This is a genomic window from Thermoanaerobacterium calidifontis, assembly GCF_055381745.1.
Genome location: NZ_AP042436.1, coordinates 941,545 through 1,864,290 on the forward strand (window position 1 = coordinate 941,545; position 922,746 = coordinate 1,864,290).

The window sequence follows — 922,746 nt, forward strand, 5'->3', positions numbered from 1 at the left end:
TTTAGGAAGTCACCAAAACGTTTCGGATACATTATTTGGCAGGAGGTATACGTGTGACTAGATACACATTTGTTGACGATATAAATAAGTTGTTAAGCGATGATAAATGGCTTATTTCGCAGGACCGATATGACAAAAAATTAAATCAAAGGTATGAAACAAATTTTACTCTTGCAAATGGATATATGGGAGTAAGAGGAAGTTTTGAAGAAGGCGCTGATGATGAGTGCCCAGGTAACTTTATTGCTGGAATTTTTGATAAGTCAGAAGCTCAAGTAAGGGAATTGGTCAATGTACAAAATTGGGTTGGCATAAAGATATATGTTAATGGAAAAAATTTAAATCCTGATAAATGTGAAATCTTAGATTTTATCAGAATTTTAGATATGAAACATGGAATCCTGTTTAGAGGCATTACATTAAAAGATGATTCTGGAATGATTACCCATATAGAAGGGTACAGATTTTTAAGCAAACATAACGTTCATCGTGCTGCTATAAAGCTATTTATAACACCTGTGAATTATAATGGCACCATTGCTGTAGAAAGCATAATTGATGGATCTGTGTTAAATTCAAAAGAAAATCCAGCACATAAAACAAAACATTTACGTGTTGTTGAAAATACTGACTTTGTCAATGGTGGTTGTTATCTTGAAACAGCCACAAGAGATGATGATGCAAGAATTGGAACAGGCTTCTATGTAAAAATTTATCGCAGCGATGATGGAGATAATATTGTAAAGCATAAAAGATTTGCTCCGTTAGGTGAAATATCTTCAGAATACTATGAGTTTGATGTGGCTGAAAATAAAACTGTCGAAGTAGACAAATTTGTTTCAATTTACACATCAAGGGATATATCAAAGGAAAAGATTAAAAGTGAAGTTGAGAAAGATGTTTACAATTTTGCTTCAGAGGGTATAGATAATGAACTTCTAAAGCACATTGAAATATACGAAAAGCTTTGGAATGTTGCGGACATTAAGATAGATGGTGATAATGAGGCAGATAAGGCTTTGAGGTTCAATGTATTTCATCTGATGAGCTCTGTTAACGAAAGTGACCATAGGGTAAGCATTGCAGCAAAAGCTCTCCACGGGGAAGGATACAAAGGCCATGTTTTTTGGGATACAGAAATATTTATGCTTCCATTTTTTATATACGTATATCCAAAGGCAGCTAAAACACTTCTTATGTATAGATACAATCTTTTGGATGCGGCAAGACAAAATGCCATACGAAATGGATATAAAGGGGCTCAATATCCATGGGAATCTGCTGACACAGGAAATGAAGAGACACCACAATGGGGTGTTGATTATAAAGGCAATCCTGTAAGGATATGGACTGGAGATATAGAATACCACATAACTGCCGATATTGCTTTCGCTGTTTTTGAGTACTACAGAGCCACAGATGATATAGATTTTATGCTTGAATACGGGATAGAAATGATATTAGAAACTGCCAGGTTTTGGGTATCAAGATGCGAGTACAATGATTCGTTAGATAGGTATGAAATAAATGATGTGATTGGTCCTGATGAGTTTCACGAGCATGTAAATAATAATTCATATACTAATTATCTTGCGAGGTGGAATATTCAAAAAGCAATTGAATTCGTTGAGATTTTGAAAAAGGACTATCCATCAACATATGAAATGTTGTCATCTAAGATTTGTTTAACAGAAGATGAACTGAAAAACTGGAAAGGTATTATTCCTAAAATTTATATACCGTTTGATAGAGAAAAAAATATCTTAGAGCAGTTTGAAGGCTATTTCAAGAGAAAAGATTACGTAATAGATAAGTTTGATGAGAATAATATGCCGATATGGCCTGATGACGTAGATGTCACAAAATTAAATGACACGCAACTTGTAAAACAGGCTGATGTAGTGATGCTTATGCTCTTATTAGGTGAAGAATTTGACTATGAGACGAAAAAGATAAACTATGAATACTATCAAAAGAGGACGATGCATAAATCTTCGTTAGGTCCAAGTATGTATTCTATCATGGGTTTAAAAGTTGGTGATTATAAGAACGCGTATTATTCATTTATAAGGAGTGCTAATGTGGACCTTGTAGATAATCAAGGCAACACAAAAGAGGGTCTCCATGCCGCTTCTGCCGGAGGCACATGGCAGGTTGCTGTATTTGGATTTGGCGGTTTGAACATTGATAAAGAGGGCGTTTTGAATATCAATCCATGGTTGCCAGAAAAATGGAATAAATTATCATATCAAGTCTATTGGAAAGGCAATCTGCTTCAAATCAATATTTATAAAGATAATGTAGATGTAAAACTTCTTGAAGGCAACGGAAGAAAGGTAAAAGTAAAAATAAAAGGAAAAGATATTGAAGTTAATTAGATGTGCAATAGGCATAAGCAGAAATTGCTGCTTTGCCTATAAAGATAAATAACTGTGAATAAGGGGGGATTCAGGATTACTTTAAATTGGTGAATATTTAGTTTGCTTAAAATCATAATTTATCAAGAGAGGAGAAAATAATATGGGTAAAAAATTTATAAGCATTTTTGTCGTTACAATACTTTTGATAGCCGCATTGCTTTCCGGATGCTCGGCAAAACAAAACACTGCTTCCAATAGCAACAATAATGAAACTAGCTCTGTTCAAAAACAAGACACTGCAAAACCTGTAACTTTAAAACTTGGCATGTGGTCTTCTTCACCTGCTGAAACAAAAATTGTAAATGATCAGTTAGCTGCGTTTAAGCAAAAATATCCTAATATTAATGTGCAAATTGAAACAATAGTAGGCGATTACATGCAAAAATTGCAAACAGAAATTGCTGCGAATGTAGCTCCGGACATTTTCTATCTTGATAGCATGCCGGCGCCGCAGCTTATGTCGTCAGGTGTTTTAGAACCATTAGATGATTATATCAAAAAGTACAACGTAGATGTAAATGATTTCGAACCATCGTTGCTTTCAGCATTTCAGTGGGAAGGAAAAACATATGGTCTTCCAAAGGATTATAACACATTAGCGCTTTTCTATAATAAAGACATGTTTAATGCTGCAGGTATAAGTGAACCTCCAAAGACATGGGATGAATTAAAAGCAGATGCTCAAAAATTGACCAAGAATGGGGTAAAAGGCTTGGTTTTGTCGTCAGATCTTGCAAGGTTCGAAGCTTTTATGCTTCAAAATGGTGGCTCAGTATATAAAGATGGAAAGGTAACTTTAAATCTTCCAGAAAATGCTCAAGCACTTGACTTTTACACAGGGCTTATTACTAAAGATAAAGTGGCGGATACACCACAGAATTTAGGTGGAGGGTGGAATGGCGATGTATTTGCTGCTAAAAAAGCTGCAATGGCCATTGAAGGAGGATGGATGATACCATTTTTAAAAGATAAAGATCCAAACCTCAATTACGGAATAGCTGAGCTTCCTGGAGGCAAACAAAAGGCAACATTAGCTTTTACTGTTGCTTATGTAATGAATAAAAACAGCAAAAATAAAGATGATGCATTTAAATTATTGGAGTTTTTAACTGGAAAAGAAGGGCAACAATTTGTGGTTGATTCAGGTCTTGCCCTTCCATCAAGGAAGTCTATGGAAGAAGGATTTAGAGCAAAATATCCAGATAGAGTGGCATTTATCGATGGCGCAGCTTATTCATACCCATGGCAGTTTGGACTTCTTGGTACAAAAGTATCTGATGCAGCAAATAAAGCTTCAGATTCGCTTATAATGAAGCAGGCAAATAATGCTCAAGATGCACTTGATAATGCACAGAAGCAGCTTGGACAATGATGCTATGCAGCACCTTAATGGTGCTGCATAAAGATTTTGATGTTTTCAATTAATGGATTGAAAGGAAGAGTCTCAGTATGAAAGCTCATTCAATTTCAAAGAAAAGATATATAAACGAAGCTATTTCGGGATATGCCTTTATGATGCCTTTTGTTATTTCTATTTCTGTATTTATTATTGGACCATTAATTTATGCATTTATAATAAGCTTTAAAGATTTTTCATACTTAAATCCTTTATCAAGCCACTGGGTAGGGTTTAAAAATTATATAGGATTGTTAAATGATCAAACATTTAAAAGGGCTTTGCTTAATACAACGATATATTCATTGTTTGTGGTACCTACGCAATTATTTATAGCATTAATCCTTGCATTAGTCGTTGATTCAGACATTAAAGGAAAAACCTTTTTTAGAGTTGCGTATTATATACCTACTGTGACATCGACAGTTGCTGTGTCAGTTATTTTTTTGTATTTATTTAAAGCAGATGGATTGGTCAATATAATCTTGTCAAAAATCGGTATACATGGTCAAGCATGGTTTAACAATGTTAATTTTGCTTTGCCGTCAATCATGATGATGGCTATTTGGTCATCAGTTGGAAACTATATGGTAATATTTTTAGCAGGGCTTCAAGACATTCCTGCAGAATTGTATGAGGCGGCAGAAGTAGATGGCGCAAATAAATTTCAAAGATTTGTAAATATAACTCTTCCATTGTTGAGACACGTTGTATTCTTTAACCTTGTAGTCTCATTGATAGGCACTTTTCAAATTTTTGATCAGGCGTACGTTGTGTCAGGAGGAAGTGGAGGACCTCTTGATGCGACGATGACGGTGGTTCTTGACATATATAAAACAGGGTTTAAAGATTTTAACATGGGTTACGCATCAGCTATGGCTTTTGTACTATTTCTAATTATTTTGCTTTTAACACTATTGCAAAGAATATTATTTAAAGAAGAAATGTATTAGGAGGTAAATATATTATGTCTAAAGCATTCAGATTTATTCTCTATTTGATAGCCATAGTCTATGCTGCAATCACATTAGGGCCTTTCATTTGGTCTATAATAACTTCGCTTAAACCTACAAGCGAAATAGATAGTTTAAGCGTTAATTTGAGGAATTTAACGTTTGGTAACTATAACATGATTATAAGTCAGTTTCCATTTCTGAAGTGGTTCTTTAATAGTTTGATTGTTGCTATCGCAGTTACATTTGGAAATTTATTGTTTAATTCAATGGCTGGATACGCTCTTGCCAGAATTAATTTTGCAGGACGTAATTTCCTATTCATTATTGTGTTGGCGCTTATGATGGTGCCTGGACAGGTTGTAATGGTGCCAACGTATATTTTATTAAGCAAATTAGGATGGGTGAATACTTATTGGGGGCTTACTATACCGTTTTTAACCAGCAGCTTTGGCATATTTTTAATGAGACAGTTCTTTTTATCTATTCCGAAAGAGATGGAAGAAGCTGCAACGATAGATGGATTGTCTAGATTTAGGATTTTTCTGCAAATAGTTTTACCATTGTCGAAGCCTGCTCTTACAACACAGTTTATATTCATGTTTACAGGCAATTGGAATAGTTTTTTGTGGCCAAGTCTTTTGACGTCCAGCGATAATATGTACACACTGCCAGTTGGATTAAATTCATTCTACGGACAGTATTATCAATTTTGGAATCAAGTAATGGCAGGCGCTATACTTTTAACGTTGCCGATGATACTTATATTTCTCGTATTCCAAAAACAATTTGTCAAAGGGATTTCTACAACAGGTCTTAAATGATTTGTGTTGATGTATTAAAATGAATGTGATATAATTGTAAGCGGTTACTATTTTATATGCATTATGACTCTAAGTTAATTGCGAAGGGAATGTGTGGTCTGTATGGCAAATATAGATGATGTAGCAAAACTGGCGAACGTTTCAACAGCAACTGTTTCAAGAGTTTTTAATAATAGTCCATACGTCAGCGAAAAGGCAAGGGAAAGTGTATTGAAAGCGGCAAAAGAGCTTGGCTATGAGCCAAGCATATTGGCTCGCAGTTTGGCTATGAAGAAGACAAACACTATAGGTTTAATAGTTCCTGACATATCTAACCCGTATTATAGTGAAGTTGTTCGCGGAATAGAAGATGTATGCAATATATATAAGTACAATATAATTCTTTGCAATGCCGATAACTCCAGAGATAAAGAAATACAGTACATTGATATGTTGAAAAGCAGATGGGTGGATGGCATAATATTCCATAGCGATTATTTTTCGGATGAAATATATAATATTTTCAAAGACAGAAAAATACCGTTAGTATTAGCTGGAAGAGCGACGAATTATGATGTGCCGTATGTAGTAATAGACAATAAAAAAGCTGCTTATGACGCTACAAAATATTTGATATCGCAAGGTCACAAAAAAATAGGTGTCATCCATGGCGATTTGAACGGTATGAAAGAAACTGTTGATAGTGTTGATAGGCTTTACGGATTTCTCGATGCTATGAAAGAAGCTGGTCTTAAAGTATATGATGAGTTGATAAAAGAAAGTAATTTTAAAGCAAAAGGTGGCTATATAGCTGCAAAAGAAATGCTAAAAGGCAGTGTTAAACCAGATGCTATCTTTGCCTTCAGTGATGTAATGGCTATGGGTGCTATTAATGCCATTTATGATGCTGGTCTAAGATGTCCGGACGATGTTTCTATAATAGGATTTGATAATCTCGACTTGGCAGAGGTGACGAGGCCAGCTTTAACTACTGTTGCGCAGCCTATGTACGATATTGGCGCTGTTGCAGCTCGCATGTTGATAAAGATAATAGACAATAAAAAAATATCTGAAAAGAGAGTTATTTTAAAGCACAGATTGATTATTCGCCAGTCCTGCATTTAAAGAAATGCACAAAAAAATTAAAAAAATAATTTAAAAACTATTGATTATTTTTAAAAAAGATGTTACAATATAACTGTAAGCGGTTACAGATTGTGTTTATTGACAGTCTATTTTAGATTGGATGATATAAAAACTGTAGCTTTTATTTGTCAAGAAACTGTAAGCGGTTACAGTTATGCTTTATTAAGCTTAAATTTGGCAAGCAATCAAGTAAAACATTAAAATTGTTAAATATATTTTTAATAGAATATTTGTTGTATCAATGCTTGCTGAATTTAAGTCAAATTTTTACTTTATGTATAATAAGTCGATATTGCTCATCTTGGAAAAACTAAAAGGAGGTGCTAAAAAAACTTCAATTGTGATTTTACAATCATCATAAAAATTAAAAAATAGGAGGAGCGTTTGTATGAAAAAAATATTAAGTTTATTAATTTCGACGATCTTAATAATTGCCTTAGTGACAGGATGTTCATCAAGCAATAATAGCAAAACTAGTCAAAATGGAACAGCTTCCAGCCAAAATAGCAAGATAACCATAACAGTGATGCAAAGCAAAACCGAGATACAGTCTGATCTCCAAACTATAATTGATGACTACAACAAATCACAGGATAAAGTAGAAGTGAAACTTTTAGGTACTTCAGGAGATAATTTTGCTACTGTATTACAATCGCAGTTTTCTGCATCACCAGAAAAAGCACCTACGATATTTACTATTGCAGGACCAGATACTCCTAAATTTCAACCATATATGGCTGAAATAAAAAATTCAAAAGCGGCTGAAATGTTGGCAGATGGAGTAAAAGACGATGTTACTGTTGATGGCAAGTTATATGGTCTTCCTTCAGCAGTTGAAGGCTATGGTTTGATTTACAATAAAAATTTGTTTAAAGAAGCAAACATAGATCCAGCATCAATAACAAGCATCGATGCATTAGTTAATGCGTGTGAAAAATTGTCAAAATTAAATGGAGTTGTTAAACCTATTGCTTTTGCGAAAGAGACATATTTCTCATTTATACATCCTTTTAACTGGGCTTTTGCAGTTGATCCAAATTACAAGACAGATATAGAGAAACTTGACAAAGGGCAAATTACTATGAAAGACATACCGAGTGTAGTGCAATGGATAAAAGATATGGATAAGATAAAACCATATACAAACAATGCACTTGATTCATACGATGATCAAGTGGCGGGATTTGCAAGTGGCAAATATGCTATGATACACCAAGGTGACTGGGTACAATCAGTCTTGGATCAAGATAAACCAAATTTTGAATATGGAATTATTCCATTCCCGACAGGTGGAAATACAAAATTAGCTGTTGGTACTGCTACTGCATGGCGTGTAAATAAATATGCAACGCCAGAACAACAAAAAGCTGCAATTGAATTTTTGGATTGGTTGATTACAAGCGATAAAGGACAAGAATATTCTGCAGATACTTTGAAGTTTATTCCAGCATACAAAGGAGTAAAGGCTCCAAAGGCTCCACTGGCAGCGGAAGTTGCTCAGTATGTTGATAAAGGTCAAATCATTCCATGGGTGTACAACAATTATTTCCCTAATGGAATAGATGTTGATGGTTCTAATGTCATTCAAAAGTATTATGCTGGACTTATAAAAAATGATGATCAATTCTTATCAGAATTGACAAATGTTTGGGTTCAAGATGCTGGCAAGTAATTAGCTTATAGGACATACTTCTTTTGCACATGGTCGAGAAGTATGTCCTAATTTAAATCAATGTGTATACGATAGGAGTGAAAATATGAAAAAAAATAGCAATACATTGACGTTTTGGCTATTTTTAATACCATCACTATTTATCTTTATAAATGTAGTAATAATTCCTTTTATATTAGGTATAATTTATTCTTTTACAGATTGGGATGGTTTTTCGTTTTTTGGTTCAAAATTTGTAGCATTTAGCAACTATTTAAAGGTGTTTAGAGATCAGAATTTTTTAAGTGCATTTTTATTGACTTTTAAATATGCGATTATTATGGTAATAGTTTCTAATATAATTGGTTTCTCTTTAGCGCTTCTTGTGACAAGAAAAATGAAGACTAGAAATATTTTAAGATCGATTTTCTTTATGCCTAATTTAATAGGTGGCTTGATATTAGGATTTATATGGCAATTTATATTTACAAAACTGTTTGTTCAGTTGGGGACTGTGTTACACGCCTCAAATATATTCTTTAATTGGATAAATGATCCTAATATGGCCTTTTGGAGCATTGTGATTGTATCAGCATGGCAACTGTCAGGATACGTAATGATCATATATATTGCAGGATTGGAAAGCATTAATCCAGACATAATCGAAGCATCTCTTATTGATGGTGCAGGACCTGTGAGAAGGCTATTTAACATCATACTACCACTTACTGTTCCTTCTTTTACCATAAGCCTTTTTATAACTTTGTCAAATTCATTTAAGCAATATGATACAAATTTATCGCTTACAAACGGCGGACCTTATGGTACGACAGAATTATTGACGATGAATATTGTGCAAACGGCATATAAGCACAATCAATATGCCATAGCTCAATCAAAAGCTGTTGTATTTTTTGTCGTAATCATGGCTATTACACTTGTTCAGGTGTATTTAACAAAGAAAAGAGAGGTTGAGATGTGATGGAAAAAGCCAAAAAGAATATGACTATTTTAGAAATATTTGGTTGGGTATTGACACTATTTGTTATATTTCCTGTTTATATTATGATTATTAATTCTTTTAAAGATAGAAAAGAAATATTTACAAGTGAATTAAGTCTACCTAAGGCCTTAAATTTCACATATTATGTTCAAGCAATACAAAAGATGGACTTTTTGACTGCTTTGGGCAATTCTTTGTTTATAACAGTTACAAGTGTTGTGTTTATAATCGTGCTGTCATCGATGGCGGCATGGGTTCTCGAAAGGAATAAAACGACTATTTCCAATATTATATTTTATACATTTGTTGCAACAATGCTGATACCATTTCAATCTGTCATGATACCATTAGTGCAGTATTTAAGTAAATGGCAGATTCCGGGGACGAATTTTTCGCTGATTGATACGAGATATGGGCTTATTTTTATGAATATAGGCTTTGGCATAGGTATGTCTACATTTTTGTTTCATGGATTTATTAAAAATGTTCCGCTTGAAATGGAGGAAGCTGCTACGATTGATGGATGCAATAAGTTTCAATTGTTTTGGAGAATAGTTTTTCCTAATCTTAAGCCTATTATTGTGACTGTGGCTATATTGAATGTTATATCACTTTGGAACGACTACTTGCTTCCGTCGTTGGTATTGCGCAGTCCTAACCTTAGGACTATTCCGCTGTCGACGTTTTTCTTCTTTGGAGAATTTACTATAGAGTGGAATTTGGCATTAGCAGGTTTAGTGCTGACGATAATACCGGTAATTATATTTTACCTGTTCTCACAAAAATACATCATTAAAGGTGTCATGGCTGGTGCAATAAAATAGGTTTGTCGACTTTATTTAGAAAGCGTGGAGGTTCAGATGAAAAAATCAATATATCCTTATGATGCATGGAAGATAAGAGAAAGCAAATTCGATATAGAAACGAATTACCGCAATGAAACTATTTTTTCTTTGGGAAATGGGTATTTTGGCATGAGGGGCACATTTGAAGAAGGTTATTCAGGTCCTAATGGTACATCATTTAATGCAACATACATTAACGGATTTTATGAAATCTATGATATCAATTATGCAGAAGGCGGATATGGTTTTCCAACTTACGGTGAAGCGATGGTAAATGTTGCTGATAGCAAAATTGTAAAATTGTTAGTAGATGATGAGCCATTTGACTTGTTGAAAGGCAATCTAATTCAATACGAAAGAACACTGAATATGAAGGAAGGTTTTACAGAGCGAAAGATTGTTTGGGAGACTGAAAAAGGGAAAAAGCTGGATATAACTGTAAAAAGATTGATCTCTTTTAAAAGGCAACATTTAGGTGTTATAGTTTTTAGCTTTAGACCGTTAAATTTTAGTGGGAAGATAAAATTGATTTCCGAAATTGATGGAAATGTATATTACGGGAATGAGACAGATGACATGCGCGTAGGAAATAACATGAGAGGAAAAGTCGTAAATACCATTGACAGTCACATTGACGGATATATGGGATGGTTAATGCAAACTACAAAAAGAAGTAAGCTAAAATACATTTGTTCTGTAAACCATGATGTAAAAACTGATTGCCATTATGAACTTAAAAATTACAACTCAGATGATAAAATAGGTTTTGAATTCTCTATTGATGCTGAAAAAGATAAAATTTTTCAGCTTGATAAGTTTATTTCGTACTACACATCAAGAGAATGTTTAGAGGATAAGCTTATTGATAGTTCGGTACATGAGGTCATAAATGCCAAATCGGATGGAGTAAATATCATCTTTAAGGAGCAGTTTGATTATTTAAATGAATTTTGGACGGATGCAGATGTGGAAATAGACGGCGATATTTCTATGCAACAAGGCATAAGGTACAATGAATTTCAATTGTTGCAGTCTGTAGCCAAAAATGATATCGCGAATATATGTGCCAAAGGTCTTACTGGTGAAGGATATGAAGGACACTATTTTTGGGACTCTGATGTCTATATCATGCCATTTTTTCTCTACACAAAACCAGAGATCGCCAAAAACTTTGTAATGTTTCGATACAAATTGTTAGATGCGGCCAGAAAAAGGGCGAAGGAATTGGGATATAAAGGTGCCCTTTATCCCTGGAGGACGATAGATGGACCGGAATGTTCATCTTATTTTCCAGCTGGAACAGCTCAATATCACATAAACTCTGATATAGTTTTGGCTATAAAAAAATACGTTGAAGCAACTTTAGATTACGAATTTTTGTACAAGTACGGTGCGGAGATTGTTTTTGAAACTGCAAGGCTATGGATAAGCATAGGTGCATATATTCCTTTGAAAAATAATAAATTTTGCTTGAATTGCGTAACAGGACCTGATGAATATACGGCATTGGTTGACAACAATGCGTATACAAACTATATGGCACAAATGAACTTAGAGTATGCATACTTTGTTGCCAAGGAAATGGCTAAAAAAGCTCCGGAATATTATGCTAACATTAAAGAAAAGATTGGACTTGCTGATGAAGAGCTAAATGAATGGAATTACGCAGCACAGAACATGTATTTGCCTTATTCAGATGATTTTGGAATTATTCCACAGGACGATAGCTTTCTTTATAAAGAGAGATTAAATGCCAAAGATTTAGAAAGCGAAAAACCCTTGTTGCTTCACAGACATTATCTAAATATATACAGATATCAGATATGCAAACAACCTGATGTCTTATTGCTTATGTACCTAAGAAGAGAATTATTTAGCATTGATGAAATTAAACGAAATTACGATTACTATGAGCCAATAACGACTCATGATTCATCGCTTTCACCAGCCATATTCAGTATTCTTGCAAATGAGATCGGATATTATGATAAAGCCTACGAATATTTTATGATGACGGCAAGAATGGATCTTGATGATTACAATGGGAATGTGAAAGATGGGATACACACTGCTTGCATGGCTGGTGCTTGGAGCGCAATCATAAGTGGATTTGGTGGAATGATGACATATCCTGATGGACTTCATTTTATGCCTAATATACCTAAAAGTTGGAAGTCTTTATCGTACAACATTAGATATAAAAATTGTAAAATACATGTGAGCATTACCCAAGAAAAAGTGTCATTTTTATTGCTTGAAGGTGAGATGTTGAAAATTCATGTTTACGATGAAGAAATAACGCTTTTGAATGGCGATAAAGTTGAAAAAGAGGTGAAAAAAGTTGATAAACAAAAGTGTTAAACATAAAGGCGTGATATTTGATTTAGATGGTGTGATTACGGATACTGCTGAATACCACTATTTGGCATGGAAAAAGTTGGCTGATGAATTAAATGTATATTTTGACAGAGAAATAAATGAAAATTTGAAAGGTATTAGCAGAATTGAGTCATTGGAGATAATTTTGAAGAAAAGCGATAAATTCTTTAGTGAAGAAGAAAAGTATTATCTGGCAGATAAAAAAAATGAATACTACAAAGAGATGATAAAGAGAATGACATCTAAGGATTTACTTCCTGGTGTAGTAGACTTAATAAGAGAATTAAAAGATAGAGGAATAAAAATAGCTGTGGCTTCTGTAAGCAAGAATGCAAAAACCGTTCTTTCAAACCTTGGCCTCATTGAGACATTTGACTACATTGTGGATGCAGAAAAAATAAAAAATGGCAAACCAGATCCGGAAATTTTCTTAAACGCTGCCGCAGGAATTGACGTTGAACCTAAATTATGTATAGGAATAGAGGATTCTAAAGCTGGTATTGAAGCCATAAATAGAGCAGGAATGGTGTCTATTGGAGTTGGCAATTATGAAACAGTGAAAGGGGCAGATATTGTCTTAAAGGACTTAAGCGATCCATTGCCAATATTAAACTTACTATAAAATAGTAATAATAACCTCCCAAAGGAATAAATTTATTATAGATTCGTAGTTGGGAGGTTATTTTTTGTGAAGATATATTATATCAAAAAAAGCGTCATCATAAACTTGTTAGCGGTTTTCGTACTAGCATTTATATCTATTTTATACACAAATTACGGTGTTCCACCTGTTATAAGTACGCTATTTAATATAAACAGACAGCTTCCGATTTACAGTGTTGATATTACTGATAAAAGGGTTGCCATATCGTTTGACGCATCATGGGGCAGCGATAAGACAGAAAGACTTCTGCAGATATTAAAAGATAAAAATGTAAAGGCCACATTTTTTTTGACGGGGCTTTGGATTGATAAATATCCTGAACTTGTAAAAAAAATTTATGAAGAAGGTCATGATGTGGAAAACCATAGCAATACACATCCACACATGACGCAGTTAAGCGATTCGGAAATGGCAAATGAGATAAAAGCTTGTGAGGAGAAACTTGTAAAGATCACTGGACAAAAGCCTTATTTATTTAGACCTCCATACGGTGACTACAACGATAGAGTCATTGAGACAGCAAAGAGTTTAGGATATTATACTATACAATGGGATGTAGATTCGCTTGACTGGAGAGGCCTTGATACGGAAGCGATAATAAACAGGGTATTGCCGAACGTTAAAAAAGGTTCCATTATTCTATTTCACAATAATGGTCAATTTACACCTGAGGCGATACCGTACATCATTGATAAACTGAAAGAAAATGGATATCAAATAGTTCCTATAAGTCAGTTGATATATAAAGAAAATTACTATATTGATCATGAGGGCAGGCAACATAAAGAACAATAAAATTTTATTAAGTTATGCAATAATAATTGCAAAAAAATAAAATTAATGATATTATTTTGATAATGTTGAGAAAAATAATATCAAATTTTTTGCAATACTTCGTATTGAGGTTGGGTGGTTCAATGAAGTTTATTTATGTAAAACGATTAAATATTTTAATAAACCTGTCATAAATGCTCTTCTTTGTTAATATCTATATTTTAAGAAGATACACATGATGGAAGGGAGAGTAAACAGATGGCAGGTAATATATTGGGGAATAATATGGTTAATGTATCTGGTAAAATTGTAAGCGAATTGGAGTTTAGTCACGAGCTTTATGGGGAGCAGTTTTATAATTTTACGCTTGAAGTGCCAAGACTAAGTGACGCAAAAGATATGCTTCCGATTACTATTTCAAATAGACTATTTGAAGGCATAAACTTAACTCCAGGCACTAAAGTGAAAATAGAAGGACAGCTTAGATCTTATAATAGGCAATCGCCAAATGGTGGTAAAAATAGGCTGATATTGACTATTTTTGCAAGGGATATTATAGTCGTAAGTGATGATGAAAGCATTAAAAATCCTAATGAGATTTTTTTGGACGGATTTATATGTAAAGAGCCTGTTTATAGAACAACACCATTTGGGAGAGAAATATCAGATTTGCTTGTGGCTGTCAATAGACCATACAGCAAGTCAGACTATATTCCAGTAATCGCATGGGGGAGAAATGCCAGATTTTGCGAAAAGCTGAAAGTAGGCGATCGCATAAAATTGTGGGGAAGGGTACAAAGCAGAGAATATCAAAAAAAAGGAGATAATAACGAGATTATAACGAGAACAGCCTATGAAGTATCCATAACAAAAATGGAAAAAGTCAATAAAGAGGATTTGATTTTGACACAGCAATAGATATTTTACATACAAAAGGAGAGATTGTCGTTGAAAAACGGTTTGATCCAAATATACACAGGCGATGGAAAAGGCAAGACGACTGCTGCTATAGGCCTTGGCATAAGAGCTTTAGGCAGAGACTTTAAGGTATATATGGTTCAATTTTTAAAAGGGAGAGATACGGGAGAGCTTTATGTTTTAAAAAACATAGATAATTTCAAGGTTTTTAGATTTCAGTCAAGTGAAAAATTCTTCTTTCAGATGGATGAGAACGAAAAAAATGTACTTAGAGATGAGATGCATGAGGCTTATAATTTTATAGAAAATGTCATTAAAAATGAAGAGTGCGATATGCTTATATTAGATGAAATAATGGGGGTAATACAGAACAATATTTTTTCTGTGGAAGATGTGCTTAAACTCATGAAGGAAAAGCCAGATACAATGGAGATGATTTTAACAGGCAGAAATGCTCCTAAAGAGCTTATTGATAATGCAGATCTTGTGACAGAGATGAAGTTAGTTAAACATCCTTTTGAAAAAGGTATTTCCGCTAGATATGGAATAGAATTTTAAAACCCGGCTAAGCCGGGTTTTTTTAACCTCTTAAATCGTCCAATAGTTTAGTTTTTTCTCTGGTCTTTTCGTCTTTGATTTTGACAATTTTAGCAGGGACGCCAGCTACGACAGTGTTTGGCGGTACGTCTTCTGTGACGACAGACCCTGCTGCCACAACAGCATCGTGACCAACTCTGACACCTTCTAGAAGGACGGCATTAGCTCCTATAAGCACATTATCTTCAACTATAACAGGTATACTGCTTGGTGGCTCCAGCACGCCTGCTATGACTGCACCAGCGCCAACATGGACATTTTTCCCGATTATTCCTCGTGCACCGATAACGGCATTCATGTCTATCATTGTATTTTCACCAATTTCAGCACCTATATTTATGATAGCACCCATCATGATTACTGCATTTTTTCCTATTTTTACTCTATCTCTTATGATAGCGCCTGGTTCGATACGGGCATTTAAGTCTTTTATATCTAGTAATGGTATCGCTGAATTTCGCCTATCGTATTCAAGGTGATAATCCTTAATCTTGTCTTTGTTTTCATCTAAAAGTTTTTTAACATCTTCTAATTCTCCAAAAATTATTTTAAAATTGTCAGTGCCAAAAACTTTAAATATCTTTTCGTCTACATCTATGTTTCCGTTTATATAGGCTTTTACTGGTGTTGATTTTTTAGATTCCTTTATGAATTTTGCTATTTCATAAGGATTTGTCAATTCATCTTTTGAATTCAAAAGTCATCATCCTTTCTTGACAAGTGATTCCATGTCGTAAAGTCCAGGTTTTTGATTTATTAAAAACTTAGCTGCTAAAAGCGCGCCATTCCCAAATATTTCTCTTGATCTTGCAGAATGGCTGATTTTAATGATTTCGTCGTGACCAGCAAAAATCACTTCATGTTCGCCTACTACGGTGCCACCCCTTAAAGCATGGATTCCTATTTCATTTTTATCTCGCTTATCTACATTTGAGTGTCTTCCATACACATATTCCATTCTATCACCTAAAACGCTGTTGATGGCATCCGCAATAAGCAAAGCTGTTCCGCTTGGCGAATCTTTTTTCATATTGTGGTGCATTTCAAGTATTTCTATGTCAAAATTATCACTTAAAACTCTTGCGGCTTCTTTGACTAAACTTATAAGTACATTGATGCCTAATGACATGTTAGCAGACCTAAACACAGGAATATGGTTAGATGCTTCTTTTAAAGAGTTAATTTCTTCTTCATCAAGCCCTGTTGTTGCAACGACAACAGGTAAATTTTTGCTTACAGCGGCTTTTAACAATTGCGGCACAGCAGTGTGATATGAAAAATCTATCACTACATCGGCATCCACATCTACTTCATCAAGGCTTTTGTACACAGGAAATCCGCATTGACACTGATTTTGATCGATTCCAGCAACAACTTCAAAGTCTTGATTCTGTGAAGCCATGCTTGCGATTACTTTGCCCATTTTTCCACAGCAACCATTTATTATCACTCTTATCATTAATACAGCCTCCTCATATCAGTCCAAATTCTTTTAACGTAGTCTTCAGTGCATTTAAATTCTTTTCGGACATATCGACTAAAGGAAGCCTCAATGGTCCGACATTGAAACCCATTAAATTCATTGCCGTCTTGACTGGAATTGGATTAGTTTCTATGAACATGACGCTATTTAAAGGATTTAATTCCAATTGCAACTTTCTTGCGGCTTCTATATCTCCATTCAAAAATAGCATTACCATTTCGTGTATTTTTTGAGGCACGATATTTGCGGTGACAGAAATTACACCTATGCCTCCTAATGAAAGTATCGGCACGACTTGATCGTCGTTTCCTGAATATATTTCAAATTTATCGCCCATTATCCTGGCTATCTCAGCTATCTGAACTATATCGCTACTGGCCTCTTTTACACCAACAACATTGTCAACGTATTTGCATATTTCTAAGTATGTTTCTGGTTTCACGTTCATTCCTGTTCTACTTGGAACATTGTATATTATTATTGGCTTATCGACATTTTTGGCGATTTCCGTAAAATGTTTGACAAGTCCTGCTTGAGTAGTCTTATTGTAGTATGGTGTTATGACAAGCAGAGCATCAGCACCGACAGATGAAGCATATTTACTTAGTTCAATGCTGTGACGCGTATCATTGCTGCCAGTCCCAGCTATAACCGGGATGCGACCATTTACTTTATCAACTGCAAATTTAATTGTATCCATTCTTTCTTTATCTATCATCGTTGACGATTCACCAGTTGTGCCACATATTATTATGGCATCTGTACCTTCTTTTATATGCCATTCTAAAAGTTCCTCTAACTTATTAAAATTAACTCCATCTTCAGTGAATGGGGTAACGAGGGCAACACCTGAACCCTTAAATACTGGCATTATTAACCATCCTTTCTCAGATCATAAAGACATCATTTAATCAAAAGCTCAGCAATTTGCACAGCATTAGATGCGGCGCCTTTTCTGATATTATCTGCAACAATCCACATATTTAATCCGCTGTATACTGTTTCATCACGTCTTAATCTACCCACAAATACTTCATCGTGACCTGTTGCGATTGTCGCAACTGGGTATATGTTGTTTTCTGGATCATCCATTAAAACTACTCCAGGAGCATTTTTTAAAATGTTCTTTAAGTCTTCCATTTGATAAGGTTTTTCAAATTCAATATTGACGCTTTCACTGTGGGAATTCTTAACGGGCACTCTAACCGTCGTAGGTGATACCTTTATAGAATTGTCACCCATTATCTTTTTTGTCTCATTGATCATTTTAAGCTCCTCTTTTGTATATCCATCAGGTAAAAATACATCTATATGAGGAATACAGTTATTTGCTATAGGGTAAGGGAAACATTGATTTTTTTCGCCATTTAATGTTCTTTCAAGGTCATCAACGCCTTTTTTGCCTGCACCAGATACTGCTTGATATGTTGAGACGACAATTCTCTTGATTTTGTATCTGTCATGAAGGGGCTTTAGCGGGACCACCATTTGAATCGTTGAACAATTAGGATTTGCTATTATGCCTTTATTCCATTTAATATCTTGTGGATTTACTTCAGGAACTACCAGTGGTACATTATCATCCATTCGCCATGCGCTGGAGTTGTCAACGACTGTTACTCCTTTTTCTGCTGCTATAGGAGCGTACATTTTACTTACTGTAGCGCCTGCTGAAAATAATGCTATCTTTATATCTCTATCAAAGCTTTTTTCTGTCAATTCTTCTACAGTGTATTCATTTCCTTTAAATGTAAGCTTTTGGCCAGCAGTTCTTTTTGAGGCAAACAAATATAAATTGTCCACCGGGAAATTTCTCTCTTCTAAAACTTTAATGAACGTTCTTCCTACGAGGCCTGTTGCACCTACGATTGCTACATTGACTCCCATTATTATCCTCCTTAAAAATAAAAATTCAATGATATAATGCAATAAAGTAATTTTGTTATTTAAAATATATCATTATTATTATATGAAGTCAATAAAATAAGGTTATACAAAAATAACCCCTAAAAGAGGTTATTTTTGTGACTTTGATGCTTTTTCAAGCGATTTAATATCTGTCTCTAAAACGCTTGTTTTGATTTTGGTGATAGTGCTGTCTTTTGATTGTACAGCTTTTTCTAATTCACTAAGACCTGCATCAAATTTATCTGATGCGTTTTTAGCGTCTTTAGGTAGTTTTATCCTTATGTTTTTCCAAATCGATTTTATCTCATCTATATCTTTTAGTGCAATATCCCACTTGCCTAAAGTTGAATTAAACTCAATGTCTCTGCTGTAAAATCTGAGCTTTTTAATATCTGGTGGTGATGTTGTCTTAAAGTAATTTTCGATTTCAGGCACAAATTTGTAGACATTATTTGCAGCGATCATTGTATCATCTAATGATTTACTGGAAGACTTTGTCGTTAGAATATTTATCGCTGTGCTTACATTGTTCAGCAAATCGGTACTGGCTCCAGCTTTTGTAGCAATAGGGCTTAAAACATTCCAATTTGTATGTATATCTTTTACAGTTTTATCTATTGTGCTCCACGATTTTTCTTCTGGTGACTGTTTTTGCTGTTTTTTATTAGCACCTTTTTCATTAGATTTTCCGCCTCCTTGGCTTTTTGATGAACTTTGCTTTTTATCCTGAGGTGCTAATGTTGTGGTTGATTGTTGAGCGCTTTTGCCACTTTGGGATTCTTTAAGTTTTTTAGCTTCTTTTATTATTGTGTCGATGTCGCTTTCGATTTTGGCAAGCTCTTTCGGTGTAGACATTTTTTGAGTCGTGCTGGGTTTTTTCTGCGGAATGGGCTTTTTTTGCTTATTCTTGCAAGCAGAAAGCTGAAATACTGAAATAAATATCAATAATAGACAGACAATTTTACGATATTTTTTCATAGAATCACCTCAATAGATAGTATTGCCAGGATGTTTTAATTTAATGAACAGATAATTTTTTTAAAATTTGTAAGGTTATAAATTTTTGTACTTGCATAAGAAAATTATGGTATAATATAATTATAACGTAGTAGCTAAAGGCTACATGAAAGGAGAGTGTGTATGTGGAATTATAAAATCAAAAAAGTGTCTGTTTTTTCTGTCTTTAAGTTCACGTTGCTGTACGGTGTTATAATTGGAGCTGTTTTAGGTTTAATTGGGGGGTTATTCGGGAGCATAGGAGATGCTAGATTCTTTGGTTTAGGTATATTTGGAGGACTCATATTTGGCATAATTTATGGAGTGATGCTGGCGCTAATTAGCGCTTTTGGGACATGGATTTTCAATCTCATATCTGGTGTTATAGATGGAATAGATATTGAGCTTGAAAAAAAGGACGAATGATATTGTTATGTTGAATTTCATGTGTTATAATTTTGTAAAGTCATACTTTTAGATGGGCAATGGTGTCCTCAATGAAGGAAGATAGAGTCCTTAATTGAGTACACCTATTTTTAATTTAAGGAGGATTGCTATGGGAAACAAATACAGTGCAGAAGACGTATTGAGGATTTCTAAAGAACGTGGTGTTGAGTTCATTCATTTGCAGTTTAGCGACATCTTTGGCGTCATGAAAAATGTCTCGATTCCTATTGAAGAGCTTGATAAGGCTTTAAATAACGAAATAATGTTTGACGGATCATCAATAGACGGATTCGTCAGAATCGAAGAATCTGATATGTATTTAAGGCCAGATACCGATACATTTGTAATATTTCCATGGAGGACAACAAGTGGTGTGGAGGCAAGGCTTATTTGTGATATATACAATCCTGATGGTACGCCTTTTGAAGGTGATCCAAGGTATATTCTTAAGAAAAATTTAGAAGAAGCAAAAAAATTAGGCTACACTATGAATGTGGGACCAGAATGTGAATTTTATCTGTTTTTGACAGATGAAAAAGGAAATCCTACTACAATCACTCAGGATGCAGCAGGATATTTTGATATGGCACCAGTTGATTTAGGAGAAAGCGCTCGAAAGGAAATGGTTTCTACACTAAAAGAAATGGGATTTGCAATAGAGGCATCACACCATGAAGTAGGACCGGGGCAGCATGAAATAGATTTTAAATATGATGATGCGCTTGCAACGGCAGATAATGTCATGACATTTAAAATGGTAGTAAGGATAATAGCGCAAAAGCATGGACTTCATGCGACGTTCATGCCTAAACCTGTGTACGGCATTGCAGGTTCTGGTATGCATTTGAATCAGTCACTCATGAAAAACGGTGAAAATGCATTTTACGATCCAAGCGACCAGATGGGCCTTAGCAAAGATTGCTATTACTACATTGGAGGCCTTTTGAAACATGCAAAAGCGCTAACGTCCATAACAAATCCTACAGTAAATTCATACAAAAGGCTTGTATCAGGCTTTGAAGCTCCTGTATACATTGCGTGGTCTGGAAGAAATAGAAGTCCCCTCATACGGATACCTGCTAAAAGAGGAAATTCAACAAGGATAGAGCTTAGATCACCTGATCCTTCCAATAATCCGTACTTAGCATTAGCTTGTTCGTTAGCTGCAGGACTTGATGGCATAAAAAATAAGATAATGCCGCCGTTGCCAGTTGATAAAAATATTTACGAAATGAGTGAAAGTGAATTAAGCGAATTGAATATAGAAAAATTACCTGAATCTTTAGAAGAAGCCTTAGTCATCTTAGAAGAAGATGAGGTTATAAAAAATGCATTGGGTGAGCATATATACAATAAATATGTTGAGGCAAAATGGTCTGAGTGGGATTCCTACAGGACTTACGTCACAAGGTGGGAGATAGACCAATACCTTACTAAGTTTTAAGGTAGGTGTTTTCATGAGTCAGTGGCGCATCATAATAGCTGATAGCAATGACTACAGCAGAAGCACACTTAAAGGAATGCTTTTGTCCAGTGGACATCTAGTCTATGAAGCGAGAGATGGTGGAAGCGCAATTAGGCTGTCTCGCTCCTTGATGCCTGATCTTGTTTTGGTAGATATGGGTATTGTGGGAATGAATGCTTATGAAGTAGCGCATATTATAGATAGCGACAATGTGGCACCTGTCATATTGATGACGCAGACCATTCAAAGGGGCTTTATCGAGGAAGTAAAAAACTATTCGGTATTTGCTTATTTGCTAAAACCAATCGATAAAGCAGTGTTATTAAGTTTGACTGAATTTGTTATAGAAAATCACAAAAAATATTTATCTTTAAAAAATGAGATAGAAAGCTTAAAAAAGCAAATAGAAGCCCGCAAGAAAATAGAGAAAGCTAAAGGTCTTTTAATGAAAGTAAAAAAATTAGATGAAGATGAAGCTTACACACTGATGAGGAAGATGAGCATGGACTCAACTCTTCCTATGGAAGTCATAGCAGAGAGGATATTAACTAAATACTCGTAAAATAAGCTTAAGCACATAAAAACATATTTGTGCTTAAGTTTTTTTATTTGAGATTAAGATAACATTAAGCTGAGATTAATTTCACAAATTAAGGAGGAATTTTAACAATTTTGTAGAAATAATAAATTATTTAAGAAGTTTGTAAAATGTTAGTTGGTGAGTTTTATGAATAGCAAAGAGTTGTACAGAGAAATACTTTTTTCAAAGAGAAGATGTGCAAGTATTGGTCTTAAAAATTCAATAAATTTTCCACTTGTAACTTTAAATAAAGAAGATTTAAAAGTCAAAATGGATAAAAATATAGAACTTATTAATGTGTTTCGAAATTGTATTGATAATATTATAAATGCTGTAAAAGAAAAATACATGTTTTTATTGACTGATCAGGATGGATGTCTTTTAAGTTTACTATGTAATAATAAGATATATAGGAACATAGATAAATTTGGATTTAAAATTGGTACATATTTTACGGAAAGTAGTTTAGGAACAAATGCGATCTCAGTGGCGATAAATGTAAAAAGGTGTGTATTTTTAACACCACAAGACCATTACTGCGACATATTGAAAAGGTGGTATTGCATTGCATCACCGCTTATTATAGATGAAAAAACAATAGGGTATCTTGATGTATCGACAATAGAACATGATATGGCAGAAGAAATGGTTGCATTAACAGAATTATTGGTATACCAGATTGAAAATGAGTATAAAAAAATAGTTAGAAATAAAGATAGAACCAATATAATCAAATTTAGCAAAGAACAATTAAAAATTTTAAAGCTGATTACTAAAGGATACAAGGACTCAGCAATTGCATCAGAACTTAAAATAAGCATTAATACTGTAAATTATCATAAAAGAAACATATTTAAGAAATTGGGTGTTTTAAGTACTAGAGAAGCAATAGTCAAAGCAATTCAAATGCATCTGGTGGAAATAGACTGATTTATTTAAGGTTTAATTGGAAAACAATAAAGACTACAGAAAAATGTAGTAGAAAATAAAAAATTCCCATGGTAAAATGATGGTAGATCAGAAGGTTATTTAGCTTAATGATGTGGTTTATAAAATATACAACAAAATTTATTTATAGAGGTTTTGCTATTACATTTTTAGTTCAAAAAATTAAAGTTTAATGGTGCGATTTTCTCAACTAATTATAAATATTGTAGTGGGAGTGGTTTGATTGATCACGAGCGTTTTCACACATAATAATAGTGGAGAATTTCCGGCAAAAGGTATAATCGATGGAGAGGGGATAGTACCATGGCTTTCAATAAAAGAAATACGTCAACCGTTATTATTAATGTCTCCACCCTTTGGACTTTCCAGTGAAGTAGCAAATAACATTTGGATGGAAAATATGAAGAAAGAAGATAGAGTAGTTAATTTATCAAAAGCGATAAATGAATTTCATAATTTTTTTAATCTATTAAGCAAATACGCGTTGGTATTTTTACTTCCGCCATATCCAGGATTGCAAGATTTAGTGTATGTTGCTAATATGGGAATAGTGCCTCCACATATGCCAGATGTCGCAATAATTTCAAATTTTAGATCTATTCCAAGACGTGGTGAAGATATTTTAGGTTTGAATTTTCTTTCACAGCTTGGATATCATGTAGTCAGAGCACCGTATTATTTTGAAGGAGAAGCTGATCTAAAACATCTAAATAATAATGTTTATATAGGTGCTCATGGTATGCGAACTTCATATCAATTTTTAGAATGGTTTGAACATAATTTTGATGCTAAAGTTATTCCATTCAAAATAAATGATCCTTATTGTTATCATTTGGACGGATGTGTTCTTCCTTTAACAGAAGATAAAGTGGCAGTATGTATAGATATTGTGGATAAAGAAACAGTTAAAGAAATTGAAAAGTTTACTGAAATTATACCTGTTTCGCATCAAGATGCAAGAAGTGGTGTTTTAAATAGCGTAGTTCTTGGCAAAAAATTATTTAATGATTCCGTTATTGAATATTTGACTAAATCTGATTCGAGGTATGAAAGAGAATTGATAAAGCTGCGTTCCGTGGAGAGAATTGCCAAGCTTGTAGAACTTGAACCTGTATTTGTACCAATGTCAGAATTCGAAAAATCAGGTGCTTGCCTTTCTTGTCTAGTTATGCATCTCAATTGGAGATGACGCTATTTTCATTATGAAAAGAGGTTTTACTTATGACTAAAAATTATCGTGTTCTCATGTTAGGTTATCGCAAAGGTTTAGTAGATGCTTGCAATAAGCTTGGTGTACATAGTACAATTCTTATTGATCCGTGGGAAGATATAAGTGAACTTCCGGCTTGTGGTGATAATGAAAAAAGGATATTTGTAGAGAATCTTTCTAAAGATGAAACTACACTTTTTTCATTAATGCGATCAAATGAAACCAATTTTGATGTTGTTATAACAACTGAGGAATATTTTATGGTAAATGCTTCAATTTTAAGCTGTATTGTTTCAAAGCCATATATTGAACCACATGTTGCGGTAGCATTTAGAGACAAATTTTATCAAAAGAAGTTATTACGTGGGGTTGTATCAGTGACTGATTCTTGGATGATTGATGATATCGAAAATTTTCTTATTGACGAGAAATATCCATATCCTGTAGTACTTAAACCAGTTGCAGGTGCTGCTACTTCTTATACTTATATTGCTGCTAACCAAGAAGAGTTAGAAAAATGCATAGAACTTCACAAGCAAAAATTAGTTAAAAATCCTGCTGAAATTCCAAGAAGTATGGTAATAGAACGCTTTGTATATGGTGATGAATGGCATATAGATGGATGGGTTTTAGAAGGTAAACTTCAAAGCTTTACAGCATCAAAGTACAACTTTCCTTTAATTGGAATAAGAAATGGAGGAATAGTAGGAAGTGTGACTTTACATCCCGAAACAAATAAAGAACTTTATAATAAATTTCATCAATTTGTTGAGAAGGCTTTACAAAAGCTTGGATTAAAAAATAGTGTATTTCATATGGAATTATTTAAAAATGATGAAAATGACGAACTTGTATTTAGCGAATGCGCAGCTCGTGTTGGAGGAGGGTTTATTTATAAGGCATTTCAATATTTATATGATATTAATTTATATGAAGTCCTTGTTCGATTAGCCCTTGGCGAGAAAGTTTTATCTACACCAGCTAAAACTTCGCAATGCGTAGGTTGGACTTTTCTTCCCTCTGTTTCACCTACTATAAAGTCGTTACCAGATAGTTCATTATTAATGGATATGCCAGGAGTCTTAGAGGTGGAATACAGTTGGAATCCTAGTAAGGAAATGCCTGACACTAAGATAGATACTACTCAGCGAACAGGTCAGGTTCTAATAGCCGGTAAGGATGAAGATGAAGTGTTACGAAGGATTAAAGATGTATTAAATTATTTTGCTGAACTTACGAAAAATTAATATGCGATTATGTCTTTATACATTATGTTAAAAAATTAACTCATTAAGCAATAATTCTCGAGCTTAATGAGTTAATTTATATGTTATCAAGGTGGTGATATATTTGAACAATGATGACATAAAAGAAGACTTGTCAGATTTTAACCTGGATGAAACAAAACTATTGTGGAAACAAAAAAAATTTTTAATTCTATTGTTAGGAGATTTATTAATCAGTTTTGGCAGTAAAGTTTATGAATTAGTATTACCTTTATTAATTTATAAATTAACTAAATCATCGATTGTTATGGGAACTATGAAGGCAGTTGAATTTTTGCCAAATCTTTTATTAGCAGTATTTATAGGTGTGTTAGTTGATAGAACAGATAGAAAAAGATTTTTAATATATACGCTATTTATACAAATAATATTATTAAGCACACTGTACATTTCAATAAAAAGTGGACATAAATATATTTCGCTCTTTTATGTAATAGGTTTTTTCTTTATGGCATTATTTTACTGCTATGATAATGCTATGACAAGTATAGTTAAAGATGTTATTCCTTATAATTTACTTACTTCAGCTAATTCAAAGTTTTCTTTTATTTCAACATTTATAGGGATCATCGGACCTGCGATTTCAGGCTTTATTTTAGTACTTTCTAATCTTGAAGACGGGTTGCTAATTACTATGTTTGCTTTGTTGGGAGGGTTTATTGTATTTTCCTTTTTAAAGAGTCATAAAAAACAAGTAGAAGCAAAAAAGGAAAATCAGTCAATTTTGGAAGATATTAAGGAAGGTTGGATTGAGCTTAGGAGAAATCATTCGCTTTGGTTGTTAACATTAATAGTTGTTTTCACCAATGCTACTAGTGGTTTGTTTGATTCAATGGTAATCTTTTTTGCAGAAGACTCATTTCATTTAAGCAGTTTTCAACTTGGATTGGTATTTTCGATTGCTGGATTAGGTGGTTTGATAGGAAGTATATCTACAGATTATATTTCTAAAAAGCTAAAGTTTGGTAAACTAATAGGGATAACCATATTTTCTATTGGCTTTGCTTACCTAATCATGTATTTTGCAAGTAATGTTTTTTTAATAGCATTTTCTTTGTTTCTAGAAGGCATATTTAATTCGATTTTTGCTATATGTATATATACTTATCGCCAAGAAACAACTCCATCACATCTTATTGGACGTATCAGTGGAATTACAGGTGCAATATTTATGATTGGAGTGCCATTATCTATGTTTGGATCTGGATGGATTGTAAGTATTATAAACACAAAATATTTATTTCTTAGTGCAGCAATACTCAATTTATTGATATTTATAGTTTATCGTAAGCTTTCTTTGTGGAAATTAACATAAGGATGCAATTAGCAAAAAGGCTATAGGAGAATTTCTACAGCCTTTATTAAAATACATTAAGTTTTAGTTTTTTCCTTCTAACCCAGTGCTTTAATACTTTTGAAAGCCAAGGCATTACATAGTAGTCGAGACCAAATGCTCTTCCAGCGCCGCCCATTATGGCTATGGCAGTTATGACGTACCACCAGTTGTTGAATGTCGCCATACCTGATAGGTAGAAATTAATATGAAGGAATATGGTTCCAAGTGCAGCAATAAACGTAAATAGTCCTGCAACAAGCAAAAGACCAATGCCTATTTCAGACAATGTTATTAGCGACTGGAAGAATATAGCATGAGGAAATATGAATTTTTCCATAAACCAGCCATACCAGGCAGGTACATTTTGCATCGGAGCTGAAGACGCACCAGCAGATAATTTAACTGATGACAGCCATCCTTCTTGTATATGTTGGATACCACTGATGATCCACATTAAACCTAAGAAAACCCTCATAAGTGATAGCCAAAACATGTTTGTAGTAACAGCTACATGGTTTTCAATTATGCTTAATTTGCCTTTATCAGGCACATCTATAAACTGATCTCTTATATATTGAGCACACATGCCGAGACCACTTAAGCCAAATAGGTAATGCATATTTACAATGTGCTTCATAAATGTAGCTGGGTATCCGGAGAGTCCACCTATGCCAGATAGTTCGGCAATCGCAAACCTTCTTCCTACGGATACCATATTTCCGTGAAGATTTAGTTTAAGTTCTTTCTTTGGCGTATTTTTAATGGAAGCGGCAATATTGTATGCGGCGGCATCTGCAGACTGCAAAGCAGATTCCACCAAGGCAGGCATAGGTTTTCCATCTTCTCCTACATATGAGGCGCTGTCGCCGATGGCATATACGTACGGATTAGATGATTCCATGTATTTATTTACTACGATTCTTCCTTTTTTATCTGTATTAAGCCCAATATTTGCAACGAAGCTATTTCCTTGAATGCCGCCTGTCCAAATTAGCGTTTTTGTAGGAATTTCCTCTCCTGTTTTTAATGTGATGCCATCTGGTGTAACGCTGGTGATCATGGAATTTGTCTTGACTTCTACTCCGTTTTTGTTGAGGAAATTTACTACTTTTTGAACTAGATTTTCTCTGCTGACTGTAGGTAATATTTTAGGCAATGCTTCCACAAGAGATAGTTTAACTTCATTTCTTGGGATTTTGTATTCTTTACACAGCCTATCTACCCATTCCATGAGTTCACCTATCATTTCAACTCCGGTAAAACCGCCGCCACCGACTATGAATGTAAGCATTTTTGCTCTCTTTTGCTTGTCAGTTTCATATTGTGCCTTTTTAAACATTTCGCGAATGTGCTTGTTTATTTTTTCAGCGTCTTTTAAAGACCACAACGTGAAAGCGTGCTCTTTCATGCCAGGAATTCCAAAATAGGCTGGTTCACTTCCACAAGCTATTATAAGGTAATCATAATCGTATTCAGATGTTTCTGAGTACAACTTCTTGTTTTCTATGTCAACTTTGGTTATTTCATCTTGTACAATCTTAACGCGTGTGTACTCCAACGCCTCTTTTAATGAAACTTTTACACCTTCAGGTTTTATCCTATTTCCAGCTACTTCATGTAGCTCTGTAAGGTATGTTTGACTATCATTTTTTTCGATAAGCATTATTTCCACATCGTTGTTAAGCAAATATTTATCAAGTTTTTGTGCAGCAGTAGCTCCTCCGAATCCTCCGCCTAACACTATTACTTTAGTACCCATATAAAAACCTCCTGTTATAATTTATCTCCATCTTGATTATAGCATAATTATTTAACAAACAAAAATTTTTAGTAAATCAGAGATTTCGCATCTAATAATTTTTAGAACCATAAATCAACTGATTTATATAGTTTAACGAAGTGTAACTAGAAATATGATATTTTCCGTTTTTTACTGGAAATTGAAAGAAAAAAATTGCAAAATAAAAGCATCCTTTCTATAATATGTTTTGTCACAAACCAAATAGAAAGGATGCTGATAAAATGAACAAAAGTTGTTTTAAACAAATGCTTATCTACTTCTCTAAGATATACCATCTTGGAGAAAAAATCAATACCCTAAAAGATAAAAGAGCAAAATCTTCAGTAAAAATTTCAACAATTACCTTTGTAGTATTATTTGGATTTATGCTTCAAATAAGGAGTTTTAATAGGTTGGAACATTGGCTTAAAAAAGGTAAATTTAAAAAAGTATTACCTAAAAAGACTAAAATTCCTCGTATTGACACTATTAGGCGTGTTTTAAGTAATTTTGATTTAGATGGCTTAAATGAACTTAATAATAGTATAATCAAGACAAGTACAAAAAATAAGGTTTTTAGAAAAGGAACTATAGATGGACTAAAAGTTGTTGCAATAGATGGTGTAGAGTTATTTGAAAGCACTAATAAGTGCTGTGATAATTGTCTTACACGAGTCCAAAAGGACGGGATTACTCATTACTTTCATAGGTCAGTAATATGTGCAACTGTAGGTTCTGATCCACATCTTATCATAGGTCAGGAAATGCTTGAACCTAAAAGAGATGCTTCAGATAAAGACGAAGGAGAAATTACAGCAGGCAAGCGTTTAATTAAGAAATTGCATAAAGAATTTCATCATTTTGCAGACATCATAGTAGCTGATGCATTATATTGTAAATCTACTTGGATTAAAGAAGTTTTATCAATAGGGATGGATGCAGTAGTAAGAGTTAAAGACGAAAGATTAAATATAGTTAAAGATGCTCTTGGTTTATTCAAGTGTCGAAAAGCAGATAAAGAATGGAGTGTTAAGAAAAAAAGTAACAATTATATTAAAATTAAAGCCTGGGACGAAGACAATTTTCAAATGCCTAATTCCGACATAGAAGTAAGGTTTATAAAATTTATAGAAGAGATACATAGCTCAGGCAAAGTAGAAATAAAAGAATCATGGATAATAACTACCTCTAAAGTTACTTCAGTAGAAACTCTATGGAAAATAATACATAAAAGATGGGAAATTGAAAACAATGCTTTTCATCAATTAAAAACAGAATGGCATTTAAATCACTGTTTTCTGCACAGTCCTGAAGGTGTAGAAACCGTGTTAATGTTTATAATAATAGCATTTAATTTAATGCAATTATATTTTTTCAGATGTATAAGAAATTTTAGGGAAAAGCATATGCTTCAGATAGATATTATTGAAGATATAAAAGATGAGATATTTATCATAGAAACTGGATGGAGTAATCCACTGTTTGTGAAGACATAATTTGAAACAAAACTGGAAATTCATTATTAAGATTTGTGGGGTAAGGGGGAGGTGCAACTATTTTTAGCATCCAAATGAATTTGTTATTGCCATATATTCAACTAGATGTAAAAAATAAAAATTATTGTAAAAACAATTTTTTTACTGGAATTTTAATGCAAAATCTCTGTTAGTAAATGATATCAGTTGATTAAATGTTAAAAAACAAATATAATAATTATGATGTGTTTTATAGGATTGGAGGGCATAAAACTGTCTGCTAAGAAAATTGTATATGTTTCTATATTGATTTCACAGGCATTGGTGCTGAATATAGTTGAAAGCTTTATTCCCGTTCCTATCCCTGTTCCAGGGATAAAGATCGGGCTTGCTAATATAGTTACTTTAGTAACAATATTGATGTTTGGATTTAAAGAATCCCTTATTGTGGTCATTCTGAGGACATTGTTGGCACAATTGCTTGTTGGAAATTTAACGTCATTTTTGTACAGTGTATCCGGTGGTATTTTGAGTGCATGTATTATGTTTTTTGTTTACAAGAGATACAGTAAATACTTTAGCTTAGTTGGTGTAAGTGTTTTTGGTTCTGTTGCCCACAATGTAGGTCAGCTATTTGTTGCGGCATTAATTATAAACAATTTTCTTATATTCTCCTATTTACCTGTGCTTATGATTGCTGGAATCATAATGGGCGTCTTTACAGGACTTGTGGCTAATTATTTTAAAAAATACATCAAAAATTTTAAATACGATTCTAAGTGGTAGGTGTTTGTTTTGTTTGACAAATATGAGTTTATAAAAGAAGATATGAAAAAGATAGATGAATTTATTTTGGCAAATGTCAAGACTAACTCTCCAACTATAAAAAAAGCGATTGACGATTTGGTTTTGTCTGGGGGCAAAAGGATAAGGCCACTTCTTGTAATCGCTATTGCCAGAATGGGCGAATACAGTGAGGAGAAAATCATTCCAATAGCAGCTTCTATAGAGATAATGCACATGGCCACGCTTATACATGACGATATCATTGATGATTCAAAGATGAGGCGTGGACAAAAATCGGTTCAAAGCAAATATGGTAAAGAAACAGCGGTTTTTACTGGCGATTTTTTATTTAGCCAAGCATTTAATTTGATAGCTGATATTATTTCAAAAGAAAATTTAAAATTAATTGCGAAGGGCGTTAAGGCTATTTGTGAGGGAGAGATTGAACAATTTGATAATAGATATAATCTGGATTTGAGCATTAAAAAATATCTAAAAAGAATTTATAGAAAAACTGCTTTATTATTTGCAATTAGCTGTGAATCTGGTGCATCGCAGGCAGGACTTCCAAAAGAAATGATAAGAGCCATGAGGCATTTTGGTTTAGAAATAGGTACGGCATTTCAGATTGTCGATGATATTCTTGATTACGAAGGTGTAGAAAGAGTTGTAGGAAAGCCTTTAGGCAGTGATCTATTAAACGGAATATACACGTTGCCTCTTATCTATGCGCTTAAAACGGATCGCAAGAAGGTAATTGAGGGGATTTTGAGGAAGAGAGATTTAAGTAGAAGAGATGTAAACCGCATAATAAAAGAAGTAAAGTTGAGTGGTGGCATAGACTATGCAAAAGAACTTGCTCTCAAATATGTAAAAAAAGCTATCAAGTATTTGGAAGTGATACCAGATTGTGAACAGAAAAGCTTAATGATGGATATTGCTGATGATGTATTGAAGAGGAATCATTGATTTTTGATAAGCATGATAAAAGGACATTTTCAAAAAAATGTCCTTTTACTCGAATGTACCTTTTTTTACGATTTCATTGAATTTAATCATAAATTTGCCTTTTGCTATGACTGATGAAATGTTTAAATTTCTGTCCAGAACTACAAAATCGGCATCAGAATTTTCTTTTATGCAGCCCTTTTTAGGGTATAAAAGAAGCACTTTGGCCACATTTTCGGTTATTATTTTTATGGCAGCTTCAAGTGGCAAGACACCATTTGCAATTATTTCTTTTAAATCTCTGTAAAGTGTCATTGTACTGCCAACCATTACTTTAATAAGTTTTTTGTTTTCATCAAATACAGGTATGCTTCCATTGCTGTCAGAGCTCATGGTCACGTTATCTAACGGTAGATTGTTTTCTACAATCTTTCTTACTGCATCTATTGGCTTAAGTGCAGTTTTGGAGTTTTCATCAGGTTTTATATCTGATGTTAAGTCGATACGGCCTCCCATCTCTAAAAATTCCATTGCTTGTGAAAAAAGATGACCATTTCTATTTACATGAGTTGGAATAAACTGTGTGATTGGTATTTCAGTATTTTTGACGATGTCTATAATAGGTGTAAGACCTCTTATGCCATCGCCAACGTGCAAATGTACAATTCCTGGTTTATTTCCTAAGAGCCCGCCAACTCTGGCTTCTGCTGCAAGTTTTGTTAGATCTTCTACTGTTGGCTGAGCTGATCTGTGATCAGATATGGCAATTTCGCCAGTGCCTAATACTTTATCGATTATCGCTACGTCAGATCTGACGCTATTAGTAAGTGTTCTCGTAGGAAGCTCATAAGCACCTGTGTATATATACGTGGTAAGGCCTTCTTCCTCCAATGCCCTTGCTTTTGCCAGCAATTCTGTCATGCCTCTTGTTATGCCATCTGCACCTAAAAGCCCCACAACTGTTGTGATTCCAGCTTTTGTGAGTTCTGTTAGCTTTATCTCAGGGGTTCTTGTTACAGGACCTCCTTCGCCACCGCCGCCTGCAATATGCACATGTTGATCAATAAAACCAGGCACAATTATATGCCCGCTTAAGTCGATGGTTGAAAGTTCGGGAAGATCTCTTATATCGATGTCTTTCGCTATTTTGACAATCCTTTCGTTACATGTAAGTAAGTCCATTTTGCCGGTGTATTTTGGTGCATAAACTTCTGCACCTTTTAATAATAAGAACATTTTTTTCACCTTCTTTACAGTTTTTTTCTTGCAAATTAGTTTGTACAAAATCGTTATTATTTATGTTATCATTAAATTGTATCGAAACAAATTGAGAGGTGTTGAAGATGGTGAATTTTTCAGTAGATAAAAATAAGTCTACTCCACTTTATATACAGATTTTTAATCAATTTAAAAAATACATTGAAAATGGCAGTATCTCACCAGGTTACAAATTGCCAACCATACGTTCATTAGCTAAAGAGTTGGGTGTAAACAATGTTACTGTCATAAATGCATATAGGCTACTTGAGGCAAATGGGTATATAGAAAAAAGAGTCGGTAGTGGAACGTATGTATCTGAGACTGTTAGACAATCAGAAATGCCTATCGAAGATATAAAAGCTTTGGAACATGGACAGATACTTGTAAATAAAAACATGATAAATTTTTCTTCATCGTCTCCAAACCCTGAGCTGTTTCCGGTTGAAGATTTTAAAGTAATTATAAACAAAGTTTTGGAGAGAGATGGTGGATACGCATTTGAATATCAAGATACAAAGGGATACATGCCACTTAGAAAAGTCATTGCAGAGTTCATAAAGAAAGATGAGGTAATCATCGATTACGAAGATGTACAAATTATCTCAGGCGGACAACAGGGGATAGACGTTGTATCAAAAGCGTTGATAAATTTTGGTGATTGTGTTTTTGTTGAGTCACCTACGTATTCATGGGCTATAGCATCTTTTAAATCAAGAGGAGCCGAAATTGTAGATATAGAACTTGAGAAGGATGGAATTAATGTAGATATGTTGGGGGAGAAACTGAAGATTTTCAAACCAAAATTGATTTACACAATGCCTGTTTTTCAAAATCCAACTGGAATTTCGTACAGCGTGGAAAAGATGAAAAAACTCATCGAGATTGCATACAAGTATGATACTTATATTGTGGAAGACGATTTTTCAAATGAGTTAAATTTCAGCAATAATAAGCATTTGCCATTAAAAGCCTATGACAAATACGATAGGGTAATATATATAAAAAGTTTTTCTAAGATATATATGCCGGGATTGAGATTAGGGTTTATATTATCTCCTAAAAATCTTATAAATTCTTTTGCTGAAGCAAAATATGTTACAGATTTATCAACTTCCGGTTTGATGCAAAGAGCATTTGAGATCTATTTGAAAGAAGGAATGTGGGAAAAACATGTAGAAGTATTTAAAAATACCATGAAGAATAGGTTTGATGAGATGAAACGCCTTTTGGCTGACAATAGTTATTTTGAGATTAATATTCCAGATGGAGGGTTTTATTTTTGGATAAAATTGAAAGAAAATATTTCTGCTAAATTGATATATTTAAAATGTATTGAGAGAAACGTTTCTATTGTTCCAGGGAGTATATTTTTTTCCAATAAAATAGACGATTCGCATATAAGATTAAGCTACGCGTCGTGTGAAGTAGATAAAATAAGAAAAGGCATACTAACTATTGAAGAAGTCATTAAAGATATTGATGAGGCGGGAAATAGTGAATATATTCCAATCGTTTAAAAACGCTTTAATGCGCTTTTTTTTGAATTAAAAAAAAAGCAACTACAAATAATAAATATGCAAAAATAACTGAGGAGGAGGTAAAAATATGGCATTAACTCAAAAAGAACTTGGATATATTTCGGATGAACTTGCATCAGAGCAATTGATAATAAAGAAGTATCAGACGGCTGTGAATCAAGTGACAGATCCACAGCTTAAAAATGTGTTTCAAAAAAATATAAACGTGCATCAAAATCATTACAACTCTTTATTAAATTTATTGAAATAGGAGTGATATAGATGGGTAGAAAAAGTGCAAAGGTAAATACTACTGCCATGAATTCAGCAGCTATGCCGGATATGTCAGGTGGCAGTATTAGCAAACAGATAGATTCATATACAAATTCCAATTTAAAAAATGTGTCGACAAATGCTACTGCAACTGGCAGCATAAATGCTACAGGTATGCCTAATGACTATTCGCCGGCAGGTAGCATAAGCAGGGCGATTGACAATACCACGATGCAGAATCTAAACAGTGCAAGCGGTAAGAATCAAACTTATACAGCAAGCACATCTCAAACATCAACTCTTACGGATAAAGATATAACTGCAGATTGTTTAAAATCAGAAATACTTTTACTACAATCTTATAACAGTGCTTGTATAGAAAGCGCAAATCAAAATGTATATTCTAACATTAAGAATATACTAAATGAAGAACACGATGTCCACTATGAGATATTCAATTTGATGAAACAGAAAGGATGGTATCCTGTAAGCAATGCAAACCAGCAGGATATCGATAATACTAGAAATATGTTTCAAGGATAGATGAGGCCTTTATGGGCCTCATTTCCTTTTTATGAAAATTTATACGGTTGAATATATATGCTTGCCAATGTTATCATATATATTGAAAATGCACAAGGGGGATTTTGGCATGCGTATAAAAAAAGCTTTTTTTATGCTGATAGCAGCTTTTATAGTTCTATCTTTGTTTTTGTTTAATTTCGCTAAAACCAGTGCATCGGCGAGGGTTGTGTATGCTTATGCGACACATGATTACGATTCGGACAACAGTTCTTACGATTCTTTTATGCAAAATGAATCAAACATCAATTACGTAATAACGTTTACTTACGGCATTGATGAAAACGGCAATTTAAACGGTACTGAAAATGATGAGATAAAAGATGAAGCCATAAAAGACAACGTGATACCTCTTTTGCTTATTCACAATATGCGGGGAGGGACATTCGACAATAGTTTGATACATTCCGTATTAAATAATACATCTGCAAGAAATAATTTGATTGATAACATTGTAGGTGCAGTAAAAAGCGGTGGGTACAAAGGAGTTAACATTGACTTTGAGAATATTGGATATAACGACAGACAAAACTACAACCAGTTTTTATCGGATCTAAAATCAAAATTGGAAGTTAACAATTTAATGCTTACTGTTGCTATACCTGCTATGACTTCAGACAGCCCATCAAGCCTTTGGGCTGGAGGCTTTGATTACGCATCAATATCTAAGATAGCTGATAAAATTATCATAATGGCTTACGATCAGCATTGGTCAGGCGGAAGCAGCGGCCCAATTTGCTCGTTTGATTGGCTTCAAAATGTCACTAACTATGCTTTATCGACGATTGATAAGGATAAAATAGTTATGGGGCTTCCGGCTTATGGATACGATTGGTCTTCAACTGGAACGACTTCTGTTACAGAAGACGATGTAAAAAGTTTGATTGGAATGTACGGTGGCAACGCCTTATGGGATAATGTGTATAAGGAACCTTACTATATTTACTATAAAAATGGAGTAAAGCATACTGTATGGTTTGAAAATTCCTATAGCTTTAAGTTGAAATTAGATTATCTTTCATCAGTAGGGATAAACAGTATATCTTTTTGGAGGCTTGGTTACGAAAGTCAGGATTTTTGGGAAGCTATTGAAGGAAATACAGTTGATTATTTCGGAGACATATTTGCAAGTTGGGCAAGGGATGATATCAACGATATGGCGATGCTTAAATATGTCTCCGGATATGGTGATGGTACATATAGACCTAATAATTACATAACAAGAGCAGAATTTGTCACATTGCTTTTAAGAGTAATGGGAATTGACGAAGTTCCTGGTGAAGGATTTTGGGATACGCAGCAGAGTTTTGCAAAAGATGCCATAGCCACAGCTAAAAAACTTGGGATAGTAAGTGGATATAGTGATGGCAGTTTTAGGCCCAATAATTACATAACAAGAGAAGAAATTGCTGCTATAATCGCAAAAGCTTATGGTTATAAGCCATATTCTAATAGTTCATTTATCGACATAAACAATAGCTTTGCTAAAGATGATATTGTCGCTTTGTCAAATAGAGGAATTATATCTGGATATGATACATATCACTTTATGCCGAAAAGTTTTGCGACGCGGGCAGAAACTACAGCGATACTTCATAGACTTATACAAAAATAAGGAGCTTTAGCTCCTTATTTTACATCTTTTTTCTTTTGTTGAGTATCCACATTCTTTTCTGATTTTTTGTTCATTTTACATTTTCCATCAAAGATTGCACCTTCGTCAATGATGAGATTTTGTACTTCTATGTCACCATACACTTTTCCTGTGGATGTTATCTGAACCTGATTTTTTATTGTAAGATTTCCGACTATCTCTCCAGAAACTGAAATATTATCAGCTTTTACATCAGCTTCTATTTTTGAATTTTCTCCGACTATCAAATTACCTTCTACTTCGACTTTTCCAGTAACGATTCCATCGATTCTCATAGTGCCCTGAGAAACAATGTTTCCTTCTATTTTCGTGTTCTTGCCAATTATTGTATCGATTTTATCAGTATTTGCATCAAATGTATTAGCATCTTTTCTTTGAAACATAGTACACCTCCTTTTGGGTTTGGCAACTATCATACGTCATTTGCTAAGATACTTCATAGGATCAACTGGATTGCCATTTAACCTTATTTCAAAATGCACGTGTGGCCCTGTACTGCGACCTGTGCTGCCAGATTTTGCTATGACATCACCCCTATTTACAGTTTGTCCTACTTTTACTAACAGTTGAGAATTATGGCCATAAACAGAAGTGATTCCATAACCATGATTTATCATGACCACATTTCCATATCCGGAAAGCCATCCTGCATAGGTTACAATGCCTTTGCCTGCTGCTTTAACAGGTGTGCCATATCCAACGGCAATGTCTATTCCAGGGTGAAACTCCGAGCTTTCGCCATAAGGGGATGTGCGACTTCCAAATGGTGATGTTATAGGTCCTACGACGGGATAGGATGATGGCAGCGATGCAAGATAATCCAATCTTTTACTTATGTCATCTATCAGTGCTTTGTATTCGTACGTTTTATTATCTATTTCGCTTGAAAGTTCATTTGTAGTTTTTTCATCCAGAGTTAGATTCCTTGAATCACGTGTTATGCCGCCACGACTTGTTTCTGGTGAACTTAACCCTACCATTCGCCTGACTTTTTGCTCTAACTCGTCAAGGCTTTTCATTTTGTCACTTATTTTCTTGGCATTATCATTAAGCATGGCGATTTTTTTGTCTTGAGATTGATTTATATCTTGCATTTCTGCTATTTTTTGATTTTTTTCTGCAATTATCTTGTCTTTTTCATAAACTGCAGCGGAAAGATATGTGTATTTTCCTGCAAAATAAAAAAAGGTTGAAAACAAGCCTATCAAAAGTACTGTTGCTGCACATATATAAGCTTTTAAAGCAGATCTCTTTATTTTAAAGCTTTTTATGTCCTTTTTAGAGTTTGGCACAACCATTATATTTATGTACTCGTCTTTCTTTTTTATGTGCATTTAATCCAGTAACACCTCCTTCATAAAATAGCCAATTAATTATATTCTACATTAAGTTTAAAATTCCTGCTTTGATAATAAATTAACAATATTTGTGGATTTTAGAATTAGCGAAATGGAGATTTTCTGAATATTATGGGTACAAAGTTAGAAAATTTAGCAGGAGGTAATTGTATGGCGACGATTATATATCCACCTACTATTAATTTTAATTGGCTTTATCAGAGACCCCAGCAGATATTAAGCCGTATGTCTGAAAGAAATTATACGGTTTACTATGTTAATAAATCTTTTGATGATAGTTATAATAGAGGAATAATAGAGGTAAGGAAAAATTTATACATTGTAAATGGTGTAGATATTGGTAGTGTAAAATTTAGAGAAATTCCTATAGTATGGATATCATATCCTCCAAATTACAATTTTCTAAAAATGTTCAAGAAAAAATATGTGATATTTGATTCTATAGATTATCCTTCAGAAGAATTTACAGAATGGAAGCTTAATTTTGAAGAAGTGCAAAAAGCTGCCAATATAGTATTTGCTTCATCTGAAAAACTATTTAATATAAATATTAAAGCCAATAAAAGAACTTTTTTGTTGCCAAATGGTGCGGATTTTGATCATTTTAAAAAAGCAAGCAAAATTTTTTCAGAAAGACCTCTTGATTTGCCTGAAGGTAAACCTATAGTTGGATATATAGGAGCATTAGCAACATGGATAGATTGGGATTTAGTGGATTATATTGCTTTAAAATGTCCCGAGTACAAGTTTGTGTACATTGGTCCTAATCTGAATACAAGCAAAGTGCCGGTTAGAGAAAATATTTTTTATTTAGGAGAGAAAAAATATGACATTCTTCCAGAATATTTACAGTATTTTGATGTTGCTATAATTCCTTTTAAAATAACTTCTATGACGGAAGGAGCCGATCCAATAAAAATGTATGAATACTTAAGCGCTGGAAAACAAATTGTTTCTTCCAAATTGCCATCTATCATAAAATGCGATGGCATTTATGCTGCCAATGATAAGGAAGAATTTGCATATTTGATAAAAAAAGCCATCGAAAATATTAGCGTCGTGAAAAAGGAAAAGCTTATGGAAATAGCGCGAGAAAATTCATGGGATAAAAGAGCAGAATACGCTGATAGAATCATAAGATATTATTTGGTATATAAATAAATTCGATTTGACTTATACATTTGTTAAAGATTAAATGAGGTAATAATCTTCGAGAAAAATATGATATAATTATTCAAAAGAGAAAAAGGTAGATACTAAGATATTTAGGAGTTGTTAGCTTGAAAGGTATTTTACTTGGTATAATTTTATCTTTTATTACTGTTGTTATAAATATTGCCTTAAATGGAATACATTCTACGTATGTAAGTTACAGCAATTATTTTTTTATTGTCGGATGTGTTGTGGGGCTTATTGGAGGTTTTTTGTATATATCATATTGGTTTAACGATATGAGGACTATAAGTAGAATATTTAGAAACCTTGAACTTCCTGAAAAAAGATATGATTTTATTTATATGACACAATGGGGAAAAGTGCTATTGATGGCATCAGCATTTTTAATGTTTTTATCGCTTTTAATAGTCCTCCTATGCGAATAAAAAGGTACATTAAACTAATAATAATTATGTATTCGCTATTGGAGGTGTTTTTAATGGGGAAAAAGATAGCCGTTGAAAGAGAGCTTTCAAATGTAAAAAGATACCTTACTGGTAAAGGATATGATGTAGTAAATCTTGAGCAAGATAGCAATTTAAGCGGTATTAACGTCAATGATTATGATGCAATAGTAATAACAGGACAGCACAAAGACATGGTTGGATTTGAAAATACGTATACAAAATCGCCAATAATTGATGCAACTGGGATGACACCAGAAGACATAGAAAGTGCAATAAAAAGAAGTACAGGCGGTGATACAGATGGCTAATAAAGATCAGTTAAAAGCGGTGGGTGAAGCGTGTCCTGATTTTAGCTATGATGATTCTTTAGGCAAGGCTTCAATGATATCCATGGCAAACTCATCATCAAGAAGCTGCGAAATATGTACACATTGGGATGTAAAAAATCAAAAATGCAGGATAGACGTTTTTGATGATGTTCTTACGAGCCTTGATCAGACATAAATGATTAAAGAGAGGATTTCGCCTCTCTTTAATCATTTATGTGAATGAATCTATAAATAACCTTTTTATCCCATCCTAAATCAAATGGAACATGGTATCTGTCAGATGTATGTGTGTTTACAACAGGAATTCCGTAAGAATCAAAACCTGTTACAACGCCAAAATGAACAATTGTGCCTTTTTCTTCATAGCAAATGAGATCACCTTTTTTTAGTTCCCGTATCGCTCCTGCAGGGTGTGAATCCGATGGTTTTACCATGTCTATGTATGTACCTTGCGCAATAAGCCTTCCTTTTCCATTGTATATAAGGTAGTTAAAGAGTGCAGGAGCTTGTGCCCATGCTGTACTAGAGTCACGGCCATTAAAGTTCCAGATGTAGTCCATCTTTAGTCCACCACCTTCATGCAAGACTTGTGAAGCGAAATTTGTGCAGTCGCCACCAACGCCATTATAATCTCTGTATTTTTTGTTGTATTCATAGTTATTTCCGCTACCCCATGCAGCACCAGCGTATGTATCAGCATACCTTACAGCGCCTTCTCTATCGTAATTTCCTTTTTTCTGATTTTGACTATCACCTGCAGGAGTGGTATTGGTTGGCGATATTTCTGTGGCTATTCCGTCAGCAGGGCTAATATCTATAAATGCTGAATCTTCATCTAATGGATCGTAGTACCAATCGCGGCGTATCACCCAGTTGCCGTTGATTTTAACCAACTGAATGGAATGCCGAATCCCCAGCCCCATGTAATTTATCAAGCCAGGCTTTACATTGTACTCGTAGCCCATCTTCATCGTCTCTACCAAATAGAGCCATATAGACTGTTCACCAACTTTCAAACTTTTGATTCTGTAAATTGATTGTGCTTCTACGAATTTAAGATTTCTTTTTTCAGACCATCCTTTTACGTAATCAATTCTTCTTTTTTCATGTTCAAGAGCCCATTTGCCATTTGTGTTAGCAACATCGTAATATTTTTCTATGTCTTTAATATTTCCGCTTAAAAGTACGCTTCCTCTTGACTCAAAGAAAGCATCTAAAAAGGGCTTTATTTCTTCTTTGTTGTCTGCTACAGTAGATAATGTTTTATTGAAAAACAATATTCCCCAGATGCTTGTGGCTATTAACAACAAAATAGGAATTGCTATTTTATGATACCCTTTAAATAGCAAAAAATATCCCTCCCTGCCTATCATTTATAGTAAATAATATGTGCAAATAAAATAAATAATTCTATGTAACATTCAATGTATTTAAAATTTGAAAATAAAAAAATAAGCATAGAAACTAATGAATAAACTTAGTTTGCTATGCCTATTTATCTACCTAATTAAAAGATTTTTTACCAACTTACTGGCATCTTCAGTCATTTTTTGAATGGCCAATTTAGATTTTTCACCTAATCTTCCTCTTTTCTCATCTTTCAGCGAGATCTTTTCTTTCTTCAGTATGTCAGGAAGATAAACTTCTGCTTCGACTTGGCCGCCTTTTTGCAAAATCAATTTTGTCGCGCATCGATCTTTACATCCATTTAAAACCAATACAGGATATTCGTTTATAAAATCTATATCTTCCTGAATATCTACTGCTAAAGCTGGTGGACACACTAAAACTGTGTTTTCAGGGTATAAATCATCAACAAGATTGTATCCAACTTCCCTTGTTATTTGCCCAAAAATTTGCCCGATACCTGCACATGGCATTATTGCTATTTTATCTTTGCTTTTCATGACGTATCCTCCTTATTGCTAATAAACCCTATATACCCGGGTGGGTATATACCGCTTATTATGATAACACGATTGACGATTTTTTTCAACATTATGAAAGAGACAGAATTACGGAAGCTCTTTCCGAAATTAAAAAATTATTGATTAATATATCGTATAAGATAAATTTAAAGAAAGCAGTTCAATTGGATAGAAAGAAAAAAATCAGATAAGATGTATGATGATAATTTTGTTGTTTAAAGGATTTTTAATGAAAAAGGGAAAAGCTTAAATGATTTATTAAAGCAAATTATGCATAGGCACTAAAGACCTTTCTTGTCTTTAGAGAGATTATATTGAAATAGAAGGTATTTGGAAAAAGTTTTTCCACGGTGTGAGATACATTACTTTAAATGATGACATTGATACGTTAAATGGTGGTGACGTACCATGAGATTATGTCCCAATTCTGCATTATAAAGGTTAAAAAATTTTATAAAGCTAAGAAGGAATTTTAAAATAAATGGAGAATATATTAAATATAAATTGTAAGCATTAAAAAATTTTAAGCAATAAACATTTATAAAATAATAATTTTTCTCACTATTTCAAAATATAAGATAAGAAAATATGGAAGGTGCTTTCGGTGAAAAGTTTTAAAGAAATGTATGAATTGGTTAAAGATTTCAATCCTAAAATCGTGGCTGTTGCACAAGCGGCTGATGTTGATGTGCTTTTAGCTGTGAAAGATGCTTACGAGAAAGGAATAATAAAATCTATATTGGTAGGGGATAAGTCAGAGATAGAGAGACTTGCACTTTCTATATCGATGCCTTTAAAGGATCATGAGATTATAGATGTAAAAGATGATGAGAAAGCGTGTAGAACGGCAGTAAAACTTGTAAGTGATGGGCAAGCAGATATGATTATGAAGGGATTAGTGCCAACATCTGTAATATTAAAAGCTGTTTTAGACAAGGAATTTGATTTAAAGTCAGATAGGCTACTAAGTCATGTAGCTGTTTTTGAATCTCCGTTTAATAAATTAATGCTTTTAAGTGATGCAGCGATGAATATATCACCTGATTTAAAAGCAAAGATTGATATAATATACAATGCGGCTTACGTGGCGAAAAAGATAGGTATAAGCGATCCAAAGGTAGCTGTACTTGCTGCTGTAGAGATGGTAAATCCAGCTATGCAGGCGACAATTGATGCTGCAATTTTAGCAAAGATGAGCGATAGAGGTCAGTTTAAAGGCATGACAGTAGATGGTCCGCTGGCATTAGATAATGCACTTTCTATTGAGTCGGCTTATCACAAAGGTATAAATAGCGCTGTTGCAGGTAATGCAGATATTCTCATTGCACCTGATATAGAAGCTGGCAATATGCTTTACAAGGCTATCACATTTATTGCAGATAAAAAAATAGCTGGAATAATCGTTGGAGCAAAAAAGCCGGTTATTTTAACATCAAGGTCTGACTCTAAAGAGTCTAAATTTAATTCAATATTGCTTGCTTCAATTGTGGCATCAGATAAAAACATATAATTGCTTAAAATATCAATTAAGAGGAGTGATTTACATGGAATTATTTAAAACATTGGAAGAGTTTGATTATGAAAACGTTATATTGTGTCATGATAAGACATCTGGTTTAAAAGCTGTGATAGCAATACATGATACAACACTGGGTCCTGCATTAGGTGGATGCAGGATGTGGACGTATGACACAGAAGAAGACGCGATAAATGATGCCCTAAGGCTTGCAAGAGGCATGACCTACAAGAATGCGGCCGCTGGCCTAAATCTTGGTGGTGCCAAAACTGTTGTAATTGGAAATCCAAGAAAGGATAAAAGTGAAGCATTATTTAGGAGTTTAGGCAGATTTATAGAAGGGCTTAATGGAAGGTATATAACCGCTGAAGATGTTGGGACAAATATGAAAGATATGGATTATATAAGTATGGAAACAAATTATGTTGCGGGACTTGCTGAGAAAAGTGGTGATCCATCTCCTTTTACAGCATACGGGGTATTTAGAGGCATTCAAGCGGCTTGTGAAGAAGTATTTGGGACAACTGAATTAAAAGGTAAAACAGTTGCTATTCAAGGTGTTGGAAATGTTGGATACAATTTAGCAAAATATTTACATGAAGCAGGAGCAAGATTAATAATCACAGATATTTTTGAAGACAATGTAAAAAGAGTCGTCAGTGAATTTAATGCTGAGTATGTAAAACCTGATGATATATACGGTGTTGATTGCGATATATTTGCTCCGTGTGCACTTGGCGCTGTAATAAATGATGAGACAATACCGCACCTAAAATGTAAAATTGTCGCAGGGTCTTCAAATAACCAATTGAAGGAAGAAAGACATGGAGAAATTTTACAAGAAAAAGGAATACTCTATGTACCTGACTTTATTATCAACGCAGGTGGTGTCATAAATGTAGCTGAAGAATTACATCCATCTGGTTATAATAAAGAACGGGCAATGAGAAAGGTTTCTATGGTATATGACAATGTAAAGAAAGTCTTACAGAAATCAAAGGAAGAAAATATTCCAACTTGTATTGCTGCTGATATGGTAGCTGAAGATAGAATTAAAACTATAGCGGGAGTAAGAGATAATTTCATAAAAAAAGTTTAAGTTCATGGAGGGAATTCTTTTGTTTCTAATCCTTGCAATAAATCCTGGTTCTACATCAACAAAGATTTCAGTTTTTGAAGATAAAAAAGTTTTGTTTACAGAAATATTGCGACATAGCGTTTCTGAGCTTAGCCAATATAAAACTGTGTCTGAACAGTTGGAATTTAGGAAAAACGCCATTTTAGAGATGCTCCACAGAAAGAACTTTTCGATGGAAAAATTGAATGCGATTGTAGGAAGAGGTGGCCTGTTAAAACCGATAAAAAGTGGCACTTACATTGTAAATGAAAGGATGGTATTAGACTTAAAAGAAGCCAAAAGAGGTGAACATGCATCAAATCTTGGAGGCATTATTGCATACGAATTAGCTAAAAATCATGGTATACCTGCATTTATAGTTGATCCAGTTGTTGTAGATGAGTTAGACGATGTTGCCAGAATTACAGGAATGCCTGAAATCCAAAAATCCAGCATATTTCATGCATTAAATCAAAAAGCTATTGGAAAGCGCTTAGCTTCTGATTTAAAGAAGAAATACGAGGATGCCAACCTTATAATTGCACATTTAGGCGGAGGAATTTCGGTTGGAGCTCATAGACATGGTTATGTGATAGATGTAAATGATGCTTTAAATGGAGAAGGGCCATTTTCGCCTGAGAGAGCAGGAGGACTTCCATCATTAGAACTTGCGAGATTGTGCTACAGTGGCAAATATACTTTTGAAGAGATGAAAAAGAAGATATTGGGTGGCGGTGGTTTAGTGGCACATCTTAATACAAATGACGTAAAAGAAGTATACAGAATGATAGAAAATGGCAATAAGAGTGCTGAATTAATACTTGATGCAATGGCGTATAAGACAGCAAAAGAGATTGGAGCGATGGCTGTAGCTTTAAATGGCGAAGTGGATGCTATAGGTATAACAGGTGGCATAGTATACAATGAAGATTTTGTAAAGCGCATTTCGATTAGAGTCGAATTTATCGCTCCTGTGTACGTGTATCCAGGGGAAGATGAGATGCAAGCACTTGCTGAAGGAGCATACCGCGTCTTAAGCGGCGAAGAAGAAGCAAAAGTTTATGAATGAGGTAATAAAATATGATGGAGATGATGAAATTGAAGCAAGTCATATTTAACGAAAACTTGTGCAAAAGCTGTGAACTATGCGTTGAAGCATGTCCAAAACACATAATAGAAATGGACAAAGACAAATTAAACGCAAAAGGATACCATCCAGCCATGATAAAAGAAGAAAACATGGAAAAATGCATAAGCTGCGGATTCTGCGCAATAATGTGCCCAGACACAGTCATAACAGTTATAAAATAAGAGGGGGATATAGATGGCAAAAGTACTCATGAAAGGAAATGAAGCGCTGGCTGAAGCTGCAATACAAGCCGGTTGCAGGCATTATTTCGGATATCCAATAACACCACAAAACGAAGTAACAGCGTACATGGCAAAAAGAATGCCAGAAGTAGGAGGAGTATTCTTACAAGCAGAAAGCGAAGTATCAGCAATAAACATGGTATACGGAGCAGGAGGAGCAGGAGCAAGAGTCCTTATCACATCATCAAGCCCAGGGATAAGCCTGATGCAAGAAGGAATATCATATATAGCAGGAGCAGAAGTACCATGCGTAATAGCCAACATAATGAGAGGCGGACCAGGCTTAGGAGGAATACAGCCATCCCAATCAGACTACTTTCAAGCCACAAAAGGAGGAGGCCATGGAGACTACAAGCTGATAGTCTTGGCACCATCAACAATACAAGAAATGGCAGAACTAGTACAACAAGCATTCCACATAGCTGACAAATACAGAAACCCTGTAATGATATTAGGAGACGGCATGTTAGGCCAAATGATGGAACCAGTAGACTTTGACATCCTAAAAAAAGAAGAAAACAAAATAGAAGAAAAACCATGGGCCACAACAGGCATGGGAACAAGAAACAAAAGAAACATCATAAACTCATTAGAATTAGACCCACAAGTATTAGAAAAACACAACATAGAAATATTCAAAAAATACGAAAAAGCAGCAAAAGAAGAAGTACGATACGAAATGACAAACTGTGAAGAAGCAGAAATAATACTTGTAGCATACGGCACAATAGCAAGAGTAGCCAAAAACGTAATCGAATTAGCAAAAAGAGAAAACATCAAAGTAGGCTTAATAAGGCCCATATCACTATGGCCATTTCCAGAAGAACCATTCAAAAAAACGAAAGATCACGTAAAAGCCTACCTAACCATAGAAATGAGCATGGGACAGATGGTAGAAGACGTAAAATTAGCAGTCAACGGGCAAAAAGAAGTCCACTTCTACGGAAGAGCAGGAGGAATGGTACCAGAACCCATGGCCATATTAGAAGAAATCAAGAAAATAAGGGGGAAAAAATAATGGCAGTAGTATTTCAAAAAACAAAAGGACTAACAGACGCGCCATTTCACTACTGTCCAGGCTGTACACACGGCATAGTCCATAGACTTGTAGCAGAAGCAATGGAAGAATTAGGAGTATTAGACAAAGCAATAGGCGTAGCACCAGTAGGATGCGCCGTATTCGCTTACGAATACTTCAACTGCGACATGCAAGAAGCAGCCCATGGAAGAGCACCAGCAGTAGCAACAGGCATAAAAAGAGTACACCCCGACAAAATAGTATTCACATACCAAGGAGATGGAGACTTAGCAGCAATAGGAACAGCAGAAACAGTACATGCAGCAGCAAGAGGAGAAAACATAACAGTAATATTCATAAACAACGCCATATACGGCATGACAGGAGGCCAAATGGCACCAACATCACTGATAGGGCAAGAAACCCTCACAACCCCATACGGAAGAAAACCAGAAACAAACGGATACCCAATAAAAATGTGTGAAATGCTGTCAACATTAGAAGGATCAGCATACATCGAAAGAGTATCAGTGTACGACGTAAAACACGTATTAAACGCCAAAAAAGCAATCAAAAACGCATTTAAAGCCCAAATAGACAAAAAAGGATTTTCAATGATAGAAGTCCTGTCAAGCTGTCCAACAAATTGGGGCATGTCACCAAACGAAGCATTAAAATGGATAAAAGACAAGATGGAGCAATACTATCCATTAGGTGTATACAAAAACACCTTAGAGGAGGAAAAATAAAATGAATGAAAAGATAATATTTGCAGGATTTGGCGGACAGGGCATCATGTCGATGGGGCTTATAATGTCATACGCAGGAATGATGGATGGAAAAAACGTATCGTGGCTGCCGTCGTATGGACCAGAGATGAGAGGAGGCACAGCCAACTGCCATGTTACCATATCTGATGAACCAGTAGGTTCACCCATAATAAACGAGGCAACTGTAGTTGTTGCTATGAATAGGCCTTCTTTAGAGAAGTATGAAAAATATGTTGTGCCTGGTGGAAAGCTTTTTATAAATACATCGCTGATTAAAGAGAAAGCGAAAAGAAATGATATAGAAGTTTACGAAATCGCGGCAAATGACATTGCAAATGAAATAGGAAATTTAAAAATTGCGAATATGGTGATTTTAGGAGCTCTAATAAAAGCAACGAATATTACAAAAATTGAATCTACATTAAAGGCACTTGTAGAAGTTTTAGGACCAAGTAAAGAGCATCTTGTGTCAATAAATGAAAAAGCCTTAGAAAAAGGAGCAGAACTTATAGATGCTTTCAGTAAGAAATAAACACTATATTATGAATGAAAGAAATGCAGTGAAAATATTCATGAAGCATATTTTGCATTTTTGAAGGATTTTTGAAATGTGCGTCGAATATAATAAAAGTGGAAAACGATGTATCGTTTTACAAAGAGTTTAAAACAATGCCAAAACATTTTATTACTTTATACTATTAAAATATTTTAATATTAGTTAAAATGTTGGAGGAGGTGATTAAAGCGATAAAAAGCTTAAATTAAATGTCATTTAAACTATAGGACGAAAGGAGAAGAGATATGGCAAGTGGAAAAGCTGAACATGGAAGAAAGTTATCAGATGGCGCTTATGGCGGTATAAGTGGCGACAAGTATGTGCCATTTGTTCCAGCGGAAGAGGTTCTTCCAGAATCTACGTTTTTAAGTTTAGTTATAGGTGTGATATTTGCGATTGTTTTCGCGGCAGCTAATACTTATTTAGGTCTTAAAACTGGAATGACTATAAGTGCAGCGATTCCTGCTGCTGTTTTGTCTACTGGTATATTAAAGACGATTTTTAGAAGAAATAGCATATTAGAAGCTAATATGGCTACAGCAATAGCTGCAACGGGTGAAAGTGTTGCTGCTGGACTTTTGTTTTCTTTTCCAGCTATAGCTATTTGGGGCTTTAAAAATGAGTTTACGCTTGAAAGAATAATATTTGCGGTATTAATCGGTGGATTGTTTGGCGTATTATTCGTCGTACCTTTAAGAAGGTATTTAACGGTTGAAGAACACGGGAAACTTCTGTATCCAGAAGGAATGGCAGCTTCTGAAGTCCTTGTAACAAGCAATCAAGGCGGTTCGGGATTTATGACGGTTTTGTCCGGTATGCTTACAGGTGGCATATACAAACTTCTATCAGGCGGTTTTTCTATATGGTCAGAAGAGCCTGCATGGAATCTAAATTGGTTTAAAGGGACTCAAGTTGGAATAAATGTGTTAGCATCGTTATTAGGAGTTGGCTTCATAGTTGGAATAGAGATTTCTTCATACATGCTGGCAGGTGGTATATTGGCATGGCTTGGTCTTATACCATTGATAAAATTTTTTGGAGATGGTCTTACAAGTCCAATATATCCAGCCACAACCCTTATAAAAGATATGTCAGCTTCTCAAATATGGGGCAGCTATATAAGGTATATAGGTGCTGGTGGAGTATTGGCAGGAGGATTTATTACTTTATTCAAGACATTCCCTACACTTATAAAGGCGTTTAAAGACTCATTATCTGGGTTTGGAACGAGTGCCAAAGGTCAAAAAAGAACTGACAGCGATATATCGATAAATATAGTGATTATTGGTTCGATTTTTCTATTCCTTTTAACATGGCTTCTGCCTATGTTTAAGATGACATTTATAGGAAGTCTTTTAACGATATTATTTTCTTTCTTCTTCGCTGTTGTCTCAGCGAGAATGACAGGAATTGTTGGTGAATCCAATAACCCAGTGTCAGGTATGACAATAGCTACATTGCTTGTTGTTACGTCTATTTTAAAGCTTACAGGCATTGTCGGAGACAGTGGTATGATATTGGCAATTACGATTGGAGGCATAGTTTGTATTGCAGCAGCAACGGCAGGCTGCAATGCACAGTCTTTAAAAACGTGCTACATTATAGGTGGATCGCCTAAAAAGGTAGAGTCATACCTTTACACAGGAATAGTTGCATCATCAATTTTCGCGGGATTAGTGCTTATTATGCTTAATAATTCTTATGGAATTGGTTCAAAATATGTTGCTGCGCCACAAGCAACTATAATGTCAATGGTTGTAAAAGGAATAATGACAGGACACCTTCCATGGATATTAATCATTGCTGGTGTCTTTATGGGAATAATGATAGAGATGATGCATATTCCGGTATTGCCATTTGCACTTGGACTTTATTTGCCATTTGAGTTAAGTGCGGCTGTTATGGTTGGAGGAATCATCAGATGGATAATTGACAGGAAATACAAGAATGATGAAAAGATGTATAAAGAAAAGACTGAAAAAGGTATATTGATTTCTTCAGGATTAGTCGCTGGAGATGCTTTGATGGGATTAGTAATAGCCATATTTGCAGGCCTTAAAATAAATATAGGTTTTGGTGCTAATTGGTTTACAAATAGCGGAGAATTTGCTTCATGGATTTCACTTTTGATGTTTGTCTTGTTAGGAATTTACCTATACGGATATACAGTGAGAGATAGCAAAAAGACTAATTAGCTGTGAATGGGTAAAAAATCATTCTAATCCGATGGTTTAAAAGCTGTCGGATTAGAATGATTTTAATAAAATATATTACAAAGGAGCGATCACAATGATAATCGGAGTACCAAAAGAAATAAAAGAAGAAGAAGGAAGAGTTGCTATTACACCTGCCGGTGTTCATGCATTTTGCAGTAAAGGACATAGAGTATTAATTGAAAATAATGCTGGTTTAATCAGTGGGATAACTAACGAAGAATATAAAAAGGCTGGAGCTGAAATCATTAACAGGGCTGAAGACGTTTTTAATGAATCTGATATGATATTAAAGGTCAAGGAACCACAACCTTCCGAGTATGATTATTTTAAAGAAGGACAGATTTTGTTTACCTATTTACATTTAGCTCCAGATAGACAGCAAACAGAAGCGCTTTTAAAGAAAAAAGTAGTAGGTATAGCATATGAAACAGTTCAGACAGATGATGGAATGCTACCGCTATTAAGTCCTATGAGTGAAGTGGCAGGCAGACTATCAGTTACGATAGGTGCTTATTTGTTGCTTAGCAAAAATAATGGCAGAGGAGTTCTACTAAGCGGTGTTCCAGGTGTTGAAAAGGCGAATGTTGTCATAGTCGGTGGTGGAACGGTAGGACTAAATGCAGCAAAGATTGCAGTTGGAATGGGAGCTAATGTTACAATACTTGATGTAAATGCTTCAAGGCTTGCATACTTAGATGACGTTTTTGGAGGAAAAGTAACGACTCTTATGTCAAACAGTTATAATATAGCTAAATGTACTGAAGAAGCTGATTTAGTAATAGGAGCAGTGCTTATTCCGGGGGCTAAGACACCAAAAATAATAACAGAAGAAATGGTAAAGAACATGAGAAAAGGATCTGTAATCGTCGATGTAGCTATAGACCAAGGTGGTTCTGTCGAAACGATGGACAGAATAACATCTCATGACAATCCATACTTTATAAAATACGATGTGGTGCATTATTCTGTTCCAAATATACCCGGTGTAGTTCCGAGGACATCTACATTTGCATTGACAAATGTTACTTTGCCATACGCATTGCAGATTGCAGATAAAGGTTATAAGAAAGCCTTATTAGAGAATAAATCGCTTATGAGAGGACTTAATGTCATAAATGGCCATGTCACTTACAAAGCGGTAGCAGAAGCTCATGGATTTGAATATGTAGATCCAATAGAAGCTTTGTCAGAATAAAAAGTCATCTTATATAATGCAATAGAAAAGATGAAGTTACAAATGGAAAGGATATATGCCGAAGATCATATATCCTTTCCAAACAGTTGCATTAAAGCTTAAATTGATATTATTGTGATTATCTTTTTTATCAATCAAAATTAGCTACAAGAAAGACGCTGTGCTAAAACATCGATAAATTTAGAAATCGTATTAATTGAAACTTTCCATTGTAACTTATTCAAGCAATAAAATAAGATATTTTTCATATCACAAAATTTCCATTAAGGTTAAACAATATATACAGAAAATTGCATAAATTAAAATTAATAATTCAATTACGAATTATATTGAAATTTTGATATAATTGCATTATAATTTATATAGATTAAAAAATTTTAATATATAAAGTAAAAGTTTAAATAACGAGGAGGAGTAGCGATATGAATGATAATTCAAAGAAAAAATTGACGTTAGTGCCTTTGATCTTGATGATCTTCACTTCTGTTTTTGGCTTCAATAATATGCCGAGAGCTTTTTACCTTATGGGCTACAGTGCAATACCATGGTACATTTTATCGGGCATAACATTTTTCTTGCCTTACGCGTTTATGATGGCTGAATTTGGAGCGGCGTTTAAAGAAGAAAGTGGTGGAATATACACATGGATGGAAAAATCGGCAGGACCTAAATACGCTTTTGTCGGTACTTTCATGTGGTATGCGTCATACGTGGTATGGATGGTTAGCATTTGCTCCACAATTTTTATCAATATTTCAAATATAATTTTTGGCACTGATAGAACTTCTTCTCTTAAATTGTTTGGACTAAATTCGACTCAAGTTATTGGATTATTAGGAATATTGCTTATCATATTGATTACTTACGTGGCAAGTAAAGGTTTAAATTGGGTTTCGAAAATTGCTTCAATCGGTGGTACATCTGTGCTGACGATAAACGTTGTATTCTTACTTGGCTCTATTGTTGTATTGATAGCCAATGGAGGGAAATTAGCCGAACCAATTACATCTTTAAAATCTTTTATGGTTTCGCCTAATCCATCATACTTATCTCCTATTGCTGTTTTGTCATTTATCGTATTTGCTATATTTGCGTATGGGGGAACAGAGGTAGTTGGTGGCGTTGTAGACCAAACGGAAAATGCAGAGAAGACATTTCCTAAAGGAGTATTGTTTTCAGCTATCATAATTGCAATCGGATATTCTTTGGGAATATTCTTGGTTGGGATTTTTACAAAATGGAATAGTGTTTTAGCATCTAATAATGTCAATATGGCAAATGCCCAATATGTGATCATGAATAATTTTGGATATCAAATCGGATTAAGCTTAGGTGCAAGCAAAAGCACGGCAATAATCATAGGCAATTGGACAGCCAGGATAGTGGCATTATCAGTATTTTTATCACTGATGGGTGCTTTCTTCACGCTAAGTTATGCGCCATTAAGGCAATTGATAGAAGGTACACCTGCTGAGTTATGGCCTGGAAAAACTGCGGAAATTGACGAAAAAGGTGTGCCTAAGTATGCTATGTGGATACAATGCTTGTTAGTTGCAGTTATGCTGTTTCTTATATCATTCGGAGGAGATATTGCCAAAGTTTTCTTTGCTCGTATTGTGCTCATGACTAATGTTGCGATGACATTGCCATATGTGTTTTTATGCTTAGTCTATCCAGCATTTAAAAATAATAAGAAGATTAATAAACCGTTTGAAATTTTTAAAAGTAAAACATCTGTGATAATTGCCACTGTATTAACATCTGTTACAGTAGGATTTGCAAATATTTTTACTATAATTGAACCGGCATTTTCAAAAGATATAGCATCCACGTTGTGGATGATTGCTGGTCCGTTGTTCTTTACTGTTGTAGCTCTGCTAATGTTCAGAAGATATGAAAAAAGAAATTATGGAGTTGAAACAAAAGAGAAGTTAGAGAATTAATTTTAAAATTGGCTTAAATGAGAAGTATTAGACATAATGGAGAATGCGATATAAGAATTTGTAAAAGGTTGCATTATTACCATTAGTAAACAACTTTAAAGGGGTAGAAAATTCCTATCCCTTTAAAGTTCACAATATATTTATTCATTATAAAATTGTAAAGGAGATTTTAGTATGAATAGGCGTTTGATGAAATTGCAAGACTTATTATCTCAAAATGATTTTGATGGATATTATATATCAAAGCCAGCAAATGTAACTTACATAACTGGTTTTACAGGAGATGAAAGTGTTGCAATTGTTACAAGAGATAAAGCTTTTTTCATTACCGATTCAAGATATATTGAACAGGCAAAAATTGAGACAGATGGTTTTCTTATAATAGACAATAATCGCGATATGCTTAAAGCGGTAAGCGAATGTGTAAATTTATCAGGAATAAAGAAATTGGGTTTTGAAGGCGGATATATGACATACGAAACCTATGCAATACTAAAAGAAACTTACAGAATTCATCTGGAACCGTTAAATAACATAATAGAGCCACTGCGTTCTATAAAAGATGAAAAGGAAATTGAAAATATTAAGCATGCTCAGAAGATAGCAGAAAAAGCATTTGAACATATCTTAGGTATTATAAAAGTAGGAATGAAAGAAAAAGATATTGCTGCTGAAATGGAATATTATATGAGAAAAGAAGGTGCTGAAGGTACATCATTTGATACCATCGTTGCATCAGGATTTAGATCTGCACTACCGCATGGTAAAGCATCAGAAAAAACTATAGAAAATGGAGAGTTTGTTGTATTTGATTATGGATGTAAATATAATGGCTATTGTTCTGATATGACCAGAACAATAGTGGTAGGTAAAGCAACAGAAGAACAAAAAAAGATATATAATATTGTTTTAAATGCACAAAAACATGCGTTAGAAAATTTAAAAGCTAACATTAAAGAATACGAAGGAGACAATTTAGCACGAAGCGTTATAGAAAATGAGGGCTATGGTGAATATTTTGGACATTCATTAGGCCATGGTGTTGGGTTAGAAATACATGAATCACCATATATGGCTAAAAATAAAAACGGCACTTTAAAAATCAACATGGTGGTAACTGTTGAACCGGGAATATATATTCCAAATTTTGGTGGTGTTAGAATTGAAGATATGGTGGTAATAGAGGAAAATGGTGTTATAAACCTTACAGATTCACCCAAAGAGTTAATTGAAATTTGATATTGATAAAATATTTTATACATCAATATGATGCAAAAATTTCAACAATTTATAATAGTATGCAAGTTATACTACAAAAAGTAGAAAATATTTGATTTGAGAGGAGATAAATCGTGAACAAAGAATGTTTAAACCCATTAACAAATGCACAACAGGAAATAAAAAATGCATGTAAGTTATTAAAAGTAAGTGATTCGGTTTATCAAATATTAAAAGAACCAATAAGATTTTTAGAAGTGTCCATACCTGTGAGGATGGATAACGGATCAATAGTGATATTTAAAGGTTATAGAGCACAGCACAATGATGCAGTAGGTCCAACAAAAGGTGGAATAAGATTTCACCCAAATGTAAATATTGATGAAGTAAAGGCACTTTCAATTTGGATGAGTTTTAAATGCAGTGTAGTGGGTGTGCCATTTGGAGGAGCTAAGGGTGGTGTAATTGTAGATCCTGATACACTGTCAAAAAGTGAATTAGAAAGATTGAGTAGAGGTTATATTAGAGAGATTTTCAGCATTATTGGACCTGACAAAGATATACCAGCACCTGATGTAAATACAAATGAGCAAATTATGGCATGGATGATGGATGAATACAGTAAATTAACAGGGAAAAATAGTCCAGCAATTATAACAGGAAAACCAATAATATCTGGTGGATCTCTTGGAAGAACAGAGGCAACAGGCTATGGTGTGGCCTTGATGGCTCATGAAGCTACAAAGTATTTAAATTTAGATATAAAAAATTGTACGGTATGCATTCAAGGTTTCGGCAATGTAGGTAAATATTCTGCATTAAATTTGCAGAGACTTGGGGCTAAGATTATAGCTATAAGTGATGTAAAAGGTGGCATATACAATAAAGAAGGAATAGATATCAACAAATTAATTGAATATGTAAAGGAAAATGGAAGCGTAGTAGGATTTGATGGTGCGGAACAGATAGCTAACGATAAATTATTTGAACTTGAGACAGACATATTTGTGCCAGCAGCTTTAGAAAATCAGATTACTTCAGATGTTGCAAGATCAATAAAGACAAAAATAATATGCGAAGGAGCAAATGGACCGACAACACCGGAGGCAGATAAAATTTTGTACGAAAGGAAAGTGTTTGTGGTTCCAGATATATTGGCTAATGCAGGAGGTGTAACAGTTTCATATTTTGAATGGGTTCAAAATCTGGACAATTATTATTGGGCTTTAGAAGAAGTAGAAAAAAGGCAAAAGCAAATAATGATAAAAGCTTTTGAAAAAGTTTATGAAACATCAAGAGATTTTAAAGTTGATATGCGGACAGCAGCATATATTACATCGTTAAAAAGAATTTATGAAGCCATGAAAATGCGCGGATGGGTATGATAAATTTAAAAAAAGCAAGGTGGAAGTCTTGAGCAAAAAAGTTGCAATTATATATACTGGCGGAACAATTGCTATGGCAATGAATAAAGATACAAAATCTGTCGTACCGACATTGACAGGCCATGAGATTATGGGATTATTTAATGCCAATTTCGAAGGTGTAGAAATAGAAATAGTTGAGTTTGGAAATTATCCAAGTCCTCATCTAACAATTGATTTATTAAAAAAATTAAGGAATGTTATTCTGAATCTGTTGAGTAGTAATGATATATGTGGGGTTGTAATAACACATGGTACAGATACTTTAGAAGAATCAGCCTATTTCTTAGATTTGACAATAGATTCTTCTAAGCCAGTTATTTTAACGGGAGCCATTAGAAATGCTTCTGAAGATGGGTATGATGGTATAAACAATGTGAAAGCATCAATTAAAGTTGCTATAGACGAAAAATCTATCAATAAAGGTGTCTTGGTTGTATTTAATAGTAAGATATTTGCTGCCAGTGAAGTCGTCAAAATCAGTACCAGCAGTTTAGATGCTTTTTGCAGTCCAATGCTGGGCCCAGTTGGAATCGTTGATACTGATAAAGTCATATTTTACAGAAATACAATAAAACAAAAGAAAATTTTAACTGATTCAATGGAAGAAAAAGTAAGTCTTTTAAAAACTGTAATTGGGATGGATGATAAGTTAATAAAGTTTTGCGTTGACTCTGGAGATAAGGGGATTGTAATTGAAGGTACAGGAAGAGGCAATGTAACACCAAAGATGGTTGACGGTATCAAATATGCACTTGCTAATAACGTTATTATCGTTATTGTCTCTCGTTGTATGTCTGGTCGTGTGCTTGATATTTATGGGTATAAAGGTGGAGGCAAAGAATTAGCATCTATAGGAGTAATTTTTGGAGAAAATCTTACTGGTCCAAAAGCGAGAATAAAATTGATGGCTTGCTTAGGCTATACAAATGATTATGAAAAAATCAAAGAAATGTTTCAATCTAAATATTGACGGCAAAGAAACCTTAAATACTTTTGGAAGTTCGAGAGGAGAATTGCTTATGATAGATTTAGATGATGTATTTAAAAATTCTGGCAGTATTCTTTACAATTTACCTGTTTCAGATTTGATAGAGGAAGCCATAACTGCTAATAATTTATTATCTGCATTTAAAGCGAGATTAGATTATATAAAAAATGGGATTCATCAATAATTTAGAGGGGATTACAATGAATCAAAATGAAAGTATAAACAATATAAAAAATAATAAACAAAAATGGATGAAAGATTGTTTGGACAAAGTTAAAGAAAAATATCCAGAACGAAAAGAAAAATTTATGACTTCATCAGGTGTAGAAATAAAAAACATATATACCCCTGACAATATAGCTGACTTGGACTATTTAAACGATATTGGTTTTCCAGGACAATATCCATTTACAAGGGGCGTACAGCCAACCATGTACCGAGGAAGGTTCTGGACTATGAGGCAGTATGCTGGATTTGGTACTGCTGAGGAATCAAATGCAAGGTATAAATACTTACTTTCGCAGGGACAGACAGGGTTAAGCATAGCATTCGATTTACCAACACAGATAGGATATGATTCGAATCATCCGATGGCTGAAGGTGAAGTAGGGAAAGTTGGTGTTGCTGTAGATTCTCTTTTAGATATGGAAATTTTGTTTGATGGGATACCTCTCGATAGAGTCAGTACATCCATGACGATAAATGCCCCTGCAGCAGTTCTTTTAGCAATGTACATCGCTGTCGCAGAAAAGCAAGGAGTTTCTTTAGACAAATTGGAAGGAACTATTCAAAACGACATATTGAAAGAATACATTGCTCGTGGAACATACATTTTTCCAATTGAACCTTCATTAAGGATTACAACAGACATATTCAAATATTGTTCCAAATACATTCCAAAGTGGAACACGATAAGCATAAGTGGTTATCACATAAGGGAAGCTGGAGCTACAGCTGTGCAAGAGGTAGCTTTTACATTGGCAAACGGGATAGAATACGTAAATGCCGCATTAAAAGCGGGACTTGATGTTGATGACTTTGCACCGAGGCTTTCATTTTTCTTTAGCGCTCACAATGATTTATTAGAAGAGGTGGCGAAATTCAGAGCTGCCAGAAGGATGTGGGCAAGGATAATGAAAGAAAGATTCAATGCTAAAAATCCAAAATCAATGATGCTTAGATTTCATACACAGACTGGCGGTTCTACGTTAACTGCTCAGCAACCTGATAATAATATTGTAAGAGTTGCGCTGCAGGCATTGGCTGCAGTGTTAGGAGGAACTCAATCACTTCACACGAATAGCCGCGATGAAGCATTGGCGCTGCCATCAGAAGATTCGGTGAAGATTGCATTAAGGACTCAGCAGATAATAGCATACGAAAGCGGCGTATGTGATACACCTGATCCGCTGGCAGGCAGTTACTACGTAGAGTATTTAACGAATCAAATAGAGGAGAAAGCTTTACAATACATAAAAAAAATTGATGAGCTTGGCGGTGCTGCCTGTGCAATAAAGAGTGGATTTATTCAAAAGGAAATACAAGATAGCGCGTACAGGTATCAAAAGGAGATTGAAAAAGGTGAGAGGATTATAGTAGGCTTGAACAAGTTTAAAACTGAAGAAAAATACTACGGCAACTTGCTTAAAGTTGATCCTCAAGTTGGAGAGATGCAAAAAGAAAAGCTAAAAAAACTTAGGGCTGAAAGAGATAATGAAGAAGTAAAGAGAAGATTATCAGACCTTAAAGAGGCTGCTTGTAGTCAAGAAAACATTATGCCTCAAATAATAGATGCAGTTAGAGCGTATGCAACACTTGGCGAGATATGCGATGTGCTACGATCTGTGTTTGGAGAATACAGAGAGAACATAGTCTTATAAGGGGTGAGAAAATGAAAAGGCCAATTAGAGTTCTTGTGGCTAAGCCAGGTCTTGATGGACATGACAGAGGTGCAAAAGTGATTGCAAGGGCATTTAAAGATGCTGGGATGGAAGTCATATATACAGGATTGAGGCAGACACCCGAACAGATTGTAGAAGCAGCAATCCAAGAAGATGTTGATGTCATCGCATTAAGCATTTTATCTGGTGCTCACAACACATTGTTTCCTAAAATAATGAATTTGCTAAAGGATAGGGCAGCAGAGGAAATTATGGTAATTGCTGGCGGCATAATTCCTGATGAGGATATACCATTTCTAAAATCTGTAGGTATAAAAGAAATATTTACACCAGGTACGCCTACATCAAAGGCTGTAGAATATATTATGAAAAATGTAAAAGTCCAATAATTTAAGCTTGATGAAAAGAGGCTTAAAAATGAGAGATATAGATTTAGAAAACTTGCTATTAAAGAAAGACAAAAAAGCCATAGCTAAAGCTATAACTATGGCAGAAAATGGTGATGAAAAAGTTTATGAGATAATCAAAAATCTATACAACAAGGCCGGAAAAGCTTATGTAATCGGTATAACCGGACCTCCAGGTGTAGGGAAAAGCACTCTTACAAATGAAATAGCAAAATTTCTTCTAAAAGATAATTATTCAGTTGGAATTCTTGCAGTAGACCCTACCAGCTTTTTCTCTGGTGGAGCTATACTTGGGGATAGGGTTAGAATGAGCGATATAGCGCTTAATAAAAATGTATATATGAGGAGCATGGGAACAAGAGGCAAGCTTGGTGGATTGGCGAAAACAACAAGAGCAGCAATTCACATATTGGATATTGTCGGTATGGACTATATCATTGTGGAGACATCTGGAGTGGGTCAATCGGAAATTGACATTGTGAAGGCTTCTGATACAAATGTGATGGTTTTATCTCCAGGTATGGGTGATGATATACAAGCTATTAAATCTGGGATAATGGAGATTGGTGATATATTTGTAGTCAATAAATCAGATAGAGAAGGAGCTGATAAAACGGCGGCAGAAATTAATTTTATGCTTGATTTAAATGATAAATCAGATTGGAGACCGCCGGTATTAGAGGTTTCTGCATTGTATGGCAAAGGCTGTAGTACGCTTCTTTCTAAAATAAAAGAGCATCGATATTATCTTGAAAAAACAGGTGGTCTTAAAGAAAGGCGGCTTAAAAATTTAAGATGGGAAATTTTAGATATAGTAATTGACAATTTTATGAAAGTTTTAAACGAGAAAATAAGTCAGGAAAACATCACAGAATTGATTAAGGCAGAATATGCTGGATTGGCAAATCCATATATGATTGCGGAAGATATATATAAAAATCTCAAGGAGGACTTCAAATGATAAAAAAAATTGATCATATAGGTATAGCAGTAAAAAGCATAGAAGAGGCATCTAAGTTTTATGAGGACGTTTTAGGACAAAAAGTTGTTGGAATTGAAACCTTAAGTTCTGAAAATCTAAAAACAGCTTTTGTCAAAATTGGAGATGTTGAGATAGAACTATTAGAGGCTACATCACCTGATAGCCCTGTAGCAAAATTTATTGAGAAAAAAGGAGAAGGAATCCATCACATAGCATTTAAAGTCGATGATATTGAAGCATCATTAGAAAAATTAAAATCTAAAGGAATCAGACTAATTGATGAAATACCTAAGCTTGGTGCGGAAGGCTCAAAGATAGCATTCGTACATCCCAAAAGCACTAACGGGGTGCTATTAGAGCTATGTCAGAAATGACATGACTTAAATTTGTAAGCTAAGGGGGATAGTTAATTGGTAGGAAATACAGTAATAGGTGCAATTTACTTATCTCTGCTTGATATGATTTTGCTGATAATATTTCTCTTTTTGATTGATGGCATATTAAGGCTATTTCCTTTTTTAAATAAAATATCTAAATACTTAAAAAAGTAGGAGATAAAACATGATTATTTTAGACATTATAAAGGAAATGTTTAAATCAACTGGTTTAGTTCATTTGACGTTAGGAAATGCAATATTGATAGCTTTAGGAATAGCTTTTATTTCTCTTTCTATTGCTAAAAAGTACGAGCCATATCTTTTGTTGCCGATAGGGTTTGGATGCATAGTGGCAAATATACCATCCACTAATTTGCTTTTGCCAAATGGGCTTATTGGAATATTTTATCTTGGCGTTAAAAAGATCGTATATCCTCCACTTATATTTTTAGGTGTTGGAGCTATGACTGATTTTGGACCAATGATTGCAAATCCCAGCCTTGTGATCCTGGGTGCATTTGCTCATATAGGTATATTTATCGCATTAATAGGGGCGAAAATTTTAGGGTTTTCCATATATCAATCGGCGGCCATAGGAATAATAGGCGGGGCAGATGGGCCTATGGCAATTTACGTTACGCAAAAACTTGCCCCTAATCTGATGGCACAAATATCTGTTGCAGCTTATTCATACATGGCATTGATGCCGCTTATTCAACCGCCTATTATGAAGCTTTTAACTACAAAAGAAGAAAGAAAAATCATTATGAAGCAACCGAGAGAAGTTTCAAAAACAGAAAAGATTGTTTTTCCTATTGTTATTACCGTATTGATAGATATGCTATTACCGCCAATAGCACCGCTTATTACAATGATGATGCTTGGAAACTTATTAAAAGAATCAGGCGTCGTCGATAGATTGGCTAAGACTGCCAGTGGAGAATTGATGAATGTCATCACAATATTATTAGGTATATCTATCGGTTCAACAATGAAAGCTGACACCTTTCTTACGATTAAGACTTTAGAAATAATAGTTTTAGGGCTTGTTGCTTTTATGACAGGAACGGCTGGAGGCATTTTAGGTGCAAAACTTTTGAATAAATTATCTGGAGGAAAGATAAATCCTCTAATAGGATCGGCAGGTATTGCTTCTGTTCCTATAGCGGCCCGTGTTTCACACTACGTTGCTATTAAAGAAAATCCATATAATTTTTTAATCATGTTTGCCATGGGTCCAAACTTAGCAGGTGTTTTTGGCACTGCCATAGCGGGTGGAATGATGTTGACCATTTTAGGAGTTCATTAAATTTTATTCATACTGACAGTAGATTGTACTTCGATAAGTTTGGCAAGGATAAATTTATTCGATTTTCGAAGGTGATATTGTGAGGAACAAAAAAATATGTATAAACGAAAACTGGTGCAAAGGATGCGGGATTTGTGTAGAATTTTGTCCTGTAAATGCTTTGACCATGAAAGATAATAAAGTTTTTTTAATAAGCCAAGAAAAGTGCATATCATGCGGTTTATGTGAACTAAGATGCCCAGATTATGCAATTTATTTAGAGGTGATAGACGATGACGGTAAAATTAATGCAAGGAAATGAAGCAGTTGTAGATGCAGCTATAAAAGCAGGTTTGAATTTTTTTGCAGGTTATCCGATCACTCCTTCTACAGAAATCGCAGAACTTTGCTCAGAAAAGCTTCCATTAATCGGTGGCAAGTTTGTACAAATGGAAGATGAATTAAGCAGTATGGCTGCTGTTATCGGTGCATCATTAGCAGGAGCAAAAGCCATGACGGCAACGTCAGGTCCTGGATTTTCGCTAAAACAGGAAAATATTGGATTTGCGTCAATAGCAGAGATTCCATGCGTTATTGTTGATGTGCAAAGATGTGGGCCCAGCACAGGCATGCCGACAATGCCATCACAAGGTGATGTAATGCAGTCAAGATGGGGAACACATGGAGATCATCCAATAATAGTAATGTCACCATCATCAGTAAAAGAGGTGTACGAAATAACGATTAAAGCATTCAATTTTGCCTACAAATACAGGACACCTGTGATTTTACTGTTAGATGAAGTTATAGGTCATGTGAGAGAAAGAATAGAAATTGAGGATGATCTAAATATTACAAATGATCGATTTGATTTTCCAGACAAAGATGAATACATGCCTTATAAAAATGTATTAGATGGTGCTACACAGTTTATACCATTCGGCTTAGGGTATAAATATCATGTTACAGGGCTTGCCCATGATGAAAAAGGATATCCTACAAATAGTACTGATGTAAACGAAAAATTAATGAGGAGGCTTTTAGGCAAGATTGAAAATAACAGGGATGATATCTGCGTTTACGATGAGGAAATAAGAAAAGATAGTGATGTGCTTATTGTATCTTACGGTTCTTCTGCAAGAGCGTGCAAAGAGTCTATAAAAATGCTTGGCGAAGCAGGGATTAATGCATCTTTTTTTAAACCAATAACGATTTGGCCTTTTCCTGAAGCACATTTCAAAGAAATAAGTAAAAAATTCAAATACATTTTTGTGGTTGAAATGAACAATGGACAACTCTATTTGGAAATCGACCGTTTAGTCAAAGGCTTTGGGAAGGTGATTAAAATAAATAAATTTAATGGGGAATATCTGACACCACAATATATATTTGAAAATGTAAAGAAGGTGTTATGATGGCGTTTGAACTTATAGAAAAATACTTTAGGACTGATACATTGCCTACTATATGGTGCCCAGGCTGTGGCAATGGAATAATAACATCAGCAATTGTAAGAGCCATTGATAAATTAAACTTAGATCGTGATAAGGTCTGTATTGTATCAGGCATAGGATGTTCATCAAGAGCTTCAGGATATCTTAATTTTAATACGCTTCACACAACACATGGCAGAGCATTGGCATTTGCCACCGGTATAAAAGTGGCTAATCCATCTCTCACAGTTATAGTAATTACTGGCGATGGGGATTGTGCTGCAATAGGTGGCAATCACTTTATCCACGCATGCAGACGAAATATAGATTTGACTACCATAATGTTCAATAATAGCATTTATGGCATGACAGGTGGACAGTATTCTCCATCTACACCATCTATGGATAAATCTACAACTACGCCGTATGGAAACATAGATAGAGATTTCGATATGTGTAAACTTGCAATGGCAGCAGGAGCTACATATGTCGCCAGAGGCACGTCGTACCACGTACAGCAGTTAATCAAATTGATTGAAAACGGGATTATGCATAAAGGTTTTTCGTTTATAGAAGCAATTAGCATGTGCCCTACGTATTATGGGAGAAAAAACAAGAAAGGCGATGCCAAAGAGATGCTAAAGTGGCAAAAGGAACACGCTGTTTCAATCGACAGCATGAAAAAGATTTCTGAAGAAGAGCTTTCAGATAAATTCTTTATAGGAGAATTTTTAAACGTAGATGAGCCGGAATTTACTGAGAAATATGATAAAATGATTAAGTCATTGAAGGTGAATAGTGATGATAAATAAATTTGAGATGAGATTTGCAGGTGCAGGAGGACAAGGCATAATTTTGGCTGGCATAATATTGGCAGAAGCCGTATTGTTAGATGGAAAGAATTGTGTAGAAACGCAATCGTATGGTCCTGAAGCAAGAGGCGGTGCAAGCAAGTCTGAAGTAATAATCAGTAATGATATTATAGATTATCCAAAAGTACAAAAACCAGATATATTGGCGGTGTTGTCTCAAAAAGCGTACAATATGTACAAAAATGATTTAAAAAACGATGGGATTATAATAACCGATAGTTCGATTAATGTAGATGATAATACAATGAATAAAGTTTTTTCACTGCCTATAATAGAAACTGCAAAAAACAAAGTGGGAAGTCTTTTTACGGCAAATATAGTTTTGCTTGGGGTTGTTGCTGAGCTGACTAATATCGTGTCACAAGAATCGCTTATGAAGGCTATTATTCAAAAAGTCCCGAAAGACACAGAAAAATTAAATAAGATTGCTCTTGAAGCAGGCTACAATCTTGTTAGAAATGTATTGCTTTCTGCTTAATGATATTTAAATCAATTTATAATGTTTAATTGTATGGGGGTATATAACATGATGTTGTCAAAAAATGCTGTAAAAATAACACCTTCTGCAACACTTGAGATAACAGATAGAGCGAATAAATTAAAAGCACAAGGAATAGATGTCATTAGCTTTGGAGCTGGAGAACCTGATTTTGCTACTCCTCAATTCATAAAAGATGCTGCTATGGAAGCATTAAATAAAAATTATACAAAATATACTGCATCTTCAGGTATTAAAGAATTAAGAGAAGCTATATGCAAAAAATTACTACTTGATAATGGATTAAATTACACAGCAGATCAAATTGTTGTGTCTAATGGAGCTAAGCATTCTATTTTCAATGCTATGCTTGCTATATTAGATCCCGGAGATGAAGTTATAATTCCATCACCATATTGGGTGAGTTATCCTGAGATGGTTAAGTTAATGAATTGCAAACCTGTCATCATAAAGACAAAGCCAGAGAATAATTTTAAAATTTCTGCGGATGAATTTAGAAGATCAATTACAGAGAGAACGAAATTAATAATTATAAATACTCCTAACAATCCTACAGGAGCAATTTATTCAAAAGAAGAATTATCAGAAATTGCAAAAATGGCAGTTGAAAATAATATATTTATAATTTCTGATGAAATATATGAAAAGCTAATATATGAACAAAAACATGTTAGTATAGCATCTATAGATGAAAAAGTTAAAAATTTGACTGTAGTGATAAATGGAATGTCTAAAACATATTCGATGACTGGATGGAGAATTGGTTACAGTGCATCAAACTCTGAAATAGCTAATGTAATTAACAATATACAAAGTCATACTACATCTAATCCAAATACTATAGCACAATATGCTAGTATTGTCGCTTTAAACGAAGGTAATGATTTTATAGAGAAAATAAGGATAGAGTTTGAGAAAAGAAAAAATTTAATTTTGTCATTAATAGATAATATTACAGGACTCAAATATATAACTCCCCAGGGTGCTTTCTATGTATATGTTAATATAGATTATTATATTGGTAAGTCATATAAAAATGGCATTATAAGCAATTCATTGGACATGGCTAAATACTTGATAGATGAAGCTAACGTTGCAATAATACCTGGAATAGCTTTTGGAAATGACAATTATATTAGATTATCTTATGCGACTTCAGCCGAAAATATAAAAAATGGTCTTGAAAGAATAAGAGCCGCTTTAGAAAAGTTGACTTAGTATGTTATATTATTTTAGAGTTTCTTAAACTTTGATTATGTTACGGCGATTTACTAGTACTTGGTCTTAATGATTGGACCAAGTTTTTGTTTTTTTCAGAGCATTGACATGAAATTAAGAAAGTGTTATACTGCTATAAGTACAGTAAATACACTATAGACACTAAAAACAATGGATTTAAATACTTATTAGCGTAATGAAGGTGATATTGCATTGCGGATTATAATTAGAAATATACCTGGAAAACCAATTTATGAACAAATTAAGGAGCAAATTAAAGAAGCAATACTTAGTGATGAATTAAAAGAAGGAGACGTGCTTCCATCTATTAGGCAGCTTGCTAGTGAATTAAAAGTAAGTGTTGTTACAACGACAAGAGCATATTCTGATTTAGAGCAGGAAGGTTTTATTGTAAATGTACAAGGAAAAGGATGCTTTGTTACTCCTAAAAACAATGAAATTGTGCGTGAACAATTGCTTCGTAATATTGAAGATAATTTTGCGGCCGCTATAAATGCTGCAAAAATGGCAAAATTGTCACAGAATGAATTGCTTGAGATACTTAAATCTATGTTGGAGGGAAATCCATATGAATAATGCTATTGAAGTACAAGGGCTTTATAAAAGATATAAAGACTTTTCATTGAATAATATCTCTTTTAATTTGCCGACAGGATATATCATGGGATTTGTGGGACAAAATGGTGCCGGGAAGACAACTACAATCCGCTTAATTCTTAATATGATTAGTAAAGATGGTGGCAAAATAAAAATATTTGGCTTGGATAATTTACAAGACGAGCAAAAAATCAAACAGGATATTGGAGTAGTTTTTGATGACATATATTTTGTTGACAGTTGGAAAGTATGGGAAGTAGAAAAAGCAATAAAAGGATTTTATAGTAATTGGAGTAGTAGCTTATTCAATCAATATACAAATGATTTTAATTTACCTATGGATAAAAAAATTAGAGAATTATCACGCGGTATGAAAATGAAGTTAATGTTGGCTGTTGCAATGTCACATGAGGCTAAGCTTTTAATACTTGATGAACCGACGAGTGGTCTTGATCCTGTTGCACGTGATGAGCTGCTTGAAATATTGGCAAGATATATTTCAGATGGACAGAAAAGCATTCTTTTTTCTACCCATATTACTTCAGATCTTGAAAAAATTGCTGACTATATTACAATTATCGATCATGGGAGTATTTTTTATTCGGGAACAAAAGATGATTTACTTGATAGCTTTTGTATTGTTAAAGGAGATATGAAAGACCTACCGGATTCTCTAAAAGAAAAAATATTAGGAATTACTACAAATATCGTAGGATTTGCAGGTTTGATACCTACTTCTGAAATAAAATATTTACCTCCAAAAATCATAGTTGATAAACCTTCCATTGACGAGATATTAGTATTTATAAGCAAAGGAGAAAGATATCATGAGTATGAGTAACATTTTCAAGTCTATAAAACTCGATCACAATATCATGAAGAGTCGCTATCCAATGTTCGTGATCGGTTACGTGATAGGAATATTCTTGGCGATTATTTCAAAAATACCCATTTTTGGTGCTTTAGTTGTTATGATTATTTCGGCGCCACTTACCGGTCAGTATTTTTCAATATATGAAAAGAACAATCTTGAAAAATTATATGGAATGTTACCTCTAAAAAAATCCGAAGTCGTTTTAGGTAGATACCTGTATGCTATGTGGATTGTCATCATAAATGGAGCTATTGCAGCTGTATTGGCATATGTAATTTCGCTTTTAACAAATAGAGCAATGAATATTCCTGAATTCTTGATATATTTGACTGCAGGTTTTCTTTATGTGTGCCTGATGGTTGCAGTGATATTTCCATTATATTTTAGATTTTCATTTTCAAAAGTATATATATTTTCAAATTTACCATTTTATTTGGTTTTTATAATAACTTTTGCTTTCACTAGAAAGACGAACATTCTCAGTCAGCCTGGTACGTTAGCAAATTATATAGTATCACATTTTATTATGATAGGGACTGTCATGTTTATCTTGGGGCTTATGCTTTTGGCTCTTTCATGTCTTCTGTCTTGTGCTCTTACCGAAAAAAATATAGCAGTAAGCCTTTCTACAGAAAAATCAGAAAAGCGTCTTTACTTTGTTGATAATTTACGTACATTTATGGTTATACTAGTAGTGCTACAACATTTAGCTGAACTTTACAATATGTTATACTTGTTTATGATGTTGAACCAAGCGTACTTTATGGGTCTTTTATTTCTGCTTTCAGGGTATTTCACACCGGGCTCTTTCGAGCGAAAAGGTGCCTTGAAATTTCTGAAAGACAGACTGATGAAATTAGGTATTCCTACACTTGTTTATATTCTTATACTCAGTCCAATTGCATCATGGGGATATCAAATGATGCATTCATCTAAAGGAAGTGTTGTAAAAAGTCGTTTTGCCTTAGGCCCTATGTGGTTTGCAGTAATGTTGATTGCTTTTGATATTGGCTACTTAGGATGGCAGATGATTGAAAAAAACAGAAAAGAACATAAGGTGGAAAGTTTTCTACCGAAACTTACGTTTTATAAGATTGCCTTCTTTACGTTTATATTAGCGACCGCAAGTTATCTACTTAGAATCATTATTCCATATGGAGTGTCTTTCATAGAGTTCCCTTCGCTTGCCTATTTTCCACAATATCTTGGCTTTTTCATAATTGGGGTATTTTTATACAAAAGAAATTGGTTGCAGGCAATTCCTGGTTCTTTTGGACAGATTGGCTTTGTTCTAGCGATGTTATCTACATTTATATTGCTTCCTGTAGCACTTATGGGACTGAACGGTTTGTTCATAGGCTATGGTAGTTGGCAGTCGGCTGTATTTGCATTGTGGGATTCGATCTTTGCAGTGGGAATGAGTCTTGCACTTATTACTTTCTTTCGACGTTTCCTAAACAGCGGAAAGAAATTTGGCCAGTTACTATCGCAGAATTCTTTTGTAGTTTACGTTATCCACGCGCCGATCATAATATATCTAATGTTGGTGCTACACAGTGTCAATACAAATCAACTGTTAAAATTCGGATTAACAGCAGTAATAGGAGTTCCCCTTTGCTTTGGCATTGCCTATCTTATCAGATCGGTTCCTTATATAAAAAGAATTTTCTAAAATTCAATTTTTAAACGGTAATATAGGTATTATTGAAAGGCATGGTGGTAGAATAGAAGTCGCGAGTAAGGTTGGGCAGGGCAGCACTTTTACGATAATACTGCCAGAAGAAAATTTAGCAGGAAAAAATTTTGGATCCTGCTAAATTTTCTTCATATCGATCCAATTGTGTACACGTCTGTTTACTTCATCCCATTTGACATTGTTCATGAAAGCATCAATATATCCTTTTTTATCTGTTCCGTAGTCTATGAAATATGCATGTTCGTAAGTATCGATTATTAAAAGGGGAATCGACCTTGAAATGATGCCATGATTGTGAAGATCTTGCAGATAATTGTGAAGCTTTAAGTCAATTGGGTCAAAGCAAAGAACTGTCCAACCCCTTGACGATATTGCACATGCTTTAAAGTCGTTAAGCCAGTTTTCATAAGAGCCGAAATCGTATGTTATCATAGAAGCGATTATTCCTGTTGCAAGGCCGCCTGTTCCGCCAAGGTTTTCAAAGTAAAGTTCGTGCAGTTTTACGCCATCCAATGCATACGTTTCTTCCAGTTTAAGTTCTCTGTATTGGCTGTATGTGGCATTTGCATTTTCCCTATCAGACGTGGTTAATTTCTCCCAAATTTCATTTGTCTTGTTAACATATCCTTCATACAATTTATAATGCTCTTGCAACGTCTTTTGCGATATGCCGTTTAACACTAAGTTATACTTTTTAGGTATCAACCTTTTCAATTATTTTACCTCCCTCTATAATCTCCCATCAGACTTTTTCTGAAATATTATATGATTTTGATGTATACTGTGATACAATAAATTAAAACATGATATGAGTTGGAGGTGTTTTGCTTGGACATAAATGAAATAAAGATTGAGACGAAGGAAGTCATTGAAGAGCTTTTAGATATAGCCGATGTAAAAAGCGGTGGCCTTTTTGTATTAGGTGGTAGCACGAGTGAGGTCATAGGCCGAAAAGTTGGAACGTCTGGAAGCCTTGATATAGCAAAAGCGATTGTTGATCCGATTTTAGATTCTTTAAAGAAGAGAAATTTGTATTTGGCTGTACAGGGATGCGAACATTTAAACAGGGCACTTCTTGTAGAAGAAGATGCTATGATAAAATACAATCTTGAGGAAGTATCTGTGATCCCTCAAGTACATGCAGGAGGTTCATTGCAGACTTATTCTTACAGTGTATTTGAAAAACCAGTTATGGTGGAGAGCTTGAAAGGATTAGGACATGCGGGGCTTGACATAGGACTTGTATTAATTGGCATGCACTTAAGGCCTGTGGTTGTTCCAGTTAGGTTAAAGCACAGCAAAATAGGCGATGCTACGATAGTGGCTGCTAAGACGCGGCCTAAATTAATCGGTGGAGAACGTGCAATATATAAAAAGCAATAATTTATCAAGTCGCTCTGGAATTTAAGAGCGATTTTTTTATAAAAATTGATTATAATCACAGAATTTTATCTTGATTTTGTTATACTAAATGTGGAGGTGGTGGTATGGAATGTAAATATTGTGCTCAGGTTGTACATATTTTTAATGAACTAAATGACGAAGAATTAAAAGTCATATCCGATCTGACAAAGGAATGTTTTTATAAAAAGGGAGACATCATACTGAATGAAGGTGACATCTTAGAACAAATATACATAATTCACAGTGGAAAGATAAAAATTTACAAGATAAATTCAGATGGCAAAGAACAGATATTGTATATTTTAAAAGATGGTGATACTTTTGGAGAAAATAGTATATTTAAAGAGCAAAAGTCCACATTTTACGCTGAAGCCATGGAAAATGTAAGTATGTGCATTTTGTCAAAAAATGACTTCGTGAAGATAATATCAAAGAATCCGGCTATCGCCTTTAAAATCATGAATTATTTGAATGAAAGAATTAAAAGCCTTGAGCTGCTTCTTAAAGATCTGACCACAGAAGATGTTAAAAAGCGCCTTATGTCAATCATTTATAGGCTTGCCAAAAAAGACGGAATGAAAGATATAAACGGTATTAAACTAAGACTTTATTTAAGCAGAGAAGATCTGGCGAATTTAGCCGGTACCACCAGGGAGACCGTTAGCAGAAAATTAAGAGAATTAGAACATGAAGGGATAATAGAGTTTTTATCAAATAGGGAAATACTAATTAAAGATATTGATGATTTCAATGAAATTTGATCAGGATCACATAAATTTTTGAGGAAAAGTTTTATTATTAATGTGTAATAAAAATTAAAAGGAGATGATTTTAATGATGAAAGAAGTAAAATTTACCGTTGAAGGGCTTAGCTGCCCGGATTGCAGCAAAAAAATCGAACAGGCTTTAGCTGCGCAAAAAGGTGTAAAAGAAGCCAAAGTGATTTTTACAACTGGCTCTGTTAAGGTAAAGTTTGACGATGAAGTCATAACACTTGACGATATAAAGAGGGTTATAAAAGATTTTGGATACAGCGTCTAAGATTTAACTATGATGTCGGGCTTTTGCTCGACTTATTTTTAAAAAAAGGAGGTGCAAAATGACGTATATGAAGGATAAAAAACTATTTTCACTTTTGTTAGCTGCAATTTTCATAATTTTAAGCTGGTCATTTAGATTTTTTGATTATAAAGTTGTGGCAAATATGTTAATGTTAGCTTCAGCGGTTGTTTCTGGATATAATATCTTGAAAAGTGCTTTATTATCTTTAAAGTACAAGATCATAAGCATAAATTTGCTTGTATCGATTGCAGCAATAGGGGCAATAATAATTGGTGAAAATTGGGAAGCTGCAGCAGTGACATTTCTGTTTTCGCTTGGAGGCTTTTTAGAATCATATACCCTTCAAAAGACGAGGAATGCCCTTAAATATTTGATCGACATGGCACCAAAAATAGCTCACGTTGTGAAAAATGGCACTGTGAAAGATGTGCCTGCAGATGATGTAAAAGTTAAAGATATAGTGGCTGTAAAGTCCGGCGAAAAAATACCTGTAGATGGATTTGTTGTAAAAGGTAATGCATCGGTAAATCAGTCAGCTATAACAGGTGAATCTATGCCTGTAGATGTAAGCGTTGGAAGTTTTGTGTACAGTGGTGCTATAAATGAAAATGGTTATATTGAAGTAGAGACGGTCAATTCAGGTGAGGACACTACCTTTTCTAAAATTTTATATCTCGTTGAAGAAGCGCAAGGAGAAAAAGCGCCTACTCAAAAATTCATCGAAAGATTTTCAAAATATTATACTCCATCAGTTATAATAGCATCGATCATTGCATTTCTGATAAAAAGAGATTTGATGATGGCTCTTACATTTCTTGTAATAGCTTGCCCTGGCGCTTTGGTCATATCGACGCCTATATCTGTAGTATCTGCTATAGGAAATGCAGCTAAACACGGTGTCATAATTAAAGGTGGAGAATATCTTGAAAACCTTGGAAAAGTAAACATAATAGCTTTTGATAAGACAGGCACATTGACGGAAGGAAAGCCTTTCGTTGTAAATGTCATATCGGCTGGAGCAAATAGAGATGAGCTTTTAAAGATTGCTAAAAGTTTAGAGGTAAAGTCAGAACATCCGATAGCAAAAGCTATCACTTCATACAGCATAGATGAAGAAATTTTTGATGTAGATGATTTTGCCGTAGTTATTGGCGAAGGAGTCAAAGGCAAGATAAATGGTGATACGTATTATGCTGGAAATCGCAAATTGATGGCAAATAACGGAATAAATATTGACTGTATCAGAGATTACATGGAAAAAGAAGAGGAATTAGGCAGAACACCTGTAGTTGTGGCTAAAAATTACAGTGCTATCGGTCTCATTTCTATTTCTGATAAAGTGAAAGGTTCTTCCATTGATGCTATAAAAGAGCTTAAAAAATTGGGGATTAAAAAGACTGTCATGCTTACAGGAGACAACGAAAAGACTGCAAAGCAAGTGAAGCAACAGTTTGATTTGGACGAGTATTTTTCTGAGCTTTTGCCTGATGAAAAGTTAAAAATATTAAAATCCTTGAAAAAAGAAGGAATTGTTGCGATGGTAGGGGATGGTGTAAATGACGCGCCATCGTTGGCATATGCTGATATAGGCGTATCCATGGGATTAAGTGGAACCGATGTGGCAAATGATGTTTCAAATATTACGCTTACAGATGACAACCTTGAAAAATTAGCTTTTGCTGTGGATTTAAGTAGAACTACCTTAAAAAATATGAAACAAAATATATACTTTTCAGTATTTGTAGTCTTTGTACTTTTATTGGGCGTAATTTATGGTGAAGTATTTCTGGCATCTGGGATGTTTGTACATGAAGCAAGTGTATTTGTAGTTACGCTAAATGCCATGAGACTAATGAAGTATGAAGGGCGCTTTAAGTGAGCGCCCTTTATTGCTATTTTTCTATTTTCAAATATCTGACTAATATTGACGCTGCTTCAGCTCGAGTAAGATAGCCGTTTGGATTAAAATATCCATTATTGCCCTTCATCAAATCCAATCCATAGGCAATTGCCACGTATCCTTTTAAAGAATTGTCTACGCTATTGGCATCTTTTAAGAAATCTAATGTGTAGATGTCATTTATGTCGGCAACATATTTTAAGCCAAGACTTCTTACGATGAATTTTGCTGCTTCTTGCCGAGTCACTTTAGAGTCGGGATTTTTCTCATTCTCTGTGATGATTTTATTGTTAATTGCTACGTTGTAGTAATTATCGTAGTTTTCATCATCGTTGGAGCTAAGAGGTATTATTATGCTGTTTGGCTGAGAGGATTTTACCAGCATTTTTATAAAATCTTTTTGCAGTATATAGTCATTTGGCATGTACTTGCCATCTTTTCCATCTACTATGCCATACTGTAATAGAAGTAGTATGTCTTTCTCTGCCCAATTTCCAGCTATATCTGTAAATTGGTTGCTTTTATCCTTTTCAATTGGATTTCCTGAGAAGTCGACATAATCTCCTGTCTTTGCGTCTATTAATCCATTGAAGTTGTTAAGTTGATACACGAGTTTTACATCTTGTGGAGGCGTATCATATACTTTGTCTGGTGCGTAGTAGATGATGTAAGTAAGCTGTAAGTCGCTATTTTTAAACAAAGTATTGTATGCATTGTCAAGGCTTATTAGATTTTTACTGTCTGGCAAATTTAGATTTATCCAGCTATAATTGTATGATACTATGTCTCCAGTGTACTTATTGACGCCTATATATATGGAATCAAAAGGACACTGTATGCCATTTGCCATATACACGTAGTTAAATGACATATACGGCGAATTATCATAAGGAGATGTTGGAACGTCTTGATATTCCATTTGTTTGAATTTATCAGGCTGTATCTTGGTTAAGTATTCTTCGGCTATGCCTTTTAACTGATCTTTCGTGTACTTCGGTGTTTTTCCCTGAACATTATTTTCACTGCTGTCGTTTCTTGTAAATGTCATTAATTCACCTGTTGTAGCGTCAACCGAAGCCGTTATATAATTGTAGCTGCTTCCGTCGGAGTAGGACCAACCAAAATCCCAAATTGCACTATCGGAATTTGAACTATTTTTGAAAAGATTGGAAGATGTAAGGTTGTACTGAGATCCTATTGTAAATGGAAGTTTTTCTTTTGCCATTTGAATAGCCTTGTCTTTAGAGATGTATTTTGAGATGTCGTCTACGGCTTTTTGTTCTTCAGGGGACAAGACTGATTGCGAATCAGCCGATTTTGTAGACATTCCGCCAGTGCCACCAATCATGGGTCCGTAATAGTTTTGAGGCAAGACTGTACCGCTTATGGCATCAATAGGCTGATTGTTTACAAGTGTGTAAACTAATATTGCCTGCGGTTTTGGGTCATTGTTTCCGTAAACATCTTTGTAAACCACATTGTACTGCAATCTAAGGCTGTTGTTGTTTTTGTATATTTCTATGGCTTTATCTTTTGAAATGGCTAATTTGGGGTCGGGGAAGTTGTAATTGTCATTCCACGTCAAGTAGTATGACTGAACATCTAAAGTGTTTTTGTTTACTTCTATAGTTATGTGATTTCCTTCAAATGTGATTCCATTTACCACTTGTGCAAAATTGAAAGAGTATGCGTTGCTATACGCGATTTTTGGGCTTAGACCCAGGTAATCGTCGCTTTCCTGCTCTTTCGTTTCTTTAAATTTTTCTGGGATGACCTTGTTTAAAAAGTCGACTGCTACTTTTTTGGCGTCATCTCTTGAGTATTTAGGTATGACGCTATTTGAACCATTGTCAGGTTTATAAAAGCTGTAGCCTGTTATCTCGCCCGTATCAGCATTTACGTATACTGTGATACTGCCGTTTGTGCTGGATGTCCATGTCAAATACCATGTCTTATTGCCACCGCCTTCATAGTAGTTGGAACTAAAGCTGTATCCATCTGTCGGAAGATTTAACTTTTCTTTCGCAATCTCAATAGCTTGCTTAAGCTCAATTTTGCTGTTTGTCTGGGCAAACACGGCAGAAGGAATAGCTGCTACTAAGATAAACATGACAGTTATTAAAATAGCCAAGAGCCTTTTCATCTAAAAACCTCCTCTTTATTTTAGTATTTTACATCAATTCATTAGACGATTGATGTGCGAAAAAAGTTCCATAAAATGTATCAAATTCTACTTAAAATGTTCCAAATGTCAGGATCTTCTTGACCCAGCCTCCAAACAGCTATGCCTGATATACCGTATTGAGATACTAATGGCAGTTTTGCTTGAAAACTTCTGACATCTTCAAACCATACGGTGTGTTTTACGGAGTCGACTGTATAGGTGTACGTGGATTCTTGTGCGGTCTCGTCGTATTCGATTTTGACGCCGAGATTTTTAGCTGTCTCTATGGCTTGAAAGTAAGATAATGTCCTTGGATAGTTTGAGCCTTCTGCCCAGTCATAGCCGTAAACTGCCATGCCAAGCCAAATTTTTTTCGGCTCAACAGACTTTGCGGCGTAATCTAATACACTGCGAACAAATCCAATTGATGCAATGGGACCTGGCTTCGAGAAATGTTCGTCGTATGCTAATACGTATGCTTGATCTGCAAATTGGCTTAAAACAGTGTATTGAAATGCGCCTGAGAAAGGATGCCTTGGGTTGTCTTCTGTTTCTGCCGGCAATGAAATCGTGACAATCTTATTAGCGCTTTTTAGCGAATAATAAAGTTCTTCCATAAATGCGTTAAGATTGCTTCTGTCTTCTGGTGGCACAAACTCAAAATCGATATTTATTCCTGGATAGTTATTTGATAATGCCATGTTTACTATGCTGTTTACTAATATGCTTCTTAAAGATGTATTGGATATTAAATCATGTATAAGCTGTGATTTTTTCGGATCAGAATAATTGTGTACAATAGGAAAGATAGGCAAATTATTCTGAGATGCTATGCTTTTGACGTCTTGCGACGACATATCCGCCAGCGTGCCGTCTGGCTTAACGCCGTACCAGAAAGGTATGAGCGTTGTTATTTGAGAGATGTGTTCTCTTAGATCATCTATAGCACCTGGTGCTATATCAAAATACCATTTGTTATCCATGACGATACCTCCTAAAATATTATATTTTATAATACGCCATTATATATCCTTTGTGATTTACGACGCTCCGCAAAATTTTGCTTCCAAAAATACCTTGTATTGAGTATAATTTATAGTAAGTGTTTAATTTAAGAAATGGGGTGGTGTTAAGTTTTTAATTATCGTCTAAAAAGCAAATCGATTTAAGATTTAAAGGAGGTCTTAACATGGACAAGAGATTGTACCGCTCGAGAAACCAAGTTATCTTGGGAGGCGTTTGCGGTGGCATAGCAGAGTATTTTGATATAGATGTGACTATAGTGAGGCTTATTTGGGCTTTGATCGCCTTGGTGGGAGGTTCTGGCGTTTTACTTTATATAATTGCTTGGATCGTTGTTCCGGAAAATCCATATCAATTAAAAAATGATGATTATAATGGTGAAAATGCTAATGTTGACAAAGAGCATGAAAGGCCAAAAATTTCTTCAAACAGAAAAAGCAGCGAGGTATTTGGATGGATTTTGATTGCTTTAGGCTTATTTCTTCTCGTCAGGATATTCATGCCATGGTTTGATTTAAGGATTTTTTGGCCGGTGCTTCTTATAGCATTTGGACTTTTATTTATATTTAAAAAATAATGGTAAAAGTATCGGATTTTCCGGCATTTTACCATTTATCAAACAAATTCAGCTTTTTTGCTATTAGGTAAAAGGCAAATATGGCAATAAGCAGTATTAGTCCGCCCAAAAAACCTATTGCCTGTTTTGGAACGATTAGCGTCGATAATAGGACGGCTGTCAATAAAATTATGGTAAGCCATGGTCTTAAAGGAAACCCGCGCCTTTGACATTCAAAGTAATCCGGGTTTTTCTTCTTAAGCATAGGTCTGTATTTGATGAAAGTGTACAAGATGATGATCCAGTTAAAAAATTGTATGAATCCTGTAGCACTCGTTATATATTCGTAAACATCTTTAGGAAGGATGTATGAAAGCACGACGGCAACAAGAAGTCCGAAACTGCTTATCAACAGAGCGTATATAGGCACATCTCTTTTACTTAGCTTGCTTAAAAAAGTCGGTGCGAATCTTCCTTTTCCTAAAGAATACATGACCTGCGTTACTCCGTACATGGCTCCATTCATAGTAGTCAGTGCTGCTGTAAGTATGATAAAATTCATTATTGAATCGATATACGGTATGTTTGTAAATGAAAGCAGCTTAATGAATGGACTTTCTTTTGTGGATACTTCGTACCATGGAATTACTCCTAAAAGTACGGCAATAGACGATAAGTACAATATGGACAGAAATAGTACGATGTACCTTCTCGCTATAGGTACATATTTTTTTGGTTTTTTTGTTTTTGATGCTGTCATGGCTGTGACTTCTATACCACCAAACGGTATTAAAGACATAAGCATTGCTCCTAAAAATCCTTTAATGCCATTTGGCAAAATGCCTCCATGAATGTAGTAGTTTTTAAATCCTATATTGCCTTTATTGCCAAATGCCCCGAAAAGTGCAAATATGCCGATGACAGTTATTATAAATAAAGCGGATACTTTTATTGTTGAAAACCAAGCTTCTACGGTGCCAAAATTTTTTGTGCCTAATGCGTTCACACAGATTACCATGATGGAATAAATCAGTGCGAATATCCAAAGTGGGACTTTAGGGAACCAAAACTTAGTAAAGATTGCTGATGCCGTCACTTCGCTGGACATGATGAATACACCTGCTGTCCAGTATACCCATCCGCTTAAAAACCCGCCTATGTCACCTAAGGCTTCTTCAGCGTATACCCTGAAAGAGCCGTCAACAGGATTTGCAACGATCATTTCAGAAAGGGCGCAAAAGACTTCAGACATTATAAATGCTGAGATAAGGTAATCTAATAGGACTATTGGTCCCGCTGTATGGATCGCTATGCCGCTTGCTAAGAAGAATCCGGCTCCAAGTATTCCACCTACACCTACCAATACCAGTTCGTTAACAGATAGATTTCCTTTTTCCAAAGCAATACCTCCATTATACAATTCATTCAATGACTTACTTTTTATTATTTGTAATTATTATGTGTTTTATTAACTTGAATTTTGGTTATACATGATGTAAAATTTCATTTATCAAAAATTATTGTGGAGGAAAGCCATGAAGTATTACATGTTAGATAGAATTGAAAGACTGTTTTTGTATTTTGTTACATTTATCATTTTATTAAGTGTAGCTGTATTGTTTGTGTTTGTCTTCGTAGATGTCAATATGAAAGGTATCAATGTGGAGCTGTCTGTATTGTGGTGGATACTTTATATAATCTTGTCTATGGCTTTGACAGTTGCATTATTTTCTATAGGCATTTCACAAGTCATTTTGCTTGAAGATTATTTTGTCGTATCATTGGGCATCATGGGCTTTGCCAGAATAAGATACGACAACATCGCTGAAATAAATGAAATAGAGAAAAAAATTAATTATAAAAGAGGCATTAACTTAAAAAACGATGTGTGCAGTTTGATCATTTCGAAAAAAAGTTTATTAGAAGTACAATTAAAATCACCAATTAAAATTTATTACTTTTTGCTATTTGACAGGTATGCAAATGATATTGTCTTTTCAGCACCAAATTTGAAAGTATTAAAAGAAGAAATAAACAAAAAAATGTGATTCATATTTTCACAAATTTTATCATAGATAAAGTATTAAGCGCGTCTTTAAAGGCCTGCGCTTTAAGTCGATAAAATTTGTGAAAAGAGGTGCAAGCGTTGCAAGCAAAAAACAGATTTATCGTGGTATTTGCGATTTTTATTATTTTAGCATTTAATGTGACACCGTCTTACGGTTTTACAAATACCATAACAGTCAATATACCGTCAAGGACAATATATTTTGTCTCGCAAAACATGTCAAAACTTTATCCGATAGCGGTTGGCAAGATCGTTTCTACATCCCCGTTGGGAACATACAGGATCATAAATAAGCAAGTAAATCCTAAATGGGTATCGCCATGGAATGGTGAAGTTGTACCATCAGGACCTGATAATCCTTTGGGATATAGATGGATGGGGTTTTACAGCGATTATGGAATACATGGGAATAACATGCCATCATCCATAGGTACTTTGGCGTCGTCAGGATGCATAAGGATGTACGAAGCGGATGTTGAAGAACTTTTTGATATGGTAAGTTACGGTGACATTGTGAATGTGGTATACCAAACGATTTTTCCAAAGACTTCTCCGACTGGCGGCATGGCATTATTCGTATATCCGGATTTCTACAAAAAAGGCTTGAATACAAGGCAGCACATTGAAATTGAGTTGCAAAATTACGGCATAAAAGTAAGCGATGATACATTTAGAAAATTGTACAAATACATAAATGTGAAAGACCCATTGGTGTTTTCGGAAGGATATAAAGTTGTCAAAAGCAACGAGCTTGTCAGTAGCGATGTGTACAGATCCCAGGATGGCCAGTTCTATATGGATGTGGGTGATCTAAAAGGTTATTTAAACATTGATGACGAGAAAATTAAGGATTTAAAATCTGTTTTAGTAGACAATGTAAGCTATGTAAACATTGATGATATAGCAAACTTGACGGGTTTAAAGTTCGTTGTAGACAATGATACAAATACGATTAAAATGATTGGCAATGTGATTTACTATGATGGCAAGTTTTTGTCCACTACTAATTATGTAGATTATCAAAATAGAGATATTTACATTCCAATCAAAGAATTTTTTACTGCAGCAGGACATACAGTGGAATGGGATTCGCAAAAGGGAGTTATTGTAGATGGCAAAAGTATTAAATACAAAATATACGAAAGCAAATCGTACATAAACCAAAAAGATTTGAAAAGTTTATATGGGTTAAATATCATTATAGATTCATCATCAAATAAAATATACATTAAGCGCGATTAGCGCTTTTTTTGTGCTTATTAATAAATCTGTTAGAATAAAAATGACAGATCGTTTGGAACTTATCACTGCTTTTTTCGTCAAATCATATCGAGGGGAGGTTTTATTGTTGGATGAAAGACAGCTCCTTTTTAAAGCACAGGAAGGAGATATTGAATCATTTGAAAATGTTATAGTATCTTATCAGAATTACATTTACAATGTCATATACAGGATCGTTGGAAGCAAGGAAGATGCGTTAGATTTAACCCAGGAGACGTTTATCAAAGCGTTTGTAAACATAAAAAAGTTTAAAGGAAAAAGCGAGTTTAAGACGTGGCTATACAGGATCGCTGTAAATACTTCTCTTGATTTTATTAGGAAGAGAAAGAGTGTTGAAGAGCAATTGGATGACATAGGTGATTTTAAAACGCCTGAAGATATTTTCGATGACAAGATGACCAGAGAAATAATCATGAATGAATTGAATAAGCTTAAAAATGATCACAAGATCGCAATAATACTTAGAGATATAGAAGGGCTTACATATAACGAAATAGCAAAGATAACAAATTCAAACATTGGCACGGTAAAGTCCAGGATATCAAGAGCCAGAAGCGCCCTGAAAGAAAATCTCAAAAAGATTCCGGGCTTTATAAATGTTTTTGAGGAAAGGAGGCAAGTGTGATGCAATGCTATACAGTCAAAAAGCTATTAAATCTATATATAGATGAAGAACTAAAGGAAAAGTCGATGAATAGTATACAGGTACATTTAGATTCATGCGAAGAATGCAGATTGGAGTACAACGAGCTTCTATATACAAAAAGGCTTTTGGAAAATATGCCTCCTTTAGAGTTGCCAGATAATTTTGGCGAAACATTGCATAGTAAATTGGTTGAAGAAAAGAAAAAATTGGATATCATGCATAACCGTCGAAGGTCTCCGAAAGGGATTTTTGCAATTGCTGCTGCCGTTATCACTTCAATATTTGTATTGTCATTTGGATTTAATTTTTTGATGAATAATATAAATGATAGAGCTTTTAAAGGATCATCTGAGACATCTTTAAACACGAAAAGTGCTGCAAATTATTCAACGGAGGCGTCTACAGGCGGAAAGGAAGCTGCGCCAAATCTGAAAAATGATGTTTACAATGGTTTAAATCAGATAAATAGGGGCTTAGACTCAGGCTACGAGAGAAAAATAACAAAAGATGCTGTGATATCCATTGAGACGAATTCAGTAGATGAAGGTTATGACAAGATTTTAAACATAAGCAAACAGTACAACGGGTATATTGAAAGTACAAGTGAAAATACTTCAGAAAATGGACAAAAGACAATCAACATCGTGCTAAAGATTCCTGCTGATGATTTTGAGTATGCCATATCAAACATTAAGTCTTTAGGCCATGTCAAGACAATAAGGATAAACAGCAGCGATATTACAGAGCAATATTACGATGTTCAAGCACGAATAAAAAATTTAGAGATACAAGAGGAAAGCCTACAAAGCTTGATGAAAAAAGCTTCAAATATTTCAGACATACTGCAGATTGAAGACAAATTAAATGATGTGCAGACCCAGATTGATTCGTACAAAAGTCAGATAAAGCTGTGGGATAGCATGACAAACATGAGCACTATTAATTTAACTTTCCTGTCAGTTGTCCCTCAATCTGCGATAGGTAAAATCTTTGATGAAAGTTTTTTTAAAGATGTTTTAAATGCAGGAGCAAAAAGCCTCAATGTATTTTTCGAATTTATAAAGTATGTAATTGTGATTATTATATACCTATTGCCATTTGCAATGCTTATATATCTTGCATATAAAGGATATAGATTGTTCAAAAAATAATCATGGACAATTTACATCCTCTTTTTTTTGCGGTATATTAGATTACAAGAAGTTAAATAGGAGTGAGTGTATGTCGAAATTTTTGATCATAGATGGTAATAGCTTGATGTACAGGGCATATTTTGCTCTGCCTGATTTGATGAATAGTGAAGGAATGCATACAAATGCAATATACGGTTTTTCAATGATGCTTCTTAAATTGCTGAATGAGGAGAAGCCGGACTACATAGCAATAGCTTTTGATAAAAAGGCCCCTACATTTAGGCACAAGGAGTACAGTGCTTATAAAGGAACTCGTCAGTCGATGCCAGAGGAGCTTGTAGAGCAGGTGGATACTCTGAAAGATGTGATAAGTGCGTTTAATATAAAAACCATCGAGATAGAGGGATTTGAAGCGGACGACATCATCGGGACAGTATCAAACATTGCATCGGAGAGTGGGATGGATGTGCTTATCGTCACAGGCGATAGAGATGCGCTTCAGCTTGTATCGACAAACGTAAAAGTAAAAATATGCAAAAAAGGCATAACACAGATGGACGAGTATGATGAGAAGGCAGTTTTTGAAAAGTACGAAGTAACGCCACTTCAATTCATAGATCTAAAAGGGCTTATGGGAGATAAATCAGACAATATTCCCGGTGTACCAAATATAGGGGAAAAGACGGCCATAAAGCTTATTAAGGAATTTGGATCAATTGAAAATTTACTAATGAATACAGATAAGTTAAAGGGGAAAGTAAAGGAAAATATAGAAAATAATGCAGAATTAGCTGTTTTAAGCAAACGGCTTGCTACGATTGAGAGAAATGTTCCTATTGATATTGATTTGAATGAATATGTGGTAAAAAATTACGATGTTAATAAGCTTAAAGAGTTATTTGAAAAGTTGGAATTTTCAAGTCTCATTGCAGATTTAAAGGACGATAGTCGTGATGCAAAGGATATTAGAGAATGGCCTGTAAGAGATTTTACATACGTTAAAAATGTTTTGGAAAAGTTTGATGTTTTGTCACTGTATCCGTTCATATATGAGGGAAAGATAAAAGCAGTATCGTTTGCTTGTGGTGATGAATCATTTTTTGTAGAGATTGATGATTATGACAATTTTAAATTGCTTAATAACGAGAAACTTACTTTGATAGGACACGATCTAAAAGATTTTTTGGTGAACATTTCATACTGCGGCATTGAAATTAATTGCAAGATTTACGATACGGCCATAATGACATATCTTTTAAATCCGTCTGAGTCAAATTATGACATAAGTCGGGTATTGAAAAAATACTTGAAAGAGGATTTGCAAAGCATAGATGACATAGTGGGTAAGGGCAGAAATAAAAAGAACTATGACGATATTGACAAAAGGCTTTTAATCGATTATATGTGTTCAATTGCAACAAACTTATCCAAGTTGAAAGATAAGCTCATGTTGTTTATAAGAGAGATGGATATGGAAGATCTTTTAAATAATGTTGAAATACCGCTTATTGAAGTGTTAAAATCTATGGAGGTATACGGCTTTACTTTAGATAAGGATGTACTTAGAAGTATTTCTAAAGAAATAGATGAAAAGACAGATAAAATTGTAAAAGATATTTACGATGTTGCTGGATACGAATTTAATATTAATTCTACAAAGCAGTTGTCAGAATTTTTGTTTGACAAATTAAATTTGCCAGCAATAAAAAAGACTAAAACAGGGTATTCAACTGATATGGAAGTTCTTGCGGAGCTTATACCATATAGCGAAATAGTAGGAGAAATAATAGAATATAGACAGCTTATGAAGCTTAAATCTACGTACATAGATGGCTTCATTCCTATCATGGATCAAAATAACAGGGTTCATTCTACGTTCAAACAAACTGTTGCTGCGACAGGGAGAATTAGTTCGACAGAGCCTAATTTGCAGAACATACCTGTAAGAGAAGAGTTTGGCAGAAGAATAAGAAAGGCATTTGTATCAAGTCATGAAGATGGGCTTATAATATCTGCTGATTATTCTCAAATTGAGCTTAGGGTTCTTGCACACCTTTCTGAGGACGAAAAACTTATTGAGTCATTTTTGAACAATGAGGATATACATTTGAGGACGGCATCGGAAGTTTTTAAGGTTTCAAAAGAAGAAGTGACAAATGAAATGAGAAGGCGAGCAAAAGCTGTCAATTTTGGTATTGTATATGGTATAAGCGATTACGGCTTGTCTAAAGACTTAAAGATATCGCGAAAAGAAGCGAAAGAATACATAGATAATTATTTTGATAGGTACAAGGGCGTCAAAAATTACATCGACTCAATAGTCAAATTTGCAAAGGAAAATGGGTATGTTACGACAATCTTAAATAGGAGAAGATACATACCGGAAATCAATTCAAAAAATTTTAACCAAAGGTCTTTTGGTGAGAGAATGGCGATGAATACACCTATTCAAGGCAGTGCTGCGGATATAATAAAGATGTCGATGGTTAAAGTGTACAATGAATTAAAGGAAAGAGGATTGAAATCGCGACTCATTCTTCAGGTGCACGATGAGCTTATAATTGACACACATCCTGATGAAGTTGAAATAGTCAAGGAGCTTTTAAAATCGATAATGGAAAATGTCATAAAGTTAAGAGTTCCTTTGGTCGTAGATATAGGGCAAGGGAAAAATTGGTATGATGCAAAATAAAAGTGTCTTTTGGACACTTTTAAATTATATAGATTGGAGGTGCGATGGTGAGGGTAATCGGATTGACAGGCGGAATAGCGTCAGGGAAAAGCACCGTTTCATCCATATTAAAAAGCCTTGGAGCAGTAATAATTGATGCGGATGTAGTTTCAAGAGAGATTATGATAAAGGGTACTGACACATATAATATATTAGTAAGTGTGTTTGGAAGAGAAATTTTGCGAAAAGATGGCGAGATAGACCGGAGAAAACTGGGTAACCTTGTTTTTGCTGATAAAGAAAAATTGAATAAATTAAATGAAATTACGCATCCGGAAATAATAAAAAGGATAAAAGATATAATAGAGGAAGAGAGAAAAAAAGGCAAAGAGAAAGCCATCGTGCTTGATGCAGCATTGTTAATTGAGATGAAGCTTTTTAATATGGTAGATGAAGTATGGCTTGTGGTTGTTGATAAAAAGACACAGATTAGAAGGCTTATGAAAAGAGACAATTTAAGCTATAAAGACGCACTGAACCGTATTAAAAGCCAGATGTCTATAGAGGACAAAATGAAGTACGCAGATTTTATAATTAATAACTGCAAGGATTTTAATGCCATAAAAAGACAAGTTGAGCTGTTGTGGGGGCGCTTTTCAAAATAGAACATCTGGAGGTATTATATTGAAGTTTAAAAAAGTCATATTGGTGATAGTAGCAGCGATTACTGTCTTGACGGTATATGGAGTTAAGACAAATTGGTTTCTAAAGCAATTATATCCTAAAAAATACAGTCAACAGGTGTACTTCTATTCAAATCAGTATGGAGTAGATCCTAATTTGATTTTTGCCATGATAAAGGCAGAAAGCAATTTTAATCCTGACAGCGTTTCAAGCAAAGGGGCTATAGGCCTTATGCAAGTGATACCTGAGACAGGAACTTGGGTTGCTAATTACATAGGCATTAAAAATTTTAGCGTTAATATGCTTTTTAATCCAGATTACAATATAAATATAGGAACATGGTATCTAAAATACCTTTTAAAACAATTTAATAATGATGTCACTTTGGCAGTAGCCGCATATAATGGAGGAAGTGGCAATGTTTCAAATTGGTTAAAGGACAAGAGGTACTCGGAAAATGGCAGCAATCTCAAGAAAGTGCCTTTTTCAGAGACGGATAAGTACATTAAAAAGGTGCTTAAGTATTATAAGATTTACACAAATTTATACAGATAGTTTGAAACATTGCACAACATTATGTTGCGAGGGATCATAAATGGATTTTGGGGTTTTGATTCTATCCATCATGTTGTTTTTCAGCATTATAGGAAAAAACAACAATGTTGCGGCTGCTATTCTAATGCTTCTTTTTATTAAACTTATGAACTTGGAAATAATTAATCAATTTGTATCGAAAAATGGCATGAATCTTGGTATAATAGTATTGACTATGGGAGCCTTGTCACCTCTTGCAATGAGCAAAGTATCAGTTGATGATTTTTTAAATGCTGCAAAAAGCATGGAAGGGGTTATTACAGTTATTGCTGGGATAATTGTAGCTGTATTGGCATCTATAGGCCTTAATGCCATGAAAGTAGATACAAATGGTGTTGTAGGTGTTTTGCTGGGTACTGTGATTGGTGTAAGCTTCTTTAAGGGAGCACCGGTTGGACCAATGATAGCCCTTGGCATTACGACAATCTTACTTAGGATATTTAGATTATAGAGAGGGAGAAGAATACATATGAAAATTATAAAGCATCTTGAAGACTTAAGGGAAGTTAAGGTGAGTAGCGATAGGGAATTTTTTTCTGCCACACATGACGAAATAAAAAATGGCGCGACTACAGACGTTTATTTTCTAAGGACGCAAGATATTTTAAAGCATTTAGGAATAGACGGGAAAGTCGTTACGGCAGAGATATTTGCAAGAAAAAGTGGTGTTTTTGCAGGGTTGCCTGAAGTAAAAAATGTCTTAAAAGATAAAAACATTGAAGTGTGGTCTATAGATGAAGGAGAGACTTTTGAACCAAAAGAGACTGTTATGAGAATCATTGGACCGTACAGCGAGTTTGGTACGTATGAAACTGTGATATTGGGTATGTTGGCAAGTTCATGCGGATGGGCTACTGCAGCAAGAGAGCTTAAAGAAGTTATTCCAGACAAGCCTTTACTTTGTTTTGGTGCAAGACATGTGCATCCTGCAGTGGCTCCTGTCATGGAAAGGGCAGCACTAATAGGTGGCGCTGATGATGCCAGTTGCATATTAGGCGCGAAGCTTTTAGGACGCGAGCCAAAGGGGACAGTACCACATGCGGCTTTTCTGATAGCTGGCGACACTCTTACTATAGCTAAAGCTTACAGTGAGATAACGCCTAAAGATGAGAAAATAACTATTTTAGTAGATACATTTAAAGATGAAATTGAAGAATCATTGAGGGTGGCTGAATTTTTAGGAGATAGGTTGTATGGCATAAGATTGGATACGCCGTCTGAGAGAGGAGGCGTAACGGCAAGTCTTGTGTATGAGCTTAGGCAGAGGCTTAATCAAAAAGGATTTGACAATGTCAAGATCATTGTGTCTGGTGGGCTTACACCAGAAAGGATAAAAGAGCTTGCATTAAGCGGTGCAGATGCATTTGGCGTTGGCAGCTATATATCAGATGCATCTCCTATAGACATGACGATGGATATTAAAGAAGTAGAAGGAGAACCTATTGCAAAAAGAGGCCGAATTCCTGGAAGGATAGAGAATGCAAAATTAAAAAGGATAATATAGACAGGCATGAATTCATATTTGTCTATATAATACTTACTGAATCGCAATTTATGCAAAAAGGTATTGACACAAACAAAAAAACATTATATAATGACTAATGTGCTGACGATATTGTGACGCGGGGGTGGCGGAATAGGCAGACGCGTACGTTTGAGGGGCGTATGGAGTTTTCCGTGCGGGTTCAAGTCCCGCCCTCCGCACCAAAATGAAAATAAATATTTTACATAAAAAAGCCTTTCAAAAGGCTTTTTTTAATGCCATTTTACCATTATAATTGACATGAATACAATCGCAACAATCGTCGTTGTCGTTATAAAGATCGATGCCAGTTTGGTGTTTAGATTTCTCTCATCAGAATATATGACTGCTACAAGCGCTGTCGGCATGATGGTCCCTAACATTATAGCTTTAATTGTCATCGATGCAGTATTGAAAAACATAGGCAAGACAAAAAACAGTGCTATGCCTGGCGCATATTTTATGGCAAGTCCTTTAACTAGTGATAAAATTTCATCCTTTTCTAAATTAAAATCAAGAAAATACCCTATTACAAACAAAGCTAATGTTGTATTCGGCATCGAAATTTGCTCTGCCAGGTTGACGATTAAACTTGGGAATTTAACACCCATGACATTCAAAAGGAAGGCTATTATATAAGTGTCAAAAGGTACAAAGTACAAGATCTTTTTAAATACTTTTTTCAGATCTAATTTATCACTCTGAGAAAATGCGTATGCAGCGATATATGCGATTCCAAAGACATTAAATGAATTTCCCATGTCAAACATTGCGATGTGCAAAAGACCATTGTTGCCATAGATTTGTTGGACAAACGGGAAAGCAAAAAGACCTATGTTGTATCCGCAGAGAGATATGATCAAAGTACCTTTTGTTTCTCTTTTTAAATTTGCGTTTCTAAAGGCTAAAAAGCCTATAATAAAAGTGATGAAACCAAAAGCAAAGCCTGATAATGTCAAAACGAATAAGTTTGTATTTACTTTTGTAGTCAAGAAAACTTTTGCGATGCTGGCAGGCAATGTTATGTAGATTATAAAACTATTCAGGACTTTTCCTGTTTCCGCAGGTAAAAATTTCATTTTCTTTACTGCGTAACCAAAAAATATTATGATGATGCTTATTGCGATTTTTTGAAGTATGACTATTTGGCTCATTTATATCCTCCTTTTCGTACATCAAGTAAAATTATACTACAATAAGCCGCTTGTTTATAGAGATTGTAACAAATTTATAAATTTTTTATAAAATATATTAAGAGTTTATTAAAAAAATCTTAAAAAATTATTATGAAAACATTGACTTTATTAATCGTTTTTGATAAAATAAAAGAAACTTGTACATATTAGCAATCTTGCCGAATCCTATTTAGGTACGGAGGATTTTTCATGTTTGGGGTTAATCTGCCATATGCAGTAGGGGTACCTTCTATCCCGCACCCGTCAACTAACTCCGGAGGCAAAAGGAAGGAGATTAGCTATGAATAGCAAATTAGGTAAATTTATTTTTGGTGTATCCGTTTTCGGTATGACGATGGTGGGTTCTTCGATGCTTACACATATTTATGCAGCAGATCTGGGAAGTGGCGTTGTCATTGGAAACGGTGTAAATGTCAGAAATGGCGGAAGCTTGTCGTCAAAGGTTATTACACAGTTAAACTATAGCGATGTGGTTACAGTGATTGGACAGGATAATGGCTGGTACAACATAAAGCTTTCAGATGGAACTGTAGGCTGGATATACGGCAAGTACCTTTCATTAAGGTCTTCAAGTACGGTGTCAAGGGGTGATGTTGATAGAAGCATTGCCTCGAGGCTTATTGACTTTGGAAAAGAGTTTTTAGGAACGAGGTATGTTTACGGTGGTGAATCTCCATCGGGTTTTGATTGTTCCGGTTTTACTCAATACGTCTTTAAAAGCGTCGGAATTACTTTGCCGAGGGTAGCTGATGATCAAGCTACAGTAGGTACGTACGTTGACAAAGCTAATTTGCAGCCTGGAGATTTGGTGTTTTTTAAGACATTAGGGAGCAGCATAATAAACCATGCTGGGATATACATAGGAAATGGACAGTTTATGCACGCTTCATCTGGTGCTGGAAAAGTCATGATAAGCTCTTTGTATGAAGACTACTACAGCGCTCATTATGCTACAGCCAGAAGAGTTATACAGTAAATATGCATAAAGACAAAAAGGCACTTTCATGTGTCTTTTTTTGATGCATTTTTAGGTGATATTTATAGTTTGTTGACTATTTAAGCATATTAATATATCATTATATATTGTATAAAATTTGCATTTGTATGGAAGGAGTTAACCTAAATGGGGTTTGTAAGGGACGATATAAGGAATGTAGCTATAATAGCGCATGTTGATCATGGGAAAACAACTTTAGTAGATGGAATGCTTAAGCAAAGTGGCATTTTTAGACAGAATGAGAAAGTCGAAGAAAGAGTAATGGATTCAAATGAATTGGAAAGAGAAAGAGGAATAACTATTCTTTCGAAGAATACTGCCATAAGGTACAATGGTGTAAAGATAAACATAGTCGATACGCCTGGACATGCTGATTTTGGCGGCGAGGTAGAACGGGTACTAAAAATGGTTGATGGTGTATTATTGCTTGTAGATGCTTTCGAAGGACCAATGCCTCAGACCAGATTTGTATTAAGCAAGGCTTTAGAGCTTAATTTAAAACCTATAGTAGTTGTGAACAAAATCGATAGACCTGATGCAAGGCCAGAGGAAGTCATCGATGAAGTCCTTGATCTTTTTATTGAATTGGGTGCTGATGATGATCAGATTGATTTTCCTGTAGTATATGCTTCTGCCAGAGAAGGCATTGCTAAGTTAAGTTTAAAGGATGAATCAGTAGATTTGCGTCCTCTTTTTGATACTATCTTAAAAGAGATTCCGGCGCCAGAAGGTAATATAGATGATCCACTGCAGCTTATTGTTACCACACTTGACTATGATGATTACATTGGAAGAATCGCCATTGGAAAAGTGGTTAGAGGTAAAATCGTATCAGGTGAAAATGTGGCAATATGCAAGAGAGATGGGTCTTTGCAAAATGTTAAATTAAGCAATCTGTATCAATATGAAGGTTTGAAAAGGGTGCAGGTTGATGATGCTAAATTAGGTGATATAGTAGCTGTATCAGGTATAAGCGACATTGAGATTGGAGAGACGATAGCCGACCCAGAAAAGCCAGAGGCTGTAGATTTTGTTGAAATAGAAGAGCCAACCATTTCCATGACATTTGGCGTAAATACGAGTCCGTTTGCAGGTAGAGAAGGCAAATACGTAACATCAAGGCATTTAAGAGAAAGGCTTTTTAAAGAGCTTGAAACGAATGTAGCATTAAGGGTTGAGGAGACAGAAACGACAGAAGCATTTAAGGTGTCTGGACGTGGCGAGCTGCATTTATCCATTTTGATAGAGACTATGAGGCGTGAAGGATATGAGCTTCAGGTATCTAAGCCATCTGTGATTATAAAGGAGATAAATGGTGTCAAGCACGAACCTATTGAGCTTGTTACTATTGACATACCAGAAGATTACATGGGTGTAGTCATGGAAAAGATGGGCTCAAGAAAAGGAGAGCTTATGGATATGCACACTTTAAAACCTGGTACATTAAGGCTGAAATTTAAGATACCGACAAGAGGCCTCATAGGATATCGCTCTGAATTTCTTACTGATACCAAGGGAAATGGGATAATGACATCTATAATCTATGACTATGAACCGTACAAAGGGGATATACCTACAAGATCGAGAGGGTCTTTAGTGGCTTTTGAAGCTGGCACTACAACGACTTATGGACTTTACAATGCACAAGAAAGAGGAACTCTTTTTGTAGGTCCAGGCGTCGAAGTGTACGAAGGCATGATAGTTGGTGAAAACTCCAGAAGTGACGATATAGATGTCAATGTATGTAAGAAAAAGCATGTTACTAATTTGCGCTCTGCTACTGCAGATGAGGCATTAAGACTTTCACCTATAAGAGAGATGTCTCTTGAAGAGGCTTTGGAATTCATCGCTAATGATGAGCTTGTGGAAGTTACGCCTAAAAGTATAAGACTTAGAAAAAAGATATTAAGCTCGCAACAAAGGTATAAAAATGCTAAATATAAACAATAAAAGGGGTATGACCCCTTTTTATTATGTTTGCGATTTTACATTTATATATTCAGCTTTGTGGGCGTTTTTGCTTATTAATTCTTTTAATAATTACAATTTGTGGTTTTAATTTTAATTTAAAATTTGATTCAAAAAATGATTGACAATTTATTCTAAATGATGTAATCTCTATTATAGAAACGTTGATAGTTAAAACGATTCGACATAACGTATTTTTTAATGTATTGAGTAATGTTTTAAAGGATATTCTTAGTGTCGCTATAATTGTTTTTTGTAATCGTAATACTTTTGATGTGCAATCAATAATTGCAAATTCCAAAGTGTTTTTTTGCTTTTAATTGTGACACTTTACATGAATAAGAGTGGTTTAATCTGATATCTTAATTTTTCTTTAAAAATCCTGACAGATTTTTTTGTCTGTACTCAAAGTGAATTTAGCCAATCATATAATTGTTTACTAGAAATTTCTGCATATACATTAAGAGGACTATTAAGAATATATTAAGATAATCAATGAGGACGGAAATTTTTCTAAATTTTTCAGCGTTTATGATTTATAACTATCATGATGAGAATAATAGTCTAAAAGATAAGAAGGTCAATAATATTAAAACTTGTTAAAGTTATATACGTAGGATTTTTTCATTTAATGTTTAATAAGGTAGACAGACTACACATCAAATAAAAAATTTTTATTGTGATATGAAAAAAAGTATATCATAAAACGGCTTGAATTAAAGCTCTTGAGGTATGCACAAGTTTAATAAAGTTTAACAAGGAGTGTGTGGTAATTGAGTAATATTCATAAGTTGGAAGGATTGGTTATTCCATGTATTACACCATTTACTGATGATCTGAGTAAAGTCGACTTTAAAAAATTTGACAAACTCGTTGATTACTTAATAGAAGAACAATGTGCAGATGCTATAATTCCAATTGGAACAACTGGGGAATCGACATCATTATCACATCTTGAAAAGGAATTAGTTATAGAAAGAGCAGTAAAACAAGCTGATAAAAGAGTACCTATTTTTGTCGGTGCTGGGGGTGCAAACTTAGATGAAACAATAAGTTTGACTAAATATGCTGAAAATATTGGAGCCGATGGTCTGTTAATAGTTGTTCCATATTATATTAGACCAGATCAGGATGGTATTTATCAATTTTTTAAGGCTGTAGCTAAACACACAAATTTACCAATTATGATTTATAATATACCATTTAGGACAGCAGTTAATATGAGTATTGATACAATTATTAAGGTAGCAAATATTGACAATGTAATTGGTATAAAAGATTGTTTTAACGATATTACAAATACTTCTGAGATGATAAGGGTATGTCGAAGTAAATTAAAAAAAGAATTTTCTATTTTGACAGGCGAAGATACTAATATCTTTATTAATCTATGTCTTGGAGGTAATGGTGCGGTTGCTGCGACAGGACATGTTGCTGGCAAAAAAATAAAAGAAATGATAAATAAATATAAAGCTGGAGACATAATAGGGGCAAGAGAGATTCAATTTGATATATATACACTTCAAAAGAGCATGTTTAAAGCCCCTAATCCTGCACCAATCAAAGCGGCATTGGATATATTAGGTCTAAATTTAGGTGGCAAAGTAAGATTGCCTTTAGTAGATGTAAATGAGGACATTAAAGAACTTATCAAATCGGAATTGCGTAAATTTTATAATTTTTGACGTATAACTTTCTTATAATATAGATATTAAAAACAAACAGACAAAAATAAAAAACAGATTAGAATATATGAGAATATAATAGTTATAATGGCTAAAAGAAAAATTTTTGTAGTAGAACGAAAAAGCAAAAAAGTAACGACACCAGAGCAAACCACCCGTTTTACGGGTGGTCATACTTATTTTGAACCATCGGATGTATCATTCAGTATTTTGCTTATGTAGTTTACGGTTTCTTCATAGGGTGGTATGCCGTTGTATTTATTTACGGATTCTTCTCCTGCGTTGTATGCTGCTAAAGCCAATGCAGTATTGTTGTATTTATTAAGCAATTGGCTCAGCAGTTTTGTCCCACCATCGATATTTTCTTCTGGGTTAAAAGGATTTGTCACACCTAAATACTGAGCTGTTGACGGCATTAACTGCATTAGGCCCATTGCACCTGCGCTTGATACAGCATAAGGATTGTAGTCTGATTCGGCTTTTATGACAGCATCTATCAAATCCTTGCTGACGCCGTATTTTTTTGAAGCCTCATCTATATAGCTTTCTATTTTGTCTTTTGATACGCCAGTCATATCTGGCGTTTTATTATTAAAATCAATTGTTTCTGATTTTATATCTTCAGTTGAAGTGGTGCTTTCGCTTATCAATTCATTTAAGATGTTCTGAAATGAATTGCTTTTATCCACGAGGTTTATTTTTACAGGCAATCGCGATTGTATATCGCTAAATCTGCTTTCGATGATCGAATCTACATAGTCCATTTTCAAAAACCTCCTCATATTTTTTATAATTCGACATAAAATTTAAAAATCCTTTTTCGTTTTAAAAAATGAGAATATAGTCTCAAATAATGAATGATTTGTAAAAAGGATTTTAGTGATCGGTGTAGAATATATAATTAGGTGATTTATGTGTATACAAATGAAGAAAACAAGAAAAATGCAAGATTAGGTTTTAAAAGGGTTATATTGCTATTGGCTTTATCAATAGTAGCATCTATCGGAATAGGATTTGCAATTTCTCAGTATGCTATAAAGCCATATCTGGCTAAGCTGTCTGAAAAAACTGTTTATTCTTATTCTGTGAAAGTGCCACAGCTTAATTATTACGTTGTAAAAATAGGCCAGTACAGCGATGAAAAAGATGCTTCATATAATTTGAATTTGCTTACCATGAAAGGGATCTACGGAGAAATCCTTAAAGATGGTGAAAATTATATTTTGTGTTTGGGACAATTTATGGACAAAAAAGATGCCGATGATTTCAGCTTAAAGCTTAATAAAAGTGGCATTAATTCATCTGTGGCTTTGTACTATGGACCTGTTTATCAGGTATATTATGAAAAAAATTCAGAAAAGAATGTAAAGGAAGTAATTGATAGGTTAAATGTTTTTTTAAACAGTTTGTCACATTTATCACAGCTTTCGTATAAAATAGCTTTTGGAACTGTCAGCGAAAAAGATATTGATGATACAGAAAAGTACTTTAAAAAGTATAGCAATATGACTTATAATATAAATATAGATGAAAATTTAAAAAAGATTTTAGATGATACAAAGGCGATTAATAGTCAAATTTTAAACAATTTTAGCGATATAAAGACATCGTTTGAATTAAATGACGGAAATGCTTACAGGTTAACTCAGAAGCTTCTTATGGATTCCATAAAACAGTATTATGACAGCATGAGTTCTTTAAAATAGGGGAGTGTAGCATGAAACTTGAGGAAGTGAAAGAAATATTAAATGCGGAAGTGCTTTGCGGCCATGATAGATTATCTGAAGAAGTAAACACGGCATGTGGTGCAGACTTGATGAGCGATGTTTTGGCTTCAAAAGATGAAAAATCTCTGCTTTTAACAGGACTTACAAATGTTCAAGTTGTTAGGACAGCGGAGGTCTTAGGCGATATAGTGTGCATCGTCTTTGTGAGAGGTAAAAAGCCTGGACCTGAGATCTTAAAAATGGCAGATTCCGCATCGATAGTAATTATGAAGACAGATTATCCGCTTTTTATCGCTTGTGGTCTTTTATATAAAAATGGACTTAATTGTGGGAGTGAATTTTAATTGTGAAGCCGTATACAATGGATTTTGATGTCAAAGCAAGAGATTTTTCATCCGCAGGAGAATCGTCAAGCAAGTTCCGAAAGACGCTGCTTATGCTTTCAATACCATCTGACATAGTTAGAAGGGCATCAATTGCAGCTTATGAAGCCGAGATGAATATAGTCATTCATTCTTACGGAGGCAAGATGCATTTTGAAATATATTCTGACAAGATTGTGATAATTGCTGAGGATACAGGCCCTGGCATAAAAGATTTAGAGCTGGCTATGAAAGAAGGATATTCCACAGCGCCAAAAGAGGTGATTGAGATGGGATTTGGCGCAGGAATGGGTCTTCCAAACATGAAGCGAAATGCCGACACTATGGAAATAGTTAATCACGATGAAAGCGGAACGAAGATCGTAATGACGATTAATTTTTAAATTCTAAGGTGGTTGTTTTCAATGTATTTTCATTCTGTGACTCTTGATAGAGATAGATGCAAAGGTTGTACCAATTGTATAAAAAGATGTCCTACTGAGGCGATACGTGTAAGAGACGGAAAGGCAAAGATAATAAAAGAGAAATGCATTGACTGTGGAGAGTGCGTAAGGGTGTGTCCTTATCATGCTAAAGTCGTGGTGACAGATGATATAGGCATGATGGAAAATTACAAGTATAAAATCGCTCTTCCTGCGCCTTCTCTTTACGGACAATTTAAAGACATGACAATAGGTGACATACTGACATCTTTGCAGTCATGCGGGTTTGACGAAGTTTTTGAGGTTGCTTATGCTGCTGACATCGTATCGTATATAACGAGGAATATAGTAAAGACGAAAGATTACAAAAGACCTATTATATCATCCGCATGTCCTGCTATTGTCCGGCTTATTCAACAGAGATTTCCTTCGCTGATGGATAACATTTTAGACATAATGCCGCCTGTTGAGGTGGCTGGGAAGATTGCCAGAGATGAAGCTAAAAAGAAAACAGGGTTAAAAGATGAAGAAATAGGGGTGTTTTTCGTATCGCCGTGTGCTGCAAAAGTCACTAGCGTAAAAAATCCTATAGGCATTGAAAAGTCGTATATAAATGGTGTTTTCTCTATGAGGGATGTCTACAGCATGATATTAGACAAAAGAAAATTTGTTGAGAAGAGAATCGATCATACTTCATCGATGATAGGCGTCGGATGGGCAAATGCTGGCGGTGAATCGTACGGTACATCATTGGAAAATTGTCTTTTTGTAGATGGAATTCAAAATGTCATAGGTGTATTGGAGGATATTGAATTAGGAAAATTAGACGACATTGATTTTTTTGAAGGTCTTGCTTGTGTTGGTGGATGTGTAGGAGGACCTTTGACTGTCGCAAATAATTTTGTTGCTAGAAACAGGATAATGAAATTGAAAGAAAAATTAAACAAGGATGAAGCTACAAAAAAATATATAGAAGTTGATTTTAATGAGTTTATGCTAAATGTCAAACTTAAAAAAAGCGATGTCTTAAATTTAGATGAAGACATAGACAAAGCTATTGACATGATGAACTCAATTGATGAAATCTACAAAAGTTTGCCAGGACTTGATTGCGGTTCTTGTGGTTCTCCTGGGTGTAGAGCTCTTGCAGAAGATATAGTAAAAGGATTTGCCAGCGAATATGATTGTATCTTTAAACTAAAAGACAGGATAAAAATACTGGCAGAAGAAATAAACAAGCTTTCTATTAAAATTCCGCCTGTAATAGGCAGTGATAAGGAGGTAAAACCTTGAAAGTAAAGGATATATTAAGCCAAGAATTTACCTTGGTAGCGGGTGAGGGAGGCATAGAAAAGGAAGTAAGCAATGTCTATGTGTGTGATTTATTAAGCTTTGTTATGTCACATGTGAAAAGTGGAAGTGCATGGGTGACGATTCAGACGCATGTGAATGTGATTGCGGTTGCTGTTATGACAGAGATAAGCTGCATCATCATCTGTGAAGGCGAAAAACTTGATGAAAATGCTAAAGAAAAGGCTGATGATGAGAACATACCTGTTATAGCGTTTAATGGCAGTTCATATGAAGCAGCGATTAAATTGAGCGAGATGATTAAATGAAGTTTTACTATGACTTGCATATTCATTCATCATTATCGCCATGTGCCGACGATGATATGACGCCTAATAATATCGTCAATATGGCTTTAATAAAAGGGCTTGATGTAATATCTTTGACAGATCACAATTCAACTAAAAATGTAGAAGCCGTCCATGAATTATGCCGGCAAAAGGGAATAAAGTTTATACCAGGCATAGAAGTTCAGACAAAGGAAGAAGTTCATGTGTTATGTTATTTTTTTGATATTCTTGACTGTTTGAATTTTGGCGAAATGATTTATAATAGCTTAGACTGCGTAAAAAATAACAAATATCTTTTTGGAAATCAATTGATTATGGATAAAGACGACAATATTGTGGATGAAGCAGAAAAGCTGCTTCTATCTTCCAGCAGCTTTTCTGTTGATGAAATCTTTAGAATGATGGATGGCATTGGTGCTGTTGTGCCTGCTCACATAAATCGCACTTCTTACAGCATCATTTCAAATCTCGGTTTTATACCAGATATACCAAATCTTAAAACTGTCGAAGTGTCTTCGACATCGATTGACAATCGCATTGTAGATGAATGTATAAAAAAGTATAAAGTGCTCACTTCTTCTGATGCTCATCATTTAGGACATATAAGCGAAAGGGTAAATTGCTTTGATTTAGATGACTTGGATATGGTAGTTGACTGGATGTGCAAGTAAAGAAAACATATCAAATTAGTCGGGATTTATCAGAAAATAAAAAAATTTTTATTTTTACATGTTAAAAAAATAATTAACATATGGTATAATAATTATGTCCTATTTTGCAATTTTAAAGATTTTTTTAAAAGGAGGGTATTAGATGCAGGCAATCTACGAAAAATTCAGTGAAGAAAATATAAACAAGTTAAAAAAAGTTATAGACCAGTTGAAAGATACAGACGGTTCTTTAATTGCTGTCATGAATGAAGCTCAAGAAATATTTGGCTATTTGCCTATAGAGGTTCAGCAATTTATTTCAGAAGAAATGAATGTACCGTTGACAGAGATATTTGGCATTGCGACTTTTTACTCCCGCTTCACATTAAAACCGTCCGGGAAGTACAAAATCGGTGTTTGCCTTGGTACTGCTTGTTACGTAAAAGGTTCCGCGATGGTTCTTGACAAATTAAAAGAGAAGCTTGGCATAAGCGTAGGTGATGTGACAGGTGATGGCAAGTTTTCTCTTGAAGCCACTCGTTGTTTAGGCGCTTGCGGTCTTGCACCTGTAATGATGATAAACGGAGAAGTTTTTGGCAGATTGACACCTGACGATGTTGAAGATATATTGAAGAAATTTGACTAGATATGAAAGAGTTGTCGCTTTACATTTTAGATATTGCTCAAAATAGCATAAAAGCCGGTGCAAAAAATATATCGATCAAGTTAGAAATTGATCATAAAAAGGATTTTATGCGTTTAAGTATTGAAGACGACGGATGTGGAATGGACGAAGAACTTTTAGAGAAAGCTTTTGATCCATTTACAACAACGAGGAAAGAGCGAAAAGTCGGATTAGGTTTGCCATTTTTTAAAGAATTAGCCCTTCAATGCGGCGGAGATGCAAAAATAAAGTCTCAAAAGGGCGTTGGCACTTATGTGGAAGGGACTTTTAAACTTTCAAGTATCGATTTGATTCCAATTGGCGATATACCTTCTACTTTAATTTCGCTTATAGTCTCTGATAGTGATGTTGACGTTTTGTTTGAAATTATATCAGATGGTAGAAAATTTTCATTTAATACTTTGGATATTAAAAAATTGCTAAACGGCGTAAAGATTACAGAGCCTTCTGTATTGCAGTGGTTAATTGAGTATCTTGAAGAAAACATAAATTGTGTCATGGAGGTGTAAATATGAAATCTATAGAGGAATTAGAAAAGATAAGAAAAGAGACATTGGAAAAGGTAAATCTTCGTAAAGATCGGAATGGCATAAGGATCACTGTCGGCATGGCTACATGCGGCATAGCCGCTGGTGCAAGGCCTGTTATGATGGCTATATTGGATGAGCTTGGCAAAAGAAATATTACGGATGTGGTTGTTGCTGAGACTGGTTGTATTGGCATGTGCAAATATGAACCTATGGTAGATGTTTATGTTCCGGGACAAGAAAAAGTTACGTATATAAAAGTTGATGAAAACAAGGCAAGGCAGATAGTTGCGGAACATGTAGTTAATGGACATCCGATTAAAGAATGGACTATTAGTAGTGTTGAATAAAGGAGGGCTGTAGATGTTATATAGATCACATGTTATGGTGTGCGGTGGTACTGGATGTACATCGTCAAATTCAGATAGAATAGCAAAATGCTTTGAAGAAGAAATTGCAAATAAAGGTTTAGACAAAGAGGTTCAGGTTGTAAGAACTGGATGCTTTGGACTGTGCGAATTGGGCCCGGTTGTTGTCGTGTATCCAGAAGGCGTGTTTTACAGCCGCGTCAAAGAAGAATATGTTCCAGAAATCGTGGAAGAACACCTTTTAAAAGGAAGAGTTGTTAAAAAGTATCTTTACGGAGAAAGCGTCACAGAGGAAGGAATTAAGCCTTTAGAGGAAACAGCATTTTTCAAGAAACAGCAGAGAGTTGCTTTAAGAAACTGTGGACTTATAAACCCAGAGGATATAAAAGAAGCAATTGCATTTGATGGTTATAAAGCATTGGCGAAGGTATTGACTGAGATGACTCCAGAGCAAGTTATAGCGGAAATTAAAAAGTCAGGATTAAGAGGTAGAGGTGGCGGTGGCTTCCCTACAGGTATAAAGTGGGAATTTGCTTACAACCAAAAAGAGACGCCTAAGTACGTCGTTTGCAATGCTGACGAAGGTGATCCTGGTGCCTTCATGGATAGAAGCGTATTAGAGGGAGATCCTCACAGCGTTTTGGAAGCTATGGCTATAGCAGGATATGCAATTGGTGCTAACCATGGTTATATTTATGTAAGGGCTGAATATCCTCTTGCAGTAAAGAGGCTTCAAATTGCTATAGATCAAGCAAGAGAGTACGGACTTTTAGGTAAAAATATTTTCAATACTGGGTTTGACTTTGATATAGAGATAAGGCTTGGAGCAGGTGCTTTTGTCTGCGGTGAAGAGACTGCACTTTTAAATTCTGTCATGGGAAAACGCGGTGAGCCAAGGCCAAGACCTCCATTCCCTGCTGTAAAAGGCGTGTGGGAAAAACCGACTATTATAAATAACGTTGAAACTTATGCAAATATTCCTGCAATCATATTAAATGGTGCTGAATGGTTTGCAAGTATAGGCACTGAAAAGTCTAAAGGCACAAAGGTATTTGCTCTTGGTGGAAAGATCAACAATACTGGTCTGGTAGAAATACCGATGGGTACAACGCTAAGAGAGATTATATTTGAAATAGGTGGAGGAATACCAAATGGCAAGAAATTTAAGGCAGCCCAGACGGGTGGACCATCTGGTGGATGTATTCCTGCAGAGCATTTAGATACACCTATTGACTATGATTCACTTCTTAATATCGGTTCCATGATGGGTTCAGGTGGACTTATCGTAATGGACGAAGACAACTGTATGGTTGATATCGCAAAATTCTTCTTGGAATTTACTGTTGATGAGTCATGTGGCAAATGCTCACCATGCCGCATAGGTACGAGAAGAATGTTGGAACTGCTTAATAAGATAACATCAGGAAAAGGCGAAGAAGGAGATATTGAGAAACTTGAAACTCTTGCTAATTCCATTAAGGCGTCTTCTTTGTGTGGATTAGGCCAAACAGCTCCTAACCCTGTTCTTTCTACTATAAGATATTTTAGAGATGAATACGAGGCACACATAAAGGAGAAGAGATGTCCTGCAGGTGTTTGCCAAGCGCTTTTGAAATTTAGAATCGATCCAGATAAATGTAAAGGGTGCGGTATATGCGCTAAGAATTGTCCTACAAACGCTATATCTGGAAAAATAAAACAACCTCATGTGATAGATCAAGATAAATGTATAAAATGTGGAACATGTATGGATAAATGTCCGTTTGATGCTATATACAAGAAATAGTAATGAAAGGAGTGCAAAACATGGATAAAGTTCGAATAACTATTGATGGAATTCCTGCAGAAGTACCTGCTAACTATACAGTATTGCAAGCTGCAAAATACGCAAACATCGAGATTCCGACATTATGCTACCTTGAAGAGATAAACGAAATAGGTGCTTGCAGGCTATGTGTTGTTGAGATAAAAGGCGTTAGAAATTTACAGGCATCTTGTGTTTATCCTGTAAGCGACGGAATGGAAATATACACAAACACGCCTCGCGTAAGAGAAGCAAGAAGATCTAACTTAGAGCTTATACTATCTGCACACGACAGAAGCTGCCTTACATGCGTAAGAAGCGGAAACTGCGAATTGCAAGACTTAAGCAGAAAGTTTGGCATAGACGAAATAAGGTTTATGGGCGAAAATATAAAATATCAAAAAGATGAATCGTCACCTTCTATCGTAAGAGATCCAAATAAATGCGTATTGTGCAGAAGGTGTGTTGCTACATGCAACAATGTGCAGAATGTTTTCGCCATAGGCATGGTCAACAGAGGATTTAAGACTATTGTTGCACCTTCATTTGGCAGAGGTCTAAATGAATCACCATGTATTAGCTGTGGACAGTGTATAGAGGCATGTCCTGTCGGAGCGATTTACGAAAAAGACCATACAAAGATGGTTTACGATGCGCTTTTGGATGAAAAGAAATACGTTGTAGTTCAGACAGCACCTGCTGTGAGAGTTGCACTTGGCGAAGAGTTTGGAATGCCTTATGGTTCGATAGTGACAGGGAAAATGGTATCAGCTTTAAAAAGGCTTGGGTTTGACAAAGTATTTGACACAGACTTTGCTGCAGATTTAACCATAATAGAAGAGGGAAATGAGCTTTTAAAAAGGCTTAACGAAGGTGGCAAACTTCCTATGATAACATCCTGTAGCCCTGGATGGATAAACTATTGTGAGAGGTATTATCCAGAATTTATAGACAATCTTTCCACTTGCAAATCGCCTCACATGATGATGGGTGCAATAATAAAGAGCTATTTTGCAGAAAAAGAAGGTATAGATCCAAAGGATATCTTCGTCGTATCAATTATGCCGTGCACTGCCAAGAAGTATGAGATAGACAGACCTCAAATGATAGTAGACGGCATGAAAGATGTGGATGCTGTTTTGACGACGAGAGAGCTTGCTCGCATGATAAAACAGTCGGGTATAGACTTTGTCAACTTGCCTGACAGCGAATACGACAATCCGCTTGGCGAATCATCTGGTGCTGGTGTCATATTTGGCGCTACAGGCGGTGTTATGGAAGCGGCTTTAAGAACTGTTGCAGATATAGTTGAAGGCAAGGATATTGAGAATTTTGAGTACGAAGAAGTAAGAGGATTGGAAGGAATAAAAGAAGCAAAGATTGATATAGGCGGAAAAGAAATAAAAATAGCTGTAGCAAATGGTACAGGAAATGCTAAGAAACTCTTAGATAAGATAAAGAGTGGCGAAGCAGAGTATCATTTCATAGAAGTCATGGGATGTCCTGGCGGCTGCATAATGGGCGGTGGACAGCCTATACACAATCCAAATGAAAAAGATTTGGTAAGGAAAAGTAGATTAAAAGCTATATATGAAGCAGATAAAGACTTGCCGATTAGAAAGTCTCACAAAAATCCAATGATAACAAAGTTGTACGAAGAATTCTTAATAAGCCCATTGGGGGAAAAATCGCATCATTTGCTTCATACAACCTATAGCAAGAAAGATCTTTATCCCATGAATGATTAAAAATCTCCCTTTAGGGAGATTTTTTTTGCCATAAATAACATATTAAAAAAAGATTAGATTATGTCGAAATACAAGATATTTATGTTATAATTAAAAGGAAAAGTTTTAAAACAAGTGATTTGGGATAAAATAAACAGAAGGAGTGGGAAGATGAAGAGAAGCAAGGGAATTGGTACGTTGTGCTTTTTGCTTTTAGTAGGTCTTCTTTTTGGTGGATTTGTTGGAGACTTTCTTGCTAAGTACGTTCATGCTTTTTCGTACCAACAGATGATAGGAATGAACAGTCCAATAAATATCGACCTAAATTTTATAAAAGTATCGTTCCTGTTGGCTTTTAGGTTCAACTTGGGAACTGTAATAGGACTTATAATTGCTATATTTTCGTATTACAAGATAAGATAACAGATAAAACCAAAAGTGGAGTATGCAGATATGGAAATTGTACTTGCATCTGGTTCACCCAGGAGAAAAGAAATACTATCAAATATTGGTGTGGATTTTTCTGTAATGATAAGTGACGTAGAAGAAGTGACAGATGAAAAAGAACCAGGGAAGATTGTCATGGATTTATCCAGAAAAAAAGCATCATTCGTCGCAGAAAAATTAAGTGGTGATTTTTTAATTATAGGAGCTGATACAGTAGTTTTTGCTGATGGAATTGTCCTTGGTAAACCTAAAGATAAAAGTGATGCATTTAATATGCTAAAGGTGTTGTCAGGGCGATGGCATCAAGTCTATACTGGTGTTACAGTCATATCATTGAAACAGAATAAAATAGTTACAGAATATGAAAAGACAGATGTTTACATCAAAAGTTTAAGCGATGAAATGATCTTTAGTTATATAGAAAAAGGTGAGTACATTGATAAAGCAGGTTCATATGCCATACAAGGTTATGGCTCGCTTATTGTTGATAAGATAAATGGTGACTACTACAATGTAGTAGGGCTTCCTATATCGAAGTTACATGATATTTTATCGAGAGAATTTAACGTGCATTTGCTTTAGGGGGGGGTAATGTATGGGAGAGGAATCTCGCGTAACGATTAAAGATTTGCCAGAAGATGATAGACCACGAGAAAGACTTATAAAGTACGGGCCATCTGTATTGTCAAACGCCGAACTAATGGCTATAATTATAGGGACGGGAAATAAAGATGAAAGTGCTATAATGCTGTCACAAAGGCTTTTAAGCGAAGGCCACGGGCTTAAATATCTGTTAGACACAGGTGTCGAAAGGCTTTCAGAGATAAAAGGCATAGGATTGGCAAAAGCCGCAAAAATTAAGGCTGCTATTGAGCTGGGGCGAAGGATAGCCCTTGCAGGCTACAGTGACGGTTATATCATAAAGAAACCTGACGACGTGATAAGTTTGCTTATGGATGAAATGAGATACTTAAATAAAGAGCACTTTAAAGTTGTTTTGCTTAATGTAAAAAATAAGGTAATTGCTGTTGACACTGTTTCAATAGGGAGTTTAAATACTTCTATAGTTCATCCGCGAGAGGTATTTAAAGCTGCTATCGAAAGGTCAGCGTCTTCTATAATAATGGTTCACAATCATCCAAGCGGTGATCCCACTCCCAGTAGAGAAGATGTAGAAGTATCAGATAGGATTTATAAAGGTGGCAATTTAATAGGAATAAAAGTATTAGATCACATTATTATTGGTGATGGAATAGGTATAAGTTTAAAAGAAAAAGGCTATTATGATTTTGATAAATAAGGAAGGAGTTATAAAAAGGATGAAAGGATTTTCTAGGGATATAGGTATTGATCTTGGAACTGCAACAACACTTGTTTATGTTCAAGGAAAGGGAATTGTATTAAGAGAGCCGTCTGTGGTAGCTATAAAAAATGACACGCATACAGTTTTGGCTGTAGGTGAAGAAGCTAAAAAAATGGTTGGAAGAACACCGGGGAATATCGTAGCCATAAGGCCCATGAGAGATGGCGTAATCGCAGATTTTGACATAACAAAGATGATGCTGGATCATTTTATTGGCAAAGTAAATCCGAGGAAGGGCTTATTTAGACCGAGAGTAATAGTTGGAATTCCATCCGGTGTTACAGAAGTTGAAAAGAGGGCCGTAATAGAAGCATCTCTGCAGGCAGGTGCAAAAGAAGCTCATACAGTGGAAGAACCGATGGCAGCAGCTATTGGTGCTGGTTTGCCTGTAGAAGAACCTACAGGAAGCATGGTTGTAGATATAGGTGGTGGTACTACTGATGTAGCTATCATATCTTTAGGTGGAATAGTCACCAGCAAGTCACTGCGGGTCGGCGGAGATGAGATGGATGAGGCAATAATAAACTACATTAAGAGAGAGTACAACTTGATGATAGGTGAGAGAACGGCAGAAGAAGTGAAGATTCAAATAGGATCAGCTTTTCCAAAGGCTAAAGAAGAATCAATGGATATAAGAGGAAGAGATTTGGTATCAGGGCTTCCAAAGACATTAAAAATTACATCGACAGAAATCTTAGAAGCATTAAAAGATCCTGTTTCCAGCATATTAGATGCTATCAAATTGACACTTGAAAAAACTCCGCCAGAGTTGGCTGCAGATATTATGGATAGAGGTATAATGCTTACAGGCGGTGGCGCTTTATTAAGCGGCATAGACAGGCTTATAAGGCAAGAGACAGGTATGCCGATTCAAATTGCCGATCAGCCATTGGATTGTGTTGCATTAGGAACAGGGAAGATTTTAGAAGAAAGTTCTCTGTTTAAAAGGGTTTTAACGCCTACCAGCAAGTTAAACTGAGAGGAGTGGTAAAGTGCCACGATTTCTCAAAAATAAACAATTTATATTTGTTATAGTTATAGCCGTGGCACTTATATCCGCCATGGCATATACTTATGGCGGTGGACGCAATGTGACACCTATTGAATCAGCTATAGGCGGTATTTTATCTCCTGTAGAAAAGGCCTTTAATTCAATAGGTAACAGTATTTCCAACTTTTTCACTTCAATAAAAGAGATTGGAACACTTAGAGCAAAAAATGCTGAATTAGAAAAAGAAGTAATTAAGTTGAGCAAAAATGACATCATGCTTCAGGAGTATATAAACGAAAACAATAGATTGAGAGACATGCTTAATTTTAAAGATAATAATACGAATATAACGACAAAGCCTGCCAATATAATAAGCAAAAATCCTGGAAACTGGTTTAATACATTTAATATTGATGTCGGCTCAGACAATGGAATAAAGCCTAAAATGGCAGTTTTGGATGAGAAAGGCAATTTGGTTGGCATAGTCACAGATGTCGGCAATAATTGGTCGAAAGTTTTATCTATAATTGATGTGGATAGTTCGGTAAGTGCTTTAGACGTAAGGACAAGGGACAACGGCATCGTCAGGGGAGATTCTAATGGAAATCTAAACATGATATATATACCAATAGATTCTAAAATAGAAAAAGGCGATGTTATAACAACATCCGATATGAGCATGTTTCCGAGAGGGCTTATAATAGGCAAGGTGGAAAAAGTAGAAAAGGACGAAGGTTCTCTTTTGAAACAGGCAGTTATAAAGCCAGAGGCCGATTTTGAAAGATTGGAATTTGTGCAGGTTGTGACAAACATGAAGACGACTGGAAACTGATTAGGACATTTGGAAGGTTTACGGAGGTTAAAATGAGGAGCATTTATAAATACCTTTTAATTATACTTGCAATAATTCTTCAAGCTACGTTGATGAAGTACATTGCTATATTAGGCGTTAAACCTGACGCCTTATTAATTTTAGTTATTGCTTTTTCTCTTTTAAATGGCACTGGTGAAAGCATCACTTTAAGCCTTTTTGGTGGAATTTTAGTAGATGTGCTTTTTAACAACGCTATTGGCTTTGTGACAATTTCGCTTCTTATTGTGGCGTATTTGACAGGTATACTTAGCAAAAATGTCTTTAGAGAAAGTACATTTGTAGCTTTTGTATTTGTATTTTTAGGAACGATCCTTTACAATCTTATCATGATTTTTTCCATGCTCCTCATGAAATATGAGTTAAATCCATCGTATTTGTTAAATGTAGTAATAATTCAGTCGGTTTACAATTCCATAATAACTATTTTCATATACAGGTATATAGTGCGGTTTAATAATTTTGTTAAATCGAAAAAATTTTTTTTTAAAGTTTAGGTGGTCAAATTGAATGAAGGTTTGAAAAAACGGTTCAATGTATTAGGATGGGTAATAGCTTTGATGCTTGTTACCCTTATAGGAAGATTGGTTTATCTGCAGCTTATAAAAGGTGATTACTACAAAGAGCAGTCATTAGGCAATGCCATAAGATCCATAATCATCACAGCGCCTCGAGGAGATATAGTAGATAGAAACGGCGTAAAGCTTGCTACAAACAGGCCTAGCTATTCTGTAGAGCTTTTAAGAAGCGATGCTAAAGGAGTTAATCTAAATGATGTCATTTTAAAATTGCTAAACATTCTCAATAAAAATGGTGTAAAGTATAAAGACGATTTGCCTATATTTTTAGACAGCAACAACAATCCTTATTTCAATTTTCAAAATCCTGATGAAAGCAATGTATCACAATCGGTTTTAAGACAAAGAGAATTGCAGTGGAAAAAAAATAACAACATTCCTTCAAATGCTACAGCCAGTGAAGCATGGCAGATGTTGATAAATAAATTCAAAATATCAAAATCGCTGTCTCCACAGGATATTCGAGGCATAATGGCTGTTCAAGAGCTGATGTTAGAACAAGGGTATACACAGTACAAGCCTGTAGAGATAGCCACCGATGCCAACCAACAGACGGTGGCAGAGATTGAGGAAAATCATTTGGATTTGCCTGGAGTCATAATAGAAGTTAAGCCAATAAGGTTATACCCATTTAAGACGCTGCTGTCGCAGACATTAGGATATATAGGCCGCATGACTGCTGAGGAATGGAAAAAATACAGCCAAGAAGGCTATCAAATAACAGATCTTGTTGGGCATTATGGACTTGAAAGCTATTTGGAGAAATACCTAAGGGGAACTGACGGTAAACAGCAAGTGGAAGTAGACAATTATGGCAGATTGATAAAAAAATTAGATGAGATCAGTCCTAAACCTGGAGATACTGTGTACCTTACGATAGATGAAAAGTTGCAGCAGGTTGCCGAAGAATCATTGCAGAGGACCATGGAAAGCATAAGGCAAACTAAAAGAGGTCCACATGGTGAATACCTACCGGCAAATATCGGTGCAGTAGTCGTTACAGATATAAATACAGGTGAAATTTTAGCTCTTGCCAGTGTGCCAGGTTATGATCCAAATATATTTGCTTCAGGCAATCCGCCCAGCAGCATTGTAAATGAACTGTTCAAGCCGAGGAATGCCACTATTGACCCAAGTCCTATATTTAATTACGCCACACAAGGTGCAGCACCTCCTGGTTCAACATTTAAAATGGTAACAGCGTTGGCAGCCTTGGAATCTGGTGTAACGACTGTAAATGAAAAGTATGTTGATACAGGTATATATGCTCCTACAGGCCAAGAAAACTGGCTGTACGGCGAATACGGAAGGACGCAAGGTGCAGTAAATGTATCAGACGCAATAAAGTATTCTACAGACACGTATTTTTACGAGATGGGCCGCAGAATGGGTATAGACAAAATTGATGAGTATGCTCACATGCTGGGCTTAGATCAAAAGACGGGCATAGAACTCTATGAAACGACTGGAATAATTTCCAGTAAGAAATTTAAAAGAGATTACAATTTATCGATTTTAAAATCGATGGTTAAATCTGACTCAAATCCAAATGGCAAGATAACACAGGAACAGTACGATAAGATAGTAAGCTTAATTGACAAAGGCAATTTTAGCGATTACTCCACATTTTTACAGCTTAAGAAGATGGGAATAACAGATCCTAAATTGCAGATGACCATATGGCAGTTGATGGATGCGACTAAGTGGACTTTGGTAGATACTACCAACGCATCCATAGGTCAAGGTAGCAATCAATTTACGCCTATAGAGATTGCAAGTTATTTATCAACATTGTTAAACGGAGGAACAAGATACAGATTGCATTTGGTCGACAAAATTGTCTCCCCTGATGGGAAGGTAATCGAAAAGGAAAAGCCTGAGGTATTAGACAAGATAAACATACCTCAGAAATACTTGGATGCTATAAAATTGGGAATGAAAGGTGCCACAGAAGAAGGCGGTACTGCCAGTGCAGCATTTGCTAATTTTCCAATACCTGTTGGTGGCAAGACTGGTACTGCTGAAGTAGGTTCACATGGTACGAAAGTCATGCAGAACTATGCATGGTTTGTTGGCTTTGCGCCATACGACAAGCCGCAGATTTTGGTAACAGCACTTATATACCAGGGGGGTTCTGGCGCATATACAGCTCAGGTAGGTAGAGACATAATGGATGCTTATTTTGGCTTTACAAATTCAAATAATAATACAGCGTCAAATACAAATGCCAGCAATCATTAATCATTAAAGAGGATTTTTTGTCCTCTTTTGTTTTTTTAAGAAGGAAAAACTTAAGTTGTGGAGAATATTATAATTAAGACTGTATTGGGAGGGCAAACAATGTTAAATGATTATGTAAAGATCCATGGTTCAAAAGATGGACTTGTGATAATAGCAACAGATGTTTCTGATATAGATGCCTTAAAAGAAAAGATAATAAATCGCATAGAGCGGTCACTGACATTTTTTAAAGGTGCACAGCTTACGGTAAAATTTCGAAATTTGAGCGTAGATGAAAAAAGTTTAGATGAGTTAAAGGACTTTGTTTTAGAAAATTACGGTGTAAATGTAAGGTTTAAAAAGATTCAGGAAAGGCATCTAAAAAATGTTACAAGTGAAAATGATATATTTGATGGTTTGGAAGAAGGTATGACGAAATTTTACAATGGCACTGTAAGATCAGGTCAAGTTGTTAAGTATTACGGAAATTTAGTTATATTAGGTGATGTGAACCCTGGTGGAATTGTACAAGCGTCAGGCAACATAATAATTATGGGGACTTTGAGAGGAATCGCACATGCAGGTATGTCTGGAAATCTTGATTCAATAATTGCGGCGTCTAAGATAAACGCGATGCAGCTTCGAATATCTAACATTATTTCACGTTCACCCGATAATGATATTGAGGCATTGTATCCAGAAATTGCTTTAGTTAAAAAAAATAAGATAATAGTTAAACCACTTTACTTGTATGGAAAAATATAGTAAAATAAACAATTAGAAGAAATGAGAAATGGAGTGAAGGAAATGAGCGAAGTCATAGTAATAACGTCTGGGAAAGGCGGAGTTGGAAAAACTACAACAACAGCTAATATTGGTACATATCTATCGATGAAAGGATTTAAAACAGCATTAGTAGATACAGATATAGGTCTTAGAAATCTTGATGTAGTTATGGGATTGGAAAATAGGATAGTGTACGACTTAGTTGATGTAGTAGAAGGCCAATGCCGCTTAAAACAAGCGCTTATAAAAGACAAAAGGTTTGATGGGCTTTACTTATTGCCAGCGGCGCAGACAAGAGATAAAACAGCCGTAAATCCAGAGCAGATGCGCGCAATTACGGATGAGCTGAGGCAAGATTTCGACTACATTTTAATTGATTGTCCTGCAGGTATTGAGCAAGGCTTTAAAAATGCTATAGCTGGTGCTGACAGGGCATTAGTTGTTACAACGCCAGAAGTATCAGCGGTAAGAGATGCTGATAGAATCATAGGCCTTTTGGAAGCCTCTGATGTAAGAGATCACATGCTTATCATAAACAGGATAAAGATGGACATGGTAAAAAGAGGCGACATGATGAACATTGATGACATCATGGATATATTGGCAATAGATCTATTAGGCGTTATTCCTGATGATGAAAATATAGTCATATCTACAAACAAGGGAGAGCCAATAGTTGTAGATGAAAAATCGTTGGCTGGACAGGCTTACAGAAATCTGACGCAAAGATTGGTTGGAGAAGATGTTCCGATAATAAACTTAGACACAAATTATGGTTTAATCGACAGATTGAAAAGTTTATTTAAAATTTCATCCAATAGGTAGTTTCAGGAGGTGTAATGGATGGACTTATTCAAATCGTTTGGAGGAAAAAGCAACAGTAAAAACGTAGCAAAGGAAAGATTGCAGTTATTGCTTGTTCATGACAGAGCCGATGTCTCTCCAAAATTTTTAGAGATGGTAAAAGGCGAGATAATGAATGTAATATCAAATTATGTTGAGATAGATGAGGATGGCTTGAATGTTGAAATAACAAAAGAAAGAAAGACAGATGATACGTTTGTTCCAGCATTGCATGCAAATATTCCCATAAAAAAGATGAAGAAAAATTTAAGATAACCGGTGAAAAGCCGGTTATTTTAAATTTGGTGAAATTATATCCATAATCAAATGTATAGTTAAATGATATGTTGTATGATATAATACTATTGTAGTAATGAATACTCACTATAGAAGGGAAATAGAAGTTGATGTTTAACAAGAAGTTGTGGAAGAATTTTGATCTTGCTTTGCTGATTACTGTTTTATTGATATGCGCATTTAGCGCTGTAGTCATTTCTAGTGCCTCACATGCGGTTGAGACTGGTTCATACAAAAATGTGATTGTTCAGATTGTAGCTGTTTTATTTGGATTGGCATTCTTATTTGCCATAACGCTTTTTGATTACAATCAGATTGCCAGACTCTCAAAGGTAATCTACGTATTAAATATATTAGTCCTTATTTCCGTTCTTTTTATCGGTAAAGTAAGTAACGGTGCTCAGAGCTGGATTCACATAGGGCCAATTGATATTCAGCCGTCAGAGTTTTCGAAAATAGCGCTGGTGTTGACATTAGCAAACTTATTTAATGAGATGGGTGAAATCAAGACTTTCAAAGATCTGGTGAATCCACTTATTCACGTTCTCATTCCTTTTGTAATTGTAATGCTACAGCCGGATCTCGGTACTGCGCTGGTTTTCTTAGCTATTTTTATAGGGATGCTTTTTATTTCTGGTGTAAAACCAAAGGTGTTTGCTGGGCTTATTGCGATGGGTATGGCTATGATGCCTGTAGCGTACAAGATTTTAAAGCCTTATCAGAGAAACAGACTTTTATCGTTTATAAACCCAAATCTTGATCCGATGGGGTCAGGATACCATGTAATACAATCTAAGATAGCAATAGGCTCCGGTATGTTTTGGGGGAAAGGCCTTTACAACGGTAGTCAGACGCAGCTTTACTATCTACCAGAAGCTTGGACTGATTTCATTTTTTCGGTTGTAGGAGAAGAATTAGGCTTCATTGGTGCTACAGCTTTGATACTGTTGTACGCTTATATGCTTTATAGATGCTTTAGAATTGCGGTTATGGCAAAGGACAAGTACGGTTACTTGATAGCTGTAGGAATAATTTCCATGTTTACATTTCACATATTTGAAAACATTGGTATGACTGTAGGAATTATGCCAATTACAGGAATTCCGCTTCCCTTTATGAGCTATGGTGGTAGTTCACTGGTTGCAAATATGATTGCTATTGGACTATTGCTAAATATTGGAATGCGAAGGCGAAAGATTAATTTTTAAATGAAAGGATGATTTAATTGAATATAGCTCTTATTGCACACGACATGAAAAAATCTATAATGGTAGATTTTGCCATTGCCTACAAAGAAATATTAAAAAAATGCAACATATACGCTACAGGTGCTACAGGTCAACTGGTAGAGGAAGCTACTGGCATCAAAGTCAATAAATTTTTGCCAGGCCCTATGGGTGGTGATCAGCAGATTGGCGCAATGATTGCAGAAAACAATATGGACTTAGTCATATTCTTAAGAGATCCATTAACTGCACAGCCCCATGAGCCTGATATACTGGCTCTTTTAAGGGTTTGCGACGTTCACTCCATACCTCTTGCGACAAATTTGGCTACCGCGGAAGTGTTGATAAAAGGTTTAGATGCAGGATTTTTGGAATGGAGAGATGCGGTTAAATAAAACAATCATAAACCTCCTTTCTATGTAATATAAATATAGCAAAGGAGGTTTATCTTATGAAACCTAACAAATGGCAATCTGTTAGCTATTCAAAAAATCGCATCAGCAATTTTAAAAAGTATTTTGGCCTTCTGGAAAACCAATTGATAGTTTGTCTTTTGATTTTGGGAGTAGTCATGCTTTTTAAGGCCATAAATGTTCCAGCTACAAATAAAACTGTAGACGAAGTGAAATCAGTCCTTAATTATAATTCTAACTATGAAAATACTAAAAAAGGGCTTAAACTGGTAATGAGCAGTATACCTTCGCTAAAAGACGACGTTGTAAAAGTGTTTTCAAACAAAACGGATGATTCAAAAAATACTACAGCTCAAGTTGTAAGTAGTGGAATGGTAAGACCTGTTGATGGAGTTGTGGTATCCACATTTGGCACAAAAGTAGATTCTTCTACTTCAAAAGAAGTGAAAAACGATGGAATTGACATAAGCGTATCCAGCGATGAGCCAGTAGTTGCTGTATTGGATGGAGAAGTCATGATAGCGGATAATTCTAACCCTGATTGGGGTAAGGTGGTTGTAATAAAGCACGATGGGGACGTCCGTTCTGTTTACGCATACCTTTCTGAAGTAGACGTGAAAGTTGGAGATAAAGTGCTTAAAGGTCAGACAATTGGAAAAGTTGACGTTAGCAGCAACAAAGGTACTCCAATGCATTTTGAAATATGGGAAAACGGAAAGCCGATAGATCCACAATCAAAAATAGATTTTAATTCAGCAATAAGTGATGTCAAAAATGAAAATTGACGATGTTAAAGTAAAGATAAACCCATTTACGTGGGTTTTTATATTGCTTCTTGTACTGTCCGGTCTTTACATTGAACTTGTTGATATAATCTTGACTGTAGCCATACATGAAGCAAGCCACTATTGGGTGGCGAAAAAGTTGAACATAAATATGATTCAGATAGAAATATTCCCTTTTGGCGGAGCGGCTGTTTTCGATAGTGAGATTTTTATAAGGCCTGATCTGGAAATCATCATCGCATTAGCGGGACCTTTGTCAAATGCCGTTTTTATCATGATGCTTATAATAGTAAGCCAAATCATAGGTACTCAATTGGACTACCTTATAAGGATAAATGTTCTGATGTGTGCATTTAATCTTTTGCCTGGTGTGCCTTTAGATGGAGGAAGAGCTTTAAAGTCTGTTTTGTCCAACTTCATAGGTTTAACCAGAGCTAATAACGTAGCAGTCAAGATTTCATACGTGTTATCTTTATTGCTCATGTACGGCAGTATACTTATGTTTGTAAATGGGAATAAAAATTATGTATTGATTACTATGGCTGTATTTCTCATAATATCTGCCAGAAATGAACGAAAACTATCTCAGTATTTTAACTTGAGAGATTTAATATACAAAAAAGAAGAATTATTTAAAAGAGGAATTATGAATGTCAGGACGATTGCAGTAATGGATGATCAAAAATTAATCAAAATAATCAATTGTTTTTTGCCCTTAAAATATCATATAATAGTTGTGTTGGATAAAAATTTGAAAGAGAAAAAAAGACTTACAGAGACAGAGCTTTTTGATTTTGCCATTGAAAATGGACTTTACTTACCCATTGGCGAAATCTTAAGCAAGGTAAAATAGGAGGTAACAATGTCAGATTTAAAAAACAAGATAGATGATTTGCTGATGAAAGTGAACAAACCTGCCAGATACACTGGTGGTGAAATAAATTCTGTGATTAAAGATGTAAATAAAGTTAAAATAAGGTTTGCATTTGCTTTTCCCGATGTGTATGAAGTTGGCATGTCCCACCTTGGACTTAAAATACTTTATAGTTTGATGAATGAACGAGATGACACATATTGTGAAAGGGTATTTGCACCATGGGTGGACATGGAAAACCTAATGAGAGAAAAGGACGTACCCCTTTTTTCACTTGAGACAAAAACGCCGCTTAATATGTTTGATGTAATAGGGTTTACTTTGCAGTATGAATTAAGCTACACAAACATATTGAACATGCTTGATTTATCTAAAATTCCAATAAGAAGCAAGGATAGGAAAGGATATCCTCTGATTATAGCAGGTGGACCTTGTGCAGTTAATCCTGCACCATTGTCTGATGTTGTTGATTTGTTTGTCATAGGTGACGGAGAGGAAATCATAAATGAAATCTTAGATTTGGTAGCATCTTGTAAAAAGGACAATGTACCGAAAGAAGATTTTTTAAGGCGAGCATCTAAAATTCAAGGTGTTTACGTCCCATCATTATACGTAGAAACGTACAATGATGATAATACTATCAAAAGCATAAAGCCTATTGAAGAAGGCGTACCTGCGGTAATAAAGAGGAGAATTGTGAAAGACTTAGATAAGACATACCATCCAGACAAACAGATTGTACCGTTTATAAATATTGTCCACGACAGAATCGTTCTGGAGGTTTTTAGAGGCTGTACAAGAGGCTGCAGGTTCTGCCAAGCAGGTATGATTTACAGGCCTGTAAGGGAAAGGTCAAAAGAAACATTGTTGAAGTTAGCTGATAAATTGATAAAATCAACTGGATATGAAGAAATTTCATTGACTTCTTTGAGTACATGCGATTATTCGCAGATAGAAAGTTTAGTATATGATCTTATAGAGAAGTACAAAGATATGGGAACTGGTGTAGCGTTGCCATCTACCAGGATAGATGCTTTTTCTGTCAATCTCTTAAATGAGATTCAAAAAGTCAGAAAGACTGGTCTTACACTTGCACCTGAAGCTGGAACACAAAGACTTAGAGATGTCATTAATAAGGGCGTAACTGAAGAAGATTTGGTAAATTCTACTAAAGAAGCATTTAATGCAGGGTGGAAAAGCGTAAAGTTGTACTTTATGTTAGGTCTTCCAACTGAGACGATGGAAGATGTAAAAGGCATATCAGATCTCGCTCATTTAGTAGCTGATGTATACAAAGATGTGAATGGCAGCACAAAGGGTCTTAAGATAACTATAAGCACTTCAACTTTCGTGCCAAAGCCATTTACACCATTTCAATGGTATCCTCAAGACGATATGGACTCTATAATAAATAAACAAAATTATTTAAAAGAGCTTCTTAGAGGAAAAATATTCAGTTACAACTGGCATGAACCAAATATGAGCTTTTTAGAAGCTGTAATTTCTAAAGGAGATAGAAAAGTAGGACAAGCAATTATTAAAGCATGGGAAAGTGGATGTAAGTTTGATGGTTGGGATGAGCAGTTTAAATTTGATAAATGGCTGGAAGCATTTGAGAGCGTCGGAGTGGATCCTAAATTTTACGCTTATAAAAATAGGGATTTTGATGAAGTGTTTCCTTGGGATATTGTGGACGTAGGCGTAAGGAAAGATTATCTTAAAAGGGAATACAAAAAAGCCATTGAAGGAAAACTTACAGGCGATTGCAGATTGCATTGCACAGGATGTGGTATAAAAGATCTTGATGAAGGAGTTGTATGCTTTGAAGCTTAGAGCTAAATTTAAAAAAGATGGGGATTTAAAGTACATTTCTCATTTAGACCTTATGAGGACTATAGAAAGGGCTATGAGAAGGGCGCAAATAAAATTTTCACTGTCAAAAGGATTCAATCCACATCCATTGATATCTTTTGGGCCAGCGCTTAGTATGGGCGCCACAACTCACGGGGATTATTTCGATGTAGTGGTAGAAGGCGAAATTGACCCTAAAAAATTTAAAGATGATTTAAATAGAACATTGCCTGATGGTTTAGAGATCATCGATTGCTATATTGTCGATGATAAGGATTTGCTGTCAAATAAGGTGAAAGAAGCCGAGTACACTGTAGATGTATATTTGATGAGTCGTGTGACTAACCTTGCTTTTGAAATTACAAGATTTTTAGGCAGAAGTGAGATATTTATAGAAAAGGAGTCAAAAAGTGGCAGTAAGGTCATTGACTTAAAAAATTACATTTTGGATCTTAAAATGCTTGATGCAAAAGGCAGCAAAATCACTCTATACGTTAAGCTAAAGATTTCTGAAGGTTCTCCAGGACCTATATATGTTATAAAAGCTCTTGATGATTTTTTAGGGCATGTTTTTGATGTGGAGAGAGTCTTAGTAGACAGAAGAAACCTTATTTTAAATTGAGGTGTTTTGCTTGAAGAGAATTTTGTTTGATATAAGCGATAAATTTTATCAAGTGGCATATTTGGAAGATGGCTTGTTAATTGAATATCATGTTGAGAATTCTGATAAAAAAAGCATAGTAGGAAATATTTACAAAGGAAAAGTAAAAAATACTATAAAAGGCATGCAAAGTGCTTTCATTGATATAGGAATAGATAAAAATGCGTACCTATTTGTGAATGATGTTAAAGGAATTCTAAAATCAAATTCTTCAATAACTAAATATGTGAAACCTGGACAAGATATAATTGTTCAAGTTTTAAAAGATTCTATAGGACTTAAGAATCCGAGAGTTACGACAAATATATCGCTGCCAGGAAAGTATGTAGTGCTTATGCCTGATTCTGATCATGTTGGCATTTCTCACAGGATAGAAGATGAGAAAAAGCGAATGGAACTGATAAATATTGCAAAAAGAGTCAAGCCGGATAATGTAGGCATAATAATCAGAACGGCAGCGCAACATGTTGGAGAAGAGGAGTTTGAAAGGGACATAGCTGATTTGTGCAAATTGTATGAAGATATATTGAATAAATCTAAAGTTGCCGGTTCACCTGAATTAATTTACGAAGAAGAAAGTTTCATCACAAAGTACATAAGGGATTTGTCATCATTAATGGTGGATGAAATAATTGTAAATGATGCTGAAGAATACAAAAGGATTTTTGATTATATAAAACAGGAAGGTTTAAAAATTTCAGTAAAATATGAGGATGGAGATTTAGTAGGCCTATATGGGATTGAGAAACAAGTAGAAAGACTTTTAAGCAAAAAGGTTTGGCTTAAAAGCGGTGGCTTCATAATAATTGATGAGACAGAAGCATTGACTGTAATAGATGTTAATACAGGCAAATACACAGGCAAGTCTTCACTGCAGGAGACAATTTTAAAAACTAACATAGAGGCTGCGAAGGAAATTGCATTGCAATTAAGACTAAGGGATATTGGTGGCATCATCGTTGTAGACTTTATCGACATGGATAGCGACAATGACCGTCAGAAACTTTTAAAGGTTTTTGAAGAATCTTTAAAAAGCGATAGATCAAAGTGCAGCGTACTTGGCTTTACACATTTAGGGTTAGTAGAGATGACGAGAAAGAGAGTCAGGTCAAACGTAAGCGAATATTTGCAAGAGAAGTGCGATTGCTGCAAAGGCACAGGGTGTATCGTATCAAGCGATATGATGCAACTTAGAATAAATCGCTCTATAGAGAGAATCTTAAGGAATACAAATGCTAAAAAAATAACTATAACTTCAAATCGCAGAGTACAAAGTATAATCGAGAAAAGCAATATAATAGAAAAGTACATGGGAAAATACGGTGTGGAAATAAGCACCATCTGCAACAGCAAGCTTGATACTGATGAATTTTACGTAGATTATCAGTTGTAATTGACATTTTCATGTTGTTGTGTTAGAATACACTTTGTAGCCGCTCGGAACGGGTTTAAATACTTCGATTGAAGTACCTTGGTTTCCGGCGAGACTGGTAAAGAGGAGGTGCCCTAATGTACGCAATTATAGAGACTGGTGGCAAACAGTACAGGGTTCAAGAAGGCGATATACTCAATATTGAGAAGCTTGATTGTGAAGCTGGCAGCGTATATTCTTTCGATAAGGTTTTGGCTGTGGCAAAGGACGATGGAACCGTTGATTTCGGGAAGCCATATGTTAAAGATGCTAAAGTGGAAGCAAAAGTTCTTGAACATGGTAAAGGTGAGAAGATAATCGTTTTTAAGTACAAGCCAAAGAAGAATGAAAGAAAGAAACATGGTCATCGTCAGCCATATACAAAAGTTCAGATTGAGAAGATCATGTAAAAATGATTAAAGTCAGTATATATAGAAATGATGATAAGGTAAAGAAGTTTGAAATAAAGGGACATGCAGGTTATGATGTCTATGACAGAGATATAGTATGTGCCGGTGTTACGGCAGTGGCACAGACGGCTGTCCTTGGATTGGAATCAATTGACACAGTATCTTTAAAGAAGAAAGTAAAAGATGGATATATGTATGTTGAAATAGAAGATTACGGTGCTGGTGAAGATGTTATAAAGTCTTGTGCCATTGTAGATGCGATGGTGCTGGGGCTTAAAGACATTGAAAGAGACTATCCAGCGTACGTAAAGGTCTTTGATAGGAGGTGTGATGGATGAAGCTGCAGTTATTTGCTCATAAAAAAGGTATGGGAAGTACCCGTAATGGACGTGATAGCGAGGCAAAAAGGCTTGGTGTAAAAAGAGCTGATGGACAGTTTGTCTTAGCAGGAAATATTCTTGTAAGGCAGAGAGGTACAAAGATTCATCCAGGTGCTAATGTGGGCAGAGGAAAAGATGACACTCTGTTTGCATTAATTGACGGATATGTAACATTTGAGAGAAAAGGCAAAGACAAAAAACAGGTAAGCGTATATGAGAAAAGGAAAGAAGTCCTGGCATAAGCCGGGATTTTCTTTTTTGTGGTGGAATGTATGGTATAATATAGGTAAATTGAAATTTAGCTTAAGGAGCTGATGCAGATGTCTAAACGGGAAGATGAATTTTTGATAAAATACATAAATTTAAAAAGGCATGAGTACATAAATGACCTTCAAGTTTTGCTAGGATATGCACAGCTTGGTAAGTCTGATAAGATTTATGACTACATTCAAAAAATCATTGATGAGTGCAACAATGAGCGCAATGTATTTAATAGCGATATGGATAGTATCATGAATTTTATTAAAAATAAGATAGAAGAGAAATAAATTTAAAGTGGGTGATGATGTGTTTATAGACAGTGCGAAAATTTATATAAAGTCGGGAAATGGTGGAAATGGTGTTATATCATTTAGAAGAGAAAAATACGTAGCGTATGGTGGTCCTGACGGTGGTGATGGAGGAAAAGGCGGTGATGTGATATTTATTACCGATCCTAATATTTCTACTTTGATGGACTTTAAATACAAAAGGAAATACGTTGCAGAAAGTGGTGAGAATGGCAGCGGAAATAACAAATATGGCAAAGATGGTGATGATCTATATATTAAAGTTCCTGTTGGAACTCAAATAATAAGGGATGACACCAATGAGTTGATAGCAGATCTTGCAAAACCTGGGCAAAAAGCGATAGTATTGAGAGGTGGCAGAGGCGGAAGAGGGAATGCAAAATTTGCTTCAGCAACTTTAAAAACTCCAAGATTTGCAGAAAGCGGTGAGGAAGGCAAAGAGCTTTATGTGAGATTGGAGCTAAAGTTATTAGCAGATGTAGGTCTTGTAGGGTTTCCTAATGCTGGAAAGTCCACATTGCTTGCTTCATGTACAAATGCAAGGCCTAAAATAGCAAATTACCCATTTACGACCTTATATCCCAATTTAGGTGTCGTATACCATAAAGGAAAGTCCTTTGTCATGGCTGATATACCAGGACTTATTGAAGGCGCCCATAAAGGAGAAGGTCTTGGATATGACTTTTTAAAGCATATTGAGAGGACAAAGTTGATATTGCACATTGTGGATGTATCAGATCCGATGTCGGATCCTATAGACGATTTTAAGAAAATAAATGATGAAATGTATTTGTACAGCGACAGATTAAAAGAAATTCCGCAAATTGCTGTTTTAAATAAAATAGATGCAGTTGATCCGTCATCGATTAATTTAAATGATATCATTGCAAAGATGAAAAATCTTGGATATGATGTCTTTAAAATATCTGCTATGACAGGTGATGGTATTGACGGACTTCTTGATAAGACGATAGAGATGCTTGACAAGTTTAAGGTAGATGTTGAGGAAAATACAGAAGACGTCATTATCTACAATATGCCAAAGGAAGAAGAAACTGTTGAAATCGAAGTAAAAAATGGTGTTTACTATTTAAGTGGAACGAAAATAGATAGATTGTTGAAAAGAGTAAACCTTCAAGATGAAAATTCACTTAGATATTTTGAAATGATATTAAAAAAGTCCGGTGTGATAGATATGCTTAAAGAGAAAGGATTTAAAGATGGAGATGCAATAAATGTGAGGGATTTTGAATTCGAGTATTATGAATAAAAGATATGCTGTTTATCTAATATTGTCTCTAAAAGTTTATTATTGTATAATTTACGTATGAAAATTGTTTTTGAATTTCAAGTGGAGGATATTTAGATGACTAACAACTTACAAAGGATTGGCATTATGGGTGGTACTTTTGATCCAATACATTTTGGCCACCTTGTCACAGCGGAGGCTGTCAGAGATCAATTTAATTTGGACAAAGTTATATTTGTCCCGTCAGGAAATCCGCCACATAAAGTCAAAAGAAACATTACTGATAAGAGAATAAGGTATTTGATGACTATCCTTGCTACCGTTACAAATCCGTATTTTGAAGTATCTGCTATTGAAATAGAGAGGGAAGGGTACACGTATACTATTGATACTCTGAAAGAATTTAAAAAAATATACGGAGAAGAAACACAGATATTTTTCATAACAGGTGCTGATGCCATACTAGAAATTTTGACATGGAAAAACGCTGAAGAGCTTTTAAAGATGTGCAATTTTGTCGCTGCCACAAGGCCGGGTTATGCTGGCGATAGCATAAGCGAAAAGATTGATTACATCAAGAGAATATACGATAAAGATATATTTCAGGTAACTGTACCGTCATTAGCCATATCATCCACAGACATACGCAATAGGGTATCTGAAGGCAGACCGATCAAGTATTTGTTGCCAGAGTCTGTAGAAAGGTACATTGAAAAAGCTGGACTTTATAAGAAAGGTTGATAGTGTGGATTTTGAATTTTTTGCTGATAAATTGAAAAAATTATTAAGTGATGAGCGATTTAATCATTCATTAGGTGTTATGGAGACGTCTGAAAAATTGGCTGTAAGATACGGCATAGATGTGGAAAAGGCAAAAATTGCAGGATTACTTCATGACTGCGCAAAAAATTTAAGAGAAGATGAGCTTGTTGCCTTAGCAAACAAGTACGGAATTCAAATAGATGACGTCTTAGAAAAATCGCCAACATTGCTTCACGGACCTGTAGGAGGATATATGATAGAAGACTACTTTGGCATACATGACGATGAAATAAAACGCGCCATAATGCTGCATACTACCGGAGATAGAGATATGACGCTTTTGGATAAGATAATATTTTTAGCTGATTATATAGAGCCAAACAGGAATTTTGATGGAGTAGAAAACTTGAGAGAGATGGCATATAAAAACCTTGATGAAGCAGTGATTATGGCATTAGACGAAACAATAAAATATGTGATCGAGAAAGGACAGCTTTTATACCAGAAAACAGTAATTGCTCGCAATGATATGATAATAAAGACAAAGTATATTTGATAAAATTTTATGTTCGGAGGTATTACATTGGATAAGAAAAGCACTGAGCTAACATTAAAAATTTTAAAAATACTGGATGATAAAAAAGCACTTGATATTAAAGGACTATATGTGGGAGAGCTTACTACAGTTGCCGATTATTTTGTGATTGCCAGTGGTACATCTACAACTCATGTAAAATCTTTATGTGATGAAATTTCAGAAAAACTTGCTGAAGATGGTGTATATGTAAATCACATAGAAGGTTACAATTCGGCTACGTGGATACTGATGGATTACGGTAGCATTGTAGTTCATATTTTTACTAAAGATGAAAGAAACTTTTACTCATTGGAAAGGCTTTGGGGTGATGCCAAAGAAATAGCTCTTGACAATGCTTTATCAGATTAGTATAATGAATTTAATATAAACCTCCGTGGCCTGCAGAGAAGGCAGGGAGGTTTTTTTGTAATCTTGTATTCAATAAATTATTTAATCTTTAAATTAGTTTAATTTATATTTGAAGTTTTAGGGGGGATATAAGTGCCTACAAGAGTACATCCACTATTAAAAAATTTTATACCAGTTGTAGATGGCATCGCCAAAACGTTTGGCAAGAATTGTGAAGTCGTTCTTTACGATTTTTCAAATTTGCAAAGTTCTGCAATTGCTGTTGGAAATGGACATATTACAGGCAGAGAGATTGGAAACCCTATACCAGAAGCTATTCTAAAATCGCTTAAGGCAAATAAAACTGACAACGAAGTCAATTTCAAAACTAAGGGAAGAGATGGAAAGATACTAAAGTCTACCATTTTATACATTAAAGATGATGCTGGAAAACCGATAGGATGTTTGTGCATAAATATCGACATTTCAGAATATATAATGGTTAAGAATACGTTAGAAGATCTCTGTGAGATAAGCGATGGGGAAGAAGCTCCGGTTGAGCCTTATGGAGGAAGCGTAAACGAAGTGTTGGAGAACATTGTAAACACTACGATAGAGAATTACGGGAAACCTGTCAACTTTATGTCTAAAGAGGAAAAAGTCAATATGGTTAAGATGCTAGATGCCAAAGGCACTTTCTTAATAAGAGGTGCGATAGACTATGTTGCAAAAATACTGTGTGTCTCCAGATATACCATATACAATTACCTCGATGAGATAAGAGTAGGGGATGACCTTAGCAAATATTAAAATTGATTATGGGAATGTGCATAAGTTGCATTCCTTAATATTTTGGCCTAAAATATATTTTTAAAGGTGGCGCATATCTTGTATACTGTGTCTATTGAAAATTGTCCTTCTTATTCTCAAAGTGATGTAAAGGTTGCATTGGAAAATTCATTTAAAAACTTAGGTGGGATTGAAAAGTACATAAAAAAAGGACAGAGAGTCTTTCTTAAAGCAAACCTTCTAAAGAAAAACAGACCGGATGATGCTGTAACGACACATCCTTCAATAGTTGAAGCAGTTGCAAATGCTATTAAAGCAATTGGAGCTATACCTGTCATAGGCGATAGTCCAGCAGGGCCTTTTTCTTATAGAGCTTTAAAGTCGATTTATGAATCGACAGGCATGGCAGATGTTGCAGCAAGAACTGGTGCTGAATTAAATTATGACACAGAAGAAGTAGAAGTAAAAATACCATCAGGAAAGATTATCAAACAAGCTACTTTTATGAAAGCACTTATGGAATGTGATGCAATTATATCGATGCCAAAATTGAAGACACATGGTTTGACGGTTTACACGGGAGCTGTGAAGAACCAGTTTGGTGCCATACCAGGGCTTGTAAAAGCTGGTTATCACCTTTCAATGCCGGATGTAAAAGATTTTTCAGACATGTTGATCGACATAAATACAATTTTAAAGCCAGTATTGGCGATAATGGATGCTGTAGTTGCTATGGAAGGAAATGGCCCGTCTGCTGGACGTCCAAAAAAAGTCGGATTAATTATTTCATCGGATGATGTTTTTGCCCTTGATACAGTAGCTACATCAATCATCGGTTTAAAACATCAAGATGTGCCGACAGTTTTTATGGCGCAAAGGCGTGGTTTGGGTCGTATGGAAGATATAATAATCGCAGGTATAAACATGGAAGACATAAAAGTAGATGATTTTGATATACCGACATTAAGAGGATTTAGCGTGACTGAAAAAATTCCACCATTTTTATCGCGATATTTAGATAGACATGTAAAGCCGTATCCGATTTTTCATCATGATATATGCAAAAGTTGTGGAATATGTGTGTCAAATTGCCCTCCTAAAGCGCTAAAAATGGTTGGAAATAAACCAGTTGTAGATCTTAAAACATGTATTAGGTGTTTTTGCTGTCAAGAGCTGTGTCCTCATAAAGCAGTAAGCATAAAAAAGCCATCAATTGCAAAATTGTTTTATAGATAAAAAAGGGTTGTTCACCCTTTTTTATTTTATAAAGATAAATTTATTTCTCGCCCTCTTTTTAAGCCATAGCAGAATTGATATCATCACTATTGCTAACCCAATTAAAAGTTCAGCGTAAGATCTGATTGTACTGTAATCTTTAATTACAGTAGTTTTAGTTCCATTGTAGTATGTTCCTAAGTAATTTTTATAAACCGACTCATCCGCTATAAGCTGTACGCTTCCGATGGATTTTCCATTTAGTGTAAAATTAATCATGCCTAATGTAGTCCCTTTTTTTACAGGTGCATTTATATTTTTATCGACCGAAATAGATGACTTAATACTGCTTTCTTGTCCTTTTGGAACCACATAGTAGAATGAGTCTTTCGCAATAAGAGGTAACTTAAACTTTACCTTTCCGATGTCTGCGTATGTTACGATTGAATTTTTCTCTAAAGGATTTACAAGGTCAAAATTATTAAAACCATAGTTTAGCAATTTTATCGTATCTGTCCATATGTTTGTACCTTCATCACCCATGATTACAGATATCAATCTGTGGCCATTTCTTGTGGCAGATCCTACAAAAACTTGATTAGCGGCAATAGTGTAACCGGTTTTTACACCATCTGCCCCGTCGTAATGAAAGCTTGTGGGTTTTATCAATCTATTGCTTATCCAGAGATCTCTCGGTTTGTCAAATTTGTTTGTTGGCGGTATCTGGTAATGTATAGTGCTTACAATTTTTCTAAATGTAGCATTTTTCATCGCATACCTTGCTATTAATGCCATATCATATGGTGTTGAATAATGATCAGTATTTGGCAATCCATTTGGATTGACAAAATGGCTGTCTTTAGCACCAATTTCTTTTGCCTTCTCATTCATCAAATTTGCAAAACCCTGTATGCTGCCGCCGATATGGTCAGCTACTGCAATTGCAGCATCATTAGCAGACTCTAAAAGCATAGCATAAAGTAATTGCTCTAATGTAAGCTTTTCTCCTGGTACAAGGTAGATAGAATTTCCATCGACATTTTTAACATCATCATTTACAGTTACTACATTATTTAATTTTCCTTTTTCAATGGCGATAATCGCCGTTAAAATTTTTGTTGTGCTGGCAGGATACATTCTTTGATTCATATTTTTGTCGTAAAGGACTTGACCAGTAGTGAAATCCATCAGTACCGCTGTAGGCCCTACGATTTGCGGTGGATTTTCCATTCCATATACTTTTGGTATAAAATTAATCAAAAATATAATAACCGTAATAATAGAAACTATTTTTTTCATGCTTTTGCCTCCATATACGCTTATAATTTTAGTATATCAAAAAAATATGAAATTTAAAAAGGAATTTATATAAAAATGTAGAAATATTTATATAGCAAAATCGAAAGAGGTGAAATATGATTAAATTAACGAAAAGTCAACAATATGGAATCATCGTTTTATTGATAGTAGCTTCATTATTGACTGGGTATTTTATTTATGAAAAAAGCAAACCTCAAAGGGATGATATTGTCAGTATTAAAAGCGATGAGAATTTAATAAACAATTCCAATATAGGTAAAACATCAGAAAATGAAAAAGCCAAAGAAATAAAAGTATATGTCACTGGCTTTGTCAAATCGCCTGGAGTATACACTATGAGAGAAGGCGATAGAATCGATGATGCTATAAAAATGGCAGGAGGAGCTTTGGATGGTGCAGATCTTTCAGATATAAATTTAGCCGAAAAGTTAAAAGATGAGCAGATGATAAAAGTGCCGAAAATAGGAGAAAATTATGCTTCTAACGATAAATCCAGCAGTTCCAATGCAACAAATGGAAAGATAAATATTAATACTGCTACAAAAGAAGAGCTTGATACGCTGCCGGGAATTGGCGAAGTCACTGCACAGCGCATAATAGATTTTAGAGAGCAACATGGCAATTTTCAAAGAATAGAGGATATTATGAATGTTTCAAGGATTGGGCCAAAGCTTTTTGAACAAATAAAAGATAAGATAACAGTTGATTGAAATGTAAATTTGTTCCATATAGAACATAATGGGGAGAAATTATGAAGAAATACGTGTCAATACTTTTGATATTTCTATTGCTGTTTTCAAATATTAAAACGATTTATTCTGACCCTGCATCAGATTTAAAAAATGCTCAGGATGAGGAACAAAAAATCATAATTGAGCTATTTAATTTAGACATGGAAAAAGTAAGAGCATCAAATTTATTGGAAAAACTCAATTCTGAAATCGCAGATACCACAAAACAAATCGACTCAATGGAAAAAGAGATATCAGGCATAAGCAGAGAAATCGTGAATGAGAGAAATAATATAAAAAGTTGGTTTAGGTTTTTGTACATGAATGGTACAAACACCATATTATCTCTTTTACTGATGTCAAACAACGCATCAGAGCTTTTGCACAGATTGATATACATAGATATAATTACTAATTACTTTTACAACAAATTAGATCACATAAATTACCTCTTAAAAAATAAAAAAACTGAAGAAGAGGCATTAACCCATCAGAGAGATGAATTGAGGAAAAAAATAGAAGAACAAAGAAATGCGATTTTGACTTTAAATAAATTAGAAAGCGAAAAGAGTGCAATGCTTGACAATATCAAAAAGCAAATTAGTGATTATCAAAGAATATTAGACATAAGCGCATCGGTGGAAAGCGGCTTACCATCTCTTGACTTTTTGCTAAATAATATTTCAAAATTGCCTTGGAACAGCCTTCAGCCTGATAACTTCGATATCCAGGTTGATTCGGTATCGGCATCATTTAGCGATGAATCAATAAGCAATATGATAGACAATTATAATGATGTATTGAAAAATGTAAAGATCACATTCGATGATAGCGGATTTACTTTATCTGATGGGGATAATTACACTTTATATGGAAATTTTGAGGTGAATGATGGAAAAATTGATTTCAATGTAACCTCAATCAATGTAAAAGGTGTGGAGATAACAGGGGAAGACTTAAACAATCTTATAAAAAATTACAATACTGTTTTGGATTTTGAAAGTCCATTAAAGCAATATAAATTAGTAAGTGTCGAGACAACTACTGGTGAAGTGAAGTTCACATTGTCAAGGATAAAATAAAAATATTTTTTTTGGCTGTTTAGTATGTTAGACTTATATTAGATTCTTATGAGGAGGAATAGCTATGAAAGAAATAGTTTTAGCAGGTGGATGTTTTTGGGGTGTCCAAGCCTATTTTGACACCATAGGAGGGGTAATTGAGACGAAAGTTGGATATGCAAATGGAAACAAGGAAAACCCAACATACGAAGAAGTCTGCACAAATACGACAGGTTTTGCTGAGGCCTGTTACATAAAATACGATGAAAGTATTATATCGTTAGAAGATTTACTGAGAAGCTATTGGAAGATCGTAGATCCTACACTTAAGAATAGGCAAGGCAATGATATAGGTACGCAGTACCGTACGGGGATTTACTACATAGATGACGGCGATCTTAATGTGATATTAAGGTCTAAGGAAGAAGAGCAGAAAAAGTATGAAAAGCCGATAGTTACTGAAATTGAACCGCTTAAAAATTTTTACGACGCTGAGGAATATCACCAGAAGTACCTTAAGAAAAATCCAAATGGTTATTGCCATATACCAAGAGAACTTTTTGAAAATAGGTAAAACGAAGGGGCATTTTTAGTAAGCCCCTTTTTAATCTATTTTCCGCTTTTGATGGAGTGAGCTATTCTGGAACATGCTGCAGCAACTATTGCAGCTACTAAATCATCTATAAATGTATTGCACCTTTCGTCTTTATGTTCATTTAATGTTCCTATTATGCCGAGTTTTACTTTATCTAAATAGCCATAGTTAGTAAGTCCAATTGATCCGTAGATGTTGGTGATGCTTAAAGCTAAGATTTCATCAATGCCATACAGTGGTTCATCTCTTTTAAGAATTGATAGAAGTGGTTCTTCAAGCATGTTTTTCTCTGCAAGTTTGTCAAGGGTTATGCCTGTTAATACAGCATTTTGAACTTCTCTCTTGTCTAAAACTGCATTTAAGCTTTCTATCGCTTCATCCATAGTTAGATCGTAATACTTTTTTTGAAGCTCTAATACAAGTTTAGCCATGTCTTCAATATCTACTCCACGTTCTTTTAACAAATTTACGATTATATCCTTCATTTTGCGCCTCCTTAAAATATTAATGTCGTGTAACCATATATTATGTGCAATTGTTGAAAAATATTATATATTAAAGTATAATCTAAATTAGTTTTAAATCCAATAGACAGCTGGAAAGGGATGTTTATATGAACGAGGTAAGAGTTAGATTTGCACCAAGCCCAACAGGCAATTTACATATTGGCGGTGCCAGAACAGCGCTATTTAATTGGCTTTTTGCAAGGCACAACAATGGAAAGTTAATTTTAAGAGTTGATGATACAGATTTAGAGCGTTCAACTGGAGATTCAATGAAAGCCATATTAGACGGGCTTAAGTGGCTTGGCATCGATTGGGATGAAGGGCCTGTATATCAGTCAAAAAGACTTGAGATGTATAAAAAGTATGCTGATGAGCTGGTACGACAAGGCAAAGCTTATTATTGTTTTTGCACGAAAGAAGAGCTTGATGTAATGAGAAGCGAAGCGCAAAAGGCCGGAAAACCCCCTATGTATACAGGTAAATGTAGGAATTTATCGCCTGACGAAGTAAAAAAGTACATAGATGAAGGCAAAAAATACGTCGTACGATTGAAAGTGCCAAAGGAAGGAAAAACGGTAGTGCACGATATAATCAGAGGTGATGTTGAGTTTGACAATTCAACGTTTGATGATTTTATCATAATGAAGTCAGATAATATGCCTACATACAATTTCGCAACGGTAATAGATGATTATGAAATGAAGATAAGCCATGTAATAAGAGGAGAGGAGCATTTATCAAACACTCCAAAGCAGATCCTTATATACGAAGCATTAGGGTTTGAAAAACCAGAATTTGCACACGTTTCGATGATATTGGCGCCTGATAGAAGTAAACTCAGCAAAAGACATGGAGCTACGTCTGTACAAGAGTTTAGAGATTTAGGATACTTGCCTGAGGCAATCATAAACTATATCACACTTTTAGGATGGGTGCCGTCAGATGGCGAAGAAGTGTTTACTACAGAAAAAAGTGTAAGAGAATTTACTTTAGATAGAGTATCTAAAAATCCGGCTATATATGATACAAAAAAGCTTACTTGGTTAAATGGCATTTACATAAGGGATTGCGATGTAGATAGATTGACAAAAGAAGTCATACCATTTTTGATTAGCAAAGGATTAATAGGCGATGAATACGATTATGATTATATAAAAAAGATTGTAAGTGCTGTAAGAGAAAGAGAAAAGACTTTAAGTGAAATAGCAGATGCTATGTCATACTACTTCAAAGATGATTTTTCCTACGATGAAAAGGGCGTTAAAAAGTATTTTGAAAAGGATGGAGTCGAAAACATACTTAGAGAAGCCGTTGAAGCACTTAAGACAGTAGATGATTTTAATTTAATTGAAACTGAAAATGCGTACCGTGATTTGATAGAAAGATTGAACATAAAAAGCGGTGATTTGTTTCATCCAACAAGGCTTGCTATATCTGGCAGAACGTTTGGACCAGGTTTATTTGATATAATGGAGCTATTGGGCAAAGAGAAGACTGTTGAAAGGATAGAAAAAGCGATAAAGTATATTGAAAGCATTAAACAAAAGTAAGAGGATATTCTGTTCTCTTACTTTTGTTTAAATATAACTTTTACGGTAAACTTAATTAGGAGATGAACCTATGGGAAAGCTTTATTTGGCTTATGGCAGTAATATGAATTTTACGGAAATGATGAAAAGATGTCCAAATGCACAACTGATAGGGCCTGCCATAATCGAAAATTGGAAACTTGTATTTAGAGGCAAAAATGGTTTTGCTTATGCCACAATTGAACCATCAAATGGCAGTTTTGTACCGTCTCTTTTGTGGGAAATAGGAAAGAAAGACGAGGATGCTTTGGATAAATATGAAGATTATCCGTATCTTTATAGGAAAGAGATTGTAGAAGCAATTTGCGAAGGCAAATCAATAAAAGCCATGACATATATAATGAATCCGGGAAATGATGTAGGAAAACCTAGCAAAAGGTATTACAATGTAATAAAGCAAGGTTACATAGATGCGGGTTTTGACGTTGAACTTATAGAGAATATTTTAAGAAATTAACATAAACGTTACATGTATTTAATATGGACATAACAATTTTCTTGTAATATAGATGTTGACAAGTAGATATAAATTTTTAGGTTGGAGATGAAGAGAAACCGTTAATGTGATTAACAATTTTATAGATTAATTGTTAATCTATAATGGTTTCTCTTTTTGATATTTACTGATATTTAGATGTGAGGAGGTGAAGTATTGAAGAAAGATGAGTTCTTGAGAAGGCTTGACAGCAAAAAAATGATCGCTGCCGTCAAAGAAGAAAGACATATTGAAAGAGCAGTTAATAAAAACTTAAGTGGTGTTTTCTTACTTACAGGAAATATTGCTGTAATAAAAAAGTATGTAGACTTTTTTAAATCAAATGATATGTTTACATTTGTTCACATAGAGAAAATTGGAGGTATAAGTTTCGATAAAGAGGGGCTTGAATTTGTAGCTAATTATGTAAAGCCAGATGGGATAATTACCACAAAAAACAGTCTTATAAAGATTGCAAAAAAACTTAATATGTTGACAATTCAAAGATGTTTTATGATAGATACAGATGCATTGAAAAAAGCGATAGAGATTTCGAAAGAAACACAACCTGATTTTGTTGAACTTATGCCAGCTTTAATGCCGAATGTAATTCGAGAATTTACTGAAAATACAAATGAGCCTGTCATAAGTGGAGGGCTAATTAAAACAAGTGAACAAATGATAAACGCTTTGTTAAATGGCGCGATTGCTGTTTCAACAGGCACTCCAAGATTATGGAATGTAGATGTATCAAAAATGTATGAGGAGGTGTCGAAGTGGAGAGAACGGAATCAATTGCAAACTTTAGTAATGCAATAGAGGATAATAGTGACCTAAAAGATGATGTAATAAAATTTAAAAACAACATTGAACCGTATTTATACCTTTTACCATCTGCTATAGTTTTTGCGACATTTGTTTTTTATCCATTTATAAAGACTGTTTACATAAGTTTGTTTTTAACAGATCCACAAGGGAACTTAGGCAAATTTATTGGATTACAAAATTATATAAACATTTTTAAATCTGCTGATTATTTAAATAGCATTTATTTAACATTAAAATTTGTAATTATGACTGTTCCTTTAGAAATGATTGTTGCATTCATTTTGTCTGTTTTTGCTAATCTAAGACTTAAAGGTATTGAAGTTATTAGGACAATATACACATTGCCTATTGCTATATCGTCGGCATCAGCCGCAGTAATATGGATGCTATTATTTAATCCCAGTATAGGATTTATCAACTACATACTCAGTTTTTTTGGGATACACGGTATAGGATGGCTAACCGATGTAAAATACGGAATGATTTCAGTATCAATAGTAAATGTATGGCTTAATGTAGGGATAAATTTCATTTTTATGCTTGCAGGATTGAAAAGTATATCGAAAGACCTTTATGAAAGTGCTCAGATTGACGGAGCCAACATTTTTGTACAGCATATTAAGATAACTATACCAATGCTTTCTCCTACATTGTTTTTCCTAATTACTGTTGACTTTATAAACGCCTTTCAAGAATTTGGAGTAATAAATATTATGACACAAGGCGGACCAGTCAATTCTACTAACGTCATGGTTTATTCGATATATAGAGATGCGTTTTTTAATTTCAGATATGGAAATGGAGCGGCGGAATCGATAATCCTTTTTATACTGCTTTTAATATTCACATTATTACAATTTGCTTCAAGTGAAAAGAAGGTGTTTTATAAATGACAGACTATGTGAGGTGGTTAATTAAGAGAGTTTTGCTATATTTAGTTAACATTATTCTAATATTTGTTGTGGTATTTCCTATTATTTATGCCATATCTGTAAGCTTTATGCCTGATAGTGAAGCTTTTCAATATCCACCAAGATTAATACCAGATTCATTTTATTTAGGCAATTATATTGAGGCACTTAAATCAGTTCCAATACTGCGGTTTATATCAAATAGCTTTATTGTTTCGATAATCATCACTATAGGCCAAATATTGACATCAAGTTTAGCTGCATATGCATTTACATTTTACGAGTTTAAAGGGGAAAATATAATTTTTGCCATATTTCTATCGACTATGATGATACCGGCGGAAGCTATAATAATAGCAAATTATCTTACTATACGGCAGTTGGGACTATTAAATACTTATGCAGGGCTCATCTTACCATATTTAAGCTCAGCATTAGGAATATTTTTATTGAGACAGTTTTATTTAACTATTCCAAAAGATTATTATGAAGCTGCTCAGCTGGATGGTTGTACGAGATTTGGATTTTTAATAAAAGTGGTGATGCCTCTTTCAAGGCCGGCAATTGGTTCTTTGGCTGTATATTCTTTTTTGATTACGTGGAATCAGTACATGTGGCCGCTTTTGATAACTAATACTGATGATATGAGGACAGTACAAATAGGCATAAGCATGTTACAATGGTCAGACTCACAATCGTTTGGGCTTATCATGGCTGGCGTAATCATGATTTTGATTCCTTCTATCATGATATTTATTTTTGGACAAAAGCAGCTTGTAGATGGCTTAAACGCCGGTGCATTGAAAGGCTAAATAAATCATTAAAAGAAAGGAATGATTTTAAAAATGAAACGACTAAAGAAAATTTTATCTATCGCATTAATTGGAAGTGTATTATTTTCAGTCACATCATGTTCCAATGGCACAAAACCATTGACATCATCCAATATCCAACAAAATAAAGACAAAGTTATAGAGATAACATTCTGGCACTCAATGGGTGGAAAAGGGGGAGAAGCAATAAACAAGATGGTAGACGACTTTAATAAAACACATCCTAATATCAAAGTTACTGCTCAATATCAGGGAACCTACGATGATGCGTTAAACAAATTGAAAACATCAGAACAGTCAAAATCAGGACCAGATATTATGCAAGTGTATGATATAGGAACTAAATTCATGATTGACAGTGGTTGGACAACGCCTGTACAAGAATTTATCGATGAAGACAAATTTGATACATCTAAACTCGAACCAAATCTTTTAAGTTATTATACAGTCAATAGCAAGTTGTATTCTATGCCATTCAATTCGTCAACACCAATATTGTATTACAATAAAAGTGCATTTAAAGAAGCTGGTCTTGATCCTAATAGTCCTCCCAATAATTTTAATGAGATAGAAAAATACGGTAAGAAACTTGTGAAAAAAGACGCATCTGGCAAAGTTACACAATACGGATATTCAATGGCGATATATGGTTGGTTTTTTGAACAGTTCATGGCAAAACAAGGTGCATTGTATGCCAATAATGGCAATGGCAGAGATAGGGTAGCGACAGCAGTAGCATTTAACAATGATGCAGGCTTAAATATTATTAACTGGTGGAAGAGGCTTGTTGATGAAGGCGTTGCGGGTAATTTTGGAAGAAAAACAGACGATACTAAAAATGCATTTATTGCAGGTCGAACTGCTATGATTATAGAATCAACAGCTTCATTGAAATCAATATTGGACGGTGTAGGAAATAAATTTGAAGTTGGAACAGCGTATTTACCAGCATTAAATGATAGTAAAGATGGCGGAGTAATAATTGGTGGTGCATCGCTGTGGATACTTAACAATAAGCCGAAAGAATACCAAAAAGCAGCGTGGGAATTTGTAAAATTTATGGTTTCTCCAGGAGAACAAGTGTTTTGGAATGAAAACACAGGATATTTTCCAGTGACAAAGGAAGCTTATGATTTACATGAAATGAGTGCACATTTGGAAAAGTATCCGCAATTTAAAACAGCAATCGAACAGCTTCATTCGACACCTATAAATAGAGCAACACAAGGAGCATTAATAGGAGTTTTCCCTGAGGCAAGGCAAATAATAGAGCAGAATATAGAAAAAGTTTTAAATAATCAGGCTACACCAAAACAAGCTCTCGATGCTGCCGAAAAGAGTGTCAATAGTGCACTTGAAAATTACAACAAAACATTAAAATAAGCAGAATATAGAATTTTATCAAAAAAACATAGCATTAATAGCTATGTTTTTTTTGATAAAGAATTTTTGATATTTTTGATTTGAATTTGACTATTCGATGGAAAGGTACTATAATATAATATGAAATTTGTTATAAATTTAACTAATAGGAGGTTATAAAAATGTGGGAAACAAAGGTGAATCCTAACAAAGTTTTTGAACTTCGCTGTAAAAATACGACTTATTTTGGCGTTGGCAGTATACATAAGATAAAGGATATATTAGAAAATTTAAAAATTAATGGCATTAATAATGTTATTTTTATAACAGGAAAAGGCTCATATAAGACTAGCGGAGCTTGGGATGTCGTAAAACCTGTATTAGATGATCTTGATTTAAAATATTCACTTTACGATAAAGTTGGCCCAAATCCTACTGTTGACATGATAGACGAAGCAGCCAAAATTGGACGTGAATCTGGAGCGAAAGCCGTAATTGGAATTGGCGGTGGTAGTCCGATAGATACTGCAAAAAGCGTGGCTGTGCTTTTAAAATATACTGATAAAAATGCAAGAGAACTTTATGAGCAAAAATTTATTCCTGACAAGGCTGTTCCCATCATAGCTATAAATCTTACACATGGTACAGGAACAGAGGTAGATAGATTTGCAGTAGCTACTATACCTGAGAAAAATTATAAGCCAGCTATAGCTTATGATTGCTTATACCCCATGTATGCTATAGACGATCCTTCGCTTATGACAAAGCTTGACAAAAAGCAGACGATAGCAGTTACCGTTGATGCTTTAAATCACATTACGGAAGCCGCTACAACACTTGTTGCATCTCCATATAGCATTCTTACGGCTAAGGAAACAGTAAGATTGATTGTTCGTTATCTTCCTGCTGCTGTAAATGATCCTTTAAATATAGTGGCAAGATATTACCTTCTGTATGCTTCTGCATTAGCTGGCATATCTTTTGACAATGGCCTTTTACATCTTACTCACGCTTTAGAACATCCTTTAAGTGCTGTAAAACCTGAAATAGCTCATGGGTTAGGACTTGGAGCAATATTGCCAGCAGTTGTAAAAGCTATTTATCCAGCTACAGCAGAAGTATTGGCTGATGTATATAGTCCTATAGTTCCTGGTTTAAAAGGACTGCCTGCTGAGGCGGAGCATGTTGCAGAAAAAGTTCAGGAATGGCTTTTTAATGTGGGGTGCACTCAAAAGTTATCTGATTTTGGGTTTACGAAAGATGATATTCCTAATCTTGTGAAACTTGCTAAAACAACTCCTTCCCTGGATGGATTGTTATCTATTGCACCTGTTGAAGCTACTGAATCTGTCATTGAAAAGATTTATTTAGAATCTCTTTAACTTTGATAAAAAAATGTCTTGTTTTGTTAAATTTATTACGATTTTGTTAAATGATTAGACAATTCGTTGTTTTTAATGTAAAAATATTTGACATTAGTCATATAAATATATAATATATCATTAAGTGAAAAATTATGTCTGGTATAAAGCCAGACATAATTTATTACGAAATCTTGGAGGTGTGAAAGCAATGAACGAGATTTTAGAGAAGAAGCAATTGAATCCCACTGTCAAAATGATGGTTATAAACGCTCCACTGATGGCGAAAAAGGCGGAACCTGGACAGTTTGTCATAGTGAGAGTAGATGAAAAGGGTGAACGCATTCCCTTGACAATAGCAGATTACGATAGGGACAAAGGCACGATTACTATAATATTTCAAGAAGTCGGCATGAGCACCAAGAAGTTAGGGACGTTAAACGTAGGTGATAGATTGCATGACTTCGTAGGACCTTTAGGAAAACCTGTTGAATTTTCAAAAGATACGAAACGAGTTTTAGCAATCGGCGGAGGTGTTGGAGTTGCGCCGCTTTATCCAAAAGTAAAAATGCTAAATGAGATGAAAGTATCAGTGGATAGCATAATAGGCGGCAGAAGTGCAGAGTACGTCATATTAGAAGATGAAATGAAAAAAGTTAGCGAAAACCTTTATATAACGACGGATGACGGCACAAAAGGCCGTAAAGGCTTTGTAACAGATGTATTAAAAGAATTGATAGAAAAAGGCAACAAATACGATGAAGTAATTGCAATTGGGCCACTGATAATGATGAAGATGGTATGCAATATAACAAAAGAATACAACATACCAACTATGGTCAGCATGAACCCGATAATGATAGATGGAACTGGAATGTGCGGAGGATGCAGAGTCACAGTTGGAGGAGAGACAAAATTTGCATGTGTCGATGGTCCAGCATTTGACGGTCTTAAAGTAGACTTCGATGAAGCAATGAGAAGGCAGAATATGTATAAAGATATGGAGAGGAAAGTATTAGAAAATTATGAGCACGAATGCAAGTTAGGAGGCATCTTAAATGGCTAACATGTCTTTAAAAAAAGTACCAATGCCTGAACAGGAACCAAATCAGCGAAACAAAAATTTCAAAGAAGTTGCATTAGGGTATGAAGAAAACATGGCTGTTGAAGAAGCCGAAAGATGTATTCAATGCAAGAATCGGCCATGTGTAGAAGGTTGCCCTGTTCACGTAAAAATACCTGAGTTCATCAAACTGATAGCAAATAGAGATTTTGAAGGAGCATATCAAAAGATAAAAGAAACGAATAATCTACCTGCAATATGCGGAAGAGTATGTCCACAGGAAAGCCAGTGTGAATCAGTATGCACAAGAGGCAAAAAAGGAGAACCTGTAGCCATCGGCAGGCTGGAGAGATTTACAGCAGATTGGCATATGAAAAATAATGAAGATAAAATAGAAAAACCAGAGACAAATGGCAGAAAAGTTGCTGTTATAGGATCTGGGCCTGCAGGACTATCATGTGCAGGTGATCTTGCAAAAATGGGATATGACACAACCATCTTTGAAGCATTTCATACTCCAGGCGGTGTTTTAATGTACGGTATCCCAGAGTTTAGACTTCCAAAAGAAATAGTGCAAAAAGAAATTGATTCGTTGAAAAAATTGGGAGTAAAAATAGAAACCAACATGGTCATAGGCAAGATACTTACAATCGATGATTTATTCGATATGGGGTATGAAGCAGTGTTCATAGGGACAGGCGCAGGATTGCCTAAATTCATGAATATACCTGGAGAAAACTTAAATGGAGTTTACTCAGCAAATGAATTTTTGACGAGGATTAACTTGATGAAAGCTTATGATTTCCCTAACAGTCCCACTCCTGTAAAAGTAGGTAAGAAAGTTGTCGTTGTTGGTGGTGGAAACGTGGCGATGGATGCAGCAAGATCTGCAAAGCGCATGGGGGCAGAGGAAGTGTACATCGTATATAGAAGGTCAGAGGAAGAAATGCCTGCAAGGCTTGAGGAAATACACCACGCAAAAGAAGAAGGAATCATATTTAAGTTATTGACGAACCCTGTAAGAATCATTGGTGATGAAAGTGGCAATGTAAAAGGAATCGAATGTGTTAACATGGTTTTAGGCGATGTAGACGAATCAGGTAGAAGAAGACCTGTAGAAGAAAAAGGTTCAGAGCATGTAATAGATGTAGATACAGTTATTATAGCAATAGGACAAAGTCCAAATCCGCTTATAACATCCACGACAGAAGGTTTGGAAAAGCAAAGATGGGGTGGAATAATAGTCAACGAAGAAACATTGGAGACAAGCCGCAGAGGAGTTTTTGCGGGCGGTGATGCTGTGACAGGCGCAGCAACAGTAATACTTGCAATGGGAGCTGGTAAAAAAGCTGCAGCTTCTATACACAAATATTTAAGCGAAAAGTGATTTTTAACTGTAAAACACCATTTAATTGCGTTGTATATGGTCAAATGCAATAAATGGTGTTTTTGTCTTTAAAATTTGATTAACTTTAAACGCAAAAAAGCAACGCTTTTAAAAGCGTTGCTTTTAGAAGTAGCCTTAAGGGGAGTCGAACCCCTGTCTTCGCCGTGAGAGGGCGATGTCCTAGGCCACTAGACGATAAGGCCAAATATTGGCTGCCGAACTAGGATTCGAACCTAGACTAGATGATCCAGAGTCACCGGTGCTACCGTTACACCATTCGGCATCAACTGACAGAACTTATTATAGCATGGGTTTTTATTTTTGACAAGGGGGTGTTAAAAAATTTTTATAAAAAACCAACTTGTTTTGAGTGTTTACATATTAAGTTAAATGCTATATAATATCCTTTGAAGTTATATACTGTATACATAAAAGGGGGGATATGACAATGGCACATATTATTACAGACGAATGCATAAGCTGTGGTGCTTGCGCTGCAGAATGCCCTGTAGATGCTATTCACGAAGGCACAGGAAAATACGAAGTGGATGCTGATACATGTATAGATTGTGGTGCATGTGAACCAGTATGCCCAACAGGAGCTATTAAGGCTGAATAAGATTAACGAAAAGTCCCTTTCAGGGGCTTTTTGTTTAATTGACTTAAAAATTTCAAAGTGGTATAATCTACAATAATATATTTTAGATAGATTAGGAGGAGTCATAATGCCTATAGTTTTTCTTAATGGTGAGTTTGTAGACAGTGAAAAAGCGGCTGTTTCGGTTTTTGACCATGGATTTCTTTATGGTGACGGTGTTTTTGAGGGGATAAGGGCGTATGATGGTGTTGTTTTTAAATTAGATGATCACTTAAAGAGACTTTACAATATGGCTAAGGCACTTCTTTTAGATATACCATACTCTAAAGAAGAAATGGCCGATAAAGTCTTGGAAACTGTGAGGAGAAACAACTTAAAAGATGCATACATAAGATTAGTTGTTTCAAGAGGGAAAGGCGATTTAGGGCTCGATCCCTACAAATGTTCAAAGCCTACAGTAGTTATCATTGCAGATAAGATTACATTGTATCCTGATGAGATGTACCAAAATGGATTAAAAATTATCACATCTACGTTTAGGCGCAACTCCATTCAAACCTTAGACCCACAGATTAAATCTCTAAATTATCTTAACAATATATTGGCAAAGATTGAGGCTGTGAAAGCGGGATATCCAGAAGCTCTTTTATTAAATTTAGAAGGATATGTGGCAGAATGTACAGGTGACAATGTTTTTATTGTATCTGACGGTACTTTATATACACCGCCATCTGCTGCTGGAGCTTTAGGTGGCATTACGAGAGCTACTGTCATAGATATAGCAAATAAACTTGGAATACCAGTTGTTGAAAAATATTTTTCACTTTTCAATGTGTACACTGCAGATGAATGCTTTTTGACAGGTACTGCTGCAGAAGCAATTCCTGTAACTGAAGTTGACAAGAGAGTCATCGGTGACGGTAAGCCTGGCGAGATTACTAAAAAGATCATTGAAGAATTTAAAAATGTGAGAACCTTGTATGGAACAAAGGTATATTAAAAAAACGCATGGCTAGTCCATGCGTTTTAGACTTTAAGGAGGATATGAAATGGATAAATTGTACTATTATGACAGCTATAAAAGCTCCTTTACTGCGAAAGTCATCGATATTAATGTTACTGATGAATACTGCGAAGTTATGCTTGATAAGACGTATTTTTATCCTGAAAGCGGTGGACAACCAGCAGATAGAGGATTTATCGACGGCATAAAGGTTGAAAATGTCTTTTTAAAAGATGATAAAGTCATCCATGTTTTGAAGATGCCTCCTAAAAATGATTTGGTAAGTTGTGAGATAGATTGGAAAAAGAGATTTGACAACATGCAACAGCACAGTGGTCAGCATCTTTTGTCGGCAGTATTTTATAAGCTATTTAATGCAGAAACAGATAGTTTTAGCATTGGAGATGATAGCTCACATATTACATTGACCAATAGCGATTTAAGCGAAGATAACCTTAAAGAAGTCGAGATTGAAACAAATAGGCTTATATATTTAAATTTACCTGTTGTTTCATACTTTGTAAAAAACGATGATTTAGGGAAATTACCCTTAAGAAAAAAGCCTAAAGTTGACGAAAATATAAGAATAGTGGAGATTAAAGACTTTGACTATTCACCATGCGGTGGTACTCACGTGAAGAATTTAGGTGAAATAGGAATTGTAAAGATAAAAAAATTTGAAAGAACAAAAAAAGGCTTAAGGATTGAATTTGTCTGTGGATTTAGGGCAATTGATGATTATTTTAAGAAAAATAATTACATAAACAGGCTAATAGCGCTGTTATCTGCAAAGGAAGAAGAAGTCTTAGAAAAGATCGATAAGATATTGGATGAAAATAAAGAACTAAAAAGGGAATTAAATAGAATGAGAGATAATATACTTCAATATGAGGCTGAAAAATTAATCGCAGAGTCAATAAATTTAAAAAAATTTAAGATGGTGGCAAAAACATTTGATGATAAAGATATGAAAGAATTGAGAGCTTTATCGCAGATAATCACGAAAGAGAAAGGGACTATTTGCATTTTAGGTAGCACTGTGGATTGTGGCAATATAGTCATATCAAGATCGGATGATGTTGATATAGATATTAATTCGTTTTTTAAAGAGGTTTTGGACGTTATAGAAGGAAACGGTGGAGGCAATCAAAAAACATGCCAAGGAAGTGGCAAAGCGGAAAAAGTGGGATTGGCGATAGACAAAGCAATTAACTTAATATCAAAAAGTTAAAAAAAATTTAAGAGGTATGCAGGAAAATAATAACATTTATAGAATATATAACTATAGTTAGAATATTCTATAGGAGTTGAGCTAAAATGGAAAACATTGAAATGTCATCGTTAAAAGACTTGTTGGAAAAAATCAAGCAAAAAATTTCGAATGATGACATATTAAGGTGCATTAATGACGGCGAAATTTTGACAGTTGGCGAGGGATGTGAAGATTGGGAGATAGAATGTGGACGAGATATAGTAGATATATATAAGAAATTGTCAAATTTAGTGGAAAAAATTAGATGAAATTTCTACATTATCCTATTGAATTTTTTGGTTCCTAATGATAAAATTGTATATGCGATTTTTAGAAAAGGGGAACTAATGATGTACAATAAGATATCTGTATTGGAAGAACAGATTAGCAATTTACGAGATGAACTTGATGATTTGATAAAGCAAGAAGAAGTAAAATATGAGATGATTCTTGATTTAAGCCGCAAACTCGACGATCTAATCGTGCTATATTGTACGACGAAATCGAAAAAATATCGCACAAATGGTGATATTGTCCAATAAATATGCTATAATAGTCTAAAGGGGAGTAACTCTTCGTTAATCAGTCGTCAGTACGGTGAGAAACACCCGGCTGGTTAAGCAAATTTGCGAGTGAGACCTTTATTTTGTGGAATAATACAAAATAAAGGTCTTTATTTATACCATAAATTAAGAAACAAGGAGGAATAAGATGAAGGAAAGCTGGATTTATGATGTAGAAGAAGTTTTAAATGATTTAAATGTGGATGCTAAGGAGGGGCTTTCATCAAAAGATGCTAAAGAGAGGTTAGAAAAGTATGGCGCCAACATTTTAAGTGAAAAGAAAAAGCGAACCATGTTGTCTATGTTTTTGGATCAATTTAAAGACTACATGGTGATTATCTTGATAATTGCATCTATTGTTTCGTTTTTTCTGGGTGAAATTACAGATGCAGTAATAATTTTATTCATAATCTTGTTAAATGCTTTTTTAGGGATGATACAAGAAAATAATGCTGAGAAGTCTCTTGAAGCGCTTAAAAAATTGTCTGCGCCGGTGTCGCGCGTACTAAGAGATGGAAAAGTTGTGGAGATAGAGTCACAACATATCGTTCCTGGTGATGTAGTGTTTTTAGAAGCAGGAAATTTTGTGCCTGCTGATGGAAGGATAATAGAGTCTGCAAATTTGAAGATAGATGAGTCGGCTCTCACAGGTGAATCTGTTCCGTCAGAAAAGACTTCTGGCAAGTTAAAAGACAAAAATCTCAATATCGGCGATAGACATAACATGGCGTACATGGGCACAGTTGTAACTTATGGGAGAGGATTGTTTGTAGTGACTGAGACAGGTATGAGCACAGAGATGGGGAAAATAGCGAAGATGTTAGACGATGATGAGATGACGATGACGCCTCTCCAGATAAAGTTAGAGCAACTTGGGAAGTATCTTGGCACAGGAGCACTTATCATTTGTGGCATAATATTTGGAATAGGTGTTATGGAAAAAAGGCCGGTATTTGACATGTTTATGACATCTGTAAGCCTTGCTGTTGCTGCGATTCCTGAAGGACTGCCAGCAATAGTCACTATCACTTTAGCATTAGGCGTACAGAAGATGATAAAGAGAAATGCTATATTAAGAAGGCTTCCAGCAGTGGAGACATTAGGCAGTGCAAATGTGATATGTTCTGATAAAACAGGCACTTTGACTCAAAACAAGATGACGGTAGTGAAAGTTTTTGTCGATTTTAAAGAGATAGACTTGACTGAAGGATATGACAGCAAGGCAGGGTTTATTTTGGAGCAGGGTGTACTTTGCACAGATGCGTTTATTGATGAGTCAGGTAAAAGCTTTGGAGATCCGACTGAAGTCGCCATAGTATCAGCGTGTGAAAAATATGTATCTAAAAAATCGGAGTTAGAAAAAGAATTTCCGCGAGTTGCCGAAATCCCATTTGATTCTGATCGAAAAATGATGACTACCATCCACAAATCAAATGATAAAAATTATAAGGTCATAACAAAAGGAGCATTTGATAGTGTCATCGAAAGGTGTAGATACATATTAAAAGATGGTAAAATAGTAGAATTGAGCGATGACGATAAGGCAAAAATTAAGATTGAAAATGAGAATATGGGAAAAGATGCTTTAAGAGTTTTGGCTATATCTTTTAAAGATACTGATAGTGTGCCAGAAAGGTTAGAAAGCCTTGAGGTGGAGAAAGATCTTGTATTTGTTGGGCTTTTAGGAATGATAGATCCGCCGAGAGATGAAGTAAGAGATTCTGTCAGGATATGCAAAAATGCCGGCATAAAACCTGTCATGATAACAGGTGACCATAAGATTACTGCTGTAGCTATTGCAAGAGATTTAGGCATTTTGGATGAAGATGATATGTCTGTGGATGGCAGAGAGTTGGAAACAATGACAGATGATGAACTTTACGAAAAGGTAAAAAACATATCAGTGTATGCAAGAGTTTCTCCAGAGCATAAGATGAGGATAGTAAAAGCTTGGCAGAAAAACAATGCGGTGGTGGCTATGACTGGCGACGGTGTAAATGATGCACCAGCGCTAAAGCAGGCTGATATAGGTGCTGCAATGGGTATTACAGGCACAGATGTGGCAAAAGATTCTGCTGATATGGTGCTTACAGATGATAATTTTGCAACTATTGTGGCTGCTGTAGAAGAAGGAAGAACCATTTATGAAAACATAAAAAAATCTATACATTACCTTTTATCATGCAATATTGGCGAAATACTTGTCCTCTTGGTTGCAACATTAGCTGGTATGCCAATGCCTCTTAAGCCGATCCATATATTGTGGGTGAATTTAGTAACAGATAGCCTACCTGCTCTTGCTTTAGGTTTGGAACCTGCTGAAAAAGATATAATGTCTAAGAAACCAAGACCAAAAGATGAAAATATCTTTTCAGATGGCCTTATGTACAGAATACCAATCGAAGGCATCATGATAGGCTTAGTATCTTTTATAGCATTTCTGATTGGGCTTAGGGAAAATCTGACTAATGCAAGAACTATGGCATTTGCCGTTTTGACTTTTTCACAGCTTTCACAAGCGCTGAACGCAAGATCCATCAAATCAGTGTTTAAGATCGGCTTATTTAAAAATAAATACATGGTGCTTGCACTATTAGTTTCCATATTCCTTCAGCTTGTAGTCATACTGACTCCATTGAATACAATTTTCGATATAAAAAATATAAACATATACGATTGGGATGTAGTAATTGCACTATCACTTTTGCCTTTAGCAATTATGGAAATAGCAAAAGCGACATTTTTCAAAAATAGGTAAATTTAAACCGCTTTGCACGACATGCTGCATGATGGAGTAGCATTTGCTACTCTACCATGGCATATCAAGTGTAAAGCGGTTTTATGTTACTATGTGAGGGTATAAAATTGCTGATATTATCTGAATTATGACAGTGGCAGCTATAAGTATCATCCATGAAATGCCTGCTTGTGATACACTGCCATTTATTAGATATCCTCGCAAAAGTTCAACAACGTAACTTAAAGGATTGATTCTCGCTACTATTTGAAGCCAATGTGGCATTATTTGTATTGGATAGATTGCATTGCTGGCAAAAAATAATGGCATTGTTATAACCTGCCCTATTCCCATAAATCTTTCCCTGCTTTTTACTATGGCTGCTAAAGCCATTGACAAAGAAGAAAAAAATGCGGCACCCAAAACAATTGTCAATATGCTCATAACTATGTTTAAAATGCTCCACTTTATGTCAAGTCTTAGCAAAAACGCCAAAAACAATATTATTATTACTTGACTTATTGCTCTGACTCCTGCTCCAAAGGCTTTTCCTGTGACAAAAGCTGCTCGAGGAACAGGCATTGCTATAAGCTTTTGAAGTATTCCTTGATCTTTATCCCAAATTATGCTTAAACCATAAAATATGGATATGAACATCATTGATTGAGCTAAAATGCCTGGAGCCATAAATGTCTGATAGTTGACATTTCCTGTAGGTATGGCTCGTATTCTGGAAAATGCCTGACCAAAGATAAGAAGCCATAAAACTGGTTGGACTGCTCTTGTAAGTAATTCGGTTGGATCATGTTTCAGTTTTCGTATCTCTATTTCTGCGATTGTAAAAGAATTCAAAATATAGTCTAAAATTGTTTTTATAGGAGAACTCATCTTAACTGAATCTTTGGATTCTTTTGCGTAATTGACTTGTTTCACGATAATTCCCTCCAGACTCTAATTGATTTCCTGTGAAAAATGTAAATACATCGTCCAATGTTGCGTTTGGATTTCCGGTTTTTGATTTTAATTCATCAGGAGTTCCTAAGGCAGCAATTTTGCCACTGTTCATTATTGCTATTCTTCCACATATAGCTTCTGCTTCTTCCATGTAATGGGTAGTAATTAAAATTGTAAGACCGGTTTCTTTTCGTAAAGTATCTATTACGTTCCAAACATTTTGCCTTGCTACAGGATCAAGTCCCACTGTCGGTTCATCAAGTATTAAGACTTCAGGTTTGTGTATTATTGCTTGGCCTATTTCCAGTCTTCTTATCATTCCACCTGAATACTGTTTAACTAAGCGGTTTCTGGCATCATTCAAATTTAAAATGTCAAGAATGTAATCAATTCTTTCTTCTCTTTCTTTTTTGTTAAGCCTTAAAAGCTTAGCCACAAATAGCATATTTTCATATCCAGTTAAGGTGGAGTCTGCAGAGAGAGCTTGTGGCACATATCCAATGTATCTTCTTATTGTTGCACTGTATTTTTTTGCATCGAAACCGGCAACAAGTATTTTGCCAGAAGTAGGTGGCATCAATGTTGTTATCATTCTTATGGTAGTAGTTTTTCCTGCACCGTTGGGACCTAATAAGCCAAATATTTCTCCTTTTCTGACGTCAAACGTGATTCCACCTACTGCTTCAAAATCTTTAAATCTTTTCTTTAAATTTTTTATTTCGATTGCAAAGTCCATAAAATCACCTTCTTGAAATTTTTTAAAATATTGCAGCATCACCTGATGCGCTTAATAGGGTTTTGAGATTTTTGTTCAATGTACCAATGTCTATACTGTCATCACACATATCGACTATTTTTTTTAGCATCTTTGTGCGGTATTCTAAAATTTCGTTTAGAAGCACAGCACCTTTTTCTGTAAGCTTTAAAAACACAAGGCGTCTATCCTTATCATCTCTCCACCTGTATACCAAATCATCAGCAACGAGATTGTCGATTAGCCCTGTCAGTGTGCTGGAAGACAGTAAAAGTTGCGACTGTAGTTGTTTCATAGTTATTGCTTCATCTTGGCTTAATTTGTTTAAGACCCAAAACCGAGACATGGTAATTTCTTTATTGTTTAAGTAATTTCTAGTCACAAGATTCATTCTGTGATTGATTTCCCGAAGTAAATATTCTAATAAGTTTATTTCGGCATCCATTATATCAGCCTCCCTAATATTTCGTAAACCGTAATATTATTATATTACATATTGCGCCTAATGTCAAAAGTTTCATGTTATAAGAAATTATAAATTGTTTGTATATTGTATTTATTGAATTATAACAATTGTATGTTATAATAATTTTAAAAAATATGGGAGGTATCGAGTGTGAAAGAAAATAGCTTAAAAAGACTTGTTTACATCGCGCTTATGACGGCTCTTATTGCTGTTGGTACTATGGTAATACAAATTCCTACGCCATATACGAAAGGATATATAAATATAGGCGATTCTTTTATTTTTCTTTCTGCTACTATTTTGGGACCTCTTGCAGGTTTCGTATCTGGAGGCATTGGTTCGGCATTAGCTGATCTTCTTTCAGGATATGCTTTATGGGCCCCATGGACATTGGTCATAAAAGGATTGGAAGGGTTTATTGTGGCTGTTTTATTGAAAAAAGAAGATAAAAGTTTTAGTTTTATTGTGCAAGTAGCTGTTTTTGCATTAGCTGCATTGTGGATGGTGCTTGGGTATTATATTGGTGGTGCTTTTATGTACGGTTCAAAAGCTGCTCTTGCTGATGTTCCAGGAAATATACTTCAAGGGATAGGAAGCGTAATCATTGGTTCTGTGCTTGTAGGTTCGTTGTCAAAAGTTAAATACTTTAAAGATATAAAGCGAGGTTAGATATCCTTGCTTTTTTCTTTTTAAAAATGTATTATTTTATATGAGAATTGCATTGAGGTGAAAGAAATATGATTGATACAGTGATGTTTGACCTTGATGGCACTTTACTTCCTGTTGACACGGACAAAATGATCATGGAGTATTTTGAAGCTATTTCAAATAAAATCTCAGATTATTTCGATAAGTATTACTTCCAAAAAGCTCTTTATTCAGCCAGCATGGACATGATAAACAATTTGGATCCTGATAAGACAAATGAAGAAGCCTTTTTTGATTCGTTTTTGAAGTTAGTGGAATACCCAAAAGATAAAATCATGGAGATTTTTAACGATTTCTATGAAAATGACTATAAGAACCTTGGAGCTAATGTATGTAAAAACGAGTACGCTAAGGCCTGTGTAGAACTGCTGGTTGATAAAGGATATGATGTTGTGCTCGCAACAAATCCGATTTTTCCAGGTATAGCCATAAAAGAGAGATTGAGATGGGCCGGAATTGACCATAAGTACTTTAGCTTTATCACATCTTATGAGCACATGCACTTTTGCAAGCCTTACATACAATATTACAAGGAAATCGTAGAAAGACTCGAGAAAAAGCCTCAACATTGCATCATGATTGGCAATGATGTTGATGAAGATGTAATAGCTGGGACTATTGGCTTTAAGACATATCTATTGGATGAGTTTTTGATTAATAGAACATCAAAAGACATTTCAGCATTTGAACATGGAAATTATAAAGACTTGTATGAGTATATTAAAAGATTGCCTGCTATTAGATAGGAGATGATTAAAGTGAAATTGACAATTCTTGGCTCGCATGGACCTTATCCGGGTGCAGATGGAGCTTGTTCAGGTTATTTGGTGGAAGATAATGGTGTAAATGTGCTTGTAGATTGTGGTAGCGGTATTATCAGCAGATACCAAAAGTATCATGATTTAAAAGATCTAAAATACATAATATTAACCCATTTGCATTCAGACCACATGGCAGATATGCTGGTTTTAAGATATGCGTTGGATATAATGATGAAAAAAGGTTATATAAATGAACCTGTAAACGTGTATTGTCCAGATGAACCTTCAAAAGTTATTGAAGAATTAGGATTTAATGATGTGTTTAAAATCAAACACATAGATGAGACATTGAAACTTGATATTGAAAATTTTACTATAATATTTAAAGAAATGGTTCATCCTGTTAAGACATTTGCCGTAAAATTCAATAATGGAGATAAAACCTTTGTCTTTAGCAGTGATACGATTTACAATGATAAGCTTGTTTCTTTTGCAAATAATGCCGACTTATTCTTGTGCGATGGCAATTTACTAAATGGCGAGAAAGGCCCACACCTTACTGCAAAACAGGCAGCAGAGATTTCAAAGGCTGCTCATTGCAAAAAGCTTGTCGTTACACACCTTTGGCCACAACACTCTATAGAAGAATATGAAAAAGAAGTGTCAGAAGTGATAAATGATGCAAGTATAGCCAAGCCTTTTGAAGTATATTGCGTATAATTGATATGGATAAGCCATTTTTGTACATAGCAGTATTATTATCTGTAGGCATCATAATAAGCAGGTTTCTTGAGATAAATGTTGTGTTTTTGTTTTTAACATTTTTAGTTGTCCTTTTTGCCGGCATATACATATATCTGTCCAAAAAAAATGCTATTTACTTGTTGCTTCTGGCAGTATTTGTTTTAGGATTGACTTTAGGAGAAAATGCACTATATTCAAAAGGTGTGTACGATGATTTAAGCAACAGATTGGTTTCATTTGATGGAGTTGTTTCAAATGTCATTTTGAAAGATGGATTTGCAAAATACGTTTTAAGTCCTAAAAACAAAGATAAGATTTTAGTAACGCAGTATGGTGGTACTTATCCTAAAGAAGGCGATTTAACCGAGGTAAGAGGAATAATAGAGCTGCCTCAAGGCAAGAGAAACCCTGGTGGATTTGATTATAGGCTTTATCTTAAAAAAAACGGTATTACAGTTTTGATGAATGTAAATGGCTATTCTGTGAGAATCATAAAAAGCAATGCAGACAACTATGCGGATAAAGTCGTTAGAATGACAAGGGAGAGAATAACGCAGATTTTTTTTAATTCGATGCCAAAAAACGATGCTGATTTTATCTCATCTGTCATACTGGGTCAATACAATATTGAAGAAGATGTACTTAGTTCTTTTAGGGTTACAGGTCTTACACATATAATTGCGGTGTCAGGATTTAACTTTGGAATATTGACTTTATTTATGATGTTTGTCTTGAATATTTTACACATTAGGAGATATTCTCCTTTTGTAATAATTCCACTGCTTTTAATATATACCTTTATTACAGGCGCACCACCATCAGCCGTAAGAGCTGTTATAATGGCTTGCATGGCTTTGATTGCTGCGTCAATCGGAAGAGAGAATAATCCAATTAATGCCATATCTTTTGCAGCAACTATGATACTCTTTTTCAATCCTTTGATGTTGTTTGACATTGGTTTTCAACTATCATTTATAGCGACATTGTCTATTTTGCTTTTGTATAAGCCAATAAAAGGTATAATAAATATAAAAAGTGAAAAAATGAAAGAAGCGCTTTCCGTCACTTTAGCTGCACAAATTGGCACAATCCCTATTATTATATACTTTTTTCATAATATTTCGATTATTTCACTATTGCCAAATATATTGATTGTGCCGATTGTAAGCGTTGCTGTAGTGTTGGGGTTTTTGTCTGCAATTTTAGGTCTTATATATATGCCCCTTTCTATTCCTTTAAATCTTATAAATATACCGGTAGTAGAGATTGTCTTGCATCTTACAAGGATTTTCTCCCAGATACCGCATGCATCTATAAGCGTATCTCAACCGCCAGTTTACATGATGTTATGCTATTATGCTGTACTGATTTTATTGACCAGCAATCTCAGCAGAAAAATTAAAATCAGTGTTGTTTCAACGATGCTGTTTCTCTTGATGGCAGTGTTTGCCATAAATTCATTTACACCTAAAAACCTTGAAATAATTTTTCTCGATGTTGGACAAGGTGATAGCACCTTTTTAATGACTCCGGATGGCAAAAGCATACTGATAGATGGCGGGGGAAGACCTGAATACGGCAATTCTTCCTTTGATGTTGGACAAGATATATTGATGCCATTTTTGCTTTATAAGAATGCTACATCGTTAGATGCGGTGTTTATATCTCATACAGATTATGATCATGTAGGTGGCATATTGTCGATTTTAAACGATGTAGATGTGAAAAGGATATTTATTGGCAGACAAGTGGCGGATAGCGAAAATTTTAAAAAATTAATGGCTATTGCCAGCAAAAAGCAAATACCAGTTTTTCAATTGTCGAAAGGCGATTGGGTTGAGATATCTGGAATAAAATATGATATTTTAAGCCCCGATTCTTACGTGATTGCTGAGAATCCCATAAATAATAATGCGCTGGTTTTTAAAATGATATATAAAAATGTAAGCATCTTATTCACTGGAGATATAGAGAAAGAAGCGGAAAATGCGCTATTAGATGATAATATATCATCAGATATATTGAAAGTTCCACATCATGGATCTAATACGTCATCGCAAAAAGATTTTGTGGACAAGGTAAATCCTAAAATCAGCGTGATAATGGTAGGTAAAAATAATTATGGACAGCCAGATGTAGAAGTAGTAAAATATTTAAAAAGCAGATCGCGACTTTTCAGGACAGATAAAGATGGTGCTATCATCGTTGAAACGAATGGCACATTTATACATATCAAAAAAATGATCGAGGATTGATGGCAGTGAATTACAAAGAATTTCTTGAGATTACAAACAAAGGCTTTTTGCCTGCTTATGTTTTTTACGGCGAAGAAAGATTTTTGATCGATGAAGCTATTAAAAAATTAAAAAACAAACTAATAGCTGAAGGCACTGAAATCATGAATTACACCATAATTGAAGATGCTAATGATAAAAATATAATAGACAGTTTAGAAACTCTTCCATTTATGTCGGAACATAGGTTTGTTTTAATAAAAGATGATGATGTTTTAAAAAAGATAAATGATGACACCGTTGATGCTATAATAAAGCGGATTGAAAGCGGAAATACAGACAGTTGTATTGCATTTGTATTTAAGGACAAAATTGACACGAGAAAAAGAATATTCAAGGCAATAAGTAAACATGGTGCTATTGTAAATTTTGAACATTTAAAATTTGATGAAGCAGTCAATTATGCAGGTTTTTTTGTCAGAACCTATGGAAAAGTCATAAAAAAACCTGTTGCAGAATATATTGTTAAAAGCGTAGGGGTGGATTTATATACCATTTTAAATGAAATCAAAAAAATTGTGTCTTACAGCGATGGCAAAGAAGTGCTTATAGATGATGTAAAAGACGTTGTATCAGCATCAACTGATGAGAATGTATTCAAATTGGTAAACGCAATAGGTTTAAGACAGGAAAAAGCAGCTATATACATATTGAACAAGATGATTTTAAATGAAGAAAATCCTATTGGAATATTATCCATGATTGCACGGCAGTTTCGGATTCTCATAAAGGCTAAGCATTTATTGATGAAAAAAATTGACAAAAAAAAGTTGCAGCAAGACTTAGGGATACCTTATTTTTTAGTTGATGGTATTATACAGCAATCAAAGTGTTTTAAAGAAAAAGATCTTTTAAATGCGTATAAACTGTGTGTAAAATGCGATAGGGAATTGAAATTAAGCTATGATGGCAATTTAGCTTTGGAATCATTGATAAGAAAGCTTTGCAATTAAAAAAGCGTACGACGTACGCTTTTTAAGCATTTAATGCGTTAAATTTTGCATATAATCTTGATTTCTTTCTTGCAACTGTATTTTTGTGCAATGTGCCCTTTGAATATGCTTTATCAAGTTCTCTTATGGCATTAATTAAAGCTGCTTTTGTATTATCTATGTTACCTTCTGCTAAACTCTTTTCGAATTTAGAAATAGCTGTTCTAACTTTTGATTTTACTATTTTATTCTCCAATGTCCTTCTTTTTGTTACAAGTATTCTTTTTTTAGCTGATTTTATGTTTGCCAAACCATTCACCTCCTCAAATCAATCAAAAGTAATTTTACCACGAAAAAGCATTTTTTGCAATACAATTCAGGAAAGCAGTTTAGTACAACCTTGTGCGAATAATATTTTTTAAAATGTCAATTATATTTTTAGGAGGTGATTTTATGTTAAAAGCGATAATTAGATTTGTAGTTTCAGCGATTGTTTTAATGATCGTAGGTTATCTTGTCCCAGGATTTAGTGTGGCTGGATTTTGGGGTGCTTTGATATCAGCAATTGTGATTGCATTGCTGGGATATATAGTTGAGGCAATGCTTGGTCAAAATATTTCTCCGAGAAGTAGAGGTGTTGTTGGCTTCATAGTTGCAGCAATAGTAATATACGTATCTCAATTTATAGTTCCAACAATACATGCTACTATATTGGGTTCAATAATAGCTGCTTTTGTAATCGGGCTTGTTGATGCTTTTATACCCACAGAATTGAGGTGAGATTATGTTCAATATAAGGACAGATCTTGCTGTTGAGGCCCGTGAAATGTATAAAGGTGGACATGCGGGAGAGATCCCAGGCGTTTTAGTAGATGAAAGCCAAGATGACAACATAAAAATAGTTAAAGTAACCATTTTGGACGATGACGGTGCTAAAACGATGGGAAAACCTATAGGAGATTATATAACTATAGAAGCTCCTGATTTAAGGTACAGGGATATTGAACTTGAAGGCAAAGTAGCACAAAAACTTGCCGATGTAATAAAGAAAATCTCTAATGTTAATGTCAATATGAAAGTCCTTGTAATAGGTTTAGGCAATTGGAATGTGACGCCAGATGCACTTGGACCAAAAGCAATTGAAAATATTGTTGTGACTCGCCATTTGAAAGAATTAGCACCTCTGCAGTTTGGCGAAAATATATGTGCTGTAAGCGCCATGGCTCCCGGTGTATTAGGTATAACAGGCATTGAGACGGCAGAAATCGTTAAAAGCGTTGTTGATAAGATAAAACCTGATTTAGTCATCACAATAGATGCTCTTGCATCGAGGAGAGTTGAAAGGCTTGCTACAACAATACAGATTTCAAATACAGGCATTAGCCCTGGATCGGGAATAGGTAATAAAAGATCTGCTATCAACATGGAAAGCTTAGGTGTTCCTGTTATTGCAATAGGTGTTCCAACCGTAGTAGATGCAGCTACAATTGCTAATGATGCTATAGAACATCTTGAAAGTGCGTTAAAAAACAATGTTGAAAGCGGTAGCCCTTTATACGATGTATTGAAAAACATGAATGATGAAGATAAATACGCTTTAATAAAAGAGGTATTAAGTCCAGAAGAAAACCTCATAGTTACGCCAAAGGAGATTGATCTTCTTATTAAAAATATTTCATCTATTTTGTCAAGAGGAATTAATTTAGCTTTACAACCAAATTTGACAGTAGATGAGATGAACCAACTTGTACATTAAATTAGTAATAAAGCACTTCTCTTGTGAATAATTTATAGTATAAAACCAAAGAGAGGTGCTTTCATTGTACAGAAGTTCGTTAAGGTATTATCGCCTTAAAAAGGTGTCTTTTGTGATTTTATTGCTTTTTAATATTTTATTTTATAGATGGCTTATGACAAATGACATAGAAGCTGCCAATATAAATTTTGAAACAGAGACTTTTGCCGAAGAGTACAATAGCATTAATGGCATGTTTATAACTGCTTTAAATTATACGATGCCAACTGTTGATGTTGGCTATAAAGCTGAAGGATTTTACGATAGAGATTTGACTATGGCTTCAATGTTTAATCTAAATCAAAGAGATCCTCTTAAAATATTAAAGTATCAAATTCCCATTATTGCTCAAATAGACAAAGGAGAAAAAAATAATACGTCTAATACGCAAATTGCAGAGAATCGCAATGCTAATCAAAATAAAAATAACGAAGTTGCAAGTGAAGCATCAAAAGAAAGTGAGACGAATATAAGTGTGACAAATGTCAGTAACGTTGATACTGGCAAACCACTTATATTGCTTTACCATACACATACGATGGAATCGTACGTTGCGACTTTAAAAAACAAATATGTAGCTGCATATGGATATGATAGAACAAATAATCCAAATTACAATATGGTAAGAGTAGGAGACAGCTTAGCAGAATATTTGACTAAAGATTATGGTGTTAGCGTTTTGCATGATCGAACGATACATGATTACAATTACGATCAGTCATACTACAATTCTTCTTTATCAGTAAAAAAATATTTGGAGGAATATCCTTCTATCAAGGTGACTATTGATTTGCACCGTGATGGATATGGAAGTGTAATGCAGCCAGGGGTTGATACAATACCTGTTTTAAGCAGCTTACCAAATCAAGATTACAGAAAAAAATATACGATGGAAATAAACGGACAGACAGTTGCAAAAATAATGTTCATAATTGGCTCTCGAAGGACTGCAGATATGAATGAAGACTGGAAAAAGAATTACGAGTTTGCGAAACAGATTAGCGATAAACTGAATGAATTATATCCAGGTATATCGTTAGGAATAGAGATTCATCAATACGCTGAATACAACCAACACTTTTCAGAAAAAGGAATTTTGATTGAACTAGGCAGCAATTACAATACTTTGGAGGAGGCTTTAAATTCCACTCCATACCTAGCTAAAGCAATTTATTTAGTGCTGAAAGATGATGGACTTGCCAAATAATGAGGTTTTGCCTCATTATTTGTTTTTAAAGTATTTTTCTAATCCAGTGACAATACCAGTTGATAGTTTTTTTAAATAGTCTTTGTTAACAAGTAGATTTTTGTCATCATTGTTTGTGATAAAGCCAAGTTCGACTAAAATTCCTGTCTTTTTTGCATTTGTCAGCAAAAAGTAATCTGCCACATTTGGACTTCTGCTTGTTCCAGCAATGGCATTTAAAGAATCTTGCACATATGATGCTAATGTTTTACTGTTTATATCGGTATTTGAGTAAAAAACCATTGGACCTTTTACATATGGCGCGTTGTTTACAGCATTGACGTGTATGCTGATATACGCATCTATATAATTGCTGTTTATCATATTTACTCTCGCTTTTAAATCTCGCCTATGTCTGTAGTCATTATCTTTACATAGATTTTCTAAGGAAGTATCTTTATCTCTTGTCATAATTACTTTCGCTCCGCGATTTATCAACTCTGTTTTTAAGATTAATGATGCTTCTAAATTGATGCTTTTTTCAAGTATATTTCCAGAGCTTGTGCCACCGTCAATTCCTCCATGACCAGGATCGATCAGTATGATTTTGCCTTTCAATGGATTGTCCGGTGCTGAAAATGCCGTATTAGCTCTTAATATCAACGGTAAAATTGTGGATAATAGTACCAAAGATATGGTACAATATATACAAATGAATTTAAATGATTTATTCAATTTTGATGCCCCCAATCTAGTTTTATGTTTAGATAAAAAGAGGCTTATTATACTGTATATAATTATAATTTATGTATGAAACTGTTATTTAGGAGGTAACGATGAAAAATAAATTTGTTTTATTTTTTTTAGTTTTGCTTTTCTTCTTAAGGACATTTTCTTTTTCTTATGCACAAACTGCAGAGGATGGGAAAAGGGCTGTAATATTTATATTAAATAGAGTTTCTATAGATGATTTTTTAAATAGTGATTTGAAAAATATTAACAATATGATAGACAATGGTACTTATGGCCTTATGACTGTCAATGCTGATGGTGGCAGATCTTTGGAAAGTGTTTTTATGACGCTTGGTACAGGTACTCGTGCTGTTGGCTCTAATGGTGCTTCTTTGAATTTCAACACATGGGAAACATATAACCATGAATTGGCGTCTACAATTTATGAGAGGAATACGGGGAAAATTCCTTCAGAAGGTCAAGTTTTAAATTTGGATATTGCTCAGATAATCAGAAACAACTCAAAAAGAAATCATATTATAAGGCCTGGCTTATTAGGGGATAAATTTAAGGATAGTGGGCTTAATGTAGCTGTTTTTGGCAATGAAGATACAGATGTTGATTACAAAAGATATGCTCCTTTAATAGGCATGAATTACAGCGGTATTGTGCATTATGGAGATGTCAGTGATATGACGAATAAAAAGGATCCTTTGATGCCTTACGGCATATCGACAGATTATGATACAATGTACAAAGAGTATCTGAGTGTTAAAGATAATGTGGCTCTGGTAATATTTGATTTAGGCGATACTGCAAGAGCAAATGATTACCAAAACAGCGGGTTAGATAAAATAAATAGAGAGAACAAAGAAAAAGCACTAAAGAATGCTGATGAATTCATTGGAAAAGTTTTACGTACTGATAGTGGTAATACTCTTTTTATGATTGTCACTCCTTTGCCGCCTTCTCAAAAAATGGGCCAAAATGATTTTTTGACGCCTGTTGTAATGTATGGAAATGGCATTGCAAAAGGTAAGCTTATAACATCGGATACGACGAAAAGGACAGGTATTGTAACAAACACAGACTTGCTTCCAACAATATTGACGTATTTTGGCTTAGATGTGCCTGCCTTTGTAACTGGACACAATTTGTATTCATCAGATGTCAATGGAGATTTAATGAAGCTTGAAAATTTAGAAAAGCAGCTTACATTTAACTATACGTATAGGCCGTATTTTTTAAAAACTTACGTGATACTGCAGATATTTATACTGATTTTATCTTTGGTTATACTGCTGTTTTTTAAAAAATACTCTACTTTGGTGAAGCCTTTTTTGCTTTTGATACCGATTATGCCTATAAGTTTCTTGCTTTTGCCTCTATTTGATTATGCAAATATCGTAAACAGCGTTTTAGGCATTGTTGCTGTTTCAACAGTTTTTACATTAGCTGCATACAAATTAGTTAAAAAAAGTAGTTTTAGATACTTTTTAATTGCAGCCTTCACTGCTGCCATATTGATGCTGGACATGCTTACAGGATATAATCTTTTGAAAAATTCATTTTTAAGTTACGATGTAATCGCAGGTGCCAGATTCTATGGAATCGGGAATGAATACATGGGGATTTTCATAGGAGCCGTACTGTGCTTTGCACTTTTATCGTTTGAGACATTTGGGGATATTGACAAAAAGTATCTAATATTTGCAAATATACTGATTTACATTATCGTCTTATACTTTATAGCATCGCCGGCTTTAGGGACGAATGTAGGCGGTGGTATAGCCGCGTTTGCAGCATTTTCAGTTGCGTCTATTTACTTATTTGGCAAAAAACTTAACATTAAAAATATTTTGTTTGTAGGTGGAAGCATAGTTGCATTATTATTTTTGCTGTTTTATGTTGACTCTTTAAGACCTGTGTCAGAGCAAACACATATAGGGCAGACCTTTAATTTAGTGAAAAATGATGGGCTTTACCCGCTTATTCAGATATTTGCAAGAAAGATTAGCATGAATTTGAAGCTTTTTAAGTATTCCGTTTGGAGCAGGGTTTTAGTTACGTTGGTGTTTGTGCTTTTCATACTTTTTTATAAACCAGTTGGCGCTTTAAAGAGGATTTTTAATGAGCGAAAATTTGTATACATAAGCTTTTTATCCACCATAATAGGAAGTATTTTTGCTTTAGCTTTTAACGATTCAGGTGTTGTTGCGGCGGCTACGACAATGGTTTATGCTGCGCCGATGCTTATTGACATTATCATTGATGAAAATAAAATTATAAAGGAGTGAAATAGATTGGAAAAAACAAGGGTTTTGCATGTTGTAAGGGAAGCAGAAGGCGGTATGAAGAAGCATCTGTTGTCGCTTCTTAATGGACTTGATAAAGACAAGTATCAATTAGCCGTTGGCTGCTCTTTTGATAAAAAAACAATGGATGACTTGATAAAAGATGGTGTATCTGTTTACAGTGTTAATATTTGTGATGGAATAAATTTTAAAAAGGATTTTGCTGCGTTAAAGGAGCTTAGAGCCATTATAGATGATTTCAAACCACATATCATCCATTTTCATGGTGCAAAAGCGTCCTTAGTTGGAAGGCTGGCTTCACTTGGATACAATTTAAAGATCGTTGTGACAGTGCACAATTTTCCTAATTACAATAACATGAACAAGGTAAAAAAGTATTTTTATCTGACTATCAATAAACGCTTAAATAAAAAGACAGATGCAGTAATTGCAGTGTCTTACGCCCTTAAAAAAGCTGTTGCAGACGAAGAAAACATGCCGCCTGATAAAGTGCGTGTAGTGTACAACTGCATTGATGTGCCACAAATCATTAAAGAGCCTTTGAAATTGAGAGAAAAATACGGCATAGCTTCAGATACACTTATAATTGGTTGTGTTGCGAGGCTTATACCGTCAAAAGGTGTTCAAGATCTAATTGAAGCATTGAACATACTCAAAGGAAAAGTTAAAGCATTTGTCTTTATAGCAGGTGATGGACCTTATAAGGAACATCTTAAAGATATGGTTCGAGATTTAAAACTTGATAATGTGGAATTTTTGGGGTTTATAGAAGATATATTCAATTTTTTAAGCAGTATAGATATCTTTGTATTGCCGTCTCACAGCGAAGGCTTTGGCATATCGGTTGCTGAGGCTATGGCGTTAGGTGTACCTGTCATTGCTACAGATGTTGGAGGGATACCTGAAATAGTTAGAAATGATGAAAATGGAATCATTGTAAACTCGGAAGCCCCTAATGATTTGGCCAATGCCATTGAAATTCTTGCGTTAAATGAAGATTTGAGAAATAAATTTTCAAAAAAAGGCAAAGAATATATTTTAAGCAATTTTTCAAGAGAAAAAATGATAAATGAATTGGAGCTTTTGTACGATGAACTTAGGAGGAAATGAAAGTTTGAGCAGGGTAAAAGAGAAAAAAGAAAGGCTTAGAAAACTGAGAATGTTATACTTATTCATATCGATTTACATAATTTTTATCACGTTATGCATATTTCAAGTAGATTACACGTTTAATGATTTAACAACAGGCATTGCAAGTCAAAGCATATTTAAGGTTGCTATAAGCAAAGATTTTCTCAACATAACTTTTTTGGGACAGCATAGCCATGTGCCATTAAAAGGCGTTAATGGTCTTTTCAAATCTCTGTACAAGTGATTTTTTATGCTATAATATTAATATATGTGAAGGAGGTTTGAAATGTCTAAAGTTAGAAAGGAAAACAAGAGGAATTTTTGCATTATAGCCCATATAGACCATGGTAAATCTACTCTGGCAGATAGATTGATTGAGAAGACTGGAGTATTGACGGAAAGGGAAATGGAAGAGCAAGTTTTAGACAGCATGGACTTGGAGAGGGAAAGAGGCATAACCATAAAGCTTCAGCCAGTTCGCCTCATATACAAAGCAAACGATGGAGAAGAGTATGAATTGAATCTTATAGATACTCCTGGACATGTTGACTTTACGTATGAAGTTTCGAGGAGTATTGCGGCATGTGAAGGTGCTTTGCTGGTTGTTGATGCAACGCAAGGAATAGAAGCTCAAACGCTGGCAAACTTGTATCTGGCATTAGAGCACGATCTTGAGATTGTGCCTGTCATAAACAAGATAGATCTTCCATCTGCGGATCCTGATTTTGTAAAAAAGGAGATCGAGGACGTTATAGGCATCGATGCTGAAGATTCTTTGCTCATATCTGCGAAAGAAGGCATAGGCATTGAAGATGTTTTGGAAGCAATAGTAAAGAGAATACCGCCACCATCAGGTGACCAAGAAAAACCGCTTAAAGCATTGATATTTGATTCGTTTTACGATAACTATAAAGGTGCTATAAGTTTCATAAGGGTTTTTGACGGCACATTAAAGCAAGGCGATAAGATAAAGATGATGTCGACCGGGAAAGAATTTGAAGTGACGGAAGTAGGTATATTTAGGCCTAATCTAAGTCCAGTAGATTTTCTCACAGCCGGTGATGTTGGATATGTTGCTGCCAGCATAAAAAATGTCAGCGATACTCGTGTGGGAGATACCATAACAAATGCAGAATTTCCAGCATCTGAACCTTTGCCAGGGTATAAAAAAGTGACTCCCATGGTTTTCTGCGGCATATATCCAGCGGAAGGCGAAGATTATGAAAATCTAAAAGATGCTCTTATGAAACTGCAATTAAACGATGCGTCATTGACGTTTGAGCCGGATACATCTGCAGCTCTTGGGTTTGGCTTTAGATGTGGCTTTTTAGGCCTTTTACATATGGACATAATACAGGAGAGGCTTGAGAGGGAATATAATCTGAATCTGGTGACTACGGCACCGGGCGTTATCTATAAAGTCTACAAGACAAACGGAGAAGTAATCGAACTTGATAATCCGACAAATTTACCGGAGCCGACGTTGATCGATCATATAGAAGAACCTATAATAACTGCCACAATAATGTCTCCTACAGAGTACGTTGGACCTATCATGGAGCTTTGTCAAGACAGAAGGGGCGTTTATCAAGGGATGGATTACCTTGAGCCTACCAGAGTGCTTATTAAGTATGATATTCCATTGAATGAAATAATATATGACTTTTTTGACGCTTTAAAATCGCGAACAAAAGGATATGCTTCATTAGATTATGAGTTAAAAGGCTACAAGACATCAGATCTTGTGAAATTGGATATACTTATAAATGGCGAGATAGTGGACGCTTTGTCTATGATAGTCCATAAAGATAAGGCTTATGAAAGAGCCAGAAAGATGACAGAAAGGTTAAAAGAAAATATACCTCGCCATCTTTTTGAAATTCCTATCCAAGCTGCTATAGGTTCAAAGATAATAGCAAGGGAGACTGTCAAAGCATTGAGGAAAAATGTTTTGGCAAAGTGCTATGGCGGAGATGTTACGCGAAAGAAAAAATTATTAGAAAAGCAAAAAGAAGGCAAAAAGAGAATGAGACAAATAGGGAAAGTGGAAATTCCACAAGAGGCCTTCATGTCAATCTTAAAGCTTGATGATGACAATGATTAGATCTGGTATATACGTTCATATTCCTTTTTGCAAGAGAAAATGCTATTATTGCGATTTTAATTCCTATGCAAATATGGAAGATAGCTTTTTTTCGTTTAAAAAGGCAATTATAAAGGAAATTAAAACGAGAAAAGAGGAGCTTAAAGATATATACACTTCTGTGTATATAGGAGGAGGTACGCCAAATGTCTTGCCTCCTATATACATCGAAGAAATATTGGGTGAAATCTGCGAAAACTACAGTTTAAGCAAAGATGCGGAGATCACGATCGAATTGAATCCTGGCTTAATAGATGAAGAAAAGCTTAAGTCATATAAAAAAGCAGGTGTAAATAGAATAAGCATAGGTTTGCAGTCCTGGCAAAACGATTTATTAAAAGCTATCGGCAGAATACATACAGTGAGCGATTTTATTGAAAATTATAGTATAGCATCTAAATATTTTGACAACATAAACATAGATATAATGTATGCACTGCCAAATCAGACTTTTGAGAATTTTAAAGAAACATTGACAAACGTAATCGCATTAAAGCCATCACACATTTCTTGTTATGGACTTATATTAGAAAAAGGAACACCTCTTTACGATATGTATGAAAGAAATGAAGTTAAGCTTGCTGATGATGAATATGAATTGATGATGTTTCACTATGGTGCAGAGCTTTTAGAGAATAGTGGATACAGACATTATGAAATATCAAATTACGCATTGCCTGGGTATGAATGCCGACATAACAAGCTGTATTGGATGGATTTACACTATTTAGGCTTTGGACCAGGTGCATATTCGTTTGTAGGAAATAAGCGATTTGGCAATATAAAAGATGTTAAAAAGTACATAGGCATGATTAATAATGATGGACATGCTGTTGACGATGTTGATGAATTGTCTTTAGAGGATCAAATGTCTGAGTTTATGTTTTTAGGTCTTAGAATGATGGATGGAGTAAATGACAAAGACTTTAAAGAGAGATTTGGCGAAAGCATGTTCTTTGTATTTAAAAATGCCATTTATAAAAATATAGAGTTGGGGCTTTTAAGAAAAGAAGGTGAAAATCTTAAATTGACGCCCAAAGGCGTAGATGTGTCCAATAATGTGTTTGAGGATTTTTTATTTTAAAGTATTGACAAATATCCACAATAGTGGTATTTTTAAATCGTGATTAGCACTCTCAAGCTAAGAGTGCTAATAATAGAATTTGGGGTGGTGAATATGCCGTTAGATGATAGGAAAAAGAAGATTTTAGAAGCTGTGATTAATGACTATATTTTGACGGCAGAACCAATTGGATCTCGGACAATTGCAAAGCGATATAATCTTGGTGTAAGCTCGGCCACAATTAGAAATGAAATGGCTGACCTTGAGGAGATGGGGTATCTTGAACAGCCTCATACATCTGCAGGTAGAATACCATCTGATAAAGGATACAGATTTTATGTTAATAATATATTAGAGCACTATTTGAATGAAAGTCGTGACGATGAAGTAGAGGCAATTGATGAGGTTTTTGCTGAGATAGACGATATAGTGAAGAAATATGCCAGGTTATTATCTACCATTACTAATCACACTATAGTGGTTAAGATGCCTCGAATTGATGAAAACACGATTAAGAGAATACAGATATTGCCTGTTGATGCAAATAAATTGATACTTCTTGTAATGACAGAATCAGGCATCATGAAAAACTATTTAATAAGCTTAAAGGATAATATTGATAATAATTTGTTTGAGTTTTTAAACAACCTGATCAACAATAAAATGATAGGGAAAAGAAAAAGAGAAATGGACCAGACATTGAGAGATGAGATAAAAAAAGAGTCTGGCAGTGCTATCGGAATCATAGACAAGATTACAGATACGATTATAAATGGTTTAAAGCAGATGGATGAAACAGACTTGTATTCGGAGGGCATTTCAAATATTCTCAACTTCCCTGAGTACAAGGATCTCTTAAAAGCTAAAATGTTTTTTGATCTGATTGACAATAAAGACATTATGAATTCAGTATTAGAGCCTTTAGACGATTCCATCGATGTTACTATTGGAAGTGAAAGCAAGTTTGAAGAGATGTGGGATTTAAGCATAATCAAATCTACGTATAAGATAAATGGTGAGGTTGTTGGGACTTTTGGCATTATTGGGCCTACAAGGATGAATTACAAGAGGCTTATAAATGAAATAAACACGATGTCAAATGAATTGTCAAAAGTTTTGTCATATATATACCAAGAAAATAAGAGGTGAATCAATTGGATAGAGAAAAAGATACAATGGAAAGCAAAAACAATTTAGACGAAGATTTAAAAGACAATGTATCTGATGCTAACCGACCTCAAGATGACAGTGAAGGCAGCATAGGTACAGAAAATTCTGATCAGGGTGAAGAAAAAAATTACGAAGGAGAAATTGAAGAATTGAAAAATAAGCTTAGGCAGAAAGAAGACGAAGCAAATGAATACTTAGAAATGGCCCAGAGGTTGAAAGCAGAATTTGAGAATTACAGGAAAAGGACAGAAAAGGAAAAAGCAGATCTGGTTGAATATGGTAAAGAACAGGTAATCTTAGACATACTGCCAGTTATAGATAATTTTGAGAGAGCTCTTGAAGCATCTCACGGTGATAATGAGGAAATAGCTTCCTTTAAAGAAGGTGTCAATTTAATATACAGGCAATTTAAAGGTATTTTAGAAAAGATAGGGGTTAAAGAGATAGAGGCTTTAGGCCAAATATTTGATCCATATAAGCATCATGCTGTTATGCAGGAAGAGGTAGAAGATAAGAAGGAAAATGAGATAATTGAAGTTTTTCAAAAGGGATATATGTTTAATAATAAAGTAATAAGACCGAGTATGGTCAAAGTAGCAAAATAAAGTATAGGAATAGGAGGAGTAGATTATGGGAAAAATTATAGGAATTGATCTTGGCACAACTTTTTCGTGCGTAGCTGTTATGGAAGGAGGACAGCCGGTAGTCATACCAAACTCAGAGGGGGCCAGGACAACTCCATCTGTTGTGGCGTTTACAAAAGAAGGTGAAAGATTAGTAGGCCAAGTCGCAAAAAGACAGGCTATTACAAACCCTGAAAGGACAGTTATGTCTATAAAAAGACATATGGGTTCTGACTACAAAGTAACTATTGATGGAAAAAGTTATACACCGCAAGAGATTTCAGCAATGATACTGCAGAAGTTAAAAGCTGATGCTGAAGCGTACTTAGGAGAGAAGGTTACAGAGGCTGTAATAACAGTTCCTGCGTATTTCAATGATAGCCAAAGACAGGCAACCAAAGATGCAGGTAGGATAGCAGGACTTGATGTAAAGAGGATTATAAACGAGCCTACTGCGGCTTCATTGGCCTATGGGCTTGATAAGCAAGGCAATCAGAAGATAATGGTGTACGATTTAGGCGGTGGTACATTCGATGTATCTATACTTGAGATAGGCGATGGAGTATTTGAAGTATTGGCTACAAGTGGTAATAACCACTTAGGTGGTGATGATTTTGACCAGAGGATTATGGATTGGCTGGCAGACAACTTCAAAAAAGAGTATGGAATTGATCTGAGAAACGACAAGATGGCAATGCAGAGGCTTAAAGATGCAGCAGAAAAGGCGAAGATAGAACTTTCTTCTGCTATGACAGCTAACATAAACTTGCCTTTTATAACTGCTGATGCTACAGGTCCTAAGCACATAGATGTAAATCTTACAAGAGCAAAATTTGAGGAGCTTATCAATGATTTAGTGCAGTCTACTGTTGAACCAGTAAATCGTGCATTAAGCGATGCAAAACTTAGTCCTGCAGATATTGATAAAGTGATATTAGTCGGCGGTTCGACGAGAATACCATTCGTTCAAGAGACAGTAAAAAGGATAATGGGCAAAGAACCGCACAAAGGCATAAACCCAGATGAATGTGTTGCAATTGGAGCTGCAATTCAAGGTGGTGTATTAGGAGGCGAAGTTAAAGACGTCTTACTATTGGATGTTACACCGCTTTCTCTTGGCATTGAAACACTTGGTGGTGTGTTTACAAAATTAATAGAAAGGAATACTACTATTCCTACAAAGAAGAGCCAAATATTCTCCACTGCTGCGGATGGGCAGACATCTGTTGAGATACACGTTCTGCAAGGTGAAAGACCAATGGCTCGTGACAATAAGACACTTGGAAGATTTACCCTAACTGGAATTCCACCTGCTCCAAGAGGAGTGCCTCAGATAGAGGTTACATTTGACATTGATGCTAATGGCATTGTCCATGTTTCTGCAAAAGATTTAGGTACAGGAAAATCTCAGAATATAACAATCACTTCTTCTTCTAATTTAAGCGAAGAAGAGATAAACAGAATGATGAATGAAGCGAAACAGCACGAAGAAGAAGACAGAAGGAGAAAAGAAGAGATAGAAGTAAGAAACAACGCAGATTCATTGATATATCAAGCTGAAAAGACTATGAAAGATTTAGCAGACAAGATGACACAACAAGAAAAAGATGATATAAATAAAGAGATAGAAAATGTAAGAAAAGCTCTTGAAGGCAGCGACATTAACGCTATAAAAAGTGCTTCAGAAAAATTGTCACAAGCATTTTACAATGTATCTTCACGCATATATCAGCAAGCAGGCGGTGCGGGTCAGGCAAATGGCTATAGCGGCAGCGATGGAACATCTAATAAAGATAATGTATATGAAGCAGACTATAGGATGGAAGATGACAACAAAGACAATAAATAAGAACCAGGGCAATCCTGGTTCTCATTCATGTTAAGAAAGGCAGGTGATGTGTATGGCAAAAGATTATTATGCAATATTGGGTCTTGATAAAAATGCCAGTGATGAAGATATAAAGAAGGCTTATAGGACTCTTGCAAAGAAGTATCATCCCGACTTAAATCCTGGCAATAAAGAAGCAGAACAAAAGTTTAAAGAGATAAATGAAGCATATCAGATTTTGTCTGATCCTCAGAAAAAAGCTCAATATGATCAATTTGGCGATGCAGCATTTAATCAAGGTGGTTTCAACCAAGGAGATTTTGGTGGCTTTGGCGGTTTTGGTCAAGGTGGATTTGATTTTGGCGGCTTTGGCGACATTTTTGGCGATATATTTGGCGATATGTTTGGAGGCAGCACCAGAAGAAAAACTGGTCCTCAAAAAGGAAATGATATAAGGATTAATCTGACTTTGTCCTTTGAAGAAGCTGCATTTGGTGTCGAGAAAGAGATTGAAGTTGAAAGATATGAAAAATGCGATAGGTGCAATGGTACCGGTGCAAACCCAGGAACGAAAGTAGATGTATGCCCTGAATGTCATGGAACAGGAGAGGTCAGGATAACGCAAAATACGCCGTTTGGCAGGATAGTCAATGTGAGAACATGTCCTAGATGCCATGGAGATGGCAGGATAGTAAAAGATCCATGCTCAAAATGCCATGGAACTGGGAAAATAAGAAGAGCGAGAAAATTAAAAGTAAATATTCCTGCTGGAATTGATGAAGGACAAATGGTATCATTAAGAGGTGAAGGTGAACCAGGAGAAAGAGGAGGAGCTAATGGAGATCTTTTTATTGTAATAAGCATAAAACCTCATAAGATATTCAAGCGTGATGGATTCAATGTATTGCTTAAAATGCCTATTAGCTTTGTAGATGCTGCACTTGGTGCAGAGATAGAAGTTCCTACCCTTGACGGCAAAGCTATATACAATATTCCACCTGGAACTCAGACCGGAACGGTGTTTAGACTTAGGAACAAAGGAATACCTCATATTAATGGAAGAGGACGTGGTGACGAATTTGTGGAAGTATATATCGATGTTCCTAAGAAATTGACGGAAAAGCAAAAAGAGCTATTGAGGGAGTTTGACAAGCTGAGCAATGATAGCGGCGGTAAATCATTTTTTCAAAAAGTAAAAGATGCTTTTGGAGCATAAAAAAAGGGTGATATGATTGAAATGGCTTGAAGTTAAAATTACGACTTCAGTGGAAGCTGAGGAAGCTATAACAAATATAATGCATGAAGTTGGTGCAGGCGGTGTTGTCATAGAAGATCCAAATGATTTAAAGATGTTAAATGACAGCAATGAATGGGACTACGTAGATCCTGATATGATTGTAGATAGCGATAAAGTTGTAATATCTGCTTATTTCCCTCTTACTCCCAGTACAATTGACAAATTAAGCATAATCAAGGATAGAATAATAGGGCTTAAAGAATATAATTTGGACATCGGAGATTTTACGTTTGAAACGACTGAAGTCGATGATGAAGATTGGGCAAACAGTTGGAAAAAGTACTACAAGACTTTTAAGATTGGCAAACGTGTCGTCATAAAACCATCGTGGGAAGATTATAACCCAGAAGAAAATGAAATAGTTGTTGAGTTAGATCCAGGTATGGCTTTTGGCACAGGCAGCCATGAGACAACAAAAATGTGTATAGAATTTTTAGAAGATAATGTTAAAAGTGGTGATACCGTCTTTGATGTTGGGTGCGGTACAGGTATATTGTCAATTGTCAGCTCTAAGTTAGGTGCAAAAAAAGTCTTTGCAGTCGATGTGGACGAAGTTGCATTAAAAGTGGCTTCTTTAAATGTAAAATTAAACAAACTGGACAATGTTGAGGTTTTGAAAAGTGATCTTCTAAAAGAGCTAAGTGGTGAAGCGGATTTAATAGTTGCAAATATTATAGCTGATATAATAATAAAAGCTACTTTTGATATACATGAAAAACTTAAAGAAAACGGCTTGTTTATATCAAGTGGAATAATTAAAGATCGTAAAGATGATGTTTTAAATGCTATTTCCGAATATTTTGACGTTATTGATGTCAAAGAAGATGGGGAATGGGTTGCAATATTATCAAGGAAAAAGTGAGTGCTGTGAGAAGACTTTTTATAAAAGATGAGGATATAAAAGATGGCATAGTCAGGATACATGGTGATGATGCTCATCATATAAAGGATGTATTAAGGTTAAAGATTGGAACTGATTTGGTGGTTTCTAATGGAGTGAAACAGTACAATGCTTCTATTCTTTCTATCAAAAGCACTTCTGTCTTATTAAAGATAGTTGGTGAGTTGCATCAAGTCGTAGAAAGTTCTATAAATGTGACTTTATTTCAAGGACTGCCAAAGTCTGATAAAATGGATTTGATTGTTCAAAAATGCACAGAGATCGGAATAAAGAAGATTGTACCTGTTGAAACCGAGTTTTCGGTTATAAAGGTTAAAGAAAAAAGCATAGTCAACAAAATAAACAGGTGGAATAAAATTTCTCAAGAAGCATCAAAGCAATCTGGAAGATTGATAGTGCCGGAAGTGCTGGAACCGATAAGTTTTAATATTGCTTTGAATTACATCCATGAGTTTGATTTATGCGTGATGCCTTACGAAAGAGAGACCAATGTAAGGTTAAAAGATGTTTTAAGGGAAAATAATGGTGCAAAAAATATTTGTATTTTTATCGGGCCTGAAGGTGGCTTCTCATCCAGTGAAGTAACCATGGCAACTAAAAATGGTGCTGTGATTGTCACATTGGGTCCAAGGATTTTAAGGACAGAAACAGCAGGTATTGTGGCTGGTTCTATAATTTTGTACGAATTAGGAGATTTAGGATAGACGGTTTTTATTTTTGCCTCTTAAATGTTTCGAGGCTTATTTTTTTATATTTCGTTAAATGTTATAATAAATTTTGAACTTTATAACAAACGATATAGGAGGAATATTACGAAGTGGCAAAGGCAAACATAGCTTTAGACGCTGACGAATTTTATGATGTATATGGTCGCAAAAAAACTGTGTCATTTTTTACATTAGGTTGTAAAGTAAATCAATATGAGACGGAAGCCATGGCTGAGATTTTCAAGAGTTCAGGATATGATGTTGTAGGGTTTGATGAATATGCCGATGTGTATGTCATAAACACATGCACTGTGACTGGTCGAGGCGATATGAAATCAAGGCAGGAAATAAGAAAGGCTAAAAAAATCAATCCGGATTCTGTGATTGCTGTGGTTGGCTGTTATTCGCAAGTGGCCTCAAATGAAGTTTTGAATATACCTGAAGTAAATGTTGTTTTAGGTACTAAAAACAAGGGAGAAATAGTCAAATTAGTAGAGAAAGCGGCGAATGCCAATAAGGTAAATGCCGTTGAAGATATATTTAAAGATAGAAAATTCGAGGAACTTAAGATATCAGCTCAAGAAGGTCATACGCGGGCATATTTAAAGATACAAGATGGGTGCAATCAATACTGTACTTACTGTATTATACCGTATGCCAGAGGTCCTATAAGGAGCAGAAAGCCTAATGACATATTGGATGAGGTTAAAAGGCTTAAAGATAATGGCTATAAAGAAGTAGTGTTGACAGGCATACACGTTGCATCATATGGCAAAGACTTGGAAAATGTGGATTTGCTTGATATAATAAAGATGATACACGAAATCGAGGGCATCGAAAGGATACGCCTAAGTTCAATTGAGCCTACATTTTTAACCGAAGATTTCGTAAGAGAAGTTTCTATTTTGCCGAAATTTTGCAGACACTACCATATATCATTGCAAAGTGGTTCGGACAGTGTACTTAAAAGAATGGGTAGAAAATACACCACCAGTGAATACAAAAAGATTATAGAGAGAGTTAGAAAGTACATCAAAGATGTGGCAATAACAACTGATATAATGGTAGGGTTTCCTGGAGAAACTGAGAGCGAGTTTAACGAAACTTTTAATTTTGTAAAAGACATACAATTCAGTAAGATGCATGTCTTTAAGTATTCAAGGCGAGCGGGAACAAAAGCGGCAAATTATCCCGACCAAATTAAAAATTCTGTTAAGGAAGAGAGAAGTAAGATATTAATTAAGCTTTCAGAAGAATGCGAATCAGAATTTTACAAAAGGTTTTTAGGCAGCACGCTAAATGTGCTATTTGAACAGAAAGTTAAAGAACTGCAGGGATATGTAGAAGGACTTACTGACAACTATATAAGAGTGGCAGTAAAGTCGGATTTAAACATTAAGAATAAAATACTACCTGTAAAGTTAGTAGACTTAAGAAAAGATTTTGCTATTGGCAATATAGTTGAAGGAGGTGAGATGATTGAGTGATTGCATTTTTTGCAAGATCATAAATAGGGAGATTGAATCAAAAATAATTTACGAAGATGATTATGTAGTTGCCTTTCCTGACATCAATCCACAAGCGCCAGTTCACTTGCTTATAGTCCCAAAAGCTCATATTGATTCTCCACTGGACATTGATGACAAGAACAAAGAGCTTGTAGGACATGTCTATGTAATTGCAAAAAAGCTGGCTAAGCAGTATGGGATTGATAGCAAAGGATATAGGATAGTATCCAATTGTGGCGACGACGGTGGACAAACTGTTCACCATATACATTTTCATCTTTTAGGCGGAAGATTTATGACATGGCCTCCAGGGTAAACATTGACACAAATTGGTTTTTAGATTATAATATATTAAGATATCCCAATAATATTTGCAGCAATAAATGCAGCTTACATTTGGCAGTTTATCCGGAGGGAGGGAGATTACAGTGTCAGAAGTTCGAGTTGGAGAAAATGAGTCCCTTGATAATGCATTGAGAAGATTTAAGCGCCAATGCTCAAGAAGTGGCGTTCTTTCTGAATTAAGGAAAAGGGAACATTATGAAAGCCCAAGCGTAAAACGCAAAAAGAAATCAGAAGCAGCAAGAAAAAGAAAGTACAAATTTGGAAAATAAGGAAGTGTGGTTATGACCCTTAAGGATCGATTGTACAAAGATATGGTTGATGCTATGAAATCAAAAGATGTATTCAGAAAAAATATTCTAAGCATGGTTAGATCTTCAATATTGCAAGTAGAGAAGGATACAGGAAAAGTCCTTGATGATGAAGGGGTCATTAATGTAATTTCCAGAGAGATAAAACAAAGAAAAGAGGTTTTGCCTGAATACGAAAAAGGTAGCAGGCAAGATTTGGTAGATAAAGCGAACCGTGAAATAGAAATTATGCTGGAGTATATGCCACAGCAGTTGACTGATGATGAGATAGATGAAATCGTAAGAGGTATTATCGATGAGACTGGTGCTACAAACAAAAATGATATAGGGATGGTTATGAGCAAGGTGATGCCTCTTGTAAAAGGCAAGGCTGATGGCAATAAAGTTAGGACGATAGTTTCGCAGCACTTACAATGATAAAAAAACTTGGTACTTAGATGTATCAAGTTTTTTACTTTTATTGCATGGAACATAGGTCCATGCATTTTTTTATTTTAAAATTCCTTAAAAGAATGTTTTTACTCAAAGATTCATAAGATTTAACGGGAGGAGGCTTTATCATGAAGTCAAATACCATAAAAGAGGGAATTCTAAATTTAGTGGATTTTCCTAAAGATGTTTTATTGAATCTCCCTAAGATAACAGTAATAGGCAACACGCAAATTACCGTAGAAAATCATAGAGGTATAATAGAATATATTCCTGAAAGAATAAGGATTAATTCTACGATAGGAATGATTAGAATAACAGGTAAAAATATGATTATAAATTCAGTAATGACAGAGATATTAGTCATTACCGGGAAAATATTAAATATAGAAATAATTGTATAAAATTTTCTTTGCCTTGTAATTAGTTGCAAAAAGGCAAAAGGGGGTATTTGCTTGCTGGCTATAAAATTGTGGAATTTTTTATACGGGTATGCTATTATAAGAATAGAAGGCTTGTCGATAGAGAGATTTTTAAACATTGTTATATCCAAAAACATATATGTATGGGATGTAGAAAGGACGAACCACACCACAATAGTAGCAAAGATCAGCTTAAAAGGGTTCAAGCTTCTCCTGCCATATACGAAAATGACGAATTGCAGGGTTTACATCGTCGAAAAAAGAGGGTTGCCGTTTATTGTCTTTTATTTAAAGAGGAGAAAAATGTTGGTTTTAGGTGCAGTAGCGTGTGTGGTGCTGGCATATCTTTTTTCGATGTTTATATGGTCTATTGAGATAGATGGTGGACAGAATATAAGTGAAGCTTCTATAATTTCAGAACTTGACAAATTGGGGCTTAAAGCTGGTGTATTAAAGCCGTCGATAGATATTCATAAGATTCAACAAGAATTTTTGATGGATGAAAAAGATGTAGCATGGATTGGAATTGACATAAAAGGCACAAAAGCAATAGTTAAGGTTGTGAAGAAAACTGTGCCACCTGCTGTAATAGATGAAAATGTGCCATGTAATATAATAGCTAAAAAAGATGGTATAATATATAAAATGACAGTATTAGAAGGCGATGCTTTAAAAAAGGTTGGAGATACAGTAAAGACGGGAGACGTCTTAGTATCTGGGGTAATAGAAAGGCCTAACACAAACACGCGGTTTGTGCATTCAATGGGCACAATACTGGCAAGGGTCTGGTATGAAGGTTACGCGGATGTTAATTTAGTGCAGCAAAAGTACAAGAGGACTGGCAGAAAGATCACGATGACGAAAATTTCAATGGGCAGCAGTACTTTAACTCTCTCATCAAGAAAAATCGATTTTAAGAATTATGATAGAGAAGTGAGAAATTTAACTTCCGCAGCTTCTCCAATAAGAATCGTGAATGAGACATATTACGAGACTGTCCCGATTGAAGTAAAGCTTACAAGAGATGAAGCAGAAAAATTAGCTGTGGAAAATGCTCTTAAAAATATCTCACCCGCTTTTGGAAAAGATGCTAAAATAGTCAATAGACAGGAAAAGATGACGATGATAAACGCAAACGTGCTGCGGGCTGACGTCATAGTGGAAGTGATAGAGGATATTGGAACGCAAGAGAACATCAATTATAATACGGAGGTAAAAATTGAAAGAAGTAACAATTGATATCAATAATATTGAACAAGCTGCAAATTTATTTGGCAAGTTTGATGAAAATATAAAATTGATTGAAGAAGGAATGGATGTAAAGATTGTCGTCAGAGATGATATGATTAAGATCAGTGGTGAAGAAGCCAATGTGGATGGGGCAGAAAAGGTGTTTAGTGAGCTTATAGATATAATCAATAGCGGTGAGATTATAACAGCTCAAAACGTCTTATACGCCATGAGATTAGTCAATATGGGAGAGGAAGAGAAGCTAAAATCCATCTTATCTGACATTGTATGCATTACATCAAGAGGAAAGCAGATAAGATGTAAAACTTATGGTCAGAAACGCTATGTAAATGCCATAAGAAGTAATGAAATTGTCTTTGGGATTGGACCTGCAGGTACAGGAAAGACGTATCTTGCTATGGCAATGGCTGTAACATCTTTGAAAAATAAAGAAGTTGGGAGAATTATTTTGACGAGGCCTGCAGTTGAAGCAGGAGAGCGGCTGGGCTTTTTGCCGGGCGATTTGCAAGAGAAGGTTGATCCGTATTTAAGACCGCTGTACGATGCGTTATACGACATTCTTGGAGCTGAAACATTTCAGAAATACATGGAAAAGGGGCTTATTGAAGTTGCTCCGTTGGCGTATATGAGGGGCAGAACTTTGGACGATTCATTTATAATACTTGATGAAGCTCAAAATACTACTCCAGAGCAAATGAAGATGTTTTTAACAAGGATTGGATTTGGTTCTAAGGCGGTTATAACGGGCGACGTTACACAGGTTGATTTGCCTAAAGGAAAAAGATCTGGACTTAAAGATGTCATTGAAATTTTAAATGGTATAGAAGGCATAGAATTTGTTTTACTAAAAGAGCAGGATGTTATAAGACATCCCCTCGTTGCTAAGATAGTAAAAGCTTATGAAGTATTTGAAAAGTCTAAAAAAACTGATGATGCGGAAGAAGAAAATTCTTCTTGGGAGGATTAATTTAGATGCATATAAAGGACATGCCGATTAGAAAAATATTTTTAAGTCAAAAGGCATATTTGATATATATTACAACTATATACATCATTGTATCGATATTTTTGTTTTACACAGCCATAACGCCGCCTAAAATCGATATAAAAGCTGGAGACGTTGCTCAGATAGATATTAAAGCACCTAAGGACATTGTTGACAATTTGGCAACACAAAAAAAGATTCAAGAAGCCGTGAACAGTGTAAATCCTAAATACGATTACGATGAAAATGTTGCACAAGAATCTTACATTAAGCTTACTGATTTTTTTAATAAACTTAGGAGCGTTAGAAAGTCCAGTGGACAGATTGACGAAAAACTTAGCACATTAAGAGAAACATTGCCAATTAAACTTGACGACCAATCTCTTAAAGTTTTGCTTTCTGCTGAAGACAATACGATAATTGCTGTGGAATCTTTAGCTATTTCAACTGAGAAAGCTACTATGTCACGTCAGATTACAGATGATGCTTTATCTGGTGCATTAAGCAGCGTAAAAAGTGTTGTAGATAGTTCAGATCTGAGCCAAGATCTAAAGCCGATAGTATATAAAATACTATCTTCTGTCATATCTCCTAATATGATATACAATGCAACTGAGACTGAGATGGCAAGAAAAGAAGCTGCTTCAAAGGTAGAGCCTGTCGTCTATAAGAAAGGGCAGAATATCATCGTAAGCGGTGAAGTAGTGACAAACGATCAAATTCAAGTCTTAAAAGCATTGGGACTTCTTAAAAATAACAGTAGAGTAGATTTTGCTATGCTGTCTGGCATCATCGTCTTATTGGGCGTATCTTTATTTATTGCTGGATATTATATAATTAAGCTTAATAAAAAAGTGAGGGAGAAGTACGCGTATATCCAAATACTTTACCTTTTGGGTATAATATATTATTTCATAGTTATAGCATTGAAAAACATAAATCCGTTGCTTATTCCATCAGAGCTTATCGCCCTGTCTGTTTCGGCTATATTAGATCCTTTTATTGCCGTAACGCTTAATACATTCTTTTCTATTATAAGTGGCATGATGCTAAATTTTAATCAGGCTTTCTTTGTAATGTCCATATTTGGGGGGACAATTGGAGCAATAAAGATGGCTAATTCAAGGCAGAGAATCGATTTTGTCAAAGCTGGCATATATATAAGTGCTGCCAATACATTGTCCATATTAGGAGTGGGGCTTATTAATAGCAATAATATTTTATCTGTTTTAGAAAATAGCCTTTGGGGAATAATTAGCGGTGCTTTTAGTGTCATATTAGCCATTGGATTGCTTCCATTTTGGGAATCTGGTTTTGACATCATAACGCCTTTAAAATTGCTGGAGCTTTCAAATCCAAATAATCCTTTGCTGAAGAAGCTGATGATGGATGCCCCTGGCACATATCATCACAGCATAATAGTTGCTAATTTGGCTGAAGCAGGTTCTGATGCAATTGGTGCCAACAGCCTATTGACACGAGTTGGGGCATATTACCATGATATAGGCAAAGTAAAAAGACCGTATTTTTTCAAAGAAAATCAATTTACGGATGAAAATTTGCATGACAAAATATCGCCAGATTTAAGTTCACTGGTTATTACGTCTCACGTTAAAGACGGCGTTGAGCTTGCTAAAAAATATAAGTTACCTGAAGATATAATAAATTTAATACGAGAACACCATGGCACATCTCTCGTAAAATATTTTTACAGTAAAGCATTAAAGACAGATGATTTATGTGAAGAGGATTCGTTTAGGTATCCAGGTCCAAAACCTCAGACTAAGGAATCTGCTATTTTAATGTTGGCAGATTCCATTGAAGCTGCTGTAAGGTCCCTTCACGATCCTACAGACGATGAGATTGAAACTATGGTCAACAAAATAATCGACGACAGATTGAAAGATGGCCAGCTTAATGAAAGCAATTTGACTTTAAAGGACATAAAGGATTTGTCAAAATCATTTTTGACGTCTTTAAACGGAATATTTCACCGCAGGATAGAGTATCCTGAAATAGAAAATAATAAGGCAGAGGTGTTACAATGAATATTTTAATTGATAATAGGCAGGATAAAGTTGATGCAAAAGGATTGGATAAGATAGTGGAAGATGTGGTGCGGACAGCGTTGGAAGTTGAGGGCGTTGTCGATGATGTGGAGGTAAGCGTATCTTTTGTTGACAATGAGGAGATCCACAAGTTAAATAAGTATTACAGAAATGTCGATAGAGAAACTGATGTATTGTCTTTTCCACTGGTGGAGTTTGAAGAAATTTACACAGATATAGATGAAGAAGATGATGATTTAGATGAAGTACAACCTATAGGCGACATAGTAATTTCTTTGGAGAAGGCGAAGCAGCAAGCTGAAGAATACGGACATTCTTTTATAAGGGAAGTCGCATACCTTACAGCCCACAGCATGTTTCATTTAATGGGATACGATCATGAAACAGAAGACGAAAAAAAGATAATGAGGGAAAAAGAAGAAGAAGTTATGAGACGTCTAAAAATAGAAAGGTGATACATTTTTGAAGATAAAAAAATTGATAGATAGTTTTAATTATGCCATAGAAGGAATCATATACGCATTTAAAACAGAAAAAAACATGAAAATACACTTTGTGGCGGCACTTTTTGTGTTAGTTTTAAGTCTGTTTTACAATTTCAGCAAACTTGAGATGATAGCTATAATAGTCACAATATCTCTTGTCTTAATCGCTGAAATGATAAATACGGCTATAGAAACTATAGTCGATTTAATAACTGATGAATATCATGCTTTAGCTAAAATAGCTAAAGATGTGGCTGCTGGTGCTGTGTTGATATCTGCATTAAATGCTGTATTTGTGGCATACTTATTATTTTTTCATAGACTTAATCCTTGGGTTAATATTTTGCTTACAAAGATAAAAAGCTCTCCAGCCCATGTTACATTCATTGCGCTCATAGTTGTAATGATATTGACTATAATCTTAAAAGCTTATTTTGGCAAAGGAACACCACTAAGAGGTGGACTGCCAAGTGGGCACAGTGCAATTGCTTTTTGTCTTGCGACAGCATCAACATTTATATCTAAAAATATACTGCTATCAACCATAAGTTTCATTATGGCTTTTTTAGTGGCACAAAGCAGAGTTGAAGGCAAAATACATTCTGCTTTTCAGGTAGTAGTAGGCGCTATTATTGGAATACTTATAACAGTATTGTTCTTTCAAATTTTTAAATAAAACTTTTGAGGTGATGATATGGCATTTAAGTCAGGTTTTGCTGCATTGATTGGAAGAACTAATGTCGGTAAATCTACTCTATTAAACGCGTTGTTAAACGAAAAAGTGGCTATAACTTCAGACAAACCGCAAACAACCAGAAATACTATCCAAGGTATTTTGACAGGTGAAGACTATCAAGTGATTTTTATTGATACACCAGGTATACACAAGCCAAAACACAAATTAAGTGAATTCATGATTGAATCCGTAAAAAAAACTTTGGCAGAAGTAGATTTAGTAATCTACATGGTGGAGCCAGATGTTGAAGTAGGACCGGGTGATAAATATATAATCGATCACCTTATAAATATTGATACACCAGTAATTTTAGTCATAAATAAGATAGACGCAGTTTCCCATGAAACTGTAGATATGTCCATACAGATGTTTAAGCAGCTATATAATTTTAAGGATGTACTGCCGATATCTGCTTTAAAAAATATGAACATAGATCTTTTAAAACACACAATAGTATCGTATATGCCAGAAGGGCCGCAATACTTTCCAAGCGATTATATAACAGATAGGCCTGAGAAGTTTCTCGTATCCGAAATAATAAGGGAAAAAATCTTGAATTACCTTGAGGATGAGGTGCCACACGGCGTATACGTGGAAGTTGACTCAATGAAAACAAGAGAAGACAAAGACATATTGGACATAGAAGCATTTATATACTGCGAGAAAGAGTCCCATAAGGCTATAATCATAGGGAAAAACGGACAAATGCTAAGAAGGATAGGAAGCAGTGCCAGAATAGAGTTGGAAAGTTTATTTGGGCAAAAAATATATTTAGATCTGTGGGTAAAGGTGAGAAAAGGTTGGAGAGATAATGTCAGCATTTTAAGGAATTTTGGTTATGTGATTGACAAAAATTGATTGGTAGTGTTAAAGTATAGTTATGAAAGGTGGAGATATTGTGGAAATTGCAAAGATGATAGATCATACTTTATTAAAACCGGATGCAACGGATTCTGATATTAAAAAATTGGCTGATGAAGCTAAGGAATATGGTTTTGCGTCTGTGTGCGTAAACCCATGCCATGTAAAACTTGTAGCTGATGCCTTAAAAGGCAGTGATGTAAAGGTATGTACAGTTATCGGTTTTCCTCTTGGCGCTAATACGACTGAAACTAAGATATTTGAAACAAAAGAAGCCATATCAAATGGAGCAAATGAAATAGACATGGTCTTAAACATAGGCAAACTAAAATCTGGTGACTACGATTATGTGAAAAAGGATATAGAAGCGGTGACAAAGGCAGCTAAATCATTTGGAGAAATCGTAGTTAAAGTCATCTTGGAGACATGTTATCTTACTGATGATGAAAAAGTAAAAGCCTGCGAGATTACTGTTGATGCAGGAGCAGATTTTGTAAAAACATCAACTGGTTTTGGCAGTGGTGGCGCAACTGTGCACGATGTTGAATTGATGAGGAAAACTGTTGGCGAAAATTTTGGCGTTAAAGCATCAGGCGGTGTAAGAACTGCAGATTTTGCTAAAGAAATCGTAAAAGCAGGTGCTAATAGAATTGGTACAAGCTCTGGCATTCAAATTGTAAAAGGGTGGTAAAACCAACAAAGGTAAACAATCATGAAATTTATAAAAACAGAGTCCATTGTCTTAAAAAGCAGGCTAATAGGCGAATCAGACAAAGTTGTCACACTTTTTACAAAGTCAAATGGCAAGATAGACGCAATAGCAAAAGGTGCAAGGAACTCAAAAAGCAGATTTTTGGGTTCCTCACATCCTTTTTCAATAGGATATTATGTTTTATTTGAAGGGCAAAATTACTATTATATCGATCAGTGGGAGTTAATCCATTCTTTCTTAAAAATAGACGATGACATTTTGAAGCTTTCTTACGCATCGTATTTTGCAGATATCGTTTATAAACTGATGGAAGAAAATGAGAAGAATACAAACATATACAATCTATTAAAGTATTCAATGTTTTTGCTGGAAAGAGGTTTTGTCGATAGCGATTTGCTTTCAATCACTTTTTGTCTGAAGTTTGTTACATTTATGGGATATATGCCTGAAGTACACCACTGTTTATCGTGTGGCCGAAATGATAACATTATGTATTTTTCGCCATTAAAAGGTGGTGTATTGTGCAGAGATTGTAAAGCAAGCAGTGACGACATATTCTACATAAAAAGAGAAACACTAAATATGTTAAGGTATTTGCTTAGCAATGATTTTGGCAATATTGCAAAACTTAGGATACAAAAGAATAAATTAGCTGAGTTAGATAAAATAGTTACTGATTACATGAGTGTTCATTTCGACAAAAATTTTCAGTCAAAATATTTTTTAGACAAGTTAAAAAATATTTAGGAGGTGATGTAAATGGATAATGAGCTTGAAAAGATCGATCAGATTGTGGCCAGAACAGGTGTAAGCTACAAAGAAGCAAAGGAAGCATTAGAAAAGTGCAATGGTGATGTGGTGGATGCTCTTATATACATTGAAGAAAACAAAAAGAATTGGACAGAGAGCATATCGGTTGCAGGTTCTGAAGTAATCGACAAGATAAAAGAAATTGTTAAAAAAGGTAATGTTACAAAGATAAGAATAAAAAAAGACGACAATGTGATACTTGAGGTACCTGTCACTGCCGGAGCCATATCAGCCATCATAGTTCCACAGCTTACTGTCATAGGCGCTGCATTGGCATTTTTTACAAACTGTACTGTTGAGATAGAAAGACCAAATAAAGAGATAACTGTATTAAAAGAAGAAAAAGAATGAAGCCCAATGCTTTCATTAAGCGATATTGACATATTTAAAACTATTTGATATTCTAAAATAAATTGAATTTAGCCCTTTTTACCGAGGAGGAAAAAGGGTTTTGTTTATACATAAAAAGGAGTGTTTGTTGATGGCTTTTGATGTAACCATGGATAAGATAGTATCTCTTGCAAAGAATCGCGGCTTTATATTTCCCGGATCTGAGATTTATGGAGGTTTAGCAAACACATGGGACTACGGTCCGCTTGGTGTTGAATTTAAAAACAATGTAAAAAAAGCTTGGTGGAGGAAGTTTATACAGGAAAGTCAGTATAACGTAGGTATAGACTGTGCGATACTGATGAATCCTGAAACATGGGTAGCATCTGGACATGTTGGAGGGTTTAGCGATCCTCTGATGGACTGTAAAGAGTGTAAATCTAGATTTCGCGCTGATAAGCTTGTGGAAGATTATTTAAAAGAGCATGGAGAAGAAAAAAATGTAGACGGCTGGACGAATGAAAGATTAAAACAATTTATAGATGAAAACAACGTGCCTTGTCCAGTTTGCGGTGCTCATAATTTTACGGATATCAGGAAATTCAATCTGATGTTTAAGACGTTTCAAGGCGTTACTGAGGATTCTAAATCAGAAATATACTTAAGGCCCGAAACTGCACAAGGAATATTTGTCAACTTTAAAAATGTGCTTAGGACATCAAGAAAAAAGATACCGTTTGGGATAGGACAAATTGGCAAATCATTCAGAAATGAGATTACGCCTGGAAACTTTACTTTTAGAACGAGAGAATTTGAACAGATGGAATTGGAGTTTTTCTGCAAACCTGGTGAAGATTTAGAATGGTTTAATTATTGGAAAGAGTTCTGCATGAATTGGCTTTTGAATTTAGGCTTGAAAAAAGAAAACTTGAGATTTAGAGATCACAGCAAGGAAGAGCTTTCACATTACAGCAATGCTACTACAGACATAGAATACAAATTTCCATTTGGATGGGGTGAGTTGTGGGGTATAGCTGACAGAACTGATTTCGATCTTAGGCGTCATATGGAACATTCAGGAGCAGATTTAACGTATTTTGACCCTGTCACAAATGAAAAGTACATACCATACTGCATTGAACCATCTGTAGGGGCTGACAGAGTGGCTTTGGCATTTTTGATAGATGCTTACAATGAAGAAGTAGTGGAAGAAAATGACACAAGAGTCGTTTTAAAATTGCATCCTGCATTGTCACCGATAAAGGCAGCAGTTCTTCCATTGTCTAAAAAGTTAGGCGAAAATGCTTATAAATTGTATGATGAACTAAGAAAAGATTTTGTGGTTGATTACGATGAGACAGGAAGCATTGGCAAGAGATATAGAAGACAGGATGAAATAGGGACACCATACTGCATAACGTACGACTTTGATTCATTAAATGATGAATCGGTGACGGTAAGGGATAGAGATACGATGCAGCAAATAAGGATTAAGATAAATGAAGTAAAGCCGTATTTGGAATCTAAATTAAAAATATAAAAAAAATCAGGCGAGTGCCTGGTTTTTTTTATATTTTATGCTATAATATTAATTGGACATTATTGTAATTGACTTAATTGATAAAATGTTGTTATGTATAGTCAGAAAACGTTAATCTAAAATGTGTTGTCATAATGGGAGTAAAATTGTCCCGCATGACTGTTTTAGTATCAGCTATTATTTAGGAGGCTAAAATTATTGTGGATGAGAATGTTGCCATTTATCTTGTATCAGACTCAAGCATTGATACGGCGGAACATGTAGCAGCCATAGCCGCGTCCAGATTTGGCACCAATATAAGTCAAATCAAAAAGTTTCCTTATGTTGGTGATAAAAACCAGATAGATGAAATAGTAATAGATGCTTCTAATAATAAGAATAGCCTTATCATACATACAATGGTAGTCGATGAATTAAAACGATACCTTCTGAATAAAGCGAGGCAATATGATTTGCGCATCGTCGATGTGATGGGGCCTATTATGGATGCTATAGAAGGTACTACAGGTATTGCGCCTTCAGAATTGTTTTTTCATAAGCGCAAACTTGATGAAGACTACTTTAGAAAGATGGATGCGATTGAGTTTGCAGTAAAACATGATGATGGAAAAGATGTAAACGGCCTATTGTTGGCCGATGTAGTGATATTAGGTGTTTCAAGGACATCAAAGACGCCATTATGTATGTACCTTGCGCATAAATACATTAAAGCTGCAAATTTTCCGCTGGTACCTGAAGTGGATCCGCCAAAAGAGCTGTTTGAAATAGATCACAACAAAATATTTGGTCTCATGATAAATATTGATAATTTAGTAGAAATACGAAAAGAAAGGCTAAAATCATTGGGGTTGGATTCTAAGGCAGTTTATGCTGCTAAAGATAGAATCATAAAAGAGCTTAACTACGCTAAGGAGGTGATGGAGCGGTTAGATTGTACAGTGATTGATGTAACGAATAAAGCTGTGGAGGAAACAGCAAGCATAATATTAAATAAAATCAATAAAGGAGGACTATAAATGGCTAAAAAATATGTGTACTTGTTTAGCGAAGGAAATGCGTCCATGAGAAATTTACTGGGTGGAAAAGGGGCAAACCTTGCTGAGATGACAAATCTGGGCTTACCTGTTCCGCAAGGCTTTACTGTTACAACAGAAGCTTGCACAAAATATTATGAAGATGGTAAAAAAATATCTGATGAAATAGTAGAAGAAATCTACAAAAATATGGCTATTTTAGAGGAAATAAACAACAAAAAATTTGGCGATAAGAAAAATCCGTTATTGGTTTCAGTACGTTCAGGTGCAAGAGTTTCAATGCCTGGAATGATGGATACAATTTTAAATCTTGGGTTAAACGATGATACCGTTGTAGGACTTGCTGAAGCTACTAACAATGAGAGATTTGCATACGACAGCTACAGAAGATTTATTCAGATGTTCTCAGATGTCGTTATGGGAATTGAAAAGAATAAATTTGAAGCAATATTGGACGCTGTCAAAGAAGAAAATGGTGCAAAATACGATACAGATTTGACTGCAGAAAACTTAAAAGAAGTCGTAAAGAGATACAAAGAGCTGTACAAGAAAGAGATGGGCGTTGATTTCCCACAAGATCCAAAGATTCAGCTTTTAGAAGCTGTTAAAGCCGTATTTAGATCATGGGACAATCCAAGAGCTATTGTTTACAGAAGGTTAAATGACATACCAAGCGATTGGGGTACTGCTGTAAATGTTCAGACAATGGTATTTGGCAACATGGGCAATGATTCTGGTACAGGTGTGGCGTTTACGAGAAATCCTGCAACAGGTGAAAAAGCTTTATTTGGCGAATTCTTGATGAATGCTCAAGGTGAAGATGTCGTTGCCGGAATAAGGACACCACAGCCAATATCAACATTAAAAGACATAATGCCTGAAGTGTACAACCAGTTTACAGAAATTGCAAATAAACTGGAGAATCACTACAGAGACATGCAAGATATCGAGTTTACTATAGAAAGATCAAAGCTTTACATGCTTCAGACGAGAAATGGAAAGAGAACTGCTCAAGCAGCATTGAAAGTCGCAATAGACTTAGTAAATGAAGGCTTAATAGATGAAAAAGAAGCAGTGCTAAGGGTTGATCCAAAACAGCTTGACCAATTATTGCACCCAATGTTTGACGCTGATGCCTTAAAAGCAGCAAAGCCTATTGCAAAAGGTTTACCGGCATCACCAGGTGCAGCAGCAGGAAAAGTCTACTTTACTGCAGATGATGCTGTTGAAGCAGTGAAGGCAAGAGGCGAAAAAGTGGTACTTGTGAGAATGGAAACATCCCCTGAAGACATAGAGGGCATGGTTGTTGCGCAAGGTATTTTGACAGGTCGTGGTGGTATGACATCACATGCTGCCGTTGTCGCAAGAGGAATGGGTACATGCTGTGTTGCTGGCTGCAGTGCTGCATTGATCGATGAAAATCAGAAAATAATGAAGATTGGTGATATCGTAGTTAAAGAAGGTGACTACATATCAATTGATGGAAGCACTGGTAATGTATATTTGGGAGAAATAAAGACTGTTCCACCTTCTCTTACAGGCAATTTTGCCACATTGATGAGCTGGGCAGACAAATACAGAAAGCTAAAAGTCAAGGCAAATGCTGATATACCAAGGGATGCAAAAGTTGCTGTAGATTTTGGCGCTGAAGGAATAGGCCTTTGCAGAACAGAGCATATGTTCTTCGCTGAAGACAGAATACCTGCTATGAGGGAAATGATAGTATCAAAGACAGAAGAGCAAAGAAGAAATGCACTAAACAAACTTCTGCCTATGCAAAGGTCAGATTTTGAAGGACTGTTTGAGACAATGGGCGAGCATCCTGTTACAATACGTCTTCTCGATCCACCATTGCATGAATTCTTACCACATGAAGATGATGATATAAAAGCATTGGCTGATGAAATGGGAATGACATTTGATGATCTTAAAGCAACTGTAGAAAGCCTTAAAGAATTTAACCCAATGCTTGGATTTAGAGGATGCAGGCTTGCTGTCAAGTATCCTGAAATAGCTGAAATGCAGACAAGGGCTATAATAGAAGCAGCAATAAATGTATCAAATAAGCTGGGTATTAATATTGAACCACAAATAATGATACCTCTTATAGGCGATGTAAAAGAAATGAAGTATGTAAAAGACATAATCGTAAAAACGGCTGAAGAGGTATTAAAAGAAAAGAATTCCAACATTAAGTATTTAGTTGGAACAATGATTGAGGTTCCAAGAGCTGCCCTTACAGCAGATGAGATTGCAAAAGAAGCAGAATTCTTCTCATTTGGTACAAATGACTTGACACAGCTTACATTTGCATTCTCAAGAGATGATGCTGGTAAGTTCTTAGAATCGTACTATGATAAGAAGATTTACGACTTTGACCCATTTGCAAAACTTGATCAAACAGGCGTAGGCAAGCTTGTTGAAATGGGTACAAAGCTTGGCAGACAGACAAGACCTGAGTTAAATGTAGGAATATGTGGCGAGCATGGTGGAGATCCATCGTCAATTGAGTTCTGCCATAAAGTAGGACTTGACTATGTATCATGCTCACCATTCAGGGTTCCAATCGCAAGACTTGCTGCTGCACAAGCTGCAATAAAGGATGAAAAATAAAGAAATATATATTATAAAATATTTTAGGCTGCTGGCATAATATCAGCAGCCTTTTACATATATAGAATTTTAGTACCATAATTTTTTTGCAACTTTCTTCAATATTTCTCATGGTAGATGTTATAATTATAATAGATAAATGGAAAATTAACTATGTAAAGAATTTGGTTATTATTAATTATGTTAGACTTAATTTAATAGATTGAGAGGAATCGGTATGAATTTTAAAGATAAATTGTTAGAGCTTTTTAATGACGAAAATTACAAACCTTCAAGGATTGAAAATATTTTAAAAATGCTTGACGTGGATTACAGTCAAAAGGGCATTGTTGAGGAGCTATTAAAGGATTTAGAAAAAGATGGGACAATATATAAGACAAAAAATGAAAAGTACGCTTTGTCAGAAAGACTTGATATAATAAAAGGCAAAATAGATGCCACATCAAGAGGGTTTGCTTTTTTGATACCTGAAAATGAAAGCATTAAGGATATATTTATTTCGAAAGATAATTTAAACAGTGCAATGCAGAATGATACAGTTCTTGTTCGGGTTACAAAGAAAGTTGAAGGGAAGAAGTGGGAAGGAGAAGTTGTAAAAATACTCAAGAGGGCTAATTCTACCATTGTAGGCACTTTTGAGAAAAGCCGCAATTTTGGTTTTGTAGTTCCCGATGATAGAAGCATTACGCAAGATGTATTTATTTCAAAGGCTGACACCATGAATGCCGAAGATGGCATGAAGGTGGTAGTTAAAATAACTAAGTGGCCGGAAAAGCGGAGAAGTCCTGAAGGAAAAATAATTGAAATTTTAGGTAGGAAAAACGATCCTGGAGTAGATGTATTGTCAGTGATTCGTTCATACAACATACCTGAAGAATTTCCAAAGAAAGTCATAAAAGAAGCAGAAAACATACAAGAGAAAATATCAAGTGAAGAAATAACAGGAAGGATAGATTTGCGTCACTTAAATATTGTAACGATAGATGGTGAAGATGCAAAAGACCTTGATGATGCTGTGGCAGTAGAAAAACTTGAGAGCGGTGATTATGTACTTTATGTCAGCATTGCAGACGTCAGTCATTACGTCAAAGAAGGTTCTGAGCTTGATAAGGAAGCTTTAAATAGAGGTTGCAGCGTGTACTTTATAGATAGAGTCATACCAATGTTGCCACACAGATTGTCAAACGGTATATGCAGTCTCAATCCATCTGAGGACAGATTGACACTTACGGTAAAGATGAAGATAGACAAAAATGGTAATGTTGTAGATCACGATATATTTGAAAGCATAATACGAAGCAAAGAAAGAATGACTTATACAAATGTGTACAAAATCTTAGAAGAAAATGATGAAAAATTAAAAGAGCGATATAAAGATTTAATAGAAGATTTTAATAATATGAGAGATTTGGCAAAGATTTTGTTAGAAAGAAGGAAAAGGCGCGGTAGTGTAGACTTTGATTTTGAAGAAGCAAAAATAATTGTAGATGAAAAGGGAAAACCAATTGATATTGTAAAAGTCGAAAGAAATATAGCTCATAGGATTATTGAGGAATTTATGCTTGTTGCAAATGAGACAGTTGCTGAGCACATGCATTGGATCAACGTGCCTTTTGTGTACAGGGTTCATGAGCATCCGGACATGGAGAAGCTGATGGCATTTAATAAATTCATACATAATTTAGGTTATCACATAAAGGGCATTGGAGGAGATGAAATACATCCAAAAGCATTGCAAGAGCTTATAAAACAAGTGAGGGGCAAAAATGAACAAAGAGTCGTTGAGACGCTTCTACTAAGGTCTTTAAAGAGGGCTAGATATAGTCCAGAGGAATTAGGCCATTATGCATTGGCGACGCAGTATTATACACACTTTACATCGCCTATAAGGAGATATCCTGATCTTATAATCCATAGGATTATCAAAGAGAATATTCATGGTAAATTGAATGAGAAGCGTCAGGAACATTATAACAAAATATTAAATGACATTTCATTAAAAGCTTCAGAGAGGGAAAGAGCGGCTGATTCGGCGGAAAAAGAGATTGAAGATTTGAAGAAAGTAGAATACATGAAAGAAAGAATTGGGAATATATATAAAGCTATAATCGCCAACGTGACAAATTATGGCTTCTTTGTAGAGTTAGATAACACAGTAGAAGGATTAGTCGATATTGACACTCTTGATGATGACTATTACCATTATGATGATGAAACATATACGTTAATAGGCGAAAGAACGAATAGAAAGTTTTCTATAGGTGATGTTGTGTACGTAAAGGTAGTAGGTGCTAACGTGGACAGGAGGGAAATAGATTTTGTCTTGGCTACATCAGATGAAATCCGCGATGTTGAAGGTGCTTGACATGTGAATTTAATGTGCTATAATAATTAAGCGCAGACCCATGTGCTGTGAGGGAACAATGTATTTTACAGAAAAGGTGTTTTTCTTATGAGTAGTGAAAATATAAAGGTGCTTGCACAAAACAAAAAAGCCAGTCACGACTACTTTATAGATGAAGTTTATGAAGCAGGGATTGTGCTTTTTGGTACAGAAGTCAAATCTGTACGCATGGGTAAAGTAAATTTGAAGGACAGTTTTGCTCGTATAGAAAACAATGAGGTTTTCTTATACAATATGCATATAAGCCCATATGAAAAAGGCAATATTTTTAACAAAGATCCGCTTAGAACGAGGAAATTGCTTCTTAATAGAAGAGAGATTAATAAATTGACTGGTTATGTCACTCAAAAAGGCTATACATTGGTTCCTTTAAGGGTTTATCTTAAACATGGGCTTGTAAAGGTGGAATTAGCAGTTGCCAGAGGCAAAAAATTGTACGATAAAAGAGAAGATATGGCGAGAAGAGATGCTAAGAGGGAGATAGAAAGGCATTTTAAAGAAAGTCAGCATATATGATATACGGGGGTGTACTGGTTTCGACGGGGGTAGTTGAGGTAAAAGTAGCGAGCCGAGGTTCCATCTGCTCGTAAAACGGTGGACTTAAATATAAACGCAAACGATAATTTAGCTTACGCTGCTTAATTACAAGCAGCCGTTCAACCTTTGATTCCCACATCAAAGGATTGGGCGTCGATTTAGTGGGGAACTGATTTATCAAAGCTTTGAGATAAATCGGATTTTATGAAGCTACCAAAGCAGTTATCCTGTCACTGGGAGAGCTGCAGAGGGAATGTCAAAACAGTGACTGCGCTCGGAGAAGCTTTTACTGTGACACCTTCGGACCGGGGTTCGACTCCCCGCACCTCCACCATACATATTCGGGGATATAGCTCAGTTGGGAGAGCGCTACAATGGCATTGTAGAGGCCAGGGGTTCGAATCCCCTTATCTCCATTAAAAAAAGCCTTGAGAACCGAGGCTTTTTATTATATTAATTGATCTGTAATTTAAATATGGATAACATTAAAAAAACTATTGAGGTTACCCCCAATAGTTTTTTATATATGATTATACGTAGAAAAGCATATCGGCGTATGTTGGAAGTGGCCAAATATCAGCATCAACTAATGTTTCTAGTTTGTCGCCTATTTCTCTAAGCTCTCCCATTTTTGCGAATACTTCATCTCTGTAATATTTAGCTACAGCAAAAGAATCTCCTTCAATATTTGATGCATTATTTACGGCGCTTTCGAGATTATCGATTCTCTTCTTAAATTCGGCTGTCAATGAAGAAACTTCCTTCAATAAATCGGCTTGTGCGTCAACTGAAGCGTCTAAACCAGTTTCTTTGACTGCGTTTATAGAGTCTGCAACATTTTTAATGAATTTTAAGACTGCCGGAAGAATCTGCTTTTTAGCCATATCAAGCATTGTCAACGCTTCTATGTTTATAGTCTTTGAGTAGTTTTCAAGCATTATTTCATAGCGAGATTCCATTTCTACCTTGCTTAATACGCCATGTTTTTCCATGACCTTCACATTTTTATCTTTCAAAAGGGCAGGAATAGCATCGACTGTTGAAGCTATATTTGGAAGTCCTCTCTTTTCAGCTTCTTTTACCCATTCTTCTGAATAGCCATTTCCGTTGAAGATTACTCTTTTATGATTTATTACGATCTCTTTTAATATTTTTTGAACTTCTTCATCAAAATTATCAGCTTTTTCAAGTCTATCTGCAATTTCTGATAAAACTTCTGCTACAATCGTATTTAAGATGTAGTTTGCAGTTGCTACTGATGATGAAGAACCTACCATTCTAAACTCGAATTTGTTTCCGGTAAATGCGAATGGGGATGTTCTGTTTCTGTCGGTGGAATCTTTGTGAAGCGTAGGAAGCGTCGTCACGCCGATTTTTAATTCTCCACCTTGCTTTGAGTTTGTAGCACCACCAGTTTCGCCTATTTGTTCTAAAATATCTGTTAATTGATCGCCTAAGAAAATCGAGATTATTGCCGGTGGAGCTTCATTTGCACCAAGCCTGTGGTCATTTCCAGGTGTTGCACATGATACTCTTAATAAATCAGCGTATTCATCGATTGCCTTGATAACTGCACACAGGAAAACCAAAAATTGTGCATTTTCATGTGGAGTTTTTCCAGGATCTAATAAATTTAAACCGTCATCTGTGCTCATAGACCAGTTGTTGTGCTTTCCAGATCCGTTGACACCGGCGAATGGTTTTTCGTGCAATAAACATACTAAATCATTTCTCAAAGCCACTTTTTTCATTATATCCATTGTTAACTGATTGTGATCCGTTGCTATGTTTGTCGTATTGAAGATTGGCGCTAATTCATGTTGAGCAGGTGCGACTTCGTTGTGCTCGGTTTTAGCTGATATGCCTAACTTCCAAAGCTCTTCATCAAGTTCTTTCATAAATTCGAAAACTCTTTCCCTGATGGTGCCGAAATAATGGTCTTCCATTTCTTGGCCTTTTGGTGGTTTTGCGCCAAATAATGTTCTGCCTGTTAATATTAAGTCTTTGCGTTTTTCATACAATTTTTTGTCTATCAAAAAATACTCTTGCTCTGGACCAACAGTTGTTATGACTCTTTTTGAAGTGTTATTTCCAAATAACTTAAGAACTCTTAATGCTTCTTTTGATAATGCTTCCATAGAGCGCAATAAAGGTGTCTTTAAGTCTAGTGCTTCGCCAGTGTATGAGCAAAATGCGGTTGGGATGTATAGGACATTGTCTTTGACAAATGCAGGAGATGTACAATCCCATGCAGTGTAGCCTCTTGCTTCGAATGTAGCCCTTAATCCACCTGAAGGGAATGACGATGCATCAGGCTCACCTTTTATAAGTTCTTTGCCTGAAAATTCTGTGATGACTTTACCGTCTGGTGTAGGAGAAATAAAAGATTCGTGTTTTTCTGCAGTAATACCTGTCAATGGTTGAAACCAATGTGTAAAATGCGTCGCTCCTTTTTCGATAGCCCAGTCTTTCATCGCGTTTGCTACTACGTCGGCAACTTTTGGGTCAAGCGGCAAACCTTCGTCGATTGTCTTTCTTAAAGCATTGTATGTTTGCTTTGGCAGACGCTCTCTCATCACTGCGTCATTAAATACATTGGCGCCAAAAATATTTTTCAAAGAATTTTCTGACATAAAAAATCCCCTTTCATTTATTTTTTTGGTAATAATGGAAAATATAAACAAAACAAGGACGCCATTAATACACACAAACTATATTAATGAAACGCCCTTGTCTCATTTTTAACTATTAATTTTTCTCACAAATAATTAATTAAATATTATCACAAATTTCATCCAAATGCAAGCCCTTCATTTTTTAAAAGTCATGTACTTTTCTTGGTTATATGCCTGACTTGTTATATAATATGCATAAAGATGTCGATGTTTACAAATTTTCTAAAATAAGCAAATGAATTATAGAGGTGAGGTTATGAAGAATTTGAAAGCTATAATCGTAGGACCGGGCAATATATTCAAAAAGGCATATTTGCCATTCATATTTAACTTAGATATGCTCGAAATAGTTGGCATTGTGGGTAGAGATGAAAAAAAGCTTTTAAAGTATAAGGAGAATTATAAAGTTAGCACATATACTTCGATAGATGAAGCAATTGCTTTAAAGCCTGATTGTGCTTTTGTACATACTTCTACTGATAGCCATTATGAGATTGTGAAAAAACTTCTTGTAAATAATATCCATGTTTATGTAGACAAACCCTTGACAGATGATTATAAAAAGACTGAAAAACTTTATAATATTGCACTTAACAATTCACTTGTTTTAACTGTTGGCTTTAATAGAAGATATGCACCATTTTATATTAAGGCATCAGAGCATTTTGGAAATGGAAAACCTGAGTTGTACATAATGAAGAAAAATAGAAACGGCGGTGTTGGGGGTGATATCAAATTCACCCTTTACGATGACTTTATACATGTGGTTGATACACTGTGTCATCAAATTGGCGATGTTGAAAGCCTAAATATTTCGCGTGTAAAAGCCATAAAGGAAAATAATAGCTTAAAATATATAGATATTGAAATTACTTCGTGTGATAAAGTTGCAATTGGTGTAATGTATAGAAATAGCGGCATAGATGAAGAAGTGCTGGAGTTGCATGGTTATGGAAAAAGTGCAATAGTTGAAAATCTCGAAAAATTGCAGACGTTTGATGGGGAAACCGCATCTATTTATAGCCATCATTCTTGGGACAGCGTATCATACATAAGAGGTTTTGAAAGTGCAGTAAATAATTTTTTATGTTCTATAAATTCTAAAGAAATAAATGATGATGAAATAAAGCTTTCTTTAAAGACGCATCAATTAGTTGAAGATATTGTGAAAGAGATAAAATAAAAAAGTTTATAAAATAAGTGCAAAAGAGTGAATTTAAAGGAGGAAAAATTGATTTTTTATAGAATATTATCTTAGGTGGTTTTATGAAGAGAATATTGAATATCATCATAGCGATTGTAGTCATACTTTACATAGGAAAAGTTGCAGTAAATACTATAAGTGGAAAAGATAAGACAATACCACTTAAACAAGGCAACTTATCTGAATCAATAGATACTTACGGTTACATAGTGGTTGATGCAATGGTCATAAATTCTCCGATTAATGGAGAAGTTAACATTTTAGTAAAAAATGGGACAAGAGTGCCAAAAGGCAAGGAAATAGCTGAAGTCGTATCGCCAAACTTTGATAAGTCGAAATTGAATGAACTAAATTCTATAGATGAAAAGATTCAGAGCATTAAGGATGATAAAAGTTTGGGTATCTATGCTAAAGACATAGAAAACATAAACGCTCAGATAGATGAATTAAATAAAGAATATCAGCAGGCAAAAGACAAGAGCGTTTTAAGCAGTTTAAGCAAAAAAATAGATGATTTGACCAGCAAAAAAGAGCAGATAATCAAAAATGGTCCTTCGTCGATTAGAAATTTAGATGATCTTTATAGTCAAAAAAAACAATTAGAAAGCATTGTTTCTAATGGCTTGTACAAGGTATATTCGCCTGAAGCTGGAGTCGTAAGCGATTATTTTGATGGGTATGAAGATGTGTTTAATGTAAACAAATTGTTTAACATCACATTAAATGATATAAATGCAGTACAAAAAGAGCCAGCAGAGGTAAAAGGTGAAGTAAAGCAAGGTGAACCGATATTAAAATTAATGGACAATTACGATTGGTATGTATTGTCTGTATTGGACAAAAGTCAGAGCCAAAAATTAAAAGAAGGAAACAATGTAAAAGTAGAAATAGATAACAACGATAGTCAGTTTTTAGACGGACACATAATGAAAATATATTCGATATCCGACAATTTATTTGGTGCAGTGATAAAGATGAATGATGTTTATAATGATTTTTTTAAAAGAAGGAAAGTTAAAGTCGATATAACAGTAAATAACTATGAAGGTTTTATTGTGCCAAATACGGCTATCGTAAAAGTTGATGGAAAATATGGTGTTTATAAATTAAATAACGGTATTCCTGTCTTTGAAGAAGTCGACGTAAAAGTGCAAAATTCAGAAAGTGCCGTTGTAGAAAGTCCAGATGGAAATTTAAAAATGTATGACGAAATATTAGTATATGGTAAAGACTATTTAAAGAAGTAAGAGGGATTATTATGGATATATGTTATAATATTGATAAAGTAAAAGAAAATGTCAAGAAGCATGCATTAAAAGTTAATAGAAATCCTGACGATATATTAATTGTGGCAGTGACTAAAACCGTCGATGTCTCAAGAATAGAAGAAGCAATAAAATACGGTATTACGGATATTGGAGAAAATAAAGTACAAGAGTTAGTGGACAAATATCCGACATTGATGGATAAGGTTCAGTTCCACTTTATAGGTCATCTTCAGACAAATAAGGTAAAATACATAATAGATAAAGTGAAGATGATTCATTCGCTTGACAGTGTGCGCCTTGCAGAAGAAATAGATAAAAGAGCCAAAAAATGCAATAGGATTATGGACTGTTTGATTGAGGTAAATGTAGGTTCAGAAGAATCAAAGTATGGAATTGAACCGTCAAGCTTGTTGGAATTCATAAAGGAGCTTGAAGGTTTTAGCAACTTGAAAATAAAAGGTCTGATGACGGTGGCGCCGTATGTAGATGCTGAAGATGTAAGGCCTTATTTTAGAAAAATGAAACAGTTATTTGATAATGCTAAATCTTTAAATCAAAAAAATTTAGACTTTAAGTATTTGTCTATGGGTATGACGAATGACTACACTGTTGCCATTGAAGAAGGTGCCAACATCATACGTATAGGTACAGGAATTTTTGGGAAAAGATTATATGATATGGAGGTAAAATAAATGGCTGTAAAAGTGATTGAAAAGCTTATGAATTTTTTTGGATTTGATGAGCAGGAAGACGAAGGGAACACTGAAAAAGTTGAAAACGAATTGCCATTTAGCCAAAAGCCAAAAATAGTGAATATACATACACAATCGCAGATAAAAGTTATTATTTTAAAGCCAGATAGTTTTGAACAGGCGCAGACAATACTTGAAAACATAAAAAATAAAAAGCCTATAATTATTGATCTTCAAAATATGGAAAGAAATGATGCTCAGAGGCTTATAGACTTTTTAAGTGGTGCTGTTTTTGCGTTAAATGGAGAAATTAAGAAAATTGCTAATAGCATATTTTTAATTGTGCCGGACAATTTTGATATTGCTGGTGATATACAAGATGAAGTCGATTCAATGTTCAATTTAAAGTAATGAGGAGGGTATGATTTGACGACAAACTATGCTTTGATCTTAACATTAAACTACTTTTTTGAGATTGTAAATTGGCTTATTGTAATAAGGGTGGTATTATCTCTTTTGAGAATGGAGAATATGGGAAACCCCATATCGCGATTTGTCATCATCGTTACGGAGCCTATTTTGGATCCTTTTAGGAGGTTGCAATTTAAGTCATCTATTGGAAGAAATATGATGATAGATTTTTCGCCTATCCTTGCTATGTTGGCTATCCAATATGTGATAAGACCAATATTAATAAGCTTAATTTCATTAATATAAAAGGGTGAAGGAATGGAATACAGCATTGCAAGACTTAATGATATGATAAATTGGGTACAGAAAAATAGGCATGATAGATTTACAGATTTTCTAAGCATGAGAGATCAGAAGATACTGCTAAAGTTGATTGACAAATATGACGATATAGATTGTAGATTTGATGGTGGATTTAAAGAGGCTGAGAGAAAAATAGCCTGTATATATCCGTTGTATCTTACGATTTCCGATGGTGAACATTTTGATGTAATAAAGGGGATAAGGATAGATGGTGACTTGACAAAGTTGTCACATAGAGATGTATTAGGTTCACTGTTAGGTCTAGGTATAAAAAGAGAAAAAATTGGTGATATAATTAAAAGACAAGAAATCTGCGATGTAATAGTGCATAGTGACATAGCTGATTATGTTTTGATGAATTTGAAAAAGATAGGTCGAGAGAAGGTTATTGTTAGTTCAATTGACTTAGATGAGGTTATAGAGCCTGTAATAGAGTACGAGGACATTAAAACAACTGTTGCATCTGTAAGGCTTGATAGTATAATCGCGTCGGGATTTAAAATATCCAGGACAAAGGCTTCGGAATTGATAAAAGCTGGACTTACTGAAGTGAATTGGGAGACAAATATATCGCCTTCATTTGAAGTAAAAGAAGGTGATATCATGTCTTTAAGAGGTTATGGAAGGATCAAGCTCCAAGAAATTTTAGGTACATCGAGAAAAGGCAGGGTATATGTTCATATTTTAAAATACAAATAACAATAAGATGACAAGGAGTGGATTGGCATGTTAACACCTATGGACATACACAATAAGGAGTTTAAGCGTTCATTTAGAGGCTACAATGAAAATGAAGTTGATGAGTTTTTAGACAAAGTTATGGAAGACTATGAACTATTGTACAAAGAAAACTCCGATCTAAAGGACAGAGTAAATATATTAAATGATAAGTTGCAGAATTATACTGATATAGAAAAAACGCTAAATAATACGCTGGTGGTCGCTCAAAAGTCGGCTGAAGATTTAAAGTTAAATGCCAAGAAAGAAGCTGATTTAATAATACAGCAAGCACAGCAAGAAGCAGAAAAAATAATGCAGAAAGCCAATCAAGAAGTAGTAAGAATTAGAGCAGAGCTTGAAAATCAAAGGAAAAAATTGAATGTATTTAAGGCTAAATTCAAAACACTCCTTGAAGGAGAGCTTGAAGCTATATTGTCTATAGACGATAGAGAATTTTTTGATGATGAGAACGATGTGAGAAATGATGAGGAATAGACTTGCTGTAATCGGGATCTTAGTCCAAAATAGAGAGTTGGCGTCTGAAAAAGTTAATCACATTTTAAGCGAGTATGCCGATATCATAGTGGGCAGAATGGGTATTCCATATAAGGAAAGAAATGTGTCAATAATATCGCTGATTGTCGACGGTACGACGGATGACATCGGTGCTTTAACTGGCAAGCTTGGCAGCATTGAAGGTGTAAAAGTAAGGTCTGCCATTACAACGTAAGATGTTGACGTCTTTTTTTACATATTGTATAATTATTTAAAATGCGAAAAAAAGCGATGAAGAGGACAATTTATGCAAACAAAACTTTTAAGAGAGTTGGCGGTGGGTGAAAGCCAATAAGTTAGTTTGTCATATATCACCTCGAAGCTGCTGGCTGAAATTTAGTAAGCTAAGCCGGGAAAACCCCGTTATCTCATGAGTGATTAAGGCATTGAGCCTTAATAATTAGGGTGGTACCGCGACTTCTCGTCCCTTTGGATGAGAGGTTTTTATTTTTTCTGCATTACGCAATTTGAAATAGGAGGTATGTTTATGGATTACAACAAAACATTAAATCTGCCAAAGACTGATTTTCCAATGAAGGCGAATTTGCCGATGAGAGAGCCAGAAATATTAAAGAAATGGGAGAACATGGACATATACCACAAATCATTAGATAAAAACAAGGGCAAAGAAAAGTTCATTCTTCATGATGGTCCTCCATACGCAAATGGCAATATACACCTTGGCACTGCCATGAACAAAGTTTTGAAGGACATGGTGGTTAAATATAAGACCATGAGGGGATATGAATCACCATATGTGCCAGGTTGGGATACTCATGGCTTGCCAATAGAACAGCAGGCGATTAAGACGTTAGGGATAAAGAGAAATGATGTAGGTCCAGTAGAATTTAGAAGGGTGTGCCGTGATTTTGCTTTTTCGCAAATCGAAAAGCAAAAAGCGCAATTTATTAGATTAGGTGTAAGAGGAGATTGGCAAAATCCATATTTGACGCTGAAACCAGAATACGAGGCAAAGCAGATAGAAGTATTTGGAGAGATGGCAAAGAAGGGATATATATATAAAGGACTTAAGCCTGTATATTGGTGTACAGATTGTGAGACTGCATTGGCAGAAGCAGAAATAGAGTATTCTGATGAAAAATCTGATTCGATCTACGTTAAATTCAGAGTTGTAGATGACCTTGGTAAATTTAAAGGCATTGTTGATGATTTAAGCAATTTGTACTTTGTAATATGGACTACAACAACTTGGACAATCCCTGCTAATCTTGCAATTTGCTTGAATCCAGATTTTGATTATGCTTTAGCAAAGTACGGAAATGAAATTTACATAATGGCAAAAGATATGCTTGACAGCATTGAAAAAGAGACAGGACTTTCAAACCGTGAAATAATTGCTACTTTTAAAGGCTCAGAACTGGAAGGAATGAAGGCTAAGCATCCTCTTTTTGACAGGACATCGCTTATAATATTAGGCGATCATGTAACGCAAGAGGCAGGTACAGGATGTGTGCACACAGCACCTGGACATGGTGAGGAGGACTTTGTAGTTGGTCAAAAATATGGACTTGATGTTTTGAATCCTGTTGATGATAAAGGTCGATTTACTGAAAAAGCAGGAAAATACAATGGACTATTTTACTCTGATGCAAATAAGGTCATAAAAGAGGATCTTGAGAAAGCTAATGCGCTATTGGCTTCAAAGACTTTCACGCACTCGTATCCTCATTGCTGGAGATGCAAAAATCCTGTTATATTCCGCGCCACAGAACAGTGGTTTGCATCTGTAGATGGCTTTAGAAATGAAGCGCTTGATGCGATAAAAGAAGTAAATTGGATTCCTGAGTGGGGCGAAGATAGGATTACAAACATGGTTAGAGATAGGCACGATTGGTGCATATCCAGGCAAAGGATATGGGGTGTTCCAATTCCTATTTTTTACTGCAAACATTGTGGGAAAGAATTGATAAACGATGATACGATAAATGCGGTAAAGAAGTTGTTTGCCGAAAAGGGTTCTGACGCTTGGTATGAACTATCGGCCGAAGAAATACTGCCACAAGGCACAAGGTGTGAATGTGGTTCTACAGAGTTTAGAAAAGAAACGGATATTATGGATGTATGGTTTGATTCTGGTTCTAGTCATGTAGCGGTTTTAGAGACAACTGAGGGACTTAGATGGCCAGCAGACTTGTACTTGGAAGGTTCTGACCAACACAGGGGATGGTTCCAGTCATCGCTTCTTACATCTGTCGCTACAAAAGGTATCGCTCCGTATAAAAATGTATTGACACATGGTTTTGTTGTAGATGGTGAAGGGCGAAAAATGTCTAAATCCCTTGGAAATGGAATCGATCCAGCCGATGTTGTAAAAGAGTATGGTGCTGACATATTGAGGTTGTGGGCTGTTTCTGCAGATTTCACTTCAGACATGAGGATATCAAAAGAAATTTTAAAGCAGATGACTGAGTCATACAGAAAAATCAGAAACACAGCAAAGTTTTTATTAAGCAACCTTTACGATTTTGATGCTGATAAAGATTTGTTGCCATATGATGAATTGTTAGATATAGATAAATGGGCTTTGTACAAATACAATGAGCTTGTGAAGGATGTAACCGAAGCTTTTGACAAATATAAATTTTATGAGTTCTTGCATCTTGTTCATACCTTCTGCATTGTAGATATGAGCAATCTGTACCTTGACATATTGAAAGACAGGCTATATACTTTCCCAGCCACATCAAAAGAAAGGAAAGCAGCTCAAACTACTCTATATATTATATTGAATGGTTTTGTAAGAATCATAGCACCGGTGCTGACATTTACAGCAGACGAAATATGGAGCTATATGCAGCACGATGCAAAAAATGATTTCGAGAGCGTTCAGTTGGCTGATTGGCCAGAGCCTAATGATATCTACGACAATAAGCAGATAATTGAAAACTGGAATAAACTTTTTGACATAAGAAAAGATGTATCTAAGGCATTGGAGATATCCAGATCAAACAAGGAAATAGGCCATTCTTTGGAAGCTCAAGTCGATATTTATGCGTCGAAAGAGCTGTACGAATTTTTGAATCAGTTTGAAGAAGATTTTAATACAGTCTTTATCGTATCAAAAACTGTTCTGCACGAAAATGATGAGGTTATACCTGATGATGCGTACAGAAGCGAAGATTATGACATTGCTATAAAAGTAAGTCATGCACCTGGTGAAAAATGCGAAAGATGCTGGATGTACAGCGAAACTGTTGGCGAAAATAAAGAGCACCCAACAATTTGCAGTAGGTGTGCTGCACATATTTAAAGGGAGATTTCTCCCTTTTTTAATTAAAGATGAAAGGAGTATAAGCGTGAAAAAGATAGGATTTATTGGCGCTATGGAGGAAGAAGTAGAGCTACTTAAGGAAGCTATCGTTAATGAGTTTACGATAAATAGGGCAGATATGGATTTTTTTAGCGGTATACTTAATGGAGTAGACGCAGTTGTTGTAAAATCAGGTATAGGAAAAGTAAATGCAGCGATTGCAACACAGATATTGATATCCGAATTTAAAGTTGATTGCATAATAAATACAGGTGTTGCTGGAGGATTAAAAAAAGGCATAAATGTTGGCGATATAGTTATTTCTTCGGATGCGATAGAACATGATTTTGATACTACAGCGTTTGGAGACGAATTAGGAGTAATCCCTCGCATGAAGACAAGCGTATTTAAAGCTGACGGATATCTCATAGATGTGGCGTATAAGGCTGCTAATGATAATATTGATGGGAAAGCGTATATTGGCAGGATCGTTTCAGGTGATAAATTTATCTCATCAAAAGATGAGGCTTTAAAATTGGGGAAGCTTTTTAATGCACTAGCAGTCGAGATGGAAGGAGCAGCAATTGCACATACTTCATATCTTAACAATATACCATTTGTCATAATAAGAAGCATTTCAGATAATGCCGATGGAAATGCGACAAAAGATTTTAGTCAATTTGTCAAGGAAACAGCAATAGTATCCAGTAACATAGTTAAAGAGATGATAAATCTAATCAAGGAGAATTAGATATGAGTGTTGTTAATGTAAGCTTACAAGTATTGCCTATAGTTGAAGAAGAAAAAATCTATCCAGTCGTAGATAAAGTTATTGATTACATAAAATCAACAGGTGTTAAGTATTTTGTAAGCCCTATGGAAACGACTATGGAAGGAGATATCGATGTTCTCCTGGATATTGTGAAAAAGGCCCAAAATATATGCGCAGATGAAGGTGCCAAGAGGGTAATTTCGATCGTTAAGATAGACTTTAAACCTGATGGTGTGACGATTGAGGAGAAAATAGGCAAATATAGAGATTGTTGCTGATGTGAGATAATTTATATTTTAGACAAGATTAAAACTATTGACATATATTTTAACACGTTATATAATTAAATCAATCGAAATAAAAAAATCGATGAGCAGGAATAGTAAATATCGCATTAGGTTAAAGCGAGCCTGGGATGGTGGAAGCCAGGTACTGACGGCGTTATTGAATGGGCCTGCGAGATGGCGTGTGAAATGAAAGTAGCATTGCCCGGTAGTCTACCGTTAAAATGACAGGGTATCGAGAAATCTGTACCTGCAATGAGAGGTTTTGTACTTAGGTGGCAAAGCGAAATGAAAGCATTTCGTCCTTAGTGGATGAGATGCTTTTTTTAAACCACACAAGTATAAAACAATTTGGGTGGCACCACGAAGTCACTTCGTCCCATTGGATGAAGTGACTTTTTTGCATATTAAGGAGGTGTATTGGTTGAATATAACTGAAAAAGAATATGAAAGACTTGTAAAGAAGAAAATTGTCTTTCCTGTTTACGAGGAGATAAACGGTGATGAATTGACGCCAATCAATATTTTTTACAATCTAGATGGTGAAAATAAATTCCTTTTGGAAAGTGCTGAAAGTAGTAAAATGTGGGGCAGATATTCGTTTATCGGTTCGAATCCGTATTTGAAGATCAAATGTAATGATGATTTAATCCAGATTGATGGTGATAAAAAGGAAATAAGATACGGCAGAATTCTTGACTATATAAAGGAAAATATGATGTGCGATTATGATAGTTGTGGACTTGAATTTCCATTTACTGGCGGAGCAATAGGCTATGCTGGATATGACATTATAAGACAGTATGAATATATTCCATCAAAAAATATTGATGAAATAGGAATACCTGACGCGTATTTTATGTTCTACAAGATTATAATCTGCTATGATCACTATAAACATAATGTATCTGTTATTTACAACGTATTTCCTGATGAAAATGAAAAGTATGGCTTTATAAAAGAAAAATTGGAAAGAATAATTTTAAACATAAAGAGCAATGTTAAAATTCACGACATAAAGCCAAAGCAACTCATTTCTGATATTGATTATAATCTTACCAAAGAAGAATTTTGCAATATTGTAATTAAAGCAAAGGAATATATAAAAAATGGTGACATATTTCAAGTAGTACCTTCCCAAAGACTTAAAATCAAAACCGATTCCGCGCCTTTTGATGTGTATAGGAGACTGAGGAATGCAAATCCATCACCATACATGTTTTACATCGATTTTGGCGATTTTCAACTGATAGGTTCGTCGCCAGAAAGCCTCGTATCCGTATTTGGAAGTAAAGTCACTACAAATCCGATTGCAGGAACCAGAAAAAGAGGAAAAAGTGCCGAAGAAGATTTAATATTGAAAAATGAGCTTTTAAACGATGAGAAGGAAAAGGCGGAACATGTAATGTTAGTTGACCTTGGAAGAAATGATATAGGAAAAGTAAGCGAATTTGGCACTGTAAGATTGGATAGATTCATGGAAGTCGATTTTTATTCGCATGTAATGCACATTGTATCAAAAGTTTCAGGCATTTTGAGAAATAGTCTTACAGCGTTTGATGCACTAATTGCATGTCTTCCTGCTGGGACGGTTTCAGGTGCACCGAAAATAAGGGCCATGGAGATAATTGATGAGCTGGAGAATGTGAAAAGATCATTTTACGCTGGAGCAGTCGGCTATTTTTCTTACAATGGAGATATGGATATGTGCATAGCAATAAGAACGCTGCTATTAAAAAGAGGTACGGCATTTATTCAAGCTGGGTGTGGAATTGTATATGATTCTCAGCCAGAAGCTGAATACTATGAAACTTTAAATAAGGCGATGGTCTTAAAGGAGGTGCTTTGATGCTTCTCCTCGTAGATAATTACGATTCATTTACCTATAACCTATATCAATTTATAGGCGAAATTTACAGCGATATATTAGTTGTCCGCAACGATAAAATAGGATTAAATGACATAGCTTTAATGAATCCAAAAGGAATAATTATATCGCCTGGGCCAGGAAGGCCAGAAAATGCAGGGATTTCAGTAAACATAGTCGATGAGTTTGAAGGCAAAATACCTATATTAGGGATTTGCCTTGGACATCAAGCTATTGGATATGCTTATGGCGCAAAAATAATCAGAGCAAACACTATAATGCATGGAAAGACTTCATCTGTCAATCATGTTGGCAAAGGATTGTTTGAAGGCATAAAAAGTCCAATGAAAGCCATGAGATATCATTCGCTTGTAATTGACAAAAGTTCATTGCCAGAATCATTAGAAATAACTGCAGAAACAGATGATGGAACTATTATGGCAATTAAGCATAAGCGCCATCATGTATATGGACTTCAATTTCATCCCGAATCTATTTTAACAGATGATGGCAAAAATATATTAAAAAATTTTGTGGAGGGGATCTGCAATGTTAAAGGAAGCCATTGAAAAGATCATTAAAGGGGAGAATTTGACCGAGACAGAGGCAAAAAGCGCCATGGATGTAATAATGAAAGGGGAATCAAGCCCGCCATTAATTGGTGGTTATCTTATAGGCCTTAGGATGAAAGGCGAATCAATCGATGAGATAACCGGTTCTGCAAAGTCGATGATAGAAAATGCAAAAAAATTAAAACTCGATTCTCCATATGTCATAGATACCTGTGGAACAGGAGGTGACGGCGGAAAGACATTTAATATTTCTACTGCAGTTGCAATAATTTCTTCGTCTGCCGGAATCAAAATAGCCAAACATGGAAACAAAGCTGTTTCCAGTAAAAGCGGCAGTGCCGATGTATTAAATGAATTAGGTGTAAAAATTGACGCAGAACCAGAGATGACAAAGAAATTCATCGATGAAGTGGGATTTGGATTCCTTTTCGCACCTTTGTATCATTCAGCCATGAAGAACGTAGCCCCCATAAGAAAAGAACTGGGTTTAAGAACGGTTTTTAATATATTAGGACCATTGACAAATCCGGCTTCTGTTAAAGGCCAAGTTTTAGGCGTTTATGATAAAAACCTGACGCATATATTGGCAGAAGTTTTGCTAAAATTGGGGTGTGAAAGAGCTTTAGTCGTTCACGGAAATGATGGGCTTGACGAAATAACTACTACCACTACTACAGCTGTTTCAGAAGTGAGGGATGGTAAGGTTATTGATTACACTATTGACCCTAATGATTACGGTATTAGACTGTCGAAAGATTCGGATATTGGTGGCGGCGATGCAAAGGAAAATGCAAAAATCATTTTGGATATATTAAATGGTGAAAAAAGCCCTAAGAGAGACATTGTAGTTTTAAATAGCGCTGCAGCTTTGTATGTTGGTAAAGCAGTTGATAGCATTAAGGAAGGTGTCAAGCTTGCGGAACACCTTATTGATTCAGGCAAGGCATTAGGCAAGCTGAATGATATATTAAATTTTCAGAAGGTGTATTTGCAATGATACTCGATGATATTATCGTTAAGAAGAAAAAACAGGTGGAAATGAAAAAAATCGAAAAACCGCTGGATGATATATTAAAAGAAATTAAAAATGAGAAAAATGTGAGAAATTTTAAAGAAGCGTTGATGGGCGATGATATGTCGATAATAGCTGAGATAAAAAAAGCTTCTCCGTCGAAAGGGATAATTTTAGATGATTTTGATCATATAAAAATTGCCAAATTGTATGAAGATATTAATGTTGAAGCCATATCTGTTCTTACAGAAAAAAATTATTTTAAAGGAGATGATGCATATATAAACGATGTAAAAAAAATAACATCAAAACCTATTCTAAGAAAAGACTTCATATTTGACGAATACCAAATATACGAAAGCAAATTAATTGGTGCAGATGCTGTCTTGCTCATAGTGGCTGTACTTGGAGATGATTTAAAGAAGTTTTACGATACTGCTAAAAAGATTGGATTAGATGCCATTGTTGAGGTTCATGACGAACGTGAACTTGAAATAGCATTAAATGCAAATGTAGATATTTTAGGCATAAACAACAGGGATTTAAAGGATTTTCGCATTGATTTAAAGACGACAGAAAGGCTTATTAGATACGTGCCAAGTGGTGTTCTGTTGGTATCTGAAAGTGGCATAAAGACCCCTGATGACGTAAAATTTTTAAAATCATTAGGTGTAAATGCTGTCCTAATTGGTGAAACATTTATGAATATAATCAAAAATGGTGGTAAAATTGATGATTTCGTAATTCAATCAAAGGGTGTTTAAAATGACATTGGTTAAAATATGTGGAATAAAGCGGATAGAAGATGTGGAATACCTTAATGATTTAAAGCCTGATTATGCTGGGTTTGTCTTTGCTGAAAGCAAGCGGAAAGTAGATGTAAATACGGCATATAGCCTTATTAAAAATCTCGACAGACAAATAAAAAAAGTCGGTGTTTTTGTAAATGAAGAAGTTTCGGTAGTAAAGGATGTAGCTGTTTACTTAAATTTAGATATTTTACAATTTCATGGTGATGAGCCACAAGATTATATAGACAATTTTGATGATTATACTGTATGGAAGGCAATTCGGATTAGCGAAAATAGCGATGTTTTTAGATTACGAGACTATCATGTTGATGGTATTCTCCTTGACAGCAAAATAAATGGCTTTTACGGTGGTTCAGGTGTGAAATTTGATTGGAATTTAGTTAAGGATGTAAAAGACAACTTAAAGTGCAAGTTTATTTTAGCAGGTGGTATTAATGCTGACAATGTTTTGAAAGCTATAGAAGCAGCTAGACCAGATGTAATAGATGTGTCCAGTGGCGTTGAAGTCGGTGGCTTTAAAAATTATCAATTGATGAAAGATTTAATATGTAAAGTGAGGAGTGTAAAATGGTAGGAAGATTTGGTAAATTTGGCGGTCAGTATGTGCCGGAAACGATTATGAATGCATTGATAGAACTTGAAGGTGAATTTTACAAGGCGATAAACGATGAAAATTTTATTGATGAATACAAATATTATTTAAGAGAATATTCTGGAAGGCCCACACCGTTGTATTTTGCAAGAAACTTAACTGAGAGATTGGGTGGCGCAAAAATATATTTAAAAAGAGAAGATTTAAACCACACTGGTGCTCATAAAATAAACAACGTCATAGGACAAATATTGCTGGCTAAAAGAATGGGAAAAAGGAAAGTAATCGCTGAAACAGGTGCAGGGCAACACGGTGTAGCGACTGCAACAGGTGCTGCGATGTTTGACATGGAATGTGAGATATTTATGGGTGAAGAAGACATAAGAAGACAATCATTGAACGTATTTAGAATGAAGTTGTTGGGCGCAAAAGTTACCCCTGTAAAGACAGGAACTGGCACATTGAAAGATGCTGTTAACGAAGCGATACGCCATTGGGTCACGAATATCGATGATACATTTTACGTGATGGGTTCTGTTGTAGGACCGCATCCATATCCGATGATGGTTAGGGATTTTCAGAGGGTGATCGGTGACGAGACGAAAGAACAAATTTTAAGCAAAGAAAAGAGATTGCCAGATTATATTGTTGCATGTGTGGGCGGTGGCAGCAATTCTATGGGGATATTTTATCCCTTTATAAACGATTTATCAGTTAAACTTGTAGGTGTAGAAGCTGCAGGTTTTGGAATAGATACAGATAAACATGCTGCTACAATGGCAAAAGGAAGTATTGGCGTTCTTCATGGCATGATGACGTATCTGCTTCAAGATGATGAAGGACAGATAATGCCTGTTTACTCAATATCAGCAGGGCTTGATTATCCTGGGGTAGGGCCTGAACACGCCTATTTAAGGGATAGCGGCAGGGCACAATACGTGTATGCCACTGATGAAGAAGCTTTGTCAGCTTTTATGGATTTATCTCAAATTGAAGGAATCATACCTGCATTGGAAAGTGCCCATGCTGTTGCGTATGCAATGAAACTTGCTCCAAGCCTTAGCAAAGATGATATCATAGTTGTAAATTTGTCAGGCAGAGGAGATAAAGACGTAAATACAGTAGCAAATGTTTTGGAGGTTGAGCTATGATGGTGTCAAATATAGAAGTTAACAATGCAAGAGAAAACAGGATTGATAAAAAATTCAATGAGTTAAAGAAAAAAAGGCGTAAAGCACTGATTACATTTGTAACTGCTGGAGATCCCGATATAGATGTAACTATCAATTTAGTGTATAAAATGGTTGAAGGCGGTGCTGATATTATAGAGATCGGAATTCCTTATTCAGACCCGCTGGCAGATGGACCTATAATACAAGCTTCATCTGCCAGAGCGTTAAAAAAAGGCACTAAAATAGATGATATAATGAATGCTGTTAAAATAATAAGACAAAATACAGATGTACCGTTTATATACCTTGTCTATTACAATTCCATCTATAAATATGGAATGGAGAAATTTTTAAAGAATGCAAAAGATTCAGGCGTAGATGGACTAATCATACCCGATTTGCCACTGGAGGAAAGAAATGACATAAAAGAATTATCTGAAAAAAATGATATTTATTTGATACCGTTAGTTGCACCTACTTCAAATGACAGGATAAAGAAGATTTGCGAAAACGGAAAAGGATTTGTGTATTGCGTTTCTACAAAAGGCGTCACAGGTGTGAGGAATACAATTGAAACTGATATTGAAAAGTACATGGATTTAGTGTCAAAATACACTGATTTGCCAAAGGCGATTGGATTTGGCATATCTGGACCTGATATGGCAAAAAAGTTTGCTCCGTACTGTGATGGAATAATAATTGGCAGTGCAATAGTTAAAATGATAAATGATTCAAGGAATAATGATGAAATATTTGACAGTGTAACAAATTTCATATCATCAATCAAGGAGGTAATTTAAAAGGAGGCTATTTGCCTCTTTTTAAATTTAATCATTGATTATTATTTTAAAATTGATATAATTAAGATAAGAAGTATTAAAGGAGAATAATTATCAAAGGAGGAGAAGTTGATGGTTGAATTAGAAAAAGAAGCCCCTGATTTTACCCTTATGTCCAGTGATGGAAAGAATGTCTCTTTAAAAGATTATAGAGGTAAGAAAGTTATCCTTTATTTTTATCCCAAGGATAACACGCCTGGATGCACAAAGGAAGCTTGCCAGTTTAGAGACAACATAAATTCTATTGAAGATAATGATGCAGTTGTAATAGGTGTAAGTTTAGATGATTTAGAGTCTCATAAAAAATTCATTGAAAAATTTAATTTGCCATTTGTGCTATTAAGCGATAATGATGCTAAAGTATCAACAGAATACGGTGTTTATAAAGAAAAAAATATGTATGGAAAGAAAAAAATGGGCATAGAAAGATCAACTTTTGTAATAGATAGAAAGGGCATAGTAAAGAAAATTTTTAGGAAAGTGAAAGTTGACGGACACGTAGATGAGATATTGAAAGTGCTTGAAGAAATTGATTAAAGATTAAGTGCGCTTTATGCGCACTTTTAATAATTTAAGATCGGTAGACTGAAAGCAGCTATTAATGCAACTATCATCACAATGACAATAGTCAATGCCACATATTTATGCCATTTTCTGTTGTAAAAAGGGTTTAAAAAATCTTTGCTTTCCTTCTTTTTCATTTTATTCGCCTCATCAAATTTTACTAAAACAATTTTATTAATCTGTATAGCTTCTTATTACTAATTTAAGCATATTTAATTCTAAAAAACAATAAATTATTAATAAACTTTACCCAAAAAGAGAAAATAGTTTATAGGAGGAATGGGGCTTGGATAATAAATTATTAAATGAAATAAAAAAGCAGATTGAAAAGATGTCTGAAATGATGGAAAAAATGAAGATAGCTGACTATGTGGAGTTGATGCAAAGCCCTTATAGACTCCTATGGCTTAACTTTGTCGGTGGGCTTGCACGTGGTTTTGGAATGGCTATAGGATTTACATTGCTTGGAGCAATTGTAATATACATATTGCAAAGAGCGGTTTTATTGAATTTGCCCATTATAGGCAATATTATTGCTCATATAATAAAAATAGTTCAACAAAATTTGTGATAGAAAGGCATGTGGTATTGTGGATGACAAAAAATTAGAGTATTTTAGAAAAAGACTTATTGATGAAAGAAATAGAATTTTGCATACTTTAAACGAGATGGATGATAATAATGGTACTGGAAGAATTGGTGAAAGAGAGTATTATCAGGAACTGTCATTGGCTGACAATCATCCAGCAGATATTGCTTCGGAAGTATACGAATTAGAGAAAAATTATGCATTAAAAGATAACGAGCAACACGTTTTAAGACAAATCGATGATGCTCTTTCACGGATGGTTAACGGTAAGTATGGTATATGCAATCATTGTCATAAAGAAATTGAAATGGAAAGATTAGAAGCATTGCCGTATACACCTTTATGCGCAAAATGCGCAAAAGAAAATGATTTAAAATTAAGCGATCTTAGATTTTCACGTCCCAACGAAGAAAGAACTATCAAATATCCCTTTGGTTGGGGATACATGGATTCTAAAGACGAAAATCAATTTGATGCTGAGGATTCGTATCAAGCAGTAGCAAGGTATAATAAAACTAAAGCAGGACTTGATAATTATGATGACGATTACGATGATTATAATTCAGGATATGTGGAAGAAGTAGATAAAATAAGCAACGAGGATTACAAAAAAACATTAGAATAAAAATCAACCTTGTGCTTAAAAAGTATTTTAGGCATAAAAATGGCAGGGGAGACAAGAATCGAACTCGCAACCTACGGTTTTGGAGTGCGTATCAGGACGTTTTTTTGATTTAAGTACATTGATGAAAGTATTGAAATAAGTGGGTTTGTTAAATAATTACTTGGATAATATTAGGTTATTTTGTGTCCCCATTTGCCTATTGTGTCCCCAATTTGTCCCCAATAAAATGCCAGGCAATTACGCCTGGTTTTTGTTTTCGAAAAGAAAATTTGCAATTTTATCGGCAGCATCTTTGTCGGCAGATTTAAGTGCATGGGCATATATGTTCATTGTTGTACTGGTATTACTATGGCCAAGTCTTTTTGATACGGCCTTAATATTTTCGCCAGCATTTATAAGTAGGGTTGCCGATGTATGTCTGAGTTGATGAAATGTAATATGTCTTAATCCTTTCTTTTGTAAAAACTTAGAGAACCATTTTGAAATTGTATCATAATACATAGGCTGTCCATTCCATTGAGTAAAAACAAAACCGGTGTCTATCCATTTGTTCCCTTTCTTTAGCCTCTCCAGATTTTGCTCTTTTTTATATTCTCTCAAAAGATCCATTATTTGTTGCGGTACGGCAATAAGTCTTTTGGATGTTTCATTCTTTGGAGTTTTAGTAAATAGGCCTTGACCTGGTAAATACTGATTGGCTTGTACTATTTCTATTGTGTTATTGTCAAAGTCGATATGCTCCCATTTAAGACCCATTAATTCGCCAAGACGTTCGCCAGCCGCTAAAGTTAGCATTATTGCAACTTGATATTTTAATTTTTCGCCATCAAGTGCTTTGACAAGTTCTTTTACTTCTTCTTCGTTGTAATATTCTGCTTCATGTTTATTTACTTTTGGGGGATCTATATTAGAAGCAGGATTAGAAGGTATAAGCTGCCATTTAACTGCATCTTCTAGCATAGCATGAATAAGTCTGTAATGATGCTTAATTGTTTGAGATGACAAGCCACCTTTCTTACCATCTAATCGTGTGCCGTCTTCTTTTAACATATTCAGAAATTCAAGTATATGAATGGGTTTTATTTTATTTAATTTTAGATGTCCTAATGCAGGTAAAATACGCTTGTCTAACATTTCTTTGTATCGGTATAAAGTTTTGGGAGCCAGATTATCTTTAGCATATTCTTCAAGCCATTTCTCAACAAAAGCTTTGAAGGTTAGTTTTGAAGGCTCAATAAAAGTATTGCCTTCTATTTCTGCTATAAATTTGGCGAGTTCTTTTTCAGCTTCTTTTAGCTTAGCTGTTTCTGTTTTACCTTCAACTTTTATTGTTTTTGTATATCTCTTTCGTTTTCCATCAGGGCCATAACCGCCCGATACAATAAGCCTGTACGAATTTTCTCCACGTTTTTCAATTGAACCTGGCATAATATCACCTTCGTAAAATAAAAAATAAATTAATCATATTTTTCTTCAATAAATTTATCTTCATCTATCATCAAAGTTAATAATGTAAACACCATATTTAAATTTGGCATTGGTAGGGATTCTTCTTTAATGTATTCTTCCATTGAGCCATCTTCGAGCCAAGCAAAAGAGTAAACTGAGTCTGACTGTTCAGATACATCACTATATTTGTAGAAATCGAAAGCCAGAGATTGTTTTTTAACAGATAGCCCATTTGATAAAATTTTTTTATAAAAATATTTTGATTTTGAAGACCATTTTATCTTACCATTTTCAGTAACTACTATTGCTACAGGTTCGTATGTATTTTCAATGATTTTTATTCCCATTGACGTTATTGAAACACCATAATTATCAGATAGAGTTTTTATCAATGAAAGATTTATTTCTTTATTATTTATATCATTAGTTAAAAATTCAGTAGGGATTAATAATTCTGCTGCAAATTGATTAGCTTCAGTTTCTTGCGATATATTAGACTGAAAAGACTGAATATCAGAAGATTTGCAGTTATATATTTCATTAGTATGCCATGGTAAATAATAATGTCCTATTTCGTGAGCAATTGTAAAGTTCTTACGTCGTTCATAGTCGATATTTTGATTAAGTATAATTTTTTTAATACCATTATGCAGAATAAATAATGCTTCAGAGTCTTTAATATTATCGTTTTCTATTACTATATTAAAATTATTACAGATAGAGATAACATCAATTGGTGGCTTTAACGATAAGTTATTTAAAAGTTCCCTGGCATAAGCACCAGGGATTTTATTAATAGACATAAATTTCACCTCACATATTTGATATGTGTTTTTTTATTATCTCATAATCATGTTCGGATAATTGACCGTTATTATTACGTGCAGCGATTCGACCTTTATCCGGATTTAAAACACTTTCTACGTCTTTACGCATAAATTTCCATTCACGGCCTATTTTTGAAGCTTTTAAACGGCCATCTTTTATCATATTGTATACTGTTTGATTGCTTACTCTTAATAAGTCAGCTACTTCAGAAACATTTAATACATCTGGTCTTTCATTTTCACTTAAATTAGATAGACTTTTACCCAGCTCTTGAAGCATATGAACTTCTTCAGCAGAAAAAACTATCTCTCCGCAGTTAGGACATACATAAGCTTTTACACCATCTATTGTTAATTTATATTTTCCCCAGCCGGCTGTTGTTGATATAGTTCTTTCTTCCATATCTGTTCCACAAATATAGCATTTTTCTCTTATCATTTATTTTCCCTCCTTCTTTTTAAAATACCATTATAAGCCTCCCAAACTTCATCCATAGTTCTGCATACAGTTACAACTAATGGATAAGGATATGCAGCAGCAACAACTGTATATATTTCTGGGTCTTTGTCTGTTGCTTCTTGAAATATTACATGAATATCTTTAAATTGAGGTTGTAATTCAACTACTTTACCATATAATATACATTCAATAATCTTTTTATCTTCTATTTGTCTTTCTAGCATCCTGCATATCGCATGGGATGAATAATCGAGCAAACCATTTTTTACACATTTTCTTATCCATTGTTCAGCCATGTCATTCATTATTATTTCCTTCTCCTCTCATTATATTATAAAATATTATAAAATGCTATAAATTATAATAAAAAATTATAAAAAAATAATAAACTTATTGACTAAAAAACGAAGTTATGCATATAATATATTTGAGAGATAAATTCTCTCTGGGGCTCGTTATCACGGGCGGCCGCCTAAGGGCGGTTTTTTATTTTAATTGGTTTATATGGAAAAACTTTTAATCCAATTCCTTCATATGAAGGATAACCTAAAAATTTATCTTCAAAAATTTTAAAAGCAAAATCTTTATGTTCATCTCTAATATATTTGTGAATGGGATAAGAAACGAGATCTGCTATTTCTAATCCAAAATAAGACATTTGTTCATTAGATTGCTTACACCATTTTGGATTAAAATATACGCCACTTATATTTTGAAATTTTTCAGCAGAAACATAATCAGTTCCATTATTAAGTATATTTTTTATATGTTCTAAAATAAATTTATCTTCTTTTTTCCCTCTTGCTTCTAAAATAATAACGCCTTTTTTGTTTTCTTTATTTAAAATCAAGGTTACAAAACGCTCTAATATAAAATCTAAACAAAGATTGTAAGGATGGAATGGTGTAATATATTTTATGCAATGAGTATATTTATCAATTGTAGATGATATAATATACATTTGTGTCGATGAAATGAAATCTGTCAAGTCATATAAAAAATTATCATAATCAATTATGGTGGGATCAAAAGCTTTTGTCTTATTTCTAATTTCTTTTGAGTGAAAAACTACTCTTTTCATTTTAGATGAATAGGTGAATTTTCCATCATGCCAATACTTATTTTTTAATTGAGTAATATTTTCTTTTGCAACAATAAAATTGTTTTTATCAATAACACAACCGGTTATAGTAAAATAGCGTTCAATATTTGATATTTCTTCATTGCTATTGATTTTATTTATAATGCTTTTTAAATTTGAGTCATTATTCTCATCTATAAACATTGTATAATCAATACCAGTTGGCCATTTGTCAATGGATGTAGGCCTAACCCACCAATTATCCAATTTTATCCTCCTAACTACTTTAGATGTATCAAACATTATCATTTGAGTAAAACTTATCTACCCACAATACTTCACAATATCCTCTGCAACCTTATCAGCTTCAATTTCTATGTACTCATATTGCATGTCTAAACCTATGTAATAACTTTGTTTTGGACAATCTTCTAAGATGTGTTTTATTTCATGTATGAATACTTTACATTGGGTTTCATAACTGATGTTACCATTGAGTATTAAATAATAATTGCCATGACGACTGACATATGTAAAGCCATATATACAAGTATCTAAATTAGCAATAGATACTTGTATATCATACGCTGTCATAAGCTCATAGAATGGGATTTCTTGATTTAAAAGAGCCTTTACAAGAGGCTTGTCTAAAAAGTCGATAGCCAAAATAAAGCCCCCTTTTTTGGATAACTTTATTCTTCACTTTCTTCATCTTCAATAGCTTTTATTATGCGCATTACCTGCTTTATTGCTTTAGGTGAAAGGTTTCTAGTCTGTTTAAATAAAAGTTTTAAGTCCTCTCTTTGCTTAAGATCGTTCCAGAACTCCGCCAGCTCTGGGTCATCTTCCACGGCTTGTGTTATTTCGTCGGCCTGGTTACGGATGTCGGTGTTACCCATAAGCCAATCAAGAGTAACGTTAAAATAATCGGATAATTTACGGAGAGTTTCCATATCAGGTTCACGTCTACCTGTTTCCCAAGATGCCAAAGTAGCCCTTGTTGTTCCAATATATTTAGCTAATTCTTCTTGTGTCAAATTTTTTTCATTGCGCAGTTGTTTTAATCTATCTTTAAATGTGTCCATAGGAAACACCTCCTTAAGTTAAGAATATCATATTTGTGTGTATATGCAACAAATGTGACAATAAGACACGTATAAAGAAAAATTTTTTAAAAAAATTATTAAAATCCTCTTGACAGTGTCAAAAAGACACGATATAATATAAGTGTCAAAAGGACACAGATTGAAAGGAAGTGAAACAATGGTAAGAAAAAAACTACGTGAAATAAGAAAAAATGCTGGATTAACTCAGAAAGAAATAGCAAAAAAAATAGGAATAGACAGGGCTTCATATGCCAACATAGAACTTGGCAAAAGAGATCCATCTTTAGAAATAGCTATAAAAATAGCGAATTTGTTTGGAAAGAAAGTTGATGATATTTTTTTAATTAATCATGTGTCAAATTGCAACAAATCCGACCAATCAGAAACCGCATAGGAGGAGGTGAGAAGGATGTTTATTGACGAAAGAGAAAAGGGATTTTTAAAGGCAGTAGCAAAAACCGCAATTAGCAAAGGTTTAAAACCATGGAAGGAAGTTTTAGGAGAAGACGTTGATTTTGAATTTGCTAATGGAGATGAAATGTTTGAAATATTAAAAGACTTAAGAAAAAAAGGTCTATATATTGACTGCTCTAGTTATCGTGATAATCAAAACTGGGTTAGAGTTACAAAAAAAGGCTACGAACTGATTAAAAATGAATTGCAAGTATAGGAGGTGAGAAGGATGGAGGAAGTTAAGCAAAGAAAGAGCTATTGGATGTTCATTTAAAAGAAGTATCTAAAAGGACTGATATACTTCATTAATAAATTTAAAAGCATGTAAGAAATCAATAAAGAAAATGTTCAATGATTGTAAGGAGGTAATTTAGATGGATTTAGAACAGCAAGAAGTAATACAGGTTACAATGACAGCAAAGGAAGCAGCTCAATATCTTGGTGTTAGTTATTGGCTTCTTTTAGAAATGGCTAAAAGGCATGAAGTTCCATACATTGCGTGTGGTAGTAGAAAACTCTTTAGGAAAGAGGCTCTTGATAGATGGATGGAAGAACAAGAGAAGAAAGCATTAGAAAAGCCTATACAACGAGGAATAAGGAAAATTTATTAAAGAAGGGAGGTGAAACTTATGTTGGACGGCTTTTTGACAGAAAAGGAATTAATGATTTTAGATGCAGTTAAAGATCTTAATTTAACAAAAGATGAAATAAGAACATTGCGCTGGATATCAGGCTGGGAAATCGAAACAGTTTGCAATATATGCGCAATTATAAAGAAAGCTAAAGAACACGGATTAAAGGAGGGCTAAGAATGTTAATTGATGAAATTGATAGAGAATTAGCGACACTTGAAATGCAAATAGAGTTTAGATATAGACGCATAAAGGAATTGCAAGAATTAAAGAGACAGGCAGAGAAAGCTGACATGATAATAAAAAAATTGAGAGATGAAATTGCAGATTATAATGAGGAATATCGTGAGAAATTAAGACTTTACTACAGTCAGATGTGAGATCTCGAAAATGTCATAAGAAATGATTTCAAATTTATTTTCTAAACAGATTATAAAGCAGAAAGGGGAGAAAGTGAATGAACAAAAGATGCGAGAACATCTATAAAACTGCTAGAAAAAATGCTGGTATGACACAAGAAGAAGCAGCAGGACTTCTATTTATAAGCAGTAGGGCATTGACTGATTATGAGACAGGCAGAACAATACCATCTGATGAAACAGTATGCAGAATGATTGAAATATATCATGCGCCTTGGCTTGGATACCAGCACTTAAAACAAAGTACAGAGGTAGGAAGAAGATTTCTTCCGGATCTTAATATATCTGATTTAGCAAGGTCAATCCTAAAACTTCAGAAGGAAATAAAAGATGTAGAAAATATAAACAATGATCTGATTGAAATTGGCTGTGACGGCATCATAGATGATACTGAAAAGGATAAATGGGCTTTAGCAACAAAGGAAATAGACGAAATGGCAGGCGCAGCACTTGCTGTCATATTTGCGAGATGAAAGGGGGGAAACGATGATGAGTTTAAGGTTTGCAATGCTTCTATATAAGCTTTTTGGCATAACAACTACGGTAAAAGACGGACAAGTTAAGCATGGCATTGAATTCTTTAAATAAAAAAAGGCCTTTAAAAAAGGCACATAAATAAACTTCCATACTGAGTATAGCACAAAAACGTGCTGTACTCAATAGAAAAATTCAGGAGGGGTTAAAGAGATGGATGCTGTAAAAGAGTTTTCGGATGAGTGGTATATACAAAGATACAAGAACGACATTAAAGTGTACAGGCTACAGAGATTAAAGCACTTGATGGCAATTAGAGTGATAGACGAAAAGATTAAAAAGCTTGAAGGATATATAAACGAGATAAAGGGAGTGAATGAAAATGTTAAATGAATTAGAAAATGTTGAGCTTGAAATGATAGACGAAATAGCAGGACAAGAAAGTGAAGGCTGGAAAATAGACAATGACGTTGCTGCGGATTGGGCAATTGAAAAGATAAAAGCTATAAAGCAAGAATACAAGCGTAAAGAGATGATAGCGCAAAACAAAATAAAACAAATACAGGATTGGCTACAAAAGCAAAAAGAGGGAGCAGACCAAAGCATAATGTTTTTTGAAGATAGATTGTGTTCTTATTTCAACAGCCTTCCAAAAGAAGCTTTAAAGAAAACAAAAACAACAGAGCAATATAAACTTTCAAGTGGAACATTAAAACTTAAATACAAAGGCCCTGAAATAGTCAGAGATGATGAAAAACTGCTAACATGGGTTAAACAGAATAAGCCGAGATTTGTAAAAGTCAAAGAAAGTGTAGATTGGGCAGGACTTAAAGAGCTGACTAAGATAGAAAACAACAAAGTAATAGATGTGCAGACTGGAGAAGTCATTGACGGAGTTGAAGTACAAGAGAGAAATCCTGAATTTATAGTGGAGGTTGATTAATATGGCGACAAATACAAAAGCAATAGACAATTATCAAAGGATAAAATTTCTGTTAAACAATGTGGACGTAAAAAAGAAGTTCTATGAGGTACTCGGGAAGAAGGCCAACGGGTTTATAACATCTATCACAAACATGATGAATAGCAATCCCAAGCTTAGGGAATGTGATGCCAATTCAATATTATCATCAGCTATGGTAGCAGCGACTTTGGATTTGCCCGTGGATCCTAATTTGGGATTTAGCTGGATTATCCCTTATAACACAAAGCAGGGCTGGAAGGCCCAATTTCAAATCGGCTACAAAGGCATAATACAACTGGCACTTCGCACAGGACAATATAAAAAAATAAACGTTATCTCAGTTTACGAAGGTGAATTAGTAGAATTTAACCCGTTGACAGAGGATATTATCTTGGATTTTGGAGCGAAAAAATCAAACAAAGTAATCGGCTATGCGGCATATTTTCGCTTAATAAATGGTTTTGAAAAAATGGTGTATTGGCCAATTGAGAGGGTGCTAGAACATGCAAAAAGATATAGCAAGAGCTTTAATAATGGCCCTTGGAAAACTGACTTTGATGAGATGGCAAAGAAAACAGTAATAAAGAATATGCTAAGTAAATACGGTATTTTAAGCATAGAGATGCAGACGGTATTGAAAGCAGACCAAGCAGTTATACATGAATCCAAAAAAGGCGTTGACTATGAATATGTTGACAATCCAGAGGATCATGAGAGCAAAGATGATAGTAATGTAATTGATGTTGAAACTGGAGAAATCATTGACAGCGAAGACGAACATCATATTGATGATTATGCAATTGAGGAAGATACAGAAGATGTAATAGATATAGATCATGCGGATCTTCCTGAATTTTTGCAAGATAATAACGAGGCGGAATAAACCGCCTCTCTAAAAGAAAGGAGAAAGAGAATATGAGCGCAGAGGTAATAAAAAGACATGAAGGTTTTAAATCAGAAAAGGAAACAATAGGCGAAAATAGTAGGGTTCAAATTTCATACAACAGCGATGGAAGAATAGTCATTAGATATATAGAAAGTTCTGAAGAAGACACTTTGATAGTGTTAGACAACAGAGAGACTAACGAGTTGATGAGATTTATACAAAAGCTAAATGAAATACATAAGATATATGAAGAAATGCCATTTTGAGGCCTGAAATATGGCCTCTCTAAAAAACATTTTAAGCGGAAAAATATTCATATATACCCAGTTTAGCATTTACATTACCAAAATATTTTATACTTCAGGATGTGATTTTATGAACTACATTCAAGAGATAAATGCGTTTTACGATTGGCTAGTTACGAATCCAATACCGGCTGATGCACAAGCTCTTTGGTTTGCATTAATGCATATCAATAACAAATGTGCATGGCTGGATGAATTCACGGTTGCCAATACTACGCTTTTATCAATACTCGGATTCTCCAGACAGCAATTAGACAGAATGAGAAATGTCTTAATTCAGACTGGACGAATTGAGTATAAAAAAAGAGAAGGTCGTCAAGCTGGTATTTATAAAATAATATCATTTATGCCTAATAATGTTACACAACCTGTTACACAAGTGGAGACACAACCAGAGACACAACCTGTTACACAAGTGGAGACACAAATCGGACACAAGTGGAGCACATTAAATAAACTAAACTATACTAAACAAAATAATATATCTTCTAAAGAAGAGGGCGCTAATAGCTGCCCAATAGATAAGAGCAAGTTGAATAAATGGGAATTAGAAATTGTCTCCGCTTATGAGATAGCCACGCAATATAAATTTCTTGAAGAAGATTTCTTGCTTTTAAAAAAAACATTATCTTTTAGTACGCCTAGCCAGATTAAGTCGGGGATAACATCTCAAGTACAGTTGCATTTGCAAAAGCAGCAACCACCACCAGACTTTAAATACATAGCGGAAGTTATTCTTAAGGGTGCTTATGGCCGGCGTCCTAAGCAATACAAGAAGCCAGAAGCAAAAGTAGAAGCGGGGGGTAAAGATTATGGATGGTAATATAAAGATAAGCGATAAGGAAATCGCTGAGTTTATTAAGCAAAATATTCAAAAAAACGAAGAAGAAGCTGCTAGAAAAAGAGCTGAAAGACAGCAAGAAAAGGTCAATGAGCTTTTAGATAAAAGCGGCATTGGCTATAGATTTAGGCATAGAACTTTTGAAACATTTCAGGTAAATGAATATAACAAACACGCTCTTATTGAAGCCAGAAAATTCGTTGAAAATTTTAACATACATTCTCAAGGACTACTATTTACGGGGCCTGTAGGTGTTGGCAAAACTCACATTGCTGCTGCCATTGCGAATGAGTTGGTTAAAAATTTATACACTGTCGCATTCGGCAATATTACTGACATCGTTAGCTTAATTAAAAAAACGTATAACAATGATTCTGCAATATCTGAAAATGACATTATTGAAATGCTTACAAATGTTGATTTATTAATTATTGATGACATTGGAAAAGAGAATCCAACCCAAAATACAAGTATGATTTTGTATCAAATAATCAACAGGCTATATGAAGATCAAAAACCAGTAGTCATAACTACAAATTACAGAGGGAAAGAGCTAGCAAAACAATTGGGTGAACGTGGAGATGCAATAGTATCACGTTTAACCGAAATGTGTGATCCAGTTATTATGGATGGCCCTGATTGGAGGCTTAAAAATGCAAGGAATAGCTGAAAGAGTTGAGGAATTGCAAAAGAATAAGAAAAATGAAAAAGATAAAAAACAGCCGAAGTGCTTCATTTGCATGGATACAGGAATTATATTGTACAAAAGAATAACATCATTTGGTTATGAGGCTGAATATGCAGCGAGGTGCACTTGCCCTGAGGGAAATAGATACATTTACGAAGGGCGAGAATGTAAAGGTCATAAAAGCGAATATAGAATTGCTACCATTGATGAAGTATTAGACAAATACGAGTTGGCCCAGAACAATTTTCAGCAATGGATAGCAAAATCGAGGGAGGCAACAAACCATGAAGGTTGAATTTGAGATGAATCTGAAAAACGGAGATGGCTCTGATAAGAAAAGAAAAAGGGAAATAGTGCGGGGAAAAGGTGAACTGTTGAAAGAATACGAACATTTTTACTTAGTGCAGAAAAAGGGATACAGGATATGCATAAATAAATGCGACATAATATGCGGAAATGCTAAATTAAGGTTTTTAAAGGAGGCGTGAGGGATGAATAAAACAAAAATAGAGTGGACGGATACTGTATGGAATCCGGTTACCGGCTGCACACCTATCAGCGAAGGATGCCAAAACTGTTATGCAAACCGCATAGCAAATAGACTTAAAGGTAGATGTGGATATCCGGCAGATGAACCGTTCAAGGTAACGTTGCATCCAGAGCGACTGAATGAACCTTTACAATGGAGGAAACCTCAGCGAATATTTGTGTGCAGTATGGGGGATTTATTCCATGAGGATGTCCACCCATATGACATCATGCGAATATTTAATGTGATGGCAAAGGCTAAACATCACACCTTTTTGGTGCTTACTAAAAGGCCAGAACGAATGCTTGAAGTTTATAAGCGGTTGCGTCCGGGGAATACCATTCCTGGCCCATACTTTTCAATTACAGGAAAAGGGGAAGGGTGGGCAGGTTATCCGCCGACTTTACCGGACAACATATGGCTCGGGGTTACTGCCGAAAACCAGCAAAGAGCAGATGAACGTATACCAATTTTATTACAAATACCGGCAGCAGTACACTTTGTAAGTGTAGAGCCGATGCTAGGGCCAGTTAAGATTGATCATTACTTTCCCGAATATGACTACCGACCTACATATAAATATTGGCAAGCTGCTTTTCCTGAGCAGGGTAATAAGCCAATCTTGGTTTGCCCCGGTATTGATTGGGTAATATGCGGCGGAGAAAGCGGTCTGGGAGCGCGGCCAATGCACCCGGATTGGGCGCGAGACTTAAGAGATCAATGCCAGAAGGCGAGAATACCGTTTTTCTTTAAATCGTGGGGCGAATACAAACCTTTGCCTTTCCGCTCTACTGGGGATGGACTTCATACATTACAAGAATATCCTGAGTGTAAATATGATTTTGTTAAAGTTGGTAAAAAGACTGCTGGACGTGTCTTGGATGGTAAAACATGGAATGAGATTCCGAGTATTGATATATAAATTGCCAATGAGGAAGGGATATAAAAATGTGGGGCGGATATAAGATATCAAGAAAGATGAAAGAAGATTTAGCCGATGTTGTTAATCTACTAGATAAAGCAAAAGATTCATTGATTACTGATAATAACACTAAGCACGCTCAGATATACATCAAAAAAGCAATTGAGATATGCGAGAAATATATTAGTTAGGAGGAATAAGACATGCTTAAAGAAATGAAACCGGGACGCAAATACTTCATCATCAACATAGATGAGCCTTATGCAGTAGAGATTTTCGAGATATTAAAGCGCGGCCAAATGGCAAAAGGTGAATGGCCAGAAGGGGATATAAGCTTTGAAGAATGGCAGGAATTGACTTTTAGAGAGCTTAATGAGGGAGGAAATTGATATGTACAAAATAGTCATTCCCGGCCGACCAGTGCCAGCAGCAAGAATGACCCAAAAAACTAAGTGGGTATCAGAAAGGGCCAAAAGAAGTTTGAATTATGAGAGAACTATTGCGTGGTATGCAAAAAAAGAGTGTATACCGGTTTTGAAGAAATTTATATTACTAACAACAAGGATTTACATACAAGGCAAAAGACACGGTGATTTAAGCAATTATATTAAGATAGTGGAGGATGGCTTGCAATATGCAGGAGTTATTCCTAACGACAAAAAGATAATTCGCTATGGTGAAGGAACAGGAATATATTACATAAGCAATAAAGAGCAAGAACGTGTGGAGATTGAAATAGAGGAGGTATCATGATGAGCATAAAGCAGGTTCATATTTGCGATGGTTGCGGGAAAATGCTTGAAGAAGCAAAAGATATATATCGTTTATATTTGCCAACAAACACTTTTTGGGATGGAATTGAAACAACATATTTAGAAGAACGGTTAGAATTTTGCCGAGACTGTGCAAGAAATATTAAAAATGCTTTAGAAAAAATAGCGAAAAGAGAGGCGGATGGAGATGAATAAAATTGAATTTTTAGCATCAATACCGCCAATTCAATCAGGCCTTAAATTTGGTGGCGACGGCGCAAGGGTACAGTTTGACATTCCTGAAACATTTTTATCAGAAGCCGTAAAGCTTGTAACATGTAAAAATAAAGTTTTAAAGGTTACAGTGGAGATTAAAGAGGGGTAGCTAAAGCTATCCCTATACGCATTTAGGAGGGGAAAAGTTGGCGAAGAAGAAAAAGAAGAAGAAAAGATATAAAGACATAACAAAGGAACTTTGGAATCAAAAATACCCAAAGGGATATGAGTTTTATAAATGGCTTATGGAGAACAATAAAGGGGTTAAAATTTGATGGGTGGGATGATGATTTTGAAAACACCTAGAGAAATTCAAAAAGATGTTGAAAATGTCTTAAAAAAATACAATGTCATTAAAGTAAAATTGGAATATTATAACATGAAATACAATGAAATATCTGAGCTACCTGCTATTAATGCAGGTATAAAATCTGGAAAAACATATAAATTTAATAGTATTACAGAAAATATAGCAATTGAAGATATAGAAACGGAAAATAAATCGCTTATATTAGTTTTTATCATTCTTACTATTGATAGCATATTGTCATCGTTATCTAATATAGAGAAAAATATTTTAACTATGAGATATATTGAAAAACATAAATGGCGATATATAAGCAAGAAGAACAACTATAGCATTAGAAATTGCCAAAGAATTGCATCTTATGCAATAGAGAAAATTGCAAATGAATATCCTAACGAGATTGAAGAAATTGTCGCATTTTTGTCGCATTTTTTGCGTACTTTATAAAAAAATCTATGCTATAATACATAATAGAACAATAGATGAATATTTGATAAACAAAAGAAAAAAGCTCAGGTGTCCCCTTCCTGAGCTTAAGTTATTTAAAAATTGTTCGAAGATGTATATAATATATAAATAAAATATAAATAAATGAAAGGGGATTGAAATAATGATAAGTAAAATTTATAAACAAGATAATGATGATGAGTATCTTAAAATGAGAAAAGAGGCATATGATACTTTCCCTGAGGATTATTTCAAGCAATTACAATATATTGCTGAGAAGGGTAATAATAAATTTTATGTTATGCGACTATTAGAAATAGTACAATATTTATATTCGCTGCATGATAATCGCATTAAAGATTATACATTTAATGCTTTTGCAATAGATTGTTTATATCGAGGTTTTTTAGATTCTATTAGACATATGCAAAAAGATTTACCTGATAGTATATATGAGAGTATAAAAAATAACATTCAAGATTTTATAGAACAAAGTATAAAACAACTTAACATTAAAAATATAGATGAAGAATTAAAAACGACGTCAGAAAGGGAATGCCCATATTGCGATAGCATAAATATAGAAGATATGGGTTGTGCCTTTGAAGAAGGAACAGAAAGTTCAAAAGGACCAACAAAAATACTTTATACGTGCAAAGACTGCGGCAAAAAATTTCTATTGCTTAAATGAAAAGAGCTCTAACCAGGGCTCTTTTTATATAAAACTTTTGAATTAAGATAATATATTTTTGCAGGAAAAATCAGATAAATATAGAATATATTATTATATTGTAAATTATGAGAGAAAAGGGGAGGTTAATAGTGAATTTTATTCCTGGATTTAGGTCTAAAACGAAATGGAAGATGATAATAGCATCTATTTATTATCTTCTAAGTTTATCGGCGCTAGTAAGTAGCTTTGGCACATTTCTAATATTCTTAGCATTGCCGTTTGCGGTATTTGGACTAATGGACATGATAAAATATAAAGAGAAAAAAGCGATAGTAACCTTTGTTGCAGCACTGGTGGTATTGATAATAGGGGCATCTATAACAAAACCGAGCAAAGCTCCAACAGAGACAGCGAAGACTACAACCACGACAGCAAACGAAGCAACTACAAAAACAAATAATATAGTTACAAATACCGAAAAAACAACTAAACCTGATACAACAATAGACAATAAAGATAACAATTTAAAGAGAACAGTTATAGGTACGGCAACGGATTTAGGTGCTGGTACTTTTATTGCTGGCAGAGATATTAAGGTAGGCACATATGACGCCACAGCGCCAGCAGGGCAAGGTAATTTTATTATAAATAGCAGCGATGGTGCTTTAATAACAAATGAGATTTTAGGAAATAGTAATGGTGTAGGTGTAAATAAAGTAAGAGTAGTATTGTCAGATGGTTGGCAGATTAAAATATCTAATTTAAATAAAGTTCATTTTGAACCTGTAGTAAGTAATTCTGTTCCAAATAAACAGCAAATTACTTTATATAGTGGATACTGGTTAGTAGGCTTAGATATTGCACCTGGTAGATACATAGCAGGAAATAATGTAAGTAGTTCCTCAAATTTTATTGTATATGACAGTTCAGGCATACCAAAGGTCAACGAAATAATTTCTAACTCAAGTGATATAGGTGTAAAACAAGTGACAATAGATTTAAACAAAGGTGATATTATTAATATAAGTGGTTCAAACGGAATAACTTTAATACCACAATAAAATATTTCAAGCACTCTTTATAAGGGTGCTTTTTTCATGCAAGAAAACAAACGAATCGACTAGGGCAGGTGAGGTGATGTGGCATTAACATTAAAACAGAAACGGTTTATTGAAGAATATTTAATTGATCTGAACGCAACGCAAGCCGCTATTAGAGCAGGGTATAGTGCAAAAAATGCAGATAAGATTGGTTCACAGTTGCTAGGTAAAACTAGGGTAGCAGCAGCTATAAAACAGGCCATGGCCGAACGCTCAAGGCGAACTGGAATAAGCCAGGACCGGGTATTGCGTGAGTTGGCCAAAGTTGCATTCGTTAATGCAACAGATGTTATTAACATGGACGATGCTACAATCCGAGGTGATGCCAACAGGGAAGACACTGCTGCCATTGCTAGTGTAAAAGTTAAAACTATTCCTACGGAATCTGGAGACATTGTAGAACGGGAAGTCAAGACCTACGATAAGATAAAAGCATTAGAGCTTCTCGGGAAACATTTAGGCATGTTCAATGACAAACTGAATGTGAACACAGAAATGACCGTCAAGATAGTAGATGATATAGATGACAAAGATTAACCTATCAAAACTTATTGCACCGCCATTTTATGAGCTACACAGAGAGCTCAAGGCGGAACTTTATGACGAATACTGGCTTAAAGGTGGAAGAGGATCCACCAAGTCAACCTTTATCAGCATTGAAATATTATTGGGGTTGATAAGGGATCCAGATGCCAATGCTGTTGTGTTTAGACGGTATCAAAACGAGCTCCGAGATACAGTATTTGGACAATTTGAATGGTCTGCTGCAAAGATGGGTATAGCTCATCTTTTTAAGTTTCAGGTAAGTCCAATGCAGATCATTTATCTTCCCACAGGTCAAAAGATAGTTTTTAAAGCGGCAGATAACCCAAGAAAGATGAAATCTATCAATTTAGGTAAAGGCTATATCAAATATGCCTGGTTTGAAGAGCTTGACCAGTTTGCCAGTATGGACGAAATTCGTAATATCTTGCAATCCCTTTTTAGAGGCGAGAATAAAAAGCGGATTTCGTTTTTTTCATATAACCCACCGAAGTCTGGACGTAGTTGGGTGAATCAAGAGGCAAAGATACCAAAACCCGGCCGGAGAGTACATCATTCTACATATTTAGACGTACCAAAAGAGTGGCTTGGCGAGCGATTTATAGCCGATGCAGAGCATTTAAAAAGAACAAATGAAACAGCGTATCGGCATGAATATCTAGGCGAAGAAGTCGGTACTGGCTTGGAGGTATTCACAAATATTGAACTGCGGGTTATTACCCAGGATGAAATTGCAACTTTTGACCGCATCAGGCAGGGTTTGGACTTCGGTTATGCGGTGGATCCTCTTTGCTTTGAAAGGATGCACTTTGACCGAACACATCGGAGGCTTTATCTTTTTGCTGAAATTAGCGGCCTTAACTTATTTAACCGGCAGTTCTGGGATAAAGTAAAGCAATATAATGATGTTGTGACTATTGCCGATAGTGCAGAACCGAAAAGCATTGATGAATTAAAATCTTTTGGCATGAAAATCAAAGGCGCAAAGAAAGGACCCGGATCTGTGGAGTTCGGAATAAAGTTTCTTCAAGATCTGGAACAGATTATTATCGACCCGGAGCGATGCCCGTTAGCTGCAAAGGAGTTTATCAATTACTCACTTGAAACGGACCGCAACGGGATTGTAAAAAGCGAGTTTCCGGACAAGGACAACCATTCCATTGATTGCGTCCGCTATGGTCTTGAAGATGATATGGACAGAAAAGAACCAAGACTCAGGGCATTATAAAAAGGTGGTGACACTATGTTTGAAAGATTGAGGACATGGTTTCAAAAACAAAGCCAGACCACAAAAGCGATAGTGGCCATGATGCTAGGCCAGCCCGTGTGGACACCCAAAAATTATGCAAATTTTGCTAAAGAAGGCTATCAAAACAACGTATATGTTTATGCGTGCGTGCGACAAATAACTATGGCTGTAGCAGGTATACCATGGTTGGTGTACAAAAAAGGTAGAGGCGGAAAAGTGCAGGAGTTGGATGAACATCCATTGATTGATATATTGAAACAGCCAAATCCATGGCAAGGGGGCAGTCGGTTTTTTGAGAACCTGACTGCTTTTTTGATGCTTGCTGGTAATAGTTATATTGAAGCTGTTGGACCAGAACGAGGAGCACCGAAGGAATTATACACATTGCGACCAGACAGAATGAAAATTGTTCCCGGCAATTCACAGCAACCTATTGCTGGGTATCAATATACGGTTGGTGGTGTGACGGTAACATTCAAACCAGAAGAGATATTGCACTTGAAAATGTTTAATCCGCTTGATGATTGGTATGGAATGAGCCCCATCGAAGCAGCAGCAAGAAGTATAGACCAGAACAACGAAAGCAGAGCGTGGAATGTGGCCCTGCTTCAGAATAGTGCAAGGCCACCAGGTGCGTTGGTAACAGAGAATGAGCTACAAGAAGAACAATACAATCGTCTAAAGGAACAGATAAAGGAGCAGTATTCAGGTGCACAGAATGCTGGCAGACCCCTCCTTCTTGAAGGTGGTCTTGATTGGAAGGAGATGGGCCTTTCGCCAGCAGACATGCATTGGATTGAAGGATTGAAACTGTCAGCAAGAGAGATCGCCATTGCATTTGGTGTGCCACCTGAATTGATTGGCGATACAGCCAACAAGACATATAGCAACTACAAAGAAGCTAGGCAGGCATTCTATACTGAAACAGTCCTGCCGCTTATGGATTGGATTAGAGATGAATTGAATAACTGGCTAGTGCCAAAATTCGGTGATGAGAAGATATACGTTGACTATGATCGTGACGAAATAGAGGCCCTGCAAGAGGATAGAGAAGCTGTATGGAACAGAGCCATAGAAGCTGTGAAGACAGGTATATTGACACCTAACGAAGCAAGATTGTTGATAGGCTATGAAGAAGTAGAAGGTGCAAATACGCTGATGGTACCAGGAAACATGATGCCGCTAGCAACTATCAGTGGTGAGGATGTGACTGAGGAATGATGAGAAAAACAGATCCATATGGAAGAGACATACCAAGTGCTATTCCAAGACCTGATGTAGTTTCACCTGGTGAAATAGTTCCTGGATACAATCCACCTGGAATACCACCATGGTTGAAACCAATACCGATCAATATTAGGAATACTCAGGAAGTGCTGAGAGGATATTTGAATGCCAATGAACCCAAAATAGCAAGATGGCTGTATTCAACTTGGAACGCAGAAAGAGAGGCCATCAAATATCAGGAATTGAGAAATGCTGTTCGAGATCACGAAATGCCATTAGAATGGATTTTACAATGGCAACAGGACTATTCCCGCTTTGTGGTAGAGGTACTTGAGCCAGAGTGGAGAAAGGCAATCCAAAGTGCAGGTACAAAGATGGGAGAAAATATAGAAGCTTATGCAGGAAGACCCTTCGGATTCACACCGACAGGACGTAGAATTGAAGAATGGATACAAACCAGAGGTGGAGAATTGGCTGTTGCTTTATCTGATAGTCAACATCAGGCAATGAGAGCTATTTTACGATACTACACCGTGGATAATCCAGTATCTCCAGATGAATTAGGCCGAATACTTCGTCCTGTAGTTGGTTTGACGCCAAAACAAGCAGAAGCAGTAAGGCGATTCAGAGAAAATCTTATAGCTGAAGGCCTACCACTCAAAAAAGTAGAGCATCAGGTACTGAATTATGCGGGTTATTTACATCGGTTTAGGGCGCTGAGAATAGCAAGAACTGAGTTATCATTTGCCTATAATTTCGGGCAGTTTGAGGCTATCAGGCAGGCGCAAGAACAGGGCTATTTTGGCGGTGAGGTGGTGAAAGTTTGGATGACAGCAGAAGATGAAAGAACATGCGATTTTTGCGGCCCACTAGATGGACAAACAATAGGGCTAGAAGAAACGTTCCCAGGAGCAACGGGAAAACTTCCCAATATATTGGCGCCGCCAGCTCATCCACTATGTAGATGCACGATAGGATATCAGGTTTTAGAAAGGAGGTGACGGACGAGAGTGAGCGATTTACGGAGAGCGGAGGTCTTGATGGGTGATAAGTGGACTAGTATCGAGTTTGAAAAAATAAGAGCAGGAGATAGATTTAGATTGTTTGAATCTACGGGAGAACCTGTTGCAGATGAAGTTGGAAAGAGTGAATTCGTAGCAAAAACAAACCCGTATATCACCGAGGATGGGGTATGGGGGATAGATATTGTGTAGACGGAGGTGAATATAGTGTATGGAACAAAGAGGTTTCAAATTTGACGTAAAATCGCTTGATGAACAAGGTATTTTCGAAGGGTACGCTGCTGTATTCAATAACGAGGACCTAGGCGGTGATGTGATAGAGCCTGGCGCTTTTTCAAAGACATTGCAGGAAAATCCAAGAATGCCGATTTTGTGGCAGCATGACCCTAGGGAACCAATTGGAGTAACACTCGAAGCCTATGAAGATGAAAGAGGCTTAAAAGTAAAAGGGCAACTCAATCTAGAAACTACAAAAGGCAGAGAAGCCTATGCCCTGTTGAAGCAGGGAGCTCTAAAAGGTCTTTCCATTGGCTACGATGCCATAAAAGAACTGTGGGAGGGCGCAGTTCGCAGACTAAAGGAAATCCGGTTGTGGGAATGGTCATTAGTAACTTTTCCTATGAACCCATTAGCACAGGTTGAGGCTGTCAAAGCAGTTGTACCATATCAGGATTTGCCGCTTGCTGATGAAGGTAGGTCTTGGGACGCTGACGCTGCAAGGGCGAGGGTAGCAAATTGGGCAGGAGGACCAGACAAAGAAAACATCGACTGGAGCAAATACCGCAAGGCCTTTCTATGGTATGACGAAGAAAATGCAGACAATTTCGGAGCATACAAATTGCCAATTGCAGATGTTATAGATGGACAGCTCATGGCAGTACCTAAGGCTATATATGCTGCTGCGGCTGCTATACAAGGTGCACGTGGTGGTGTCAATATACCAGACAGCGATATACCAGCAATCAAACGACATCTTGAAAGGTACTACAAAAAACTTGACAGGGAACCACCATGGGCAGAAAAACACGCTGACTTGAATATGCTTTTGTATGCTATCATTGGTGCGTCTAGCGAAATCAAAGCTGGACGTGTTTTATCTGCTTCCAACCGGACATTGGTTGAACAGGCTATACAAGCATTGCAGGCACTTCTTGCAGCATCTGAGCCGTCAGACGACACTCAGAAAAGCAAGGAGCCGTCTAGCGAAAGCAAGTCGGATGACCACTTGCTGGATGAAACTATTCAAGAACTTAGAAAAATTTTGAAGGAGGTATCATGAATATGGATGACAAGGTTTTAGAACTGCAAAATCTCATCAAGGAACTGAGGGAAAAATTTGAGGCTAAGGAAAAGGGCCTCTACACAAAAGCAGAATTTGAGGAATTTCAGAAGAAAATCAATGAGCGCATAGCTCAAATAGAAACTGTCGTTAATAGGCCACCTGTGCCAAATGATAGCAAGGATGAGGGGCAACCTAGCGAGAAAAAATCAGCATTCTTCAAATTCATGAGAGAAGGCAAAACCGCACTGATGCCAGAGGAGCAAAAAGCTCTAGTATCTGACGCAACTGGCCAAATACTCATTCCTGAGGAATTGGAGTCTGAGATATACCGTGAACTGCCGAAGCTGACAATCATTCGTAGCTTGGCAACCGTACGACAGACTAGAAGCGACAGAATTCGTAGACGTAGCTTGACCGAGGTAACTGTCGGATGGGGCAAACTTGAGACTGGAACAACTGTGACTGAAAGCACAATGACACCGGGCGAGGAATTCCAGTACGTAGAAGACCTCTATGGCTTGACCAAAATAGGTGAAGATGAGCTGATGGATACCGACGTGGCACTTGAAAGCATAGTGACAGATTCCTTCTCTCGGGCTATTGCTGAGACTGAGGACAAGGCTTTTGTTGTTGGTACTGGACACGCTAATCAGCAGCCCGAAGGTATTCTTAATGGTACTGTGGTGTCCAGGGTGAATGCTGGACAGGTAGGAGCTATTACTGCTGATGACGTACTGAAGCTCATATATGAAGTACCTGCACAGTATAGGCAAAACGGTGTGTTGATTGTGAATTCCAAAACCGAGCTTGCCATGCGCCTATTGAAGGACAGCAACGGACAGTATCTCTGGCAGCCTTCGCTTCAGACTGGTAGACCCAATAGCTTTGCTGGATATCCTGTATACAATCAAGAGGATATCCCGAATATTCCAGCTGCTGGTACTGCTGCTAATGTAGCTATTTTTGGCGACATTAGGAGCGGCTATCGTATAATTGATCGTCTGGGCATGACCGTACAGAGATTGGTAGAACTCTATGCTGAGTCTGGTCTTGTAGGCTTCAAGATTCACTATAGAGTCGGTGGCGATGTGATCAGGCCAAACGCATTGAGAATATTGAACGTACCTGCGGCCTAGGGATGATGTTTCATGAAAATACGAATACTCCGTAGCCTTGTCACAAGAGACCGGGCCTTTGTGCCCGGCTCTGTGGTAGAGGTAGATGAGATGACGGCTAGGGCTTGGATTCAGGCTAGAGTAGCCGAACAGGACAAAAGCCTGAAAGGGCCGTCGGAGGTGAAAGGAAATGTATCAACGACTAGTGACACCTCCAGTAACGGAACCAGTAACACTGGAGGAAGCAAAGCTACATCTGCGAATAGACGGAAACGAGGAAGATAGTCTTATATCAGTGCTTATCACGGCAGCAAGGCAAAAATCAGAAGAGTATACTAGAAGGGCATTTATCACACAAACATGGGAGCTTGCATTGGACTCGGCTAATAGGAAAGTATATATACCAAAGCCTCCAATACAAACGATCAATGAAGTTACATTGGATGGAGAAATAGTTTCGACTGAAAACTATGTTTTGATAGGTCAAAATGCTTTCTATTCTAAAATTCCTCTTCGAGCTGTCAATCCTGACGGTTTGGTGATCCGCTATATTTCGGGCTATGGCAACAATGCCACCGATGCACCGCAGGCAATACGACAGGCCATATTGATGTTAGTAGCACATCTATATGAGCATCGCGGAGATGATGCAATTGAGATGCCACCGACCGTAAAGGCGCTTTTGCGACCATATCGGGTGATGATGCTATGAATGCAGGAAGACTGAGACACAGAACAACAATACAGCAGCTTGTAGACACAGATGATGGCGCAGGCGGCACAATTGAAACATGGCAAGACATAGTAACTGTTTGGGCTGCCATTGAGCCTTTGAGAGGAAATGAAAGATATACTGCACAGCAAGTGCAATCAACATTGACACACAAAGTCACAATACGATATCGGGAAGGTATCAAGCCACAGATGAGATTGACATACAAAGGCAGGATATTTGATATAGTGTCAGCTATAGATATAAAAGAACTTCATCAATGGTTAGAGCTGCTTTGTTCAGAGGTGGTACAGTGAAAATCAAAATTGAAGTAAAAGGTGTTGAAGAGACCATAGCAAAACTTAGCACACTGAATGCAAAAGCGAGAAAAGCCGTAGAACAGCAAATTGCAGAGTCAGCACTCAATATTCAAATGGGGGCCAAAAAGAGGTGTCCTGTAAGAACTGGTGCTCTTAGAAATTCTATCACGGTGGACTTCTATGGCAAAATGTCGGCACAAATAGGACCACACATGCCGTATGACAAATATGTTGAATTCGGCACAAGAAAAATGGCCGCTCAGCCTTATTTATTTCCTGCTTTTGAGGAAGAGCGGCCAAAACTAGAAGAAGGTATAATAAAAGCAATTAAGGAGGCATCTGAATGAAGTCTCCAATATTTCCACTTCAAAAAGCCATATATGAACGGTTAAAAAATAATCTTTCATGCCCAGTATATGACAAAGATCCTGATGGTGCAGCTATGCCATACGTTACGATTGGCGAAGATACTGCAGTTGATTGGAGTACGAAATTGGAGGCAGGGCAAGAAGTAACACATACATTGCATATCTGGAGCGATTATAACGGCATGATGGAAACAAAGCAATTAATTAATACAATTATTCAGGCCTTGACCTTGACACCATTGCAGGTCGAAGGCTTTTTTGTTGTAACAGCAAGATTGGACATGGTAGAAACCATGCGAGATCCTAGCAAGTGTCGCCATGGGGTAGTTAGGTTTAGATATAAAATTCAAGAACAATAAGGAGGTTGTTATAAATGCCAGCGGTAACTGGTGTAGATTTTTTGATCCAGGTTAATACTGGAACAGATACAGCTCCAACATGGACAACTGTTGCAGGTCAGCAAAATGCAACGCTTAATCGCAAGGCTGATGAGGCAGATATAACGTCAAAGGACTCTGGCGGGTGGTATGAAGGATTACCTACCATCAAAAATTGGAGCATTGATTTTGATGGGTTGCTCGTAGAAGATGATGCAGGTTATCAGGCTTTGGAAGATGCATATTTGAATGATAAAATCTTACAAGTGCAGCTGCTAACTCCAGCAGGAAATAAATATACAGGTAAAGCATATTTAACAGATTTCCCTATTGATGCGCCTTATGATGATGCAGCGACATATTCAGGCACATTGCAGGGTACAGGTCCATTGACAAAAACCACCGGTGTATAAGGAGGCCAATAAATGATAGCACAATATGATATCAAAGTTGGAGATAAGATATATTCACTGAAGTATAATAACAAAGCATTGAGAATGTTAGAAAAGTCGTTCAATGCATCAATAAGAACACTTGGAGAAAAGATGCAAGGTGAGGCAGGCATAAATGATCTAACAGAGATATTCAGGATAGGGCTACTTCACCAGATACCAAATTTGACTATTGAACAAACCGATGAGATCATAGATGAGATAGGATTGCAAAAAGCCAGTGAGGCTATAGCAAAAGCATTTGAGCTTGCTTTTGCCCCACAAAAAGGAGAAGTACAACAAAAAAACTAGAGAATGAAGGAGGTAGCTGGGATTGGGAAGACTACCTCCTTCAATGTTTGAAGCTAGGAATATCCATTGATGAATTCTGGAATTTGACACCACATGAAATCACACTTATTGCAGAAGCGAAAAAATTTCAAAAAGAAGAGCAACTACATCTGATGGCATGGGCTGTAGCACATATTATAAGCTATACAGGTAAACTGAAACGTCCTGTATCGCCGTCAAAACTGCTTGGAAAGAAAAAAGAACAGAAAACAAAGCCAGTGAAGGACAAAAGACAAGCATGGAACGAATTGATGAAGAAGTTCAGGAGGTGATATCACATGGCAGAAACAGGCAATATTTTTGTACGCATAGGTGCAAGTATTGATGATTTTGAGAAAAACATGCGAATTGTAGAACAAAATATCAAAAATATAGAAAGCAGATTTTCAGGCATGAAGGCCGTTGGTGACAAGTTGTCTAGCGTAGGAAAGAGCTTGACGGTTGGTGTGACATTGCCACTTGCCGCAGCTGCGGGTGCTTCTTTGAAGGCAGCCGGAGATTTTGAAAGCATGGGCAATACTTTCCATGCCGTGTCAGGAGCTACTTCTGAACAAATGGCGCAAATGAGCGAACTTGCAAAGCAACTGGGTAATGATATCACCCTCCCGGGCACGTCTGCGACAGACGCAGCAGCAGCTATGACCGAGCTTGTCAAAGCTGGCTTGAGCATAGATGATACATTCAAAGCCGTGAAGGCAACATTGCAGTTGTCGGCTGCAGCACAAATAGACAATGCAGAAGCAGCGACAATCGTAGGGCAGGCTCTGAACGCTTTTGGGCTGTCTGGCGACAAAGCTGCAACCGTTGCAGACCTTCTGGCGAACAGTGCAAATGCCAGCGCTGGTGAAATAACCGATATGGCATATGCTTTGCAGGCTGCTGGTGCTGTTGCCAATATGTCAGGTCAGAGTATACAAGACACCGTGACAGCTATATCGCTCATGGCAAATGCAGGCATAGCAGGTTCAGACGCAGGTACAAGTTTAAAATCAATGCTTATGTCGCTTATAAGCCCAACAGACAAAGCGGCAGAAACCATGCAAAAATACGGTATTAGTGTTTATGATGCAAATGGCAAGATGAAACCCCTTCCTGCACTGGTGAAGGAATTTTCAACAAAGCTTGGAGGACTTTCTCAAGAACAAAGGAATGCTGCTTTGGCTACAATTTTTGGATCTGATGCAGTGCGTGCGGCAAATATCGTCCTTATGTCTGGTACAGATGCTTGGAACAGTATGAGCGAAGCTGTCAGCAAAGCAGGTGGAGCACAGGAAGTAGCCAGTTCTAAAATGCAAGGATTTAACGGCGCATTGGAGGCGTTTAAATCGGCGGTTGAAACACTCGCTATTACAATAGGAGAAAAGCTGTTGCCAATTATTACTCCAATGGTCCAGAAGGTTACTGATTTAATCAATGCTTTTGGTGAGCTTTCGCCAACAACGCAGAAAGTTATTATAGCACTTGCAAGAATAGCAGCAACAATTGGCCCTATAATATTGATAGTTGGTAAATTTATGGAATCGATTGTTGCGATAAAAGCTGGGCTAGCTGCATTTGGAATTGGTGCTACAGCAGCAAGCAGTGCAGCTGGTGCGGCAGCGGGTGGTGTAAGTATATTAGGGGCTGCATTTGAGTTATTGACAGGCCCTGTAGGGATTGCTATAGCAGCCATAACAGCAGCTATTACTGTTGGAGTATTGCTTTATAAAAACTGGGATACGATAAAGCAGTACGCAAATAATTTATGGAATGGATTGAAGGAGACATTTATAAATATAGGTAATCATATTAAGCAGACGTGGAATAACGTGATAAATTCTACTTCTCAAACGTGGGACAATATCAAGAGCGATGTGCAAAGCGCATATGAAAACATACGAGGCGGTATAAGCAATGCTTGGGATAATATAAAACAAAAAACATCCGAAGCATGGGGAATAATAAAACAAAAAATTGACGAAAATGGTGGAGGTATTAAGGGTATAATTCTGACATATACAGATTTCTATAAGCAAACTTGGAATACGGCATTTAGCTTTATGGATAATTTAACAGGTGGTAAAATGTCGGCTATAAGAAGTAGAATTGAACAAAATGGTGGTGGTATAAAAGGATTACTTACAACTTTTGGGCAAGAATATCAAAATGTATGGCAAAATGCTTGGAATAACTTAAACAACATAACTGGAGGCAAGTTAAATGATATCTGGAGTAAAATAAGAAATATTGGTTCTAGCATAAAGCAGAGCCTTACAGATATGTTTCACTTTCAAATTCCTCATATTCCATTACCGCATTTTAGCATATCGGGTAGTTTTAGCTTAAACCCTCCGAGTGTACCTCGTTTGAACGTAAATTGGTATGCTGAAGGTGGTATATTTAATTCGCCGTCTATTATCGGTGTAGGCGAAGCTGGGCCTGAGGCAGTTATACCAATTTCAGAGCTAAAAAATATAATAGGGTCTACAAATAATGGACCGCTGGTTGTGGTACAAAATATGACAGTAAGAAATGATGATGATATTTATAGAATAAGTAGAGAATTAAATAATCTTATTCAGTCATCTCAGCGGGCAAAAGGGGTGAGATGATGGATTTTATATTCAATGGCATATCTGCATCGTCAATAGGGATAAAGGTATTGAATACGAAACGCTCTATTTTACCTGATATACGTGACCAATACGAAACAGTTCCAGGAAAAATAGGCAGCTATTTATTTACGCAGCCTTTCGGCGATAGAATAATTGAAATTGAATGTGCTTTTGTATCACAAACGGCTGATACGATATTGCAAGATGCACGGAAAATATCGGCATGGTTAAGTACAAACAAGAAGGCACAGCTTATACTTAGCAAGGAAACCGACAAATATTATATGGCTAAGGTATCTAATAAGGTTGACATAGACCAGACGCTATATTTAGGACAATTTTCAATTCAATTCACATGTGAGCCATTTGCATATTCTCTTGACGATAACATACAACAATTTACGGCTCAACCTGGCGCAACGCAAGGCATATATAATAATGGCACTGCAGAAACAAACCCTGTCATATCAATAATAGCTGCTTGGGGTGATGTAAAGAATCCAAAGATAACATTGAACGATGTTATCTTTTTGTATAATGGTACCATAACAAACAATAGTCAAATAGACATAAATAGTGAAACTTTTACTTGTTACAAAGGGATGGACCGAGACATAAATACAACCGGTGGATATGATCCAGCAGAGGATTCAATATTGGCATTGATTGATGGTGAATTTCCAACATTGCAACCGGGACCCAATAGTCTCATATTCAATTGTGATAATGGAGTAAATGCAGATATAAAAATACAGTTTAAAGAGAGGTGGATATAATGGCGCAGCAAAATGCAAGGCTCAATACAGATCTTGATAATAAGTTGACCAGCAGCTACTATGATGGTACAGACTGGTATATGCAAACTAAGGCAAAAGATGGAGCCATAGCAACATTAGGTACAACGACAGATGCCGAAGCCACAGGAAACGGCACACTTATAGGCATAATAAAAAGAATAAGGACCTTATTTGGTGGCGGATTGCCATCGACTTTAAGCAGCAATGGTAATTTAAAAACTGCAATTTCTGAGTCTCTGCCTGCTGGCACAAATAATATAGGTTCTATAAATGTAGCTCAGCTACCATCAATACCAGCTGGCAATAACAATATTGGCGATGTAGACATAGTATCGACACCTGCAGATGCTACTCCGGGAAGTGCACATCCGGCTAAGGCAATATTGATAGCTGGAAGCGATGGAACGAATGCAAGGCGTATACTTACAGATTCAAATGGTGTAGTGCAAGTCCAACTTGTGCAAACTGCTCAGGAAGTCACTATGCTTGCATCTGCGGCGAGAACTGCATCCGGCGATACAAGCGCAACACCTGTGGATGTTAAAAAGTTCAAAGAAGCAGTATTCTTCTTGGATGTAACAGCAGTATCCGGCACAACATCAACATTGGGTGCAAAGATTAGAACAAAAGATCCAGTCTCAGGTAAGTGGTTTGACTTAGTTACATTTACACAGGTAACAGGCGTTACTTCGGAAATGAAGGCTGTGTCAGGCCTGCTTGGTTCTCAAATAGCAGCATTCTATACGATTGCTGGAGATACACCTTCTTTTACATTTTCATTAGGAGCGGTCCTGAAGTCCTAAAGGCGGTGAGGTGATTGATACTTCAAGAATTTAACAAAATTATAACTGGGCAAGAATTTAATAATGGTACTCTTAATAATGTTATTGTTTCAGACGACCATATTGAACTTATAAAGATGGAACAGCAAGGGATAGTACAAAAAACAGAAGATTTCGAGGATGATACACTGCAGTTTGATTTCGTTGGTGATTGGGTTAGAGTAACTACATCGCCTCATAATGGGCAGTATTGTTATAGAAATAAGGACATAGGAGATAACCAATCATCACAAACTCAATTGACAGTTAATCTTATTCAGGATGGCACGGTTTCTTTTTGGTATAGAGTTAGCAGTGAGTCAGGATATGATAAATTTTGGTTCTATATAGACGGAGTAGAAAAACTTGGTGGTAAATCTGGCATAATAGATTGGACACAAGTAACTTATTCTTTGGCAGCTGGGCAGCATACTCTTATGTGGAAATATACAAAAGATAGTAGTGCATCCCAAAATGAAGATAGCGTATATATTGACGATTTGGTTATTAGTGGTTTAGAGGGAATATCTTATTTTTATGTCCCTGAAGGTAGCGCTATATATCATATCCAGATAGAAAATATTCCTCAAATAACAGGGGATAGGTTATTCTTTGATGTTTACCAACCAAATAATACAAATATCGAATTTTATATTAGCGAAGATAATATAAATTGGCAGTTTATTAGTAACAATACAAGTATAGATTGGCTTATCAATAGTCAAAAAAGAGATTTTTATATAAAAGTATTGCTGCAAACATTAGATAATTCGATATCGCCTATTGTAAATAGTATTAATTTTAGCGCATGGTATGAAGTTCAGTCATCTTTAAAACGGGAGAAAGAATTTATAAGGCTTTATGATCTGCATGGTAATCTGGTAGCAATATTAGAGAATGCATATGATATAGTTGTTGAAGAAAAATTAAATAATGCTGAAACATTGGAATTTTCGATACCATTTAATGACTCAAAATCGCAATATATTAAACATGACGAGGAAATTATTTATGACAACAAACGCTACATAATAACACAAATTATAGACGGTAGAGATGACAGCGGCAAAGAAATCATATATGTGTCATGTGAACTCGCCTATATCGAGCTTCTAAACAGCACGAAACAAGGCGAGTTTCTTATTGATAGAAAGAGTGCTATAGATGGATTAAAGCAGTTGCTAACTGGTACAAGATGGACAGTCGGAACAATCGAAGCAGATACTGATGGCATATATAGCTTGAAAGAAGTGGATAAAACAGTACTTTGGTTGGTCCGACAATGGGCAAAAATAGTAGGATTAGAGATACAGTGGGATAGTATAAATAGAAAAGTAAACATGCTGCAGCAGATAGGTAGCAATAGAGGCGCTGGATTTCGATATAAGAAGAATCTAAAATCAATAAAGCGAACTGTAAAGCCACCTGAAGCAACGGTGTTATATGCGTATGGAAAGAATGGTCTTAGCATTGCGGATTTTAATGATGGAAAAGAATATTTAGAAGATTATAGCTGGTATACATCGCAAGGTCTTACACTTACAGAGGCAAAAGCAAAGTTTAGGAAGGAATATATCTGGCAAGATGATAGGTTCATGCTCACTCAAAATTTGTTGGATGCAGCAAGAAAAAAACTTGCGGAACTTTCACAGCCAATTATAAGTTATGAATGCAGTGTCCTTGATTTATCAACAATTACAGGGCTTTTTGAGGATAAATTCTATATCGGTGATACAGTTAGAGTTTATGACAGCGAGCTTAAAATTGATGTTATGACACGAATATTGCGATTAAAGCGGTATCCTCAAGAGCCTTGGAAAAATGAAGTAGAATTAAGCTATATTATTCCAGGGTTACAGGATACTGAAGAACAATCTATATCATCAGATATTGCTGCAGCACAACCAAGTATGCTTTTTGGGACAAACAATCAGCAATTGACTATTACGACGACGCAGCAATATCCGGTTTCGCTTTCGATCACGAACTTTTCATCAACAAATGCACAAATAGGGTTGATGATAGTAGGGCAAGCAAGTGCAGCATTGGTTCTGACGGTCAAATTTTTTCATGCAGGCGCTCAAATAGGGCCTACGATACAGCAACAGTGTCAAGCGGGATATAACACTATAGGAGTACCATTTGTTTTAGCACAAATACAACAAGGATCTGCTATGTTGGATGTGCAGATGTATACAAGCACTGGTACATTTACAATAGCAGCACAACATTTGCAATTTTATGTTTATGCTACAAACTTGCTTGGTGGAGTTGGCTCTGAAGCTCCAAGAGTCAATTGGGAGGAAAACATTGATGTTAAAGTATTACAGCTTAATATGGTAGCTTCGGCTGAAACACAATTACCTATTACAATAGGCAATGAGGAAGTCATAAAACTAGAACAAATTGCAACAAGTGCAATTGTTACACTTAGTTAGGAGGTGCTAAATTGCTATCTAAAAGTTATGTGAAAGATTATAGGAAAAACATTGAAGTTGTATCTTTTAAAGAAAAAGTTTCAAAAATTCGAGGGCTTGTAACTGTTGAATTGTTTGACGCAGCGACAAAAAAGAAAGTTCTTGAGGCAAAGACAGAAAATCTCATCACAAGCATAGGATATAATTATTTAAGAAATCAATTAATAACTTCTGCACTAGGTTTAACGTATACCGGTTCAAAACCGAGCTTTGAAAATGTATTTTCACAGATACAATTATATTCAGGAAATGAACCAGAAATAGAAGAAAAATTTCCTTCACTTGGTGACTTAGTTGGCTGGTCAGATCAAACAACATATTCAGGTTCGGACTCACTTAGAGGAACTGTAAATACTGCAGAATCAAAAATGAATTATGATGATTTATCAAGAGTACATTATGTGTTTGATTGGCCGACTAATGCTGCAAATGGAACGTTTCAAACTATTATTTGGGGATCTCGCAATCTACTGTCAATGAAAATAACGACAATTTCTGTTACATTTGATGCGCATTTAGCGGGAGTTGCAGGAAACACACAAGTCCTTTATGTTTTAGGATATCAAAACAATAAAATTTATAAGCTCGATCCAAATACATTTACAGTAATAAGTAGTTTTAGTACACCCGGTACATATCCTAGGGGACTTGCATGGGATGGTACGAATATTTGGATTGGTGATATAAGTAGTAATAAAATTTATAAGATAAGTCCAAGTGATGGAACAGTAATAGGCAGCTTCTCTTTTTCTAAACCATATGGTATAGCCTGGGATGGGACTTACTTATGGGTAACGACAACAACTGATAATAAAATTTATAAAGTAGACCCCAATAGCGGAACTATTTTGAGTAGTTTTACTGGACCGACAACGAATTATTCAATTCCTGTAGCTCATGACAAACAAAATTTATATATCTATGATAGCTCTACTTTTTACAAGATTGACCCAGCAACTGGAAAAGTCAAGAATAAGTACTATGCTGTTCTCTCTTGTTCTGCATTAACGTGGGATGGCGAAAAATTTATAAGCGTTTATGATTCTCCTTATATTAATAGTGTTCCTATATCAACTATATATAATGTAAACTACGGTGCACGGACGCTGCTTGCGTCACCGGTCACCAAAACATCAACTAATACTATGAAAATTCAATATGATTTTGTATTTCAAGAATAGAGAGGAAGTGTGAAAATGAAGTATGAAAATATATTTAAGACAATAACAGCATTTGGAGGCGCTCTTGCCTCCTATCTTTTTGGGGGGTGGAGCGCATTGCTCGGAATTTTGCTTGCATTTGTTATATTTGATTACATTACGGGTGTCATTGCTGCAGGGATAGAAGGAAAACTCAATTCGTCAATAGGCTGGAAAGGTATATCAAGAAAAGTGATGATATTCGTATTGGTTGCTATGGCGCATCTTGTAGATATGGCATTAGGTGATTCAAATGTATTTAGAGATGCCACAATATTTTTCTACCTTGCGAATGAGCTTTTAAGCATCATAGAAAATACCGGCCGTATTGGATTACCTGTACCTGATGCGATACAGAAGGCTGTAGCAATATTAAAGGGGAAGGGAGAAGTGAAACAATGATAGTATGTATTGACCCGGGCCATGGTGGAATAGATCCGGGAGGATGTTCAAATGGATTACGAGAGAAAGATTTAACACTTGATATTTCATTGAGGTTAAATAACTTGTTGAAAAACTATGAAGTAGATATAATACTAACGAGAGATAAAGACATAGATGTAGGACTTTTACAGCGTGCCAATATGGCTAATTCAGCAAATGTGGACTTTTTTATTTCCATACATATTAATGCTGGAGGTGGTTCTGGTTTTGAGAGTTATCGCCATCCTGCAGCAAGCGATAAAACGGCTTCTATACAAGCTATCATTCATAGAACAATTGCAAATTTATATGAGTCAAATAACTTCATTGACCGTGGTGAAAAAACAAAAAATTTGGCAGTGCTCAGGGAAACAAAAATGCCTGCAATCTTAGTCGAAAATTTGTTTATAGACTCAGTAAAGGACGCTAACTTTCTAAGAGAAGAAAATAATAGACAGGCAATAGCTCAGTCGATATGCAACGGAATCGTTCAGGCATTTGGGTTGAAACAAAAAACGAAATATAATCCATTGGACACTGTTATAGATGCCTTTGTAAAAGCTGGTATAATTACAAGTCCAGAATACTGGAAACAGAATGCAGTGGAAGGCAAGCAATGTGATGGTGGATATGTAGCTGTGTTGCTGCAGAGAATCTATGAAAAGTATATGAAAGCATAAAGGCCCTTCGGGGCCTATTTTTTTATGGCACAATATATAGTATAAGAATGTATTTTGTGGTTTTGATTAATTTTACAACTATATGTTGTACTTGACATTTTTTATAACAATATCTATAATGGTACCAAAATGGAATCTTATTCAATTTAATATAATATTATTATATATTAGTATATTTAAATATATTTTAATAAAGGACTAAAAGAAATTTCACATTCTTTATAGGGTGGAATAGTTTTGTTGTAATAGAATACAAATAGGAGGTGTGTTTTTTGTGGAAAAGAATAAGGAAGTAAATATTGAGACATTTAAAAGATATGCTGAAATATTTATAGATTTATATATAAAAAATATTATAATAGTTAAATGGTTTAGTGAAGGTGTTAGAATTGAGGCTCATGATTATAATTTAAAAAAGGAATTAGAAACAATTGATGATAAAATTATTTTAGATGATTTTATAGGGCAGGTTTTTTATATATTAAATGAGGCAAGGCGTATTGTACTTAAAAATGATAATACTTATGATTATGATAGTGAAAAAATAATAATTATTAAAGAAATTTTGCAACGTTGCCCTCAATTAATCGATGATATAAAAGTAAAATGTACCAGTAAGCAAAATTTGTTAGACAACTTTGACTATGAAATTTTAACTAAAAGAAATAAGAATGATATAAATGAAATTTTGACTTATTCAATTCTTATTAATCTTGAATTATTTAATGATGATTCTAAAAATAAGGGAAATCATAAAATATTATTTGAATTAGCTGAAACTGACGTAGAAAACATGATAAAGGTTTTACAAGAAGCATTAGAAAAATTACAAATTTTAAAAAAGATTGAGGAAAAGGATGTTTAAAAATGATATATGAAACAAAAAACGCAAACAAAAGATTGGAATACTACAGTAATTTTGATATATATTATTACGAAGGAATAAATGTAGAAAAAAGTGAGTATAATTGCAATAGGGAAGATGATTTTATACCAAGATATAAGCATGGTATTAATTTAAGCATTCCCAAGGTGTATAATATGAACATTAAATCCTATCTTAAAGTAACGGCGAAAAGGCATAATAGGATAGTTGTAGATGATGATATATTAGCTGGCATGCCTTCTATAAATGGCAGGAGGATACCTGTTTCATTAATATTATCGTGCTTCAAAGATAATATGTCAATTCAAGAAATATGTAATGAGTATTTATTAAACGAGGAAGATGTTCAAAGCGCTTTGGACTTTGTTGTGGATCTGTTAGATTATCCATATCAGGAGGACGAAAATGAAATTCCTATTGGATGAAAATATTACTCCTAAAGTTGGAGAGTTCTTGCAGGAATATGGGCATGATGTTAAGACGATAATAACACTAAGATTATTTGGTTTAAAAGATGAAGAAGTTTTAGGATTAGCGTACAAAGAAGGTAGAGCTTTAATAACAATCAATGGTAAGCATTATGTAATATTGGTTCCTCCAAATCATAAAAGAATTTATGAAAAACATTATGGAATCATATGGACTAAAATTCAGATTACTGTAAGAAATTCATGCGAGTTGAGTAGGAAAATAGATGAATTATGTAAGTTTAATAAGAATATAGAAAATACCATATTTATTATAAAACAAAATAATTTAGGTGATATTATATATGAGCAGTATTATCCACATAAGATAAATTATAAGCAGGTCTATGCTAAATACTTTCAAGCATAAAGAATATAAGCAATAAGCACTCTAAAATGGGTGCTTTATTTTTTATAATAATTTTTTTGTATAGACCAAAATTAAGTATTTTTTTGTGAGAATTTGATTTTTCGAGGTTTATAATTGTTTTTTTGCTCAATTTTGTCCCCAAAATGTTCCCAACTTTGCATATAAGCTAATATTGTTATTTATATCCAGCCTAAAAATGCTTGATTTTAGGCATAAAAATGGCAGGGGAGACAAGAATCGAACTCGCAACCTACGGTTTTGGAGACCGCCGCTCTACCAATTGAGCTACTCCCCTGCGACGAAATTTATTATATCATAGTATATTTATCTAGTCAATAACTAAGTGCATTTATTTCGTTGTTATTCTGTCATAAAACTCAACAAAAAAAGTGTGCAAAATATAAAAATAATTCGTAACTTGCTCGAATTTTAAGTTAAATTCTTTTATTACGATTTATCCAATGTTATAATATTAATGGTAATTAAAAAGCAAAGGAGAGTTAAGTATGAACAGGATTGATGAATTAGCAATTAATACTATACGTATACTTTCAATCGAACAGGTGCAAAAGGCTAACTCCGGACATCCAGGTATGCCAATGGGTTCTGCTCCAATGGCGTATACATTGTGGGCCAAATATTTAAAGCACAGTCCAAAGAATCCTAAATGGGCTGGGAGAGATAGATTTATACTATCTGCTGGACATGGTTCTGCACTTTTATATTCGTTGCTGCATCTTTTTGGCTATGGACTTACAATAGAAGATCTTAAGAATTTTAGGCAATGGCAAAGTTTGACTCCAGGGCATCCAGAATACGGACATACACCAGGTGTTGAAATCACTACAGGCCCATTGGGACAAGGTATTTCAAACGCTGTTGGTATGGCAATTGCTGAGACTTACATGGCAAGCAAATTTAACCGTCCAGGGTATGACATAGTGGATAATTATACATACGCTATCGTTGGCGATGGATGCCTCATGGAGGGCATTTCTTCTGAAGCATGTTCTTTAGCTGGAACACTAAAACTTGGTAAACTGATAGCATTGTATGATTCAAATAATATTTCCATAGAAGGTGGCACTGATATTGCATTTACAGAAGATGTTGGTAAAAGATTTGAGGCTTATGGTTGGCAAGTTATAAAAGTAGATGATGGTAATGACGTAGAAAAGATAGGAAAAGCTATTGAAGAAGCAAAGGCAGACAAAGAAAGGCCGTCACTTATCATAGTAAAGACTGTGATTGGATACGGCTGCCCAGAGAAACAAGGAAAAGCTTCAGCACATGGAGAACCACTGGGAGATAAAAACGTAGAGGCAACTAAAAAGTTTTTGGGATGGGGGTACGACGAGGAATTTTATGTTCCAGATGAAGTGCGTAAGCATTTTGAAAATATCATAGAAGAATTAAATAAAGAAGAAGAAAAATGGAATAGAATGTTTGAAAATTACAGAAAAGAATATCCAGAATTAGCAGAAGAATGGGATAAATGGCATAGTGAGAAATTGCCGGTTGATTTAGTCGCTGATGAAGGTCTTTGGAATTTTAAAGTAAAGACAGCTACAAGGTCTTCATCTGGAGACGTTTTGAATTATTTGGTTAAGCTTGTCCCAAATCTGATTGGTGGTTCTGCTGATCTCGCGCCATCTACAAAGACTTACACAAAAGATAGAGGCGACTATAGCAGCGAAAACAGAGGTGGTTCTAATTTCCACTTTGGCGTTAGAGAACATGCAATGGCAGCGATTGCGAATGGAATGGCTGCTTATGGCGGCATTATACCTTATGTATCTACATTTCTCGTATTCAGCGATTATATGAAAGGCGCTGTAAGGTTATCTGCGTTGATGAAGCTTCCTGTAATTTATGTGTTTACTCATGATAGCATTGGTGTTGGTGAGGATGGCCCAACACACGAACCGATAGAACATTTACCGATGTTAAGAAGCATTCCAAACTTGACTGTTATAAGGCCTGCAGATTCAAAAGAAGTTTCTGCTGCATGGTGCTACGCTCTTAACAAAAAAGACGGTCCAACAGCATTGATATTGACAAGGCAAAATCTTCCTGTTTACGATGAGACATCAAAAGATGCTTTAAAAGGTGGATATGTATTGTGTGATGCAGAAGATGGAAATCCAGATGTGATTTTATTGGCCAGTGGTTCAGAGGTTAGTTTGATTTATGAGGCATACAAAGTGCTTAAAGAGAAGGGGATTAAGGCGAGGGTAGTAAGCATGCCTTCGATGGAGATATTTGATATGCAACCAGATGAATACAAAAAAACGGTGCTTCCTGATGATGTGAGAGCCAGAATTGCAGTAGAGGCTGCAAGTACTATGAGCTGGTATAAATACGTTGGCCTTGACGGCTGTGTAATTGGTCTTGATCATTTTGGAGCATCTGCGCCTGGTGATATACTCTTTAGAGAATTTGGATTCACTGTTGAAAATGTCGTCAACAAGGCATTAGAGCTATTAAAATGATGAATAAGAGTGCTTTATCGCACTCTTATTCAAAAATTTTTAGGAATCATACAAGTATGTTTTATTAAGAAAGGAATGATATCATGAGTGTTACGATTAAGAAGGTTTCATTTTCGGGTTGGAATAATTGCATTGAAGTTTCTAATGGGGTGGTTGATTTTATAGCCACAACGGAAATAGGTCCAAGGATAATGAGATTTGGATTTGTAGGACAAGAAAATGAATTCAGCATTAATGCAGAAGATGCAGGTAAAAAAGGTGAAGACATTTGGAGAAGTTATGGTGGTCACAGATTGTGGCACAGCCCTGAAGCCATGCCAAGAACTTATACACTTGATAATTTTCCAATAAAGTACGAAGAAATAGAAAATGGCATTAAGCTTATTCAAGAGCCTAATGATTATGCCTACATAAAAAAGGAAATTGAAGTAACTTTAGAACCAGATAAACCTGTTGTAAATGTTAAGCATACGCTTACAAATAAAGGTGCTTGGGTGGTGGAGCTTTCACCATGGGCTATATCTGTCATGGCGACAGGGGGGCTTCAAATCGTTGAGCAACCTATGAAAGACACTGGACTTTTGCCAAATAGAGCTTTAGTATTGTGGCCTTACTCCCACATGAAAGATCACAGAATACACTTTGGAGACAAATATATAATTTTTGAGCAAGACCCTAATAAAAAAGAACCATTTAAATTTGGAATTCAAAATGAAAAAGGATGGGCAGCGTACTTTAATCATGGACATCTTTTTATAAAGAAATTTAAACATGATGAAAATGCGGTTTATCCGGATTACAACGCTTCTTACGAAACATATACGACAGATTGGATGATGGAAATGGAGTCTTTAGGTCCTATGGTAAAATTAGAACCTGGCGATTCCACAATCCATACAGAAGAATGGTTATTATATGACAATGTAAAAAGACCATCTATAAACGAAGATGAAATAGAAGAATTGTTGTCACAATATATAAAGTAATTAATTAGGGCTTGTAAAAGCCCTAATTAAAGCTTTTTTAGGAGGATAGAATTGGAACTAATTACTGTCATATTAGCTATTGTAATTGACCAAATTTCAAAATACTTTGTAGTGAGGTATTTAAAACCCATTGGGACTTTTCCTATAATAGACAATGTATTTAACTTTACGTACGTTGAAAATAAAGGTGCTGCTTTTGGAATATTGCAAAATAAGACAGTATTTTTTATAATAATAACTGTTATTGTTGGGACAATATTGGTGTATTCAATTGTAAATGTACCCAGCAGTACATTTTATAAGTTTACTTTATCTATGATTCTCGGTGGAGCCATCGGAAATTTAATCGATAGAGTCAGATTAGGATATGTTGTAGATTTCATTGATTTTAGATTTTTTCCAGCAGTCTTTAATTTAGCTGATTCCATGATAGTAGTAGGCGCTATATTGTTGTGCTATACTTTAATATTTAAAAAAGAAAGTCAATAATAGTAGGTTATATGCCTGGAAGGGTTGTAATTCATGAACATAGCTAATATTGTTAATATAATTGCTGAAAAAGACGATGTAGATAAAAGAATAGACTCTTTTTTAGCTTCAGAAGTAGATTTTACAAGATCATATTTAAAGAAGTTGATATTAGATGAACTTGTTAAAGTTAATGGTAAATCAGTAAAGCCTAATTACAAGGTAAAAGAAGGCGATGTGATAGACATAAATATACCTGAGGCAGAAGAAATAGACTTAAAACCAGAAAACATTCCTCTTGATATTATTTACGAAGATGATGATATAATTGTTGTGAATAAGCCTCAAGGTATGGTGGTTCACCCTGCTCCTGGTAATTTAAGTGGTACACTTGTCAATGCGCTTTTATACCATTGCACTAATTTGTCAGGCATAAATGGAGAATTGAGGCCGGGGATTGTCCATAGGCTTGATAAAGATACTTCTGGCGTAATGGTTGTTGCTAAAAATGACAAAGCTCATCTTGAGCTTTCAAATCAAATAAAAAACAGGACTATTTTAAAGAAATATTTAGCGATCGTTGAGGGAGTAATTAAAAGCGATGAAGGAGCTGTAGAGGCTCCAATAGGAAGAGATCATATTGAGAGAAAAAAGATGGCTGTTGTAAAAGATGGACGTTATGCTTTAACATTATACAGAGTTCTCGAAAGGTATAAAAATAATTCTCTTGTAGAAGCGGTAATAAAAACCGGTCGCACTCATCAGATTAGAGTTCATATGGCATATATTGGGCATCCAATTGTAGGTGATGAAGTTTACGGATATAAAAAACAGAGATTTAATCTTTCAGGTCAGGCACTACATTCAAAGCTTTTAGGCTTAGTGCATCCGTCTAAGAAAGTTTATATGGAATTTGAGGCGCCGGTTCCTGAATATTTTGAAAAGTTAATGAAAGTATTAAAAGAAAAGCAGTAGTTCTTTTCTGGCTTGACACGTCAATATATTAAAGTTATAATATCAAATAAATAGCTTGATATAGTATAATGCGATGAGTAGGAGAGTAGCAAAAGTACATATACAAGGGAGAAGATACCGTGACTGAGAGTATCTTTATATCACTGCTTTTGTGAAAGACGCCTATTAGCATATTGGTCGATATGTAGGCCAAATACGTAAACCTGCGTTAAAGGAAAGAGTTGTAATCAGGGTGGCACCACGGGAAATTCTCTCGTCCCTGCAATTTATTTGCGGGATTGAGAGAATTTTATATTATATAATACTTAAGTATAAAGAGGAGTTGATTTTATGCTTACAAAAGCGCCTAGAGGGACAAAAGATGTACTTCCATCAGAAGCATATAAATGGCAGTATTTAGAAAATATGATAAGAGAAATATGTGCAGATTTTGGATTCAAAGAAATCAGGACGCCTGGGTTTGAGCATACTGAACTATTTTTAAGAGGTGTTGGCGAGTCAACTGATATTGTCAGAAAGGAAATGTACACTTTTAATGACAAGAGTGGTAGAAGTATTACCTTAAAGCCTGAGGGGACGTCACCTGCTGTAAGAGCATTTGTTGAACACAATTTATACGCAGAAACGATGCCAGTTAAGATTTACTACATAACACCCGTATATAGATATGAAAGACCTCAATCAGGTAGGCTTAGGGAACACCATCAATTTGGCATAGAAATGTTTGGTTCACATGATGCATTGGCTGATGCTGAAGTAATCAGTGTTGCTATGACTTTACTCAATAAATTGGGACTTAAAAATTTGGAGCTAAATATCAACAGTATTGGATGTCCTAACTGCAGAAGGGAATATAACAAAGCATTGAAAGAATTTTTAGGAGAGAATATCGAAAATTTATGCGATGATTGCAAAGAAAGATATAAGATAAATCCCATGAGAGTTCTTGATTGCAAAGTTGAGAGTTGTAAAAGAATATTGAAAGATGCGCCGTTAATGCTTAATTATCTTTGTGATGATTGCAAAGACCACTTTGAAAGTCTTCAATCTTATTTAAAAGAAGCGGGATTTAACTTTGTCATTAATCCTAAGATAGTTAGAGGACTTGACTATTATACTAAGACAGCTTTTGAAATAATATCAAACGACATAGGTGCACAAGGTACTGTTTGTGGTGGAGGAAGATACGATGGTTTAGTAGAAGAATGTGGAGGTCCTTCTGTACCTGGTGTAGGGTTTGGATTGGGACTTGAACGTTTGTTGCTGACGCTTGAAAACAGCGGCATTGAAATACCCGCTCCAAAGCGTCCAGATCTTTTCATATGCACAATCGGAAATGAAGCAAAGAAATATGCGTTTTCTATGGCTACAAAACTTAGGAGTTTGGGAATTTCAGTTGAGATTGACAATATGGGAAGAAGTCTTAAAGCACAGATGAAATACGCTAATAAACTAAATGTAAGGTATACGATAATTTTAGGTGAAGACGAACTTAAGAACAATAAGGTGAAACTGAAAAACATGGACACTGGAGAAGAAAGCGCAATTGAGCTTGATAAAATTTATGATGAAATATCAGAATAGATGGAGGTATATTGATGGGAGAGCAATTGGCAGGCATGAAAAGAACACATATGTGCGGAGAACTTACAATTAACGATGTTGGGAAAAATGTCGTTGTGATGGGATGGGTTCAGAGAAGAAGAGATCTTGGAGGACTCATATTTTTAGAATTGCGGGATAGGACCGGGCTTATACAGATTGTTTTTAGTGAGCAGCTTTCAAAGGAAGCATTTGATAAAGCTCAGCATGTGAGAAATGAGTATGTTTTGGCTGCATCAGGTAAAGTTGTAAAGAGAACTGAAGAAAATGTGAATCCAAATCTTGAGACAGGAAACATAGAGATTTACGTAAGCGAATTTAAAATTTTAAGCAAAGCTGAGACACCACCATTCATGGTGGAGGATAGAAATAATGTGTCTGAGGCGATTAGATTAAAGTACAGATATTTGGATTTAAGAAGACCATCAATGCAGAAGATTTTGCTTACAAGATACAAGATAACGAGAATTGTGAGAGACTTTTTGGATAAAAACGGCTTTATAGACATAGAAACGCCGCTTCTCATAAAAAGCACTCCAGAAGGAGCTAGAGATTATCTTGTTCCAAGTAGGGTACAACCTGGCAAATTTTATGCCTTGCCCCAATCGCCACAGATATTTAAACAGCTTTTAATGATATCAGGCTTTGATAGGTACTATCAGATTGCGAAATGCTTAAGAGATGAGGATTTAAGGGCAGATAGGCAGCCTGAGTTTACGCAGATCGATATAGAGATGTCGTTTGTCGATGAAGATGATGTCATATCCATAAATGAGCGTATGATAGCTAAAATATTTAAGGAAATTTTGAATATCGACTTGGAAGTTCCTTTTAGGAGAATTTCTTGGCAGGAAGCAATGGACAGGTTTGGCTCTGACAAGCCTGATTTAAGATTTGGAATGGAGTTGAAAAATCTTTCATCAATATTTGCAGACTCTGAATTTAAAGTTTTTAGAGATGCAATAGAAAATGGTGGTTCTGTAAGGGCAATAAATGTGAAAGGTGCAGCATCTATTCCTAGAAGACAATTAGATGAGCTTGTAGAATATGTAAAAACATATAAAGCTAAAGGACTTGTATGGATACAGATGTCAGATGATGGTCCAAAATCCCAAATCTTGAAATTTTTAAAAGAGGATGAGTTGGCACAGGTCTTAAATGTGATGGAAGCAGAAAAAGGCGATTTGATATTAATAGTAGCTGACAGAAACAATATGATAGTTTATGATGCTTTAGGTCATTTGAGATTGGAAATGGGGAGAAGATACAATCTCATTGACGAGAACAAATACGAATTTTTGTGGGTTGTCGATTTTCCATTGTTGGAATACAGCGAAGAAGAAAAAAGATATGTTGCGATGCACCACCCGTTTACTGCTCCAAAAGATGAAGATATAGAAATGCTTGACAAGAATCCGGGACAGGTAAGAGCAAAAGCGTATGACATAGTTCTAAATGGTATGGAAATAGGTGGTGGCAGTATTAGGATACATGATACGGAATTGCAGAAGAAGATGTTTAAAGTGCTTGGTTTTACCGATGAAGATGCAGAGGCGCGATTTGGGTTTTTGCTGAATGCTTTTAAATATGGAGCACCGCCACATGGTGGCATTGCATATGGGCTTGACAGATTGACAATGATACTTACGGGTACAGATAATATAAGAGATGTTATCGCATTTCCAAAGACCCAGAATGCATGCGATCTTATGTCAGATGCGCCATCTGAAGTTTCGAAAGAACAGTTAGATGAATTGCACATAAAGGTTGATCTATAAACGTTTAACCTTGAAAAATCCTTAAAAATGTGCTAATATATTTTTAGAAACCCTATGGTGTGCGTGAAATGCGGTAATGTTTTGAGCCAACACCTATAAAAAGGGAGCCTGGGCTCTGGTAATGGAATATAAGCCATCTTCGAATGGACATATGAAGTTATCAGGAGGGCACCCACCTGCGAGAGCAGGTTCAAAACCACCGACTTAACGGCACTATGGGGATTTTTTATTGGAGGAATCAGCATTGTTACACGCTTTTTCGAGAACGGAACTATTAATAGGAAAAGATAATTTAGATAAATTAAAAAGATCTACTGTCGCTGTTTTTGGGATGGGCGGTGTAGGATCGTACACAGCAGAAGCTTTAGCACGAAGTGGCATTGGAAAGTTGGTAATAGTAGACGATGACACAGTCTGCTTAACTAACATAAATAGACAAATACATGCTACAAGAAAAACAGTTGGCAAACCAAAAGTTGAAGTAATGAAAGAAAGACTTTTAGAGATAAATCCTAAACTTGAAGTTATATCACATCAAACCTTTTATAGCAGTGAGAATAGTAGTACCTTATTGTCTCGGGATTACGATTATGTAGTAGACGCTATTGATACAGTATCGTCAAAGATAGATCTTGTAGTAAAATGCAATGAGATGGGCATACCGATTATAAGCTGCATGGGTGCAGCAAATAAACTAGATCCTACAAAATTTGAGGTGGCTGATATATACGATACGAGTATATGTCCTCTTGCAAAAGTTATGAGGTATGAGCTTAGAAAACGCGGTATAAGATCGCTAAAAGTTGTTTATTCTAAAGAAAAGCCCATAAAACCTCTTTTGAATGTGGAAACTTGTAAAGAACAGTGTATATGCACAAATAAAGAAAGAACTTGTGTCAAAAGAAGGCAGATACCAGGTAGTGTATCTTTTGTACCACCTGTAGCAGGATTTATATTGGCTGGTGAAGTCATAAAGGATATACTTGGGTACAAGTGAAAAATATGTTGACAAATTTTCGCGGAAAGATTATACTAAATTTGTACCTAATAGGGGTATGGGAGGTAATTATGAATTCATATCAAGATGAAAAAGACGATTTGCTAAGAAGGCTAAAAAAAATAGAGGGACAAATAAAGGGAATACAGAAAATGATAGAAAAAGACATATACTGTGTGGATGTCCTTATACAGGTTGCTGCTGTAAGATCTGCAATAAATAGTGTAGGTAAAATATTGCTTAAAAGTCATACTCTTGGGTGCGTGAAGGATGCTATAAATACTGAAAAGCAGGATGACATGATTGACGAGCTTGTTGAGACATTTATGAAATTTATGAAATGACTTAAAGATTTTTAGGTTTATTTATTGGATAAAATAAATCTAAAAGAAAAAGCTAATAATTAAAGAATTTTTAAAATATAATTAGGAGGTAGAAAAATGGCTGAAGTTACAATAACAAAGGACAATTTTCAGGAAGAGGTAGTTAATTCGAATATACCTGTTTTGGTAGATTTTTGGGCAGAATGGTGTGGACCTTGCAGAATGGTATCGCCTATAATAGAAGAGTTAGCTGAAGATTATGAAGGGAAAGTGAAAGTTGGCAAAATCAATGTTGATGAAGAAAACGAGCTTGCTATGCAATTTAGGATCATGAGCATACCTACTATAGGACTTTTCAAAGGTGGCAAAATGGTGGATAAAATCATAGGAGCAAGGCCAAAATCTGATTTTGAAGATTTTATAAACAGAAATTTATAATATAAAAGGGGAAAAACTGTTATCGCTTTTATAGCATAACAGTTTTTTTTTAATTAAAAACATTTATTCCTTAGAGTATAATAGATATTAAATTGGAAAAACTGTATATATCAAAGCAAAGAAAGGAGGACAAAATGTATCGAATTCCTAATCATATTGGTATTATTCCTGATGGAAATAGGCGTTGGGCACAAAATAGAAATATGCCTAAAGAAGCTGGATATTCATTCGGTTTAGAACCGGGAATAACATTGTATAAGATGTGCAGAGAGATTGGCGTTAAAGAATTAACTTTCTATGGATTTACGCAGGATAACACAAAGCGACCATCTGTTCAAACAGAAGCATTTAAAAAAGCGTGTATTGATGCTGTTAAAATGCTTGAAAAAGAAGATGCAGATCTTTTGGTCATAGGAAACTATAATTCTCCCATGTTTCCGCAAGAATTGCTGCCATATTGTAAACGAAAGAAGATTGGTAGTGGAAAAATGAAGGTTAATTTTCTTGTTAATTATGGATGGCAGTGGGACTTGAATAATGCATTGAAGGCTTTAAGCAGTGGAGAAAAAAGCGATATATTAGATCTAATTTCATCAAAAGAAGTATCGCGAATAGATTTAATCATAAGGTGGGGTGGCAGAAGGAGGTTAAGCGGATTTTTGCCTGTCCAGTCGATATATTCTGATTTTTATGTAATTGATGATTATTGGCCGGATTTTAAGCCTCAACATTTTTACGATGCCCTTGAATGGTATTCAAAACAAGATATTACACTTGGTGGATAAATGTCATCATTAAAGGTGGCATTTTTTATTTTTGCTAAAAGTATAATTTTTGTAATACAAATACAATTTTAAGAAAAAATTACCAACAGCTACTTGACAGGAAAAAGAAAAAAGTTAAAATATTATCAAATAAGTACTTAGTTGCTATAAAATACAGTAATACGATTTACGGCAAGTTAATTTAGAAAAGGTATCATAGCGTTAAACACTTTATTGAAGTACACATCCGAATCTTTAAAAACATCAATTATCAATAGCCTTAAGGAATAGGAATATGGAACTACTGTTTTGTTGCGCTAATAAGACAAACAATTTTTATCATGCTTGGGGATTTTCTTTCAGGAAAATGGAATAAATTAACAAAGAAAAAGTAATTAGGAGGAAAAACTCAATGATTACTGGAAAATGCCTCGTGTGTGGTGCTAACCTTGAACATCGTGACGAAAGCATAATTGTCAAGTGCGCTAAATGTGGAAAAAAGAGAGGGCGTGTATTGTTTGTGAAAAAGAGCATTATCTTTGTAATGCTTGTGCAACCGAAACTGTGATGGCTAAAATTTTTCAAAAGGTACCCGAGATTGATTGCCAAAATCCCTGTGATATTGGAGAAAAACTTTTAATTGAATGTGGCTATGCTGGTAATTCTCCGCATGTTGTCGTTGCAGTAGCTTTTTTGTTGGCTTTAAAGAATTTGAATTTGGTGACGTTTGAAGATGTTTTTGAAGGAATGATGCGGGCTTCTCAAATTCCAGGTGGGTGGTGTGGGTATTACGGTACATGTGGAGCTGCAGTCGGATTGGGTGTTGCTGTTAGTATATTAACAAAAGCTACACCTATGACAGATAAGTCACGTAGTATGGCAAATGAAGCTACTGCTGAAGGATTGAAAATGGTGGCATTACAAGGTGGACCAAGGTGCTGTATATGTTCTGTGCGTGTGGTTTTGGAAGTTGGAGTAAAGTATGTAAAGGATGCGCTCGGGATTGATTTTCCTGCGCGAAGAATAGAAATAAAAAATTGCTGGGCAAGTAGAGTGCAACCGAATTGCAAAAAGGAAAAATGTCTTTTTTGGAAAAACCACTTAAGTAAAAATGGGAGGTGTGAAAATGGAGAATGTTGGAGAAATGTTACAGAAGATGATCAAAAGTGCGCTAAAACATAACAGTAATTTAGATTTGGCAAAAGTGTTAGGAAGTGAAGAACGTTTTTATTATTTTCCTTTAGAAAGCTTTCAAGGTAAAGAAAAAGTTTTGTTAATGGGATGCAGTGGTATTAAATTTGTGAAAGATATTGTTTTAACGGTAGGAAAGGCGGGTAAAGTTATCATTGTGACAGAAAATCAGGATGAAAAGGTAAGAGTAGAAGAGGATTTAGAAGCAGTTCAAAAGGAAATTGGTTTTTGTAATTCTGAACTTGTTTTAGTAAGTTCATATGATCTGCGGGTGAACCCTGAATATATTGTAAAAGAATTATCAATGTTTCCTGTGCGTACTTTTAACGATTATATAAATTTACAAAAAAAGATAGAAAATCAAAAAGAAGCTGAGCCTTTCTTGAACAATGAGAGTGTAGATATTGTGTATATTGATTTGCTAAATCGTTATACGAAAGAATATGTCAATTTGTTGCTTAGTGAAGCATTTCGAATACTTAAAAGAAAGGGAATACTTCTGATTAAGGTTTATTTGAGCGATGAACCACTAAAAAGTGCTGACTTAAATATGCGTAACAATATAAAAATGCATTATATTCCCTTGGAAAACGAGATAGAAGAGGTTTTGATATTACATGGATATATAGGAATGCGTTATAAATGGCGTGCAGAAATTCCTCAATTTATCCATAATACTATTGAGATAAGACCTTTTCTAATAGAGGCTTACAAAGGAGAACAAGGACCTTGTCTTGAAAAGGGGCATGCAGTTTTTTATATTGGCCCTTGGAAAGAAGTGGTAGATGATGATGGGCATAAATTATATCGTGGGCAACGTATGGCTGTGTGTGAGAAAACATATAAAAATCTCACAAGTTGTATTTATAAGGGACAAATTATTGGTATTCCACCTTACAATGAAGTTTCAGATGGAGATGTTCGACTTTTTGACTGCGATATTTCTGAAAAAAGAGATCCCAAAGTGACAAAGGGGTTGAAACCACTTTTTGAGGAAAAAAATATAACTAAAGAGGATATTAATGAGAGTAGCTGTTGTTAACATGGTTAAGGAGGTTAAGTATGCAAGCTGATAATTATGTATTGTTTGTTTCCATTAGTAAATATTTGGATTATTATGTCAACCTTGCTCATCGGTTAGGGCATAAAGTTATTCTTTTAAGCAGAAAAATAGATATAGATGCATTGATAATGGTAGATGTTCCTGTAGAAATTGAATTAAATGATAAGGAATTAGTGATGCAAAAAGTCAAAGAACTGCGAAACAAGTTCAATATTTGCGCTGTGTTTACAACAAATGAGTACCGTGTTCCTCTAACAAAAGAGATTGCTGTGTTGCTTGGTTTGGCACATCCTGCCGATCTTGATGCAGTCTTGAAATGCCGCAATAAGAAACTTACAAGGGAAAAGTTAGCAGATAAAAGAATTTCACCTGTTAGGTATCAAGTTGTGACTTGTAGTTGTAGTGCAAAAAAGTTTGCGTCGGAAATTGGTTATCCCGTCGTTGTAAAGCCTTCTAATGATTCTGGAAGTCGCAACGTATTTTGTTGCCGAAATGAGGCTGAACTAATAGAGGCATTTAATATTATTGCCAATACTAAAGTAAATCATGTAAATGAAAAGCTTGATTCAGACATTATAGTAGAAGAGTTTTTAGAAGGTCCGGAATTTAGTGTGGAAGCTGGAACTGATGATGAAAAAACGGTTATATATTCGATTACTGCTAAAATGACAACTCCTCTCCCTTATGCTGCAGAGATTGGTCATCTAAGCCCTGCTAGATTAGAGCCTCTTATAAAGCAACAAATTGAGGATCTGGTTAGGCAGGCTATAGATGCTATAGGTCTTAGAAGATGTGTAACACATACGGAAGTCAAATTTACGCCTAATGGGCCCAGGATTGTAGAAGTCAATGCTCGTCCGGGAGGTGATGAAATACCACGACTTGTACATCTTACTACAGGTTACGATATTCGTCAGATTGCACTTTACTTGGCTTTAGGGTACAGTCTTGAGGAAATGCCTCGTGATTCAATTGTGGCAAGATCAGCAGCGATTCGTTTTTTTGCCAGTGAGATGGATGGTGAAGTTATGAAGTTTTATCCTGACAATATAAAAGATAATAGCCATGTTTTGGAGTTGGAGTTTTATGTTAGTCCTGGTGACTATGTTACAAAAACAGTCGATAATTTTTCACGTTTAGGCCATATTATTTGTTATGACCCAGATGTGGAGATGGCAGATCAGCTTGTTAATGCATTGGCTGAGCAAATACAAATTATTATAAATCCAAAAGCAAAAGGAGGATGTATATGTTAAATTTTATCTATCAACTGGAAAAAAGTTTTGCTGAATTTATTACTGAAGCTTATCAGAACCAAACTCTTTGCAACAAAAGTAAAGCGATAGTGCTTTTGACATTTGCTCTTTCAGAAGAAAATCCAGAACTTGTAAAAGAGGGTCTTATGAAAGCAAAGCAAGAAGGATTGACTAACGAAGAGATTGCACAAATTGAAGCAATGGTAATTGCATTGAAAGGTCGAAAAATTGTACAGCTTTTGACAACAGGAACTTCCACAAATCCAGGAAATAACGAAGAAACGAACAAAAGTTCATGTTGTTGTCAATAATGGGGAATAGAGCCACCAGAATACTTCTTAATAAAGATGTTGAAGAGAATGTTACTTATAAATACGCTGTTGTGCAGCGTTAAATGAAAAAATAAAATATTGAGTGGTTGGTTATTCTAATAAAAAGCATTTAAATGAAGAATGTATTAAGGGATTTGTTGCTGATTTTTTAAGTTAATGTTTAAGAAGGGGGAGAAAAAACATGAGTGTAGCTACTATTTTTTATGAACTACTCAGAATAGGGAAGTTTATTTGGGATTCTTTTATGCACATCTGGTGGCTACTTTTAATTACCATTCCTTTGGCGGTATGGGTGAATATTAGTGACACTGGAAAGTATGTAAGAAAACTAACAAATTACAATGTTTTTTTGTCAATATTTTTTGCTACTGTTATTGGAGCATTTAGCCCATTTTGTTCATGTAGTGTTATACCTGTAATTACTTCTTTTTTAATAGCAGGTGTTCCTCTTGCTGCTGTAATGTCTTTTTGGATTGCTTCGCCCTCAATGGATCCAGAAATCTTTTTTCTTAGTGTTGCATCTCTTGGTTGGCCACTTGCTATTGCAAGATTGGTTGCTACTTTCTTATTAAGTCTTGGTGGAGGATTAATCACACACTTTTTTGTTTCGAAAGGATGGATAGGTAAAGACTATCTAAAGCTCAACAGGGAGCCACAACATACCATCTTTTCTTTGCGAAATCTAAAAAGGAAGATAAAAACAATTTCGTATAAATTATCCAATGCAAAGAAACAACAAATCTCCAATAGCAAAAATTCCTGCTGTGAAGAAGCTATACCTAACATAGGTGTTGTAAATGAAGAAATGAATCTTCTTGAGATTAATTTTACAGCAAAACCACAGAAAGATTTTTCACAGCAAGAAAAAGCAAAAACATCATGCTGTTCCGAAATCAATATGTTGCCTGCTATTACAAATTTGACTTCAGTACAAAAGCAAGAAACTAATTGTTGCTCATTCTCAAAAGTACAAGAAGCAGAATCATCTTGTTGCAACAATATTCTTTCAGAAAAGAACAACAAAAAATTTACCTGGGAAGCCTTTTGGAAAGAACTTATGGATGTTCTATGGATGGTTGGGAAATATCTCTTTATTGCTTATTTTTTGGAGGCGGTTATTTCATTTTATGTACCTAAGGAATGGATCCAGAACCTGTTGGGAGTTCGCAATCCTTTTTCTGTACTATATGCTACAATTCTTGGTGTTCCTCTCTATACCACAAATCTTACAGCGCTGGGTTTGATTGGAGGACTACTTGCAAAGAATATGAGTGGAGGAGCTGCTCTGGCCTTCTTGATTTCTGGGGCAACTACCACACTTCCTGCCATGTCCGCTGTATATGGAATTGTCTCGAAGCGTGTCTTTTTACTTTACTTGGGTATTATTGCAGTCGGTGCTATCTTTTTTGGTTATACATACCAAATAATAGAGATGATTTTACTAAAAACGTAATCACTGATCCTATTTATTTTTTGTGTTTTAGATTTACTTCGAGGATTTTGAAGAAGATGGATTATTTCTTAGAATGAAAGAATTGTAAGCTGGATTTATGTCAACATAGTAGAAAAAAACTCAATATATATTGACTTGTATTTACACAATATAAAATGGCATAGATTTGTCCATGATGTTCTTATACAAATCATTTTAAAAAATAAACAGAAAGTAAAAAGAAAACCTTCAAGAGGTTATATAATTGTTCTTCTCTTGAAGGTTTTTTAAATAAATAATAAAATCAATGTCGAAAGGAACATTTGTTTACATTTTTTATTAAAAATTTTTCATGTGAGTTTATTATGGCAATTTATGCAAGTGAATTTTCTAATTTATAGTTTAAAAAAATTTACCTAAAACTAATTGACATAAACTTTATTTTCCTCACTTTTATATACATACATATGTATAGTATAATAATGCTGATGTATGAATAAAGTTTGTAAAAGGTGAAAATCATGGATATGTTTCAATTTGCACAAAACAATTTTAGAAAAAACAATGCGCCGTTGGCAGATCGCATGAGGCCAACTACGCTTGATGAGTTTGTTGGTCAAAAGCATATATTGGGGCATGATAAGCTTTTATATAGAGCTATAAAAGCGGATAAAGTCAGATCGCTTATATTTTACGGACCTCCTGGTACAGGCAAGACAACGCTTGCAAATATAATAGCTAATACGACGAAATCAAGCTTTGAAAAATTAAATGCTGTAACATCAGGAGTTACAGATATAAAGAAAATAGTAAATGAGTCAAAAGATAGATTATCTATGTATGGAAAAAGAACCATATTATTTGTTGATGAAATACATAGATTTAATAAATCGCAGCAGGATGCACTGCTTCCGTATGTTGAAGATGGGACGATAATTTTGATTGGTGCTACAACTGAAAATCCTTATTTTGAGGTTATCCGTCCTTTAGTATCAAGGTCTATGATATTTGAACTATACCCTCTTAGTGATGATGATATAAGAGAAATAGTTTTACGAGCTTTAAACGATGAAAAGCGTGGACTTGGAAATGAAAAGATCAAGATTACAGATGATGCGTTAAATCATATAATTGCATATTCTGATGGTGATGCAAGGACGGCACTTAACGCGATAGAATTAGCATTTTTAACTACAGAGAGAGATGAAAATGGAGTAATTAACATAGACATTGAAGTAGCTCAAGAGTGTATCCAAAGAAAAGTGCTAAAGTATGACAAAAATGGTGACAATCATTATGACACTATTTCTGCTTTTATCAAAAGCATGAGGGGGTCTGATCCTGATGCTGCTTTATATTGGCTTGCAAAGATGATATACGCTGGAGAAGATCCCATGTTTATCGCAAGGAGAATAGTTATTTGTGCAGCAGAGGATGTTGGAAATGCAGATCCTAATGCGCTTAATATAGCCGTATCTGCTATGCAAGCAGTAAATCAGATCGGTATGCCTGAAGGAAGAATAATACTTGCACAGGCTGCAATTTATGTTGCCTGTGCGCCTAAAAGCAATTCAGCTATAATGGGCATAGATAGTGCACTTGATGACATTAAAAATCTAAAAACTGGTGCTGTTCCAAAGCACCTTCAAGATGCCCATTATAAAGATGCAAAAAATTTAAATCGAGGTGTTGGGTATAAGTATGCACATGATTTTAAAAATCATTATGTAAAACAACAATACCTCCCAGACGAATTAATAGGGAAAAAATATTATTGTCCATCTGCAATGGGGTATGAAAAGAAAATATCAGATTGGCTTAAGTTTTTGAAAGATGGCGGTAATGGTTAAGGATAATTATTTGCTATAAGGATATAATAAAATTTAGTTTTACATTCGTATAAATTATTGACAAAATAAATTTATAATGTTATTTTATTTAGTAGAAATCCGAGCAGAATAGTCGGTATTAAGGAGGGTCTATATGAGATTATCGACAAAGGGAAGATATGGAGTTCAAGCCATGTTTGAGCTTGCATTGTATTATGGTGAGGGACCGATATCCTTAAAGGTTATAGCTGAAAATGAAGGACTATCAGAACATTATTTAGAACAGCTTATTGCTGTTTTAAGAAAGGCTGATTTAGTAAAAAGCATACGTGGAGCGCAAGGCGGGTATATGTTGTCTGCTCCGCCTGATAAGATTACTGTAGGGGATGTCATTAGAACTTTGGAAGGGTCACTTGCTCCTTCAGATTGTGTTGTAGAGGATATACCATTTGAATGCAGTAGATCAGGTGGATGTCCGACAAAAGTTGTATTAGAAAAAATTAGAGATGCTATAAACAAAGTGATTGATTCGATCACATTACAGGATATGGTTGATGATTATAAAAAAATGATACAGAAAAATTCTTACATGTATTATATATAGGAGGCTTTTATGAATAGGATTTATCTCGACAATGCGGCGACTACTCCACTTAAAAAAGAAGTTTTAGATGCAATGATGCCTTATTTAAGCAATAGCTTTGGTAATCCTTCTTCGCTTTACTCTTATGGACAAGAAGCTAAAAAGGCAATTGAAGAAGCCAGAGACAAAGTGGCCAATGCAATTTACGCTAATTCAGATGAGATTTTTTTTACAAGCGGAGGTACAGAGTCAGACAACTGGGCTTTAAAAGGTGCTGCGTATGCCTTAAAAGACAAAGGTAACCACATAATAACATCCAGCGTAGAACACCATGCAATACTGCATACATGCCAATACCTTGAGAGCCAAGGATTTGAAATAACTTATTTGCCTGTAGATGAGTATGGATTAGTAGATCCAAATGAATTGAAAAAAGTCATAAAAGACAATACAATACTTGCATCGATAATGTATGCAAACAATGAGATAGGTACTATAGAGCCAATCCAAGAGCTTGCAAATGTGTCTCATGAGAAAGGTGTATTGTTTCATACAGATGCAGTACAAGCTGTTGGGAATGTGCCTATCGATGTAAAAAAATTGGATGTGGATATGTTGTCAATGTCAGCCCATAAAATATATGGGCCTAAAGGAGTTGGAGCACTTTACATTAGAAAGGGCTTAAGAATTGATACACTTTTACAAGGTGGTGCGCAGGAGAGAAACAGGAGAGCAGGGACAGAAAACGTGGCTGGAATTGTGGGATTTGGAACGGCGATAGAACTTATCACTAAAAACATCGATGAGCACATAAAGAAGTTGACAAGACTTAGAGATAAGCTTATTGATGGGATACTAAAAATACCATATACCCGCCTAAATGGACATCCAATAAAAAGACTTCCTGGAAATGTCAATGTTTCTTTCGAATTTGTTGATGGCGAATCACTTATACTAAGCCTTGACATGGAAGGAATCTGCGTATCCAGCGGTTCTGCATGTACCGCCGGAAGCATTGATCCATCACACGTACTATTAGCGATTGGACTGCCAGAAGAAATAGCCCATGGTTCATTGAGACTTACCATAGGAGAAGAAAATACGGAAGAAGAAATCGATACGGTAATAAATAAGCTGCCTAAAATCGTAGATAGATTGAGGCAGATGTCGCCACTTTTTGAAAGGGTTAAAGAGGAGAAAAAACTTGTTTAATTACGTGTGATGGATTCATTGCTGAACCATCACAATGTTTTTTCTCCCATTTTTATTCATGATTTCATTTTGCTTTGCTTTATAAAAAATGTCTTTTGTAATGTTATATAAATCATCATAAAGCAGCAATAAATCGCGATAATAGTATTGTGCTAAAAAATACTTCTCACATTTTTTAAGTAAATTATAGGCATCATCAAATGATTTTTGTAAATATTTTATATGGCCTATCATAAATTCATAATTGTGTTTACTCATTTCAGAGAGTTGGTGGACTTCTATATTACTTGAAATCTCCATTACTTTGTCATAATTGCCGATGTTAAAATATAATATCATTTCTTGAATGAAAAAGCTTAAGTATAGCTTATTATATTTTTTATATTCATCTTTACATCTATTGACCACTTCAAAAGCCTTATTAAAATTACCGCTATATCGAAGAGAATTTATATAGTTTAGATGACATCTTCCAGCATCATATTCGTCTTCAAAAAACTTAAACAACAATATCGCCTTTTCGATGTATTTAATGGACTTATCATAATTACCTACATTATAGCAAGCTATGTTTAAAGACATATAAATATGAGGCATTGCTCTTACATATATAAAATTGTCATGCGTATTAATAAAATTTTCCAGCAAATTTATAACCTTTTGAAATTGGTTAGTATTAAGATATAGATAAGCAAGATTATTATGTATAATAAAGCAGATAGAATGGTTCAAAGAATCAAATTCGCATAAATATTTTTTAGCCAGTTCTAAATAGCATATTCCTTTTTCATAATCATGATTTTTAAGCATTATTTTAAATAGTATATTTAAAGCCTGACAAAAATTGTCTATATTCTGCTTTTGAGTATCTTCCTTTGATTTAAGAAATAAATTAACATATCTTTTTAGATATTTCAAAGCATCATTATATAGTTTTATATTAAAAAAAGACGCGCCAGCATAATAATATTTGTTAAAATCTTGTATTTTTAAAAATTCATCGTGATTGTACTCGATTAATTTTACTATTTCATAATAATTCTGATTATTAAATAAATCGCTGATGATAGAGGATGATATATTATCATTTTCTATTAATTCATCATATGTAATATCATTAACAAAATAACTTAAAGGTACTTCAAGCCTTTCAGATATGTGAATAAGTTGTTCTAAAGAAGGCAAAGCTTTATTATTCTCAATCCTGCTTAAAACAACCCTGTTCATAAAATTATCGCACAATTGGCTTTGAGAAATTTTCTTTTGGAGCCTCAAAGCCCTTATTTTACTTCCTATGTAGAGATCCAACAATAACACCACCTTGTAACAATTAGTTACAATTTTGTAATTTTTAATTGATGACATATAAAAGTATAAGAAAAAACGCAAATTAGAGAAGTATATTACATTGGTGAAATGTTACAATTATTTTTAAATATTATACTACTTTTACAAAAAAAGATAAAGATACTATAATAAAATCCAGAAAGATAATTCGATTGGTTTAACGGCATAAATAGAAACAAAGATAAAGATTTTATCAATTCAGTGGGGTGAATAAAGTGAGAAAATTGATTCTAATTATCCTGACAATAGCGATTTTATTAACAAATACTTTCATAATTCCTCATAAAAATATGGCATTTAAGCAAATTCCACAAAAATACATTGTAGCCGATGAAGCAGGACCGGGAATACTTGTTGAAAAAAGCGTTAGGGTAAATTGAAATCTGGTTAAATAGAGAGGAAATGAGGTTATATTTATGAAACTATCAAGATTTACAATTGAACTTGATATTGATGGAAGCAAATATTTATACAATTCACTAAGTAATGCTTATGCGAAAATTGATGAAGACCATTATGAAACATATTTAAAAATTAAGAATAATGATACTGATTATGACGAAAAAATGTCGATAGACTTATATAATGGTGGATTTGTCATTAATGATAATGAAGATGAAATTGGATATATGAATTTTTTTGAAAAAGTTATGAGATATGGAAGTAGTTCATTAGGCTTGACTATAGCCCCTACATTGCAATGCAATTTCAGGTGTAAATATTGTTATGAAATACACGAAAATTCATTTATGTCTGATGATGTACAAAAATTATTGATTGAATTTGTTAGTAAAAATATAAGTAGGTATAAAAATATTTCAGTCTCTTGGTATGGTGGTGAGCCATTATTAACTCTATCTATTGTAAGGGATTTATCCAAAAGATTAATAAAAATTGCAGAAGAGAATAATGTTATATATGAGTCAGGAATAATTTCAAATGGTTATTTATTGACAAAAAGTGTAGCTCAGATATTAAAAGATGAATGTAAAATTAGCAGTGTGCAGATAACATTAGATGGAATAAGAGAGATTCATGATATTAATAGACCGTTAGAAAATGGTCAAGGCACATTTGATGTTATCTTTCAAAATTTAAGAAATATAATAGAAATTTTAAATGTATCCATTAGAATTAATATTTCGAAAGACAATTATCAGCAATTATTTCAATTATTAGATATACTGAACGATGAAGGTATTTTAGATAAGATTCATATTTATATAGCTCCAGTTTCGAGTGTAGAAAATACTGAAAGTAAAAAAGTTCAATACATGTGTCTTAACAAAAGCGATTTCGCAGACATTGAAATAGAATTCATAAAATATTTAATTGATAAAAAAGCTAATATAGATCATTTTTATCCATTATATAAACCCATTGTATGTAGTTCGATTTCAAGTAATTCATTTGTAATAGATCCAGAGGGATATTTATATAAATGCTGGAATGTAGTATGCAACAAATCATTTTCTATAGGCAATTTGAAGGATGGAATTAAATTTAAGCAAAAAGAATTTTTGGAATGGGCAAATTGGGAGTTACCAGACAGATGCTTGAAATGTGAAATTATGCCAATATGTCAAAGCAGTTGTCCATATAACACATTTTATAATAATGAATGCAGTACTATAAAGTATAATATAATAAATTTATTAAAATTATTTAAAGATTATCATCAATTTAAAGATATTAGTGGGAGGAGGTGAAATTATGGAGTATATTATGAAACCAAATAATATCGTTAGACCAGATGCTGTTGCGCCACCAGAATGTTGTGGGTGCTCAGTATATGCTTGCCCATTTGATTGGATGTATGGAGGTACTGGGAGTGGACCTTGTACTTTTTGTGGTTCTTGGTGTACTACGTACAAAGGATAAATGAGAAGACTCAATTTTTATTATTTTTTATGAATAAAGCGGAATGAAAGAGTCCTGAAAAAGTGTTAAATCGTAGTTTTGCTATACAATGCGTAGATAATAATATCCAAAATCATATCAAATGTTGTGTAGTAACTCAAAGATTAACTATTTTTCAGTGTACTCGAATAAATTCCGTATTTTTTTTAAATTAGACTGAATAATGAGGTGAAATATATGATAAAAAGATTTAATATTTTAATTTTAATATTTTTTATTTTTGTCATGGCTTTATATTTTTATCAATTTATGATGATGTATTTGTTTGAAGGTATATATCATTTTTTTAATATAAGAAATAATGATCCATTAGTTATGACAAGTAGTAATTTAGTTTACAATTTTATTACGGAAATTTTGTTGTTAGTTTTAGCTATATTTCTACTAAAAAAATTTAATTATACAAAATATATTAAGACGTCTTTTAAATCTATAATCAAAGCATTTGTATTTATGCCATTATCGCTGACATTTACTAAGTATATACTGGATATATTTAAGATATATAATATTTTTTTGTTTACCGATTTTAAGAATATTATTGCAAACTGGAACAAGGTAGACTATATTGTTGCAATATCACAAATGATTTTATTTATTTTAGTTGCGTTAACAGAAGAATATTTATATAGAATTACTCTTTATTTTAAAATATCTGAAATATTAAATTTAAAAAGCAACGTCTTAAAAATAGTATTTAGCGTGATATTAACAAATATTTTATTCTCAATTGCCCATTATCCTATACGTCATTATAATATTTCTAAACTTTTTGAAATATTTATAACAGGTATCTATTTCAGTTATCTTTTTTTACGAAGTAGAAATATATACTTAGCTTGTATGATGCATTTTTATTTTGACTTTCCGATTTTAACAACGATTGACATCGGATATTACCATTACGAGGAAATTATTCTTTTAGTGATTTCAATTATGTTAATAGAAAGTTATTATATGGTTAAACGCTATTATCTAAGACTATATAGCAAATACGAACAAAGTTAGACTATATTATTTTTATAAAGATATGGAGGATTTGATATGATAAAAGGAAAAGAATTAACAAAAATAATTTTAACAGTTTGTGCTTTTATTGCAATAATATTTTCAGTTATATACATAATGAAAATTTTCATCTTAAAATACAATAATTTATATTTAACAATTATGACGAATTATGGAATACAATTTTTGATGCTAGTTCTTGCATTATATTTGTTAAATAAATTTAACTATATAAAATATATAAAGTTTTCCTTAAAATCTTTTTTTGAATTAGTTGCCTATACAATGTTGCTTATAATTCTTATAATAGTATTATCAAAGGCATTTCATATTGGATATTATTTTGTGTGGAATACTGGAAACTTCGTGACGATACTATTTCAAAATTTTTATTTTGTTTTTGTAGCATTAGAAGAAGAATATTTATTTAGGGTGGTTCTTTATTACAAAATTTTAGAAACAATTATTGTGAAGAATAAAACTTTAAAAGTAATAATTGCTATACTTCTGACGAATGCAATGTTTTCGATGGCACATTTTTCTATAACGTATTTGGTACATCATGGAAATATGAACATAACATACTTTTTAAATGTATTTATTTCAGGTATTATTGCAAGTTATTTGTATTTGCGAACAGGGAATATATATATTGCATCTGCCATGCATTTCATAGGAGATGCCAAAATCATTAAACTATATCCTTATAACAGATTGCCTATTTATGTATATTTTATAGACGACATGATGGTTATTTCTGTTATAATAATTGAAATATACAGCATTTGTGAGTATTTTTACAATAAAAAAATCTACGGAATAGAAAATTTCAATTCAAAATAATCGTTTTTTGACTTTTTAAAAGTTTATTTGTTATATTGTAAGAAAGGAAAGACACGTTATTATGAAGAAAGGTGATTTTAAGTACATATTTAAAATCATAAAGCCATTTAAAGCTAAAGAGATTGTTGGCTTTTTAGTGATTATAATGTCGACTGTTTTATCTTTGGCTAAACCGTTTGTAATAAAATTAATCATTGATAATTCTATAGCACAAAAGAATGTGCAGAATTTGATTATATTTAATCTAATATTTTTTGCAATATTTATTTTAGTAACATTATTAGGTGTAATTCAAAATTATATTTTTACATTTATTGGGCAGAAGCTATTGTATAATTTGAGGATGAAATTGTATGAAATAGTGATAAATCAAAGAATCACATTTTTTAACGAAAAACAGACAGGTGAAATAATGTCTAGAATATTAAATGAACTGCCAAACGTAGTAAACTTATTTTCAGCTACGCTTATAAATATTATCACTCAGGTTGCTACATTGATAGTAACATTTTCTATTATGTATATTTTAAATAGACAAATAACATTAATTTCAATGATAGTAACACCGTTTATTTTTATATTGTTTAGATATTATAACCCTATATTTAGGAAAATCAATATGGACTTCATGCAGATATATGCTAAAATTAATAATGTATTACAAGAAAATATTTCCAACATAAAATTATTGAAATATACAAAAATATATAAGTATTCCAAAAGAAGATTTTCAGTTGTGATGCATCAATATATAGATAAAACGTATGGGAATTTATATATACAAAGTATAAGCAACTCGATTCTTTCATTTTTGTTTTTTATACCATCGATGGTATTGCTATTATATGGTGGTATGTTAGTAATACAAGGGAAATTAACAATAGGCAGTATTGTAGCCTTATCATCATATTTAAATCAACTTTTTCAGCCAATACAATCATTGGCAAATATAAACATAGATTTACAGAAATCTTTAGCTGCTTTTAGAAGATATAGGGAGATTGCTGATATAAATACCGAAATAGATGATATTTCGCGTATAGAGAAAAGAAAAGTGAATGAGATAAAAATAAAAAATATAACCTTTGGGTACAATGAGAAAAATGACATAATAAGTAATTTATCATGTGAATTTCATAAAGGACGGGTAATAAGAATAAATGGTGCTAACGGAAGGGGAAAAACTACATTAATTGATATAATTTGCGGACTTTTGAAACCAAAAGATGGAATGGTTTTATATGATGATTTAAATATTGATAACATTAAGAGTACATCAATAAAAAAATTGATTGGTATAATACCTCAGGAAACATATCTTTTTAATGATACAATTAAGAACAATATAAAATTGGGAAGAGATATAGACGATAATGAAATAATTTCGTTGGCAAATAAATTAGGATTTAATGATATTGTTAATGGTGAAAAAGTAAATATGAACCTTATGCTTACAAATAATGGAGAAAATTTATCAGGTGGTCAAAGGAGAAAAATAACTATATTAAGAGGATTAATACATGATCCTCAAATAATAATACTTGATGAAGCAATGACATTTTTAGATGAAGAGTCAAAAAGGAATTTATGCAAATACATAGAAGAGATAAAAGAAAATAAAATAATTATATTAGTATCTCATGAAAATGTACAATATATTGATATTGATTTTGATTTAGAGATTGAGAATGAGGTAATAATCAATTTGGCAGTGGTTCCCTAATTTTGATAAAAACAGAAACAATGTAGTTAAAGACCAATAAGAAAAAGGCATTCATCTAATAAAAAATATAATAAAATTTAAGGAGTTAATATGTTACATGATTAAAAAACTTTATATTATTTCAGTGTATTTTTATTTGTTAGTCGGTAATTTAATAATCAAAAGAGTAGATTTAATGTTTTCACAGACGCTAAATGCACGCAATGAATTTTTGAGCATGTCATTAATTTATTTTGTTTTTGGGATCTTGATAGGCTTTTCAAAGCTGTTATATAAACCTATTAATGGCAGCAAATTAAAATTTGATATATGGAACTTCATTCCTCTTATGTTGCCGTCTGCTATGATTTATATTTTATCGTTTAATGGAATTTTAAATAGGAATATAATATCATCGAATGTAATAGGACTTTTGGTAATATTATCCGGTTATTCTATATCGTCATCTTTATATTGGAAATAATAAAATGATAGGTTTACTAATTTAAAAAAGTGGTATACTAAAATCATCGATATGTTGAAATAAAAGTTCTTGCACTTGCAGATTTACGCTTGATTGAAATTTAAGATAGGAGGGTTATCATGGATGACAAAGGAAAATATTTAAAAGGCTTCTTAACTGGTGCAGCGGCAGCAGCATTTATTTTACCGAGAATTAATTCAAAAAAAGTTAGACAATTAATTCAGATAGGTTTAACCAAAATTGCGCGTAGGGCGAATAAAATGTAAAAGGGCTTTTAGCCCTTTTATTTAAAGGTGTTTTATATGAGAATATGCAAAAGATATATTAAATACATTATATGGATAATTATAGCATTTATTGTTTTGTATTTTTTTTATAGGAATGTAAATAAAATAAAAGAAATTTTGTTACCATTGTTGGTTTCTATTATACTTGCATATCTCATAAATCCAATTGTGATATACATTGAAAGAAAAGGTATAAAAAGAGTACAATCTATAATAATTGTTTATTTTTTGCTGATGATTGTATTATCACTTTTTGCTATTTTTATATTTCCAGTAATTGTGAATGAAATATCGAATCTTTTTAAAATGATACCGGATTATATTAGCCTATTGAATGACAAAGTTAATAATATTAAAAATGATTATTTATCGTACTTGCCAAAAGAATTTAATAAAATATTCATTAAGCGAGCAAATATGTTTGATAAGCAAATGGAATTGATAGTTGACAGAGCAATGCAAAGTGTTATTTCAATGACAAGTCATCTTGTAAATTTGATATTATCACCTATTATTACTTTTTACTTACTAAAAGACAAAGAAGTTTTAAAAAATGGCATTAACGAGTTTATACCACAAAAAATGAGAGGAACTTTTTTGAAGATTTTAAAAGATATTGACTATGTCTTAAGTAATTATATTAGAAGCCAAATATATATTTCATTAATAGTGACAGTTTTGACGTCAATAGGACTGATGATATTAAGAGTAAAGTATTCATTGCTGATAGGAATATTAGCTGGTATATTAAATATAATACCATATTTCGGACCTATATTAGGTTCGATTCCAGCAGTTGTCATGGGGCTTATGGATTCATTTTATAAAGGCGTATGGTCATTTGTTGTGTTTTTTTTAGTACAACAAATCGAAAGTGCCATAATAGCTCCAAAAATAATGAGCGACAATGTGGATTTGCACCCTATAACAGTCATAATTGCTCTTTTGGTAGGAGAGCAGTTTTTCGGAATATTAGGTATGCTTTTGTCAGTTCCTGTCGTAGCTGTGGCAAAAGCGATATTTAAGGATATTTTTATGGAGGTATAATTGCAATTGTTGACTTTAATTAGGCTTTCTTGTAAAATATACATAAAAAGAGAAGGTTTCTGCCGTCCCTTGTAGGGCGTTTTTTTGTAAACATAAGGAGGATATTTATGGAAAAACTCGGAATGAATGAGATAAGGGAGAAATATCTTAGTTTTTTTGAAAGCAAAGGACATTTGAGATTGCCAAGTTTTTCACTTGTACCCAAAAATGACAAAAGTTTGCTGCTTATCAATGCTGGAATGGCTCCTTTGAAACCGTATTTTACCGGTAAGGAAATTCCACCAAGCAAAAGAGTTACTACATGTCAGAAATGCATTAGGACTCCTGATATAGATAGAGTTGGAAAGACGGCAAGGCATGGGACTTTTTTTGAAATGCTGGGCAATTTTTCTTTTGGTGATTATTTTAAGAAAGAAGCAATACCATGGGCATGGGAGTTTGTGACGAAAGTCTTAGAATTGCCAGAAGATAGATTATGGGTGACTATTTATGAAAACGATGATGAGGCTTTTGAAATATGGAATAAAGTTGTTGGACTTCCACCAGAGAGAATTGTCAGAATGGGTAAAGAAGATAATTTTTGGGAGATTGGAACAGGACCATGTGGACCGTGTTCAGAAATATATTTTGACAGAGGGGAGGACAAGGGCTGTGGGAAACCTACTTGCGGTGTTGGTTGTGATTGCGACAGATTTATTGAGTTTTGGAACCTTGTGTTTACGCAATTTGACAAAGATGCAGAAGGAAACTACAATCCACTGCCCAAGCCTAATATAGATACAGGTATGGGGCTTGAAAGAATAGCGACCATAATGCAAGAGGTTGACAGCATATTTGATGTTGATGTAATTCGTGGTATTACTGATTATGTTGGTAAAATGGCTGGTGTAAAATATGGTGCTGATAAGAAAAGCGATGTATCTTTAAGAGTTATTACGGATCATATTAGAGGGGTTACTTTCATGATATCTGATGGAATATTGCCATCAAATGAAGGTAGAGGATATGTCTTAAGGAGATTATTAAGAAGAGCAGCAAGATATGGCAAGCTATTAGGACTTGATAGGCCATTTCTATATGATGTAGTGGATGTTGTTGTTGAACATTATAAAGGTGCGTACCCTGAAATACAAGAAAGAAAAGAATACATAAAAAGTGTAATAAAAAAAGAAGAAGAACGATTTAAAGAGACGATTGATCAAGGATTAGATATACTTGATGGATATATCAATGATTTGAAGGCTTCAGGAGAAAATGTATTGGAGGGCAGTAAAGCATTTAAACTGTATGACACATATGGTTTTCCCATTGAGCTTACTAAAGAAATATTGAGCGAATCTGGTATGTCGGTAGATGAAGATGGATACCAAAAGGAATTAGAGAACCAGAGATTAAGAGCCAGAAGCAGCAGAAAAGAAGATAATGCCCTTTGGGAAAAGGATATTTATTCGAACATGAAAGATATTGAGACAAAGTTTGTCGGTTATGAGGTATTTAAATCTGATGCGAAAGTTTTGGCTATTATAAAGGATAACGAGCTTGTTAATTCTGCTGAAGCGGGAGAAGAAGTAAATATTATTTTAGATACGACGCCGTTTTATGCAGAAAGCGGTGGCCAAGTTGGAGACAGCGGCATAATAAAAAGTGAAGATGTCTATATTAACATAAAAGATTGCAAAAAAGCTGGTGGGAATAAATTTGTCCATATCGGCACTATTGAAAGAGGTATTTTAAATGTAGGTGATACAGTAGAGGCTGTAATAGATGAGAAGAATAGAATGAGCACAGCAAGAAATCATACTGCGACACATTTACTGCATAGTGCCTTGAGAAAGTTTATAGGCGACCATGTACATCAAGCAGGATCTTTGGTTACGCCAGATAGACTTAGATTTGACTTTACTCATTATCAAGCGCTTACTGCTGACGAAATTAAGATGATAGAAGATGAGGTTAATGAGAAAATCTACGAGAGCATCGATGTATCGATTGACATTATGTCACAGGATGAAGCTATCAAGAAAGGTGCAATGGCACTCTTTCAAGAGAAATATGGTGATGTGGTAAGGGTCGTAAATATTTCTGATTACAGTAAAGAGCTTTGTGGAGGAACTCATGTCACTAATACTATTCAGATAGGAGCTTTTAAAATCATTGCGGAAAGTGGTGTCGCCGCAGGTGTCAGGAGAATTGAAGCTGTGACAGGGTTAGGCGCTTTAGAATTTTTGAACAAAAAAGGAGAATTAATTTCTAATATAGAACAGATACTAAAGGTTAATGAAAAAGACATTGTGGATAGGATCGCTGATTTAAGTCAAACTATAAAGGACTTAGAAAGACAATTGGAACAGCTAAAATCAAAAGTAGTGTTATCAATGTCAGATAAGTTAATTAATTCTGCAGAGGACATAAATGGAATAAAATTTGTTAGTGCTACATTAAATGATTTGGATGTAGATGAGCTTAAGATGATGGGAGATATACTTAAGGACAGATTAAAAAGCACTGTTATAATACTTGCTACAATTAGAGATGAAAAAATTAATTTTGTAGGAATGGCGACGAAAGATGCGGTTGAGCGGGGAATTAACGTTGGCAATATCATAAGGGAAATATGCCAAGTTGCAGATGGCAAAGGCGGTGGACGAGCTGATATGGCTCAAGGTGTCGGCAATAATTTAGAAAAGATAAATATAGCTTTAGAAACTTCAAGATCTTTGTTCATTGAAAAACTTAAATAAAAATTTAACTTGACTACTATTCATAGTTTAATATATTATAGTCGTATAATATATTAAATGAAAATCCCATAGAGGTGATAAAAATGGCTGACCGCAATGATGAAACCGTAAGATTTCATTTTGAAAATGAAGACGGTAAAGCAAAAGACATACTGAATTCTGTATATGATGCTTTGTTGGAGAAAGGATATAATCCTATAAATCAGATAGTTGGTTATATTTTGTCAGGTGATCCTACATATATAACAAGCCATAAAAATGCTCGAAATCTTATAAGAAAGATTGAGAGAGATGAATTAGTTGAGGAATTAGTTAAAAATTATTTAGAGAAATAGAGTTTAGCCTCACACGTCTTATAAGTGTGAGGCGTATTGTATGCGTGAATGGAGAGAGTAGAATTGCGCACAATAGGTTTAGACGTTGGTGATAAAACCATAGGTATTGCTGTTAGTGACCCATCAGGGCTTATAGCACAAGGAATTAAAACCATAAGAAGAGAAAGTTTAGATAACGATGTATTTGAGATAAAGAAGATTATAGATGCGTTTAAAGTAGAGGAAATTGTCGTTGGTTTTCCTAAAAATATGAATGGTACAATAGGAGCTCAAGGGCAGAAAGTGATCAATTTTGTGGAGTATTTAAAAAAAGAAATTGATTTACCTATAATGTTGTGGGATGAAAGGTTGACGACAGTCGAGGCTAATAGGATGCTTGTGGAAAATGCTGACATGAGAAGGGACAAGAGAAAGAAAGTCATAGATAAACTGGCAGCCACGATAATTCTACAAGGGTATCTTGATTATAAAAGGAAATCAATTTAACTTGACAGGAAATTTTTTGTATACTACAATGGGATTATCGGTATAAGAAATGAGGTGATTTTGTTGGATAACGAATTTAATAATGACATTATTGAGCTTATCGACGAAAATGGCAATGAAGTAGATTTTGAACTAATTTCATCTTTTGAACTTGATGACACAAGGTATGCTGTTGTTGCACCTATAGACAGTGACAGCGATGATGCGTATATTTTGAGAGTTGAGCAAGATGAAAATGGTGAAGACATATTTGTCGGAATAGATGACGAAGATGAGTTTAATGATGTAGTAGAAGCTTACAACGAATTATTGGAAGAATATGAATGTGATGATGATTGTGACTGCCACCACCATCATGATGACGAATAGATATACCTTGAAGGTATATCTATTTTTATTAAGCAAAACTCTCCTATATAACAAATATTACCTGGGAAATAACACCATCAAAACTTTTCTTTTTACTGTCGTTTTCAAAAAATACGTTATTTATCTTAAAAAATTGATGATTTATGTGCAAATAAAGGATTTATAAAAATATTTTTAATTTCAATTGAAAATACATCTTTTTTTGTGTTAATATAAGGTTATATTAATGATACATCTAATTTTATTTTTGCAAAAATAGTTGACAATTGAGAATGTAATGCATAAACTTTTATAAACAGGTAAAATGTAAGGTGGTGAAAAAGTGAACGAAATAGATGATATAAAGGAGAATTTGAAGCAAAAGGGATTTAAGTTGACCACACAGAGAAGGGCAATACTTGACGTTATAATAGAAAATCGCGAAAAGCATCTGTCTTCAGAGGAAATATATGATCTCGTAAAGGAAAAATATCCAGAGATAGGTCTTGCTACTGTCTACAGGACTTTACAGCTTTTTGATGAAATGGGCATAATATACAAATTAAACTTTGATGATGGACGCAGCAGATATGAGCTTTATCACAATGAAGATCATCAGCACCACCATTTGATTTGTTTAAAATGTGGTAGTGTGATAGAGATGGAAGGGGATTTGTTAGAAAACTTAGAAGAAGCGATAGAAAATACGAAAAACTTTCAAATAATCGATCACAATGTAAAATTTTTTGGGTATTGTAGCAAGTGCAAACAAAATAAAAATTAGGCCTGTCAGATTGACGGGCTTAATTTTTTATATCCACTTGAAGATGAGCACTAAATAAAGTATAATACAATTAATTAGTGTGTTGTACGGGTAATGTTTTATTGTTGTTGGTTAAAATATTATTAGCGATATTAACGAAGAAGGGAGACATGTATTTGACAAATAAGACAAAATTAAAAATCATACCTTTGGGCGGGTTAAATGAGATCGGGAAAAATATGACTGTAATTGAGTACGGAAACGACATTATTGTCATTGACTGCGGTCTTGCTTTTCCTGATGACGAGATGTTGGGGATAGACCTTGTCATCCCGGATATTTCGTATTTATTAAAAAACAAAGAAAAAGTTAAAGCTATCGTTTTAACGCATGGGCATGAAGACCACATTGGAGCTTTGCCATATGTTTTAAGGCAATTAAATGTTCCTGTGTATGGGACGCGTTTGACGCTTGGCTTAGTTGAGTACAAATTAAAAGAAAATGGGCTTTTAAGAGATAGCAAATTGATAACGGTAAAACCTCGAGAGACAGTGACGTTTGGTCAACTTAGAGTAGAGTTTATAAGAACGTCTCACAGCATTGCTGATTCGGCAGCACTGGCTATTCATACACCTGTTGGAGTTGTATTTCACTCTGGTGATTTTAAGATAGATTTTACTCCAATTGGTGGAGAAGTGGCTGATTTTCACAGATTTGCCGAATTAGGAGAACAAGGTGTTCTTGTCATGATGTGTGATAGCACAAATATCGAGAGACCAGGTTATACGATGTCTGAGAGAACTGTTGGAGACACATTTGACAATATATTTAGAAAAGCTGAACAGAGGATAATCGTAGCTACATTTGCATCAAACATTCATCGCGTCCAACAGATAATTGATTCTGCTTATAAGTATGGAAGAAAAGTTTCAATTTCAGGGCGAAGTATGATAAATGTCATTAATGTTGCCAACGAATTAGGGTATTTAAGCATACCAGAAGGTACACTTATAGACATCGATGAAGCCAATAAACTTCCATATAGTGAAGTGGTCATTATTACCACTGGCAGCCAAGGAGAGCCCATGTCAGCGTTGACAAGAATGGCATCTTCAGAACACAAAAAGGTTGAGATAGTGCCGGGTGATACAGTTGTAATATCTGCTTCTGCCATACCTGGTAACGAAAAATTAATATCAAGGGTGATAAATCAACTGTTCAAAAAAGGCGCAGAAGTAATATACGATGCATTGGCTGATGTACATGTATCTGGACATGCATGCCAAGAAGAAATCAAATTGCTCCACACACTAATAAGACCACAATTTTTTATTCCCGTACATGGAGAATATAGGCATTTGAAGCAACATGCAAAGTTAGCCGAAGATCTTGGCATGGATCCTAAAAACATATTTATTGCTGATAACGGTACAGTGATTGAATTTACAAAGAATTCAGGTCGGATTGCCGGTACAGTAACTGCAGGCAAAGTATTGGTTGATGGCTTAGGCGTTGGCGATGTAGGAAATATAGTCTTAAGAGATAGAAAGCATCTTTCTCAAGATGGTTTATTGGTGGTAGTTGTTACTATATCTAAAGAAAAAGGTTCTGTAATCGCTGGACCTGATATAATATCGAGAGGTTTCGTATATGTGAGAGAATCAGAAGATTTGATGGAGGAAGCCAAAAATCTTGTTAAAGAAACTCTTTCACAGTGTGAAAAGGATGATATAACGGAATGGTCATCTATAAAGACTATGATTAAAGAATGTTTAAGCAGCTTTTTATATGAAAAAACGAAGAGAAATCCAATGATATTACCTATAATAATGGAAATATAGGAGGATTAAGATATGAACGTATACGATAAAGCGTATGAATTAAAAAGAGCAATAGAAGAGCTGCCTGAATATAAAGCGTTTAAAGATGCATTCAAAAAAATTGAGTCAAATGAGCAAAATAAAAAAATGTTAGAAGATTTTAGAAAAAAACAATTAGAAATTCAGGCGAAAGAACTGACAGGAAAAGAAATAACAAAAGAAGATGAAGAAATGCTGAAAAAGCTTTATGATATACTGAGCTTAAATCCCGAATTAAATGCTTATCTTTCTGCAGAATACAGTTTTTCTATGATAATGGATGACATTACAAAGATTATAATGGATGTTGTTAATTTAAAATAACAAATAAAAACAAGTAGGCTAAAAACCTTACTTGTTTTTATTTGTATATAATTATATAATCTTTGTATAAAGTGTCGATTTTTGATTTGAGGAGAGCTCATGATGATAAATGTAAAGGGGAAAGTAAAGAAAAGATCTCTTGTTGCTATTGTTATTGTAGTTTTTTTTATCATATCAGCGGCTATATATTATGAGAGTCTATTTAAGCCTGTTGATAATAATTCGACTGAAAAAGAAGTTATCATACCACAAGGTGCGTCGACTTTAGAAATAGCTAAGATATTGCGAAATAAAGACTTAATAAAAAGTGAGTGGTTTTTTATTTTTCGTTCAAAGTTTTACGATGATGGCGTCCAAATGAAAGCGGGGAAATATCTTTTAAGTTCAAATATGACTACGGATGAGATAATTGAGAAGTTGAAAGAAGGAAAGGTTGTATTAGACACTGTTAAATTTACTATACCTGAAGGATTTACTGTAAGTGAGATTGCAGACCGCTTGCAACAGATGGGGATAGTAAAGAAAAGCGATTTTATGAATGAAGCTCAAAATGGCGTGTTTAATTATGAGTTTTTAAAGGATATTCCTAAAGATAGACCAGACCGTTTAGAAGGATATCTTTTTCCTGACACATATATTATAAAGAAAGGAACCAGTGCTCATGATATTATAAATCTCATGCTGTCAAGGTTTGATGAAATATATAAATCTTATATAAAAGGGAAAGAGACGAATGTTGGCATGACTACAGACAAAATTGTGATAATAGCATCAATGATTGAGAAAGAAGCTAAAATAGACAAAGATAGACCACTTATTGCTGGTGTAATATACAACAGGCTAAATAAAAACATGAAATTGCAGATTGACGCTACTGTGGAATATGCTTTAGGAGAGCACAAAGACAAATTATCTCTTGATGACTTAAAAGTTAATTCACCATATAATACTTATTTGCACTATGGATTGCCAATAGGGCCAATTAGCAATCCGGGTTTAAAATCCATAGAAGCAGCTATAAACCCTGCAAAACATGATTATTACTATTATGTGGCTCAAAATGACGGTTCTCATATTTTTAGCAGGACTTATATAGATCAGTTGAATGCGGAAAAAAAGGTTAATTGATTTAGAGGTGCCGTTTATGATAGATAGCGACATAAAATTTATAAGGCAATTGTTTGATGTAAGTCAAGGGCTGCTTAAAGAAATCGAAAGTTATGCAAGTGATAATTTTATTCCAATCGTAAAACCTGAAGTTGCGAAATTTTTGGAGACAATTATAAAAATCAAGCAACCAGAAAATATTTTAGAAATAGGCACAGCCATTGGCTATTCTTCTATCGTGATGCTATTAGCTTATGAAAATTGTAAAATTCTTACCATCGAGAAAGACATGGAGATGGCTGAGATGGCAAAAGAGAATTTTTTTAAAGCATCTCTATTAGATAGGGTTGAACTTATAAAAGGTGATGCTTTGGACGTTTTGCCTTGTCTTAATAAAAAGTATGACTTAATATTTATTGATGCAGCAAAAGGCCATTACAAGGAATTTTTTGACGAATCTTTAAGGCTATTAAGCGATAGAGGTATTTTGATTTGCGATAATATTTTGTATAAAGGTTATGTTGCTGCTGAAAAGCATGTAAAACATAAGCGGAGAACGATAGTTTATAGGATGAGAGATTTTATTTTATATGTTTTAAACAAGACAGGAATATCTACGTCGATTATTCCTATTGGTGATGGTTTGTCTATAAGCGTAAAGGAGTGAAAAAATGGTTGAGTTATTATCACCGGCCGGTGATTTAGAGAGGGTAAAAGTTGCGATAAATTATGGAGCAGATGCCGTTTATTTCGGTGGAAACAATTATGGACTTAGAGCTACAGTCGGCTTTAGCATGGATGAGATCAAATATGCAGTTGAATATGTTAAAAATCATGGTAAAAAAGCTTATTTAACTGTAAACATATTTCCTCACAATGATGATCTCATAGGATTGCCAGAATATATATATGAAGTTAGTAAAACTGGAATAGACGCAGTGATAGCTTCTGATCCAGGTGTATTTTCGATAATCAAGGAAGTTGCACCAAAACTTGAGATTCATATAAGCACACAAGCTAACAACGTTAATTATAGAAGCGCAATTTTTTGGCATGAATTAGGGGCAAAGCGCATTGTTTTGGCTAGAGAATTGTCTTTGAAAGAGATAAAGCAGATAAGACAAAAAACTCCAAACGATTTAGAATTGGAGGTTTTTGTTCACGGTGCAATGTGCATTTCATATTCCGGAAGATGCCTTCTAAGCAATTATTTAACAGGAAGAGATGCAAACAAAGGCGAATGTACGCATCCATGCAGGTGGAAGTATTATCTTGTTGAAGAAAAAAGGCCTGGACAGTATATGAGAATAGAGGAAGATGACAGAGGGACATATATAATGAATTCAAAGGATCTATGCATGATAAAATACATTCCAGATATTATCAAAGCTGGCGCAACCAGCCTAAAGATAGAAGGCAGAAACAAAAGCTCCTATTATGTTGCTGTTGTAACAAAAGCTTATAGAAAAGCAATTGATGATTATCTGGAATTTGGCGATAGATATGTTTTTGATGAAGGCCTTTTAGAAGAATTGGGGAAAGTCAGCAATAGAGACTTTACGACTGGTTTTTATTTTGGGAAACCTGGTTCTGAATCACACAATTATGATTCTTCCTCATACATCAGGAATTACAATATTGTTGGAATGGTGATTGATTACGATGATAAAAGTGGAATGGCTGTAATAGAGCAAAGAAACAGATTTTTTTCAGGTGATGTAATAGAGATCATAGGTCCTAAAGACATGTTTGTGGAGACTATTGATAAAATGTATGATATAGAAGGCAATGAAATCGGAGTTGCACCGCATCCACAGATGATTGTAAAGATTCCATTAAAGAGGAAGGTAGAAAAATATTACATTCTTAGAAAAAAAGCATAGCTTAGTGAATGTTAAACTCCTTTAAGGGAAATAATAAACCCGGAAAGGAGTTTTTTTATGAATAGGAAAAACCTTAGATTTATTGTTTTAAATGTCATAACTACATTTCTTATCTTATCATTATTGATAAGGCTTTTTTATATACAATACGTAAAAGGAGAAACATACGCTAAAATTGCTGTAGATCAAAAAATTCAAAGTTTGAATTTAGACAAAAAACGTGGAGAAATATACGATAGAAATTTAATTCCTTTTACAGATAGAACTTCAACAAAGTACGTGTATGCAATCCCTGGATTGATCATCAATAAAAAAAATGCATCAGAAATAATAAATAAACTAACTGGTATTTCAGAAAGTGAAATATATGGAAACTTAAATGAAGGCAAAGATATTCTTAGTTATAAAGTTAGATATACATACGACGGAAATTTGCCTGTCGGAATCTTTATACTGAATATTCCTCAAAGATATGATTCTAATTCATTGGCAAGACACATAATAGGATACAGTGGTAGCGCTAATTATGGATTGGAAGACACATTCAACAAAATTTTAAGCACTAATGGATATGATTCTATAGCTGTATTTAAAGACAACAATAATGACTATTTAAAAGGATTGGGTGTAAGAATAAGAAGCACTGATAAAAATGTATACTCGCTTCAAACAACACTCGATTATCATATTCAAAAAGCGGTAGAAAATATTTTGGATAAAAACAATATTAATGGAGCTGCGGTTGTTTTAAGTGTAAAAAATGGAGATATTTTGGCAATGGCTTCAAGGCCTAACTACGATCAAAATAAAGTTAGCGATTACCTAAACAGCAAAAACGAAGAATTGCTGAATAAAGCAGTGATGGATTATCCCCCGGGGTCCATTTTTAAAATAATAGTGGCATCTGCTGCATTAGAAAATAAAAAAGTCAACATATATGATAACTTTATTGACGAACCGTATATAAACATCGATGGTGTGGTTTACCATAACTTTATGGATGAGTCAAATGGGTTGATTAACATGATCAAAGCATTTGAAGTCTCATCAAATACGACATTTATAAAAATTGGGCAAAAGACAGGCGGCAGCGATATAATAGAAATGGCAAAAAAATTTGGAATAACAAAAGATGATAATCTGCCGATAGAGGAGCAAATTGGCACATTGCCATCCTTGGAAAATACATTAGGTGCTGGCATAGGAAATCTTTCAATTGGACAGGGAGATGTTACAATGACTCCACTGCAAGCTGCTGATGTTGCAGCGACCATCGCCAATGACGGCATAAGAAATGTTCCTAATCTCTTAAAAGCTATTGTTGATGAAAATGGCAATGTTGTAGAAAATCTACACAAGGTAAATTCGTATAGAGTGGTAAGCGAAAGCACAGCAGAAAGTGTAAAAGAAATGATGAGAGATGTTGTGGTAAATGGAACTGGGAAAAACGCAGAAACCGAGTATAAGTCGGCAGGAAAAACTGGTTCGGCTGAGGTAAACAGAGAGAAAAACATCTATCATGCATGGTTTACTGGTTTTGTTCCTTATGATGAGCCTGTTTATGCAATATCAGTCTTTGTTAAAAATGGCGATATAGGAGGAATTAAAGCGGCTCCGATATTTAAACAAATAGCTGAAGAAATAATGAAATACTATAAATGAGACTTGCACCAAACATTTTAAGTTGCATATATTTAATATGTGACCTAAAATGTGGAGGTGGCCTTTATGTGGGCATCGCTTATAGCGCTTGTAACATCAATCGTGAAAGACATAATCAACTTTGGCTATTTAACAAATGCTAATTCATTTCCCCAACCTCTTACAGCAGAAGAAGAAAAAAAGTATTTTGAAGCCTTTAAAAACGGTGATGAAGAAGCGAAGAATATTTTGATAGAAAGAAATTTGAGGCTTGTGGCGCATGTCGTAAAAAAATACAGCAATACAGGTAAAGATGTTGATGATTTAATATCTATAGGTACAATAGGTCTTATTAAGGCGATTTTAACTTATGATTCTTCAAAAGGAACTCATTTGGCCACATATGCGGCTCGATGCATTGAAAACGAAATATTGATGTCATTGCGAGCTGAAAAGAAAATAAAATCTGAAATATCTTTACATGATCCTATAGGTGTTGATAAAGAAGGCAATGAGATTTCGCTTATAGATATTTTAGGAACTGAGACAGACGAGGTAAGTGACCAAGTAGAATTGAGGATGCAAGTCAAAAAACTGTACCATAAGTTAAATAGTGTTCTTAAAAACAGGGAAAAGTTAATAATTGAATTAAGGTATGGTCTCATAAATGGTGGTGCAAAAACTCAGAGGGAAATAGCGAAAATGTTAGGAATTTCAAGATCTTACGTATCGAGAATAGAAAAAAAGGCATTAAACAAGTTATTTAAAGAAATGACGATGTAAATGTGATCCAAAGTTTTTAATCCAAATGCTGTCTATATTGACAGTTTATTTTTTTGTAAAGTATAATTAAAGTAAGTTTGGGGTGAATTTATTGTATAAAAAATTGATACCAGATATGTATGCTAATTCAATATACGATATAGACTTTGAAAACTTAAAAAAAAGAGGAATAACATCATTGATTTTTGATATTGACAATACGCTTGTACCGCAAAAGGTTTTAAATCCTGATCGAAAAGTAATTAACTTATTTAAATTTTTGAAGTCAAAAGGCTTTAAAGTTTGCCTTATATCAAACAATACAACGAAAAGAGTTAATAATTTTACTAAAGATACAGGTGTAAAAGGCATTTCATGGGCTATAAAGCCGAGAAAGTCTGCTTTTTATAAGGCTTTGGAAATGCTTGACTCTACGCCTGATGAAACTGCTATTATTGGCGATCAAATTTTTACTGACATATTTGGGGGGCATAGAGTCGGACTTTTTACGATACTTGTAAGACCTTTGTCAAGCGAAGAGTTTGGATGGACTAAAATCATGAGAAAATTAGAAAAAAAGGTTCTGAAAAAGGTGTGAAAAAATGAATATTAATTCTAAAACAAGCATTTATGGTATAATTGGGTATCCAATAGGACATAGTTTATCGCCTTTGATACATAACTATGCCTTTGAAAATCTCGATTTTAATTCGGTTTACGTTTCTTTTGATGTAAATGAAGAAGATTTAAAAGATGCAATTATGGGTATAAAAGCATTAGGTATAAAAGGCCTTAATGTTACTGTTCCACATAAGGAAAGTGTGATAAAGTATCTTGATCGTATTTCAGATGAAGCAAAACTTATTGGAGCAGTGAACACAATAAAAAATAATAGTGGTTCATTGGAAGGATACAATACCGATGTAACAGGTTTTATGGAATCTCTAAAAGAACACAACGTGGATGTTGTAGGCAAAAATGCAGTTATTTTAGGTGCTGGTGGTGCTGCCAAAGCTGTGGCCGTAGGATTAGCACTTTTAGGAGTTAAGTCAATATATGTATGCAATAGATCAATAGATAAAGCAAAGGAACTTAGCATTCACATGGGAAATAATTTTAACATTAAAAGTTTAGGAATATCGTATAACGATCTAAATATGTTAGATGAGATTGATATATTGATAAACGCTACCAGTGTCGGTATGTATCCTAATGTAGATGTGTCGCCAATTGGAGAAGATGTAGTTGCAAAAGCGAAATTTGTCTATGATATTATATATAATCCTGAAAAGACGTTATTTCTAAGCTATGCGGAGAAATACCGCATAAAATACATTAATGGACTTGATATGCTTATAAATCAGGCAATTGATTCATTTAAAATTTGGACTGGAGCAAATTTCGATAAAAAAATTATTTTAAATTTTCTTAAAAAGAAGGATTTTGTTAAATAATGTAGAATATAAATTAGTGTGTGATTTTAATTTTCATAGATTTGATTGAGATAGATGATGTGAGTCTATATTTGGGCGCTTTATGACTCATTGATATAGTGGCGCAACCGGCATCATTGTCGGGTTTATTTATTTTGGAGGGGCCTTGATGATAAAAAAGAAATTGGGAGATCTTCTTGTGGAAGTTGGTCTTTTAGACGAGAATCAGCTCAATAATGCGATAAAGATACAAAAAAAGACTGGTGAAAAGTTGGGTAAAATTCTTGTAAAAGAAGGATACCTAACAGAGGAGCAGATCATTGAGGCTTTGGAGTTTCAATTGGGCATACCTCATATAGACATGAAAAAGGTATTTATAGATGCTAATGTGGCAAAGCTTATACCTGAGTCAATGGCTAAAAGGCACGTTGCCATACCTATAAAGAAAGAAAACGACAGCATATTTGTGGCAATGGCAGATCCTCTTAATATCTTTGCTATTGATGATATTAAACTTGTCACGAAACTTGATGTAAAGCCATTGATTGCTTCTGAAGATGGTATATTGAAGGCTATTGACAGAGTTTTTGGAAAAGAAGAAGCTGAAAGGGCTGTTCAAGACTTTAAAAAGGAACTAAGCCATGATAACGCTGAAGAGGACAGCAATTTATTAAAAGATATTTCAGAAGATGAGATTAACAATGCACCTGCAGTAAGATTGGTAAATTCTATTATCGAGCAAGCGGTGAAAAACCGCGCATCTGATGTTCACATAGAACCTACTGAAAATGACTTAAGAGTAAGGTTTAGAATCGATGGTGAATTGCATGAGGCAATGAGGGTATTTAAAAGCACCCAAGGGCCGGTTATCACCAGAATAAAAATCATGGCCAATATGAATATTGCCGAAAGAAGGATACCGCAGGATGGTAAAATCGAAATGAATGCGAGCGGCAAAAATATAGATATAAGAGTTTCTTCTTTGCCTACAATCTACGGCGAAAAGCTCGTGCTTAGGATATTGGATAAAAGCGGTTATATTATAACAAAAGATAAATTGGGGTTAAATAGCGATGACTTAAAATTATTTGATAATTTACTTAGACACCCAAATGGCATAATCCTTCTTACTGGACCTACAGGAAGTGGTAAAACCACGACACTTTATGCTATGTTAAATGAGCTTAATAAACCTGACAAAAATATAATAACTGTTGAAGACCCTGTTGAATATACTCTTGAAGGGCTAAATCAAGTTCAAGTCAACGAAAAAGCTGGCCTTACATTTGCTTCTGCTTTAAGATCCATACTAAGGCAGGATCCAGACATAATAATGATTGGTGAAATAAGAGACCGAGAGACTGCAGAAATAGCCATAAGGTCTTCCATAACAGGTCATCTTGTATTATCTACATTACATACGAATGATTCTGCAGGCGCGATAACAAGGCTTATTGACATGGGGATTGAGCCATACCTTATTTCTTCGTCTGTTGTCGGTGTCATTGCTCAAAGGTTGGCGAGAAAAATATGCGATAACTGTAAAACAGAATATGATGCCAGCAAGAGAGAAAAGATTATTTTAGGGGTCGATACCGATGAACCACTTAAATTGTACAAATCAAAAGGATGTGCCGTTTGCAATAAGACTGGTTATCGCGGTAGAGTTCCTATATACGAGATAATGATGATGACTCCTAAGATAAGAGAGCTTACAAATGAGAAGGCTCCGGCAGATGTGATTTTAAATGAGGCTGTATCAAATGGTATGAATACGCTTAAAGAAAGTGCAAAGAAGCTTGTCTTATTAGGTGTAACTACTGTAGATGAAATGTTACGTCTTACATATGATGATGCTTATTAACATTAAATAATTGCTAAAGGTGATACGATGAAAACAAGTGAACTTCTGGCTATGGTTGTAGAAAAAGGCGCATCTGATTTGCATATAACAGTTGGCGTTCCTCCAGTACTTAGGATTAATGGTCAACTTATAAAACTTGATTTACCTCAATTAACGCCTCAAGATACTGAAGATATAACAAAAGATTTGCTTTCAAGCGATGAGCTAAAAAAACTTGAAGATGCGGGTGACATTGATCTGTCGTATTCAGTAAAAGGGCTTGGAAGGTTTAGGATAAATGCCTATAAACAAAGAGGAACATATAGCCTTGCTATAAGATCTGTAGCTTTGAGAATTCCGACAATTGATGAATTAGGACTTCCTGAAGTGATTAAAGAACTTGCGCTTAAAACCCGTGGCCTCATAATTGTTACAGGGCCTACAGGCAGTGGAAAATCTACGACATTGGCGTCTATGATCGATTTAATAAACGAAGAACGTAATTGTCATATATTGACCCTGGAAGATCCTATTGAATATTTGCATAAGCACAAAAAAAGTATAGTAAATCAAAGAGAAATCGGGCATGATGCTCTGTCATACGCCAGTGCATTAAGGGCAGCATTAAGAGAAGACCCTGATGTGATACTGGTTGGAGAAATGAGGGATCTTGAGACGATACAGATAGCTATAACAGCGGCTGAGACAGGGCATCTTGTGTTGTCTACATTACATACTATAGGTTCAGCAAAGACTATCGACAGGATTATAGATGTTTTCCCACCACATCAGCAACAGCAGATAAAAGTACAGCTTTCAAATGTGTTAGAAGGGATTGTATCTCAGCAATTGCTACCTAAAATAGATAATTCAGGGCGAGTCGTCGCTGTAGAGGTGATGATAGCTACACCTGCAATAAGAAATCTAATAAGAGAAGGTAAGTCATTTCAAATACAATCGATGGTGCAAACAGGAAATAAATTTGGAATGGTGACAATGGACATGTGGATATCGCAGCTATTAAAGAGAAACTTGATTTCTATGGACGATGCACTTACATATTGTGTTGATAGAGAAAACTTTTCTCGATTAGTAGTATAAGATGATACGAGAAAGGGTGGCCTAGATGCCAACTTATACATATAAGGCAAGGGATATGGATGGAAATCTTATAACAGGTACTATGGAGCTTGATACATTATCGTCTTGTGTAGATAGCTTAAAGCAGAAAAACTATTATATATTAGATGTTAAGGAGAAGGTGGAGAAGAAGGATATTTTTGAAAGCATCAATTCTTCTCGTAAAGTGAAGGTAAAGGATATAGCTGTGTTTTGCAGGCAGTTTTCGGTGCTCATAAATGCAGGTATTTCTATTGTTGCATCGCTTGCTACTTTGTCTGAGCAAGTTGAAAATAAAAGACTTAAGAGGGCTTTGAATGATGTATACGAGGATGTGCAGAAAGGAAAAACTCTTTCTGAGTCGATGAGAAAGCATCCAGATGTATTTCCAATGCTTTTATTTAACATGATAGAAGCAGGAGAAGTAAGCGGTACTTTAGACAAAGTATTAAATGAAATGGCTGAACATTTTGAGAAAGAAAATAATTTAAATCAAAAGATAAAATCAGCTTTAGCATATCCTGCAATTGTATCAATCGTTGCAGTATTGGTAGTTGTATTTCTTGTTACAAATGTACTTCCTACATTTGTAGGCATGTTTAAAAATGCAGGAGCGCAATTGCCGACGCCGACATTGATACTTTTAGGCTTAAGTGATTCTATAGCGCATTATTGGTATGTCTATTTGGGGAATATCGTATTTTTAATATTTTTACTTTTGAGGATTATGAAGACAGATAGAGGAAAAGAATTATTTGATTTTTTGTTGTTAAAGATGCCAATATTTGGTCCACTAAATGTGAAGATCATTACATCCAGGTTTACGCGGACGCTGTCAACACTTATAGGTTCAGGGATTCCACTGATGGAATCATTGTCTGTCGTAGAAAAAGTGGTAGGCAATACTGTTTTGGCAAATGGCTTAAAAAAGGCTGAAGAAGAGATAAAAAGGGGAAATGGGCTTGCATTGCCTTTAAAGAAAATCGATATATTTCCGCCGATGGTTATTCAAATGATAAAGGTTGGAGAAGATTCGGGATCATTGGACAGCATATTAAGGAAAACAGCGGATTTTTACGACAGTGAAGTTGACACAGCCGTATCTCAGATGACTACATTGATTGAACCGTTAATAATAGTTTTCTTGGCGTCAATAGTCGGCTTTATAGTAGTGTCTATAGTGATGCCTATGTTCCAGATGTACAACTTTATAGGGCAATGAGATATTATGGGAAGGGGGTGAAAAGAATGGCATGGTTCGTAAAGGCATTAAATAAAGATGAAAAAGGTTTTACATTGATTGAATTGATTGTAGTAATAGCAATACTTGGAATACTCGCAGCAATCGCAGTACCAAATGTCACAAAAATATTCAATAATTCTAAATCTAAGGCAGATATATCTAATGCTGCTGTAATTGGACACGCCGCTGAAACATACTATATTGATCAAACAACTAATAATTCAGCGAATTTAAATAGCACGTCAATGGATCCCTCGGCTTTACAACAAGCTGGGTATTTGAATAAGGCTCCTGTTGATCAGTATGGTGGAAAATTTGTAATTAATTTTGATTCTAATGGCAAAGTTACAGTTACAGATTCTAAAGGCAACCAATTATATCCTGCTCCTTAAAATTTAATTTTAGATTCAATATGTCAGTAATTTATTAAATGTTAGAAAAATATATGTAGGGCACCAATGGTGCCCACATATACCTATATGAGGAGGCAGAAATGTTTATTCTATACGTACTTGTTTTTGTATTTGGCACGATAATTGGTAGTTTTTTAAATGTAGTCATATACAGGCTTCCCAGGAATGAGTCAATCGTGTATCCTCCATCACATTGTGCAAATTGTCAGCATGAGCTAAAGCCTTATGATTTGATTCCTATAGCAAGTTATATTGTTTTAAGAGGCAGATGCAGATATTGCGGGAATAGAATATCCATAAGATATCCTATTGTTGAACTTTTAGCAGGACTTATATATCTTATTTTATTTATATATTTTGATATATCCGTAAAGGCGCTGTCGTATGCGTTTTTAACTTCATTATTGATAGTCATATCATTTATAGATATGGAACATAAGGTAATACCAAATAAAGTAATTTTGATAGGATTGATAGCTGGATTAGCATTTAGGTTGATTATGATTAATTACGGCGTATGGGACTACATTGTAGGATTTTTAGTAGGTGGTGGAGTGCTTCTTTTAATATCTTTATTGTCAGGAGGAGGAATGGGCGGTGGAGATATAAAACTTATGGCTATGATCGGGCTTTTTATAGGATGGAAGCTTACTATATCAACGCTTTTTCTGGCAGTTGTATTAGGTGCTATTGGCGGCATCGCCATGATTTTGTTTAAAATTAAGACAAGAAAAGATTACATACCTTTTGGACCTTATATAAGCATTGCCTGTTTGATTTCTATTTTATATGGATACGATTTGCTAAATATGTATATAAAACTTATAAGAGGTTGAAACAATGCGATACATGAAAGCAAATGAGAGTGGACTGACTCTGATAGAATTAATAACGGTAGTGTCGATATTTTCTATTATTGTCTTGATAGCAGTTCCAAAGACAGATTTCTTTAATGCTAAAACTTCGGAAATGCGCCTAAAAATGTTGGCATACGAGCTTATAAGCGATATAAGGTATGTTCAGTATAAAAATATCTATGAAAATGAAAGTTTGTATTTAACTATACAGACTGACCACAAAGGGTATTACATAAATAAACCGGGTACAATGGTAAAAAGAATAAAGACGAAGAAATTTCCTGAAGGTATAACCATGTACAGCGATAATTCAGCACAAATATCCTTTTCAAATCAAGGTGCTCCAATACCTGGTGGCTGCACTATAAGCTTATTAAATTCAAATAAAAGGTTAGACATAACTGTTTTGCCTGCTACAGGAAGAGTGATGATAAAGGGGAATTATTGAGGTGAAGTAAATTGAAATATTTAAAAAATGCTTTTGGCATGACGCTTATTGAAGTCCTTGTAGCAATAGCTTTATTTTCAATTGCAGCTATACCTCTATTAGGTGTGTTCCATGAATCAGTAATTACAAATGCGGATTCAAAAATAAGAACAAAAGAAGCTACTATTGCACAAAGTATTGCGGAAGACATAAAAGCGGGAAATATAAAGAATAACAATGATTTGCAAAAAAAAATATTTCCAGAAATTCAAGAGGGATATTATTTATCTGTGCCTGAAAATCCGCAATCTGTTGGAAATGGACTTATGAAATACAAGTTTCAAGTCAATTATCAGTACAAAACAAATTTAGTCTATACGCTTTATGTAGTTGCACCTGCATCTAATGTTACTGCATACATACCATCGACTGTTAATATCCCAAGTGGAAGTACTATTAATTATAGGGATATATCTAATATATTTACTGTTTTTGCTTGGGGGGCATTAGCTGCAATATTATTCTTATATCCTATTGTTAAATTAAATTTAATTAGCGCATTTAGCATAGTATTTGGAACTATTGTTGATGCAATTGATTTGTGGAAAATCTTTCAATTTCCATACATATTGAAAGATGGCTATACTTTAAAGACAATTGCAGATGAGATATCTGCTAAAATTGGTAATATAAACTTTCCGCCAGCATTGCAGTGGTGGGATCCAAATTTCGACTGGAGATGGTTGTTTGATCCTACGAAATGGAAATAAAGGTTTTACATTAATTGAACTTTTGGTTGTATTATCCTTAATAGGTTTGATAGTGTCGATATATGCTTCACTGTATTATTCTGGATATAAAACATACTCAAACGTAGTTAACAATTCTGATGTGGAACAGAATGTTAGATATGCTATGACGTACATTATGAATAAGGTTAATCAATGTTCTGACAAAAGTAAAATTACTCCTTATAGCATCAATGGATATACAGGAATAAAAATCGATGATAAAAACATTATTCTTTACAATAGTCAATTACATAAGCTGTTTGATTATTTAAACAATGGAAACGAAATAGCTACAAATATATATGATTTTTCTGTTACTCTTTCTTCTGATGGAACTATTATTAATGTTCAAATAGTTGGTCAAAAAAGCGATGGTACAGGTAAGATTACATTGGAGTCAGATATATATTTAAGGAAGTGAAATATTTTTAATGGATGATAAAGGTTCTGCCTTAGTATTCACGTTGATTATAATACTTATAATGTCTGTGCTTGCATTGTCTATTTTAGATATTTCTTTATTTGAATATAAGGCTTCTTATGCATATGGAAATTCAATAGTAGTGAATAATGCTGCGGAAGCTGGATTAGATACGGCAAAAGGCGTATTTAATAAAAGTTTATTTGACAATCTAAATAGTTTAATAAATAATACAGCTAATGCATTAATAAATGAATATAATTCTTTGATACCGCCTCAAACAGTTCCAAGAGAGGTTATGTATGAAGCGATATATCAAGCAGTAAGGCAATACCTTGAAAACAATGTTTTTAATGTGTATCAAAATTATCAATTTTATTTAGATGATAAAAATACGATTGCTGTAACTATTTTATATATTAAAATAACTGATCTACAGCCTTTTGACGGGACAAATATTTTGCCTAAATATACAATAAGAATAGAAACTATAGGAACTTTTAAGAATTTAAAAAGATACGGACATGCATTGATTGTTCTTGATCTAAATAAATCTGGCAACCCAATTTCAATAAGCAGTTGGGTTATCGATAATACACCACCATCAAATTAAGGAGAGATGATAAATGGAGCTAAAGAATTTTATGGAAGAAGCAGTTAAAGATGTTATCGACAATGTATTAAAAGATTTAGATGTATGTAAATGCGACAAATGTAAACTTGATATAATGGCATTAACGTTAAATAATTTGCCTCCGAAATATTATGACACAGAGAAAGGTGAGGTATACACAAAAGTCAATGAATTGAAAAGGCAATTTGAGGTAGATATCATTAGTCAGATTACAAAAGCAGCTTTTTATGTTAATCAACATAGGCGCCATGGAGAGGATCTTAGATGATAGGAGTTGATATAGGCAGCTTTTACACAAAGATTGGCAGTTTCGATAGAAAAAGTGATAAATTGAATAATATGGCAATTGAAAAAACGCCTCAAAATTGCATTAGAAATGGATATTTAAGCGACATAAATGTATTATCCGACTTTCTAAATGAAATATTGAAAAAGAAATTTGCAAAGGAAAAGAAGTTATCCTTTTGCATTTCAAGCACAGATATAATAATTAGAGAAATAATAATGCCATTTATGAAAGATGATGAATTAAAAAACGCTTTAAAATATGAAATTGATCAATACATACCTAATTCAGACGATTATATTGTTGACTATAAGCAGATTGAGCATGATGAAGATGGTAAAAAGTTAAAAACAATTATTGTGGCAGCGCCTAAAGAAATGATTTTCGGGTATTTGAAATTAGCTAAAACATTGAAATTGCATTTGGAAGTCATAGATATATATAGTAATTGTATTTATAAGTCGATAAAAAAATTATGTAAACCAACGGGAAGTACGTCTGTAATCAATATTGGCGCAGAGTATACAGATATTACGATAATAAATGAAGGTAAATATGCATTTAGTAGGGTAGTAAAATTCGGAGGAAATGATATAAACGAGATAATTGCCAATACGTATGATACAGATTTTAAAACTGCTGAAGAATATAAAAGGGAAAAACCTTTTTTTATAGATAATGAAGATTATGATAGTCTTAGAGAAAACACAGAAAAATACGTAAACAGTAAACTAAGTGAAATATCAAGAGTGTTTGATTTTTTTGAATCATCTTATCATAAAGGCATAAACGAAATTTTCATAATTGGTGGAACTTCGAGACTTACTGGACTTAAAAGACATATAGAAGATTATTTTAAGATACCTGTTTTAAGCTATGATGGCGATTTATATACATATTTTATGCCTGTGTTTGGTTCTTTGATTAGGGGGGAATAATTTGAAAGACATTAATCTTATACCAGATGAGATAAAATTACTTGAAGAAAAAAGGAAAAGAAGTACCTTTGCCATGATAGGCTTTTTGATTGTGGCTTTTGTGCTTATTTTTATTTTGCTTTTGCCAAATATGTATATCAATAATTTAGAAAAGCAAAAGTTTACCTTAAACAACCAATTAAATAGTTTAAAAGCAAAGAAAGACATGTATTCAACTATTAAAAGCAAAGAAAATTATTATTTACAAAAAGAAAAAATAATAAAAGATTTATCTGATAAAAGATTGAATATGACGGAAATTTTAAATGACATCTCGTCTAATATTCCAGAGAATGTTTCAATTAAGGATATGAAGTTTAATGGAAGTGTGTTGGAAATAACAGGCGATTCTTATATGAACAAATATTTATCGGATTTTATGTTGAATTTGAGAAAATTAAAATATGTAGATGATGTTAATCTCTTAGACACAAAGAAATCTGATAGTGGTTTGATTCAATATACTTTGCAAATTAAGCTTAAGGTGGTATAATAATATGAAATTGACAACGAGAGAAAAAATGCTAATAGGTGTATTGTTTATTGTCGCCTTCTTTGGTTTATATTATCAGTTTGTTTTGACAAAACAACTGGTGGTTATAGATAAATTAAGGCGTGATGTTATGAGTTTGCAGACAGAGGTGAATGATTACAATACATTAAGTGTAGATAAAATGAAAAACCGCTTATCAGAGATTGATAGTCAAATTGAAATATGCAATGAGGAACTTCCTGATTATGAAAATATTGAAGATTTTGTAGTTTTGCTTGATGATGCAATTGCTAAGACTGGCGTAAATTTTGAAGAGTTGAATTTTAATTCAACTGATAATCAATTACAGAGTCCTGAAAATCAAACAAATAATAACAAAATCAGCAAGATAAAATATGTAGAAATCCCTGTCAATATAAAAGTTGCAGGCGACTATTCAAAAATATCGAATTTTATTGAAGAAGTACAATCAATGCAAAGGCTTAACAATATAAAATCATTTGAGATAAGTAAAGACAATGAATCTAATAATTTGCTGCTTAATATAGATATTGTGATATATTCTATGAGCAAAAAAGGCGGAAGTAATTTGAATCCACTTGAAACAAGTGGGAAAAGTGATCCATTTAAATCATTAGTTGAAGTGAATAAGGGAAATCAAAATACAAACGCCAATTCAAACAATCAGAATTCTTTGCAAGGAATTGATATAAACAAAATTATTTCAGATAGTATAAACAGTGCAATAAACAATGTTTCTAAAATTGCACCACCTACACCAACAAATAAGCAGTAAGAAAGTTATGCGTATTGGAGGATAAAATTTTAATGAAGAACATCGCATTAACCGGATTTATGGCTACAGGAAAGACAGTTGTTGGCAAAAGAGTTGCTGATATTTTAAGTTTCGGCTTTATTGATACTGATGATTTGATTGAGAAAATTTCTGGCATGAAGATTCCGGAAATATTCGATAAATACGGTGAAAAATATTTTAGGGGAATTGAAAAAATTGCTGTTGCAAGGTCTTCCAGATTAAAAAATCATGTTATATCAACAGGTGGTGGTGTTGTATTAAATCCTTCTAATATAGTACAATTGAGGAAACATGGAGTAGTTATATGCTTAAAGGCGAATCCAGAGGTAATTTTGAGAAATATTGGTGAAAATGATAGAAGGCCTATACTTGCTAACGGTGATGTGTATGAAAAGATAAAAGCTCTTTTAGCAGAAAGACAGCACTATTATGAGTTTGCAGATTATACTATAGATGTTTCAGATATGTCTATAAATGATGTAGCTTTGACAGTAATAGATGTATATTCGAAATTAAAAACAAGATAAAAAGTTGAGGGCAGAGGAATATGAAAATTGTCGTAAAAATCGGAACAAGTACATTGACTTATGAGAATGGAAAGTTGAATTTAGAGATGATGGAAAAAATTGTACGGCAAATATCTAATTTGCAAAATAAAGGTGATAAAGTTGTTCTTGTGACATCTGGTGCCATTGGAGCTGGAATGGGCAAACTAAATATTTTGAAAAGACCTAAAACATTGCCGGAAAAACAATCATTGGCGGCAATTGGACAAGGATTGCTAATCGGACTGTATGAAAAATTTTTTAATGAATACGGGAAGACTACAGCTCAGCTATTGCTTACAAAGGATGATTTTTCTATAAGAGAAAGGTATTTAAACATAAGCTATACATTATCAAATTTATTAAGGTACAATGTAGTCCCAATCATAAATGAAAATGATACTGTTACTGTAGATGAAATAAAAATAGGAGATAATGATACGTTATCAGCGCTTGTAGCAAGCATCATAGAAGCGGATCTTTTAATTATATTGACTGATATAGATGGGCTATATGATAGAGACCCTAAAGTAGATGGAGCTAAGCTGATAGATGTAGTTCATGATTTTTCTGATGTGCTTTTTGAAATTGCTGGAGGCTCTGGCACAAATTTTGGCACAGGTGGTATGTATACGAAGATTCAAGCGGCAAAAATTTGTTACAACTCTGGTGTCAAAATGGTGATTGCCAATGGCAAGCTTGATAATGTTTTAAACAAAATTGCAGCAGGTGAAAAAATAGGGACAGTTTTTATGCCTGCTAAAAATCCTATCAGCAATAGAAAAGTATGGATAGCATTTAATGCACAATTGTCAGGTAAGCTAATTATTGATGGCGGGGCAAGACAGGCCATACTTGAAAATGGAAAGAGTCTATTGCCAAGTGGTATTATATCAACTGATGGAGAATATTCTGTAGGGGATTGTGTATCAATATATGATAAAGATGGAAAAGAGATTGCAAGAGGTTTGATTAATTATACATCTGATGAGGTTAACAAAATAAAAGGTTTAAAATCGACCGATATAGACAAAGTTTTAGGATATAAAAATTACGATGAAGTCGTCCACAGAGACAATTTAGTTGTCATAGTTTGACTTAATAGTGTATAATAAAGTGTTGTGTAAGGAGGATTAGAAATATGGAAGTCGATTTAAAGGCAGATGCTGCCAAGAAGGCATCAAGAATACTTGCAATTCTTGATGAAAACATTAAAAATGAAGCGCTTAAAAATATGGCTTTGAAGCTTGTGGAAAATAAGCGCGAAATATTAGAAGCAAACGAAAAAGACGTTTCGATTGCAAAAACTAAGGGAGTGAAAGAATCATTAATTGATAGGCTTAAGTTAGACGAAAAGCGGATAGAAGGTATGGCAAATGGACTTAGAGAGATAGCCATGTTACCAGATCCTGTTGGAAACATAGAAGAAATGTGGAAAAGGCCTAATGGTCTTCAAATCGGGAAAATGCGCTGTCCAATTGGAGTCATAGGCATAATTTACGAATCTAGGCCAAATGTAACAGCCGATGCTGCAGGATTGTGTTTAAAATCTGGAAATGCAGTTATATTAAAAGGTGGCAGTGATGCAATAAACTCCAATATAGCCATTGTTAAGGTTATTTCAAGCGCAGCAGAAGAATGTGGCATTCCAAAAGGAGCCATTCAACTTATTGAAAATACAGATAGAGAAGAAGTAAATCGCATGATGAAATTAAATGGTAAGATAGATTTAATTATACCAAGGGGTGGTGCGAATCTAATACAAAATGTTATACAAAATTCAACGGTACCTGTTATTGAAACTGGAGTAGGAAATTGTCACGTGTTTGTTGATTCAGATGCTGATTTTGAAAAAGCCATCAATATCATTGTAAATGCTAAAACTCAAAGACCCGGTGTATGTAATGCTATTGAGACAGTTCTTGTCCATAAAGATTTGGCGGAAAACTTTTTGCCTGCTATGGTGAATAAACTTACATCTTTAGGTGTAGAAATACGAGGTTGTAGCATGACAAAATCCATCTGTCCTGATGTAAAAGAAGCGACTGAAGACGATTGGAAAACAGAGTATTTAGATCTGATACTAGCTGTTAAAGTCGTGGAAAGCATTGATGAAGCTATTGACCATATAGCTAAATATTCTTCGGGTCATTCTGAAAGCATTATTACAGAAAACTATACAAATGCAATGAAATTTTTGAAATCAGTTGATTCAGCAGCGGTATATGTAAATGCATCTACAAGATTTACTGATGGAGGAGAGTTTGGATTTGGCGCTGAAATAGGCATTAGCACACAAAAAATGCATGCGAGAGGGCCGATGGGGCTTAAAGAATTGACCACATATAAATATGTAATTTTAGGGAATGGTCAAATAAGAGAATAAATTTTAAAGTGAGGTTTTTAATATGAAGAGAGTTCTTATTATACATGGGCCGAATTTGAATCTTACGGGTAGCAGAGAGATAAGCATTTACGGAGAGGTAAGTTTTGATGAAATAAACAATATAATTAAAAGAGAAGCTTCAAAACTTGATTTGGCTGTTAAAATACAGCAGTCTAATAGCGAAGGTGAGATCATAGATTTTATTCATTCTGCAAAGAATAATTTTGATGCTATAATAATAAATCCTGGTGCTTACTCACATTATAGCTATGCAATAATGGATGCAATAGGTGCTATAGATATACCAGTAATAGAGGTGCATCTTTCCAACATACAAAAGAGAGAAGATTTTCGGCACGTTTCTGTGACTGCTACTAAATGTCTTGGGCAGATATCAGGTTTTGGACCTTTTAGCTATGTCTTAGCTTTAAATGCAGTTAAATTATTAGAAGATAATTTAAAGGAGTGATATTTTGAAAAACAGATTAAATGAAGCGAAAAATTTGTTAGTTGAAAAGGGATTAGATGGCTTTTTGATTTTTAAACCTGTAAATGTCACATATTTGACTGGATTTACAGGTGACGATAGCGTTGCTATTGTAGGTCTCAATGAGTCTTATTTTATTACAGACTCAAGGTATACTGAGCAGGCTTCATATGAAGTTAAAGGCTTTAAAATAGTTGAACACAAATCGGATATTTTTGAAGCAATAAGAGATTGCATATCAAATATGGGTATTGACAAACTTGGATTTGAGGGAAACTACATAACTTTTGAACAGTACAATAAATTGAAAGACATTTTACAAGTAGAGCTAAAACCTGAAAATGGTTTTGTGGAATCTTTAAGAGAGATAAAGGATGAGACAGAAATAGAAAATATCAAAAAGGCACAGTATATTACAGATGAAACTTTTAAATACTTTCTGAGTTTTATAAAGCCTGGGATGAGAGAAAAAGATGTGGCTTTAGAAATGGAATATTACATGAAAAAGCTTGGAGCAGAAGAAAAATCGTTTGACTTTATAGTTGCATCTGGCAAAAGGTCTTCGATGCCGCATGGAAAAGCTTCTGATAAAATCATCGAATATGGCGATTTTGTGACATTTGATTATGGGTGCAAGGTAAATGGATATTGTTCTGACATGACAAGAACTGTGGTCATCGGAAAAGCGAATGACAAGCAGCGAGAAATCTACAATGTAGTTTTAGAAGCGCAGATAAATGCGATCAATAATTTAAAAGCTGGTATGATAGAAAAAGATGGTGACTATCTTGCAAGAAAGGTAATCATAGATAAAGGCTATGGTGATTATTTTGGTCATTCATTAGGCCATGGCGTAGGATTGGAGATACATGAAAATCCTTTTATGGGCCCTAAAAAGACGAATTTATTAAAAGCTGGAATGGTTGTTACAGTTGAACCAGGGATATATATTCCTAATTTCTCTGGCGTTAGAATAGAAGATATGGTATTATTAAAAGAGGATGGCGTTATAGATTTGACAAATTCGCCAAAGGAATTAATTGAAGTTTAACTAATGATGGAGGGATTTTAATTGGTATCAGCAGGAGAATTCAGAAAAGGAATGACTATTGACATTGATGGTCAAGTTTTTACGGTTGTGGACTTTCAACACGTAAAACCGGGAAAAGGAGCTGCCTTTGTCAGAACAAGGCTGAAAAACGTCATAACAGGTGCTGTTGTAGAGAGAACTTTTAACCCCACTGAAAAAGTTGACGAGGCAGTCATAGAAAGAAAAGATATGCAGTATCTTTACAATGACGGCAATCTATACTACTTCATGGATACTGAGACATATGAACAAATTCCTTTGAATTACGAAAAAGTCGAAGATGCCATGAAATTTTTAAAAGAGAATATGATAGCAACAATAAAATTCTATAAAGGTGAGGCCTTTTCAGTAGAACCTCCTACTTTTGTAGAATTAGAAGTTGTTGAAACGGAACCTGGATTTAAAGGCGATACTGCGACAGGTGGTTCAAAACCTGCTAAAGTTGAAACAGGAGCTATTATTCAAGTTCCGCTGTTTGTAAATCAAGGTGATGTTATAAAGATTGATACGAGGACATCAGAGTATCTGGAAAGAGTATAGTTTTGCACCTTTTAAAAAATAATAGTAAAGGAGGAGGTATGTAAGATGGAGTACTTGTATGAGCGCATATCGTATTTAAGAGGCTTAGTAGATGGGTTGGAAATTGATGAAAAATCAAAGGAAGGCAAAGTGTTAATTGCCATCATTGATGCGCTGGAGGACTTTGCAGATGCTATTAATGATCTTGAGGCCTCACAATCAGAACTTGATGATTATGTAGGTGCCATTGATGAAGATTTGTCAGAAGTAGAAGATGAAATATACGATGATGAATCTGATGATGAGTACGATTATGTTGAAGTTGAATGTCCAAACTGTCACATGCTGATGAGTGTAGAAGATGAGCTTTTAGACGATGAAGACGCGGAAATTGTCTGCCCTCATTGCAATGAGACAGTTAACGTAAAAGATGTAATAATATATGAAGATGATGACAAAGAATAGCTGTTAAAATCAAATAGCGCAAAAATGCTCACTAAATTATTTAGTGGGCATTTTTTTATTCATAAATATTTGTACTCCTAAATATAATTTTTGTAGAGAGGAGGACATGTAATGATAAACAAAAGCAAAAATTACGATGATCTATTGTATTCTCTACCGTTGAATATCAGAAGCATAATTATCAAGTTAAGCGATCATTTGAAAGAAGGATTGGAGGAAATAAGGCTTAGAATTGATAGACCGTTGACGGTTTATGCGAATAATCAAGAAAGGTTTTTATCTGCGGATGGAAATGTAGTTAATTCCCCAAATTTAGCGTATATAGTTACAAATGAAGATTGTGAAAAAGCATTGCAGCTTATCTCCAAATCATCCATATATGCTTTTGAGAATGAGCTGAGAAATGGATACATTACTATAAAAGGTGGATATAGAGTAGGAATATGTGGTAAATGTGTCCTTGATGGTGAATCTGTAAAGACAATTGTAAATATATCTGGCCTCAATTACAGAATAATGCGTCAATGTATTGGTTCTTCAGATGAAATAATGAGGTACATTGTAAAATATCCAGACGTAGTGAATAATACGTTGATAATTTCGCCTCCACAATGCGGCAAAACAACACTTATAAGAGATATAGCTCGCAATATTAGCAATGGAATGCCTGAATTGAATTTTCATGGAGAGAAAGTATCAATTGTAGATGAAAGATCAGAAATAGCTGCATGTTTTAAAGGCATTCCGCAAAACGATGTAGGATACCGAACGGATGTATTGGATTTATGTCCAAAGCATATTGGCATTTTAATGATGATAAGATCTATGTCACCAAAAGTCATAATAACTGACGAAATAGGTAAAGTTGAAGATATAGCATCTATTCACGAAGCACTTAATGCAGGAGTAAGTATAATTACGACAGTCCATGGAAATGACGTAGAAGATGTAGCGAGGAAAAAGTACATTGATGAAATGTTAAATAATAGAGAATTTGATAGGTATGTGATTTTAAGCCGTAAATTAGGAGCAGGCACTATAGAAGCCATTCTTGACAGAGATTTTAATACGATTTTTAAAGGCCCTTATAGAAAGGAATGTAAGACAATATGCTGAAGATCGTTGGAATGGTTTTAGTTTTAATTTCATCTGCCATGATAGGTTATATGAAATCACTTAAATATACATTAAGACGACAAACATTAAGATCTTTTTTATCCAGCCTAAACTTACTTATAACTGAAATAACCTACAGCCAAATAACATTGTCTGAAGCATTTGCCAAGTTATCTGAGACATCAGAATCAGGCGTAGGAAGATTTTTTTTATTAGTATCTCAAATTTTAAATTCTAATGAAGGGTATACGGCTGGTGAAGCGTGGGAAATTGCCCTTAATAAAGTTGAAAACATAAATTTAAGTCAAGATGACATAAAAATACTAAAATCGTTCGGCAATGGCCTCGGGAATTCAGATATATATAATCAAGAAAAGAATTTTAAATTGGCTTCTGAGTTATTAAAAAAACAGCTTATTGACGCTGAGGAGTCAAGCAGAAAAAATGAAAGATTGTATAAGAACCTTGGCATATTGATAGGAATTGCTGTAGTTATCATATTTCTATAGAGGGAGGTAGTGATTTTGAGCATAGATATAATTTTTAAAATTGCTGCAATCGGAATCTTAGTTACCGTTCTTAATCAAATTCTTATAAGGTCTGGGAGAGAGGAACAAGCCATGATGGTTACATTAGCAGGAGTAGTAGTTGTGTTGATGATGGTAATTACAATGATCAACAATCTATTTACTGCCGTAAAAACAATATTTCAGTTGTATTGAATATATTAACAAACGAAAGGAAATCTTTTATGGAAATCATTCAGATTGTAGCAATTGGTATCATATGTGTAATAATCCTTTCACTGTTTAGAGAGAATTTTGAAGATGTGGCGATCATAATAAGTTTATCAGCCAGCATACTTATATTTTTTATCATAGTCCCAAAAATCAGCAATATAATAACGGTTTTAAATACAATTGCAGACAAAAGCGGCATAAACAGCATTTACGTAAAAACAATTCTTAAAATAATAGGAGTCGCATATATTGCAGAATTAGGAGTACAGATTTCAAATGATGCAGATGAAAAAAATATAGCTACAAAGATCGAATTAGCAGGGAAAATAATAATCATTTTTTTGTCTCTTCCAATTATTATAGCATTGGTGGACACTATTGTCTCCATACTGCCGTGAGGTGATAAACATGAGAAAAGCTTTATGTTTAATTTTCATATTAATGACAATATCAATGTTTCCAATAAAGATTTACGCTGACACAAAAGACGATTTATACAGCCAAATAAGCAATGCAGATACAAGTCAAATTGACTCATTGATCAAGGGAATAAATGAGAAGAATGGCAATGCGTTTCAAATAACAGACGTTAAAACATATTTGTACAATCTTTTAAATGGAAAGGAGACATTTAGCGTTAAAAACATTGTCAATGGTGTACTAAATATTTTTTTCAATGAAGTCAAAGCATCCGTTGAAATTTTAGTACAGCTTATCCTATTATCAATTATCGGTGCTGTACTAACTAATTTAGAAAATTCGTTTGAAAATGGAGGCATAAGCCAAGTAGCCCATATAGCTGTCTACATTGTCTTAGTTATAGTTGCGATTAAAAGCTTTATGAGCGTTTTAAATATCGGAAAAGATGCGATAGATAGTATGGTCAATTTTATGCAAGCAATATTGCCGGTTTTGATTACCATGTTGGCTTCGGTTGGTGCTTTTGTATCTGCTTCCTTTTTTCAGCCAGCATTGGTAATGGTTGTCGAATTTACAGCCAAAGAAATAAGAGATTTTATTCTTCCTGCAATTTTATTTATGACGGCAATTAGGATAATAAGCCGAATTTCTGATAAATTTACTTTAAACAAACTTGCAGATTTATTTAAAACAATTTGTACAGCGTCAATTTCAATATTACTAAGCATTTTTATAGGTGTTTTAACTATTCAAGGCATTACATCATCATTAGCGGATGGGGTAATTTCGCGAACAACTAAATACGCAGTAGGAACATTTCTGCCAGTTGTAGGTAGCATATTATCTGATAGCATAGATACAATTATGAGTGCATCGCTTCTAATAAAGGGTGCAATAAGCACTTTTGGATTGATAGCTATAATTTTAATGGCTATAGTACCAATCATAAAGATATTTTCAGTAATGATTATATACAAACTTTCTGCCGCAGTCGTAGAGCCCATTGCTGACAAAAAAATAGTTGATTTTTTGTCTGATATTTCAACATCTGTTGCATATGTGTTTGCTGCATTAGTATCTGTAACCGTAATGATGTTTTTAGCCATAACAGCCGTAATTAACGCATCAAGTATCAGCGTCATGATGAGATAGGTTACAAAGGGGATGAATTTCTTGGATGAAGTAAAAAGATGGATAATTCAAATAACGTATATTTCAATATTGGCTATAATATTTGAACTTTTAATACCATCGTCAAGCATGAAAAAATACGTAAAGGTAGTAATAGGTCTGACAATCATGATCGCAATCATAAATCCAGTATTAGGATTTATTAAAAGCGGTATCAACATAAATAGTGCTTTAGAAAAAGAGTATAACTATAACAATGTAGACATAAGTGGAATGACTAAGCAAGCGGAGGTGGAAAGAAATAAGCTTATAGTCGATGAGTATAAAAAAAGGCTAAATGATCAGATAAAAGAGAGAATATTATCTATGGTAAGTGCCTCTGATGTAGAGGTGGAATCATCAATAATTGACGATTTAAATGATAAGAGATTTGGAATAGTAAAAGAAATCAAGATAACAATTTTTAATGACAAAAATGAAACATCAAACGGCAGTGGAAATATTTCAATTGAAGTGAGTAAAGCAAATGAAAAGACGAGTAAGATTGATAACATCAAAAACGATTTAAGTAAATTCTATAATGTACCATTAAAGAATATAACTATAGAGGAAAGATAAAATGAAAGGGGGATAAAATTGTGGATTTTAATAAACTAAAGCAAAAAATTTTAAAAGCTGATAATAAGACTATACAAGATTTGACTGTAATTTTCATTATTGGTTTGATTATTTTGATTGGGGCCAGCATCTTTTTTAAGCCTAAACCAACAAATAAAAGTTCAGATAAACAAATGGTTGAAACGCAAATCACAAGTGATGATTATGCAAGTAAATTGGAATCTGAATTAAAGGAAATACTATCCAGAATTCATGGAGCTGGCAATGTAGATGTGCTTGTCACTTTGGACTCTGATGAAGAAATAGTAGCAGCTATGGATACAGTACAATCAGAAACTACCACCAACGAAAAGGACAGCAATGGAGGCACGAGGACAACCATTCAAAGTGAGACGGATAACAAAATTGTTACTTCACAAAATACCAGTGGAGAAAATCAACCTATGATATTAAAAAAAGTAATGCCTGAGGTAAGGGGTGTTGTCGTCGTCGCTGATGGCGCAAAAGATCCAAATGTTCAATATGAACTTATGACGGCTGTTGAGACAGCATTGGGCATTCCCGCATATAAAGTTAAAGTCGTATCTTCAAAATAAAATTTAGGAGGGTCTATTATGATGTATTTAAAGAAAAAATCTATAGCAATAGCATCATTGGTCTTGCTTATAGCGATAGCTTTTGTAATCAATTATAATTATCAAAACGGAATTAATAAAAATACTTCAAGCAAAAATAGCCTAAATTCACAATTGATAGACAATAGCAAGGTTTCTAGTTCTTCATCAGCTAATGAGCAATCCGAAGCGACAACAGCATTGTCCAGTGGTTTATTTGCTTCATATAGACAGGACAGGGATATTAACAGAAGCCGTAGTTTAGAAGCTTTACAAGAGATAGTAAATAACAAGAATACAAGCCAGGAAACGCGGGATGAAGCTCAAAAACAGATTATCAAGTTGACAGAGACGAATCAGAAGGAATTGATATTAGAGAATTTGATCAAAGCAAAGGGATTTCAAGACGCCATAGTTTTGATTGACAACAATACTGCAAATGTGATAGTGCAAGCTGATAAATTATCGGCACAGGAAGTTGCAAAAATACAAGATGTTGTATCTCAACAAACAGGTTTTCCTCTTGACAACATAAAAATAATGAATAGAATGAATTAGTCATAATTGTAAAATATTTGATTGTCTGATATAATATCTATTGAAAGGAAGTGTTATTATGGAGGAAAATATAAGCCAAGAACTTGAATTTGGAACGATTAAAATATCAGATGATGTTGTTGCTGTTATAGCTGGGTTAGCTGCTACAGAAGTTCCTGGTGTTGCAGGAATGAGCGGTGGAGTTGTCAATGGAATAACTGAAATGTTAGGACGGAAGAATTTGTCAAAAGGTGTGAAGGTACAAGTTGGTGAAAAAGAAGCGGCCATTGATTTGTACATTGTAGTTGACTATGGTGTTAGAATACCTGAAATAGCTTGGAATGTTCAAGAAAATGTTAAGAAGGCAATAGAAACAATGACAGGACTTAAAGTTGTAGAAGTAAACATACATATTCAAGGAGTAAACATGGAAAAAGAACAAAAATCCAAAGAGCCTCCAAAAGAAAATAAATGATATTTAAACCCTCTTAATGCAGAGGGTTAATTTTAATGGGTAAAATTACTATTAGAGGAGTTGAAAAATGTGAACAGAACGCAAGCTCGAGAATGGTTAGTAAAACTATTATATCAATACGATATATCGAAGTTGGAGCCACAAAAAATTTTCGATAAATTCCTTGAAGACAATGATCCAGAGGATGAGAAAGACTATATAGAAAATACGTTTTTTGGAGTAATTAAAAATGTTGATAATATTGATGAAAAAATTAAAAAATATCTTAAAAATTGGGATATTAATAGAATAGCAAAAATTGATTTAGCAATAATGCGGTGCAGTTTCTATGAAATACTGTATTCTACTGATATACCAAGCAGTGTTTCTATTAATGAAGCAGTGGAAATCGCTAAGAAGTACAGCACTGAGAAATCGCCGGCTTTTATAAACGGAATTTTGGGAAATTTAGTAAGGGATATTATTAGCGGTGATGCAAATGGTGATTGATGGCAGAAATATTGCGAAATCAATAAGAGAAAAAGTAAAGTCTGAGATATTTGAAAAAAATTACCATCCAAAACTTGCGATTCTCGTTGCTGGAAATGATGAAGCTTCATTGATATACGCGAATACTAAAATTAAAGCTTGTGCAAATGTAGGTATTGATGCTTATACGTATTTCTTTACCAATGATGAAGAAGATAAATTTTTAAAGAAATTAGATGAATTAAATACAGATGATAGCATTCATGGTATAATGATAGAAATGCCTCTTCCAAAATCGTATGATGCACAAAGAATTTATGATCTCATTAATCCTATAAAAGATGTAGATTGCATATCGACATACAACATGGGACGCTTATTTTCGGGTAATCCTCTTTATTTGCCATGCACACCTTATGCTATCCTGACGATTTTGAAAAGTTTGGATATTGAGTACACCGGAAAACATGCTGTTGTCGTTGGAAGAAGCAATATATTGGGAAAACCGGTTGCTAAATTGATGCTGGATCTTGACATGACGGTTACTCAATGCCATTCAAAAACATTGAATTTAGAGGAGTATACTAAAACAGCAGATGTGTTAGTATTAGCAGTAGGGAAGAGAAATCTTGTAAATGGGGATATGATAAAAAATGGCGTTGTATTAATTGATGCTGGGATAAATGAATACAATGGGAAAATTTATGGCGACTGTGATTTTCAAAGTGTAGAGGGTTCATGCAGCTATATAACACCGGTTCCTGGTGGAGTTGGCCCTGTAACGACATCTATAGTTTTGTCAAATACATTGGAGGCATACAAAAATGTTATTAAAAACTCTAACGGTAAAACAAGTTAATGATTATTTAAAAAACATAGTTACAGGTGACATAATATTAAAACATGTAATGGTAAAAGGCGAAATATCAAATTTGTATTTTAGAGGACAAGCACTGTATTTTACATTAGTTGATGAATATTCCTCTTTAAAATGCGTTGTTTTTGAAGATTATATTGATGACATAAATGTAGAAATAAAAAATGGAATGTCTGTAATTGTAACAGGTAAAGTCTACGTTTATGAGAAAAGCAGTTCGTTTCAATTGCATGTTTTTAATATTGAAGTTGAGGGATTAGGTTCTCTTTTTTTATCTTTTGAGAGATTAAAGCAAAAGCTTAAAAGTGAAGGTTTATTTGATTTAGATAGGAAAAAGAATCTTCCCCAAAATCCTAAAAAAATTGCAGTGATTACATCCCCTTCAGGTGCGGCTGTTCACGATATTATAAATATTTTAAGAAGAAGGAAACCGTCGATAGATATTATGGTTGTTCCGATATTAGTTCAGGGGAATAAAGCTTCGTCAGAAATCGTAGATGCCATTATAAAAGTCAATAAAAGAAGTGATGTCGATTTGATTATTTTAGGTAGAGGCGGCGGGTCATTTGAAGATCTCTACCCATTTAATGAGGAAATAGTAGCAAGAGCCATTTATAACTCCAAGATACCCATAATATCTGCTGTAGGACATGAGACTGACTTTACGATAGCTGACTTTGTTGCAGATTTAAGAGCGCCAACGCCATCTGCAGCAGCAGAATTGGCGGTGACTGATGTTAATTTTTACAACGAAAAAATTAAAAACTATAGGAAAAGTTTATATCGCTATATGTTGTCAATAATTGATAAAAAGAGGCATCGTCTTGATAATCTGAAAAAGCTTTTAATAGGAAAAAACCCGATTATCAAAAATAGGCAGATGAAAGAACGTTTAAATACTCTAAATATAATTATGGAGGATAGTATCTACAAAATACTGAAAGACAAAAAGCATAAGTATATAAATCTTGTAGAGAAATTAAATGCTTTAAGCCCACTAAATGTTTTAAAGCGCGGATATACGATGACGATGGATAAAGACAAAATCAATTTAGTTACAAAGGCTAATGATATTTCATCAGATGATAAAATACACCTTTTGTTTGAAGATGGCGAAGCACTTTGTACTGTTAATGAGGTGATGAGATATGAGCGAAAATATGGACTTTGAAGAAAGTATGGACAAGTTAGATGATATTGTAAAAAAATTAGAGGATGGCAATCTGCCTTTAGAAGAATCTTTTAAACTATTCAAAGAAGGCCTTGAATTATCCCAAAAATTGAATAAAGCGCTAAACGATATTGAAGGTAAAATAACAATGCTCATTAACGAAAATGAAGAAATACCATTTAATTTTGAGGAGGACAAAGATGTTTGATGACATTCTTAGAGAAAAGATAGAATATATTAATAAAGGGTTAAATGAATTTTTATCATTAACTGATAGGCCAGAAGTCTTGTTTGAAGCTATGAGGTACAGTGTCTTTGCTGGTGGCAAAAGGCTTCGACCTGTACTTTGCATATCTGCTTGTGAATTAGTTGGCGGGAATAAAGAAGATGCACTGGCAGTTGCGTGTGCAATAGAATTTATACATACATATTCGCTAATTCACGATGATTTGCCTGCAATGGACAATGATGATTTAAGGCGTGGAAAACCTACAAATCACAAAGTTTATGGTGAAGCGGTTGCGATTCTTGCCGGTGATGCTTTACTAAATTATGGATTTGAAGTGCTGATTCAACAAGCACTGAATTCAAGTAAAAGTCAAAACATTTTGAAGGCTGCCGACGAAATCGCTCGTGCGGCAGGATGCCGTGGAATGATAGCAGGGCAAGTTGTAGATTTATTGTCAGAAAATAAAGAAATAGGCGTAGATGAGTTGAAATTCATGCATGACCATAAAACAGGTGCTTTAATAAAAGCCTCGATTTTGGCGGGAGCGATAATGGGTGGTGCAGATGATGATACTTTAAAAAAATTAAGCAGTTACGCAGAATATTTAGGATTTGCATTTCAGGTAAAAGATGATATTTTAGATGTTCAAGGAGATGAAGCTAAACTCGGGAAAGATATTGGCAGTGATATGGTGAATGGAAAATCCACGTTTGTAAGCGTACTGGGATTACAACGTTCTGTAGATCTTGTAAATGAGTTGACTGAAAAAGCAATTAATATATTAGACGGCTTTGGAGAAAAAGGCGAATTTCTAAAAAGTCTTACCAAATACATGGCAGAGAGAGATAGTTAGAGCATAAGACAGCATAGATTAAATTAACATGTGCAGCATGTTATTATGCAATACATTTAGCCCTTAGCAACAAAACTTGAACAATTATTATATTTGATACAAATACATAAAAATGCTATAATCAATATCGACATGAAGTGGTGCAGTATCCTAGTCGGTATTGTTAATTCCGAAGACGGGCCTAAAAATCCGTTAAAGGCATATCGATGAAGTTCCTGGTGCTGGCTTTTGATGCCCAATCGAGGGCTTGTGCTGGGAGTTAAGAAAAGAGGGGCAACCTGCAATGGCATGTGGGCATTGACCCCCTTTTCGTGGAGACCTATTCCCGTGGCATAATGTGCTACGGCATAGGGTGAACCTACCATGCGGTAATAAAGCTGTGGGTAGTGTAGCCTGCCTTGAGTGATTAAGGTGGCTATCAGACTGAACTTTAACTTAATGAGCTCTTAAGTTAAAGCTATTGCTGATGAAACCTTAGTTGCAAAAGAGGATAGGAATTAACAAACCGTCGAGGAAAGCTCCTAGGCTGCTCGAAGGAGGCATATTGAGGATTACAGTGTGGACTAAGTGGTAATCCAGTCATACTTTTGGCGACAAAGTAGATTCAGGCTTAAAGGGAAACCGCCAAATGGCGACAGTTGGTGCCTGAAGGGGAAACCCTGCTGGACCTAAGCCACAAAATTTACTCAATATGCTACCACTTCAAGTACATAGGAGGATTTTATTAATGAAATCTAAGAAGTTTAACATAAATTACAAGTGGACTATAAACGCCTTCATTTTTAGCTTTATTTTTGCTGTGATATTGAATTTTTCATCGGATGTTTTGTTAAAGAAAAGCAATATAATAATTGCTTTTTTTGTATTGTTGGTTATAGTATTGATAGGAGTTCTATCTGACATAATTGGCATAGCTGTTGCAACAGGAACCGAAGAACCTTTTCACTCCATGGCATCAAATAAGGTTTTTGGAGCTAAGCAATCGATTAAATTGATACGAAATGCGAATATCGTTACGAATATTTGCAACGATATAATTGGTGATATAAGTGGAATAGTATCTGGTGCTGCATTAAGCAGTATAATTGCTAAGTTGTCAATTTCCAGCACTAAAAGCACTATTTATGCGACAGTTTTTGGAGGGATACTATCAGCAGTTACAATTGGTGGTAAATCTTTAGGGAAAAATTTAGGAATGTATAAAAGTCAATCGATCATTTTTGCCGTTGGCATACTTTTGGCTTGGCTTGAAAAAAACACAGGTATAGAATTTTTCCCATCCAATTCTAAGAAAACTAGAAAATAGAAAGTGAGTGAGCACTGTGCTCGAAAAAATTTCTACGCCTAATGATATAAAAAAATGCAGTTTAATTGAGTTAGAAGAGCTTTCAAGTGAGATACGTAGTTTTTTAATAAACCATATTTCTAAGACAGGTGGGCATTTAGCGTCAAATCTTGGAGTAGTTGAATTGACTATTGCACTTCACTATGTTTTTGAATCACCTAAGGACAAGATTATTTGGGACGTAGGACATCAAAGCTATGTGCACAAGATATTAACAGGAAGACGAGATCTCTTTGATACATTGAGAAAATTTGGTGGATTGTCGGGATTTCCCAAGAGAAATGAAAGCGTGCACGACATCTTCGAAACGGGGCATAGCAGTACATCCATATCTGCTGCCTTAGGGATTGCAAAAGCGAGAGATCTAAATAATGAGAAATATTCAGTAATTTCTGTGATAGGTGATGGGGCGCTTACTGGAGGAATGGCTTTTGAAGCTTTAAATGATGCAGGCAGATCTAAGACAAATCTCATAGTAATATTAAATCACAACGAGATGTCTATATCAAAAAACGTGGGGAGCCTTTCACTTTATTTAAGTAGGTTAAGAACAGATCCAAGTTATTTTAGGTTAAAAAAAGATTTAGAGAATATCTTAAACATAATACCACCTATTGGGAAAAGCATCCATAAGTCAATCGAAAAAATAAAGGATTCCATCAAACAACTGGTTGTGCCTGGGATGTTTTTTGAGGAAATGGGCTTTACATATTTAGGACCAATTGACGGCCATGATCTGGATTCCTTAATTGATGTATTAAAAAGAGCAAAAAAAATGAATGGACCTATTTTAATTCATGTGATAACGAAAAAGGGAAAGGGATATGTATTTGCAGAAGATAGTCCTGATAAATTTCATTCCGCTGGAATTTTTGATATAGGAACAGGAGAGTTTAAGAAAAACGCCGACACGTATTCGGATGTGTTTGGTAAAACATTGACTCATTTGGCTGAAAATAATAAAAAGATAGTTGCAATAACTGCTGCAATGCCGGATGGGACAGGATTAAATTACTTTGCTGAAAAGTTCCCAAATAGATTTTATGATGTAGGCATTGCAGAGCAACATGCTGCGACTTTTGCTGCTGGTATGGCAGTAAATGGATATAAGCCTTATTTTGCGGTGTATTCGACTTTTTTGCAAAGAGCATTTGACCAAGTAATACACGATATATGTATTCAAAATCTTCCAGTTGTTTTAGCGGTAGATAGAGCTGGCCTTGTGGGAGAAGATGGTGAAACACACCAAGGTGTTTTTGATATTTCGTACTTGAGAATGATACCAAACATGACAGTTATGGCTCCTAAAGATGCAGATGAATTGGTTGAGATGACGAAATTATCCAGCTTGATAAAAGGACCTTGCGCAATAAGATACCCAAAGGGAAGAGTTGAAAATTATGATATCAATAAAGAACCTAATTTTACATTGGGAGAAGCTGAAGTCGTTAATGTTGGCTCTAACGTAGCGATTTTTGCTCTCGGCAGGATGGTTAAAATTGCATTAAGTGCGTCTTTAAGGCTTAAAAATAATTCCATAAACCCTTATATAGTGAATTTAAGATTTGCTAAGCCTTTAGATATAAACACGATTATAACAATTTCGAAAAAAGTTGATTACATATTTACATTGGAAGACAATGTGCTTATAGGTGGTGTTGGAAGCGCAATATTGGAGTTATTAAATGAAAATAATATACGCAAGAATTTCTACAGATTTGGATTTCCTGACAAATTCATAGAACATGGCGATGTAGAAAGTTTATTTAAAAAATATGGATTAGACAGCGATTCTGTGGCAGAAAAAATAATAGAATTGGTGATGTCATGAAAGATAAAGAAAGAGCAGATTTATTATTGGTACAAAAAGGCTTTTTCACATCAAGAGAAAAAGCTAAAGCTTCTATAATGGCAGGAGAGGTTTTTGCAGATGGGAAAAAGATAAATAAAGCTGGGGATATTATAAGCATTTATTCGAGTTTAGAAATAAAAGGGAAAAGCAACCCTTACGTAAGTCGAGGCGGTTTGAAACTGGAAAAGGCAATCAAATACTTTAATATTGATGTGAAAGACAAAATAGCAATGGATGTGGGCGCATCGACTGGCGGATTTACAGATTGCCTTCTAAAAAATGGGGCAAAAAAAGTTTATGCTATAGATGTAGGGTATGGTCAGCTTGATTGGAGCTTAAGAAACGATGAAAGAGTCATAAATATGGAAAGAACAAATATTCGTTATCTTGATAATTTACCGGATATTATCGATATAATTACAATAGATGTGTCATTTATATCGCTTGGGATAGTTATACCATCTGTAAAAAAATTTCTAAAAAATGGTGGAGAATTAGTATCGCTTATAAAACCACAATTTGAGGCTGGAAGAGAGAAAGTTGGGAAAAATGGGGTTGTAAGAGATAAAAGTGTCCATGTAGAAGTCATAAATAAAATAATAGATGTTTTAAAAGATCTATCATTTAGCGTAAAAGGTATTACTTTTTCGCCTATAAAAGGACCAGAAGGTAATATAGAGTATCTGATTTATGCAAAAAATGAAAAAGATGTGGACTCTGATCTTGATGTAGAAGGATTAGTAGAACTGTCTCACAATACTCTTAATGAAAATAAAAAGCAGAATAAAGAAGGAAAATAAAAAGTTTTGTAGAATTATGAATTTATGATACTGATTATGTGGTGATTAAATGAAAAACATTTGTGTTATGCCGAATATTCATAAGGACAAAAATTTAAGGACTACGAGAAGTTTAGTGGAGTGGATTATCCAACATGGATATAAACCAATATTAAACGAGATTGTCGCACAGAAAATCGGCTTTTCCGAATATGGCAAAAGTGGAACAGAGATTTTTGAAAAAAGTGATTTTATTGTGGCATTAGGGGGAGATGGGACAATTTTAAACGTTGCCAGACAATGTGCATCTTTTTCTACACCTATCCTTGGCGTAAATTTGGGACACTTAGGTTTTTTAGCGGAAGTTGATGCTGAAAATGTAGTTGAAGCAGTAGAAAAAATTGTCAACAATGAATTTTTCATAGACAAAAGGATGATGTTGGAAGCAAGTATAATCAAAGAGAATATGGAGGCAGTTAATCTTATAGCTTTAAATGACATTGTGGTAACAAGGGGCTCTTTTTCCAGAATGGTTAAATTAAAAGTATTTGTGAATGAACAGTACGTTAATACATACCTTGCTGATGGGATAATTATATCTAGCCCTACAGGTTCAACAGCATATTCTTTGTCAGCAGGTGGACCGATAGTGTATCCCAATCTGGAATTGTTTGTAATAACGCCTATATGTCCTCATACACTACATTCAAGGTCTATTATAGTATCGGAAAAAGATAAAGTGAAGCTTGTTATAGTAGGTGAAAATCAAGATGTAATGGTAACAACAGATGGACAACAAGGCTACAAACTAAACAGTGGTGATACAATTTATGTAAAAAAAAGCAATAGATACACTAATTTGATACGCTTAAAAAGCATGAACTTTTTCGAACTTCTGCGCAGTAAATTATCAGAGAGGAATTTCAACATTTAATGAGGAGTGTTGTTGATGATGAAGTTAGCAAGACATGCAAAGATTCTTGAAATAATAAGTAAAAATGAAATTGAAACACAAGAAGAATTGGCAGACGCCCTTCAAAAAGAAGGCATAAAAGTCACACAAGCTACAGTATCCAGGGATATAAAAGAGTTAAGGCTCATAAAAGTATTGAGTGCAGACGGCAAAAAGTACAAATATGCGCCAATGAAAAATCAAGATACCAAAGTAACTGATAAATTGGTTGCACTTCTGTCTGGAATAGTAGGAATAGATTATGCTGGAAATACTATAGTAATTAAAACACTTTCTGGAACTGCACCTGCTGCTGCAGAAGCTTTGGATACATTAAATTGGAATGAGGTAGTAGGAACTCTTGCAGGAGATAATACTATATTTATGCTTGTGAGATCAGAAGATGCCGTCAAAGAAATTATAGACAGAATTAATGAATTGATTAAATGAATGTTTTTTAAGGGGGATTACGATGATCCTTGCATTGAACATAAAAAATATAGCTTTAATCGATGAAGCTGAAATTGATTTTGACGATGGCTTAAATATTCTTACTGGTGAAACAGGTGCCGGTAAATCTATAGTTATAGATTCAATGATGCTTTTGCTGGGTGGGAGAGCAAACAAAGATATTATCCGGAATGGTGCTCAAAAGGCTACAGTTGAAGGTGTTTTTTTGGTAGATTCAAACACTGATGTTATAAATAAGATTTTAGATGAAGCAGGCATTGAATACGAGGATGATGACACACTGGTTATTAGCAGAGATATAACAGAAAACGGAAGAAACTACTGCAGGGTTAATGGTAGAATAGTTCCTTTATCTTTTTTAAGCAAATTGGGAACGTATTTGGTTGACATATTAGGCCAACACGAGCATCAATTTCTGTTAGATAGCAGTAAGCATCTGTCAATTTTAGATAATTTTCAAGATAAGAATTTTTTTGATTTAAAAGGCACGTTAAGGGATTTATTAACTGAATACAACATTCTCAATAAAAGGCTAAAGGAATTTTATTCAGATGACAAAGAAAAGATGTCAAAAATAGATCTTCTTAAGTATCAGATAAATGAAATAGAATCTGCAAAGATAAAAAAGGGAGAAGAAGAAAATTTACTTGAAAGGCGAAACATATTAATCAATTCAGAGAAATTATTTAATTCTATGAATGAATGCTACAATTTGCTTTATAAAGGTGTTAATGATAATACATCGATTTTAGATAACCTCAGCACTGTATTAAAAAATCTGGATGCATCGTATAAAATAGACAAAAGGCTTGAAAAATTGAAAGAGATGATTCAAACTGCTTTATATACATTAGATGATTGTTCTATTCAAATCAGAGATTATGTTGAGAATATTAATTTTGATGCAGACGAATTAAATGAAATTGAAAAAAGGTTGGACATACTGGGGAATTTAAAGAGAAAATACGGAAGGACGATTGAAGAAATAATTAGATATAAAGAAGAAAAAAATAATGAACTTACAAAGCTATTAAATGCGGAAGAAGAAATATATAAGATAAACAAAGAAAAAGAAGAAATTATGCAGAAAATTAAAGCGATTTCTGATGAAATACATAAAAGGAGAAAAAATGTAGCAGATTTTCTTGAAAAGAAAATAAGTGATGTCTTAAGCGAATTAAATATGCCAAATACAATTTTCAAAGTCGATATTAGAAAAAGAGATGTACCAAATGAGAATGGTATGGATGAAGTGGAGTTTTTGATATCAACTAATATCGGTGAACCTTTAAAGCCGCTTGATAAAATAGCGTCTGGCGGTGAGCTATCGAGAATTATGTTGGCTTTAAAGACAATTTTGGCCGACTTTGATGGCATATCTACATTGATATTTGATGAAGTAGATACAGGAATAAGCGGCAAAGCAGCCCAATCTGTGGCACAGAAAATAGCTTTGATTTCAAGAAATCGCCAGGTTATATGTGTGACACATCTCCCTCAAATAACATCTATGGCTGATTCACATTTTAAAATTTCAAAGGAATTTGACAAAGACAAAACTTACATAAAAATTGAAAAATTAGATTATGAAGGAAAAATAAAAGAATTATCGAGAATAATCAGTGGTTCTGTTGTTACAAACACTACTTACAGTCATTCAAAGGAGCTAATTGATTTGGCAGAAAACTACAAAAAAAGTTTAATTTAAAGATGCGGTTTAAAGCCGTATTTTTTTTATTTTGCCATTAGAAAAAAAGTCATTAATTGACTTAGAAATCTAACTTTTTATTGACAGTATATAAATCATTCTAAAAGGTTAATTTAATCATAGCAAATTTATTTGAGGGAGTGATTAAATTGAATCGCAATAAAATTAAATATTTAATTTTTGCTTTTTTATCCGCTTTAATAATATATATAAATTATACACCTGCAATTAAGAGTGTTTACCAGACTCCCAACTATTATAAATTTTTTGAAGGAGAAAAAGTAAAATTTAATTTTAATTTACCACTTAAAGTAGGCTTTTATACAGATAGACAAGGCATTGTTAAAATAGATAATGATGAAGGCGGCAATAATATTTTAAATCTTGATAAACCATTTTCTGTTGAAACGCTAAACCGTGGTAAAGTGAATATAAATTTCAGGTTATTTGGGATATTTCCAATAAAAAGTATTTATGTTGATGTGATACCAACAATAAAGGTAATTCCTGGTGGCGATTCAATTGGAGTTAAGCTTAACACAAAAGGAGCCCTTGTAGTTGGATATTCTGATATAATAGGAACAGATGATAAAATTTACAGTCCATACAGAGAGGGGAAAATACAAATAGGTGATATAATTCTTGAAGTTAATAATATAAAGATTAACTCTGCTGATGATATAACAGACATTATAAATAAGCAAAAAGATACAATGGTAACACTTAAAATAAGTAGAAAAGGCAATATTGTTTATTCAAAATTACATCCGGTTTTGGCTAAAGATGATCAAAAGTATAAGCTGGGATTGTGGGTAAGAGATCATACGGCGGGTATTGGAACGTTGACGTTTTACACTGAAGATAAAAAATATTATGCTGCTTTAGGACATGCTATTACCGATATAGACACAGGAGATATTCTGTCGGTTAACAACGGACAAATAATGAAGTCCAAAATAACATCTGTAAGTAAAGGGAAAAGAAGCAGTCCAGGAGAGCTGAGAGGTATTTTTTTAGAGGAAATTGACACAATAGGTGATATTGAAAAAAATACAGAGTATGGCATATATGGGAATATAATCAATCCAAGTGGTATAAGTTTAAAACCAATACCGATAGGTTATCAATCACAAGTTGTTGAAGGACCAGCAAAAATCCTTACGACAATAGATAATACGGGAGTAAAGGAATTTGACATTCAGATACTAAAAAAAGTAGAACAAAAGAATCCAAATCAAAAAGGGATGATAATAAAAATTGTTGATAAAGAATTGCTAGATAAAACAGGTGGTATTGTCCAAGGAATGAGTGGAAGTCCAATTATACAAAATGGAAAGCTTATAGGCGCTGTGACACATGTTTTTGTTAATGACCCAACTAAAGGATATGCAGTATATGCTGAATGGATGATAAATGAAATGGAAAATTTACACCATGACGAAAATGTGTTTAAGAATTAGGGATTACATTTTTCCCTAATTTTTTTATTGTTAAAAGAAGGAAATTCTAATTTTATGTAGAATATTATAAAGTAGATTTGTTTTTTATAAAATGGCATAAGGAGGGGCGTTTGTTGTTAAAGAAAATTAAATTAGGAATTTGTGATGATAATAAGGAATTTGTCGGTATAATGGTTGACTACCTGTCATCAAAAGAAAATATCGAAATTGTAGGTGTTGCAAATGATGGCAATCAAGCAGTAAAACTTATTCAAGATAATGATTTAGATCTTTTAATCTTGGATATCATAATGCCGTATTTGGATGGCATTGGAGTCTTAGAAAAAGTCAATGAACTAAAGAAAAAGAGACCTAAAATAATCATTTTATCGGCAGTAGGTCAGGAAAAAATTACACAAAGAGCAATAAACCTTGGTGCAGATTATTACATTCTAAAACCATTTGATTTGGAGTTGCTTTCTAAGAGAATAACAGAGATAATGGAGTATCAGCCTGATGTGGTGTCAAAGGCTGTCATGCCTATAATCGGAGACAAAAAATCTGTCGACTTAGAAACTCTTATAACACAGGTTATTCATGATGTAGGAATACCTGCGCATATAAAAGGATATTTGTATTTAAGAGATGCTATAACATTAGTAATAAGCAATATTGAATACTTGAATTCTGTAACGAAGCTTTTGTATCCAAAGATAGCTGAGAAATATGAGACTACTCCCAGTAGAGTGGAAAGGGCTATAAGACATGCGATTGAAGTTGCGTGGAGCAGAGGTAAAGTCGATGTTTTAAACGATCTATTTGGCTATACAATTAACGATGAAAAGGGGAAACCTACCAATTCTGAATTTATCGCGCTTATTGCTGACAAGTTAAGATTGAGTTTAAAGGCGAATTAAAAAATGCGGTGAATAGCTCACCGTATTTTTTGTTTTACCTTGTAGAAAATTGTGCTATAATAAACAAAGAAAAGATGTATGGAGGTTTTACCATGCAAATTACTGGTACAGTTAAAATGGACAAAAGGACGAAAAATCTTGCAAAGCGCATAGGCCCCGGAGAAATCGCTGTGATAGATCATGTTGATATCGATGAGATTGGTGCCGAATCTTTGATTGAAAAGAAGATTTTGGCTGTGATAAATGCTAATAAATCGATAAGCGGTAGGTATCCTAACTTAGGCCCATCTATTATTGATAAAGCTGGTATCCCTATTATAGATGAAGTTGGCGAAGATATATTTGATTTGCTTAAAGAGAATGATAAGATTACTATAATCGATAATGAAATATATAAAGATGGCAAATTGATAAAAAGAGGAAAATTGCTTACACACGATGTCATTAATTACAAAATGGAAGAATGTAAGGAAAATTTGGAAGTAGAGTTGGATAAATTCATTGAGAATACACTTGAATATGCTAAAAAAGAAAAGTCATTTATTTTGGGTGATATTGAAATACCTGATGTGAAGACAAAGTTTAAAGATAGACAAGCATTGGTTGTTGTAAGAGGAAAAGACTATAAGGAAGATTTATATACTATTAGGCAGTATATAACAGATGTAAAGCCTATATTGATAGGAGTAGATGGTGGTGCAGATGCAATACTTGAATTTGGCTTAACACCTGATATTATAATTGGAGACATGGATAGCGTAAGCGATAAGGCTTTGAAAAAAGCAAAGGAGATAGTAGTTCATGCCTATCCAAATGGCAAGTCGCCTGGGTTAGATAGAGTTAAATCATTAGGACTTGATGCACATATATTTAAAGCGCCAGGAACAAGTGAAGACATTGCTATGCTTTTAGCATATGAAAAGGGTGCAGATTTAATAGTGGCTGTTGGCACTCATTCTAGTATGATCGATTTTTTGGAAAAAGGAAGGAAGGGAATGTCTAGCACATTTCTAGTAAGATTAAAGATTGGATCTAAGCTTATTGATGCTAAAGGGGTTAACAAACTATACAGAGAAAATTTTAGGCTTTCATATGTTTTTAGTATTATATTTGCTGCAATGGTTCCACTTAGTGTAATAGCTTATTTTTCACCACCTATGCAACAGCTTTTAAAACTTTTGCAGCTAAGGATAAGGCTTTTAATAGGATTTTAGGAGGAGATCTATGAACGTAAATATTAGATATTATGTATTGACGATAGCAGCAATTTTTATGGCATTGGGCATCGGAATATTTATAGGATTCATGTTGGATGGACAAAAAGTTTTTTCTGAACAGCAAGAAACGATCATAAATCAGCTAGAGCAAAAATTTAAAGATATCCAAACTGAAAATTCTAATTTAAAGGACAATGTACAAAGTTTAAATAAGCAACTTGACTATATGAACCAATACGGGAAAATTGTTTTCCCTGAGCTTGTAAAAGGACGCCTAAATGGTGTAAAAGTCGCAATAATTGAAACAAACAATGATTTTATCTATCCAGGTTTAAGAAATGCTTTGATGAAAGCAGGTGCAACAATATCATCTGTTACAATATTTAAAGATGATTTAAATAATTTAGATCAGTCAGAGAAAGATGATTTAATAACTAATTTGTCTAAATACGGCAATATTGACAGCAACCATCTCATCGAATCTTTATCTGAGAAACTGACTGAAGTTCTTGTTACTGGGCAAGATGGAGAATTGATAACTTATTTAAAAGATAAGGGGTACATTGATTTTACTGGTACACCTGGAAATACAGACTTTATCGTTTTAGCAGGTGGCAGCAATCTTAAAAATAACAATTTAAATATAGTAGATATCCCAATAATAAGGCAATCGAAAATTTTAAATGTGCCGATTGTCGGAGTTGAACAAAGCGATGTGAAGTATTCTTATATGGATGCGTATAGAAAACAACACTTGTCAACCGTTGATAACATAGATACGATTATAGGACAAACTTCATTGGTAATGGTGATGCAAGGCAAAGATGGCAATTATGGAATAAAAGCTGGAGATACAGCGATTATGCCCGATTCCTTTATAGAATATCAACAGAATCAAAATCAAAATAAGACAGATTCAAACGAGGTGAAATGATGGCTGTAAGTGTTTTGATACCGGCATACAATGAAGGCAAGAGAATCGTTGATACAATAAAGGGAATGGAGAATATAGAGGAAATTGATGAGATCATTGTTATAAATGATGGCTCTACAGATGACACAGCAGATAAAGCTAAAAAAGCAGGAGCAAAATTGGTGAACCTAAAAAATAATTCTGGTAAAGGAAGAGCCTTAAAAGAAGGCTTGAAATACGTTAAAAATGATGTTATCGCTTTTATTGACGCAGATGTAGGTTTGACTTCTCGAGAGGTAATCAAATTAATAAAACCTGTTTTAAATAATGATGCCGATGTTACTGTAGCCAGATTTCCTAAAGTCAATGTTAAATCAGGTTTTGGGTTTGTAAAGAAATTAGCAAAATACGGCGTAAAAATGCTTACTGGTCATGATTTTGATTCTACACTCTCTGGTCAAAGGGTTTTTAAAAAAGAAGTGCTTGACAAAATAAAAAAAATTTATGGTGGTTATGGTATAGAAGTTGGTATGACAATCGACATATTTAATTTAGGATATAAGATTAAAGAAGTAGATGTTGATATGACTCACTCTGTTACATTAAGAGATATCAAAGGTTTTATTCATAGAGGTAGACAGTTTTTCGATATACTTAAAGTTTTATTAATAAAAGCGATATTTAAGGACCGGTGATAAAGTGTCATTATTAATGATTTTTATCATATCTTTTTTGTTGATGATAGTGATTCAAAAATTTATAATTCAGATATTAGACAAAGATGTGTGCCTAAAGCCTAATTATAAAAATGTTTTGATTCCAGTATGTGGTGGAATAGCTTTTGTTCCAACTATTTTTATTGCAGCGATTATCTCAAAGTTTCTTGGGATTTCTGATGAAATGACGTCGATTTTTTTGGTTTCCATTGTATTGATGTCTTATGTAGGTTTAATCGACGATTTATTAGGTGATAGAAGTGTCAGAGGATTAAAAGGGCATATTAAATCACTTCTGAACATGAAATTGACAACAGGAGGTTTAAAAGCGGTAATAGGCGTTATAGTATCGTTTTATATAAGCATAAATATTAGCAATAGATTAGTTGATATAATAGTTAACACAATATTGATATCTTTATTTACTAATTTTTTGAATTTGCTTGATTTAAGACCAGGAAGAGCTTGCAAAGCGTTCTTTTTTATAGCCATAATTTTCTTATTAGCAGGCACTGGAAACTTTTTAATCTTACTAATTGTTTTGGGAGCTGTAATTGCCTTTATACCACAGGATCTAAAAGCAAAAATTATGTTAGGTGATACTGGTTCTAATATTCTTGGACTTACGTTAGGAATATCAAGTGTTTTATTGTTTAATTTCAATATACGACTAATTATCTTGGGATTTTTGATTTTAATTCATATTATTACTGAAAAATATTCATTGTCTAAAATAATAGAAAAAAATAAGTTTTTGAATTATTTAGACATGATTGGCAGAGGACGTGATTAGTTGTGATTTCAATTAAAAAAGGAATTGTAAAAAACATTATATCAGAAAAGGCTGATATATGCTTTGTAGAAATTGACGTAGAAGGAATTGTTTCAAAGGCAGTAAATTATAATAAGATTACAGGTACAATAAACGTGGATGATGTAGTTTATGTAAATCAAACGGCTAGAAACTTGCAATTGGGTACGGGTGGATATGACTTTGTCATATTGAATACAAGATACGATTCATTTGAATATAAAAACATAGGGCATATAATGAAAATGCGCTATTCTCCTATGCAAATTAATGTGCTTTCGGTAGAAGAACAAGATAGTCCGTACCATGATATTTTTAATAATTTTAAAGGGTTGAATGGCATGCCTGCGATAGTAGCTGAACTTCACAGCATGTTGGCTCCTACTGCAATAATATTAAAGAAATTAAAACCATCGGTTAAAATTTCATATATAATGACTGATTCTGCTTGTCTTCCTATATCTTTCAGCAATACTGTCCATTATTTAAAAAAAAATAATTTTATCGATACCACAATTACTATTGGCCATGCCTTTGGAGGGGATTTTGAGGCTGTTAATATTTATTCGGCATTGATATGTGCAAAGGAAGTAGCCAAAAGCGACGTTGCAATTGTAGCTATGGGGCCAGGCATAGTCGGGACAGGAACAAAATATGGATTTTCAGGCATCGATCAAGCTTCAATTATAGATGCAATAAACAAAATAAAGGGTAATCCTATATTGATACCTAGAATTAGTTTTAATGACGCAAGAGAAAGACACAACGGTATAAGCCATCATACTGTTACAGTAGCAGAACTTGTGAATAGCACATGCACTATTGCAGTCCCAAAACTGAAACATGAAAAAGAGATTCTTCTCAAAAAGCAATTGGAAAATAACGCATTTGATAAGATGAATAAATACTTTGTTGATGTTGAAAAATATAGAAAGCTATTGCACAATGTAAAAGATATTAAATTCACTACTATGGGAAGAGGACTTGATGAAGAAAGCGAGTTTTTCGATGCTTGTATTGCTGCAGCAGTTTATTGTTCGGATCTATTAATGGTTGATTAACTCATAAAACGTTTTGTACTTAGAAGAAAGTTCATTTAAAAGCTTTAAGAGTTCATAAAATTTACCCTTAAAATAAATTTTGTTTTCGCATATAATCATTACATTCATCTCCTTTGATGTTATCTTATGCAAGCTAAGTAAAAAATATACTAATCAGAAAGGATTGTATAAAATGGAGCTAACCGAAGTAACAAAGAGTTCAAATGTCATATTTTCGGGCAAGATAATAAACTTGAGAGTAGATGATGTTGTTTTGCCAAACGGAAAGATAACAACAAGAGAAATTGTTGAACATAATGGTGGTGTTTCAATATTAGCGATAAACAAAATCGGAAAAATAGTCATGGTTGAACAGTACAGAAAACCCGCAGAGAAGATGCTGTTGGAGATACCTGCAGGAAAATTAAATGTGGGAGAGGAGCCTATAGAGTGTGCAAAAAGAGAGCTAATGGAGGAAACAGGGTATATAGCGAAAGAGCTTAAACACTTGTTTTCATTTTATCCATCTCCTGGTTTTTCCACAGAAATTTTGCATCTATTTTTGGCAGATGATTTAGAAAAAGGCACATCAAATACAGATCCAGATGAATTTTTGAATGTTCATGAGTATACAGTCGATGAGATTAGGAATATGATGCAAAAAGGCTTGATTGAAGATGCAAAAACACTTATTGCGTTATTGTATTATATAAGGTGAAAAGGGGTTTAAGATGTACTATAATGCAGATTTACACGTTCACATAGGAAGGACTAGAAATGGCAGGCCTGTTAAGATCACCGCTTCACCAAATCTAACAGTCGAAAATATATTAAATAAATGTATTGAGAAAGGCATAGATATTGTAGGAATTGTTGATTGTGCTGCTCCAGAAATTTTAGATGAAATAGAGCAACTGCTTAAAACTGAATATGGATTGTATGAAGAACTTGAAGGTGGAGGAATTTTATTTAAGCAAAAGGTATTATTGCTGTTAGTAAGTGAAATAGAGGTAGGTGGTGAATTGCGTGGTTCACCGCATTTATTGTGTTTTTTGAAAGATATAAAATCGATGAGGAAGTTTTCTAAAGCCTTATCTAAACATATTAATAATGTAAATTTAAGTACACAAAGATGCAGTTTAAATAGCGTGGAAATATTGAAGATTGTAGAAGACTTAGATGGATTTGTTGTACCTGCTCACATATTTACGCCATATAAAAGTTATTATGGAAATACGACAGATAGATTAAATTATATATTTAATGAATATTTTGAAAATGTCAATGCGGTAGAACTTGGATTAAGCTCTGATACTTTTTTGGCAGATATGATAAGTGAATTAAGAGGTAAAACTTTTTTAAGCAATTCCGATGCTCATTCGCTACAAAAAATTGGCAGAGAATTTAACGTATTTGATTTGCCTAAACCTGATTTTACAAGCTTAAAAGCTGCATTAAAGTCCATGAAAGGAGTCATAAGAAATTATGGACTAAATCCTGCATTAGGCAAATATCATAGAACATTTTGTCTTGATTGCAATAAAGTTGCTAATGTAGATCCGCCAGCGTATAAGTGTGCTTATTGCAATAGCAAGAACATAGTATTTGGGGTTTTAGACAGAATATATGAGATAAAAGATCAAGAGATGCTACACCCGCCCTTTAGAGCTGAATATGTATATCAGATTCCATTGGAATTTTTGCCTGGCATCGGCCCAAAAACAATTAAGAAGCTTACGAGAGAAGTTGGAAGCGAAATATACGTCACACATGAAGCGCCTTTTGAACAATTAAAAAATTCAGTTGGCGAAAAAATAGCGAAAAATATCTTAGATGCAAGATATGGCAATCTAAAAATTGAAACAGGAGGCGGCGGTATCTACGGGAAAATAATTTGAGGTAGTCATAATGTCCTTCTCCATGGCATAAATTAAAATATAATTTGAGGCAGGAGGAGGACGTTGCCTTGAAATATTTAAAAGAAAAGACATCTAAACATATTCGAGACAATTCGATATTATATATCATAATTTTAATGTCATTTATGATTGGTATAGCATCTGGTTCTTTTACAATAAATACGTTAAATGATGTACAAAAAGAAAATATGATGAAATACATTAAAAATTTTTACGTAATAATTAGCCAGATGAAGATAGTTCCAATTGAAATATTTAAACAATCTGTTTTAAATAATTTTGAAACGACGTTTGTATTGTGGCTTCTTGGAGCAACAATTATTGGAATTCCATTTATATTTATTGTTATTGGCATAAGGGGATTTTTATTAGGTTTTTCAGTTGGTTTTCTGATAAACCAATTGAAATACAAAGGAATTCTCTTTACGTTGGTTGCTATATTGCCTCAGAATATTCTTGTTTTAATTTCATTATTTTTTATTTCAGCAACGGCTATCAATTTTTCGATGTATATATTAAAAAACCGAAGATTCAATATTAATGATTTATTTTCTCAATTTGTAACATATACTTTATTGGTTTATTTTGCATTTTCGCTGATGATAGTTAGCGGGGTGTTTGAAGCATATATTACACCTAAAATACTTTATTTTTTAAAAAATATTATACAATAAGCAAGAAGGAAAAATAAAAAATATGTTGAATATAAAAATATAACTAAAATAATAGGGGTAATGTAGATGGGAAGCATTGTACAAGCTTTTATTGACTTTTTGAAAAATGACAAAAAGCTAAGCGATAATACGATTGAATCTTATAAAAGAGATATAACGCAGTTTATGGGGTACTTAAAAGAAAACAATATCGAATATTATGATGTTAATAAAATAACAATTATTAGCTATTTAAATTTTTTAAAACATAAAAATATGTCACAATCCACTATTTCTCGTCATTTATCATCCATAAAATCTTTTTACCAGTACTTATTTATGAATAAGTTTATTGATAAAGAACCAGCGTATACTTTAGATGCACCGAAAATAGAGAAAAAGATTCCTCTAACATTGTCAGTGGAACAGGTTGACAAGCTTTTATCTCACGAATTTGAGAATAGTGAAAAAGGATTGAGAGATAAAGCGATATTAGAGGTCTTGTATGCAACCGGTCTAAAAGTATCAGAGCTGATATCTCTGCGTGTAAAAGATGTGAATCTTAATTATGGTTATATTTATTGCAAAAGTTCAAAAGAAAGATTTATACCAATTGGAGATTCAGCTTCAAATGCGCTTCAAAGCTACATCTCTGTAAGGAGAAAAATAGATCAGGATGAATTCCTGTTTTTAAATTTGAGAGGTGAACCGTTAACTCGCCAGGGATGCTGGAAAATCATTAAAGAATATACCAACATAGTAAATCCAGGATTTGACATAACACCAAGTATATTGAGAAAATCTTTTGCAAAGCACATGTTGGAAAATGGAGCTGACATAAGAAGCGTACAGGAAATTCTTGGATACAAATCTTTTAACCAAGGTGATTTGATTTCATTAATTTCAAAATCGAAAATAAAAGAAGTGTACAAAAGATCTCATCCAAGAGCTTAAAAATTTAGGAATAATAATCCCTCCATTAGAAAAAATAATTTTAAGAGGAGGGATAAAATGTTGAAAAAAACATTATTATTTACATTGATATTTGTGTTTGTATGTTCAATGTTGTTAGAAAATTTTGCATATGCTGATAATTTCAATCTCAAGTCAAAATCTGCAATTCTTATGGACGCTAATACAGGTAAAGTTCTATATGAAAAAAATAGCCATGAAGAGCTACCTCCTGCCAGTGTTACGAAAGTAATGACTATGCTTTTAGTTATGGAAGCATTGGATTCTGGTAAGATTAAGACTACTGACAAAGTTGTGACAAGTGAACATGCTTATGATATGGGTGGTACACAAATTTATTTAGAGGTTGGCGAAGAAATGACGGTAGATGATCTGTTGAAATCTGTCGCGATGAATTCTGCAAATGATGCCTCAGTCGCATTGGCTGAATATATTTCAGGTAGTGAGGAAAAATTTGTGGAAGAAATGAACAAAAGAGCTAAAGAGTTGGGTGCAAAAAATACAAATTTTAAGAATGCATCTGGCTTACCTGAAGATGGACACTATACTTCTGTTTATGATATGGCGCTAATATCCAGAGAGCTTGTTAAACATAAAAATGTATTTAAATATTTAACTGATAAAATTGATTCTGTTAGAAATGGTAAGTTTAGTTTAGCTAATACTAATAAGCTCCTTTGGAATTATCAAGGCGCAGATGGAATAAAGACAGGCTCTACTTCAGAAGCATTGTATTGTTTATCTGCAACTGCCAAAAGAGGTGATACAAGATTTATAGCAGTGGTATTTGGAGCACCAGATTCCGCTACTCGCTTCAAAGAAGCTTCAAAATTGTTAGATTATGGTTTTGCTAATTTTGAAACAAAAAAAGTTGTTGAAGCAGGCAAGGTATATGGTAATATAAAAGTTTTAAAAGGCCAACAAGATTACGTAAATGCTATTTCCCAAAATGATGAATATATTTTATTGAAAAAAGGTGAATCAAAAAATATAAAGCAAATAGTAAGCTTAAATAAATATGTTGATGCACCTGTGAAAGCAGGTTCAGAAATAGGAACAGTGAAAATATACGACGGTAATAATCTTATAAAGACAGTATCGTTAATAGCTGATAAAAGTGTTAAAAGAACAAATTTAATAAATACTTTTGAAAAAATCTATAAATCGTGGGTAAAAAATACTAAAAGCTTATAAGCTTTTAGTATTTTTTTAAAAATTTTCATAGAAAAAAATTACAAATAAGGAGGAAATTGAGCTATGATGTAGAATAATATATTATGGAGGGATGAATATGGGAATAAAATTTGTAGAAAAAAATGACACCTTAATAGTAAAGATAAAAGGGGAATTGGATCATCATACATCGGATATTTTTAAAGATGCTATAAATACTGAATACCAGAAAGGATTTAAAAATATCATATTGGATTTTGAAAAATTGAATTTTATGGATAGTTCCGGTATTGGAATGATTCTTGGAAGGTATAAAATGGCTAAAGATAATGATGGTAAATTGGCAATTGTAGGTGCTAATTCTCAACTTTTAAAAGTCATCGAGTTATCAGGAATTTTAAGGATAATAAATTGCTATGATACAATAGAAGAAGCTATTAAAAACATGCAAAGGGGGATATAAATGAGTTATTCAAATAAAATGGAATTGAAATTTTTAAGCAAGTCTCAGAATGAGTCTTTTGCACGGACCGTTATTGCTGCTTTTGCAGCTCAATTAGATCCAACTGTAGAGGAAATAGCAGATATCAAGACAGCAGTATCTGAAGCTGTTACAAATTCTATAATTCACGGTTATGAAGGTAAAATTGACTATATAATGTTAAAAGCAGAGATAGAAGGGAACAAGTTAACAGTCGAAGTTATTGACAATGGTGTTGGAATAGAGGACATTGAAAAAGCGATGGAACCTTTATATACTACAAAACCTGATGAAGATAGATCAGGAATGGGCTTTACTGTTATGCAGACTTTTATGGATGAATTGGTTGTTGAATCTGAAAAAGGAAAAGGTACTAAGGTTAGAATGACCAAATACATCAATTCAGGTAAATGAGGTGCTGCTATGATTGATAAAGATAATGAAAGGAATGAAGATGTAAATGAACTTATAAGAAAATCTAAAAATAATGACAAGTCTTCAATGGAGAAGTTGCTGAAAGAAAATAGCGGCCTTATTTGGAGTATAGTGAAGAAATTTTCTTACAGAGGATATGAGGCAGAAGATCTTTATCAGATTGGATGTATAGGATTTGTAAAAGCCATTAATAAGTTTGATGAATCTTATAATGTGAAATTATCCACGTATGCAGTACCAATCATAATAGGTGAGATAAAAAGGTTTTTGAGAGATGATGGACTTATTAAAGTTAGCCGATCATTAAAAGAATTGTCAAATAAAGCCTATTTTATGAAAGACAAATTGGAAAAGGAATTAAATAGAGAACCAACAATCCAAGAAATTGCTTCAAAGCTTAATGTTTCAGCAGAAGAAGTTGCGATGGCGTTTGAATCTACTGCCACTGCTGAATATTTATATGATAATTCTCAACACAATGAAGATGATAATTTGCTTTTGATAGAAAAAATAGGAATCGATGAACAAGAATATGAAATTGAAGATAAGTTGGCTTTAAGAATGGTTTTAAAAAATTTAAATTCTCGTGAAAGACAGATAATCGTTTTGCGGTATTTTAAAGATATGACGCAGACAGAAGTATCTAAAATCCTAGGCATATCTCAAGTACAAGTATCAAGAATTGAAAAGAAAGTTTTAAAAAAACTAAAAGAGCAATTACAAGAAGTGTAAAGTTATTTGCACTTCTTTTTGTATGAAAAAAACATATTGTCACATAATATTACTGTACCGAGGTGTTACAAATGAGAAAGCTTATTATATTTTTCTCAATAATTATATTTACTTTATCTGTTATTTACTTTTTAAAATATAGCACTAAAAAAATACCTGATAGTGCTGTACTTGTTTATTTAAAGGAGGAGTTAAAATGGCTGTAGTTAAAATTTTAAATGTCGTAGGAGATTCTACTAAAAGTTGGGACGATGCTATACAAAATGCGGTAGCAGAAGCAGCAAAAACTGTAAACAATATATCGGGAATAGAAGTATTAAATCAAACTGCTAACGTAAAAGACGGTAAAATTGTCGAATACAAAGCAAATATTCAAATAGCATTTAGAGTAGACAGATAAAAAGTGGGCAACCATAATAGGTGCCCACTATATATCGATTTTATGGAGGCATTAAAATGGAAAAGGATATAAAGAAACAGCAAGAATACAAGGATATTGCACAGAAATATGAGCCAAAGCCTACTCTTTTAAAAAATGTTTTATGGGCTTTTGTGGTAGGTGGATTAATATGTGATGTTGGCCAATTTTTTTTAAATTTGTTTATTAATCGAGGAATGACTGCCGAACAAGCCGGAACACCAGTTGCAATCATAATGGTTTTTTTAGGCTCATTTTTAACTGGAATTGGCATTTACGATGACATTGGACGATTTGCAGGAGCTGGTTCTGTTGTGCCGATAACTGGTTTTGCTAATTCTATTGTTTCACCAGCTATGGAATTTAAAAGAGAAGGATTTGTTTTTGGGGTGGCTTCCAGAATGTTTAACATAGCGGGTCCGGTTATAGTTTACGGAGTTGGTACCTCTATTATCGTAGGGCTTATATACTATTTTCTAAAAGGGTGATTACTATGGCAATAAAAAAAATGGGATCGCAAACCGTTAAATTTGCAAATCCACCTTCTATTATATCGTCTGGCACAATAGTTGGACCAAAAGAAGGACAAGGACCTTTAAAAGATTATTTTGATATGATTTTGACTGATGATACTTACGGTGAAAAAAGCTGGGAAAAAGCTGAATGCAAGATGTTTCAAGACTCTGTAAATTTAGCCCTTAAAAAAGCAAGTTTAAATATTTCAGACATTGATTATTTGATAGGTGGAGATCTTTTAAATCAAATAATTACTTCTAGTTTTGCTGCTAGACAATTTAATGTACCTACGTTTGGATTATATGGAGCTTGTTCCACAATGGCTGAAGGATTGTCTATAGCTTCTATGTTAATAGATGGAGGATTTGCAGATTATATTATTGTTACAACATCCAGTCATTTTTCTACTGCTGAAAGACAATACAGATTTCCATTAGAGCAAGGTGTCCAAAGGCCATTCACATCCCAGTGGACGGTTACAGGATCAGGTTCATCATTGTTGTCATCCAATGGCACAGGTCCATATATAACGCACGTTACAACAGGAAAAGTTGTTGATTTAGGAATGAAAGATGCAAACAATATGGGTGCTGCTATGGCCCCTGCTGCAGCAGATACAATTTTGACACATTTTAATGATACGGGTTTTACAATAAACGATTATGATTTAATAATAACTGGAGACATGGCAAGAGTTGGGAAAAGCATCCTGATGGAGTTGCTTAGTAAAGAAGGCATGAATATTGAAAATAAATACAAAGATTGTGGAATAGAAATATATGATGAATCGCAAGATGTACATTCCGGTGGAAGTGGAGCAGGATGTTCTGCAGTAGTTTTAAATGGTTGGCTGCTTCAGCAGATAAAAAGCGGAATTTACAATAGGGTTTTATTTATCGCTACAGGTGCCTTGCTATCGCCGACAAGCACACAACAAGGTGAGTCAATACCAGGTATAGCTCATGCAGTTACAATTTCAAATTACGTGTAGAGGAGGTTGATACAATTGGATTATTTACGTGCTTTTCTTGTAGGCGGAATAATTTGTGTGATTGCTCAAATATTAATGGATAAAACAAAGCTTACACCTGCAAGAATTTTAGTTTTGTATGTTACAGTAGGAGCTATATTAGGTGGTATAGGAATATACAAGAAAATAATAGATTTCGGAGGTGCTGGTGCAACTGTTCCGCTTCTTGGCTTTGGCAATTCTTTAGCGCAAGGTGCAATCAAAGCAGTAAAAAAAGATGGTATCACTGGTGCTTTTACAGGTGGACTGACGGCAACGGCAGGTGGTATCGCTGCAGCAATCTTTTTTGGCTATTTGTTTTCTATAATATTTAATCCTCGTACAAAAAAATGATATTTATAGAAAAGCATAATTCATGGGATTATGCTTATTTTTTTGTACAAATATGATATAATAATTAAAGCATATTAGCGAGAAAGAGGGAGTTTTTATAGACAGAGATATACTTTTAATTTTAAAAGATATGTCGGAGAAAATTGGGGTAAATGCTTATATTGTAGGTGGATACGTAAGAGACAAATTGTTAAATTTAGAAAGCGATGACATTGATATTACGGTAGAAGGCGATGGAATAAAATTTGCTTTTATGCTCAATGAAATTTTAAATGGTGATATAGAGGTACATGACAAATTTGAAACTGCCAAAATAAAAATAAAAGATTTTGAGTTAGATATTGTGTCTGCAAGAAAAGAATATTATGAACGTCCTGGAATGTTGCCAGTCGTCCAACGAGCAAGTCTTGCTGATGATATTAAAAGAAGAGATTTCACGATAAATATGCTGGCATTAGATGTAAAAACAAATCAAATCATTGATATATATAACGGTGCAGATGACATAAAAAATAAATTAATTAGAGTCGTACATGATAAAAGTTTTGTTGACGATCCAACGAGGATTTTTAGGGCAATAAGATACAGTGGAAGATTAGGTTTTAAAATAGAGCAACATACTGAATGGTTGTTAAGGAAGTCTATATCTGACGGTGATATTTTTAATGTATCTGCCGATAGAATTATGAATGAAATTTATTTGATATTGAAAGAGAAGAAACCTGAACCTATAGTAAAGTTAATGAAACATTACCAGCTTGATAAGGAATTATTTTGTGGCATAAAGATTAATACAACAAATTTGAATACAAGCCCTAAAGATGGCAATACATTATTGTATAGATTTTTGTTGTTTTTCTATAATGCTACAAAAGAAGATGCTGATTGTTTAATTAGAAAATACAATTTAAAACGTGAATATTTGAGTGGATTATCTGATATTCTCAATATAAAGATGAATATGTCTAACTTAAATGAAAATGTATCTATTTTCAATACATTAAAAGATAAGAGAATAGAAGCAATATCTGCAGTACATGCTATGGAAGACTTAAATATAAAACAAGCCATCGAAAAGTATTATGACATGGTAAAATTAAAGAGACTGGGAATAAATGGCGACGACATAAAAAAATTAGGACTTCAACCGTCACCAATTTACAAACAAATTTTAGATAAAATATTGCTGGACAAAATTTCAGGCAAGATAAAAGATCGAGAAGATGAGATTAGGAGTCTATTACATTATGTAGAAGAAGTTAAAAGAGGTGAAAAGATTTGAGTGCATTATTAAGCTATTTAATCAGAATTCCGGCATTGATAATCGCAATGAGTTTTCATGAGTTTAGCCATGGTTATGTAGCAGATAAATTAGGCGATCCTACGCCTAGGCAAAGCGGAAGACTTACATTAAATCCACTGGCCCACATAGATCCTTTAGGGTTAATTATGCTGTTTATTATATACTTTGGGTGGGCTAAGCCAGTACCGATAAATCCGTATTATTTTAAAGACAGAAAAAAAGGCGTTTTATATGTGGCGTTGGCTGGCCCCCTTTCTAACGTTTTTTTGGCCATAATAACGCGAATTCTGATGTTTTATTTTGGAAATATCCCTGTATTAGGACTTTTTTTGACTATACTCTATCAATACAATTTGGTTTTTGCTGTGTTTAATATAATTCCTATTCCACCATTAGATGGTTCAAAGGTTTTGTGGAGCATTCTTCCTCAGAAAGAAGCATATATTTATTCGCAATATGAACAATATGGACAAATTGCTTTGCTGTTGCTTCTATTTACAGGAATAATTAATTTATTTATGACTCCGCTAATGATGGGGTTAGATAAACTGATTTCTAAAATAATTTTGTTTCCGTTTGGAGTGGGATAATGTACAACATTAAAATAGAATCTTTTGAAGGACCTTTTGACCTTTTGTTTCATCTTATAGAAAAAAACGAAATAGATATAAAAGACATACCGATTGCATCTGTTTTTGACCAATACATGGAATATTTAAAAGCTATGCAAGAAATGGACTTGGATATTGCAACAGAGTTTATTTTAATGGCTGCTACATTGCTGGAAATAAAGTCAAGTATGCTTTTACCAAAGCAAAATTTCGAAGGACAGCAAATGGTAATGGCTGATGCAGACCCTAGAGAAGAATTGGTGGAAAAGTTGATTGAGTATAAAAAATATAAAAGTGTCGCAAATAGACTGAAAAAGTTAAATACATTAGGCACTAAATTTTTTAGAGACGAGCCTGAAATAAAATATGTTGATAAATCGCTTTGCCTCAATTATTCAACTATCGACTTAAAAAAAGCTTATATGAAGATTCTTCAAAAGTCCAGCAACAATGTTATGCCGATTAGATATGCAAAAGATCAAATTACAATTGATGACAAAATAAAGGAGATATTAAAGAAACTAATAGTTACTCCTGTGATTAAATTTGGCGATTTCTTAAAGAATTTACGAAAGATAGAAAAAATTGTTTCGTTTGTAGCACTTTTGGAATTGATTAAGTTAAATAAAGTTGCGGCTGAACAAAAAAAGACATTTGGAGACATAATTATAAAAAGTCTAAAGAGGTGAAATAATGGATATAGATTGCATAATAGAGTCTATACTATTTGCCGCTGGCAGACCTGTTAAGATAAAAACTTTAAGTGATGTCTTAAATATTTCCACAAAGGATGTCATTGAATCTTTTAATAGATTAAAAAACAGTTATGATAGAGAAAACAGAGGGGTAAAAGTTTCGATGATAAATGATTCAATAGTGATGTCTTCAAATGAAGCATATTCAGACTATATAAAAAAGGCATTAGGACTTGATATAAAGCAAGGATTATCTCAAGCTGCATTAGAAGTTTTGTCTATAATCGCTTATAATCAGCCTATTACAAGAATTGACATAGAAAAAATAAGGGGTGTAAAGTGCGAGAAAGCAATTAATACCTTATTAGAATTTAATTTAATTAAAGAAGATGGAAGAATAAATGCCCCAGGCCGTGCAATACTTTATTCTACAACTGATGATTTTCTGAAGTATTTTAATTTGCCTTCTTTAAAAGACTTGCCTCCATTAGACGATATTACTTAGTATTTTATTTTTATTATTGAAAACAATATATTTGAGAAGGTGAATTGATGTTTTCTCTTTGTATATTATTAATTTTGCTTGTAGCAATATTTATTTTTATTTACCCTATGACTTTTAAAGTGCACTATGACAATTATGGTGTAAATTTTATTTTAAATATATACATATATATTGTTCGATTTGCTAAGATTGCCAGCCTAAACGTTAATTATAAAAGAATTGAAGAAAATGATAGAGCAGAATTGTCATTAAAAATATTAGGAATTAGATTGATGAATGTAGTCGTTGATATTGTCAATTTTACTCTAAAAGACAATAGGCCGGTAATAAAGTATGAAGTTCATAAAGCATTTTTTTTAAAATTCCCCAAAAAATCAGAAAAGAGAAAAATGCTAAGTTTACATGATGTACATAGAATAATAGATTTATTTAATTCAAATAAGTTTATGATTTATGAAATGAGCAAAAGCATTAAAAGGTCTATAGTAATTAGGAAATTAAGATTAAATGTAGATGAGGGATTTACTGATGCTGCTTTTACATCAATTGTATATGGAATTATTAATTTTGTAATTTATACGCTAATTGTTCCTGTCTATTGCAGTATAAAATTTTTAACTAAGCCTTCTATATCTATAAACCCTCATTTTGGAGAAAATATTTTAAAAAGCGACTTTGATTGCATATTAGATTTTAGATATGGTAATATTATAGTTAATGGTATTAAATTCTTAAAAAATTTTAAACGGAGGTGATTTTGGATGAGCGATCATCCTATTGAAGGATTAATGAAGACGACTATGGAGAGTCTTAAGGAAATGATAGATGTAAATACAATCGTTGGGGATGCAGTAGAAGCTCCAGACGGAACAGTGATCATTCCAATTTCAAGGGTAACGTTTGGTTTTGCTGCTGGTGGTGGAGAGTTTCAGATGACGCAAAATAAAGACAAAGAACAAAATCAAAATAATGGACAATCAAATATGCCATTTGGCGGTGGCAGTGGTGCGGGCGTTTCTTTACAGCCAGTTGCATTTATGGTTGTAGGGCAAGGACAGATAAGACTTTTGCCAGTAAATCAAAATGCGATGGTTGAAAGAATAATTGATTTGGCACCTAAGTTAATGGAGGAGCTTCAAAATGTTTTTAATAAAAACAAGACTTATAAAAAATCAACTCCAATAACTGTAACAAATAACATAGATTGATTTATTAGGTAACAAGCGGGTCATAATGTGAGGTATTAACTTTCAAGGAGGACAGTAATGAAGAAAATACTTTTATTAGTGCTTATTTTTACTTTCCTTATGACCCCTACAAACATAGAAGCTGAGAATTTAAAACCTCCTCAGATTGCTGCAAAAGCTGCAATTGTAATGGATCAGAAATCTGGCAGAATTCTTTTTGAAAAAAATATAAGTGAAAAACTTCCTATGGCAAGTACAACCAAAATCATGACATTGTTGTTGGCTTTAGAATACGGCAATTTAAATGATATTGTAACCGTCAGCAAAAAAGCTGCAAGTGTAGGTGGATCTTCAATATGGCTTTCGCCTGGAGAAAAAATTTCAATGATAAATTTATTGTACGGTTTAATGTTAAACTCAGGGAATGATGCTGCAACCGCAATTGCAGAACATATAAGTGGCAGTGTTGATAAGTTTGTGGAGCTTATGAATAAAAAAGCTAAAGAAATTGGAGCATATAATACAAATTTTGTTACACCTTCAGGTCTTGATATCGGGATTGACAACCATTATACAACTGCTTATGATTTAGCTTTAATTACAAGATACGCTTTTAACAATTACAATAAATTCGCTGAAATAGTATCAACAAAAGAAAAGACAATTCCTTGGGACGGAAAAGAATACGACAGGTATCTGCGAAATAAAAATAAGATGCTTTGGCAATATGAAGGAGCAGATGGAGTAAAAACAGGATTTACTAATAAGGCTGGCAGATGCTTAGTAGCTTCTGCAACAAGAAATGGTCAAAGGCTAATATCTGTAGTATTAAACAGCGGTCCAATGTGGGAAGACACACAAAAAATTTTAGATTACTCTTTTTCAAATTATACTCCAATTAAGATCATTTCGAAAGGTCAGATGGTAAAGACCATAAGTGTTGTTAATGGCAAGGAAAAATATCTGCCGCTTATGTATAATAGTGATTTCATCTTGCCAATTTCAAAAGATGAGGAGATAAACGTTAAAATTGATTATAACATACCTAAATCTGTAAAAGCACCAATAGGAATTGGAGAAAAAATCGGAATTGCTATTGTGAAATTGAATGATAATCAGGTTGCGACTATCGATGTTGTTTCAGGCAAAAACATTGATGAAAGAGATTATAACTTTAATTTTAAAACCATCATAAAGAATTGGATTGACATATTTCAATATTAAACTCCTGGTATGTACCAGGAGTTTTTTGTAACCTTTTTTTTATTTGAGAATAACATAAATATGTAAAATTTCTTTAGGAGATGGTTAAATGATCAATCACAGGCTTGAATGTATTGACATTGGTAGTGATTACTGTCCTTGCTATTTAGCAGAATTAAACGAATGTATTGTTTGTTCTCAATTGCAAGGGAAAGAATTTTGCGATTGCAATTGGAATGGCGTATGTGTATATCAAGATTTTATTTGGTCAAAAAGAAAAGCAAAAGCAAAAAGGGAAACTATTGTGGCAGATATAATTGATAAACAAAATATAAATAAAAATTTAATAATATTGGCGCTATCTGTATCTAACAAAATGGCAAGAGACTTAAATGAACCTGGATCGTATGTGTTCTTAAGAGATGAGTCAAGTCCTTCTTTTTTCGACGCACCAATGTCTGTAATGTACGCTGATGAGATAAATGGGATTATAAAAATTGCTGTACAAATTAACGGCCCTAAGACAAATTTAATCAATTCATGCGGTAAACATGTATTTTTGAGAGGCCCATATTGGAATGGATTGTTTGGACACAAATATATAAAAGGTACTAGAAATTCAAAATGCCTTGTAATATTAAGGGGTATAGCACAAGCACCTGGAGCAATAATCATAAACAAGTTATACAATAACAACAATGAAATAACTGTGATAATTGATAAGGGTAAAGTTGAAGAGTTTTTTATTTGGCAGTATATTAATAACTTTAATTTAAAGATAATTACGACAGATCTTTTAAGCAACGATGGGCAAGATATTTTAAAAAATGCAATTGCAGACAAGGATATTAAATTAATTTACAGTGGAGGTTCTGATGAACAACATCTAAATATTTTAAATTATTTAGATTTACTTGATAGCAAAGCTTATTTTGCTGTATCAAACAATAATACAATATGCTGTGGAGAAGGTATTTGCGGCAGTTGTGAAGTCCAAATTGATGGGCAAAAAATAAGGTCGTGTAAAGTTCAATTAGATGTTAGAAAGACAATTGAAAGGAGAGTATTACATGGTTAAGGTTGTTGTTATTGGCGGCGGTTGGGCAGGATGTGCAGCAGCTCTTACGGCAAAAAAAGCAGGTGCTGAAGTCGTATTGCTTGAAAAAACAGATATGTTGTTAGGTTGTGGTTTAGTGGGAGGAATAATGCGAAATAATGGCAGGTTTACTGCTGCAGAAGAAATAAAATATTTAGGTGGATATGAATTGATTGAGATAACGGATATGTGTGCAAGACATAGAAATATTGAATTTCCAGGGCATAAACACGCAAATCTGTACGATATAACTAAGGTTGAGCCTGAAATAAGAAAAATGCTATTAAATAAAGGGATTAAAATTAAATTTATATCTAGAGCGGCAGATGTAATAATGGAAAACAAGACAAAAATCAAAGGTATTGTTTTAGATGATGAATCAGTTGAATATGGCGATGTATTTATAGAGACTACCGGCTCAACAGGGCCTATGGGAAATTGTTTAAGATACGGCAATGGTTGTTCAATGTGTATACTAAGATGTCCATCTTTTGGACCAAGGATTAGCATAAGTTACCGAGCAGGTGTTGAAGATATTTTAGGAATGAGATCTGATGAAGTTTATGGTGCCTTTAGTGGGTCTTGTAAGTTGAATAAGGATTCATTAAGCGATGAAATCAGAGAGAAACTTGATAAAGAAGGTGTTGTCGTGTTGCCAGTTCCTGAAGAAGATGTAAACATGGATAAACTGAATATAAAAGTATGCCAACAATATGCTCTTCCAGAATACGCAAAGAATGTCATTTTACTTGATACTGGCCATGCCAAGCTGATGACCCCATTTTATCCTTTAGAAAAATTAAGAAGAATTCCAGGGTTTGAAAGAGCCAGGTTTGAAGATCCATATTCTGGAGGAAAGGCTAATTCAATTAGATATCTCTCTATTGCTCCAAGGAATAACGGAATGAAAGTAAAAGGTCTTGATAATTTGCTTTGTGCGGGAGAAAAATCAGGGCTTTTTACTGGACATACCGAAGCTATGACTACCGGATGTTTGGCAGGGCACAATAGTGTTAGGCTGTCATTAGGAATGCCGCTTTTAGAATTGCCGAGAAATTTGGCATCTGGGGATCTTATTGCATATGAAAATGAATGTATAGAAACAAAAGAAGGATTGAAGAATCGCTATACGTTTGCAGGTGGAATATATTTTGATAGGATGAAATCATTAGGATTGTATACTACAAATACTGATGCGATTAGAGAAAAGGTAGAAAGAGATAATCTTATGGGAATATATAATGAAAAATTGGTTTAGGCAAGTCTAAAGCTTGCCTAAAGTATTGTCTTTTGTATCAAAAAATGTTATATTATATGCGTTGTGTTGGGTGTATAATAAATGTGGGTGTGAAACGTTATGGAAAGATTGCAAAAATACCTGGCTGAGTGCGGAATTGCGTCCAGGAGAAAGTGTGAGCAGTTGATTTTAGATGGAAAAGTTAAAGTTAATGGTAAAACTATTAGGGAGCTTGGTGTCAAAGTTGACCCAAATAAGGACGTTGTTGAATACAATGGTAAAGTAGTCACAAAAGTCAATAAAAATATATACATCATGCTAAATAAACCTGTAGGATATATTACGACGGTTAAAGATCAATTTGACAGACCTTCAGTTATAGACTTAGTTAATATTGATGATAGGATATATCCAATTGGTCGATTGGACTATGACACTTCAGGACTGCTTTTGCTTACGAATGACGGTGATTTGGCAAATAAACTCATGCACCCGAGGCATAAAATTAATAAGGTATATATTGCGCAAATAAAAGGTGTGCCAAACAAAATGAAGTTGGATATGTTTAGAAATGGACTTTACATTGATAATTATAAAACTGCCAAAGCTGAGATAGATATATTAAAAGTCACAAATGGTAATTCTACCGTAAGAATAGTCATCCATGAGGGACGAAACAGGCAAATCAGAAAGATGTGTGAGCTAATTGGACATCCTGTCTTAAAGTTAAAAAGAGTAAAAATAGGCAATTTGGATATTGGAAATTTAAAAACTGGACAATGGCGTTATCTATCTAAAGATGAAGTAGAATATTTAAAAAAATTATAGGAAGAGATGGTTTATGTTTAAAATTAAGTTTGCATCAGAAGAAGATTTAAAATATATAAAAGAAATTGCTGATTATTTTAAATTGCCTTTTTCAGTAGATCTAAGCAAATGTATTAATATGATAGCAACAGATGAAAAGCCTTTTGGCTTTATAACAATAAAAGTGTATGATGATATGGCTTATATAATAGGACATGCTGTTTTGCCTGAATATCAGATGAAAGGCTATGGAACAATGCTTTTAAAGGTTGCTTTAAACAATGTATATGATTTTGGAATCAAAAAAGCGTGCATAAAACATTCTAAATTTGATGATTTTTATATTAAAAATCATTTTGAAAGATTAGAAGGCATTCTATATGTCGATATAGAAGAATTATTTAAAAAATGATTTGGGAGGAATGAAAAATGGAATTATGGTTTACTGAGCATCACAACGATTCTATAGGTTATTCATTAAAAGTAAATAGAACATTGAATTCTGAAAATACCCAATATCAAAAGTTAGACGTAATAGAGTCTGAATTTTATGGTAGGGTATTGATTCTTGATGGAATTTTGCAAACGACAGAGAAAGATGAGTTTGTATATCACGAGATGATAGTGCATGTTCCACTTTTTACTCACAAAAATCCTAAAAGTGTTTTAATAGTAGGTGGTGGCGATGGTGGTGCCGTAAAAGAAATTTTAAAGCACGATTCAGTGGAAAGAGTTGTTCTCGCAGAGATCGATGATCGTGTTGTGGAAAATTCGAAAAAATATCTACCTACAATTAGCTGTGGATTATATGATGAAAAAGTAGAGATTATGATTGGCGATGGAATAAAATATGTGAGTGAGCACAAGAATGAATTTGATGTTGTAATTGTAGATTCGACAGATCCTATAGGCCCTGCGGTAGGGTTATTCACAGAAGATTTTTATAGATCTGTGTATGAGTGCTTAAAGGAAGACGGAATTATAGTAGCACAGACAGAGTCACCTTTTATTTATGGTAGCTTAATAAATAAATTAAGTAAGATGTTTAAAAATATTTACCCAATAGTAAAGCCATATATATGTACTATACCGACATATCCGGGGCATTTGTGGACTTTTACAATGGGTTCTAAGAAGTATGATCCTGAAGCTGTAGATGTGAATAATATTCCTAATATTGACACAAAATATTATACGCCACAGTTACATAAAGCCAGCTTTGTGTTGCCGAAATTTGTAAAAGAAATTTTTGAGGAGGCATAGTTTTTGATAATAAAAGACAATTTATCAAACGGTGGAAAATTTTTGGGGAGCAGCGATGATTATTATAAATCTGAAATTGTGATTGTAGGTGCTCCTATGGATTATACTGTAAGCTTTAAACCCGGAACACGCTTTGGACCACAGGCAATAAGGATGGCATCTTTAGGATTAGAAGAGTACAGTGTATATTTAGATAGAAGTTTAAAAGACAAAAAGTATTATGATTATGGTGATTTGATATTACCTTATGGAAATGTAGAAAAATGTTTAAATATAATTGGTGATGCTGCTAAAGATATTATAGATGCTGGGAAAAAGCCGATATTTTTGGGTGGTGAACATTTAATAAGTGCTCCAATCTTAGAAAAAGTTTTTAAAAAATACGGAAATGAGTTAGTTGTGCTTCACTTTGACGCACATACAGATCTGAGAACTGAATTTTTTGGAGAAAGAGATTCCCATGCTACAGTTTTAAGAATTGCCTCTGAATTTGTAAACAAAAAAAATATGTATCATTTTGGCATACGCTCAGGTGTTAAAGAGGAATTTGTTTTTGCATTCAAAAATACCAATATGTTCTTATATGATGTTGTTGAACCCTTGAAATCAATACTTGATAATATAAAATCAAAGCCTATATACATCACATGGGACATAGACGTTTTAGATCCCGCTTTTGCACCTGGTACAGGTACTCCTGAACCCGGTGGTATAACCTCAAAAGAAGCGCTAAGTGCAATACACATGTTAAAGGATCTAAATGTTGTAGGTATGGATTTGGTTGAAGTATCGCCTGATTACGACCATTCGGGTATAACGTCGATTTTGGCTGCGAAATTGATAAGGGAGTCTATTCTATCATTCTTATGATAAGTTTATTTTAAAATAAGACCAGTTTTTAATAGTTGGTCTTATTTTTTTATAGAAATATTAACTTAACAAGAGTATAATATTGAGTAAAGGAGGAGTTTTAATGTCTAAGATAAAAATAACGGAGACTGTTTTAAGAGATGCACATCAATCGTTGCTGGCAACTAGGATGACAACTGATGAAATGCTTCCCATAGCAGAGAAATTAGATGAAGTCGGCTTTTTCTCATTGGAAGCATGGGGCGGTGCTACATTTGATGCATGTATGAGATTTTTGAACGAAGACCCATGGGAAAGATTAAGACTTTTAAAGAAGGCGATTAAGAAGACGCCTCTTCAAATGTTGTTAAGAGGTCAAAATTTACTTGGATATAAACACTATCCTGATGATGTTGTAAATGAATTTATAATAAAATCTGTTGAAAATGGTATAGATATAATAAGAGTTTTTGATGCATTAAATGATGTGAGAAATTTAGAAGTGCCAATAAAATCTGCAAAAAGCGCAGGTGCTCATGTGCAGGCAGCTATAGTATATACAGTTAGTCCTGTACATAATACAGATCATTATTTGAAAGTGGCAAAGTCTCTTCAAGATATGGGTGTGGATTCTATATGCATTAAGGATATGTCTGGAATATTATCACCTTATGCTGCATACGATCTGATTAAATCTCTAAAAAGAGCACTTTACACGCCGATTCAACTGCATAGCCATTATACAGCAGGACTTGCTTCAATGACCTATTTAAAAGCCATAGAAGCTGGTGTAGACGGAGTTGATACAGCTATTTCTTCTCTTGCTTTAGGAACATCACAGCCAGCTACAGAATCAATTGTGGCCGCATTGAAAGGTACAGAATATGATACAGGGTTAGATTTAAAATTGCTTGCTGAGATAGCTCAGTATTTTAATGTGATTAAGCAAAATCACAAAAATGACAGCGATATGTCTTTGCTTATGTTTGTTGATGTTAAAGCATTAGAGAGTCAAATACCAGGGGGAATGTTATCAAACCTGGTTTCACAGCTAAAGCAGCAGAATGCATTAAACAAATATCAGGATGTCCTGAAAGAAGTTCCAAGGGTACGAGAAGATTTAGGATACCCTCCTCTTGTTACTCCAATGAGTCAAATGGTTGGAACTCAGGCTGTTTTAAATGTTATTACAGGAGAAAGATATAAAATAGTTCCTAAAGAAATTAAAGATTATGTCAAAGGTTTATACGGGATGCCACCAGCTCCAATTTCAGATTCTATACGAGAGAAAATAATTGGCGATGAAGAAATAATCTCAAATAGGCCAGCAGATTTACTAAGTCCTCAATTGGATGAATTTAAAAATGAGATAAAGGAATTTATAGAGCAAGATGAAGATGTTTTATCATATGCATTATTTCCTCAAGTAGCAAGAAGGTTTTTTGAGTATAGGCAAGCTAAAAAATACAAAATTGATTCAACATTATTGAATATCGAAGAGAGGGTTCACCCAATATAAACAAAAAAACTATAGGTATAAAGCCTATAGTTTTTTTTATCTTAAAAATAGTTGTGTAACACAATTTAAAAATAAACATAACATGTAATAGAAAAATGAAAGGGGGTTTTAACAATGTCTGATCCACAATATTACCCTGGACATTGTAGAACGACATATACAGTAAGGCCTGGAGATTCAATGTGGACCATAGCGAATATGTTTGGCATACCATTAGACTGCTTAATAAGAGCTAATCCACAGATACCGAATCCAAATTTAATATATCCGGGACAACAAATTTGTATACCAGCATATTGCCCGCCAGAGAGACATTGCAGAGAAATGTATATAGTAAGGCCTGGAGATTCAATGTGGACTATAGCTAATATGTATGGTATTCCATTAGACTGTTTAATAAGAGCTAATCCACAGATACCAAATCCAAACTTAATATATCCAGGTCAACAAATTTGTATACCACATCACTGCTGGTAAAATATAAAAATGTTGAGGTACCAAAGTATGGTATCTCAACATTTTACATGTACATAAATAACGTTTAAAAAATTGCTTTTAAATTTGATTATCTTTACTGGACCATTATCAATTTTTTCACCACATTTAAGACAAAAAATATTTTTATTTTTAGTTATTTCTGAGTATGATTCGTCAAACCGTAATGATCCATACTTTATAAAGCTTTTCCAGCCAGTTTTACACAATTTACGCCTATTATCATAGTCAGCATAAACCCACTTTAATAATCTGTGAAAATGAAAAGGATATTTTGTATAACTGAGAAATCTCTTTGAAAGACCAAGAGATAGTGCATAGTTTTCAAAAGTATTCTCTATTCGATCCTGAAGTGGATTCAATATTTTTGTGCTTTTGTAATTATAACCATTAGTTTTTAGATATTCTCTCAAATAGTCAAACATATAACCTCTGCAGACATGTATTTCCTCATTTTTGTCTACTTTCATTTGGTCTAAAAAACCGATTGAAATTTCAGCGGCTTTATGCAAATACAATTTTTTGCTAAAGTTATCCTCCGTATAGTATGTAAGAGGTATTATATCATAATGGTATTCATTAGTTTCGACTCTCATAACACCAATACATGTCCCACCGATTAAGCTTCCACTTCCAGCGTCATCAATCTGTATCACATTATCACTCCTTGCTTATATATTAATTTTATATTAAAATCATATTAATTATTCAGTACATGAATGTAATAATATAGTAGGAGGATGCGTATGAATGTTTTGCTGACAAACGATGATGGCGTTTTTTCTGATGGTATAAACCAATTGGCTGTTTTTTTAAAAGATTATTATAATGTTGTTGTCGTTGCACCTGATAGAGAAAGAAGTGCTGTGGGACATGCCATAACAATGCATAAACCTTTGAGGATTAATAAAATTAAAGATGATGATAACCTTAAAATTTTTTATGCAAATGGAACTCCGTCAGACTGTGTGAAACTGGGAATAGATGTGGTTATGGACAAAAAGCCAGATATTATAATTTCTGGTATTAATAATGGTTTCAATTTGGGTACAGATGTTTTGTATTCTGGGACAGTTTCGGCTGCAATGGAAGGCGCAATTAATGGTTATCCTTCGATTGCCATATCGCTGGAAGCCGGGACAAAATTATCAGACAAAGCGATGCAGTATATAAGGAAGCTTATAGATAATGTTGTACAAAATGGACTGCCAAAGAACTGTTTATTAAATGTAAACATACCGAATGTAAGTGGTGAATTTAAGGGTATAAAAATTACAAAATTAGGTCATCGAAATTATACTGAGAATTTTACAAAAAGAATCGATCCACGAGGTATGGATTATTATTGGCTGGCAGGAAAAGTTTTAGAAAATGCCAATGACGAAGATAGTGATATAATCGCTGTTAAAAACGGTTTTATCTCTATAACTCCAATACAACTCGACTTAACTATGTATAGCTTCATTGGTAATTTAAAAAATTGGGATATGTCTATCTGAATTTTTTGAAGCAAGAAATTTATCATTAAATTTATTGGCATTTTTTATTCATCGATTGCAGGATTTTTTGTTTACGTATAGAATACTTTATATGTGGTACTAATTTAAAATCAAACATAGAAAGGGTATAAACTATGGATAAAAATGCTGATATAATTAAAAGGATTCAAGATAATTATGCACAGTTAAGCAAAAGCCAAAAAATTATAGCAGAATATATAATAAACCATTATGATAAAGCTGCCTTTATGACTGCAGCAAAATTGGGCAATAGCATAAATATAAGTGAATCTACTGTAGTTAGATTTGCAAATACTTTAGGTTATGATGGCTATCCTGAGCTTCAAAGTGCTTTACAAGAATTAATAAAAAACAAACTTACTACTGTTCAAAGGCTTGAAATGACAGATGAAACAGATGAAGTTTCTATTTTGAACAATGTGTTAAAATCTGATATAGAAAATATCAAAGCCACAAAAGAAGAAATAGATAAAAATTCATTCAAGGAAGTGGTTGATAATATCTTTAAGGCAAAGAGAATATACATAATCGGTTTTAGAAGTTCTACTGCCATTGCCGAGTATTTAGGTTTTTATCTGAATTTGATACTTGAGAATGTAATATTAGTAAAACCCGGCATATCTGATGTTTTTGAACAAATGCTTAGAGTAAATTCAGAGGACTTAGTAATTGGTATAGGATTTCCAAGGTATTCAAAAAGGACATTGGAAGTTATGAAATATGCTAAATCTCAAAATGCAAAAATAGTTGCCATTACAGACAGTCTTATATCACCGCTTACTGAAATTGCCGATGAAATACTTTTGGCCAAAAGTAATATGGCGTCTTTTGTTGATTCATTAGTTGCTCCATTGAGTCTTATAAATGCACTGATCGTTTCTGTCGGTATTAGAGAGAAAGATAAGATAACAGATACATTTGAAAAATTAGAAAATATTTGGAATGAATACGGAATATATTTGTCGAAGAATATTTAATTCTATAAGAGTCTAATAAGGCCTTAATTGATTTGCAGGAGGTTTATTGATGTCTACTAGATTGTTTATCGTACGGCATGGTGAAACGTTATGGAATAGGCAAAAAAAAATTCAAGGTGCAAGTGATACTCAACTTTCTGATGAAGGAATGAAGCAAGCTTACTTGTTGTCTCAAAGATTAAAAAATGAAATAATAGATGTGATTTTTTCCAGTGATTTAGACAGAGCATATAAAACAGCAACTTTTATTGCAAAAAACTTTAACTTAGATGTTATAAAATTGCCAGAGCTTAGAGAGATATCGTTCGGTGTTTGGGAAGGGCTTACGGTAGATGAGATAGAAAAATCATATAAGGAATTGTATCATACGTGGAAAACTAATCCGCCAGAAGCTAAAATTGAAGGCGCTGAGACGTTAAAAGCTGTGCAAGATAGGATATTGAATGCCACGAATAAAATCATAGAACAATATAAAAATAAAAATATACTAATCGTGTCACATGGAACAACAATCAAAGCTTTAATTTTAGGTATGCTAAATTTGGATTTAAGTTTTTATCCTAAAATAAGACAAGACAATACAGCATTAAATATAATAGATGTAAAAGATGATGGAAATTGCGTTTTAGTTCTGCTGAACGATACATGTCATTTAAGGGAGCGATAATAATTGAAAAAAGTCTTTGTAATTGGCTGTGGCCCTTCAGGAATGATGGCTGCCATAATGAGTTCTCTAAAAGGCAATGAAGTTGTAATTTTTGAAAAAAATGATAGACCAGGGAAGAAACTCATGATAACAGGAAAAGGCAGATGTAATATAACAAATTCAGCTTCAATAAAAGAAATTATTGAAAATACGCCAACAAATGGCAAATTCCTTTATAGTGCTTTAAATGGCTTTTCTAATGCTGATTTAATTGATTTTTTTAACAAGAATGGTTTAATGACTAAAGTTGAAAGAGGAGGAAGAGTATTTCCTGTTTCAGATAAAGCAATTGATGTACTGGATGTCCTTTTAAGGCTCATTAAAGAAAATCATATTGAAATTAGATTCAATAGCAAAGTTACTGATATACTGATTGATGGTAAATGCGTCAAAGGAATAATTGTTAATGGCAAAAAAGAATTTTGCGACAGTTTAATACTGGCATCTGGCGGAAAATCTTATCCTTCTACAGGCTCAACTGGAGATGGGTATGATATGGCAAAAAAATTGGGCCACAAAATAGTAGAGCCACATCCAGCATTAGTCCCTCTTGTAACCTTCGAAGATGTCAGTGAAATGATGGGATTAACACTTAAAAATATTAATGCCAAATTGTGTATAAATGGCAAATTAGTTAGAGAAGAATTTGGTGAAATGCTGTTTACACATTTTGGATTATCAGGTCCTGTAATATTGACACTAAGCAGCTTTTTTAAAACTGTTGAAGATGGAGATGTTGTAATAAAAATTGATTTAAAGCCTGCTTTAAATCATGAGAAGCTGGATGAAAGGCTTCAAAGAGATTTTAAAAAATATTCTAAAAAAGAGTTGAAGAATTCTTTGAATGATTTGCTTCCACGTTCATTGATACCTTATGTGATAAGGGTAAGCTCTTTAAATCCTGATAAAAGAGTTTCAGAATTATCAAAAGCGGAACGAGGTGCTTTAGTAAATGTTATAAAGGATCTCGCATTTCGCATAAAATCTAAGCGATCTATAAATGAGGCCATAATTACTTCTGGAGGAGTAAGCACTAAAGAAATAAATCCTAAGACGATGGAATCGCGGCTTATTAAAGGACTTTTTTTTGCCGGTGAAATAATTGATGTAGATGCATTGACTGGCGGTTTCAACCTACAAATTTCTTTTTCTACTGGTTATTTAGCAGGAATAAATTCCTGAAAATAAACCTTCTTTGCATTTTCTTATATATTTTGCATAAAATATATAAGAATGCATAAGGAGGATTATTATGGGAAAAAGAGTCAAAAAATCAGCGCGCGTATATTATTTGAGCTTTGACAATATGATAGCCTTTTTTGTCATATTGGGCTTTTTAACTATGGTAGTGACCCAAGTATTAATGTTAAATGATAACATTAGGGTTTTTTTAAATTCTACAGAAAAGATAGAAGGTATAAACATAAACACATATCTATCAAATGATGGAACATTGGAATTGGAATTAATTAATTTGGATAAGGCACCAAAGGCTTTTATATTGATAAATGGAGATCCAAAGTACAGCTTTAAGGAGAAAAAATTAAAAATCAACATAAAACAAGGCGATCTCATTGAAATGGATGGGACAAACTACAATCAAGCACTATATGTTAAAGTAATTGATTCAAGCGACAATGTAATAGAACCACAGAAGACAGCAGTCATAAAAGTCAATGGCGATATAGAAGTCATTGGCGGAGTGAGATTGAGATGATATTGTTATAACACGATTTTTACTATATAATTTATAAAGAAAGAAAAACGGAAAGGAGATTGATGTCTTATAAAAGCCATTAGAGGAGCAATAACAACTGAAAATACTAAAGAAGCAATTTTTCATGACACAATTTCTTTAATTGACGAAATTTTCCGCATCAATAAAATAAAAACCAGTGATGTTATATCTATATTTTTTACTGCTACAAAGGACATTGATGCGGCTTATCCTGCAGAAGCATTAAGACATAATGGAATTTCGAATATTCCAATGATGTGTTTTCAAGAAATGAACGTAAAGAAAAGTCTTGAGAAATGTATCAGAGTCGTAGTGTTTATTAATTGTGAAGATGATAAAGAAGTTAAGCACATATACATGAAAAATGCTAAATTGTTGCGATTGGACTTATTAAATATTAAGGTTGCAATTGACGGCCCGGCTGGTGCAGGAAAAAGTACAGTTGCTAAGGAACTGGCAAAAAAACTAAACTTTACTTACATCGATACAGGGGCTATGTATAGAGCTTTGACGTATAAAGCGGTAATTGAAAATATCAACATAGAAGATAAAAATAAAATAGTAGAATTGGCTTCCAATATTGATATTGAGTTGAAAAACGATAAGGTATTGTTAGATGGTATGGATGTTACAAGCGAAATTAGGACACCATCTATTTCTGAAAAAGTATCATATATTTCAATGATACCAGAGGTAAGAGAAGTAATGGTAAAGCTGCAAAAAAGGCTATCAGATAAGGGTAGCGTCGTAATGGACGGCAGAGATATAGCGACAGTTGTAATGCCGGATGCACAATTTAAATTCTTTTTGACTGCCAGTCCTGAAATTAGGGCAATGCGTAGATACAATGAATTGACAAGCAAGAAAATACCTGTTAAGTATGATGATATATTAAATGATATACAAAAAAGAGATAAGAATGATACTGAAAGAGATGTTGCACCATTAAAAAAGGCTGATGATTCTATTGTTATTGACACTACAAACATGAGTATTGATGAAGTAGTAAACAAAATGTACAATATTATAGCTAATGGGTAAAGGGGGTATCTCATGTTTTATTATATAGCCAAATACATCGTTCTTTTTATTATAAATATAATTTTTAGAATAGAGGTAGATGGCTACGAAAATATTCCTGCTAATGGTCCTGTGATTATATGCCCTAATCATATAAGCTTTTTAGATCCACCAATTGTTGGCGCCATTTTTACCAGAAGAATTTTTTTTATGGCAAAGGCCGAGCTTTTCAAAAATCCTTTATTTAGATTCATATTAAGCAAAGGATTAGGCGCTTTTCCGGTGAAAAGAGGCACATCAGATTTAACCGCTATAAAAATTGCTTTAAATCATTTAAAAAAAGGACATGCTATTGGTATTTTCCCAGAAGGAACCAGAAGCAAAACTGGCCAATTGCAAAAAGCCGAGCCTGGTGTATCGCTTTTATCGGTAAAAGGGAAAGCACCTGTCTTACCGGTCGGGATAAAGTCAAATTATAAACTTTTTTCAAAAGTGACAATAAAGATCGGTAAACCTATTTATTTTGAAGAGTATCAAAATGTACATTTAACATCTCAAGATATGGCAAATATTGGTGAAAAGATTATGCTGGAAATTTCAAAGTTAATTTAGGAGGAAACAATGAAAATATTGATAGCTGACAACGCGGGATTTTGTTTTGGGGTAAAAAGGGCAGTCAAGATGGCCTATGATCAAGTGAATAATAGTGATGATTCTAAGACCTATTCATATGGAGAGCTTATTCATAACCCGCAAGTTGTAAAAGACCTTGAAGACAAAGGAATTAAGACTATAGAACACATCGATGAATTAGATGAAAATAGCAAGATACTTATTAGGACACATGGTATACCTGAAAAAATTTATGATGAATTAAAAAAGAAAAAAGTAGAAATAATCGATATGACTTGTCCTTTTGTAAAAAGAGTCCAAAAAATAGTCAATGGATACTATAAGAAAGGATATTCTATTGTTATAATAGGGGATAGAAATCATCCGGAAGTTATAGGTGTAAATGGATGGTGTAATAATTCAGCTTATGTTATCCAATCAACTGATGATGTAAATTCATTGCCTTTTTTAGATAAAGCCTGTGTTGTTGCGCAGACAACTATAACACAAAAAATGTGGGAAGATATCTTGGCTTTGTTGCATCTTAAAGTCAAAGAATTAATATCATATAATACAATATGCGACGCTACCAATAAAAGGCAATCATCTGCTGAAAAAATATCTAAAGAAGTAGATATGATGATCGTCATAGGTGGAAAGAATAGCTCTAATACGCAAAAATTAAAAAAAATATGTGAAAAGAATTGTGATAAAACTGTACAAGTTGAGAGTGCTGATGAAATTGATTTGATTACTCTAAAAGACGTTAAAACAGTCGGCATTACTGCTGGTGCATCTACTCCAGATTATTTAATACAGGAAGTCATTGATAAGATTACTAGTGGAAGAAAGGAAGAATAAAAATGGATGATTTTATGAATGAATACACTTTTAATGAGATCCATGCCGGTGATATAGTAAAAGGTAAAATCATTAAAATACTTAACGATGGAATTATAGCGGATATCGGATATAAATCTGATGCATTTGTTCCTAAATCGCAATTGTCACTTAATCCAAACATAAAAATAAGCGATGATTTTAATGTAGGAGATGAAATCGATCTATATATAATAAAAAGAGAAGATGAAAATGGTGATGTTTTAGCTTCAAAGGTAAAAGCAGACACCGAATTAGCTGAAGAAAGATTAAATACATCATTTAAAAATGGAGATATATTAAATGGAAAAATAATTGAAGTAGTAAAAGGGGGTGTTGTTGCCGAAGTATTAGGAGTTAAAGCATTTATACCAGCATCACAACTTGATATGCATTATGTGGATGATTTAAACTCATATTTAGGAGAAAAAATTGAAGTAAAAATCATTGATTATATTCCAAGCAAAAAATTAGTTGCATCAAGGAGAATCGTTTTAGAAGAAGAAAAAAGCAAAAAGAAAGAAACTTTGCTAAAGAACATACGAGAAGGGCAAGTTATCAACGGCGTAGTAAGATCAATTGCAAAATTTGGTGTCTTTGTTGATTTAGGTGGTATTGATGGTTTGATTCCATTAAGAGAAATTTCTTGGAGTAAAAATGTGAATATAAATGATGTATTGCATATTGGCGATAGAGTAGATGTTTATGTTGATAAAATAGATCAAGAAAAAATAACGCTAAGTTTGAAAAAGCTTTTTCCAGATCCGTGGGTGAATATTAATGAGAAGTTTAAAGTTGGAGATATTATATTGGGTATTATAACAAATGTGACTACATTTGGTGCTTTTGTAGAGATTTCCGAAGGGTTAGAGGGGTTAGCGCACAAAAATGATTTAATAAAAAATGTCAAAGAGTATAAAATAGGGGACGAAATTACAGTCGAAATAATTAGCTTTGACTCAGAAAAGAAAAAGTTAAGCTTGAAGGAAGTTGAAAAAAACAGTGAATCTTATGACTTAGAAAGAGAAGAATTAAATGTAACAATAAAGGATAGAATACAAAACATAAATAATTATTCATAGGTGTTATGTAAAATACCTTGACAAAAGACAAAAATCTGATAAAATTTATCTTATTGAATATCTATACTTTTAAAATGCGAGGAGGCAAGATAAAAGAATGAATGCTTTGGGTCGCCACATACTGGCAGAGATTTATGGTTGCGATGAAAATGTTCTTGATGATTGTGAATTAATAGAAGACATAATGGTAAAAGCAGCTATAGAAGCAGGTGCCGAAGTCCGTGAAGTTGCTTTCCATAAATTTAGCCCCCAGGGCGTTAGTGGAGTCGTTGTTATTTCTGAATCACATATAACAATTCATACTTGGCCGGAATTAGGGTATGCAGCTGTTGATGTGTTTACGTGTGGAGATAATGTAAATCCGTGGAATGCATGTAATTATTTAACCAAGATGTTGAAGGCGAAGAATATGACTGCTACTGAAGTAAAAAGAGGGGTTTTTGAACAACCTGTCAAAGTTGTAAATTTGTAATTTGCAAAAAAATTATTTTATGTATATTTGACAATTTATGTGTTAATAATATTAATGAACCTCACAAAATACATTGAGACCCCCTTTACATCATTTGAGTGGCTAAGTTTAGCCACTTTTTTTATCATGGTTAGACACTTGGAGGTGTACTTGATTTGAATTATGACGAGTTTTTGCAGAAAATATTTAATTTAACCGGTATAGATTTATCTCTTTATAAAGAAAAACAAATGAAGAGAAGAGTCGATTCGTTTATTGCAAATAACAATTGTAAAAATTACGATGTTTTTTATGAGATACTAACTAAGGATACAAAAATTTACAGAGAGTTTTTGAAATATATTACGATAAATGTGACAGAGTTTTTTAGAAATTTAGAACAATGGATGATTTTAAAAAACGAAATATTACCTAAAATTATCAAAAAGAACATGAAGATTTGGAGTGCTGCTTGTTCTACAGGTGAAGAAGCATATAGCCTTGCTATGTTGCTATCAGATTTTATAGATTTAAGAGAAATCAACATCATTGCTACTGATATTGATGATGTAGTGCTTGAGAAAGCAAAAAAGGGGATTTATAACAATAAAAGTATTGAAAAAATTCCAGAAGAATATATGAAATATTTTACTAAATTAGATGAAAATAATTTTGTTATTTCTGAAGAGTTGAGAAAAAATATTGTGTTTAAAAAGCACAATTTGTTACTTGATAAATATCCAGATAGCGTAGATTTGATTGTATGTAGAAATGTATTAATATATTTTAATGATAAGGCTAAAGAAGAAATTTATAAAAAATTTTATTCTAGCTTGAGTTCAGATGGAATCCTCTTTGTGGGAAGCACAGAACAAATCATTTTTCCTTACAAATATAATTTTGCTCCAATAAAAACTTTTTTTTACAAAAAAATTTCTAAGTGAAATCGAGCTTAATTTTGCATTGTTCTTATAGTATAATATTATTTGAATTAGTGTAAGTCTTTATAGATAAATACAAATATAAGCATTTACAATAGATTTTATTTTGCGGAGGTATGCATCTGATGAGTGAAAGAAAAGAGATTATAGTTGCAGAAGAAGACATAAAAAAACAAAAAGATATAATAAATCAAATGGCTATTTTAAATAAAGATAAATATTTGAAATTTCACATAGAAACATATGGATGTCAGATGAACGTCCATGATTCAGAAAAATTAGCCGGCATGTTAACAGAAATGGGATACCAACATACTGATAATTTAGAGGATGCTGATGTCATACTTTTTAATACTTGCTGTGTCAGACAACATGCGGAAATAAGAATTTTTGGAAGAGTATCTCAGCTTAAAGAGCTTAAACAAAGAAAACCAAACATTATTTTAGGCATTTGCGGATGTATGATGCAGGAAAAAGAAGTTGTAGAGGCAATTAGAAAGGATTATCCATATATTGATATGGTTTTTGGGACGCATAATTTGTTTAAGTTCCCAGAACTTTTACAGGAAGCACTAAATTCCGATACAACAGTTATAGATATTTGGGATGATAATAGCAATATTGTAGAAGATATTCCTATAAGGCGCGCAGAAGGTTTAAAGGCATGGGTAAATATCATATATGGATGCAATAATTTCTGCACGTATTGTATTGTGCCGTATGTGCGTGGAAGAGAAAGAAGCAGAGAACCGAAAGATATAATAGATGAAATAAAGTCTTTAGCCGATGATGGATTTAAAGAAATAACATTGCTTGGCCAAAATGTAAATTCTTATGGCAATGATTTATCGCAAAAGGTGGATTTTGCCGATCTTTTGTATATGATAAACAACATAAATGGCATTGAGAGAATCAGGTTTATGACTTCACATCCCAAAGATATTTCTGACAAATTAATTTTTGCCATGAGGGATTTGGACAAAGTATGCGAGCATTTGCATTTGCCTGTACAGTCTGGAAGCAATAGAATTCTTGAGAAAATGAATAGAAAGTATACGAGAGAAAGGTATTTAGAAATAATAGAGAAACTAAGAAATAATATACCGGATATTGCAATAACAACAGATATTATAGTAGGCTTCCCGGGAGAAACAGATGAAGACTTTCAAGATACATTAGATCTTGTAAAAAAAGTCAAATATGATTCTGCGTATACATTTATTTACTCAAAGCGAAAGGGTACAGTAGCAGAAAAGATGCCTGATCAAGTAGATGAAGATATTAAGCATAAGAGACTTGAAGAACTGATAAAACTGCAAAACTCAATAAGTATAGAAAAAAACAATGAGATGAATGGAAAGATTGTAGAAGTGTTAGTTGAGGGAACCAGCAAACGAGACAGTGATAAGCTTACTGGGAGAACGAGGACAAATAAGATTGTCCATTTCAAAGGAGAACCTAACTTAATAGGTAAATTTGTCGATGTTAAAATAATTGAAACAAAGGCTTGGACTATGCAAGGTGAGTTAATAAGTGAATAAATATAATAAAAATATTATCATTGAAAAAGCAATAGAATTAGGAAAAAGTTTGGCGGATTCTGACGTTATCAGCGAATTAAGGGATGCAGAGATTGCATTTTTAAATGATAAAGAAGCACAATTACTTCTTTCAAAGTTGAAAAAGTATGAAAAAAATGGGAAACAAGGCGTCGAGTTGAACTATCTTAAAGAAGAATTATTTGAATTAGATAGTTATAAGAGACTGATAAATGCACAGAAAGCTTCTAAAGAGTTAATGACTGAGATAAACAGTATATTGAATTTTTATATAAATGGTATAGACCATAAGTGTGATAAAGATTCTTGTGGGAATTGTCATAGGCATTGTGCAAATTGAGTTTTGACTTATCCATAAAATTGGAGGTAGTTTTAATGCCGTATACTCCTATGATGGAACAATATTTAAAAATAAAAGAGAAGTACAAAGATTCGATTTTATTTTTTCGGATCGGTGATTTTTATGAAATGTTTTTTGATGATGCAGTAATTGCATCAAAAGAATTGGAAATAGTTTTGACAGGTAAAGATTGTGGACAAGAAGAAAGAGCACCAATGGCTGGAGTGCCGTTTCATGCCGCAGATTTTTATATAGATAAACTAGTCAAAAAAGGATATAAAGTAGCAATTTGTGAACAGTTGGAGGATCCTGCTTATGCCAAAGGATTGGTAGAAAGAGATGTCATACGAGTTTTTACTCCAGGTACTGTAATAAACACAAATTCATTAGAGGAGAAAAGCAATAATTACCTTTTATCTATATTTAAAGAAGGAGACGGCTATGGATTGTCTTTTGTTGATGTGTTGACAGGAGAATTATTTGTGACACAAATTACAAAGTGTAACGATATAAGAAAAATATACGACGAAATAATGAGATACAGTCCTTCTGAAATAATAGCCAATAATGATTTTTTTGAATTAAAAAGATTAGTGAAAATTTTAAATTCAAGTAAAGTTTTTATAAACAAATATGATAAAGTATTAAATAATGCAGAAGATGTAATAATAACTCAATTTAACAAGTCACTGAAAGATTTAAAATTAGAGAGGAAAAAATATGCAATAAAATCTTTAGCATCTGTTCTTTTGTACTTAAAAGAAATGCAGAAGGTTGAATTAAACCAATTAAACAATTTAACTTATTATGAAGACAATTCTTTCATGTTGCTTGATAATAACACAATAAGAAACTTAGAAATCATATATTCAATAAATAGAGATCATTCTAAAAGTGGAACTTTACTCAGTGTATTAGATCAAACTGTTACACCTATGGGGGGAAGATTACTTAAAAGATGGTTAGAAGAACCCTTAATAGATGTAGAAAAAATCAATTATCGATTGGATTCTGTTTCGGAATTATACAATGATTATAAAGGGCGATTGGATATTAGAGATATTTTAAAGGGGATTTATGATTTAGAAAGGCTTTCCAGCAAATTAGTTTATCAAAATATAAATGCAAAAGATCTTTTATCTATAAAGATCTCAATTGAAAGGCTTCCTAAGTTAAAACAATTGCTTGATAAGTACAATTCTAATTATTTAAAAGAGATATTTAGTAAGTTAGATACATTGCAAGATATACATGATTTAATCGATAAATCAATTAAAGATGATCCATCTTCTAATGTTAAGGAAGGAAATATCATAAAAGATGGTTTTGATAAAAATATTGATGAATTAAGAAGAGCATCGATAGACGGTAAATCATGGATAGCAAACCTTGAAGCATATGAGAAAGAAAAAACCGGCATAAAAACATTAAAAATTGGTTATAATAAAGTATTTGGTTACTATATTGAAGTATCAAAATCATATATTTCATCTGTTCCCGAAAATTATATTAGAAAGCAGACACTTGCTAATGCTGAGAGGTATATTACTCCAGAACTTAAAGAAATAGAAGAAAAAATTCTTGGTGCAGAAACTAAGCTTGTAGAGATGGAGTATGAAATATTTGACCGTATAAGAGAGCAGATAAAAAATGAGATATATCGAATACAGATGACGTCCAGATATATAGCTATTTTAGATGTTCTCGTTTCTCTGGCGACAGTGGCAGAAACAAATAATTATGTTAAGCCTGTGGTAAATAGCAGTGACAGGATTGTAATAAAAGATGGAAGACACCCAGTCATTGAAACGATTATGGATGACTCTTTTATATCAAATGATATCGAAATTGATGGCAAAAAACCTATCATGATTATAACAGGGCCAAATATGGCCGGAAAATCTACTTACATGAGGCAAGTTGCATTGATTGTTTTGATGGCTCAAATTGGCAGCTTTGTTCCTGCATCTTATGCTGAAATAGGTGTTGTCGATAGGATTTTTACAAGAGTAGGTGCTTCTGATGATTTGTTTTCCGGGCAAAGTACTTTTATGGTGGAAATGAATGAGGTATCAATAATATTAAATTCTGCCACAAAAAACAGTTTAATTATACTTGATGAAGTTGGACGTGGTACAAGCACTTATGACGGCATGAGCATAGCATTTGCTATTCTTGAATACATTCATGATAAAATAAAGGCAAAAACCATGTTTGCAACACATTATCATGAATTAACTAATTTAGAAGACAAGCTAGATGGAATTAAAAATTATAATATCTCTGTTGAAGAAACAGATGATGAAATAATTTTTTTGCGAAAGATAATACCTGGTGCGGCAGATAAAAGCTATGGCATTCAGGTTGCAAAATTAGCTGGACTGCCGGATGAACTTATTCAAAATGCGAAAAAAATATTGAATAATTTAGAGAATAGCGACTTAGAAGTGGCCACTACATTTACGCCTACTCAGATTGATATATTCAGCTTAGAAAAAGAAACGTTGATAGAAGAAATAGTTGACTTAGATATAGAAAATATTACACCTATACAAGCTTTAAATTATTTATACGATTTAAAGAAAAAAGCCCTTTCATTAAGGATGTGATCTCAATGAATAAAATCAACCTTTTAGATGATGAGTTGATAAATAAAATTTCTGCTGGTGAAGTTGTTGAAAGACCAATGTCTATAGTTAAAGAACTTGTAGAAAATTCAATAGACGCAGATAGTAAGAACATTACAATTGAAATAATAGATGGTGGAATACCTTACATAAAGGTTTTAGATGATGGTTGCGGTATGAATGAAATTGATGCTGTTTTAGCTTTTGGGCGTCATGCTACAAGCAAGATAAAATCAACAGATGATCTTTTTAACATAGGGACATTAGGGTTTCGCGGTGAAGCATTAGCAAGTATTGCGGCTATATCAAAAGTTTTGTTAAAGACTAAGGAAGAAAATTCCTTGTATGGAACTTTGATTAATGTTGAAGGTGGAAAAATTTTAAAAAAAGTTAAGTGCGGATGCGAGAAGGGCTGTAGCGTTGAAGTAAAAGATGTGTTTTACAATACACCAGCAAGGAGAAAGTTTTTGAAGCGACCATCTACAGAGGCAATGTATATAACAGATATGGTAGCTAAAATTGCCCTTTCAAGGCCGGACATATCATTTAAATACATAAAAGATAAAAGAATGGAATTTATGACGTCTGGAAATAATTCTGTCAATGAGGTCATTTTAAGGCTTTATGGTGACGAATTGTATTCAAATTTGATAGAGACTGAATACAATGATGAATATATGAATATAAAAATATTTTTATGTAAGCCTTCATATACAAGAGGAAATCGAAACATGCAAATTTTATTTGTCAATGGAAGGTTTGTAAAAAACAAAATCTATACAACTGCTGTTGAAGAAGCATATAAAACATTGATTCCAGTAAATAGATATCCTGTTGTGATTACGTATTTAAATATTGATCCTAAAAATATAGACGTAAATGTTCATCCAACAAAATTAGAAGTTAAATTTTCAGACGAAAAGGAAATTTTTGACTCTATATACAAAAGTATAAAAAATGCTTTAAATAGATCAAATCTTATTCCAACTATTAGACATGATATGTTTACATATCCAGATATCACAGAAAATAAAGTAGAAGAAAAATCTAATCCGAAACAGCTTAATATGATAGAAGAAGAGTCAACTAATAAAATATTAGAAGTCTATCCAAATAACAAAAGTTTAGCATCCAACGTAAAGGAAAGCAGCGAAAAGGCTTATTTTGATTACAATGATGTCAATGCTTTCAACAAAGAAATCGAAAATACGCACATAGAAAATTTTAATACATTGCCTGATAAACGTGATGATTATAAAATCGTTGGTGTGATTTTTTCAACTTATATAATTGTAGAAAAAGACGACGTGATATACTTAGTAGATCAACATGCTGCGCATGAAAGGATATTGTATGAAAAGTTTATGAACATGTATAATAATGTTCAGGGAAAACAGACAACTATCCCCATTCTGATAAATATTGAACCTGGTGATGATGTTATAATTAATGAGAACATAGAATTATTTAATAAATTGGGTTATAAATTTGAAAGTTTTGGAAATAATTCAATTATATTAAGAGAAGTGCCGGTTGTATTAGGTCAGCCAGAATCAAGACAACTATTCATTGACATAATTGATAAATTGAAAAGAGATGATTTTAACAAAGACATTAATTTAAAAGAGGAAACAATAATAATGATGGCTTGCAAAAAGGCAGTTAAAGCAATGGACAGTTTATCAAAAGAGGAGATTACCTCCTTATTTAATGATTTAAAAGTTACTGAAAATCCCTATACGTGTCCACATGGGCGGCCGGTAATAGTATCGATAAAAAAATATGAATTAGAAAAAATGTTTAAAAGGATCATGTAAGAGGTGTTTCAATGGCAATACCATTATTAATAATCGTAGGACCAACTGCTTCAGGAAAGTCAAGATTATCTATAGAAATTGCTAAATTTTATAATGGTGAAATAATATCTGCTGATTCGATGCAGATATATAAATATATGAATATTGGAACTGCTAAAGTAACAGATGAAGAAAGACAAGGTATACCACATTATATGATAGATATAGTTGAACCAAACGTTAAATTTAGTGTCGCTGAATACGAGAAAATGGCTAAACCATTGATAGATGATATTTTTAAAAGAGGGAAATTACCAATTGTTGTTGGCGGTACAGGCTTATATGTGGATTCGTTGATTTACATAATGAATTTTTCAGAGTATATTGGCAATGATGATTTTAGATCTGCCCTAAAAAATATAGCGTCTGTTTTAGGCAATGAATATTTATTTGAAAGGTTAAAAATGATCGACCCTAAAACTTATTCTAAACTTCATCCAAATGACTTAAGAAGAGTCATTAGAGCTTTAGAGGTTTACCAATTTACCGGGATACCAATTTCTGTTTATCAGGAATTAAGCAATAAGCGCGTCAATCCAGACTATAATGCTATAATGATAGGTTTAAATTACAGAAATAGAGAAACTTTGTATAAAAAAATTGATGATAGAGTAGATGCGATGATAAAAAATAATTTAATAGATGAAGTGGTAAATTTGCTAAAAATAGGGTATAATAAGTATGGTACATCTATGCAGGCTTTAGGATATAAAGAAATTGTAGAATATCTGGAGGGAAAAGTTTCATTAGAAGAAGCAATTGCTGATTTAAAAACGAAGACAAGGAGGTATGCAAAAAGGCAGATAACATGGTTTAAAAGTTATGAAACCATAAATTGGTTTTATGTTGATGATTATAGTAGCTTTGAAGATCTTGAAAAAAATATTATTTCTTTTTTAGCAGGAAAATTAAAATTTAAGTAGAATATAAATAATTATTAACAACAATAGAAGGGGGATGGCTATATGAATCAAAAAACAGCTATCAATTTACAGGATATTTTTTTAAATCAGGTAAGAAAAGAACATATTGCTGTAACAGTTTATCTGATTAATGGCTTCCAATTAAAAGGCATGGTTAAAGGTTTTGACAATTTTACGGTTGTTTTGGAAACAGATAATAAACAACAGCAGCTTATATACAAACACGCTGTTTCTACAATAACGCCTTTAAAGCCGGTAATTTTTACAACGACTGAGAAGGATGAAAAGCAGCAATAATGTAAGAAAACGCAAAAACAGTATTAGAATAGCTAATACTGTTTTTAAATATTGGAGGTATATGTTTATGAAAATTGGATTTATAGGAACCGGTAATATGGGGACAGCTTTAATCAACGGCTTAATAAATTCTGAGTTTGCCACTGCAAATGATATATATGCCTATGATATTTCGTATGACAAACTTTTAAAATTAAAGGATGAATTAAGCATAAACATATCTAAAAGCAATGTCGATGTGATAAATGAGTGTGATGTTGTTATTTTAGCAATAAAGCCAAATTTATATGATAGCGTCTTGGAAGAAATAAAAAACGATGTAGATGAAAATAAAATTATTATTATAATTGCCCCTGGAATTAGTATTGATCACGTAAAGAGCATTTTAAATAAAGGGAAGATAGTGCGTACAATTCCCAATACACCGGCTTTGATTGGAGAAGGTATTACAGCTATATCGTATCCTGAAGATATATCTTCTAATGATAAAGAAATAGTTGAGAAAATATTCAAATCATGTGGAGAAATAGTTGAGATAAAAGAAAATCTAATAGATGCCGCAATGGCAATATCAAGTTGTAGCCCAGCTTACGTGTACATGTTTATTGAAGCTTTATCTGACGCTGGTGTATCGTTAGGTTTACCGAGAGATGTAGCCTACAAATTGTCTTCAAAAGCTGTTTCGGGTTCTGGTAGTATGGTTTTAAAAACAGGTTTTCATCCTGGCTATTTAAAAGATATGGTTACATCACCATCTGGAACTACAATACAAGGTGTCAGGACTTTGGAAAGGTACGGATTAAGAAGTGCTGTTTTTGAAGCTGTAATTTCATCTTTTGAAAAAGTAAAGGGAAACAAACAATGATAAATATGTCTGATGTTACTATATATACTGATGGCGCTTGTAGTGGTAATCCTGGTCCAGGTGGCTGGGGAGCAATTTTGATTTATAAAGACATAATAAAAGAAATATCAGGCTACGAAGAAAATACCACTAATAACAGAATGGAATTGACAGCCGCTATAGAAGCTTTAAAAATGCTAAAAAGGCCTTGTAATGTAAATTTATATAGCGATAGTAGTTACTTAATAAATGCATTTAATCAAAAATGGATAGACAATTGGCTGAAAAGAGGCTGGATTAAGTCTGATAAGGCTCCTGTGGAAAACAAAGACCTGTGGCTTAAATTATTAGATTTATCATCGATACATAATATTAAATGGATTAAAGTCAAAGGACATGCTGATAATGAATACAATAATAGATGTGATAAACTGGCCACTGATGAGATAAAAAAACATCAAATTGGAGTTATAAAATAATTTTTTAAATCAACACCCAATTATACGAAATAACTATTTCGTATAATTGGGTGTACATAAAGTTCATAGAGGTGAATTTTTGATATGTTTATCTCAACTAAAGATAATTTAGAATTACCTCCTATTCTTGAAGAATTCTTAAACTATTTTTCTACTATAAAAGCTAGATCACCTAATACTGTTAAAGCCTATTTATACGATTTAATTTTGTTTTTCAGATTTATAAAGGTTAGAAAAAATCTATGCTCTGATTCGGATTTTGATAACATCGATATTAGCGATGTTGATATCTCTCTCATTGAGTCGATCGATTTAAATGATTTGTATGCTTTTTTATCTTTTGTCACACATGAAAGATCTAATACTCCTCCAGCCCGCGCTCGCAAAGTTGCAAGTTTAAGATCTTTTTATAATTACCTATACGCAAAAAGAAAAATAATAACAAAAAACCCTGCTTTGGAATTAGAGTCACCTAAGCTTGGCATTAGACAGCCTGTATATTTGACATTAGATGAAAGTGTAAAATTATTAAACTCTATTGATGGAGAATTTAAAGAGCGGGATTACGCCATAATCACCTTGTTCTTAAATTGTGGACTTAGACTGTCAGAATTAGCAAATATAAATATTAGCGATATTAAAGATGATAAACTTACTGTTATTGGAAAAGGAAACAAACAGAGGACTGTTTACCTTAATGATGCGTGTATAAATGCCATAAACGATTATTTAAAAGTTAGGCCACATGACGGCGTTAAAGACAAAAAGGCATTGTTTTTAAGCAAAAGATTGCAAAGGATAAGCATTAAGACTATACAATACATCGTTAAAAAACATTTAAAAGACGCTAATCTTGATGGCAAAAAGTATTCTACTCATAAACTTAGGCATACGGCAGCGACGCTTATGTACAGATATGGAAAGGTTGATATCAGAACATTACAAAGGTTATTAGGACATTCTAACGTATCAACTACACAGATATATACACACGTTGATGACAGTCAACTGAGAGACGCTGTAAGTAAGAATCCCCTCTCTGAATTGAATATTGATAATAAGAACTAATGTTTGATTAAATTGTGCCTTTGTGTTATAATAAAGAAAAATTTGGAGGGGTCTAATCGTGAAAGATGTATCTAAAATAAGCATTAAGCAACAAGAGATAATTGATTTTATAAAGAGTGAAATTAAACGCAAAGGATATCCACCATCGGTTAGAGAAATTGGGAAAGCTGTGGGCTTGCGTTCTACATCAACAGTTCATGGACACTTGTCGCGCCTTGAGAAAAAAGGCTATATTAGAAGAGATCCAACAAAACCAAGAGCTATTGAGGTTTTAAGCAATGATGAAAAGTATATTAGCGACGTTGTAAAGTTGCCTGTCATTGGTAAGGTCACTGCTGGAACTCCTATATTAGCTGTTCAAAATATTGAAGAGTATTATTCTGTACCGAGAGATCTTATTACAGGTTATGAAAGTGAAAGTTTTATTTTAAAAGTTCGCGGGGAAAGCATGATAAATGCGGGTATATTAGACGGTGATTACATCATAATTAGAAAGCAGTCATACGCAGACAACGGTGACATTGTAGTAGCTTTAATGGAAGATGAAGCAACTGTGAAAAGATTTTATAAGGAAAGCAATCATATAAGGTTGCAACCTGAAAATCCTTCAATGAACCCTATAATTGTAGATGATGTGATGATTTTAGGAAAAGTAGTTGGTGTAATAAGAAAGCTCAAATGATGATTCGTTTGAGCTTTCTTAAATTTAGATTTTGATGAATCCTTTCTCTATCATATTGCTTATTGCAATCATAAGGCTAAGCTTTACTTGATAATATGATAAACCACCCTGTACATAAGCTGTATATGGTTTCCTAATAGGAGCATCAGCACTTAATTCAATAGATGAACCTTGAATAAATCCCCCTGCAGCCATAATAACTTGATCGTCATATCCTGGCATATCCCATGGTTCAGGAACCACATGTGAATCAACAGGAGAACCTTTCTGGATGCTTTGAATGAAAGTAATTAATTCTTCTTTTGTTTTAAATCTAATTGCTTGTACAATATCTGTTCTCAAATCATTGAATCTTGGCAAAACTTCATATCCCAGCGTTTCCATTATTTTAGCTAAAATTATAGCTCCTTTCAATGCATTGCCAACAATCAAAGGTGAAAAAAATAATCCTTCTAATGTTAAACGATTTGTATTCAGTGTAGGGCCAACCTTCTTCCCTATCCCAGGTGCAAATAATCTGTATGCTGCTTTTTCAACAAGCTCTTTCTTTCCTGCAACATAACCACCTGTAGGAGATATACCACCTCCAGGATTTTTTATCAAAGAGCCTGCAATCAGATCTGCTCCAACGTCTGTAGGTTCTAAATCTTCTGTAAATTCGCCATAACAATTGTCTACAAATACAATTATATCTTTATTTTTGTCTTTCAACTTTTTAATAACAAATTCAATATCATCAATAGAAAGCGAATACCTAAAGTCATATCCTTTTGATCTCTGTATCATAACCATTTTAGTTTTACTTGAAACTTGATCTATAAGTCTTTCTACATCAACTTTGCCATTTTTCAAAAGAGGAACTTCTTTATATATAATTCCTAAATCTGTAAGAGAACCATTGTTGCTATTGCTTCCCTTCCCTATTATATCAGTAAGAGTATCATACGGTGTTCCACAAGCCGATATTAGCTCATCATTTGGTCTTAATACACCATAAAGGCATAAAGATATGGCATGTGTTCCAGAAACTATTTGAGGCCTTACTAAGGCGTCTTGTGTGTTAAATATGTCAGAATATATTTTTTCTATTGTATCTCTTCCTATGTCGCCATAACCATATCCTGTTGTTCCATTAAAATGTATATCGCTCAAATGATTCTTTTGCATTGCGTACAATACTTTGTATTGATTTTTTTCTACGATCTTATCAATTTTTTTAAACTCCTCTTCAACATCATTTTCTGCCTTTTCAAGCAAAAAAATAACATCTTTAGAGATGTTAAATTTTTCTTCAAGTATGTTTTCCGACATATTCTCAATCCTCTCTAATATCAATAGAATCAATTATCATCAAATCGTCTTTTGTTATTGTTTTTTTATTTATTACTCTTACAGCTTGTTTTCTTATAGCTCTTTCAATTATGTTTCTAACCAATCTCGCATTGCCTATTTCTCTTGTAGTATTGTCATTAATTAAAACTTTCATTATTTTTCTTTTTGCGCTATCTGTTAGTACGTATTGCCTATTCTTTGTCATTAATTCTGCAATCCGTAACAATTCATCTATAGTGTAGTCAGGAAAATCAATTTGTATAGGGAATCTAGATCTTAAACCTGGGTTTGTGTTTAGAAAATATTCCATTTCATCTCTATAACCTGCCAAAATCAAGACAAATTGATCTTTGTAATCTTCCATTGCTTTGACTAAAGTATCAATCGCCTCTTTACCAAAGTCCTTTTCTCCACCCCTTGCCAAGGAATAAGCTTCATCTACAAATAATATTCCGCCTAATGCTTTTTTTACATTTTCTTGTACTCTATGAGCCGTATGTCCTATGTATTCGCCAACTAAGTCGGCTCTTTCCACTTCTACCACATGTCCTTTGTTAAGGACTCCAATGCCCTTTAAAAGCTTACCCAATATTCTTGCAACGGTTGTCTTTCCAGTACCAGGATTCCCCTTAAACACCATATGTAAAACTATTGGATCTGTCACTAATCCTGCATTTTTCCTCTTAATTTGAACTTGCTCTAAAGCATATAACTCGTTTATTATTTGTTTTACTTTGTTAAGGCCAATTAAAGAGTTTAATTCTTTTAATGCTTCTATCTCGAGGTTTTTATCTTTTTCTATATTTTTATTGTCATCAGATTTTGATTTTTTTTCAATCTTATAATTTTCAAAGTTTACAGACCATATACTCATGACAATCACATCCCAATACATTTTTCGCTAATACTATTTTATGATATTGGGATGTGAAATGTTCATACTGTTTATTATGGGCGAATTCTGGACAGTGTTCTTGGAAATGGTATGCATTCTCTCACATGTTCTGTATTAGTTATCCATGCGACTGTTCTCTCTATACCAAGTCCAAAGCCGGAATGTGGTACAGTGCCATATTTTCTTAAATCAAGATACCAATCGTACATATCAATAGGCAAATTTTCCTCTTTCAGCCTTTTTACTAACAAATCATAATCGTGAATACGCTGACTGCCTCCAATAATCTCCCCATAGCCTTCAGGTGCAAGCAAATCTGCACATAGCACTACTTCAGGTCTATCTTCTTTCGGCTGCATGTAAAAGGCTTTGCATTTGGCAGGGTATTCAGTTATGAAGACAGGTTTATCAAATTGATTTGACAAGAATGTCTCATCTGGCGAGCCCAAATCATTCCCCCATTGAATCTCATATCCATTTTTATTCAAAAGCTCAATTGCTTCATCGTATGTCAATCGAGGAAAAGGAGTTTTGATTTTTTCCAGCTTACTTAGATCTCTTCCAAGTTCTTTTAATTCCCTTGAACAGTTTTCTAATACAGATTGAACTATGTATTCTACCAACTTTTCTTGAACTTCCATATTGCCGTAATGATCGACAAAAGCCATTTCAGGCTCAACCATCCAAAACTCATTTAAGTGTCTTCTCGTTTTTGATTTTTCAGCTCTAAATGTTGGACCAAAGCTGTACACCTTACCAAATGCCATGGCAGCAGCTTCTTGATACAACTGACCAGTTTGTGAAAGATAAGCATTTTCACCAAAATAATCTATTTGAAAAAGGTCTGAAGTTCCTTCACAAGTAGATGGTGTTATGATTGGGGAGTCAATTCTTACAAAATCATTATTATTTAAAAACTCTTGTATTGCCTTTATAACTTCATGGCGAATAGACAAAATTGCCTGCTGTCTCGGTGTTCTGATCCAAAGGTGTCTATTGTCTAATAAAAAATCTACTCCATGTTCTTTTAATGAAATAGGATAATCATTAAAAGCCATCTGTATTAAATCTACATTTTTAACTGTAAGTTCGAAACCGAAAGGAGATCTTTCATCTTTTCTCACAATGCCAGAAACTGATATAGAAGATTCCTGTGTTAATTTGTCGCAAAGTTCAAAGACATTTTCGTCTACTTCATTTTTTACAACTATGCCCTGAACAAATCCAGATCCATCTCGTATTATTAAAAATTTAATTTTCCCGCTGGATCTTTTATTGTATAGCCATCCATTAATTGTAACTTCTTCCCCCACATGATCTTTCATTTCTTTTATTTTTATCAGATTCATATTTACGCCTCCTATCACGTAAATTATAACATAATTATTTTTATACTTCTATACTGACTTCTACGTCTTCAATGCGATTTGCATTAAGCAACGGTTTAACCACATTCTCTATGTATTCTACCGTCTGATTTATAGCTCTTCCAGTAAATTTGATAGGATTTATAATATCATCAATCTCTGTGTCTGACAAAATTATTCTTTCATCTTTTTTTAACATATCTAATAGCTGATTTTCTCCACCGTTTTTAATAATTTCCTGGGCCTTTAGCGAATTTTCACGTATGACTTCATGCAATTCTTGTCTATCTCCGCCTTTTACAACACATTCCATTAAAATTGCTTCAGTAGCCATAAATGGCAGTTCATTCATGACATGCTTGTTAATTATTTTGGTATTCACCTGTAATCCAGATGCGACATTTAAATATAAATTTAAAATAGCATCAGTTGCGAGAAACATCTCTGGTATTATAATTCTTCTATTGGCAGAATCATCAAGTGTTCTTTCAAACCATTGTGAAGATGATGTAATTGATGAATTAAGCAGTGCCGTAATAACGTACCTGGAAAGTGATGCTATCCTTTCGCATCTCATTGGATTTCTTTTATATGCCATTGCTGATGAGCCTACTTGTTTTTCTTCAAATGGTTCTTCTATTTCCTTTAAATGCTGCAACAATCTTATATCATTGCTGAATTTGTGTGCACTTTGAGCTATTTCACTTAAAACAGAAAGAAGCAAAAAGTCATACTTCCTTGTGTAAGTTTGGCCAGTTACGTCAAACGATTTGTCAAAGCCCATCTTTTCTACTACAAGCCTATCAAGCAGTTTTACTTTTTCTTCGTCACCATTAAACAGCTCCATGAAACTTGCCTGTGTTCCTGTTGTTCCTTTTACGCCTCTTAGTTTTATATTTTTAAGCCTATATTCAAGATCTTCGTAATCAAATATCAAATCTTGAATCCACAGAGTAGCTCTTTTCCCGACAGTTGTCAACTGAGCTGGTTGAAAGTGAGTAAAACCCAATGTAGGTACATCTTTATATTTTAATGCAAAATCTGAAAGTATCTCAATTAGCTTAAGCAATTTTTTTCTGATTATCTGGAATCCTTTATACATAAGTATAATATCTGTATTATCATCCACAAAAGCAGATGTTGCTCCTAAGTGTATAATCGGCTTTGCCTTTGGACACTGCAGGCCATATGCTCTAATATGTGCCATGACATCGTGCCGAAGTTCTTTTTCCAATCTCTTAGCATCTTCGTAATTTATATCTTCAACATGTTTCTCCATCTCTTCTATTTGTTCATCGGTAATATTAAGCCCTAATTCTTTTTCGCTTTTTGCTAAAGCGATCCATAGCTTTCTCCAAGTTTTAAATTTTTCATCATCTGAGAATATTTGAGACATTTCTTTGCTTGCATAACGTGTTATCAATGGATTTTCATATAGATTTGACATAATTACCTCCGATTTCTAAAAATTTGTTAATAAGTTTTCTATTCTATTAAAGCCTTCTTCAATATTATTCATCGATGTTGCATACGAAACTCTAATATAATTATCATTGCCAAATGGAAGACATGGTATTACAGCAACTTTAGCTTTTTCTAAAAGAAAATTAGCAAAATCAATGGAACCATTTATTTTTCTTCCATCTATTTCAGTCCCAATAAAATTACTGATGTTGATAATTATATAAAATGCGCCATCTGGTGCGATAGCTTTTAAACCATCTATTTTATTTATTCTTTGAAGCATGTAATCCCGTCTTCTCTTAAATTCAACAACCATAGCTTTGATCGTATCATCGCCTTGATTCAGTGCTACAACACTGGCATATTGAGCTATTGTATTAGGATTTGATGTAGTATGACTTTGAATATTGTTAATTAATTTAGCAATCTCGGGATTTGATGCAGAATATCCAATCCTCCATCCTGTCATTGAATAAGCTTTTGACATGCCATTTATTATAATTGTCAAATTTTTTATTCCTTCATTAAAAGAAGCAATGCTGACATGTTTCCCATTGTAAATTAACTTTTCATAAATTTCATCAGAAATCACATAAATGTTATGTTTTACAGCTAAAGATGCTATATTTTTCAATTCATCTTCATTATAAACTGCCCCAGTAGGATTATTTGGGCTATTTATAATAATTGCTTTTGTCTTATCGCTTATTGCTTCTTCTAATTGCGTTGCAGTAATTTTAAAATTATTGCTTTCTGCAGTATCAATAAAAACTGGAACACCGCCAGCTAACTTAACCATTTCAGGATAGCTAAGCCAATAAGGAGAAGGAATTATGACTTCGTCACCTTGATTTAATATGGCACATAATGTATTAAAGATTGCCTGTTTAGCACCATTTGAAACTACTATTTGAGAAACATCATAAGATAAATTATTGTCTCTTTTTAACTTTTGTACTATTGCTTCTTTTAGCTCCAAAATACCTGAAGTAGGTGTATATTTTGTGTAACCTTCTCTTATAGCACTAATTGCTGCTTCTTTTATATAATCAGGTGTATCAAAATCAGGTTCTCCTGCTCCAAAACCAATCACATTTATTCCTGATTTTCTCATTCTATTTGCTTTGGCGGTAATATCTAATGTCAGTGAAGGACTAATGCTAAGAGCCTTGTCCGATAATCTCATATTTCCACCTCCTACAGTATATCTATTATTTTAACTTATTTTTGATATTATTTCTACTATTTAATACTTTCTTTAAGTTTTACTACATATTCGTAATCAAGCTTTACTGTGCCCAACAGATATTTTCCATCTACATCAATTCCATGAAAATCTGAACCGCCGGTTATCAACAAATTATTTTCTATGGCAAAATTTTTAAAAAACGCTGTATCATCCTTGCTGTGTTTCGAATGATATACTTCGATGCCTTTTAAACCATTTTCGATAAGATGACTTATAATTTTTTTATCTTTAAGAAGACCTGGATGCGCCAATACAGGTATGCCACCAATATCTTTTATCATTTTAATTGATTCAAATGGATGAAGCCTATATCTCTCAACGTAAGCTGGTTGTCCTTCACCAATATATCTGTCGAAAACTTCTTTTACGCTTTTTGAATAACCTGCCTCAACTATAGCTCTTGCAATATGAGGTCGTCCTATGTAAGATTCTTTAGCGTATTTTAGTACATCATCATAATTTATGTTAACGCCAATTCCATTAAGCTTTTGAATCATAAGTTTTGCGCGAGAGATTCTGGAATCTCTAATCTCTGCCAATCTTCCTAAAAAGTCTTTATTATTATGATTGATAAAATATCCAAGTATGTGTACATCTTGTTTTCCATCATATGAGTTAAGCTCGATCCCAGGTATTATTTCTACGTCGAAAATTTTTGAGGCATATATTGCTTCATCAATGCCTTCCAATGTATCATGATCTGTAATGGCAATAATACTTAAACCGGCTTTTTTTGCCAAGTATACTACTTCTTTTGGTTTATGTGTTCCATCTGATTTAGTAGTGTGTATATGCAAGTCAGCAAACATTTATTTCCACTCCTAATGTTAAACTAAAAACAACCTGTTTTGCAGGTTGTTTATCTTGGTTCTACGATCAACTTAATGGCTGTTCGTTCCTCTCCATCGATTTCAATGTCTGTAAAGGCTGGTATGCAAATCAAATCGATACCACCAGGTGCAACAAAACCTCTTGCTATAGCTACTGCTTTTATTGCTTGATTTAATGCACCTGCTCCAATTGCTTGTACCTCTGCCCCACCGCGTTCTCTGAGTACACCAGCTAGTGCACCTGCTACTGAATTTGGATTAGACTTTGCTGAGACCTTTAAAACCTCCATCGTATATCCCCCTTTTAATATATCGAATACATTATCTATATTCTACAAAAAAATTAAAAATCCTTCTAAATTAAAACTTATATATAATTTTTGTTTATTCTGTAAATATCAATACATTTTCCTGTAGATTCGTCTATTTTTATTACCAATCCATTTATTTGAGCTGGGCCTTTTGCAATATCAAATTTAACAGGCAAAGAAGATGTAAATTTTTTTATTATCTTATCTTTGTCCATTCCCAAAACAGAATCATACGGGCCTGTCATTCCCACATCAGTTATATATCCGGTGCCACCTGGCAATATTTTTTCATCTGCCGTTTGAACATGTGTATGTGTTCCATACACACATGATACTTTCCCATCTAAGTAATAACCTAAAGCTATTTTTTCTGATGTAGCTTCAGCATGGAAGTCGACAATTATTATATTTGTATGTTCTTTTAACATTTTTATTTCTTCATCAGCAACAAAAAAAGGATTGTTATTACACGGCATAAACACTGTACCTTGTAAATTGATAATTCCAATTTTTACATTGTTTATGTTAAGCAGAGAAGAACCTCTTCCAGGGGTGTTAGGAAGATAATTTGCAGGTCTTACAATTCTTCTTTCTTCATCGATAAAATTAAAAATTTCTTTTTGATCCCAAACGTGGTTACCCATAGTTAAAGCCGATATTCCCATTTCAAAAAGTTCATCGGCAACTTTTCGTGTTATGCCATTTCCACCCGCAGCATTTTCAGCATTTGCAATGACTAAATTAATATCATTTTCTTCAATTAATTGTCGCAATTTATCTTTTAGTATATTTCTTCCGATTCTTCCAACAATATCACCTATTATAAGCGTATTCATATAAACCTCCGTTCATTTACAACATAATATTATTATACTACTATAATCGATAATTATAAATCGAAAAGCGTGCATATGCACGCTTTATTTCAAATTTATTTAGCATAATCAACTGCAACAGTTTCTCTAACTACTATAACCTTAATTTGACCAGGATATTCCAATTCTTCCTCGATTTTTTTAGTAATTTCTCTTGCTAACATGATCGTAGTTTCATCGTTTATGATTTCTGGTTTTACCATTATTCTTATTTCTCTGCCAGCCTGTATAGCATACGATTTTTCAACACCATCAAATGAATTAGCAATTTCCTCTAATTTATTTAATCTTTTTAAATACGCTTCAAGTGTCTCGCGTCTTGCACCAGGTCTTGCTGCAGATATGGCGTCTGCTGACTGAACTAAAACTGCTTCAACTGTCTGAGGCTCAACATCATTGTGATGTGCCATTATAGCATGAATGACTTCATTTGATTCATGATATCTCTTTGCAAGATCTGCCCCTATCATTACATGTGGACCTTCAACTTCATGGTCTACTGCCTTTCCTATATCATGCAATAATCCGGCCCTTTTGGCTATATTTGCATCAGCACCAAGTTCGTACGCCATAAGCCCCGCTAAATGAGCAACTTCTATGGAATGTTTCAAAACATTCTGCCCGTAACTTGTCCTAAACTTTAATCTTCCAAGTAATTTTATCAATTCAGGGTGAATTCCGTGAACGCCAACTTCAAAAGTTGCTTCTTCTCCAGCTTTAATAATGACATTATCGACTTCTTTTCTAGCTTTCTCCACCATTTCTTCAATTCTGGCTGGATGTATTCTTCCATCTTCAATTAATTTTTCTAAAGCTATACGGGCGATTTCACGCCGTATTGGATCGAATCCTGATATAACTACTGCTTCTGGTGTATCATCAATTATCAAATCAATACCTGTCAATGTCTCTAAGGTTCTAATATTCCTGCCTTCACGACCTATGATTCTTCCTTTCATTTCATCGTTAGGCAATGCTACTACCGAAACAGTTGTTTCGGCTGCATGATCAACAGCACATCGTTGAATTGAAGTAACAACTATTTCCCTCGCTTTGCTTTCTGCTTCTTCTTTTGCTTTAGCTTCAATTTCCTTTATCATCAAAGCAGCTTCATGTGATATTTCGTTTTTAACATCGTTTAATAATATATTTCTGGCTTCTTCTCTGGTTAATTCGGATATTCTTTCTAATTCTTCAACTTCTTTTTGATGCATTATTTTAATTTCTTCTTCCAAATCGCTTATTTCTTTTTGTTTCCTTTCAATCATTGCATCCTTTTGTTCTAATGTTTCAGCTCTTCTGTCAAGAGACTCTTCTTTTTGGATTAAACGCCTTTCCATTCTTTGAAGTTCGCCTCTACGATCCCTGACTTCCTTTTCGAGATCAGTTCGTTGTCTATGAATTTCTTCTTTTGCTTCCAAAAGCAACTCTCTTTTTTTATTTTCACCGTCTTTTTTTGCATTTTCCAAAATAGTTTTAGCTAATTCTTCAGCGCTTTTTATTTTGGATTCTGCAATAAATTTTCGTATGAAATATCCTGCAAAAAGACCAATTGCTATGGCGATTAATGCAATTACTGCTATAAATAGTGGACTAATATTGTTAATATGCCTACACCTCCTTTGTTGATACTCATTTTATATTTTATTCCTATTTCAAAATTATGTCAAGTTAGCATCCTTGCTATATTACTGACTTAGTGCTTAAGGATATACTATATGTGACCCATTTTCATCTTTTGTGATTTCTATTGAGTATGGAAAGCTTTCTTTAAGTTCATCAATATGCGTTATTACTAAGACTAATTCAAATTCATCTTTTATCATATTCAATACGTCAATAATATTTTGACGCCCAAGTACATCTTGAGATCCAAAGCCTTCGTCTATTATTAAGGTTTGTAAATTAACACCTGCTCTTCTTGATAGAAACTTCGATAAAGCAATTCTCAACGCAAAATTGATCCTAAAGGCTTCTCCACCGCTAAAAAGTTCGTATTTTCTTTTTCCCAATTCATCTGAAATTTCTATATCAAGTGTTTCTTGTACAGAGCCATTTTTGTTAATTTTTTGAGTGACTAGACTTACATACATCCTTCCATCTGATAATTTAGACAAAAAATTGTTGGCAGTATCTTCAAATTCCGGCAATGCATTTTCTATAATTAATGCTTGTATACCTTTTTTGCTAAAACTTTTCTCCAATATTTCGTAATAATGTATTTCAGATAGATAAACATCTTTCTCTTTATTTAAATCGACAATTTTCTTCTCTAAAATTTCTAGCCTATTCAGTTGGTCAACAATAGATGTTAAATTGGCGTTTAGTTCTAGATATTCATTGTTTATAATATCTATTTTTTGCCTTAATTTTTTTATGTCATCTATCAAATTATCATAACCGGCAAACTGTGACTTAAAAAACTCCAACATTTCTTTGTCTTTGTTTAAATACTCTGAATAAACTTCTATCGTCTTTTTATAACTTTGATATGTATCCTGATAATCAGATAAGCTTTGCTTTGAAATGCAAAGTCTTTCATATTTTTTTTCAAAGTCTCTATATAATTCATATTTATTCTTTATATTTTCATAAAGCTCAATTGAAAAGTTTAAATTTTTTAATTTAGTTTCAACATCTGACAATCTATCTTTCTCAGCAGAAGCAAAAGATTCATTAGCCAAACAATTATTAACATCGCTCATTTTTTCCTTTAATTCATTTAGTAGATTTAATAAGCTTTCTTTTTCAGCAATAGTATTTTTAAGTGAATCAATGTTAGCTATTAACTTTTCCCGTTTATTTTGAAGCATCAACAGATTATCACGCTCTTTTTTTAAAAATCTTATATTGTTTTGCTCTTTTAAAATTTCATCATTTATTGCATATATCTTATTTGCTATATCTTTTATTTCTTTTTTGATATCATTCAGCAAACTACTTTTTTTATTTTCATCAAGTGGCGAACTACACAATGGACATTTCGCATCAGTTTGCAATATTAGTTTGTAGTTTTCTTTAAGTTCTTCCGTCTTTTTATTAAAATTGTCCAGTTGAACTTTATATTCAGCTATTTTTTGATTAGATTTTTGAATTTCTTCATCGTTTAATTTTATTTTTTCTTGTAAATTACCAATTTCCTGTAAGCCTTTTTCCAATTCAAGTAATTTTGAAACATTATTTTCTATTTCATTGTACCTTAGTAAAGTATCATTGTATTTAAATTGCAAATTCTTTAGTTCCAACTGAGTTTCTTTTCTCAATATATTTATGGTAGTTTCAATTTGGATTTTTTCTCTTTCAAGCTGATTAAAATTAGTATATTTTTTTTCAAGTTCTTTTAGCTGTTCTTTTACAAATTTAAATGTATTGTATCCTTCAATGATTGCACTTTCATCCTTCAAAAGATTATTTACTTCGTTTATTTTATTTTTCATATCCTCCATCATAATTTTGTATTCTGAGATTACTTTTTCGTTAAACTTTATTCTCTCGTTATATTCATTGTATTTTATTATGTTATCATCCATGTGACGCTTTTTTTCATCTAATTCGTTTAAATCAATGCTTAACCTGTCAATTTCACATTTTTTTTCACTGCATTTTTTTAAAAGTTCATCTCTTTTGTTAACTAACTCATTTTTATCTTTTACTTCATTCATATACAGTTTCAATTGTTCATCTATAATATTTACCTTTTTCTCATATTCATTGCGCTTTATTTTGGCTTTTTCCTGTAATCTATCGTATATATCTAAGCCCAGGACCTCAGAAAATATCTCCTTTCTTTTTGTCGAATCAGCCTCAGAAAAAAAGCCATACTTGTTTTGTGGCATGAAAGATGAAGCGACAAAAGTATCATAATCTAACATGATAGTGCTTTCAATTTTGTCCCTTGTATCTTCTAACCTTTCTTGAGTCAATGATTTTAATGTTCCATCATCACCTATTATATGAAACTCAAGGATAGAACTTGAATTTCTTTTTTTCTTTCTTAGAATTCGATATTTAGTATTATTTATTTTGAATATGAATTCTACTTCCATCTCATCAGCACCAATTCTTATGAGATCATCACTGCCTCTGCCAGCACCGTCTAAACCTCTAGCTCTTCCCCAAATACACCATGTTATAGCATCCCAAAGTGATGATTTGCCATTCCCATTTTTACCTGTAATTGCAGCAATATGAAACCTTGTAAAATCCATTACTTCGTTTTCAGAATATGACATAAAATTCTTTAACGTAAGCCTTATTGGAACCATTTATTTGTTCACCTCTTCTATTAATTCTTTGTATAAGAGGGAAGCTCTTTTTAGAAGTTCATCTTTATCTACATCTAAATCAACAGACAAAAAATATTTCGATAGAGCATCAATTGGATTAAGCTGTTCATTTATTTCAGGATTTCTTAAAGCACCTTTATCAGCATCAAATTCTTTTTTTATGCCAACAAAATAATAAGAATTTTCATTAAAATATTTGCTTATTTCTCTGTACCTGATGTGTTTATCGATATCCTTTGTGATTTTTAAGTTTAGTCTGACAATTGACTCTTTTAAATCGTATTTTTTAGCTGCTTTTAATATTTCTTCAGTAGGAGAAGAATCATCTTTTATTTCGATATTGATAGTTTTAAACTGCCTGGAATTCGTAGTGATAAATTTATGTGTAACATTTTGTCCATCGATAATCACATGGCAGAATCCTTTTTCGTCTCTTTCTTCCCCAAAATCTATTTTCTCTATGCTGCCACTGTATACGGCAAGTGGCATATCCCATACTATTTGATATTTATGTATGTGCCCTAATGCAATGTATTTGTATTGCGGTCTAGCAATTACGCTTATTGGTACAACAACCTCATCTCCAATCATGATGCTTTTTTCACTGCTGGTGATAGCTCCTGTTACGGATACATGAGCTGATAAAATTGAGGGTATAGAAGGATCAAGTTTTGCCGTAAGAATATCAATAATAGTATTTATTTTTTCAATCATTTTTTTGTTTATCTCATTTATACTTAAATTTTTGCTTTCTTCAAGTTTCAAAAGAAAACTTTTAGGAAAATACGGAAGACACGCAACTTGCAATGGACCGTTTTTAGTTTTAATAAGAAAAATATCAGGTCTGTTGGCTACATATACGTTCTTTACATCTAAAATTTTATATATATCAAAAGCCCTTGCTTTCGAATCAGAATTTGGTTGGTCATGATTTCCGTTGTTTATGACAACAGGAATATGTTGTGAAAGACGCTTTATTCTTTTTGCCAGTTCTCTTTGCTGAGTAGGATTAGGTTCTCTTGATTTGTACATATCACCTGAAATAACTGCTATGTCACAATTCTCTATAGAATAATCTACAAACCGATCAAACGCATTTAGAAAATCTTCTAATCTAGTATTTAATCCTGTTTTTTTATTTATAACACCGTAATTCTCTATTCCAATATGAATATCTGCTGTATGTGCAATATTTATCATTTGTTTCACCTTCTTCTAATCAGTCTGGAAATAGCTCATCGATTTTTTCTTTTTCCATCAATTCTAAAAATGGCTTATCTATAAAATCCGAATCGTCATAAGTCGAAATATCTTTATAAAATTCTTGATCGTAGTTTCTCGTTTTAATCACAACAGGCATAGGTACAGCATGTCCCAATATTAAAGCCTGTTGCTTTTGGTCAAGACTTGCTAATACATTTCTCAATTTCGATGCATTATTTACACCAGATAAAAACGAATTAATGTCGTTATCATCCTCTAATCGACAAGTAATCTTTGTCCCAATTTGAGACATGACCTCTGAATCAATTTGGGATGTCCTCTGGTCTACAATCAATAAAGTCACATTGTATTTCCTCATTTCCCTTGCTATTTCTCCCATAGTAGTCTCTTTAGAAATTGAAGGATCTAAAAATCTGTGAGCTTCTTCTATTGTGATGATTAAAGGTATGGGACCTTTTCCATTATTAGCTATAGCTTCCTCGGATTTTTTTACATACATATCATGTATATGTCTTGTTATGATATTCGCCACAAGCATATAACCTAATGTTGACACATTTCCAAATTCAACAACGACATTTATACCATTTTGCAAATAATCCATTATTTGTTTTATACAATCGTTAGGGACAACCTCCATCAAAAAAGGAAGCTTCGTAAATCTCTCCAACTTTCTTCTTAAAGCTTGAAGAGAGCTGGCATTAGCACCTATATCTAATGCATATTCATCAATTTCTGAAGCATCTATATTAAGGAAATTATACAGCCAATTGTTACCTTCCCTCTTCATTATTTGATAAATACTTTCAATTGCTGTAGTATTTAGATTCAACATGGAATTAAGCAACAAAATATCATCCGGAGTTATCTGATTATAGGCAATGTTTAAAACGCCATCAATAGGTACCTGTCTCCTCAAAGAAGATTCTCTATCTAAAGTAAATATTGCAACTTTACTTCCGAATAATTGCTTTAGCCCTTTTACATACCCGCTATTTTCGCTTTTGGCACCATAACCATATTCATTATGAGCATCAAAAATAAGACTAACTGCTAAATTTGATTTTACTAAACCAGACAACAATAACCGCGTCAAATACGTTTTTCCAGTTCCAGCTCGGCCAAAAATACCTGTGCTTCTTTCTACTAACCTTTTTAAATTAATACAAATTGGTATATTCATTTCAGGCGGTGTACCGATGTAAAAATTTTCTTCTGATGGTTCTCCAAAAACAGCATATATATCTTCTTTATCTGCATCTAATGCATAAGAACCATAAGAAGGTATCGATTTTACTGTTAAAGGATTTTTGCTTTCATCTATTTGTATCATAGGCGACAATGTTACAACACCGTATACTCCTGTACCTTCTATTATTTTTTCGTCTATTTCGCTGTCAAAATCTGTTCCACTGATCATTATTTGAGGATTAACAGCCTCATACTTTATATCAGTTACCATGCATAAATATTTGTTTTTCTTGCCGGTTACTACTATAAAATTGCCAACCTTAACATCTTCTATAATGCTGTCACCTATAAGTTTAACATCTAAACCAGATGAAATAGATCCTCTAAAAATTTTTCCTTTCATATATTACACATCCTTTTTATGGTCACATACCTGTCAAAATCATTCTTTAACAATCTTATCAACTCTTTGCCAACTTCAATCAAATATGTTTTTTCATCAGAATCGTGAGAATATAAATTCCTTATGGCTGCTGCTATTAATTCATCTTCAATCCCTGTTTTGCTATTTAATATATACTTTATGTAATTGAGATTTTCCCTTATACATTTTAAATCACTTTCATCGCAGGGATATGTAAAAGCATGTATTTTAGCTGGTTTAGGTGGAATTAATCCAATATACCTGTCTTTTTTATATCCAATTATTTGCACTTCAAAATACGTGTGCATTAATTCAAAAATTTGTGGTTGCTGCATTTTCAACTCTTCTTCAGACAATCCAAAAGCTACTGGTTTTCTACTTTGGTCATCGCTCATTGTAGAGACATTATATACAATTCCATATATAGTTATATCGTTTGATGTTGTTTTTACAAAACTTCCAAAGTCAGGACCATCATTTAATTTTATCGATTGACACAAAAATTTCTGCGTACTGGTTTCTATGACTTCACCTATATGATTCTGATTCATAGAATACTACTCCTTTTCCTTTGCGATTTATACGATCGAGATACTTTCAAGCCGCTTCTTACATATAAGTTCGAAAGAATATTATAGAATTGTTCCCTATCTGCGCCAGTAACAACAGCTTGTTCATGTGCTTCTGACAATGATATTGGATACCCATTTCCTTTTTTGGCTTGATCATAACATATAAAATGAACTAAATCTAAATTTTTTCTATCAGTTGCAACCCAGTATGGAATCTCTATTCGTGCAATTTCATTTCCTGTATTTAAATAAAAAAATACAATTTTGTGCTGACCATAGTTTTCTAAAATATGGGATGTGCTTAGGAACAACGGAGATCTTTCTCCTTCATTAAGTATTTTCAAAAAAAGATCAGCATCGTTTAACTTGCTTATAGTGCTACAAGGCAATTCTTTATCATTTTTCAAATATGGACAATTACTACAATTTACTGGATCTTGTGGACACAGCGATATACGCAACATATTTATAAAATCATTGCTTTTTGGAGAACTTATATAACCGACAATAGGTGTATCAGATTTTTGTGCATAATCAAAAGTCGCAAGAACACTATCGATTATATTCTGTTCATCAGGTTCCCCCTGTACCATCCATTCTATCAGTGTCCCATCAACAAATGCCATCTTATTTTTGCTCTTCATTTTAGAGATACATTCGGAAATTTTTTTATACTCCATTACTGTTCTCTTAAATGTTATATCCTTAGGAGTAACTAAAGCTTTAACACCTGCATATTCCTTAAATAAATCTTCTTCCTTAAAATACAGATACGGTTCAGATTTTAATTCTGCACCTGAATCTTCGCCATAGGTAAATATTACATAACCAATATTTATTAAATAGCACAATCTGATTTCATGTCTATCAGGCATAATTTGTGAGCCATCCACTGCAAGTACACTGTAGTCTTTTATAATATCGCTGACAAGATTTGTGCTATTTAAACTTTCAAGAGGAATTGCAGTTAACCAAGATGTTTTGCTGGATTTTATCTTTTTTATAAGTTCATCCTCAACACCTTTAGCTTTATCAAATTCATTGATTGCATTCTTTAAATCATTTGATATATTATTAAGCATATTTTTTTCGCTGCTTATTAATGCATTAAGCAAAGGAATCAACTTAGAACTATTTAACAATCTAATAAACCTCCTCATCTGAGAGGACTTTATTTATGTCTTCGATTTTAAATCCCTTTCTGTATAGATAATTTTTGATTTTTAACTTATCATTTGTGGAAATACTTTTTTTTCTAATTAATTTTTGAATTACTTCTACTTCATTATCATATAGTTCAAAAAGTTTAAGCTCAACTAAAGAAGGTTCTACTCCCTTTCTTATAAGTTCATTGTAAATCCTATACTTGCTAAAAAGGCGATCTTTCTTTTCTTTTACGTATACCTCTGCGTAATATTCATCATCCAAATAATGCAAATCTATAAGCTTATTTACGACATCACTAATTACAGAATCGCTATATCCTTTTAAGCGAAGTTTCTCACATAGCTCTTTTTTTGTTTTCATAGCATAAGATAAAATTCTAATAGCATCGTTATATGCATTTTTAAACGTCAAGTAGTTTACATAATAATTATATTGTTCATTATCAATTTCAACGCCGCTCTCTAAATTAAACATTTCTTTTTCTTCATAAGAAACTGAAAAAGCGTATTTATCATCTATATAAACGTTGAATCGCATATTATCTTTTTTTTGTTTTTCTATATTTGTTATCTTCATTCAATCACCTTTTATAGAAAAATAACCCTCTACAGGGTTACTAATCTTGTTCAACTTCATCATCGATGACAGATTTTTTTGTTGTCACCAAAAGGTTGAAATTTTCTCTGATTTTGTTTTCTATCTCATCAGCAATTGCTTTGTTTTCCTTCAAATATTGTTTTGCATTTTCTCTGCCTTGTCCAAGCCTTATGTCACCATATGAATACCATGCACCACTTTTATCAATTATATCGATACTTGAAGCCAAATCTAAAATGCTTCCTTCTCTCGATATGCCTTCTCCATACATAATGTCGAATTCTGCTTGTTTAAATGGTGGCGCAACCTTATTTTTTACGACCTTTACCCGAGTTCTGTTTCCTACAATATCATTACCTTGTTTTATGCCATCCACTTTTCTTACATCTAGACGAATCGTAGAATAAAATTTTAATGCCCTTCCACCAGGTGTTGTTTCGGGATTTCCAAACATTACGCCAACTTTTTCTCTCAACTGATTTATAAATACAGCTACAGATTTTGTTTTGCTTATGACACCAGATAACTTTCTTAAAGCTTGCGACATAAGCCTTGCTTGAAGTCCAACATGTGCATCGCCCATGTCTCCATCTATCTCTGCTTTCGGTACGAGAGCAGCTACAGAGTCAATAACAATCACATCTACAGCGCCACTTCGAACTAAAGCTTCGACAATTTCAAGAGCCTGTTCACCAGTGTCCGGTTGAGAAACCAGCAAATTATCTATATTGACACCTACATTTTTAGCATACACAGGATCTAAAGCGTGTTCAGCATCTATAAAAGCACCTGTGCCTCCCAATTTCTGAGCCTCAGCTAATATATGTAATGCAATTGTCGTCTTGCCTGAAGACTCTGGACCAAATATTTCTATTATTCTTCCCCTTGGAACTCCCCCAACTCCTAAAGCTATGTCTAAATCTATAGAGCCAGTAGAAATCACATCGATATTAAGCTTGCTATTATCGCCAAGTCTCATTATGGAGCCTTTCCCAAACTGTCTTTCAATTTGGCTTATGGCCATATCTAGGGCTTTTTGCTTTTCTATCATAATTTCTCCTCCCGCCAAAATTCGGCAATATTCATAATTCAATTATATATTAGTAACATTCAATAGTCAATTTTTAGACCGCTTAAATGTCTTCTAAGCATATCTAAAGCATTCATGGCAGAATTTAATCTTATTTTGTCTCTATTTCCATTTGAAATTATTTTTTTTATGTATACCGCATCTTTATATGCTAAACCTATATAGACTAAGCCAACAGGTTTATTTGGCGTACCACCGCTGGGACCGGCTATACCTGTAATAGATAAACCGTAATCTGTTTTTGCAATATCTTTCACATTGACAGCCATTTCCCTCGCAGTCTCTTCACTAACTGCTCCATATTTTTCTATGGTGTTTTTAGATACACCTAAAATCTCTTCTTTTGACTCATTACTGTACGTTATAGCTCCAAATTTAAATATTTCAGACGCACCTGGTATATCAGTGATTTTTTTAGATAACAATCCACCCGTACATGATTCAGCAGTAGAAAGTGTGAGATTTTTTGTCTTTAATAAGTTTAAAACTACAGATTCCAATGTATCGTCATCTACTCCAAAAATGTATTCATCTAAAAGATCTCTTATACTTTTTTCATACTCATCAATCATTTCTTTCGCTTTTTGGGGATCATCTGATTTGGCAGTTATTCTCAATGTGACAAATCCATTCCCAATAAGTGGAGCAACAGTAGGATTTTGTGATACAAGTAATTTGTTTGCCATCTCATCAACTTGTGATTCACCTATGCCAAATATCTTTATAACTTTAGAAACAATTATCTTGTTGCTTAACAATTTTAGATATGGATATACATGGTTTTTAAACATAGGTATTAATTCTGACGGAGGACCAGGCAGCACAACAACAACCTTATTATTTTTTTCAATAATACACCCAGGAGCTGTACCATTGTCATTTGGTAAAATTTTAGCCCCTTCTGGGAATAAAGCTTGTTTGTAATTGTTTTGAGTTAAATTTCTTTTTGACTTTTTAAAATATGATTGGATTTTGAGCTTTGTGTCAATATCTTCAACAAGTTTTAAGGCGAAAAATTCAGCAACAGTTTCTTTTGTTAAATCGTCAATTGTCGGTCCTAAACCACCTGTTAAAATTATCAAATCAGAACGTTCTGAAGCAATTTTAAGGCACTCTAAAAGTCTACTTTTATTGTCACCTACATTTGTTTGAAAATAAACATCTATTCCAAGTGTAGTCAGCATCTCAGATATAAATTTTGAATTTGTGTTAGCAATTTGCCCTAAAAGAAGCTCTGTGCCAACAGATATTATCTCACATTTCATAAAATGCACCCTTCTCATCCTAAAATTATGTTTCTGCATTTTACAACATAATCAATTCCAGAATAAACTGTAAAGAATAGCGCTAAGTACACAGCTATAGTTGAAAATGGGAAAAACACATATTCAAATGGATAATTATTTAGCATCAGCGATATTATAGCTATGATTTGAAATGTCGTCTTATATTTGCCAAGATTGCTGGCTGCAATTACGACACCTTTATCTGCTCCAACTGCTCTTAATCCAGTTATTATAAATTCCCTGCAAAGAATAACTATGACGATCCAACTTTGTATGCGATTTAGTTGTATTAAGACGATTAAAGCAGATGAAACCATAATTTTATCTACAAGAGGATCCATAAACTTGCCTAAATTCGTAATTTGATTGTATTTTCTTGCAATATATCCATCTAACTTGTCAGTCAATGATGCAACTAAAAATAAAGAAGCTGCAATTATATTTGAGTATTTAATTCCTGACAACATTACTATTATAAAAAAAGGAACTAAAATCAATCTTGCAATTGTAATCTTATTTGCTGCGTTCACAACAACTCCCCCATTAGATCATAGTCAAAAGCTTTTGTGATCTTGACCCTAGCAAAATCGCCAATGTTTAACTTCCTATACGACTTAAAAAACGTCATTCCATCAATATCTGGAGCATCAATATAGCTTCTTCCATAATAAAGTCCATCTTTTTGTCCTTCCACCACTACTTCAAATTCACTGCCAATTAATCTCTTGTTATATTCAAGCGATATATTCTTTTGCAAAAGCATTATCTCATTATATCTTTTTTGCTTAATTTGTTCTGAAATTTGATTTTGCATATCATAAGCTTCAGTATCTTCCTCCCTAGAATATTTGAATACACCTAATTTATTAAACTTTTTCTCTACAATAAAATTTTTTAAATCGGAGAATTCATCCTCTGTCTCCCCTGGAAAACCAACAATAAACGTTGTTCTAATTATCATTCCAGGAATAGACTTAAGCTTTTCAATTGTATCTTCAATCTTTTTTCTCGTTGTATTTCTTTTCATTCGTCTTAAAACTTCATCATTTGAATGTTGCAACGGTATATCTATATATTTTAACACTTTTTCATTTGTATTTATCTCATCAATGAGTTCATCTGTAATGCTGTCTGGATATGCATACAGTATTCTAATCCATTTTATTCCATTTATATTTGCCAACTTCCTCATTAAAGTCGGCAACATGTATTTATTGTAGATATCAATGCCATACTTTGTTGTGTCTTGGGCAATTAATATTAATTCTTTGACACCATTTTCAGCTAACATCTTTGCTTCATTGAGCAAATCTTCCATTTTGACGCTTCTGTAGCGCCCTCTCAATTTTGGTATGATGCAGAATGAACACTTATTATTGCATCCTTCTGAGATCTTCAAATACGCGTAATGTTTTGGCGTGCTTAATATTCTTGGTGAGTCTTTATCGTCCAATTCGTTTGCATGCCCATATTCTAAGATTCGCTTCCCCTTCAATGTATCTTCAATTACATCTGCAATTTTCAAAAAATCGCCAGTTCCTATTACAGCATCCAATTCAGGAAGACTTTTTAAAAGTTCATCTTTATATCTTTCTGATAAGCATCCAGATGCAATTAAAGATTTTAATCTCTTTTTCTTCAATTTGCCCATTTCTAGTATATAATCGATAGATTCTCTTTTTGCACTTTCGATGAATCCACATGTATTTATAATCAAAACGTCAGCATCATTTTCATTATTTACTATATTAAATCCTTTTTCCTTTATTATCCCTAACATTTTCTCTGAGTCAACGATATTTTTCGCACATCCAAGAGATATTATTCCGACATTTACCATTTGAAGCTCCTTCCTTAACCTTTTTGTATTTACAAAGAAAAGTATATACCATATAAACCACATTGTAAAGAAATATTAACCGTTTATTATTCTTTTTATTTCTTCTTCTGATAGCAATATTTGCCTTGGTTTAGAGCCGTCGTATCCACTTATTATTCCCTTTTGCTCCATCTGATCTATTATTCTTGCAGCTCTTGCATAGCCTATCCTAAGCCTTCTTTGCAGCATAGATATGGAAGCTTGTCCAGTTTCTACAATTATTTTAATTGCATCATTCATCAATTCATCTTCTTCTATTTCTTTGTTTAATGTACTTTTTGACTCGACGATTATTTCTTCATATTTTGGCTCATTAGCATTTGACTTTAAGAAATTTACAATTTCTTCAACTTCTTTATCCGAAATAAATGCACCTTGCACACGAATTGGTTTGGATTCGCCAATCGGGTAATAAAGCATGTCTCCCTTTCCTAACAATTTCTCAGCACCAGACATGTCTAAAATAGTTCTCGAATCTATTTGTGATGAAACAGCAAAAGAGATCCTAGACGGTATATTTGCTTTTATGACACCAGTTATAACATCTACTGATGGCCTCTGTGTAGCAATTACTAAATATATACCTGCAGCTCTTGCCATTTGGGCCAATCTACATATGTATTCTTCCACTTCTGCTGGTGAAACCATCATAAGATCTGATAATTCATCTACAATAACGACTATCTTAGGCATTGTGTCAATGCCATGAATTTTATTATACCCATCAATGTCCCTTACATTGTTTTCTGCAAATGCTTTATATCTTTCTGTCATTTCGTTTACTGCCCAATTAAGGACACCAGCGGCTTTTTTAGGATCTGTAACAACAGGCGTTAGTAAGTGTGGTATGCCATTGTAAATATTCAATTCAACAACTTTAGGATCTATTAAAATCATTTTGACTTTATCAGGGGAAGCTTTGTACAATAAACTTACAATTAAAGTATTAATACAAACACTTTTGCCTGAACCCGTAGCACCAGCAATTAATAAGTGAGGCATTTTTGATAAATCAGCTATAACTATGTTTCCAGCAATGTCTTTTCCTAATCCTATTGTTAGATCAGACTTGCTTTCCCTAAATTTTTTAGTGTCTATAACTTCTCTAAGTGTCACAACAGATATTTTTTCATTTGGGACTTCAATCCCAATTGCAGATTTTCCTGGGATTGGAGCTTCTATTCTAACGGAAGGCGTTGCAAGACTTAATGCAATGTCGTCTGTTAAACTAACTATTCTGCTGACTTTGACTCCAGGGCTTGGTTGTAATTCAAATCTTGTAATAGCTGGCCCTCTGCTGACTTGCACTACTTTAGCATCAATGGCGAAATTTTTAAGCGTTTCTTCCAATTTCTTAGCATTTTCTATGATTAAATTATTGTTAACTTTTTGGTGTGGTATACCTTCTTTAAGCAATTCTATGGGTGGATAAATATAATTCTCGTAAGTTTTTCCTTTATTTTCTATCTTTGAGATTTTGGATTCATCTTCGCTATGGTCTTTTTTCTCATCTATTTCTTCTTCTAAGTACGGTTGTATTATCTTTAATTGTTGTTCTTCGCTATTTGCAACTTTTTTTCTGGATAATTTTTTTTCATCTGGTTTTTCTACAATTTCAGGTAGCATATTTTCATGATTAAATTCTAATGTCTTTTTTTTGTTTTTATATTTTTCTATAAGCTTAGACATCTGTCTATATACTGATTTTATGCTTTCAATAAGTGATATATCTGTAAGAAGTATGATGCTGATGACTAATGTAGAAATCAGAAATAACCAGCTTCCTATAACTCCCAAAAACTTAACAAGTACAAAGACAGTTATGGCAGAAACAATTCCTCCGCCTGACCCATTTAGTCCATGCTTAATGCTATCTAAAACATAATTTTTAAAATAGCCAATGTTATAATAAAAATATATCTGAACCATATTTATAAAACACAGAAATGTTATTAATAAACATATGATTCTTTTATAGTCTAAAAAATTCTTATTTTTAAATAAAAGAAATAATGAATACACTAAAATTAATAGCGATATTGCATACGCGCCTACGCCGAAAAGGCTTTTTAATAAAATTACCAATTCTTTCCCTACTATTCCTGTCTTGTCAGAATAAAGGCTTATCATAGAAATAATCGAAAAAGTAAGCAAAATTATTCCAACTATTTCATTGTTGTATTTTTCTTTAGTCTTTGATTTCATAATTATCACCCAATAATTAATTCTACATTTTATATAAAAATCCTTTTTATCAAAAAAATAGATGTGTTAAACACATCTATTATAGCACAATTTGATTTTTTTTGAAATCAATTGTAGTTCCAGGTGCGTATTTAGTTTTTAGATAATCGTTTGGATTTGTAGAGTACATTCTTATTATTTTATATTTATCCTCTTCTTTTTCTAAAATGAATGTTTTTCCTTCCATATATATTTCAATATAATTATCTTTTATTTCATCACATTTTTGAAAGACGAGTTCGTAAGGAATTATAGTGTATAGCATAAAATCACCTATTTTCTTTCTCTTTAATTAATTGTTGAAGTTTTTCAATTGCTTCTGAAACACCTCCAACTTCATCGATCAATCCATAGTCTACTGCTTCTTTTCCAACCAGGATAGTTCCAACATCATTTGCCAGCTCTCCTATCTTTAGCATAAGATTCATAAAAGCATCTCTTTTAATTCTTGAATTTCTTATTACAAATTCAACTATTCTATCCTGCATTTTATTAAAATAATCGAATGTCTGAGGCACGCCTATAACTAAACCTGTCATTCTTATTGGATGTATAGTCATTGTTGCGCTGGGAACAATGAAAGAGTAATTTGACGAAACTGCAAGGGGTACACCTATGCTGTGTCCACCACCTAATACGATTGAAACTGTAGGCTTTGACAAACTGGAAATCATTTCGGCGATAGCCAAACCGGCTTCTACATCTCCGCCAACTGTGTTTAACAAGATTAAAAGACCCTTTATCTGAGGATTTTCTTCAATTGCTACTAATTGCGGTATTATATGTTCATATTTCGTAGTCTTATTCTGTGGCGGTAATATCATGTGTCCTTCTATTTGTCCTATTATTGTCAGACAATGAATACTACTTTCGAAATTTGGCAAATTCGTCTGTCCAAAGCTCTGTATATTCTGCTGTACTGCCGTACCAGTTTGCACAGGTAAATCTTCATTTTTTAATATACCCATTTTATCACTCTCCTATAAAATTAGTATAAAAAAATTAGTGCATATTATGCACTAATTATAGCTTTCAAGCTTAAATTCATCGTGCAAAACCTTCACAGCTATATCTGCCTTATCTTGACTTACAAGACATGAAATAGTATTGTGAGAATCTGCCGTTTGAAAAATCTCTATATTATTATCAGATAATGCTTTTATTATTCTGGCCATAACACCTGGAACACCACGTATTCTATTACCAATTATCGAAACTTTGCTGCAATTTTTCCTTATCGCGTATTTAACATCATTTTCTTTTAACAGTGTTTCTAATTTTGATAAATCAGCTTCCGATATGGTGAATATTTTCTTATCAGGAAAGACATTTATAAGGTCAATACTGATTTTAGCTTCTGCAATCTTCCCAAAAATATCTTTATCATCTCTATTTAATTCAATAATAACTTGAACTCTATTGTTCATATTAGCTATACCTGTAACAAGGTTATCAGAGTCATAAATGTTATTGTAAACATTGTTGTATTGAGTAATAATAGTTCCCGGACTATCGCTCATTGTATTTTTTATTACTAAAGGTATATTGCCTCGCATCGCAATTTCTACAGCTCGAGGATGTATCACTTTTGCACCTTGTTCCGCCAATTGAAAAACTTCATTATAGCTTATTCGCTTCAATATATGAGCATTTGAGACGATTCTGGGATCTGCTGTCATGATTCCATCTACATCTGTATAAATTTCTACGGCATATGCTTTCAATGCTTCACCTAATAATGCAGCAGTCGTATCACTGCCACCTCTGCCTAAAGTCGTTATATCACCATCAACTGTAATACCTTGAAATCCAGCCACTACAGGAATTATATTTTGATTTAATGCGTCAATAAGATATTGTGGCTCTACTCTTATTATTTCTGCATCTCCAAAATTATCATCCGTAATTATTCCCGCTTGTCCTCCAGTAAAAACTTTTGATTTATAGCCTTTGCTCATCAAGACATTTGAAAATATGACACTTGAAATAATTTCACCACATGACATTAAAATATCAAGTTCTCTTTTAGGAGTATCCTTATATATTGACTTGGCAAAATTTATTAAAGTATCAGTTGCATACGGATCTCCACTTCTTCCTATTGCAGATACTACTACCACTGGCATGAATCCTTGTTCAATAGCATCTACTACTTTTGATACCGCCATATTTCTTCTTTCAGACGTTGAGACAGATGTGCCACCAAATTTCTGAACAATAATATTCGTAATAACCACCCTTTCATATACATCATGCAAAATAAAATAAATTTAATATTATTATACTTTATTATGCTAATAAAGGAAAGGATATTTTCCTTTCCTTTATTAGCGATCATAAAAATTTTCTCATTTTATCAAGCTCTACTTCCACAATTATCATATCATTTCCTATCTTTTTTATATACTCCCAAGGAATCTCTATGTAATTAGGCCTGCTTCTAAAAATAGATCCTTTTGTTTCATAGACAACAATTGAATTAATCTTTCCAGTATTTTCATCGATTATAAGATCTGAATCTTCAATTAAACCAAGCCTTTTGCCATCATTTAAGTTTACAATTTCTTTGTTGCCAAATTCACTTAGCCTCATCGTATCCTCCTTTCTCATCTATAATCCTGTATGTCCGAAGCCATTCTCTCCTCTTAAAGTTTCGTCCAATTCATCCACTTCAACAATTTCCGGTATTTCTACTTTATTTATTATCATTTGCGCGATTCTAAGTCCTCTCTTAACTATAAAATCAATTTTTCCAAAGTTTATCAATATCAATTTAATTTCTCCTCTATAATCAGAGTCTATAGTACCTGGAGAATTCAACATGGTTATACCGTTATTTAACGCAAGTCCACTCCGTGGACGAATTTGTGCTTCATAACCTTCAGGCAACTGTATCATAATACCTGTTCCTATCAATTTTATCTCACCAGGTTTAATAACCACGTCTTCATCTACTTTTGCATATAAGTCGATACCTGCGGCTCCATTGCTCATATATTTTGGCAAAGGCAAATCTTTCGCATCATCTGTTTTTTTTATTTTCAAAAGCAATTTATTATTCAATTTTCATCCATCCTATCTGATTTTCGTTTATATCACCGACAACTGAAATCCCCAATTGCTCAATATTAAATATCTTTTTCGCAAGATTGTTAACATCATCATATGTAATTGAATCGATTTTATCTACAATATCATTGACAGTATAAACTTTTTTTAAAAAAAGCAGAGATTTGCCTATCGATGACATTCTGCTGCTAATACTATCCATATCCATTAAAATGCTAATTTTTAGCTGCTCTTTAAATTTGTTTACCTCAAATTCCGAAAAGCCATCATTTTTTACTTTTAAAATTTCCTTTATGATCAGTTCATAAACCGATTTTAAATTTTCAGTTGCAGTACTTGCAAAAATGGTAAAAGCACCTGTGTCAATATATGTAGACGGATAAGAGTAGATCGAATATACTAACCCTTCTTCTTCGCGAATTTTTTGAAACAGTCTGGAACTCATTCCTCCTCCGAATGCATTGCTAACAATAGATAAAGTATATATGCTGTCAAATGAATAATTTATGCCAGGCATACTTATACATATGTTTACTTGCTCATATTCTTTGCTTTTTAATACTATACCTTTATTCCAGTCAGGTTTGTCTAATGAAATGGCATTATTACAAGAATTTATATATAAAGTCTTTCTTGATATAATATCAAATATAGAGTCATCAAAATTCCCTGCAATTGAAATCACAATATTGTCTTTAATGTAATTATCTCTATAAAATTTGACGATCATGTCTCTATCAAAAGATTTTACAGTATCTTCATAGCCAAGAACAGGATATGATAATGGGTTACCTTTCCAGGTAAGGTTTGCCAACATATCATAAGCGACATCCTCTGGAGAATCATTATTCATGTTTATTTCTTCCAACACTACATTTTTTTCTTTCTCTATATCTTCACTTTTAAAAAGTGGATTAAACACCATATCGAAAAGTACATCAACTGCTTTTTCTGTGTATGAATTATACACTTTAACATAAAAGCAAGTGCTTTCTTTCCCTGTGAATCCATTTAACTGTCCACCGATATTATCAATTTCTTCCGCTATATCTTTTGCGCTTCTATTTTTTGAACCTTTAAATACCATGTGTTCAATAAAATGTGATATTCCATTATTCTCTTTATTTTCATAACGAGAACCAACTTTAATCCATATTCCTATATACACTGAATTAACATATGGCATCTTATAAGCTACCACATTAACATCGTTAATTTTCTTTTGTATGTACATTTACTACCTCCTCATTTATTTTAGAACATTTGAAACGCTAGTTATTTCATAACCTTTGCTTTCCAATTCTTTGATCATAGTAGGCAGCGCTTCTACAGTGCCTTTTGTCGGATGCATCAAAACGATAGCGCCATTATGAGCTTTTTTTACAACTCTATCGATAATATTATTAACACCTGGGTTGCTCCAATCTATAGTATCTAAACTCCATAAGATTACTTTATAGCCAAGATCTTCAGCAGTTTTTACCACATCATCATTAAAATCACCGTATGGTGGAGCAAAAAGATTAGGTTTTTTTCCAGTTATTTTAAAAAGCACATCACCTGCTTTTGATATATCCGCTGCATATTTTTCCCTGCTCCACTGCGTATACTTAACGTGTGTATACCCATGACTTGCTATCTCATGTCCATCGGTTGCAATTTGTCTGACTATCTCTGGATTTTTCTCAGCCCATTGCCCCTCAAAAAAGAATGTTATTTTTTTGTTGTTTGATTTAAATGTTTCTAACATCTTTGGAATATACTCATTTCCCCACGCTACGTTGCAAGCAAAAGCTATCTTTTTACTATTTGCATCGCCTTTATAAATAGGGTCATTTGTTTTAAACGTAGAAATAGAATGATTAACTAACATCCCCAACAAAATTATCGCAATAATTAATATTAAAATCAATATTATGGTAGTTTTTTTAGGATATTTTATATAATATATCTTCAACACTAACACCACCTAATCTATTTTCTTAATAAATTTTATTAGGTGATGTTATCAGATATTACTTTTTTATTGAATATTAATAAATAAAAAACATAAACCATAAGCGGTTTATGCATTTACACTTCTTTGTCACTTTTAGTTTCTTCTGGCAAAGCATCTTTCCTCGATAAATTAATCCGTCCTTGTTTATCAATTTCTGTCACTTTTACCAAAATTTCATCACCAATATTTACCACATCTTCAACTTTATTCACATGTTTTTTATCTAACTTAGATATGTGAACCAATCCTTCTTTACCAGGAGCAATTTCTACAAAAGCGCCAAATGAAGCCAGTCTTGTCACTTTTCCTAAATAAATTGAACCTACTTCTACATCTTTTGTTATTGCTTCAATGATCATTTTAGCTTTCTCGCCAGCTTTTAAATCGGTTGATGATATAAATACTCTACCATCGTCTTCTATATCTATTTTAACACCTGTATCTGCTATTATTTTGTTTATTGTCTTGCCACCTGCTCCAATTATATCCCTTATTTTTTCAGGATCAACGTTTAAACTTATAATCCTTGGAGCATAAGGAGATAATTCCTTTCTTGGCTCTTTTATAGTTTCTAACATCTTATTCAATATGAATAACCTACCTTTTCGAGCCTTTTCTAAAGCTAACGAAAGGATATCGCGATCGATGCCAGCTATTTTTATATCCATTTGTATTGCCGTTATCCCTTTTTCAGTACCAGCAACTTTGAAATCCATGTCACCAAGAAAGTCTTCTATTCCCTGTATATCTGTCAGTATAGATACTATATCGCCCTCTTTAATAAGACCCATTGCAACGCCTGCAACTGGTGCTTTAATTGGAACACCAGCATCCATAAGGGCCAATGTACTTCCGCATACACTTGCTTGTGAAGTTGAACCATTTGAGCTTAACACTTCAGAAACCAATCTGATTGTGTAAGGAAATTCCTCCTCTGAAGGTATCATAGGCTCTAATGCCCTCTCAGCCAGTGCACCATGCCCTATTTCTCTCCTTCCTGGACCTCTTAATGGCCTCGTTTCACCTACGCTAAAAGGAGGGAAATTATAATGATGCATATATCTCTTAGATTCTTCGTCACCTAAACCATCGAGAATCTGTATATCGCCAAGAGGACCTAATGTTGCCACTGTCATAACTTGCGTTTGACCACGAGTAAATATAGCTGAACCATGTGTACGAGGCAAAACGCCGACATCGCATGTTATTGGCCTTATATCATCTAAACCTCTACCATCTACTCTTATTTTTTCTTCAGTGATCATTTTTCGCATCTGTTCTTTTGTAATTGTATATAAAACTTCATCAATATCTGCAAGGTTGTCTGGATATTCATCTTTAAAATGTTCTAAAACTTCTTCCTCAACTTTATCTATATTATCGTTTCTTTCCTTCTTCTCTTCTGTTCTCAAAGCATTATATATTTTTTCAGTTGCAAATTCCCTAACCTGTTGTTCTAAGTTAGCATCTATTTCATGTACTATTACTTCCGCTTTTGGAAGTCCTACTTCTTTTACAATGCCTTCTATAAATTCTACTATCTGTTTTATGTATTCATGAGCGTACATTATTGCATCTAACATTACTTCTTCTGTAACTTCATTGGCACCAGCCTCAACCATCATTATGGCATCTTTTGTGCCTGAAACAGTCAAATGCAGATCACTTTTTTCTCTCGCTTTTAAGTCAGGATTTATTATGAAATTCCCATCTACAAGCGCTACTGATACAGAACCTGTAGGCCCGTTAAAAGGAATATCAGATATGGATAAAGCAACTGAAGAACCTATCATTGCCACTATCTCCGGCTGAACATCAGGGTCTACAGATAAAACAGTAGCAATAACTTGCACATCATTCCTATATCCATGTGGAAATAATGGTCTTATTGGTCTATCTATTAATCTGGACGTCAATATTGCTTTCTCAGTAGGTTTACCTTCCCGTTTAATAAAACCACCAGGTATTTTACCTACGGAATAAAGCCTCTCTTCATAATCAACACTTAAAGGGAAAAAGTCAACTCCTTCTCTTGGTTCTTTAGAAGCGCAAGCAGTAACCAGCACAACTGTATCACCATATCTAACAAGAGCGCTACCATTAGCTAGTTGTGCAAGTTTTCCAGTTTGAACGATTAATTTTCTCCCTGCAAGATCGAGTTCAAAAATCCTTTCCATATTATCCTCCTTTCATCCTTTTAATATATTTTTTCAAATATTTGAGCATTAATACAGAAAAAAGAGCGAGGTTACCCGCTCTATTTTCTTAAATCTAACTTTTCAACGATGGCACGGTACCTATCCATATCTTTCTTCATTAGATAATTTAATAATCCTCTTCTCTGACCAACCATCTTAAGCAAGCCGCGTCTTGAATGATGATCTTTTTTATGAACTTTTAAATGTTCATTTAAAGAGTTAATCCTCTCAGTGAGTAAAGCAATCTGAACTTCTGGAGAACCAGTGTCTTTCTCATGAATCCTATTCTCAGCGATTATTTCATTTTTTCTCTCTTTGTTTAGCATGATTTCACCTCCACTCATAAATTCGCCAAATAGCATTGACATCGCCGGTGAACGAATATCAAAGCTATGGTAATCACGGATATAATTTTATCACAAAAAATCAATTATGTAAAATATATTTATAAGATTTTGCTAAAGCATAATCATTTTTCATCTGTTCTATAAGTTCTTTTTCGCTATTGAATTTTATTTCATTTCGAACACGCTTAATAAATTCAATTTCTATAAACAGCCCATAAATATTTTCATTAAAATCTAAAATATATGTTTCAACAGATAAATTATTGACATTAAAAGTCGGATTTATTCCAATATTTGTTATACCGAGAAAGCGTCTATTGCCTATTTTTACTTTCGTTATATACACGCCATTTAATGGTAAGATACAATCCCTGTCTATCCTAATATTAGCTGTTGGGAATCCTAACTTTCTTCCGATTTTTCTACCACTAATGACATACCCTTCTAAGCTAAAATATCTCCCAAGATATTTGCTTGCTTCTTCTACATTTCCTTCCTGGATCAAAGAACGTATAAAGCTACTACTTATTGGAATATCGTTCAATTTTATAGGTTCAACAATATATACTTCATAATTATAAATCTTCGAAAAATTTTTTAAAAGTGAAACATCACCATTAGCATTGTATCCAAATCTATAATTATCCCCTACAACTGCAATTTTCATATTTAACTTGTTAATTAAAATGTTCTCAATAAAAGCCTTTGGAGATAACAATGAAAAATCCTTATTAAAGTCATAAATTATAGCGTAATCTAAATTAAATTTAGAAAATTCCTCTATTTTTTTTCTGTTGGTTGTCAATAGCTTCTGATAATCGTTTTTGTATATTGTCTTTGTCGTATGTTGTTTAAATGTAAATACAGAGCTCGTCATTTTATTTGTTTTTGACAATTCTACTGATTTTTTAATTAGTTCTTGATGTCCAAGATGGATACCATCAAAGTTTCCAAGAGCGATTACTTTTTTATCATTGTATTTTTCTGTATTATACTCATCTATTATTATCACTTAGCCATCAGCTCCAAATAACAATCGTTCGACATAGATTCTATCACCTATAACTTTGCCAACGCCAACAAAGAAATGTTCTGGACTGTACAATTTTATAAATTCAGCATCTACATTTGTGTATTTATTTTTCACAGGATTGCCATGCACAATCTTATGATAATCATCATTGCTAAGACAAACATCAGGAAATGTTATAATATCATCCATTTTCATTATTTTGTACTTTCCACTTACAACTTCTTCTAATGTAAAAGAATTTTCTAAAGTAAATGATCCAACGCTTGTTCTAATAAGCATTGACATATATCCTGAAATATTCAAATAATCACAAATATCACGAACAAGAGCTCTTACATATGTTCCTTTTGAGCATTTTACATCAAATATAATTTTGTATGGTGCCTCGTAAGATATCACATTAATGTCATATATAGTCACAGGAGAAGGCTTGATATCAATAGTTTTGCCTTCTCGTGCATATTGATAAAGTTTTTTTCCGTCAACTTTTTTAGCAGAGTAAATAGGTGGAATCTGTAAAATATCGCCTTTAAATACACTTTCAATTTCTGATATTTTATACTGTTCCAAAACTTTAACAGGCGTTACACTTGTAATATTTCCAAATTTATCAATACTATCTGTAGAGAAACCAAAAGTTATTTCCCCTCTATACGTCTTTGTCTGCGATACTACATACTGAGCCAATTTCGTTGCTTTACCTATACATATAGGTAATACACCTGCTGCCCCCGGATCAAGAGTTCCCAAATGGCCTATTTTTTTTATATTAAAATTTCTCCTTAAAAAGGATACTACATCATGAGATGTCATGCCCGGCGGTTTCAAAATATTTAAAAAACCATCCATTTTCAATCACTCATCGATTTCAAATTTTATTAAATCTAAAATTTTTTCTTTTACATCATTTATACTGCCTTCTGTTAAGAATCCTGATGCTCTTACATGACCACCACCGCCAAATTCTTTAGCCAGTTTATTTACATCCACATACTTTTTAGAGCGTAAACTTCCTTTTACAAAATCACCTTTTTCAACCAGCATAACAGCGATTTCCACACTGTCTATATCTCTTCCATAATTTATGATATTCTCTACATCTTCTAATTTTGTATTTGTGCTAAGAAAATCTTCATTTGATATCTCCATATACGCAACTTTTCCATCAAAATAAAGTTCCATATTGTTTATAACTCTGCCTATTAACTTAAGCTTCTCATATTTAATATTATGAAAAACAATATTGGATATTTTATCCACAGAAGCACCGTTATTTATTAAATCACCAGCAACTTCATGAGTAAATGATGTAGTTGAGCCGTACATAAAATGTCCTGTGTCTGTAACGACTCCAACATACAGACATTCTGCGATTTCTTGGTCCAAATCAATACCTAATATTTTTATCAATTGATATACTATCTCAGATGACGAAGCTGCATTGGTATCTACGTAATTCATAGTAGCATACAAAGTATTTGAAATATGATGATCTATATTTATTGACTTAGGGACCTTTCTAAGCAATTCTTTTGCCTTTCCCATTCTATCTGAATCAGCGCAATCTACAGCTATAAGCAAATCTGCTGATATGTCAAATGGTTTTGTGATTTTATCTGTGTATGGCATAAATCTATAGATTTCAGGTATATCATCATCAATAAATATAGATACATCTTTTCTCAATTTATTCATGGCCTTGTATAATGCAGTAACACATCCTATTCCATCACCATCAGGTGATACATGCGTTACAATAGCTATTTTTTCAGCTTCTCTTATTGAATCCAACATATCATTTAAAATCATTTGTCTTCACTCTCTTGACTATCTAAATCTCTTAAAATCTTAGAAATATGAGCACCATATTCTATCGAATTATCAAGTTCGAAAATCAATTCAGGAGTATATCTTAACTTAATCCTTTTTCCTAATTCATGTCTTATAAAACCAGTTGCACTTTTTAAACCTTCTATAGTGTTTTTCTTCTCGTCATCATTTCCATAAACGCTAATATAAATTTTTGCATAACGCAAATCTTTTGAAACCTCGATATCTGTTATGCTAGTCATACTGCTTATCCTTGGATCCTTTATCTCTTCGAATATCATTTGGCTTACTTCTTTTTTTATTTCTTCTGATAAACGTCCAATTCTGTACTGCACATTAATTCATCCTTTCAACGAGGTATTTCCTCCATCTGATATGCTTCCAGCACATCACCTTCTTTTATGTCATTAAATCTTTCTATACCGATTCCACATTCAAAACCAGATTGTACTTCTTTTACATCATCTTTAAATCTCTTTAACGAAGATATTTTCCCTTCAAAAATCACTACGCCATCTCTTACTAATCTTATGTTTGCATTTCTGGAAATTTTACCTTCTACAACATAGCATCCAGCCACATTCCCTACATTAGGAACTCTAAATACTGCTCTTACTTCTGCTTTACCTAATTCTTTTTCTCTATACTCTGGTTCCAACATACCCTTCATAGCTGCTTTTAAATCATCAATTGCATCATAGATTACTCTATATAACCTTATATCGACTTTCTCTTTTTCTGCTAAAGACTTAGCCTTGCTATCAGGTCTTACATTAAAACCGATTATTATAGCATTAGACGCGGAAGCAAACATAACATCAGTTTCAGTAATAGCACCAACCGCTCCATGGATAACTCTAAGTCTAACATCATCATTACTCAATTGCTCAATTGAGCTTTTTAATGCTTCCACAGAACCCTGCACGTCAGCTTTTAATATTATATTTAACTCTTTTACATTGCCTTCTTTTATTTGATTAAATAGTTCATCAAGAGATATCTTTTGCTTTTGCATCATTTCTTCTTCTCTAAACTTTTCCTTGCGTTTTTCGGCAATTGAACGAGCTTTTTTCTCATCATCCAATACAACAAGTATGTCTCCTGCCTTTGGAACATCAGATAGTCCCAAAACTTCAACAGGTATTGATGGTGATGCTTTTTTAACCTTCCTACCTTTATCGTCAAACATTGCTCTCACTTTTCCATAAGCTGTGCCAGCAATTATTACATCACCTGTTTTTAGTGTTCCCTTTTGTACTAAAACTGTTGCAACAGGACCTCTGTTTTTGTCAAGTTGTGCTTCAATGATTGTACCTCTGGCTGGCCTATTTGGATTTGCCTTTAATTCTAACATTTCCGCTTCCAACAATATCATTTCAAGCAAATCATCAAGCCCAATATTTTTTTGCGCTGAAACATTGACACATATTGTACTTCCGCCCCAATCCTCTGGCACCAAACCATATTCCACCAATTCTTGCTTAACTCTATCTGGGTTCGCATTAGGTTTATCAATTTTATTTATGGCTACAATTATCGGAACATTTGCAGCTTTAGCATGGTTTATTGCTTCTATTGTTTGAGGCATAACACCATCATCCGCTGCTACAACTAATACAGCAATATCAGTCACGCTGGCACCTCTCGCTCTCATAGCCGTAAATGCTTCATGTCCTGGTGTATCCAAAAACACGACTTTTTTGCCATTTATTTCTACAACAGATGCACCAATGTGTTGCGTAATTCCTCCAGCTTCACGTTGAGTAACGTTTGTCTTTCTGATTGCATCCAGCAAGGATGTTTTTCCATGATCTACATGACCCATCACAGTTATTACAGGTGGTCTGGGCAGAAGATCTTTTTCGTCATCTTCTTTGTCTATGATTTCAAGATTATCTTCATTTTCCTCTTTTTTTTCTAATAAAAAGCCATACTCTTCAGCGATTTGCGAGGCATTTTCATAGTCTATTTGTTGATTTATTGTCACCATTATTCCTTTGGATATCAATTTCTTTATGATATCTGAAGGATTTATTTTCATTTTTTCAGATAGCTCTTTAACAGTTATAAACGCAGGTATCGATATTATTTTAACAGAATCATCTTGTGGTTTATTGTTATCGTCCTTTGCTTTTTTGGCATCTGACTTTTTTTGCTTTTTGTTAGACTTTTTAGGCTTTTCATCAATTTCGTCATATTCTTCTACTAATTCATCGGTCTCTTTTTCCTCTTTTTCGGTCAATAAATCTATTATTAAACTTACTTCATCGTCTTCTAACGTGCTCATATGATTTTTTACATTAATATCTAAATCATTTAACTTTGAAATCAATTCCTTGCTCGTAATTTTTAGTTCTTTTGCCAACTCATAAACTCTTGTCTTTGACATTTTATTCACCTCCATTAGTTAGAACCTCCTTTGCTTCAGCTAATAGTTTGTTAGATAGGTTTTCATCTGTAATGCCAATAACCGCTGTGTCGTCTCTCCCTATGCTTTTGCCGATATAAGACATATTACCAGCGATTATATATAAAATGTTTTTAGAATTACATAAAGATATAAACTTTTTCTTTGTATTTTCAGAAGCGTCTTCCGCTATAATAACAAGACGAACACTTGATTTAGCAATTCCTTTTTCAACTGGCAACCTTCCCGGCAATAATTTTCCTGCTCTCCTGCACAACCCCAGCATAGAATAAAATTTATTCATTTGAAACCTCTTTTCTGATTTGTTCAATAATATCTTCAGTTAATGAAGTTTCCAATGCCCTTTCTATTTTTTTTGATTTTAAGGCTTTTTCTACACAATCAATGTTTTTGCAGACATAGCAACCTCTCCCAGACAACTTACCTGTCAAATCAACTTGGACTTCATTGCTATGCGCTTTTTTGACGATTCGAAGTAACTCTCTCTTTGGCTTCATTTCTTGGCAACCAAGACACATTCTCATTGGAACTTTTTTGGACTTCACGTTATCAACCCCAACCTTTAAGATTTAGCAGTAGATTCACTTGTTATGTCTATCTTCCATCCTGTTAGCTTAGCAGCTAATCTTACATTTTGTCCTTCTTTGCCAATTGCAAGAGAAAGCTGATAATCAGGTACGACGACTCTTGCTATTTTTTCTTTTTCATCAATATCAATACTTAAAACTTTGGCCGGACTTAAAGCGTTAGTTACAAATTCCTGTGGCTTTGAGCTCCATTTTACGATATCTATCTTTTCACCCTTTAGCTCATTTACAACAGCTTGTACCCTTGCGCCTTTGTAACCTACACATGAACCTACGGGATCAACATTTTCGTCTTTTGCGTACACAGCCATCTTCGTCCTTGAACCAGGTTCTCTTGAGATGCTTCTAATTTCAACGATACCTTGTTGTAATTCTGGTACTTCCATCTCAAAAAGCCTTTTTACTAATCCTGGGTGTGAACGCGATATCAGTATTTGCGGACCTTTTGTAGTCTTTTTAACTTCTACTATATAGACTTTTATTCTATCTCCATGTTTGTAGGTTTCGTTTGGAATCTGCTCATTTGGCGTCAAAGTAGCTTCAGTTTTGCCTAAATCAACTAAAACATTCTTTTTTTCTATTCTTTCTACAATTCCAGTGACTATTTCTGATTCCTTGCTTAAAAAGTCTTCATACACAATGCCTCGTTCTGCTTCTCTTATTCTTTGAACAACAACCTGTTTAGCATTTTGTGCTGCTATTCTTCCAAAAGATTTTGGCGTAACTTCAATATCAACAGTATCACCAACAAGGTATTTCTTGCTTAATTTTTGAGCTTCTTCCAAACTTATTTCAAGCAAATCATTGTACACATTTTCGACAACTGTTTTTTGAGCATAGACTTTAACATCGCCAGTTTCTCTGTCCATCTTTACTTTGACATTCTGAGCTGTTCCATAGTTTTTTTTGTACGCCGAAACCAATGCAGCTTCTATTGCTTCAAACATCGTCTCTTTCGGAATGCCTTTATCTTTGCAAATTTGTTCAAGTGCTTCAATAAATTCGCTGTTCATTATTTTCCCTCCTTTAATCTAAAATTTTATAACAGGTTTAACCAAACTAACATTTTTTATATCAAATTCTCTTTTCCCGCCATCGTCAACAATGATTACTTTATCATCTTCAAGGCCTAAAAGCTCCCCTTCATACTTTTTCTTTTTATCTATCGGTTGATATAATGAAACTTCAACTAAACTGCCTTTGAATTTTTCAAAATCACGTTTTGTTTTTAATGGTCTATCTATTCCAGGTGAAGAAACTTCAAGTATATAGCTATTCTCTATTGGATCTACTTCATCCAGCTTTTCACTTAAATATTCACTTATAATTTGACAATCGTCTAAGCTAACTCCTCCATCTTTGTCTATATAAACTCTTAGATACCAATTGTTGCCTTCTTTTTTGTATTCAACATCAACCAATTCAAAATTGTTTTTTTCTATGGCGGGAGTAACAAGCTGTCTTGTCAACTCTTCAATCTTTGACAATTTGATAACCTCCTTGTAGCTCATTATTTTATATATATAATACGAAAGAGTGGGAAACCCCACTCTTAAGTTCCATCTCTATTTTGCCATATCAATTATAACATACACAAATAACCAATGCAACATTAAAATAAACTTAATTGATTTGATTCAGGAATATCCTGTAAGCAACCATGCTGCTTTAAAATGTCAATAACAGTTTTACTGATTCTCGTTCTATTTCTCAAATCTTCTATTGATAAAAATTTGCCTTTTTCTCTCTCTTCAGCTATTATCTTCGCTGCTTGCTTACCTATACCTTCCAATGAGTTCAACGGAGGTAAAATGCCATCTTTTGTAATTAAAAATTTCACCGCATCAGATTTATACAAATCAATATTTGTGAATCTTAGACCTCTAAGGTACATTTCAAGACCAACCTCTAATATTGTCAATAAGCCTTTCTCCTTTGCTGTAGCATTATTGCCCTTTGATTCGATTAGCCTTATATTTTCTTTGATTTTTTCTAACGAATCCATCATATCCAAATTAAATTCATCAGCTCTAACAGTAAAATACGTAGCATAAAAAGCCTCAGGGTGGTGCACTTTAAAATAAGCTATCCTAAAAGCCATTATGACATAAGCAACTGCATGGGCTTTAGGAAACATGTACTTGATTTTTTGACATGACTGAATAAACCAATCAGGCACATTATGGTTTTTCATTTCATCTATTTCTTCGTCTTTTATGCCCTTTCCTTTTCTAACGCTTTCCATTATCTTAAAAGACAACTTCTTGTCAAGCCCTTTGCTGATAAGAAATAACATTATATCATCTCGTGTGGAGATTACCTCTTTAAGTGTGGCTTTGCCTTCTTTTATTATGTCCTGTGCATTATTAAGCCAAACATCTGTACCGTGTGAAAGTCCGCTTATTCTTACAAGCTCTGCAAAAGTTGTCGGCTTTGTATCAACCAGCATCTGTCTTACAAATTTCGTTCCAAATTCAGGCAATCCTAAAGTGCCTACTGTGCAATTTATATCTTCTGGATCTATGTTAAGTGCTTCTACACTTGTAAAAAGGCTCATCGTCTTTTTATCATCTAATGGTATTTCTCTGGCATTGATTCCTGTTAAATCTTCCAGCATTCTGATTACTGTAGGATCATCATGGCCAAGTATATCAAGCTTAAGCAATCTTCCGCTTATAGAGTGATAATCAAAGTGTGTTGTTATTATGTCTGAATCTTGTGCATCTGCAGGATGCTGTATTGGTGTAAAATCGTAAATATCTTTGTCTTTAGGAACAACCATAACGCCACCTGGATGTTGCCCTGTAGTCCTTTTGGCACCAGTACAACCCATGACTAACCTCTTGATTTCTGCATTATGAACCGTTAAATTTTTTTCTTCGAAATACTTTTTCACAAAGCCGTATGCTGTTTTATCAGCCAATGTACCAATAGTTCCAGCTCTAAAGACGTGACCTGTACCAAATATTTCTTCTGTGTATTTATGCGCTATCGGCTGATAATCTCCTGAAAAGTTTAAATCTATATCTGGCTCTTTGTCCCCTTCAAATCCAAGAAAAACTTCAAACGGAATATCATGCCCATCTTTTCTCATTTTTGTTCCGCATTGTGGACAATTTTTATCAGGCATATCCACACCAGAACCGTAACTTCCATCTAATATAAACTCCGAGTGCTTGCAATGAGGGCAGATATAATGAGGTGGCAATGGATTAACCTCGGTTATTCCACTCATGGTTGCCACAAATGATGAACCGACTGAACCCCTTGAACCAACTAAATAACCATCACTCAGTGATTTTGTAACTAACTTTTGAGCTATGATGTACATAACAGCATAGCCATTATTTATGATAGAATTTAACTCTTTGTCCAGCCTTTTTTCAACTATTTCTGGCAATTTTTCACCGTATATTTCATGAGCTTTGTTTAATGTCAATTTCCTAAGCTCTTCTTCTGCACCCTCTATTGACGGAGGAAATGTACCATCTGGTATTGGTTTAACATCTTCTATAGAATCTGCTATTTGATTAGGATTGTCTATGACAATCTCCTTTGCAATCTCTCTATCAAAATAATCAAATTCTCGCAGCATTTCATCAGTTGTTCTGAAATAAAGTGGCGGTTGTCTATCAGCATCTTTAAACCCCTTTCCATACATGAGTATTTTTCTATACACATTATCCCAAGGGTCTAAAAAATGAACATCACACGTTGCAACAACCGGCTTTTTGAGTTGTTTGCCTAAATCATAAATTCTTTTATTTATTTTAATCAATTCTTCTTTGTTTTTTACCTCACCCTTATCAACTAAAAATTCGTTATTTCCTAAGGGTTGCACTTCTAAATAATCATAATAACTGACGATTTCACGTAATTTATCGTCGTCAAGATTTGATATAAGTCCTCTAAAGACTTCGCCTTGTTCACAAGCAGAACCAATTAACAATCCTTCTCTCATTTGCGACAAAAGACTTTTAGGAATTCTCGGATTTCTATGAAAATACTCTAAATTTGACCTTGATACCAATTCATAGAGATTTCTCAACCCCTTTTGATTCTTGACAAGTATAATCACATGATATGTAGGCATCTTTTTTATGTCAACCTTATTCTTTAAATAATCATTTATTTCATTTACTTTTTCTATTCCGCTTTCTTTCAGCTTATTGATGCTTTTAATAAAAATTTCAGCAGTTGCTTTAGCATCGTCTACGGCTCTATGATGATTTTCAAGTGACACACCAAGATGCTGCGCTACAGTATCCAGTTTGTAATTTTTTAGATTTTCATACATGTGCCTACTTAACTCTAAAGTGTCTAAAACGGGATTGTCCACTTCCATACCAAGATTTCTGGCCTTTGTCTTTATAAAAGTCACATCAAAGTTTGCATTATGCGCTACAAGAATAGAATCCTTTATAAAGTCCAAAAATTTAGGCAAAATTTCTTCAATAGATGGGTACTCTTTAACCATGTCGTCTGTTATGCCAGTCAATTTTGTTATAAATTTAGATATGTGAACTTGTGGATTCACAAAAGTTTCGAATGTATCTACTATTTGACAATTTTTTATCTTAACAGCCCCAATTTCAATAATATTGTCATTAATGCTTGAAAGACCGGTAGTTTCAATGTCAAATACAACAAAGCTGCCATCAATAGTCATAGATGTGCTTCCGCTGACGATTGGAACACCATCGTTGACAAGATAACCCTCTACACCGTAGATGACTTTAACACCATATTTTTTCGCAGCACTTTGAGCTTCAGGATAAGCCTGCAATACAGCATGATCTGTTATTGCAATCGCTTTGTGCCCCCACTCTGATGCCCTTCTGATTAAAGACTCTGCAGAGCTTACTCCATCCATGCTGCTCATTTGTGTATGTACATGCAGCTCTACCCTTTTTTGTGGATGAGAATCTACTCTGACAGATTTCTCGCACAGTTCTACGTCTTTAGCATTCAATATTAGATCTCTTTCATATTTATCGTAAATAACAGTACCACGCACTTTTACATTGCTTCCTATTGTCAATCTGTCTTTGATTAAATTGTATTTTTCACCATTTAAAAATGCTTTAACTGTAAATGAAGATGTAGTATCAGTAATATCAAAAGTCATCAGATATTTAGATTTTATTTCGCGAAAATCTATTGAAAAAATTTCACCTTTTATTGCAACATCATCGCCTTCTTGAAATACATCGCAGATCTTTACAACTTCTGTATTTATTTCTTTTCCAAGCAATACTTTGCTGTCATTATCATCCACGTCACTTTCAATTTTTTGGCTACTTTCTGTAGGACTTGTGATGATGTTATTTGCCAAGATTTCTTCGTCCTTTTTGATTTCTTCATGAAGTTTGTCATATATTGCTTCATCAAAATCTAAAGCAAAATTTACGTCTAGATCATAATATTCTTTTATCAATTCGCCAATGTACGCATCGATTTTGTTTTTCTTAAGAAAATTAAAAGATACTTCATTTGATGCCTTTATTATTACATGTTCCTCATCTTTAATCGATACATGACATGATTTTATAAAGCTTAAAGTGCCAGGATATTTTTCACTGGCTTTTTTTATAATATCGTCCCAATAATCATTTAAAATGGAATACACATCAATGTTATTTGTGCCTATAAATTCAAATTCTATATTAGAAAGTAGAGGGATTTTTGATTTGATAGTAGATTTTAAAGATTCTAATTTTGAAACATCTTTTTTAAAATTGAAAGGCAAAAACAGTATAAGCTTTCTTTCCTTTAGACATAAACTTATCTTATTTATTTTTATATCGCTTATACCTAATTCCTCTTTAAGAAAAGAAGGTAGCATCAAAACGCACTCCTTACATCCATACCTTTAAAATGTCTTTATACATCATCAATCTAGCTTTAAAACCTTTAATAAAACCCAATTTTTCTTCTTTCATTACATGCGTCATATTTTCTAACTGTACATGTTGCACTCTTAAATGTTTTTCTTTGGCATATTTCGTAAGCGCTACTTCTATTCCATATTTCAAAATGTCTACATCGCTTTTATTTATAAAATCTATAAGAACATCTCTTTTTAAAGCACGCTGCCCTGACAAAAAAGGAGCTATTTTTTGTGCTAAATCAGTTCTTTTCCTTCCAGATGAAAATATGCCAACTGCCATATCACACTTATTATCTAAAACAGGTTTTACTAATTTATTAAAATGCTCTGGAGTAAAACCTATAAGATCTGCATCAAGCAAAACTAATACATCTCCATTAGCAGCTTGAATGCCCCTTTTTAAAGCGGCACCCTTCCCTAAATTTGTCTTTAGATTTATAAGCTTTACGTTAAAAAGAGAAACGACTTTTTCAGTATCATCTGTTGAACCATCATTTACAACTATTGTTTCATCAATGATATTGATTTTTTCTAATACTTTTAAAACATCTTTTATATTTTTTCCCTCATTATACGCAGGAATAATGACAGATATCATCATGATTTCTCCTTCAGTATATCGTTAAGTTCCTTAATAAATTCATCAAAAAGCTTATCTTCTGGTACTTTTTTAATAATCTTTCCTTTTTTAAAGATAAGACCTTCTCCAATTCCACCGGCTATTCCTATATCTGCTTCTCTTGCCTCGCCGGGGCCATTGACTGCACATCCCATTACAGCAACTTTTATGTCTTGATTTATATTTGCTGTTGCTTTTTCAACTTTTTGAGCCAATTCTATCAGATCAATTTTAGTTCTTCCACATGTTGGGCAAGAAATTATTTCTACGCCTCCTTTTGCCAATTCTAAAGATTTTAATATTTGTTTTCCAACTCTTACTTCTTCGACAGGATTCCCTGTCAAAGATACTCTTATTGTATCTCCAATACCCATATATAGCAGTGTGCCAATCCCAACAGCAGATTTTATAGTTCCTGAAAAAATTGTTCCAGCCTCTGTAATGCCAACATGAAGTGGATAATCTATCTTTTCAGAAATAATCTTATAAGACTCAATTGTCAATGGTACATTAGTAGTTTTCAAAGATACCACTATATCGTAAAAGCCGCATTTTTCTAACAGAGATACACTTTTAAGTGCACTTTCAACAATTCCATCCGCTGTTACACCACCATATTTATTTAAAATGTCCCTTTCCAATGAACCAGAATTTACACCTACTCTTATGGGGATTCCTGCTTCTTTAGCAGCAGCTACTACTGCTTTAAGCTTATCATCTCCACCAATATTGCCTGGATTTATCCTGATCTTATCTGCTCCACACTTGATAGCTTCTAAAGCTAATCTGTAATCAAAATGTATGTCGGCAACAATAGGGATATCAATTTCTTTTTTTATTTCTTCAATGGCTTTTGCAGCATCTACATCAAGGACAGCTACACGCACAATATCACAACCCACACTTTCAAGCTCTTTAATTTGCTGCACGGTTTTTTTTACATCTTTTGTGTCAGTATTAGTCATGGACTGTATTGCAATCGGGTTTTCTCCACCTATGCGTACGCTTCCTATTTTTATTTCTTTTGTTCTTTTCCTCATAAAGTTTATCACCTATTATTTTAAAATATTTATCCTAACCAAATCTTTATATGTAGCAAAAAGTATAAGCGCAATAAGCAACATAAAACCTATATAATGGACAAATCCTTCTTTTTCGGGATCGACAGGTTTTCCTCTAATTTTTTCTATCAGCACGAATAGAATCCTACCGCCATCCAATGCTGGAAACGGCAGTAAATTAAATAACCCTAAATTTACGCTTATAAGCGCAGTAAATGCCATTAAATTCAGTATGCCAGATTTCGCCTCTGTGCCAATAGCTTGAACTATGCCAACTGGCCCCATCAAATCATTCGTTGAAACTTTGCCAGTTATTAACATGTAGAGAGATAAAATTATCATTTTTGAAAAATAAATAGTTTGTTTTACACCACTATCGACAGCTAATACCAAAGACCTGCGATACTGTGGCACTATACCTATCATTGGCTTTGCAGTGCTTTTGTCAACTATCGGTATAACAGACTTTTTTAAAGTAGCATTTCCTCTTTTAATTGTAAAATTTAATTTTACTCCATTGTTTGAATTTATAATGTTTTGCAATGTAGTCCAATCATTTATTTTAGTATTGTTTACCATTACTATTTCATCTCCCGGCTTTATACCGGCCTTTTCTGCAGGATAACCACTTATAGTTGAACTGACAATCGGAACTGGACTTCCAACAAAATAGAAAACCATAATTAAAATTATAAAAGTTAATAATATATTCATCAAAGGACCAGCCGCAAAAATGCCAAGCCTTGTGTACCAAGGTTTATTAGTCACAGCTCTTTTATCATTAGACATTTCATCTTCACCTGCTAAAGCACAAAAACCGCCAAAAAGCATTAATCTAAACGAATATTCTGTTTCACCATGTTTTTTTGAAAATATCTTCGGTCCAAAACCAATAGCAAATTCATTAACTTTTGTGCCAGACAATTTTGCTACTATAAAATGTCCAAACTCATGAATCGTGACTAAAATGCCCAATACAATTACACTTACAACAACATAAAAAAATACCACTTACCTATCACCTCATATATTCACGCTTAATTTTTTCCCTTATTTCTTTATCTACTTCTATTATATCATTTAATTCAGGATTAATGATGTTTTTATGATTATTCATATATTTTTCTATTATATAAGGAATATCATTAAACGAAATTGCTTTTTCTAAAAACAATTGAACTGCTACTTCATCTGCTGTATTTAAAACTGTTGTCATTGTTCCACCTTCTTCTAAAGCATCATATGCCAGTTGAAGGCATCTAAAAGTATTAACATCTGGTTTTTCAAATGATAAACTTCCAATCTTCGCAACATCCAAATATCGTATGCCTTCTACATATACCCTGTTTGGAAAATTTAAAGCATACTGTATCGGTATCCTCATATCAGCAGTCGCCATTTCTGCAATAATGCTTCCATCAATAAACTCTACCATTGAATGGATTATGCTTTCTTTATGCACAACAACTTCTATTTTTTCCAATGGCACATCAAAAAGCCATTTAGCTTCTATTACCTCAAACCCCTTATTCATGAGTGTAGCAGAATCAATTGTTATTTTTTTACCCATCTTCCAATTAGGGTGATTTAAAGCTTCTTCAACTGTCACTGATTTTAAATCGCTTAATGTTTTCCCTCTAAATGGTCCTCCAGATGCAGTTATAATCAATTTATTTACAAATTCTTTTTTTCCAGATTGAATGCATTGGTAAATCGCATTGTGTTCACTGTCAACAGGTAGTATATTTATGTTTTTCTCAATTGCCAGTTTCTTAATTATATGTCCGCCTGTAACTAAGCATTCCTTATTGGCAAGTGCAATATCATGCCCTGCTTCAATCGCTTTTATAGTAGGAATAAGCGCTGCTATGCCTTCAATTGCTACAACAACAGTCTGAACATTTGAAAGAGAAGCTACTTCGTTTATTCCACCATCACCAGAGAGAATCACTGTATTAGTGTCCACCATTTCTTTTAACTTTTTTGCAGACAATTCATCTTTAACAGCTACAAATTGCGGCTTAAATTCATCAATTTGTTGCTTTATAAGATCAATATTATTATAACATGTAAGTCCTATAACACGAAATTCATTTGATTTTCTTACCACATCAAGTGTTTGAGTCCCAATCGAACCTGTAGAACCTAAAACGACAATATTTTTCATGCTTAGCTCCTTTCATCTGTATAAATATGTGAAAAATATGTAAATACAAGGAGATACAAAAAGAATACTATCAAATCTATCCAATATCCCGCCATGCCCAGGAATAATTTTGCTAAAATCTTTCGTGTTGCAATTTCGTTTTATAAACGACGCAAAAAGATCACCTATTTGAGCCACTATACTGCCTATAATGCTTAAAAAAATGATATAATAATAATTTAGTTCTAATTTTCCTCTAAATAAATATGTAAACAAAAGGCATCCTACCAACGAACCTATTATTCCACCAACTGAACCTTCAAAAGTCTTGTTAGGACTAATTGATGGACATAATTTATTTTTACCGATGCGTTTACCTATGAAATATGCAAAAGTATCTGTCAGCCAAGAAATGATAAATATAAGCCATACAAGCAAGTAACCGCCTTTAATATCCCTTATTTTCCCTATGTACGAGAAAAAAATGACATATATGATTCCCATAATCGTTATGGAAGTATCTTTCAAATTATACTTATGAAGTACAACCGGAATAGAAAATATTACTACAGACAAAATCACAAAAAGATCTATAGAATCATAGGTATAACTAAAAATATAAAAAAATAAAACAGCACCATAGCCTATAAAATTTATAGGCCTTATTTCTGTATTTTTAAACACCGCGTAAAACTCGTACAATCCAATAAGACTGATAGCTACTAAAAAAAGTCTAAGATACCAGCCCCCCATGATTAATGCCGCAAAAACTAAAGGAAGCCCTATTACTGCACTAAGTATCCTTTTTTTTAACATAGATTCAACTCCTTAATTCATATGCCGCCAAAACGTCTATTTCGCTTTTGGTAATCAAATATAGCCTGCAAAAGGTGCCTTTTTTCAAAATCTGGCCATAAGACATCAGAAAACCATAGCTCAGAGTATGCAGACTGCCAAAGCATAAAATTGCTAATTCGCAATTCTCCGCTTGGTCTTATAATCAAATCAGGATCTGGTTGTCCTGATGTATATAAATTATCGGCAATAACATTTTCATCAATATCATTTAAATCAATTTCGCCGTTCAATAAAGAGCTGCCTATCCTTTTAAATGCTCTAACTATTTCACTTCTGCCACCATAATTTAAGGCGATATTTAAAGTAAGGCCAGTATTGTTTTTGGTTATTTCCTCGGACTCTTTTATCTTGATTCTACATTTTTCAGGTATCATTGATAAATCGCCAATAAAGTTTAATTTCACATTGTTTTCATTCAATTCATTTACTTCACGACCTAAATACTCTATAAGTAAGTCCATCAATCCATTAACTTCATCTGCAGGCCTTTTCCAATTTTCTGTCGAAAATGCGTATAAAGTCAAATACTTGATTCCAATTTCAGATGATGCTTTAACAATTCGCCTTACAGCTTCCATACCAGCTCTATGTCCAAGTGTTCTTATGAAACCTCTCTTTTTCGCCCATCTACCATTTCCATCCATTATTATTGCCACATGCTTTGGAATATTGTTTTCATCAAGTTTTTTCTCTATATCCTCATCAAAATCTTTTTGTCGTTTTTTGATAAACCCCATTAAATTTCCTCCTTATAATATGGGCAATACCCCCTCATGTGAGGGGGTTAAAATTCAGCTACTATAACTGATAATATACCATCTTCAAACATCGTTTTTAAGACGCGTCTCTGATATCCTCTATATTTTTTGGTAGGCTTAGTAAATATTATATTGTATTGAACATTATTTTTTTCTAAAATCTTCTTAGCCGCTTCAATATCGTACCCAATAATATCGATCAAATCTCCATTATCTCCTTTTCCTTCTGCTCCAAAATTTTGTCTATCTCTTTAATATACTTATCCGTAAGTTTTTGTACATTTTCTTCACTTTTTAATTTCTCATCTTCCGAAATCTCGCCATTTTTATCCATCTTTTTAATAGCATCATTGGCATCTCTTCTAATCTGCCTTACTGCGACCCTAGCTTCTTCACCTTTTTTATGAACTAATTTAACAAGCTCTTTCCTTCTCTCTTCTGTCAAATCCGGAAAAACTAATCTGATTATTTTGCCATCAGAAGTAGGATTAATGTTTAAATCTGATTTTTGAATTGCTTTTTCAATTTCAGATATTTTGGATGTGTCCCACGGCTGAATGATTATAACTTTTGGTTCTGGTGCCGTAATTGTCGCTAACTTATTTATTGGAGTCATGGTACCATAGTAGTCGATTGATATTCTGTCTAAAAGTGCAGGATTAGCCCTGCCAGCCCTTATAGACATCAATTCATTTTTTAAAACTGCTATTGACTTTTTCATTTTTTCTTCAGTGTTTTTTAACAAATCATCCATCACTATCCCTCCTTGACAATTGTTCCTATTTTTTGGCCCATTATTACGTTCTTAATGTTTCCTGGTACAGTCAAATTAAACACGATAATTGGAATATTATTGTCCATACATAGAGAAGTTGCTGTAGAGTCCATCACTCCAAGTCCTCTGTTAAGCACATCAAGATATGTCAACTTATCAAATTTAATAGCATCTTTATGTTTAACAGGGTCCTTATCATAGACTCCATCTACTTTCTTAGCAAGAAGAATCACTTCCGCATCTATCTCAGCAGCTCTTAAAGATGCTGTCGTATCGGTAGAGAAGAAAGGATTACCAGTACCAGCCGCAAAAATCACAACTCTTCCTTTTTCAAGATGCCTTATTGCCCTCCTTCGAATATACGGTTCAGCAATCTGCCTCATCTCAATGGCAGTTTGAACCCTCGTTTCTACACCTCTCCGCTCTAAAGCATCTTGCAAAGCAAGAGAATTAATAACTGTAGCAAGCATTCCCATATGATCAGCGGTAGTCCTATCCATTCCTACTCCTTCTCTACCCCTCCAGATATTACCACCTCCAATTACAACACCTATTTGAACGCCCATTTCTTTTACTTCTTTTATTTGATCAGCAATTAAATTTACAGTTTCAAAATCGATACCGTATCCTGTGCTGCCAGACAAAGCTTCTCCTGAAATTTTTAATATTATTCGTTTGTATTTCACAGACATTAAAACACCTCATTTTATTATTCTATAAAAATATTAAAAATCCTTCATAAAAATCTATTAAAAATAGGACACAACCGTGTCCTATTTTGGTTGCCTATTTAATTTTATTCTTCTTCTTGAGAATTTTCAATACCTTCTCCTCTTTCGAATCTCACAAATCTTCTTATTATTATATTTTCACCAAGCTTTGCAATCAATTCATTTAATAGGTCTTTTATCGTCTTGCTATCATCTCTTATATACAATTGTTCTAATAAGCAATTTTCCTTATAGAATTTTTCGAGTCTTCCTTCAATTATTCTGTCAATCACTTGAGCTGGTTTGCCTTCATTTAATGATTGTGCCTTTAAAATTTCCCTTTCTTTTTCAATAACTTCTTGCGGTACATCTTCTCTTTTTATGTACTGCGGATTGGCTGCAGCGATTTGCATGCATATTTCTTTTACAAAAGATTTAAAATCATCTGTATTGGCGACAAAATCTGTTTCACAATTTACTTCAACAAGAACACCAATTCTGCCGCCACCATGAATGTACGATTCTACTAATCCTTCATTTGCAACTCTGCCAGCCTTTTTAGCAGCTGCTGCCAATCCTCTTTCTCTTAATATATCAATCGCTTTTTCAATATCGCCATTAGAATCAGTAAGCGCTCTTTTGCAATCCATCATACCTGCCCCAGTACGCTCTCTAAGTTCTTTAACTTGTTGTGCAGAAATCATATAATCTTACCTCCATCCTAATATAATTTATGGTAAGGATGAAAATTCCTTACCATTCTAAAATTACTCTTCAACCGCAGTTAATTGTTCACCCTGTTTAGCCTCAATTACAGCATCAGCTATCTTTGAAGCTATTAATTTTACAGCACGAATCGCATCATCGTTGCCCGGTATAGGATAATCTACTTCTTCAGGATCGCAATTTGTATCAACAATTGCAACGATAGGAATATCGAGATTTTTAGCTTCAGCGATGGCAATTGCTTCTTTCTTAGGATCAACCACAAAAAGTACCGATGGAAGGCTATTCATGTTTTCTATTCCACCTAAATACTTTTGAAGTTTTTCCTTTTCTTTTCTAAGCTTTATAACCTCTTTTTTAGGTAAAACTTCAAATGTGCCATCCTCTTCCATCTTCTTTAACTCTTTAAGTCTTTCAATCCTGCTCCTAATTGTCTTGTAATTTGTCAACATTCCACCAAGCCATCTTTGATTGACATAGTACATTCCGCATCTTTCTGCTTCTTCTTTAACAGAATCCTGGGCTTGTTTCTTTGTACCTACAAATAAGACAGTACCATCATTTGAAACAACATCTTTTATAAAATCGTATGCTTCCTCTATCTTTTTTACCGTTTTTTGAAGATCTATAATATATATTCCATTCCTCTCGGTAAAAATATAAGGAGCCATCTTAGGATTCCATCTTCTTGTTTGATGACCGAAATGTACACCTGCTTCTAATAATTGTTTCATTGATATAACTGACATATTCTCACCTCCTGGTTATTCCTCCGTTCAAATCATCTCACAAAACAACCATTGTGGCACCAGTCTTATGATCTTTGAACGTGCGTTATCCACTGATTAATATATTATATTATGATATTTTTGTCAATACAATTTTAAATTTTTATGTCCACATGCCCTAATAAAAACTTTTTTCTTTCTTTTTGAGATGATTTCCCTTCCATTCTATTTTTATCTTTCTTAGTTGACAATTTATTTGATTCGTTGATTTTGTTTGTTCTGCTTTTTTTTATCTCATTTTCATTATTTATCATCTCCATGAATTGACCAACAAATACATCTGGCCTTTGAATTTCAATCTGTTTTATATTGCTTACGTCCACCATTTTAGGAATTGCTACCTGTAAATCTATCGGATTTACTGACATATATATTCCCCCTTACCCTATTGGCAATATGTCTATATCTGCACCATTTCTCACAAAAGTAACATATTTTACAGGATCCTTTATGTTTCTAGATACATCATCTATGGTTATTTTTGTTCCCGGATAAACCGTATCATATACTTTAATTATACCAAATGATTCATCATTATTTGAATTTAATTCTCTATATTCATCTAACAAGGATTTATTCTCAGCTTCCAACTGCAACAAAGATTTAAGAGTTTTTTCATAAATGGCTCTTTTATCTTCGGGTACACCTAATTTCGTTAAATATGAAACGATTTTATTTAATCCGTCTATGGATTTCTCATTTTCAGATATTTTTTTAGATATTTCTTCTTTTCTCTTTCTCTTTTCAGGTGGTTCTCCGACTATTAACTCTGTATGTACAAACATTTTAGAACCAACGTTTATTGCTTCTATTTCTCGCGTTGCTATAACTACACTTCCAACGATTACACCTTTGTTTCCAATTAATTTAACACAATTGTTTGTCTTCACTGTGCTGTACATTATGGCCTCACTTACGACATCATCTTCAGCTATTACTTCACAATTTTGCAAATACTTCGATACGACTTTCCCACCTGAGATAATTTTTGCCTTACCATTACCTTGAATGCCTTTATGAATTATTATATTACCCTTTGCCGATATGGTAGAGCCTTCTACAACACCATATATTTCCACATCTCCATCGCTTTCTATCTTATATCCAGAACTTATGTTGTTGTAGATTTTAATGCTTGCAAAAGTTCTGACATTTCCTGTGGAAGCATTGACATCTTTTAACTCAATTATAGGATTTACATTGATTTTTTGATCTTTTTTAAAAATATGTCCATCAATAGAGGAATAAAGACATCCATCATTAATATATGTATTTTTGCCTAATGGCAATTTGGCCTCTTTGCCTTTATCTGCTTTGACTATTTCTCCTTTTACGTTCATACCGTCTATACCGTCTTCAGGATCTACCTTTCGGGCTATGATTTCATCCTTTTTCACACTTTTAAATATTTGCAACTCTTTATAATCCACTCTTCCATCTTCAAGCACTTTCGGTTCAGCATTGCTTTCAAAATCGATTAAATACTCAACACGCCCATCTTTCCCATTTATAGGCTTTTTACCTTGTGCAATCAAATAACGTTCGTTAATATTGGGGGACTTGCAAATTTTATCGATGACATTTTCAATTATCCCAAAAACTACGTTGTGTGAACTTAATAAATCGTAAATATTGTCTTTATTTAAAGTGATACCATCGTTTGAAATATTTTCAACTATTAAAAATGCTGACATTTTGTCCGATGATATTTCCAATTTGCAAGAATATTTTAAATCACACATATAAATGCCCCCAAATTTTTATTAGTTACAGCAAGTCACTTAGCTTTTCCTTTAACTTTTTTATGGCCTTTGAATGAATTTGTGATATTCTAGATTCCGTCAGTCCCATTATTTTACTAATTTCCTTATAGTTCAAATCCTCATAGTAATACAATGAAATAATCAATCTTTCTTTCTCTTGTAGCGTATCAATAGCCTTAGAAATATTCTGCTTCAAGTCAAACATCATTACTTCGCTTTCAGGATTTGTAACTTCGTTGTCTGTGATTGAAGTGATTTTTAAATTATTCTCAATCACTTCATCTAAAGAACTTATGTATCCTGCATTCATGTAGCTTAAAGTCTTTAAAACGTCATTTTTTGATAACTTTGTTGCCTCCATAATTTCTTCTATAGTAGGTTCTCTTTTATATTCCTGTTCCAATTGTTCAATTGTTTTTTCGATGCTTTTATATCGTTTTTTTAGACTTCTCGGAATCCAGTCTTTTTTTCTCAAATAATCAATTATCTCTCCCTTTATTCTTATCGACGCATATGTTTCAAACTTTACACCTTTTGATACATCATATTTATTAACTGCATCGATTAACCCAATCATTCCTTGGCTTATAAGATCATCAGTATCTTCTTTGCTTAATTCTGACAAGCAAATTCTCTTGACTATATGCTTAACAAGTGGCATATACTTGATGATTATGTCTTCCTTGGAACTTCCGTCTTTTTGTTTCTCATATTTATCCCATAAGTCTTGTTCGAGTAGAGACATTTTTAAACATTCCTTTCCTACCCTAAATAAATTTTACACCATGCCCAATTGTTTTAATTAATAGCTTACCACTTTCGCAGTCAAATTCAATTGTACGACCATAATTACCACCTGTATCCTCTGAAACCAATGGTATGTTTAAAGACGATAAAACTTCTTTAGTAGCAATTACATTGCGGGCACCTATATTCATAATATCCAAGTTTGCCTTTGTTGCAAACATTTGAGCGCCACCTGCTATTTTACTTATTATGTACTTTCTGTCAGCACCTAACTCTAACATCATATCTATCAATGCTGTGATACCTGTATCAGCAAATTTAAGTTTATTTGAGTTGTTTTTACTTTGATTGCTATATGGCAACATAATGTGGACAAGTCCAGATATTTTACTTACTTTGTCATATAGGACGATACCCACACATGACCCAAGACCGACTGTAACCAATTTGCTTGGACACTTTGCAACTCTTGCATCGGCCATTCCTACTCTAAATGTAAAATTATCCATCTAATTCAACTCCAAGTGCGCTAAGTATTTTATCAAATGATTCTATATCAGGTATAAGAAAGAAATCGCCTTTTATTAATCTATTGCCTTCAAAAAACTCCGTCTCAATAAACAAAATTTTATCTGACAATTCGCTAAATTTAATTGCAGGAACGCTTAATATAGCACCTGCCATATCAATGCTGATTGCGGGAGGTGATATTTTCATGTCCAAATTTGTCAATGTAGACAGTGAAGACACATAACTTCCTGCCATAATATTGCCTATTTCTTCTAATGCTGATTTTTCGATTTCTGTAAATTCATCGCCAACATTGACTCCCATCAAATATTGAATCAAATAAGAAGCACTTTCAACATCTAAAGAAAATAAAATATTGCCATTCACACTTCCTTCAAGATCAAAATATATTCCCACAATAATAGTGTCGGCAAGTCCGAATATATCCTGTACTTCGTTTAATTCCATCAGCCGTACGGTAGGGATTTTCATATCTATTTTCTTTCCTATCAAAGATGCTAAAGCTGTTATAGCGTTTCCTGAGCCTATATTCCCAAGCTCTTTAAGCACATCGATGTATGTCTCATTTATCTTATTTATATTCATATCTTCACTTCCTGCTGAGTAGTCAATTTGTCTATATCAAAAAGCATCAATAGCCTGCTTCCTACCTTTCCTATTCGCCCAATAAAACTTTCCTTTTTGTATAAATTGCTGTTAACATCTATTGAGTCTATGTTTTCATCATTTATTTCTACAACTTCATTAGCATTATCTACAATAACTCCAATTACAATGTCGTTATTTTTTATTATGACGATCCTTGTATCATCGTTAAAATCAACTTCTTCTAATTTTAACAACATTCTAATTGAAATGACAGGAATTATCTCACCCCTCAAATTTATAACACCTTTTACAAATGAAGGCGCTTTTGGAACTCTTGTTATCTTAGTAATTTTTTCAATGGATTGTACTTTATCAATTTCTATTCCGTATTCTTCACCGCCTAATTTAGTCACGACAAACATGCTCATATGTAACGCCTCCTTCTTCTCTTAAAATAAATTATTAGAATCTATGATTAAAGCCACTTGCCCGTCCCCCAATATTGTCGCGCCAGCAATTACTTTTACATTGCTTAAATATTTACCTAATGGTTTTATTACTATTTCCTGCTGCCCTATAAGTTCATCAACACTACATGCAGCCAAATTGTCGCCTTTTTTTATAATCACACATATAAACTCATCATTGTCTTCATTAGACTCAACATCTAAAACATTATGCAGCCTTATAAGTGGAATTACTTTGCCTCTATACATGACGACTTCCTTGCCCTGTACCAAATGTACTTCGCTTTTATTTTTGTTTACAATTTCCGATATTGAATTAAGTGGAAAAGCGTACTTTTCGTTTCCAACCATCACTAACAATGCCTGAATTATAGCCAAAGTCAATGGCAATTTTATTATAAATTTTGTCCCCTTATCTTTTTCCGTTTTGACTTCTATGGAACCGTTCAAAGATTCTATCTTATTTTTAACTACATCAAGTCCTACTCCTCTACCTGATATATCAGATATCTTGTCAGAAGTGCTGAATCCAGGTTCAAATAACAATTTTACTAATTTTTCGTTTGACAATTCATTAGCTTCCTCATCAGAAAGCATACCTTTTTCATAAGCTTTCTTTTTCACCTTTTCAAAATTAATACCAGAACCATCGTCACTTACTTCAATTATTACATTATTTCCTTCATGGTATGCCTTCAGATTTATAGTTCCAGTCTCCACCTTACCTTTCTTTATTCTCAATTCTGGTGTTTCTATACCATGATCTATAGAATTTCTTATTAAATGTACTAATGGATCACCTATTTCGTCTATTACAGTCCTATCAACTTCAGTATCCTGTCCAAACATGTTTAATGTGATTTTTTTATTCAGCTCTCGAGATAAATCCCTTACCATTCTTGGAAAACGGTTGAAAACTCTTTCCACTGGCACCATTCTTACCTTCATCACAGCATCATGAAGATTTGTAGTTATTCTCTCGAGATACTCAATCGTTGCAATAGTGTCAGGATTTTTTTCGTTTGATTCCAATCCTTCTAACCGCGTTTTTATTATTATCAATTCGCTTACTAAATTCATCAAATTGTCTAATCTTTCAATATCTACTCTAACGCTTTTATTTGTCTTATTATGCTTTATTTGATCGTCGTTATTTGTATTGGCCGTCTTTTCGAAGTTCTTATTATCTTTTATTTCTTTGGAATACAATATTTCTTCGATATTTATTTCCTTTATCTCTGATATTGCGGTTAATTTTGACTTTACAAAGTCTTTATCGTGTTTGCTAATCAAATGAACGGTAAATCTATCGTCAAATTTTTCATCTTCTATATCTTCTACTGAAGGCTTAGAATCTATAACATCGCCCAAATTGTCCAATGTATTAAATACTATAAAAGCTCTTGCAGACTTCATCACGCAATTTTTATCAATAACTACTTCAATACTATACGTTTTATAGCCCTGAGACGCTGCTTTTTCAATTATATCTTTCTCGTACAAATTCACTTCATTGCTGGCATAAGCTTTGGATTCTTCACTTTTATTGGTTACAGCAATTTCCTCATTTGAATTGCCATTCTCCAACAATTTAATCAAATTTTCAATGTCATATGCATCATTACCACTTTCAGATATTTTCCCAATCATAGAACTTAAAGCATCCATACATTTAAACAATACATCCATTAAATTACTGGAAACTTTCAAAGAATTATTTCTAATTTCTTGAAAAACATCTTCCATCTTATGAGTCAATTTTGTCATGTTTTCAAAGCCCATTGTGGCAGCCATTCCTTTTAGAGTATGGGCAGATCTAAATATTTCATCTACAATATGTGAATCTTCAGGATTTTTTTCAAGCTGAAGAAGATTTTCATTTAAGCTCTCAATGTGTTCTTCAGATTCCTCCAAAAATATCTCTAAGTATTGATTTGTATCCATTCTATTTTCCTCCTTTTTACAATCAAAAGTTTATCTGCTGTCTTTTTAATCGTCTTTGCTCTTTAAAAATAAATGATATTATCTTCTCTCTTATTCTATCTTGTATATCGACATATTGAGCGGCTATTTCATATCCATCATCAAAATAGTTACACCTTACCACTTTACATTTTTGGACCAATTCATCAGTTTCATCGCTTAACTTAACATAACAAATTATATCTGCCCCTACGTCTACTTTTTTCTTAACCTTTGCCCTAAATCCACCGCCACTTATATCTTTTATTACACCTTTTTCGAAAGACTCATCATCTTCATGCAGCTTATACTTAAATTCCATTATTTTTTCTAATCTAAAAAATTGTCTTCTTTGCAGTTTCTCTATATCAGTTACCCTTTTTAATTGTATAAACGACAAATTGTCGAAAAATCTATTTATTACTATCCCATCAAAAGTAAATAATCCATCCTTGTTAAAAAAAATCACATTAACTTTTGCGCCAATTCTTATTGGAACAAAGTGTCCATTATGTATCGGTGTTTCCACAAGCAGTGTACCATCCGCAGATACATCGTCAACTTTTGACACATATTTGTTGTTACTTTTGCCAATACTTATTTCGATCTTTTGCCCAGGCTTTATGTTAACCATTATTAATGCCTCCACCATTCAAAAACATTTTTTTAAATATTCCAAGAAGACCTTCTTTCTTTTTATCCGTCTTATAATTTGTAAGGACTTCGGCAATTCTCGCGATATCTTTTGAAGGCTTACTATGCTGATATTTTAGTACAACAGGAATTTGCATTTTTATACATTCGCTTATTTTAGCATCTTCATGTATAAAGCCAAGATCAATTATTGAAGCACCCAAAAAGTTAATAAGTGCATTGTTAAGCCTTTCATAAACAGAAACATATTCGTTCTGGTTAGCGACTTTATTAACTATTAAATACAAATTTTTATCGCTTAAGTCGTTAATTGTCTTAATAAGTATGTAAGCATCCATTATGGCAGTTGGCTCTGGTGTGGTTACGATTATCACATCATCTGACATATCTATAAAACTCTTTACAGTCTTGTTAACTCCAGCTCCAGTATCAACAATAATATAATCAAAATAATTATCTAATATTTTAATATTGTTAAAAAATACATTTAAATCTATATCGTCATTTACAAGATCAAAATTTCCTCCTGTTGAAATGAATTTTACCCCGACAGGTCCATCGTTTATAACGTCAATAATCTTTTTATTTCCATACAGCACATCGTACAATGTGTAATTAGATACGACTCCTAACTCTATCTCTGCATTGGAAAACCCTATATCAGCATCAACTATTAAAACTTTATACCCAATCTTTTTTAGCGCTATAGATAGATTAACTGAAATGCATGTTTTACCAGTTCCCCCTTTTCCACCTGTAACGGTTATGACTCTACATCTTTTTCCATTGTTTTGTTGAAATAGATACCTAAGCCTCTCCGCCTGATCCATGTTAATTCCCCTTTAAAATATTTTGTGCAATCATTTTGCTATCAGCTAAACTAATATCATCAGGTACCATCTGACCATTTGTCACGTATGATACAGATTTTTTTGAGTAGTATATTGAATTTAAAATAACACTATAATTATCTGTTTCATCTAACTTAGTAAAAAGAAGATTGTACTCATTTATAAAGTCGTACGATTTTATAATTTTTTTAATATCACTGTTTTTTGTAGCTGCGCTTAGGCAAAGATAAACTTCGTCATAGGTACCATATTGCAAAAAGGTTTTTAATTCCTGCATTTTCTTAGAATCAGTATGGCTTCTTCCAGCAGTATCAATCAAAACCACATCGTATTTGCTTATTTCACCTTCCAATCGATTTAAATCAAAAATATTGTTAACTACCATTACAGGCACACCTAAAATCTCACCGTAAATCTTTAATTGTTCTGCACCAGCAATTCTAAATATATCCGCAGTTATTAGCAGTACTTTTTTCTTTTCCCTTAAAATTAAATTAGAAGCAATTTTTGCAATCGTCGTCGTTTTACCGACACCTGTAGGTCCAATAAAAACAGCACGTTTTTTCTCGTTCAAGCCGGTTATTTTCTTTGGAGGCCCAATAAAATTTACAATTCTTTTTTGCAATGTCTCTAAATTATCATCCGAAATCTCATTTATGCCATCAGTCAGAATTTTCGACAATTTATCATCAACGCCTCTTGAAACAAGTTCATAGACTAGATCTTTTCTACTTTCATCCTTTATTTCATTATGTTTAAATTCTCTTAAAAGCGACTTGATTTCATACAAATCTTTAATAAACAGATCTCTTTCATCGATTTTATTTTCTTCTACTGCAGCTACAACTTCAACTTTCTTCTTTTTAAATAAACCTCTCAATCCTCTTTCTCTGTAACTGCTCTGTTGCAATATTACCGCATCGCTGCCCATTTCAGCTTTAATCAGTTTTAAAGCATCTTGATAATTATCTGCAATATATCGCTTAACTTTCACTTAGTTTCACCGTCCCTACAGAAAATACCTCTACATTAGGCAAAAGTTCATTGTACGATAAAACGACTATATCTTTCGAAATTTGCTCGATTAATTTACGCAAATAAAATCGTATAATTGGTGCTGTAAGTATAATTGGCTGTTCGCCCTTAATCGTAATCTTTTTTATGATGTTGTGTACAGCCTTCAATATTTTTTGCATTGAATCAGGCGGAAGCGCTAAATACGATCCATGCTCGGTCTGATTTATAGCGTTTTGTATTGACCTTTCAACTTCCGGATCTAATGTTATCACCTGGAGTTTACCGTCTTTTGCATACTTGTTTGTTATAGCTCTTTTTAATGATTGTCTTACATACTCTGTTAAAACATCGGTGTCTTTTGTAGTTGGCGCATAATCAGCTAAAGTTTCCAAAATAGTTACCATATCTCTAATCGAAATTTCCTCTCTTAGCAAGTTACACAAAACCTTCTCAATATCACCTATGCTTAATAATTTCGGCACAATTTCTTCAACCAAAGCTGGATTTGACAGCTTTATATTATCTAAAAGCTCTTTAACCTCCTGCCTTCCTAAAAGTTCATCTGAATGCCTCTTTATGATATTTGTAAGATGTGTAGAAATGACAGATGGAACATCGACTACTGTACATCCCAACATTTCAGCTTTTTGTTTTTCACTATCGTCAATCCATAATGCAGGCAATCCAAAAGCCGGTTCTCTCGTGCTTATACCCTTTATATCGCTGTTTATTTCGCCGACTTGCATACACAAATATTTATTTACATACACATCGCCTTTCCCTACTTCGTTGCCTCTTATTTTGATTATGTACTCGTTTGGTTTAAGCTGAATATTATCTCTCAACCTTACCATAGGCACCACTAAGCCTAAATCCAAAGCAATTTGCCTTCTAATCATCACAATTCTGTCTAATAATTCACTGCTGGCAATTGGAATCAACTCATATCCAAATTCCAGTTCAATTGGGTCCACTTGCAATAAGTCATAAGCTCTTTTAGGATCTCTAATTTCTTCCAATTCTTTCAAGTCGTCTTTTTTAACTTCATCATTTGCTAAATTTTTCTTTCTATTTGAAAATCCCAAATATGTAAATAGCGAACCTATTATAAGCAATGGAATGGCAGGGAGCATAGGAACGAATGCCATCAGCATGAGTAAGATACCAGTCATTTGTAAAACCCTCGGCTCTTTTATAAGCTGCATTATAACATCGTTTCCCATATTGGACTCTGATGCAGTCCTTGTGACTATGATGCCAGTAGCTGTTGATATTAAAAGAGCTGGAATCTGACTTACCAATCCATCACCAACAGTCAAAATCGTATAAGTATTTATGGCTTGATTTATATCCATGCCTTTAATAGTCATCCCAATGATTAATCCAGCAATTATATTTATTATCATGATTATGATTCCAACGATAGCATCTCCCTTTACAAATTTACTTGCACCATCCATTGAGCCAAAAAACTTTGCTTCTTCCTGAATTTTCTTCCTTCTTTCTTTTGCTTCTTTGTCGTTTATTATTCCAGCATTCAAATCTGCATCAATTGACATTTGTTTGCCTGGCATTGCGTCAAGAGTGAATCTTGCGGAAACTTCGGACACTCTTTCAGCGCCCTTTGTTATGACAATGAATTGTACAATTGCAATTATAATAAACACTATAAATCCTACTATGGGATTGTTGCCTATGACAAAGCTTCCAAATGCATGAATCACATTGCCTGCAAATCCAGACGTCAAAATCAATCGGGTAGAAGAAATATTAAGGGATAATCTCATCAAAGTCGTTATAAGCAATATTGATGGAAAAACAGAAAAATCCATAGCATCCTTAACATACATTGTCGTAAGCAGTATTATAATTGACAGTGATATATTTAAAATAAGCAAAAAATCCAATAATATAGATGGAACAGGAATGATTATTATTAAAACAATTCCTACGACAAATATTGCTGCAATTAAATCTGAAAATTTCAATATATCCCTCCTATTCTCCCCTCAAACTATATACATAAGCCAAAACTTCTGCAACTGCTTTATACAATTCAGGTGGTATGCTATCACCGATTTCCGTTGTTTTATACAAAGATTGAGCCAATGGTTTATTCTCAACAATCGCAATCGAATACTTAATTGCTTCTTCTTTTATTTTCTGAGCTATATAATCTTGTCCTTTTGCTACGACAACAGGTGCATCATTAATTTCGCTATCATACATTAAAGCTACTGCAATGTGAGTAGGGTTTGTTATGACGACATCGGCTTTTTTTATGTTTTGCATCATCCTCCTCATGGAAATTTGTCTTTGTTTCTTTCTAATTTCTGATTTTATCTGAGGGTTCCCTTCAGTTTCCTTAAATTCCTCTTTGATGTCTTCTTTACTCATTCTAAGGTTTGATTCATATTCTCTCCACTGATATACGTAATCTATTGCCCCTAAAACTACCAATACTAAGGAGATCCTCAACAATATGCCGGCAAATATGTTCATATTGTATTTAATAAGATCTTGCACAGACATATCTAAAAGCTGTGGTATGCCCTTATACTGACCTATCAAAAATGAATACATTACGTATGCCAATATGCTAATTTTAATGATTGATTTTACAAGTTCTAATAAACTCCTTTTAGAAAACATCCTTTTTAAACCATCAAGAGGATTTAATCTTTCTAATTTAAAATTCAAAGTCTCTAAAGTAAACACAAATCCAACTTGCGCATAAGTTGATATAAGGGCTATTATAAATACCGTTGCAATGGTTGGCAAAATCAGCTTTATAAAAACAGAAAACACCATCTCAAACAGCTTGTATATTCCATTAATCGTAAATACATTATCACTGGCACCACCATAATTTAAAAAAAGAAATTTGATTAAATTCATGATTTCAGCAATGCTATTTTGCACTGTAAAATATATAACAAGAAAACCTGCTATTGTTACAAGTGCCGAAGTAACTTCTCTACTTTGAAATACTTGTCCTTTTTTCCTTGCGTCTTGCCTTCTTTTGGGTGTTGCCGGTTCTGTTTTTTCACCTGCAAAAATTTGTAGCTTCAATTCATGTCATCCTTTGACAATTGATTTAAAAAGTGCAAATATATCTGAGTACATTCCATTAAACAAGACGTCAATAATTGCTAAATACATCGGCAGCATAATAAACAACGTAAAAATACCAACGAATATTTTTATAGGCATACCTATCATAAATACATTTAATTGCGGTATTGTCCTTGATATTATGCTTAAAGTTATATCTGTAAGCAAAGTTGACACGACAATGGGTGCGCTTATTCTAAATCCTAAGACAAACATATCCGATACAATTTTTGTAATGACTGTATTAATGCTTTCTAAATGTAAAAACGGCGTACCTACAGGTATCATACTATAGCTTTGAAAAAGCAACTGAAAAAGCTTATGATGGCCGTCTATAAGTAAAAACAATAGTAATGTAAGTATATATACAAAATTTCCAATTAAGGGCACCTGCGTTTCTTCACCAGCCGCCAAAACATTGACAATGCTAAAGCCTAATTGGTAATCTATTATTTGTCCAGCTAAATATATAGCGCTAAATGAAATCATAGAAGACAAACCAATCAATAAGCCAATCAGAAACTCATTAAAAACAATTTCAACGTATTGATATAAATTATTTGCATCAATTTTCACATTTACTAATTCAAAAATCATTATTGATGTAAAAAAAGCAAGCCCTATCTTAAACGTGGAAGGCAATGTTTTTGTCCCAAAAAGCGGTGTCAATATAAAGATTCCCAGCATTCTAACAAATACTATTAAAAAGTACTGTACATTGTTTAAAATATAATAACTTAACTCCATATTATCTACCTGATGAAACTATTAATATTTAATATTAATTTTTGAGTGTAATTAATAAGTACCGTAAGCATCCATGGACCAAACAATGTAATAGATGCAAATATTGCTAAAATTTTCGGCACAAATGTCAACGTCTGTTCTTGAATTTGAGTTGTGGCCTGAAAAATACTTATTATTAATCCTACAAGCAATGATATAATTAGAAGTGGCGCAGAAACCATCATGGTCACCATTAATGCCTCTCTGCCTATATCAAGTACTAATCCCGGATCCATCTATTAACCCCCTTATCTAAAACCAATTACTAAAGACTTGGCCAAAATATTCCATCCATCCACCAGTATGAAAAGCAAAAGTTTAAATGGCAAGGATATAAGTACAGGTGGCAACATGAACATCCCCATCGACATCAATACACTGGCAACAACCATGTCTATGATTAAGAATGGTATGTATATGATAAATCCAATTTCAAATGCTGTTTTCAACTCACTTATTATGAATGATGGTATGACTACTCGCAAAGGAACATCATTTACACTTTTTACTTTCAACTTTGACAAACTGATAAACAAATTTAAGTCATTTTTCCTGGTCTGCTTAAGCATAAAGCTTTTCAACGGTTCTCTTGCTTTAACATAAGCTTCTTGTGGTGTTATTTTTCCTTGCATATATGGCTGAATAGAATCTTTATTTATTTGTGCACCAACTGGTGCCATTATAAAAAACGTCAAAAACAAAGCCAGACCAATCAAAACCTGATTTGGAGGCATTTGCTGCAGACCTAAGGCGTTTCTTAAAAATGATAAAACCACAATTATCCTTGTAAAAGAAGTCATCATTATAAGTATTGATGGCGCTAATGTCAATACAGTCAAAAGAAGAACTATTTGGATGCTTGATGCAACTTCATTAGAAGTCGATGGAGCATTGATCGTTATTAAAGATGAAGCGTTATTTGGAGCTGCATATGCATTTTGTGTCAATAAAATTGGCAATACAAGCACCAACCAACTAAATTTTTTTATCTTTATCATGTTCATTACCACCTAGATTTTTAATTGACAATCTCCTTAAATTGTTTAATGAAATATTTAAACTTTGCCCAAAGTTAAAACTTTTATCTTTTATTTTTAAGTCTTTTCCGTTTAAAGTTTTTATGTAAACAATAGAATCACCTGTAGCACTAAAAAGCATGTATTCATTGCAAACTTTAATTATATATAAGTTTTTATCCTTGCCTAAAGCCAGATGATCGACAATGTCAAAATTTTCTCCTTTGTACATATTAAACGCTTTTTTATTTAAAAACAAAGTTACATAATAAGCTAAAAACACGACTAAAATAAATATCAAAAGAAATGCTACGGCTTCAATAAACAGGTTATCGCTGGACATCCAAATTCCTCATTTCAACATTTTCTTGACGGCTTCTATGACTCTATCTGGTTGAAACGGCTTTACTATAAAATCTTTTGCACCTGCTTGTATTGCTTCTATAACCATTGCTTGCTGTCCCATAGCTGAACACATGACTACTTTTGCATTCGGATCCTTTTTAACTATTTGCCTTACAGCTTGGATGCCATCCATTTCTGGCATTGTAATATCCATAAGCACTAAATCAGGTTTCTCTTGACTGTACTTTTCTACGGCTACAGATCCATCTTCTGCTTCAATTACAGTGCCAAGATTGTTTTTAGTTATTATATCTTTTATCATCATCCTCATAAAAGCTGCATCATCTACAATCATTATTTTGCTCATGACCAAATCCTCCTCGTATTATAATGAATTTATTCTTTTGCTTTGTTTTACTATATCAAGTATTCTGACGCCGAAGTTCTCATCTATTACTACTACTTCACCTTTCGCAATAAATTTCCCATTAACTAATATATCTACAGGTTCGCCAGCTAATTTGTCAAGCTCAATTATAGAGCCTTCATTAAGTTCTAGTATATCTTTTATTAATTTTCTCGTACGTCCCAACTCAACAGTAACAGTTAGTGGAATATCCATAATAAGGTTTATATTTTCTTTTTCTGAAACTGTCTGTTCATCAGCGTCAAGCTCTTTAAAGACGACTGGCTTCACATCGACCTTTCTACTTTTTGGCTGGCTTATTTGCTCTTCATGTCTAATTTCTTCATTGAAATCATTCTTTATTCCTTCAGTACCAGTATTTATTATATCATCATCATTAACATCTTGAAAAGAACCTTTTGGAGAATTTTCTACATTTTTTGACATCACCTGCTCGACAAGCTTTTTAGCAAATGAAATAGGAATCAATTGCATGATTTCACTGTCAATTATATCTCCAACCACCATCTTAAACGCAACCTTGACTATATCTTCTTCAGGAAATGAGATGTCTCCTGGCAATCCTTTGTTAAAATCCACGATAAAAGCTTTTGGCGGCGAAATATTTATGCTTTCGCCAATGAGTGTAGACAGCGAAGTCGATGCAGAACCAATCATCTGATTCATTGCTTCTCCAATAGCACTCAAATGAAGTTCTGTTATCTCGCCTTCAGTGACATTCCCATCACCACCCATCATTAAATCAGTGATGCGAAGTACATCTTGCTCCTTTAAAATTAAAAGATTGTTGCCTTTAATGCCTTCTGTATACTCCACTTCAACAGCAACGTATGGTATATTGAACTCTTTCTTTAAGCTCTCCCAGTTAACAATGCTGACTTTAGGCGTTGTTATGGTTACTTTGTTTCTGAGAAGCGTAAACAAAGTTGTTGCAGACGTTCCAAAGCTAATATTTCCTATCTCACCTAAAACATCTTGTTCTTCTTCAGTTAGAATTACATCACTTTTGCTATTTTCTACACCAGCCATACCACTTAATAATGCATTAATTTCATCTTGTGATAAAATATCACTCATCCGCATCATCTCCTTCGCTGCAAATCTCAGTTATTTGAACGCAGTATTTCTTGTTTCTAATCCCTGGAACACCTAAAAACTTCGTTTCATCGTTTATCTTTACTTCAATAGGATCTTTATACCGTTTATTTATCTCAATTACATCGCCTTTATCAAAGCTTAACAAATCTCTAACCGTTATCTTTGATGTACCTATGACAACTTTTAAAGGAACATATGTATTAGATATTTTATCTTTAATTATTCCTATATCACACGTCTGCTTTTCTGCATTAGAGAACCATGTCTTTGTAGTAAGCAACGGCAGTATAGGAACAATCGTTATATGTGGCAGGCAAAAATTTATCAGCCCTTCATTATCATTTATTTTTAAAGACATTGTACACAATGCTACAGTTTCATTAGGAGAAATTACTTGCGTAAATTGAGAATTGGTTTCTATTCTCGTTATCTCTGGGTTGAGCTCTGTAACATTGCTCCACGCATCTTTTATCAGTGGCAACAATTGCGTTGTTATTCTCGTTAAAAGTCCCATCTCAATTTCAGTATAATCTCTTTGCACAATTTCAGATGCACCAATACCACCTAATATTTTATCTATTATTGTAAATGTTGTATTATTGTTGTACTCAAGTATTATTGGTCCTTCCAGCGGCTTTGCATCAATAACGGCTATGAATACTGGATTTGTCAATGAATTGCTAAACTCATAATATGTTATCTGTTCCACAGACACTATTGATACTTGAACTAATGTCCTTAAATAACCAGATAAAAACGTCGTAAAACTTCTCGACATATTTTCAAATATCATTTGGAGAGTTCTTAATTGTTCCTTTGAAAATTTATTAGGTCTACGAAAGTCATAAGGTTTAACTTTTGCTTCTTGCTGACTTTCTTCTATCTCTTTTACATCAAATTCTCCTGAATTCATTGCTTTTAATAATTCATCGATTTCGCTTTGTGACAGTATGTCAGCCATAGAACTCTCCTCCCTTATTGAACTATGAAATCATCAAAATAAACGTTCGTTATCTTGTCGGCTCCTAATATTTTATTGATTTGACTCTTTATTTGATTCTGCAGCTTAGCTTGTCCTTCAGAACCTTCTAAATCTTGAGCAGTTTCATTTCTCAAAATTTGAATTATTGCATCCCTTATTTTCGGATTTTGATCGCTTAATTCTTTTAATACATTTTTATCGGTAACCTCTAATTCAATACCAGCCTTGATAAATTTATCGTCTCCCTTTAAGTTTGTAATAAACTCGCTGCCAGGAGAATAGTTATAATAAACAATTTTAGCTGGTTTTGAGTTGTAATTAAAAAAGAAAAATGCACTTCCAAAAGCTATGATAACTACTAATAAAATTATTATTATGATGTTATTTTTCATGACAACACCTCTGCTATATTTAAAAAATGATCTTAAGCCTTTCCTAAATGCAAAAATTTAACTAGACATGATTTTGCGTTTATACTCTATGACTTTTCTTATAATATCATCTTTTTTTTCTTTCACGACAACTTTTTTCCCGCTAATCAAACTTATAACGGTGTCCGGCGTCTCCTCAATAAATTCTATCATATCGGCATTGACGACGAATTCATCTCCATTTAGTTTTGTAACGCTTATCACTTATCAATCCCTCTTAACACATTAAAAATAAATCAAACTACCTTTTTAAGTTTACCAAATCTTGCAATATTTCATCAGATGTAGTTATTACCTTTGCATTTGCTTCAAAACCTCTTTGAGTCGTAATCATGTTAGCAAATTCATTTGCAAGATCCACGTTTGACATTTCAAGTGTTCCTGGATTTATGGTACCTCTTGTCCCTGTATTTGCAGCACCTATCATTGGATCACCGGAGTTAACTGTATTTATAAACATTGTATTTCCTACTTTCTCCAATCCCTGCGTGTTTTGGAAATCAGCCAACGCTATTTGCCCGATCACTTGGGTTCTGCCATTTGAATATATACCACTTACAACACCATATTGATCGATATTTATGCTTTCAATCGAACCTGCAGAATTGCCATCTTTGCTTAATTCTCTTATATCTGTCGGATTAGAATACATAGTAAGCTTAGAAAGATCTACAGTAATATTTGTTCCATCTCCCAATGTAGCATTTGTATTTGTTATTGGAAGTGATGATACGCCTACTGTAAATATCCCTACAGGAGAAGCTGGTGGAGCCGGCTGCTGTATTACACCACTTGAATCGAATGTAATTGTCCCTATTGTGACAGGTGTGGACAAGTTAGTGCCATCAAAATTTGTTATTGTGGCATTCCAATTTCCAGCATTGTCTTGCTTAGTAAACTGAATTGTTGCAACATGGCTTCCACCTTGTGAATCATAGATTGTAACATTATAGCTAACTGAGCTTCCGACACTTGTACCTGCATCAAGATTGCCACCTAACTGGATCGTTTTAGTAGAAGCTGGTGATGTACTTGACCAATTTTTAATGCTTATGGGCGACAAATTTCCAGTATCTGTGTTTACCGTTTTCCCATCTTGGGATATCCACCCCATTACTTTATATCCATCAGGCGTTACAAGATCCCCATTTGAATCAAATGAGAAATTTCCAGCTCTCGTATATAAATTTGCACCACCATTGTTCACTATAAAAAAGCCATTGCCATCTATAGACAAATCTGTCGGGTTGTCAGTTCTCTGAGAACCACCATTTGTAAACAGCGTATCAATAGATGCTATAGCGACACCTAGCCCGATTTGCTGAGGGTTTGTACCTCCTCCATTATCTTGCGGCGCAGAAGCACCTTTTATCGTTTGGTTAAATATCTCTTTAAATGTCATTCTGCTGGCTTTAAACCCTACGGTATTTACATTAGCAATGTTGTTGCCTATTACATCCATCTCGGCTTGGTTCGCTTTAAGTCCTGAAACTGCTGAATACATCGACCTTAACATGATCTTTCCTCCTTAAAATTATTTTAATTAGTCGGATACAGAAGTTACAGAATCCAATGACACATCAGTTCCATTGATTTCTAAATACAAGTTGCTGCCATCAAATTTCACTGAATCAACTTTCCCTGTGACGGTAGAACTGGAACCATTTGAATCCACACTTGCCGTAACCGTCTTCCCTAATAAACTATAAGCTTTAACAGCACTAAAACTTTCATTTAGATTTTGCATTTGCTCTAATGCTGAAAATTGTGCCATTTGAGCTATAAACTCTTTGTCATCCATCGGATTTAAAGGATCTTGGTTCTCCAATTGAGTAACAAGCAACTGCAAAAATTGATCTTTGCCTAATTCGGAATTTGGATTAGTAACTTTAGTTCCATCAGTATATGTATTAATATAACTATTATCATAATTTGTATTTATTGCCATGATATCACCTCCTTCAAACAACAACATCTACATGATCGTTAGATATGCTATTTAATGTTGAATAAGTTTGCGTTTGAAAATCCGCGTCATCGTAATCTTCATAATTAATGCGCATCTTGCTATTGTTAGGACTTTTATATTTTTGACTGCTATCCTCTTGTCCACTGTACTGAGATGCAAATTGCATATTTCTGTCTATCAAAACATTGAAACTATCTATTTTTATGCCCTTTGATTCAAGCTGATTATTTAATATGTTTAAATTTGCCTCAATCTGGTGTTTCACTTTTTCATTATCAGTTAAAATGTTAGCCGTCAAACTACCATCTACAGATTTTATGTTGATTTCTAAATTTCCTAAAAAATCCGGCTTAAGCTGAATTTTTATATTTGACTCTGTTTCTGTTTTAGTTATATTGACGTTTTTAACAATTTGATCGATTATATCATTTATTTGCACGCTGTTTTTAGAATCTATATTACCCTCTAAAGCTGCTGCCTGTTTGTTTTGAACAGTATTAAAAGCGATCAAATTGTCACTCTTTGCTTCCATCAATTTACTGTCATTTATTTGCTGAGATGTATTATCTAATTTTTTAGACAATGCTTTGTTACTTATTTCTAAATTAGCATCCTTTTGAGTTCCATTTAAATTATCATTTTGACTTTGATTTTCATTTTGTGATAAATTGCCATTTTTAACTTCTACTTTTGTATCGACAACCATTTTAGAATCATATGCATTTGTACTGGATTTTGCATTTCCATTGTCATTAATGGTTGTCAACTGTTTTTGTATATCAACATCACCTGAACTCTGATTTGATTTATTTATTACATCATCTTTAGCTGTATTGTTAACATCCAACGTAATAACATCAGATTTCATTTTAGATAAATCAACATTTTTTAACGCTTTTAAAACTTCATTAGCGTCAATGTTTAAGTTATATTTATCATTCAAAGTTTTTGTAATAATTTCTGCCAATTTGCTTAAGTTTATTTTAGCCCCATTTTGACTTGTAATCATATTATTTAACTGATTTAATATGCTTTCTTTCAGAGATTCCAAATTATCTTGATTTGCTGATAAATTTAAATTGAAACTATTATTTATCAAATTTAAAATCATTGCTATCATATCTGATATTTGTTTGTCATCTAAAGGTGCACTTCCATCGACATTTTTTCCGTCGCTTTTGATTGCGCTATTTTTGATATTTTTGATAATGTCTTTGAAATCTGAAACTTTTTTGTTTAGCATTTTACCATTATTTTTTAGCTGTACAGAACTATTTAAGATGTTCATTACCTGCATCACTCTATCATCTCCTCTCTATGGGGAACTGGAAGCATTTGCATAAAGTATCTTCGTTATATCAGCCGCCTTTTTAGGATCCAACTGTTCAAGTATCTTAGATGCGTTATCTTTATTCATATTGCTTAAAATGCCTATTAAAACATTGTTGTCCGTTATTTGATTCAATATGTTAGCAGCATTATCAGGATCCATGCTTTCATAATACGTAGCTAATGTCTTTAAATCCGTTTTTTTTGTGTTTGACTGCGCTTTTAAGCCATTTATCTCATCTTGCTGTTTTTGAAGTTGCGACTGCAAATCTTCAATAGTTTTTTCTTTATCGCTTAAGGCAGATTGAACGCTTTGCAATTCTTTTTGCTTTATGCTAAGCTCTTCATTTAATTTTTTTATTTCATCTGCGTAATTAGTCGCAGGTTTGACCTGAATTAGGCCTTTTAACACAGGCACATTGCTTAAAATTTTTAATGTATGATTGCTGATTCCACCAATATTAAAATAAAACAACAAACCGACTAATAAAACTACAAATAATACAATAAATACAACTATAAATAGTCGCAATGGGCTTCTTCCGTTTATGGATTCTTCTTTTTCCATCGATTAACCTCCTAAAGTAGACCTGGCTGTTTTGTACGATATCTGTTCATCGATCATCAAATTTTGTTCTATCACCGTTTGATACTTGTACTCTTCATATTTCTTTTCTTTCAGGCTTTCCAAGGCTTCTTTTTCCTTGCTAACTTCCATCAGATTATGCCTCTCTTTTTCGATTTCTTCTTCTATCTCTTTTAGAATGGCTTTTTGCTGATTGTATTTTTCGTAAAGAGATTCTATGTACAAATTAAATTGTCTTAAATTCATTGCTGAAGTGCCTAACGCCTTATTTTCTTCACTTTCTTTCGTTGTTTTTTCTATTATATTTATAATTTCAATTAATTTATTTTTTTGAACTTCGTATTTTGAAATCAAAATTGCCATTTTTTCCTTTTCCATCTTTTGCCTTTGCTCTTTTATATTTAAAACTGTCTCCAAAGTGTACCTGAATTTTTTCACATTATCACCTGTTCAATATATTTTTTAGCATGTTTATTTCGTCGTCAAAGTCATATTTTTCATCTGTCGATTGCTTTATGTAATTTATCATGTCATCATGAAGTAGTATAGCCTCATCTATTTTAGGATTGCTGCCTCTTGCATAAGCGCCAATATTTATTAAATCTTCAGATTCTTCATAAACAGACAATATGTTTTTAAACCGCAACGATAAATTTTTATGTTCATCAGAGACAATGTCATTCATAACCCTGCTGATGCTTGATAAAACATCTATAGCTGGATATTGACCTTTATTTGCCAGCTTTCGCGATAAAACGATATGCCCATCCAATATACCTCTTACTGCATCTGTTATTGGCTCATTTAAATCGTCGCCATCTACTAAAACTGTGTACAAAGCCGTTATTGAACCATGTTTTGAAGAACCAGCTCTTTCTAATAGCTTTGGAAGAACCGAAAAAACTGACGGAGTATAACCTCTTGAAACAGGTGCTTCGCCTATTGATAATCCAATCTCTCTCTGAGCCATAGCAAACCTTGTTACAGAATCCATCATAAGCAATACATCTAAGCCCTGATCTCTGAAATACTCTGCAATAGACGTAGCCACCATAGCCCCTTTGACTCTCATCAATGCAGGAGTATCAGACGTAGACACTACCAATATAGATCTTTTTAGTCCGTCCTCTCCTAAGTCCTTCTCAATAAATTCATTAACTTCCCTTCCTCTTTCACCTATTAGTGCGATAACGTTAATATCAGATTTCGCATTTCTGGCTATCATTCCAAGTAAAGTGCTTTTCCCAACACCACTGCCTGCAAAGATTCCTATTCTCTGACCTTTACCACAAGTAAGTAAACCATCTATGGCTTTTATGCCTAAAGTCATCACTTCACTTATTCTCTTTCTTTCAATCGGATTCGGAGGTGTATTGTTGGCACTGACTAACTTTTTGCATTTTATTGCACCTTTTCCATCAATCGGATTGCCTAAGGCATCAATAACTCTCCCCAACAATTCTTCTCCTACTCCAATTTTTAATTTTTGCCCTGTAGATACAACGCTATTACCTGGACCTATGCCATCCATATCTCCTAAAGGCATCAAATAGACTTTATCATCTTTAAACCCCATTACTTCTGCATAGACAGTAGCACCATTTATTGATCTTATTTCACAGACATCTCCAATATTAGATATAGGGCCTACACTTTCAATTGTTAAGCCAACAACTTGGCTTACCTTGCCATAATACTTGATAAAATTTTTGTCTTGCAATATAGCTTTGCACCTATCAACAAAATTACTATTGCTCATTTAAAACACCTTTTAATGCTTCTCTAATGCTTTCTATTTGGGTTTTTAATCCAGAATCAATCATCCCTGACGGCGTCTGTACAATGCAATCGTACTTGTCGAGGGAAATATCCCTTACAATGTTTACGTCATCAATAAATTTCAAACTTTTCAATAACTTATCCTTGTTTTTGGATAGAAATTCATAATCTTCGTCACTAACTCTAATAGTTACCACATTAGATGCTTCATAGTTTTCTAAACCTTTCTTAACAAGATTAATCACTAAATCTTTATTTTCTTCGATATTAAGATCAATTATTTTCTTTACGCAGTAAATTACAGTTGAAACAATATCGCTTTCAATCTCCTTATGAAGATTTCGCTTTTCGTCTGCAATCATTTCTTTAATCTCTCTTGCCTCAGCTAATAATCCGTAAGTTTGGCATTTACCATCTTCAAGCCCTTTATTCAAGCCATCATCATAGCCTCTTTCATATCCTTCTTTGTACCCATCTCTCTTAGCATTTTCCTTTATCTCTTCAGCTATTTCTTTTGCTTTCTTTATAAGATTTTCTGCCTCATCTTTAGCAGTTTTAATAATTTCATTTTGGATAATACTTATCTTCTCAAGTCGCTTTTTAAATTCCAGATATTTAAAAGACTCATCTATATTAAGTTTATCATCAGAAAGCTCTTTCACTTTTCCCACATGAGGCTTATCAATAATCACAGGAGATGAATTTACACAATCCTCATTTTTAAGTATTCTATACAATTATTTCATCACCTCCACCTCTGGATATGACTATCTCGCCTGCTTCCTCTAACCTTCTTATAATATTGACAACTTTTTGTTGTGCTTCTTCAACATCTTTTAATCTTACAGGACCCATGTATTGAATGTCTTCTTTAATCATATCTGCCAACCTCTTGGACATGTTGCTGTAAATAACTCTTTGCACTTCCTCATTAGAACCCTTAAGCGCAAGGGCAATATCGTGATTGTCTACTTCTCTTAAAACCCTTTGTATAGAGCGGTTATCCAATGTTATAATATCTTCAAATACAAACATGCGTTTCTTTATTTCTTCTACAAGCTCTATATCTTTTGTCTCCAGTGTATCAATGATATTCTTCTCTGTAGATCTATCAACTGCATTTAAAATATCTACAATCGTCTGTATGCCTCCTGTAGACGTGTAATCTTGAGTCACCAAAGAAGATAGTTTCTTTTCCAGTATGCGTTCAACCTCTTTCACAATCTCTGGCGATGTAGCTTCCATTTTTGCAATTCTCATTGCAACATCCGACTGTATCTCTTCAGGCAACGATGACAATATAACACCTGCTTGTTGTGGCTTTAAATACGACAATATCATCGCTATTGTTTGAGGATGTTCATTTTGAATAAAGCTCAATATTTGAGATGGATCTGCCCGCCTTACAAAGTCAAAAGGTCTTACTTTAAGTGTTGACGTAAGCTTGTTTATTATCTCTAAAGCTTGCTGAGAGCCGAGAGCTTTCTCCAAAATCTCTTTTGCATAATCGATGCCACCTTCAATTATGTATTCTTGTGCAATACACATATTATAAAAATCATCCAGTATTTTGTCTTTCTCCTCGGGAGATATATTTCTTATATTAGCTATCTCCAATGTCAATTGCTCTATTTCTTCTTCCTTTAAATGCTTGTAAATTTGTGCTGCTGTCGAAGGTCCTAAAGCTATCAAAAGCATTGCACTCTTTTGTTTGCCTGATAATGTACTTTTCGCCAATGTAGACATCACCATCCATTCTATTCTTCATTTAGCCATGTTCTAATCAATTGAGCTACTATGTCTGGTTTTTGCTTAATAAACTTCTCAATTTGCTTTTTCTTTTCATCTCTCTCGTCATGTACTTCTATATCCTCTAAAGGCTCAACCATAGATATGGCTTCTTCTAATTTTGCAGAAGGCACAGCAAGTTTGCTTCTCTTTTTCATAGCATAGAAGACACCTCCAGCTAAAGCCAATGCACCTAATACGATAAGCCATACATATGGGAATGACTGTTTCCCATTATTTTTCATTTGATTCAATAAATCGTTGTTAAATTTTATTCCCATAACCGAGACAGATACGTTCTTACCTCCAGCGGCATTTGAAACAAGATCTGTAAGCTGCTGTTTCATAGCTGGAGTCAAATTACTGTTGTTTACTACTACGCTTAAAGATATGTTTTGTATTTTACCTTGTGCTGAAGTTAACGTCGTCTTTATCTGATTTATCTCATAATTTATGGTCGTATCTGTCTTGCTATAACTTGAATTTCCATTATTTTGAGTGGTATATGTAGTGCTGCCTGGTGGATTGTTTGTCGCAGTACCGGCTGGTGCTCCATTGCTGGAACCATTGGCTATCTCTTTTATTGTCTGTGTGCTTCTTATAATCCCATTGTTGTCAATCACTGGCTGCCATTCTACTTTGTCTTGCACCTGTTTATCAAAATTCAAGTTTACACTGGCTCTAACTATGACATTTCCTGGCCCAAAAACTTGTTCTAAAAGGGACTGAATATTATTTTGTAAATCATTTTGTACTTTCATTTGAAGGGCATACTGCGAACTTGCCCCATCAAGTGAACTGTCATTTTGAGCTACCAACACTCTCCCATTTCCATCAATAATCGTAACTTTGTCAGGACTTAATCCTTGAACGCTTTTAGATACAAAGTTTGTTATTCCGTTTATCTGCTGATTTGTCAATGTGACGCCGGGTTTTAATTGCAGCATAACTGCTGCTGTCGAAGAATTGTCGCTATTAGACAGCACAAAATTACTCTGATCTGGTACGACTATATTCACTTTCGCGTCCTGTACACCATCTATTGTCTTCAATGTATTTTGTATTTCATTTTGGACAAAATATATGTACTTCTCTCTTCTCTCTTGATCCGTAGTAGCTAATGAATTATTCATTGCATCGCTAAAGCTAAAACCATCTTGTGGTATCCCTTCTGTTGCAAGTTGCATTCTCGCCTCATCTTTGTACTGGGCAGGCACTAATATTGTGCTACCATCTCCTTCAATTTTATAGGGTATTTTCAATTCGTTTTTCAATTTGTCGACTACAGTACCTGCATCTTTTGTACTTAAACCAGAATACAAAACTTCGTAATTAGGCCTATTTAAAATGTACAGAAGCAGTGCAATGCTTCCTATTAATAATAATGCGATAATACCTATTTGAATTTTTTGCTTTTTATCAAACTTATTCCAAAAATTGTCTATCTGCTCACGTATGTTATTTATAAAAACGGGCATTAATTCACCTCATCTCAAAGCATTTTAAACTGGCATTCTCATTATCTCCTGGTAGGCATCAAGTATCTTATTTTTAATCTGAATAGTAAGCTCCAATGCTATATCGGCTTTGGTAGCATCAATCATCACATTGTGTATATTATTGATGTCACCTGTTACTAACATTTGATCATCCTGCTGCGCTTTAAGTTGCAAATTATTCACATCTGAAATAGCTGTTTTTAAAATATCTCCAAAAGAAGAAGCGTTACTTGTTGCGCTTGAAGTACCAACACTACCAACAGCACTTATCTGGGAAATAGGATTTATCATAATCAATCACCTAAGCCTTTCCAATTTCTAATGCTTTTTCTATCATGGATTTGGTTGAATTAACTGCAGTCACATTGGCTTCATATGCCCTTGTAGCAGAGATCATATCAACCATTTCAGAAACGATGTTTACATTAGGATAATTAACGTATCCAGTGCTATCTGCATCAGGATTACCCGGATCATACACGCGGTTAAAAGGCGTCTTGTTGTCCTCCTCAATAGATACGACTTCAACACCATTTCCAACTGTTGATGAACCTCTTGCAGCATTTAACATATCGCTAAAGCTATTTTGATTGTCAATTTCTTTTAAAACCACAAGCTTCCTTCTATAAGGACCGCCATTAGACGTCCTCGTTGTATCTACATTCGCGATGTTTTGAGAAATGACATCCATTCTAAGCCTCTCAGCCGTAAGGCCTGTAGCGCTTATATCAATAGAATTTAAAAATCCCACCGTTAATTACCTCCATCTTTTATCGCTGTAAGTAGAGAATTCAATTCACCACTGACTCTTTGAGCCAACGCATCATAATAAAGCTGATTTTTTGCAAGATTCGACATTTCTACATCAATATCAACATTATTGCCATCTAACCTCATAGATGTACTATTATCCTGAACAATTTGCGGTTCAATATTGTCTATGGATGTCGAATTAATAGGTATATGATTTTTATCCGTAACAAAACCGGCTAATTTATTAGAATTTATAGCATCATTTAAAATGCTTTCAAAATTCACATCAGATCTTTTAAAACCTGGGGTATCCACATTGGCTATATTATTCGATATGACTTCATTTCTAAGCTCTGAAGCATCTAAGGCTTTACTCATAAGATCTACTGTATTAAAGTTGATTCCCAGCATTTATATTCCTCCATTTCAATAATACTATTATTCGACACAAAATTGCATTTTCCTTCAAAAAATATTCAAAAAAGTAGATTATTTTGACATAAAAGCTATGTTATAAATAATGAAAGAAATATATGTCAGTATTTATCAAATTTTGTCAAAATATATTATATCACTGGATGATTTTAAAGACCATAAGAAAAAAGTCCTAAATTTACTTAGGACTTTTTTCGCATTATCTTTTTAATTTTTTAAGCTCATCTATAAGTTTATCATTCAAAATTTTTATGTGGGTTCCTTTCATTCCTAACGATCTGGATTCAATAACACCAGCACTTTCAAATTTTCTCAAAGCATTAACAATCACAGACCTTGTTATCCCGACTTTATCGGCAATCTTGCTGGCTACAAGCAAACCTTCGTTTCCATCCAACTCTTCAAATATGTGAATCACAGCTTCTAATTCTGAATAAGATAATGTTGCCAAAGCCATCTGTACTACTGTGCGTTTCCTTTCATCTTCCTCCATTTCATAATTCTTAGATCTCAGTATTTCTAATCCTATGACTGTAGCCCCGTATTCAGCTAAAATAATATCATCATCAGTAAATTTATCTCCTACTCTTAAAAGCATTAAGGTGCCCAGTCTATTTCCTCCACCAAAAACAGGAACTATAGTTTCAAAAACATCGCCTTTTTTTATAAGCATGGCTTTGCTTTCTTTAGTCAAATTTACAGACGTTTCTGCTATCTTTAAAAGCTCATCATTAAAATCTTCTGAAAGCTGCATCCCTTTGACTATCGATTCATCTATATCTCCCACAAATTTTTCTATATTTTTCCCTAAGAGCTTGCCTCTCCTGCTTACTATAAAGACATCGCAGTTGATAACATCCTTCAGTATCTCAGACAATTCATTAAAATCAACTGGCTGAACACCTGTCTTTTGAAGTACCTTATTTACCTTTCTAATTTTCTCTAATAGTATCCCCATTATTATCCTCCTCTTAAAGTATGTATTTGTTAACATCAAATTTGCTTAAATTATCTTTTAGCTGTTCATTGATATAATTCTTATCGATAATCACTTTGCCACCAGTTATGTCAGGAGCTTCAAACGATAGCTTTTCAAAAAGCTTCTCCATTACCGTGTGTAACCGTCTTGCACCTATATCTTCAGATTGTTGATTTATTATATAAGCAATTTCTGCAATCCTATCTATTCCATCATCTGTGTATTCAACTTCTACCCCTTCAGTGCTCAGTAATGCCGCATACTGTTTTGTCAGTGCATTTTTAGGCTCCTTCAAAATCCTTATGAAATCTTCTTTAGTTAGAGGTTTAAGCTCCACTCTTACAGGAAATCTTCCTTGTAGCTCAGGAATTAAGTCACTTACCTTAGACACATTAAATGCACCTGCAGCTATAAAAAGAATGTAATCCGTTTTAACAGGACCGTATTTTGTCATAACCGTGCTGCCTTCCACTATAGGCAATATATCCCTTTGAACTCCTTCTCTAGATACATCTGGACCATTAGTGTATCCGCTTCCAGCAATTTTGTCAATTTCATCTATAAAGATTATTCCATCTTGTTCTGTTCTCCTGATGGCCTCATCGATAACTTCATCCATATCAATCAAATTTTGGGCTTCTTCAGATTCTAAAATTTTCTTTGCTTCACCTATAGGAACTTTTTTATACTTCTTTTTTTTAGGTAAAATATCAGCAAACATATCCTGCAAATTGATATTCATTTCTTCTGCACCTATGTTTGAATACATTTCTAAGATAGGTGAGGAAGAATCTGTTATCTCAATCTCAATTATCCTATCGTTTAATTCTCCGCTTCTAATTTTTTCTCTTAATTGCTCTTTTTGCATTCTTATTTCTTGCCCATCATCATCGTGAGTATCCTCATCGCCTTGTGCATTAAACAAAAACTCAAACGGATTTTTCTGTCTTTTGCTTTTTCTGCCATTTATCAAGTAATCTAATATTCTCTCTTCTGCAAGCTCTTTTGCCCTTAACATGACATTTTGCATCTTCTCCTGCTTAACCATCCGAATGGCCGACTCAAGCAGATCTCGTATCATCGACTCTACATCTCGTCCAACATAACCGACTTCTGTAAACTTAGTAGCCTCAACTTTAACAAAAGGAGCTTCGATAAGTTTTGCAATTCTTCGTGCTATTTCCGTTTTTCCTACGCCTGTAGGTCCAATCATCAAAATATTTTTAGGCGTTATTTCATCCTTTATTTCATCTGGTAGCAAATTTCTGCGATATCTATTCCTAAGTGCTACAGCCACAGATCTTTTTGCTAAATCTTGACCAACTATATATTTATCAAGTGCGTCGACAATTTCTTTTGGAGTATAATTCTTCATGCTAAGTCCCTCCTTACAAGCTTTCTACTGTTATATGATCGTTTGTATATACGCAAATTTGAGATGCAATCTCAAGGGACTTTCTCGCGATTTCATCTACCGGCAAATCTGTATTGTACCTTAGGGCAAGTGCTGCCGACATTGCAAAATTTCCACCGGAACCAATCGCAATTACATCGTTATCTGGCTCAATCACTTCGCCATTGCCAGAAATGACTAAGGTGACATTTTTATCTGCTGCAATTAAAAGTGCCTCTAACTTTTTTAGAATTTTGTCTTTTCTCCATTCCTGTGCAAGCTCAACAGCAGCTCTTTTTAAATTTCCACCATATTGCTCTAACTTTTCTTCAAACATTTCAGATAAAGTAAATGCATCAGCTACTGATCCAGCGAAACCAATCAACACTTCATCATTGTACAACCTTCTGATCTTCTTAGCTCCGTGTTTTAAAATTGTATTTTCACCAAATGTTACTTGCCCATCACCAGCCATTGAAACTTTATTGCCGCGTCTTACGGCAACTATAGTAGTACCTTTAAACAAACTTTCACCCCCCAAAAAACAATATAATATTAACACAAAATTTATAACATTTCAATAATATTTCAAAATTTTTTATATATTTAAATTACTTTACATAATCACAATTACTGCATTTGATAATCTTTCGCCCTTTTGAATACTTCTCAACAAGCAAGGCCCCACATTTGGGACATGTTTCTGATATAGGTCTATCCCAAAACATAGTGCCACAATTGGAGGAATTTTCACATGCGTAATAAATCTTACCTTTTTTGCTTTTCTTAATGATTATTTTGCCTCCACATTTAGGACATGTAACACCAATTTCTTCGTACAATGGTTTAGTATTTTTACACTCCGGAAATCCCGGACAAGCTAAAAATTTACCATAACGGCCGTATTTTATAACCATATTTCTGCCGCAGAATTCGCATTTAATATCAGTTTCTTCATCTTTTATTTCAATATCTTTCATTTGTTCTTCTGCTATCTTTAGTGAATCATTAAAACCATTGTAAAATTCATCGATGACATCACACCACTTTTCAATTCCTTCTTCTATTCTGTCCAGTTGCTCCTCCATTTGAGCTGTAAATTTTACATCTACTATGTCTGGAAAGAACTCTTTCATTACATCTGTTACAATGAATCCCAATTCCGTAGGTTTAAGATTTTTCTTTTCTTTTATCACATATCCTCGCTCTAACAATGTAGATATTATAGGAGCGTAAGTGCTTGGCCTTCCTATACCTTTTTCTTCAAGCTCTTTTATCAGTGTAGCTTCAGTATATCTTGCAGGTGGCTGCGTAAAATGCTGCTCTGGCTTTAGTTCTTTTAATTTCAAAAAATCTCCGCTATTAAGCATTGGAAGCATCTTATCTTCATTTTCCTCATCATCTGTGTAAACCGCCATAAAACCAGCAAACTTAATTTTAGAGCCACTTGCCTTAAACACATAATTTTTATTAATAATATCAACATTCATCGTATCATATAAGGCCGGTGACATTTGACTTGCCAAAAATCTGCTCCAAATCAATTTATACAATTTATATTGATCTGGCTTTAAGGAATCCTTAATTTTTTCAGGGTCTAAATCTATATATGTAGGTCTTATAGCTTCATGAGCATCTTGAACATTCCCTCCCTTTTTTGAATATGTAGCATTTGGATTTGCATATTCCTTTCCGTATTTCCGCAATATATACTCATAGGCTGCTTTTTTAGCTTCATCTGAAACTCTTGTCGAGTCTGTTCTCATGTAAGTTATTAATCCGAGGCTGCCTTCACCTTTTATTTCTACACCTTCATAAAGTTGCTGTGCAATCATCATGGTCTTTTTCGCAGTAAAACCCAATGTTTTTGAGGCTTCTTGTTGCATTGTGCTTGTTATGAAAGGAGGCGAAGGATTTCTCTTTTTCGTACCTATTTTAACATTTTCTACTACATAATCGTCTGTCAAATCTTCTACTATTTTATTTACATCATTCTCATTTTTTAACTCTACTTTTCCATCTTTTGTACCATAAAATTTTGCTTCAAAAGACTGTGTCTTTTTTTCTTTATACAAATACGCCGATATGCTCCAGTACTCCTCCGGTTTAAAATCCTCAATTTCCTTTTCTCTATCACAAATCAATCTTGTTGCTACTGATTGAACTCTACCTGCACTCAAGCCTCTCTTTATTTTTTTCCAGAGCAAAGGACTTATATTATAACCTACAAGTCTATCTAAAATTCGCCTAGCCTGCTGTGCGTCAACCAAATTCATATCTATCTTCCTTGGATTTTTAATGGCATTCTGGATGGCATTTTTTGTTATCTCATGGAACTCTATCCTGCATTTTTCATTAATATCAATATTCAATAAACTTGCCAAATGCCATGATATAGCTTCCCCTTCCCTATCCGGGTCCGTTGCAAGGTAAATTTTCGATGCATTTTTTGCCTCTTTTTTTAACTTCTCGATTATCGGTCCTTTCCCACGAATCGTTATGTATTTTGGTTCAAAATTTTTTTCAATATCTATCCCAAGCTGACTTTTAGGCAAATCCCTTATATGCCCCATAGATGCTTCGACCTTATAATTTTTGCCTAAATATTTATGTATTGTTTTAGCCTTAGAAGGCGATTCTACTATTACCAAAGATTTTTCCATTTTGATACCTCCAAAACAATTATTAATTATATCAAATTGTCTTATTAATTAAAACTCTTTTCATATTTATTTCCAGGTAACCTGACAATAAGCCCTTTAATCGTCAGTGATGATAAAAGATAATTGACTTTAGATATAGGAAATTTAGTTATCTCCACAATTTCTTCTATATCTCTCGGGCATTCTGATATTATAGCGTACAGTTTTTGTTCTTCACTGCTTAGTGTATTTACGAATCGCTCATTTATTCTTGTTTTTATATCTTCTCTAAAATTATACTCATCAAGTATATCGCTGACACTTGCGACTAACTTTGCACCTTGCTTTATTAGTCCGTTTGTGCCTTGGCTGTAAGCACTTGTAATAATACCTGGAACAGCAAAAACATCTCTTCCCTGTTCCAATGCAAATTTAGCAGTAATCAAAGAACCGCTTTTAACACCCGCCTCGACAACTAATACGCCTAGTGACAAGCCGCTTATTATCCTGTTTCTAGCAGGAAAATTGCCAGCTACAGGAAGATAATCAAGCGGATATTCAGATACAACAGCACCTTTAGAAATTATTTCTTCCATCAATTTTTTATTTTCTTCAGGATATGCTATATTTACCCCGCACCCAAGTACTGCAATTGTCCTTCCTCCAGCTTTTATAGCGCCTTTATGAGCTTGACTGTCGATTCCTCTAGCCATTCCACTTATTATAGTAAACCCATGCTTCGATAATTCGTATGAAAATTTTTCAGACATCGATTTGCCGTACGATGTAGCATTTCTTGAACCAACTATGGCAATTGACATATCATCAGATTCAGTAATATTACCTTTTACATATAAAACTGGAGGCGCATCGTATATTTCTCGAAGTAGCTTTGGGTATTCATCATCATCTATCAATAGAACTTTTACTTTTTCTTTATGTAGCCTTTCTGCGTATTTGTACGGTTCAATTTTTTTCGCTTCTATTATACTGTTTAAAATCCTTCCATTACTAACCACTTGTTTTATATCTTCCAAGCTTGACTTATATACATTTTCTGCATTTCCAAAGTAATCCACAAGTTTTTTAAAAGTCTTTGAACCTACGCCATTAATTGAACTAAGCCAAACAGAAAATACTTTATTCCTATCCATTATTGCACCTCAAATATATATTTAAACATTATCATTATAATAATAAAAAATAAAAAATAAAAGCAGGTATTTTATATATTTTTGTCGAATAAGTATAAGTTGGGTGATAAAATGGTGAAACAATTTTTTACGATAAAAAGTTTAAAAGAGCACATATACAACTATGGATTCGAAATAGAAGGATGCAAGATAAGCAGTAATGCTTTAAGATGGCTTGAAAAAGAAAAAAATAGATTAAATAACTTAATGAAATACGAAAATGAACTTTACAATTTAGATTATAAGTTGATTGGAGGAATTGACGAAGTAGGGCGAGGACCTTTAGCAGGTCCTGTCGTTGCAGGATGTGTCATACTTCCAAAGCAATCATTTATTCCAGATATTGATGATTCAAAAAAATTAAGCGAGTCAAAAAGAGAACTATTGTCTGAAATAATTAAAAAAAAAGCTATTGCATATGGCATTGGCATAATAGATAATGAACACATTGACAGAATAAACATACTAAACTCCACTTATGAAGCCATGAAAGTGGCGATTTCTAATCTTAATATTAAAGCTGATTTTTTGCTGGTAGACGCAATATCAATACCAGACATTGATATTGCACAAATGCCTATAATAAAAGGTGACGCAAAAAGCATCTCTATCGCAGCCGCATCTATAGTAGCTAAAGTTACAAGGGATAACATAATGAGAAAATACGATGAAATGTATCCACAGTATGGGTTTTGCAAAAACAAAGGTTATGGCACAAAAGAACACATAGAAGCTATAAAGAAATACGGGCCATGCCCAATACATAGAAAAACCTTTTTAAAAAGTATATTAGGTGATTGATTACATGAATAATAAAATATTAGGTAATTTGGGAGAAACAATTGCAGAAAATTATTTAAAAAAATCCGGTTATAATATTGTCTGCAAAAATTTTAGATGCTCTATCGGAGAAATAGATATAATAGCGTTAAATAAAGATAGCCTGATTTTTGTTGAAGTTAAAACAAGGACTTCAACTAAATTCGGCTATCCCAAGGAAGCGGTAACGTACCATAAAAAAAGCAAAATCATTAAAGTCGCGGAAACTTTTTTGGCATTTAACGAAAAATATACAAATCATATTTTTAGATTTGATGTAATTGAGATATTAGTAGATCCAAAAACATTTAAGCTTAACAATATAAATCACATAAAAGACGCATTTACGCTTTAGGTAAAAGTCCCATCTTATCCTTAACTTTATTTACAGTTGCCTTTGCAATTTCACTAGCTTTTTCAGCACCGTCTTTTAATACTTCATTTATAAAATTTAAATCTAAGTTTCTGTAATTAGATTGTATTTCCTGAAGTCTTTCTACTATGACATCAACCAGTTCTTTCTTTAAGGTTCCATACCCTTGCCCCTTAAACCTTGCTTCCACGTCTTCTATGCTTATGTCGGTAAATGCGCTGTATAGCGTAAGCAAATTGCTTAAACCTGGTTTATTCTCAGGATCATATCTTATCATGTTCTCTGAATCTGTGACTGCCTTCATGATTTTTTTCTTTACCAGAGAAGGTTCATCTAATAAATTTATTTTGCTGTATTGATTTTCGCTGCTTTTGCTCATTTTTTTATCAGGTTCAGTCAAGCTCATTATTCTCGAACCAGTCTTCAAAATCATCGGTTCAGGTATTACAAAAGTATCGCCAAATCTATTGTTAAATCTTATAGCTATATCTCTTGTAAGCTCTAAATGTTGTTTTTGATCATTGCCTACAGGAACAAAATTCGTATCGTATAGCAGGATATCTGCCGCCATCAGATCAGGATACGTGAACAAACCTACAGAAACAGACTCTTTACCTTTGCTTTTCTCTTTAAATTGAGTCATCCTATTTAACTCGCCAAAATATGTCATGCACTGTAGCAACCAAGCAAGTTCTGAATGCTCTTTAACATGTGATTGAACAAAAATAATCACTTTTTTTGGATCAAGGCCTATGGCAAGATAAAGTCCAGCCAGTTCGATGGATTTTTTGCGCAAAGTTTCTGGATCTTGCGGAACCGTCAATGCATGCAAATCCACAATACAAAACAAACAGCTATAATCATCTTGAAGTTTTACAAATTGTCTCATTGCTCCTAAGTAATTGCCAATATGAATATCCCCTGTTGGTTGCACACCTGAAAAAACTCTCTGCATCTTTCACACCTCTTTCAGTTGCTTATGTATTTATTGTTTAAATTTCTATACTGAAATGCTTCTACAACATGTTCATATTTAACATCATGACTTCCTTCTAGATCAGCAATCGTCCTTGCTACTTTCACTATTTTATTATAAGCTCTGGCACTAAGTCCTAATGTGTCAAAGTATTCTTTTATCATATCTGTAGTTTTTTCATCAAGTTTTATGTATTTTTTTATCATATTATTATTTAGCTGAGAATTAAAAAATATACCACTGCCTTTATACCTTTTTAATTGAATCTCTCTTGCCTTTTTTACTCTATTGCGTATCATCTCTGATGTTTCGACATTTGTATCATCATCAAAATATTTTTGCTTGTCGACGCGATTTACTTCCACATGCAAATCGATCCTATCCAATAAAGGACCAGAAATCTTATTTTGATAACGCCTTATTTCATTAGGAGTACATCTACATTCATGAGTATCGTCGCCCAAATAGCCGCAAGGACATGGATGCGTTCACAAAATACCAAAGTACACCTCAATCTCAATATTTATTTTTTCAATCAAAAACAAATATTATGAACAAAAGTCAGCAGGAAATATCAAAACTAAGTAATATTATAGAAGATTGTCCTACAAATTGCAATATTTTAAAATTACATAGATTGAAACAAGGTTTAACAATTAAAGAATTATCTAATATTAGCGGTATAAGTGAGGAAACGATAATTTCATTTGAAAAAGGTACAAGCAGTCCAAATCCAAATACGTTAAAAAAATTATGTGATGTTTTAAATATCAATATTTCTGAAGTTGTCAAATCAGAAAACAATGATATTAGTTCTATATTAAAATATAACAGATTAATAAAGGGGTTATTAATAAAAGATCTATCAAGACTAAGTGGGGTCTGTCATTCTGAAATTTCTGCTATTGAACGTGGAAATAAAAAGCCGACACCAAAGATACTAAAAAAATTATGTGATGCTTTAAATATTAATATTAATGATATTATTAAACCTCAAGCAAATAATATAGGAGAAAAAATTAGAATTGCTAGAATGAGCATGGGGCTATCTCAAAGAGAATTTGCAAAACTTCTTGGTACCTATGCAAGTACCGTATCTGATTGGGAACTTGGACGACATACTCCAACCGGAAAGTGGATTGAAGTTCTGAGTAAATATATTTAATTTCTAAAAAGAGAAGTACTTTTTTGTATTAGCAAAATAGTGTACTTCTCTTTTTACATTAAAAGTATAGTTACAATAGAATTATAATGTTATTTTCTGGGAAATATTAATTTTAGTTAACAATAATTATGTTATGTAATATAAAATACATATTTTTTAAAAATATTACTATAGATGGGAAAAATTAATAACAGATATTACCATTAAATAGATGCACTACACCTATGCTAATCGTAGTTGTTCTAAAATTTCCTTAATAGATACATTGTTATTAGCTTGATCATATATCCATTGAATACGCTGCCTTTGTACATCTTTGCGAACCATTTTTATTTCTTGCCCCAATTTGCAATATTCATCGCCCGAAGTCGCACAATACAGGTATGTCAATGATATAAGCCATAATAATCTATCTATTGATTTTGTTGAACGTACTTGATATGTATTTAGTCCGAGATTATTCTTTGTCTGCCTAAAGAATATTTCTATAGGTCATCTCTGACTGTAATAATTTAGAATAGTCTCGGTATCTAATTCAGTATCAGTACAGATAAATGCATGTAGAGCATTTTCATTTTTAAAAGCTTTCTCAGGCCAGCACAATACTACTACAGCATTATCTATACCATTTAAGGCTCCTTCATAACGATATGCCCAGTATCTAGAACCGTTTACTGTAACGAGGCAAACTTCGTTCTTTTCAATATATTGGGCAAAGTCTTTTATCTGTATTCTGATGCCTTATGGATAGATAATTCTGTTAGTTTTTAGTGCTCCTATGAGATGGTATCCTCTTTCAAAATGTGCTTCTATTACTTTTTTGTTTATGTACCATGAATCAGATAAACCATATACTGCTCCTTTAGATAGTTGGAAGCATGGATACCATTTCGCATATTCTTTCGATTTTGCTTTTACCACCTTTTTCATAGCGTTCAATACAGTAAGGTAATACTACTTTGCCGCAGGATAGCATCATGGTAAGAAGCTGATGTCCCCAAACTTGTTTCCCTTTTAAATGCGATTGATGGAATCCTGTTGCCTGAATAGAATGCTTAGCCTGTGACGAAGGCTTTGTCTTCTCAGCAATAGTATCATCAAAAATCACAAATATTGGTTTGTTGCTAGTCTGAGATAATTCAAATATAATGCGAATAACTTCTTGCCTTAAAGCTCTCCATGCATACTCTATATTCCAAACACCTTGGCTTAAGAATTTACCAAAGGTGGTTCTATGGCAATTAGCAAGGCTTAAATTAATTATGTGAGTAACAGTACCACTATAACCCTTTTGAGTGGCAGCAATTATAAATTCTAAAATATGACGAATAACAGATTTAGTAAAATATAATGCAAAATTTAATTTCATTAAGTACTGGATTATTGATGGATTTTCTGTTATTCTATTATTATAAGACATTTGCTCCACTCCTATGGTTAATATTGTTTTGGTACAGCAATATATTAATACCATAAAAGTGAGCATTTGTCTCTATTTTTTATTAAATTTTTTCATGTAAGTTTATTATGGTAGTTTATGTAAGTGGATTTTCTCATCTATAGTATTTTATACAGATCATTTAGTATTTGAATGTTAATATCATTTAAAATTATATCAATACCGCTTCTTGAAGCAACTATACCATCATAATTTGATGTTACTGTTACAGTTTCCATCTTTAAATTATTCTCATTGAATATACTATTAATTGTATTCATTGTACAAGAATTATTTTTAAGTATATGTTTTATTTTCAAAGAATCATTATAAGATAGTTTTACATTAGGAAAATTATTTAATGCTTCAAACATAGTTCTTGAAAGATAACAACAAAATGCTAGACCTTGATTAAATTTTAATATTTGCATATCAATAGACCTCGCTTTTTATTAAAGGTTTTATATAATTGTATGCGGTTTTTATTAGGTCTTGATAGATTTTTTTCTATTTTTTATCACTATTCTAACTTATTTTTGCTTTTTTGTCTGTTTAATTTTCTGGTGCCTTTATATTCTTTCAAGCCTTTGTTAAAATTTATCTAAAGAAAACATTAGGAAACGTCCAATAAGCTATAAAAAACAAAACACATAAAATTAAAGAATAATACAAAAGATATTTCCAGTTTTTGCTTATAACTCGAGTATCCTTATGAAAAATTAATTTAAAGATAAAGTCTGCAATAAAAATTATTGTCATTGTGCCAATAAAAGCTAATAAGTATTTGTACAACTTTAAAACCTCCATTTAAGTACATATAAAAGGCATATTAATACTCAGATATATACATTTTACCGCACCTTTTGCATTTGACTATACAATGTTGTACGCTGTTATCTTTAAAGTAGTCTGCTTTAACAGGCTCTACTGCAAGCGTTACAAGCACATTTTCGTCACATGTACAGGGCTTTAAAGGTTCTATATAGTCATGTACGGTTTTTATAAGGTCTTAATAGGTTTTTGTCATTTTTTACTACAGCCTTTCTGATTTTGTTTTTTTGTTTAGTTTTTTTAATATTATTTCTCATTATTATTTACATTATCTGGAACAAATTTAAAAAATAACATTAAAAATATAATTGTTATAATTAAATTTATTAATAAGATAATTATTAATAACCCTAAATCATTATTCAATAAAATAAAGTTTTTTAATATACCTACAGTTATATACTTCTGTGTTCCGTCTATATACGTCTCAAATAATGAAAAAATAACAAAATTTTTTGTGGTAGTAACATCATTTAAAATGCTGCCTCCAATTAAATCAACAAATGCCTTCTCAAAATTGCTATTAGAATTATTTACAACTGTTTGCTTAGCCCAATCAATATAATCCTGTTTTGTTGGATTAGTAACAGCTAAAATAATAGCTAAAAGCAATAATATTATCAAAAAAGTTTTTCTATCTTTCATAATTTCTTCTCCTTAAACATATATTTAGGTGAAATTTATAAGTTTGACTTTTTTGTAGGCAAATCTTCATATACCTTTAGATTATATTTCTGGACGAAATTGACATTATAACAACATATTGCATCTATTAATTTATTATTGATTTCTTTATAATTATTTATTGCACTTGAAATATAACTCGATAATCATTATTCTTTTATATCTTCAATTCTATAAATTTCAAATTTAACATTTTTCTCATTTAAAACATTTCTAATCATTCGTTCATTTTTATTTAAGTCTGAATGACCACTTTTTACTTCTAATAATATTATTTGCTTTACATTACCTTCTGATAATCCATCAAATACTACATAATCTATTGGATTACCAATAAATTTAATATCTTTTGGGTTGTAAGGAAATTCAGGCAGGTATGGTGCTAATTGTTCAGCAACTTGACCTGTTATTGTATTTCTACTAGTTTGTACAGCATTTTTTCTAATTTTTTCTTCTGAATCTAGTTTCCATTTCTCAAGTTTAGTTTCATACTCAGCCCTTATTGTTTTTTCTAAATTATTTTTATCTTCTTCTTTCCACATTAAAAATTTTCTATTTGCTTCCTTGTCTATTAATTTATATAGTAAATAAATACCAGCTAATATGATTATAATAATTATCAATATCCAAAATACTTTTACTTGCACCTAAATTACACCCCCATTTAAATCAACAACATCCATATCTTCTAGTAGAAACTTCATTATATGTTTCATTATATAATATATCTTTTTCAACATTAGTTGAGTTTACTATTTGGACAATTTATTAAAAAACCTAAAAAGTTTTTAATAAATTGTTACTGTATTTTCAAATCGTCATTATATAAATAAAGGCTTTGTATAATGATTTTTTCATTTTAAGAGGACATCATAAAAAGATGTCCTACTTTTTTTCTATTTTGTCTGGATTTAAACTTTTTTGTAAAGTACTTTGTATTTCCGGATCAGGACCTTGAGGTCTATTTTGATTTTGATTTGTAGTATTTACGTTTTGTTTAATCGAAGAAATTTTGTCTTTATCCATTTTTTCACCACCTTTTCTTTTTTTATTTGATTAAATATTTATAATTTGCTAAATATAAGTATCCCTAATCCTATGATCAAAAAAATATAACCTATGTTTATATAAATAGATTTATTATCTCTTTCTTTATTATTTTTATAAGAATCCACTATATTAAATATAATTGTTTCTAAAGTATTGGTATAATTGCATTCACGATATTTGCGCCATAAAGCTTCAGGATCTGGATCTCTTCTCCATGATTTTACTCTATATGCTAAATAAGCAAATATTATAGATATGTAAATGCTAATTATCCCTAATAATGAATATTTATTTACATTGGAAAATGAAAAAATTATACTTAGCAGCGTACTAGAAAAACCTAAAAGTAAACTAGCTTTATTATCTTTAATATCTTGCGCCTGATATTCTGCATTTACACGTTCGGTTATAACTTTATATAAAAATTCTAAATTTCTTATACAGTCATCATTATAATTTTTCTCATATTCTTCCATTATATACCTACCTCATTTCTAAATAAAAAAACCATACATCACTTTCTTTTTTGTCTTGTCTTATATCACTTATCGTATAATCTTGATTTTTATATTCTTCAGCAATTTTTTGAGCATCTTCTTTTGTGCCTTTAACTCTTACATACATTTTACCACTTGTACTTTTACCTTGAAATACTTTATAATTATTTTTTTCTTTAGAATGTTTTTTCTTCCATTCTTCATGATCCAGCGGTTTTGCCTTTTTAATGGCTTCAATAATCAGATCAATTTCTTTTTCTGAAATATTATCGCCTTTAATTTTTTTTATTTCAGTAACTGCATCCATACCACCTATAACAACAGGCATATTGCAATTTTCTGCTTTAACCCATTTTGCTCGTTTAAATACTACAATAGGATATATATTTTCTTTCACTTTCTCAAAGATTTCAGGCAAATTGTCCTCTATCCATACCTTAAATAATCTAACATGTCTCTCATTTTGCATTGTAGGGCTTTTTACTTCTATCCATTTATTGCCTTGTTTCATACGCCATTTATTTTTTATGCCTAAAAATGCACCATCCCATGATTTCGTCTCTAACACAAATATTCCGTTCGAGTTAAGTACCAAATGATCTATCTGTATAAATTCATCAGGCATAGGCTCTAAAACAAGATCATTTACTATTACTGCATTGCTTGGAAGCCATAAATGCAACGCCCAGCCTACTGAATTTTCGCCTGAATCTCCTTGTTCTTTTTCAGAAGCACGTCTCCATGTATAAGCAATATCAGCAAACGGTTCTAAAAACCATCCAAAAAAGCCTTCATTAATTTTATCAAGATGCTTTTGCTTTTCTTTTTCTTCCTTTTCTTTGATTTTTTGATAAAAAACTTTTTTGATTTCTTTATCTTGTTCTACAAAACTGGCAAACATTTTGATTCCCCTTTTTTAAATATTTTACGAATAATAAACATACAATAAAATAGCAAGTCCTATGAGAAATACTATACTATGCCATATATAAATATTTTTAGGTATAACATCTAATGGCTCTTTTACTTTCCTCGTTTGTCTCAAAAGATTTACTATAGCAACATCAAGCACAATTGCAGCGATAAATAATACAATGTCTACTGTACTTATTAACGTACTACTATTTAGCAAAAATTTTGTTACTATAAAAATAAAAAATCCACTTGCAGCTATATTTAATACATACAAAAAGATTAATTTAGATCTTATATTCCTTTGTTCTTCTGTCATTTTACTGGGCGATATCCTGCTGCCTGTGCTTCAGCTTCCGTCTTAAACCATGCTTCTGCCTTAGTTCTGTCATACCAGGGGTCTCCAGGCAAGTGGTATATCTTCTCTCCTTTGCTGTTTATATTTCCTTTTATGAGTCCATGCCCGTTTGCATCAACATACACTTTCTCAGTGTTTCCTGAAACAGATGTGCTTGAAGAATTATATGTATTGTTACTTGTTTTCCCTGAACTGCCATAATTATAATCTCCAGGTTTTACATTAAAACTTATATTGTTTCCGTCACTTGTAGCAACAATTGTACCACATTCGTCTGTTCTATATACAATAACACCTGCATTTTTTAGTTTATCCATTGTTTCTTTATGTGGGTGGCCATAGTCGTTGTTTTTACCGCATGATATTACTGCATACTTTGGATTAACAGCTTGAAGGAACGGTAATGTTGTTGCAGATGAACTGCCATGATGTCCTACTTTTAATACATTAGCTTTTAGATCGTATCCCTTATTGAGCATTTCTTCTTCTGATTGTGCACTCGCATCACCTGTAAATAGGAATGATGTGTTTCCGTATGTAAGTTTAATCACTGCACTATAATTATTTAAATCGTCATATTTTGTACTATTAGGTGCTAACATTTCTGCTTTTATATCAGAACCAAGATCAAGAGTTATTCCTGCTTTTGCAGTGATAATTGAAAGACCTTTTGATTTTGCTGCTGTTAAAACATCTTCAAAAGTTTTTGTTGTAGTCGTTACTTTTGGCATATAAAATTGTCCTATATCAAAGTTGTTTATTACATTATCCATGCCACCTATATGATCTTCATGCGGATGTGTTCCAACAAGTATGTCTATTTTGCTTATTCCAAGATTTTTCAAATACGATACAACAGAATTGCCTGCTTCATTTGTACCAGCATCTATAAGCATAGTTTTGCCTGATGGTGTCTGTATAAATTCGCTATCTCCTTGACCCACGTTTATAAAGTGTACTTTTAAAGTGCCTGATATAGACGTATTATTTTGTTTAGATGGCTCAGTATTGTCAGTTTTAGTGGTGTTGGCTACTGTGTTTTGAGCATTAGTCGCAGATTTTTCATCATTAGTTTTTGCTGAATTATCAGTTTGTTGATTGACTTGAATTGCTGTTTCGGTTTTTGTATTGATTGTATTATTTGACGGTGTTTGTGGAGTATTTGCAAAGCCTATTACCATTACTACTAAGGACATTACAAGTGGTAGCAAAACTTTAATCAACGGTTTCGCACTTTTTTTATGCGTTATAAGGTCTATTATTGAGAATATAAAGAACGGACATGAAAGAAAAACTAAGCTCGCACTCCAACTTGAAAAAAGCATCAGTAATCCAAATATGTAATAGACAGAAGCTATAATCTTTTTCCATTTAGTGTTTGATCTAAAACCTGGCACATACTGAAAAAGATTCCCCATTGTATGACCTCCCCTACCAAATTTTACATAACTATATTATAGCATATTATATGGTCTTATTATGTCCTTAAATAAAGAAAAACACCTGCTTTTTTACAGGTTATAAATGCCAAAAATATGGTTTACCCAAATAAAGTACCAGTGATGACAAAAAGTGATCCACATTAATCAAAAATCTTATATTATAGCAATGAGAATAAAAACTATGATACAGGAGGGTAGAAAGGAAATGATTAATGTAAACCAATACCAAGTATATCAGAACTGAGAATAGTGAGAATAAAGAGGATTGCTTTTGTTATAACACAGCGGCTCAAAAATATTTCATCACATGGTTCACTTTTGTATTGACATTCGCATCATTGAACATTTATTCTTTTCAAAAACATCCCTCATTAAAAGATAATAAAAAAATAAAATGGGATATAATTCTGTCAAAAATCTAAAACTAAATAACTAATATTTTATTGAAGCCGCTTTTTTAACGGTAAAAAACAGCTCATGTGTATCTTTTTTACATCCATCAACTACATATGGAGCATCTTCTGTAATTGTACCATCTTTTATATGGTATACTATATTATGTTGTTCACAAAATTTTATTACTATATCACTGCAATAATTATAAAATTCCTTGTACCATAAATATTCACTAACCTTTTTGTTATAATTAAGCCTTCCAAAAACAATCTTATCAACAAAAGATACTTCATTTAGAATATCTTTTAAATCTTGATTAACAATATTTGGTGTAGGATATGGCTCAATACTAACCCAAGTTTTAAATCCTGCATTGTGTAATTTCTTCAAGCTTTCTATTCTATCTTTATAATTTGAGGAATAAGGCTCATAAATCTTTTTAAAATTCTCATCCAACGATACAAGTGTAATTCCATATTCATTGTCTATATCATAATTTGTTTTGTCTAACAAATCGTCAGGATATAAACCTTTAGTTAATGTAGTTACCTTTATCCCATTCTTGTTTAACTTCTCTATTATATCTAAAGATAACTTAACAACCTCAGGGTATCCCATCATAAATGGATCAGTCATAAAACTTAAGTGAACAAAACTAATCTTATCTTTTAATTTTGGTATCTCTTTATCTAAAATTTCCAAAGAATTAGAAACAATTTTAGGCTTGAGCCATTGTTCATAGGATTTTACTCTACCAAACCGTTTAGACAGCATAAAAGCATAACACGGAAAATTACATCCATGCGAACATCCGATAACATGGTTTATTGTATAATCTCCATATTCAACATTTGTCTTGTATAAAAGACTTTTCCTCTTTGTATATTTCATAAAATCACTTCACTTAGCAATTAGATTTCGTATGAATTATATCATATAAACGAATGTTTGTAAATTATAAAAACGTTATTTCATCATTACCTTTAATACCACTTTTTTTTGAGGATATCCTATTTATAATTACTCTATGCTCTTTTTCTAATTCTTTTATTGCCTTTCTATAATGCTTATCAACAGAAGGTGTTAGTAGATATGATTTTTCTTTTATTTCTTCATAAGTATATTTTTTATTTTTTTCGAAAAACTTCAGTAAAAATTCTTTTAATGTATCTATATTAAAGTCAAATATTCTAAGCTGATTATAGCGAGAATCTTGATACGAAAATTCATCTGGACCTAAATATGCGAAATATTCACTTTGATTAAACATAATTGTTTTCATTACATCTAAACCTTTGAAACTATTTGTTGCATATAATAGATAATATAATGTTGCACATCTAGTATCCTCACATATTTTAAAAGGCCATACATATTTAGCTAACTTATTATCCATTAATTGTCTTATGTATAAATCTCTTAGAGCATTTTGTCTTTTTTGACCTGTTAAATTTATATACTTTTTCCAATCATCACATCCAAACAAAGAATTCATATTACTTTCTTGATTTGGTATAGAGAGAAATCTATTGACATCACGAACCATAAAATTAAAAAATATTTCTGTTTTTGGTATACTTAGAATTCTTTTAATTGTCGTAAATGGTACACCTGTAAAACCAAATGGATCTATGAAAAAGAAAGTAGGTATTATTTTATCATCAGCTTCATCCAATATCTGATTTATAATAGTATCAAAAGTACCATTTATTACACAACATTTTATATTATCATTGACATCCTCACCTATATCTTCTTCTAGAACTTTTAATAAATTATCATGGTTATCTTTATTTTGTTCTATAAAATAGCATATAAAAATAATTCCTTTTACAGAACTATAATTAGCTACATCTTGAAATGCCTTTATAGCTAATATGGGAGAACCATAACTTCCATCATTATATTTCCCTCTACCTGCAAAACCATCAATATATGCTATTTTATCTTCGTATCTTCCTAATATAGGTATCCAAGCATGCAAATATTTTTCGAGAAGTATATGTTTAACTTTGCAATGATCTGTCATTTCCCACTTTTCTTCAGAATTATCTTTTAATGACATTATTTTGCCTCCTTAAACAACTTTTCTTTAAAAAATACTACAAAAATATTTAAGCCATACGTAATTTTATGTATAATCCATTTTTGGTTGATTAAGTAATTAATTATATGTATTAATACTATATTTTATTAGTTATTAAGGTGTTACAACTAGTAGCAATATGACATATCGTTTTGTGGTATATTATATTGTCTATATTTAAAATGGATATAAAAATAAATGCCATTCAGTATTGTATTAATCTCCCCATAAATTTCCCATTGTTCTGTTTATTTTATCTGCCCTATTTTTAGTTTCTTTTTTATTTATAACTTATATCTATTACATCACCTTCATGTGTATCAAGATATTAATACTTTTGGATTCGCCATGCGGTATATGTAATAGATGAAAAGAAACTCATAACCTTTTCCCCATTTAGTACTTGATTTAAAACCTGGTATATACTTAAATATACATTATACACCTCCATTACCATATTTTATATAATAATATTATAGCATGTTATTTGATCATGGTGTGTACTTTTTTAAAAGGACATCCATTTTCTCTTCCTTTAATAGCAACAAAATCTTATTTTTTAAAAACTCTATTGTTTCTCTATCCATATATTGTTTTTCATTTATTATTTTGCCAATCAAATATTTTTTATTGACTATCGCTATATTTTTAATTTCCGAATCCAGTGGGACGAAAGCATTAGTAAATACAATGATACCTTTAACAAAATCCACTCCCAAGAAATCTTTCAACCAAAATACACTTAAAAACATCTTATTAAGTGATTTATACTGGTATCCATTAATCAAAATATTATCATTTTTTAACTCCACTTTTCCACGACTACTTGTAGTTTCAATTAAATAAACTCCTGTAGGTCCAATTACAATATGATCTATTTTCCTGTTATCATAAAAGATATTATTAAAAATAACATATTCATCAGGCAAAGTTTCTAATAATTCTGCTACTTCTTGTTCTCCTTTTGCACCATTAAAAGCGTTTCTAATTTTTATATCTAATTTGTCATCAAATAATGGTATGAACATTGATAACAATGATCCGACAGAAAAAGCACCAAAAAAAATTTTGACAGCTTTTAAATAAAAATTAGTTGAAGGAACTATTATGTAAATTTTATAAAATATGTATGCTACTATAATTGAAACTAAAATAAATATGTACTTTATATAAATTTTTCTTCTGCCTATATTTTTGACATACTTTCCAGCCTTTCCATAGCTTTGAGCCATAACTTTATCCCCTTTTATTTAAAATTGATAAAATTTCATCCCCATATTTTTCTACTTTCTTTTGACCAAATCCTTTTATTTGCAATAATTCTTCTTTAGTTTTTGGCATTTTTTCTATTAAAGAATTTAATTCTTCGTTCGTAAACACCCAATATGCCTTTATATTTTCTTTTTTAGCTGTTTCTAACCTATATTTTTTTAACGCTTCATATATTTGTGCATTATCATTGTTTTTATCAGAATCCGAATTACTGTTTTCTTGCTTTTCTTTAGGTTCTTCTAAGATTTTAAGATCTTCATTGTCAAGAGAATATTTTGCAGCGTAATTATACGTTATTGGTTTATTACTTTTTATTAAATAATCTGCTATGTTATACAGAAATTTTTCAAGTACGTCATTTTCATTTGATTTATCTTCCAATTCTTTTTTAATTAGATTGACAATTTGGTCATATTTATATATATTGTTTTGAATACTTTTAGTACATTTTGATTTGTCAACGATAGTTTTAGGATTAGCTATGACAACTGCCGATTTTATTGGAAAGTTTTTAATCAGTTTTTCTTTCGTTAATATTTCTTTTAATATTTTTACATGCCTTTCATTCTGCGAAATTGGACTATACATGCCTTCTCTTTTAATTATTTTACCGTTATCAGATTTTATAATGCGAATAAAATCACCATCTTCAGTTATTTCTATATCTCCGTTTAATTTTTTAGTTTCTAAAACATATATGAATTTTCTTGTAATTATGATGAAGTCATATTGAGCAATATAATCATCATATTCAAGTCTTATGTCATAAAGACAAAGCATAGGCAAAAATGAATTTTTGAGTTCATAATAAACATTTTTTTCGCCATCCAATCCTTGTTTTAATAATTTTATGTCCTTTTCTATAAACTTTCTCTTTTCTGGTGAAACATTTTTCGATATTTCCATTAGATCATTTAATTGCTTATTGTCTGCGTCAAAGTCCTTAATAAAAATAGGTTTTATTATTGTTCTTTTGCCATTTAGCATTATATATAAAGCATTATCAATAATTGACATTTTAGTTCCCCTCCCCAGTACTGTCAATTTTCTATACCTTCCGATACAAGATATCTGATTCCATAATATTTTAATGGAACTGTTAATATTAATACTTAATTCGTCATATTGCCTTAAAATCCTTCTTATTTAGATAAAATTTTTAAGAAATTTTTTTGTTTGAAATAAAAAATACCTGCGTCTTGCAGGCAGTATTTGATATCACAATAGGTACTTTTTAATATCTTTTTATTATATCTTTTGATAGTTTACGGATGCAAGTTGTTTTCGCAATGTTTCTAATACAATGTTTACCTTTTGTTCTGCTATAAAATTTCTTCTCTTATTCATAACTATATTCTAACTTGTTTCTGCTTTTTGTCTGTCTAGTTTTATGGTATCATTATAGGTATAATACTTTGAGGAAAATAAGAAAAAAGATATAAATATATACAATTGTTTGATTTTTTTAGTTCAATCAATGCGATATAATATATATTGTTATATAAGAAAAAATTTATTAGATATGAGTATAATTAAAAAATCGTTCAAAGATTAAAAAGTTTCATCGAAAATTATATCCGAGTTGAACTAAATTAGAAGGCGGGAATCCAGAAATAGAAAACAAATTAAGATTATTAAATAAAGAAATATAAAAATCATTTTAGGCTGAAAAGTAAAAAGATTGATATTATTCAAAACTTGTTGAAGCTGGTAAAAGTAGGGTTTTCTCCTTTAATGTTTAATGATCTTAATAATAAAATAATTCGATATAAAAGACAGGAAATCCTACATATCAGGTAAAAAATTTTTAAGTGATAAGAAAAAAGCATATCTTAAAAATAGCTTAAATCAAGGCTTTTATGATATGCACAAGTCTGTAAAGAGGTGATACAAATGAGTGAGGAGCTTATACAAATAAGTCCAATAAACTTAGGTAGATATAATTATTATAAATTAGGGCAAACTACTTTAAGTCAACTAAAAAAAGCAAAAATAATTAATAAAATTAATAAGAAAATCAAAGATAAAAAACCCGATGGTTTAATAGTTCTTCCTGGAGGAATAGTCAAAGCAGTTGTTGAATATAAAACTCCAGAAGAACTGTCAAGTGTCAAAAAAATACAAGATGCAATTCAACAAGAATTAGAAGTAGCCAAAGAATTATGTAAATTATTAATTGTAACAGATGGTTCAAAAACATTTTGGATAAATGCTTTAAATGGACAAGAAATCATTAATGAAAAAGGTAATAAAATATCTATTATTTTTAATGGACAAAAGATTTTTTCAGGAATGTTAATAGCAGAAGAAATAATTGATTTAGAAAATCTTATTGATAAAATAGACTATTCATTAACGGAAAATAGCAATGTTTTAAAAGAACCTGAGATAATTGATCCTACACCTTTGGCAAAAGAAGTGTGGCAAAAAATATGGATTAATACAGGAAAAGAGCCTGAAAAATGTTTATATAATGTAGTTGAAATTTTTGTATTTAAGTTTTTAAGCGATATAGGTGTTTTAAAAAATTATAATAATTTTGATAGTGTTTATCAAATAAAAGAACAACTTTCTGATGTTGAAGCATTAAAACATTATGCGAATAGTTGTAGAAAAGATATAAAAGAAATGTTTCCAAAAGGAGAAGATGGAACAACAATTATTAATGGGACTATATTTGTTAATGAAAATGGTGAACCCAATATATCCCAAGCTACTTTATTTGGACAAGTATTAGAAAGTTTTAAAAAATTTGAAGAAAAAAATGGTTCATTTAAATATGTAAGTAGAGAATTTAAAACAAGATTATATGAAACATTTTTAAGACAAAGTGCTGGAGTTAAAAGCTTGGGACAATATTTTACTCCAAGAAATGTTGTTCAAGCTATGGTTAAAATGTCAAATGCTTATTTACTTAAAGAAGGCTCTAAAATATGCGATCCTTTTTGTGGTGTTGGTGGCTTTATATTAGAAACAATTATGTTAAACAAAAATATTTGGAAAGAATTTGAACCTAAAAATCAAAAGATTCAACCTAAAATTACTTTAGTAGGTTATGATAAAGGAACTGATGAAAAAGATGATGAAAGAACTATAATACTTGCAAAAGCAAATATGTTAATATATTTTTCTGATTTATTATCGAAGTATCATTCAAAAGAACATTTAATGGAATTTGCAAATAATGCATTTAATAAAGTTTTTAAGTTGTTAAGAACTAATTTAGGAACGTTTGGATTAAAGCATGAAGAAGAATACGATTTGATATTAACAAATCCTCCATATGTTACAAATGGCAGTAGTAGTTTAAAAGAAATAATTCAAAAAGAAGGTTTAAGTGACTATTATACTGCAAATGGCAGAGGAACAGAATCATTAGCAATTGAATGGATAATAAAAAGTTTAAAAAAAGGTGGCGAAGCATTAGTTATAGTTCCAGATGGATTGTTAAATCAAGCAAATATGATTGATTATATAAAAAAGCATTGTGTTATTAAAGGAATAATATCCCTTCCTGTAAGAACATTTTATGCAACACCTAAAAAAACTTATATATTAATACTTGAAAAGAAACATGATAATAATGTTCAAACAGAGCCTGTTTTTCTATATCTTGTTAGTGAAATAGGGGAAACTCGTGATGCCAAAAGATTTCCTATTCAAGAAAATAATTTAATAGAGGCAGTAAAACTGTTTAATAGTTTTAAAGTAGGTTTAGAAATAACAAATAATTTAAGATGTAAAATTATGAATTTTGAAGAATTTGATAAATTGAAACATTGGATGATAGATAAATATTGGACAACAGAAGAAAGAGAACAACTTGGAATAGAAGAAGAAAAAAATGAAGTTTCAGAAGAAGATTTTTATAGTTTATTAGCAAGCATTAGAGATTTTTTAAATAATGAATTGAAAGGTGGTGTATTATAAAATATGAGTCACAAAGAAATATTCCTTTTAGATGAATTATTTGATTTTCCTGCTATAAAAGGAATTACAGAAGATTTTATATTAAATAATCCTGGCAACATACCTGTTTATGGTGGAAAAAAAACAGAAACACCTATTGGTTATGTAAGAGATAATTTACCTCAAGTTAAATATTTTGAAAACTGTTTAGCTTGGAATAGAGAAGGCTCTGTAGGTTATGTATTTTACCACAAACATAAATTTACAACAAATGATCATCATAGACCAATGATTTTAAAAGAAGAATATAGAGATGCTATAAACCTTGAATACATTAGAATTGTTATTGAAAAAGAATTATTAAATTTAGGGTTGTCATGGAGCAAAACTGCAAGTAAAGAAAAACTAAAAGAACTTGAAATTGAGATTTTTATAGATTTAGAAAAGCAAAATGAAATAGCTAATAAGTATAAAAAATTTCAAAAAATAAAGAAAAAAATAGAGGAATATAGTGAAAAATTAAAAAATATTTCTGTAAAAATCTTAAACAATTGCAAAATGATTACAATTAATTTATCCGATGTAACTCTTTTTTCTTTGTTTATAGGAAAAAGAATATTAAAGCAAGATTTAATAAAAAATAATAATAAAAAACTATTAGTTCCTATCTACAGTGCAAATGTATTTAAACCTTTTGGTTATACTAATAATACATTTATTGATGATTTTTCTACTCCTTCATTAATATGGGGAATAGATGGAATCTTTGATTGGAATTATATCCCTAAAAATCAACCTTTTTATCCAACAGATCATTGTGGTGTCTTAAAGGTTAAAAACAGTAATATAAACCCAGAATATCTTTTATATGCATTAAGGAGTAACAAAGACGATTATGGTTTTAATAGAACTTTTCGTGCTTCTTTGGCAAATATAAAAGAATATGTAACTGTAGAAATACCTATAAAAGAAAATGGAGAATTTGATATTGATAAACAGAATGAAATAGTTGAAAAATATAAAAAAATTGAAAATCTAAGAATAAAAACTTTAAAAATGTTAGAAGAATTAAAATATATTGAAATAGATATAGAAAGTTAGTTTTAAGAAAAATAAGAATAAAGGATATAGAAAAACCTGAGTTTAAAACCCTTGTATATATATAAGCAAATAAAAAAGGCACGATAGCTTTTGCCATCATGCCTGTAAACGCACCTTTTTAAGTTCACTTTTGTTGGTTGGTAAATTTTATTAGTATTAAAACTCCTAAAATTTCTAAACCAGTAGACACACCTTCAAAAAATCCTCTTACAGAATCTCCAATTATAATATATCTGCTAAAAAACATTATAATAAACATCAACAAAAAACCTGCAGAAATTAATTTATATCCAATTTTTTTATTTTTAGCTTTTTTTATTTGCCACTTTAAAAACATTTATAAACCCACCCCTTCTTTTTTGTCTTATATTCATATAGTATCATTTTTGCTTGCCATAATAAATAACTTTTTTCTAATTTTTTTAACATTATAGCAAATTAATTAGTCTTTTTTATATCAAGCACAAAAAAAGCACAACAGCTTTTGCCATCATGCCTATGAACGCATTTTAAAAACAAATTTAGATGCAAAAACAAGTCTTATAATATTTCTCTTGCATTTTTCATTCTCGTTTCAAAGTCATTAACAGTCGGATCAATTTCGTTAATTAATTTGTCTAATAGATTTTGGTTTTTTATTCTGCGTTTATATTGTTTTGGCAATGTTTTAATGTATTTTTTTAATTGCAATAAAGAATAAAAAAAGTTTCTACTTTCTTCGCAACCGAAAATAAGTTCCTTTAAGTCATCCATATTGATATTTTCATTTTCAGCAAAAGCCTGTGCAACGTTCAAGTTTGTCCAAAGTGAATATTCAGGAAAATATATTTCTGATAAAATTTCTTTAAAGTTTTGTATATCTAATTCATTGGCAAATTCGTCTATTTGTTCCATTATATATTCAATTCTTTTCTGAACATCTGAAACTGATAACATAGGAATTGAATTTTTCGCCACATACTCAGCTTCTTCCTTTATAGATTTTCCTTTTAAGAGCTCAGGTATAGAAATATCTATAGTTATTTTCATTGACTCTTGCGGGGCTTTTAGCAAATATTGATATAGTTCGTTTGTGTCATAATCGAACGATTCATATTCGCTTGGATAATATGACACATAACCAGTATTATAAAATCCCTTCCTTCCTGCACGTCCTGCCATTTGCACAAATTCGTTTTTTGTTATAGGTCCGTCATAGTACTTTGCAAGTTGTGCAAATACTACCGTCTCGGCAGGAAGATTCACACCTAATGCAAGCGCATCAGTGCCAACCATAATGTCCAAAATGCCATTTCTGAAGGCAGTCTCCATAAATAGCTTTTCTTTCGGCAATAATGAACCTACATACATACCAACACCTTTATAACAAATATCAGGAATATCAGAAACCGAGAAAATTTCTGCAAGTTTTTCTAATGTACAGATTTTTTCGCTTGCAATTCTGTTTCTGCTTTGTGCTATATCGTAGGCAATAGATTCGACACCACGCCTTGAAAAAACAAACACAAGTGCATTTTGCAGTTTATCTAATATAACAGGTTTTTTATCAAATATTAATGACGTTGCTCTTTCGTTTGTAGCATACAGTGAAAACTGTCTGTTAGACAGTCTTTCAAGATATTTTTTGACAGTTTCAGGATGTCCAAAAGTTGCCGACATAACTAGTATCTTTGATGTCGGATTGCTGTTTGCAATTCCGTCTATATATGCTCTTGCTCTTTCAGGATCAGTAGATACATAATGAAATTCATCAATAACAACATTAAGATTCGGGCATTGAGCATATTTGTTCGTATATATTTCTTGAGTACAGCATATCACAGGTGCTTCTACGTTTCTTTTAAAATCGCCTGTTTCTATTCCGACATTAATACCCATACCTTTTAGTTCCATATATCGTTCGTTGCTTAAAGCTTTAATCGGTGCTGTAAATATTATTTTGTTTTGTGGTGATAAAATTTTTTCGTCTTTATCAATTAATCCAGACCATAAATATGCAACTTTCGTCTTACCTGAACCTGTAGGTGCTGATAACAATGCATTTTCTCCTTGTATTTTTTCTATTGCTTCTTTTTGCCAATCATATAACATAGTAAAATTCCTCCTTTAATTTCTTTTTATTATGGAAAAAGGTATAGGAACAAAGTCCTATACCACTTTTTGACGTTTTTTCCAAACTAAATAATCGTCAATACCTTTTCCTAAACGCTCATCCCATGTCTTATCATGCACCTCAAAGCCTGCCTGTACAAGCTTCTTTTCAAGTCTTTCTTTAGCTTTCTGCACATTTTTGTTGTTTTTTAAGTCCATGTCGTAGGCTATAAAGATACGTTTGGCATCAAGTTCTTTTAAAACTTGCTCAATGCCTTTTATTGCGTTTACTCCTGCAACTGACACAAAAGTATATCTGCTTAAAAAATGTGCAATATCGGCTTTTAACGGTCCTTCAGTAACCAATACAGTCTTTGCAGGTACTCCATGTACGCCTATCCATGCGTGTGCACTAGTTCCACTCAATTTCCCCCGTGAAGAAAACCACACATATTTCCGTTCATGGTCATCATCAAGACGTATCTGCATGCCTTGAATACGTCCTTGAATGTCACGTACAGGTATGAAAAAACCGTTGTCAGAGTAAAAATCCCAGTACGTTTGGTCTTTTTGCTGAACTTGAAAAAAGCCTGGTATGCCTTTGAGGTTCAATCCTTCTTGCATTAGTTCTTGACATATTCTTAAGCGTTCTTGAGGTGCTGTTGGCACAGACTTGTACATGTTTCTACCGATTTCTTCCCATGACAGTCCTCTGCGGATAAGGTTTTGTAAATGTTCGCCTTTAAGAGTTAGTTTGTTTAAAAAGGCTCTGTATACTTTATCACGTTCATTAATGCTTGCAATAGGACTTTGCGGAACAGTTTTAATCTGGAGTTTAGGCGTTTCAGGTGACATATCCATTAATTCTTTAAACGCCTGACTGTTGCTCATTCCACGCAATCGTGCATATAAGCCTATTGCAAATCCTTTTTCACCGCAGCGAGTGCAATGATAGGCATCTTTTACAATGTTAAGCATTAGATGTCCGTGTTTTGGATTTTCTGAATCTCCGCAAAACGGACATCTTGCCATAAATTCCTCGTTTGATGTTTGTTTTAAAATTATTATGCCAGATTTTTGAGCTACATTTAAAATTGATAGACGTGGATCGTTATAGTTTGACATGATATCGAACTCCTTTCTATATGTTGAAATAAATAGCATTTTCGCTTTCAAAGCCTTGATTATACTGCCATGATGGTATCAGTACAGGCTTGCCAAGTGAAAGGAGTTTTGATATTTGTTCAGGATCATCCTCGACATAAACATCAGCTTCAAGAATGTGTTTTGAGACTGTAAAGTATATTTCGTGAAAGTTCCATATTCCTTGCTTATCGATCCACTTTCTTGTCAGTTGTTTTAATTTTATATCCCTGCTGGTTGCAAAAAATATATCCGCACCAAGCTCTTCAAGGACGTCTAAAATTTTGCATGTATTTTTTATTTTTTGAGCCTTAATAAACATTTGTAACGCTTCATAAGACGTCCAAAAGTCTTGATCAAGTACAGGATTAGGATATTTTGAAATGTCATATCCTGCTTTTTTGAGTTGTGTATTGACGTCAGCAAGTGTGTTGTCAATATCACAGCAAATTAACTTGCCTTTTACGTTGGTTAAAATGTTTGTAAACTTTCTTAAATCCTTGACTTTTCCACTAAAATACATTATATTTATCATAATTTCATCATTCTCCTTTCATCTTTAATCAAAAAAAGTAGGGATAAAAATTTCCCTACTTTTTAAAACTCAATTTTGAACAATTCTTTGGATTTCATCTTTATCAAGTCAGGCAAGAATGCATTATCACCATTTAGTATGCACTCTGCCATGTATGTGAAAAGTTTTCCTGCCTTATTGTCAAATTGTGAACTGTCGTTTTCTTGATATTCTCTATTGCACTCGTCATTAATATTGACTAATGCAATATATAAGTCTCTAATTAATTGTTTTTGATACTCCGTTATCATTTTTTATCTCTCCTTTACTTTTTAAAAATAAAAAAAGGACAAGAACTCTTGACATTCTCGCCTTTTCAGTCAGCGCACACGTACCTGTGCACCTCTCTCTTTGTTTTAGTTATCAAGTCCAAAGCACCTTCAGTCCACGCATCAGCACCATCAAAAACTGTCACAACGCTTAATTTATGCGGATTATCGAAAGCTAATAGGCAAGCATTATTAAAAGCATAATCAATCATTGTGAACCTTTGGTGCGAATACCTTAAGTCCTTAATGCGTTCCTGACAGGACATAATGGACTGTATAATGCTTTTTGGATTTTTTTGCCTTTGTTTGCACCTTAAAATAGAATGAGGCGAAAAACTTATTTTTAAGCTTTCGCCCCATAAAGTAATCAAATATTCATATTTGTTAATCTTCAGCACGATTACCTCCTCCTTTTCTGATTTTATATATCGAATTTTTTGTGTATAGTACCGTTGCCTGTCCGTTGTCATAAACACTATAAATGTACCTGACAGGACTTGTAGTCAGGACTTTACCATTGTCTAATCTAATAGTCGCTGGATAATTTGGACAGGCATTTAATATCTCTCCTTGAAGTTCCTTAAAGGCTTCTGTCGTTGCAGTTTCTTGATTAATGACTGCCGTATACCAGTCATCAATAACATTTGCAACGTCAGAAAAGGACTTGATAAATGGATATTTAGTAACAAATAAGTCATGGAGATCGTCATTTGAGTCGTACTTTTCAAGCATTTCAGCAAGCTTATATGAAGCCTTTTTGAAGTCCTGAAATGCTTGAAGCAAGTCTGAAGGTAGTTCGTGAATTTCTTCGACTGATATAATCTTTTCCTCAGCACCATTTTCAAGCCGTTTTTCAAAGTTTTTAAGCTGCCCTTCCGACATTGTTTCCGTCCATTCTTTGTTACCTAAAAAATAAGTTACTCTATATTTCTTCACTTCAATTCCTCCTTTAAAAATTCAGGATTTTCATAAATATTACCAATTATTTTAACGTCATCTATAAAAATCCATGAGAGAACGGCAAAATTATGTCTTATATCTTGAAATTTCCAACTGCCAGAAGATTGATTCCATATAACTATCACTTCTAATACACAATCACGTCGGCATGACATAGGATTCCATATTTTGCAACGCAATATATCTCCTTCAAAAATTTTCTTTCTATATTTGTCTTTAAAGCCTGTGTATTCCATTATTTCATAATCTTCTGGATTGCACCAATTTATATAATCTGCACTACAGCCATAGTCACACATAGGACCCGTTGAACCTGTTACAAATATTTTTCCGTCAAATCCAATCATATTAGGTTCATGTTGTCTGTCGCCGTAATACATCTTTTTTTCTTTTTTATTCCACACTCTGAATTTTATCTCTCTCATTTTAAACTCCTCCTTCAAATTTTTTCTATAAGTTTAACTTGAGAATACAAAACAAGCTCTCTAAAAATGTCCTCCTTGCGGTCTCGTATAATGTCGCTTAACGGACCATGCTCGTCAAAAAATGTGCATTGATAACGTCCTGGCTGTTTTGCACAAGGCGAAACAATGCAACGAAGTCCATTTCCAAGATCGAAAGAAACTGCGGTACAATTAATGTACCGCAATAACTTTCTATACTGTTTCTCGTACTGCCTTGCATACTTCTCAAGTAACATAATTATCACTCCTTTACAATTTTGAGAACGTACCAAAAACTGTCCTCCTGCTCAACATTAAAAGGCATGGCATGTTTCTTAAGTATGTTTACGTATTTTTGTAGATGATCTCTGCCTACGTGAATATATCCATGCCTATACAAAGTGTTGAAAAAGCAGGAATATGGTTCCTGCCTTACGTCCTCAAAAACTTTCGCAAATTTTTCCTCCTGACTTTTAGAATATGGCCACATTAGCCTCATCTCCGTTCTCTAAATATTCATATTTATTAATGCTTGCAACATCTAAAAAGTTTTCAAAACTAAAATAGCTCTCATAATCTCTTTCGCAAGCATCAAGCCATGCATCTAAACAACGTTTTAACAAGACATAGAAAGTTATATTTTCAGGCTTTTTAAGAAATTTATATATTGGTCCAAGAATTTCTTCGTCCATGCAATATCCAGTTAATGAATAATCAGGAACATAAATAATTTTCGATTTTCTTATTTTTGACTTTCCATAAAAAATTTCTTTACTTGAAATATAGTCAAAATAATTATTGTATATATATTTCAGCAGTCGTATGCCTGAAAGATTTCCTATATCTTTATCTTCCATAAATGTGAAATGGATGTAATTACGTCCTCCGCCATACTCAAATTCATGAATTTTTACTGGAAATATCTCTTCAAATTTTCTTAACGTCTTTACATTGTCGTCATGCCACGGATATTCTGCTTTTTCCAGCCAATGCTCATAAGCTCTCCTTTGTGCCTTTCTTGAAAGTTCGTCAATCTTATAAATATTAACTGTTACTGTTTTCATAAAAATCCTCCTTTATTTTTTAAAAATTAAAAAAGGCATATTCAAAAACTTATTTTAGTTTTGAATATGCCTTGATTGACGTGGATTTCGCCTTTTAGATTTTTAAAATGGTTACATTGTTACTGGATTGAATTCGTTTGAAATCTTTATCAAGTGTTAACAGATAATCTATGTTATTTTGGATGGTTATTGAAAGATGGAAAGCATCATTAACTCCCATTAGATCTTGAGATATATAATTACGTGCATCTATGACAGTTTGCTTATTGATAGATACATATTTGATGTGGAGTTTACTTTCTAAAACTTTTTCTAATTCTGTAGCTTTTTGAAAGTAGACCTCTAACAATTTGTAATTATTACTTTTGCATATTCTATCAAAATATTTTTTGAAATTAATTTTATTAATTTCCTTGATGATAGATTTTGAAATATTATTTTGATCCGCCTTTGAAAATTTCCTTATGATAATTTTGATATTTTTTAAGCTATTGATAGGTTTTGAGTTGTATGTTTGATGTAATATATCCTGCAAAAACAATTGATAAATCAGTTTATTGATTACTTCTGCTAACACAATAGGACTTATATATAATTGACATTTATTATCTAAAAGTATTTTAGAGACGTCTATACATTCTTGAAATTTTCTGTCCTTTTTGTCCAATAAAGCTAATAAAAAACAAGCGTCAATAAATACGCTTGTTTTTGAAGAGAATACTGTATTATCAAAAGGATATACAATTTCCTTCATAAGCCAATTCTCTCCTCTTCGTACATTTCTCTCATCGATTTTCCGCCACCACATATGACAGGAAATCCTAATTCTGAATATTGAATTATAGGAGTTGGCTTATCTTTGAATTTAAAAATTTTATTAACTTTTTTCTTGGAAGCTTTTTTCTTCTTTTTCAATCCAATCGCCTCCATCTCAATTTCTCCTTTTATTTTACCACTCACATAAGCTTTTGTTAACATAAAAATTCTCCTTTCTTTTTTAAAAATATAAAAAAGGTATGCGCATACCTTGAAAATTCTGGAAGTATACACGCATACCTTTCTTTCTGAACAATATCCACCTTTTAAATCACTGTGTACCAAAACATCAGGTCAGGCAGTGGTACACATTTATGCCTTCCTCCAAAATATAGCATGTCTTTAAAACATACACAGATACCTAATTATTACGGCAGTGGGTATCATACCGTCAAGTTCGCTAGCAACCACTCTTTCGATTTCCTCCTCCGCAGTGAGAGTGGTACGGATAATATGGAGGATCGTACTTTTTATGCTAGGTTGCCTTGAAATTCTAATTCATTATAAGCTCAAAAATCTTTAAATGTCAAGGAAAAAATAAAAAAGCAGGCTTATTATGCCTGCTGTAAAGCGTCAAAATCAAAACAAAGCTGCTCGACCATTTGAGATTTTTTCTTTTTAGAATAATTGACTTTGACACTTTTGAAGAATGTTGATAGGTCAATGACATTATCGCTTTGAGACTGCCAAATCTTTTCTATGCTGATGTTCTCGTCAAGTCCATTTACAAGACTTTTTGCAAGCTCAACCATGATGTTGCTTGTATTGGATAAAGCTCGCAAGCCTTCTTCTGAAAACTTTCCTTCAATGTTCATTGCAGCTTCAAGTTTACTGCCCATCAAGGCAAGTGCATTGTACTGCAATGTATCTTTGTAGACCATAAATACGACTTTGACAGGTTTTGTCTGTCCGATTCTCCATGATCTTTTGCTTGCCTGTCTTAACGTGAACGTATTGTAGCCTGTTTCATAAAAGATGATTGTAGGAAAGTCCAGAAGGTCAAGTCCTGTTTTGACAAGCTCAAAGTTGGAAATAATGCACTTATATCCGTCCTTGACTTTCTCATCAAGCCATTCTTCACGCTTTTCCTGCTTTACTGTAGTTTTTAGCGTACATGTCTTTATGCCTATACCATTTAGCAGGTTTTCTAGACGTTTTGTGACGTCTTTTTGTCCTGTGAATTGTGCATATATAAACACGTTTCTGCCTTTGTTAGTTTCGTCTAATACATAATTTAGCAAATGCTGCTCTTTGTTATAAATAAAATCTTCAGGCAGGTCTTTTGGAACAATTTGATAATAGTCTGTTACAGGTATAGATTCATTGTTAAAAGGACTGTCAGGATACCTTAAAAGCGTCATCAGGTACGTTGACAGCATGTTTTTGTCAGCATTAAAGATTGCATTTTTAAGTTCATCTGCCAGATCGTCATAGGCTTCTTTAAGTTCGTTATCAGGTTCTATAATCTGGACTTCTTCTGTGTATTTCGGCAAGCTTTGCTGCAAGTCTGACAACTGGAGAAACACACATTGATCCAGCAGGAATTTTGAGAAAATCAATGGCGAAATGACAGGAAGCATGCGCTTTTTGGTACTTTTTTGTCTGCCTTTTGATGTTTTGTTATATTCGCTGTCTTTCTCTTTGATTGTTGTTTCTATGGCACCATAACGCTCTACAAAAAGCGTTATGTCTTTATAGCCTATTCCATCATTTAACATTGCCTTTGGATTAAGTCTGTATAAAAGATAAAACACATCTGTCGGATAGCCTCCAAGCAATGTTCCAGTCAAGGCTATTGTTTTTTTGCATGAGCTTGACAAAGTACCAAAGCTGTTTCCTTGTGCTGTGTCTCCGCCTTTTAATTCGTGTACTTCATCAGCGATGAAATAGTCAAAGAATCCCTTCATATGCCGTTTTATATATTCTGCTACAGGATACCTGCGGAAACTGTCTTTGTCTGCCTGCCATAGTTTTGTTTTGCAGTACGGACATTTATCGTTTTTTGTCGTATGCGATCTAAAATCATCTTCTGTCAGCGGAATATCATCTTTATCCTTAAAGGTTTTTCCGCAGACAGGACATGATATATGTCCGTTTAGATGTTTTATTACAGCGACTTTTTCAGCGTATCCGAGCTTTGCTTTATCTTTTGATATGATATAGTATTTTATTTTGTTCTTTGATTTTGGAATTTTTAATACGTCTTTCCAGTTTTCCATTATCACTGCTTCAGCATCAGGTATTGTAGCTTCTATTTGACGTTTCCATTTGTTAATCAGATGACCTGGACACATGACAAGTGCATTATAAGGCTTGCCATCAGCATGAATATACGGTATTGGCGGTCCTATCAATGCTGTCTTGCCAGTTCCCATTTCACCTACAACAACAATGTTTTTCTTTCTTTTTAGTGTTTCGACAGACGCCATTATAACGTCCTCTTGAGCCTTAAAAGGTTTTATTTTTAAAGTCTTTATAAGTTTGTTATTTTTAGGCTTAAGAGGGTCGTATAAAGGCTTGTAGGTTTCTTCTATTTTCTGTGAAAACACGTTAGAGTATTTTTTCAGGTAGTCTGCCATTGTTATGTTATCTAAATTAAAGTTAAGTTCACCGTTAATTGTTATAGTTCCATACTTAAGTCCATCTAAAACTATTTTTGTCAGGTCATCTTCTGTTATATCAAGCCTGTATACGTCTATATTGATACCATATACATTTTGATATAACAGATAATTTTGATTTATAAGTTGCTTTATAAGCCAGTCTGCCCACCTGTCTAACAATGGTACTGTGAATTTTTCCTGTAAAACCTTCATAATAGCCTGTTCTTTATTTTTATTCCATACAATAATAAGTGGTCTTTCTACTTGCACATTAAAGGCATCTTCAGAAATCATTATTGTGTGTGTGTATTCATCGATTTTTTCAGAAAAAGTCTTGTATCCTCCTTTTGGATAATAATAGCCATGATCAAGATTAATTGTTTTGCGTTTCCATATTGCAGCTTTAATACTTTGTACGGCACTGTCAAAACCTGCAAAGCTGACAAAGTTAAGCTGCCATGTTTTTGGATCATATGAATAAAAATCGGCGTATGCATAAACATACGCCTTTTTCTCGCTGTCATAAACTTCTATATTGTACATTTCTGAATTCCTCCTTAAATTAATTCTTTTATTTCTCCATTTTTTGTCAGTATCTTTATGCTGACACTTAATTCTTCTGTTTTTTTGACTGTCTGTTCGCCTGTTTCTTCATCCTCCTCCAGGCTTTTTCTTTCAGTTTTATTAACAATGCCTTTTACAACATGTCCGTCCATTTCACCATTAAGGCTGCCAGTTGCTAACAGAAGTCCTATGTGTGCCATGTGCAGTGGCAATGGCGGACGTTTTTCTTCCTGTTCCTGTAGTGTTTTAAATTGTTTTTTGACCTCGTCAATAAGCTTTGATTCTGACAGCTTCTTTTCTAGATATTCTCTATCAACATAGCCGTTATTGAAGTACTTTGGCGGAAGCGTTACAGGAACTTTATAGACAGGTTCGGATAAAAGCGGTATTTCTTCTAAATATGTGCTTGCTTTTTCAGCCTTTAATAATTTTTCGACATCACTTGCAATCACTTTTCTGTCTCTTTTTTTGATGCCGAAAATAACAACCTGTTTATATGCCTTATATTCTTCGTCAGTAAAGCGGTATACTTTTATGTCAGCAAAAGCATAACTTAAAAGCTTTGCTATGTCAGATATAATATGCTGTGGAATTATATAAACTAATATACCGCCTATCGTCAGGTATTTTATTGTCTTTTTTAGGAAAATTATTTCCTTTCTTTCGCCATTTTCGTCTGTGTCGTATGGCGGATTCAGAAACAATACAGAAAAAGCATTGTTTTGTGTTATCATATTTTCATAACCGCCATATAAAGTACGTGTGAGTTTTTCACAGGCTTTGCTATATCTTTGATAGTCCAGTTCCACGCCATAAGTGCGTCCGTTATTGTCTATTAAATTACTTATTGCATCACCTTCACCGCAGCACGGATCAAGGATGTTATATTGCTTTGGAAAGTCTAAAAAGGACTTGATACGTTCTACTATAGTGCTCGGTGTAGGATAATAACCCATTTTATATTTGCCCTCAATTCTCATTTAACTTCCTCCTTTAACATTTTTTGTAGAAACTTTGGCAGCTTTTTTATTTGTCCTTTTTGCCACAATGTATATATTTCCGCACACTTGCACTGAAACTGTCCGTCATTAAGTATCCCTAAAGCTGCTTCTGTTTCCAATTCCTCCTTTTTATGATCTAAAAAAATAAGCTGTCCGTTTTTTATTCCGATTTTATGAATTTTTTCGTTGCAATATTGGAAATAATACATTTTATGTGTCCTCCTTTACAAAAAATAAAGGTGCAATCAAAACCTTAATTAGGCTTTAACTGCACCTTTTGATTATTATTTTATGTTGTATTTTTGCGCAAAGTAATTAACGACATCAGGTACGTATTTTTTGTAGTACGGCTGATTGTCTTTGCACCATTTTTTAAGTTCTGCTTTTGTCTTTATAGGTTTTATAAAGCTTCTGCCTGATTGTATAAGGTCCAATTGTGGTTCCAGATCCTTGATAAAATCACGCACCGTCCAGCCTTCCCAGATTTCTTTATCAAAATTAATTTTTGCCATAATTAAGTTCCTCCTTTTTTTAATTATTTTTTTGGAAATCTCCAGCAACCTTTCTTCTCCGTCCAATCACATTCCTTATAACCATCTAGATGATCATAGCAAGTTGAACAAGGATTTAGAATGTGACCGCAATTAGGACAAGGTGTAGGCTCGTTTGCAGAGATTTCTGATTCTGTTCCACACCACGGACAATACTCGTACGTTTTTTCTTCCATCATTCTTCCTCCTTCACGCCTAATATATAGTCAACAGCCTTCTGTGCCTTGCCTGATGCGTGCACGATTAACGTCATGTCATCTTTTAAAACCTTAATCCAGCTTTGCAGATACGCAGCAGAATTTTCAATAGTCCTATTAAGAATACCAGCATGTTCACATAACATGGCAGCACCAAGCTCTGCAACAAGTTCCTCTTTAGAATAGCTGTCACTGCCGAACATATGCTCATCAGGACTATTGCCGAACCTTTTAAGTCTTGTTTCATGTCCTGTTGAATGTACCATTTCGTGAAAAAGCGTTGAATAATACTCATTAATATCTCTGAAAAAGCCCTTTTCAGGCACATTTATAATGTCTTTAACTGGATAATAGCAGGCTTTATCAGGATTTTCATGGACTATTTCAGGGCATGTTTTATAGCCTGATATAACCTGTTCGGCTTCCTTTATAGGTTCATGTTCGATCTTTTTGAGTTTTGATGGTATGCCTTCCGTGTCTTTTAAATTAAAGACGTGATAGTATTTTAAAACAGGTAGAGAAATTTCTTTTTCTTCTTCTATACCTGTTTCTGTGTTTATAAATTTTTCGGTTTTTGTATAGGACGTATAAAAGACGACCATTTCCGCTTTTGCGCCTTTTTTCACTTTACCGCCTAACTGTTGCACCTGATTGAACGTAAGATACTCTCCGCCGTCCAAAAGCAATTTGTTTATGCCTTTGTACGGTTTCCTTGTCACATAATTTAAGGCTGGAATACTGTTCCAGCCTTTTTCCCAAGGTATAATGCCTTGTTCCATTTTTTGTATTATTCTTTCTGTTACGTACTGGTATACTTTGTTCATACTCAAATTCCTCCTTTGATTTTTTAAAAATAAAAAAAGCACGTACCTAAAACTTTTCTCATTTTAGATACGTGCCTTAATTACGACTGCTATTATTATTTTTTACAACAATTCCAACACCTTTAATATATTTGACAGGTTTTCCTTTAGGCGGCTCTTTGGAACCCCAATCAAATTCAGGAAAGTCTGCCAAATTTGCATTTAACCATGCTTTATCCTCTTTAAGCATTTCTCTTTTGTTTTTATTCTTTAGACGTTTCATAAATTTTATAATCTCATCACCACCATATTTTTATCCTCCTTTAATTATACTTTTGTTTTAAGTAAAAAGCAAAGAGAAAAGTTCTCTCTTTGCTTTAAAAATGATAATCTATTGCTGAACCAAAGTAGTACTTTTTTTCTTCTTCCATGTTTCGTACAAACTCATCCAGCGTTATATAGACATTATCAAAATAGATATACGTGCCATATTTGTCCTCTATAGTTTTTTTGATGCAATATAGAGGAAATGTATCTGTACTGCCTGAAAATTCTTCTAAAGTAAGTTTTGAAACGTACTTTTTTAAATTTGTATAACGCTCTTTGAAAAATGCTTCTTTAAAGCCTTGTCTAAAAGTAATTGATTGTTCTGTAGGGTCGTAAATTATGCCATAAGGTGTTAACGAAATGACAAGTTCGTTAATTGCTGCATTTCTGTCAATGTCACCATTAACATAATCGGCAATCGAACCTACAAAATTGTCATACAATTCCTCTTCATTCAAGAAATCGTCACTTTCAATAATTTCATCACTTAACTGATAAATTAAACTATGCATAAAAATTCTCCTTTCATTTTTCATTGATTTTTGAAAATCACTGCGTTATAATGGACGTAGCAGGACATTGCCTGCTTGATTTCTACCTTTTTATTTTAAGTATAAGAGCTTCATTCCAAGCAATAACGCTAGTATAATCCAGTATACTAGCGTTATTGTATTGGCATTGTACCCAAACAACTCAAAGATCATATCAATGAGCGTTGCGGTACAATATTTATGAAGCTCTTTGAACGTTTGTGGCACCTGTTCAGGCGTCACAATACGCTTTTTCAACTTTTAAAAACCTCCTATGTTACAATCACTTTCATAGGCTATCATCCTCCTTTTATTTTTTTTAATAAAAAATGGCACGCTTTGTTTACGTGCCTTTCCGCCTTTTTTCATTTTTTAAGCAGGTTGTCCTGCTTTTTTTGTGTCCATTATAACGCAGAAAAAGGTATGCGCATACCTTGAAAATTCTGGTAATACATGCACATACCTTTCTTTCGAGAAATATCCACCTTTTATCACTGTGTACCGAAACATTAGGTCAGGCAGGTACACATTTATGCCTTCCTCAATTATATTATACCCTAATTATTACGGCAGAGGGGTACATACCGTCAAGTTCGCTATCAACCACTCATTCGATTTCCTCCTCCGCAGTGAGAGTGGAACGGAATAAACATGGAGGATCGTGCTTTTTTCGATAGGTTGACTTGAAATTCTAACTTATTATATGCTCAAAAAATTTTAAATGTCAAGGAAAAATTTTTGTGTTATAATATAATTGTATGAAATGGACAGATTATAAAGTAATGTGTGCCTTTTTTGCAGGCTGGATCAACAGCCTTCTTTTTTTGAGATAGTTTCACTCAACGGTTCGGAATAGATGATAAACGTCTTTGGAAAGTTCTTTGCATTTATCATACATTTCACAATAATTTCCACCAAACCAATATAAAAATATATTGGCAATGCAATTACGTACTTCTACTTCGCTTCTTATGCATTCACAGCGATTGATTATGTCTATTATTTCTGGATCATACTCGTCGTCAATATATGCAATCTGCATTATATCATGCTTGTTGAGGATTTTACGCATTTCTTGGAATAAGAAGCAATCTTTATTAAAGACTTCTTTGACTGCTTTTGGTTTGCTCATAATATCACCTCATTTCGCTAATATTTTATATTAGAGACTGCAAAGAGTTCTTGCAGTCTCTGTCTTTTATAAAAGATTTTTTTAAATTAACTTTCTTCTCTGTTCAGATAATACTTTAATTGGAATACCGTCATCAACAACACTCCATATACCATCTTTAAACTCCAATTTATCAAGGCATACTAAAACGACATAAAGAATATCTTTCGTGTTTTTAACAATATCCCACGTAAAAATATACTTAAAGGAATTCTTAAATGCTTCTTGTTCATATCTTGATATAAAGTTTTGAGGAATTAACTTGTTTAAATGTTCTTTAATGTCATGAATACTGAATCCTTCTTTTAAAAATTCATCTTTCATATCTTCAAATCTGAAGTTAATGATAACTTTTCTCATAATATCAGCTTCCTTTCTAAACTTCGGACATGTTAAAAGAGGGTATAATACCTCTATCCGAAGTATTATACCCTCTATCCGAAAGGATTTACATCAATATTTTAATCTACTAACATTATATTAACTTTTTTGTTTCTTGTCAATACTGAAATAATAATATTTAATGTCGTTTTCGCTTATCTCTATAACCAATTGATTCTCACCAATACGCATATCCAGTCCATTCCAAACAGTTACAATGTCAATCCATTCTGCTTTAAAATGAAAAACTGCAACTATTTCGATTTTGTTTCTTACATCTTTTATGATAAACTTTCTATTATCTTTACAAACATCTCCCATTACTTCATTTGCTTCTTTTAATATCTCTATAACATTATTCTTATTAACTTTTCTGCCACGGCTTCTTATAAAAGCATGAGGTGAAAAGGTAACAGAATAATCGAATCCACATACTGTAACAACATATTCTTTTATATACATTTTTCTTTTCTCCTTCTTTATCAAATATGTAAAGGCACGCATTAAGCCTTGGTAAAGACTTTTACGTGCCTTTTCTCATTTTTTTATTATTTTATTATGAAGCTTTTTGAGACTGATTGTAGGCTTCGATAATTTTTTCAATAATATTATCAAACTCAATTAAGCCTTCATAAAGCATTCCACGATTATGTTCGTGAAAGGCTTGATCAACTTTCATCATTGCTTTATCATGTAAATTTGAAAGCTCTTTATTATTGTCAGAAGTCCATGCAATAGCACGGACATTCTGACCTTGATATTTTTTTGATAGCCTTTGTAGGTACATTGACAGGTACTCAAAGGCTTTATCATCGTTCCATTTAGGTATAAAAAGCAGCAATTCCTGCTTTTCTAACTGCCTGATTCTGTTTTTGTATTGAATAATGTTTTGATAAGGCAATGAGTAGGCATATGCAAGCCTATTCTGAATTTTTTCTAAATTATTCATTTGTTGCATTTCCTCCTTTATACTGCTTTTTTATTTCTCATAATGATGTTTTTAAATTCTTGCAATGTTAAACGATCTTCAAGCATTTGATACGCTGCTATTTCTAAATAGCTGCGTATTTTACTTTTTTTATACCTTTCTTTAAGTTCGTCTAGAGTTGTGATAGAATCACAATCATGGCAGTAAATGGCACGTACACGACCTTTACCGCCAATATAAGCAAAATCCTTGCAAGCGTGCATACTGCCACATGCAGGGCATATTGCATCGTAATTGACTTTCGGTTTTGTACTCATAAAAAAATTCCTCCTTTAAATTTATTTTTTTTAAAAAAAGTGCAGGAGTTAGGTTTCCTGCATTTCCTCCTTTATAATTTCAATAAGGTTGCCTTCAAGGTCTCTGTAAAAACCTTCCTTGTTAGGCTTTTCTCGTAATTGAAAAGCTTGATAAACAGCTTTTAAACTACTGCAATTTATTTTAGTTATAAACATATGGTGTATTATTTTTATTTGTTTATCTTTTTTGACTTCAATCAAATCATTGGTGAAAATGTCACGATAAAAGCCTTCTTTAGTAGGCTTCTCTAAAAATTGGAAGTCTTGTGCAATTTCTTCTATTTTTGAATATTGTTTTGGAAGAGTTTCAGAAAGATAAGTTCTGACTATATACATAAAAAAATTCCTCCTTAAAATTTATTTTTTTTAACAAAATTTAGCAAAAAGTCTCCATCTTCTACAAGGTGGAGATGAATTGCTGACTAATGTAATTGTTATTTCTACAAATTAGTTGCAATTCTTTCGGATTGATTTGTTTATATTTTTCTGATATTTGCAAGTAATTACCTTCTATGTCCTGTGCATATACCCATTTTCCTGTAAATCCTGATATATAACCTATTTTATCTATTGCAGGTATATATACTTTATCCCATAGGCACCAACAATTATTATCAGTTAGGATTTTCTTTATATTTTTATTATTTCGTTTGGCATCTCTATTAGGTTTATTTCTTCCTTTACGTGGAATTTCTTCATGTAAACTACGTTTCTTTTTGCGAACTTGCTTAATATAATAATAAGTCGATATTTGCCATCTTGGTTTTATCCCTGCAATAGCAATAGCATCATTTATGTGTGACTTTTCTAAATTCCATTCTTTGCGTTTTCTGCGAGTATATAGTCCAAAAGTATATTTTGTTGGTACTATTTTTTGTAATTTAGGAACAAGATAATCTCTTAAGACATTCATAAATGCAGTTGCCTGAAAGTTCCTAATTGATGGAGGATTCTTGCCAGTAAATTCTTTATATGATAAATTGTCTTTCTGTCTGTTGTGTTCTTCGCAGCAACAGACAAGATTAGTTGGATTATTTGTTCCGCCTTTGCTTCTAGGTATAATATGATCTACTGTCATTTTACCTGAACACGGTATATCAGGTCTTAATTTAGCATAATGGCATTGATATTTGTCTCTTATTTTTACGTATTCCTTAACACTGTCAAAACCTTTCATATCTCCATTTTGATATTCTTCACCTTGTATATTTGAATTTATTAATGCTTGCGTATCAAATTGTCCTACTTCTACAACAATATTTGTGATAGGTATAATTTTAGATAACTTTTTTATAATATTGTAATGTGCATCAATTCTTGCTGTTATAGATGGCGGAAGCCAATTTTCTTTTCTTTTGCGGTTAAGAAATCTTGGTTTCCTGTAACGTGTTTTTCTGTTTCTTCTGCTTCTTCTAAGTCTACGTTTTGCTTCAATGTTTTCTTTGATGTCCTGTCTTAATTCTATTTGTGCTTTATAAATTACTCTGCCATCATCTGTTGTTACTGCTATACCAATATTTTTACTGCCAGCATCAATGCCAGCAGTGCAAGACTGTTTATAACCACTGCTACCGTATAACAGTTGAATCGTGAATGGTTCATACTTTACTATTTTTGCTTTGCCTTGCCTAAGCAGTTTCCTTGCTTTTGAAGGTTTGCAAGGCATAAGAGGTCTGCCATGTTTATTTACAACGAATACTAACATAAAGTATTCCTCCTTTAGGAGTTATTTGCCCATCGCCAATGTTAGACAGGCTTACACGTACAAGCCACTGTTCCTACCCATCAGAACTGTTTAGGTCATGTACGACAGAGCTTGGAACTTGAGCATCATTCCAAGGTGTCATAACCTGGCTAACGTAGCCCCATCAGCATACTGCTGGTGGCTGAGGCTAGTCAACTAAGGCTTTTTTCAAGCCTCCGCTTCTATAAGCGGGGGTAGTTGACAAGCAAAGTGCAGGAATTAGACTTCCTGCACGTTTTCTAAAACTTTATATGACACTAGTTTTTCAAAATGGTTGTCAGCTGGTTCAAGTTCGTATCTAATCAAAGTTTTGTTTTCTAACTGCTTAACAGTATCATCGCTTGACATTATGTTGTGTTTTTCACCTTTGTCATCAATACAGGTTAAGAAATGGAATATCTCACCTGTATTATTTTTTTTCAAAGTTTTAACAGCCTTAACTTCTAATTGCCCATACTTTGCACCTGTTGTAATTTCTGCAAACGGATCGTCAATACTGTCTACAGGCTCAAAGTCTGGCAGATCTTCCATATCTTCAAATTCATTATCTACATCAGGCGGAAACAAATCTTCAGGTACATCATCACTGTAAGGTAATTCAGGTTCTGCAATATCCTTTTCCGTTTCCTTTATAGGTTCTTTTTCAGGTTTTATATCGACCTTTTCTAAAGGTTTATACAAGTTTAAAATATAAATGGTTTTTGGATAGCCATTTACAGTAACCTGCGAAGGACGTAATGTTAGTTTTAATGGGATATTTGCAATGTGCCCGTTATTTTGTTCTTTGATGAGTTTTATAGCAGTGTTGACTTCCAGAATTGAATTATATGATGATGTGTCGATCTGGAATACTCCACCAGGTATTTCAGAAACATAAAATTGAAGGTTTCCGATTTCCCTGCATTGTTTCTTTTTGTAGTATGGACAATTTTTGTATGGACATGTAATCTCTTTTCTTTCTCCTGTCTTTGGATCTGTTTCTATAGCTGTTTCTCCATCACCTTTGCAGACTAATGTTCCATTTGCATATCTCTTAAGCCACTGCGGGAAAAATTTTTCTGGATCGTCCAGTGGGAACATAATATTTAGTTCTTTTGGACGATTTCCATAAATTTCATGAAACTTTTCTGCAATTTCTTTAGGCGTGTTTGCATCCTCATGTACAACAAAATAGTCTGTTGCACTTGGATACAAATTTCCGCTCTTTTCTGATGTCTTTTTCTCTCCTAAATGTATTTTGCCTAATCTTGCAAGCTTGATCCTATCTGTTAAGCCTTTTATCATTTTTACATCTCTCCTTTATGATTTTTAAATTTTTTTATTAAAAAGAAAAACAGGCTTTTTAAACCTGTTTTTCTTTAATTTGACTAATTGTGTGTTCTACCCATTCAGAAATATCATCACAAACTTCTGAAAAACTTTTTTTGAATGGGTATTTTTCTGATATTATAGCATTTATGTCACTGTTTTCTGGCAGTGAATCCCAGTCTGACAGCAACATATATGCTGCTTGTTCAAACCTTTCAAGTGAGTCTTTGAAGTTATTTTCTGCGATTGCGTTGTTCATCGCAGCAAGAATTTCGTCTACTTCTTTATCCATAGTTATTCCTCCTTCACTTTACTTCAAATTCAGCAGGCTTATTTTCTATTGTTATGCCTTCAACAATTTCGCCAGTATCACTTAAAATAATTTTGCCTTTATCAACTGTCAATTTTTTCTTCAATTCTGCCCAATCTACGTCTTTTTTGATTTTGATGTATTCAGGTGCATTTTTCTCTATCCACGGCAATAAAGCTTCGTCATTACGCCTAAATTCAGGCTTCTCAAATTTCTTAACAAGCTTGCCTGAAGGCAGGCTGTAAGATAGTTGTGTTTTGCCTTTGCTTAAAAGCTTTGGATCGAGACTGTCAAAGTACTGTTGAAGGCGTGATGTGTAGAAGGCAATATTGTTGTCTATTGCTTTCTTTTCTTTTTCGTACCATTCGTCGAGCATTGCCTTTTTGTTCTCGACGAACATTTTCTTTCTTTCCAATTCTGCCTGCAAAGTTTTGATTTTATTTATCGTCCAGTCTGCGTAACTGTCATCGTGAATACCTTTGTCGTCTACAAATTGTCTTTCAGTATCCTCCAAAAATTCCTTTTCAAGTTCAATAAAATCTTCCATTATTTAACATCCTCCTTTTCTTTTTGGACATCTAAATGTCCTACGTAATAAATAACAAGGCAAGCAAGACTAATCACAAGCCATAAAGGCATTTTGATGAAAATCATGTCAATTTCTCCTTTCATGTTTTTAAAAATAAAAAAAAGACGAACCTAATTAAGTCCGCCTTAAAGTTCATCAATAATTTGTCTCTTGAAACTTTTATAATCAAGGAATTCAAACAGTAAAAGTAAAATTAATGCGCTATCATATTCGCTTTTTATGACTTTTTTGTTTATAATTTTAGGATTTTTAAAAGTCATATCTTCCGCAACTGTGAAAGCATTGTTCAGACGGTTTGTCATGCCTACAAAACTTAGTGTAAGTTTAACATAATCCATAAATTCTTCGTCAATTTTGCCTTCTAAAAAATCATTAAGAACTTTTTCATCAATATCCATTTCAATTTCTCCTTTCATGTTTTTTAAACCTAATTAAGTCCGCCTTTTATTTACATTGAGACCAGCCACAAAACGGGCAGTACATACAGCCCGATTCTGGCACTAATAATGCACCGCAGTCAGGACATGTGAGATGTTTCTGCCTGTTTTGTGTTTTTTCTTCGTTTGACAGTTTTCGTTCTAACACGATACATCACCGTTCTTTCTTATGCTGTCATTTATGTCTTTTCGATGTTGCCAAACGTATTTTGCAGCTTCTTGAAAAGACATAATTTCAGGCTCTATATCAGAACCGCCAATCTCTATATCAGAACCGCCAATCCAGTATGAATATATACTGAATTGGTCGTGTCCTGCATCTTCTATACGTGTTAGAGCTTTATGACCTACGTTTCTTGTCACCTCTTTATCGTTAAATAAGAATTTCTTATCAGGACTTTTTTGAAGTTCGGAAAGAAATTCTTTTGCGTCCTGTTTTGACTTGATAATTCTGTACACGATAATTCCTCCTTTTTTAAATTAATAAAGGTACGCCTGCATCTGTTTGCGTACCTTTTCCTTTTCTTTATGTCTGTTGTACATTTTTTTTGAGTCTACAACTCGTGTGACTGGATTTAATTCACCCCAGTCTCCACGAATTGATTTATAAACATCGAGCATGCTTTTGCTAGACTTTACAGTTTCTTTTCTCATTTTTTTACACTCTCCTTTTTATAAAAATAAAAAAGGCATATTCAAAAACCTGTTTCGCCTTTGAATATGCCTTATATAAAAAGGTATGCGCATACCTTGAAAATTCTGTAAGTACATGTACATACCTTTCTTTTGATTTTTTTATTTTTTTAATTAAGGCACAGCCGATGTGCCTTATAGAACTCTGACCTTTACGAATTTTAAAGCAAAACCAAGAGGCAGGCTTGTTGTGCCTTCTGGCAACCTTCCGCCTGTTATCTGTGCGACCACAAGCACGTCATCTGGTGTCAGACGTACGTTTATGCGATCACACGGAACATCAAGACCAAGCATGTCCGAAAGGACTGCTGCTGTGTCTTGATGTCCGACTGCACTAACAAAGCCCTCCTTTAGAAGGCTTTTAACCTCATCTAACGTCAAAGGCTCCACCTCGACGTTAGATGGTCTTTGCAGATCTAACATCTGCAAAGAAAAAGCGTTTCCTAAAATTGTTCTCATAAAAATTCCTCCTTTATTTTTTTTTAAAATTTTTTATCAGTTTCTAGTGGCGTAAGAGGAAGTGCATCCCATGAAATGAATGCATAGTCCCTTCCACCGCTTTTTAATACTCTTGAAAAATTTATGCGGTCAGGAACAAACACCTGACTGCATCTAATGAACAAAAACGGATATGATGTGACATTATAAATGTCACTTTCATCAATATTTTTGTCAATCTGAACGTACCTTTCAATTTGTCCAGATTCCGTTTTCACTTCCTGAACTGAAATATATTTCAGTTCAGGAATTTTTCCTTGACAGAAAACGCCACAGAAGTGTTCTCCTTTAAAATTTTTAAATTCATCTGTATATTCCATAAAAGGCTTCCACTCGTCTTTTGCATACCTTTCTAAATAGAATAGAAAAGCATGTGTGTTAATAGAAAATTTATCAAAATCGTACCCAAAAGGAGACACAATCTCCTTAAATGGATTGGGGTCGAAATTATCCTGCGACAAGAAATACTTGTCGTTTTTAATAATTAAAATTTTGCTCATTTTATTCCCTCCTTTAAAAAATTGAATAAGGCACAACTAATGTGCCTTATTATATTATTCCAAGCTGCGCACAACGTCCTGCACAGCCTGAAAGTTCTTGTGTAGACAAATTATATATTTCTTTTTTAGAGAGCGGACGTTGCAGCTTATAGACAAGCCACAACGCCTTCCTGATTTCTTTTGGACCAAGAAAGCCTTTCTTGTTCCTGTAGGTAATTGTACCACCATCATACCTGTCGCCTCATCCTGCAAAAGATACGTTTGGCAGTACTTCGAAAACAGTTTTAGCCCAGTTTTTGTGGAATGGTACACTGGGTATACTTCCAGTGTACTCTACACAGTACGTTAGTTCCCATACTGCCTTCTTCTGTTGTTTAGTCATATAAATTCCTCCTTTAAAAAATTAATTAAGCCGTATCGGCTACGGCTTATGCTCCAATGACTTCCTCATATATGAGTTCGCCATTAGAAGAAAAAACTTGGATATACAATGAATTGTACCCAATGCCAGATATTTTTACTGTATATCCAAGTTGTCTCAAAACCTCAGCGCCGATCTCGACGACACTGAAGTTTTTTTCTTCTGCAAGCTTTTTTAGATCCATCATTTTTACTCCTCCTTTTTTACTTACTTCCAAACGCCACTAAATTTTTTACGCATTTAATGGCGTTTGGTTCTTGGGCTATATCAAGCCCGTACTTTTCTATAAATGTCAAAGAATGAGGACGCCACCTATCGGTACTGTATTCCAAAACTTCTTTTACAGTACCGTCAAGTACAATCACTTCGCCATCGTCTGTGGCGGGATAGTGATTATACTTGTTGGGATACTTTTTTGTCTCTGTATCCCATCTTTTGGCGTCTATGACAACAACATATATGAATGCCATACCGCCACTTTGTTCAAATGCACACTGATCAGCTTCGTCTGCCATAGCTTTGATGGCAGATAAATGAGGAGTGGCAAATACTCCTTCAATTTTTTGTCCCGGCTTTATAGCCGAGATCTTTTCCCAAAAATTCACATCAAACCCTCCATTAAGCCATGAAGGGTTAGATAACAACCTAAAAAATATCATTTCTTATTTCCTCCTTTAAAATTTTAAAAATAAAAAAAGGACCTACAAAAAATTTGTAAGTCCTTAAACATTCAATTTGGCAGCGGGTACGGGAATCGAACCCGTTTCGACAGGTTGAAAGCCTGTTATCCTAACCAATGAACGAACCCGCCTTAAAATATAAAAAAGGCTTTTACAAAGTTTTTCATACCTTGCAAAAGCCTTTCCGCCAACAGTGCATCACGCTGTTGACATGCCCATGCAGTACTCACTGGTACTGCTAAACACTCATTAGGTAGGTACTTTAACGTGCAGAGCGGCACGTGTACCATTTTGACCTTTAGGCTGTCCGCTAACAGGTGATGAAGCCTGCCTTCCTCACATGGGAGCCTTTCCCTTTTTCGGTAAGCCTTGTCCCGAAAAAGTCCTCTGGATGCCCCTTCACATACTGGCACTGTCCAGAGATTTGTCTGGAGTGATTTCTCGGTACGTGGTTCCGTCCAGACCCGCAAAATCCACCTTTCTACCCAGTTGGTTTTCCTGCCACGTTTCTCGTGTAGTTGAAACGTTGGGCTGTGCAAGCTACCAACAAACATGCACGGTGAAGTGCCATTCCACCTTTATATTAGGTACAGACGCCCGTGAAAACGAGCCCTATTAATCTGCACTGCACCTAAAGCTCCGTCTTATCGGTGCGATTGAGCCACCGCTAATGTCTAATCAGCAACCGTTCTTAGGTCTTTCTTTTACGCCTATTACTGTAAATGAACGGTACAGTATAGGCAACCTTTGTTGGAAAGATACCTACGTTTTTATGCTGATCTCAACATTAGATTTTCTAATTTAGTATAATCACAAAATTTAAAAAAATCAATAGTTTTTTTAAAAAATAACTGATAATTGTTCTCAATACGTTTTACAAAAAAAAGCAGGCTTTACGCCTGCAATTAAGCTTTTCTAATGATTCTTTTTAATATTCCGCTTACATACTGTTTATTTTTGTTAATGTACGTTATGCGTACTGTCACTTTGTCACCACGTTTAGGCACATCTTTCCAATACGTGTTGGGGCATAAAACGTCTATACCTTGTTCAAGATTTACAAAATAGCCATATCTTTTTACGCCTTTTACTGTACCTAAATATTCACCTCCTTTTACGTATTTTGTGCCTACTGTTAAGAATGGATTAGGTTTTGTTTCTTTTATTGAAACTTTCACTATGCCTTGTTCAGGATCTAATTCTGTTATTTTTGCTTGTACTTTATCACCGACCTGTAAAAGATCATTAATGCGATCTATATAGCCATAGTCTATTTCTTCTTTTGGTATCCTTGTTTCTATGCCATAAGCTTCAGCTATTACACTGTTTTTACCAACTGCGTCAATCCTAATCTGTATAATGTCACCTACGTTATGTTTTGGCAGTTCAAGTTTTCTTCTTAATGCCATTGCAAATTTCCTTGAGCCTACTGCTATTTCTCTGTCAGTGTCAATGCCACGTACAACAAAGTCAATTTCTGCACCTATCATTGAACGTACTATTGTAATGTTTTCTCTTGGCAATCCCATTTCTTCAAATGGAATCAGTACCTTTGCGCCATTATAAAAAACCACTGCGCATTCCTTTGCTTCGTCACCTCCTATCTTTACTCTTTCAATTGCGCTTAATTCACCTGTCAAGATTTTGTTTGTCTGTCTTGATGCATAAATGTCTTGCCATCTTTCGTCTATCATGTTCATCTCTCCTTTACAAAATTTTTTTTGGACATAAAAAAAAGACAGGCGTTAAACCTGTCTTATCCACAGAAAAAGGTATGCGCATACCTTAGTTGTTTTTGTAGCATTGCAGTACTGTTTCTGACTGTACCATTTTTGCCATCCATTGTACTCGCATTTCATGCAGCTTTTCAGCAAATGCTGGTCCTTTTGCATTGATTCTTACTGTTTTTCCGTTTATTTCAGAAAACATTTTTTCTGAATATTTTTTGATATATTTTGTTTTTGCTTTATGTGACGTATCTACGTCTATTATTTTTGCAATGCCATCTGCCTTAAGAGGTGTCTTGTCTATGTTTTCCAAAAAAGTTACTTTTTTGCCTGGACGCATTTCCATGAAGCGTTGTCCCTGCATGTGATATTCCGCAGCAGCGATACCACATTTTCCCCATGTCTTTGGTGCTTTTATACGATCACAAAAACTTTTCACAAGTTCGGGACCACGCTTGTCATGACCAAAATGATGAGGAAGGATTTCTTTTGGAGTTGTTGCTTTTCCAAAATCATGAACCAATGCCGAAAATCTCAATTCTTCACTTTTTGTTTCTTTTGCCATTCTGTCTAACACAAGCATTGTATGCTCAAAAGCGTCTCCTTCAGGGTGGTATTTTTCAGGCTGCGGTATGCCACGCAAGTCGTTAAGTTCTTTAAAATGCACGTCCAAGACATCCGCCTGTGCTAATGCTCTGAAATATCTTGATGGTGTGTCTGTATTAAGTGCTTTTCTTGTTTCCTCAAAGACTCTTTCAGCAGGAAGTGTTTTTAGTTCGTCTTTAAGCGTATGCATCATTTTCAGCGTATCTGACTCTATGTGAAAGTTGTATTTCGCCGAAAATCTTGCAGCACGATATACTCTCAACGGATCTTCAGCAAAGGCTGGTGTTGTTGCTCTTATTATGCCTTTTTTCAGGTCTCTTTGTCCTCCATACGGGTCTATTATTTTGCCTGTTTCCATATCTCTTGCCATTGCATTTATAGTTAGATCACGTCTTGCAAGGTCTTGTTCTATTGTTATATCTGGAGAAGTATATATCTCAAAACCTTTATATCCAACACCGTTTTTCTTTTCAGAACGTGCCAAAGCATATTCGTCTCCATTAATTCTAAACACAGGAAAGTCTTTGCCTGTTATTTCTGCATCAGGAAATAATTCTAAGACTTTTTCTACTGTCAGTCCTGTTATGCAATAGTCTATATCATGCGGTTTTATTCCCATCAGGCTGTCACGAACACAACCGCCAACCTGATACAGTTTTCCTCCTGCGCCAAGTATTTTTTGCAGTACTTCCACAAGTTCACCTCATTTCATACATCAAAATATTTTCCATAGTTTCACTGACGTTTGAAAGAGTATCTTTAAAGTCCTCTAAAGTTTTAGGATCACACTCTTTTATGTCCTCAGGATTGATTTCCATAAGCTTTAAATGCACTTCATTAAGAAGCTTTATAGCGTCTTTTATTTTTTTGTTATCTTTTATTTCAATCTTGCTGTTTTTAAGTTTTTCATATTCACGTCTTAAACTTAAAAGTTCATTGTATGTTTCTTTAAATCTTTCTTCAGACTCAATCTGTGCTTTTTTAAGTTTTTCAAGTTCCTGTTTTACGCTGTCAGGTATTACTTCTATTCTTTCAACAGTCCTATTTTCAAGCTCTTTTAAGCGTTTTTTATTAAGCTCTATTGCAGATTCATACTGTTTAATTATATTTTCTTTTTGGCTTATTTCATTTTCCTTGTTTTTTAATTCAAGTTCTTTTGCCTTATATGCTTTTTCAAGTTCGTTTATTTTTGATAGAAGTGACTGCTGGTCTCTTTCAGCTTCTTCTTTTATTTCTCTTATTTGTTCTGCTGTCATTTTGTTTATGTCATCACCTAAAACGTGATAGAGTTTGCTTTGTACTTCCTCATCGAGCAATGCAAGCTGCATTGCTTCTGTTGTTGTTAGCTTTTTTTCTTCTACAAGCTGTTGGAGTTCTGGAATCAGGTTATTAAGTCTATATAAGTTTCTTAATTGTCGTTCTGAAATTCCAAGCATATCTGCTAAATATTTTTGGTATTTTTTTTCGGAAATTATTTCCGATTTTTCTGTTAGACTATTATTATTTTCTTTAGGTCTTCCTTTCCTAATTCCGTAAATTTCATATAATTTTGCTAAACATTTCGCTAATTTCATATCGTTGAGATTACCTTTACCACGTTGTCTTAAATTTGTTTCAATTAGTTCTTTAGTTATCCAATCATTTGTTGTTATTCCATATTTCTCTTCATATTCTCTAATTACACATGATATTTTTTTAAAACCTAATTCTTTCGCTGCACGAAGTCTTTGGTGTCCAGAAACGACTATATAATAATTTTCTAAATCAGAATATTCTTCTTTTGTTTTTTCTGTAATGTTCTTACTCGTTTCCTTTTCAAATTCGTTATCAAGAAATTCAAGTTTATAGTCCTTTGTTACGATTAAAGGTTCTATTATTCCGCTTGTTTCCACGCTTTCAAGAAAGTCCAGCCATGCCTGTCCTTCTATGTCATCAAAATAGACTTTATTTAAAGGGTGCGGTTTAAGCAAATTAACGTCCAACATTTCAGTCACTCTGTTAAGTTCATTTTCCATATCAAAAACTCCTTTCTTAAAATTTTTTCATGCATAAAAAAAAGCAGGCATTAAGCCTGTTTAAAAAATTATTTATTTTAATACATCATATGTTTCGGTTATACGCAGAAGCTTGGATAGAAGGTTTCACAAATGGCTTATTTCAATACATCATATGTTTCGGTTATACCTTCGGCTGTCATCTTTTTAAAATTGTATGTTCCCTTATTTCAATACATCATATGTTTCGGTTATACTGGTAGTACAGGTATAAAATAAAATAATAATAATTATTTCAATACATCATATGTTTCGGTTATACAAATCTGCCTGACAGCAAGACAGGCTTTTGGGTTTCATTTCAATACATCATATGTTTCGGTTATACTTTTTCTCTTGTAATGATTGCTTTATCCATAGCGATATTTCAATACATCATATGTTTCGGTTATACTAGATGTAGATACCACTAATAAAAGGGTAGGTATACATTTCAATACATCATATGTTTCGGTTATACTTTTATTGAAAAATCTTTTTGCGATAAATCTCCTTTGTTTCAATACATCATATGTTTTGGTTATACGTTCCAGTTATCATTATAAAAACATACCTCCCATAGTACTCGAAAATTTCTTTCTGTCAAATTTTCCATCATCAATAAATCTATCACCATCATTTATATAGTAATAACCTCCAAACTCTTCATCGCACTTTATTTCAATATTTCCACAAACATTATACGTAAAATATGACATTTTTTCTTTTAATCGTGATATATTTACAGCTTTTTCAGCATAATGCATATCACTATTTTTTAACAATTGCTTGTATTCGTTCCACACATCCTTACCATCAATTATGTCATTTTCCGTTTTAATTCTATGTGCTAAAAATACTTGAACATTTCCTTCAATCAAAGTCATAATTTTTGATATTTTTCTATAATTCATTAACATACAATCTTCAAATAAATATTTTATGTTATCTCTATTTAATCTATCACTTTTGACTTTCAAAACCTTAAATATTAATTCATAAATACTTTCAAAATTTTTATCTTGAAATTTTGCCATTATATCTATATTTGTTATAGGAAAATTTACACGTATATCGTCTTTATAAATCATAGCAGGATTATCATAATCAAAAAAGAACGCTTTACATTTCTTTTTTTTGCATGACCGATTTATTCTTCCTATAAATTGTTCTTCTGAATCTGGAATAGCTATATCTTTAAATCCGATATCCATATCAATGTCAATTCCGGCTTCAATGACTTGTGTTGCTATAACAATTATACTCTTTGTATTTTCATTGTTTATTTTCTTAATAACTTCTTTTCTATAAATCGCATTATCATCACCTGTAAGTTCAACAACATTTAAATTATTAATATTTTTAATAATTTTATAAAAATCATGAGCAGTTTCCTTACGTATAAATTCAACTAAAACTTTTTTGTCTTTATATTCGCTAACCTTATCAGCTAAATATTCAAGACTTATCTTACCAAACTGCAATAGTGAAAAATCAAGTTCCACTCTATTTTTAAAAAGAGGGTCTTTAAAATACTTTTCGCTGTTTTTAATTAAACTAACAAATCGGATATTTTCGTCTTCTAACATCATACCTAATTTAGGCAACGTAGCTGACATTATAATAATCTTTATATTTAATAATTGTGCATACTTGCTTAAAAATATAATAATATGTCTCCAGATGTCATTTTTATAACTTTGTATTTCGTCAATTACAACCACGCTGTTACATAATTTCGTAAGAGGAAAAACTTGATCTCTTCCAATCCCAAAAAGCATATTAAAAAAATTTACGTGTGAAGTAACTACAACAGGGTAGTTATTAAAAATACGGTCCAAATAAGAATATTCATAGTCTGGTTCATCTGTCTCTTCATTACTTTTTATCACAATTGGCGTAATTGAGTTTACTATTGCAAAATCTTTGTCTTTTTTAAAGTACCTTTCAAAAACTTCCGCAGTTTGTTCAACAAGCGTATTAAATGGAAAAATATAAAAAATATTATTTATAGATGGATTTCTTTTAATTATATTAATAGCTAAATTAATTGAATTATTAGTTTTCCCCGAACCAGTTGGTGCTTCTAAGTAATATATATTCCCATCGGGATTTTCCTCAAGGCTTTTTTGTGCTTCAATAAATAAATCACTTCTTAATGCATTTATTGGATTATCTGCAAAATACCCCTTGTTTAATTTGTATTTTTCTATGTTTTTGTAAATTTCTGAATTATAATACTTACATGAAAAATCGTCAATATTTTTTATAGTTTCTATTTCAATTTCTCGTCCATTAATATACTCTGAAGTAGCACAATAATCGCATGAAACTAGTAAAGAAAAATGTAATTTGCTTAAAATATAAAATGCAATTTCATCTGAAATATATTTTTTCAATCTTTTGTATCCATCATTTATTGTTAGAATACTGTTTTTATCTAAATTAAGTTTTTTATTATAATAGTCTTCTATTGAGCAATTCATTATATCATCTTTAAAATTAACAGCATCTTTTAAATATCCATGATGTTTTGATATATTATATGCAAAAGAAAACATAAAAATTGTAAATTTTTTCTTACTATTTTTATCTAGCTGCTCAATAAACGGCATTGTTTCACACATATAAATATATGCAGATGGAAGAGAATGATTCGTATTAGCATTTTTTAAATTATGAACATCTCTATAGTTAGGATTTTTTAATCTTTTATTCTGAAAATACGGATTGATTTTACCAATATCATGAAGGTAAATTGCATTAACAAACATATTATATATACTATATATTTCCAAATCATCGCATCCACAAGCTTTTATTGTGTTTAAGACAATATTTTCTATACCCTTTATTTCACAATATTTATTGTAATATTTTAAGCATAATTTGCTATGTTCTTCAAGAGTTTCGCTTCTTTTTACTTCACTGGTATGTGCCCATATATTTTTATCATTTATCAAATGTTCAACATTAAGAAGCTTGTACAATCTAATTCACTGTCCTTTCTAAAAGAAGCATTTCAATACATCATATGTTTCGGTTACACGCTTTGCATCGTCTCCATCTGTCATATTGTTGTATAATTTCAATACATCATATGTTTCGGTTATACCTGTCTCTTCTAAAAGAAACTGATCACTTTTTTACCATCTGTATAAACATCTTTTAAAGGCTTAATAACCATACAATTAGTATAAATTGTACGTTTTAAATCATAAAAATTATAATTTTCTACCATACCAATAGGCGCATATTCAGTAAATATATAGGCAGGTTCATCATCTAACGTTTCTTCATCATCTAAATAATCTAATTCACCAATAAAAACTGAATTAATAAAATTTCCTCCGCACTTGTCCATTTTTACTTTTTCTACTTTGTCTATATTTGCAGGAAAATCATTTTTCCCTAAATAAGGTATATAAACACTCTTCCCTTTTAGCATATAATCTTCAAGCTTTTCCCAAATACTTGTTTCAACTGATCCGTCATTCCATAAATATATAGTCCAATTAGGATATTCAATCCACTGTTCATAAACCATCAGGTTACCGCCTTCTTCTTTAGAGGCATAACCTACACTGTTATTAAAATATTGTATTTTTTTACGAAAGTATCCTTTATCGGAATTAGGTATAATCGAAACTTTCAATCCGTTTAATTTTTCATAAAATTCAGGATATACTCTTTTATCTTTACCAAATAATTTCTCATTTCTATATCCTTTAAGTCCTATTATAGCACCAAGAATTCCTAATATTGCGACTTTATGTATATTATTATATGTTAAATACGTTCTAATATTTATATCAGGTTTTTTAAAGAAGGCCATATCTCCTTTTAAATCAAATTTTAAAGTATTAATTGACACTTATATCACCTCGAATCTTTTTATATGTTGTCCTGTGTAAACATTAATCTGCTAGTTTAGACATTAGTAACAAATTCTTCCAAGCCTGACATGATGGTTTAGTCAAATATGCTGTGTATATTACAAGGCAAATCCGCAATGTCTATATAAGTATCAATATCATTATAATAAATTTCTATTTTATCAATTTCATTTAATTTATTTTTTAAAATCTTATTAAGCCTGTCCAAACTTATTTTATATTTGTTTTCTTCTTTATTAAAGTCTATATATTGATCAATATTTGATAAGTACAACTCACTATTTTCCGTGCATTCAATAAAAAGTGCAAAATTATTTTCACAGCCAATTTTACTATTTGTATTAAAAGCAGTCGCTGCCACCAAACAACCTTTTTTGAATTTTTCATATGCTTCACGTGTGTAACCTTCAAATCCTTCAATTCCTAATTCTTTAAAATCATCATAATTTCTCGGATTTACTGAAAATGAATAAAGATAATACGCTTCATCTACTACAATCTTATTACCAAGCGATGATGCAAGTGCTTCTTCTTTTTCATCTGATGAATTTCTAAAAGGAGATAGTATATCTTGTGTTTCTATATTAGTGTCCTTATACTTATTAAATCCTTGTCCAATTTGTACTGCCCCGGTTATGCTTATATTTTGATTTTTTTCAGCAAAAGTTGCACCAAAATTCATAACATCAATAGCAGAAAATAAATTCTTTAATACCTCCTTTGAAGGTGTTTTATTATCTAGTTTTGCATTAAAAATATATTCATACCGCTCGTTTAAGTCCCTTGGCTGTAGTTTTTCTGACCCTTCAGTTTTCCCTTTACTTTCAATTTTATATGATTTAATATAAAGAACTTTTTCACCCTGAGCCTGCCACATCCTCTTGATAGGATATTTAAATGCTTTATCACTTCCAAAAATATCTCCACTTGACGTAGTTTTTGGTCTCCCTGTAAAATCAGCATTCCAATTTGACATTATACTTTTAATTCCAACTACTCCATAAACTCTATTTTTCATTTCCATTGTGATCCTCTCCTTTTGAATATATTATATTTTTTGATGCAAATCCTGCTAAAAAAGCATCTATAATTACATCTCTATTCTCAGGCTCATATCCCATTAACATGGAAATTAAATTATTAAGTCTTAATGATTTAACATTTAACGCATGACTATATTTCTTTATTAAGTTGATGGTTTCTTCTTTGATTTTAGTATAATCTCTCGCATTTAAAATTGGATCTATTATATTGTAATTTATTTTTTCAGCCTGACTTTGTGATGTTAAATATCTGACTAATTGCCCTAATCCAAAATAAAATTCTTCATCTGAGTCACATGTTACAATCTGCTCTTTTGAATCATTCAAAATTTTTGATTTTATTGTATTTAAGGAATACAATATTTTATCTCCCATATCTTCTTTACCCTCCACTTTAAAATATTTTAAAAGTGCCAGCCTTAAATTTATGGCTTTAGCTATATTAGTTTTCTCAATAATTTTATATTGGTTTCGCAAAACAGCTTCCTTTATGAGCCTTAAAGATACATTATCTATACAAGATTTTAAAGCATTGTCATCTGATTTCCTGAAAAAATTATGCATTGCATCTCTGGATATTATTAATAGATCTACTTGACGTGCTGAAAAAAAATTATTAGCCTTTGGCTTTTCATTGTAGTAATTTTTAATGAGATTTTTGTTATATAGCCAGTCATCTATTAACATTTCCAGCTTTTTTCTATCTGAAATTGATTCAGCATTAAAATATTCTAAATCTAGTTCTAGGTAATTTTCAAGTTTAAAAGGTTTAATTTTATTATTTGCACCAGGTAAAAAGTCGTAATCAATAATTTGAGTATCAGCTCCTTTTTCAAATTTTATAAAAGTACAGCTCATACGATCATTAATATCACTGTTAAATCCAAATTGTTCTTCTTTTACTGAAATATACCCTGATGTAATTGCCTTTCCATCATCTCTGTATTGATTTTCAATCCATATCTCCATATCTCTGGACTCTAAGGCTTCATTTAATTTTATTCTGAATGGGACAGCAAAACTGGTTGTTTTATGCTCTAAAAATGGCTTTTTTTGATTTAGCCCCATGTAAACATTCGAAAGACCATATATTTCATTATTAAAATCAATATTATACTCATTTGTATTAAAAATTTTTGGTGCTATATATCTTATACTCTCTATTTTATAGTTATTAATATCGCCTTCTATGAAAATTTTTATATAAATATCTTTTTTAATATTGTGTTTTTTTATTGTTTTTAAAATTAGACATCTATTATCTAATATAATCTTTTTACTTTCATCAGCTTTAGTAGTATCTATTTTATTTAAACCAAAAGATTTAATAAACTTATAATTTCTTTCGTCCATATTTTTTAATGAATCAAAATATCTATCTACATTTCTTCTAAAAGTTGGAGAAATCGAAATATCATCAAATTTAATATCAGATATTGAAATACTTTTATTTGAGTAAAACTTTCTTTTTGATTTTATTATATTATATTTTTTTATTTTTTCTTTTCTGAAAATTTTAACAGGTATAACAAGTTTATTATGCTTTATAAATAATGAATACATATTATTGCTATGTATCTGCTTTTTAGGGTCTACTGGTTTATTCATTTCTATCAATTTACTGTAATAATCTGCTTCTTTAAACCAATTATAAAGTTCACTATCTCTTGATATATTTTTATCTACTAATAAACTATCAACATTTTTAGCATTTTTATTTATTTTTATATATAGTCCATCATCCAATCGATAATTATCAATTGCCATATTACCAGTTGAATTATTTTTAGAATAAATATCAAGTAAATCATAAAACATTGCGATCCACCTCTTTTCTATTTAGCAATACAATACCCCATTCCTATAGAGTTTTTTTCTAGCAACCCAGCTCCTAGTATTGTAAAAGCGAGTTTTTGACTTATTTCATCAGATTTAACTCCTATAATCATTTTATTTCCTAACAGGCTTGTATTTTTATAAGCAACTTTTATTGGTTTAAAATTAGTTTGTTGTATAAATTCTATAAAATTATCATCAGGTTCTTCCATTTCTTTAAAATAAGATTTATATTTTTTTATAGCATTCACATATATTCGCTCTCGCAAAAATAACAAGCCATCTTCCTTTGTCCAATATCTATTTTTAGCAATTGTAGCAACCGCAGGTGAAACTGTTATTAAACGAGATATAGGTTTATAACTATATTGTTTAACTTCTGTAGATAATATTTTTATGCTATTATTTGATTTTTTTAGCAATTCCGGCAACACTAAAATAAATTCCTGTGACAGTGAGCGAATATTGACTTTATATGTTTTTTCTTTTTTATATATTTTGTCATTCTCTATTGGATACAAACCGCAAAAAGTATAGAATTTATAGGCATTTTCTTTATGCATTTTTTTTAATCTTTCGTCATATAGAAATGATCGCGAAATAATGTTGGACATAAACTCATAACTTTTTAAAAAAGGAAGCTCTTGGTCCAATACAAATGAAACAACCAGTTCATAATACTCCATAGCAATATTCACCTCTTTTCATTAGATATGCTTTTATATTTGTTAATCACATATTACCACTATATAGATAATTTGTAAAGTGTTTTTATAAAAATTTTTCTGATTATTATTAATTATAACAATCCATTTGTTCTTCATGTGTCTTTTTATAAAATACTTTAAAAAATTTTTATATTAGATGGTTAAGCATTCCAAACAAATATATATTGCATTTTATAATTTTTTATGTTATTTTGTATTATACAAATCAACCTATACGTATGACGTATTGAAATTTAGATATGCTTTTATATCAAGCTAAAAATAAAACCGATACATATTATGTATAAAATAAAGCAGTTGTTTACAAAAACGTAACTGCTTTATTTTTATCTCCATTAATTCAAAAAAACATAACCACTTTCCATATTAAAACTCCTTTCTAAAAATTTTTAGACATAAAAAAAGCAGGCATTAACGCCCGCTTATGCACAGAAAAAGGTATGCGCATACCTACCATACGTTTTTCTTTTTCTTTTTAGGCTTTTGTTTAGGTTCATTGTCAGTTTCTGTTTTAAACTCCATTTCAGACTCTATATTTGTCTCTTTTACGATCTCGTCAGGCTCTTTCACTTCTTTTGCAATAGGCTTATCATTAACATAAAATGTCAGTTGCTCATGTTCTGTATTAGTCTCTTTTTTAGGTTTTGTATTAGATTTATTTTCAGATTCAATATCAGGCTTTTCTTTGCTCTTTAAAAGCCTTTCTCTAACTCTAATGTCCCATACAGGACTGTAGTCTCCGCCTTCTTGCTGTACCCATTCAGGATTATATTCACTTATTGGAATAGGCTTCATCTGTTTTGATAACGGGTGCTTTGTATAGTCCATTTTCTCAACCTTAAACGGTTTTTGTCCACGCAGTATTAAAAGTGCACTCATAGGTTCAAGTCTCAAGATTTCATCAGGATTTAGTAAAGCACGTTTTTGTGTGCTTATTGATACGTCTCCGAAGTCAAACATGCCTTCAAAGCCTGCTTTTTTCCTTATTGACTGTGACTGTACTGTTGCCTGTCCTAATAATGCTGACACAAATTCTGCTGTTGCCGTATCTGTACAGCCTAAAAACAGTCTCGTGTCACAGTTGCCTATAATCTCCTGCCATGCGTCATTCGGATATCTGTTTTTTAGCTGTGCTATGTTCTGGAATATTACGCTTGAGTGTATGCCTCTTGATCTCATTGTACTTATCTTTTTTGTAAAGTCTGGTATTGCGCCTATGTTAGGAAATTCATCAAGCAAGAAATAAACGTTAGGATCACAGTGTCCTCCGTTCATGTCAGCGTACCTTATAAGCTTTATAAACAAAAACGAGAAGAAAAGTCCTGCCAAAAAGTCAAATGTTGAGTCCATGTCACTGGATACGCAGAAATATGCGCACTTATCTTTTCCAGGCAGTTCAAGGTCTATGTCACTTTCTTCGGTAAGCCTTTGTACAAGCCTGTTCTGAAACACCTGAAGCCTTGTTCCAAGTCCTATTACAACACCTGTACGGACTGTATCGTTTGCCTGTGCATAGATGTTATACGGCATTTTGGCTGGATGTCCGTTAGGAAGTCCTTTAAAGATCATGTCTATTTGCTTTGGATCTGAACTTGCCAGAAGTGAATAGACGCTTGCAAGGTTTCTTTCACGTCCTGAATATTCTGTTGCTACGTACAAGACAAGTGCCTTTAAAAGATTCTGCTCTGCTCTGTCCCAGAATGGATCACCCGATTTTGAACCTGCTATCTTTGTGTTTGATATAACTACTTCGGCAAATGTCTGTGCATCTATGTCATCTTGTATTACATCTACTGGATTCCACCTGTCGGAGTGCGTCATGCTCACTAAATTGAATATTTTTACGTTATATCCCATATCTCTCAAAAACTGTGCCATATCATTGAACAGTTCGCCTTTTGGATCTGTTACTATTATGCTTTGTCCTTCTTTCGCAAGCTGCAATATATTTGTTCTTACGTATGACCTTGATTTCATTGAACCTGAGGCACCGAATACTGCTACGTTTCTATTAAAGTACGTCTTTTTTGGAAGTGTTACTGTCTTACCATTAACTTTGCCTAATATTAAGCCTTCATTTGTGCCTATACCTAGAACTTTTTTTGCTTCTTTTTCTGTCATCCAGTTTGCTGTACCATGTGTACCATTATCTTTGAGGTATTTTACGCCTTCGTTATTCATTGCACTGTTCTTTGCTGCAACTATTAGAAATATTATCACTGCGGTAAGCAATATTAATGCAATGAAATAGCCCCTCAACATGTTTACATCTGCCAGTGATTTAAAGTCTAATAATGGATTTAAATACATTTGTTTTACTATTGACAGGTCTATTGTATTTTGGTCTAGCTTTAAAGTTGCAAATATTTGAAATAACTTGACTATTGGCATTAAAAGCCACACGCTTGCTATAAGGTACGTTACAGTACCTATTAAGCCTAATGTGATTTTGTTTTTAAACATCAATTTTACCAACTCCTTTATTTTTTTTTGCATAAAAAAAGCAGGCATTTAGCCCGCAAAAAGTTTATTTTTATATTGTCCTATTCACGAAATCGTGATACAATAGATTTAAAGAAGAACGAATTAAGGAGATGGTATTTATGATAAAACTTAAAAAGCCTGATCTTAATTTAGCTGATTACTTAATTGAAAATGAAATAGGTGTATTGTCAAAATCTGAATATGAAGAATATAAAAACGCCAAAGCGTTTGGCAATATGCCTATGTATGCAATTGTACATGCTTTTTTGTATGGTGATCCTGTTGATATTGTATATTTTAATGACGGGCAATGTTTTTTTGAGGAAAATGACATTATAGAAGATTATTTATTAGACGATCCTGAATTTTGGTTTTTTGATAAGCCTGATGAAGTACATGATGCACAACTGGAAGGTGAGGAAATTGTTTTTTCTGATGATGAAGATGCACTTGAGTGGGAAGGACGTTATGACGACGAGGCTATTTGCAACGCCTTTAAGTTAAACAAGAGCAATTCTCCGTTTGCTTCTTTTGTAGGCATATTTTATGATGAAGAAGGCGGAATTATTGCTGATGAAGGTAGAAAAGCTTTATATAGTGTGTTAACTGTTGCTGAAGCAGCGGAACTTTATGGCATAGGTGTGTCTACTATCAGAAAAGCCTGTATTTCAGGTCGTTTCATGCCTTATGAATGCCGTAAATCAGGCTCTACCTGGCTTGTTACACGTGATGGAATGAAACGTGTATTTGGAAGGTAATTAGTAAAAGGCATGTGTAGGCTATGAAATATTCTGACGAGGAACTTATTGAGTATCTGAAAGAACTTTATACAGAACTTGGCAGGACGCCTGTAAAAAGAGATTTGAAAAAGTACAGCTATGACGCCTATAAAAAGCATTTTGGAAGCTGGAATAATGCTTTAATTAAAGCTGGCTTGCCTATAAGGCGACATTTTTATTCTAATGATGACTTGTTAGGATGGATTAAGGATTTTTATGAAACCAATGGACGTTCTCCGTATGTGTCTGATTTTATTAAACAATTTGGAGATCCAAAACTTTTCAGAAACCGCTGGGGCACCTGGGCAAATACTCTTAAGACTGCTCAAGTACCTGTCAGAGCTTCTTTTAAGTCCTTATCTGATGATGAAATGTTAGACAGGTTGATTGAAGTTTGCAAGATATTAGGACGTGTGCCAAAAAGGCTTGAATTTACAAAGTATGGACTTCCAACTTTTCACACATATACCAAACATTTTGGTATGACACCTGCATATCTTTTAAAAGAACATGGCTATATTTCTGTACATTCCATAAGAAGAAAGATATCAAAAGAACAGCTTATTGACGAACTCAAAGAAGTTGCCAAATTATTAGGTCACGTTCCTTCTTCAGTTGACTTAGATCGTTTAGCAAAAAACAGCATTTATTTTTCGACACGTATTTATAAAAAAGTTTTTGGTTCTTGGAATAATGCCTTGAAAAAAGCTGGTTTCAAGCCTAATTTAGAAGTACATAAAGGTCTTTCTGATGAAGAAATTTTAGACATTGCAAAAAAAATTTATGAAGCTTATGGAACATTAAATGTGAAACTGATGGTTGAACATGGGGTTACAAAGTCTCAAGTGGAGTATCATGGCGGTATTACAAAATTTAAAAAAGCCTTAAATATACCTTATAATGACCGAACCAAATATACGAAAAATGATTGTATTAACGGACTTAATGAGGCTTATCAATACTTTGGACATTTGCCGAGCATTAATGAGTACAATAGCGGACATTTCAAGCCTTCATACAAGACTATTATCAAGCATTTTAAGACATGGAACAATGCGTTAGAAGAACTTAAAAAAAATTATTAATTTTTCTATATAAACTTAAAATTTTTATAAATTTTTCTTAATTTTGTTTACTTTTCCTTTGCCTTTTTTGTATAATATCGTTAAAAGTTTTTTGTTGGAGGTTGATGATTACATGAAAAGATTATTTGTAGGTTTATTAGTTTTGACATTATTTTTAAGTGGATGCGGAAGCGATACTATTAAAAGTAATAATATAAGTTCAAATAAAAGTAACAAGTTAGTTAGCGAAAATGTTACAACTAATAAAAACTTAAAAACAAATCAAAATTCAGCTACAAATTCTGCCAAAAATAAAACTTCTAATGTTGCCATTACTAATATACAATGGAAATGGTCTTTTAAAAACAATCATAAAACGTTAGAGAATTTACAGATTTTCAAGTCAACAGATAAAGGTAATTCATGGACTGAGATAACTTTACCTATAAACACTTTTCCAAAAGATGCATATAGTGACGCCTATGTAGAAAATGTGGAACCATATTTTTTAGACTCTGATAATGGTTGGATTTCGTGGATAAATTATAATAATGAGAAATTATATATGCTTAAAACAACTGACGGAGGCAAAACTTGGAACAAATTAAGTTATAATCTTCCGCAGTTAGCTCAAAGCATCTCGAAAATCCAATTTGTAACACCAAATACAGGATGGCTCTTAGCAGTGTCTGATGGCGCAGCGGAACAGCAAATTAAATATTTGTTTGAAACAAATGATGGAGGTAAGACGTGGAAAAAAATTAATGTTACTTCATCAGATTCTTATTCAGGTTTACCACTTGTAGGAACGTCAACTGATATGATATTTTATGGTGCAAATAATGGATGGATAGGCGTTTCAAATCCGATATCAGCGGATGTGATCTTGTATAAAACGAGCGATGGAGGTAATACGTGGAGTAAAGTTTCGGTTCCTACACCACAAGGCTATGGAAAGTATTGTATTGTGTCGGCTTCAGTACCCGTGTTTAAAGACTATAAAAACGGAACATTAGATATTAATTTATATAGAACGGATAATGGCAAATCTGAGGGTCATACTGTAACTTATGTGACAAATGACGGAGGAAACACTTGGTCTACGAATTCAGTAAAATAAAAAGTGAGGTATTTCACTATACCCCACTTTTTTATACTTTATGCTTTAATCATACCTTCAGGATATTGACCAAGATTATCAACCGTTAGATAATCAGTATCTACTATAATTCCTGAAATAGACTTGTTACATGCTGTTTGTTTTATCTCATATCCTCTTACTGGTAATACTTGCTGACAAGCAGAACTACAGTTTTCCCAATAATGTGTTACATACGCTAAATCATAATAATATTCATCACCTGTTAAAGTATTGCAGCCACAGTACACGCCAGCACCATATCCTGCATCTCTAATTGCTTTTGACCAGGTATTTATCCAATTAATAATTTGTTGATGACTGTTAGAACCAATATCTTCTACATTTAGCCATATAGTTCCATATTGTGGATAATCAACTAATTTTGCTCGTGATATTGCTTGTTGCGCTCTACTTGATGCTAATGACAAATCAGACCACATACCAGAATAACTGCCTTGATATATCGCTACTGACAAACCAGCATTTAATGCAGCAGTCACATCTGATATCCAAGCAGCATCTGTTTGTCCTATACAATCTCTCAAAGCATGAGAGTATCCAGCGTTTTTAAGTGTTGTAAATTGAGCCTGAGTTAAAGTTGCTACACAATCAAAACCATTTCCACTTTGGTCTATTAATTTTACACTAAATGGTAAACTCATCATTTTCACCTCACTTTCTTTCATTAGTTTTTTTAGAAGGAATTTATCGGCCGATTTATCCCTCTATATATTAAAGAGTGTTTTTATATCAATTTTACAACCTCCTATCAAAAAAATTTTTCATTTTTTCTAAAGCTTTGTTTTTTGCTTTATTCACTGCCTGTTGAGAAATGTTTAAATCCTTTGCAATGTCTTTCTCTTTTTCGTTGTTAATAACCGTTCGTATTATTATTTCTTTCTGCAACGACGTTAATTGATTTAGTGCCTGTCTAACTACTGTTTTCATGTCTATTTCATCATATATATTTGCTTTATCTGGCATATCATTATCTAATATTAACAATTCGCTTTTTTGCACTTTGTTTTGATTTTTTGACAGTCTTATATACTCGTTTTTTATACATATTTTTATATACTCAATTAATTGCTCATCAGTTATTATGTTTACCGTTTTCTCGCTTTTTGCAATTTCAATAAATTTAATTAACAGATCCGTTTCAGATCCATCACAGTCTAGTTTTCTTTTATATTTGTTTATAAGTGGCATAAATTGTTCTATCAACATCAACAAGGCATCTTTATCGCCTTTTTGTACTTTCTGGAAAAGGTCTCTAAACCTGTTTTCCATTTTTTATGTCAGTTATACTATGCCAGCTTCCTATTGCTGATGTTGCTGCTAATAACGAATTTATGAGGTACAAAGGAATGTCTTTTATAGAAAATTGTTTTGTTATTAATGATGTTATTAAAATGATTATAAATGACACAATTAAGACCAAAAGTCTTGTTGGAATTTGCTTAAATGGTTTTAAATCTTTAATATATTGTACTATTAGCGTCGTTGCTGTTATTGTACCTGCTAATGTGCCTAACGTGGCATAGGTGAAAAAATCATTCAAGGTTATCACCTCCAATAAAAAAGGCTTACAAATCCAACAAGGGAATGTAAGTCTTTTTTATTGGCAAAAATCTATCAGCAGGTATAATTAACATATTTACAAAAAAAAGAAATAAGCCTTGCAATACCCTTTTTGGATATGCAAGGCTTATTTCACCCTCATAGGTAGACTAAAAATTTTTAATACAACCTTAAAGGTAGACTAAAAAATAATTTTTGAAACTTTTGTAAAAATGTTTCAATCCCTTACTAGGTAGACTAAAAAACTTAATTTTATTTTAGCACATTTTCTGTTTTTGTCAATATACTTTTCACAAAAAAATTATGGACAGGTATTATGCCTGTCCTGATACCGCCTTTTTTAGTTCTGCTCCTGCCTTAAACGCAGGTGCCTTCGTTGCTGGTATTGTTATCTCTTCTCCTGTTTGCGGATTCCTGCCTTTTCTCTCTGCCCTGTCATGTACATCAAACGTTCCAAAGCCTACTAATTGCACTTTATCGCCTTTTTGCAACGCTTCCGTAACGCTTTTTATAAAAGCATCCAATGCCTTTTCAGAATCTTTTTTGGTTAAGCCTGATTTTTCGGCTATTTTACTGAGTGAACCTCATCTCCACTGAAGTGGAGAGCTTCTGATACAGTGCCTTCTGTATCGTCTTCGGTCTATGATACATACCATAGATACACTACCTCGATACAAACAGCAACCTATCAGTGTGCCAACTGCGGCACAGCTATATCGGCTATATGCAAATGAGCATATAGACTCGATACTTTATCCACAAATGAATGTATAAGAGGTTCATATAGTTGCGCCTGCAACTGCGCTATCCAAATATGCTTTATGTCTTGCATTTAATAACTTCTTTAGATGACTATGTCTTTTTTCTTTATTATATTGGTACTTTTTAACTATTTCTTTTATTTCTTCATCTTCTGCTCTGTTTTTTACATTTATTGCGCCAACGTGATCTGCATCATCTTCATATCCGCAATATTGGCATTTGAAGTGCTTACCGTTACGGTTTTTTCTGTCAGTATAGTGGCATACTGGGCATTCTTGTGATGAATATGCCGGTTCCACTTCAACTATTTTTTTACCTATCCATGTTAGTTTTTCTTTTATTTTTTCAAGTAATTGTCCTCTTGCCCAATTTGAATCACGTCTGTTATTTTTTCTTCCCCTGTCAAATTGTAATATATTTAAGTTTTCTATAGACACTAGAACATTTCTATCTTTTATGTCGTTGACAAAGGATTTAACAGCGCAGGAGATTTCACTTTCTACTGCATGGCTATACTTTCTTAGAACACGGTTCAAAGATTTCCTGCCTTGCAGCATTTTGTTTATATTTCCAATCTTTTTTCTTAATTTATGTTTTCTCTCTTCCGATGTTGTTTTCTTTAATTCTTTTCTGTATTTCCGCATCAATGCTTTTAACTTGCTTCTATTGCCCAGTTTGGGCAGTACTATATTATCATATAATGCTGTCATTTCCTTGAAACTGCCATATGATATATCATCTGATGTATGAATCAACTCTGTCTCACCAATATCAACACCAATTATTTCGGTATATTCATAATCATCAGTTTTCTTTTCTACAGGAATGCTTACCTTTATTAACCTATTTTTTAATATTTGTATTGTTGGCGAGCATTTTTTATAATTGTCAAGTCTCCATTTTCCGTGTCTTGATACTTTCAACGGTATATCCATCCATTTGCCTCTTTGCAATGTTTTGACACGTATTACATAATCAGCATCAATATGATTAGCTTCCTGTATTTCGCATACTCTTGAATCTAACTGTATAGGTGAGTCTTTAACAAATGGCACTTTCCTCGATTCCAGTTCTTCAAAAAATGTTGTGCGTACCATTGACATTATTTCGGATATTTCTTCATGAGTATGTTTTTGCAGCATATTAAGCAAATCATTATAATATTTTATGTTGTTTTCATAATTTTTCTTTACATTAGTTTTTTCTATTGTCAGCATTTTATTTTTATTTGCATCTATAAGCTTTTTCAATTCTATAAATGGATCAAGATTTAATATGGACGCATTGAGCAGACAAACAGATGAAACAAAATGCTGAATATCACCGCTATCAATATATAGACCATACATATAATTTTTAATCCGTGTAAAATGGTTGTACAATTCTGTGAATGCATGGTCAAAAGCATTTTGCCCCAATGCCGATCCAAGATAATTTAGCTTTTCATGTCTTATCTCTTTTTCAAACCTTCTTACATTAGAATCTTTTTTATTGTTTTGAAAAATATAAAGATATATATTGGGATTGTTCAAAAGGCATTCAATATAAGAATTGATTAATTGTGAATATTGTTTTTGCATGACAGACAGTTCGTTAATCTTGACTTTTGTAGGCTTGCCATATAAAAATACACTTTTTGTGTTATCACTCATAGGCATTACCCTCTCGTTTTCTGATTTTCAATATATTTCTTTATGACATCTTCCGATATCGAACCAATTGTTTCAATATAGAAAGATGAATTCCATAAATGTCCCTTCCACAACTGTTTTGCCAATTCTGGATATTGCATCAGTGTTTTTCTCGCACTTATTCCTTTCAACATTTTTGCAATATATGAAGGAGATATTTTCGGATGTGCAGAAACAAAAACATGTACATGATCTGGCATTATTTCCATTGCAGCGATTTTAAAGTCTTTATCGTGTGCTATTTCATCAAACAAAGATTTTAAATATGATTGAATATTTTCTGTTAACACTTCCTTTCTATATTTTGTTGACCACACGATATGATAATTGACGTTATATACACATGTTCTTGCATGAATTATGTTATCTTTTCCCATACATATAGTATAGCACAAATTTATATTGATTTCAAATATTACTTAGTATAATTCATTATACATATAGTAATGTTTTATTAAAAACTGGCTTTCATCTCTCCAATGAATTGGAGAGGATTCCCGCCGTTCGATCCTAATTCGGTTTTGTTCATAAAAATACCTCCTTAAAATTTTTGGTTTTGCCTTATTATAGCCTGATTTAAAGCCTTTTGCAAGTGTTTTTGTATACATGCAAGGTACGTTTTGTTTTTTTGATTGATTTGATAAACTTTTTATAGGTATATGAAACCTTCAGGTTCCCATTTTGCTCTTATCCCAATTTTTAAATTTGGTATTTCTTTTTTAACTATTTCTAACATTTTTAATGTATTTTCTTCTTTTAATGTTTTCTTATTTGACCCTTTAATCTCATCATATAACCTTATAGTCCAAAACTTATTTGCAATATTTCCACTTTCTTGTATTCTCTTTCCTATTATCAATAAATCTTCTATTGTTGTATCAGCGAATACGCATGTTCTTATATCTACCAATACTCCATTTTCTGATAGTATTTTTTGGACCTTATATGAATTATTTAGCATTTTTTCTGATTTGCTTTTGGTTAGACCCGTAAGCTCTGCAAATTTTGCTGCATTAGATGCTTTTACGTCTATTGATGCAAAATCAAGATAAGGATATATTATTTTTGCTAGTTCTACAGATGATCCATTATGTGCTATGCTTGTTATTCCACCTTTTTGTTTTGCATATTTGAGCATTTCTAATGATAATCTTTTGTACATACACGGATCTCCTCCTGACAATCTTATAACTTGTCGTGAACTTATTGTTTCGTCTATTTTTTTATATAGGATATTTTCTTCTACTTGTACAGCATATAAAATGCTGCCATCTTCATTTTTCCATTGCCCTCCTCTTTTGCAATACTCGCAGCTAAAATTACATTTGCCAAAAGAAAATATTCGCATTGGTAACGGTTCCTTTCCGAAAGCCTTTAAAAAATAAGCTGGACGTATTTCACTTATTATTTCACCTTTATATGGCAATATGAATATTTTAGACATCTTTATCTCTCCTTTTTTTATTTTTTGTAAATAAAAAAAAACGAACTTATTTAAGTCCGTTTTAGTTTTTTTAATTCACTTTTTGTATATTTTGATAATGTCCTTGTATAGTGGATATAAACCTTGTATTTTTCTAGACATGTCCTTATATTGCGTACTTTTTATGCACTTACTGCATATTTTCGGTATGCGCATACCTTATTACGCTCTCGCTAATTCCGTTTTGCCTTTTCTCTTGTAAAAATCAAAATCTAACTGTTTTATCCCATTCAGGTTCAGCTTTTTTGAAAATATTTTTTATTTGTAAAAAATAACCTTTAAGTACTAAATATATCCAAAATTGAGCATAAGTAAAATACATTAAAACAGAATGAATTACATTCATATAATTTATCTCATTTTCTACAACTGAGGCAGTAATTATTTGTACTGAATAAATTAACAGCGTTTCAAACCATAAAATCAATAATGGTACGTTGTAAGCTACATTCATTCTATGAAATATACCTAATATAAACCATAAATCTGAAACTAATACAAGACTTACAAAAAGATAGTAAATTGACACCATTTGAAAAATATTAAATTTATTTTTCCCTTTACGTATCGCTTTATCTTTAAATATTTTAGAGATTAAATATAGATTGCCCTGCATCCATCTTGTTCTCTGCCTTATCCATATTTTTAAATTTTCAGGTTCTTGCTCCCAAGTAACTGAATCTGTCACTATAGGCAATAAATAATTATTAGCGTAAATCCTCATAGATAATTCTGCATCTTCTGCTAATGCATACGGATCCCAACCATTAATTTTTTCCAAAACCTTCCTTCTAACAAGCATATTCGTTCCAGTAAGAGTTCCTAGCTTAAATAGTTTCCACCTGCCTGATTGCATTATCAATTGAAATACCATGAATTCTAATCCTATCATCCTTGTTAAGCTGTTTTTATACATATTTATCGTCTTTACATATCCTACAGCTCCAGCATACATATCATTTTCCATAGCTTTTTCAACGAGTTTTATAAGTGCATATCTATCAGGTTGATTATCTGCATCATAAACGACAACAAGTTCACCTTTCGAAATTGAAAGACCATAATTCAAAACTCTTGCTTTGCCTTTAGGTGTACCTTCTGGAACTTTTATATGATGTAAGTTGTTAAATAAATTAGAATAATATTCCGCTATTTCGGATGTCTCATCTGTAGAATTGTCATTAAGTAAATATATGTTTAACTTGCCGGGATAATATAAATTTGCCATAGCATCTAATGTATCAAAAAGAACTTTTCCTTCGTTATGCGCTGGTATTAATATATCTACAGATGGATAAACATCTAAATTTATTCTTTTATCATTTCTCGATGTTTTATGTAAAAGTCCAAATATAGTTAAGACAGAATAGTATATAATTAGTACCCAAAACATTACTGCAACTATTATGACTAATTTAGGAAATAACATAATGTTCACTTCCTATATCAATATTTTCAATAAAGTCCTTAAAATCGTGAAAATCAGTGAATTTCATCACGTCTATTTCAATATTGTTTATAAAATTATCATGATTGTGGTTTGGTGCATCAGATAAATGTTTTTTTACTCTATCTATAACTATTTTACAACCTTCCGAATTAGTATTTTGCAATAATACTAACAGTGTACTTTCATTCAAGTAACCTACAATATCAAACTGTTTTCTAATAGAATTTAAAATTGTTTCACCCAATATTTTTATAGCTGTCCGCGATGTTCTCATCTTGCTGTTTATATCTAATTTATTTATCTTAAATATCAATAATTGGCCATTTTCATTTCTTCTTTTCATAGAAGTAAATATGAGTTCAGCTTTATTTAAAAACTCGGTAAATGTTAATACACCAATTTCATTATACTTTTCTAGCTCCTTGACTCGTTGATCCATTTCTAAATTCTTATCTACAATTCTTTTTAAAAAGATTGACTCTATCCATATTAAAACAGAAAAAAATACAACTATGATTTGATAAACAATAGAGTTTATCTGCACCTGAATATTCGGAATTTTTATCCAATTAATCAATACTAAATAAAATGCTAATGTAAATACCCCTGCTATTAAAAATGTGAAACTTTTAAGACTATCATATAAAAAACTTAATATGACTAAGACAGCAAAAAATCCAACAAAATATTTTTTCATATTATCAGGAATATACTTTAGGAAAAAATAAAAAAATGTGAATTGTATAATAAAAAGAAAAATAAAATTTGAATATAAAAAATATTTTTTACGAGTATGTAAAAAATTCATATTCAGTTTTTCTCCTCTCTACTCTATTATTTTTGTATATAACAATAATTATATCATAAATTAAATATAACAATATATATTTTTAATGAATTACCAGATTTATATTAATTTATATAGTAGATATAAACGCTTTTATATAGATTTTCTTAAATAATAAACTTTTTATACATTTACTGCATATTTTCGGTATGCGCATACCTTGTAATATTTGTTAATTAATTCGGCAAAAAGTTCTTATTTATTCATTAATTCCTGCTATAATTAATATATAACCACTGCAAGGGAGGAATATATTGATGGAAGAAGAAAAGCAAAAGGCATTAGAAAAGGCTATAATGCAGATAGAGAAGCAATTTGGCAAAGGTTCTATTATGCGTCTTGGAGATACTCCCAAAGCTAACATAGAAGTTATCCCTACAGGCTGCCTTGAACTTGACATTGCTTTAGGTGTTGGAGGAATTCCTAGAGGACGCATAATTGAAATTTTCGGTCCTGAGTCTTCTGGCAAAACTACTTTAGCCTTGCACATGATTGCTGAAGCGCAGAAACTAGGCGGTACCAGTGCTTTTATTGATGCTGAACACGCCTTAGACCCTACTTATGCTCAAAAATTAGGCGTTGATCTTGTTAATTTATTAGTTTCACAGCCTGATACTGGCGAACAGGCTCTTGAAATTGTTGATGCTCTTATACACAGCAGTGCAGTCGATCTTATTGTTATTGACTCTGTCGCTGCTCTCGTTCCTAAAGCTGAAATAGATGGCGAAATGGGCGATGCTCATGTAGGACTTCAGGCAAGGCTTATGTCACAGGCTTTAAGAAAGCTTGCTGGTGCTATAAGCAGGACAAGGTCTACTGTCATATTTATTAATCAATTGAGAGAAAAGGTCGGCGTTTCTTTTGGAAATCCTGAAACAACGCCTGGCGGACGTGCACTCAAGTTTTATGCAACTATTAGACTGGACGTCAGGAAAGTTGATGCCATAAAGCAAGGTAATGACATTGTAGGAAACCGTACACGTATCAAGGTTGTAAAAAACAAGGTTGCACCGCCTTTTAAGCAGGCTGAAGTGGACATTATGTACGGTGAAGGTATATCGAGAGAGGGAAGCCTTTTGGACATTGGAACGAACATAAATATAATTGAGAAAAGCGGTTCATGGTACTCTTATGGCGACCTTAGGCTTGGACAAGGACGTGAAAATGCCAAACAATATTTAAAAGAGCACAAAGAACTTGCTGACGAAATTGAAAAGAAAATAAGAGAAAACTATAATCTAGCCTTTGACAAAATTAAATCTTCCTCTGATGATAGCATAATAGAAAATTAGGTATGCGTTTTATGCGCATACCTGTTTGTTTTGGCGGGAGGAACAGTCAACTAAGTCCTCTCATCGAACATTATACTACATTGTATTAACTTTCTGCAATTTTTTCTTATCCAATGGCAAAATTGCACCAATGTTTGACTTCTTCAGGTTCTTCTATAGGCTCATATATGCCTTTATCACAATCAAATTTATAAAACCAACGTTTTTCATAAGAAGTTTGATAAAGTCCTTCTTCTATTTTCTCTATTACTGCATAATTATAGCATGTTTCCCATAGATCGCATTTGTTTTCTCGCACTGCTTTATTAGCCTTCTCAAACGTGTTATAATAGCCTACACATCGGCTGCATCCTTTTATGCCATAATTTTCATCAAGTTCCTCTATAACTGTGATGAAATACATTTTCTCACCTCATTCTTTATTATATTTGCTACATGATAATTTTTATAGGTCTCTTGATTCTTTTCTCTCCAGTCTTTCGGAAATATAACCGACTTCAACATGCCTTTTTGTTCATACTTCCTCCACCGTCCTTATGCTGCATTCAGGAAACATTTCTCTGAACATTTCCTCCTGCTCTTCTAGGCACAGTATTTCGATTTCCTCCGTTCTCGTGTACCTGTATTGAGCCAGTTCAAAGTAATTCTTTATTTTTGCAATCTTTTCCACATCGTTCATTACAAGCACCATTACCTGTTTATTATCTACAGTGTAATCTGCTTCCTTCCAGTCAGGCTCTTTTAGGCTGTCTCCATATACCTTTATAGCTGCTTCTTCTACCAAATCATGTTCTCCATGCCTTTTTACAAGCTCTATTCCGTACGGGTAAGGCAATAATAACTGCTCTTTCAGTCCAATTCCTTCTGTTCCGTACATTTCACGTGCCTGCGGATCTTCGTAAAACACTATCGTCCTGTATATGCCTATTCTATGCAGCTTTTCCTGTTCCTTTTTTATGAGCGTTATCTTTTTTTCATTAGGTTTTTTCCCTATATTATACACGGCGTATTCTGTACGTCCTACTAAAAGTCCTAAAAAGTTGCTTCCTCTATCCAACGACTTTCTTTGCTCTTTTATTTTTCGGCTGTCTATAAACGTCCAATTGCTTCCTTTAAAGTCATAATACAGGTCGCTTATCTTTTGTATTCTTTCCTTTTGCCCATACGCTGAAGGCGCATGTTTTACTTCCAATCCATGCCCTTTTGCGTACCTTATTCCGTTTACTCCTAGCATCACGTAGCCTTTCAAGCGTCTTACATAATGTGCCTTTTTCAGGTCTGCCAATCTTTTCAAATAGTACGCACTTGATTCGTATATTTTATTTACATTTTCTACTTTTATCATGCTTAATTCTGCAAGTTCCTTCAAAAGTCTTATATCACGTTCTGTCAATTCTATATTTTTGTCCATTATCATTTCTCCTTTCTATGTTAAATTTTTAACATTTACTTATACTTTTATTGTATTTTTATCAAATTACATTTTTACAGCTTATCAGATTAGCTTTATTTTAAGCCTTTTTAAAACATATTTAAGTTTGTTTTATTTTTAACAAAAACTTATTATCTTTTTATTTAAGCTTTATTTCAGGCTTATCAAGTATTTTATTTTAAGTTTTTTATAGTCTTATCAGCAACTTTATCAAGTTTTGTATTAAAGCTTTATTCTGGCATTTATAGGACTTTATAAAAACTTTTTCTTGTTCCATTTTAAGGTTTTTATCACTGCTTTTTAAGTGCCTGTATTAAAATCTATTTCACTGCATTTTTAAAGCATTATTTCGATCTTATTTTGTTTTTACTCCAGCCTCAACATGGCACTTCCTGCTTTAACCTTTATATCTTGCGTACATTGAAAGCCTTACCTCGTACCTTATTTTAGCATTACCTCTGCCTTTTATAATGCCTGATTTCGTGCCATGTCTGCACCATGCCTGCAATCGGCTTTTAATGCGTTCTTTATCTGCTACCTTTTTTGAATTTTATTATTGCGTGCATCACCAGCTTTTAGTTCGGCGTTTATTCGTTCTTCTCTCTGCCTTCTTTTCGGTTTATGTTTTGCGTGCACTGGCTGCTTTTTTCTGCCTGCATCAACTTTTTTCCTCTGCCTTTCTCTAACCTTATATCTTGCGTGCACTAACAGCATGTTTTCTGACGTTATTTTATTTTTTCCCTCTGCAATCTTTTAAGGCAATTTTTTTGCATAAAACATCATCATTTTTCCAGCCTTTATTTCTTTTTTATCACTGCATTTTTAAGCGTGTTTTTTAGGTCTTGATTTTTTAGCAAGCCTTTCGCAGTACCTCGATAATTTTTTGCACTTTTTAATCAAGACAATTTGTTTATTTTTCAATACTTTAAAAGTGATTTTTAACCTATCTTTTTGCTACCCTGTCATTTTTTGTGTGTTTTTAGACGCTTTTTTAAGTCTTGTAAATGCCTATTTTTCATTTCTGAAAAAGACAGGTTATCTTTAGTTTTTTTATAGGATTTTAGGCAGAAATTTTTCCAGTTCATTATAGTTAAAAATGTAAATTTCTGTTTTTGGTTCTTCACTAAAGCTTGCATTAAAGCCAAATGACAAATGCTCATAATCATCATCATAAATTATTAACGATTTTTTAATAGCATCAATAATAGGCTTAATATTCCAATTGTCTATATCACAATTTTTTACTGGTGTAAAAAACTTAATAAAAACAAAGGCATGATCAAAATATATATTTTTATCAAGTTTTTCTAAAGCATACATAATATTATCTATCCATCTATTTTTTTCTACGCCTTTAACTGGTCCTAATTCAGCAGGAAAATCAGGTACAGTAATTTTAACAACATCATCAATCATTTCAGCCTTAACATCATCACATGGAAGAACAATATCAGGTTCTTCACCACTTCGCAAACACTTATTAACAGCTAAATACAGATTTTTTCTTGCATTTTCGATATTATTATAAGTATTTAACAAGTATTTTAAATCAATTTTTATTTCCTGACTCATCTCGTTCCTTCCTTTCAATCTCTTTTAAGATATATTCTATTTTGTCCAAAACACTGTTTGTAGTATGCCAAAAAGTATAATAGAAGTCCAAAGCCTTCCGTGTAGTTTCGCTCATGTTCCTTTCATGCCAGATAGGTGAATCAACATCTACACGGACATTAAGCCTTCTTTTTTGTTCCATATCATACACACCCCTTTCCTCTAAATGTACAACTCAAGCACAATAAACACATTTTGCAATACATAAAAAAATAAGGCATAAAGCCTTATAGATTTAAAAAACCATTTACCATTTCCTTTAAAATATCCTCATTATTTTCTTTAGGTTCTCTTTCAGGTTCCTTTACATTCTCTTTTATACTTATACCACTCTTTTTAAGATCGCTTAATGTTTCTTTAATATCCAAGATGTTACTATTTATGTTATCCAATATATCCTTATACTTAATATAAAAAGTTAAAGCTTCTCTAATGAATCCTGACCTTTCTTTTCCTTGCAGCGATAAAAGGACTTTATCAATTTCCTCATCTACTACTCTTGTCCTAAAACCATATTGCACTGATAACACCGCCTTTTCCTGATATTATAAATTCAAAGCAGAAATATTCTTCTAAAATAATAACTAATCTCTATGTTAAATTTAAAAATTGTTATTAACTTTTAACCAATGATTTATTATAAGCTTATTATATACGCTTTTATAACTGTTATCAATATGCGTTAAACAAAAGCTATCTTTATTTATATATATCATATAAGATAATAAGCTTAATTGATGTTATCATGCAATATTTTATTGCATCTGGCATACCTTCAAGAAACCAAAAGCATTGGCAAACTGCGCATCTTTTACAAGCTCAACATTTGCATGTGCGTCTTTAAAAAACGGGTACAGATCTTTACCTCCACCGCCTGCTATAAACATTGTACTAATTTTTTCGTACTCATCTTTAAGCTTATCTAAAATACCTTTTTTAACAAGCCTTGCCAATTCATTTTTTAGAATATGAAGTTCTTTTTCAAAACTTATATACTGTCCTCTAAAATAAATACTGTTGTCTTTAAGAATTTCCATAAGACTTTCTGTATTTGCATTTGCGCCTGTTTTTTGTGTATAGAGTTTACCAAGAGCTGTAAATATTTTTGATATGCCTGTATCTATTGTACCTGAAAAGTCTGGCAAAAAGCGAAGGCGATTATCTATTAAGAATGTTACGTAGTCAGTTGTTTTAAAACCTATATCCACTAAAACTATATATGAATTTTTAATCATGTACTTGTTAATATTATCCATGAGTGCATGATATACTGCACCCGCTGCCTGAGGAAATATTATAACCTTATCGAACTTAACGATTCTTGTTAGGTTGTATTCTGGAAATGATACTATTGCCTTATATCCTTCAATCTCTTCCTGAAATTGTTTTTTGTATGTTTGATACTGTTCTAAAGGCAATCCTGTTGCTATATTAATTATGTTATTATCTTCTGACATCAAGAGTGCAGTCGCTGCTGCAAGTAGAGCTTTTGTTTCTTCTTGATTGTGTTTGTCTATATTTAGAGTAAACGCATCCGAAAAACCTTCCCGCTTTGCCAATTCACCTATATAATAGCTTTTTTCTCCGCCGTCATCGGCTATTTTAACATACATATTATCAACAATATTTTCGTTGGAATTAAATATGCCTGAAAGAAGCCTGTCAAAGCCTATACTGACAATTGAAGGAAAAAGTATTCTTTTGCCTTTGTCATTTACGCCCTTCACGTAGCCATAACCTAAATCAAGACCTATGTTCATACATAAAACCTCCTATTAAGTTGATTTATAAAGGAGAAGGATACACCTTCTCCAGCGATTAGAATGGCAAACCATCGGTATTAATTTCTTCAAAGCCTTCAAAGTTAAAATCGTCATCATTATTGTTGCTATTTTTACTGTTGCTGCTGTTTTTAGGATCGGATAACAGTTGCATATCTTCCACCACTACGTCAGTCGTGTATCTTTTCTGTCCGTCCTGTCCTGTATAACTGCCTGTCTGCAATCGCCCAACTATTGCTATTTCTTTGCCTTTCTTGCAGTATTTGCTTATCAAGTCAGCAAGTTTGTCCCACGCAACTACACTTATAAAGTCAGCCTGTTTGTTTCCGTTAGCATCTTTTCCATTTCTGTCAACGGCTAATGTGAAGCGTACTGCCTTATGACCGCTTTGCGTGTTGTGTTCTGTCGGGTCTTTTGTTAAACGTCCTATCAATATTACTTTGTTTAACACAATATCAACTTCCTTTCTAACTTTTATTGTACATCTATTTATGCTCAAAATCAATAATTAGATGTACTAATAAAAATAGCAGGCATCAAAAACCTGCTATTCTAAAGTGAATATTCTGTTTATATCAACATTAAGTGCATAGGCTATTTTTAAAGCAGTTTCTACTGTCATATTTTCTTTTGTAACACTAATCATTTTATGCATACTTTGCTTTGATACGCCTATTCTCCTTGCAAGCTGAATTTCCTGTATGCCTTTTTCTTTCAAAACATCTTCAATATAACATTTTGCATTAAGCTTTTTTAATTCTTCTTTTAACTTTTTATCACGTTCATTGAGCTTGCAAATATATACTAACGACTTGCTTGTATCTTTATTTTCTTTTTCAAGTGTATATAATTCGTTTGTATTAACTCCAAGTGCATAAGCGATTTTTAATACCGTCTTTATTTTAATCGCTCTGTTATTTATTACAATATCACGAATATAACTGCTTGATATATTTAATACATAAGCAAGCCAGTGATAAGACAGTTTTTTCTCATTTAAAATTTCTCTTATGTGATTTTGTGCTTTGTATTGTTCTAAAACATTTCTTATTTCTTCGTCAGTTTTAGCTTCTTTCAGTTCTTCTAAAATTTCATTTTTATTTTTCAGTTTAGACCTTTCTGTTATATTTATTAAAAGGTCTGTATTAACCAATGAAATATTGCATTTTGGGCACATTATTACAGGAACATTTTCAACCTTGTCTTTACCGTCTACCTCAAAAGTTTTGTATACAGTTATTAATTCACCGCCACATACAGGACATCTGCGTTCTGCCATTTAACTCTCTCCTTGTTATGTTTTTTTCTCTACATCATTGTATACCTATTTATTTATTTTGTCTATAAACAGGCTTACTATTTCACGATCAAACTGTGTTCCTGCATTGTTTTTGAGTTCCTTTAAAGCTTCTTCTACGCTTAATGCTTTTTTATAGACACGCTCATTAATCATAACATCATAGGCGTCTGCAATAGTTATAATACGTGCAAAATACGGTATATCATTTCCTTTTAAGCCTTGTGGATAGCCTTTTCCGTCATAACGTTCATGATGGCACAAAACAGCATTAGCAACCGTATCGTCCATTTTCATTTCTTTGATTTTCTCATAGCCCCATACAGTGTGCTTTTTCATGATTTCCATTTCTTTTTCAGTTAACTTACCAGGCTTTAAAAGTATTTTTTCAGGTACTTTAAGTTTGCCTATATCATGCAACTGTGCAGCAAGAAGAAGATTAATCAGATCGTTATATGGCATATTGAGTTCCTTTGCAATTTCCTCACAAAGCTTTGCTGTCCGTATATGGTGTTTTTTCAGTTCTTGTTCTATTGTCATTTCATCACCTCAAAAAACAAGGCGGAACATTGTCCGCCTATATTATGCTTCTTTATATGCTTTTAATACGGCTTCTATTATTGCATTTCTCATCTCCTTTGTTAGAGGATATGCTGTATTCCTATGTTTTCCTTCTTTATTAGTGTAAACAGGTAATGATACAAAAACTCCATTTTTGCCTTGAATTAGGCGTGTTTCGATTGCAAAACAGTCGTCAAAAACGACCCTGCAAAAGCCTTTAAGATTGCCTCCTTTATCGTATTTTCTGAATTCTGTTTTTGTGATTTGCATACATATCATCCTTTCTATGAATTTTTATAATTTTTTTGTACATAAAAAAAGACAGGCTTCAAACCTGTCTAATTACTGTATTAAATTTGATAAATTAACGATTGAAGAAGGATCTTGATACTTCCATCTCCACAAGTTTCCATTGTTGTCTATTGCTACTTCATAATATCCCATTGGATTTACATAAACATATGCTATATTATCTGCTATTCTTTGTGTAGTTAATGGATTTGCCTTTATTACATCATATATTGTGCCATCTGTTTTTAGAAACGTTAAACCAGCAACTGCTGGTGAAAGACACTGCAAAACATTTGACGTTAAATAAGTAGGTTTTAATGCACCAATGTTTCCTGTGGTTCCTGACGGAAGAGATCCCCAATAATATAAATTATTGTTATTATCTATAGCTAATGTATTATTAACTGAAGGCAAGATGGTTTTTACATTACTTATTGATAGTTGCATAGGCAACGATCTATTTGATGTTGTTCCGTCACCCAATACACCGTTATTATGTCCCCATGCCCATACAGTTCCATCATTTTTCAGCGCAAAACTTCTAGACCCATTAGCATATATATTGCTCACGTTACTTATGTTTTTCACTTGTACAGGCGTTAATCTAGTTGTTGTAGTACCATCACCTAATTGACCATAACCATTATATCCCCAAGACCACACGGTTCCATCAGATTTTAATGCCAATGTATAATCGTAAGATGGAACTACTTTAGTTATATTAGATATATTTACTAATGTTGGTATTGTCACATTATTTGTATTTCCAATTCCTAATTGACCTGACGTATTTAAACCCCAAGCCCGTAAAGTACCGTCTGACTTTAATGCAAACATACTATTACCAGAACTAAAAATATCTATTATATTACTCAAACTAGGTACTTGTATCGGTATATTGTATATATTATTATCAATAGTACCTATACCTAGCTGTCCAAAATTATTTTTACCAACTACCCAAACTGTTCCATCGTTCTTTAAAATAATTGCATTATATGCTTTGCCAACTACTTTTTTAACATTTGTTATAGAAAATTTGTCTGTTTCTTGAGTAAATATATTATAGTACAAATTATACCCTATCAATGTTCCATCGTTTTTTAAAGCGTACATATGACCGCTATCATCTTCGGTAACATTAGTGAAAATATTGCTTTGTTGCTGTATTATAACTGTTGCTGTTTGTGTTAGATTATCAAAAGTTCCTGTGATTATTGCCGTTCCTGCTATTGTACCTGCTGTTAATGTAGTTGAATAATTACCTGTTGAATTCGTTGTCGGCGTTAACGTACTTAACGTTCCTAACGTCGTTGATAAATCAACTGTTCCATCTACTAATGGATATTGACCGTATAAAACTTTGCCGCTAACTGTTGATGTCGATTTACCATCTGCATTTATTTGTGTCGGATTCGCTACTAAATTTAATGTTGGATATATTCCAATGCTTTTTGGATCATTTATAGTAATAATGCTATCCACATTATCAGAATAAGTTGTATTGTTAGGTCCTAAATAAAGTTCCCCTGTTACACCTGTTACATAACCGCCATTTGCACCTATTAAAACAGGTGTACCATTTCCTACTTTTGCATATAAATTAGATGCCCACGTACCTGTTGATTGTACTTGAATAAGCGTATTTGGTGAGGTTATGTTTATTCCTGTATCTGTCCATGCTTGATTACCATGAACTGTTGGATCTATACCTAAAACTGGCATTATTACTCCTGATACTTTTGAACTATCTAAACTTAATATTGCTGCATTATTATTATCTTTTGTTACTGTTGTAGTAAATGTTCCGTTACTATCTGTCACTGGTAAATTATCTGATAATGTTCCGTTTTTAATCTCTAATGGCACTCCTACATTTGCTTCTGAACTTCCATTTAATGTTACATTGCCTGTTACTGTAAATGTTCCATCTGAATTTTTTGTTATATTTGTTTTTATAACACTGCCAGACTCTACTGGCTTTACAAAGTGTATATCAGTTTTGTATGATGTTGTATCTTCAGGATATTGACCGCTTGTTGTGAAATTTAATGTTGCTTTTTCTGTATTATTTGCTGTTACTTTTATTTGTGCTGTACCATTATTTAATGAAACTTCTGAAGGTTGTGCTGTTACATCACTTAACATATTTCCGTTTTCATCAACTGCATTTACAAAAGATAGATTACCCGAAGTTGCATTATCACCATAGTCGTCTTTTGCATTTGCTGTTATTGTCACTCCATCTGTTGTTAATACCTTACCAGTTTTATCTGCATTGAAATTCCAATTTCTTGGTTCTCCTATTGCTGAACCTGTTTTAAATGAATAATTTGCAAAGTGTTTATCACTATCTTTCTCAAGCATCTTTGCAAATGATTGACTATGTTTATCGCTATTTATTGACGCTTCATATTTATTTAAAGCATCTTTTTCGAGAAGGTATACATTGTAGTTTGTATATCTTGATAATGTTGAGTGTGCTACATCTAATTTTATTGTATTACTGTTAACATCATAACTAGCTGTCAAATTTCCATTATTTTCCGTTGCTAAAAAATCATTTTGTCCGTCAGATACAAGGACACCAACAGAGTCTTTTTTATCCTTATCCATGTCTTGTTTATTATTATTGTCTTTTTCTTGTTTTTTGTCCTTGTCTTTATCTTGATTATTTAGATTTAATTCCTTCATTAACTCATCAGTTGCCTTAAGAGTAATTTCTATTGAAGTATCAGGTCTAACAACTGTCTGACCATTAGAAGGAACTGTACTAGCAAGGTTACTGTTTAAGTTTTCATCAGCTAACCCTTGCAGTGGAGCTAACAAAGACGTTGATACAAGCATTACTGACAACGCTTTAGCAATAAATTTCTTATTCCACCACCTCCTTATTCTTAATTTGTAGCTCATAGTACTACTACCCATAAAACCACCCTTTCATATATTTTTATATTTTTGTGCATTAATCTGCACACATAAAAAAAGACAGGCGTTAAACCTGTCTAATTACTGTTACTGTTAATCACAGGATATAAAAAGGAATCGGATTATTATGATTCGTTCCCTTTTACTACTATTGCATATGACCATCTAGCATTTATTGCATTTAATAATTCATTTAATATATAATATCTACCTTGCCTTATAGGAATATTGTCAGACTTTTGCCCATAGCTTGCAGGATCAAATACTTCAAAATAAGTATTATTGCCAGCTTTTGCATATCCCATTAATACTATGAAATGTCCTGTATCAGTCGGATAAATATCTCCAATTCTATTATACCCTTTTGATATTTTGATTGGATTTATATCTAATATTGCAATATTTCCATCATCTATAATATTTTGTAGATCTTTAGCATCATTTATATGTTTATAAGCTGCATCTACCTTATTTTTCTTTAAATAATTGTATATATCATACGTCCACCACCACGATCCATCTGGATGTATTTCTTCTCTTTCTTGTTCTACCGTTATTTTTGTATTTGGATAGACCCATCTTAATGCCATTAGGGTTGTTGCAGGACCACAATTAGAATCGCTGTATTTTCCTGTAAAGCCTTGATCCACGTACCAATCATAAGTACGAGTATTAAGTACAGTTATATCTGGAATACTTGTAAAACCTGCTTCTTGATATTCTTTATAGATATACTCATAATCAAATGGCAAAATATATTTTTTTATACCTTGTTTTAAAAACAAAAAAGTTCCTAAATATTCCTGTTTATTACTATTAATTACTGTTAGTTGAGTTCCGTTTTCCAAATTTTTTATAATATACGAATTTCCTTGTTTAATTGTTTGCAAAACATCGATATAATTACTTGCAACTGTAGTGCAATTTTCTAGAGATTGATCTACAAATGTCAATTGGTATGCAAAAGCTTCTGAAAAGATCGTCAGAAAAAACAAAATAAAAACTACAATTTTTCTTATATTTTTACTCATTCCATCATCTCCATAAAAAAAAAGACAGATATTACACCTGTCTTATCCACAATTTTAGGTATGCGCATACCTTATTCCAAGTCTTTATAATACTTGAATTTCTGTTTGCAGTTTTTGCACCTGACCTTAAACCAGTACATACCAAGTTCCTGTTTGTCAGACACGCCATAGTCTATAATGTTATAATCACGTTTACCACATTTTGGACATACAGGCTTATCGGCATGTCCCAGATTAATTGTCTTATTGCTCACATTATCACCTTCATCAACGGTATGGTAAGCACTGTTGCAGCGAAAATAGCAGGTGCAAAAACTGTTTCAGTTTTCAAATATGTCTTTTCTTTAATGCCTTTCACAATTCCATATAAAAAAGCAATAACACTTGACAAAAACAGCAATACAACAATCTTATCAGAAAAATAAAAAGCTAAAGCCGTAAGAAGTTTAACATCACCACCGCCAATGCTGCCGTTAGTAATCAAATATACAAGGTATAGTGATACGAATATTATAAAAGCATAAAATAAGCTTTCAATTAATTTTGAACGATCCAAAATTGAATTAACAACAAAACCATAAACAACAATAACTATTGACACCCAATCATCAATCTCTCTTCTTTTAATATCAGTATAAGCTGCATAAGCCGTCAGAAGCACCACTGGTATGCTCAAAAATACACTCACAAAATCACCCTTTCAATATTTTTGGTAAAATAGAAGATACGTCAAGATCATTAACCTTTATATAAGGCATGTTTAACGTATCTGCAATTTCCCTATATCCCTGCACAGGTTTTTTAAACACGACAATATAATTTAATCCATTCAAATTTTCTTTAATACGTTTCAGTTCGGAAGGATAGCCTGATGAAAGAACCACAATTTTCGTAGATTGTTCCAAAGCCGTCATAACAAAAGAATTTTTACTGTTAGGCAAATCCAACAGTATTATGTCAAATTCACTTCTTGCATAAGTTATAATGTCTATAATGTCTTTATCTGTCATATCATTTATCAAATTGATTTTAGGCGGAGATTGCATAACATATATGTTGTCTTTGTAATGAACGATATTTTCTTCAAATCCCCTTTTATTTCTTTCTTTTAAGTACGTGCCTATATGAGGTATAACAGGAAGATTAAGCATATAACTTAAATCAGAACCGCCATCAGAAAAATTTAAGTCTATTATCAAGACCTTTAATGTCTTTTGAAAACTTTCTGAAAACTTCTTTACCAAAGTTGTTTTTCCTAAACCGCCTTTTTGAGAATATAAAGAAATTACTTCTTGCTTAAAAGGCTTAATATCAGTTTTAAAATCCTTTATATAATCTTTAATGTCTATAACATTATCAAAATTTAATTCTCTAATATCAATGTTGTCTTTAATTACAGTATCATACTTCCAAGTATCAAGCTTTAATTGTGCAGATGTTTTTGACACAGCAACATCAATATTCTTTTCTTTAAGTTTTTTTATATTTTCAACATTAGTTGATACTAAAAGTTTCATATTTTTTAAAGGCATACCTTTTACGGTATGCCTTATCCCCCTTTCTAAAAGCTTGATAATAGTTCTTTGAACTGTTCCACTGCTTTTTTCTTTCTTTCTAAATCGCTCTTTAGTGTTTCAATTTCTTTGTTCTTTAGTTCCAAACTTTCTTTTAATTGTTCATTTTCCTGACGCAAATTATTTATTTCAGTAGCCATTTTGCTTTTTTCTTCATTAATTCTTTTTTCTACGTAGCTACCCACTAATACAGTTATTTCTTCCAATGTCATAGCATCTGGCTGCTTTATTTCTGGATTTATTTCTAATCGTGTATCTTGTTTTACTTCTTCTTGCTGCACTTGTTTCATTTCTTGTTTTTCCTCTTGCTGTACTTCTGATTTCATTTCATTTACATTATTCAATGAGCTATTAAAAGAGTCTTCGCTAGATGATTTCTCAAGCATACTTTCTGTAACATAAACAATATCAGAAATAGAGCACTCACCAGCATACACATGCTTAACACCTTTTTTAAGTGCATATTCTCTCAAATCATTCATATTTGGTGACAAGAAAAGTACAAGACTTTTTCTGCTATCAACGAGTTTATCAATTTCTTCTTTTGAATTTGCTGATACTATTGCAACACTGCATTTATCAAAGTCATCAGTTATACCTCCTATATTTTCATTATTTGATATTTCATTTTTTAGTACATTATTAAGCGATTCAATATTTGTTTTGATATATACCAAATTACATGCCTCCTTTTTTGTTTTTTCATTGTAAGTAACAGAAGAAAATACATTATCATTATTATTAATGGTGATATTTAATTCTTCGAAATTGTCATTTTCAATAATTTCCTGTGTTTTTTCCTGTACGAATTTTTCTATGTCTTTAATATCAATGATTTTACGTGATTTTTTGAATAAACCTTTTTTGTCACGCTCTAAAATTACATCCACAAGTCCTGATGTTTGCTTTAACAATGTGTTAGACTGAAATGTAATCTTATTACCAAGATAAGGAACGACATATTTCACAACATCATTAGGAATATTTTTCAAATTTCCCTTTGCCATATTTACGACTATATTAACCTTATTTATGTCTATTACATTGTTTTGCATACCCCAATTAAGTATCCGTGCAGTTCTAACTGATACAGGCACATTATCTTCCATGATTATTAAAATTTTATCTGAGCGTTTTAAAATATCTATACTATTCTTTATCAATCCTGGCTGTATATCAAATATAACAACTTCATATGCATTAATAAGTTCATCTATAAGTTTATTAAGTTTGTATGAATCTATTTTTTCATGTGTATCTGGATAACCGCCTGCAATTACATCAAAATTTTGCTTATAAGGTCTTTGAATTGTTTCATTTATGCCGAAATTGATTGCTTTTAATATATTTTTGTTTTTATCCACATCTAATGTTGCAGGAAAATCTCCAGGAGAAAAATCAAATTCTACTGCACATGTTTTTTTCTCTTTTGATATACATTCTGCCAGTGACAATGTTAAGGTTGTTTTTCCCACTCCACCTTTTGGTGAAAATATTGATATTAACAAATTTATCACTCCTTTAATATGCTATAAAATATATTGAACCCTGACTTTCATAATTTTTAAGTTTGACAGCATCATCATCTGACATTAAAAGAACTGCGCTTGCAGGAGTAGAATTGGCATAAGCATTTGTACTGTGTCCTATCTCTTGTCCGTTATTATCAAGAAGCATAAGAACTTGTACATGCTTTAATATAATTCCTGATGACAATGATGAAGGTTGTCCATTATCTTGTTTAGGCTCAAAACCTATATCAACATACGAACCTTGCTTGACATAACCTGTTACTGCACTTGTTAAATCAACCTTTACAGCAACCTTTTTCAAATCATTGTTATAAGACTGCTCTTTTACCATTTCATCAGTTATTAATGAACCTTTTTTAATTTCAACTGCTGCATAACCTTTTGGACTATTAAGTACATTTCCTGCTGTACTGTATGCTTTAACAACAGCAGTTTTACCTTGCAGAGGTTCATTAGGCATTATGTCTTGTGTTGCTATGACGATATTAACAGTTTTCTGTTGACCTGTAAGATACAAATATTCACCTCCTACTATCAAGATTGCTAAAACTGCTGAAATGAACATCATGTATGTTTTTTTCACATTACCAACTCCTTTAATTGATATTTGTATTTAATTCATAATCAACATCCACTATTTTTTGTATCCTGAAAGATACAGGTTTGCCTAAAACATTTGTTACATTAGCGGTTGCGTCAATATAAATAGACGGTTTTGTTACAACTACACCATTAGGTGCTGTCATTGGATTAGAAGGTGAAGCATTATTATATGAAAAGTCAACCTTATTAATGGTTATATATTGGCTCATAGGCTGTTTGCTTAAAAAATTATAAAATGTGTTAGGATCACCGTTAAACACTATATTCCCGTATGCCATTTGTATTGGATCTGCGTATGCTAATGTTGCTAACGCCGATGTTGTAATTGCATCATCGACCATATCTCTTTTTACTAACAATACTCTGTAATTTACATAAGCTATATTAGCAAGTAAAAGAATTATTGTTATTAAAAGTGCAAATATTAGCACAGCAGAACCTTTTTTATCTTTGATAATGCTTGCTGATGGATGTGATTGGTCCGTATGCCATTGTAATATTTTGAACATTTTTCATAAGACCTCCTAACCCGATAGTAAAGCTTGTTATTTGTGTGCTGTATTGTATTCTCACTGATACCTCACCTCCATAATTCACTGGTGCTGGCGTATAATCTATGTGTACTTTACTTGTATCAAAGCCTTTCATTTGAAGTGTATTCATAATTTCAGTGACATCATCTGGCGTTAAACCGCCGTCCGTTTCTGCCCTTAATATTGCAAGTCTTGTAACTTGTTTCAAAGCATCACTCCTATTTAATGCTATATAGTTTTGCAGTGAATTAAATAATGGCAAGAGCAAAAATGGCAAAATCAGAAGAAAAGCAATTATTTCAGCACTTCCTTTTTTGTTTTTCACAATCTTGATCACCTCCAAGAAAAAAGCACTCCAAAAAGGAGTGCAATAGTCAATTAGTACCTAAAGTCTGCTGTACTTGAGTATTAGTATTTGTTACGCCATTAACAACTGTAGCACCTAAAGCTTTAATCTGCGGTCCTGCTGCTACCACAATGAAGATTAAGAGCACTGCAAAAGCAACTATTTCAGCAGAACCTTTCTTTGATTTTTTGAGTAAACCTGTTAAACTCATAAAACTACCTCCTAAAATTTTTTTATTGGCACTTTTATGTGCATAAAAAAAGGCAGGCATTAAGCCTGCTTAATTGTTAATTTCGCTATGATAGTAGTCATATATTGTTCCTTTCACTGTTATTGGTATTATTATTGATTTCGTATCTTCTGTACCGTCAGGATATCTTGCATATGCTGTAATGGTTATATTGTATGTTCCATCAGGCGTATTTTTCGGTATTATTACTACTGTGTCATACCCTTCAGAACTGCTTTGTCTTGTATGCCAACTTCCATTACCACCTACAAGATCAGTTATACCAGTAGAAGAATATTCATTTGATGAATACCACATTTGTGCTGTTACTCTATACACTGGTCCTGTTGTCGTTATATTAACTTTTATTGCCTGACCTGCTGCATAAGTTGTTTGCATATTAGTTGATATTGTTATTGGTGATTGTACAAAAAACTGGTATGTTGCTGTTTGAGAAGCATTGCCAGCATTATCTATTGCTTTTATATGAATATAATATGTTCCTTCTTTATTGATAGATACTGTTATATTATTTGATGTTGTATTTACAGTATTGTCAGGCTCTGTGTTAGGATTTTGATCTATTACATAAGAATAACCTTTTATACCTGTTGTAATTGTTGCACTTACTGTGTCGGATATTCTTTTCAAATTATCAGAATTACCTGTCGCCTGCACATAATACTCATATGTGTTTCCATTATCTTTCGGAACATTCCAACTAATATTAATCTGATTGTCTTTTTGTGATGTTGTTATGCCACTAACTGTGTCAGGAGGTGTCAAGTCTTGAGCTGAATGGTCTAACCAACTTGTATCTGTTGTTACTTGCCCAAGATAAAATATAGTATTTGCTATTAGTTTTTGTTCATCTTCAGTAGCATATTGTGATGAAGGTACACCTGGATAAATACTATGTCCCGTCTGTATCATAGCTGTATTGTTCCACGTTGTTAGATAAAAATTAGCATTGTTCGTCATATTAGGATCATTTGGATCTACAAACTTCATCCATATATCACCATTAGCTACTTGATATACATCATGTGTATAAGGTACCACAAGATCAGTTCCAACATCTCCAATTTGCCAAGGATAATTGGTTAAAAGTCCTTTTTTTGTGATTCTAACCAGCGAATGTCCTGACCAATTATTTCCAGCAACACCATCATTCATATATCCGTTAAACCAAGGTATCCCACTTGAACTATCAAAAGATTGCATATTAATAAATGTATCTAATGAAGTAAAATTAGGCAATGCAAAAACTCTAATCGTATCATGCCCAAATAGGACACCTCTCCCACTTTCAATATAATTTGTCAATTCATTTTTTGCTTGAATATTTATATCCTTTCCATTATTAGAATCAGCAAATCCAAAAACAGCAACATCATAATTCCATATAATCGAAGGATTGCTATTGAAAGTATCAATCGACACACTATCAACTGATATTTTACCTTGTCCGTAATTATTCATCCAATCTTGCAATATAGGTATATAAGGATATACATTTAAAACTTTTAAGTGATCTTTAACAGGTATAGTTTGAAAATCAGAATCATTAATATCTTTCTTATATACCATGTACGAATACGTCTGCGAAGTATCATTTATGCCCCAATTGAGCTGTATAGCGTTTTGAGAAGGCACTGGAATTGCTGTAATAAATGGTTTTGAATAACAATACGTATATACATCAGATACATTACCTGCATTATCAATAGCTTTTACGTGTACATAAAAATTACTTCCTGAATATGTGGTTGAAAAGTTGGAACTTGTTGTATCAATAGTATTATCAGGAACAGTATTAGGATTATTATCTATTACGACTGAATAACCTTTTATACCTGATGTTATTGTGGTTGTTACCGTATTAGAATCTATTTTTATACCATTGTTCATTCCAGTTGCTTCTACATAATAACTATATGTTGTGCCTTCATCATTATCAGAAAGAGTAATATTAATATTATTACCATTCTTTTGGATATTCGTTATTTTAGGTTTATCTGGTGATGTTACATCTTGTCCCATGTGATCATCCCAACTTGTTTGGTCTGTTACTTGTGCAAGGTAAAATAAAGTATTTGCAAGTATTTTTTGTTCATCAGGCGTTGCTGCACCTTTGCTATGACCTGTTTCTATCATTGCTGTATTGTTCCATGTTGTAAGATACCAATTCATATTCAGTGCAGGATTTTGCTGCCATGCATTTATAATAGAATCTGTCCAACCTATATTAGGATAATATGGACTTCCATTAATATCATAAGCAATAAAAGGTTCTATATCAGCAAATCTTAACCATATATCGCCATTAGCAATTTCAAAACCTGTATGTGTATATGGTACACTTAAAATAGTTCCAACATCGCCAATTTGCCACGGATAATTGGTAAGCAAACCTTTTTTGCTGATAGTTACTTTTGTACTACCCCATGTTTGATAAGTATTAGGTAGTTGCGGTGGTGCCATACCGTTATATTGTGACGGTACTTCCTGAATGTTTAAGTATTGTGCTAATTTTTGGAAATTCTGTTCAAATGGAGTTGCATTATATGGTAAACTAACAGCATGAGCAATGGTATCATGTCCTAATAATATGCCTCTGCCATTCTGTATAAATGTTTCTACCATATTTTCAGCAGAAGCACTTAAATCAAAACCATTATTATTATCCCAGGCACCAAAATATACAACATCATATTTCCAAGAGCCATCAGAATTTTTAAGATATGCAGAAGGATTACTATTAAAATCCGTTATAGACACTGCATCAACACTTATTAAGCCTTTGCCATATCCTTTAGGATCATCACTATTTGGCTGTTCCATCCACATTTTTAAGCTTGCTGACTTTGGCAACGTGTATGTTTGTCCTTGCCAGTTCGTAAATGTGATATTAGGTATTTGCTGTGCACCTATTTGCAATGAGTCTGAACTTTCAAATGTAAAAGTACCTATACCTGTTATACTGACATTGTCAATATAAGCAGTATCATTATAGAGACTTACCGATATGTCTTTTGTATACGACCATGTAAATGTATGTTGTCCTGCTGATACCGAATATGATACTTGTTGCCAACCCAAATTACCACTGTTTTTAAGTTTTTCCTGCCCGTCAATATAGAAGTGAATAAAATCATAATTAGTTTCACTACTAACCATATACCAAAAAGATATTGTTCCTGATGATGGCATGTTTACTGTTAATGATGTTGAAGAAGTTGAATTATTTGTATGATTAGTACTTTCGTATCCATATTGACTGTTATACCCATATCCACTTTCTCTTGTCCAATTTCCTGAAAATGATATTGTATAAGCAGAAGGTGGATATACGTTCAAAACTTTAACTTGACTTTTTGCAGGTATTGTTTGAAATCCTGAATCTCCAGGTTTTTTCATATACAACATATAGGTATATGGTTGTGTACTATCAGGTACATTCCACTGCAAATGAATATAATTTCCTTGTGAATTAGGCGTTGCAGTTAATGTAAGGCTACTACTTGCATAAGCAAAAATCAAAATTATAACAAATAATAAAATAATTAAAGATACTATAAAATATTTTTTCTTTTCTTTTAATGTACTTATAATCTTCACAATTCTCACCTCCTAACAAAAAAGGACAGGCTCAACACCTGTCCTTAACACTTATTCTTTCCGTTTAATCAAAGCAACAGCAAGCACTCCTAATGCCCATAAAGCAACAACAATTCTTGATATTGTAACTGACACATGTGGTGCAACATAAGCATACGCACCTATAAAAGCAACAAGACCCATCAATACATACCATTTAGTTTTTTGGTTCATAAAATATCTCCTCCAGTTTTTTAAATTTTTACAATAAAAAAAAGCACGTTCTAAACGTGCTTAAAATATTGTTTTAAGTCCACTCATAAGTTCAGGCATATATGAAGTCATGTATATCGCAAAAATACCAACAGCTATTAAAAATACAGCAGCCATAACCTTATAATCTGATGCTTTATTTTCTTTTTGCGCATGTGCTATTACTGAACTAAACATTAATTGTGATAAAGCCTGAAGCATTTCCTTTGACCTGCCAGTGACATCTTTCTGTTCAAGTGCGCTTACAAATACATCTATTTCATATATATCTGCAAGGTTTTTTAGTGATTTTATCATTTTATCTTTATCTTTGCTAACAAAATATTCAGCACTTATTTTATTAAGCCTTCTCTTTAACCAGTCCGATTTTACTGAATTTGCACATATCAAAAGAACATCACCATAATCCATGTTTGTTGTAGAACCAATTTCAAATATATCTACTATTGTAGGCAGCTCTTTTTTAACAATATTTTTTATATCATACTCTTTTAAGTACAAATAAATATCAATCAAAAAGAACATGCCAACTATAAAAACAACCGCCTGAAATCCTTGCACTTTATTCATATATGCATACCACAGACCAAAAACTGTGAAAATAAATTTATAAAGTACATATTTATCAGCATTCATGCCAAAAGGATAATCAAGTCTTTCAAGCCTTTTATTGATTTTTAAGCGGGTATCTTCTTTCATGTACTTAAACTTTAAATCTTCTTTATCACCGTACTTCTTCTTATTGGCAAAAACATTGTATGAACTTAAAAACACATATATAAGGATCGTTAAAGGCAGTACCAAAACTATAAACAAAACATATCACCTCAGCTTTGCGCAATATTTTTTATTACATATATGCCAGCAATATAAGCAAATATATTAAATCCGATAACTCCCCAGCCTTGTATTGTATGTGTCAGCACATCTATATCCATCTGATTTAAACCTATAAGTGACAGTAAACTTAAAGCTATTGTTCCGCCTATTACAAAAGTTGCAGTAGTTGCGTTTGACTCTCTTTCGGTTCTTATTTGCATGTTTTTCAAAGCCTGTTCTCTTAAATGAGTTAATATTTCATTATAATTTCCGCCATATTTCTCATATATTTTCGTAAAGCTCACAAACTTCCTAAATTCAGCATTTAAAACGCTGTTATTAATAGCATCTAATGTTTCCAAAAATGTTTTTGATGATGTATCATACAAAAGCATATTACGCTTTATAATGCTTTTTAAAGGTTCACCGACATATTTTCCTGTTTCTCTTAAGGCATCAGGACAGTTATTATAAGTATTGAAAAAATTCGTATACACGTTTAAAAAGTTTAAATAAATTTTGTCTATTTTCTTTGTTTTGTTTTCTATAACCACATTAAGTACATAATTTAAGGCGTACATAGCAACGCCTAAAACTAATATGCCCATATAAAAGTGAGCAAAAAGCATTTTAAAAACAATTACAGTTAGTAAAACCGTCAATATTGTAAAAACTGTCTTACCGTTTAATTTGTATTTATTCAATCCAAAGGCATTTATTACAGCATCTAATTTATGCGTTATACTGTTTTCTTTTATTTCAAGATTACTTAAGAAAAAATAAAAAGCAATCGCTGCAAAAGGAATCAGAGCAATTATTATCATCATCTCAACTCCTTAATTTCCTTAATTTTGTATTTCTCAAGGAATATTACCACGTCAAGCGAATTTTCAAGCATTTCTCTTAACGTATCTTCTTTCATATCTGAATCGGCTCTGCTCATCAAATAAAGAAGCCTGTTTATCACTTCATCTGCTGAATTAGCATGTATAGTCGCCATTGAACCTTTATGGCCTGTATAAACGGCATTAAAAAAGTCAAAAGCTTCTTTATCTTTCATTTCGCCTATAAAAATCCTGTCAAGGCTCTGCAACAATGCTGCACGTGTCAAATCAAACAATGTATAGTTTTTAACTTCTGGATTATCTGATATTCTGACTAACTGCGTTATTATATCTGGATGCTTTGGCACAATTTCCATTGTTTCCTGTATCAATAACGCTCTATCATTTAAAGGAATTTCATTAATTAATGCACCCATCAAAGTAGTTTTTCCTGAACCGCCTTTACCAGCTATAATTATTGTCTTATAGTTTTTTACCATTTGTTTTAAGCGTTCTCTTGTGTTTTCATCAAACATTCCTGACTTCTCCAGATTTAATAAGCTCTGTGATGCAGAAGGTTTTCTTATGCAAATTGTAGGTGATTTCGCAGCGATAGGAGGCAAACTTACTACAATCCTCAAATTTCTCAATCTGTCTGTTACAACTGCCTGTGCTTGATTTTGATTTATTGTACCTCCGTTCATCGCAACTATTTTTTGACAGTATTTCAACAATTCCTGTTCACTCTTAAAGCTCTTATTTACCTTCATTTTATCTCCATACTTTTTTATAAATATGGTTTCAGGATCATTAACTAATGTATCAGTAATATCTGGATCATCAATATAAGGTTGCAATATACCATATCCAAAAAGCATATCCTTAACATCTTTTAGTTTTTCGCTTGATATTTTCTTTTCTGCCAAAAACGCAATAATTTCTTTATCCAATGCATCTTCACTGATTTTATTGCTGGAATAGTCATTTATAACTTTTGATTTTTCATAAGTGAATTTGTCAGCTATTTCCTTTATATCAACATCTTGAGCTTTATCTAAATCTACTTCATAAGGATTTATTAACACATTAACACCCTCTTTACACTTTTTTAACTTTTATGCCTGTTATCTCTTTTGCGCTATCAACGTCTGCATGTTTTCCTGCTATAAGTCCTGTCATTTTAGCTTTGTCTATTTTCCAGTTGTCGCATACAAACTTTATCATTTCAGCATTAATGTAATAAGACAAATTGTTAGGTTCCATTACCACGTTTATTTCATCAGCATATTTCAAAGCAACATAAGTATCAGTAAAATATATACCTGCATTTACATCAAACACAGCCGTATCAAAATCAAGAACGCTTATTATATATGCCAAATGTTCAGAAGTGAATTTCATATACTCATATTTATCAAAACCTGTAAAAACATACATTGAACTTTTTTTATTAAGAAATTGAAGTATGTCACTTTGTCCTCCTTCATACATTGCAATAAGTTCTGTTTTGGGCTTATATTCAAGTCCGTAATATCTGTATATGTCAGGTATAAACTCTTTAAAGTCAATTAACACCGTTCTGCCTTTTTCCTTTTCAGCTCTTTTTATTGCAAGTTCTGTTTTTGAAGTCAGCTCTGCTGCACTCCAATACACTATTTTTTTCAAGTTTCAACACCTCACTTTATATCGCTTAATAAAGAATTATTAATTGAAATCTTTGCGTTTTTTCTTAAGCTGTCAGTAAAATCTTTAAGTGCATTTTGTTTTTTTACATCAAGAAGTGTTTCTTTTATGGAATCTTTGACATCATCAAGCGACTTTGTTCCTACATTATCAACCTTTACTATCTCATATATGCCTGACATAAGTTTTACTTCTGTTACACCATTATCCTTTAAATTATAATTTATTGTTGCAGAATATTGATTTAATGAAAAATTTCCAACAAAACCGCCATTATCTTTTGTTGCAGTATCTATTGAATATTTTTTAGCCAAATCAGAAAAGTTACTGCCTTTATTTAACATGTTTAAAACATTATCAGCATCTTTTTCATTTTTTAAATCTATTCTGTAAATGTCAGCATATATATACTCATTTTTGTGCTGTTCATAATACTTTTCAATTTCATCAGCAGATACGCCTACATAGCTTGTTTCCTTTGCAATCAATTTATTTATTATATCAGCATCATTTCTGCCTTTAATTCCTTCTTTAAGTGCCTTATTAAGCATCAATTTTTCATTTATCATGTTGTTTAATAATTGTTCCTTATATATTTCTTCAAACGTCTTTCCGTTAATCTTTTGGTTTTTAACGCCTTGAATCTTTTTCTCTGTATCACTTAATGCTTTTTTAAACTCATAAACAGTTATTTTTTCTCCATTCACATTTGCAACAGGCATTAAAAAATAATACGCCAGATAACTGCCTGCAAAAGCAATAATAGCAAGTAAAGCAATTATTATCTTTTTCAAATTTACACCTCCTAAAAAGTCAACTCATAAACATATACATATTCACGCTTAAACACCTGTTTATAAAAATCAGGATTAAACAAATTTTTTAATACAGTCCTTGAACTCATCAATACAAGTTTTTCTGACGGTTGAGGAATAAACATTAAAGTATCATCAAGCCTTTGAAACGTAAGGATATGTTCTTGTTCAAGCTTTAAAAGTACATTTTTATATACAAACATATTAGTAACAAACTTATAAGTTTTGCCTTTATTTTTTTCAGCTATAGCCTTAAAAGAGCCTATATAATCGTTTATGATGTTTTTGCGTATCACATCTTTATTCTTAAAATAATCATAACGTCTGTAAGTTTTATATAAATGTTTCAAACTCATAGCCTGTTTAATTTCTCCAAAAGTCAAAACAAAAACAGGAGTAAGCCTTTTAAAAAACATTTCAACAAATGCTGTCAAGAGGTCAAACAAAAGATCAAAAACATATATTGACTTTACAAGCATATAAAAAATACCGCCTAAATAATAAATCATCACCTCACCTCACGGCTTTTCCTCTATAATCTGCATACTTTGTCCTCTGACATAATCAGTACTTGGACGTTTTAAAATATTTGTGTAAAATACGTATTTAGGAAATATATAATGTATTGTTACTGTGACCTCACTGCCTGGATCAGTGTTAGGATAACTGACATCTATTGTTGATTTATCACTCCAATCTGGAAGAAATTTGCCTGCAAAATCATCTGCTGCCTGCTGCGCTGAAGCTTCTATTGTATCAGGATTTTGTGCAGCACTTCTTGCAGCGACAAGAGATGTTTCTTGTACGATAACCTGATCATAGCCTATTATAACTATCTGTGAAATAGCAACAATCAATATAAGCAACATAGGCACCCATACCACAAAGTTTATAAATTCCGAACCACGTTTGTCTTTTAAAAATTTTTTAAACAACATTTACACCTCCTAAAAAAAATTAAGGCACTTTTATGTGCCTTAATTTCCTACTGCTGTATTTGTTAACTTTGACATTACATTTGAAATAAAGTTTACTATTGCGTCTCTTGTTGAAGGAAGTGCAAAAAGTATTATTGCAACTGCAAATGCTATTATAGCGACTACTGTTACCACATCAGCACCCTTTTTGTCTGAAGCAAATTTTACAACTCTGTTTTTTATGTTTGTTAACAATTTTAATACCTCCTTAAAAATTTTTTCAAAAAAATGCACTCACAAAGGAGTGCATTTAAAAATTAATTTGTGCCAAGAGTTTGTTGTACTTGTGTGTTGGTATTTGAAACACCGTTTACAACTGTCTGTCCTAATGCCTTAATCTGAGGTCCTGCTGCTACCACTATAAAGATTAAGAGTATTGCGAAGGCAACTATTTCAGCAGAGCCTTTCTTTGATCTTTTGAGCAAACCTGTTAAACTCATAGCAACACCTCCTAAACTTTATGTGAAGTTATTAGTTTGTGCCAAGAGTCTGTTGTACCTGTGTGTTAGTGTTTGTTACACCTGATACCACTGTTTGACCAAGCTGTTTAATCTGCGGTCCTGCTGCTACTACAATGAAGATTAGGAGTATTGCAAAAGCAACTATCTCCGCAGAACCTTTCTTTGATTTTTTAAGTAAACCTGTTAAACTCATAAAACTACCTCCTTAAATTTTTTTGTGGCATTTTTACATGCACAAAAAAAGGCACTCAAAAGAGTGCCTAAAAAATTATTTACACGTCATATCAAACTCATCTGGTGCCATTCCCTGAAACCAAAAGAACAAAAATCCAAAGAAAGGAACAATCCAAAAAAACCAGCTATTCGGTGTATCTACAATGTATCTTATTAACCATACTAATGGCTGATACCATACAAATATTGACGCAAAATAATAAGTTATTTTATTTAAAAATTTATCATAAATGCCGACACAAATAGATAAAGTCGCAAACCATGAAAACTCAACTGCCAACATATCATTTCCAGCTACAGGCATGCTTAATTTTATAGGATAAAACATAAGCAAAATCAAATTATGAAAACTTATATGGCGGAGAAAAATTTCAGAAATAATGATACCTGCATAAAGCGCAAGTCCTATAAAGGCTACGTTTAAATTTGATGAAGGAAGTGATTTATTTTGAACGATATTCTTTTTATTTCTTCTGCTTTGAGTATTGCTATAATCATCATCTATATGCCTATTTACAGATTTACTCAATTTATTCTTGTGTTTATTGCAGTCATCATCCTTTATAATATTTTTTATATTAAAGTAAGTAAATATTTTGTTAGAAAAAGATTTGAAAAACATGATTACCACCTCTACAAAAATACTTTTTTATCTTTTTGGCTTTTATGTACTTATCCTAAAGATGATATTCTGTCTATTCTTTCTGAAAACTTGAATATTGCAGTAAAAAAATTAATGCAAAACATTAAATCAGGAGATAAGATTGTTGTCAAAACGCATATACATACAATTGTTGAATTTAAGTTTTCTTATGAGCCTGAAAAATCAGCTTTTAAACAAAAGTTTATTTCGATTATATATTATTCTTTAATTGCATTATCAACAGCACATATACGAAAACTATTATTACACGAAAGAAAAAAATTACCTAAAATCAGTGAAAAAATATGGTACCAACTCATTTGGACAAAAAAATAGCAGAAATACGTTAAGTACCCCTGCTAATAAGGATAAACCTGATGGTCTACATCATATTCAAGTTTATTGTCTATCTGCGTGTCTTTCCGTCCAATAAAAGGCACAGGCTGCATTAAAGGATCAGGCTGCATCGTAAGGTACAATTTATTGTCCTTTAACAAGTAATGATCCACACGTGATATTCCAAGTCCATGTATACGCTCAAAGTACGTTACATCAGGTCCAGGAGGATTGGCAAACGTAGGATCAAAAGCGTTTATTGCAACATTGTCTTTTACAAGCGTGTCTACTTTTCCATACTTTTCTACTTCAAATGGAAATATCATTTTTGTATCTTTTGTGTATGGACTTATACCTTGATTAGCATAGTAAATGTCGTTTAAGTCAATCTGTCCAGCTTTTGGATATTCAAAATATGCGTCATATTCAAAGCTATTTTTGTCCTGTTTCAGGTTTTTAATATATTTAGGCGTTATTGTTTGTCTGCCTGCGTCTTTATAACGTACCACAAGTGTTTCAGGTTCATCTACTTTAGTCAAGTCAAGCGGTACAAATCTCAATATTTTCTCTCCATTTACTCCGTATTCATACGTCCAATAGCCTATATCAGTTACTTTTACATGCACCTTTAAGAATGAGTGCCGTTCACTGTCTATTGCTATTGAAGGTACTGACGGATGCCATAATGTATATACCACATCTCTGTCAAACGTTATTTGTGCTTTATATGATACTGGAGAGTTGTTTTCAGGATATATCTGAAGTGTTTTCATGTATACATCAGACCATCTTGCCTTCAATCTCGAATACCTGCCTGTTGGATTGTCCTCAACTGATAGCTTTATTAAATGATAGCCTGGCTGATTTACAACAACGGTATTCAAATAATTTTCTGCTGCTGTTTTGTCTGTAAATATATTTCCGTCTATATCCCACTTCCATGCCACGATAGGATCAAAATCAGGATCATAAGACAAGTCTTGCAGCATTATCTTGTTGTTTTTATTAACGCCGTTTACATCACCTACAATTGAAAAATACGCTACAGGCGCATTATTGTAATATACTCTCAACGGTTTTTTGTCCATTCCAAAATGTTGCGGTATACCTGCCCAGTACATCTGATTTTTATAGTAATCCCAGTCTGTCAATGTTACCCACATGTCATATGAATAACTTTCTATGTTATAATGGTCATCATCATACCTTTTACCAGATACAGGCAGCAGATTGATCTGACCCCATGAAACAGGATAATTTATTACTCCAGTTGACGTATATTCAGGATTGCCTAAATCCTGATATGTTATAGGACTAGATGATACTTTTACAGGTACAGGATGCCAAACTTCATAAGAACCATAGTGAGTATTGCCATCACTGTCAGTCCACGAATAATATTCAGTTTCCCAATATCCATGATCTTCCCACCATGAATTTATATATGAACCTGTTATTACGTTCCATTGGTAATAATCAGTCCAGTAATTTGTACTTGAACCGCCTGATCCTTGTGTTATTGGAAGTGCAGTGAAGCTTACAGTAGGCTGATTCAATGGTCCGCCTGGATACGGGCTTGTAGGCAAGTACCAATTAAAGTTATCTGTATAAGACGCAACTTCTGGATCTACAAGTACCTTATGGCTTGTTGGATTTTCCTGATGTGTACCCCACGGACTGCTATTTGCAACGTAGTGATTAAGGCTTTCAACAATGTACCTGTCATAAACCCAATTCGAGTCCTCTGTATAATTTACAGTACCTATGCTGTCACCTACCATAGCTTCGTCCATGTTGTTATAAGGATTTTTCGTAGTTCCTGTAAAATCAAATTTTACATCTAACGTGCCTCCAGAAACTTCTTGCTGTCCGCCTTCAAGCTGCTTGTTAAGAATATTGTCTTTATACTGCGTTTCTTTTAAAAGTCTGTCATTGTCTGTGTCATGGAACATTTCGCCTGCTTTAGAACCATCATTATCGCCTTGATATACTGGATTGTTATAGTCGATTGTTGCTGTTATCAGTTCTGTACCTGTTAAATAATATGAACCGAAATCGACTGGTTTTTCATCAAACGGATCATAGTTTACTGTTTGAGTACTTACTAAATTATGATTTATATATAGTCTTGCAGTTGCCGTTCCATGAAACTGATAAAGTGATTTTGTATCAACTGCTATATGCACGTCTTGAGGCGTACTTATAATTGCTGTGTCATGGTTGTTTTGATCAAATGTATGAATTTCTGACACTGTCAAGTTTCCTGTCGCCTGATAATCACCGACAAATATGGTTGCTGAAGCTGCTTTATCATTCACAACTGCACTATTTACATATTCACCATTGCTTACTGCAATTACATTCGCTCTTAATATAGCAGTCTGGTTAGGCTCTAATGTGCCTATATACCACATATATCCGCTATAATAGCCAATTGAAGGATCAATGCTTACATATTTAAGTCCTTGTGGCATTTGGTCAGTTACAACAACATTGTCTACAGGTTTATCAGATGTGTTTTTAACTGTTACCTCATAGTAGTCACTCTCTCCAGTATTTATAAAAGGTCTGTCTACTGTCTTTGTTATTACTATTCCATTGCCATTTGAGTATGTTATTTTAATTGTTACATCAGTATCAAAAATGTACTTATTAGGCTTCATTACACGTACATCAATACCAAAATCAAAGCCTACGTCTGTATTGTATACAAAGGCTTTTATTTTATGTCCTTTATATTGCGGTGGCAAAAGAATATATGATGCACCTATTATTTGAGCATTAGGTTTTCCATCAGGTCCATATATAATTTGTGGAGAACTCCCATCAGGACGTTTTATACTATTTAAGTCTATATACTGTCCTGTTGTTTCGTCATATACATATCTTAAAAAGTACCAGCCATTAGACCCCCATTGTCCATCAGGCTGAACCTGATAGTACATTCCTGCGTTTGGATCACGTCTCAAATCGTACTCACTACCAAAAGGACTTATCTGACCTGCCAGTGTTGTCGGTATCCAATTATTATAGTCATGTCCTATTAATTCTATTGGAACATTATTTGAATTCGGATCGCCTAAATAGAGATATTCACCGTCACTTTCTTTGTGAAGTGGAAAATATAATGCAGCATAATTAGTATCGTATCGTGACGCTGCTGTTTCACCTTCTGTCATAAGATAAAAGTCAAATTGCGGATAAACTTCCATATTCGATATTTGCTTGCCATTACCAAATTGATAGTCACCATCAGAAGTTTTTTGTATCCACGATTTATAATTTACATTATCGCTGCCTTCCGTATTACTCCACGTAGGCGGTGCATCATTGACAAAATATTTGCCTTGATCACTTACATAACCTTGAGGCGATGTATAATCTTTATCTGGATTTAAAAGTATTGCAGGCATTCCGTCTTTTTTATATGTTATACTTGTTTTTGCCTGATCGATACTGGCTGCATCAAACGTCGCTACCTGCCAGCCTTTATTATCAGTTGTTCCGTCTATTGTTACATCTTCATTAGGATTTTTCAAGATACTGTTTATTCCAGGCGGATTTGATATTTGCATTATCAGTTGGTTATATCCTAACGTACGTGGCTTCATTTGATAATCATCTTGACCTATTAAAGTAGACGAATCTGCCAAAAAATTATAATAGTGCTTTATATGTGCCCATGAAAATTGCAGATCATTCATATCAGGTTCTACATTTCCGCCCCATGTTCCTATTGTCAGTCCGCTGTCTGATGTTGACATCACTCTTGCCTGTCCGTTTGTTGAATTTGTCACTTCTGCCGATACTATGCTCTCTCCAGTAGGTATCACTGCACCTGCTTTTATTAAATCGTCTATTGAGAAAGTATTGTCTGTAAAGTGTGATGGATCACCGCCTGAATCTATTATCTGCTGGTATTCGTCTGCTGTAAGCTCTCTGTGGATATGGACTGTCACATATGTCGTACCATTATCTGATATTGCAGGAGTATCCGCTTTTGCATTTACAGGAGTATATGCTATACTGCTGAATATCAGTATGCCTGACAATATTAGTGGTATTGACTTTTTCGTTTTCTTCTTCACCTCCTTTCTCTCTTTAACTATTAGAAGGTCTTTCATCACAACAAATCACCTCCATAAAAAAAAAAGAGCCTTTAAGCTCACAAAAAATAAGACAGGATATTTCCTGCCTTATTTCCACGGTTCTACATATTGCGTTGTATAATCACCATATTTTGATGTTTCTGTTTCTAACGATCCAGTATTTCCATTAAAACTTATAACGCCTACATTACCACTTATCATGCCATTAGGCGGTACAATATCAGTGATTTTCTGGAACTGATCTCCATATTCTATTGGCAAGTTTTTGCTTATATATATTGAATTTGTTGCCTGATCGAATTTTACGCCATATCCAAAAGCATTTGCTTCGGCTCTCAATGGCAAGTATGTCACACCATCGTCCATTATCAGTGGTGGTACATCTGTTTTAAACAAGATATAGTGATATGGTTTTAAAGTAGCTTTAACTATATATGGCATTCTTATAAAAAAGCCTAGTTTCCACGGATCAGCAGGCACATTATAGCCATCACCGCTTAATGTATTATCATACCTTACAGAATTAATTATAAAGCCGTCAGGTCTGTTTGATTTATATCCAGGATCCCAATACACTACATCTGATGGTCCAATAGCACCACCAGTTTGACCCTTAACCACATTCACGTAGTCTGTAATGTAATATATAAAGGCTCTTAGAGGTAACATTGTACGACCACGGACAATCAATATAGGTCTACTAACTGTCACAACCTGATATGTTCCATTTACCTCCTGTATTTCCTGTGTATTTCTAAAGTCAACCTTTTTGCCTTCTATATATATGTTCGGATTAGACTCATATACAGGCTCATTAGGAAGTCCTGCAATATGGTGCGAACTTGCTGCTGACGTATTAGTTGTTGTGCTTGCCGTAGTATTTACTGTTGTAGACGTTGATGTTACGCTATTTGATGTGTTATCTGCAAAGCTTGCTGCTGGTATTAACATTGTACTTATTAACAAAGCACTTAATGCTACTTTTAATGTTTTTTTCATATGTGGCATCACACTCCCTTGATAATATTTTACCACAACTTTGACGTCTTACAACAATTTTCCTTACAAGATATAGTGTACATCTATTTATGTGTTTTGTCAATATCCAGATGTACTAAAAATTGATGAGCATGAAAAAAGCAGGCATTAAGCCTGCATATATTCTAATTTAGCAACTTTTTTATCTCCTCTTTTGGCAACTCTGTAATTTCTGCTATTCTGTCAATGTTCATGCCTTCTTTTAACAGCTTCTTTGCTATTTTTATAGCTTTTTCTTTTTCACCTTCTTTAATACCTTTCTCAATACCTTTTTCAATGCCTTTTTCTATACCTTCTTTAATACCTTTTTCTATTATCATCTTGTACGTCTCAGATTCTTCAATCCTAAACATTTTTATCACCTCCGAAAAAACTCTCTCAATAACTTCTTTTTTAAAGACTATACCTGATAATATCTCTGCCTTAAATGCTATGTCTTTCTTTTTGTTTATGTCCAAAGGAATATCCTTTATCGCCTCAACACATCTTTCCAGATATTTTTCTCCTTCTTCTTTCCTTCTGTTTTGATCCATCAGTGGAAGAAGCGGATACAAGTCATAATAGTCTGTTCCTACAACATCAGTATATTTTATGTCACCGACGTTTATTATTCTGTACTTATAATCTAATGCATTTTGTTCTCCAAAGTCATAGCTTAAGCTACTTGCCATTTTCACATTGTCTTTTCCTATATATACGACTATCTGATATGGCAGGAGATTGTGCTTTTCCATTATCTCCAAGGAATATCTCAGCATTCTGTAAGGCATTTTTTCATCATTTTCTGATTGAAATTCTATGTGCACAGCCACATTTCCTTTGTCTGTAGTGCATTTGAATATCATGTCGCTGTCTCTGCGTTCTACTCTTGCAAATTCTATATTTAGTTCATCAATTTTTGTGTATTGTAGTCCAAGAAAATAACTCATTATATCATCAGCCATATCAGAAAAAATATTTTTCATCGTTATATCGTATTTCTGTGCCATTTTTCTTCCTTCCATTTCTCTTTTTTCTTATCTACATTATATCACATACATAGGCATGAAAAAAGCAGGTGCGAAGCCTGCTCTTATTCCTGATAGTTTTTAAATATTCTGCTATGATAATCTATAGGTACATATAAAGTTTGATTTTTTGTAACTTTGTTTAAAACATTTTTAGTTTTTAATGCAACGTTGCCTGTTATTGTAAGAATATAGTCATTTAATGAAACATCAACGTTACTAACAGTATAACCATATTCGTTAAATACTTGAGTTACAATATTTATAGCATTTTGCTTATCAAAGTATAATGAATTAGAAACTATATGCTTATTATCGTACTCATTCCCGCTCTGTCCATCTTGAGACTCTAATATAGAATACTGGATTTTTTCTGAAGATTGTACACATGCAGTATTTATATTTGCTCTTTCAGTTCCAACCTGCAAAAATAGACTAACTCCTATTATCAAAAGTCCAAACAATATTACCAAATAAAAAGACATTAATAACGTGCCAGAACCTTTTTTATCTTTAAGCATTTGTATAACCTCCTAACCAGCCTGCACCATAAACTTAAATATCATCAGTATCAGAGGATATACAATTACTAATATAAACGGAATAACGTATCCCACAAAAATATGAAGCGTATATTTCACAGGTGCATTTTCCGCCATAGATATTATTTTTGTTTCAAGCTCAAGTTCCATATTTTCTTGAAGCCTTTCTAATGAACTTACTATATCCGTAGTTGTTTGTGATCTCAATGAAAGAATCCTTGCAATTCTTCTAAAGTCATCTGAAAGTGTCTTTGGAGACACATTATTAAGAGCTTCTGTCAAAGACTTGCCAGAATCTAATCTAATATTGATTTCTTTTATAAATGGTATTACAACGCCTCTTTTGTTTTTTGCAATATAGTCAAACACACTTTCAACAGGTGTTCCTACTTTTAAGCCTTGAAGCATAGCATCAATTACGTCAGGAAGTTCTTTCTGAAATTGGTCTTTAAATTTTTTAACTTTGCTTGTATAGCGTGACAATGTCAAAAGTATTAAAGCAACAGCCATAATTATACCATTAGCTATCATACCTCTCAAAATTCCTAATACAATAAAAACAACAGACAAAAATATCATAACTGCAAGAACAGACAGCATTTCATAAACATCTCTGACACGAAAAACAAACACTGGAAGATAACCTTTTGTATCAGGCAAAGATATGTCCACGCCAGCGACTGTCTTTATATTCCGATCCATATTCGCCAAAAAATCTTCAGACACTTTTTTGTCAATAAAAGGCTTTAAAAGCCGAGTCAACTTATCAATCAATGTATCCACCTCCTACATTTTGGCCATGTTATCAATTGATTTAAGAATTACATAAGTAGTTACGACAAAAATACCTATAACAACAGACAAAATAATATGTCCTAATGGAGTTGAATATGCAGCCTGAAAATCTGGTGAGCTAAAAATTAATATTGGTATAAATATACAAATAACACCTAATACTGCAATTATAACGCCTTTTGTATTTGCAGTCAGTGATTTTATTTTCATTCCTCTTTGAAGTTTTTTATTTATTCTCTCTGCTGAACTTATACAAACATCAATTAAGTCTGCACCAGTCATCATTGCATAAAGTACATTATCAATCCACGATATTATGATACTTGAATATATAACTTCTTCTTTAAATTTTAACAAGGCTTCTTCTACAGTTGTTCCAGAATTAATATTTGTTATAACACGATCAAGATGCTCTCTCAATATTGGTCTAGTATGTTTTGAAACGTCTATTAAGGCTGATATAAAATTAGGATTTACTCTCAAAACAACAGCTAAATCTGTCGCAAACGTTCCAAACTCTTTTTCAGTTCTAAATCTAATACTTGATTTACGGTTATTTAAGAAAAATTTAATCAAAACAACAAGTATAACAATTGACAAACATGCATACATAAAGCCAAATTTAAGCATAGCTGCAACAAATAACAATAATGAAACATATAAAAAATAAAGTATAAAATCATCAGTTTTTATTTTTATGCCAGCACTGACAAGGCTTTCAGTAAGCTTATCATAAAACTTTCCGAGTCCCTGAAACATACTGTAATGCACTTCTTCAGGCTTTATTAACTGTCTATTTAAACGTATCTGTATACGGTATTTTTTATAATCGTTTATTGCAAGAAAAGTAAGTCCTAATAAAAAGACTAATACAGCAGCAAACACACTTATTATCAAAATATCACCTGCTTTCTTCGTATTTATAAACATAATCTAAATCATACGTATTATCAGAATTTAGTCCTTTTACCTCAACTATTTCTTTTATAACTCTGCCAATATTGTCGCCTTCCTCATTTTCTAAAACATCAAGATATACTATTACATCAATTGTATTTGATATTAATGTCCTTAAAGAACGATCATCCATGTTTTTATACTCTTTTATCTTCATTTCAAGTTTTTGAAGTGCTAACACCGTACTTGAAGCATGTATTGTTGTCATTGAACCTTTATGTCCTGAATTTAAAGTATCCAAAAATTCATAAGCAGCTTCAGGAGTACGTATTTCTGCTATTATAATTCTGTTAGGATTCGCTCTTAAACAATCATTGAGTATGTTTGTCCATGTAATTGGCTTTGTATCTTCAGTTCCTTTCCTTATTTTAAAGCTATACACGTATTTTAAAGGTATACTCATTTCTCTTGTATCTTCCAACAACGCCACAACATGTTTAGGCTGAATATAAAATGTAAGTCCATTTAAAAACGTTGTTTTACCAGAACCTGTCTGTCCTACTGCAAGTATATTTTTTCTTTCTTTTACAATGTTTTTAAAATACTCTATCATGTCATCTGTTAAGTTTATATATCCACCTCTTAATTCTTCCAAGCTTTTTGCATTGCTTGTATGCTTCCTTATTGTAATCACTGGAACCAACGATTCAGGAGGAACTATCAAAAGTGCACGTGAACCATCGTAAAGCTCTGCATCCACCGAAGGAATCTGCGCATTTATTACTTGCGGAGGATATGTTTGTCCTGCAATTTTTTCAATTACTCTTATTACATCTTCGTTACTCATAAAACTTTCTGTATCTTCTTTTTTCTCGCCATTTTCCATATAAATAATATTTGTTCCCATTACCCATATATCAGTTACATCAGGATTTTTTAAATGTTTTTCGATAGGTCCTAATCCGAATAATAGATTATACACGTAATCATATAAATTTTTATCAGGTACATCTGTATAGTGTTCATTACAGTATTCTTCAACAAACCTATCACAAAGTTTTCTAGTTTCTGTTACGTTTCCTGCAACATCATACTGCAAAACTTTATTGCGCACATAATCAAGTAAAAGCTGATCCTTATAAAAATTCACTCCTTTTTTTATCTCCTGTATTCTTTCTGTCAGACTCACAAAATCAACTCCTTTGCTTTTATCATGTATTTCATAAGATGTTTGTCATCTATACCTTTTAACTTTTTTATAAAAGGCACAGAATACAAAATCGGAAGTTTATAGCGTATCTTATCAATGTATTGTAACTGATTAGACACGCTTTTGTTTTTAATGTAAAAATAGTTGCTTAAGTCACTTAATTCATTGATTTTAAGCCAATCCAAAAAACTGTTCACTCTTGCAGCGACTCTTAATTCATCTTCTACTACCAATATAACTTTTTCAGATTTTCCCATAACATCTATACAACTTTCTATAAAACCAGGCTGAATATCGAACAAGACTACATCATATCTTTTTTCTAGTTCACTTACGAGCTGCATAATATCATTTGAACTAATTTTTTCATAGTCATCAGGATATGCACCTACTATAACATCATAATTTCTACCTTCAGGTCTTTGTATTGAACCATCTAAATCATTTAACGCATTTAAAATATTTTTAGTTTCAGAAACACTTAATAAGGCAGGAAAATCTCCAGGTGAAAAATCATATTCTACCACGCATGTTTTTTTCTCTTTTGAAATTATATTTGCAAGTGCCAGAGTTAACGTCGTTTTTCCCACTCCACCTTTTGGTGAAAATATTGATATTATCATTTTTTCTTATTACACCTCCAAAATAAATTAGACAGGTCAAAGCCTGTCTATTGTCCATTAATTTCACTATGATAATAGTCATATATTGTTCCTTTTACTGTTATTGGTATTGTTATTGATTTTGTTGATAATTGACTGTTTACAGTTTTAGTAGCTGTTACAGTTATATTATACGTGCCATCAGGTGTATTCTTCGGAATTATAACAACTTTGTCATATCCTTGTGAAAGATTATGTCTTGTGCACCACAGTCCATTACCTTCATTTATCAATGTTGTTGTTCCTATGTTAACATAATCATTTGAGTTATACCACATTTGAGCTGTTATACTATCAGGATTTCCAGTGACATTTACTTGCACTATCATTGCCTGCCCTGCTGCATAAACAGTTTGCATTGATGGAGTTAATGATATTGGAATTACGGTAAGTGTAGTAGTTGCCTTGTTGCCCGCCTTATCGTAAGCGTCAATTATATAAGTTTTTTCAACTGCTGGTACCGTAAATGTTGCCGTATATGGATTTACATTATTTGCATTTTGAGAAGTACCTACACCTTCAACTACGATTTTATCAACTCCACTTACGTCATCTTTAGCACTAACATTTATACTGATATTATTACTGTTTATAACATATGAAGCATTTATTGTAGGTGCTGTTACGTCAACTGTACAAGGTCCAAAATATCCATAAGTTTCGTTACCAAGTTTATCAATTGCATGATAATGTATATACCAAGTACCATCCTGATTAATTGTATTGGTTATCGTTTGATAAGGCGCAGCAGTCTGCCATGTTTGTGGCATTGATGATGAATTAGTTACTGCATATTCGGCTGTTTGAACATTATTAGGAAAATCATCAATAATATAGTAGTAAGCAGTTAAGCTGTTATCAGAATTTTTCTTTGTTTGAAGGAGTGTTGCACTAGGCTTGACAACATCAATATTAACAAGCAATTGTGTCTGATCTGTACTTGATACTGTTGATTGCACTATTGTTGCACCTGCTGGCCGTGTACAATTAGAGTCAAGAAAATCCTGCACTTTTAATACAACTTTTGCATTTTTATAGCTTATACCTTGTGAAGTAAATGCGCTTGCTGGTATAAAGGCATAACCCGTTTTATTTTGTCCGTTTGAACTTGTTATTGTGCTTCCGTTGTCCCAGATAATATCTACTGTAGTGCCTGCTATTGGATTTCCGTTGCTGTCTATTAAGTATGCCTGACCTTTTTGCCAGTTATCAGTATCTGCATCATTCATAGTAAATCTCACAAATATTCCATTCTGTTGTGATGAATTTGCATCAGGATACAAGCTGCCATATTTTTTATACACACTGTCAGGTGATAAAGCACCGTTATATCCAAAAATAAAATTAATAAATTCATTTCCATTTTGCACTGTTAGTGTAGGTGCAGCATCTTGTCTTATCAAAACAGTTACGGTTTGTTCTTGACTTTGATAAGTAACTCCATTTATAGGCAAATTTCTTGCAACAGCCTTAATCTCGTAATATCCATCACAAGCACCGACAGTTGTATTTCCTGTATTCAACGGATCAATTGTATTTAGGTTATATGTTAATCCGCCGTCAGATTCCTGAATTTGATTGTTAATTAACGTTGTCCATGCAGACACACTGCTGGAACCATCTAAATTCATAACTTTTCTTATATATAAATCATAATATACTATTTTACTTCCTATATCCTGCGTTCCATATCCATCAATATTTTTATCATAACTATAAAGTCCAATCGTTACAGTTCCTTTTAACACTGTATCTACATTAAAAAATGCTGGTGCTGACGGAACAAAATTATCATGGTTAAATCCAGTGTCCGTATGGCTTGTTGTGTCTGTATGGCTTGTTGTATCAGTATGCGGTGTATAATCGGTATGAGGATAAGAATCACCGTGAGTAGACGGACTGTCACTATGGCTGCCATAATAATCATTATGAGAATAGCTGTCAGTATGACTTCCGTAAGTATTTGTATGAGTATTCCATTGATTGTATCTATCAGTATGAGCATAACCATCACTGTGAATAGCACGGTTATCATGGACATCAAAATGCCCGCCACCATATGAGCCATTATTATAATGAGTATTAGCATCTGAATGTGTGTCAGTATGTGAACCTCCAGGCAAATCATAATGTTCTGAATTATTATTACTATGACTGTTAGATTGAGTATATGAATCTGTATGCGGAATGCTGTCGGTGTGAGTTCCAGTTCCATTAGTATGAGGCGTACTGTCATAATGATAATGTCCTGTATCGCTGTGTTGTGAATATTGATTATATGTTCCTAGAGAATCTGCATGAGGCATGTTGTCTGTATGAGGATTAATATCTGTATGTGTATTTACTATTTCAGTCTGCGGTTGATTTCTTTGAGTGTCTTGCACACTTTTAATAAAATTTTGAAAGGCAGTAGTATCAAACACTGCCATTACCGCAAAATTCTGAAACTCGGTCATTATAGGCATCTTTTGCCACCTCCATCAAATATTTTATCAAGTCCTCCTTTCGCTTTTGTTCATTAATTTTTATATCTTTAGTTTTCTGCGATTTAATAATGTCAACATGAAAACTATACTTTGTACCTGTGTCTGTCATAAAATTAATATTCCTAAAAATTTTATATTCAGAGCAATTTAAAAGATCATTTTTATTATATGTTAATGAGATATTCCTGCCAAGTTCTCTTAATACCTCATAAATATTCTTAACACTATAAAAGCCTTTATTTATCATAATATCTCTTGCATAGGGATTTAGGTTTTTATCGTGTATTATATCCACATTTCTCAATACATCATAAACATCATTATATGCACGCCTAAAAAACTCACAATAGTTTTTTTCAACTCCAGCAGCACTTCCAGTGGACTCAATAGCAGAAGCATTACAACCTCCATGACAGGCAAACCAATAACCGCACTTTTTGCAAGTTGTATCAAAACGCTGTTGTATTTCTTTTACATAAGTTTTATAGCCTTCAGTGATGAATACTTCATCAATACTGTTTATATCAAACACTGTAGTCATTTTATATTTTTCAGGATAATATCTGTCACAAGGATAAATCTCTCCTAACGGATTTATACCTATCCAATGATAACGACAATCGTGATTTCTGCAAGTTGCGCCATTCATATCACCAATAACAATTGAAAGCATTTCAGCAGCGGAACGTTCATAAGCACCATTTTTATCATACAGCCAGTATTTAAAATACTTTATAAATTCCTTTTCATATTCTTCAGGTGATAATTCTAGATCATTTTTTTCTGTCTGTTTTGTATGAAATACCATATTCATACTGGTACTAATACCGATTTTTTTATAGTATTCATATATTTGAATTTGATCCTTATAATTTTCTTTTGTTATTACATCTATCGTACCTATTTTAGGACCAATTTCAGAAGAAAGTTTTAATATATCTTCCAACTTTTGATTTATTTTTTTATCAGCTTTTGAATTTTGATTTTTCTGATTCGACACTCTTAATTTTTCTTGATACATTGCATTGTAAGACATGCCAGGAGAAATCTTATATTGCTTAAAAATGTTAAACCATTTTTCATTATAATTAATACCATTAGACATTATATAAGAATCTATTTCAAGCATCGGATATTTTGATATTACTTCTTCATAAGCTTTTATATACCACTGTATACCAACCATAGTAGGCTCTCCGCCATGCCAAATAAGCTGCAATCGTTCCGTGTATTCTGACAAAAGTTTTAATATCCTGTCTAATGTTGCAAATGACATGTCATTCTTTATTTTCTCTCTGTAAGGCTTATCGTAACAATATTTACAGTCAAGATTACATCTATGTGTTGGTTTTATCAAGACTGAAAAATATTTTAATTTTGGTGCAACAAGATAATATTTTTTTAAAAGTTTATTATAAAACTGTTGATATGCACTCTCGTCCTTCTTATCAAATGTTACTTCGATATGTTCTTTATCTGTACCTTTAACATTTATAATTTTATCATTTTCATTTACACGTTTTGCAAAATATAACCATTTATCATGATTATCTGTTACAATTACTATTTTTTTAAACTCATCATCTATGTTAGCCTTTATTTTATTATCTTCAAAATATTTTTTTATTTTTTCTTTATAATTCATCATAAACACCTCCACAAAAAAAGAACCACTTTTAAAGTGATTCTTTATATGGAAGAATTATTTATTTTCCGTTCCACACAGGAATATTATAAATTTGTCCATTTTGAAGATAAGTACCATAATTTATATACATATCCACATTCTCACCAATATATTGATCCTGATATTGCGGTTCATTTTTCAACAGTTCTATGCCATCTCCAAATTCCTGTGTTATATCTTTACTTATATAAACTGCATTATTTTGTGCATCATATTTAACGCCAAAACCAAATAAGTATGCTTGCACTCTTAAAGGCAAATACGATGTTCCTCCATTTATATCAGTTACCAGCGGAGGAATATCTATTTTATAAGTCTTATGTGAAATCTCTATTGGATCGCCATGCTTTTGGTAATAAGACGTTGCACATTGAAAGTTTTGCATCATATTAGCATGATATTCATAATTTGAATTTGGTATATCATATTGCAACATGATCCATGTTGCATTTTTTATGTCATCTGTTCTTACCATTTTAGGTATGTCGGTTTTAAATTGCATATCTGGATAATATTGAACATACGTTGAATTATGTGGCGTACCATCTGAATTGCTCATTATGCCATTAACATAATAAGTAAATGCTCTTGCAGGAAGCATTATTCTTCCATTAATGCTTATAACAGGTGCACCATAAATCTTTTCAAAATCAACCAGTTTATTTTCAATATATATTTTAACATTGGCCTTATAAATTTTTACATCAGGATATCCTGCAACTTTGTTAGGAAGTAAATCCGACGTATTAACAAGTGTCGTACTAGAATTAGAAATTTTTTGATCATTACTTTCCGCATAAGCAAATGAAAAAATTATGATTGATAAAATAAGAAGTGAAATAATTATTATTCTTCTTTTCATCAATATCAACCTCCCCATCTAATTTTATCAATTTTAGCAGTAGCAAAGTGATTTTCAATCAGTTCCAAAGTGATGTCTTTGAACATATCGAATTGTTTATTGCATATTCTTTCATATTCAGTAATAGCATCTTTTTCAGATAAATTATAATACTGCAAATAATGCTTTATATCTTCCATATCACTTCGAAGAAATAAATACTGCTCATCAATAATATAATCGACAAGGTTTATATAAAGTTTAGTTGAAAGTTCTTTACCAAATATTAAATAATTCTCATAAATCAGCTTTTCAGTAGGCATACCTTTTTTATGTTCTAATATGAAATTTATACTTTGTCCTTTGAGATATTTTTTCCATATTTCCATAGACATTTTTTGTTGTTCTAATACTAAATCTAAAACAAAATTCACTTTACGTATTTTATAATTCCTTATATTTATATCTTCTTGAATTTTGTCAAGTATTTTTGTTACATCCCGTTTTGTAGTTTTTGTAAGTTTAACAAATTTTCTATATTCATGACTATTCATATAATCGAATATTTCATCTTCTAAAGATACATAAAAAACACATTCACCGATATTTCCCTGCCTTGCTGTACGTCCTCTGACCTGATCATCTATTCTTTTATCCAAAAACCTACTTAAACATATCAATTTTAAGCCATTCTTCTTTTTTGCTTCTTCATCAATTTTTATGTCAGTTCCTCGACCAACCATGTTTGTCGACACTGTAATTACACTGTGTATTCCAGCACTATTTATTATTTCATCTTCAAAATCTTCAGTATATGAATTTAATAGATTAGCTTTAATGCCATTGCTTTTAAGCATTTCATATACTTTATTAGACTCTGAATCACATCCTGTAACTATTAATACAGGCTGTTTTTTGTCCCATTTATATTTTAAATAGTAAGACAGATATTCATATTTTTCTTTTTTTGTATTGAAGATCAAATCTCTATAATCTAACCTTTTGTTTTTATTATGGCTTGGTATTATAATTGTTGGCACCTTATACATTTCTTCAATTTCTTTATACGCTGAATATATAGTACCACTCATTCCGACCATATTTTTATATTTTCTAAAAAATACCTGATATGACATGCTATAATTAAGAGAATTTTTCAGTGTTACTGGAACATTTTCTTTTATCTCTATTGCTGTATGCAAATAGGCATCAAGCTTGCTATCCATCATTTTTCTTCCATTAGCACGGTTTATTAAGATTATTTTATCATCTTTGACTATATAATCTCTGCCATTCTCAAATAGCAGATTCGCCTCAATAGTAGCAAGGAGTGTCCTGTACAAATCAATGTTTTTATAAAATATATCTTTACCAAAAATTTTCTCAATTAGTTTCATGCCTTCTTCTGTAAAATATGCAGTACCATAATATTCCGAATAAACACAATGTATGTTTTTTTCTTCAACGTAGCTATTAAAATTTCTTTTACTAACTTCTTTGCACTTAAACATAGGCATTATTTCTTTTGCTATTTTAAAATTTTCTATATTTATGTTTTCGTATTTACCTGTTGCAATAGAAAATTTTGATAATGCATTATCTAACAAAACAAAGTCTATTTCATCTATTATCACATTGTTTAAAGGAAACTGAAACATAGATTTTAATTCATTCCTTAAATAGTCAAATATAAGTTCACTACTAGACGTATATACTACCTGTTTAGCATATAATTCTTGTTTATTTTTTTCTTTATTATTATAGTCAACGTGAATATCAAAGAAATCATATAAAGGTTTCATTAATGTATAATCTCTTTTAGCAAGATAGTCGTTAATTGTCACTATATGCACAGTATCATTTAATAAAAGTGCTGCTATCGCTGCCACCAAAGTTTTTCCTTCTCCTGTAGGCATTTCTGCTATATGTCCTTTATATAAAGCATAAGCACACATTAACTGTTCTCTATAAGGTCTTATTTTTAATATTCTATATACTGCTTCTTGTACAATAGCAAGTTTGCAAATAATATTTTGAGATTCTTTATATGCTTGTTTTAAATCTTCATTAGACATATTTTCGACGTTATATTTCTTTATTTTTTTAATTTGTCTATAAATATTTTTCACTCTTATTTTATTTATAAATTTATAAAGCATAGCAATTCTCCTCCAAAAGAAATAGCAAGGCATTATACCTTGCTATTTTTCTACAATCACTTGATAGCTTTTATTGTTTAAAAATGGTGCTAAAGCAACAGCTTTATCCTTAGTCGTTTTTAATATTGCATATATGTGTTTGCCTAATGAGTCATTCACGTTGATTACTGTTTCTACTGTCAAGCTTTCAATTGTTTGTGCTGGTACATCAGGAGAATTTGACAATGTTTGTATTGTCAATACTGAATTGCCTGCAATAAAATCTTTTAAAGAAGCTGGTATTTCAACAGGTATTAAAACATCACCGTTTTCTAACTTTGTTTTTGTTTCTTTAAAAGAGTCCTGAAAAATATAATCACCTTTTAAACGTGTTACATTAATCTTTTTATTTAACGCATCTTTTGTGGTTTTAATAACGCCTTCAGGAACACTTGACGTAGACACTGTTTTTGTAGTTAATAGTTCATTTACATTATCATTTGTTATTACCGTTCCTGAACTTATATTTGTTTTAGCAATTACTACTGTACTTGTTGATGTTTGCGTACTGATTATTACAAACGTTATTACTAGAACTATTAGAGCAGGCAATATCGCTAGTTTGAATATTTTACTTTTCAAATTATCACCTCCATAAAAAAAGCAGGTATCAAACCTACTTTTCTCTTATTTTTTATCATTTTTTCTTTTCTCCTATAAGAATTAATCTTATTAATTGCAAAATAGAAACCAATGCAGCAGCAACATAAGTCAACGCAGCAGCTTTTAAAACTTTTCGTGCAGGCTTAATATCTTCTTCTGAAAACAATGCATTTGACTGAAGAAGTGCTATTGCTCTATTGCTTGCATTAAATTCCACAGGCAAGGTAATAATCTGAAACAAAACCGCCATTGTAAAAAAAACTATGCCAAGATTAATTAATACAGTTCCAGAGCTTCCCAAAATAAGACCTAAAAAAATCAATGGATAAGAAAGATTACTGCCTAGTTTAGCAATTGGAAAAAAGTCATTTCTTACTTTTAAAGGCATATAATTTTTTGCATGTTGTATTGCATGTCCTGCCTCATGTGCAGCAACTCCTATTGCTGCCATTGATCTGTTTCCATAAACAGATTCAGAAAGCCTTAATACTTTTGCCTTTGGATCATAATGATCAGTTAAGCTACCATTTATCTTTTCGATTTCCACATCATATAGATTCATGCTGTCTAATATTTTTCTTGCTATTTCCTCTGCGGTATATCCATAGCTGTTGTCAATTTGAGAAAATTTCTTAAAAGTATGTCTTACATTTATTTCTGCATATGTTGCAATTATCAAAGAAAGTATAAGAAGCACCGTTGTCACAGTCCAAAACATGTTTTTATTACCTCCTTTTTAAATTTTGATTTTAAATTGATTTTCAATTTATCACCTCCATAAAAAAGCAGGTATTAAACCCGCCTATTCACAGCTTTTATTAACTTATCAACAGGCTTATGCACATGTTTATCCACAACTTAAGGTATGCGCATACCACTTATAGCAGCCTTTCCAGCTCTTTTGCTTCTTCTATTTGACATTTAACCTTATGATACAGATCTCGAATTGCTTCTTCAGAAGTTTTGCCAGAGCCTGAATATCGAGGATAGTCAATCAAGCTAGCAAAAAAAAGTTCACCTCCACAATCCTTAAAGTTAATTTTAACAACCTTAATTCGAGCATTGTCCTTAAACATTTATATCACCTTACTTATCTTGACTTTTTCCAGTTCCTTTGCTGTCTTAATTAAGTATTTGATAGTATCATTCAGATTCATTAAGGCTTCTTCAGGCGTCTTGCCATACCCCATGCAGTTAGGCGGTTTAGACACGTACGCCAAATAGCCTTCGTCATCTTCTAGTTTAATAATCTCAACCTTATTGTCCTTTTTTGGCATTGTCATCACCTCTTTTCTACGTCAATAACAACAATTCTGAATTCTGTATGTCCATTAAATTTTGCCTAATAGCCTTTTCATATTTCAAATAACATTTCTGTTCAGGCTTGTCAGCATACAACTGAAAGGCATTTTTAAGAGCTTCTTTAAAGACATGCTCAATTATGTCTGTCATATCTTCCTTAAGATCGCTTATATCATGGTTCTTGCCATCTCTGCCTATTATTTTTCCAACTCTGGAAAGCATCTGCCTCGAAAGCTTAACTTCTCTTATATACGCTCTTGCAGTATCAGTCAGCAATGCATGTCTGTCATACAAATCCTCTAACAGCTTTGCACCTGCCACTGCAACAGCAGAATTGTACCACTCGTCATTCTGAAAAGATCTCTTAAAAGTATCTGCGATTTCCTGTTTTTTTGTATATTGTTTATCCAGCAAGGTTTCTTTCATGAATAATACAAAATTACAAAATGAACTTGCCTGCCATATGCCATTTTTAAAGTATTGAGGATTTTTCTCTCTATACAAAGTTATTACGCCTTTTCTCGATATTTTTCCTTTGTATTTAGCATCATTAAGCCATTTTATCAGCCTGTCTTTTGAAGCCAGTTCGTCAGGCATATCGTCCATCAGATCCGAATAGTGGATACAGGAATATTGTCTTGCTATAAATATCTCAAAAGCCACATTAAGTTCTTTTCTAACTTTTTCTTCAGTCTGTTTAAATATATAAGAATCAGGATTAATTGCTAATAATTCGGTACTCAACATCCATCACTCCTTTTGTATTCCATTTATCAATCCTTTGTAGAGCTTCATCAAGCGTATTTGCAAGCCTTTGTACAAGTATTTCAACATTCTTGTCATTCATATCTCCTTTACTATTTAAAAGCACGTCTATTTTTTCAGTATATTCTTTAACAGAACCAATAAAGTCCGATATTTCTTTTGTCAGATTATAATTAATTCTTTGTTCTGCATACACATGGTCATAATCAGTTAGCTTATTAAGATACTCTTGATTTTCTTTTTCAAGCTTCTTATTTCTTGCCTTTAAGTCCTCAAGTGCCTTTAAATATTCTTGCTTTTCTCTTTCAAGATTCTGACGTTCATTTTCAAGTTCTTTTAGACGTTCTTCAACACGTTTCGATTGTTCCTTAATAGTTCTTAAAGTGTCTTTAAGTTCCTGGTAATCATCAGGTTCTTTTTCTATCACTTCAGGTTTTACATTTTTAAGCCTTTCTTCAAGCTCTAATTTCTGTTTTTCTAACTCTTGTTTTTGTTGTGTTAATGACCTTGTTAGGTTCTGCATATCAGACATCTTTCTGCGCATTTCTTCCATATCTTTTTGATACTGCTCTATTTCTGTCTTTTTGTACTTGCCTATTGTGTTACCAAATGCTTTATAAAGTTCTTCCTGTTCTTCTTTGGTACGTGAAGCGAGAAATATCGCTAATTTTAATGGCAGGCTATTTTCACCACTGCCGAACTCAACAAGGTTCTGGAACGGCGGTATTAGATTATTAAGTTGATTTAATTTTTTTAAATGACTTTTTGATATCCCTAAATTATCAGCAAGTTCTTTTTCAGTTTTTAATGGATGGCTCACGGTGAGCCTTCCATCTCCTAAATATTGGTTATTACCTTTCTTAATATCATAAATTCTCTTAAGCTCGCCTATGCATCTTGCTGACTTCATAGGATTAATATTTCCTATACCACGTTGCATAAGGTTTGATTCAAGTAAATCTTTCAGCTTCCAATCTTCCGCAGTGATACCATCTTTGTCATTATACTCATGTACTTCGCAAGGTACTTCTGTCAAGCCTAATTCTTTTGCAGCTTTAAGTCTTTGATGCCCTGAAATGACAACATAATCATCAGTCACTATTAAAGGCTGTATAATACCGCTAGTTTTAATGCTTTCGACAAAGTCTTTCCATTTGTCACCTTCCATGTCATCAAAAAACTCTTTGTTACGTGGATGTACCTTTAAAAGTTCAACTTTAATCTTAATTGGCATAAAACAAAACTCCTTTCTTTAAAAACTTTTATGCACATTAAAAAAGCAGGCACTTAAGCCTGCTCGTCAAAGGAGGTGAAGTAGACATTAAAAAAGCAGGCATTTAAGCCTACTCTTACTTTCCTAAAAAATATAAACACATTAAATAATTATTTAAATTTTATATTTAAATCACGAAGCATTTGGAATGTATTTATATATGGAACTTTAAATTCTTTACAAACATTAGGTATAGGAACTCTTTTTTTAATATCTGAATTATATTCTTCATGAGTTACAACCACAGCTCTTTTAGCTTTTGCATAAGCAATTAACCAACCATCTGCACCCCACGCAAAATCATATTTAGCCTTATCAAAAAACTGTTTCTGTTTTTCAACCCATTTCATTATATCACCATAAATATTAACAATATCTTCATCATTGGTGGAGTCACACCAATGACAAAAATTATTTTTCATCCACAAACTTAATGAATCATGTCCTCTTTCTATTTCTTGCTTTACACGATCAATAGTAACTATATTTCCCTTTTTAGCATTTTCAACCAAGGCTTCCCAAAAAGCTGGTGCAATATCGAAGGCATAATAACGATGTGAAGCTTCTATAAATACATTAGCATCTAAAGCATAAATACGTGTCATTCAAAAACTCCGAATCCAAGTGATTTTGCATATTTATCAAAAGTATCTCCATAAAGTCCTGTAAGTTGGTAAGCTTCACGATATAAAATTTTACCTTCTCTAACAGCACTTATCACAGCTTCAGCAAAACGTCGACCAAGGCGAAAATTCTGATTTATATAAAAATCCCCACCACTATTAGTATTATGATTATCTAATATTTTTTGAGTTTGATAGCTATTATAAAATTCTTTAAAATGTTTTTTCGTAATATAACCAATATCAAGAGCTTTACGTGCAACAACTAATTCACTAACTTTAAAATATCGAGCTAATTCTTGAAAATATTCAAAATACTTTAATTCATAAGACATACTAGACCAAATTGCACGAAATTCATCTTTAGGTACTAAAAATTCTGCCGCTACATAATTACAAAATTGTTCCATTTCATCATTAGCAGGCTCAAGTTCTTTCAAATCAAAAACTGCGCTCATACCAACCCATAGATGTGCCAATTCATGTGCAAGAGTAAACATTTGAGCAGCCTTAAAATCTGCACCATTTATGAATATTAAAGGTGCATACTCATCTACCAACACAAAGCCTCGAAATTCTTCCACATCAAGATTGCGATGTGTATTGTTTCCTACAATACTATTAACAACCACAATAATTCCTATATCTTCTATTTTTTTTTGCAATTCTCGTAATGCTAAAGTCCAACTAGACAAATTATTTGCCCATCCTTCTTTTAGTCCTAATACGTTCCTAATATTTTTAGCAACTTGATAAGGATCATCTTGAAGTTTTGCGGAGTTAATAAAATCTAAAGGTTCTTGACCTTGCTCAATAAGATATTCACGCATCCAATCTTGCCTCAGTTTCATAGTTTGTACAGTTTCAATAAGTTCCGAACTAAACTGTCGTTTATAAATAGATTGCTTATCAATACTACGAAAATATGGAACAGGCAATTCTTCTTTAGGTGGTTCATGTAGAAAAAAATAACCGAGTGGCACATGAGTCATTTTAGATAATCTCTCTAACTGACGCAACGTAGGATTACTTTTTTTATTTAACCATTCAGAAATTTGTGGAAATTTCTCCCTAATAACAATCTCTTCTTTTGTTCTATTTAAAGCCCAATAAAGAACACTAGGACTTACATCTATTTCAACCATAGAACTTATATTCACCTCCTCATGCATAACCACCATTAAAAATCCCAAATTCGTTTCACATTTCTAACACCATTTAAAAATAAACTATTTTCTTTTTTCTAAAGTATAAATCTCAATTATATATAAATGCAACCTCTATATTTTTTAAATTATCATTATTTAGTCTCATTGGCTCTCTGTTAGATTATTTTATTTTTAATTTTGTTTAATTTTAACTATTTTTATTTTATTCAATTATTTTAAATCTTATATTCAACAAATTCAGGAAATATCTTTTATGAACCTTTTTACACTATTTCCTCAATTAAAACCTGTTCAAGTTCTAATAAAGCACCATTAACGTCCTTTTTTTCTTTTAGCTTGTATCCTAAAAGCTTCATCATGCCTTCAATCTGGTCTATTGCCATATTCTGCTTATTTACGTCAATTTCAATTACATTCTTAACAATTTCAGGTTCCTTTTTAGGTTCTACAGCAGGTTTAATTTCAAGCTTAACTTCTGGCTTTGTTTCAGTTTTGTTTTCTATCTTTACATCAGTTTCCTTATCAGTTTTTATCACTTCTTCTCCAGAAAAACTTACTTTTCCTTTTAAGCCTAAATAAAGTTCTTGCACGTCTGAAAATTTTGCTGGATTTTTTACACGATTTATAATTTTATCAGGCGTTATTGTATCAAAAATAATATCGTATATTCCTAATGCAAGTGCATATCCTAAATTTTCATTTTTCTCGTTATCCAAAAGCAGAATTACACGTTTATCACGCTGCCTTAAAGCAAACAAATAGTCCTTTAAAGGCAATTTAATTTTTGTCCGAGCCGATATAATAACTACATCAGCTTTTTCTTCTTGCAGCGGGTATTCTTCATAAAAAACTATACGTGAATCTATTTTAGTTTCATTAAATATTTGTTTAAGCTTGTTATCAAGATCATCTAAACCTGTATATATCAATACCATTGTTTACACTCCTTTGCTATTTACTGATTAATTTTTTATGAACTATTTTTATATTCTCATCATCTATTTCAGGTATATCCATTTCGTTTCCGCATTCACTGCATTGAGGAATTTTAGCAATATAGCTGACTGTTTTATTATCAACTTGCAAAGAAACTTCTTTATACTTGATTTTATATTCTATTTCTTTGTCACAAAAATAGCAGTAACTTATTCGTTTATATGTAGGATCTTTTATTTGTATTCTGTTTTCGACTATATCATCTATGAGATGTTTTGATATGCCTAATTCGCCTATTTCTGATATTACAAGAGCCTTAATGAGGAGTTTTTCTTTTTTGTCAGAAGGCTTTAATGTATGAATTTTATTTAAAAGCCTTATGAAATTTTTATCAGCCATTTTATTACCTCCTGTTTTCGATTTTTATTAAATACATATTATTACTTTTTTTCAAATACCGCCACGTCTCCAATAGGCTCTATATTGTGATAGCCTACATACTTATATCCAGCCTTTTCAGCACGTTTAACAAGACTGACAAGTTCTTTCCATGTTCTTATACCTTGGATGAAAATTACATCACCTTTTTTGTAAGCCTTAATCATATATTATCAAAACCTTTTAATATTTTTATATGTCCGTACAGGCAGTATATCAATGTTCCTGCCTGTTAGTCTTTGACGGACATAAAAAAAACAAGCACAATTACGTACCTGCATAAATCCTGTCTTTATTTTCTTCAAAATATCTTTTTATGCTTTCATTAGAAATAATTTCATCTCTTTTACTGTCTGCTTTACATGGATCTTCGTCAAGTGTTCTGTATACCAACGTCCAAGCATCAAAATCTATAAAGCTGTCCACAACTTCATTTATCACTCTTTTATCATCATTTGAAATTTTTTCAGGATGAAACTCAATGAAATTAGCCTTAAACTTAAATTTTTCTTTATCTAAAAACAAATCATAATATCCATATTGTTTATCATCAATCACATCATCAACATAATCTTTATATTTATCATAAACCTCCTTAACTACTGGTCCATGTCTCCAATTTATTATACTTTCTTTGAAACAAGGAGTATTTTTCTCCACCAAAAAAGCTGCCTGAATATAATACATTAATTTCTGCAATTTTAAATTTCTAATAGGCTTGCCTTTTTCTATAGAATAATTAATAACATACTGTGCTATGTCAATAGCGTTATATAGTCCTTTTTCATCCATGTTTACCACCATCTTTTACATTTAAAATTTCTTTTTTCATATTAACAGACTAATTATTTTTGTATCTCAACTTTCACATACAAAGAAAAGCAGGCACCTTTTAAGTACCTGCTATGTTCTTTTCAGCACCAACGTTCCAGCCATCATGTCATGCAATGCCTGTTTCTTTGCAGTCCAGCCTGCCTTGACGTCCTCCTCCACTTATAGAAGTGGAGGATTCCCTGTACGTACTTCAAAGAAGATACGCCAGAGTGGTTGTGTTCTGCATTAGAGCATACATTTCTGCTGCTCATCATTTGTTCACACGTTAGGCTGCGTCAATCAGCCCGCCTCTCATGGTTCGTTTCCCACCCATGAGAGCAACTGCACTGTTACCATGCAGTCAAGAAGCTATTCCGCTTATTGCTTCCGCTATGTTTCTCGCTGCATTAGCATCTACGTGTCTTATGCTTCCACAAGAAGGGCATTTGAACATTCTGCCTTTCGGTCTTGATGTGAATTTATAACCGCATACACTGCATATCATACTCGTATTGTCTTTATTCACATACTCCACTTCTATTCCTGCAAGTGTTGCTTTGTATTCTATGAACTCCTGCAACTGATAGAAAGACCAGCTTTGGAGACTTCTGCCACTGTCCTGTTTCTGTTTCTTTCTTTGTTTCATCTCCCATCTCGCACCTGTCAGATCTTCCATTCTAATTTTTGTCACTCCTTGTTTCTTTGCAAAGTCTATCACTGCACTGCTGATCTTATGGTTAATGTCAGTTGCAATCCGATGCTCTTTGTCTCCTAACTCCTTCAGTTTCTTATACGCTCTTGCTTTCATGAGCCTACTCCGTAAGCTCTTAAGGTGTCTGCGCATATATGCAAGTCTGCCTCCAGAGAAAAACAATGTCTGTCCTTCAGTTTCTGCAACAAGTATGTCTATCAGTCCTAAGTCTATACCCATTATCTTTTCTTTTTTCTTTGGTTCTTCCTCAATGGATACTTCAAAGCTTAAGTGTATATACCATCTGCCACGTCTTTTCACCAGCATTGCAGTGCCTTGCTTCACTTCACCATTAATTAGTTTCTCAAGATACTCATTTTGTCTTTCGCTTGTTTCAATTGGAACGCCGATTCTTTTCTCCAATGTAGGAAATGATACTTTCCAATTGCCATCCTCCTTCTCTACCTTAAAATTACAATTGTTGAAGTTACACCATAATCTTTTGAAATGTTTCGGATCTTTCTTCGCATTAATATCTCTTATTGCCTGTGTTAATACCGCAGATGGCAGCGGTTCAGAGTACGCTTTTGCCTGTTTTGATGTTTTAGGTCTGTCCTTTTTCTCCAGTGAGATATACTTATTAGCAAAAGCTGTCACTCTATCAGTCATTAACTGATACATCTTTTCTTTTTCATGCGTAGGTTTGTACAATTTCAGTTTTATCGTTATTATCTGTGTCATCATTCTCACCTCCTTTTTGCACATAAAAAAAGAGAGACCGTATTTCACGATCTCTCTTTTGCCAATTCATCTCCTACCTCTGTAGGTAGGAGTCTTTTCGGATAATCTTAATCAATGAAATAAGCTACAAACCTACGCCAAAAACCTGCATATTCCATAAATCATTTCTCCTTTCGTTTTTATATACAAAAAACAGGCACCTTTTAAGTGCCTGTATTCTCCTTTTCCGCTATCTTTAGTTCCATATCATTTAAACCACAAAATTCTTCTGCAAACATAGGAAATGCTGCACCTTTGTATGTGCACATACCTATTTGATGAAAACTATCTACAATCTCATCACCTTGTCTAACCAGCTTCCAATATTTGCAGTTTTTACATTTAAGTTTTGTCCTTGTCAATACACATTTCATATCAGCATTAACGATAAGAAACGGTATACTGTCTTTATATTTTTGACAGAAACCTTTACCAAAATCTACGTTATCAAAATACTCGCAGTCTTTACAGTACATCTATATCACCAACTTTTAAAAAATTTAACAGGCACCTTTTAAGTGCCTAATTAGAAACCAATGACAAAGGATCAATCCAATTTCCTTCTGTCCAGTCACCTATACTTACACCATAATGCACATGCGGTCCAGTTGAATTTCCTGTATTTCCAGAAAGACCGATTATGTCACCTTGCTTTACAATATCACCAACCTTCACATTGACTTGACTTAAATGACCATATAAATAATCATGCACAGCATCACGTATAACTACTACATTACCATATCCGCTTACCCAGCCTGCGACCACTATTTTTCCGTTTGCAGTTGCCTGTACTGGAGTTCCTATAGGCACTGCTATATCTACGCCAGGATGAAAGTCACCAGGCTGTCCTGTAATCGGATTAATTCTGTATCCGAACGGAGATGTTATCTGTCCTTGGACTGGAAGCATTCCTCCGTTTGCCATGCTTTCTTTAAAGCCTTCTGCATAAGACCATATTATTGAAGCATATTCTGATTTTGCTCTATCTAATGCATCACTGCCTGCAAAACCTCCATAACCTGCAAGACCTTTCAATGTTTCATCCTGCCAGTCACCATTCCAGTCTATATTGCCTAAATACTGTTTTAATAAATAAATTCCTACATCGAGCTGCGCAGCAGGATTAAACATATCTGCATTCACATCATAACCAAGCATAGGCGCATAATATTTCCAGTTATCAGGCATAACCTGCATTAAGCCTAATGCACCGCTGGAAGTGTTTACTGCCATAAAATTAAAACTGCTCTCCTTCTCTATTACCGCAGCAACAAACCATACAGGTATTCCATATTTATCCGCATACTGTTTTATCAAGTTATATAGTTCAGGAGGAATTGTAGCCGAAGATACAAAGTTTGAATAATCTAAACCAGTATTTGCAAGCCATTGTTCTCTTTCTGTCTCATTGTCATATCCTTGAGCCGACTCTATAATTGACTGTCTCGCTAACTTTATATTGCTTTCATCTTTAAAAATATGAAAGTTGCTTTTAATATAGTCGTCCAGTCTTTCATAAGGTTTTCCATTCAGCTTTATACCTGTAAGTTTCCATGTTGTTTCTGTTATCTTTAATTTTTGATTCACCTGTTCATTATACTGATAAGTCGTATTAATTGTTTTTTCGTAGGTATATATAAAATCACCTTGTAATGTATTTGCTTCAGACAGCAAATAAAGTGGATTGTGTACAGTTTGAGTTTCAATGTTCCATGTTTTGTTCTTATCGTCATATACAGGCACTTGATATTCTATTGTTGTTCCATAGTCTATGTACCTGAAAGTTGGATGGAGTGCTTCTGCTATTGATATAAGCAATTTACTGTCTAATTGTTTGCCTTCAGCACCATTTAGATACATTCCGACTGAAAGTACCTGACCTACAGTTAATGCAAGCTGTTTATCCCTGCCATAAGCGTCCATAAACTTATCCGTTTTTATCCAATTAGGATTTTCAGGATCTTCAGCATAATATAAATCTTCTACATTTGCTTTATCAACAATAGTTTTTGTCATGTCGTAATATTGTTTATCAACTCCGCTGTTATGAAGTCCTGCCACAGTCCTTTCTGCTGTAAACTGTGTAAAAGCTATTCCAGTCAGCATAAATATTATTATAAAAACACTGCCTAAAACTATAACAGGCACCAAATAAGGCATCAACAGTTTCAATAAATGTTTCTTTGCCTTGTTTTTAATATAGTTTTTTGCTTTTTCTTTAATCACATAACCTCACCACCTAAAAAAAATAAGGACTGTTAAGTCCTTATTTCCACCTCATTCCGTCTAAAGATGTATTCACGCCATAATCATTAAGTTTTTGCTGTACTCTTGCAGGTGATGAAAAAGCGTTTGAAAAATTGACACTTGCCGTTTTTAAAATTGCTTCTCTTGTAGATTTTGCACCCGTCATCTTAATTAAAGCTTCTTTTGTACCGCCTTCAAGATTTTGCTCTTTGGCATATTTACGTGCATTTGCAATTGTTGATATAGTTCCTGCTGTAAAAGTTGTAAATTGGCTTCCTCTGTTTACTAAATTCTGAACTTGACGCATACCTTCAGTTCCGCCTGGCAAACCTGCAACTCTTGTAAATGAACCTATACGCTGTGCATAATGTCCTGTTTTACTGCCTGTATTTAAAGAATCTAACATATAGCCTGCCGCTACTGGATCTATTTGTTTGCTTTCACCTATTACACCTCCTGACGGACCTGAAGTACCTGTAACATTTATACTTCCGTTTGTATCTGCATTACTGCTGGTACTGCTCATATTGACTGTACCAGTTGCACTATTAGCTGCACTTGCTGTACCTGCTTCCATTCCTGATACAATACCTGCACCACTGTTACTGCCTGTACTATTACTATTCATCGCTGCCATAGCACTGGCAACACCTTGATGTGCTGCTGAAGGCTTAAATTGGCTCATAATAGTATTTGCTGCCGAAGGTAAAGCACCTAAACCAAGAAAAGTCATGCCTGCACCAGCTACACCATATTCATCAACACCTGAAAGTCTCGTCATAAGTCCTTGAAGCGAATTTCTTAAAGCTTCCGCCAAAGGCATCAATGTTAAAGCCCATATAAGGCATTCAAACCACTTTCCTGTAGAAACTATTGACAAAAATACAAGAAAAACAAAAGCATAAAAAGATTGCATAAAAATATTTGTTACAATCTCGCCAAACCACACACTGGCAGCATTAATATTTTTATTTATCGCCCACAGTACAGACATTATAGGTGTAAAGATAATAAATGTAATAAGTATAAATTTACGTATTATAAACATAATACTTATCCTTATATTTATATAGACAAACAATGCAATTATCATTGCTGTTGCTAATGCACTGCCTGTTTTTACATCCTGCAATACTCCATTCATTCCTAAAACGCTGTCGGGACTCTTTGTAGGTAAAACATTTTGAGCAAAGAAATATACAATTGAATTGTTAATATACAAAAGCACATGTATAAATAACAGTGACAATCCTGTAAATATACCAAAAGTAAAGAGTCTCATTATACTTTCTTTTGCTTCTGCTTTTGCTTTAGGATTTATTGAGACATACATAGTCTTAAATATTGCCGTAAACAAAGGTATAATTGCAAGTCCATATGACAATGTAGTCATAATTGGAAACCACTGATTTATAACATTCCATTGATCGCTTCCTAAAGGCAGCAAATCATTAGGTTTTTCAAAGTCGTTGTAAAGTAAACTGTTAAGTGATTTTATGCCAGTCCACTTTTGTAGTGCTGTCATAACTGATGTTGCAAAATCTGCTATAACGCCAGCTATAATCTTTTCAAATACACTTCCGTTTTCAGAATTTATTTTGTCAAGCAATGTCTGTGTTGTGTCTGTTTCAGGTGTAGGATCATTAGGATTAAGAGTCGTGCTGTCTGTTTTAGTTGCGCTAATAAGTGACTGTGCCTGATCTTTGCTTATTTCAACCATGTAATTGTCTAAATTTAATATTGTAGGCAAGCTGCTGCTGGAATCATATTCTGACGTATTTATTGTTACTGAATACTTCTTTACTGCATTTAATATTCTGTTGTATTCATCACTTGTAATGCTGTCATAATTTCCATCTTTAGACGCTATTGAAATATTAACTTTTTCTCCGCTTTCAAGCTGGCTTATCATGCTGTCAAATTCAGATGATGCAAATGCCGTAAAAGGAATTAAATAAACAATTAAAATCATTAATACAAGAAGTACTGATATTACCTTTTTCAAAAAATCACCTCCATAAAAAAAGACACTTGCTATTTAGCAAATGTCTTGTCAGGATAATCAAATCCTATTCCAGTTTTCCTAAGTTTAGTTTCTCCACTAGGCAACAATTTTTCTTGTATTGATAGAGCATACATTGACAAAGGCTCTACTTTGTTGTTTTTTATAGTTAAACCCATAGAGTTTGCAAGCTGCTCTATGTATTCTTTAGTTACTCCAGGACGTTCAGGAGGTATTCTTCCTTGAAGTAAAAGCCTTTCTTCATTGACACCTATTGCATTGTTCATTGACATACCTGTAGAAAGTTCATAACTCCATTCATCTTCTTTTACAATAGATAAAAAGAAGGTTGAAATAAGCGTAAGTATCAAGGCTAATACAACAATAAATCTTACAGTAAATTCATTGTTTACAGACGGTGATATTACACCCCACTGTATAAGCAAGTCTGTGCCTTTACCTAGTACAACTATCACTGGCAGAAACACAAAGCCTAAACTTCTAAATAGAGCTTTAAAAAAGAACGGAAAAATAAATTCTATAGCAACAGCGGATATTATTGCAATCAATATCTGTTTCCAGAAAGTTTCAACAAAGAATATCAATGCTATAACGCCCATACATATCAACCTCCATAGGTTGTACTTTACTTAATAGTACACCTATTTATATATTTTGTCAATATTCAGATGTACTATGTTGTGATGTATGGCCATTCATAAGATGTAGGTTCCACAGCTACAGCAGTCACATTGCCGTTTAAGGAAAGTATACATTCGCCTGGATTGAAGGTTTCAAGTAAATTTTTTGTTCCTTCTGACAGGCTGAAGAATTCAGTTACTTGATCCACTGCTGATGGATGCTGACGCATAAGCATAACAGTTGCACAGGACTTTATAACTGCACGTCCTTCTTCATTTGAAAGGAATTCGTCTATAAATTGGCTTGCAACAATTAACGAAGCATGATGTTTTCTGCCACGCCTTGCCAAATCGTTCAAAAAAAGTGCAGCTTCAGGATACTTGACAAACATCCATGTTTCATCGTTAGCGACTATTTTGTCAACGTCTCTTTGCCTCTGTACAAAATTCTGCCATATCCACGAAAGTAACACATACGTAGCATAAAATTTTGTAAATTCGTCTTTAATATCAAAAAAATTAAATCCTATTATATGAGATTTTAAATCAATAGATGTTTCACAGTCAAACAAGCCCATTGAACCGCCTTTTAAGAAAGGTATAAGTATTTCTGAAAGTTCCTGTGCGTTTTTCTTCTTGCTTAATTTTGCCTGAAATTCTGATAATGTCGGCATTCTCTTTTTGACTTTTCCTAATATAAACTTATCTCCGTCCTGTATTCCACCTTCCTGATACAAGCTTTCAGGCTCACCGTCTCTTATATCACGTTCATTGTAAAGTTCCAATACTGCCTGTTCTATAGCAACAATTTCAAGTGCATTTAATGGTCTGCCATTGAAGTTTCTTGATATTGCACCTAATATTCCTCTTATTTCTGCAACTTTTGTCATAAGGTCAACTGTTTCTCTTCCGTATTCGTCTAAATCAATTTCCAGATCAAACAGATTAATTCCTGTCGGTGTTCCTGATTTTATTGTTATATATTCACCTTCAAGCATATCATTTATGAGTTTCTTGTATTCGCCTTCAGGATCAACAACAACCACTTTTTTACCCTGTATTACGTACTGCGCTAACATATGTTTAAGTGCCACCGACTTGCCAGAACCAGGTATGCCGAAAATTGCAATATGCTGATTGTTAAGCCTGTCAGGAACTGCAAAGTTATTCATAAAAACAGGTGAACGTGTAAAAAGATTTTTTCCGAGAGGAATGCCATCATTATGTGTCATGTCAGGATTTGAAATAGGAAACATAGCTGCAACACCACCTGTAGTAACATTCCTCTTGAAATCAGTAACATATATATTCCCTGTAGGAAGTACACTTTTAAAGCCTTCTATCTGCCTGAAAGTCAAGCTTCTTAAATACGTTGCTTTACGTGCCAATAAACTTTCCAGCAAATAAGTCTTATTTTCAAGATCTTCTTCATTTTTTGCACGAAGTCTCAAAAATATTGTTATATAAAACATTTTGTCACGGTTAGTCTGAACAGCAGTAAGCTCTGACAAAAGATCATCACGCATTGTTGTAAGTTCAGGCATATTTGTGATATCTCCGTTTTTTTCTCTTGAGTATATTTCTGTAAGTACGGAATCAAGTTTCTTCTTAAGATTTTTTGCAACCTTATCATCAGGCACAGGCTCAATATACGTCGTAAGAGAAACACCTTCTATTGAAAACAGATCGTCAAGCCAGCCTACATATATTTCACGTGGATATACAGATACCACAAATGTCCTAACATAATTTTCAGGTCCTAAATATAAATAATCTTTAGTTTCCAATAATCCGTCTGGAATAAAAAGATCGTGCAAATCAGCAACATTGTCGCTTAATTCTATTTCATCATTTTTAATTTTCTCTTGTTTCTTCTTCCACACCTGAAACACCTCCTACGTACAGTTCAAATCCGCCATTATTCACTATCTCTGATGGTTTGACTGTTTTGTTATTCATAAACAAATTCAGCAAATCTAAAATTGCACTTGAAGAAAGTCTTTCCGATTTAATTTTTATGCTCTTCATTTCATTAATCATTATTTGACACAGCCTATTAAGTTCACTGTATGCTTTTTCAAGTTCTCCTTCATACGTTATTACTAAATAATTGCTCCGCACGTTTATATTTTTGTTCTGCATCAGTTCGTTTAAATAGTTTATTGTTTCTCTTGCAAATGCTTTTACTTTTAAAGGATAATCATTATTATTCATGGCAGTTATAATATCGTTTATTGTATTGTCTGCTTCTACTCTTTCAGTCGCAACTACAAACTGTATAGGTGACGCAAGCGGAAGTGCAGTCCTTATAAGTATATTTTCTATTGTTGTCTGTTCATCATCTGACAATAGCCTTATATCTACTGATCCTATCTTTAAAATAGCAGCATATCTGTTTCCTTTCATGTATATAACACCGTCACGTACATCTGTAATTTCCCATATGTCTTTTAGATTAGCTGTTTTAGATTTAGACATTTCAAATTCTTGTGTTTTTTGTTTTGGTTTTCTCGCTCTTCTTAAAGATGAACGGCTGTCAGAAAGTCTCATATAAAATACACCGCCGACAACAACAAAAACCGACAGCACACCAAAAAGTATTGTGATTGCTACAAACACTATCTTAACTCCTTTCATTCAGAAATTTCTTATTGCGGAATTTGTGTGTAAAATATATCATTACAAATTTATCAAAGTACACACCGTCTACTTTCAAAAACGCACATAATGAACATACTGTAAGTACCAATAAAACTATTAATGCTCTTAATATCCATGAAAATATAGGCACAGTAATACAAAGAAAGAAAGTTGCAATAAATATACCCATATATACAAGCTGTCTTTGCGACATATTCCAAAACAATTTTTCTTCATGTTCAAATTCAAACGGTATAGAAAAACTTCTCAACTTTGTCACCTCCAACAAAAAAGGAGGCTGCACACACAGCCCCTAGAATTATTGAATACTACTTGCTGCATCGTCTGCCTTTGTAGAGCTTATACCCGAAAGCGATATAATAACACCAAAAATCATTGAAATTAAACCCAATGCTATAGATGCACCTACAAGCCATCCTATTCCTTCAAGTGCTTCAGACCTTTTTTGAGCTTTTCCATGACTTGCAATTATTTTTATTGTTGATAATAGTAAACCAACAAAAACAAGAGCTGCGCCTATTGGCATTGCGAATTGTCCAACAGTTTTAACAATGTTTCTTGATACATCAACACTCGTTTCACCAGCAGCATATACAGGTTGCAAAACCATTAAAGGTGCAGTATATGCTGTTGACTTAAAGCCATTCACAAGTCCCTTAATAAATCTATTCAAGGCATTTCACCTCCTTTTATAGCATAGAAACATTTAAAGGCTGACTTACAGAGCGCAGTAAAGCAAAAATCAGAGGTATTGAAAAATACAATATTACGCCTAACACAACTGACATTATGCCAGCTATTCCCATCCTCCTCACTGTAGATGAATGAAACAAACTGCCAGCGATGAAAAGGACTATGGAAACTATCATAGCCAATGACGCAAATGGAAGTATTATATTTCCAAACGTCTGAGCCAGAAGTGTAATAACCTGTGCTACTTTACTGCCAAATTCCTGAGGAGTAACTGTTGCTGTTGTCATGCCACCACCTTCTTTTTAAGTTTTTTCAGGAAGGTTGTTCTTTCGCATTAGCAGTCCTGATTTAATGCCTAAAAACTCACCTCCTTGCAGGCATAAAAAAAACAGGCACTTAAGCCTGCATAAAAAATTGTCTAAAATTTTATAATGACATCTGCAACCTAGTTTTAAGTCCTATCAAAGTACTTGTTTTTATCGTATCACTTGCCTGTGTATAAACATTATATGGTATCTTTGCAGGATGTCCATTAGGAAGACCTCTAAATATTATATCTATCTGTTTTAGATCTAAACTGTCCAAAAATGAATAGACATTTGTCAGATTTCTTTCACGTTCTGAATATTTTGTTGCCATGTACAATACAAGTGCTTTTAACAAGTTCTGTTCTGCTCTATCCCAGAATGGATCACTTTTTACTTTTGATTTTTTAAATATTTCTTTAGAAAATTTTTGTACGTTTATATTATTTTGCATATACTTTTACACCTCCTTTAAAATTTTTAGTCATAAAAAAGCAGGCACTTAAGCCTGTCAAACACAACTCATTATATTTCTCCATAGTCTTGCAGGATATGTTCCACCTACTATATTGCCCATACTTTTCCCGTCATCATACCCCATCCAAACTGCACAAGCATATTTGTCTGTGAAACCGCAGAACCAAGCATCTTTTGAATATGATGTTGTACCTGTCTTGCCATACACATTCATACCAGGTATCTTGGCATTTGTACCAGTACCACTTTCTACAACATTTAACAACATATCTTTTAACTGACTTGCTGTTCGCTCTGATATAGCCTGCGTAGGTTTATTATCAGGTTTGTAAATTATGTTTCCTTGAGAATCAGTTACTTCTATTATTGCTGTAGGCTTCATATACACGCCATTTTTTAATATTGTCGTGTAAGCATTGCACATCACAAGTGGTGTTTCACCATAAGTCAATCCGCCTAATGAAACAGCTGGCAAATAATAATCCGTATTTGTGAACGTCAATCCAAATTTTTCACCCTGCTTTATACAATTCTTTATACCAATCTCATTCGCAATTTTTACCGCTGGAACATTTCTTGAATATGTCAATGCTTCTTTGTATGTTATCCATCCCCAATAATCGCCTTCATAATTATGTGGAGTATAATTTCCAAATGTAACTGGACTATCATTAACTACGTTATATTCATTCTTACCTGATTCCAACGCTGCTGCATATACTGTAAGAGGCTTTATTGCTGATCCAGGCTGTCTCTTGACTTGATATGCTCTGTTCAGACATCTGTTCTGTTTTGGAAAATCTCGACCACCTACTATTGCAAGTATTTTATTATTAGAGTCTTCTATTACACATGCAGCTTGTATGTTTGAATTAGGGAAATTATATGGTTGCAAAAATTGGTTTTCTGCTACCTGTTGAATTGCAGGATTCATCGCTGTATATACTCTTAATCCGCCAGCAAAAACTTTATTTTCGCCAAATTCTTTAATTAATTCATCGACAACAAAATCAATATAGTATTTATGTGGATAGTCTACCAAATCAAGTCTTGAAAGATTTAATTTTTCATTGACTGCTTCCTGATATTGTTGTCCGCTTATATAGCCTTGCTCAAACATTTTTTGGAGAACTATATTTCTACGTTCTATACACTTATTCATATTCTTATAAGGATCATATACAGTTGGATTATTTATTATCCCTGCAAGTGCTGCACTTTCTGATAAAGTTAATTGTTGCACATGTTTACCAAAATAGACATTAGCAGCTGCTTCAACGCCGTATGCACCTTCACCGAAGTATACTGTGTCTAGATAAGCATTTAATATCTGCTCTTTAGAATATTGATTGAGCTTTAATGTATATAAGGCTTCTATTATTTTCCTTTTGATTGTTCTTTCCTGTGATAGATACAAATTCTTAACTAATTGTTGCTGAATTCCCGAACCGCCCTCTACAATTTTCCTCTGCTTTAAGTTAGTTAGAAAAGCACTTGCTATTCTTTTAAAATCAAAACCATATTTATTTTGCCAAAACCGTTCATCCTCAATGGATATTACAGCATTTTTTATATTTTTATTGTTTATTTGCTCGACAATAATTCTATTTTGTGCACCATGCAATTCTGCTACAAGGTTATTATGTGAATCATAAATCATGTAGTCTGTGGCAATTTATTTACATCTAATTCAGGTACATTTAATTGTGAATAAGCCCAGTATGCACCTACTAATACTGAAATTAATACACATAAAATAAAAGTTGTTATAAATTTTAATATTTTTATCATGATGCCACCTTCTTCAAATAAAAAAACAGGCATTAAGCCTGTTCTACAAGTTTTTGATACCGCTCTATGTTTCTTTTTATAAGCGAAACATCATTGCCTCTGTCTAAATTGTACTTGTACATATCTTCATACATTTTTAACATAACTGCTGGATCATTAACATATCCAAAACATTTCCGTCCATCTCTCCACTGAAAAATAGGCGATACAAAAACTGTACATTGTCCTTTTTCTGCTTTAAAGCATCCTTCACATTTTTCATGCAACATTGATAAAAACCTCCTTAAAAAAATTTTTTTAGGCACAAAAAAACAAGCATTAAAGCCTGCTTAAATATTTTTAGCAATAAAAAATAAAGACATAAACAATACGCCCAGAAAACTTCCAACAAACAAGCCCATCACAAAACCTAACAGCAAAATCCATCACTCCTTTTTTATCCACAAGACAAGGTATGCGCATACCTTGTAATAACTTCCAATTTCCTATCTTCTAAATGCTATGTCCTCACACAGCGGATACAAACCCGCATATTTTTAATACATGTCCTTATATCATGTACTTTATAGTTCATGCCAATACTCTTTTAACTTTTGGCATGATTTATCACGTCTTATTTTTTTTAAAGCCTTTATTTCTATCTGTCTTATACGCTCTCTTGTAAGCCCAAACAAATCTCCTATCTGCTCTAAAGTCATAGGATCAGTTCCTATTCCAAAGCGCATTTCTAATACAAGACGTTCTCTTTCAGGCAACACATCAAGCACTTTATCAATTTCCTGTTTAAGCTGCTCATTTATCGTTTCATCTTCTATGTTAACTTCTTCATCCACAAGGAAGTCAATAAGTTCCGCATCACATTTTTCATCATCCACATACTGATTTAAGCTAACAACACTTTCAGCAAGTTTTAAATATTTTCTTACAGTGTTTTCATCAAGTTTCATTTCATCAGCAATTTCTTTTACAGTAGGCTTTTCGCCATTTTTCTGTTCAAGATCATATAACGTTGAAAGCACTTTATTTATCTTTTCTTGAATGTGGATTGGAAGCCTTACGCTTTTAGATGTGTTTTTCATATAACGCTGTATTCTTTGTCTTATATACCACACTGAATATGTAGAAAACTTATAACCTCTTGTATAATCAAATTTATCTATAGCAATAAGCAAACCTATCAAGCCTTCCTGAACAAGATCATCAAACTCAAATCCAGGCTTTGATAATTTACTTGCTACTTTCTGCACAAGTCTTATATTATGTTCTACCAATATGTCTTTTGCAGTATTATCACCATTACGCAGTTTTCTGAAAAGCTCAATTTCTTCTTTACGTGTCAGTACTTTGCTCATACTTTTTATTCCCTCCTGCAATGAATTTTACACACACAAAAAAGACAGACTTTAAGCCTGTCAAAACAAAATAAATGAATTTACACAAAAAGGATTGTTTTCTAAACTGATACCAGAAAACTCTTTGACATTTCGTCCTTTAATCAAAACATCAAAATCAGAACATTGTTTATACAAATCAACAGTAAAAACTTCCTTATCAACTAACATTATTTTATATCTATCTTGAATCAAATCCTTTTTAGGTACATCAAAAGTAAAAATAGCATACGGATGTACTCTTGAACTCGATCTCAAATCAAAAAATTGTTTTTCTCTGTACCACAACAGTACAAATGGTCCTGCCAGTTTTGTATTCAGCACATTATATAACACAGGAGGATTTTTTATTTTTATTTTTTCGCTGCCAACATAAAAATAATTTCTTTTGCATATCACTGCTGGAATATTCTGAATCTGCTCTTTTGTTTCTTCCATTAATTTATCAATTTTATCTTCTTTTGTCAGTACCAACACGCCATACCGTGCCACATCAAATGTTAATCTTATTTTTTGATTGTTAAGTATGATTGCAAATTCTTGTTGCATCAACTTTTCTTGCTCTTTTTCATTTAATTCATAGCTTTTCATATCTTTTCATCTCCCACTTTAAATTCATGAAAGAGCGGAACCTTTTTGGAGAAAAAATGGCTATCAAATAAGCAAAAATTCCTTATACAAAAAATTAAATTAATATAAGAGCTTTATTATCGTTTCTGTCAAAAACTGTATTAAATTTAACTTTAAGTCCATCAAATTCATAAGTAACGTTCCAATCCATTTCTAAAACAGCATCAACATTTTCAATATCAGATATAATTACAGGAAACTTTAAGACTTGCCATTTTTTGTATTCATCAGCAGTCGAAACAACAAATAAAGGTCTCGTTTCATCTGAATATAACTTCACAAACAAATCATTGTCATCAAACGAAACTATTTCAGCATCATTATTTTGTTTATGTATTTCATTCTTCATGTTTTCTACGTCATTAGTTAGCACCAAAATACCTTGTTTTGCAATATCTGCTTTTAATATTATTTTTGCGTTTTTTAATTCTATTGATATTTTCCCCATATCTATTCTCCTTTCACGCACTTTTAACAAACTCAACAAAATCATTGACGTTCATGTTAAGCTTTTTACCAAGCATCTTACAAACTTTTTCAGTTATTGATTGCTTGTTATATTCCTCAAAATCAGCATGTTTAACAATATACAGTCCATTAGACTTCCAAAAAGCGAAAATTATAAAAGCCTTTCCGCCAGCTTTCTCAAAGTCTGACAGAAAAGCTTTCTCTTTGCTCGAGAAGTGTGTTTCAGAAAACTGTATCCTGTCTGATACTGTTTCTTTGCACTCTATTGCAACAGGTATGCCTTTTACAACGCCTAAAAAATCAACAGGCGCACCTTTTTTAGGAAACGTCCTATTGCCATACGTTACCCATAAGACATTTTGTTTTAGCAAAACACCTTGTCCAAGTATCCTTAACTGTGTTCCTATATTTTCGATTAATTCTTCTAACGCACCACCTTTTTGCATATCATTGCCCTCCAATCTTATCAACGTATAATACATAGTCTTTATACTTAACCACTTTAGCAGTTTCGCCTTCTTTCAGGTCACTCAACGCTTCAACAAAAAACGGCATATCATCAACAACAATAGCCACACGTTCCGATCTATGTATATCGCAAGGTATTTCTATATCCTTGTTAACGAATTTCTTCGCTTTTAAATTAAAGACAAATTCAAACACAAAATCCAAAACAAAATAAAATACAAAGAAGCCTAATGAAAGTATCTGCAACTGTACAACAACAGGCTTATTAATAGCAAAACAAGCTAATACAACACCAAAAATCAAAGGTTTAATATATTCCTCATACATGCCATATGTTTTCTTATTGAAGAACAATAACGCAAAAATCAAAATTAAATAATTAATCAATAAGCATTACTCCTTCCTTAAGTCATCATTACCTTTTATTAAGACAAAAAAAGACTGCTTTTTGCAGTCTCATTATCAGTCTCACTATTAGACAATTTCAGGCTTTTCATCAAGCACTTTAAAACTTATATAATTACCGTTTATATAAGGTCTCACAATAAGTTTTACATTGTCGCCTGTATTATAAGTCTCATTAACAAACACATTAAACTCATCGTTAACAGTTAACATACGCCATTTCATAGTTTCTTTAATGTCCGTAACAGTTCCGTCAATTAAAAATGCAGGTTCAGGGTTTTTGTATCCAAAAGGCTCAAAATTATCAAAGTTCTGTATTTCTTCTAAAGCAGGCTTTTTTAGAAGTACACCATCAAGCAGGTTAATTTCCTGCTCTATTGGATTTGCTTCAATGTACCTATTTAAGGTTTCCTGAAGCCTTTTAGCATCTCTTATATTGAAAGAAACTCCGCAGGCAGCCTTATGTCCGCCGTACACTACATCAAGATGTTTTGACGCATATTCAAATGCCTGCAATAAATCAAATTCTCCATATGTTCTTACCGACGCTGTTACCTGTTCGTATTGCAATGTACCTATCAATACAGGTTTTTGAAACATCTCTGCAACACGTCCAGCAATAAGCCCTATTATGCCTTTAGGACAATTCTTAAATATGTACATCAAAAATTTGTTATTATTGTCCTTAATATGCTCAATATATTCTTTAACAAGCTTTAATCGTTCCTGATTAAGGCTTTCAACAGTTTCAACACCAGTACCATTTAAAAGCAAATTTAAGCCTAATACAGGACTTTTTAACCGTCCACAGGCATTAATACGAGGTGCTATTATCCAGCCTAAATCAAATCCATTGACTTCTTCAGGCTTTCTATCTGCAATCCTTAAAATTTCTTTAATGCCTTTAACAGGACTTTTTCTTATGTACTCAAGTCCTTTACGTGCAATATACCAGTTGTTTGAATCCAGCGGTACTACATCCGCAACAGTAGCAAGTCCTGCCAATTCAATCATATCAACCGTAACAGGTACATCTTTTACCTTTAATAACTCTCGTGCAATCAAAAATGCTACACCAGCACCTGCATAGTCTTTATATGCATCATGATATAGTTTTGGATCAAATATTTTATATGCTTTTGGCAGTACATTTTTAGGTTCGTGATGATCTGTTACTATCAATTTAACACCAAGCTTTTCTGCTTCCTCTGCTGCATCAAACGCTGTTATACCGTTATCTACTGTTATAATGGTATCAAAGCCTTTCTGTTTAAGTTCATGAATATGTTCTGGCTTTAATCCGTAGCCTTCTGAACGCTCTGGAAGGCGTATTATATTTTTTATACCAAGCCTGTCTAAAGCCTTTTTCAGTATTAAAGACGAACATATACCATCTACGTCATAGTCACCGAATATTGCGACCTTATCAAAGCTTAATATTGCCTGTACTAAATCATTAATAGGCATGTTATTAGGCTGTACTGGATACGTCCTATTAAGTTCTACTTTTGTATTGGAATTATACTGCCAAAGCATATATTTATCATCTCCTATTAATGCAGAAAATTAATTTTTGCAAAACCGCACAAAATATCTGATTTAGATACTGTTGTACGATATTTAGGAAGTTGGATCAAATAGAAATGTTCGTATTCTTTTAAAAGTTCTCCTTTAACCTTACGTCCTTTTTCAAATTCCATTTCTACCTGCATTTTATCATCTCCTTTTTCACAGATATTCACTTCTTTTTGTTATTTCTAATATCATTTATTAAGCAAATCAATCCTATCAATATCACAATAATTGCTATAAGAGGAGGAAAAGATTCTAAACATATTATTGAAAACACGACAAAAAAGAAGGCAATTAAAAAATATATAACTATATCATCATCGTTTTGGTTCATAAAGAATTCCTCCTTATCGGAATTGATAATTTTTAGGAACAAAGATTTGGACATCATAATATCCTTTTCCCAGATATTCACGATCTTTAGGCAAATATTTATATTTTATATAAGCCTGATTACCTTTTGTTATATTGATTTTAGCATATGTTGAAATTATTTGAAGTTGACCTTGATTTTGGAAAGCTATTGTAATATACCTTTGATTATCTTGTTCTGGTGCTTTTTCGACGATGTGTATATAATTAATATCTTTATTTATTTGCCATTGCAAAGAATTTAAAGTCTTTGTAATATCAGAATTACGTTCATGATTAATATCAACAGCTAACCAACAAATCATTGCAATCCAAAAACTCAAAAACAAAAATATCAAAGAATATAATACAAACTTTTCAGTTTTAATAAGAATAGGCATCACTTTAATTCCTCCTTTACTCACATTAACGTATACCTACATATGTCGCTATAATTCCAACACCAGTAAAAAGAACCAAACCTAAAAGGACTATTATCAAAAATTCTAATTTTCACTAATTATTAATCTTCGTATCCTGAATGTCCTGAATAGATGAACCAAGGAATGAAAATTGTATTGTCTTGTTTTTGTGTTGTTATTGAACCATAATCTTTAATCTTATCAGGATCAGGCAAATGAACAACATATGTATCTTTGTGAATATCGACATAAGGGTGATTATCTTTGACAATAAACGTTGAGTCAATTTTGCTTTTTATTATTTTACTTTTACCGTCGCCTGTTGATATTTGATAAATATAATAAGCTTTACCATCAACAATCTGCCTTCCTACATAATAATTGTCTACACTTACCAATGAATAGCTACCAGTAATACTTTTTGTTTCTTCTGACTTTGCTGTATTTGATAAAAAAGATGATATACCTAAAAAAATTATAAGAAAGACAGAAACAAGAAATAAAAGTTCAGGAACAAGAAATCCTCTTTCGTTATTAAAAATATTCTTTTTAAGCATGATAAAGTTCACCCTTTTCACTCAATTTCTTATCTGGAGATCAAATACTTTTTTAATTGTATTTCTAGGAACGAAAAGCTTATAATAGGTCACAGATGACTGTATAGGCGATATTCCGATAATTTCTTCTATCCAAGGTTTAGTATAGACTGGTTTTTCAACAATAGTTTCAATCACAGGCTTTTTATTAGACTCTACTATATACGCATCATTACTATTAACATGTTCTAATTTAAGTCCTTCCTTTTCCTGAACGTAATAATAATACACTATGTCCTGATCAACACTGCCTGTACCTATTACAAATTTACCATTAATACTGTTAACATCTTCCACCGAATATATAGGTTTAACGCTCACAACTTTCGTTTCATACTTATAAGGCAAAACAAATGATAAAAACATAGAAATTACTATTGCTGCAAATGATATTAAAAGTGCAATTGCACATATAATTTCTACAACAACTTTATATTTCTCACCATGAAATAAAGAATGCAAAACTAAACATACAAGATAAATTGCTAATGCTACTGCAAAAATAATCATATTAGAATTCCTCCTAACCTTCTATCAACCTTTCTTTCAAGCCTGTATAACGCTTTGATGAGTCTATTGTACGTACTGCAATGTTTACTGCCTTTTTATCACCAAAAATCTTAACTGTCTTTTTTGCACGTGTAACACCTGTATAAATCAAATTACGTTTAAGCATAATATAATGACTGGTCGTTACTGGCATTATAACAGTGTCATATTCACTGCCTTGTGCTTTATGGACGGTAATTGCATAGGCTAACATTATGTCTTTTAATTCTTCCTCAATAAGCTCTATATTACGTCCATCAAAGTCAACTTCAATACACCTGACACCGTCATCATTTACATAAGCACGCCTTATATAGCCTGTATCTCCGTTAAAAATTCCCTTTTCGTGATTGTTTGAGGTTTGCATGACTTTGTCATCAACTCTGAACAATTTTTCTCCGTACTTTATTTCTTCCTTTCCAGGACGTGATGGATTTATTGCTTCCTGCACTAATCTGTTTAATTCTAATGTACCTATATCAGTCTTTTTCATAGGCGTTAAAATCTGCACATCATCAAGTGTTTTACCGTTTTTAAGTTCCTTAATAAACTCTTTTACGATTTGTTGAGGACTTACTAAGTCGTAAAATACAAAGTCTTTATTATTAAATTCAGGCATTTTGCCTTCGTTGATAAGTTTTGAATTTGTTATTATTGAGGACATTTCTTTCTGCCTGAATATGACATCAAGTTTTGTTACAGGCACTTTTCCAGACTCTATTATGTCTTTTAAGATGTTTCCTGCACCTACTGACGGAAGCTGGTCTACGTCTCCGACAAGAATCAATTTTGTATTGTCTCTTAAAGCTTTCAAAAGATGATACATAAGATCGTTGTCTATCATGGAAGTTTCATCAATTATCACCACATTTTCATCAAGAGGATTTTGCTCATTGCGGTCAAACCTGACGTGTTTCATTTTTTCATCAAATTTACACTCTAATAGCCTATGGATTGTTTTTGCTTCTTCTCCAGTGGTTTCTTCAAGCCTTTTTGCAGCTTTGCCTGTAGGAGAAGCAAGTGCAACGTCATACTTGTTTGTTTTTAAGATATATAAGAGTGCATTTATTATTGTTGTTTTGCCCGTTCCAGGACCGCCTGTTATAACTGATATATTGCTGCTTAAAGACTTCTTTATAGCCTCTATTTGCTTGTTCGCATACTTAATGTTGTTCTTAAATTCAATCTCTTGAATTAATTTATCAATGTTTTTTACTTCTTTTATACCTGCATTTAACATTTTTAAAATTTTTTCAGCTATGAATGTTTCTTCAGCATAATTAAACGCAATATATACATTGCCGTTGTCATCATACACGTCTTTAATACGATCTAAATATTGCGCCTGTTTAAAAACTTTCATATAGCTTATTCCAAGCAGTTTAGACGCTGTATTGCAAAGCGTCGTTATAGGCAGATATAAATGCCCTTGTATACTTGCCTGATACAAGCAATATTTTAAACCTGACTGGATTCTGTAAACATCATCAGATTTAATTCCAACTTTTTTGGCAATCTCATCAGCCTTTATAAAGCCTATGCCTGAAACATCTTCAGCTACTTTATATGGATTTTCTTTTATCATGTTTAATGTGTTTTCTTTATACTTGTCGTAAGCTTTTTTAATAGTATTTAGCGACAAGCCTAATGGAAGAAGTGATAATTTGACTTTATTAAATTCTTTGTTATCAACTATTTCTTTGTATATCCGCTCTATAGTGCTTTCTGGTATACCTATTTCCTTAAGCCTTGCAGGTTCTTTTTCGATTATTTCAATTGAATCTCTGCCAAACGTATCGGCTATTTTCTTTGCTCTTTTAGGTCCTATTCCTTTGATATTCTGCAAAAATATCTCTATGTCCGAACTTGTAACATTTTCAGGTATATCCGTCTGTATTACTTTAAATTGTCTGCCATATTTTTTATGTACTACCCAATCGCCATGCAAGTTCATTTTCTGTCCTTTACGGCAGCGTTGATTGAGTGTTGCGATAAACCTGTTATTTGACGTTTTTACAGACGCTACTGTGAAGTTATCTGCTTCATAAATTATTCTGTCAATAACTGCGTTGGCAATCTCCATTATATCACCTTCTTAAAAAATTATGGCTTCTCAATCTCATTTATCAATCCAAGCAATATTTTATTGCCAATAATAGGAACAAAATATAAAAACAGAAAAATTAAAAGCATAACAGCATTAACTATCTTAAAATCATACAGTGAACTAAAATAAGAAAGAAATTCTACTACAACAATAAAAGGTACAGAAAATTCTCCAATTACATCTGAAATATCCAATAGAAGATAAACATAATAAAATCCAAAAACTACATTTGTAGACGCACACATATATATCCAAAATAAATCAAATCTTTGTTGTATCAAAGATATAACTACAGAAATCACAAAACTTGCTATAAAAATTTCAATTAAGCCTAACATTTTTTTCTTAAACAAACCTCTAGAAGCATTAGCAATATCAAGATATGTAATAATCTTGCCTAAAACAGGATCATCATCACGTTGTTCTAAATAATAAGAGTTATTATTCCAAGCTTTTTGTATTTTAAGACACTCTGGCAATTCTCCACCAAGCTTTTCTAACGCCAATTCAGTTTCAATCTCATCGTCAGTGTGATTTAAAATTTTCAACTTTCCTTCTTTTGTTAAACTTATTTGATGTTCCTCACCGTTACAAGGAACTATCAAAGTATAAATTGACTTATCATTCTTCATATTACACACCTCTACGCCCATGAAAGTCCACGGTTGTTGATCAATAGGTCATATAAACTCTTAATTAATAGATCAAAATCGCCATCAGGCACACCACAATGCGTATGCATATCATCTAAATATATTGTTATTGTATTTCCGCCTAAATCTTCCTCAAAAGATACTGTATGTCCTGCATTAACCAAGCCTAATATCTTTTTTAAAATCTCTCTTTCTTCCATGTTAGTCACACCTCTTTTTAATTTCCTCCAAAATCCACCTTCCAAGCTCTGCATCTTTCTTTTGCACGTCCTCAAATGCCTTAACAATTTTTTCTGCTTTTTCTTTAAGCTTATCTTCTTCCGTCAAAGGCTGTTTTTGGGCTTCTTTTATAGCCTTATTAAGCTCTCGTGTACTTAACTCATGACTTGCTGCATACTCAATCCATTTCTGCGGATTATCTGTATTAGCAGCAATTCTATGATGAAACCATGACAATGTCGGTATTCTTAGGCTCTCGTCTGGAAAAGCTCTGTATACTTTAGCAAGCTCTCTTATCTGTGCTGGACTGTCACCTGTCTGGCTTGAAATCCAAGTCGCCTTAACATTGTTTTTTAAAAGTACGTCTGCTATACGTCCTTTTTCCCAGCGACAGTCCATTTCTTGTTCTTCTAGACTTATATATGCTTGTATAAGTTCCTCCAAAGAAGGTTCATTTGTATTTTCATGTTCAGGAAATTTATTTGGTATTGGAAGTTTTATTATCCTGCATATTTCTTCAGGCGTTTTTTGCTCTCTTATTGAAACTATATTAACAAGCTCGTATTTGTCTATATTACCTGCATGAACTTTTGAGTGACATTCAGGACAAAGGCTAATCAAATTTTCCTTTATGTCATCACCGCCGGCACCACGTGTCTTAATGTGGTGCACATGTGTTTTGCAAGGCTTTCCGCAATACTCGCAATAATCTTTTCTAGTTTCTTGAATGGCAGAATTATCAATTATACGTTCTGACTTTTGTAAAGAAATCACATCTCCCATCAAAATCACCTTCACACAATATAGTAAATCTATTTATATATTTTGTCAATATATAGATTTACTATTAACTAATTTTTTCTAACTGTTCGTAATTGAAGTCTACTTTTGTTTCTCTGTCAAACATTGTTAAGTAAACACTTACACCATTTTTATTAAGCTCTTTAACAGTTCCTATGCAGCCTGCAAAAGGTCCATCTTTCACAAGCACATTATCATTCACGTTGAAACCATAATTATCAATGTCATATATAAAAATACGCCTTAATTCCTCGTTTGAAAGAGGAACAGGCTGCCTGTCTGGTCCTACATAGCCCACAACGCCTTTAATATTCCTTATTACGTACCATGTGTCACGTGTCATAACCATCTTTACAAGTACATAACTAGGTAATATCTTTTTTTCAATCTCTTTTATTTTTCCATTTTGTCTGACTGTCTCTTTTTGCGTAGGAACTTCAGCACGCAATATTAAATTTTTATAAGTGCCATTTTGAATTATCATATCTATTTTTTGCTTTACTTTATTTTCATGGTTTGTCAGTGTCTGTACTGCATACCATTTTGGCTTCTCTTTCGTTTCTGTTATCATATTTTTCAATCCTTTCTCTTTCTTTTAAATTGAATGTTTTTTGCTTTTTAAGCACAAAAAAAGACTGTTTTTTTACAGTCTCTTTCCATTAATTTGTTTTTTTTAATTTCCTTCGTTCTCATTATATTCTCCTACAGTACCGCCAAAATACCAATGATTTTCTTCTATCCACTCGATAAACTTATCAAGAAAATCATCGCCACTCATAGGATTGTCTCTCGTATCTACTACGCCATCTATGACTATTTCCACAACTTCTCACCTCTTTTTTAAAACTTAATATTCAGTCTGATATGGATAGTCCAACAGATCAACAGCGAAATCTAAGGCATTTTTGATATCTTCTTCAGACAACGTATATTCACTGCATATCTCCTCAATTGACATATTATCTTTCATACATGACAATATTAATGAAACAGGCATTCTCCTGCCACTTATAGTTGGCATACCTGCAAGTATATCACTGTCTACAACTATTCCTTTATGCCTTTTTGCTACTGACTTAAGGTAACTTTTAATGAAATATTCTTTTCCCATGTTTTTCATCCCTTTCTTTTTGTTTAAAAAAAATAAAGTTTATAAAAAAGTCTTCGATATATTCTATATAAGGAGGTTTCAAGCAATATGGAAACAATTTTAGAGAAATTTTCAAAAAATCCTTACAAATTTGCTTATTTTTTGTCAACTGTCCTAACAGTACTTTTAATTGTAAAATATTTTTATAATTCGATATTTAACACATTTATAAAAATGCTTTTACACTATTTCTCTCCAGTACCCTCTATTTTAAAATTTGTTGCAGTATTTTTATTTATATTTGGAAACATGGAATTTATTATTTTTATATTTTTAGGTTTAATTTCTATTTTCCCAAACAGGGATAATGATATTTATCTTATGGGATCCTTTGAAAAATTTAGACTTTCTTACAGCTATATGTGGATAACAATAGGTTATTTTTTTGTTTTTAAATATACTTATTCAATCAAAGATTTAATACGAATTAAAAATATATTTTGCAATTCCACAAATATAACATTACTTTTTTTTATTCTTTCCATATTTTCTTTTCTGACTTTTATTTTTGACATGTTAAGATATCTCGTTCTACCTTTAAATTATGAAGAAATATTTAAAGACTTATTTAAAAATTCTTAATTATATTTATTTCCCATAAAAAATAATAAAAACAACCAAATATTAATGCTACAATTATTGAAATTTTATAGCTCTTTGTAACTAAAAATATCAACCAACACAGAATTGAAGAATATGTTATTGCCATTCCTTTTCGTATACTATTAAACACACAAAAAGTATATTTGCCATATTTCTTACTAGAAAATTTTTTTATGTCAGGATAACTCCAAAAATTTATCAAGTAATCCTTTAAGTTTTGTATCAATAAACCTTTATTCATTTAAATCACTCCTTAGAACATTTATCTTATAGCAGGTTCTACATGAACAGGCTCTGTAGGCTCAACATGCACGCTGGGTTCTTCAATACTATGAACAGTATCATCAGTTGTAGCGTGTGGCAAAACTATAACTGGATTGACATGTACGTGTTTCTTTCTTATCAGTATGACTTTGACATCCCGTAAGTGAAAAAGTCAAAAACAAAGTTCCGACAAAAATTATTATTCGTTTCATATTTTTTATCCTTTCTGTTTTGACTTATCCACAAATGAAGGTATACGCATACCTTTTTCATTTAACGTTACCGTTAAATTTAACCTTCACATTTTAACGAGCCTTTTTAACTCATTCGCAATGTGCGTCCATATCGCCGTATTAACCTTATCTTTTTTACTCATAGCTTTTGACAAATGCTTTAAGGCATTATAATAATACTTCTTAATGTTATCAGTTTGTTTTTTTGACAGTCTTTCAAAATCTTGAACAGATGCCGAGTTAACAATATCATGCACACTACTTGTCATTTACCACACCTCCTGTATTAACAGCGTCAAAAATATTCACAATTTTGCCTTTCGCAAGCCTTGCTATCCGCCTTTTTAAAGTGCTTGGCATAAGCATTTCCTGTTCTTTACGCTGTATTGCTATACTGTATAGCCTAATGAATTGGTCACGTACAATCTCTATATTTTCTGACAGGCATATTTCCAACCAGCCAATTGCCTTAACAACATCACGTACAACTTCTGACATACTATCAAAAGCTTCTTCAGGTCTATAATAACCATAAAGCCTTATAGCACGTGCAACCTCATGCCACGCTTCATCTTCATCAGGAACATTAAATTTCGTAACAGAAACAATCTCCTTGTAAAGGTCATGTACTGTTGGCGGATACGGACTTTCAAGTATAAACTTTTGAAGTGCACAGTTAACAACCTCGTAAGACATGTCTTTAAACATTGCTGTAAACAGGCTAATCATGCCTTGTTTATTCTCCTGGATTTGTTCAGCATAGCGTGGATAGGCAACTTTAAGTGCATTGACAATCTTTGTTGTTTCTTGCACTGTCATTTCAAGATTCCTCCTTCACAAGCAAAAGTCATTTTCCGGTGCTTTTGTCTGCTCATTGCAAACAGGTTTTTGAATATCTCTATGCAGTTTGCTTTGACAGGAGGAGAACCTCTGACTGTTTTCCACTGCTTTCGTATTCCTGCATTGACCGCCAATTCCAATTCTCCAAAGTCTATACAAGATATTCCTGTCGCTTTTTCTTTTTTCACTGCGGAAGTGAACATGCTGCTTATGTGACATTCCTGAATAACCCTGTTCTGCCTGCTGTGACTTATACCTGCTGGTCTGTCAAGTCTGCTTAAGGCTCTTACTGTTTTAGCTTTAAGCGATTTTTCAAGTTCACTTAAAGCCTTATTAGTGCCATACTTAAGCATTTTTTCAGGCTTATTAGGAATTTCACCAACTTTAGCAACAGGCATTTCATCACGTCTATTACCAGTTTTGTTGTCAGCTATATCTTCAGGCTCGCATGAAATTTGGTTTTCAGGCAATATATCAAGCCTAATCATAGCTTCGTTGACTTTCTCAATAGGCAATATATCAAGTTCATCAACAAGCCTAATATCATGCAGTTTCTCACGCTTGTTGATTTCTACATCAGGTAGATTTTCTGCACCATCAACAAACAGCTTTTCAGGCTTACTTATGGCACTGACAACATCGCTTTCAGCATCATTAATGTCATCAATAACCGTAAAACCAGCCTTTTCAAGCATTTTTGCAAACTCATTTTGACTGCTATCAAAGCTGCCTTCAAGCTGTTTTTCAGGCACATTTTTGACATTGGACTGTTTCTCTATGCCATTTGCTTCAAGTTCGGCAATAACCGTAAAACCAGCTTCTTTAAGCATCTTCACAAACGCATTTTCAGCGTCATTTTCAGGTTCTTTTTCAAGTACATTTTGCGCATCTGCCTGTGTCTCCATGTCACTTGCATAAGATTCGTCAATGACCGTAAATCCAGCTTCCTCAAGCATTTTCCAGTCGTCATTGAAATTTTTAAAGACATCAAAGCCTTGTTCTGCACTTTCAGCGACAAAGTGGTGCAGCATTAAGTCAGCGTCATTATCAGCGTCAAGTGCTATATTGCGTTGTTCTTGGGCTTTTCTTGCCTTATCAAGTAAGTGCAGTCCATACCTGTTAGTGTCGCAGTCTATTTTCCCCACTGCCGAAGTGAGACTGTTTGTGTCCTCTACAAAAGGACATTCTTGCAAGTCAGTGTCATTCTGCAAAGTTTGTGCTGCATCCATGCCAGCAGGCTCATTTTCAAGTTCAATCAAGTCGGCATCAGGCATGATAACGTTTCTTTCAGGTTCTCTTTCAGGTGCATTAAGGCTTGTGTCTGGCTCCTTATCAAGGCTTATTTTAAGGCTTGCTTTGAGTGCATCATCAGGATTAGGCATAGCATTTTTATGTTCCTCGCTCTTAAAAAGCTCATCATCAAGCTCAAAGAGGTCATCAATATCCATGTCATCAAGTTCGAGCAAAGCATTATCAGGCATGTCAATAGCACTATTCAGGTTTTCTTCAGGCTTATTTAGGCTGCTATTCAAATTTTTGTCATCTGTGCTTTCAGAGTTTTCGTTTTGCTTTTTGCTGGCTAAAACTCGGCTTATATCAGGCGCAACTTTATCACTGGTTCCGAAAAAATTGTCAAAGCTAAAAGGCTTAAACAGGTCTTTTTTAGGCTTATTTTGTTCGTTATTCAAGATTTTTTCACTCCTTTCAAAATCGCTTTTTTTCTCGCTGCCTGTATCATTCAAGCTTGATTTAGCGTTCAGTTTTTTCAGGATTTCTTCAAGTTCCTCGTCTGTGTACTCAACATGTGGTGGCATGTTTTTTAAAACGTCTCTGAAAGGGTCATCAGGGTCAGAAGGATCGATAAAGCCATCTCTCACGAGGATTGCATAGGCATCTTCTTCGGACTCTATGGTGCTTATATCAAGTTCACTTGCAGGCACATCAAAGCTCATTTCAGGCTCTACATCAAATTCGTTTATAGGCTTATTCAGGTTGTTATTCAAGATTTTACCAGTTTCATCTTCAAGCATAACTACTGTGCTTACTACAGGCTTATTTACAGGTTCTATAGCAGTTTCTCTATCAAGCTCTTTAAAGCTTATATCAGGCTCTATTACAGGTACTTTAATGCTTATTTCAGGCTTTATATGCTCTATGTCAAGTGCTTTATTAAGGCTTATATCACGTTTATTATTATCAAGTATACATACAGTATCTTTAGGGGTATTATACGTACCAAGATTATCTATCTTAGTATCACTACATAATACAGATTGATTCCACAGGGATCTTTTAGATCTAGTAACTAGCTTATTATCACTAGATCTACTTGAGAGAGATACACTATCAGGTAAGATAGTCTCTGATGTAGTCTGTGATGTACTCTCTGTATTGGTCTCACGTTCAGGTGTTTGACCTCCTACGTTTGTTGTAGGTACCTCCTCCGTTCTATCGTAGGAGGTATTACGTTGCGTTGTAGTATCAACTATTTTACGTCCTACCTCTTCCGTTTCATCGTAGGAGGTATTATAATGTTCTAAATTATCATCTGAATTATCAATCTCTTTAATGTTGTTATAAGTTATTTCTTCAATTCTTTCAGGAACTGGTTCAATAAACATAACATTTGTTAATTTTAGACCAGATGTAGGCATTGTAATAGTTCTGAATTCAAGTGTAATTAATCCTAAATCACGAAGCAGTTTTATTGCATCTTGTGCTTGGCGTTTTGAAATTCCAAATTGGTCTGCAAAACTTTGATATGATCTTTGCAATTTGTCTGCACTAAATTTTGTTTTATATCCTTTTATTTCTCCTGTTGCTTGATCTCTTATGATTGTTGGTCTATACCAATAAACAATTTCAGCTAGTATTATTATTGCATTTAAGTTAGGTTTACCTGATGAAAAAGTAATATGTTTATACCAATTTGCAGGTATGATGTTTCCTTCAAAATTAATTTTTCCTATTTGTTCTACAATTTTGTTCATTTTATTCACTCCTTTTTATTTTAGTTGTTGTAAACGGTCGTATGTTTACAACAAAAATGGCAGCCTTTAGTTTGGCTGCCATTTTTGCCGACCGTTTGCAATTTTTTAAAGGAGTGTACAGAAAAAAAGGCAGCCTTAAAGCTGCCAAAAAACGAACAAACGTTTAAAGGAGGAATTTTGTGTGATATGCCCGTAGGAACGAAGTTGAGATCGGGAGGAAATCTACATCGTTCCACGAAAAAAAATAGGACGCTTTTACACGTCCTATCATGCAGGAAAAAGTTCCTTAATGTCCTTTTCAGTTTCTTTAAGTTTTTTTGCAGCGACAAGATGTTTGCAGTCGCCTTCATAATACGTGAAGGCAGGACAGGTGCAAACATTGTGAAGCAGGTCTACCGCATAGTCTTCTGTACCATGTGCAATATATATGTCATTTGTTATTTTCTCAAGGTTGTTTATGTCAAAAACACCACGATGATAATTACAAAAATCAGAGGTTTGTTTTAAAGCTTCATTGGAAAGTTTGTCGGCTTGCTTGTTCTGTTCACGTGGAATCCATTTAAAGCTTGCGTGCACATAGAATAACATGTCTTTGCATTGGTTATAATAAGTTCTTAAGCTTTCTTGTTTCAGTTTCCAGTTGCCTGTTATTTGCTCTATGACAAGCTGGCTGTCACCATGTATTAAGATTTCTTTAACGTTGTGCCTATATGCCGAATTCAAAAGTTCTAACAATGCCATATATTCTGCTTCGTTGTTTGTATGTACGCCAATATATTTGCTTATTTTTTCTATTATTTCACCGTTTTCGTCTATCAGTATGCCACCAACACCACTGTCACCAGGATTGCCTTTGGAACAACCATCAAAATAGCCATACCACATACTGTTACCTTCCTTCTATACGTTTTTTAAGCCTGCTTATTTTGTACTCTTTTAATTCATTAATATTTAGCTCATCAACGTTTAATATGATTTTAATTTGTTCTATCATGATTTCTACATCAGTTATTTCTTCTAAAATTGCACTTCTGTTTCTGTCACCTCTTAAATATTTACATAGTTCTTTTTGTAATTCTGACATTTCTTCTATTGCCAGCGTTATTTGTAATTCCTTGCCCCATTTTTCAATGGCTTTTTTATAGAGCTGTTCTCTTTCTTTCTGTTTTTCATCTTTATGCGCATTTTCATAATCTTCCAGACTGACTTCGATCATTTTTTTACCACTGCCATGACAATGACTGCAATTTTCGTAATAATCGTTCCATTCAGGTCCTGATACAAGCACTTTACCTTTACCATCGCAGTAAGGACATTTGTATTTATCTTCCATATCTGACTCCTCCTTAATCAATTCCTAATTGTTCTGCTATTGCATTCCAGTCGTCAAGAATTTTTGTATACCTGTTTGTGTAGTTAATATTTTCTGTTGCATGTTTTGTCGCATTTTTGATTCGTGATATGTACCTGCAAAGCATTTGATATTGTTCGTCTGTCAGTTCCAGTTCGATTTTGTAAGTTTTCACCGTCATCACCTCAAAAAAAAGAGCCTTAAAGGCTCCAAAGTTAGTATTTATTTAATTAGATTGCTTATATCTTTTACATCTGAAAAACGTACCGCCGTAATATACATAATTGTATATCCAATAAGAAAAACATTAATATAAGAATCTGTCGTATATACATATGTTGCAAGTACACCAAATATGATGCTAAGGATAGATCTGGGTAAAACAAAATGCATAAAATTTTTCCAATCAAATTCACTTATTGTTACTTTTATAATTAAGAAAAAAATGCATATCGATGTTAATATTAACAGCAAAATATCATTTATACTTAATTTTAATATTTCGCTGAATGTTAATGTTATAAAAGCAATTATTGATGGTGCAAGAGCTAAAAATATATCCATATTACAATTAACCTCCTTGTATTTTTAAGTTTTTACTTGCAAAAAAAAGACGCTCATAAACGAGTGAACGTCCTGAAAGGTATGCGCATACCTGCAAAATTTTGGTAAAGCATAGCAAAGAATATGAATGTTGCAATAAGTCCTATGCTCTGGTCTATTATGGAACCTGTACTGAACAGATGAAGTCCGAAACGTCTTTTTAAAGGATATAAAAGTTCAATGCCTGCATTTGTCATTAAGTCTGCTACAAGGTGCATACCATAGCCTATTATGGCAGGTATAAGAAGCATTTTATCGGACAAAACAAGCATTAGTATGAACGTTGTAAAGCCTAATAATGAATGAGTAAAGCCTCTGTGTTTTGTGAAGTATGCAAAACCTGTATAAACTGCAAATAGGATCGCTGCAAGCAATGAAAAGTATCTATAATGCCATAAAAAATAATCTGCTATTAGCAGCAGCGGAAAGCCTAATGGCAAGCCTGGAATAATGTCTATTTTACGGCGTATTAAGCTGTGTTCTTCATCTATATCAGGCATTAATGAACTTACACCTGCTGTTATAAGTGCTTGAGGTAGTGCATGCGGATTTGTTATTATTGTTGCTGTTGTTGCAAGTCCTATTGCCAAATGTGTACGTCCTAACATTTTATCACATCCTTTAAAAGATTTATATTATTGATATTTTATTTTTTTTATATATTGTACGATATTATTTATGGTGGTGAATAACAAGTGAAGAATATTATTTCTTTTTTTAAAGAGATTATAAGTAATATTACAGGTAATTATTATAAACTAAGTTATATTTTATTGAATATGTTGATAATTTTTTTTATTGAGAAGTATATTTGTAATAATGAAATTCCGTATTTTTCAAGTGAAATTACAAAATATACTTCATCTATTTTGCCATTTTTAAAATTTTTAGTTCTTACATTTTTTATATATGGGACTATAGAATTTATTGTATTGGTATTTTATATGCTTTTAATTCTATTTAAAATTTTAGTAAGTTATATAAATTATATAAAAACGAACAAAAAACATAGGCTATATAAAAAATATACTTGTAATTGTGATTATGAAAGTATATATATTGACGGTCTTGCAGAAAAAATTTTGCTTTCATATAGCTATATGTGGATTATAATTGGATATATTTTTTTATTTAATAAAAATGAAATTATATCTGAAATACAAAACAAAAATATAATAACAGTATTACATAATGAATTGTTTTATGTTTTTTTCGGTTTTACTATTATTTCTTTGCTTATATTTATTTTTATATATATACCTCTCTTCATAAAATTTTTAATGTTACCGATACATTATGAAGAATTCGCTAGAAGATACCGTGAATTTTATGAGAGAAAACACTCTTGAAAGCTATGATAAAAGTTTTTTAAAAAAAACAAAACATATCATTGATGCCTTTTTAAAAGCTGAAATAGATCCAACCCAAGAAGTAAATTCCCGCAAATATAAGGGCAATTAAAATTGCGCTACAAAAAAGACCATTTGTAAAAAGAGGATATGCGATTGTACTTCCTAATATACCTGATATAAACAAACGAATATATGTTTTTGCTATTATTTCGTTTTTCAGCGCAAAAGGTAAATTTTGTAAATCGACACCTTTTAGTTGTATGGATATTTTAGGAAATTTAATTATTGCTATGATGATTTTTTTTAATTTCTCCATTTATTTCATTCCTTTTCTAGTTTTTTTTCTTCTAAAAGTTTTAAGTCATAATATCTATTGTTTTTTATAACTTTAACTTTTAAAGGAAGTTTAAAGAAAGGAGAACTCCATAATCGAGATACAACTAATTCGCTACTGGTATTGGTTAACATAATTTCGTCTTTGTTGTTGTTTTTATAAAATAAGATCCTTACAAATATTGAATTTATGAAATTTTCACCATCAGGGCAGAGAGTACCGCCCATATGAACGTAATCTATTATTGTTATTTCTTCGCCTATTAGGCTTTTAAATGGTACTACAGCTTTGATTTTTGTCGATTCTAGTTTTTTCATAAAGTCCGACGCATTAAACATTTGATTTCACTCCTTAAAGATTTAACGCTTTTTTCTCTGTACTGCTTGTACGTTTTTCAGCTTCAATGTTATTTTGAAGTTCTTCAACATATCCTGTTTTAAAGGTATGCACGCTGTATGAACTTTTCAAGTTATAAGGTTTAGCACCATGTTTTCCTGTAAAGTCCATTTTTTGTGTTTTAAAATTGTATTCATACGAACTTTGGCAAGCTTCATAAAGTGCCTGTTCGCCTAATTTTTTGCGCTTTAAAGTTTTTCTCAATTCAATCTGATGCAGTCTGTCCATGCCTGCAACAGTTGAACTTTCACGGCTTTTTATAATTTTTTCATATAACGGAATTCCTATTAAGTAAAATCTGATTTCGTGTTTGTTTTTATTATATTTTTTGCAAAGATAATCTTCGATGTATTCATCTATGTAATCTATAGCCTGTACGTTATCAAGAAAATCTTGTATTATTTCTTCTCTTTCTTCTTTTTCACTTTTCTTGATTTTAGCACGTTTTTCCTTTATGTATTCAATGGTTTCTCGTTTATGTTTTTCTTCATTCTCTGTTTTACGTCTTTCTTTTTCTAATTTATATTCAGGAAATTGCTTTAAAATTTTTGTAATAGCAGGTTGACTAACATTTTCCTCTTTGGCAATTTCGGAAACGCTTTTATGTTCTATAAAATAAGAATAATAAACTTTATTTTTATCACACATTATTATTCCTCCTATTTTTTCGTTTTTGTTTTATTTTGGTTATATTTTTGCTAACAAAAAAAAGCCTGTTTTTAGGCATAGTACGACCTATATAGAGGCTTTACGTCTCTTTTTAAGTTCATTTTCATGCTCCAGTATAGATTCACATATGATTTTTATAACTTCTTTTGTATGTTTATCAGTATTGTTGTCTTTAATAAAAGTATTTTTGATATTTTTAATCTTACCCAAAGCCTTTTCCCTCCGTTATTTTAAATATTTTATCACTTCGTTCATATCAACCTCTGGAAAGGCATTCTTTAAACCTGTTAAAGCTTTAGGACCAATTTTGCCTGTCTTTTTAATGCGATATAATTGACTTCTGCTTATTCCTATTTTTTTTGCTAGTTCTTGTTCTTTAAGGTTGTATTTATATGCTAAATTATTTAAGAATGGAATCATTTTGTTCCTCTCCTTGTAATAAAGTGCACTTAACATTCTATAAGTAATTTTATATTATTTAAAAGCACTTGTCAAGTATATTTATCTAAATGTTAAGTTGATTTATAATTTGTGCTTTAAATATTGATACAAAATAAAATGTACTTAAAAAATAAAATTTACTTGTCAAATATGTTGCATTTATGCAACATATTTGTTATAATTGGAAATGATGTTATTTAAAGTATTAAGGAGGTTCCTTTATGGAAAAAAGAGAACATATAGGACAAATAATAAAAAAATTACGCAAAGACAAAAAAATGTCTCAACGAGAGTTAGGTGCTGCAACAGGGTTAAGCAATACAGCAATATCTTATATTGAAAAAGGTATTTATGATATAAAGATGTCTAATTTGGCCAAAATAGCAAAAGCTTTAGATACAACAGTTGAAGATATTATGAAACAAGTAGAAACAGAAGATACAGAAAAAAAAGAAGAGCAAAAGCCAGAAGAAAAAGACGAACAGAAAGAACCTTCAATTGCAGAAATTGAAGAATTTCTCGCAGGTCAAAAAATGCTCATGTTTAAAGGCAAGCCTGTGACAGAAGATGATTTACGAAGCGTGTATGCGTTTTTGCAATTTCTAGAAAAAAAATATGGCGATAAAGAATAGTTGATTTTTTTATTGTCATATTTTATAATATTTACAAACATTAGTTCGTTTAACGTAAAGGGGGTACTAATGTGAATATAAAAGAAATTGCAGAAGAAGTATATAATACATACCATACCAGAAATCCGTTTGAAATAGTAGATTATATGAACGGTATTATATTCTACACAAGTTATCTTCCAGACGATATATACGGCATATCAAATGTGGTAAAAAATACATGGATAGTCAGCGTTAATTCCAAACTGCATAATTACCAAGTTATCAAGTTCACAATTGCACATGAAATAGGACATAAAGTACTGCATGATTTTGAAAATGATATGTTTTTTAAGCGCAGTACATGTTTTAGTTTGCAACGCTACGATAATCAAGCCGATGAATTTGCACTAAATTTATTATATACTGATGATGACTTAAGAGACATAATAGAATATTGCAGCAGTGATTTTTTCTGCGATGTTTTTAAAATAAAATATACTGTTTTTGAAAAAGTTATAAAAGAACGTTTGGGGGTATAATATTATGACTACAGCAGCTATATATGCAAGAAAAAGCGTATTGACTGAAACTGGTGAATCAATAGAGAATCAAGTTCGACGTGGTATCGCATATTGTGAAGTTAAAGGTTGGGATTACATAATATATGATAAAGATGAAGGTTTTTCAGGTTCTAATACTGACAGACCTGATTTTGAAAAAATGATGAAAGATGCAGAAAATAAAAAATTTCAATATATCATTTCATACAAATTAGATCGTATTAGTAGAAGTGTTCTAGACTTTTCGGATTTTATTGAAAAACTTAATGAGTTAGATATTGGTTATATATCGTTAACTGAAAACTTTGATACAACAACGCCTGTTGGACGGGCGATGATGATGATTATTGCTGTTTTTGCACAATTAGAAAGAGAACAAATAGCTGAACGTGTTAGAGATAACATGATTGACAGAGCTAAATTAGGTAAATGGAATGGTGGTCCTGTCCCTTTTGGATATGATGTAGAAAGAAAAGAGTTAATAATTGATGGAAAGAAAAAGAAAACATCAAAGCTGGTTATAAATAGAGATGAAGCAGAAAAAATAAAAAAATACGTAGAGTGGTATTTAAGTCCTAATGGAAGCATTAGAAAAAATGTGTTTAGGGCAAATAGTCTTGGCGAAAAGACTAAAGCTGGCAGTGCTTGGGGTACTACACAAATGAGAAGAATACTTGAATCGCCATTATATGTAAAAGCTGATGAGGACGTGTACAACTATTTTTTAGAAAAAGGTATATATATAGCAAGCAACAAAGAAATGTTTAATGGCGAAAATGGTATTATACTTTATAATAAACGTAAACCGTACAAAAAAACATCAAGAACAAGAAATAAAGAAGAATGGATACTAGCTATAGGAGAACATGAAGGAATAATTCCAGGGAAAATATTCATCGAAGTTCAAGAAAAATTAAACAAAAATTATAAAAAGCCACCACGAAGTGGCAGCAGTACTAAATCTTTTTTGTCGGGTCTTGTTAAATGTGGATGTTGTGGAAAATCTATGGTTGTATATGTTGGAGGAAATGAAAAAGTAGAGAATAATTATAAATATACATATTTTCGATGCAGTTCAAAAATAAGGCAAGGACTTCATTGTGAAAATGATAGTGTCCGTATTGATGAATTAGAAAATGCTGTTATAAATGAGCTGAAAAAAATATCTCTAGATAAAAATTTCATTGAAAATGCTTTTAAAGAAATAAGTAACAAATCAAGAAATGATAATAAAGAACTATTAAAGAAAAAAAAGAATCTAGAAGAAAGAATTTATGAAATTGACAAGCAAATAAACAATCTAGTCGAAGCAATAGCTAATGCCTCACTGCCTCAAGATTTAATCAAAGCAAAATATGATGAATACGCAAAAGTAAAAAAAGAGATCCAAAATGAATTAGAAAAATTAAATGAGAATATAAATATAACTAATAATAATATTATGAGTGCGGATTACGCATATTCCGTCTTAAAGGATTTACATGTTATAATTGACAATTTATCATTTGATGAGAAAAAAACACTATTTAACAACATAATTGAAAAAATTATATATGATAGGGGGAATGTAGAGATACACTTCTTTCTTTTACCGATTTATAAGAACTCTGCAGATTTGGTTATTTCTAGCCGCAAGGACATGGATTTAATGCGACAACGAGAATTACTTTAGCCGGATACGTAAAAGTGGCATTGACTCGTGATATTGTCACACATTCATCTTCTAACGGTTGCCTAAGCGCTTCAATAGCATCTCTACGAAATTCAGGAAACTCATCAAGAAATAAAACACCGTAATGCGCTAAAGAAACTTCTCCTGGTCGCGGAATCCTGCCACCGCCAACTAAAGAAACTGTTGAAATAGTATGGTGAGGCGCTCGAAAAACCCTGTTTGTCAGGAGTGATACATCTTCAGGCAAAGTCCCTGCTATGCTATGTATTTTTGTAACTTCTAATGCCTCTTCCAAAGTCATCTCTGGAAGTATGGTAGGAAACCTTCTTGCCAACATGGTTTTGCCTGAACCAGGAGGACCTACAAGCATAACATTGTGGCCACCGGCAGCAGCAATTTCAAATGCTCTTTTTGCATTTTCCTGTCCTTTTACATCAGAAAAATCTACATCATAATTTTCTCTTTTGAAAAGCTCATCAATATCGATTTTAATACTGTTGATTACTTTTATACCGTTTATGTAATCAACAACGTCTTTTAATGATTTGACAGGTATAACTTCTACATCTTTTGTTATGGCAGCTTCTTTTGCATTTGCATACGGCAGTATTATCCTTTTAATTCCGTAGAGTCTTGCATCCATAGCCATAGGCAACGCACCTTTAATTGGCCGTAGAGAACCATCAAGTGATAGCTCCCCCAGCAAAACTGTATCATTATCAACAGTTTTAACTTGTCCAGTGCATATAAGTATTCCTACAGCTATCGGCAGATCAAACGATGTGCCTTCTTTTTTAGTATTAGCAGGCGCTAAATTTACTGTTATTTTTTTAACCGGAAATTCGTAGCCACTATTTTTTATAGCAGCTCTTACTCTATCTCTCGATTCTTTTATCTCTGTATCGCCTAATCCGACTATATCAAAAGCAGGAAGCCCATTTGATATATCAATTTCTACATCTACTACATATCCGTCAATGCCTAAGATTGCCATGCTTTTTGTTATAGAAAGCATCAAAAATCCCCCTAATTAGGTCTTTCAAGAGATATTTTGCCGATTTTCCCTGTGCGAAAATCATCAATAATGATTTTTGCAGCACGCTCTGTGTCAACAATTCCTCCAGAAGACAAACAACCTCTTGCTTTACCTATATCTGTGAGTAATTTATACACATCTTTGCCTATGTCTTCTAACTTGTATCTTTTCATTAAAAGCTCTGGATAATTTATTCTCAATATATCAAGTAATGAATATGCCAACTCTTCATGATTTAATAGCTCATCTTTAATTGCAGAAGTTAAAGCCAACATTATTCCAACATGTTCGTCTTCAAATTTAGGCCACAGAATGCCTGGAGTATCTAATAAATCAAAATAAGGTGTTTTAATCCACTGCTTCGATTTTGTCACACCTGGTTTATTGCCTGTCTTAGCATTTTTTGTTTTTGTTAATGAATTTATCAATGTTGATTTTCCAACGTTAGGTATACCGACTATCATTGCCCTTAATTTGGTTTTTATACCCTTCTGTCTTTTTTTATCGATTATATCGCTGCACTCTTTTAAAGTCAATTCGTAAATACTTTGAATGCATTTGCTATCTAAAGAATTTATATTAAGGCTTACATGACCTTTAAGGTTGAAATAATCGTTCCACATTTTATTGACTTCTAAATCAGCCAAATCGGATTTATTAAGTAAAATAATTCGTTTTTTATTTTTGACTAAGCCATCTATCAATGGATTTCTACTGCTTTTTGGAATTCGAGCATCTAATAACTCATAAACAATATCTACTATTTTTAAATTTTCTTCAATCAGGCGTTTAGTTTTTGCCATGTGTCCAGGATACCATTGATACATAATTTCCTCCAAATATTGAAAAAGGGACCAATCAAGTCCCCTTTATTTCTTCTCTTGAATTTTAGCAGCTTTGCCAACTCTTTTCCTAACATAATAGAGTTTAGCTCTTCTAACTCTACCTTTTCTTACTACTTCTATCTTTTCAATCCTAGGTGAGTGAAGTGGGAAAGTCCTTTCTACTCCAACACCATAAGAAATACGCCTTACAGTAAAGTTTTCTCTTAATGAACCACCACTTCTTTTTATAACAACACCTTCAAAAACCTGAATTCTTTCTTTGTCACCTTCGATAACTTTATAATGTACTCTTACAGTATCACCAACATTAAATTCAGGTACTTCTCTCAATTGTTCTCTTTCTACAATATCAACTAGATTCATTTTTTTCCCTCCTTTCAAATATCTGAATAACCTAACTCTTTAAGATATTCAATATCTTGTTCTGATAGATATTTTCTATCCAAAAGATCTGGGCGTAAATTAAGCGTAGTCTCTAATGATTTCTGCCTTCTCCACTTAGCAATCTCTGCATGGTTTCCAGACAGTAACACTTTCGGGACTTCCATCCCATTAAATATTTCAGGCCTTGTATATTGAGGATATTCTAATAAACCACAATAAAAAGATTCATCTATAAAACTTTCATCTTGCGGCAAAACACCATGTATCAACCTTGACACAGAATCTATGACTGCCATCGCAGCGATTTCGCCGCCTGTCAAGATAAAATCACCTATTGATATCTCCTCATCTATCAGTGAATACGCTCTTTCGTCGATTCCCTCGTAATGTCCACATAAAATGATTATTTCGTCGTATTTTGATAGCTCTATTGCTTTTTTTTGATCGAATCTTTTCCCTTTAGGACCCATATAAAAAACTGGCATATCTTTAGATGACTTGACTGCATTAATTGCATCGTATATTGGCTGAACCATCATTACCATGCCATACCCGCCACCATATGGATAATCATCGGTTTTCTTATGTTTGTCTTTCGAATAATCCCTGATATTTACCAAATTTACTTTTATCAATTCTCTCTCGATTGCCCTTTTTAGAATGCTATTTCTGAGTATACCTTCAAACATATCAGGAAAAATCGTTAAAACATTAAAAACCACTATAGCCCCTCCAAAAGATGGACTATCATTTTTTTGCCATTTACATCCACATCTTTAATCACATCTTTAATGGCAGGTATCAATATATCCCGCTCATCTGTTTTTACTACATACACATCATTAGCACCAGTTTTTAACACGTCCTTTAATACACCCAACTCTCTTTTGTCATCAGTGTAAACTTTCATATCTATCAAATCTTTAATAAAATACTCGTCTTCTTCTAACTCTACAGCATCATCCATCGTTATTTTTATAAATTTGTTTTTAAGCTTCTCCGCCTCATTTCTGTCATTTACTTCATAAAATTTTATCAAAACAAGATTCTTAATAAATCTTACTGATTCAATTTGATATTGAACCCTTTTGTCATCATCAAAAATATACACATAATCAAGATCATAAAATCTATCTAAATGATCTGTAAGCGGATATACCTTGACTTCGCCGTTTACACCGTATGCAGATGTAATTTTGCCTACGGATAAATAATCATCCATAAAATCACCTAAATTATTTCTACGATGACACGTTTTTTCTCTTTGGTCGCAGCAGCCTTAACAACAGTTCTTATAGCTTTTGCTATCCTACCTTGTTTACCTATAACTTTTCCCATATCTTCTGGAGCAACCTTAAGCTCTATTATAATTGACTGCTCACCTTCAATTTCATTAATTTGAACTGCATCAGGGTTGTCAACAAGAGATTTCGCAATGAACTTAACTAATTCACCCATGTTTATCCCTTCCTAAAACAGCATTTTAATTGTTAATTTTATCAAATATACCTTCTTTTTTGAATAGAGCTCTAACCGTGTCAGATGGTTGTGCACCTACTTTTAGCCACTTTATTGCTTTTTCAGAATCAATTTTAATTTCCTTTGGATTAGATACTGGATTATAATATCCAATCTCCTCTATAAACTTACCATCACGTGGTGATCTTGAATCGGCCACAACGAATCTGTAAAATGGTGACTTTTTCGCACCCATTCTTTTTAATCTAATCCTGACTGCCACTTTATCACCTCCTTTTAAAGCCAAATATTTATCTGAAAAATGGCATTTTTCTTTTGCCTATTTTCATATTTTTGCCCATATCAGTAAACTGCTTCATCATCTTCTTAGTTTGCTCAAACTGTTTAAGCAAGCTATTTACTTGCTGAATCGATGTACCACTGCCAGCAGCGATTCTTTTTTTTCTGCTGCCATTTATGATAGAAGGATTCTGTCTTTCTTCCTTAGTCATTGACTGAATTATTGCCTCTATCCTCTTTATGTCCTTATCACTTATGTTTACTCCTTTTAATTTTGACATATTTACACCAGGTATCATGGAAAACAACTGATCAATTGGCCCCATGTTTTTTAATCCCTGCAATTGATCTAAAAAGTCATCAAACGAAAACTGTTGCTCTAAAATCTTTTTTTGCAGCTCCAATGCCTTTTTTTCATCTATCTGTGCCTGAGCTTTTTCAATTAAGCTTAAAACATCTCCCATTCCCAATATTCTTGAAGCCATTCTATCTGGATGAAAAACTTCTATGTCAGTAAATTTTTCGCCTGATGCTATAAATTTAATGGGTTTATGCGTGACAGCTTTCACCGACAAAGCTGCTCCGCCTCTTGTATCACCATCAAGTTTTGTCAATATAACTCCATCTATATCAAGTTTTTCATTAAAAGATTCAGCTACATTGACAACATCTTGACCTGTCATAGCATCGACAACCAAAAGTGTCTCATTTGGATTCACGGCATCTTTTATGTTTTTCAATTCATCCATCAGTTCTTCATCTACGTGAAGTCTTCCAGCCGTATCAATTATTACTACGTTATAATTATTATTTCTTGCAAAATCTATAGAAGCCTTTGCAATATCAACAGGTGAAGTCTTATCACCCATCGAAAAAACAGGCACATTTATGGATGAACCAACTACTTGAAGCTGTTTAATTGCTGCAGGTCTGTATATATCACATGCAACAAGTACAGGACTTTTTCCTTTAGACCTTAAATAATTAGCAAGTTTGCCACTTGTAGTCGTCTTACCGGAACCTTGCAATCCTACCATCATTATAACTGTTGGAGGTTTATCGCTAAAATTGATCTTGCTTTCTTTAGAACCCATCAGTGCCGTCAATTCGTCATTGACAATTTTTATGACATGCTGTGCAGGCGTTAGGCTTTCCATTACTTCTTGCCCCAAAGACTTTTCAGTAACAGTATTTATAAATTCTTTAACAACTTTAAAATTAACGTCAGCCTCTAAAAGCGCTATCTTGACTTCTTTCATAGCCTCTTTTACATCTTTTTCGCTTAGCTTGCCTTTACCCCTAAGTTTCTTAAAAATGTCTTGAAGCTTTCCAGTAAGACTTTCAAATGCCATTCAAAAACCTCCTAGAAATTTTTATTTAAAATTCTAAACCATCAATTTCTTTTTCTATATCTTCCAAAGCCTCTAAGACTTTTTGATCGGAAATATACTTTTTAACCTCACCTATCGACTGCTTTATTTTAGAGAGCTTTTCCATGTTATCATTGTATTTTTTTACAAGTCCTAATTTATCTTCATAGTATTTTAAAATACTTTCAGCCCTTTTTAAAGAGTCGTATACACCTTGTCTTGAAATATTAAGTTCCTGTGATATTTCGCCTAATGAATAATCATCCATATAATACATTTTAAATATATCCATTTGTTTGCCTGTAAGTAGCGAACCATAAAAATCATACAATACATTCATTTCAACAAAATCAGAATTCATATATATACCACCTGTTAAGGTACTTGCCTTTACATTAAGATTTTATACGAGAAAAGCTAATTTGTCAAGTTTTTATTCAAACAATGCCCTAACAAATTTTTCTGAATCAAATTCTTGAAGGTCATCAATACCTTCTCCTACACCAATAAACCTTACTGGTATATCAAGCTCAGATTTTATCGATATTACAATGCCTCCTTTTGCTGTTCCATCAAGTTTTGTCAGTATTATACCAGTTACATCTGTAGCTTCTTTAAAAATTTTAGCTTGTTGTATTGCATTTTGGCCAGTTGTAGCGTCTAAAACCAAAAACGTCTCTATATTGCCTTCATTAAATTCTCTTTGAGCAACTCTATATATTTTTTTCAATTCCTCCATAAGATTTTTTTTGTTGTGTAACCTTCCCGCAGTATCGCACAATATAACATCTACGTTTCTGGATTTCGCAGCTTTTATACCGTCAAAAAGGACAGATGCTGGATCTGACCCCTCCTCATGCCTTATTATTTCACAATTATTTCTTCCTGCCCATACCTCTAACTGATCTATGGCTGCTGCCCTAAATGTATCTGCTGCCACTAGCAATACTCTTTTTCCATCTCTTTTAAACTTATTGGCAAGTTTGCCTATTGTCGTCGTCTTACCGACACCATTGACACCAACAATTAAAATTAAAGTTGGTTGCGTAATTTTAAACGACGTCTCTTTAGCCTCCATAATATCGTATATTTCTTCTGCCAACAATTCCTTTATTTTTTCTGCATCTTTAACTTTCTGCTCTTTAGCTTTCTCTTTTAAATTATCAATAATCTTTTCTGTTGTAGAAACACCAACATCTGCTAATATTAGAATTTCCTCCAATTCTTCAAACAATTCATCGTCTACTTTTCTTCCAAACGATAATATGCCATCTATTTTAGATGTAAAATTATCCCTTGTCCTTGCAAGACCATCTTTTAATCTCTGATAAAGTCCTTTTTTATCTTCTTTTTCTACAATTTCATCGTCTTTTTTATTTTTTTTGAAGAAGTTTAGCATACATTACATTCCTTTCTAAGCACTTTCTAATTTTAACGATAATAACTTTGAAACACCTTTTTCCTGCATAGTTACTCCATATAATGTGTCAGCAACTGACATGGTACCTTTTCTGTGAGTCACAACTATAAACTGTGATTCACGTGAAAGGTCTTTCAAGTAAGATGCAAATCTATCCACATTTGCATCGTCTAGCGCAGCATCTATTTCATCGAGTATACAAAAAGGTGTCGGTCTTATTAATATCATAGCAAATAGCAATGATATTGCAACTAATGCTTTTTCGCCACCTGATAGGAGAGAAATGTTTTGAAGCTTTTTCCCAGGAGGCTGTACATTTATTTCTATCCCCGTATTAAGCAAATCATCAGGATTTGTCAAAATTAACTCTGCTCTCCCACCGCCAAACAATTTTTTAAATGTTTCTTTAAATTGTGCTTCGATTAAGTTAAAATTATCTTTAAATTTGGCCTTTATAATCTTATTTGCATCATCAATAATTGAATTAAGTGAATTCTTTGCTTCCACCAAATCATCATATTGCATTTTCAGAAAATCGTATCGTTCTTTTAAATTTTTGTATTCCTCTATTGCATTTAGATTGACTATTCCTAACTCTTTAATAGATGCATTAATTTTTGATAACTGCTGCCTCAATGTCAAAATATTTTCATTTATTAAATTCGCTTTTGCATTGTTGAAAGTCATCTCATAATCTTCCCAAAGTTTATTTTTGATATTTTCAATTTCCATTTCAAGTTTTTGAATATTCAATTCTTTTAATCGTTTCTTTTCTATTTCTTTAGAATATTCATTTTCTAATTTATCCAATATTTCTTTATCTATATTTATGTTTTTCAATTTCGTCTCAATCTTTCTTTCTATTTCATGTATTTCTTCGTTAATCTTTTTAAGCCTTTCATTTAAAATTTCACTTTTCTCATTAGTTCTATTTATATCTTTTTCATACATTATTTTTAAATTTTCATACTTGTCAATGCTTTTTTCTATCTCAATAATTGATCCAGTAATGTTGCTATATTCTAACTCCTTTTCATTTAATTTCGAAACATCATTCATCAACTTTTGCTCATATTTTGCTAATTCAATTTTTAAATTAGTTATTTCTACCTCTAGCTTATTGAGAACATCAGCACTAGAATCTTTGTTGTCTTTATAATCTCTGATCAATTTGTCTAAACAAGCTTTTTTTTGATTAAGTTGCGATATGTTATCTTTGTATTTATTAATTTCCTTGTCATAGCTATTTATAATATCTCTTATCTGTTTTTCTTCTAATTCACTTTGTTTTATAATCGTGCTTAATTTTTCTATCTCCATCTCTAAAGAAGATTTATTTTTCATCAAGTCATTTAAAATGCCTGCTTTAATATTAATGTTATTTATTATATTATCCAATTTTTCTTTTGTTTTTTCCATTTCTTTGGTTAAAGTATCTTTGTGCTTTTCCAATTCTTTTAATTCTTTTGCCAATTTATTGCATTTTATATCTTCAAGTTTAATATCTTCTTTCCGCTTCAATATATTTTGAGACTTTAAGACGCTTCCTCCAGTTATAGAACCACCAGGATTAATGACTTCACCTTTTAATGTCACTAATTTAAACTGATTTTTAAATTTTCTACTTAGCGAAATAGCAGTATCTAAATCCTTTGTTACTATTACCCTTCCTAAAATGAATTTTATCGCTTTTTCAATTTTTTTATCGTAATCAATAATATCAGAAGCCAATCCTATTACTCCATCGCAGTTATTAAATGATTTATCAAATGGTTTGTACGTTATATTGTCAAGTGGCAAAAATGTCGCTCTACCAAAATTATTCTTTTTAAGCACAGATATGAGATCCTTAGCACTTTCGGTAGTTTCCGTTATAACGTCTTGAATTGCTGAACCTAATGCTATCTCAATAGCTAAAGAATATTCACTTCTTACATCAATTAATTCTCCAACTACACCTAATACATTCTTTCTTAATGACTCATTCTTCTCAATGTACTTCATCAAATTTTTAATGCTGTGATTATATCCCTCATATTCTTTATCCATATCCCTTAGAAGCCTTAACTTAGCTATCGCGCTGTTGTATTCATTTAATGTTTTTTCATATTTCCCATTTTGAATCTTTATATTATCTTCTAATGACTTTAATTTTTCTTCAGTCAAATTTTTATCATCATTAAATATAACTAATTCACTATTAAGGCTTTCAATGTTATTTTGTATTTCGTTTATTTCATGATTTTTAAGTTCAATGTCGTTTAGCAGATTGTTTTGTGTTTTAACTAAATCATTTAATTTTTCGGATAAATTATTTTTCATTATTTCCGTCTTTGAAAGAATGTTATTATTCTCTGCAATCTCATTTAAAATGTCAACTACGTCTTCTTTTGCAGATTCAACTTCCATTTGTTTTAAACTAGACTCTTCTTTTATAGATTCATACCTTGAAATAAGGATGCTTAATTCTGATTCAAAATATTGTTTCTTTGACTCAATCTCTTTTATGCTGTCATTAATTACACCTATTTCTTTTGATGTAAGAGATGATTTATTCTTACTATCTTCAAGAGATTTTTTTAATCTATCTATATTTTCTTCACTATTTTTTACTTTTTCATTTAAAAGTTCTATCTTTCCATTTAATGTCTCTATCTCATTTATAGAATTATAATAATCTTGTTTTTTTCTGTCTAATTGCTCTTTGAAACTTTCAAGCTCTGATTCCGCTTCATTTAAAGTGTTTTTTTTGCTTTCGATTTCTGTTTTTAATTTCAACACATTCTTTTCAATCACAGTATAATCTGATTTAAAATTATTTAACTTTTTAAAAAGCTCATCTATATCATGGCAATAAATTGTTATATCAATGCGTTTTTTTTCTTCCTGTAATTTCAGGAAAGTTTCTGCTTTTATTTTTTGTTCATGCAGAGGTTCCAATTGATTTTGAAGCTCCAGCAATATATCGTTTATCCTATTTATATTTTCATTCGTCACAACTAATTTTTTTTGTGCCTCTTCCTTTTTATATTTGTATTTTGAAATTCCAGAAGCTTCCTCAAAAATTTGCCTTCTATCTTCTGGTCGTGACAGTAAAATCTCATCGATTTTACCTTGACCAATGATAGAGTACCCATCTCGCCCTATTCCTGTATCCATAAACAGCTCAAATACATCTTTTAATCTGCATTGCGTCTTGTTTATGTAAAATTCGCTTTCACCTGATCTAAATATTTTTCTGGTTATTACCACCTCAGTAAAATCCAGTGGAAGCATGTGATCACTGTTATCAAGTGTCAACGTAACTTCCGCAAAACTCAACGGCTTTCTATTTTCTGTGCCTACAAAAATGACATCTTCTAATTTATTTCCCCTTAAACTTTTGATACTTTGTTCTCCTAAAACAAGCCTTACAGCATCTGAAATATTGCTTTTTCCACTTCCGTTTGGACCAACAATTGCTGTAATTCCCTTTTCAAAATTCAATACAACTCTATCTGCAAAGGACTTAAATCCTATTATCTCTAATTTCTTTAAAAACATAAGACCCTCCAAAAATTAGAATTAAAAGGCACTCCACAAGATAATTAAAACCTGCTTTAGCAGGTTTTAATTATCTTGGTTCTACTATGAACTTTATTGCTGTTCGGGTCTCCCCTTCTATTTCTATCTCTGAAAAAGCTGGTATAGCAATTAAATCTATACCATTAGGGGCCACAAATCCTCTTGCTATTGCTATAGCTTTAACAGCCTGATTTACGGCTCCCGCTCCGACAGCCTGTATCTCAGCTACAGACTTGTCTCTCAATACAGCCGCCAATGCACCTGCTACAGATTTAGGTTGAGATTTAGCTGATACTTTTAGAACCTCCACTATAATAACCTCCTTAGTAGAATTGAAAATGAATACAAAATATATATTCTATAAATAATGACTAATTCCTTCTTTTTATAAAAATTTTTTTAAGATCATATAGTGGACTCATTTATGTAATCTTCTATTGATTTTTTAAATACACGTCCGTCATATTCTAAAAGCACGCTGTCTTCTTTAACATCTTCAAGCTGAACTATATTAATTTTTACGCCAAATTCCGATTCTAAGTAAATCTTATTTCTTTTTTTGTTTCCAATTAAAGCTGAAACCGAACGAGGATTGACATAAATAAACACCGTACATTCTTTAATATCGTTATTTTGAAAAAGATGTTTAACAACATCTTTATAAATAGACGACTTTACTAACTCTCCAAACGCTGGATGAAACGGACCAGCTACTACATCTCTATTTACGTTTATCGCATCTGTTGCTTGTAGTCCTATTCTAATTACATCTATATGGTTTTTCTTAAATTTGATGTACAATTCTTTTGAAATCTCCACAGCATCTTCCAAACTAATAGGCATATACACTCCATTTTTATACATTTTTTCTAAATAAGTGCCTTTCAAAACGAGAGTAGGATAAATCCTTACAAACGCAGGTTTCAATGAAATTATCTCATCCGCTGTTTTTAATGTTTTTTGTCTAGTATCACCCGGCAATCCTACCATAATCTGTAGCCCTAATGTAAATCCATATTCTTTTATAAGCCTTGATGCTCTATAAACATCATCAATGCTATGACCTCTATGGCTCCTTAATAGCACTTCATTATCCAGGCTTTGTACTCCCAGTTCTATGATCGAAACATCATACCTTTTTAAATTGTCAAGAATAATCTCATCTATATAATCAGGCCTGGTAGACAATCGAATTGCATCTATGTTTCCTGAAGCCAAATATTTTTGTGCAATCGACAAAAAATTCTTTTGTATCTCTAATGGTATTCCGGTAAAGCTTCCACCATAAAAGGAAACCTCAACGTGAGCATATTTCGGAATAGTCTTCAAATAATCTTCGATAGTTCTTTCTACGTATTCCTCATTTACTTCCGATTTCAAACCAGTTATTTCGTCTTGATTGCAAAAAACACATTTATGAGGACATCCTAAATGTGGAACAAAAATCGGTATAATGTAGATATCTTTCATATTAACCCCATCTTGCTTAAAGCCTCCATGGCTGCATATTGCTCAGCTTCTTTTTTACTTCTTCCCTTTCCTCTACCAAGTCTATTTTCACCGACAAAAACTTCTATCACAAACATCTTATTGTGATCAGGCCCATATTCATCTATTAGTTTATAATTCACTCTTTCTGAGCCCATTTTTTGTGTTACTTCTTGCAACTTTGTTTTATAATCCCGATATATTAATCCGCTTAAAACTTCGTTTATAATTTTCTCAAAGAGCCTTAATACAACTTCACTTACTGTTTTAAGATCTGAATCCAAGTAGACTGCCGCTATTAAAGCTTCCATCGCATCTGCAAGGATAGAATCCCTATTGCGGCCACCTGTCATCTCTTCACCTCTACCTATATTTAAATACTTGCCAATCTCTATCTCTCTTGCACATCGCGCAAGTGAAGGCTCACAGACTATTTCGGCTCTATACTTTGACAAATAGCCTTCTTCCAAATCAGTCCTATTTTTATATAAATATTCACTTATTACAATGCTCAATACAGAATCGCCTAAAAACTCCAATCTTTCATTGCTGCTTAGAAAGTTTTTGCTTTCATTTGCCCATGAACTATGTGTTAAAGCATTTTTAAGTAATTTTTTATTATTAAAAGTATAACCGATATTTTTCTCTAAATTTTCATATCTATCGCTTAACTCCATGATTGTGCCTCTTTCAATATTTTTTAAACACTAATGAAGCATTGTGCCCTCCAAAGCCAAAAGAATTTGACAAAGCATAATTTACATCCATCTTTAAAGCTTTATTTGGGACATAATCCAAATCGCATTCAGGATCTGGAGTCTCATAATTGATAGTAGGCGGAACAATTCCATTTTTTATAGCAAGTATTGTAGCTACAGCTTCCACAGCCCCTGATGCTCCAAGCATATGTCCTGTCATAGACTTGGTGGAACTGATTTTTAATTTATAAGCATGTTCTCCAAATACATTTTTAATAGCCATAGTTTCATATTTATCGTTGTACTCTGTAGAAGTCCCGTGTGCGTTTATATAATCAATATCATCTGGCACAATACCAGCATCTTTTAGTGCAAGTTTCATCGCTCTCGCTGCTCCTTCGCCCAAAGGCGCAGGTGCAGTTATATGATAAGCATCGGCAGTAGCACCATAACCCACAATCTCACAATATATTTTAGCACCTCTTTTTAACGCATGATCCAATGACTCGAGGACAAGTGTAGCCGACCCTTCTCCCATTATAAATCCATCTCTATTAGCATCAAAAGGTCTGCACGCAGTCTTAGGATCTTCATTTGTTGACATCGCCTTCATTGAGCAAAATCCCGCAATTGCCAAAGGTGTTATTGCAGCTTCACTGCCACCAGTAACAATTATATCCGCATCACCGCGCTCAATTACTTTAAATGCATCACCTATGGCATTGGAACTTGATGCACATGCGTTGACTATCGTTTCATTGTGTCCTTTAAGTCCAAAAGTAATCGATATGAGCCCTGCTGCCATATCGGCTATCATCATCGGAACAAAAAAAGGACTTACTCTTCCTGGACCTTTCTCCCTTAAAATATTCTGTTGATTTTCTAACGTTTCTATTCCACCTATTCCTGAGCCATACACAACGCCTATTCTATCCAAATCTTCACTGGCAAGGTCAAGTCCTGAATCTGCTAAAGCCATTTTTGCAGATGCCAAAGCAAACTGAGTGAATCTGTCCATCCTCTTGGCTTCTTTTTTATCAATATAATCTGTCGGTTCGAAATCTTTCACTTCTGCCGCCAGTTTCGTTGGATAAGCTGAAACATCAAATCTGGAAATTCTATCAATTCCCGACTTTCCATTTATAAGAGAATTCCATAAATCATCAATGTTATTACCTATTGGAGTTATGGCTCCTATACCAGTTATTACAACCCTGTTCATAGATAATCCTCCATCAAATAATTATCTAATTAAGTCCCGCAATTGCGGGACTTAATATTACTTTTCAAGATTTTTTAAATATTCTACTACATCACCAACTGTCTTAATTTTTTCTGCATCTTCATCAGGAATTTCAACATCAAATTCTTCCTCAAGCGCCATGATTAATTCAACTATATCGAGTGAATCTGCTCCAAGATCATCTATAAAAGATGATTCCATAGTGACTTCTTCTGGATCTACTCCCAATTGTTCAACGATTATGTCTCTAATCTTTTCAAACTCCATAAAGTTCACCTCCTCTCAAAGCACCCATATTAGAATAATATTACATTACCATTCCTCCGTCAACATTGATTACCTGTCCTGTAATATAATCTGAAGCATTGCTGGCAAGAAAAGACACTACATTTGCTATATCCTGTGGTTTTCCTGCTCTTTTTAATGGTATGGAATTCAACATTGACGATTTTACTGTTTCACTTAATACATCTGTCATATCAGTTTCTATAAAACCAGGCGCAATAGCATTAACAGTTATTCCTCTGGACGCTAATTCTTTTGCCAAAGATTTTGTCAAACCTATAATTCCAGCTTTAGATGCCGCATAATTGGATTGGCCTGCATTTCCAATCACACCTACTACTGAAGATATGTTTATAATTTTCCCTTTTCTTCTTTTTATCATATACTTAGAAACAAATTTTATTACATTAAAAGTTCCCTTTAAATTAACATCTATAACATTATCCCAGTCATCTTCTGACATTCTAAGTATAAGGTTATCTTTTGTTATTCCAGCATTATTTACAACAACGTCAATATTACCGAACATATCGATTATGTCATTGACCATTTTTTCAACTTCATTATAATTTGAAATATCACATTTCAAAGCACAAGATTCAACGCCAAACTTTTTAGCTTCTTCAACAGTCTCTAAAGCATCCTTCGAACTCTTTGAATAATTAATTACGACATTATACCCGTCTTCTGCTAACTTTAAGGCGATAGCTTTCCCTATCCCTTTTCCTCCTCCTGTCACTAATGCCGTTTTAATTTCCCTATCCATTCAGTTTACCTCCAAACTGGATAAAAGTTTATCAAGCGAACTCGTATCTTCAAAATTGATAGCTTTTTTCGTCTTATCTATTCTTTTCATGAATCCAGTAAGTGTTTTCCCTGGCCCTATTTCAATGAAAACTTCAACTTGATCATCAATCATCTTTCTTACTGATTGTTCCCATAAAACAGGACTGCTTACCTGTTTCACTAAGGTCTTTTTAACTTCGTCAATTTTAAGGTAATCCGCAGTAACATTAGTAATGACTGGAACTGACATATCAAATATTGGAACCTGCTTCAAATCTTCTTCTAGTTTAATGCCTGCATCCTTAAGCATACTGCAGTGAAATGGTGCACTAACAGGCAACATAACTGCTTTTTTTGCCCCTTTTTCTTTAGCAAGTTCTACAGCTTTTTCTAAAGCTTTAATTTCACCTGCAATCGATAATTGCCCTGGACAATTGTAGTTAGCTGGTTCAACAACACCAAATTCTCTTACATTATAGCATATATTCTCTACCACTTCATTGTCAAGCCCTATTATTGCTGCCATTCCTCCTATACCTATTGGAACAGCATTTTGCATGTATTCTCCCCTTTTCTTCACAAGCTTCACTGCATCTTTAAAAGATAATACACCTGAATATACAAGAGAACTGTATTCACCTAAGCTTAAGCCAGCCGTCACATCTGCTTTCAACCCTCTTTTTGATAGCACCTTAGTCAATGCAATACTTACCGTCAATATGGCAGGTTGTGTATTTTCCGTCTTCATTAATTCTTCATCAGGACCTTCAAAACATAATCTAGTAATATCGTATTTTAATGCATCATTTGCCTCTTCAAAAACTTCTCTTGCTTCAGCAAAATTTTCATATATTTCTTTGCCCATTCCTGTATATTGTGCACCTTGTCCTGGATATATAAATGCAATCTTCATCTTTTAAAGCCCCCATATAAACTTACAATAATTTTCTCAGCATCATTAAACAAATCCTCAATTATTGCTTTAGCAGGCTTAATATCGTTTATAAGACCAGATATTTGACCAGCCATAACAGAACCATTCAAAACATCTCCATATACTACTGCATCTCTTAACTTTCCTGCACCTAACTGTTCCAATTCCTCTTTTGAAGCTCCGTTTTGCTCTGCTTTTTCAAACTCTCTTGTAAGATGATTTTTTAAAGATCTTACAGGATGGCCTGTAGTTCTGCCAGTCACAACTGCATCTCTGTCCTTAGCATTTATTATGTACTCCTTATATTTTTCATTTGCTGTACACTCCGTACAACACACAAATCGCGTACCCAACTGAACACCTTGAGCTCCAAGGCAAAAAGCTGCAGCAACACCTCTTCCATCGCCAATGCCACCTGCCGCTATGACAGGTATACTCACCGCATCGACAACTTGAGGCACTAAAGCCATAGTAGTAAGCTCACCTATATGTCCACCTGATTCTGTTCCTTCTGCTACAACCGCATCGACCCCAATTGATTCCATTCTTTTAGCCAATGCAACAGATGGAACAACAGGAACAACTTTTATATTGTTTTCTTTCAACCTGTTTATATATTTGCCTGGATTCCCAGCACCTGTAGTGATAACACTTACTTTTTCCTCTATCACAACATCCATAACTTCATCAACAAATGGCGACATTAACATTACATTAACGCCAAAAGGTCTATCAGTCAATTCTCTCGCTTTTCTTATTTGTTCTTTGACAAAACTGGCAGGTGCATTTCCTGCACCAATAATGCCAAGTCCACCAGCATTTGAAACTGCAGCAGCCAATTCTGCTGTTGCAACCCAAGCCATTCCACCTTGAAATATAGGATATTCCAAGCCAAATAAATCAGTAATCTGTGTCTTTATCATGTTCTCACTCCTATCTCAACCACTTTATCACAGTAGAACCCCACGTTAAACCAGCGCCAAACGCAACCATCAAAATTATATCTCCATTTTTTATTCTCCCTGCTTTTAAAGCCTCGTCTAAAGCGACAATGACAGAAGCTGCAGACATATTTCCGTATTTATCCAAGTTGATAAAAACTTTTTCTTTTGACAGTTTCAACTTTTTCATTGCTGCATCTATTATTCTAATATTTGCTTGATGTGGTATAAAAAGATCTACATCTTCAGGTTTCAATCCGCATCTATTTAAAACCTCTACAGTTGCTGTATTCATGACATTGACTGCAAATTTAAAAACTTCCTGCCCATTCATATGGATTGTATGTAATTTGTTTTTTACAGTATCTTCACTTGCTGGCATTCGCGAACCACCAGCTGGCATGTATAAATGCATTCCTCCAGTTCCATCAGCCCCAATGACATTGTCTAAAATTCCGTATCCATCTTTAACCGGACCTACTATAGCAGCCCCTGCTCCATCACCAAATAATACACAAGTATTCCTGTCCTCCCAATTGGTTATTTTTGATAACACGTCTGCTGCAATCACAAGGACAGTCTTATATGTACCACTCTCCACAAACTGTTTTGCTATAGAAAGGCCATATATAAATCCAGAACATCCTACTTCTATGTCAAAAGCCGCTGCTTTTGTAGCTTTAATATTTGCCTGTACAAGACAAGCAGTAGAAGGGAAATTCATATCCGGAACGACAGTTGCAACGATAATTAAATCTATTTCTGAAGCTTCTATTCCAGCATCTTCAATAGCCTTTTTTGCCGCTTCAGTTGCCATGTAAGACGTAGTCATTGATTGTGGTGCAATGCGTCTTTCCTTTATTCCTGTCCTCGATACGATCCATTCATCTGAAGTATCCACCATCTTTTCTAGATCTTGATTTGTCAACTTGTTTTCTGGGACAAAACTTCCCGTTCCCAAAATTCCAGCTTTGAAATCTCTATTTTGCAGCACTTATATCATCTCCAATCAATTCTATTTCCCTCTGGATGTGTGATATAACATCCATTTCCACAATTGTTTTAGCCTGTCTTATAGCATTAAAAATTGCTTTTTCTTTCGAACTTCCATGAGCCTTAATAACAGGTTTCTTTATACCAAGAAGCGGAGCACCACCATATTCAGTGTAATCCATTTTCTTAACTATGTTCTTTAAAGCACCGTAAATTAACATAGCACCTAATTTAGTAAATATATTCCTTTGAAGCTCCTGCTTTAACAAGGATGATATTACAGATGCAGTCCCTTCCATCGACTTTAAGATGGCGTTTCCAACAAATCCATCACATGTTACAACGTCTGCAATCCCATAAGCAATGTCTCTACCCTCGACATTTCCAATGAAATTTAAATGAGAATTTCTTATTAAATCGTAAACTTGTTTTGTAAGCTCATTTCCTTTTTCTTCTTCAGCGCCAATATTAAACAATCCAATTTTAGGGTTCTCGACATTAAGCATTTTTTGTGCATATACACTTCCCATTATAGCAAACTGAAACAAATTTATTGGTTTGCAATCTGTGTTTGAACCTGCATCAAGTAAAATCGTGGCACCATTCAAAGTTGGCAGTATTGGTGCCAACGCTGGCCTATCTATCCCTTTGATCCTTCCAATATTAAAAAGCGAACCCGCCATTAAAGCACCCGTATTGCCTGCTGATAAAAAAGCATCCACTTCATCCCTTTTAAGCATTTCAATGCCAACAGCCATAGAAGAATCTTTCTTTTTCCTTATGGCGGCTACAGGTGGCTCATTGTTTGTAATTACATCTTTTGCATGTACAATAGTCAAGCCATCTTTTTCTTTTACATATTTATATAATTGCTCTTTGTTTCCAACCAAAACTATTTCTATATCAAAACTATCTAATGCCTTTTCAACGCCTTTTATTATTTCATATGGAGCATAATCTCCTCCCATAGCATCAACTGCTATTTTCAAGGTTGTTGCACCTCCTTTTCGGTGCTATCGCTTTCTAAAGATACTAATATAAATTTGCCTCTGAACACTTCTCTATCTTTCACTTTAATCATAACCCATACAAAATATTTATTCCCTCTTTTTCTGGTTACTTCTGCTTTTGCGACAAGCCTATCACCTATCTTGACTGGATATTTATACTTTATATTTGCAACACCTATCAATGCAGCCTCAGCATCGATAACAGATATCGCCAAAGACTCTGCTTGTGAATATATGTAATGACCTCTTATAATTTTCGTCTTTAAAAAAGCCATTTCAGGCGTAGGCTCGAAAACAGATATTCCGCTTTTTCCTAACTCTAAATCAATAAGCTCACCTACTATTTCGCTGCCTACTATTGCTTTTACCTTGTTATAATTTTTTTCAGCAACGTTCTTTATTCTTTCTCTAAGCTCTGGAATACCTAATTCCATTCTATCCAGCCTTATCGTCTGAACGCTAACCGAAAACAAATCAGCTAATTCGTCATCAGTATAAAATGGATATTTTTCAATCTCAATTTTTAATTTTTTTAGTCTATCTCTTTTACTAAGCTTCGTGGCCACATTATCAGCTCCAAATATAAGTTGTTTTTATGACTTACTCATAATTATAAATTACGCCGTATATAAAAGTCAAGAAATAAAAAAGAAAAGTAATAGAGAAAACTCCATTACTTTTCTTCCACTTTCAATACCTCTTTACCATCGTAATAACCACAGCTTAAGCAAACTCTGTGAGGCAATTTTGGTTCGTGACATTGTGGGCACAAAACATAAGCAGGTACAGCTAAACTATGGCTATGCCTTCTCTTATCTCTTCTTGCCTTAGATGTTCTACGCTTTGGAACTGGCATACTATACACCTCCTACATCTTCTGCAGTAATTTATTCAAAACTGAAAGGCGTGGATCAATTTCTTTTATTTGGCAATCGCATTTTTCATGATTAAGATTTTTACCACAAGTAGGACATAGACCCTTGCAATCATTGGAGCAAATGAATTTCATCGGAAGAGAAAGTTCTACATTTTCAATTACAATCTTCGTCAAATCAAGCTTTTCATCTTCCACTTCACCAGAAAATTCATCATCAGACTCGTTCACTACTTCATCAATCGGTATTACAAACTCATACTCAAATTCATCAAGGCACCTATCGCATGTTACTTTAATAGCCCCACGTGCTAAAAGCTTTAAAACTATCCCTTCACTGTCGTGTGTTATGCTTCCAGTAACGGTAATTGGCTTTATAACCACGTATCTGTTGCTATTTGCCTCAAGAACACTCAGATTTTCTACGTAGTTGACTTCAATGCTGCGACCCCTATGTCCCTTAATTTTTGATAAATCAATTTTCATTTTCTCACCCCAATATAATTGCCAAAATTAATTATACTAATGGGGTAAACATTTGTCAAGAATGCTATTTTATACTCTTTACAATCTTTTCAGTGTCTTTAGCGATCATGTATTCTTCATTAGTCGGGACAACCATCACGCTAACTTTTGAATTTGGCGTAGATATAATAGTTTCTTTACCTCTCACCTTATTTTTTTCCTTATCCAAGCTAAACCCTAAGAACTCTAATCCATCTAGTATAAATTCTCGTATCTCCGGTCCATTTTCACCAACACCTGCTGTAAATACAATGGCATCAACACCTCCCATAGCTGCTGCATAAGCGCCAATCGTCTTCTTTACTCGATACGTAAATACATTTAAAGCGAGTTGAGCTCTTCCATCTCCATTTTTAAATGCAGCATCTTCTAAATCTCTAAAATCGCTGCTTATTCCTGAAATACCGTAAACACCTGATTTTTTGTTTAATATATTTACTACTTCTTCAGCGCTTATATTTTCTTTCTCCATAAGATAAGAAATGATAGATGGATCTATGTTTCCAGATCGTGTACCCATAGCCAAACCTTCTAATGGCGTAAATCCCATGCTTGTGTCAATTGATTTACCATATTTGACGGCAGCAATACTGGAACCATTTCCAAGATGACATGTTATAATTTTTAAATCTTCAATAGGCCTATTTAAAATCTCTGCAGCCCTATTTGAAACATATTTATGCGACGTACCATGAAATCCATATCTTCTTATTCTATACTTTGTGTAGTATTCGTAAGGTATTGGATAAAGATATGCATAATCAGGCATTGTCTGATGAAAAGCTGTATCGAATACTGCCACCATTGGAACGTTTGGCATAATTTGCTGGCAAGCTTTAATTCCTTCTATGTTAGCAGGATTATGCAGTGGGGCCAATTCTATGCAATCTGTTATTGTTTTTAACACTTCATCATTTATAAGAACTGATGATGTAAAAGATTCTCCTCCATGAACAACTCTATGACCTACAGCATCTATCTCAGACATATCCTTTATAACACCATAATCGCTGTTTACCAAAGCATCTAAAACTAATTTTATTGCGTCTTTGTGATCTTTCATGTCTTTTTTTATCTTGATTTTTTCTCCGTTAGCGTTATGCGTCAATAGAGAATCATTTATGCCGATCCTTTCAGCAAGACCTTTCGCCAGCACATTCCCATCAGTAGATTCGATCAATTGATATTTCAGTGAAGAGCTTCCGCAATTAATAACCAGTATTTTCATAGTTTTCATCCTCCATACTTTACATTTTATTGAGCCTGTACAGCTGTTGTTGCTATTACATCGACAATGTCTCTATAACTGCATCCTCTTGATAAATCATTAACTGGTGCACCCATTCCTTGTGTTATCGGTCCGATTGCATTTGCCTTAGCTAACCTCTGCACAAGCTTATATCCTATGTTGCCAGCTTGTAAGTCAGGGAATATAAGAACATTTGCATATCCTGCAACTTTGCTTCCTGGAGCTTTTAACTCTGCAACTTCTTTTACAAGAGCGGCATCTAATTGCAATTCACCGTCGATAGCAACATCTGGCATCAAATCCTTTGCTATCTCTGTCGCTTTTCTTACTTTGTCTACTAATTCATGTGATGCACTGCCCTTTGTGGAAAATGAAAGCATCGCAACTTTTGGTTCAAAGCCCAACAAATTCTTCGCAGTATTAGCAGATTGTACAGCAATAGAAGCAAGTTCTTCTGCATTAGGCGATGGATTAACTGCACAATCAGCAAACAAAAATACACCATTTTCGCCATATTCGCAATTAGGTACTTCCATTATAAAAAAGCTTGATACTATCTTTGCTCCTGGAGCCGTTTTAATTATCTGAAATGCTGGTCTTAATAAATCTGCAGTAGCATGAATAGCGCCAGATACCAATCCATCAGCATAACCTTCTTTAACCATCATACATCCAAAATAAATATTATCTTTGATTGTTTCTCTGGCTTTTTCTAAAGTAATTCCCTTGCTCTTTCTTAATTCATAAAAATCATTAGCATACCTATCAAACATTTCAGACTTTACAGGGTCAATGATTTCTGCTTTGGATATGTCCAAATCTTTTGCTGCACTTTTTATCTCGTCCTCATTTCCCAGAAGCACTAAATCTGCGATTCCCTCTTTTAGTACTATCTCAGCAGCCTTTAATGTCCTCGGTTCCGCACCTTCCGGCAAAACAATTTTCTTTTTGTCACTTTTGGCTTTTTCAATGATACTTTGAATAATACTCATAAAATCGTCCCTTCCTCCAAAATATTTATCTTTATATATTTCTCCTTTAAAAAGAAGAAATATATTGTATACACATTTTACATTTTAACATATTTTTTATAAAATAATAAGTACAATTAATAATTTTTTAGAAAGGCGCATATTATGAGCGTATTAGGTTTAATTGTAGAATACAATCCACTTCACAATGGACATATATATCACATAAAAAAATCTATCGAAATGACAAAAGCAGACTTTGTGGTAGCAGTAATGAGCGGCAATTTTGTGCAGCGTGGCATTCCTTCTATAATAGATAAGTGGTCAAGAACGGAATCAGCACTATTATCCGGAATAGATTTAGTCATTGAGCTGCCTACAATATACGCTGTTTCCACTGCGGAAAAATTTGCTTACGGTGCAATAAAACTACTTGATTCATTACACATCGTTGATTACATATCGTTTGGAAGCGAACATGGCTTTATTGACGAATTATACCAAATATCAAAATTTCTGTTAGATGAGCCAGAAGACTATAAAGCGCTTTTGAAAAATTATTTAAAAAACGGCATCACATATGCAAAAGCACGTGAATTAGCGTTATTAAAATATTTTGGAGAAAACATCATTGACATTATCGGAAATCCAAATAACATACTTGGAATTGAATACATAAAAAGCTTAATCAAGTTAAATAGCAATATTAAACCTTTGACATTAAAAAGATTTGGGCCAGGCTATAATTCTCTGGAAACAGTAGAATCTTTTGCGAGTGCTACATATCTTAGAAAGGCTATAAATGATAAAAACTATTCTATATTAGAAAAATATATGCCACAATATTCTCTTGAAATTTTAAAAAATTGCATTGCAGAAGGTCATGGTCCCGTTACTTTAAATGATTTTGCTAAAATAGTAGTTTATCGTTTGAGAAATGATGCATCAGTAAAAGATGTTTTTGACGTTACAGAAGGCTTAGAAAACCGTATAAAAAAAGCTTCATCTCTTTACAATAATTTAAGCGACATAATCGGCTACATCAAAACTAAAAGGTATACCGAAAGCAGAATAAGGCGGATAATGATGCACGTCTTATTGGATATTGATTCAAGCATTTATTTAAAATTTGATGGGCCAAATTATATAAGAATATTAGGCGCCACTAAGAAAGGTTTAAAACTTTTAAAAGAAATTAAAAACAAAGCAAGTATACCAATTATCACTAAAGTTTCTGAATACAACAAAATCCTGTCTAACACAGAAATGTTTGAAATAGATTTAAAAGCAACAGACATATATACGCTTGCATATACAAATGAACCAGTTTCAAGTTTGGATTTTACTAAAAAGTTTATAGTAAAATAATCATTTTATTTCCCCCTCTTTAATAAAAATATACTATGGAAACTTCAAAGGGGGAACAATATTGAAAGAAGATAAAACAAAGGCTTTATCGATTGTGTTTGTCTTATTTCTCGTTATTTCAATTATCATATTTCCAAAAAATTCGCTTGCTGCTGCAAAGTCAGGAATCAATCTATGGCTTTTTACAGTATTCCCAGCGTTACTTCCCTTTTTCATCGGGTCTGAAATGCTGGTACGATTAGGATTTGTCAAAATGCTTGGTAAATTTTTAGAGCCTATAATGCGTCCAATATTCAATGTTTCTGGCAACGGTGGTTTTGCAATGGCCGTTGGATACACATCTGGGTATCCTGTTGGTGCGCAAATAATAAAAAGATTGTGGGAAGAAAAACTTTTAAATACAGCCGAAGCTGAAAGGTTAATGACATTTTGCAACAACTCTGGACCACTATTTATGTTAGGCGTAGTCGCCATGGGGATGTTTAATAGCTCTACAATTGGTTATATAATAATGTTATCAAATTATTTAGCAGCAATTACTACTGGTATAATTTTTAGAAACTATAATATCGAAAATGAAAATTTAAAAAGTTCAGAATACCATAATATTCGTCAAAGCAATCCTGATGATTTAATAGCTAATTTTGGAGAAATCTTAGGAAGTGCAGTTAAAGACTCCATGAACACAATAATCATGATAGGCGGTTATATTATAACATTTTCAGTTTTAATAGAATTTCTAAAGGTATACGGTTTAATAGACGCTATAGAAAAGATTATTACACCGATATTTGAAGCAATTGGTTTTAACAAAAATTTGATTGCTGGATATTTAAGCGGCTTAATGGAAATCACAATAGGTTCAAATATGATTAGCCAAGCAACGGCGCCATTATACCAAAAAGTCATATTAATAAGCTCAATTTTAGCATGGGGTGGTCTGTCAACGCATGGACAAGTAATAGGTGTCATTAATAATACAAAGATAAGCTACTTGCCGTATTTAATTGCAAAAGCTATTCATAGCGTTTTTGCTGGATTGTTCTCCTTTGTCTTTATGAAATTTATAAACATTGACAATGTAGCAGTTTCAGAAGCTTTTTATCAAGGAAGCGCGAAAAATATGATAAGCATATTTGAAATATCCTCACTTATGTTTGTGATCTCAATTTTATCTGTTATTTTTCTTGTCATTATAACTTCCATAACAAATAAAGAGGCATGATTATTTAATGCCTCTTAGTTCATTCCTATTATTCTTTATCGTATTTAATAATTCTGAAACATTTTTTTCCAATTTAGCTAACAGTTCATCAGCATAATCTTTACTTCCAAGTCTTATTTCCTTTGCATTAGTCTGCGCTTGAGCTATTATTTCTGCCGCTTTTTTTTCAGCTTTTTTAACAATTTCATTTTCATTCACCATTTGATTAATTCTCTGCTCAGCTTCTTTTAAAATCGTTTCAGCATCTTGCTGGGCTTCTATCAATATTTTTTGTCTTTCTTGTTTAATCCACTCTGCTTTTTTTAATTCGTCTGGCAACTTAATCCTGATTTGCTTTATAATTTCCAAGATTTCATCCTTATTTATCAAGGTTTTTTGCGACAGAGGTATGGTGGAACTTTTCTCGATATAATCCTCCAATGAATCTAACAGTTCTAATACTTCTAAATTATCAGCCACTTCCAATGAAATGCCCCCTTAATCTTTAATTTTTCGTAATATCTTTTCAATTACTGAATCTGGAACGAGATCCGATAAGCACCCCCCAAACTTTGCTACTTCTTTAACTATGCTGGAGCTTAGATATCCATATTTATTGCTTGTCATAAAAAATATAGTTTCAACATCAGGATTTAACTTTTTGTTTATCAAAGCCATCTGAAATTCATATTCAAAATCCGAAACCATTCGCAGTCCTTTTACAATAATCTTTGAATTTACTTTTTCTAAATACTCTATAAGCAAACCAGAAAAACTATCAATTTCCACATTTTCAATGTCAGCAGTTACTTCTTTTAACATTTCCACCCGTTCTTCCAATGAAAACATAGGAGTTTTAGATGGATTAACAAGCACCGCTACAATTAATTTATCGAAAACTTTTGCTGCTCTTTTTATAACATCTAAATGCCCATTTGTAACAGGATCAAAACTACCCGGATATACTGCTATATTCATCTGTTGCCTCCTTAAAAAATGTTAATATCGTTTCTCCATATTTTTTCATCCTAAATTTTTGCAAGCTGCCGTACTTTTCTTCTAAAAAATCATTTTTATGATGCTCAACAATTGCGTAACCATTTGTATTCAATAACTCATATTCACTTATTTTATTTAGCGGTTCAACATATAAGTTATTGTAATACGGCGGATCAATGTATATAATATCAAACTTAATATTATTCTTACTAAAATAATCTAAAGCATGCAATGCATCCATATGCAAAATCACTGCACTATCAATAGAGCCAAGCAATTTAACATTATCATTTATGTATTTAATATTATTATATACTTTTTCTACAAAGTAGCAAATATTAGCTCCTCTACTTAATGCTTCAATGCCAATACTGCCTGTACCAGAAAATAAATCTAAAAATATAGAATCGTATATATCAGCACCTATTATATTGAAAAGCGATTCTTTAACCATGTCAGACGTAGGTCTAATTGCCTTCCCAGGTGGACATTTTAATTTTCTGCCTTTAGCTATGCCAGATATAACCCTCAAAATCACACCTCCAATACTAAAATATTTTAGCACATTTTACGATTAGATACAAAATTATGTATAAAACTTTTAAAACATGGCAAATAATATACTTGGGAAACCAATTTCCCCAAAATTCTTCCTTCAATTTCTCCTCTCCCAATCCAGGTAGATTACTACCTGGATTAAATTTTAATTAAAAAGGGTAACCGCAACTGGCTACCCTTTTAATTTAATTACTTCAATGTTCCATTATTAGCGATTTGGCTTTCAGCCATTTGGATCATCTTTCTTACCATGTGGCCACCTACAGCGCCGCAATCACGGGATGTAAGTGTACCCCAATAACCATCGGCTGGAGGATTTATTCCAAGTTCGCTTGCTATTTCATATTTCCATTTGCTCATAGCTTGCTTAGCTTCTCTTACTACAAGAGGATTTTTTGTCTCTGAACCTGCTGCCATTTTTATCACCTCCATTTAATGATTTCAATATTAATTTGCCACATATTAATTTATATATTCATGTTAATATTTTCTTATATATTGTTGAGATATATTCATGAAAATCTATTTAAAAAGATACCCTTGCGGGTATCTTTTGTTATCTAAGTGTGCCTTTATTAGCGATTTGGCTTTCAGCCATTTGGATCATCTTTTTTACCATGTGGCCACCTACAGCGCCGCAATCACGGGATGTAAGTGTACCCCAATAACCATCGGCTGGAGGATTTATTCCAAGTTCGCTTGCTATTTCATATTTCCATTTGCTCATAGCTTGCTTAGCTTCTCTTACTACAAGAGGATTTTTTGTCTCTGAACCTGCTGCCATTTTTATCACCTCCATTTAATGATTTCAATATTAATTTGCCCAATAGTAACATCAATAAACTATAATTTATTTAGCAATTTTGTTTCGAGATGACAAAAATGGCGTTAAAACTTAATTTAAAATAAAATTTAATTAAATTCAAAAAATATTCCAACAGCAGACGGTCCAGCATGAACTCCAACTGTACAACCGGCCCTATTTCTAATAAAATTAGTTGCACCAAATTCGTTGCGAATTGCATTCTCAATTTCTAACATAAACTCTTCCCTGTCAGTATGTAAAAGTCCAATCTCTTTTTTAGTAAAATCGACTTTAGTCTCTCTCATGTAATTTATAATCCACTTTATAGCATTTTTTCGACCTCTAACCTTGTCCTTTATTTCTAATTCACCATCATTATTAACCAGTATTGGCTTAATATTTAAAATACTTCCTAAAATCGCCTGCGTCTTTTTTAATCGTCCTCCTTTGTAAAGATAATCCAACGAATCAAAGATCATTGTATAGCTAATTTTTGGTATCATGTTTGTCACTCTGGCAATTATCTCATCACTGGTGTTGCCATTACACGCCATTTTTCCAGCTTCGATGACAATAAATCCCTCGCCTAAAGAAAAATTTTTAGAATCAATCACTGTTATGTTTTGATTTTTTAAATTGTCTTTAGCCAACAATGCTGACTGATATGTACCACTCAATTTTGATGACATTAAAATACAGATTATTTCATCATAACTTTTCAACAAATCACTAAAAACATCCATAAATTCAATAGGTGATACTTGTGAAGTGTTAGGCATTTTCCCGGAATTTATCAAATCGTAAAATTCATCTTTTTTTATATCTACTCCGTCTTTATAAGATATACCATCAATATCAACTGTCAGCGGCACAACATATATATCATATAGTTTTACAATATCATCTGGAATATCAGATACACTATCTGTCACTATGGCTATCTTTCCCATTATCTTTTCCTCCCAGCAATTAATTTAATATGATTCCTTCTAATTTATCCTTAAATCGCTCTATCAATTCTGCTTTCATTTTACTATGCTTTTCAAAATTACCATCATCGCTTATAAATCTTTCTACAGCATTTTGAGCCAGTTTTAATGTTTCTATATCATCAAATAAATTGGCCAATTTAAGTTCAGGCAATCCATGTTGCTTTACTCCAAAAAATTCTCCTGGTCCCCTTATCTCCAAATCTTTTTCTGCAATTTTAAAACCATCATTTGTTTCAGTCATCACCTTCAATCTTTTTTTGACAACATCGGAATATGAGTAAGCTATCAAAATGCAATAAGATTGATATGACGATCTTCCTACACGTCCCCTTAATTGATGCAACTGAGCCAATCCAAATCTCTCTGCGTTTTCAATGACAATTACTGTTGCGTTTGGAACATTTACACCAACTTCAATAACTGTTGTAGAGACTAATATATCAATTTCCCCATCAACAAATTCACTCATCACTTTGTCCTTATCGCTTGAATTCATTCCACCATGAACTAAGCCAACTCTAAAATCCTTAAAGACTCCCTTATAAATTTCTTCATAAACCACCTCTGCCGATTTTGCATATATAGTTTGTGAATCCTCTATAAGTGGACAAACTATGTAAGCTTGGTGTCCTTTTTTTATTTCATTTACGACGAATTTATAAGCCCTTTCTCTTAAAGCTCCACTTACTGCATACGTTTCAACTTTCTTTCTTCCTGGAGGCAATTCGTCTATTATAGACATATCCAAATCTCCATAAAGCATTAATGCTAAAGTTCTTGGAATAGGCGTTGCTGTCATTACAAGAACATTAGTTTGATTGCCTTTATCTTTAAACACAGCTCTTTGGCGAACTCCAAATCTATGTTGTTCATCTGTTATTGCCAAACCTAAATTTTTAAACTGAACATTATCTTCAATTAAAGAATGTGTACCAACTAATACATCAATCTCACCATTTTTTACTTTCTCTATTATTAAATTTTTTCTTTTATTGCTGATGCTTCCTGTCAACAATTCCGTTTTAATACCTAACTTATCATACAACTCTTTTAATGATAAATAGTGTTGTTTTGCAAGTATTTCTGTTGGCGCCAATATGGACGCCTGATATCCATTCTTTACTGCGACATACATTGCTGCCGCTGCTATAACCGTCTTTCCAGAGCCGACATCACCTTGTAAAAGTCTATTCATCACTTTCCCTGAATACATATCATTTAAGATTTCGTTTAAAGCTTTATCCTGTGCTTTAGTAAGCTTAAATTTTAAATTGTCTAAGAATTCTCTTAAATCTACACGTTTAAACTTTATGCCTGATTTATCAATATCATACCTATTTTTAATCAAATTTAACCCCAATTGCAAAATAAAAAATTCTTGAAATATAAGTCTATATTTAGCTCTCTCTAACATTTCTGATGACTCTGGAAAATGGATATTTTTTATGGCTTCGCTTATTCCCAATAAATCATATTCTGTCAAAAAATCCTCGTCGAAAATTTCCTCTATTTCATTTATATACTCTTTTAAAAGGCTATAAATTATATTTCTTAAAATCTTTTGACTTAATCCATCTGTCAACTTATATATCGGCACAATTCGTCCTGCATTTAGATTTAAAACATCACTTTTATCCATAGTTGGGTTTTCCACGTACACTTGTCCATATTTATAGGAAACCTTGCCATTTACTATATACTCTTCACCTAATTTGAAATTATTTTTAACGTACGGCTGGTTGTACCAAACAAGTTCTAAAGCCCCACTTCCATCTTTAACAGGTACTTTCGTGATTATTAGTCCCTTGATCCTATATTCTCTCGCTTTCCCTGCGATGTACGCTTTAAAAGTTTGCTTTTCACCAATCTTCAACATATCTATAGGAATTATTTTCTCTCTGTCTTCATATTCTCTGGGATAATACTCCAATGCATCCTTTACAGTTTCAATACCAATTTTTTTAAGCAGTAATGCTCTCTTTGGACCAACACCTTTTACATATTGTATTGGTTTTGAAAGATCCATAAAATCACCTATTCAATCGAAATCACATAATAGTATAGAAGCTGTCCGCCGTATTGGAGATCCACATCGCCATCAAATACTATGGTATTTAACAATTTTTTTGCATCTTCTTCTTCAACTTCTTTTCCATAATAAATGGTTATTATTGAAGTATCAGCAGAAACAGCATTTGACACTATTTGTCTTGCTACTTCATTGTAGTCAGTACCTTTATCTGCAAATTGTCCATTTACAAATCCTAAAATTTCTCCAGTCTTGATTTCCACTCCATCTAATACAGTATCTCTTATAGAATAAGTTATTTCTACCGTTGTAACCTTATCGATAGTATCATTTATATTTTTGATCGCATCATCTACGCTTGCATTGACATCAAAGTTTATCATGGCACTTATAGCCTGATTAAAGCTGTAAGTATTTATGACATGCACATTTTTGTCTGATAAACTTTTAGCTTGTTCACATGTCATAACTACATTTTTATTATTCGGAAAGACAATTATATTTTCTGCATTTATTTCTTTTAAGCCATTTAATATATCCAAAGCGCTGGGATTCATAGTTTGTCCACCATCTATTACGATATCACACCCCAAATCTTGAAACAAACTGCTTATCCCTTCACCTGGTGAAACAGCCAGAAAGCCATATTTTTTGGCATGAGTATTTCTGTCTTTGTTTGATTCAAAAATTACATTTTCATGCTGTAGTTTCATATTGTCAATCTTGACTTTTACCAGTTCCCCATACTCTAAGCCTTTCTGCAATACTAGTCCAGGAGAATTAGTATGTATATGAACTTTTATTAAATCTTCATCTCCAACAACGATTATACTGTCACCAAAAGATTCAATTTCAGCTTTAAGCTTAGAAGAATTCTTAGATTTTGCATCAATAAGCATCTCCGTACAATAAGTAAACTTTATATCTGCAATATTACTTTCTTTTTTATGGATGTCTTCAACAACATGCTGAACAGCTATCTCATGCCCTTTTATGGCTTCTAACATTCCTATTAGCATAAATAAAAAGCCTTGTCCACCAGAATCAACTACATTAGCTTGCTTTAACACCGGCAATAAGTCAGGCGTTCTTTTCACTGATTCTGAGGCAGCTTTTACAATCTTCTCCATAAAAATCCCAAAGTCATTAATAGAAGTTAGTTTCAAAGCCTCATTTGCACAATCTCTTACTACAGTCAGAATAGTACCTTCCGTAGGTTTCATAACTGCCTTATATGCAATCGCTGAACCAGCATTTAAAGCTTCAGCAAAATCTTTTGTCGTGATTTCATCATGGTTCAAAAGGCTTTTGGCAAATCCCCTAATTATTTGAGATAAAATCACCCCTGAATTTCCTTTGGCACCTAAGAGAGCACCTCTGGAAAGGTTATTTAGAACTTCATTCATATCATCAGAGGCTTTTTCCATTTCTTTAACAGCAAAATCTAATGTATGAGCCATGTTAGAACCTGTATCACCATCTGGAACAGGAAAGACATTTAATTTATTTACTTCATCTGATTTATTTATTAAGTACTGGGATCCAGCCTTAAACATGCGTTTTAAAGTATTAACATCTAAGCGATCCAACCGTTTTTCCTCCTCAAAAATCAACTTTTATGCTTTGTACATTTACAACGATATTTTTAACATTAACACCTGTATATGTCTCTATAGTGTATTTGACTTTTTCAATGATATTTGCAGCAACTGTCTTAATGTTGACTCCATATTCAACAACAATGTACAAATCTATAACAATACCGTCTTCATCATATACAACCTTTATGCCTTTACCTGACTGCTCATTTTTGAAAAGCTCTATAAGCCCGTCAGGTCCACGTTTTCCTAAGCCCACTATGCCATAACATTCAGATGTGGCATAACTAGCCATAGATGCAATTACGTCTGCAGAAATATCTATTTTCCCTAAATTATTTTTTGTTTGCTCCATTTTTAAAACCTCCTATTATAATTATATTTTACCTTATCCAAATTAAATCATCAATAAAGAAAAAAATTGTTATATTTTAAGCTAATGCAAATTTTAATTAAAAAGTATTTACAGCATTAAAATATAATGTTAAAATATCATTGTTGTGTGGATATAATAAAAGAGTGTGTAATTATTTTTCTTGAAGTCTATTAATTTTTTTGCTAAAATGTTAGTGTTGACAAAGAGGAGGTGCACATGATGAGAAAATGTGAAGTATGCGGAAAAACTCCAATGGCGGGATATCAATACAGCCATTCCCACAGAAAATCAATCAAAAAATGGCAGCCAAACTTAAAGCGTGTTAAAGCCATAGTGGACGGTACACCTGTAAGATTGAATGTTTGTACAAAATGCTTAAGATCAGGAAGAGTTAAGAGAGCCATATAAAGAAAGACGTGCATATATGCACGCTTTTTATTTTTTGCTCTTAGCAAATGACGACAAAATTTTTTTTATAAAATCAGGAATTCTAATGTAGTATATTTTAGGTTCCTTTTTTTTACTCATATGCATCCCCCTTTATCCTTTTACTTCTAAACTATTTATCTACTATTTGAAATATGCATTAATAAAATAACCAATCATTATTACAGCAAATCCTAAAAGTATCATCCACAGCCAACTTGGTATGTACAATACAATTATAAATATTCCAAGCGAAATTATAATATATCCAATTGAATAATTCAGTTTTTTATTTAATATTCTAATTTTTCTATAAATTTTATTCCACATAAAAATCCACTCCTTTCTTTCAATATTTTATTCGAAAGGAGCAGATTTTGTGCTAATCTTTAGATTTTATCACAAGCAAATAACCACTATTTATCTTTATCTTAATCTTACTATCTGTAAATACATTGCTAATCCCATAAGGCATCTCTAAAGACATATCTTGACCAGATAAAGGATAAAACAACCCTTCAGTGTAAATCCCTCTAACGTCTAAACTGTACGGAATCAATGAAACTACATCACCTGATTTGCCTTCCAATTCGATAAAATCATCAATAAGATAAACTTCATTTTTTTCGCTCAAAATTTTTCCCTTTATTTTTCTCTTAAGAAGGTACAATAAAAGCGACAAATTTGCTAATGAATGATCAAATCTACTTCCTATCGTCGCTAAATACACGATCTCATTAGCTCCTATGTCTATAGCCTTTATCGTTGCAAGTTGACTATCCGTCTCGTCTTTCATAGTAGGATGTTTTTCAATGATTACACCTTGTTGCAAATAATAATCTATAATTTTATCATCCGCTGAATCCAAATCACCTACGATGTAATTTGGCATTATGCCTAATTTGTAAGCTATATTAGCTCCACCATCCGCACAGATTACCACGTCGCATTCATCGATTGGTTTTTTAAAATAGTTGGAATCTTTAAATTCTCCATTTGAGATAATACAAACCTTCATTTTAGTGCTGCCTCTCTAAGTTTTTTTAAATTTTCACCAGGATCTCCATTGGCAAATATAAACGAACCAGCCACAATCACATCAGCTCCAGCCAAAACTACATCCTTTATATTATCAATATTAATACCTCCATCAACTTCTATCTTAAAATTCAATCCCTTTTCATTTCTAATTGATGCTAATTCTCGAATTTTTTCATACATGCCATCTATAAATACTTGCCCTCCAAAACCAGGGTTTACAGTCATAATCAACACCATATCAACTGATGACAATACATATCTTAATGTATCTAAAGATGTAGCAGGGTTTAGTGCCACGCTTGCATTTATACCCATTGACTTTATCAATTGCAAAGTTCTGTCTAGATGTACACATGCTTCCTGATGTACTGTTATATTTTTGGCTCCAGCATCGACAAATTCTTTTACGTATTTGTCAGGCTCTTCTATCATTAAATGAACGTCAAATGGAATCTTGGTTTTGCCTTTTAAAGCATTTAATACCAATGGTCCAATCGTTATATTAGGGACAAAATGCCCATCCATAATATCTATATGCAAATACTCGGGTTTCTCTACTTCAACTTTTCGTATATCAGATAACAAATTTCCAAAGTCAGCCGATAAAATCGACGGAGAAATTTCCATTATTAATATTTCCTCCTTCTGTTCGCTTTTAGTTCATTATATAAACTTAAATAATTTGAGTACCTTGTTCTATCAATCATCCCACTCTCAACAGCACTTTTAACTCCACAATCAGGTTCATTAATATGTAAGCACGAATTAAATCTACATTCTGTTTCAAAGACTTGAAAATCTTTATAAAAATTTTTGAGATTTTTTTCATCAATATCAAGATTTAGAGAGGTAAAGCCAGGCGTATCCAATACATAGCCACCATCAATAGGTATTAACTCCACATTTCTTGTCGTATGCTTTCCTCTATTAAGCTTTTCACTTAAATCTCCAATCTCTTGCCTTTCATGCCCATGAATACAATTTATCAAAGAAGATTTTCCTACGCCAGATGGACCTGTAAAAAAAGAAGTTTTACCTTTTAGAATTGTTTTTAACTTGTCGATTCCAATGTTATCGTATTTGGAAGTAGTAATCACTTCGTACCCTAATTTTTTATATGTATTGTATATTGGCATGTATTCATCTTCATTAACTAAATCAACCTTATTTATGCAGATGATGGGATTTATCTCGTTTACTTCAGTTAATATTATCATTTTATCAAGCTGCAATCTGTTTAAATCAGGATTAACTATCGAAAAAGTAATTATTGCTTGATCTACATTTGACACAGGTGGCCTTACTAATTGGTTTTTCCTGTCATGTATATTCACTATGAATCCATCTTTTAAATTTTGTGATTCGACATCAACGTAGTCTCCAACAATAGGTATAATATTGGAAATTCTAAATTTACCACGAGCACGGCATTCTATGGTGCCATGCTCGGTGGAAACATAGTAAAAACCTCCAATGCCTTTAATAATTCGTCCTACTAATACCACTAAAATTTCGCCCCCATCGTTTCGTAAACATTGCCGTTTATATCAACTTCAATAATAACATTGCCTTTACCACTAACTGGTACTGTTATTGGACTGTCTGCATAGGTATACGTATTTGAATACTGCAATGTCTTATTGCCATCTTGTATAACATAAACATCAACTTTCATAGGGCCTTCTTGATTAGGCAAGTTAATTGTAATCTCTTTTGTCTTATATCCTTGAGGCAATTGAGTCTGCGTCTGTTGCTGTTGCTGCTGCGTCTGTGTTGATTGGCTCACAATCAAATCGATAGATTTGCCCTTTTGAATGCTGGTGCCCTGAGGTATGCTTTGCGAGATCACAAAATTATCAGGCACGCTGTCACTTGGTTGTGTAGTTACATTTCCAACCTTAAGTCCTACATCTTCCAAAGCTTTTGTCGCATCATCAAGCGACATGTTCTGGACATTAGGAACTGTAACCATTTCTGGTCCTTTGCTTACATAAACATCAACAACAGTATTGTATTCAACTTGCACACCTTGCCTTGGATTTTGATCATACACGTAGCCATTTGGATAGCTATCATTGTAGTCCCAAATTAAATTTGCATTTAGCCCACTATTTTTTAATTTCAACTGAGCATCTCTGTATTCACTGCCTATGACATTAGGAACAACGGAATTCTGTTTTCCTTTGCTGACTACTACGTTAACAGTAGAACCCTTCTTTACAGTCTCTCCTGCCGGTGGATCTTGTGACAAAATAGTGTTGGTCGGAGCATCGCTGTATTGACTGTCTGAAATATTTAACTTCAAATTGTTATTTTCCAATATTGTAGTTGCTTTGTCTAGTGTTTGACCTTTTATATCAGGCACTTTCACTTCTGCTGCAGTAGCCATGTTGTTTAAAAAATACATAGTACCGTAAGACAGTGATGCCATAAGCGCTAAAATCAATATTGCAATCCCTATATTTCTTAAAATTTTTCTTCCTTTTCTTTTGCTCGGTGTTTTTGAATCCTTAATCTTCTCGTTAATTTCTTCCGCCTTCATGACCCTCGTAACATTGTTGTCAGTTAAATCACCTATGATCAATTTATCTGGATCGCTTATAAACGTATCAATATCATTCAAAAGTTCAGCCGCACTTTTATATCTGTAATTTATATCTTTTTCGGTGGCCTTTAAAACTATCTTGTCAAGTTTATAAGGTACTCGAGGATTCAACTTTGATGGTGGTACTATATTTTCCTGTATATGCTTTAATGCAACCGATATTGGGCTCTCACCTTCAAAAGGAACTTTGCCAGTTAGCATTTCATACATGACAATTCCCAGCGAATATATATCGGTCTTTTCGTCTATCATGGCACCTTTCGCCTGTTCTGGCGAAAAATAGTAAGCAGTACCAAGAACATCTCCTCCACCATATGTTATGGTAGAACCATTAGCTGCTCTTGCAATGCCAAAGTCTGTTACCTTTACAATGTTGTCATCTGTCACCAATATATTTTGTGGCTTAATGTCTCTGTGAACAATATGATGTTTATGAGCGTGTTCCAACGCTCTACATACTTGCCTTGCTATATCCAAGGATTTTGGTATAGGCAAAGGTCCATTCGTTTCCTTAATTAATTGTTTTAAAGTTTTTCCATTGACATATTCCATTACAATATAGTATATATCTCCTTCTTGTCCAACATCATATATGCTGACAATATTAGGATGAGAAAGGCTTGCTGCCGCTTGTGATTCTCTTTTGAACCTTCTTACAAACTCTTCATCTGACACAAATTCCGATCTCAATACTTTTATGGCAACAATCCTATTCAAAAGATGGCATTTTGCCTTATATACCTTTGCCATACCACCTTCGCCTATCTTTTCCAGTATCTCATATCGATTTCCAAGCATTTTACCAACCATATAGTCACACCTCCTTTACCGCCACAATAGTAATATTGTCAAAGCCACCATTTTGTTTTGCCATTTTAATCAGATTATCGCAAGCCTTATCTATGCTTTCAGAACTATTAAATTCCTTTAAAATCAAATCGTCTGTAAGCATATTTGTCAATCCATCTGTGCACAGCAAAAAGACATCATTTTTAAAAACATCGCCAGTAAATATATCTACTTCTATTTCCTCATCGATGCCAAGTGCCCTTGTTATAATGTTTTTCTGTGGATGATTTCTTGCTTCTTCATGGGTTATCCTGCCTAATTTCACTAATTCTTCCACATAAGAATGATCTTCAGTAATCTGCATGAGCTTATCGTCTCTTATTAAATATGCTCTGCTATCACCTATGTGACCAATAAAAAATTTTCCATTCTCTATCAAAAGGAGAGTTAGCGTTGTACCCATTCCTGTAAGGTCTATATTCGAAAAAGATTCATTAAAAACGTGAGAGTTTGCACTTCTAACCGCATCCTCAATAAATTTCTTTATCGAATCATCATTTTTATTACAACTACTATAATTACTAAAAAAATACTTTGTAATGACCTCTATTGCGTATCTGCTTGCAACTTCACCGCCATTACATCCACCCATGCCGTCAGCTACAATAAAAAGTTTTATTCTTTCATCTGTAGAAATAAAATATGAATCTTCATTATTTTCTCTTACATTACCCTTATCAGTAAGTGCATATACTAACATCTAAATCATTTCACCCTTCCAGCTAAATATTTCCTTCTTAATTGACCACAAGCTGCATCGATGTCACTGCCAAGTTCACGCCTCACTGTACATGTAATGCCACTTCTCTCAAGCACATTCTTAAAAGCCATTATCTTCTCGTTATCAGCCTTTTCATAGCCAATCTCGTTGACGTAATTCACTGGTATTAAATTTACATGACACAAAAGCCCCTTTAAGAGATTGGACAGTTTTAAGCTCATATCATAGCTATCATTTACGCCTTTTATAAGCGAGTATTCAAAAGTTATCCTTCTATGAGTTTTGTCTATATAGTACCTACATGCATCAATTAAATCTTTTATAGGATAAACCTTATTTATGGGCATTAACTGTGAACGCAAATCATCAGTAGGTGCATGAAGCGAAATAGACAAATTAACTCCTAACCCTTCATCTGCAAATTCGTAAATTTTAGGCACAATTCCGCATGTGGAGATAGTAATATGTCTAACACCTATGCCCATGCCAAATGGATTATTGACAATTTTTATAAATTTCATAACTTCATCATAGTTATCAAATGGCTCACCGCTGCCCATCAACACTATATTGGAGATCTTACCATAATCTTTATTCATTATAAGGACTTCGTCTACCATTTCAGATGCTTTTAAATTTCTGACTTTACCGCCAATCCCTGATGCACAAAACGAACATCTCATATTACATCCCACTTGAGTAGATATACAAGATGTATTACCAAAGCTATACTTTATCGCTACACCTTCAACAATATTTTCATCATCCAGCAAAAAAAGATACTTAGCTGTTCCATCTTCACTTGATACGACTTTTTTTGCAATTTGCAAATTAGAAATGAAGGCCATATTTTTCAACTTTTGCCTTAAATCTTTCTTTAGATCAGTCATGTCATCAAAACTGGTAACCCCTCTATAAATCCAACGAAAAACCTGCTTTGCTCTGTACTTTGTTTCACCAATGTCAAGAAAAAACTTTTCAAGTTCATCAATAGTCATGTTTTTTAAATCTATCAATTAAAACGCCTCCAAAATTTCATACAGATATTATATCACAAATTTAATTATTTCTCTGCAATTTACATATAAAAAAGCCGTCTGTATTATTGATATTTGGCAACAATTGCAGGTAGCCTTTACCGTCTACTTGTGATGCTAATTTTTCAGAAAGAAAAGGTCTTATGTCGGAAATCTCGAAATTCTTATTTTCACCCAAAAATCTATCAATAATATTCATATTTTCTTCTCTTCCAATCGTACATGTGCTGTACAATATATATCCGCCTTTTTTGACATATTTAGAGCTGGAGCTAAGTATGCTGTATTGAATGTTATTCAGCTTTTTAATATCTTCATCCGTATAGCTCTTTAATTTTATATCCGGCTTTTTCCTTATAATTCCTATTCCGGTGCATGGAACGTCAGCCAATACCTTGTCTGCCTTGTCTATATATTTTTCATTTATCTTGGTTGAATCAAACACATACGCATCCACATTGTTTACGCCTAATCTTTTGCAATTCATTCTTATTAAATCAATCTTATGCTCATGAATATCAAACGCAATAACTTTTCCTTTATTGTTCATTAATTGAGAAATATGTGTAGTTTTCCCACCCGGTGCGCTACATACGTCTATTATAAGATCGTCTGGATTAGGTGATAAAACTTTAGATATGATCATAGCACCTTCATCTTGGATCTGCACAAAGCCATTTTTGTAGATTTCATCACCTGCAATATTTTTTAAATCAATATAATAAGCATCATCCACATACGATCCCTTTTTAAAATTCAATCCTTTGTCAATCAATATTTTTTCAAAATCCTTACTTCCTATTTTTAAAGTGTTAAGCCTTATGGATATCTGCGGCTTTTCATTTAATGACTTTAATATATCCTCAGCCGTATCTTTATCATAATTATTTAAAAGTCTTTTTACAATCCATTCAGGATATGAATATTTAAATGCCATATATTCAACAACATTTTTGTCAGATTTTAATATATCAATCTTTGCAGAATTGCGCACATAATTGCGAAGCACAGCATTAACAAACTTAGAAGCATGTATTCCCGCATACTCCTTAGCAAGATTTACAGCTTCACTAATAGCCGCATATTGAGGCACTTTATCCATATAAATTATTTGATACAACCCCATCTCGAGTATTATCAATATTTTGTTGTCTATCTTTTTGATGCCTTTTGACGAACAACGATCAATTATTTGATCTAAAGTTTGTTTTCTCTCTATTGTACCAAAAACTATTTCTTTAATGAAACTTTTGTCTATATCTCTCAACTCATTGTTATTAAGATACTTGTTCAACACAATATTGGAATATCCTTTTTTTACAATTATATCGTACAAAATTTTAAAAGCAGTATTTCTCTGATTCATTAAAACACCTCTAAAATTTTAATAAATAAGGGATAGAAATTAATCTCTCCTATCCCTTAAAATTATCAGCCTAATAAGATTCATAATAGAAGCAAATGCAGCGGCAACATACGTCAAAGCAGCCGCATTAAGAACCTGCCTTGCTGGATAAAGTTCATCTCTCATGAAAAGCCCACCAGATTCCAGAAGCCTTATTGCTCTATTGCTTGCATTAAGTTCTACTGGCAATGTTATTATTTGAAACAAAACAACTGCTGAAAAGAGTATTATGCCTATATCTATCAATTGTGTATATCCAAACAAAAAACCCATCAGCAAAAGCGGCCATGAAATTGTCGTACCGATATTTGCAACAGGTACGATTGCATTTCTCAATTTAAGAGGAATGTATCCATTAGCATGCTGTATCGCATGCCCTGTTTCATGTGCCGCAACGCCTATAGCTGCTATAGAATCACTGCTATAGACGGTTGGAGAAAGCCTTAGCACTCTGCTTCTTGGATCATAATGATCTGTCAGATTACCTGGTATCATCTCAATGCTAACATCATATAGCCCCGCATCATTTAGCAATTTCCTCGCCACTTCATAAGCTCTGTATCCATACCTGTTTCTTACATTTGAATACCTGTTAAACGTGCTTTGTACTTTAAATTGAGCATACATTGCAAGTAAAATTGCAGGTAACAGCAATATATACGTAGGATCGTAATACCAAAACATAAATCCTATCCTCCATTCGTAAAATTGATAATCGCTTTTTCGACTTCATCTAAATCCACTTTTGTGTTGAAGCAAGGGCCATAAGGTCTTATATTTATTATACCATAAACGGGTATTTTTTTCACATCCAGTATTCCACTTGTTAGGTCTCTTTCACATGCAATAGCAATGATGGCTTTTGGTTTAGTGTCCATGACAGCTTTTCTAGCTAAAGTGCCTCCAGTTGCAATTGCGATTTTTACACCATACTTCTCTTTTAGCTTTATTAAGTCGCTGACCTGACATTTCCCACATCTTTGACAATTGTCAATGTCATTGGTAACTTTAAATTTACACTCATTAAACTGTATGCAATGAGGCGTCAATATCAATAGCTCCTCAGGTAAATACTTGCCTTTTCTTGAACTTACTAAAAAGTTATTGATATTTGTAAATGACTGTTGAATCTTATCCTTCTTAACACCAAATATACCACCTAATATCTCCAAAAGCGGATATAACCCATCTATCAGCAATAATAATGTTTTATTCAGTATTTCATTATTTCTTCCTCTATAAATCACATACAAAAAAGCAAAAACTGTAAGAATCAAGACAATAGTAATTGCAGAGAAAAATAATATTGCAGATCCTATTAAAAAATTATACAAAGCTGAGCTTTTGCTTCTCACAATATATAAAAGAAAAAAAATACTTAACGTCATTAACAATATCAATATACTCAATAATCCAAAAAAAACACGCTTTTTCCCATTCAAATTGTTATCCCCTCTAATTGATCGCCCTTTTTTATTAAGTGTCCCCTTAAATAGTCTTCAACATTCATTTTTCTCGTGCCTTCACCTTGAATTTCTATTACTTTCAACGCTTCTTTACCACATTTTATTATCAAAGTATCATCTGACTCGATAATTGTACCAGGTTTTTCATCACCAAAATAATGGTATACATCAGCAGACCAAATTTTTAACATACTGCCATTATAGTACGTATATGCACCAGGCCATGGCCTTAATCCTCTAATGAGATTTCTTATTTCAATAGCATCTTTTTCCCAATTTATAAGCCCCATCGATTTTTCAAGCATCGGAGCATACGTCGCTTTGCTATCGTCTTGTTTTACACTCATTAAAGTACCATTGCACATCATGTTTATAGCATCTATTAAAACGTCTCCGCCTAATATTGCCAGTTTATCATGTATCGTCTCAGCATTATCTTCTTCTAATATTGGTATTGACTTTTGCAATAAAATGTCACCAGTGTCCAATCCCTTTTCCATATACATTATAGTAATTCCTGTCTCTTTTTCACCGTTTATTACAGCCCAATTTATGGGTGCAGCTCCTCTGTACTTTGGAAGCAAAGATGCATGAACATTTATACATCCAAATTTCGGGATTTTTAAAATTTCTTCTGGAAGAATTTTGCCATATGCAGCCACAACTATTAATTCAGGATTCAATCTCCTTATTTTTTCAAATACTTCTTCATTGTTCTTTAATTTAAGAGGCTGATAGACTTCTATGCCATGTTTTATAGCAAATTCTTTTACGGGTGGAAAAGACAATTTTTTGCCTCTGCCTTTAGGCTTATCTGGTTGTGTAATAGCCAACATCACATTGTGACCAAATTCAACCAATTTTTTGAGTGAAGGTACAGCAAATTCAGGCGTACCCATAAACACAATGTTCAAATCACTCCGCCTCCATTTTTTCTTCCTCGTCATTTATTATTCTTATCGCTTTATTTACAAACAATATTCCATTTAAATGATCAATTTCATGTGACAATGCTCTGGCTAAAAAGTCTTCTCCTTCGATTTCTTTATACTCTCCGGTTCTGTCTTGATACCTTACTCTTACCTTTTTAGGACGTTTGACTTCTCCTGTCACGTTAGGAACGCTTAGGCATCCTTCTTTTCCTATTTGTTCGCCTTCTTCTAATATTATTTCTGGATTTATCAATTCTATCAAACCATCTCCAACATCCACTACCACCAGTCTTCTCAAGATACCAATCTGGTTTGCAGCAAGTCCGACGCCATCAGCATTATACATAGTTTCAGCCATGTCATCCAAAATCATAATAACATGATCATCTATTTTATCAACGTATTTTGCCTTTTTATACAGTATAGGATCTCCAATTTTTCTAATATACCTTAATGCCATATAAATCCTCCTTAAATTAAATTAAGCGGGTCCAAATCATACGATAGTTTGATGCCTTTCATAAAATTATGGCTATTTAAAGCATCACATATATCTTCCAAAACACTTCTTTCAACTGATTTTACAATAATCTGCCACCTATAATTGTTTTTTATCCTTTCGATAGGAGCAGATGACGGACCTAATACTTTATTATAACTCTTTATTTCATTTTTGTTAATAGTTTTAATAATCAAATTATGTACCAATGCGGCACTAGATATTACGTTATTTTTCTCTGGCCCTGATATCAATATATTTAATAAATGTGTAAAAGGAGGATACATGTATGTTTCTCTATAATGTATTTCTTCATTGAAAAAAGCTTCATAATCTTGATTTTTTGCAGCTATTATGCTGTAGTTATCATCTTCATATGTTTGAATTATTACTCTTCCAGGCTTTTCTCCTCTGCCAGCCCTTCCCGCTACCTGTGTTAAAAGCTGAAAAGTCCTTTCCCCTGACCTAAAATCAGGTATATTCAGCGTTATATCCGCCAGAATAACTCCTACCAGCGTCACATTTGGTATGTCAAAGCCTTTTGAAATCATCTGCGTGCCTATCAATATGTCTGCATTTCCGCTTCTAAATTCATTAAAAATTTTTTCATGAGCTCCTTTTGTTTTAGTAGTATCAATGTCCATTCTTAAGACTCTACTTTTAGGAAATAATCGCTTAACTTCCTTTTCTACACGCTCTGTTCCAATGCCTAAATATCTAATTCGCTTGCTTCCGCATTTAGGACACGTACGAACTGTATCGATATTGTATCCGCAATAATGGCACTTTAACTTTCCATCATCTGCATGATATGTAAGTGATATATCACAATTTGGGCACTCAGGAACATAACCACAATCCCTGCATACGACAAATGAAGAAAATCCCCTTCTGTTTAGGAACAAAATAGTCTGTTCACCTTTAATCAAATTTTTTTTAATTTCATAATAAAGTTTTCTACTAAATATTGAATTATTGCCATCTGCCAATTCATGACTCATATTGACAATTTCGACTTCAGGTAAACTAATCCCTATTCTATTTTTTAATCTCAAAAGTTTATACTCATTATTGAGAGCTTTATAGTACGTTTCAACCTGAGGTGTTGCAGACCCCAGCAGCAAAACAGCTTTCTCTATCTCACATCTTTTTTCCGCAACTTCTTTTACATTATACTTTGGCTTAAAATCAGATTGTTTATAAGTATTTTCATGTTCTTCATCTATTATTATTAGCCCTAAATTAGAAAATGGTGCAAATACTGCATTTCTAACACCAACGACAATTTTCACATCGCCATTTACAATTTTTCTCCATTCGTCAAATCTTTCTCCATCGGATAATCCGCTATGCAAAACAGCAACCAAATTACCAAACCTTGAAACAAATCTTTCGATAGTCTGAGGCGTTAAAGATATCTCCGGCACCAGGACAATCGCTTCTTTTCCTAATTCGATGCATTTCTCAATAAGCTGAAGATAAACTTCTGTCTTTCCACTTCCAGTAACGCCAAACAAAAGATACTTCTCGAAAATACTTTTTCCAATGATTTTTTTTATTTCATTTATAACTTGCTCCTGTTCTTTAGTGGGAATATGCTTTTTCGTTCTATTACAATCTGTCGCTTTAAACCTATTTATCTCCTCATAATCTACTGACAAAATCCCTTTTTTAACCAAACTGTTTACAGTTGAATAACTTACATTTAAGTCTTTTACTAGATCTGATAATGCAACCAAGTCGTTTTTCTTTAAATAATTTATAATCTCAAGTTGCCTCTGAGTAACTTTACAATCATAAACAAAACTATTATTAAGCTTGACTGTCTTTACCTTTTTTATGCCGCTTTTTGTCCCTGATGGAATGATGCACTGCAAGCTTTCAGAAATATTGCATTTATAGTAGTCTTTCATCCAAAAAGCTAAGTCTAACAATTTGTCATCAAACAATACAATATCATCAACAACATCAGCTATAGGCTTTACCTTGTCTATTGGTACATCTGTTTTTTCTGATAAATTTATAACGTAACCTTCTACTGTACTTCTATTTACAGGCACTAAAACTTTAGTGCCTATCTTTATGTCGTTTATGCCATCTGGCACAATGTAAGTTAAAATCCTATCGATATTTCGTGAATACTCACTTAAAACAACATCAGCAAACATAAATACCCCCATAAAAAAAAGCCTTTAGGCTATCTAATAAAAAGATTTTTTATCTCATCAAGTATTACATGAGCTACATCGGTTTTGCTCATTAAAGGATACTCTTTTACGTTCATATCCTTGTCTATGATGCTAACTATGTTTGTATCACCTGAAAATCCAGCCCCTTCTCTTAAAACATCATTAGCTACAATCAAATCTAAATTTTTTCTTATAATCTTATTTTTGGCACTTTCTATCAGATTTTCAGTTTCTGCGGCAAAACCGACTAAAAAAGTATTACCTTTTTCTTTTCCAAACTCATATAAAATATCTGGATTTCTGACTAACTTCAATGCAAGATCATCGTCATTTTTCTTTATTTTGTTACTTTTATATATCTCCGGCCGATAATCAGCAACAGCAGCAGCTCCAATAAAAATATCAACTTTACCTTTAAATTTCATAACTTCATTGTACATCTCAAGAGCAGTATTTACGTGTATAGTTTCAATATCGATTGGATCATCTATATTTGTAGGACCTGAAATCAAAATAACATTAGCTCCTCGAGATTTTGCAGCCTTTGCAATTTCAAAACCCATTTTTCCAGAAGAACGATTTGTAATATACCTTACTGGATCAATTGGTTCAACTGTTGGTCCTGCAGTGACTAAAACAGTAATACCATCATAATCTTTTTTTTCTATCCCTAATAATTCCAATATTTTTTTCTCGATATCCTCGATTTTTGCTAGTTTGCCTTTGCCAAATGTGCCGCAGGCTAATCTTCCATCTTCAGGCTCTATTATAAAATATCCAATAGACTTAAGCTTCTTTAAATTTTCTTGAAATAATATGTTTTGATACATATTTGTATTCATTGCAGGGGCAATAACAACTTTCGCATTAGTAGCCATTATAGTGGTTGTAAGCATATCATCCGCTATACCATTGGCTATTTTACCTATGATATTTGCCGTAGCAGGAACGATAGCAAACACGTCTGCTTTTTCTGCCAATGCTATATGTTCTATTTCCCAAAACTTAGGACTTTCAAACATATCAACAATCACTTTATTGTGTGTTAGTGATTCAAATGTCAGTGGTGAAATAAATTTTGTGGCAGACTCTGTCATTATAACATCAACATTTATATTCTTTTTAACAAGCCTTGAAACCAAATCTGCTGATTTATATGCAGCAATACCTCCAGTAACACCAATGACCACATTTTTCGTATAAGCCATTAAAACACCTTCTACTTCAAACCAAATTTTTGCCTTTCAAATGTTATAAGTCCTTCATTTATTTCCTCAGTAGCAATTGTCACGGGTTTTTTTGAATCAGTCTCAACAAGACTTGGTTCACCGCTTATTATCTGTCTTGCACGCTTTGAAACTAAAGCACACAAAGTATATTTACTGTCAATTTTATTCATTAAATCTACTATCGATGGATATAAAATCATTTAGCATCTCTCCTTTATTTCAAGATATAATCCCTTATTTCTATCAACTCTGCACTTTTCAGCTTTTATAATCGCAAGGATTTTATCAACAGCTAAATCAACATCATCATTTATCACCACATAATTATATCTGGAAACGAAATTTATTTCTTCATAAGCACTTTTAAACCTCTTTAAAATCTCTTCTTCAGTTTCTGTTCCTCTCTTCTTGATTCTATTCTTAAGCTCTTCCATAGACGGTGGCAAAATAAACACAAATACGCCTTCTGGATATTTGTCCTTAACTTTTAAAGCACCTTGAATGTCGATTTCTAAAATTACATCATGACCTTCATCTATATTTTTTTGTACAAATTCTTTCGGTGTACCATAATAATTATCATACACCTTTGCCCATTCCAAAAGCATGTTATTTTCTATAAGAGTTTTAAACTTTTCAACTGTAGTGAAAAAATAATTTTCACCGTCAACTTCTCCATTGCGAGGTTTTCTAGTAGTCATTGATATGCTTAATTTGAGATTTTCGTCTTTCTTTAAAAGTGCTTTGCAAACCGTTCCTTTTCCAGCACCTGACGGACCGGATATTACAATCAATAAACCCTTATTGTACAATAACATCATTCCCCTTAATCTTCAGATTCTTCTTCAATAATTTCCTCATCAATTATGTCTTTTGAATTTAGTCTATTTGCAACTGTCTCTGGTTGAACTGCTGATAATATTATGTGGTCACTATCTGTTATTATAACAGCTCTAGTTCTCCTACCATATGTAGCATCAATAAGCATACCTCTGTCCCGCGCCTCTTGTATAATTCTTTTTATAGGAGCAGACTCAGGACTAACAATGGCTACTAATCTGTTTGCCGAAATAATATTGCCAAACCCTATATTTATTAGTTTGATGGCCATAATAATTATCCTCCTACTCTATATTTTGTACTTGCTCCCTTATCTTTTCAATCTGATCTTTTAATTCTATGACTCCATTTATTATACCGAGATCCATTGACTTTGAACCAATTGTATTTGCTTCTCTGTTCATCTCCTGTGTCAAGAAATCTAATTTCTTTCCTATAGGCATAGAACTATCCAGTGAAAACTTAAATTGGCTTATATGACTTCTAAGCCTTGTTATCTCTTCTGAAATGCTCGTCTTATCTGCCATTATTGCCACTTCAGTTAAAAACCTGTTCTGATCAAGTTCACCACCAATAAGCTCATTTATTCGTGTTTCAAGTTTTTTCTTATACTCATTTATAACGGCAGGTCCTCTTTCCTCTATCTTATCAATTATACCACTTAACATGTCCAATCTATTTATTATATCGTCTTTTAATTTTATACCTTCTAAAACCCTCATGTCAATTAAATTTTTAATGCTCATGTCTAATGCTTTATCTACGATAGTCCAAACATTGTCTATGTCTACATTAACGCTTTTCACATCTATTATTCCCGGTATTGATAGAATATCGCTTAATTTTATGTCATCTGTAAGATTAACACTTTTTTTTAAGTCATGAATTATATTTATGTATTGGTTTAAAAGATCGTAATTTAACTCAAGGGAATCAAGACTTTTTTCATAAGCCTCAAGAGAAATATTTATCTCTACTCTACCTCTTTTAATGCTTTCCCCAATTTTTAGCCTTATCCTATCTTCTAACCCACTTAAAACTTTCGGAAGTTTTATCGACAAATCCAAAAACCGGTGGTTTAAACTTTTTATTTCAGTTAAGACGTGAAAGCCATTTTCGATTGCTTCACCTCTGCCAAAACCAGTCATGCTTTTTATCATCTTATCACCCATCAATATTATAATCAACATTATTTCCTTCTAAACAATATCTATATCACCAGTAAAAACTTTTTCGGCTTTACCTGTTAAATAAATATTGTTATCAGATGTCCATTCAATATACAAATCTCCCTTTTTAAAATGAACATAAACATTCCTCTTTGTCCTATTTGTTAATGCGGAAGCCACAGCCGAAGCGCAGGCACCAGTGCCGCAGGCAAGAGTCAAGCCTGCACCTCTTTCCCAAGTTCTCACCGTAATATTATTTTCATCTTCAACTTTGACAAAATCAACATTTGTTCCACGTGGAAATATATGTAATTTTTCAATTAACGGCCCTACATTCACAATCATATTTTCATCAATAGAATTAACAAAAATAACAGTATGCGGTACGCCAACTAGTAACGATGTTACAGTATAAGCTCTTCCATCTATTTTTATCGTCTCTTCTATAAATTGATTTTTATCTGTTTTTACTGGAATTAAATCGGGCCTAAAATTAGGATTGCCCATGTGAACTCTTACTTTGTCCACATTATCATTTTCAAATATTAATTCTGGCATTACAATGCCAGACAATGTCTCAACTGACATTTTCCCTTTTGAAACTATGCCATTTTCATAGACATACTTTGCAAAGCAGCGCGCTCCATTCCCACACATTTCTGCTTCACTGCCATCCGAATTGATAATTCTCATCTTAATATCTGCTATTCCAGATGGCTCCACTATCAAAAGACCATCTCCGCCTATGCCAAAATGCCTATCACACAATTTTCTCGCTAAAACGTCATACTCTAACTCTTTGTTTTCTAAATTTTCAAAGACTATAAAATCATTGCCTAATCCATTCATCTTTGTAAATTTCATAACTTTTTCACCTCTTACTACAAATAACGCATATATATTATAACATAAATTTATAAAAAACTGGTTATATAATTTTGCTCAATTAATTTTTTGCAATCATCATATCGCTGATTTATTTGTAATAAATTCATGCCGTGATATACTATTAAGTAGAATTGCATTTAGAAAGGAATGTTCAACATGGCTTTGGATGGAATAACACTATATGGAATAGTCAATGAACTAAAAAGCACACTGCTTGACGGAAAAATAGATAAGATATATCAGCCCGAAAAAGACGAAATCATAATCTTTATCAGAAATAACGGCAAAAATTACAAATTGCTTTTATCAGCAAATGCAAATTTTCCAAGAGTATATCTAACAGATGAAAATAAAGAAAATCCAGTTACTCCCCCTATGTTTTGCATGTTACTTCGAAAGTATTTGCAAGGTGGAAAAATTATAGATATATACCAAAGGGGATTCGATAGAATTTTATTCATCGATGTTTTAAGTCGTGATGAATTAGAAAAAGAGGTCATAAAAACATTAGTAATAGAAATAATGGGAAGATACAGCAATATTATATTAATAGATAAAGAGAGTAGAATTATAGTCGATAGCATTAAAAGAGTATACAAGGATATGAGCAAAATACGGGAAATAGTTCCCGATGTCAAATATGAGATGCCCCCACTACAAGATAAATTTACAATTCAAGATTTTACAAAAGATGATTTGTCAAGAAAATTAAAATTAAAAAGCGGCAAAAAGGTTGATAAAGCCCTTTTAGAGCTTTTTGAAGGATTTAGCCCTGTTTTATCAAGGGAAATTGCATATAGGAGTAAAGTAGATGATAGATACATAAATGAGCTTTCAGAAGACGATATGGAGAAACTGAATTGCAATTTAAATTTATTGAAAAGCCTTTTAGAAAATTCAAATTTTAAACCATGTATTGCTTATATTGACGATAATCCTTATGAATTTTCTATCATTGAACTTACACAGTATGAAAATTTAGTTTTCTATAAAAGTGTCAACGAAGCCGCATTAAAGTTTTATAGAGAAAAAGCAAATGCAGAAAGTTTAAAATCCCGTTCACATGATTTAAAAAAGCTTATTCAAACGCACTTAGAGAGATTATATAATAAACTTGGCAAGCAATTAGATGAATTGAAAAATGCTGAGAATGCAGATATATACAAACTATATGGGGAGCTTATAACGAGTAATTTGTATAAACTTAACAAAAAAACCGATACATTTAAAACTATAAATTATTATACTGGTGAAGAAATAACAATACCACTTGATATAAAATATACGCCAAATGAAAATGCTCAAATGTATTTTAAAAAATATGCTAAATTAAAAAATGCAGTAGAATTTCTTACAAAGCAAATAGAAGAAACAAAAAAAGAAATAGAATATCTAGAAGGACAACTTTTAAATGTTGAGCAGTGTACATTGCCATCAGAAATAGACGAAATAAGAGAAGAATTAGCAGATACAGGATACATAAAAAAGAAAAATAAAGACAAAAGACAAAAGAAAAGTATATCAAAACCTCTACACTATATATCTTCAGATAATTTTGATATCTATGTTGGGAAAAATAATGTACAAAATGATTACCTTACAATGAAATTTGCAGATATAAATGATGTATGGCTACATACGAAGAATATTCCCGGCTCACATGTCATAATCAAAAGCAAAGGCGCTAATATTCCTGACAGTACTATTTTAGAAGCTGCAAAATTGGCAGCAATGCACAGCAAAGCAAAAAATTCTTCAAATGTACCAGTTGATTACACGTTAAGAAAGTACGTTAAGAAACCAACAGGAGCAAAACCAGGTTTTGTAATCTATACAAATCAAAAAACATTGTATGTGACACCTGATAATAAGTAGGTATTGTACCTACTTATTCGATTTTAAGGATACATCGAAAATAGATTTATAAACTCTTCTATTATTCTCCAACTTGCTTTCCATAAGATGTATATTAGATACTGCAAAGTAATCAGAATCTAATTTATGTAGATTGTTTATTTCTTCTATGCTTTTTACCAAAATAATTTCTCTTGCAACAGTAATATGGGCTTTAAATTTTCTATCGTCTTTTTTAAATCCCACCTTAGATAATTCTGTTTCGATAACATCATGTAATAATTTAAGTCTATCATCATTTTTAACATCCACCCATAGTACTCTTATATTATCTTTTCCTTCAAAACAACCAATTTTATTTAATCTAATGTAAAATGGCTTAAAATTTAACAAAATGTCATTTATTATCTTTCTGATTTTACTAACTTCTTCCTCATTTATCTCGCCAAAAAATTTAAGAGTTATATGTAAATTATCTTTATTTGTCCATCTTCCTTTTATTGTATATTTCTTTAACTGCTCTTGCAAATTCTTAATATCATTTATAATATTTTCACTTAATTTTATAGCTAAAAACGCTCTCATATTTCCTCCATTATGTATTATTTCTATTATTTCCCTGGAAATTATGCTCTAAAAATTCGCTTTTTATAATCCCCATTATCCATTCGTTTATATATCGACCATGTTTATATACAACTTCCCGCAGCAATCCTTCTTTTTTAAAACCACATTTTTCATAACATTTTATTGCTCTCTCATTAAAATCATACACTTTTAATTCTACTCGATGCAAATTCAATTCATTAAATATAAAATCTAATAAAGTCATTATAGCTTCTGAACCAAGACCTTTATTTCTATACTTTTCCTCACCTATCATTACCGCAATTTCACAATGTCTATTTTTCCAATCTACACTGCCATATGAAATATTACCTATATATTCTTTAGTTTCATTATAAATAATTGCAAATTCACCTGATTCACTGTGATTTGTCTTTTTACTAAGCCACTCTGAAATTGAACCTTCCGTCACAGGATATGGTATACCAGGCATCAAAAAATCTCTACTGTCTTCACTATTGCGAAATTCTACAAATTTCTCAATATATTTAGGCTCAAATGGTACAAGTTCAACATTTTTACTTTTTAACATTTTTTCACTTCCCCTCTTATAATTTTAACGCTTATTATACCATAAAAATCAAAAAAGAGATAGTCCATTTAAAACAGACTACCTCTTTTATAAATTTTTACCGGCAGCGACCTACTCTCCCGAGAAATCAGTATCATCGGCGCTGGAGGGCTTCACTTCCGTGTTCGGTATGGGAACGGGTTTTTAACCTCCGCTATTGCCACCGGAAATCTTTCGTTCATTTGTCTTTTGCATATTCTTCTGAAAAAATCTTATCAACGCTCACAAATTTCGCTTTCTATATATCATCGATTCATTTCGCTACTTTGGCTAACGCCGTCTATGCGTTGTGACGGCTTTCGCTCATACGCCAAACTACGCTACATTCATCGTGATATATCACGAAAGCTTCATTAATCGTTCGCTTTTGATAGATTTTTTCTCTATTTATGCTTTCTTAAATGAACTTTGAATACTGCACAATGCTAAAGGTCAAGTCCTCGACTTATTAGTACCGGTCAGCTAAAAGTATTTCTACTCTTACACCTCCGGCCTATCTACCTCGTCTTCTTCAAGGTGTCTTACTCTGGCACTCAACTCTACCTACTGTAATCTTTTCTTCTTTCAGCAAGTATAGTTGAGTGCCAGATGGGAAATCTTATCTTGAGGTGGGTTTCACGCTTAGATGCTTTCAGCGTTTATCCCTTCCAAACTTGGCTACCCAGCTGTGCAAAAGGCTTTGCAACTGGTACACCATCGGTTTGTCCACCCCGGTCCTCTCGTACTAAGGGCAGATCCTCTCAAATTTCCTGCGCCCGCGACGGATAGGGACCGAACTGTCTCACGACGTTCTGAACCCAGCTCGCGTACCGCTTTAATGGGCGAACAGCCCAACCCTTGGGACCTACTTCAGCCCCAGGATGCGATGAGCCGACATCGAGGTGCCAAACCTCCCCGTCGATGTGGACTCTTGGGGGAGATCAGCCTGTTATCCCCAGGGTAGCTTTTATCCGTTGAGCGACGGCAATCCCATTCTCTACCGCCGGATCACTAAGCCCGACTTTCGTCCCTGCTCGAATTGTCTTTCTCGCAGTTAGGCTACCTTCTGCCTTTGCACTCTTACGCGCGATTTCCTTCCGCGCTGAGGTAACCTTTGGACGCCTCCGTTACTTTTTAGGAGGCGACCGCCCCAGTCAAACTGCCCGCCTGTCAGTGTCCATATGCCGGCTTACGGCTCCTATGTTAGAATTTCGGTAATATCAGGGTGGTATCCCAACGTTGGCTCCATATAGGCTGGCGCCCATATTTCTCCGCCTCCCACCTATCCTGTACAGATATTACTAAAATTCAGTGACAAGCTGCAGTAAAGCTCCATGGGGTCTTTCTGTCCTGTCGCGGGTAACTCGCATCTTCACGAGTACTACAATTTCACCGGGTCCCCCTTCAAGACAGCGCCCAAGTCGTTACGCCTTTCGTGCAGGTCGGAACTTACCCGACAAGGAATTTCGCTACCTTAGGACCGTTATAGTTACGGCCGCCGTTTACTGGGGCTTAAGTTCAGAGCTTTGGATTTCCTCCTGACCCTTCCCCTTAACCTTCCAGCACCGGGCAGGCGTCAGCTCCTATACTTCGTCTTTCGACTTAGCAGAAACCTGTGTTTTTGGTAAACAGTCGCTTGGGCCTCTTCTCTGCGGCCTTTCGGCACTCCTTCTCCCGAAGTTACGGAGTCTTTTTGCCGAGTTCCTTAATGAGGGTTCTCCCGCTCGTCTTTGGATTCTCTCCTCGCCTACCTGTGTCGGTTTGTGGTACGGGCACCTCATCCTCGATAGCAACTTTTCTTGGCAGCCCCTTCGAAACTTCGCCTTTCGGCTCCCCATCACAGCTCTTATGAGCTTTGGTACTTCACTCAAAGCTCTTTTCGTCGCTGCTTGGACGTGCTCTACCAACCGCACGCTTTTCTTATCTCGCTGCGTCCTTGCTTCTCTTTTAGCGGATTTCGGTGGTACCGGATTTATTACCGGTTCTCCATCGCCTACGCTTTCGCCTCGGCTTAGGTCCCGACTTACCCTGGGCGGATTATCCTTCCCCAGGAATCCTTAGGCTTTCGACGGTAAGGTTTCTCGCCTTACTCTCGTTACTTATACCGGCATTCTCTCTACTGTACTGTCCAGATTCGCTTTCGCTTATCCTTCGTCCTGTACAGTACGCTCCCCTACCATTCTTTTCAGAATCCGTAGCTTCGGTGGCATGTTTTAGCCCCGTTTATTTTCGGCGCGGGATTTCTCGACCAGTGAGCTATTACGCACTCTTTGAATGTATGGCTGCTTCTAAGCCAACATCCTGGTTGTCTTGGAAATCCTACTTCCTTTACCACTTAACATGCTCTTTGGGACCTTAGCTGTCGGTCTGGGCTGTTTCCCTTTTGACCACGGATCTTATCACTCGTAGTCTGACTCCCAGGGTTCTCAATATGGCATTCGGAGTTTGATAGGGTTCGGTAACCTTTTTGGCCCCTAGTCCATTCAGTGCTCTACCTCCATATTTTCTACCCCCTGAGGCTAGCCCTAAAGCTATTTCGGGGAGAACCAGCTATCTCCGAGCTCGATTGGAATTTCTCCGCTACCCACAATTCATCCCATGACTTTTCAACGTCAACGTGGTTCGGGCCTCCACCAGATCTTACTCCGGCTTCACCCTGATCATGGGTAGGTCGCACGGTTTCGGGTCTATGATATGCAACTCTCGCCCTTTTAAGACTCGCTTTCGCTTCGGCTCCGCTTTCGCTTAACCTCGCTGCATATCTATAACTCGCCGGTCCGTTCTACAAAAAGTACGTGGTCGCTTTCGCTTCCACTGCTTGTGGACATATGGTTTCAGGTTCTCTTTCACTCCCCTCCCGGGGTTCTTTTCACCTTTCCCTCACGGTACTATGCGCTATCGGTCACTTAGGAGTATTTAGCCTTGGGAGATGGTCCTCCCGTCTTCCCACCGGGTTGCCTATCCTGTGGTACTCTGGATCCCACTCGGTATTTAAAGCCTACGCCTACAGGGCTTTCACCTTCTTTGGCCTGCCTTCCCAGGTCTGTTCGGCTTCGCTTTTCATACCTTCTTGTGGTCCTAAACCCCCGGCACTCAATTAGAACTGCTATTTTTCTATTTTTGGTTTTTTAACAATTCTAATTGAGTGCCGGGTTTGGGCTCCTTCCTTTTCGCTCGCCACTACTCAGGAAATCGACTTTTTCTTTCTTTTCCTCGCGCTACTTAGATGTTTCAGTTCACGCGGTTTCCCCTCCTCATGGCTATGTGTTCACCATGGGATGCTTAAGTATTACCTTAAGCGGGTTTCCCCATTCGGAGATCTCCGGATCTGCGTCTGCTTGCGACTCCCCGGAGCGTTTCGCCGCTTGCTGCGTCCTTCTTCGGCTCTAAGTGCCTGGGCATCCACCATACGCCCTTTCTAACTTGACCTATTGTTTCCTCGTTTTTCTTCGTTACCCATATTTGCATTGTGCAGTTTTCAAGGTTCACTTTCCTGAGGGTCTAAACCCTCAAAACTGAACAGTGAGATATTCGTATTTATTTTATCGCTCACACAGGCTCCGTGTTCTATGTGTCTTCGATTCTTTCAGCTCGTTTCGCTAACGGCACTTAACGACGTCCTGTCGTAGTGCCTCTCGCGTGGTCCTTCACGCTCGCACGCTTCACTCGCTTCATTCATCGGACACATTTCGAACACTTCGCTATGCGTTCGCTCTTAAAATAAATACTCTTTTTTTCCTTAATGTAAGGATTGCTCCTTAGAAAGGAGGTGATCCAGCCGCACCTTCCGATACGGCTACCTTGTTACGACTTCACCCCAATCATTTACCCCACCTTCGGCAGCTCCTCCCTTTCGGTTAGGTCACTGACTTCGGGTGTTGTAAACTCTCGTGGTGTGACGGGCGGTGTGTACAAGGCCCGGGAACGTATTCACCGCGGCATGCTGATCCGCGATTACTAGCAACTCCGTCTTCATGCAGGCGGGTTGCAGCCTGCAATCTGAACTGGGACCTGTTTTCTGGGATTCGCTCCGGATCGCTCCTTCGCTGCCCTCTGTTCAGGCCATTGTAGCACGTGTGTAGCCCAGGGCATAAAGGGCATGATGATTTGACGTCATCCCCGCCTTCCTCCGTGTTTTCCACGGCAGTCTCGGTAGAGTCCCCGTCTTTACGCTGGTAACTACCAACAGGGGTTGCGCTCGTTGCGGGACTTAACCCAACATCTCACGACACGAGCTGACGACAACCATGCACCACCTGTCTCACAGCTCCTCTTGCGAGGCACTCCGGTATTTCTACCAGATTCTGTGGATGTCAAGCCCTGGTAAGGTTCTTCGCGTTGCTTCGAATTAAACCACATGCTCCGCTGCTTGTGCGGGCCCCCGTCAATTCCTTTGAGTTTCAACCTTGCGGCCGTACTCCCCAGGCGGGATACTTATTGCGTTAACTCCGGCACGGATGATTCCTCACCCACACCTAGTATCCATCGTTTACGGCGTGGACTACCAGGGTATCTAATCCTGTTTGCTCCCCACGCTTTCGCACCTCAGCGTCAGTTCAAGTCCAGAGAGCCGCTTTCGCCACTGGTATTCTTCCTGATCTCTACGCATTTCACCGCTACACCAGGAATTCCGCTCTCCTCTCCTTGACTCAAGCTATTTAGTTTCAGATGCATACCCTCGGTTGAGCCCAGGTTTTTCACATCTGACTTTTATAGCCGCCTACGTGCTCTTTACGCCCAGTAATTCCGGACAACGCTCGCCCCCTACGTATTACCGCGGCTGCTGGCACGTAGTTAGCCGGGGCTTTCGTATGGTACCGTCATTATCTTCCCATACTATTGAGCTTTACGACCCGAAGGCCTTCTTCGCTCACGCGGCGTCGCTGTGTCAGGGTTTCCCCCATTGCACAATATTCCCCACTGCTGCCTCCCGTAGGAGTCTGGACCGTGTCTCAGTTCCAGTGTGGCCGTTCACCCTCTCAGGCCGGCTACCCATCGTCGCCTTGGTGGGCTTTTACCCCACCAACTAGCTAATGGGACGCGGACTCATCCTATAGCGGATTTCTCCTTTCTTCAAATGATGATGCCATCATTTGACATTATCCGGTATTAGCACCCCTTTCGAGGTGTTATCCCAGTCTACAGGGTAGATTGTCCACGCGTTACTCACCCGTCCGCCGCTAAGTTCGTACCGTAGTACTCCCTTCGCTCGACTTGCATGTGTTAGGCACGCCGCCAGCGTTCGTCCTGAGCCAGGATCAAACTCTCATGTTTATATCCTTTGCTCTTATATCTCACTGTTCGGTTTTCAAGGTTCGTCTCCCTCGCCGCTTTCCGCGACATCGTCTATCTTACCACATTATCTTCTCTCTGTCAACTGCTTTCTATTTGGTATTTTGTGGTGTCTTTATTCGCTCCTCAAAGAAGCGACGTATGTTAATATACCACGTTTTAAATTCTTATTCAAACATGAAATTTATCAATATAGTATATTTACATGCAATTATACATATATATCTTTATTATGCTCTTTTTTTCTAACATTTATTACTGAACTCAAACTTCGCACATAAATAATTACTCTATTCCTTGAAAACTTAATACTTTGCCAGAAAAAAGTAATAGTAATTTACGCAATTATGCACACTTCGGAAGTCTTTCCTTAAGTTCTTTGGGAATCGCAGCCATAAAAGCATCAAGTAATTTATCCAGCTGTTCTGAAGATAACGATAGTTTATCTGCTATTGTATCTATGAATACTTGCATAAGCAGATGAAAAGCCTGAATCAGCATAATATCGGACATTTCATCCTGTATGTAGTAAAATATCTCTCCCATTGTTCGTAAATCTGATGATCGACGGTTCTCTAGTGCAAGCATCATGTATCTGGTAAATACGATTGCTGTATGTGCTGTCATAGCATCGTAAGATAATGAATTGCATTCTTTGCTGAGCTTCAAGTATGATTTACACACTTTGAAAAAGACTTCTATATCCCAGCGCTTCCCGTATATACGAATGATTTCATCTTCATTAAGGTTCATATCCGTGGTAATAAGCGCCAGATAGTCTTTTCGATTATTCCTGTTTCTGACAAATATAATTCGAGCAGGAATAGATTTTCCGTCTTTTTCAACGGAAACTTCCACGGATAACAGATATCTCGACCTACCTCTTCTTTTTCTGTTTTGCTTGTATATTTCCGTTAATGGCTGCATTATTCCATTATATAGGTAATGCATCTTTGATGTTTTCTTTGCCATTGCCATAACATCATAGCCCATTTCTTTAATAGCAATCAAACTGGAATCATTGCTTTTTTAGCGGTTTTTATTAATTCCAGAGCTACGGCTGTTGCTTTGGTTTGGGCTAAATTTCTTCTTAAATACCCGGCGGAACGCTTGTCCACAGGTATAGCTTCATTGATACGATTCTTTTGATTCTCAGTAGATAAAAGACATCCATTGACTGGGATAAAAGTATTTCCATCTGACCATCCGAGTGTAAGTAGGCGAAAGCCATACTTGTATGTTTTCTTAGCATGGTCATATACTTTTGCTAGTAGCTCTACTTTTTTAGAGCTAGAGCGTTCGAATAAAGAGTCATCCACAATAAGAACATTTACGCGTTTGTCGCTTGTTAACCCGATAATTGTCTCATTTATAATCTGTGCACTAAGCCAAGTGGTAAACCGAATCCAATTGATATGAATAGAGTTTAAGAATCTGTAAACCGTGTCTTTCTTAAAACCAGCCTGATTTGTACCCATTAGCATATTCATATACATAGATCTATTGGTAAAGATCATGCAGAATAAGTACTCGAAAATAGAAATAACAGGAATGCCCTTGCTTTTGTAAGCATTCGATAACCTTAAAGCAGCCGAAATTCTATATTTTTTAAAGAAACTTTTAATCGAAGTAGAAACCTTATTATCAATTTGGTTATTTTGTGTTATACTATTCATAGCATGAGCCTCCAGTCTGTTTGTTTTTTGATAATTCAATTATACCAAAAATGGAGGTCTCATGCTATTTTATAGCCAAACAATATTGAATTATCAAGGTACAGAGCTACTTTTATAAGTGCGAAGTTTGAGTTACTGAATATATTTTTTTAATAAAAAAGCAATCGTATTGAATCATCTCTGCCTATATGATATAAATTATTTAAACGAATTTTTGAATTAGGAGTGTTATTATGACAGATGTAATTCTCAGAAACGAAAATTTGAGAAGAGTATTAAGCGGTCATCCATGGATATACAAAACAGAAATAGATCACATAGAAGGCGATTATGAGCCTGGTGGAATTGTTGATGTCTATGATTACAAGAAAAACTTCATCGGGCGAGGATACATAAATCTTAAATCTATGATAACTGTAAGGCTTCTCACACATGAAAAAGATGAGCTCATAAATGAGGATTTTTTTAAAAAGAGAATTCTAAAAGCATGGGAATATAGAAAAAAAGTTATGGATAATTTAAATTCATGCAGGGTAATTTTTGGAGAAGCTGATTTTTTGCCAGCTCTTATTGTGGACAAATTCGGAGATTATTTAGTTATTCAAACACTTTCACTTGGTATGGAAAGGTACAAGGGCTTAATAGTAAACATACTCGTTGAATTATTAAGACCTAAAGGTATATATGAAAGAAATGATGTGTCTGTGCGAATGCTGGAAGGATTACCTGAAACAAAAGGATTTTTATATGGCAATTTCGATACAATTCAACAATTTGAAGAAAACGGCGTTAAGCTTTTGGTTGACATAGAAAACGGTCAAAAAACTGGTTATTTTTTAGACCAAAAAGAAAATAGAGCCGCAATAAAAAAGTACGTAAAAGATGCCGATGTTTTAGATTGCTTTAGCCATACAGGCTCTTTTTCAGTACATGCATTGCATTATGGTGCTAAAAGCGTTGAAACCGTAGATATATCAGAAACAGCATTAGATATGGCTAAAAAGAACGTAGCTCTAAACGGATACCTGGATAAGTGTCATTTTACATGTGAAAATGCATTTGATTTGTTAAAAAAATACGATGAAGAAAACAAAAGATTTGACGTTGTAATCCTTGACCCGCCTGCCTTTACTAAAAGTAAAGAGACAGTAAAAGATGCCATAAGAGGATATAAAGAAATAAATTTAAGAGCAATGAAAATCTTGAAAAGAGGCGGTTTCCTCATTACTTGTTCTTGCTCACAACACATAAGTCCCGATGCGTTTCTAAACATAATTAAAGAAGCCGCCCACGACACACGAAAGAATACAAGACTAATAGAAAAAAGAACACAGTCAAAAGATCATCCTATACTGTTGTCATCCAGTGAAACTGAATACCTAAAGTGTTTGATACTGCAAGTTTTTTAGTTTAAATAAGAAGCTCTTTGCTTCTTATTTAAACTTTCTGCTTCCAGGTTTGTATATAGGCAGTCCCTTTTCGCATAGTGGGCATTTTTCACTTTCATACGACACTGCATCAATTGATATTATAGATTCAAATTTTACTCCAAAGTTGACATTTCCATTGCTTCTGTCGACAATGCTTGCAACACCAACAATATTTGCATTATAACTTTTTACAAGTTCAATGACTTCTTTTACAGAGCCACCTGTTGTGACAACATCTTCTACTGCAAGTACATTATTACCTTCATTTATCTCAAATCCTCTTCTTAATTTCATCATCCCATCTTCTCTTTCAGCAAAGATGGCTTTTGCACCCAATTGCCTTGCAACTTCATACGCAAATATAATGCCACCAATGGCAGGCCCAATTACTACATCTATTTTTTCTTTAATAAATTTACTCGCTATTTCTTTTGAAAATAATTCACTGTAATTAGGATACTGGAAAATCTTAGCACATTGGAGGTATGTGTCGCTATGCCTACCAGAAGTCAATAAAAAATGTCCTTTATTCAATACTTTTAATTCGCTTAATATTTCAAGTACCTTTTCTCTATCCATTTTAATTTTCCTTTCTCTTTGGTTTACCATAATAATTATACGTTAATAGAATTTATCAATTGGTTTACATCAAATATGTTATTTCTTAACATATATTTTTTTATTCCTTCCAAGATGTCTATTGAACCAGTAGGATTGATAAAATTATAAGTTCCAATAGCTACAGCAGTAGCCCCTGCTATCATGAATTCTAAAGCATCTTCTGCAGATGAAATTCCCCCCATACCTATCACAGGGATTGATACAGCTCTTTTAGCTTCATACACATTTTTAAGGGCTATAGGTTTTATAGCTGGTCCTGATAAACCTGCAAACACATTCTTAAAAACAGGTCGCCTTGTGTTTATATCTATGGCCATTCCAGTAACTGTATTTATAAGAGAAATTGCATCAGCACCACCGTCTTCTGCTGCTTTAGCATAAATCTTTATATCAGTTACATTTGGAGTCAATTTTACAATGACTGTTTTATTTGATACTTCCTTTACTTTTTTAGTTATCTCATGTACACTGTTGGGATCTATTCCAAATGACATACCTCCTTCTTTTACATTTGGGCATGAGACATTGATCTCTAAAGCGTCTACACCGTCTATGTTAAGTTTTTGGGCTAATAATACGAATTCTTCTATTGTTTCTCCTGCTATATTTGCGATTACTTTAGTATTAAATCTATTTAAAAATGGTAATTCGTCTTTTATGAAAGCATCGACACCTGGATTTTGCAGTCCAACACTATTTAAAATTCCTGATGGCGTTTCATATATACGCGGCGGAGGATTTCCTTCTTTTGGATACACTGTAAGACCTTTTACCATTATTCCTCCTAAATTATCTAAATCGATATATTGTGAATACTCTTTTCCAAAGCCAAACGTACCAGATGCCACAAGAATTGGATTCTTAAGCTCAAGGTCCCCTATACTGACTTTCAGATTCAAAATACTACCTCCCTTGCCCAAAATACAGGACCATCCTTACAGACTTTTTTATATTGAAATCCAGAATCGGTTTTTGTTTTGCAGGCACATACCATACATGCACCAATTCCACAACCCATATGTTCTTCAACAGAGATTTGACAAGGCACATCATACTTTTCAGCCATGTCTTTTACAGATTTAAGCATTTGCATTGGACCACATCCATAAACCATATCAATATCTTTTATTTCACCTTTCATTACATCGGTAACATACCCCTTAATGCCAGTGTTCCCGTCTTCAGTCGCAATAACGACATCGCCATACTTTTGAAATTCATCTACGAGAAATATATCGCTTTTAAAGCCAAGAGCAATCTTTAGATTTTTATTTTTTAATTTCTTTGAAAGAAACAGCAGTGGTGGTATCCCTATGCCACCACCAACGATGAGAATATTGTTGAATTTATCAAACATATCGAATCCGTGACCATGGGGACCAGTTACTTCTAATGTGTCTAAAGCTTTAACTTTCGAAAGATTGTAAGTGCCTTTTCCTTTTATCCTATAAACAATTGCAATTTCATTCCCATCATGATCACATATACTAAATGGCCTCTTTAATAATGTATTGCCGCCACAATTTATCATGATAAATTGCCCTGGAGCAGGAATATCGTCAAATTCTAACCTAAGTCTATATATCCCATTGCTAATTTCTCTATTTTCTCTAACAACGTATTCCATATTTCACCTCAACACGCAATATATCTTCTTTTTAAAAGCGCATTATTAATCATTCCCATCATCAAAAGAACTTCAGCACGTGCAGCTTGAGCAAATTCATATTCTGAAAAAACATCTTTCCAATATTGACTTTTATAAGCGAAGATGACTTTTCTCGATGAGTTGACTATAGCACCTAAGTTGTTTTCATCAAAGCAATTAATGACATCTTCTGCAGTAGCACCTTGTGCTCCATATCCAGGCACTAAAAAGATAGCAGATGGCATTATTTTTCTCAGTATTTTGGCCTCTTCTTTATACGTAGCTCCAACAACCGCACCTATAGAACTATATCCTAAGCTACCTTCGGCTAGTTTTGAAATCTTGTCAACCATGTGAGCTACATTTTCATATACAGTACCACTGACAGTTTTTAAATTTTGAATCGTTCCAGAACCAGCATTAGAAGTTTTCACAAGGATAAATAGCCCTTTGTCGTATTCTAATACATCTCGTATATATGGGGTTATGGTATCTTCACCCATGTACGGATTGATTGTAATTGCATCAATAGAGGGATTTTGCAAATATGCTTTTGAATACATTTCTGCTACATCTGCTATATCTCCTCTTTTTACATCTGCTATAACCATAAGCCCTTTTTCTTTGGCATATTCAGCAGTTTTATAAAAAGCTTCTATCCCATTTGCCCCATATATTTCATAAAAAGCGATCTGAATCTTTACCGCTGGTACTACATCAAATACAGCATCAACAATGCCTTTATTAAAATAATAAATCGCTTCAGATATTCCTTTTGTATTGTTCCCGTATTTATTAAATGCCGCTTTCTTTATGAATTCTGGAATGCTTTCAATTCTTGGATCTAAACCGACAACCGTAGGATTATTCTTGAATTTTATTGCATGTATCAAATTATCCGAAAACATATTAACACCTCTTATAAATATTTATTCATAATAATGTATAATTATTCTATATATATTATACATTACTTATTTGATAATTGCCATCATTTTTAAATTTTATTTCTCCATTTACAATCGTATATTCCACCATGCCGTACAATTTTTGCCCATTAAATGGTGTATTTTTACCTTTTGATTTAAAATTGTCCGCATCGACTGTAAACTCTTTTGTTAAATCTATTATTGTAATATCTGCATCATTGCCTATCTTAAAACCATGGGTTAATTTTAAAAGTCTCGAAGGTTCTATCGACATATACTTTACTAAATCGTCTATCGCAATCAATCCATTTTTAACAAGATACGTGTACACTACAGAAAAAGCGATTTCGATTCCTGATATGCCAAAAGCCGCTATTTCATAAGGAACTTTTTTATCATCTTTCGTATGAGGTGCATGATCTGTCGCAATTACATCTATTGTACCATCTTTTAACCCTTCTATAAGCGCATTCACGTCTTCCCTTGTCCTTAATGGAGGATAAGCCTTTGTATTCGTGTCAAAACCATCAACTATATCTTCAGTAAGGCATAGATTGTGCGGCGTTACCTCTGCTGTTATATTTACTCCATCTGCCTTAGCTCTCCTTATCAACTCAACACTATCCTTTGTTGATACATGCGCTACATGAAGTCTTGCTCCAGTAGATTTTGCCAAAATAATATTTCGTGACAACATTACCTCTTCCGCTTCATGCGGTATTCCTCTTAAGCCGATTTTTGTTGAAATTATCCCGTTATTCATCACGCCTTCACCGCTTAACATTTTATCTTCGCAGTGAGTTATCATAAGCAAATCGTACATGCTTCCATAAGTCATTATTCTCTTCATAAGCCCTGAATTCATTATTGGAAATCCATCATCAGATAAAGCTAACACGCCCACATCCTTCAATTTTGCCATCTCTGAAATTTCTTCGCCCAACATGCCTTTAGTCATGGCACCTATCGGAATTACTTTACAATACCCTTCTTTATCAGCGATACTTTTTATATATTCCACAACTACTTCATTATCTATAACAGGATTTGTATTTGGCATACATGCAACAGTTGTATAACCACCAGCAACAGCAGCATGTGTACCTGTTTTTATCGTTTCCTTTTCTTCAAAACCAGGCTGCCGCAAATGTGTGTGCATATCAATAAATCCCGGAAATACATGTTTCCCTTTTGCATCAATTGAAATTGCGTCATTCAGCGATATTCTTTTATCTATCCCTTTTATCTTTCCATTCTCTATTAAGATATCTGCTTTTTCATTAAATCCTTCTCCATCTATTACTATCCCATCTTTAATAACCAATTTCATTTGATTTTCTCCTTTCACATAATATTTTTAATAATGCCATTCTTACAGCTACGCCATTTGTAACTTGTTCCTCAATAACCGAGTATTTGGCATTAGCTGCTTTTGATGTAAGTTCTACATTTCTATTGATAGGTCCAGGATGCATCAATATTGCATCTTTCTTGGCAAGTCTCATTCTTTCCTCTGTTATCCCAAAATACTTTGAAAACTCATCTTTTGATGGAAATAAACCATTTTTCTGCCTCTCTAATTGAATTCTAAGTCCCATGACTACATCGGCTCCATCAATAGCTTTGTCTATGTCGTAATAGACTTTTGCTCCAAGCTTTTCAAAAGTCTTTGGCAACAATGTAGCAGGACCTACCAGTCTAACGTCAGCTCCTAATTTTTGTAATCCCCATATATTAGACCTTGCAACTCTCGAATGAACTATATCTCCAACTATGACTACTTTTAAGCCGTCAAAAAATCCCTTTTTCTCTCTTATTGTCATTAAATCCAACAAAGCCTGTGTAGGATGTTCGTTAAGACCGTCACCTGCATTTATTACCGATGCATCAAGATATTTTGCCATAAGATGCGGAGCACCGGACATATTGTGACGTACTACAATCACATCTGCTTTCATCTTTTCTACCGTTCTTACTGTATCAATAAGTGATTCACCTTTTACAACGCTGCTTGTCTTGGTTTCTATGTTTCCAAAATGCGCTCCAAGGTATTTTGCTGCCATTTCAAATGACAATCTTGTCCTTGTGCTTGGCTCAAAAAATATCGTAACAACTGTCTTGCCTCTTAAAATATCTGAATTTTTATTGCCAACCAAGATTTTCTTCATTTCTCCTGCTGTATCCAGTATCTCTAAAAGATCTTCTTTTGTCATTTCCCTTATTCCTAACGCGTCTTTTCCTATCATTTTAACCATCCTTTCTTTGTTATTAAAAAATAGAGCAGCAACCATTTTTACATATTAAAATGGCTCTGCTCTTAAATATAAGATTTTTGAATATTTTTTGAATCTTATGAATTCTAAAATAACCATAAAAAATCTCCCTTTCTTTCTAAAGTGGGAGAACCGCAATTCTCCCTTATCAGTCTCGCTGGACTAATTTAAAGGTTGTTATTCTATTATTACAACTTTGTTTGCATTATCAATTTCCTCAAGCATGACACTTACAATTTCGCTCTTTGATGTAGGCACATTTTTCCCCACATAATCAGGTCGTATGGGAAGTTCCCTATGTCCCCTATCAATGAGTTCTGCCAACTGTATTGACTTAGGTCTCCCTAAATCTATAACAGCATCCATAGCAGCCCTTACAGTTCTTCCTGTATATATTACATCATCTACCAAAACAACAATTTTCCCAACTACATTTACTCCTATGTCCTTTTTTTTGACAATTGGCTGCTCTAATTTCGTAGTTAAATCATCTCTATATAAAGTAATATCCAGTGAACCTATAGGAGGTCTTACACCTTCGATGCGTTCAATATACTTAGCAAGTCTATTTGCAAGAGGCACACCTCTACGCATTATGCCAACTAATACAATATCTTCGATGCCTTTATTCTTTTCTACAATCTCATGTGAAATTCGAATTAAAGCTCTGTCAATTGCTTTTTCGTCCATTATCTCAGCTTTATAATTCAAATCTTATACCTCCATAAAAAAACTTCTTGATAAAGCAAGAAGTCAATATCTGTTTTAACTCCTTGCCAGCCTCACAGGACCAGTTAAAGGATGCATAATCTTCTTTTTTAATATGATATCACAATATTTTATATTTGTCTATAAGTTTTTAGATTATTTTTTACTGAAATACTTTGATGTGGAACATAAAAATTATTTATGCTAATATAGATTATATACAAAAATTTTCAAAGGATGTGCTTACTATGAAAGAAGGAAAAGTGCCAACAGACATTTTATCAAAACTCGTATACACCAACTTAGGCGTAAAGCGAAACGAAGTAGCTGTACATGCAGGTATAGGAGAAGATTGCAGCGTTATTGAATTTGACCAGTATGCGGCTGTTTTGTCTACAGATCCCATAACTGCCTCAAATAACTTAAGCGGATACTTATCTGTAATTATTTCATGCAATGATATTGCATCATGTGGTGCAAAACCCATAGGCGTGCTTGAAACCATTTTGCTGCCAATAGGTTCTGATGAAGAATCATTGAACAAAATCGTGCAGGAAATAGATAGAGGAGCCAAAGAGCTTAACATTGAGGTTCTCGGCGGTCATAGCGAAGTCACATCTTCCGTAAATAAACCAGTAATATCGACTACTGCCATCGGTGTATGTAGCAAAGACAAATTCATTAAAACAAGCGGCGCTAAATTAAATGATGACGTAATAGTTACCAAATCAGTAGGTATTGAAGGAACCTTCATAATCGCCAACGATTACTATGAAAAGCTATCAAATCATATTTCTGAATCTGTTTTAGACAGCGCGAAAAGCTTTATTAAAGATTTAAGTGTAGTAAAAGAGGGTTTAATTGCGGCTGAATGTGGCGTAAATTGTATGCATGATATTACCGAAGGCGGGATATTAGGCGCAGCCTTTGAAATCGCAGAAGCATCAAATGTGGGAATTGAAATTTTCAGTGATTTAATTCCTGTAAGGAATGAGACTATGATTATCTGTGATTACTTTAACTTAGATCCATTTAAGCTTATCTCAAGCGGCTCGATGATTATTACGTCATCAAATGGCAAAAAAATAGTAGATGAATTGAAAAAGCAAAATATCGATGCAACAATAGTCGGTAAGATTACAAAAAACGGAAAATATCTTATAGATGGCAATAAAAAAATAGAAATAAATCCGCCGACTTCTGATGAGATATATAAGATTTTATGAAAAGCGTACAAATGGGTTTTTAAGCTTTTCGTCCTTAATTGTGGTGATATCACCATGCCCCGGAAAAACTAAAGTCGTATCAGGTAGTATAAACAATTTATTTTTAATTGAATTTATTATTTCATTGAAATCGCCACCTGGAAAGTCAGTTCGACCTACAGATTCCTTAAAAAGCGTATCTCCCGTAAAACAGGCATCATCGATTTTATAGCATACTCCACCAGGTGTATGTCCAGGAGTATGAATAGTTGTTATAAAAATACCTTCTCCAAACGATAAAGTGTCACCATCCCTTAACAAAATATCAGCATCTTGTGATATTATTTTTTCAAAGCCAAGCTCAGACAAATTCATCGCTGGATTTTTAAGCATTGCTGCATCATCGATAGAAATGCAAACTTTTGCTCCAAATTTGTCTCTAAAGTAATCGACACCCCCAATATGATCAAAATGCCCATGAGTTATCAAAATATACTTCAGTCTAAAATCATTATCTATCAAATAATCTTCCACTTCAGATGCAAAATCGCCAGGATCTACCATTACACATTCATGACTACCCTTTGCAGATACTATATAACAGTTAGCTTGCAAAGGCCCTACTGAAAATTTTTTAATATCTAAATCGTCTCTCATATTCCACTCACCTTAAAAGATCTTTTTTGAATCTAAAAGTATCGTTACTGGTCCATCATTTATCAAAGAAACCTGCATCATAGCTCCAAATTTTCCTGTCTTAACATGAAGTCCCGTTTTACTTAATTCATTGCACAATCTATCAAAAAGGTACAGCGCTTTTTCTGATTTGGCAGCATTCATATAATTAGGTCTCCTACCTTTTCTTGCATCGCCAAGAAGCGTAAACTGTGACACTAATAAGATTTCACCGCCAACATCAATTATAGAAAGGTTCATCTTACCTTCTTCGTCATCAAAAATCCTTAAATTGGCGATTTTATCGGATATATATTCTACATCCTCCAAGCCATCATCATTTGAAACACCCACCAAGACTACAAGTCCTTTGTTAATTTCTCCTACTATATTGTCGTCAACTGTTACGTTTCCTTGCAAAACTCTTTGAACAACAGCCCTCATATTTTAATACCTCCAATGCTGCATTTTTCGTCATGAGTAAATTTCATGCACTTATTCTGTATACATCCGTCACACCATCAAGAGCTTTTAATTTATTCATAATTTTTTCAAGCTGCTCTTTCGATGTAATCTCTAACGTCAAATTAATTATTGCAATATTGTCCCTTGTTGTTCTTGCATTTACAGCTCTTACAGAAATTTTTATATCAGCTAATATACTGGTGACATCTGTCAGTAATCCATACCTATCAATAGCCATAATCTGAATATCTGCTTGATACGCCATGTTTTTGCCTTGATCCCACTCAACTTCTATAATTCTATTTTTATCGTAAACATAATCTTTTATATTTGGACAATCCTTTCTGTGTATTGAAACTCCACGGCCTTTTGTGACATATCCTACTATTTCATCACCAGGGACAGGAGAACAACATTTCGAAAATCTAACCATGACATTGTCTTCGCCTTTTACAATGACACCCATTCCGCCAATCTTTTGCTTTTTCTTTGCTTCCAGTACAGTTGGAATTTGTTTTTTGGACTCACTTTCTACTTGCTTTAACTCTTCCTTTATGCGAGGTATTATCTGATTTAATGCAAGCCCGCCAAATCCAATTGTTGCATACAAATCTTCTTCAGAATGCATGTTTAGCTTTTTTAGAACAGATTCCATTATATCGCTTTTTAATTGGGATTGTTGTATCCCTTGTCTTTTTAACTCCCTGTAAAATATCTCCTGTCCTCGTTCGATATTTTCTTCTCTTTTTTCCTTTTTAAACCACTGCCGTATTTTATTTTTTGCTTGTGAGCTTTTTACAATCTGAAGCCAGTCTCTGCTGGGACCTCTGTCAGCATTGGTTGTCGTGAGAATCTCAACTATATCACCATTTTTAAGCTCATAATCTATTGGAACGATCTTTCCATTTACTTTAGCGCCATTTAATCTGTGGCCTATTTCGGTATGAATGCTATATGCAAAATCAATAGGCGTAGAACCGGCTGGGAGACTTATGACATCACCTTTAGGAGTAAAAACGTAAACCTCATCTGTAAACAGATCTATTTTTAAGGTCTCCATGAATTCCTTAGCATCTTTTAACTCTCTTTGCCACTCCAAAAGCTGCCGCAACCAGGAAAGCTTAGCGTCAAACTCATCTTCGTAAGATTTGCCCTCTTTATACTTCCAGTGAGCTGCAATTCCATATTCTGCTGTCCTGTGCATGTCCCAAGTTCGAATTTGTATTTCAAATGGTTCACCTTTCGGCCCAATTACAGTAGTGTGGAGAGACTGGTACATATTTGGCTTTGGCATAGCAATATAATCTTTAAATCTGCCAGGCATTGGCTTCCACAATGTATGAACAACGCCTAATGTCCCATAACAATCTTTTACAGTATTGACAATTACTCTGACAGCCATTAAGTCGTAAATCTGCTCAAAAGTCTTGTTTTGCTGCTTCATTTTTTTATAAATACTGTAAAAATGTTTAGGTCTTCCATCAACATCAGCCTTTATTCCGATTTCATTCAATTTTTCTTTTAACTTTTCAATGAGTTCCTTTATGGATTCTTCTCTCTCTTTCCTCTTCTTTGCAACCTTTTCAACAAGACTGTAATATTCATCAGGATGAAGGTATCTCAATGATAAATCCTCCAACTCCCACTTTATCATTGACATACCTAATCTATGGGCAATAGGAGCGTATATTTCCAATGTTTCTTGTGCTTTCTCCTTTTGCTTCTCTTCGCTTAAAAATTTAAGAGTACGCATATTGTGAAGGCGATCAGCGAGCTTTATCATTATAACTCGTATATCTTTAGCCATTGCAATGAGCATTTTCCTCATATTTTCAGCCTGCTGTTCTACTTTCGATTTGTATTCTATCATGCCAAGCTTCGTCACGCCATCTACTAAATCAGCAATTTCCTGCCCAAATTCATTTTTTATATCTTCATAAGAAATAGATGTATCTTCTATTACATCATGAAGAAGTCCACTGGCAATAGTAGATACATCAAGTTCCAGATCAGCAAGAATCATTGCAACTTCTACAGGGTGAACAATATACGGTTCTCCTGAATTTCTGTATTGTCCTTCATGAGCTTTTAGCGCATAATCATAAGCTTTTAATATTAAATTAATATCATCTTCAGATTGATCGTATTTTTTTACTCTCTCAATAATTTTTTCAATCATTATTAATGATCACCTTTTTAAAACCGACATTTTAAAACTTTATCAATGAAATGACATCATAACCTTCTAACTTTTTACGTCCATTTAAAAAAGTCAATTCTGTCAAAAACAATATACAATCGACAATACCGCCCAATTCTTCAATTAACTTTGCTGCAGCATATATTGTACCGCCAGTTGCCAATAAATCATCGACAATAATAACTCTCTGCCCTTTGCTAATAGCGTCTTTGTGTATCTCCAATGAATCCACGCCGTACTCAAGCTCGTATTGATAATTGACTGTTTCAGCAGGTAACTTCCCAGGTTTCCTAACAGGCACAAATCCCAATCCCATTTTATATGCCAATGGTGCTCCAAACAAAAAGCCTCTGGCCTCTGGACCTGCAATCAAATCAGCATTTCTATCTTTTATAGCATCAGCTAACATGTCTATTGAAAACACAAACGCATCTTTATCCTTTAAAACAGGTGTTATGTCTTTAAAACCAATTCCTTCTTTCGGAAAATCCGGTATCTCCCTTATAAGTGATTTAACATCTTCTAATGTCATGCTGTTTCCTCCTTAACATTCTTTTTCAATATTTGAAAAGCAAATTTTATAAAACTTTTTTCCGCCATATACAGTTTTTGTAATAGCTGGTGATCTTTAATATTCACTTTTGAATCGACACAATTTCTCCTTAACACAAAAATATTATCACTTTCTTCTATATTAATCAATCCATTGTCTTTAAGAATTTTTAAACATATCATTGACTTTATGGAATTCAAATTAAAATAATCGTAAATTTGATCTTTTAATATCAACGTATCCGAATTTTCTTTCATGCTTACAAATATTTTAGCAAAATCACTCCTTCTGGGTACAATATTGTAGATATCATTTAAACTGCTTTTTAAGTCTTCCTTTCCAAACAAAAGGTGTACAATACTTTCTCTGCTGTTTGCTAATATATTATAAAACATTTTTGAATCGAATGGTATATCGTAAAAAACTATATTTTTAAATTTAGAAGGCAAATGCATAATTTCATCAGCATTAATGCACCACAAAACTACATTCTTTGCATCGACAATTTTATTGCTTAACTTAAAATCACAATAGTTGCAAGCGTTAAGATAATTAATAAGCTCTTTTATATGGTATCGAGTGTTTATTATGACTGCTGTACTATCGTCACTTTTAAACAATTTTGAAACATAAGATCTTTTATCATCGATATTTCGCATATCAATAAAATTATAGCTTTCTAATCCTTGAAAATCATCATAATTAAAGCTCATTAAAGTATTGTATAAATTTCTGAAAAATAATACATTTTTCTCTTTCACTAAAATATCTTTTGCTATTATCTCAAGCTTTTTCTCTCCATTCCACTCATTTATTTTGATAAAGCCTGCAATATCTAAAACATCTCCTATGCTAATCTTGTCAAATTCGCAAGCTCTATTGAATAAAACGACATTGTACATAACATCATTTTTCTCAGCCATTATTCGAATGTGTTTGTTATCTCCAAAGAGGGAAATTTGTTTTACGACCAAATTTTTAATCGCATACATTGGCATAGGATTTCCACTGCCAAAAGGCTCTAACAAACTTATTTGATTTGCTCCATCACAATCCAATACATCATCAATAGAAGTTTCTATCTCGATTATCGGCATCATATCAAAAGAAGTTAATTTTGTATTGGCATATTCATTGAGTTTAAGTCTAAAATCATCTATTTGACCGCTATCTATAGTCAAGCCTGCAGCCATTTCATGTCCTCCAAAGTTAATCAAACAGTCACCAGCATATTTTATTGCCTCGTATATATTAAATCCTTTTATGCTTCTTCCCGAACCCTTGCAAAAACCATCACTGACACTTATTAAAATGGACGGTCTATGATATCTTTCTGTTATCCTTGAAGAAACTATCCCAATTACACCCGGATGCCAATTTTCGCTATAAAGAACAATAAACTTTTCTTTTTCTAAGTCCACATTGTTTTCAACTTGCATAATAGCTTCTTCTAATATCTTTTTCTCGATTTCTTGTCTTTTCGCATTCTCACTATTTAAATAAGCTGCTATTCTGTCAGCTTCTATAGTATCATCTGTTACCAGCAAATTTACACACAATACGGCGCTTTCTAATCTTCCTGCAGCATTTAGCCTTGGAGCCAATATGAACCCAACATGGTACGTATCTATATCTCTTTCATTAAGGCCGGCAGAATCTATTAAAGCCCTTAATCCTTTATTCTTTGTATTTCTCATCATCTTTAATCCTTCTTTTACGATCACACGATTCTCTCCAGTAAGCGGTACTATATCTGCCACCGTACCTAAAGCCACTACATCAAGGAATTCCAATGCTTCATCCCCTAAGAGTGCCAAACAAAGCTTAAAAGTAACTCCAACTCCTGCTAATTCTCTATATGGATATGTACAATCTTTAATATGTGGATTTACGATACAATTAGCTTCTGGCAGTATATCCGGAACTTGATGATGGTCTGTAATAATAACATCAAGGCCCAGTTTTCGTGCATATTGTACTTCCTTTAATGACGCTATCCCACAATCAACGGTTATAATAAGCTTCGTTCCGGAATCGCACAATGCTTTAACAGCATCCATATTTATTCCATAACCTTCCAACAGGCGATCTGGTATATAAAAATCTACATTTGCACCAAGCCTTCTTAAAGCCGTATATAAAATTGAAGTGCTGGTTATACCATCCACATCGTAATCACCATATATCGTTATTTTGTCATTTAACCCGATATGATATTTTATGATCGAAACCGCTTTTTCTATTCCTTCCAATAAATAAGGATTATTAAGCGCGTTTAATGTTGGGTTTAAATATTCATAAACTTTTTCCAAATCATCATATCCTCTATTGACAATTGTCTGTGCGACATAAGTTTTTAAATTAAACTTATTTGCAATTTCATCAACAAGTTTATCATTTTTAGTCTTTTTTGATACCCAGTTGTAGACCATCTCATTCCGTCACCTCACAAAACACATTATTTTCGCTTTTTTTCTATAAAAAGTATGTAATAGACAATCGCCATACATAATATGAACGATATTAAGTAGCCAACTAAGCCCACTGCATTGTAACCATATACTTTGTACCCACCATTTAGAGACATTATAAGTGATGAACCTATTATAAGCGACGCAGCTATAATGCTTATGATCATTTTATTTATCATTGAATTAAGGTCGTACTTCATCTTTTCAGTCTCTTCAATGTCCAATTTTACTCTTACATTGTCTTTTAATATCTTTGAAATTATCCCCTGAAGCTTTGATGGAAACTTCTTTAAATGAACGTATATCTTATGAAGGTCTTTTGCATTTTCACTCAGCGTTTTGGCAAAATTGAAATTGTTTATGTATATCTTTTTTACAAAATCTTTCGCAATATCAGATATGCTGAAGTCAGGGTCTAATTCTTTTCCAACTCCTTCAATGGTCGCCAATGATTTAAGTAACAGCGTAAACTCTGCAGGCATGATCAATTTGTACTTGTAGATGATTGAAGTTATCTTTTTAGCAGAATCATTGATATTTATATTTTTAAGCGGAGTATTGTAAAAATAGCTGATGATCCCGCTAAGATCGTACTTCAAATGCCTTATATTTACGCCATCTCTTATGGCATCCATGTCTGTTAAAATCGAAACAACTTCATCTGTATCATTGTCGACAAAAGCCTTAAAAAGCTCTACTATCATTTCCCGGTTTGACCTGTCTATATATCCTACAATGCCAAAATCTATGTATGACAGCTTTCCATCTCTTCTTATGAGGATATTGCCTGGATGGGGATCTCCATGAAAAAATCCATAGACGAATATCTGCATGAATATAGACATAGCACCGTTGTATGCTATCTTCTTTAAATCAAATCCACTATCACGCAATTTTTCTTTGTTTTTAACGCTGATTCCGTCAATGTACTCCATTGTTAAAACTTTTTTTGTCGTGTATTCCCAATATATTTTTGGTATGTAGACATACGACTCATTAATAAAGTTTTCTCTAAACTTATCTGCGTTATTGCCTTCTAAAGTATAGTCCAATTCATTTAGAAGTGACTCTGACAACTCATTTACCACATCCAAAAAATCAACAGGTGAGTCAGTAAGGCGCTCATTCAAAATTTTTGCAATCGTCTTTAAGATGATAATATCAGCCGTTATTTTTTCATATACGCCTGGCCTTTGGACTTTAACCACGACGTCATTTCCTTCCCTCGTAACCGCTTTGTAAACTTGCCCAATGGATGCAGACGCTATTGGTTCTTTATCAAAAGTCAAGAATAAATTAGAAATTTTATCTCCCAATTCATCTTCGACGATTTGGCGCATTGTATCAAACTCTACGGGCGGAACATCATCTTGAAGCTTTGATAACTCATTAATCACATCATGCGGAAGCAAATCAGGTCTTGTGCTTAATAACTGCCCCATCTTCACAAATGTAGGCCCTAACTCCTCTAAAGTAATTCGAATCCTTTCAGATAAAGCAATAGGCAAATCATTCTTACGTATATAAACAAACGGTATGCTCTTTTTCTTTGACAATACTTCGCTTATAAAGCCAAAGCCATTTTTTGTGAGTATTTTTAGTATTTCCCTATACCTTTTTATATACTTTCTCGTTGAAAAAATACTGAACAGATTCATTTCCACACCTCAATAAAAATATAGCGGCAATATACTTAAAAGTATTATGCCACTAATTAAGAAATTTACATATTCTGATTGTTCTGAATAAGCTGATCTAATTTGCTTTCCAGTTCAGCTATCCGCGCCAACAAAAGATTGTATTCTTCTCTCGTCACTAAATTTGCTTCCTTAGCCAATTGCTGAATATTCTCATAAGCTTTTTCTTTAATGACCTGCTTCTGTTTGTTTACAGAATTCAATGCACTATTTATGAAGTTGTTTTTATCTTCTGCAGTGAGTTCGCCCCGCTTTACAAGCTCTTGAGCGATCTCCTCTATCTTATCTTTTGTCAGTGAAACAGCACCAAGCCCTGCAAGAAACATCTCCTTAAGCATGTAATCACCTCCTATCATGCTTTTTGAGGTCTATTTCCTATCTTGTTTCCAACACTATTTTTTCCTTCTTTATCCTTAAATATAACCCAAAGTGGGCTTGCAATAAAAATTGAAGAATACGCACCACTTGTGATACCAATTAACAATGGTAAAGCAAAATCTTTTATAGATGAAGGGCCAAAGAAGTACATAAGTATAAGCATAAGTAAAACTGTCATGACAGTATTTATCGACCGGGTCATCGTCTCGTTTACGCTGACATTTGCTATCTCTTTATAGCTGGCCTTTCTCATCAACTTAATGTTATCTCTTATCCTATCAAATATGACAATCGTATCATTTATAGAATAACCAAAAACCGTAAGTATAGCAGCCACAAAAGGTGTGTCTACAACAATTCTAAGCAACGCGTAAGCCGAAATCATTATTAATATATCATGTATCAAAGCTAAAACAGCAGCAGCACCCATCTCAAAGTTAAACCTGAAGCCAATGTAAATAAGCATAAGAAGTGCAGCTACGGCAGATGCTAAAATCGTTCCAAACTGCATCTCTTTACCTATTGATGCGCTGACATTCTGTGATGACACAAGGTCTTTAACAGTGAGTTTGTACTTAGATTCTATAGCATTTATAACGGCAGTCCTCGTCTTATCGTCAAGACTTGGAGTCGTTATTGAAACATGTGTGTTATTGGGACCAATAGCTTTTACCTGTGAATCTTTAACGCCATTGCTTTTTAAAATACTTGTAATTTCATTATTCATAGCAATCGTCACAGGTTTATGCATATTGAATTCAACTACAGTACCGCCTGTAAAGTCAAGCCCCCAATTTAAGCCCATTGTAAACAAAGCAATAAGCCCTGCCAATATTATTATGCCGGATATAGTAAACCAAACTTTGGTTTTACCTATGACGTCAATATTCCACTTAATGTTATTCCATCTCATAGTTTTCGCCTCCTTATGCACCGTATACTCTGATATTCTTAGTGAATTCTGTTTCAACAATCGACTTAAGTAAGAACCTTGAAACAGTTATTGCAGTAAACATACTTGAGATAACACCGATTATAAGCGTCAATGCAAACCCTTTTACAGTTCCTGCACCCATGAAGAACAAGACAAATGCAGCAATAAGTGTTGTGATGTTTGAATCAAATACTGCCACAAATGCTTTTCTGAATCCGGCATCTAAGGAAGCTCTTATAGATTTTCCTGCTCTCATCTCTTCTTTCATTCTTTCAAAAATGATTATATTAGCGTCAACCGCCATACCTATTGACAAAAGCATACCAGCAATGCCAGGCAAGTCCAACGTAACATGCAACAATGCGTATACGATAAAGTTTATTAAAATGTATATACCAAGAGCTATATCTGCTATCAATCCAGGCAGCCTATAGAAAGCTATCATAAACAATAAAACTATTAAGAGTCCATACATACCCGCTTCTTCACTGGCTTTTAATGCACTTGGTCCTAATGTAGCACCAACAGAGCTGTATTCAACCTGTTTCAGCGTCACCGGAAGTGCTCCACCTCTTATAAGGTTTGCCAAATTTTTTGCTTCGTTAAAATCTTTCATTCCATTTATAACCGCTTTGCCATCAGGAATCTGCTCTTGTACTACTGGCGCAGATATTGTCTTGTCGTCAAGAACTATTGCTATTTGCTTGCCTACAAACTTCGCTGTCGCATCTGCAAAAGCTTTCGCACCCTTGCTGTTTAAATCAAGTGTAACAACTGGCTCCTGTACACCGGCCTGAGTCGTTTGATAAACTGCTTTTGAGTCTTTAACATCCGCACCTGTCAATATAACTTTGCCATCAGGCCCTATAAATTTAAGCTGTGCTGTCTGTCCTAAGTAAGAAATAACTTGATCAGGATCGTTAACACCCGGAATCTCTATCCTTATCCTATTGGATCCTTGTTGAACTATAAGCGGTTGTGATACGCCTAAAGCATCTACTCTGTTTCTTATTATAGAGATCGCCCTTGTCATAGCGTCCTGTGAAACATTCCCTTGTGCCTGTTCCAAGACGTAGACACCACCTCTTAAGTCAAGTCCCAGCCTTATACTGTCTTGAACTGGCTTAATCGAATAATTTCCGGCATTTACACCATAAAAAGCAACATACGCTACTATTATGGCAAGCACGATTACTGATAAAAATTTTGCCAATCCTCTCGATTTCATCATTATCCCCTTTCTTTTGTTCGCTACGTTTTATTATATTACTTTTATTGTAAACGGTCAATTATCAAATTACCATGGCTTACTATTTTTCGTAAATATCATTTTCTTTTAACATTTCATAAGCTTTGATTGCTATAGCACACTCAAATCTCTTTTTTTGCATCTCACAAGATAGTTCGTATGGTTTATTTATGTCCCCATTTATATTATAATTGTTGGCAAAGCATCCACCGCTGCAGTAAAATCTTGCCCAACATTTACTACATTCTTCTCTTTTATATATATCGCTTTCCATGAATTTCTCTTGTAGCTCTTTGTTTTCAATTCCTGTGTCAACACTACCTAATTTAAAAGATTCATTCCCCACAAACTGATGGCATGGGTATATTTCACCATCAGGAGTTACAGCCGCATATTCAAACCCGGCACCACAACCCTGAAGCCTTTTTTTGATGCAAGGACCATTATCTAAACTTATTTTAAAATGATAGAATGAAAAAGGTCTGCCATCCTCAATTCTCTCTACATACTTTTCTGCAAGCTTGTCATACTCTCTTAAAATCTTTTCTAAATGTTCTTGCTTTAATGTGTAATCTGTATCTTCTTTTTCAACTACAGGTTCTACTGAGATCTCCTTTATTCCCATATCGGCTAAATGCAGTACATCTTTGGAAAAATCAAGATTTTTAGCTGTAAAGGTTCCTCTTACGTAATGCTCTTTATCGCCTCTTTTTAAAACAAAGTTTTTAATTTTAGGGAAAATCACATCGTATGAACCACTGCCATCAATCCTTTTTCTCATGGCATCATTTATCTCTTTTCTGCCATCGAGGCTTAATACGACGTTAGAGAAATTCTCATTTATGTATGTGGCTTTCTCTTCATCTAATAATACACCATTCGTAGTTATAGTGTATTTAATAGTCTTTCCATATTTTTTTGCTTCTTCTCTTCCGTAATCAACCAATTTTTTTACAACATCAAAGTTTAAAAGCGGCTCTCCTCCAAAAAAATCCACTTCTACGATCTTCCTGTTTCCTGAATTTTTGATTAAAAAATCTATAGCTTTTTTGCCTACTTCGTACGGCATCAACTTCCTGCCGCCCTTAAAATCGCCAGTTGACGCAAAACAGTAACTACATCTTAAATTGCAATCATGTGCCACATTAAGGCAAATAGCTTTTATCACAGAATCTTTTCTGCTTACATCTATATCCTTGTACACATCTTCGGAATAAAGAAGACCTTTTTGACGGAGAGACTCTATTTCATCGTACGCTTCTTTAATATTCGATTCAGCGTATTTATCTTTTAATAGATCACATATCGTATCAAAATCATTATCTAAATATAAATCCAACAATTCATAAGTTAAATCATCCACAACGTGTATTGCTCCGCTGACAGGATCTAATACGATATTCATTCCTAATTGTCTAAATTTATGTATTATGCTATGCATCTTAACCTCCTATACATTTTAAATGGCAGTAACATATCATTACTGCCACTTGCCTATGTAAATTAATTTTGGCACTCCTGATTTGCAACAGTGCACGAAGTCTTGCAAGCAGATTGACATGATGCCTGACATTCTCCACAACCAGGTTTTTTCAGGCTATCTTTCAATGATGTTCTGTTGATTGTTACAATATGTCTCATTTTCATACCTCCTCTTCCTTTTTGATTATAACATATAATTCACGACAATAAAAGCTATAGATTTATGCCTATCATGCCACCTATAGCACCTAAAACAATTCCCCAAATAAGCTTTAAAGCTATTCCAGCATTTATTCCAGCTTCTTTTACAAAATAAACTCCCAAAAACAGCATAAGGAGAACATAGAGAAGACCTGCCAAGCCACCGTTTAACCAACCTTTGCTTTTTGTATTGCGGGCAGCTATAGCACCAGATAAAACTATGCCAATTATTGTTATAAGCATTGTAAGCGTAGGAAGCGTCAATTCTGAAAGCGGTGTATATGTCAATACCAACGCATAAATTATAAAAAATAGAAGCGTAATTATATAGCTTATTAGCAATCCAACTATTATACCAGGTATATTTAATACCTTGTCGTTGTAATTTTGAGTTTTGCTTTTCATTAAAGCACCTCCCTTTTTTCATCAGTAAATTTTATGCTTGTAAAAAAGACAATATTACATCTTATTAAAGCAAAAAAAATGCGGTTTCCCGCATCTTTTTATTTGTTTTCGCTTTGTGAACTTAATACTTTTCCTACAGACCATTTGGCTATCTTTAATTTGACTTTATCGGCGCCTACTTCAATCGTAATCGCATCGTCTTTTATGTTTAATATCTTGCCATAGATACCGCTTTTTGTAAGAATCTCGTCACCAGGTTTTAATGCATCAATCATAGCTTTCTCTTTCTTTTCCCTTCTCTGCTGTGGCAATATCAATAAAAAGTAAAAAATTGCCATAAAAATTACAATTTCGCCAATTAAATAAATCGTTTGAGCGTTCATTTTATTCCTCCTTGTACCCGTATTTTTTATAAAATTGTGATTTAAATTCAAGCAGCTTGTCTTGCTTAATTGCCTCTCTAATGCCTTCCATAAGTCTTGTCAAAAATCTTAAATTATGTATTGTTGCAAGCCTTGCTGCTAAAATTTCATTAGCTTTAAAAAGATGCCTTATGTATGCCCTTGAAAAGTTTTTACATGTATAGCAATCACATTCGGCATCTAATGGAATAAACTCTTCAGCATGTGGAGCATCTCTTACTATAAGCCTACCTGTGCTGGTTAGAACTGTTCCATTTCTCGCTATACGTGTAGGCAAAACACAATCAAACATATCGACTCCTCTTATTACCCCTTCTATCAAATCGTCTGGACTTCCAACCCCCATCAGATATCGAGGTTTGTCTTGAGGAAGAAAATCTGTCGTTAGATCTACTACATGATACATCAATTGTTTTTCTTCGCCAACGCTTAATCCACCTATAGAATATCCCGGAAAATCCATATCAACTAATCTATTAGCACATTCTTTTCTCAAGTCATCGTAAGTACCACCTTGCACAATCCCAAAAAGCGCTTGCTTGTCCGTATTTTGATGTGCCTCTTTCCCTCTTTTAGCCCATCTTAGTGTCAGCTCCATAGAATTTTTTACATAGCCATAATCAGCGGGATATGGCGCACACTCGTCAAAAGACATTATAATGTCTGCACCTAATGCATTTTCTATCTCTATCACTTTTTCTGGCGTCAAAAAATGCCTTGAACCGTCTATATGTGAACGAAATTCGACTCCTTCTTCCGTGATTTTCCTAAGTGGTCCTAAGCTAAACACTTGAAATCCACCGCTGTCAGTCAGTATAGCTCTATCCCAATTCATAAACTTATGCAATCCGCCAGCTTTTTTAATAAGCTCATGACCCGGCCTTAAATATAAATGATATGTATTGCTCAATATTATATTAGCCCCAATTTCTTTAAGTTCCTCAGGAGTCATGGCCTTCACAGTTGCTTGAGTGCCAACTGGCATAAAAACAGGCGTCTCAATATCCCCATGTGGAGTGTGAAGCACTCCCAGTCTTGCTTTTGTATTTTTTTCTCTTTTTAATAAGTCGTATTTTATAGCCGTCATCGTTTCCTCCTAATCAAATAATCAGCATAGCATCGCCAAAACTATAAAACCTATATTTATTTTCTATGGCAGTCTTGTAGGCATTCATGACATTCTCCTTTCCAGCAAATGCAGAGATCATCATGATAAGCGTTGATTCAGGCAAATGAAAATTTGTTATTATGCCATCTATTGCTTTATACTTATATCCAGGATAAATAAAAATGTCAGTCCACCCACTGCCAGCATGAATAATTCCATCATCGTCGGCAACAGTCTCTAAAGTTCGAGTAGATGTAGTGCCGACTGATATTATCCTGCCACCTGCCTTTCTGGCAGCATTAATCGCATCCGCTGCATCTTCATTTACAATATAAAATTCAGAGTGCATCTTATGGTTCTCAATTACTTCCTCTTTGACAGGTCTAAATGTGCCCAGTCCTACATGAAGCGTTATGAAAACCGTCTTAACTCCAAATTCTCTTATCTTATCTAAAAGCTCATTTGTAAAGTGAAGGCCAGCAGTAGGAGCTGCAGCAGAACCTTCATGTTTTGCATACACTGTCTGATACATGTTTTTATCTTTCAATTTTTTCTTTATGTATGGTGGTACAGGCATCTCGCCAAGTTTATCAAGCACTTCCTCAAAAACACCTTCATAGCTAAATCTCACAATTCTCCCGCCAGCATCTGTATCTGATAGTATTAAAGCTTTCAGTTCTCCATTGCCAAAAATAAACTTAGAACCTATTTTGGCTCTTCGCCCTGGTTTTACTAATATTTCCCATTCATCAATTCCAAGTCTTTTTAAAAGAACAAATTCTATTTTTCCCCCAGTGTCCTCTCTAACGCCGTATAATCTTGCCGGTATGACCTTTGTATCATTTAAAACAAGAACATCATTCGGTTTTAAATAGGTTAATATATTTTTAAAAATATCATGCTTTATTTCACCTGTAGCTTTATTTAAAACCATCAATCTTGATTCATCGCGATTTTGAAGAGGTTCTTGTGCAATAAGCTCTTCAGGTAAATCATAGTAAAATTCGTGCAAATTCATAATAATGCCTCCAAATTTCTGCGTAAATTTTATAAAGCCTTATTGTTTATTGTATCATAAACATCGATTCCTTTATAGTAGTATTTTAATATGTCTATATAATTATACCCATGATCTGCCATTCCACGAGCTCCATATTGGCTCAGCCCAACGCCATGTCCGTATCCACTGCCATTTATAGTAAATATAGTAGACAATCCATTTTGGCTGGTAATTTTAACCGTTTTGCTTTGTCCTAAAATGTACAAATCGTTGTTGCCAACAATCTTTTGCCCACTTGCAGACATGACTGTTAAGCCAGACAATGATTTACTTACAACGCCCTGTTGTGACTGAATATAAACAGTATTGCTATTTGAAGCACTGCCATTCCCACTTATTGTTATCATATTGCTTTTAAGTCCAAAAAAATTTCTTATATCATTTTTATTTAAAACATAATTACCTTTATCTCCATAAATCGTTACCTGTATAGCCCTACCAGTCCAACTCTTGCTGGTAACTTGAATATTTGTGATATTGCCTATATCAATGCCACTGTCTTTTAATTTCTGTGCAACAGAATCAGCGGTAATACTCACAGTCCAATTGTCAAGGGCTTCATTGTACCCGAAGACATACTTATCTTCAACGCCTCTTAAGTAGGGAACGCTATTTGTATAGACATTTTCACTATCTTCTGTATAACCGCCACTATGTGAATGGAATATGGCTTCTATAGGCTGACCATTGTATATTGCTATTACTCCTTTTGTATCATCAACAGCCTTATTTGTATTTGGATTTTCTCCATCGTACCCGTTGTATGCTTGGCAGCTTACATCATCCGTCAAATCAAATCCATATTTGCTGTATTTCCCAATATTGTACACCGCATAAGTTCTTGCCGCTACAGCCTGTGCTTTTAAAGCTTCTATATTCCATGAGGCAGGCATTTCTGCAGGAACAACGCCATACAAATACTCCTCCAGTGGCAAAACGTTTATCGCAGTCATGTCGCTATTTTGTTGCCTTATGAATTCAAAGTACCCTCTGTATCTTTTCCCATTAATAGATACTGGCCCATCACCAGATGTATCCATAAGGTAAAACTGATTACTTGCTGTATATAGAAATACAGATTTTCCATTTTGAACTATTAATATATGATTGTTTGGAGATACCAACTTAACATCCGAAAATTTAGATTTAAAGCTATTCATTGCTGAGTTTGCATCAGACTGGCTTGAATACGGTCCAATGTAAATATGATAATTGCCATCATATCCCACAACTGAATTTGAAACGTCAGAACTTAATTTTGTTTGTTGTCCGTCCGCCGTCGCTTGATCAGGAAAATTGCCTTCTTGCAAGTAAAAGTTGTCATCTTTTATTACCTGAACATTGTTATATGAAATATTGTATATTGCTTTTACATTGCCAGTACCATCGTCTACGCCTACTTTGAATCCGCTTGAAGAAACTATTGAATAAGACGGCAACGAATTAGAAGCATAAAAAAGCCCTATTTTTATCAAAGACGGCATATTTACACTGGCGTTTACATAGCTTACAGTACTCATCAAAACAAGTGTAAAAAGTAAGAAAAATGAAATAAACTTTTTAAACCTCACAATCATGACCCCTTTACGTTTATTTTCTAAAAAGCCATAGTATCAAAGTCAAAACAACGCTTAAAATTATTGACGACATCAATGGAAAGTAAAAAGTAAAATTGCCTTTCTTAAAAACAATATCACCAGGCAAATGTCCAATTCCGAACTTACCACCAAAAAATAATATTACACCAACTATTGTAAGCACTATGCCTATGCCCATCAATACTTTTCCAAATTCTTGAAACATATTGATCCCTCACTCAGGTAAGCTGTAATTGAGATACTCATAAGCCAATTTTGTCGCTATCCTACCCCTTGGAGTCCTGTTTAAAAATCCAATCTGCATCAAATATGGTTCATAAACATCTTCAATAGTATCGCTTTCTTCACCAATTGAAGCTGCAATAGTGTCAATGCCGACAGGCCCTCCAGAAAATTTCTCGATGATAGATTTTAACATTTTTCTATCTATATACTCAAGTCCCATATCATCTACCCCTAACATATCAAGGGCATCTTTTGCTATATGAAAATCAATAAAACCATTGCCCTTCACTTGAGCAAAATCTCTCACTCTCTTTAAAAGCCTATTGGCTATCCTTGGCGTTCCCCTGGAACGGCGACCCAGCTCATAAGCAGCCTCATCGTTGATACCTATATTCAATATGGCTGATGATCTTTTTATGATTTCACTTAATTCTTCAACAGAATAAAACTCCAACCTCATGATTACACCAAATCTGTCCCTTAGAGGAGAAGTCATCAATCCAGCCCTTGTCGTCGCTCCTATAAGAGTAAAATGTGGCAAATCGAGCCGCAGCGATCTTGCACTTGGTCCTTTTCCAATTATTATATCTAATTCAAAGTCTTCCATAGCTGGATATAAAATTTCTTCCACACTTCTATTAAGCCTGTGTATTTCATCAATAAAAAGAATATCATTTTCTTGTAAGTTGGTAAGTATCGCTGCTAAATCCCCTGCTCTTTCTATGGCTGGTCCCGAAGTTATTCTAATGCCAACACCCATCTCATTTGATATAATGTTGGCAAGTGTAGTTTTGCCAAGACCAGGCGGTCCAAAAAGCAGTACATGGTCTAATGGTTCACTTCTCATCTTAGCTGCCTCTATGTAAATTTTTAGCTCCTCTTTAATCTTCATCTGTCCTATGTATTCAGACAATCTTTTTGGCCGTAAAGAATACTCGGAGGCGTCTTCCGGCGTAAAATTCTGCGTTAAAATCCTCTCCTCCATTTTATCACCTTATTTCATAAGCTTTTTCAATGCCTCTTTTAAAGCAGACTCTAAATTTGAACAGTCCACTCCCTCTAATGCTTTTATAGACTCTTGTTTTGTATATCCAAGTGATAACAGCGCATCAACCACATCATTTGACAAATCATCAAGTTTTACATCATGAGCAAATGTTAACTTGTCTTTAAGCTCCAATATAATCCGCTGTGCAGTTTTTTTACCAATGCCTGGTGACTTTTCTATAGCCTTTGAATCGCTGTTTCTTATGGCATCATAAAAACTTTCAATGGAAATTGTCGACAATATTGAAACTGCTGCTTTAGGTCCAACGCCATTTACAGCTATCAATTTTTTAAAAATCTCCACTTCATTTGTCGTCAAAAATCCATAAAGTTGAAATCCATCCTCTTTAACATGCATGTATGTATAAAGCTTAATTATCTCACTTGTATTTGTCAACTGACTTAAAGTGCTCCTTGGCACTATTATTTTAAAACCTATGCCAAGCGTTTCAATAATAACGTAGTCAATGCCTTTTTCAACAATATGACCCTTTATGTAATCTATCATTTTAATGACCCCAATTTCGCATTCAAAATATTGCTGTTGCTGTGGCAAAGTGCAACTGCCAGCGCGTCGGCAACATCATCTGGTTTTGGTATTTCATCTAACCTTAAGATTGCCTTTACCATATTCTGAACTTGCTTTTTTTCAGCTCTCCCGTAACCTACTACAGATTGTTTTACTTGCAATGGAGTATATTCAAAAACTTGTATTCCACAATTCACTGCAGCTAAAATAGCCACGCCTCTTGCTTCACCTATAGTTATGACAGTCTTAGCATTCTTGTTAAAAAAAAGCTCTTCAATGGCCATCACATCAGGTTTGTACTTTTCAATCAGAGACTTTATACCATCGTACACATCTTTAAGCCTCAAACTTTTTTCGGCTCCAACTGGCGTTGTAATAGCCCCGTACTCCAAAACCTTAAATTTTCCGCCATTGTCATCAATTATTCCATAGCCCATAATTGCAATTCCAGGATCAATACCAATAATTCTCATCAAATTCCTCCTCGTATACTATTTTAACATCTACATCGTACATAGACAAGAAAAAACTCCCTAAAATATTGGGAGTTTAGCTGCTTAAATTTGCAAGTATTGAGTACGCTTCATCCGCATCTTTCACAACAATGTTGTTTAAAATCCTCTCTTTATCGTTTGGATTTAAATTATTTACCAAAATGTCCGTCTTTTCCACAAGGGTTTTTCCACCATTTCCATCTGATTTATATAATGACACATACCCATTCAAGCTGGAAATTATGTAATAACCTGGTGGAAAACCATCTTCTTCTTTGTAAAGTATCACTTCTTCACTGTCAAATTTTTTAATACTCCATCCATTATAAATTTTCGCAATTTCGTCTTTGCTTTTGCCGGCAATCGAAACACCTATTTTCTGTTCTTCCTTTATTATATCTCCATTTCCTTTATATAACGTTTCGAAAATCAATTTTCCATTTGGGCTGACACTGCTATTTGTAAGAATGCTATTGACTTTTGTATTGGTATATTGCGGCATTTTTGAAGAATGATTGTAATATCTTATATAATACAAGTATCCTGCTAAAAAAATTGCAACAAAAATCAATACAATAGGTATGATTTTCCTTATAAAATATTTCATACAATAATTACCTACCTTCACCATTACAATTTAACTTTTTTGTAATTATACCCAATAAAAAATTTTTTATACTAAAATTTTTTGAAGGATTTTGTAAAATTATATCGAATATTATCATTTGAAAGGAGTTGATTAATATAATATGCTAAATCAAATTGTTATATTCAAATTAAACGACGAGGAATTTTGCGTAGATATAATGGATGTATTAGAGATAATCCGTATGCAGTCAATAACAAAAGTACCTGATGTGCCAAGCTTTGTAGAAGGCATTATCAATCTAAGGGGCACAGTAATACCAATCATAGATCTTAAGAAAAGACTAAACATGAAACTTACAGAATACGACGATGACACAAGAATAATAATCATTAAGATCAATGAAAAATCTGTTGGATTTATCGTTGACTCTGTGACAGAAGTATTGCACGTAGAGCCTGAATCTATAAAAGAAGCACCAGATATCATAGCAGGAATAGGAAAAGAATACATAGAATCAGTAGTAAGCTATGACGAACGCCTGATTATAAACTTAAATTTAGAAAAAATACTGACAGAAAAAGAAAAAAAGGAGATAGAAGAAATGTAATCATTTCTTCTACTCCTCATCATCTGGCATATCGACGTTATGATATACTTCTTGCACATCATCATTTTCTTCCAACTTTTCTATGAATTTTTCAAATTTTTCATAATCGCTATCAGAAAGTTTTACCCTGTTTTGCGGAATCATCGTTATTTCAGCGGAAGACACGACATATCCAGCCTTATTTATTGCATCTTTAACAGCTTGAAAGTTAGAAGGATCCGTCAAAATCTCATATTCATCGCCATCAGATGAAAAATCGTCAGCTCCTGCATCTATTGCAACCATTGCCAATTCATCTTCATCGATATTATCACTCTTTTCCACCGTTATAATGCCTTTTTTGTCAAACATCCAAGCGACGCATCCAGTTGAACCTAAGCTTCCACCGCTTCTATCAAATATATGCCTTATATCTCCAGCAGTCCTATTCTTGTTATCTGTCAAAGCCTCTACTATTATTGCAGAACCTGCAGGTCCATATCCTTCATAAACGACTTCCTCCAGATTACCACCGCTTAACTCTCCAGTGCCTTTCTTTATAGCCCTCTGTATGTTCTCGTTTGGAAGATTATTAGCTTTCGCTTTTTCTATAGCATCCCTTAATTTGCTGTTAGTCTCAGGATCACCGCCTTCTTTCGCCGCCATTATTATGTCTTTTGTAAGTTTTGTAAATATTTTCCCTTTCTGCGCATCCATCTTTTCTTTTTTGTGCTTTATATTAGCCCATTTTGAATGTCCAGACATAAAAATAAACCTCCTTTACTTTGTGCCAAAATTATTTTATCAAAAAAAGCCTCATAAGTAAATTTAAAATCGCATCAAAAAATCAGTCATATCATTAAGACTAACACATAAAAATTTTAAACCTATACATATCTTATGTCAATTATGCAAGAATAATATAATAAAAAGTTTAAGGTGATATTGATGAAATGAAAAGATATGTAAAATTAATACTCATTGGCTTTATGACTGGAGTTTTAAATGGACTATTTGGAGCTGGCGGTGGAACTATCATCGTACCTTTTATGGTTTTTTTGCTTGGAATCGAAGACCATAAAGCACATGCGACAGCGATATCAATAATTCTTCCACTGACGATTTTTAGCTCTATCATATACATTAAAAGCGGCATATTCAACTTGCCGATAACTTTAAATGTTACACTGGGCAGTGTAGTAGGCGGTCTTTTAGGTGCATCTATCTTAAATAAAGTACCTATAAAGTATTTGCGAAAAATATTTGGAATAATAATGATTGCTGCGTCTATAAGGATTTTATTGACTAAATAAATTCGAAAGGGATACAATGCAATGAAATTATTTATAATAGGTTTTTTATCTGGTATCATTGGAGGTATGGGTATTGGCGGTGGAACAATTTTAATCCCAAGTTTGACGATTTTTGCAAATATTGAGCAACACATGGCTCAAAGTGTAAATTTGTTATCATTCATTCCGACAGCCACCATCGCACTCCTATATCATTTAAAGCAAAAAAATGTAGTTTTAAATATTATTTTAAATATAATATTAAGCGGTTTAGTGGGAAGTCTTATCGGCTCATATATATCAATTTACATCAATTCATACATGTTAAAAAGGCTATTTGCGGTATTCCTATTTATCATGGGAATTTACGAAATAATATCAAAGCAAAAGATAGGTGAAAAACAAAATGAAAAAGCGCAAAATAAAAAAATCAAGTAAAAAATTTAAAATAAATAGATCTAAACTGGAAGTATGCGAAAACTATTATGTTACAAATGACATCAATTGGGATGGCAGAGGCGAAACTTGATTATTTTCGCCTATCTGTCTCCATCATTACACACGTATTGTAAACAACATTAATTCCTAAATTGTTAGCTTTTTCAATCAGTTCATCGCTTTCAGCTCCCGGCTGAAACCAAATAATATCCACACCGAGTTTTGCCGCTTCTTCAACAAAAGCATCACCTATTTTAGGTGATACAACCATATCAACAACCTCAGGAACAACTGGCAGCTTTGATAATGATTCGTAGCACTTATCACCATCAACACTTTCATAATTAGGGTTAACAGGATAAACAGTATAACCTTCCAACTTTAAATTTTTGTATATCTTGTACCCAAACTTATTTTTTCTATCTGTAGCACCTACAACAGCCCATACCTTTCTCTTTAGAGCTTCTTCAACATAATCCATTTTATCACACCTTTCAAATTATCTTATCATTAGATACTTATTTGTCCTCTCTTGGCATTTTCCGTTTATATATGACATTTCATCAATAGGTTTAACAAGTAAAACAGATGTATGGGAATGTTTTCTTTTGGCTCTCGGCATTCTATTGCCGCTTTCAAAAGCGTCTATTATATTTTTAGCTTTAAAGTACCTTGTAACAGTTATTTCTTTTGAATTGCCTAAATGACCACATGAAATCAAGACTTTGTAATAATTCATTTAATGCACCCCCAGAATATGTGGCAATTCAAATTGATTTTATTAAATTCTATACAAGGTACAAAATGATTATTCTAAATATTTATCACCCGTTTTATAGAGATATAAATCATTTCCTTCTTTAATGATAGATTTTGCGTTTGTCAAATTTATAATATGCTTTATAAAGTCATCTCTTTCGTCATATTTAACGTACACAGTCAATATAACCTTGTCAGTGTATTCGATATTTTTAATTATATAATTATTTTTCAACAACTCGTTTTGTACTGTGCCAAATATAGTGTAATCTACAGTTATGTACAAACTTTTAAACAGGATCTTTTCAACGATAGTTGCAGCCTCAAGCCCTAACTTTGCGCTCTTGACATAAGCCCTTATTAAGCCACCAGCACCAAGCAGTATACCTCCAAAATACCTTGTCACAACAACAGCTACATTTTTTAATCCTTCATTCTTTATAACATTTAAAACAGGTACGCCGGCTGTGCCAGAAGGCTCCCCATCATCGCTATATCTCTGTACCTCATCCCTTTCTCCTAAAATATAAGCATACACATTGTGAGTAGCATCCCTATGAGCACTTTTTATACTATTTACAAACTCGATTGCTTCATCTTCGTTTTGTACAGGTTTTGCGTGTCCTATAAACCGCGATCGCTTTATTTCTACTTCTTTACATCCATATTTATATATCGTTTTATAAGTATAGAGCAAACTACCACCTCGTAATAAATTATACCAAACTTTTGCATAAAAATAAAAGCCATAAGGCTTTTATTTTTATGCAATAACCTTGTTTAAAGATTTGTACTTGTAATAAGAAACGTTTACTAAAGCCCTGTCCTGACTATAAGTTATAAGTTCCAAAGCCTTCTCAATTGGGTAAAAGCCGCCGTCTGAAAAGCCATCTTCACTGCTAATATTGAATTCTCGATCATCTGTAGACATTAAATACCATGTGATTTTATTGTAGACAGGACGTTGACGTGTAACAGAATAGAATTCGTAACTAGTTTCACCAGCAGTAGACAGGACATTCAAAGATTTTAAGCCGGTTTCAGCCCGTACTCTCCTTAATGCTGCATCAACAGACAGTTCATTGTTTCTAATTGCGCCTTTAGGCAATACCCACTCATTTTTTTCATTCTTTAGGAGAAATACCTCATCTCCCCTAAATACAACTCCACCAGAGCATTCTCTTATTAACATATATAAGCCCCCTAAGCTTTTTATATTTATTGTGATTTAATCACAATATTTGCTTATTATATAATATTCTTTATAAACTCTTAAATTCCTTCTAAAATTTTATTTTTAATTTTATTTTATTATTTCCACAATAAAAGAAAATTATGTATAAATTTATCTTCGTTTCTAAAAATGGTTAAAAGTCTTAGAATAATTAATATAGATTCAATCAAAAATATATTTGAAAGGAGCGATTTGAATGCATATTATATACCACTGTTACGGAGGAACTCATACATCGGTTATAGCTTCTTACATCCATATTGGGATGCTGCCAACAGATAAAATTCCTTCAAAATCAGAAATTGAAGGAATTCCTATGTTTGACAGATTAAATGGTCAAAATGATACAGGTCATATAGTCTTAATAGGTACAGATGAATATGGCAACAACGTATATTCTTTAGGCGTAAAAAACGGAAAAAAACTCGTGGAGCCAGCTTTAAAAGATCTATATTATCATTTATTCAATACAAATGATGGTTTGCTTATTATTGATACATCATCTGCTACAAACTGGATAATGAAAATAGGTGGTTTCACGTCCATAGCTTTGAAAATGCCTGTAATAGGAAGACCTCTTGTATCATATGGAGTGACAAAAGCATACAAAAACATAGTTCAGATTGTAAAAAATGTAAAAGCACAAGAAAGTGCTGAATATAACGCTATCAAGAGACAATAAAATCTTTCAACACATTTCTCTCCATCGCACTTACTTGTGCTTTTATCTTGATTCCTTTTTCATCATACTCCTCTTTTAAAATTTTAGAGTTTTTCTTCAAAAACAAGTATTCATTACTATTTGCGTAAGAGAAATAGAAATCTAAAATAAACAAATCACTGTATGCAAATCTGTCAACCGCCTTTAACAATTCATCAATCCCAATTCTTTCTTTAGCAGAAATATATACACTATCACCTTTGTTTTCAGGCACCTTGTCCAAAAGATCGGATTTGTTGTAAACATTTATCTTAGGCTTATTAATGACATCAAGAGCTTTAAGAACACCCTCAACTACACCGATTTTATGCATTACATCTTTCGCAGATATATCTATAACATGAAGTAAGACATCTGCATATTTTAGCTCCTCCAATGTAGACTTAAAAGCTTCCACTAAATCATGTGGCAACTTTCTTATAAATCCAACTGTATCAATCAAAACAATTTCTCGCCCAGATGGCAAAACAAGTTTCCTTGCTGTTGGATCAAGCGTAGCAAAAAGCTTATCTTCAGCATAGACAGAAGCATTTGTAAGTACATTCATCAATGTAGATTTGCCAGCATTTGTGTATCCTATTATGGCTACAACAGGAACTTCATTTTTTCTCCTTCTCCCTCTTAAAAGCTCTCTGTGTCTTCTTAAATCATCTATTTTTGCTTCGATCGCTCTTATTCGCTCCTTAATATGTCGCCTATCTGTCTCAAGTTTTGTCTCACCGGGACCTCTTGTCCCTATACCACCACCTAACCTCGATAAATCATTTCCGATTCCTTGAAGTCTCGGCAATCTGTACTTCAACTGAGCAAGTTCAACTTGAAGTATGCCCTCTGCCGACTTTGCTCTTTTCGCAAAAATGTCTAGAATAAGACCTGTCCTATCGATTACTTTCTTATTCACAACATCTTCGATATTTTTAATCTGGATACCCGTAAGCTCATCATTAACAATTATCATGCTAACATCATTATTTTCAATGAATTCTTTTAATTCCATAAGCTTGCCTTTACCTATATAACTTGTCCTATCTATGTTCGTTCTTGATTGTGTCATTACACCTACAACTTCTGCACCGGCTGTCTCTGCCAGCTCTTTTAATTCGTCCATGCTTTCATTATCATCATCATTTATAATTACTCCCACTAATACTGCCTTTTCCTTGCTATCATTCATTTCATTGCCCATAAAATTCACTCCACACATGTATTCGATACATATATATTATCCCGTCTTAACAAAATAATCAACATTTTTAAATTAGGTATTGAAATTTTAGTTTTTATATGATAATATATCTAATGTGACGTGCCGAAGTGGTGAAACTGGCAGACGCGCTGGACTCAAAATCCAGTGGTAGCGATACCGTGTGGGTTCGAGTCCCACCTTCGGCACCAAAGATAAGCCAATAATTTTATTTTATTAAGATAAAAAAAGTCTTTATATAATAACAAAGAAATTTAAAGGTTGCTGTTTTATGCATCATAAAAGAGCAGGATGTAGGGATCCTGCTCTTTTAATTTTGTTACATTATTATTCATTAGTTTTTTCTAACAAGTTGAAGATTAGCTGTACCATTATACTTAGTATCAAGTACATATATATCAAGGATGTATTTTTCTTTCGATATATCCTTTTTAATTACTTTGGGTTCAGTAGTAGTGCTGGAAATCTCAAGGTAATATGAAAGATAATTTAAATCAGGATTATATCCATAAACAACAACAAGAGTTTCATATTGCTGAAATTGATAAACCCATACCAAATCTCTTTGCTTTATTGATGCTACTGATCCTCCAAAGTATTTTCCACCTCTAAACAAATCTAAATAAATATTTTCTCCATCTTGTCCGAGAAAACCTGAAAAATGCTTGTTTGTCTTTTGCACTTTGATACTATAATTGGGTTTATTTGAGTATTTATCTCTTAAGAATTCTTCAGAATTTACTGTTTTTGCAAAAAAATATTTGCCTACAATTATTGATAACACGATAGCTACTACTAATAAACCAATTAGTCTAATAAAATTTTTATTCTTTTTCAAAGCATCACCTCCCTTACCACTTGCATTTATATTATACATATTTTCTATAAAAGTATAGAAATTCCTTCTAAAATTTTTATCAAACGTATAGAATTTTTGCATATAACATCAAAAAAACTCGTTCAAGTTTATGCATCTAAAATGCATAGCTTAAACGAGTTTTTTGATTTTCATTTATTCAGCAATTTTATTTTGAATGTGAAGTCCACATTCTTTTTTATCTGGATCTTCCCACCACCATCTTCCGCTTCTAACGTCTTCTCCAGGCTTTACAGCCCTTGTACAAGGCTGACATCCAATACTTCTGAAGCCTTTATCATAAAGGCTGTTGTAAGGGATATTTTCTTTTTTTATATATTCCCAAACCATATCTTCAGTCCAAAATGCAATGGGATTTATCTTATATATAGAATGAACGTAGTCCCACTCAAATATATTTATATTCTCACGAGTTACAGATTGTTCTCTTCTTAAGCCACATATCCATCCATCAACCGTAGCAAGAACTCTTTTTAGCGGTTTTACTTTTCTAATTTCACAGCATTTTTTCCTAAGATCAACGCTTTGGTAAAAAAGATTCGGACCATATTTTCTAATTAGTGGCTCTAAGTCCTGGCTTTCAGGAGTATACACTTCGTAATTAAAATGATATCTCCTCATTGTTCGTTCCATCAGATCATATGTTGATTGAAAGTGTCTTCCAGTATCGATAAAAAATATCCTTGCCTTACTATCAATCTTCAATAGTATATCTGTTAAAAGCTGATCTTCTATTGAAAGACTTGAAGCTAATACAACACGTGATGCACCAATTTTATCATAAATATACTTTATAATCTCAAAAGGACTTTTATCTTTATATTCATTGTTTAATAATTCAAGATCTAATTTATCTATGCTCATTATATCTCACCTCTTTTATAAAGCTTTGCGTACATTTAGGCCCCATCTATATCTTATTGAGCCTTCTATTCTTCCAAATACGAATTTGTCTATGACTAAACCCAAACTTAAAATTACAAGCATTACAGCAACAACTTGGCTTATGTCAGATAACTCTCTTCCAACCATAAGAATCTGTCCAAGTCCTGTTGTAGCTACCAACATTTCGCCAGAAATCAAGCTTCTCCAAGCAAATGACCAAGCTTCTTTAAGCCCTGATACTATATTTGGAAGCGCAGCAGGAACAATCACATTTGAATATAATTTATATCCTTTAGCCCCCATTGTCTTCGCCGCTTTTAAATAAATCGGATGTATATTTTTAATGCCTGAATCTACAGCAAGGCTAATGGAAAATATAGATCCAACAGCTATGACAAAAATAATTGAACTTTCATTGAGGCCAAACCAAAGAATTGCAAAAGGCAGCCATGCAATGCTAGGTAAAGTTTGAAGGCCGAGAATTAATGAACGGAAATTATCATCTATATATTTAAAGCGAACCATCAGCAATCCTATTATAGAACCAATTACAACCGATATGAAATACCCAATGATAAGTCTTTTCAGGCTGGCTAAAATTGCAATTAACAGTGTATTATCCTTTAATAAGCCTGTTATGGATGTAAAAACTGAAATTGGAGAAGGAAACATGTAAGGCTTCCAAACATTTAAAATATCTACGCCTATTTTATAGACCAATTCCCATATTGCTATCAACATTAGATAGAAACAAATCCTTTTCAACACTCCAGCCGCCGTCATATTCAGATTTTGCAACTTTCTCTACCTCCTCCCTTAACTCATCCATTATTTCCCTTACATAGTAATTTACGTCCGGACTTTCTGGTTTTCTTGGCCTAGAAAGTTCTATCTTAAATTCTTTTTTAACTCTTCCTGGATTTGTAGACATTACGACAACGCGATCCGCTAATACCACCGCTTCTTCTATATTATGTGTAACAAAGACAATTGTCTTTTTTGTGTCCATCCAAATCCGCTGTAATTCCAACTGTAAAATATCCCTAGTTTGACTGTCAAGGGCTGAAAATGGTTCATCCATTAAGAGCACCTGAGAATCAATGGCTAATGCTCTTGCAAGTGCAACACGTTGCATCATACCACCAGACAATTGATGAATATATGAGTCTTTAAATTTTGTAAGATGAACCATTTTCAAATATTTCATAGCTCTTCTTTTTCTTTCCTCTTTTTTTATGCCCGCCATCTTCATCCCAAATTCTACATTATCTATCACTGTGAGCCAAGGAAAAAGGGCAGGTTCTTGAAACATAACTGCTCTATCAATGCCTGCATCCTTTACTACACTACCATTTAAAATAATTCTACCGCATGACGCACTTTCGAGGCCGGCAATTATATTAAGTAGTGTAGACTTACCGCAGCCAGAAGGACCTATGATGCATATAAATTCTCCTTTATTTATTAAAAGATTCACATTCTTAAGCACTATATTTGTTTTTAAATCTAGCATAAAACTCTTCGATATATTCTCTATGACAAGGCTCAAATTAAACACCTCTTAAATATCTATTTGATATTCCCTAAAATTTTATTTAGCAAACTAGTATCTATCATTTTATTGACATTTACATCATTTTTAAGAAAACCTGCTTCTTTTGATAGATTAATGTAATCATTAATTGAACTTTTTTCTGGATCAACTGTTACTTTCAATCTATTGAAAGACGTATTAAGTATATCATTGGGCAATGGCTTCTTTGTCAATTCATAGATTTCTTTATTGATACTTGTATAGGCTTCACTCTTGTTCTTATTTATATAATCTGTCAGTTGAACATGTGCCTTTAAGAACTCTTCAACAATATCTGGATGTTCTTTTAAAAATTGTGTTCTGACCACAACTACTGTAGTTGAATAATCACCACCTCTTAAAATTTTATCGTAATCAAGCACTACATTTGCATTTATCTCTTTTATGAGTATAGATCCCCATGGTTCAGGCACCAGCGCTGCATCTATATCTCCTTTCCCCATTAATGTCTCAATATCAGGGTTCTCTGCCTGCCTTATTTCGACAGTACCTCCTTTAGTTGTATCCTTTAATCCATATTCATTAAGAAGATGACGAAGAGTTAGATCTTGTGTATTTCCAAACTGTGGAACAGCTACTTTTTTGCCGCTTAATCCTTTTACATCATCGATTTTCAGATCTTTTCTTGATACCAGCACTTCACCGCCATTTGCAGCACCAGCAATTATCTTAATAGCACCATTTGATTTTGCAAAACCGTTTATCGCTGGTCCCGGACCTATATATCCTATATCAATTTCATCAGCTAACAACGCTTCTATTTCAGATGGCCCTGCATTAAATATTTTCCAATCAATCTTTGTCTCTCCAAGTGCCTTTTGAAACGCTCCATTTTCTTTACCAAGCAATCCTTGGGCATGTGTTATATTTGGAAACAATCCTATCCTAACTGTTGATACCTCACCATTTCTCGATTTATCTGAACAACCAGCGCTGGAAATAACAATTGCCGCAATAATAAACAAAGCAAAAAACTTCAATCTCATGTTTTACCCTCCTCTCCTATATGGCATCTAAACTGCTTTATATACAATCCGCTTATTAGCTATAGGGTCATACCACTTGTTTGCAAAATCAACTAAATCGTATTTTGACTCCTTAAAATCATTTTTAAAATTGATAAAATCATCTTGATTTTTTACCTTTACCAAAAATCCATCACTGCTATATACAGGATAACCTTCATACTTATACTCATTTAAATTGATTAAATCAATCAACTTACTATTCCTTATTAAGGCAGATAGCTCAATATTTAAGTCAATGACATCAAAATTATCAGGGTAATAATATGTGTCTCCATTTACAGGCAAATCATCACCTATTTTATAGGGTTTTCTTTCAACAGCTACTTTTTTTATCTCGTTAGATGGTATTAAATAATAGTATTCATCAAAGCAGGTTATCGGAAGTTCCACATTTCCTTTTACAAATTTATTTGCTACACCTAAAATTTCTAAGCCATTTATAATTCCTCCACCGCTTATATCATAGCCATCTACAATAACAAATCTGCCTGTTACATGATTATTTCTAAATTCATCAAAGCATATTTTATCTTTGGTCTTTATCACAACTTCAGCGGCTTCATTAGTATTTACTTCTTTTGCGTTGTCATTGGAAAAAAGCGTAGAAGCATCTATTACTCTATTAATTGCGGCTATTTCACATTCTGTTTCTTGTGTAACTAATTTAAGTTTATATCTTTTATTCATTGTCAGCCTTTTTTCGCCCATCCAGAATATATTCGCCTTAAACGTATCTCCTACCAGTGGAGCCTCATCGTCCTTGCGGGTTATAAATTCTCCCCTTTTATAGAAAAACTCATCAAAAAGCGTAATTCCGACTGACATTCCCGCTTCAACTTTTGCCGTTTTGTCTTTTTCTTGCCAGTATTCGATAGATTTTATTTTAGACGTTCTTTTGCTTGGATATATTACTATTTCATCTCCTACATTAAGTACGCCAGATTCTATCCTACCGGCAATAATCCTTCTATTGTCGAATTTATAAACATCTTGTATAGGTAACCTCAGTGGTTTATCGATTATCTCTTTATCCTTTTCAAAAATATCTAAAGCATCTAAGACTGTATCACCTTTATACCACGGCATTTTTTCTGACCTTAAAGCTATATTCTCACCATAAAAAGCGGATACGGGTATATATTTTTGTGGAAAGACATTAATGCTTTTTAGAAAAACATCCATATCGCTTTTTACATCTAAAAATTTTTCTTCCGAATAATCTATTAAGTCCATTTTATTAACCAAAACATAAACCTTTTTTATGCCCAGCAATGATAGGATGTACCCATGCCTTTTTGACTGTTCTCTCACACCTTCATTAGCGTCTATAACAAGTAACGCAGCTTCTGCGTTAGCTGCACCAGATATCATATTTTTTAAAAATTCTACATGTCCCGGTGCATCTATTATTACGTAATCTCTCTTTTTTGTATGAAATTGAATTTGCGTCGTGTCGATGGTTATGCCTTGTTTCTGTTCCTCTTCAAAAGCATCTAATAAATACGCATATTCAAATGGCTTACCAGTTTCTTTTGATATTCTTTTTACTTTTTCAATGGCCCCCTCCGGCAATGACTTTGTGTCGTACAAAAGCCTTCCAATAACTGTGGACTTTCCGTGATCAACGTGGCCTACAACTACTATTCTAAAAATTTCTTTACTTTCAACCATTTTTCTCCTCCTTTACATATAGCCGTCTTTCCTCAGTTTTTGCATTGCATATGCATCTTCTTTGTCCTGTGCTCTTCCAGCCCGTTCATTTATATTTGTGTGCTTTAGTTCCTCAATAATTTCATCAACTGTTGCAGCATTTGAATCTACTTGTCCTGTACATTGTGCACATCCAAGACTTCTGTACCTTTTACCATTCTTTGCAAAATACAAATCCACCACCGGTATGTTTTCCCTCTTTATATATTGCCAAATATCTAATTCAGTCCAGTTTAATATAGGATGTACCCTGATATGATTACCTTTTGGAAAATCCGTCTTAAACTGATCCCAAAGCTCTGGATGCTGGTTTGTGTAATTCCACTCAGACTCTTTATTTCGTTCACTGAAAATCCTTTCTTTTGATCTCGAACCTTCTTCATCCCTTCTCACACCTACAATCAATCCTTCAAATTTATACTTATCTATCACATGCTGCAATGCATCTGTTTTTAGTGCCTTACAGCAAACTAATCTGCCTTTCTCTGGCCCCATGCCATTATTTATAGCATCCCAGTTTGTATAGACGATAAGGTCGAGATTATACTCCTTTGCAATCTTATCTCTAAATCTTATCATTTCAGGTATTTTATACGTCGTATCTATATGAATAAAAGGAAACGGGCAATGTCCAAAAAAAGCCTTTTTAGCAAGCCACAACATCACTGTAGAATCTTTCCCAATAGACCATAACATACCAAGTTTTCCAAAGCTTTTATAAGCTTCTCTTAATATGTATATACTTTGAGATTCCAACATATCTAATCGATCCATATTAACACCTCACAAAAATAATTAATAGTAAACACATCTAAATACTCGTAATTCTAATAAAAAATTATAGCCTTTCAATGGACTGCATAAAATCTTCCTTTAAATCTTCTACATCTTCCAGACCAACGCAGATTCTTATTAAATCGTCATATACTCCCATGAACTTTTTTTCCTCATCACTGCTTTCAGCAAAAATCGTAGATGATGGATGAATTATAAGCGTACGTGTATCACCTATATTCGTGATATTTGTTGCATACTTTAAAGAGTTAATCATTTTATAGGCTCTTTCTTTAGAACCTACACGAATTGTCAGTATGGCACCAAATTTATCACCAAACTGTCTTTTTGCAATATCGTGAAATGGGCTTTCTTTAAGCCCTGGATAGTTAACTGATAGTACTTTATCAAATTTTTTTAAAAAAGCAGCTAATTCATAAGCATTATGGCATATCCTTTCCATCCTTATTCCAAGCGTCTCTAAACCCAAATTATTAAGATACGCATTAAATGGAGACATACATGCGCCAATATTTCTAAAGAGGCCCTTTCTAAGCTTTGCTAAATATGCAAATTGCCCATATTTTTCAAACCTTTTAAGCATCGAAAACTTATCAAAATCCCAATTAAATTTACCAGAATCGACTATAATTCCACCAATAGAGTTTCCGTGTCCATTTATAAATTTTGATGTTGAATGTATAACGATGTCTGCCCCAATTTCTATCGGTCGAATTAAATATGGAGTAGTCACAGTATTATCCACAATTAAAGGAATTTTATTTTCGTGTGCCAGAACAGAAAGACTTTTTATATCAGGAACATCTAATTTAGGATTTCCAATCGTTTCAATATAAATCAATTTTGTATTATCAGTTATAGATTCTTTAAAAGCGTCTATCGAATTATCTTTTGCAAATTTTACAGTAATGCCAAAGTTTCCAAAATCTTTAAACAGTTCATACGTCCCACCAAATATTCCTGAACTAGATAGTATTTCATCACCAACCTTTAATATATTTAAAATAGCCAAAGTTATAGCAGCCATTCCTGATGAGCATGCAACTGCCCCTATTCCACTTTCCAGTGATGCAATCCTTCTTTCAAAAGCTTCAATAGTTGGGTTATTTATTCTCGTATATGTAAAGCCATATTGGCTGCCTTTAAATATATTCTCCATCTCTTCCGCTGAATGGCTAAATGATGTAGATTGATATATAGGCATCAATGAGGCTCCAGTCTTTTCATCAGGTTCATAATTCAGATGTAATAGCTTTGTATTAAACCTCATCCAAAGGGCCTCCCTTTTTAACAAATATCGTATAAGTTCCATCTCTATTATTTATAACATTTAATATCTTATGTCCTTCATCTTTAAAGCTGGATGGTACATTCTTAATCGGCTCTCCTTCATTCATTCTTACTTCAAGGATTTGCCCGTCTTCTAATTCTTCTATAGCCACCTTAGCTTTGACAAAAGTAATAGGGCATACTACATCAGTTATATCTATAAAACTGTCAGCTTTTATATCTTTCATGATTATACTTCCTTTCCAAAATTTTTAATCTTCAATTAAAATATCTTCTTCATAGCTATTTCCATCCTCAATTATGAAACTCTTTAAGACAGGGTTTTCTTTGTCCATCAGTGACAATATTAAATAGCTGAGTTTACTATCAAATGCCAGTCTTTTGTCCTCTTCTGACGGCCTTGCCGGTGATTGGGGATGACTGTGGAAATTCCCGATAAGCGTAAGTTTGTTTTCTCTGAAATGCTTCAAAGCCTCAAATTGTTCTTTCGGATCCATTGAGAAGTGCTCAGGACTTCTCTCTATATTAGTCAACAAACGAATTTCCTTAACAAATTTCTTTTCACCATTTACTATTCCTGCAAGTAAGCCACATGCTTCGATAGGACTTTCTTTTTTTGCATGATTTAATATTTTTTCATAATCGTTCCTTGACAGTATTATCATTTGTGTTCCTCCTTGAGATCACACTGCGGCCCTATATAATCTATCAATTCTTTTATTGTAGGATGGTTACCACAAACTTGGCAACTTTTTCTCTTGGATATTTTTATTTTCCTAAAATCCATTTTTAACGCATCAAATGTCAATAAATAGCCTGTTAAAAGTTCACCAACTCCAAGTATATACTTTAATGCTTCTGTTGCCTGAATCGTACCAATTATCCCACCCATGACTCCAAGCACTCCTGCCTGTCTACAAGTAGGAACGGCATCCTTCGGCGGCGGATCTTGAAAAACGCATCTATAGCATGGTCCCTCACCAGGTACATATGTCATTGTTTGACCTTCAAATCTTATTATTCCGGCATGTGAAAAAGGCTTTTTTATAAGCACACAAGCATCATTTATTAAGAATTTTGCCGGGAAATTATCCGTACCATCAATTATAAAGTCGTAATCTTTATCATTTATGATGTCAATTATGTTTTTAGAGCTTATCCACTCATGATATGTTATTACATTTACATCAGGATTCATCTCGCTGATTGTCTCTTTGCCGGATACAACTTTATCTTTGCCAATGTCCTTAGTTCTATGAATTATTTGTCTTTGAAGGTTTGACAAATCCACCCTATCATAATCTACTAATCCTATTGTTCCAACACCTGCTGCCGCAAGGTACATAGCTGCTGGCGCTCCAAGGCCACCTGTCCCTACTATCAAAACCTTTGAATTTAATATTTTTTGCTGCCCCTTTGCACCAACTTCTTTTAATATAATATGACGTGAATACCTTTCTAACTGTTCATTAGAAAAATTCATCTACTTCCTCCTCCCATGTAATAAAGGAATTCAACTGTATCTCCGTCTTTTACAATTATTTTATCAAAATCATCTCTTGACAATATTTCATCGTTAAGCTGAACCGTTACATATTCTTTCATTTTAACATTTAATACATCTAACAATTCCTTTACAGTATACTCTCTGTCAATTTTTTGATCATTGCCATTTACTTTGATATTCATAAGCTACACCCCTCACTTTATATCTTCATCTTCTAAAATTTCTTTTTTGAAATTTTCCAGGCCAATTCTATTTATTGTGTCATAAAGCCTTTCTTTACTGATGCCATTACTTTTGTAAAAATTCATTGTCTTCTCAATAATGTTTGGTATTTTTTCTACATCAACAAGATCTGCAATATGGTATCCAAAGTTGTACCTTTTGCCAAACTTGCCGCCCACAAAGACTGCTACTCCGCTTCTTTTTCTCTTCCATGCATCCATTGGGCACACCCTTATGCATGAACCGCAATAAATACATTTATCATCATCTCTTACAGCAAGACCATCTTTAATCGTAATTGCTTTAACGTCACAGACGTCTGCACACAGCCCGCAACCTGTGCATAAATCCTCATTAAGTTCAGGCTCTACCTGCCCTTGAAATCCGATATCATTAAATTGAGGTTTCGTACAATTATTAGGACAACCTGAAATTCCCATCTTAAATTTATGTGGAAAACCAGGTGTTGGGAAAAACTCGTCGTCCAGTTTTTTTGCTAAACCTTGCGTATCAATTAATCCATATGGGCAAACAGTACCTTTGCAGGCTACAATCGGTCTTACTCTTGGCCCACAGCCAGCCATTGCAAGTCCAATTCTCTCAACTTCTTCTTTTGCCTCTTGTAATTTGGAGTAGTGAACCCAAGGAATCTCTATTCCCAGCCTTACTGTAAATGTGACATATCCTCTGCCGTATTTTTCAGCAAGTTCAGATACTTTTCTCATCTGTTCTGCAGTAATGTTACCTGCGACTACTCTTATTCTTATTGAATAGTAATCTTTTTGCTTTTGTTTAATGAATCCACCATCTTTTAATGTTTTTACTAAATCATCATTGAAAATCATCTTATCCTCCTTTAATTCACAGTAAATAGATATGAATTTGTGTATTTCTTTTTTTATAATTTAACACATCGTTTTATTAATGTCAATCCAATTTAAATTGAATTGCTAAACATAATTTTGAAAAATTAGCCATGTACATCAAACAAAAAGTGATATAATAATTTATAAATAAAATGTTTAGTGAGGTGTCGCTATGGAATTGCTAAAAAGGCCAAGAAGGCTTAGAACAAATGAAGTTATAAGAAGGATGGTAAAGGAAACGTCTATAAGCGTAGATGATTTGATATACCCTATGTTTGTCGTACCTGGTGAAAATATAAAAGAAGAAATTGAGGCAATGCCTGGAGTCTATCGTTATTCTGTAGACAACCTCGTAAAAGAGGTTAAAGAAGTATATGATTTAAGAATACCCGCCGTACTGCTTTTTGGCATACCATCAAATAAAGATGAATTAGGTTCTGAAGCATATGATGATGATGGAATCATACAAAAAGCTGTAAAATCTATAAAAGAGTCAATTCCGCAAATGATTGTTATAACTGATGTATGTATGTGTGAGTATACAAGCCATGGTCATTGTGGAATTGTAAGAGACGGCTATGTACAAAATGATGAGACAGTTTCATACATAGCAAAAATAGCATTGTCACACGTCAAGGCAGGTGCGGACATCGTGGCACCTTCTGACATGATGGATGGACGTGTAAAAGCAATAAGAGATGTTTTAGATAAAAATGGTTATGTAAATACGCCAATAATATCCTACAGTGCTAAATATGCGTCGTCATTCTATGGTCCTTTCAGAGAAGCAGCCAATTCAGCACCTCAATTTGGAGATAGGAAGTCATACCAAATGGATCCTGCAAACTCTAATGAGGCTTTAAGAGAAATCTCACTTGACATAGAGGAAGGTGCTGACATAATAATGGTTAAACCTGCACTGCCGTATCTCGATATAATAAGAAGAGCAAAAGACACCTTCAATATCCCAATCGCAGCATACAATGTAAGCGGTGAATACTCAATGATAAAAGCCGCATCTCATATGGGTTATATAGACGAAAAATCTACAGTTTTGGAATCACTAACTGGAATAAAAAGAGCAGGCGCCGATATCATAATAACGTACTTTGCTAAGGATGTTGCAAAATGGCTTACTATCCTATAATGTTGAATATCGCAAATAAAAAATGCCTTGTTGTAGGCGGAGGTAATATAGCTTACAGAAAGATATTGTATTTACTTGAATTTGGTGCAACTGTCACAGTATTATCATCATCTTTTATAGATGAGATTTTGGAACTGCCTAAAAGTCATAAAGTCAAATTGGTAAAACGAAATTATCAAAAAAATGATGTTGATAATTACTTTTTAGTTGTTGTAGCAACAAATGATAAATTTATAAACAAAGAGATTTCGGATGAATGTAAGAAAAAAAACATACTTGTAAATGTCGTTGACGATAAAGAGCTTTCTACATTTATAGTTCCTTCTGTCATGAGAAAGGGTGATCTCACTATATCAATATCAACAAATGGTAAAAGTCCTTTATTAGCAAAGCGAATAAAAGAAATGCTTGACAACATGTTTGAAGATGATGTTGAAAATCTAATTGCTGAGCTAAGCAATGTGCGAGAGAAACTTAAAACAATTCCAATTTCAATGGAAGAAAAAATAAGATTATACGATGACATTATAAATAAGTACAATATTTTGAAAGGAAATGATAAAAAATGAGTTATGAAATGTCAAAAACTTTTTTTGAAAAAGCTAAAACTCTCATGCCTGGTGGTGTAAATAGCCCTGTAAGAGCGTTTAAATCTGTTGGAATAAATCCACCGTTTATAAAAAGAGGATATGGCAGCCATATAGAAGATGTAGATGGAAACACGTATATAGATTATGTTCTCTCGTGGGGTCCACTTATACTTGGTCATTGTAATCCTCGCATAGTCAATGCTTTAAAAAATCAGTTGGAAAATGGCACAAGTTTCGGAGCTTGCACTGTGGCAGAAGTCAAATTAGCCGAAAAAATAAAAAAGGCTGTTCCATCAGTTGAAGTCATAAGGATGGTAAATTCGGGCACAGAAGCTACAATGAGCGCTATACGATTAGCTCGTGGATATACTGGAAGGGATATCATAGTGAAATTTGAGGGGTGCTACCACGGCCATTCCGATGGTCTTCTCATTAAGGCAGGATCCGGCGCTCTTACATTTGGAACACCTGATTCAAAAGGCGTAACAAATGAAACTGCTAAAAACACCATAATAGCAAAGTATAATGACAGTGATTTGATTGTAGATGTATTTAAAAAATACGGAGAAAGTATCGCCGCGGTTATTGTTGAACCTATTGCAGGAAACATGGGAACTATTCCACCAAAAGAAGGATTTTTGAAGACTTTGCGAGAAGTCACAGAGTCATATGGTTCACTTCTAATATTCGACGAGGTTATGACTGGATTTAGAGTATCTTTTTCATGTGCTCAAGGGCTATACGGTATTAATCCGGATATAACCACATTTGGAAAAATTATTGGAGGTGGCTTGCCTGTTGGTGCTTATGGTGGAAAAGAGGATATTATGAGGATGATCTCCCCAGATGGTCCTGTTTATCAAGCAGGTACATTATCTGGCAATCCACTTGCAATGGTGGCCGGTTACGAAACATTGAATGTATTATCAGAAGACCCTTCTATCTATGATGAATTGGATAAAAAAGCTGATAAACTATGCAGAGGTTTAAAGAATAGCATGGAACAAAATGGAATAGATATTAAAATAAATCGCGTCGGTACAATGATGTGCATGTTTTTCACCGATAATGATGTATACGACTTTGAAACAGCTACTAAATCAAACACTGATTTATTTGCAAAATACTTTAAAGCCATGTTAAAGAGAGGCATTTATTTGCCACCGTCTCAGTATGAAACTTTTTTCCTCTCCACTGCACATACAGATGAAGATATTGACAAAACAATTGAAGCAAGCTTTGAAGCAGCAAAAGAAATTTCAGCGTAGTAAATTATACGTTAAAGCGCGAAGATATCTCTCATGCTTCGCGCTTTAATATCTCTTTAATCAAGTTTTCAAATGTGTAAGTATTTGGAATTATATCAACTTTAAAACCATTTCTTTCTATTGATTCTTTCGTCACAGGTCCTATTGCGGCTATTTTTGCATCTCTTAAGTAAGACATATCATCTCCTAATATTAAAGACATGTAGTTAAATGTTGATGTGCTTGTAAATATTGCCATATCAATACCCTTTTTAATTTCATTTATTAATTTATCTTTTATTTCATAATTTGGGGTATTTTTATACGCCACAATCTTATCTAAAAAGGCGATATCTTTAAGATTGTCTATAAGCACATCACCGCCTATATCAGAAGTCAAGAGTGCAACTTTCCCCTTTATTGGAATGTTTTTAAGCTTATCTGCTAAAGCCTTTGAAGTATATTCTTCAGGTACAATATCGGGATATATATGCATCTCGTTTAAAGCTTCATTCGTTTTGTCACCAATGGCTGCAATCTTTAATCTGTACAATCTTCTCACATCAAATTTCATCATATCTATAGCATTTTCAAAGGCTTTGACTCCATTTTTGCTGGCAAAGATGAGATATTCATAATCATTAACGTTATCAATAAGTTTTATGACGTTATCTATCTGATAAATTATCTTGATAGTCGGACATATTACAACATCCGCACCATTATCGCATAGTTCATCGATTGCATCAGAATTCAAATTAGAATCACTTGTCAGAAGAATTCTTTTCCCAAAAAGTCGTTTCTTTTCAAACCAATTAAGCTTTTCACTCATGTTTACAACTTTTCCAACAACTATTATTGCTGGATTGTGGATACCTTCCTTGAATGATTTATACGCTATTTCCGATAGAGTACCATTTACAGATTTCTGTTTAGGCGTTGTCCCGTTCATTATTACAGCAGCAGGCATATCTTTAGACATGCCATTTTCGATCAATTTGTTTGCTATAAACTTGATGTTTTTCATGCCCATCAAAAAGACAAGTGTACCATTAAGCTTCGAAAGCACTTTCCAATCCAAGTTTTCTAATTTGTCATCTGCTTCATGGCCTGTTATGACATGGAACGATGAACTTAAATTTCTATGCGTTATAGGAATACCTGCATAAGTTAAAACAGCTACAGCAGAGGTAATTCCCGGAATCACTTCAAACGGTATGCCCTTACCATAAAGATACTCACCTTCTTCACCACCTCTTCCAAAAACGTATGGATCTCCACCTTTTAAGCGCACTACGACATTGCCCTCTAAAGCCTTTTCTGCTATTATCTCATTTATCCTCCATTGCGGCACTTTATGTGAATCAGGCATCTTTCCAACATCTATAAACTCAGCACCATCTTTAGCCATCGCAAGTATGCTGTCATTTATCAACCTGTCATATACAATCACATCTGCTTTTTTTATCGCTTCAATTGCCTTTAATGTAATAAGATCTACATCTCCTGGCCCTGCACCTACTAAATAAACAAAACCTGCCATCATAAACCTCCAATTTTTTTAACTATAGCTTCACCAATACTTTCAATGTCTTTAACAAATCCAGTTTCTTTAAATTTAAGCAGTTTGCCATCTTTGTAGTACGAAATCCATATTGAAATCAGTTCTTCATTTCCAATTTTCTTGTATTCAGAGTATACGCCTAAAGGTATTTTGCAATTTCCACCAAGCTTCTTCATTATTTTCCTCTCTACAGAAGATTCAAAAAAAGTCTTTACATCAAGAAGCATTGGGTATATTTCAAAAAATTCACTTTCAAAATCCACTCTTACTTCCACAGCCAATATACCTTGGCACGGCGCCGGTACAATCAAGTCAACAGGAAAATAATCCTTCACTAATTTATCAAGTCCAAGCCTCTTTATACCTGCAGCAGCTAAGACTATTCCATCTAAAATCAATTCATCCATCTTTCTTATCCTCGTAGCAATATTGCCTCGTATAGGAACTATCTCAATATCGGGTCTTAAATTTTTAAGCTGTACACTTCTCCTTAAGCTGCTTGTGCCGACTTTTGCATTTTCTCTTAAATCAATAAATCTTCCATTGTTTGAAATAAAAACGTCACGGGAATCCTCTCTTTTAAAAACAGGCAAAAGTTTCAACCCTTCAGGTATTTCAAAAGGCATATCTTTCATGCTATGGACAGCCATATCAATTTCATTATTCATCAAAGCATCTTCGATTTCCTTAATAAAAAGGCCCTTACCACCTATTTCACTTAAAGATACCTCATTAACAATGTCTCCTTTTGTGGTTATCTTAATTATTTCAAACTCCAAATCAGGCTTATATTTCTTTATTTCATTTATGATTATTAATGTCTGCGTCAAAGCTAATTCGCTTCCACGAGTTCCAACTCTTACCTTTTTCATGTTTTCACTTCGCTCCCATCAATGCAAAACGATACTTCGTCCATAATTAAAGCATCATCCTTCAGGTGCTTTATCATTACGTTAGCCATTTTTTCAGCTACTCTCTTAAGAGATATTTTAATATTTTCCTTGTCTTTGTCAGTCATTTTTTCCAACTTCTTTGCAAGCCTATCAAACTCACTGTCACAAACCTCGTTAGAATAAATGTTTATCTTTTTAATATGCGGTTCAACTTTTATGGCTTTAAACCAATTGTTAAATTCATTTACTCCTTCTAATACTATTTCTTCAGCTTTTCTAATGGCATTTAATTGTTCTATTCTGTTTTCTTCAGCAATTCTTTTAAGATCGTCAATCGAATAAAGCTTGACACCAGGGATTCCGCCTATCTTAGGATCAATGTCTCTCGGCAGTGCAATATCAACCATGCAAATCTGTTTGCCATTGTAGAAGCTATAAAATTTATCATAAGAGATAGTATAATGCGGCGCATTTGTAGCGCTTATCACTATGTCGCTTTTGGCAATCTGCTCATATTTGTCTGAATAAGGAACAAGCTGAATCTCTGGCATCTCTGATTTTAATTTCTGTGCTTTTGAATATGTTCTATTTGACACAAATACATTGACACCTTTTAAAATAAGATTCCTTATTGCAATCTTGCCCATTTCACCTGTACCTATTACAAAGGCATTTTTTCCTTTTAAATCTTTAAATACACTTTCTACAAATTTTACCGCAATATGACTTATAGATGATGAATAATTTTTTAATCCCGTTTCTGTCCGTACCTTTTTCCCTATGGAAATGGCATCCCTAAAAAGCTTGTTTAATATCTTCCCTGAAGCTCTGTTTTCTTGAGAAGTCATCAACGATTCTTTTACTTGACCTAATATCTGGTCCTCGCCTAAAACCATAGATTCCAATCCACTGGCAACTCTAAATATGTGCTCAACTGTTTTTAATCCTGATATACAGTAAAAATAATTTCTAAATCCGCCATCCAAATTAAAATGCCTTATATAGAAGTCTATTATATCTTCAAAGCTTTTAGATTCTGAAAAAAAATATATCTCGCTTCTATGGCAAGTTGAAAGTATTGCTGCTTCATCTAAATCATTTTTCTTTAATACATTTAAAGCAACATCAACATCTTTATTAAATGCTACTCTTTCCCTAATTTCAATTGGTGTGTTTTGATCTATTCCCACCATCTTTATGTCATCAACATTCATACAACTCAACTTCTTTCTTGATGTAAATTTACATTTATACGCTAATCATAATTTTAACACAAAAATCATCTTTTTAAAAAGCTAAAAAAACATGCTCCAAAATAGGAACATGTTTTTAATTACCATTTTTATATGGCCCATTTGCTTTCTATTTTGGGCACATCTCCAATCAAATGCTTTGTGTAGTCCTCTTTAGGATTTAATATGACATCATCGGGCAAACCTTCCTCGACAAATCTACCTTCTTTCATAACGTATATTTTGTCAGAAACATAGTATGCAAGACCTATATCATGTGTTATAAAAACAACAGTAGTGCCAATTTCATCTTTTAATTTCATCAGTGCATCTAGTATGCTGGCTCTCGAGCAAGCATCGATCATAGATGTAGGTTCATCAGCTATGACAAGACTGGGTTTTATCAACAAAACACGAGCTATCATAAGCCTTTGCATTTGACCGCCTGAAAGCTCAAAAGGATATTTATTGTATATTTCATCAAATCTTAAATTTACAAAGCTTAAAGCTTCTTCAATTAACTTACGCTCTTCACCTTTATTTAATTTGACGTCTATCAATTTCATGCAGTCTAGCAGTACATTATTTACCTTTCTAAATATATTAAAAGAAGAAAAAGGATCTTGAAAAATAGGTTGTACATTTCTCCAATATTCAATCCTTTTCTTTTTAGTTCTCAAATCAATAAGATTCTCTTTAAAAAATATTTTGCCGTCTGTTGGCACTGTCAAACCTAATATCATTTTTGCTAATGTAGTCTTTCCACTGCCGCTTTCACCGACAATTGATATTATTTCACTGCTATTAAAATCAAAATTCACATGATCAACAGCCACAACTCTTTTTCTCTTGTCAGCAAAAACTTTAGTCACATCTCTCCCGCTAAGTAGTGGCAGACTTTTTGCCATCCTCATACATCTCCTTAAGCTCATCTATTTCAAAAGCGCATCTGTAATTTCTTGGACCATGACTTTTTAAATTTATCTTTTCGCTCTTACATTCATCTTTTGCAAATTGGCACCGCTCAAAAAATCTGCATCCATTTAATTTTGATTTTAAGTTTGGAGGAGCACCAGTTATAACTGCTAGTTTTTTCCCTTTAATGCCTTTCTCAGGGACGATTATCGAGTTCATAAGTCCATGTGAATAAGGATGAATTGGATCAAATATAACTTCTTCTGCTTTTCCAGATTCAACTATCTCTCCAGCGTACATTACCAAGATTTCATCTGCAATATTGTAAAGTAATGGCAATTCATGCGTTATAAATATCATCGCTTTTATAAATCCTCTTTTTATTAAATCCTTTAAAAGTTTTATGACTATTTTCTGAGATGTAACATCCAACGCAGATGTAGGTTCATCTGCAACCAGAATTCCAGGATTAAGGATTGTGGAGATGGCTATAACTGTTCTCTGTTTCATACCACCTGAAAGTTCTATAGGATACCTTTGAAGCACATCTTTAGGCAAATTAAGTGTTTCAAATCTCTCTTCAGCAATCCTTTTTATCTCATTAAATGATATTCCTTTTATATGCTCTTTCATAACATCTGCTACAAGATTTATTATTTTTTGTGTAGGATTCAGAGCATTCATGGCTGCTTGTGGTATATACGCTATTTCTTTTCCAAGAATTCTTTCCCTTAACTGATTATATGGTAATTTAGCAATATCAATTCCGTTTATGTAAACTGCACCACTTTCATAAAAAAGTGGTGGATGATAATATCCCATAATACTCATGGCTAATGTAGATTTGCCACTTCCGCTTTCTCCTGCGATACCTAAACATTTTCCACTCTCCAAATTAAAGGACACATCATCTACAGCAATAATCCTTTCATTGAACCTTGTTTTATATACGCTTTTTAAATTTTTAACCTGCAATAAAATTTCAGCCATAATTATTAACTCCTTATCTGTGGATTAAATACTTGGTCAAGGCCTGTATTCATCAAATTAAGAGAAAATGTAATAAGCGCAATCATCAATACTGGCGGTACAAAAGCCCACCATGCCCCGCTCATATGTGCCTCATACATGGTAGCCCAATTTAACATAAGTCCAAGCGTCACAGTATTTTGCGGACCAAGCCCCAACATTGATATAGTCGCTTCTGAAAGGATTCCTGACGCAACTTGAAGTATAAATGCCATGCCTACATAAGATGCAATATAAGGCAATATCTCCATTACAATAATCTTCGGTACGCTATACCCTGAAACCTTTGCAAGATTCACATGATCCCGATTTCGAAGGGATATTGTCTGTGCCCTTACAGCTCGCGCAGTCCACGGCCAACTCGTAAATCCGATCACCAATGCTGTTGTCAAAAACGATCTTGAACTTATGCTTACAGATATTAAAACAAGAATAATAAATGATGGAATTACAATAAAAATATTTGTGACAGATGATAAAATGTTATCTGCCAATCCTCCTAAATACCCTCCTGATAGACCTATAATAAGGCCTATGCATGTGGCTATTGCTCCAGCTAAAATTCCTATAATCAATGAAGTTTTTCCTCCAGCAATCAACTCAACTAATTCATTTCGCCCGAAATTATCTGCGCCTAATGGCAGATTCGCTCCCGGAGGCTGAAACATTGTGTAATTCATCTTTAATGGATCTTCTTTGTTTAATAAAGGAAAAATAACAATACATAAAAGCAATAAAGCAAAGATAGCTACTCCCACATCGAACTTGCCCGATTTAAAAATCATCTTAAAATTACCATTCATGCTTCATCACTCCCGTTGTGACACTTTTATTCTTGGATCTATCAACCCATACACAATGTCTATCAAAAAATTTGCTACAAGAACTCCTGTAGTAATCAAAAGTGTACACCCTGATATAAGAGGAAAGTCCTGCGCCGCAATTGCATTAAAAAGTACAGAACCCAAACCAGGATAGCTAAAGACAATTTCCGTAATAAGAGCACCCCCCACCATCGTGCCTAAAGAAAGCGCTAAACCCGTTATCTGAGGCAAAACCGCATTTTTGAAGACGTACTTGACAATCTTTGAATCTCTAAGTCCTAACAATCTACAATACTTAACATAATCTGCGTTAAGCTCGTAAATCGACATTTCCCTCATGCCAAGTGACTGACCCCCAATGCCCACTAATACAATTGACCAAAATGGAAGTTGATAATGCTGTAAAACAGATAGGAAAAATGAAAAAGTAGGACTTGGAATCATGTCAAACGCATATCCACCGCTGGCTGGCGCTATTTTTAATGCCACTGCAAACAGCCACACCATTACAATGGCAAATCCAAATGAAGGTATACAACTTATAAATAAAAAAACTGGAAATAAAATTCTATCAAATCCTTTTTTTACATAAGCAGCCAGAACCCCTAAAACATTGCCAAGAATCCAACTTACGATTATTGCCGGCAATTGAAGTCCTATCGTCCATACAATTGAACTTGCTAAAATATCTGTAACTTTCCTCGGATACTGGCCAAAAGAAGTACCCATGTTGCCATGAAACAAGTTTGATACATATATCATAAATTGCTCCCAAATAGGTTTATTTAGTCCAAACTCTTTTTCAAATGTTTCATAAACCCGTTTGATTGAATTTGTGTCTGCCATACCGCTTGTAATTTTTGAGACAATGGTTGATACCGGATTACCCGGTATCAACCTTGGCAATAGAAAGTTCAGAAATACGGCTACTACAAAAGTTAGGACATACCACGCAATTTTGCTTGTCATATATTTTCTATAACTTTTCACCTTAAACTCTCCTCTATTTTTTATTTAGAAGAATGAATTTTGTAAAGAGCCGCTATTCCATAACCATCCATGCAGATATTTGGAGGAATATTCGTCCCATCCCCTTCAACAGGGAATCCACTCCATACAGAAGTATTAACGGTGTAGAAATCAGCCGGCCTGTACATTAAGCCAATCATCGGAACTTCTTTTAAGTAGATCTCATTAAGCTTTGTCCATGCATCCTTCAATTGATTTTCATCTGTTATAGTTGGAATCTGATTAAGCAATGTATCGACTTCGCTGTTTTTATACCGTCCATAGTTAAAATAAGCTGTCTGGCCTATAGGAACATATCCATTTGAACTCATTGCTTGATATGCACGAGCCCATGGTGAAGATATGCCAATGCCTTGATATGAGTACATTCCCATATCAAAATTGCCAGTCTGCATATCATTGTTCCAGACAGATTGTTGTGGGAAATACGTCTGAACATCAATGCCGATCTCTTTGCAACTTTCTGCTACGATTTCCAATGCAGCATTCCAGTCAGACCATCCAGTCGGACATTCAACCTTAAAAGATAGTTTCTGACCATTTAACACCCTTATTCCATCAGGTCCTTTCTTTGCGCCAATCGAATCAAGGAGTGCATTGGCTCCTGCGATATCATTTGATTTCCACTGCAAAGGTGCCAACTGGTTTTGATCTATAAGCTTCTGCTCTGAATCAAGTGGCAGCATCAGTGATGGCGACATCGTTCCTGAATAGCCACTCATGGCGTTCTTGGCAATTTTGTCGTAATCAATGGCCATTGCTATTGCGCGCCGCACATTTGCATTGTCAAGTCCCGGTTTTGTAACATTGATTACAAGCCACGGGATCACTCCAGGCATATAGTATGGTGGTTTCGATAAGTATGTCTTTATATTTGGGCCAAATGTCTGTATGTTAGGCGTAAATTGCTGTGAAACGTCTACTTGATTTTGTCTTAAAGCAGTGTCTCCTGCTGCGTTGTCCTTAAATATATTGTGTACTATATATTTTGGTGCAGGCAATTTACCCCACATAGATGGTGCTTTACCCCAGTAGTTGTCATCTCTTATCAAGACAACTTTAGAATTGTCATAATAGTAAACCTTGTATGGACCTGATGCTATAGGATTTTCGTTTACTTCACTTGATATTTTACTAAAATCATTATTGTCTTTTTCTTCTATCTTTGTCCAAACATGTTTAGGAAGAATGTAAACTGATTCTAATGCTTCTTCAACCATTAATGGATTTTTATTATCGCTTTTCAGCTTAAACTCTACTGTCGTTTCATCTTTTGCAGTTACACTGTCAAGGTAATTCCAGTTACTGGACCACGAAACGGGATATTTTTTGCCTAACTCAAAAGTATATGCGACATCGTCAGCCGTAACTTTCTCGCCGTCATTCCATTTTGCATCAGGATTTAAAGTTACAGTACAAACCGTATTATCTGGCGAAAACTGATATGTCTTTCCCAGAAGCGGATACATTTTCCCGTCAAGCTGATTGTACATAAACAATGTTTCATAAGTAAGCTCCCTTGCTATGCTGGTTGCAGATAGCGGAAGTGAAGTCTGACTGGGGCTTAAAGGATTAAACGTCGTAGGCGGTCCCCACTGTAAACCACTTATATACAATGTCTCATTTCGAGGCGTAGCCTCACCGGGTTTTACAGCATTCTCACTTGTAGTGGTGGTCTTGTTATTTTCAGATGCCTTGTTAGAATTTGAATTACTACCGCATCCGACTATAAGCAATGATACCATTAAAAATACCAGTATCATGCTTATAAGTTTCCTGAATTTCATAAGATCCCCCTCTTTCTTTTTTTACCTTAGAGCCTGATCATAAATCTCATTCATGTGAAAAGGCCCCATGTTTCAACAGAATACAAAGACGGCACCTCCCCTTTAAAAATTTTTAATTAAATTATGAAAGCGATAAAACAATAATTTTTTTGTGCGGGCCGCTCTTTTGTAACTGTGATATTTTATATATTTTAAAACTTCTTTTGTAAATATGCGCATTAGGAAATATTGCTTAAAAGTCTTGATAAAACATTTACTACAATCATTAAAAAACGAAAGTTAAACATTTGTGTGTTGTTGCATTGTTATGATGATTACAAAGAATTAAACACTAGAAAATTTGTGTTTAAAAAATCATTATTTAACCTAAATATGTAACTAAAATCTTTGTTTAAACTTATTATATTTTATACAAAACATAAAGTCAATATTTATATTAAATTTTTATTTTAAATTTGTTTTTACGTTATTAATTTATTTTAATATCAAAAATAGGTTACAATTTGTTGTCTTTTTCGACAAAATAATGTAACCTATTCTTATATTCCACACAAGTTTTGTACTATTATGTCACACCGTAAAATTTCATATTAAATCATAGGTATATGCAATTCCTACATTAACTTACTGTTTTTTTTGCGATTTCTACCAATTTACTTGGCGATAGGTATTCTCCTTCCAACTTTTGTTGAGATATCTCCCAATTTTGACAAAACAGACATCTTATGTTACAGCCATATGTACCTGCAGATAGTATATGACTGCCGGGCATGAAATGATATAAAAAAGTTATAAATCAAAGAAAGAAGTCAACTTACACCAAAGATAGGGGGTGTAGCAATTTTTCGATTTGTTTCAGCCTTTTTTAATTACTATATCAGGTATAATCTCCAACATACGTCAAACAGTTTTTTCAGCATTCAAATTAACCATTGACAATTCAACATCTGATATATCAGTAAAAGTATCATCATGCGTGATAATTATAATCAATTTTTGCTTTTTTATTGATACAAGATACTCTTTTAATCTGTTACGACTACTACTGTCCAATGCAGAAATTGGTTCGTCAAGTATAAGTACATCGGGGTCTTTAAGTAACGCTCGGAGTAGGGCAATTTTTTGTTTTTCTCCACCCGAGATATTAGCGGCTTTTTCACTGATAAAGGTTTTTAAACCACAAGGAAGAGATGAAATAAAATCTCTTAATCCAAGAACATCCATCAAAAATTGCAACCTATCATCAGAAAACTTCTTAAGGTTAAAGGTTAGGTTGAATTCGATAGTATCTTCAAATAGCACTGGTTCTTGTTCGGTTACTCCTATGAGACGATAACGGGCATCAATCATATCTACTTGTTTTATAGATATTCCATTAAACAATACATTTCCTTGAAATTCGTCAATGTAGAGGCCAAGAATAAGATTTATAAGCGTGCTCTTACCCGATCCGTTAGCACCCATTATGGTGTATATGTTACCCCTATCAAATGTTGCGCAAAAATTTTCAAGCACATTTTTGCTTTCAAAAGAAATAGAAACATTATTCAAAGAGATATTTGTCACCTCTTTGAGTTTAATATTCCCGTTTGTACTTTTAGCTATATTAATTATCGAAACTAATCTTTCGTAAGAAACCATGTTATCTTGAACATTTTTCCCAAGAGAAAAGAAGTATCTTATTGAGTTTACCATTAATCCAAAATAACTAGATATAATTGTAAATTGCCCAACACTAAGCTTGCCTTGAATAACTTGTAATCCTCCAAATAGAAATAAAAAAATTTGTGCAAGTGTCAAGATAAAACTGTCTAATCCGGAGAACAAGTACGTTATTTTCTGATATCTAAATGCGCTAGACATCAACCGCTCGAATACAGTGTTAAGACGACACAAAAAAAGTTTTCCAATTGAATGAATTTTTACCTGCTGAATATGCGATAGTTGCTCATATAGTTTTCCAAAGAACTTTGATTGCCTCTCTTTTAGGTCAAATCCACTTTTAAACAGAAGATTTTTAAATAATCTATATGCAATAAAATAACATGGTATCAAAGCAAATAATGCAATAGCCATTATTGGGTTAAAAACAAATACTACTCCGAAAGATAATACAACCGTAACAGCATTTATAATTATGTTTTGAATAACGCTTATACAGAACGTCATTACAGTGTTAGAGTCATTATTAATTCTCTGACTGAGATATGCAGTATCCTGATCCTTAATATAAGAAATGGGTAATTGTTGTATGTGGATCAAAATATCTCGGTTTAGTTCGAATCCTAATCTTATTTGAAGTTTTATATATAGCTGATTGCTTATGTACCCCAATGTCATAGAGCCAATACTAATAATAATATACAAAATGCAATACCTTATCAAAAATCGTGCCCCATCACCTCTGATGAGATAATCAATAAAATTGCCAGATATGTATGGAGTGGCAAGTGAAAATAGACTTACCGCGATACATAATAAAATATAAGCAATTATCGATGCTTTGTGTATATACATGTATTGCTTGCAAAACGAGAATATTTTTTTCACATCTAACACCCCAGTTTCCCGCCCATATGAATTACCTAAACCTATTACTATTTATTAACGGCCTCTGAAATAAAGCGTTGTATTTGTTTTTCCAAAACTCCTTTAACTTTAAAACACCCTTTAGCATGATAACTGCCAGTTTCATTATAGCTAACTACGCCACATCCTCCTCCACAAGCTGGCAAGTATACACATTCTCTACATTCGGCATCTTCCAGAGGATTTTTAGACATCCAGTCAAATAATGAAAATCTGGTATCAATAAGACTACCATCATCGCTAATATATCCCATGCGATGTTCCTCCAGCCCTGCGTGTTCCCAACATTTGTAAACTCCACAATCTGGAGTTACTGTATATTGACTATCACTGTACAGGCCACAATACATCCATCGTCGATTTGGCCTCATATGTATATGAAAACCCTGTTTTTCTGCTTCAGTCCAAAGATGTTCTAAAACATCGCCTATTTCACTATCTGATATACAATTGCCGGAATATGCAGAACAAGCAGCAGTGGAACCGCGCACTATACCGAAGTCTACGGAACACATATTCAGCTTTTCCCCATTTTTTACGAGATACGCCAATAACGTGTCTACTTCATCAATATTGGACTTATCAATATTGATTCGAATAACGGTTCTTAACTGATTTGATCTGTTTGCAAGTCGCTTAATTGCTGTAATTATATCATCAAAAGAGCCTTTTCCACCCTTATATGGCCGCCGAGTGTCATGTGTGTCTTTTGTACCATCCAGCGTAACCTGAACCATAGTGCACTTATAGTTCAAGAGTTTGTCAATAATAGTATCATTGAAAAGAGAGCCATTCGATACCACCCCACAGGAAAATGCAATGTCCTTAGCATCGCAATAACTTTTGAGTTTTTCCAAGATATAAAAACCCTGTTTAATGTTTAGCAGTGGTTCGCCACCGAATAAATTGACATACATGGATTTCGCATTACGTGCTTCTGCATTATTAATCATGAACTTCACATACTTATCAGCAGATGCTTCATTCATGAAATCAGTAACCGCACCCGCCCCTTCATAACAGTAGACACAGGCAAAATTACATGCCCATGTCAAAAGTACAGTAGACGATACGGCAAAAGTACCAAATTTAGCTTTATTATGAAAGTAAGAGAAATAACGAGTTTCATCAATTTTATCATCAACAACTATTCCATATTTAATAAATTGAGTTTTAGTTTCTTCATCCAAGTTATCGACTTTCCCATCTTGAAGCATGTTCGCAATCTCAGAAGATACCAAAAAGCTATGGCCAGTCAAGGTGTTGAACAAAATATACTTCCCTTTAACACTGTCTGCAAATACCAAATTGTACTTTGAATATTTCATATTTTGAACATTCCTTTCATTAAGTATGTATAGCTGCTTTTAAACTCACAGATTATTTTGTGAGTCTAGGCATAAGAAATGTCGGAGAGTATAGGCTGTAGACCTTATACTATGAATTGGTACTACCCTCATTAAATGGGCCAGGAAGAGGAGTTAAATTTGCTAAACATCCATCTGTAATGCAACCGTTTAACGGACATGCATTAATAGCACAACCGTCAACACCGCAAGCATTTACACCACAGCCAGCAGTACCGCAGGCATTAGCACCACAACCTCCATCAAGAGGGCAAACGGCTAATGGGCATGGAGTTTGGACTCCACAACCTATTACAGAAGCAGGTTGGTTGTAACCATTACCAATGTATGTAGCATTCATCGTATTCTCACCTTCGTTCTTTAATTTATTAACATAACTTGTGAAAAAGCTCAACGTAGAAAGCAGCTATACATAATTATTTGATAATTATTTACCACTACGTTTTGGCATTATTCGACAAGTTATGTTGCCAATATTAGGGATTGGTGGATTTGGCATTATGCTTTTCTATTGAAAACCTACCACGATGCCCCTCCGCAATTACAGTTGCCCTTACAGTACCAGTTGCGGTAACTCTATATGAAGACGTTTGTATATTTTCTTTGTGAAAATATGTTGTTCCATCTGTACCTTTTATTAGCAAACTGATATTTCCTGCATCAGTTTCAACATTTATATCTAAGTAACATTTCTCATCGCCTAAGTGCAAAATTTTGCTTAGCTTTCCAGTAAGCATATAGTAGTGGGCTCCCCAGTTACTTTCACCCTTGTTCTCAAAAAAGAGAACCTTCGCATATGAACCAAATGAAGCAAGTCCAGTAAATTGCATAATCGCCGCAAGAGCAATAACAGCAACTAATGTAATAATAAGCTTTTTGCTATTAAATAATTTATTTTTGTTTTGCATAGTCACCACTCCCTTATCTTAGCATTGTGTCTGATTTTAATAATTTCAGATTGATACGCGATAATTGGAATAAGGACGAGTAACCCGCCAATGCCCCAAACAATGGAACGTTGCACAAAACCCAAAATCGCAAACAATAAAAGAAACCAAAGCCAAGCGTTTCTCAAAGATTTGCAGTATTTCAACTTATCCTCATAGGAAGTATGCAATTCAAATTCCTTACCATCGTTTTTTTTCTCAACAATAAGCAATTCATGGTCAAACGTTGTTGAATTTGTTGCTATTCGCCCACCTTTTTCAGCCCATGGACGATAACGTAATTTTCCAATTGAATAATTCAAATTGATGTTTTTGAAAAACACTTTATAACCCAAATCCTCTAAGAAATTGCAATAATCTATTACGTCCTCTTTTGATTTATGACCTATGAACTCAATCCGATATTCAAATTGTCCCGGCGCGCATTCTTCGAATTCATAAAGTAGTTTGCCAGTGCGAACTAAGCGATAACCTTTTTTCGCCATTTTGTTCAGCCAATTTTCCTGCACTGATAATAAACCATCATAAAAGCGATGATACTTTTTACTCATAAAGTTTACCCCTCCCCAATGATTTCAGTTGCGACCTGAATAAGTTCTTGCAGTCGTAGCAGTTCTTTCTTTGCAATTTCCTTGCCTGCTTTTGTGATTAAATATTCTTTCTTTCTCCCCTCATTGTCCCCGTGAAAAGCAATCCATCCTTTTTTTTGCAAAGCATTTAATGCTCCATAGAGTGTTCCTGCTCCTAAAGAAAGTCGTCCTGCTGTTTTTTCTTCAATAAACTGCATAATAGCATATCCATGCCTTGGTGTATACAGGGAAAGCAAAATGTAAAAAGTTACTTCTGTTAGCGCACCGCCTTTCCCGTTATCTCTCAATCTTACACCTCCAAGTTAGTTCGCTTACTATAATTATTATATCAGTAACCGTAATATTATTATATCAGTAACCGTAATAAAATTCAATAGTTTTTAACAATATTTTTAAAATTGCAATATAAAACCACCATTTCTGCACTTCATCCCTTATTCAGGTAAACTCCCTATATGTATTTACGGCAAGTTCGAAACGATGGATCTCGTTATAATTGCCATATTTTATTATAATTTTAAGCAGACTCTGATGTTAATAATTTTTTATTTAAATTTTGTTAACCAATTTAGTTTAATTTGTAAATTAAAAATAAGTTATAATAAGTTATATCATGCAACTAATAACTTATCATAACTTATTTTAAAGCATCTCAATTGTTGAAATCTTTTAAAATAACACAATCCGCTTTATGTGTATCCATAAAAGCTTTTCCCACACTTACCGCATTTATTATTTTCTATTCCAACAACGTGAACATAACCTTTTCTTTTAATCAAGAGGTGTCCGCAATTAGGACAATAAGTATTGTTGTCAAATCCAGATACATTGCCTAAATACACATAATTCAGATGCTTTTTTGCAATGGCATAAATATCTTCAAGCACATTTATTGGTGTTTCTGGATTTTTCATCTTATATCGAGGAAAATACTTAGAAAAATGTACAGGGATATCTTTGTTTATACTTGATATCCATTTGCAGAGTTCTTCAATTTCAGTATAATCGTCATTTTCTCCTGTCACCACTAATGTTGTTATCTCTACATGGCAGTATAATACAGCTTCTTCAACAACTTTCAAGACGCTTTTCAAATCTCCACGACATATTTTTTTATAATACTCATCAGAAAAAGCCTTTACGTCTATATTAACTGCATCAATATATTTCAAAAGCTCTCTTAAGGGATCGATATTTATATAACCGTTTGTCACAAGCACGTTTTTAAGGCCTTCTTTATGTGAAATTTTTGCGGAATCTAACACATATTCATACCAGATCGATGGTTCATTATAAGTATACGCAATTCCTACATTACCTTGCTGTTTCTTTGCGATTTCTACCAATTTACTTGGCAATAGGTATTCCCCTTCCAACCTTTGTTGAGATATCTCCCAATTTTGACAAAATTGACATCTTAGGTTACAACCATATGTTCCAACAGAAAGTATGTAGCTGCCAGGCATGAAATGATATAAAGGCTTTTTTTCTATTGGATCCATAGCTATAGATGCGATTTCCCCATAATTTTCGGAGTATAACACTCCACCTTCATTTTTTCTAGCGCGACAAAAACCATATTTCCCATCGTTTATTATACAATTTTGCGGACACAATAAGCAGTGTACACTATCGTTATCTATCTTCTCATAATAGAGTGCTTCTTTCATTTATGCCTCACAACCTCAAATCTTTCGATAGTATACTTTTCATCCGGTGCAATGCCAGCTTTTCTAAGTGCGATAGATATCTGCTGATCAACTGTATCAACCCCATCAAGATCTGGCAATAAGAGCCCACTTTTATAACCGCTTCTTACGATTACGCCGTACTTTTTTGCATCCAGATTATCTTTTGATTTTACAACCTCAGGTTTTGTCAAAACATCAACTGAATACACTATGTCGTCAAGTTCATTTATCTCAACAGGATAGAACCTCGGATCTTCTGTACCAGCGCTAACTGCATTTCTTATGATTTCTTCTGCGATATTATTCTTTGAAGGATATATGGTGCCTATACACCCTCTTAATTCTCCATCTTTATGCAATGATACAAATACTCCTGCTTTATTTTTTGTCATTTCATCTGGCAGATTATCCGGTACATCCATTATACTGTTGTTTTTCAAATAATACTCAAGGCTTTCTCTTGCTAATTTCACATAAGCATCTTCTGATTTCCTTATATTATCTATTCTCTCTTTTTTTATTTTATACAGTTCTTCTAATAATCCCATTCCTGTGTAACTTTCGGGGATGAATTCGGCAACACCGTATCCAACGCCAAAAGGACCTTCATAAGATAAAATGTTAGACTTTACCTTGTAGCCATCCAATACACCCAACATGACGCAAACGGATCTAAACCCACATTCCGCAGCATCACTTATAAGTTCTTTATCCATATTGATTACTTCTTTCACTTTAAAATCTCTTAGCAAGTTCAACAATTTCTCATCAAAAACTTTTCCATTTGGTGTATATCCATTAGGACTGTCGGGTGTCAACTTATGAGACAAATCACCACTTGCAATAAATACAACATTTCTATCGCCTTCCCTTATGGACTTCCCTATTTGGACTCCAAAGTCGTATAACTTTTCAAATGACAAAAAACCATATGACATTCTTATGAGATTAAAAGATTCGAAATGCTTTTTCACAAAATATAATGGAACGATGCATCCATGGTCAAGTTTTTTTGAAAGCTTAAATCTGCTTATCATTTTGTCATCTATTTTTGCTATAGGTATTTTTTTATTTTCTGTATTTTTTACTATGTCATTGGCTAATGATAAATCAGTCTTAAACTCCATTTTCACATTATAAGCGCCAAATTGTCCCAAATCACCTTCTACCGTTTGTCTCAAATCAATCGAAACAGCATCGCTGAAGACATACGCATGTGGTGAAATTATAATTATAGTATCTGGTCTCTGATTTTTTATATTTAGAGATGCTTTTTCAAAGGAATCTATCGTCTTTTGAATTTTATGTTCTTCCCCTCGTCCCACCTCATGAACAATTATAGGCGGGTGCGGCATTAGATATGCTGACATTAATTTACCCATAATCCTACCTCCACATTGGTTATAATTACCTTTCAAGTATATATTATACCTCAAATAACGTATTATAAAGTTTTTTCTTATGAAAATTATCAAATTATTTTACATTAACCTTGACGTTAATGTTAACTAGTAGTAAAATTATTCGTTGGAGGGTTTATGATGGAAAAAAAATATTACAAAATAGAAGATGTTTCAATAAAAACAGGTTTGACAAAAAGGGCCATTAGGTATTATGAAGATTTAAACCTTATTTCGCCTAAAAGGACAGATTCAGGATACAGGTTGTACACCGATGAAGACATAGAAAAAATTCAAAAGATAATATCTCTGAAAGATTCACTTGGCTTCAGCTTATCTGAAATCAAGGCAGCATTAGAACTTGACAAAAACGTCAAAAACATATTATCTGGTGAAACTGCAGATGCAGAAACAATCGATAATTACGCTAAATTAATTGAAAAGCAAATAGAATTGATTGAAGAAAAGAATAAAAAACTATTGATGGCAAAACAAAGATTTGAGGAGCTATTACTAAGTTTGTCTAAGTTAAAGCAAAAATCAAAGGAGGCAAACACAATATGAAAAATATCAGTTACAAATGGATAGCATTATCCTGTACCACTCTTGGAGCCCTTTTTTCCGTATTAAATGGCAGTATGCTTTTAATATCACTTCCTGACATTATGAAGGGATTAAACACCAACATGGGTATAATCATGTGGATCGTAATGGGATATATGCTTTCATTGACAATATTAGTACCAGCAATCGGTAGAATAGCCGATATGTTTGGAAGGAAAAAACTATACGTATCAGGTTTTGCCATATTTACTATTGGTTCGTTGCTATGTGGTATTTCAAATAGTGGAATGCAACTGCTTATATACAGAATAGTGCAGTCAGTTGGCGGTTCTTTAATGGTCGCAAATAGCACAGCAATTGTAGCAGATGCTTTCCCAAAAAACGAATTAGGAAAAGCTCTTGGCATAAACAGCATGGTAGTCAGCATAGCGTCAGTAATAGGTCCAATATTAGGAGGCTTTTTGACGAGTTTAGGATGGAGGTATATCTTCTATATAAATGTGCCATTTGGAATTATAGGTACTCTATGGGCATTGATTCAGCTAAAAGAGCTTGACAAAATACCTGAAGGCCAAAAATTTGATTTAAAAGGCACACTTCTTTTCACAGTTGGATTATTGCTGTTTTTAATCGCATTGTCTTTCGGTGGATTTGTAGGGTGGTACAACAAGTCAATCATAACTCTATTCATAATATCAATAGCATTGATTTTGGCATTTGTTTATGTTGAAAATACTACTGAACAGCCTATGCTGGATTTAAGATTGTTTAAATCGAGAATCTTGGCATTTGCTTTTGGAAGCACACTGCTTAACGGTATTGCAAGAGGCGCAGTAACATTTTTGCTCATATTCTACCTTCAAGGAATAAAAGCAATGGACCCATTAAAGGCAGGAATATTCTTAGCACCCTTTGCACTATCTATGATGATCGTATCGCCAATAAGCGGATATTTATCTGATAAATACGGTGCAAGAGCATTAAGTTCTATAGGTCTTTTTATTTCGGCTATCGGCTTATTGGGATTTGTGAGAATATCGCCTAAAACATCACTTACAGAGCTTATCGTTTGGATGCTTATTATGGGATTTGGCTCCGGCATGTTCTTCTCACCTAATACAAGCGAAATAATGGGCTCTGTCCCATCTGACAGAAGGGGTATTGCTGCCGGTACGAGAACAATGATGAACAACGCTGGACAAGTTATAAGCATAGCATTATCAATGGCAATCGTGTCATCAAGCATAACTCCTGAAGCGATGCAAGCTCTTTTCGTCGGCACGCAAGTCGGCTCAAAAGGCATTGCCATAGCACAATTTATATCTGGGTTAAGAGAAGCGTTTTTGATATCAATGATATTTAGCTTAATAGCATCGTTCATATCATACTTAAGAGGTCCAAAACCAGACTGGAACCAAAGCTCTCACAAGATAAAAACAGAAGAAACATAAAAGGTTACAGAATCGTAACCTTTTATGTTTCTTATTTAAAATATTCGACGCCAGCTTCAAATATCTTTTGATCTTTGTTGCCGTATATATTTTTAGCCACGTTCTTGCCAATTCTCTCAGAATGTCCCATCTTACCAAGTATCCTGCCATCAGGGCTTGTGATGCTTTCTATGGCCCAATAAGAACCATTAGGATTGTAAGGCATCTCCATTGTTGGATTTCCATCCACGTCTACATATTGTGTGGCAATTTGCCCATTCTTTTTTAACATATCTAAAACATCATCATTTGCAATAAATCTTCCTTCTCCATGTGATACAGGTATTACATGAATGTCGCCACATTTGACATTGTTAAACCATGGTGAAAGATTCGACGTTATCTTTGTCCTGACATAGCATGATACATGTCTACCGATCGTATTAAATGTCAGCGTCGGATCACTCGTATCAATATCGCGAATCTCTCCATAAGGAAGTAATCCAAGTTTTATAAGTGCTTGGAATCCGTTGCATATACCCAGCATCAAGCCATCACGATATTTCAAAAATTCCATAACAGCATCTTTGACTTTTGGATTTCTAAATACTGTTGCAATGAATTTTCCAGAACCATCTGGTTCATCACCAGCGCTGAATCCACCTGGCAACATGATTATCTGGGAATTCTCTATAAGTTTAACAAGCTCATCGATAGACTCATTTATATCAGCTCCCGTTAAATTCTTAAAAACAGGCATTTCAACCAAAGCACCGGCCTTTTCAAAAGCTTTTTTGCTATCATATTCGCAATTGGTACCAGGAAAAACTGGTATTAAAACTCTTGGTTTTGCTACTTTAAGGTTCGCCTTAAAGGAATTATTTTTGTTGTACATAATATCCGGTATTTGTCTAATGTTTTCTTCCACAACCGTAGGAAAAATTTTCTCAAGTGGTTTCTCCCAGTGCTTTTTCGCTTCATCAAGTTGGATTTTCACATCTTCTAAAATTATATATGGCTCATCAATCGTCCTGCCTAAAATTTTATAATCAATTCCTTTTAAATATTTATCATCATCAAAATCACCATCTACTTCTATTATTAAAGAGCCGTATTCAGAAACGAAAAAGTCCACATCCCTTATCTTCGCTTCCAATTGGAAACCTATCATATTCCCAAAAGCCATCTCAGTGATGCATTCAGCAATTCCACCGTATTTTACCGAAGATGCTGCTAATATTAAATTTTCATTTAATAGTTCATTGACCTTATCAAAATTTCTTTTTAGTTTTTCGAAATTTGGTAAATCTTGCTGATCTCTTTCTGCCTTAATAATTATTACTTTATCACCGCTTTTCTTAAATTCCGAAGATATCACTTTATTTGCATCAGCAGTTGCAACAGCAAATGCTACCAATGTAGGAGGCACGTCCATATCCATAAAAGTACCTGACATACTATCTTTACCGCCAATTGCAGGTATGCCTAAAGCTTTCTGTGCGTATAAAGCACCTAACAATGAGCTAAATGGTTTTTCCCACCTTTTAGGGTCTTTGCCTAATTTTTCAAAATACTCTTGAAGTGATAACCTAATTTTTGTATAGTCACCACCCATTGCCACAATTTTAGATACCGCTTCAATAATTGCATAAACAGCACCATGGAAAGGACTCCATTTCGACAGTTTAGGATTGTATCCAAATGCCATCAATGTTGCCGTATCTGTATCTCCTTCTACGACAGGTAATTTTGAGGCCATGCCTTCTGAAGGCGTCATCTGATACAAACCGCCAAATGGCATCAAAACAGTTGAAGCACCAATTGTGGAATCAAACATCTCAGTCAATCCTTTTTGGCTACACACGTTCAGATCCTCAAGATTCCTAAGCCACAATTCCTTTATATTGTTCATTGATTGGGCAGATTTTAACCGTTCAAAATAGCTTTCAGAGCTAATGCTGTCCACTGTGACATCTGTAAATTGGGAAATTCCATTTGTATTTAAAAATTCTCTGCTTATATCCACAATGACCTTTCCAAGCCAAACCATTCTTATTCTCATATCGTCTGTGACTTCTGCGACTTTAGTAGCTTCTAAATTTTCTTCTTTTGCAAGCTCTATAAACTTTTCAGCGTCTTCTGGTGCAACTAATACAGCCATTCTTTCTTGTGATTCAGATATAGCAAGTTCTGTTCCATCTAAACCTTCGTATTTCTTCGGTATTGCATCGAGGTCAATTAAAAGTCCATCACTTAATTCTCCAATTGCAACAGACACACCACCTGCTCCAAAATCATTGCACTTTTTTATCATTTTTAAAACATCAGGATTTCTAAAAAATCTTTGAATTTTTCTTTCTGTTATAGGATTGCCTTTTTGTACTTCTGCACCGCTTGTATAAATAGATTCTTGCGTGTGTTCTTTTGAAGAACCTGTGGCACCGCCACAACCGTCTCTTCCTGTCCTACCACCCAACAAAATCACTACATCGCCTGCTGCCGGCTTTCCCCTAAAAACATTTTTCTTAGGAACTGCACCTATTACCGCACCTATCTCCATTCGTTTAGCTACATATCCTTCGTCGTAAATCTCTGAAACTTGTCCTGTAGAAAGTCCTATCTGATTCCCATATGAACTGTAGCCGTGGGCTGCTTCCTTAGTAATCTTTCTTTGCGGCAATTTGCCTTTTATAGTCATCTCAACTGGCGTTCTTGGGTCTCCGGAACCTGTAACACGCATCGCCTGATACACATAGGCCCGGCCTGATAAAGGATCTCTAATCGCTCCTCCAAGACAAGTAGCTGCGCCTCCATAAGGCTCTATTTCTGTAGGATGATTATGTGTTTCATTTTTAAACATTACAAGCCATTTCTCGCTTTTACCATTTATGTCGGCATCGACTACGATACTACATGCATTGTTTTCATCAGATTCATCCAGATCGTCAAGCAGGCCCCTTTTTCTCAATTCTTTCATCCCTATTGTAGCTATGTCCATAAGGCACATTGGTTTCTTGCTTTCGCCATAGACAAATTCTCTGGAGTTTTTGTATTCATGAAAGGCTTTTAAGATAGGTTCATTGTATTTCCCATCACAAATTTTCACATCATTGATGTTTGTAAGAAATGTGGTGTGGCGGCAGTGATCGGACCAATAGGTATCTATAACTCTTATCTCTGTAATTGTAGGATTACGTTTTTCTACATCTTTAAAATAAGAATGACAGAATTTAAAATCTCCCAAGCTCATTGCCAAATTTAGCTTCTCATAAAGCTTTTCTATTGAAACATCATCAGATTCAATAAAGCCATCAAGAACTTCCACATCATCGGGACAATCAACTTCTAAATCAACAGTTTCTCTTTTCTCTAATGAAGCTTCTCTTGAATCTACCGGATTAATGCAATAATTTTTTATTTTATCAAATTCCTCATCTGTCAATTTACCACTTAAAACTATAACTTTTCCGCAAAATACTTTTGGTTTAAAGCCGTTTGTAAGTATTTGAATACATTGTTCAGCAGAATCAGCCCTTTGATCATACTGTCCTGGTAAAAATTCGATAGCAAACACTCTATCATCTTTCTCATATGGCAGATCTTCAATGTATACATCATCAAGATTTGGCTCTGAAAAGATCGTATTAACAGCCTTGAAAAAAATATCTTCAGATAATCCTAAAACATCATACCTATTTATTACCCTTACTCTTTCAAGTCCAGAAATATTGAGATTGTTTTTAAGATCATCAAAAAGCTTTTTTGCTTCAATATTGTATTGCGGCTTTTTTTCTACGTATATTCTTTTTACATCACTCACAAAATATCTCCCCCATTTAGCCTAAATTACGAACTTTGTAATATTATAATATATAATACATCTTAAATCAATAAGTATTTTGACTAACAAAATCCGAACATTTAATGATAACTTTGTAATTAAGTTTGTTTATAACGTCTATATGTCATCTTAATCGGTTCTGCATATTATATAACAAAAAACTTAAAAAAGAAAAAAAATTATATTGAAATCTAAAAAAATATATCTTATAATAAATTGAAAACATAATAAAGTGTATTTTCGCTCTGCAAAGGCCCGAACCGATTGCAACGAGGTTCAGGCTTTTATTCTGGGAGCCAAACTTATGAAAGAGGGTGTTTATCAAGTTGGAAAAGCTAAATCATTTTGAAACTCCATTATTCGATGCATTAATGGAGTATGTCAACAACAACACCATACCATTTCATGTCCCAGGTCACAAAAAAGGCAATGGAATGGCTAAAAAGTTTTTTGATTTTGTAGGCAAAAATGTATTATCAATGGATGTTACTGTGTTTGAACAAGTTGACAGCCTTCACAAGCCTACCGGTCCCATTAAGAAAGCTCAGGAATTAGCTGCCGATGCTTTTGGTGCCGATGCTACATTTTTTTGCATCCATGGGACATCGGGAGCTATTCAGGCTATGATCCTAAGTGTTATGGGAGAAAATGAAAAAATAATTGTTCCAAGAAACATTCACAAATCTGTTACATCAGGTATTATCTTAAGTGGTGCTATCCCAGTTTATATGCAACCTGAAGTTGATAAAAATGTAGGCGTTGCTCTTAATGTGACTCCTGAAACTGTAGAGGAAGCATTAAGAAACAATCCTGATGCAAAGGCTGTTTTAATTATAAATCCGACTTACTATGGTGTTTCTGCAGACATTGTAAAAATTGCTGAAATAGTCCATGACTACGGAGCTGTACTGATGGTGGATGAGGCCCATGGACCACACCTAAAATTCAACGAAAAACTTCCTATTTCAGCTATGGAAGCAGGTGCTGACATCTGCGCACAAAGCACTCATAAGATAATAGGCTCTATGACGCAAAGCTCTATGTTGCACGTCAAGTCAAAAAGGATTGACATAAATAGAGTGAAGCAAGTTATGAGCCTGTTACAGACCACAAGTCCCTCTTACATTTTATTAGCATCACTTGATGTTGCAAGAATGCAGATGGTAACAGAAGGAAAAGAATTATTGGACAGGACAATTGAACTTGCAGAATACGCTCGTCGAGAGATCAACAATATAAACGGTCTTTATTGTTTCGGAAACGAAATTGTAGGGCGAGATGGAGCGTATGATTTTGACCCGACAAAAATCACTATTACTGCTAAAGGCCTTGGCATAACAGGTCATGAATTAGAAGATATACTGGCGAAAAAATACTACATTCAACCAGAATTAGCCGATATGTACAATACATTGTGTGTATTTTCCATAGGCGACACAAAAGAGAATGTAGATTACCTTATAAGGGCATTGAGGGAAATCAGTGAGACACTGTACAAGGACAATGTAGAAATGTCGAAAGCTTTAGATATACCAGAGATACCAGAAATGGTCTTATCCCCCAGATATGCGTTTGAATGTTCTAATATCGCCTTGCCTTTGGAAGAAAGCATTGGGCAGATTAGCTCGGAATTTCTAATGGCATATCCTCCCGGTATCCCAATATTATGTCCTGGAGAAAGGATAACCAGAGAAATTATAGAATATGTAATTGAAATGAAAAATGCCAAGCTAAGCATTCAAGGAACAGAAGATCCAAATGTGGAATATATAAAAGTAGTCAACGATTTGCAGATATTGAATATAACAGCATAAAGAGCCCTACAACAAGTAGAGCTCTTTTTTATAAATTATTTTTCTTCTAAGTTTCTTTTGCGCTCTTTATATTCTTCTTCGCTTATCTCTCCTCTTGCATATCTCTCTTTTAAGATTTCAAGCGCATCACTGCCTCTTTGTGAGCCTTTTTTGTTCTGAAACAGTGAAACAATGAAATATATAGCACCAACTACTATTACAACTTGAAGTATCATCCAGATGAGGCCAAAAATTATGCCTCCACCGTAACCCCATCCATTCATTAATCCCCACATCATAATATCATCCTCCTTCAAATCTATTATATGACAAAATTGTGAAGAATTCATGAATTTTAATTAATTATCGGCAATTTCACTGTGAATTTTGTCCCTTCATTTAAAATACTTTCAACATTTATAGTACCATTATGAGCTTTTATTATAGCCTTAGCAATTGATAACCCTAAGCCGCTGCCACCATAATCCCTGCTTCGTGACTTTTCACTCCTGTAAAATCTTTCGTATATAAAAGGCAAATCTTCTTTCGGTATGCCTATGCCGTTGTCAGAAACTGTAATCACTGCAAATTGTCCTTCGTTATACAGTTTTACTTTTATGTTTCCACCTTCACCTGTGTATTTATTAGCATTTACAAGCAGATTAATCAGTACCTCTGATATTCTATCTTTGTCTGCAACCACAAAAATGTCATCTTCAATATTTTTCTCCAAATGCTGATTTTTATTGATAAAAATGCTTTCGTAATTTATCAATAAACTTTTAATCAATTCCGACAAATTGAATCTTGCTTTATTTATCTTTAGATTGTCAATTTCTATTTTATTCAATAATTCAATATCATTTATGAGATTAGACAATCTTACTACTTCTTCATAAAGGCTTACAATCCTTTCTTTAGATGGCTCCCAAACACCGTCAATTATAGCCTCTAAATGACTTTTAAGGGTTGACAAAGGCGTTCTCAATTCATGTGCTATATTTTGCGTCAACTGTGCTCTTAGCATCCCTTGACTTTTTAATGATGCGCCAAGATGATTTATGGCGGCAGTTAATGCAAGCAATTCCTCCTCTTTTGGTATTTCTTCTACTCTGACGTCGTAATCTCCACTTTCTAATTTACTTGCTACTTTTGCTATATTCAAAATAGGCTTTGTAAGATATTTTGCGACATATATGCTTATTATCAGCACCAATGCAATCGTCAATATTGTTATTAATGCGATATATTTATTCACATCGTACAAAAACTTATAATCCAGTTTGCTCATAGGCATAGTGCCGCTATACGTTATATCAACATAGGCAACCTTTTTGCCATCTACAACTATCGGGAGGGTTTGGGTTGACATTTTGCTACTACTTGCCATGCCCATCATTGAAAGCATTGATGGCGTCTTAATGACTATATTGCCTTTCAAATCCCTAACCACAATGTCATACCCACTCATCATTAGAGTATGTGCCATTCTGCTACCTGTCTCATTCCAACTGCCCGTCTCCTTGTACGTTTCAGCGATTGATGAAGCAATGTTGTCAAACTGCACATTTGCTGACTGTTTAATGTAAATTCCAAAATTATTTATTATTAAAATATTTATGGTAATGCTGAATACGACTATCGATAATAAAGCAATAGATATAAACGATACAGCAGTTTTAGTTCTTATATCATTTTTAATCATTTTCTTCACCAAATTTATAACCTGCCCCATACACAGTTTTTATATATGTTGGATTTTTAGGATCATCTTCTATCTTTTGCCTCAAGTTTTTTATATGAGCGTCTATCGTCCTATCGAAACCATCAAAATCGTAGCCAAAAGCCTTTTCAATAAGCTCGCTTCTCGTAAATACCTTGTTGGGATTTTGCGCCATCACAGTCAACAACTTGTACTCATTTGGCGTTAAATTGACAATCCTACCTTTCTTCTTCACCTCGTATGATCTTGTGTCAATTACAAGATCGCCATCATTAAACATGAATATATCATTTAATGGCAGATCATTCTTTGTCCTTCTAAGTATAGCCTTAACTCTCATCGTCAACTCTCGAGGGCTAAATGGCTTCGTTAAGTAATCATCTGCACCAATTGTAAAGCCATATACCTTATCATCTTCACTTACTTTAGCAGTAAGCATTAAAATTGGCACCTTTGATAAAGCTCTTATTTTTCTGCATATTTCTTCGCCGGACATGCCTGGCAGCATTAAATCTAATATGACCAAATCTGGATTTACAGTTTTAAAAGTATTTAAAGCATTGGCACCGTTAGTCTCAGTTAAAACGGTGTACCCTTCCTTTTCAAGATACGCTTTTATAACATCCAAGATTTTCTCTTCATCATCTATTACCAGTATTTTCATCACAAAACACCTCAGATATATTATACATTACAATTGTGAAGAATAAATGAAAAAAGATACCACAATCTAAATTATGGTATCTTTTTATAGATCTTTCACAAACTTATACCTGTGCATCTATATATCTTGCAAGCCTGTATTCTAATTGTTCTTTTGGCATAAATCCGATAACTTTATCAACTAATTGTCCATTTTGAAAAACACCTAATGTCGGAATGCTCATTATCCTATATTGTGATGCAATCAAAGGATTCTCGTCAACATTTAATTTCACAACCTTTATTTTATCAGAATATTCCTCTGCAAATTCTTCCAATACAGGCGACATCATTCTGCAAGGTCCACACCATGCAGCCCAAAAGTCGACCAAAACAGGCTTATCGGAATTATACACCTCAGCATCAAAGTTCATATCTGTTACATTGATAGGTTTCATCCATTATCCCTCCTTATACTATACCCCCGGTATATGGGTTATTGCTAAATTAAATATACCACCTTTTTAACAAATTGTCAATAATTATTGAGATATTGTCTTAAAATACTGATCTACCTCATCGTACGTCATTGCGCCATTGCTTACAGCCCTTATGATGCCATCTTTATCAATAAAAAATGACATCGGTATAAATTGTACCTTGTAATCCATAGCTACTTTTGCATCGCCGTCTAAAAGAACATCAAAGCCATATCCCTTTCCTTCAAGATAATTTTCAACAGTCGATTTATCTTCGCCAATATCTATCGCCAATAGAACAACATCATTTTTGTTATTCTGGTAAAACTTGTTTAATTCAGGCATCTCAATCTTACAATATGGACATGTTGTAGCCCAGAAATTTAATATAACCTTTTTACCTTTTAATTTTGACAGTGTTACTGTTTTTCCATTTACATCTTTTAGCGTAAAATCTGGTGCTAAATCGCCTTTTTCGATGCCTACTTGAGCATTGTTGATGGCATTATCCGCACTTTGATTCTTTGCTTGGCTTGACACTACGTAATTGTTTAAAAAGTAAATTGATATTCCCAAAATCAAGACTAAAACTATTGAAACAGCCAATATCACATTTTTGTTGCTGCTCTTTGACTTCTTCTTATTTGATTTCACTTAAATCACCTCAAAATATTAATGTAGCTTTCAAACCTTATAATAAGATTAAAATACATTAAAACTCCAAAAATTACCAAAAACAAACCGCCAATTTTTTCAATATACGGCATAATAAAATTTATCTTTTTGTAAAATGCTTTAAATTTATCAATTAGTATTGCAGCAACTATAAAAGGAATACCAATCCCTAACGAGTAAGCAAACAGCAGAAAAATTCCTATTGATACAGTGTTTTGTTCACCTGCATATAAAAGGATAGTCGCAAGTATAGGACCAACGCATGGTGTCCATCCAGAAGCAAAAGCTATGCCAAAAATGAAACTGCTAATATACCCCTCCTTTTTGCTGGAAATATTAAATTTTACTTCCCTACTCAGAAAAGCCGGCTTTATGATACCCATCATATAAAGTCCAAATAATAATATTATTATGCCACTGGCTTTTCTAAATAGAACTTTGTATGAAACAAAAAATTTTCCCAATTGACTGGCTGTAGCTCCCATGAGAACAAAAACGATGCTAAAGCCTAACACAAATAAAAATAAATTGAAAAAATTTTTCTTCTTGCCGCCGAAAATATACGTCACATAAACTGGTATTAGCGGTAAAATGCATGGTGAAAAAAATGAAACAATCCCACCTAAAAACGCTGCAAATAAAGACACTTAAATCCCCCTTACCCCCTATAGAGGGGTTGTTTAACTTAATTATACTACATCGAATTTTTAAAAACAAATAAAGCTATAAACGATTGTTTATAGCTTTGAAATGATATCGACATTCTCTCTTGCTTTTTCTAAATCTACTAAAGATGCAGCATCGCTGTCTATTACAACTGTAACATCAGGATGTAACGATAAAACAGTTGATGGGACATCTGTTGTAAGATAGCCATTTAAAGTTTCTTTTATAGCCTTTGCTTTGTTTTTACCAGATGCCAGAAGTAAAATTTTCTTCGATTTCATTATGGTGCCAAGCCCCATCGTGACTGCCTTTCTCGGAACATCGTCAATGCTTTTAAAAAACCTCTTATTTGCATTTATAGTTTCTTCTGCCAGATCTACTATGTGCGTCTTTGTATTTATATAGTCATCAGGCTCATTAAAACCAATATGACCATTTACACCTAAACCCAACAATTGAAGATCAATTTCTCCAAACTTTTCTATCGCTTCATCGTACAACCTACAATCTCTATCAAAATCATCCGAAACGCCATTTGGAATATGAATGTTTTCCTTTTTTATATTAATGTGGTTGAATAAATTTTCATACATAAAGTAGTGATAACTTTGAGGATGGTCATCAGGCAATCCTACATATTCATCAAGGTTAAATGTTATGACATAAGAAAAATCAATTTCTCCATTCTTGTACATATTAATTAGCTCTTTATAAGTTCCAAGCGGTGTAGAACCTGTGGCAAGACCTAATACAGAATTCGCTTTTCTGTTTACCTGTTCTTTTATGATTTCCGCTGCAGCTCTGCTCATTTCATCATAATCATTTGTTATTATTAATCTCACAATAATCATCCTTTCATTTTATATTAATATTAAGTAATTTGTCTTTAGAAGGACATCTGCAGATGCTCCTATAGCAGCAGCATCTTCGTTTAACTTTGTATATATGATTTTTGCATCAAATGGAACCATTTTCTCAACAAGCTTTTTTATACTATCTACTATATCGATGCCTAAGTTTATCACATCGCCTGCTATTACTATTAGCTCCGGATTTAATATGCTAATAATGTTGGCAAAACCCATGCTTAAATTTTCTATAAATTCTTCAAAAGCTTTGATGCAAATTTCATCTTTTGTCAAATATCCATTAACAAAATCTTCTATCGTATCAAATTTTCCATTCGACATATTCTTTAATGTGGAGACAAGACCTAAAAGCGATGCTTTGCTTTCAAAGTACCCGTAATCTTCATAGAAATACTTTTTGCCTAAAACATCTCTGCCTATAGCCATGTAGCCAACTTCCCCTGCTGAATATTTGTGTCCCCTTACTAATTTGCCGTTAATGTATATTCCAGAACCAATGCCATTTCCTATCGTCACGAGCACAAAATTGTTGACATCTTTGCATGAACCAATCCATCTTTCACCCAATGCTGCGTAATTAACGCTGTTGTCTATAAATATGTCATAGTCAAACGTTTCTTTCAACTTAGAAAGAAGGTTAAAGTCAACCCATGAAAGCCCCGGTGCGTACACTGTTCCTTTTTCTATATTTGTTATACCAGGAGCTCCAACTCCTATTCCTGCAATATCATCTTGATATTCTAATAATTCCTTAATGATTTTGACTGTGTTTAGGAAAGCTTTTTCTTTTATTCCTGTAGGTCTTTTTATCTTTTTTATTATTTTTCCTTCCAAATTTGTAAGCACTCCAATTGTATTCGTCGATTCTATATCGATGCCTATTGAAAATTTCGCATTCGGGTTAAATGTAAGCTCAATAGGTTTTCTGCCTGCAGACGCGGTATTTCCAAATCCCTCCTCACTTACAAGTCCTTCCTTTATCAATTCATCTACTATTCCAGATACAGTAGATTTGCTCATATTAAGGATTTTTGAGATTTTCACGCGAGAGATTGGCTGCATTTTTTTAATGACATCCAAAACATTTGCCGTGTTTATATTTTTGATAAGATAATTGGTGCCCTTTCGATACTGCGTCAATCTATCACCTCCCAAATTAGTTCTTAGTCCGAACTAAATATCTTTAAAAAATTAGTTCGAGCTTCGAACTTTTACCTAATAATATTATACCATCAATAATGTGCTTTTGTAAATAATTTTTACATACGATTTAGGAGGAATTTCTAAATTTTTGTAGAATATATGTTTTATAATTATGCAAGCTAAAAGACAAAAGAGGTAAATATGGCTATGAATAAAAAAGGAGAGTTTTTGAAGACACCTCATTGTAGACTACAAGAATAAAATCCATTGGTCCCCCGGCTTCATATTGAATTAATAATTTAAAGTTGTATAATAATTCTAAAGTTAGAATGTTTCAATGAGGTGTTATTTATGAAAGACAATGAGCCGAATAAAAAAAATGAATTTGAGAATGAATTAGATGATTTGAAAGAATGGGAGGAAAACCAGTACAACCCTGGCTATTATATTGGAACAGGACGGATTCCTGAACCCATAAAAGGAGTTGGCAAATATCCTTTTATACAAATAATTATTGGCTTGATAGTACTGATTCCCATGATAATCGCCGTAATCGATGAAACAGATGTGCTAAATGTAATAGCATTTATAATACCAGCTATAATTGGTATTTCCCTCATTTACGGAGGCATAATAAAATTAATAAACAAGAAAAAAATTAGAAAAGGAAACAAATTGCATTGACATAATTTTTTGACTTATTATATAATGAAGTAGATGTCTTCTAAAAATATTATATAATCTATCTATGTAAAGGGGAGTAGTTCACATATATGAATATGTGGCAAAGTCAACATGCTGGTTTTAACCTGGCTTTGCCTTAAAGAATGAGACCTTTACGTAATATGTTCACATATTATGTAATAGGTTTTATTTTTTTGGCATACTAATTACAAGGAGGCAGATTTGATGAATGCTTTAATATCGTCTTTTATTCTCGTTTTTGCATCTGAAATGGGCGACAAGTCACAGTTTATGGCTATGGCATTTGCCACATTTATAAAAGCCAGAACTGTTTTAATAAGCATATTAGTGGCTGCCCTTTTAAATATGGGTATTGCGGTTTTGTTCGGCTCATTTATTACAGAGTACATACCGATAAAATACGTGAAGCTGTTGGCTGCCATATCTTTTTTAATTTTTGGGTTGATAACATTAAAAAATGGTCATGAAGGGCATGAAAAAATCAGAAAATCCAAATACGGTCCAGTTTTCACCATAATAAGTACATATTTTATTTCAGAATTTGGAGATAAGACGCAGCTTTCGACATTAGCACTTACTGCCACATACAAAAATCCTGTATTTGTTTTATTAGGCGCTACTGCTGGAATTTTCATAGCCGATGTCATTGGAATCGTATTGGGAGTTTATTTAGGCAAGAAATTGCCAACAAAGCTTTTGCACTACATATCAGCGTTCATTTTTATAATATTTGGTTTTATCACTTTGTACGAAGCAAAAACTCTATAGAAAGCAAAATGGATACCTTTCGGTATCCATTTTGCTCCTCTTAGCCTCTCATTAGCAATCATTTTTATCTTGCATAAGAAAATACCATATTGCCTACTTTTAATGCAACCGGCAATGACCAAAGCCACTGATTGGTATTGCTGTTGTCAAAGTAATAAAGTGCGCCGTTTGTAGGATCTACACCATTTAAGGCATCTCTCGCAGCACTTATTGAGTCTGGCGTGGCAGGTACATTTATCCAGCCGTTTTCAACAGGCGTAAATTGATAGTAACCATTGCTATCGACTTGATATATTACGCCTTGTATTGTGTTAGGAAATATACCGCTTTTTACCCTATTTACTATCACGGCACCAACAGCAACTTTAGCCTGATATGGTTCACCACCAGCTTCCGCATTTATAAGCCTTGATAGAAGATCCAAATCGGCATTTGTGTATGAAATAACACCTCTTTGGACTGAACCTCTGTTTGCAGTTACATCGCTTCTTATACTTGAAGAAGTTGATGGTGTACCAGACGTAGACGTTGGTATGACAAAAACTTGCCCCGGATAAATCATATCACCTGTTAAACCATTTACATTTTTTAAAGCATCTACAGTAGTACCATATTTTGTGGCAATTAAGTATAAACTATCGCCTTTTTGGACTGTATATGTGTTGTCACTGCCAGGTACAACCAATACCTGTCCGGGATATATTACTGTATCACTGAGATTGTTAAGCTTCATTATTTGATTGTATGTTGTACCATAATTTAAGCCTATCTTGTATAGGCTATCACCAGGTTTTACAGTATACGTTGCCGCAAATGCCGTCTGAGAAAATAAAAGAGCCGCTGCCAATGATGCAATGAGAGGCTTTACCTTAATACATTTTTTTAACATAAAAATCCCCCTTTTGCCTCCGAGGTTAGTTGACGGGTTCGGGCAAAGGGCCGCCCTACCACCTAAGTGGATTCACCCCAAAGAAAAATCCCCCGTACCCCTTTTCGGGGATTCGGCATATTTTACTTTAATTATAAGGGGAATGCTTGTATATGTCCATATTAAACTGATGGGAATATAGGTAATTAGTGGCATTCACTGTAACCGCAAAATGGGCAGTAAATACATCCGCTTTCAGGAACTAACTGTGCACCACAATCAGGGCATGTATATTCTTTAGAAGAACTTTTTACCTCCATCTGCTGATTTTTCGTCGCTTCTTTTTGTAACATTTTATACCCTCCAATATATAGTGATTTTATAAATATATTATACCATATATTGTGGAGTATGTCACTAAAAATAAAATAACAATCCCATCCGTCAAACTTTTGGGATCGTTATTTTAAATTCAGATCCTTCATTTAATTTGCTTCTTACTTCAATACTTCCACCATGCAGCTCAACAATAAGCTTTGCAATAGACAGTCCTAAACCCATTCCACCAGTTTCTTTGCTCCTTGCTTTGTCAACCCTATAAAATCTGTCAAATATATAAGGAATCTCTTCTTCAGGTATTCCGATTCCGTCGTCTTTAATTATTACGGCTACATTTTTATCTACTTCTTCTGCAAAAATTTTTATATTGCCGTCAATATCTGTGTATTTTAATGCATTATCAAGAATTATTCTTAGAAGCTCCTTTATAAGGTTCCTATCTGCATTCATTTCCAAAGTTTTATCACAAAAAATCTCAATGTTCTTTTCATTAAAAATCACTTTAGCATTCCTGACTATTTCTGCAATCAATTCATAAACGTTAAATAATTTCTTGTTTACATTAAGCGTCTTGTTATCTCCTCTTGCCAGCATTAAAAGCCTTTCAATCAATATCTCCATTTCTTGCTCTTCTTTTTTTAAAGCACCTATAGACTCTTCCAGTACATCTTTGTTATCCTTCCCCCACCTGTCTATAAGCTCTATATATCCTTTCAAGACAGATAAAGGTGTCCTAAGCTCATGAGACACATTTGATATAAATGCATTCTGCCTTTTAAAATAGTCTTCCAGCCTGTCCAGCATGTCATTAAATGTAGCAGCAAGCTTAGACAGTTCATCATTATTTCCATTAACGCTCAATCTTTTATTTAATTTCTTCTCGTCGATTGCATGAACTTCTCTCACCATATAATCAACAGGTCTTAATGCTCTACCTGTTATAAAATACCCTGCAAAAAAAGACACCAATACTCCAATGACATCAGAAACAGCCATCATCACAAACAAAAGCTTTAAAAAGAAATACTGATTTTTTAAATCCTCATAAACCTGAATGTAAAAGCCCTTATTCCCATAAATGTACTCTCTGTTTATGTATGCTATATGCGTCTCATCTTTTTCTATTTTTGTAGGTGTATTTATATTTTTATCGTAGGATATATCAATCAAATGTGGTGAAGACACGTACACAATTTTCCCCTGCAAATCCACAATCTTTAAATACATATTTTCACCTATCAACGATCCGAAAAGCAAATCTTTGTCTACACTTGTAATTATTCCATCAACCTCTTTCAGCTTTTCGACTATGACATCTGATTGATTTTGTATATCGTCAAATGCTTGATATACAAGGTAATATTTGAGGCCGTACAACACAGACGCATTAAGCACTATTAAAATAAATGAAAATATGATAGCATAAAGCAATGCAATTCTCAACTTTATTGATAATTTAAAGCCTTTAATCTTCATCTTTTTCTTTCCTTAAAGAGTATCCTACACCTCTTATCGTCTGTATCAACTTATTATTAAACGGTTCATCAATTTTACTCCTCAAATATCTTATGTACACATCAACTATGTTTGTCTCACCAATATAATTGTAGCCCCATACATTCTCCAATATATTTTCTCTTGTAAGCACTATTTCAGAGTTTATAATCAAATATTTCAAAAGCTCAAACTCTTTTTTCGTCAACTCTACCTTTATTCCATCTCTTTTTACTTCGTATGTAGACAGGTCCATTGTTATGCCATCATATGCCAATTTATTAGCATTTGACTTTGCATTTTTTCTAAGGGCATTTCTTATTCTCGCCATAAGCTCTTCAATCGAAAACGGCTTCGTAAGATAATCATCAGCGCCTATATCAAGCCCTAATACCTTGTCTTTTACCTCATCTTTTGCGCTTAAAATTATTACAGGTGTTGATGATTTTTTTCTCAGTTCTCTCAAGACTGAAAAACCATCCAAACCTGGAAGCATCAAATCTAAGATTATCAAATCGTAATCTCCATCTAAAGCCTTTCTTAAACCACTATTGCCGCTATATTCTAATGTCACACTATAACCTTCATGTTCAAGCTCTATCTGTAAAAATCTCGCAATTCTTTTCTCATCTTCAATTATGAGTATGCTTTCTTCCATTAAAATCACCAATTTTTATTATAGCACATTAAGTACGCTATAAAAATCAGGAAATGAAATATTCACACATTCAGCATTTTTTATCTTTGTACTTCCATCAGCTTTTAGGGCAGCTATGCTTAATGACATGGCAACTCTATGATCGTTGTAGCTGTCAACCGTAGCACCAAACAGCTTTTCTTTCCCACCAATTACCATACCATCGCTTGTAGCTTCTATGTCAGCACCCATTTTTCTCAATTGGCTTACCATGGTGTCTATGCGATTGCTTTCTTTTACTTTTAGTTCTTCAGCATCTTTTATAACTGTAGTACCATCAGCGTAAGCTGCCGCTACCGCAATAACCGGTATCTCATCGATCAACCTCGGTATAATCTCACCACCAATCTCAATTCCCTTTAGATGTGAAGATTTTACTACTATGTCCGCTACAGGCTCATTGTTTACGACTTTCGCATCTATTATTTCAATATTGCCACCCATTTTATTCAACACATCTATTATTCCTGTTCGCGTGTTGTTTATATTTACATTTTTTATCAACACTTCTGAATTAGGTAATATGCTGGCTGCTACCATAAAATAAGCAGCAGAAGATATGTCACCAGGAACCAAGATTTCGCACCCATGCAGTTTTTCCACAGGACGGCATATCACCTTATTGTCATAAGATTCAAAATTTCCGCCAAAGTAATTAAGCATAAGCTCGCTGTGGTTTCTGGACAAATACGGTTCCTCGATTATCGTAACGTCCTGTGCATACAAACTTGCCAGCATTATGCAAGATTTTACTTGAGCACTGGCAACTTCTGTTTTGTAGCTAATTCCATTAAGTGTACTACCTTTTATGGTAAGAGGAGCATAGTTGTCATAAGCCGCTGTTATTTCCGCCCCCATCATTGATAATGGCTTTATTATCCGCTTCATAGGCCTTTTTCTTAAAGACTCATCACCAGTTATAGTAGATGTAAAATTCTGACCGGCTAAAATGCCTGATAAAAGGCGCATCGTTGTACCAGAATTTCCAGCATCTAAAATATCAAGGCTTTCATTCAGATACATGCCTTTTCCTCTAACATATACATCATCTTTATCTATTTTTATGTCTACACCTAACTTTCTCATGCAATTTATCGTCGAAAAGCAATCTTCACTCTTTAAGAAACCTTTCACAACAGTATCGCCAGTGGCAATAGAGCCAAACATTATGGCTCTATGGGATATGGATTTATCTCCAGGAACATTCACTACACCTTTTAGATGGCTTTTTTTAGAAATTTCTACATCCATAAAAACATTCATTCCTTTCCAAAGTCAAGAAGCTATGCTTTTTCTGATTTCTCTGGCTGAATCAAAAAATTCACACAGTGATTTTATATCGTCACAATCAAGGCTAAATAAAAATTCGTTTAAAAGATTTTCATAATCCATTATCAGCTTTTTTATCACGTCTTTATTATTCAAAATAATATCCTTCCACATCTCAGTCTGGGACATTGATATTCTCGTAGAATCTTTAAAGCCACCGGCAGCGAATTTTATAGCATCTGCGTCTTCTCTATATGCAAAATTAGTCAATGCTGCCGATAAGATATGCGGTACATGGCTCACAATACCTACTATCTTATCATGTGAATAGCTGTCTACAAGTATAGGATTAGCACCAATTTTTTTAATGATTTCATCGACAAAAATCTCTACCACATTGTCTGGTGTTTTTTCGTCGGGAATTATAAAATAATTGCTTCCAAAAAAGAGTTCAGAACTACTTGAGGAAAATCCACACTTTTCAGAGCCTGCCATAGGATGACCGCCTATAAAGAATTTATCTTTCGGCAATATACCCTTTACCGCATCCATTATCGTTTTTTTTGTGCTTCCAACATCAGTTATCACACAGCCGTCCTTTAAATGAGGAAGCATTTCTTCTATGCAATTTATGACTGCACCAACAGGAGTGCACACAAACACAACATCAGCATCTATTTTCATGTCAAGCTTTTTTAAACCATCATCAATTATTCCTTCCATTAAAGCTTCCTCTATATAATCATCTTTAACGTCTATGCCTATTATGCCTAAATTCGTATATTTTCTTATGGCTTTGGCCAGAGAACCTCCTATAAGACCCAATCCTATGATAGCCACTTTTTTGATCATTTAAAATCACGTCCTATAGCAGTTGCTACATTAGATATTTCTTCTGCCAAAACTCTAAATTCGTCTGGCGTCAATGACTGGGCACCGTCTGATAAAGCATTTTTAGGATCGGGATGAACTTCAATTATGAGGCCATCTGCTCCGGCAGCTATTGCAGCTTTAGCCATCGGATTTACTAAAAAAGATTTTCCTGTCCCATGGCTCGGATCGACTATTATTGGCAAGTGACTCAGTCTTTTTACAACAGGCACCGCACTTAAATCAAGGGTATTTCTTGTGTACTGCTCAAATGTCCTTATTCCTCTCTCGCAAAGTATCACATTCTTGTTACCTTCGCTTAAAATGTATTCAGCAGCATTAAGCCACTCTTCTATTGTGGCTGCGATGCCTCTCTTTAAAAGAACAGGCATGTTGGACCGACCAACTTCTTTAAGCAGCGAAAAGTTTTGCATGTTTCTCGCGCCAATTTGCAATACATCCGCATATTTAGCTACAATTTCTATGGAATAAACGTCCATAACCTCCGTGACAATTTTTAAACCCGTATACTTTTTAGCTTCATACAGCATTTCAAGTCCTTCTTTTTCAAGTCCTTGGAAAGAATATGGAGACGTGCGAGGCTTGTATGCTCCACCTCGTAAAAATTTAGCTCCAAACTTCTTAACCGCTTCTGCACTTTCAAAAAGCTGTTCTTTGCTTTCAACAGCACAAGGGCCAGCCATTATGACCACACTTTTACCGCCAACTTGGACGCCGTCTACATCTACAATCGTCGATATGGGATTAAATGTACGACTTGCAAGTTTGTATGACTCAACTATAGGTATGACTTTCTCCACACCTTCCATAAGCTCAACATTTTTATCTTTAAGCTTTTTCTTGTCTCCTATCACACCTATTACTACTCGTTCTTCTCCTTTAGAAATGTGGGGTTTTAAATCAAGAGATAATAAAAGATTTGATACATCAGAGATTTGTTTTTCTGTAGCACTTGGCTTCATAACAATTACCATTTAAAAATCCTCCATTCTACCGTTTTACATGTATTTAGGATATGAACCTAATACTTTTAAAAACTCCGTTTTACCCATCAACACACCTAATATTTTATTAATGCGATTATCGCATCTATGACCTTCAATGTCAACCCAAAACACGTATTCGCCCATCTTCTTTCTGGAAGGCCTTGATTCTATCTTGGTCATATTTACATTTTCTCTGGCAAAGACCTCTAATATCTTATAGAGGCTGCCTGGCTCATTTGGAACAGAAAATATTATGGATGTCTTGTCATACCCGGTGTATTCACAATCATTCGAGGCAAGAACGATAAACCTCGTAAAATTGTTTTTCACATCTTGTATATCCCTGTCGATTATTTGTGCACCGTAAATCTCTGCAGCCCTGGCATTGCCTATCGCTGCAGCATGGGCTTTATTCTTTATTTCAGATACGGCTTTTGCCGTGCTATCTGCAGTTATGATTTCAGCGTTAGGCAAGTTTCTCCTGATATAATCTCTGCACTGAGCAAGTGCTTGTGGATGAGAGATTATAACCTTTATTTCGTCAAAGTCCAAACTTTTGTCAGCGATAAGACAATGAGATATGGGAATGACTACCTCACCTTTTATTTTAAGACCATCGGCATCGTTTATAAGCATATCCAATGTTACATTTACAGTGCCTTCTATAGAGTTTTCTATCGGAACTAATCCCTCATCATCTTTATTAATGCTCAACATTGTAATAATGTCTGGAATTGTCTTTAACTCTTTAATGCAGTATCCTCGTTTTTGATTAATATAAAAGATAAGAGCCTGTTCAGAAAATGTGCCTTTCGGTCCAAGGTAGTAAATGTTCATGTCACACCCCCTTTAACTATTTTGTTGATATTTTAATACTTTGTTCTGTTAAAGTCAAGAAAATTCCTTTTGCTAATTCAACACATTCAATATTTCTTCTTCTAAAACATCGAAGACTTCAGCATTGCCATGTCCTACTGGCAGGACAAACTTTATCTTGCCCTCTCTATTTTTCTTATCATGCTTTATACCATCAATTATTTCATATTTATCTATATTGCCGTAATCAACAGGAAGCCCACATGAAATCAGTAAATTTTTAATGCGCAAAAGATAACTTTCATCGATGTACTTTCTGTTTAAGGCAATTTTACCAGCATAATACATTCCAATTGCAACAGCTTCACCATGAATGTACTTTTTGTACCGCGTAATTGATTCTAAGGCGTGTCCTATAGTATGCCCATAGTTTAAAATGGCTCTTATATTATTTTCTTTTTCATCTTTTGATACAACATCGCTTTTTATTTCACATGATCTTTTAATCAGATATCTCATCATATCATCATCTAAATTTAATATTTTCTCCATATTGGTTTCTAAAAAATTAAGCAATGATTCATCTTTAATTATGCCGTACTTTATTATCTCCGAAATTCCTCCTAAAACTTCCCTTCTATTTAGAGTTTTCAGTACGCTTGTATCAATGAAAACAGCCTTTGGCTGATAAAATGAGCCAACAATGTTTTTCCCCTCATCTAAATTTACTCCAACCTTACCTCCCACACTGCTGTCAACTTGCGCCAATAAAGTTGTCGGAATCTGTATAAAGTCTATACCCCTCATGTACAGCGCAGCTACAAGTCCGGCTATATCACCTACAACTCCTCCACCTAATGCTATCACAGAACTATCCCTCAATAATCCAAAGTCGAGACATTCCTCCAACAAATGTTTTACTGTGTCTAAATTTTTACTTTCTTCACCAGCTTTTATAACTAAGTGACTTGCGACAAATCCATCTTTCGATAAAGCGTCTTCAACGTTTTGAAGATATATGTTTGACACATTTGAATCAGTGATTATGATTGCCCTTCCACTTCTCAAGTGATTTCTCAAATATAGCCCAATATCACTTAAAATTCCATTTGAGATGTAAATAGGATATGAATAATTTTTTAAATTTACATTGACGATTTCCATTGGATCAACCCCCTTTAACTTTGTATCAAAATCATTATATATGCATATATTATAATAGAAAATTAAATAAATTTAAACAGTTCTACCTCTTATAGAGGTAATTACCGATTAAAAATCGGTTTTTAAAAAGGCTTTACGAATAACTCGTAAAGCCTTTCTCTATTCTCTCATATTCATTTTCAGCTTAATGCCGGTTGCAGTCTTTGCAAGCCCTCCTTCAGCCGTCTCTCTAAGTGCACAAGGCATAGCTTTCCCTACACTGTCCATTGCACTTACAACGTCATCAAAAGGAATGATGCTTTTCATGCCAGATAAAGCCAGATCAGCGCAAATCAAAGCATTTGCAGCACCAATTGCATTTCGCGTGACGCATGGAACCTCCACTAACCCTGCTACAGGATCACATACAAGTCCCAAAAGATTCATAATGGCAAAAGACGCTGCATTTAAGGCCTCGTCAGGGGAACCACCCATCAATTCAACTAAAGCAGCGGCAGCCATAGCCGACGCTGAGCCCACTTCAGCCTGACATCCTCCTTCTGCACCTGAAAGCGTAGCATTTTTTGCGATTATTATTCCAATTCCAGATGATGTAAACAAGGATTTTATCAATTCCTCATCATTTTTGCCAAATTTCCTTGCAATAGTTATCAACGCTCCCGGAATGACGCCACTGGAACCAGCAGTAGGTGCTGCAACAATTTTGCCCATCGCTGCATTTACTTCTGATACTGCAATAGCCGATGCAACAGCTTTTGAAACTGTCTCACCGCTTATTGTAAAATTATTAATTATTTTATCGTACAATCTTTTAGCATCTCCGCCGATAAAACCACCTACAGATTTTACATCTTCTTTCAAGCCTCTTTCGATAGATTTTCTCATCACATCAAGATTTGATGACATCTTTTCTATTATTACATCTCTATCATCGCCAGTCATCTCGTGCTCATAATTTATCACGACTTCCGATATAGGAATATTATATTTTTTTGTAAGCTCCAGTAATTCAAATCCACTACTAAACTGATACAACTTCTTCACCTCAGTACGTTTTATTTATGCTTTATCACACTGTCTACAACTATAGCTTTCTCTATTCCATCAATATGTTCTATTCTTACTCGCACATCTTCTGGTATGGTTTGATCTGATTCAATCACCATAATAGCCATATCCCCCTTTAACTGCCTGTACACCCTCATAAAAGCTATATTTATCATGTGCTCCGATAAGACCTTTGTCACCATTGCTATGATACCAGGTTTGTCAATATGCTTTGTAATAAGCGTCTCGTACTCTCCTGTAAACTCCACATTCATGCCGTTAATTTCTTTAAGCACAACATTGCCTCCGCCTATTGACGAACCCAATACTTCAATAACATCACCTAAATTGTTTTTTATAATCATTCTAACTGTATTAGGATGTGATGCATCCTTATCGCTTTTTACAAATGAAAATGAGATGTTTTGCTCTTTTGCCAATTCAAAAGAATTAGGCAGCCTTTCATCATCTGGGTCAAGTCCTATGATTCCGGCGACAAGCGCTTTGTCAGTGCCATGACCCTTATATGTGTTTGCAAAAGAATCATACAGTATAAACTGCACTTCTTTTACATCATCACCTGCTATTTGTCTGGCTATCTTTGCCAGCCGTGCAGCTCCTGCTGTATGTGAACTGCTGGGACCAATCATGACAGGTCCCATTATATCAAAAACGCTGTACTCTCTCAAATTCATCACCTGTCCAAAAGTCTTTCCATTTCATCTAATACATTCTCAAATACATTTAAAGCATCTAAAATCGGCTTCTTTGTTGTAAGATCTACACCAGCTTTTTTTAAGATATTAAGTGGATAATCTGAACCACCGCTTTTTAAAAATTCTATATATCTTTTTACCGCATCATCCCCTTCATTTAAAATCATCTGCGACAATGCAACAGCAGCGGAAAATCCTGTAGCATATTTGTAGACATAAAAGCTTGAATAAAAATGCGGTATCCTTTCCCATTCATAATCGATCTCATCGTCTACTATTATATCATTTCCGTAATAAAATTGATTAAGTTTATGATACTTTTGGCACAATTTTTCTGCAGTCAGCGCTTCACCTTTCTCAGCTTCTTCATGGGTATACTTTTCAAATTCAGCAAACATAACCTGCCTAAATATTGTTCCTTTAAACTGTTCAAGATAATGGTTTAATAGATACAACTTCTCGTTTTTGTCTCTTGCATTTTTTAAAAGGTAGTCTATTAAAATAGATTCATTGCAAGTAGATGCGACTTCTGCAACAAATATCTTATAGTGAGAATTGATGTATTTCTGAGCTTTGTCAGAATAATACGTATGAAGTGAATGCCCCATCTCATGAGCAATGGTGAAAACATCATCCAATTTACCTTGAAAGTTCAGAAGCACAAATGGATGCACGCCATAAGTTCCCCATGAATACGCTCCAGATGTCTTGCCTCTATTCTCATAGACATCTATCCAACGGCTATCAAAGCCTTCCTTTAAGATGCTTACATACTCATTACCCAATGGCTCTAAAGCTTTTAGCACTATGTCTTTGGCTTCTTCGTATTCATATTCTTTGTCAAAGTCAGCAACTAATGGCACATAAAGATCGTACATATGCAGCTCATCAAGTTTCAACATCTTTTTTCTAAGAGAAACATATCTGTGTAATAGATTAATCTTTTCATGTATAGCTTCTATCAAATTGTCGTAAACAGATACAGGGACATTGTCATCAAAAAGCGAAGCTTCCAAAGATGTACTATAATTTCTTATCTTTGAATAGAATACATCTTTCTTAACATTGGAATCTGTCATGGCTGCGTACGTATTGGCAAAATTTTTGTAGACGCTGTAAAGTGATTCAAAGGCCTTCTTTCTGACATTCCTATCTTTACTGCTTATGTATTTAATATAATTTCCATGCGTCAGCTCCACCAAATCCCCATCTTCATCTTCAATAGAAGGAAATCTGATGTCGGCATTATCCAGCATTTTGAATATATTCTCAGGAGAGTGTGCCATGACTTCACTTTCTGCCAATATCATCTCTTCTTTGTCTGAAAGGGTATGAGGCTTATACCTTAATAAATTCTCCAGAAAATGCCTATAATCTATGAAATCATCATTATCCTCAATACAGCTTTTCAAGACTTTTTCATCCATCGATAAAATCTCTGGAGCAATAAAAGAAGCTGCACTAGATGCCTCAATATTAATTCTCATAGCTTTATCTGTCAATGCTTGATATTTGCCATTGCCATTGTCTTCGTCTCTCTTCATCCTGGCATACACAAAAAGCTTCTCTATAATCATCTGCAAGGCATCATTTAGCTTAAGAACATTTAAAAGGGATTCTGCATCTTTAATCTTGCCTTTAAAGTCTGACAATTGCCTTATGATTTCCTTGGCTTTGTCAAAATCGTCATTCCACTCTTTATCGCTTTCATATATGTCTTCCAGTTTCCACTTGTACTTGTCGTCGATGTCTTTTCGATCTTTCAACTTCTTATCCATATTAACCTCCAAATTAGATACTTTCTTTAAATTTTAATTTTTTAATCATGTGTTTTTTATTCAAAGCGTTTTTAAAAGCATCTGAATAATCTTGCCCCGCTTTGAAATTTTCAACGAATTCCAACATTGTACTTTCACCATATTTGTCTATAAGTATATTAGATATTTCCTGGATATTGTCCAAATCAACCTCAGAATTGCCAACAATACAATTGCCTATATTGTACATGTTGACTTTCATTTTTTATCGTCCTCTATCAAAAGCGCTCTGGTAGGTGCAGCTTCTGCACCATCTACTTTTAAAGGAGCAGCAATCAATGTATATTTTCCTTCTCTTACGTCTTTTAACCTTAATCCTTCAAGTATAGTTATTCCGTTTCCAAGTAAAGTCTTATGGGTTTCGTGGTTTGGCTGTGCTCTTTCTATTCCAAGTCCATCTGTTCCAACTCCTATTACTTTCTTTTCCTTCAAATACTCAGCTCCGCTTGCATCTAAGAAAATGAAATTAAAGTTGAAACTATCTTCATAAGAATTTTTCGTCTTTAAAAGTACAAATTCTCCGCTTTCTATTTCCTTCTCTTTCAAATCATCTGCAGTTATCTTATCATCTACGTTGGTAAAATCAAGAACTTTGCATTTTGAAACAGCTTTTGTTATATCAAAATGGTCGATCGTATCACCGCCTTCTATCATGTGAAGAGGCGCATCGAAATGAGTACCTGTGTGCATATCCATACATATCCTGGATTCATGCACGCTGTCATTGGGAAAATCGCTGGTTACAATCAATTCAGGTTTTTTCTCAGGTTTGTTTTTGTAAACCTGCATATTCTTATTGATATTCATCGAAACATCATATATTTTCATCGTAAAAACCTCCTATATTCCACCACTTAAAATTATCTCTAAGAAGTAATTCATCAGCATCATAAGGTCCCCATGTTCCTGGCTTGTAGTTAGGAAACTTTGGTTTATTGTTTTTCCAGACCTCAGCTATTTTGTCTACATACCTCCATGAATACTCAACTTCATCCCATCTCGTAAAAAGAGTAGAATCTCCTCGCAGCGCGTCATAAATCAATCTTTCATAAGCTTCTGGTGAATTCATGCCAACTTGGCAATTTTGACAAAAATCCATTCGTACCGGTATCACCTTATTTAAAGTACCAGGTCTTTTCGCATTAAACTGCAAAAAAACGCCTTCTTCAGGTTGTATCTTAATGACCAGCAGGTCTGGCATAAGTCCACCATACTCTTTAAAATACAAAACGCCTGGGAGAGGTTTAAACTGTATTATTATTTCAGTGGATTTTACTGGCAATTTTTTACCTGTTCTTATGTAGAAAGGTACACCGGCCCATCTAAAATTGTCTACAAAGACTTTAATTGCAGCAAATGTCTCTGTATCGGAATCAGGTGATACTCTATCCTCGTTCCTATAACCTTCATACTGACCTCTCACTGCATTTTTCAATACAAGATCCGGCGTTAACTCCTTAAGAGATTTTAACACCTTCACTTTTTCATCATGGATAGAATCAGTAGTAAGATCAATAGGCGGTTCCATGGCAGTCAGCGTCAAAAGCTGCAACATGTGATTTTGAATCATGTCTCTTAGCGCACCAGCTTTTTCATAGTATCCACCTCTATTTTCTACGCCAACCGTCTCACTGGAGGATATCTGCACATTGTCTATGTATTTGTTGTTCCAAACTGGCTCAAAAAACACATTGGCAAACCTGATTACCATTATGTTTTGCAACATTTCTTTGCCTAAATAGTGGTCTATGCGATACGTGTTTTTTTCAGTAAAAACATCAGTTATCTTTTTGTTTAAATAAACTGCAGAATTCAAATCCTTGCCAAATGGTTTTTCTATCATGACTCTTTGCCACGATTTTTCATTCTCTGCCATTCCATGTTGATGTAACTTTTCAACGATGAGTTCAAAATACTCAGGAGCTACCGCCAAGTAATAAATTCTATTTCCGTTTGTTTGATATTTGTCATCAAGCGCTCTCAAAAAATCTTTAAGTCTTGAGTATCCATCATCATCATGAAACTCAAACTTTTGATAGTATATTCTATCTCTTAAATTTTTCCAAAGCTCATCATCTATTTTAATTCTCGAAAATTTCTTAATAGATTCGTATACTTCATTGCGATAAATCTCATCCGTCTTATCACGCCTTCCAACCGAAACGACGCAAAAATTTTCTGGAAGGCTTTTTTCATAAAGCAAATTGTAAACAGCGGGCATCAACTTTCTATGAGTTAAGTCTCCTGTGCCACCAAAAATAACCATAACACTGGATATATTATCTGTTGCCATAATATCACCTTCTTTCATTTAATGTCTTAAATTTTAACCATTTCTATACATTATAATAACTCAGAAACAGCATTTTTTAAAATAACTTTCAAAAAATTTCTATCATTAATAATTATTATTTATTAATATATTTTTCTTAATAGATATTATACTACTTTTTTATAATTATTGAAATAAAGAAACGTCAATAATCATCTTAAAATGAAAAAATAGGAGCATTAAAGCTCCTTACCGTATAGTTAAATACACATTCAACAATCTTTTTATTTCATCACACACACCATCGTCAGCCTGTATCATTATGTTGTTGCCGTCTATCTTATATTCAAAACCAGTATATCCTTTGTTTAGTAAATACTCTTTTACTGCGTTAACACCACCATCGCCGTTTGCAACAAGCACTTTTTTACCCACAAAGTCACCATTAACGTACACATTTAATGCATCCTGTGATTTCTTTAAAAGTGAATCTTCTTCATAAGTTGTCATAGCGCTAATAATGCCTGGAGCTATGGTATTTTGTCCGTTTAAATTTATCATGAAATCACCTCACAGGATATTCTATACACAAATCTGCTATTATATTCTTCTATGATACATTAATTATTTAATGTTTGCTTCTTTATGTTTTTTAACTATATTATCTGCTAATTCATCTAAAAGCTTATAATCTTCTTCTTTTGGAAGACCTTTTATAAATACTGGCGGTATCACTTCAACTTTTAGGTTTGTAATCATGCTGGACAATTGGTCAATAGTTTTTCCGCCCCAACTGTATGACCCAACAATTGATAAAAATTTAGTTTTTGGCTTTAAGGCATTTGCGAGATATGTAGCATAAATCACCTGTGGGTGTGCCCCAGTCAAAACCGTCGGCGTGCCTACGACTATTGTGGCAGCGTCAACTAATGACATAGCAAGTTCACCTAAATCTGTAACTGTTAAATCATATGGTTTTACAACGACACCTTTTTGTGAAAGAACAGCAGTCAAATAATCTACCATTGCTTTTACAGAACCGTGCATTGTAACATACGGTATAACAACTATATTCTTCGGTTCGTCGTATACCCAGCTATTGTACGCATCAAAAATGAATTGTGGTCTATTGTAAACCGGACCATGGGATGGAGCTATGTAATCTATTTTTAAATCTTTTATCTTTTCAAGATTTTTTGCCACAAAGTTTCTAAAAGGCATCATTATTTCTGCATAGTATCGCTTTGCAGAATTATAAACATGGCATTCATCTTCTGCAAAAAGCTTCGATGTAGCCAAATGTGAACCTAAAAAATCACATGTAAACAGGATATTGTCTTCTTCAAGATATGTAAACATGGTCTCAGGCCAATGTACCCATGGGGCATGAATAAACCTAAGAGTCTTTCCTCCAAGAGATACAGTTTCATTGTCTTCTACAGTTATTATCTTGTCTTCAGAAATATGTAGAAGATCCATTAAAAAGGCCTTTGCTTTCGGAGTGCATATAACTTTTGCATCAGGATACTTTTCTAAAACAAAAGGAATTCCACCAGAATGGTCCTGTTCGGAATGATTTGATACAATATAGTCTATCTTTTGTACATCTTTCAATTGATCCATAAGCACTTCTATTTTCATAGGATCAACTGTGTCTATCAAAGCTATCTTTTCACTGCCTTCTATGAGATAAGCATTATAGCTTGTCCCGTCAGGAAGTGGAATAAGAGAGTCAAACAATCTCCTTTCAAAATGGACTGCACCAATTTTTGTTACACCATCTTTAAGCTGCATTGGTTTCATTTTAACTACCTCCTTATCGAATATTTTATCATATTTTTAATAATTTTACCAAACTCAACGCAAAATATGTAATTGAAGCGAGTAAATAAAAACGTAAAAAATGAGGTGTTACAATGGTAAATATAACAACAACACATATTGTCTACTTAATTTCAATACTTGTAATATTTTTATTTATGGTCTTTCGAAAAGACATAATTTTGCCTTGTATTGTGGGCATATTTGCCGTAGCAATGTCACAGACTAAAAACGTATTGAAATCTATTGAAATTTTGTATTCTTCTGTATTTGTATCCGGAAAAGAGCTTTGGCAGGTAATACTTATCATTTCCCTGATTATTGCCATGTCACGTGCACTTGATGATATAGGCGCAGATGTTGTCATAGCAAAGCCATTATTGAGATTTCTAAGCTCTCCAAGTAAAACATTTTGGATCGTGGGCATAGTGATGATGGTTTTATCTCTTTTCTTGTGGCCGTCACCTGCTGTTGGTTTAATAGGTGCTGTCTTAATCGGGCCTGTTTTGAAATCAGGCTTTGATGAATTGAGTTTTGCATCCTTAGTAACCATATTCGGATTTGGAGCTGCTTTATCAGGAGATTTTTTTATACAAGGTGTTCCATCTGTAACAGCTAAAACATTAGGAATACCTACATCAAAATTAATTTTAAGTAGCATACCAGTATGGGGTGTAACATCTCTCATCACAATAGTTTTCTTTTATTTTGTTACAATGAAAAATTTAAAAGACAATAAGCAAAAAGAAAATAATTACAACAATGATTTAGATGGAAAGAAAATATACAGGGAAAGTTACATTATTTCATTTGTCGCTGTACTCTTTTTTGCCATCGATACTTTTTTAATGTACATTTTAAAAATCAAAGGAAATGCGGCAACGGCATTAATCGGCGGCACTGCAATAATCGTACTTTTAGCTTCAACAATCGTACAAAAAGATTTCTTAAACAAGACAAGAGACTACTTGAAAAATGGTTTCTTGTCTGGAATCAAAACATTTGCTCCAATCATATTGATAAGTGCTTTTTTCTTTTTAGGAGAGTTGACAACTGCAAAAGAGGTCATAGGTCCAGATGCGAAAGGATATCTCATGGATCTCGGCATTTACCTTTCAAAGCACATTCCTTTAAATAAATACACTGTAGCATTGATGCAGCTTTTAATAGGAATACTGACAGGACTATCAGGCTCAGGATTTTCTGGGCTACCTTTGGTAGGTGCACTTTCTAAAACTTTTGCTCATACGCTTAATATAAATTCATCAATATTGGCTTCATTAGGTGAAATAACCTGTATATGGGTTGGTGGTGGCACCATAATCCCTTGGAGCGTGGTACCTGTAACTGCAGTCATTAAGGTGGACCCTGATGCGATAGTCAAAAGAAATCTGCTTTCGGTAATCGTAGGTTTGACTTGCGGTTACATAGTAACGGTATTGCTACTATAAAATAAAGGGTATCAACCAAGATACCCTTTATGATATTCCTCTCATTATGTAATCCATCACGTTGTTTTTCTCATTATCATTCATTTTCTCCCATGCTGCTTCAAAAATTATGCCAAGACCAGGTATGGCATTCTCCTCCTTTGCATCTACAGCTTCTTGTATAAATCCTTTAATATCGTCTTTTGAACGATTTTTTAAATTGTCAAGGATGATCTTTCTTATATCCATTTCAATACCTCCTTCGTACTTATTATTCCAAATCAAATCAACAATATTAGTCATAAAAAAATAACCCCAATAGGGTTAAAAAGAAATTTTAAATAGATACTTCAAAATCAGCAATACAATTATTCCTGGTATGCCAAAAACACCTGCAACAAAAGCATTTATTATGTTTAAATGCAATGTTAAGCCAAAAATCGAGCCAAAAAAATTAAAAATCAAAAGAAAAATATAGCCAATTATAGAATTTATGACAAATTTAAAAAGTATTTTTATAGACTTTCCAAAAAGCCAAACTATAAATGCAAGTATTATGATTCCTATTGCAAACGAAAAAAAGCCTGGCAAAAGCACAAAACCACCTCACAACATAATTATACACCTATTATATCATATTAAAAATAGATTAGAACACATAAAGACATGTTGAATTAAACTTAAAGTTAATATAAAATTAAATAGTGTTTAACAAATAAATAGTAAGGAGTCGGTATCTTATGATTCTTTTAATCAAAGCTTTTATACTTGGTATCGTAGAAGGCTTGACTGAATTTCTGCCTGTATCTTCAACAGGCCATCTGATCATCGTTGGGGATTTATTAAACTTTAAAGGTGCCTATGCCACAATGTTTGAAGTGGTCATACAACTAGGTGCTATACTTGCCATCGTATATTATTACAGAGAAAAAATATGGAATTCTCTTAAAAATCTAGCACCTAATAAATGGGGATTCAGATTATGGCTTAAGATCGTCATCGCTTTCATTCCATCAGCAATTTTAGGACTTCTGCTAAATGATTTTATCGATAAACATTTATTCTCACCTTTTACAGTATCAATAGCACTTGTGATAGGTGCAATAATGATGATTATTGTAGAAAACGCATTTTCCAACTATAAAATCGATGACATGGATAAAGTAACCCCAAAAAAGTCTTTTTGGATTGGAGTTGCACAATGTATGTCCCTATTCCCCGGTATGTCAAGATCGGCATCGACGATTATGGGTGGCATGATGGCAGGGCTATCAGTAAAGGCTGCTGCAGAGTTTTCATTTTTCTTGGCTATACCCACAATGTTTGGTGCTACAGTCGTATCACTTCATAAAGGAATAGCTACAATGACATCTATAGAATGGGAAGCTTTAGCAGTAGGTTTTATAATGTCATTTATAGTTGCCTTGATAGTTGTCGACAAATTTCTGTCGTACCTTAAAAGTCATCCATTAAGACCTTTCGCTTACTACAGATTGATAGTAGGAATAATCATGATAGGACTTGTGTTGACAAACATAGTAAAATAAGAATTTTTTAGCAGGCCAATATCTGGTCTGCTTTTAATTTATAATTCATCATAAGCCTTTGAATATACATCATAATCATTATCACTATAAAGGACAAATCTCACTTCTTTGATTTGACTTTTGTCAAGGTAATCAGACACTGCCCTTAAAGCAATTTTTGCAGCCCTTTCAACAGGAAATCCATAAGCGCCTGTGCTTATAGACGGAAAGGCAATTGTCTTTAAATTGTATTTATCAGCTATTTTCAAACTCTCTATGTATGCGCTGGCTAATAAGTTGTCCTCGTCATTATTCCCATCTTTCCAAATTGGGCCGACCGCATGTATAACGTAGCTTGCTTTTAGATTACCTCCGTGTGTTATTACAGCTTTTCCGGTTGGACAACCACCTTCTCTATCTCTTATTTCTCTGCATTCTTCATCTATGACTTTCCCGCCAGCTCTATGTATAGCACCATCTACACCGCCACCACCTAAAAGACCAGAATTGGCAGCATTTACAATTGCATCAACCTCTTGATCTGTTATATCACCTTTAAGAAGCTTTATTTTTTCTTTCACACTATCACCTCGTCAATATTCACAATAAGCAAGTTTTGAAAATACATTCATAGTATACATGAAAAACTACTTTATATCAAGAAGCCATTTAAGGAATTTTACTGACAAGTCTTTGTTTTTAGAATTAGATAGCACAGCAATTATCTTGTCATGATAATCATATCCAATCCCATCTAAATATTTATTATCTTTGTTGAGATAAATGCCATATGTGCCAGCTTTGACATCTTTTGAAGCAGGAAGTTTCTCTGTGTCCAATCCACTTAAATCAAGATTTTTTACAGTGTCAAGATTTAAAAACGCTCCTTGATTTCCTAATGCATAAAAATTATCCTTGTCAAGCGCTATGACATCTACTTCTTCAGCAGAAATTTTGACCATAAGTTTTTGTACAGATGTGGGATCAAGCTGAAATTTTCCGTCACTGCCTTTTGTCAACATGTAAAATTCAACTAATGCTTGATTTTTCCCCTTATCAGTTCCTAAAAGTTCTTTTGTGATGGTATTCTGGAAATTCATTTCCTTATCAAAATTTATCGATGTTCCTATCATTGAGAAGTCAAATACGTAATTTTTGTTTGTCAAAATTGAATTGACAAATGATGCAACTATAGCTACAACGATAATCCCTACTATTATGTGTATCTTATAATAATCCCAAATGTACTCTACCTTTTCTTTAAATGTCATATCTTTCATCCACTTGTTTGATTTCATACCATATCCTCCTGTAAAACTAATGTAGTTTTTTCTCTAAATCAATCAGTTTTAATGGATCATTAGTGATTATTCCATCAACGCCCAATCGAATCATGTTTTTCATAAGTTCTTCATCATCAATCGTCCATGGAAACAATTTGACATTATTCGATTTGCAGCCTTTCACAACCTCAGGTATTATATTTACATAAAATGGATGAAGCGAATATGCGTGCATCCTATTTGCAATATGCCACGGTTCTACAAGTCCACACTCATACAAAAGTCCAATGTTAAGCCTTGGCTCAATCTCTTTCACTGTCTTCAAGCTATAATGATTAAATGATGATATTAAAGCCAAATCTTCAAAATTATAATCAAATACGCAGTTGACCAGTTTCTCTTCTATCCCCGGATATGATATCAAGCCACTTTTTATCTCTATGTTTACCAATATGCTCCTATTTCCCAATAGCTCAAAAACCTCCGCTAAAGTAGGTATCTTCTCATTCATATAATTTCTGCCAAATTTTATTCCTGCGCTTAGCCTTTTAAGCTCTTTCAATGTATAGTCCTTAACATATCCTATTCCGTCAGTTGTCCTATCTACTCGTTCATCGTGTATTACCACAAGATATCCGTCTTTGCTAAGCTGTACATCCAATTCTATTCCGTCTGAGCCTGCATCAACAGCTCTCTTAAATGACGACAGCGTATTTTCCGGAGCGTTTTTAGAATCACCGCGGTGTGCTATGACAAGCGTCTTTGACATACTACCCCACCTTAAACATTTATTTTTGCACAATATGTTTTATCATCACAGTGAAAGAAGGCTATGTACACATTTCCTCCTTCTATATTTAAAACATCATGCTTAAAAAAGCCTATAGAGAGATTCTTATTTTTTTCAGAATTAGACATGCCAACTGCTGCCGGCAGATTGCGCTTTAACCATTCATCATTCCGCAACAATGATTTTACTTCATCTGGTACTTTTTTATCCTCTTTAAGGCAATCAGGATATGCCTTATTATTAGTAGAGTACAAATAGTCAAACCTTAAATAATCTTTAAAATAATCAGTATCTACACCTTCCGAAAAGGCAAATCTATAAATAATATCAAATAAATCATTTAAAGAATGCTTTTTTCCATAAAATCCGTTTTCTTCCCAAAAACAATTCAAACGGCTATACAATTCAAACGGATCTTTAAAAAAATCAAGCAAAAATCTTAATGACATTTTAAATTTCCCAGAATTGTAATACTTATCTACTAAGAAAGCGATATTTTTAAGCTCATACAGCTCCATGTAAGATATTGTATTGGTCATCAGAACTTCATACGGAGGATCACTTTTATATTTGATGCCATAGATATCTTTGTTTTTTCTAATTCTGGTCCCTTTTAGAAGCTTTAAAAAGCCTAATTGAATTTCGTCAGGATTTAACTCATATACATCATTAAAAGATTTCACAATCGAATTAAAATCGTCGCCAGGCAATCCAGCGATTAGATCTACATGCACCTTTACACCTGCATTGATGATAAGTTTTATGCCATTTAACGCACCACTAACGTCTGGATTTCTCGACACGTTCTTTAAAGTTTCCTTGTTAGTCGTCTGTATGCCTACTTCAAATTGAATTCTGTCTTCTATGCCTTTTAAGCTATCTATAAACTCTTGATTGACTAATTCAGGATTAACTTCGCAGTGAAATACTGTGTCGCTCCTCATACCCCTTATTATGTCTAATATTTCTACTGCTCTTTTTATATTGCTGTCAAAAGATCTGTCTATAAGTTTTACAATTCTTGCGCCCATGTTTGTCAGTTTCTCTAAATCATCTCTGACTTTTTCAATGCTGGCATATCTCAACTTATTATCAAGAGATGATAAGCAATAAGAACATCTAAAAGGGCACCCTCTGGATGTCTCATAATACACAAGCTTATTGGAAATATCCTCCCCACCATAAGGAAATGGAATATCGTCCAGACAAACATAATCAGTATTTTCTCTTAATATTACTTTTCCATCCTTCATATAACTTATGCCATTTAAGTCATACACATTTTCGCCATTATGGATTTTTTGTAGAAGATTTTTAAAAGTTGCTTCCCCTTCGCCTAACACAATAAAATCTGCAACACCAGTTTTCAATAAATCATCTGAATCAAAAGATATTTCAGGTCCTCCAAGAACTATTAAAATATCTTTATTGACCTTTTTTATGTATTCACAAAGCTTCAGCACTTTATCTATATTCCATATATAACAAGAGAATCCAATGACATCAGGCCTTTTGTTTAGGATATTATGTAGAATTAAGTCCAAATCATCATTTATGGTCATTTCCAAAAGCTGGATGTCCATAGGTCTACAATACAGCTTAATATTTCTTATGGCTAAATTTGTATGGTAATATTTAGCGTTTAATGCTACCAGCAGTGTCTTCATTATTGCACCTTCCAATGATAAATCTATCTTAATTATAGCACATACATACAAAAATAAAGTAAAATAATTTTAAATCCATCTTTGCATATAATATAATATATTCATGGTAATAATCCGTAGAAAGAGGTGATTAGATTGTACGTAAAGTTTAATAAAATATGGTTTTTGCTGACATTTGTTGCATTGTTATTTTCATCTTTGTACATATATTACACGCTTACACCTAATATCGTATCTCAAGACGTATATAAATTTTTTTCACACTATACAGTAGAAAAATCTATCCCATACCACAAAGAAAATAGATTATTGTATATTTCTTCTTTTTTAGTTCAATTGATTTTTTTGCTTTGGTTTGTTTTCGGTGGACTCTCAATTAAATTATCAAAAATATGTGAAAGAATCAGTGGAAAGCATTATTATCTAAGTGTATTCATCTTTTTTCTATTATTGTGGATAATTTTAAAGTTGTTATCACTGCCATTTAGTTTCTATTCATACAGACTACAAGTAAAATGGGGATTCTCCGTGCAGACAATTCAATCATGGTGGTTAGATTACATTAAAAACTCGCTAATAGATATTGTTCTATCCAGCGTAGGAATAGTTTTGCTATTCTTTGCTATAAATAAATTTCAAAAAACTTGGTGGGTATATGCATCCATATTTCTTACTGCTATGTTATTTTTGCAAAACTTTATTTGGCCGTCTTTTATAGCACCTATGTTCAATAAATTTACACCTATTACAGATCCAGCCATCCTTAGCATGGTAAATGACATATCAAAAAACGCAGGAATAAAAATTGACAGAGTCGAAGAAATGGATGCCAGCAAGCGAACGACACTTGCAAATGCGTATTTCTATGGTTTTGGCAACACAAGTAAAATAGTCCTTTACGACACGCTGCTAAAAAAATATCCGCAGGACGAAATAAAAGCTGTAATTGCCCACGAAGCCGCCCATTGGAAAGAAAATCACGTTTTAAAGAGCATAATAATTGGTTCATTTGGGATCTTTATAATATTCTTTATATTCAATATTCTTTTAAAGACGAGTATCATCAAAGCGCAAAGCCTCAGATATAGTCCCTATATAATCTCAGTGTTTTATCTTTTTATGTTGCTTGTCAATTTTGATACAAATCCAATTCAAAATTTTATATCAAGGCAAATGGAAAGACAAGCTGATTTGCTTTCCGTACAATACCTCCATGATAAAAATTCAGTGATCAAGTTGCAGGTAGATTTAGCAGAAAAAAGCTTATCCGACGTAGAACCTCCAAAATTCATCGAGTGGTTTTCTTATACACACCCCAGTGCCATGAATAGAATTAGAGCCGTTGAAAAATCTAAGATATAAAAACAAATTCCATATTAAGCAACAAAATAACCACTCCTTTAGTCGAGTGGTTAAGTAATTTCAAATATGTTTTTGTATTTTATATTGACCATTTTATTTTTTGTCATGTGGATAACTCTTAAAACCCGCATGACTGTAAGCAATGGTCTGAGTGACTGGATTTGAACCAGCGACCTCCAGAACCCCATTCTGGCGCGCTACCAACTGCGCCACACCCAGACATCTTACAATAGTATTATAAAACGTAATGTCTAAAAAATCAAGTATCACAATATGATGCAGATTATGCCGCCACCTCCATCATTGACGATTCGCTCAAGCGTATCCCTTAGCCTCATGCTTACATTGTCTGGAATCTTGCCAAGCTTGTTCTGCATCCCTTCTTTTACAAGATCGCTTAGAGATTTCCCGAATATATTTGATTCCCAGATTTTATCCGGATCATTTTCAAACTGTTCTGTAATGTATTTGACGAAATCTTCGCTTTGCTTTTCTGTGCCGACAATTGGCGATACTTCAGTTGTAACATCCGTTCTAAATATGTGAAGGGAAGGTGCAGATGCTTTAAGCCTTACAGCGAAGCTGCCACCTTGTCTTACTATCTCTGGCTTTTCAAATTCCATGTTATCTATGCTGGCAGGAACAACACCTACGCCTTTTTTCTTAGCATCTTCAATGGCATCCTTTAATTTATCGTACTCAGCCTTTGCATACGATAACTCTTTCATCATTTTCATAAGATCTCTGTCACCGCGTATTTCAAGGCCGCATTCATCACTTAATATTTTAAAGAAAAGGCCTTCCTTTGTCTTTGCTTCTATGTCTGCAATGCCTTCACCTGGATCTATCTTTTTAATCACTACATCAGCCATGTGTTCATTGGACTTTATGGCATCAACTGTCTTTTTTATATCCCTCAATCTAAATAAGTCATCTATACTTTGTTTAACTGTACTCATTATGCTTTGTTTTAACCAGTGCTCATTTTCAAGCACATCCACCCATCTTGGCAGATCAATGTTAAGCTCTGTAATTGGAAATTCATAAAGCACTTTTTCAAGTATATTTTTAATATCAGCCATGCTCATCTTAAGCACATTGACTACAACCACTGGTACGTCGTACTTCATTTCCATATCTTTCGCTAATTTAACTGTGTCGGCGTCATCTGGATGTGTGGAATTCAATAATATTATAAATGGTTTATGTATTTCCTTTAACTCTTTTACAACTCTTTCTTCCGATTCTACGTAGTTATCTCTTGGTATCTCTGTAATACTTCCGTCTGTCGTCACAACCAATCCGATTGTTGAATGGTCATTTATTACTTTTTTGGTTCCTATTTCAGCAGCTTCTTCAAATGGAATCTCATAGTCATACCATGGAGTTGTAACCATCCTCGGTTTATCGCCTTCTAGATATCCCATTGCACCTTTAACCATGTATCCTACGCAATCCACCAATCTTACACTGAAACTGGTGTTTTCGTTTAGTGAAATTTCTACCGCTTTCTCCGGTACAAATTTAGGCTCCGTAGTCATTATTGTCTTACCTGCTGCGCTCTGAGGCAACTCATCCTGGACTCTCTCTTTAAGGTTTAAATTGTCGATATTCGGCAATACCAATATATCCATAAATCTCTTTATAAATGTTGATTTCCCAGTACGAACAGGACCTACGACGCCTATATATATATCGCCTTCTGTTCTTTCTGCTATATCCTTATAAATATCGTAATTTTCCACATCATTTCCCTCCTTCTTATAGATAAATATAGTTTTTATACTTTAACACTACATATATATGAGGGAAATAGACAATTATGAATAAAAAAGAGGACACAATTTTATATGCCCTCCATCTCATGCTTCTTATTGCGTGTCATCAATGAATATACAGCTTCTCTGGGATTTTTACCTTCAAATAGTATTGAATAAATTTCATTAGTTATTGGCATCTCAATGTTATGAATTTTAGAAAGTTCGTAAGCTGATTTCGTCGTATTAACGCCCTCTACAACCATTCCGATTTCATTTAGCGCTTCGTCTAATGATTTGCCTTGCCCTATTTTTATGCCAGCCTTTCTGTTGCGGGAATACATGCTGGTACATGTTACAATAAGATCTCCCATGCCTGTCAATCCCAAGAATGTAAGTGGATCGGAACCTAATGCAACACCTAAACGAGTGATTTCAGCAAGTCCTCTTGTCATAAGTGCAGCCTTAGTATTATCCCCAAAACCAAGCCCGTCTGATATACCAGCACCTAATGCAATGATATTTTTAAGAGATCCACCTAATTCAACGCCTATCAAGTCTTTATTTATATACAACCTGAAATTTTCATCCATCATTACATCTTGCACATATTCACATGCATTTATATCGCTTGATGAAATAACACATGCTGTAGGTATGTGCCTACAGACTTCCTCAGCATGGCTTGGTCCAGAAAGCACAACAACTGGATTATCCACTATCTCTTGTATAACCTGAGACATCCTTTTTAAACTGGAAGTTTCAAGACCCTTTGCTAAATTTACAATTATTGCCGACTTGTCAATTAACCCTTTTATCATTTCTACCACATATCTTACTGCGTGTGAGGGAACTGCTAAAACTATTATTTTCTTGTTTTTAACTACATGACTCATGTCAGTAGTTATATCAATGCTTTTTGGCAATTTTGCATCAAGGTACTTTTTATTATAGCCCGTTTTTTTGATTTCTTCCATCTGGTTTTGATCTCTCGTCCACATGCAAACATTGTGGCTCATAGAATCCAAATGAATAGCCATTGCTGTTCCCCAACTGCCTGCACCTAATACTGCAACGTCCATTTGTAAATCCCTCTTTACTTTATATTTGTTTTTTGTCCAAATTTCGATTCGGTTCCATTGAGTAATCGTTTTATATTCGCTCTGTGCTGGAACACAGCCATTGATGTAATCAGTATTGCAAACACCAGCATATTAGATGATTTGTAATAGATAATATTAAAAATGAGAAATGAAACTGCTCCTATTATAGAACCAAGCGAAACATACTTGCTGATAGTGATAATAGCAATTCCTATTATAAGCGACAAAACCGCAATAACAGGACTTATGGTCACAATAGCTCCAAAGCTTGTAGCTACTCCTTTACCACCTTTAAATCCCAAGAAAACAGGCCAATTGTGCCCCATTACTACTGCTATTCCTGCAACATAACCACCTATATTCCCAGCAATAAACCTACCAAGAAGTACAGCTAAAACTCCTTTTAATACATCAGACAAAAACACAAAAAAAGCGACTTTAAATCCAAGAACCCTCATGACGTTTGTAGCCCCAGCATTTCCACTGCCGTACTTTCTTATATCGGTTTTTTTGATAAAATTAGTAAAAAAATAAGCACTGTTAAACGACCCAATTAAATAGGCAAGTATAGCGACTAATGCTATCTTCACCGTAGATTCACCTCCTTTACTTTTCGCCTTTTTTTCTAACTTCAATTTTTAATGGCACGCCTTCAAATCCAAAATTATCTCTCAGTGTATTCTCTATAAACCTCACATACGAAAAATGCATTATCTCCGGATCATTTACAAATACCGCAAACGATGGTGGCTTTATGCCAAATTGCGTCATGTAGTACACTTTTAATACGCGGCCTTTTTCTGCAGGTGGCGGATTTATAAGCAATGCTTCACTTATCACATTGTTTAACGTACCAGTAGAAATCCTCTTATTGTACTCTCTCCAAACGCTATTTATTAGTTCAAAAAGCTTATTCAATCTTTGCCCGGTTTTGGCTGATATAAACGTTATTGGCGCAAAACTCATAAAAGAAAACTTCTCCCTTATAAGCTTTGTATATTCATTTACGGTGCTGTTGTCTTTTTCAATGAGATCCCATTTGTTCACCGCAATTATCATTGCTTTATTCTGTTCAAAAGCATAACCGGCAATTTTTGTATCTTGCTCAGTAGGACCTTCAGTAGCATCTATTACAAGAATGCATATGTCAGATCTATCAATTGCAGATAAAGCCCTCAAAACGCTATATCTTTCAATCTTATCTTCTATTTTTCCTTTTTTCCTCATTCCTGCTGTATCGATTATGACGTATTTTCTGTCATCTTTTTCAAAGTACGTGTCAAGAGCATCTCTTGTAGTACCAGGTATGTCGCTGACGATGGCCCTTTCTTCGCCCAATATCTTATTGACGAGAGAAGACTTCCCTACGTTTGGCTTCCCTATAAAACATATTTTAATAGTTTCTTCATCGTATTCATCTATATGATCAGGTATATTTTCAATGACTTCATCCAACAAATCTCCTATGCCTAATCCATTAGATGCTGATATTGCTATTGGCTCTCCAAATCCAAGTCGCATCGAATCATAATAGCTAATAGGCATTTCTTTAAAGTTGTCAACTTTATTCAATACAAGCAAAACTTTTTTGCGAGATTTCCTCAACATAGTTGCTATGTCCTCATCAACAGGACTTACGCCTTCTTTTCCATCAATTACAAATAAAATCAAGTCAACCGTTTTTAAAGCAGCTTCAACTTGCATCTTTATTTTCGAAAAAAACTCATCTTCCGAATCTGGCTCAAGCCCTCCTGTGTCAACCAATATAAACCTTTTATCCATCCATTCCGTCTCATAGTAAATTCTATCTCTGGTTACACCAGGTTGATCTTCAACAATCGAAATGCGCTGTCCAGTTATCTTATTAAAAAGCGTCGATTTCCCAACATTTGGTCTACCTACAATTCCTACCATAGGATATGCCATCGTATCACCTTCCAATTATCTTTTGTATAAATTTTTTACCATCTACTTCGGAAACTAATACTTTTGTATTAAGCTCTTTTTCAACATCATCTATTGTCACATCATCTAAAAATGAATCAGTACCTTCTTTTATCATGGAATCAGGTATTATTAAAGTTTCACCATTTATTTTACCTTTCAACTGATTTATAATATCGCTGCCTGTTATAAGACCTGAAACAGTTATCTTTTTGCCAAAGAAATTATTAATTATTGGAACGACTTTAATATCTACACCTTTTTTATCCAGCATATAAACAAGTTCCTCAATAAATTTATATGCTGACACTCCCGTTATAACACAAAAACTATCTTTAGACTTCACATCTCCAATTTTTTTGTAGTAATCTACAAACTGCTTTTTAAACATGGCCATAAGGCCTACACCATTTTCAATCTGCGGAAAATTCTCATACGCATTATAATCAGGTATGTCTACGTCTGCTAAAACGTAAAATTCATCCGCTGCAAATACAAATGATGTTTTTATATCACTTTTCAATCTTTTCTGCCACTTAGATATTTTATTTAATACATCTTGTGCTCCTTCTTTATCAAATGTTTTAAGCTCAAAAAGCCCTTCTCTATGGTCCGTAAGTCCAACCGGCACCACCGCAACTGATTTTACTCCCGGAAAAAGCTTTGACAGATCCTCAATAGTCTTATCGAGGATTTGCCCGTCGTTGAGCCCAGGACACAAGACTACTTGGCAGTGCACCTCAATGCCGTTTTTAATAAGCTCCTTTATCTTGTCTAAAATCCCTCCGGCATTTGGGTTTCTCATCATCCTTTTGCGGATTTCATCATCTGTAGCGTGAACAGACAAGTATATTGGAGACATCTTATACCTTATAATCCTGGAAAATTCTTCATCGCTTACATTAGTAAGCGTCACAAAATTGCCTTGCAAAAAAGACAAGCGGTAATCATCATCTTTGAAAGCCAAACTATGCCTTACATTCTTAGGCAACTGATCGACAAAACAAAAAACACACTTATTCCTGCAGTGTTTTAGCTTATCTATGATCCCTGTCTCAAAAATAAGACCCAAGTCATCATCGTAATCTTTCTCAATCTCGTAAATATATTCCTCTCCATCTTCCTTCTTTATTAAAAGCTCTATATTTTCATTAGCTATTTGAAACTTATAATCTATTAAATCTGTTATTTCACTGCCATTTATCGATATAAGCGTATCACCTGGCTCAATCCCCAATTCATCAGCAATGCTATCTTTTAGTACATCTTTTATTTTATGGTATGCCATTTAATATCCTCCTACTAATCATCCAATAATATTATGAATTAATAGAAGGACTTAGTCAAGCTCTTTTAATTTTGACTTCACACTGTTTACTATGTCTAAAAAGTTTTTGTACTTTTTTATTATTCCATAGACAGTAAAAGGTCTGCCAATAGATATCATTTTAAATCTCCTGGATGTCATGCCACCAAACTTCGTCATAAGTCCAATAGCTGGCAATGTATCAATAAGCATTATTTCTTCTTCATGTATGCCAGATTCCCTTAAAAAGCTTTTTACAGCCTTCATCATGATCTTTCTCCCGCTTTTGGCTCCAATTGCGTACACATCATTGTTAAATTCATCAACACCCATGTAAAATGGAATACCTATCTGATTACCTTCTGTCATATCATAATGAGGTAAAGACAGGAATTCTTCAAAAGCAGGAATCCTATCATTAGGAAGAAATCCAACGTGTATCGCTGCCGCTACAATGGATGAATGAGCACTTCCATAACAAACATAAGCTATAATCATGCTTTCTCCTCAATACCATCTTTTTTAAATTCTTCAACCAAATTTTTAATTCCATCAAAACGCTTAATTAACCAATTATATAAAATTTCATCAGAAATCTTTTTTAAAAGCACAATCTTTCTTATTGGAAAAATAAATTTAAGATATTTTGGTTCATACATACTTGTATCTATAAATATTAATCTGTCATACTCCAAATTGTAAATCTTTCTAAGCCCTTCTAATGTCTTTTTTATGTTATCGCTAAAACTTTTCATGCCTATGACATAAACCTCATGTAAGTTTTCATCAAACCCTATGTATTTTAGTTCACCGTAGTCTAAGTCAAGCATTTCTGGCAAAGAAAATATAGTATCTTTTGATACTTTATCTTTTAAATATCCTATATGAATATACGCTGCAATGACAGATGAAAAACATCCGTAATAGCTGTAGTATACTATTTTCAGTTTTATCACCACACTATAAAAATGGTGCTTTACCGCACCAATCAGATTACTTTTTATCTTTATTGAAAATTCCTAAAAAACTGCTGAATTCTTTCTTTGTATAATCTTTTATCTTTGACATCATCTCTCGTCCACCTGTACTTAAAAACATAAATCCTACAATCGAAAAAACGGCTACACCTATAAGGATCCAAATGCCCCAGCCTGCAGAATTGTTTTGTGACGCCGTTCCTTTCTGTGTATTAGTCAAAGTCCCAACTTGTTTCTTCTCATCTGCACCATATACAGCTTTGGTGAGAACGTCAGCCATAAATTTGGCTGATTCCTCTGCTCTTTGCCTTGTATGCGTATCTGTGCCAAATTCCAACAATAACGAATTAGGAGTTAAATCTTGATTGTAATCACCGCTTCCGTAAAAAATATCTTTTATCAAATTAGGATATTCCTTGTCTGCTATTGCTTTTATACGAAAAGCTAAGTCTTGGTTTGCTTTTAAATTTGCGTTTGTTCTACCTAAAACAAGTCTAACACCTGTCGCATTTGTACCTGCTATTTTTCGTATATAATCTTGGTACGGTGCAGCATCTCTGTGTATATCAAGTAGCAAGTCAGGCCTATCGTTTTTTAAGATTTTTAATGCACCAACTCGAGAGCGCCTGTATGCCATTGCATCATGCGGTAAATAAAGTGTCTCATCGACAAATGTTTTAATACCCTTCTTTGACAGCGCATTGCTTAACGACGCATCAACTTTATATATGCCTCCATGTCCATAAATGCTGGCAGTTCCATCTGTGGGTATATACGATTCATCGCTGTGTGTGGAGTACATTGCAATTTTTCTCTCGCCAGTTTTTTGAGCCATTGCTTGAGAAACTTCTTCTATGTTGACATCAGGAAGCTTTACCGTCTTTAAATACGTCGCATAAGCTTTGTCATTTTTTTTATCGACTTTTATTATCTTGTACATTTTATTGTCATGTGATAAATACATATCATTTACCTTTAAGTCCCAAGAAATCCTAAAAAGCACATCATTCGTCTTGTTTAGATATACCGTATAATATCCACCGTCTTTACCGCTCCAATCATCAGCGTTTATCTTTACAAATGAAAAAGATGTAACCAATACTGTAAATAATATAAACACAATCGCTTTTTTATTTCTCATCTGAATCATCACTGTCCTTTTTGCGATATTTTTCTCTAATAGCTTCAATATCATCTTCGCTTAAAAGGCTGCTGGTTAAATGCGGTTCTGTACCCTTTTTTGATGTACCTCCTTGTATTTTTTCCCTTGTTTCACCAAGTATCTCAGAGAAAAATACGGCCACTATCATTGATATGACTACAGTATCAAATGCACCTGCCCCTCCTACAGAAATCGTACCTGGTCTTGCCAAAATTATATTTGTAAGACCTTCTGCCAAGTCGCTTAAAATGACTCCCATGACACCGGCGATAAAAGCACACCTTCTTGATCTGCCAAACAAATAAGCGATCAAACCACTGATAATACCGTAGACATAGTTAGGCTCTATAAACATAGCTTCTGGTTCACTGGGCAGCAACTTTCCAGCCAGGTAAACAGCAGTTCCCGCCAATATAGATGCCACTACAGCATTTATTCTTTCAATGCCTCTTTCCGCTCTAATGAACAAATATACTGCAACGGCCGCTGGTATCACAGCACCTCCTATGTTTATAGATATCTTTCTCCCTAACGGTATATCTGGCAAAAATGTACCAACTATCATACCCATTATGATTATAAGAGCCCATGTATCTGTCATTTTCATCCTGTCTAAGGCTCTATGGGCGAATCCAAAAAGAACAAATAGACCTGTTATGGACAATATTATGTAAGCAAGTGGCATTTAACATCACCTCGATTTATATCTTTTGCAGTATTAAAAAAAGTATACAAAAAAACACCTAAAAAGGTGTTTTTAATTTTTTATTCATTTAGGTCTATATGCTGCCCACTATCAAGATATATTACCCATTCGCATATATTCGTCGCATGATCTGCTATTCTCTCCAAGTATCTAGCCACAAATAAGAATTGTGCAGCTTGATCGATGTTTTTGGGATCTTCTATCATATACGTAAGAAGCTCCCTAAAGATCTGCTTGTATAGGCTATCGACAATATCATCTTTTTGATTGATGGTCTTTGCTAATTCTGTATCTTGATTCACGTAAGAGTCGAGAGACAGCTTAACCATCTCTCTCACGATGTCGCTCATCCTTGGTATGTCAATAAGAGGCTTAATATACGTCTGATGTGCTATCCTGATCGTGGTTTTTGCTATGTCTACCGCATGATCTGCCATTCTCTCCAAATCAGTATTTATCTTTAGACCTGTAAGGACAATCCTAAGATCTCTCGCCAACGGTTGCTGTGTCAGAATTATCCTGGAGCATCTATCGTCAATTTCCACTTCTTTTTCATCTATCCTGTCATCTTGATCGATTACCTTCTGAGCCAGTTCTACATCGTGGTTTATTAAAGATAATATGGAATTTCCGATAGCTTCTTCAACCATTGCACCCATCTTTAAGATGTCGTAATGCAAATCTTCTAACTCTTTTTCAAAGTGTGTCCTGTTCACAATAGCACCTCCTTTAACCAAATCTTCCTGTTATATAATCCTCTGTACGCTTGTCACGAGGATTATAAAATATATCCTCGGTTTTCCCCGTCTCGATTATCTCGCCGTTTAAGAAAAATGACGTTGAGTCAGACACTCTTCCAGCCTGCTGCATATTGTGTGTCACGATAACTATAGTATATTTATTCTTCAATTGGTCGATTAATTCTTCTATCTTCATGGTCGAAATCGGATCGAGAGCAGATGTCGGCTCATCCATCAATATTATCTCTGGCTCAATAGCTAATGTCCTTGCTATGCACAATCTCTGCTGCTGACCGCCTGATAAGCCTAATGCAGAATCATTAAGCCTATCCTTTACTTCATCCCAAAGGGCTGCATCTTTTAAACTTTTTTCGACTATCTCATTTAATATTTTCTTATTTTTCTGTCCGTGTATTCGCGGACCATATGCGATATTATCGTATATGGTCATTGGAAAAGGATTTGGCTTCTGAAACACCATCCCTACCCTTTTTCTAAGCTCTATCGCATCAACATCTTTGTATATATTTTGATTGTCTATCATGACAGTTCCTTTAATAGTCACACCATCTATAAGGTCATTCATCCTATTCAATGTCCTTAAAAAAGTAGACTTCCCACAGCCAGATGGACCAATTAAAGCCATAACGCTATTTTCTTCTACATCGATATTTATTTTTTTAAGCGCCTGCATCTGACCATAAAATAAATCAAGATCCCTTACTTCAATTTTTTTCATGAAAAAGGTTTCCCCTTTCTATAAATAATTATATTGCATTATTTTCCGCCTGTCATCTTTTTATATAAAACATTACCAAGCCAACGAGCTAAAATGTTAAACACCAACACTATTATGAGAAGAACTGCCGCTGAACCATCAGCAATTTGTCTGGCATCTGGTGCAAGCCCTTCACTGTTGACTTTCCAAATATAAACAGCCAAAGTCTCAGCAGCTCTAAATGGATAAAATGGAGAACCTGGCACTAAAGGATTTAAAACTTTAAAATTAAGCATAGGTGTACTCATGCCAGCCGTGTATAAAAGCGCAGCAGCTTCTCCAAAAATCCTACCAGAAGTAAGTATTATGCCTGTCACAAGTCCTGGCAAAGCAGATGGAACCAACACTTTTACTATCGTTTGCCACTTAGTAGCGCCTAATGCAAAACTTGCTTCCTTTAATGAAGATGAAACGCTTTTTATGGCGTCCTCACTGACTCTGGCCATAACAGGCAAATTTAATACAGTAAGGGCCAATGCACCTGACATCAAAGAATATCCCCAGTGAAGCATATTTACAAAAATTAAAAGCCCAAATAATCCTACCACAATCGATGGCAATGAAGACAATGTCTCTGTCGATAATCTGATTAACTCAGTTACTTTGCTGGGTCTTGCATACTCTGCCATGTAAAGTCCCGCACCAACTCCAATTGGAACTGAAATAATGAGAGTTATCACTAAAAGCAACAGTGAATTAAATATCTGTGGAGCTATACCTCCACCTTTCTCCATGAATTTTGGAGGCGTCAATATAAAATGCAAATTTAACTCACTTCTGCCTTGATACAATATATAGCTTATAAGAGATAAAAGAAAAAGCACTATGACTCCTGCCACAACGTAAAAATATATAGTAGCCAGCTTATCGTAAAATTTTGATTTCATTTGTACATGCTCCTCCTGCCAACAAGCCTTATTATGAGAATAAATCCAAACGATATTAGCAGCAACAATAATGCCAAGGACCAAAGGGCATTATTCCAAGTTGAACCTGTCACCGTATTTGCCATATCCATAGTGATAATAGATGTAATCGTGGACATAGGCTGCAAGAACGACAAAGGAATCGCTGGGCTGTTTCCGATAACCATTTGAACTGCCAAAGCCTCGCCAAAAGCACGAGCTAACCCTAATACAATTGCTGTAAGTATACCTGACTTCGCAGCAGGCAATATTACCCTTCTAATCGTCTGCCATCTCGTGGCACCAAGTGCATAAGAAGCTTCCCGTATCTCCCAAGGCAATGACTTAATAGCATCCGTACTGACGCTTGTTATCGTTGGAAGAACCATTATCGTCAATACTAATATGCCTGCCAGCAGGCTAAAACCTAACCCGCCAATGTGCTTACTTATGAAGGGAACTAAAACGGTAAGTCCAATCCAACCGTATACGACAGAAGGGATGCCAACGAATATCTCCATCGCAGGCTGCAATAAGTTTCTTCCAAGTTTTTTTGCTATTTCAACCATGAAGATAGCTGCTGATATGCTAAGAGGTGTGCTTATCAAAATGGCAAAAACTGAAACAAACACAGAACCTAATATGAACTGAAGCGACCCTATGGCAGGCCCTCCTTGACTATTAGGTCTATCTGGTTTCCATGTGGTTCCAAAAAGAAATTCGCTTACAGAACGTTTATCAACAATAAACGTTGAAAGCCCTTTTGTTGCAACAAAGTAAAAAATAGAAACAGTGATGACTATCAATAAAAAAGCACAAATAAAAGCATACGTTTTTCCAATCTTGTCAAAAACCTTTCGTCTTTTGTCATACTTTTCAGACATTTTTTACCTCCTGATATGAATTTTCGACAATACTTTAATTATAGTATCAAAATAAAAAAAAATATTCATTAAGGTAATGTAAAATTTATGTTAATTTTATGTTAAATTATTAATCATTATAAAAATAAGAGCAAGTATAAATACCAGCTCTTATAAAACATAATTCGTATTCTGTTTTTTTTGCCTATTTTAAAGTTACTTTCATGTCATTTATGTTTATAAAGCCAAGCTTCTCTGCAGGTCCTTTCTGTACTTCGTCAGACATCATAAAGTCTAAGAATGCCTTCACAACGCCTTTAGGTTCGCCTTTTGTGTACATGTGCTCATATGATGCGATTGGATATGTGCCATTTATAACATTTTCTTTTGTTGGCTCAACACCATTGTACTTAAGAGCTTTTACAGAATCATCAAGATAAGAGAATGCAAGATAGCTTATTGCACCTTTCTTTTCCGCCACTGTCTTTCTAACAGTACCTGAAGCATCTTCTGTCAATGCCAATCCCTGTACTTCATCTTGTCCACCTAACACGATCTTCTTAAAAGTCGCTCTTGTACCTGAGCTTGTTGGCCTATTTACCACGATTATCGGCTCATCTGGGCCTCCAACTTCTTTCCAATTTTTTATCTTGCCTGTAAAGATATCAACCAATTGCTGCTGCGTCAGATTATCTACTGTCACGTCTTTATTAACAACAACAGCAAACCCTACAACGGCTACTTTATGATCTACCAATGATTTTGCATCAATACCTGATTTTTCTTCTGCATATATGTCTGAATCACCTATGTCCGCTGCACCTTGCGCTACCTGTGTCAAACCGGTACCACTTCCACCGCCTTGTACATTAATAGTGGCATTAGGATATTTTTGATTGAATAATGTTGCTGCTTGCTCTACTAAAGGCTGTAAAGCTGTAGAACCGACTGCTGTTGCAGTACCAGAAATATCTTGACTGCTATTTGATTGATTAGATGATCCTGAATTATTAGTATTTGGACCACATGCAGAAAATAAAAACACGCTTAAAACCATCAATACAGACAATAGAACTTTTGCTATTTTACTCTTTGACATAATTGCACCTCCGTATTTTTTTTACAAGTTTAGTATAACAGTCTATTGTAAAGCCTGTATTAAGCTTGTGTTAAAATCATGTAAAATCATGTACTATTTTTGTTCTTTAGGTAAAACAATGGTAAATTTTGTGCCTTTGCCTACTTCACTTTCTACAGTAATACTGCCTTTCATTGATTCTACAATGTGTTTTACAATTGCAAGGCCAAGTCCAGTACCACCTAATTTTCTCGATCTTCCTTTATCAACCCGATAAAACCTTTCAAAGAGCCTCGGTATATTTTCCTTTGATATGCCTATTCCGCTGTCTTCTACTTCTATTACGATATTGTTTTCCATATCGGCTGTGGTGACTTTCACATATCCACCTTCAGGAGTATACTTTATGCCATTGTCAACAAGATTGATGATCATCTGCCTAAGTCTATCCTTACTGGTCTTGATCACAACATCCTTGCAGTTTAAATCTTTTATAAGCTTTATATTTTTATCTTCAGCAGTTTTTTCCATGATGTAAAAAATTTCATTGATTTCTTCATCAATTGCAATATCCTCTTTTACAAAACCTTCCTTCAAATTTTCTATCTCAGAAAGCGTCAAAATATCATTTATTAGCCTCGTAAGTCTTTCAGCTTCAAACTCGATGATCTCTAAAAACCTGTCCCTTCTCTCAACATTATCAATTGCACCTTCCCTCAATGTCTCAATAAAACCTCTTATAGAAGTAAGTGGCGTCCTTAACTCATGTGATACATTTGCCACAAAATCGCTTCTGATTTTTTCTAACTTTCTGATTTCCGTTATATCATTTATTATGACAACAAATCCTAATTTTTTATGCGTGACTTGATGAACGATTGGACTGGAGTATATTTTTAGATGTTTGTTAAATGTGTCAATCTCAAAGTTATCTATATTATATCCCTTGTCTTTTATGATTTTTTCCAAAACATCGTGAAATTTCGAATTTCTAACGACATCCAATATGTGTTTTCCAACTGCATAATTATCCTTGATGCCAAGCATTGTTCGAGCCGAATCGTTTATAAGCAAAATTCTCTCATTTTCATCAAAAGCTACGACACCATTTACTAAACTTCTTAAAATAGCTTCCAACTTTGCATTTCTATCGTACAACTCGTCTATCGTCTCTTGAAGCTTGTCCGACATGGTATTTATGGCAAATGATAATTGACCAATCTCATCGATTGATTTTATCTCAATTCTGTGTTCGTAATTGCCCTTCGTTATCTCTTTAGCAACATCGGTAATCTCATTGATAGGCTGAACAATACCTTTTATTAGCCTGTAACCAAAAAAATTGCTGACAATCAGCCCAAAAAGTATCCCGATTATGAGCCTTATCATTGACACTTTTCCAATAAAAAAAAATGATGTTGCCAAGATGCCTAAAAAGCTTATGATAAAATAGCTGTAGTACAGTTTTTTAAACATCACTTTCACCTATATCCTTTAATTTGTACCCAATCCCACGTACCGTTTCAATGTATACTGGAAGTTTATCGTCATCTTCTATCTTTTTTCTCAAATGTCGTATGTGGACATCCACAGTTCTTGTTTCGCCAGCGTATTCATATCCCCATACCTTGTCCAACAAATAATCTCGAGTCAAAACTTTGCCTCGATTTTTTGATAAAAGTTTTAAAAGCTCAAACTCTTTTAAAGTGAGATCAAGCAATTCATTGCCTTTATAAACCAAATGTTTTTCAGTATCTATCGTGATATCTCCAAACTTGATGATCTCATTGTCCTCAGACTCATTTTTGGATCTTCTTAGCACTACTTTAATCCTTGCCAACAGCTCTCTTATACTGAAAGGTTTTGTAATGTAGTCATCTGCCCCAAGTTCCAATCCTAATATCTTGTCTACTTCTTCACTCTTTGCAGTCAGCATAATTATAGGGATGTTTTTAAGATGTTCATCTGATTTTAACTTCTTACATACATCTATGCCATCTATATCGGGAAGCATCAAATCTAAAAGAACCAGATCGGGGTTTGTCTCTTTGCATTTTTCAAGGCCATCTTTGCCATTATCTGTTAAAACAACATTATATCCTTGTGCTTCTAAATTGTACCTTAGCAACTCTAAAATATGGGCTTCATCTTCAATAACAAGAATTGTATGTGCCAAAATTGCACCTCCTAAGTACATCATGTACAAAAATAGAGCTTCATTTCTTCTCCTCGGTATCATTCAGCAATTTTTTTAGCTCGTCCATAAAAGTGTTTATGTCTTTAAATTGTCTGTAAACAGATGCAAATCTTACATACGCCACTTCGTCAACATTTTTAAGCTTTTCCATCACCATCTCTCCAATTTTAGCAGACGTGATTTCCTTTTCATAAGAATTGTAAATATCTCTTTCTATTTCATCTGTCAGCTCTTCTAATTTTTGAATAGGAACTGGTCTTTTTTCACAAGCCTTTATCATGCCTCTTAGTATTTTATCCCTGTCATAAGACTCTCTGCTTAAATCTTTCTTTATTACCAAAATTGGAACTTGCTCGACTTTTTCATAAGTGGTAAACCTTTTGCCGCAATTTATACATTCTCGCCTTCTCCTTATTGAAGTAGAATCATCGGTAGGTCGAGAATCAATCACTTTAGAATCTAAATAACCGCAAAAAGGACATTTCAAACATTATCATTCCTTTCGTCACAACCGATCAAAAAACTTTCTTCATCGACAATTGCTAATAAAATTATAATAAAATTGATGTAAATAGTCAAACTTGTGTTACATCTTCATTAATATCAATTAGTATAACATCTTCTCCTATTTTTTTTACAGATTGCCATGGTATGTACAAGTCCTGATCCTTTGCAAAAAGTCTAAATCCTTTTGTCTCGCCTGGTATTATAAATCCGTCTACTTTGCCTTCCTCCAAGTTTACTTCTATGTCAATTATGTTGCCAAGTCTTTTCCCTGTTTTTACGTCAATTACGTCTTTGTCTCTTAAATCTGATGTCTTAAACATTCCGATTCCCCCTTAAAATCTTTATACTAAAAATATATGCAGTTATTTTTATCAAATTACAATAGAAAAACTTGCCATAAGGCAAGTCATATATATTTTCTCATGTGGGATAATGCTGATTTTTCAAGTCTTGACACTTGAGCTTGTGATATACCAATCTCTTTCGCAACCTCCATTTGAGTTTTCCCTTCAAAGAAGCGCATCGTCAATATCATCTTTTCTCTGTCGTTTAATTTCTTTATCGCCTCCTTTAATGCTATTTGTTCCAACCATACTTCATCTACGTTTTTTTCATCGCCAATCTGGTCCATCACGTATATTGCATCTCCACCATCATGGTATATTGGTTCAAAAAGTGACACAGGATCTTGTATGGCATCAAGTGCAAAAACCACTTCTTCTCTCGGTATGTTCAATTCTTTCGCTATATCGCCAACAGTAGGTTCTTTTGAATTTTCATTGACAAGTTTATCTCTTACTTGCAAAGCCTTATATGCCACATCTCGTAATGATCTGCTAACCCTAATAGAATTGTTATCTCTTAAATACCGTCTGATCTCTCCAATGATCATTGGCACTGCATACGTTGAAAATTTCACGTTCTGATTTAAATCAAAATTATCTATCGCCTTAATCAAGCCTATACAGCCAACTTGAAACAAATCATCTACATACTCGCCGCGATTGTTAAATCTTTGTATAACGCTCAACACAAGTCTTAAATTTCCATTTATGAATTCTTCTCTGGCGCTTTTATCGCCGTTTTTCATTCTTAAAAGCAGTTCCTTTTGCTTAGCTCCTTTTAGTACAGGTAACTTGGAAGTATTTACTCCGCAGATCTCTACTTTATTATTCATATGCCCATCCTCCAAATGTATTGGTTAATTTTAAGTATTACCTGCGGAGCAAATTTTATTCAATTTTAAACTAATCTATTTATTTCTTTTTTGAGTCTTTTTAATATCCTTTTTTCTAATCTTGAAATGTATGACTGCGATATGCCTAATAGGTCGGCTACTTCCTTTTGAGTCATTTCTGTTCCACCGCTAAGTCCAAACCTCAATCCTATAATCCTTTTTTCTCTATCAGATAGCTTTTTCAATGCATTTTTCAACAACTGTTTGTCAACTTCGTCTTCAATGATTTTATACACCAGCTCATTGTCTGTACCTAAAATATCTGAAAGAAGAAGCTCATTCCCATCCCAATCAATATTCAGTGGTTCATCAAACGAAACCTCCATTCTGGTCTTGCTATTCCTCCTTAAATACATGAGTATCTCATTTTCTATGCATCTTGATGCATAAGTAGCCAGCTTTATCTTTTTGCGCGGATTGAACGTATTTATTGATTTAATAAGCCCAATGGTTCCTATAGAAATAAGATCTTCTATGCCTACTCCAGTATTCTCGAATTTCTTTGCTATATAGACTACGAGCCGCAAATTCCTCTCGATTAACATTGACTTAGCTTCATTATCACCTGATTCCATTTTTGCTATCAAAAACATTTCTTCTTCTGCCGAAAGAGGAGGAGGCAAAGCCTCACTGCCACCAACATAAAAGATCGAGTCTCGAATTTTCAGTTTTGTCAATACTTTTAGTATTGCCAACTGAATAGTTACTTTCACCTTTGTCTTAATATTCACCGCATCATCCCTCCATCAATTTAGCAATTCTGTACCTATAAGTGCTTCATAATCTGAAGTCTCATTTAACTTTTTAAAATATATTCCCACAATCGCATTTTTTTGCGATTTTCTATATCCTTCAACCACCAAATTGTCAGGTATAAATCCTATCAAAATCCCGCTGTCGTTTCCAATAGAATTAAAAGGCACTAACCTCAACCTTTTAAGCCATTTATCATCATCTACTACTTTAGTCATTTCAAATATAGATTCATTTCCCATAGAATCAAATACATTTTTTAATTTTTCTGGCAACAATTCTTTTACAGCATTATATTCTACTATTGCAACAGGATAATTAGAAATAGGATCATGTAGCGTATTGCCTGTATCTAATATCGCCGTTACATCTCTTACTTTATTATCCATTTCTATATGCAGCTTATACAAAATATTGCTTTCTATATTCTTTTTTGATATGTATCCCCAACCAATATAAGTTAAAAGTATTGCGAAAAATAGTGCTGCTATTATGATCTGTCTAATGTCTATATTCACGACGTAAATCAATGCAAAAGCCGTTCCACCTATTATAAATGAAACCAGATAAAAAATGCTTAAGACTCTTATAAATTCATGAAATCTATTAAACCCAAATGCAATTGCCACCATTAAAATAGATATTATTATTTTAAATGTAAGTGAATAAATTATATTAGGCAAAGAAAAAAATATTAGAATTACATACAAAGCGCCTAAAGCGGACGAGAAAATTAACTTTGCATTATTAGTATTCGATCTGGAAAATCTTTTAGTCAAATATAAAATTATATAATTTATGATCAAGTTTTCGATAAAAATTACATCGGCGTACACTCCTATCAGCTCCAAATAACTTTAAAAACTACCTAAACTATGTATATTCATTCCGCAACCCTTTATTCCTATTATAATAAAAAAATATCGATAAAATTGTTATAATTTGGCACTAAATTTTCTCCGTTATCAATATTTTTTTAAAGAATTTTATACATTAATGTTAATTAATGTAGTTAAAAAGGCATTAAAAAAACACCCTAATTAAAACATTAATTAAGGTGTTTCTATTTTTACTTTCTACCTCTTCTTAAGAAAGTAGGAATGTCAAGGTCGTCATTGTCAAACTTTATGACCTCGTTTATGTCTTTAACTTCGCTTTGTTTTATAATTTCTTTTTCTATTTTCGGTTTCTTTTCAGAATCAAACCTCTTTTCAAACCCTGTTGCGATTACCGTAATCCTAATCTGATCCTCTAAACTTTCATCAATGACTGCGCCAAATATGATATTTGCATCAGGATCCGCTGTTTCATATATGTAGTTAGCCGCTTCGTTAACCTCAAATATGCTTAAGTTAGTTCCACCGGCTATATTTAACAATATCCCTCTTGCACCTTCTATCGACGTCTCCAAAAGTGGACTTTGAACCGCTTGCTTTGCCGCTTCGGTGGCTTTATTTTCACCAGATGCTATTCCTATACCCATGTGTGCAAGACCTGTTTCCATCATTATGGTCTTAACATCAGCAAAATCAACATTGACAAGACCTGGGACAGCAATTAGGTCAGAAATACCTTGGACACCTTGCCTTAAGACATCATCTGCAATTTTAAACGCATCTAACATTGATGTCTTCTTCTCTGCCACCTGTAACAGCCTATCATTTGGAATCGTGACAAGTGCGTCTACGTGTTTTTTAAGCTCACTTATTCCCATTTCAGCGTGTGTCATTCTTTTTTTCCCTTCAAAAGTAAACGGCTTTGTAACAACTCCAACAGTCAAAATGCCTAATTGTTTAGTTATTTCAGCTACTACAGGAGCAGCGCCTGTACCTGTGCCGCCACCCATACCTGCAGTAATAAATACCATATCAGCACCGCTTATAATCTTTTCAATCTCGTCTTTTGTCTCTTCCGCTGCTTTTTTGCCAATTTCAGGATTTGCGCCTGCCCCAAGGCCTTTTGTCAGTTTGTCGCCAATCTGTATTTTTGTCTCAGCTTTTGACATGTAAAGTGCTTGCTTGTCCGTATTGATTGCAATGAATTCCACACCTTTAAGTCCTGCCTCAATCATTCTGTTTACAGCATTCCCACCGCCACCACCGACGCCAATAACTTTAATATTTGCAAACTGCTCCATATCTGTTTCAATACCTATCATATAAGACCCTCCTCATATCATATCCAAAAATCATTAAACCAGTCTTTTATTTTTGACAATACCCCACTTTTCTTTTGGTCCCTTTCTTTCGGAACCTCAACTTGCTTTTTATATAGATACTTTCGGTTTGCAAAAACATATTTGACGATTCCTACTGCAGTTGAATATACAGGCGTAGAAACTCCAATAGCATTAGGCAAACCTAATCTTACATTTTTACCCAAAATACTCTCTGCTAAATCCAGACTGCCTTTTATAAAAGATATTCCGCCTCCTGTTATTACAATATTTGTTGAAATCTGGTCTAAAACGTTAGAACCCCTCATTTCATCGTACACCATCGTCAAAATTTCATTTACTCTCGCTTCTATAATATCTATTATATCATTAAGTCTGGTATCTTGAGAACTATGATTTGCTATATTTGCTATTTTTACTGTCTCATCATTCTCTACCTTCACCACAGAACCATACTTCTTCTTTATAATTTCGGCTTCTTCAAAAGAAATCTTTAACCCGATTGACAAATCGTTGGTTATGTGATTTCCGCCAACAGGTATCATGCCTGTATATATTAAATTTCCAGACCTAAAGACTGCTATATCTGTTACACCAGCACCTATGTCGATAAGTGCTGCGCCAAGTTCTCTCTCATCTTTAGTCAATATTGCTTCTGCTGTAGCTAATGGCTCTACGATGATTCCCGACATGGTGTAACCAGCCTTTTTTACGCATTTTTCCATATTCTGTACTGCTGTCAAGCTACCCGTTACAATTGCCGCATCCACTTCCAACCTTATCCCTGCCATACCTACAGGGTCTTTAATTTCTCCATAACCATCTACTATGTATTCAATAGGGATAAGCTCAATTATCTGTTTATCAGATGGCAAAGCCATTATTTTAGCAGCTTGCAGCACTCTTTCCACATCTTGCGCTGTTATCTCTTTATCATCCCTTGTTACAGCCACAAGACCTCTATTTCTGTATATTTCAGTAAGGCCGCCGGGAATTTTAATGTAAACCGATGTGACCTTTTGATTCGCCATTCTTTCAGCCTGTTCGATGGATTTTTTAATGGAAAAAGCAGTTGTCTCTATATCAACAACGACTCCTTTTTTCATGCCATTGCATGGATACATTCCAATGCCAATTATCCTCAGCTCTCCATTTTTGTCACATTGGCCAATTATAGTGCATACTTTTGATGTCCCAATATCAATACCTGTTATGATTTCATTCAATTAATTCTCCTCCCCTCGGAGCTTATTGTTTTTTAGAAAAATTATTCAAAATGTATCTCCGAATATAAGCAAAATTTGTAAACAATCTGCTGCCAAAAGCAAAAATCGCAGCCAAATAAATCGGAACTCCTAACACATCACCTATATAGGCTAAAACTGCAGCCAATATAGCATTTCCAAAAAAGCCTGAAATGAAAATAGCATTATTGAATTTATTTTCAAGGCTGGCACGAATTCCTCCAAAAACAGAATCTAGTGCAGCCAGTATGGCAACGGAAAGATATGATGTATATGCAGGAGGCAAATTAATTGGCAAGAAAAATCCGATTGCAAGTCCTAAAGCTAAACTTAAAATGATAATTAAAGCCATCAATTATTCCCTCCTTCGTAAGGTTTCGCATATTTATACGTTAAAACACCGTCATATTTTTTGACTAATATTTTGTCAGAACGCTTAATGTTAACCTGAATTCCCCAGTTTGACAATGTATCGATGATTCCACCTTTAAGTCGCAATGCAGCTTCCAATGTATCTGGATTTCCAATGGCTTTCACCACATATGGAGGCGTAAATCTGACTGAATTAATATCGATAGTATTGCCTATCATTCGTATCTCAGATGTTGCAACGAGTCTTTGGTCATTTATTGATATAGCTTCAGCTCCCGCTGCTCTAAGCTCATTAACTATATTTAGAAGATCTTCATCGTGAACCAAAAAAGCATTCTGATCAGCACCGGGTTGAAGTTGTGTATTGCCATCATTTATTGTAACTATGATGCCAGGTCCTTCAACATCAGAAAGTCCCGCTAATTCTTTATATTTGTCAAGGTCATCTTTAAGAGACTTTGTTACTGTGCTTGACTTAGCCGCAGAATTTTCATAATTTGATATTTTCGCTTCTAAATCATTTATTTGTTTTTTCAACTCATCTCTCTCTTTCTGAACTTGATTTAATTTACTTGTAAGTTCCTCTGCTCTTTGCACAGTCAAGCTATCACTGTTTTTCACATTTCTAAACTGTGTTGATATCATTATTCCAAGAACGACACATACAAAAGCGATAGAAACAAAAAAGCTCTTTTTCACTGCACTTCCTCCATTTCTTATGGCGTATAAATTGGATTCCCGTTGCTTACTATAAGAACATTTCCACTGTTATAGCCTTTTTTCTCTAAATCATTCAATATCTTTTCAGAAAAATTTAATGAATAGCTTATGTCATCAACATTCTCCAATACTACATTTATTCCTGAATTCGTCTTTAATGTAATCTTTGAACCATCAACAATTATACTATTGTATATATTCTTATTATATATTAACGGCAATAGTTTTGCTATGTCCTTATTATTACTTAAATTGTTGATTTTACTTCCTATCTCAAATTTTCCAACGTCGATTCCCTTTAATATTGGCAATTTATTGTTGTAATCACCTAACTGAACTGCGACACAGTCGGTATCTACATATAGAAATTTGTCTTTATAGCTTATTTGAGCCGCCAATACCCTTTCATCTATTTTTATTTCGACTTTAGAAGGATAAATTATGTTAATTGACGCATCTTTAATGTATGGATCCTTCATAATGGATTTAATGACGGCTGATTTATTTATTTTCAGAGTATTGCTGCCTATCTCTATCCCCGACAACCTTATGACATCGCTCTTATCTACTGATCTTGTCCCATAGACATATATGTTTTTTACATCAAATAATGATGTTTTAAATAAAATTATATAAAGTATGATTGCAAAAATAAACAAAAATACGATAAAAACGCTAAACCTCTTTTTCTTTTTATACTGTCTTTCTTCCATCATATACATCGCCTCTATCATATGCTTGTACAAATTTTAGATGATGTAAAACAGCATTGGCTGTTTTACATAGTCCTTTCTATGTCAGCACCAAGATTTTTTAAATTTTCGCTAAAATCTTCATATCCTCTATCAATATGTTCTATGTCTTCTACAATTGTAGTGCCGATAGCACCTAATCCAGCTAAGACTAGTGCTGCACCACCTCTTAAATCTTTTGCAACGACATTTGTTCCCGTAAGCTTGTCAACTCCTTTCACTACCGCAATTCGCCCATCTACTTTAATATCTGCGCCCATTCTTACTAATTCCTCTGTATATTTAAACCTATTGTCAAAAATAGTCTCCGTAACTATAGATGTCCCATCCGCAGTAGCTAAAAGTGAAACCATTTGTGCCTGAAGATCCGTTGGAAAACCAGGATATGGGAGAGTTATTATCATGTCAACTGCCTTGGCTCTACCGGTAGAATTAAGTTTTATAAAGTCATTGCCATGTGATATTTTAAAACCACATTCATTTAGCTTTGACAAAAGAGAATCTACGTGTCTTTTAATCACATTTTTAAGAACTACCTCTCCTTTTGTAATAGCTGATGCAATAAGATAAGTCCCCGCAACTATCCTATCAGGTATTATTGTGTATTCAGTATCATGCAATTCTTTTACACCTCGTATCACAATAGTATTTGTACCTGCACCTGAAATCTTTGCACCCATCGAATTTAGAAAATTTTGTAGATCCTCTATTTCTGGCTCTTTTGCAGCATTTCCTATAACTGTAGTTCCATCAGCCATGGATGCAGCCAACATTATATTTTCAGTTGCACCAACGCTGGGTATATCAAGATGTATTTCATTGCCGCAAATTGACTTGCTTTCGCAATTGATAAATCCATACGATTCATCTATTGATATGCCAAGCTTTTTTAAACTTTTTATGTGCAAGTCAATAGGCCTATGCCCTATGTCACATCCTCCTGGAAAGCTGATCTGAGCAACATTATTTCTTGCCACCAATGCTCCCATCAAAAAAATGGATGATCTCATTGCTCTCATTAATCTGTCTGGAATGTGGTAATCAATGATACCACTGGAATCTACTATAATGTCTGACCCATCAAATTCTACTGTACAGCCTAAGTGTCTTAATATTTCTATCATAGAATAAACATCTTTTAATCTTGGGCAAGAGTGTAAAATACTTACACCTTTGTTTAATAGTGTTGCAGCAAGTATTGGCAATACAGAATTTTTCGCACCGTTTATCCGTACCTCACCTTTTAATCTATTTCCTCCTTTAATGACATATTTCATCCCATTCTATCACCTCCTGTTAAGCTGTACAATTCATAATATGCACCTATGCTTCAGGAGGTTACATCGCCTATTTTAGCTTACAAACAAGCCTATAAATTTCATTGGCAGCATCTATCTTTGATAACTTTTTTGCATTAGCTTTCATGGTTTTAAGCTTACTGGAGTCATTTACGATAGATAATATCTTTTTATACAAAACATCTCCATTTAAGTCTTTTTCAAGAATCACCGAAGCTGCACCATTTTTTTCAAGAACTCTTGCATTGTACTCTTGATGATTGTGAGTAACATTTGGAGACGGAATCAAAATCGATGCAGTTGATGTGGCTAACAATTCTGCAAGTGTGATTGCACCTGATCTACACACCATTACATCTGCAATTGAATAGATATCACCCATTTCATAACAATACGGAATTATCTTAATATTTTCTCCTAATCTTATATCGTAATCTTTGATCATTTTTATTACACTGTCATACTGATTTTTTCCTGTTATCATGAGAATCTGAAATTCTTCTCTCGATTTTTTTATCACATCAACCATGTATTCATTGATTTTGGCAGCGCCTCTGCTACCTCCTACAGAAACCACTACTTTTTTCGTCTCATCTAAGCTCCATTTTTTCAAAGCCTTTTTTCTATCACCATTCAAAATCTCCATTCTAATGGGATTACCTGTCACAAAGATATTGCCTTTATTTCGAAAGTACTTTTTTGACTCATCAAATGCAACGGCCACAATATCTACAAACCTTGAAAGTATTCTATTTGTAAGTCCTGGATAAGCATTTTGCTCGTGAATAAGCGTCGGTATCTTCATAAGAGCTGCTGTCATGACTACAGGGCCGCACACATATCCCCCTGTTCCAATTACTACATCCGGTCTATAATCATTTATTATTTTTTTTGCATCTATCAAACCATCGAAAGCTATCTTAATAGTCTTTATCGTATCAATTGATAATTTGCGCTTAAATCCTTTTACTCTTATAGTTTTAAGGGTATAACCTGACTTTGGCACCAATTCTTTTTCAAGCCCATTTTCTGTTCCTACAAATAATATCTCTGCATCTTTTTCGTTTCGCATGATTTCATTTGCAATCGCCACTGCCGGATATATATGGCCACCTGTACCGCCACCTGTCAATAAGTACCTCATTTCATCAACTCCTATCCATGTTTGCGTACCTTGATATATTCAATAATATGCCCATTGCAGCCATCATAAAGACTGTAGATGTCCCACCATAACTGATAAATGGCAAAGACACACCAGTAGCTGGCATTGATGAAGTTACAACTGCAACATTTATCAAAGTTTGAACGCCGATCACACCTACAATGCCGGTAGCAATGAGACATCCAAATACATCCGGAGCTTTTGCCGCGACTCTAAGGCCTCTTATTATGAGATACAGAAAAAGTAACAATATAGAAGCCGTCCCGATAAGGCCAAGCTCTTCACCGATTATTGAAAAAATAAAGTCGTTTTGTGGCATCGGCAGATACATAAACTTCTGTCGGCTTCTGCCTAAACCGACTCCAAAAAGCCCTCCTGAACCTAAAGCATACAAGGACTGTACAATTTGATAGCCATGCCCTTTTATGTCTTGCCATGGATTTAAAAATGTAAATACCCTTTGCCTTATGTACTTTATGCTGGTCACTACGATAATAGCTGCAGAACCACCAACTCCAAACAATGTCGCCATAAATGATAACTTTGCGCCCGCCACAAATAAGATTATTATAGAAATGATAAATATTGTACCAGCAGTGCTGAAATTTGGCTGCTTCATAATGAGTAAAAAGAATATTCCGGCAATCAATAGTACAGGAAGGACTCCCTTTTTAAAGCTTTTTGCATAATTAGGGTTATTATCAAAATATTTTGCAAAAAACAGTATTATGGCGTATTTAGCTATTTCTGACGGCTGCAAAGTAAATCCGCCTATTTCAATCCATCTGGTAGAATTGTACCTTGTGCTTCCTATTCCTGGCAACAATACTACTATAAGTAAAACTATTGACAATATCAACAACGCATTTGACAGCTTCTTCAATTTATGATAATCAAAATTCATCATAAATGTCATGGCAAAAAAGCCGATAATTGCCCACAAAAGCTGACGCTTCAAAAAGTAGAATGAATCATGGTATTGGTAATACGCATTTGCAGAGCTTGCGCTAAATACCATCACAACACCTATGGACACAAGAACCAATACGGATATAAGTATATTGTAATCAACGGGATACTTACGATTCACTGAGCCTACCCCCTCAAAGAATTTACCGCATCTTTAAAGAGTCTGCCTCTCTCTTCATAATTTCTAAACATATCCCAACTTGCACAGGCAGGCGATAAAAGCACATTGTCACCAGGTTTAGCCGCATTATAAGCAGCATAAACAGCATCATCTATGCTTTCTACAAATATAACATCATCTTCTGAATACCCTTCTTTTATAGCAGATTTATAGATTAAATCTTTCGTCTCACCAAGCAGAATCAATTTTTTTACGCGACCTTTAAAAGAAGCAGTAAATTCATCAAAACTTACACCTTTGTCATATCCACCGGCAATCAATATGATAGGGCCTTTCATAGCTTCAATAGCTTTTATTGCTGCATCTGGGTTTGTTCCTTTTGAGTCATTGTAATATTTGACTCCATTTACGTTTCTTACAAATTCAATCCTATGCTCAACGCCTTTAAATGTCCTCAATGTTTCACTTATGACTTTAATATCAATTCCCGCTAAATAAGCCATTGTAGATGCTACCATGGCATTTTCTACATTGTGATTTCCTGGAATATATATGTCTTCAATGTCTATTATCGTACTTTTTTCTCCATCTGCAGAGATTACGATTTTTCCATTTTCAAGATACGTACCATGCTCTAAAGCTCTATTTCTGCTAAAAGGAAAAACATTGCATTTGGCTTTTTTAAATAAAGAAGAAATATTTTTATCATCATAATTTAAGACAGTGAATTGATCAGCAGTTTGATTCTCGAAAATCCGCCCTTTGATTTCGATGTAGTTTTCCAATGTCTTGTGTCTATTTAAATGATCCGGAGTTATATTTATTATCGCGCTTATTTCAGGTTTAAACTCCTTTATTGTTTCCAGCTGAAAACTGCTTATCTCTGCCACAATTACATCTTCCGCATTAGCATTTATTGCCGCTTCAACAAGAGGATATCCTATGTTCCCTGCAACATATGTTTTTGCACCTGACGCTTTAAATATTTCACCAAGCAATGATGTTGTCGTAGTCTTTCCATTCGTCCCAGTTATAGCGTATATAGGAGCTTTTGATAGCCTGTAAGCAAACTCCACCTCGCCTATTACATCAATGCCCCTTGATTTTGATAATAGGACTATATCAGAGTCCATAGAAATTCCAGGACTGACAATAACCATTTCTGTGCCATTTAAAAGTTCATCTGTGACCTTTTTAAAGCAAAATGTCACACCTTTTTCTTTAAATTCTTTTAAATCATCGCCAAACTTATCTTCTTCTTTCGAATCAAACACAAATATTTCAGCATTTAACATCAACAAAACCCTGCACAGGGCTTTGCCACTTAACCCAAATCCCGCTACAACAATTTTTTTACCACAAAAGTCCATATTTTCCTCCTAAATCATAAAAAAATTTGCATTCTATTTTTTTAGATATATTTAACTTATCCCATAAAATGACACAAATACTGCTATCAAAGTTACTATCCAAAATAAAAATACGACTTTAGTCTCTGACCAACCAGAAAGCTCAAAATGATGATGGAGAGGACTCATTTTAAATATCCTTTTACCTGTAAGTCTGAATGACACAACTTGCATTATGACCGATAACGCTTCAGCGACGTAGACAATTCCCACCACTACTAAAATAACAGGCAATTTAGTCATTGTAGCCAGAGCCGCTACAGCGCCACCAATTGCAAGCGAACCTGTATCCCCCATAAACACTTCAGCAGGGTATCTATTAAACTTCAAAAATCCAAGAAGTGCACCAGTAATTGCTGCACCAAACACAGTTAATGATGTATTGTTCATAAAAAAACCTATTAATGTAAAAAAAGCGGTAACCATAAAAGATACTCCTGATGCAAGCCCATCCAATCCATCCGTTAGATTAACACTATTTACAGTTCCAACAACTACAAACATTATAAACGGTATGTAAAAGTAGCCCAAGTCAATTTCTCGCTTCAAAAATGGAATTATTACATCGGTGCCAACTATATTCTTCGAAAAATACGCAAACAAAATAGCTAATGCAAATTGACCTAAAAGCTTTTGCCTGGCGGTAAGACCTAACGATCTTTTATACCGCACTTTTATGTAGTCATCCAAAAAGCCGATTATTCCATATCCTAATGTTATCGTGATTAACAATGCCATGTATTTATCCCATTTTGAAAATACAATATCAGCAATGAGCAAAGAGATAATTATGATTATTCCACCCATTGTTGGGGTTCCAGCTTTTTTTAGATGCGTCTTAGGTCCATCGCTTCTTACACTTTGACCAAACTTTAATTTAGTTAGCCATGGAATAACAATAGGACCTAATACGACACAAATTAAAAAAGAAATAATTGTAGCAAATATCATCTTTTGTATCATTTATAAGCACTCTCCTGCAAAAATTTCACGATTTCCTCCATCTTCATCCCTCTTGAACCTTTAACTAAAAAGACATCACTTTCTTTCATAATATTTTTTATGACATCAATGGCTTCTGCATTATTAGCGCATCTAAAGACATTATCATTGTTCATTCCTTTTTCTATTGCCCCATCAGCTATTTTCAAAGCATAATCTCCAACTGTTATAAGCACATCAATATCATTTTCTTTTACATATTCCCCAACCTCTCGATGTGCAATGTCTGCATACTGTCCTAACTCTAACATATTGCCTAACACAGCTACTTTCCTTCTCTCTGTATATCCACCTAAAACTGACAAAGCAGCTTTCATGGATGAAGGATTTGCATTATACACATCGTTTATAATTTTAATACCTGCTGCATCTATTATATTTAATCTCATGTCACTTGGCTGAAACTTAGCCAGTGCTTTCCTTATATCTTCTTTATTGACATCAAATTTGATTCCTATACAAATTGCCGCTAATGAATTATATATATTGTGTTTTCCTGGTACGTTTAATTCTATGTCTAATAAATACCCATCTATCAAAACTTTGTATTTTGAAGATTCTTCCTTTAATTCTATGTCAAAGGCCTTGATATCGCCATTATTTATACCGTATGTCACAAATTTAGGGCCCTTTTTTTCAAGCAATTTTATTAACATATCATCATCTGCATTAATTACGACTGTATCGCCATCTTTAAAATCTTCAATAAGCTCTGATTTTGCCTTTAATATATTTTCACGGGAACCTAATTTTTCAATATGAGCAACTCCAATATTCGTATATACCGCAACATTAGGAGATGCAATGTTTTTTAACCTTCTTATTTCGCCAAAACCGCTCATTCCCATTTCAACAACAGCCATATCATGACCATCATTAAGCGTAAATAAGGTAAGGGGCAAGCCGATCTCATTGTTGAAATTTCCGATTGTCTTTAAGACGTTGTACTTCATCGATAAAACATCGTAAATCATGTCCTTAGTCGTAGTTTTTCCACTGCTGCCAGTTACGGCAATAAATGGAATATCGAATTTGCTTCTATAATATTTAGCTATCCTGTGCAAAGCGTCTTTTGTGTCTTTGACAAATATAATCGGTTTACTATCGTGTCTGATATAATTGATAGACTCTGTAAGGGAAGCAGAACCTACATTTAAGGCATCATCTATGAATTCCTCTCCATTGAACCTTTCACCTTTTAAAGGTATAAACAAATCTCCAGACTTAATTGTCCTCGAATCGGTGCTTATACCGCTTACGCATACATTTATATCGCCGGATAGTAATTTCCCTTCTGTTGCATCCAATATCTCTTTAACTGTTAAAATCAACTTTTTCATCTCCATTTAATATATCTCTTACTATGTCTCTTTCATCAAAATCTATGACTTTGTCTTTCAATACTTGATATGTTTCATGCCCCTTACCAGCTAAAATTACGACGTCATTGTCCTTCGCTATAGATAGTGCGTACTTTATAGCTTCTTTCCTATCTTCTATGATTGTGTAAGGGCATTTTGTATTTTTAATGCCTTCTTCAATTTCTTGTATTATCTTAATAGGCTCCTCCGACCTTGGATTGTCCGAAGTTATAATTACAAAATCGGCATATTTGCCAGCGACTTCTCCCATTTTAGGGCGTTTGCCTTTATCTCTGTCGCCGCCACAACCAAAAAGCAATATCTTTTTCCCAGTATTGTATTCTTCAAATGCCTTCATTAAATTCTCAAGTCCGTCTGGAGTGTGGGCGTAGTCAATCACTACATTGTAAGGTACATCCAAATCAAGAACTTCAAATCTTCCTTTTATCTTGACATCCTTAAGTGCCATTTTTACAGACTGAAGCGGTATACCCAATATAAATGCTACCGAAATAGCCGCCAGTGAATTGTATACACTAAATAGCCCCGGTATCTTTAAAGCTATTTCACTTTTTATATCTTCTATTTGAACAGTAAATTTCGCACCTTTAATATCGTTTTTGATGTCTTTTGCCATTATGTATGCATAGTCTTTTATGCCATATGTTACAACTTTAGCATTAGAATTCTCTATCATATACGAAGAATAATCATCATCTATGTTTATCACGCAAGCCATCTTTGCCATCCTGAAAAGTTTAGCCTTTGCACTAGCATACTCATCCATCGTCTTGTGAAAATCTAAATGATCTTGGGTTAAATTGGTAAAAACGGCTATATCAAATTTACATTCATCTACTCTGTTTAACGCCAATGAATGTGAAGAAACTTCCATCACTACGTATTTCACACCTTCATCAACCATGAGCCTAAGGTATCTTTGAAGATCTAATGACTCTGGAGTAGTCCTCTCTGTTGGATAGACTTTGTCGCCAATCATGTTGTGAATCGTTCCTATCAACCCGACTTTATTGTTCTGGCTTTCCAGTATGGACTTTATCATGTATGTGACAGAAGTCTTGCCGTTTGTTCCTGTCACGCCTATCATAAAAAGCTGTTTTGAAGGATCACCATAGTAATTTGATGCGATTTTAGCCAATGACTTCCTGGCATTTTCTACTTTTATGACGGTGATGTCTTTATCTATGGTTATTTCATGTTCAACTACGACGGCAACAGCTCCTCTTTCTACAGCATCATTTATGTAATCCGCCCCATCAAACTTAAATCCTTTGATTGCAACAAATAGCGAACCTTCTTTTGAATTCCTGGAATCATAGCAAATTCCTTTTACATCAACATCGATGTTGCCTTTAACAGTTGTATAATTTACATCCTTTAATATATCCACAAGTCTCATAATAGGCCTCCTAATTCATTATATACATTTAATAGTATAGCACAATTATGCAGTTTGCATATATCAAAAACTGCATATTGTGCTTGAATTAATTTTCCAGTGGCCTAAAGTCGACTTCAACAGTTGTTCCTTTATCAACTTTTTCACCTTTTTCTGGCTTCTGGCTTACAGCAATACCAGAACCATTGATTTTTATTTTCAGTCCTAAAGAGCTTAAAATGTTACTCGCTTCTGTGATAGATCTTCCTTTTAGATCAGGTACATCAACCTTTCCGTTATTATTATATTCATTTAAATACAAGACAATTTGCGAATCTTCTTCTACCATTGCCCCGGGTTTAGGCATTTGATCTACAACTGTGTTCCCAGTTCCTTCGATGGAAAATTGCAGCTTATCTTTTAACAATGCATTTTGAGCCTCATTCAAGTTTAAATTCCTTACATCTGGAACTTTTACAAGAGGCTTCACTACAATGCCTTTTGGTTTTACATTTAAGTACGTCAACGTGTCATATAATATGCTTCTTACTACAGGTCCTGCTAACGCACTGCCAAAATGGGTTTCAGCATTTGGTTCATCAATCACCACAAGCGCTATCACTTTTGGATCTTCTGCAGGTGCAAATCCGACGTATGAAGCCACGTATTTCCCCGGTGTATATTTTTCTGTAGTGCCTGTTTTCCCTCCAACATCATACCCTTCTATGTAACCTGCCTTGCCTGTGCCTTCGGATACTACACTTTCAAGTATCTGCCTCATTGTAGCTGATGTCTTTTCGGATATCACTTGCCTTATTACAGTTGGTTTGAATTCTTTTATAGGTTTCCCATCAGAATCGACTATTTCTTTGACTATATGAGGCTCCATCAGTTTTCCGCCATTTACTATCGCTGAAACCGCTCGTATCATTTGAAGTGGCGTAACCGCAATACCCTGTCCAAACGAGTTTGTAGCAAGCTCTACAGGGCCTACATCTTTTTCTTTCATTACAAGGCCAGGTGCTTCTCCAGGTAATGTTATGCCGGTGGTTTCTCCAAAGCCAAATTCATGAATGTACTTGTACAATTTGTCTACTCCAAGCCTTTGGGCAATTGTCGCAAAGACAACGTTGCAGGAATTTTGGACTCCTTGTACAAATGTTTCGCTGTAATGTGTTGCCCAACAATTTATTCTCTGCCCTGCAACCATGATATATCCAGGGTCATAAAATTGCTCGTTTAACCCAACAACACCTTCCTCCAATGCTGCTGACGCTGTAACTGTCTTGAAAACTGAGCCAGGTTCGTAAGCATCCGATATAGCCTTATCTCTCCAATTTTTAAACCAATCGCTTTTGGGACCTGCAAATGGGTTGTTTGGATCGTAATCAGGCCTTGATGCCATGGCTAAAATATCACCTGTCTTAGGATCCATTACGATTGCAACAGCACCTTTTGTAGGCTTAGTATGTGCATACGCATCATCAAGAGCTTTTTCTGCAAAATGCTGTATGTTTGAATCAATCGTCAAAACAACATTGTAACCATCTATAGGTGGGATGTATTCTTCTTCACCATTCCCCATTTTCCTGCCTAATGCATCAACTGGCGACGAAATCCTTCCAGGTATTCCTCTTAAATAGCTATCGTACACCGACTCGATTCCGTCCAGTCCTTGATTGTCTACACCTGTAAACCCAAGTATGTGGGAAGCTAAATTCTTCTCTGGATAATATCTTTTTGTATCTCCAGATATTACAATACAAGATAGATTTAATTTTCTTATCTTGTTAGCCGTATCATCATCAATTCTCCTTGCAATCAATACCTCTTGTACATTCTTGTTGTTTATCTTTTTAAGGATATCTTCTTTGTCGATTTTTAAAATCTCAGCCAGCTTTGACGCAATTTCATCTTTTTGGCTGTCTTTCACTTCTTTCGGTATTATGCTAACTTTGTTAGAACTTGCGCTTTCAGCAAGTGCCTTGCCATTTCTGTCTAATATCAAGCCGCGTTTTGGCGTAACTGAAACATCTAATGTCCACTGAGGTATGGCAAGCTTTTGAAATTCATCGCTTTTTACTATCTGTATCCAAAAAAGCCTAACAATGAGAACGCTAATAATAAGTATAGAAAAAAACAGCAAAAATAAAATTCTCTTTTTGGTAGAAATGCTTGGTGATATTTAAAATCCCTCCTATCTCACCAGCAGTCCCAAAATCCTTCCCCAAAAAGTCTTATTTTTGTTTTCATCATCTGTTTTTTTCTCAGCGACTTGATTTTGTTTTCCAACACTCATGTAGACTATCTGCCCTTTATCAGGCTCTACCATTCCTAACTGATTTTTCGCTATTTCTTCTATCCTCTGCAGATCGCTCATTGAAGCAATTTGGACTTCTAACTGCTGGTTTAACTTTTCTATTTCGCTGGCTTTTGCCTCTACACTGCTTAATGCAACAGATTTTTGATATATCAACGCATACCTAAACAAAACGGTAAGGCTTAAAAATCCTACAAAAACTATTACTGCAAGGTTTTTAAGCTTCTTATTCTTTTTGGTTTTTTTACCTTTGTTTTCTTCATAATACGGCTTTAGATCATAATCGTAATTGTGCTTTTCTAATACCAATTTATTCTTCCCCCTTATACTTTAGAACAGCAGTTTTTCTGCAACTCTTAGTTTTGCACTTCGAGATCTTGGGTTTACTCTTATTTCATTTTCACTTGGTACAATAGGTTTTTTAGTTATGATCTTTATTACTGGTTTTTTCCCACATGTACACGGCAAGTTTTTAGGGCATGTACACGGATCCTCCAGTTTCTTGTAAGTATTTTTTACTATTCGATCTTCCAGCGAGTGGAATGTTATGATTGCTATTCTTCCTCCCGGATTCATTGCATCTACAAAGTCAGCAATAGCATCTCCAAGCCCTTTTAGCTCTTCATTGACTTCAATCCTTATAGCTTGAAATGTTCTTTTGGCAGGATGCGGTCCTGTCCTCCTCTTTGATGCAGGTATGGCCTTTTTTATTACGTCTACTAACTCAAATGTAGTCTTAATAGGTTTTCTCTTTCTCTCCTCAACGATGAACTTTGCAATTCGTTTAGCCCATAGTTCTTCACCATAATCAGAAATTACCTTTGCAATTTCATCTTCTGAATAATTGTTTACAACGTACTCTGCTGTAATGTCACTTTCTTTGTCCATTCTCATATCAAGTGGGGCATCGTGCATGTAAGAAAATCCCCTTTGTGCCTCATCTAATTGATATGAAGATACGCCAAGGTCTAATAAAGCACCATCTATGCTCTTAATCCCGCATTTTTTTAATATATCTTTTATATTCTTATAATTGTCATGAATATACGTTGCATTATTGAAGTCTTTAAGCCTAATAGATGCAGCCTTTATGGCGTCCATGTCTCTGTCGATTGCGATTAATTTTCCTTTATCAAGCCGTCTTAATATCTCATATGAATGGCCACCACCGCCTAAAGTTCCATCTACATAAATACCATCAGGCTTAATTTCTAAATATTCAATAGTCTCTTGCAACAACACACTTTCATGTTTGAAATCCATAAAAATCACCTTATATGTTTAAATCGTCTAAATGCTCTGCAACATCTTCAAAAGAAACATCAATATTATTTGAATATTCCATCCATACTTCTTTACTCCAAATCTCCACTCTTGACGATACCCCAATTATTATGACTTCTTTCTCAATTTTTGCATGTTCTCTCAAGATGTTCGGTATTAATACTCTTCCCTGCTTGTCTATTTCGCATTCAGTGGCGCCTGCTAAGAAAAATCTGGTAAATGCTCTGGCATCTTTTCTGTTAAGTGGCAATGTCTTTAGCTTTGCCTCGATATTTGACCATTCTGACAATGAGTAAGCAAAAAGGCAATTGTCAAGCCCTCGCGTCAACACAAATTTATACCCCAGTTCGTCCCTGAACTTGGCAGGTATAAAAACTCTCCCTTTTTGATCTATTGTATGTTCATATTGCCCCATCAGCATACCGAACACCCATTTCTATTGCACTTATAACCACTTTGCACCACTTTAAACCACTTATTATGTTTATTCTATATAAAACTCAAAAATCCTTCAATAAATTAAAATTTTTTTCACAAAAAAATAACGAGTATGACTCGTTATCAAAAACTATAACATATTATGGCTTTACAACAGATAATACACAGTTATCTTCATTAAAATGCGTCTTAAATCTATTTAGTACATCATCAGGAGTTATATCTTCTATGACAGATGTAAAATCCAAGATATTAATGTCTTTCATGTAGTACGATATAAAGTTGTGTGCAATACTTTCAACAGAATTAAATGATTTTACAAATCGGCCAAGTATCTTTTTCTTAATTCTATAGAAATCACCGTCATCCACTTTATTGATGGATGAAATTTTAGCTATAAGAGCCTTTTTCACAGCTTCAGGATCTACAGATTGACCACCTATTATAGAGTAACCATGATCTACTTCACCTACGTACTCTACATCAAAAGTTGTATCAATAAGTCCATCATTATAAAGTTTTTCATACAAGTCGGAGCTTCTACCGGCTAAAATCTCTAAGCAAATCTGTGTAGTTATGTCCTTTTTAAGTAATCTCTTTCCTCCATAACCTATGTCATTGTCTTTAAATCCAATATTAAATAGCGGCATCGAAACAGACATCTTCTGTTCTACGTAATTCTTGTTTATTTTAGTCGGCTCATCAGGATAAATGCGCTTTATCTCTCCATTTCTTTTTTCTGTTTTAACACTATCATTTACGATTTCTGCAACTTTATCCACGTCAACATCGCCAACTGCGAATAAAACCATGTTTGATGGATGATAAAATGTATTGTAGCATTTATACAAGATGTCTTTGTCGATTCTTGATATAGATTCAATTGTACCTGCAATATCTATTTTTACGGGATGTTGGCGGTACAATCCGCCTAACATATTGAAAAAGAGCCTCCAAGACGGATCGTCATCGTACATGCGAATTTCTTGGGCTATTATGCCTTTTTCCTTTTCTACATTTTCATCTGTAAAATAAGGCCTTTGGACAAAATCCAAAAGAAGTTTTAAATTGCTGTAAAAATTGTCTGTGCATGAAAACAAATAAGCAGTAGTTGTAAAATTCGTATAAGCATTTGCAGAAGCTCCATTCTTAGAAAACTCCTCAAATACGCTTCCACTTTCTTCTTCAAACATCTTATGCTCTAAAAAATGTGCAATACCATCTGGCACATGTGTAGGTTCACTTTCACCGGGAATTATAAATTCTCTATCATTAGAACCATAATGAGTTGCAAACATTGCATACTGTTTTATAAAACCTTTCTTAGGCATTACAAAGACATTTAATCCACTTTCATGCTCATATTTATACATTTTCTCTTTTATTAAGTCATTAAATATTTCCATCATCTCATATCACTCCTCACTTTTTTGTCATGAAATAGACAGTATCCAATTGCAGCTTTTTAGATACATTCACGATATCATTTATTGTAACTTTTTTTACCTTACTTATAAAATCGTCTATACTGTAATTTGTATGTGAAAGTTTTTGTGATAAGTAAAAATCAGCCAGTTGTGTTCCACTGTCTTTTATTGAATTAAACGACGTAATCAAAGCTTTCACAGCCGAATTAAATTCATAATCAGATATATTACCTGATTTTATCTCCTCTACTTGCTTTTGTATTATCTCCAATGCTTTTTCGTAATTTTCAATTTCAATGCCTGACATTATAAGCATTAATCCTTTAAATCTTTCTAACCTTGTCTGGGCATAATATGCAAGGCTTTCCCTTTCTCTAACATTCATAAAAAGCTTAGAGAAAGGCCCTCCACCCAAAACACCGCTTAATACTAAAAGAGAAAAATACTCCTCATCCCATGGATTTACGTTTGTCCTGTATCCTAAAGTCAGCTTCCCCTGAGTAACATCAAGTTTATCTTCTACATATTTTACCTTATCGATCTTTCTTAATATAGGCGTATCTGGAATCACATCCACACTCGTTCTCTCTATTTTAAAATACTTATTGAAAAACTCTTTCACATCGTCTACATCCACATTGCCTACGACAAATATATCTATTGGAAGCCTTTTAATTGCTTTTTTATAATACTCATAAAGATTTTTTTCATCTATTTTATCTACGTCATCTACATTTCCAAGCTCATAAATTGCGTAATCTTCGTCTTTACACATTTCTTCTATACACCTTTCAACGGCGTATTTAGTCTTTTCATTTACGCGGGAATTGATAATATTCTTCTGCTTTTCTTTCTCTTGTTGCACATACGTTTGTTCAAAACCATCATTTGATATTAATGGATTCAAAAGTATGTCTGATATGAACTTAACGCTTTCTTCCAATATATCTTCCTTTAAATATGTACTATCTACAATTTCCATCTTAAACTGTGCAATCTGCCGCTCACCTTTTTTATAAACCGAATAAGCAAACGTAGCACCGTAAAGATCTTCTAAATGCTTTGTTATATCCTTATACGTTTTAAAGCTAAAGCTTCCTCTCCTTAAAACCGATGGCAGCAATGCAAATTTTGCCGTTTCATCGCTTAATTTATTGCTTATGTACACATTAATTGTTACCGTTTTAAACTTATTAAGTTTATTGACATAGAGTTCAATACCACTCGCAATGTTTTCCTTTATGATGGACATATTTTTCACTCCTTCTATAATAATCCAATTGACCTAATTATATTTAAAAACTACAAATATGTCAACAAAGCATAAACCCGGGTTTCCCCAGGTTTATATTATGCACTTGGCGTTATCCTTTTTAATATCTCTGTTATCTGTTTAGTAAACTCAGATAATGGTCTTCCAGATGCTATTCCTTTTGCTATATTGTTTATCCTTGTATATAAATCAGGATCGGATGTTACAGACACATTCTTTATCCCTTTATCAGTATCTCTCACTGTCTTCTCTACTTTTTTCTTAACCTGTGTCTCATGGGTACCTTGGACACTGGCTTTCATGTCAATACCTACAATAGCAGTATTTCCGGATATAACTACAGTAGCCTTGTTTACTTCAGGAAGTTTTGCCACATTGCTGGCTATTTTTGCTGCTCTCACGCTTTGCGGAACCGGCTTTTTCGCTGGAGTCGGTGTAGTAGGTGCAGGTGTTGTTGGAGTTGGTGTCGTCGGCACTCTTGACGGTGCAGGAGTAGTCATCCCTGGTGACGGAGCTGGTGTCGTCCTAGGCGTCGTAGGAGTATATCTTGTTGGCGATGGCTTTTTAGATGCTTTGCAGCCCGTCAAAGATATAGACAATGCCATTATCAATGCTAAAAGTATTAAAAAAATTTTTTTGCTATTTTTCAATTCAAACACCTCCAATCAATATTTTGCTCAGATGAAGTCAATTTATTACAATATTCAATGTAAATTATATCCAATGACTCAATTTGAAGTTTTAGTGTTTTTCATATATAATCTATTTGATGTATTTAGAAAAATTTTTTGATTTTAAAAAGCGGAGGAATACAGATGGAAATAGGAATAGTCGGTCTACCTAATGTTGGAAAAAGCACGATTTTTAATGCAATAACACAAGCAGGCGCCGAATGTGCAAATTATCCTTTTTGTACGATAGAGCCTAATGTAGGAATCGTATCTGTGCCCGATAAAAGGCTTAATGAATTAGCAAAAATCGTAAATCCTCAAAAAATAATACCTGCCACGATAAAATTTGTCGATATAGCAGGATTAGTAAAGGGTGCCAGCAAAGGCGAAGGATTAGGCAATAAATTTTTATCACACATAAGAGAAGTCGATGCAATATTAAATGTGGTAAGGTGCTTTGATGACAGCAACATAACTCACGTTGAAGGCAGTATTGACCCAATAAGAGACATCGAAATAATAACGTTAGAGCTTATACTGGCTGATTTGGAGGTTGTTGAAAAGCGAATTGCAAAGACTTCCAAATATGCTAAAAACGATAAAAGTGCTGCATTTGAATTGAATGTATTGGAAAAAATCAAAAAGACATTAGAAGATGGTAAGCCTATCCGCACGATGGACTTTGATGATGAGGAATTATCTTTTGTAAATCAACTTATGCTTCTTACATCTAAGCCTGTGATGTATGCAGCCAATATATCAGAAGACGATCTTATATCTAAAAATGAAAATGAGTACGTTAAGAAGCTTAAAGATTTTGCAAAAAATGAGAAATCCGATGTTATTGTGATATCAGCAAAAATAGAAGAAGAACTTTCGTCACTTCCAGATGAAGAAAAATATGAATTGCTTTCCGAATACGGCTTAGAAGAACCTGGATTAAATAACATAATCCGTCACGGGTACTCCCTTTTAGGACTTATTACATTTTTTACAGCAGGGCCAAAGGAAGTAAGAGCCTGGACTATTAAAAGAGGTACAAAGGCACCACAGGCTGCCGGGAAAATACACTCAGATTTTGAGAAAGGTTTTATACGTGCTGAAGTAATATCGTATAAAGATTACGTTGAATCAGGCGGAGAAACTCCAGCAAAAGAAAAAGGATTGATGAGGTTAGAAGGAAAAGATTACGTCGTGGAAGATGGCGATATAATAGTATTTAGATTTAACGTATAAAATCCCATAGACTTATGCCTATGGGATTTTTTAGCTTTTTATCTTTATCTCATCTATTTGGAGACTGCTAATAAATTGTTCATAGTCTAATTCTTTTTCGCCTTGGACAACTTCGTCTAAATCAGGTTTTATAATAGGATGTTTTGGAACGAATATGGTACAGCAATCTTCATAAGGCCTTATAGATATATCGTACGTCCCGATTTTCTTAGAAATCTCTACAATTTCACTCTTATCCATTCCTATAAGCGGTCTAAACACTGGCATGTGTGTCACTGCATTTGTGCAGTACAAGCTCTCTATGGTTTGGCTGGCAACTTGTCCTAAGCTTTCACCTGTTATAAGCGCTTTTGCACCGTACTTAAGAGCAATATTTTCTGCGACTCTCATCATCATTCTTCTCATTATAATAGTAGTCAATTTTGGAGGACACTTGTCATATATGGCCAGTTGAAAATCTGTAAAATTCACCACATGCAAATATACATCTTGTCCATACTCTGAAAGCTTTTTGCACAAATCAATTACTTTGTCCCTTGCACGCTCCTGCGTATATGGTGGACTGTGAAAATACACCGCTTCTATCTCTACTCCTCTTTTCATCATCATCCATGCTGCAACAGGGCTATCAATTCCACCTGATAATAAAACAACAGCTTTCCCATTTGTGCCCAGGGGCATTCCCCCAATTCCCTCTACGGTATCAGAGTATAAATACGCCTTCTCCCTTATTTCCACATTTAAGACCACATCAGGATTGTGCACATCAACATGAACGTCATCGATATTTTTAAGTATTTCACTCCCAATCATTCTGCTTAATTCAATGCTTTCATAAGGAAATGATTTATTAGGTCTCCTGGTCTCCACTTTAAAGCTTTTATTTGAATGATGCCTCATAATCTCAATTGCCGAGTCGTATATCGCATTAAGGTCCAATTCTACTTTTTTAGCTATTGTTATTCCAACTATTCCAAATACCTTCCTAAGTTTGTCAATAGCTTCTTTTGCATCGTTGCTTGTTTCTACATATATTCTCCCATGCGTCTTTTCAACTTTTACTCCATCAATGCTTTTTAAAGCTTCTTTAATGTTTCTAACAAGTTTATTCTCGAAAAAAGCTCTATTGTCGCCTTTTAAAGCTAACTCACCATACTTTATAAGAATAACCTCCATTTTTACCTCCTTTTGTATCTCCTTAAAAATTTCACTTTCTCCTTTAATACATCAACTGTATAATCTATTTCTTCATCTGTATTAAACACACTTAAGGAAAACCTAATAGCACCTTCTATATATTCGCGACTTAGCCCAATAGCCTTTAATACATGGCTTTCAGTGTTTTTATGGGATGAACAAGCAGAACCGGTTGACACATATATGCCCTTTTCTTCCAAAGCATGAAGCAATACTTCACCTCTTACACCTAAAAAGGATATATTTAATATTTGCGGAGCACCATCATCGATGTCAGGACCATTTAAGTGAATATCAGAGATCTCATTTTTTATACCATCGTACAATCTTTTCTTTAATGCTTTAAGTTTAGCCTCGTATTCAAGAAAATTATCATTTATCAATCGACATGCTTCTCCAAGTCCTACGATGCCTGGCATATTTTCAGTTCCTGACCTTAAATTGGCTTCCTGTCCTCCACCGTACAAAATAGGTTTAATTTTAGTCCCTTTTTTTACGTATAGAGCGCCTATGCCCTTTGGCCCATGCATTTTATGGCCGCTTAAAGACAAAAGGTCTATGTTTATATTCTTTAAATCAATATTAATTTTTCCAACTGCCTGTACACCATCAACATGAAAATAAAATTTATCTTTCCTTTGTTTTAATTTAGCAATCTCATCCAATGGTTCTATAGTGCCTATCTCATTATTGACAGCCATTATAGACATCAAAATCGTCCTGTCATTTATTGCATTTTTTAACTCATCTAAGTCTACATATCCTTGTTTATCTACATTGAGATAAGTGACATCAAAGCCTTCTTCTTCAAGCTGCTTCATGACATTCAATACAGATGGATGCTCAATCTTTGTGGTTATCAGATGATTGCCATATCTCTTCATGCCATGTACAATGCCGCGTATAGCCAAATTATTTGATTCAGTTCCACCTGATGTAAAAAATACTTCATGTGATTCACACCTCAATAATTTCGCTATATCTTCTCTTGACTTAGACAATATCTTTTCTGCAATATATCCTTTACGATGTACTGACGATGGATTGCCATATTCGACTTCCATTACTTCAACCATTTTTTCAACTACTTCTCTACGAACTTTCGTCGTGGCGCTATTGTCAAGATATACCTCCATACATATCAGTCCTCACATTTTTATGTAATTCAAATATATTATATGTTAATGATGATATATATTTCAACAAAAATTTAGGGCCCAATAGATTGGACCCATCATTTTTAAAACTCCTAAGCTTCTTTAAACGATGTTTCACTTGACTCATCTTCACTGTGGTCAACATGAAAATCGACGTCATCAGTGTCAAATTGGCTGATTCTGTCTTTTATGTTTTTATGGTAAGATGAATCACCAAATTTATTGACAGCCAATTTCGCTTGGTTTACGTTGTTATTTATTACGCCTGCACCGCCAATGCAACCTCCAACACAAGCCATACCTTCTATAAAATTATTTGGCAATTTACCGGCTTTCATTATTTTCAACGTCTTGTTGCACTCATCAAGTCCATTGCACACTACAGGATTTAGCTCAACATCGGCATCTATTTCCTTAACTGCTTCAATTACAGCCTCTAAGACGCCTCCCGATCTTGCAAACTTTCTTCCAAAAAGCGTAGCATCATCCACTTCCACATCTGGTTGTTCTTTCATGTCTATTTTTGCTGCATCCAGCACAGCAACCATCTCTTCAAATGTCATGGCAAAATCCGTTATGCCCTTTACATCATCTCTCATGACTTCCGATTTTTTTGCAGTACATGGACCTATGAATACTGTCACTGCCATAGGATCGTGTTTTTTGATGTATTTTGATATAGCTGTCATTGGAGATACAGTTGTCGATATGTTTTGCGACAGCTCAGGATAGCTTTTCTTAATGTGTGCCACAAAGGCAGGACAACATGAACTTGTCATGACTTTTATGTCTTTTATTTTATGGCTGAATTCTTTTGCCTCTTCCATAGCTACAAAATCTGCCCCAAGAGCAACTTCAATCACATCGACAAAACCAAATTCTTTCAAAGCAGATTTTATCTGTCCCACAGTTACATCTTTAAATTGAGATGCTATGGCTGGCGCTATCAAAGCATAAACTTTTTTCCCACTCTTAATAGCCCTTATAATGTCCACAATATAAGACTTGTCTGTTATGGCTCCAAATGGACATGCCACTGTACAAGCACCACATGAAGTGCATTTTTCATAATTTATGGCAGCTTTCAATTCTTCATCCATAGTTATGGCTTTTGCTGAACAAGATCTAATGCATGGCCTCAAATTGTCAGAAATTGCATTGTATGGACACGCATCTTTGCACCTGCCACATTCTATACACTTGTCATAGTCGATGTTTGCCTTTTTGTTTATTATCGTTATGGCACCTTTTGGACATACTTCTGTACACCTGTGAGTAATACATCCTCTACAAGCTTCAGTAACACGATACCTTTTAATCGGGCATTCTTCACAGGCAATATCTAAAACCTGAATTATTGGCTCTTCACCGTCCACTGCATGTTTCATAGTACGCTTTAAATTTTTCCCCATTGCAACTTTGGTTCTCTGCTCAATTATAGCTCTTTCTTTATACACGCAACACCTAAATCTTGGTTTTGTTCCCGGTATTATCTCGTAAGGTATTTCATCATATTCATCTTCAAGCCTATCTTCAAGCGTCAATTTCGCAACGTTGTAAAGTACCTCGTACTTTAACATTTGAACATCTGTGTTAAACTTAAACAAGGCAATCTATCCTTTCTAAAAATAATTTACTTCCACATTTTTATTTAATCCCTTTAATAAATTTATAAGCTCTTCCACAATCCTGACCTTTATTCTAAGGTCAGATGGAAAATCAGGATTTTGATGGGCACTGTTTACAGCCTGACCCACTAAGAAATTTACGTCAGTAGCGTAATTTAATATCTTAAACAGCCGAGTGGCAGCATCTTTTCTTGAAAATCTCAATAAGTTTGAATCGCTATTCTCAATATATTCTTTAAAAATTTCAACAGTCTTTCTTAAAGTCAATACGCCTTCTGTCACCAAATCAATTCCATCAATGTGGGCATAAGGAGGTATATCAGGATCAACATACTCTGTAGATGTGATCACATCTTTATTTAAAATCCTGCTTACAATTTTTGCAGCAGTACCGCCACATACCACCTTTAATCCTTCACTTTTCATAAGTTTTTTCACAACCCATTCATCCATATTTTTCAAAACCGGTGGCCCTACCATCACCGTAACTTTTTTCGATTCGTTAACTTTTATCACTATTGCAGTTGTATCATCGCCAGGTTTATTCTTGTACAAATTATTACAGGTTGTTATAAGCTGTGAGCAAATATCTGATGCATCGCTGTAGACCTCTAATACTTTTGATAAATATTGCTTAACATTATCCCACTGCCAACCGAGATTTAATACTCCTCCTACACCAGCATGAATTACTCCATCAGATACAACTATCAGTGCATCATTCAAATCCAATTTGAAGCTGCTTTCAAAGATTTTCTTATCACCTATTTCAACACACTTTCTGTCAATCTTCTTATGCACGCCATTTTTAAAATAAAACACAGATGGATTGTCATATTCAACCAGATGAGCATTATTGCCACATATAGAAACAACAGTAAATGTAGAATATGCTATATTCCTCTCTTTACATATTGGCAATGTTTCAGCCACCGTCTCTACCACATCTTTTAGTTCAGAACCCATGTCCAACATTTTTGATACAATTCGCGCTGTCAGAGTAGATAAAATATTGGCCTTAACACCACTTCCAAGCCCATCTGCCATAACTGCCATTACATAATCTTTTTTTCTTATTATTTGAACACTATCTCCGCACAACTCTTCATCGTACTTATTCAATGATGCATGTGCAATATCGATGTAATGACTCATTCATCATCACCTTGATTTAACAGCATATCTTTCATTCTGGTTAATATGACTTTTGTCTCCGCTGTTGTTTCCCCCAACAAGCTGGCTATCTCTTGTGCAACCTTCATCTGCCTATCTATCACTTGCTGTGCCAACTGGTAGTTTTCCCTTTTAAGTTTCGAGAAACTTTCCTTTTGTTTCTCCATCTTTGTTATATCTGTAAAAATCCCAATGGCAATTTTATACTCATCTAAATAGTAGATGCTTTCCAATGCTATGATTCCGTAATTTTTAAACGATACTTTCTTATTAAAAATGCTTTTCTTATTTTCAATAACCTCTACAAAATCAGATGTATCAAAAATCAACGATAGATCTTCACCTTTAACCATTGACGAATTCACCAAGAACATCTTCTCAAATGCTCTGTTCATATCTTGAATTTCATACTCGTTATTGACCGCAATTATGGCATTGGGAGTAGAGCTTATTATGATATTGGACAGCGTTTCAGCCCTCCCCCTCATGTATGGCAAGCACATATACGGTTCTGCCATTCCATTAAAGACCGCTATGGCTTTTTCCCTACAAGTGTCATAGCCACATGCACCGCAATTCAATTCATCTTCAGGTGAAAACTTGCCAATCTTCGATAGTATCTCTTTTATCTCGGCCTCGCTTGGCATTTTCCATTTATCGCTTAAATCAATAAACTTTCGGCTTAAATCTAAAGAAAAATCGCTAAAATCGCTGAAATCATCGCTAAATCTCTCCTTCACGCGAGAATAGCTTATAACTTCTTCCTTCCTTTTTGTAATGCCACTTTCTAACTTTCCAAATGCAGGACCATTGATGCAACCGCCATCGCAAGCATTGGCTTCTATCCAATACCCATGTAAATTGCCAGATCTTAAATCATTTAAAAGATCTTTCACATTCTCTATCGATGACACAGAGACAACCTTTCTTAAATTCAAATCAACATCCATACAATCAATTGTTTTTCCTTCAATTGGATACAATTTATACTGCTCTTCAGCATCAACATCTTCCAAATAATCTTCCATATATTCAAAATCTACTTCCTCTGTACCAAACAAATTCATTACTTCTTCAAATGTCAATACAGCATCTATAGCTCCTTCACAGCTAAAATCACTCATCTCAGCTTTTTTAGCGAGGCACGGACCTATAAATACAACTTTCACGCTTTCACCGTATATACTTTTTATAGCCCTTCCAACAGCTACCATCGGTGATACAACTGGTACAAGGCATTTTATAAGATCTGGATAGTACTTTTCAACCAAATAATTTACAGATGGACATGAAGTAGTAATCAAGTTGTCATATTTCAAATCGTTATAATACTTTTCATACTCCTTAGATATAAGCATAGCACCTACTGATGTCTCAACTATCATTTCGGCTCCTAAACTTTTTAAAGCTTTCAAGAATTTTAAAGCACTATTATGCCCGACAAGTGCAGGATACGATGGAGCTACAGTGAAAACAACTTTTTCCCCTCTATTTAAAAATGATTGAACTTTTTCTACATCTGACCTAACTGTCTTCGCATTCTGAGGGCAAACATTTAAACATCTTCCACATGCAATGCATCTGTATTCTATGATTTCAGCTTGTTCATTATTAACTTTTATCGCTTTGACAGGGCAGTACCTAATACATTTATAGCAGTTTCTGCAATTGGCTTCTTTAAAATTAATGACACTCATTTTAGTTCACCTAAAACATGTTCTTTAAAAAATTCCTCAACGCTGTTTGGTTTAATTGATAAGCACGTACCACCATCAATTTTTACAGAAACCGCCCTTAAACAATTGCCCATGCAAAAATCAGCTTTTAACTCTACTTTGTCTTCAAGGCTGTAATCTTTAATCATTTTTTTTAATTTATTAATAACATCGTAGGAGCCTTTTAAATGGCATGAGCTGCCTACACAAACAGTAATAATCATATAAATCACCCGTATACTGTATACAATTATTTTATTATATGATAAAGACTAAGTAAACAATAGTTAATTTATTAACAATTAGTGTTAAAAAAAATTAATCTTCTTCCCTAGATTCTTCAATCATCTTTTTTAGTTTTCTTCCTCTTTCATTGACATCCAATGAAATATCTATAGCATCTTCTTCAGCAATATTACTGGGAAGATACTTTGTAGGAATATTTATCTTCCTGTCGTCATCAAGAACAACTATAGCTACGTCATCTTCTATCTTTTCTACAATACCATGTATTCTCACGTAAAACACCTTCTTTTTATTAATTATACACCCTTCTATTTCCATTATCAACATAGAGAAGGGTCTTTTCTGACCCCATTTTACTGGCAAATATTGCTCATTTTAAAAATTTAACTAATAAATCAACAACACTTTGAAGTTCCTCATAAGTTATCTTTCCATCTTCATTTGCAAGAAAGCACTGTTCAGCATGTTCATTTATGATTGACAATCCAACTTTTTCTAAAGAAGCTCTCACCGCTGCTATTTGCAGCAAAATATTAGAACACCCTTTGTCTTCTTCCACCATTTTTTCGATTCCAGCTATATGCCCCTTTATGGTTTTTAATCTTAAAAGTACATCATCTTTTATACTTTTGGTCATAGCCATCACCTTTCAATTGTATTTTATCCTTTTATCTAATTTTTCAAAAATTATGCCCATTTCCTTCTTAAAAAGTTCTTTCCAGTCAAACGTTTTAGCAAATTCCCTTCCGTTTTGTCCGTATATACTCATTTTATCACAATTTTCTATCAAATCTATAGCTTTTTCAACAAAATCAGATACATTGTACTTTATAGTTATACCACACTCATTTTCTTTAATCAATTTTCCTAAATCGCCAATGTCTGTTGCTATCACGGGAAGGCCAGATGCCATGTATTCTACAGCTTTAAGTGGAAAAGAATATTTTATAAGTTCTGTTGGAAAAAGCGTACAAAGTCCAATATCAGCTTTATTAAAATACAGCGGCAAATCGCTATACTTTACTTTCCCCAAAAAATGTACAACATCATCTACTTTGCTATCTCTCGACAATTTCCTAAGAGCATGTTCATATTTCCCCTTCCCAAGTATCATCATCGAAACGTCATACTCTCGCCTTAAGATAGAAAGTGCTTTTATAGGCATCTCAACGCCTGACCAATGCTCTAATGAACCGCTAAATATAATGACTATTCCTTGATGTTTTTCCTTATTGCCATTAAACAGTTCATAATTGACACCATTTGGTATGTAGTATGGTGTAATGCCTGTCATGTTTTTTCTCAATTCTATCAAATGTTGATTTACAGAAAATGTAACATCAGAATTTTCAATGCAATATTTCTCCATGTTTTTTGTCCTCTCATAAATGTCCTCATATTCAAAAAATGCAGGAAAATAGTCGATATCTTCGTAAGCCAAAAAGCTTATTCTTCCTGATTTCAGAAGTTCTACGGCAGTCAAACCAGCCCATGGACCTTGTGCAATACATATATCGTATTTCGAAGAATCAAGTTCAACGTATTTTTTATACAAAATCATGGGGCTAAAAAGACTCGCAAACTTAACAGGTATTCCTATATAAGTAATCGTGCCTTCTTGCTTTTTCAATACTCCAAGATCGTCATACCTACAAAATACTACCGTCAAGTCATATTTGTCTTTCAAGTAATCTATCAAATGATGACTTCTCTGCGGAAGTGAATTTAAAATATCGATAAATGTTATAAATAAAATTTTCATAAAAAATCCTCCTATCATTGTTATGAGAAAAGCCAGCTTATGCTGGCTTTTCATATTTTTAATATGGTGAATATGGGGCTTTCTGCGGAGGAAATATAGGTGGGAATGGTCTCTGCATGAATTCATCACATACATTTGTCGGAAACTCCTCGCACTCAGGTGGTACTGGGCAGAATCCATACGAAGGTATCAATAATTGCACATCCATAGCAGATTTTATGATGATCCATACACCTATGATTACCTCTAATGTTGTTGGTGTTCCAACATTGACTCTTCCAAACAAACACTCCGCAACAGCTTCAAACTTCATGATGGCAATAGTTGGTTCTGGCACATACAATACTATATCCTTATTAAACGTAGTTGTTAGTCCTGTCAATGTTTGAATATCGCCAGATGTATTTGTAATCACTACATCATATGTTACTTGGAATGTAGCCTGCACTCTTGCAAATCCAGGTCTTTCAGGAATAGGTGTAAGTGTAAATCCTGGAGGTGATACAAGCGAAACAGTTACATTCTCACAGCGTCCAAATGTTGGGTTTGTGATAGTAGGCACAAATGGAACTGGTGGTATGCTGTCTAAACACAATCTCTGTGAGCATGAATCGTATATCTTTGTAACTTCTATGCAAGTTATCTCTGTTGGTTCAGGAAGCTGACCTGGCTCTACTGGACCTGGTCCTACTTCTTGTTCTCCAATCAGCTTTTTAGCAAATGCCATTTTATTTCCCCCTTACGACTAAATTTTTGTTTAATTTGATTTTGCATATTTCTAGTTACAATATACGTAATAACCATAATATTTGTTACAAATAAAGAATATAATTTTAAATGAAAGGAGGCATTTTATGGACAAGGTACTATTAAATTTTAAAGGTAAGGTGTACAAATTTTCATCAAACCGAAATTCTATTTTATTAAATATAGCTGGCGAAAATTCGAACGAAATAAACCTTATAGACAATGCAATAAGCGATTTTGATGTTGGGCTAAGCTCGAATGAAATTTTAATAGCATATTTTAGCAGAGAGCAAAATATTGTTTTAGCACATTTAAATGATGATAACAAAGTAATCAAAAAGATTTTGTACCATTATAATGACAAATCATTTTTTGCAGATAACTTCAGATTAATAATGTCTGGTGAGACATTACATCTATTTTTTACAGAGCATAATCTATCATCACCTAAAAAATTGATTCTGAAGCATTTTGTACTTAAGACTTTCAAAGTTAATGACGTAGCTGTCATTTACAACAATCAAATTAAACCTTTCTACAGTGTAGCATCTGATAAATCCGGAGTTCTACATTTAGTCTATATAACAGCCGAAAACACTCAGAAGATTTTTTATACAACGTATTTAAGCGGTGCATGGACCTTAAAGACTACAATTTCTGAAGCTATATCGCTGGAATATCCAAATATAGCCATCGATGACAAACGAAATATCCATATATGCTGGGTTGAGGAAAACATAATAAAAGAGCTAAAATACAGAAAAAAAATCGACGGTGGATGGCCAAAAGGATCGTGGGATAAAAAAATCACTTTGTCATTTTCAGACGCGATTTTGTGGCCTTGCTTTAATATAATAGACACTACTATATGGTGTACATGGATTCAACAAAATGCTTTTTACAGTGCTGTATCATCAGATGGAGGCAATAGTTTCTGCAAGCCTTTTAAATTGGCTGAAAAACCTTCGTCGTATGAATTTGCAAAAAAAGCAGAAGAATCAGCAGAAAAATTCACGTTTTTAGATGATAACGGATTAGAGCTTCCTTTTAATAGAGTTAAAGATAGCATATCATATGATAAAGATAATTATTTTACATTTTATATAAAAGAAGTCCAAGAATACTTAAGCACACTATCTAAAAAAATAGAAAACCTCCAAAATGAGAAAGTACATTTAGAGAGAAACCTAAATCAAAAAAGCTATGAAATCGCACTTAAAAACAGAAATATCGAAGAACTTAAGGAAAATTTGAAAAAATATTATGAAGAAAGAATGAAGTTTACTTCAAAACTTGACAATCTTAATTCTGTCTACAACAATGTCCTTTTGGAAAATGAGAAATTAAAAAAGCAGATAAAAGATCTGCAAAATAAAATAATCATATTAAACTCAAAGCTTAATGAAAAAGTAGAAAATGGGACAATAGACAAGATAAAATCAATTATTTTTGGAAAGCCTAACGAACACCTATGACAGTATATCCGCTATATGTCTTTTCTACCTCATATATCCCTTTATAAGGGATATTTATTCTTTGTACTATTAATTTTACAATATTTACGTATTCCAGGCCAAATTTTAATGAATGGCTGCAGCTATTCATTATAGAGCGTGGCGTTGGTATAAATTCTACAGGTATATTGTTCTGCCTTAATACCTTGTCACACAGCACTGCATGTTGATAAGAATAAAAGACTAATATCCCATATCTCATCTTTGCACCCCCTACTCACATTATATTCAGAGGTGCAACTATTGATAAGATTTCCTACGTGTCCATTAATTACTTAAAGGTTTTTTTCTTTTTTTGTCGAATAATTTAATTAAGGGGTGTGATATTAGTGAAAAAAAATCTAAAGTACTATGCAGCATTTGCAGTAATTTCATTATCAATGATTGGCTCTTTTAATATTGCAGAAGCTTCGTATTCTTACGGAACATATACAAACAACAACGTTGTCTACAACGGAGCATCAACTTTAAAGACCACCACATCAAATAACTCCGTATTCAATACAGCCACAGTAAAAATAAATTATGTACAGGCAAATAACACAAATGCTTGGTACAATAACAATTATTGGTGGATAACAATGAATAATAGCACTGCAAATGTAAGCCAGACAACAATTAATACAAAAGGAACTATTGCATCTACGACTGCATCAGCCGGCAATTCATCTTCCAATGCTGTTGAAAGTGCTAAGAATAGCGGCACACAACAAAATTATCAAGGGTTATCAGCACAAGAAAAACAGTTGGTGGATCTCATAAATAGCGAAAGAACGTCAAGAGGCTTGAGTCCGCTTACCATCGATGAGAACCTGTCAAAAGTGGCCAGGATAAAAGCTGAGGATATGAGGGACAACAACTATTTTTCTCACACGTCACCTACTTATGGCTCGCCATTTGATATGATGAAACAATTTGGCATAAGTTACAATGCCGCTGCAGAAAACATAGCACTAAACAGCGATGTTGTAAGTGCTCATTATGCATTGATGAATTCCAGCGGTCATAGGGAAAATATCTTAAACCCTTATTTCAATAAGGTTGGCGTTGGCGTTGTCACAAACAGCACTGGAAACGGCGTAATTGTGGTAGAAATGTTTATAAATCAATAACATAGTTAAAAAAACACCGGCTACACCGGTGTTTTTAATGTCCTTTACCTGCTTAAAAGGAATGATTTATATGCTTTATATCCCATGTACAAGTCAAGTTTTGATGACAATTCATAAGGTGAATGCATGCTTAAAAGTGCAATACCGCAGTCAATAACCTCCATACCATAGTTTGCTGCAAAAAGTGCGACTGTTCCTCCACCGCCAATGTCAACTTTTCCAAGCTCTCCTGTCTGCCATACTACATCATTTTCATTAAATATCTTTCTCACTTTTGCCACAAACTCAGCATTTGCGTCATTTGAACCACTTTTTCCGCGTGAACCCGTGTACTTCGTCAGGCACACACCATGTCCTATATATGAACTGTTAAGTTTTTCGCTTACGTCAGGGTATAAAGGATCAAAACCAGCATTTACATCCGCAGACAACAATTCTGCATTTCTCATGGCTGCTCTAAGCTTTATATCAGTGCTGCCTTCTTGTTTTTCCAAGATTTCCGCTATAGCATTTTCAAAAAATCTGGACTGTAATCCTGTATTTCCCATGCTTCCTATCTCTTCTTTGTCAGCAAATATAGCTACTGCAGTCTTTTCAGGATTGTCAACATCTAAAATAGCTCTAAGCACATCATAAGCGCATATCCTATCGTCTTGTCCATAAGCTCCTATCATGCTTCTATCAAAGCCTATATCCCTTGGTTTGTGTGCTGGCACCAATTCCAACTCAGCACTTATAAAATCTTCTTCCACTATCCCATATTTCTCATTTAAAATCTTCAACAAATTTGGCTTTACAGAAACGTCTTCAGACAAAGGCATATTCCCTATAACCGGATTTAGTGCTTCTCCAGTTACCACATCAGCAGCTTTTTTCTCCATCTGATCTTTTCCAAGGTGCGGCAGTAAATCAGTTATGTATAGCACAGGGTCTTTTTCATCTTCTCCGACTTTAAAAACGACTTTTTCGCCATTTTCTTTTATGACGACTCCGTGCAGTGCCAATGGTATCGTAACCCACTGGTACTTCTTAATCCCCCCATAATAATGTGTCTTAAACAATGCAAGACCACTATCTTCATACAGCGGATTTGGCTTCAAATCAATCCTTGGTGAATCTATATGAGCGGCTGCAGCTTTAAATCCATTGCGGACAGAATCCTTTCCGATAACAGCTAAAATTACCGATTTGCCTTTATTGTTATAGTACACCTTTGTGCCTGGCTTTAAGTTTGTAGCTGTTTCCAAATTTATAAAACCATTTTCTTCAGCAACCTTTATTATCCTGTCTGCAACTTCTCTCTCCGTTTTACACTCTCCTATGAATGCTTTGTAATCTTCTGCGTACTCAAATATCTTTTCCTTTTCCTCGTCATTTACTTTAAGCCATCCATTTTTGCTTTTGTATCCAAATCTCTTTTCAATGTCTTTTAACTCGCCACTCTCCATTTCATACGCCTCCTAAACATTTTGGATTACATATTAACTATAAAATATTTTTGGAATAAAAGCAAATTTTATGTATGCATATTGTACATGTTATTATTTTTTAATAGATATATGGCAGCTTGAGTCCTATCTTTTACATCTAATTTTCTAAATATATTGTACACGTGATTTTTGACTGTCTTTTCGCTTAAGAAAAGCTTATCCGCTATCTCTTTATTGCTATACCCTTCAGCGATTAAATTTAAAATCTCAAACTCTCTGTCAGTAAGATCTTTTTTGCATTCATTTTTCTCTAAGCTTTCAATTTCCCTGATAAGTGAAGGGTGTATATAAACGCCTCCATTTGATATGATTCTTATAGCCTTTATAAGTTCATCTGAATCTGCATCTTTTAATATGTAACCTTCCACGCCAATCTTCAATGCTTCCATAAGGTACTCTTTGTCATTGTAGATAGTCAAAAACATTATTTTATTTTTAGGATCATTGCTTTTAATCATCTTTGCAGCTTTAATGCCATTTACATTTGGCATGTTTATATCCATCAAAATTATATCTGGAGAATTATTTTTAGCCAAATTATAAGCTTCTTCTCCATCTGAGGCTTGATACACCACTTTCATATCTTCTTCTAATTCAATTATCTGCTTTAACCCTTGACGCAAAAGCACATGGTCGTCAGCAATCATAATGTTAATCATTGCACTTATCACCACCTAGCGGAATAGAAATGTAAATTTGTGTCCCCTCATTAGGTGAACTGTTTATTTCAAATTTCCCGTTTAATATCTGAACTCTCTCCCGCATCCCCAACAGCCCAAATTTATTGTCTTGAGATGTCTTTTCAAAGCCTACACCGTCATCTTTTATAATTATGCTTATAAAGCGATCGCCAAACTCTAATCGTATCACGGCATTCCTCGCCTTTGAGTGCTTCCGAATGTTTGTCAAGGCTTCCTGAATGACTCTGAAACAGGTTATTTCTATCTCAGGCTTTAATCTTTTATGTTCAGATAAAGTAATAAAATCCACATTTATTCCAGTATCATTTTTAAAGTCATTTATGTACTTTGATACGGCAGGTATTAAGCCTAAATCATCAAGAACAGACGGCCTTAAATCGTATATGATCTTCCTCACTTCTTTTAAAGATAAGTGTGCTATGTCTTTAAGGTTTTTAAGCTCATCTTTTGCTTTTTCTGTATCTTTGCTAATGAGTTTCTCGCACAGCTCCGCTTTTAATATTACATTTGCCATAGACTGCGCAGGACCATCGTGAATCTCTCGGGCGATCCTCTTCCTCTCATCTTCCTGAGCTTCTATTATTCGTATGTTTAGAAGCTGCCTGTCTTTAAGTTCTTCGTACTGATTGTGAAGCTTTGTCAAATCTCCTGTCAAGTAATCAAGGGCAACACCTATCTGTGTAGAAAGTTTTTCTGCTTTCTCTACAATCGCCCTATATTCAATGAGCTTTCTTTCCAGCTCATTTCTTCTTGCTATAAGGTCTTTTTCTTCCTGCCTTTTTAAAATAAGCGCTACCTGAATCTCTTTCGCTTCTTCGTAAGCTTCCTTTATGGCATCCTCACTTATGTTGCCAAAGCGCTGGCTTACATAAGCCAGTTTTAGCTTAGAGCTTTTCTCTTTTCTTTCAAGTTGTTCTACCTCTTTTATAACAAATCTGACCTTGACTTTCAGCTCGTTTATCTGTTCTTCTAAAAGATGATACTCATTCCTTGTCCTCTCTAATATTTCTGAAATCTGCTCTTTGCTGCTGCCTATAACTTCTATCGTCTTTTCTACTATGTTGTCAAGTTTTTTATCATATTCAAACTTGGAAGCCATTTTTACACCTCAAAGACAAATTTTATTTATCTAATTCGACAAAAATTTGCTAATTCCTCTATTTTTTTAAATTTTAGACATAAAAAAAAAGACCCGCTAGGGTTTACAAATGGGCTTAGATGGACTTGAACCATCGACCTCACGCTTATCAGGCGTGCGCTCTTACCGCCTGAGCTACAAGCCCATGGTGGAGATGAGGAGATTCGAACTCCTGACCCCCTGCTTGCAAGGCAGGTGCTCTCCCAACTGAGCTACACCCCCGTCAAACAATTATTATTATACCATAATTTCTAATGTTGTCAATTGCTTTCTATATTAATTTTTGAATTTCCATTTGGAACAGGAACAGTGTACTTATTGCCGTTGACGTCTACAAAGCTTTGAGGCACATCGCCTACAATTATGCTGTCGGCAATAGGCATGTGTGTGGATACCTGTATTTGCTTTGATGCAAGCGGCGCAATTATTTGAATGTTCGTCTTTATGTAGAGGTATATTATGTGCCTCGTCTGATTTATCCCTGCTGGTTCAAAGCTTGATTCAAAGTCTACATTCACCGAGCCGATTGGCAGGAGTCCTACTTTTATCTTTGGGCCTGTATTTGCAAATACATCCTTTGATATTAGGCTGCCAAGAGGTAATTTCACGTACACCGATCCTATGCTGTTTAAATTATCCTGAACAGCTTGAGTAATCTTTGCTGACAAAATATTCATCTCTATCGTATTAGCTTGCAGCATCGATACTTTTCCGCTGTTGTCAGTTCTTACATTTATAAGGTCGCTGTATTGAATGCCTTTTAGAACTTTTTCATTGATGGATTTATTGATAGATTTTACAGCTACCTCCTGAGCTACTGTCTCACTGGCCTTAATAAGCGCAGGTGTCAACCTGTACGTTACAAACATATACAGCAATGATAATATAAATAATGATGCCAAAATGTAAACAAAATTTTTGTTTATCCCACGTATTTTTATCCTCCTTCTTCCCCACTTTTTTCTCCTCATATAGAAAAACACCTCCTCTACATTTTATGATAGAGGAGGTGTTTTGGTTACTCATTTTTCTTTTAATTCTACGATTGTGACGCCATCTTCTCCTTCGCCATACCTTCCCAGCCTAAACGACTTTACATGCTTGTTCATTTTGAGAAGCCTTGTGATTCCGCTTCTTAAAGTGCCAGTACCTTTTCCGTGTATGACAGTAACCTGTTTTAGACCTGCAAGGTATGCGTCATCAAGGTATTTATCGACTTCTAGTGAAGCTTCCTCCAATGTCTTTCCTCTCAAGTCAATTGATGTAGAAATATTAGAAGATTTCTCATTAATGTATTTGGCAAAACCTTTCTCCATCTCTTTCTCTTGGCTTGATTCAGCTTCTCTAAGATTGCTAATGTGCACATTCATCTTTAGTATCCCTGCCTGTATCTTTACATTTCCATCTTTATCAGGTTCAGACAAGGCTGTTCCAGTTTGGTCAAGCGGGACTATGTAAAAAGTCTGTCCTGGCATGACATTTCTTGGGATCTTTTTGTACTCAGGGATTTCTGATTTCTTGAGATTTTCTTCCATCTCACTTATATTCTCTTTAAGCTTAAGCCGAGCTTCCTCAATAAGCTTATTTTTTCTATCAGACTTTTCCGCCTCTTTAAGCTTAGCAATAATTTCATCAGCAGTTGCTTTTGTATTTTCTAATATCTTTTTCGCCTTTTCTCTGGCTTTTTCTATTATTTTTTCTCTTTCTCGCTCGGTATCTTTTATTTTTTTCTCATACTCTTGTCTTAAACTTTCTACCTGATTTTTTAATGCCTCAATTTCTCTCTTAGCGTTTTCTGCTTCTATCCTTTTATTTTCAAGGTCTTTTAATATGTCTTCGAATTTTAATTCTTCACTTGTTATATAATTTTTTGCATTGTCTATGATGTCATCATTTAATCCTAATCGCTTGCTTATCTCAAATGCATTGCTTTTCCCAGGTATTCCTATTGTGAGGCGATAAGTGGGCTTTAACGTCTCTACATCAAATTCCACAGAGGCATTCTCCACACCTTCATTTTGCAGTGCATACTGCTTAAGCTCACTGTAGTGTGTCGTGGCAATTGTGCGACAATTCATCCTGTGAAGAAAGTCAAGTATGCTCATGGCAAGAGCAGCACCTTCTGTCGGATCGGTGCCAGCTCCTAATTCATCCAGCAAAACCAAGCTATTGCTAGTGACATTATTTAGTATTTTTACTATATTGGTCATGTGAGCTGAAAATGTGCTTAAGCTTTGCTCTATGCTTTGTTCATCTCCAATGTCCACAAATATATTGTCAAAGAAAGCAACATCAGAACCCTCATCAGCAGGGATATTTAGTCCTGACATAGACATAATCGTCAAAAGCCCTACAGTCTTTAATGTGACAGTCTTTCCACCTGTATTAGGCCCTGTTATGACAAGAGTATTAAAAGATTCACCTAAATGTAGGCTTATAGGTACGACTGCATCTTTTGAGATGAGAGGATGTCTTGCATTTTTTAAATTTACATATCCTTTAGTATTCAATATAGGTTTTGTTGAGTCTGTGCTTATGGAATACTTCGCCTTTGCAAAAATAACATCCAACTCTTTTAATACAACAATATTTTCATGTATCTCATCAACATGTTTTCCTACATCTTCTGTAAGCTCAGCTAAAATCCTTTCGACCTCATGTTGTTCTTTAATCTCAAGCTGTCTTAGATCATTGTTAAGTTCTACAACAGCCATAGGTTCTATGAAAAGCGTAGCACCGCTGGACGATTGATCGTGAATAAGGCCTTTAAATGTTCCTCTGTACTCCTGCTTTACCGGCACCACGTATCTTCCATTTCTTATGGTTATGATGGGATCTTGCAGCTCTTTTGACGAAGACGCAATTATAGAGTTTAATGTATCTCTTATCTTATTGTTTATATGGGCTTTCTGCTTTCTTATCTCTTTTAAGGCAGGCGATGCGTCATCAGCCAGTTCATCTTCAGATATGACAGCTCTATCGATCTTATCGTACAGTTCCTTAATATTCGTAAGCCTCATGTTGTATTCCCTTAAATGTGGAAAATTGCCTTCTTCGTTTTCGTTTCTCAAATACGCTTTAACTTTCCCTGCCAATGATAAAAACCTGGATAGAGATAAAAGCTGTCCCGGGTTCAATGACGACTTTATCTTGGCCTTAGCCAAAATCTCATCTAACTTTTTAAATGCAAAAGAAATATTGCCGTAAGAACTAATAAAAGATACCGCTTCATTTACTTTTTCAATTTCTTCTAATGCTTTTTCTACATTTTCGTACGGTTTAATGCTTAATGCTAATTCTTTTCCCGGTTCAGAATCGCACAAATTTACAATTTGATTAATTATCTTGTCAAATTCCAAATTTTTAAAATACCTTTCATCCATTACAATACCCCTCTGTAAAAATGTCCTCTTGTGTAGTTTTCAACGTGTAAATCGTAAGTTCCAAATTCCAATGAATCTTTGTAAGCTTTTATTACATCTCTTACTTCTTCATCGCTTTCAACTGTATCATTTATCCTTATATAAGATAAACCTGTCTTTTTTAAATCATTCATCTTGTCAACCATGTATAAAACCGATGAGTTTAAAAGCTTTATTTTACAAAAACCGTCGCTTACAATTTTCATGAGATTGCCCTTTCTGTCCTTCAAAAAATATTTTCCTTCTTCACATCCTTTTTTATCGCATCCCTTTAAATTTTTCATTGGACAGTATTCCATCGTCAAAAGCGGCAATCTTCCATAAGCAATCGCCTCAAATTTCGCATTGCTTCTTAAGGATATGTCTTCTATCTGATGAATGTTAAGCTCTGGTGATAGTGTAATTGTATCTGCTTTGTCAAAAAAATCAACAGCAAGGCTATTTGAAACGTTCAAATTAAAATCAACGCAAACATCAAGCCCTAATTTTACTGCAGCATCATACAAACCTAAATTAGTCACAAGGACCTTTTTAAATCCCATTTCTTTTATATTTTTTATCTCTCGCTGAAAGTCATCCAGCTCATCCCTCATTATCTGTGGAAATGCCGGGATTATCTCACATTTATCCATGTAACAAATGATATTTTTCAGCACATCGCCATTTAGCCTGTAATTGAAATAGACTCTATCTGCTCCAAGTGCGCACGCTATTTTCACATGTTCTTCTTTTTCAGTGTAAAATGACAATTTCAAATCACTAATTTTATCATTTATTAATTTATTAAGATTTATGTCAATATTTTTAGGACTTCTATATTTTAATTTTTTTGTAATAAGGTCTTCCACCGCTTTTCTTCTGGTCTCTTTTACCTCACTTAACGGCATAAAGAGACCCTCATCCATGTCTACTTCTATGCTTCTTACAAAGAAAGGCGTATCGTTTATTGACGCCACTTTTTCTATCAATGTGTCTTTGTCAACGGCCTTTTTCAATGCCTTAGTTGAGACAATTTTGCTGTCTTTAGAGACACATATGTCGTTATTTTTAATCATTATATTAAGATGTCTATTTTCTTTCATATTTACAAATACATCAACAGGCGACTTTAACTCATTTGACACAGAAAATAGCCTGTTTAATTTTACATCATACGTTTTGTATAATACGTCACCATAATTTACAGGTATTTTTTTAAGCTCTACAACCTGTCCTTTATGTGCTTCATCCACTTTTTTGCCGTCTACTATAAGAACGTCGACTTTATATCCATGTTCACCAGTTTCTGTTGATATGCCATCTCCAACTGATAGACTGTTTGAAAGCGATACTTTTATTTTTTTGCCATCAATGGATATGACTTTGCCTAATGGAACACCTTTATTTTTTGGATTTACGTAGCTCATGTAATCTGGCTTTTTCTCGTACAGATATCCGTTAGAAAAGCCTCTTGTAAATATTCCAGACATCATTTCTTTGTACACGCCTGTGTTGATATTTTCTCCGCTTAAATATGCATCAATGGCTTTTCTGTATGATGCAACGACAGATGCCACGTATTCTTTTTCTTTCATGCGGCCTTCAATCTTAAATGAGTCAATGCCTGACTCTATCATATCCTTTATGTGGTCTATCGTGCATAAATCTGCCATGCTTAATAAATGCATATTGCTGGCAATTGTATTCATCTTGTCATCTAAAAGATCGTATTTCAAGCGACATGGCCCAGCGCATCTTCCTCTATTGCCACTTCTTCCGCCAATTATGCTGCTAAATAAGCATTGACCGGAGTAAGAAACACAAAGAGCTCCATGAACAAATACTTCCACTTCTATGCCAGTCACAGATTTTATCTTTTCAATTTCTTTTAAGCTTAGCTCACGAGGCATCACGACTCTTTTTATCCCTATCTCTTTAGCTGCTTTAATGCTTTCTAAGTTGCTTAAAGTCATCTGCGTGCTGGCATGTATGTCCAACTCAGGATAGAAGTTTTTAAGTAGTTTAACAACGCCAAAGTCCTGAACTATTATCGCATCCACATTTAACTGATACAGATAATCGATGTATTTGAGAAGCAAATCAACTTCTTTGTTAAACACGATTGTATTTACAGTCACATAAACTTTTCTATCTCTCAAATGGGCATACTCTACTGCTTCTTTCAATTCATCTTCTTCAAAATTTGTCGCATATGCTCTGGCGCCAAAAAGCTTGCCGCCAATGTATACAGCATCAGCTCCGTAATTTAAAGCAAATTTTAGCGTCTCCAGGTTTCCTGCAGGAGCCAGCAATTCTACTCTTTTCATCAAATCACCTTATAAAGATATTTATATACTTAGTCTCTTTATTTTAATAGATTTTAACCAACGTCGTCAAATGTATTTATGTATTCCTCCAACTCTTCTCTTGCTGCTTTTAATTCTTCTTTCAACTTTTCAACTTCTTCTGTTAATTCTTCTATCCTTTCATCATCAGCACTTAACCTTGATTTTAGCGATACAATCTCTTTTTTTAAGGCACTGTTTTCTTCCCTCGAGATAAAAAGCTCATCGGCTATGTTAAGAGCCGATAAAACAAGCACCATCTGATTTGAAAGTCTATTGTAACTGCCAGAAATCCCTGATATTACATCGTTTAAATGTTCTGTCAATCTGAGTATATAATCTTCAGGATAGTCTGTCTTCAATATATACTCGTTGCCATTTATATTTACCGTTATCTTCCTTATTTCCATTAGAACATCCCCTCAAACCAAGCATTACTTTATTTATTTCTACAAATCTTTTCGATTTCCTCCTTTATGAAGAAAAAAAGACCATTTCGGTCTTTTTTTATCTTAATTGCGCTCCAAGCTCATCATTCAGACTCTTTACTATTTTGTCATGGACTTTGCCTACTTCATCGTCTGTCAAAGTCTTGTCGTATGATCTGTACCAAATTGAAAATGCCACGCTTTTTTTGCCATCAGGAATATTTTCGCCTTCGTACACGTCAAACAATTTAACATCATCTACAAGTTTCCCGCCAGCTTTTCTTATGACACTTTCTATATCTGCCACAAATGTGTTTTTATCTACCAGCACAGCTATATCCCTTTCAACGGCTGGATATTTTGGCAGCGGCTTGTAGATTTTCTCGTCGTTTGCGTGCTTAAACAAAAGTTCAAGGTTTACCTCTGCCACGTAAACCCTCTTATTTATATCGTAGTTTTCTGCAACATCAGGGCTTAATTCGCCAAAGACGCATATCTTTTCATCCCCTACAATGACATCAGCAGATCTTCCTGGATGATATGCAGGGTTTTGACTTCTTGCGTATTTGACATTCTTTATGTTAAGGACGTCTAAAAGTTCTTCAACCACACCCTTAATCGTCAGAAAATCCACATCATGTCCATACATGGCAATTATACCGCTTTTTATCTCTGTCGGAAGTTCTTCTACAGGCAGCGATTTCGGTATAAAGACTCTCGATATTTCAAATGCTTTAAATTCTGGGACTTTTCGGCTGTAATTTGTGTAAACCACGTTTAGCATGAATGGCAAAAGCGTCGTCCTCATGTAAGCTTGATCCTCTCCAAGTGGATTCATTATTTTGACAGCATTCCTCAAATAGCTGTCATCAGGCAAATTTATCCTGTCTAAATCCTTCATGCCCATAAATGACGTTGTTATGACTTCATTTAATCCGAATGACAAAAATACATCCTTTACGGTATCTTCCAGCTTCTGTTCTCTTGTCTTAACACCTGCTGTAATCTGAGTTCCTTTTAATAAGGTATCTTCTATGTTGTTGTAGCCGTACATTCTCCCGATTTCTTCCGCAATATCTGCCTCACCATCAATATCACTTCTAAATGCTGGCACCTTTACTATCAAGTTTTCGCCATCGCAGATGGCGCCAAAATTCAAAAATGAAAGTATTTCCTTCATTTCTTGGCAAGACAGATTTGTTCCTAAAAGCTTGTTTATTCTTTCATATCGCACACTTAAGACTTTCTCAGTTACAGGTTTTGGATATACGTCTACAAGCCCTTCTAATATCTCTCCGCCGCTTAATTCAACCATAAGCTGTGCTGCTCTATTGCATGCCAAAACCGTAATCTCTGGATCAAGTCCCTTTTCAAACCTTGACGATGCTTCACTTCTAAGGCCAAGTTTTCTCGATGTATACCGTATATTGCTACCTTTAAAATTGGCGCTTTCTATCAATATGTTTACTGTGTCATCCGTTATTTCAGTATTTTGACCACCCATAACGCCAGCTAAGCCTATAGCCTTTTCCTCATCTGCGATTACAAGCATATCGCTATCCAGAATCCTCTCTTTGTCATCGAGAGTTGTAAGCTTTTCGCCTTCTTTTGCCCTTCTTACAATTATATGCCCGTTTTTGACTTTGTCTAAGTCAAAGGCATGTAGCGGCTGTCCCAATTCCATCATAACGTAATTTGTCACGTCAACTATGTTGTTTATGGGTCTTATACCAGCTTTCAACAGCCTCATTTGCATCCACATAGGCGATGGGCCTATTTTTGCATTCCTTATGACTCTGGCAACGTACCTAAAGCACAAATCATCTGCTTCGATTGTTACAGTAGCTGGATTTTTGTCGTCAACTTCTCTTATTTTAACTTCAGGCATCCTGTAGCTTTTTCTGTACGTAGCTGCAGCCTCCCTCGCAATTCCAACTACTGAAAGGCAGTCAGGCCTATTTGGCGTTATTTCAAATTCTATCACATCGTCCAGTTCAAGAGCATCTCTTACATCGTCTCCTAAAGGAAGCTCAGGAAGAATAAATATGCCGTTTCTCTGGTACTCCGGAAGCAAGCTTTCGTCTAATCCCAATTCTTTGGCAGAGCACATCATTCCATTTGATTCAACACCTCTTAGTTTACCTCTTTTTATCTTTACGCCGCCAGGCAGTGTTGAACCATGCAGTGCGACGGGAATATAATCACCAACCTTGATATTTTGAGCGCCTGTCACTATCTGCAATTTTTCTTCCCCTACATCTACGATTCCTATTTGAAGCTTTAAAGCATCAGGATGTTTTTCTAAAGATACAATCTTTCCTATCACTACATTTTTTATCTCTTGCCCGTAACTTTTTATAGTCTCCACCTTTGAACCTGACATCGTAAGATCGTCAGCCAATTTTTTTGCATCAACAGACAAATCTACGTAGTCTTTTAACCATGAATACGATATTAGCATGTCTTAACCTCCTTAAAACTGTTTAATAAAGCGTAGGTCATTTTCGTAAAGAAGACGCAAATCGTCTATCCCATATTTAAGCATAGTTATTCTGTCAAGTCCCATGCCAAATGCAAAGCCTGAATACTTTTCAGGATCGATTCCAGACATCCTAAGCACATTGGGGTGAACCATGCCAGATCCTAATATCTCGATCCACCCGGAATATCCACAAACTCTACAGCCCTTTCCGCCACATGCAAAGCACGATACGTCCATTTCTGCACTTGGCTCAGTAAAAGGAAAATAGTGAGGCCTGAATTTTGTCTTTGTGTCTGAACCAAAAAGCCTTTTGGCAAATAGATTTAAAACGCCTTTCAAATCTCCCATCGTTATTCCTTCATCAACTGCCAATCCTTCTATCTGATTGAACACAGGAGAATGTGTAGCATCTATTTCATCTGACCTATAAACTCTACCTGGCGATATGACTTTTATAGGTGGTTTGCTTTTTTCCATCGTCCTCACCTGAACAGGCGATGTCTGTGTCCTAAGCAAGATGTTTTTAGTAATATAAAAAGTATCCTGCAAATCCCTTGCTGGATGATCAGGCGGAGTATTTAGCGCTTCAAAATTGTAGTAATCAAGCTCGATTTCAGGTCCTTCGGCGATGGAAAACCCAAGCCCTAAGAATATATCCTTTATTTCATCTAAAACTTTTGTCATAGGATGTTTATGGCCTATCTCATGGACTTTCCCGGGCAATGTTATGTCGATATATTCGCTTTTTATTTTTTTCTCTTTTTCCTGTTTCAACACTTCTTCTCTTTTTTGAGTAAGCTCTTTCTCGATCTCTTCTCTTACCTCATTTGAGATTTTGCCAACAATAGGCCTTTCTTCAGGCGATAGACTTCCCATACCTCTTAATATCTTCGTGAGTTCGCCTTTCTTCCCTAAATACTTAACCCTTATCTCCTCAAGTGTCTTTAAACTTTCCGCAGATGACAGCTCTTTTTTGGCTTCTTCAAGTAGATTTCTCAATGTCTCTTCCAAAGAAATACTCTCCTTTCTTTCCTAAATATAATAAAAAAACTCCATCTTAAAAAGGACGGAGATATGACCGTGGTACCACCTAATTTGGCTAAAAGCCCACTCATTTTGATGTAACGGATATAAACCGGTTATGCCTACTATCAGTTCAGCACACTGCTTAAGAGGGAACTTCCATTACGCAGTACCAACAATGCTCTCAGTCTACGGCATCGCCTCCCTGTCGCACTTAAACGTAATGTACTTTACTCTTTCATCGCATTTTTCTTTATTTTTTTGAATATTATATCATCTTTGCGCTATTTTATCAATCTCTGTCTCTCTGATTCATAAAGGCAAATAGATGCTGCCACAGATACATTTAAAGACTCCGCCATGCCATCCATAGGTATTTTAAACGAATCGTCTACAAATTCATCTAAATCACTATTTACGCCTCTTGACTCATTTCCGAAAATAAGCGCTGCATTTTTTGAAATGTCAAAATCGTAGATGTACTTTTCTGCTTTAAGACTTGTAGACAAAATTCTTATGCCATGTTTCTTAAGTACATGAAAAAGCCTTGAAGGCTCTACATCATTTACGACAGGCAAGTGAAATATGGAGCCCATAGTAGAGCGCAATACTTTAGGATTGTATATGTCTACCGTATTGTTTATGGCAAAAATGCCATCTACGTTAAACGCATCTGCAGACCTTATTATTGTGCCTACATTCCCTGGATCTTGCACTTCGTCAAGTATCACGTAGAAGCCGCCTTCTTTAATGATGTCATTCACTTCCCACTTAGGCATCTTGATAACCGCCATAATCATCTGTGGAGCGACAGTGTCAGAAATCTTCTTAAATACCTTTTCATCCACAAAGACGATCTTTTCCTTTTCAATCTGAAAGTCTATATTAAAATCTTCCGAAACCAGCAGGTGTACAATTTCAAAGCCGCTTTTTAATGCTTCAAAAACGCTGTTTTTGCCTTCTACGAAAAACAGCCTTTTCTCATATCTGTATTTCTTATCCGCTAACTTTTTTACATCCTTTATGAACTCATTTTTTTCGCTTGTTATAACCATTTAACATTCACTATCCTGTATATAGGTTAAAACCCGGCATGTACCGGGTATAAGATTATGCATTCAGTTGTTGTTTTGCTATGTTAACCAACTCTGCAAAAGCCTTGTTGTCGTGTATAGCCATTTCTGACAACATCTTTCTGTTTATCTCTATATTAGCCTTCTTAAGTCCATTTATAAACCTGCTATAAGAAATACCATTTGCTCTTGCTGCAGCGTTAATTCTGGCAATCCACAACTTCCTAAAATCTCTCTTTCTTAATTTCCTTCCAATGTATGCATAATTAAGTGACTTCATTACAGCTTGGTTAGCTACTCTGAAAAGTTTGCTTTTTGCACCGTAGTAACCTTTAGCAAGTTTTAATATTTTTTTATGTCTTTTTCTCGTAACTTTTCCTGATTTTACCCTCGACATTTTTATACCTCCTAATTATTTACGCATAAGGAATCAAGCGTTTTATGTTCTTTGCATCGACACCGCTTAAATATGCTATCTTTCTCAAGTTTCTCTTAGTCTTTCTCGTCTTTTTCGTAAGTATATGCCTCTTAAAAGCTTTTGATCTCTTTACTTTACCGTTTTTTGTAAGAGCGAATCTTTTTGCAGCTCCGCTGTGTGTTTTCATTTTTGGCATTTTCGTATCCTCCTCAATTAAACGTTTTTAGGTGCTAATATCATCATCAAATTTCTGCCCTCCATGTTTGGGGCCTTCTCAACATTACCATATTCTTCTAAGCTCTTTGCAAATCTATTTAACAGTTCTTCGGCAAGATTTGTGTGTGAAGCTTCCCTGCCTCTGAATCTTATCGTCACTTTTACTTTATCTCCATCTTTTAAGAACTTCATGGCGCTTTTGACTTTTACGCCAAAGTCGTGTTCTTCAATCGCTGGAGTCATCCTTATTTCCTTTATGTTGATGACTTTCTGCTTCTTTTTAGATTCTTTCTCTTTCTTGCTTTGTTCATACCTGTATTTCCCGAAGTCCATTAATTTGCATACTGGTGGATTTGCCTGTGGTGCAATCTTAACCAGATCGATGTGCCTTTCTAAAGCAATTTTGTATGCCTCTTTTGCTGACATTATACCTAATTGATTACCATCTTGATCAATGAGGCGCACTTCCTTATCTCTAATTTCCTCATTAACCTGCAGCTCCTTGTTAATAAATACGCACCTCCTAAAATATTACAAAAAATAAAGCGGGTATAAACCCGCTTCTTTTTGGCTAAAACAACATTTTACTTTAAACCTGACACCTGCGGTGAAAGGTGAGAAGCGGGTGCTTCTACTTTAAATACATGTTAAATTATAGCACAACTTATCATCTCAGTCAATACCCTTCTCACCACAAGATCAATACTTTTCAACTCTTTTCATATACATATTAAAGTTTTCCACCATGTCCTGCAAGGAATCTCCGCCAAATTTTTTAGTCATTTCATCGGCTATAGTCCACGCACATACAGCTTCAAGCACAACTGCAGCAGCTTCAACAGCAGTCACATCTGACCGCTCATATGTGGCTTTCACTTCTTCCTTCGAATCTATATCAACAGATGAAAGGGGTTTTCTCAAAGTTGGTATAGGTTTCATATAAGCTCTCAAAACTATTGGCATCCCATTTGAAATACCGCCTTCAATTCCACCTGCGTTGTTGGTCTTTCTGTAAAAATGCCCATCGTAAAATATTTCGTCGTGAACTGAAGAACCCTTTTGCCTCGCCGCCATAAATCCCATGCCGATTTCCACCCCTTTTATGGCTTGGACGCTCATGACGCTATAGGATAAAAGGGCGTCCAGCTTGCGATCCCATTGAACATGGCTGCCTAAGCCTATTGGTACCCCGTCTATTGTGATTTCGATCACACCGCCTAAAGTGTCCCCTTCATTTTTTGCTTCATCTATAAGGGCAGGCCACTTTTCTCTATCTCTTTCTCCACCTATCTCCAATATATCGCTTTTTACAACTATGCCAAAGTTTTTAAGAAGCAACTTTGCTACAGCGCCAACAGATACTCTCGCTGCTGTTTCCCTGGCACTAGCTCTTTCTAAAACATCTCTCATGTCTTTTAAATCATATTTGATGGCACCAGACAGATCTGCATGGCCTGGCCTTGGTCGGGTCACTCTCGGCACATCTTTTCCCTTCCAATTTTCATAATCAAGGTTTCTAATGAGAATAGAAAGTGGTGCACCAATTGTCAAATTGTTTCTGACTCCACCTAAAATGTGAACAGCATCGCTTTCAATAGACATCCTGCCGCCTCTGCCGTAGCCAGATTGCCTTCTTTTAAGTTCATTATTTATGAAATCCACATCTATAAACAAATTTGATGGCAAACCTTCGATGATGGCAACAAGCGCTTCTCCGTGTGTCTCTCCAGATGTTAAATACCTCAAATCATGCTCCCCCTTTGCTTAATACAGTTTTTTCAGTTTTATATAGCGCAACAGCAAAAAGCAATATGCTGGACAAGACTCTCAATACCGTCGTTATATACATGAATGCTTCATATCCCACAATTTCATAAAACCACGTTCCAACAATAGGCGATAGAAAAGCGGCAAATTGTGTCACGATGGTATAGATGGCAATATAATTCATCTTTTCCTTGTGGTCAGGCAAAAGCTCCAAAAGCCAGTTTAAAGAAAGCATGGTGTATCCTGCTGTAGCCATACCGCCAAAAAAGTCTATGGCAGCACCTACGTAGAGGCTGGTAACTTTAGCCCATAATGCTGGAATCGTGGATATAAGTAAGGTACTTATGCTTAATGCAATGCCATTTCCTTTTCTATCCGCGAGATTTGCCCACCACTTATACGTTAAAATAGAACCTACTGAGCCTACAATCGTTGAAATGCTCATCCACATGTTGTTAGCGTGGAGATTGTCGACTTTGTATATGGTAAATATAGGCCATGCCATCATCCACGTAAAAGTAAATATAAAAGATGCAAGGCTAAAATAGATAAACTTTCTCGATTGCATCATAGTTTTTAGCGAATCTAAAATAGACGCTGAAGCTTCTTTTTTGTGGGATACGTAGTGAAACTTTGAGTAATAATAGGCGTCAAGTATCCCAAACAAAAATGCTATAAAAAACATTATCTGGTAACCGTATGGAAACTTGATCCTATCCAAAAGTATGCCTGTTATTAATACCGCCGCTGTGCCTAATACGCCTGTCCAGATGTTTCTATCCGCAAAGACTTTGCCGCGAAACTCCTCAGGTATCAAATCGCTCATAAATGACTGCCAACACATTCCTGCGACAATAGCCGGCAAATTCAATAGTCCTACAAATAAAACCACCGCTTCAGGTCTAAACTTGCTCATAAACGGAACTAAAGCAACTAAAAGGTAAAAGCTCCTTGTAATGTACTCTAAAACGTAGGCAAACTTAAAGACATTTTTAGCCTTATTTATAAAGATTGTAGCAGGCAGTATCCCAATCAAAGCCATAAGGGCTGGAAGAGAATTAATAAGAGATACTTCGTAGTTGTTGGCACCCAATTTTATAGCGAATATGCCTACAAATGGCATAATCATATTGTACCCTATTGAAAATGTTATGCCATTTAGCAGATTCATCTTTATGTTGTAGTTGAGATATTTGTAGACCTCCCTATTTTTAGCCGTAATTATTCCCCCCGATAAAACACTACATATTTAGATTATCATTTTTTATTTTGCCAATCAAGGCAGTAGAATGTCCACCAATTCAAAGTTGGTGGACATTTCTTTTAGAGGGATTTTTGCTTAATCTCTTCCAAAATGGATGATAAAAATTCTTGCAATGATTTAGATCCAAGATCTCCTTCTTTTCTTGATCTTACAGAAACATTTCCTGCTTCTACTTCCTTATCGCCTAATATAAGCATATAAGGTATCTTTTGCATTTGCGCTTCTCTTATCTTGTAGCCTATTTTCTCATTTCTATCATCAAGCTCGACCCTTATATCATTTTCCAATAGCCTTTCATAAATATTCTGTGCATAACCCAAGTGCTTATCAGAAATCGGAAGTATTTTTACCTGCACAGGAGCAAGCCATGTAGGGAATGCACCAGCAAAGTTTTCTGTGAGAATCGCTATAAACCTTTCTATGCTGCCAAATACCACCCTGTGCAACATGACAGGTCTATGCTTTTCACCATCATCACCGACGTATTCGCAGTTAAACCTTTCAGGCATCTGAAAATCCAACTGTATCGTGCCACACTGCCATGTACGCCCTATGCTGTCCTTTAGATGAAAGTCAATCTTAGGGCCGTAAAAAGCTCCATCGCCTTCATTCACCTTATAATCGAGCCCTATATGCTCCATAGCCTTTATCAAGGCGTTTGTTGCCAATTCCCAGTCTTCGTCAGAACCTATCGAATTCTCTGGCCTCGTAGAAAGTTCCACAAAGTACTCAAATCCAAATATCTTGTAGAAGTAGTCGATAAGTTTGATGACTCCCAGGATTTCTGATTCCACCTGATCTGGCGTCATAAACAAATGGGCATCGTCTTGCGTGAAACTCCTAACTCTCATCAGCCCATGGAGAGCACCTGATAATTCATGCCTGTGAACAAGTCCCAGTTCGCAAAGCCTAAGAGGCAGATCTCTGTAGCTATGCATAGTTGAATTGTACACAAGCAAAGCACCCGGACAGTTCATCGGCTTTATGGCATAATCCTCATCATCAATCTTTGTAAAGTACATATTTTCTTTGTAATGATCCCAATGGCCTGATCTGTGCCACAGCTCTTCGTTTAAAATTATTGGCGTCTTAATCTCCTGATAGCCTCTCTTTGCATGTTCTTTTCTCCAAAAATCTTCTAAGATGTTTCTTAAGATCATTCCCTTTGGATGGAAAAACGGAAAACCAGGTCCTTCATTGTGGATGCTGAAAAGATCCAATTCCTTTCCCAATTTCCTGTGGTCTCTTTTTTTAGCTTCCTCAATCATGTTTAAGTATTCGTCTAACATGCTTTTCTTAGGAAAGCTTATGCCATATATTCTCTGCAGCATCTTATTGTGCTCGTCGCCTCTCCAGTAAGCACCTGCCACTGAAAGGAGTTTTATGGATTTAACCATGCCTGTCGATGGCAAATGTGGCCCTGCGCAGAGATCTGTAAATTCGCCTTGTCTGTAAAAAGATATTGTAGCATCCTGCGGCAAATCCTTTATAAGCTCAACTTTGTAAGGTTCACCTTTTTCTTCCATGAATTTTATAGCTTCCTCTCTGGGAAGCACAAACCTCTCAAGCTTTAAATCTTCCTTAATAATCTTATTCATCTCGTCTTCTATCTTAGAAAAATCATCGACTGTAAAAGGTTCATCAACATCAAAATCGTAGTAAAAACCATTGTCAATGGCGGGACCTATTGTAAGCTTCACGTTTTTATAAAGCCTTTTAATGGCCTGTGCCATTATATGTGATGAAGTGTGCCAGTATATCTTTTTTCCATCCTCATCATCAAAAGTCAAGATTTCCAGCTTGCCGTCTTCATTGATTGGTGTAAACAGCTCCACAATCCTGCCATTTAATTTGCCACCAACTGCTTCTTTAGCAAGCTTCTGACTTAGACTTTTAGCGATTTCATATACGCTTATGCCACTTTCATATTCTCTTTCTGTTCCATCTTTAAGTATTATCTTCATATCTTGTCCTCCTTTTTAAATTTAAATAAAAGAACCTCACGCCAAAAGAGGCAGAGGTTCTGCGGTTCCACTCTCATTTATACTCTAAATTATAACGGAATTACCGATCGGATTCATCACCCGCAGCTTAGAGGTGGTCTTCGATATCAAAAATATTTGAATGATTTCAGCCTAAGTCATCCAATCTCTTTGATATTTTTAGATATCTACTTTCCTCATCATCGCCAAAATATTGATTTTTTTCTATTATATAATTGATATACTGACTTGTCAATATTCTACAACAGCCTTACCACAAATGCCTGTAAAATTCCGATTACAAAACCTAAAACCCCGCCTAAAATCACAATCATCTTTAATTCTTTATTAGAAACATCCAGTATAATCTTCTCCAGCTTTTCAAGCTCAAAAAGCTTTATCTTCTCCTCAACTATCTCTGCTATGCCAATCTTCTCTGACATATCATTAAGCATCGTAGCTGCAGATTCATCCAAAAACTTCTCTGCTTCTTTGCTTACAATCCCAACTACATAATTTACTATCATCGATTTTAATGACCTCGGTATAAACGAAGGGATATTCTTCTCAACTGTAGAATCAACATCGTCTAATATCTTCTTTATTATATAATTGCGATTGTCTTCATTTAAAAGCTTATCCAATATGTCGTCCATCGATACAAGTTCATCTTCCACTACTTTTCCTATTGATGACGCTATCTCATCTCTCCTTCTGGGTATAAGCCCTTGAATAGAAATGCCAAAAATTTTTACAGGCTTTATCGGTCTAAAAAGCATGACGACAGCAATGTAATTTGTTATCCATCCAATAGCAGCACCAACAACGCCTAAAAACATCATTTGTAGAAAAAAATGCATTAGATCACCTCAACAAAATAACCTATGAATATAATAACAGATTTCTTCAAATAATAAAACCCAGTTTAAGCTGGGTCTTATTTCCTTGCTTCATTTATCGCACATAAGCTGCAACCATTGCATATAAATACTTTGTTTGAAAATATTTTTTCAACAGTATCAAAGACATCTTTACTTTTTATATTTTCCAATGAATGTATATATATCTTAGAAGGAGCCATTGCAATAAGTGTGCTTATAAGCATATCATCATCTGTCAATTCTCCTCCTGTAAATTCAATTGTTATATCGCTTAAAAACTGCCCTGTTATAGGCTTCTTTTCTTTGTCGTAAAATGAAAATTTACCACTTTTATCAACGAGGATGTTAAGAACATCTATTTTGGAGTCCTGAAGTTCTACAAAATACTTTAATAGCCCGATAAATTCATCGTATTCCTTTTGCATCATGTATTCGTCAACCGCTCTATCCACTACCTCGCTTAACTCGCCAATAAAATCCCTTAACCTGAAATTGACAAACCCTTCTATGTCAATAGTCTCATTGTCCTTTAAGAAATCCTCTATTTCCTCAAAGATTCTTTCTTTCTTAACTAATTTGAATGTCTCTCTATTTACATCGTTATCTAAAATACCTCTCGCTATGTTTTCGATCTTTTGCTTCTCATCAGAATCAAAATAGTAATAGTATTTATCTATAATCCTTTTTATCAACTTCTTGTCGATCTGATTGACTATTACATCAGAAATCACATCAGATACATGCTCTTTTATTTTAGCTATATTTTTACTCGAAACTCTATCCTCTACGTCTATATTAAAAAAAGTAATGTTCCCACGATTATCTAAATTTACAGTAAAATCTAGCCCTTCATTCTTCATATATTCTAACTCATTGTTAAAAACACTGCCACTTAATAAAGCATTTGGGATACCGATAGACAAAAGCTGCATTTTTCTCACTCCCTTCGTTAGTAGTATGTGCTTTTAAGTCTTTTCTTTGCATCATCAGTAGAGTGGAATAATGGAACCTATGTCTTTTACTTCACCAGATGACAAAAAAATTATTTCTTTGTTTTTATATTTCAAAAAATCAATTATTTTCTTGTATTCGTTGTGATATCTTAAATCTCCAGCAACGCAAAAAACATCTTTATCTATAAGTCCAGACGCTCCTCCTATAAATCCGTAATCAAACCCATTAAGCTTTATACCACCTTGTTCAATCAAAAGGCAGTCAAACCCTTCTTTTAAAGCTGTCTTATAAATACCTGCGTCCGATGTTATGAAACTTATATTGTCCACGATTGCCATGTTGCACTTGGTGTATCCTTGCTTAACGTGTATAAATTTCACTCCTTTTTTCTCTAATACTTCCCTTAATACTGGATCAGTATACTTCAAATTATGAAAAGCATAATCGCCTAATCTTGCTACATTATATGCTATATTGCCAGGATAGTTTCTACTTAGTACAGTCTTCCCAAATATTACTTCCAAGTTTAACTTTTTGATTTCTTCAACAAAATTTTCATCAACATCTGGCGCTAAAACAATTTGTCTGTCACCTACATTGTGGGCGATTATATCCGGATGATACGATATGGCTTCGTAGAGAGAAGCATGTCTTTTTGTCATTACGACTTCTATTTCCATCTTTTTCAATGAATTGACTACATCAAGATGCCTTCCATCGACGACGACACACCGTACTTTTTTGTCAGGTACATAAGGATTTTTCAAAAATAAAACCTCCTAAAAAAAATCAGCATACCTACTGTATGCCTAACATTTCCTTCTATCTTTTAAGTATTTGCTTCCTTCTATAGACTTAAGCTTCCTCTTAATCTCTGCAGCTACTGCACTTATCTGCAGCTCATTATCAAAATTTCTGTTTTCGTTCGTCACAACAGCTATAGATATTGAAACGAATGGAAACCTCTGTATTTCTCCTCGCCTATTGATGACTTCTATATAGCCATTGGCCAAATCCTCATCATCGTAATACCTCTTTATATCCTCATCAAAGGTATTTATTATATAATTGCATATATCATCGATTTTATCTGGAGTAGTTATTATTATAAAGTCATCTCCGCCTATATGCCCTAAAAAATCGTTGGGATTTCCACATTTAAAAAGGGCATCTTTCAAGATCCTGGCTGTCTGCCTTATTATTTTATCGCCACGTGAAAATCCGTAGTAATCATTGAAGGACTTAAAATTATCCAAGTCTATGTACAAAACGGCGTACAAGAGCCCATTTTTTATGCGCCTTCTTATCTCATACTTTATGTCAATATTGCCTCTAAGTCCTGTAAGTGGATTGGCCATCCTGTTGTGCTCGATCCTCTGAAACAGATTTTTCACTTGTGCAAGAAGTTCTTTTTCATTGAATGGCTTCGTTATGTACGCATCAGCGCCTAACTCCAACCCGTGCAGTTTCTCTTCATAATTGTCACTGGATGTCAAAAGTATGACAGGCACCAATTGATTTTCTTCCTCATCCCTCAATATTCTAAGTAAGTCAAATCCACTAAGACCAGGCATGACTACATCAAGTATGACCATATCCGGCAAAATGCGTCTATACAACTTTAAAGCCTCATCGCCATCTTGTGACTCGTAAATTTTATACCCGGCGCCGCCTAAAATGTTTTTTAAAATAGTCCTGCTTAGCTTATCATCATCAACGATCAATATACTTTTTTCATTCACATTACTTCCCCCAAAATCTTTTTCACCCATAATAAATTATATTTACGACTTGTAAGAATGATTCGCTCCAAATGCAAATAAAAAATAATAACCAATATATTACATCACTAATAAATTATAATATTGAAGAAGGCAATAGTCAATAAAATATAAGAAAAATGGCAGATTTGATGCTCTGCCATTTTCTACTATTCTCAACACGATTTTTATATTTAGATGGTTCTTGTAGAAATCAAATCTTTATACCATAGGGCACTGTCCTTCAAAATCCTTCTTTCCGTCTCATAGTCCACATATACGATGCCAAATCTCTTTGAATAGCCATGAGCCCACTCAAAATTATCCATAAGCGACCACACAAAGTACCCTTTTAAATTTCCACCATCATCTAAAAAGCGTTTAGCCTCTTTAAAATGCTGTCTTAAAAACTCTACCCGCTTTTCATCGTGTACACGATCGTCATCCTCAACGACATCATTAAACGCCGCACCATTTTCAGTAATGTACAATGGCATATCATAAGTGTATTCTCTTTTAAGCCTCATCAAAATATTGTAAAGCGATTCAGGGTAAATCTCCCATCCCATCTCCGTCTTTTCATTTCCAGGATCTATCTGCACAACATCCAAAATACCGTCATTTCCTTTCTGGACAACTGCTCTTGTGTAATAATTAACTCCCAGAAAATCTAATTTTTGAGAAATCACCTTCAAATCTTCATCATTTATAAAATCGACTTTTGCAAATTTACCAAAATACTCTACCATATCTTCCGGGTATTTGGCTTTAAATAGAGGATCTAAGAACCATCTGTTTTGGAAACCATCGGCTATTTGAGCCGCAATTTTGTCATCGTCGCTATCTGAGGCAGGAAATACTTCGTTTAAGTTTAGAGTAATGCCTATTTTAGAGTCATCTAAATTTAGATCTCTAAATATTTCCACAGCTTTGCCATGTGACAACAAAAGATGGTGCGAAACTAACAAAGCTTCACCTAGATCTTTATGCCCTGGCGCATGTTCGCCGATGAAATACGACAAAAATGAAGAACACCATGGCTCATTTAATGTGATCCAGTTTTTTATGTATCCGCCCAGTTCAGAAAAAAGTTTTGCGGCATATTCACCATACCACTCAACAACATCTCTATTAAGCCATCCACCTAAATCATCAGCCCATTGAGGCAGATCCCAATGATATATTGTAGCAAAAGGTTTAATGTCATTTTTTAAAAGCTCATCAGTCAACCTTTTATAAAAATCCATCCCTTTAGGATTGTACTGCCCTTTCGCAGGAAAAATCCTTGGCCAAGCAATAGAAAATCTGTACGCTTCAATGCCTAAGTCTTTCATCATCTTTACATCGTCCTTGTATAGATGGTAGTGATCGCAAGCCACATCGCCATTATGGCCTTTGTATACCTTTCCATCTTGTCTGGAAAATGTGTCCCAGATAGACATAGTCCTGCCATCCTCGTTGTAAGCACCTTCAACTTGATACGAAGCCGTAGCCACGCCAAACAAAAAATCTTTGCTAAAGTCTGACATTTCACACCCTCCCATAAATTATCTATTACAATTATACCATATATTTACTATTAATGAAAAGAAAATAGACAAAAAAATATAGGTATATACCTTTCGTACATACCCTTTCTAATACACTACGCATTTACTAATTTTATGGCGCCGTGTGGACAATACCTGGTACAAACGCCGCATCCAGTACATTTTTCTTTATCCACATTTATCTCAACTTGAAACAAGCCCTTTCTTGATAACTTAAATGCGCCAAACTTGCAACTGTGACTTGCTGGACAAAACGGTGATCTATCACATATATCTTGATCTACATATGCATACCTCATATCATTTCCTCCTTTTGGTCTATTAATATTTTATTATACCCCCCTACTGTAGTAGGGTCGTCTGTATACATTATACTTGTCTTTCGTCTTGTTTGTCAAGATATTTTTATAGACCATCTATAAAATTTTTATCTTGTACTTTAAAAGCCATTCATTTATTTGTATAAGGTATGCATATAGCTGAGGACCGCCCATAAGTTGAGAAAACCATGCCGGATCGTAATCTTTTGCATCCGTATCTATGAGATTTTTCACTTCATTTTTGTCGACTAATTGTAAAATCGGTGAAGACGGATCGTCAATAATCCTCTGAAGCCAAGTTTTTACCTTCTCTTTAAAAATCGGGTTATGTGTCTTAGGATACGGACTTTTTTTCCTTTCTACTACTATATCAGGTATATACCCTTTTAATGCTTCTCTCAAAAGGCCTTTCTCTCTATTGTGAAGATTCTTCATATCCCACGGAATATTCCAGACATATTCCACTATCCTGTGATCCAAAAACGGCACCCTAACTTCAAGACCCGATGCCATGCTCATCCTATCCATCCTATCAAGAAGCATGGAAAGAAATCTCGTCTGGTTTAGATAAAATATCTCCCTCATACGGGAAGATGCTTTATCTTCTCCTGAAAGTTTAGGTACTTCCTTTAATGCTTCATTGTACCGATCGTTTAAGTACTCTGTTGGACGGATCTTTTTTACAACATCTTTAGATAAAAGATTCATTCTTTTTTCAACCATTCTTATCCATGGAAAAGTGCCTGACTCGATGGCAGCTTTATTTCTAAACCATGGATAGCCTCCAAACACCTCATCAGCACCTTCACCTGACAGCGCAACTTTTACATCCTTTTTGACTTCTCTCAAAAATAAGTACAAAGAAGAATCAACATCAGCCATTCCCGGCAAATCGCGGGCATAAAGAGCAGGCAACAGAGCATCTGCCAGTTCTTCATTATCTACATAGACATAATTATGAGCCGTATCTATTTCTTTTGAAACAGCTTCAACTAAATCTGAATCGCTGTTTGGCTGAAATTGATTTGGTTTAAAGTATTTATCGTTTCCGATGTAATCTACTGAATATGTTATAAGCTTGCTGCCTAATTTTTTTAACTTTTCATTGGCAAAAGCAGAAACCGCAGTAGAGTCTAATCCACCAGAAAGCAGCGAGCACAGCGGTACATCCGAAACAAGCTGACGCTTTGAGGCATCGTCCAAAAGATACCGAATCTTTTCCATCGTAGTTTTAATGTCATCTTCATGGTCTTTACTTACCAATGACCAGTATCTTTCAATTTTTATTCCGTCTTTGCTAAACGTAAGAGAATGGCCCGGCTTTAACTCATATATATCACGAAAAATTCCAATCCCCGGCGTCCTGGTAGGACCCATGACAAAAATCTCTGCAAGTCCTTCTTCATCCACTTCAGCCTGAACGTATGGATGTGCTAAAATCGCTTTAATTTCCGAGCCAAAAATGAGAGAACCATTCTTATAAGTATAAAAAAGAGGTTTGACACCTATCCTATCCCTTGAAAGAAAAAGTTTATTCTCGTAACCATCCCATACCGCAAATGCGTATATGCCATTTAACTTGTGGACACAATCGCTGCCCCATTCGATATATGAAGTCAACAAGACCTCTGTATCTGAATGACCATTGAATTTGTAACCTAACGACCTAAGCTCATCCCTTATTTCCTCCGTATTGTACAGCTCTCCATTGTATATTATCACGTACTTTCTCTCGCCAAACTCCTTAATCATCGGCTGCTCTCCACCCTCAGGGTCAATGACTATAAGCCTTGTCTGTGCAAAACCACAATGAGTCGAAAACCATGTACCCCAGCTATCAGGGCCTCTATTCCTAAGTCTTTCTCCCATTGCAACTACTATGTTTTTCCTATTTATCACTTCTTCATCAAAGCTTACCCATCCTGCTATTCCGCACATCGTATCAGCCCCTTTCGAAATAATAATAAGGGTAGCTATATTGATTGATATTGAATTTCATCTGTTTGTAGTATATGTAGAAAGGGTAAAAATGTGAAAATTCTTGGTGATACTTACCTTACCAAAGCATTTGTAGTCATGCAGTTAATTAAACTTTTAAAATTTTTATAAAAGATATCAAATTTTTGTTAATATTTAAAAGGCTTCTACAATTTCTCTTTCGTGTAGAAGCCTTTGTAAAATGTTTTTGCCTGTATAAAATGATATAGATTTGCTTATTACGCTCTAAAAAGGGCCCATTCCTGCTTAAACATCACAGCAGCTAAGTATACACTAATACTTATATATACTAATGATGAAACTATGAATATTCCTATGTGTGCCATATTAACAATGCCATAAAGCAAATCTTTAAAAATTGAAATAGTCCCAAATACAGGTAGTGCAAAGTAAAACGCGGAAATTTCATTAGGCATTTTATACATAACCATATATGCAGGAATTATCGCAATAAACACTAATGGTGAAATATATGACTGGCCTTCTTTAAAAGATTTTGCATATGCACTTAAAGCAAGTTCTAAAGCTGCAAATATTGATGCTGTAAAAAAGGCAGCCACGAACATGACAATTATTGCTGTCGTGCCCATTTTAAAATCGGCATTTAAAGATACCATATCTTTATTAAAAACAAAAGATACAAATAACCCTGAAAGTGAAGCAACAGCACTGAGAAGCGCCATGGCTGTTACAGCTAAGTATTTGCCTGCCATTATAGAAAGTCTTGACGCAGAAGTCGTAAGCAAAGGTTCCAGAGTCCCTCTTTCTTTCTCGCCAGCAGCCAAATCAACGGCAGCTCCTATCCCCCCTGTCGCTGTCCATAAAGTCAAAAGCATTGGCACAATGAATGATAAAAAAGACCCTGCCATTTTGCTCTGTGAAGCTACGTTTTCTGTCTTTACCACAATTGGCTCAATTATCTTAGGGTCTATTCCATTTGCTATAAGTCTTTGTTTTACGATGATGTTTGAATATTCCCTTATAAATCCTTCAATCATGCTTTCTGCATTGGCAGATTTAACATTCGACTTGTCGACCTGTATTATTAAATTGGTGTTCTTGCCCTCTCCTATATTTTTATCAAAATCAGAAGGTATAATGACAATCGTTCGTATATCACCTTTCTCAAGACTTTCTTTAGGATTTTGTAGATCTGTTATTACATTTATTCCTGTAGATTTTAAATAATTTACGAATCTTTGATTATCACCTTCATCTATAACAGCTATTTTTGTATCGCTTACTTTTTGCTGAGATATGCTTTCTGCTCCACCTATAACTATGTACATCATTATAGGAATAAACAAGGCAGGAAGAAGAATTGTTACTATCCATGTCTTTTTATCTCTAAAAATATCTTTTAGCTCTTTTTTTAAAACTATAAAAATATGTTTAAACTTCAACTTTATCACCTACCAATTCCATAAATAATTCTTCAAGATTGTCTGTTTTGTACTTCTCCTTTAAATCTCCAATAGTCCCTTCCTCTATAAGTTTCCCTTTGTGTATTATACCTATCTTGTCACAAAGCTTTTCTACCTCTGACATACTGTGGCTTGAAAAAATAATTGTCTTTCCTTCTTCTTTACAAAGCCTTATAAAATCGTGTACTTCTCGTACCGAACCTACATCCAATCCTGATGTTGGCTCATCAAAAAGCATCACCTTAGGATCATGTACTATTGACCTTACAATCGCCACCTTCTGTTTCATTCCTTTTGAAAGTTTGCTTGCTGCTTTATCAATAAATCCTGTCATGTCAAATTTACGTATTAACATATCAATTTTTCTATTTATCTCTTTTTTATCCATATCGTGAAGCTCTGCAAAATAAAGTATATTTTCTCTTGCAGTAAGCCTGTCATATAAACCGCTTTCTCCCCCAAAAAGTATTCCTACTTCTTTTCTTATATCTTCTGGTTCCTTTATCAAGTTTTTCCCATTTATAATGACTGTTCCACTTGTAGGCTTAAGCATTGTAGCAAACATCCTTAAAGTAGTGGTTTTTCCTGCACCATTTTCACCCAAAAGCCCATATATTTCTCCTTCTTCGACTTTAAAGCTTAAATTATCTACTGCTTTAATGTTTTTAAACATTTTAGTTAAACCATAGACTTCTATCAAAATCTACACCTCCAATTTATTTTGTAACAAGCTTATTCATAATTTACAGATTTTTTATGAAAAGTAAATTACTTTTATATTAGCATACATATTATATTTATACAACAATGAAAATTCACTCTGTTTGTGCAATTGGACTTATAGACGCTTAATTTTCAAAAACCCATATTTGTACCTATCCTTAAATATCTATATTTTTAAAAAGGCTTCTACACGTTCTCTCGTGTAGAAGCCTTGGTAATTTCACTAAATCTTTATATTGCTTTTTCTCCGCGCTCACCGGTTCTTATCCTTATGGCGTCTTGTATGTCGTATATGAATATCTTTCCATCGCCTACATTGCCTGTTCTTGCTACTTTCGTAACAGCATCTACGATGCTTTCAACGCTTCCATCATCTGTCACTATTTCTACCTTAACTTTAGGAAGGAGGCTTATTTCAATTTCCGCTCCTCTGTAAATCTCTTTTTTACCTTTCTGATGTCCACATCCAAAAACCTGTGACACCGTCATCCCGTGTATTTTCAGCTTATTAAGCTCTGATTTTACATCTTCCAAAACATCCGGTCTTATTATGCATTCAACTTTCTTCATAACTTTACCCCCTTGCTTAGTACAACATCATCTAAAACTTGTGGACTTTTTATATTTTTTTCAATCACACCATCCGAGTACACAACAGGCGTCAATTGGAAATCAGGATATGCTAAAACGCCCATTTCCGGCAAATCAAGCCCTGCGATTTCATCTTCCGGTTTGACTCTTATACCCATTATAGCATCAAGAGCTTTATAGAACAAGTAGCTTAATCCAAATCCATATACGACTATAACCGCCATATCTATAAGCTGTGCCCAAAGTTGACCTGTACTGCCATAAAGTATTCCTGTTACAGCACCTTGTACTCCGTTGAGTCCTGCACCATATGTGCCATCTGCAAATATGCCGACGCTTAAAATACCCCACAAGCCATTCACACCGTGTACAGAAAATGCTCCTACCGGATCATCTATCTTAAGTTTATTTTCAACAAAAGCAACAGACACGCAGACCAAAATGCCAGCCACAGCACCGATTATAAAAGCTGATATTCCATTTACAAATGCACATGGAGCTGTTATCGCCACAAGTCCGGCAAGAGCACCATTACACATCATCGACGGATCAGGTTTTCCATATTTAACCCACATATAAAGCATTGCAACAAGTCCTCCTACAGCCCCGGCGATCATGGTATTTGTTGCAACAACCGCCAACCTTAGATCCGTTCCATTAAGTGTTGAACCTGCATTGAATGCAAACCATCCAAAGAAAAGTATGATCGTACCGAGAATGGCCATTGGTATATCATGGCCTGGTATTGCTACAGGTGTACCATCCTTCTTGAATTTCCCTATCCTCGGTCCTATGACCATCGCTCCTGCAAGTGCCATCATGCCCCCCATTGCATGAACGACACCAGATCCTGCAAAATCAATTACACCATTCCCCAGGCCGAGTTTGGCTCCAAGCTGTGAAAGCCATCCTCCTCCCCAGACCCATCCACCATAGATGGGATAATAAACCATTGAAACAAAAAACGATCCAATGACAACCGCTAAAAATTTAACTCTTTCTGCCATCGCACCAGTAGGTATTGTAACCGTCGTATCCATAAATACCATCTCAAAGAAGAACAACGCATACACACCTACATCATACGTTCCACCGCTTGATAGGAAAAATCCATTAAGCCCCAGTAAATTCCATCCTCCTATGCTTAGTGCATGGCTTAAAGGTGCTGTACCTCCAAGGCTTGAAAATGAGCCAGAACCCCCCATCATAAATGCAAAACCGGTTAAGAAGAATCCAACAGTACCTACTAAAAATACCATGAGGTTCATCGCCATAGTGTGCATTGCATTTTTAGCCTGTGTAAAGCCAGTTTCAACAAGTGCAAACCCAGCCTGAAAGAAGAATATCAAAAATGCAGTTAGCATTACCCATACAAAATTAATGCCAAGCTTATTCTTTGCAACCTGTGTCGCTACTTCATCTAATGTCGGCTTACCTGCTACTGCACTTGCAATGTCTTTTGCAGTGCCAAGATTTGCTCCTGTTGGATCACCACCAGCAGCATATGCAAAGCCAACTACTGTTGCCAAAAGTATTGCCAATACAATGCCTATTATCACTTTCTTTTTCATAAAAAGAACCTCTATTATTTATTTTTCATATTCTTTTAAAATTGCTGATTGAAAATTTTTTGTCTTTTATATTTTTTGAAAGCCTATGAATTTTCCCAAAATAGATTATTACAAGGTAGATTACAGGTAATGCCATTATGAATGCTGGTACGTGATTTGAAAAAATTAATATTGTATTATGCACAGTACTGCTGTATAATATAAACGCCAAACTTAAAATTAAAATTATTGTATTTATGGTATATAAGATGATGATAGATATTTTTTTCACTTATATTATCACCTCCTTCTAAAAAATGAAGGTGCTTATACCTTAAAAGATAAAGATTAAGCACCTTTGCTTTTAATTTACCAAATAAATTGATTATATTTATCTGGCAAAATTTATATTAATATATTGAAGCTTTTGACTTATTGGTTAAAGTCAATCGCTTTAAACCCAAGATTATACGCTTCTTCGCCATGTTCTACTATATCAAGTCCTAATTCCTCTTCTTCTTTAGTCACTCTAAGCTCCATAAATATGCTTATTACTTTAAGTATGATGAATGACATCAATCCTGCAAAGATATACGTTGCAGCAACGCTTAAAAATTGAATCAACAATTGATTTGGATTGCCGTAAAATAAGCCATTTGCACCTGCAGGATTTATAGCCTTAGTTGCAAATAGTCCTGTCGCCAGTGCACCCCATGTACCTCCAACACCGTGTATTCCAAATGCGTCAAGCGAATCATCATATCCAAACTTATGCTTAATGTAATTGACAGATATAAAGCATATTATACCTGATATAACACCTATTACAATTGCTGAAACGGCTGTAACATATCCTGACGCTGGTGTAATTGCAACAAGTCCTGCTACAGCGCCACTTACAGCACCTAGTAGTGTCGGCTTACCGCTTACTTTCCATTCAGTTAATACCCATCCTATTGCTGCAGCAGCGGCAGCCGTATTTGTCACAACAAATGCATTAACTGCAATGCCATTTACAGATAAAGCACTTCCTGCATTAAATCCAAACCAACCAAACCACAAGAATGCTGCCCCCATCAAAACCATCGGCATGTGATGCGGTACCATCTTTGCATTCTTTCTCTTACCAAGAATTAAAGCTGCTACAAGACCTGATACGCCAGAACTTATGTGAACAACTGTACCGCCTGCAAAGTCCAATGCACCTAAGTTTTTAAGCCATCCGCCATTTCCCCATACCCAATGTGCAAGTGGATCATATACTAACGTTGTCCAAAGGAGTGTAAATACTATAAATGCTGAAAATTTCATTCTTTCAGCAAACGCACCAGTTATTAAAGCAGGTGTTATTATAGCAAACATCAATTGATATACCATAAACGCTAGAAGTGGTATCGTAGATGAATAAGTACTGTCGGGTCCAAGACCGATGTTATTAAGTCCAGCCCAATGTAAATTGCCTATCAAGTGGTATGTATCACCACTAAAAGATAATGAAAATCCAAATAATACCCATTGTACAGAAATAAGTGCAATAATAGTAAAACTTTGCATCATTATGCTTATGACGTTTTTCCCATTAACCATGCCACCGTAGAAAAGTGCAAGTCCCGGCGTCATAATCATGACTAAAGCTGCTGAAAATAATATAAACGCCGTATCTCCTGTATCAATCTTTCCTGTAGCAGCAAAAGCTATGTTTGGTACTGCCGTTATTAAAAAAATTGCTGGGACAAATATCTTTTTTTTCATATAGATTCCTCCTTTAAATAATAATAAAAGAAGACGCCCTAATACATAGGTAGCCCTATGAATTAGAGCGTCTTTGCTCTGCCGTTTTAAAGTAACAATATTTATCTTAGTTATTATTGTATATCTAATTATTGATTATGTCAATAGATAAATATACTATTTTTGCAGTAAATTTAAAATGCAAATTGCAATATTAAATGCAACACTTTTTAAATAATTGATAAAACCATAATTTTCTAACCATGTATGATATATCTGTTTCCCCTATAGGGGAAACAGAGGCCTTAATTTTGCATTTTGCCATGGTTGAACTATTTCATCGTAATCATTGCGCATAATTGATAACTTTGCTAACCTCATCTAAAAAACATTCTTCAGGTGTCTTGTATCTTAAGATCCTCCTTGGAAGTTGATTGCACCAATTTTGAACTCGTCTTATAGCCCACTCTGACAAGTCAGCTATCGTTTTGCCTTTAGGTATAAACCTCCTTATTAACCCATTATGACGCTCGTTTGTCCCTCTCTCAAATGCAGAATATGGGTGACTAAAATATGCCTTGCTTTCACATTCCTTTAATATCTCACTCAATTCGGCAAATTCCGCGCCATTGTCTGCCGTTATACTCTTAAATATCTTTGAAAAATTCTCCTTATATTGCGCTTTGAGTTCATCAAATACCTTCTTGATTGATAAACTGTCTTTTTCATCTATCACAAAGATATATTCATACCTCGTTAAACGTTCTGTCAGTGTTAATAATGCTTTATCATTTGATCTCTTGCCTATAACAGTATCTATTTCCCAATGCCCAAAACTCTCTCTTTTGTTTATCTCCTCAGGTCTTTGCGATATGCTCTCTCCCATAATCTTCTTGTTCTTTCTTATTATCTTTTTCTTTGGTTTTAAGCGCACTTTTAAGCACAAATCAATATTGCGAACTCTCAACAAGCCTTTATCTATGTAATTATAAAGGGTTTTGGTGCATACCATTTCTTCTTTCCAGTAGACATTATTTCTGCAGTAACCTACAACTGCATCGGGTGACCATTTCTCTTTCAATATTTTCCCTTCTGCAAATTTCAAGAACTTCTCTGCTTTTACCACTTTTAGTTTTGCTCCGCAGTGTTTTCGATTCTTTTTATATACCTCGTATCCCACTTCAGGAAAATACTTCTCATATGTAGTTAAATCTGATCTCATTTGGGTTACAGTTCCTCTTCTTATCTCTCTTGAAATAGTACTTTGGAGCCCTTCTCAGTATCTTTGCTATTTGACGCATTGATTTACCTTGTTCTCTTAATGTATAAATCATTCCCCTTTCATATTGTGACAGGTGTTTAAAACTTCTCTTTTTTGTGGTATTATTATTCTTAGCCATAGTTTCAAACCTCCTGTATGTTGATTTGATTTTTCACTTAATATCATACATGGTTTGAAACTATGGTTTCAATTTTTCTTAATTAAATTTTTGCTTGTTGCATTTAATTATACAACTAACCACCTCAAAATTTAACAATGATATTACCTCTTTTCTTATAACATCGAGGAAATTTTATTAAATACCTATGATTCCACTGCAAAAAGTCTTTATTAAAACACCTTCTTAGTGGAATCATAGAATTCTACTTATTCGCTTTTTTTATTTTAAAATAGTCTCTTATTTAAACTGAATCTCACTTCCGTAATACAGTAATTATAAATGATGTAAATTTAAATGATTTTGGCATCTTTTTAAGTGATATTGAGTTAATACTACTCCTTACATTGCCTTATAATATTTTTCATACATATCCTTCCTATACGTCTTATATTTATTTTCCAACAATGTGTTTGTAACCATATCAAGAAAATTTAACGTTCCAGTGTAGCCTACAGATAATATTCTCTGTCCTCCGACTCTATCTAGTATAGGGAATCCCATACGTACAAGCGGTATACCACCTTTTTCGGTTAGATATTTTCCGTCAGATGGACCTATTGCGATATTTACTTCCTTTTCTTCTGATAATTTCAACATATGACTAAAGTCAGTTTCATCAATAATTGTAATGTCATCATTTAGGGAATTATCTTCACTGGCAATTAATTCTTTTAATCTTTGGGCCCTGCTTCCGGTTGCAATTAAAAGAGGATGTATCCCATTTTCCATACATGTAGTAAATACAGAATACACCATTTCAGGATCCCCAAAGATAGTGCATCTTCCCTCAAAATTGTATTTGTGGGAATCTATCATTCCGTCAAGAAGTCTGCCTCTTTCCATTTCTATAGATTTTGGTATTGGATTACCTGTAATTTCATTTAACAATTTTAAAAACGCATCTGTGTTTCTTAATCCTATTGGTATCGGCACTTTATAAAGCGGCACATTAAATCTATCTTGAAGATATTTACCCGGTGTTTCTTCATAATTTATACCTATTTCAATTGTTGCAATAGATCCTCCCATAGATATTATGTCAGATATTTTTGTGCCACCATCAGGGATTTTTTTGTAAGGGAAATTAAAAGGACTATCCAACGTATCAGAATAATCAGGAAATAGAATGTACGGTATTTTCATAAGTTCGAGAAGTCTCTTTATCTCTCTTAAATCCGCTGTGCTTATATTTGGTACAATTACGTTTATCCTGTCATGTTTTTCTTTGTCTGTGGAAAGCTCCTCAACTATCCTGTATGATGTTTTTACAAACCCTTCACTGTGTGTTCCACCATATCCAGGGGTTGGTGATGTTATTATTGGTATCCTTATATTCCTGGATGCTTTATACTCTGACTTTATTCTGTCTATATCTTCACCTATCGTTTCAGCAAGGCATGTGGTAAGTATCCCTATGCAATTGGGGTTATACACTTTAATCACATTGTCGAGAGCTTTAATAAGGTTTTTCTCGCCACCGTACACCGTTCCTTTCTCGTTCAGCGATGATGATGCAACATCAATTGGCTCATGATAGTGCTCAGCGATGTGTCTCCTCATGTATGTTGCACAGCCTTGAGAGCCGTGCAGCAATACCATAGATTTTTCGATTCCCCTAAATGCAATTATACCGCCTAAAGGCATACACATATTGCATGGATTTTCATTTACGCTTTTATACGTTTCATACATATCTGTTCACCCCATCTTTCACATATTTCCATACCGGCGAGCATGCTGTTGTATAGACTTCTTCAGCAAAATTGATTGCGCCTTCATAGCCGCTTAAGGGGTGTTTTCTGTCGTGATTGTGGTCGATAAATGCGATACCCATCTTGTATGATAGAAATCTCTCCTTAACACCGCCGGCTAGAATGTCTGCACCCTTTTCAACCATAAATTTTTCAAGTTCTGATGGGTTTGCATCATCCAGTATAACAGTGCCATAATCTGCTATTTCTTCAATCTTTTCATATTCGTCCTTTTGTCCATTTTGTGTACCAATTACGACTACATCTATCCCCAACTCTCTAAACTGCTTAATAAGGGATATTGCCTTGAATCCGCCCCCAACAAAAATAGCAGCCTTCTTGCCCTTTAAATATCTTTTATATTTTTCGATTACAGGCTTTACCATTTTAGTTTTCTCTTCTATTAGTTTTTCTGTTTTTAACGTAACATCCTTGTCATTAAAAAATGATGCAATTTTCCTGAGAGAATTTGAAGTATCTTCAATACCTAAAAATGATACTTTCATATAGGGTATGCCAAAAGTTTCTTCAAACTTTTTTGCAAGATACGTCATAGAGCCTGCGCATTGAACGATATTTAAACTGGAAGCTGTTGCTTTTTTCAATGATTCAAAATTTGAATCACCGGTAAATATTGTATTCACTTTTAGACCCATTTGATTAAGGTATCCTTTTATTATCCATGCCTCACCTGCAAGATTAAAATCACCCATGTAGTTTATACTTAAAGGTTCTTTTTTTAATACAGGAAATTCTTTAATTAGGTCTAAAAGTGAATTGCAGGCAGCTTTATAACCTGCAGCTTTATTTCCGATGAAACCGCTGGATTCTACAGGCACAACATAAATATTGTACTTCTTTGATGATTCTTTACACACAGCTTTTATATCATCGCCAATTACGCCGGCAATACATGTTGAATATACGAAAATAAGTTTCGGCTTATATTTTTCGTATATTTCATCTATGCACTTAGATAGCTTTTCTTCTCCTCCAAAAATTACATCGCTTTCTTTCAAATCAGATGAAAAGCTATTTCTGAAAAGCTCTGAGCCGCTTGACAGACTTCCCCTTATGTCCCACGTATAACTGGCACAGCCGATAGGACCATGGACCAGATGTACAGCATCTTCTATAGGATTTAATACGACTCTTGCACCACTGTATACACATGCTCTCTGACTTACACTACCTGCAACGCTATCAGTATTACATATAAATTCCTTCTTATGATGTTTTCCCTTCATCTTTATAAATTTCTCTCTTTCAGGTATGTCAAGTCTCAGTTCCATAATACCACCACCTTTTTAAAATAGAGAAGCCTATAAGAGGCTTCCCTACAAATTTTATTTTATTGCACTTAAACCAATTTCAGATGTCCTTATGCGAATTGCATCAGTAATAGGCAAAACAAAAATTTTTCCATCCCCTGGATAGCCCGTATTATTTGTCTTTATTATGGTTTCAACAATTTTAGGAACATCTACATCATCTGCAACAATCGAAATCAATCTTTTTGGAATGAACCTTACATCTACGTCTGCCTCATCCAACATAAACTCATCCATCACTGGATCAATTTCGCCAATGAATCCTTTCTGCTTGCCTCTGCCACTTACACTTAGTATTGACATAGGCGAAAAACCAAGTCCATCTAGAGCCGTTTTTGTTTCATGAAGTTTCTGTCTCCTGATGATTGCTACAATCTCCTTCATAAGTAATCCTCCTCATAATTCTTTATTGCCAGTTCTAATTGTGTATGCTTCATCTACTTCACTTATAAATATCTTGCCATCACCTATGTTTCCTGTTCGAGCATTGCTTTCTATCAGGTTAACTATCTTTGATATATCCTCATCTTTTGCTACAATCATAAGCAAAATTTTTGGTAATTCGTCATATACAATAGGACCTACTTGTATTCCCTTTTGTTTACCACGCCCAAATATGTGCATTTTCGTCATGGAACTGTATCCATTTTTGTCAAGAGCCTCAACAACTTGCTTCTCTTTTTCTGGCCTTATTATAGCACGTACCATTTTCATATGAATATCCCCTTTCAATTAATATAATCACAATCGCTATATCTGGCACAAGTTAAACATAGCGAATTAAAACTATGTGGCATATTTATGAAAAACCTATTGTACTTGTTATCATACTCAATTACACTGTACTTCAGGTAATTAAGATCTGATTTGTCAATATAGATATACAAATCATCATACTCTAAAATTTCATCATTTTCATTAAAATTATCAGCAACCGCAAAACCGGCTAGAAATCCTTCTTCTGTTGGAACTGTATATATTCTCAAACCTGTAGCTTCAGTTTTATTAGGCAAATTATTTAAAATTTTTCTTAACTGTGATATTGCCTCATCTGACAGCTTAACCATAATATTCACCTCTTCAAATCTACATTATAAGCTCCAGAAGATGTTCTGGCGATTTAGCATCCTTGTAGTCAAGAAGAGTGTTTCCTGTTCTTTCAACAAGCCATGCTGTCCCTTTATATCCTACAATTGGGAAATGTTGAAGATTTGCTCTGTCTAGAATTGGGAAGCCAACTCTTAAAAGGGGCAAATCATACTCTTTTGCAAGATACTTTCCATGGCTATTGCCAAATAACATATCAACAGGTTTTTTATCAAGTTGTTCTTTTAGATACCATAAATCGCTATCTGATGAAACATATGCATCTGGAACCATAGATTTTACTGTTTTTTCCCATTCACTGCTGTAAGTCCCTGTCAAAGCATACAAAACATTTATCCCTAAATCATTTGCATATCCAACTATAGCTTCAACAATATCGGGATCTCCAAATACTGCAGCTTTTTTATTGAACCAGTGTGCATGTGCATCCAGCATCATATCCACAAGCCTTCCTCTTTCTTCTTCAAGTTCGTAGGGTATAGGCTTACCTGTTATTTCACTTAACTTCATAATAAATTTGTCTACATTGCTTATGCCGATAGGCAGTGGAAGCACCTCATACGGTACATCGTACATTTCTTTTAAAGATTCTGCAGGGTCGATTCCTGCTTCTCTGCCTAGAACTATGGTAGCTATCGAATTTCCCATGTCTTCTATTTCAGATATGGTGGTGCCTCCCTTCTGATACAAGTGTATCTCGCCTGTCATAGGTGCATCTAACACATCAGAGATATCGGGTAAAATGATTGCATCAATCCCCATTATCTTTAATATTCTTTTAATTTCCCGCAAATCACCGGGGCTTAATAATCCAGGAATAATGTTTATTTTCCCATTTGGTGAGCTTTTTTTGGCAAAAGTCTCTATAGCTGATTTAACCATGTTAGAAAAACCTGTCACATGAGAACCTACGTAACTTGGTGTACTGGCTGTAAATATTTTGACATCTTCTGGTATCTCGCCACTTAAACGCATCTCATTTATCGTGCCAGGAACATCATCGCCGATAGTTTCCGCTGAACATGTTGTGGATATTCCAATTACTTTTGGTTTGTAAATGCTTAATATATTTCGTATCGCCTGCTTTAGGTTTCCTACACCCCCAAAGACAACTTGTGCTTCTGAAAAAGAGCTTGTTGTTGTCGGTATAAATTCCCTGAAGTGGCGAGTAAGTTGCATTCTTAAATACGATGTGCAACCCTGTGAACCGTGGCTGTGTGGCATGCATTGGTGTATACCAAGGCACGCCCAAACAGCTCCAAGCGGCTGACACGTTTTTAGAGGATTTACCGTAAGGTATTTGCGTTCAGTAGTATTGCATTCCATTTTTGATTCTCCTTTCGCTATTTTTTCCACGGTGGAGTCACCTCTTTCCAAATAGGATTATTTATAGCCATATCCATATCTCTTGCAAAATTTACAGCACCTTCAAATGAACTGTAAGGCCCACTGTAGTCATATGAATGTATCTGTCTTGAAGGAACCCCCATCTTTTGAAATACATATCTGTCTTTAATACCTGATAAAAATATGTCAGGCTTCAAAGCTTTTATAAGCTCTTCAGTCTCGTGATGGTTGAAATCATCAATGACGATGGAGCCTTCATCCATGTGAACCATCATTCCTTCGTAATTCATGAAGTGATCCGGCATCTTGCTCTTCATTTCTTCTATTTTCTCCTGAGGATATGCTGGTTCTGTCACTCTTTCAAAATGATATGTGTCAAGTATCTTGTGATGTGGTGCTTCTTTTATCTCAGGTATTATTTTACGTCCTTCATAATCATCCCGATGGGCAAATTCATAGCCGGCAACAATTGTCTCCATGCCGATGTCTTTCAGCAAGTCTTGATAATGGTGTGCACGAGAACCTCCCACAAAAAGTATTGCTCTCTTGCCTTTAAGCCTTTCTTTATAATAGTCAAGTCTAGGTTTTATTTTCATAAGCTCTTCTTCAATAACTTTTTCAGTGTTTTCGTATATCATTGGATCGTCAAAGAATTTAGCCATTTCCCTTAATGATTCTATTGTGGAAGTTATGCCTATATAATTTACTTTAAGCCATGGAACTCCAAATTTTTCTTCCATCATGCGGTTTGTGTAGTTTATAGATCTGTGGCACATCAGTATTGAAAGTTTCGCTCTGTGAGCCTTTGCAAGATCATCGTATTTTGAGTCGCCTGTAAATACACTTACAACGCGATATCCTATCTTTTGAAGCAGATCTTTTACTAACCACACATCACCACCAATATTGTATTCGCCGAATATGTTGATATCATACGGTGTCGGGTCTTCAAGTTCCTCTGTCCCAACTATATCCATTATAAGGGTATTGCTGGCAAGATGATGACCGGCAGATTGGCTGACACCTTTATAACCTTCGCAGCTTACAGTAATCACTTTTATGCCCAGCTCTTCTTCGGCCCTTTTGGCGACAGCTTTTATGTCATCACCAATAAGTCCCACAGGACATGTTGCGTATATGCCTATAACTTTCGGTTTAAATATTTCATACGCTTCTTTTATAGCGCCATAAAGTTTTTTCTCGCCACCGAAGACTACGTCTTTTTCCTGCATATTAGTAGAAAAGCAATTTTTTATGAAATAGTTATAGCCTTCTTCTGGCTCTGCAAGATTTCTCCTTGTATTCCATGTGTAGTATCCACATCCAATTGGTCCATGTGTCAAATGAAGAATGTCCTTTACAGGTCCAAAAACGACACCCTTTGCGCCTGCATAACTACATCCCCTGTTTGTCATAATCCCCGGAATCGTGGCAACGTCTGCCATTATATGTTGCTCCTCGCTTGGATCTATCACTACAAGGTGCGTTTTTCTCTCTTTTTTAACCTTCTTAGGATAAGATTCTGTAATATCTTCAATCAATTTTTTGTTTTTTTCAACTAGACTTTCCATCATATCATCTTGAGCATGATTTCTTTCGATCATTTATAGCCCCCCTTTCAAACTAATCCATAAGTCCATATTCTATGAGAAGTTTCTCCAGTTCATCTGTTGGCATTGGATTTGGTACCACAAACATGTCATTTTCATCAATTCTTTTCGCCAGCTCTCTATACACATCTGCCTGTGGTGCCTGTGGATCATAATCAATGACAGTCTTTTTGTTTATCTCAGCACGCTGGACGATATTGTCCCTTGGAACAAAGTATACAAGCTGTGTCCCTAGTTTTTTGCAAAATGCCTTTAGTAGTTCTTCTTCGTTGTCAACTTTTCTAGAATTGCAAATAATACCGCCTAACCTCACACCTCCTTGATTTGCATACTTTCTAATTCCCTTGCAGATGTTGTTTGCAGCATACATCGCCATCATCTCACCACTAGCCACTATATATATTTCTTTTGCTTTGCCTTCACGAATAGGCATTGCAAAACCACCACAAACGACATCACCAAGGACGTCATAAAAGACATAATCAAGGTCGTCTTCATAAGCTCCTAAGTTTTCCAGCATATTTATCGATGTGATGATACCACGCCCTGCACAGCCAACGCCTGGCTCAGGGCCGCCTGATTCTACGCATTTTGTATTGCCATAGCCAGAACGCATAATATCGTCAAGTTCTATGTCTTCACCTTCATCCCTTATAGTGTCAAGAACTGTTTTCTGATTTAATCCATGAAGCAAAAGCCTTGTTGAATCTGCTTTTGGATCGCATCCAACTACCATGACTTTTTTACCCATTTCTGACAATGCTGCAACAGTGTTTTGTGTCGTTGTTGATTTTCCAATACCACCTTTACCATAAATAGCTACTTGTCTCATCGTTAAAAACCTCCTTAAATTTTTCAATATCTTCATATTTTTTATTAGTATCTAGATAAAAATTACAATAACGCCAAAATCATCACCCCCTAACAAAATAACGCCATGCATATATACAGTGAAAATATATATACATGGCCCCTTTGCCAAAACAAAAAGTGCTTTTCTCTGTTTAAGAAAAGCACCATTGCTTACTACCATATATAATTTTTAAGTCTAAATATTAAACATAGCCGTCTTTTGGAATAAAGCAAAATAGATATGTCAAATAAAATTATGTATTAAGAAAGTTTAGCAAAAATTTATTGTTGTTAAAATGATATCAGTATTTTTATTAAATGTCAAGCAAAAAATTTTAATACTTTACAAAAATAAAGTATTGACATTGAAAATATACTATGCTATTATATTTTCAATAATTTTCATAAATAAAAAAATAAAAGACGAAGAAGTCTTTAGCCATTTGGTTAAAGACTTTTTTTATTAGGCACTGGAGCCTTTAATCAGTCGGTTAAAGGCTCCAAAATTTTTTATAAGGAGAGGATGAAGATGAATAAAGAATTTAATACGGTAGGTTTTGGGCACCCATGTTTTAATCCTGATGCGACTTTATATCACGGCAGGGTGCATCTGCCTGTAGCACCTAAGTGCAATATAAAGTGCAAATACTGCGACAGAAAGACAGGGTGCGTAAATGAAAACAGACCCGGCGTAACAACTAAAGTTATGGATCCGTATGAAGCAATATTATATGCTAAAAAAATGTTAAAAAGAGAGCCTCGCATTTCTGTCATAGGAATAGCAGGCCCTGGCGACCCGCTTTACAACGATGAGACATTTTTAACTTTTAAATTGATTTCCTTAGAATTTAAAGACATGATCAAATGCTTAAGCACAAATGGACTGCTTTTAAGCGATAAGCTACCTCTTTTAATAAACTGCGGTGTAAGTACAATCACAGTGACAATAAATGCTATAGATCCTAACATAGGCAAAAAAATATACGATTATGCAATTTACAAAGATAATACGTACAAAGGAATAGATGCAGCAAAATTGCTTATAGAAAAACAGCTAGAAGGCATAGAAGCTGCTTGTGACAACGGCTTACTTGTGAAGGTCAATACTGTCTTGATACCTGGCATAAATGATAAGCACATAGATGATATAGCAAAAAAAATAAAGGAACTTGGTGTATACATCATGAACATAATGCCCCTTATTCCACAGGCTGAATTTTCACATTTAAAAGCACCTAAGTGCAATGAACTTGAAAAAGTAAGGCTTCAAAATTCAAAAATTATAAGTCAGATGTACCACTGCAGGCAGTGTAGAGCTGATGCTTCAGGACTTTTAGGTGATGACATATGATGCATAGAATTGCTATCGCATCAAGAGATGGCAAAATGGTTAACGAACATTTTGGACACGCAAGAAGATTTATCATCGTTGATTTATATGATGATGGAAATTATTTTGTCCGTGAAGTCAGAGAATGTATAAATGCATGTGGTGGTGATAATTTTTACGACAGAATGAATATTGTAATAGACAAAATCAAAGATTGCGAGGCAGTCTTCGTATGCATGATAGGAAATGCAGCCATAATGCGGCTCAAAGAAAGAGGAATCAAAGCATACGTAAACCCCAGCTTTATAGAAGATGTGCTTAAAGATTATATGATAAATTCCGTTGGTGGTGATTAACAATGAAAGACCAAAAAATTATTTTGCTAATATTATCTATCTTTTTAATCATTTTAATAGTAACAGGATGCGATATAAATGCCAGTGAAAGCAGCAATAAATTCTTGACAGTTTTTGTTGCTGCAAGCTTAAAAGATTCTATGGATACAGTTGTCAAGCAGTTTGAAAGATTAAATCCAGGTGTAAAAATAATCTTAAATTCTGCTGGAAGCCAGACATTGAGGACGCAAATAGAACAAGGAGCATACGCTGACATATTTATTTCTGCTGATGAAAGAAACATGACACCACTTCACAGCGAAAATCTTGTTGAGGCACCTAAAACATTATTATATAACAAGCTTATTGTCATCGCATATAAAGATAGCAGCATAAATAGCTTTATGGATATAAAAAACTCCGGAGTGAAATTAGCTCTTGCAGATGAATCTGTCCCTGCCGGTAAATATGCACTTGATATGCTGTCAAAAATCGATGCTGACTATAAAGGGTTCAAGGAAGCAACACTTAGAAATGTCGTTACAAAAGAAGTAACTGTTACAGATGTTGCACAAAAGGCTGCAATGGGTGAAGCAGACGCTGGCATTGTTTATGTAACTGATGCAAAGCCATTTTGGGGCAAAATAAAAGTTATTAACATACCTGATAAATACAATGTCATTGCAACATATCCTGCTGCTATCGTTAAAAATACTAAATACAAGACTTTATCTTCGAAATTTCTTGATTTTTTATTAAATGGAGATGGCAAAAAGATATTAAGGGATTATGGATTTATAATGAAAGAATAATTATTAAAGAGGTGTTTCAAATGGCGTATATTTATTTGCCCATATCAATTTTAATTTTTTTCTTATTAATACCTTTTATTTCGCTAATAATTAAAACTCCTTTAAATATAATAGTAGCTGAAATCACATCTAGTCCTGCAATCAATGCACTACTGCTCAGTATCATATCATCCAGTGTAACTGTCGTCATCACATTTTTATTTGGAACACCTCTTGCATACTATATTGCATTTAAAAAAGGAAAGATATCTACGTTTGCCGAATACCTTGTTGACATACCTGCAGTTTTACCACCTTCAGTTGCAGGAATTGCCCTTTTGATGGCATTTGGTAGAGAAGGCATCATAGGAAAATTCTTGAGTTCAATAGGCATACAAATATCATTTACAGTGATAGCCGTAATATTAGCGCAGATTTTCATATCATCCACATACTACATCAAAGTAGCTTATTCTTCATTTATGTCTGTCGATAGAACAATATGGGAAGAATCACAACTAATTGGTGTCAACGATTTTAAACTGATGACAGCAATATACATACCGATAACAAAGAGATTTCTCATAACTGGACTTATAAGCACATGGGCAAGAGCTATTGGCGAATTCGGAGCAACTATCATCTTTGCCGGCAATCTAGAGGGAAAGACGAGAACAATGCCGCTAGCCATATACACTGCAATGCAAAGTGACTTAAACTACGCTTTAAGCCTTTCTGTTATAATGGTCATGTGCTCTTTTATCATAATCTACCTTTGCAGATTTATGATTATTAAAAAAGATGCTGATAGATTTTAAAAAATATCCCGGCTCCTTAATGTACTTCCTATCAAGTAGACAGTAAAAAGTTCTTAATGTCGTCAATCATTTGATTATGGTTGACGACATTTTTATGTGGTTTGATTCATAAAAGATACCATTTGTACCATATTGTTGAATCTCTTTTGATAGCAATAGTTGCGAAATATCTGGTATTTTTATCCATTTATTGACAAGTGATAGTTGATAATTTATAATATAAATGATAATGAAAATCAAAATCAATAATAAAGGAGGATTTATATTATATGGTAGGTAGTTTCCTAATAACTTTACGGGAAGGTATAGAAGCAGCATTGATTTTAGGTATTATACTTGGATATCTGTCTAAAATTGGGCATAACTCTTTAAAAAAGAATGTATATTATGGAGTAGGATATGCTTTTTTATTAAGCATTCTTTTGGCATACATATTTAAAATTTTTTCAGTCGAATTTGAGGGCATGGCAGAACAGCTTTTTGAAGGAATTGTCATGCTACTGGCTGTAGTATTAATTACTTCAATGATTTTATGGATGCAAAAACAAAGTAAAGACTTGAAAGGAAATTTAGCAAGAGAAATTGACATGGTCATCGAAAACAACAGTTCATGGGGTATTATCGTTATTTCGTTTATTTCTGTGTTCAGGGAAGGAGTAGAGATTGTTCTATTTTTGCAAGCAAGCCTGACACAAAGCAGTGCTATAGTATCGTTTGTCGGCGCATCTTTGGGCCTTATAGCTGCAGTTATATTAGCTTATTTTATTTTTAAGACATCCATTAAATTAGATCTTAAAAAGTTCTTTAAGATTACAGGAGGACTGTTGATATTCATATCTGCAGGGTTACTTGCGCAGGGTATTCATGAATTACAGGAAGCACATATTTTACCGGTAATTATAGAACATTTATATGATATTAATGGAATTATCAATGAAAAAGGAACATTTGGAAGCTTTTTAAAAGCTATGTTCGGCTATAATGGAAATCCATCATTATTGGAAGTAATATCATATATTGTTTATATTGCCGGTATAGGAAAATTATTTTTTGTCTCAACAACAAAAGATGCTAAAAGCAATAATTTTTAAAAAATTCAACCTCCACCTACTAAATCATGTGGGTTAAGTATACCATTTAGGCAGTAAAAGCTTCTACACTAAAAATCTTTTTCGTGTAGAAGCTTTTTAAAATCCACTATAAACTTATTTGACATTTAGATTCATATTATATATTTAATGACATTGTCAACGAATATTGACTTTATTTCATTTGTAAAAAATTCTTTCATTTCATATATCTCATCATTTTTATACATGAATTTTTTATAGCCAAACTGGCCAAATCTACAAACCCTTTCTTCATCATTCATAGGCAGTGTATTTTCGGGGAAAATCTCTGATATGGTACTTTTGGCTTTTGCTGTGTATCTGTGCGAAATGATTTCAAATGTTATTGAATATGCAGTTTTTTCAGGTATGCTTTCCTTTATCTTAAATAACAGCTCTTTATAATCTTTTTGCCAATTGTCATACAAAAAAACAGGCGCTATCAAAAAACCCATAGGATAGCCTGATTCAATTATTTTCCTGCTAGCTTCCAATCGTTTATCTAATGATGGAGTCCTCTTTTCATATTCGTTTATTACTTTCTCTGTATTTAAACTAAATCTCACTTCTGTATGGCCATTATGTTCAATATCAAGAAGTGTATCTATGTCTGTAAACTTAGTGACAAATCTAAATCTTCCACTTTCGCTTTTGCTAAAAAATTCTATCGCGGATTTTAGAATGTTTGTATACGGTTCTACTGGCACTGGGTCTGATGTTGCCGAACCTTCAAAAATTGTCTTTTCAGGTTTCCTTTCTTCAATATAATCGTTAGCCCACATAAATATATCATCTATGTTTACATTAACCTTTATGTATGGCCTTTCGCTTAAATTTGTATTAAGATAACAATACTGACATTGACCCGCACAACCCGATAGCAAAGGTAACTGATAATTGGCTGATGGGTTGCATGATTGAAAATCAAGTTTTTTCTTTATGCCCACAACCAAAGTATTTTTCCCTTCTTTATAATAATCTCGCAAATTGTCTCCTGGTATATGTTCTTTTATCCTATTTCCTTTCATCTCTATAATCTCAACTTCTTTTTTGCCTTTGAAAAAATTGTATATATTGTGTCCAATTTCATAGTCTATAGCATTCTTTTCAAAAATAATACGCCTAGGAATAAACATTTTTGTACTCCTTTTTCAGTTATTTATTCATTTTTATTCTTAGCGCATTTCAAATATTATATGCAAAAAGCACATCCTATCTAAAAGAATGTGCTTTTCATACTACTTTGATATAGCATCTCTTAAGCGCCTTGTGGCAAAACCTATATCATCTGATGCCATGATCTCTGATACGACAGAAATACCATCAACACCTGTCCTCATTACATCTGGTGCATTGCTGTATTTTATGCCCCCAATTGCCACAACAGGAATCTTTACTGCATCTTTTATTTCTTTTAAATTCAAAAGCCCTATTGCTTCACCGATGTCTTTCTTTGTGCCTGTATAGAATACTGCGCCTGCTCCTATGTAGTCAGCACCATCTCTTTCTGCCTCTACGGCTTCATCTACGCATCCAGCAGATATGCCGATTATCTTATTATCGCCCATGATCTTTCTCGCAATGCTGCATGGCAGATCTTCTCGACCTAGGTGAACTCCATCTGCATCAATGGACAGTGCTATATCGATTCTGTCATTTATTATAAATGGAATGCGGTATTTCGCCGCAATATCTTTTAATCTCTTAGCAATCTCGTAAAACTCTCTTGATGAAATATCCTTTTCCCTAAGCTGTAGCATAGTAACGCCGTTTTGCAATGATTCTTCTACAGCATCGTAAAAATCTCTACCAGCCTTCAAAAGGTTTCTGTCAGTGACCAAATAAAGAGATACATCAAAATCTTTCATGCTTACGCCTCCAATACTTCAATATCAGCGTATTTCCTTATCATGTCAGAATCTATAAGGTACAGATAATCTATAAATTTTGTCCTAAATGTCCCAGGCAAGTTGCACTCTTTTTCCGCCAATTCCCCTGCTATATTCATGATAAGAAGGGCAGCCAATGACGATACCACTTTGTCATGGCTGCATGCAGACGTAGCCGCCATTATTGCGCCTAAAGTACATCCTGCACCTGTTATCTTTGTAAATAAATGTGTACCATTTTTAACTTTTACTACTCTTTTCCCATCGCTTATATAGTCTTCTTTTCCTGTCGACACGACAACCGTATTTGTTAACTTTGCAAGTTTTACACAAGAATCAACATTTCCACTGTCATCTAAAGAATCTACACCTTTCACATTTGCACTTTCACCTGATAAAGCATTTATCTCACCGCCGTTTCCCTTGATAATGCTTATATCACCTATCTTTAAAAGCATGTTTACAAAATCAACCCTGCTTTTTATAGCAGCACATCCTACAGGGTCTAAAACAACTGGTTTTTTGTGGTCTCTCGCCGACACTACAGAATTGATTATTGTCTCTTTAGTTTCATTATTGATAGTACCTATATTTACGTACAAAGCATTCGAAATTGCTGTAAAATCGTACGCTTCGTCCGGTGACATTACCATCGCAGGAGATGCCCCTATACTTAGTAGTGCATTGGCATTATCGTTTATTACGACGTAGTTTGTTATAGCGTGGACAAGCGGCACTTCTTCTTTTAATCTTTCTAAAACTTTTATTGCTTCTTCAACCATAAATTTTCTCCTCTCTCTTATTTAAAGATTTCATAATTGGATAGATTACAGCAGTCAAAATAATCGTACCTATTGTGGGCGTTATAAACCATTTTGATAGATTTGTACCAAAATACGTAAGATAATTGTAGAATATCGTACCTACTGCAAAAGAAATCGTGGCAGGCACATTTAAGAAGCTATGGCTTTTGCTTTTCATCAAAAAGAAATCTTCAAATACAACCGTATATGCGGGAATAAATACACTTCCTATGGCGTACAAAAAGTTTTGGTAATTATCCATTGGGAACAAATATGCGGCAATAATCCCCACAATGGAATATATAATAAGCAGACTTTTTCTGCTTAATTTAGCTTTTACAATAGAAAGTGTTGAAATGGCAGCGGAATACACATCCATAAAAGTCGTTGTAACCGTCGACAAAAGTATAATAAGAAGCGGTACAATTCCCGTTTTTATTGATGCAAAATATGAGATTATGTCTTTTCCGCCTGTTTTCAAAGCCACATAAAGCCCTATAAAATACATGAAGCAGCTTGCTATGAAATATCCTGCGAATGTATATATAAAACTGGACTTTCCATCCTTAGCATTTATAGTGTAATCTCCTACCAGTGGAAGCCATGATACAGGCATAGCAACGGCAAGTTCCACTGCACCGCTGAAGCTCATGTCTCCGGCTACATATCCAACCTTTCCCGCCTTCAAATACAATACAACAAATATAGTCAAGATAAATAAAAGCACAACAGCAATATCGTTTATCCAGTAAGCTTCATTGTCAAAGAATAATGTCCACAATAAAACAGATATGCCAACGACAAAAATTCCAATAGCAGTAGACATGCCTATAGCACCGTTGAAAGCCTTTGCAGACTGTATTATCATTACAGCCGTCCAGCCAACCAATTGAAGCACATTTAAAAGCCCTATAAATACCATGCCTTTCTCGCCCAGGACACCTTTTGTGGACTCTATCGCAGGTTTCTTAACTCTAAAGGACATAAGCCCTCCTAAAGCAAAAAACAGAGTGCCAATGATGTGACCTAACAATATGCTTAAAATTCCTTTAGTTAAGCCTAATGGTGCAAAATACGAACCAGTAAAAACCTCTGCAATGGATATGGCCGCACCTGCCCATATTAAAAAAAGCGTTGAGTTTTTAATCTTCATAGTCAATACCTGCTTTCTTATAAAGATCTACTAAATGTCCTACAGGTCCTACACCTTTACCTATCTCAAGAGAATTTTTAATAGCCTCTGTTATGTAACTTTTTGCGTTTATTACTGCATCTTTCAAGCTTAATCCTCTACCAAGGTACGAAGCTATTGCAGATGAGTAAGTGCATCCTGTTCCATGTGTATTTTTGGTGTCGATCCTCTCCTGTGGCAAAAGTAAAAATTCACTTCCATCGTAGAATACATCAGTAGCATTTTCTAAAGAATGACCACCTTTTACAACGACAGCTTTTACACCCATATCGATGATTTTTTTAGCAGCCTCCTTCATGTCATCAATTCCCTCAATATTCATTCCAGTAAGCTCACACGCCTCCGGTATATTTGGAGTAATGATATCTGCCATAGGCAAAAGTTTTGTCTTTAATGCGTCTATGGCGTCTTCTTTTAGAAGGTAATATCCGCTTTTTGATATCATGACAGGGTCTAACACGACGTTTTTTGGATTCCATCTTTTAAGTGATGATGCAATAGCGTCAATGATATCTTGGCTTGATACCATACCTATCTTTACAGCATCTACCGCCGTATCATCAAATACGCAATCTATCTGCTTTTTGATGATATCAGCATCCATCTCTCTTACATCAAAGACACCTACCGTGTTCTGCGCCGTCACTGCCGTAATGACGCACATGCCGTATACTCCAAGAGCGCAAAACGTCTTTAAATCTGCCTCTATGCCAGCACCGCCAATGCTGTCAGAGCCTGCAATCGTAAGCAACTTCTTCACATCGATTCCTCCTTTTTTGTATGCCTTGAGGAAATACAAAATGAAAAAAGTGTGCCGGATAAGCACACTCAAAGTCCAATGTACTCCCTACGCCGGCATTATCCAGATCAGGTTATGGGTCATAGCAGAAATAGCTGCTAACTCTCAGCCGGGCTATCACCCCAGCTCCCCAGACAAAAATATTTACTTTTACTTTATTTTAACACAAATTATCTGACTTGTACAGGATATTTCACCATATCGTCAAATTTTCCTGTTGATAGCTGTACAGATTATAGTACACGCCCTTCCTATTCATAAGCTCCTCATGTGTACCTTCCTCTTCTATTCCATTTTCAGTAAGCACTATTATACGCTTAGCATTTCTAATGGTGCCCAATCTGTGGGCGATTATGAGGGTAGTCCTGTTTTTCGATAGATTTTCAATAGACTGCTGAATAATCGATTCACTTTTATTGTCAAGCGATGATGTCGCTTCATCAAGTATAAGTATTGGAGGATTTTTTAAGAACATCCTTGCAATAGATATTCTCTGCTTTTGTCCGCCAGACAATTTAACGCCTCTTTCGCCAATATACGTATCATAACCATCTTTTAGCTCCATTATGAAGTCATGGGCATTTGCAGCTTTGGCTGCATTGATTATTTCTTCGTCAGTAGCATCTAATTTGCCGTATGCAATGTTTTCTTTTATCGTGCCCGAAAACAAAAATACATCTTGCTGGACAATGCCTATATTTTCTCTAAGCGATGATAGCTTCACATCCCTTATATCTATACCGTCAATTTTTATGGAGCCTGCATCTATCTCATAAAACCTCGGTATAAGGCTTAGAAGTGTGGTTTTACCTGCACCTGAGGGCCCTACTATTGCCACTGTCTCTCCATGTTTTATCTTAAGATTGATTCCTGACAGTACTTCTCTTTTATTGTCGTAGCTGAATGTGACATTGTCAAACTCAATATCGCCTTTCACATCTTTTAACTCTATCGCATCTTTTTTATCTGCTATCTCTGGCTCTGTATCCATAAGCTCTACAAACCGCCTAAAGCCAGCCATACCCTGCTGGTACTGCTCTATAAACCGCAAAAGAACAGTCAAAGGTTGCAAAAACTGGCTAATGTATATTATGTATGCCACTAAGTCACCTGTATTTATGAGGCCTTTTGATATAAAGTAGCCACCTGCTGCAAGAGTAATCACAACTGATATATTAGAAAGAAAATTTACACTAGAATCAAATATGCCAATATGCTTAACCGCTTTTGACCTGGCACTTTTATACATGGAGCTTTTATTATCGAATTTTAGGTTCTCAAATTTTTCCCTTACAAATGATTTGACGACCCTTATGCCTGTAATGCTTTCTTCTAATGTGGCATTCATCTGTGCCTGCGTTTCACGGACATTTTTCCATATAATTTCAAACTTATTGTTGTAAATATACATGTATATAAACATAAAAGGTATTATGGTAAATACAACCAGTGTCAGCCTCACATCAATTGTAAGCAAAAGTATGAATGTGCCTATTATCCTTATGATAGACAAAAAAAGGTCCTCTGGACCATGATGTGCTACTTCTGCTATCTCATTTAAGTCATTGACAACCCTTGACATTATATAACCTGTCTTTGTGTTGTCATAATAGTTCATAGAAAGTTTCTGAAGATGTGAAAAAGCATCTTTTCTCATATCGTACTCTATGCTTACACCTAAAACATGGCCATAGTATCCTACTATGTATTCAAGTATCATCCTTCCAAAGTACATTATAGCTAATAAAATTGCGAACCTGTATATAAGGTTAAAATCCTTGTTAGGTATGACGTTATTTATCACATTTCTTGTAACCATAGGAAAAACCAAATCTGAAGCAGATATAAAAAATGCACACACCATGTCAAGGATAAAAAGCCATATATGTGGCTTGTAATACGACGCAAATCTCTTTATAAGCCTCAAAAAAATCCCCCCAAATATAAATCAAAACAATTACTGCTAATGATTGATGTATCTCTAACATTAGTTTAATATGCCAACTAATAATTGTCAAATTTGTACAATAGACGATTTTTTAGTTTTCTTTTTTAATATACTTAAAACTTTCGTTGTATAAGATAATGTTTTTGTAGGACATGCATCAACACAATGGCCGCACCCTACACACCTTATATCAGAGACATCTTTACCGTAATATGCTGCACTTTTTATGTCTATACTCATTGGACATGATTCGTTGCATTGTCCGCATTGGATACATTTTGAATTATTTGTAGTTATTTTTTGCCCGGCGACTTTACTTATCAATCCTAAAACTGTTCCCAATGGACAATAATAACAATATCCTCTGCCTGTTAATGCAATCCAAAAAAACATAGCCATAAGAAGTTCGCCAGCAAGATACTTATACGATTCCATCTTACTTATCGCATCATAATTGCCACCTAAAAATGCTCCAGATAAAAATAATATCCACCAAATAGTGAAAAATAGCGATATAGCAAAGAATAACCATCTCAATAATGCAAATATTTTTATCCCCTTTTGATTTAGATGTTTTCTCTTACCCAAAAGAGGAAAAACAGGATCAAAAACTTCTGAAGCGAATCCATTGAAAAGACAAATTGTAGAGCATTGCCATCTTCTACCGTATAAAAAAGTTCCTATAAAAACGATTATGCTAACCAATACGTAGAATATTAATACACTTGAAATGCCTGCAACACCCCATATATGAAAATAACTTTTATAAAACGAGGAATTATGGTATAAAAGCTGCAACGGCACTGTCGTCCATGGAAGTGGCATTGAAAAGAAATATACATCGCCATTGTGGAAAAATAGTGGCATTATAATATGTACAATAAGTGCTGCAATGATTAAACCAATAAGGTTTGCTTTTCTCATTTTTGTCCTTTTCGACTTGCCTATTATGTTTATAGTGAGAAAACTGCCTATGATAATAAATATCGTCTTAATCCAGTTTTCGTAAAATTGCCAAATCCAATTTATCACATTGGCTACATTTTTAGGTGCTTTACTTGCATACCCATAATTTAATCCGGCTATGATTATGCACATGATAATATATGTCCACAAAATCGCTTTTAATAAAACAATATATTTATCCTTTTTGTTTGCCATGTATTTCCCCTCCATTCCTATATATTTCCACCACAATGCTTACAAACATTATATCATATTAATTATATTTTTAAATAGCTTGGCACATTCTCTGAATTAAGGAAATTGTACAATTAAACTCCAATTTCTGGAGCTAAAAAAATAATAACAAAACTAAGCATATCAATGCCTGCGAATAACTGCTATAAATGCAATAACAGCTCTACGAGCTGTTATTGCATTTAATTAATTAAGAAAGAGGAGGATCTTATATTTTGATCCCAATTACATTATATATTTTTTATAAAAAAAGTTAAGCGAAAAATTTTTAAACCTCAACAATGTTTTCAATTATGTTTGTTTCGTGATGCTTTCTCACTTTTACCTTTAAACTTTGGTAGATTCATTTTAGAAATTATAAAAACATTTTAATCATTAAAATATATTTTTATTGAATAACATCTTATTTAGGGCTATAATGAACTTAAACATAATTTACATAAAAAGGAGATGCTGGAATATGCATGAATTGACAAACGAGAAGTGCATCTTTAGCTTTTCAAGACACAACGATCCTGTACTTTATGTAAACGACGGAGAGGAGGTGAAGATAGAAACTTTAGATTGTTTTTCATGCCAAATCAAAACAAATGATGACAAGTTAGAAACAATGGATTGGGATAAAGTAAATCCCGCAATAGGTCCAATCTACGTGAATGGCGCAGAAGAAGGCGACACGCTTGAAGTGACAATCAAGAAAATCGACATTGATGACAAAGGCGTCGTTGCAACAGGGAAAGATTTGGGAGTTTTAGGTCATATGATGAATGATCTATATTCAAAAGTAGTTGAAATAAATGATGGCAAAGTCATTTTCAATGAAAAGCTCTCATTTCCTGTAAAGCCAATGATAGGTGTAATAGGCGTCGCACCAAAAGAAGGCGAAATAAACTGCGGCACACCTGGTCCCCATGGAGGGAACATGGATACAACACTTATAAGAGAAGGCTCTAAGCTTTATTTGCCTGTATTTGTGGATGGTGCACTTTTCGCATTAGGAGATTTGCACGCTGTAATGGGAGATGGAGAAATAGGCGTATCAGGTGTAGAAGTAAGCGGCACCGTTACTGTAAAGCTTAGAGTTTTAAAAAACTTAAAGCTAAATAATCCAATTGTCAAGACAAATGAAGTAACAGCCACAATCGCATCAAATGAATCAATAGAAAAAGCCATAGAAACAGCAGTAAAAGATATGGCAGAACTTTTCCAAAAAAATACTGACCTATCAATAGAAGAAATATCAACACTTTTTAGCATCTCCGGCAATGTCCAGATATCTCAAGTTGTTGATCCACTGAAGACAGCACGCTTCTCAATGCCAAACTGGGTTTTGGAGGCGTATGGAATAGAATTTTAATCAGGAGGTAATATTCTATGGATAACAAAAACGACAGCACTCTTGAAAAATTTGGTTATAAACAAGAATTAAAAAGAGCTCTATCTGTATGGGATCTCATCATTTACGGTCTCATATTTATGGTTCCAATCGCTCCTTTTGGTATCTATGGCTTCGTTGCTGACATATCAAAGGGAATGGTCGCTCTGGCATATCTAATAGGCATTATCGGAATGATATTCACTGCATTCAGCTATGCTTCAATGTCTGAGGCATTTCCAATAGCAGGTTCTGTTTACTCTTATGCGACAAATGGTTTAAACAAAGTCATCGGTTTTTTCACAGGATGGGCAATACTTCTTGATTATCTTCTTGTTCCCGCATTGTTGTACGTAGTAAGTGCCGCAGCATTAAGCAGCATATTTCCAGCCATTCCAATTGTGGTATGGGCATTGGCTTTCATAATCATTAATACAATCATTAATATATTGGGTATCGAATTTACAGCAAAATTCAACAGAATAGTCCTCATATTAGAATTAATCGTTTTAGCATTATTTGTAGTAGTAGGTGTATTATAGCTGTATCGCAAGGCATAGGAGGAGCACATTTTTCATTCAAAGCTTTCTACGATCCACAAAACTTTAGCCTAAGTTTAGTCATGAGTGCAGTTTCTATAGCAGTTCTAAGTTTTTTAGGTTTTGATGGAATAAGCACACTTGCAGAAGAAACAGTAGGAGGTAAAAAAACAGTCGGGAGAGCTACTGTATTAGCACTTTTATTTGCCGGAATACTTTTCATACTTCAGACTTGGGTCGCTTCAATGATATGGCCTGATTATAAATCTTTCAGTGATCTAAACACAGCTTTTTACGATGTGGCAAAAAGAGCAGGTGGTACATGGCTTATGTTAACTACTTCATTGGCTACTGCTTTCGCATGGGGCATTGCAAATTCATTGGCAGCTCAAGCAGCAGTGTCAAGAGTGCTTTTTAGTATGGCAAGAGATAAAAACCTACCTTCATTCTTGTCAAAAGTTCATCCAAAATACAAGACCCCATACATTGCAACTATATCCATAGCTGTTCTTTCAGCTATTCTCGTTATAATCTACAGCAATAGAATAGCTGATCTTACGTCAGTAATAAACTTTGGAGCCTTGACATCGTTCTTAGTCCTTCATATAACTGTAATTGTTCATTTTATTAAAAACAAATCATTAAATATATGGAAACACATTGTATCACCAGTTTTAGGCTTTTTAGTAATCTTCTATGTATGGATAAACTTAAACAACCACGCAAAAATTCTTGGGGCATCATGGATTGGAATTGGTATAATATATTACATCATACTTAAATTTGTCTTTAAGAAAAAGGTAGAAAATTTGGATGTATAAAACCTAAGGGCCTCTAAATCACATTGAGGCCCTTGCATTTTAAAAAACAATCAGTTTATCTGACCATTTTTAATTTTTTGCAAGCACATTATCATTTGGAGCCCACTTAGCTTGCCACTTCGGATAATCATTAGTAAGTAAGCTTTGTGGTGCAGATGTATACCAATTATATTTCATCCTTCTCTCATAGGAAATATCAGCTAAATTATATTTTTTAACTCCATCACGACTTGCAAATATCGGCCTATTGGTACCTATTTCATAAAATCGTGCCCAAAGTAAAGGTGCATTAGGATCTTTAACTACAATTCTATCTCCACCAAATTCCATAGTAGGATCATTTATTGTAACAACTTTTATACCACTTATTTTAACTTCATTGAACCATGCCACCGCAGATTGTATTGCATCAATAATTGCGGGACTTGGATTATCAATGCTCATCAAAAATCTCACGATTCCAACACTTTCCTGTCCACTAATTGATGGTAATTCATAGGAACGTCCTGTTGCCGGCTGTAGTGTATCTTTATCAATTTGGGCACACCATGCTGTCTTTTTACCATTAACTACAATTTGAGATTTTAAAATCAAATTTACACCTTTATCAAAGGCAGTTTTACATCTATCAACTCTTTCACTATCAACAAACGAATATAAATTATCTTTGTTTGTCATTACATCTCTTATTATAGTCATTATGTTTATCATTGCATTATCATTAAAAGTGATATTTTTTTGGTATCCGACTGGATCTGTTAAAAATTGTGGCCATCCACCATTATCATATTGACCATTTAGTATGTAATCTAAAGCTTTATCAAAACTTTCTTTATATTTTTCGTTTTTTGTGGCATTATACATTTTGGCTAGAAATTTCATTTCAGTAAATGTAGAATCATTATCAATAGTGGATTGCACTCTTACGTTTAAATCGCCAGGTCCTGTTATAGGTTTAGTCATATCAACATCAGGCTGTAATTTTATCCAACCACCATCGGGATTTTGAAATCCCATGACAACATCAGCAACTTTTTGTGATTCACTGCTTCCGTACCATTCAGCTGGCTGTGTCAATAATGTACTAAACGTTACAGATCCTCCTTTAGCAGGTCCTACGTTTTCAGCATTAGCCTTCATAATGACTGGAATAACTATTCTCGATCTATTTGATTCCCATTTAACTGGACAACCAAAACTTTCGAAGACAAATCTAATTGGTAAAAATACAGAACCATTTATCAATTTTGGCGCTATTGGGCTTTGAAGCTGCTTTCCATTAAATAAGGCATTAGTCTTGCCTACAAACATAACTAATGTATCATCATCAATTGACATTGTAATTGTCTGTGTCGATTCATCATATTTATATGTTTCACCAATTGCGTCAAATATATCTCTAAGTGGTGACAACACTGTTCCATTTTCATTAACTACTTTAGTTAGAAGCCCTTCTTCCAATTCATGATAAGCACCATCAATGGCAAAATTTGGTTCACTTGTGATAATGGTTATTGTTTTTGTAATTAACGATGACCTATCTAATGCAAAAGCAGTGTTTGAATTCACGAAAGTCATTAATGCAGAAATTAAAAACACAGTGCAAAAGAAAATTAAATTACTCTTCTTTAACATTGCTACCTCCCCCTTATACTTAAATTTAATTCTGATATTTTAAAGTTATTTATCACCCCCCATTAGCAACAATCTGCAAAAAGTCATTTTGTGAAAACACGCCATTTCTGTGAAATTACATATTTTAGATGTGGTGCTAAATAGTATATTTGTTAATTTCTTTGAATTTTACGTTAACGATAACATCAATAATATTATATACTCATTCATAGCAAAAGTCAATATTTTACTTTATTATTTTATTGTAAAATTCCATTATTCATACTGATCGCAAATACGAAATAACATTTTAATTCGTTATCTCTTCATCTGCATTTTTATTGCTAAATACAGTTATATTGTCTTTTTGCACAATCAATATACCTATAAGTATTACGATTGTGCCGATTACAAGCTGGATTGTGATCTTTTCCGATAAAAATATTGCCGCAATTATGCTAGCCAATATTGGCTTTGCAAAGAAAACCATAGATCCTATGCCAGTATTTACACTAGATAAACCTAAGAAATAAGTGTAATATGCAATGCCTGTAACAAATACCGTTAAATACAACATCTGGGGAATAGCTTTTAGTGACAAACTGAAAATAGGATATTTGTTGTACAAAAGCAAAGGGATAAGAAGCAAACTTCCTATTATGAAGGAAAATGAATTCATTACGACGCTGTCGTACTTAACAGTAAACTTCTTACCTAATACTGTGTATACACCATACATGATTGACGATAAAACGAGAAATATAATTCCAGTAATATTGTTTCCGCCAGAAATCAACTGCTTATAAAATACTATAACTAAACCTATTACACCAAATATCAAACCATAAATCTTGGTACGATTTAATTCTTCGTTTAACAGAATTGAAGCAGTGATCATTACAAAAAGAGGATTTGAACTAAATATTACAGCAGAAAGGCTGGCGGATGTCATGTTTATCCCTATCTGCAAAAATGACATGCTAAACACCACATTAGTAAGCCCTATCAACACTAATAACCAAAAATCTTTAAATGTGATACGTAAATTTTTGCTTTTAATATTTTTTATGGCAATAGGCAGCAATATGAGTCCGCCTATAAAAAACCTGATGAAATTTATCTGAAGTGGATTTACAATGCCTGTCAGTGTTCTTCCTACCACCTCGTAAGTGCTGAAAAAAAGCACAGTTATGATAAGGTAAATATAACCTCTATTCAATCTTGACACCTTCTTATGTAAATTTTACAACATCATATTTATTATATACCCTGTGTCAAGATTGTCGTTAGGATTCAAAATTTATCTTTCATAAGATATAAAAAACTCAAATATTTTCATTTTCCTCTTTGATTAATTAGCAAATAATGTTATAATATTATTAGAAGAAAATTATTATTTATTGATAATGGAGATGATTATATGAATCCTTTAGAGTATGCAATCAAAATGGAACTGGATGGTGCACAGTACTACAATAATCAAGCTGAATTGAATAAAGACAATGAACTTTACAATGTATTTAAAGAGATGGCAAAAGATGAAATGACACATGCAGAAATACTAAAAAACAAAATGAACGAAATTACATTTGAATTAAAAGATAATAGGAATTTAGAAAGGGCTAAAAATATATTTTTCAGCGCAAAAGATTTTAAAAATAACATTAAAGATATACCGGGACAGATTGAAGGATACTGGCTAATTTTAGATAAAGAAAAAGAAAGCATAGATCTCTATAAAAAGTTTTTAAATGACACCAATGATGTAAAAGAAAGTGAAATCTTCAAATACCTTATAAAGCAGGAAGAAGAGCATTATAGTATAATCGAAGACATAATAACATTGTTAAATCATTCTTATGAATGGGTCGAATCCGCCGAATTTGGTATAAGAAAAGAAGAATATTAATACATAAGGACAGGCTTTCACCTGTCCTTTTTATCGCTTTTAATTAGATGTTTCTAAATTTGCAGCCACATCTTGAGAATGCATTTCCCTGTATATCTTAATCCACTTTACCACACAATCGATGCTTATAGCTACAGCTAATAGCAAAATTATTATCGAAAAAACTATTAAAACTGTATTGCCTGATGGCAGGTAGTTTGTCACAATATTTAGATATGCTGCCGTAACTGTCGTAACTATCATGAATGCAAATGGCACTGCTGTTATGGCAACATACTTTGCCTTCCCTCTCTTTAAAAGCATCGTCGTCCCGATTGCTAATGCAATTGATGCCAAAAGCTGATTCGATGTACCAAATAAAGGCCATATGGTAGATATACTGCCATTGTACACCAAATAACCCCACGCAGATGTAAATACAACGCTTGTGATTATGATACCTGGCCACCAATTCTTATTTTTTAATGGCTTGTAGATATATCCACCAGCTTCTTGCAAAACGTACCTTCCGATTCTTGTACCTGCATCGACTGTCGTCAGTATAAACAATGCTTCAAATAGTATTGAGAAATGATACAAATATGACATTAATTCTTTAAAACCTGGTATCGATGAGAAAATGTAAGACATACCTACGCCTAAAGTAACTGCACCACCAGTCCTTCCTGCCAAAGTTTCTCCCACAGCTTTTGAAAGTGCAGGAAGATCAACAGTATTCATTCCGAGATGGGCAAAGATTTGTGGCGGTACATTTATTGCAAAATAATCACCAGGATGCAAGCTGGTAGCAGCAATAAGCGCCATTATAGATACAAACCCTTCTACAAGCATCGCCCCATATCCTATAGGCAAAATGTCTTTTTCACTTTTAATCATCTTAGGCGTTGTACCTGTAGCTATGAGAGAATGGAATCCTGACAGTGCACCACATGCAATAGTTATAAACACATAAGGCCATACTTTACCGGGTATTATAGGTCCACCACCATGAATGAATTTCGTGGTTAAAGGCATTCTTATCAATGGGTTTACAAATATAACTCCCACAGCTAACAATGTTATAACGCCGATCTTCATATAAGTGCTAAGATAATCCCTTGGTGTCAAAAGCAGCCATACTGGCAAAACTGCAGCCACAAGTCCGTATATAGCTATGATAATCGTCATCTGGTGTTGATTGAATGTAAGATATGGTGCCAATGCTGAATGCTGGATTGCAGGACCGGATACAACTGACAGTATCATTAGCGCCACACCGATTATGGTAGCTTCAGACACTTTATTAGGTCTTATCCATCTCATGTAGATAGCCATAAATAATGCGATAGGTATTGTAGCACCTACGGTAAAAGTTCCCCATGAGCTATTAAAAAGAGAATTCACGACAACGATTGCAAGTCCTGCGACGGTAATAAGCAAAATAAATATCACAGCCATCGTTGCAGCAAACCCTGAAAATTTGCCAACTTCCGCTCTTGCAATTTCTGCCAGTGATTTACCTTCATGACGTACAGATGCAAACAAAATGACCATGTCATGCACTGCGCCTGCCAAAACTGCGCCTATCAATATCCAAAGTGCTCCAGGCAAGTAACCAAATTGTGCAGCAAGAACCGGGCCTACCAATGGACCTGCCCCTGCTATAGCTGCAAAATGATGTCCAAAAAGCACCCATTTATTTGTAGGTACATAGTCGTAACCATTTTCCAACTCATAAGCAGGGGTCTTTTTCGTCTCGTCCAAAACTAAAACTTTTGATGCTATAAATGCGCCGTAAAAACGGTATGCTAATGCAAATATACATGCAGCAGCAATGACTAATACAATAGCACTCATAAATTAAGACCTCCTTATATTTTTGATTCTATAAGGAGTATAAAATAAAGGTAAATAAAATTCATCGATTATTCCATGAAAGTAAACGATAAAGGGATAAAAAGAAATATACGTTATCAAAAAGAAATGTTTACATTTCTAATTTCTGCTAAGGCCTAATATCGCTTTAAGTTCCTTTATCTTATTTTTGCCGACAGAAATTTTAGTTTTTTTATCGTCATTCATTGTAAGCCAATAAGTCCCTTTAAACCATGGAAGTATCTCTGCAACGTTATTCAAATTAACTATGAAGCTTTTTTGCACCCTTAAGAATAATGGCTCTTTAAGTCGGCTCTCTAAATTCTTCATGGTATCGTTGTATTCAAATATGTCGTTTTTGGTTTTTATTAAGACTTTACCTTCCATCGCTTCTGCATACACGATTTCATCAAAATCTATAAGCCTTATCCTGCCAAACTTCTCAACAGGCAACTTATTAAATTGCTTTTCAAAGAATTTCGCCTCGTTGTCTATATAGTTTTTCCATTGATCCGGTTTATCTATCATCCCGGCTATTTTATTGATGGTTTTACTTAATCTGCATGGATTTATGGGTTTTAAAAGATAGTCAACAGCACCAATCTCAAATGCATCTACCGCATAGCTATCGTACGCTGTGACAAATATGACTAATGGCACCTTCTCAAGTGATGATATATTGCTTGCAACATTGATGCCATTTATCTTTGGTATGTCTATATCTAAAAAGACCACATCAGGTTTTAAACTTATAATCTTTTCAAACGCCTCTGTACCGTTTGTAGCTGTCCCTACGACTTCTAAAGTATTCTTATAATCCTCTAAAAGATGTTTTAATCCTTCTATTGCAGGAATTTCATCGTCCACTATTAGAGACCTTAAAACCACCAGAAAATTCCTCCTTTTTCCCATCGTAAAACTTTGGAAAGTCAAATGAAACTTTTGTACCGTATCCTTTTTTGCTATCTATCTTAAAGAAAGCACCTTTATATATGCTTTTAACTCTTTCATACACATTGTGAAGGCCTATACCTGCATTGTTTCCCGACTCACCGTTTAAAATCTTTAAACGCATCTGATTATCCATTCCCTCTCCGTCGTCTTCCACAGAAAACCTGATAAAATCCTTGTTGTTTTTGGCCCTTATTATTACTGTGCCACCATTGTCTTTTGGAAGAATGCCGTGTTTCACAGCATTTTCCACAATAGGCTGTATCAACAAAGCAGGGATGTACATGTTTAGAATATCGCCATCAATATCCTTGACCACATTTATCTTTTCGCCAAAGCGAGCTTTTTCTATAAACAAATAGTCATCGATATTTTCGATTTCCTTGCCTACAGTTATCCATTTCCCCGCATGTCTTAGATTGTTTCTTAAATATTCGCTTAATGTGATAAGAAGCCTACTAGCGCCATCGGGATTGTACTGTATAAATGAAATGACAGTATTAAGCGCATTAAACAGGAAATGAGGATTTATCTGTGATTGCAGTGCATTAAACTTCATTTCGTCGGCAATCCTTTTCTGGTTTTCTGCATCAGCGATTTCAAGCTGATTCGAAATCAAATTGCTTAATCCTTTTGCGACTTCTATATCTGTACTGTTTACAAACTTATTCTTGCGAAAAATTTTAAGTGTGCCAACTAATTCATCATAACAGTATAGAGGTGCTGTCACAGACGATAAAAGGCACAAACCTTTTTTGCTGTTTTCCACATAGACCTTTTTAAACCTAAATGCATTCACTTCAGACTTTTTAAATAGATGACAATTTTCATCTGCTTCATCTAATCCTACAGATGCCAAAATCGTCTTCATATCTGTTATGGCGACAGCATCTGCATCAATCGCCTCATGTATGATCTCGGAAACAATTTTTGCCGTATCACTATTTAACCCATTTCTAATATACGGTATTGTTTTAGACGTAATATCAAGGATTATCTTGGCTTGCCTTGACTGTATCGTGTCAATCTCGTCAAATACTGATTTGATGATCAGCATAAACACGGCAATCCCAGTTGAATTGACCAATATCATAGGTATGCCAATCACCTTTACCAGCGATAGTGCACTGGCAAAAGGTCTCGATATGGCAAGGATCAATACCATCTGCAATGTTTCACCAATTATGCCTGCTAAAAACGCTATTTTCCAGTCAACCGTATTTTTATAGTATTTCTTTATGATGCCGCCTATAAGTCCTTCCGCCGTTGTCGATATTCCACACGCTAAAGCCGTAAATCCGCCTATTAAAAATCTGTGAAACCCAGCTATAAATCCAACAATAAGCCCGATAAAAGGTCCACCTAAAAGTCCTGCTATCATAGGTCCTACTACCCTCGAATTGGCAATAGCACCATTTATAGGAATGCCTACATACGTTCCTATGATGCCTATTAAGCTGAATATAGTTATCAGTATCGAAAGATCCTTATAACTTACATTATTGCTTATAACCTTTTTAAAAAAGTTTGCCTTTGACAAGATAAAAGCCAAAAGTCCTATCATGCTGAATCTTTCGGCCAACAAAATAAGCAGGTTTAACATGATTTCATCTCCAATTGCGTCTAATTAATTTTTACATCAATATGTTTTTAAAATCTATCTTTAAATCTTCAAATATGCCGACTTTAACAGTATCATCAAAGCTGTATTGATCTACCTCACTGTATTCATCATTCTGATTCATTTTAAAAACTATAATGCTTTTTTTATGTGGATTCACAATCCAGTATTCTTTTACACCAGAGCTTTGATATAAATTCACTTTTACAACGTAATCTCTTGACAAAGAAGATGGTGAGGCTATCTCTATTATCATATCCGGAGCGCCATCACATCCTTTATCATTTAACTTTTTCTCATCACATACAATAGATATATCAGGTTGTACTCTGCTTACCTTATTATTTTTATCTTTTAGCCGGACGTCAAAGGGCGCAGAATAAACTTTGCATTTTCCCCCATTTGAAGCAATATAATTATATATTAAAACTGACAATTGCATTGAAACTTCTTGATGTACCCTTAATGGTGGAGCCATCACATATATCTGTCCATCAATCAATTCAACTCTTTCATCTTCCGGCCAGTTTTCATAATCTTCTTCTGTATAATTATTTTTTATTATTTTACTCATATCTACATCACCTATTTTGATTATATCATAATCATAAATGACGTAATACAAATTTATAATGCCATTACTGCTATATGCTTCCTTGCCACATGCTATATTTTACTCTACTTAAGTCTTCTCCATCTTCAGGCTTCCTAAATACAAATAAATGCTCATGCATTATTAAATAAAAATTATATTTTTCCACCTGACTTTCCCAATATGGTGTTGATTTACAATTATGTTGTACTTTTATAATATCTTCCTTCAATATAAAGCCATTTTTTAGAAAAAGTTGCATCACATAAAAAGCCAGCGGAACATAATGGCCGCTTTTTCTTGTATCGCCTATCAATATCGCACAATACCCATTATTTTTTAAAACCCTGAAAAGCTCTAAAACACCTTTTTCCAACTCATTTAAAAACTTCTTTACTCCTGAAATGTTTGATAAATCACCATCTATATCACCGTTTGAATATTTTATAATATTTAGATATGGAGGATGCGTTACAACTAAATCAATACTGCCGTCATCGATTTTTTTAAGGTCTCTAATATCTCCTACTTCTACAGCAGGTTCAAACTTGTATTTATTTCCTTTAATATCACCAAAATCAATGTTTCGCTTTGCTATTTTCACCGCATCAGGATTGATATCAAAGCCGATACCCTTCCTATTTAGTAATTTTGCCTCTACCAAAGTAGTACCACTTCCAACCATGGGATCTAAAACAACATCGTTTTCTTTTGAATAGCGAAGTATTACATTTCTTGGAACCTGCGGTGCAAAATTTCCTCTGTATTTTCCATTATGTGTTGCCCAATCTCCTCTTTCTGGAAATGACCAAACAGTTGTTATTTCTTTTTTGAAATTTATATTTTCCATAAAATTTCCTCCAACAAACCTTTCCGAACAAAATATAGATTTAATAGGTAATTAACTCGTTCAAAACCTTTATGCAATTGATTTTTTTGACCTCTCCAGCCAACCCCATCAGTTATCCAGATGAATTCAAAGCCATTTTCTTTCAGCTCATTTTGCCTTTCTATATATGAATCAACTATTTCTTGAGGTTTTGAGCCTGTCCCTGAATAAAAATTGACTTCTACATTTATAACTTTATTTCCATCTTTTATTATGATAAAATCAGCTTTTCTGTTCTTAATTGAAGAATTTACACGTATATTATAATTATTTTCTAAGTACTGAAACTTTTTTTGAAACAATATATCAAAAGAACTTTTTCCTTTAGATGCTATTTTTTCAATCATCGGCTTTAACATCAATTCCATAGCATCTCCACTTCTATTCTTACGTGCATTGGTATCCATGCCAACTTCGACACCTAAGACGTAATCTTGTACACTTCTTGAAGATAATTCAAGGAAAAATCTCTTTAAACCAGTTTTTTCAAAGAACTCAACAATATTTTCAATATCTTTATTTGTTAACGTCTTTTTATTAAAATCATAATGAACTATGTTAAAACGTTCATCATTAAAATCATCAATAACTGTCAGCTTTTGTTCTCGTATTGCTAATAAAATCGGGATAGTAGAAATGACTTGAGGATAACTTAACAAAATTCTCCTTAAATCGTCATCAAATTGTTTATTTCCAATCAATGTGTTTAGAATATTAAATTCAATCTTATACTTATCAACGTGTCTTTTTACTTTCTCCCAATCCACAAAAAATTTGTAGTTTCTATTTGTATCAACTAATGTATTGTGAAATTCTTCTATGACTTCTTCTAAATTTTCCATTCTTAAAAAATCAAAATAGATTGAATCCATACTATGCCCCCTCATTTAATTCCAGTTTATCTATAATTTCTAATTATAAGTTCATTAATTGGCCCCCGCCCATTACCTTTGCTATTAATGTATCTTTTTGCGCTGACTCTCTCTATAATAAATTCTTCATACAATTTATCAAAAAAATCATCATCTTTATCAATGTTTTTAGGATCTGAATTGCTTAATATTAAATAAGCTCCTTTTTTATCCATCTCTTTAAAGTACTCAGACAACCTAACTTGATCGCCATCATCAAATCCCAATTCATTGTATGATGTAAAATTAGAAGTCGAACTTAGTGGGCGATATGGCGGATCGAGGTATACAAGGCTGCTTTTCTTTATAAACTTTTTCGATTCTTCAAAATCTGCACATATAATCTCCGTATTTATTAATGCTTTATTAACCTCATATAAATTTTCTTTATCACAGATTTTAGGTTTACTATATTTGCCAAATGGTACATTAAAATCTCCATTTTTGTTTAATCTATATAAACCATTAAAACATGTCTTGTTTAAAAAAATCAAGTAAGAAGCTCTTTTTATCCAGTCAGAATTATACATAAAATAATTAAATGTATCTTTTTGAGTGTTATACTCTTCTCTAACATTGTAATAAAATTCTTTTCTTTCCTCATCTGATAATTTTAAATATCTACTTTCGATATCTTCTAATTCGAATATTAAATCTTCTACATTATTTTGTATGGCTTTATATCCTACAATTAACTCTTTATTCGAATCTATCAAAAAAGTTTCTTTTACGTTATAATTATTTTTTAAAAAAAAGAAAAAGGCTCCTCCACCTACAAAAGGTTCAATATAACTTTCTATCTCGTGTTTCTGCATTATTTGTAATGGCAATCTGCTATTTAGCTCATTTAAAAGTTGAGTTTTGCCTCCAGCCCATTTTAAAAAAGGTTTTGCGCTAATTTTTGAATATTTTTTATCTTCAAAACCATTTATCAAAACTTGTTCATTCATTGTAAAATCCCATCCAATCGTTCATTCTTCATGTCTTCTATATTATATCATAAATCATTTTGTATAAACAATTTCAGCATCCACCTACGTAAAAGATGGAAATACGTGGTCATCGCTGGCTCTACCAGTCAAAAGGTATCTCTCAAGTTCTTCGATATTGTACTTTCTCTGTGGATATGAGTTGAAGTAGTTTCGCGGTACTTCATAATCACGTTTCGGCTGTTGTGCGCTTTCTATTTGTGAAAACAGTTCTTTTTCTTTAACGTAGTTTTCCGCCACTTTCTCTAAAAATTTTGCTGGATACTTTATTTCTTTTCCTTTCATCCTAGAAAGGCAGATCTTCACATCGTCGTCACTAAGATCGTATTTGCTTTTAATGGTATTTATCAAGGCGTTCGGTACTGACGTATCGCCTTTAAGCTTAACATTTTTTGATGTGCTTTGCTTCTCGTCTTCAAATTTTTTTGCTGCAGATAAATCCTCATGATTGATAGATCGATCTATCATATCATTTTTATCAATCGATTTATCTGATTGATATGATTGATATATATTATTATTCATAGTATATATGTCATCGTTTTTTGAAACTGGTGGATTTTTAAGGGTTTCAGAAAATGGCAGTGCATCTTTGGCTTTTTTTAATTGTGATGCGGTTTCATTTTCTGAAATCCTTTCTACATTAAGTGATTTAAGCCAATTCTCGTATGATAAATATTCGCAAGTCTCTTTGTCATAAGCATATGTAACGTTTTTATCATATTTATTTTTTGAAATCATGTAATACTTTTTTATCCTGCCTAAGTCTGTATTATCAATAAAGCATACAATAAGCTTTTTGTCGATTAATTTTTTGATCGTCTCCGAAATCGCACCGGCTGATAAACCTGTACCGTTGTCTAACCTCTTTCTACCATCATCAAGCTTTCCATTTTGAAATTCATCTGTCGTTACGTGTACTGGAAATTTATCAGCGTACTTTAGCAGAAACAGCAAAAGTTTTATCTCACTTCCAGAAAGACTATCTAAATTTTCGTATATGTAATCTATCCCTAACATCTATATCCTCTCCCTATATTTTTTTGGTTTCACTTATAATATAGGGAAAGTTCAAAAATCTTATATGCGCTTTTAAAGATTTTTTCCGCTAACGATTTTTTTGATATAGGCTGATTCATATTCGTCTTCCAATATGTCCATGATTATCTCGTCATATCTTTCTCCTGCTATTCTTTTCGCTTCTCTTATCCTACCTGCCTCTTTGAAGCCAACTTTTTTGTAGCAAGATATAGCCGGTTTGTTGTAGGAGTAAACTCTTAAATAAATATTGTGCATATTGAGGATATTGAATCCAAAATCAAGTGCCAATTTAAGTGCATCTTGGCCATAGCCTTTACTCCAAAATTCTTTATTCCCTATAAATAATCCTACTTCAGCAACTCTATTTATATAATCTATTTTAGGAAATCCGATATTGCCTATAAGCTCATCTCGCTTAATATCTACTATGGCAAAATTGTAATCTTTAGAAAGACTTTCTACAAGTTCTTTTTCTCTTTCTTTAGTAACAATTTGTGATGCAAAAAGCATTCCTGCAGCAACTTCCATATCGTTAACCCACTCTACATATTTTTCATAGTCGTCCACATTCATTGGTGATAGATAACATTTTTCCCCTACTAATTTTTTGTAATACAATTTCATCTCACCTCACACTAAATATTAATAAAATTTTATTCTTATAGGTTAAGCATGTCAATAAATTTACTTTCATCAATCTCGTATAAATTATTCTTAAGATTTAAAACTAATAATGACACTTGTATGAATGTGGGGATGTAGTATATGAAAAGCGTCACGATTAAAGAACTTTTTTCTGCCATGTTTTTGTTTGAGATAGGAAACACTATTTTATTTGCACATGGAATATCAGCAAAGCAAGATTCATGGATAGCGGTTTTATTGGCAATGATTTCGGCCCTGCCGCTTTTGTATTTGTACATTTTTTTGTACAGCACATACAATGTCAATCTAACTGAGATATTAAAAATAAGCTTTGGAAAGATCATTGGAAAAATGATATCAATAATCTACATGTTTTACTTTTTTTATATGGCAGCTCGCGTCACGAGGGATTATTTAGAGCTAAGCACAAGCAGCATATTTCCTTTAGCCCCTATTAAAATTATTGCCGTTTTCTTGATGATTGTAACTGCGTACTTTTTGTTGTTCGACATAAGCGTAACTTTGAAAGTAGCCAGTATGTTGCTGCCTTTTTTTCTATCCTTAATATCAGTAGTTTTTATCCTTGCTTACACCATACCAGGTTATAGCTTTAGCAAAATCTTCCCTGTATTTTCAGGTGGAATAATGCCAGTATTAAAAGCAGCATACCCCCGTATACTTACTTTTCCTTTTGGAGAAATGTTCGTCTTTATGATGATATTTCCAGAAATAAAATGCAGCAAAGATTTATTCAAATATTCTTCTCTCGTTTATTTGATTACTGGAATTTTACTTGCATTCAATGATATAAACATAATATCTGCAATAGGCGTCAAAGAAGCATCCAGAGTAAATTTCCCTTTTTACACCGTAACTCGGCTTATTGCCTTAGGATTTTTTAGAAATTTGGATTCTTTATACATAGCCCTTATGATAATAGGCAATTTAATCAAGATAATCATTTTTACCTTTGCTGGTTTGAAAGTTTGCCAGTCCGTTTTCGACATAAAAGAATATAAATTTTTGATAATCCCCACTGCTGCAATTGTCTATGCCTTATCGATTGTCACAGCAGAGTCTTATTTTATTCAAGTGTCTGTAGAGCTTCCTATACTGGCCCTTTACGTCCACATTCCTCTGCAACTGATAATACCGCTTATATTATTAATAGTGTATTTTCTCAAGAAGGCATAAATTTCATTTATAACTTGATTTTGCTATTTTCGTGTTATATCATAACTTTAGGGGTGGTGTAAATGATTAAAAGAGTGTTAGGAAATACTGGCGAAGAACTTTCGATCATAGGATTTGGGGGTATACTGGTCATGAATATGGAACAAAACAAAGCCAATGATTTAGTTGCATACGCTTATGACAAGGGAATAAACTACTTCGACGTATCCCCCAGTTATGGCGATGCAGAAATAAAACTTGGCAATGCATTGGTTGGAAAAAGAGATAAAGTGTTTTTAGCTTGTAAAACCGACGGCCGCACAGAAGAAAGTGCTTTAAAGGAAATGACTGAATCCTTTAAAAGGCTTAAAACTGATTATTTTGACCTCTATCAATTACATGAAATGAAGACAGAAGATGACTACAATAAAGCTATAAGCTCTGGAGGAGTTTTAGAGCTTTTAGACAAGGCTAAAAAAGATGGAAAGATAAGATATACAGGATTTTCTGCCCATTCTGTCCAAATTGCTTTAAAGCTTATGGATGCCTTTGATTTTGATGCAATATTGTTTCCTGTGAATTTTGTAAATTATTTTAATGGCAATTTTGGGCCTCAAGTTATTGAAAAAGCAGTTTCAAAAAATATAGGCAGGCTTGCCATAAAGGCAATGGCATTTACGACAAAACCTCCATATGATACATCGCATCCAAAAACATGGTACATGCCAATCGAAGATAAAGAAATAGCAAAAATGGCACTAAGATTTACATTATCTCAACCAATAACTGCTGCTATACCTCCTGGTGATGAATCATATTTCCCATTAGCATTAGAAGTAGCAGAAAACTATAAAGAAATCACAGAGGATGAAATAAATCATCTAAAGGAAATATCCAAAGGCGTGACACCTATATTCCATGCATAAAAACAAAACCTCCAACCGCTTCTAATGTAAAGAGGTGGTTGGAGGTATATTCTAAATTATGTGGAGGAATATATTAATGAATGCAGCAATGATAATAAGGGATTGAGGAAATCCAATAAAAAAACGGCTATCACAGCCGCAATCAATACTTTCTTTAATTCTTTTTATTTATAAAATCGCTTGGAGATTTTAGGATTTTAATAGGTATTGAAAATAAAAATTTATTTAATTCGCTTATCAATTCTTCTGTTATTTTGAAAGATTTCTCTAATAACCCAATGTTTTTATTTCTTGATATAAAGTCATCTTTCAGCTCTATCTCAGTCTTGCAAGCTTGACATCTTATTCTAATTATTTTTTCATCACCATTGTAGTAAATCACGTGGTTAGTATTTTTATCGCAGTGTAAGCAAAACAGGTCGGCTTCCATATACTTTATCATATAAACACCTCTTGTAAACTATTCTTGATTTGATGAAAAACATTTAATATTAAATTATAGCTCAAAACTCCACCGCATTTGCTTAATAAAGTGGAGTTTTGCATATTCCTCATACAAAGTATTTTTTGTTTCCTAATGCAGTCTTTAGCATTAAAATTTAAAAATCATTCTCCCAGAACAATTATCTTACATTTACGAATGCGGGGTCGCGTACGATCAAAATCTACAAAATAAATATAACCTGTTGGTCCTACCCCTAACTTCCCATTATCAACTTCAAATATCTCACTAGAACCAATCAATGTCGCTTTTAAATGCGCATCACAATTTAAAAGTGCTGAGCGATCACCATTTGGAAGGTATTCTTCTGCATCAGGCCATGATAATACTGCTTCATAATGTTTTTCACCGGGATAGTTGTATTGTCCTGCTTCAACTTGATCTGGAATGATCTTTTTAAGGACATTGTTTAAATCAGCTTGAAGATATTCATCACCATTTTCAGTATAATCGTGAACAAATTCTTCAAAGAACACAGAACAAGTGGTATGAGGAGAAATCACAGCACAAATGCCATTTTGTATCTCGCTTTTTTTGATTATTTCCTTAACAGAAGGAGTTATATTAAAAAAGCTAGGCGTTCCTCCATGAGATGTTAAATAAATTTGTTCTTTATAGATTTTCACTTTAAAGCCCCCTTCCTTATTTCAATTCGTTTTTAGCTTTTACAATAGCTTGTATCATTTCTTCTAACATTTTTACTCTATCTGGCGCATTGATTATGCCGCTTGTCGCTCCTGTCCCATCGGCACCATTTATTATCGTCTGATAAACATCTTCTCCAGAACTTATTCCTGCTGCCTGCATGACCAAGATATTATTATTTATATCTTTTATTTTCCTCGTAGTTTCTCTTATATACTCATAACCACTAGTTTTCCCTGTACCAATTAAATCAGTTGGTTCACACAATAGTATGTCAGGTTCCAACATAGCTATAGCTGTAGCCTCTTCTACTGAATCAGCACAGACAATTGTAATAAGTTCTAAATCTTTCGCTCTTTTTATTGTTTTAACTAAATCGGATAATTTCAATGGATGTTCAGCATGATTTAAGAATACTGCTTCTGCACCTGCTGACTTAATCGATTCAGGCAGTACATAGCCCATACCACGTCCAGGTAATAATGGATCCATATGCTGTGCTGTAATTTTGATGTTTTTTGTATTAGATCTAATGTAATATAAATCTGCAAATGGAGCGGTAAAAAATATATCAACATCATATTCTTCAGCAAACTTGTCTGCAGCAAGTGCTAATTGTAAACTTTCTTCACCGTAAAGATATGACTTGGGGTTTACTACAAAAAATGGTGTTCTTATTTTTCCCATGTTATCACCTCTTTATATGACATTAGCTTGTCTGTATTTGTTTGTTTCAAAAACATCATAATAATGTTTTAAGCATTCTTTCATGCCTTCTTTTTGAGCACAAATCAGTTCATAATAATCGTTGAATTGAGTGTTTTTCACTTTATCACATGCAGCAGTTACCAAATCAGTATAAATGTTTATCTTGCTTATTCCTTCAGTAGCACATCTTTTTAAATTGTCATCTCCAGAAGATGAGCCTCCATGAAGTACCAAAGGAACATCGACAGTGCTTCTAATTTCCTTTAATCTATTAAAATCTATAATCGGTTTCCCTTTATAATGTCCATGAGCTGTGCCAATAGAAATTGCCAAAGAGTCTACATCCGTAAGTTCAACGAATCTTTTTGCATCTTCAACGGTAGTATATATGCTGGCACTATTGTCATTATCTCTATAGTTTTCACTATTTCCAACATGCCCAATTTCGGCTTCTACAACTACTCCTCTTAAATGAGCGTATTCGACTATCTCTTTTGTTTTTCTAACATTGTCATCAAATGAGTCCATAGAAGCGTCTATCATTACTGAATTGAATCCATTGTCTATTGCTTTCATGATCAACTCTTTTTTTGTACCATGGTCAAAATGCAATACTGCCGGAATTTTAGTTTTTTCACCATAGTATTTACCCAAATAAAGAGCTTCATCAAATGATAAGAAATCTTCATGTGCCTCTGCATATGCCAAAATAATAGGTAAATTTAATTCTTCCGCAACCTCAATATACGCTTTTATAGAGTTCTGATCTATGAAATTTGGAGCCGGTATAGCGAAATTATATTTCCTGGCAATCTTAAACAATTCTTTTGATGATACTAACAAGAGATCATCTCCCTATTTAATATTTTCTGAATAAATAACATTTTTAAAATCTTAATGGGAGCTTTTAATACTCCCATCAAGATTTCATGCAATATTTAGAACAAATTCATAATCTTTAAAATTATCCAAGTCAAAGGATTTGCACCATCGCAAATACTTGATATTTGAGAAGCGCCGCTTGGGAACTTAAATGCAGCGTCCGTTGCAGCTTGTGTAAGGAGTGGAGCAACATTAGTTGCAATCAGAAGCCCTACACCTATTACAATTGCTCCTATTATGACTGATCTAAACACATTTCCTCTCGTAATAGGCGCTATCATAGCCACCATGAACGGTATTGTAGCTAAATCGCCAAATGGTAAAACATTGTTGCCTGGCAGTATTACTGCAATCAATATTGTAATAGGTACTAAAATTAACGCCGTGGATATTGCTGCAGGATGACCAACTGCAACTGCAGAATCAAGCCCTATATAGAATTCTTTACCTGCAAATCTTTTCTGCATAAATGATTTTGCGGCTTCGGAAATTGGTATAAGGCCTTCCATGAGTATTTTTACCATCCTTGGCATCAAAAACATTACACCAGCCATAGACATTCCAAGATTTAAAGTCGTCTTTGCATCAAATTTTGCTAATATACCTAATATCAATCCCAAGATTAAACCTAATACAACAGGCTCTCCAAATATGCCAAATTTCTTATTAATTGTATCAGGATCTGCTTCAATTTTGTTAATGTAAGGTATTTTGTCAATTAATTTATTCAATGGTATGGCTATTGGTACATACGCTGCTGAAAAGCCGTGTGGCAAGGAAATTCCGGGTAATCCATAAAAGTCTTGCACAGTTTTTGCTGTCCAGTCTGCAAGCTTCAACACTATGGCTGCATTAATTGCTGCCGCAATTAAGCCTAATGTTAAGTTTCCTGTAGCAGCGGTCACAAGAGCTCCAGTAAAAGCAAAATGCCAATAATTCCAGAAATCTACGTTTACAGTCTTTGTCAATCTTGTGGCAAGCATTATGATATTGATAGCAAGACCTAATGGTATTACAAAAGCTCCTACTTTCGATGCAAATGCAATTGCTGATGATGCCGGCCAACCAACATCAATCACATTTAATTTTACACCCATGTTTTTAACCATTGCTTGTGCTGCAGGTCCTAAATTATTGACAAGTAAGCCTATAACAAGATTTATTCCAATGAATCCTATTCCGATTGTTAAAGCTGAACGAAAAGCCTTACCAGGCTTCTCACCTAAAATCATACCAAGTATGAAGATTATTATAGGAAGCATTACAACTGCGCCAAGATCCAACAAATATTTTATTACACTCATTCATAACACCTCACTTTTTCAATTCACTGATAATCTCTTCAAGCACTTTTTCTTCGCCTATACCTGTTATCAAGGAAAGAGCATTGATGCTTTTTTTGCCAAAATTGTCTTTTAAAATCGTTGTAGTTACGATAAGATCCGCATTTTCTGCATATCCCTTGATCTCTGTAACTTTGCATTGGATTATGTTTACATGAAGATTTTCTTTTTTACATGCTTCCGTTATTTTCTCCGCAACGACAGTTGATGTAGCAATTCCTGTTCCACATGCCACTATAACAGTCTTTCTTGTCATATTCATTCTCCTTTCAATATTTTAAACAGTTTCATCATTTAAAGTACAATTTTTTATGATCTCAATAATTTCATCACCCCCATCTTCACCAATGATCTTCTCCAGTAATGAATCATCTTGTATCAGTTGAATTAGTTGCTGCAGCATTTCAACTTGACTGTGAGATTCGTTTAAAGCAATCATAAAGATTATATTTACTAAAACATCTTCCAACGGATTTGCCATGTTTTTGAAGATAACTGGTTTTTTCAGTGTTGCGACTGCTATCGCAGGTTTTATTACATGTTCTGGATCTGTATGTGGTATCGCAACATTGTACTTATTTAAAAGCAAACCTGTTGGAAAAACTTTTTCTCTCTTTTTTACTGCTTCCAAATATGTCTCTTTAACATATCCGTTTTCAAATAGTTTTTTGTAAAGCACATCAAATACATCGTCTTGACTTTTGGCTTCAAAATTTGTAATAATTAATTCTTTGTTGAAAAACTCCGATATCTTCATATAATCTACCTCCTCATTGTTTACACATTTATATAATGCAAATACCGTGCCAATCAATTGGACGGTATTGTATTTCTCATGATTATTTCTTTTATTTCTTCCTTACTTTTGGCTTCTTTTAGGTCTTTTAATATTTTTCCATTCGATAAGACTTTATACAAATCAAGCATGTAATCTTTAGCATCTTCTTTCAAAGCCAACATAAAAATTAAGTCTGTTTTAAAATCTCCTTCCCAATAGATGGGTTCTTTCAACTTTGCTATGGCTATGGCAGGTTTTGTGACATATTTTGTGTCGCCATGTGGTATCGCAACTCCCCCTTTCATCCATGTAGCACCCATCGATTCTCGTTTATATACGCTTAGTATGAATTTTTCATCAACGTATCCTCTCTCCTCAAGCATATACACCATTTTGTCTATAATATCGCTTTTCATTGATACATCAACATCAAATAATATTAGATCATCGTCTAATACTTCTTTTAGGCGGCTTTCTTCCACAACATCTATGTTTACTAGTTTCTTTAACCTTTTTAGCCCTTCCCCATTCATTATTTCCTCAACAGAGATATACGGGATATCACTTATTTTAGGATCGATGGTTCCCACAAAAGCTTGAATATTGTTTTTGCTCCTTATCTTATTTATTTCCGCATCAAGTTCTCTTTCGCTGAAAAGACCTAAAGGTATTATCTTTAATCCACTTTTTATCTCAGGTATCTTATCCTCTATATATTTCTTTATCTTAAGCGCAGTCCCCTCACCAGTTATGCAGATGGTTACTATGGCTTTCGGAAGTTTGTTTGAATCTTTCACACCTTCCACATGTCCTACGTAAGATTTATTTTCATCTAATGCATCAGCTATTTCGTCAATGGTGGCATCTGGCAGAATAGCTCGCCTTACGGCTTCCAAGACCATGACAGTGTCTACCCTTCCAATGGTCCTTGTAGGAATGCCCGTCCTTTTTGTTATGATCTCGCCAAAAGTGATGAGTGATCCCATGTCGACAAGTATTATGCAGCCTTTCCCTTCATTCACCTTTTTCACGACTTCAATTGTACGCAAAAGGGCATCTTCTGGGCTTTCATCAAGTGCCATCTCTATTCCATGTGCTATATTTACGCCTAAAAGCTTGTTTGCCACATCTGCCATGCCACAGGCCACATGTCCATGTGTTAATACTATAACAGCCACATTCCCTTTGTTTCCGCTTTCACTGGCTGAAAATGTTCTCAAGTACATGGCTACAAAACCAACCTCATCGTCTGTAAGCTCAATATCCAATATTTTATTGATTCTGTCAACCATCTTTTTTGCTACAACGTATTCCCTCATGTACTCGCTTTTGACGCTTTCAAGCTGTGGGTTAAATATGGGTTTCCCGCTTTTTACCCTTTCATAAGCCGCGCTTAGATGAATAGCCAGTGCGTAAAAAAGGTTGTCTTTTATATTATTGTAATTTTCTTTTGCTATGTCTATAGCCTCTTCAACGGCGTACAATATTTTTTCGCCTACGATTTCCTTTAATTCTTTTTTTGAAACAAAATTTTTTGTTCGTATATCGTTGGCAAATTTTTTAAGCTCTGATTCTACTTGATTTCCAACGATCTTGTAGATTTCGTCAGTTTTTAACCCATCGTTCTTTAGCTCAGTAAATCTATCCTCTATAAACTGGTATATTTCATCTGGCAAAATGTACCTATCTTCTTTAGGCAGCAATTTGCTCACCTTGTTTGGATATATTATGACATCTTTATCTGCGTATTCTTCTATATAAGGTTCTCTTTTGCTGACCTTTAAAAGTCCCATTCTTACATGGTTTGGCAAATCGGCAAGGTTTATCGTTATTTCGCCATCCCTATTATCTAAAGTCTTTAAGAAACCTCTTGCACATGCTACTTGTATGTCGCTTCTCATTTGGCCTATATTGCCTGGGCAATCATAAAGCATTAGAGCTCTAAGAGCGTCTGGCCTCAATTTTATGGGCTTGTTTATCCTAAATGCCTCTTTTTTGAAAAAGAACTTTATGATTTCAAATCTCTCTCTGTGAGGCCTTTCACTTATAGGTGGTAACTCTATAACCATGGGAATCCTGCGCCTAAATGTAAGCAGAAGTGACGACTCCGGATTTTCTGTCGTTGCTGCAATAAGCATTATGTTGGCCTCTCTTTCGCTGTCGGTCTCGCCAAGCCTCCTGAATTTGCCTTTGTCAAGTAAAAAAAACAAGATCTCTTGTCCCTCACTGGGAAGTCTGTGAACCTCGTCAAGAAACAATATTCCACCATCGGCTTTCTCTACCAAACCAGCTTTTGATGACTCTGCACCTGTGTACGCTCCTTTTACGTATCCAAAAAGCTGTGACATTAAAAGCTGAGGATTGTCAGCATAGTCTGCACAGTTAAAAACGACAAAAGGGCTACCATCCTTTAGCCTGCCTGATTCCAATGCAAATTCGTACATAGCTTCTGCCAGTTGACTTTTCCCAACACCAGACGGTCCCAGTATTAACGTGTGAAGTCCATGTGGTGGATATAGAATGGCAGCTTTGGCTTGACTTATCTGCGTCTTTAAACTTCCATCGTATCCTATTATCTCTTTAAAAGACATAAAATCACTTTCTCGACTTATCTCATCATCTTTACCATCATCATTGTCTTTTACATTATCAGCCACTATAACTTCTGAACTTAAGATTTCTTTCTTTACCTGCGACGCCGCAAATCTCGATATGTCATACCCTAAATCGTTTAATCTCTTTGTAAACTTCCTATCCGAAATGTCTTTATCCTCTCTTAAGATCTTTTTTGCATCTTCATAAAGGTATGGCTTTCTCCGCTCTCACGAATCAGGTATACTATTTAAAAGTCTATACTGTGTCACTTCTTCTCTATTTATTTTTAAGATAGAAGCAATTTTTTCATCTGTCAGAGGATTTTTCTTGTCTTCATTTTCTATTATCTTTATAATTTCATCCACATTATCATCCTCCCTCAACAAAATAATGCAAAAAATATGCCATATCAAATGGCATAAAATGTACGGATATATTATATCATATATTGCATGCACAATATACGCATGGTACAATGAAGTTAATGAGAGAAAATTTTCATGAATACATAGACAATTTCTATCTTGATAAAGATAATAAAGAGGTGTCAATTATGGGATTACCTGATAAAAAAGAAGTATACACTTATGATGATTACTTAAACTGGCCAGATAATCAAAGAATTGAGCTAATCGATGGACAGATTTATTTGATGGCTCCTCCATCAACAATACATCAAAGAGTATTAAGAGAAATATTTACAATTTTTTCAGTATACTTAAAAGGTAAAAAATGTGAAGCATTCTGCGCGCCTTTTGGAGTAAAATTTGCTGAAAAAAGCGAAAAAGATATCAAAACCGTTGTAGAACCTGATATCGTGGTTGTGTGCGATAAATCGAAGCTTGACAATGAAGGATGCAAAGGTGCTCCCGATTTGATTGTCGAAATAACGTCTCCTTCAACCGCAAGAAAGGATAGAGTGGAAAAGTTTAATTTGTATGAAAAATATGGAGTAAAGGAGTATTGGATAATAGAGCCCGATCTTAAAATAGTCAATGTATTTGTATTGCAGGAAAATAATAGATATGGCAGACCCGAAATTTACACTGAAGAGGATACTGTCAAAGTTTCTATATTTGATGATCTATCTATAGGTTTGAAAGATGTTTTTAGTTGATGCAATACAATAAAAGCCATGGTCTTAAACCATACAATTAAGGTTTAAGACTATGGCTAAAAAGTTTATTTTATCTTGCCGGATTTAAGTTCTTTGTACTTCTTTACTATCTTATCTATAAGGATTGTTTCATCAAGCCCTGTCACTTTCTTCACTGTCTCCTCAATTCCTAAATTGCTTATGCTTTCTTGTATTTCCATAGCTTTTGGATCGTCTTTGTAGTCAAATGCAAACCCTGCAGCTATGCCGTAAAGTATGTTTTCAGGCATCAAGCCTGTTTCAAAGCTTAACTTTGCAGGGGATACAAGCCTGTCACCATTTGAAAGTTTCCTAACTGGATCTCTGCCTACTCTTACAACTTCATCTTTTAAATGAGGATTCTTAAACCTCTCAATGACTTTGTCTGAGTACTCTTTTAACTTATCCATCCCTATCTTGTGCTTATTGTTAAGCCCAAAAGAAGCCTCTAATTGAAGGTTTCTCACTATTTTATCTATCGTTTCGTCCAATATTGCTTCGTGAATGTACTTATACCCTTTTAAGTAGCCCAGATATGCTGTCGTGGCATGTGAACCGTTTAGAAGGAAAAGCTTTCTCTCTATATATGGTTCTAAGTCATCAACAAGCTCACAGCCTTTTATATCAAAGTCGCCTTTTACAGCATCTTTCTCAATGTCCCACTCAAAAAATTCCTCTACTGCCACGTCTATAGGAGTCTCTTTCTCGATGTCTACATTAGGCACTATTCTGTCTACAGCAGTATTTGGAAAACCGACTTTTTCATCTAAATATTTTTTTAAAGTTTCACTGGAATTCTTGTAAATGCTATCTTTTAATATATTCGTAGCAAACAAAGCATTTTCACAAGCCATTATGTCAAGTGGCAAATCATTTTTCTCAAATCTTTTTTCAAGATAATACGCCAATTTTTCACCTATGCCGTAAAGATTGTTGACGCCTACAGATGTTGTTATTACATCTGCATCTTCAATGGCTTTCAATAGATTTTCTTCATCGTCTATGTGAATGGCTTTTACCCCATCTACCACTTCTCTCTTTATGTCATTTCCCAATATGAATATATTGTAACTTTTAAACTTGTTGATGTTGTCCACCAACTCTTTAAATACATCCACAAAGTATATGTCGTATCCTGATTTATATAGTAAACTCCCTATAAATCCTCTGCCTATATTTCCTGCCCCAAAGTGCACAGCTTTTTTCATCATTCTCCACCTTCTTTAAATATTTGGATTATTTCCTGTGGCGACTTTGCATCTCTCAACCTTTTTACATTTTCTTCATACTGGCATGTTAAGGCGATGTTTGACAGTATCTCCAAATGTTCATCATCTTTGCCGGCAATGCCTATAACAACGTATGCCATATTGCCATCGCCAAAATCCACTCCATCTGGGTACTGTATCACAACTATTCCCGATTTCTTTATATATTTCACATACTCGGATACACCGTGTGGAATTGCTATGCCATTGCCAATGTAGGTTGTGACGTCATTTTCTCTCTCTATCATGCCCTCAATATATTCTTTTTCAACATATCCTCTATCAACTAATAGTTTTCCAGCTCTTTTAATAGCGTCAAATTTAGGCTCTGAAGCTTCATTCAATACGATGTTATTTTCATTTAAGATTTCACTGTTCATTGTAATAATCCTCCTAATACTTTTTTAATACGTTAATAATAATATTTTTTACATCATCAATATTACCATATTTTAAGGCATCTTTGAAATCGTCATTTTCTACAAGGGCAATGCTTATCTCACCCAGCATTTCCAGTATGGTGTTATCCTCTTTCTTCCTTGCCAGCATGACAAGAATCGTATCAACTTCCTCATAGGAAAATCCTATGCTTCTCATTTTAAGCGGACTACTTAATCTGTATATGCCAATGTATGGAAGATACATCTTGTCGCTTCTTGTGTGTAAAAGAGCAATCCTTGTGCCTGGTATGACTGTATTGCCCATCATCTCCCGCTTTTTTATAAGCTCTTTCACTTCATCTTTATCTGACATAACATCTATTTTTGATATTTCATCTACAATTACATCTATAAGCTCATTTAAGCTATTTGCGTTTACCTTGGTTATATTTAAATTTTTCAAAGTTTCACCAAAATAGTTAGTTATGTTGCTTTCGCTTTCTGATTTGCTTATGTCATTTAATTTAAGCGGCAAAAGGTAATTGTCATCTTCATTGAAGCCTATCTTGTCGATTAAATCTCTTATTTTTCGTATATCGTCAGAAGTTAAAAAAGGCGATACTGTTATTACATTGTCTAAAGAATCTTCATCTTCATATAGCTTTACTGTAGAGATGATGATATCATAATTTTCCCCATCGTCTTTATTGCGTATCGAACCAATTTCTATAGAATCGATCTCTGGAAAAGCGTTTTTCAACTTCTCTGACAGTATCTTTGCAGTTCCTATGCCATTAGGACATATTACTAAAGCCCTCAACCTTTTTTCTGCCTTTTGCCTTTCAATAGCAGCACCTACGTGCATCGTTATATAACCTATTTCTTCTGCAGGTACTGTTATGTTGTACTTTGAAAATATAAGCCTGCAAGCTTTATTTACAGCGTCAAACAAATCGCCGTAATACTCTTTTATTTGATCTATCAAAGTATTTCTGGACTGAAGGCCCATACTAAGCCTGTAAATAAGTGTCTCTATGTGCTGCGACAAACCGTATATAATCTTATCATCGCATTTTATCTCTGTCTTCAATATCTTTGCGACTTCTTCGATAAGCTCTTTTGAAAGATCGTCTAATGTAATTCCAAGCTCAATGAAACCTTCCTTCTTGTAAATGTACTTTTTGCCATTTAGGTGTATTGCCAGATACGCCAGCTCATCATCGGTTAGATTTATGCCATGTTCTTTCATTATCTCATCTACTTTATAGATAAAGCTAAACTGTTCCGACGACAGTATATCATCTACAATGTCTTTGTTTAGCTTTATGCTTTCGTCTTGCATATATCTATATATAGCTGTCGCCACATGCAAAAACAAAGCAAAATAATTGTTGTCGTCGTTTATCTTTACGACTGTCTCATTAATAAGCTTCACCAATCTTTTGGCAGTATCTATTATTTCACTGCTAAATATATTATTAAAAAACTCTGTGATGAATTTATCCTGCTTGTCGCCGTATACGTACATAAGCATTTCATCCAATGGCAGATAACTATACATAAGCTCTATTACCGCTTTTCTCTTGTCTATCTCCGTACCCTCAACTTTTATGCCTATGCCTCTTTTCCTTATAAGCTCTAAGTTTCTCACTTTAAGCCATATCTCTATTTTGTCAAGGTACATGCTTATTGTGCCTTCTGATACATTGAAAAGGTAACTAAAATAAGTCGATTTTAATGGCTCTTTTGATAAAAGCATACTGAGGGTCATATATATCTGCCTCTGCTCTTGGCTTAATATGCTGCCATACGATATAGGGCCTATTTCCTTAATTATCTCATTTAGGCTTTCATTTCCACCGTGTATTTCGTATTTTGACTCATTTTCAGTAATAACACAGCGGTAATTCTTCAAAATCTTATTGGCCTCATGGACTTCTCTGTCGATAGTCCTTTTGCTTATATTCATTAATTTGGAAAGGTCCTCTATGCCTAAAGGACCTTTCTCTATTAAAGATTTAATTATGAATTTTTGGCGATCGCTTAAATCCTTCATATCATCATTCACCGTTTTTATTATTTCTTCTTAATCGTCGAAATAAACTCGTCGTACACTTTGCCATCAAGGAAATTATTTACTTTCACTATTTGTGCTGATGGTGCCACCTGTGATGCTCTTTCTGCCAAGCTTTCCTGTGTAAATACTATGTCAGCCTCTTTTGGTATCTGGTTTACTGCAGAGTGTCTAACGGCTATATCAAGACCAGCATCTTTAAGTTTCTTTTTGAGTATTGATTCGCCCATGGCAGATGAGCCCATGCCTGCATCACAAGCAAATACTATTAATTTAGGTTCTGCTTTTGTAATATTTGATACAGGAGCTTGTCCTTTGCTTTGCGCCTTTAGATTGCTTACCATTGACTTAGCAAATGCCATGTTTTCTTCGCTCATTGTATCCTCGCTGGCCCTTCTTACAAACACAGAAGCTATTAAGAATGATACTACAGCACCTACTGTTATACCTGTCAATACTGGCAAGAGTCCGCCTTTTGGTGTCATGGCAATTTCAGCTATGATGCTTCCTGGCGATGGTGTAGCGACAAGGCCTGCGTGTGTCAAGACAAATGTAGCATCTGCTGCCATTCCACCACCTATTACAGCTAATATCAGTATAGGATTCATCAAGACATATGGGAAGTATATTTCATGTATGCCGCCAAAGAAGTGGATAATCACAGCACCTGGTGCTGATTGCTTTGCTGTACCTTTGCCAAAAATCCAGTATGCCATGAGTATGCCAAGTCCTGGACCAGGATCTGTCTCTAACAAGAAGAATATAGATTTTCCAACTTCTTTTGCCTGCTGTATGCCAAGTGGTGACAATATACCATGGTTTATAGCATTGTTTAAGAATAATACTTTACCTGGTTCGATGAATATTGCTATCAAAGGAAGTATTCCCTTTGCGGTTACCCATTGTGCTGCTGCACCTAAACCTGTTGATATGCCTGTAACGACTGGATCGATGAAAAGAAACGCTAAGATTGCTAATATTGCACCTAATATACCTGCCGAGAAATTGTTTACCAACATTTCAAATCCTGTCGGTATCTTTCCATCCACTGCTTCATCAAACTTTTTAATCAGGTACCCTCCTAGTGGTCCCATTATCATCGCACCTAAAAACATTGGTATCGATGAACCTATTACAATACCTGCTGTAGCAATAGCACCTACAACGCCACCTCTTACATCGTAAACAAGTTTACCGCCTGTGTAGCCGATAAGGATAGGCAACAAGTATGTTATCATAGGTCCTACCAACTTAGCTAAGTTGGCATTTGGTGTCCAACCAGTGGGAATGAAAAATGCTGTTATAAGACCCCATGCTATAAATGCGCCAATGTTAGGAAGAACCATTCCAGCTAAAAATCCGCCAAGCTTTTGGAGTTTTGCTTTTGCAGTTCCGCCTTTATTTGTCAAAGCCATGTTTCTGTCCATGATTTTTACCCTCCTTAAATTTATTATTTTTTCTAATTCTATTGTATGACACCATTTACACCTTTTCAATTTAAACAATTTCATTTCTGTCATCCGTTTTATGTGACAAATTTTAAGAAGGGCAAAACATGGCATTGTGAGGGCATACGCGCTACATGATCATGACAAATGTACCTGCCGTTATCAAAATCCCTGCAATTATAGTCTTTAAATCAAAATGCTCGCCTAAAATTATGTATGATAAGACAAGTGTTATAACTATACTGGACTTGTCAATAGGAGCAACTTTTGAAACATCCCCTAAAGCTATGGCTTTATAATAAAAAAGCCATGAAAGGCCTGTAGCAAGACCTGACAAAATCAAGAAAAGCCAATTTTGCCGTGTCAATGCTTTCATGCCACTTTGCACACCTGTGGCAAAAACAATACCCCATGATAAAAATATGATGACGCTTGTGCGTATCGCTGTTGCAAGGTTTGAATCCACACCCTTTATGCCGATTTTTGCCAAGATAGATGTCAGTGCCGCAAATAAAGCAGACAATATTGCATAAAGCTTCCACATGATTAATGCCCCCTAAAAGTTTAAGTAGATAAAACAATATACTATATTATATAACTGTTAATATCGTTTGTCTATAATTGGCACAATGATAAATTTTATGATATGCAAATTAGATATAATTTTTTTGCAGTGAAAAATTCAGTCTTTCAGTGTGAAGCTTTAAAATAAACCCCTTCACATCACATATACTCTTTTGGTGTGAAGGGGTTTATTTTTAATCAAAGTTTATGTCATTCATATTTATATATGCTACACCTATTACAGTGTCTGCACCACCGTAATAGACGAATATATCGTCACCTCTTACTGCGTTGCCACAGCTAAATACAACGTTAGATATGAAGCCATTCTTTTCCCATTCAAGCTCAGGTTCCAAAATTGGCTCCTTTTGCCTTGCTAAGACTATGGATGGATCGTTTATGTCGAGAAGCGCTGCACCTAACCTATAGACATTGTCGTCATCTGCAGCATGGTAAATGAGAAACCATCCATCTTTTGTCCTAATAGGCGGTCCAGCCACACCTACCCTTGAGCTTTCCCAAGTACCCTTGATAGGTTTTATTATTGATTTATGTCCAAACCATGTCTTCAAATCCTCAGAATATGCTATCCATATATCAGGATACCTTCTGTGAAACATCACATAATTGCCATTTATCTTTTCCGGAAAAAGTGCAGCATCTTTGTTTGGCTCATCCAATACGACACCTTTTCTCTCCCAATTTATTAAATTTTTTGAAGTTGCAAGGCATATTCTGTAGTCATCATCTGTCCTATCTCCAAAGCCTGTGTACATCATGTAGTACGTATCGTCAATCTTGACTATCCTCGGATCCTCACATCCTCTTAGCTCTTGCTCTACATCATTACTTAATACAGGCTTATCAAGCCTCATAAAGTTGATTCCGTCTTTGCTTACAGCATAACCTAACCTTGATATATATTTGCCGTATCTTTTGTGTGGTCCTAAATCTGTCGCTCTGTATATAAGGTGAAACAATCCATTGTCGTATATGGCAGAACAGTTAAATACAGCTTTTCTCTCCCATTCATGCTCTGTCACTGGCTCTAAAATTGGTTTGTCGCTTAGCCTTTTTAGCTTTATCAATTTATCCACTCCTTAAAACGATATTTTATTTTTTTCCACTACCGCAACACCTATGTGTGTATCTGCACCACCGTAATAGACGTAGTACAATCCATTTGCCTCAACTGCACCACAGCTAAAAACCACGTTTGGCACAAGACCTTCTTTTTCCCATTCAAGCTCTGGCTCTAAAATAGGTTGTTTCTGCCTTGCTACAACTTTTGAAGGATCTTTTAAATCTAAAAGTGCTGCACCTAACCTGTACACATTATTTTTATCAACTCCATGGTAGATAAGAAGCCATCCGTCATCTCTTTTTATAGGAGGCCCAGCTATGCCGATTTTCTTAGATTCCCATGTATCTTCAATTGGTCTCATTATTATCTTATGATTAGTCCAGTTTATCAAATCATCTGAATAAGCTATCCAAATATCAGGTTCTCTCCTGTGAAACATGACGTAGTTGCCATTTATTTTTTCAGGCAAAAGCGCTGCATCTTTGTTTGGCTCATCAAGGACTATTCTGTGCCCTTCCCAGTTTTTTAAGTCATAAGATGTAGCCATGCATATCCTAAAATTGTCCCAACTTTTTCCTCCAAAACCTGTATAAAGCATGTAATATTTATCATCAATCTTTGTTATCCTCGGATCTTCAACACCCCATTCTTCTTGTTTTGTCTCACCTACCATAATAGGTTTGTCAAATCTCTCAAAATTAATTCCATCGTCGCTTACGGCACAGCCTATAGACGATACAAATTTATTTTCTTCTTCTGGCTTTTCTGTGTTTAATACAAATCCATTGTTAGAAGCTCTGTAAAAAAGGTGAAACTTGTGATCTTCATATACAACAGCGGCATTGAATACTGCTTTTTTTTCCCATTCATGTTCTTTTATAGGCGACAATATTGGTTTATCTGTAAGCCTCCTTAGCCTAAACATTATAATACCCCTCTCTACATCAAAAATGCAACTGCTTCATCGGCTTTTAACACGAAATTTTCTAAATCAAATTCTTCATTGCTTATTATATCTTTCACTTTTCCAGAAATATTCGCATCAATCTTGACATCAATATCTTCGTGATTGATAAATAAAATCAGTTTTTCACCTTTATATTCAAATTCCTTTACTTCCACGAATGGAGAACCTGCTTCTATCTTTGGATTTATACTCGATAATTTTTTCGCCAATTTGTATATTTCATAAGTTTTATCGGCTTTATACACGTCCGGCATGTAGCTTAAATACAGCTCAACAGGATACGTCACAAGGACTGCATTACCTTTGCCCAATTTATTTACGACTACTGCAGGATTCCCTTCATTGTCGTAACCAATTGTACTGCATGTAGTAGGTTTTGCGATTAAGCGCTTATTAAATTTAAGCGTGCTATAATTTAACTTAATTTTTCTGTCTTCTATATAAATTGAAACAGTATTATCCTTAGGCACCATTGAATACTGAGTTTCAATGCCAAAAACTTCGTCAAAGCCTTCAACTGCAATTCCATCGTAAGATGCATATAATGTACCACCGCTTTTTACATAGTCAACTATCCTCATCCACTGATCATGTGTTAGATGTCCCTTCCTATACGCCGATGGAAGTATCAACATTTTGTATTTGCTAAAATCAATATCAGAAGCTTTTACCATCTCTACATCTATACCAGCTTCTTTTGCAAGTATAAAGCTATTTAGAAGTATTCTGAAATTTCTTTCCGGTGTGTAGTCATCACCTACAAACAATGCATTATAGTACTTATCAGGAACAATTATGGCCGCATCGCAACTTTTTGGAATTAATTCATCATGCTCAATCTTGTTTATAAATTCTGAAAAAGCTTTTATCTCAAGACCTGCTGGTTTTGGCATATCATTAGATGATGTTATTCCAAAGTGCGTTTCAAAAGGTGTGGTATTGTATGGCAATTTATTGCCAACTGTAAAGTCACCAAAACACCATGCTATTGCGCCTAAAGCTTCATTCGCAAACAAGCTGTACAAAACCGTTTTATAGTATTTACCTTCTATTTTTTCCGACATCATAAGTGTAGTAGCGCCAAATTCTTCAAATAGAACTTCTTTGCCACCCATGGCTTTAGTAAGCTTCGATGCAAATGGTACAATGTAGGTGCTTCTTATGGAATTCACAGGGTCAATGCATGTATCGGTATATATTGGATACGCATGCATACATAAAAAATCATTGCCTTCTCTTAAATCCTCTGGGTAAAATTTATTGTCAGAAAGAAGGGATGCCTGATGAA

The 922,746-nt window shown here is 34.0% G+C and carries 993 protein-coding genes, 10 tRNA genes, 3 rRNA genes, 2 other RNA genes, 8 pseudogenes, 1 CRISPR repeat array, 3 riboswitches and 5 other annotated features (1 of these 1025 only partly in view); of the genes and pseudogenes, 431 read left to right on the forward strand and 585 right to left on the reverse strand.

The genetic code is table 11. From position 1 onward, the window contains the following. Positions 1–53: 53 nt before the first annotated feature. The 13 genes from ACZ42G_RS04660 to ACZ42G_RS04720 all read left to right on the forward strand — a co-directional run bounded on the left by ACZ42G_RS04660 (position 54) and on the right by ACZ42G_RS04720 (position 15,510). On the forward strand, positions 54–2,378 hold the full coding sequence (locus tag ACZ42G_RS04660) for a glycoside hydrolase family 65 protein (RefSeq protein WP_464851660.1): 2,325 nt from the start codon (positions 54–56) through the stop codon (positions 2,376–2,378). 142 nt (positions 2,379–2,520) lie between these two features. Continuing rightward, positions 2,521–3,792 (forward strand): ABC transporter substrate-binding protein, encoded by a 1,272-nt coding sequence (locus ACZ42G_RS04665; RefSeq protein WP_464851662.1) that lies wholly within the window; start codon positions 2,521–2,523, stop codon positions 3,790–3,792. 77 nt (positions 3,793–3,869) lie between these two features. Beyond that, a complete protein-coding gene (locus ACZ42G_RS04670) occupies positions 3,870–4,769 on the forward strand; it encodes a carbohydrate ABC transporter permease (RefSeq protein WP_085112964.1) in 900 nt (299 codons plus the stop codon). Between the two features lie 14 nt (positions 4,770–4,783). Further along, positions 4,784–5,593 carry a carbohydrate ABC transporter permease gene (locus ACZ42G_RS04675; RefSeq protein ID WP_085112963.1) on the forward strand — a complete coding sequence of 270 codons (810 nt, stop codon included), beginning with the start codon at positions 4,784–4,786 and terminating at the stop codon, positions 5,591–5,593. A 102-nt stretch (positions 5,594–5,695) separates the two neighbouring features. Continuing rightward, positions 5,696–6,697: a LacI family DNA-binding transcriptional regulator gene (locus tag ACZ42G_RS04680; protein WP_464851664.1), complete on the forward strand. Its 1,002-nt coding sequence runs from the start codon at positions 5,696–5,698 to the stop codon at positions 6,695–6,697. A gap of 409 nt (positions 6,698–7,106) precedes the next feature. Next, a complete protein-coding gene (locus ACZ42G_RS04685) occupies positions 7,107–8,390 on the forward strand; it encodes an ABC transporter substrate-binding protein (protein ID WP_085112961.1) in 1,284 nt (427 codons plus the stop codon). 85 nt (positions 8,391–8,475) lie between these two features. Next, positions 8,476–9,351 carry a carbohydrate ABC transporter permease gene (locus ACZ42G_RS04690; protein ID WP_464851666.1) on the forward strand — a complete coding sequence of 292 codons (876 nt, stop codon included), beginning with the start codon at positions 8,476–8,478 and terminating at the stop codon, positions 9,349–9,351. Next, positions 9,351–10,196, forward strand: coding sequence for a carbohydrate ABC transporter permease (locus ACZ42G_RS04695; protein ID WP_464851667.1), 846 nt, complete (start codon positions 9,351–9,353; stop codon positions 10,194–10,196). The genes ACZ42G_RS04690 and ACZ42G_RS04695 overlap by 1 nt, the downstream gene beginning before the upstream one ends. Before the next feature lie 36 nt (positions 10,197–10,232). Then, the gene (locus tag ACZ42G_RS04700; RefSeq protein WP_464851668.1) at positions 10,233–12,578 is read left to right on the forward strand and encodes a glycoside hydrolase family 65 protein; all 2,346 of its coding nucleotides are present in this window, start codon (positions 10,233–10,235) and stop codon (positions 12,576–12,578) included. Then, complete coding sequence (pgmB, locus tag ACZ42G_RS04705) at positions 12,559–13,218, forward strand: beta-phosphoglucomutase (RefSeq protein ID WP_464851669.1); 660 nt, start codon at positions 12,559–12,561, stop codon at positions 13,216–13,218. Before ACZ42G_RS04700 ends, pgmB begins: the two co-directional genes overlap by 20 nt. A gap of 66 nt (positions 13,219–13,284) precedes the next feature. Continuing rightward, positions 13,285–14,055, forward strand: a complete 771-nt coding sequence (locus tag ACZ42G_RS04710) for a polysaccharide deacetylase family protein (protein ID WP_464851670.1) — start codon at positions 13,285–13,287, stop codon at positions 14,053–14,055. A gap of 237 nt (positions 14,056–14,292) precedes the next feature. After that, positions 14,293–14,952 (forward strand): single-stranded DNA-binding protein, encoded by a 660-nt coding sequence (locus ACZ42G_RS04715; RefSeq protein WP_085112955.1) that lies wholly within the window; start codon positions 14,293–14,295, stop codon positions 14,950–14,952. Between the two features lie 30 nt (positions 14,953–14,982). Then, complete coding sequence (locus tag ACZ42G_RS04720) at positions 14,983–15,510, forward strand: cob(I)yrinic acid a,c-diamide adenosyltransferase (protein WP_464851671.1); 528 nt, start codon at positions 14,983–14,985, stop codon at positions 15,508–15,510. A gap of 22 nt (positions 15,511–15,532) precedes the next feature. Here ACZ42G_RS04720 and dapD read toward each other — a convergent pair whose 3' ends face one another. The 5 genes from dapD to ACZ42G_RS04745 form a co-directional block, all read right to left on the reverse strand. Then, a complete protein-coding gene (dapD, locus tag ACZ42G_RS04725; RefSeq protein WP_085112954.1) occupies positions 15,533–16,246 on the reverse strand; it encodes a 2,3,4,5-tetrahydropyridine-2,6-dicarboxylate N-acetyltransferase in 714 nt (237 codons plus the stop codon). A gap of 6 nt (positions 16,247–16,252) precedes the next feature. Then, positions 16,253–17,008, reverse strand: coding sequence for a 4-hydroxy-tetrahydrodipicolinate reductase (gene dapB, locus ACZ42G_RS04730; protein WP_464851672.1), 756 nt, complete (start codon positions 17,006–17,008; stop codon positions 16,253–16,255). 13 nt (positions 17,009–17,021) lie between these two features. Next, the gene (gene dapA, locus ACZ42G_RS04735) at positions 17,022–17,903 is read right to left on the reverse strand and encodes a 4-hydroxy-tetrahydrodipicolinate synthase (protein ID WP_464851673.1); all 882 of its coding nucleotides are present in this window, start codon (positions 17,901–17,903) and stop codon (positions 17,022–17,024) included. Positions 17,904–17,935: 32 nt separating this feature from the next. After that, on the reverse strand, positions 17,936–18,919 hold the full coding sequence (locus tag ACZ42G_RS04740) for an aspartate-semialdehyde dehydrogenase (protein WP_085112952.1): 984 nt from the start codon (positions 18,917–18,919) through the stop codon (positions 17,936–17,938). Positions 18,920–19,048: 129 nt separating this feature from the next. Beyond that, positions 19,049–19,918, reverse strand: coding sequence for a hypothetical protein (locus tag ACZ42G_RS04745; protein WP_464851674.1), 870 nt, complete (start codon positions 19,916–19,918; stop codon positions 19,049–19,051). Positions 19,919–20,080: 162 nt separating this feature from the next. Here ACZ42G_RS04745 and ACZ42G_RS04750 point away from each other — a divergent pair, with 162 nt between their 5' ends. From ACZ42G_RS04750 to ACZ42G_RS04780, 7 genes are all read left to right on the forward strand, one after another. Further along, complete coding sequence (locus ACZ42G_RS04750) at positions 20,081–20,362, forward strand: hypothetical protein (RefSeq protein ID WP_464851675.1); 282 nt, start codon at positions 20,081–20,083, stop codon at positions 20,360–20,362. 130 nt (positions 20,363–20,492) lie between these two features. Continuing rightward, entirely contained in the window at positions 20,493–21,827 is a 1,335-nt protein-coding gene (glnA, locus tag ACZ42G_RS04755; RefSeq protein ID WP_085112950.1) for a type I glutamate--ammonia ligase, read from the forward strand. Positions 21,828–21,840: 13 nt separating this feature from the next. Next, the gene (locus ACZ42G_RS04760; protein WP_085112949.1) at positions 21,841–22,410 is read left to right on the forward strand and encodes an ANTAR domain-containing response regulator; all 570 of its coding nucleotides are present in this window, start codon (positions 21,841–21,843) and stop codon (positions 22,408–22,410) included. Between the two features lie 165 nt (positions 22,411–22,575). Further along, complete coding sequence (locus ACZ42G_RS04765) at positions 22,576–23,358, forward strand: response regulator transcription factor (protein WP_464851676.1); 783 nt, start codon at positions 22,576–22,578, stop codon at positions 23,356–23,358. A gap of 241 nt (positions 23,359–23,599) precedes the next feature. Next, positions 23,600–24,565, forward strand: coding sequence for a dimethylarginine dimethylaminohydrolase family protein (locus ACZ42G_RS04770; protein WP_464851677.1), 966 nt, complete (start codon positions 23,600–23,602; stop codon positions 24,563–24,565). A 32-nt stretch (positions 24,566–24,597) separates the two neighbouring features. Continuing rightward, entirely contained in the window at positions 24,598–25,833 is a 1,236-nt protein-coding gene (locus ACZ42G_RS04775; protein ID WP_464851678.1) for an ATP-grasp domain-containing protein, read from the forward strand. Between the two features lie 103 nt (positions 25,834–25,936). Next, entirely contained in the window at positions 25,937–27,187 is a 1,251-nt protein-coding gene (locus ACZ42G_RS04780; protein WP_464851679.1) for an MFS transporter, read from the forward strand. 46 nt (positions 27,188–27,233) lie between these two features. On the opposite strand, the gene ACZ42G_RS04785 is transcribed toward ACZ42G_RS04780, so the two are convergent. Continuing rightward, positions 27,234–28,967 (reverse strand): FAD-dependent oxidoreductase, encoded by a 1,734-nt coding sequence (locus ACZ42G_RS04785; RefSeq protein ID WP_085112948.1) that lies wholly within the window; start codon positions 28,965–28,967, stop codon positions 27,234–27,236. A gap of 263 nt (positions 28,968–29,230) precedes the next feature. Here ACZ42G_RS04785 and ACZ42G_RS04790 point away from each other — a divergent pair, with 263 nt between their 5' ends. The 3 genes from ACZ42G_RS04790 to ACZ42G_RS04800 all read left to right on the forward strand — a co-directional run bounded on the left by ACZ42G_RS04790 (position 29,231) and on the right by ACZ42G_RS04800 (position 32,218). Next, positions 29,231–30,484 (forward strand): transposase, encoded by a 1,254-nt coding sequence (locus ACZ42G_RS04790; RefSeq protein ID WP_464850405.1) that lies wholly within the window; start codon positions 29,231–29,233, stop codon positions 30,482–30,484. 219 nt (positions 30,485–30,703) lie between these two features. Further along, the gene (locus ACZ42G_RS04795; RefSeq protein WP_085112947.1) at positions 30,704–31,249 is read left to right on the forward strand and encodes a Gx transporter family protein; all 546 of its coding nucleotides are present in this window, start codon (positions 30,704–30,706) and stop codon (positions 31,247–31,249) included. Continuing rightward, positions 31,250–32,218, forward strand: a complete 969-nt coding sequence (locus ACZ42G_RS04800; protein ID WP_274892577.1) for a polyprenyl synthetase family protein — start codon at positions 31,250–31,252, stop codon at positions 32,216–32,218. A gap of 45 nt (positions 32,219–32,263) precedes the next feature. On the opposite strand, the gene iadA is transcribed toward ACZ42G_RS04800, so the two are convergent. Beyond that, the gene (iadA, locus tag ACZ42G_RS04805; RefSeq protein ID WP_464851681.1) at positions 32,264–33,433 is read right to left on the reverse strand and encodes a beta-aspartyl-peptidase; all 1,170 of its coding nucleotides are present in this window, start codon (positions 33,431–33,433) and stop codon (positions 32,264–32,266) included. Positions 33,434–33,540: 107 nt separating this feature from the next. On the opposite strand from iadA, the gene pdxR reads away from it, so the two are divergent. From pdxR to ACZ42G_RS04825, 4 genes are all read left to right on the forward strand, one after another. Then, on the forward strand, positions 33,541–34,974 hold the full coding sequence (gene pdxR / locus ACZ42G_RS04810) for a MocR-like pyridoxine biosynthesis transcription factor PdxR (RefSeq protein ID WP_464851683.1): 1,434 nt from the start codon (positions 33,541–33,543) through the stop codon (positions 34,972–34,974). A gap of 88 nt (positions 34,975–35,062) precedes the next feature. Continuing rightward, on the forward strand, positions 35,063–35,245 hold the full coding sequence (locus ACZ42G_RS04815) for a spore coat protein (RefSeq protein WP_013788410.1): 183 nt from the start codon (positions 35,063–35,065) through the stop codon (positions 35,243–35,245). Positions 35,246–35,256: 11 nt separating this feature from the next. Next, positions 35,257–35,790: a spore coat protein gene (locus tag ACZ42G_RS04820; RefSeq protein ID WP_464851685.1), complete on the forward strand. Its 534-nt coding sequence runs from the start codon at positions 35,257–35,259 to the stop codon at positions 35,788–35,790. 109 nt (positions 35,791–35,899) lie between these two features. After that, positions 35,900–37,444, forward strand: a complete 1,545-nt coding sequence (locus ACZ42G_RS04825; RefSeq protein WP_464851687.1) for a glycosyl hydrolase family 18 protein — start codon at positions 35,900–35,902, stop codon at positions 37,442–37,444. Positions 37,445–37,458: 14 nt separating this feature from the next. Here ACZ42G_RS04825 and ACZ42G_RS04830 read toward each other — a convergent pair whose 3' ends face one another. Continuing rightward, a complete protein-coding gene (locus tag ACZ42G_RS04830; RefSeq protein ID WP_014758415.1) occupies positions 37,459–37,866 on the reverse strand; it encodes a bactofilin family protein in 408 nt (135 codons plus the stop codon). A gap of 36 nt (positions 37,867–37,902) precedes the next feature. Further along, complete coding sequence (locus tag ACZ42G_RS04835; protein WP_464851689.1) at positions 37,903–38,817, reverse strand: M23 family metallopeptidase; 915 nt, start codon at positions 38,815–38,817, stop codon at positions 37,903–37,905. Positions 38,818–38,991: 174 nt separating this feature from the next. Here ACZ42G_RS04835 and ACZ42G_RS04840 point away from each other — a divergent pair, with 174 nt between their 5' ends. From ACZ42G_RS04840 to ACZ42G_RS04855, 4 genes are all read left to right on the forward strand, one after another. Then, positions 38,992–40,002 (forward strand): glycosyltransferase, encoded by a 1,011-nt coding sequence (locus tag ACZ42G_RS04840; RefSeq protein WP_464851690.1) that lies wholly within the window; start codon positions 38,992–38,994, stop codon positions 40,000–40,002. Positions 40,003–40,121: 119 nt separating this feature from the next. Further along, positions 40,122–40,442 carry a hypothetical protein gene (locus ACZ42G_RS04845; RefSeq protein ID WP_464851692.1) on the forward strand — a complete coding sequence of 107 codons (321 nt, stop codon included), beginning with the start codon at positions 40,122–40,124 and terminating at the stop codon, positions 40,440–40,442. A gap of 53 nt (positions 40,443–40,495) precedes the next feature. Continuing rightward, on the forward strand, positions 40,496–40,771 hold the full coding sequence (locus ACZ42G_RS04850; protein WP_274892584.1) for a YkuS family protein: 276 nt from the start codon (positions 40,496–40,498) through the stop codon (positions 40,769–40,771). Then, positions 40,764–40,967: a hypothetical protein gene (locus ACZ42G_RS04855; protein ID WP_085112937.1), complete on the forward strand. Its 204-nt coding sequence runs from the start codon at positions 40,764–40,766 to the stop codon at positions 40,965–40,967. The genes ACZ42G_RS04850 and ACZ42G_RS04855 overlap by 8 nt, the downstream gene beginning before the upstream one ends. Positions 40,968–40,995: 28 nt before the next feature. Here ACZ42G_RS04855 and ACZ42G_RS04860 read toward each other — a convergent pair whose 3' ends face one another. Both ACZ42G_RS04860 and ACZ42G_RS04865 read right to left on the reverse strand, forming a co-directional pair. Continuing rightward, positions 40,996–42,141: an amidase domain-containing protein gene (locus ACZ42G_RS04860; RefSeq protein ID WP_274892585.1), complete on the reverse strand. Its 1,146-nt coding sequence runs from the start codon at positions 42,139–42,141 to the stop codon at positions 40,996–40,998. 150 nt (positions 42,142–42,291) lie between these two features. Next, positions 42,292–42,699, reverse strand: a complete 408-nt coding sequence (locus ACZ42G_RS04865) for a putative zinc-binding protein (protein WP_274892586.1) — start codon at positions 42,697–42,699, stop codon at positions 42,292–42,294. A 625-nt stretch (positions 42,700–43,324) separates the two neighbouring features. Between ACZ42G_RS04865 and ptb the strand changes: the two genes are divergently transcribed. From ptb to ACZ42G_RS05005, 28 genes are all read left to right on the forward strand, one after another. Further along, complete coding sequence (gene ptb, locus ACZ42G_RS04870) at positions 43,325–44,230, forward strand: phosphate butyryltransferase (protein WP_464851694.1); 906 nt, start codon at positions 43,325–43,327, stop codon at positions 44,228–44,230. Positions 44,231–44,264: 34 nt separating this feature from the next. Beyond that, the gene (locus ACZ42G_RS04875) at positions 44,265–45,335 is read left to right on the forward strand and encodes a Glu/Leu/Phe/Val family dehydrogenase (RefSeq protein WP_464851696.1); all 1,071 of its coding nucleotides are present in this window, start codon (positions 44,265–44,267) and stop codon (positions 45,333–45,335) included. A 13-nt stretch (positions 45,336–45,348) separates the two neighbouring features. Further along, positions 45,349–46,422 (forward strand): butyrate kinase, encoded by a 1,074-nt coding sequence (gene buk / locus ACZ42G_RS04880; RefSeq protein WP_464852111.1) that lies wholly within the window; start codon positions 45,349–45,351, stop codon positions 46,420–46,422. Between the two features lie 29 nt (positions 46,423–46,451). Then, complete coding sequence (locus ACZ42G_RS04885) at positions 46,452–46,664, forward strand: 4Fe-4S binding protein (protein ID WP_038069505.1); 213 nt, start codon at positions 46,452–46,454, stop codon at positions 46,662–46,664. A gap of 13 nt (positions 46,665–46,677) precedes the next feature. Continuing rightward, positions 46,678–47,742 carry a 3-methyl-2-oxobutanoate dehydrogenase subunit VorB gene (locus ACZ42G_RS04890; protein WP_464851698.1) on the forward strand — a complete coding sequence of 355 codons (1,065 nt, stop codon included), beginning with the start codon at positions 46,678–46,680 and terminating at the stop codon, positions 47,740–47,742. Then, positions 47,742–48,491 carry a thiamine pyrophosphate-dependent enzyme gene (locus ACZ42G_RS04895; protein ID WP_464851700.1) on the forward strand — a complete coding sequence of 250 codons (750 nt, stop codon included), beginning with the start codon at positions 47,742–47,744 and terminating at the stop codon, positions 48,489–48,491. The genes ACZ42G_RS04890 and ACZ42G_RS04895 overlap by 1 nt, the downstream gene beginning before the upstream one ends. A 1-nt stretch (position 48,492) precedes the next feature. Further along, the gene (locus ACZ42G_RS04900; RefSeq protein ID WP_274892592.1) at positions 48,493–49,044 is read left to right on the forward strand and encodes a 2-oxoacid:acceptor oxidoreductase family protein; all 552 of its coding nucleotides are present in this window, start codon (positions 48,493–48,495) and stop codon (positions 49,042–49,044) included. A gap of 269 nt (positions 49,045–49,313) precedes the next feature. Beyond that, entirely contained in the window at positions 49,314–51,263 is a 1,950-nt protein-coding gene (locus tag ACZ42G_RS04905; RefSeq protein ID WP_274892593.1) for an OPT family oligopeptide transporter, read from the forward strand. A 94-nt stretch (positions 51,264–51,357) separates the two neighbouring features. Next, a complete protein-coding gene (ald, locus tag ACZ42G_RS04910) occupies positions 51,358–52,479 on the forward strand; it encodes an alanine dehydrogenase (protein ID WP_464851702.1) in 1,122 nt (373 codons plus the stop codon). A gap of 422 nt (positions 52,480–52,901) precedes the next feature. Then, positions 52,902–54,422, forward strand: a complete 1,521-nt coding sequence (yjeM, locus tag ACZ42G_RS04915; protein ID WP_464851704.1) for a glutamate/gamma-aminobutyrate family transporter YjeM — start codon at positions 52,902–52,904, stop codon at positions 54,420–54,422. Between the two features lie 174 nt (positions 54,423–54,596). Beyond that, positions 54,597–55,661 carry a M24 family metallopeptidase gene (locus ACZ42G_RS04920; RefSeq protein ID WP_464851706.1) on the forward strand — a complete coding sequence of 355 codons (1,065 nt, stop codon included), beginning with the start codon at positions 54,597–54,599 and terminating at the stop codon, positions 55,659–55,661. A gap of 113 nt (positions 55,662–55,774) precedes the next feature. Continuing rightward, positions 55,775–57,025: a Glu/Leu/Phe/Val family dehydrogenase gene (locus tag ACZ42G_RS04925; protein WP_464851707.1), complete on the forward strand. Its 1,251-nt coding sequence runs from the start codon at positions 55,775–55,777 to the stop codon at positions 57,023–57,025. Between the two features lie 19 nt (positions 57,026–57,044). Next, a complete protein-coding gene (locus ACZ42G_RS04930) occupies positions 57,045–58,037 on the forward strand; it encodes an asparaginase (protein ID WP_464851708.1) in 993 nt (330 codons plus the stop codon). A gap of 49 nt (positions 58,038–58,086) precedes the next feature. Further along, positions 58,087–58,239 (forward strand): hypothetical protein, encoded by a 153-nt coding sequence (locus tag ACZ42G_RS04935; protein ID WP_464851710.1) that lies wholly within the window; start codon positions 58,087–58,089, stop codon positions 58,237–58,239. A gap of 16 nt (positions 58,240–58,255) precedes the next feature. Then, positions 58,256–59,935 carry an acyl-CoA mutase large subunit family protein gene (locus ACZ42G_RS04940; protein WP_464851712.1) on the forward strand — a complete coding sequence of 560 codons (1,680 nt, stop codon included), beginning with the start codon at positions 58,256–58,258 and terminating at the stop codon, positions 59,933–59,935. An 11-nt stretch (positions 59,936–59,946) separates the two neighbouring features. Next, the gene (locus tag ACZ42G_RS04945; RefSeq protein ID WP_464851713.1) at positions 59,947–60,345 is read left to right on the forward strand and encodes a cobalamin B12-binding domain-containing protein; all 399 of its coding nucleotides are present in this window, start codon (positions 59,947–59,949) and stop codon (positions 60,343–60,345) included. A gap of 28 nt (positions 60,346–60,373) precedes the next feature. Next, positions 60,374–61,324, forward strand: coding sequence for a methylmalonyl Co-A mutase-associated GTPase MeaB (gene meaB, locus ACZ42G_RS04950; RefSeq protein WP_464851714.1), 951 nt, complete (start codon positions 60,374–60,376; stop codon positions 61,322–61,324). Beyond that, entirely contained in the window at positions 61,321–61,719 is a 399-nt protein-coding gene (mce, locus tag ACZ42G_RS04955) for a methylmalonyl-CoA epimerase (protein ID WP_464851715.1), read from the forward strand. Before meaB ends, mce begins: the two co-directional genes overlap by 4 nt. Positions 61,720–61,755: 36 nt before the next feature. After that, positions 61,756–61,896: a hypothetical protein gene (locus tag ACZ42G_RS04960; protein ID WP_464851716.1), complete on the forward strand. Its 141-nt coding sequence runs from the start codon at positions 61,756–61,758 to the stop codon at positions 61,894–61,896. Between the two features lie 10 nt (positions 61,897–61,906). Continuing rightward, positions 61,907–63,031: a sodium ion-translocating decarboxylase subunit beta gene (locus ACZ42G_RS04965; protein WP_014759007.1), complete on the forward strand. Its 1,125-nt coding sequence runs from the start codon at positions 61,907–61,909 to the stop codon at positions 63,029–63,031. A gap of 76 nt (positions 63,032–63,107) precedes the next feature. Beyond that, on the forward strand, positions 63,108–63,332 hold the full coding sequence (locus ACZ42G_RS04970) for an ATP-binding protein (protein WP_038069473.1): 225 nt from the start codon (positions 63,108–63,110) through the stop codon (positions 63,330–63,332). Continuing rightward, the gene (locus tag ACZ42G_RS04975; protein ID WP_464851718.1) at positions 63,304–64,425 is read left to right on the forward strand and encodes a 2-oxoacid:acceptor oxidoreductase subunit alpha; all 1,122 of its coding nucleotides are present in this window, start codon (positions 63,304–63,306) and stop codon (positions 64,423–64,425) included. The genes ACZ42G_RS04970 and ACZ42G_RS04975 overlap by 29 nt, the downstream gene beginning before the upstream one ends. Then, positions 64,425–65,255, forward strand: coding sequence for a 2-oxoacid:ferredoxin oxidoreductase subunit beta (locus tag ACZ42G_RS04980; RefSeq protein ID WP_464851719.1), 831 nt, complete (start codon positions 64,425–64,427; stop codon positions 65,253–65,255). Before ACZ42G_RS04975 ends, ACZ42G_RS04980 begins: the two co-directional genes overlap by 1 nt. After that, complete coding sequence (locus tag ACZ42G_RS04985; protein ID WP_464851721.1) at positions 65,245–65,793, forward strand: 2-oxoacid:acceptor oxidoreductase family protein; 549 nt, start codon at positions 65,245–65,247, stop codon at positions 65,791–65,793. Before ACZ42G_RS04980 ends, ACZ42G_RS04985 begins: the two co-directional genes overlap by 11 nt. 48 nt (positions 65,794–65,841) lie before the next feature. Beyond that, positions 65,842–67,032 (forward strand): pyridoxal phosphate-dependent aminotransferase, encoded by a 1,191-nt coding sequence (locus ACZ42G_RS04990; RefSeq protein ID WP_464851723.1) that lies wholly within the window; start codon positions 65,842–65,844, stop codon positions 67,030–67,032. Positions 67,033–67,245: 213 nt separating this feature from the next. Next, positions 67,246–67,629, forward strand: coding sequence for a GntR family transcriptional regulator (locus ACZ42G_RS04995; RefSeq protein ID WP_464851725.1), 384 nt, complete (start codon positions 67,246–67,248; stop codon positions 67,627–67,629). Further along, positions 67,622–68,491, forward strand: a complete 870-nt coding sequence (locus ACZ42G_RS05000; RefSeq protein WP_464851727.1) for an ABC transporter ATP-binding protein — start codon at positions 67,622–67,624, stop codon at positions 68,489–68,491. The genes ACZ42G_RS04995 and ACZ42G_RS05000 overlap by 8 nt, the downstream gene beginning before the upstream one ends. 52 nt (positions 68,492–68,543) lie before the next feature. Continuing rightward, a complete protein-coding gene (locus ACZ42G_RS05005) occupies positions 68,544–70,196 on the forward strand; it encodes an acyltransferase family protein (protein ID WP_464851729.1) in 1,653 nt (550 codons plus the stop codon). A gap of 141 nt (positions 70,197–70,337) precedes the next feature. Here ACZ42G_RS05005 and ACZ42G_RS05010 read toward each other — a convergent pair whose 3' ends face one another. Further along, a complete protein-coding gene (locus ACZ42G_RS05010; protein WP_464851731.1) occupies positions 70,338–70,934 on the reverse strand; it encodes a superoxide dismutase in 597 nt (198 codons plus the stop codon). A 114-nt stretch (positions 70,935–71,048) separates the two neighbouring features. Here ACZ42G_RS05010 and ACZ42G_RS05015 point away from each other — a divergent pair, with 114 nt between their 5' ends. The 4 genes from ACZ42G_RS05015 to ACZ42G_RS05030 all read left to right on the forward strand — a co-directional run bounded on the left by ACZ42G_RS05015 (position 71,049) and on the right by ACZ42G_RS05030 (position 74,565). Beyond that, a complete protein-coding gene (locus ACZ42G_RS05015) occupies positions 71,049–71,603 on the forward strand; it encodes a TIGR01440 family protein (protein WP_014759000.1) in 555 nt (184 codons plus the stop codon). 104 nt (positions 71,604–71,707) lie between these two features. Next, positions 71,708–72,385 (forward strand): Crp/Fnr family transcriptional regulator, encoded by a 678-nt coding sequence (locus ACZ42G_RS05020; protein WP_014758999.1) that lies wholly within the window; start codon positions 71,708–71,710, stop codon positions 72,383–72,385. A gap of 73 nt (positions 72,386–72,458) precedes the next feature. Further along, positions 72,459–72,665, forward strand: a complete 207-nt coding sequence (locus ACZ42G_RS05025) for a heavy-metal-associated domain-containing protein (RefSeq protein ID WP_464851733.1) — start codon at positions 72,459–72,461, stop codon at positions 72,663–72,665. 58 nt (positions 72,666–72,723) lie between these two features. Next, positions 72,724–74,565 carry a heavy metal translocating P-type ATPase gene (locus tag ACZ42G_RS05030; protein ID WP_464851734.1) on the forward strand — a complete coding sequence of 614 codons (1,842 nt, stop codon included), beginning with the start codon at positions 72,724–72,726 and terminating at the stop codon, positions 74,563–74,565. Between the two features lie 13 nt (positions 74,566–74,578). Here the strand turns inward: ACZ42G_RS05030 and ACZ42G_RS05035 are convergent, their stop codons facing one another. Beyond that, entirely contained in the window at positions 74,579–76,729 is a 2,151-nt protein-coding gene (locus ACZ42G_RS05035) for an S-layer homology domain-containing protein (protein ID WP_464851736.1), read from the reverse strand. An 80-nt stretch (positions 76,730–76,809) separates the two neighbouring features. Then, positions 76,810–77,733, reverse strand: coding sequence for a glycosyl hydrolase family 18 protein (locus ACZ42G_RS05040; RefSeq protein ID WP_464851738.1), 924 nt, complete (start codon positions 77,731–77,733; stop codon positions 76,810–76,812). 206 nt (positions 77,734–77,939) lie between these two features. Here ACZ42G_RS05040 and ACZ42G_RS05045 point away from each other — a divergent pair, with 206 nt between their 5' ends. Next, positions 77,940–78,350 (forward strand): PspC domain-containing protein, encoded by a 411-nt coding sequence (locus ACZ42G_RS05045; protein ID WP_435620397.1) that lies wholly within the window; start codon positions 77,940–77,942, stop codon positions 78,348–78,350. A gap of 28 nt (positions 78,351–78,378) precedes the next feature. Here the strand turns inward: ACZ42G_RS05045 and ACZ42G_RS05050 are convergent, their stop codons facing one another. Then, positions 78,379–79,728 (reverse strand): amino acid permease, encoded by a 1,350-nt coding sequence (locus ACZ42G_RS05050; RefSeq protein WP_464851740.1) that lies wholly within the window; start codon positions 79,726–79,728, stop codon positions 78,379–78,381. A 136-nt stretch (positions 79,729–79,864) separates the two neighbouring features. Between ACZ42G_RS05050 and ACZ42G_RS05055 the strand changes: the two genes are divergently transcribed. From ACZ42G_RS05055 to ACZ42G_RS05100, 10 genes are all read left to right on the forward strand, one after another. Then, entirely contained in the window at positions 79,865–80,377 is a 513-nt protein-coding gene (locus ACZ42G_RS05055) for a hypothetical protein (protein ID WP_464851742.1), read from the forward strand. Positions 80,378–80,466: 89 nt separating this feature from the next. Then, the gene (locus tag ACZ42G_RS05060) at positions 80,467–81,639 is read left to right on the forward strand and encodes a L,D-transpeptidase family protein (RefSeq protein WP_464851744.1); all 1,173 of its coding nucleotides are present in this window, start codon (positions 80,467–80,469) and stop codon (positions 81,637–81,639) included. 106 nt (positions 81,640–81,745) lie between these two features. Then, positions 81,746–82,303 (forward strand): RNA polymerase sigma factor, encoded by a 558-nt coding sequence (locus ACZ42G_RS05065; protein ID WP_085112682.1) that lies wholly within the window; start codon positions 81,746–81,748, stop codon positions 82,301–82,303. Next, complete coding sequence (locus ACZ42G_RS05070) at positions 82,303–83,475, forward strand: DUF4349 domain-containing protein (protein WP_464851746.1); 1,173 nt, start codon at positions 82,303–82,305, stop codon at positions 83,473–83,475. The genes ACZ42G_RS05065 and ACZ42G_RS05070 overlap by 1 nt, the downstream gene beginning before the upstream one ends. 70 nt (positions 83,476–83,545) lie before the next feature. After that, the gene (polA, locus tag ACZ42G_RS05075; protein ID WP_464851748.1) at positions 83,546–86,149 is read left to right on the forward strand and encodes a DNA polymerase I; all 2,604 of its coding nucleotides are present in this window, start codon (positions 83,546–83,548) and stop codon (positions 86,147–86,149) included. Positions 86,150–86,196: 47 nt separating this feature from the next. Next, positions 86,197–86,793, forward strand: coding sequence for a dephospho-CoA kinase (coaE, locus tag ACZ42G_RS05080; protein WP_274892618.1), 597 nt, complete (start codon positions 86,197–86,199; stop codon positions 86,791–86,793). Between the two features lie 19 nt (positions 86,794–86,812). Further along, positions 86,813–87,367: a lytic transglycosylase domain-containing protein gene (locus ACZ42G_RS05085; protein WP_274892619.1), complete on the forward strand. Its 555-nt coding sequence runs from the start codon at positions 86,813–86,815 to the stop codon at positions 87,365–87,367. A 40-nt stretch (positions 87,368–87,407) separates the two neighbouring features. Beyond that, complete coding sequence (locus ACZ42G_RS05090) at positions 87,408–87,857, forward strand: DUF441 domain-containing protein (RefSeq protein WP_085112677.1); 450 nt, start codon at positions 87,408–87,410, stop codon at positions 87,855–87,857. A gap of 18 nt (positions 87,858–87,875) precedes the next feature. After that, a complete protein-coding gene (locus tag ACZ42G_RS05095) occupies positions 87,876–88,910 on the forward strand; it encodes a nicotinate phosphoribosyltransferase (protein ID WP_085112676.1) in 1,035 nt (344 codons plus the stop codon). 118 nt (positions 88,911–89,028) lie between these two features. After that, positions 89,029–89,113: transfer RNA gene (locus tag ACZ42G_RS05100), tRNA-Leu, on the forward strand. A gap of 48 nt (positions 89,114–89,161) precedes the next feature. Here the strand turns inward: ACZ42G_RS05100 and ACZ42G_RS05105 are convergent. Beyond that, complete coding sequence (locus ACZ42G_RS05105) at positions 89,162–90,082, reverse strand: AEC family transporter (RefSeq protein WP_274892621.1); 921 nt, start codon at positions 90,080–90,082, stop codon at positions 89,162–89,164. 188 nt (positions 90,083–90,270) lie between these two features. Beyond that, positions 90,271–90,401: riboswitch (cyclic di-AMP (ydaO/yuaA leader) on the forward strand. A gap of 3 nt (positions 90,402–90,404) precedes the next feature. On the opposite strand from ACZ42G_RS05105, the gene ACZ42G_RS05110 reads away from it, so the two are divergent. The 3 genes from ACZ42G_RS05110 to dapA (ACZ42G_RS05120) all read left to right on the forward strand — a co-directional run bounded on the left by ACZ42G_RS05110 (position 90,405) and on the right by dapA (ACZ42G_RS05120) (position 94,774). Further along, the gene (locus ACZ42G_RS05110; RefSeq protein ID WP_274892622.1) at positions 90,405–91,100 is read left to right on the forward strand and encodes a C40 family peptidase; all 696 of its coding nucleotides are present in this window, start codon (positions 90,405–90,407) and stop codon (positions 91,098–91,100) included. Positions 91,101–91,247: 147 nt separating this feature from the next. Further along, a complete protein-coding gene (gene typA / locus ACZ42G_RS05115; protein ID WP_085112673.1) occupies positions 91,248–93,071 on the forward strand; it encodes a translational GTPase TypA in 1,824 nt (607 codons plus the stop codon). A gap of 791 nt (positions 93,072–93,862) precedes the next feature. Next, positions 93,863–94,774 (forward strand): 4-hydroxy-tetrahydrodipicolinate synthase, encoded by a 912-nt coding sequence (gene dapA / locus ACZ42G_RS05120; RefSeq protein ID WP_464851749.1) that lies wholly within the window; start codon positions 93,863–93,865, stop codon positions 94,772–94,774. 176 nt (positions 94,775–94,950) lie between these two features. On the opposite strand, the gene ACZ42G_RS05125 is transcribed toward dapA (ACZ42G_RS05120), so the two are convergent. Further along, positions 94,951–95,538, reverse strand: coding sequence for a lytic transglycosylase domain-containing protein (locus ACZ42G_RS05125; RefSeq protein WP_085112672.1), 588 nt, complete (start codon positions 95,536–95,538; stop codon positions 94,951–94,953). A gap of 141 nt (positions 95,539–95,679) precedes the next feature. Here ACZ42G_RS05125 and ACZ42G_RS05130 point away from each other — a divergent pair, with 141 nt between their 5' ends. The 38 genes from ACZ42G_RS05130 (at position 95,680) to ACZ42G_RS05315 (ending at position 126,644) form a co-directional block, all read left to right on the forward strand. Continuing rightward, complete coding sequence (locus ACZ42G_RS05130) at positions 95,680–96,480, forward strand: SPOR domain-containing protein (RefSeq protein WP_464851750.1); 801 nt, start codon at positions 95,680–95,682, stop codon at positions 96,478–96,480. Positions 96,481–96,491: 11 nt separating this feature from the next. Then, positions 96,492–96,845, forward strand: a complete 354-nt coding sequence (locus ACZ42G_RS05135) for a DRTGG domain-containing protein (protein WP_085112670.1) — start codon at positions 96,492–96,494, stop codon at positions 96,843–96,845. Positions 96,846–96,847: 2 nt separating this feature from the next. Further along, positions 96,848–97,267, forward strand: coding sequence for an ATP-binding protein (locus tag ACZ42G_RS05140; protein WP_085112669.1), 420 nt, complete (start codon positions 96,848–96,850; stop codon positions 97,265–97,267). 21 nt (positions 97,268–97,288) lie between these two features. Continuing rightward, positions 97,289–98,599 (forward strand): [Fe-Fe] hydrogenase large subunit C-terminal domain-containing protein, encoded by a 1,311-nt coding sequence (locus ACZ42G_RS05145; RefSeq protein ID WP_464851751.1) that lies wholly within the window; start codon positions 97,289–97,291, stop codon positions 98,597–98,599. Then, on the forward strand, positions 98,596–98,925 hold the full coding sequence (locus tag ACZ42G_RS05150) for a DRTGG domain-containing protein (protein WP_464851752.1): 330 nt from the start codon (positions 98,596–98,598) through the stop codon (positions 98,923–98,925). The genes ACZ42G_RS05145 and ACZ42G_RS05150 overlap by 4 nt, the downstream gene beginning before the upstream one ends. Beyond that, entirely contained in the window at positions 98,922–99,617 is a 696-nt protein-coding gene (locus tag ACZ42G_RS05155; RefSeq protein WP_085112666.1) for a PHP domain-containing protein, read from the forward strand. The genes ACZ42G_RS05150 and ACZ42G_RS05155 overlap by 4 nt, the downstream gene beginning before the upstream one ends. A gap of 142 nt (positions 99,618–99,759) precedes the next feature. Continuing rightward, positions 99,760–100,242, forward strand: coding sequence for an NADH-quinone oxidoreductase subunit NuoE family protein (locus tag ACZ42G_RS05160; protein WP_014758973.1), 483 nt, complete (start codon positions 99,760–99,762; stop codon positions 100,240–100,242). Between the two features lie 2 nt (positions 100,243–100,244). Then, positions 100,245–100,790: an ATP-binding protein gene (locus ACZ42G_RS05165; protein ID WP_085112665.1), complete on the forward strand. Its 546-nt coding sequence runs from the start codon at positions 100,245–100,247 to the stop codon at positions 100,788–100,790. Between the two features lie 2 nt (positions 100,791–100,792). Further along, positions 100,793–101,158: a (2Fe-2S) ferredoxin domain-containing protein gene (locus ACZ42G_RS05170; RefSeq protein WP_014758971.1), complete on the forward strand. Its 366-nt coding sequence runs from the start codon at positions 100,793–100,795 to the stop codon at positions 101,156–101,158. 13 nt (positions 101,159–101,171) lie between these two features. Continuing rightward, entirely contained in the window at positions 101,172–102,962 is a 1,791-nt protein-coding gene (gene nuoF / locus ACZ42G_RS05175) for an NADH-quinone oxidoreductase subunit NuoF (protein ID WP_464851755.1), read from the forward strand. A 20-nt stretch (positions 102,963–102,982) separates the two neighbouring features. Continuing rightward, the gene (locus ACZ42G_RS05180) at positions 102,983–104,728 is read left to right on the forward strand and encodes an NADH-dependent [FeFe] hydrogenase, group A6 (RefSeq protein ID WP_085112663.1); all 1,746 of its coding nucleotides are present in this window, start codon (positions 102,983–102,985) and stop codon (positions 104,726–104,728) included. Positions 104,729–104,878: 150 nt separating this feature from the next. Continuing rightward, a complete protein-coding gene (locus ACZ42G_RS05185; RefSeq protein ID WP_085112662.1) occupies positions 104,879–105,130 on the forward strand; it encodes a DUF4321 domain-containing protein in 252 nt (83 codons plus the stop codon). A gap of 30 nt (positions 105,131–105,160) precedes the next feature. Next, positions 105,161–105,736, forward strand: coding sequence for a Maf family protein (locus ACZ42G_RS05190; protein ID WP_464851757.1), 576 nt, complete (start codon positions 105,161–105,163; stop codon positions 105,734–105,736). Positions 105,737–105,749: 13 nt separating this feature from the next. Continuing rightward, positions 105,750–106,454 carry a RadC family protein gene (gene radC, locus ACZ42G_RS05195; protein ID WP_085112660.1) on the forward strand — a complete coding sequence of 235 codons (705 nt, stop codon included), beginning with the start codon at positions 105,750–105,752 and terminating at the stop codon, positions 106,452–106,454. 19 nt (positions 106,455–106,473) lie between these two features. Further along, positions 106,474–107,496 (forward strand): rod shape-determining protein, encoded by a 1,023-nt coding sequence (locus tag ACZ42G_RS05200; protein WP_038069099.1) that lies wholly within the window; start codon positions 106,474–106,476, stop codon positions 107,494–107,496. A 13-nt stretch (positions 107,497–107,509) separates the two neighbouring features. Then, complete coding sequence (gene mreC / locus ACZ42G_RS05205; RefSeq protein ID WP_085112659.1) at positions 107,510–108,340, forward strand: rod shape-determining protein MreC; 831 nt, start codon at positions 107,510–107,512, stop codon at positions 108,338–108,340. Between the two features lie 32 nt (positions 108,341–108,372). After that, positions 108,373–108,876 (forward strand): rod shape-determining protein MreD, encoded by a 504-nt coding sequence (mreD, locus tag ACZ42G_RS05210; protein WP_464851760.1) that lies wholly within the window; start codon positions 108,373–108,375, stop codon positions 108,874–108,876. A 9-nt stretch (positions 108,877–108,885) separates the two neighbouring features. Further along, the gene (locus tag ACZ42G_RS05215) at positions 108,886–111,198 is read left to right on the forward strand and encodes a penicillin-binding protein 2 (RefSeq protein ID WP_085112657.1); all 2,313 of its coding nucleotides are present in this window, start codon (positions 108,886–108,888) and stop codon (positions 111,196–111,198) included. 99 nt (positions 111,199–111,297) lie between these two features. Further along, positions 111,298–111,942, forward strand: a complete 645-nt coding sequence (gene minC / locus ACZ42G_RS05220; RefSeq protein WP_274892629.1) for a septum site-determining protein MinC — start codon at positions 111,298–111,300, stop codon at positions 111,940–111,942. 42 nt (positions 111,943–111,984) lie between these two features. Continuing rightward, on the forward strand, positions 111,985–112,788 hold the full coding sequence (gene minD / locus ACZ42G_RS05225) for a septum site-determining protein MinD (RefSeq protein ID WP_085112655.1): 804 nt from the start codon (positions 111,985–111,987) through the stop codon (positions 112,786–112,788). An 18-nt stretch (positions 112,789–112,806) separates the two neighbouring features. Then, positions 112,807–113,082 (forward strand): cell division topological specificity factor MinE, encoded by a 276-nt coding sequence (minE, locus tag ACZ42G_RS05230; protein WP_013788337.1) that lies wholly within the window; start codon positions 112,807–112,809, stop codon positions 113,080–113,082. A gap of 131 nt (positions 113,083–113,213) precedes the next feature. Then, positions 113,214–114,311 (forward strand): rod shape-determining protein RodA, encoded by a 1,098-nt coding sequence (rodA, locus tag ACZ42G_RS05235; RefSeq protein ID WP_085112654.1) that lies wholly within the window; start codon positions 113,214–113,216, stop codon positions 114,309–114,311. A gap of 17 nt (positions 114,312–114,328) precedes the next feature. Next, positions 114,329–114,724 (forward strand): methylglyoxal synthase, encoded by a 396-nt coding sequence (gene mgsA / locus ACZ42G_RS05240; protein WP_013788335.1) that lies wholly within the window; start codon positions 114,329–114,331, stop codon positions 114,722–114,724. 56 nt (positions 114,725–114,780) lie between these two features. After that, positions 114,781–115,527 carry a M23 family metallopeptidase gene (locus tag ACZ42G_RS05245; RefSeq protein WP_085112653.1) on the forward strand — a complete coding sequence of 249 codons (747 nt, stop codon included), beginning with the start codon at positions 114,781–114,783 and terminating at the stop codon, positions 115,525–115,527. Beyond that, positions 115,517–116,380 carry a M50 family metallopeptidase gene (locus tag ACZ42G_RS05250; RefSeq protein ID WP_464851762.1) on the forward strand — a complete coding sequence of 288 codons (864 nt, stop codon included), beginning with the start codon at positions 115,517–115,519 and terminating at the stop codon, positions 116,378–116,380. Before ACZ42G_RS05245 ends, ACZ42G_RS05250 begins: the two co-directional genes overlap by 11 nt. Positions 116,381–116,389: 9 nt before the next feature. Next, on the forward strand, positions 116,390–118,234 hold the full coding sequence (locus tag ACZ42G_RS05255; RefSeq protein ID WP_464851764.1) for a TIGR03960 family B12-binding radical SAM protein: 1,845 nt from the start codon (positions 116,390–116,392) through the stop codon (positions 118,232–118,234). Beyond that, on the forward strand, positions 118,206–118,874 hold the full coding sequence (locus ACZ42G_RS05260) for a TIGR03936 family radical SAM-associated protein (RefSeq protein ID WP_464851766.1): 669 nt from the start codon (positions 118,206–118,208) through the stop codon (positions 118,872–118,874). The genes ACZ42G_RS05255 and ACZ42G_RS05260 overlap by 29 nt, the downstream gene beginning before the upstream one ends. A gap of 10 nt (positions 118,875–118,884) precedes the next feature. Continuing rightward, a complete protein-coding gene (locus ACZ42G_RS05265; protein ID WP_464851768.1) occupies positions 118,885–120,306 on the forward strand; it encodes an Rne/Rng family ribonuclease in 1,422 nt (473 codons plus the stop codon). A gap of 116 nt (positions 120,307–120,422) precedes the next feature. Next, positions 120,423–120,734 (forward strand): 50S ribosomal protein L21, encoded by a 312-nt coding sequence (gene rplU, locus ACZ42G_RS05270; protein WP_464851769.1) that lies wholly within the window; start codon positions 120,423–120,425, stop codon positions 120,732–120,734. Between the two features lie 2 nt (positions 120,735–120,736). Then, the gene (locus ACZ42G_RS05275; protein WP_085112647.1) at positions 120,737–121,072 is read left to right on the forward strand and encodes a ribosomal-processing cysteine protease Prp; all 336 of its coding nucleotides are present in this window, start codon (positions 120,737–120,739) and stop codon (positions 121,070–121,072) included. Then, positions 121,069–121,356, forward strand: a complete 288-nt coding sequence (gene rpmA, locus ACZ42G_RS05280) for a 50S ribosomal protein L27 (RefSeq protein ID WP_013788327.1) — start codon at positions 121,069–121,071, stop codon at positions 121,354–121,356. Before ACZ42G_RS05275 ends, rpmA begins: the two co-directional genes overlap by 4 nt. A 78-nt stretch (positions 121,357–121,434) precedes the next feature. Further along, the gene (locus ACZ42G_RS05285; protein ID WP_085112646.1) at positions 121,435–121,662 is read left to right on the forward strand and encodes a Spo0B domain-containing protein; all 228 of its coding nucleotides are present in this window, start codon (positions 121,435–121,437) and stop codon (positions 121,660–121,662) included. A 19-nt stretch (positions 121,663–121,681) separates the two neighbouring features. Beyond that, positions 121,682–122,953: a GTPase ObgE gene (gene obgE / locus ACZ42G_RS05290; protein WP_085112712.1), complete on the forward strand. Its 1,272-nt coding sequence runs from the start codon at positions 121,682–121,684 to the stop codon at positions 122,951–122,953. Positions 122,954–123,049: 96 nt separating this feature from the next. Next, positions 123,050–123,673 carry a nicotinate-nucleotide adenylyltransferase gene (nadD, locus tag ACZ42G_RS05295; protein WP_464851773.1) on the forward strand — a complete coding sequence of 208 codons (624 nt, stop codon included), beginning with the start codon at positions 123,050–123,052 and terminating at the stop codon, positions 123,671–123,673. 4 nt (positions 123,674–123,677) lie between these two features. Next, entirely contained in the window at positions 123,678–124,250 is a 573-nt protein-coding gene (gene yqeK, locus ACZ42G_RS05300; protein WP_274892632.1) for a bis(5'-nucleosyl)-tetraphosphatase (symmetrical) YqeK, read from the forward strand. 9 nt (positions 124,251–124,259) lie between these two features. Next, positions 124,260–124,640, forward strand: a complete 381-nt coding sequence (rsfS, locus tag ACZ42G_RS05305; RefSeq protein ID WP_085112644.1) for a ribosome silencing factor — start codon at positions 124,260–124,262, stop codon at positions 124,638–124,640. Between the two features lie 132 nt (positions 124,641–124,772). Beyond that, positions 124,773–125,429 (forward strand): helix-turn-helix transcriptional regulator, encoded by a 657-nt coding sequence (locus ACZ42G_RS05310; RefSeq protein ID WP_464851776.1) that lies wholly within the window; start codon positions 124,773–124,775, stop codon positions 125,427–125,429. Between the two features lie 87 nt (positions 125,430–125,516). Then, on the forward strand, positions 125,517–126,644 hold the full coding sequence (locus tag ACZ42G_RS05315) for a DUF362 domain-containing protein (RefSeq protein WP_464852113.1): 1,128 nt from the start codon (positions 125,517–125,519) through the stop codon (positions 126,642–126,644). Positions 126,645–126,665: 21 nt separating this feature from the next. Here ACZ42G_RS05315 and ACZ42G_RS05320 read toward each other — a convergent pair whose 3' ends face one another. Beyond that, entirely contained in the window at positions 126,666–127,922 is a 1,257-nt protein-coding gene (locus tag ACZ42G_RS05320; RefSeq protein ID WP_464851778.1) for a D-alanyl-D-alanine carboxypeptidase family protein, read from the reverse strand. Between the two features lie 116 nt (positions 127,923–128,038). Between ACZ42G_RS05320 and ACZ42G_RS05325 the strand changes: the two genes are divergently transcribed. From ACZ42G_RS05325 to msrA, 3 genes are all read left to right on the forward strand, one after another. Further along, entirely contained in the window at positions 128,039–128,653 is a 615-nt protein-coding gene (locus ACZ42G_RS05325) for a helix-hairpin-helix domain-containing protein (protein WP_464851780.1), read from the forward strand. A 41-nt stretch (positions 128,654–128,694) separates the two neighbouring features. Next, the gene (locus ACZ42G_RS05330) at positions 128,695–129,756 is read left to right on the forward strand and encodes a coiled-coil domain-containing protein (protein WP_464851782.1); all 1,062 of its coding nucleotides are present in this window, start codon (positions 128,695–128,697) and stop codon (positions 129,754–129,756) included. Between the two features lie 64 nt (positions 129,757–129,820). Then, a complete protein-coding gene (gene msrA, locus ACZ42G_RS05335; RefSeq protein WP_464851784.1) occupies positions 129,821–130,309 on the forward strand; it encodes a peptide-methionine (S)-S-oxide reductase MsrA in 489 nt (162 codons plus the stop codon). 35 nt (positions 130,310–130,344) lie between these two features. On the opposite strand, the gene ACZ42G_RS05340 is transcribed toward msrA, so the two are convergent. Next, entirely contained in the window at positions 130,345–130,815 is a 471-nt protein-coding gene (locus tag ACZ42G_RS05340; RefSeq protein WP_013788315.1) for a phosphatidylglycerophosphatase A family protein, read from the reverse strand. A 128-nt stretch (positions 130,816–130,943) separates the two neighbouring features. Here ACZ42G_RS05340 and gltX point away from each other — a divergent pair, with 128 nt between their 5' ends. The 9 genes from gltX to gltA all read left to right on the forward strand — a co-directional run bounded on the left by gltX (position 130,944) and on the right by gltA (position 140,645). Beyond that, a complete protein-coding gene (gene gltX, locus ACZ42G_RS05345; RefSeq protein WP_464851786.1) occupies positions 130,944–132,386 on the forward strand; it encodes a glutamate--tRNA ligase in 1,443 nt (480 codons plus the stop codon). A 70-nt stretch (positions 132,387–132,456) separates the two neighbouring features. Continuing rightward, positions 132,457–132,882 carry a gamma-glutamylcyclotransferase family protein gene (locus ACZ42G_RS05350; protein WP_085112637.1) on the forward strand — a complete coding sequence of 142 codons (426 nt, stop codon included), beginning with the start codon at positions 132,457–132,459 and terminating at the stop codon, positions 132,880–132,882. A 195-nt stretch (positions 132,883–133,077) separates the two neighbouring features. After that, complete coding sequence (locus tag ACZ42G_RS05355) at positions 133,078–133,719, forward strand: glycerol-3-phosphate responsive antiterminator (RefSeq protein ID WP_274892640.1); 642 nt, start codon at positions 133,078–133,080, stop codon at positions 133,717–133,719. Beyond that, positions 133,677–134,621, forward strand: a complete 945-nt coding sequence (locus ACZ42G_RS05360; protein ID WP_464851788.1) for a carbohydrate ABC transporter permease — start codon at positions 133,677–133,679, stop codon at positions 134,619–134,621. The genes ACZ42G_RS05355 and ACZ42G_RS05360 overlap by 43 nt, the downstream gene beginning before the upstream one ends. A gap of 68 nt (positions 134,622–134,689) precedes the next feature. Next, positions 134,690–135,451: a carbohydrate ABC transporter permease gene (locus ACZ42G_RS05365; RefSeq protein WP_464851789.1), complete on the forward strand. Its 762-nt coding sequence runs from the start codon at positions 134,690–134,692 to the stop codon at positions 135,449–135,451. A gap of 33 nt (positions 135,452–135,484) precedes the next feature. After that, positions 135,485–136,855 carry an ABC transporter substrate-binding protein gene (locus ACZ42G_RS05370; protein ID WP_464851791.1) on the forward strand — a complete coding sequence of 457 codons (1,371 nt, stop codon included), beginning with the start codon at positions 135,485–135,487 and terminating at the stop codon, positions 136,853–136,855. Positions 136,856–137,016: 161 nt separating this feature from the next. Beyond that, positions 137,017–138,216 carry an iron-containing alcohol dehydrogenase gene (locus ACZ42G_RS05375; RefSeq protein ID WP_464851792.1) on the forward strand — a complete coding sequence of 400 codons (1,200 nt, stop codon included), beginning with the start codon at positions 137,017–137,019 and terminating at the stop codon, positions 138,214–138,216. A 190-nt stretch (positions 138,217–138,406) separates the two neighbouring features. Next, the gene (locus tag ACZ42G_RS05380) at positions 138,407–139,261 is read left to right on the forward strand and encodes a sulfide/dihydroorotate dehydrogenase-like FAD/NAD-binding protein (protein ID WP_464851793.1); all 855 of its coding nucleotides are present in this window, start codon (positions 138,407–138,409) and stop codon (positions 139,259–139,261) included. Position 139,262: 1 nt separating this feature from the next. Next, complete coding sequence (gene gltA, locus ACZ42G_RS05385; RefSeq protein ID WP_464852115.1) at positions 139,263–140,645, forward strand: NADPH-dependent glutamate synthase; 1,383 nt, start codon at positions 139,263–139,265, stop codon at positions 140,643–140,645. Positions 140,646–140,775: 130 nt separating this feature from the next. Here gltA and ACZ42G_RS05390 read toward each other — a convergent pair. Then, positions 140,776–140,848 (reverse strand) — tRNA-Glu (locus ACZ42G_RS05390). Positions 140,849–140,854: 6 nt separating this feature from the next. Then, a tRNA-Gln gene (locus ACZ42G_RS05395) sits at positions 140,855–140,928 on the reverse strand. A 165-nt stretch (positions 140,929–141,093) separates the two neighbouring features. Here ACZ42G_RS05395 and ACZ42G_RS05400 point away from each other — a divergent pair. From ACZ42G_RS05400 to ACZ42G_RS05425, 6 genes are all read left to right on the forward strand, one after another. Then, positions 141,094–141,264, forward strand: a complete 171-nt coding sequence (locus ACZ42G_RS05400; protein ID WP_013788306.1) for a DUF362 domain-containing protein — start codon at positions 141,094–141,096, stop codon at positions 141,262–141,264. 106 nt (positions 141,265–141,370) lie between these two features. Then, on the forward strand, positions 141,371–142,243 hold the full coding sequence (ilvE, locus tag ACZ42G_RS05405) for a branched-chain-amino-acid transaminase (protein ID WP_014758930.1): 873 nt from the start codon (positions 141,371–141,373) through the stop codon (positions 142,241–142,243). 49 nt (positions 142,244–142,292) lie between these two features. Further along, the gene (locus ACZ42G_RS05410) at positions 142,293–143,477 is read left to right on the forward strand and encodes an alanyl-tRNA editing protein (RefSeq protein WP_464851795.1); all 1,185 of its coding nucleotides are present in this window, start codon (positions 142,293–142,295) and stop codon (positions 143,475–143,477) included. An 86-nt stretch (positions 143,478–143,563) separates the two neighbouring features. Next, on the forward strand, positions 143,564–143,767 hold the full coding sequence (locus ACZ42G_RS05415) for a hypothetical protein (protein ID WP_014758928.1): 204 nt from the start codon (positions 143,564–143,566) through the stop codon (positions 143,765–143,767). A gap of 81 nt (positions 143,768–143,848) precedes the next feature. After that, positions 143,849–144,040 (forward strand): aspartyl-phosphate phosphatase Spo0E family protein, encoded by a 192-nt coding sequence (locus ACZ42G_RS05420; RefSeq protein ID WP_231560511.1) that lies wholly within the window; start codon positions 143,849–143,851, stop codon positions 144,038–144,040. Positions 144,041–144,209: 169 nt separating this feature from the next. Continuing rightward, positions 144,210–146,819 (forward strand): calcium-translocating P-type ATPase, SERCA-type, encoded by a 2,610-nt coding sequence (locus ACZ42G_RS05425; protein WP_464851797.1) that lies wholly within the window; start codon positions 144,210–144,212, stop codon positions 146,817–146,819. Between the two features lie 81 nt (positions 146,820–146,900). On the opposite strand, the gene ACZ42G_RS05430 is transcribed toward ACZ42G_RS05425, so the two are convergent. Genes ACZ42G_RS05430 through ACZ42G_RS05440 form a run of 3 tightly spaced genes read right to left on the reverse strand, consistent with a single transcriptional unit; the run spans position 146,901 to position 148,951 of the window. Continuing rightward, positions 146,901–147,731 carry an ABC transporter permease gene (locus ACZ42G_RS05430; protein ID WP_464851799.1) on the reverse strand — a complete coding sequence of 277 codons (831 nt, stop codon included), beginning with the start codon at positions 147,729–147,731 and terminating at the stop codon, positions 146,901–146,903. Further along, positions 147,688–148,488, reverse strand: a complete 801-nt coding sequence (locus ACZ42G_RS05435) for an ABC transporter ATP-binding protein (protein ID WP_464851801.1) — start codon at positions 148,486–148,488, stop codon at positions 147,688–147,690. The genes ACZ42G_RS05430 and ACZ42G_RS05435 overlap by 44 nt, the downstream gene beginning before the upstream one ends. 22 nt (positions 148,489–148,510) lie before the next feature. Then, entirely contained in the window at positions 148,511–148,951 is a 441-nt protein-coding gene (locus ACZ42G_RS05440) for a MarR family winged helix-turn-helix transcriptional regulator (protein WP_464851802.1), read from the reverse strand. Positions 148,952–149,122: 171 nt separating this feature from the next. Between ACZ42G_RS05440 and ACZ42G_RS05445 the strand changes: the two genes are divergently transcribed. The 5 genes from ACZ42G_RS05445 (at position 149,123) to holA (ending at position 154,432) form a co-directional block, all read left to right on the forward strand. After that, positions 149,123–149,641 carry an ECF transporter S component gene (locus ACZ42G_RS05445; RefSeq protein ID WP_464851804.1) on the forward strand — a complete coding sequence of 173 codons (519 nt, stop codon included), beginning with the start codon at positions 149,123–149,125 and terminating at the stop codon, positions 149,639–149,641. Positions 149,642–149,709: 68 nt separating this feature from the next. Further along, complete coding sequence (locus ACZ42G_RS05450; protein WP_085112625.1) at positions 149,710–150,426, forward strand: HAD family hydrolase; 717 nt, start codon at positions 149,710–149,712, stop codon at positions 150,424–150,426. A 3-nt stretch (positions 150,427–150,429) separates the two neighbouring features. Further along, the gene (locus tag ACZ42G_RS05455; protein ID WP_464851806.1) at positions 150,430–151,161 is read left to right on the forward strand and encodes an MBL fold metallo-hydrolase; all 732 of its coding nucleotides are present in this window, start codon (positions 150,430–150,432) and stop codon (positions 151,159–151,161) included. Positions 151,162–151,166: 5 nt separating this feature from the next. Beyond that, positions 151,167–153,440 carry a DNA internalization-related competence protein ComEC/Rec2 gene (locus ACZ42G_RS05460; protein WP_464851808.1) on the forward strand — a complete coding sequence of 758 codons (2,274 nt, stop codon included), beginning with the start codon at positions 151,167–151,169 and terminating at the stop codon, positions 153,438–153,440. Next, positions 153,440–154,432, forward strand: coding sequence for a DNA polymerase III subunit delta (gene holA, locus ACZ42G_RS05465; protein WP_464851810.1), 993 nt, complete (start codon positions 153,440–153,442; stop codon positions 154,430–154,432). The genes ACZ42G_RS05460 and holA overlap by 1 nt, the downstream gene beginning before the upstream one ends. 22 nt (positions 154,433–154,454) lie before the next feature. Here holA and rpsT read toward each other — a convergent pair whose 3' ends face one another. Beyond that, positions 154,455–154,721 carry a 30S ribosomal protein S20 gene (gene rpsT, locus ACZ42G_RS05470; RefSeq protein WP_013788292.1) on the reverse strand — a complete coding sequence of 89 codons (267 nt, stop codon included), beginning with the start codon at positions 154,719–154,721 and terminating at the stop codon, positions 154,455–154,457. A 143-nt stretch (positions 154,722–154,864) separates the two neighbouring features. Between rpsT and ACZ42G_RS05475 the strand changes: the two genes are divergently transcribed. The 3 genes from ACZ42G_RS05475 (at position 154,865) to spoIIP (ACZ42G_RS05485) (ending at position 157,413) form a co-directional block, all read left to right on the forward strand. Next, complete coding sequence (locus tag ACZ42G_RS05475) at positions 154,865–155,191, forward strand: phage holin family protein (protein WP_014758917.1); 327 nt, start codon at positions 154,865–154,867, stop codon at positions 155,189–155,191. A 4-nt stretch (positions 155,192–155,195) separates the two neighbouring features. Further along, positions 155,196–156,167, forward strand: a complete 972-nt coding sequence (gene gpr, locus ACZ42G_RS05480; RefSeq protein WP_085112621.1) for a GPR endopeptidase — start codon at positions 155,196–155,198, stop codon at positions 156,165–156,167. Positions 156,168–156,231: 64 nt separating this feature from the next. Then, positions 156,232–157,413, forward strand: coding sequence for a stage II sporulation protein P (gene spoIIP, locus ACZ42G_RS05485; RefSeq protein ID WP_464851812.1), 1,182 nt, complete (start codon positions 156,232–156,234; stop codon positions 157,411–157,413). Between the two features lie 15 nt (positions 157,414–157,428). Here spoIIP (ACZ42G_RS05485) and ACZ42G_RS05490 read toward each other — a convergent pair whose 3' ends face one another. Then, entirely contained in the window at positions 157,429–158,127 is a 699-nt protein-coding gene (locus ACZ42G_RS05490) for an N-acetylmuramoyl-L-alanine amidase family protein (protein WP_464851814.1), read from the reverse strand. A gap of 101 nt (positions 158,128–158,228) precedes the next feature. On the opposite strand from ACZ42G_RS05490, the gene ACZ42G_RS05495 reads away from it, so the two are divergent. The 32 genes from ACZ42G_RS05495 (at position 158,229) to ACZ42G_RS05650 (ending at position 191,097) form a co-directional block, all read left to right on the forward strand. After that, entirely contained in the window at positions 158,229–160,421 is a 2,193-nt protein-coding gene (locus ACZ42G_RS05495; RefSeq protein ID WP_464851816.1) for a hypothetical protein, read from the forward strand. A gap of 6 nt (positions 160,422–160,427) precedes the next feature. Continuing rightward, positions 160,428–161,549 (forward strand): glycosyltransferase family 4 protein, encoded by a 1,122-nt coding sequence (locus ACZ42G_RS05500; protein WP_464851818.1) that lies wholly within the window; start codon positions 160,428–160,430, stop codon positions 161,547–161,549. Positions 161,550–161,553: 4 nt separating this feature from the next. Then, the gene (locus ACZ42G_RS05505; protein ID WP_045410439.1) at positions 161,554–161,814 is read left to right on the forward strand and encodes a hypothetical protein; all 261 of its coding nucleotides are present in this window, start codon (positions 161,554–161,556) and stop codon (positions 161,812–161,814) included. Positions 161,815–161,856: 42 nt separating this feature from the next. Further along, complete coding sequence (lepA, locus tag ACZ42G_RS05510; protein ID WP_014758910.1) at positions 161,857–163,674, forward strand: translation elongation factor 4; 1,818 nt, start codon at positions 161,857–161,859, stop codon at positions 163,672–163,674. Next, positions 163,661–164,797, forward strand: coding sequence for a radical SAM family heme chaperone HemW (hemW, locus tag ACZ42G_RS05515; protein ID WP_464852117.1), 1,137 nt, complete (start codon positions 163,661–163,663; stop codon positions 164,795–164,797). The genes lepA and hemW overlap by 14 nt, the downstream gene beginning before the upstream one ends. Positions 164,798–164,890: 93 nt before the next feature. Next, the gene (gene hrcA, locus ACZ42G_RS05520) at positions 164,891–165,925 is read left to right on the forward strand and encodes a heat-inducible transcriptional repressor HrcA (protein WP_014758908.1); all 1,035 of its coding nucleotides are present in this window, start codon (positions 164,891–164,893) and stop codon (positions 165,923–165,925) included. Between the two features lie 26 nt (positions 165,926–165,951). After that, complete coding sequence (gene grpE, locus ACZ42G_RS05525; protein ID WP_464852119.1) at positions 165,952–166,551, forward strand: nucleotide exchange factor GrpE; 600 nt, start codon at positions 165,952–165,954, stop codon at positions 166,549–166,551. A gap of 25 nt (positions 166,552–166,576) precedes the next feature. Next, on the forward strand, positions 166,577–168,418 hold the full coding sequence (gene dnaK, locus ACZ42G_RS05530) for a molecular chaperone DnaK (RefSeq protein ID WP_464851821.1): 1,842 nt from the start codon (positions 166,577–166,579) through the stop codon (positions 168,416–168,418). Positions 168,419–168,470: 52 nt separating this feature from the next. Continuing rightward, positions 168,471–169,613 (forward strand): molecular chaperone DnaJ, encoded by a 1,143-nt coding sequence (gene dnaJ, locus ACZ42G_RS05535; protein WP_014758905.1) that lies wholly within the window; start codon positions 168,471–168,473, stop codon positions 169,611–169,613. A gap of 16 nt (positions 169,614–169,629) precedes the next feature. Next, positions 169,630–170,556: a 50S ribosomal protein L11 methyltransferase gene (gene prmA / locus ACZ42G_RS05540; protein WP_464851823.1), complete on the forward strand. Its 927-nt coding sequence runs from the start codon at positions 169,630–169,632 to the stop codon at positions 170,554–170,556. Further along, positions 170,553–171,299 carry a 16S rRNA (uracil(1498)-N(3))-methyltransferase gene (locus ACZ42G_RS05545; protein WP_464851825.1) on the forward strand — a complete coding sequence of 249 codons (747 nt, stop codon included), beginning with the start codon at positions 170,553–170,555 and terminating at the stop codon, positions 171,297–171,299. The genes prmA and ACZ42G_RS05545 overlap by 4 nt, the downstream gene beginning before the upstream one ends. 113 nt (positions 171,300–171,412) lie before the next feature. After that, positions 171,413–172,789, forward strand: a complete 1,377-nt coding sequence (gene mtaB / locus ACZ42G_RS05550) for a tRNA (N(6)-L-threonylcarbamoyladenosine(37)-C(2))-methylthiotransferase MtaB (RefSeq protein ID WP_464851827.1) — start codon at positions 171,413–171,415, stop codon at positions 172,787–172,789. Continuing rightward, a complete protein-coding gene (locus ACZ42G_RS05555; protein WP_014758901.1) occupies positions 172,782–173,126 on the forward strand; it encodes a histidine triad nucleotide-binding protein in 345 nt (114 codons plus the stop codon). The genes mtaB and ACZ42G_RS05555 overlap by 8 nt, the downstream gene beginning before the upstream one ends. Positions 173,127–173,238: 112 nt before the next feature. Beyond that, positions 173,239–173,424: a 30S ribosomal protein S21 gene (gene rpsU / locus ACZ42G_RS05560; RefSeq protein WP_013297679.1), complete on the forward strand. Its 186-nt coding sequence runs from the start codon at positions 173,239–173,241 to the stop codon at positions 173,422–173,424. A 12-nt stretch (positions 173,425–173,436) separates the two neighbouring features. Further along, the gene (locus ACZ42G_RS05565) at positions 173,437–173,880 is read left to right on the forward strand and encodes a GatB/YqeY domain-containing protein (RefSeq protein WP_464851829.1); all 444 of its coding nucleotides are present in this window, start codon (positions 173,437–173,439) and stop codon (positions 173,878–173,880) included. A 143-nt stretch (positions 173,881–174,023) separates the two neighbouring features. After that, positions 174,024–174,296: a sporulation protein YqfC gene (gene yqfC, locus ACZ42G_RS05570; protein ID WP_013788273.1), complete on the forward strand. Its 273-nt coding sequence runs from the start codon at positions 174,024–174,026 to the stop codon at positions 174,294–174,296. Positions 174,297–174,347: 51 nt separating this feature from the next. Next, positions 174,348–175,553, forward strand: a complete 1,206-nt coding sequence (gene yqfD, locus ACZ42G_RS05575) for a sporulation protein YqfD (RefSeq protein WP_464851831.1) — start codon at positions 174,348–174,350, stop codon at positions 175,551–175,553. Next, positions 175,534–176,532, forward strand: coding sequence for a PhoH family protein (locus ACZ42G_RS05580; protein WP_013788271.1), 999 nt, complete (start codon positions 175,534–175,536; stop codon positions 176,530–176,532). The genes yqfD and ACZ42G_RS05580 overlap by 20 nt, the downstream gene beginning before the upstream one ends. A gap of 5 nt (positions 176,533–176,537) precedes the next feature. Then, on the forward strand, positions 176,538–178,598 hold the full coding sequence (locus ACZ42G_RS05585) for an HD family phosphohydrolase (protein ID WP_464851833.1): 2,061 nt from the start codon (positions 176,538–176,540) through the stop codon (positions 178,596–178,598). Then, the gene (gene ybeY / locus ACZ42G_RS05590; protein ID WP_014758897.1) at positions 178,595–179,074 is read left to right on the forward strand and encodes an rRNA maturation RNase YbeY; all 480 of its coding nucleotides are present in this window, start codon (positions 178,595–178,597) and stop codon (positions 179,072–179,074) included. Before ACZ42G_RS05585 ends, ybeY begins: the two co-directional genes overlap by 4 nt. Positions 179,075–179,081: 7 nt before the next feature. Continuing rightward, positions 179,082–179,780: a diacylglycerol kinase gene (locus ACZ42G_RS05595; protein WP_014758896.1), complete on the forward strand. Its 699-nt coding sequence runs from the start codon at positions 179,082–179,084 to the stop codon at positions 179,778–179,780. Between the two features lie 18 nt (positions 179,781–179,798). Further along, positions 179,799–180,698: a GTPase Era gene (gene era / locus ACZ42G_RS05600; RefSeq protein WP_464851835.1), complete on the forward strand. Its 900-nt coding sequence runs from the start codon at positions 179,799–179,801 to the stop codon at positions 180,696–180,698. A 40-nt stretch (positions 180,699–180,738) separates the two neighbouring features. Continuing rightward, entirely contained in the window at positions 180,739–181,392 is a 654-nt protein-coding gene (gene deoC, locus ACZ42G_RS05605; protein ID WP_464851837.1) for a deoxyribose-phosphate aldolase, read from the forward strand. Positions 181,393–181,413: 21 nt separating this feature from the next. Next, entirely contained in the window at positions 181,414–182,160 is a 747-nt protein-coding gene (recO, locus tag ACZ42G_RS05610) for a DNA repair protein RecO (RefSeq protein ID WP_464851839.1), read from the forward strand. 12 nt (positions 182,161–182,172) lie between these two features. Beyond that, entirely contained in the window at positions 182,173–182,574 is a 402-nt protein-coding gene (locus ACZ42G_RS05615; protein ID WP_014758892.1) for a DUF4342 domain-containing protein, read from the forward strand. A 130-nt stretch (positions 182,575–182,704) separates the two neighbouring features. Beyond that, positions 182,705–184,093 carry a glycine--tRNA ligase gene (locus ACZ42G_RS05620; RefSeq protein ID WP_014758891.1) on the forward strand — a complete coding sequence of 463 codons (1,389 nt, stop codon included), beginning with the start codon at positions 182,705–182,707 and terminating at the stop codon, positions 184,091–184,093. A 200-nt stretch (positions 184,094–184,293) separates the two neighbouring features. Then, on the forward strand, positions 184,294–185,109 hold the full coding sequence (locus ACZ42G_RS05625; protein WP_014758890.1) for a pyruvate, water dikinase regulatory protein: 816 nt from the start codon (positions 184,294–184,296) through the stop codon (positions 185,107–185,109). After that, the gene (gene ppdK / locus ACZ42G_RS05630) at positions 185,110–187,740 is read left to right on the forward strand and encodes a pyruvate, phosphate dikinase (protein WP_464851841.1); all 2,631 of its coding nucleotides are present in this window, start codon (positions 185,110–185,112) and stop codon (positions 187,738–187,740) included. 217 nt (positions 187,741–187,957) lie between these two features. After that, entirely contained in the window at positions 187,958–190,105 is a 2,148-nt protein-coding gene (rnr, locus tag ACZ42G_RS05635) for a ribonuclease R (RefSeq protein ID WP_464851843.1), read from the forward strand. A gap of 87 nt (positions 190,106–190,192) precedes the next feature. Continuing rightward, the gene (gene smpB / locus ACZ42G_RS05640; RefSeq protein ID WP_274892674.1) at positions 190,193–190,660 is read left to right on the forward strand and encodes an SsrA-binding protein SmpB; all 468 of its coding nucleotides are present in this window, start codon (positions 190,193–190,195) and stop codon (positions 190,658–190,660) included. Positions 190,661–190,665: 5 nt separating this feature from the next. Then, positions 190,666–191,015: a transfer-messenger RNA gene (gene ssrA, locus ACZ42G_RS05645) on the forward strand. A 9-nt stretch (positions 191,016–191,024) separates the two neighbouring features. After that, positions 191,025–191,097 (forward strand) — tRNA-Ala (locus ACZ42G_RS05650). Positions 191,098–191,211: 114 nt separating this feature from the next. On the opposite strand, the gene ACZ42G_RS05655 is transcribed toward ACZ42G_RS05650, so the two are convergent. Beyond that, on the reverse strand, positions 191,212–193,314 hold the full coding sequence (locus ACZ42G_RS05655) for a glutamine synthetase III family protein (RefSeq protein WP_085112586.1): 2,103 nt from the start codon (positions 193,312–193,314) through the stop codon (positions 191,212–191,214). Positions 193,315–193,612: 298 nt separating this feature from the next. Here ACZ42G_RS05655 and ACZ42G_RS05660 point away from each other — a divergent pair, with 298 nt between their 5' ends. The 19 genes from ACZ42G_RS05660 (at position 193,613) to bcp (ending at position 210,299) form a co-directional block, all read left to right on the forward strand. Continuing rightward, positions 193,613–194,539, forward strand: a complete 927-nt coding sequence (locus ACZ42G_RS05660; protein ID WP_464851845.1) for a Gfo/Idh/MocA family protein — start codon at positions 193,613–193,615, stop codon at positions 194,537–194,539. A gap of 83 nt (positions 194,540–194,622) precedes the next feature. After that, the gene (locus tag ACZ42G_RS05665; RefSeq protein WP_085112584.1) at positions 194,623–195,807 is read left to right on the forward strand and encodes a biotin/lipoyl attachment domain-containing protein; all 1,185 of its coding nucleotides are present in this window, start codon (positions 194,623–194,625) and stop codon (positions 195,805–195,807) included. Positions 195,808–195,818: 11 nt separating this feature from the next. Further along, on the forward strand, positions 195,819–196,520 hold the full coding sequence (locus ACZ42G_RS05670) for a YggS family pyridoxal phosphate-dependent enzyme (protein ID WP_464851847.1): 702 nt from the start codon (positions 195,819–195,821) through the stop codon (positions 196,518–196,520). Then, positions 196,521–196,931, forward strand: coding sequence for a cell division protein SepF (locus tag ACZ42G_RS05675; RefSeq protein WP_464851849.1), 411 nt, complete (start codon positions 196,521–196,523; stop codon positions 196,929–196,931). It begins immediately after the preceding gene. Between the two features lie 15 nt (positions 196,932–196,946). Further along, on the forward strand, positions 196,947–197,237 hold the full coding sequence (locus ACZ42G_RS05680) for a YggT family protein (RefSeq protein ID WP_085112581.1): 291 nt from the start codon (positions 196,947–196,949) through the stop codon (positions 197,235–197,237). Positions 197,238–197,249: 12 nt separating this feature from the next. Then, positions 197,250–197,993, forward strand: coding sequence for a YlmH family RNA-binding protein (locus tag ACZ42G_RS05685; RefSeq protein WP_085112580.1), 744 nt, complete (start codon positions 197,250–197,252; stop codon positions 197,991–197,993). 27 nt (positions 197,994–198,020) lie between these two features. Further along, on the forward strand, positions 198,021–198,509 hold the full coding sequence (locus ACZ42G_RS05690; protein WP_014758873.1) for a DivIVA domain-containing protein: 489 nt from the start codon (positions 198,021–198,023) through the stop codon (positions 198,507–198,509). Continuing rightward, positions 198,499–198,744: a TM1266 family iron-only hydrogenase system putative regulator gene (locus tag ACZ42G_RS05695; protein ID WP_013788247.1), complete on the forward strand. Its 246-nt coding sequence runs from the start codon at positions 198,499–198,501 to the stop codon at positions 198,742–198,744. Before ACZ42G_RS05690 ends, ACZ42G_RS05695 begins: the two co-directional genes overlap by 11 nt. Positions 198,745–198,791: 47 nt before the next feature. Then, positions 198,792–199,001 (forward strand) — a binding site (T-box leader). Between the two features lie 55 nt (positions 199,002–199,056). Further along, on the forward strand, positions 199,057–201,840 hold the full coding sequence (gene ileS, locus ACZ42G_RS05700) for an isoleucine--tRNA ligase (RefSeq protein ID WP_464851852.1): 2,784 nt from the start codon (positions 199,057–199,059) through the stop codon (positions 201,838–201,840). Positions 201,841–201,886: 46 nt separating this feature from the next. Next, positions 201,887–202,591: a 5'-methylthioadenosine/adenosylhomocysteine nucleosidase gene (locus ACZ42G_RS05705; RefSeq protein WP_464851854.1), complete on the forward strand. Its 705-nt coding sequence runs from the start codon at positions 201,887–201,889 to the stop codon at positions 202,589–202,591. Positions 202,592–202,593: 2 nt separating this feature from the next. Next, the gene (locus ACZ42G_RS05710; RefSeq protein ID WP_464851856.1) at positions 202,594–202,890 is read left to right on the forward strand and encodes a thiamine-binding protein; all 297 of its coding nucleotides are present in this window, start codon (positions 202,594–202,596) and stop codon (positions 202,888–202,890) included. Between the two features lie 82 nt (positions 202,891–202,972). Next, positions 202,973–203,281 (forward strand) — a binding site (T-box leader). A 39-nt stretch (positions 203,282–203,320) separates the two neighbouring features. Further along, positions 203,321–204,745 carry an anthranilate synthase component I gene (gene trpE / locus ACZ42G_RS05715; RefSeq protein WP_464851858.1) on the forward strand — a complete coding sequence of 475 codons (1,425 nt, stop codon included), beginning with the start codon at positions 203,321–203,323 and terminating at the stop codon, positions 204,743–204,745. Further along, entirely contained in the window at positions 204,745–205,332 is a 588-nt protein-coding gene (locus ACZ42G_RS05720; protein ID WP_464851860.1) for an anthranilate synthase component II, read from the forward strand. The genes trpE and ACZ42G_RS05720 overlap by 1 nt, the downstream gene beginning before the upstream one ends. Beyond that, a complete protein-coding gene (trpD, locus tag ACZ42G_RS05725) occupies positions 205,313–206,332 on the forward strand; it encodes an anthranilate phosphoribosyltransferase (protein WP_464851862.1) in 1,020 nt (339 codons plus the stop codon). The genes ACZ42G_RS05720 and trpD overlap by 20 nt, the downstream gene beginning before the upstream one ends. Further along, positions 206,329–207,111: an indole-3-glycerol phosphate synthase TrpC gene (trpC, locus tag ACZ42G_RS05730; protein ID WP_464851864.1), complete on the forward strand. Its 783-nt coding sequence runs from the start codon at positions 206,329–206,331 to the stop codon at positions 207,109–207,111. The genes trpD and trpC overlap by 4 nt, the downstream gene beginning before the upstream one ends. A gap of 1 nt (position 207,112) precedes the next feature. Beyond that, positions 207,113–207,733 carry a phosphoribosylanthranilate isomerase gene (locus ACZ42G_RS05735; RefSeq protein WP_464851866.1) on the forward strand — a complete coding sequence of 207 codons (621 nt, stop codon included), beginning with the start codon at positions 207,113–207,115 and terminating at the stop codon, positions 207,731–207,733. After that, entirely contained in the window at positions 207,727–208,902 is a 1,176-nt protein-coding gene (gene trpB / locus ACZ42G_RS05740) for a tryptophan synthase subunit beta (protein ID WP_464851868.1), read from the forward strand. Before ACZ42G_RS05735 ends, trpB begins: the two co-directional genes overlap by 7 nt. Continuing rightward, positions 208,902–209,723, forward strand: coding sequence for a tryptophan synthase subunit alpha (trpA, locus tag ACZ42G_RS05745; protein WP_464852121.1), 822 nt, complete (start codon positions 208,902–208,904; stop codon positions 209,721–209,723). The genes trpB and trpA overlap by 1 nt, the downstream gene beginning before the upstream one ends. A 111-nt stretch (positions 209,724–209,834) precedes the next feature. After that, a complete protein-coding gene (gene bcp, locus ACZ42G_RS05750) occupies positions 209,835–210,299 on the forward strand; it encodes a thioredoxin-dependent thiol peroxidase (RefSeq protein ID WP_085112569.1) in 465 nt (154 codons plus the stop codon). A 26-nt stretch (positions 210,300–210,325) separates the two neighbouring features. Here the strand turns inward: bcp and ACZ42G_RS05755 are convergent, their stop codons facing one another. Then, positions 210,326–210,463 (reverse strand): hypothetical protein, encoded by a 138-nt coding sequence (locus tag ACZ42G_RS05755; RefSeq protein WP_168170188.1) that lies wholly within the window; start codon positions 210,461–210,463, stop codon positions 210,326–210,328. Between the two features lie 194 nt (positions 210,464–210,657). Here ACZ42G_RS05755 and ACZ42G_RS05760 point away from each other — a divergent pair, with 194 nt between their 5' ends. Next, on the forward strand, positions 210,658–210,897 hold the full coding sequence (locus tag ACZ42G_RS05760; RefSeq protein ID WP_349265819.1) for a DUF5665 domain-containing protein: 240 nt from the start codon (positions 210,658–210,660) through the stop codon (positions 210,895–210,897). 19 nt (positions 210,898–210,916) lie between these two features. Continuing rightward, positions 210,917–211,540, forward strand: coding sequence for a TraR/DksA C4-type zinc finger protein (locus ACZ42G_RS05765; protein ID WP_464851871.1), 624 nt, complete (start codon positions 210,917–210,919; stop codon positions 211,538–211,540). Between the two features lie 237 nt (positions 211,541–211,777). Here ACZ42G_RS05765 and ACZ42G_RS05770 read toward each other — a convergent pair whose 3' ends face one another. The 7 genes from ACZ42G_RS05770 to ACZ42G_RS05800 form a co-directional block, all read right to left on the reverse strand. Beyond that, the gene (locus ACZ42G_RS05770; RefSeq protein ID WP_464851873.1) at positions 211,778–212,968 is read right to left on the reverse strand and encodes a site-specific integrase; all 1,191 of its coding nucleotides are present in this window, start codon (positions 212,966–212,968) and stop codon (positions 211,778–211,780) included. A 29-nt stretch (positions 212,969–212,997) separates the two neighbouring features. Further along, positions 212,998–213,792 (reverse strand): ImmA/IrrE family metallo-endopeptidase, encoded by a 795-nt coding sequence (locus ACZ42G_RS05775; protein ID WP_464851875.1) that lies wholly within the window; start codon positions 213,790–213,792, stop codon positions 212,998–213,000. A gap of 10 nt (positions 213,793–213,802) precedes the next feature. Then, on the reverse strand, positions 213,803–214,255 hold the full coding sequence (locus ACZ42G_RS05780) for a helix-turn-helix domain-containing protein (RefSeq protein ID WP_464851877.1): 453 nt from the start codon (positions 214,253–214,255) through the stop codon (positions 213,803–213,805). Beyond that, positions 214,252–214,581 (reverse strand): DUF4258 domain-containing protein, encoded by a 330-nt coding sequence (locus tag ACZ42G_RS05785; RefSeq protein ID WP_464851878.1) that lies wholly within the window; start codon positions 214,579–214,581, stop codon positions 214,252–214,254. The genes ACZ42G_RS05780 and ACZ42G_RS05785 overlap by 4 nt, the downstream gene beginning before the upstream one ends. 167 nt (positions 214,582–214,748) lie before the next feature. After that, on the reverse strand, positions 214,749–215,624 hold the full coding sequence (locus ACZ42G_RS05790) for a DUF3800 domain-containing protein (protein ID WP_464851880.1): 876 nt from the start codon (positions 215,622–215,624) through the stop codon (positions 214,749–214,751). Between the two features lie 57 nt (positions 215,625–215,681). Further along, complete coding sequence (locus ACZ42G_RS05795; RefSeq protein ID WP_464851882.1) at positions 215,682–216,023, reverse strand: hypothetical protein; 342 nt, start codon at positions 216,021–216,023, stop codon at positions 215,682–215,684. A 26-nt stretch (positions 216,024–216,049) separates the two neighbouring features. Continuing rightward, positions 216,050–216,442 (reverse strand): helix-turn-helix domain-containing protein, encoded by a 393-nt coding sequence (locus ACZ42G_RS05800; RefSeq protein WP_464851884.1) that lies wholly within the window; start codon positions 216,440–216,442, stop codon positions 216,050–216,052. A gap of 160 nt (positions 216,443–216,602) precedes the next feature. On the opposite strand from ACZ42G_RS05800, the gene ACZ42G_RS05805 reads away from it, so the two are divergent. The 48 genes from ACZ42G_RS05805 to ACZ42G_RS06040 all read left to right on the forward strand — a co-directional run bounded on the left by ACZ42G_RS05805 (position 216,603) and on the right by ACZ42G_RS06040 (position 246,842). Beyond that, positions 216,603–216,857: a helix-turn-helix transcriptional regulator gene (locus tag ACZ42G_RS05805; protein WP_464851886.1), complete on the forward strand. Its 255-nt coding sequence runs from the start codon at positions 216,603–216,605 to the stop codon at positions 216,855–216,857. A 15-nt stretch (positions 216,858–216,872) separates the two neighbouring features. Further along, on the forward strand, positions 216,873–217,133 hold the full coding sequence (locus ACZ42G_RS05810) for a hypothetical protein (RefSeq protein WP_434642688.1): 261 nt from the start codon (positions 216,873–216,875) through the stop codon (positions 217,131–217,133). Positions 217,134–217,290: 157 nt separating this feature from the next. Then, positions 217,291–217,527, forward strand: coding sequence for an excisionase family DNA-binding protein (locus tag ACZ42G_RS05815; RefSeq protein ID WP_434642691.1), 237 nt, complete (start codon positions 217,291–217,293; stop codon positions 217,525–217,527). An 18-nt stretch (positions 217,528–217,545) separates the two neighbouring features. Beyond that, positions 217,546–217,725, forward strand: a complete 180-nt coding sequence (locus tag ACZ42G_RS05820; protein WP_434642694.1) for a hypothetical protein — start codon at positions 217,546–217,548, stop codon at positions 217,723–217,725. A gap of 2 nt (positions 217,726–217,727) precedes the next feature. Continuing rightward, positions 217,728–217,928 (forward strand): hypothetical protein, encoded by a 201-nt coding sequence (locus ACZ42G_RS05825; protein WP_434642697.1) that lies wholly within the window; start codon positions 217,728–217,730, stop codon positions 217,926–217,928. A gap of 77 nt (positions 217,929–218,005) precedes the next feature. After that, on the forward strand, positions 218,006–218,440 hold the full coding sequence (locus tag ACZ42G_RS05830; protein ID WP_434642699.1) for a helix-turn-helix transcriptional regulator: 435 nt from the start codon (positions 218,006–218,008) through the stop codon (positions 218,438–218,440). Between the two features lie 214 nt (positions 218,441–218,654). Then, positions 218,655–218,834 carry a hypothetical protein gene (locus tag ACZ42G_RS05835; protein WP_464851889.1) on the forward strand — a complete coding sequence of 60 codons (180 nt, stop codon included), beginning with the start codon at positions 218,655–218,657 and terminating at the stop codon, positions 218,832–218,834. Continuing rightward, positions 218,824–219,384 carry a host-nuclease inhibitor Gam family protein gene (locus ACZ42G_RS05840; protein WP_464851891.1) on the forward strand — a complete coding sequence of 187 codons (561 nt, stop codon included), beginning with the start codon at positions 218,824–218,826 and terminating at the stop codon, positions 219,382–219,384. Before ACZ42G_RS05835 ends, ACZ42G_RS05840 begins: the two co-directional genes overlap by 11 nt. 1 nt (position 219,385) lies before the next feature. Next, positions 219,386–220,288 carry a recombinase RecT gene (locus ACZ42G_RS05845; protein WP_464851892.1) on the forward strand — a complete coding sequence of 301 codons (903 nt, stop codon included), beginning with the start codon at positions 219,386–219,388 and terminating at the stop codon, positions 220,286–220,288. Positions 220,289–220,320: 32 nt separating this feature from the next. Next, entirely contained in the window at positions 220,321–220,557 is a 237-nt protein-coding gene (locus ACZ42G_RS05850) for a hypothetical protein (protein ID WP_464851894.1), read from the forward strand. Between the two features lie 109 nt (positions 220,558–220,666). Further along, positions 220,667–221,419: a hypothetical protein gene (locus ACZ42G_RS05855; RefSeq protein WP_464851896.1), complete on the forward strand. Its 753-nt coding sequence runs from the start codon at positions 220,667–220,669 to the stop codon at positions 221,417–221,419. After that, positions 221,409–222,107 carry an AFG1/ZapE family ATPase gene (gene zapE, locus ACZ42G_RS05860; RefSeq protein ID WP_464851898.1) on the forward strand — a complete coding sequence of 233 codons (699 nt, stop codon included), beginning with the start codon at positions 221,409–221,411 and terminating at the stop codon, positions 222,105–222,107. The genes ACZ42G_RS05855 and zapE overlap by 11 nt, the downstream gene beginning before the upstream one ends. Further along, entirely contained in the window at positions 222,091–222,420 is a 330-nt protein-coding gene (locus ACZ42G_RS05865) for a hypothetical protein (protein WP_464851900.1), read from the forward strand. The genes zapE and ACZ42G_RS05865 overlap by 17 nt, the downstream gene beginning before the upstream one ends. Then, a complete protein-coding gene (locus tag ACZ42G_RS05870) occupies positions 222,410–222,613 on the forward strand; it encodes a hypothetical protein (RefSeq protein ID WP_434642714.1) in 204 nt (67 codons plus the stop codon). Before ACZ42G_RS05865 ends, ACZ42G_RS05870 begins: the two co-directional genes overlap by 11 nt. 3 nt (positions 222,614–222,616) lie before the next feature. After that, complete coding sequence (locus ACZ42G_RS05875; RefSeq protein WP_303263956.1) at positions 222,617–223,576, forward strand: phage Gp37/Gp68 family protein; 960 nt, start codon at positions 222,617–222,619, stop codon at positions 223,574–223,576. Positions 223,577–223,602: 26 nt separating this feature from the next. After that, on the forward strand, positions 223,603–223,767 hold the full coding sequence (locus tag ACZ42G_RS05880) for a hypothetical protein (protein ID WP_303263957.1): 165 nt from the start codon (positions 223,603–223,605) through the stop codon (positions 223,765–223,767). Positions 223,768–223,779: 12 nt separating this feature from the next. Beyond that, positions 223,780–223,965: a hypothetical protein gene (locus ACZ42G_RS05885; protein ID WP_434642719.1), complete on the forward strand. Its 186-nt coding sequence runs from the start codon at positions 223,780–223,782 to the stop codon at positions 223,963–223,965. Position 223,966: 1 nt separating this feature from the next. Further along, on the forward strand, positions 223,967–224,329 hold the full coding sequence (locus ACZ42G_RS05890) for a RusA family crossover junction endodeoxyribonuclease (protein WP_434642722.1): 363 nt from the start codon (positions 223,967–223,969) through the stop codon (positions 224,327–224,329). Then, positions 224,329–224,544: a hypothetical protein gene (locus ACZ42G_RS05895; protein WP_434642725.1), complete on the forward strand. Its 216-nt coding sequence runs from the start codon at positions 224,329–224,331 to the stop codon at positions 224,542–224,544. The genes ACZ42G_RS05890 and ACZ42G_RS05895 overlap by 1 nt, the downstream gene beginning before the upstream one ends. Next, positions 224,537–224,713, forward strand: a complete 177-nt coding sequence (locus ACZ42G_RS05900) for a hypothetical protein (RefSeq protein ID WP_464851904.1) — start codon at positions 224,537–224,539, stop codon at positions 224,711–224,713. The genes ACZ42G_RS05895 and ACZ42G_RS05900 overlap by 8 nt, the downstream gene beginning before the upstream one ends. Before the next feature lie 37 nt (positions 224,714–224,750). Continuing rightward, complete coding sequence (locus tag ACZ42G_RS05905; RefSeq protein WP_464851905.1) at positions 224,751–224,879, forward strand: hypothetical protein; 129 nt, start codon at positions 224,751–224,753, stop codon at positions 224,877–224,879. Then, on the forward strand, positions 224,879–225,358 hold the full coding sequence (locus tag ACZ42G_RS05910; RefSeq protein WP_464851907.1) for a hypothetical protein: 480 nt from the start codon (positions 224,879–224,881) through the stop codon (positions 225,356–225,358). Before ACZ42G_RS05905 ends, ACZ42G_RS05910 begins: the two co-directional genes overlap by 1 nt. Before the next feature lie 163 nt (positions 225,359–225,521). Then, entirely contained in the window at positions 225,522–226,049 is a 528-nt protein-coding gene (locus ACZ42G_RS05915; protein WP_274893122.1) for a hypothetical protein, read from the forward strand. Positions 226,050–226,180: 131 nt separating this feature from the next. Continuing rightward, positions 226,181–227,092, forward strand: a complete 912-nt coding sequence (locus ACZ42G_RS05920) for a hypothetical protein (RefSeq protein WP_434642733.1) — start codon at positions 226,181–226,183, stop codon at positions 227,090–227,092. 78 nt (positions 227,093–227,170) lie between these two features. Beyond that, a complete protein-coding gene (locus ACZ42G_RS05925) occupies positions 227,171–227,668 on the forward strand; it encodes a terminase small subunit (protein WP_434642736.1) in 498 nt (165 codons plus the stop codon). Beyond that, positions 227,655–228,902 carry a PBSX family phage terminase large subunit gene (locus ACZ42G_RS05930; protein WP_464851909.1) on the forward strand — a complete coding sequence of 416 codons (1,248 nt, stop codon included), beginning with the start codon at positions 227,655–227,657 and terminating at the stop codon, positions 228,900–228,902. The genes ACZ42G_RS05925 and ACZ42G_RS05930 overlap by 14 nt, the downstream gene beginning before the upstream one ends. Positions 228,903–228,917: 15 nt before the next feature. Further along, on the forward strand, positions 228,918–230,144 hold the full coding sequence (locus ACZ42G_RS05935) for a phage portal protein (protein WP_464851910.1): 1,227 nt from the start codon (positions 228,918–228,920) through the stop codon (positions 230,142–230,144). Continuing rightward, complete coding sequence (locus ACZ42G_RS05940) at positions 230,141–231,151, forward strand: phage minor head protein (RefSeq protein ID WP_464851912.1); 1,011 nt, start codon at positions 230,141–230,143, stop codon at positions 231,149–231,151. Before ACZ42G_RS05935 ends, ACZ42G_RS05940 begins: the two co-directional genes overlap by 4 nt. A 9-nt stretch (positions 231,152–231,160) precedes the next feature. Next, complete coding sequence (locus ACZ42G_RS05945) at positions 231,161–231,364, forward strand: hypothetical protein (RefSeq protein ID WP_464851914.1); 204 nt, start codon at positions 231,161–231,163, stop codon at positions 231,362–231,364. Positions 231,365–231,383: 19 nt separating this feature from the next. Continuing rightward, positions 231,384–232,451 carry an HK97 family phage prohead protease gene (locus ACZ42G_RS05950; RefSeq protein ID WP_464851915.1) on the forward strand — a complete coding sequence of 356 codons (1,068 nt, stop codon included), beginning with the start codon at positions 231,384–231,386 and terminating at the stop codon, positions 232,449–232,451. A 2-nt stretch (positions 232,452–232,453) separates the two neighbouring features. Next, positions 232,454–233,590, forward strand: coding sequence for a phage major capsid protein (locus ACZ42G_RS05955; protein ID WP_464851917.1), 1,137 nt, complete (start codon positions 232,454–232,456; stop codon positions 233,588–233,590). Between the two features lie 169 nt (positions 233,591–233,759). Further along, a complete protein-coding gene (locus ACZ42G_RS05960; RefSeq protein ID WP_464851918.1) occupies positions 233,760–234,281 on the forward strand; it encodes a head-tail connector protein in 522 nt (173 codons plus the stop codon). After that, positions 234,278–234,598, forward strand: coding sequence for a phage head closure protein (locus ACZ42G_RS05965; protein ID WP_464851919.1), 321 nt, complete (start codon positions 234,278–234,280; stop codon positions 234,596–234,598). Before ACZ42G_RS05960 ends, ACZ42G_RS05965 begins: the two co-directional genes overlap by 4 nt. Continuing rightward, positions 234,595–234,948 (forward strand): HK97-gp10 family putative phage morphogenesis protein, encoded by a 354-nt coding sequence (locus ACZ42G_RS05970; protein WP_464851920.1) that lies wholly within the window; start codon positions 234,595–234,597, stop codon positions 234,946–234,948. Before ACZ42G_RS05965 ends, ACZ42G_RS05970 begins: the two co-directional genes overlap by 4 nt. Further along, positions 234,945–235,328, forward strand: coding sequence for a DUF3168 domain-containing protein (locus ACZ42G_RS05975; protein ID WP_464851922.1), 384 nt, complete (start codon positions 234,945–234,947; stop codon positions 235,326–235,328). The genes ACZ42G_RS05970 and ACZ42G_RS05975 overlap by 4 nt, the downstream gene beginning before the upstream one ends. A 14-nt stretch (positions 235,329–235,342) precedes the next feature. Continuing rightward, complete coding sequence (locus ACZ42G_RS05980) at positions 235,343–235,759, forward strand: phage tail tube protein (RefSeq protein WP_464851923.1); 417 nt, start codon at positions 235,343–235,345, stop codon at positions 235,757–235,759. 12 nt (positions 235,760–235,771) lie between these two features. Next, positions 235,772–236,089, forward strand: coding sequence for a hypothetical protein (locus ACZ42G_RS05985; protein WP_464851925.1), 318 nt, complete (start codon positions 235,772–235,774; stop codon positions 236,087–236,089). 47 nt (positions 236,090–236,136) lie between these two features. Further along, positions 236,137–236,400: a hypothetical protein gene (locus tag ACZ42G_RS05990; protein ID WP_464851927.1), complete on the forward strand. Its 264-nt coding sequence runs from the start codon at positions 236,137–236,139 to the stop codon at positions 236,398–236,400. 6 nt (positions 236,401–236,406) lie between these two features. After that, complete coding sequence (locus ACZ42G_RS05995; protein WP_464851929.1) at positions 236,407–238,719, forward strand: phage tail tape measure protein; 2,313 nt, start codon at positions 236,407–236,409, stop codon at positions 238,717–238,719. Beyond that, on the forward strand, positions 238,719–239,498 hold the full coding sequence (locus ACZ42G_RS06000) for a distal tail protein Dit (RefSeq protein WP_464851931.1): 780 nt from the start codon (positions 238,719–238,721) through the stop codon (positions 239,496–239,498). Before ACZ42G_RS05995 ends, ACZ42G_RS06000 begins: the two co-directional genes overlap by 1 nt. Continuing rightward, positions 239,498–240,322, forward strand: coding sequence for a hypothetical protein (locus tag ACZ42G_RS06005; protein WP_464851933.1), 825 nt, complete (start codon positions 239,498–239,500; stop codon positions 240,320–240,322). The genes ACZ42G_RS06000 and ACZ42G_RS06005 overlap by 1 nt, the downstream gene beginning before the upstream one ends. A 14-nt stretch (positions 240,323–240,336) precedes the next feature. Next, positions 240,337–242,778, forward strand: coding sequence for a phage tail spike protein (locus tag ACZ42G_RS06010; RefSeq protein WP_464851935.1), 2,442 nt, complete (start codon positions 240,337–240,339; stop codon positions 242,776–242,778). Between the two features lie 11 nt (positions 242,779–242,789). Next, positions 242,790–243,998: a Vgb family protein gene (locus ACZ42G_RS06015; protein WP_464851937.1), complete on the forward strand. Its 1,209-nt coding sequence runs from the start codon at positions 242,790–242,792 to the stop codon at positions 243,996–243,998. 15 nt (positions 243,999–244,013) lie between these two features. Then, positions 244,014–244,418 (forward strand): phage holin family protein, encoded by a 405-nt coding sequence (locus tag ACZ42G_RS06020; RefSeq protein ID WP_464851939.1) that lies wholly within the window; start codon positions 244,014–244,016, stop codon positions 244,416–244,418. Beyond that, entirely contained in the window at positions 244,415–245,119 is a 705-nt protein-coding gene (locus ACZ42G_RS06025) for an N-acetylmuramoyl-L-alanine amidase (RefSeq protein ID WP_464851941.1), read from the forward strand. The genes ACZ42G_RS06020 and ACZ42G_RS06025 overlap by 4 nt, the downstream gene beginning before the upstream one ends. 274 nt (positions 245,120–245,393) lie before the next feature. Beyond that, on the forward strand, positions 245,394–245,984 hold the full coding sequence (locus ACZ42G_RS06030) for a hypothetical protein (RefSeq protein ID WP_464851943.1): 591 nt from the start codon (positions 245,394–245,396) through the stop codon (positions 245,982–245,984). Between the two features lie 2 nt (positions 245,985–245,986). Continuing rightward, entirely contained in the window at positions 245,987–246,430 is a 444-nt protein-coding gene (locus ACZ42G_RS06035) for a DUF433 domain-containing protein (protein WP_464851945.1), read from the forward strand. Continuing rightward, positions 246,411–246,842 (forward strand): DUF5615 family PIN-like protein, encoded by a 432-nt coding sequence (locus ACZ42G_RS06040; protein ID WP_464851947.1) that lies wholly within the window; start codon positions 246,411–246,413, stop codon positions 246,840–246,842. Before ACZ42G_RS06035 ends, ACZ42G_RS06040 begins: the two co-directional genes overlap by 20 nt. Before the next feature lie 219 nt (positions 246,843–247,061). Here the strand turns inward: ACZ42G_RS06040 and ACZ42G_RS06045 are convergent. Then, a tRNA-Trp gene (locus ACZ42G_RS06045) sits at positions 247,062–247,137 on the reverse strand. Positions 247,138–247,348: 211 nt separating this feature from the next. On the opposite strand from ACZ42G_RS06045, the gene tkt reads away from it, so the two are divergent. From tkt to nifS, 20 genes are all read left to right on the forward strand, one after another. After that, the gene (gene tkt / locus ACZ42G_RS06050) at positions 247,349–249,334 is read left to right on the forward strand and encodes a transketolase (protein ID WP_464851949.1); all 1,986 of its coding nucleotides are present in this window, start codon (positions 247,349–247,351) and stop codon (positions 249,332–249,334) included. An 83-nt stretch (positions 249,335–249,417) separates the two neighbouring features. Beyond that, the gene (locus ACZ42G_RS06055) at positions 249,418–250,320 is read left to right on the forward strand and encodes a TTE1925 family mutarotase (protein WP_464851951.1); all 903 of its coding nucleotides are present in this window, start codon (positions 249,418–249,420) and stop codon (positions 250,318–250,320) included. Between the two features lie 51 nt (positions 250,321–250,371). Beyond that, positions 250,372–250,809, forward strand: a complete 438-nt coding sequence (gene lspA, locus ACZ42G_RS06060; protein ID WP_085113611.1) for a signal peptidase II — start codon at positions 250,372–250,374, stop codon at positions 250,807–250,809. 33 nt (positions 250,810–250,842) lie between these two features. Continuing rightward, on the forward strand, positions 250,843–251,763 hold the full coding sequence (locus ACZ42G_RS06065; RefSeq protein ID WP_464851953.1) for an RluA family pseudouridine synthase: 921 nt from the start codon (positions 250,843–250,845) through the stop codon (positions 251,761–251,763). A gap of 64 nt (positions 251,764–251,827) precedes the next feature. Next, positions 251,828–252,027, forward strand: a binding site (T-box leader). Between the two features lie 66 nt (positions 252,028–252,093). Next, entirely contained in the window at positions 252,094–253,347 is a 1,254-nt protein-coding gene (gene hisS / locus ACZ42G_RS06070) for a histidine--tRNA ligase (RefSeq protein WP_464851955.1), read from the forward strand. Positions 253,348–253,361: 14 nt separating this feature from the next. Then, entirely contained in the window at positions 253,362–255,143 is a 1,782-nt protein-coding gene (aspS, locus tag ACZ42G_RS06075) for an aspartate--tRNA ligase (protein ID WP_274892693.1), read from the forward strand. Between the two features lie 46 nt (positions 255,144–255,189). After that, positions 255,190–255,369: non-coding RNA, 6S RNA (ssrS, locus tag ACZ42G_RS06080), on the forward strand. 18 nt (positions 255,370–255,387) lie between these two features. Continuing rightward, on the forward strand, positions 255,388–256,140 hold the full coding sequence (locus ACZ42G_RS06085; protein ID WP_464851957.1) for a tRNA threonylcarbamoyladenosine dehydratase: 753 nt from the start codon (positions 255,388–255,390) through the stop codon (positions 256,138–256,140). A 71-nt stretch (positions 256,141–256,211) separates the two neighbouring features. Beyond that, entirely contained in the window at positions 256,212–256,484 is a 273-nt protein-coding gene (locus ACZ42G_RS06090) for a metal-sensitive transcriptional regulator (RefSeq protein ID WP_013788225.1), read from the forward strand. Positions 256,485–256,580: 96 nt separating this feature from the next. After that, complete coding sequence (gene trxA / locus ACZ42G_RS06095; RefSeq protein WP_085113606.1) at positions 256,581–256,901, forward strand: thioredoxin; 321 nt, start codon at positions 256,581–256,583, stop codon at positions 256,899–256,901. 134 nt (positions 256,902–257,035) lie between these two features. Beyond that, entirely contained in the window at positions 257,036–257,686 is a 651-nt protein-coding gene (uppS, locus tag ACZ42G_RS06100) for a polyprenyl diphosphate synthase (protein ID WP_274892695.1), read from the forward strand. A gap of 391 nt (positions 257,687–258,077) precedes the next feature. After that, the gene (locus ACZ42G_RS06105) at positions 258,078–258,233 is read left to right on the forward strand and encodes a hypothetical protein (RefSeq protein WP_464851960.1); all 156 of its coding nucleotides are present in this window, start codon (positions 258,078–258,080) and stop codon (positions 258,231–258,233) included. Next, positions 258,233–258,847, forward strand: coding sequence for a DUF5714 domain-containing protein (locus tag ACZ42G_RS06110; RefSeq protein ID WP_464851962.1), 615 nt, complete (start codon positions 258,233–258,235; stop codon positions 258,845–258,847). The genes ACZ42G_RS06105 and ACZ42G_RS06110 overlap by 1 nt, the downstream gene beginning before the upstream one ends. Continuing rightward, a complete protein-coding gene (locus ACZ42G_RS06115) occupies positions 258,792–259,898 on the forward strand; it encodes a hypothetical protein (protein ID WP_464851964.1) in 1,107 nt (368 codons plus the stop codon). The genes ACZ42G_RS06110 and ACZ42G_RS06115 overlap by 56 nt, the downstream gene beginning before the upstream one ends. 20 nt (positions 259,899–259,918) lie before the next feature. Continuing rightward, on the forward strand, positions 259,919–261,175 hold the full coding sequence (locus tag ACZ42G_RS06120; protein WP_464851965.1) for an ATP-grasp domain-containing protein: 1,257 nt from the start codon (positions 259,919–259,921) through the stop codon (positions 261,173–261,175). Next, a complete protein-coding gene (locus ACZ42G_RS06125; RefSeq protein WP_464851967.1) occupies positions 261,169–261,486 on the forward strand; it encodes a hypothetical protein in 318 nt (105 codons plus the stop codon). Before ACZ42G_RS06120 ends, ACZ42G_RS06125 begins: the two co-directional genes overlap by 7 nt. A gap of 202 nt (positions 261,487–261,688) precedes the next feature. Continuing rightward, the gene (locus tag ACZ42G_RS06130; protein WP_464851969.1) at positions 261,689–262,960 is read left to right on the forward strand and encodes a permease; all 1,272 of its coding nucleotides are present in this window, start codon (positions 261,689–261,691) and stop codon (positions 262,958–262,960) included. Between the two features lie 500 nt (positions 262,961–263,460). Beyond that, positions 263,461–264,789, forward strand: a complete 1,329-nt coding sequence (locus ACZ42G_RS06135) for a replication-associated recombination protein A (protein WP_274892696.1) — start codon at positions 263,461–263,463, stop codon at positions 264,787–264,789. A gap of 133 nt (positions 264,790–264,922) precedes the next feature. Further along, on the forward strand, positions 264,923–265,372 hold the full coding sequence (locus tag ACZ42G_RS06140; RefSeq protein WP_013788221.1) for an RrF2 family transcriptional regulator: 450 nt from the start codon (positions 264,923–264,925) through the stop codon (positions 265,370–265,372). A 9-nt stretch (positions 265,373–265,381) separates the two neighbouring features. After that, positions 265,382–266,563 carry a cysteine desulfurase NifS gene (gene nifS / locus ACZ42G_RS06145; RefSeq protein WP_464851972.1) on the forward strand — a complete coding sequence of 394 codons (1,182 nt, stop codon included), beginning with the start codon at positions 265,382–265,384 and terminating at the stop codon, positions 266,561–266,563. A gap of 15 nt (positions 266,564–266,578) precedes the next feature. Here nifS and ACZ42G_RS06150 read toward each other — a convergent pair whose 3' ends face one another. Then, positions 266,579–267,790: a transcriptional regulator gene (locus ACZ42G_RS06150; RefSeq protein WP_464851974.1), complete on the reverse strand. Its 1,212-nt coding sequence runs from the start codon at positions 267,788–267,790 to the stop codon at positions 266,579–266,581. Between the two features lie 335 nt (positions 267,791–268,125). On the opposite strand from ACZ42G_RS06150, the gene ACZ42G_RS06155 reads away from it, so the two are divergent. The 97 genes from ACZ42G_RS06155 to safA all read left to right on the forward strand — a co-directional run bounded on the left by ACZ42G_RS06155 (position 268,126) and on the right by safA (position 349,519). Next, entirely contained in the window at positions 268,126–268,290 is a 165-nt protein-coding gene (locus ACZ42G_RS06155) for a hypothetical protein (protein ID WP_464851976.1), read from the forward strand. A gap of 36 nt (positions 268,291–268,326) precedes the next feature. Beyond that, complete coding sequence (locus ACZ42G_RS06160; protein ID WP_464851978.1) at positions 268,327–269,619, forward strand: radical SAM protein; 1,293 nt, start codon at positions 268,327–268,329, stop codon at positions 269,617–269,619. 4 nt (positions 269,620–269,623) lie between these two features. Further along, positions 269,624–269,791: a hypothetical protein gene (locus tag ACZ42G_RS06165; RefSeq protein WP_464851980.1), complete on the forward strand. Its 168-nt coding sequence runs from the start codon at positions 269,624–269,626 to the stop codon at positions 269,789–269,791. A 216-nt stretch (positions 269,792–270,007) separates the two neighbouring features. Further along, positions 270,008–270,838, forward strand: coding sequence for a CPBP family intramembrane glutamic endopeptidase (locus tag ACZ42G_RS06170; protein ID WP_464851982.1), 831 nt, complete (start codon positions 270,008–270,010; stop codon positions 270,836–270,838). Positions 270,839–270,874: 36 nt separating this feature from the next. Further along, a complete protein-coding gene (locus ACZ42G_RS06175; protein WP_464851983.1) occupies positions 270,875–271,681 on the forward strand; it encodes a CPBP family intramembrane glutamic endopeptidase in 807 nt (268 codons plus the stop codon). Positions 271,682–271,742: 61 nt separating this feature from the next. Next, positions 271,743–273,404 (forward strand): ABC transporter ATP-binding protein, encoded by a 1,662-nt coding sequence (locus ACZ42G_RS06180; RefSeq protein WP_464851985.1) that lies wholly within the window; start codon positions 271,743–271,745, stop codon positions 273,402–273,404. A 97-nt stretch (positions 273,405–273,501) separates the two neighbouring features. Then, on the forward strand, positions 273,502–273,867 hold the full coding sequence (locus ACZ42G_RS06185) for a hypothetical protein (protein ID WP_464851987.1): 366 nt from the start codon (positions 273,502–273,504) through the stop codon (positions 273,865–273,867). 119 nt (positions 273,868–273,986) lie between these two features. Continuing rightward, positions 273,987–274,133, forward strand: a complete 147-nt coding sequence (locus ACZ42G_RS06190) for a hypothetical protein (RefSeq protein ID WP_464851988.1) — start codon at positions 273,987–273,989, stop codon at positions 274,131–274,133. Between the two features lie 36 nt (positions 274,134–274,169). Beyond that, positions 274,170–275,201 carry an AI-2E family transporter gene (locus ACZ42G_RS06195; protein WP_464851989.1) on the forward strand — a complete coding sequence of 344 codons (1,032 nt, stop codon included), beginning with the start codon at positions 274,170–274,172 and terminating at the stop codon, positions 275,199–275,201. 107 nt (positions 275,202–275,308) lie between these two features. Further along, positions 275,309–277,942, forward strand: a complete 2,634-nt coding sequence (gene alaS / locus ACZ42G_RS06200) for an alanine--tRNA ligase (RefSeq protein ID WP_464851991.1) — start codon at positions 275,309–275,311, stop codon at positions 277,940–277,942. 83 nt (positions 277,943–278,025) lie between these two features. Further along, positions 278,026–278,277, forward strand: a complete 252-nt coding sequence (locus ACZ42G_RS06205; protein WP_085113667.1) for an IreB family regulatory phosphoprotein — start codon at positions 278,026–278,028, stop codon at positions 278,275–278,277. Between the two features lie 63 nt (positions 278,278–278,340). Further along, positions 278,341–278,763 carry a Holliday junction resolvase RuvX gene (ruvX, locus tag ACZ42G_RS06210; protein WP_085113666.1) on the forward strand — a complete coding sequence of 141 codons (423 nt, stop codon included), beginning with the start codon at positions 278,341–278,343 and terminating at the stop codon, positions 278,761–278,763. A 63-nt stretch (positions 278,764–278,826) separates the two neighbouring features. Beyond that, complete coding sequence (locus tag ACZ42G_RS06215; protein WP_085113665.1) at positions 278,827–279,132, forward strand: DUF1292 domain-containing protein; 306 nt, start codon at positions 278,827–278,829, stop codon at positions 279,130–279,132. Positions 279,133–279,454: 322 nt separating this feature from the next. After that, positions 279,455–279,895: a Fur family transcriptional regulator gene (locus tag ACZ42G_RS06220; protein WP_013787920.1), complete on the forward strand. Its 441-nt coding sequence runs from the start codon at positions 279,455–279,457 to the stop codon at positions 279,893–279,895. A gap of 149 nt (positions 279,896–280,044) precedes the next feature. Beyond that, positions 280,045–281,715, forward strand: coding sequence for a ribonuclease J (locus ACZ42G_RS06225; protein ID WP_464852123.1), 1,671 nt, complete (start codon positions 280,045–280,047; stop codon positions 281,713–281,715). A gap of 12 nt (positions 281,716–281,727) precedes the next feature. Then, positions 281,728–282,057: a YlbF family regulator gene (locus ACZ42G_RS06230; protein ID WP_464851992.1), complete on the forward strand. Its 330-nt coding sequence runs from the start codon at positions 281,728–281,730 to the stop codon at positions 282,055–282,057. A 102-nt stretch (positions 282,058–282,159) separates the two neighbouring features. Next, positions 282,160–283,185 (forward strand): endolytic transglycosylase MltG, encoded by a 1,026-nt coding sequence (gene mltG, locus ACZ42G_RS06235; RefSeq protein ID WP_274892709.1) that lies wholly within the window; start codon positions 282,160–282,162, stop codon positions 283,183–283,185. 16 nt (positions 283,186–283,201) lie between these two features. After that, complete coding sequence (locus ACZ42G_RS06240) at positions 283,202–283,831, forward strand: O-methyltransferase (protein WP_464852124.1); 630 nt, start codon at positions 283,202–283,204, stop codon at positions 283,829–283,831. Between the two features lie 4 nt (positions 283,832–283,835). Further along, a complete protein-coding gene (locus ACZ42G_RS06245; RefSeq protein ID WP_464851994.1) occupies positions 283,836–285,047 on the forward strand; it encodes a peptidase U32 family protein in 1,212 nt (403 codons plus the stop codon). 57 nt (positions 285,048–285,104) lie between these two features. Further along, entirely contained in the window at positions 285,105–286,709 is a 1,605-nt protein-coding gene (locus ACZ42G_RS06250) for a peptidoglycan D,D-transpeptidase FtsI family protein (protein WP_464851995.1), read from the forward strand. Positions 286,710–286,775: 66 nt separating this feature from the next. Further along, entirely contained in the window at positions 286,776–287,471 is a 696-nt protein-coding gene (gene sigK / locus ACZ42G_RS06255) for an RNA polymerase sporulation sigma factor SigK (RefSeq protein ID WP_085113659.1), read from the forward strand. A gap of 82 nt (positions 287,472–287,553) precedes the next feature. Then, positions 287,554–288,048: a YqeG family HAD IIIA-type phosphatase gene (locus ACZ42G_RS06260; RefSeq protein ID WP_085113658.1), complete on the forward strand. Its 495-nt coding sequence runs from the start codon at positions 287,554–287,556 to the stop codon at positions 288,046–288,048. A 4-nt stretch (positions 288,049–288,052) separates the two neighbouring features. Then, positions 288,053–288,904, forward strand: a complete 852-nt coding sequence (aroE, locus tag ACZ42G_RS06265) for a shikimate dehydrogenase (RefSeq protein WP_464851996.1) — start codon at positions 288,053–288,055, stop codon at positions 288,902–288,904. Positions 288,905–289,052: 148 nt separating this feature from the next. After that, complete coding sequence (locus ACZ42G_RS06270; RefSeq protein ID WP_464851997.1) at positions 289,053–290,747, forward strand: GspE/PulE family protein; 1,695 nt, start codon at positions 289,053–289,055, stop codon at positions 290,745–290,747. 27 nt (positions 290,748–290,774) lie between these two features. Further along, positions 290,775–291,827, forward strand: coding sequence for a type IV pilus twitching motility protein PilT (locus tag ACZ42G_RS06275; protein ID WP_085113655.1), 1,053 nt, complete (start codon positions 290,775–290,777; stop codon positions 291,825–291,827). A gap of 25 nt (positions 291,828–291,852) precedes the next feature. Continuing rightward, complete coding sequence (locus ACZ42G_RS06280; protein WP_464851998.1) at positions 291,853–293,067, forward strand: type II secretion system F family protein; 1,215 nt, start codon at positions 291,853–291,855, stop codon at positions 293,065–293,067. A gap of 26 nt (positions 293,068–293,093) precedes the next feature. After that, entirely contained in the window at positions 293,094–293,480 is a 387-nt protein-coding gene (locus ACZ42G_RS06285; RefSeq protein ID WP_464851999.1) for a competence type IV pilus major pilin ComGC, read from the forward strand. A 101-nt stretch (positions 293,481–293,581) separates the two neighbouring features. Continuing rightward, a complete protein-coding gene (locus ACZ42G_RS06290) occupies positions 293,582–294,337 on the forward strand; it encodes a prepilin peptidase (protein ID WP_464852000.1) in 756 nt (251 codons plus the stop codon). 4 nt (positions 294,338–294,341) lie between these two features. Next, positions 294,342–294,806, forward strand: a complete 465-nt coding sequence (locus tag ACZ42G_RS06295) for a pilus assembly FimT family protein (RefSeq protein ID WP_274892720.1) — start codon at positions 294,342–294,344, stop codon at positions 294,804–294,806. An 11-nt stretch (positions 294,807–294,817) separates the two neighbouring features. Beyond that, on the forward strand, positions 294,818–295,555 hold the full coding sequence (locus ACZ42G_RS06300) for a prepilin-type N-terminal cleavage/methylation domain-containing protein (RefSeq protein WP_464852002.1): 738 nt from the start codon (positions 294,818–294,820) through the stop codon (positions 295,553–295,555). After that, positions 295,533–295,997, forward strand: coding sequence for a PilW family protein (locus ACZ42G_RS06305; RefSeq protein ID WP_274892722.1), 465 nt, complete (start codon positions 295,533–295,535; stop codon positions 295,995–295,997). The genes ACZ42G_RS06300 and ACZ42G_RS06305 overlap by 23 nt, the downstream gene beginning before the upstream one ends. 10 nt (positions 295,998–296,007) lie before the next feature. Beyond that, a complete protein-coding gene (locus ACZ42G_RS06310; RefSeq protein WP_274892724.1) occupies positions 296,008–296,610 on the forward strand; it encodes a pilus assembly PilX N-terminal domain-containing protein in 603 nt (200 codons plus the stop codon). A 13-nt stretch (positions 296,611–296,623) separates the two neighbouring features. Beyond that, positions 296,624–296,899, forward strand: coding sequence for a late competence development ComFB family protein (locus ACZ42G_RS06315; protein WP_085113648.1), 276 nt, complete (start codon positions 296,624–296,626; stop codon positions 296,897–296,899). Further along, a complete protein-coding gene (pilM, locus tag ACZ42G_RS06320; RefSeq protein ID WP_464852004.1) occupies positions 296,896–297,855 on the forward strand; it encodes a pilus assembly protein PilM in 960 nt (319 codons plus the stop codon). Before ACZ42G_RS06315 ends, pilM begins: the two co-directional genes overlap by 4 nt. 1 nt (position 297,856) lies before the next feature. After that, positions 297,857–298,387 (forward strand): PilN domain-containing protein, encoded by a 531-nt coding sequence (locus ACZ42G_RS06325; RefSeq protein ID WP_464852006.1) that lies wholly within the window; start codon positions 297,857–297,859, stop codon positions 298,385–298,387. A gap of 4 nt (positions 298,388–298,391) precedes the next feature. Next, positions 298,392–299,183 (forward strand): type IV pilus inner membrane component PilO, encoded by a 792-nt coding sequence (locus tag ACZ42G_RS06330; RefSeq protein ID WP_464852008.1) that lies wholly within the window; start codon positions 298,392–298,394, stop codon positions 299,181–299,183. A 32-nt stretch (positions 299,184–299,215) separates the two neighbouring features. Continuing rightward, positions 299,216–299,731 (forward strand): shikimate kinase, encoded by a 516-nt coding sequence (locus tag ACZ42G_RS06335; RefSeq protein WP_274892729.1) that lies wholly within the window; start codon positions 299,216–299,218, stop codon positions 299,729–299,731. A 20-nt stretch (positions 299,732–299,751) separates the two neighbouring features. Then, positions 299,752–300,846 carry a glutamate 5-kinase gene (gene proB, locus ACZ42G_RS06340; RefSeq protein WP_274892730.1) on the forward strand — a complete coding sequence of 365 codons (1,095 nt, stop codon included), beginning with the start codon at positions 299,752–299,754 and terminating at the stop codon, positions 300,844–300,846. Positions 300,847–300,890: 44 nt separating this feature from the next. Next, complete coding sequence (locus ACZ42G_RS06345; protein ID WP_085113642.1) at positions 300,891–302,135, forward strand: glutamate-5-semialdehyde dehydrogenase; 1,245 nt, start codon at positions 300,891–300,893, stop codon at positions 302,133–302,135. A 22-nt stretch (positions 302,136–302,157) separates the two neighbouring features. Further along, positions 302,158–302,604, forward strand: a complete 447-nt coding sequence (gene aroQ, locus ACZ42G_RS06350; protein ID WP_013787946.1) for a type II 3-dehydroquinate dehydratase — start codon at positions 302,158–302,160, stop codon at positions 302,602–302,604. A 4-nt stretch (positions 302,605–302,608) separates the two neighbouring features. After that, positions 302,609–303,673 carry a M24 family metallopeptidase gene (locus ACZ42G_RS06355; RefSeq protein ID WP_085113641.1) on the forward strand — a complete coding sequence of 355 codons (1,065 nt, stop codon included), beginning with the start codon at positions 302,609–302,611 and terminating at the stop codon, positions 303,671–303,673. Positions 303,674–303,694: 21 nt separating this feature from the next. Then, the gene (gene efp, locus ACZ42G_RS06360; RefSeq protein ID WP_013787948.1) at positions 303,695–304,252 is read left to right on the forward strand and encodes an elongation factor P; all 558 of its coding nucleotides are present in this window, start codon (positions 303,695–303,697) and stop codon (positions 304,250–304,252) included. Positions 304,253–304,297: 45 nt separating this feature from the next. Then, the gene (locus ACZ42G_RS06365; RefSeq protein ID WP_013787949.1) at positions 304,298–304,696 is read left to right on the forward strand and encodes a CD1247 N-terminal domain-containing protein; all 399 of its coding nucleotides are present in this window, start codon (positions 304,298–304,300) and stop codon (positions 304,694–304,696) included. Between the two features lie 111 nt (positions 304,697–304,807). Then, complete coding sequence (gene spoIIIAA, locus ACZ42G_RS06370; RefSeq protein ID WP_464852011.1) at positions 304,808–305,812, forward strand: stage III sporulation protein AA; 1,005 nt, start codon at positions 304,808–304,810, stop codon at positions 305,810–305,812. Beyond that, positions 305,806–306,321 carry a stage III sporulation protein SpoIIIAB gene (spoIIIAB, locus tag ACZ42G_RS06375; RefSeq protein ID WP_464852013.1) on the forward strand — a complete coding sequence of 172 codons (516 nt, stop codon included), beginning with the start codon at positions 305,806–305,808 and terminating at the stop codon, positions 306,319–306,321. The genes spoIIIAA and spoIIIAB overlap by 7 nt, the downstream gene beginning before the upstream one ends. A 15-nt stretch (positions 306,322–306,336) precedes the next feature. Further along, positions 306,337–306,534 (forward strand): stage III sporulation protein AC, encoded by a 198-nt coding sequence (gene spoIIIAC / locus ACZ42G_RS06380; RefSeq protein WP_013787952.1) that lies wholly within the window; start codon positions 306,337–306,339, stop codon positions 306,532–306,534. 29 nt (positions 306,535–306,563) lie between these two features. Next, entirely contained in the window at positions 306,564–306,950 is a 387-nt protein-coding gene (spoIIIAD, locus tag ACZ42G_RS06385; protein WP_013787953.1) for a stage III sporulation protein AD, read from the forward strand. 10 nt (positions 306,951–306,960) lie between these two features. Continuing rightward, the gene (gene spoIIIAE / locus ACZ42G_RS06390) at positions 306,961–308,124 is read left to right on the forward strand and encodes a stage III sporulation protein AE (RefSeq protein ID WP_085111867.1); all 1,164 of its coding nucleotides are present in this window, start codon (positions 306,961–306,963) and stop codon (positions 308,122–308,124) included. Positions 308,125–308,136: 12 nt separating this feature from the next. Next, positions 308,137–308,721, forward strand: coding sequence for a stage III sporulation protein AF (spoIIIAF, locus tag ACZ42G_RS06395; protein WP_274892738.1), 585 nt, complete (start codon positions 308,137–308,139; stop codon positions 308,719–308,721). Positions 308,722–308,741: 20 nt separating this feature from the next. Continuing rightward, positions 308,742–309,317, forward strand: a complete 576-nt coding sequence (gene spoIIIAG, locus ACZ42G_RS06400; RefSeq protein ID WP_464852015.1) for a stage III sporulation protein AG — start codon at positions 308,742–308,744, stop codon at positions 309,315–309,317. A gap of 18 nt (positions 309,318–309,335) precedes the next feature. Beyond that, entirely contained in the window at positions 309,336–309,893 is a 558-nt protein-coding gene (locus ACZ42G_RS06405) for a SpoIIIAH-like family protein (protein WP_206198998.1), read from the forward strand. Positions 309,894–309,951: 58 nt separating this feature from the next. Continuing rightward, positions 309,952–310,347, forward strand: a complete 396-nt coding sequence (locus tag ACZ42G_RS06410; RefSeq protein ID WP_013787958.1) for an Asp23/Gls24 family envelope stress response protein — start codon at positions 309,952–309,954, stop codon at positions 310,345–310,347. Positions 310,348–310,416: 69 nt separating this feature from the next. After that, positions 310,417–310,836: a transcription antitermination factor NusB gene (gene nusB / locus ACZ42G_RS06415; RefSeq protein ID WP_085111870.1), complete on the forward strand. Its 420-nt coding sequence runs from the start codon at positions 310,417–310,419 to the stop codon at positions 310,834–310,836. After that, positions 310,826–311,674 carry a bifunctional 5,10-methylenetetrahydrofolate dehydrogenase/5,10-methenyltetrahydrofolate cyclohydrolase gene (locus tag ACZ42G_RS06420; RefSeq protein ID WP_085112039.1) on the forward strand — a complete coding sequence of 283 codons (849 nt, stop codon included), beginning with the start codon at positions 310,826–310,828 and terminating at the stop codon, positions 311,672–311,674. Before nusB ends, ACZ42G_RS06420 begins: the two co-directional genes overlap by 11 nt. After that, positions 311,640–312,863: an exodeoxyribonuclease VII large subunit gene (gene xseA, locus ACZ42G_RS06425; protein WP_464852018.1), complete on the forward strand. Its 1,224-nt coding sequence runs from the start codon at positions 311,640–311,642 to the stop codon at positions 312,861–312,863. The genes ACZ42G_RS06420 and xseA overlap by 35 nt, the downstream gene beginning before the upstream one ends. Then, complete coding sequence (gene xseB / locus ACZ42G_RS06430; RefSeq protein WP_085111872.1) at positions 312,841–313,071, forward strand: exodeoxyribonuclease VII small subunit; 231 nt, start codon at positions 312,841–312,843, stop codon at positions 313,069–313,071. Before xseA ends, xseB begins: the two co-directional genes overlap by 23 nt. Further along, positions 313,064–313,945: a polyprenyl synthetase family protein gene (locus ACZ42G_RS06435; protein ID WP_464852020.1), complete on the forward strand. Its 882-nt coding sequence runs from the start codon at positions 313,064–313,066 to the stop codon at positions 313,943–313,945. The genes xseB and ACZ42G_RS06435 overlap by 8 nt, the downstream gene beginning before the upstream one ends. 727 nt (positions 313,946–314,672) lie before the next feature. Beyond that, on the forward strand, positions 314,673–315,251 hold the full coding sequence (locus ACZ42G_RS06440) for a hypothetical protein (protein ID WP_464852022.1): 579 nt from the start codon (positions 314,673–314,675) through the stop codon (positions 315,249–315,251). A gap of 16 nt (positions 315,252–315,267) precedes the next feature. After that, positions 315,268–317,121: a 1-deoxy-D-xylulose-5-phosphate synthase gene (gene dxs, locus ACZ42G_RS06445; protein WP_464852024.1), complete on the forward strand. Its 1,854-nt coding sequence runs from the start codon at positions 315,268–315,270 to the stop codon at positions 317,119–317,121. Then, positions 317,118–317,942, forward strand: coding sequence for a TlyA family RNA methyltransferase (locus ACZ42G_RS06450; protein ID WP_464852026.1), 825 nt, complete (start codon positions 317,118–317,120; stop codon positions 317,940–317,942). Before dxs ends, ACZ42G_RS06450 begins: the two co-directional genes overlap by 4 nt. A 49-nt stretch (positions 317,943–317,991) precedes the next feature. Beyond that, entirely contained in the window at positions 317,992–318,855 is an 864-nt protein-coding gene (locus ACZ42G_RS06455; protein ID WP_464852028.1) for an NAD(+)/NADH kinase, read from the forward strand. A 15-nt stretch (positions 318,856–318,870) separates the two neighbouring features. Further along, positions 318,871–319,323 carry an arginine repressor gene (locus ACZ42G_RS06460; protein ID WP_014758779.1) on the forward strand — a complete coding sequence of 151 codons (453 nt, stop codon included), beginning with the start codon at positions 318,871–318,873 and terminating at the stop codon, positions 319,321–319,323. A gap of 22 nt (positions 319,324–319,345) precedes the next feature. Beyond that, a complete protein-coding gene (gene recN, locus ACZ42G_RS06465) occupies positions 319,346–321,052 on the forward strand; it encodes a DNA repair protein RecN (protein ID WP_464852030.1) in 1,707 nt (568 codons plus the stop codon). Between the two features lie 149 nt (positions 321,053–321,201). Next, complete coding sequence (gene spoIVB / locus ACZ42G_RS06470) at positions 321,202–322,512, forward strand: SpoIVB peptidase (RefSeq protein WP_464852032.1); 1,311 nt, start codon at positions 321,202–321,204, stop codon at positions 322,510–322,512. A gap of 113 nt (positions 322,513–322,625) precedes the next feature. Beyond that, positions 322,626–323,408, forward strand: a complete 783-nt coding sequence (gene spo0A, locus ACZ42G_RS06475; RefSeq protein ID WP_085111880.1) for a sporulation transcription factor Spo0A — start codon at positions 322,626–322,628, stop codon at positions 323,406–323,408. A 92-nt stretch (positions 323,409–323,500) separates the two neighbouring features. Further along, positions 323,501–324,622, forward strand: a complete 1,122-nt coding sequence (steA, locus tag ACZ42G_RS06480) for a putative cytokinetic ring protein SteA (protein WP_085111881.1) — start codon at positions 323,501–323,503, stop codon at positions 324,620–324,622. Positions 324,623–324,632: 10 nt separating this feature from the next. Next, on the forward strand, positions 324,633–325,559 hold the full coding sequence (locus ACZ42G_RS06485; RefSeq protein ID WP_464852033.1) for a copper transporter: 927 nt from the start codon (positions 324,633–324,635) through the stop codon (positions 325,557–325,559). Next, a complete protein-coding gene (locus ACZ42G_RS06490; protein WP_085111883.1) occupies positions 325,559–326,233 on the forward strand; it encodes a glycosyltransferase family 2 protein in 675 nt (224 codons plus the stop codon). The genes ACZ42G_RS06485 and ACZ42G_RS06490 overlap by 1 nt, the downstream gene beginning before the upstream one ends. Positions 326,234–326,249: 16 nt before the next feature. Continuing rightward, the gene (locus tag ACZ42G_RS06495; RefSeq protein ID WP_464852035.1) at positions 326,250–327,047 is read left to right on the forward strand and encodes an MraY family glycosyltransferase; all 798 of its coding nucleotides are present in this window, start codon (positions 326,250–326,252) and stop codon (positions 327,045–327,047) included. 2 nt (positions 327,048–327,049) lie between these two features. After that, positions 327,050–328,126: a DUF3866 family protein gene (locus ACZ42G_RS06500; protein WP_464852036.1), complete on the forward strand. Its 1,077-nt coding sequence runs from the start codon at positions 327,050–327,052 to the stop codon at positions 328,124–328,126. Between the two features lie 172 nt (positions 328,127–328,298). Further along, the gene (locus ACZ42G_RS06505) at positions 328,299–328,823 is read left to right on the forward strand and encodes an NUDIX hydrolase (protein WP_085111886.1); all 525 of its coding nucleotides are present in this window, start codon (positions 328,299–328,301) and stop codon (positions 328,821–328,823) included. A 13-nt stretch (positions 328,824–328,836) separates the two neighbouring features. Then, positions 328,837–330,003, forward strand: coding sequence for an endonuclease Q family protein (locus ACZ42G_RS06510; RefSeq protein WP_464852037.1), 1,167 nt, complete (start codon positions 328,837–328,839; stop codon positions 330,001–330,003). Between the two features lie 68 nt (positions 330,004–330,071). Continuing rightward, positions 330,072–330,698, forward strand: coding sequence for a stage II sporulation protein M (spoIIM, locus tag ACZ42G_RS06515; protein ID WP_085111888.1), 627 nt, complete (start codon positions 330,072–330,074; stop codon positions 330,696–330,698). Between the two features lie 66 nt (positions 330,699–330,764). Beyond that, on the forward strand, positions 330,765–331,631 hold the full coding sequence (locus ACZ42G_RS06520) for a site-specific tyrosine recombinase (protein ID WP_085111889.1): 867 nt from the start codon (positions 330,765–330,767) through the stop codon (positions 331,629–331,631). 108 nt (positions 331,632–331,739) lie between these two features. Next, a complete protein-coding gene (locus ACZ42G_RS06525) occupies positions 331,740–332,843 on the forward strand; it encodes a D-alanyl-D-alanine carboxypeptidase family protein (RefSeq protein WP_240495788.1) in 1,104 nt (367 codons plus the stop codon). 97 nt (positions 332,844–332,940) lie between these two features. Further along, complete coding sequence (gene spoIIAA, locus ACZ42G_RS06530; RefSeq protein ID WP_085111891.1) at positions 332,941–333,285, forward strand: anti-sigma F factor antagonist; 345 nt, start codon at positions 332,941–332,943, stop codon at positions 333,283–333,285. After that, positions 333,286–333,717 (forward strand): anti-sigma F factor, encoded by a 432-nt coding sequence (gene spoIIAB / locus ACZ42G_RS06535; RefSeq protein ID WP_013787983.1) that lies wholly within the window; start codon positions 333,286–333,288, stop codon positions 333,715–333,717. It abuts the gene before it with no gap. 9 nt (positions 333,718–333,726) lie between these two features. Next, positions 333,727–334,470 carry an RNA polymerase sporulation sigma factor SigF gene (gene sigF, locus ACZ42G_RS06540; RefSeq protein ID WP_085111892.1) on the forward strand — a complete coding sequence of 248 codons (744 nt, stop codon included), beginning with the start codon at positions 333,727–333,729 and terminating at the stop codon, positions 334,468–334,470. 196 nt (positions 334,471–334,666) lie between these two features. Further along, positions 334,667–334,870, forward strand: coding sequence for a dodecin family protein (locus tag ACZ42G_RS06545; RefSeq protein ID WP_014758761.1), 204 nt, complete (start codon positions 334,667–334,669; stop codon positions 334,868–334,870). Between the two features lie 56 nt (positions 334,871–334,926). Beyond that, a complete protein-coding gene (gene spoVAC / locus ACZ42G_RS06550; RefSeq protein ID WP_013787987.1) occupies positions 334,927–335,376 on the forward strand; it encodes a stage V sporulation protein AC in 450 nt (149 codons plus the stop codon). A 5-nt stretch (positions 335,377–335,381) separates the two neighbouring features. Continuing rightward, positions 335,382–336,395, forward strand: coding sequence for a stage V sporulation protein AD (gene spoVAD / locus ACZ42G_RS06555; protein ID WP_085111893.1), 1,014 nt, complete (start codon positions 335,382–335,384; stop codon positions 336,393–336,395). A 15-nt stretch (positions 336,396–336,410) separates the two neighbouring features. Then, positions 336,411–336,767, forward strand: coding sequence for a stage V sporulation protein AE (gene spoVAE / locus ACZ42G_RS06560; RefSeq protein WP_045408060.1), 357 nt, complete (start codon positions 336,411–336,413; stop codon positions 336,765–336,767). 130 nt (positions 336,768–336,897) lie between these two features. Beyond that, positions 336,898–338,049, forward strand: a complete 1,152-nt coding sequence (locus ACZ42G_RS06565) for a CCA tRNA nucleotidyltransferase (protein ID WP_464852038.1) — start codon at positions 336,898–336,900, stop codon at positions 338,047–338,049. Next, positions 338,046–338,660 carry a site-2 protease family protein gene (locus ACZ42G_RS06570; protein ID WP_085111895.1) on the forward strand — a complete coding sequence of 205 codons (615 nt, stop codon included), beginning with the start codon at positions 338,046–338,048 and terminating at the stop codon, positions 338,658–338,660. Before ACZ42G_RS06565 ends, ACZ42G_RS06570 begins: the two co-directional genes overlap by 4 nt. After that, complete coding sequence (locus ACZ42G_RS06575; RefSeq protein ID WP_464852039.1) at positions 338,660–339,370, forward strand: segregation and condensation protein A; 711 nt, start codon at positions 338,660–338,662, stop codon at positions 339,368–339,370. The genes ACZ42G_RS06570 and ACZ42G_RS06575 overlap by 1 nt, the downstream gene beginning before the upstream one ends. Before the next feature lie 4 nt (positions 339,371–339,374). After that, positions 339,375–339,881: an SMC-Scp complex subunit ScpB gene (gene scpB / locus ACZ42G_RS06580; protein ID WP_085111897.1), complete on the forward strand. Its 507-nt coding sequence runs from the start codon at positions 339,375–339,377 to the stop codon at positions 339,879–339,881. Between the two features lie 107 nt (positions 339,882–339,988). Next, on the forward strand, positions 339,989–340,636 hold the full coding sequence (locus tag ACZ42G_RS06585; RefSeq protein WP_274892755.1) for a DUF2953 domain-containing protein: 648 nt from the start codon (positions 339,989–339,991) through the stop codon (positions 340,634–340,636). A gap of 6 nt (positions 340,637–340,642) precedes the next feature. Then, the gene (gene ytfJ, locus ACZ42G_RS06590; protein WP_013787995.1) at positions 340,643–341,089 is read left to right on the forward strand and encodes a GerW family sporulation protein; all 447 of its coding nucleotides are present in this window, start codon (positions 340,643–340,645) and stop codon (positions 341,087–341,089) included. A 57-nt stretch (positions 341,090–341,146) separates the two neighbouring features. Further along, positions 341,147–342,292, forward strand: a complete 1,146-nt coding sequence (locus tag ACZ42G_RS06595) for a D-alanyl-D-alanine carboxypeptidase family protein (protein ID WP_085111899.1) — start codon at positions 341,147–341,149, stop codon at positions 342,290–342,292. A 91-nt stretch (positions 342,293–342,383) separates the two neighbouring features. Further along, on the forward strand, positions 342,384–343,349 hold the full coding sequence (locus ACZ42G_RS06600; RefSeq protein ID WP_350494239.1) for a sulfide/dihydroorotate dehydrogenase-like FAD/NAD-binding protein: 966 nt from the start codon (positions 342,384–342,386) through the stop codon (positions 343,347–343,349). Then, positions 343,342–344,625 carry an FAD-dependent oxidoreductase gene (locus tag ACZ42G_RS06605; RefSeq protein WP_464852041.1) on the forward strand — a complete coding sequence of 428 codons (1,284 nt, stop codon included), beginning with the start codon at positions 343,342–343,344 and terminating at the stop codon, positions 344,623–344,625. The genes ACZ42G_RS06600 and ACZ42G_RS06605 overlap by 8 nt, the downstream gene beginning before the upstream one ends. Positions 344,626–344,724: 99 nt before the next feature. Further along, positions 344,725–345,432 (forward strand): pseudouridine synthase, encoded by a 708-nt coding sequence (locus ACZ42G_RS06610; RefSeq protein ID WP_464852042.1) that lies wholly within the window; start codon positions 344,725–344,727, stop codon positions 345,430–345,432. Positions 345,433–345,445: 13 nt separating this feature from the next. After that, positions 345,446–345,823, forward strand: a complete 378-nt coding sequence (locus tag ACZ42G_RS06615) for a GNAT family N-acetyltransferase (protein WP_464852043.1) — start codon at positions 345,446–345,448, stop codon at positions 345,821–345,823. 17 nt (positions 345,824–345,840) lie between these two features. Then, positions 345,841–346,674, forward strand: a complete 834-nt coding sequence (gene speE / locus ACZ42G_RS06620; protein ID WP_014758746.1) for a polyamine aminopropyltransferase — start codon at positions 345,841–345,843, stop codon at positions 346,672–346,674. A 3-nt stretch (positions 346,675–346,677) separates the two neighbouring features. Next, entirely contained in the window at positions 346,678–347,544 is an 867-nt protein-coding gene (speB, locus tag ACZ42G_RS06625) for an agmatinase (protein WP_045408092.1), read from the forward strand. Positions 347,545–347,647: 103 nt separating this feature from the next. Further along, positions 347,648–349,042 (forward strand): oxaloacetate decarboxylase subunit alpha, encoded by a 1,395-nt coding sequence (locus tag ACZ42G_RS06630; RefSeq protein ID WP_464852044.1) that lies wholly within the window; start codon positions 347,648–347,650, stop codon positions 349,040–349,042. 114 nt (positions 349,043–349,156) lie between these two features. Beyond that, positions 349,157–349,519, forward strand: a complete 363-nt coding sequence (safA, locus tag ACZ42G_RS06635) for a SafA/ExsA family spore coat assembly protein (protein WP_013788004.1) — start codon at positions 349,157–349,159, stop codon at positions 349,517–349,519. Between the two features lie 35 nt (positions 349,520–349,554). Here the strand turns inward: safA and ACZ42G_RS06640 are convergent, their stop codons facing one another. After that, positions 349,555–350,193: a hypothetical protein gene (locus ACZ42G_RS06640; protein ID WP_013788005.1), complete on the reverse strand. Its 639-nt coding sequence runs from the start codon at positions 350,191–350,193 to the stop codon at positions 349,555–349,557. A gap of 90 nt (positions 350,194–350,283) precedes the next feature. Between ACZ42G_RS06640 and surE the strand changes: the two genes are divergently transcribed. From surE to lexA, 21 genes are all read left to right on the forward strand, one after another. Further along, a complete protein-coding gene (gene surE, locus ACZ42G_RS06645; protein WP_464852045.1) occupies positions 350,284–351,036 on the forward strand; it encodes a 5'/3'-nucleotidase SurE in 753 nt (250 codons plus the stop codon). A 134-nt stretch (positions 351,037–351,170) separates the two neighbouring features. Beyond that, positions 351,171–352,034 (forward strand): MurR/RpiR family transcriptional regulator, encoded by an 864-nt coding sequence (locus ACZ42G_RS06650; protein WP_013788007.1) that lies wholly within the window; start codon positions 351,171–351,173, stop codon positions 352,032–352,034. A 49-nt stretch (positions 352,035–352,083) separates the two neighbouring features. Then, positions 352,084–352,701, forward strand: coding sequence for a histidine phosphatase family protein (locus ACZ42G_RS06655; RefSeq protein ID WP_085111906.1), 618 nt, complete (start codon positions 352,084–352,086; stop codon positions 352,699–352,701). 3 nt (positions 352,702–352,704) lie between these two features. Further along, positions 352,705–353,922: a BaiN/RdsA family NAD(P)/FAD-dependent oxidoreductase gene (locus ACZ42G_RS06660; RefSeq protein ID WP_085111907.1), complete on the forward strand. Its 1,218-nt coding sequence runs from the start codon at positions 352,705–352,707 to the stop codon at positions 353,920–353,922. Between the two features lie 70 nt (positions 353,923–353,992). Next, the gene (locus tag ACZ42G_RS06665) at positions 353,993–354,457 is read left to right on the forward strand and encodes a hypothetical protein (RefSeq protein WP_464852046.1); all 465 of its coding nucleotides are present in this window, start codon (positions 353,993–353,995) and stop codon (positions 354,455–354,457) included. 117 nt (positions 354,458–354,574) lie between these two features. Further along, positions 354,575–355,519, forward strand: coding sequence for a (d)CMP kinase (cmk, locus tag ACZ42G_RS06670; RefSeq protein WP_464852125.1), 945 nt, complete (start codon positions 354,575–354,577; stop codon positions 355,517–355,519). Between the two features lie 12 nt (positions 355,520–355,531). Next, positions 355,532–356,110 carry a lysophospholipid acyltransferase family protein gene (locus tag ACZ42G_RS06675; RefSeq protein WP_085111910.1) on the forward strand — a complete coding sequence of 193 codons (579 nt, stop codon included), beginning with the start codon at positions 355,532–355,534 and terminating at the stop codon, positions 356,108–356,110. A gap of 9 nt (positions 356,111–356,119) precedes the next feature. Next, positions 356,120–356,971: a 4-hydroxy-3-methylbut-2-enyl diphosphate reductase gene (locus ACZ42G_RS06680; protein WP_085111911.1), complete on the forward strand. Its 852-nt coding sequence runs from the start codon at positions 356,120–356,122 to the stop codon at positions 356,969–356,971. Positions 356,972–356,973: 2 nt separating this feature from the next. After that, positions 356,974–358,071 carry a 30S ribosomal protein S1 gene (locus ACZ42G_RS06685; RefSeq protein WP_274892762.1) on the forward strand — a complete coding sequence of 366 codons (1,098 nt, stop codon included), beginning with the start codon at positions 356,974–356,976 and terminating at the stop codon, positions 358,069–358,071. A gap of 97 nt (positions 358,072–358,168) precedes the next feature. Further along, positions 358,169–358,543: an adenosylmethionine decarboxylase gene (gene speD / locus ACZ42G_RS06690; protein ID WP_013788015.1), complete on the forward strand. Its 375-nt coding sequence runs from the start codon at positions 358,169–358,171 to the stop codon at positions 358,541–358,543. Between the two features lie 155 nt (positions 358,544–358,698). Next, positions 358,699–359,466 carry a CheR family methyltransferase gene (locus ACZ42G_RS06695; protein ID WP_274892763.1) on the forward strand — a complete coding sequence of 256 codons (768 nt, stop codon included), beginning with the start codon at positions 358,699–358,701 and terminating at the stop codon, positions 359,464–359,466. Between the two features lie 122 nt (positions 359,467–359,588). Beyond that, positions 359,589–361,004 carry a tRNA (N6-isopentenyl adenosine(37)-C2)-methylthiotransferase MiaB gene (gene miaB / locus ACZ42G_RS06700; protein ID WP_274892764.1) on the forward strand — a complete coding sequence of 472 codons (1,416 nt, stop codon included), beginning with the start codon at positions 359,589–359,591 and terminating at the stop codon, positions 361,002–361,004. After that, positions 360,997–361,362, forward strand: coding sequence for a YlbF family regulator (locus ACZ42G_RS06705; RefSeq protein WP_274892765.1), 366 nt, complete (start codon positions 360,997–360,999; stop codon positions 361,360–361,362). Before miaB ends, ACZ42G_RS06705 begins: the two co-directional genes overlap by 8 nt. Positions 361,363–361,397: 35 nt before the next feature. Further along, positions 361,398–363,971 carry a DNA mismatch repair protein MutS gene (gene mutS, locus ACZ42G_RS06710; protein ID WP_274892766.1) on the forward strand — a complete coding sequence of 858 codons (2,574 nt, stop codon included), beginning with the start codon at positions 361,398–361,400 and terminating at the stop codon, positions 363,969–363,971. A gap of 5 nt (positions 363,972–363,976) precedes the next feature. Then, on the forward strand, positions 363,977–365,806 hold the full coding sequence (gene mutL / locus ACZ42G_RS06715) for a DNA mismatch repair endonuclease MutL (protein WP_274892767.1): 1,830 nt from the start codon (positions 363,977–363,979) through the stop codon (positions 365,804–365,806). Between the two features lie 11 nt (positions 365,807–365,817). After that, positions 365,818–366,768: a tRNA (adenosine(37)-N6)-dimethylallyltransferase MiaA gene (gene miaA / locus ACZ42G_RS06720; protein ID WP_085111918.1), complete on the forward strand. Its 951-nt coding sequence runs from the start codon at positions 365,818–365,820 to the stop codon at positions 366,766–366,768. Positions 366,769–366,810: 42 nt separating this feature from the next. Then, complete coding sequence (gene hfq, locus ACZ42G_RS06725) at positions 366,811–367,065, forward strand: RNA chaperone Hfq (protein ID WP_013788022.1); 255 nt, start codon at positions 366,811–366,813, stop codon at positions 367,063–367,065. A 67-nt stretch (positions 367,066–367,132) separates the two neighbouring features. Then, positions 367,133–367,930 carry a pyrroline-5-carboxylate reductase gene (gene proC / locus ACZ42G_RS06730; RefSeq protein WP_085111919.1) on the forward strand — a complete coding sequence of 266 codons (798 nt, stop codon included), beginning with the start codon at positions 367,133–367,135 and terminating at the stop codon, positions 367,928–367,930. Further along, positions 367,927–368,388, forward strand: a complete 462-nt coding sequence (gene rnhA / locus ACZ42G_RS06735; protein WP_085111920.1) for a ribonuclease HI — start codon at positions 367,927–367,929, stop codon at positions 368,386–368,388. The genes proC and rnhA overlap by 4 nt, the downstream gene beginning before the upstream one ends. An 84-nt stretch (positions 368,389–368,472) precedes the next feature. Then, a complete protein-coding gene (locus tag ACZ42G_RS06740; RefSeq protein ID WP_274892770.1) occupies positions 368,473–369,456 on the forward strand; it encodes a tyrosine recombinase XerC in 984 nt (327 codons plus the stop codon). Between the two features lie 58 nt (positions 369,457–369,514). Next, a complete protein-coding gene (gene lexA, locus ACZ42G_RS06745; RefSeq protein WP_274892771.1) occupies positions 369,515–370,138 on the forward strand; it encodes a transcriptional repressor LexA in 624 nt (207 codons plus the stop codon). A gap of 24 nt (positions 370,139–370,162) precedes the next feature. On the opposite strand, the gene ACZ42G_RS06750 is transcribed toward lexA, so the two are convergent. From ACZ42G_RS06750 to dprA, 88 genes are all read right to left on the reverse strand, one after another. Continuing rightward, positions 370,163–371,449, reverse strand: coding sequence for a methionine gamma-lyase family protein (locus tag ACZ42G_RS06750; protein ID WP_274892772.1), 1,287 nt, complete (start codon positions 371,447–371,449; stop codon positions 370,163–370,165). 4 nt (positions 371,450–371,453) lie between these two features. Next, positions 371,454–372,344 (reverse strand): stage V sporulation protein K, encoded by an 891-nt coding sequence (gene spoVK / locus ACZ42G_RS06755; RefSeq protein WP_085111924.1) that lies wholly within the window; start codon positions 372,342–372,344, stop codon positions 371,454–371,456. A 74-nt stretch (positions 372,345–372,418) separates the two neighbouring features. Continuing rightward, entirely contained in the window at positions 372,419–373,714 is a 1,296-nt protein-coding gene (gene asnS / locus ACZ42G_RS06760; RefSeq protein WP_464852049.1) for an asparagine--tRNA ligase, read from the reverse strand. 40 nt (positions 373,715–373,754) lie between these two features. Then, a complete protein-coding gene (gene purB / locus ACZ42G_RS06765) occupies positions 373,755–375,179 on the reverse strand; it encodes an adenylosuccinate lyase (RefSeq protein ID WP_274892773.1) in 1,425 nt (474 codons plus the stop codon). Between the two features lie 15 nt (positions 375,180–375,194). Continuing rightward, positions 375,195–376,382 (reverse strand): pyridoxal phosphate-dependent aminotransferase, encoded by a 1,188-nt coding sequence (locus ACZ42G_RS06770; RefSeq protein ID WP_274892774.1) that lies wholly within the window; start codon positions 376,380–376,382, stop codon positions 375,195–375,197. A 56-nt stretch (positions 376,383–376,438) separates the two neighbouring features. Continuing rightward, positions 376,439–377,254: a PHP domain-containing protein gene (locus ACZ42G_RS06775; RefSeq protein ID WP_274892775.1), complete on the reverse strand. Its 816-nt coding sequence runs from the start codon at positions 377,252–377,254 to the stop codon at positions 376,439–376,441. Positions 377,255–377,304: 50 nt separating this feature from the next. Beyond that, a complete protein-coding gene (locus ACZ42G_RS06780) occupies positions 377,305–377,565 on the reverse strand; it encodes a stage V sporulation protein S (protein ID WP_013297863.1) in 261 nt (86 codons plus the stop codon). Between the two features lie 77 nt (positions 377,566–377,642). After that, complete coding sequence (locus ACZ42G_RS06785) at positions 377,643–378,422, reverse strand: TIGR00282 family metallophosphoesterase (RefSeq protein WP_085111929.1); 780 nt, start codon at positions 378,420–378,422, stop codon at positions 377,643–377,645. A gap of 95 nt (positions 378,423–378,517) precedes the next feature. Continuing rightward, positions 378,518–380,044: a ribonuclease Y gene (gene rny, locus ACZ42G_RS06790; RefSeq protein ID WP_206199004.1), complete on the reverse strand. Its 1,527-nt coding sequence runs from the start codon at positions 380,042–380,044 to the stop codon at positions 378,518–378,520. A 120-nt stretch (positions 380,045–380,164) separates the two neighbouring features. Then, on the reverse strand, positions 380,165–382,726 hold the full coding sequence (locus ACZ42G_RS06795) for an AAA family ATPase (RefSeq protein ID WP_464852052.1): 2,562 nt from the start codon (positions 382,724–382,726) through the stop codon (positions 380,165–380,167). Continuing rightward, on the reverse strand, positions 382,727–383,947 hold the full coding sequence (locus ACZ42G_RS06800; protein ID WP_464852054.1) for a metallophosphoesterase family protein: 1,221 nt from the start codon (positions 383,945–383,947) through the stop codon (positions 382,727–382,729). 19 nt (positions 383,948–383,966) lie between these two features. Further along, a complete protein-coding gene (locus ACZ42G_RS06805) occupies positions 383,967–385,565 on the reverse strand; it encodes an ATP-binding protein (protein ID WP_085111933.1) in 1,599 nt (532 codons plus the stop codon). After that, a complete protein-coding gene (locus tag ACZ42G_RS06810) occupies positions 385,562–386,137 on the reverse strand; it encodes an HAS-barrel domain-containing protein (protein WP_085111934.1) in 576 nt (191 codons plus the stop codon). The genes ACZ42G_RS06805 and ACZ42G_RS06810 overlap by 4 nt, the downstream gene beginning before the upstream one ends. After that, complete coding sequence (locus ACZ42G_RS06815) at positions 386,134–387,300, reverse strand: DNA double-strand break repair nuclease NurA (protein WP_085111935.1); 1,167 nt, start codon at positions 387,298–387,300, stop codon at positions 386,134–386,136. The genes ACZ42G_RS06810 and ACZ42G_RS06815 overlap by 4 nt, the downstream gene beginning before the upstream one ends. Before the next feature lies 1 nt (position 387,301). Next, positions 387,302–387,901 (reverse strand): RecX family transcriptional regulator, encoded by a 600-nt coding sequence (locus ACZ42G_RS06820; RefSeq protein WP_085111936.1) that lies wholly within the window; start codon positions 387,899–387,901, stop codon positions 387,302–387,304. 40 nt (positions 387,902–387,941) lie between these two features. Continuing rightward, entirely contained in the window at positions 387,942–388,973 is a 1,032-nt protein-coding gene (gene recA, locus ACZ42G_RS06825; RefSeq protein ID WP_085111937.1) for a recombinase RecA, read from the reverse strand. 59 nt (positions 388,974–389,032) lie between these two features. Continuing rightward, positions 389,033–390,277, reverse strand: coding sequence for a competence/damage-inducible protein A (locus ACZ42G_RS06830; protein WP_464852057.1), 1,245 nt, complete (start codon positions 390,275–390,277; stop codon positions 389,033–389,035). 14 nt (positions 390,278–390,291) lie between these two features. Then, a complete protein-coding gene (pgsA, locus tag ACZ42G_RS06835; RefSeq protein ID WP_085111939.1) occupies positions 390,292–390,828 on the reverse strand; it encodes a CDP-diacylglycerol--glycerol-3-phosphate 3-phosphatidyltransferase in 537 nt (178 codons plus the stop codon). Next, on the reverse strand, positions 390,825–392,138 hold the full coding sequence (rimO, locus tag ACZ42G_RS06840) for a 30S ribosomal protein S12 methylthiotransferase RimO (protein ID WP_464852058.1): 1,314 nt from the start codon (positions 392,136–392,138) through the stop codon (positions 390,825–390,827). The genes pgsA and rimO overlap by 4 nt, the downstream gene beginning before the upstream one ends. A 75-nt stretch (positions 392,139–392,213) precedes the next feature. Further along, positions 392,214–394,382 carry an FtsK/SpoIIIE family DNA translocase gene (locus ACZ42G_RS06845; RefSeq protein ID WP_464852059.1) on the reverse strand — a complete coding sequence of 723 codons (2,169 nt, stop codon included), beginning with the start codon at positions 394,380–394,382 and terminating at the stop codon, positions 392,214–392,216. Between the two features lie 79 nt (positions 394,383–394,461). Next, entirely contained in the window at positions 394,462–394,686 is a 225-nt protein-coding gene (locus ACZ42G_RS06850) for a YlzJ-like family protein (protein WP_085111942.1), read from the reverse strand. Between the two features lie 4 nt (positions 394,687–394,690). Next, positions 394,691–395,389 (reverse strand): ClpP family protease, encoded by a 699-nt coding sequence (locus ACZ42G_RS06855; RefSeq protein ID WP_085111943.1) that lies wholly within the window; start codon positions 395,387–395,389, stop codon positions 394,691–394,693. Between the two features lie 51 nt (positions 395,390–395,440). Then, the gene (gene dapG, locus ACZ42G_RS06860) at positions 395,441–396,589 is read right to left on the reverse strand and encodes an aspartate kinase (RefSeq protein WP_240495790.1); all 1,149 of its coding nucleotides are present in this window, start codon (positions 396,587–396,589) and stop codon (positions 395,441–395,443) included. A gap of 166 nt (positions 396,590–396,755) precedes the next feature. Continuing rightward, on the reverse strand, positions 396,756–397,013 hold the full coding sequence (locus ACZ42G_RS06865) for a YlmC/YmxH family sporulation protein (RefSeq protein WP_085111945.1): 258 nt from the start codon (positions 397,011–397,013) through the stop codon (positions 396,756–396,758). An 18-nt stretch (positions 397,014–397,031) separates the two neighbouring features. Continuing rightward, positions 397,032–397,484, reverse strand: coding sequence for a dUTP diphosphatase (gene dut / locus ACZ42G_RS06870; RefSeq protein ID WP_085111946.1), 453 nt, complete (start codon positions 397,482–397,484; stop codon positions 397,032–397,034). Next, complete coding sequence (locus ACZ42G_RS06875; RefSeq protein WP_464852062.1) at positions 397,477–398,724, reverse strand: M16 family metallopeptidase; 1,248 nt, start codon at positions 398,722–398,724, stop codon at positions 397,477–397,479. The genes dut and ACZ42G_RS06875 overlap by 8 nt, the downstream gene beginning before the upstream one ends. Positions 398,725–398,739: 15 nt before the next feature. Next, positions 398,740–399,447 (reverse strand): polysaccharide deacetylase family protein, encoded by a 708-nt coding sequence (locus ACZ42G_RS06880; RefSeq protein WP_464852063.1) that lies wholly within the window; start codon positions 399,445–399,447, stop codon positions 398,740–398,742. A gap of 116 nt (positions 399,448–399,563) precedes the next feature. Next, the gene (locus ACZ42G_RS06885) at positions 399,564–401,666 is read right to left on the reverse strand and encodes a polyribonucleotide nucleotidyltransferase (protein WP_464852064.1); all 2,103 of its coding nucleotides are present in this window, start codon (positions 401,664–401,666) and stop codon (positions 399,564–399,566) included. A gap of 80 nt (positions 401,667–401,746) precedes the next feature. Further along, on the reverse strand, positions 401,747–402,013 hold the full coding sequence (rpsO, locus tag ACZ42G_RS06890; RefSeq protein ID WP_013788055.1) for a 30S ribosomal protein S15: 267 nt from the start codon (positions 402,011–402,013) through the stop codon (positions 401,747–401,749). Positions 402,014–402,113: 100 nt separating this feature from the next. After that, positions 402,114–403,046: a bifunctional riboflavin kinase/FAD synthetase gene (locus ACZ42G_RS06895; protein WP_464849756.1), complete on the reverse strand. Its 933-nt coding sequence runs from the start codon at positions 403,044–403,046 to the stop codon at positions 402,114–402,116. Further along, a complete protein-coding gene (gene truB, locus ACZ42G_RS06900; RefSeq protein ID WP_464849758.1) occupies positions 403,047–403,916 on the reverse strand; it encodes a tRNA pseudouridine(55) synthase TruB in 870 nt (289 codons plus the stop codon). A 6-nt stretch (positions 403,917–403,922) separates the two neighbouring features. Continuing rightward, complete coding sequence (locus ACZ42G_RS06905) at positions 403,923–404,876, reverse strand: DHH family phosphoesterase (RefSeq protein WP_274892794.1); 954 nt, start codon at positions 404,874–404,876, stop codon at positions 403,923–403,925. Then, a complete protein-coding gene (rbfA, locus tag ACZ42G_RS06910; RefSeq protein ID WP_014758690.1) occupies positions 404,873–405,232 on the reverse strand; it encodes a 30S ribosome-binding factor RbfA in 360 nt (119 codons plus the stop codon). Before rbfA ends, ACZ42G_RS06905 begins: the two co-directional genes overlap by 4 nt. A gap of 14 nt (positions 405,233–405,246) precedes the next feature. After that, positions 405,247–407,301, reverse strand: coding sequence for a translation initiation factor IF-2 (infB, locus tag ACZ42G_RS06915; RefSeq protein ID WP_464849760.1), 2,055 nt, complete (start codon positions 407,299–407,301; stop codon positions 405,247–405,249). Further along, the gene (locus ACZ42G_RS06920) at positions 407,288–407,608 is read right to left on the reverse strand and encodes a L7Ae/L30e/S12e/Gadd45 family ribosomal protein (protein ID WP_014758688.1); all 321 of its coding nucleotides are present in this window, start codon (positions 407,606–407,608) and stop codon (positions 407,288–407,290) included. Before ACZ42G_RS06920 ends, infB begins: the two co-directional genes overlap by 14 nt. Further along, entirely contained in the window at positions 407,601–407,870 is a 270-nt protein-coding gene (gene rnpM, locus ACZ42G_RS06925; protein ID WP_038069276.1) for an RNase P modulator RnpM, read from the reverse strand. Before rnpM ends, ACZ42G_RS06920 begins: the two co-directional genes overlap by 8 nt. Positions 407,871–407,887: 17 nt before the next feature. Next, positions 407,888–408,925 carry a transcription termination factor NusA gene (gene nusA / locus ACZ42G_RS06930; RefSeq protein ID WP_045408210.1) on the reverse strand — a complete coding sequence of 346 codons (1,038 nt, stop codon included), beginning with the start codon at positions 408,923–408,925 and terminating at the stop codon, positions 407,888–407,890. Positions 408,926–408,943: 18 nt separating this feature from the next. Next, positions 408,944–409,399: a ribosome maturation factor RimP gene (rimP, locus tag ACZ42G_RS06935; protein WP_464849761.1), complete on the reverse strand. Its 456-nt coding sequence runs from the start codon at positions 409,397–409,399 to the stop codon at positions 408,944–408,946. Between the two features lie 125 nt (positions 409,400–409,524). After that, a complete protein-coding gene (locus ACZ42G_RS06940; protein ID WP_464849762.1) occupies positions 409,525–413,757 on the reverse strand; it encodes a PolC-type DNA polymerase III in 4,233 nt (1,410 codons plus the stop codon). Between the two features lie 13 nt (positions 413,758–413,770). Then, entirely contained in the window at positions 413,771–414,400 is a 630-nt protein-coding gene (locus ACZ42G_RS06945; RefSeq protein ID WP_085111955.1) for a glycosyltransferase family 2 protein, read from the reverse strand. Continuing rightward, positions 414,400–415,461: a flavodoxin-dependent (E)-4-hydroxy-3-methylbut-2-enyl-diphosphate synthase gene (ispG, locus tag ACZ42G_RS06950; RefSeq protein ID WP_464849764.1), complete on the reverse strand. Its 1,062-nt coding sequence runs from the start codon at positions 415,459–415,461 to the stop codon at positions 414,400–414,402. Before ispG ends, ACZ42G_RS06945 begins: the two co-directional genes overlap by 1 nt. Before the next feature lie 15 nt (positions 415,462–415,476). After that, on the reverse strand, positions 415,477–416,493 hold the full coding sequence (rseP, locus tag ACZ42G_RS06955; RefSeq protein ID WP_085111957.1) for an RIP metalloprotease RseP: 1,017 nt from the start codon (positions 416,491–416,493) through the stop codon (positions 415,477–415,479). A gap of 7 nt (positions 416,494–416,500) precedes the next feature. Beyond that, positions 416,501–417,649 carry a 1-deoxy-D-xylulose-5-phosphate reductoisomerase gene (gene dxr / locus ACZ42G_RS06960; protein ID WP_464849766.1) on the reverse strand — a complete coding sequence of 383 codons (1,149 nt, stop codon included), beginning with the start codon at positions 417,647–417,649 and terminating at the stop codon, positions 416,501–416,503. A 12-nt stretch (positions 417,650–417,661) separates the two neighbouring features. Beyond that, positions 417,662–418,444 carry a phosphatidate cytidylyltransferase gene (locus ACZ42G_RS06965; RefSeq protein WP_464849768.1) on the reverse strand — a complete coding sequence of 261 codons (783 nt, stop codon included), beginning with the start codon at positions 418,442–418,444 and terminating at the stop codon, positions 417,662–417,664. 17 nt (positions 418,445–418,461) lie between these two features. Next, positions 418,462–419,223 (reverse strand): isoprenyl transferase, encoded by a 762-nt coding sequence (locus tag ACZ42G_RS06970; RefSeq protein WP_085111960.1) that lies wholly within the window; start codon positions 419,221–419,223, stop codon positions 418,462–418,464. Positions 419,224–419,270: 47 nt separating this feature from the next. After that, positions 419,271–419,447 (reverse strand): hypothetical protein, encoded by a 177-nt coding sequence (locus ACZ42G_RS06975; RefSeq protein WP_013788072.1) that lies wholly within the window; start codon positions 419,445–419,447, stop codon positions 419,271–419,273. Further along, positions 419,444–419,998: a ribosome recycling factor gene (gene frr, locus ACZ42G_RS06980; RefSeq protein WP_274892801.1), complete on the reverse strand. Its 555-nt coding sequence runs from the start codon at positions 419,996–419,998 to the stop codon at positions 419,444–419,446. The genes ACZ42G_RS06975 and frr overlap by 4 nt, the downstream gene beginning before the upstream one ends. Positions 419,999–420,000: 2 nt before the next feature. Beyond that, positions 420,001–420,711: a UMP kinase gene (pyrH, locus tag ACZ42G_RS06985; protein WP_014758676.1), complete on the reverse strand. Its 711-nt coding sequence runs from the start codon at positions 420,709–420,711 to the stop codon at positions 420,001–420,003. 104 nt (positions 420,712–420,815) lie between these two features. Continuing rightward, positions 420,816–421,433: a translation elongation factor Ts gene (tsf, locus tag ACZ42G_RS06990; RefSeq protein ID WP_085111962.1), complete on the reverse strand. Its 618-nt coding sequence runs from the start codon at positions 421,431–421,433 to the stop codon at positions 420,816–420,818. A gap of 63 nt (positions 421,434–421,496) precedes the next feature. Then, the gene (gene rpsB / locus ACZ42G_RS06995; RefSeq protein ID WP_085111963.1) at positions 421,497–422,204 is read right to left on the reverse strand and encodes a 30S ribosomal protein S2; all 708 of its coding nucleotides are present in this window, start codon (positions 422,202–422,204) and stop codon (positions 421,497–421,499) included. Between the two features lie 134 nt (positions 422,205–422,338). Beyond that, the gene (locus ACZ42G_RS07000) at positions 422,339–422,611 is read right to left on the reverse strand and encodes a hypothetical protein (protein WP_013788077.1); all 273 of its coding nucleotides are present in this window, start codon (positions 422,609–422,611) and stop codon (positions 422,339–422,341) included. A 12-nt stretch (positions 422,612–422,623) separates the two neighbouring features. Beyond that, positions 422,624–423,985 (reverse strand): DUF342 domain-containing protein, encoded by a 1,362-nt coding sequence (locus ACZ42G_RS07005; protein WP_464849772.1) that lies wholly within the window; start codon positions 423,983–423,985, stop codon positions 422,624–422,626. A gap of 25 nt (positions 423,986–424,010) precedes the next feature. Beyond that, positions 424,011–424,751 carry a sigma-70 family RNA polymerase sigma factor gene (locus ACZ42G_RS07010; protein WP_085111965.1) on the reverse strand — a complete coding sequence of 247 codons (741 nt, stop codon included), beginning with the start codon at positions 424,749–424,751 and terminating at the stop codon, positions 424,011–424,013. A 22-nt stretch (positions 424,752–424,773) separates the two neighbouring features. Continuing rightward, positions 424,774–425,262, reverse strand: coding sequence for a chemotaxis protein CheD (locus ACZ42G_RS07015; protein ID WP_014758670.1), 489 nt, complete (start codon positions 425,260–425,262; stop codon positions 424,774–424,776). After that, entirely contained in the window at positions 425,255–425,869 is a 615-nt protein-coding gene (locus ACZ42G_RS07020) for a chemotaxis protein CheC (protein ID WP_085111966.1), read from the reverse strand. Before ACZ42G_RS07020 ends, ACZ42G_RS07015 begins: the two co-directional genes overlap by 8 nt. After that, the gene (locus ACZ42G_RS07025) at positions 425,866–426,300 is read right to left on the reverse strand and encodes a chemotaxis protein CheW (protein WP_085111967.1); all 435 of its coding nucleotides are present in this window, start codon (positions 426,298–426,300) and stop codon (positions 425,866–425,868) included. Before ACZ42G_RS07025 ends, ACZ42G_RS07020 begins: the two co-directional genes overlap by 4 nt. A 21-nt stretch (positions 426,301–426,321) precedes the next feature. Further along, positions 426,322–428,283 (reverse strand): chemotaxis protein CheA, encoded by a 1,962-nt coding sequence (locus ACZ42G_RS07030; protein WP_085111968.1) that lies wholly within the window; start codon positions 428,281–428,283, stop codon positions 426,322–426,324. A 22-nt stretch (positions 428,284–428,305) separates the two neighbouring features. Further along, positions 428,306–428,935 carry a flagellar brake protein gene (locus tag ACZ42G_RS07035; protein ID WP_464849774.1) on the reverse strand — a complete coding sequence of 210 codons (630 nt, stop codon included), beginning with the start codon at positions 428,933–428,935 and terminating at the stop codon, positions 428,306–428,308. Beyond that, a complete protein-coding gene (locus tag ACZ42G_RS07040) occupies positions 428,928–429,785 on the reverse strand; it encodes a MinD/ParA family ATP-binding protein (protein WP_085111970.1) in 858 nt (285 codons plus the stop codon). Before ACZ42G_RS07040 ends, ACZ42G_RS07035 begins: the two co-directional genes overlap by 8 nt. Position 429,786: 1 nt before the next feature. Beyond that, entirely contained in the window at positions 429,787–430,800 is a 1,014-nt protein-coding gene (locus ACZ42G_RS07045) for a flagellar biosynthesis protein FlhF (protein ID WP_085111971.1), read from the reverse strand. After that, the gene (flhA, locus tag ACZ42G_RS07050) at positions 430,790–432,811 is read right to left on the reverse strand and encodes a flagellar biosynthesis protein FlhA (protein ID WP_085111972.1); all 2,022 of its coding nucleotides are present in this window, start codon (positions 432,809–432,811) and stop codon (positions 430,790–430,792) included. The genes ACZ42G_RS07045 and flhA overlap by 11 nt, the downstream gene beginning before the upstream one ends. 10 nt (positions 432,812–432,821) lie before the next feature. Then, positions 432,822–433,895 (reverse strand): flagellar biosynthesis protein FlhB, encoded by a 1,074-nt coding sequence (gene flhB, locus ACZ42G_RS07055; RefSeq protein WP_143588961.1) that lies wholly within the window; start codon positions 433,893–433,895, stop codon positions 432,822–432,824. Positions 433,896–433,901: 6 nt separating this feature from the next. Next, entirely contained in the window at positions 433,902–434,684 is a 783-nt protein-coding gene (gene fliR / locus ACZ42G_RS07060; protein WP_274892810.1) for a flagellar biosynthetic protein FliR, read from the reverse strand. A 5-nt stretch (positions 434,685–434,689) separates the two neighbouring features. Next, entirely contained in the window at positions 434,690–434,959 is a 270-nt protein-coding gene (gene fliQ / locus ACZ42G_RS07065; protein WP_464849777.1) for a flagellar biosynthesis protein FliQ, read from the reverse strand. 12 nt (positions 434,960–434,971) lie between these two features. Beyond that, entirely contained in the window at positions 434,972–435,721 is a 750-nt protein-coding gene (gene fliP / locus ACZ42G_RS07070) for a flagellar type III secretion system pore protein FliP (protein ID WP_464849778.1), read from the reverse strand. Continuing rightward, a complete protein-coding gene (locus ACZ42G_RS07075; protein WP_464849779.1) occupies positions 435,699–436,082 on the reverse strand; it encodes a flagellar biosynthetic protein FliO in 384 nt (127 codons plus the stop codon). The genes fliP and ACZ42G_RS07075 overlap by 23 nt, the downstream gene beginning before the upstream one ends. 9 nt (positions 436,083–436,091) lie before the next feature. Then, positions 436,092–436,451, reverse strand: a complete 360-nt coding sequence (locus ACZ42G_RS07080) for a response regulator (RefSeq protein ID WP_085111975.1) — start codon at positions 436,449–436,451, stop codon at positions 436,092–436,094. Between the two features lie 18 nt (positions 436,452–436,469). Further along, positions 436,470–437,588, reverse strand: coding sequence for a flagellar motor switch phosphatase FliY (gene fliY, locus ACZ42G_RS07085; RefSeq protein WP_464849780.1), 1,119 nt, complete (start codon positions 437,586–437,588; stop codon positions 436,470–436,472). Further along, entirely contained in the window at positions 437,581–438,570 is a 990-nt protein-coding gene (fliM, locus tag ACZ42G_RS07090) for a flagellar motor switch protein FliM (RefSeq protein ID WP_085111977.1), read from the reverse strand. The genes fliY and fliM overlap by 8 nt, the downstream gene beginning before the upstream one ends. A gap of 14 nt (positions 438,571–438,584) precedes the next feature. After that, positions 438,585–438,983: a flagellar basal body-associated FliL family protein gene (locus tag ACZ42G_RS07095; RefSeq protein WP_013788096.1), complete on the reverse strand. Its 399-nt coding sequence runs from the start codon at positions 438,981–438,983 to the stop codon at positions 438,585–438,587. A gap of 57 nt (positions 438,984–439,040) precedes the next feature. Then, positions 439,041–439,226, reverse strand: a complete 186-nt coding sequence (locus ACZ42G_RS07100; RefSeq protein ID WP_464849781.1) for a flagellar FlbD family protein — start codon at positions 439,224–439,226, stop codon at positions 439,041–439,043. Positions 439,227–439,263: 37 nt separating this feature from the next. Next, positions 439,264–440,538 (reverse strand): flagellar hook protein FlgE, encoded by a 1,275-nt coding sequence (locus ACZ42G_RS07105; RefSeq protein ID WP_085111979.1) that lies wholly within the window; start codon positions 440,536–440,538, stop codon positions 439,264–439,266. A 27-nt stretch (positions 440,539–440,565) separates the two neighbouring features. Beyond that, the gene (gene flgD / locus ACZ42G_RS07110; protein WP_085111980.1) at positions 440,566–440,970 is read right to left on the reverse strand and encodes a flagellar hook assembly protein FlgD; all 405 of its coding nucleotides are present in this window, start codon (positions 440,968–440,970) and stop codon (positions 440,566–440,568) included. Positions 440,971–440,983: 13 nt separating this feature from the next. After that, a complete protein-coding gene (locus ACZ42G_RS07115; RefSeq protein WP_464852128.1) occupies positions 440,984–442,288 on the reverse strand; it encodes a flagellar hook-length control protein FliK in 1,305 nt (434 codons plus the stop codon). An 18-nt stretch (positions 442,289–442,306) separates the two neighbouring features. Then, on the reverse strand, positions 442,307–442,888 hold the full coding sequence (locus tag ACZ42G_RS07120; protein ID WP_274892817.1) for a MotE family protein: 582 nt from the start codon (positions 442,886–442,888) through the stop codon (positions 442,307–442,309). A 3-nt stretch (positions 442,889–442,891) separates the two neighbouring features. Continuing rightward, the gene (locus tag ACZ42G_RS07125; RefSeq protein WP_464849783.1) at positions 442,892–443,323 is read right to left on the reverse strand and encodes a flagellar export protein FliJ; all 432 of its coding nucleotides are present in this window, start codon (positions 443,321–443,323) and stop codon (positions 442,892–442,894) included. Positions 443,324–443,348: 25 nt separating this feature from the next. Continuing rightward, entirely contained in the window at positions 443,349–444,665 is a 1,317-nt protein-coding gene (gene fliI / locus ACZ42G_RS07130) for a flagellar protein export ATPase FliI (RefSeq protein WP_085111984.1), read from the reverse strand. After that, a complete protein-coding gene (locus ACZ42G_RS07135) occupies positions 444,655–445,422 on the reverse strand; it encodes a FliH/SctL family protein (protein WP_464849785.1) in 768 nt (255 codons plus the stop codon). The genes fliI and ACZ42G_RS07135 overlap by 11 nt, the downstream gene beginning before the upstream one ends. Continuing rightward, positions 445,415–446,431 (reverse strand): flagellar motor switch protein FliG, encoded by a 1,017-nt coding sequence (fliG, locus tag ACZ42G_RS07140; RefSeq protein WP_464849787.1) that lies wholly within the window; start codon positions 446,429–446,431, stop codon positions 445,415–445,417. The genes ACZ42G_RS07135 and fliG overlap by 8 nt, the downstream gene beginning before the upstream one ends. 11 nt (positions 446,432–446,442) lie before the next feature. Beyond that, positions 446,443–447,951, reverse strand: coding sequence for a flagellar basal-body MS-ring/collar protein FliF (fliF, locus tag ACZ42G_RS07145; protein ID WP_464849788.1), 1,509 nt, complete (start codon positions 447,949–447,951; stop codon positions 446,443–446,445). Between the two features lie 24 nt (positions 447,952–447,975). Further along, entirely contained in the window at positions 447,976–448,263 is a 288-nt protein-coding gene (gene fliE, locus ACZ42G_RS07150; protein ID WP_085111987.1) for a flagellar hook-basal body complex protein FliE, read from the reverse strand. 10 nt (positions 448,264–448,273) lie between these two features. Further along, a complete protein-coding gene (gene flgC / locus ACZ42G_RS07155) occupies positions 448,274–448,723 on the reverse strand; it encodes a flagellar basal body rod protein FlgC (RefSeq protein WP_085111988.1) in 450 nt (149 codons plus the stop codon). Between the two features lie 2 nt (positions 448,724–448,725). Further along, complete coding sequence (gene flgB, locus ACZ42G_RS07160; RefSeq protein ID WP_014758641.1) at positions 448,726–449,136, reverse strand: flagellar basal body rod protein FlgB; 411 nt, start codon at positions 449,134–449,136, stop codon at positions 448,726–448,728. Between the two features lie 223 nt (positions 449,137–449,359). Next, complete coding sequence (codY, locus tag ACZ42G_RS07165; protein ID WP_464849791.1) at positions 449,360–450,118, reverse strand: GTP-sensing pleiotropic transcriptional regulator CodY; 759 nt, start codon at positions 450,116–450,118, stop codon at positions 449,360–449,362. Between the two features lie 13 nt (positions 450,119–450,131). Then, positions 450,132–451,514 carry an ATP-dependent protease ATPase subunit HslU gene (hslU, locus tag ACZ42G_RS07170; protein WP_464849792.1) on the reverse strand — a complete coding sequence of 461 codons (1,383 nt, stop codon included), beginning with the start codon at positions 451,512–451,514 and terminating at the stop codon, positions 450,132–450,134. Positions 451,515–451,527: 13 nt separating this feature from the next. Beyond that, a complete protein-coding gene (gene hslV, locus ACZ42G_RS07175) occupies positions 451,528–452,058 on the reverse strand; it encodes an ATP-dependent protease subunit HslV (RefSeq protein WP_085111992.1) in 531 nt (176 codons plus the stop codon). An 85-nt stretch (positions 452,059–452,143) separates the two neighbouring features. Then, positions 452,144–454,195, reverse strand: coding sequence for a type I DNA topoisomerase (topA, locus tag ACZ42G_RS07180; protein ID WP_464849794.1), 2,052 nt, complete (start codon positions 454,193–454,195; stop codon positions 452,144–452,146). A gap of 44 nt (positions 454,196–454,239) precedes the next feature. Then, positions 454,240–455,328, reverse strand: coding sequence for a DNA-processing protein DprA (gene dprA / locus ACZ42G_RS07185; RefSeq protein WP_085111994.1), 1,089 nt, complete (start codon positions 455,326–455,328; stop codon positions 454,240–454,242). Positions 455,329–455,439: 111 nt separating this feature from the next. Here dprA and ACZ42G_RS07190 point away from each other — a divergent pair, with 111 nt between their 5' ends. Continuing rightward, positions 455,440–456,168 carry a ribonuclease HII gene (locus ACZ42G_RS07190; protein WP_085111995.1) on the forward strand — a complete coding sequence of 243 codons (729 nt, stop codon included), beginning with the start codon at positions 455,440–455,442 and terminating at the stop codon, positions 456,166–456,168. 4 nt (positions 456,169–456,172) lie between these two features. Further along, positions 456,173–456,541 carry a YraN family protein gene (locus ACZ42G_RS07195; protein WP_085111996.1) on the forward strand — a complete coding sequence of 123 codons (369 nt, stop codon included), beginning with the start codon at positions 456,173–456,175 and terminating at the stop codon, positions 456,539–456,541. Here ACZ42G_RS07195 and trpS read toward each other — a convergent pair. Next, positions 456,531–457,514, reverse strand: coding sequence for a tryptophan--tRNA ligase (gene trpS, locus ACZ42G_RS07200; protein ID WP_085111997.1), 984 nt, complete (start codon positions 457,512–457,514; stop codon positions 456,531–456,533). The genes ACZ42G_RS07195 and trpS overlap by 11 nt on opposite strands. A 14-nt stretch (positions 457,515–457,528) precedes the next feature. Beyond that, positions 457,529–458,020, reverse strand: a pseudogene (locus ACZ42G_RS07205) (magnesium chelatase subunit ChlI family protein); the annotation flags it as partial. A gap of 65 nt (positions 458,021–458,085) precedes the next feature. Between ACZ42G_RS07205 and ACZ42G_RS07210 the strand changes: the two are divergent. Then, positions 458,086–458,700 carry a helix-turn-helix domain-containing protein gene (locus tag ACZ42G_RS07210; protein ID WP_464852130.1) on the forward strand — a complete coding sequence of 205 codons (615 nt, stop codon included), beginning with the start codon at positions 458,086–458,088 and terminating at the stop codon, positions 458,698–458,700. A gap of 222 nt (positions 458,701–458,922) precedes the next feature. Here the strand turns inward: ACZ42G_RS07210 and ACZ42G_RS07215 are convergent. The 14 genes and pseudogenes from ACZ42G_RS07215 to ACZ42G_RS07280 all read right to left on the reverse strand — a co-directional run bounded on the left by ACZ42G_RS07215 (position 458,923) and on the right by ACZ42G_RS07280 (position 470,683). Continuing rightward, positions 458,923–460,120: pseudogene (locus ACZ42G_RS07215) on the reverse strand (IS701 family transposase). 137 nt (positions 460,121–460,257) lie between these two features. Continuing rightward, on the reverse strand, positions 460,258–460,512 hold the full coding sequence (locus ACZ42G_RS07220) for a hypothetical protein (RefSeq protein ID WP_464849795.1): 255 nt from the start codon (positions 460,510–460,512) through the stop codon (positions 460,258–460,260). A gap of 703 nt (positions 460,513–461,215) precedes the next feature. Beyond that, positions 461,216–461,614: a hypothetical protein gene (locus ACZ42G_RS07225; protein WP_464849796.1), complete on the reverse strand. Its 399-nt coding sequence runs from the start codon at positions 461,612–461,614 to the stop codon at positions 461,216–461,218. Between the two features lie 188 nt (positions 461,615–461,802). Beyond that, on the reverse strand, positions 461,803–462,300 hold the full coding sequence (locus ACZ42G_RS07230; RefSeq protein WP_464849798.1) for a Holliday junction resolvase-like protein: 498 nt from the start codon (positions 462,298–462,300) through the stop codon (positions 461,803–461,805). Positions 462,301–462,538: 238 nt separating this feature from the next. Then, a complete protein-coding gene (locus tag ACZ42G_RS07235; RefSeq protein WP_464849800.1) occupies positions 462,539–462,679 on the reverse strand; it encodes a hypothetical protein in 141 nt (46 codons plus the stop codon). Between the two features lie 38 nt (positions 462,680–462,717). Further along, a complete protein-coding gene (locus tag ACZ42G_RS07240; RefSeq protein ID WP_464849802.1) occupies positions 462,718–463,179 on the reverse strand; it encodes a hypothetical protein in 462 nt (153 codons plus the stop codon). A 7-nt stretch (positions 463,180–463,186) separates the two neighbouring features. After that, on the reverse strand, positions 463,187–464,101 hold the full coding sequence (locus ACZ42G_RS07245) for a nuclease-related domain-containing protein (RefSeq protein ID WP_464849804.1): 915 nt from the start codon (positions 464,099–464,101) through the stop codon (positions 463,187–463,189). 24 nt (positions 464,102–464,125) lie between these two features. Beyond that, positions 464,126–464,431, reverse strand: coding sequence for a hypothetical protein (locus ACZ42G_RS07250; protein WP_464849805.1), 306 nt, complete (start codon positions 464,429–464,431; stop codon positions 464,126–464,128). Continuing rightward, positions 464,428–464,595, reverse strand: coding sequence for a sunset domain-containing protein (locus ACZ42G_RS07255; RefSeq protein WP_434579365.1), 168 nt, complete (start codon positions 464,593–464,595; stop codon positions 464,428–464,430). The genes ACZ42G_RS07250 and ACZ42G_RS07255 overlap by 4 nt, the downstream gene beginning before the upstream one ends. Before the next feature lie 57 nt (positions 464,596–464,652). Next, a pseudogene (locus tag ACZ42G_RS07260) lies at positions 464,653–465,693 on the reverse strand (ComEC/Rec2 family competence protein); the annotation flags it as partial. Between the two features lie 651 nt (positions 465,694–466,344). Next, complete coding sequence (locus ACZ42G_RS07265) at positions 466,345–467,199, reverse strand: radical SAM protein (RefSeq protein ID WP_464849806.1); 855 nt, start codon at positions 467,197–467,199, stop codon at positions 466,345–466,347. Positions 467,200–467,263: 64 nt separating this feature from the next. Then, positions 467,264–468,373, reverse strand: a complete 1,110-nt coding sequence (locus ACZ42G_RS07270; RefSeq protein WP_464849807.1) for a three-Cys-motif partner protein TcmP — start codon at positions 468,371–468,373, stop codon at positions 467,264–467,266. A 512-nt stretch (positions 468,374–468,885) separates the two neighbouring features. Then, positions 468,886–469,626, reverse strand: a complete 741-nt coding sequence (locus tag ACZ42G_RS07275; RefSeq protein ID WP_464849809.1) for a nuclease-related domain-containing protein — start codon at positions 469,624–469,626, stop codon at positions 468,886–468,888. A 4-nt stretch (positions 469,627–469,630) separates the two neighbouring features. Then, a complete protein-coding gene (locus ACZ42G_RS07280; protein WP_464849811.1) occupies positions 469,631–470,683 on the reverse strand; it encodes an HRDC domain-containing protein in 1,053 nt (350 codons plus the stop codon). Between the two features lie 876 nt (positions 470,684–471,559). On the opposite strand from ACZ42G_RS07280, the gene ACZ42G_RS07285 reads away from it, so the two are divergent. After that, positions 471,560–473,596 (forward strand): HsdM family class I SAM-dependent methyltransferase, encoded by a 2,037-nt coding sequence (locus ACZ42G_RS07285; protein WP_464849813.1) that lies wholly within the window; start codon positions 471,560–471,562, stop codon positions 473,594–473,596. 3 nt (positions 473,597–473,599) lie between these two features. Next, positions 473,600–474,676 carry a restriction endonuclease subunit S gene (locus ACZ42G_RS07290; RefSeq protein ID WP_096231596.1) on the forward strand — a complete coding sequence of 359 codons (1,077 nt, stop codon included), beginning with the start codon at positions 473,600–473,602 and terminating at the stop codon, positions 474,674–474,676. Between the two features lie 124 nt (positions 474,677–474,800). Here ACZ42G_RS07290 and ACZ42G_RS07295 read toward each other — a convergent pair whose 3' ends face one another. The 50 genes from ACZ42G_RS07295 to ACZ42G_RS07540 all read right to left on the reverse strand — a co-directional run bounded on the left by ACZ42G_RS07295 (position 474,801) and on the right by ACZ42G_RS07540 (position 512,960). Beyond that, entirely contained in the window at positions 474,801–475,013 is a 213-nt protein-coding gene (locus tag ACZ42G_RS07295; protein WP_464849815.1) for a hypothetical protein, read from the reverse strand. Positions 475,014–475,216: 203 nt separating this feature from the next. Then, positions 475,217–476,767, reverse strand: coding sequence for a DEAD/DEAH box helicase (locus ACZ42G_RS07300; protein WP_464849816.1), 1,551 nt, complete (start codon positions 476,765–476,767; stop codon positions 475,217–475,219). A 57-nt stretch (positions 476,768–476,824) separates the two neighbouring features. Beyond that, positions 476,825–477,892: a DUF3854 domain-containing protein gene (locus tag ACZ42G_RS07305; protein WP_464849817.1), complete on the reverse strand. Its 1,068-nt coding sequence runs from the start codon at positions 477,890–477,892 to the stop codon at positions 476,825–476,827. 16 nt (positions 477,893–477,908) lie between these two features. Then, positions 477,909–478,445, reverse strand: a complete 537-nt coding sequence (locus ACZ42G_RS07310; RefSeq protein ID WP_464849818.1) for a 5' nucleotidase, NT5C type — start codon at positions 478,443–478,445, stop codon at positions 477,909–477,911. A 62-nt stretch (positions 478,446–478,507) separates the two neighbouring features. Further along, positions 478,508–478,735 (reverse strand): hypothetical protein, encoded by a 228-nt coding sequence (locus ACZ42G_RS07315; protein WP_192402510.1) that lies wholly within the window; start codon positions 478,733–478,735, stop codon positions 478,508–478,510. Positions 478,736–478,800: 65 nt separating this feature from the next. Then, complete coding sequence (locus ACZ42G_RS07320) at positions 478,801–479,151, reverse strand: hypothetical protein (RefSeq protein ID WP_464849819.1); 351 nt, start codon at positions 479,149–479,151, stop codon at positions 478,801–478,803. Further along, positions 479,138–479,689: a hypothetical protein gene (locus ACZ42G_RS07325; protein WP_464849821.1), complete on the reverse strand. Its 552-nt coding sequence runs from the start codon at positions 479,687–479,689 to the stop codon at positions 479,138–479,140. Before ACZ42G_RS07325 ends, ACZ42G_RS07320 begins: the two co-directional genes overlap by 14 nt. Further along, complete coding sequence (locus ACZ42G_RS07330) at positions 479,686–480,138, reverse strand: YopX family protein (protein ID WP_333508235.1); 453 nt, start codon at positions 480,136–480,138, stop codon at positions 479,686–479,688. Before ACZ42G_RS07330 ends, ACZ42G_RS07325 begins: the two co-directional genes overlap by 4 nt. A 14-nt stretch (positions 480,139–480,152) precedes the next feature. Beyond that, positions 480,153–480,413: a hypothetical protein gene (locus ACZ42G_RS07335; protein WP_464849823.1), complete on the reverse strand. Its 261-nt coding sequence runs from the start codon at positions 480,411–480,413 to the stop codon at positions 480,153–480,155. A gap of 5 nt (positions 480,414–480,418) precedes the next feature. Further along, positions 480,419–480,646, reverse strand: a complete 228-nt coding sequence (locus ACZ42G_RS07340; RefSeq protein ID WP_464849824.1) for a hypothetical protein — start codon at positions 480,644–480,646, stop codon at positions 480,419–480,421. Continuing rightward, positions 480,630–481,220 carry a hypothetical protein gene (locus ACZ42G_RS07345; RefSeq protein WP_464849826.1) on the reverse strand — a complete coding sequence of 197 codons (591 nt, stop codon included), beginning with the start codon at positions 481,218–481,220 and terminating at the stop codon, positions 480,630–480,632. The genes ACZ42G_RS07340 and ACZ42G_RS07345 overlap by 17 nt, the downstream gene beginning before the upstream one ends. 94 nt (positions 481,221–481,314) lie before the next feature. Beyond that, on the reverse strand, positions 481,315–481,974 hold the full coding sequence (locus ACZ42G_RS07350; protein ID WP_464849827.1) for a type II toxin-antitoxin system VapC family toxin: 660 nt from the start codon (positions 481,972–481,974) through the stop codon (positions 481,315–481,317). Next, complete coding sequence (locus tag ACZ42G_RS07355; protein ID WP_464849828.1) at positions 481,971–482,198, reverse strand: hypothetical protein; 228 nt, start codon at positions 482,196–482,198, stop codon at positions 481,971–481,973. Before ACZ42G_RS07355 ends, ACZ42G_RS07350 begins: the two co-directional genes overlap by 4 nt. Before the next feature lie 392 nt (positions 482,199–482,590). Beyond that, positions 482,591–485,182, reverse strand: a complete 2,592-nt coding sequence (locus ACZ42G_RS07360) for a DEAD/DEAH box helicase family protein (protein WP_464849829.1) — start codon at positions 485,180–485,182, stop codon at positions 482,591–482,593. Positions 485,183–485,196: 14 nt separating this feature from the next. Then, positions 485,197–486,183, reverse strand: coding sequence for a DUF6094 domain-containing protein (locus ACZ42G_RS07365; protein ID WP_464849831.1), 987 nt, complete (start codon positions 486,181–486,183; stop codon positions 485,197–485,199). After that, positions 486,180–486,413: a hypothetical protein gene (locus ACZ42G_RS07370; protein WP_464849833.1), complete on the reverse strand. Its 234-nt coding sequence runs from the start codon at positions 486,411–486,413 to the stop codon at positions 486,180–486,182. Before ACZ42G_RS07370 ends, ACZ42G_RS07365 begins: the two co-directional genes overlap by 4 nt. Positions 486,414–486,488: 75 nt before the next feature. Next, entirely contained in the window at positions 486,489–486,716 is a 228-nt protein-coding gene (locus tag ACZ42G_RS07375; RefSeq protein ID WP_464849835.1) for a hypothetical protein, read from the reverse strand. 23 nt (positions 486,717–486,739) lie between these two features. Continuing rightward, a complete protein-coding gene (locus tag ACZ42G_RS07380; RefSeq protein WP_464849836.1) occupies positions 486,740–486,931 on the reverse strand; it encodes a hypothetical protein in 192 nt (63 codons plus the stop codon). Next, positions 486,931–487,776: an ArdC family protein gene (locus ACZ42G_RS07385; RefSeq protein ID WP_464849838.1), complete on the reverse strand. Its 846-nt coding sequence runs from the start codon at positions 487,774–487,776 to the stop codon at positions 486,931–486,933. Before ACZ42G_RS07385 ends, ACZ42G_RS07380 begins: the two co-directional genes overlap by 1 nt. Before the next feature lie 76 nt (positions 487,777–487,852). Continuing rightward, positions 487,853–488,038 carry a hypothetical protein gene (locus ACZ42G_RS07390; protein WP_464849839.1) on the reverse strand — a complete coding sequence of 62 codons (186 nt, stop codon included), beginning with the start codon at positions 488,036–488,038 and terminating at the stop codon, positions 487,853–487,855. A gap of 94 nt (positions 488,039–488,132) precedes the next feature. After that, complete coding sequence (locus ACZ42G_RS07395) at positions 488,133–488,594, reverse strand: hypothetical protein (RefSeq protein ID WP_464849841.1); 462 nt, start codon at positions 488,592–488,594, stop codon at positions 488,133–488,135. A gap of 853 nt (positions 488,595–489,447) precedes the next feature. Then, a complete protein-coding gene (locus ACZ42G_RS07400; RefSeq protein WP_192402465.1) occupies positions 489,448–489,744 on the reverse strand; it encodes a hypothetical protein in 297 nt (98 codons plus the stop codon). 81 nt (positions 489,745–489,825) lie between these two features. Beyond that, positions 489,826–490,143, reverse strand: a complete 318-nt coding sequence (locus ACZ42G_RS07405) for a hypothetical protein (RefSeq protein ID WP_464849843.1) — start codon at positions 490,141–490,143, stop codon at positions 489,826–489,828. 120 nt (positions 490,144–490,263) lie between these two features. Next, positions 490,264–490,668: a hypothetical protein gene (locus tag ACZ42G_RS07410; RefSeq protein ID WP_464849845.1), complete on the reverse strand. Its 405-nt coding sequence runs from the start codon at positions 490,666–490,668 to the stop codon at positions 490,264–490,266. Positions 490,669–490,720: 52 nt separating this feature from the next. Further along, positions 490,721–491,113 carry a hypothetical protein gene (locus tag ACZ42G_RS07415; RefSeq protein ID WP_464849847.1) on the reverse strand — a complete coding sequence of 131 codons (393 nt, stop codon included), beginning with the start codon at positions 491,111–491,113 and terminating at the stop codon, positions 490,721–490,723. Between the two features lie 17 nt (positions 491,114–491,130). After that, entirely contained in the window at positions 491,131–491,409 is a 279-nt protein-coding gene (locus ACZ42G_RS07420; RefSeq protein ID WP_464849849.1) for a hypothetical protein, read from the reverse strand. Between the two features lie 48 nt (positions 491,410–491,457). Next, positions 491,458–491,784 (reverse strand): hypothetical protein, encoded by a 327-nt coding sequence (locus ACZ42G_RS07425; protein ID WP_464849850.1) that lies wholly within the window; start codon positions 491,782–491,784, stop codon positions 491,458–491,460. Positions 491,785–491,845: 61 nt separating this feature from the next. After that, on the reverse strand, positions 491,846–493,153 hold the full coding sequence (gene iscB, locus ACZ42G_RS07430; protein WP_464849851.1) for an RNA-guided endonuclease IscB: 1,308 nt from the start codon (positions 493,151–493,153) through the stop codon (positions 491,846–491,848). A 258-nt stretch (positions 493,154–493,411) separates the two neighbouring features. Further along, on the reverse strand, positions 493,412–494,476 hold the full coding sequence (locus ACZ42G_RS07435; protein WP_464849852.1) for a recombination directionality factor: 1,065 nt from the start codon (positions 494,474–494,476) through the stop codon (positions 493,412–493,414). A 58-nt stretch (positions 494,477–494,534) separates the two neighbouring features. Then, positions 494,535–494,792, reverse strand: a complete 258-nt coding sequence (locus ACZ42G_RS07440; RefSeq protein ID WP_464849854.1) for a hypothetical protein — start codon at positions 494,790–494,792, stop codon at positions 494,535–494,537. Between the two features lie 13 nt (positions 494,793–494,805). Further along, complete coding sequence (locus ACZ42G_RS07445; RefSeq protein ID WP_464849855.1) at positions 494,806–495,357, reverse strand: host-nuclease inhibitor Gam family protein; 552 nt, start codon at positions 495,355–495,357, stop codon at positions 494,806–494,808. Continuing rightward, positions 495,357–495,482 carry a hypothetical protein gene (locus ACZ42G_RS07450; RefSeq protein WP_464849857.1) on the reverse strand — a complete coding sequence of 42 codons (126 nt, stop codon included), beginning with the start codon at positions 495,480–495,482 and terminating at the stop codon, positions 495,357–495,359. Before ACZ42G_RS07450 ends, ACZ42G_RS07445 begins: the two co-directional genes overlap by 1 nt. A gap of 42 nt (positions 495,483–495,524) precedes the next feature. Then, positions 495,525–495,797 carry a hypothetical protein gene (locus tag ACZ42G_RS07455; protein ID WP_209452742.1) on the reverse strand — a complete coding sequence of 91 codons (273 nt, stop codon included), beginning with the start codon at positions 495,795–495,797 and terminating at the stop codon, positions 495,525–495,527. Between the two features lie 180 nt (positions 495,798–495,977). After that, a complete protein-coding gene (locus tag ACZ42G_RS07460; RefSeq protein ID WP_464849859.1) occupies positions 495,978–496,295 on the reverse strand; it encodes a hypothetical protein in 318 nt (105 codons plus the stop codon). A 21-nt stretch (positions 496,296–496,316) separates the two neighbouring features. Continuing rightward, positions 496,317–496,490, reverse strand: a complete 174-nt coding sequence (locus tag ACZ42G_RS07465; RefSeq protein WP_464849861.1) for a hypothetical protein — start codon at positions 496,488–496,490, stop codon at positions 496,317–496,319. A gap of 174 nt (positions 496,491–496,664) precedes the next feature. Beyond that, a complete protein-coding gene (locus tag ACZ42G_RS07470) occupies positions 496,665–496,919 on the reverse strand; it encodes an STIV orfB116 family protein (protein ID WP_464849863.1) in 255 nt (84 codons plus the stop codon). 92 nt (positions 496,920–497,011) lie between these two features. Further along, complete coding sequence (locus tag ACZ42G_RS07475) at positions 497,012–497,527, reverse strand: hypothetical protein (protein WP_464849864.1); 516 nt, start codon at positions 497,525–497,527, stop codon at positions 497,012–497,014. A 241-nt stretch (positions 497,528–497,768) separates the two neighbouring features. After that, positions 497,769–497,909, reverse strand: a complete 141-nt coding sequence (locus ACZ42G_RS07480; RefSeq protein ID WP_464849866.1) for a hypothetical protein — start codon at positions 497,907–497,909, stop codon at positions 497,769–497,771. A 46-nt stretch (positions 497,910–497,955) separates the two neighbouring features. Then, on the reverse strand, positions 497,956–498,135 hold the full coding sequence (locus ACZ42G_RS07485; protein WP_464849867.1) for a hypothetical protein: 180 nt from the start codon (positions 498,133–498,135) through the stop codon (positions 497,956–497,958). A 16-nt stretch (positions 498,136–498,151) separates the two neighbouring features. Continuing rightward, positions 498,152–498,607, reverse strand: coding sequence for a hypothetical protein (locus tag ACZ42G_RS07490; protein ID WP_464849868.1), 456 nt, complete (start codon positions 498,605–498,607; stop codon positions 498,152–498,154). A gap of 77 nt (positions 498,608–498,684) precedes the next feature. Next, a tRNA-Glu gene (locus ACZ42G_RS07495) sits at positions 498,685–498,759 on the reverse strand. 774 nt (positions 498,760–499,533) lie between these two features. Continuing rightward, positions 499,534–500,322 (reverse strand): S1 RNA-binding domain-containing protein, encoded by a 789-nt coding sequence (locus ACZ42G_RS07500; RefSeq protein ID WP_464849870.1) that lies wholly within the window; start codon positions 500,320–500,322, stop codon positions 499,534–499,536. Positions 500,323–500,413: 91 nt separating this feature from the next. Further along, on the reverse strand, positions 500,414–501,655 hold the full coding sequence (locus ACZ42G_RS07505) for an HD domain-containing protein (RefSeq protein ID WP_464849872.1): 1,242 nt from the start codon (positions 501,653–501,655) through the stop codon (positions 500,414–500,416). Positions 501,656–501,659: 4 nt separating this feature from the next. Beyond that, complete coding sequence (locus tag ACZ42G_RS07510; RefSeq protein ID WP_464849874.1) at positions 501,660–502,976, reverse strand: ParB/RepB/Spo0J family partition protein; 1,317 nt, start codon at positions 502,974–502,976, stop codon at positions 501,660–501,662. Between the two features lie 74 nt (positions 502,977–503,050). Beyond that, a CRISPR array of direct repeats spans positions 503,051–503,542; the repeat unit is 31 nt; unit sequence ATTTCAATACATCATATGTTTCGGTTATACT. 12 nt (positions 503,543–503,554) lie between these two features. Continuing rightward, on the reverse strand, positions 503,555–505,957 hold the full coding sequence (gene cas3 / locus ACZ42G_RS07515) for a CRISPR-associated helicase Cas3' (RefSeq protein ID WP_464849875.1): 2,403 nt from the start codon (positions 505,955–505,957) through the stop codon (positions 503,555–503,557). A 161-nt stretch (positions 505,958–506,118) separates the two neighbouring features. Continuing rightward, on the reverse strand, positions 506,119–506,868 hold the full coding sequence (gene cas5b / locus ACZ42G_RS07520; protein ID WP_349292238.1) for a type I-B CRISPR-associated protein Cas5b: 750 nt from the start codon (positions 506,866–506,868) through the stop codon (positions 506,119–506,121). Positions 506,869–506,966: 98 nt separating this feature from the next. Then, positions 506,967–507,914 (reverse strand): type I CRISPR-associated protein Cas7, encoded by a 948-nt coding sequence (locus tag ACZ42G_RS07525; protein WP_464849876.1) that lies wholly within the window; start codon positions 507,912–507,914, stop codon positions 506,967–506,969. After that, positions 507,898–509,751: a hypothetical protein gene (locus ACZ42G_RS07530; protein WP_192402396.1), complete on the reverse strand. Its 1,854-nt coding sequence runs from the start codon at positions 509,749–509,751 to the stop codon at positions 507,898–507,900. The genes ACZ42G_RS07525 and ACZ42G_RS07530 overlap by 17 nt, the downstream gene beginning before the upstream one ends. Positions 509,752–509,768: 17 nt before the next feature. Continuing rightward, positions 509,769–510,455, reverse strand: a complete 687-nt coding sequence (gene cas6, locus ACZ42G_RS07535) for a CRISPR-associated endoribonuclease Cas6 (protein ID WP_192402393.1) — start codon at positions 510,453–510,455, stop codon at positions 509,769–509,771. Between the two features lie 492 nt (positions 510,456–510,947). Then, positions 510,948–512,960, reverse strand: coding sequence for a VirD4-like conjugal transfer protein, CD1115 family (locus ACZ42G_RS07540; protein WP_464852131.1), 2,013 nt, complete (start codon positions 512,958–512,960; stop codon positions 510,948–510,950). A gap of 140 nt (positions 512,961–513,100) precedes the next feature. Between ACZ42G_RS07540 and ACZ42G_RS07545 the strand changes: the two genes are divergently transcribed. Genes ACZ42G_RS07545 through ACZ42G_RS07555 form a run of 3 tightly spaced genes read left to right on the forward strand, consistent with a single transcriptional unit; the run spans position 513,101 to position 515,944 of the window. Then, entirely contained in the window at positions 513,101–513,739 is a 639-nt protein-coding gene (locus ACZ42G_RS07545) for a helix-turn-helix domain-containing protein (RefSeq protein WP_464849879.1), read from the forward strand. Between the two features lie 23 nt (positions 513,740–513,762). Further along, positions 513,763–514,845: a homing endonuclease associated repeat-containing protein gene (locus ACZ42G_RS07550; protein WP_464849880.1), complete on the forward strand. Its 1,083-nt coding sequence runs from the start codon at positions 513,763–513,765 to the stop codon at positions 514,843–514,845. A 58-nt stretch (positions 514,846–514,903) separates the two neighbouring features. After that, positions 514,904–515,944 carry a WD40/YVTN/BNR-like repeat-containing protein gene (locus ACZ42G_RS07555; protein ID WP_464849881.1) on the forward strand — a complete coding sequence of 347 codons (1,041 nt, stop codon included), beginning with the start codon at positions 514,904–514,906 and terminating at the stop codon, positions 515,942–515,944. Between the two features lie 38 nt (positions 515,945–515,982). On the opposite strand, the gene ACZ42G_RS07560 is transcribed toward ACZ42G_RS07555, so the two are convergent. From ACZ42G_RS07560 to ACZ42G_RS07600, 9 genes are all read right to left on the reverse strand, one after another. Continuing rightward, complete coding sequence (locus tag ACZ42G_RS07560) at positions 515,983–516,651, reverse strand: glycoside hydrolase domain-containing protein (protein WP_464849883.1); 669 nt, start codon at positions 516,649–516,651, stop codon at positions 515,983–515,985. A 70-nt stretch (positions 516,652–516,721) separates the two neighbouring features. Then, on the reverse strand, positions 516,722–517,255 hold the full coding sequence (locus ACZ42G_RS07565) for a sigma-70 family RNA polymerase sigma factor (RefSeq protein ID WP_464849885.1): 534 nt from the start codon (positions 517,253–517,255) through the stop codon (positions 516,722–516,724). Further along, positions 517,239–517,526, reverse strand: a complete 288-nt coding sequence (locus ACZ42G_RS07570) for a hypothetical protein (protein WP_464849887.1) — start codon at positions 517,524–517,526, stop codon at positions 517,239–517,241. Before ACZ42G_RS07570 ends, ACZ42G_RS07565 begins: the two co-directional genes overlap by 17 nt. A gap of 334 nt (positions 517,527–517,860) precedes the next feature. After that, positions 517,861–518,115 carry an HU family DNA-binding protein gene (locus ACZ42G_RS07575; protein WP_464852133.1) on the reverse strand — a complete coding sequence of 85 codons (255 nt, stop codon included), beginning with the start codon at positions 518,113–518,115 and terminating at the stop codon, positions 517,861–517,863. A 210-nt stretch (positions 518,116–518,325) separates the two neighbouring features. After that, positions 518,326–519,960 (reverse strand): RNA-guided endonuclease InsQ/TnpB family protein, encoded by a 1,635-nt coding sequence (locus tag ACZ42G_RS07580; RefSeq protein ID WP_464849889.1) that lies wholly within the window; start codon positions 519,958–519,960, stop codon positions 518,326–518,328. A 5-nt stretch (positions 519,961–519,965) separates the two neighbouring features. After that, a complete protein-coding gene (gene tnpA / locus ACZ42G_RS07585; RefSeq protein ID WP_333509064.1) occupies positions 519,966–520,376 on the reverse strand; it encodes an IS200/IS605 family transposase in 411 nt (136 codons plus the stop codon). A 272-nt stretch (positions 520,377–520,648) separates the two neighbouring features. Then, a complete protein-coding gene (locus tag ACZ42G_RS07590) occupies positions 520,649–521,443 on the reverse strand; it encodes a radical SAM protein (protein WP_464849891.1) in 795 nt (264 codons plus the stop codon). 244 nt (positions 521,444–521,687) lie between these two features. Beyond that, a complete protein-coding gene (locus tag ACZ42G_RS07595; RefSeq protein WP_333509062.1) occupies positions 521,688–522,911 on the reverse strand; it encodes a glycosyltransferase family 2 protein in 1,224 nt (407 codons plus the stop codon). After that, positions 522,898–523,629, reverse strand: a complete 732-nt coding sequence (locus ACZ42G_RS07600; RefSeq protein WP_333509063.1) for a hypothetical protein — start codon at positions 523,627–523,629, stop codon at positions 522,898–522,900. The genes ACZ42G_RS07595 and ACZ42G_RS07600 overlap by 14 nt, the downstream gene beginning before the upstream one ends. A 407-nt stretch (positions 523,630–524,036) precedes the next feature. Here ACZ42G_RS07600 and recA (ACZ42G_RS07605) point away from each other — a divergent pair, with 407 nt between their 5' ends. Next, complete coding sequence (gene recA / locus ACZ42G_RS07605) at positions 524,037–525,071, forward strand: recombinase RecA (protein ID WP_464849893.1); 1,035 nt, start codon at positions 524,037–524,039, stop codon at positions 525,069–525,071. Between the two features lie 106 nt (positions 525,072–525,177). Here recA (ACZ42G_RS07605) and ACZ42G_RS07610 read toward each other — a convergent pair whose 3' ends face one another. The 34 genes from ACZ42G_RS07610 to ACZ42G_RS07775 form a co-directional block, all read right to left on the reverse strand. After that, positions 525,178–525,474: a hypothetical protein gene (locus ACZ42G_RS07610; protein ID WP_464849895.1), complete on the reverse strand. Its 297-nt coding sequence runs from the start codon at positions 525,472–525,474 to the stop codon at positions 525,178–525,180. Between the two features lie 111 nt (positions 525,475–525,585). Continuing rightward, complete coding sequence (locus tag ACZ42G_RS07615) at positions 525,586–526,482, reverse strand: hypothetical protein (RefSeq protein WP_464849897.1); 897 nt, start codon at positions 526,480–526,482, stop codon at positions 525,586–525,588. A gap of 555 nt (positions 526,483–527,037) precedes the next feature. Continuing rightward, positions 527,038–527,217 (reverse strand): hypothetical protein, encoded by a 180-nt coding sequence (locus ACZ42G_RS07620; protein ID WP_464849898.1) that lies wholly within the window; start codon positions 527,215–527,217, stop codon positions 527,038–527,040. Between the two features lie 336 nt (positions 527,218–527,553). Next, a complete protein-coding gene (locus ACZ42G_RS07625) occupies positions 527,554–528,075 on the reverse strand; it encodes a hypothetical protein (RefSeq protein WP_464849900.1) in 522 nt (173 codons plus the stop codon). Next, the gene (locus ACZ42G_RS07630) at positions 528,053–528,256 is read right to left on the reverse strand and encodes a hypothetical protein (RefSeq protein WP_464849902.1); all 204 of its coding nucleotides are present in this window, start codon (positions 528,254–528,256) and stop codon (positions 528,053–528,055) included. The genes ACZ42G_RS07625 and ACZ42G_RS07630 overlap by 23 nt, the downstream gene beginning before the upstream one ends. An 85-nt stretch (positions 528,257–528,341) precedes the next feature. After that, the gene (locus ACZ42G_RS07635) at positions 528,342–528,635 is read right to left on the reverse strand and encodes a hypothetical protein (protein WP_464849904.1); all 294 of its coding nucleotides are present in this window, start codon (positions 528,633–528,635) and stop codon (positions 528,342–528,344) included. A 234-nt stretch (positions 528,636–528,869) separates the two neighbouring features. Continuing rightward, entirely contained in the window at positions 528,870–529,874 is a 1,005-nt protein-coding gene (locus tag ACZ42G_RS07640) for a ParM/StbA family protein (protein WP_464849905.1), read from the reverse strand. 58 nt (positions 529,875–529,932) lie between these two features. Then, positions 529,933–530,346, reverse strand: coding sequence for a single-stranded DNA-binding protein (locus ACZ42G_RS07645; protein ID WP_464849907.1), 414 nt, complete (start codon positions 530,344–530,346; stop codon positions 529,933–529,935). Positions 530,347–530,442: 96 nt separating this feature from the next. Continuing rightward, positions 530,443–531,174: a helix-turn-helix domain-containing protein gene (locus ACZ42G_RS07650; protein WP_464849908.1), complete on the reverse strand. Its 732-nt coding sequence runs from the start codon at positions 531,172–531,174 to the stop codon at positions 530,443–530,445. A 45-nt stretch (positions 531,175–531,219) separates the two neighbouring features. Then, positions 531,220–531,732, reverse strand: a complete 513-nt coding sequence (locus ACZ42G_RS07655; protein ID WP_464849910.1) for an HD-GYP domain-containing protein — start codon at positions 531,730–531,732, stop codon at positions 531,220–531,222. A gap of 42 nt (positions 531,733–531,774) precedes the next feature. Then, a complete protein-coding gene (locus tag ACZ42G_RS07660; protein WP_096231514.1) occupies positions 531,775–532,023 on the reverse strand; it encodes a SpoVG family protein in 249 nt (82 codons plus the stop codon). A gap of 72 nt (positions 532,024–532,095) precedes the next feature. After that, a complete protein-coding gene (locus tag ACZ42G_RS07665) occupies positions 532,096–534,957 on the reverse strand; it encodes an RCC1 domain-containing protein (RefSeq protein WP_464849912.1) in 2,862 nt (953 codons plus the stop codon). Between the two features lie 140 nt (positions 534,958–535,097). Then, positions 535,098–536,003 carry a C39 family peptidase gene (locus tag ACZ42G_RS07670; protein ID WP_464849914.1) on the reverse strand — a complete coding sequence of 302 codons (906 nt, stop codon included), beginning with the start codon at positions 536,001–536,003 and terminating at the stop codon, positions 535,098–535,100. 71 nt (positions 536,004–536,074) lie between these two features. Continuing rightward, positions 536,075–536,257: a hypothetical protein gene (locus ACZ42G_RS07675; protein ID WP_464849915.1), complete on the reverse strand. Its 183-nt coding sequence runs from the start codon at positions 536,255–536,257 to the stop codon at positions 536,075–536,077. Next, positions 536,254–536,691 (reverse strand): prepilin peptidase, encoded by a 438-nt coding sequence (locus ACZ42G_RS07680; RefSeq protein ID WP_464849916.1) that lies wholly within the window; start codon positions 536,689–536,691, stop codon positions 536,254–536,256. The genes ACZ42G_RS07675 and ACZ42G_RS07680 overlap by 4 nt, the downstream gene beginning before the upstream one ends. 4 nt (positions 536,692–536,695) lie before the next feature. Beyond that, complete coding sequence (locus tag ACZ42G_RS07685; RefSeq protein ID WP_464849918.1) at positions 536,696–537,535, reverse strand: AAA family ATPase; 840 nt, start codon at positions 537,533–537,535, stop codon at positions 536,696–536,698. A 29-nt stretch (positions 537,536–537,564) separates the two neighbouring features. Continuing rightward, positions 537,565–539,085, reverse strand: a complete 1,521-nt coding sequence (locus ACZ42G_RS07690; RefSeq protein ID WP_464849919.1) for an AAA family ATPase — start codon at positions 539,083–539,085, stop codon at positions 537,565–537,567. Positions 539,086–539,098: 13 nt separating this feature from the next. Then, the gene (locus tag ACZ42G_RS07695; protein WP_464849920.1) at positions 539,099–539,692 is read right to left on the reverse strand and encodes an RcpC/CpaB family pilus assembly protein; all 594 of its coding nucleotides are present in this window, start codon (positions 539,690–539,692) and stop codon (positions 539,099–539,101) included. Between the two features lie 13 nt (positions 539,693–539,705). Then, the gene (locus ACZ42G_RS07700) at positions 539,706–540,221 is read right to left on the reverse strand and encodes a hypothetical protein (protein ID WP_464849921.1); all 516 of its coding nucleotides are present in this window, start codon (positions 540,219–540,221) and stop codon (positions 539,706–539,708) included. Further along, a complete protein-coding gene (locus tag ACZ42G_RS07705) occupies positions 540,157–540,570 on the reverse strand; it encodes a hypothetical protein (protein WP_349292564.1) in 414 nt (137 codons plus the stop codon). Before ACZ42G_RS07705 ends, ACZ42G_RS07700 begins: the two co-directional genes overlap by 65 nt. Positions 540,571–540,619: 49 nt before the next feature. Then, entirely contained in the window at positions 540,620–540,802 is a 183-nt protein-coding gene (locus tag ACZ42G_RS07710; RefSeq protein WP_464849922.1) for a hypothetical protein, read from the reverse strand. 69 nt (positions 540,803–540,871) lie between these two features. Next, positions 540,872–544,441: a hypothetical protein gene (locus ACZ42G_RS07715; RefSeq protein ID WP_464849923.1), complete on the reverse strand. Its 3,570-nt coding sequence runs from the start codon at positions 544,439–544,441 to the stop codon at positions 540,872–540,874. A 51-nt stretch (positions 544,442–544,492) separates the two neighbouring features. Further along, positions 544,493–544,654, reverse strand: a complete 162-nt coding sequence (locus tag ACZ42G_RS07720; RefSeq protein ID WP_157732365.1) for a hypothetical protein — start codon at positions 544,652–544,654, stop codon at positions 544,493–544,495. 60 nt (positions 544,655–544,714) lie between these two features. Next, entirely contained in the window at positions 544,715–545,509 is a 795-nt protein-coding gene (locus tag ACZ42G_RS07725) for a hypothetical protein (protein ID WP_464849924.1), read from the reverse strand. A gap of 11 nt (positions 545,510–545,520) precedes the next feature. Next, positions 545,521–546,336, reverse strand: coding sequence for a type II secretion system F family protein (locus tag ACZ42G_RS07730; protein WP_464849925.1), 816 nt, complete (start codon positions 546,334–546,336; stop codon positions 545,521–545,523). Further along, positions 546,336–547,421 (reverse strand): CpaF family protein, encoded by a 1,086-nt coding sequence (locus tag ACZ42G_RS07735; RefSeq protein ID WP_464849926.1) that lies wholly within the window; start codon positions 547,419–547,421, stop codon positions 546,336–546,338. The genes ACZ42G_RS07730 and ACZ42G_RS07735 overlap by 1 nt, the downstream gene beginning before the upstream one ends. A gap of 13 nt (positions 547,422–547,434) precedes the next feature. Beyond that, on the reverse strand, positions 547,435–548,001 hold the full coding sequence (locus ACZ42G_RS07740) for a hypothetical protein (RefSeq protein WP_464849928.1): 567 nt from the start codon (positions 547,999–548,001) through the stop codon (positions 547,435–547,437). A gap of 11 nt (positions 548,002–548,012) precedes the next feature. Next, the gene (locus ACZ42G_RS07745) at positions 548,013–548,813 is read right to left on the reverse strand and encodes a peptidylprolyl isomerase (protein WP_464849930.1); all 801 of its coding nucleotides are present in this window, start codon (positions 548,811–548,813) and stop codon (positions 548,013–548,015) included. Positions 548,814–548,824: 11 nt separating this feature from the next. Then, positions 548,825–549,343: a hypothetical protein gene (locus tag ACZ42G_RS07750; RefSeq protein ID WP_464849932.1), complete on the reverse strand. Its 519-nt coding sequence runs from the start codon at positions 549,341–549,343 to the stop codon at positions 548,825–548,827. A gap of 9 nt (positions 549,344–549,352) precedes the next feature. Next, positions 549,353–549,769, reverse strand: coding sequence for a TadE/TadG family type IV pilus assembly protein (locus tag ACZ42G_RS07755; protein WP_464849933.1), 417 nt, complete (start codon positions 549,767–549,769; stop codon positions 549,353–549,355). Between the two features lie 42 nt (positions 549,770–549,811). After that, the gene (locus ACZ42G_RS07760) at positions 549,812–550,006 is read right to left on the reverse strand and encodes a hypothetical protein (protein ID WP_464849935.1); all 195 of its coding nucleotides are present in this window, start codon (positions 550,004–550,006) and stop codon (positions 549,812–549,814) included. Positions 550,007–550,068: 62 nt separating this feature from the next. After that, complete coding sequence (locus tag ACZ42G_RS07765) at positions 550,069–550,251, reverse strand: hypothetical protein (protein WP_464849936.1); 183 nt, start codon at positions 550,249–550,251, stop codon at positions 550,069–550,071. A 31-nt stretch (positions 550,252–550,282) separates the two neighbouring features. Further along, positions 550,283–550,465, reverse strand: coding sequence for a flagellin (locus ACZ42G_RS07770; RefSeq protein ID WP_096231490.1), 183 nt, complete (start codon positions 550,463–550,465; stop codon positions 550,283–550,285). A gap of 75 nt (positions 550,466–550,540) precedes the next feature. Beyond that, on the reverse strand, positions 550,541–551,035 hold the full coding sequence (locus ACZ42G_RS07775; protein WP_464849938.1) for a hypothetical protein: 495 nt from the start codon (positions 551,033–551,035) through the stop codon (positions 550,541–550,543). Positions 551,036–551,044: 9 nt separating this feature from the next. Here ACZ42G_RS07775 and ACZ42G_RS07780 point away from each other — a divergent pair, with 9 nt between their 5' ends. Next, positions 551,045–551,485, forward strand: coding sequence for a hypothetical protein (locus tag ACZ42G_RS07780; RefSeq protein ID WP_464849940.1), 441 nt, complete (start codon positions 551,045–551,047; stop codon positions 551,483–551,485). Positions 551,486–551,508: 23 nt separating this feature from the next. Here the strand turns inward: ACZ42G_RS07780 and ACZ42G_RS07785 are convergent, their stop codons facing one another. The 56 genes from ACZ42G_RS07785 to ACZ42G_RS08060 form a co-directional block, all read right to left on the reverse strand. After that, complete coding sequence (locus ACZ42G_RS07785) at positions 551,509–555,609, reverse strand: hypothetical protein (protein ID WP_464852135.1); 4,101 nt, start codon at positions 555,607–555,609, stop codon at positions 551,509–551,511. Between the two features lie 72 nt (positions 555,610–555,681). Further along, positions 555,682–556,593: a stalk domain-containing protein gene (locus tag ACZ42G_RS07790; protein ID WP_464849942.1), complete on the reverse strand. Its 912-nt coding sequence runs from the start codon at positions 556,591–556,593 to the stop codon at positions 555,682–555,684. A gap of 164 nt (positions 556,594–556,757) precedes the next feature. Beyond that, positions 556,758–557,621, reverse strand: coding sequence for an Rpn family recombination-promoting nuclease/putative transposase (locus ACZ42G_RS07795; RefSeq protein WP_464852137.1), 864 nt, complete (start codon positions 557,619–557,621; stop codon positions 556,758–556,760). An 83-nt stretch (positions 557,622–557,704) separates the two neighbouring features. Continuing rightward, complete coding sequence (locus tag ACZ42G_RS07800; protein ID WP_464849944.1) at positions 557,705–558,160, reverse strand: hypothetical protein; 456 nt, start codon at positions 558,158–558,160, stop codon at positions 557,705–557,707. A gap of 12 nt (positions 558,161–558,172) precedes the next feature. Then, positions 558,173–558,955, reverse strand: coding sequence for a type II secretion system F family protein (locus tag ACZ42G_RS07805; RefSeq protein WP_464849946.1), 783 nt, complete (start codon positions 558,953–558,955; stop codon positions 558,173–558,175). A 12-nt stretch (positions 558,956–558,967) separates the two neighbouring features. Then, positions 558,968–559,906, reverse strand: coding sequence for a type II secretion system F family protein (locus ACZ42G_RS07810; RefSeq protein ID WP_464849947.1), 939 nt, complete (start codon positions 559,904–559,906; stop codon positions 558,968–558,970). Next, positions 559,878–561,062 carry a CpaF family protein gene (locus ACZ42G_RS07815; protein WP_464849948.1) on the reverse strand — a complete coding sequence of 395 codons (1,185 nt, stop codon included), beginning with the start codon at positions 561,060–561,062 and terminating at the stop codon, positions 559,878–559,880. The genes ACZ42G_RS07810 and ACZ42G_RS07815 overlap by 29 nt, the downstream gene beginning before the upstream one ends. Next, complete coding sequence (locus ACZ42G_RS07820) at positions 561,059–561,706, reverse strand: AAA family ATPase (protein WP_464849949.1); 648 nt, start codon at positions 561,704–561,706, stop codon at positions 561,059–561,061. The genes ACZ42G_RS07815 and ACZ42G_RS07820 overlap by 4 nt, the downstream gene beginning before the upstream one ends. A gap of 47 nt (positions 561,707–561,753) precedes the next feature. Continuing rightward, positions 561,754–564,210 carry a hypothetical protein gene (locus ACZ42G_RS07825; protein WP_464849950.1) on the reverse strand — a complete coding sequence of 819 codons (2,457 nt, stop codon included), beginning with the start codon at positions 564,208–564,210 and terminating at the stop codon, positions 561,754–561,756. After that, entirely contained in the window at positions 564,161–565,876 is a 1,716-nt protein-coding gene (locus ACZ42G_RS07830) for a radical SAM protein (RefSeq protein ID WP_464849951.1), read from the reverse strand. The genes ACZ42G_RS07825 and ACZ42G_RS07830 overlap by 50 nt, the downstream gene beginning before the upstream one ends. A 61-nt stretch (positions 565,877–565,937) precedes the next feature. Then, entirely contained in the window at positions 565,938–566,780 is an 843-nt protein-coding gene (locus ACZ42G_RS07835; RefSeq protein ID WP_464849952.1) for a hypothetical protein, read from the reverse strand. Positions 566,781–566,785: 5 nt separating this feature from the next. Then, a complete protein-coding gene (locus tag ACZ42G_RS07840; protein ID WP_464849954.1) occupies positions 566,786–568,918 on the reverse strand; it encodes a preprotein translocase subunit SecA in 2,133 nt (710 codons plus the stop codon). A gap of 42 nt (positions 568,919–568,960) precedes the next feature. Further along, on the reverse strand, positions 568,961–569,509 hold the full coding sequence (locus ACZ42G_RS07845; protein ID WP_464849956.1) for a hypothetical protein: 549 nt from the start codon (positions 569,507–569,509) through the stop codon (positions 568,961–568,963). A gap of 85 nt (positions 569,510–569,594) precedes the next feature. Then, positions 569,595–570,278 (reverse strand): zinc metallopeptidase, encoded by a 684-nt coding sequence (locus tag ACZ42G_RS07850; protein ID WP_464849958.1) that lies wholly within the window; start codon positions 570,276–570,278, stop codon positions 569,595–569,597. A gap of 358 nt (positions 570,279–570,636) precedes the next feature. After that, positions 570,637–570,837 carry a type II toxin-antitoxin system HicB family antitoxin gene (locus ACZ42G_RS07855; RefSeq protein ID WP_464849960.1) on the reverse strand — a complete coding sequence of 67 codons (201 nt, stop codon included), beginning with the start codon at positions 570,835–570,837 and terminating at the stop codon, positions 570,637–570,639. Between the two features lie 16 nt (positions 570,838–570,853). Next, positions 570,854–571,606: a hypothetical protein gene (locus ACZ42G_RS07860; protein ID WP_464849961.1), complete on the reverse strand. Its 753-nt coding sequence runs from the start codon at positions 571,604–571,606 to the stop codon at positions 570,854–570,856. Continuing rightward, the gene (locus ACZ42G_RS07865) at positions 571,581–572,861 is read right to left on the reverse strand and encodes a ParB/RepB/Spo0J family partition protein (RefSeq protein WP_464849963.1); all 1,281 of its coding nucleotides are present in this window, start codon (positions 572,859–572,861) and stop codon (positions 571,581–571,583) included. Before ACZ42G_RS07865 ends, ACZ42G_RS07860 begins: the two co-directional genes overlap by 26 nt. A gap of 149 nt (positions 572,862–573,010) precedes the next feature. Then, on the reverse strand, positions 573,011–573,505 hold the full coding sequence (locus ACZ42G_RS07870) for a DUF4411 family protein (RefSeq protein WP_464849965.1): 495 nt from the start codon (positions 573,503–573,505) through the stop codon (positions 573,011–573,013). Further along, the gene (locus ACZ42G_RS07875) at positions 573,502–574,668 is read right to left on the reverse strand and encodes an ImmA/IrrE family metallo-endopeptidase (protein ID WP_464849967.1); all 1,167 of its coding nucleotides are present in this window, start codon (positions 574,666–574,668) and stop codon (positions 573,502–573,504) included. The genes ACZ42G_RS07870 and ACZ42G_RS07875 overlap by 4 nt, the downstream gene beginning before the upstream one ends. Before the next feature lie 287 nt (positions 574,669–574,955). Beyond that, entirely contained in the window at positions 574,956–575,627 is a 672-nt protein-coding gene (locus tag ACZ42G_RS07880; protein WP_464849968.1) for a hypothetical protein, read from the reverse strand. A 16-nt stretch (positions 575,628–575,643) separates the two neighbouring features. Continuing rightward, the gene (locus tag ACZ42G_RS07885; RefSeq protein ID WP_464849969.1) at positions 575,644–576,027 is read right to left on the reverse strand and encodes a hypothetical protein; all 384 of its coding nucleotides are present in this window, start codon (positions 576,025–576,027) and stop codon (positions 575,644–575,646) included. A 41-nt stretch (positions 576,028–576,068) separates the two neighbouring features. Beyond that, the gene (locus ACZ42G_RS07890) at positions 576,069–576,233 is read right to left on the reverse strand and encodes a hypothetical protein (RefSeq protein WP_464849970.1); all 165 of its coding nucleotides are present in this window, start codon (positions 576,231–576,233) and stop codon (positions 576,069–576,071) included. 100 nt (positions 576,234–576,333) lie between these two features. Next, positions 576,334–576,858: a Panacea domain-containing protein gene (locus tag ACZ42G_RS07895; protein ID WP_464849972.1), complete on the reverse strand. Its 525-nt coding sequence runs from the start codon at positions 576,856–576,858 to the stop codon at positions 576,334–576,336. Positions 576,859–577,001: 143 nt separating this feature from the next. Continuing rightward, positions 577,002–577,151 carry a hypothetical protein gene (locus ACZ42G_RS07900; protein ID WP_464849973.1) on the reverse strand — a complete coding sequence of 50 codons (150 nt, stop codon included), beginning with the start codon at positions 577,149–577,151 and terminating at the stop codon, positions 577,002–577,004. Between the two features lie 89 nt (positions 577,152–577,240). Next, positions 577,241–578,311: an RNA-guided endonuclease InsQ/TnpB family protein gene (locus tag ACZ42G_RS07905; protein WP_464849975.1), complete on the reverse strand. Its 1,071-nt coding sequence runs from the start codon at positions 578,309–578,311 to the stop codon at positions 577,241–577,243. Between the two features lie 203 nt (positions 578,312–578,514). After that, positions 578,515–578,826, reverse strand: coding sequence for a hypothetical protein (locus ACZ42G_RS07910; RefSeq protein WP_464849977.1), 312 nt, complete (start codon positions 578,824–578,826; stop codon positions 578,515–578,517). Positions 578,827–578,872: 46 nt separating this feature from the next. Then, positions 578,873–580,579, reverse strand: a complete 1,707-nt coding sequence (locus tag ACZ42G_RS07915) for a peptidoglycan DD-metalloendopeptidase family protein (protein ID WP_464849978.1) — start codon at positions 580,577–580,579, stop codon at positions 578,873–578,875. A gap of 40 nt (positions 580,580–580,619) precedes the next feature. Beyond that, a complete protein-coding gene (locus ACZ42G_RS07920; RefSeq protein WP_464849979.1) occupies positions 580,620–582,605 on the reverse strand; it encodes a hypothetical protein in 1,986 nt (661 codons plus the stop codon). Between the two features lie 29 nt (positions 582,606–582,634). Next, a complete protein-coding gene (locus ACZ42G_RS07925) occupies positions 582,635–583,222 on the reverse strand; it encodes a hypothetical protein (protein WP_464849981.1) in 588 nt (195 codons plus the stop codon). A 74-nt stretch (positions 583,223–583,296) separates the two neighbouring features. Next, a complete protein-coding gene (locus ACZ42G_RS07930) occupies positions 583,297–585,126 on the reverse strand; it encodes a VirB4 family type IV secretion system protein (RefSeq protein ID WP_464849982.1) in 1,830 nt (609 codons plus the stop codon). After that, positions 585,098–585,862, reverse strand: coding sequence for a hypothetical protein (locus ACZ42G_RS07935; protein WP_464849984.1), 765 nt, complete (start codon positions 585,860–585,862; stop codon positions 585,098–585,100). The genes ACZ42G_RS07930 and ACZ42G_RS07935 overlap by 29 nt, the downstream gene beginning before the upstream one ends. A 4-nt stretch (positions 585,863–585,866) precedes the next feature. Beyond that, positions 585,867–586,154 (reverse strand): PrgI family protein, encoded by a 288-nt coding sequence (locus tag ACZ42G_RS07940; RefSeq protein WP_464849986.1) that lies wholly within the window; start codon positions 586,152–586,154, stop codon positions 585,867–585,869. 48 nt (positions 586,155–586,202) lie between these two features. Further along, complete coding sequence (locus ACZ42G_RS07945) at positions 586,203–586,577, reverse strand: hypothetical protein (RefSeq protein WP_464849988.1); 375 nt, start codon at positions 586,575–586,577, stop codon at positions 586,203–586,205. A 16-nt stretch (positions 586,578–586,593) separates the two neighbouring features. Then, positions 586,594–586,884: a hypothetical protein gene (locus ACZ42G_RS07950; protein ID WP_464849990.1), complete on the reverse strand. Its 291-nt coding sequence runs from the start codon at positions 586,882–586,884 to the stop codon at positions 586,594–586,596. A gap of 139 nt (positions 586,885–587,023) precedes the next feature. Then, positions 587,024–587,356 (reverse strand): hypothetical protein, encoded by a 333-nt coding sequence (locus ACZ42G_RS07955; protein ID WP_464849991.1) that lies wholly within the window; start codon positions 587,354–587,356, stop codon positions 587,024–587,026. Between the two features lie 57 nt (positions 587,357–587,413). Next, a complete protein-coding gene (locus ACZ42G_RS07960) occupies positions 587,414–589,039 on the reverse strand; it encodes a transglycosylase domain-containing protein (RefSeq protein WP_464849993.1) in 1,626 nt (541 codons plus the stop codon). Further along, entirely contained in the window at positions 589,036–589,203 is a 168-nt protein-coding gene (locus tag ACZ42G_RS07965; RefSeq protein ID WP_464849994.1) for a hypothetical protein, read from the reverse strand. The genes ACZ42G_RS07960 and ACZ42G_RS07965 overlap by 4 nt, the downstream gene beginning before the upstream one ends. Further along, entirely contained in the window at positions 589,203–589,439 is a 237-nt protein-coding gene (locus tag ACZ42G_RS07970) for a hypothetical protein (protein WP_464849995.1), read from the reverse strand. Before ACZ42G_RS07970 ends, ACZ42G_RS07965 begins: the two co-directional genes overlap by 1 nt. A gap of 294 nt (positions 589,440–589,733) precedes the next feature. Further along, positions 589,734–590,522, reverse strand: a complete 789-nt coding sequence (locus ACZ42G_RS07975) for a sigma-70 family RNA polymerase sigma factor (protein ID WP_464849996.1) — start codon at positions 590,520–590,522, stop codon at positions 589,734–589,736. 60 nt (positions 590,523–590,582) lie between these two features. Next, positions 590,583–591,152 (reverse strand): hypothetical protein, encoded by a 570-nt coding sequence (locus ACZ42G_RS07980; protein WP_464849998.1) that lies wholly within the window; start codon positions 591,150–591,152, stop codon positions 590,583–590,585. Positions 591,153–591,246: 94 nt separating this feature from the next. Then, entirely contained in the window at positions 591,247–591,639 is a 393-nt protein-coding gene (locus tag ACZ42G_RS07985; RefSeq protein WP_464850000.1) for a hypothetical protein, read from the reverse strand. Between the two features lie 13 nt (positions 591,640–591,652). After that, complete coding sequence (locus tag ACZ42G_RS07990) at positions 591,653–592,105, reverse strand: Holliday junction resolvase RecU (protein ID WP_464850001.1); 453 nt, start codon at positions 592,103–592,105, stop codon at positions 591,653–591,655. Between the two features lies 1 nt (position 592,106). Then, positions 592,107–592,514 carry a hypothetical protein gene (locus ACZ42G_RS07995; RefSeq protein WP_464850003.1) on the reverse strand — a complete coding sequence of 136 codons (408 nt, stop codon included), beginning with the start codon at positions 592,512–592,514 and terminating at the stop codon, positions 592,107–592,109. An 87-nt stretch (positions 592,515–592,601) separates the two neighbouring features. Then, positions 592,602–594,068, reverse strand: coding sequence for a single-stranded-DNA-specific exonuclease RecJ (locus ACZ42G_RS08000; RefSeq protein WP_464850005.1), 1,467 nt, complete (start codon positions 594,066–594,068; stop codon positions 592,602–592,604). 17 nt (positions 594,069–594,085) lie between these two features. Continuing rightward, on the reverse strand, positions 594,086–594,244 hold the full coding sequence (locus ACZ42G_RS08005) for a hypothetical protein (RefSeq protein ID WP_464850007.1): 159 nt from the start codon (positions 594,242–594,244) through the stop codon (positions 594,086–594,088). A gap of 26 nt (positions 594,245–594,270) precedes the next feature. Further along, entirely contained in the window at positions 594,271–594,438 is a 168-nt protein-coding gene (locus tag ACZ42G_RS08010; RefSeq protein WP_464850008.1) for a hypothetical protein, read from the reverse strand. Positions 594,439–594,451: 13 nt separating this feature from the next. Continuing rightward, on the reverse strand, positions 594,452–594,859 hold the full coding sequence (locus tag ACZ42G_RS08015) for a hypothetical protein (protein ID WP_464850009.1): 408 nt from the start codon (positions 594,857–594,859) through the stop codon (positions 594,452–594,454). Between the two features lie 119 nt (positions 594,860–594,978). Further along, a complete protein-coding gene (locus ACZ42G_RS08020) occupies positions 594,979–595,455 on the reverse strand; it encodes a hypothetical protein (protein WP_464850010.1) in 477 nt (158 codons plus the stop codon). Then, the gene (locus ACZ42G_RS08025) at positions 595,456–595,983 is read right to left on the reverse strand and encodes a hypothetical protein (RefSeq protein WP_464850011.1); all 528 of its coding nucleotides are present in this window, start codon (positions 595,981–595,983) and stop codon (positions 595,456–595,458) included. A 13-nt stretch (positions 595,984–595,996) separates the two neighbouring features. After that, complete coding sequence (gene recD2, locus ACZ42G_RS08030) at positions 595,997–598,105, reverse strand: SF1B family DNA helicase RecD2 (RefSeq protein WP_464850013.1); 2,109 nt, start codon at positions 598,103–598,105, stop codon at positions 595,997–595,999. A gap of 20 nt (positions 598,106–598,125) precedes the next feature. After that, entirely contained in the window at positions 598,126–598,761 is a 636-nt protein-coding gene (locus tag ACZ42G_RS08035) for a hypothetical protein (RefSeq protein ID WP_464850014.1), read from the reverse strand. Positions 598,762–598,772: 11 nt separating this feature from the next. Beyond that, positions 598,773–598,982 carry a hypothetical protein gene (locus tag ACZ42G_RS08040; RefSeq protein WP_464850015.1) on the reverse strand — a complete coding sequence of 70 codons (210 nt, stop codon included), beginning with the start codon at positions 598,980–598,982 and terminating at the stop codon, positions 598,773–598,775. A gap of 1 nt (position 598,983) precedes the next feature. Continuing rightward, positions 598,984–599,799: an HNH endonuclease gene (locus ACZ42G_RS08045; protein ID WP_464850016.1), complete on the reverse strand. Its 816-nt coding sequence runs from the start codon at positions 599,797–599,799 to the stop codon at positions 598,984–598,986. 49 nt (positions 599,800–599,848) lie between these two features. Further along, positions 599,849–600,373: a transcription termination/antitermination protein NusG gene (nusG, locus tag ACZ42G_RS08050; protein WP_464850017.1), complete on the reverse strand. Its 525-nt coding sequence runs from the start codon at positions 600,371–600,373 to the stop codon at positions 599,849–599,851. A gap of 102 nt (positions 600,374–600,475) precedes the next feature. After that, the gene (locus tag ACZ42G_RS08055) at positions 600,476–600,625 is read right to left on the reverse strand and encodes a hypothetical protein (protein WP_464850018.1); all 150 of its coding nucleotides are present in this window, start codon (positions 600,623–600,625) and stop codon (positions 600,476–600,478) included. Positions 600,626–600,649: 24 nt separating this feature from the next. After that, entirely contained in the window at positions 600,650–600,913 is a 264-nt protein-coding gene (locus ACZ42G_RS08060; RefSeq protein WP_464850019.1) for a DUF433 domain-containing protein, read from the reverse strand. Positions 600,914–601,000: 87 nt separating this feature from the next. On the opposite strand from ACZ42G_RS08060, the gene ACZ42G_RS08065 reads away from it, so the two are divergent. Then, positions 601,001–601,534 (forward strand): hypothetical protein, encoded by a 534-nt coding sequence (locus ACZ42G_RS08065; RefSeq protein WP_464850020.1) that lies wholly within the window; start codon positions 601,001–601,003, stop codon positions 601,532–601,534. A gap of 583 nt (positions 601,535–602,117) precedes the next feature. Here the strand turns inward: ACZ42G_RS08065 and ACZ42G_RS08070 are convergent. The 8 genes from ACZ42G_RS08070 to ACZ42G_RS08105 form a co-directional block, all read right to left on the reverse strand. Then, positions 602,118–602,321 carry a hypothetical protein gene (locus tag ACZ42G_RS08070; RefSeq protein ID WP_464850021.1) on the reverse strand — a complete coding sequence of 68 codons (204 nt, stop codon included), beginning with the start codon at positions 602,319–602,321 and terminating at the stop codon, positions 602,118–602,120. Then, entirely contained in the window at positions 602,311–602,871 is a 561-nt protein-coding gene (locus tag ACZ42G_RS08075; RefSeq protein ID WP_464850023.1) for a hypothetical protein, read from the reverse strand. The genes ACZ42G_RS08070 and ACZ42G_RS08075 overlap by 11 nt, the downstream gene beginning before the upstream one ends. After that, positions 602,868–605,882: an SH2 domain-containing protein gene (locus tag ACZ42G_RS08080; RefSeq protein ID WP_464850025.1), complete on the reverse strand. Its 3,015-nt coding sequence runs from the start codon at positions 605,880–605,882 to the stop codon at positions 602,868–602,870. Before ACZ42G_RS08080 ends, ACZ42G_RS08075 begins: the two co-directional genes overlap by 4 nt. 267 nt (positions 605,883–606,149) lie before the next feature. Then, positions 606,150–606,767: a ribonuclease HI family protein gene (locus tag ACZ42G_RS08085; RefSeq protein WP_464850026.1), complete on the reverse strand. Its 618-nt coding sequence runs from the start codon at positions 606,765–606,767 to the stop codon at positions 606,150–606,152. Positions 606,768–606,771: 4 nt separating this feature from the next. Then, positions 606,772–607,215: a hypothetical protein gene (locus ACZ42G_RS08090; RefSeq protein ID WP_464850028.1), complete on the reverse strand. Its 444-nt coding sequence runs from the start codon at positions 607,213–607,215 to the stop codon at positions 606,772–606,774. 13 nt (positions 607,216–607,228) lie between these two features. After that, entirely contained in the window at positions 607,229–607,408 is a 180-nt protein-coding gene (locus ACZ42G_RS08095; RefSeq protein ID WP_464850030.1) for a hypothetical protein, read from the reverse strand. 47 nt (positions 607,409–607,455) lie between these two features. Next, complete coding sequence (locus ACZ42G_RS08100; protein ID WP_464850031.1) at positions 607,456–607,797, reverse strand: hypothetical protein; 342 nt, start codon at positions 607,795–607,797, stop codon at positions 607,456–607,458. 53 nt (positions 607,798–607,850) lie between these two features. Next, positions 607,851–608,444: a metal-dependent hydrolase gene (locus tag ACZ42G_RS08105; protein ID WP_464850032.1), complete on the reverse strand. Its 594-nt coding sequence runs from the start codon at positions 608,442–608,444 to the stop codon at positions 607,851–607,853. Positions 608,445–608,531: 87 nt separating this feature from the next. Between ACZ42G_RS08105 and ACZ42G_RS08110 the strand changes: the two genes are divergently transcribed. Beyond that, positions 608,532–609,185, forward strand: a complete 654-nt coding sequence (locus tag ACZ42G_RS08110) for a hypothetical protein (RefSeq protein WP_464850034.1) — start codon at positions 608,532–608,534, stop codon at positions 609,183–609,185. A gap of 52 nt (positions 609,186–609,237) precedes the next feature. Here the strand turns inward: ACZ42G_RS08110 and ACZ42G_RS08115 are convergent, their stop codons facing one another. From ACZ42G_RS08115 to ACZ42G_RS08135, 5 genes are all read right to left on the reverse strand, one after another. After that, complete coding sequence (locus ACZ42G_RS08115) at positions 609,238–609,504, reverse strand: hypothetical protein (protein WP_464850036.1); 267 nt, start codon at positions 609,502–609,504, stop codon at positions 609,238–609,240. 5 nt (positions 609,505–609,509) lie between these two features. Further along, positions 609,510–609,839, reverse strand: coding sequence for a hypothetical protein (locus ACZ42G_RS08120; protein WP_464850038.1), 330 nt, complete (start codon positions 609,837–609,839; stop codon positions 609,510–609,512). Between the two features lie 34 nt (positions 609,840–609,873). After that, positions 609,874–610,566, reverse strand: a complete 693-nt coding sequence (locus ACZ42G_RS08125; protein ID WP_464850039.1) for a hypothetical protein — start codon at positions 610,564–610,566, stop codon at positions 609,874–609,876. Between the two features lie 87 nt (positions 610,567–610,653). Continuing rightward, positions 610,654–610,797 carry a hypothetical protein gene (locus ACZ42G_RS08130; protein WP_464850040.1) on the reverse strand — a complete coding sequence of 48 codons (144 nt, stop codon included), beginning with the start codon at positions 610,795–610,797 and terminating at the stop codon, positions 610,654–610,656. Between the two features lie 15 nt (positions 610,798–610,812). Further along, on the reverse strand, positions 610,813–611,007 hold the full coding sequence (locus ACZ42G_RS08135; RefSeq protein WP_464850042.1) for a hypothetical protein: 195 nt from the start codon (positions 611,005–611,007) through the stop codon (positions 610,813–610,815). Positions 611,008–611,249: 242 nt separating this feature from the next. Here ACZ42G_RS08135 and ACZ42G_RS08140 point away from each other — a divergent pair, with 242 nt between their 5' ends. From ACZ42G_RS08140 to ACZ42G_RS08150, 3 genes are all read left to right on the forward strand, one after another. Beyond that, on the forward strand, positions 611,250–611,660 hold the full coding sequence (locus ACZ42G_RS08140; RefSeq protein ID WP_464850044.1) for a helix-turn-helix domain-containing protein: 411 nt from the start codon (positions 611,250–611,252) through the stop codon (positions 611,658–611,660). 71 nt (positions 611,661–611,731) lie between these two features. Continuing rightward, positions 611,732–612,181 (forward strand): ImmA/IrrE family metallo-endopeptidase, encoded by a 450-nt coding sequence (locus ACZ42G_RS08145; RefSeq protein ID WP_464850045.1) that lies wholly within the window; start codon positions 611,732–611,734, stop codon positions 612,179–612,181. Between the two features lie 4 nt (positions 612,182–612,185). After that, positions 612,186–613,874 carry a recombinase family protein gene (locus ACZ42G_RS08150; protein WP_464850047.1) on the forward strand — a complete coding sequence of 563 codons (1,689 nt, stop codon included), beginning with the start codon at positions 612,186–612,188 and terminating at the stop codon, positions 613,872–613,874. Here the strand turns inward: ACZ42G_RS08150 and ACZ42G_RS08155 are convergent. The 26 genes and pseudogenes from ACZ42G_RS08155 to pta form a co-directional block, all read right to left on the reverse strand. After that, positions 613,831–614,889 (reverse strand): annotated as a pseudogene (locus ACZ42G_RS08155) (YifB family Mg chelatase-like AAA ATPase); the annotation flags it as partial. The gene ACZ42G_RS08150 and the pseudogene ACZ42G_RS08155 overlap by 44 nt on opposite strands. 11 nt (positions 614,890–614,900) lie before the next feature. Then, entirely contained in the window at positions 614,901–615,737 is an 837-nt protein-coding gene (ylqF, locus tag ACZ42G_RS08160; protein ID WP_464850049.1) for a ribosome biogenesis GTPase YlqF, read from the reverse strand. 42 nt (positions 615,738–615,779) lie between these two features. Continuing rightward, the gene (rplS, locus tag ACZ42G_RS08165; protein WP_014758630.1) at positions 615,780–616,118 is read right to left on the reverse strand and encodes a 50S ribosomal protein L19; all 339 of its coding nucleotides are present in this window, start codon (positions 616,116–616,118) and stop codon (positions 615,780–615,782) included. Positions 616,119–616,132: 14 nt separating this feature from the next. Then, the gene (gene trmD / locus ACZ42G_RS08170; protein WP_085112000.1) at positions 616,133–616,861 is read right to left on the reverse strand and encodes a tRNA (guanosine(37)-N1)-methyltransferase TrmD; all 729 of its coding nucleotides are present in this window, start codon (positions 616,859–616,861) and stop codon (positions 616,133–616,135) included. Then, positions 616,861–617,361 (reverse strand): ribosome maturation factor RimM, encoded by a 501-nt coding sequence (gene rimM / locus ACZ42G_RS08175; protein WP_085112001.1) that lies wholly within the window; start codon positions 617,359–617,361, stop codon positions 616,861–616,863. The genes trmD and rimM overlap by 1 nt, the downstream gene beginning before the upstream one ends. Positions 617,362–617,369: 8 nt before the next feature. Then, positions 617,370–617,597 (reverse strand): KH domain-containing protein, encoded by a 228-nt coding sequence (locus ACZ42G_RS08180; protein ID WP_013788123.1) that lies wholly within the window; start codon positions 617,595–617,597, stop codon positions 617,370–617,372. Between the two features lie 25 nt (positions 617,598–617,622). Beyond that, positions 617,623–617,880, reverse strand: a complete 258-nt coding sequence (rpsP, locus tag ACZ42G_RS08185) for a 30S ribosomal protein S16 (protein ID WP_013788124.1) — start codon at positions 617,878–617,880, stop codon at positions 617,623–617,625. Positions 617,881–617,908: 28 nt separating this feature from the next. Then, positions 617,909–619,249: a signal recognition particle protein gene (gene ffh, locus ACZ42G_RS08190; RefSeq protein ID WP_274892831.1), complete on the reverse strand. Its 1,341-nt coding sequence runs from the start codon at positions 619,247–619,249 to the stop codon at positions 617,909–617,911. Between the two features lie 25 nt (positions 619,250–619,274). After that, positions 619,275–619,628, reverse strand: a complete 354-nt coding sequence (ylxM, locus tag ACZ42G_RS08195) for a YlxM family DNA-binding protein (RefSeq protein ID WP_085112003.1) — start codon at positions 619,626–619,628, stop codon at positions 619,275–619,277. A gap of 72 nt (positions 619,629–619,700) precedes the next feature. Next, entirely contained in the window at positions 619,701–620,666 is a 966-nt protein-coding gene (ftsY, locus tag ACZ42G_RS08200) for a signal recognition particle-docking protein FtsY (RefSeq protein WP_085112004.1), read from the reverse strand. Between the two features lie 15 nt (positions 620,667–620,681). Continuing rightward, positions 620,682–624,230 (reverse strand): chromosome segregation protein SMC, encoded by a 3,549-nt coding sequence (smc, locus tag ACZ42G_RS08205; protein ID WP_274892832.1) that lies wholly within the window; start codon positions 624,228–624,230, stop codon positions 620,682–620,684. Positions 624,231–624,300: 70 nt separating this feature from the next. After that, positions 624,301–624,561 (reverse strand): stage V sporulation protein S, encoded by a 261-nt coding sequence (locus ACZ42G_RS08210; protein WP_013788129.1) that lies wholly within the window; start codon positions 624,559–624,561, stop codon positions 624,301–624,303. Positions 624,562–624,656: 95 nt separating this feature from the next. Next, positions 624,657–625,721 (reverse strand): elongator complex protein 3, encoded by a 1,065-nt coding sequence (locus tag ACZ42G_RS08215; protein ID WP_274892833.1) that lies wholly within the window; start codon positions 625,719–625,721, stop codon positions 624,657–624,659. Then, a complete protein-coding gene (gene rnc, locus ACZ42G_RS08220) occupies positions 625,718–626,416 on the reverse strand; it encodes a ribonuclease III (RefSeq protein ID WP_085112007.1) in 699 nt (232 codons plus the stop codon). The genes ACZ42G_RS08215 and rnc overlap by 4 nt, the downstream gene beginning before the upstream one ends. Before the next feature lie 13 nt (positions 626,417–626,429). Beyond that, entirely contained in the window at positions 626,430–627,659 is a 1,230-nt protein-coding gene (fabF, locus tag ACZ42G_RS08225) for a beta-ketoacyl-ACP synthase II (RefSeq protein ID WP_085112008.1), read from the reverse strand. 57 nt (positions 627,660–627,716) lie between these two features. Further along, on the reverse strand, positions 627,717–627,947 hold the full coding sequence (gene acpP, locus ACZ42G_RS08230; RefSeq protein ID WP_013297969.1) for an acyl carrier protein: 231 nt from the start codon (positions 627,945–627,947) through the stop codon (positions 627,717–627,719). 40 nt (positions 627,948–627,987) lie between these two features. Continuing rightward, positions 627,988–628,731: a 3-oxoacyl-[acyl-carrier-protein] reductase gene (fabG, locus tag ACZ42G_RS08235; protein WP_085112009.1), complete on the reverse strand. Its 744-nt coding sequence runs from the start codon at positions 628,729–628,731 to the stop codon at positions 627,988–627,990. After that, positions 628,732–629,664: an ACP S-malonyltransferase gene (fabD, locus tag ACZ42G_RS08240; protein WP_464850053.1), complete on the reverse strand. Its 933-nt coding sequence runs from the start codon at positions 629,662–629,664 to the stop codon at positions 628,732–628,734. It abuts the gene before it with no gap. Further along, a complete protein-coding gene (gene fabK, locus ACZ42G_RS08245) occupies positions 629,661–630,608 on the reverse strand; it encodes an enoyl-[acyl-carrier-protein] reductase FabK (RefSeq protein ID WP_085112011.1) in 948 nt (315 codons plus the stop codon). The genes fabD and fabK overlap by 4 nt, the downstream gene beginning before the upstream one ends. A gap of 10 nt (positions 630,609–630,618) precedes the next feature. Continuing rightward, positions 630,619–631,620: a beta-ketoacyl-ACP synthase III gene (locus tag ACZ42G_RS08250; RefSeq protein WP_274892834.1), complete on the reverse strand. Its 1,002-nt coding sequence runs from the start codon at positions 631,618–631,620 to the stop codon at positions 630,619–630,621. Continuing rightward, on the reverse strand, positions 631,607–632,608 hold the full coding sequence (plsX, locus tag ACZ42G_RS08255; protein ID WP_274892835.1) for a phosphate acyltransferase PlsX: 1,002 nt from the start codon (positions 632,606–632,608) through the stop codon (positions 631,607–631,609). Before plsX ends, ACZ42G_RS08250 begins: the two co-directional genes overlap by 14 nt. After that, positions 632,605–633,195: a transcription factor FapR gene (fapR, locus tag ACZ42G_RS08260; protein ID WP_013788138.1), complete on the reverse strand. Its 591-nt coding sequence runs from the start codon at positions 633,193–633,195 to the stop codon at positions 632,605–632,607. The genes plsX and fapR overlap by 4 nt, the downstream gene beginning before the upstream one ends. Before the next feature lie 107 nt (positions 633,196–633,302). Next, complete coding sequence (gene rpmF / locus ACZ42G_RS08265) at positions 633,303–633,485, reverse strand: 50S ribosomal protein L32 (protein WP_013788139.1); 183 nt, start codon at positions 633,483–633,485, stop codon at positions 633,303–633,305. 12 nt (positions 633,486–633,497) lie between these two features. Next, positions 633,498–633,989: a YceD family protein gene (locus ACZ42G_RS08270; RefSeq protein ID WP_085112014.1), complete on the reverse strand. Its 492-nt coding sequence runs from the start codon at positions 633,987–633,989 to the stop codon at positions 633,498–633,500. Between the two features lie 64 nt (positions 633,990–634,053). After that, the gene (locus ACZ42G_RS08275) at positions 634,054–635,256 is read right to left on the reverse strand and encodes an acetate kinase (RefSeq protein WP_274892836.1); all 1,203 of its coding nucleotides are present in this window, start codon (positions 635,254–635,256) and stop codon (positions 634,054–634,056) included. A 26-nt stretch (positions 635,257–635,282) separates the two neighbouring features. Further along, positions 635,283–636,269 carry a phosphate acetyltransferase gene (gene pta, locus ACZ42G_RS08280; protein WP_085112016.1) on the reverse strand — a complete coding sequence of 329 codons (987 nt, stop codon included), beginning with the start codon at positions 636,267–636,269 and terminating at the stop codon, positions 635,283–635,285. 144 nt (positions 636,270–636,413) lie between these two features. On the opposite strand from pta, the gene ACZ42G_RS08285 reads away from it, so the two are divergent. Continuing rightward, positions 636,414–637,616 carry a nucleotidyltransferase gene (locus tag ACZ42G_RS08285; protein WP_464850057.1) on the forward strand — a complete coding sequence of 401 codons (1,203 nt, stop codon included), beginning with the start codon at positions 636,414–636,416 and terminating at the stop codon, positions 637,614–637,616. A gap of 61 nt (positions 637,617–637,677) precedes the next feature. Further along, on the forward strand, positions 637,678–638,841 hold the full coding sequence (gene ylbJ, locus ACZ42G_RS08290; protein ID WP_464850058.1) for a sporulation integral membrane protein YlbJ: 1,164 nt from the start codon (positions 637,678–637,680) through the stop codon (positions 638,839–638,841). Here ylbJ and ACZ42G_RS08295 read toward each other — a convergent pair whose 3' ends face one another. From ACZ42G_RS08295 to ACZ42G_RS08335, 9 genes are all read right to left on the reverse strand, one after another. Beyond that, positions 638,842–639,306, reverse strand: a complete 465-nt coding sequence (locus tag ACZ42G_RS08295) for a hypothetical protein (RefSeq protein WP_013788145.1) — start codon at positions 639,304–639,306, stop codon at positions 638,842–638,844. It abuts the gene before it with no gap. Between the two features lie 12 nt (positions 639,307–639,318). Continuing rightward, positions 639,319–639,798, reverse strand: a complete 480-nt coding sequence (gene coaD, locus ACZ42G_RS08300) for a pantetheine-phosphate adenylyltransferase (RefSeq protein WP_085112019.1) — start codon at positions 639,796–639,798, stop codon at positions 639,319–639,321. Continuing rightward, positions 639,773–640,351 (reverse strand): 16S rRNA (guanine(966)-N(2))-methyltransferase RsmD, encoded by a 579-nt coding sequence (gene rsmD, locus ACZ42G_RS08305; protein WP_085112020.1) that lies wholly within the window; start codon positions 640,349–640,351, stop codon positions 639,773–639,775. Before rsmD ends, coaD begins: the two co-directional genes overlap by 26 nt. 215 nt (positions 640,352–640,566) lie before the next feature. Continuing rightward, positions 640,567–640,794, reverse strand: a complete 228-nt coding sequence (locus tag ACZ42G_RS08310) for an alpha/beta-type small acid-soluble spore protein (protein WP_013297985.1) — start codon at positions 640,792–640,794, stop codon at positions 640,567–640,569. A 139-nt stretch (positions 640,795–640,933) separates the two neighbouring features. After that, positions 640,934–641,161 carry an alpha/beta-type small acid-soluble spore protein gene (locus ACZ42G_RS08315; protein ID WP_274892838.1) on the reverse strand — a complete coding sequence of 76 codons (228 nt, stop codon included), beginning with the start codon at positions 641,159–641,161 and terminating at the stop codon, positions 640,934–640,936. A 128-nt stretch (positions 641,162–641,289) separates the two neighbouring features. After that, complete coding sequence (locus ACZ42G_RS08320; protein ID WP_013788149.1) at positions 641,290–642,132, reverse strand: DegV family protein; 843 nt, start codon at positions 642,130–642,132, stop codon at positions 641,290–641,292. 19 nt (positions 642,133–642,151) lie between these two features. Further along, on the reverse strand, positions 642,152–644,200 hold the full coding sequence (gene recG, locus ACZ42G_RS08325; protein WP_464850059.1) for an ATP-dependent DNA helicase RecG: 2,049 nt from the start codon (positions 644,198–644,200) through the stop codon (positions 642,152–642,154). Between the two features lie 8 nt (positions 644,201–644,208). Continuing rightward, positions 644,209–645,759: a DAK2 domain-containing protein gene (locus ACZ42G_RS08330; protein WP_464852138.1), complete on the reverse strand. Its 1,551-nt coding sequence runs from the start codon at positions 645,757–645,759 to the stop codon at positions 644,209–644,211. Between the two features lie 46 nt (positions 645,760–645,805). Further along, complete coding sequence (locus tag ACZ42G_RS08335; RefSeq protein WP_464850061.1) at positions 645,806–646,156, reverse strand: Asp23/Gls24 family envelope stress response protein; 351 nt, start codon at positions 646,154–646,156, stop codon at positions 645,806–645,808. A gap of 240 nt (positions 646,157–646,396) precedes the next feature. Here ACZ42G_RS08335 and rpmB point away from each other — a divergent pair, with 240 nt between their 5' ends. Further along, a complete protein-coding gene (gene rpmB, locus ACZ42G_RS08340) occupies positions 646,397–646,585 on the forward strand; it encodes a 50S ribosomal protein L28 (protein WP_082243678.1) in 189 nt (62 codons plus the stop codon). Between the two features lie 162 nt (positions 646,586–646,747). Here the strand turns inward: rpmB and ACZ42G_RS08345 are convergent, their stop codons facing one another. From ACZ42G_RS08345 to dapF, 19 genes are all read right to left on the reverse strand, one after another. Continuing rightward, positions 646,748–646,933 (reverse strand): hypothetical protein, encoded by a 186-nt coding sequence (locus ACZ42G_RS08345; RefSeq protein WP_045411898.1) that lies wholly within the window; start codon positions 646,931–646,933, stop codon positions 646,748–646,750. Between the two features lie 52 nt (positions 646,934–646,985). After that, positions 646,986–647,621 (reverse strand): thiamine diphosphokinase, encoded by a 636-nt coding sequence (locus ACZ42G_RS08350; protein WP_464850063.1) that lies wholly within the window; start codon positions 647,619–647,621, stop codon positions 646,986–646,988. Next, positions 647,618–648,271: a ribulose-phosphate 3-epimerase gene (gene rpe, locus ACZ42G_RS08355; protein ID WP_045411894.1), complete on the reverse strand. Its 654-nt coding sequence runs from the start codon at positions 648,269–648,271 to the stop codon at positions 647,618–647,620. Before rpe ends, ACZ42G_RS08350 begins: the two co-directional genes overlap by 4 nt. A gap of 2 nt (positions 648,272–648,273) precedes the next feature. Beyond that, complete coding sequence (rsgA, locus tag ACZ42G_RS08360; RefSeq protein WP_085112023.1) at positions 648,274–649,149, reverse strand: ribosome small subunit-dependent GTPase A; 876 nt, start codon at positions 649,147–649,149, stop codon at positions 648,274–648,276. Then, the gene (gene pknB, locus ACZ42G_RS08365) at positions 649,149–651,059 is read right to left on the reverse strand and encodes a Stk1 family PASTA domain-containing Ser/Thr kinase (RefSeq protein ID WP_274892841.1); all 1,911 of its coding nucleotides are present in this window, start codon (positions 651,057–651,059) and stop codon (positions 649,149–649,151) included. Before pknB ends, rsgA begins: the two co-directional genes overlap by 1 nt. Positions 651,060–651,063: 4 nt before the next feature. Continuing rightward, on the reverse strand, positions 651,064–651,798 hold the full coding sequence (locus ACZ42G_RS08370) for a Stp1/IreP family PP2C-type Ser/Thr phosphatase (protein ID WP_045411886.1): 735 nt from the start codon (positions 651,796–651,798) through the stop codon (positions 651,064–651,066). Between the two features lie 5 nt (positions 651,799–651,803). Beyond that, positions 651,804–652,835: a dual-specificity RNA methyltransferase RlmN gene (gene rlmN / locus ACZ42G_RS08375; protein WP_085112025.1), complete on the reverse strand. Its 1,032-nt coding sequence runs from the start codon at positions 652,833–652,835 to the stop codon at positions 651,804–651,806. A 43-nt stretch (positions 652,836–652,878) separates the two neighbouring features. After that, positions 652,879–654,222 carry a 16S rRNA (cytosine(967)-C(5))-methyltransferase RsmB gene (gene rsmB / locus ACZ42G_RS08380; RefSeq protein WP_464850065.1) on the reverse strand — a complete coding sequence of 448 codons (1,344 nt, stop codon included), beginning with the start codon at positions 654,220–654,222 and terminating at the stop codon, positions 652,879–652,881. Between the two features lie 39 nt (positions 654,223–654,261). After that, entirely contained in the window at positions 654,262–654,945 is a 684-nt protein-coding gene (locus ACZ42G_RS08385) for a zinc metallopeptidase (RefSeq protein WP_464850066.1), read from the reverse strand. Between the two features lie 5 nt (positions 654,946–654,950). Beyond that, complete coding sequence (locus tag ACZ42G_RS08390) at positions 654,951–655,616, reverse strand: DUF116 domain-containing protein (RefSeq protein ID WP_464850067.1); 666 nt, start codon at positions 655,614–655,616, stop codon at positions 654,951–654,953. 83 nt (positions 655,617–655,699) lie between these two features. After that, entirely contained in the window at positions 655,700–656,641 is a 942-nt protein-coding gene (gene fmt / locus ACZ42G_RS08395) for a methionyl-tRNA formyltransferase (protein WP_085112029.1), read from the reverse strand. 1 nt (position 656,642) lies between these two features. Then, a complete protein-coding gene (gene def, locus ACZ42G_RS08400) occupies positions 656,643–657,119 on the reverse strand; it encodes a peptide deformylase (protein ID WP_085112030.1) in 477 nt (158 codons plus the stop codon). An 11-nt stretch (positions 657,120–657,130) separates the two neighbouring features. Then, entirely contained in the window at positions 657,131–659,326 is a 2,196-nt protein-coding gene (priA, locus tag ACZ42G_RS08405; protein WP_464850068.1) for a primosomal protein N', read from the reverse strand. Between the two features lie 29 nt (positions 659,327–659,355). Continuing rightward, on the reverse strand, positions 659,356–660,555 hold the full coding sequence (gene coaBC, locus ACZ42G_RS08410; protein WP_085112032.1) for a bifunctional phosphopantothenoylcysteine decarboxylase/phosphopantothenate--cysteine ligase CoaBC: 1,200 nt from the start codon (positions 660,553–660,555) through the stop codon (positions 659,356–659,358). Positions 660,556–660,566: 11 nt separating this feature from the next. Further along, positions 660,567–660,776: a DNA-directed RNA polymerase subunit omega gene (rpoZ, locus tag ACZ42G_RS08415; protein ID WP_013788169.1), complete on the reverse strand. Its 210-nt coding sequence runs from the start codon at positions 660,774–660,776 to the stop codon at positions 660,567–660,569. Continuing rightward, positions 660,777–661,394, reverse strand: coding sequence for a guanylate kinase (gmk, locus tag ACZ42G_RS08420; RefSeq protein ID WP_168170177.1), 618 nt, complete (start codon positions 661,392–661,394; stop codon positions 660,777–660,779). An 8-nt stretch (positions 661,395–661,402) separates the two neighbouring features. Then, on the reverse strand, positions 661,403–661,687 hold the full coding sequence (gene remA, locus ACZ42G_RS08425; protein ID WP_013788171.1) for an extracellular matrix/biofilm regulator RemA: 285 nt from the start codon (positions 661,685–661,687) through the stop codon (positions 661,403–661,405). Between the two features lie 13 nt (positions 661,688–661,700). Continuing rightward, positions 661,701–662,606 carry a YicC/YloC family endoribonuclease gene (locus tag ACZ42G_RS08430; RefSeq protein ID WP_240495787.1) on the reverse strand — a complete coding sequence of 302 codons (906 nt, stop codon included), beginning with the start codon at positions 662,604–662,606 and terminating at the stop codon, positions 661,701–661,703. Between the two features lie 9 nt (positions 662,607–662,615). Beyond that, positions 662,616–663,449, reverse strand: coding sequence for a diaminopimelate epimerase (gene dapF, locus ACZ42G_RS08435; RefSeq protein WP_464850069.1), 834 nt, complete (start codon positions 663,447–663,449; stop codon positions 662,616–662,618). Positions 663,450–663,629: 180 nt separating this feature from the next. On the opposite strand from dapF, the gene ACZ42G_RS08440 reads away from it, so the two are divergent. Beyond that, positions 663,630–665,348, forward strand: coding sequence for an Rqc2 family fibronectin-binding protein (locus ACZ42G_RS08440; RefSeq protein WP_464852140.1), 1,719 nt, complete (start codon positions 663,630–663,632; stop codon positions 665,346–665,348). Between the two features lie 9 nt (positions 665,349–665,357). Here ACZ42G_RS08440 and thpR read toward each other — a convergent pair whose 3' ends face one another. From thpR to ACZ42G_RS08470, 6 genes and pseudogenes are all read right to left on the reverse strand, one after another. Then, complete coding sequence (gene thpR / locus ACZ42G_RS08445) at positions 665,358–665,912, reverse strand: RNA 2',3'-cyclic phosphodiesterase (protein WP_464850071.1); 555 nt, start codon at positions 665,910–665,912, stop codon at positions 665,358–665,360. A 10-nt stretch (positions 665,913–665,922) separates the two neighbouring features. Further along, positions 665,923–666,486 (reverse strand): GNAT family N-acetyltransferase, encoded by a 564-nt coding sequence (locus tag ACZ42G_RS08450; RefSeq protein ID WP_464850073.1) that lies wholly within the window; start codon positions 666,484–666,486, stop codon positions 665,923–665,925. A 98-nt stretch (positions 666,487–666,584) separates the two neighbouring features. Then, positions 666,585–666,693 (reverse strand): 5S ribosomal RNA (gene rrf, locus ACZ42G_RS08455). A 260-nt stretch (positions 666,694–666,953) separates the two neighbouring features. Further along, positions 666,954–669,933, reverse strand: a 23S ribosomal RNA gene (locus ACZ42G_RS08460). Positions 669,934–670,266: 333 nt separating this feature from the next. Then, positions 670,267–671,778: ribosomal RNA gene (locus tag ACZ42G_RS08465) — 16S ribosomal RNA — on the reverse strand. Together the 16S, 23S and 5S rRNA genes form the textbook arrangement of a ribosomal RNA operon. 363 nt (positions 671,779–672,141) lie before the next feature. After that, positions 672,142–673,472: pseudogene (locus tag ACZ42G_RS08470) on the reverse strand (IS4 family transposase). Between the two features lie 233 nt (positions 673,473–673,705). Between ACZ42G_RS08470 and ACZ42G_RS08475 the strand changes: the two are divergent. Beyond that, entirely contained in the window at positions 673,706–674,881 is a 1,176-nt protein-coding gene (locus ACZ42G_RS08475; RefSeq protein WP_085112043.1) for a class I SAM-dependent rRNA methyltransferase, read from the forward strand. Between the two features lie 24 nt (positions 674,882–674,905). On the opposite strand, the gene pyrE is transcribed toward ACZ42G_RS08475, so the two are convergent. From pyrE to pyrR, 7 genes are all read right to left on the reverse strand, one after another. Beyond that, the gene (gene pyrE, locus ACZ42G_RS08480; RefSeq protein WP_085112044.1) at positions 674,906–675,481 is read right to left on the reverse strand and encodes an orotate phosphoribosyltransferase; all 576 of its coding nucleotides are present in this window, start codon (positions 675,479–675,481) and stop codon (positions 674,906–674,908) included. 35 nt (positions 675,482–675,516) lie between these two features. Then, positions 675,517–676,422, reverse strand: coding sequence for a dihydroorotate dehydrogenase (locus tag ACZ42G_RS08485; RefSeq protein WP_274892850.1), 906 nt, complete (start codon positions 676,420–676,422; stop codon positions 675,517–675,519). Further along, positions 676,419–677,150 carry a dihydroorotate dehydrogenase electron transfer subunit gene (locus ACZ42G_RS08490; RefSeq protein ID WP_085112046.1) on the reverse strand — a complete coding sequence of 244 codons (732 nt, stop codon included), beginning with the start codon at positions 677,148–677,150 and terminating at the stop codon, positions 676,419–676,421. The genes ACZ42G_RS08485 and ACZ42G_RS08490 overlap by 4 nt, the downstream gene beginning before the upstream one ends. An 8-nt stretch (positions 677,151–677,158) precedes the next feature. Next, a complete protein-coding gene (gene pyrF / locus ACZ42G_RS08495) occupies positions 677,159–678,079 on the reverse strand; it encodes an orotidine-5'-phosphate decarboxylase (RefSeq protein ID WP_464850076.1) in 921 nt (306 codons plus the stop codon). Positions 678,080–678,134: 55 nt separating this feature from the next. Beyond that, positions 678,135–679,430 carry a dihydroorotase gene (locus tag ACZ42G_RS08500; protein ID WP_464850078.1) on the reverse strand — a complete coding sequence of 432 codons (1,296 nt, stop codon included), beginning with the start codon at positions 679,428–679,430 and terminating at the stop codon, positions 678,135–678,137. Next, positions 679,414–680,346 (reverse strand): aspartate carbamoyltransferase catalytic subunit, encoded by a 933-nt coding sequence (locus tag ACZ42G_RS08505; RefSeq protein ID WP_085112049.1) that lies wholly within the window; start codon positions 680,344–680,346, stop codon positions 679,414–679,416. The genes ACZ42G_RS08500 and ACZ42G_RS08505 overlap by 17 nt, the downstream gene beginning before the upstream one ends. Positions 680,347–680,550: 204 nt before the next feature. Further along, on the reverse strand, positions 680,551–681,084 hold the full coding sequence (gene pyrR / locus ACZ42G_RS08510; RefSeq protein ID WP_013788185.1) for a bifunctional pyr operon transcriptional regulator/uracil phosphoribosyltransferase PyrR: 534 nt from the start codon (positions 681,082–681,084) through the stop codon (positions 680,551–680,553). A gap of 245 nt (positions 681,085–681,329) precedes the next feature. Here pyrR and ACZ42G_RS08515 point away from each other — a divergent pair, with 245 nt between their 5' ends. Next, complete coding sequence (locus ACZ42G_RS08515; RefSeq protein WP_274892854.1) at positions 681,330–682,307, forward strand: AIR synthase family protein; 978 nt, start codon at positions 681,330–681,332, stop codon at positions 682,305–682,307. On the opposite strand, the gene ACZ42G_RS08520 is transcribed toward ACZ42G_RS08515, so the two are convergent. The 21 genes from ACZ42G_RS08520 to ACZ42G_RS08620 form a co-directional block, all read right to left on the reverse strand. After that, complete coding sequence (locus ACZ42G_RS08520) at positions 682,302–682,943, reverse strand: MBL fold metallo-hydrolase (RefSeq protein ID WP_274892855.1); 642 nt, start codon at positions 682,941–682,943, stop codon at positions 682,302–682,304. The genes ACZ42G_RS08515 and ACZ42G_RS08520 overlap by 6 nt on opposite strands. Before the next feature lie 12 nt (positions 682,944–682,955). Then, positions 682,956–683,405, reverse strand: coding sequence for a D-aminoacyl-tRNA deacylase (gene dtd / locus ACZ42G_RS08525; RefSeq protein WP_085112052.1), 450 nt, complete (start codon positions 683,403–683,405; stop codon positions 682,956–682,958). Between the two features lie 43 nt (positions 683,406–683,448). Then, complete coding sequence (locus ACZ42G_RS08530; protein WP_274892856.1) at positions 683,449–685,605, reverse strand: RelA/SpoT family protein; 2,157 nt, start codon at positions 685,603–685,605, stop codon at positions 683,449–683,451. A gap of 31 nt (positions 685,606–685,636) precedes the next feature. After that, entirely contained in the window at positions 685,637–686,158 is a 522-nt protein-coding gene (locus tag ACZ42G_RS08535) for an adenine phosphoribosyltransferase (protein WP_274892857.1), read from the reverse strand. Then, the gene (recJ, locus tag ACZ42G_RS08540) at positions 686,155–688,611 is read right to left on the reverse strand and encodes a single-stranded-DNA-specific exonuclease RecJ (protein WP_274892858.1); all 2,457 of its coding nucleotides are present in this window, start codon (positions 688,609–688,611) and stop codon (positions 686,155–686,157) included. Before recJ ends, ACZ42G_RS08535 begins: the two co-directional genes overlap by 4 nt. 26 nt (positions 688,612–688,637) lie before the next feature. Then, positions 688,638–690,308: a 2-polyprenylphenol 6-hydroxylase gene (ubiB, locus tag ACZ42G_RS08545; RefSeq protein WP_085112056.1), complete on the reverse strand. Its 1,671-nt coding sequence runs from the start codon at positions 690,306–690,308 to the stop codon at positions 688,638–688,640. Positions 690,309–690,373: 65 nt separating this feature from the next. Next, positions 690,374–690,685 carry a phasin family protein gene (locus ACZ42G_RS08550; protein ID WP_085112057.1) on the reverse strand — a complete coding sequence of 104 codons (312 nt, stop codon included), beginning with the start codon at positions 690,683–690,685 and terminating at the stop codon, positions 690,374–690,376. A gap of 14 nt (positions 690,686–690,699) precedes the next feature. Further along, entirely contained in the window at positions 690,700–691,638 is a 939-nt protein-coding gene (secF, locus tag ACZ42G_RS08555) for a protein translocase subunit SecF (protein ID WP_464850081.1), read from the reverse strand. Positions 691,639–691,651: 13 nt separating this feature from the next. Beyond that, the gene (gene secD, locus ACZ42G_RS08560; protein ID WP_464850083.1) at positions 691,652–692,887 is read right to left on the reverse strand and encodes a protein translocase subunit SecD; all 1,236 of its coding nucleotides are present in this window, start codon (positions 692,885–692,887) and stop codon (positions 691,652–691,654) included. Positions 692,888–692,969: 82 nt separating this feature from the next. After that, a complete protein-coding gene (gene scfB, locus ACZ42G_RS08565; protein WP_464850084.1) occupies positions 692,970–694,349 on the reverse strand; it encodes a thioether cross-link-forming SCIFF peptide maturase in 1,380 nt (459 codons plus the stop codon). Positions 694,350–694,411: 62 nt separating this feature from the next. Next, on the reverse strand, positions 694,412–694,549 hold the full coding sequence (gene scfA, locus ACZ42G_RS08570; RefSeq protein WP_013298036.1) for a six-cysteine ranthipeptide SCIFF: 138 nt from the start codon (positions 694,547–694,549) through the stop codon (positions 694,412–694,414). 54 nt (positions 694,550–694,603) lie between these two features. Continuing rightward, entirely contained in the window at positions 694,604–694,996 is a 393-nt protein-coding gene (locus ACZ42G_RS08575; protein ID WP_274892862.1) for a TIGR04086 family membrane protein, read from the reverse strand. A gap of 98 nt (positions 694,997–695,094) precedes the next feature. Beyond that, positions 695,095–695,379, reverse strand: a complete 285-nt coding sequence (yajC, locus tag ACZ42G_RS08580) for a preprotein translocase subunit YajC (protein WP_013788198.1) — start codon at positions 695,377–695,379, stop codon at positions 695,095–695,097. 1 nt (position 695,380) lies between these two features. After that, positions 695,381–696,505, reverse strand: a complete 1,125-nt coding sequence (gene tgt / locus ACZ42G_RS08585) for a tRNA guanosine(34) transglycosylase Tgt (protein ID WP_274892864.1) — start codon at positions 696,503–696,505, stop codon at positions 695,381–695,383. Positions 696,506–696,518: 13 nt separating this feature from the next. After that, on the reverse strand, positions 696,519–697,544 hold the full coding sequence (gene queA, locus ACZ42G_RS08590; protein ID WP_274892865.1) for a tRNA preQ1(34) S-adenosylmethionine ribosyltransferase-isomerase QueA: 1,026 nt from the start codon (positions 697,542–697,544) through the stop codon (positions 696,519–696,521). A 29-nt stretch (positions 697,545–697,573) separates the two neighbouring features. Further along, on the reverse strand, positions 697,574–699,157 hold the full coding sequence (locus ACZ42G_RS08595) for a SpoIID/LytB domain-containing protein (RefSeq protein ID WP_464850085.1): 1,584 nt from the start codon (positions 699,155–699,157) through the stop codon (positions 697,574–697,576). Between the two features lie 19 nt (positions 699,158–699,176). After that, positions 699,177–699,389 carry a DUF2905 domain-containing protein gene (locus ACZ42G_RS08600; protein WP_085112065.1) on the reverse strand — a complete coding sequence of 71 codons (213 nt, stop codon included), beginning with the start codon at positions 699,387–699,389 and terminating at the stop codon, positions 699,177–699,179. Positions 699,390–699,398: 9 nt separating this feature from the next. After that, complete coding sequence (gene ruvB, locus ACZ42G_RS08605; protein ID WP_085112066.1) at positions 699,399–700,394, reverse strand: Holliday junction branch migration DNA helicase RuvB; 996 nt, start codon at positions 700,392–700,394, stop codon at positions 699,399–699,401. A gap of 9 nt (positions 700,395–700,403) precedes the next feature. Continuing rightward, positions 700,404–700,964 (reverse strand): Holliday junction branch migration protein RuvA, encoded by a 561-nt coding sequence (ruvA, locus tag ACZ42G_RS08610; RefSeq protein WP_464850086.1) that lies wholly within the window; start codon positions 700,962–700,964, stop codon positions 700,404–700,406. Further along, positions 700,961–701,458: a crossover junction endodeoxyribonuclease RuvC gene (ruvC, locus tag ACZ42G_RS08615; protein WP_464850087.1), complete on the reverse strand. Its 498-nt coding sequence runs from the start codon at positions 701,456–701,458 to the stop codon at positions 700,961–700,963. The genes ruvA and ruvC overlap by 4 nt, the downstream gene beginning before the upstream one ends. 76 nt (positions 701,459–701,534) lie before the next feature. Next, complete coding sequence (locus ACZ42G_RS08620; protein ID WP_464850089.1) at positions 701,535–702,110, reverse strand: hypothetical protein; 576 nt, start codon at positions 702,108–702,110, stop codon at positions 701,535–701,537. 118 nt (positions 702,111–702,228) lie between these two features. On the opposite strand from ACZ42G_RS08620, the gene ACZ42G_RS08625 reads away from it, so the two are divergent. Then, on the forward strand, positions 702,229–702,675 hold the full coding sequence (locus tag ACZ42G_RS08625) for a chemotaxis protein CheW (RefSeq protein WP_013788209.1): 447 nt from the start codon (positions 702,229–702,231) through the stop codon (positions 702,673–702,675). Between the two features lie 9 nt (positions 702,676–702,684). Here ACZ42G_RS08625 and ACZ42G_RS08630 read toward each other — a convergent pair whose 3' ends face one another. Next, positions 702,685–703,419 (reverse strand): YebC/PmpR family DNA-binding transcriptional regulator, encoded by a 735-nt coding sequence (locus ACZ42G_RS08630; RefSeq protein ID WP_085112070.1) that lies wholly within the window; start codon positions 703,417–703,419, stop codon positions 702,685–702,687. Positions 703,420–703,607: 188 nt separating this feature from the next. On the opposite strand from ACZ42G_RS08630, the gene ACZ42G_RS08635 reads away from it, so the two are divergent. Together ACZ42G_RS08635 and ACZ42G_RS08640 are read left to right on the forward strand one after the other, a co-directional pair. Continuing rightward, positions 703,608–703,967, forward strand: coding sequence for a sulfite exporter TauE/SafE family protein (locus tag ACZ42G_RS08635; protein ID WP_085112071.1), 360 nt, complete (start codon positions 703,608–703,610; stop codon positions 703,965–703,967). A 21-nt stretch (positions 703,968–703,988) separates the two neighbouring features. Then, entirely contained in the window at positions 703,989–704,384 is a 396-nt protein-coding gene (locus ACZ42G_RS08640) for a sulfite exporter TauE/SafE family protein (RefSeq protein ID WP_435620599.1), read from the forward strand. Positions 704,385–704,475: 91 nt separating this feature from the next. On the opposite strand, the gene ACZ42G_RS08645 is transcribed toward ACZ42G_RS08640, so the two are convergent. From ACZ42G_RS08645 to ACZ42G_RS08660, 4 genes are all read right to left on the reverse strand, one after another. Beyond that, positions 704,476–704,865, reverse strand: a complete 390-nt coding sequence (locus ACZ42G_RS08645; RefSeq protein WP_464850091.1) for a CoA-binding protein — start codon at positions 704,863–704,865, stop codon at positions 704,476–704,478. Positions 704,866–704,883: 18 nt separating this feature from the next. Continuing rightward, positions 704,884–705,123 (reverse strand): hypothetical protein, encoded by a 240-nt coding sequence (locus tag ACZ42G_RS08650; RefSeq protein WP_013788214.1) that lies wholly within the window; start codon positions 705,121–705,123, stop codon positions 704,884–704,886. A gap of 69 nt (positions 705,124–705,192) precedes the next feature. Further along, positions 705,193–705,840 carry a YigZ family protein gene (locus ACZ42G_RS08655; protein ID WP_013788215.1) on the reverse strand — a complete coding sequence of 216 codons (648 nt, stop codon included), beginning with the start codon at positions 705,838–705,840 and terminating at the stop codon, positions 705,193–705,195. 66 nt (positions 705,841–705,906) lie between these two features. Beyond that, entirely contained in the window at positions 705,907–706,335 is a 429-nt protein-coding gene (locus ACZ42G_RS08660; protein ID WP_085112075.1) for an NUDIX hydrolase, read from the reverse strand. A gap of 238 nt (positions 706,336–706,573) precedes the next feature. Here ACZ42G_RS08660 and ACZ42G_RS08665 point away from each other — a divergent pair, with 238 nt between their 5' ends. Beyond that, positions 706,574–707,059, forward strand: a complete 486-nt coding sequence (locus ACZ42G_RS08665; protein ID WP_085112076.1) for a DUF3189 family protein — start codon at positions 706,574–706,576, stop codon at positions 707,057–707,059. On the opposite strand, the gene hflX is transcribed toward ACZ42G_RS08665, so the two are convergent. Further along, complete coding sequence (gene hflX, locus ACZ42G_RS08670) at positions 707,046–708,284, reverse strand: GTPase HflX (RefSeq protein ID WP_274892871.1); 1,239 nt, start codon at positions 708,282–708,284, stop codon at positions 707,046–707,048. The genes ACZ42G_RS08665 and hflX overlap by 14 nt on opposite strands. Positions 708,285–708,406: 122 nt before the next feature. On the opposite strand from hflX, the gene ACZ42G_RS08675 reads away from it, so the two are divergent. Next, a tRNA-Leu gene (locus ACZ42G_RS08675) sits at positions 708,407–708,493 on the forward strand. A 143-nt stretch (positions 708,494–708,636) separates the two neighbouring features. On the opposite strand, the gene ACZ42G_RS08680 is transcribed toward ACZ42G_RS08675, so the two are convergent. The 13 genes from ACZ42G_RS08680 to ACZ42G_RS08740 all read right to left on the reverse strand — a co-directional run bounded on the left by ACZ42G_RS08680 (position 708,637) and on the right by ACZ42G_RS08740 (position 719,055). After that, complete coding sequence (locus tag ACZ42G_RS08680; protein ID WP_464850094.1) at positions 708,637–709,140, reverse strand: hypothetical protein; 504 nt, start codon at positions 709,138–709,140, stop codon at positions 708,637–708,639. Positions 709,141–709,314: 174 nt separating this feature from the next. After that, positions 709,315–710,043: a phosphoadenylyl-sulfate reductase gene (locus ACZ42G_RS08685; protein WP_206199007.1), complete on the reverse strand. Its 729-nt coding sequence runs from the start codon at positions 710,041–710,043 to the stop codon at positions 709,315–709,317. Between the two features lie 15 nt (positions 710,044–710,058). After that, positions 710,059–710,805 (reverse strand): ABC transporter permease, encoded by a 747-nt coding sequence (locus ACZ42G_RS08690; RefSeq protein ID WP_206199008.1) that lies wholly within the window; start codon positions 710,803–710,805, stop codon positions 710,059–710,061. Next, positions 710,774–711,622 (reverse strand): ABC transporter ATP-binding protein, encoded by an 849-nt coding sequence (locus ACZ42G_RS08695; RefSeq protein WP_464850095.1) that lies wholly within the window; start codon positions 711,620–711,622, stop codon positions 710,774–710,776. The genes ACZ42G_RS08690 and ACZ42G_RS08695 overlap by 32 nt, the downstream gene beginning before the upstream one ends. Positions 711,623–711,633: 11 nt before the next feature. Further along, positions 711,634–712,644 carry an aliphatic sulfonate ABC transporter substrate-binding protein gene (locus ACZ42G_RS08700; RefSeq protein WP_085112083.1) on the reverse strand — a complete coding sequence of 337 codons (1,011 nt, stop codon included), beginning with the start codon at positions 712,642–712,644 and terminating at the stop codon, positions 711,634–711,636. Positions 712,645–712,671: 27 nt separating this feature from the next. Continuing rightward, the gene (locus tag ACZ42G_RS08705) at positions 712,672–714,357 is read right to left on the reverse strand and encodes a sulfate adenylyltransferase subunit 1 (RefSeq protein ID WP_464850097.1); all 1,686 of its coding nucleotides are present in this window, start codon (positions 714,355–714,357) and stop codon (positions 712,672–712,674) included. 12 nt (positions 714,358–714,369) lie between these two features. After that, a complete protein-coding gene (gene cysD, locus ACZ42G_RS08710; protein WP_464850098.1) occupies positions 714,370–715,170 on the reverse strand; it encodes a sulfate adenylyltransferase subunit CysD in 801 nt (266 codons plus the stop codon). Positions 715,171–715,234: 64 nt separating this feature from the next. Next, complete coding sequence (locus tag ACZ42G_RS08715; RefSeq protein WP_464850099.1) at positions 715,235–716,461, reverse strand: O-acetylhomoserine aminocarboxypropyltransferase/cysteine synthase family protein; 1,227 nt, start codon at positions 716,459–716,461, stop codon at positions 715,235–715,237. Further along, complete coding sequence (locus tag ACZ42G_RS08720) at positions 716,451–716,708, reverse strand: sulfurtransferase TusA family protein (RefSeq protein ID WP_085112087.1); 258 nt, start codon at positions 716,706–716,708, stop codon at positions 716,451–716,453. Before ACZ42G_RS08720 ends, ACZ42G_RS08715 begins: the two co-directional genes overlap by 11 nt. Before the next feature lie 24 nt (positions 716,709–716,732). Next, the gene (locus tag ACZ42G_RS08725; protein WP_464850101.1) at positions 716,733–717,146 is read right to left on the reverse strand and encodes a M67 family metallopeptidase; all 414 of its coding nucleotides are present in this window, start codon (positions 717,144–717,146) and stop codon (positions 716,733–716,735) included. Next, complete coding sequence (locus ACZ42G_RS08730) at positions 717,143–717,964, reverse strand: HesA/MoeB/ThiF family protein (protein ID WP_464850102.1); 822 nt, start codon at positions 717,962–717,964, stop codon at positions 717,143–717,145. Before ACZ42G_RS08730 ends, ACZ42G_RS08725 begins: the two co-directional genes overlap by 4 nt. Beyond that, the gene (gene thiS / locus ACZ42G_RS08735) at positions 717,961–718,170 is read right to left on the reverse strand and encodes a sulfur carrier protein ThiS (protein WP_013298069.1); all 210 of its coding nucleotides are present in this window, start codon (positions 718,168–718,170) and stop codon (positions 717,961–717,963) included. The genes ACZ42G_RS08730 and thiS overlap by 4 nt, the downstream gene beginning before the upstream one ends. 12 nt (positions 718,171–718,182) lie before the next feature. Then, the gene (locus tag ACZ42G_RS08740; RefSeq protein WP_274892881.1) at positions 718,183–719,055 is read right to left on the reverse strand and encodes a 4Fe-4S binding protein; all 873 of its coding nucleotides are present in this window, start codon (positions 719,053–719,055) and stop codon (positions 718,183–718,185) included. A gap of 193 nt (positions 719,056–719,248) precedes the next feature. Here ACZ42G_RS08740 and hemB point away from each other — a divergent pair, with 193 nt between their 5' ends. The 3 genes from hemB to hemL are packed head-to-tail and all read left to right on the forward strand — an operon-like array spanning position 719,249 to position 722,081. Next, positions 719,249–720,223 carry a porphobilinogen synthase gene (gene hemB, locus ACZ42G_RS08745; protein ID WP_085112091.1) on the forward strand — a complete coding sequence of 325 codons (975 nt, stop codon included), beginning with the start codon at positions 719,249–719,251 and terminating at the stop codon, positions 720,221–720,223. Then, positions 720,205–720,792, forward strand: coding sequence for a precorrin-2 dehydrogenase/sirohydrochlorin ferrochelatase family protein (locus tag ACZ42G_RS08750; protein ID WP_464850104.1), 588 nt, complete (start codon positions 720,205–720,207; stop codon positions 720,790–720,792). The genes hemB and ACZ42G_RS08750 overlap by 19 nt, the downstream gene beginning before the upstream one ends. A gap of 8 nt (positions 720,793–720,800) precedes the next feature. Continuing rightward, positions 720,801–722,081: a glutamate-1-semialdehyde 2,1-aminomutase gene (hemL, locus tag ACZ42G_RS08755; protein ID WP_464850106.1), complete on the forward strand. Its 1,281-nt coding sequence runs from the start codon at positions 720,801–720,803 to the stop codon at positions 722,079–722,081. A gap of 31 nt (positions 722,082–722,112) precedes the next feature. Here the strand turns inward: hemL and cobA are convergent, their stop codons facing one another. From cobA to amrA, 16 genes are all read right to left on the reverse strand, one after another. Further along, positions 722,113–723,603, reverse strand: a complete 1,491-nt coding sequence (gene cobA / locus ACZ42G_RS08760) for a uroporphyrinogen-III C-methyltransferase (RefSeq protein ID WP_464850107.1) — start codon at positions 723,601–723,603, stop codon at positions 722,113–722,115. After that, a complete protein-coding gene (gene hemC, locus ACZ42G_RS08765; protein WP_464850109.1) occupies positions 723,603–724,496 on the reverse strand; it encodes a hydroxymethylbilane synthase in 894 nt (297 codons plus the stop codon). The genes cobA and hemC overlap by 1 nt, the downstream gene beginning before the upstream one ends. Then, on the reverse strand, positions 724,493–725,731 hold the full coding sequence (hemA, locus tag ACZ42G_RS08770) for a glutamyl-tRNA reductase (protein WP_464850110.1): 1,239 nt from the start codon (positions 725,729–725,731) through the stop codon (positions 724,493–724,495). The genes hemC and hemA overlap by 4 nt, the downstream gene beginning before the upstream one ends. A gap of 128 nt (positions 725,732–725,859) precedes the next feature. After that, positions 725,860–726,657 (reverse strand): ABC transporter ATP-binding protein, encoded by a 798-nt coding sequence (locus tag ACZ42G_RS08775; protein ID WP_274892889.1) that lies wholly within the window; start codon positions 726,655–726,657, stop codon positions 725,860–725,862. Continuing rightward, positions 726,632–727,654 carry an ABC transporter ATP-binding protein gene (locus ACZ42G_RS08780; protein WP_274892890.1) on the reverse strand — a complete coding sequence of 341 codons (1,023 nt, stop codon included), beginning with the start codon at positions 727,652–727,654 and terminating at the stop codon, positions 726,632–726,634. The genes ACZ42G_RS08775 and ACZ42G_RS08780 overlap by 26 nt, the downstream gene beginning before the upstream one ends. 5 nt (positions 727,655–727,659) lie before the next feature. After that, positions 727,660–728,496, reverse strand: coding sequence for an ABC transporter permease (locus tag ACZ42G_RS08785; RefSeq protein WP_085112099.1), 837 nt, complete (start codon positions 728,494–728,496; stop codon positions 727,660–727,662). Positions 728,497–728,502: 6 nt separating this feature from the next. Beyond that, complete coding sequence (locus tag ACZ42G_RS08790) at positions 728,503–729,507, reverse strand: ABC transporter permease (protein WP_274892891.1); 1,005 nt, start codon at positions 729,505–729,507, stop codon at positions 728,503–728,505. Positions 729,508–729,527: 20 nt separating this feature from the next. Then, entirely contained in the window at positions 729,528–731,333 is a 1,806-nt protein-coding gene (locus ACZ42G_RS08795) for an ABC transporter substrate-binding protein (protein ID WP_464850112.1), read from the reverse strand. 900 nt (positions 731,334–732,233) lie between these two features. Beyond that, the gene (locus ACZ42G_RS08800; protein ID WP_464852142.1) at positions 732,234–733,850 is read right to left on the reverse strand and encodes an ABC transporter ATP-binding protein; all 1,617 of its coding nucleotides are present in this window, start codon (positions 733,848–733,850) and stop codon (positions 732,234–732,236) included. Between the two features lie 80 nt (positions 733,851–733,930). Next, positions 733,931–735,250 carry a Cys-every-fifth radical SAM/SPASM peptide maturase CefB gene (locus ACZ42G_RS08805; RefSeq protein WP_464850114.1) on the reverse strand — a complete coding sequence of 440 codons (1,320 nt, stop codon included), beginning with the start codon at positions 735,248–735,250 and terminating at the stop codon, positions 733,931–733,933. Between the two features lie 109 nt (positions 735,251–735,359). Beyond that, positions 735,360–735,629 (reverse strand): Cys-every-fifth RiPP peptide CefA, encoded by a 270-nt coding sequence (locus tag ACZ42G_RS08810; protein WP_464850115.1) that lies wholly within the window; start codon positions 735,627–735,629, stop codon positions 735,360–735,362. A 136-nt stretch (positions 735,630–735,765) separates the two neighbouring features. Next, on the reverse strand, positions 735,766–736,197 hold the full coding sequence (locus tag ACZ42G_RS08815; RefSeq protein ID WP_274892896.1) for a hypothetical protein: 432 nt from the start codon (positions 736,195–736,197) through the stop codon (positions 735,766–735,768). Between the two features lie 2 nt (positions 736,198–736,199). Further along, positions 736,200–736,787, reverse strand: coding sequence for a DUF2812 domain-containing protein (locus ACZ42G_RS08820; RefSeq protein ID WP_274892897.1), 588 nt, complete (start codon positions 736,785–736,787; stop codon positions 736,200–736,202). A 5-nt stretch (positions 736,788–736,792) separates the two neighbouring features. Beyond that, on the reverse strand, positions 736,793–737,113 hold the full coding sequence (locus tag ACZ42G_RS08825) for a PadR family transcriptional regulator (protein ID WP_015311792.1): 321 nt from the start codon (positions 737,111–737,113) through the stop codon (positions 736,793–736,795). 402 nt (positions 737,114–737,515) lie between these two features. Next, positions 737,516–738,496: an AmmeMemoRadiSam system radical SAM enzyme gene (amrS, locus tag ACZ42G_RS08830; protein ID WP_464850118.1), complete on the reverse strand. Its 981-nt coding sequence runs from the start codon at positions 738,494–738,496 to the stop codon at positions 737,516–737,518. Further along, positions 738,493–739,899 carry an AmmeMemoRadiSam system protein A gene (gene amrA, locus ACZ42G_RS08835; protein ID WP_464850119.1) on the reverse strand — a complete coding sequence of 469 codons (1,407 nt, stop codon included), beginning with the start codon at positions 739,897–739,899 and terminating at the stop codon, positions 738,493–738,495. The genes amrS and amrA overlap by 4 nt, the downstream gene beginning before the upstream one ends. A 159-nt stretch (positions 739,900–740,058) precedes the next feature. Here amrA and ACZ42G_RS08840 point away from each other — a divergent pair, with 159 nt between their 5' ends. After that, positions 740,059–740,481, forward strand: a complete 423-nt coding sequence (locus ACZ42G_RS08840; protein ID WP_464850120.1) for a MerR family transcriptional regulator — start codon at positions 740,059–740,061, stop codon at positions 740,479–740,481. Then, positions 740,478–741,932 (forward strand): MFS transporter, encoded by a 1,455-nt coding sequence (locus tag ACZ42G_RS08845; protein WP_085112105.1) that lies wholly within the window; start codon positions 740,478–740,480, stop codon positions 741,930–741,932. The genes ACZ42G_RS08840 and ACZ42G_RS08845 overlap by 4 nt, the downstream gene beginning before the upstream one ends. A 31-nt stretch (positions 741,933–741,963) precedes the next feature. Here ACZ42G_RS08845 and ACZ42G_RS08850 read toward each other — a convergent pair whose 3' ends face one another. Then, positions 741,964–745,731, reverse strand: coding sequence for a phosphoribosylformylglycinamidine synthase (locus ACZ42G_RS08850; RefSeq protein ID WP_464850122.1), 3,768 nt, complete (start codon positions 745,729–745,731; stop codon positions 741,964–741,966). A 392-nt stretch (positions 745,732–746,123) separates the two neighbouring features. Between ACZ42G_RS08850 and ACZ42G_RS08855 the strand changes: the two genes are divergently transcribed. After that, complete coding sequence (locus ACZ42G_RS08855; RefSeq protein WP_464852144.1) at positions 746,124–747,566, forward strand: aminotransferase class I/II-fold pyridoxal phosphate-dependent enzyme; 1,443 nt, start codon at positions 746,124–746,126, stop codon at positions 747,564–747,566. A gap of 35 nt (positions 747,567–747,601) precedes the next feature. On the opposite strand, the gene ACZ42G_RS08860 is transcribed toward ACZ42G_RS08855, so the two are convergent. From ACZ42G_RS08860 to ACZ42G_RS08895, 8 genes are all read right to left on the reverse strand, one after another. After that, positions 747,602–747,844, reverse strand: a complete 243-nt coding sequence (locus ACZ42G_RS08860) for an SHOCT domain-containing protein (protein ID WP_013787905.1) — start codon at positions 747,842–747,844, stop codon at positions 747,602–747,604. 56 nt (positions 747,845–747,900) lie between these two features. After that, complete coding sequence (locus ACZ42G_RS08865; RefSeq protein WP_464850123.1) at positions 747,901–749,250, reverse strand: sensor histidine kinase; 1,350 nt, start codon at positions 749,248–749,250, stop codon at positions 747,901–747,903. Then, on the reverse strand, positions 749,243–749,932 hold the full coding sequence (locus ACZ42G_RS08870; protein WP_464850125.1) for a response regulator transcription factor: 690 nt from the start codon (positions 749,930–749,932) through the stop codon (positions 749,243–749,245). The genes ACZ42G_RS08865 and ACZ42G_RS08870 overlap by 8 nt, the downstream gene beginning before the upstream one ends. Before the next feature lie 103 nt (positions 749,933–750,035). Next, entirely contained in the window at positions 750,036–750,368 is a 333-nt protein-coding gene (trxA, locus tag ACZ42G_RS08875; RefSeq protein ID WP_014758506.1) for a thioredoxin, read from the reverse strand. An 84-nt stretch (positions 750,369–750,452) separates the two neighbouring features. After that, the gene (locus tag ACZ42G_RS08880; RefSeq protein ID WP_464850126.1) at positions 750,453–751,043 is read right to left on the reverse strand and encodes a peroxiredoxin family protein; all 591 of its coding nucleotides are present in this window, start codon (positions 751,041–751,043) and stop codon (positions 750,453–750,455) included. A gap of 5 nt (positions 751,044–751,048) precedes the next feature. Beyond that, positions 751,049–751,711: a cytochrome c biogenesis CcdA family protein gene (locus tag ACZ42G_RS08885; protein WP_464850128.1), complete on the reverse strand. Its 663-nt coding sequence runs from the start codon at positions 751,709–751,711 to the stop codon at positions 751,049–751,051. A gap of 90 nt (positions 751,712–751,801) precedes the next feature. Beyond that, entirely contained in the window at positions 751,802–752,572 is a 771-nt protein-coding gene (nagB, locus tag ACZ42G_RS08890; protein ID WP_464850129.1) for a glucosamine-6-phosphate deaminase, read from the reverse strand. An 18-nt stretch (positions 752,573–752,590) separates the two neighbouring features. Next, a complete protein-coding gene (locus ACZ42G_RS08895) occupies positions 752,591–753,739 on the reverse strand; it encodes an ROK family transcriptional regulator (RefSeq protein WP_464850131.1) in 1,149 nt (382 codons plus the stop codon). A 354-nt stretch (positions 753,740–754,093) separates the two neighbouring features. Between ACZ42G_RS08895 and ACZ42G_RS08900 the strand changes: the two genes are divergently transcribed. Both ACZ42G_RS08900 and ACZ42G_RS08905 read left to right on the forward strand, forming a co-directional pair. Then, positions 754,094–754,426 carry a hypothetical protein gene (locus tag ACZ42G_RS08900; RefSeq protein WP_464850132.1) on the forward strand — a complete coding sequence of 111 codons (333 nt, stop codon included), beginning with the start codon at positions 754,094–754,096 and terminating at the stop codon, positions 754,424–754,426. Between the two features lie 225 nt (positions 754,427–754,651). Continuing rightward, positions 754,652–755,215 carry a TMEM165/GDT1 family protein gene (locus ACZ42G_RS08905; RefSeq protein WP_014758497.1) on the forward strand — a complete coding sequence of 188 codons (564 nt, stop codon included), beginning with the start codon at positions 754,652–754,654 and terminating at the stop codon, positions 755,213–755,215. Between the two features lie 64 nt (positions 755,216–755,279). Here ACZ42G_RS08905 and ACZ42G_RS08910 read toward each other — a convergent pair whose 3' ends face one another. The 17 genes from ACZ42G_RS08910 to ACZ42G_RS08990 form a co-directional block, all read right to left on the reverse strand. Then, a complete protein-coding gene (locus tag ACZ42G_RS08910) occupies positions 755,280–756,104 on the reverse strand; it encodes a cell wall hydrolase (protein WP_464850133.1) in 825 nt (274 codons plus the stop codon). After that, positions 756,104–756,232, reverse strand: a riboswitch (cyclic di-AMP (ydaO/yuaA leader). (Overlaps the previous gene by 1 nt.) Before the next feature lie 57 nt (positions 756,233–756,289). Next, complete coding sequence (locus tag ACZ42G_RS08915; protein ID WP_014758495.1) at positions 756,290–756,436, reverse strand: hypothetical protein; 147 nt, start codon at positions 756,434–756,436, stop codon at positions 756,290–756,292. A 91-nt stretch (positions 756,437–756,527) separates the two neighbouring features. Then, the gene (locus ACZ42G_RS08920; RefSeq protein ID WP_464850134.1) at positions 756,528–757,898 is read right to left on the reverse strand and encodes a sensor histidine kinase; all 1,371 of its coding nucleotides are present in this window, start codon (positions 757,896–757,898) and stop codon (positions 756,528–756,530) included. Further along, positions 757,888–758,574: a response regulator transcription factor gene (locus ACZ42G_RS08925; RefSeq protein WP_464850135.1), complete on the reverse strand. Its 687-nt coding sequence runs from the start codon at positions 758,572–758,574 to the stop codon at positions 757,888–757,890. The genes ACZ42G_RS08920 and ACZ42G_RS08925 overlap by 11 nt, the downstream gene beginning before the upstream one ends. 18 nt (positions 758,575–758,592) lie before the next feature. Further along, positions 758,593–759,864 carry a 3-phosphoshikimate 1-carboxyvinyltransferase gene (aroA, locus tag ACZ42G_RS08930; RefSeq protein ID WP_464850137.1) on the reverse strand — a complete coding sequence of 424 codons (1,272 nt, stop codon included), beginning with the start codon at positions 759,862–759,864 and terminating at the stop codon, positions 758,593–758,595. Between the two features lie 24 nt (positions 759,865–759,888). Next, the gene (locus tag ACZ42G_RS08935; protein WP_014758491.1) at positions 759,889–760,734 is read right to left on the reverse strand and encodes a prephenate dehydrogenase; all 846 of its coding nucleotides are present in this window, start codon (positions 760,732–760,734) and stop codon (positions 759,889–759,891) included. Continuing rightward, positions 760,731–761,747: a 3-deoxy-7-phosphoheptulonate synthase gene (gene aroF / locus ACZ42G_RS08940; RefSeq protein WP_464850139.1), complete on the reverse strand. Its 1,017-nt coding sequence runs from the start codon at positions 761,745–761,747 to the stop codon at positions 760,731–760,733. The genes ACZ42G_RS08935 and aroF overlap by 4 nt, the downstream gene beginning before the upstream one ends. A gap of 24 nt (positions 761,748–761,771) precedes the next feature. After that, positions 761,772–762,596, reverse strand: coding sequence for a prephenate dehydratase (gene pheA, locus ACZ42G_RS08945; RefSeq protein ID WP_014758489.1), 825 nt, complete (start codon positions 762,594–762,596; stop codon positions 761,772–761,774). A gap of 72 nt (positions 762,597–762,668) precedes the next feature. Further along, entirely contained in the window at positions 762,669–763,739 is a 1,071-nt protein-coding gene (aroB, locus tag ACZ42G_RS08950) for a 3-dehydroquinate synthase (RefSeq protein WP_464850140.1), read from the reverse strand. Between the two features lie 159 nt (positions 763,740–763,898). Then, positions 763,899–764,774 (reverse strand): L-serine ammonia-lyase, iron-sulfur-dependent, subunit alpha, encoded by an 876-nt coding sequence (gene sdaAA / locus ACZ42G_RS08955; protein ID WP_464852146.1) that lies wholly within the window; start codon positions 764,772–764,774, stop codon positions 763,899–763,901. A 20-nt stretch (positions 764,775–764,794) separates the two neighbouring features. After that, entirely contained in the window at positions 764,795–765,481 is a 687-nt protein-coding gene (sdaAB, locus tag ACZ42G_RS08960) for an L-serine ammonia-lyase, iron-sulfur-dependent subunit beta (protein ID WP_085112129.1), read from the reverse strand. Beyond that, positions 765,481–767,280: an oligoendopeptidase F gene (gene pepF / locus ACZ42G_RS08965; RefSeq protein WP_085112130.1), complete on the reverse strand. Its 1,800-nt coding sequence runs from the start codon at positions 767,278–767,280 to the stop codon at positions 765,481–765,483. The genes sdaAB and pepF overlap by 1 nt, the downstream gene beginning before the upstream one ends. A 13-nt stretch (positions 767,281–767,293) precedes the next feature. Continuing rightward, complete coding sequence (locus tag ACZ42G_RS08970; protein WP_085112131.1) at positions 767,294–767,521, reverse strand: hypothetical protein; 228 nt, start codon at positions 767,519–767,521, stop codon at positions 767,294–767,296. Beyond that, complete coding sequence (locus tag ACZ42G_RS08975) at positions 767,518–768,147, reverse strand: cyclase family protein (protein ID WP_085112132.1); 630 nt, start codon at positions 768,145–768,147, stop codon at positions 767,518–767,520. The genes ACZ42G_RS08970 and ACZ42G_RS08975 overlap by 4 nt, the downstream gene beginning before the upstream one ends. Further along, positions 768,134–769,612, reverse strand: coding sequence for a glucose-6-phosphate dehydrogenase (gene zwf / locus ACZ42G_RS08980; protein ID WP_464850141.1), 1,479 nt, complete (start codon positions 769,610–769,612; stop codon positions 768,134–768,136). Before zwf ends, ACZ42G_RS08975 begins: the two co-directional genes overlap by 14 nt. A gap of 228 nt (positions 769,613–769,840) precedes the next feature. Beyond that, a complete protein-coding gene (locus ACZ42G_RS08985) occupies positions 769,841–770,152 on the reverse strand; it encodes a hypothetical protein (RefSeq protein ID WP_085112134.1) in 312 nt (103 codons plus the stop codon). Positions 770,153–770,215: 63 nt separating this feature from the next. Next, positions 770,216–771,394: an FprA family A-type flavoprotein gene (locus ACZ42G_RS08990; protein ID WP_085112135.1), complete on the reverse strand. Its 1,179-nt coding sequence runs from the start codon at positions 771,392–771,394 to the stop codon at positions 770,216–770,218. 113 nt (positions 771,395–771,507) lie between these two features. Here ACZ42G_RS08990 and ACZ42G_RS08995 point away from each other — a divergent pair, with 113 nt between their 5' ends. After that, positions 771,508–772,863, forward strand: coding sequence for a hypothetical protein (locus tag ACZ42G_RS08995; protein ID WP_464850144.1), 1,356 nt, complete (start codon positions 771,508–771,510; stop codon positions 772,861–772,863). A 27-nt stretch (positions 772,864–772,890) separates the two neighbouring features. On the opposite strand, the gene sspI is transcribed toward ACZ42G_RS08995, so the two are convergent. Both sspI and ACZ42G_RS09005 read right to left on the reverse strand, forming a co-directional pair. Continuing rightward, entirely contained in the window at positions 772,891–773,091 is a 201-nt protein-coding gene (gene sspI, locus ACZ42G_RS09000; protein ID WP_085112137.1) for a small acid-soluble spore protein SspI, read from the reverse strand. Positions 773,092–773,166: 75 nt separating this feature from the next. Continuing rightward, the gene (locus tag ACZ42G_RS09005; protein ID WP_085112138.1) at positions 773,167–773,439 is read right to left on the reverse strand and encodes a pro-sigmaK processing inhibitor BofA family protein; all 273 of its coding nucleotides are present in this window, start codon (positions 773,437–773,439) and stop codon (positions 773,167–773,169) included. Between the two features lie 143 nt (positions 773,440–773,582). On the opposite strand from ACZ42G_RS09005, the gene ACZ42G_RS09010 reads away from it, so the two are divergent. Beyond that, on the forward strand, positions 773,583–774,389 hold the full coding sequence (locus ACZ42G_RS09010; RefSeq protein ID WP_085112139.1) for an undecaprenyl-diphosphate phosphatase: 807 nt from the start codon (positions 773,583–773,585) through the stop codon (positions 774,387–774,389). A gap of 38 nt (positions 774,390–774,427) precedes the next feature. On the opposite strand, the gene ACZ42G_RS09015 is transcribed toward ACZ42G_RS09010, so the two are convergent. The 4 genes from ACZ42G_RS09015 to ACZ42G_RS09030 form a co-directional block, all read right to left on the reverse strand. Continuing rightward, complete coding sequence (locus ACZ42G_RS09015) at positions 774,428–774,949, reverse strand: O-acetyl-ADP-ribose deacetylase (RefSeq protein WP_464850146.1); 522 nt, start codon at positions 774,947–774,949, stop codon at positions 774,428–774,430. Between the two features lie 66 nt (positions 774,950–775,015). After that, complete coding sequence (locus ACZ42G_RS09020) at positions 775,016–775,666, reverse strand: ABC transporter substrate-binding protein (RefSeq protein WP_464850148.1); 651 nt, start codon at positions 775,664–775,666, stop codon at positions 775,016–775,018. 19 nt (positions 775,667–775,685) lie between these two features. After that, positions 775,686–776,420: a glycerophosphodiester phosphodiesterase gene (locus ACZ42G_RS09025; RefSeq protein WP_464850149.1), complete on the reverse strand. Its 735-nt coding sequence runs from the start codon at positions 776,418–776,420 to the stop codon at positions 775,686–775,688. A gap of 11 nt (positions 776,421–776,431) precedes the next feature. Then, a complete protein-coding gene (locus ACZ42G_RS09030) occupies positions 776,432–778,108 on the reverse strand; it encodes a B12-binding domain-containing radical SAM protein (protein ID WP_274894055.1) in 1,677 nt (558 codons plus the stop codon). A gap of 135 nt (positions 778,109–778,243) precedes the next feature. Here ACZ42G_RS09030 and ACZ42G_RS09035 point away from each other — a divergent pair, with 135 nt between their 5' ends. Beyond that, positions 778,244–779,470, forward strand: coding sequence for a M48 family metallopeptidase (locus tag ACZ42G_RS09035; protein WP_464850151.1), 1,227 nt, complete (start codon positions 778,244–778,246; stop codon positions 779,468–779,470). Positions 779,471–779,613: 143 nt separating this feature from the next. Here the strand turns inward: ACZ42G_RS09035 and ACZ42G_RS09040 are convergent. The 41 genes from ACZ42G_RS09040 to ACZ42G_RS09240 form a co-directional block, all read right to left on the reverse strand. After that, a tRNA-Pro gene (locus ACZ42G_RS09040) sits at positions 779,614–779,689 on the reverse strand. A gap of 47 nt (positions 779,690–779,736) precedes the next feature. Then, on the reverse strand, positions 779,737–781,215 hold the full coding sequence (spoIVA, locus tag ACZ42G_RS09045; protein ID WP_085112145.1) for a stage IV sporulation protein A: 1,479 nt from the start codon (positions 781,213–781,215) through the stop codon (positions 779,737–779,739). Between the two features lie 101 nt (positions 781,216–781,316). Further along, entirely contained in the window at positions 781,317–782,309 is a 993-nt protein-coding gene (locus ACZ42G_RS09050; RefSeq protein ID WP_085112146.1) for an NAD(P)H-dependent glycerol-3-phosphate dehydrogenase, read from the reverse strand. Between the two features lie 14 nt (positions 782,310–782,323). Next, on the reverse strand, positions 782,324–782,920 hold the full coding sequence (gene plsY, locus ACZ42G_RS09055; RefSeq protein ID WP_085112147.1) for a glycerol-3-phosphate 1-O-acyltransferase PlsY: 597 nt from the start codon (positions 782,918–782,920) through the stop codon (positions 782,324–782,326). Positions 782,921–782,936: 16 nt separating this feature from the next. Continuing rightward, the gene (der, locus tag ACZ42G_RS09060) at positions 782,937–784,256 is read right to left on the reverse strand and encodes a ribosome biogenesis GTPase Der (RefSeq protein ID WP_464852148.1); all 1,320 of its coding nucleotides are present in this window, start codon (positions 784,254–784,256) and stop codon (positions 782,937–782,939) included. A gap of 4 nt (positions 784,257–784,260) precedes the next feature. Further along, the gene (locus ACZ42G_RS09065) at positions 784,261–785,562 is read right to left on the reverse strand and encodes a DUF512 domain-containing protein (protein ID WP_085112149.1); all 1,302 of its coding nucleotides are present in this window, start codon (positions 785,560–785,562) and stop codon (positions 784,261–784,263) included. Between the two features lie 51 nt (positions 785,563–785,613). After that, entirely contained in the window at positions 785,614–786,078 is a 465-nt protein-coding gene (locus ACZ42G_RS09070; RefSeq protein ID WP_085112150.1) for a DUF3189 family protein, read from the reverse strand. Further along, on the reverse strand, positions 786,075–786,536 hold the full coding sequence (locus ACZ42G_RS09075) for a DUF3189 family protein (protein ID WP_240495796.1): 462 nt from the start codon (positions 786,534–786,536) through the stop codon (positions 786,075–786,077). Before ACZ42G_RS09075 ends, ACZ42G_RS09070 begins: the two co-directional genes overlap by 4 nt. A 37-nt stretch (positions 786,537–786,573) precedes the next feature. After that, positions 786,574–787,707, reverse strand: a complete 1,134-nt coding sequence (spoIIP, locus tag ACZ42G_RS09080) for a stage II sporulation protein P (protein ID WP_464850152.1) — start codon at positions 787,705–787,707, stop codon at positions 786,574–786,576. Next, positions 787,688–788,404, reverse strand: a complete 717-nt coding sequence (locus ACZ42G_RS09085) for a DUF1614 domain-containing protein (RefSeq protein ID WP_085112151.1) — start codon at positions 788,402–788,404, stop codon at positions 787,688–787,690. Before ACZ42G_RS09085 ends, spoIIP (ACZ42G_RS09080) begins: the two co-directional genes overlap by 20 nt. 80 nt (positions 788,405–788,484) lie before the next feature. Continuing rightward, positions 788,485–789,141, reverse strand: coding sequence for a phosphate signaling complex protein PhoU (gene phoU / locus ACZ42G_RS09090; RefSeq protein ID WP_274892928.1), 657 nt, complete (start codon positions 789,139–789,141; stop codon positions 788,485–788,487). Positions 789,142–789,154: 13 nt separating this feature from the next. Next, entirely contained in the window at positions 789,155–789,904 is a 750-nt protein-coding gene (pstB, locus tag ACZ42G_RS09095; RefSeq protein WP_013787856.1) for a phosphate ABC transporter ATP-binding protein PstB, read from the reverse strand. A gap of 38 nt (positions 789,905–789,942) precedes the next feature. Beyond that, positions 789,943–790,830 (reverse strand): phosphate ABC transporter permease PstA, encoded by an 888-nt coding sequence (gene pstA, locus ACZ42G_RS09100; protein WP_085112153.1) that lies wholly within the window; start codon positions 790,828–790,830, stop codon positions 789,943–789,945. Further along, positions 790,827–791,732 (reverse strand): phosphate ABC transporter permease subunit PstC, encoded by a 906-nt coding sequence (gene pstC / locus ACZ42G_RS09105; protein ID WP_085112154.1) that lies wholly within the window; start codon positions 791,730–791,732, stop codon positions 790,827–790,829. Before pstC ends, pstA begins: the two co-directional genes overlap by 4 nt. A 184-nt stretch (positions 791,733–791,916) precedes the next feature. Beyond that, positions 791,917–792,810 carry a phosphate ABC transporter substrate-binding protein gene (locus tag ACZ42G_RS09110; protein ID WP_085112156.1) on the reverse strand — a complete coding sequence of 298 codons (894 nt, stop codon included), beginning with the start codon at positions 792,808–792,810 and terminating at the stop codon, positions 791,917–791,919. A 93-nt stretch (positions 792,811–792,903) separates the two neighbouring features. Next, positions 792,904–794,265: a two-component system histidine kinase PnpS gene (pnpS, locus tag ACZ42G_RS09115; RefSeq protein WP_274892930.1), complete on the reverse strand. Its 1,362-nt coding sequence runs from the start codon at positions 794,263–794,265 to the stop codon at positions 792,904–792,906. After that, positions 794,258–794,965: a response regulator gene (locus tag ACZ42G_RS09120; protein WP_435619354.1), complete on the reverse strand. Its 708-nt coding sequence runs from the start codon at positions 794,963–794,965 to the stop codon at positions 794,258–794,260. Before ACZ42G_RS09120 ends, pnpS begins: the two co-directional genes overlap by 8 nt. Positions 794,966–795,005: 40 nt before the next feature. After that, positions 795,006–795,473 (reverse strand): transcriptional regulator NrdR, encoded by a 468-nt coding sequence (gene nrdR / locus ACZ42G_RS09125; protein ID WP_013787850.1) that lies wholly within the window; start codon positions 795,471–795,473, stop codon positions 795,006–795,008. A gap of 88 nt (positions 795,474–795,561) precedes the next feature. Then, positions 795,562–795,813 (reverse strand): YlmC/YmxH family sporulation protein, encoded by a 252-nt coding sequence (locus ACZ42G_RS09130; protein ID WP_085112159.1) that lies wholly within the window; start codon positions 795,811–795,813, stop codon positions 795,562–795,564. An 86-nt stretch (positions 795,814–795,899) separates the two neighbouring features. Beyond that, positions 795,900–796,670: an RNA polymerase sporulation sigma factor SigG gene (gene sigG, locus ACZ42G_RS09135; RefSeq protein WP_013787848.1), complete on the reverse strand. Its 771-nt coding sequence runs from the start codon at positions 796,668–796,670 to the stop codon at positions 795,900–795,902. A 65-nt stretch (positions 796,671–796,735) separates the two neighbouring features. Next, a complete protein-coding gene (gene sigE / locus ACZ42G_RS09140) occupies positions 796,736–797,461 on the reverse strand; it encodes an RNA polymerase sporulation sigma factor SigE (RefSeq protein ID WP_085112160.1) in 726 nt (241 codons plus the stop codon). 15 nt (positions 797,462–797,476) lie between these two features. Beyond that, positions 797,477–798,319 carry a sigma-E processing peptidase SpoIIGA gene (gene spoIIGA, locus ACZ42G_RS09145; protein WP_464850153.1) on the reverse strand — a complete coding sequence of 281 codons (843 nt, stop codon included), beginning with the start codon at positions 798,317–798,319 and terminating at the stop codon, positions 797,477–797,479. Between the two features lie 233 nt (positions 798,320–798,552). Then, positions 798,553–799,641: a cell division protein FtsZ gene (gene ftsZ / locus ACZ42G_RS09150; protein WP_085112162.1), complete on the reverse strand. Its 1,089-nt coding sequence runs from the start codon at positions 799,639–799,641 to the stop codon at positions 798,553–798,555. Between the two features lie 17 nt (positions 799,642–799,658). Then, the gene (gene ftsA / locus ACZ42G_RS09155) at positions 799,659–800,885 is read right to left on the reverse strand and encodes a cell division protein FtsA (protein ID WP_464850154.1); all 1,227 of its coding nucleotides are present in this window, start codon (positions 800,883–800,885) and stop codon (positions 799,659–799,661) included. Positions 800,886–800,907: 22 nt separating this feature from the next. Next, positions 800,908–801,255, reverse strand: a complete 348-nt coding sequence (locus ACZ42G_RS09160; protein WP_013787843.1) for a small basic family protein — start codon at positions 801,253–801,255, stop codon at positions 800,908–800,910. After that, positions 801,255–801,974: a DUF881 domain-containing protein gene (locus ACZ42G_RS09165; protein ID WP_085112164.1), complete on the reverse strand. Its 720-nt coding sequence runs from the start codon at positions 801,972–801,974 to the stop codon at positions 801,255–801,257. Before ACZ42G_RS09165 ends, ACZ42G_RS09160 begins: the two co-directional genes overlap by 1 nt. A 17-nt stretch (positions 801,975–801,991) precedes the next feature. Continuing rightward, positions 801,992–802,711 (reverse strand): cell division protein FtsQ/DivIB, encoded by a 720-nt coding sequence (locus ACZ42G_RS09170; protein ID WP_085112165.1) that lies wholly within the window; start codon positions 802,709–802,711, stop codon positions 801,992–801,994. 62 nt (positions 802,712–802,773) lie between these two features. After that, complete coding sequence (gene murA / locus ACZ42G_RS09175; RefSeq protein ID WP_274892936.1) at positions 802,774–804,024, reverse strand: UDP-N-acetylglucosamine 1-carboxyvinyltransferase; 1,251 nt, start codon at positions 804,022–804,024, stop codon at positions 802,774–802,776. A 70-nt stretch (positions 804,025–804,094) separates the two neighbouring features. Further along, the gene (murG, locus tag ACZ42G_RS09180; RefSeq protein ID WP_274892937.1) at positions 804,095–805,189 is read right to left on the reverse strand and encodes an undecaprenyldiphospho-muramoylpentapeptide beta-N-acetylglucosaminyltransferase; all 1,095 of its coding nucleotides are present in this window, start codon (positions 805,187–805,189) and stop codon (positions 804,095–804,097) included. Positions 805,190–805,193: 4 nt separating this feature from the next. Continuing rightward, positions 805,194–806,300: a stage V sporulation protein E gene (gene spoVE, locus ACZ42G_RS09185; RefSeq protein WP_014758445.1), complete on the reverse strand. Its 1,107-nt coding sequence runs from the start codon at positions 806,298–806,300 to the stop codon at positions 805,194–805,196. Between the two features lie 5 nt (positions 806,301–806,305). Then, the gene (gene murD / locus ACZ42G_RS09190; RefSeq protein WP_464850156.1) at positions 806,306–807,670 is read right to left on the reverse strand and encodes a UDP-N-acetylmuramoyl-L-alanine--D-glutamate ligase; all 1,365 of its coding nucleotides are present in this window, start codon (positions 807,668–807,670) and stop codon (positions 806,306–806,308) included. A gap of 51 nt (positions 807,671–807,721) precedes the next feature. Then, a complete protein-coding gene (gene mraY / locus ACZ42G_RS09195; RefSeq protein ID WP_464850157.1) occupies positions 807,722–808,672 on the reverse strand; it encodes a phospho-N-acetylmuramoyl-pentapeptide-transferase in 951 nt (316 codons plus the stop codon). Continuing rightward, complete coding sequence (locus tag ACZ42G_RS09200) at positions 808,669–810,051, reverse strand: UDP-N-acetylmuramoyl-tripeptide--D-alanyl-D-alanine ligase (protein ID WP_350494243.1); 1,383 nt, start codon at positions 810,049–810,051, stop codon at positions 808,669–808,671. Before ACZ42G_RS09200 ends, mraY begins: the two co-directional genes overlap by 4 nt. Then, positions 810,026–811,492: a UDP-N-acetylmuramoyl-L-alanyl-D-glutamate--2,6-diaminopimelate ligase gene (locus tag ACZ42G_RS09205; protein ID WP_085112170.1), complete on the reverse strand. Its 1,467-nt coding sequence runs from the start codon at positions 811,490–811,492 to the stop codon at positions 810,026–810,028. Before ACZ42G_RS09205 ends, ACZ42G_RS09200 begins: the two co-directional genes overlap by 26 nt. Positions 811,493–811,580: 88 nt before the next feature. After that, on the reverse strand, positions 811,581–813,656 hold the full coding sequence (locus ACZ42G_RS09210; protein WP_464852150.1) for a stage V sporulation protein D: 2,076 nt from the start codon (positions 813,654–813,656) through the stop codon (positions 811,581–811,583). A gap of 12 nt (positions 813,657–813,668) precedes the next feature. After that, positions 813,669–814,100, reverse strand: a complete 432-nt coding sequence (locus ACZ42G_RS09215) for a septum formation initiator family protein (RefSeq protein ID WP_013787832.1) — start codon at positions 814,098–814,100, stop codon at positions 813,669–813,671. 21 nt (positions 814,101–814,121) lie between these two features. After that, on the reverse strand, positions 814,122–815,054 hold the full coding sequence (rsmH, locus tag ACZ42G_RS09220; RefSeq protein WP_085112173.1) for a 16S rRNA (cytosine(1402)-N(4))-methyltransferase RsmH: 933 nt from the start codon (positions 815,052–815,054) through the stop codon (positions 814,122–814,124). A gap of 10 nt (positions 815,055–815,064) precedes the next feature. Further along, positions 815,065–815,496: a division/cell wall cluster transcriptional repressor MraZ gene (gene mraZ / locus ACZ42G_RS09225; protein WP_041592077.1), complete on the reverse strand. Its 432-nt coding sequence runs from the start codon at positions 815,494–815,496 to the stop codon at positions 815,065–815,067. 157 nt (positions 815,497–815,653) lie between these two features. Further along, positions 815,654–816,922: an EF-P 5-aminopentanol modification-associated protein YfmH gene (gene yfmH, locus ACZ42G_RS09230; protein WP_464850158.1), complete on the reverse strand. Its 1,269-nt coding sequence runs from the start codon at positions 816,920–816,922 to the stop codon at positions 815,654–815,656. Between the two features lie 13 nt (positions 816,923–816,935). Then, positions 816,936–818,192 (reverse strand): EF-P 5-aminopentanol modification-associated protein YfmF, encoded by a 1,257-nt coding sequence (gene yfmF / locus ACZ42G_RS09235; protein ID WP_464850160.1) that lies wholly within the window; start codon positions 818,190–818,192, stop codon positions 816,936–816,938. Positions 818,193–818,290: 98 nt separating this feature from the next. Then, entirely contained in the window at positions 818,291–818,863 is a 573-nt protein-coding gene (locus tag ACZ42G_RS09240) for a YhcN/YlaJ family sporulation lipoprotein (protein WP_464850161.1), read from the reverse strand. Between the two features lie 165 nt (positions 818,864–819,028). Here ACZ42G_RS09240 and ychF point away from each other — a divergent pair, with 165 nt between their 5' ends. After that, positions 819,029–820,120: a redox-regulated ATPase YchF gene (ychF, locus tag ACZ42G_RS09245; RefSeq protein WP_464850162.1), complete on the forward strand. Its 1,092-nt coding sequence runs from the start codon at positions 819,029–819,031 to the stop codon at positions 820,118–820,120. A 30-nt stretch (positions 820,121–820,150) separates the two neighbouring features. Here the strand turns inward: ychF and thiI are convergent, their stop codons facing one another. The 10 genes from thiI to ACZ42G_RS09295 form a co-directional block, all read right to left on the reverse strand. Continuing rightward, complete coding sequence (gene thiI, locus ACZ42G_RS09250) at positions 820,151–821,296, reverse strand: tRNA uracil 4-sulfurtransferase ThiI (protein ID WP_464850164.1); 1,146 nt, start codon at positions 821,294–821,296, stop codon at positions 820,151–820,153. 2 nt (positions 821,297–821,298) lie between these two features. Next, positions 821,299–822,453 carry a cysteine desulfurase family protein gene (locus tag ACZ42G_RS09255; RefSeq protein ID WP_085112179.1) on the reverse strand — a complete coding sequence of 385 codons (1,155 nt, stop codon included), beginning with the start codon at positions 822,451–822,453 and terminating at the stop codon, positions 821,299–821,301. Between the two features lie 113 nt (positions 822,454–822,566). Beyond that, on the reverse strand, positions 822,567–824,081 hold the full coding sequence (locus ACZ42G_RS09260) for a 4Fe-4S dicluster domain-containing protein (protein WP_464850166.1): 1,515 nt from the start codon (positions 824,079–824,081) through the stop codon (positions 822,567–822,569). A 15-nt stretch (positions 824,082–824,096) separates the two neighbouring features. Continuing rightward, positions 824,097–825,257, reverse strand: coding sequence for a SpoIIE family protein phosphatase (locus ACZ42G_RS09265; RefSeq protein WP_464850168.1), 1,161 nt, complete (start codon positions 825,255–825,257; stop codon positions 824,097–824,099). Next, positions 825,254–826,972 carry a [Fe-Fe] hydrogenase large subunit C-terminal domain-containing protein gene (locus ACZ42G_RS09270; protein WP_464850169.1) on the reverse strand — a complete coding sequence of 573 codons (1,719 nt, stop codon included), beginning with the start codon at positions 826,970–826,972 and terminating at the stop codon, positions 825,254–825,256. The genes ACZ42G_RS09265 and ACZ42G_RS09270 overlap by 4 nt, the downstream gene beginning before the upstream one ends. Continuing rightward, positions 826,969–827,214: a (2Fe-2S) ferredoxin domain-containing protein gene (locus ACZ42G_RS09275; protein WP_464850171.1), complete on the reverse strand. Its 246-nt coding sequence runs from the start codon at positions 827,212–827,214 to the stop codon at positions 826,969–826,971. Before ACZ42G_RS09275 ends, ACZ42G_RS09270 begins: the two co-directional genes overlap by 4 nt. Before the next feature lie 94 nt (positions 827,215–827,308). Then, positions 827,309–827,563, reverse strand: coding sequence for a DUF3006 family protein (locus tag ACZ42G_RS09280; protein WP_464850173.1), 255 nt, complete (start codon positions 827,561–827,563; stop codon positions 827,309–827,311). 43 nt (positions 827,564–827,606) lie between these two features. Continuing rightward, a complete protein-coding gene (locus tag ACZ42G_RS09285; RefSeq protein WP_013787818.1) occupies positions 827,607–827,873 on the reverse strand; it encodes a metal-sensitive transcriptional regulator in 267 nt (88 codons plus the stop codon). Between the two features lie 12 nt (positions 827,874–827,885). Beyond that, positions 827,886–828,998, reverse strand: coding sequence for a glycosyltransferase (locus ACZ42G_RS09290; RefSeq protein ID WP_464850175.1), 1,113 nt, complete (start codon positions 828,996–828,998; stop codon positions 827,886–827,888). A gap of 58 nt (positions 828,999–829,056) precedes the next feature. Further along, positions 829,057–829,725 (reverse strand): hypothetical protein, encoded by a 669-nt coding sequence (locus ACZ42G_RS09295; protein ID WP_085112186.1) that lies wholly within the window; start codon positions 829,723–829,725, stop codon positions 829,057–829,059. 127 nt (positions 829,726–829,852) lie between these two features. Here ACZ42G_RS09295 and ACZ42G_RS09300 point away from each other — a divergent pair, with 127 nt between their 5' ends. Then, positions 829,853–831,220 (forward strand): zinc ribbon domain-containing protein, encoded by a 1,368-nt coding sequence (locus ACZ42G_RS09300; RefSeq protein ID WP_464850177.1) that lies wholly within the window; start codon positions 829,853–829,855, stop codon positions 831,218–831,220. On the opposite strand, the gene ACZ42G_RS09305 is transcribed toward ACZ42G_RS09300, so the two are convergent. After that, complete coding sequence (locus tag ACZ42G_RS09305) at positions 831,204–831,461, reverse strand: putative Se/S carrier protein (protein ID WP_085112188.1); 258 nt, start codon at positions 831,459–831,461, stop codon at positions 831,204–831,206. The genes ACZ42G_RS09300 and ACZ42G_RS09305 overlap by 17 nt on opposite strands. Positions 831,462–831,588: 127 nt before the next feature. Here ACZ42G_RS09305 and ACZ42G_RS09310 point away from each other — a divergent pair, with 127 nt between their 5' ends. Next, positions 831,589–832,371, forward strand: coding sequence for a CAP domain-containing protein (locus tag ACZ42G_RS09310; RefSeq protein WP_085112189.1), 783 nt, complete (start codon positions 831,589–831,591; stop codon positions 832,369–832,371). A gap of 44 nt (positions 832,372–832,415) precedes the next feature. Here the strand turns inward: ACZ42G_RS09310 and ACZ42G_RS09315 are convergent, their stop codons facing one another. The 40 genes and pseudogenes from ACZ42G_RS09315 to nifH form a co-directional block, all read right to left on the reverse strand. After that, positions 832,416–833,819, reverse strand: coding sequence for an aminopeptidase (locus tag ACZ42G_RS09315; RefSeq protein WP_085112190.1), 1,404 nt, complete (start codon positions 833,817–833,819; stop codon positions 832,416–832,418). A gap of 68 nt (positions 833,820–833,887) precedes the next feature. After that, entirely contained in the window at positions 833,888–834,520 is a 633-nt protein-coding gene (locus ACZ42G_RS09320) for a response regulator (RefSeq protein WP_013787811.1), read from the reverse strand. Beyond that, on the reverse strand, positions 834,513–835,661 hold the full coding sequence (locus ACZ42G_RS09325) for a sensor histidine kinase (protein ID WP_464850178.1): 1,149 nt from the start codon (positions 835,659–835,661) through the stop codon (positions 834,513–834,515). The genes ACZ42G_RS09320 and ACZ42G_RS09325 overlap by 8 nt, the downstream gene beginning before the upstream one ends. Before the next feature lie 110 nt (positions 835,662–835,771). Beyond that, positions 835,772–835,845: transfer RNA gene (locus tag ACZ42G_RS09330), tRNA-Ile, on the reverse strand. Between the two features lies 1 nt (position 835,846). Further along, positions 835,847–835,922: transfer RNA gene (locus ACZ42G_RS09335), tRNA-Ala, on the reverse strand. Positions 835,923–835,960: 38 nt separating this feature from the next. After that, on the reverse strand, positions 835,961–836,671 hold the full coding sequence (gene yunB, locus ACZ42G_RS09340) for a sporulation protein YunB (protein WP_464850179.1): 711 nt from the start codon (positions 836,669–836,671) through the stop codon (positions 835,961–835,963). Between the two features lie 51 nt (positions 836,672–836,722). Further along, the gene (locus ACZ42G_RS09345) at positions 836,723–839,083 is read right to left on the reverse strand and encodes an endonuclease MutS2 (RefSeq protein ID WP_464850180.1); all 2,361 of its coding nucleotides are present in this window, start codon (positions 839,081–839,083) and stop codon (positions 836,723–836,725) included. Continuing rightward, positions 839,083–841,428: a U32 family peptidase gene (locus tag ACZ42G_RS09350; protein ID WP_464850181.1), complete on the reverse strand. Its 2,346-nt coding sequence runs from the start codon at positions 841,426–841,428 to the stop codon at positions 839,083–839,085. Before ACZ42G_RS09350 ends, ACZ42G_RS09345 begins: the two co-directional genes overlap by 1 nt. 53 nt (positions 841,429–841,481) lie before the next feature. Further along, the gene (locus ACZ42G_RS09355; protein WP_085112195.1) at positions 841,482–841,856 is read right to left on the reverse strand and encodes a cell division protein ZapA; all 375 of its coding nucleotides are present in this window, start codon (positions 841,854–841,856) and stop codon (positions 841,482–841,484) included. Between the two features lie 97 nt (positions 841,857–841,953). Further along, positions 841,954–844,335 carry a phenylalanine--tRNA ligase subunit beta gene (gene pheT / locus ACZ42G_RS09360; protein ID WP_464850183.1) on the reverse strand — a complete coding sequence of 794 codons (2,382 nt, stop codon included), beginning with the start codon at positions 844,333–844,335 and terminating at the stop codon, positions 841,954–841,956. Positions 844,336–844,347: 12 nt separating this feature from the next. Continuing rightward, a complete protein-coding gene (gene pheS / locus ACZ42G_RS09365) occupies positions 844,348–845,367 on the reverse strand; it encodes a phenylalanine--tRNA ligase subunit alpha (RefSeq protein ID WP_464850185.1) in 1,020 nt (339 codons plus the stop codon). A 48-nt stretch (positions 845,368–845,415) separates the two neighbouring features. After that, positions 845,416–845,630 (reverse strand) — a binding site (T-box leader). 33 nt (positions 845,631–845,663) lie between these two features. Then, positions 845,664–846,434 carry a TrmH family RNA methyltransferase gene (locus ACZ42G_RS09370; RefSeq protein WP_464850186.1) on the reverse strand — a complete coding sequence of 257 codons (771 nt, stop codon included), beginning with the start codon at positions 846,432–846,434 and terminating at the stop codon, positions 845,664–845,666. Between the two features lie 55 nt (positions 846,435–846,489). Next, positions 846,490–846,849 (reverse strand): 50S ribosomal protein L20, encoded by a 360-nt coding sequence (gene rplT, locus ACZ42G_RS09375; RefSeq protein ID WP_013787802.1) that lies wholly within the window; start codon positions 846,847–846,849, stop codon positions 846,490–846,492. Between the two features lie 19 nt (positions 846,850–846,868). Next, complete coding sequence (gene rpmI, locus ACZ42G_RS09380; RefSeq protein ID WP_085112199.1) at positions 846,869–847,066, reverse strand: 50S ribosomal protein L35; 198 nt, start codon at positions 847,064–847,066, stop codon at positions 846,869–846,871. A 17-nt stretch (positions 847,067–847,083) separates the two neighbouring features. Further along, the gene (infC, locus tag ACZ42G_RS09385; RefSeq protein ID WP_013787800.1) at positions 847,084–847,596 is read right to left on the reverse strand and encodes a translation initiation factor IF-3; all 513 of its coding nucleotides are present in this window, start codon (positions 847,594–847,596) and stop codon (positions 847,084–847,086) included. A 21-nt stretch (positions 847,597–847,617) separates the two neighbouring features. After that, positions 847,618–847,729 (reverse strand) — a sequence feature (ribosomal protein L20 leader region). A 56-nt stretch (positions 847,730–847,785) separates the two neighbouring features. Further along, a complete protein-coding gene (locus tag ACZ42G_RS09390) occupies positions 847,786–848,832 on the reverse strand; it encodes a chorismate synthase (protein WP_464850188.1) in 1,047 nt (348 codons plus the stop codon). Position 848,833: 1 nt separating this feature from the next. Beyond that, positions 848,834–850,024, reverse strand: a complete 1,191-nt coding sequence (locus ACZ42G_RS09395) for an MFS transporter (protein WP_274892965.1) — start codon at positions 850,022–850,024, stop codon at positions 848,834–848,836. A gap of 152 nt (positions 850,025–850,176) precedes the next feature. After that, entirely contained in the window at positions 850,177–852,081 is a 1,905-nt protein-coding gene (thrS, locus tag ACZ42G_RS09400; RefSeq protein ID WP_464850189.1) for a threonine--tRNA ligase, read from the reverse strand. A gap of 278 nt (positions 852,082–852,359) precedes the next feature. After that, entirely contained in the window at positions 852,360–852,941 is a 582-nt protein-coding gene (locus ACZ42G_RS09405; protein WP_464850190.1) for a DUF445 domain-containing protein, read from the reverse strand. Positions 852,942–853,036: 95 nt separating this feature from the next. Beyond that, positions 853,037–853,912: a putative sporulation protein YtxC gene (gene ytxC / locus ACZ42G_RS09410; protein WP_464850191.1), complete on the reverse strand. Its 876-nt coding sequence runs from the start codon at positions 853,910–853,912 to the stop codon at positions 853,037–853,039. Between the two features lie 54 nt (positions 853,913–853,966). Beyond that, positions 853,967–854,701, reverse strand: a complete 735-nt coding sequence (locus tag ACZ42G_RS09415; protein ID WP_464850192.1) for a DUF6873 family GME fold protein — start codon at positions 854,699–854,701, stop codon at positions 853,967–853,969. 42 nt (positions 854,702–854,743) lie between these two features. Continuing rightward, positions 854,744–855,706 (reverse strand): GGDEF domain-containing response regulator, encoded by a 963-nt coding sequence (locus ACZ42G_RS09420; RefSeq protein ID WP_085112206.1) that lies wholly within the window; start codon positions 855,704–855,706, stop codon positions 854,744–854,746. Between the two features lie 182 nt (positions 855,707–855,888). Next, positions 855,889–857,223, reverse strand: coding sequence for a GH1 family beta-glucosidase (locus ACZ42G_RS09425; RefSeq protein ID WP_464850195.1), 1,335 nt, complete (start codon positions 857,221–857,223; stop codon positions 855,889–855,891). Between the two features lie 116 nt (positions 857,224–857,339). Continuing rightward, complete coding sequence (locus ACZ42G_RS09430; RefSeq protein WP_085112208.1) at positions 857,340–857,543, reverse strand: 4Fe-4S binding protein; 204 nt, start codon at positions 857,541–857,543, stop codon at positions 857,340–857,342. A 117-nt stretch (positions 857,544–857,660) separates the two neighbouring features. Further along, the gene (gene asnB / locus ACZ42G_RS09435) at positions 857,661–859,502 is read right to left on the reverse strand and encodes an asparagine synthase (glutamine-hydrolyzing) (RefSeq protein ID WP_274892972.1); all 1,842 of its coding nucleotides are present in this window, start codon (positions 859,500–859,502) and stop codon (positions 857,661–857,663) included. Between the two features lie 278 nt (positions 859,503–859,780). Beyond that, the gene (locus ACZ42G_RS09440) at positions 859,781–860,974 is read right to left on the reverse strand and encodes an ABC transporter permease (RefSeq protein WP_464850197.1); all 1,194 of its coding nucleotides are present in this window, start codon (positions 860,972–860,974) and stop codon (positions 859,781–859,783) included. Next, positions 860,955–861,686: an ABC transporter ATP-binding protein gene (locus ACZ42G_RS09445; protein WP_464850199.1), complete on the reverse strand. Its 732-nt coding sequence runs from the start codon at positions 861,684–861,686 to the stop codon at positions 860,955–860,957. Before ACZ42G_RS09445 ends, ACZ42G_RS09440 begins: the two co-directional genes overlap by 20 nt. A 254-nt stretch (positions 861,687–861,940) precedes the next feature. Further along, entirely contained in the window at positions 861,941–862,279 is a 339-nt protein-coding gene (locus ACZ42G_RS09450; protein WP_085113287.1) for a P-II family nitrogen regulator, read from the reverse strand. Continuing rightward, positions 862,276–863,871: an ammonium transporter gene (locus ACZ42G_RS09455; protein ID WP_464850202.1), complete on the reverse strand. Its 1,596-nt coding sequence runs from the start codon at positions 863,869–863,871 to the stop codon at positions 862,276–862,278. Before ACZ42G_RS09455 ends, ACZ42G_RS09450 begins: the two co-directional genes overlap by 4 nt. A 25-nt stretch (positions 863,872–863,896) precedes the next feature. After that, positions 863,897–864,142 carry a hypothetical protein gene (locus ACZ42G_RS09460; protein ID WP_013298280.1) on the reverse strand — a complete coding sequence of 82 codons (246 nt, stop codon included), beginning with the start codon at positions 864,140–864,142 and terminating at the stop codon, positions 863,897–863,899. Between the two features lie 140 nt (positions 864,143–864,282). Continuing rightward, a complete protein-coding gene (locus ACZ42G_RS09465; RefSeq protein ID WP_464850204.1) occupies positions 864,283–865,602 on the reverse strand; it encodes an ammonium transporter in 1,320 nt (439 codons plus the stop codon). A 325-nt stretch (positions 865,603–865,927) separates the two neighbouring features. Next, positions 865,928–866,981, reverse strand: a pseudogene (locus ACZ42G_RS09470) (IS30 family transposase). Between the two features lie 381 nt (positions 866,982–867,362). Beyond that, complete coding sequence (locus ACZ42G_RS09475; protein WP_464850206.1) at positions 867,363–868,715, reverse strand: nitrogenase component 1; 1,353 nt, start codon at positions 868,713–868,715, stop codon at positions 867,363–867,365. Then, positions 868,708–870,066, reverse strand: a complete 1,359-nt coding sequence (gene nifE / locus ACZ42G_RS09480) for a nitrogenase iron-molybdenum cofactor biosynthesis protein NifE (protein ID WP_274892987.1) — start codon at positions 870,064–870,066, stop codon at positions 868,708–868,710. The genes ACZ42G_RS09475 and nifE overlap by 8 nt, the downstream gene beginning before the upstream one ends. A 54-nt stretch (positions 870,067–870,120) precedes the next feature. Then, positions 870,121–870,489: a P-II family nitrogen regulator gene (locus tag ACZ42G_RS09485; protein WP_464850208.1), complete on the reverse strand. Its 369-nt coding sequence runs from the start codon at positions 870,487–870,489 to the stop codon at positions 870,121–870,123. A gap of 12 nt (positions 870,490–870,501) precedes the next feature. Further along, a complete protein-coding gene (locus tag ACZ42G_RS09490; protein WP_094045828.1) occupies positions 870,502–870,819 on the reverse strand; it encodes a P-II family nitrogen regulator in 318 nt (105 codons plus the stop codon). 14 nt (positions 870,820–870,833) lie between these two features. Next, on the reverse strand, positions 870,834–871,172 hold the full coding sequence (locus tag ACZ42G_RS09495; RefSeq protein WP_464850210.1) for a HesB/IscA family protein: 339 nt from the start codon (positions 871,170–871,172) through the stop codon (positions 870,834–870,836). 19 nt (positions 871,173–871,191) lie between these two features. Next, on the reverse strand, positions 871,192–872,538 hold the full coding sequence (locus tag ACZ42G_RS09500; protein WP_464850212.1) for a nitrogenase component 1: 1,347 nt from the start codon (positions 872,536–872,538) through the stop codon (positions 871,192–871,194). Positions 872,539–872,555: 17 nt separating this feature from the next. Beyond that, on the reverse strand, positions 872,556–874,163 hold the full coding sequence (gene nifD, locus ACZ42G_RS09505; protein WP_464850214.1) for a nitrogenase molybdenum-iron protein alpha chain: 1,608 nt from the start codon (positions 874,161–874,163) through the stop codon (positions 872,556–872,558). A 19-nt stretch (positions 874,164–874,182) separates the two neighbouring features. Then, the gene (gene nifH / locus ACZ42G_RS09510) at positions 874,183–875,001 is read right to left on the reverse strand and encodes a nitrogenase iron protein (RefSeq protein WP_209454169.1); all 819 of its coding nucleotides are present in this window, start codon (positions 874,999–875,001) and stop codon (positions 874,183–874,185) included. A gap of 549 nt (positions 875,002–875,550) precedes the next feature. Between nifH and ACZ42G_RS09515 the strand changes: the two genes are divergently transcribed. The 5 genes from ACZ42G_RS09515 (at position 875,551) to efeU (ending at position 879,386) form a co-directional block, all read left to right on the forward strand. Beyond that, on the forward strand, positions 875,551–876,372 hold the full coding sequence (locus ACZ42G_RS09515) for a radical SAM protein (protein WP_464850216.1): 822 nt from the start codon (positions 875,551–875,553) through the stop codon (positions 876,370–876,372). Next, positions 876,369–876,707, forward strand: coding sequence for a NifB/NifX family molybdenum-iron cluster-binding protein (locus ACZ42G_RS09520; protein WP_464850218.1), 339 nt, complete (start codon positions 876,369–876,371; stop codon positions 876,705–876,707). The genes ACZ42G_RS09515 and ACZ42G_RS09520 overlap by 4 nt, the downstream gene beginning before the upstream one ends. Positions 876,708–876,709: 2 nt before the next feature. Then, complete coding sequence (modA, locus tag ACZ42G_RS09525; protein ID WP_464850220.1) at positions 876,710–877,498, forward strand: molybdate ABC transporter substrate-binding protein; 789 nt, start codon at positions 876,710–876,712, stop codon at positions 877,496–877,498. A gap of 20 nt (positions 877,499–877,518) precedes the next feature. After that, positions 877,519–878,295, forward strand: coding sequence for an ABC transporter permease (locus ACZ42G_RS09530; RefSeq protein WP_464850221.1), 777 nt, complete (start codon positions 877,519–877,521; stop codon positions 878,293–878,295). Positions 878,296–878,564: 269 nt separating this feature from the next. After that, entirely contained in the window at positions 878,565–879,386 is an 822-nt protein-coding gene (efeU, locus tag ACZ42G_RS09535) for an iron uptake transporter permease EfeU (RefSeq protein WP_274892996.1), read from the forward strand. A gap of 131 nt (positions 879,387–879,517) precedes the next feature. Here the strand turns inward: efeU and splB are convergent, their stop codons facing one another. From splB to ACZ42G_RS09570, 7 genes are all read right to left on the reverse strand, one after another. Next, positions 879,518–880,540: a spore photoproduct lyase gene (gene splB, locus ACZ42G_RS09540; protein ID WP_464850223.1), complete on the reverse strand. Its 1,023-nt coding sequence runs from the start codon at positions 880,538–880,540 to the stop codon at positions 879,518–879,520. A 102-nt stretch (positions 880,541–880,642) separates the two neighbouring features. Further along, the gene (thiE, locus tag ACZ42G_RS09545) at positions 880,643–881,272 is read right to left on the reverse strand and encodes a thiamine phosphate synthase (protein WP_464850225.1); all 630 of its coding nucleotides are present in this window, start codon (positions 881,270–881,272) and stop codon (positions 880,643–880,645) included. Positions 881,273–881,274: 2 nt separating this feature from the next. Further along, complete coding sequence (gene thiM, locus ACZ42G_RS09550; protein WP_464850227.1) at positions 881,275–882,075, reverse strand: hydroxyethylthiazole kinase; 801 nt, start codon at positions 882,073–882,075, stop codon at positions 881,275–881,277. Continuing rightward, entirely contained in the window at positions 882,068–883,249 is a 1,182-nt protein-coding gene (gene cytX / locus ACZ42G_RS09555) for a putative hydroxymethylpyrimidine transporter CytX (protein WP_464850229.1), read from the reverse strand. The genes thiM and cytX overlap by 8 nt, the downstream gene beginning before the upstream one ends. Further along, positions 883,239–884,048 (reverse strand): bifunctional hydroxymethylpyrimidine kinase/phosphomethylpyrimidine kinase, encoded by an 810-nt coding sequence (thiD, locus tag ACZ42G_RS09560; protein ID WP_464850231.1) that lies wholly within the window; start codon positions 884,046–884,048, stop codon positions 883,239–883,241. Before thiD ends, cytX begins: the two co-directional genes overlap by 11 nt. A gap of 66 nt (positions 884,049–884,114) precedes the next feature. Further along, a riboswitch (TPP riboswitch) is annotated at positions 884,115–884,230 on the reverse strand. A 50-nt stretch (positions 884,231–884,280) separates the two neighbouring features. Then, complete coding sequence (locus ACZ42G_RS09565) at positions 884,281–886,014, reverse strand: ABC transporter ATP-binding protein (protein ID WP_464850233.1); 1,734 nt, start codon at positions 886,012–886,014, stop codon at positions 884,281–884,283. 87 nt (positions 886,015–886,101) lie between these two features. Then, positions 886,102–887,196 carry a 4Fe-4S binding protein gene (locus tag ACZ42G_RS09570; protein ID WP_464850235.1) on the reverse strand — a complete coding sequence of 365 codons (1,095 nt, stop codon included), beginning with the start codon at positions 887,194–887,196 and terminating at the stop codon, positions 886,102–886,104. 499 nt (positions 887,197–887,695) lie between these two features. Between ACZ42G_RS09570 and ACZ42G_RS09575 the strand changes: the two genes are divergently transcribed. Together ACZ42G_RS09575 and ACZ42G_RS09580 are read left to right on the forward strand one after the other, a co-directional pair. Further along, positions 887,696–888,592, forward strand: a complete 897-nt coding sequence (locus tag ACZ42G_RS09575) for an acetamidase/formamidase family protein (RefSeq protein WP_464850237.1) — start codon at positions 887,696–887,698, stop codon at positions 888,590–888,592. A 166-nt stretch (positions 888,593–888,758) separates the two neighbouring features. Then, a pseudogene (locus ACZ42G_RS09580) lies at positions 888,759–889,970 on the forward strand (APC family permease); the annotation flags it as partial. Between the two features lie 69 nt (positions 889,971–890,039). Here ACZ42G_RS09580 and pelA read toward each other — a convergent pair. Together pelA and ACZ42G_RS09590 are read right to left on the reverse strand one after the other, a co-directional pair. Further along, on the reverse strand, positions 890,040–891,605 hold the full coding sequence (gene pelA / locus ACZ42G_RS09585) for a pectate lyase (RefSeq protein ID WP_274893007.1): 1,566 nt from the start codon (positions 891,603–891,605) through the stop codon (positions 890,040–890,042). A gap of 289 nt (positions 891,606–891,894) precedes the next feature. Next, a complete protein-coding gene (locus ACZ42G_RS09590; RefSeq protein WP_464850239.1) occupies positions 891,895–892,803 on the reverse strand; it encodes a DMT family transporter in 909 nt (302 codons plus the stop codon). A 201-nt stretch (positions 892,804–893,004) separates the two neighbouring features. On the opposite strand from ACZ42G_RS09590, the gene ACZ42G_RS09595 reads away from it, so the two are divergent. Beyond that, positions 893,005–893,493, forward strand: a complete 489-nt coding sequence (locus ACZ42G_RS09595; RefSeq protein ID WP_464850241.1) for a ferritin-like domain-containing protein — start codon at positions 893,005–893,007, stop codon at positions 893,491–893,493. A 39-nt stretch (positions 893,494–893,532) separates the two neighbouring features. Here ACZ42G_RS09595 and ACZ42G_RS09600 read toward each other — a convergent pair whose 3' ends face one another. The 9 genes from ACZ42G_RS09600 to ACZ42G_RS09640 form a co-directional block, all read right to left on the reverse strand. Further along, positions 893,533–895,329 (reverse strand): carbon starvation CstA family protein, encoded by a 1,797-nt coding sequence (locus tag ACZ42G_RS09600; RefSeq protein ID WP_085113304.1) that lies wholly within the window; start codon positions 895,327–895,329, stop codon positions 893,533–893,535. Between the two features lie 138 nt (positions 895,330–895,467). After that, positions 895,468–896,235, reverse strand: a complete 768-nt coding sequence (locus tag ACZ42G_RS09605) for a LytR/AlgR family response regulator transcription factor (RefSeq protein WP_085113305.1) — start codon at positions 896,233–896,235, stop codon at positions 895,468–895,470. Beyond that, complete coding sequence (locus ACZ42G_RS09610; RefSeq protein WP_464850243.1) at positions 896,204–897,901, reverse strand: LytS/YhcK type 5TM receptor domain-containing protein; 1,698 nt, start codon at positions 897,899–897,901, stop codon at positions 896,204–896,206. Before ACZ42G_RS09610 ends, ACZ42G_RS09605 begins: the two co-directional genes overlap by 32 nt. Before the next feature lie 31 nt (positions 897,902–897,932). Continuing rightward, on the reverse strand, positions 897,933–898,493 hold the full coding sequence (locus ACZ42G_RS09615; RefSeq protein ID WP_274893013.1) for a Uma2 family endonuclease: 561 nt from the start codon (positions 898,491–898,493) through the stop codon (positions 897,933–897,935). Between the two features lie 70 nt (positions 898,494–898,563). Further along, the gene (locus tag ACZ42G_RS09620; protein ID WP_085113308.1) at positions 898,564–899,361 is read right to left on the reverse strand and encodes a TRM11 family SAM-dependent methyltransferase; all 798 of its coding nucleotides are present in this window, start codon (positions 899,359–899,361) and stop codon (positions 898,564–898,566) included. Further along, positions 899,349–900,272 (reverse strand): type II restriction endonuclease, encoded by a 924-nt coding sequence (locus ACZ42G_RS09625; RefSeq protein WP_274893014.1) that lies wholly within the window; start codon positions 900,270–900,272, stop codon positions 899,349–899,351. The genes ACZ42G_RS09620 and ACZ42G_RS09625 overlap by 13 nt, the downstream gene beginning before the upstream one ends. Before the next feature lie 26 nt (positions 900,273–900,298). After that, a complete protein-coding gene (locus tag ACZ42G_RS09630; RefSeq protein ID WP_274893015.1) occupies positions 900,299–901,261 on the reverse strand; it encodes a DNA adenine methylase in 963 nt (320 codons plus the stop codon). A gap of 84 nt (positions 901,262–901,345) precedes the next feature. Continuing rightward, positions 901,346–902,320, reverse strand: coding sequence for a hypothetical protein (locus ACZ42G_RS09635; RefSeq protein ID WP_464850246.1), 975 nt, complete (start codon positions 902,318–902,320; stop codon positions 901,346–901,348). Between the two features lie 72 nt (positions 902,321–902,392). Further along, positions 902,393–902,959, reverse strand: a complete 567-nt coding sequence (locus ACZ42G_RS09640) for a GNAT family N-acetyltransferase (protein ID WP_464850248.1) — start codon at positions 902,957–902,959, stop codon at positions 902,393–902,395. 147 nt (positions 902,960–903,106) lie between these two features. On the opposite strand from ACZ42G_RS09640, the gene ACZ42G_RS09645 reads away from it, so the two are divergent. Further along, the gene (locus ACZ42G_RS09645) at positions 903,107–904,180 is read left to right on the forward strand and encodes a GerAB/ArcD/ProY family transporter (RefSeq protein WP_464850250.1); all 1,074 of its coding nucleotides are present in this window, start codon (positions 903,107–903,109) and stop codon (positions 904,178–904,180) included. A 62-nt stretch (positions 904,181–904,242) separates the two neighbouring features. Further along, the gene (locus tag ACZ42G_RS09650) at positions 904,243–905,085 is read left to right on the forward strand and encodes an aldo/keto reductase (protein WP_464850252.1); all 843 of its coding nucleotides are present in this window, start codon (positions 904,243–904,245) and stop codon (positions 905,083–905,085) included. A 154-nt stretch (positions 905,086–905,239) separates the two neighbouring features. On the opposite strand, the gene ACZ42G_RS09655 is transcribed toward ACZ42G_RS09650, so the two are convergent. The 8 genes and pseudogenes from ACZ42G_RS09655 to ACZ42G_RS09690 all read right to left on the reverse strand — a co-directional run bounded on the left by ACZ42G_RS09655 (position 905,240) and on the right by ACZ42G_RS09690 (position 912,903). Then, positions 905,240–905,527 (reverse strand): hypothetical protein, encoded by a 288-nt coding sequence (locus tag ACZ42G_RS09655; protein WP_464850254.1) that lies wholly within the window; start codon positions 905,525–905,527, stop codon positions 905,240–905,242. A 164-nt stretch (positions 905,528–905,691) separates the two neighbouring features. Further along, positions 905,692–906,213, reverse strand: a complete 522-nt coding sequence (locus ACZ42G_RS09660; RefSeq protein WP_464850255.1) for a YjbQ family protein — start codon at positions 906,211–906,213, stop codon at positions 905,692–905,694. A gap of 16 nt (positions 906,214–906,229) precedes the next feature. After that, the gene (locus ACZ42G_RS09665; RefSeq protein WP_464850257.1) at positions 906,230–906,919 is read right to left on the reverse strand and encodes a triose-phosphate isomerase; all 690 of its coding nucleotides are present in this window, start codon (positions 906,917–906,919) and stop codon (positions 906,230–906,232) included. A gap of 12 nt (positions 906,920–906,931) precedes the next feature. Continuing rightward, positions 906,932–907,783 carry a class II fructose-bisphosphate aldolase gene (locus ACZ42G_RS09670; protein ID WP_464850259.1) on the reverse strand — a complete coding sequence of 284 codons (852 nt, stop codon included), beginning with the start codon at positions 907,781–907,783 and terminating at the stop codon, positions 906,932–906,934. A 95-nt stretch (positions 907,784–907,878) separates the two neighbouring features. After that, positions 907,879–909,126 carry a PTS galactitol transporter subunit IIC gene (locus tag ACZ42G_RS09675; RefSeq protein WP_464850260.1) on the reverse strand — a complete coding sequence of 416 codons (1,248 nt, stop codon included), beginning with the start codon at positions 909,124–909,126 and terminating at the stop codon, positions 907,879–907,881. A gap of 10 nt (positions 909,127–909,136) precedes the next feature. Continuing rightward, positions 909,137–909,421, reverse strand: coding sequence for a PTS sugar transporter subunit IIB (locus tag ACZ42G_RS09680; RefSeq protein WP_240495873.1), 285 nt, complete (start codon positions 909,419–909,421; stop codon positions 909,137–909,139). Positions 909,422–909,442: 21 nt separating this feature from the next. Further along, the gene (locus tag ACZ42G_RS09685) at positions 909,443–909,922 is read right to left on the reverse strand and encodes a PTS sugar transporter subunit IIA (RefSeq protein WP_464850261.1); all 480 of its coding nucleotides are present in this window, start codon (positions 909,920–909,922) and stop codon (positions 909,443–909,445) included. 53 nt (positions 909,923–909,975) lie between these two features. Next, positions 909,976–912,903, reverse strand: a pseudogene (locus ACZ42G_RS09690) (sigma 54-interacting transcriptional regulator). Between the two features lie 188 nt (positions 912,904–913,091). Here ACZ42G_RS09690 and ACZ42G_RS09695 point away from each other — a divergent pair. Next, positions 913,092–913,655, forward strand: a complete 564-nt coding sequence (locus ACZ42G_RS09695; RefSeq protein WP_464852153.1) for a Uma2 family endonuclease — start codon at positions 913,092–913,094, stop codon at positions 913,653–913,655. Between the two features lie 65 nt (positions 913,656–913,720). Here ACZ42G_RS09695 and ACZ42G_RS09700 read toward each other — a convergent pair whose 3' ends face one another. The 8 genes from ACZ42G_RS09700 to ACZ42G_RS09735 form a co-directional block, all read right to left on the reverse strand. Beyond that, the gene (locus ACZ42G_RS09700; protein WP_464850262.1) at positions 913,721–914,881 is read right to left on the reverse strand and encodes a mannitol-1-phosphate 5-dehydrogenase; all 1,161 of its coding nucleotides are present in this window, start codon (positions 914,879–914,881) and stop codon (positions 913,721–913,723) included. Beyond that, positions 914,881–915,321, reverse strand: a complete 441-nt coding sequence (locus ACZ42G_RS09705) for a PTS sugar transporter subunit IIA (protein WP_464850263.1) — start codon at positions 915,319–915,321, stop codon at positions 914,881–914,883. Before ACZ42G_RS09705 ends, ACZ42G_RS09700 begins: the two co-directional genes overlap by 1 nt. 13 nt (positions 915,322–915,334) lie before the next feature. Beyond that, positions 915,335–917,389 (reverse strand): BglG family transcription antiterminator, encoded by a 2,055-nt coding sequence (locus ACZ42G_RS09710; RefSeq protein WP_464850265.1) that lies wholly within the window; start codon positions 917,387–917,389, stop codon positions 915,335–915,337. Positions 917,390–917,397: 8 nt separating this feature from the next. After that, on the reverse strand, positions 917,398–918,822 hold the full coding sequence (locus tag ACZ42G_RS09715; RefSeq protein WP_464850267.1) for a PTS mannitol transporter subunit IICB: 1,425 nt from the start codon (positions 918,820–918,822) through the stop codon (positions 917,398–917,400). 151 nt (positions 918,823–918,973) lie between these two features. Continuing rightward, positions 918,974–919,387, reverse strand: coding sequence for an EamA family transporter (locus tag ACZ42G_RS09720; protein ID WP_464850268.1), 414 nt, complete (start codon positions 919,385–919,387; stop codon positions 918,974–918,976). 214 nt (positions 919,388–919,601) lie between these two features. Further along, entirely contained in the window at positions 919,602–920,495 is an 894-nt protein-coding gene (locus tag ACZ42G_RS09725) for a beta-1,2-mannobiose phosphorylase (RefSeq protein WP_464850269.1), read from the reverse strand. A gap of 12 nt (positions 920,496–920,507) precedes the next feature. Further along, the gene (locus ACZ42G_RS09730; RefSeq protein ID WP_464850270.1) at positions 920,508–921,416 is read right to left on the reverse strand and encodes a beta-1,2-mannobiose phosphorylase; all 909 of its coding nucleotides are present in this window, start codon (positions 921,414–921,416) and stop codon (positions 920,508–920,510) included. 14 nt (positions 921,417–921,430) lie between these two features. Then, on the reverse strand, positions 921,431–922,746 hold the 3' portion of the coding sequence (locus tag ACZ42G_RS09735) for a beta-galactosidase trimerization domain-containing protein (protein ID WP_464850271.1). The gene runs 580 nt beyond the window's last position; 1,316 of the gene's 1,896 nt are visible here — the last part of the coding sequence; the start codon falls outside the window, past its right edge; its stop codon occupies positions 921,431–921,433.

Bases quoted from the DNA above. Each gene is read 5' to 3' on its own strand.
- ACZ42G_RS04665 (WP_464851662.1), top strand. From the start codon at position 2,521: ATGGGTAAAAAATTTATAAGCATTTTTGTCGTTACAATACTTTTGATA.
- ACZ42G_RS04670 (WP_085112964.1), top strand. From the start codon at position 3,870: ATGAAAGCTCATTCAATTTCAAAGAAAAGATATATAAACGAAGCTATT.
- ACZ42G_RS04675 (WP_085112963.1), top strand. From the start codon at position 4,784: ATGTCTAAAGCATTCAGATTTATTCTCTATTTGATAGCCATAGTCTAT.
- ACZ42G_RS04680 (WP_464851664.1), top strand. From the start codon at position 5,696: ATGGCAAATATAGATGATGTAGCAAAACTGGCGAACGTTTCAACAGCA.
- ACZ42G_RS04685 (WP_085112961.1), top strand. From the start codon at position 7,107: ATGAAAAAAATATTAAGTTTATTAATTTCGACGATCTTAATAATTGCC.
- ACZ42G_RS04690 (WP_464851666.1), top strand. From the start codon at position 8,476: ATGAAAAAAAATAGCAATACATTGACGTTTTGGCTATTTTTAATACCA.
- ACZ42G_RS04695 (WP_464851667.1), top strand. From the start codon at position 9,351: ATGGAAAAAGCCAAAAAGAATATGACTATTTTAGAAATATTTGGTTGG.
- ACZ42G_RS04700 (WP_464851668.1), top strand. From the start codon at position 10,233: ATGAAAAAATCAATATATCCTTATGATGCATGGAAGATAAGAGAAAGC.
- ACZ42G_RS04715 (WP_085112955.1), top strand. From the start codon at position 14,293: ATGGCAGGTAATATATTGGGGAATAATATGGTTAATGTATCTGGTAAA.
- dapB (WP_464851672.1), bottom strand. From the start codon at position 17,008: ATGATAAGAGTGATAATAAATGGTTGCTGTGGAAAAATGGGCAAAGTA.
- dapA (WP_464851673.1), bottom strand. From the start codon at position 17,903: ATGCCAGTATTTAAGGGTTCAGGTGTTGCCCTCGTTACCCCATTCACT.
- ACZ42G_RS04740 (WP_085112952.1), bottom strand. From the start codon at position 18,919: ATGGGAGTCAATGTAGCAATCGTAGGTGCAACAGGCCTCGTAGGAAGA.
- ACZ42G_RS04745 (WP_464851674.1), bottom strand. From the start codon at position 19,918: ATGAAAAAATATCGTAAAATTGTCTGTCTATTATTGATATTTATTTCA.
- ACZ42G_RS04750 (WP_464851675.1), top strand. From the start codon at position 20,081: ATGTGGAATTATAAAATCAAAAAAGTGTCTGTTTTTTCTGTCTTTAAG.
- glnA (WP_085112950.1), top strand. From the start codon at position 20,493: ATGGGAAACAAATACAGTGCAGAAGACGTATTGAGGATTTCTAAAGAA.
- ACZ42G_RS04760 (WP_085112949.1), top strand. From the start codon at position 21,841: ATGAGTCAGTGGCGCATCATAATAGCTGATAGCAATGACTACAGCAGA.
- ACZ42G_RS04765 (WP_464851676.1), top strand. From the start codon at position 22,576: ATGAATAGCAAAGAGTTGTACAGAGAAATACTTTTTTCAAAGAGAAGA.
- ACZ42G_RS04775 (WP_464851678.1), top strand. From the start codon at position 24,598: ATGACTAAAAATTATCGTGTTCTCATGTTAGGTTATCGCAAAGGTTTA.
- ACZ42G_RS04785 (WP_085112948.1), bottom strand. From the start codon at position 28,967: ATGGGTACTAAAGTAATAGTGTTAGGCGGAGGATTCGGAGGAGCTACT.
- ACZ42G_RS04790 (WP_464850405.1), top strand. From the start codon at position 29,231: ATGAACAAAAGTTGTTTTAAACAAATGCTTATCTACTTCTCTAAGATA.
- ACZ42G_RS04795 (WP_085112947.1), top strand. From the start codon at position 30,704: ATGATGTGTTTTATAGGATTGGAGGGCATAAAACTGTCTGCTAAGAAA.
- iadA (WP_464851681.1), bottom strand. From the start codon at position 33,433: ATGTTCTTATTATTAAAAGGTGCAGAAGTTTATGCACCAAAATACACC.
- pdxR (WP_464851683.1), top strand. From the start codon at position 33,541: ATGGTGAATTTTTCAGTAGATAAAAATAAGTCTACTCCACTTTATATA.
- ACZ42G_RS04815 (WP_013788410.1), top strand. From the start codon at position 35,063: ATGGCATTAACTCAAAAAGAACTTGGATATATTTCGGATGAACTTGCA.
- ACZ42G_RS04820 (WP_464851685.1), top strand. From the start codon at position 35,257: ATGGGTAGAAAAAGTGCAAAGGTAAATACTACTGCCATGAATTCAGCA.
- ACZ42G_RS04825 (WP_464851687.1), top strand. From the start codon at position 35,900: ATGCGTATAAAAAAAGCTTTTTTTATGCTGATAGCAGCTTTTATAGTT.
- ACZ42G_RS04830 (WP_014758415.1), bottom strand. From the start codon at position 37,866: ATGTTTCAAAGAAAAGATGCTAATACATTTGATGCAAATACTGATAAA.
- ACZ42G_RS04835 (WP_464851689.1), bottom strand. From the start codon at position 38,817: ATGCACATAAAAAAGAAAGACGAGTACATAAATATAATGGTTGTGCCA.
- ACZ42G_RS04840 (WP_464851690.1), top strand. From the start codon at position 38,992: ATGGCGACGATTATATATCCACCTACTATTAATTTTAATTGGCTTTAT.
- ACZ42G_RS04850 (WP_274892584.1), top strand. From the start codon at position 40,496: ATGGGGAAAAAGATAGCCGTTGAAAGAGAGCTTTCAAATGTAAAAAGA.
- ACZ42G_RS04855 (WP_085112937.1), top strand. From the start codon at position 40,764: ATGGCTAATAAAGATCAGTTAAAAGCGGTGGGTGAAGCGTGTCCTGAT.
- ACZ42G_RS04865 (WP_274892586.1), bottom strand. From the start codon at position 42,699: ATGAAAAGCAAAGATAAAATAGCAATAATGCCATGTGCAGGTATCGGG.
- ACZ42G_RS04875 (WP_464851696.1), top strand. From the start codon at position 44,265: ATGGAATTATTTAAAACATTGGAAGAGTTTGATTATGAAAACGTTATA.
- ACZ42G_RS04890 (WP_464851698.1), top strand. From the start codon at position 46,678: ATGGCAAAAGTACTCATGAAAGGAAATGAAGCGCTGGCTGAAGCTGCA.
- ACZ42G_RS04895 (WP_464851700.1), top strand. From the start codon at position 47,742: ATGGCAGTAGTATTTCAAAAAACAAAAGGACTAACAGACGCGCCATTT.
- ACZ42G_RS04900 (WP_274892592.1), top strand. From the start codon at position 48,493: ATGAATGAAAAGATAATATTTGCAGGATTTGGCGGACAGGGCATCATG.
- ACZ42G_RS04905 (WP_274892593.1), top strand. From the start codon at position 49,314: ATGGCAAGTGGAAAAGCTGAACATGGAAGAAAGTTATCAGATGGCGCT.
- ald (WP_464851702.1), top strand. From the start codon at position 51,358: ATGATAATCGGAGTACCAAAAGAAATAAAAGAAGAAGAAGGAAGAGTT.
- yjeM (WP_464851704.1), top strand. From the start codon at position 52,902: ATGAATGATAATTCAAAGAAAAAATTGACGTTAGTGCCTTTGATCTTG.
- ACZ42G_RS04920 (WP_464851706.1), top strand. From the start codon at position 54,597: ATGAATAGGCGTTTGATGAAATTGCAAGACTTATTATCTCAAAATGAT.
- ACZ42G_RS04935 (WP_464851710.1), top strand. From the start codon at position 58,087: ATGATAGATTTAGATGATGTATTTAAAAATTCTGGCAGTATTCTTTAC.
- ACZ42G_RS04940 (WP_464851712.1), top strand. From the start codon at position 58,256: ATGAATCAAAATGAAAGTATAAACAATATAAAAAATAATAAACAAAAA.
- ACZ42G_RS04945 (WP_464851713.1), top strand. From the start codon at position 59,947: ATGAAAAGGCCAATTAGAGTTCTTGTGGCTAAGCCAGGTCTTGATGGA.
- meaB (WP_464851714.1), top strand. From the start codon at position 60,374: ATGAGAGATATAGATTTAGAAAACTTGCTATTAAAGAAAGACAAAAAA.
- mce (WP_464851715.1), top strand. From the start codon at position 61,321: ATGATAAAAAAAATTGATCATATAGGTATAGCAGTAAAAAGCATAGAA.
- ACZ42G_RS04965 (WP_014759007.1), top strand. From the start codon at position 61,907: ATGATTATTTTAGACATTATAAAGGAAATGTTTAAATCAACTGGTTTA.
- ACZ42G_RS04975 (WP_464851718.1), top strand. From the start codon at position 63,304: ATGACGGTAAAATTAATGCAAGGAAATGAAGCAGTTGTAGATGCAGCT.
- ACZ42G_RS04980 (WP_464851719.1), top strand. From the start codon at position 64,425: ATGGCGTTTGAACTTATAGAAAAATACTTTAGGACTGATACATTGCCT.
- ACZ42G_RS04985 (WP_464851721.1), top strand. From the start codon at position 65,245: ATGATAAATAAATTTGAGATGAGATTTGCAGGTGCAGGAGGACAAGGC.
- ACZ42G_RS04990 (WP_464851723.1), top strand. From the start codon at position 65,842: ATGATGTTGTCAAAAAATGCTGTAAAAATAACACCTTCTGCAACACTT.
- ACZ42G_RS05000 (WP_464851727.1), top strand. From the start codon at position 67,622: ATGAATAATGCTATTGAAGTACAAGGGCTTTATAAAAGATATAAAGAC.
- ACZ42G_RS05005 (WP_464851729.1), top strand. From the start codon at position 68,544: ATGTTCGTGATCGGTTACGTGATAGGAATATTCTTGGCGATTATTTCA.
- ACZ42G_RS05020 (WP_014758999.1), top strand. From the start codon at position 71,708: ATGGAATGTAAATATTGTGCTCAGGTTGTACATATTTTTAATGAACTA.
- ACZ42G_RS05025 (WP_464851733.1), top strand. From the start codon at position 72,459: ATGATGAAAGAAGTAAAATTTACCGTTGAAGGGCTTAGCTGCCCGGAT.
- ACZ42G_RS05030 (WP_464851734.1), top strand. From the start codon at position 72,724: ATGACGTATATGAAGGATAAAAAACTATTTTCACTTTTGTTAGCTGCA.
- ACZ42G_RS05035 (WP_464851736.1), bottom strand. From the start codon at position 76,729: ATGAAAAGGCTCTTGGCTATTTTAATAACTGTCATGTTTATCTTAGTA.
- ACZ42G_RS05040 (WP_464851738.1), bottom strand. From the start codon at position 77,733: ATGGATAACAAATGGTATTTTGATATAGCACCAGGTGCTATAGATGAT.
- ACZ42G_RS05045 (WP_435620397.1), top strand. From the start codon at position 77,940: ATGGACAAGAGATTGTACCGCTCGAGAAACCAAGTTATCTTGGGAGGC.
- ACZ42G_RS05055 (WP_464851742.1), top strand. From the start codon at position 79,865: ATGAAGTATTACATGTTAGATAGAATTGAAAGACTGTTTTTGTATTTT.
- ACZ42G_RS05070 (WP_464851746.1), top strand. From the start codon at position 82,303: ATGCAATGCTATACAGTCAAAAAGCTATTAAATCTATATATAGATGAA.
- polA (WP_464851748.1), top strand. From the start codon at position 83,546: ATGTCGAAATTTTTGATCATAGATGGTAATAGCTTGATGTACAGGGCA.
- ACZ42G_RS05090 (WP_085112677.1), top strand. From the start codon at position 87,408: ATGGATTTTGGGGTTTTGATTCTATCCATCATGTTGTTTTTCAGCATT.
- ACZ42G_RS05095 (WP_085112676.1), top strand. From the start codon at position 87,876: ATGAAAATTATAAAGCATCTTGAAGACTTAAGGGAAGTTAAGGTGAGT.
- ACZ42G_RS05105 (WP_274892621.1), bottom strand. From the start codon at position 90,082: ATGAGCCAAATAGTCATACTTCAAAAAATCGCAATAAGCATCATCATA.
- ACZ42G_RS05110 (WP_274892622.1), top strand. From the start codon at position 90,405: ATGAATAGCAAATTAGGTAAATTTATTTTTGGTGTATCCGTTTTCGGT.
- typA (WP_085112673.1), top strand. From the start codon at position 91,248: ATGGGGTTTGTAAGGGACGATATAAGGAATGTAGCTATAATAGCGCAT.
- ACZ42G_RS05125 (WP_085112672.1), bottom strand. From the start codon at position 95,538: ATGGACTATGTAGATTCGATCATCGAAAGCAGATTTAGCGATATACAA.
- ACZ42G_RS05135 (WP_085112670.1), top strand. From the start codon at position 96,492: ATGAAACTTGAGGAAGTGAAAGAAATATTAAATGCGGAAGTGCTTTGC.
- ACZ42G_RS05145 (WP_464851751.1), top strand. From the start codon at position 97,289: ATGTATTTTCATTCTGTGACTCTTGATAGAGATAGATGCAAAGGTTGT.
- ACZ42G_RS05155 (WP_085112666.1), top strand. From the start codon at position 98,922: ATGAAGTTTTACTATGACTTGCATATTCATTCATCATTATCGCCATGT.
- ACZ42G_RS05160 (WP_014758973.1), top strand. From the start codon at position 99,760: ATGCAGGCAATCTACGAAAAATTCAGTGAAGAAAATATAAACAAGTTA.
- ACZ42G_RS05165 (WP_085112665.1), top strand. From the start codon at position 100,245: ATGAAAGAGTTGTCGCTTTACATTTTAGATATTGCTCAAAATAGCATA.
- ACZ42G_RS05170 (WP_014758971.1), top strand. From the start codon at position 100,793: ATGAAATCTATAGAGGAATTAGAAAAGATAAGAAAAGAGACATTGGAA.
- nuoF (WP_464851755.1), top strand. From the start codon at position 101,172: ATGTTATATAGATCACATGTTATGGTGTGCGGTGGTACTGGATGTACA.
- ACZ42G_RS05180 (WP_085112663.1), top strand. From the start codon at position 102,983: ATGGATAAAGTTCGAATAACTATTGATGGAATTCCTGCAGAAGTACCT.
- ACZ42G_RS05185 (WP_085112662.1), top strand. From the start codon at position 104,879: ATGAAGAGAAGCAAGGGAATTGGTACGTTGTGCTTTTTGCTTTTAGTA.
- ACZ42G_RS05190 (WP_464851757.1), top strand. From the start codon at position 105,161: ATGGAAATTGTACTTGCATCTGGTTCACCCAGGAGAAAAGAAATACTA.
- radC (WP_085112660.1), top strand. From the start codon at position 105,750: ATGGGAGAGGAATCTCGCGTAACGATTAAAGATTTGCCAGAAGATGAT.
- ACZ42G_RS05200 (WP_038069099.1), top strand. From the start codon at position 106,474: ATGAAAGGATTTTCTAGGGATATAGGTATTGATCTTGGAACTGCAACA.
- mreD (WP_464851760.1), top strand. From the start codon at position 108,373: ATGAGGAGCATTTATAAATACCTTTTAATTATACTTGCAATAATTCTT.
- minC (WP_274892629.1), top strand. From the start codon at position 111,298: ATGTTAAATGATTATGTAAAGATCCATGGTTCAAAAGATGGACTTGTG.
- minD (WP_085112655.1), top strand. From the start codon at position 111,985: ATGAGCGAAGTCATAGTAATAACGTCTGGGAAAGGCGGAGTTGGAAAA.
- minE (WP_013788337.1), top strand. From the start codon at position 112,807: ATGGACTTATTCAAATCGTTTGGAGGAAAAAGCAACAGTAAAAACGTA.
- rodA (WP_085112654.1), top strand. From the start codon at position 113,214: ATGTTTAACAAGAAGTTGTGGAAGAATTTTGATCTTGCTTTGCTGATT.
- ACZ42G_RS05245 (WP_085112653.1), top strand. From the start codon at position 114,781: ATGAAACCTAACAAATGGCAATCTGTTAGCTATTCAAAAAATCGCATC.
- ACZ42G_RS05250 (WP_464851762.1), top strand. From the start codon at position 115,517: ATGAAAATTGACGATGTTAAAGTAAAGATAAACCCATTTACGTGGGTT.
- ACZ42G_RS05255 (WP_464851764.1), top strand. From the start codon at position 116,390: ATGTCAGATTTAAAAAACAAGATAGATGATTTGCTGATGAAAGTGAAC.
- ACZ42G_RS05260 (WP_464851766.1), top strand. From the start codon at position 118,206: ATGAAGGAGTTGTATGCTTTGAAGCTTAGAGCTAAATTTAAAAAAGAT.
- rplU (WP_464851769.1), top strand. From the start codon at position 120,423: ATGTACGCAATTATAGAGACTGGTGGCAAACAGTACAGGGTTCAAGAA.
- ACZ42G_RS05275 (WP_085112647.1), top strand. From the start codon at position 120,737: ATGATTAAAGTCAGTATATATAGAAATGATGATAAGGTAAAGAAGTTT.
- rpmA (WP_013788327.1), top strand. From the start codon at position 121,069: ATGAAGCTGCAGTTATTTGCTCATAAAAAAGGTATGGGAAGTACCCGT.
- ACZ42G_RS05285 (WP_085112646.1), top strand. From the start codon at position 121,435: ATGTCTAAACGGGAAGATGAATTTTTGATAAAATACATAAATTTAAAA.
- nadD (WP_464851773.1), top strand. From the start codon at position 123,050: ATGACTAACAACTTACAAAGGATTGGCATTATGGGTGGTACTTTTGAT.
- rsfS (WP_085112644.1), top strand. From the start codon at position 124,260: ATGTTCGGAGGTATTACATTGGATAAGAAAAGCACTGAGCTAACATTA.
- ACZ42G_RS05320 (WP_464851778.1), bottom strand. From the start codon at position 127,922: ATGAAAAAAATAGTTTCTATTATTACGGTTATTATATTTTTGATTAAT.
- ACZ42G_RS05325 (WP_464851780.1), top strand. From the start codon at position 128,039: ATGATTAAATTAACGAAAAGTCAACAATATGGAATCATCGTTTTATTG.
- ACZ42G_RS05330 (WP_464851782.1), top strand. From the start codon at position 128,695: ATGAAGAAATACGTGTCAATACTTTTGATATTTCTATTGCTGTTTTCA.
- msrA (WP_464851784.1), top strand. From the start codon at position 129,821: ATGAAAGAAATAGTTTTAGCAGGTGGATGTTTTTGGGGTGTCCAAGCC.
- ACZ42G_RS05340 (WP_013788315.1), bottom strand. From the start codon at position 130,815: ATGAAGGATATAATCGTAAATTTGTTAAAAGAACGTGGAGTAGATATT.
- gltX (WP_464851786.1), top strand. From the start codon at position 130,944: ATGAACGAGGTAAGAGTTAGATTTGCACCAAGCCCAACAGGCAATTTA.
- ACZ42G_RS05350 (WP_085112637.1), top strand. From the start codon at position 132,457: ATGGGAAAGCTTTATTTGGCTTATGGCAGTAATATGAATTTTACGGAA.
- ACZ42G_RS05370 (WP_464851791.1), top strand. From the start codon at position 135,485: ATGAAACGACTAAAGAAAATTTTATCTATCGCATTAATTGGAAGTGTA.
- ACZ42G_RS05375 (WP_464851792.1), top strand. From the start codon at position 137,017: ATGTGGGAAACAAAGGTGAATCCTAACAAAGTTTTTGAACTTCGCTGT.
- ACZ42G_RS05380 (WP_464851793.1), top strand. From the start codon at position 138,407: ATGAACGAGATTTTAGAGAAGAAGCAATTGAATCCCACTGTCAAAATG.
- gltA (WP_464852115.1), top strand. From the start codon at position 139,263: ATGTCTTTAAAAAAAGTACCAATGCCTGAACAGGAACCAAATCAGCGA.
- ACZ42G_RS05400 (WP_013788306.1), top strand. From the start codon at position 141,094: ATGGCACATATTATTACAGACGAATGCATAAGCTGTGGTGCTTGCGCT.
- ilvE (WP_014758930.1), top strand. From the start codon at position 141,371: ATGCCTATAGTTTTTCTTAATGGTGAGTTTGTAGACAGTGAAAAAGCG.
- ACZ42G_RS05410 (WP_464851795.1), top strand. From the start codon at position 142,293: ATGGATAAATTGTACTATTATGACAGCTATAAAAGCTCCTTTACTGCG.
- ACZ42G_RS05415 (WP_014758928.1), top strand. From the start codon at position 143,564: ATGGAAAACATTGAAATGTCATCGTTAAAAGACTTGTTGGAAAAAATC.
- ACZ42G_RS05420 (WP_231560511.1), top strand. From the start codon at position 143,849: ATGTACAATAAGATATCTGTATTGGAAGAACAGATTAGCAATTTACGA.
- ACZ42G_RS05425 (WP_464851797.1), top strand. From the start codon at position 144,210: ATGAAGGAAAGCTGGATTTATGATGTAGAAGAAGTTTTAAATGATTTA.
- ACZ42G_RS05435 (WP_464851801.1), bottom strand. From the start codon at position 148,488: ATGGACTTTGCAATCGAAATAAAAAATTTAAAGAAAAGATTTAAAGAT.
- ACZ42G_RS05440 (WP_464851802.1), bottom strand. From the start codon at position 148,951: ATGGATGCCGAAATAAACTTATTAGAATATTTACTTCGGGAAATCAAT.
- ACZ42G_RS05450 (WP_085112625.1), top strand. From the start codon at position 149,710: ATGATTGATACAGTGATGTTTGACCTTGATGGCACTTTACTTCCTGTT.
- ACZ42G_RS05455 (WP_464851806.1), top strand. From the start codon at position 150,430: ATGATTAAAGTGAAATTGACAATTCTTGGCTCGCATGGACCTTATCCG.
- ACZ42G_RS05460 (WP_464851808.1), top strand. From the start codon at position 151,167: ATGGATAAGCCATTTTTGTACATAGCAGTATTATTATCTGTAGGCATC.
- holA (WP_464851810.1), top strand. From the start codon at position 153,440: ATGGCAGTGAATTACAAAGAATTTCTTGAGATTACAAACAAAGGCTTT.
- ACZ42G_RS05475 (WP_014758917.1), top strand. From the start codon at position 154,865: ATGTTAAAAGCGATAATTAGATTTGTAGTTTCAGCGATTGTTTTAATG.
- gpr (WP_085112621.1), top strand. From the start codon at position 155,196: ATGTTCAATATAAGGACAGATCTTGCTGTTGAGGCCCGTGAAATGTAT.
- ACZ42G_RS05495 (WP_464851816.1), top strand. From the start codon at position 158,229: ATGAAAAATAAATTTGTTTTATTTTTTTTAGTTTTGCTTTTCTTCTTA.
- lepA (WP_014758910.1), top strand. From the start codon at position 161,857: ATGTCTAAAGTTAGAAAGGAAAACAAGAGGAATTTTTGCATTATAGCC.
- hemW (WP_464852117.1), top strand. From the start codon at position 163,661: ATGACAATGATTAGATCTGGTATATACGTTCATATTCCTTTTTGCAAG.
- hrcA (WP_014758908.1), top strand. From the start codon at position 164,891: ATGCCGTTAGATGATAGGAAAAAGAAGATTTTAGAAGCTGTGATTAAT.
- grpE (WP_464852119.1), top strand. From the start codon at position 165,952: ATGGAAAGCAAAAACAATTTAGACGAAGATTTAAAAGACAATGTATCT.
- dnaK (WP_464851821.1), top strand. From the start codon at position 166,577: ATGGGAAAAATTATAGGAATTGATCTTGGCACAACTTTTTCGTGCGTA.
- dnaJ (WP_014758905.1), top strand. From the start codon at position 168,471: ATGGCAAAAGATTATTATGCAATATTGGGTCTTGATAAAAATGCCAGT.
- ACZ42G_RS05565 (WP_464851829.1), top strand. From the start codon at position 173,437: ATGACCCTTAAGGATCGATTGTACAAAGATATGGTTGATGCTATGAAA.
- yqfC (WP_013788273.1), top strand. From the start codon at position 174,024: ATGAAGTCAAATACCATAAAAGAGGGAATTCTAAATTTAGTGGATTTT.
- ACZ42G_RS05585 (WP_464851833.1), top strand. From the start codon at position 176,538: ATGCATATAAAGGACATGCCGATTAGAAAAATATTTTTAAGTCAAAAG.
- ybeY (WP_014758897.1), top strand. From the start codon at position 178,595: ATGAATATTTTAATTGATAATAGGCAGGATAAAGTTGATGCAAAAGGA.
- era (WP_464851835.1), top strand. From the start codon at position 179,799: ATGGCATTTAAGTCAGGTTTTGCTGCATTGATTGGAAGAACTAATGTC.
- recO (WP_464851839.1), top strand. From the start codon at position 181,414: ATGAAATTTATAAAAACAGAGTCCATTGTCTTAAAAAGCAGGCTAATA.
- ACZ42G_RS05615 (WP_014758892.1), top strand. From the start codon at position 182,173: ATGGATAATGAGCTTGAAAAGATCGATCAGATTGTGGCCAGAACAGGT.
- ACZ42G_RS05620 (WP_014758891.1), top strand. From the start codon at position 182,705: ATGGCTTTTGATGTAACCATGGATAAGATAGTATCTCTTGCAAAGAAT.
- ppdK (WP_464851841.1), top strand. From the start codon at position 185,110: ATGGCTAAAAAATATGTGTACTTGTTTAGCGAAGGAAATGCGTCCATG.
- rnr (WP_464851843.1), top strand. From the start codon at position 187,958: ATGAATTTTAAAGATAAATTGTTAGAGCTTTTTAATGACGAAAATTAC.
- smpB (WP_274892674.1), top strand. From the start codon at position 190,193: ATGAGTAGTGAAAATATAAAGGTGCTTGCACAAAACAAAAAAGCCAGT.
- ACZ42G_RS05655 (WP_085112586.1), bottom strand. From the start codon at position 193,314: ATGTCAGAAAATTCTTTGAAAAATATTTTTGGCGCCAATGTATTTAAT.
- ACZ42G_RS05660 (WP_464851845.1), top strand. From the start codon at position 193,613: ATGAAGAATTTGAAAGCTATAATCGTAGGACCGGGCAATATATTCAAA.
- ACZ42G_RS05665 (WP_085112584.1), top strand. From the start codon at position 194,623: ATGAAGAGAATATTGAATATCATCATAGCGATTGTAGTCATACTTTAC.
- ACZ42G_RS05670 (WP_464851847.1), top strand. From the start codon at position 195,819: ATGGATATATGTTATAATATTGATAAAGTAAAAGAAAATGTCAAGAAG.
- ACZ42G_RS05675 (WP_464851849.1), top strand. From the start codon at position 196,521: ATGGCTGTAAAAGTGATTGAAAAGCTTATGAATTTTTTTGGATTTGAT.
- ACZ42G_RS05685 (WP_085112580.1), top strand. From the start codon at position 197,250: ATGGAATACAGCATTGCAAGACTTAATGATATGATAAATTGGGTACAG.
- ACZ42G_RS05690 (WP_014758873.1), top strand. From the start codon at position 198,021: ATGTTAACACCTATGGACATACACAATAAGGAGTTTAAGCGTTCATTT.
- ACZ42G_RS05695 (WP_013788247.1), top strand. From the start codon at position 198,499: ATGAGGAATAGACTTGCTGTAATCGGGATCTTAGTCCAAAATAGAGAG.
- ileS (WP_464851852.1), top strand. From the start codon at position 199,057: ATGGATTACAACAAAACATTAAATCTGCCAAAGACTGATTTTCCAATG.
- ACZ42G_RS05710 (WP_464851856.1), top strand. From the start codon at position 202,594: ATGAGTGTTGTTAATGTAAGCTTACAAGTATTGCCTATAGTTGAAGAA.
- ACZ42G_RS05720 (WP_464851860.1), top strand. From the start codon at position 204,745: ATGCTTCTCCTCGTAGATAATTACGATTCATTTACCTATAACCTATAT.
- trpD (WP_464851862.1), top strand. From the start codon at position 205,313: ATGTTAAAGGAAGCCATTGAAAAGATCATTAAAGGGGAGAATTTGACC.
- trpC (WP_464851864.1), top strand. From the start codon at position 206,329: ATGATACTCGATGATATTATCGTTAAGAAGAAAAAACAGGTGGAAATG.
- ACZ42G_RS05735 (WP_464851866.1), top strand. From the start codon at position 207,113: ATGACATTGGTTAAAATATGTGGAATAAAGCGGATAGAAGATGTGGAA.
- trpB (WP_464851868.1), top strand. From the start codon at position 207,727: ATGGTAGGAAGATTTGGTAAATTTGGCGGTCAGTATGTGCCGGAAACG.
- trpA (WP_464852121.1), top strand. From the start codon at position 208,902: ATGGTGTCAAATATAGAAGTTAACAATGCAAGAGAAAACAGGATTGAT.
- bcp (WP_085112569.1), top strand. From the start codon at position 209,835: ATGGTTGAATTAGAAAAAGAAGCCCCTGATTTTACCCTTATGTCCAGT.
- ACZ42G_RS05755 (WP_168170188.1), bottom strand. From the start codon at position 210,463: ATGAAAAAGAAGGAAAGCAAAGATTTTTTAAACCCTTTTTACAACAGA.
- ACZ42G_RS05760 (WP_349265819.1), top strand. From the start codon at position 210,658: ATGTCTGAAATGATGGAAAAAATGAAGATAGCTGACTATGTGGAGTTG.
- ACZ42G_RS05770 (WP_464851873.1), bottom strand. From the start codon at position 212,968: ATGCCAGGTTCAATTGAAAAACGTGGAGAAAATTCGTACAGGCTTATT.
- ACZ42G_RS05775 (WP_464851875.1), bottom strand. From the start codon at position 213,792: ATGTCTATTAATAAAATCCCTGGTGCTTATGCCAGGGAACTTTTAAAT.
- ACZ42G_RS05780 (WP_464851877.1), bottom strand. From the start codon at position 214,255: ATGATAAGAGAAAAATGCTATATTTGTGGAACAGATATGGAAGAAAGA.
- ACZ42G_RS05785 (WP_464851878.1), bottom strand. From the start codon at position 214,581: ATGAATGACATGGCTGAACAATGGATAAGAAAATGTGTAAAAAATGGT.
- ACZ42G_RS05800 (WP_464851884.1), bottom strand. From the start codon at position 216,442: ATGGACACATTTAAAGATAGATTAAAACAACTGCGCAATGAAAAAAAT.
- ACZ42G_RS05810 (WP_434642688.1), top strand. From the start codon at position 216,873: ATGTTTATTGACGAAAGAGAAAAGGGATTTTTAAAGGCAGTAGCAAAA.
- ACZ42G_RS05815 (WP_434642691.1), top strand. From the start codon at position 217,291: ATGGATTTAGAACAGCAAGAAGTAATACAGGTTACAATGACAGCAAAG.
- ACZ42G_RS05820 (WP_434642694.1), top strand. From the start codon at position 217,546: ATGTTGGACGGCTTTTTGACAGAAAAGGAATTAATGATTTTAGATGCA.
- ACZ42G_RS05825 (WP_434642697.1), top strand. From the start codon at position 217,728: ATGTTAATTGATGAAATTGATAGAGAATTAGCGACACTTGAAATGCAA.
- ACZ42G_RS05830 (WP_434642699.1), top strand. From the start codon at position 218,006: ATGAACAAAAGATGCGAGAACATCTATAAAACTGCTAGAAAAAATGCT.
- ACZ42G_RS05835 (WP_464851889.1), top strand. From the start codon at position 218,655: ATGGATGCTGTAAAAGAGTTTTCGGATGAGTGGTATATACAAAGATAC.
- ACZ42G_RS05840 (WP_464851891.1), top strand. From the start codon at position 218,824: ATGTTAAATGAATTAGAAAATGTTGAGCTTGAAATGATAGACGAAATA.
- ACZ42G_RS05845 (WP_464851892.1), top strand. From the start codon at position 219,386: ATGGCGACAAATACAAAAGCAATAGACAATTATCAAAGGATAAAATTT.
- ACZ42G_RS05850 (WP_464851894.1), top strand. From the start codon at position 220,321: ATGAGCGCAGAGGTAATAAAAAGACATGAAGGTTTTAAATCAGAAAAG.
- ACZ42G_RS05855 (WP_464851896.1), top strand. From the start codon at position 220,667: ATGAACTACATTCAAGAGATAAATGCGTTTTACGATTGGCTAGTTACG.
- zapE (WP_464851898.1), top strand. From the start codon at position 221,409: ATGGATGGTAATATAAAGATAAGCGATAAGGAAATCGCTGAGTTTATT.
- ACZ42G_RS05865 (WP_464851900.1), top strand. From the start codon at position 222,091: ATGCAAGGAATAGCTGAAAGAGTTGAGGAATTGCAAAAGAATAAGAAA.
- ACZ42G_RS05870 (WP_434642714.1), top strand. From the start codon at position 222,410: ATGAAGGTTGAATTTGAGATGAATCTGAAAAACGGAGATGGCTCTGAT.
- ACZ42G_RS05875 (WP_303263956.1), top strand. From the start codon at position 222,617: ATGAATAAAACAAAAATAGAGTGGACGGATACTGTATGGAATCCGGTT.
- ACZ42G_RS05880 (WP_303263957.1), top strand. From the start codon at position 223,603: ATGTGGGGCGGATATAAGATATCAAGAAAGATGAAAGAAGATTTAGCC.
- ACZ42G_RS05885 (WP_434642719.1), top strand. From the start codon at position 223,780: ATGCTTAAAGAAATGAAACCGGGACGCAAATACTTCATCATCAACATA.
- ACZ42G_RS05890 (WP_434642722.1), top strand. From the start codon at position 223,967: ATGTACAAAATAGTCATTCCCGGCCGACCAGTGCCAGCAGCAAGAATG.
- ACZ42G_RS05895 (WP_434642725.1), top strand. From the start codon at position 224,329: ATGAGCATAAAGCAGGTTCATATTTGCGATGGTTGCGGGAAAATGCTT.
- ACZ42G_RS05900 (WP_464851904.1), top strand. From the start codon at position 224,537: ATGAATAAAATTGAATTTTTAGCATCAATACCGCCAATTCAATCAGGC.
- ACZ42G_RS05910 (WP_464851907.1), top strand. From the start codon at position 224,879: ATGGGTGGGATGATGATTTTGAAAACACCTAGAGAAATTCAAAAAGAT.
- ACZ42G_RS05915 (WP_274893122.1), top strand. From the start codon at position 225,522: ATGATAAGTAAAATTTATAAACAAGATAATGATGATGAGTATCTTAAA.
- ACZ42G_RS05930 (WP_464851909.1), top strand. From the start codon at position 227,655: ATGACAAAGATTAACCTATCAAAACTTATTGCACCGCCATTTTATGAG.
- ACZ42G_RS05935 (WP_464851910.1), top strand. From the start codon at position 228,918: ATGTTTGAAAGATTGAGGACATGGTTTCAAAAACAAAGCCAGACCACA.
- ACZ42G_RS05940 (WP_464851912.1), top strand. From the start codon at position 230,141: ATGATGAGAAAAACAGATCCATATGGAAGAGACATACCAAGTGCTATT.
- ACZ42G_RS05950 (WP_464851915.1), top strand. From the start codon at position 231,384: ATGGAACAAAGAGGTTTCAAATTTGACGTAAAATCGCTTGATGAACAA.
- ACZ42G_RS05955 (WP_464851917.1), top strand. From the start codon at position 232,454: ATGGATGACAAGGTTTTAGAACTGCAAAATCTCATCAAGGAACTGAGG.
- ACZ42G_RS05960 (WP_464851918.1), top strand. From the start codon at position 233,760: ATGTATCAACGACTAGTGACACCTCCAGTAACGGAACCAGTAACACTG.
- ACZ42G_RS05965 (WP_464851919.1), top strand. From the start codon at position 234,278: ATGAATGCAGGAAGACTGAGACACAGAACAACAATACAGCAGCTTGTA.
- ACZ42G_RS05975 (WP_464851922.1), top strand. From the start codon at position 234,945: ATGAAGTCTCCAATATTTCCACTTCAAAAAGCCATATATGAACGGTTA.
- ACZ42G_RS05980 (WP_464851923.1), top strand. From the start codon at position 235,343: ATGCCAGCGGTAACTGGTGTAGATTTTTTGATCCAGGTTAATACTGGA.
- ACZ42G_RS05985 (WP_464851925.1), top strand. From the start codon at position 235,772: ATGATAGCACAATATGATATCAAAGTTGGAGATAAGATATATTCACTG.
- ACZ42G_RS05995 (WP_464851929.1), top strand. From the start codon at position 236,407: ATGGCAGAAACAGGCAATATTTTTGTACGCATAGGTGCAAGTATTGAT.
- ACZ42G_RS06000 (WP_464851931.1), top strand. From the start codon at position 238,719: ATGGATTTTATATTCAATGGCATATCTGCATCGTCAATAGGGATAAAG.
- ACZ42G_RS06005 (WP_464851933.1), top strand. From the start codon at position 239,498: ATGGCGCAGCAAAATGCAAGGCTCAATACAGATCTTGATAATAAGTTG.
- ACZ42G_RS06020 (WP_464851939.1), top strand. From the start codon at position 244,014: ATGAAGTATGAAAATATATTTAAGACAATAACAGCATTTGGAGGCGCT.
- ACZ42G_RS06025 (WP_464851941.1), top strand. From the start codon at position 244,415: ATGATAGTATGTATTGACCCGGGCCATGGTGGAATAGATCCGGGAGGA.
- ACZ42G_RS06035 (WP_464851945.1), top strand. From the start codon at position 245,987: ATGATATATGAAACAAAAAACGCAAACAAAAGATTGGAATACTACAGT.
- ACZ42G_RS06040 (WP_464851947.1), top strand. From the start codon at position 246,411: ATGAAATTCCTATTGGATGAAAATATTACTCCTAAAGTTGGAGAGTTC.
- tkt (WP_464851949.1), top strand. From the start codon at position 247,349: ATGAACAGGATTGATGAATTAGCAATTAATACTATACGTATACTTTCA.
- ACZ42G_RS06055 (WP_464851951.1), top strand. From the start codon at position 249,418: ATGAGTGTTACGATTAAGAAGGTTTCATTTTCGGGTTGGAATAATTGC.
- ACZ42G_RS06065 (WP_464851953.1), top strand. From the start codon at position 250,843: ATGAACATAGCTAATATTGTTAATATAATTGCTGAAAAAGACGATGTA.
- hisS (WP_464851955.1), top strand. From the start codon at position 252,094: ATGCTTACAAAAGCGCCTAGAGGGACAAAAGATGTACTTCCATCAGAA.
- aspS (WP_274892693.1), top strand. From the start codon at position 253,362: ATGGGAGAGCAATTGGCAGGCATGAAAAGAACACATATGTGCGGAGAA.
- ACZ42G_RS06090 (WP_013788225.1), top strand. From the start codon at position 256,212: ATGAATTCATATCAAGATGAAAAAGACGATTTGCTAAGAAGGCTAAAA.
- trxA (WP_085113606.1), top strand. From the start codon at position 256,581: ATGGCTGAAGTTACAATAACAAAGGACAATTTTCAGGAAGAGGTAGTT.
- uppS (WP_274892695.1), top strand. From the start codon at position 257,036: ATGTATCGAATTCCTAATCATATTGGTATTATTCCTGATGGAAATAGG.
- ACZ42G_RS06105 (WP_464851960.1), top strand. From the start codon at position 258,078: ATGATTACTGGAAAATGCCTCGTGTGTGGTGCTAACCTTGAACATCGT.
- ACZ42G_RS06110 (WP_464851962.1), top strand. From the start codon at position 258,233: ATGGCTAAAATTTTTCAAAAGGTACCCGAGATTGATTGCCAAAATCCC.
- ACZ42G_RS06115 (WP_464851964.1), top strand. From the start codon at position 258,792: ATGGAGAATGTTGGAGAAATGTTACAGAAGATGATCAAAAGTGCGCTA.
- ACZ42G_RS06120 (WP_464851965.1), top strand. From the start codon at position 259,919: ATGCAAGCTGATAATTATGTATTGTTTGTTTCCATTAGTAAATATTTG.
- ACZ42G_RS06125 (WP_464851967.1), top strand. From the start codon at position 261,169: ATGTTAAATTTTATCTATCAACTGGAAAAAAGTTTTGCTGAATTTATT.
- ACZ42G_RS06130 (WP_464851969.1), top strand. From the start codon at position 261,689: ATGAGTGTAGCTACTATTTTTTATGAACTACTCAGAATAGGGAAGTTT.
- ACZ42G_RS06135 (WP_274892696.1), top strand. From the start codon at position 263,461: ATGGATATGTTTCAATTTGCACAAAACAATTTTAGAAAAAACAATGCG.
- ACZ42G_RS06140 (WP_013788221.1), top strand. From the start codon at position 264,923: ATGAGATTATCGACAAAGGGAAGATATGGAGTTCAAGCCATGTTTGAG.
- nifS (WP_464851972.1), top strand. From the start codon at position 265,382: ATGAATAGGATTTATCTCGACAATGCGGCGACTACTCCACTTAAAAAA.
- ACZ42G_RS06150 (WP_464851974.1), bottom strand. From the start codon at position 267,790: ATGAACAGGGTTGTTTTAAGCAGGATTGAGAATAATAAAGCTTTGCCT.
- ACZ42G_RS06160 (WP_464851978.1), top strand. From the start codon at position 268,327: ATGAAACTATCAAGATTTACAATTGAACTTGATATTGATGGAAGCAAA.
- ACZ42G_RS06165 (WP_464851980.1), top strand. From the start codon at position 269,624: ATGGAGTATATTATGAAACCAAATAATATCGTTAGACCAGATGCTGTT.
- ACZ42G_RS06170 (WP_464851982.1), top strand. From the start codon at position 270,008: ATGATAAAAAGATTTAATATTTTAATTTTAATATTTTTTATTTTTGTC.
- ACZ42G_RS06175 (WP_464851983.1), top strand. From the start codon at position 270,875: ATGATAAAAGGAAAAGAATTAACAAAAATAATTTTAACAGTTTGTGCT.
- ACZ42G_RS06180 (WP_464851985.1), top strand. From the start codon at position 271,743: ATGAAGAAAGGTGATTTTAAGTACATATTTAAAATCATAAAGCCATTT.
- ACZ42G_RS06185 (WP_464851987.1), top strand. From the start codon at position 273,502: ATGATTAAAAAACTTTATATTATTTCAGTGTATTTTTATTTGTTAGTC.
- ACZ42G_RS06190 (WP_464851988.1), top strand. From the start codon at position 273,987: ATGGATGACAAAGGAAAATATTTAAAAGGCTTCTTAACTGGTGCAGCG.
- ACZ42G_RS06195 (WP_464851989.1), top strand. From the start codon at position 274,170: ATGAGAATATGCAAAAGATATATTAAATACATTATATGGATAATTATA.
- alaS (WP_464851991.1), top strand. From the start codon at position 275,309: ATGGAAAAACTCGGAATGAATGAGATAAGGGAGAAATATCTTAGTTTT.
- ACZ42G_RS06205 (WP_085113667.1), top strand. From the start codon at position 278,026: ATGGCTGACCGCAATGATGAAACCGTAAGATTTCATTTTGAAAATGAA.
- ACZ42G_RS06225 (WP_464852123.1), top strand. From the start codon at position 280,045: ATGTATTTGACAAATAAGACAAAATTAAAAATCATACCTTTGGGCGGG.
- ACZ42G_RS06230 (WP_464851992.1), top strand. From the start codon at position 281,728: ATGAACGTATACGATAAAGCGTATGAATTAAAAAGAGCAATAGAAGAG.
- mltG (WP_274892709.1), top strand. From the start codon at position 282,160: ATGATAAATGTAAAGGGGAAAGTAAAGAAAAGATCTCTTGTTGCTATT.
- ACZ42G_RS06240 (WP_464852124.1), top strand. From the start codon at position 283,202: ATGATAGATAGCGACATAAAATTTATAAGGCAATTGTTTGATGTAAGT.
- ACZ42G_RS06245 (WP_464851994.1), top strand. From the start codon at position 283,836: ATGGTTGAGTTATTATCACCGGCCGGTGATTTAGAGAGGGTAAAAGTT.
- ACZ42G_RS06250 (WP_464851995.1), top strand. From the start codon at position 285,105: ATGAATAGGAAAAACCTTAGATTTATTGTTTTAAATGTCATAACTACA.
- sigK (WP_085113659.1), top strand. From the start codon at position 286,776: ATGTGGGCATCGCTTATAGCGCTTGTAACATCAATCGTGAAAGACATA.
- aroE (WP_464851996.1), top strand. From the start codon at position 288,053: ATGAATATTAATTCTAAAACAAGCATTTATGGTATAATTGGGTATCCA.
- ACZ42G_RS06270 (WP_464851997.1), top strand. From the start codon at position 289,053: ATGATAAAAAAGAAATTGGGAGATCTTCTTGTGGAAGTTGGTCTTTTA.
- ACZ42G_RS06275 (WP_085113655.1), top strand. From the start codon at position 290,775: ATGAAAACAAGTGAACTTCTGGCTATGGTTGTAGAAAAAGGCGCATCT.
- ACZ42G_RS06280 (WP_464851998.1), top strand. From the start codon at position 291,853: ATGCCAACTTATACATATAAGGCAAGGGATATGGATGGAAATCTTATA.
- ACZ42G_RS06285 (WP_464851999.1), top strand. From the start codon at position 293,094: ATGGCATGGTTCGTAAAGGCATTAAATAAAGATGAAAAAGGTTTTACA.
- ACZ42G_RS06290 (WP_464852000.1), top strand. From the start codon at position 293,582: ATGTTTATTCTATACGTACTTGTTTTTGTATTTGGCACGATAATTGGT.
- ACZ42G_RS06295 (WP_274892720.1), top strand. From the start codon at position 294,342: ATGCGATACATGAAAGCAAATGAGAGTGGACTGACTCTGATAGAATTA.
- ACZ42G_RS06310 (WP_274892724.1), top strand. From the start codon at position 296,008: ATGGATGATAAAGGTTCTGCCTTAGTATTCACGTTGATTATAATACTT.
- ACZ42G_RS06315 (WP_085113648.1), top strand. From the start codon at position 296,624: ATGGAGCTAAAGAATTTTATGGAAGAAGCAGTTAAAGATGTTATCGAC.
- pilM (WP_464852004.1), top strand. From the start codon at position 296,896: ATGATAGGAGTTGATATAGGCAGCTTTTACACAAAGATTGGCAGTTTC.
- ACZ42G_RS06330 (WP_464852008.1), top strand. From the start codon at position 298,392: ATGAAATTGACAACGAGAGAAAAAATGCTAATAGGTGTATTGTTTATT.
- ACZ42G_RS06335 (WP_274892729.1), top strand. From the start codon at position 299,216: ATGAAGAACATCGCATTAACCGGATTTATGGCTACAGGAAAGACAGTT.
- proB (WP_274892730.1), top strand. From the start codon at position 299,752: ATGAAAATTGTCGTAAAAATCGGAACAAGTACATTGACTTATGAGAAT.
- ACZ42G_RS06345 (WP_085113642.1), top strand. From the start codon at position 300,891: ATGGAAGTCGATTTAAAGGCAGATGCTGCCAAGAAGGCATCAAGAATA.
- aroQ (WP_013787946.1), top strand. From the start codon at position 302,158: ATGAAGAGAGTTCTTATTATACATGGGCCGAATTTGAATCTTACGGGT.
- ACZ42G_RS06365 (WP_013787949.1), top strand. From the start codon at position 304,298: ATGGAGTACTTGTATGAGCGCATATCGTATTTAAGAGGCTTAGTAGAT.
- spoIIIAA (WP_464852011.1), top strand. From the start codon at position 304,808: ATGATAAACAAAAGCAAAAATTACGATGATCTATTGTATTCTCTACCG.
- spoIIIAB (WP_464852013.1), top strand. From the start codon at position 305,806: ATGCTGAAGATCGTTGGAATGGTTTTAGTTTTAATTTCATCTGCCATG.
- spoIIIAD (WP_013787953.1), top strand. From the start codon at position 306,564: ATGGAAATCATTCAGATTGTAGCAATTGGTATCATATGTGTAATAATC.
- spoIIIAE (WP_085111867.1), top strand. From the start codon at position 306,961: ATGAGAAAAGCTTTATGTTTAATTTTCATATTAATGACAATATCAATG.
- spoIIIAF (WP_274892738.1), top strand. From the start codon at position 308,137: ATGAATTTCTTGGATGAAGTAAAAAGATGGATAATTCAAATAACGTAT.
- ACZ42G_RS06405 (WP_206198998.1), top strand. From the start codon at position 309,336: ATGATGTATTTAAAGAAAAAATCTATAGCAATAGCATCATTGGTCTTG.
- ACZ42G_RS06410 (WP_013787958.1), top strand. From the start codon at position 309,952: ATGGAGGAAAATATAAGCCAAGAACTTGAATTTGGAACGATTAAAATA.
- ACZ42G_RS06420 (WP_085112039.1), top strand. From the start codon at position 310,826: ATGGTGATTGATGGCAGAAATATTGCGAAATCAATAAGAGAAAAAGTA.
- xseA (WP_464852018.1), top strand. From the start codon at position 311,640: ATGTTATTAAAAACTCTAACGGTAAAACAAGTTAATGATTATTTAAAA.
- xseB (WP_085111872.1), top strand. From the start codon at position 312,841: ATGAGCGAAAATATGGACTTTGAAGAAAGTATGGACAAGTTAGATGAT.
- ACZ42G_RS06435 (WP_464852020.1), top strand. From the start codon at position 313,064: ATGTTTGATGACATTCTTAGAGAAAAGATAGAATATATTAATAAAGGG.
- ACZ42G_RS06440 (WP_464852022.1), top strand. From the start codon at position 314,673: ATGAAATCTAAGAAGTTTAACATAAATTACAAGTGGACTATAAACGCC.
- ACZ42G_RS06450 (WP_464852026.1), top strand. From the start codon at position 317,118: ATGAAAGATAAAGAAAGAGCAGATTTATTATTGGTACAAAAAGGCTTT.
- ACZ42G_RS06455 (WP_464852028.1), top strand. From the start codon at position 317,992: ATGAAAAACATTTGTGTTATGCCGAATATTCATAAGGACAAAAATTTA.
- ACZ42G_RS06460 (WP_014758779.1), top strand. From the start codon at position 318,871: ATGATGAAGTTAGCAAGACATGCAAAGATTCTTGAAATAATAAGTAAA.
- recN (WP_464852030.1), top strand. From the start codon at position 319,346: ATGATCCTTGCATTGAACATAAAAAATATAGCTTTAATCGATGAAGCT.
- steA (WP_085111881.1), top strand. From the start codon at position 323,501: ATGCAAATTACTGGTACAGTTAAAATGGACAAAAGGACGAAAAATCTT.
- ACZ42G_RS06485 (WP_464852033.1), top strand. From the start codon at position 324,633: ATGAACGTAAATATTAGATATTATGTATTGACGATAGCAGCAATTTTT.
- ACZ42G_RS06490 (WP_085111883.1), top strand. From the start codon at position 325,559: ATGGCTGTAAGTGTTTTGATACCGGCATACAATGAAGGCAAGAGAATC.
- ACZ42G_RS06495 (WP_464852035.1), top strand. From the start codon at position 326,250: ATGATTTTTATCATATCTTTTTTGTTGATGATAGTGATTCAAAAATTT.
- ACZ42G_RS06505 (WP_085111886.1), top strand. From the start codon at position 328,299: ATGGAGCTAACCGAAGTAACAAAGAGTTCAAATGTCATATTTTCGGGC.
- ACZ42G_RS06510 (WP_464852037.1), top strand. From the start codon at position 328,837: ATGTACTATAATGCAGATTTACACGTTCACATAGGAAGGACTAGAAAT.
- ACZ42G_RS06520 (WP_085111889.1), top strand. From the start codon at position 330,765: ATGGGAAGCATTGTACAAGCTTTTATTGACTTTTTGAAAAATGACAAA.
- ACZ42G_RS06525 (WP_240495788.1), top strand. From the start codon at position 331,740: ATGTTGTTAGAAAATTTTGCATATGCTGATAATTTCAATCTCAAGTCA.
- spoIIAA (WP_085111891.1), top strand. From the start codon at position 332,941: ATGGGAATAAAATTTGTAGAAAAAAATGACACCTTAATAGTAAAGATA.
- spoIIAB (WP_013787983.1), top strand. From the start codon at position 333,286: ATGAGTTATTCAAATAAAATGGAATTGAAATTTTTAAGCAAGTCTCAG.
- sigF (WP_085111892.1), top strand. From the start codon at position 333,727: ATGATTGATAAAGATAATGAAAGGAATGAAGATGTAAATGAACTTATA.
- ACZ42G_RS06545 (WP_014758761.1), top strand. From the start codon at position 334,667: ATGGCTGTAGTTAAAATTTTAAATGTCGTAGGAGATTCTACTAAAAGT.
- spoVAC (WP_013787987.1), top strand. From the start codon at position 334,927: ATGGAAAAGGATATAAAGAAACAGCAAGAATACAAGGATATTGCACAG.
- spoVAD (WP_085111893.1), top strand. From the start codon at position 335,382: ATGGCAATAAAAAAAATGGGATCGCAAACCGTTAAATTTGCAAATCCA.
- ACZ42G_RS06565 (WP_464852038.1), top strand. From the start codon at position 336,898: ATGTCGGAGAAAATTGGGGTAAATGCTTATATTGTAGGTGGATACGTA.
- ACZ42G_RS06575 (WP_464852039.1), top strand. From the start codon at position 338,660: ATGTACAACATTAAAATAGAATCTTTTGAAGGACCTTTTGACCTTTTG.
- scpB (WP_085111897.1), top strand. From the start codon at position 339,375: ATGGATATAGATTGCATAATAGAGTCTATACTATTTGCCGCTGGCAGA.
- ACZ42G_RS06585 (WP_274892755.1), top strand. From the start codon at position 339,989: ATGACTTTTAAAGTGCACTATGACAATTATGGTGTAAATTTTATTTTA.
- ytfJ (WP_013787995.1), top strand. From the start codon at position 340,643: ATGAGCGATCATCCTATTGAAGGATTAATGAAGACGACTATGGAGAGT.
- ACZ42G_RS06595 (WP_085111899.1), top strand. From the start codon at position 341,147: ATGAAGAAAATACTTTTATTAGTGCTTATTTTTACTTTCCTTATGACC.
- ACZ42G_RS06605 (WP_464852041.1), top strand. From the start codon at position 343,342: ATGGTTAAGGTTGTTGTTATTGGCGGCGGTTGGGCAGGATGTGCAGCA.
- ACZ42G_RS06610 (WP_464852042.1), top strand. From the start codon at position 344,725: ATGGAAAGATTGCAAAAATACCTGGCTGAGTGCGGAATTGCGTCCAGG.
- ACZ42G_RS06615 (WP_464852043.1), top strand. From the start codon at position 345,446: ATGTTTAAAATTAAGTTTGCATCAGAAGAAGATTTAAAATATATAAAA.
- speE (WP_014758746.1), top strand. From the start codon at position 345,841: ATGGAATTATGGTTTACTGAGCATCACAACGATTCTATAGGTTATTCA.
- ACZ42G_RS06630 (WP_464852044.1), top strand. From the start codon at position 347,648: ATGTCTAAGATAAAAATAACGGAGACTGTTTTAAGAGATGCACATCAA.
- safA (WP_013788004.1), top strand. From the start codon at position 349,157: ATGTCTGATCCACAATATTACCCTGGACATTGTAGAACGACATATACA.
- surE (WP_464852045.1), top strand. From the start codon at position 350,284: ATGAATGTTTTGCTGACAAACGATGATGGCGTTTTTTCTGATGGTATA.
- ACZ42G_RS06650 (WP_013788007.1), top strand. From the start codon at position 351,171: ATGGATAAAAATGCTGATATAATTAAAAGGATTCAAGATAATTATGCA.
- ACZ42G_RS06655 (WP_085111906.1), top strand. From the start codon at position 352,084: ATGTCTACTAGATTGTTTATCGTACGGCATGGTGAAACGTTATGGAAT.
- ACZ42G_RS06665 (WP_464852046.1), top strand. From the start codon at position 353,993: ATGGGAAAAAGAGTCAAAAAATCAGCGCGCGTATATTATTTGAGCTTT.
- ACZ42G_RS06675 (WP_085111910.1), top strand. From the start codon at position 355,532: ATGTTTTATTATATAGCCAAATACATCGTTCTTTTTATTATAAATATA.
- ACZ42G_RS06680 (WP_085111911.1), top strand. From the start codon at position 356,120: ATGAAAATATTGATAGCTGACAACGCGGGATTTTGTTTTGGGGTAAAA.
- ACZ42G_RS06685 (WP_274892762.1), top strand. From the start codon at position 356,974: ATGGATGATTTTATGAATGAATACACTTTTAATGAGATCCATGCCGGT.
- speD (WP_013788015.1), top strand. From the start codon at position 358,169: ATGAATGCTTTGGGTCGCCACATACTGGCAGAGATTTATGGTTGCGAT.
- miaB (WP_274892764.1), top strand. From the start codon at position 359,589: ATGAGTGAAAGAAAAGAGATTATAGTTGCAGAAGAAGACATAAAAAAA.
- mutS (WP_274892766.1), top strand. From the start codon at position 361,398: ATGCCGTATACTCCTATGATGGAACAATATTTAAAAATAAAAGAGAAG.
- mutL (WP_274892767.1), top strand. From the start codon at position 363,977: ATGAATAAAATCAACCTTTTAGATGATGAGTTGATAAATAAAATTTCT.
- miaA (WP_085111918.1), top strand. From the start codon at position 365,818: ATGGCAATACCATTATTAATAATCGTAGGACCAACTGCTTCAGGAAAG.
- hfq (WP_013788022.1), top strand. From the start codon at position 366,811: ATGAATCAAAAAACAGCTATCAATTTACAGGATATTTTTTTAAATCAG.
- proC (WP_085111919.1), top strand. From the start codon at position 367,133: ATGAAAATTGGATTTATAGGAACCGGTAATATGGGGACAGCTTTAATC.
- rnhA (WP_085111920.1), top strand. From the start codon at position 367,927: ATGATAAATATGTCTGATGTTACTATATATACTGATGGCGCTTGTAGT.
- ACZ42G_RS06740 (WP_274892770.1), top strand. From the start codon at position 368,473: ATGTTTATCTCAACTAAAGATAATTTAGAATTACCTCCTATTCTTGAA.
- ACZ42G_RS06750 (WP_274892772.1), bottom strand. From the start codon at position 371,449: ATGTCGGAAAACATACTTGAAGAAAAATTTAACATCTCTAAAGATGTT.
- spoVK (WP_085111924.1), bottom strand. From the start codon at position 372,344: ATGAGTATATGGTCTGTAAACTTTGAAAATTATAAGATTGAAAAAAAA.
- asnS (WP_464852049.1), bottom strand. From the start codon at position 373,714: ATGAATCTGATAAAAATAAAAGAAATGAAAGATCATGTGGGGGAAGAA.
- purB (WP_274892773.1), bottom strand. From the start codon at position 375,179: ATGTCAAATCTATATGAAAATCCATTGATAACACGTTATGCAAGCAAA.
- ACZ42G_RS06770 (WP_274892774.1), bottom strand. From the start codon at position 376,382: ATGAGATTATCGGACAAGGCTCTTAGCATTAGTCCTTCACTGACATTA.
- ACZ42G_RS06775 (WP_274892775.1), bottom strand. From the start codon at position 377,254: ATGTTTGCTGACTTGCATATACACACTACTAAATCAGATGGAACACAT.
- ACZ42G_RS06780 (WP_013297863.1), bottom strand. From the start codon at position 377,565: ATGGAGGTTTTAAAGGTCTCAGCAAAGTCTAATCCAAATTCAGTAGCA.
- ACZ42G_RS06785 (WP_085111929.1), bottom strand. From the start codon at position 378,422: ATGAATACGCTTATAATAGGTGATATTGTTGGAAGAATCGGAAGAAAT.
- ACZ42G_RS06795 (WP_464852052.1), bottom strand. From the start codon at position 382,726: ATGGTTCCAATAAGGCTTACGTTAAAGAATTTTATGTCATATTCTGAA.
- ACZ42G_RS06800 (WP_464852054.1), bottom strand. From the start codon at position 383,947: ATGATAAATATTGCACATACAGCAGATATTCATATTGGAATAGAGAAT.
- ACZ42G_RS06805 (WP_085111933.1), bottom strand. From the start codon at position 385,565: ATGAAAGGAAAAATTTTTAGAGGATCTATTTCATCTGGTTTAGATGTT.
- ACZ42G_RS06810 (WP_085111934.1), bottom strand. From the start codon at position 386,137: ATGAATCAGAATCATATAGGTGAAGTCATAGAAACCAGTACGCAGAAA.
- ACZ42G_RS06820 (WP_085111936.1), bottom strand. From the start codon at position 387,901: ATGAAGATAACAAATATAGAAAAACAAAAAAAAGATAATATGCGATTC.
- recA (WP_085111937.1), bottom strand. From the start codon at position 388,973: ATGATAGAAAAGCAAAAAGCCCTAGATATGGCCATAAGCCAAATTGAA.
- ACZ42G_RS06830 (WP_464852057.1), bottom strand. From the start codon at position 390,277: ATGAAATGTGAGATAATATCTGTTGGCACAGAGCTTCTTTTAGGGCAA.
- rimO (WP_464852058.1), bottom strand. From the start codon at position 392,138: ATGGTAAATGTCGGAATAATATCTCTTGGATGTGCGAAAAATATCGTT.
- ACZ42G_RS06845 (WP_464852059.1), bottom strand. From the start codon at position 394,382: ATGAAATCAAAGACTAAAGAAAAATACAACAATGAAATAGTTGGAATA.
- ACZ42G_RS06850 (WP_085111942.1), bottom strand. From the start codon at position 394,686: ATGCTATACACTATAATTCCTTACGAACTCGTCTTTCAAAAATGTGAT.
- ACZ42G_RS06855 (WP_085111943.1), bottom strand. From the start codon at position 395,389: ATGGGTATATTAAAAAATGAAGATTTACCTGTGCAAACTGGTACGGCA.
- dapG (WP_240495790.1), bottom strand. From the start codon at position 396,589: ATGGCGGTATCAAAAGTAGTAGATGCTATTGAACAAGGATTCATGCCA.
- ACZ42G_RS06865 (WP_085111945.1), bottom strand. From the start codon at position 397,013: ATGAGGCTAAGTGAATTTGGCAACAAAGAAATTGTAAACTTAAATGAT.
- ACZ42G_RS06875 (WP_464852062.1), bottom strand. From the start codon at position 398,724: ATGTACATACAAAAGAAAATTAACGATGTTAATGTGGTAGCTTATAAG.
- ACZ42G_RS06885 (WP_464852064.1), bottom strand. From the start codon at position 401,666: ATGGAAAGGATTTTTGAACTCGATCTTGCAGGGAGAAAATTAATCGTT.
- rpsO (WP_013788055.1), bottom strand. From the start codon at position 402,013: ATGCTAAACAAAGAGAGAAAAAATGAAATAATCGCTGAGAATAGGATT.
- truB (WP_464849758.1), bottom strand. From the start codon at position 403,916: ATGGATGGTTTTTTAAATATTTTGAAACCGCCGGGCATGACATCTCAT.
- ACZ42G_RS06905 (WP_274892794.1), bottom strand. From the start codon at position 404,876: ATGATTTTAAATGATATGTTGGATTCAATAAGAGAAGCTGAAAAAATA.
- infB (WP_464849760.1), bottom strand. From the start codon at position 407,301: ATGGAGGTGAATAAAATGTCAAAGACAAGAGTTTATGAGTTGGCAAAA.
- ACZ42G_RS06920 (WP_014758688.1), bottom strand. From the start codon at position 407,608: ATGAATAAATTTTATTCTATGCTGGGGTTGTGCAGGAGAGCAGGAAAA.
- nusA (WP_045408210.1), bottom strand. From the start codon at position 408,925: ATGAACAGCGAATTTATTGAAGCACTTGAACAAATTTGCAAAGATAAA.
- ACZ42G_RS06940 (WP_464849762.1), bottom strand. From the start codon at position 413,757: ATGCTACCTTCTTTTCTTAAAGAGGAATTAGGTATAAGCGATATAAAA.
- ACZ42G_RS06945 (WP_085111955.1), bottom strand. From the start codon at position 414,400: ATGATATCTGTCATTATTCCTGCGTATAATGAGGGAAAAAATATAAAA.
- ispG (WP_464849764.1), bottom strand. From the start codon at position 415,461: ATGAGGAAAAGAACAAAAGAAATAAAAATAGGAAGCGTACGCATAGGT.
- dxr (WP_464849766.1), bottom strand. From the start codon at position 417,649: ATGAAAAATATTGTCGTTTTAGGTTCTACAGGTTCGATTGGGACTCAA.
- ACZ42G_RS06965 (WP_464849768.1), bottom strand. From the start codon at position 418,444: ATGTTAAAAAAAAGGATACTTAGTGCAGTAATAGGGCTTCCTTTAGTT.
- ACZ42G_RS06970 (WP_085111960.1), bottom strand. From the start codon at position 419,223: ATGGGGTTTATCAAAAAACGACAAAAAGATTTTGATGAGGATATAGAG.
- frr (WP_274892801.1), bottom strand. From the start codon at position 419,998: ATGGATGATTTGTTAAAAAACACTGAAGAAAAAATGAAAAAGTCAATA.
- pyrH (WP_014758676.1), bottom strand. From the start codon at position 420,711: ATGTCTGTGAAATACAAACGAATAATATTAAAAATTTCAGGAGAAGCT.
- tsf (WP_085111962.1), bottom strand. From the start codon at position 421,433: ATGATTTCTGCACAACAAGTTAAAGAACTTAGAGAGCGTACTGGGGCA.
- rpsB (WP_085111963.1), bottom strand. From the start codon at position 422,204: ATGTCAGTTATATCAATGAAACAATTATTAGAAGCAGGTGTACATTTC.
- ACZ42G_RS07000 (WP_013788077.1), bottom strand. From the start codon at position 422,611: ATGTCAGTAAATCCGATAGATTTACAGGTAGCAATTCCTAAAATGGTG.
- ACZ42G_RS07005 (WP_464849772.1), bottom strand. From the start codon at position 423,985: ATGTGTGATTTAAAATATTCTTGCAAATTGGAAATATCATCGGACAAA.
- ACZ42G_RS07010 (WP_085111965.1), bottom strand. From the start codon at position 424,751: ATGTCTCTACTCGAACAAGACTTATGGGATAAATATGAGAAACAAAAA.
- ACZ42G_RS07015 (WP_014758670.1), bottom strand. From the start codon at position 425,262: ATGGATAATTTTACATTTAGAGTAGGAATGGCCGATGCAAGAGTTGCA.
- ACZ42G_RS07020 (WP_085111966.1), bottom strand. From the start codon at position 425,869: ATGAATATAAATAAGATAAATGAGACATACATCGATGTGCTTAAAGAG.
- ACZ42G_RS07025 (WP_085111967.1), bottom strand. From the start codon at position 426,300: ATGAGCATGTTTGTCGTGACTAAATTAGGCGGTGAAGAATACGGAATA.
- ACZ42G_RS07030 (WP_085111968.1), bottom strand. From the start codon at position 428,283: ATGGATACAAATCAATACTTAGAGATATTTTTGGAGGAATCTGAAGAA.
- ACZ42G_RS07035 (WP_464849774.1), bottom strand. From the start codon at position 428,935: ATGGTTAACATAAAGCCTGGGCAAAAGATCGAAATAAGTATTGGCAAA.
- ACZ42G_RS07040 (WP_085111970.1), bottom strand. From the start codon at position 429,785: ATGGATCAGGCGGAGAGGCTTAGGTATCTATTTCAACAAAACAATGGA.
- fliR (WP_274892810.1), bottom strand. From the start codon at position 434,684: ATGGAGTTAAGTTATTATATTTTAAACAATGTACAGTACTTTTTAATA.
- fliQ (WP_464849777.1), bottom strand. From the start codon at position 434,959: ATGGATCCGGGATTAGTACTTGATATAGGCAGAGAGGCATTAATGGTG.
- fliP (WP_464849778.1), bottom strand. From the start codon at position 435,721: ATGATAAAGATAAAAAAATTTAGTTGGTTGGTGCTTGTATTGCCAATT.
- ACZ42G_RS07075 (WP_464849779.1), bottom strand. From the start codon at position 436,082: ATGTCCAGCGATAACCTGTTTATTGAAGCCGTAGCATTTCTTTTGATA.
- ACZ42G_RS07080 (WP_085111975.1), bottom strand. From the start codon at position 436,451: ATGAGCAAAATAATGATTGTAGATGATGCAGCTTTTATGAGGATGATG.
- fliY (WP_464849780.1), bottom strand. From the start codon at position 437,588: ATGAGTGATATTTTATCACAAGATGAAATTAATGCATTATTAAGTGGT.
- fliM (WP_085111977.1), bottom strand. From the start codon at position 438,570: ATGGCTGACATACTGTCACAAAGCGAAATCGATGAATTATTAAAAGCA.
- ACZ42G_RS07095 (WP_013788096.1), bottom strand. From the start codon at position 438,983: ATGAAAAATAACATCATAATAATAATTTTATTAGTAGTTATCATAGCT.
- ACZ42G_RS07105 (WP_085111979.1), bottom strand. From the start codon at position 440,538: ATGTTAAGGTCGATGTATTCAGCAGTTTCAGGACTTAAAGCGAACCAA.
- flgD (WP_085111980.1), bottom strand. From the start codon at position 440,970: ATGGCAATAAATACAAATTATGATAATAGTTATATTAATACATATACT.
- ACZ42G_RS07115 (WP_464852128.1), bottom strand. From the start codon at position 442,288: ATGCAGGTAATGAACATCTTAAATAGTTCTGTACAGCTAAAAAATAAT.
- ACZ42G_RS07120 (WP_274892817.1), bottom strand. From the start codon at position 442,888: ATGGAAAAAGAAGAATCCATAAACGGAAGAAGCCCATTGCGACTATTT.
- fliI (WP_085111984.1), bottom strand. From the start codon at position 444,665: ATGAGCAATAGTAATTTTGTTGATAGGTGCAAAGCTATATTGCAAGAC.
- fliG (WP_464849787.1), bottom strand. From the start codon at position 446,431: ATGTCTACATTGGCGAAAAGTACATTATCAGGCAAACAAAAGAGTGCA.
- fliF (WP_464849788.1), bottom strand. From the start codon at position 447,951: ATGCCCGTTTTTATAAATAACATACGTGAGCAGATAGACAATTTTTGG.
- fliE (WP_085111987.1), bottom strand. From the start codon at position 448,263: ATGATAAATCCTATTTCCCAGATAAGTGCTGTTGGTAGTGTTGGTACT.
- flgB (WP_014758641.1), bottom strand. From the start codon at position 449,136: ATGCTGGGAATCAACTTTAATACAGTAGATCTTATGAGTAAAGCCTTA.
- codY (WP_464849791.1), bottom strand. From the start codon at position 450,118: ATGGGGATACTATTAGAGAAAATTAGAAAGGTAAATAAGGTACTTCAA.
- hslU (WP_464849792.1), bottom strand. From the start codon at position 451,514: ATGAAGAATTATACTCCAAAAGAAATTGTCGACGCACTTGATAAATAT.
- topA (WP_464849794.1), bottom strand. From the start codon at position 454,195: ATGGAAAAATCTTTGGTAATAGTAGAATCGCCTTCTAAGGCTAAAACA.
- dprA (WP_085111994.1), bottom strand. From the start codon at position 455,328: ATGGATAGGAATAAAGTATTTTCTGTTTGGCTTAGTTCAATTAATGGC.
- ACZ42G_RS07190 (WP_085111995.1), top strand. From the start codon at position 455,440: ATGGTGAAACAATTTTTTACGATAAAAAGTTTAAAAGAGCACATATAC.
- ACZ42G_RS07195 (WP_085111996.1), top strand. From the start codon at position 456,173: ATGAATAATAAAATATTAGGTAATTTGGGAGAAACAATTGCAGAAAAT.
- trpS (WP_085111997.1), bottom strand. From the start codon at position 457,514: ATGCAGAGAGTTTTTTCAGGTGTGCAACCAACAGGGGATATTCATATT.
- ACZ42G_RS07210 (WP_464852130.1), top strand. From the start codon at position 458,086: ATGAACAAAAGTCAGCAGGAAATATCAAAACTAAGTAATATTATAGAA.
- ACZ42G_RS07220 (WP_464849795.1), bottom strand. From the start codon at position 460,512: ATGTTTGAAGCATTAAATAATTTTCCTAATGTAAAACTATCTTATAAT.
- ACZ42G_RS07225 (WP_464849796.1), bottom strand. From the start codon at position 461,614: ATGAAAGATAGAAAAACTTTTTTGATAATATTATTGCTTTTAGCTATT.
- ACZ42G_RS07235 (WP_464849800.1), bottom strand. From the start codon at position 462,679: ATGGATAAAGACAAAATTTCTTCGATTAAACAAAACGTAAATACTACA.
- ACZ42G_RS07240 (WP_464849802.1), bottom strand. From the start codon at position 463,179: ATGGAAGAATATGAGAAAAATTATAATGATGACTGTATAAGAAATTTA.
- ACZ42G_RS07245 (WP_464849804.1), bottom strand. From the start codon at position 464,101: ATGTTTGCCAGTTTTGTAGAACAAGATAAAGAAATCAAAAAAGTTTTT.
- ACZ42G_RS07250 (WP_464849805.1), bottom strand. From the start codon at position 464,431: ATGACAGAAGAACAAAGGAATATAAGATCTAAATTAATCTTTTTGTAT.
- ACZ42G_RS07265 (WP_464849806.1), bottom strand. From the start codon at position 467,199: ATGAAATATACAAAGAGGAAAAGTCTTTTATACAAGACAAATGTTGAA.
- ACZ42G_RS07270 (WP_464849807.1), bottom strand. From the start codon at position 468,373: ATGTCATTAAAAGATAATTCTGAAGAAAAGTGGGAAATGACAGATCAT.
- ACZ42G_RS07275 (WP_464849809.1), bottom strand. From the start codon at position 469,626: ATGGCTCAAAGCTATGGAAAGGCTGGAAAGTATGTCAAAAATATAGGC.
- ACZ42G_RS07280 (WP_464849811.1), bottom strand. From the start codon at position 470,683: ATGTCAATTATTGATAATGCTTTATATATAATGCTAAATGGCAAAAGA.
- ACZ42G_RS07285 (WP_464849813.1), top strand. From the start codon at position 471,560: ATGAGTGAGGAGCTTATACAAATAAGTCCAATAAACTTAGGTAGATAT.
- ACZ42G_RS07290 (WP_096231596.1), top strand. From the start codon at position 473,600: ATGAGTCACAAAGAAATATTCCTTTTAGATGAATTATTTGATTTTCCT.
- ACZ42G_RS07295 (WP_464849815.1), bottom strand. From the start codon at position 475,013: ATGTTTTTAAAGTGGCAAATAAAAAAAGCTAAAAATAAAAAAATTGGA.
- ACZ42G_RS07300 (WP_464849816.1), bottom strand. From the start codon at position 476,767: ATGTTATATGATTGGCAAAAAGAAGCAATAGAAAAAATACAAGGAGAA.
- ACZ42G_RS07305 (WP_464849817.1), bottom strand. From the start codon at position 477,892: ATGTCAAACTATAACGATCCACGTCTATCAATTTTAAATGTAGCTCAA.
- ACZ42G_RS07310 (WP_464849818.1), bottom strand. From the start codon at position 478,445: ATGATAAATATAATGTATTTTAGTGGAAAAGTCAAGGATTTAAGAAAG.
- ACZ42G_RS07315 (WP_192402510.1), bottom strand. From the start codon at position 478,735: ATGATAACGGAGTATCAAAAACAATTAATTAGAGACTTATATATTGCA.
- ACZ42G_RS07330 (WP_333508235.1), bottom strand. From the start codon at position 480,138: ATGAGAGAGATAAAATTCAGAGTGTGGAATAAAAAAGAAAAAAAGATG.
- ACZ42G_RS07335 (WP_464849823.1), bottom strand. From the start codon at position 480,413: ATGTTACTTGAGAAGTATGCAAGGCAGTACGAGAAACAGTATAGAAAG.
- ACZ42G_RS07340 (WP_464849824.1), bottom strand. From the start codon at position 480,646: ATGTGGCCATATTCTAAAAGTCAGGAGGAAAAATTTGCGAAAGTTTTT.
- ACZ42G_RS07345 (WP_464849826.1), bottom strand. From the start codon at position 481,220: ATGAAAACAGTAACAGTTAATATTTATAAGATTGACGAACTTTCAAGA.
- ACZ42G_RS07350 (WP_464849827.1), bottom strand. From the start codon at position 481,974: ATGAAGGAAATTGTATATCCTTTTGATAATACAGTATTCTCTTCAAAA.
- ACZ42G_RS07355 (WP_464849828.1), bottom strand. From the start codon at position 482,198: ATGTTAACAAAAGCTTATGTGAGTGGTAAAATAAAAGGAGAAATTGAG.
- ACZ42G_RS07360 (WP_464849829.1), bottom strand. From the start codon at position 485,182: ATGTACAATATAGAAGTTTATGACAGCGAGAAAAAGGCGTATGTTTAT.
- ACZ42G_RS07365 (WP_464849831.1), bottom strand. From the start codon at position 486,183: ATGAGAATTGAGGGCAAATATAAAATGGGTTATTATCCTACACCGAGC.
- ACZ42G_RS07370 (WP_464849833.1), bottom strand. From the start codon at position 486,413: ATGTATTATTTCCAATATTGCAACGAAAAAATTCATAAAATCGGAATA.
- ACZ42G_RS07375 (WP_464849835.1), bottom strand. From the start codon at position 486,716: ATGGCAAAAATTAATTTTGATAAAGAAATCTGGGAAGGCTGGACGGTG.
- ACZ42G_RS07380 (WP_464849836.1), bottom strand. From the start codon at position 486,931: ATGGAAGAAAAAACGTACGAGTATTGTCCGTGGTGTGGAACAGAATCA.
- ACZ42G_RS07385 (WP_464849838.1), bottom strand. From the start codon at position 487,776: ATGAACAAAGTATACCAGTACGTAACAGAAAGAATAATACAAAAAATG.
- ACZ42G_RS07390 (WP_464849839.1), bottom strand. From the start codon at position 488,038: ATGAAACGTCTAAAGAATAAAAACAAAAGAGAAATGCTTAAAGAGGAT.
- ACZ42G_RS07395 (WP_464849841.1), bottom strand. From the start codon at position 488,594: ATGCATAGTTTAATTTATCAGTTAAGTGATGAAATTATTGAAAGTGAC.
- ACZ42G_RS07400 (WP_192402465.1), bottom strand. From the start codon at position 489,744: ATGAGCAAACCAAAAGCAGTCAAAGAAGTCTTTAATAAAGATTGCTTC.
- ACZ42G_RS07405 (WP_464849843.1), bottom strand. From the start codon at position 490,143: ATGAGAAAAGTTATCATTAACTTCAGATTTGAAGATATGAAAGATGAA.
- ACZ42G_RS07410 (WP_464849845.1), bottom strand. From the start codon at position 490,668: ATGCGTGCCTTTACATATTTGATAAAGAAGGAGAAAAGAAAAATGTAT.
- ACZ42G_RS07415 (WP_464849847.1), bottom strand. From the start codon at position 491,113: ATGAATAATTTAGAAAAAATTCAGAATAGGCTTGCATATGCCTACTCA.
- ACZ42G_RS07420 (WP_464849849.1), bottom strand. From the start codon at position 491,409: ATGAGTACAAAACCGAAAGTCAATTACGATGCAATATGCCCTGCATGT.
- ACZ42G_RS07425 (WP_464849850.1), bottom strand. From the start codon at position 491,784: ATGTATATAGTCAGAACTTATCTTTCTGAAACTCTTCCAAAACAATAT.
- iscB (WP_464849851.1), bottom strand. From the start codon at position 493,153: ATGTTAGTATTCGTTGTAAATAAACATGGCAGACCTCTTATGCCTTGC.
- ACZ42G_RS07435 (WP_464849852.1), bottom strand. From the start codon at position 494,476: ATGATAAAAGGCTTAACAGATAGGATCAAGCTTGCAAGATTAGGCAAA.
- ACZ42G_RS07440 (WP_464849854.1), bottom strand. From the start codon at position 494,792: ATGGATAAAGAAGTAGACGAAATTCTTGCTGCGATGAACAACGCAATC.
- ACZ42G_RS07445 (WP_464849855.1), bottom strand. From the start codon at position 495,357: ATGGAAGATTTTATTGAACTTGAAAAGGAATTTTTGGAGGATACTGAA.
- ACZ42G_RS07450 (WP_464849857.1), bottom strand. From the start codon at position 495,482: ATGAAAGGAGAAATTGACATGATTTTCATCAAAATGCCTTTATGGCTT.
- ACZ42G_RS07455 (WP_209452742.1), bottom strand. From the start codon at position 495,797: ATGGATATTGATGAAAAAGTTCTTAATGATTTTTTAGAAGGCAAAATT.
- ACZ42G_RS07465 (WP_464849861.1), bottom strand. From the start codon at position 496,490: ATGAGAAAAGAAACTGTAAAGTCTAGCAAAAGCATGCTCGATGTTTAT.
- ACZ42G_RS07475 (WP_464849864.1), bottom strand. From the start codon at position 497,527: ATGAGCAAAATTTTAATTATTAAAAACGACAAGTATTTCTTGTCGCAG.
- ACZ42G_RS07480 (WP_464849866.1), bottom strand. From the start codon at position 497,909: ATGACTAAACAACAGAAGAAGGCAGTATGGGAACTAACGTACTGTGTA.
- ACZ42G_RS07485 (WP_464849867.1), bottom strand. From the start codon at position 498,135: ATGATGGATCTAAAAAAGCTTGCAGAAGAAAAAAACTTCAGTGTCGTC.
- ACZ42G_RS07490 (WP_464849868.1), bottom strand. From the start codon at position 498,607: ATGATATTTTTTAGGTTGTTATCTAACCCTTCATGGCTTAATGGAGGG.
- ACZ42G_RS07500 (WP_464849870.1), bottom strand. From the start codon at position 500,322: ATGATAGACGAAAGATGGCAAGACATTTATGCATCAAGACAGACAAAC.
- ACZ42G_RS07510 (WP_464849874.1), bottom strand. From the start codon at position 502,976: ATGGAAAATGAACTTAACAGAGTGACTGAAATGTTGGACGTTAATTTG.
- ACZ42G_RS07525 (WP_464849876.1), bottom strand. From the start codon at position 507,914: ATGGAAATGAAAAATAGAGTTTATGGAGTAGTTGGAATTAAAAGTATA.
- ACZ42G_RS07530 (WP_192402396.1), bottom strand. From the start codon at position 509,751: ATGTTTTATGATTTACTTGATATTTATTCTAAAAATAATTCAACTGGT.
- cas6 (WP_192402393.1), bottom strand. From the start codon at position 510,455: ATGGAGTATTATGAACTGGTTGTTTCATTTGTATTGGACCAAGAGCTT.
- ACZ42G_RS07540 (WP_464852131.1), bottom strand. From the start codon at position 512,960: ATGTTTAAAAACAAAATCACATTAGGCTTAATAGGTACTGTAACGTAC.
- ACZ42G_RS07545 (WP_464849879.1), top strand. From the start codon at position 513,101: ATGATAAAACTTAAAAAGCCTGATCTTAATTTAGCTGATTACTTAATT.
- ACZ42G_RS07550 (WP_464849880.1), top strand. From the start codon at position 513,763: ATGAAATATTCTGACGAGGAACTTATTGAGTATCTGAAAGAACTTTAT.
- ACZ42G_RS07560 (WP_464849883.1), bottom strand. From the start codon at position 516,651: ATGAAAGAAAGTGAGGTGAAAATGATGAGTTTACCATTTAGTGTAAAA.
- ACZ42G_RS07565 (WP_464849885.1), bottom strand. From the start codon at position 517,255: ATGGAAAACAGGTTTAGAGACCTTTTCCAGAAAGTACAAAAAGGCGAT.
- ACZ42G_RS07580 (WP_464849889.1), bottom strand. From the start codon at position 519,960: ATGAGTGATAACACAAAAAGTGTATTTTTATATGGCAAGCCTACAAAA.
- tnpA (WP_333509064.1), bottom strand. From the start codon at position 520,376: ATGGGAAAAGATAACATAATTCATGCAAGAACATGTGTATATAACGTC.
- ACZ42G_RS07590 (WP_464849891.1), bottom strand. From the start codon at position 521,443: ATGTCTAAAATATTCATATTGCCATATAAAGGTGAAATAATAAGTGAA.
- ACZ42G_RS07595 (WP_333509062.1), bottom strand. From the start codon at position 522,911: ATGTTATTTCCTAAATTAGTCATAATAGTTGCAGTAATGTTTTGGGTA.
- ACZ42G_RS07600 (WP_333509063.1), bottom strand. From the start codon at position 523,629: ATGAAAAAATATTTTGTTGGATTTTTTGCTGTCTTAGTCATATTAAGT.
- recA (WP_464849893.1), top strand. From the start codon at position 524,037: ATGGAAGAAGAAAAGCAAAAGGCATTAGAAAAGGCTATAATGCAGATA.
- ACZ42G_RS07610 (WP_464849895.1), bottom strand. From the start codon at position 525,474: ATGTATTTCATCACAGTTATAGAGGAACTTGATGAAAATTATGGCATA.
- ACZ42G_RS07615 (WP_464849897.1), bottom strand. From the start codon at position 526,482: ATGGACAAAAATATAGAATTGACAGAACGTGATATAAGACTTTTGAAG.
- ACZ42G_RS07620 (WP_464849898.1), bottom strand. From the start codon at position 527,217: ATGCTGTTAGTGCACGCAAGATATAAGGTTAGAGAAAGGCAGAGGAAA.
- ACZ42G_RS07625 (WP_464849900.1), bottom strand. From the start codon at position 528,075: ATGAGTCAGGAAATAAAAATTGATTTAAAATACTTGTTAAATACTTAT.
- ACZ42G_RS07630 (WP_464849902.1), bottom strand. From the start codon at position 528,256: ATGGAACAAAAAAGAAGGCTTAATGTCCGTGTAGATGTTGATTCACCT.
- ACZ42G_RS07640 (WP_464849905.1), bottom strand. From the start codon at position 529,874: ATGAACATAGGTCTTGATTTAGGTTATGGCTACGTGAAGGGCGTAAAT.
- ACZ42G_RS07650 (WP_464849908.1), bottom strand. From the start codon at position 531,174: ATGGCAGAACGCAGATGTCCTGTATGTGGCGGTGAATTAATAACTGTA.
- ACZ42G_RS07655 (WP_464849910.1), bottom strand. From the start codon at position 531,732: ATGACAATAGAACAAGAACTGAAAAAACACCATATACGGACAGCAAAG.
- ACZ42G_RS07660 (WP_096231514.1), bottom strand. From the start codon at position 532,023: ATGCAAATCACAAAAACAGAATTCAGAAAATACGATAAAGGAGGCAAT.
- ACZ42G_RS07665 (WP_464849912.1), bottom strand. From the start codon at position 534,957: ATGAGCTACAAATTAAGAATAAGGAGGTGGTGGAATAAGAAATTTATT.
- ACZ42G_RS07670 (WP_464849914.1), bottom strand. From the start codon at position 536,003: ATGAGTAAAAATATAAGAAAAATTGTAGTTTTTATTTTGTTTTTTCTG.
- ACZ42G_RS07685 (WP_464849918.1), bottom strand. From the start codon at position 537,535: ATGCCTTTAAAAAATATGAAACTTTTAGTATCAACTAATGTTGAAAAT.
- ACZ42G_RS07700 (WP_464849921.1), bottom strand. From the start codon at position 540,221: ATGTTCAAAATATTACAATGGCATACGGACCAATCACATCCATCAGCA.
- ACZ42G_RS07710 (WP_464849922.1), bottom strand. From the start codon at position 540,802: ATGAGTTTAACAGGTTTACTCAAAAAATCAAAGAAAGGTTCTGCTGAA.
- ACZ42G_RS07720 (WP_157732365.1), bottom strand. From the start codon at position 544,654: ATGAACCAAAAAACTAAATGGTATGTATTGATGGGTCTTGTTGCTTTT.
- ACZ42G_RS07730 (WP_464849925.1), bottom strand. From the start codon at position 546,336: ATGATAATAATTGCTCTGATTCCTTTTGCAGCGATTGCTTTTTATTTT.
- ACZ42G_RS07750 (WP_464849932.1), bottom strand. From the start codon at position 549,343: ATGATTTATTATTTAGGCGGTATTTTTTATATGCTTGTAAAGTCAATA.
- ACZ42G_RS07765 (WP_464849936.1), bottom strand. From the start codon at position 550,251: ATGAGTTTAACAGGTTTGCTCAAAAGATCAAAGAAAGGCTCTGCTGAA.
- ACZ42G_RS07770 (WP_096231490.1), bottom strand. From the start codon at position 550,465: ATGAGTTTAACAGGTTTACTTAAAAAATCAAAGAAAGGTTCTGCGGAG.
- ACZ42G_RS07785 (WP_464852135.1), bottom strand. From the start codon at position 555,609: ATGAAAGACCTTCTAATAGTTAAAGAGAGAAAGGAGGTGAAGAAGAAA.
- ACZ42G_RS07790 (WP_464849942.1), bottom strand. From the start codon at position 556,593: ATGAAAAAAACATTAAAAGTAGCATTAAGTGCTTTGTTAATAAGTACA.
- ACZ42G_RS07795 (WP_464852137.1), bottom strand. From the start codon at position 557,621: ATGGCACAGAAATACGATATAACGATGAAAAATATTTTTTCTGATATG.
- ACZ42G_RS07800 (WP_464849944.1), bottom strand. From the start codon at position 558,160: ATGCTTAAAGATAAAAAAGGTTCTGGCACGTTATTAATGTCTTTTTAT.
- ACZ42G_RS07810 (WP_464849947.1), bottom strand. From the start codon at position 559,906: ATGTTTATAAATACGAAGAAAGCAGGTGATATTTTGATAATAAGTGTG.
- ACZ42G_RS07820 (WP_464849949.1), bottom strand. From the start codon at position 561,706: ATGATAATATCAATATTTTCACCAAAAGGTGGAGTGGGAAAAACGACG.
- ACZ42G_RS07825 (WP_464849950.1), bottom strand. From the start codon at position 564,210: ATGCCTATAATGACCGAGTTTCAGAATTTTGCGGTAATGGCAGTGTTT.
- ACZ42G_RS07830 (WP_464849951.1), bottom strand. From the start codon at position 565,876: ATGAATTATAAAGAAAAAATAAAAAAATATTTTGAAGATAATAAAATA.
- ACZ42G_RS07835 (WP_464849952.1), bottom strand. From the start codon at position 566,780: ATGAAAAGAAGAATAATAATTATTTCACTTCTTATTTTATCAATCATA.
- ACZ42G_RS07840 (WP_464849954.1), bottom strand. From the start codon at position 568,918: ATGCTTTATAAATTTATAAATAAAATAAGAGTGAAAAATATTTATAGA.
- ACZ42G_RS07850 (WP_464849958.1), bottom strand. From the start codon at position 570,278: ATGTTTTGGACTGTGACAACGGTGCTTCTTATACTTTCTTTGATAATT.
- ACZ42G_RS07855 (WP_464849960.1), bottom strand. From the start codon at position 570,837: ATGCCAAAAAAGGACAATAAGGTTGAGATTATTAAACTAGAAGATGAC.
- ACZ42G_RS07865 (WP_464849963.1), bottom strand. From the start codon at position 572,861: ATGCCAATTAAGATTAAAGTTGAACTTTTAAAGGTACATCCACGTAAC.
- ACZ42G_RS07870 (WP_464849965.1), bottom strand. From the start codon at position 573,505: ATGACACGTATTTATGCTTTAGATGCTAATGTATTTATAGAAGCTTCA.
- ACZ42G_RS07875 (WP_464849967.1), bottom strand. From the start codon at position 574,668: ATGGTTGAAATAGATGTAAGTCCTAGTGTTCTTTATTGGGCTTTAAAT.
- ACZ42G_RS07880 (WP_464849968.1), bottom strand. From the start codon at position 575,627: ATGGTATTGATATATACAGGTTTAGATGATCTTGATAACAAGCTTAAA.
- ACZ42G_RS07885 (WP_464849969.1), bottom strand. From the start codon at position 576,027: ATGGCTGATAAAAATTTCATAAGGCTTTTAAATAAAATTCATACATTA.
- ACZ42G_RS07890 (WP_464849970.1), bottom strand. From the start codon at position 576,233: ATGATTAAGGCTTACAAAAAAGGTGATGTAATTTTCATCCAAGGTATA.
- ACZ42G_RS07895 (WP_464849972.1), bottom strand. From the start codon at position 576,858: ATGGATGAAAAAGGACTATATAACGCTATTGACATAGCACAGTATGTT.
- ACZ42G_RS07900 (WP_464849973.1), bottom strand. From the start codon at position 577,151: ATGAGCAGCAGAAATGTATGCTCTAATGCAGAACACAACCACTCTGGC.
- ACZ42G_RS07905 (WP_464849975.1), bottom strand. From the start codon at position 578,311: ATGACACAGATAATAACGATAAAACTGAAATTGTACAAACCTACGCAT.
- ACZ42G_RS07910 (WP_464849977.1), bottom strand. From the start codon at position 578,826: ATGTACTGTAAAGACTGCGAGTATTTTGATAACGTAGATTTTGGTAAA.
- ACZ42G_RS07925 (WP_464849981.1), bottom strand. From the start codon at position 583,222: ATGGGCGTTATAGCATTGATATTCTTTGTTGAAACTTTCTGGAAACAG.
- ACZ42G_RS07950 (WP_464849990.1), bottom strand. From the start codon at position 586,884: ATGACAACAGCAACAGTTACTCCTCAGGAATTTGGCAGTAAAGTAGCA.
- ACZ42G_RS07955 (WP_464849991.1), bottom strand. From the start codon at position 587,356: ATGCAAAATAATATAAACGTACAAAAATTTTCTAAAGAAATATTTAAA.
- ACZ42G_RS07960 (WP_464849993.1), bottom strand. From the start codon at position 589,039: ATGATTTATGATTCACATAATAACCTTGTAGCAGAATTGCATGGTGCA.
- ACZ42G_RS07965 (WP_464849994.1), bottom strand. From the start codon at position 589,203: ATGCCTGTTTTTTTATTTGAAGAAGGTGGCATCATGATAAAAATATTA.
- ACZ42G_RS07970 (WP_464849995.1), bottom strand. From the start codon at position 589,439: ATGTTGCATGAAAAATGTGAAGGATGCTTTAAAGCAGAAAAAGGACAA.
- ACZ42G_RS07975 (WP_464849996.1), bottom strand. From the start codon at position 590,522: ATGAGCAAAGTACTGACACGTAAAGAAGAAATTGAGCTTTTCAGAAAA.
- ACZ42G_RS07980 (WP_464849998.1), bottom strand. From the start codon at position 591,152: ATGAAAAGCTATGAATTAAATGAAAAAGAGCAAGAAAAGTTGATGCAA.
- ACZ42G_RS07985 (WP_464850000.1), bottom strand. From the start codon at position 591,639: ATGGGGAAAATATCAATAGAATTAAAAAACGCAAAAATAATATTAAAA.
- ACZ42G_RS07990 (WP_464850001.1), bottom strand. From the start codon at position 592,105: ATGCAAAAAGGTGGTGCGTTAGAAGAATTAATCGAAAATATAGGAACA.
- ACZ42G_RS08000 (WP_464850005.1), bottom strand. From the start codon at position 594,068: ATGCTTTGGCAGTATAATTCCAATACAAAAGTAGAACTTAATAGGACG.
- ACZ42G_RS08005 (WP_464850007.1), bottom strand. From the start codon at position 594,244: ATGCAGGTAGAAATGGAATTTGAAAAAGGACGTAAGGTTAAAGGAGAA.
- ACZ42G_RS08010 (WP_464850008.1), bottom strand. From the start codon at position 594,438: ATGAACCAAAACGATGATGATATAGTTATATATTTTTTAATTGCCTTC.
- ACZ42G_RS08025 (WP_464850011.1), bottom strand. From the start codon at position 595,983: ATGATTATTTTTGCAGTAGCATTAGCAATTTATCTTGTATGTTTAGTT.
- recD2 (WP_464850013.1), bottom strand. From the start codon at position 598,105: ATGGAGATTGCCAACGCAGTTATTGACAGAATAATTTATGAAGCAGAT.
- ACZ42G_RS08035 (WP_464850014.1), bottom strand. From the start codon at position 598,761: ATGAAGAATGATAAGTCAATTTATACTTTGATAGTTCCTTGTAACGGT.
- ACZ42G_RS08040 (WP_464850015.1), bottom strand. From the start codon at position 598,982: ATGGAAGAAAGAGAGATTTTAAAAAAGATATTAGGCTTGGTTAATGCA.
- nusG (WP_464850017.1), bottom strand. From the start codon at position 600,373: ATGATAACAGAAACGAAAGAGAAGCCAAAATGGTATGCAGTACAGACA.
- ACZ42G_RS08060 (WP_464850019.1), bottom strand. From the start codon at position 600,913: ATGGGAAAAGAATATTTCATTAAAAGTTACCTTAAGTCAGTAGCAAAA.
- ACZ42G_RS08065 (WP_464850020.1), top strand. From the start codon at position 601,001: ATGGAAACAATTTTAGAGAAATTTTCAAAAAATCCTTACAAATTTGCT.
- ACZ42G_RS08070 (WP_464850021.1), bottom strand. From the start codon at position 602,321: ATGACAAGTAGTGTGCATGATATTGTTAACTCGGCATCTGTTCAAGAT.
- ACZ42G_RS08075 (WP_464850023.1), bottom strand. From the start codon at position 602,871: ATGACAGTGCAAGAAACAACAAAGATTGTCAATGCACTTAAAGTTGCC.
- ACZ42G_RS08080 (WP_464850025.1), bottom strand. From the start codon at position 605,882: ATGAACAAAATTGTAGAACAAATAGGAAAAATTAATTTTGAAGGAAAC.
- ACZ42G_RS08085 (WP_464850026.1), bottom strand. From the start codon at position 606,767: ATGTGGTATGGCTATTTTGATGGTTGTTCCAAAGGCAATCCTGGTGAC.
- ACZ42G_RS08090 (WP_464850028.1), bottom strand. From the start codon at position 607,215: ATGGAAGATAAATACAAATGTCCTTACTGCGATGGTAAAGGTAAAGTG.
- ACZ42G_RS08100 (WP_464850031.1), bottom strand. From the start codon at position 607,797: ATGGATATATTTTTAGCTCTTGCACCATCAATAATTGCTTTTATAACA.
- ACZ42G_RS08105 (WP_464850032.1), bottom strand. From the start codon at position 608,444: ATGTTAGGACGTACACATTTGGCAATAGGACTTGCAACAACAGCAACA.
- ACZ42G_RS08115 (WP_464850036.1), bottom strand. From the start codon at position 609,504: ATGGAGAAATTAAAAAAAATCATCATAGCAATAATTAAATTTCCTAAA.
- ACZ42G_RS08120 (WP_464850038.1), bottom strand. From the start codon at position 609,839: ATGAAAAAACTAGAATCGACAAAAATCAAAGCTGTAGTACCATTTAAA.
- ACZ42G_RS08125 (WP_464850039.1), bottom strand. From the start codon at position 610,566: ATGTGTGATAAAAATAAAGTTTATTATTCTTATTTTATAGAACATAAA.
- ACZ42G_RS08135 (WP_464850042.1), bottom strand. From the start codon at position 611,007: ATGATTCCATTCTTAAATAATTTAGCATATAAATACAACCTTAAAGAA.
- ACZ42G_RS08140 (WP_464850044.1), top strand. From the start codon at position 611,250: ATGGAAAAAAGAGAACATATAGGACAAATAATAAAAAAATTACGCAAA.
- ACZ42G_RS08150 (WP_464850047.1), top strand. From the start codon at position 612,186: ATGACTACAGCAGCTATATATGCAAGAAAAAGCGTATTGACTGAAACT.
- ylqF (WP_464850049.1), bottom strand. From the start codon at position 615,737: ATGTATCAATGGTATCCTGGACACATGGCAAAAACTAAACGCCTGATT.
- rplS (WP_014758630.1), bottom strand. From the start codon at position 616,118: ATGAATCTAGTTGATATTGTAGAAAGAGAACAATTGAGAGAAGTACCT.
- rimM (WP_085112001.1), bottom strand. From the start codon at position 617,361: ATGGATGATTATTTATCCGTAGGCAAAATTACATCTGCATACGGTGTA.
- ACZ42G_RS08180 (WP_013788123.1), bottom strand. From the start codon at position 617,597: ATGGGTGAATTAGTTAAGTTCATTGCGAAATCTCTTGTTGACAACCCT.
- ffh (WP_274892831.1), bottom strand. From the start codon at position 619,249: ATGGCATTTGAAAGTCTTACTGGAAAGCTTCAAGACATTTTTAAGAAA.
- ylxM (WP_085112003.1), bottom strand. From the start codon at position 619,628: ATGAATTCTGATTTTGTTGAAATGAATGTATTGTATGATTTTTATGGT.
- ftsY (WP_085112004.1), bottom strand. From the start codon at position 620,666: ATGCTAAACTTCTTCAAAAAAAATAAAAAAGACGATGAAATTGTAGAA.
- smc (WP_274892832.1), bottom strand. From the start codon at position 624,230: ATGTTTTTAAAGAAATTAGAGATAATAGGATTTAAGTCCTTTGCAGAT.
- ACZ42G_RS08215 (WP_274892833.1), bottom strand. From the start codon at position 625,721: ATGAAAGATATCTACATTATACCGATTTTTGTTCCACATTTAGGATGT.
- rnc (WP_085112007.1), bottom strand. From the start codon at position 626,416: ATGGAGTTAAGCGATAGATATGAAAATTTAGAGAAAAATATCGGTTAT.
- fabF (WP_085112008.1), bottom strand. From the start codon at position 627,659: ATGAACAGGGTTGTAATAACTGGTATAGGAGCCATAACTCCAATAGGT.
- acpP (WP_013297969.1), bottom strand. From the start codon at position 627,947: ATGGAGTTTGAAAAGATTAGAGACATAATCGTTGAACAATTGGGAGTA.
- fabG (WP_085112009.1), bottom strand. From the start codon at position 628,731: ATGGATAGGGAAATTAAAACGGCATTAGTGACAGGAGGAGGAAAAGGG.
- fabD (WP_464850053.1), bottom strand. From the start codon at position 629,664: ATGAAGATTGCATTTATATATCCAGGACAAGGTGCACAATATACAGGA.
- fabK (WP_085112011.1), bottom strand. From the start codon at position 630,608: ATGATAAAGACACAGATTACTGATTTATTTGGCTTGGAATATCCTATA.
- rpmF (WP_013788139.1), bottom strand. From the start codon at position 633,485: ATGCCAGTTCCAAAGCGTAGAACATCTAAGGCAAGAAGAGATAAGAGA.
- ACZ42G_RS08270 (WP_085112014.1), bottom strand. From the start codon at position 633,989: ATGAAAATTGATTTATCAAAAATTAAGGGACATAGGGGTCGCAGCATT.
- ACZ42G_RS08275 (WP_274892836.1), bottom strand. From the start codon at position 635,256: ATGAAAATACTGGTTATTAATTGCGGAAGCTCTTCACTGAAATATCAA.
- pta (WP_085112016.1), bottom strand. From the start codon at position 636,269: ATGAGTATTATTCAAAGTATCATTGAAAAAGCCAAAAGTGACAAAAAG.
- ACZ42G_RS08285 (WP_464850057.1), top strand. From the start codon at position 636,414: ATGAGCGTATTAGGTTTAATTGTAGAATACAATCCACTTCACAATGGA.
- coaD (WP_085112019.1), bottom strand. From the start codon at position 639,798: ATGAATATAGCAGTATATCCGGGTAGTTTTGATCCTGTTACAAATGGG.
- ACZ42G_RS08310 (WP_013297985.1), bottom strand. From the start codon at position 640,794: ATGGCAGCAGGTTCAGAGACAAAAAATCCTCTTGTAGTAAGAGAAGCT.
- ACZ42G_RS08315 (WP_274892838.1), bottom strand. From the start codon at position 641,161: ATGGCAGCAGGTTCAGAGACAAAAAATCCTCTTGTAGTAAGAGAAGCT.
- ACZ42G_RS08320 (WP_013788149.1), bottom strand. From the start codon at position 642,132: ATGGGAAAGATAGCCATAGTGACAGATAGTGTATCTGATATTCCAGAT.
- recG (WP_464850059.1), bottom strand. From the start codon at position 644,200: ATGGATCTTTCAAAACCAATACAATATGTAAAAGGTGTTGGTCCAAAG.
- ACZ42G_RS08330 (WP_464852138.1), bottom strand. From the start codon at position 645,759: ATGTTTAAGGCTGGATCCCAGTACTTAATAAATAAATCAGATGAAGTA.
- ACZ42G_RS08335 (WP_464850061.1), bottom strand. From the start codon at position 646,156: ATGGAGCAAACAAAAAATAATTTAGGGAAAATAGATATTTCTGCAGAC.
- rpmB (WP_082243678.1), top strand. From the start codon at position 646,397: ATGAGAAAATGTGAAGTATGCGGAAAAACTCCAATGGCGGGATATCAA.
- ACZ42G_RS08345 (WP_045411898.1), bottom strand. From the start codon at position 646,933: ATGTGGAATAAAATTTATAGAAAAATTAGAATATTAAATAAAAAACTG.
- ACZ42G_RS08350 (WP_464850063.1), bottom strand. From the start codon at position 647,621: ATGAAGGTTTGTATTATCTCAAATGGAGAATTTAAAGATTCCAACTAT.
- rpe (WP_045411894.1), bottom strand. From the start codon at position 648,271: ATGGAAATTTCTCCGTCGATTTTATCGGCTGACTTTGGAAATTTGTTA.
- pknB (WP_274892841.1), bottom strand. From the start codon at position 651,059: ATGGTTGGTAAAATGCTTGGAAATCGATATGAGATACTGGAAAAGATA.
- ACZ42G_RS08370 (WP_045411886.1), bottom strand. From the start codon at position 651,798: ATGTTAGTATATGCACTTACTGATAAGGGTAATGTAAGAGAAAATAAT.
- rsmB (WP_464850065.1), bottom strand. From the start codon at position 654,222: ATGAATCAGAGAAATACTGCTTTTAAAATTTTGTACGATATAATTGTA.
- ACZ42G_RS08385 (WP_464850066.1), bottom strand. From the start codon at position 654,945: ATGTTTTGGTATTACGATCCTACGTATATATTGCTGTTACCTGCAATT.
- def (WP_085112030.1), bottom strand. From the start codon at position 657,119: ATGGCATTAAGGTATATTAGAAAAATTGGAGATCCTATACTGTATAAA.
- priA (WP_464850068.1), bottom strand. From the start codon at position 659,326: ATGTTTGCTGATGTTGTTTTAAGTGAGTATTCACGAAATATCGATAGG.
- coaBC (WP_085112032.1), bottom strand. From the start codon at position 660,555: ATGGCTTATACGAAAAATGTGGTCATTGGTGTTACTGGAGGTATTGCT.
- rpoZ (WP_013788169.1), bottom strand. From the start codon at position 660,776: ATGATTTTATATCCATCGATAGTAGATTTAATGAATAAAATTGACAGT.
- gmk (WP_168170177.1), bottom strand. From the start codon at position 661,394: ATGTTATTGTACAATAAGGGTTTATTGATTGTAATATCCGGTCCGTCA.
- remA (WP_013788171.1), bottom strand. From the start codon at position 661,687: ATGGCCATCAAACTAATAAATATAGGGTTTGGCAATATTATTTCGGCA.
- ACZ42G_RS08430 (WP_240495787.1), bottom strand. From the start codon at position 662,606: ATGTTGATTATAATATTGATGGGTGATAAGATGATAAAAAGCATGACT.
- dapF (WP_464850069.1), bottom strand. From the start codon at position 663,449: ATGAAATTTACAAAGATGAATGGATTAGGCAATGATTTTATAGTCTTT.
- ACZ42G_RS08440 (WP_464852140.1), top strand. From the start codon at position 663,630: ATGGCTTTGGATGGAATAACACTATATGGAATAGTCAATGAACTAAAA.
- thpR (WP_464850071.1), bottom strand. From the start codon at position 665,912: ATGAGAGCGTTTTTAGCTATAAAATTAAGTGAAAATATTATAAATGAT.
- ACZ42G_RS08450 (WP_464850073.1), bottom strand. From the start codon at position 666,486: ATGTTAAAAAGTAAAAATGTTGAACTTGTACCATTTGAGCCTAAATAT.
- ACZ42G_RS08475 (WP_085112043.1), top strand. From the start codon at position 673,706: ATGACAGATGTAATTCTCAGAAACGAAAATTTGAGAAGAGTATTAAGC.
- pyrE (WP_085112044.1), bottom strand. From the start codon at position 675,481: ATGGATAGAGAAAAGGTACTTGAAATATTAAGCGAATTAAAAGTATTG.
- ACZ42G_RS08490 (WP_085112046.1), bottom strand. From the start codon at position 677,150: ATGGAATACGTTGTTAGAGAAAATAGAGAAATTAGCAATGGGATATAT.
- pyrF (WP_464850076.1), bottom strand. From the start codon at position 678,079: ATGTTTTCGGATAATTTGATACATGCAATAAAATTCAAGAATAATCCT.
- ACZ42G_RS08500 (WP_464850078.1), bottom strand. From the start codon at position 679,430: ATGAAATTGGTTATTAAAGATGGGATAGTAATAGATGGAGAAGGATTT.
- ACZ42G_RS08505 (WP_085112049.1), bottom strand. From the start codon at position 680,346: ATGATAGGAAAAGACGCGTTAGGAATAAGGGAAATGACAAAAGAAGAT.
- ACZ42G_RS08515 (WP_274892854.1), top strand. From the start codon at position 681,330: ATGAAAGAAGGAAAAGTGCCAACAGACATTTTATCAAAACTCGTATAC.
- ACZ42G_RS08520 (WP_274892855.1), bottom strand. From the start codon at position 682,943: ATGAGAGACGATTTAGATATTAAAAAATTTTCAGTAGGGCCTTTGCAA.
- dtd (WP_085112052.1), bottom strand. From the start codon at position 683,405: ATGAGGGCTGTTGTTCAAAGAGTTTTGCAAGGAAACGTAACAGTTGAC.
- ACZ42G_RS08530 (WP_274892856.1), bottom strand. From the start codon at position 685,605: ATGATTGAAAAAATTATTGAGAGAGTAAAAAAATACGATCAATCTGAA.
- ACZ42G_RS08535 (WP_274892857.1), bottom strand. From the start codon at position 686,158: ATGACATTAGAAGATGTTAAATCACTTATAAGGGAGATACCGGATTTT.
- recJ (WP_274892858.1), bottom strand. From the start codon at position 688,611: ATGGTCTACAACTGGGTATCAAAAAAGACTAAAAATGATAAACTTGTT.
- ubiB (WP_085112056.1), bottom strand. From the start codon at position 690,308: ATGAATCTGTTCAGTATTTTTTCAACGAGAAAGTATATAAAAAGGTAT.
- ACZ42G_RS08550 (WP_085112057.1), bottom strand. From the start codon at position 690,685: ATGCTTAAGGAGATGTTTCTTGCAGGGCTTGGTGCTGTTTCACTGACA.
- secF (WP_464850081.1), bottom strand. From the start codon at position 691,638: ATGAGATGGAATAACATTAAGTGGAATATTGACGTCATAGGTAAAACC.
- secD (WP_464850083.1), bottom strand. From the start codon at position 692,887: ATGAAATCGAGAGGATTGGCAAAATTTTTATCAGTAATCGTGCTTGCC.
- scfB (WP_464850084.1), bottom strand. From the start codon at position 694,349: ATGCATAGCATAATACATAAATTTAGACAATTAGGAATGAATATCGTA.
- scfA (WP_013298036.1), bottom strand. From the start codon at position 694,549: ATGAGACATATTGTAACAATCAACAGAACATCATTGAAAGATAGCCTG.
- ACZ42G_RS08575 (WP_274892862.1), bottom strand. From the start codon at position 694,996: ATGAAAAGCAAAACTCAAAATTACAACGACAAGGTATTAAATATACCT.
- yajC (WP_013788198.1), bottom strand. From the start codon at position 695,379: ATGAACGCTCAAACGATTTATTTAATTGGCGAAATTGTAATTTTTATG.
- tgt (WP_274892864.1), bottom strand. From the start codon at position 696,505: ATGACGGCTATAAAATACGACTTATTAAAAAGAGAAAAAAATACAAAA.
- queA (WP_274892865.1), bottom strand. From the start codon at position 697,544: ATGAATTTGCACGAATTTTACTATGATTTACCTGAAGAGCTTATTGCA.
- ACZ42G_RS08600 (WP_085112065.1), bottom strand. From the start codon at position 699,389: ATGTTTCAAGAATTTGGAAAAGTATTGATGGGCATAGGCATAGTGCTT.
- ruvB (WP_085112066.1), bottom strand. From the start codon at position 700,394: ATGGAGGAGAGGATTTTAACGCAGAATTTTACGCCGGAAGACGCCTCC.
- ruvA (WP_464850086.1), bottom strand. From the start codon at position 700,964: ATGATAGATTACATAAAGGGTCATATTGTTGAAAAAGGCATTGACTAC.
- ruvC (WP_464850087.1), bottom strand. From the start codon at position 701,458: ATGAGAATTATTGGTATTGATCCTGGAATTGCAATTATGGGCTATGGA.
- ACZ42G_RS08620 (WP_464850089.1), bottom strand. From the start codon at position 702,110: ATGGTGAAGGTAGGTAATTATTGTATGAAATATTTTATAAGGAAAATC.
- ACZ42G_RS08625 (WP_013788209.1), top strand. From the start codon at position 702,229: ATGCTAAATCAAATTGTTATATTCAAATTAAACGACGAGGAATTTTGC.
- ACZ42G_RS08630 (WP_085112070.1), bottom strand. From the start codon at position 703,419: ATGTCTGGACATTCAAAATGGGCTAATATAAAGCACAAAAAAGAAAAG.
- ACZ42G_RS08635 (WP_085112071.1), top strand. From the start codon at position 703,608: ATGAAAAGATATGTAAAATTAATACTCATTGGCTTTATGACTGGAGTT.
- ACZ42G_RS08640 (WP_435620599.1), top strand. From the start codon at position 703,989: ATGAAATTATTTATAATAGGTTTTTTATCTGGTATCATTGGAGGTATG.
- ACZ42G_RS08645 (WP_464850091.1), bottom strand. From the start codon at position 704,865: ATGGATTATGTTGAAGAAGCTCTAAAGAGAAAGGTATGGGCTGTTGTA.
- ACZ42G_RS08650 (WP_013788214.1), bottom strand. From the start codon at position 705,123: ATGAATTATTACAAAGTCTTGATTTCATGTGGTCATTTAGGCAATTCA.
- ACZ42G_RS08660 (WP_085112075.1), bottom strand. From the start codon at position 706,335: ATGTTAATAAGAGAATGCTCTGGTGGAGTTGTATTTAGGGGAGATGAG.
- ACZ42G_RS08665 (WP_085112076.1), top strand. From the start codon at position 706,574: ATGCATATTATATACCACTGTTACGGAGGAACTCATACATCGGTTATA.
- hflX (WP_274892871.1), bottom strand. From the start codon at position 708,284: ATGGGCAATGAAATGAATGATAGCAAGGAAAAGGCAGTATTAGTGGGA.
- ACZ42G_RS08685 (WP_206199007.1), bottom strand. From the start codon at position 710,043: ATGAGCATAGATAAATTAGATCTTGAATTATTAAACAATGAATATAAA.
- ACZ42G_RS08690 (WP_206199008.1), bottom strand. From the start codon at position 710,805: ATGTTGATAGCAATATGGGAATTGGTCTATAAAATAGGCGTAGATATT.
- ACZ42G_RS08700 (WP_085112083.1), bottom strand. From the start codon at position 712,644: ATGAGATTGAAGTTTTTTGCTTTGTTTATTATTGCGGCAATTGTTATT.
- ACZ42G_RS08705 (WP_464850097.1), bottom strand. From the start codon at position 714,357: ATGGTTGAAAGTAAAGAAATTTTTAGAATAGTAGTTGTAGGCCACGTT.
- cysD (WP_464850098.1), bottom strand. From the start codon at position 715,170: ATGGATCGATTAGATATGTTGGAATCTCAAAGTATATACATATTAAGA.
- ACZ42G_RS08715 (WP_464850099.1), bottom strand. From the start codon at position 716,461: ATGAGGTTTAATACAAAGCTATTACATCTGAATTATGAACCTGATGAA.
- ACZ42G_RS08720 (WP_085112087.1), bottom strand. From the start codon at position 716,708: ATGAAAGATATAAAAGCTGACAGTTTTATAGATATAACTGATGTAGTA.
- ACZ42G_RS08725 (WP_464850101.1), bottom strand. From the start codon at position 717,146: ATGATAATACTGTCAAGGAACGATTATGAAAAAATATTAAATCATGCA.
- ACZ42G_RS08730 (WP_464850102.1), bottom strand. From the start codon at position 717,964: ATGAATTTTTCTAATGAACAGTTAGAAAGGTATTCACGTCATATTATA.
- thiS (WP_013298069.1), bottom strand. From the start codon at position 718,170: ATGAATATCAAAGTAAATGGCAATGATCAAAAAATTGACAGAGAGTAT.
- ACZ42G_RS08740 (WP_274892881.1), bottom strand. From the start codon at position 719,055: ATGATTTTCAATGATGATTTAGTAAAAACATTAAAAGATGGTGGATTC.
- hemB (WP_085112091.1), top strand. From the start codon at position 719,249: ATGGAATTGCTAAAAAGGCCAAGAAGGCTTAGAACAAATGAAGTTATA.
- ACZ42G_RS08750 (WP_464850104.1), top strand. From the start codon at position 720,205: ATGGCTTACTATCCTATAATGTTGAATATCGCAAATAAAAAATGCCTT.
- hemL (WP_464850106.1), top strand. From the start codon at position 720,801: ATGTCAAAAACTTTTTTTGAAAAAGCTAAAACTCTCATGCCTGGTGGT.
- cobA (WP_464850107.1), bottom strand. From the start codon at position 723,603: ATGGCAGGTTTTGTTTATTTAGTAGGTGCAGGGCCAGGAGATGTAGAT.
- hemC (WP_464850109.1), bottom strand. From the start codon at position 724,496: ATGAAAAAGGTAAGAGTTGGAACTCGTGGAAGCGAATTAGCTTTGACG.
- hemA (WP_464850110.1), bottom strand. From the start codon at position 725,731: ATGAATGTTGATGACATAAAGATGGTGGGAATAGATCAAAACACACCA.
- ACZ42G_RS08775 (WP_274892889.1), bottom strand. From the start codon at position 726,657: ATGGCAAAAAGTCTGCCACTACTTAGCGGGAGAGATGTGACTAAAGTT.
- ACZ42G_RS08780 (WP_274892890.1), bottom strand. From the start codon at position 727,654: ATGGCTGAAATTTTATTGCAGGTTAAAAATTTAAAAAGCGTATATAAA.
- ACZ42G_RS08785 (WP_085112099.1), bottom strand. From the start codon at position 728,496: ATGAATGGTAATTTTAAGATGATTTTTAAATCGGGCAAGTTCGATGTG.
- ACZ42G_RS08795 (WP_464850112.1), bottom strand. From the start codon at position 731,333: ATGAAATTCAGGAAACTTATAAGCATGATACTGGTATTTTTAATGGTA.
- ACZ42G_RS08800 (WP_464852142.1), bottom strand. From the start codon at position 733,850: ATGTATATACACAAAGCATCGATAATTGCTTATATTTTATTATGTATC.
- ACZ42G_RS08805 (WP_464850114.1), bottom strand. From the start codon at position 735,250: ATGAAATATTCAAAGTACAATTTGGTATTTGCAGACAGTGTTAAAGGG.
- ACZ42G_RS08810 (WP_464850115.1), bottom strand. From the start codon at position 735,629: ATGAATGCTACATACATTGGTAATGGTTACAACCAACCTGCTTCTGTA.
- ACZ42G_RS08815 (WP_274892896.1), bottom strand. From the start codon at position 736,197: ATGCAAAACAAAAATAAATTATTTAATAGCAAAAAGCTTATTATTACA.
- ACZ42G_RS08820 (WP_274892897.1), bottom strand. From the start codon at position 736,787: ATGAGTAAAAAGTATCATCGCTTTTATGATGGTTTATTATCAGTGCAG.
- amrS (WP_464850118.1), bottom strand. From the start codon at position 738,496: ATGAAAGAAGCACTCTATTATGAGAAGATAGATAACGATAGTGTACAC.
- amrA (WP_464850119.1), bottom strand. From the start codon at position 739,899: ATGGGTAAATTAATGTCAGCATATCTAATGCCGCACCCGCCTATAATT.
- ACZ42G_RS08840 (WP_464850120.1), top strand. From the start codon at position 740,059: ATGGAAAAAAAATATTACAAAATAGAAGATGTTTCAATAAAAACAGGT.
- ACZ42G_RS08845 (WP_085112105.1), top strand. From the start codon at position 740,478: ATGAAAAATATCAGTTACAAATGGATAGCATTATCCTGTACCACTCTT.
- ACZ42G_RS08855 (WP_464852144.1), top strand. From the start codon at position 746,124: ATGGAGTATGTCAACAACAACACCATACCATTTCATGTCCCAGGTCAC.
- ACZ42G_RS08860 (WP_013787905.1), bottom strand. From the start codon at position 747,844: ATGATGTGGGGATTAATGAATGGATGGGGTTACGGTGGAGGCATAATT.
- ACZ42G_RS08865 (WP_464850123.1), bottom strand. From the start codon at position 749,250: ATGATTAAAAATGATATAAGAACTAAAACTGCTGTATCGTTTATATCT.
- ACZ42G_RS08870 (WP_464850125.1), bottom strand. From the start codon at position 749,932: ATGAAAATACTGGTAATAGATGATGAAGAGAAAATCTTGGATGTTATA.
- trxA (WP_014758506.1), bottom strand. From the start codon at position 750,368: ATGAAACCTATCAATGTAACAGATATGAACTTTGATGCTGAGGTGTAT.
- ACZ42G_RS08900 (WP_464850132.1), top strand. From the start codon at position 754,094: ATGAAAGACAATGAGCCGAATAAAAAAAATGAATTTGAGAATGAATTA.
- ACZ42G_RS08905 (WP_014758497.1), top strand. From the start codon at position 754,652: ATGAATGCTTTAATATCGTCTTTTATTCTCGTTTTTGCATCTGAAATG.
- ACZ42G_RS08910 (WP_464850133.1), bottom strand. From the start codon at position 756,104: ATGTTAAAAAAATGTATTAAGGTAAAGCCTCTCATTGCATCATTGGCA.
- ACZ42G_RS08915 (WP_014758495.1), bottom strand. From the start codon at position 756,436: ATGTTACAAAAAGAAGCGACGAAAAATCAGCAGATGGAGGTAAAAAGT.
- ACZ42G_RS08920 (WP_464850134.1), bottom strand. From the start codon at position 757,898: ATGAAGATTAAAGGCTTTAAATTATCAATAAAGTTGAGAATTGCATTG.
- ACZ42G_RS08925 (WP_464850135.1), bottom strand. From the start codon at position 758,574: ATGGAAGAAAGCATACTCATAATTGAAGATGAGAAAAGAATTGCGAGA.
- aroA (WP_464850137.1), bottom strand. From the start codon at position 759,864: ATGGATGTAGAAATTTCTAAAAAAAGCCATCTAAAAGGTGTAGTGAAT.
- ACZ42G_RS08935 (WP_014758491.1), bottom strand. From the start codon at position 760,734: ATGATCAAAAAAGTGGCTATCATAGGATTGGGTCTTATAGGAGGTTCT.
- aroF (WP_464850139.1), bottom strand. From the start codon at position 761,747: ATGGTAATTGTTATGAAGCCAAGTGCTACAGAAAAACAAATCTCTGAT.
- pheA (WP_014758489.1), bottom strand. From the start codon at position 762,596: ATGAACATTTACTACCTTGGACCGAAAGGCACATTTTCTGAACAGGCT.
- aroB (WP_464850140.1), bottom strand. From the start codon at position 763,739: ATGGAAATCGTCAATGTAAATTTAAAAAATTATTCATATCCTATTTAC.
- sdaAB (WP_085112129.1), bottom strand. From the start codon at position 765,481: ATGAATTTGAGAGAGTACAGCGTTTTTGATATAATGGGACCTGTCATG.
- pepF (WP_085112130.1), bottom strand. From the start codon at position 767,280: ATGGATAAGAAGTTGAAAGATCGAAAAGACATCGACGACAAGTACAAG.
- ACZ42G_RS08970 (WP_085112131.1), bottom strand. From the start codon at position 767,521: ATGAAAGTCAACATGTACAATATAGGCAATTGTATTGTTGGCAATTCT.
- ACZ42G_RS08975 (WP_085112132.1), bottom strand. From the start codon at position 768,147: ATGAAAATATATGATGTTTCGATGAATATCAATAAGAATATGCAGGTT.
- zwf (WP_464850141.1), bottom strand. From the start codon at position 769,612: ATGGCAACAGATAATATATCCAGTGTTATGGTTATTTTTGGTGGCACA.
- ACZ42G_RS08985 (WP_085112134.1), bottom strand. From the start codon at position 770,152: ATGATAAATTTAAACGGACAAAATACCATAGCTCCAGGCATTATTAGC.
- ACZ42G_RS08990 (WP_085112135.1), bottom strand. From the start codon at position 771,394: ATGAAACCAATGCAGCTTAAAGATGGTGTAACAAAAATTGGTGCAGTC.
- ACZ42G_RS08995 (WP_464850144.1), top strand. From the start codon at position 771,508: ATGGTAAATATAACAACAACACATATTGTCTACTTAATTTCAATACTT.
- sspI (WP_085112137.1), bottom strand. From the start codon at position 773,091: ATGGATATAAGAAAGATCATCCTTGACAATTTAAAAAATCGTTCAAAA.
- ACZ42G_RS09010 (WP_085112139.1), top strand. From the start codon at position 773,583: ATGATTCTTTTAATCAAAGCTTTTATACTTGGTATCGTAGAAGGCTTG.
- ACZ42G_RS09020 (WP_464850148.1), bottom strand. From the start codon at position 775,666: ATGAAATCAAACAAGTGGATGAAAGATATGACATTTAAAGAAAAGGTA.
- ACZ42G_RS09025 (WP_464850149.1), bottom strand. From the start codon at position 776,420: ATGTCAAAGACGCTTGTCATAGCACACCGCGGTGATTCTAAAAACGCT.
- ACZ42G_RS09030 (WP_274894055.1), bottom strand. From the start codon at position 778,108: ATGAAGACACTGCTGGTAGCATTAAACGCTAAATATTACCATACAAAT.
- ACZ42G_RS09050 (WP_085112146.1), bottom strand. From the start codon at position 782,309: ATGGACGTTGCAGTATTAGGTGCAGGCAGTTGGGGAACAGCAATGGCT.
- der (WP_464852148.1), bottom strand. From the start codon at position 784,256: ATGGCATATCCTATGGTAGGAATTGTAGGTAGACCAAATGTTGGGAAA.
- ACZ42G_RS09065 (WP_085112149.1), bottom strand. From the start codon at position 785,562: ATGGCATACCATAAAATAAAAGATGTACTAAAAGATAGCATTGCTGAT.
- ACZ42G_RS09070 (WP_085112150.1), bottom strand. From the start codon at position 786,078: ATGATTATAGCTTATGTTTGTTATGGAAGTGCTCATTCATCCATTGTA.
- spoIIP (WP_464850152.1), bottom strand. From the start codon at position 787,707: ATGATTCAGATGAGAAATAAAAAAGCGATTGTGTTTATATTATTTACA.
- ACZ42G_RS09085 (WP_085112151.1), bottom strand. From the start codon at position 788,404: ATGCCACTTGCTTACATAATATTGTCCATAACAGGTCTATTTGTTCTT.
- pstB (WP_013787856.1), bottom strand. From the start codon at position 789,904: ATGAAAAAAATTGAAGTAAGGGATCTTGATTTATTTTATGGTCAGATG.
- pstA (WP_085112153.1), bottom strand. From the start codon at position 790,830: ATGAAATCAAAATTTTACGATAAGCTGGCTACTATATATTTTTACGTT.
- pstC (WP_085112154.1), bottom strand. From the start codon at position 791,732: ATGTCTGAAAAGTATGACAAAAGACGAAAGGTTTTTGACAAGATTGGA.
- ACZ42G_RS09110 (WP_085112156.1), bottom strand. From the start codon at position 792,810: ATGTCAAAGAGTAAAATAGCAAAAGTTCTATTGTCTGTATTGATGGTT.
- pnpS (WP_274892930.1), bottom strand. From the start codon at position 794,265: ATGTTTAAAAAACTGTACTACAGCTATTTTATCATAAGCTTTTTAGGC.
- ACZ42G_RS09130 (WP_085112159.1), bottom strand. From the start codon at position 795,813: ATGTTTAAGACATCAGATTTAAGAGACAAAGACGTAATTGACGTAAAA.
- sigG (WP_013787848.1), bottom strand. From the start codon at position 796,670: ATGAATAATAAAGTAGAGATCTGCGGAGTAAATACTTCCAAGTTACCT.
- ftsZ (WP_085112162.1), bottom strand. From the start codon at position 799,641: ATGATAGGTATTGAAACAGATATGGAGCAGTTTGCAAATATTAAAGTT.
- ACZ42G_RS09160 (WP_013787843.1), bottom strand. From the start codon at position 801,255: ATGGCTTTAATTATCATTTTAAGTTTAGCTTTAGGACTTGCAATCGGA.
- ACZ42G_RS09170 (WP_085112165.1), bottom strand. From the start codon at position 802,711: ATGATGGAAGAAAGACAGTATAAAAAGAAAAAGAGGTTTAGCGTTTTT.
- murA (WP_274892936.1), bottom strand. From the start codon at position 804,024: ATGAAATATGTCATTAAAGGAGGAAATAGATTAAAAGGTGAGGTACGG.
- murG (WP_274892937.1), bottom strand. From the start codon at position 805,189: ATGAGGTACTTATTGACAGGTGGCGGTACAGGTGGCCATATATATCCG.
- murD (WP_464850156.1), bottom strand. From the start codon at position 807,670: ATGGACTTTTGTGGTAAAAAAATTGTTGTAGCGGGATTTGGGTTAAGT.
- mraY (WP_464850157.1), bottom strand. From the start codon at position 808,672: ATGATACAAAAGATGATATTTGCTACAATTATTTCTTTTTTAATTTGT.
- ACZ42G_RS09200 (WP_350494243.1), bottom strand. From the start codon at position 810,051: ATGAAAAAGTTGATTTTAACAGTTAAAGAGATATTGGATGCAACAGAA.
- ACZ42G_RS09205 (WP_085112170.1), bottom strand. From the start codon at position 811,492: ATGAGACTTGTGGATATATTAAAGGATGTAAATTATACAACTGTTAAA.
- rsmH (WP_085112173.1), bottom strand. From the start codon at position 815,054: ATGGATTTCAAACATGAAAGTGTGTTGTTGCAAGAGACTATTGAATAT.
- mraZ (WP_041592077.1), bottom strand. From the start codon at position 815,496: ATGCTGATGGGGCAATATGAACATACAATAGATCAAAAAGGGAGAGTT.
- yfmH (WP_464850158.1), bottom strand. From the start codon at position 816,922: ATGATGGAAATATTTAATGACTTAATAAAAGAGAAAATGTATAAATAT.
- yfmF (WP_464850160.1), bottom strand. From the start codon at position 818,192: ATGTCCATCATAAAGGAAAACATTGCGAGTGGTATTGAACTCTATGTC.
- ychF (WP_464850162.1), top strand. From the start codon at position 819,029: ATGGAAATAGGAATAGTCGGTCTACCTAATGTTGGAAAAAGCACGATT.
- thiI (WP_464850164.1), bottom strand. From the start codon at position 821,296: ATGGAGGTTATTCTTATAAAGTATGGTGAGTTAGCTTTAAAAGGCGAC.
- ACZ42G_RS09255 (WP_085112179.1), bottom strand. From the start codon at position 822,453: ATGGAGGTATATCTTGACAATAGCGCCACGACGAAAGTTCGTAGAGAA.
- ACZ42G_RS09265 (WP_464850168.1), bottom strand. From the start codon at position 825,257: ATGAGTCATTACATCGATATTGCACATGCATCATTGAATAAGTACGAT.
- ACZ42G_RS09270 (WP_464850169.1), bottom strand. From the start codon at position 826,972: ATGAGTGTCATTAATTTTAAAGAAGCCAATTGCAGAAACTGCTATAAA.
- ACZ42G_RS09275 (WP_464850171.1), bottom strand. From the start codon at position 827,214: ATGATTATTACTGTTTGTGTAGGCAGCTCATGCCATTTAAAAGGCTCC.
- ACZ42G_RS09280 (WP_464850173.1), bottom strand. From the start codon at position 827,563: ATGTTGATAATGGAAATAGAAGGGTGTATAATTAATAAAAAGAAGGTG.
- ACZ42G_RS09285 (WP_013787818.1), bottom strand. From the start codon at position 827,873: ATGACCAAAAGTATAAAAGATGATGTACTTTTAAGATTAAAAACCATA.
- ACZ42G_RS09290 (WP_464850175.1), bottom strand. From the start codon at position 828,998: ATGAAAATTTTATTTATAACATTTATCGATATTTTAAATTCACTTCCG.
- ACZ42G_RS09295 (WP_085112186.1), bottom strand. From the start codon at position 829,725: ATGGCATTTGCTAAAAAGCTGATTGGAGAACAAGAAGTAGGACCAGGT.
- ACZ42G_RS09300 (WP_464850177.1), top strand. From the start codon at position 829,853: ATGGACAAGGTACTATTAAATTTTAAAGGTAAGGTGTACAAATTTTCA.
- ACZ42G_RS09305 (WP_085112188.1), bottom strand. From the start codon at position 831,461: ATGAGATATGGGATATTAGTCTTTTATTCTTATCAACATGCAGTGCTG.
- ACZ42G_RS09315 (WP_085112190.1), bottom strand. From the start codon at position 833,819: ATGGAGAGTGGCGAGTTAAAAGACATTGAAAAGAGATTTGGATACAAA.
- ACZ42G_RS09320 (WP_013787811.1), bottom strand. From the start codon at position 834,520: ATGATTAACATTATGATTGCTGACGACCATGTGCTTTTGCGTCAAGGG.
- ACZ42G_RS09325 (WP_464850178.1), bottom strand. From the start codon at position 835,661: ATGGCTTCCAAGTTTGAATATGATAAAAAACTTGACAACATAGTAGAA.
- yunB (WP_464850179.1), bottom strand. From the start codon at position 836,671: ATGAGGAGAAAAAAGTGGGGAAGAAGGAGGATAAAAATACGTGGGATA.
- ACZ42G_RS09345 (WP_464850180.1), bottom strand. From the start codon at position 839,083: ATGGATGAAAGGTATTTTAAAAATTTGGAATTTGACAAGATAATTAAT.
- ACZ42G_RS09350 (WP_464850181.1), bottom strand. From the start codon at position 841,428: ATGAAAAGAGTAGAATTGCTGGCTCCTGCAGGAAACCTGGAGACGCTA.
- ACZ42G_RS09355 (WP_085112195.1), bottom strand. From the start codon at position 841,856: ATGGAAATAAGGAAGATAACGGTAAATATAAATGGCAACGAGTATATA.
- pheT (WP_464850183.1), bottom strand. From the start codon at position 844,335: ATGCTAATATCGTATTCATGGTTAAAAGACTACGTAGATTTGTCTGTT.
- ACZ42G_RS09370 (WP_464850186.1), bottom strand. From the start codon at position 846,434: ATGGTTATAACAAGCGAAAAAAATGAGTTCATAAAGGATGTAAAAAAG.
- rplT (WP_013787802.1), bottom strand. From the start codon at position 846,849: ATGTCGAGGGTAAAATCAGGAAAAGTTACGAGAAAAAGACATAAAAAA.
- rpmI (WP_085112199.1), bottom strand. From the start codon at position 847,066: ATGCCAAAAATGAAAACACACAGCGGAGCTGCAAAAAGATTCGCTCTT.
- ACZ42G_RS09395 (WP_274892965.1), bottom strand. From the start codon at position 850,024: ATGAATCTGCTAAATGGCATAACATTTTCAATAGGGTACAATATGATT.
- thrS (WP_464850189.1), bottom strand. From the start codon at position 852,081: ATGAAGATAATACTTAAAGATGGAACAGAAAGAGAATATGAAAGTGGC.
- ACZ42G_RS09405 (WP_464850190.1), bottom strand. From the start codon at position 852,941: ATGATGTTTTTAGGCGTTGTTGGTGCTGCTATTGGATGGATAACAAAT.
- ytxC (WP_464850191.1), bottom strand. From the start codon at position 853,912: ATGCAGCTTTTGTCTATCGGTATCCCAAATGCTTTATTAAGTGGCAGT.
- ACZ42G_RS09420 (WP_085112206.1), bottom strand. From the start codon at position 855,706: ATGGGTGAAAAAGATTTTGGGGGAAGTAATGTGAATGAAAAAAGTATA.
- ACZ42G_RS09425 (WP_464850195.1), bottom strand. From the start codon at position 857,223: ATGTCAGACTTTAGCAAAGATTTTTTGTTTGGCGTGGCTACGGCTTCG.
- ACZ42G_RS09430 (WP_085112208.1), bottom strand. From the start codon at position 857,543: ATGAGGTATGCATATGTAGATCAAGATATATGTGATAGATCACCGTTT.
- asnB (WP_274892972.1), bottom strand. From the start codon at position 859,502: ATGTGCGGAATAGCAGGATGGGTAAGCTTTGATGAAGAAGTGATAAAT.
- ACZ42G_RS09450 (WP_085113287.1), bottom strand. From the start codon at position 862,279: ATGAAGAAAGTTGAATGCATAATAAGACCGGATGTTTTGGAAGATGTA.
- ACZ42G_RS09455 (WP_464850202.1), bottom strand. From the start codon at position 863,871: ATGAAAAAGAAAGTGATAATAGGCATTGTATTGGCAATACTTTTGGCA.
- ACZ42G_RS09465 (WP_464850204.1), bottom strand. From the start codon at position 865,602: ATGAAAAAAAAGATATTTGTCCCAGCAATTTTTTTAATAACGGCAGTA.
- ACZ42G_RS09475 (WP_464850206.1), bottom strand. From the start codon at position 868,715: ATGTATGAAACGTATAAAAGCGTAAATGAAAATCCATGCAATATGTGT.
- nifE (WP_274892987.1), bottom strand. From the start codon at position 870,066: ATGGAACTGAGACTTGACATACCTGAAAGAGAGAAATTTATAAAGATG.
- ACZ42G_RS09485 (WP_464850208.1), bottom strand. From the start codon at position 870,489: ATGAAGGAGATTGTAGCAATCATCAGGAGACAGAAACTTCATGAAACA.
- ACZ42G_RS09490 (WP_094045828.1), bottom strand. From the start codon at position 870,819: ATGAAAATGGTACGTGCTATAATAAGGCCAGAAAAAGAGAAGCAAGTT.
- ACZ42G_RS09495 (WP_464850210.1), bottom strand. From the start codon at position 871,172: ATGGTTAAGCTGTCAGATGAGGCAATATCACAGTTAAGAAAAATTTTA.
- ACZ42G_RS09500 (WP_464850212.1), bottom strand. From the start codon at position 872,538: ATGGAATGCAATACTACTGAACGCAAATACCTTACGGTAAATCCTCTA.
- nifD (WP_464850214.1), bottom strand. From the start codon at position 874,163: ATGATCGAAAGAAATCATGCTCAAGATGATATGATGGAAAGTCTAGTT.
- nifH (WP_209454169.1), bottom strand. From the start codon at position 875,001: ATGAGACAAGTAGCTATTTATGGTAAAGGTGGTATTGGAAAATCAACA.
- ACZ42G_RS09515 (WP_464850216.1), top strand. From the start codon at position 875,551: ATGAATAAAGAATTTAATACGGTAGGTTTTGGGCACCCATGTTTTAAT.
- ACZ42G_RS09520 (WP_464850218.1), top strand. From the start codon at position 876,369: ATGATGCATAGAATTGCTATCGCATCAAGAGATGGCAAAATGGTTAAC.
- modA (WP_464850220.1), top strand. From the start codon at position 876,710: ATGAAAGACCAAAAAATTATTTTGCTAATATTATCTATCTTTTTAATC.
- ACZ42G_RS09530 (WP_464850221.1), top strand. From the start codon at position 877,519: ATGGCGTATATTTATTTGCCCATATCAATTTTAATTTTTTTCTTATTA.
- efeU (WP_274892996.1), top strand. From the start codon at position 878,565: ATGGTAGGTAGTTTCCTAATAACTTTACGGGAAGGTATAGAAGCAGCA.
- splB (WP_464850223.1), bottom strand. From the start codon at position 880,540: ATGTTTATTCCTAGGCGTATTATTTTTGAAAAGAATGCTATAGACTAT.
- thiE (WP_464850225.1), bottom strand. From the start codon at position 881,272: ATGAAAGATTTTGATGTATCTCTTTATTTGGTCACTGACAGAAACCTT.
- thiM (WP_464850227.1), bottom strand. From the start codon at position 882,075: ATGGTTGAAGAAGCAATAAAAGTTTTAGAAAGATTAAAAGAAGAAGTG.
- cytX (WP_464850229.1), bottom strand. From the start codon at position 883,249: ATGAAGATTAAAAACTCAACGCTTTTTTTAATATGGGCAGGTGCGGCC.
- ACZ42G_RS09570 (WP_464850235.1), bottom strand. From the start codon at position 887,196: ATGGCAAACAAAAAGGATAAATATATTGTTTTATTAAAAGCGATTTTG.
- ACZ42G_RS09575 (WP_464850237.1), top strand. From the start codon at position 887,696: ATGCATGAATTGACAAACGAGAAGTGCATCTTTAGCTTTTCAAGACAC.
- pelA (WP_274893007.1), bottom strand. From the start codon at position 891,605: ATGTTAAAGAAGAGTAATTTAATTTTCTTTTGCACTGTGTTTTTAATT.
- ACZ42G_RS09595 (WP_464850241.1), top strand. From the start codon at position 893,005: ATGAATCCTTTAGAGTATGCAATCAAAATGGAACTGGATGGTGCACAG.
- ACZ42G_RS09600 (WP_085113304.1), bottom strand. From the start codon at position 895,329: ATGAGTGCTATTGTATTAGTCATTGCTGCTGCATGTATATTTGCATTA.
- ACZ42G_RS09610 (WP_464850243.1), bottom strand. From the start codon at position 897,901: ATGTTAAACCTGCTTATTTTGTTGGCCGAAAGATTCAGCATGATAGGA.
- ACZ42G_RS09615 (WP_274893013.1), bottom strand. From the start codon at position 898,493: ATGAGTAAAATAATAAAAAATAATTATACAGAAGAAGATTATGAAAAC.
- ACZ42G_RS09620 (WP_085113308.1), bottom strand. From the start codon at position 899,361: ATGGAAAATATAAATTTCAAAAAAGAAATAACAACTGTTTGGTCATTT.
- ACZ42G_RS09625 (WP_274893014.1), bottom strand. From the start codon at position 900,272: ATGGATTCAATCTATTTTGATTTTTTAAGAATGGAAAATTTAGAAGAA.
- ACZ42G_RS09630 (WP_274893015.1), bottom strand. From the start codon at position 901,261: ATGAATGAACAAGTTTTGATAAATGGTTTTGAAGATAAAAAATATTCA.
- ACZ42G_RS09635 (WP_464850246.1), bottom strand. From the start codon at position 902,320: ATGTTAGGGATAGATTACATATACGAAAATTTAGATAGTCTTTCTGGA.
- ACZ42G_RS09645 (WP_464850250.1), top strand. From the start codon at position 903,107: ATGAAAAGCGTCACGATTAAAGAACTTTTTTCTGCCATGTTTTTGTTT.
- ACZ42G_RS09650 (WP_464850252.1), top strand. From the start codon at position 904,243: ATGATTAAAAGAGTGTTAGGAAATACTGGCGAAGAACTTTCGATCATA.
- ACZ42G_RS09655 (WP_464850254.1), bottom strand. From the start codon at position 905,527: ATGATAAAGTATATGGAAGCCGACCTGTTTTGCTTACACTGCGATAAA.
- ACZ42G_RS09665 (WP_464850257.1), bottom strand. From the start codon at position 906,919: ATGGGAAAAATAAGAACACCATTTTTTGTAGTAAACCCCAAGTCATAT.
- ACZ42G_RS09675 (WP_464850260.1), bottom strand. From the start codon at position 909,126: ATGAGTGTAATAAAATATTTGTTGGATCTTGGCGCAGTTGTAATGCTT.
- ACZ42G_RS09680 (WP_240495873.1), bottom strand. From the start codon at position 909,421: ATGACAAGAAAGACTGTTATAGTGGCATGTGGAACAGGAATTGCTACA.
- ACZ42G_RS09685 (WP_464850261.1), bottom strand. From the start codon at position 909,922: ATGAAGATATCGGAGTTTTTCAACAAAGAATTAATTATTACAAATTTT.
- ACZ42G_RS09695 (WP_464852153.1), top strand. From the start codon at position 913,092: ATGGGATTACCTGATAAAAAAGAAGTATACACTTATGATGATTACTTA.
- ACZ42G_RS09700 (WP_464850262.1), bottom strand. From the start codon at position 914,881: ATGAAAAAAGCTGTGCACTTTGGGGCAGGAAATATAGGCAGAGGATTT.
- ACZ42G_RS09705 (WP_464850263.1), bottom strand. From the start codon at position 915,321: ATGAACAGTGAAATCTTAAATGAAAATAACATCGTATTGAATGAAGCT.
- ACZ42G_RS09715 (WP_464850267.1), bottom strand. From the start codon at position 918,822: ATGGACAGAAACATGGCTTTGACAAATAAAGGCGGAACTGCAAAAGCA.
- ACZ42G_RS09720 (WP_464850268.1), bottom strand. From the start codon at position 919,387: ATGTGGAAGCTTTATGCAATATTGTCTGCTTTATTTGCGGCACTGACA.
- ACZ42G_RS09730 (WP_464850270.1), bottom strand. From the start codon at position 921,416: ATGTTTAGGCTAAGGAGGCTTACAGATAAACCAATATTGTCGCCTATA.